The sequence below is a fragment of the Rhodopila sp. genome (assembly GCF_965277165.1).
GTDB lineage: Bacteria > Pseudomonadota > Alphaproteobacteria > Acetobacterales > Acetobacteraceae > Rhodopila.
Map to the genome: position 1 here is coordinate 838713 of NZ_CBDICE010000005.1, position 904983 is coordinate 1743695.

Consider the following 904983-nt stretch of genomic DNA (forward strand, 5'->3'; position numbering starts at 1 on the left):
TGCGTCTGCATGAGCAGTTGCTGACCTTGCAGGAGGAAGAGCGCACCGACCTCGCGCGCGACCTGCACGATGAAGTCGGACCGTTCCTGTTTGCCGTCAATATCGACGCCTCTTCGATCCAGCGGGCGGCCAGCTCAGGCCAGATTGCCGAGGTGGCGGAGCGCGCGCACGCGATCCGCGAAGCGGTGCAGCATATGCAGGCCCATGTCCGTGCCATGTTGCATCGGCTACGCCCGGCCAGTCCGGTGCAAGCCGGGCTGGCGCCCGCACTCGACAATCTGATCGGCTTCTGGCGCGCGCGGCAGCCCGAGATCGACTTCAAACTCGACATGACGGTCGACGAGAACCGTCTCGACGACCCCACGGTGGCGGCGATCTATCGCTTGGTACAGGAGGGGCTCAGTAATGCCGTTCGCCACGGCTGTCCGAGCCGGATCGAGGTCTTTGTCGGGGGCTTTGAGATCAGCCCGTTGATCGCAAGTATCGCCGACGATGGCACCGGCTTGACCGCCTCCACTGTGCCGGGGCTTGGTTTGACGGGCATGCGCGAGCGGGTGGAAAGGCTTGGCGGGACGCTGGATGTCAGCGCGGGCCGAAAGGGAACCGGGCTTGTCGTGACCGCCCGATTGCCGGTCGCGGCCGCCGAGGTAGCGGCGTGAAGGTCTTGCTGGTTGACGATCACGCGGTGGTCCGCTCCGGGCTGCGGCGCCTCCTGACGGCGCTGCCGGAGGTCCGGATCAGCGAGGCGGCGAACGGGCGAGACGCCTTGACCCTGATGCGCGACGAGCGACCGGCCCTGGTCATCCTCGATCTCAACCTGCCCGGGCTGGGCGGGCTTGAACTGCTGCGCCGCATCGTCGCCGAACATTCCGAGGCACGCGTGGTGGTGCTGAGCATGCACGCTGAGGTGTTCTACGCGACGCGCGCGCTGCGTCTCGGCGCGGCCGGCTATCTCAGCAAGAACGCCTCGCCCGAGGAGCTGCTCCAAGCGGTGCGGCGGGTGAGCGCAGGTGGCCGCTACATCGAGGCCGAGATTGCGCAGCGCTTGGCGCTCGGGGCAGCCGAGATAGCCGATCCGGCACAGCGATTGACCGAACGCGACCTCGAGATCATGCGCCTGCTCGGCGATGGCCAGGGCCTGTCGGAAATCGCCGATGCGCTTGGCGTCAGCTACAAGACAGTTGCCAATACATGCAGCCAGATCAAGGCCAAGCTCGGCGTCGCGCGGACCAGCGACCTGGTTCGGCTGTCGCTCGACGGTGGCGTGACCGCCGCGCGGTAGTTGATCCCGCGACAGAGTCCACCAGTGATCGCAAATGGTTGTCAAAGAGGATTGTAACCTGGCTTCTTGTACAATCTTCCCGCCCCGCCCATAATGTCAGGCTGATACACTTTCTCAACCCAGTCGCGCGGCTCAACATCTTCAATACGGACCGACACGGATTGCTCGGCGCAGTTCACCTCAGCCATCACCGCCCGGGTCACCCGCTCACTCAACCTCGTCTTCTGCTGCTCGGTCCTGCCGGCATGAAGCTTTACGATAACATGTGGCATTACTTAGTACTCCTGGCTCTCGTTGATATCCACGTCGGCCGGCTGGCTCATCGCGAATATCACCGTGCTCGCGAACGCGTCCGCCGAAATCGCACCCTTGTAACGATCGCGCAAATTCTCCGCGATGTCCGGCTCGGTGATGCTGTCAACCAGCTCGGTCGCCACCATGGCGGTTGAGATCACGGTGCTGCGAATCCACCAGCCGCCTGACCTGCGCAAGCTCGGTCACATCAGTCTGCACCACCGCGTCATTACTGAGCGAAAGCGACGCCGCCAACGCATGTAGGCGCTCGATACGCCGAGCCCCCAGCACCAGCTTGGCGCCATGCCCGGCCAGCTGCCGCGCCGTGGCCTCGCCCAGCCCGCTGCTCGCGCCGGTGATGACCACCACCTTGTTTTTTGACACCCTGGGTCATGACTTTTCCTTTACTACTTTTGCTATTTGAGCGCGGCGCATCCGCGCCCAACACTCATCGCCGGTATTGCGCGTCGGCGACGTGCTCCATCCAATTCACCGGCGACCCATTCAGCTTTTCCTGGATCGCGATATGGCTCATCGCGGTGCTCGGTGTCGCCCCGTGCCAGTGCTTCTCCCCAGGCGCGAACCAGACCACGTCACCCGGCCGGATTTCCTCGACCGCGGCGCCCTCGCGCTGAACCCAGCCACGCCCGGCGGTGACGATCAAGGTCTGACCCAACGGATGGGTGTGCCACGCGGTGCGGGCGCCCGGCTCGAACGTCACCAGCGCACCGGCGACGCGGGCCGGATCGGGCGGGCTGAACAGCGGATCGATGCGCACCGCTCCAGTGAAATAGTCCGCCGGCCCCTTGCCGGAGGGCTGTGACCCGCTTTGCCGTATCTCCATCGTCGTTCTCCTGTTTGCCTGAACGGTCTGTGACGGCCGATGCCGGCTATTCTAGCCCCTGCATCGCCGCCGATTAATCGCTATCATCCGCATGAACCTATAAGTGGACCTTATGAATGGTCGCGCCGAAGTTCGACGATCTCTCCGCCTTCCTCGCGGTCGCCGATGCCCGCAGCTTCACCCGCGCGGCTGGGGGTGTCGCAGTCGGCGCTGAGCCAGACCATCCGCGGCCTTGAAGCCAGGCTGGGTATTCGCCTGCTGACCCGCACGACCCGCAGCGTCGCGCCCAACGAAGCCGGCGAGCGCCTGCTGAAGACCGTGCCCTGCCTGCCAACCGATCTACCGCGCCGACAACTCCGGGAAATCGTCCTCGCAAAACTCCGCCTCACCCCGCGCACCTGCGGCCGCGCGCCGCTCCTCGGCTTGCCGCAGCTCCACCCGTCGGATCTTGCCGGAGATGGTCTTCGGCAACTCGCCAAACTCAAGCCGACGAATCCGCTTGTATGGCGCCAGCACGCCGCGCAGGTGCTGGAAGATCGACAGCGCGGTCTCCCGCGTGGGTGCCACCCCTTGCGCCAATGTCAGATACGCCTTTGGCACCGCCATGCGCAGCGGGTCGGGAGCCGGCACGACGGCGGCCTCGGCTACGGCTGGGTGTTCGATCAGGGCGCTTTCCAGTTCGAACGGGCTGATGCGGTAGTCGGAGGCTTTGAACACGTCGTCGGCGCGGCCGACATAGGTGAAATAGCCGTCCGCGTCGCGGGTCGCCACGTCCCCGGTCCGGTAGGCCAGATGGTTGCCGGCCTGGACGCCAAGCGGGGCGAAGCTGCCGTCGTCGTCCTGGTAGCCGCGCATCAGGCCGATCGGTGGGGGATCGAGTTCGAGGCAGACCTCGGCCTCTTCGGCCCCCCGACCATCGGTGTCGAGCAGGCGCACACGGAAGCCGGGGGATTCCTGGCCCATCGAGCCCGGCTTCACCACCTGGCCGGGAAAGCAGCCGATTTGCAGGGTGGTCTCGGTCTGGCCGTAGCCCTCCCGCGGGATCTTGTTCCAGACCTTGCGGACGTGCTCGATAACCTCGGGGTTCAGCGGTTCGCCGGCGGAACAGACCTCGCGTAATGACGTTTGCCATTGCGTCATGTCTTGCTGCACGAACATGCGCCAGACGGTGGGCGGGGCGCAGATCGTGGTGACCTTGTGTTCGCTGATCGCGTCCAGCATGGCGGCTGCGTCGAAGCGAGGCTGGTTGGCGATGAACACCGTGGCGGCGGCATTCCAGGGCGCGAAGAAGCAGCTATAGGCATGCTTGGCCCAGCCGGGGGACGAGATGTTCAAGTGCATGTCCCCGGGCCGCAGGCCGATCCAATACATCGTGACCAGGTGGCCGGCCGGATAGCTTTGATGGCTGTGCTCGACCAGCTTGGGGCGGGACGTGGTGCCGGAGGTGAAGTACAACAGCAGTGGGTCGGTGGCGTTGGTCGGGGCGTCGGGTTGGAACTCGGCCGGCGCTTGCAGCAGGGTGTCGTAGCCGTGCCAGCCGGCGGGCGCCTCGCCGACCGCGATGCGGGTGACCGAGGGGTCGAGGCCGTCGAACTTCGGGGCATCGGAGGCGGCGGCAATCAGGTGGCAGGTGCGGCCGCGGTCGAAGCGGTCCTTCAGGTCAGAGGCAGCCAGCAGCGTGGTGGCGGGGATCACCACGGCGCCGAGTTTCATCGCCGCCAGCATGCTCTCCCACAGTGGGACGACGTTGCCGAGCATCAACAGGATGCGGTCGCCGCGCTTGACGCCGAGGGCGCGCAGGCCGTTGGCGACCCGGTTCGACGCTTCGGACAGTTCGGCGAAGCTGCGGGTGGCGGCGCCGGGGCCGACGATCTTGAGCGCAAGGTTGTTTGGGTGGTTGACGGCGAGTTCGGCGTCGAACCAGTCGAGTGCATAGTTAAAGTGGTGCAGATCGGGCCAGCGGAAGTCCCGGTGGGCGGTGGCGTAGTCCTCGCGATGGGCGAACAGGAAGTCGCGAGCTGCCTTGAACGCCTGGGTCGTCATTGTTGTTGCCTCCCGAGCGGTTGTTTCATTCGCGCTTCTGCTGCGCCAGCCAACGAAACACAACCGAGAAATCCTTGTTGCCATCGCCAGCATCGACGACCTGCTGGTAAAAGCTGAGTGCCTTGGCGGCGAGCGGGGTAGGCGAGGCTGTGGCTTCGGCGGCGGCCTGGGATAATTTGACGTCCTTGACCATCAGCGCGGCGGCGAAGCCGGGGGCGTAGTCATTGTTGGACGGTGCCGCGGGGACCGGGCCGGGTGCTGGGCAGTAGTTCGACAGGGCCCAGGAATTGGCGGTCGCGGTGGCGCAGACCTGGTGCAGCTTGTCCCAGTCCAGGCCGAGTTTCCGGGCCAGCAGAAAGCCTTCGGAAACGCCGACCATGTTGATCGCTAGCATCATGTTGTTGCAGATCTTCACCGCCTGCCCGGCGCCGGGACCGCCGGCGTGGAAGATGTTCTTGCCCATCGCCTCGAGTATGAACTTGCCTTTGGCGAAGGCGTCTTCGGTGCCGCCGACCATGAAGGTCAGCGTGCCGTTGCGCGCCCCGGCGGTGCCGCCGGAGACCGGAGCATCGAGCATCGCCAAACCGGCGGCCTCGGCGGCGGCGGTGACAGTGCGGGCGGTGTCGACGTCGATGGTGGAGCAGTCGATCAGTAGCGGCGCGGTGTCCTTGGTGGCTTCGATCAGGCCGCCCTGGTGCAGATAGACCTCGCGAACATGGTCGCCGGCCGGCAGCATGGTGATGACGACCGTGGCGCCGGTGACCGCGTCGGCGGCGCTTTTGGCGGTCTTGCCGCCGGCCTTGGACAGCGCGTCCAGCGCCGCAGGGTTGAGGTCGTAACCGGTGACCTTGTGGCCATCTTTCAGTAGGTTGGCCGCCATTGGGGCACCCATGTTGCCGAGACCGATAAATCCGATTTTCGCCATGATCAGAGCACCTCAGAGATTTCGTGGACCGGACGCCGCGGCGGCCGGCGGCCGGTAGCGATGCCGAACGGTTGCATGCCGCTGACGGCGAGGTTGAGTGCAAGCAGGCGGGCGGTGCGGCGTTTGGGCATCGGGTCTCCTTGAACGAGTTGGGCGGATCAGACATGATCCGGGATAGGTAGGCAAGGCGGTTCCGGACGTGGGATTTCCGAGGTGATCCGAGGTGTCGGCAGCGGCCGATTGGCACCCAAACCAAGCCCGGGGTAACGTGCCGGCAATTGGCGTCCCCGATAACCAGGTGCCCGGTCACCAGCAGCAGGATATCCCCATGCCCGACAGCTACCCGTTGCCAGAATCCAACCTCTCGGCGCTGGGATTTGCGGCGAAACCGCTGGACCACCTGGACGCGCTGATCCAGGCCCACATCGCCGAGGGTCGCTATGCCGGTGCACAAATCGCGTTGGCCAGGAACGGCAAGCTTGGGTTGTCGCGGACCTACGGCGACGCGAAGACGGAAGGCGGCAAGGTCGCGGCCAGCGACGAGACGCTGTTCTTGTTGTTCAGCCAGACCAAGGTGCTGACGTCCTCGGCGGTGTGGACGCTGGTGGAGGACGGCACGCTGTCGTTCATGGACAAGGTCGCCGATTTCCTGCCGGAGTTCGCCGAACGGGGCAAAGGTGAGATCACGCTGCAGCAGGTGATGACGCACCAGGGCGGCTTCCCGAATGGCGATGTCACTCAGGCGACGTGGACCGACCACGCTTTGATGCGCAAGCAGGTCTGTGATTTTTCGTTGGAGTGGACGCCGGGGACGCGGCTGCAATACCACGGACGCGCGGCCCATCTGGTGCAGGCGATGGTCATCGAGGCGGTGACCGGCAAGGACTACCGCGACATCATCCGCGAGCGGGTGGTGGAGCCGCTGGGTCTCGGTAACGACATTTTCGTTGGCGTGCCGGAGGCGCGGCAGGGCCGGTGCGCCGATACCTATGGGCCGGAGAAGCGTGACAACTCCGCCGCCATGCGGGCGGCTGGGCTGCCGAGCGGGGGTGGGTTCGCCACGGCCAGGGGCATGGCGGCGTTTTACCAGATGCTGGGGCATGGCGGACGGCTTGGGACGGTGCGACTGTTTTCGCCTCGGCTAATTGCCTACGTGTCGCGCGGCCATACGGGTGAAGCGCCGGACCTGCAGATGGGGGGTATTCCGATGCATCGCGGGCTTGGGCCGCACGTGCGGGGCGAGAGCGATCGCATTCGGGGGCTGGGCACGATCGGCGCGCCGGTTACGTTCGGGCACGGCGGGGTGGGGTCGTCGTACTCGTGGGCCGACCCTAGCAGCGGGGTTTCGTTCAGCTATTTGACGAACTTTGTCAGTCCTGATCCGTGGCACTCGGCGCGGCTGGATCGGGTGGCCAATCTGGTGCATGCAGCGATCGATTGAAACCTGGCACGACCGAGCGGCGGCATCCGCTTCGACACATGTTCGGCTTCGACCGCCCGCGATAGATGCAGCTTCAAGAACGGAACAGAAGCACGTTCTCTCCGCTGGTCAGAAAATCAAAAGGTCGCTCAGCGATAGCAGCGAACAAGGATCGGCTTGTTCCCTCACCTGGGTAGAGGCAGTCGTGGGTCTCGATGGCGAGCGCGCGTGTGCGATCCAGCCAAGCAAGGTCGCCTGCAAAAAGATCCGCCTCGCCGCCCTCGATATCGATTTTTGCAAGCAAGATGTGGTCGGCATCGACCTGATCGAGGATCTGGGCGATCGTAAGGGCGGGAACAGATTCGCCAGTCCCTTTCTCGCTAACGCGAACGGCCGACCCGCAGGCCGCAGGGTGCATGACGCGGAGCGCGCGGGGATTGCCGGCGACGGCGGCGTGCAGGACTGTCACGTTGTTCAGTCTTGCAACGTTCCGGCGCAACACCTCGACGTTTTCCGAGGACGGCTCGACGGCTACGATCCGTGCCTCGGGGAACACATGCCGCCACCACAGCACACTCATCCCGACATGTGCGCCTGCATCCAAGACCAGCGGCCGCCCACCTCCGGCGAGCGTAGCCCGGTAAGTTTCCATCAATCCGGGGAAGTGGCGCGGCGCCGAAGCGAGCAAGTCGTACTCGCGCTTGATCCAGACCTGCTGAAATATGGCATGGTCGCGAACGTCAGGCCTCAGCCAGATTTCGCCCAGACCTGGAACGGCAAGCCGTTCCGGCTGGCTTCCGTTGGTGCGGTCCAGACGAGCCGTCCGCCAGAGCAGGGATAAACCTCTGACGGCGCCGAAGGCCTTGATGTAGTTCGGCAGCCAACGGACGGTCGTTGCGGGTGGGCCCATCTGTTCATTCTCCGAGTAAGCCGGCTGACCGCCGGCTCGGCGTTCGATTGTGGTTGCAGGTAGCCGGGCGCGGCGATCACGTAGGCGAACCCAATAGATGGATGGCGCTCAGGCATCGGCGCCTGCGAGAACTGAAGCCGATGTACTGCCGTGCAAGGATTTTCCAACTTTAGTACTCGGTTGAGATTTGCTTAATTGCAGTTCTGCTGACACGCGTATAGACACCGCTCTCGTAGCGATAAGTTCCGACGAAATGGATCAACGCCGCGTGGCTGATATCACGGTGCCAGCCAAAAGCCGGGAATCGAACCCAGGGGAGCACCAGCGGATCAGGACCACTATTGGCGACCGAAAAGTTGGATGTCACCTGCTCTGACCCCCATCTGCTCCACCTGTCACCCAAATGTTGTTGCATGAATGCCGAGAATGCGACTACCGCGCCCCGACCAAGACCGCGTGGGAATCCGGCGAATCCGGCGCAGCCGCGTACGTAGCGCAGCGTGTTGGCACCAGGCAATTGTTCCAGCAGACGTTCCGCGGCGAACTGCACGTGATCGAACGTCACCCTTCGTGCGTTTTCGGCAGCTTGGCACGCGGTGGTGATCGTTACACCTGGCTCGCCCGAGAGGATGAAGCCTCGGTTGGAGCCCACGGCCGCCACTACCTCGGCAAGTGGTAGCCGCGCCACCAGATCCGCGTCGACTTGCACCACATAGTAGTCTTGGTTGAGATCAAGTAATGCCAATAATCTTTCCCAGCAACCACCGGCTGGGCATCCTTCCCTATCAACGCCGCTGAGCGGCAGGATAAGCAAGTCCTCTACATGCCGGCGCAAAAGTTCCCGGTCCGCTTCCGTAAGCGATCCATCATCCACCACGGCGAATTCGCCGGGGCCGATTGCCGCCGAGACCGACTTGATCGCAACCAGCCAGCAGCGCACGTCGCGATGGCATACTTGGCTGAAATACATCAAGCCGGTCGGTTTGGCCCGCAAGGAAGGCGTGTGCTGGATCCCGGCGATGCGGAAATTGTGGAGCGGAGCCGAAAGTCTATGCGGCAGGCGAACGGGGGTCATTGATAAGGAGGCTCTCTGTTTGAATAGGGCGGGTTCGTTCTTGGCCTGTCCGGCGTGATCCAAATCGACCTTCCGTTTGCTTGATCGCATGGTGCAAGGGCCACGCTCCACTCAATGAGCGCGCACGTTGGATCAGGGGTCGACTACGCAATCTGTTAAATGCCTTCAGCATCAATCCATTTTTCCGTCTGTTTGGGCTATAACGATACGATATCGCATCGGGACTTTTGTTGCGTAGAAATCTGATGCGTAGAAAAATCGTCCGAGCTGACGCGGCGGTCCTGCTCGGACGGTGGCGCAGAACCATCAACGGAGTATTATTTCAAGATTTTACTTGAATGCAGACGCCACGGCGGACTCACCGGGTCGAGCCGACGAGATCGCCAACCAGTAACCTGCAGCGGGGCAGCCGCCAGTGCCCGGACCTCGTAGCTCGGCGCGGCGACAACCACGGCACGAACCGTCGAGAAAAGTGCGAAGAGGAGAAAGACCAGGTCGTGGTACGCCGCGCTGAGCGCTGCCCCGGTGATCAGGAACGTGAGCAGGCTGAGTTGTAGCATACTCGCGAGCCTTGCAGCCCACTGCAGGTCCGGGCGGTTTCGTGCCGCCGCCTTGATCCGGAAGCTATCACGGACACAGCTTGCGATGATGCCAAGGAAAACCAGGAACCCGAGAAAGCCGGTATCGCCGAGTATTTCAAAGTAGATGCTGTGGGCAGCGTGCGGTCTGACATCCGGCTCCTCGGTGGGAATGAACGACAATTTTCCGAAGCTCGGAACATAGGCGTCCCAGACGTTTTGCGATTGCACCGCGTGCAAGCCGCCGCCGAGCAGGGGATGGTCGAGGGCAATGAGGGTGCTTAGCTTCCACACCACCACCCGCCCCATGAACGACGAATCCTGATCGGCATCCTGGATCGTGTCCATGCGCTGGGTCCAACTGTCCGGCACGGTTCTGACCAGCACCAGTCCAGCGATCAGCAGCGCGGCCATATAGCGGACCTTGTGCCGTGTCTTGGCGATGCCCGCCAGCGCCAGAATGAGGAGACCGACCAAGCCACCGCGGGATGCCGTGGCAACCACGCAAATGGCGAACAGGATAATACCAGCCAGTGCGCCCAGCCGCAGCGACCGAGCCTCCGACACCTCGCGGACATAGGCGAGCATCGGCATGGTCATGAGGACGATCAACGCGACCGCGTTGTTGTCACCCCAGCTCGGCATCCCCTCGACTTTGTGGCCGCCGCCGGACAGAAGGTATTTCAGCGCTTCCCCTGCACCATTGAATCCGACAGCCAGGCAGATCGTCAGTATCAACAGGTGGATGCGCAACCGGGTGCGCATGAAGCAGACCACGAGCAGATTGAGGGCGACGATCTTCCAGAGTTTGTCGAGGATGTCCCACCCCAGCGACGCATCGGACAGTGCGGTGAATTGGGCCAGAGCCGCTATCACCAGGAAGATCAGCACCAGGGCGGTGGTTCGGTCGCAGTAGAATACCTTCTTCTCTTGACTGGTAAGCAGCGCCACCACGGTCAAACCCGTGGCGAATTTGGCATAGGGCAGCGTGGCGCCGAAGCCGTAGAGGAAGTTGTTGGGATCGAGCAGCGACACATACGCCCACAACGCGATGCAGATGTCTGGTCGGCCCAGCCCCATCGGAATGATGGCGACCATCGCGGCCAGGAACATGGCGTCGCGCATGGCGGCCTACCGGGACGGGCGCCAGGGCCGCGTCGCCTGTCGCGCTGGCGGAGATTGGCTGGGCAGTTCGGCCTTGTAACGAAACAGCCCGGTCGGGCTACTGGAGGAGCCTCCGTTCCCGATTACCCAGGCAAAAACTGCGAGCAACATGCCGACGTCGAGGCACAGCAGCAATGCTTCCATTCAACGAACCTCGTCACATCCGAACCAGATACGCGCACTGCTGAGAGGGAACGCCCCCGGCGACGCCATGAATTTGCGAGTACGTTATGACCTATTTCGGACGACAGTGCTGCTAAATTCCGCATCTCTTTGGTCCATTTCGCCCCGGGAACACCCATCGGCTGGCGGGTGCGGCGCAACAGTGCGAATGAATTGCGCAGCGTCGCCAAAGATTTCGGCTGCTTTGTTCAGGCTTTGTGGTAACAGGAGCCAAAGCACCGCGCCGGATTTTCGTCCATGAGTCGCTGCGTCTTGCCTGCCGCTCGGCCTAGGCTGTCATGGTGGGTTTATCTGTTTGCCTGCCTGAGCGTGCTGGCCGGCCTCGGCGGTTGCGGCGGCAACCCTGGGCACCACGCACGGGTGCAGCGCAATCCATCGCGGTATTATCCGCCTCCGGGACCGGCGAGCGATCCATGGGGTCCGTATATCCATGAGGCATCCGGCCGGTTCGGTGTGCCGGAGCTATGGATACGCCGGGTCATGCGCCAGGAGTCGGGGGGGCAGGAGGATGTAATCTCGTGGGCCGGGGCGATGGGTCTGATGCAGGTTATGCCAGACACCTACGAGGGTCTGCGTGACCGTTACAATCTGGGCGAGGACCCGTTCGACCCGCACAACAACATTCTGGCCGGCACCGCCTACCTGCGTGAGATGTATGACCGCTACGGCTCGCCGGGGTTCCTGGCGGCTTACAATGCCGGACCGAGACGGTTGGACGCCTATCTGAGCTATGGTCGGGCATTGCCGAGCGAAACGGTCAATTACGTGGCTTCGATCGCGCCGTTGCTGGGGCCTGGAACGCCGGCCTCCGGCCCGCTGGCGGTTTACGCGGGGCAAGGCGTGCGCCTGCCATCCCGGGCGACAGCGTCCGGCTGTGATCCGGACGCGGCGTATAATCCCAGTGGTCCGTGCACACCGCTGCGCCGCACGGTCGTGGCGACCGCGGCGGCGGCCTCGCCGGTTGATGCGGCTGGCCCCGGCCAGGATGCGTGCGACCCGGATGCGGCTTACGACCCGACGCGCCCGTGCCAGCCGATGGCCGCCGCCCCGGCGGCGACGGGATTGGAGCCGGCGTATGCGCAGGGTGGCTGTGACCCGAACGCCGCCTATGATCCGACCCGTCCGTGCCGGCCGGTGCCCGCCGCGCCGGCGGCGACGGTATCGGGCCCGACGCATGCTCCGGGATATGCGCAAGGGTCCTGTAATCCGGACGCTGCCTATGATCCGACCCACCCGTGCCGGCCAGTGCCGGCCGTGCCGGCAATCATCGCTGAGTCCTCGCCGCCGCTGGCGGCGATCGTGACGCAGTCGTTGCCGCCACCGGCGACGATCGTCACGCAGCCTTTGCCGCCGCCGGGTCCTGTGCCAGCCCACCAGGGTGGTTATGCGGCGGAGATGCGACCGTTGCAGGAACGCATGGCGCGGCCGGTTGCATTTTCACCCGAAGCATCGCGGGGCAGATGGGCGATCCAGGTCGGCGCATTCGCCAATCTGTCCAGCGCTCAGGCAGCGGCCGAGGGCGCCCGATCGGTGGTGCCCGATCTGTTGCGGACGGCGAAGATCGAGCTTCCGGCGACCACGCCGCTGGGCAACCAGAGGGCATTTCGCGCTCGGCTGTTTGGCCTGACGGCGCCGCAGGCGGAGGCGGCGTGCGCACGACTAAACGGTCGGCGGATGGCCTGCATCACCGTGCCGCCGACGCGGGAATCGTTCTGACGGGTCGGTGTCGCCGGAGGCGTCGGGCGCTGATTCAAGATCGATAGTCGGGCTTGCCGTCCTCGATCAGGCGCAGGGCGGCGTCCCAGACCATGGCATAGTCGGCGTCGATTTCCTGGCGGGCGAATTGTTCGGCGGTGTGAGCGCAGACCTCGGGCGGCGGCAGAATGATCTCGCGTCCACCGGACAGCGCGGCGATCTGGGCGCCGCAGGCGCGCTCCAGCATGTAGATCATGTGGAACGCCTCGGCGATCGAAGTTCCGCCGACCAGCAGGCCATGGTTGCGCAGGATCATTGCCTTGTGCTGGCCGAGGTCGGCAACCAGGCGCTGTCGCTCATCGATGTCCAGCGCGATGCCCTCGTAGCCATGATAGGCCAGCCGGCCGTAGAACTTGCAGGCGTGCTGCGACAGCGGCAGCAGCCCGTCCTTCTGCGCCGAGACCGCGATCCCGGCGGCGGTGTGGGTGTGCACGACGCACATCAGGTCGTGGCGCGCCATATGGACGGCGGAGTGGATGGTAAAGCCTGCCGCGTTCACATCGCGGCTGCTGAGCCCGCGCTCGGGTTCGACGATGTTGCCTTCGACGTCGATCTTCACCAGGTCGGAGGCGCGCATGTGCTCGAAATTGACGCCGTAGCGGTTGATCAGGAAATGGTGCTCCGGGCCGGGAATCCGAGCGCTAAGGTGGGTGTAGATCAGGTCAGTCCAACGGTGGTGGGCGATCAGGCGATACAACGCCGCCAGATCGCAGCGGATTTGCCATTCGGCTTCGGAAACACCGGCGGTGGATGCCGGCGAGGTTGCGATATTCATGGCCGCGCCATCCGATAAAATGATGCGCCCAACCTTAACCTTGCGACCACCGGCGTCAACGCGCCGGGTGGCCGAGTTGTGGAATTGATGGGACAGGTCGCCGATGGCGCCGCCGAGAGCGGAGCCGATTCTCACTCAACGCTTGGGATCCGAGCGTTGAGTGAGACCGCGCGGTCTTCGAGGTCTGGTTCGCGACGTAGCAAGGTGCCGTCTCGCGGCGCCATCGCATCAGGCGCACCATCCATCGAGCGATTTCGGCGCCACCTTCCTCAGGATTTTAGTTTTTCCGAACAGCGAGACACCGCGGTAGATCCGCGCATGCAGTGTCCCATCCGGCGCCAGCGTCGCCGACAAGCCGTATGTGGTGCCGTCATTCGGATCGTAGATAGAGCCTCCTGACCAGGTTTTCGGGTCGGTTTGTGACAAGCCCCAGACTACCGTCCTGCCGCAGTCCCTGCCGCGGGTTTGTGGGTCTTTTGTCCAGACGACTTTTCCGCAGACCAATGTCTGGCAGTCGAAGATTCTCAACACCACGTCGCTGAGCGCCCAGTTTCCGTCGACGGGCGAAGCGATAACCGCTGGCGCGCTGATCATCAGCATAACTGCGCTGATGGCGAACACGAAAAATCTATTCTGCATTCGGCGTATCCACTCCTTTCATTGGACGTGCGGGCCAAAAGATATCTGCGTCAAGACGGTGCCGAGGACAACCACCCACGAGCTGAACAAAGCACCAATGACCTTGGATCGGCGGTCATCGGTGACATCCTTGCTGGCGCTGAGCATCGCAGATGTCGATTGCCACCCGCGACACCTAGGGTCTTTCAGCAACCACCTGCTAGGCCTTCAACTGCACCAGCAGTGGCAACAGGTATTCGGCGAACAGCGGCGGGTTCTCGGCGAACGGGAAATGGCCGAGGCCGGGCATCTCCTGGAACCTCGCGCCGGGAATCCTGGCGGCCGTCGCGGCTGACATTTCCGTTGTGCACGAGTAATCGTATTCTCCGGTCAGCATGAATAGTGGGCAGCGGTTGGTGTCGATCCGGGCGATGCGCTCGCGTGCGTCCCAGTCGCCGGAATAGAATGCGATGTCGCCGTGGAACACCGCCGGGCCACCCTGGCCGTAGTGCCAGGCGATCGCTTCCTGATACTCGGCCGGACTTTGCGGCGCGCAGAGTGCCCTGATCCATTCCGGAACGAACAGCGCCTGGTTGACTTGGGGGTGTGCCGCCCAACTGGTCTGGCGCCGCTCGATTTTCTCGCAGGCCTCGCAGGCGACTATGCCGGTGAACGCCTCGGGATGGCGGTGGGCGAGTTCGAGGCAAATCTCACCCGACATCGACGCACCCAGCGCGATCGGCCTATCCAGACGTGCGGCGGCAATGAAGCCCATGATGAGTTCGACATAAAGGTCGGTGTTCAGGCGCCATGATCCGGGAACGGCGGCGTCGGGCGGGGGCGACTTGCCGTGCCACGGCAGGTCGAACGCCACCAGTCGATGGTCGTCCGTGATGCGGCGATCGGCCATCAGGCCGTGGAATTGGCGCCCGTCGGAGCCAGCGGTGTGCATGCAGAGCACGTCGCGGCCGGTGCCGGCGGTTTCGTGGTAGATCTGATAGGTGATACCGCTGGCGGAGACCGGAACGTAGCCGCCCTGGGGCTTCGGCGCCGGCCTCGGACCCTGCCTGGGTGCGAGGTTGACCGGCACTGGAGGTTGGTTACCAAGCGCCAGCCACTTGCCGATCTCCAGCACGCGGCGGGCGATATGGGCGTGCTGCATGAAGGCCAACTGGTCGCCTTGGATGGTGAACGCGGGCACGCGGTAGTGCATCGCGAAGATGCCGTGGTGGTGCCTTGGGGGGATCGGCTGCAGGAATTTCCGCCACACCGCCTCAGGCGCGCAGAGGGTGAACGCGGGTTCGCCGGCGGTGGTGGTTTGAGGCTTGCCATCCAACACGCTGAACACGGTCGTGTCGGAGCCGTTCGTGATCGCGAAGTCGATCGACCATGGGCCCTCCCATGCCGCCAGCGGGACGTCGGCAGCGCAAGCGGCACGCCAGGAAGAGGCGGGTGGAAACGGGGTCATTGCGGATCGATCACGCGCAGCACGACCGGATGGTACTGCTCGCCGTGGCCAGCCTGTTCGGCCTGCTTCAGCCGTTGCATGGTCAGGTTTGCCGCTGCGATGTCGAGGCCGGAGGCGGCGGCCATCTCCAATGCGTAGGACAGGTCCTTGATCGCGTAACGGGTGGAGAACGCCCGGTCGGGGAAGTCACCCGGCAGCATGGACTTGAGCCCGTGGTTGCGCAAAACGAAGCTGTCACCTGAACCCATTGCCATGGTGGGCAGCAATATGTCGGGCGGGACGCCGTTGCGCCGGCCGATGGCGATCGCCTCGGCCAGGGCGCCGCAGTGCTGGAATACCAGCATGTTGTTGAGGATCTTCACCACCTGGCCGCAGCCGACCGGCCCGCAATGGGTGACGTCGGTTCCCATTGTCTGCAGGATCGGGCGGATGCGGGCGAAGGTGTCCTCGGTGGCGCCGACCATGATGCTGAGTTCACCACGCGATGCCGCTTCGCGGGTGCGGGCGACGGGTGCGTCGGCATAGAGGATGCCGTTCGCGGTCAGACGGGCGCCGATCCGGCGGGTGAGCTCGACCGAGGACGTGCTGGTGTCGACGACGCATTGGCCGGCGCGCAAATGCGGCTCGAGCTGGCCGACGACGTCATCGACGGCCTTGCCGTCGGGCAGCGACAGCAGGATTAGGTCGCAGGCGGCGGCGATGTCGTTCAGCGATCCGGCCTTCACGCCGTAGGCCGCAAGCTGCTGCAGCGGTTCGGCTCGCAAGTCGTGGGCGAGGATCGGCAGGCCCGAGCGGCGGGCGAGGTGGCCGCACATCGGTTCGCCCATCACGCCGAGACCGATGAAGCCGATGGCGGCAATCGCCGGTCCGGGTGAGGGTGTTGCGGTGGAAGAAGGCGCGGCGGGCGATGCGGGCATGGGCGGTTCTCCTCGATGGGGAGTTTTTCCGCGCGCGATGGGTCGATGTCAAAAAGCCGGTCAGGCACACACCAGGGCGAGCCGGCGGAACGACACGGCCAGGCGCCTGTCGTCGGCCTCGGACGCCACCAGCATCGGGCTGGCGGCGTGGGGGTGGTGCAGGACGATGTCCACGGTCGGGCGATCTGCCAGCAGATGGCCCGGCAGCACGCAACTCACCTCGCCACGGGGCAGCGCGGCGAAGCTGCGTACCAGGGTTCCGCCGACGATCACGTCCAGCCGTTGTCGCGGCAGCAATGGCGGCCTGACGAATGGAAGGACATCCATTTCCAGCCAGTATTCGTCGGCCGACCCGGGGACTTCGACGGTGATCAGACTGCGCTCGTCCACCGCCCACTGGTGGCCGGCTTCGGGTCCGGACCAACCGTAGCCGAGCGATGCGCCGGCGTTGCCTTCGGCGCCAAAGGTCAGTTCGGTGCGCCGTGTGGGTTCGGCTGCCTGGCGCACCAGGCGGCCGTCGCTGGCGTGGGACCAGAGTGCGTGGGCGCGGCGAAGCATTCGCATCCAGGAGTCGAAATCCAGGTCCGGCACGCTTTCACGGTCGGCCAGGCGGCGCACGTAGCCGACCATCATGCGGTCATCCGCAACCTCGACCGTACCGGGCGGGTGACCGGTACAGGCGGCCTGCACCAAAAGCAGGATGCTCGAGCCGTAGGCGGACAGCGCGATGCGCAAGTCGATCAAATCGCCCGCCAGCAGCGATTCGTTCTGGCGAAATACCAATATCTTTGCGGGATGGCGCAGGTCGTCGATCAGCTTTTGTGCCAGGAAGCCGACGGTGCGGCACTGCTGACGGTGCAGCGCCTCGGGGGTCATCTCGCTGGTCTTTACGTGCGCGTGGTAGGTGAAGTCGTACTTGGTCAGCTTGACCATGTACTCGCCGTTTTCGGGGCTGATACGAATATGGTTCGGGTCCGCGATGTTGGCGAAACCGGCTTTCAGCCCGCGCAGAAGGTTGCGCAAGGGGACGCCAGCGAAACGAAGCAGTCCCAGCGGTTCTTCCCCGGCGCGGCGCTGCACGAGACCGAGCTCGCAGTTGTCGCCGATACTTTCGAACTGTAGCACCAGGGCGCGATCGTCGAGCGAAGCTGCGCGGTTCGGTTCAGCGTCCATCAGCGGATTTTGCTCCTGGCCAGCGGATCGGTCGGGTATAGGCCAGCGGCGCGCGCGCGCTCAATGCAAAACTGCCAGGGGGGAACTGCCAGGGGGCTAGGCTGTCAGTGGAACAATACCCCTGCCGCCGCCTGTGCCGCGGCCACGACCGGAGCCGGGAACAGGAAGAAGAACCCGGTGAACAGCCCGGTTGCCGCCACCACGAAGGACAATGATGCGGGCCTCGGGTCGAAGCGTTCGGCCGCGGGATCGAAGTACATCACCTTGATGATGCGGATATAATAGAACGCGCCCACGACGCTGGTCAGCACGCCGATCACCGACAGCGTCCACAGGCCGGCCTGCACCGCTGAGAGGAAGATATACAGCTTGGCGAAGAAGCCCGACATCAGCGGGATGCCGGCCAGGCTGAACATGAAGACCGCCAGCGCCAGCGCCAGAGCCGGGTCGTTGGCGGCGAGGCCGGCGAGGTCGGAGATCTGCTCGACCGCGCGGCCGCGGCGGCGCATCGCCAGGATGCAGGCGAACGTCCCGGCGGTCATGAAGACGTATATCACCATATAGACCAGGGTGCCGCGCACGCCGGCGGCGTTACCCACCGCCAGGCCGATCAGCGCATAGCCCATGTGGCCGATCGACGAATACGCCATCAGCCGCTTGATGTTGGTCTGCCCGATTGCGGCGAACGCGCCCAGCAGCATCGAGGCGATCGACACGATCACCACCAGGATCTGCCAGGCGCCGACCAGGGAGGCGAACGATGTGCCCATCACCCGCAGCAGCAGCGACATCGCGGCGACCTTTGGGGCAGTGGCGAAGAACACGGTGACCGGGGTCGGCGCGCCCTCGTAGACGTCTGGCGTCCACATATGGAACGGCACCGCCGAGACCTTGAAGGCCAGCCCGACCAGAACGAATACGATGCCGACGACCAGGCCGGGGGAAGCCGCTTGCGGGTGCACCAGCAGGTCGCGCAGCGAGTACAGATCCATAGTGCCGGAGAATCCGTAGACCAGCGATATGCCGTACAGCAGAAGCCCTGACGCCAGGCCGCTGAGGACGAAATACTTCAGCCCGGCCTCGGACGAGCGCAGATCGTCGCGGGCGAAAGCCGCGAGCACGTAGAGCGCCAGCGATTGCAGTTCCAGGCCGAGATACAGCGTCATCAGGTTGGACGCCGAGGCCATGATCATCATGCCGATGGTGGAGAACAGCATCAGCACCGGGAACTCGAAGCGGGCGATCCCCTGCGAACGATTCCAGTCCAGCGCCATGATCGACGACAGGGCCGCCCCGGCCAGAATGAGGATCTGATTGAAGGCGCTGAACGGATCCGACACGAACTGGCCGCGGAAGCCGAACCCGGTGGATCGGGTCAGCACCAGAAGGCCGGCGATCAGAAAGCCGCCGATGACGAACATGGTGCAAAGCGACGTACTGTCCTGCTTGCGTAGCACACCGAAGATCAGGGTCGCCATGCCGATGGCGGCGAGCACGATCTCGGGCAGGGCCAAAGTCCAGTTCATCGGTGCCCCATTCATCAGTGCCCCGTTCATAAGTGCCCCGTTCATCAGTGCAGGGTCGTGGCGAGCTTGGTTGTGGCGGCCAGCGCCGCGGTGTGCTGCTGCACCATCGCGCCCACGGTCGCATCGAAGTAGCCGGTGAAGCTGGACGGGTAGATGCCCATCCACAAGGTCAGCACGATCAGCGGCGCGAACACCGCCCACTCCCGCGGGCTGAGGTCGAGGATGTTGCGCAGGTCGTCCTTGGTGATCCGGCCGAAGATGATCCGGCGATACAGATACAGCATGTAGCCCGCGCCGAGGATCATCCCCATGCCGCCCAGCAAAGCGAGCCAGAAGTTGACCTGCAGCGAGCCGAGGATGACCAGGAATTCGCCGACGAAACCGGCGGTACCGGGCAGCCCGACCGAGGCCATCATGAACAGCATGAAGACCAGCCCATACGCCGGCATCCTGTCCCCCAGACCGCCGTAGCGGGCGATCTCACGCGTGTGGATACGGTCGTAGACCACGCCGACGATCAGGAACAATGCGGCGGAGACGATGCCGTGCGACAGCATCTGGAACAGCGCTCCGGAAATGCCCTGGACGTTGAAGGTAAAGATGCCGATGGTGACGACGCCCATATGGGCGACCGAGGAATAGGCGATCAGCTTCTTCATGTCCTCCTGCGCCAGCGCGACCAGTGACGTGTAGATCACCGCCACCACCGACAGCGTGAACATGAACGGTGCGAAGGTGGCGGCGGCGTGGGGCAGCATCGGCACCGAGAAGCGCAGGAACCCATAGGCACCCATCTTCAGCAGCACGCCGGCCAGGATCACCGAACCGGCGGTCGGCGCCTCGACGTGCGCGTCCGGCAGCCAGGTATGCACCGGCCACATCGGCACCTTCACCGCGAACGACGCGAACAGCGCCAGGAACAGCCAATTCTGCATCGCCGGCGGAAACTGGGTGTGCAGCAAGGTCGGGATGTCGGTGGTGCCGGCCAGCACCCACATGGCGATCAGCGCCAGCAGCATCAGCACCGATCCGGTCAGCGTGTAGAGGAAGAATTTGACCGCGGCATAGACCCGCCGCGGGCCACCCCAGACGCCGATGATCAGGTACATCGGGATCAGCACGCCCTCAAAGAACATGTAGAACACCACGAAGTCGGTGGCGCAGAACATGCCGACCATCATGGTTTCCAGCACCAGGAAGCTGATCATGAACTCCCGCACGCGGGTATGGATGGCGTCCCAGGCGGACAGGATGCAGATCGGGGTCAGTAGGGTGGACAGCAGCACGAACAAGATCGAGATGCCGTCGACCCCCATGCTGTAGCCGACCTTGTATTCCGGCAGCCAGGTGACGTGCTCGTTGAACTGAAAGCCGGCGTCGGACTGGTCGAACTTGACCCACAGCACCAGCGACAGGATCAGCACCAGCAGGCTGGTCCATAGCGCGGTCCAGCGGGCGTTGCTGGCGACGGTCTCCTCGTCGCCGCGCACCATCATGATGACCAGGCATCCGACCAGCGGCAGCCAGGTAATCATCGACAGGATCGGGAAGCCGGCGGCGTTGCCGGTGGCGATGGCAAGCGGAGTGTTCATGATCTTACCGGGTCAGCATGAAGATGCCGACCAGCACGACGACGCCGATCAGCATGACGAAGGCATAGACCGCCAGCGAACCGGTCTGGAACTTGACCGCCTGGCGCGACCCGTCGGTGGTCAATTCCGCCAGCCCGTTCGGCACGCCGTCGATCAGGGTCACGTCGCCGACCTGCCAGAACAGCCGCGACAGGCGGATCGCCGGCTGCACGAAGATGGTGTTGTACAGTTCGTCGAAGTACCATTTGTTCAGCAGGAAGCGGTAGATGCCGTTGAAACTTTGCGCCAGGCGCCCCGGCAGCAGCGGGTTGACGATATACATCACGAAGGCGGCGGCAATGCCGAGCAGGGCGAAGACCAGCGGCGAGAGATCAACCCAGGTGGGAACGTGTTCGAGGTTCTCGATGACGTGGTTGTTCGGGCCGTTGAAGATCGCGCCGTTCCAGAAATGCTGCCAGTCGGCGCCGATGAACCAGTTGTCCAGCGCCCAGCCGGCGAATATCGCGCCGATCGACAGCACAACCAGCGGGCCGAGCATGACCCAAGGGCTTTCATGAGCGTGTTCAAGCACGTGGTGGTCGGCGCGGGACTTGCCGTGGAAGGTCATGAACAGCAGCCGCCAGGAGTAGAAAGCGGTCAGGAACGCCGCCAGAACGGTGCAGATGAAGGCGTAGGTGCCGATGCCAGTGCCGGCGGCGTAGGTCGCCGAGATGATCGCATCCTTGGAGTACGATCCGGCGAACGGCGGAATGCCGGCGAGCGCGAGGTTGCCGATCCACATCACCGTGCAGGTGACCGGGATGACCCGCGCGAGGCCGCCCATCTTGCGCATGTCCTGCTCGTCCGACATCGCGTGGATAACGGACCCGGCGGACAGGAACAGCAGCGCCTTGAAAAAGGCGTGGGTTATCAGATGGAATATCGAGGCTTGGAAGGCACCGACTCCGGCGGCGGCGAACATGTAGCCGAGCTGGGAGCAGGTGGAATAGGCGATGACCCGTTTGATGTCGTTCTGGGCGCAGCCGATGGTGGCGGCGAACAGTGCGGTGGAGGCGCCGATGAAGGTCACGAATCCCAGCGCGGTCGGGGCGTATTCCATCAGCGGCGACATCCGCGCCATCAGGAACACGCCGGCGGTCACCATCGTCGCGGCGTGGATCAGGGCGGAGACCGGGGTCGGGCCCTCCATGGCGTCGGGCAGCCAGACGTGGAAGCCGAGCTGGGCCGACTTGCCCATGGCGCCGATGAACAGCAGGAAGCCGATGACCTCGAGGGCGGGGAATGTAGCGCCGAACAGGGTGTAGGTGTCGGCGGCGTGCTGGGCGGCGGCGGGGAAGATCACGCCGAAGTCGAGCGAACCGAACTTGAAGAAGATCAGTGCCAGGCCGACCGCGAACGGCAGGTCGGCGACGCGGTTGACGACGAAGGCCTTGATCGCGGCGGCATTGGCGGCCGGGCGGTCGTACCAGTAGCCGATCAGCAGGTAGGAGCAGAGGCCGACGCCTTCCCAGCCGAAGAACAACTGGGTCAGGTTGTCGGCGGTCACCAGCATCAGCATGGCGAAGCTGAACAGCGACAGGTAGGCGAAGAAGCGGTATTTCGGCCGCGTTTCGTGGCCCATGTAGCCGATCGAGTAGACGTGGATCAGCATCGACACGAATGAAACCATCGCCACCATGACGGCGGACAGGGTGTCGTAGCGCAGCGCCCATTCGACGTGGAAGCGGCCGGCCTCGATCCAACTGCCGAGGTCGAGCACGCCTGGATCGGCGCCCGCGGTCAACTGGAAGAATGCCAGCGGCCCGCAGATGGCGGCGATCACCATGCCGAGGATGGACGCGCTCATCGCGGCCTTGTCGCCGATCGCGCGGCCGAGCAGGCCGGAGACCAAAGCGCCGGCGAGCGGGGCGAAGACGGCGATCGGGTAGATCATGGGCTCTTCCTCGCTGGGCGCGGTTCGGCCATCTGACAACCGACCACCGACCTCAGCCCTTCATCAGGTTGACGTCTTCAACCTGGATCGACCCGCGATTGCGGAAATAGATGACGACGATGGCGAGGCCGATCGCCGCCTCGGCCGCGGCGACGGTGAGCACCAGCATGGCCATGACCTGGCCGGCGAGGTCGTTATGGGCAGCGGAGAAGGCGACGAAATTCAGGTTCACCGCGAGCAGGATGAGCTCGATCGACATCAGGATGACGATGACGTTCTTGCGGTTGAGGAAGATGCCGAAGATGCCGAGCACCAGGAGGATGGCGGACACTACCAGAAAGTGGCCGAGGCCGACCTGTGTCATAGATGGGTGACCTCGTGTGATGTGGCGGGTGGGCGCGGCGGGGTTGCGCGGTCAATGGCCATGGCCGGCCCCGGTTGCGGCGGCGTGTTCCTCGACCGGTTCGGCTTCGGCTTGCTTGGACGGTAGGTTACCGCCAGAGGCGGTGGTGCCGGCGCCGACCGATACCGACATCATTTGCAGCGTCTCGGCCACCGTGCGCTCGGTCTGCCTGCGGATATTCTGGTGACGGGAGGTCTTGCGGTCCCGTAGCGTCAGCACGATGGCGCCGATCATCGCCACCATCAGGATCAGGCCGGCGGTCTGGAACAGGAAGACGTAGTCGGTGTAGAGCACCCGGCCGAGCGCCTCGGTGTTGGATAGTCCGGTTGGGGTCGGCGACATGCGCAACTGCACCGCGCCCGGCGACAGTGCCCAGCCGCCAAGCACCGCGGCGAGCTCGACGAACAACACTGCGCCGACCGTGGCGCCGATCAGCCAGTAGCGCTGGAAGCCGCCGCGCAGTTCGGCAAAGTCCACGTCCAGCATCATCACCACGAACAGGAACAGCACCGCGACCGCGCCGACATAGACAATGACCAGGATCATCGCCAGGAACTCGGCCCCGGCGATCAGGAACAAGGCGGCGGCGTTGAAGAACGCCAGGATCAGGAACAGCACCGAGTGGACTGGATTGCGCGCGCTGACCACCATCGCGGCGGATGCCAGCAGGATTGCCGCGAAGATGTAGAACAGGATAGCCGTGATCATCTGTAAGGGGCGTCCAGTTCCAGCCGGCGGGCGAGTTCCGGCTCCCACCGGTCGCCGTTCTCCAGCAGCTTGTCCTTGTTGTACATCAGCTCTTCGCGGGTCTCGGTGGCGAATTCGAAGTTCGGACCCTCGACGATGGCATCGACCGGGCAGGCTTCCTCGCACAGGCCGCAGTAGATACATTTCGTCATATCGATGTCATAGCGGGTGGTGCGGCGCGATCCGTCGGCGCGCGGTTCGGCCTCGATGGTGATGGCCTGGGCCGGACAGATCGCCTCACACAGTTTACAGGCGATGCAGCGTTCCTCGCCGTTGGGGTAGCGGCGCAAGGCGTGCTCGCCCTTGAAGCGCGGGCTGATCGGTCCCTTTTCGTATGGGTAATTGATCGTCGCCTTGCGGCGGAAAAAGTATCGCAGCGTCAGCCACATCCCGGCGGCGAGTTCGCCGAGAACCAGACTACGCGCGGTACGGTCGAGGAATGCCATTACCGGGAATCCTTGACTTCGTCGGTGCCGACGAGCCCGGATGGTGGGATCGTGCGTGGCCCCGACGGATTGTTGGAAACATCAGGCATTGGGCAGCCAGCCGAACGCCATCAGCGCGCCGGCGGTGATCACCAGCCAGAGCAGCGACAGCGGCAGGAACACCTTCCAGCCGAGCCGCATCAGTTGATCGTAGCGGTAGCGCGGGAACGTCGCGCGCACCCAGAGGAAGAAGAATAACACGAAGCAGACCTTCAGGACGAACCAGATCACCCCGATCTGCGGCAGCAGGCCGAACGGTCCGAGCCAGCCACCGAGGAACAGGATGGTGGTCATCGCGCTCATGAGGATCATGTTGGCGTATTCGCCGAGGAAGAACAGCGCGAAGCTCATGGAGGAGTATTCGACGAAGAACCCGGCGACGATTTCGGATTCGCCTTCCGGCAGGTCGAATGGGGACCGGTTGGTTTCCGCCAAGGCGGAGATGAAGAACACGATGAACATCGGGAACAGCGGGATGCAGAACCACACGGTATGCTGCGCCCGGACGATGTCGGACAGGTTCAGGCTGCCGACGCAGAGCAGCACCGAGACCAGGACGAAGCCCATGGAGACCTCGTAGCTGACCATCTGCGCGGCCGAACGCATGGCCCCGAGAAAGGCGTATTTCGAGTTCGACGCCCAGCCGGCGATGATGATGCCGTAGACGCCCAGCGAGGAGATCGCGAACAGATAAAGGATGCCGACATTGATGTCGGCGCCGACCCAACCTTCGTTCACCGGGATCACCGCCCAGGCGATCATCGCCAGGCCGAAGGTCAGCATCGGCGCCATCAGGAACAGCAGGCGATTCGACCCTGACGGGATGATGGTCTCCTTCATCAGCATCTTCAGCGCGTCGGCGAACGGCTGCCACAGGCCGAACGGGCCGACCACGTTCGGACCCCTGCGCAACTGTACCGCGGCCAGCACCTTGCGTTCGGCATAGGTCAGGTAGGCCACGCTGATCAGCAGCGGCACCAGCAGCGCCAACGCCTCGATGAAGGTAAGGATGACGAGACCGATATCGGTGTTGTGGAAGAAGTGGTACATCGGCCTATTCGGCTGCCAAGGCTGGCGCCGACTGAGCCTGCACGCACGCCGCCATGGTCGGGCTCGCTCGGCTTATCGGATCGGTCAAGTAATAATTTGGCACGCTCGAGGTCAGCGGCGCATCGGACAGCGCCGCCGGATCGCCGACCGGACCGGTGTGATCGGAGCAGCCGAAGCGCGGCATGAAACCGATGCGGGCGAACACCGGGTTGACCTGCTCGAGCCGGGTACGGAGGGCCTCGATGGTGTCGTAGGGCAGGGTTTTGCCGATCACCGCGCTGAAGGCACGCAGGATGGTCCAGTCCTCGCGCGCATCGCCCGGCGGGTAGACCGCGCGGAAGCCGCGCTGGACGCGGCCTTCGGTGTTGACGTAGGTGCCGGATTTCTCGGTGTAGGCGGCACCCGGCAGGATCACGTCGGCGCGTTGCGCGCCGGCGTCGCCATGATGCCCCTGATAGACGACGAAGGTTGCGGCGGCGATGCGCGCCGGGTCGATCGCGTCGGCGCCCAGCAGCCAGAGCAGATCGACGCCGCCACCTTCGTCGTCTATCGGGGCCAGCATGGCGTCGACCGACTTGGCATTTGGTCCGGGGACGAAACCAAGGTCCAAGGCGCCGACGCGGGCCGCCGCGGTGTGCAGCACGTTGAACCCGTGCCAGTCGGCTGACAGCGCGCCGACCTGTGCCGCCAGTCGCCATGCGGCGGCCAGGACCGCGCTGCCGTCGGGACCCGCCAGGGCCCCCTGCCCCAGGATGATCATCGGCTTCGACGCGTTGGTGAGCACCTTGGCGAAGTCGTTCGAGCCGGCATGCAGGTCGGTGAGCATCGTCGGCGAGGCGCCGAGATGGGTGGTGGCGTAGGTCAGGTCGGTATCGTCGCCGATCAGGCCGATCGGCATACCGCTGGCCAGCCACGCCTTGCGGATCCGGGCGTTCAGGACCGGGGCTTCGTGGCGCGGGTTGGAGCCGACGATCAGGATCGCGTCGGCCTGCTCGATGCCAGCGATCGAGGTGTTGAAGCAGTAGAAGTCACGTCGCGAGGCATCCAGTTTGGCGCCGTCCTGGCGGCAGTCCAGATTGGCGGAGCCGAGGCTGGTGAACAGGTCTTTCAATGCCAGCATCGCCTCGGCGTCGCACAGGTCGCCGGAGATGGCTCCAATGCGGTCGCCGGACAGGGGCTTGAGTTTGGCGGCGATGGCGTCGAACGCCTCGGTCCATGTGGCGGGGCGCAACTTGCCGTTCTGGCGCAGCCACGGACGATCCAGCCGGCGACGGCGCAGGCCATCGAGGGCGAAGCGGGATTTATCGCCGAGCCATTCCTCGTTCACGTCTTCATTGATGCGCGGCAGGATGCGAAGCACCTCGGTGCCGCGGGCGTCGATGCGGATATTGGTGCCGACCGCGTCGAGCACATCGACGCTGTCGACCTTGGCCAATTCCCAGGAGCGGGCGACGAAGGCGTAGGGTTTCGAGGTCAGCGCGCCGACCGGGCAGAGGTCGATGATGTTGCCTGAGAGTTCGGAGCCGAGTGCCTTCTCGACGTAGGTGCCGACTTCCATGTGCTCGCCGCGGGAGGTGGCGCCGAGGTCGGGGACGCCGGCAACCTCGGTGATGAAGCGGATGCATCGTGTGCAGTGGATGCAGCGGTTCATCGAAGTCTTGACCAGCGGGCCGAGGTTCTTGTCCGGGACGGCGCGCTTGTTCTCAGCGTAGCGCGAGTGGTCCATGCCGTAGCCCATAGCCTGGTCCTGCAGGTCGCACTCGCCGCCCTGGTCGCAGATCGGGCAATCCAGCGGGTGGTTGATCAGCAGGAACTCCATCACGCCGCGGCGGGCGTTGCGGACCATCTTGCTGTCGGTGTGCACCACCATGCCGTCGGCGACCGGATAGCCGCAGGAGGCGATCGGCTTGGGTGGGGCTTTTTCCACCTCGACCAGGCACATGCGGCAGTTGCCGGCGATCGACAGGCGGTCGTGGTAGCAGAACCGAGGGATTTCGACGCCGGCCTGTTCGGCGGCCTGCAGGACGGTGGAGCCGGCGGCAACGTCGATGGTGGTGCCGTCGATGGTGACCTTGGGCATCTTGCTACTCCGCCGCCATCGGCATCGGTCGGGCGGGCTTCTTGTAGGCGGCGATGCGGGCTTCCATCAGCGGGCGAAAATGCCGGATCAGGCCCTGGATCGGCCACGCGGCGGCATCGCCGAGGGCGCAGATCGTGTGGCCCTCGACCTGGCGCGTCACCTGCTCCAGCGTGTCGATTTCGTCCGGCGTGGCGCGGCCTTCGACCATGCGCGTCATGACCCGCCACATCCAGCCGGTGCCTTCGCGGCACGGCGTGCACTGGCCGCAGCTTTCGTGCATGTAGAACTTGGACAGCCGCGTGATCGCCTTGATCACGTCGGTGGACTTGTCCATCACCATGACCGCCGCGGTGCCCAAACCGCTGCGCACGGCGCGCAGGCTGTCGAAGTCCATCAGCACGTCGTCACACACCGATTTCGGAATCAGCGGCACCGACGCGCCACCCGGAATGACCGCCAGCAGGTTGTCCCATCCGCCGCGCACGCCGCCGGCGTATCGCTCGATCAGTTCGCGGAGCGGGATGCCGAGTTCTTCCTCGACGTTGCACGGCTTGTTGACGTGGCCGGAGATGCAGAAAACTTTCTCTCCCGTATTGTTCTGCCGCCCGAGGCTGGAGAACCACGACCCGCCGCGCCGCATGATGGTTGGCGCCACGGCGATCGATTCGACGTTGTTCACTGTTGACGGGCAGCCATACAGGCCGACGCCGGCGGGGAACGGCGGCTTCATCCGCGGCATGCCCTTCTTGCCCTCGAGGCTTTCGAGCAACGCGGTCTCTTCGCCGCAGATATAGGCACCGGCGCCGCGATGCAGGAAAACGTCGTAGTCGTAGCCGGAGCCGCAGGCGTTGTTGCCGATCAGGCCGGCTTCATAGGCTTCGTCGATGGCGCGTTTCAACACCACGGCTTCGTTGTAGAATTCGCCTCGGATGTAGATGTAGGCGGCGGTGGCGCCCATCGCGAAACCGGCGACCAGACAGCCTTCGATCAGCTTGTGCGGATCGTGGCGCAGGATGTCGCGGTCCTTGCAGGTTCCTGGTTCGGATTCATCGGCGTTGACCACCAGATAGCACGGCCGATCGGACTGCTTGGGCATGAACGACCACTTCAGGCCGGTCGGGAAGCCAGCGCCGCCGCGGCCGCGCAGGCCGGAATCCTTCATTTCCTGGATCAGGGCGTCTCGGCCGCGCGCCAGGATCGCCGCGGTGCCATCCCAGTCGCCTCGCGCCCGCGCGCCCGCCAAGAATGGGTCGTGGACGCCGTACAGGTTGGTGAAGATGCGATCCTTGTCCTGCAGCATCTCAACCCTCCTGCAACGTCGTCAATGTGGTTGGTCCGCCTTCGGGGGCCGAGGTTTGCCGCCCGATCATCGAACCCGGTTTGGGTCGGTCGCCGCGACGCAACGCAGCCAGCAGTTGGCCGACCTTTTCGGCGTCCATGTCTTCGTAGAAATCGTCGTCCACCTGCAGGATCGGTGCGTTCACGCAGGCGCCGAGGCATTCCACCTCGGTCATGGTAAAGGCTCCATCCTCGCTGGTCTCGCCCCAGCCCTTGATGCCGGTCGCCTTGCGGCACGCCTCGGTGATGTCATCGGATCCGCGCAGCCAGCACGGCGTGGTGGTGCAGACCTGCAGATGATAGGTGCCGATCGGGCTTGTGTTGAACATCAGATAGAACGTGGCGACCTCGTAGACCCGGATCGCCGGCATGCCAAGCCTCGCGCCAACCGCATCCATTGCCTTCACCGGCACCCAGGCGCTGCCGGTCTGACGCTTCATCTGGTTTTGCGCAACGTACAGCACCGGGATCACCGCGCTGGCCTGGCGGCCGGCCGGGTAACGTGAAACGATCCTGCTGATTTCAGCTTCGCTGGTATCATCGAACGCGAAGCTGGATGGCTGGGATGCCGATCCGTTGGTCTGTGCCATGGTCTACCTGTCGATTTCGCCGAACACGACGTCCATCGACCCGACGATCGCACTGACATCGGCCAGCATGTGGCGCTTCACCATCACATCGGTGGCCTGCAGGAAAGCGAAACCGGTGGACCTGATCTTGCACCGATACGGCCGATTGGACCCATCGGCGACAAGATAGACCCCGAATTCGCCCTTGGGGCTTTCCACCGTGGTGTAAGTCGCGCCGGGCGGCACGTGATAGCCTTCGGTGAACAGTTTGAAGTGATGGATCAGCGCTTCCATCGAGCGTTTCATTTCGCCGCGCGTCGGCGGGGAGAACTTCCTGTCCTGCACCTTGATCGGACCCGGCTTCATCAGGCCGATGGCCTGCTGGATGATCTTCACGCTCTCGCGCATCTCGGCCAGGCGCACCAGGTAGCGGTCATAGCAGTCGCCGTTGCGGCCGACCGGGATCTGGAACTCCACCTCGGAATACTTGTCGTAGGGTTGGGATCGCCGCAGGTCCCAGGGGACGCCCGATGCGCGCAGCGGCGGGCCGCTGAACCCCCAGGCCAAGGCCATTTCCGACGACATGATCCCGATATCGACAGTGCGCTGCTTCCAGATCCGGTTGCCGGTCAGCAGGTCTTCCAGTTCGTCGACGAATTTGGGGAAGGTGCTCGCCCATTGTTCGATCTTGCCCAACAGACCGGCCGGCAGGTCTTTCGATACCCCGCCGGGGCGAAAGTAGTTGGCGTGCAGCCGAGCACCCGAGGCCGCCTCGTGGAATTCCATAAGCTTTTCACGTTCCTCGAAGCCCCAAAGGCTTGGCGTGATGGCGCCGACGTCGAGCGCGTAGGTCGTAACATTAAGCAAATGATTTAGCACGCGAGTGATTTCGGCGAACAGCACGCGGATCCACTGCGCGCGGTCCGGCGCGGTGATGCCCAACAGCTTTTCGACCGCCAAGGCAAAGCAATGCTCCTCGCACATCGGCGAGACGTAATCGAGGCGATCGAAGTACGGCACCGCCTGCATGTAGGTCTTGTACTCGATCAGCTTTTCGGTGCCACGGTGCAACAGTCCGATATGGGGGTCGGCGCGTTCGACGACCTCACCGTCGAGCTCCAGGATCAACCGCAACACGCCGTGCGCGGCTGGATGCTGCGGACCGAAATTGATCGAATGACTGTCGATCTCGACCGTCTTGGCGGAGGGCACGATGCCCGTCGCGTCGCTCATGGCCCTAGCCCTTCGGTTGTTCGGCGGCCCGTTCGGTGAACACCTTCTCGTCGCCTGGCAAGGTCGTCATCGCCTCCCACGGAGACATGAAGTCGAAGCTGCGGAAATCCTGGGTCAGCCGCACCGGTTCGTTGATCACCTGCTTGCGGTCCTCGTCGTAGCGGACCTCGACATAGCCGGTCATCGGGAAATCCTTGCGCAGCGGATGGCCCTCGAAGCCATAGTCGGTCAGGATGCGGCGCAGGTCGGGCTGGTCGGAGAAGGCGATGCCGAACAGGTCCCAGGCCTCGCGTTCCCACCAGGTCGCCACCGGCCAGACGGTGTGGACCGACGGCACCGGGGTGTTCGGATCGGTGGTGATGATCACCCGCACCCGCTGGTTCAACGACACCGACAGCAGGTTGTAGACAACGTCGAAGCGTTCGCCGCGTTCCGGCCAGTCGACGCCGCACAGGTCCATCATCTGCTCGAACGCCAGGTTCGGAGCGTCGCGCAGGGTGGTCATGACCGACAGCAGCGAGGCGCGGTCGGCCTGGGCGACCAATTCGCCACCCTCGATGCGGAAGCCGGACACGCCGGCGATCGAGGCGACCGCTTGGCCGAGCAATTCCATCGCCGAGGGCGGCGGGGGCGCGGCGGTGTCCGGGGGGGTTGCTTCAGCCACGCAGGATGGTCCCGGTGCGGCGGATCTTCTTCTGCAGCTGCATGATGCCGTAGACCAGGGCTTCGGCGGTGGGCGGGCAGCCGGGAACGTAGATGTCCACCGGTACCACGCGGTCGCAGCCGCGTACGACGGAGTAGGAATAGTGGTAATAGCCGCCGCCGTTGGCGCAGCTTCCCATGCTGATCACCCAGCGCGGTTCCGGCATCTGGTCGTACACCTTGCGCAGGGCCGGTGCCATCTTGTTGGTCAGCGTGCCGGCGACGATCATCACGTCGCTCTGGCGCGGCGAGGCTCGGGGGATGACGCCCAGCCGGTCGAGGTCGTAGCGGGGCATGTAGGCGTGGATCATTTCGACCGCGCAGCAGGCCAGGCCGAAGGTCATCGGCCACAGGCTGCCGGTGCGCGCCCAGTTCACCACCTTGTCGAGGTTGGCGACGAGGAAGCCCTTGTCGGCGATTTCTCCGGTGATGCCTTTGATGACGGCGTCCTGTTGCTCACCGGGCGGCAGATGGTCGGGGTTCCAGGCCAGTTCGGTGGCATCGTTCATGCTGCTACTCCCACTCCGCGTTACTCCCACTCCCGCGTTACTCCCATTCGAGCGCGCCTTTGCACCACTCGTAGATAAAGCCGACGGTGAGAACGCCAAGGAACGCGACCATCGACCAGAAGCCGAAAGCGCCGATTCCTTTCAGCGCAACGGCCCACGGGAACAGAAAGGCGACTTCGAGGTCGAAGATGATGAAAAGGATTGCGACCAGGTAATAGCGGACGTCGAAGCGACGACGGGCATCGTCAAATGCCTCGAACCCGCATTCATAGGCGGACAGCTTTTCCGGATACGGTTTCTGGCGGGCGGCGAGCAGTGAGGCGGTGACCATGGCGAGGGCGATGCCACCGGCGATCACGAGGAACACCAGGATCGGCAAATATCCAAAGAGAACTGGCTGCATAACGGATCCGCGCTAAGTGCGAGTGGCTGGCAGTGCAGCACGGGACGAGCCAAACGCCGGTGGCGCCAGCCTGCCCCTCCCGCGATGCAGCACACCGTGAATATTAGACCGATCTTGGCGGCACCGCCATAGGGGGCGGCAAATCGGTGCAAGCGCTGGGCGGTGGGCTGGTAGGCGGTAGGAGAATTCACTGGCCCGCTGGCGCGAGTGACGGGGCTCGAACCCGCGACCTCCGGCGTGACAGGCCGGCGCTCTAACCAACTGAGCTACACCCGCAGCGGCAGGGGGGAGCGTTTATGCTGGGCCCCTATCGGCGTCAAGGGCGCCGATTGCCCAGGGGTGGCGCGAGGGTGGGCGCCATGGTGGGCGGTGACGGATTCGAACCGCCGGCCCTCTCGGTGTAAACGAGACGCTCTACCGCTGAGCTAACCGCCCTGTTTGCCGTCTCGCGGCCGCATCGGTTCGGCGGTTCGACGACGCCACCGGAGGAGCCGGGAACCGCGGGCGGCCGAAGCCGCTCATCCCACGGAATCCTTGAGGCCTTTGCCAGCCTTGAAGCGGACGGTCGTCGATTCCGGGATCGCCATTTCCTCGCCGGTGCGAGGGTTGCGACCGGTGCTGGCCTTGCGAACCGCCGCGACGAAGGTGCCGAAGCCGACCAGGCGGACCTCTTCCTTCTTTTTCAGCGCATCGCTGATGGCACCGAACACGGCATCGACCACTTCGCCCGCCTTGGCGCGGGACAGTTCGGTTCCGTCGGCCACCGCGCCAACGAGGTCCATTTTATTCACGGCGTTTCCTCTCAATCTGCAAGATCGCGAATCGGGTTCCCGAGGGGTTGCCCGCAAGAATGCGCGGACACTACCGGCGGGATTTCCGCCGCGTCAATGCTAACGGCGCGGATTTCTGGGGAAAACCGGCCTTCGCGGCGGGTTTTGCAGAGATGGGCATACCCTACGCCGGGTCGAGCGGAAGCGCCCTCGCCGCCGATGCGACGAGGACCCTCAGGCGGCGGAAGACGGCGATTTCCGCCGAACTGGACGCATGGACCTCGGGGGGAGGTCAAGCCACCCCAAGGTCCGGAGCGGCGTCAGTGCGGCAGCGATGCCTGCGTCGCCGGTTGCGCGGCCGGCGCCGGCACCGGCGGTTCAGGCGGTTCTTCCCACTCGATCGCGACCGGGCGTCGAGCCAGGGCCTGAGCGATGACCTCGTCGACATCGGCCACCGGAATCAGCTTCAGGTGCTTTTTCACGTTGTCCGGGATTTCGGCCAGGTCCTTCTCGTTCTCCTTCGGGATGAACACCGTGGTGATCCCCGCCCGCAGCGCCGCCAACAGCTTTTCCTTCAGACCGCCGATCGGCAGGATGCGGCCGCGCAGGGTGATCTCTCCGGTCATTGCCACGTCGCGGCGCACCGGGATCCCGGTGAGGATCGACACGATCGAGGTCGCCATGGCGACGCCGGCGGACGGCCCGTCCTTTGGCGTGGCGCCTTCGGGCACGTGGACGTGGATGTCCCGCTTTTCATACAGCGTCGGCTTGATGCCGAAGCGCAGCGAGCGGCTGCGGACGTAGCTGAGCGCGGCGGAAACGCTTTCCTGCATGACATCACCCAGCTTGCCGGTCTGCTTGACGTTGCCCTTGCCGGGCAGCAGCACCGATTCGATGGTGAGAATTTCGCCGCCCACCTCCGTCCAGGCCAAACCGGTGACCACGCCCACCATGTCCTCGGCTTCGGTCTCGCCGTAGCGGAACTTCTTCACGCCTGCGAATTTTTCCAGGTTCTTGCGGGTGATCGAGACCTTCGCCATCTTCTTGGTAACGATCTCCTTGACCGACTTGCGCGCCAGGTTGGCGATCTCGCGTTCCATGTTGCGGACGCCGGCTTCGCGAGAATAGTAACGGATCACGTCGCGCAGGGCGTCCTCGGTGATGCTCCACTCTTCCTTCTTCAGGCCGTGCGCCTCACCCTGCTTGTTGATCAGGTGGCGCTTGGCGATTTCGACCTTCTCGTCCTCGGTGTAGCCGGGGATGCGGATGATCTCCATGCGGTCCAGCAGCGGCTGCGGCATGCGCAGGCTGTTGGCGGTGGTGACGAACATTACGTCCGACAGGTCGTAGTCGACCTCCAGATAATGATCGGCGAAGGTCGAGTTCTGTTCCGGATCCAGCACCTCCAGCAGGGCCGAGGACGGGTCGCCGCGCCAGTCGGAGCCCAGCTTGTCAACCTCGTCCAACAGGAACAACGGGTTGGAGGTCTTGGCCTTCTTCATGCCCTGGATGACCTTGCCCGGCATCGAGCCGATATAGGTTCGCCGGTGGCCGCGCACCTCGGCCTCGTCGCGCACGCCGCCCAGCGACATGCGCACAAAGTTGCGCCCCGTCGCCTTGGCGATGGACTTGCCCAAGGAGGTCTTGCCAACGCCGGGCGGTCCGACCAGGCACAGGATCGGGCCGCGCACCTTCGGCGAGCGGGCCTGCACCGCCAGGTACTCGATGATGCGCTCCTTGACCTTATCCAGACCGTAGTGATCGGCCTCCAGCACCTTTTCGGCGGCGACCACATCGTTGTTGATCTTGCTGCGCTTTTTCCAAGGGATCGATAGCATCCAGTCAAGGTAGTTGCGCACCACCGTGGCCTCGGCGCTCATCGGGCTCATGGTGCGCAGCTTCTTCAGTTCGGCGACGGCTTTCTCGCGCGCCTCCTTGGAGAATTTGGTCTTCTTGATGCGGGCCTCGAGTTCGGCGTTTTCATCCTTGCCGTCCTCGCCTTCGCCGAGTTCCTTCTGGATCGCCTTCAGCTGCTCGTTCAGGTAGTACTCGCGCTGGGTCTTCTCCATCTGCCGCTTGACGCGGTTGCGGATGCGCTTTTCGACCTGAAGCACGCCGATTTCGGATTCCATGTGGCCGAACACGCGTTCCAGCCGCTCGCTGATCTTGGCGATTTCCAGCAGGTCCTGCTTTTCGGGGATTTTCAGGTTGAGATGGCTGGCAACGGTGTCGGCCAGCTTCGACGGCTCCTCGATCTGGTTCAGCGATACCAGCACCTCGGGGGCGATCTTCTTGTTCAGCTTGATATATTGCTCGAATTGCGAGACGACGGTGCGGCCCAGCGCTTCCAGGTCCTTCTTCTCGCCGCCGACATCCGGCAGCGCTTCGGTCACCGCCTCGAAGTGCGATTCGGTTTCGCGGAAGCTGACAATCTTGGCGCGGCGGCCGCCCTCGACCAGAACCTTCACCGTGCCGTCCGGCAGCTTCAGCAACTGCAGGATGGTGGACACCGTGCCGATGCGGAAGATGTCCTCGACCGAGGGATCGTCCTGCGAGGCGTTCTTTTGCGCCACCAGGAGGATCTGCTTGTCCTCCTTCATCACCGCTTCCAGCGCGCGCACCGACTTTTCGCGCCCGACGAACAGCGGGACGATCATGTGCGGGAAGACGACGATGTCACGCAGCGGCAACACCGCCATCAGGTCGCCTTGGGCCGGTTTTGCCAAAGAAGCTGGTTTGTCCGCAGCCGCTGGTTTTTCTCCGGCGGCCCGGTCCGTGGCGACTGGTTTGTCCGTAACTGGCTTGTCCGCGGGCCCTGCCTTGTCCGAGGGTCGATCCTGTTCCGTCATGTTTGACCTCCTAAAGGGACAGTCAGCGTCGATTTCCGCCCGGTAGCGGCACGGAAGACGCTTTCATGGGTCTGTCACAACCCGCTGGCCGGATATGGACGCCAGACGGGGTGCCGCAAGCCCTTGAAATTCGTGATCGCGCCGCCGCGAGACGTATTCCTGGGTCGGGCGCTCGATCAGGCGGAGTTTTCCGCCCGCTCCTTGCCATAAAGGTAAAGCGGATTTGCGCGCACCTCCGCCACTTCGCGGTTGATGACCACTTCTTCGACGCCGTCCAGGCCGGGCAGCTCGAACATGGTCGAGAGCAGAATCTGCTCCATGATAGAGCGCAGCCCGCGGGCGCCGGTTTTGCGCGCGATGGCGCGGGTGGCGACGGATTTGAGCGCGTCGTCGGTGAACGACAGCTTGACGCCCTCCATCTCGAACAACCGGCCATACTGCTTTACCAGGGCGTTTTTCGGCTTGGTGAGAATCTCCATCAGGGCGCCTTCGTCGAGGTCCTCCAGCGTTGCCACCACGGGAAGTCGGCCGATAAATTCGGGGATCAGGCCGAATTTCAACAGATCCTCGGGCTCCACCTCACGCAGGATGGCACCCATCCGGCGTTCATCCTGGGAGCGGACCTCGGCCCCGTAGCCGATGCCCGAGCCTTTGCCGCGGGCCCCGATGATACGCTCGAGCCCGGAGAAGGCGCCGCCGCAGATGAACAGGATGTTTGTGGTATCGACCTGCAGGAACTCCTGCTGCGGATGCTTGCGGCCGCCTTGCGGCGGGACCGAGGCGACCGTGCCCTCCATGATCTTCAGCAGCGCCTGCTGAACGCCCTCGCCGGACACGTCGCGGGTGATCGAAGGGTTGTCGGACTTGCGCGAAATTTTATCCACTTCGTCGATGTAGACGATGCCGCGCTGCGCCCGCTCGACGTTGTAGTCGGCCGACTGCAACAATTTCAGGATGATATTTTCGACATCCTCGCCGACATAGCCGGCCTCGGTCAGCGTCGTGGCGTCGGCCATGGTGAACGGAACATCGAGTATCCGCGCCAGGGTCTGCGCCAGCAAGGTCTTGCCCGACCCGGTGGGGCCGACCAGCAGGATGTTGGACTTGGCGATCTCGACGTCGTTGTTCTTCTGGCCGTGTGCCAGGCGCTTGTAGTGGTTATGCACCGCGACCGACAACACGCGCTTGGCATGGTCCTGGCCGATGACATAATCGTCCAGCACCTTGCAGATCTCCCGCGGGGTCGGGACGCCATCGCGTGACTTGACCAGATGCGTCTTGTGCTCTTCACGGATGATGTCCATGCAAAGCTCGACGCACTCGTCGCAGATGAAAACGGTCGGACCAGCGATAAGTTTGCGGACCTCGTGCTGCGACTTGCCGCAGAACGAGCAATAAAGGGTGTTTTTCGAATCGCCGGACTTGCTCATGCGTACTCCTCCCCCGGACACAGGGGCACAATGGGAAACAATAACTCCCGACAGGCGGTAGGGACAAGGACCGCGGGTGGTCAGACCCTGGAAACGCGATCAATCATACGGCGAAACCGGTCGCGCGGACCACAATGAATTGAACTGAAACACGATTCCGCCGCTGGGGGGAGTTACCCCGGTTGGTCGAGTTGTGGATAACGGGTTCAGCTCTTGGACGTGTCGGACGATTCCGGTAACGGCCGGCTCTCCACCACCTCGTCAACCAGGCCAAAATCGCGGCTCTCCTCGGCAGACATGTACGTGTCGCGCTCGAGTTTGCGCTCAATGGCTTCGATCGGTTGGCCTGTGTGCCTGACATAAATCTCGTTCAGGCGCTTGCGCAGGGTGAGGATTTCGCGGGCCTGGATCTCGATGTCGGTGGCCTGTCCCTGGGCGCCACCGGACGGCTGGTGCACCATGACCCGAGCGTTGGGCAGAGCGAACCGCTTGCCCTTGGCGCCGGCGGTTAGCAGCAGGCTGCCCATCGATGCCGCCTGGCCGATGCAGACCGTGCTGACCGGACTGCGGATATATTGCATGGTGTCGTAGATCGCCAGGCCGGCGGACACCACGCCGCCTGGGCTGTTGATGTAGAATGAGACGTCCTTGCCCGGATTCTCCGACTCCAAATAGAGCAACTGGGCGCAGATCAGGGCGCTGACCTGGTCGTAGACCGCTCCGGTCAGGAAAATGATGCGCTCTTTCAGCAGGCGGGAATAGATGTCGAACGCGCGTTCGCCGCGGGCGGTCTGCTCGACCACCATCGGCACCAGGGAGTTGGCGTAAATTTCGACAGGGTCGTGGTCGCGCATCGTGATCACCTAACGTTCCAAGGATTTCAACAGCCAAGCCAACCCCTAAATAGGCGCACCGGGCGCGATTTCCAGCAACCCGGACGATCAACCGGTGCCGGGTCGGCCTCGCCTAGACCTCGTCAGCGTCCGGCTCCTTGGCGAGTCCTTCCGGGGTCACCACCGTGTCGGTAAGCTTGGCCAATTCGAGCACGAAATCAACGACTTTGTCCTCCAGCAACGGGCCGCGAACAGAATCGCTGAGCTGGGGGTATTTGCGGTACAGTTCCAGCATCTGCATTTCCTGGCCCTGATACTGCATCGCGCGCTGGTAGAGCGCACGATCGAGTTCCTGGTCGGTGACGGTGATATTGTTGATACGACCGATCTCGGCGAGCAACAGGCCGAGCCGGACCCGCCGTTCGGCGATTTCGCGATATTCCCGACGCAGCGTCTCGTCGTCCTTGGTCTTATCCGCCGCGTCCTCGGTGCCTTCCTTGCGAGCGGCCTCGAGGCGCTGCCAGATCTGGTCGAATTCCTGGTCGGCAATGGAGGCGGGCACCGGGAAGTCGGCCATTTTGGTCAGTTCGTCGAGCAGCGCCTTCTTCAGCCGCAGGCGGGAGATGCCGTCGTATTCCTGTTGCTGGCGGGTGCGCACCGCTTCGCGCAGCGCGGGAACGTCATCGACACCGAGCTTTTTCGCCAATTCGTCGTCGATCGGGGGGATGATCTGGCTGCTGAGTTGTTGCACGGTGATGTCGAAGGTCGCCGCCTTGCCCGCCAGATCGGCCTTGCCGTAGGTCTCGGGGAAGGTGACGTCGATGGTCCGGGTTTCTCCCGGACGCGCACCCTCCAGTTGTTCGGCGAAGCCGGGGACGAAGCCGGTGGCGCCGATTTCCACCGCTGTATCCTTGCCGGCACCGTTCTCGAACGGCTCGCCGTCGATCTTGCCCAGGTAGTCGATCGTCAGCACCTCACCGGCCACCGCGCCGTGGCCGCGGGCGTCGATGGTCTCGGTAGGGACCGGCGTCAGGGTATGGTTGGCCTTGGCGATCTGTTCGAGCATCTTGTCGACCGATTCCGGCGCCACCTCGGCCTTCACCCGGTTCAATTCGATCGTGCTGAAGTCGGGCAGGGCGATCTCGGGCAGCAACTCCAGCATCATGGTGAACTCAAGATCGCCGGCCAGCGCGGTGGGATTTTCCGTCAGCACATCAACCTTGGGCTGTTGTGCCGGGCGCAGGCCGCGTTCGCTGAGCACCTGGCGGCTGGCTTCAGACACTGACTCTTCCAACACTTCGGCGGAGACCGCGGTGCCGTAGCGCTGTTTGACGATCGGAAACGGCACCTTTCCCGGGCGGAACCCCGGCAGGCGGAGCGTCTTGCCGATCGAGGTCAGCCGCTCCGTGCGGCGGGATTCGAGGTCCGCGACCGGTAACACCACCGTATAGTTGCGCTTCAATCCGTCGGCGAGCGTCTCGGTAACCTGCATTTTTTCAGCCATTCCTGCCAAATCTTATGTTCAACCAGTCACCGCCCGGGGGCGCCCCGCTTCGGGCGCCCGAAGCGAGCGGATGCCCGTCCGCGGCTGGTGCGGGCGAAGGGACTTGAACCCCCACGGCTTTCGCCACCAGAACCTAAATCTGGCGTGTCTACCATTTCACCACGCCCGCGCGGCCACGGTTCGGGATCGCTTGATGCGAGCGAACGCGGCGCTTTAGCGCAGGCTTCGCGGCGCCACAAGCAATGTCGCGCGCCCGGCTGGATTAACTGCGCGCTATTCGGCCGCCTGGTGGGCCCGCAGGTCGTTGTTGGTTCGGTGGTCCCCGCCGATCCAGCGGGCGAGTTCAGAATGCGCGTCGGCCCGGCGCGCGGCTTCGATCTGGACGGCATTGGCGGGATCGACGGTGAATTCGACGATCAGGCCATCGGGCGACGTACAATATATAGAGCGGCAGTAGCCGTGGTCGGTCTCGCGCACGGGCTCGCCCGCGGCGTTCAGCCGGGCCATCAATTCGTGGTAGATCTCGTCGTCGACCTTGAACGCGATGTGGTCGAAGCTGCCGATCTCCGGCGGCCGCTCGGCTTGGCACTTCCGGTAGACCTCATCGTCGGCGAACGAGAAGAACGCCAGCGCGCCGCCGTCACCCAAACTGTAGAAGGTGTGGCAGAACGCCACGTCGCGGTTGACCCAGGAGCTGAAATGCTGCTCGCACCAAGTTGCGGTCAGCTTGATGCCGAGCACATCCTCGAAGAAGTGCCTGTTGGCCTCCTGATCCTTTACCACGTAGGCATGATGATGCAGTCGTTCCGGCGGACGGGACAACAGGCTGGTCATCGCACTTCTCCTGCTTTTTGACCGTTCCTCGTGTTGGCCGCCACGGTGCGTCACGCCCCGCCGTTGTGCAAGGGACCGGGGTCGATAGAGCAGCCGCGGGGCCGGCGTCGGCAGCGGAGCGCATAGCACCCATGCGTGTAGGCGTTTGGCCCAAGCGTCGACGGGATGTAAGTCTACTGCCGAGTAATTTTGGTGCGAGTGCGGCGCTTTCGTGCAAATTGAGGTACGAGAGCAACTACCGCGCATCCAAGGCAAAGGGATCGGACAATGGGGACTGCCAAGAGAAGCAATGGAATTTCCAACCCAAAGCTTAAGGCGCCCCCTTCGCTTCCGGATCGGTTTTCAGACGCCGCGCCGCCCGATTACAGCATTGCCGCGGTCGATCGGACCATCGATCTGCTGGAGGCACTTTCGCGCCTTGGCCCGGCGTCACTAGCCGCTTTGGCGGAAGGCGCGGGCTGTACCCGTACCGCCGCCTTCCGCCTGTTGCGGACATTGCAGTCACGCGGCTTCACCATCCAGGACGAGGCCCGGGGGTTGTGGCGCCTGGGTGCGCGCTGGAGTGCGCTGGGAAGGGCGGCCTCGGAACAGGGGGCGCTGGCGGCGACGGCGATGCCGTTCCTGGCGGCGCTCGGCAAGGCAACCGGTGAGAACGTCTATCTGCGGGTGCGCGACGGGATGGAGAGCGAGACCGTCGCAATCTACCAGACTGATCCGACGCTGCGGATGTATTCCGAGGTGGGCAAGCGCGGTCCGCTGCACGCTGGCAGCAGCCGCATCTTGCTGGCGTTCGCACCGGAATCGGTGCAGACGCAGTTGCTGGCGCAGCGGCTCAACCGCTACACCCCGGCGACGCGCATCGATGCCACCTGGATCGCGGCGGACCTGCAGCGCATCCGCTCGCGCGGCTACCTGATCACCTCCGATGAGGTTGTGGCCGGCGCGGTGGGCATAGCGGCTCCGGTGCGCGATGCGGCGGCTTCGGTTGTCGCGGTGCTCTACATCAGTTCCCCGTCGATGCGGATGCGCCCGCCGCGTCCGCGCAACCTGCTGCCGCAGGTGATCGACGCCGCGGCCCGGCTGTCGCAGGCGCTTGGTGCCGCGGCCAAACCAGCGCCCAGCGGACTGCTGCGCGACGAACCCGCCCCAGCGGGCTGGCCGTTGAACGGCGGCATGCTGACCTCGTCGCGGCCGCATACGATCTTCCGGTAAGGCACCGCGCGGGCTCTGCCGCGAACGCCGCGGTACGGGCCGACCGGGCCGGCGCGCTTGTCGCCTGCCTTCGATCCGGATTAAGTGGCCGGCGGCGATCCGGGTGGCGCGCCCCGTTGGCCCAGTCAACGCATTCGCCGAAAACGCCCCTGCTCGCCGAGACTGGGAAGCAAATTTGGCCAAGCCAGCGTCCCGCTTCGTCTGCCAGTCGTGCGGCGCCGTCACGCCAAAATGGGCCGGCCGCTGCGAGACCTGTGGCGTGTGGAATACGGTGCAGGAAGAGACCGTCGCTGCCCGCCCCGGTGCCGCGGCCAGGGCGCCGCTGGGGCGATCCGTCGCGTTTGTCGGGCTGGCGGGAAGCGCCGAACCGCCGGCGCGTGCGAGTGTCGGCATTGCTGAGTTGGATCGCGTGCTGGGTGGCGGACTGGTGCCCGCCTCAGCGGTGCTGGTGGGCGGCGATCCGGGTATCGGCAAGTCAACCTTGCTGCTGCAGGCGGCGGCGTGCCTGGCGCGCTCCGGGCGGCGGGTGCTGTATGTCTCGGGCGAGGAGTCGATCGATCAGATCCGGTTGCGGGCAGGGCGCCTGGGTGTCGCCGAGTGCTCCATCGAACTGGCCGCCGCGATCAATGTCCGCGATATCGTGGCCAGCCTGGAACAGGCCAAGGACACCACTCTGGTGGTGATCGATTCGATCCAGACCATGTGGATGGATACGATAGAGAGCGCTCCGGGGACGGTGACCCAGGTGCGCGCCGCGTCATTCGAACTGATCCGGCTGGCCAAGGCCGGCAATTTTGCCTTGGTGCTGGTCGGCCACGTCACCAAGGACGGCGCCCTGGCGGGGCCGCGGGTGTTGGAGCACATGGTCGACGCGGTGCTGTATTTTGAAGGCGACCGCGGGCATCAGTTCCGCATCCTGCGTGCGGTGAAGAACCGCTTTGGCGCGACCGACGAGATCGGCGTGTTCGAGATGACCGAGGCCGGCCTGGCCGAGGTGCCCAATCCGTCGGCCCTGTTCCTGGCCGAACGCCGTGGCAACATCGCCGGCAGCGCGGTGTTCGCCGGGCTGGAAGGATCCCGCCCGGTACTGATGGAGGTCCAGGCGCTGCTGGCGCCGAACCCCGGCGGATCGCCGCGGCGTTCCGTCATAGGCTGGGACAGTGGTCGGCTCTCGATGCTGCTGGCGGTACTGGAGACCCGGGCTGGCGTGAGGCTGAACCAGAGCGACGTCTATCTCAACATCGCCGGCGGTTTGCGGGTCGGCGAACCCGCCGCCGACCTTGCGGTGGCGGCGGCGATCGCCTCGGCGGCGTTCGACACACCGACCAGCCCCGGGATGGTCTATTTCGGCGAGGTGGGACTGTCGGGCGAGGTGCGTCAGGTTGCTCAGGCCGAAGCCCGTCTCAAGGAAGCCGCCAAGCTGGGCTTCGACTCGGCGGCGCTGCCGCGGCGAGTGGCGCACGGCAATCGCAAATTGGCGGCACCCGAGGGCCTGCGACTGGAGGAAATCGGTCACATTGCCGATCTTGTGGCGCGTTTTGCCCCTGAATCCGCCAAACACACCGCAGATGCGCTTGGCGAGAGTCGCTAGCGGGACGATAACTCCGCTCGACTTGCGTTAGCTGTCTGCCTCGGGCGTTCGACCGGCGCGCCGCGGACGTTCGGTTCGACGCGATCTTGCTGTTGGGCGGTGGCATGACCTGGGTTGACCTCGCGGTCTTCGGATTTGTGGCGATCTCGGGGTTGCTCGCGCTCGCGCGGGGCTTCGTGCGGGAGGTTCTGGGCGTGGGTGCCTGGGTCGGGGCGGTTGCCGCGGCGATCCTGGCGCTGCCCAACATGCGTCCGTTGGTGCGCCGGTGGTTCCCGACTCCGGACTGGGTCGATCCGGTCAGCTTCATCGTGGTGTTCCTGGTCAGCCTGATCGTATTGCTGGTGATCGCCGGAATGCTGGGGCGCATCGCGCGACGTTCGGCACTGGGCGGCATCGATCGGACGCTGGGGCTGGTTTTCGGTCTTGCCCGGGGTGCGGCGGTGGTCATCGTGGCCTATATTCTGGGACAGATGGTGTTCCCGATCGAGCGTTGGCCGAACGCGGTGCTGAACGCCAGGACGTTGACGCCGACTTACGAGGCGGCCCGCTGGGTGCGGGAGCAACTGCCTGAGAGCTACCGCCCACATGCCTTCGAGGCGCCTCCGGTGGGCCGGGCGACCACCGCGGAAGCACTGTTGCACGCCAATCCGCAAGGCCGGGCAACCGGTAAACCACCTGATCGCGAGTAGGAGTTGTCACAGATGGCGTTCAACAGCCGCAGCATCGACGCTTCATCGGGCGACGCTTCAGAAACCGGGGATTCGGACGACTCGCTGCACGAGGAATGCGGCGTTTTCGGTGTGTGGAACGTGCCCGACGCCTCGGCGGTTACGGCGCTTGGGCTGCACGCCCTGCAGCACCGCGGCCAGGAAGCCACCGGCATCACCAGCTTTGACGGCGCGCGCTTCCATTCGCATCGCGGCATGGGCCTGGTGGGCGATAATTTCAGTGACGCCAGGGTGATCGAGAAACTCCCCGGCCGTACCGCCCTGGGGCATAACCGCTATGCCACCACCGGCGACACGATCCTGCGGAACGTCCAGCCGCTGTATGCGGACTTCGAGTTCGGCGGGTTTGCCGTGGCGCATAACGGCAATCTGACCAACGCGCACGTGCTGCACCGGGCGCTGGTGCGCCGGGGTTGCCTGTTTCAATCCACCACTGACTCAGAGGTGTTTGTCCATCTGATCGCGATCAGTCTTTACTCGACCGTGGTGGACCGGCTGATCGACGCGTTGAAGCAGGTGGTTGGCGCCTATTCGCTGGTGGCGTTGTCGAACGACGCGCTGATGGGGGTTCGCGACCCGCTGGGGGTGCGGCCGCTGATCCTCGGCCGCATCGGATCGGAGGGCACGGGCGGCTGGGTGCTGGCCAGCGAGACCTGCGCGCTGGACATCGTCGGCGCTGATTTTATCCGCGATGTCGAGCCGGGGGAAATCGTCGTTATCAACGACAAGGGCGTGCACAGCGTCAAACCGTTCAACAAGCAGAAGGAACGCTTCTGCGTGTTTGAATACATCTATTTCGCACGGCCCGATTCGGTGATGGAGGGAATGCCGGTGTACGACGCGCGCAAGCGGATCGGCGCCGAGTTGTCGGTGGAAGCGGGCGTTGCGGCCGACGTGATCGTGCCGGTGCCGGATTCCGGGGTTCCGGCGGCGATGGGCTACTCGATCCAGAGCGGCATTCCGTTCGAGCTTGGGATCATCCGCAACCACTATGTCGGCCGCACCTTCATCGAGCCGACCGAGCATATCCGCCATCTTGGGGTGAAGCTGAAGCACTCCGCCAACCGCCCGGTCCTGCAGGGCAAGCGGGTGGTGCTGGTGGATGACTCGATCGTTCGCGGCACCACCAGCAAGAAGATCGTCGAGATGGTCCGAGCGGCTGGCGCGAAAGAGGTGCATCTGCGGATCTCGTCGCCGCCGACCACGCATTCTTGCTTCTACGGTATCGACACGCCGGAGCGCAGCAAGCTGCTGGCGTCAAGTCATAGCGTGGAGGAAATGGCCGACCTGATCGGGGCCGACAGCCTGGCGTTCATTTCCATCGACGGACTGTACCGCGCGTTGGGTAAACCGGGCCGGGATCCGGACCAGCCATACTATTGCGACGCCTGTTTCACCGGCGACTACCCGATCCCGCTGCCCGATCAGCAAGACAACGCCGACCGCCAGCTTAGCCTGCTGGTCGTCAACAACTGATGCCGGACTTGGCCGACGGAACGATCGCGCTGGTCACCGGCGCCAGCCGGGGGATCGGCTCGGCGGCGGCCATCGAACTGGCCAGGATGGGGGCACGGGTGGTGATCACGGCACGCACCCAGGGCGGCCTGGAGGAAACCGACGATGCGATCCGCGCGGCCGGCGGCGAGGCCACCATCCTGCCGCTGGACTTGCGCGAAGGTGAGCAGATCGATGCGATCGGCCCGACATTGTATCAGCGCTTCGGCCGGCTGGATGTGCTGGTGCACAATGCCGGGGTGCTTGGGCGGCTGACGCCGGTCTCGCATATCACGTCGGCCGACTGGGCCGATGTGGTGGCAGTGAACCTGAGCGCCAGTTGGCGGCTGATCAGGACGTGCGATCCGCTGCTGCGCCAGGCGCCGGCGGGGCGCGCGGTGTTTGTCACTGAACGCCGAGCGCGGGAGCCTCGGGCTTATTGGGGGGCGATGGGGGCGACCAAGGCGGCGATGGAACACCTTGTGCTGACCTGGGCCCAGGAGGTCGCGATCTCCAGGCTGCGGATCAACCTGTTCGATCCCGGGCCGGTGGCGACCCGCATGCGGTCGAACGCGTTTCCTGGCGAGGATCGCGATACCCTACCGGGTCCGGCGGCGGTCGTCCCGTCATTAGCGGCGCTTTGCCTGCCGACGGAGTCACGCAATGGGGCGGTTATCGCTTTCGCGTAAGTTCCTGCCGAATCATGTAAAATGGCGAATCTGCAGGCGATTTAGTTGCTCTCACGTAATTCTATTGTGTTCACAACTCGCTGTGAACAGCATCCGCGCGGCTGAATCGTGCGTATGACTTTGGTGTGAACCTGGTTTTTGTGTTCATCAGGAGGCTCAGCATGTTTAAAGGGTTGTTTGTGTTGACCGCGACGGCGACCGTTTTTGGTGCCACCGTGACATTGGCCCAGACGCCGCAGGCCCAGACGCCGCAGGCCCAGACCCCGACGGCCCAGACCCCGCAGGCCCAGGCCCCGCAGGACGTTTCGACGCCCGCGTCGGGGACGCCCGCGGCGGGGACGCCGGCGGCGGCGAAAGCGCCGGATTCCTTGTCGGTTTATTTCTCCACCGGCAGTGCGACGATCTCCCCGGAGGGTCAGGCGGTGCTGGATAAGGCGGCGCGGACGTATCGCGACGGCAAGCCGATCATCATGGTGGTCAGCGGCGGATCCGATGCCACCGGGGCCGCCGCCGCCAATCTGCGGCTTTCGGAGGTACGGGCGGATAATGTGCTGCAAGGGCTGGTGCAGCGCGGCATTCCGATCGAGCGTTTCCAAGTGCTGGCCAAGGGTGAGACCGAGCCGGCCGTGCCGGATCCGAATGGCAAGCCCGAGGCGCGGAACCGCCGCGTCGAGATCAGTTGGCGCTGAGTGCTGGCCCGGCATGCCGGTTCGCGGCCGGCATGGTGCTGCTGGGTCTCTGTTGGACGCCGGCCGCAGCCGCGACTCCGGAGGACGGCCGGAGAGCCTATGATGCCGGGCATTTCTCCGACGCTCTAGGGATCTGGGCGGACCTTAGCCGCGCCGGGAATGCCGAGGCGGAATTTGGCCTGGGCTTGCTGTATGATCTTGGCAACGGCACGGCCGAGGATCCTGAAACCGCGTTTTTCTGGTATAAGACCGCTGCCAAAGCCGGTTTGCCGGACGCCGAATTCAACGTTGCGGCGATGTATGACAGCGGCCGCGGCGTGTCACAAAGCGTCGAAAAGGCCGCGCTATGGTATGCTCGGGCGGCCGCGCGCGGCCACTTGCGGGCAGCATACGATCTTGGCCTGCTGTATGAGCAGGGTGAGGGTGTGCCCCGCAACCCCGACGCGGCGGTGGCCTGGCTGCGAAAGGCCGCGGAAGGTGGCCTTCCCGCCGCGGCGTCCCGGTTGAAGCTTCTTCAAGCCAGCGCTGTGGCTCGTCCGGCCGGTCAATTGGTCGGGGTCACCTTGGCTGTACCGAACCTCAATGCGACGCTGAAGTTGGCGGATGGGAACCCGGCGGTGGAGCTGGTGTGGCTGGCGCCGGCCGAACCACAGCCGGTACGCTACGACGTGCAGGTGTTGGGCGGACCCAACCTGAAGCCGGTGTTTTCAGCCTCGGTGAGCACGACCGCAGCGGTGGCCAAGGTGCCGGCGAATGGCGATTTCTACCTTTGGAAGGTGGACACGGTTGGACCGAATGGCGCCCAGGCCACGACCGATTGGAGTTGGTTCTCTACAACTCCGGCCAACGGGCCGCATCAAGCGGTGGCATCCGCACCGGAAGCGCCGCACGCGCCCCGCTGACTGCCGGAACCAGGGCCGCGGCTGGTCAGGCACCAACCCAGGGACGCTGGGTTTCGACTGCTTGGGCCGAGAGTTCCGTTGTTTCATGCGACCAGCGGCTGAGGTAGCGGACGATGTCACCGACGGTGTCGAACCGCCCAACCACATCGTCGGGGATCTCTACGTCAAACGTCTCTTCCAGGTAGAGCGCGAGTTTGATTCGGCCGAACCGGCCGACGCCGAGATCACTGGCAATGCGGGTCTTCGGCGTCAGGCCATGCTGGTCGATGTAGACGCTCTGCCGCACCGCCAGGGCGACCTTTTCGAAGACCTTGTCACCGGGCGTGGATCGCATGGCAAAACCCTTCATGTCGTCGGGTCGGCGGCTTGATGCGAAGCGTTGAGGTCGGCTTGCGTGATGCCTGAATCACGCGCTTTGAACGTTCGGCCCAAGCCGCGATCGGGCTCTAGGCCGCGGACAGCCGGCTGATGTTTTGCACTGTTTGCCGGATGTCGGGGCGGGGTGGGGCTTTACGAGCATGCTGCGAATCCTCCAGCAACGCACCATGAACAGCGTCCTCGATGGTTTCGAGCAAAGCGGCTCGGCTTCCGAGCGCGACGCGACGATCGGGCTCCACGCCAGGACGCGTCATGGCTTGGCGCGTGGTGGTCGCGAGCACTGCCAGGTTGGCCTGAAGGAATGCAGCATGCTTTTGGGAAAGTCGCACTGTGATGACTTCACTCGACATTGTTTCAACTCCTGTTAGTGGAAACGTGGGCATCGGGTGGGCGATTTCGGACTGGATTATGTGCCGGCTAAGTCGGCCAATGTGTCGCGTCGATATCGGTGACGACGACGCGGCGCTTCGCGGCCATTGCCTCGAACGCTTCCGCGACCGAACCATATCTTTGGATCCGTCCAATCAATGGCTGGATGAATACCGATCGGGAATTGCGCCACATGATCCAGCAGCAGAGCGGGCTGTCGCCCTGATGAAACGCAAGTACTTCTTCGTAATCTTCTGCCTCTGACCCATGATCAAGCCGGACAACCATGCGAAGACCATTAGCCTCGGACCAACTTCTGATCAGTATCAGCTCCGGCACGGCAAAAGACTGACCCTTGGACGTTCTCGACGTTAACTGTATTACAGGCATCACAGCCCCGCTGGTTTGCTTTTGGATCACGGCGACGTGAGGATAAGCACACGGTTTAGTGATGGACAAGCAAAAGTCTCGATAAATCCGCATAAGAATCGGTGCCGCGGCAAATGGATCGAGAGTTTTCGGATTTCTGCCTTCAATAAGGCGGAATAGCAACGAAATCGTGCATGTAGGGAAGACTTTGATGCGGTTATCTGGTTCCGTAGAAGCGGTCGCCGGCATCGCCCAATCCGGGCCTGATGTAGCCGTGGCTATCCAGTTCGCGGTCGATCGCCGCGGTGAAGACCGGCACGTTGGGATGCGCTTGGGTGAAGCTGGCCACTCCCTCGGGTGCGGCCAGCAGGCAGACGAACTTCATCGCGGTGACCCCCGACTGCTTCAGGCGTGACGCCGCCGCGGCTGCGGAATGCCCGGTGGCCAACATCGGATCGACCAGGATGACCAGCCTGTCAGCCACGTCGGTTGGCAACTTCAAGTAATACTCCACCGGCTGCAGCGTGGCCGGATCGCGATACAGCCCGATGTGGCCGACCCTGGCGGACGGAACCAGGTCGAGCATGCCATCGAGAATACCGTTGCCGGCGCGCAAGATCGACACGATGCAAAGTTTCTTGCCGGCGAGATGCTCGGTTTGCATTCGCTCCAACGGGGTGTCGATTTCGATCGGCTCGAGCGGCAGGTCGCGGGTGACCTCGTAGGCGATCAGCAGACTGACCTCGCGGGCGACCTGACGGAATTGCGCCGTCGTGGTGTGCTTGTCACGCAGCAGGGTCAGCTTATGGCGCAGCAACGGGTGATCCAGCACGGTCACGTTGGGCATCGCGTCACTCCACGCGCTTGGCGATCATGCCGTGATCGCTCGTTTGGCGGCCAGCAGGCGGACAATCAGCAGACAGAAGAGGATAACCACAAACGAGAACAGAGTGGTTAATGTTCCTAGTGCGTAAAGTACGGGTGTGGTGACGCTGGTTGTCATGCCGAAGATTTCCAGCGGCAGGGTGTTGTCGCTACCGGCGGTCAGCAGGGTGCGGGCGAACTCATCATAGGACAGTGTGAAGCCGAACAGGGCAATGCCGATGACGCTGGGCAGAATGATCGGCAGCACGACATGGCGAAACGATTGCCATGCGGTGGCGCCCTGGTCGCGCGCGGCTTCCTCCCACGCGTGGTCGAAGCGGTTGAACACCGCGAACATGATGAGCAGGCCGAACGGTAGGGTCCAGGTGAGTTGTGCCCCGAACGCGGAGCTATACCAATCGGGATCGAGGCCGAGCTGGTTGAACAGCAAGCCGACACCGAGGCTGACCAGGATCGATGGGATAATGAGGCTGGCCACGGTCAGGGTGAACAGCGGGCCGGAACCCCAGAAGCGGCGGCGGAACGCCATGCCCGCCGCCAGCGACACGACCACCGTGCCGACCATTACCATTGTTGCCAGCACGAGCGATCGAGCGATCGAGGTGCCGAAGTCGCCGACCGCCTGGGTCTGGAACAGGCGATAGAACCAGTGCAGCGAGAAGCCGTTCATCGGAAAGGTCAAACCGCCGTCCGGGCCTTGGAACGACAGCACAAGGATAGTCAATGTTGGTCCATAAAGAAACAGGATGAACAGGCCCAGCACTGTCAGCAGCGCGAAGCGACGGAGTGTCGCGGCCATCACAGCTCCTTGCGGATATCGACGATGCGCAGGATTGCCGCGATCATGATCAACACGACCGAAAGCAGCACGACGGCGTTGGCGCAGGCTGCCGGATATTGCAGGGACGAAATCTGGTTCGAGATCATCAGTCCGACCGAGGAGCTTTGGCCTCCGCTCATGAGACGGACGGTGATGAAGTCGCCCATGACCATTGTCACGACGAAAATCGAACCGATGGCGATGCCGGATTTGGACAGCGGAATGATGACACTGGTGAGGGTGCGGCCCCAGCCGGCGCCGCCGTCGACCGCCGCCTCCAGCAAGCGGCGATCGATCCGCATCATGGTGTTGAAGATCGGTGTGACCATGAACAGCGTGTATAGATGGGTGTAGGCCAGGACGACGGCGAAATCGGAGAACAGCAGGAATTCCAGCGGCTGGTGGATGAGTCCGAGCCGGATCAGCGTGCTGTTGAGCAGGCCTTCTCGGCCGAGAAACGGAATCCACGAGATCATCCGGATGATGTTTGAGGTGAGGAAGGGCACCGTGCATAGCAGGAACAAAACCAGTTGAGCGGTGCGGCTGCGGATCTCGAAAGCCAGCACGTAAGCAACGGTGAAGCCTAGCACCGTGGTGACTGCCCAGACGATGACGGTGTAGCGCAAGGTGTTGAGGTACGTTTCCCAGGTAACAGAAGAAGCAAGGGCGTCGGTGTAGTTGGTGAGTTCGAAGGCGGGGATGATCTGGACGCTGTTGTAGTCGAAGAAACTGACCACGATGATCACGCCCATGGGCAGCAGCAGGAAGACGATCAAGATGGCGGCGAGCGGCGCGGTTTGCAGAAAGATTACCAGTTTGGGCTGCGCCATCGGTCTCACGCGCCGCGCGCGGCGAATCGTCGTCACACAATAACCTGGCGGATGGCGGCGATCGCTTCATCCACCTGCTCCGAGCTTACATCGAGATGGGTGCAGGCGCGCGCTCGGTAGGTATCCGACACGGATATCGTAACTCCGAGCGGCCTGAGTCGCGCGGCTAATTCGGCTGCGGTCAGGCCGGTTGCCTTGGTGTCGAAAAACACCAGGTTGGTTTCTGGGTTTTCCGCCTTGATCCCCGGTATTTGGCCCATGGCGCGGGCGAGGGTTGCCGCATTGCGATGGTCCTCGGCGAGGCGGTCGATATTGTGGTTCAATGCGTAGATACAGGCAGCGGCGTTCATGCCGGCCTGGCGCATCGATCCGCCGAGCCGCTGTTTCCATCTCCAGGCCTCGCCGATGAAATCCCGCGGGCCGGCGAGTACTGCGCCGAGCGGCGCGCCCAGTCCCTTGGTGAAGTCCAGCCAAACCGTGTCGCAATCTGCGACCATATCGCTCGCCGCCACGCCGAGCGCGACCGCCGCGTTGAGAACGCGCGCACCATCCATGTGGACCTTCATCCCGTGGCCGTGGGCGACCTCGGCGACTTCGCGCAGTTCGGACGGCTTCCAGCAGGTGCCCCCGCCTTTATTGGCGGTCTGCTCCACTTCAACCAGCGTTTGCGGGGGCGAGTAACGACTGACCGGGCGGATCGCGGCGGTCAGCGTTTCAGCGGTGAAGATGCCGCGGTTGCCCTGCAGGCCGCGGATCATGACGCCGCTGATGGCTCCGGGACCGCCGGCCTCGCTGGACTGGATGTGGGCGTCCTGGTGCGCCAGGATCTCATCGCCTGGGCGGCAATGCGTCGCCACCGCCACTTGGTTGCACATGGTGCCGGAGGGCAGAAACATCGCCGCCTGCTTGCCGAGCAGCGCGGCGGTGCGGTCGCAGAGTTCCCAGACCGTCGGGTCGGAGCCGGCCTGTTCGTCGCCGGTCTCGGCTTCCATCATCGCCTGTTTCATGGCGCGGGAAGGCCTGGTTTGGGTGTCGGAGTAGAGGTTGACCCGGACCGGAACAGAAAGATCGACACGCTTGGGTTCGTAGGTCATGGCAGTGCGCTCCCGTTTGGCTTGGTCGTACCAGAAGGGGCATTGCCTGCAAAGGCGGTCCATCCGATGCTGGGGCGCGGTGAGTTTGTTGGGCCACCGTAAACACTAATAGGTCGCCAGATGAAATTCTCTAACTTTCTGTTCCCCGACAGCATGTCGGCTGCCGACGACGGGCGGATCATCGACGAGACGCTGCAGGAAGCTCGGCTGACCGACGCGCTTGGGTTCGACACGATCTGGCTGGCGGAGCACCATTTCGACGGGATCGTCGCCTATGTCGATCCGGTTGCCTTCGCCGCGGCGCTGGCTGTCGCCACCAGCCGCGCGCGGATTGGTTTTGCTGTCGCACAGATGGCGCTGCATCATCCAATCCGTCTGGCGGAGCAGGTTGCGCTGATTGATCACATCAGCAAAGGGCGGCTGATCGTCGGGTTGGGCCGGGGCACCGCGTACAACATCTATGACTACCAGGGTTACGGCATCGATCACACCGAGGCTCAGGCCCGCTTCGAGGAAGCCGAGGCGGTGATGTTCGAGGCTTGGCAGGGTCGGCCCATGCGGCACAGCGGCCGGTTTTTCAACCTGATGCTGCCGGAACTGAGGCCATCGACCTTCACCAAACCGCATCCCTACGTGATCCGCGCCGCGGCGACGGAGCACGGCATGCTGGAGATCGCCAGGCGCGGCAATCCATTCATGATGAACGTGCAGAACAATGCCGTCACCGCGCAGCGGATGGAGCTGTATCGACAGACGTTGCGCGGGATCGGCCTGGACGAGGCAACGATCGCGGCCAAGCTGGATGAATGCTGGGTGTGGCGCAACGTGTTTGTCGCCGAGACCGACGCCGAGGCTGAACGGGTCGCAATCCCCGCTTTCAAGGCGATGCATGAGCACCGCGTGGCGATGCGCAACCGTATATACGCGGAGCAGCAAGCCTCGATCCTGCCGATGCCGGCGCCGGGCAGTGCGCCTCCGGCACATGCGGCGGTCGAGCACGCGCTGGTCTGCGGATCGCCCGCGACCGTGGCCGAGAAACTGGCGCCGCTGAAGGCTACCGGGGTCGGCGGGTTGATCATGCAATTCCGTCTGGGGCCGATGAACTACGAGCAGACGGCGGCCAGCCTGACCTTGTTCAACGACAAGGTCATCCCTGGGCTGTGAGCGAGGAAGACGGGACATCAAACTGGCAGCGCAACCTTTGGGTCTGCGTATTCGGGTCGTTCACCACCATCGTCGCGATGACCCTGCTGCTGCCGTTTTTGCCGTTGTACGTGCAGCAGCTTGGGGTCAGCGACCACGCCGCGATCGTGCAATGGTCGGGTGCGGCGTACGGTGCCACGTTCCTGACGGCGGCGCTGTTCGCGCCGTTGTGGGGCAGGCTGGGCGATCAATACGGTCGCAAGCTGATGCTGATCAGGGCGAGCCTGGGCATGGCGGTGGCGATGTCGCTGATCGGCCTGTCGCAGAATGTCTATCAACTGGTCGGGCTGCGGCTGCTGGCGGGGCTGCTTGGCGGCTACTCGTCCGGTTCGATGGTGCTGGTGGCGACGCAAACGCCGCGCGCGCAGACCGCCTGGGCGTTGGGCATGATGTCGTCGGGGGTGATGGCGGGCAACCTGGCGGGCCCGTTGATCGGCGGCTTCCTGCCCCCGCTGATCGGCATCCGGATGACCTTCCTTGCGGCGGGCGCGATCATCTTCGTTGCGTTTCTGACGACAACTTTCCTGATCCGGGAGGAGCCCCGGCCACGGCGATCCAAACAGGCCTCGCGGCAGGGAGGTTGGGCAAGTGTTTCCGACAAGCGTCCGGTGATGGCGATGTTGATTACCGGGATGCTGCTGATGCTGGCGAACATGTCGATCGAGCCGATCATCACGGTGTATGTGTCGCAGATCATTCGCGACCCGGCGCACGTCACTATTGTGGCCGGCTTCGTGATGTCGGCGGCGGCGTTGGGCAGCATTCTTTCGGCGTCTCGGTTGGGAAAACTGGCTGACCGGATGGGCCACTGGTCGGTGATCATCGGCTGTCTGCTGGCGTGCGCGGCGCTGCTGATACCTCAGGCGTTCGTCACCGCCGGATGGCAGTTGATCGCGCTGCGCTTTCTGATGGGACTTGCATTAGGTGGATTGCTGCCGTGCGTTGCGACAGTCATTCGCCACAACGTTCCCGAACAGAGCGCCGGAAGCGTGCTGGGGCTTTCGACATCCTCACAGTATGTCGGACAGGTGGTGGGTCCGTTGGCAGGCGGCTTTGTGGGCGGGCACTTCGGCATGCGCGCGGTGTTTCTGGGGACCTCTGTGCTGATGGCGGCCGGCGGGTTTTATGGCTGGGTTTCGCGACCCCGGCGTTAGACAGGCTCGATCTGCACCTGGTTCGTGTTGTAGGTGGTTGCGCCGCTTGGCGCCGCGCGATCGGTGGTCAGGACATTGGCGGAACCCTTTGAATCGACCCCGTTCGCGCCAGGTGTGTACCAGGCTCCCTCCTTGATCGAGACCACGCCCGGCGCGATTCGGTCTGTCACCTGCGCGGGCAGCTCGGTCGCGCCGATGTCGTTGAACACCCGCACGCGCTGTCCATGCTTGATCCCCCTGGCCGCCGCGTCCTGGGGATGCATCCACACCGTATCGGGATCGACTCGGGCGAGACCAGGTTGATTGCCGTGGATACTATGGGTGCGAGCGCGGGACTTCGGCGTGCAGAGGCTGAGAGGAAAGCGCTGCCTATCGTCATCGGCAGCAAACCACGTCGGGATCGGCGGGATCACTCCGAGACCGTATGGATTTGGCTGTTCTGCCAGGACAGTTGAATAGATTTCGATCTTGCCCGATGGCGTGGCGAATTTGTGGTGGGCCGGATCGCGGATCTGTTTGGCGAAGGCCACCGCGTCGGGGGGCGCCGAGAATCGCGCCACGCCCTGTTCGGCGAAGCTGTCGAAATCACCAACCGCGTCGGCGGTGAGTTCCTTTAGCCACTCGGTCTCGGATCTATCGTTGTAGCCGTGGATGCCGAGGCGCCGTGACAGTTCGTTGAAGATGTCGATGTCGTTGCGGCATTCATACATCGGTTCGATGGCCTGGCGCATGTAGATCGCATAGTGACCCGCGCCGGACCAGGGGGTGTGAACGTCGTTCCGCTCCCAGAAGGTGGTGGCCGGAAGCAAGATGTCGGCCAGGCGTGCGGTGGGGGTCAGGAAGTGATCCTGGGCGACGATGAATTCCACATTGTCGAGCGAGGCCGCCAGCTTTCCGGCATTCGGGCACTGGTTGAACAGGTCGCCGCCGGACGAATAGATCATCCGAATATCCGCCGGATAGCCTCCCGCCTTGCCCCGCGCCAGCAGGTCGGCGAGCAGCGGCGAGGCCACCTTTGCTTCGATCGGGTTTTTGCCGATCGGCAGGCTTTTGATCCCGGCCCGCCCGGTTGCACCATTGCTGACGCCGGAGCCACCGCCGCGGACGCCTACATTTCCAGTGATCGCCGCCAAAGCATAGGCGGCGCGGTGAAATTGCTCGCCGTAGCTGGTTCGCCCGGCGGCGTAGCCGGCCTGGATCGCGGCTGGCTTTGTGGAGGCAAATTCCACCGCCAGGCGGCGGATCGTTGCAGCCGGGATACCGGTGATTTCCGCCGCCCATTCGGGGGTTTTCGGCTGACCGTCGTTCAGGCCGAGCAGATAGGATTTGTACGATGCGCCGGGAGGCACCTCGCGTTCATCGAGTCCGTGGACGTAACGGTCGCAGTAGCGCTGGTCGTGCAGTTGCTCCGAAACGATGACGTAGGCCATGGCGATCAGGGCGGCGGCGTCGGTCGAGGGTCGGATGAAGATGTGTTCGTCGGCAAGCTGCCTGCTGGTCATGGTGACGCGTGGGTCGACGCAGATGATGCGCGTGCCGTTCTGCTTCGCGTGTTTCAGATACTGCATGGTGCCGGTGCCGAAGGTTCCGTCTCCCGGGCTCCAGCCCCACATCAGGATCAACTTGGAGTTGACGTAATCGGTTGGTTCGCGCCCAGCGGATTTGTAGTCTTTTTCACCATAAGTGATGCGGACTGAAAACACCTCCGCTTCGGCCGACATGTTGGACCATAGATCGGTGCAGCCACCGAACATGTACAGAAACCGCTGGGCGGCGACACGTCCATGCAGCATCGACTGGCTGCCGGTGCGCGATGCGTCCAGAATCGCGGCGTTGCCGTACTCGGCGCGGATACGCAGCATCTGGTTCGCGACAGTATCGAGCGCTTCGTCCCAGCTTACACGTTGGTATTGGCCCGAACCACGCGGCCCGCTGCGACGCATCGGGTATTTCAGCCGGTCGGGGTGATAGGTGCGCTCGATCTGGCCGACACCACGCGCGCACGCCGGCAACGGGGGATGGTCGGGGTTCCAGCGTCTGGCGTCGGTCGAGATGTGTACGATGCGCCCGTCGCTGACATGCGCGTTGACCACGCAACGGCCGCCACAATTGTGGCCGCAGGTGCTGGTGACAATCGTTTCACCAGTCGTGGCGGTGGCACGCGGGGCTTCGTAGATCGTTTCTGTCATCGCATGGTTGCCTGTTGGATGGCTCGCCAGACCCTCTCAGGGGTCGCGGGCATGTCGATATGGGTCACGCCGAGCGGCGACAATGCATGCAATATGGCGCTGATGATGGTTTGCGGCGCGGCGATCGCTCCGGCCTGACCCGACCCTTTGACACCTAGCGGGTTGGCCTCGGTTGCGATGCCGTTCAGGGTAATATCAAGATCCGGCAGGTCGATGGCACGCGGCAACTGATAATCCATGAATGACCCGCTGAGCATCTGTCCCGATTGCGGATCGTAGACGGTATGTTCCAGCAACGCCTGGCCGATGCCCTGGGCCAGGCCGCCTTGCACTTGGCCGACGGTCAGCAATGGGTTGATCAGGGTGCCGTAATCGTCCACCGCGGTGTAGCGGTCCAGCACGACCATGCCGGTATCGGGATCAACTTCGACCTCGGCGATGTGGCAGCCGTTGGGGAAGGTGATGATATCGAGCAGGTTCCAGACATAGGTATCCAGCGAGGTATCTCGGGCGACCGACAGCAGATCGACGGAACGATCGTCGGCGGTAAAGCGTCCGGCGACGAATACGACCTGATCGGGGTTGGCCTGCAGCAATCTGGCCGCCACGGCCCTGCCCTTCTCGATGACCTGTTGCGCCGCCTTGAACAGCGCGGCGCCGCCCATGTGCATCGATCGGGCACCGCCATGGCCGTTGCCTTCGGGGATTTCCGCTGTGTCTGCTTGGATGTAACGGAACTGTTCCGGGCTCAGACCCAGCAGGTCGGCGGCGATCTGGGGGTATGATGTTTCGTGTCCCTGACCGTTGCTCTGGGTGCCGACCAGGATGGTCACCGTATCGTCTTTGCCGAAACGAAGTTCGGCGCCCTCATTGGGCGCACCGCGGGCGGTTTCCAGGAAGCAGGCGAGGCCGATGCCGCGAAGCCTGCCGCGACGTTCGCTGAAGGCGCGACGCTGGGAAAAACCGGCGTGGTCGGCGAGCAACAAAACGTCGTCGATGTTGGCGGCGAAGCGGCCGCAGTCGACGACGGTACCCAGCGCTTTCTGGTAAGGAAACGATCTGATCAGGTTGCGACGACGCAGGTCGATCGGATCGAAACCACATTGGTTAGCCGCCTTGTCGACCAGCCGTTCGATCAGATAGTTCGCCTCGGGTTTGCCGGCGCCGCGATAGGCATCGATCGGCGCGGTGTTGGTGAACGCCGCGCGCACATCCATGTGGATCGCCGGAATGACGTAGCCACCGCCCATCGCCGCTGCCGGTGCATTGGTCGAACTGCCGGGGCCGCCGCCCGACATATAGGCGCCCAGACCGGCGATGGTGCTGACCTCGAGTGCCAGAAACAGGCCGTTTTCATCCAATGCCAGACGGCCGCGCGACAGGTTGTCGCGACCTTGCGCGGTGCACAGAAAGTCCTCGGCGCGATCTTCCACCCATTTCACCGGTCGCCCCAGCAGGCGCGCGCACCACAACAGCATCACCCATTCCGGATACAGGCAATTCTTGATCCCGAATCCACCGCCCACGTCAGGCGCCGAGACCCTGACTTGGTTACGGGGGCAACGAAATACGCTTTCGGCCAGCTGATCGCGGATGGCATGCACGCTGGCGGCGGTTACCAACAGATCGTAGCCTCCTCCGACCCATCGCCCAATGGCTGCTCGGTTTTCGATCGGCGCGATCACCAGGCGGTTGTTGATGACCTCGATGTCCACGACGTGTGCGGCCGCGGTCAGCGCCGCCTGCACCGCCGCCGCAGCGCCGCGCTGGAAGCGATACGATTGGTTGCCGCTGTCCCACAATCGCGGGGCCTTCGCTGCCAAAGCGGCGGCTGCGTCGACGACACACGGTAGCGGCGTGTAATCGACCACCACCTGCTCCGCCGCGTCACGCGCGACATGGGCGGTTTCGGCAACAACGAACGCGACCGGGTCGCCGACATGTCGCACCCGCCCGTTCGCCAGCGCCGGACGCGACGGCACGACCATCGGCGCGACTGTCGCCACCTGTGTCGCGCACGGCAGCGGTCCCAAATCGGCAACGTCATGGTAGGTGTAGATACCCAGGACGCCGGGCATCGCGCGCGCGGCTACTGTATCGATCCGATCGATCACCGCGTGGGCGTGCGGTGACCGGACCACATTGGCCCAGGCTTGCCCGGGATCATTCACATCATCGACAAACACCCCGCGACCGGTGAGCAGGCGCTGGTCTTCCAGCCGCCGCGAGGACTGGCCGATGAAGGCCATCAAAACCCGAGTTTGTCGGCCAAGCCGTAGCCGTGCGCAAGATCGCGGATCTTGCCCCAGGTCGCATCCTCAATCGGCACGCCGTTCTTGCGGCGATCGCGCTCCTTGTTGAACTCGACCTCGCCTGGATAGAACACTTCGGTGAACCCCTGAGCCAGGGGTGTCGCTTTCAGATACTGTGCAAACTCGGTTACTTCCTGCTTGAACGTCACCAGATCGCGGAACGCGGCCACGTTGAACACCGCGATGAAACAGCCATCGTTGTGACGCCCGCTCGGTTCAACGCCGAACCCGAGGCCGGTCAGTAGCCCGGACATGATCTCGACGATCGCAGCCAGGCCGGTGCCCTTGTAGCCCTCGGCGCCACCCAGCGGCAGCAGCGCGCCGCCTGATTTCAGCACACGCGGGTCGGTTGATGGTTTTCCTTCCGCATCGATCAGCCAGCCGGTCGGCACCTGCTCACCCCGCGCGGTCGCGACATTGATCTTGCCGGCGGCGGCGGCCGAGGTCGCCATGTCGAAGACGAACGGACCATCCAGGTTGGACGGGATGGCGAAGGAGATCGGATTGGTGCCCAGCCGCGCCTTGGCGCCGCCGAACGGGGCGACCGCCTTGGCGCTGCGACCGGAATCGGCGGTGATCATCGCGATCATGCCTTCCTTGGCGGCCAGCAGAGGATAGCTGGCAAGGCGTCCAATATGGCTTTGGCGAAACACCGTCGCCGCCGCCACGTTCTGCGTCTTGGCTTTTTCGATCGTGTAGCGCATCGCTCGGTCGGTCACCGCGTAGCCAAAACCCCAGTTGCCATCTATCACGGTCGTGGTCGCCGTCTCTTGCGTGATCACCCATGGGGCCTGAGGAACGATATGGCCGACCTTGATGCGGTCTATATAGGTCGGGATGAGAATGATGCCGTGACTGTCATGGCCGACCAGGTTGGCGCCGATGTTGTAGCGCGCGATGACCTCGGCCTCTTGTTCCGACGCGCCGGCGGCGACGAGCAAGCTGCGGGCAACCTCAATCAGTTTTTCAGCGGGCACATTGGGCATGGACTTTCTCCGCGAATTGCTTGGACGCAGGCTAACCCAGGGGTCGTCGGTTGGCCAGAACGGCAAAACCGGGGTAGCGTGACGCGAGAGACGAACCAAGGGAGCGGATCATGGCGAGCAAGTCCAATGTCTACGCCGGCGTCGCGGGTTATGTCGGCCGCGCGGATCAGCAGGGAACGGTGGGGGTGTTCACGCGGCCGGCGGAAACCGGGCGCTGGCAGCACACGCTGACCGATCACGAGACTTATACCGTCAGCATCCACCCGACCGATCCGAACGTCGTTTTCGCCGGCACGGCGGACGGGGTTTATCGCAGCACCGATCGCGGCAAGACGTTCCAGCGGACGAATTTTCCTGACCATAGCACCCAGATCTGGTCGTTCCTGGTGGATGCCAAAAATCGCAAACTGATCTATGCCGGCGGTTCTCCGATCAGCCTGTATCGCAGCGAAGACACCGGCGAAACCTGGCGCAAGCTGCCCGATCCTGGCATGCCCGATCGGGCGGTGATGCCGTTCGCTTGCCGCGTTATGCGCATGGCGCAACATCCGGCGAAGCCCGGCACCATCTTCGCGGCGCTTGAGGTGAATGGCGTGATGCGCACCACCGATGGCGGCGAAAGCTGGAGCGACTGTAGCTCCGACCTGATCCGGCTGGGGCAACAGCCGCATTTGAAGAGCAAGATCGTCAGCAACACCTATAACGAGGGCATGCTGGACGGTCACGCCATCGCCATCAGCCCGGCCGACCCCGACAAGGTGATCGTCGCGGTGCGGATGGGACTGTTCGAAACCGGCGATGGCGGAGAAACCTGGCAGGACATGGAAGTCGGGCGTTTCTCACCTACGACCTACGGGCGCGACATCAAGGTTTCGCCGCAGGACGGAAGCACGCTCTATGCGGCGCTTAGCGTGGCCGCGTCCAGCAAGGACGGCGCCATCTATCGCAGCACCGACAAGGGTGCGACGTGGAAACGTTTCGACAAGGTGCAGGTGCACGGGACCATCATGTCGGTGGCGGTGCATCACACAGATCCGGACCAACTCTATATCGGCGCTCGCTACGATGGAGAGATTTTCGGCACCGAGAATGGCGGGGCGACGTGGGAGTCGCTGCCGCTGCCGTCGGGCGTGAAGGACATCTACTCGGTCGCCGTCGGGTAGTCGTCCGGCATTGGGATGATCCGACGGGTTATCCCAATGCGTTCCACGCCAGCAGCAGCACGTAACCGCTGATGGCGATTCCGGCATGGATCGCCATCATGGGCCCCTTGTTCTTCAGCCAGAACATGACCACGCCGATGAGTAACGCGCCGCCGCACAACCACGCTGCCAAGGCACCGAACGATGCCACGCCGGAGGCGGCTCCCCTGACCGGACCCCGTAGCGAAAGCAAAAGCAGCGCCAGGCCCAACGCTCCGACAACGCCATGGGCCACACCGGCGGCTAGCGGCGGTCCACCCTTGCCATCGATGGCGCGCAGGTGCCAGAGCGCCAGCAGGGTTCCGGCGGCGACCGCCACGGTCAAGGTCCAGACAGCGACTGACAGCAAACCGATCTAGGCCACAACGCCCAGGCCGCGAAGACGTTCGACGTCTGCGGCGCTGTAACCCGCGCCCAGCAGCACGGCCTCGTTGTGCTGCCCAACCGAAGGCGCTCGGGCCGGCGGAATCTTGTCTACGCCGTCGATATGGAACGGCGTCATCACGGTCAGCCCCTGGCCGTCGCCGAACGGCGCCAGGGCACCGGAATGACGCATCTGCGGATCGTCCAGCGCATCATTGACGGTGGCGACGATACCGAAGGTTATGCCGACGCCATCCAGGATTGTGCGCCATTCCGCCAGATCGCGCCGGGAGAAGATTTCATCCAGAACGATCACCAGTTCCCTGGCGTGCTGTTTGCGAGAAGCCGGCGTCGCGAAGCGGGGTTCGTCGGTCAATTCCTCTCGGCCGATCGCGCCGAGGAAGGATCGCAACTGACGCTGCTCATTGAACAGAGCCATGATGAACCAGCGGCCGTCGCGCGAGCGATAGTGATTCGCGAGGGCGTTCGGCGCGTCATCGCGATGCGGGCGCAACGCCACGTCTTCGCCGAACAACCGGGTCTGCACCGCACAGCCGTTGGCCCACAAACCGTTCTGCAGAAGTGACGAACGCACCACGCCGCCGAGCCCGGTCTTCTCTCGTCGATACAATGCCGATACGATGGCGGCGTATAGTCCGGTCGCGCTGGGATGATCGCCCATCCCCGGCATCGATCGGGACGGCACGGTGGCTTCGTCGGCGCGCACCATGTCCATCAGGCCGGTGCGTGCCCAGTACGCTGTCGAGTCGAACCCGGTCTTGGCTGCTTCCTCGCCGGCCTCGCCGTACGCGGTGAACGACGCGTAGATCAGCCGCGGATTCAACGGGGTCAGGTCGGCCGGGGCCATGCCAAGGCGTTCTCGCACCGGCAGCGGAAAGTTGGTGATGAAAACATCGGCCGAAGCTGCCAGACGGCGCAGCACCGCCAGGCCCTCGGCATGCTTCAGATCGAGTGCCAGGCTGCGCTTGTTGCGGGATGTCAACTGCCAGTAGTAGTCGACGGTCTTTCCGGGGATCGGCTGCGACGCGCGCCATGGATCGCCGGCGCCGGGGGGTTCGATCTTGATGACCTCGGCCCCGAAGTCGGACAGCATTGTCGCCGCTGCCGGCCCGGCGATCCAGCTTGCACAGTCGATGACTTTCAGCCCGGTGAACAGGCTTTCGGCCATGGGCAATTCCCCCGCGAGCGCTAAGGCGCCTGGTTGCTGAAGATGATGGTGCCGGAAGCGGCGAACATTCCGCCGACGCCGTGGCAGACCGAAATCTTCGCGCCAGATACCTGCGCCGGGGCGACGCCACGCATCTGACGCACACTTTCTTGCAGCGCATACATTCCATACATGCCGGAGTGCATGTACGACAACCCGCCGCCGTTGGTGTTCAACGGCAATGACCCTCCCGGGGCCGTATTGCGCCCGGCGATGAACCCCGCCGCCTCCCCGCGCGGCAGGAAGCCGAGGTCCTCCAGCCCATAGATCGGCAGATGCGCGAAGGCGTCGTAGATCATCAGATGATCGACGTCCTTGTGGGTGATCCCGGCCTCCTTGAACGCGGTCGGGCCGGCGACGCGGAACGCACGCGAGGAGGTGAAATCCTCCATCTGGCTGACCAGCGGGGTTTCCGCGCTTTCGCCCGTGCCCAGAACGTAAACCGGCTTGGTCGGGAAATCCTTGGCGCGCTCCGCCGAGGTCAGGATCAACGCGCCGCCGCCATCGGTCACCAGACAGCACATCAGCAGACGAAACGGATAGGCGATCATCCGGCTGTTCAGCACGTCATCGGTGGTGATCGGGTTGCGGAACGTCGCCCGCGGGTTCTTCGCGGCCCATTCGCGCTGCACGACAGCGACCTGGGCGATCTGTTGCTCGGTCACGCCATAGGTCTTCATGTAGCGAAGCACAGGAATGGTGAACATGCTGGGCGGCCCCATCGGCCCGAACGGCTGCTCGAACTGTCCGTTCAGCGATTGCGGATGGACCGAACGCGGCGGATTGCCGATGCGCGACTTGCCGGATTCGCCATGGGTGATCAGCACGGTCTTTGCCAGCCCGGATTCGATCGCCGCGGCGGCGTGGCGGACATGGATCATGAAGCTGCATCCGCCCACCGCGGTGCCATCGATCCAGGTCGGGGTGATGCCCAAATAGTGCGCCAGTTGCACCGGCGTTTCGCCGGCGGTGGCGATGCCGTCGATATCCGCGGGCTTCAGGCCGCAATCGGCCATCGCGTTGATCGCGGCATCGGCGTGCAGTCCGATCTGCGAGAGATCGTTGATCACGCCCATTTTGGTGGTTTCGGCGGCGCCGACGACGGCTACGGTGTTGTGCGGCATCGGTCAGCCTTTCGCCGATGGGGTCGGGGCGGGGCGGAACAAAGGTAACGTGATCGTATCGGTCTGCGGTTCGAACACCACCTCGACCGCCATGTCGAGCACCAGCTTTTCCGGCGTCTGTTCGCACTCGACGATGTTGGTCATCATCCGCGGGCCCTCATCCAGTTCCACCACGGCGATCGCATAAGGCGGAGTAAATCCGGGCACCGGGCGATGATGGATAACGTAACTGTGCAGCTTTGCCTTGCCGCTGGCCTTGGTGATCGAGACTTTGCGTGATGCGCAAACCGGACAGAACGGCCGCGGCGGAAAGTATACCTTGCTGCATTCGTCGCAACGCTGCAGCAGCAACTGGTTTGCCTTGGTGCCGTCCCAGAAATGCTGGGTCTCCGGCGTCGGCTGCGGCAAGGCGCGTCCAGGTGTCGCCATTGACGGTCGTCCTCCGATCTGTTGCCGCGGACGTTAGGCCAGGGTTTGCAGACCGGCAACCGCCGCCAGACCTGACTCTGTTTATGGCGGGGTTCGCGCCAGCACGACCTTGGTGCGCGATGGCCGGGTCATCGCCTCCAGTTGCAGCATCTCATTCAATTGAACCGCGGTCAGAAGCCCCTCATCAAGCACGATGTCGGCGACCGAGCGTTTCTCGGCCAGCGCGCGCAGAGCCACGCGCGAGGAAGCCTCGTAGCCGAGTGCGGGAACCAGTGCGGTGACCAGACCGATGCTGTCGCGAACCAGGGTTTCACAGCGCTCGCGGTCAACCTCGATGCCCTCGACGCAGCGGGTGCGCAAGGTTTCCACCGCCGCCGTCAGCATCCGCAACGAGTTCAGCACGCAATAGCCGATGGTTGGCTCGAAGGCGTTCAACTGCAGTTGGCCGCCTTCGGCGCACAGCGTCACCGTCAGGTCATGCCCGATCACCAGGAACGCCACCTGGTTCACCACCTCGGGGATCACCGGGTTCACCTTGCCGGGCATGATGGAGGAGCCGGCCTGGACCGGCGGCAGGCGTAGCTCGCCGATGCCGGTGCGCGGGCCGCTGGATAGCAGGCGCAGATCGTTGCACAGCTTCGAAAGCTTCACCGCCACGCGTTTCAGCAGGCCCGAGAACAGCACGAACGCCCCCATGTCGGAGGTCGCTTCGATCAGGTTCGCCGCCGGCACCAAAGCCTGCCGGGATGCCCGCGCCAGTTCCTCGACCGCCAGTGTCGCATAGCGCGGATCGGCGTTGATGCCGGTGCCGATCGCGGTCGCGCCCAGGCTGATTTCGCGGAACAGGCCGCCGATATCGGACAGCCGCGCCACGTCCTCTTTCAAGGTGGCGTGGAATGCGTCGAATTCCTGCCCCACCGTCATCGGCACCGCGTCCTGGAGCTGGGTGCGGCCCATTTTCAGCGCGTCGGCAAATTCCACCGACTTGGTCTTGAAGGCGAAGGCCAGATCGTCCAGCGCGCGGGCCAGCGGCTGAATGGCGAAGAGCACCGCCAGCCGCAGCGCGGTGGGATACGCATCGTTGGTGGACTGCGCCATGTTGACGTCGTCGTTCGGGTGCAGCGCGGCGTAGTGGCCGCGTGGATGCCCCATCACTTCCAATGCCACGTTGGCGATCACCTCGTTGGCGTTCATGTTGGTGGATGTGCCGGCACCGCCCTGGATGGCGTCGACCACGAATTGATCGTGGAAGCGCCCCTGTTCGGCGATCAACAGGCAGGCTTGCTCGATCGCCGCCGCCTTGTCGGCCGCCAAATGTCCCAGCCGCTTATTGGCTCGGCATGCCGCCAGTTTGACCAGCGCGAGGGCTCGCACCAGATCGGGAAAGTGCCCGACCGGCACCCCGGTGATCGGAAAGTTCTCGACCGCGCGCTGGCTGTGGATGCCCCAGTAGGCTGACACCGGGACATCGGCCTCGCCCAGCAGGTCATGCTCCCGCCTTGTCTCCACCGAGGTGGTGTGCAGCGGGTTCGGCGGTTCCTGTCCGGTGCGTTCCCCGATCACCAAGGGTGCAGGCAGCGGCTCGGTTTGCTCGTTCATGACGCTCCCTCTGGTGTCGATCAGCTCAGCAGCACCGCCTTGCCGATTACCTGCCGATCGATCACCAGCTGAAGTGCCTCGGCCGCTTGCTGCAGGCGGAAGGTGTGGGAGATTCTGGGGCGCAGCTTGCCTTGCCCGACCAAACAAATCAGCGCCTTCACGTTGGCGATGGCAAGTTCGGGGTCGGCCTCGTTGAGACCACCGATCCGTACGCCGATGGCATCGATTCCCTTGATCAGCAGATAGTTGCTTCTGATATTGGTTGGGTCGCCGCCGAGGAAGCCCAGGATCAGCAGTCGGCCGCCCCATGCCAGGCAGCGCAGCGACTCATCGGCCACCTTGTCACCGATCGGATCGTAGACGATGTCGACACCACGGCCGCCGGTCAGTTGCTTGACCTGATCGACGAAGCCGGACCGGTAGTCGATCGCGTGGTCGGCGCCCTCTTCCAGGCAAGCCGTGCGTTTCGCGTCACTGCCGGCGGTGGCGATGACATTGGCGCCAAACGCCTTGGCGACCTGGATGGCGGCGATACCGATGCCGCCCGCCGCGCCGTGCACCAGCACCCACTCGCCGGCTTTCAGACGTCCGCGCTGCAACAGCGCGTGATAAGCGGTCGTATAGGCACCGCGAAACACGCCGGCTTGTGCCAGGGTCAAGCCCGGCGGGACTTTGTCGCACAGCGCAGCTTTCGCATTGGCAAGTTCGGCGAAGGCGCCCAGCGTGTGACGCGACATCACCGCATCGCCAACCGAGAATTGCGTCACTCCCGGGCCGACCGCGACGATTTCGCCGGCGGCCTCACCGCCGGGTATGAACGGCGGTTCTGGCCGGAACTGGTACTTTCCGGCCAGCATCAGGACATCCACGTACTGCACGCCACGGGCAGCAATGCGGACCTGAATTTCGCCGGCGCCCGGCGCCTCGGGACCGGGAAGCTCATGGTGTGCCAGCACGTCGGGGCCACCAAACCGTTCGCAGACCATAGCCTTCACCAACAAACCTCCTTGCTCACTGTAACAAATAGTATCAGGCGCCGGCTTCAGTAAAAACCTTCCTCGCTTGGCCTGATTGTGGTCAAATCGCTTTACTAGATTGCTCTCCGCAACTGCGGCATCCCAAGGACGGCGCGATTTCCATGTCCAACGCAGCCACGCTGACCGAAGCAGAGGGATCCGGCCACCCCGAAGCCTCCAAGATTCTCCAGACCTTGCGCACGGCACCGTTACTGCGCGACCTACCCGATCCGGTGCTGGATCAACTGGCGGCGATCAGCAAAGTCGTGAACGTGGCCGAGGATGACGAGATTTGCCGCCAGGGCGATCCGGCGGACGAACTGATTGTCGTGTTGGACGGACAGCTCGCCGGGTCCAGCACCGCAGCCAACGGTACGACCGCGGTGGTGGAGGTGATCCGCTCCGGCGAGACACTCGGCCTCGCCACCCTGCTGGCGCGCCTGCCACGGCTTCTGGGTGTGCGTGCCGTCACGCCGAGCCGGCTGCTGTCGATCGACGCGCAAGGTCTGCTGGCACTGGTCGAGCAGGAGCCTTCACTCGTCACGGCTCTGCTGCGCGCCCAGGCCAGCGAGTTCCACGCGCTGGTGCGCCAGGTCTGTGACTTGAAGCTGCGCACGACGGCGCAGCGGCTGGGTTGCTATCTGTTGTCACTCACCACCGAACACCAGGCCAACGCGACGGCGCTGCGACTGCCGTTCGATAAGCGGCTGCTGGCCGCGCGTCTTGGCTGCCGGCAGGAGAACCTGTCGCGCGCATTCGCCGCGCTGCGAGGCTTCGGGGTGGAGACGCATGGAGCGCGCGTCATCCTGCACGATATCGCCAGTCTGAAGGCCTATTCGGAACCGGACGACGCATTCGCGTGATCGTCGAACGTGGCCGGGCGGGATCACACCGGCCCCTGCCGCTACGCCGCGGGTGATCCCCGCCCATAGCCTGTCCGCGCTGGCCCGGGCCAAGTGGCGACCAAGCAGCCGGTTCCAAGACTCCGTCCGCCGCTGTCAATGTCACCCCGTCGCGCACCGGCCCGACGGTCATCGGACCATCCGGACTGGCCAGCCCGGCGCCGGCCAACAGCCAGCGTGCCAGCATTGTCTCGGCCAGCGGCGGCGGGACGGCGTGGGCGCCGGCCACTCTCAGCAGCGACAGCGCATCCGGCACGGTGACGCCAAAAGCCGCCCGCGGTGTCCGGCAGCAGCGCCCGGTGCAGCCCGGCTCCCCGACCGCGGTCCATAAAGCGGCGGCCCACACGCCCGGATCGGCGGAGCGTTGCGTCGCGGTGTCGCAGGCATCTGAAACAGACGCTCGGCGGTGTCGCGCAGCATGTTGCCCACGCCGTCATCGCAGGATTGGTCGGCTTTGGGTCATCGCGGTCCGGCCTTTGCCATGGCGTGCTGCTTCCACAATTCCCACGGCCGGTCGACGAGGCCATCGTTGGTCTTGGTGGCGGCGGCGGCTTCCTGGGCATTCAGGAAGGTCGGGTTACCCAGCCTCATCGCTTCGGCCTGAATCCGGGCGTTCACCTCGGTGTAGACCGCGCGGAACACGACATGGCGGATCGACTGCGCGGCGGCGACCGATCCATGCCCGCGCATCAGCACGACCGAATGATCGCCCATCGTCGCCGCTAGCGCGTGGCCGAGCGAGGGATTGCGGACCAACATGTCGGTGGCGGGTCCTGCAGTGTCGCGGATCTCGAACACCGGCACGCCGGTTCCCAGGAAACCGGCGATGTGATTCATCGGACGCAGCGCCACCGCGGTGTCGGCAAATGGGATCACCGCCGGAGAATGGCTGTGCACGATGGCGATCACATCGGGCCGCGCCTTGTACAGTTCGCCGTGGATGAACCGCTCGAGATACGAGGTACGGCCTCGCGGCTCAATGGGCACGCTGTCCAGATCGTATTCCATGATGTCGTCCCGGGTGACCAGGGCCGGCGCCATGCTGCGCGACAGCAGATAGCGATTCGGGTTCTTGTCGTGGCGTACGCTGACATGGCCGAACCCGTCGACCACGCCCTGGTCGTAAAGGATGCGATTGGCCGCGACCAGGTCGTCCAGCAGGGCCGGGTTCGGCGGTCCGGCCGAGGCCGGAGGTGTCTGCACCCGAGAAGATGGCTCGATTCCGGTGGCGACTGCCGCGGCAAGGAAGCCGCGACGGCCGAGTGACCCCGGCCCGTGGCAGAAGCAAAAGGACATTTCGGTTCCCCCGTTCGCCGCGTCGTGCGGCGCGCCTTTGGGAGACTAGCGGCTGCCGCCATCAAGGCCAATAATGCGATCTGCCAACTCGTGAAGGAGCATCGATGGGCACGCCGGATCCGGACACGATCAAGGCCTCGATCCAGGCGCAACGTGATGCCATGCTGGCGCTATTCGATCAGCTTGGACAGGACGGGCTGGATGAACCGGGAGTGTCTCGCGACCCGTACGGCGCAGGCGAGCAACGGGCCCACGCCACGGTCACGAAAGCCGCCCAGGCGATGGGATTGGAGATCAGTCACGATGCCGCCGCCAACCTCTATATGACATTGCCCGGCCGCGACCGGGCCGCGGCACCGCTGGTGATCGGCTCGCACCTGGACTCCGTGCCACATGGCGGCAACTTCGATGGCGCCGCGGGCGTGCTGGCGGGGCTGGCGACGGTTGCGGCGTTGCGGACGATGCACCTGACGCCGGACTGCGACGTCGTGGTGATGGGAATCCGAGCGGAGGAAAGCGTCTGGTTCCAGGTCTCCTATATCGGCAGCCGAGGCAGCCTTGGCAGCTTGCCGGACGGCGCGCTGGACGTCCGCCGTGTCGATACCGGCCGGACGTTGGCCGAACACATCGCCGACTGCGGCGGCGATCCCCAGGCGTTGCTCGCCCGCGCCCGCCATTTCGATCCAGCGCAGATCCACGCCTATGTCGAATTGCATATCGAGCAGGCCCCAAGCCTCGTCGAAGCGCGGCGTTCGGTGGCGATCTGCACCGGAATCCCGGGCAACTTCCGCTATCCCGATGCCTGGATCGAGGGGCGCCACGACCATGTCGGCCTGCCTCGCCGGTTCCGCCATGACGCGGCGATGGCCGGGGCCGAGTTCGCCATGGCGCTCGACGCTGTGTGGGCCGAGTACGACGCAAACGGCATCGCGATGGCCTGCACGCTTGGCCGCTTTCACACCGACCCCACCGCGCACGGAATGACCATCGTGCCGGGTGCGTTTCATTTCAGCCTCGACGTTCGCGCCTATGACCAGACCATCCTGGCCGGGCTGGAAGAAAAAGTCGGGCGGATCATCGCAGGCATCGAGCAGCGCCGCGCGGTTCGATTTCACCTGGGCACTCCGGCACGGGCTGCCGTCGGGCTGGTCGATCCGGCGATCGCCGGCGGACTGGAGGCCGCCGCGAGCCTGCAAGGGATCGACGTATTGCAGATCGGCAGCCCGGCGTCGCACGATGCCGCCGCCTTTGGCGCGGCCGGAGTGCCGATGGGGATGATTTTTGTCCGCAACGAGAATGGCAGCCACAATCCACGCGAAGCAATGACCATCGAGGATTTTCTTGACGGCGCGCGCGTCCTTCTTCAATGGGTCGTAACTGGCTTCAATGGGTCGTAACTGGCTTGACCGGTCGCGACCGATAAGTCCCGGAATTGTTCATGCCGCTTACGGGTTTCAGCGAACCAGGCGACCCAACGTCCGAGCGGATTTCCGGCGGACGCTCCGCCCACTGGCTGGTGCCGGTGCTCTATGCTTTCAGCGCCGTTGCCTTCGTCTTTGACCTTTGTCGTGACAACACCCTGGCCTATGGGATCATCTATGCGCCGCTGATCGCCACCGCGGTGTTCCACAAGAACCGTTTCAGTCTGTGGATACTAAGCTCGATCGCCTGCACGCTGGTCGTCGTCGGGGCGTTTTTTCCGGTCCTTGAATCCGACCTGCCGGACATGGTCGGCAACCGCGTCCTGTCGATCCTGGCGATCGCGGTTACTGCGTTCTTCGTGCATCATGCGCGCGGCATCCAGGACCGCCTTGCGGCCGAAACGCGGCGTGCCGAAGCAGCCGAACGCATCAAAACCGAGGTTCTCACCAACCTGAGCCAGGAGATCAGAACACCGCTGCACAGCCTGCTTGGCGTGCTCAGCCTGACCATGGCCAGCAAGCCGGATCAGCGTCAGGCGCTCCAGCAGGTACGAAACGATGGCAAGCAGTTGTTGGCGACGATCGACAACCTGCTCGACCTGACCCAGATTGAAGAGCGCAAATTGCGCCAGCAGACCATCGATGTGGTCAAGATCGCCCGCGATGCCGCTGACAACGCTCGTCCGGCGGCCGACCAACGACAGGTCAACATTGCCCTGGACCCGCATCGTGATCCCGACAAGGCGTCGGCGATCGGCGATTCCTGGGCGATCCGGCGCATCCTGGACAACCTGCTGGCGAACGCCGTCCGGCTGACTCCGCCCGGCGGCACGGTTTCGTTGTCGGTGGCGCGCAGCGCCGGCACCGTGACCACGTCAGTCAGCGATACCGGCAAGGGTCTGTCGCCCGAGGTGGCGCTGGATTTCCGCGACAACGAAACCCGGACCGACGGCTGCGCCTTGCCCGAGGCGGGCGCGACGGGCCTGGCGCTGAGCCGCCGCCTGGCCCGTGCGATGAACGGCCGGATGACCGCCAGCAACCTGCCGGGTTCGGGTGCGACCGTCAGCCTGTCGCTACCGGCGGCGGATCAGCAGATCGCCTAGCCGCGGGGCTCGTGGCGTCGTTGATCGCGGCACTGAAATGACGCGGGAGGGATTATGAGCACACGTATCGGTATCGCCGGCATCACTGGCCGAATGGGCCGATTGCTGGCCGAGCAAGTGCCCGCCGCGGGTGCGACGCTGATCGGTGGGCTGGGCCGTGGCGGAAGCCGACAGTTCGCAGACCTGGCCGCCCTCGCCGCCGCGACTGACGCCGTCATCGACTTCACCAACGCCGCCACGGCGCCGAGCAACGCGCGGACCATGGCGGAGGCGGGCAAAGCCTGGATTCTCGGCACCTCAGGCCTGTCCGCTGGCGACGAAGCCGCCGTGGAGCAATCGGCGGCGCGCATCCCGGTGGTCTATGCCGCGAACTTCTCGGCCGGCGTCAATCTTGTGCTGGCACTGGCCGAACGGATGGGTGCCGCGTTGCCGAGCGAGGCTTACGATGCCGAGATCGTCGAGATGCACCATCGCCAGAAAGTGGACGCGCCGTCCGGCACTGCAGTCGGCTTGGGGCGCGCGGTCGCCAAGGGTCGCGGGGTGCGCCTGGACGATGTCATGGAAAGCGGCCGTGACGGCCATACCGGGGCGCGCAGGACCGGCGCGATCGGGTTTGCCGCGCTGCGCGGCGGCCAGGTGGTCGGCGAGCATAGCCTGATCTTCGCCGCCGGCAGCGAGCACATCGTGCTGACCCATCGCGCCTTCGACCGGCGCACGTTTGCGACCGGAGCGGTTCGGGCGGCGTTGTGGGCGGTGTCGCAACCACCGGGGCTGTATTCCATGATGGACGTGCTGGGCATGGGCCAACGCGCCCCGTCGCCGTCATCCTTGGGGGAACAGCCATCAACTTGACCCTGGTGGCGGTTTCCGCCACACACCCGCCACCTTGGGCCGCCACCTTGGCCGGCCACCTTGGCATCCCGCCAATGCGGCCGTTCGGCAGGGGGCAACCTATAGCATGGCGAGGGTTCACGCATGCGGGACACGGGCGAGTATCTGTTTACCTCGGAATCGGTGTCCGAGGGCCATCCCGACAAGGTCGCCGACAGGATCAGTGACACGGTCCTGGACGCGTTCCTGGCGGCTGACCCATACTCGCGGGTTGCGTGCGAGACACTTGTCACCACGAACCGCGTCATCCTGGCCGGCGAGACCCGTGGCCCGGAGACGGTAACGCCGGAACTGCTGACCCACCTGACCCGCATGGCCATCCGCGACATCGGCTACGAGCAGGACGGGTTCCATTGGGCGACCGCGGACGTCGGGGTGCATTTGCACTCGCAATCCTCCGACATCGCCCAAGGCGTCGACAGCGCCGGCAACAAGGACGAGGGCGCCGGCGATCAGGGCATCATGTTCGGTTATGCCTGCCGGGAAACCGCGACCTTGATGCCCGCGCCGCTGTATTATTCGCACGAGATCTTGCGCACGATGCGCGATCTGCGGAAGGCCGGCGATCTTGCGGTGAAGGGCCTGCTGCCGGATGCCAAAAGCCAGGTAACTCTGCGCTATGTCGATGGCAAGCCGGTGGGCGCCACTTCGGTGGTGGTGTCCACCCAGCACGACTACGGGCTCGAGCAGGCCGAGATCAAGCGGATGCTGTGGCCGCTGGTGGAAGGCATACTGCCCAAGGGCTGGATGTGTCCCGAGGACGAATTCCACGTCAATCCGACCGGCAATTTCGTCATCGGCGGTCCGGACGGAGACTGCGGCCTGACCGGGCGAAAGATCATCGTCGACACCTACGGCGGCGCCGCACCACACGGCGGCGGTGCGTTCAGCGGCAAGGATCCGACCAAGGTCGATCGCTCGGCGGCCTACGCGTGCCGCTATCTGGCGAAGAACGTCGTCGCGGCGGACCTGGCGGATCGTTGCACCTTGCAGATCAGCTACGCGATCGGCGTTGCTCGTCCGCTTTCGGTCTACGTCGATCTGCAGGGCACCGGCCGGGACGTCGATGAAACCCGCCTGGAAAAGACGCTGCGCGACCTGATGAACCTGTCGCCGCGCGGTATCCGCGAGCACCTGCACCTGAACCGCCCGATCTATGTGCCGACCTCGGCCTATGGACATTTCGGACGCGAACCGGACGAGGCGAAGGGCACCTTCACGTGGGAAAAGACCGATCTGGTGCCGGCGCTGAAGGCAGCGTTGGGGCGGTAAAGCCGCCGCCGGATCGGCTCTACGGAAGGGCGCGCGGGCATACGCTGCGCGCTCGGCAGCAACGCCTGCTGGAGGTGACGCTGCCTCGGCTGGCATTGCCCGAAACGCTGCCGGCGGGCCCGTTGTGGCTGGAGGTCGGGTTCGGTGGCGGCGAGCATGCACTGGCGCAGGTCCGCGCTCATCCCGAGGCGACGCTGATCGCCTGCGAGGTTTTCGAAAACGGCATCTGCTCGTTGCTGTCGGCGCTGGTCCCGGAAGGCGGCGAAGCCGAGGCACCGCTGCCGTCGAACCTGCTGCTATGGACCGATGACGCCCGGCTGTTGCTGCGCAGGCTGCCGGATCAATGTCTGGACCGGCTGTTCCTGCTGTTTCCCGACCCTTGGCCGAAGGCCAGGCATGCCAAGCGCCGATTCGTGCATCCGGCTGTTCTGCCGTTGCTGGCGCGGGTGCTGAAACCGGGCGCCGAATGGCGGGTGGCGAGCGATGATCCCACCTACCAGACTTGGCTGGGCGAGGTCATGGCGGCGCAAACGCTGTTTGCAACGGCAACACCGGCAACGACACGACCAGCGGGCTGGCCGCAGACGCGGTATGAAGCGAAGGCGATGCGGGCCGGTCGCCAGCCGCTGTATTGGTCGTTCCGGCGGCTGGGCGGCTCATCGTTCGAAGTGAAGCGGTAGGGGATGGACGCCGCTGAGTGCCAGAGCCTGCCCAGTCGACCCTGCCCTTGATCCGGCGGAACGACGTGCTATACCGCCTGCCTCGCCGGTTGGGGCCGTAGCTCAGTTGGGAGAGCGCCTGAATGGCATTCAGGAGGTCAGGGGTTCGATTCCCCTCGGCTCCACCACCTCCGGGGACAGCGCGGTGTAGTCCTCGAACGAGTCCGCCTTTCCGCCAGCCCGCAGCAGGTCGGAGGCGCTGTGGGTGATGCGAGCGATTGCTGGTCATCGTCCCACCGCACCGCGTGCCACCTTGATCTGTGAGGCACCCCGGCCCCGTGTGGCCATACAGCACAAGGCCGGCATGCTCGTCGGGAGCAATCCGCCTGACCCCCGGATCGGCGATACCTCATTGCGGCGGGCGAGGGCCCGCGACCTGCCGGGAAGCCCACGAACAGTCATGGATGCCGGGCCGTCACTCGGCATGACGACGAGGGCGCGCCGGCGCCTACCACCATCGAACGGGTAATTTATGCAGGCTGCAGATGCGGCAGGAGCGAGAACAATGCAAACATCCGGGCGTCAACTCAAGCTGACCGCCTTTTGCCACCCGCCGGGCCATTGGCGGATGCCAGGTGCCAGTCCGACTGACATGGATTTTCAGGAATGCGTCCATCTGGCGCAGGTCGCCGAACGCGGCAAGTTCGACATGCTGTTCTTCCAGGACAGTGCCGCCGTCGCGCCGGCCTTCTACCTGTCCGGCGGCAAGGCCGAGGCTCTGGCGGAGGCCGCGCGCTGCGTGCGACTGGAACCGCTGACGCTGCTGGCGGGATTGGCCACGGTGACGCAGCGGCTTGGTCTGGTCGCCACTGCCACCACGACCTACAACGATCCCTTCAGCATCGCCCGTAAGTTCGCCACCATCGACCACATCAGCAACGGACGCGCGGGGTGGAACCTCGTCACCTCTCAGAACGTCGATGAGGCGCAGAATTTCAGCGCCGCCCAGCACCTGGACCATGCGCTGCGCTACGAGCGGGCGCAGGAATTCTACGACGTGGTCAGCGGCCTGTGGGACAGTTGGGAAGACGATGCGATCATCCGTGATCGTCAGACCGGGCGCTATATCGACCCGCGGAAGCTGCATGTGTTGAACCACAAGGGCGCGCATTTCTCGGTGCGCGGTCCGCTGAACGTGGCGCGGCCGCCGCAGGGCTATCCGATCGTGGCGCAGGCCGGATCGTCGGAGCCGGGCCGCGAACTTGCGGCGCGAACCGCGGACGTGGTGTTCACCGCGCAGATCAGCCTGGAGGAGGCGCAGAATTTCTATGCAGATTTGAAAGGACGCATGGCGCGCTACGGGCGCTCGGCCGACCACCTGAAGATTATGCCCGGCATTCGGTATGTGCTTGGCGCGACGGAAAGTGAAGCAAAGGAGCGCTACGAGATGATGTTGGCGGAGGCGTCGGATGAGGGCGCCTTGGCCAGCGTGCAGCGCCTGTGCGGCGATCTCGACATCAGGCGCTTTCCGCTCGACGGGCCGCTGCCCGATCTGCCGCCGAGCAACGCGGCGAAGGCGCGGCAGAAGATGATGATCGACCTGGCGCGGCGGGAGAATCTCAGCATTCGCCAGCTTGCTCGGCGGTTCACCTTCAGTCTGGGACATCTGGTCCATGTTGGCACCGCCAGCGGTCTGGCAGACATGATGCAGACGTGGCTGGATAACGACGCGGCGGACGGGTTCACCATGCTGTCGCCGTACTATCCAAAGCCGCTGGAAGAATTCGTCGCCACGGTGATCCCAGAACTGCAGCGTCGCGGCATCTTCCGCGCCGAATATGAGGGAACGACGCTGCGGGAGAATCTTGGGTTGCCATTCCGCACCAATCGCTACGTCGGATTGCGGAAGGCGGTGAATTCCGGGTAGATCCCCAACCGATCTCACCTTCCCGCGAACGAAAACTCCGGACATTTAACACGGAAGCAATCGATTCAGGGTTCGGCGGTTCCTTCGCTGGATCGCGCCAGGAGTCCTCCCGTTTCATGTATGCATGAAACGCTTCCGCATCCGATGCGTGCACGTCCCGGATAACCAAATTTGCCGTTTGGACTGCAGCCTTAAGCCCCACACCTGCCTGGGGCAACGCTCAGGCACCCGGTCCTCTGCTGCAGGCCAACAGAACGCTTGTCACGTCATCGCCGGTCTCGCTGTCGATGGCCGAGAAGGCAACACCTTTGGCGCCCCATCCGCGAAGCTGTTCGACGGTGACGTATCGTTGGCTTGCGGCATCATAGAGGCGACTTCGAGCATACCGCTTCACGACGTTCGCCCCGCGCTCGTCTAGGATCGCGTGCACGATTTGGTGGACATGCGGTCATAACGATGATCACGACAGGCATCGTCGATAGTACCTAGCACCAGATCCTGGCCATGGTTGGCACACCAATTGCTCAAGTTTTTTGGGCTGGACGAATCATCCGTTCGCTAGTGCCGGGGGGCCAAATGACAGACCTTTGTGCAATGGGAGCCATTGAGCTCGCGGCCGGCATCCGCGAGCACCGGTTTTCGGCGGTGGAGGCTACGGAGGAGGCACTTGCACGAATGGAGGCACTCGAGCCCACCCTGCATGCGTTCTGCACACCGACACCCGAACTCGCACTCGACACCGCACGCGGGATTGATGCCGCGCTGGCCATCGGACAGACGCCTGGGCCGCTTGCTGGCGTGCCGGTGGGCGTGAAGGACCTCATTTGCACTAAAGGCGTGCGCACGGTCTCCGGATCACCGGCCTATGCGGATTTCGTCCCCGACGAGGACGACATCGTGGTCGAGCGCCTGCGCGCGGCGGGTGCCGTGATCCTGGGCAAGACCAATGTCCCGGAGTTCGGCTATAGCGGAGTCGGGCACAACCCGGTGTTCGAGACCACCCGCAACCCGTGGAACCCTGAGCGGACCTCCGGCGGTTCAAGTGCCGGATCGGGAGCCGCGGTCGCGTCCGGCATGTGCCCGCTTGCTCTTGGAAGCGATGGCGGCGGCTCGGTTCGTATCCCGGCTGCGCATTGCGGGCTGTTCGGCATGAAGGCGAGCATGGGACGAGTGCCGCTCTATCCCAGCTGCCGTGACGAACGCTATCCGGGCATGTCCGGCTGGGAGTCGCTCGAACATATCGGACCGATGGCGCGGAGCGTGGCGGACGCGACACTGCTGCTCTCGGTGATCGCCGGACCCGATCCGCGAGACCGTCATTCGATCCCATGCGAAGACATCCATTGGCTTGCCGCAGTAGGTCCGCGCGAGCTTCGCGGCCTGCGCGTCGCCTACAGCGCGGATTGGGGCTATGCCGCTGTCGACCCAGAGGTGCGACGTGTCGTGGGCGAGGCGGTGCGCGTCTTCGAGACCGACCTCGGCTGCACCGTCGAACAAGCGGATCCAGGCTTCCCTGATCCGGCCGAGGCATTCTGGGCGTTGGTGGCGATGGAGACCGACCTCGCCGGGATGCGGGCAATGGTCGAGCAGTACGGCGCTCAGATGTCGCCGCATGTCGTGGCCATGGTCACCCGCGAATGGACCGCCAAAGAGTTCAACGCCGCGATCATTCAGCGCAAGCAGGTGACAAACTCGATGTGGCGCTTCATGCAGCGCTACGATTTGGTGCTGACCCCCACCCTCGCGGTGCCACCGTTCGCGCTCGGCATCCAGGGGCCGCAGCGAATCGACGGGCGCGCGGTTGCGGATTCCGCCTGGCTCGCCTTCACGTACCCGCTGAACCTGACCGGACAGCCGGCCGCCTCGATTCCGGCCGGCTTCACCAAGGATGGACTCCCGGTCGGACTGCAGATCATCGGGCGCCATCTCGACGACGACGCGGTGCTGCGCGCCTCCGCCGCCTTCGAGCACGCCCGGCCCTGGGCTGCGCGTGTGCCGCCGATGGTGGCTGCCCTCTCTCACCGGCAGACCCGGAAGCATGCGAGGACCTGACATGACCGTCTCTGCCCCTACTGATCTCGACGCCAGGCTCGGCGAAGAATTCGAGCACGAAGCGGTGCCGGAGGCGAACCGCAAGCCGGTCGGTTCGGTCGCCGCGATCTGGTTCGGGTTTCCGATGATCCTGACCAACGCGCTGTTCGGCGGCATCATCACTTATCATCTCGGCTTCGCGCGCGGGCTGCTCGCGCTACTGGGGGGCAACTTCGTGCTGTTCCTCTATGTTGGGGCGCTGAGTTACGTCGCCGGCCGCACCGGGCTGAACTTCGCCATGCAGGCCAAGCGCACGTTCGGAACCCGCGGATACGCCATGGCATCGGCCTTCCTGTCGAGCATCGTGATCGGTTGGTACGCGTTCCAGACCGGTCTTACAGGCGCCACGCTCCATGACAGTTTCGGCTGGAACACCAAACTGATCATTTGCCTCGCGGCCCTCCTCTATACTGGGGTCACCTTTCTCGGCGTGCGCGCGCTCACCGTGATCGGCATGATCGCGGCGCCACTTTACGTAATCCTCGGCGTGGTGGCGCTCGGCTTCGTCTCCGCATCGCACGGCCTCGGCGGCGTCACACACTACGCTGGTCACGCGGGCGGCATGAGCTTCACCGGGGCCGTCACGCTGGTGATCGCAACATTCGCCGACTCCGGAACCATGACCGCAGACTTCACGCGTTGGTCAAGGAACGGACGAGAGGCCGTGCTGGCGGCGTTCACCGCCTTCCCGGTCGCGAGCCTGGTGGCGCAGCTTTTCGGCCTCGTTGTCGTCGCGGCCGGTGCTGCGGCGCAGCCGGCGACGGATGGCGGCGATTTCCTGGCTCTGTTGACCGGGCACGGCGCGCTGCTCTCTGCACTCGCAGTGGCGTTCGTGTTCGTCAATCTCGGTTCGGTCTGCACGCACTGCCTGTATAACGGCGCGGTCGGCTACAGCCACCTGTTCGGCAGCCAGATGCGCCGGCTAACGCTGGTGCTCGGCGCCATCGGCGGCGCGCTCGCGCTGGCCGGGGTGTGGAGCCTGTTCCTCGGCTGGCTCAACGTGCTCGGCATGCTGGTGCCGCCGATCGGCGCGGTCATGATCGTGGATCAGTTGCTGCTGGGTGGGCTGGAGCGCCCGGCGGCGGACGCGGCGTTTCGGCCACCCGCCCTCATCGCCTGGGCCGCCGGAGCCGCTTGCGCCTTGCTGGTGCATCTCGGCCTGCCGGGACTGGGCGAGGCGATCACCGGCATCCTGGTCGCCGGCGCCGCCTACGCGCTGATGCGGCGGCGCGTGGGTACCCGGCTCGCGCAACCTGCCTCCCGATAGCCAAGGGGTCATGCCGATGAATGGGTTGGGTGGGCTGAACCGGTCGCCGTCAGGCGTGGTACTCAGCCTGGTGCAGTTGCAATTACCGAACGTCGTGACACGCGACGATCTCGCGCGGCAGACTGCGCGCATCGTGGACATGGTCGGCAAGGCTCGCCGCAACATGGCGAATGCCGACTTGGTGGTATTCCCTGAATATGCGCTGCACGGGCTTTCGATGGACATGAATCCCGAAATCATGTGCTCGCTTGATGGCCCAGAGGTGAGCGCCTTCTGCGCCGCCTGCGCCACGCACCAGATCTGGGGCTGCTTTTCGATCATGGAGCGTAACCAATTTGGGCACCCCTACAACACCGGCCTGATCATCGACCAGGACGGCGAGATCAGGCTGACCTACCGCAAGCTGCATCCATGGGTGCCGGTCGAACCGTGGGAGCCGGGCGATCTCGGTATCCCGGTGATCGAGGGGCCGCGCGGGGCCAGGCTGGCACTGATTATCTGCCATGATGGCATGTTTCCGGAAATGGCGCGCGAGTGCGCCTACAAGGGTGCAGAGATCATGCTGCGCACCGCTGGATACACCGCGCCGATCCGTGAATCCTGGCGTTTCACCAACCAGTCCAACGCCTTCTGCAACTTGATGGTGACTGCGAGCGTGTGCATGTGCGGCTCGGACGGCAGCTTCGACTCGATGGGCGAGGCGATGGTGGTCAACTTCGACGGCAACATCATCGCGCATGGCGCCACCGGCCGCGCCGACGAGATCATCACCGCCGAAGTGCGTCCCGATCTGGTGCGCGAGGCGCGCATCCACTGGGGCGTCGAGAACAACATCTACCAGCTCGGTCATCGCGGCTACAGCGCGGTCGCCGGCGGCGCGCGGGATTGCCCGTATACCTACATGCACGACCTTGCCGCCGGCCGCTATCACGTGCCTTGGGAGGACGAAGTGCGGCACACAGACGGCAGCTCCTGCGGCTTCGACCCGCCAACGCGCAGCTATAAGGCAGGCCGGGAGAGCGCGCGATGAGTTTGCCCGCGGAACCCTATGCCTGGCCGTTCGACGGCGACCTTCGCGCGGCCAACACCGCGTTGCTGGTGATCGACATGCAGACCGATTTCTGTGGGATTGGCGGGTATGTCGACGTGATGGGATATGATTTGGCCCTTACGCGCGCGCCAATCGCACCGATTACGCGCGTGCTCGCCGCCGCGCGACGCGCCGGGCTGCTGGTCGTGCATACTCGCGAGGGACACCGTCCTGACCTGTCGGACCTGCCGGAGAACAAGCGCTGGCGATCGCGCCGGATCGGTGCGGGGATCGGCGATCCGGGTCCGTGCGGACGGGTGCTGGTGCGCGGCGAGCCGGGCTGGGAAATCGTGCCTGAATTGGCCCCGCTCGCCGGCGAAATCCTGATCGACAAGCCGGGAAAGGGCAGCTTTTACGCGACCGACCTCGAACTGGTGCTGCGCACGCGCGGCATACGCAATCTTGTGCTGACCGGCATCACCACCGACGTGTGCGTGCACACGACGATGCGTGAGGCTAACGACCGCGGCTTCGAATGCCTGCTGCTGGAGGATTGCTGCGGCGCCACCGATCGCGTGCTGCACGACGCAGCAGTACGGATGGTCACCATGCAAGGAGGCGTATTCGGCGCCGTAGCCGCAAGCGGCGCATTGCTGGAGGCGGAACCGTTTGCCTGAGAACCTGCTGATCACGTCCCTTCGGGCAGCCTACCGGCAGGGGCGGCCCGCTACAGTTGTGCAACGCCTGCTGCCGGCGCGATCCTGATCGGCGAGACCAACCTGGATCAGTTCGCCACCGGTCTAGTGGGAACCCGTTCGCCATACGATGCACCACGCTGCTGGGTACGCACATCAGACCACGTGACCATTAAGCTGCATCTGCTGACACGAATGTTGGGTCTGGGCCGAAAACTCGTCCACGACTGACAAGCCATCAGCGCCGTTGCAAGGACCTTCAACGTCCACCCAGCCACGATCTATCGCGTACTGGACAGATAGCCGCCTTACGCTGCTTTTCTGTTCCTCTCAACCGCACAGGCCTAAGTCAGCTGAGGGACAGTAATTACTTAAATATGTTCCGTCGGACTTTGGCACGCTGTTTGCCTAAAATATCACAGAGACCAGCCGCGGAGCCAAAAAAATGCTCGATCTACTTCGCAACACGACTCTGCGCACCGTCGCGGTCCTCGTCGGAACGATTGGCTTCGCGCTCACCAGCGCTTCACCAGCTAAAGCGGATGTCCTCGCCATCGGATCGAGCCACGCCTGCCAGGTCCTTCAAGCAAAATATTCTGCTTGGAAGGGCAAGACCCTGGTCGACGCCGTCAATCCGCACACACCGGGCTACGAGGCGCTCGACCCCGCCGACCCGTCGAAATACATCGGCTTCGATGTCGATCTCGTGGAGGCACTAGGAAGCTGTCTCGGGTTCAAGGTCACCTACAAGTCGGTCGCCTTCGCATCCCTGCTGACCACGCTGCAGAGCGGTCAGGCAGATATCGTAATCTCGGACATCTACGCGACCAAGGAGCGCGCAAAAGCCGCCGATTTCATCACCTACTCGAAAGTGTTCGACGGCGTGCTGGTGGCCAAAGGCAACCCGAAGGGAATTACCGGAATCAACGAGACGCTCTGCGGCACCACCGCGGCGGAGAACACTGGCTACGTCGAGGTCCCATTGATCCAGAACCTGGCGTCGACGTGCAAGGCGGCCGGCAAGGCGGAGGCCGCGATCCTGCTGTTCGACAACAACGCCAACTGTATCCAGGCGATCCTGGCCGGGCGTGCGGACGCCTATGTCAACGACGTCAATACGGTCGATCAGGCGGTGAAGGCGTATCCGGATCAACTCGCGAAGGCGGTCGCAGTCACCCTGCCCTATTCAGTCGGGATCGCGGTGCCGAAGGGCAAGACCGATTTCCGCGACGCGATCATGGCGGCGCTGATCCAAATTCAGGACAGCGGCCTTGAACTGAAGCTACTGCAGAAATGGTCGCTCGACAGCGGCGGCCTCGAGAAGCCGAGCCTTGTCACGGCCGAATGAGCCTATTCGCTCATTATCTGAGCCTCCCATATCTCCTGTATGGGACCTGGTTCACGATCGAGGTGACGGTTTTCGGTCTGCTGGGCGGCACGCTGCTCGGCTCCATCCTGGGTGCTATGCAGCTCAGCCGGGCAGCTTTGCTGGCCGGCTTCGCCCGCAGCTATGCCGTGATCTTCCGGGGCACGCCGCTGATCCTGCAGATGGTATTCGCTTACGATGCCCTACCGCATATCGGGCTCAAGCTCGGTGCGGTCACGGCGGCGTCGCTGGCGATAGCAGCGAATGAGGCGCCATTCATCGCCGAGATCCTGCGCAGCGGCGTCCGCGGGGTCGATCCCGGCCAGGTGATGGCCGGGCAGGCGCTGGGGATGACGCCGCGTGTGCTGATGCGCAGGATCATCGCACCACAAGCCATCCGCACGATGGTGCCCGCGCTAGGCAACGAGTGCGTCTCGGCGCTGAAGAATTCGTCGCTCGCTTCGGTCATCGCAGTGCCGGAACTGACGCTACGGAGCACGCAGCTCGCCTCGTCAACATTCGATTTCTTCTCGATCTTCTTCGCCTCCGGCGTGATGTATCTGGTGCTGACCGGGCTGGCGAGCGCACTTCAGCTTGGGATCGAGCGGCTACTCGACTTGGATCGGGTCATGAAGCGCAAGCGACCAGTGGCGTCGGCACCAGCGGTCATTGCTCCGATCACCACGTCTCCCGACGCGGCACGGCCGCGCGGCGAGGTCGTGATCGAGATCAAAAAGCTGCACAAGCGGTATGGCGAGCAGATCGTGCTCGATCATCTCGACCTCGTGGTCCGGGTCGGCGAGATCGTCGCGCTGCTCGGACGATCGGGGTCGGGCAAGAGTACGTTGCTGCGCTGTATCAATCAGTTGGAGCGATGGGACGCCGGGTCGGTCCTGGTCGGCGGACGGCAGCTCGGGGTGGCGGCCGACGGTCGCACCCTGTCGCCGCGAGAAGTCGCCGGCGCGCGGGCCAATCTGGGTGTCGGCATAGTGTTCCAGCAATTCAACCTATTTGGCCACCTGACGGCGCGACAGAACGTGGCCGGTCCGCTCGTGTGGGTGCACGGCGTCTCGCCCGTCGAAGCCGACCGCCGGGCGATGGCGCTGCTGGGCCGGGTTGGTCTCGCACACCGGGCGGATGCCTTGCCGAGACACCTGTCCGGCGGACAGCAGCAGCGCGTCGCCATCGCGCGGGCGCTCGCGCCGAACCCGAGCGTCCTGCTGCTCGACGAACCGACCTCGGCACTGGATCCCGAACTCGTCGAGGAGGTGATGGATGTGATCCGCTCCCTCGCCGCACAGGAAGGACTGACGATGATCATCTCGACGCACCAGCTTCGCTTCGCGAGCAAGATCGCGACGCGTGTGGTGTTCCTGGCCGACGGCGTCGTCAAGGAGGACGGCCCTGCGCGCGAGGTGCTGACAGCGCCGAGCAACCCGCTCACCGCACGGTTCCTGCGCGTAATCGGGGCAGACAGCGCCGCTCCGGTCGGCGTATGACGACGCAGCGCGAGACGTTCTCGTTCACCCCCGAGCAGGGCGTGCCGCCGGGTCTGGCGCCATTCTCGCACGCGACGCGGTGGGGCGATCTACCGTTCGTGACGGACCAGATGCCGACGGACCCGGCCTCGGGCCGGCTGGTCGAAGGCGGGCTCCTGCCGCAGGCCGAGCAGGTCCGGCGTAATCTCGAAGCCGTTCTGGCTCAGTTCGGGGCGACGCTAGATGATAGCCTGATGGTTCGGGTTTACCTGACCGACTTCACCGACTACACGGCGTTCAGCGATGCTTGCCGAAATCGGTTCAAAGCGCCGCTGCCGAGCCGGGCCTGCCTCGGTGTCACCGGGCTGGCGGTGCGTGCGCTGGTTGAAATCGATCTGACCGTGGGATTGCGATCATGAGCCTGCTTCGCGACGAGAACCTCGGCGGGCGGGAGCGCCCGCGCCCGACACTGCACGAGCTGCGGGCCACGCCGGAGACGGTGCACTGGGGCTATTTCTCCGCCTCCCGCGCGCCATCGCTCCGCGTCGCCAGCGGCGACATCATCCGCGCCGAAGCCGTTACGCATCACGCCGGCGATGCGCCGGAGTTGATGATGGATGCCAGCGTCCAGGCGATCTTCGACGGCGTGCCGATCGAGGACCGTAATCCGGGCGTGCATATCCTCACCGGACCGATTCACATCGAGGGGGCGAAGCCGGGCGACATCCTTGAGGTGCGCTATCTTCAGATGACACCACGGCTGCGCTACGGGTCGAACCTCGCCGCGCATTGGGGGCATCTGTATCGCGATTTCGGCAAGGAGCGGGTGACGATCTATCGCGTGGACGAGGCATGCCAGACCGCCGAGGCCGTGTTTGCCTACGACTTCCCAGGCAAATACGAGGTGCCCGGGACGATCACCACGGAGAAAGAATGCTGCCGTATGCCGGCGCTACGCGGGGTGCGCGTCCCGGTAAGGCCGCATCTGGGAACGGCAGGCGTGGCGCCGGATGCGCCGGGGCGGGTGAGCAGCATCCCGCCAGGCAAGCATGGCGGTAATATCGACAATTGGCGGATCGGCGCCGGATCGACGATGTTCTACCCCGTCCAGGTCGACGGCGCCCTGTTCTCGATCGGCGACCCGCACATCTCGCAGGGTGATGGGGAGATCAGTGGGACGGCGATCGAGGCATCGCTCGACGTTATATTCCAGCTGTTCGTGCGCCGCGACTTCCAATTCCCATCGCCACTGCTGAGGACTGCCAATAGCTGGATGACGCATGGCTTCGATGAGGACCTCGACCTTGCAATGCGCGGGGCAAGCCTGGATATGCTGGAGTTGTTGACCGAGCATTACCGCTTGAGCCGCGACGACGCCTACTCATTGATGAGCGTTGCGACAGACTTCTCCGTCACTCAAGTGGTCGATGGTCGCCAGGGTATCCATGCGCGCATTTGCACCGCGGTGTTCCCGCCGGATGGTCAGTGAGGATAGCCCACTCGATGTTTTTAGGTTGGTGCAAGGGAGCACGCGGAAGCGGTGAGCACGCCGAAATTCAGGTGGTGGCGGCGACTGCGGTCGAGAGGCGGCGGCAGTTCCGCGAGAAGGCCCGCGCCGCCGGGTAGCGTCGATGGCCGTTGTGGGATCGCCTTATAGGCTGAGTGCCCTGCGTTCCGCATCCAGCCAGGCAAACCAGGCATCGATCCCATCCCCGGTTTCGGCTGAGACGGTGATGACGCGGATGCCCGGATTGATCTCGCGGGCGTAGCCGATGCAGCGCTCCACACTGAACCGCAGGTGCGGCAGCAGGTCGGTCTTGTTGATCAGCATCAACTGGCAGGCGCGAAACATATGCGGATACTTGATCGGTTTGTCCTCGCCCTCGGTGACCGAAAGAATCACCACCTTGGCCCGCTCGCCCAGATCGAACAGCGCCGGGCAAATCAGATTGCCGACGTTTTCGATGAACACCACGGCACCGTGCGGCGGCTTCAATTCTGTCATGCCGCGGGCCACCATGTCGGCATCGAGATGACAGCCGGTGCCAGTATTGATCTGCACCACCGGCGCACCCGCGGCCTTGATCCGTTCGGCGTCGTTCAGCGTCGCCTGATCGCCTTCCACGACATAGACCGGAGCTGACTGACTGACCACGCCGATGGTCCTTTCCAGCAGCGTCGTCTTACCGGCGCCGGGTGAACTCATCAGGTTGACCGCCAGGATTTCGCGTCCCTCGAACCAGCCGCGGCTGCGCTCCGCGATGAGTTGGTTCTTGGCCAGCAAGTCCCGCTCCAGTTGCACGACACGGCCATGCACCCCAGCGTGCAGTGATGCCTGATCATGGTCGTGGTCATGGTCGTGCTGGTGATCGCCATGGGCATGAGGATGGCCGTGGTCATGATCGGCCAGTACCGTGCGCTCGCCGGTGACCGGATCGGTGATCATGACGTGTTCGGTATCGGAACAGCCGCAGGTGGTGCACATCACGCGACCTCCATTTCCTTGAGACGCAATTCTTCGCCGGCAATGACCCGCAGGTCGCTGTTGCCGCAGGGGCAACTTTCGGCAAACGAGCGGATCTCGATCTCGCTTCCGCAGCCTCGGCAGCGCGCCCGTCCTGGCGTCGATATGATTTCAAGCTCGGCGCCTTCAACCATGGTGTCCTTGGCGCAAATCTCGAAACAGAACCGCAACGCCTCTGCCGTGACGCAGGACAACCGCCCGATCTCCAGTCGCACGCGCAGCACGCGGGCCCCCTGCGCCTGTTCGGCGCAGTGTTCGACGACGCCGTCTGCGATGCTCAGTTCGTGCATCCGACACCTAACATATGCGCGGCAATTGTTCGCCGACCAGCATGTCGACGATACGCTCACCGCCAAAAATGGTCTGCATCGTCACCATGCCGGGGCGGTTCGCGGTGACCTCGCCGATGATCGCCGCGCCCACGCCGCTGGGATGCGCCCGCATCGCCGACAGCACCGCATCGACCCCGTCTTGCGGAACGATCGCGACCAGCTTGCCTTCGTTGGCAAGATATAACGGATCGAGACCGAGGATTTCGCACGCGCCCTTGACTTCCTCGCGCAGCGGAACGTCGCGTTCGGTTATCCGGATCCCGACGTTGGAGCTTTGCGCGAACTCGTTCAGCACCGTCGCCACGCCGCCACGCGTGGCGTCGCGCAGGCAGCGTATGTTCGGGTAGGCCGCCAGCATCGCCGCAACTAATCGGTCCAAGGGCTGGCAATCACTTTCGATGTCGGCCTGCAGTGCGAGTTGATTGCGCGCGATCAGGATGGCGGTTCCATGGTCGCCCAGCACGCCGTTGACGATCACCGCATCGCCCGGCCTCGCTTGTTTGGCCGAAAGCGACACACCGGTGGGCACCATGCCGATACCAGCGGTGTTGACGAACATCTTGTCGGCGGCGCCGCGCTCTACCACCTTGGTGTCCCCGGTAACTATCTTGACTCCGGCTCGATCAGCCATCCGGGTCATGCTGGCGGCGACGCGATGCAGCGTGGCGACCGGCAGTCCCTCCTCCAGCACCACGGCGCAGGACAGAAACAGCGGCCGAGCACCGGACATCGCGAGGTCGTTGATGGTGCCGGCGACGGCCAGCGTGCCGATGTCGCCGCCCGGAAAGAACAGCGGATCGACGACATAACTGTCGGTGGTGAAGGCCAGCCGATCACCGAACGCCGCCAGATCGGCGAGCACGATGGTGGCCTGGTCTTCGAGACTATTCAGCGCAGGATTATCGAATGCGCGAACGAACACCTCCTCGATCAGGCGCCGCATCGCCCGGCCGCCGCTGCCATGGGACAGGTTGATGCGCTCTTCGACCACCGCGTTCATGCCGGGATCGTTTCGGTGCGGCCGTAGCTGTAATACGCGGCGCAGGCGCCTTCGGATGAAACCATCAACGACCCTAGCGGCGTTTCCGGGGTGCAGGCGGTGCCGAACACCCTGCACTGGCGCGGTTTGATCACGCCTTTCAGCACGTCACCGCACTGACAGGCGGCCGGATCGGCGATCGTGACGTTGGGCACGCTGAACTTGCGTTCCGCGTCGAACGCCGCGTAGCCGTCGCGGATTCGCACACCGGAATGGTCGATCGACCCAAGTCCTCGCCACTCGAAGAACGGCCGGGTTTCGTAGACCTCGGCCACCGCCGCCAGCGCACGCGCATTGCCGTCTTCAGGCACGATCCGCCGATATTGATTTTCCACCTCGCAGCGGCCGTCGGCCAATTGCCGCAGCACCATCCACACCGATTGCAGCACGTCCAGCGGCTCGAACCCGGCGACGGTAATCGGCTTGTGGTAGTCACGGGCGATAAAGTCGTAGACGCGTGTGCCGATCACCATGCTGACGTGACCCGGACCGATGAAGCCGTCGAGTTGCAGGTCGGCAGAATCGAGGATTGCCTTGACGGTCGGAATGATGGTGATGTGATTGCAGAACAGCGAAAAATTCGCCTGCCCAGCGCGTCTCGCCTGCATCAGGGTCATCGCCGTGCTCGGCATTGTCGTTTCGAAACCAAGACCGAAGAACACCACCTCGCGTTCGGGGTTGTTGCGCGCGATCGCCAATGCGTCGAGCGGCGAATAGACCATGCGCACGTCGGCGCCCTCGGCCTTCGCCTTGAGCAGACTCTTGCGCGAACCCGGTACCCGCATGGCGTCTCCGAACGTGGTGAAAATCACCTCTGGTCGTTCGGCAATGGCAACGCAGTCATCCACCCGACCCATCGGCAGCACGCAGACCGGACATCCCGGCCCGTGCACGAACTCCACCTCATCGGGAAGCATTTGCTGAATGCCGTAGCGAAAGATCGAGTGGGTATGGCCGCCGCACACTTCCATGATCTGCAGCGGTCGATCGCCGACACGACGAATGCGCGGCATCAGGGCGTGAATTTCGCCGACCAGTGTGCGGGCCTTGTCGGGGTCGCGGAACTCATCGACGTATTTCATCACTGTCCTCAGAAAGAGAATCCCGTCTCACCGGTTTGCTGCATCACGTCGACCTCCGCCTGCATTTCGCCAAGTTCGGTGAGCAGCGCGAGCGTGCGTTCGGCTTCGGCTGCGTCGATATGGCTCATTGCGAAACCGACATGCACGAGAACCCATTCGCCCAGGTAGGCTGACGGCTGGGTACCGTCGGCGACGATGAAGCTGACGTTGATGGGCCGGCGAACGCCGCCGACCTCGACCATCGCGGTCATCGTTTCGGGATCGATGATCTCGGTGATACGGCCGGGAATACCAAGACACATCAACGTTCTCCTATCAGCGTGGCGGCGGCGATCGCCGCCTGGCCCAGTGCGAGGCCGCCGTCGCCGGCGGGCACCGCGCGGTGGGTCAAGACGCGCAGTCGCAGCGGAGCAAGTTGGTCGATGACCTGCTCCAGCAGCCGCTTGTTGTGAAAGACGCCTCCCGACAGCGCGACGGTGTCGAAGCCGGTCAGCCGCCGCAAGCGGCCGACCGTCTGGCCGATGGCGGTGGCCAGGCCGTTGTGGAACCGCGCCGCCTTGGTCGCCACGGGCGCCGGATCGGCGAGCAGGGCGCGCCACATCGGCGCCGGATCGATCACCGACAGCGCGCCCGCTTGTTCCGTCAGGAACGGATAGGCGCCACGCTCATCGGGATCGGCCACGGTCTCCAACTCGATCGCCGGTTGGCCTTCGTACTGTGCGTCATCGCGGCAGATCCCGATTGCCGCCGCCACCGCGTCGAACAGGCGGCCGCAGGAATTGGCCAGCGGCGCGTTGACGCCGCGATCGATCATGCTGTCCAGCGTGAGCAGCGGCTTGGCCGCCAGGAAGTCACCCAGGTCCGACGTGGCCGACACCGAAGCTGCGCGAAGATGCGCATAGGTGCTGCGCCAGGGTTCGCGGATGGCGCGTGCGCCGCCGGGCATCGCCACCGGCTTAAAGCAGCCGAGGCGCTTGAATCGCACGTAATCGGACAGCAGGAATTCGCCGCCCCAGAATGTGCCATCCGCGCCATAGCCAAGACCGTCGAGCGCAACGCCGAGTACCGCGGCAACATTCAAATCGAGGCCGTTCTCAGCCATACAGCCGGCAATGTGGGCGTGATGGTGCTGCACCTCGATCAATCGCAGGCCTGCGGTGATGGCCCTGTCTCGACCAAGCTTGCTGGGCAGATAGTCCGGATGCAGATCGACCGCGACAGCCTGCGGGACGTGCTGGAACAGCCCGCAATACTGCTCGATCGATTGTGTATAGTCGGCGAACGTCTCGGCGTTCTCCAGATCGCCAATATGGTGGGACAGCACCGCATTTCCGTCCCGCAAAAGGCAGAAGGTGTTCTTGAGTTCCGCTCCCATCGCCAGGACGGGCAGTGCGGTCGCGAAGCTGTCCGGAAGCCCGATCGGCGCCGGGGCGAAGCCGCGCGCGCGGCGCAGGCTGCGAGGCTGATCGCCGATGACCCGGACGACCGAATCGTCCACCCGACGGGCGATGTTCCGGTTGTGCATCAGGATGCTGTCAGCGATTTCCCCCAGGCGTTGCCGCGCCTCGGCATTGGAAATGCACTGCGGCTCGTCCGACAGGTTGCCGCTGGTCAACACGATCGGCCGATCGAGATCTTGTAGCAACAAGTGGTGCAGCGGCGTGTTCGCCAGCATGACGCCAAACGTTGCCATATTCGGTGCGACCTCGGCGGCGATATGATTTCCCGGCACCGCCGACATGATGACGATCGGTGCAGCGGACGATTCCAGCAGGCGCGCGTCCAGTTCGGTGACGGTACAAATTTGCCGCACGGTGGCAAGGTCGGCTGCCATCAGGGCAAACGGCTTCGCCGCCCGCCGTTTGCGCTGACGCAGCCGAGTCACCGCCATCTGGTCGGTGGCGTCGCAGGCAAGCTGGAACCCCCCCAGACCCTTGACCGCGACGATGGCGCCATTCAGCAACGCCGCCCGCGTCGAAGCGATCGCGTCCTGATGGACGACCTCGGGTTCGACCCAGACCCGCGGGCCGCAGGACGGACAAGCGATCGGCTGGGCATGAAACCGGCGATCGGCGGGATCGCGATATTCCTCGCGGCAGGCCTCGCAGAGCGGGAATGACCGCATCGTGGTGGCCGCTCGATCGTAGGGCATCGCCTCGATGATCGACAGCCGGGGACCGCAATGCGTGCAGTTGGTGAATGGATAGCGATGGCGTCGTGCATGCGGGTCGAGGATTTCCTGGCGGCAGTCGAGGCAGATCGAGGCGTCCGGTGCCACGGCGGTATGCACGGCCGTCACGCGGCTGGAGGCAATGAAGAACGCCTCCGGCAGCGGGACCGATGCGTTTCGGGTGCGGTCCAACCTGTCGATGCGGGCCAGCGGCGGCGGGTGCGCAAGCAACTGATCGATGAAATCGGCGATGCGGCGCGGCGGCCCACCGACATGGATGGTGACGCCGTCGCCGTCGTTCGCCACTGATCCGCGCAAGCCTTGCGCGCGCGCCAGGCGCCAGACCGTCGGGCGAAAGCCGACACCCTGCACCAGGCCGCGCACCTGAATCGTTTCGGCGATCTCGGATTCGACGACGACCGTCATGCCGCGCTACATCGAGTTGATCTTGATGTAGCGCGCAATATCCTTGGCGTTCGCCGCGAACGCCAGTGCCGCCAGCGCGCCAAGACCGATTGCGGCAACCCACCACCCGGTGCTGGAACCGCGGGACCCTGTGCGCGACACCGCCTGCTGCGCCCGCGTCAGCCTTCTGCTTGCGTAACTCATGACATGACCTTTCGTTTCGATAGCTCGTCAACAAGCTGTTCGACCGTTGCGATTGCGGCATCCAGTGCCGCAGCGACCGGTTCGCTGAGACCCATCGCTCCGTCCTCATCGCCGAAGGTCAGCGGTTCGCAGGCGACCACCCGGATCACTGGACGACGACCGCCCAGCGCGGCGGACAGCCGCAAGACCCTGGCGGGATCGAGATCGTGCGGCTCGAGCATGACGTTTTCCGGCACCGCCGCATCGGGCTCGATCACCGAGATGGTCCCGGGCGGGTGACCGCGCTGTGCCGTGTCGATCAGCACCACCGCGTCGTAGCCATCCAACAGCGCATAGGTCAGGTCCAGGCTGCGGATGCCAAAGTCGACGACCTTCACCCCGGGCCGCGATGGTCGGCGCAACAACCGCTGGGCGACTTCGGTGCCGAAACCGTCGTCGCCCTTGAATAGGTTGCCGATGCCGGCGACCAGGATCATGACGCTGTCTCCGGCGGCAGCAGTTCGATTTCGTCCTCGGCGAAAAAGAAACGATGGCCGGGCATGCGATCGAGGCCGAATTCGCGACCAGGATCGTCAAGCACGGTGACGGCGACATGGATGCGGTCCTCGAAGTCGCGTTCGATCGCCTCGATGATCGCCACCTTGTCCTTCAATACCACGTCCATGATGTCGGCTCGGCGTCGCGGGCGCAGGCGGACGCGGTCGCCTGGCTTCAGTCCGGCGGGTTCGGGTTGCGGGCGGCGCAGCACGCCATGCAGCTTTGCCCAGTCCGCCGGGGTCAACGATTCGGTGCGATCAAGTAACGCACGCGCCTGTTCGCTGGCACCGGCCATCTCACGCTTCTCTTCGTCGGTGAGCGTCAAAATGCGCAGCGACAGGATTTCGTCGATCTCGGTGCTGTCGAACAGGTTGCCGGGACTTTCCGGGGCTATCTTTGGATAGTCGTACAGGATGATCGGTGACGACAGCATCATCCGGCGCTGGGACTCCGGGCCGGCCAGAACCGGCCAGGTGCCGATATTGCGGCACGCCGACGCAGCGTCTCGAAGCTCGTTCGGCGGATCCATCAGCGAGACAAATGCGCCCTCCTCCAGTCCCAGAATGGTATGAGTGGAAACCAGGGCATGGCGTTGGGCCACATCGCGCGGATAAAATTCGGCCTCGGTGATCGGGGATTGGTTTTCGATGCGGATGCCGACCTGCCAGGTTTGCGTGGCGGCCGCTTGCGCATCGATGCGGACGCAGCCCGACACAGCCTGTGTTGTGCGCACCCATTCGCCGGCCAACTGTCCCGATCCAGCCAGGATCGGTTCGCGTTGCTCCGACGCGGCGAAGCCGAAGGCAACGGTTCGCGGGTCATCAGATAGTTCGCCGACGGTCAGCGCCGGGATTGCCACTGTCCGTTCCAGCGCTTCCTCCCAGGCAATGTGGCGCTTTCCATCCACATCCAGCGACGGCACACGCGTACCGCCGACTTCGATGTCGCGCACCACCAGGTGCAGGAAACCGACCCGAACCTCGATCGGTGTGTCGCGGTCGCCATACAGCAGGCACTCGGTCTGCATCATCCACGGCTCGCTTGGTTCATGCTCGGCATAAATCCGCGGAAACACGCCGCCGAAGCTCCAACGCTGTCGGTTCTTCACCGATGAAGGTCGATACGGATACAGAATGTATCCCTCATACAGCACCGCTTTGGCGATGTCGGCGATTGGATCCAGGTTCATCGCTGGACCTCTACCTGCGGGCTGCCCTTGCGATCATCAAGCAACGATTGCAACGCCTGTTCCCAGGTCGCCAGCCCGCTCCGGCGCTTGTAGCGATACAGTTGCTCGAACACGTCGTGGTCGATGCGCAGCCAAGTGCTGTTGGGGTAATAACTTTGCATCAGATCGCGCCAGGTGCCCACCGGCAGGCGGAAAGCCGATTCCTTGTTCCAGGAGATTTGCATGATTTGCAGTTGGTCGTCGGCGTCGCGGTAGAACACGGTGCCGCTGAACAAGAATAGCAGCGGCACGTCGCCGTCGCCGAGGCCATGGAAATACTTGGTGGCAGCGATATTGAAGTCGAAGCTGCACGGCACCGGCAGCCTGAAGGCGCAATCCGCGTCGAATCCCGGCACCGCGGCAGTGACATGGGTCCACAGGAAGCCACGTAGTGTCTGGCTCCACCGGGCCGGTTCGCCGAACAGATCGCTCAGCCGGTCGTGGTCGGCGGGTTCGTAGCGCCGACGCGTGGGCTCGATGCGGATCTGGCAATTGAGCATGACATTGGCGATCGGCAACGTCGGGGTCTTGTTGCTGATGCGCAGATCGAATTGCAACAGCGGCGATACCGCGAAGCGCTCGACTTCGGCACCGGTTATGGCGAAATCCAGCTCAACCATGGCCGTCGGCCTGGTTGGCGCGCAGCCGCGCAAAGAACCCGTCGATCGCATCCCACGCCTCGCTGCCGCCGGACAGGCCGCGCCAATGGGTGCGGATCAAACCCACCAGCAGGTAACATCTGTCGATCGGGACGCGCCAGTATTCGCGGCTGCCCTTGGTGCGGTTGACCAGCAGGGCTTCGACGTCAGGTTGCAGCTCGGCGAGGACCGGATTGTCAGCCACCAGTTGACCCCAGGCTTCCAGACCGAGCAGCGATTCGGTCGCTCCGGCGGGACTGGGATAGAACGCAACCGGATTGTCGGCAGCCGAGGTAGTGAACAGGAACGCCATGCCGATCGGAATCTGCAACGCATCCCAATCGCCGTCGGTCAACCGAAAATCTAGCAAACGCTCGGTTTGCCCTGGCACTTGGCGGTAGCGGCGGTTTTGCGTCGCGGTGTCCTCGCAAGCGGCGCAGGCGCAGATCAGACGGCGGCTATCGAGCTCAAGCAGATGGGCGTGCCGCGTCGGGATGGCGCCATGGCAGAGATCGCAATGCTCCATCGCCGGCGCGGCGACGAACATGCGCACCCGCCGAACCCAATTATGGGCTGGCGCTACCGCCAACATGGCGATGCGGCCGCGGTGCTAAAGCGCCTGGGCTGCGACGCTGTCATTCGCAGCGTTTTCATCGAGTTCCTCGAACAGAATGTGTTCCAGTTCCGGGGCGGCATCGACGACGGCGTCCTCGATCTCCTGGCGCAGCGCGGAGGCGCCGGCACCGGACAGCAGCAGGCGCAGAGAACCATGCGCCAGGCGCACCGAGACCACCCGGGCGTGGTGTTGTTCAAACCGCGGTCGAAGCTGCTGCAATGCGCGCCTGACGCGGGTATCGGGGTCCTCGGGGTGGGCGCCGTGCAGCAGCAACATGGCGCCGATATGGGGATCCTCGGCCAGCCGGGTGACCAGGTCGATGTCGCCCGCAGCGGCCACGCCCGCCACCAGTTTAGTCAGTGCCAAGCCATGCAGATCCAGCATGAGCTGCAGCACTTCCCGAGCCGGCTCGCGTGCCGCCGGGTCAGGCAGCGCGTCGAGGGCCGAGATCAGCGTTTCCAGCCGGCGCAGTGAGACCTGCACCGCTTGCTTGTCGGCCTGGGTCATGAATGACCATGGCCGGCTGCGCCGAAGGTCGGCGAGTGCGTGGTCTTCAGGGTCTTTCCGTCCCCCAGGAACATGTGCACGCCGCAAGGCAGGCAAGGATCGAAGCTGCGCACGGTGCGCATGATGTCGATGCCCTTGAAGTTGTCGCGGCCGTTCTCCTCGAAAATCGGGCACTGCTGCACCGCGTCCTCATACGGACCGGGGGTGCCATACTTGTCGCGTGGGTTGGCGTTCCATGGCGTCGGTGGATACGGATGGTAGTTGGCGATCTTGCCGTTGCGGATCACCAAATGATGCGACAGCACGCCGCGCACCGCCTCATGGAAGCCACAGCCGATGGCCTCGTCGGGGACCTTGAAGTCGGTCCAGGTGGCGGTGCGGCCGGCCTGCAATTCGGCGAATGCCTTTTCCAGGAAGTGCATCGCCGCAGCCGCGGCATAGGCCTGGAAATAGGTGCGGGCGCGATCACGCTCGATGGTGTTGCTCCATTTCGGAATCTTCCACTCGAACTCTACTTCCGGCTTCAGGGCGGTCTTCGGCAGGTAGATCTTGACGCTGTTTCCGGTCGCCTTGACGTAGCCGATATCGACCATCCCAGCCAGCGCGGTGGCCCACAACCGCGCCAGCGCGCCGCCACCCGTATCGAGCGCGAGATGATCGCCGGTGCGCTTGTCGAGCCAGCGTGGCGACATCACCCAGGAATAGTTGCCGTCGAAATCACGCTTCTGCGGGCGCGGCACGGTGGTCTGGTTCCATGGGTGGTTCTGATCGACCGCGTTGCCCAGCGGATCGTGCTTTACAAAGGTCTCACGGTTCTCCCAGCCGTCGTAATAGGAACTGCCGAGAAGAATGCGGATGTTGAGGTTGATGTCGACCAGGTCGGTGGTGACCAACTGGCCGTCGACCACGACGCCAGGGGTGACGAACATGCCGCGCCCCCACTTGGTCATGTTGCGATACTGGTAGTCGCAGACGTCTGGGTCTTGAAACGATCCCCAGCAGCCCAGCAGTGTGCGCCGCTCGCCGACATGTTCATAGCCCGGCATCGCTTCATAGAAGAAGTCGAAAAGGTCGTCGTGCAGCGGCACGCATTTCTTCATGAACTCGATGTATTTGACCAGTCTGGTCATGTATTCGGTGAACAACTGGAGTGACGGAACGGTACCGACACCGCCGGGATACAGTGTGGACGGGTGGACATGGCGTCCTTCCATCAGGCTGAACATCTCGCGTGTGTAACGGCTGACCACCAGGGTTTCGCGATAGAATTCACCGGTGAAGGGATTAAGCGCCTTCATGATGTCGCCAATCGTTCGGTAGCCGTGATCGGCGGAGTGCGGCGCGGTGGTTTTCTCGGCCTTCGCCCACACGCTGGGATTGGTCTCCTTGACCATCTGCTCGCAGAAATCGACGCCGACCAGATTGTCCTGGAAGATATTGTGGTCGAACATGTATTCGGCGGCCTCGCCGAGATTGACGATCCACTCCGCCAGCGCCGGCGGGCGGATGCCATAGGCCATGTTCTGCGCGTAAACCGAGCAGGTGGCGTGATTGTCGCCGCAGATGCCGCAGATCCGGCTGGTGATGAAGTGCGAGTCGCGCGGGTCCTTGCCCTTCATGAAGATGCTGTAGCCGCGGAAGATCGACGAGGTGCTTTTGCACTCGGCCACCTGGCGATTCTCGAAGTCGATCTTGGTATAGATGCCCAGGCTGCCGACGATGCGGGTGATCGGGTCCCAGTTCATCTCGACCAGGTTGCCGGGCGCCTTGGCCGCCCCGCCGCCGGCTCGTTCCTGGACGTCGCGTGGGATATCGGCCATGGCTGATGGTTTCCCTCAACAATTGCCGGCCCTCGGATCGGGGCCAGGCGGAGTTCAGCTCCCGTGGTATCCGGTGGTCAGAACCTGGCGGTTGTGCCGCCACTTCGGTTCCCGGTTCAGCGTTGCGTTGGTGATCTTGCGCAGATTGCGGATCAGGATGCCGTACGGCTTGATCGCGCCGGAGGAGAACACCGCGCCGGGTGGTTCATCCATGAACGGCATGAACTTGTCGGGAAAGCCCGGCATGGTGCAGCCGATGCAGATGCCGCCAACATTCGGACACCCGCCCATGCCGCCGATCCAGCCCCGCTTCGGCACGTTGCATTGCACCACCGGGCCCCAGCAGCCGATCTTCACCAGGCATTTTGGCGAGCCGTATTCGGTGGCGAAATCCGCCTGTTCATAATACGCCGCACGGTCGCAACCGTTGTGCACGGTGTTGCCGAACAGCCAGCGTGGCCGCAGCGCCTGATCGAGATCGATCATCGGCGCCAGCCCAGCGAGTTGGCGCAGCAGGTAAAGTACAGTTTCCATGAAATTGTCTGGCTGTACTGGACAACCCGGCACGTTGACGATCGGCAGGCCGGCCTTCGACCGCCAATTCCAGCCAAGATAGTCAGCCAGCCCCATGCATCCTGTCGGATTGCCCTCCATGGCGTGGATCCCGCCGTAGGTTGCGCAGGTGCCCGCGCCAATGACCGCCAGCGCCTTCGGGGCAAGACGGTCGATCCACTCATTGGTGGTGATCGGCTGGCCGGTCTTCGCATCGGTTCCCATCGCAGCCCAATAGCCGTCGCCGCTCAGGTTCTCGTTCGGGATCGAGCCTTCCACGACGAGGACGAAGTTATCCAGTTCTCCGCGAGCCGCCTTGTGAAAGGCGGCAAGAAAATCCTCGCCGGTTTCGTAGGCGAGAACCGGGTTGTGCAAATGAACCTTGGGCAAGCCCGGGATGGCGCCGAGGATGACGTCCTCGATACTTGGTTCGCTGGCCGCGGTGATCGACACCGTATCGCCATCGCAACCAAGGCCCGCGGTGATCCAGAGGATATGGACTTCTTTTATCGCCGGAGGTCGCTGAGTCTTGCGACCATAGGGGACGGTTTCCTGGTCTGCCATGAGCGATTCCTCGAATGCCTTCTTAGGGCAACTTGAATTGGAACGCCGGTCTATGCGTTAAACTACGCTGGAAGCCTGCGATGGTGTGCGTCGCTGAAGACACAATCACGTGTCCGGCTAATCGAGTCATCCAGCACCGCTGATCAATCCGGCATATCGAACAACCGGCACCAACCGAACGGACTGACGTCGCCCGCCACAATCTGACACGATTCCGACCGGCGAAAGAAGCTGCAAGCCTGGCAACTCATCCCGCCATGCGGCGTGTCCTGATACTTGGCGTCCCGTGGCGACATCTTCACCGCGACTTGTGCCGAGGCCTGGTGCCCGGCGCCGCCGAGCACCATCGCCAGCAAGAGACGGCGCGACCCGAAGACGTTACCCCGGCTTGCTGACATAGCCGTAGCGCAGGTTGCTTCGGCCCGGCCCGTTGGCTTGGTAATCCGCCTTGATAGCAGCGAAACGATCGTGCGGGACCAAGAATGCGTGCTGCTCCAGACCGTACAGGCGCATGGTATTGCCGCTGAAAATCGCCATCTTGACCGGGCCGTCAGCAGCGCCCACCGGCTCAAAGCCATGTTTCTTCTGCATATCGGACGGGATCTCAAGCCATCGCAGCCCCTCGATCTGCCACTGCGGCGCGCCGGTCCAGACCGCCTCGGTGGGCGCGCAACACGCATCGAAGAGCATTTTGGCGCGGCAGCACCGGGGCTCGTTCAGAGCACGATCGATGTCCTGTTCCATGACCTATGGCTGCGGCCTGGCCTTGCACCGCGGGACCGCAGCCTCGTGACCGTCAGCGCGTTGATCGCATCGGGGCACGTCGCGCAGATCCCCTATCATCTCAATCGGGCGATGGATAACGGTCTCACGCAGGCCCAAGCTGGAGAAGTGGCCACACATCTTGCCTTTTACGCCGGCTGGCCCAACGTCTTTCGGCACTGCCAGGGAACGTTTCTACATTGTTGCTTTAGAGCATTGTCGGTCCTGACTGAATCGATAATGCTCCGCAACTCATTTTTCGAGAGGAGAATTCACGCTTTTGGCGATGCCACCAGAAGCGATCGCACGCTAAGAGGCGGCCTCTAATTCTTCCTCGGCGCTGAGCCATTCCGTCTCCGCCACGGCGGTTTCCCTGGCGATCACGGCAAGCCGAGCGTGGGCGGCGGCCATCTCCGCCGTCCGGCCGGGCGCATATAGCGCCGGATCGGCCAGCTTGGCCTCGATACGGGAGCGTTCGGCGGCCAGTAAACCCAAGCGCTTTTCGGCGTCCTGGGCCTTCTTGCGGATCGGCGCCAATGCGGCGCGGGCCTCGGCGCGCTCCCGCCGGTCGTCCTTGCGGGTCATGGCGTTGGCGCGGACGGCCGGACGTGCGCGCTCGACCAGCAAGCCGCGATAGTCGTCGAGGTCGCCATCGAATGGCTGCACGGAACCATCGGCCACCAGCCACAGCCGGTCCGCCACCAGATCGACAAGGTGAGGATCGTGGGTAATCAGCAGCACCGCACCCTGGAAGTCCGACAGCGCCTTTACCAGCGCGTCGCGCGCGTCGATATCCAGATGATTGGTCGGTTCGTCCAGGATCAACAACTGCGGCGCATCCCGTGTGGCCAGCGCCAGCAAGAGCCGAGCCTTTTCGCCGCCGGACAGGTTGACGACCGCGGTCTCGGCGCGGTCGGCATCCAAACCAAATCGGGCCAACTGCGCCCGTAGCTTGGCCGGCGGCGCGTTCGGGGCGAGACGAGCCATGTGCTCGATCGGGTTTTCCTCGGTGATGAGTTCGTCGGTCTGGTGCTGGGCGAAATATCCGACCTTCAGCTTGGGCCCGCGCCGCACCTCGCCGGACAGCGGCGCGAGACGCTCCGCCAGCAGTTTCGCCAGAGTGGATTTGCCGTTGCCGTTCGCCCCCAGCAAGGCGATTCGATCGTCCATATCGACCGTGAGCGAAACGTTGCCCAGGATCGTAGTGGGGCCGTAGCCGATATCCACCCGTTCCAGCGTCAGGATTGGCGGGGCGATACGCGCAGGTTCAGGAAAATTGAAGCGGGTTGGGGCATCCTCGATCACCGATTCGATCCGCGGCAGCCGTTCCAGCGCCTTGATCCGAGCCTGCGCCTGGCGCGCCTTGGACGCCTTGTAGCGGAAGCGATCGATGAACGACTGGATGTGCGCCCGCTCCGCCGTCACCCGTTCGGCGGCTCGGGCCTGCTGCATCGCGCGTTCGGTGCGAATGCGGACGAATTCGTCAAATCCGCCGGGCGTCAGGGAGATTTTGCCCTTGTCGAGATGCGCGATCGCTTCCACCGCTCGGTCGAGCAGGCCGCGATCATGCGAGACCACCAGCGCGGCACCGGGAAAGCGGGCCAGCCACGTCTCCAGCCACAGCGTCGCCTCCAGGTCCAGGTGGTTGGTCGGCTCATCCAGCAGCAACAGGTCGGGATTGGCGAACAGCGCCGTTGCCAGTGCCACGCGCATGCGCCAGCCGCCTGAGAATTCCGCCACCGGCCGACGTTGGGCAGCCTCATCGAACCCGAGACCTGCCAGGATGGTGGCGGCGCGGGCCGGCGCCGAGTCGGCGGCGATGGCAACCAGCCGGTCGTGGACCTCGGCCAATCGATGCGGGTCCGCGATGTCGGCCTCGGCCAACAGCCCCAGCCGTTCAGGGTCGCCCTGCAATACGGTTTCGAGCAACGACATCGGGCCGTCCGGCGCCTCTTGCCGCACCGTTGCCAGTCGGGCGCGCGGTGACAATCGGATTTCCCCGCCGTCGATCGCCAGATCGCCGGCGATAGCGCGCAACAGGGTCGACTTCCCGGCTCCATTGCGCCCGACCAGACCGATGCGCCGGCCTGGGTCGATCGTCAGGTCGGCACCATTGAGCAAGGTTCGCCCGCCCATGCGGATGACGGCACCAGAGATCAGCAGAAGCGACATGGGCGAGGTGTAGCGCGTGATCGCGCTGAGCGGAACGTCCGCGCTTACTGATTGGTGACCTCGATCATCGCGCGAACCTTGGGATAGACCTCGCGCGCCCAGCGCGACCCGCTGAACACCCCGTAATGCCCAACCCCGGTCTGCAGATGGTGGCGCTTCTGCCTTACCCCGCTGCACAGATCGAGCGCCGCCATCGTCTGGCCGATGGCGCAGATGTCGTCACGTTCTCCCTCCACCGTCAGCAGGGCGGTGCGGCGGATCGCCTCGGGGCGGACTTTCTGGCCGTGCCAGGTCAGCCTGCCCAGCGGCAGGTCGTGATCCTGAAATATCCGCTGGACCGTTTCGAGGTAGAATTCGGCCGGCAGGTCCATCACCGCGCCATACTCATGATAGAATTTGCGGTGCGCCTCGGCGGCCACCACGTCGCCGCAGGCCAGCGCGCGGAACTGCGCCAGATGCGCGTTGATATGGCGATCCAGGTTCATCGACACGAACGCCGATAGCTGCAGGAAGCCGGGATAGACCCTGCGAAACGCGCCTTTGTAGCGCCACGGGACCGAGTCGATCAGGTTCTTCTCGAACCACTCGATCGAGTGCGCTTTCGCCAGTTGGTTCACCTTGGTCGGGTTCTGCCTGGTGTCGATCGGGCCGGCCATCAACGTCAGGCTGCGCGGCTGGGCGCGGTTTCCCGCCTGGGCCATCACCGCGGTGGCGGCGAGTGCGGCGACCGCGGGCTGGCAGACCGCGATCAGGTGGCTGCCATTGCCGATCACCTCCATGAAGCGGATCAGGTGATCGACATATTCATCGAAGCCGAACACGCCGTCGGACAGCGGGGTGTCGCGGGCGTTCTTCCAGTCGGTGATGTAGACGTCGTGGTCGGGCAGAAGCACGGCGACGGTGCCGCGCAGCAAGGTGGCGAAATGGCCCGACATCGGCGCCGCCACCAGCACCCGAGGCTGCACGATGGCGGTGTCCTTGCGGAACCGCAGCAAGGTGCCGAACGGCGTGTCCAGGCGAGGCTCCTCGGTCACCGCGACCACGTCGTTGCCCATCCTGGTCGAGCTGAAGCCATAATCCGGCCGCTGGTGGGTCAGACCGCTATCGGCCAACATGGCGCACGCCGCGCCGAACTGGCGCAGCGGAGCGGGGGTGAACTCGCCGATATCCATCGCGCGTGCCAGCCCGGCACCAAAGCGGGCCATTTCGCGGGCCGGGTGCATCAGATCGGCCTGCGCCTGGTAGAGTTTGTAGATCATCGCCTGCTGCGTCACGCGGCCCCTGTCATCGGATCGTTATCTCGCTATCACAAAGGCTCGCCACACCGAGGGACAGGTTGCTATATTGCGACGCAACATGCCAGCACGCTCGGGGATTGTCACCATGGCAGGGGCCACGCTTCTGATAAGCAGCAAGAATTATTCCTCTTGGTCACTGAGAGGGTACCTGCTGTGCCGCCTGGCTGGACTGAAATTCGAGGAAAAGCTGGTTGATCCGGAGGACCCGGTGAACCGCAGGGAACTTTTGATGCAGTCGTCCTCGATCCGGGTGCCGGCGCTCATGCACAATGATGTGGCGATTTGGGACACGCTTGCCATAGCTGAGTATCTCAACGAAATGTTTCCCAAAGCCGGGATGCTGCCGGCGGAGCGTGACGCCCGAGCGCGCTGCCGGTCGATCTCGGGCGAGATGCACTCGGGGTTTGCCGCGCTGCGCGAGGCGTTGCCGATGAACCTGAAGCTATTTCGGCCTGGATTCGCGGTGTGGTCGGCGGTGCAGGCGGACATCGACCGGATCACCGAGATTTGGCGTGAATGCCTGAGCACCTGGAACGGGCCTTGGTTGTTCGGCGCCGATCCCACCATCGCCGATGCGATGTACGCCCCGGTCGCGACCCGCTTCCGAAGCTATGACGTGAAGATGCACGGTGCTTGCGAACGCTATTGTCAGCAGGTGCTCGCCTGGCCGGATATGAAGCAGTGGTTCGCCGCGGCGCAGAAGGAACCCGAACATATCGACGAACTGGATATCGAATTCTGATTGGGCGTTTGGCGGCAACGTTTCAGCGACCATGGGAGCCGAGGTCTAGCGAGCGCGGGGCGCTGCCCCGGACCCCGCCAAGGGGCGACGCCCCTTGGAACCATTGATGGGATTGGCGGGGCGCCGGCCCTTGGCGGGTCCACGGCAGCGCCGTAGGCTTGCTTCACTCGCCCGACAACTCTCGCCGACGGCGGTCGAGTTCGTCGCTGTAGCGGCGCAGGGCGTATTGTTCGGTCAGCAGACCGATGATGTGGCGGTCCTGGGTGCTGTCAACCACGACCAGGGCATCGCTTTCGGCGTTCTCGAACATCGCGACAGCTTCCTTGATCGTCATCTGCGGCAGCAGCACGATGTCGGCGTAGTGCACCAGATCGCCGACGGTGTGGTCGTCATCCTCATCGGCGTGCACTTCGGGCAGCAGGACGATGCCGGCGTAGCGGTCGTCATCGTCCAGCACGATCACGCGTTGCGCGACGCCCAGCGGGAAGTCGCGCTTGAACGCGCTGAGCGGGGTTTCGGCGCGGACCGTGCGCATTTCCCGTCGCATCATCCGCCCGACGGTCAGGTTGCGCATCCAGCCGATATCGACGGCGCTGCGGATCGCCTCGCCGCGCAGGTGGAAGCGCCAGGTGGCGAAGGAGTAGCCGAAGGTCCGCCGCACCGTCAGTGAGGACACCACGCACGCCGCCAGCACCGCCACCGTCATCGGCAGGCTGCCGGTTGCCTCCAGCGCCAGGAACCCCATGGTCAAGGGTCCGCCGATGACGGCCACCGCCAGCCCGCTCATGCCGACCAGGGCGCAGACCTCCTGCGGGATCGCGTGGGCGGCGCTCACCAGGGCCAGCGCGGTGGCGAAGGCTTTGCCCAGCAGCGCGCCGAGGAACAGCGAGGCGAAGAACAGGCCGCCGCGAAACCCCGACCCGATCGAGATGGCTGAAGCGGTCGCTTTCAACGCGACCAGCAGCACCACCCAGCGCAGTGGATCGTGCACCTCAAAAGTTTGTGCGATCGCGCCGTGGCCCGATGACAACACTGACGGCGTGACCAGCGCCAAGAGGCCAAGTGCCAGTCCGCCGATCGCGGGTCGCAGCCAGACCGGGACGCGGCTCCTGCGGAACAGTTCTTCGGTGAGGGTGACGCCGCGCATGATCGAAATGCCCAGCAACGCGCAAAGCATGCCAAGCGCCAGGATCGGGATGTAGTCGAGCGGATCGATATGCGCCGGGACCTGCGGCGTCAGATCGAAGATCGTGCCGCCAAGTGCGCGCACCACCGCCTGGGACACCAATGCGGCGACGGCGACCGGGGCGAAGGAGGCCAGGGTATATGTGCCGATCACCAGCTCGAAGGCGTAAAACGACCCGGTCAGCGGGGCGTTGAAGGCGCCGCTGATCGCTGCCGCCGCGCCGCATCCCACCAGCAGGCGCAGGTCGTTGCGGCGGACCCGGAACGCATGCCCCCAGCGCGAGGCGATGGCGGAGCCGATCTGGGTATAGCCGGCCTCGAGCCCGACCGAGGCGCCGACGCCGTTCGACACGATGGTCTGCAATACGACGATCAGGCTGCCGTTCATCGACATCCGCCCGCCGAACAATGCGTTGGCCTCGATCGGATCGACGCTGCGGCGTGGCCGCACCCGGGTGATCCCCAGCGTCAACAAGCCGAACGCCAAACCGCCGAGCGCTGGCACCAATACCTCGCGCAGCGGGTCGAGCGAGGCCATCGCGCTGAGCCGTTCGGTGTGGGAAATGTCGAACAGCGCCTGGTGCACGAGTTGGGTCGTCGCGGTCATCAGCCAGACCATGATACCGCCGGCGCAGCCGACGAACGCCGCCAACACGACCAGCCAGATTTCATCGGCGCGAACCAGCGCCCGCAGCACCTGCGGCGCATGCATGACCGCGGACCCGATCGGGCGGCGCGCGCGGCGCGACTGGGCGGCTGTTTCGACTGTATCGTCCGGGCTGGTGGACGTGGTACCTCCGGCGAGGCGAACGCCATCCGCGTCCGCTAAGGTCGAATCGCCGTGCAGTGTCGGCATTGGCAGCGCCCAGCCGGGATAAAGGAGGAAACCGGAGACGGTTGTGGAACCGGACCCGCCGCAGCGCAACAATTCATCCTCTGATTAGAGCATCACTGTGGTAAAATTATCGGTCAGTCGAATTGTTTTCGCGATCGGCCTTGGTGGCGGCAAGATCGTCCTCGATGAAGGCGCGGATGACGTCGAGCACCGGTTCATGCGCGGAGAAGCCGAGGGTGCGCGCACGCAGCGCCTCGAACGCCGGCGGCCAGGTGGAGACGATGGCGGCGATGGTCTGGTCGCCGACACGCTTGACATGGGCCGACGCGCCCGGCGCGACCTGGTCGAGCGCCTGCAACAGATGGGCGACCGTGGTGCTGATGCCGGGCGGATCGATGCTGCGGTCCAGTCCCATCGGCCCGGTGTCCATCGCCGCGGCGTGCAGCAGCCAGTCCACGGCTCGGCGCGGGCTGCAGACCCAGACGCCGAAGTCGTCCCCGACCGGCAGTTCGGTATCGAGGCCGAGCAGCGGCTCCCGCACGATGGCGGAGAAGAACGAGCTCGCGGCTTTGTTCGGCCGACCCGGGCGCACGATTACGGTCGGCAGCCGCAGCGTGACGCCATCGAGAAAGCCGCGGCGCGAGGCGTCCGCCAGGATCAGCTCGGCCGCCGCCTTCTGCGCGCCGTAGCTGTTGGCGGGGATCTGGCGGGTGTTGTCGGGCAGGGTGGTGTTCTGGTTGGCGCTGAAACTTGCCACCGAACTGGTGAACACGACCCTGGGCCGGGTGCCCAATGCGCGGCAGCGATCGATCACGGCGTCGGTGCCGCGGAGGTTGACCCGACGGCCGAGGTCGTAATCCGCCTCGGCCTGGGCACTGACCACGGCGGCGAGATGGAACACCACATCGGTGCCTTGCGGTATCGCGCTGTCGGGCAAGGCGACGAGGTCGCCGGCCACGGCCTGGATCGGGAACGGCGCATCGGGCTTCGGCGGCTGGGTGATGTCGAACAGGGTCAGCGCGGCGACCGGTTGGCCGGCCAGCGAGCCATCCCGCGCAAGCTGCGCCGCGATCTTGCGGCCGAGGAAGCCGCCGCCGCCCAGAATTGAGACCTTCATCGTTCGACTCTCCTGTCGGCGGGATTGGTCATTTGCCGTGTTCGGCCAACGCGACGGCACTATCGATTCAGGTTGAACCGACAGGCCCTGCAACTGACTGGTCGCGAGGGCAACTCAGCCGGGTGCGCAGAGGAATGGCGGGGCGGTATTCGGCCCGGTCATGAAGCCGCCGATGGGGTCGGGATCGAGACATCACACATGACAGAAACATCGCGTCCCGGCGAGCTGACGCTGGCCGGGGTGAGAGATCGCTTGAAAGCAGACGAAGGGCAGCGGATTGCTGCCCCCCAGGCTGTCAGCCCTTCATGCTTTCCGGCACTTTTCCACCGTTTTCCGCGAGCTTCTGCATGACGGCCTTGTGCAGCGCGATGTTCTGTTCGGCGGTGCCGTCGGCGCCGGCGTGGACATTCAACTCGCTGCCCAGTTCCTTGCGGGCGGTGAGGCTGGAATCGAGGTTGAGCAGCTTCAGCAGATCGACGATCGAGGTCTGCCAGTTGCCGCCGCCGCCCGCCTGGGCAGCTTTCTGCGTCAGCACGTCCCCGACATCGACCGCGGACGGCGATGCTGCAGAGCCGGTCGCCGCGGTGGCCGCGGCAGGCGCGGCGGCGGGTGTGGCTGAAGTGGCGGCTGGCGTCGCTGCCTCCGCCGAATGGAAGATTTTCTCCATGATTGAACCGAATATGCTCATTACCGTTCCCCTATGAGTGATCTCAAGTAGAGCGCTTCATCTGGCCAGCGGTTGCCCCGAAGGACAGCGGTTTACTGGCCTTCGCCTAACGTGAGCCTTGCCGGTAGGTGCAACAGATCGGGCGGCGGCGGCCGATACTGACCGGTAAAGTGGAATTTAGGCCGGGCACAGACTTTGCCTAGGGTGGCTTTGATGACGTTTTCGGCCTCGACGGGCGGTCGCCGCCCCGGTCAGGCGTAGGCGGTGCGCGAACGGGTCAGTGCGCTGACCACCGCGAGGGCGATCAGGTTTAGGATCAGGGCGACGACGCCGATGTTGAGGTCTTTCAACGCTTCGGGCAGTGCCGGGAACAGTGCACCGATACTGGTGTGAGCGAGGGATGTGATGGCGACGGCGGCGACGCCGGTGCAGATGCCGGCGAATGCGCCCTCACGCGTCACCGGATTGCGCGGCAGCAGGCTGGCGATCAGGGTTGGAAACAGTTGAGTGACGAAACTGTAACCCATCAACAGCAACGAAACGATCGTGCTGCCGCCGCGCAGGGTGAAGATCACCGATACCAGGGCGACGACCGGAACCAGCAGCCTGGCCAGACGCGAGACGGTCTGGTCGGTGGCCTGCGGGCGGGCAAATCGGAAGATGTTGTTTGCCAGCAGCGTCGCGGCGGCGATCAGGATCATCGAGCCCGGCACCAGCGCGGTCAGTACACCGGCCGCGCCGATCACGCCGACAAACCAGGGATCGAAGGTCTGCACCGACAGGCGTAGCAGTGACAGGTCGATCTGCGGCCCCTTGAGCCCCGGTACTTTCAGGATCGCGGCGAAGCCGACGAAGAACACGAACAGCAGGATCAACTGGTAGAGCGGCATCATGATGGCGTTGCGGCGAAACACGCCTTCTTCTTTCGCGGTGAACAATGAACCGAACGAGTGCGGCCACATGTAGAAACCCAGCGCGGTGAGCAGGACAGTCGAGTCGAACCAGGCGACGCTCTCGCCCTTGGCCGGTAATGCCAGGAAGTTGGGTTTGGCTGCCTGAATGGCGTCGAACATCGCGTTGTAGCTGCCGTAATAGTGCAGCGGCAGATAGATGCCGAGGAACAGCACGACCGCGAGGATCAGCGTGTCCTTGACCACCGCGGTCCAGGCCGATCCGCGGACGCCGGAGACCATGACGTAGACGGTGACGACGACGGCACCGATCCAGATCGCCAGGGTCTTGGAAATCGCTCCGTAGCCGGCCGCGTCGACGATGATCCCGAGGCCCTTGAATTGCAGCACGAGGTAGGGGATCAGCGCGACGATGCCGACCAGGGCGACCAGAACGCCTAGTGCCGGACTGTCATATTTATGGGCGAAGAAGTCGGGCTGAGTGATCAGCCGGTGTTGCTTGGCATATCGCCAGAGGATCGGCAGCAGCCAATAGGAGATCACGTAGGCCAGGCAGCCGTAGCAAAGGATATACAACACCGGGCCGCCGTGGCCGTAGGCGTAGCCGCTGCCGCCCAGGAAGGTGAAGGTGGTGTAGATCTCGCCCGCCATCAACACGAAGACCAGAATGGTGCCGAAACCGCGGCCGCCGACGGTCCACTGCTCGAGGTCCATGTCCTTGCCGCGGCGGGCAAGTAAACCGAGGCACAGAACACCGGCGATGGTCGCCGCGATGATGAGCAGCGCGGCGCTCATTGGCGGTGATCCGTGCTGTCGCGGTTGGCGGGGTCAAACAAATAGATGATCGCCATAATGACGGAGGTAAGGACAATCCAGTAGACGATCCAGGTCAGGATCAGCGGCATGCCAAGCACCAGCGGCTCGACCCGGTTGAGCAAGGGGACGCCGACCAGGATGCCGAGGAAGGGCAATACGGCCAGATATTTAAGCAACCCCATTGCTACTCCTGCAACAAATGAAATGAGCCCGCTTCGGCAGTGGTCGCGACTGCGGTGGGGTGATTAAAGCGCGGCATCGCGCCGGCGGCAAATCGCACGGATGGTTTTGGCGGTGGTACGGCTTCTGCCGATGCGAGCAGGTGAAACCGGATCGAGCGTCGCATGTTACACGTTGATCCGCCGGAGCGAAAGCAGATGGTCGACAACAAGAAATCTGACGCCAAACCAGCAACGGCCGACGCCAAGCCGCCGAACGATACTGATGCGAAAGAACGCGTGACCCGACGGCGGCAAGGCACCGAAAAGGTCGCTTCCGAAGCGGACGAGACAGCCCAACTCGGCGATGAGCTTGGAGGTCCCGCCTAACGTCTTGATCAGTCGCGCGCGCGCTTTGGGAATTGCATGCAGATCAGGTCGGCACCGCCGGTACCGGCGGTCAGGCGGGCGGCGGTGTCATCGGGGGCCACGAAAACGCAGGACTGGACAGGCAGCAACGCACCTCCGCTGACCGCCGCGGACCCGGCCGTCACCAGCCAGAACTGGCCACCACCGGTGGATGGATCGGGGCCGCTGATCGAGCCGCTGGCTGGCACGGTGTAACGCCAGGTTCCGAGACCGTCGGCGGCCTCGGCAATGACGGCATCGCCGGACGGCGCGGACAGGGCAGCGAGTTCGCGCATGCTCAGCGGTGGAAGCGGACCACAGGTGGCCTCACGGTGCTGATATCTGGCGCGGGCCTCGCGCAGCTGGCGGCGATGTTCGGGCATGTAGCGCGCGCCCGGGTCCCAGGCATTGCGCAGGGTAAACCAGGACACGCCGTCCTGGGCCGCGACGATCGGGCCGTAGGCGGAGTAGGCATCGGTGTAATGCACGGCGACGATGGCGACATCGTGCACGCCGAGACGGCCAGAGCCCTGCACGATCACCTGGTATTGGTCGGCCTGATGGAAGTGCGGATGAACGACCGCTCCGGCTTGCTTCTCCACCAGGAAGGCCATCGGGTAGAGACCGTCCGATGACGGCGCGGGCTCACCGGCCTGCAAGGTGTTGCGATTCTTGCCGATGAAGGGGGTATTCCAGCCATTCGGAGTACGTCGCCGGCTGGTCTGGTGGGCGACCGAGCTATCCGCGGTTAGAACCATGGTATGGTCTCCTTCTGAGAAGCAGTGTAACCGCGATCTGATCAGGTGCCAACTTTGTGGTATTGAGTGTTAGCCCCAAGTAGGAATGTCCCCTCCGTCCAAAGTTAGAATGTCCCCTTTTGCGCATGCTTGGGGACGCAATGGCCGAGACGGGGTTGTGGATGACGCAGGCGGAGCGCGATCGCGCCTATTGGGTGCGCCAGTCGATCGAATGTCGGTTGGGCCAGGCTGAAGCAGCGGAGCGCGTTGGCCTCAGTGTCCGCCAATTCAAGCGCTTGGTGCGTAAGGCGAAGACTGAGGGCGACGCGGGTCTGGTTTCGCATCAGCGCGGCCGGCCATCGAACAACCGGATGTCGGCGGCGCTGCGCGGTCGTATCGCGACGCTGCTGAGGGACAAATACCCCGACTTCGGCGCGACGCTGGCGGCGGAGAAGCTGCTGGAGTTGGACGGGATCGTCGTTTCGGCAGAGACGATCCGCCAGATGCAGATCGGCCTTGGCCTGTGGCGGCCCAAGCGCCGCCGGGCCAGGCGGGTGTTTCAGCTCCGCCAGCGGCGTCCGCGGTTTGGCGAGTTGATCCAGATCGACGGCAGTGCGCACCACTGGTTCGAGCGGCGCGGGCCGCGCTGTGCGCTGATCGTGTTCATCGACGACGCCAGCGGCCGGCTGACCGCGCTACGCTTCGCCCCGGCGGAGACGACGGCGGCCTATCTGGCGGCGCTGCGCGGCCACGTGCTGGACCATGGCCGGCCGCTGGCGTTCTACTCCGACCGGCACGGCATCTTCCGGATCAACGCTAAGGACGCCACGAGCGGCGACGGCAAGACCGAGTTCGGACGGGTGGCGGATCGGCTTGGGATCGAGCCGATCCATGCGCTGACCCCGCAGGCCAAGGGTCGTGTCGAGCGCGCCAACCAGACCCTGCAGGACCGGCTGGTCAAGGAGATGCGTTTGGCCGGCATTGGCTCGATCGAGGCGGCGAATGGCTTCGCGCCGGCGTTCATGGCGCGCTTCAACGCAAAGTTTGCGGTGCCGCCGCGCGACCCGGCTTCGGCGCACCGGCCGTGGACGAAGACCGCGCAAGCGTTGGACGACGAACTGGCACGGCGCGAGCAGCGGGTGCTGTCGAAGGCGCTGACCTTCCGCTCCGGCGGGACGATGTATTGCGTCAAGACACCCGGGCCTGGCACCGCGCTGCGCGGCGCGAAGGTGACGCTGCATCACTTTCCCGACGGTGCGCTGAGGGTGCATTACAAAGACCGGATCCTGCCGGTAACGGCCTATGCCCGCTATGCCATGCCCGCCCCGGCGGTGGACGGCAAGACCATCGATGCCCGGATCGACGCAATGATCGCTGCGCGGCACATCCCCAACGCCGCGGTTGAAACCGTCCCGGGGTGAGTACAGCCCGCGTAACAGCCGCCGCAGCCGTGGATAAGTGGCCCGCTTGCGCCCGATTCTGAACGATCACTCCAGCGGGCCACTTACCCACCGCTCCAACACCGCGATTGGACTAACGCTTGACCGGTGCCCACCCCCCGCCCAGCCCACAGGGGACATTTTAACTTTGGGGAGTCAGGGGACATCTCTACTTTGCATTGACACTTTGTGGTATTGAGCATTGTGGTATTGCGCACCGGGTTCGACCCAGTGTCCCGAGTCCGAAGTTCGCCATATCAGGATAACATCAGCCTCGGGACACTCGCTATTTGCTTTAAGCGGCCTGCCGATCCCATTCGTCCGCCGCGAAGTGCTGCGAGCTTCTGGGGCAGGACCCGATCCAGGAGACGGCGCCCGTGACGTATTCCCCCTTCGATCTGACCGGCAAGGTTGCCCTGGTCACCGGCGGCAACAGCGGCATCGGGCTGGGGATGGCCCTGGCGATGGCTCAGGCCGGCGCCGACATCGCTATCTGGGGCACCAACGCGGCGAAAAACGCGGCGGCGGTGGCGAGCCTGCGGGAGACGGGTCGCAGGGTTGTCGGGCTGGAATGTGACGTTGGCGACGAGGCGGCGGTGGAGGCCGCGTTTGCCCGCACCGTGGAGACCCTTGGCGCGGTGGATGGGTGCTTTGCCAATGCCGGCGTGTCGGGCCGGGGCGGGCACAGCTTCCTGGAGATGACCAGTGCCGAATGGCACCGCGTCACCAGGGTCAACCTGGACGGGGCGTTCCACACATTCCGAGCGGCGGCACGGCACATGGTGCAGCGAGGCGGCGGCGGGGTGCTGGTCGGTACTGCGTCCTTGGCGGCGATCGAGGCGGCGCCGCGCAGCGAGCACTACGCCGCGACGAAGGGCGGCATGATCTCGATGGTGAAGGCGCTGGCGGTCGAGTTCGCCAGGCATGGGGTGCGGGCGCACTCGATCCTGCCGGGCTGGATCGAGACGGACATGACGGCGAACGCGGTGCGGACGGAGGGGTTCAAGACCAAGGTGCTACCGCGGGTGCCGATGCGGCGGTGGGGCGAGGGGGCTGATTTCGGCGGCATCGCGGTCTATCTGATGAGTTCGGCGTCGAAATATCATACCGGCGATACATTTATCATCGATGGCGGATATTCGTTGTTTTATCGTTTCATTGCTTGTTTGCCAGGGGCGACAGGGCGTAAGCTGCTTCGACCAGGGCGACGGCGGCGGCGTTGTCGGACAGGTCGGCGATCGGCTTTTTCCCGTCTTGCAGGCGTTGCAGCGTATCGCGGACGAAGGTCGGGTAGAAATGCACGTTGGTCAGCTTGATCGCGCGGGTCCTGCGCTGGCGGTCATTGGTGATGATTTCCAGGGTCTGGTCATCCCGGGCGGCGAAGTAATGATTCTGAGTTCGGATCGAATAGTGCAGGTCGAACACCGAATTGGGCGCCGGGTAAAGGTAGCCACGCCGAGATTGAGCAGCGCGCCGCCGCCGGAGGCTTTGCGGTCGATCACCCAGTCGACCTGCTGCTGTCGATAGCGGTCCACCATGCCACCGATGAACTTGAACATGCAATACTGCACCGATTCGTTGTTTGACCGGATGATTTCGATCATCGGGCTGTAGCGGATTACATAGGGCACCGCCGCGAACACGCCCGCAACAGCGGCTCGGTTGGCGATGTCGGATGCCTCGGCGGCGTTGATGGCGCAGGGTTTCTCCATGGCGAACGCAATCCGCTGATCGATCAGGAAGCGTGCGAGGTCCGCCATTTCGCAGTGGCGAGCAAGGGCGAAGGCGAAATCGGGGCGCAGGGCGGCGCACATCTCGCGGTAGTCGGTGAACGGCTTGCATCCGGCCTTGGCGGCGGCGGGTTCGGCGCGGGCCAGGATCGGGTCGCTGACGCCGACGATGGTGACGTCGGGAAGCGACAGGCAGGGGTCGAGGAAGAACGGCGTGTGCCAATGCGACACGCCGATCAGGACCACGCGCATGATGTTCCCCCCTTTCGCGACAGTCTTCCCTGGCGCATCGTCGGGGTTGATGCAAGCCAAGGGGACGGCGGATGATTACTCTATCGGAGAACTTCCGTGCGCTGTTCTACGCGCCATTCTATGCGGCGTATGCAATGGGTTGCTATGCGCAACAGGGCGTGGAGGTCGATTTCCGGCCGTCGTCGGATCCCAATCGCACGGCGGCGGCGCTGCGTTCCGGCGAGGTCGAAGTGATGTGGGGCGGCCCACTTCGGGTGCTGTTGACGCATGACGCCGATCCGTCGTCGGACCTGGTGTGTTTCTGCGACGTGGTGGCCAGGGACCCGTTCCTGGTGATCGGGCGCGAGAAGCGGGCGTCGTTCCGTCCTGGCGATCTGACCGATGTGCGGATGGGAACGGTGTCGGAGGTGCCGACGCCGTGGTTGTGTCTGCAGGACGACATTCGCCGTGATGGCGCCGACCCCGGATCGGTGGATCGGATCACCGACGCGACGATGGCGGCGAATGCGGCGGCGCTGCGTGACGGAAGGCTGGACGCGGTGCAGGTTTTCCAACCTTACGCCGAGGAGTTGCTGGCCTCGGGGGCAGGGCATCTGTGGTATGCGGCGGCTGATCGCGGGCTGACGGCCTATACCACCCTGGTGACGCGGCGGTCCGTGTTGGCGCGCAAGCGAGCGGAATTGCTGGGAATGGTGCGGGCGCTCGATCGGTCGCTGCGCTGGATCCGGGCGACGCCGGGAGAGGAGATCCAGCGTGTGCTGGCCGGGTTTTTTCCGGACGTGCCGGCGGCGATCTTCGCCGCGGCGATCGATCGGTATCGCGGGCTGGAACTGTATGGGCCCGATCCGGTCACCCGGCACCAGGGCTTTGATCGGCTTGCCGCGGCGATGCGTTCGGGCGGCGCGTTGAAGCGGGAGGTGGCGTTCGAGGCGTGCGTCGATAACAGCCTGGCCGAGCAGGTGGTGGCGGAAGGGGGCGACGGTGGAGGTTGTTAGCCGCGACGGGTTTCGCGTTCCTCGGCTGGGGCTGGGCACCTATCGGATGACCGGGGCGGGTTGCCAGGGCGCGGTGGAATCGGCCCTTGGCCTGGGATATCGACACATCGACACGGCGCAGATGTACGGCAACCAGGATGCGGTCGGGGCTGGGCTGGCGGCATCCGGCGTGGCGCGCGCCGAGGTCCATCTGACCAGCAAGTGCCACCACGAGATCCAGACGCCGGATCGGATCCGGGCCGCCTGTGCCGAGAGCCTGCGACTGCTGCGGACCGATTACCTCGATCTCTATCTGTTGCATTGGCCTCGACCGGGTTCGGATTTGCCTGCGGCGCTGGAGACAATGATGGCGCTACGCGCGGCCGGGATGGTTCGCCAGATCGGGCTGGCCAATGGCACGGTGGCGCATCTGCGTCAGGCGATCGACGAGGTTCGGGCGCCGATCGTCTGCAACCAGATCGAGTATCACGTGCTGATCGACCAGACGCCGGTCTTGAGCTGGATGCGAGGGCACGGGGTCGTGGTGGTGGCGCATGTGCCGCTGGCCCAGGGGCGGCTGGCGGAGCACGCGGCGCTGGCGGCGATTGGACGCCGTTATGACGCCGACGCCGCGCAGGTGGCGCTGGCGTGGTTGCTGGACCAGCCGGACGTGGCGGTGATTCCGAAAGCCGCGCGGCCGGGGAGTCAAGTCGCCAATCTGGAGGCGATGCGGGTGCGTCTGGATGATTTCGACCGTGCCGCGATCGCCGCCTTGCCGAAGACGCTGCGCTGCGTGAACCCGCCGTTCGCGCCGATGTGGGATGCGGCCGGCTAGACCACTTTTCAGCAGGGGGTGATCAGGTGATCGATCAGCCTTCGATGATGACCGAGCTTTCGATGAACCGCTGCGCGCCGGCGGCCATCGTTGAGCCCTGCTGGACCTGTGCGATCGTTCGGGCCTCGGCCGAGCGGACCTGGGCGAGGCGATCCAGCACCTGGCGCAGCCGCGCCGCCGGCACCACCACGACGCCGTCGGCGTCGCCGACAATGACGTCGCCGGGCGAGACGTGGACATCACCCAGCGTCACCGCCGCGCCGACCACGCCGGGACCGTTCATCGCCGGCGAGTTCGGCTGGATGCCCTGGCAGAACACCGGCAATCCGGTCGCCACGATTCCGGCTTTGTCGCGCGCCAGGCCGTCGGTGACGAAGGCCGCGATACCTTTGTTTTTCATCATTCCGGCGGCGATGTCGCCGAGCACCGCGGTCCGGGTGTAGGCGTCGTTCGCCAGCACGATGACATCGCCGGGCTGGGCCTCGGACAAGGCGCCGAACATGGCGACGATGTCGGCCGGATAAGCGAACGCGGTCAGTGCGGGTCCGACGAAGGATGCGTTTGCCGGGTCGAGCGGCTTGATGCGGTAGTCGAGCGCGCCGCGCCCGTCCATCGCATCGGCCAGATGCGAGGTTTGGGCACCTCGGAACGCCTCGATCAGCGCCTTGTCGGGGCGGCGAAAGCCGCGGTGGATGATGAGCGGCGGCGGATTTTCGAGCACGATGGGGCGCTCCCGTGATGGGGATGGGTCAGCGACCGGATTTGTCGGCCAGCGCCTTGACCTCGTCCATCGCCTCGGCGAAGCGGGCGTTCAGCAGGTTCACCGCCTCGGCGTTGGAGTGCTGGATCAGGTCACCGAGTTCCTTCATGTTGGTCACGGTCCGCTCGTAGGCCTGCTTGAGCAGTTCGGCCTGCTTGGCGGCTTTGGCCTGCGGCGCCTCGACGGAGGACATTGCGCGCACCGCCTCGGTCAGTTCCGCCATGCTCTGTTGCAGGATTTCGACATGCCGCTTGCCGACCGCCTGGGCGCCCTCGAGCGCAACCTTATTGGCGGCGGTGAGGGTTTCCATGTTTCGCCGGCTGGCGTTGATGAAGGCCTCCATGTCGGGGACGGCGGGAAGCTTCATGTCGGCGAACAGCTTGCCGAAATCGCCGAAGTCGGCCATCGATTTGGGGGGGAATGCCATGTTGGAGCTCCTTGTGTTGGCCCGGTTCGGCAACCGAGCCGAGGTTAGGCTGGTCGGGTGGGAAAACCAAGACGGCCGGGTCGAGGTTGGCAGCGGAGGTATAAAACCGGCCCCGTCGGGCCATGTATGGGGAAAGGAGATCGGTGATGGCAAATGACGGAGCTTCCAGCGCGCTACTCGGCGATGCAGGCGAGACGGACACGGGGCGGGCGGATGCCGCGGCGATCGGGGCGCGGATCGATATCGTATCGGATGCGATTTGTCCCTGGTGTTACGTCGGCAAGCGGCAGTTGGAGCGCGCGCTGGCAACGCTGGCTGGGGAGGGGTTGAACTTTCAGGTGCACTGGAATCCGTTTCAACTCAATCCGGACATGCCGCCGGAGGGGCGTGACCGTGCGGCGTATCGGGCGTGGAAATTCGGCAGTACCGAGAAGGCCGCGGCGCTGGATCAGCGCATCACCGAAGCGGCGGCGTCGGTCGGCCTCGGGTTCCGCACCGACTTGATGACGCGCACGCCGAATACGATCGATGCGCATCGGTTGATCTGGTTCGCCGGACAGAACGGGGACCAGGACGCGGCGATGGAGGCGGTGTTCAGGGCCTACTTCATCGAGGGGCGTGATATCGGCGAGCGGGGGGTGTTGGTGGATTGCGCCGAGCAGGCGGGGTTGCCGCTGCCGGGGGCGGCGGCGTTTCTGGCGGGCGATGTGGCCGGGGCGGAGATGCGGGCGGCGGATGCGGCGGCACGGGAGGCGGGGGTGTCGGGGGTGCCTTCGTTTTTCTTGGATGGCTACGGTTTGTTCTCCGGTGCGATGCCAGCAGACACCATCGCTGAAGCATTGCGCCGTGGCCGGGCGTTGTTACGGGACCGTCAGCACGCGTAGGTCGCGGCTATTTCCAAGTTAGATCGCATCGAGGTGGCTGTTTCGAGGCGGTCTGCCACTAGGCGAGGCACGCGGTCGGGGGCGCCTCCGTGGCTGCATCGGTTGAGCCAGCTTTCAGTCTTGCCTCAGGCGTTTACGACCGGGTCCCGTGGACTATAGTGCAGGCCGCTTCCCACAGAGGAAACAAGCGCCATGAGCAATCAGCCGAAACACCCCGAGACGCTGGCTCTGCACGCCGGCTGGCGGCGTGACAGCGCGACCAACTCGGTCGCGGTGCCGATCTACCAGACCACGTCGTATCAGTTCGACAGCGCCGAACACGCGGCCAAGCTGTTCGGGCTGCAGCAACTGGGCAACATCTACACCCGGATCATGAACCCGACGAACGACGTGCTGGAGCAGCGGCTGGCCGCGATCGAAGGCGGGACGGCGGCGCTGGCGGTGGGTTCGGGCCAGGCGGCGTCGGCCTTCTCGGTGCAGAACCTGGCCAAGGCGGGCGACAATTTCGTCTGCTCCACCGACCTTTACGGGGGCACCTGGAACCTGTTTGCGAACACGCTGAAGGATCAGGGGATCGAGGCGCGGTTTGTCGATCCGAACGATCCGGAAGGCTTTGCCCGCGCCACCGACGACCGCACCCGGGCGTATTATGCCGAGACGCTGCCGAACCCGAAGCTGATCGCGTTTCCGATCGCCGAGGTGGCCGCGATCGGGCGGTCGTTCGGTGTGCCGCTGATCATGGACAACACCGCGGCGCCGCTGCTGGTTCGCCCGTTCGATCACGGTGCGGCGGTGGTGATGTATTCCACCACCAAGTATATCGGCGGCCACGGCACCTCGATCGGCGGCATCATCATCGATGGCGGCAATTTCGACTGGGAGGCCAACCCGGTTCGGCAACCGGCGATGAACACCCCCGATCCGTCCTATCATGGCGCGGTCTGGTCGCAGGCCGCCAAGCCGCTGGGCCCGATCGCCTACATTCTGAAGATGCGGGTGACGCTGTTGCGCGACCTGGGTGCGGCGATGGCACCGATGAACGCATTCTTGTTCATTCAGGGGATCGAGACCCTGCCGCTGCGGATGCGGGAGCACAGCCGCAATGCGCTGGCGGTCGCCAACTTCCTGGCCGGGCGCAAGGACGTGACCCGGGTTATCCACCCGGCGCACCACAAGGGGATTGGTGCGGAGCGGACCGCGAAATACCTGCCGAACGGTCATGGCGGCCTGATGGGGTTCGAAATGGCGGGGGGCGCCGACGCCGGCCGCCGGTTCATCGATGCGCTGCGGATGTTTTATCACGTCGCGAACATCGGCGATGCGCGCAGCCTGGCGATCCATCCGGCAAGCACCACGCACTCGCAGTTGACCGAATCCGAGCTGATGGCGACCGGCGCCACGCCGGGCTATGTGCGGTTGTCGATCGGGCTGGAGCATATCGACGACATCCTGGCCGATCTGTCGCAGGCGCTCGACGCGGCGCGCGGGTGACCTGGGGGGCTGACCGGGCGGCGGATTGAACCGGCGGCCCAGCGGCGGGTTCACTCCGGGCTGGAGTTCAAGAATGGCCGGACCGTATTCTCGGGTGGCGCTGGTGTCGGGCGGTGCGCAGGGGATCGGCGCCGGCATCGCGGCGCGGTTGGCCGGCGACGGTTGGCGCGTTGTGGTGGCGGATCGTGATCCCGCGGGCGGGGCGCCATCCGGCGGGCGTTACGTGGTCTGCGATGTCGGCGACGAGGCGGCGGTTGCGTCGTTGCTACAATCCGTCGCGGTGACGGAACAGCGGCTGGATGGGCTGATTTGCAACGCCGGATTTATGATCCGCAAGCCGATCGCCGAGCTGACGCTGGGCGAGTGGTCATCGGTGCTGACCACCAACCTGACCAGCGCATTCCTGCTGGTGCGCGGGGCCGCGGCACTGTTGCGCTCGGTCCACGGCGCAGTGGTGACGATCGCATCCTCGCGGGCGCGCATGTCGGAGCCGGATACCGAGTGCTATTCGGCTTCGAAGGGCGGCCTGGTTGCCTTGACGCACGCGCTGGCGATCAGCCTTGGGCCGGAGGTCCGGGTCAACTGCATCAGCCCGGGCTGGATCCTGACCAAGGGGCCGGAGCCGACCGCGGCGGAGCATGCGTTTCATCCGACCGGACGGGTGGGGCGGCCGGATGATATCGCCGGCCTGGTCGCGTTCCTGGTCGGGCCGGAGAGCGGGTTCATCACCGGGGCGGAGTTTGTGGTGGACGGCGGCGTGACCCGGAAGATGATCTACCCGGAGTGAGCGGGGTGGGGTTATCCCCAGAACAAGGACAAAGCTGCAAAGGTCACTGCCGATAGAGATTTGTTTGCTAAGTTAGGGCTCCCGTAGGGTCCGAGGTATGAGTTGGAGTGATGGAAACACGAGTTGTAACGCCGTTTTTTTAAGAAAACGAAAAACGTCGGCACGGTAATGTGTTTCAAACAGCTCCGTCCACGTCGGTTGCGGGAAAGTCACTCCCCTTAAACAGCAGCCGAAGACCTCGGCTCTTGGCCAGGGCGTAGGACGCGCAGTCGCCAAGGTTGAGGGCTGCGGCGTGACGGCCTTTGCCGTAGCGCAGAAAGGCAGTCCTGGCCTCGGCCGCGAGCTCGGCGTCATGCGGCACTACCAGCATTCCAGCCCGCGCGATCAACGCATCGAGTCCAGTCCAGGCTGAGGTGTCGCCGGTGCGGCCGGCCAGCACCATGCTAGTCTCGAGCAGGCTGACTGCAGACAGCAAGCAACCTCTCGCCGCGGCGATGATCTTGAGAAATCCGTCAGCTTCGGGCTCGCGGCGCAAGACGGCGATCAGCGCGGAACTATCGATGACGATCACCCCGGCAGTCCGTTGCCATCGTAAAGATCAGCGTCCGACAGTAATTCGCCGCCCATCAGCTGCTCTGCGCTTTGCAGGCTGATGGCTCGAAGGTCGTCGTAGAGCGCTTGCGCGTCATCACGGACAACCGGGCGCTTGCGGACGCCGTCCGGGATAAACTCCACCCCGGCCAGCTCCAGTGCCGCGTGGATACTCGCGAGGGTCGGCGCCGCCGCACGTCCGCGCCCTTCAGCGCCCTCAACGCGGCGAATGGTGACAACCGAAAGGCCGGCGCGACGCGCAAGCTCCGACTGCTCGAGACGTAGGAGGGCACGAGCGGCGCGGATTTGCTCTGGCTTGATTTCCATGATCGAAAGATATCTGACTGATTGCTTTCGCTCAAGCGGTCTTATTGACCGCTTTCGCTCAGGCGGATGGGGCCTGATTCCGGCTGGAGCCAACGAAGTTGTCGGTCTCGGGATGCTGGACTGGAAGGCGGCGGCCCACGGGTCAGCTGCTCACCGCGGCTTGCACCCTGGCCCAAGTGTCGCGCAGGCCCACCGTGCGGTTGAACACCGGGCGGCCGGGCTGAGAGCCTGGATCGAGGGCGAAATAGCCGGTGCGCTCGAACTGCACTGCCTCGCCCATTGGGGCCTGTAGCAAAGTGGGTTCCACAAGACAGCCGGTCAGTAGTTGCAACGAGTCCGGGTTCAGGTCGGCCAGCGCGTCGCCGTCGGCGCCGGGGTCGGGGCGGTTGAACAGGTGCGCGTAGAGACGGACCTCTGCTGGCGCCGCGTCGGCGGCGGCGACCCAGTGCAAAGTGGCCTGGACCTTGCGGCCATCGGGGGCGTTGCCGCCCTTTGATGCTGGATCGTAGGTGCAGCGCAGGGCGGTGACGGTCCCGGTGCTGTCTTTCACCACCTCGCGGCAGGTGACGAAGTAGCCGTAGCGCAGACGGACTTCCTTGCCGGGAGACAGCCGGTAGAACTTCTTCGGTGGGTTTTCCATGAAGTCGTCCTGCTCGACGTAGAGCTCGCGCCCGAAGGTGAGCAGCCGCGAGCCGGCGTCGGGGTTGTCGGGATGGTTGCGGGCCTGCAGCGTCTCGGTCTGGCCTTCGGGGTAGTTGTCGATGATCAGCTTCAGCGGGCGCAGCACCGCCATGCGCCTCGACGCCAGCGGGTTGAGGGTGTCGCGGATCGCCGAATCCAGCATCGCGACGTCGACCGTGCTGTAGGCGCGGGCGACGCCGACGCGGCGGATGAATTCGCGCAACGCGGCGGCCGGCACGCCGCGCCGGCGCATGCCAGCCAGTGTCGGCATACGCGGATCGTCCCAGCCGGTGACATGCCGGTCGTTGACCAGCCGGGTGAGGTGGCGCTTGGACAGCACGGTGTAGCTGACGTTCAACCGAGCGAACTCGTATTGCCGGGGACGGGACGGGACGGGCAGGTTTTCGATCAGCCAGTCGTACAGCGGGCGGTGATCCTCGAACTCCAGAGTGCAGACACTGTGGGTGATATGCTCGATGGCGTCGGACTGGCCGTGGGCGAAGTCGTAGGTGGGGTAGATCGACCAGGCGTCACCGGTGCGTGGATGGGGGGTGTGCAGGATGCGATACAACACCGGATCGCGCAGGTTCATGTTGCCCGAGGCCATGTCGATCTTGGCTCGCAGCACGCGGGCGCCGTTGGCGAACTCGCCGGCGCGCATGCGGCGGAACAGATCGAGGTTTTCATCGACCGACCGGTAGCGATCGGGGCTGTTCTGGCCGGGTTCGGTCAGCGTGCCGCGCTGCGAGCGCATCGCTTCCGGCGGTGTGTCGTCGACATAGGCGAGGCCGTTGCGGATCAAGTGTTCGGCCCAGGCGTAGAGTTGCTCGAAATAATCCGAGGCGTAGTACAGATGCTCGCCCCAGTCGAAGCCCAGCCAGCGGACGTCGCGCTGGATGGCGTCGATGAAGAGCTGTTCCTCCTTGATCGGGTTGGTGTCGTCGAAGCGCAGATGGCACTGGCCGGCGAAGTCGCGGGCGATGCCGAAGTTCAGGCAGATCGACTTGGCGTGTCCGAGGTGCAGGAAGCCGTTTGGTTCGGGGGGGAAGCGGGTGACCACAGCGGTGGCGCGTCCGGCGTCGAGGTCGGCCTGCACGATGTCGCGGATGAAGTCGCGTCCGGCCTCGGCGGCGGCGGAATCGCCGGTTACCTTTTCGCCCGTTGCTGTCTCGCTTGCCACCATGCCTCCGGTTCCAGAATGCCTGCGCCGAGAGGGCGCATGGCTTTCACTATACAAATGGTGTGGCTTTGGCGACTGTTCAGACGGGGTTCCGGATGACGATGGGGACTGCCTCGGGTTTGGCACCCTGTCGGGCGTCTGCTAGTATCATTACGTTCAGACTGGGCCTCGCTTCTTGGGTTTATCCTGTACGGTCATCCTAGTGGCTGGCTCAGACCAAGGTTGATTTGGGGAAATAAATAATGGCCTATCAATCACTGGTGCGATCGCTGGCTGCGTTGGCAGGCGGAACGAGATTCACGACGATAGCCTTGCTGGCGCTTGCATTGCTGTTTTTGCAGATGCGGGCCGCTGCCGAAACGCCGAATGCGCGGACAGCCATGACACATTAGCCGCAGCGCGACCCAGCGTGCCAAAGCTTTGGCCCGTCATCATGCCCCCCTGGTTCGGGCGGGGCGTTGCCGTGCTGACGGCCTTGCTGCCGGCCGCAACCGCGCGTGCTCAGCCGCCGGCGCCGCAGAACACCACGGTCAACATCAACTATGTCTATGCCGCCTCGCTTGGCTTCGGCGGATATTCGCTCGGCGGTCTTTCGGCCGATGTCTACACGCTGCCGCTGTCCTTTGAATTGCCGGCCGGTCCTGGCGATGGATGGAAACTCAGGCTGCTGATGCCGATCGAGGTCGGGCTCTATGACTTCAAAGCCACGGTGGCGGGCCAGAGGATCTCGGTCTCGCAGCAGTCTCTGACCGCGGTGCCGGGCGCTGAGCTGCAAATCCCGATCAATGACTGGTTGGTGGTCAAGCCATTCGCCCAAGGCGGTGTGGGACACGCGTTCGGCACCGGCAGTGCAAATCCCAACGCCTGGGTCTATCTGGCCGGTGCCCGCTCGGTCGCGCAATGGCGAGTCGGCGACTACACTCTTTCGCTTGGCAATGCAGCGATCTACGCCGGCGATACGACTACCGGTTCGGGATTTGCCGAGCATTATGTTTCGTTGCAGGTCGCCGGCGAGGTGCGTCGCCCGCTGGGCTTTCGGATCGGCCATTGGACACCCGATGTTGGGATCTTTGTCGCGGAGTACTACTATCCGGCACCGCTGGTGTTTTCTCGGTATCTGCACACGCCGCTGCGGATCGACAATCAGAACGAGATTGGCTTCTCGATCGGCGGCGCGGAGCCGTTCAAGCTGTTGTCGCTGACCAATCCCCGGATCGGTGCCGGGATCGTCTTTGGCGGCGGCCTGAAAGTGTATCACATCAACTTCGGATTTCCGTTTTGAGCCGGATCCGCGCTCAGGCCTGACCATAGCCTCCGCCGCCCGGTGTCTGGATGACGAAGACGTCGCCGGGGCCCAGTTCGGCGCTGTCGGTTCCGGTCAGCGACAGGCTTGTGCCGTCGGCCCGCTCCACCCATTGCAGGCCTGGCAGGGCGTCGTCGCCGCCTTGCAGGCCGAACGGGGCGACCTCGCGGCGGGAGGAGACGATGACGGCGGTCATCGGCTGCAGGAAACGGATGCGGCGCACCGCTCCGTCCCCGCCGCGCCACTTGCCGGCACCGCCCGAACCTTTGCGGATAGCGAACAATTCCTGGCGCACCGGGTAGCGCAGTTCGAGGATTTCCGGATCGGTCATCCGGGTATTGGTCATGTGGGTCTGGATGGCCGAGGTGCCGTCGAAGCCCGGCCCGGCGCCGGTGCCGCCGCAGATCGTCTCATAGTACTGACGGGTGGCGTCGCCGAACAGGAAGTTGTTCATCGTCGCCTGCGAGCAGGCGATGACGCCGAGCGCGCCGAAGATGGCGTTGCAGGTGGCCTGGGAGACCTCGGTGTTGCCGGCGACGACGGCGGCGCCAGGGTGCGGGGAAAGGAACGTTCCGGGCGGAATGACCAAGGTCAGCGGCTTCAGGCAGCCGTCATTGAGCGGAATGTCGTCGCCGACCAGGCAACGGAAGACATACAACACAGCCGCCCGGGTGACCGCGGGCGGGGAGTTGAAATTGCCCTCGTGCTGCGCGCCGGTGCCGGTGAAGTCGACGACGGCGCTGCGTGATTCGCGATCGACGCTGATCGAGACGCACAATGCCCGGCCGTTGTCCATCTTGTAGTCGAAACGACCGGAGCCGAGCCGTTCGATGACGCGGCGGACGGATTGTTCGGCGTTGTCCATGACGTGGCGCATATACGCGCTGACCACGGGCCAGCCGAACTGCGCGACGACGCGGGCGAGTTCCTGCACGCCTTTTTCGTTGGCGGCGACCTGGGCCTTGATGTCGGCGACGTTCACGTCGGGGCTGCGGGCGGGGTATTTGGCACCGGCCAAAAGGTCGCGGAACTCCGATTCACGGAAATGGCCGCCATCGACCAGCAGGAAATCGTCGATCACCACGCCTTCTTCTTCCAGCGTGCGCGACATCGGCGGCGTCGAGCCGGGTGTGATGCCGCCGACATCGGCATGATGGCCGCGGCTGCCGACGAAAAACAGGATGTCGTTGCCGGCTTGGTCGAACACCGGGGTGATGACGGTGATGTCGGGCAGATGGGTGCCCCCGTTGAACGGGTTGTTCAGTGCCACCACGTCGCCCGGCTTTAGGCTGTTGCGGCGATGGTCGAGCACGGTGCGGACGCTCTCGCCCATGGCGCCGAGATGCACCGGGACGTGCGGCGCGTTGGCCACCAGGTTGCCGTCGGCGTCGAAGATGGCGCAGGAAAAATCCAGGCGTTCCTTGATGTTGACGCTCATGGAGGTGTTCTGCAGCACCGCGCCGGTCTGTTCGGCGACGTTCATGAACAGGTTGTTGAACAGTTCGAGCAACACCGGATCGGGACGCTCGCTGTCCGCCGGCACGCGGCTGGGCAATGCCTCGGTGCGGCGCAGGATCATGTGGTCGAGCGCGGTGACCTCGGCGGTCCAGCCGGGTTCGATGACGGTGGTGGCGTTGGCCTCGCGGACCAGCGCCGGGCCGGCGATGTGGTCGCCGGCGAGCAGCGATGTGCGCTCCAGGACCGGGGCTTGCAGCGCGCCGTTGCCGGTGAAGATGGTGACGTGGTCGATGGCTTCGGGGGCACCGGTTTCGCGCGCGGGCAGCGTGACGTCCTCGGCGACGGTGCCGGGCAGGGTGGCCTCGGCGGCGACGGTCTCCGCAACGATCGGACGATCAGGGGTGGCGAAGCCGAAGCGGGCGCGGTGCGCGGCGGTGAAAGCGGCCAGGATGGTTTCCAGGTCGGTCAAGGCGACGATCAGCGCCGCTTCGGTTCCGGCGTAGCGCAGGTGCAGGGTTTTCGCGGTGGTCACATCAGCAGGGTTGGCGCCCTGGGCCCGCAGGGTGGCGGTCGCGTCGGCGGCGAGTTTGGCGGCGAGGGCTTCGAGTTGGGGGATTGTTTCGATTCCGAGCGGAATTTCGATTGCCTGTTGCTTCATCGCGGTCTGATCGGCCAACCCCATGCCGTAGGCGGATAAGACTCCGGCGTAGGGGTGGATGAAGACGGTTTCCATCCCCAGGGCGTCGGCGACGAGGCAGGCGTGCTGGCCGCCGGCGCCGCCGAAGCATTGCAGCGCGAAGCGGGATACGTCGTGACCTTTCTGTACCGAGACCTGCTTGATGGCGTTGGCCATGTTGGCGACGGCGATTCGCAGGAAGCCCTCGGCGACCTGTTGCGGTGTGCGGCCGCCGCCGATCTGTTCGGCCAGGCCGGCGAATTTGGTTTGCACGATTTCGGCGTCGAGTGGCTGGTCGGCGCGCGGGCCGAAGATCGGCGGGAAGTGCGCCGGCTGAATCTTGCCGACACAGACGTTGGCGTCGGTGACCGTGAGTGGGCCGCCGCGGCGGTAGCAGGCCGGCCCTGGGTTGGCGCCGGCGGAATCGGGACCGACGCGCATCCGCGCGCCGTCGAAATGCAGGATGGACCCGCCACCGGCGGCGACGGTGTTGATCGCCATCATCGGGGCGCGCATCCGCACGCCGGCGACCGCGGTCTCGAACGCACGTTCGAACGTGCCGGCATAGAGCGCGACATCGGTGGAGGTGCCGCCCATGTCGAAGCCGATGATCTGGTCCAGTCCGGCGATGCCGGCGGTGCGGGCGGCGCCGACGATGCCGCCGGCCGGGCCGGAGAGAATCGCGTCCTTGCCCTGGAAGGTTTCCGACGCGGTCAGGCCGCCGTTGGATTGCATGAAATAGACGCTGGTTCCGGGCAACTGTGTGGCGACCTGATCGACGTAGCGGCGCAGAATGGGCGACAGATAGGCGTCCACCACCGTGGTATCGCCGCGTGGCACCAGCCGCAGCAGCGGACTGACGGCGTGGCTCGCGGATACCTGGGTGAAGCCGGCCTTGCGCGCGAGTTCGGCGAGGCGCTGTTCGTGCGCGGGGTATTTCCAGGCGTGCATCAGCACGATGGCGCAGGCTTCGATGCCGTCGGCGCGGGCTTTTTTCAGGATGTCGCGGGCCAGGGGTTCGTCGAGCGGTTCGATCTCGGCGCCGTCCACGCCGACGCGGCCGGCGATTTCCTCGACGCGTTCGTACAGCATCGTGGGCAGGGTGATGTCCAGGTCGAACAGGCGGGGGCGGGCCTGGTTGCCGATGCGCAGGGCGTCAGCGAAACCGGTGTTCACCAGCAACAGGGTGCGGTCGCCCTTACGCTCCAGCAAAGCGTTGGTGGCGACGGTGGTGCCCATCTTGACCGCCTCGATCAGGCCGTCGGGGATCGGCGCATCCGGGGCGATGCCGAGGATCGTCTTGATACCGGCGATGGCGGCGTCCCGGTACCGTTCGGGGTTTTCCGACAGAAGTTTGTGGGTGGACAGCGCGCCGTTCGGATCGCGCGCGACGATATCGGTGAAGGTGCCGCCGCGGTCGATCCAGAATTGCCACATCAGCGTATCCTGCCGGTTGATAGGGGGGCATGAGGGCAGATTTGCGACGCCCGAGGCAACCCCCGGGGGCGGGATTGGTGCATGGCTTGCGGCGTGGCGCTATACAGGGCGGCATCGAAGCCAGAAGGATGGTTCATGTCCGCCAGCACGTTGCCGAATGCCACTCTGACCGCGATCTATGAGGCACTGACCCCGGGGTCAGCCGCGCTGGCCGCGAAGGCACGCGAGGTGATGCCGAGCGGGCTGGCGCACGACAGCCGGCATTTCGATCCGTATCCGCTGTATGTCCAGCGGGCGCTGGGGCCGGTGAAGTGGGATGTCGATAACAACAAATACGTGGACTATTTCGGCGGCCATGGCGCGCTGATCCTGGGGCACAACCACCCGGCGGTGATGGCGGCGGTACACGCGGCGTTGGAACGCGGCACGCATTTCGGGGCCTGTCACGAGTTGGAGGTGCGCTGGGCGGAACTGGTCACCCAAATGGTTCCGTCGGCGGAACGGGTCCGCTTCACCTCGTCCGGCACCGAGGCGACCTTGATCGCGTTGCGGCTGGCCCGGGCCTATACCGGACGGTCGAAGCTGGTGCGGTTCCGTGGGCATTTCCATGGCTGGCACGACCACATGACCAGCGGCTACACCAATCATTTCGACGGGTCGGCGACCAGCGGCGTGATCCAGGGCGTGGCCGACAACGTGCTGCTGTGCGACGCCAACGATGTCGCTGGGATCACGCGGATTTTCAACGACCACAAGGACATCGCGGCGGTGATCCTGGAGCCGACGGGTGCGAATTTCGGCAAGATGCCGATCCTGCCGTCATTCTTGACGGTGCTTCGGGAGCTGACGCGGCAGGCTGGCACGGTGTTGATTTTCGACGAGGTGGTGACCGGGTTCCGGGTCTCGCCGGGCGGCGTGCAGGCGGTGACGGGAATCACGCCCGACATGACGACATTGGCAAAAATCCTGTCCGGCGGGTTGCCGGGCGGGGCGGTGGTGGGGCGGAAGGACATCCTCGACCGGCTGGACTTCAAGGTTAGCAAGGCGGCGGGGGTGGAGAAGATCGCGCACCTGGGGACGTTCAATGCCAACCCAGTGTCGGCGGCCGCGGGGATCGCGACCCTGGAGATCCTGGCCGGCACCGATGCCTGTGCCCGGGCGAACGCCTATGGCACCGAGGTGCGGGCGAAGATGAATGAAGTGCTGGAAGAGGAAGCGGTGAAATGGGCGGTGCACGGGTCGTACTCCGGGATGCATATCTATACCAACCCGGAAGCCGCCGACATCGTGCCGAGCGGGTTCGATGCGGCTGGGTTCATTCAGAAGATGATCGACAAGCCCAGGGGTGAGGGCGTGACCGGGCAGGTTCGGATGGGGTTGCTGGTAAACGGCGTCGATATGAACTCCGGGCCGTCGGGGACGATCTCGGCGATGCATGGGGAGGAGGAGATGGCGATCACTGTCGATGCGTTCCGCGCGACGGTGCGGGCGTTGAAGCGGGAGGGGGCGATCCGGTAGGGGTCTTGCTGCTGGCCGATGGTGGCCGGTGATGCGGCAACGCTTTCCGCTGTCCGATCATTGCGATGGGCGGCGCTTCTTCAATCCGGGATCGAACCGGTCGACACGAGGATTGATGCAGGTGCTGCGGTGGCGGTTGCGCGGTGGGCGGGTCGCCTGGCCGGCGGAGGTTTTCGATCCGGTGGCGGCGCCACCGCCGCGTGCAGTGGACCCGGGCAGTGTTGCGATCACCTTCATCAATCATGCCAGCTTCCTGATCCGCCTGCCTGATGGGGTGGTGCTGACCGATCCGATCTTCAGCGAGCGTTGCTCCCCGGTTTCCTGGGCGGGACCGAGGCGTGTTCGGCGACCGGGTTTGGCGCTGGCTGATCTGCCACGGCCGGATGTCGTGCTGTTGTCGCACAATCATTACGACCATATGGATTTTCCGACGCTGCGTGCGCTGCAGGCGCGCCATGCGCCGCAGTTCGTCACCATGCTGGGCAATGCGCGGGAGCTGGCAGGCTTAGGGATCGTCGCCACCGAGTTGGATTGGTGGCAGGCGATTTCAGTAGGGCCGCTGCGCATCACCGCGACTCCGGCTCGGCATTTCTCGGCGCGCACGCCGTTCGATCGCAATCGCGCTTTGTGGGGCGGCTTCATGCTGGGCGGTGCGGCGGGGACGGTGTTGTTCGCGGGGGATTCCGCAGCGGGGCCGCACTGGGGCGAGATCAGGGCGCGGCTGGGGGCACCCGATGTCGCGCTGCTGCCGATCGGGGCGTATGAGCCTCGGTGGTTCATGGCGGCGGTGCACATGAACCCGATGGAAGCGGTGCAGGCGCATTTGGCATTGGGCGCCGTGCGGTCGGTGGGGACGCATTTCGGCACGTTCCAGTTGACCGATGAGGCGATCGACGCACCGCTGCACGGGTTGCAGGAAGCGTGTCGGGAGTTCGAGGTAGACAGGTTTGGGACGCTGGGGTTTGGCGAAACGGCGGTGTTCGAACTCGGCGGGCATCGACCTGATGGCGTCGACCGCCTATGTCGAAGCGAGAATGGCGTGAACAGAGGAGAAGACCGATGACCGCTCTTACCGCTACGCCGGCCTGGAAGGCACTGTCGTCGCATCATGCGCAGATCAAGGATGTGCATCTGCGCAAGCTGTTCGCCGACGATCCTGGCCGAGCCGAGCGGTTTTCCGCGGAAGGCGGGGGCTTGTTTCTGGATTACTCGAAGAACCGCATCACTGACGAAACGCTTCGGTTGCTGCTGCAACTGGCGGAAGAACGCGGCGTGGCGAAACGGCGCGATGCGATGTTTGCCGGCGAGAAGATCAACGCCACGGAACGCCGAGCGGTGCTGCACGTGGCGTTACGGGCGCCGCGCGACAGCCGCATCGCGGTCGATGGCGTGGACGTCGTGCCCGACGTGCACAAGGTGCTGGACGCGATGGCCGATTTCGCGTCCCGGCTGCGCAGCGGCGGGTTCACCGGGCACACCGGCAAGCGCATCCGCAACGTGGTCAACATCGGCATCGGCGGGTCGTATTTGGGCCCGGAAATGGCGTATCGCGCGCTGCGCCCGTTCAGTGAACGGGCGATGACGTTTCGCTTTGTTGCCAATGTCGATGGTGGGGATTTCACTGAGGCGACGCTGGACCTGAACGCGGAGGAGACGTTGTTCATCGTTTCCTCCAAGACCTTCACTACGTTGGAGACGATGACCAACGCCGCGACGGCGCGTGCGTGGCTGGTGGGCAAGCTGGGGTCCGACGCGGCGGTTGCCAAGCACTTCGCCGCGGTGTCCACCAATATCGACGGGGTGACGAAGTTCGGGATCGACCCGGCCAATACGTTCGGCTTCTGGGACTGGGTGGGCGGGCGTTACTCGATGGACAGCGCCATTGGACTGTCCACCATGATCGCGATCGGGGCTGATAATTTCCGCGCCATGCTGGGTGGCTTCCATGCGATGGACGAGCATTTCCGCACGGCCCCCGCAGCGCGGAACCTGCCCATGGTGCTGGGTCTGCTGACAGTCTGGTACAACAATTTCTTCGGTGCTCAGACCATCGGGGTGATGCCGTACTCGGCGCATCTGGCGCGCTTTCCGGCGTATCTGCAGCAGTTGCAGATGGAGAGCAACGGCAAGCACGTGGATTTCGACGGGGGCGTCGTTGATTACCAGACCGGTCCGATCATCTGGGGCGAGCCGGGCACTGATGGCCAGCATTCGTTCTATCAACTGCTGCACCAGGGCACCAAGCTGGTGCCTTGCGACATGATCGGATTTTGCAAGCCGTTGAGTCCGTTAGCGGAGCAGCATGATCTGCTGATGGCAAATTTGTTTGCCCAGGCTGAGGCGTTGGGGTTTGGCAAAACCGAGCAGGAATTGAAGGCTGAGGGCTCGCCGGATTTCCAGACTCCATTCCGCGTTACCGAGGGCAATCGGCCGACCAATATGATCCTGGCCGAGCGGCTCGATCCGGCGACGCTGGGGAGCCTGGTGGCGTTGTATGAGCACAGCGTGTTCACCCAAGGGGCGATCTGGGGGATCGACAGCTATGACCAATGGGGTGTGGAGTTGGGCAAGGTGTTGGCCAGCCGGATTATTCCGGAATTGGATCGCGGCGCGGAGCCGAAGCTGTCGCATGATGCTTCCACCAACGCGCTGATCAACCGATATCGGCGGCATAGGTGGGTAAGGTGAGTTGGGAATTAAGCGAGACTACGTGATAAAAACGATGTGGACATACGAACCGGACCCCTTGGCATGCGGCACGCGGCCCTGTTTGGTTCCTTGAGCGGAATGAGGCCAACCGGTAAGCGACATCGACATCCCAATCGAGATAGATGCCACGGTTACCCTGCCAGCGCGGCCACGATCCGCTTTCGGTTCATGATCTGGTTCTCGATCACCTGCTGCGAGACGGCGAATTCGTTGGCAATCGTGACCACGTCCCGTCTTTCCGCCCTCATCGCCTCAATTTCGTCGGAGGGAGCTAAGAACTCAGCGGCGAATGCCCGGCCTGCCGCTTGCCGGTAGGCTGAACGTAGTTCGGTGACGGGTCCCAGTTGCGGTTCCGGAAAGCACGCGGCATCCCCGACCGCCCTTGCGAAAGCGAAGAGGTGCGCAGAGGCGGCTTCCTGAGTGTCGCCGTGATTGCGAAGGTGCACGTGTAGCCCGTCCTCTCGATCTCGACGCAATGCACGTATCCCGTCAACCTGGGGAGCCAGGTTGTAGTTTTTGGAGGCGCCGAGACGGATCGCGAGATCTTTGAAGGACTTGAATCGACCGTTCTGTCCAAGGTTTAGTTGCTGCCGAATGCCATGGGCCAGGCGATAACCGGCCGCCCAAGGCTTCTCATTCGGCCTGTGCGGTTGATCTCTGACAGTCTGGTCCACGATGGGTCGGAGATTGGCTAATCGATATTGGAACCCTCTATTCCTAGCCATCTTCTCGACCCACTCGAGAAGTCGCCGCCGGTCGACATCGCCCGCCCCTGACACAAACTCGACAAGCGCCTCACGGCGGAACAGCGTCTCGGACTTCTCGATGAATGTGGCCGTGGCATCGTCTATTTGGTATGGGTCGATGCCGAGCGATCCCGCAGCCTCGCAAAAGACCGCCTCCTCCGAACGCCGCGATGCCATGACCCGCTGCCAGCGAAGAGCCGCGCTCGTCGCCGGCATGCCGCGCTGCCGCAGGCGCAGTAGCACTTCATCTATCAGGCCAGAGAGCCAGGCTTCGCCGTCATCGCGAGAAAGCACCTCGCTCGGTCCGGCCCAGAAACGCACGTCTGGTTGCTCGTAGACGCGCTGATGCGCCTGTATCTCGAAAGCCGCGCCGTCAAAGCCGAAGCGCAAATCAGGTAAAAGATATCCGGTGCGATAGCGGGCAAGAGAAATTTCCTGGTCCCGGACTCCGAAGATCGTCCACCAGTCGTGTGCGAGCCCATGAGCCAGACCATAAAGCGAGACCGTGACGCGGTCGCCCACGCTACCAGCGTCGAGATGCTGCGTGATGTTCAAACCCGCGACGAACAGCTGCAGGTCGGCCACCGTTGCTTGCTCCTCCGGCGCAGCGTTGGAAGCACCATCACACCAGGCGATCGAATGTCGCACGCTTCTCCTCTTGGTCGATGGGCCAGCCCTTATAGCTGCCCAAGTGCTGGTTGACCGCAAAGCCGAACCAGTATTGGCCGTCCCCGTCCCTATACCACAGGTGCTTGGGATACGTTCCATCTCCCTCGTAGAGGCGAAATTGCCCCGCGGCCAGCGCCTGGCGAACCCAACCCGAAGCCTCCTCCCGCTGCTCCTCGGTCGTCCTCGGGCAGGACGTGGTCAGTTGCTTGCCCGGGCGGTGCGCGATTCCGTCTTTCCCGATAAATGCTCCCGGAAGACCTCCCCACCACCTTTTGGTTTTATGCTCCCCACTTCCGACATAGTACGCAGCATCTATTTCCGTTTCTGTTAGGTCGGCGCGTGGCGTTATTTGGGGAGGCCGTGTCATCTCTCAGAATCATCGCCCGCGGACCGGGACTCGGCAATCATCTGGTTGCACAGAGTGTCAGCGAAGGCGCTCCAGGTTTGAGTCTTTTCTCTACGACCGACTGGGCCGGATATCTCACATCGAACGTAGGTCCTACAACAACTATGCTTCGGGTAGGTCGGCCAAGAGTCGGAGGTAGCCCCCGCGACGTGCGCTACATCCGGTTTGCTGGGCAAAGGAAACCTTGCCCGGAGCCATACACAGGTACTAGCGCGAAGCCGCCTTGGCACGCGCAGCGTCCAGGTCCGGGACGTTGCTGGCTGATGCGCTGAGCATTGACGACCGGGTGACCGCAAGGGCGGCGGCGGCGGCTTCGTTCTCCTTGATCTTGCTCATCACCGCTTCCTTGGCACGGTCGAAGTATTCGCGGTTGTTGGCGACGAATTCGCGCGACTGGCGCAGCCCGGCGAGGTAGCCGTTGATCTCGGGGATCACGTAGCGCGCCACCATGTCCCAGCTCCGCATGGTGTTTTCCGGGTTGGCCCAGTCGTGGACGAAGCCGACGACGGTGCCGAAGCCGCCGCTGACCGCCAACACCTCCTTGATCCGTTGCACCAGGTCGTCCGGGGTGCCGATGGTGGCGGCGGCACTGTCGCCGAACGCGGTCTTGTCGACCGCCTCGTCGGGGGTCTTGAAAGGCTTCGCGCCCGGACGCTGCAGGGTTGCGGTGATGTATTCGTTATGGTGACGTAGCAGTCCGTCGCGGGCCTCGGCGCGTGCCTTTTCCCGGGTCTCGGCGATGTGCCAGCTCAACAGCACGCGCCAGTTCTTGCGATCCACCGTCTTGCCGTGTTTGGCGGCGGCGGTTTCGGCGAAGCTCCATTGCGTCGGAAGGGCATTGAGGCCTTCTTCCGACAGCGACCCGATCGAGATGATGCCGATGCCGTGCTTGCCCGCCAGGGTCATTCCCGACGGGCTGATCTGCGAGGCAACGGCGAACGGCATCTGTTCCTGCAACGGCAGCAGCTGCAGCGCGGCGTCCTGCATGGTGAACCAGTCACTTTTCGCGGTCACGCGCTCACCGTTGAACAGCCGCCGGATGATGCTGATGGCCTCATCCTGGCGATCACGCAGCAGCATCGGATCGACGCCAAGGGTGTGGGCGTCGGAAGCGAGCGCGCCGGGGCCGGAACCGAAGATCACCCGCCCGCCGGTCATGTAGTCGAGTTGCACGATGCGCTGGGCGACGTTGAACGGGTGGTGATAGGGCAGCGACACCACTCCGGTCGCGAGCTTGATGCGCTTCGACCGCTCGCCGGCGGCGGCCAGGAACATTTCCGGTGAGGCGATCATCTCCCAGCCGCTGGAATGGTGTTCACCGCACCAGAATTCGTCGTAGCCGAGCTTGTCGAGGTGCTCGACGAGATCGAGGTCGCGGCGGAACTGCAGCATGGGGTGCTCGCCGATCGGGTGGTGCGGTGCGAGGAAGGCGCCGAAGTTCAGGCGAGGCATGCTGCGCGGTCTCCAGTTATGTCGTGCGGGCAACACTACGAAGCCGAGGCAGGCGCGGCAACCTTCGGCGCCGGGGGCTGGTTGCCAGCGGCCGGCGATGAACCCTAGGGTAGATGGAAGTGGTAACGTCCAGGACATACAAAATGAAACAGCCTGTTTTGACCGCGTTTGCCGGATTTTTGGCCGTCGTGCTTTCCGTGGTGCCGGCTTTGGCCCAGGGTAAGAAGGAGCTCGCCCTGGTCACCAACGCGGCGGCGGATTTTTGGACCATCGCCAAACGCGGGGTAGAGAAAGCCCAGTCAGAGCATCCCGATTACAACATGCAAGTGGTGATCACCGGGCAGGCCACGGCCGCAGAACAGCGGCGGGAACTGGATGATCTGCTGGCTCGGGGTGTTGCCGGGGTCTCGATTTCGGCGATTGACCCGAAGAACTCCACCGAGGAGTTCAACAAGGTCGCCGCCAAGGCCGCGCTGTTCACCACCGACAGCGACGCGCCGCAGTCCAATCGCGTCGTCTATATTGGCACCGACAACGTGGCGGCAGGGCGGCAGGCGGGTGAGCAGATCAAGAAGGCGCTGCCGAGCGGCGGCAAGGTGATGATGTTCGTGGGCACCATGGACGCCGACAACGCCAGGGAGCGGGTGCAGGGAATCAAGGACGTTTTGGCCGGCAGCAACATCCAGATTGTCGACATCCGCACTGATGGCGTCGATTTTGCCAAGGCAAAGAGCAACGTGCAGGATGCGCTGGCAAAGGGCGGCCTCGATTGCCTGGTCGGGCTGTATTCCTACAACACGCCGCAGATCTACTCGGCGGTGAAAGAGGCCGGGAAAGCCGGAAAGATCAAGATCGTCGGCTTCGACGAGGACCCGCAGACGCTGCGCGGGGTCGCCGACGGCACCGTGCAGGCGACGATCGTGCAGCAGCCCTATCAGTTCGGTTACCAGTCGATGGTCGATATGATCAAATACATCCACGGCGACCGGTCATTCATTCCGCCCAATAAACTGATCATCATCCCGACCCGGGTGATCGAAAAGTCCAACGTGGCGGCGTTCCAGGGCTTCATGAAGCAACTACTGAAGAAGTAGGCGGCCGATGCCGGGGCCGCTGATCGAACTCGCCGCGATAACCAAGCTGTATCCGGGCGTCACCGCGCTGGATGACATCAACCTGTCGGTCGGACGCGGCGAGGTTCTTGGTCTGATCGGTGAGAACGGTGCCGGCAAGTCCACGTTGATGAAGATTCTGGGCGGCGTGGTTGCGCCGACCTCGGGCACGATCCGTATCGACGGCCGCGACCACGCGATGCTTGGGGTGAACGACTCGATGCGCGCCGGTATCGCGTTCGTGCATCAGGAACTCAACCTGTTCGAGAACCTGGACGTCGCGGCCAACGTCGGCATGGGCCGCGAGCCGCTGGGTTTCGGCCCGCTGCGGTTGATCGACCGCGGGCGTCTGCGCGAGCGGGTGGCGCCGTTGCTGGTTCGGTTGGGGGCGGATTTCGGGCCGGACACGCCGGTGCAGGGCTTGACCATCGCGCAGCGGCAACTGGTGGAGATCGCCAAGGCGCTGTCGGTCGATGCGCGCATCATCATCATGGACGAGCCGACCTCGAGCCTCAGTTTGCAGGAAACCGAGCGGCTGCTGAAGGTGGTTGCGGAGTTGCGGGCGAACGCGGTGTCGGTGATCTACATCTCGCATAGACTGGGTGAGGTGAAGGCCTGCTCCGATCGCGTGGTTTGTCTACGGGACGGTCGGGTGGTTGGTGAACTGACAGGGCAGCAGATCGATCATGCAACGATGATCCGCCTGATGATCGGACGCGATCTAAAGGCGCTGTATATCCCGCCGGCGGCTGAACCCAAGCCCGGCGGCTGCGATTTGCTGGAGGTGGAGACGAAGGATTTTCCCGGTCGGCGGGTCAACCTGGCGGTCCGCCACGGTGAAATCCTTGGACTGGCCGGGCTGGTGGGGTCCGGCCGCACGTCGCTGGCTCGCGCCCTGTTCGGGATCGATCCGATCGTCGGCGGTGAAATCCGTCTGGACGGGGCAAGGATGACGATTCGCTCGCCGCGCCGCGCGATACAGCAGGGGATTTATCTGGTGCCAGAAGACCGCAAGCGGGCTGGGTTGATCGTGGACATGCCGGTGGTCGAGAACATCACCCTCGCCAACTTGCTGGCCTATGCAAGGATGTTGCTTGTCAACCGGGCGGCGGAGCAGGCGGCGTCGAGGACACAGCGGGCTCGACTGTCGATCCGGGCACCCGGCGACCGGACCACGGTCGTTACGCTTTCCGGGGGCAATCAGCAGAAGGTCGTGCTGGCGAAGTGGCTGTCGATGCGGCCGCGGGTGGTGATCTTCGATGAGCCGACCCGCGGCATCGATGTCGGTGCCAAGAACGAGATCTATACGCTGATGCGTGAACTGGCCGACCGGGGCGTCTGCATCCTGATGATTTCGTCCGACATGGAGGAAGTAATCGGTGTATCGGACCGTATCGCGGTGATGTTCGAAGGCGCGATCAGCGGCATTCTGGAGCGCGCACAGTTCAGCGAGTACAACGTATTACGGCTCGCCATCGGCCAGGCGCTCGACCCCGCCGAGGCGGCCTGATGCTGCCGAAGAAGGAACTCGGCCTGCTGCTTCTGCTGGTCGTCATCAGCGCCATCACCGGGGTGTTGAATCCGCAGTTCCTGTCGGGTGTGAACCTGCTGGACATGGCCAATCTGATCGGCTTGTTCGGGGTGTTCTCGATCGGTGAAGGTCTGACCATCATCACCGGCGGCATCGACCTGTCAGTCGGTTCGATGTTTTCGCTGCTGGGGGTGATTTTCATCGACCTGATCGCCAACCGCGGTGTCGCATGGCCGCTGGCGCTGCTGGCGGTGCTGGCCGGAGGGCTGCTGCTGGGCGCGCTCCAGGGTCTGCTGATCACTCGGCTGCGCATGCAACCCTTTATCGTGACACTGTGCGGCTTGCTGATCTATCGCGGCGCGGCGCGTTACTACACCGATGATTCGACCATGGGGTTCGGCTATGGCAATTCCGCCGACACGCTGAGCTGGCTCGCCTCCGGGCGCAGTTTCGGGCTGCCGCACAGTTTCATCTTCCTGATCGTGGTGGCGCTGATCGTCGGCGTGGTGCTGCATCGATCGGTATTCGGCCGCTACCTGTTCGCGGTTGGGAAAAACGAAGAAGCGGCACGATATTCCGGTATCAGCACAAACCTGGTGATCGCGGGGGCCTATGTGTTGAGCGGGCTGTTGGCTGGGGTATCGACGATCTTTCTGGTCTTTTACACCAATTCGGTATCGCCCTCGACGTTCGGCAACTTTTATGAGCTTTACGCGATCGCGGCGGCGGTGCTGGGCGGTTGCAGCCTGCGCGGCGGTGAGGGTTCGATTCTGGGCATCGTTCTTGGTACCGCGCTGCTGCAGGTGCTGCAAAACCTGGTCAACATCCTTGGCATTCCAAGCTCGTTGAACTTCGCGGTAATGGGCACCGTCATCCTGCTGGGCGTGCTGGCGGACCAGCAACTGCAGAAACGGCGGGAGGCGTCGGTTGCCCTCGATGTGCAACGCGGGCGTCCGGCGGCGACGCAAATCAGTTGACCGAGGGTCAGGCGTCTGCATCGTTGGGCCAGGACTGACAGGGAGCAATGAAGTGGAACCCGTCCGGCTCAACCGCGCCAATCTTGGCCGCCTGCCGCCGCCCGTCGCGGTGCCCGGCTTCGACCCAGCCCGGGTCCGTGGTGGGATCGTTCATCTGGGCTTGGGTGGGTTCCACAGGGCGCATATGGCGCGCTACACGCATGACTTGATGCAGCGCCGGACGGACGCGCTCGGCTGGGGGATTATCGGTGCCGGGCTGATGCCGGCGGATCAGCGGATGCGCGATAGCCTGCGGCCGCAGGACAACCTGTACACCCTGGTCGAACGCGAGGCGACCGAGGAGAAGGTCGCGGTGATCGGGTCACTTGCGGACGTGGTGTTCGCCGGCGAGTCCAGCACGGGCTTGCTGGCGGCGATCGACCAGCCGGCGATCCGCATCGTCAGCCTGACGGTCACTGAACACGGCTATTGCCTGGACCGCTCGACCAAGCAACTCGATCCGGAGCATCCGCTGATCCGCCGTGATCTTGCGAAATCGGAACAACCGGCCAGCGCGATCGGCATCGTGGTGGAAGCCTATCGCCGGCGGATGGTGGCGGGGTCGACGCCATTCACCGCGCTGACCTGCGACAACATCCAGCACAATGGATCCGTGCTGCGGCAGGCGGTACTGGCGTTGGCCGAGCTGCGCGACCCTGGCCTGGGGCGCTGGATCGCGGCCAATGGCTGCTTCCCCAGCACGATGGTGGATCGGATCACGCCAGTGACGGCGGCGGAGGACGTCGCCTTGCTGGCCGAACGATACGGCGTGATCGACCGCTGGCCGGTGTTCGCCGAATCCTTCACCCAATGGGTGATCGAGGATGATTTTCCAGGCGGCCGCCCAGCCTGGGAGGAGGTCGGCGCGCAGTTCGTGGCCGACGTCGCGCCGTATGAATTCATGAAGCTTCGGCTGCTGAATGCCAGCCATCTGGCGGTTGCCGGCTTGGGCCGCCTGATCGGTCATAACACCATTGCCGAGGCGATGGCGGATGCGCCGATCGCTCGGTTCATGGCTGCGCTGATGGACCGGGAGACCGGGCCAACGCTGCCGGAAATCCCGGGAATCGACCTGGCGCGCTACAAGGCAACGCTGATCGAGCGGTTTGCCAATCCGGCGATCAAGGACACCGTGGAACGGGTGAACACCGACGCGCCGCTGAATGTCCTGGTGGATCCGATCCGTGACCGACTACGTGGCGGCGGGTCGGTGGAGCTTCTGGCGCTGGCGCTGGCGGCGTGGATGCGGCGTGTGCGCGGCGAGGACGAGCAGGGGCAGCCGATCGAGATTCGCCACCCGCTGGCCGACGAGTTGCGCGCCAAGGCGATCGAGGGCGGAGCCGATCCTCGCGCGCTGCTCGGGATCGCTCGGTTGTTTGGCGATCTGGGTTCGGACACTCGGCTGTGTCAGCCGGTTGGGCGGTGGCTGGGGTCGCTGTACGACATCGGCGCCGCGGAAACCTTGGCGGAGGCGTCGCGCAGCTTGGGGTTTTGAAGTGCTTCGGTCAGATATCCTTGCACAAGCGTGACTTTGGTTGACCGGGTCGCGCGTCCATGAGACCGTAAACTAAGCCGCCGATTCAAGGCAGAAAAATACCGAGGAGGGATTTCCATGGCTCGTATTCTCCGCGACGGCCTGACAGTTCTGGCGTCCGCCGCGGCAATCCTGTTCGGCGGCAGCGGCTTGGCCTGGGCCGATTCGACCATCACCATCGCGACCGTCAATAACGGCGACATGGTGGTGATGCAGAGTCTTTCCTCGGAATTCGAGAAGCTGCATCCCGACATCCATCTGCGCTGGGTGGTACTTGAGGAAAACGTGCTGCGCCAGCGCGTGACCACCGATATCGCGACCAAGGCCGGGCAGTTCGACGTGCTGACCATCGGCAATTATGAAGTGCCGATCTGGGCCAAGCAGGGCTGGCTGGTGCCGATGGACAATCTGCCGGCGTCCTACGACGTCAATGATCTGCTGAAGCCGGTGCGCGCCGGGCTGACCTACGACGGGAAGCTGTATGGCCTGCCGTTCTATGGCGAAAGCGCGATGACATATTATCGCACCGATCTGTTCCAGAAGGCCGGGCTCAAGATGCCCGAAAAGCCGACCTATGATCAGATTCGCGGATTTGCCGACAAGATCACCGACAAGTCGAAGCAGATTTACGGCATGTGCCTGCGCGGCAAGCCCGGCTGGGGCGAAAACATGGCCTATGTCACCTCGCTGGTGAATGCCGAGGGTGGCCAGTGGTTCAACATGCAATGGAAGCCGGTGATCGACAGCCCGCAATGGCACAAGGCGATCAGCTTCTACGACGACATCCTGAAGGCCGATGGCCCGCCAGGGGCGACCTCGAACGGGTTCAACGAAAACCTGGCGCTATTCGCCAGCGGGCATTGCGGCATGTGGATCGACGCCACCGTCGCGGGCGGTCTGCTGTACGACAAGAAGCAATCCTCGGTGGCCGACAAGGTAGGATTCGCGCCGATGCCGACCGGCAGTTTCGCCGGTGCGCCGACCTGGCTGTGGAGCTGGAACCTGGCGATCCCGACATCGTCGAAGCAAAAGGACGCGGCGCGGACGTTCGTGACCTGGGCGACGTCGAAGCAATACATCGAGCTGGTGGCCAAGAAGAATGGCTGGGTGTCGGTGCCTCCTGGCACTCGTCTTTCGACCTATGACAACCCCGATTACCAGAAGGCGGCGCCGTTCGCGTCATTCGTGCACAACGCCATCGACGTTGCCAATCCGGATGGCCAGACCCAGCAGCCGCGGCCGTACCAGGGCGCGCAGTTCGTGGCGATCCCTGAATTCCAGGGCATCGGCACCCAGGTTGGGCAGACCATCGCCGGCACGTTGACCGGTCAGACCACGGTGGACCAGGCGCTGAAGGCCGCCGAGTCCGCAACCGAACGGACCATGCGGATGGCCGGCTACCCGAAGAAATAACGCCGATGTCGGCGACCTTCACTCCTGACGCCGCGGCGCCGCTGGACGCCGAGGCGCCGGCGACCCGCAAGGTGGGTCCGCTGCTGTTGGCGCCTTCGGTCATCGTGCTGCTGGCGTGGATGATCGTTCCGCTGGTGATGACGCTTTGGTTCTCTTTCCAGTACTATAACCTGGTTGACCCGACCACGCACGGGTTCGCCGGCTTCGACAACTATTATTATCTGGTGACCGATCCGGATTTCTGGGTGTCGCTGGAAAACACCCTGATCCTGCTGGTCGCGGTGCTGGTGATCACGGTTGGCCTCGGCACGCTGCTGGCTGTGGTGTTCAACCAACCGTTTGCCGGCAGGAACATCGCTCGGGTGCTGGCGATCTCGCCATTCTTCGTGATGCCCACGGTCAGCGCGCTGATCTGGAAGAACCTGCTGATGCACCCGATCTACGGGGTGTTCGGCGCGGTGGCGAGCGCGCTGGGATTTCAACCGGTCGATTGGTTCGCGCAGCTGCCGCTGGCCTCGATCATCGCCATCGTGTCGTGGGAGTGGCTGCCGTTCGCGTTGCTGATCCTGCTGACCGCGGTGCAGTCGCTGGACCACGAACAGCGCGAGGCCGCGCGGATGGATGGCGCGGGGGTGCTGGCGCAGTTCTTCTTCATCACCCTGCCGCATCTGTCACGCGCCATCGGCGTTGTGATAATGATCGAAACGATCTTTTTGCTCACGGTGTTCGCGGAGATTTTCGTTACCACTTCGGGCGGTCCCGGGAATGCCACCACCAACCTGGCTTTCCTGATCTATGCCCGGGCCTTGCTGCAGTACGATATCGGCGGTGCGTCGGCCGGCGGCGTGGTCGCCATCGTGCTGGCAAACATCGTCGCCTTCTTCCTGGTGCGCAGCATCGCCAGGCGGCTGGAGGTATAGCGGATGCGGGCTACACCACTGCAACGTCTGTTGTCATTCATCGTCGGCTGGGGTGCGGCACTGCTGCTGTTCTTCCCGATCGCCTGGATGGTGCTGACCAGCTTCAAATCCGAGCGGGATGCGACCACGCCGAGCTTGTTTTTCACGCCGTCGCTGGATTCGTATCGTGAGGTGTTCGCCCGCGCGGACTACCTGTCTTTCGCGCTGAACAGCGTGGTGATCTCGGTCGGCGGCACCGTGCTGGCGTTGCTGTTCGCGATTCCGGCGGCGTACTCGATGGCGTTCCATCCGACGCGACGGACTCGCGGCACGCTGTTGTGGATGCTGTCGACCAAGATGCTGCCGCCGGTGGGCGTGCTGGTGCCGATCTATCTGCTGTTCCGCACCATGGGGCTGTTGGATACGCGCACCGGCCTGGTGGCGATTTACGCGCTGATGAATCTGCCGATCGTCGTCTGGATGCTGTTCACCTTCTACAAGGAAGTGCCGAACGAGATCCTGGAGGCAGGGCGGATGGACGGCGCGCGCACCGCCGGCGAGGTCTGGCATCTGCTGTTGCCGTTGACCTTGCCCGGTGTCGCCTCGACCGGTCTGCTGTCATTGATACTATGCTGGAACGAGGCGTTCTGGAGTTTGAACCTGACATCGGCGGGGGCCGCGCCGCTGACCGCGTTCATCGCCTCATTCTCCAGTCCCGAGGGATTGTTCTTCGCCAAACTGTCGGCGGCCTCGACGATGGCCGTCGCGCCGATCCTTGTGTTCGGCTGGTTCAGCCAGCGCCAATTGGTGTCAGGCCTGACCTTCGGCGCGGTGAAGTAGAGCGTGATCGTCCGAAGCCAACGGTTGGAGGACGTGAATCACGCGGTCAAACAAAGGAGCGTGATCGTCCGAGGCCAACGGTCGGAGGACGTGAATCACGCGATCAAACAAAGGAACGTGATCGTCCGAGGCCAACGGTCGGAGGACGATCAAAAAAGGGAGCCTGCCCATGGCAACGCTGCAACTGCGCAATCTTCGCAAGAGCTACGCGTCGTTCGAGGTGATCAAGGGTATCGACCTCGATATCGACAACCGCGAGTTCGTGGTGTTCGTCGGGCCGTCGGGGTGCGGCAAGTCGACGCTGCTGCGGATGATCGCCGGCCTGGAAGAGATCACCGAAGGCGATCTGCTGATCGATGGCAAGCGGGTCAATCGGGTCGGGCCGGCGGATCGCGGCCTGGCGATGGTGTTCCAGTCCTATGCGCTGTATCCGCATATGACGGTGCGGCAGAACATGGCGTTCGCGCTGCGCCTGGCTCGGGTGGCGAAGTCGGAACGCGACCGCAAGGTCGATGAAGCTGCCCGCATCCTGCAATTGGAGCCGTATCTGGAGCGGCGACCGAAGGACCTGTCCGGCGGGCAGCGCCAGCGCGTGGCGATCGGGCGGGCGATCGTGCGCCAGCCCAAGGTGTTCCTGTTCGACGAGCCGTTGTCGAACCTGGATGCCGCGCTGCGCGGGCAGATGCGGATCGAATTGTTGCGGCTGCATCAGGAACTCAACGCCACCATGATCTACGTCACGCACGACCAGATCGAGGCGATGACGATGGCCGACAAGATCGTCGTGCTGCAGGCCGGGCGGGTGGAGCAAGTCGGCTCGCCGCTGGAACTGTACCATCATCCGACAAACCTGTTCGTCGCCGGCTTCATCGGTTCGCCACGGATGAACCTGATGGAGGCGAGCGTGGCCGAAGCCGGTGCAACCGGTACCAGTGTCGCGCTGCCCTCCGGTGTTCGGATCATGGTTCCGATCGAGGCGGCGTCCAACAGCGTGGGCGAGAAGCTGACGCTTGGCATTCGTCCTGAAGGTCTGCGCCTGGACCCGGCCGGCCCGATCAACGGAACGGTCACCCTGGTGGAGCGGCTTGGCGGCCTGACCTTGCTGCACGTCGGATTGCAAGACAAGCAGCCTATCACCGTGCAGATCGAGGGCAGCGACGCGACCCGCGCGCGTGACCAGATCCGGCTGGCGGTCGATCCCAGGGCCTGCCACCTGTTCGACCAGGCGGGTCAGGCCTTGCCGCAACGGGCGCGGCATCCGCTGGCTGCCTGAGCGGCGTGTTCCTCGGCCTCGATTTCGGCACTTCGGCGGTCAAGGCCGCACTGGTGGATGGCGCGCAGACGGTGCTGGGCAGCACCACGGTGCCGCTATCGGTTCAGCGCCCGGCGCCGGGACACAGTGAGCAGGATCCGCTGACCTGGTGGCAGGCGATGCTGGACGCTGTCGATGGCATCGGCCGCGAGCATGGGGCCGCGTTGTCGGCCGTTCAGGGCATCGGCCTGTCGGGACAGATGCATGGCGCGGTGCTGCTGGACCAGACCGGCCATGTGCTGCGTCCCGCCATCCTGTGGAACGACGTCCGTTCGATCGTCGAATGTGCCGAGCTAGAGGAGGCGGTGCCGGATCTGCGACAGGTCACCGGCAACATCGCGATGCCGGGTTTCACCGCGCCGAAGCTGCTCTGGCTGCGCAAGCACGAACCGGCGGTGTTTGCCGCGCTGCGCACCGTGCTGCTGCCGAAGGCTTACGTGCGCTATCGGATGAGCGGGGAAATGATCGAGGAGATGTCGGACGCGTCCGGCACATTGTGGCTCGATGTCGGTCGGCGTGACTGGTCCGACGTGATGCTCGCCGCCACCGGATTGTCGCGTCGGGCGATGCCGCGGTTGGTCGAGGGCAACGCGGCCGCGGGCACGCTGCGACCCGAACTCGCGGCGCGTTGGCGGATGGCGCGGCGGCCGGTCCTGGCCGGTGGTGCCGGTGACAATGCCGCCGGTGCGGTCGGGCTGTCGGCGATCCATCCGGGCGACGCGTTCGTTTCGCTGGGCACGTCGGGTGTGCTGTTCGCCACCACCGACCGGTTCAGGCCATGGCCGCAGGCCGCCGTGCACGCGTTCTGCCATGCCGTGCCTGAGACCTGGCACCAGATGGGCGTCACGCTGTCGGCCGCCGCCTCGCTGGCATGGTGGGCAGGCATCACCGGCGTTTCCGAGGCTGAATTGCTGGCCGAGGTCGGGGTGCCGGTCGCACCCAGCCCGGCGCTGTTTCTGCCGTATCTGGGTGGCGAGCGGACGCCGCATAACGATGGCACGCTGCGTGGCGCGTTCGCCGGGCTGTCGCATGACACCGACCGCCGCCTGCTGACTCAGGCGGTGTTGGAGGGCGTGGCGTTTTCGTTGCATGATTGTCTGGACGCGCTTGCGGCCTCGGGCACACGCATCGAGTCGGCGGATGTGATCGGCGGCGGGTCCCGTTCCGCTCCTTGGATAGCGATCATCGCCGCCGTTCTGGGTATCCCGCTGCATCGCCTGGCGGCGGGTGAAACCGGCGGCGCGTTTGGTGCCGCGCGGCTGGCCCGGATGGCCGTCACCGGCGAGGCGCCAGATGCCGTGTGTTCGGCGCCGGTGCGCGCCGAGACGATTTCGCCGCCGCCCGATCTGGTCGCAGCCTATGCGCCGCGGATCGCGCAATACCGCGCGTTGAACCGTGGCGTCGCCGAGGTGGTTCGGGAGCGATGAGATCGCTCCCTCGCGGGTCGGCCGGGTTTATCGGATCGGTGAGAAAGCCGACGGCATCAGCAGGGCGTTCTCCTGCTTCACCACGACGCCGGGCGGATTACGAGCCGGCCACTGACCGCTGGCGGTCGCCGCCGCGCGCGCGCTGAACCGCTCGTTGGCATCCTTGTAGGCCCAGATGTGGACCCATTTGTTCAGCGCCCCGAATTCCGAGTACCAGCCGCCGACCAGGGGCGAGAACTTGGTGCGGCCCTCGATCTTGTCGGTCCAGCGTTCGATCAGGCCGGGAATTGCGCCGGGGATCAGGGTGTACTGGCGCATCTCGAACAGCGGCCCGATCTGGCGCGGTTCCAGGGCGGGTGAGAACGGCGCCGGGAGGAAGATCTCGCTCTGTTGCGTGATGGTGAATTCACGCGTTGGCGGCGGCCAACCGCTGTCCTTCGTGGCGGCGGCGCGGACCGCGCTGCGATGCTCGAAACTGTCGTAGGTCCAGACGTGGATGATCTGGTTCAGCGGTCCGATTTCGGTGTGCCAGAAGGCGGCGAGCTTGGAGTGCTTCTCGCGGATCGGAATGGCTTCGGCGAAACGTTTCTCCACCTCGGCCAAGCTGCCCGGCTGCAGCGTGTAAGTGCGCATTTCGATGATCATCGGCGTTCTCCCCTGTTGCCGGGTGGCAGGTTAGGCCATGTTCGGCCAAGGGAGAAATAACCGGGGAAATTTGCCCGCCTGTCGAGAGGCCCACTGGTCGAGGGGAGTCGCCGTCATGACCTGGTCGATCGTTGCGCATGATCCGAACTCCGGCTGCTTCGCGGTGGCGGTCGCCACCAAGGCGTTCGCGGTCGGCGCGTCCTGCCCGTTCGTACGGGCCGAGGTCGGCGCGGTTTCGACCCAATCGATGACCAACCGCTATCTGGGCCCGGCGATCCTGGACGCGATGGCGCGGGGGTTGGCACCCGCGGCAGCGATCGAGGGCGCATTGGTCGGCGACGACGGGCGCGGCATCCGCCAGGTCCACGCGGTCGACCGCAACGGCCGCAGCGCGGCCTGGACCGGGGGGAATTGCGTCGAGTGGTACGGCAGCGTGTCCGCCGGCGGAATCAGCGTCGCCGGCAATATGCTGACCGGGGAACCGACGGTGGCTGCGACACTGGCGGCCTGGCAAGCCAACCGGTCGCTGCCGATGCCCGACCGGCTGATGACGGCGATGGAATCGGGAGAAGCGGCGGGCGGCGATCGGCGCGGCAGGCAGTCGGCCGCCATGCTGATGGTCTCGACCGAGGATTTTCCCGATCTGGACCTGCGGGTCGATGACCACGGCGAACCGTTGCGGGAATTGCGTCGGTTGTTGTCGATCTGGAAGGCCGAGGGTGTTGCCAGGTTGGGGATCGCGCCATCGAAAGCGAATCCTTCGGGCCTGACCAATCTGGACACGATCGAGCAAGGCTGGATCGCGCGGGGCCTGGACTTGCGGTTCAGGCGATAGGCTGTAGCCAAACTCTGCCTGTTTCGGCCCATTGGTCTGACCGGCAAGGAAACTTGTAAATACCGCAGTCAAGCGGACCATGAGTTTTTCGTTGACCCCCCCCCTGGCGGCGCATACCGCCCCCGGGCTGGCATGGAACTTGCTGCTCCACGCGTCAGTCCCGCAGCCGGAGGTTTCATGCGTATCCCCGCGTTTGCTTGCCTTGCTCTCGCCCTGACCGCCGTCACGCTGTCGAGCCATGCATCGTCGGCGCAAGCCTGTACCCCGAAACTCGCGGGCGCCGATCTTATCGAACCCGGCAAGCTGCTGCTCTCCATCAACCCGACTTTGCCGCCACAGCAATATGTCGATGCAAAGGGTGAACTCCAGGGACTGAACGTCGAACTCGGCCGCGCGCTGGGCGACAAACTGTGCCTCAAGACGCAGTTCATCCGGATGGATTTCCCCGCCATGGTGCCGGCGCTGAAGGGGGGCCGCTTCGACGGGATCGACACCGGCATGTTCTGGACCGAGCAACGCTCCAAGCTGATGTACATGGTGCCGTACGCGCAGCAGGCGATCGGTGTCTTCGCGACCGACACGTCGCCGCTGAAACTCACCTCGATCGAGGGTCTGTCGGGCCATGTCGCCGGCATCGAGATCAACACCTATCAGCAGCGCAAGGTCGAGGAGGTCAACGCCCAGATGGCGACCAAGGGCATGAAGCCGATCCAGCTTCGCACCTTCGAGACCGCGACCGATGCCACGGCGGCCCTGCGCGCCGGCCAGGTGCAAGCCGTGATCACGATCGAGGAAACCGCCAAGGCGGTCAGCAAGCTGCCCCGGATGAAGCTGCTGCTGACCGGCTTCGGCGGCACCGACATTACCTTCGATTTCCGCAACAAGGCCGTGGCCGAGGCGACCGCGGCAGCGTTCACCGAACTTCGCAAGGACGGCCTGTACGACAAGCTGTTCGACAAGTTCGGGATGACTCCAATTCCGGACAAAAGCTTTGCCATACGCGGAACAGGGCCAAGCTAGCCTGACGCGGCCGGACCATGTTCAATGTGCACGCGTTTTTGGGATACTTCGACAACACGTATCTGCTCGGCGGGCTGGTCATCACGGTGCTTCTTACGATCTTCCCGATGCTGGTCGGGCTGGCGCTTGGCACGCTCCTCGCCTTGGCGCGCGGATCGAACATCCGCACGCTGTCGCTCGCGGCCGGCGCCTATATCTGGCTGTTTCGCGGCACGCCGCTGATCGTTCAGTTGGTGATCATCTATACTGGGCTGCCGCAGCTCGGCATCACCTTCGGCGTGACGGTGTCCGCCTTCCTCGGCCTGTCGCTGAACGAAGCCGCCTATCTGGCGGAGATCATCCGCGCCGGCTTCGCTGCCGTGCCCGCCGGCCAGTCGGACGCCGCCAAGGCACTCGGTCTGCGACGGCCGCAGACGCTGCGGCTGGTCACGCTGCCCCAGGCCTTCCGGATCATCCTGCCGCCGTTGGGCAACTCGGTGAACGGGCTGCTGAAGGCGACGGCGATCACGTCGGTCATTTCGATGGAGGAGATGATGCGCCGCGGCCAGTTGCTGATGCAGGTGAATTTTGACGTGTTGGAAGTCTACTGTGCGATCGCGGTTTACTATTTGCTGCTCACCAGCCTGTGGGACGTGGCCCAGCGGGCTTTGGAGCGGCGCGCCAACCGCGGCTACGCGGACAATCGTGGGGTTCGGCCGGCCCTTGCGATCGTGGAAGGGTAGCGCATGACCGCCCGCTTTCACGGCATCTACCCCAGCGCGATCCTGCCGATGCGGGCGGATTTCACGCCGGACTGGGATGCCTACATCGAACACCTTCGCGCCTGCACGGACCTGCCCGGCATCGTCGGCGTCCTGTGTAACGGCCACGCCGGCGAGAACTTTGTCATCACCCGTCCGGAAAAGCGGCGCGCGGTGCGGGAAGCCGTGCAGGCCGCCGGCGCCGGCCGCTTGGTCGTCGCCGGCGTCAACCAGGAAAGCAGCCTGGAAGCAGCGGCCGAAGCCGCTGAAGCCCAGGCGGAAGGGGCCCACGCCATCATGGTCTTCGCGCCCAACAGCTTCGCCCTGGCGCAGGATGACGAGATGGCCGAGAGACACCACCGGATCATCGCCGCCGCGGTGCCCGGCGTGCCCCTCTTCCTGTTCCAGGGCAGCGTCAACGCCGGCAGGATGGCGTTCCGACCGGAGGTGTTGGCGCGCCTGCTGACGATCGAGCAGGTCGTCGGCATCAAGGACGGCGGGTGGGAGGTCAACCGCTACGACGCGCTGCTGCGCCAGGTACGCGCCCAGCGGGCGGATGTCGCGGTCCTGGCCAGCGGCGATGAGCACCTTCTGGCCTGCTACGCGCATGGCTCCGACGGCAGCATGGTGTCGCTGGCGGACATCGTGCCCGAAGCGATCGTCGCCCTGGACGCGGCGGTACGGCGTTCGGACCTGACCGAGGCACGCCGGGTGCACGCGCTGATCGAGCCGCTGGCGGACGCGATCTACGGCGCCGGTGCTGGCGGGCGCGCGACCGCGCGGATCAAGCACTGTCTCGCCAGGCTCGGCCGCATCCCCGCGGCGCACGTGCGCCCGCCGGTCGGGCCGGTGACCGGCGGCGAGGCGGCGCTGCTGGAAACCGCCATGGCGCGGGCCGGCCTGACCGGAGGACCATGATGTCGTTTCGGGGCACCTTCTCCGTCACCATCACCCCGTTCGACGAGCGCGGCGAACTGGACCTCGCCGCGCTCGCCAGCTTCACCGAGTGGCAGATCGCCGAAGGCATCCACGGGCTGATTCCCCTGGGCTCGACCGGGGAATTCCTGTCGCTGTCCAACGACGAAACCACCGCGGTGGTCGAGACGGTGGTGCGCACCGCCGCCGGCCGCGTCCCGGTGATCGTCGGCACCGGCGCCGAGGACACGCGCGAAGTCGTGCGCCGCTCCCGCGAGGCGGAAAAGCTGGGCGCCGATGGCGTGATGATCATTCCGCCATTCTACTGCACGCCGACCGAGGACGAGCTGTACCATCATTACAAGACCGTCTCCGACGCCCTCGGTATTCCGATCATGATCTACAACAATCCCGCCGTGACCAACGTCGATCTGAGGCCGGACATTGTCGCGCGTCTCGCGACCATCGACAATTGTCTCTACATCAAGGAATCGACCCTGGAGATCACCCGGGTGCGCGACATCATCCGTCTGTGCGGCGACCGGCTGACGGTGTTCGGCGGTGTCCTGGGCTTCGAATCCTTCGTGTCAGGCGCGCAAGGATGGGTTGCCGTCGCCTCCAACGTCGCTCCCGCGCCGATGGCCCGGTTGTTCGAACTCGTCGTGAACGAAGATCGGATCATCGAGGCGCGCACGCTTTATCATCACTGGCTGCCGATCATTCAGGCTGTGTTCGGGCCGCCCTTTGTCAGCGGCACGAAGTCCCTGCTGAACCATATGGGGTTCCCGGCCGGGCCGCCGCGGCCGCCCCGGCTGCCTTTGCCGCCCGCTCAGGACGCGGCGATGGGCGCGCTGGTGCGGCGGTTTGGCCTGCATTTCACGCCGGCCCCCAGCCCGCGCGGGTAAATCGGCGGCGGTGACTTCGGTTGCCGCGCGGGAGATTGATCCTTTCGCGGTCCGTGCGGACATCCATGACAAGGCCCGGCTTTGTCGCAGGGATCCCGAATGCGATCGCATTCCGCTCCGGCGGGACGGATCAGCCGCCCGGGACGCCAGCCTCCAGTTCTTGCCGCAGCAGCTCGAGTGCGAGCCACTGGTCCTCGGCCTCGACCAGCGATGTCTGAGCGGCGGTGAGCGCCTCGGTCGAAGCCGCGAACTCGGCCGGGTGTCTGGCATAAAGATCGGGATCGGCCAGCACCGTGTTCAGCCGCATGACCTCCTGTTCCAGCCAGGCAATCCGTGCGGGCAGCGTGTCCAACGCATGCTTGTCCTTAAATGTCATCTTCCGGCTTGCCGCTCGGCTCGCCGGGGCCGCCGTTCGGGCCCGGCCCGGGGTCGCCGTCGCGGCAGTCCGCACCGGGCCGCGCTGTGTCAACATGTCGGAATAGCCGCCGGCATATTGGGTCCAGCGTCCATCGCCCTCGGTGGCGATCACCGACGTGACCACGCGATCGAGGAAGTCGCGGTCGTGGCTGACCAGCAGGACGGTGCCGCTGTAGTCCGCCAGTCTTTCCTGCAACAGTTCCAGCGTTTCCAGGTCCAGGTCGTTGGTCGGTTCGTCCAGCACCATCAGGTTGGATGGTTTGGCGAAGGCGCGCGCCAGGGTCAGCCGGCCACGCTCTCCGCCGGACAATACGCCAACCGGGGTGTTGGCCTGTTCGGGACCGAACAGGAAATCCTTCATGTAGCTGACGACGTGGCGCTGCTGGCCGCCCACGGTCACCGTATCACCTGACCCGCCGGTCAGCGCCTGCGACAGCGTCTGGCCTGGATCCAGCGTTTCCCGCCGCTGGTCCAGTTCGACCTCGGCCAGATTGGTGCCAAGCCTCACCTCACCGGTGTCGGGGGCCAGCTTGCCGGTCAGCAGGTTGAGCAGGGTGGTCTTCCCGGCGCCGTTCGGTCCGACGATGCCGACACGGTCGCCGCGGATGACGCGGGTGGAAAAATCCCGCACCACGCTACGCTGACCAAAGGTTTTCGACACCGCTTCCGCCACCGTCACCAGCCGCCCCGACAGGTCTGCCTCGGTTGCCTCCAGCTTCACCTTGCCGAGCGCGGCGCGTTGTTCCCGGTGTTTCTTGCGCAGTGCGTGCAGGTCGCCGAGCCGCTTCTGGTTGCGCTTGCGCCGGGCGGTGACGCCGTAGCGAAGCCAGTCTTCTTCCATGACGATCTTGCGGCCGAGTTTGTGGCGTTCGGAATCCTCTTGTTCCAGCAGTTGGTCGCGCCAGCTCTCGAATTGGGCGAAGCCGTGGTCGAGTACCTTGGTGACACCGCGGTCCAGCCAGACGGTGCGGCGCGAGATCCGCTCCAGCAGGCGGCGGTCGTGGCTGATCAGCACGATGCCGGATCGCATCTCGGCGAGTTGCTGTTCCAGCCACTCGATGCCGGGCAGGTCGAGGTGGTTGGTGGGTTCGTCCAGCAGCAGGATGTCGGGTTGCGGCGCCAGCACGCGGGCCAGCGCGGTGCGGCGGCCTTCGCCGCCTGACAACGTCGAGGGGTGTTCGGTGCCGGTCAGTCCAAGCTGTTCCAGCAGGTAATTGGCTCGGTGACTGTCGGTCGCAGCGGCGTCCGTCAGGCCGGCTTCGACATATTCGCGGGTGGTGGTGAATTCGGAAAAATCCGGTTCCTGGGCAAGATAGCGGACGGTCGCGCCGGGCTGGGCGAAACGGCGTCCGGCATCGGACTGAATCAGCCCGGCGGCGATCCGAAGCAGGGTCGACTTGCCGGAGCCGTTGCGCCCGACCAGGCAAACGCGATCGCCGGCGGTGACGGAGAGCGCGGCTCCGGTGAGAAGCGGCACGGCGCCGAAGGTAAGCGCGATGTCTTGCAGCGTGAGCGCGGGGGGTGGCATGGCTGGTCGTTTACATCAACGGCGGCTCGAGCGGGAGGCGGCAAACTCCTCTCCAGCGTGCCTCGGACCAGGCACCCCGGATCGCACCGCCGCACCAGACCTCCGCGGCCCGCCAGAACCGCCCAAACCGCCGGATCGCGCCCTTCCAACCGAACCAACGCAACGTCGTGCTCTCGTTCTCGTTGACCCTGGCGCCCGCGGGTCCTATCTGAACCCGGCCGTCCTGAAAGGTCCGCATGCTCGCCTCCATCGCCCGCGCCATTTTCGGCTCCTCCAACGACCGCTCCCTCAAGGGGTATCAGCGGCGGGTCCCGGCGATCAACGCGCTGGAAGACGGCATGAAGGCGCTCACCGACGCAGCGCTCGCCGCCAAGACCGTGGAATTCCGCGCCCGCCTGGCCGACGGCGCCACCCTTGACGACCTGCTGACGGAAGCCTTCGCCGTGGTCCGCGAGGCCAGCCGCCGCACCCTCGGCCAGCGCCACTTCGACGTCCAGTTGGTCGGCGGCATGGTGCTGCACGACGGCAAGATCTCGGAAATGAAGACCGGCGAGGGCAAGACCCTGGTCGCCACCCTGCCGGTCTATCTCAACGCACTGGCCGGCCAGGGCGTCCACGTCGTCACCGTCAACGACTACCTCGCCCGCCGCGACGCCGACTGGATGGGCCAGGTCTACAACTTCCTCGGCCTGTCCTACGGCGTCATCGTGCACGGCCAGGACGAGGACACCAAGCGCGTCCAATACGCGGCCGACATCACCTACGGCACCAACAACGAGTTCGGCTTCGACTACCTGCGGGACAACATGAAATATCGGCTGGAGGACATGGTCCAGCGCGAGTTCAGCTACGCCATCGTCGATGAGGTCGACTCCATCCTGATCGACGAAGCCCGCACGCCGCTGATCATCTCCGGCCCGGCCGAGGACAGTTCCGACCTCTACCGCCAGGTCGATCTGGTGGTGAAGGAACTGGTCAAGGACCCCGAAACTTACGAAAAAGATGAAAAGTTCAAGACCGTCTCGCTGACCGAACCCGGCAGCGAAACGGTCGAGGAAATGCTGAAGCAGGCCGAAGTGCTGACCGAGGGCAACCTCTACGACATCTTCAACGTCTCGGTGGTGCACCACGTCCAGCAATCGGTCCGCGCCCACACCTTGTTCGCCCGCGACGTCGACTACATCGTGCGCGACGACCAGGTGATCATCATCGACGAGTTCACCGGCCGCATGATGCAGGGCCGGCGCTACTCGGAAGGCCTGCACCAGGCGCTGGAGGCCAAGGAACACGTCACCGTCCAGGCCGAGAACCAGACCCTGGCCTCGATCACCTTCCAGAACTACTTCCGGCTGTATCCCAAGCTCGCCGGAATGACCGGCACCGCGCTCACCGAGGCGGATGAATTCGCCGAAATCTACAAGCTCGACGTGCTGGAAATTCCGACCAACGTGCCGGTTACCCGCAAGGACGAGGACGACGAGGTCTATCGCAGCGCGATGGAGAAATACGAAGCCGTCGCCGTGCTGATCGCCGAGGCGCGCGAGAAGGGCCAGCCGGTGCTGGTCGGCACCACCTCGATCGAGAAAAGCGAAACCATCAGCAACCTGCTGAAGCAGAAGAAAGTCCCACACGCGGTGCTGAACGCCCGCTTCCACGAGCAGGAAGCCGGGATCGTGTCGCAGGCCGGCGCGCCCGGCGCGGTCACCATCGCCACAAACATGGCCGGCCGCGGCACCGACATCAAACTCGGCGGTAACCTCGACGTCCGGCTGGCTCGCGAACTTGCCGGAATCGAGGATCCGGACGCCCGCGCCCGACGCGAGGCTGAGATCCGCGAGGAAAACGCCGCGGCTCACCAGGCGGTGAAGGATGCCGGCGGGCTGTTCGTCATCGGCACCGAACGCCACGAGAGCCGGCGCATCGACAACCAGTTGCGCGGCCGATCGGGCCGCCAGGGCGACCCCGGACGGTCACGCTTCTTCCTTTCGCTGGAAGACGACCTGATGCGCATCTTCGGGTCCGACCGGATGGGCGGCATGCTGCAGCGCCTGGGGCTGAAGGAGGGCGAGGCCATCGTCCACCCCTGGATCAACAAGGCCCTGGAAAAGGCGCAGAAAAAGGTCGAGGCACGCAACTTCGACACCCGCAAGAACGTGCTGAAATACGACGACGTGATGAATGCGCAGCGCAAGGAACTCTATGCCCAGCGCAAGGAGTTCATGACGCTGACCGAGGTCACCGAAACCGTCGCCGACATGCGCCAGGACGTGCTCGCCCCGATGGTCGCCGCCAGGGTGCCGGAAAAAGCCTTCTCCGAACAATGGCAACTCGCCGAACTCGCCGCCGACGTGGAACGGCTGTTCAACCTGGCCCTGCCGATCGAAGAATGGGGCCAGGAAGACGGCATCGACGAAACCGGCCTGCGTGAACGCATCGATGCAGCGGTCGAGCAGATGATGGCCGCGAAAGCCGCCAATATGGGCCCCGACCTGATGCGGTTCATCGAAAAGAGCCTGCTGATCCAGACCCTGGATGCGGTGTGGAAAGAGCACCTGTATGCGCTGGACCATCTGCGCCAGGGCATCGGCCTGCGCGCCTACGGCCAGCGCGACCCGCTGAACGAATACAAGTCCGAGGCGTTCGCGATGTTCAACGCCATGCTGGGCGAACTGAAGGAACGCGTCAGCAGCCTGCTGGCCCGCGTCGAACTGGCCCCCGACCAGCCGCTGGCGCCGCCGCCGATGACGCGGATGGTGGAAAGCCACGCCGAACCGGAATCGGCGATGATGTCGGACCTCGCGTTAGCCGAACCCACCGCCGCGCCGCGCGTCGTGACCGCGGCGCCGATCCGCACCGCCGCCGTCGATCCCGCCGACCAGAGCACCTGGGCGGCGACGCCCCGCAACGCGCCCTGCCCGTGCGGATCGGGCAAGAAGTACAAGCATTGCCACGGCAGACTGGCCTGACCCAAGCCGCCGCCGCGGCTAACCCGACGCCCTGCCGCGTCGCAATCAAGCCCTGGGGTCTGTGACGTCGCGACCAATCCGGCTAGGCGCGCCGGATCCAGCAAGGTTCGGCGCCGCATCAGCAAGGCCGGTTCCCACTGCCCGCCTGTTCCGCCAGCCCGAGGCCGGAAACGGACCGGCGGTTATCGACCAGGTCCGCTGGCGAACTGCAATCGGATTTCGATAATCGCCTGACACGGACCGCAACATCGCGGCCTGCGGCGGGGGCGCCGGACCCGATCGGGACGTGACAATTCGCCGCGAAAGCGTCACACTTGCGAGGTGAACGTCCTGGCGCCCCCGAAGGCTCGGCTGCTGATCGAGATCGTGCACGATCTCGTCTGCCCGTGGTGCTATCTGGGGGTCCGGCGGCTGTTGCGCACGATGCGCCGCCGCCCCGACCTGGCGTTCGAACTGGTCTGGCGCCCGTTCCTGCTCAACCCCGACATGCCACGCGCCGGCATGGCGCGGCCGGACTACGTGGTGCGCAAATTCGGCGGCGAGGACCGGGCTCGGCGGCTTTATGCGACGATCAGCGAGACCGGCCGCAACGAGGGCGTGGATTTCCACTTTGAGCGCATTCGCCGTACGCCGTCCTCGGTGGACGCCCATCGCCTGGTGCGCTACGCCGCCGGCTACGGCCGAGCCGACAGCTTGGTGGAGGCGTTGTTCGCGGCGCACTTCACCGATGGCTGCGACATCGGCGACCACGCCGTGCTGGTGGCGATCGCCACCGCCTGCGGCATGGACCGGGTCACGGTGCGGCGGTTCCTGGCCTCGGACGCGGAAGCCGAGGCGATCCACGCCGACAACCTGCGGGCGCACCGGCTGGGCATCAACGGCGTGCCGTGCTTCGTCGTCGACGGCATGCACGCCATCGCCGGCGCGCAGGAGCCCGAGGTGATCGAACGTCTGCTGGATATCGCCACCGTCGGCACGCTCCGGTTCTGACCCGCCCGCCGGTTGCCGAGACCCCGCGTCGCCGACTATTATCGTCTGCAGTTCGCGATAACAGGTGAACCCAAGTCTCGTGCGCCGCCTCGGCGCTCCCCATGGCGAGAACGGAACCGTCCCGATGACCCCTGAAATCAAGGCCCAGCTGGCACCGCACGGCACGCTGCGCGCCGGCATCAACATGTCCAACTTCCTGCTTGTCACTGGGCGCAGTCCCGCCGGCGACCCCGAGGGGGTATCGCCCAGCATGGCTCGCGCGATCGCCGATCGCTTGGGCGTGCCGATCCAATATGTCCCGTTCCCCAAGCCGGGCGAGTTGGCCGACGTCGCCGGTAACGACGTCTGGGATATCGGCCTGATCGGTGCCGAACCGGCGCGCGCCGAGAAGATCGCCTTCACCGCCGCCTATGCCGAGATCGAGGCGACCTATCTGGTGCCCGCCGGGTCGCCGCTGAAGGCAATCGCCGACGTGGACCGGCCCGGCGTGCGGATCGCGGTGACCGCCCGCAGCGCCTACGATCTTTGGCTGGAACGCAACATCAAGCAGGCCACGCTGGTGCGCTCCAACAGCCTGGACAGCGCGCTGGATCAGTTCCTGTCCGACAAACTGGACGCGCTGGCTGGCCTGCGCCCTCGGCTGCTCAGCGATGTGGCGAAACTGCCCGGCGCTGTCATCCTGCCGGGGCAGTTCACCGCGGTGCAGCAGGCAGTCGGAACGACGAAGGCGAACGCGGCGGCAGCGGCGTGGCTGCGCGCGTTCGTGGAGGAAGCCAAGGCCTCTGGGCTGGTCGCGCAGCTCATCGCGCAGCACAAGGTGAACGGTTTGTCGGTGGCGCCGCCGGGATGAGCGATGACGCCCGCCCTGTCATGACCCCGCCCGGCGGTGAGACCAACGTCCTGCTGCATTCGTGCTGCGCGCCGTGTTCGGGGGAGGTGATGGAGGCGATGCTGGCATCCGGCATCCGCTACACCATTTTTTTCTACAACCCCAACATTCATCCGAAGCGGGAATATTTGCTGCGCAAGGACGAAAATGTCCGCTTCGCCGAGAAACATGACGTGCCGTTCGTGGACGCCGACTACGACAAGGACAATTGGCTGGCTCGGGCCAAGGGCATGGAGTGGGAGCCGGAACGCGGAGCGCGCTGCACGATGTGCTTCGACATGCGGTTCGAGCGCACCGCGCTTTATGCCCACGAGCACGGCTTTCCGGTGATGACCAGTTCGCTGGGAATCTCCCGCTGGAAGAACATGACCCAGATCAACGCCTGTGGAGTGCGGGCGGCGGCGCCGTACCAGGATCTGACCTACTGGGAATACAACTGGCGCAAGGGTGGCGGCGCGGATCGCATGATTGCCATCAGCAAGCGCGAGGAATTCTACCAGCAGGAATACTGCGGCTGCGTCTATTCACTGCGCGACACCAACAAGCACCGCCACGATACCGGGCGGCAGCCGATCGCCATCGGCACGCAGTTCTATCGCGCCACGAAATGACGGCCTGACCGCCCCGGGGCATGACTGCCCTGAACGGACCGTTCGCCGGTGGTACCGATTGCCGGTTGTACCGCGTGACGCCCGGCGCGACGGTGCCCCGGATCTGCAGGATGGCGGCTTCAGGCACCAATGATAAGAGAAACGGCTTGCGGCGCAGCAGGTTGCGGCGCCCCATATCCCTGAACTATGGGCTTCCGTCCGAGCAGACCTCTTGATGCGAGAAACCTATTCGGGTACAAGTACCTGCACATCGTTGACGGGGAGCAGCTCTGTTGCCTATCCACACCTTTACTGCGAAGATCAAGCTAAAGAGCGGCGTGCAAGAAGTGACCTTGCAAGCCGACAACTATTTTAAGGCAAAGGAAATGTTGGAGGCTCAGTACGGAAAAGGGACGATATTTTCAGGGCCGGTGCAAAAGAAGTAAAGGAGCGTCTGAAGGCGACCGAGCTCGAGCAACTTTCAGTCATGGTGGTAGGCATACAAGGCGTTCGCAATTGCATCGGCCCAGATATATTTTAGCTTTCCGGGTTTGACTGAGGCCATATCTGCAAACTTGCGTGCCTCTTGAATAATGTCCACTAGATGATCTCCCATTTCCCGGTGGATGCCAGACCACATTCTATAGGCCATCTCTGAGGTCTCTTCCCCGTTCCTATAAAGTTTGAGTTCCTCATTGGCCCTCCCAGTGTCGCCTTTGTGCTTGAATACTAGATGGGTCCAGATGCTCCGAGTGTTGGCGATCCAACAAACTTGCGGGTTGAGTAGACACGATGCCTCAGAGCCAACTCCGATTTGAAAGTATTTGAGACCAGCGTTCCGGATTGTCTGCGGCACGTCGTGAACATTTTCGAGGGTCAGGAACCGTTCCGCGAGGTCATACAATCGTTGGGGCGCCCTCGGATTTTGGTCCAGGATCTTGGGGCCTAGGTTATGATCTCTGGCACTGTAATTTCCGTGGATGTCGCTGATGCCTACGAGCAACCTGGCGAAGGGAATAGCCTTTTTATCCGCATGAAGCTTCCGCAACCGGTCATGGATTTTACGCCGTTCTAGGTAATGTTCTTTCACATCCTCCCACGTGAGGACATCAAAGACAGACTTTTCTCCAACGGGTCTTCCCTCAGCTTGTTGCGTCAAAGTACGCTCCTCGACAAATTGCCGATACTGGATGTAGCGTCAAGGATTTCTGGAAATCGACGACCTAGTAACCATTAAGCACGCTCCGAGAGCCAGTTACCGTGTTTAACCGTGGCCACATCATTGCTTTCCGGTTTCATCGTTGCTTCAGATGAACACTCCAGGTTAGATGAACACTCCCGCCATTCCGCCGGTCGGGTAACGCGTTCCGGCTGCCGCCCCGGCGGGGATCGCAGCGGAGATGCGTGCGGTTTCCTCGGCTGACAGCTTCACGTGTACGGCGCCGAGGTTTTCGTCGAACCGGGCAGCGTGGCGGGTGCCGGGGATGGCGACGACGTCCTGCCCCTGGGCCAGCAGCCAGGCTAGGGTGACCTGTGCGGGGGTGCAGGATTTTTCCCTGGCGATGGCCTCGATCTTCACTACCAGGGCGCGGTTCTGGTCGAAGTTCTGCTGCTGGAACCGCGGATGGGCGGAACGGCGGCCGTCGATATCGGAGAAACTCTTGATCGCTCCGGCCAGGAAGCCGCGGCCCAGCGGCGCGTAGGCGACGAAGCCGATGCCCAGTTCGGTGGTGAGCTTGCGGGTCGCCTCGGCCTCTTCGCGATACAGCAGCGAATATTCGGTCTGCACCGCGGCGATCGGGTGTACCTGGTGGGCGCGGCGGATACGATCCGGCGCGGCCTCGGACATCCCAAGGAAGCGCACCTTGCCCTGCTGGACCAGCTTGGCCATGGCGCCGATGGTATCCTCGACCGGAACCGCGGGATCGACGCGGTGCTGGTAATACAGGTCGATGACGTCGATGCCGAGGCGCTTCAGGCTGGCCTCGCAGGCCTGGGCAACATAGTCCGGACGGCCGTTGACGCCGTTGGATTGGCCGGGGCGCTGGATCTGGCCGAATTTGGTGGCGAGCACGACCTTGTCGCGGCGGCCTTTCAGGGCGCGCCCGAGCACCTCTTCGTTATGACCCCAGCCGTACATGTCGGACGAATCGAGGTGGTCGACGCCGTTGTCGATGGCGTGGCGGATCAGGTCTTCAGAGACCGCGTCGTCGGCCTCGCCATAGATGCCGGACAGCGACATGCAGCCGAGGCCGATGGCAGAGACCGATAGGCCCTTGCCGAGCGAGCGATGTTCGAGCTTTGGCGCTGTTGCCATGGGATGTGCCTCCTGGATTGCGGCGCAGTATGGCCGAGGTAAGCGGGGCGCGCCAGAGAGTTCGAAGGCGCTTGGTGCTTGCGCGGCGCGCGCGGCTGTGGTCGGAAGCGGCCGTTTTCGCGGTGGGCCATGGACATGACGGTGATCGGCGTTGATTTCGGCACGACCAACAGTGTCGTCACCGCAGTGCGCACCGACGGGTCGGTGGAAACCGTGCGGCACCCATTCGGCAGCACCGAGGTCGAGGTCATCCGCTCGGTGCTGTGCTTCTGGAACGACGGCGCGCGGGACCGCATCGTGCTGCGCCACGCCATCGGGCCGGCGGCGATCGAGGCGTATCTGGACGATCCGCTGGACAGCCGGCTGATGATGTCGCTGAAGAGCTACCTGGCGCAGCGCAGCTTCAGCGAGACCAGGGTGTTCGGCCGCACGTTCGCCCTGGATGGGCTGATCGGTCTGTTCCTGGCGGCGATCCTGCCGAGGCCGCACGACGCGATGCTGGTCGCCGGCCGCCCGGTGCGGTTCGCCGGCGAAACGCCGGACGACTCGCTCGGCGAGCAGCGGCTGCGCGCGTCCTATGCCGCCGCCGGATGGGCGGAGGTTCACACCGCGCTGGAGCCGGAGGCCGCGGGGTATCGTTTCGCTCGCGGCCTGACCACGGCGGCCACCGTGCTGATCGGTGATTTCGGTGGCGGCACCAGCGACTTCTCGGTGCTGCGTTTCGAGCCCGGCAGCAATCGCCCGGTGACCGCGCTGGGCCATGCCGGCATCGGCATCGCCGGGGACACGTTCGATTTCCGGATCATGGATCAGGTGGTGTCGCCGCGGCTCGGTAAGGGCACGACGTATCGCCCGGGCGGAACCGATCTGCCGGTGCCGCCGGAGTATTACTCCAGCTTCGCGCGCTGGCACCGGCTGTCGCTGATGCGCGCGCCGAAGACGTTGCGTGATATCGAGGCGGTGGCCAGGACGGCGAAGCATCCCGACCGCCTGGGCGCGCTGCTGCGGCTGATCCGCGACGAGCTGGGCTATGAACTGTATCGCGCGGTGTCAGGGGTGAAGGCGGAGCTGTCGCGCGCCGAACGGGCGGTGCTGCGATTCCGTCACGCCGATTTCGCCATCGAGCAGACGATCGCCAGGGCGGACTTCGAGCACTGGATCGCGCCCGATATCGCCCGGATCGCAGCCACGGTGGACCTGGCGCTGGCCGAGGCGGGGCTGCGGCAGGACCGGATCGACCGGGTGTTCCTGACCGGCGGCACGTCGTTGGTGCCGGCGGTGCGCCGGCTGTTCACGTCCCGCTTCGGGGATGCGCTTGTCACCGGGGGCGACGAGTTCGTTTCGGTAGCCGAGGGCCTGGCGCTGATCGGGCGCGACAGGTTGGGCGGCGCGATCGGATAGTGGATGCCTGAAACGTGGTTTTGGTGGCAGCGGGACTGGTGCGGCGGCGGCGATTTGCAATCCGACGCAGACAGCCCGGGCCGAGCGGTTTGCCGCGCACTTCGCGGCACTGTACAACGCGGGCAGACAATAAAATCGGGAGGCCGCTTTGGACGACGTCATAGCCGGCTGTCATGTCTTCACCGGCGAGCGATCGGCGAACAGCTACCATCTCAACAAGATGGCCACCAGTCTGCGCTCGGACGCCGCCCGCGCGAGCTTCATCGCCGATGAGGCCGGGTATATGCGGGCGATGGGCTGCGATGAGCGAGAGATCGAGCTGGTCGGTCAGCGCGATTGGAAAGCGCTGATGCAGCATGGCGCCAGCATCTACCTGCTGCTGAAGATCGGCGCCGCGGTGGGTCACTCGCTGCCACAGATCGGCGCCCATACCGCGGGGATGACACTGGCGGAATTCCAGGCGAAGGGGCACTGACCATGGCGATGGTAATCGGCGGCATCGGCACCTCGCACGCCCCGACGATCGGGGTGGCCTGGGACAAGGGGCAGCAGCGGGACCCGATGTGGGCGCCGTTGTTCGAGGGCTACGTTCCGGCGCGACGGTGGCTGGATGAGGTGCAGCCCGACCTGTTCCTGATCGTTTACAACGACCACGTGAACCAGTTCTTCTTCGATGCCTACCCGACATTTGCCCTGGGGGTTGGCGCGGTGCACGCGCAAGCCGACGAGGGCTGGGGCAAGCGGGCCTTGCCCGACCTGGCGGGCGACCCGGATTTTGCCTGGCATCTGGCTCGGTCGCTGGTGGAAGACGAGTTCGATCCGACGATCTGCCAGGAGATGGCACTCGATCACGGCATCCTGTCGTTTCTGCCGTTACTGACCGATACCGACTGGAAAGTGCCGGTGGTGCCGCTGGCGGTGAATGTGATTCAGCACCCGATCCCGACGGCGCGGCGGCTGTTCCGGCTGGGCGCGGCGTTGCGCAGGGCGATCGAGTCCTATCCGGGTGGCAGGCGCATCGTGGTGTTCGGCACCGGTGGGCTGACGCATCAGTTGCACGGCGCCACCTACGGGCGGCACAACGAGGCATGGGACCACGAATTCATGGACCGGCTGGAGAGCGATCCCGCCGGCCTGTCGGCGCTGTCGATCCAGGACTACATGCAGCGCGGCGGCACCGAGGGCGTCGAGATGATCATGTGGCTGGCGATGCGCGGCGCGCTCGGCGATCGGGTGAAGCGGGTGCACCGCAACTATACCGCGCCGCTGACCACCGGCTACGGGTTGCTGGTGCTGGAGACCTGAAACCGCGCTGGCTTGCGCCGCGCGCCTGCTGTTCCACTGCCACTTACCCGGGTTGAATGTTGCGCCTGGCTTCAGGTTGAACCGATAGTGCGCTGCAACTCATTGTTCGCGATGGCGATCCACGCTTTTGGTGATTCCACCAAAAGCGATCGCGCTCGCAGTTGCGATCATGCTCAACCCAGATCGGCGACCGCGAACGGCTGCGCCAGTTCGATCGCCCGTGCCGCGCGCAGCACCAGGTCGTCACGGAACTGCGCCGCCGCGATCTGCACCGAGTTCGGTAATCCGTCGCCGCGCGGTCCCATCGGCACCGAGATCGCCGGCTGGCGCGTCAGGTTGAAGGTGAACGTCCACGGCGCCCATTCGGTCCACAGCGCGCGCACCGGATCGGTGGTCGGCGCGTCGGCCAGCGGCGGCCCGGCCGGTACGGTGGGGCACAGCACCAGGTCGTAGCGCTGGTGCAGCCTGGCCATGGCGTGGCCGGCGGCGGCGCGGGTGGCCTCGGCGTCCATGAACTCGATCGCGGTCATGCCGCCCAGGGTTTCGGCGACCTCGCGGATGCCGGAATCGAGCAGGCCGGCCAACTGCGACGGCAGGCCCGCCACCAGGCGCGACAGCGCCGCACCCCAGACGCGGGCGAACACCGCGCTGGTATCGGGCAGACTGGCCTCGGCCGGTTCGACATAGGCGCCGGCATCGGCCAGCAGTTGCGCCGCCCGCTCCACCGCGGCGATGCCATCGGCATCCACCGGGGCGTCGAAGCCGGGATTATTCAGCACGCCTACGGTCAGGCCGGAGACTCCGGCCTCGATCCCGTCCCGCCAGTCGCGGGGATCATCCGGCAGGCAGAACGGATCGCGCAGGTCGGCGCGTGCCATTGCCGAGAGCATCAGCGCGGCGTCGCGCACACTGCGGGTGATCGGACCGGCGACCGAGACGGCGGCGAAGGCGCTGGCCGGCCATTGCGGGATCCGCCCGTAGGTCGGCTTCAGCCCGACCAGGCCGCACCAGGCCGCCGGGATGCGCACCGACCCGCCGGCGTCGGTGCCGATATGCAGCGGTCCGAAGCCGCCGGCTGCGGCGGCGGCGGCACCGGACGACGAGCCTCCGGTGGTGTGGTCCGGATTCCAGGGGTTGCGGGTGATGCCGTGCAGCGGACAGTCGCCGGGCGATTTCCAGCCGAACTCGGTGGTGGTGGTCTTGCCCAGGATCACTGCCCCCGCCGCCTTCAGTCCCATCACCATCGGCGCGTCGTCGGGCACCGGGTCGGCGCTGCTGGTGCGGCTGCCGCGACGGGTCGGGAAGCCGGCGAGATCGACCAGGTCCTTCACCGTGCACGGCACGCCGTCCAGGATGCCGAGCGGGCGGCCGGCGCGCCAGCGCGAGGCGCTGTCGGCGGCCATCTGCAGCGCGCCGGGGTTCATCACCGCGAAGGCGTTCAGCCGCGGGTTCAGCCGAGCCACGCGTTCGGTGATGGCCTGCAGCACGTCGACCGGGCTGAGCTGCTGTCGGGCGTAGGCAGCAAGCATGTCCTCAGCGGTCAGCAGGGCGGGATCAAGGTCGGGCATGGGGGCTCTTTTCCAATGCGGCGGTCTGGGTGCAGCATGACGTTCGCAGCGCATCGAGGGAACCCCGCATGAGCACCGAACCGTGGCAATGGCCGGAACAGACCTGGCGGACGATGGTCGGACGCGCTCGCGCCGGGCGCAGCCTGAAGCCGCAAGCGTGGCCGCAGGGAGCGCGCTGCGCGGTGGCGATCAGCTTCGATGCCGATCACGAGACCATTCCGCTGCGCGACAACGACGCCAGCCCGATGCGGATCAGCCAGGGCCAGTATGGCGCCCGGCAGGCAACGCCCAGGATCCGCAAGCTGCTGGAACGCGAATCGGTGCCGGCAACGTTCTTCTATCCCGCGGTTTCGGCCCTGCTGCACCCCGAAGAGGTGCGCGCGGTGGCCGCCGACGGCCACGAGATCGGCATCCATTCGTGGATACACGAAGTCAATACGTCATTGCCCAGGGAGGCGGAGCGCGAACTGACGCTGCGATCACGTGAAACGCTGGCCAAGGTCAGCGGTACTGAGCCGGTGGGCATCCGCACCGCGAGCTGGGACTTTTCGGTCAATACCTTGGATATCATCCGCGAGATGAAACTGCTGTACGACAGCAGCCTGATGGCGGACGACGATCCTTATGAGCTGGAAGACCAGGGCCAGCCGACCGGCATTGTCGAACTGCCCCCGGAATGGATTCGCGACGATGCGGTCTACTTCAACATGCTGCGGTTCTCTGGCCTGCGTCCCTACACGCCGCCCTCGGCGGTGGAGGAGATTTTCACCGCCGAGTTCGATGGCGCCTGGGACGAGGGCGGCATGTTCCTGTTGACCATGCATCCACACATCACCGGCCACCGGTCGCGGCTGCCGCTGCTGGCCCGGTTGATCGGGCACATGAAGGCGAAGGGCGGCTGCTGGTTCGCGACGCATGCGCAGGTGGCGACCTGGTGCAAGGGCTGAGCCGGTCAGGGCTTGGTCTTTTGCCGGAGCCGATGAGCCGCCTGCTTGGCGCGATTGCCACACACTTCCATGCTGCACCATCGGCGCGCTCGGGCACGTGTGTGGTCGGCGAACAGTAGCGTGCAGGGGTCGCCCTCGCATTGCTTCACGTTGGAGAAATTCCCCTCGCAGACGAATTTCCCGAGCGCCTCGCCGATCGGCAGGAGCAGCGATTCCGGTGAGCGCCAGCGCCGCACCGGCTGCAACTCGACGGCGAGATTGCCGTGTGCGTGGGCGACGATCTGGCTGAACAGGTCGTCGCGTCCGAGCAGGCGGTTGAGCGGTGCGAGTGCGGCGAGGTCTTCGGCGACGAGCGGGCGTCCCATGCGCTGGCACACGAAGTCCCTGAACCACTCGCGCAAGGATCTGGCCTGAGCGGCGACGCTGTCGAGTTCCCCGGGCATGGCTTGCGACTGGAGGCGCCGGATTTGTTCGGGGGGCGCGAGGTGCGCTTGCACGAGCCACGCGAGGAGCCCTTCGCCGTCGCCGATCCACTCGATTTGCGTGTCGGTTGGGGTGGCGATCGAGTTCAGGAAGTCGAGGGCGGGGGCGTCGGCGATGAAGATGGCGGGGGGTCGGCTTGCGGCCATTCAGGCTACCTCATGAGACTCGATCATCTCAGAACTGCAAGTAACTGGCTGGTAGCCGGTTGACAAGCTGATCGCCCCGTCCGTAACTTGTTCAGGCTATCTAAACTGGTTACTAGGCGGACGTTCGGTGGAGAGCGGAGCATGGCCGATGGGACGGTGATCGGATTGCTGCGCGCCAAGGGTGTCAGGGCGGTTGCCGCGCGGCTGCCGCTGACCTCGCTGGCGGACGACGTGGCGGCGCTCGGTCGCAGCCTGGAGCATGTCGAGGGCGCGGCGGTGCTGGCGGCGGTGCAAAGTCCGATCGCAATCCGTTGCATCGGCCTCAAGGTGGGGGTGCCGCGCCGGAGGGATTTGCCAGCTGGTGTCTGCTGGCGGAGGAAGACCGCATGATCCGTGCCCAGACACAGCGGTTCATGGCGGAGCGGATGAAGGCGCGCATCACGTCGTGCGCGGCCGACCACACGCCGTTGGTGACCGCTCCGGACGCCGTTGCCGAGATCATTCTGGATGCGGTCAGGGAAAGCGCCGACGGCTGATGGCTGTCGATGACCGTTCCGTAGTTGCCAAGAGGGTTACATTTCAGGAGCAAGGGCCATGACCGGAATCAGGTATCGTTCCGCCGACGTGGGTGGATTGAAGATTTTCTATCGCGAGGCGGGGGCAGCGGACGCGCCGGTGCTTCTGTTGCTGCATGGGTTTCCGAGTGCGGGGCATATGTTCCGCGACCTGATTCCGCTGCTCGCTGACCGGTTTCATCTGGTCGCGCCTGATCTGCCGGGCTTCGGTCAGTCCGACATGCCACCGCGCACTACGTTCGCCTATACCTTTGACCATATCGCGGAGGTCATCGACCGGTTTACCGAGGTGATCGGTATCAAACGCTTCGCGGTCTATGTGTTCGATTACGGCGCGCCGGCGGGCTTTCGGATCGCCGTCAAACACCCAGACCGGATCACCGCCATCATCTCGCAGAACGGCAATGCCTATGAGGAAGGGCTGAGTGATGCCTGGAGTCCGATCCGAGCCTATTGGCAGGACCCATCGCAGGCCAATCGCGATGCGCTGCGTGATTTCCTGAAGCCCGAAAGCACGCGTTTCCAATACACTTTCGGGGTGGGCGACGAGACGGCGGTGTCGCCGGATGGGCAGTCGCTCGACAACTTCTACCTGGGGCGTCCGGGCGCCGACGAGGTGCAACTGGACCTGCTCCGCGACTACCGAAGCAACGTGGCGCTGTATCCGACCTTCCAGGAATACTTCCGCGGGCATCAGCCGCGATTGCTTGCGGTATGGGGAAGAAACGATCCGTTCTTCCTGCCGCCTGGCGCGGAGGCCTTCAAACGCGACATCCGCAAGGCGATTGTGCGCTTCGTCGATACCGGCCACTTTGCGCTGGAGACGCATGCGGGCGAAATCGCCGCAGCGATCCGCGAGTTCCTGGGCACCTAGACAAGCGTCGTGAACCCGAAATCCAACGTTGAGGCAAACTCCAGTCTCGGCCGATGTCTCTGGCCGCGCCGGAAAGTCGAAACATAAGGGAAGATCGAATGGCCGAGGTGGAACACTTTGAAGCACTGGTCCTTGGCAGCGGACAGGGTGGCAAGTTGCTCGCCTGGCATTGGGCGCGCGCGGGCAAGAAGGTGGCCGTTGTCGAGCGGCGGTGGGTTGGGGGGTCCTGCCCCGCCGTCGCCTGCATGCCCTCGAAGAACGAATTATGGAGCGCGCACGTCGCCCACGTGGTGCGGAACGCGGCGCGCTACGGAACGCTGACCGACGCGGTCAGGATCGACATGCGGACGGTGCGCCGCCGCAAGCAGGACATGGTGGACCGTGAGATCGCGTTCCACCTGAGCGCCTACAAAGAGAGCGGCGCCGAGTTGATCATGGGCAGCGGACGCTTCGTTGCCCCAAGCACGATCGAAGTCGCGCTGAATGACGGCGGTGTCCGCCTGCTGAGCGGCGAGGCGGTCGTTGTCAATGTCGGCTCGCATGCAGCGATTCCCGATGTCCCTGGTCTCGACGCGGCGCGCGCGCTTACCCACATCGAGGCGCTGGAGCTCGACGACCCGCTGACCCATTTGATCGTGCTGGGCGGCGGCTATACCGGCATCGAGCTGGCGCAGGCCTACCGCCGGTTCGGTAGCCGGGTAACGATCCTCGAGCCTGGCGGCCAACTGATGGGGCGCGAGGACGCCGACGTGGCGCGGGCGATGCAGGAGATCCTGGCCGCGGAGGGTATCGAGACCGTGTTGGGCGCGCGGCCGGTCGGTGTGCAGGGGCTTTCCGGCGACGCGGTGACAGTGACCGTGCGCGGCTCCGCCGGGGAACGCAGGATCGAGGGCAGCGATCTTCTGGTGGCGACGGGGCGCGTCGCAAACACCGCCGACATCGGTGCCGACGTGGCCGAAATCGTGCTGGACGAGCGCGGCTTCATCCGGGTGAACGAACGACTGGAGACCTCGGCCGCGAACGTCTGGGCGATCGGCGAATGCGCCGGCAGCCCGCAGTTCACGCATGTTTCCGTCGACGATTCGAGGATCGTGCGGGACAACATGGAGGGCGGCAACCGCAGGACGGACGATCGGCTGATCCCGCATGTGATGTTCACTGATCCGCCGCTCGCTCGCGTCGGCCTGTCGGAAGGCGAGGCGCAGCGGCGCAACGTCGCGGCACGGGTGGCGGCACTGCCGATGGCCAAGGTGCTGCGCACCCAGGCGACCGGGGAGACCGAGGGGTTCATGAAGGTTGTCGTCGCCGCCGACGACGACCGCATCCTGGGCTTCACCATGATCGGGTCGGAGGCCGGTGAGGTGATGGCGGCGGTGCAGACCGCGATGCTGGCTGGGTTGCCGTACCCCAAGTTGCGCGATGCGGTCATCGCGCATCTGACGATCGCCGAGGGTCTTGGTCCGCTGCTTACCGGGGTGCCGCCGAGGCCTCGGGCCTGACGCTGACGGTGCTTGCCCGGCTGCCTGGTGCGCGTGCCGAGCGGGATCACGCCGAACCAACAAAGGAGACAGCCAATGCCGGAGCCGGTTGCGATCATCACAGGGGCCAGCCAGGGGATCGGGCGGGCGAGTGCCATTCGCCTTGCCAAGGACTTTGCGCGATCGTGCTTGCCGCGCGCGATCGGCGGAACCTGAATGAGACGGCTGCCGCGGTGCGGGAAGCTGGCGCTGAGCCGCTGGTGATCGACCTCGATCTGTCGCAGGTCGCGGCGGCGCGCAAGGTGGTCGATGAAACCATGGGAAGGTTCGGCCGCATCGATGCGCTGCTGAACATCGCCGGCGCGGTGCCGCAGGTCGACGTGCTGGAGATGACCGACGCGCAGTGGGACCTTGGGATGAACCTCAAGCTGCACGGGGCGCGGCGGCTGACGGTCGCGGCGTGGCCGGCGCTGAAGGCGGCCAAGGGTGCCGTGGTGTTCATGTCGGGGAACTCGGCGCTTTTCCCGAAAGCGTCGTATGCGGCCGTGGGGACGATCAACGCGGCGATCGTGGCGCTTGCCAAGGCGTTTTCGGATCGCGGGATCAGCGACGGCGTGCAGGTCAACAGCGTGTTGCCGGGTCCGGTGATGACCGGGCGGCGGCGTTCCTACCTGGCGCACTGGGCGGACATCCATCACATGACGGCGAAGGAGGCGACCGAGACGTTCCCCAAGGAGGCTGGCATCGCGCGGTATGGTGAGCCGGAGGAGATCGCCGAGCTGATGGGGTTCCTGGTCTCTCCGGGCGCGCGATGGATGACCGGTGCGATGATGCGGATGGATGGCGGCGAGGTGAAGTCGGTTTAGACGGCGGGGTGTGGGGCGATCGCCTGGGTTGGCCTAAGCAGTGGCGCTTGGATCAACTGCTGCCGATCAGGATGCCGACGCCGAACACCAGCGCGCCGCCGAACGCCACCTGAAGCGTCGCCGACAGCGGCGGGGTGTCCATGTATTTCCAGCGCACCCAGGAAATCACCGCCAGTTCGACGATCACCACCGCGATCGCCACCACCATCGCGGTCCAGAAGTTCGGGATCAGGAACGGCAAGGTGTGGCCGATGCCGCCCGCCGCCGTCATCAGGCCGCTGATGCCGCCCCGCATCAGCGGAGCGCCGCGCCCGGTCAGGCTGCCGTTGTCGGACAGCGCCTCGGCGAAGCCCATCGAGATGCCGGCGCCGACCGAGGCGGCCAGGCCGACCAGGAACGTCTCCCAGGTCTGGCCGGAGGCGAAGGCGGCGGCAAACACCGGCGCCAGGGTGGACACCGAACCGTCCATCAGGCCGGCGAGGCCGGGCTGGATGATCCGCAGCACGAAGGACTGGCGGGCACGCAGATCCTCGTCGCGGCGCACGTTGGCCGGCAGGTTTTCCTCCACCAACTGGTCGGCGCGGTGCTCGTGCTCGACCTCGGCGTCGGCCAGGTCGCCCAGCAGCTTGCGGATGGTGACGTCCTCGCTGCGCGCCGAGGCGCGGCGGTAGAAGCCCTGGGTCTCGGTCTCCATGCTTTCGGCGAGGTTGCGCACCGCTTTCAGGTTCATCGGATACATCTGCCAGACCGGCTTGTGCTGGACGAAACCGCGCACGTCGTGGCGCCGGATCAGCGGGATGTGTTCGCCGAATTTCGCCCGGTAGACTTCCAGCAGGCGGTGGCGATGCTCGCCTTCCTCGCCGGCCATCTCGGTGAACACGTTGGCGCTGCCGGGATAGTCGACGCGCAGTCCCTCGGCGATGTCGAGATAGATGCGGCCATCCTCCTCCTCGTTGGCGATCGCCAGGGCGAGGATTTCGCGTTCGGTCAGCTCTGAGAAATTGCGCATGACGGCGGCAATGTGGCGGAGATCGCGATGCCGTCAAGTGGGGAGCGTAATGATGCGAATGCTTCTCAGATTCTGTCGCTCACAGGTCGGCCAGCGCCGCGTCCACCGCATCACCCAGGCGCGCCACGATGGTGTCGATATCGCCTGCGGTGGCGATGTAGGGGGGCGCCAGGACGACATGGTCGCCCTGCCGGCCGTCGATCGTGCCGCCCATCGGATAGGTCGCGAGGTCGCGCGCCATCGCCTCGGCCTTGACCCGTTCGTGCAGCTTCAAGCCTGGGTCGAACACCGCCTTGGTGGCGCGGTCGGTGACGAACTCCAGCGCCCGGAACAGGCCGCGTCCACGGATGTCGCCGACATGGCGGTGGTTGCCGAAGCGATCGTGCAGCGCGGTCTCCAGGCGTTGCCCCATGGCGAGGACGTTGGCGATCAGATCGTCGTCGCGGATGATGCGTTGCACCTCCAGCGCGGCGGCGCAGGCGACCGGGTGGGCCTGGTAGGTCTGGCCGTGCAGGAAGCCCCCCGAACCGTCGGCCAAGGCGCGCACGATGCGATCGGCGATCAGGATGCCGCCGATCGGCTGGTAGCCGCCGCCGAGGCCCTTGCCGATGACCTCGATGTCGGGAGTGACCGCCTCCTGTTCCCAGGCGTGCATCGACCCGGTGCGGCCCATGCCGCACATCACCTCATCGAGGATCAGCAGCGCGCCGTGGCGATCGCAGATGCCGCGCACGCGCTGGAAGTAGCCCGGTAGCGCGGTAACGCAGCCGGTGGTGGCGCCGACCACCGGTTCGGCGAGGAACGCCATCACGGTGTCGGGCCCGACGCGCTGGAACTCGGCCTCCAGTTCATCCGCAAGCCGGTCGAGGTATTGTGCGTCGGTCTCGCCTTCGTTACGAAACCGATAGGCAAAGCACGGCGAGACCAGGCTGTGGGTCTGGCTAAGCATCGGTTCGTAGTGGCCGCGGCGCATCATGTTGCCGCCCGCGGCCAGCGCGCCCAGCGTGGTGCCGTGGTAGGATTGGCGGCGGGCGATGGTGCGCACCCGGCGCGGCTGGCCGATCTCAACGAAGTATTGCCGAACCAGCTTGATCGCCGCCTCGTTGGCCTCGGAACCCGAGGAGCAGAACCACGCTCGGGTCAGCCCGCCGGGCTCGTCTTGCAGGAGGATATCGGCCAGATCCTCGGCCGGCTGGCTGGCGAACGTGCCGGTATGGGCATAGGCCAAGTTGGCGGCCTGGCGGGCAATGGCGTCGGCGACGCGGCGATTGCCGTGGCCCAGGCAGGCAACGGCGGCGCCGCCGGAGGCATCGATGACGCGGCGGCCGTCAGCGGTGTGGATGAACAGACCCTCGCCGCCGACGGCAATCGGCGGGACGACGCCGGAGCGGTGCAGCACATGGGTCATGCGGCGCAGCCGGTTTACCGCGGGGTCAGGTGCTCGACCCGGGGCGCCACTTCCTGCGCCAGCAGCCGCAGCGAATTGTGCCAAGCCCCCGGGTTGTCGGCGTAGTCGAAGCCGAACACCAGCAGGCTGCCGAAGCCGCCGACGTCGCGATACACCCGTTCCAGCTTTTCCGCCACCGTGGCGGGCGAGCCGACCAGCCAGTTGTGCCGGGCACAATATTCCGGAGTAACATCGGAATCCGGCACCGAGGGATCGTGCTTCAGATACTCCAGAAAGCCGAACTGGGCCAGCAACGGCAGAAAATACTCCCGCATCATCCGTCCCATCATGCCGCCGACCGCAAGGCGCATCGCCTCGGCATCGGTGTCGGCCACGAACACCTCGCGCACCATGCGCCAGTCGCGCCGGTGCGGCGTGCGGCCGGCGCGTTTCGCGCCTTCCTCGACCGCCGCCCAATGGGTGGCGACGTAGGACGGATTGAGGTTCAGACTGAGCGGCAGGAAGCCATGCTCGCCAGCCATCTTCAGCGTGTCCGAGTTCTTCGACAGCCCGGCCACCCCGATCGGCGGGTGCGGCCGCTGCAGCGGCTTGAGGTGGGGCTTGAGAGTGCCGAACATCGGTTCGGGCTTGTCCACGTTCCAGAACTTGCCGCGATACTGGAACGACGGCTCGTCGCTCCACATCCGCAGGATGATATCGAGCGCCTCGCGCGTCATCTCGCGGTTGGTGCCGGACATGCCATCGACATTGAACATCGCCCAATCGCTTGGCAGGCCGGAGGCGGCGACCCCAAACATCAACCGACCGTCCGACATGTGGTCCAGCATCGCCACCCGGTTAGCCAGTTCGGCGGGATGGTGATAGGGCAGCAGAAAGCCGCCGGGCCCGATGCGCAGCCGTTTGGTCTGCAGCAGCGCCTGCGCGATCAGCAGGTCGGGGGACGGATTAGGCTCCCACGGCGCGGTGTGATGCTCGCCGATCCAGGCTTCGCTATAACCCAGTTCGTCGAGCCAGCGCAGGGTTTGCAGGTCCCATTCCAGGCCGGTCTTCAAGGCGCGCTCCGGTGGATGTGACGGCATCGAGAAATACCCGAATTCCACTTCAATCCTCCTGTCCTGGCATGGTCTTGACGTCGGGCCGGACAGCAGATCAGAACCCGCCGAAACGTCAAGAGTACTTGGAGTTCGCGGCAATCGACGCTCGACGGCCGATGCGGGGCGGCCCGAGACCGCGGCTTGACCGCGGATGGCGCCGCGCATAAGCCTGCCGCGAATCAATGTCCCAAGGTCCCCGGTTCGCGCCATGCCGCGAAGCGACCGACCTCGGGACGGGACACCAGCGGGGAAATGTCCATGCGCTCCATCACCAGAAGCGGGGTTGTGATCCTCGCTTCCATGCTGCTTGCCGTCGGCGCGCGCGCCGAGACGATTCGTTTCGGCGCCATACTGCCGCTGACCGGACCGGGCGCGATGATCGGCACCCAGCAGATGCACGGCATCCAGTTCGCCATCGACAAGGCCAATGCCGCCGGCGGCGTGCGTGGCAACAAGATCGAGGTGCTGTTCGAGGACAACCAGGCCAAGCCCGACCAGTCCATCCTGAGCTTCAACAAGCTGGTCGATCTGCAGAAAGTGCCGCTGATCTTCACCGCCTATTCCGGCCCGTCGCTGGCGATGGCGCCGCTGGCGACGCGCAAGAAGATCCTGCTGATCAACGCCGGCGCGCAGGCCGACAAGCTGGCCACCGCCTCGCCCTATCTGGTCAACACGCTTCCCACCATCGGCGACGAGGTCAAGGTGTTGTCGCGTTATCTCATCGGCGAAGGCAAGAAACAGGGCGCGATCCTATATGAGAACGACGCCGCCGGGATCTCCGGGCGCGATGATTTCGTGAAATACTTCCCCAAGGCCGGCGGCACCATTCTGTCGCAGGAACCCTCGCAGTTCGGCCAGACCGACTACCGCCCGGCGCTGTTGAAACTGGCCAACGCCAAGCCGCAGGTGATGCTGGTCTCGATCACCGCCGGCCTGCTGCAGATGGCGCAGCAATACAAGCAACTGGGGCTGAAATTCACTGTCGCCGGGACCACCTTCTTCGCCGATCCCGCCACCATCGCCGACCCGGCAGCGGAGGGTTTCGTGCACACCCAGGTGCGGATCGACGCACCGCCCGACCTGGCGGCAGCGTTCCGCGCCAAGTTCGGCGTCGACATGGAATTCTTCGTCCGCCAGTACTACAACGCCACGCAGATCGTGCTGGCGGTGACCGACAAGGTGCTGGCCGAGGGCAAGCCGCTGACCGGGGAGAACATGCACGATGCGCTGTTCGCCATCCGCAAGTTCCAGGGCCTGATCCCGCTGCAGTTCAACAGCAACACCGCGACGGTTCCGCTGGACATCGACATGATGAAGGGCGGCAAGGACGTCACCATCAAGCAGACCAGCACCGATTGACCGGATCGCTGGCATGCTGGCGCTGCAACTGCTGTGCAATGGGATCGTGACCGGCTGCGCGTTGGGCATCGTCGCGGTGAGCTTCTCGCTGGTCTACGCCACCACCAAGATCTTCCATGTCGCCCATGCCGGCGTCTATACGATGGCTGGCTACATCGCCTGGTCGATGCTGCGGTTCGGCATGCCGGCACCGGTCGCGTTCCTGGTGGCGGTGGTCGCGTGCACGGTCACGGGCGCGCTGATCCAGACGTTGCTGTATGCCAGGCTGGAGCGCCGCCGAGCGACCCATCTGGTGGTGCTGATTGCCTCGCTGGGGCTGCTGGCGGTGATCCAGAACATCCTAGCAGCCGTCTATACGGCCAACATCCTGCAGTTCGACCTGCCGTGGGGATCGCGTGTGTTCACCGTGGCCGGCAACGTCCGGCTGACGGTGACGCAACTGCTGACCGTGGTGCTCAGCCTGGCGGCCTATGGCGGGGTGATGCTGTTCGCCCACCGCAGCATCCTCGGCAAGCAGATCAGGGCGGTGGCGTCCAATCCGTTCCTGGCCGAGATCACCCGGCTGCGGCCACGCCGTGTGCATGTCTATGTCATGGCCATAGCCTCCGCCCTGGTCTGCCTGCCCGGCGTGCTGGTGCCGCTGGATTTCGGCCTGCAACCCTATGGCGGGGTGACGCCGCTGCTGACCGCCACCATCGCGATGATCGCCGGCGGCGTCGGCAGCATCACCGGCGCCTTCGTGCTGTCAATCGTCATCGCCGCGCTGCAGAACATGTCGCTGTTGTTTATCCCCGGCGAGTGGAGCATCGGCATCACCTTCTTCATCTTCGTGATCTTCATGTTGTTTCGCCCCACCGGGCTGTTCGCGGCGGCGCGCTGAGCGATGGATTTCTGGCTTAGCTACCTCACCTTGGCCTCGATCTACGTGCTGCTCGGCCTGTCCACCAACCTGCTGGTCGGCATCGCCGGCATCTTTTCGGTGTCGCAGGCCGCGGTGTTCGGGGTCGGCGCCTATATCGTCGCCTATTTCCTGATGAACGACCTGACCTCGTTCCTGCCGGCGCTGGCGATCGCGGCGCTGGGCTGCATCGCGCTGAACATACTGGTGACGCTGCCGGCGCTGCGCGTGGCCGGTGATTACTTCGTAGTAACATCCTTCGGAATCCAGTTGCTGGCCACCGCGGTGTTTACCAACTGGACCGCCGGAACGGGGGGCGCCAACGGCCTGCCCGGCATCCCAGCCCCCGACCTTGCCGGCAAGGCGCTGAACTCCACGTCCTCGGTCGCGGCACTTTGCGTCGGCGCTATGCTGCTGGGCTGCCTGATCTTCTGGCTGGTGATGCGCGCCCCGTTCGGACGCCTGCTGCGGGCGATCCGCGAGGATGAGATCGCGGTTGCCGCGTCGGGCAAGAGCGTGCTGCGGGCGAAGGTGTCGGCCGCCGCGCTGGCCGGCGCGTTCGCCGGCACCGCGGGCGGCCTGTATGCGACGTTCCTGAGCTTCATCGATCCATCGTCGTTCGACCTCGATGCCTCGATCCTGCTGCTGACCATGGTGGTGGTGGGCGGTGCGCGCACCCTGGCCGGGTCGATCGTCGGTCCGTTCCTGCTGCTGGCGCTGCCGCAGCTGCTGACCTTGGTGGCGATCCCGACCACCGTCGCGGCCGCCGCCCGGCAGTTGCTCTACGGCGTGCTGCTGATCTCCTTCATGGTGTTCCGCCCGCAGGGGCTGGCGGGGGAAAAGCTATGACCGCGTATCTGCAGGCGAGCGGCCTGGAGGTCAGCTTCGGCGGGCTGAAGGCGCTGAACGATTGCAGCCTGACCGTCGAGCAGGGCCGCATCACCTGCCTGGTCGGTCCGAACGGCGCCGGCAAGACCACCATCTTCAACGTCGTCACCGGTTTTCTTCGCCCGAATGCCGGGTCGGTGCAGTTCAAGGGCCAGGCGCTGGACGGCTGGAAGCCACAGGCCATCGTCGCCGCCGGCATCGCCCGGACGTTTCAGAACCTGCGCCTGTTCACCGACCTGACGGTGATCGACAACGTGCTGGCCGGGCTTCCCGCCCAGGTCGGCGAGGAGCCGATCGCGGCGATCTTCCGCCCGTTCCACGTCGCCGCCGCGCAACGCGGGCGGCGCGACCAGGCGCGTGCCCTGCTGGATCGCGTCGGCCTGTCGGAGCGGGCTGATAGTATCGTTCGCAACCTTTCCTATGGCGAGCAGAAGCTGCTGATCATCGCCCGCGTGATGGCCACCGGCGCCGAGTTGCTGCTGCTGGACGAGCCTGCCTCGGGCCTGTCCGCCGGCGCGCTGGATAGCGTCATGACGCTGCTGCGCCGGCTGCGCGACGATGGCAAGACCCTTCTGGTGGTGGAGCACAACACCCGCGTGGTGCAGCAGATCGCCGATGACGTGCTGTTCCTGCACCAGGGCCATCTGATGGCGCGCGGTTCGCCCGAGGCCATCGTCAGCGACCCGGCGCTGGCAGAAATCTATTTCGGCGGTGCGATCTGATGGTGCTGTCGGTGAACCGGCTGGCCGCCGGCTACGGCGCGAAGACGGTGATCTCGGACGTGTCGCTGGCGCTGGACCCAGGCCAGATCCTGGCGTTGCTGGGTCATAACGGAGCCGGCAAGACCACGACACTGAGGGCGATCATGGGCCTGCTGCGGCCAAGCGCGGGGGAGACGCTGTTCGACGGCCAGCGGATCGATCGGCTTGGCGTCGCCGAACGGGTGGCGCTGGGGTTGCGGCTGTTGCCAGAGGGGCGCGGCATCTTTCCCGATCTGAGCGTTGCCGAGAACCTCGACGTGGTGGCGGCGCGCAATGTCGGGCCCGGTGCGATGTTCGATGTGGCCGCGGTCTATCACCTGTTCCCGGTGCTGCGCGAACGCCAGGCGACCCGGGCGGGCAGCATGAGCGGGGGGCAGCAGCAGATGCTGGCGCTGTCGCTGGCGATCCTGGGGACGCCGCGCTGCCTGATGCTGGACGAACCCTCGATCGGGCTGGCGCCCAATCTGGTGGCGCGCATGTTCCAGCAGGTGCGAGAGGTGTGCAAATCACACGCGATGACCGCGGTGCTGGTCGAACAGAATGTCGCCGCGGCGATGCAGATCGCCGATCGGGTGGTGATCATGAACAACGGCCAGATCGTGTTTGACGGCGATCCCGAGCGGGCGCGGGCGTCGAACTTCTGGCACTATTTCTGATCGGGGAGGGTCGCGTCGGTTCAGTGGGCGACGGTCGCGATCGGCTGTCTGCGCTGCTCAAGTTCGCTGCTTTTCGTTTCTTAGAAAATATAAACACGGAGGAAGAGTGAGGGCCACCAAGGGCCACGGAGCCGTCCCCGGACGAGACGACGAAGCGGTGGCCATTTGTCCGGCGAGGGCAATGAACGCCGCTCCGGCGTTTATCAAAATCTCCGTGGCCCTTCGTGGCCCTCCGGCTGCCTCTGTGTTGAGCTTAACAAAAGCTGAAGCAGCTTGGCTGTTAGGGGTTCCACAGATCGGGGCTCCACGGAATTTTCCACGGCTCCCTCGAATCAGGCCGCGCCGCGGAACTGGCCCCTCGCGCCGCCGGCGGGTCCGGGTTTGGCAGCCGCCGATGCCACCACACGGCTACGGCCGTCATCGCCGCGATCCGCCAGCGGCACGCCGCCGGCCGTGAACTACCCCCGAACCACCAGTTCGGCGATCGCCGTCCCGACATCCGCGGTGCCCGCCTGCCCGCCCATGTCGCGCGTCTTCGGCCCACTCTCGCGCAGCAGGGTCTCGATCGCATCGACGATCGCGCGGCCCGCGTCGGCCTCGCCCAGGTGCTGCAGCATCAGCGCGGCCGACCAGATCTGACCGATCGGGTTGCAGATGAACTTCCCCGCGATATCCGGGGCAGACCCATGCACCGGCTCGAACATTGACGGGAATTTGTGCTCCGGATTGATGTTGGCGCTGGCGGCGATGCCGATCGATCCGGCCACCGCGGGGCCCAGATCGGACAGGATGTCGCCGAACAGGTTGGACCCCACCACCACGTCGAACCAGTCCGGATGCTGCACGAAATGCGCACACAGGATATCGATGTGATACTGGTCGGTGCGGATGTCGGGGTAGTGCCGGCTCATCGCGGCGAAACGCTCGTCCCAGTATGGCATGGTATGGATGATGCCGTTCGACTTGGTCGCCGACGTCACGTGCCGTTTCGGCCGGGTCATCGCCAGCTCGAAGGCGTATTTCAGGATCCGGTCCACTCCCTGGCGGCTGAAGATGCTCTGCTGCGACACGAACTCGCGGTCGCTGTCGGGGAACATGCGGCCGCCGACCGAAGAATATTCGCCCTCGGTGTTCTCGCGCACCACGTAGAAGTCGATGTCGGCCTCGGTGCGTCCAGCCAACGGCGTGCGCACGCCGGGCAGCAGCTTGCAGGGGCGCACATTGGCGTACTGGTCGAAGCCGCGCCGGATCGGGATCAGCAGGCCCCACAGCGACACGTGATCGGGCACGCCCGGCCAGCCCACCGCGCCCAGCAGGATAGAATCCGACTTCGCCAACTGGTCCAGCCCGTCGGCGGGCATCATCAATCCGGTGTCCTTGTAGGTCTCGCAGGACCAGTCGTAATGCGCAAGGTTCAGGTCGAAGCCGAAGCGGCGCGCCGCGGCATCCAGCACCTTGAGCGATTCGGGCACGGTCTCCTTGCCGATCCCGTCGCCGGGCAGCACCGCGATGTCGTGGGTGCGCGTCATGCTCCGCAGTCCTTTCCGATCGGATACCGGTCAAGGGATAACGGAGGCAGCCTCCGGGGCCAAGACCCCAAGCCGGCGCGAGACATCAAGGCCGGCGTGGGCGCGCCGGCGGGAGGCATCAGCCGCTGTTAATACGCACCGCGACCTGCTGGTGGACGCTGACAATGGAGATGTATTCGTAGCTCTGCCCCGACCAGGCGAGGAACTCCTGGAACGCCTTGAACTCGCCCTGCCGCCAGCCGGGGTAGTTCAAGTACTCATCGAACAGGATGATGCTGCCGCTGACCAGCCGGTGACCCAGATAGCGGAAAATCGTCTTGGTCGCGGAGTACAGATCGCAGTCGACATGCAGCAGCGAGATCGGCCCGGGATGGGTATCGACGAAGCCGGGCAAGCTGTCCTGGAACAGGCCGACGATCAGCTCCACATTGGCATGCACCCGCGGCAGACCGGGCTGGCGGAACGATCCGGCGGGAAAGCCCGGGCGCCAGTCCTCGGGCAGTCCGGTGAAGACGTCGAAGCCGTGCACGGTCTGGCGCGGCAGAGCGGCGGCGATGTGGTTGATGGTCTGGCCGGTGGCGACGCCGAACTCCAGCACCAGCCCGTCCACCGACCGAGCACCCAGGGCGTGGTCGATGTAGTCGGGCTTGCGGATGAAGCGGGCGGCTTTTTGCATGTTCGCGACGAAATACTGCGCCGCACTGATACTCTCGGCGAGTTCGGCGATATGGGGCAGCGAATGGCTGTCGGTGAAGCGCCCCAGCAGGTCGCGGGCGGCGATGTCGCGCAGCATCGTGCGCAACATTTCCGGATCGGCGCCGGCGACAAGATCATTCATGCGGGGTTCCTTGTCCCTGCCCCCGAAGCGGGAACATCGGCCACCGATCAAAGCGCCATTTGGTTGATTTTTGGTTAACGGCGCGAACCGCCGGCCAGACGCCGCGCCCGGGGCAGCCTTACCGCTATAGGATCGCAGCGTGCCCCGGGCTATCCTCAATCCGGCTGTAAACGAGACCCAGGAATGCACGTCGCCACCTCTTCCGCCTTCAAGCGCAACGCCCAGGCCGCGCTGGGCGATGCCGGCCTGCAGAAGGCGCTGGCCCGCAGCGGCCCCAGCTTCATCGCCCGCCGCGCTGCCGCGGTCGCCGCGCTGCCGGAATTCGACCGGCTGCGCGATACCGCCCGCGACATCAAGAACCATGCCCTGGCCAACCTCGACTTCTACCTGGAAGCCTACGAGGCCAAGGTGCTGGCCTCGGGCGGCAAGGTGCACTGGTGCTCCGACGCCGAGGCGGCGCGCGCCGCCGTGCTGGGGATCTGCCAGGCCGCCAATGCCCGCACCGTCACCAAGGGCAAGTCGATGATCGGCGAGGAGATTGCGATCAACGACCACCTGGAACGCCACGGCATCACCCCGGTCGAGACCGACCTTGGCGAATACATCATCCAGCTTCGCCACGAACTGCCCAGCCACATCATCGCCCCGGCGTTCCATCTGAACATGGAAGACTGGGAGACCGCGTTCCGCGCCGCCCATACCGACCTGCCCAGCGATCGAAGCTTCACCGAACGGCGCGACATACTGGTCGAGGCGCGCGAAAAACTGCGCTCCAAGTTCCTCGCCGCCGATGTCGGCATCACCGGGGCGAATTTCCTGATCGCCGAGACCGGCAGCAGCGTGATCGTCACCAACGAGGGCAACGGCGACCTGACACAGACCCTGCCCCGGGTGCATATCGTACTGGCCAGCATCGAGAAATGCGTCCCCACGCTGGAGGATGCGACGTCACTGCTGCGGGTGCTGGCGCGATCGGCGACGGGTCAGGATTTCTCGGTCTACACCACGTTCTCGACCGGCGCGCGCCGCCCGGACGACCTCGACGGCCCCGACGAGTACCATGTGGTGCTGATCGACAACGGCCGTTCGGCGATGCTGGGAACCGAGTTCCAGGACATGCTGCGCTGCATCCGCTGTGCCGCCTGCATGAACCACTGTCCGGTGTATTCGGCGGTCGGAGGCCACGCCTATGGCTGGGTCTATCCCGGCCCGATGGGCGCGGTGCTGACGCCCAGCCTGATCGGGGTGGACAAGGCGGCGCACCTGCCCAACGCCTCCACCTTCTGCGGCAAATGCGAAAGCGTCTGCCCGGTGCGGATACCATTGCCGAAGCTGATGCGGCACTGGCGTGAACGCGAGTTCGAGCGTCACCTGACCCCGTCGACGACCCGGACCAACCTCGCCTTGTGGGGATTCCTGGCGCGGCGGCCTCCGCTGTATCGCCTTGCCACCCGAGCAGCGGCGGTCGGACTGGGCCTGCTGGGACGCCGCAAGGGGCGGTTCGCCGCGATGCCGCTGGCGCGCGGGTGGACCGCCGAACGTGACCTGCCGGCGCCCGAGGGCGACACCTTCTTTGCCCGCTACGCCAAGGCGCAACGCACCGGGGGAGTCTGATGGGACGGCAGGACATCCTGACCGCGATCCGCCGCGGCCTGAAACGCGGTGCGCTGCCGCCGGATCAGACCGCCATGCTACGCGGCCGCCTGGCAGCCCATCCGCGCCACCTGATCCCGGCGCGCTCGCACCTGCCGCACGCCGAACAGGTGGACCTGTTCGTGCGCAATGTCGAACAGGAGTTCGGTTCGGTTGCCAGGGTCGCCGACCTCGACGCGGTGCCGGGCGCGGTGGCGGACTATCTGTCGGCACAGAACCTGCCCGGCCGGATGGTGATGGCACCGCATCCCGAACTGCGCGCGATCCCCTGGTCGGCGCGCCCGCTGCTGGAGATCCGCGAGGGACCCGCCCAGGACACCGATACGGTCAGCGTGCAGCACGCCTTTGCCGGCATCGCCGAAACCGGCACGCTGATGCTGCCCAGTGCGGCGGACCGGCCGGTGACGTTGAACCTGCTGGCTGATACCGAGATCGCGGTGCTGCGCGCCGATGCCATCGTCGGCGCCTACGAAGATGGCTGGGATCGCCTGCGCGCCGAGGCCGGCGCCATGCCGCGCAACGTCATGTTCGTCACCGGCCCATCGCGTTCCGCCGATATCGAGCAGACGCTGGAACTGGGCGCGCACGGGCCCCGGCGGCTGCATATCGTGCTGGTTGAGGACGCGGCGGACTGACGGCGGCTGCGTGATCGCCCTTGCCGGACAGGGTTCCGGACCCGGTTCAGGCCCGATAGGCGCGCAGAAACACCTCGGTTCCGCGCAGCGCCCGGCGCCTGATTTCCTCATGTGTGCTGAGTTCGGCCAGGCCGAAGGCAATCCGCGCCGGCAAGCCGCCCTCCCACAAGCCGACCAGGTCATCGGCCGCGCGCTCCGCGTCATCCACCGCCAGCTCGCCCCGTTGCGCCGCGGCCGCGATCATGCCAGCCAACGCTCGGCGCACCCGCCCGGGGCCGGCGGCGTAGAAGCGCTCCGCCAGTTGGCGGTTGGCGCGCAGCGCGCCGGGCAGGGTGTGCGACATCTTGCAGATGTCCGAACCCAGGATCACGTCGAGGAAGCCGATGCCGACCGCCAGCAATCGATCATGCAAAGCGTCGTCCTGATCTGGCGCGGACAATGCGGCGATCATCTGCTCAGCGGTTGCCGCGACGATCGTCTCGAACAGCGTTTCCTTGTCGCGGAAGTGGCTGTAGACGGTCATCTTCGACACGCCCGCCTGGGCCGCCACCGCCTCCATCGTCACCAGATCGAATGGCTGACTGGTGAACAGGCTTCGCGCGGCCGTGATAATGGCCACATGCTTGGCGCTGTCTTTGGGCCGACCGGGCCGCGTAAAGGCCAGCGTGGCTGCCACGAACGCTCTCCTCTCGATTTAGATACTGGACTGATGGGTCTAGCATGGCACATACTGGACGCATTGGTATAGGAATATCATCGATCGATGCCCTTCATTTCAATCCCTTGGGCAATCCCCTGGGCAATTCCAAGGACAATCGCTTCGGCGATCCCTTGGCCGATCGTGCGCGCCGCGTTGCCGGCGACGGTCCTGGCGGGCTGCGCCGTCGGACCCAATTTCCATCCCCCGGCAGCACCCGCCAGCACACGGTTCACCGAGGCCGCGTTGCCGGCACACACCGTCTCCGCCGCCACGCCAGGCGGTTCGGCGCAGTTTCTGACGCCGGATCGCGACATCCAAGGCGAGTGGTGGGAGCTCTTCCGTTCGCCGCAGATTGCCGCCCTGGTGACCGAGGCGCTGAGGGCCAATCCCGATGTCGCCGCCGCCCAAGCCACGCTGCGCGAGGCTCGGGAGAACACCCGAGCAGAGCAGGGTGCGCTATTTCCCGCGGTGAGCGCCACCGGCGAGTTCCAGCGGCAGCGCGAATCGCTCGCCGGATTTGGCCTCGGATCCGGATCAGCCACCTTCTCGCTGTACAGCGGCGCGCTGGACGTCTCGTACACGCTGGACGCGTTCGGCGGCATCCGCCGCCAGATCGAGCAGTTGCACGCGCAGGCCGAATACCAGCGGTTCGAGCTGGAGGCGACCGACCTGACGCTGATCGCCAACGTCATTACCACCGCGATCACCGAGGCGTCGTTGCAGCAACAGATCGACACCACGCACGACATCATTCGCGCCGACACCGACGCTTTGAACCTGACGCGGCAGCGCTTCCAGCTTGGCGGCGTCAGCCAAGTGGACGTTCTGCAGCAGCAATCGACGCTGGATGCGCAGATCGCGACCCTGCCGGGGCTGCGCAAACAGCTGCAGCAGGCGCGCAACCAGCTGGCGGTCTATCTGGGCGGCCGTCCCGACCAGTATGCGACGCCGACCTTGGACCTTGCAGCCCTGACATTGCCCAACGACCTGCCGGTTTCGTTACCATCGAAACTTGTCGGGCAGCGCCCGGACATCCGCGCCTTTAGCGCGCTGCTGCATTCGGCGACCGCCTCGGTGGGCGTGGCGACGGCCAACATGCTGCCGCAGATCTCTCTGTCCGGCAGCTATGGGCGGGACGGCAGCGATCTGAACAATCTGTTCACCCCGGCCGGCATCGTCTGGAGCATCGCCAGCACCCTCACCCAGCCGATTTTCGAGGGCGGCACGCTGAGCGCCCGCAGGCGGTCGGCCCAAGCCGCGCTGGACGTCGCGGCCGCGCAGTACAGCAGCACCGTGAACACCGCGTTTCAGAACGTCGCCAATGCGCTGGTGGCGATCGAGCGCGACGCGGAGACGCTGCAGGCCTCACTCGCCGCGCAACGGACCGCCGCTGCCAGTCTGGCAGTCGCGCGGTCGCAGTACAGCGCCGGAGGTGGCACCTTTCTGAACGTATTGACCGCCGAGCAGAGCGATTTTTCCGCACGGCTGAATCTGGTCACCGCACGGGCCGCCCGCTTCACCGATACCGTCGCGCTGTTTCAGGCGTTGGGCGGCGGCTGGTGGCATCGGACCGACGTAGACCCGAAGGTCACACAGTGCTGCGGAGTGCTGCCATGAACGATACGACGACGCTACCCCGCACCACCCATCGGCGGCCCAGAACCTGGCTGCGGATGGCGATCATGCTGCTGCTGGTGGCGCTGCTGGCGGCTGGGCTGATCGGGTTCCAGCAGTTCAAGGCCGGCATCATCAAGCACGTGGTCACGACGATCCGATCACAGGTTCCCACCGTCGCCACCGCCAAGGCCTCGATGCAGCCCTGGCAGCCGCGGCAGACCGCGGTGGGTTCGGCGCGGGCGTCCAATGGCGCCGACCTGGCCGCCGAGGTCGCCGGGGTGGTGGATCGGATCGAGTTCAAGTCCGGCCAGACGGTGGCCGCCGGGACCGAGTTGCTGCGGCTGCGCCCGAACGACGACGACGCCAAGCTGGCCCAGTTGCAGGCCAGCGCCGAGCTGGCCGCGATCACCCTGCGGCGGGATCAGCGGCAATTGGCGGCGCATGGCGTGGCGCAGGCCACGGTGGACAGCGACGCCGCCAACCTGAAGGTGGCGCGCGGCCAGGTTGCCGCGCAGCAGGCGCTGATGGCGGAAAAGCTGGTGCGCGCACCGTTCGCCGGACGGCTGGGCCTGCGCCAGGTGGACCTGGGGCAGTATATTGCCGCGGGAACGACGATCGTGACCTTGCAGCAGCTCGACCCGATGTATGTCGACTTCTATCTGCCGCAGCAGGCGCTGGGGCAGGTCGCAGTCGGCCAGAAGGTCGAGATCACCGCCGATGCCTATCCGAAGCGGACGTTCGAGGGGACGATTTCCTCGCTGAATTCCAAGATCGATCCCAGCAGCCGGATGCTGCAGGTGCGGGCCACCGTGGCCAACCCGGACGGGGCGCTGCTGCCCGGCATGTACTTGAGCGTATCGGTCGCCGCCGGCCAGCCGCGATCGCTGGTCACCATCCCGATGGCCGCGGTGGCGTTCAATCCGTATGGGTCGCTGGTCTATGTGCTGCACGATACGAAGGACGCCCCAGGGAACGTGGGGGCGAAGGATCAGCTTGTCGTCAATCAGCAGTTCGTCACCACCGGGGCTTCGCGGGGCGATCAGATCAGCATCCTGAAGGGCATCACCGCACACGACGTGGTGGTCACCGCCGGACAGTTGAAGCTGCACAACGGATCGCCGGTGAAGATCGACAATTCGGTGCAGCCGACCGACAATCCCGCGCCGGTGCCGGAGGACCGGTAGATGAAGTTCACCGACATCTTCATCCGCCGCCCGGTGCTGGCTTGCGTGGTCAGTTTGATGCTGCTGGTGATCGGGCTGAAGGCGTTCCAGGCGCTGCCGATCCTGGAATATCCGAAGACCGAGAACGCCGTCGTCACCATCACCACAGTCTATTACGGCGCCGATCCGGAGACCGTGGCCGGGTTCGTCACTACGCCGCTGGAGAACGCCATCGCCCAGGCCAATGGCATCGACTACATGTCCTCCAACAGCACCTCCGGCACCAGCACGATCACCGCGAACCTGGTGCTGAATTTCGACCCCGACAAGGCGATCACCGAGATCACCTCGAAGATCAACTCGGTGTTGAACCAACTGCCTACCGGCGTGCAGCAGCCGACCCTGTCGGTCAAGATCGGCCAGTCGCTCGACGCGCTGATCATCGGCTTCGCCAGCAAGGACCTGTCGCCGAACCAGATCACCGATTACCTGGTGCGCAACGTGCAGCCTCGGCTGCAGGCGGTACCGGGAGTGCAGACCGCGGAGCTGCTGGGGGGGCAGAACTTCGCGCTGCGGGCGTGGCTGGATCCGGCCAAGCTGGCGGCCTATGGGCTGACCGCGACCGATGTCACCGCCGCGCTGGCCGGCAACAACGTGGTCGCCGGCATCGGCACCACCAAGGGCCAGATGGTGCAGTTGAACCTGACCGCGTCGACCACGCTGCATTCGGCGCAACAGTTCCGCAACCTGGTGGTCAAGCAGGTCAACGGCGGCATCATCCGGCTGGGTGACGTGGCCAACGTCACGCTGGGGTCGGACGACTACGAATCGAGTGTCGAATACAACGGCCAGAAGGGCGTCTATCTGGGCATCCAGACGGTTCCCTCGGCCAGCCTGCTGGCGGTGGTCAACGGCGTCAAGGCGGTGCTGCCGCAGATCCAGCAGCAGCTTCCGGCCGGGCTTTCCGGTGACGTGATCTATGATTCCACGATCTTCGTGAACAGCTCGATCCACGAAGTCGAGCGCTCGCTGGCGGAGACCGTGCTGATCGTCACCCTGGTGATCTTCGCCTTTCTGGGTTCGCCGCGTTCGGTGATCATCCCGGTGGTGACGATCCCGTTGTCGCTGATCGGCACATTCGCGGTGATGCTGGCGCTGAACTTTTCCATCAACCTGCTGACCCTGCTGGCGCTGGTGCTGGCGATCGGGCTGGTGGTGGACGACGCCATCATCGTGGTGGAGAGCGTCAACCGCCACCTCGAGGAAGGCATGCGACCGCGGGACGCGGCGATGCGCGCCGCGCGCGACCTGGCCAATCCGATCATCGCGATGACCGTGGTGCTGGTTGCAGTCTATGTGCCGATCGGCTTTCAGGCCGGTCTGACCGGCGCGCTGTTTACCGAGTTCGCCTTTACCGTGGTCGGGGCGGTGACGATGTCGGCGGTCGTCGCGCTGACGCTGTCGCCGATGATGTGCGGCGTGCTGCTTCGACCGCACGCGGAGGCCGGGGCGGGCGGCTGGTCCGATCGCTTGACCAACCTGATCGATCGCGGCTTCACCCGGCTGCAAAACGGCTACCAGCGTCGCCTGCGCGGCAGCCTGCGCACCCTGCCGGTGACCCTGCTGTTCGCTGCGCTGGTGATCGGCAGTATCTACTTCCTGTATGGCAGCGCCAGCAGCGAGCTGGCGCCGCAGGAAGACCAGGGGGTCGTCATCCTGCTGCCGACCTCGGCGCCCGACGCCACGCTGCAACAAAAGCAACTGTTCGGCGACCAGATGCAGGGCATCATGGGGAAGATACCGGAGGCGGATCAAACCTTTCAGGTGATCAGCCCGATCCAGTCGATCGCCGGCGTCACCCTGAAACCGTGGGGCCAGCGCCGCCGCGGCGCCACCGCGATCCAGCGGGAACTGCAGAACCAGCTCAGCGCGGTGGCGGGTCAGCGGATCGTCGCGTTCCAGCCACCGGCCTTGCCGGGCGCCGAGGGATTGCCGATCCAGTTCGTGCTGAAATCCACCCAGCCGATCAGCACGCTGTATCCCGAGGCGCAGAAGTTCCTGGCTGACGCCACCGCCAGCGGATTGTTCCTGTTCATCGACAGCGACCTGAAGGTGGATGCGCCGCAGCAGGTGATCGAGATCGATCGCGACAAGGCGGCCGGGCTGGGGCTGTCGATGGCCAATATCGGCAACGCCCTCGGCGGTCTGCTGGGGGGTGCCTATACCAACTATTTCAGCCTTGGGTCGCGATCCTACAAGGTGATCTCGCAGGTGCAACAACGCCACCGGCTGACCATCGATCAGGTGATGCGCTACCAGATCGCCACGGTGAACGGCGCGCCGATCCCGATCTCGGCGATTGCGCGGGTGCGCCAGGAGACGGTGCCCGAGACCGTGACCCACTTCCAGCAGCAGAACTCGGCGACGATCCAGGGCGTGCCGTCGCCGGGGGTGTCGCAGGCCGATGCGCTGCACGCGCTGCAGCGGATCGCGGCGCGGGATCTGCCGCCCGACGTGCTGATCGACTACGCCGGCCCGCTGCGCCAGTTCGTGCAGGAATCGAGCGGGTTCGTCGCCACCTTCGGGCTGGCGCTGATCATCATCTTCCTGGCGCTGGCGGCGCTGTTCGAGAGCTTTCGCGATCCGCTGGTGATCCTGGTGTCGATCCCGATGTCGATCGCCGGGGCACTGGTGTTCATCAGCCTGGGTTTCGGCGGCGCCTCGCTCAACATCTATACCGAGGTCGGCCTGGTGACGCTGATGGGCCTGATCAGCAAGCATGGCATCCTGATCGTGACGGTCGCCAACGAGGCGCAGCGGGCCGGCATGAGCAAGCTGGATGCGATCATCCACGCCGCCGGCGTGCGGTTGCGCCCGATCCTGATGACCACGGCGGCGATGGTGCTTGGGGTGGTGCCGCTGATCACCGCGTCGGGGGCTGGGGCGGCGTCACGCTTCAACATGGGGCTGGTGATTGCCAGCGGGCTGTCGATCGGCACACTTTTCACGCTGTTCGTGCTGCCGGCGGTTTATCTGGTGATCGCGGCGCGGCATCGCACCGAGGAGGTGATGGCGTTGAGCCCGGCGTGAGGGGGTTGGGCGGATTGTTCGGGCGGAGAGCTTGGGTCGGGAGGATGCTCTCCGGTCTTGGCTGGATTATTTGTGATAGGTATTTTTATTACGAAATCAGAGTGACAGCGCGAACCGAAGGGGTGGCGTTTGTGACGAGGACCGGCGGGCTATCTGGCTGACGCTGACGACCTGGGCTGGCGCCGGGCACCTGCCGCGCCGGCACTTTGTTTTGGCGCATGATTCATGCGGTTCGACGGTTCCCTCAGGACGCAATCATGCTTGGGCCGATGGGCCAGGACGATCGACCGGGTGGCTGAAGCAACGACCCGCGGTGGCTTGTGTCAGTGCGTCTGCGTGTTGAATCGGACCGGTCGGCCGCACTGGTCGCGCGGCGACCTCACCGCGCGGAACCCTGGGTGTTGGACTGCGGAGGCTATGGCGTGGGATGCAAGTCCGGCGTCCATATCAGGCGCCTGGGGCCGCGCCGGGCGAGATCCCGGGCCGGATTGCGGCGTGGGGTGGGATCGCGGCTTGGGGTGATGTGGCGAGGTGGGGCGGGATCGGGGCGTGGGCGGCGATGCGGGATTCGCCGACCCCGGCCGGGCATTCGTCGACACCCATTTGCGCCAGATACAGCCGCCGAGCGGCCTCGGGGTCGGTTTCGGCGAGGCGCTGACGGGTGGTCTCGATCATCGCCTTGACCTGGCGCAGTCGTTCGATGACCTCGGCATCCTTGGCGTCGGCCACGGCGGGGTCTTCCTCGACTTCGATGTCCTGGGCGGGGATGGGGACGGGGCGGCCGGGGATGTCGCGGGCCTGGTGTTTGTCCAGGGCTTGCTGGGCCTGGTTGGCGTGGCGGTTGACGGTGTTGGCGCAGGCGCGGACGCGTAGCCGCATCGAGGGCGTCAGATCGGCGCCCTCGGCTTCGGCCATCGCGCTGAGCGCGGTCATGGTGCAGGCGATGAGCTTGGCGGTGGCGAACAGTTCGGCGCGGTTGCGCGGGGCGTAGGAGGTCAGGGTCTCCAGGATTTCGTCGCGGGTGGCGGCGAAGTCGGGACAGTCGATGGAGAAATACGGCGTCAGGAAGCGGATCACGGTTTCCAGCGTTCGGCTGGCCAGCAGGGCGGCGGGAAGCGCGATGGGGGATGACGCTGACGTTGACATGAGGCTGGCGGGTCCCGGTCTGGTTTGTGGTCTAGTTTGGTGGGATGTGTGACAACCGTCGCATTGGGTTCGTTCTTATCGCGTTTTCGTGAATATAGCAAGAACAAAATGTGTTTCCAGAGCGCCGTGCGGCGCGTCGTGGGATTGGCAGAGCTCTGATCACAGCCTCGCCAGCCACTCTTGTCGAATCGCCGTTGCGTTCCATTTCCAAACATTGGAGGTCCAAAACTTATGAAACTACGCAATGTACTGCTTGCGACCGTGCTGGCGGTCAGCCCTTTGACCGGCGTTCTGGCGCAGGGAACCGGCGGGTCGAACAGCCAGTCGGACGCAACGAGTGCGTCCCAGCCCGGGGCGACCGGGTCGACCGTGGTGCCCGGCGACAAGAGCACGGCGGCCGGCGATCGAAAGGGAACCGCGGACACCAAGGCCGGCGGCGTAAGCGGCGGCAAGTAGGTCCGGAAGATCCACGTGGCCGGCGCCCTGCGGTGCCGGCCACGGTCCGACGTCGTCGAGCTCTCGATGCTCAGGCTGTCGACGGTCGGGCTACAGGCCCCGCCACATTTCAGATTCCGGTGCTCCGGCCCACCCCATTCGAATACCCAACAGATGGCGCGGTGGTGTAGCCGCTACCCGCGTCGCGCGCGGTTGATTGCCACCGAAATCAATACAGTTGGGGATGGCTATCTGGCGGAGAGACAGTCCGTCGAATTATCGTCCGCCGGCGTTCGCCCGCTTCCGCAACGACACCTCTAACATATTGGAATATGTCGTATCATTGGAAGTTTCTGTCCGTATCCGTTTCCTTGCGTTCGCCGACAGCCGCTGCTAGATAAGGGGACGGATTGGGGACGGAAGCCACATGCCACGCATCGCAACAGGCTTGACGGTTGCCAAGGTGCGCAGCGCGAAGCCCGGTCGCTATGCCGACGGCAATGGCCTTTATCTATTCGTCAGATCCACCGAAGCCCGCTTCTGGGTTCTGCGGTATCGCGTCAAGGGCCAGCGCAGCCGGGAGATGGGGTTGGGTCCGGCCGCTTCGCTCTCGTTTGCCGAGGCCAGGGCGAAAGCAGCTGCCTCGATGGCGCTTGTTAAGTCTGGCGTAGACCCGCTGGCGCGCAAGGAGGCCGTGGCTGTAGCAGCGAAAGCGGAGAAGCGGTCAGCCGCCGCGAAGGCCATCACGTTCAGGACTGCGGCCGATCAATATATCGCGGCGCACGAGTCCGGATGGCGGAATCAGAAGCATCGCGAGCAGTGGGCGAACACCCTGCGGGATTACGTGCACCCGGCGATTGGTTCCCTTCCGGTCGGGGACGTCGCCACGGATCACGTCACCAGCATCCTGAGGCCACTCTGGAACGAGAAGACCGAAACCGCGAGCCGGGTCCGAGGCCGCATCGAGGTCGTTCTCGACTACGCCAAGACTCACGGCTGGCGCGATGGCGAGAATCCCGCGCGGTGGCGTGGGCATCTGGAGAACGTTCTGCCGAAGCGCTCGAAGGTTGCGCGCGTCGAACACCATGCCGCGCTGCCGTGGCATGAGATGGTGGGCTTCATGGCGGCGTTGGCCAAGCAGGATGGCCTGGCCGCGCGCGCCCTTGAATTGACCATCCTGACCGCCGCTCGCACCAGCGAGGCTTTGAACGCTCGCTGGTCAGAAATCGACCTCGACCGGAAGGTTTGGATCGTCCCCGCTGATAGAATGAAGGCGAATCGGGAGCACCGGGTTCCGCTGGCTTCCGCGGCGCTCGGTGTGTTTTCGAATTTGCTGCCGCTGCGGCACGCTGAGCGTGGCGATTGGATATTCCCAGGCGCCCGGTCAAGCCGGCCCCTGTCCAATATGGCGATGTTGATGTTGCTGCGTCGGATGGATCGGGAAGATCTGACCGCGCACGGCTTCCGATCGACGTTCCGAGATTGGGCAGCCGAGACTGGGCAGGCCTCCGACATCGCGGAGATGGCACTGGCGCATACGCTGGGCAACAAGGTTCAGGCAGCCTACCAGCGCGGCGACCTGCTGGAGCGACGGCGAGGGCTAATGGAGGCATGGGCTTCATTCTGCTATCGGGCGGCATGACGGAGGGAATTGAACGGCTCGCCTCGCTCATCGCCGGGAATGCTCCGCGTCCCGACTGGCTTCACACGGCGCTCCGGAGGGCCATTGCGGCGTTGCGATATGGCATCCAATCCGAGGGGCAGATCCCCGGCCGGCAGGAACTCCGGAAGCAACTTACGGCTCTCCGCAAGGCGGCTGCCGACATAGCGGCAGCCCTCGACCATCCCCCGGTGATTCGCGCACTGGCAGCACTTGCCCCGGTGGACGAAGAGACCGACCGGCAGATGTTCCAAGCGGTTACGACGCTGATCGATCGAACCGCTACGGTGCTGGGGGAAATACCCGCAGGCAAAGGGCGTAACAAATTCAACCCGAACCGGACACCGCACGAAATTTGCGCGCTGGCGATTTGCCTGATCTGGAACAGGTCGCATGGCGAAGAGCCTCGTTACGCGACGAGTGCGAGCAATGAAGCCTGCAACCAACTCTGGAGGCTGGCGGGCGGGGAGCTTCAGGATAACAGCAACAACTTGCAACGATGGCAGGACCGTATCCAGGCGGCAAACGCCGTGATGCGATCTGGGGGCGACGCTTCGGCGCGGCAAACGCTGTTCGGTTAGTCGGAAAAGAGGCTGAAGCTGGCTTATTATTCCCCAATGCGCTGTGCCCGAATGGCGGCTAATTGGATGTCCGGCATCCGCGCATGGATGCGGGAGTTTTCGCCAATGTTCGACGTTCTCGCCTACACGATAACGGACTGCATCCGGATTTCGGGCCTCGGTCGCACGACGCTTTATGAGGCGATCGGCGCCGGCAAGATCGAAGCACGCAAGGCCGGTGGGCGAACGCTGATCATGGCCGACAGCCTGCGGGCGTTCATCGCGGGTCTGCCCGCCGCGGACATTCGGACTGGGCGAGCGAACTAGGACTGATCCTCCGCTTGCGCTCATCGAGGCCCGACCAGCCGCGCAACATTAGAACACATTCGAACGCCTTGTATCACATGCAAGCACGGAACTTATGAAGAACAAGGGTTTCGAAATGCCGATCGGATCAGGCTTCTTAGCTCCGGCCTCGGCGCCCCGGTCAGACTCTCGTCGACGTTGGCCGGAAACGCCGCACATTGCGGCTGCGTCGCCTAACCCATTGAAAAGTTTTGGCAGCTTGGATTCCGCAATGTGCGGGCTTTTGTCTTGCCTTGCAAGTTGCCCTCCTCCCAACGGAAACCAAACTGTTTTTCTATTGCCAAAACGAGCGATTTCGCCCGAATACCGCAGCTTGGAATCGTCCAATTGGCCCAAGGAAAAATATGTTGGCGCGCGAAGCGAAGAACAGTTCACTCTCACCGCGCATGCAGCAGCGGCGCTGATCGCAAAGCACGGGCGCGGCATCGTAATGGTCATTTCCATGGAGGAATATGAACCCCATTCAGGCGCCCAGATAAGAGCGCTCCGCTGGCCGGGCGCAGAAGTGTGGCCTCTGAGGTATGCTCAGACGTCCCGATATGCCGGTCTTTGAGATCCGCGGCATGTAAGCAGGAGGGTGGTTCGGTGGCGGACGTAACAACGAGCGAAAACAGCGCGAACCACCTAGCTCGGCAGGCGGTCATAAAGCTGTTTGACGATACGCGGAAACGGTTGGTCGAAACCGGAACGCGCAATCGCCTTATTCATGTCAATCGCACCAATACGCGCGGCAATGTTCTGAATGTCGTCAATGAGAGGTCGGACGACGTTCATGCCCTGCTGTCTGGCGGTAAGATCATCCGCTTTGCGGCCTTGGGGAATGACACAGACGAGGATCGCGGGCAACTCGTCCTCGCCAACGCCGGCGACCATAGTTTCGATGACGGGCGCATTACCGATACCCAGTTCAAAACCCGGCTAGGCCCCGATGCTCTCCAGAAAAAATTGCTGAAGATCGCACGGGAGGCGCAGACGGCGGAGGAAGAATCCGGCGTCAACGTGCTCTACCTCGCGGTGGGTTTCCTGACCTGGTATGAGGACAAGTCATCGAGCCTGCCGCGCGAGGCGCCGCTGGTTCTGCTTCCGGTCGAACTATGCCGCAACGCACGCACCTCAACCTATGATATTCGCGTCCGCGAGGCGGATGCGCTAACCAATCTGCCACTTCAGCAAAGGCTGAAGGATGATTTCGGGATTGATTTGCCCGAACTCGAAATCGCCGAGGATTGGAAGCCTTCCAACTATTTTTCGCTGGTCAACGCGGTGATTACCGCACGTGACCGCTGGAAGATCGACCCAAACGCTATTCAGCTCGGCTTCTTCAGCTTCAGCAAACTGCTGATGTATCGCGATCTGGATATCAGCGCCCGGGGGGGTGATGCGCTAGCCAGTCATGCGCTTACCAGGGGGTTGCTGTACGAACGCTTCGAATCTGAAGCGCCGCTGTTCAAGGCCACCGACCGACTGGATGAGGTGCTGCCGCCAGAAAAACTTTTTCATGTGGTCGATGCCGACGCCTCGCAAGCCAAGGTCATTGAAGAAGTTCGCGCCGGGCGCAATTTGGTGGTTCAAGGGCCGCCGGGAACGGGCAAGTCCCAGACCATCACCAACATCATCGCGGCGGCAGTCAAGGAGGGGAAGCGGGTTCTATTCCTTGCTGAAAAGATGGCGGCGCTATCGGTAGTGCATAAGCGGCTGGTCAAAGTCGGACTGCGCGATGTCTGTCTCGAACTACATTCCAGAGGCGCGAACAAGAAATCCGTTCTCGGAGAACTGGCGCGCACTTTGTCGCAAGCTTGCGCAGTGCCCGGTCTGCCGGGGGCGCCGAGCGCCCTTAGGGAAAGCCGCGACCGGCTGAACGATCTGACGGCAATGTTGCACCGACCCATCGGGAATAGCGGCGAAACAGCCTACAGCGTGCTGGGTCGCCAATCCCTGTTCATTGGTAATGAATGTCCACCTCCCAACCTAAAGGCGGACTGCTTAGCTTACATGTCGCGAGAGGCCGAAGCCAGTTTACTAGAGGCCATTGAAGACTACGGGGCCATTGTGGCAGCCGGCGAGCGCGGCGTCTCACATCCCTTCGAGGGTTCGCGCAATCTTGACCTTCAGCCGGTAGATTTGGCTCGGCTGGCTTTAATTCTGTCCGATGCGCGGACCAGGGTTTCCGCCCTCGCCACGGCCATGCGCGCACCGTCCGAGGCGCTCGGCACGGCTGGTCCGAACACGCTCAAGGCTGTCGCACCTTTGGCTAATGTCTTGGAACGGCTGGAGGGAATGCCAGCCTATGGATCCGACATTGCCCGCGCGGTTCTAGGCGCCTCCGATATTCCGCGCCTTCGGAAGGCGTTGCAGGCTGGAACCTCTTGGCGCAAGGCCTTTGACGAAGGCGCCACAACGTTTGTCGTGTCCGCGTTTGCCGCTTCCGCTGGTCATCTGCGCGGGCCACTGGCTGCAGGCACCCATTCATTCTTCGCGCGCTGGGGTGGCGGCTATCGCGGCGCGTCGCGCGATTTGGCTGGGCTTTTGCTGGACGGCTTGCCAAAAACCGCCGCCGAACGGGTAAAACGCGTCGATCGCCTCGCTGCAGTCGCGACGCTGAAAGCGGATTGGGAGAACGATCGAGACTATTGCAGCCGCATTTTGGGCGATGCCTGGCGCGGCGAGAAGACCGATTTCGGGAAATTATTGGCGATCACTGACTGGTGCGCTCGCTTGTCCGAAGTAACGGTAAACGTGCCGTGGAGTAAAGCGGTCGATCTTGCCAGCCAAGCGGGCGCGGTTACGCGGATGCGGCGGACACTACGGGAAACGGAGCCGGTTGCACGCAATGCCGCGCAGCAGGCCGCGGAGCTTCTCGATCTCGACCCCGCCGCTTTTGGCGAGGAGGAGTTTGCAGCGGTAGACTTGGCCGCTATGGTCGAGCACTTTGGCAAAATGGCTGGTGCAACGGAGCGGTATCCGTCTTGGGCAGCGCAGGCGCGACTGCAAAAGACGCTGATTGCGGCGGGCTTGTCGGCGTTGGAGGCGCGGATGCGCTTTGGCGATCTCAGCGGCGCAACTGCGAGCGTGGAGCTGCGCTATGCCCGCTCGGAAAGCCTCTGGAAACTAGCACTTACCCAGGACGCAGGGCTGCGCGGACTTGCCCAGGAACGGCGCCACGATCTGGTCGCCAACTTTACCAAGCTGGAACGCCAACGTCTCAAGGACAATGTGACCAGCATCCTCGCTGGTCACCTCGCGCAGGTGCCGCAAGGCGCCATGGGCGAGATGGGGGTAATCCGCGGCGAGATCGCCAAGAAACGCGCTCACATGGCTCTGCGCCGATTGTTTGAAAAGGCTGGAACCGCGGTTCAGCGTATCAAACCCGTTCTACTCATGAGTCCGATTTCGGTAGCGCAATTCCTGCCGCCGGGGAGCATCTCCTTCGACCTCCTTGTAATTGACGAGGCGTCGCAGGTTCGTCCCGAGGATGCGTTAGGGGCCATCGCGCGCGCTAACCAGATCGTGGTTGTGGGCGACAAGAAACAACTTCCTCCATCCTCATTCTTCGACCGTTTGATGGCCGACGACGAGGATGAGACGGAGGGCGACGACGAGAATGTCGGCCCAGATTTGCTCGGTGGCGCCGCCAAAATCATCGATATGGAAAGCATCCTGACCCTATGCGAGGCGCGGGGCCTGCCAAGTCGCATGCTGAAATGGCATTATCGTTCGCGTGATCCGTCGTTAATTGCAGTGTCAAACCAAGAATTTTATGAGAGCGATCTCATTTTACCGCCGTCGCCTCTACAGAAGAACCCTGCCTACGGGCTATGCTTTACGCGAATTGATGGTGTCTACGACAAAGGTGGCAGGCGGGATAATAGGACGGAAGGCGACGCCATTGTTGATCGTGTTGCCGATCATGCCCGGCTGAACCCGACCGAATCACTTGGGATTGTCACCTTTTCGTTTGCACAACGCAACTTAATCACCTTGTTGCTGGAAGAGAGACGGCGGCGCGACTTTACCCTCGACGGCTTTTTGCGTGAGGGGCAAACGGAAGACCTATTCGTCAAGAATATCGAGAACGTGCAGGGGGACGAGCGCGACGTTGTCCTCGTCAGCGTCGGCTATGGCCCATCTGTCGCAGGTGGCAGGCTGACCAGCATGTCGTTCGGCCCCGTCAATGGGGAGGGTGGCGAGCGGCGGCTCAATGTATTGTTCACCCGCGCCCGCCTTCGCTGCGAGATCTTCGCGTCCTTTGATCCTGGCGACATCGACCTTAGTCGGACGGCTGCGGCTGGGCCGCGCATTTTCAAACGTTTTCTAGAGTTCGCCAAGAATGGTCGCCTGGATGAAAGAGCCCTGACCGGTGAAAACGCGGACTCGCCCTTTGAAGAAGATGTTGCCAATGTGATCCGGAGCTTTGGTTTCCTGGCCGATGCGCAGGTCGGCTCGGCAGGTTTCCGTGTCGACCTTGGCATCCGGCACCCCGACAAGCCGGGCACCTACATTTTGGCCGTTGAATGCGATGGGGCAACCTACCACAGCGCGTTGTGGGCGAGGGAACGCGACAAGCTACGCCAGGATGTGCTTGAACATCTCGGCTGGTGCTTCCACCGCATTTGGAGCTCGGACTGGTTTTACAACCGACGAGTGGAAATCGAACGCTTGCGCGCGGCGTTGTTCGATGCGCGTGAAAGGATGGAGCGGGGCTTGCGGATCGAAGGGGCCAACCATGGCCGCTCCGCACCTCCCACACCCGCCAATCCGGAGCCTACCTCGATAGATGTGCCGCCGGTGGTGGAGCGGCCGATGCCGCCCTACAGGCGGGCAGTTTTTCCGGTGAAAAGCACATATGAGCCGCATGAGGCCCCTGCGTCTCTCTTGATGGAATTGGTTCAGAAAATCGTAAACGGCGAAGGCCCAATCCATGTGGAAGAAGTTGCAAGGCGAGTTGCTGCCTGTTTCGGCCGAGAAAAGGCGGGTTCACGGATTCTGGCCGCCACTCGGACGTCGCTCACACGCGCCCGTTCCGGGAATATCGACCTACTGAACGATAACGGGGACTTCTGGTTTACGCGGACCCAGTCCAGTGCGCCTGCTGTGCGCGACCGCTCTGCGGAGACCGGGGCAACCATTAAAGCAGACAGCATCTCTCTGTTAGAGATTAAGGCAGCCCTCAAGATTGCCCGCGAAGATAATGCCGGCGGTGATGATGCCGACTTGGTTCGAACTGTTGCACGTATGATGGGCTTCAGGCGCGTGGGACCTGACCTGCAGCAAGGATAGCAGCTGGACTGACCACATAGCCAATGGCTGTTGTCTATCGTGGTGTTCGCGATGATCCGCGACTGGCCCGAATTGCGATCCAGAGCGCAAGGCATGGATGCAGAGCTGCGACTTTCCAGCGCTCACCTGCAGCGACTCGGCCAAGAGACGGTTTGTTTGTGACCGGCGTTTGGGAGTGTCCGATCTTCTGTGTAAGCAGTTCCGTGGCCATGGTTCGTATCACTCGGTCAGCTAGCTGACCGAGTGATACGGTCGCCAAACAAAATTAAGAACTGCAACTTCGCCTCTGGCCAGACAATCGCCGGTTTCCAACGCACCCCAGCATTCTGGATGGCCAGATATAGCAGCTTCAACGCCGCCTCGTCGGAGGGGAAACTGCCGCGGGTTTTGATCACTTTACGCAGGCTGCGATTAAGGCTTTCCACCGCGTTGGTGGTGTAGATCATCTTGCGGATCGCCGGCGGGAAAGTAAAGAACGGCACGACATAGACCCAGGCCCGGCGCCACTGTGGCGCAATCATCGGGTAGCGCTTGGCCCAGGGACCCGCCTCGAAGCCATCCAACGCCACCTCGGCGGCCGCTGCCGTCGGCGCCTGATAAATCGCCTTCAATGATGGCATCAGCGCCTTGCGGTCCTTCCAGTTCACCGCCGCCAGAGAGTTGCGGATCAGATGCACGATGCAGGTTTGCGTCAGGGTCTGCGGGAACGCCGCCTCGATCGCCTCGGGGAACCCTTTCAGCCCATCCACCACCGCGATCAGGATGTCCGCCACGCCACGCGTCTTCAGTTCATTCAACACCCCAAGCCAGAACTTCGCACCCTCGGTCTGCTCAACCCAAAGTCCCAGAACCTCCTTCTCGCCCGACAGCGTCAGGGCCAGTGCGACATAGACCGCCTTGTTGCGCACCACACCCTCGTGGCGGATCTTTACCCGCAAGGCGTCGAGGAAAACCACCGGATAGACCGCCTCCAGCGGCCGATTGCGCCAGGCCAGGACATCCTCATGCACCGCGTCCGTGACCCGGCTGATCAGATCAGGCGAGACCTCAACCTGATAGATCTGACGCAGATGCGCCTGCACGTCGCGCACCGACAGGCCTCGCGCATACAGGCTGATGACCTGCCCGTCGAAGCCAGCCAGCCGCGTCACCCCTTTCGGCACGATCGCCGGCTCGAACGTCGCCTCGCGGTCACGTGGCACCAACAGGCTGACCGAACCCTCGTCCGTCAGCACGGTCTTGGCGCTGTGGCCGTTGCGGTTGTTGGCGCCGCGACGCCCAGAGCGTTCACCCTTCTCGTAACCAAGGTGTTCGCTCAGCTCGGCGTCCAGCGCGCGTTCCAGCAGACGCTTCTTCAAGGTTCGGAAAATGCCGTCCTCACCGAGAAGGTCGGAGGGCTTCCGGTAGCCAGACAGCAATTCATCCAAAAGTTCAGGGCGGATGTCCTTCATCGTGGTCTCCCTGCGGGTTAAGGAAGCCACGGAATCCTGCCTACACAAAGGGCCTGACACTCTCCGGCGTTTCGGCTAGGGAGATTACCATGCGCTTCTAAATTCCAAACGACAGCATGTTCAGACAACCAGAGATTAGGTCAAAAGCTACGTCGTTATCCTTCGCTGTCCGATTAGCGTTGACCATTTTCACGAGTATGTCCTTGGCCTTCCTGCCGTCCGAACAAGCTGTTGCCCGCGCAGGCGGTGGTGACTCGTTCGGTAGTCGGGGGAGCGTCACATATTCAGCTCCGCAGTCAACCAATACAGCGCCGGAAACACCACCATCATCGTCAGCCACAACTGCACCGGGAGCATCACCCCAACCGGCAGCCAACTCAACTTCGCCACCGACCCCTTCCCCGAGACCGAAAACCAAGTCTGTGACCACGAAACCCAAACAAAACTCCCATTCTGTTGCAGATGATGAGCGGCGAAACCAAGCCATCGTAAAGATTTAAGGAAACAGCCGACAGCCTCTGTGGCACTATTGTGACTGAAGGCACAACCAACGAAAAGCAGGTTGCGGGCGACGTGGAGGCGAAACTGAATGGTCTGGCTGCGCGTCTGGATAAATTCGGCGCTGGCCTGAAAGCGGAATATCATTCTGAAAACTACGTTGGTTTGCTGCAGAGAGACCTTCCTGAGGCACTGAAAAACAATGAACAGTGCAAGGTCAGGATTTTTGAAGACTGCGGATTCCGACGAAGCCAGCCATCGATTCCGGCCGAAACCAGCCACCTAATCCGATTGAAGCCAGCCGGGTATTCCGACGGAAGCCAGCCGGGTATTCCGACGGAAGCCAGCCTGGGTATTCCGACGGAAGCCAGCCTGGGTGGCGGTATGGTCTGAGGGCGGCAACATTTGGCTCAGGGGCCCGCCGTCTCGTCAAGTCTGGTGGCTTTCGTAGCGCGCGGTTTGCGCAATGATTCGCCCTTGAGCTCGATACGATGCGCGATGTGAACCAGGCGGTCGAGCACGGCGTCGGCAATGGTCGGATTGCCGATGTGCTCGTGCCAATGCGCGACCGGCAGCTGGCTGGTGACCACGGTGGAGGCGCGCCCGTGGCGGTCGTCGACGATCTCCAGCAGGTCGCGCCGCTGGTCGGCGGTGAGGGGTATGATGCCCCAGTCGTCCAGGATCAGCACCTGCACGCGGGCCAGGCTCTTGAGCATGCGGGCATAGCGGCCGTCGCCGCGAGCCAGGCCAAGGTTCTCGAGCAACGGTGGCACCCGATGGTAGAGCACCGAGCGATTATCGCGGCAGGCACGATGTCCCATGGCACAACTGAGCCATGTTTTCCCGGTACCGGTCGGACCGGTGATCAGCAAATTTTCATGGCGTTCAATCCACTCGCCGCCGGTCAGTTTCTGGAATAGCGCGCGATCGAGACCCCGGGCTGCGCGATAATCCACATCTTCGGGCGTCGCCTGCATGCGCAGCCCGGCGAAGCGCAGGCGGCTGTGCAGGCGCTTGGTGTCGCGCTCCAGTCATTCGCGGTCGACCATCAGGGCGAGCCGATCTTCGAAGTCGAGAGCAGCGCTGTCCGGCTGGCGCCGCATCTCCTCCAGGGCACGGGCCATGCCGACAAGGCCGAGCTCGCGCAGGTGGTCAGTGGTGGGATGGTGAAGCAAGTTGTCCTCCTCAGTGGTAATAACGGCCGCCACGAATGTTGCTGTGCTGAATGGGCGGTTCGTCCGGCACGGACTGCGGGCGGTAGGCCCGGTCGAGGTTGTTGCGCAGGATCGAGACGATCGAGCTGTAGCTTCGGGCGCCAATATCGATGCCGCGTTGGCAGGCTGCCTCAACGCGTTCGCCACCCCACGCGCGCACCAATCGCAGGATGCCGAGGCTGGCGCGGAAGCCTTGTTCGGGATGCGGCTTGGCATGCAGGATTTGTTCGACCAGGGCGGCCGTGGACGGGCCGATCACCGTCGCCTCGCGCATCAACCGTGCTGGCGTCCAGTCAGCGTAGCGTCGGTGGGAGCTCGGCATGTGCTCGGCGACTGTTGTATGGCGCCCACGCAGGGGACTGCGGATGTGGCTGGCGACGCGGGTGCCGTGGTGAAACAATTCAACGGTCTGTTCGCTGATCCGCGCCTCGATCGTCTCACGCATCAGCCGGGACGGCACGGAATACCAATGTCCATACACCTCGACGTGGTAGTCGATGCCCGCGCGGCAGCGACGCCATTCCGCGTAGACGTAGGGTTCCGTCGGCAACCCCAGCAATGCGCTGCGCTCGGTCGCCTCGAACAGCGCGCGGCGACTGGTGCCGAGATGGCGCATCGGACGCGTGTTGAGCGCCTCAGTCAGTTCACCGATCGCGCTGTTCAGCTCAGCCAGCGAAAAGAACCGCTGATGACGCAGCCGGGCCAACACCCAACGCTGCACGAGCTGGACCGCAACCTCGACCTTGGCCTTGTCGCGCGGTTTGCGCACCCGTGTCGGCACGATAGCTGTGCCGTAGTGCGTCGCCATGTCGGCGTAGCTGCGGTTGATGCCGGGCTCGTAGCGACAGGCCGCGGTGACGCCTGCCTTGAGATTGTCGCACACCACCTGACGCGTGACGCCGCCGAGGAAAGCGAAGGCGTTGACGTGGCAGCCGATCCAGTCCGCCAGGCCCTGCGTCCAGCGCGCTTCCGCATAGGTCAGGTTGGAGGCACCGAGGGCGGCAACGAAGATCTGCGCCGTGCGCACCTCGCCGGTGATGGCGTCAATGACCTCCACGGTTTGCCCGGCGTAATCGACGAACAGGCGCTCACCGAGAGGGTGGCTTTGCCGCATGGTCGGCGACAGACGACCTCGCCAGGCGGCATAGAGGTCGCAGAACCGGCTGTAGCCATATCCATCCGGTTGCCCGGTGTCACTGCCGGATGAATTCTCCCCAAAAGTGCCGGTTGAAAATTCCCCACTCTGACGCGCAACAGCCCGTCCTGTGTGGCGGGCAGCCGCCGGCGTGATGATGCCCTCCTTCGTGGGAGGCGGCGCTGGTGGTCCGACTTGGGGAAGTTGTCATGATCCTAGACCTGCACCGCCAGGGCGTGCCTGTGTCGGCCATTGCCCGGCGCACGGGCATCGACCGCAAGACTGTCCGCAAATACATCCAGGCCGGTCTCGAGCCGCCTCACTACGGCCCGCGCCGTCCCCGGCCGACGCTGCTTGATGCCCATCACGCTTACCTGCGCGAGCGCGTGGCGACCTATCCTGACCTGTCTGCCCGGCGTCTGCTGCGGGAGCTACGCGGCTTCGGGTATGCGGGCGGCTACAGCCAACTCACCGAGTTCCTGCGCGACGTCCGGCCGGCAGCCTCCGTCGGATTCGAGCGCCGGTTCGAGACGTCTCCCGGCCAACAGGCCCAGGTTGACTTCGCCCAGTTCCGCACCGAGTTCACCGACGAGCCCGGCGCTGTTCGCATCGTTTGGCTGTTCTCAATGGTGCTGGGCCACTCCCGGCTGATCTGGGCGACGTTCGTCATGCACCAGGACCTGCAGGCGGTGTTGCGCTGCCACGTCGCGGCCTTCGAAGCGATCGGCGGCGTGCCGGCCGAGATCCTCTATGACCGTATGCGCACCGCGGTCACCGGCGAGGGCGACGACGGCATCGTCTACAACGCCACCCTGCTGGCCTGCGCCCGCCATTACGGCTTCATGCCCAAGGCCTGTCGGCCCTACCGGGCCAAAAGCAAGGGCAAGGTCGAGCGTCCGTTCCGCTACATCCGCCAGGACTTCTTCCTCGCCCGCAACTTCCGCAACCTCGACGACCTGAACCAACAGCTGCGCCGGTGGCTCGACGAGGACGCCAACGCCCGCGTGCACGCCACCACACGGCGCGTCGTCGCTGCTCATTTTGCCGAGGAGCGCACCAGCCTCAAGCCGCTGCCGGTCGGCCCCTTCCAGGCCGTGCTGAGGCTGGAGCGGCGCGTCACCCGCGACGGTATGATCTCCGTCGGCGGCAATCTCTACAGCGTGCCCGACTGCACCCGCAGTCGCGCCGTCGAGGTTCATACGCTGACCCGGGAGGTGCACATCTTCGAGGAGGGCCGGCAGATTGCCGCCCATCCCGTGCTCGAGGGACGCGGACAGCGCCGGATTGCTGGCGGCCACCGGCAGCACCGTCCACCGCCCAACAGCGCCACGCCCCGAGAGGCGCCGCCCATGCCGCTGCGCTCCGGCGATGTGGTCGCGCGACGGCCGCTCGAGATCTATGCCGCCGTGGGGCAACGCCTGGCCGGGGGAGCACCGACATGAGCGAGACGCCGATCGCCGCCGCTCCAGCCACGTTGGACCGCGTTCGCCACAGCCTGGTCGGCCTCAAGATGCCGCGCGCCCTGGAGGCGCTCGATCATGTCGTGCGCCAGATCGAGCGCGGCGAAACCTCGGCCCTCGAAGCCATCGACACCCTGCTTGCCGAGGAGCTGACGCTGCGCGAGGGCAGCCGGATCAAGGCGGCGCTGCGCATGGCCCGGCTCACCACGGTCAAGACCCTGCAGAGCTACGACTTCTCGTTCCAGCCCTCGCTGGACCGCAACCGCATCCTGGCCTTGGCACAGCTCGATTTCATCAGCCGTCACGAGGTGCTGCACCTGCTTGGGCCGCCCGGCACCGGCAAGTCCCACCTCGCTGTCGCCCTCGGCGTCGAGGCCGTCCGCGCCGGACGCAGCGTCTACTTCTCGCCGCTCGCCGATATCGTCGCCTCACTGGCCCGGGCCGAACGAGAGGGCACGCTGCGGGAGCGCATCCGGTTCCTGTGCCGGGCCTCGCTCCTGATCGTCGACGAGATCGGCTACCTGCCGGTCGGCGCCGGCGCCGGCAATCTGTTTTTCCAGTTGGTCAACGCCCGCTATGAGCGCGGCGCCATGATCCTCACCAGCAATCGTGGCTTCGCCGAATGGGGGGAGGTGTTCGGCGACCAGGTGGTCGCAACCGCGCTGCTCGACCGCCTGCTGCACCACGCCGTGGTCGTGCAGATCGAAGGTGCAAGTTATCGTCTGCGTCAACATGCCGACCTCGTCCCAGAGACAATGCGCACGCGACCCATTCCGCCGGTTACCCCCTCGCAACCGCGCCGCGGACGGCCTCCAAAGGACAGGAGCGCCGATCCAACACACGGCTGATCACCAATCCAAACGGGGGAATTTTACTCCGGCACAAATGCGGAAAATTGGAGCGGCGTTGACACCCGGCTCGGTATTCCTCCCAAAGCAACAGCAATGTGACGCCGGGTCTGCGCATCTCGGCATGCATCCGCACCCAGTCCGGCTGCGGACGCACCACCTCCGCCACCATCGTGCCGGGCGGCTTGAACAGCTTGCGCTCCAGCGTCGTGTCATCGAGTTCCGGAGGCACCGGCCAGGTGATACCAACCACCGCTGCACGGCGCAGATACTCAGCTACCGTGTAGCGGCTGATCCCGATCGCCGCGGCGATCCGGTGGCCGCTCTGGCCGCAAAGATACCTGAGACGAAGAACTTCTCGAACCTGACGCATCGGCAATCTCTCGGCTGGCATGGCGCTCCCCTTGGATCGGGGAGGCAGCATGCCGTCGCTGGACAACTGCCCTCAGACCGCGCCGCCAACCCCCTCAAGAGCGGCTGGCTTGCTTCGGAATCGGCGGCTGCTTTGCGTCGGAATAACCGGCTGGCTTCGATCGGAATGCCCGGCTGCTTTGCCTCGGAACGCGCATTGAAGACTTAAGAGTTCATGTTAAAATGAAGCATTACCTCACGCTCCGTGGCAGTATTCCTATCCTGCTCCCGCTGGGGCCGATGCCGGGTTCGACGGGCAGCGGCAGGGTATGTCTAGCGCGCCGAGTCCCTTCACCGCATTGCAGTTTTCGGGCAATTGCTCGATGTACTCAGCGATGCCACCTGGGGTATAAAGCGGATTTGCCGACGGCTAGGCCCCGCTACAGGACCCTCCGGGAGGCAATGACATCCTGTTGACCTCACTCGACTCCGCACCCCGCCAGACGCAACCTGGCTTGCCGAGCCGAATCCCGCCCAGCTACGGTCCCCCCATGCCCACCCCTTTGCCGTCATGGCTTTGTGGCAGAGTGGCTACCAAATGATCGGCGCGTAGGCGCCGTATGCCCAAATGAGTGTGCCTATGATCGTCAAGAGTATACCTTTGGTTTCAGATCGTAATTCCGCTTTTATACGTATTCTTGGTGCTGCTGTATTCGTTCCTCTTAGTTGTTCCGCTTTTGCGTCGGGAACGGGTCGGCCTGTCAGTCCAGAACTGCGCTCGACAATGGTATCTTGATTCAGATATTTCTCAATTGTAGTAAATCGTATCAGTGACAACAGACCGAACACTGTCATCAAGCCACCTGATGAAGCAAACAAGTTCATATCTCGATGTAATTGACCGAGGTAGAAACTTAGCATGCAAATACAATGAGTACTGCTGCTGAGATGGATGAATTTAGAGTTGTTAAGGCGGTGCTGAATAAGCCCCTCGGCCAGCGCTCAAACTGCACGATGCCCTCCCGTCCATGAAGGCGTGACAAAAGCGCCCCGAGTGTAATCGATTGGCAAGGCGGTTGTAGCCCCACCACGATGAGGCGCCGTGTTAGCGCCCATCCGTCACACGGACTAGGACGCCACATCAGCTGTGGCATGTGTTCTTGCTGTGTTCCTGAACGCCCGCTACCATCCGGCCATGATCGACGCGCCCCACCTTCGCCTTGCCTCTGCGGATGAAATTGCCGAAACGCTGTCGTTTGCGCTGCGCTACGACGGCCGCAAGCGGGTTCACCACGCCGACGATGCGATGGCTCGGATCACGGCGGATCGGCTGGTGCGCCACCTGGAGCGGTCCGGGTTCGTGCTTATGAAGCGGCCGCCGGGTGCGGCGCCGACGACTTCGATCATGCCGCCGACCGATCAGGAGCGGTCACGACAATAAGGCGTCGGTGACACCGCAGCTCACCATCTGACGCATCAATCAAATGCTGCATTGCCACATTATCGCGCGACACGCATAGGTCCACATGCATCTCCATCGAAGCCGGACATCTCGCCCGACTAGAGATGGAGAATTCCGATGAAGAACATGATCCTTGCCGCGGTTGCTGCCCTGAGCCTCACCGCCGCCGTTGCCCCGGTCGCGAACGCCTCGATCTTCCACAACAACAGCACGGTCGCCGGGGATTCGGCCGCCACCCAGATGCAGCAGCAGGGCGCCTACAACTGATAGGCGAAGCGGCAATTTGGTTCTGCATGGAGGCCGGTCATTCCGGCCTTTTTGCGATGAACTGAGCGGCATGATCACGGCCAGGCCAACCCCATAGCGGCCGGAGAAATCGGCAAATTTGCCGACTTCTCCGATGATCGATTAGGCGCCTAACTCGACCGCGTCCGGAGCGCAGGTGATGCTGCGCGTTTCAGGCGGGACACTGATGGTTGCGAAGGCAACCTTAATTCGATCGGCTCGTGGCAGATCGTGGGAAACGTCCGGGTCGAGATCCCCCTCCACGCGGCCGTTGATCCTTCGACCGACAATGACTCCGCTCATACGGGATCCTTGGGGGTCGCGATACTGGACCCGCGTTCCAAGTTTCAGGTCCTCGATGTCAGCCACAGCGCGGTATTCCTTACCCCACATCGACCGTTCACCCTACCCACGGGGTAGTGGGTAGGGAAGCCACACGGCTGATGCGCACCATTGTTGGAGCGCCCCTGAAATTGAGTTAGGGGCGGGTCAGCCTGCCGAACCGCTTGCAGCAGGCCAAAACGCGCGCGAAAAGCAGCCACGGACCGAGGAGGAATGCATGCCGGCACCGCGTGGGAAGTACGCCCAATGGGCGCCGACGCCGAGCGAGCGGACGCCGCCGTTCCTGAAGCGCCGCCGAGGTCTGGCGCAGCACCCGCAGGGGTTATCGTAACGGGAGACAAGGCATTGCAGTCACTTACAGAGTTTTGGGACGCCGTGACGCCTCCGCAAGCTACGATTATCTCGGGTGGACTGACGCTACTGGCCGCCGTAGTGGGAGTGGTTCTGGGTTGGCGCCTGTTTAGCGGTCGGGTGAGGGATTTGAAAGGAGCGCTCGACGCGTCGGATAAACTCTTGGCCGATCACAGCGCCAGCGTTGCAAAGGCGCTTTCTAACATCACTGACAAAGTCAATGGTCTGGACTCCCAGGTTGCGACCGCAGTGGAAAGCCTCGGGACACTTCGCGGCAACGTAAGCGACCTACAAATCGTGACTGCGTCAACGGCCGAGGCCACAAATGCTGGTCCAGTTGCCCCGCGCGACCCACCGCCTGCCTCCGAAAAGCTGCGTGACGATTGGGACGCGATTCGCGATCAGTTGGAACGGCGCGCCGCCAATCCTGCTGTGGATGGCCGAACGCGGGCCAAATACGCTCGAATTGATCGCCGTCGCTACCTGACCCTTATTGACGCTTTAGCTGATGATGACGCGCTCGGTCATGAAGCCCCGGATTATCGCGAGGCTGCGACGATTTGGCAGAGATACCGAAGTGGACGGAGTTCTCCGACACCCGAAGATGCCGACAAAATGTTAAACCTGCGACAAAAGCTGGTCGGAGGAAGTTAAACGAGGCGAGATCGCCTAATCTGAATTACGGTAAATAATGACGGTCATCGCCCTGAAACAGATAAGTTATGTTATAGCATAACTGTAAACAGCCTCAGGACACCCCCCATGCGCGGCCGCCCCCGTAAACATCGTCCCGAACCCGAGGAACGTCCGCAAACCGAGCGAGGCGCCTGGGGCCACGACCCGCTCCCACCAGGCAACACAATAAGCTGGGGCTCAATCTGTCCCGGCATAGTGTATCCGGACCCCTATCAACGCTGGCCGACAGTATCAGAGAATGAAAACGAGCGCGGTGTAAGTAGTGACGCGTATTGACTTTGCAGTCGTGACTGTAGTATACTTCGAACACAGTCAGGAGTTATCACCATGAGCCTTGCCCACACAAACAAGATCAACCGGATGTATTCGCATACGACTTCGGTCGAAGAGCGTAAGCCGACGCCCCCGATGAGCCCGGTTGGCGAACTGAAGCTGAAGCAGGCCGAAGACCAACGGGCTTTCGGTGCGAAATCGCGCACGGCGACGATGGAGCTGAACGACAAGCACCAGGCGCAACGGAACGCAGACAACGTCATCCGCAACGGCGGCGGGGTCCACGACCACATCGTTGAGCGCGAGCGGGCGGAACATGCGAAGCTGGATGCTAAGCTGACGGCCGAACGCGGGCGCATGAAGTCGCGGCACCAGGCGGAGATGGAAGCGGCGCTGAAGCAGCATGGTGTGGCCCCCTGATCCACAACTGAGGAGCCGCCTGGCATGCCCAGCGCCGTAGCCGTTCGTATGCGTCGTTTCCGACAGCGGCGTGCGGAAGGTGCCGTGGTCATTCGGATGGTTCTGGATGCCGGCGGCGTGGCTGACCTTGTTGATCTCGGTTGGCTGCGTCCCGGCGCGTCCCGCAAGGACGTTCCGCGGGCGCTGGCTGAGATGATGGACACAGCGTTCAACGCCCGCGTGATGCCGCCGCGGCGTGTCGATACGCCGGTTGGGCCGACGTTGGGCGAGGTTTGGGAACGGCATCAAGTCGGATGAAACGCGTTGCCGACGATTTACTGACATGCTCGCACAGAGGCGCGCGCGAGGCTGAGAAGGCCCGGAAGCCCGTGGTCCTACCGCCCCGACTTCCGTTATGGGACGAGCCCTCGCCATTTCGGCCATCCGGCAACGGTGGACCCCCACTCGAACAGATCGGGCCTGGGCGCCCACCGATGAGCGCAGAGGTGAGGGAACGGGTGCTCGAACTGGTGGGCACCGGGATGCCGTTGGCCGCGGTCTGCCGGGTAGAAGGGATGCCGAGCCGGCAAACGGTTTATGACTGGCGTCGCCGCGACCCAGAGTTCGGCCGGCAATTCGAGGTTGTAGCGGAGTTCGGCCGGGTCCTGCTCGTCGAGGCGGTCAGCGAGGAATACCAACAGATCATGCACGACCATCCCCCAAAGATCGCCCGCAGGTGGTGGAACGCCCGGCATCGGGATCTGGTGCGGGTCAATTCGAAGTTCTTCGGCGGCCCCTACTGAGGGCGCTACGTGGCGTCTACAGTCCAGCGTGAGGTTGTAGCGGAACTCGCCTCCGCGCCGCGTGGCCTACGCCGGAAGGGCGGCAATGGGCTGGTAACAGTCCTGAGTGCGTCCTACGGGTGTCTTGCGCGGCGCAGTAGCCTTTCGGATCCCGTAGCCCTGTCCCCAGAAGGTGGCGATCAGGCCTTCACAGCCGACGTAGCTGAGTTTTTTCCGCAGCTTGCAGACGAAGACGTCAATGATCTTTGCGTCTGGCTCGTCGGTTCCGCCGTAGAGATGGTTCAGGAACGTCTCTTTGCTTATGATATGACCCGGCCTCAGTACCAGCAGTTTCAATACGGCGTATTCGTGACTGGTCAGGTGAATATGAACGTCCGCAAAGCGGGCCTCGCTGGTTTCTAAAGACAGCGCCAGGTCACCTAACTGCACGAAAGAGTGAGAGAGGCCCTTATGCCGCCGATACACGGCGGCAAAGCGGGCGCATAATTCAGCGCGATCGACAGGCTGGGAAACGGCGTCAGCAGCGCCCAAGCTGAGGGCACGGGTCCGGTCAGCGACCTGACTTCCCGTCAGAGCTATTAACGGCACGTCGAACTTAGCCGTTCGCACGGCTCGGATAAACCGAAACCCCGCCTCAGCCGAGGAGGTCAGACCAACCAGGACCAGATCAAAAGTTTCGTGGCGAAGCAGCGAAAGTGCGTCGTCTGGACTATCGGCATAAATCACGGATGTCTGGCTGCTAGACAGGTCTAAAACGTTGGAAGCGTCGGTCTCTACCATCACCAGCAGCCGCATTTCACCCTCGCCACACCCTACAATAGTGTTGTATCGGAATCTTAATCGTCGTGAAAGGACCTTTCTGTTCCCGTCTGGCGGTGTAGGATGTTTGAGTAACGTATTATCAACTTCTCGTAAGATGCTGAAAATGCGATCCGTCCTCATCGTGCCATTAGTCAAATGTTAACCACTGGCTGGCAGGTTGGGTGCGCAAACAAAAAATAGGTGTGTTAAATGAGCCACTTAACCCAGATGAGTTTGTTGAACAGCTACCGGGGCAGCCTGTTACTACGGCAGTCCGATAGGCTTGAAGATTCGGTGTCCGCTCTCTCCAACGCGCTTGGAAGCAAGTGGGTCGTCGAGCGCTGGAGTGATTGCGGCGGCGACTTGTCGCTGATCGTATTCTCCAGACTGGAACCAGATTTGATGCCGACCTTCGTCCTTTTCGAGCAAGACGGCGCCATCCGCTTGGCAACCGTTGAAAACGACGAATGGGCGATTGACAGGAGTTTCCGAAGCCTGTGCGGCGCGGTCGATGCCCTGATCGCGATGGCGTCGAAGCAAAATATCGAGCCGAGGCACCACGCCACGCGGCATTGAATTAGCGCGGTGCCTGGGATGCCCTCTCTGAAACCGCTACGCGGCGGCTGCCGTCTGGCATGGCCGTGGGAAGCGGGAAACGCCTCGACGGCGCCCAGCCTATGCGGGACGGGCGGGAAACGGGTGGTAGGGCCGCCCGGCCGCCACCCGGCATGAGCATCCCCGAATTTCCTGACTCTAGCGACGCGCGCTAGGAGACTGACCGCACCTCAACTCGCTACGAGACCGGCCAGTTTGGCATTTCTCTCCGCATAAAATCGTCGAACAGTGGGACAGTGAACGCCGTGTCTCCATGCGCCGGGCTGTAGATCATGCCCTTTGCAATAAGGCCGGATCGCAAAGGCGCCACACTCGTGACGTTAGCGCCGTATACTCGGGCTATGTCGCCGGATCGATGAGACCCCGGGCCGAGTTCAGCTAGAGCCCTCATGTATTTGCGCTCAGTCGGCGTCATCCTGTCCAGCCGGACTCTAAAGAAGCTTTGATCGAGCTTTGATATCGCCTGGTCATGTGACCTTAGAACATCGTCTTTAGTAATCGGGTTTTCTTGGGCTGAAAGCCATGCAAAATGGCCCCATTCTTGAAGGAAGTATGGATAGCAGGAAGTCACTCTTAGAATCTCAACAAGAGCATCGGTCGTATATTGTATGCCTTCATCATTTGCTGGTTTCTCAATCGCCAATCTGGCATCGTCGCTGGAAAGCGCGTCCACGTTTGGGAAATCGAAAAGTCTCTCAACGTAAGACTTTGCGTCGCCCATTTTTCCTCGGAGTTGCGGTAGGCCAGCTCCAAATAATACCACCGGCAGCAGCTTTTGATTGCAGCGATGTATCGCCATAATCAGAGCAGACATATCCGTTTCGCCTAGATATTGAACTTCATCTATGATGATCGCTAATGCGCTGCCGGTGGCTTTTGCAGCTTCGCCGATTGCCACCAGGAGATCCGGAAGATCCGCCGTTATGTCCCCCGTATCCGCAAGTCCGGCCTCAGCCTGAACGCCTAAATCGAAGCCCTGAAATGATACGCTGAACGCAGATGCAAAATTCCTAAGACCCGCCAAAGCGCGCACAGCAAGGTCGTGCACGGCCTCCCTTTTTGATATTTTTAGCAAAACCGGGCGTAGCGCTTTGGTCAGAGCATCCGGGAGCCGGATCTCGTCAAAGGCCTCAATGTAAATGCTGTGAAATTTTTCGCTTTCGGCGATCTGCTGAACCTGATTCATGATAACGGTCTTTCCAACGCCGCGCAGCCCAACGGCAATAAAGCTCTTTGCTGGGCGGCCGATATGGATGCGTTCAAGCGCAAGCTTGGCGGCATCTAAAAGGGCGTCTCGTCCCGCCAGTGTGGGAGGAGGAGTGCCGGCGCCTGGCGCGTACGGGTTTCTACGGGCGTCCAAGGTAAACTCTCTAAACTAGGTAAACCATGGTAAGTCTCATAAACTCGATATGAGTCCTACTCAACCTAATTCGGTGGGCTGGTAGGCACTGGAGAAGCGCCAGGTCAAGCATAGATCGCAAGGCGCTCCCGCCCTTGGATCGCCACCGCGGTCAGGATCACGCTGGCCTCGGGCAACGGCCCAGGGTGGCGCGCGCGGATGTAGTCCAGCGCCCGCTTGCCGGAGAAAAGCAGGGGCGTTGGCATCTCGTCCAGGATCGCGTCCAGTCCGTCAACGAGGAAGCCGTCCTCGTCGATGACCGTGAAAGACGGCAACCCGTATTGCGACACAAACCGGAAGACCGATAACGGGCCGAGCGTGGCCTCCATCTCGGCCCGCAGTCCCGGCAGTCGTTCCGGCGAGCAGAACGCAAGCGACGGCCTGCTTCCTGCGCCGGCAACCTGATAGCTGATCCGGCACGGGGCATGCTTGGTACATTTGTGAAATCCGGGATCTCTGCGGTCGAACGCCCGGCTGACCGCCTTCTTCGCCGCTCCTACGCCGGACGGGAACAGATCGGGGTAGAACGCGACAGCGTGCGCGCCGCCCAGCAAGAGGCCGGCTGCAGCCATTTTCTCCACGGCGCTCAGCTCAACCGCCAGTTCCGGCTTCTTCCCGCACCAATCCAGTTTGCCAACGCGGTCTGATAGCCACGCCGCAGGGTCCTGGACCAGATCAGGATCGTAGTAGGCAACGGTTGGTTCCCGGCCGTTGCCCGTTACGCGATACTCGACGGAATGGAGAGGTTGGGACAAATCGGAGGCATCTCCCGTCATTCTCCAATAAGATGTATTATATAGAGAATGACGGGAGATCGGCGTTTTTGTCCCAACCTCCGTTTCCCACCGCTGAAACGCAAGCTGCGCCGCATTGGGTGTGTCCCAGAGTGTCGGGTAAGCTGAAGCCGCATCGGTAGGGCTGGTCGGCGCTAATCCCCCCGCCGCAACCATCAGTCCGAGCGGCGACGGTTCCAGGTCCCGGTAGGAAATGACACTGTTGACCGGCATCGGAATGGGGCAGCCCACCATTGCCAGGATGTAAACGGGGTTGGTCTCCTTGCGGTTCACGCCGCGCCCTCGGCCGATGATCTGGACAATCTCCCCGACAACGATTTGCCAGCGGATCGCTTCACACATCGGGTCAGGATGCTGGTCTGCTTCGGCGGCCTGAGCGGTGCCGTCCGCCATCTCCCGTGCCCCGGACACGCGCGGATAGCGGCCTTCCAGCCGGTCCACCGCAGCGCCGGTCAGGCACTCGGCCATGTTCTCGACTGCCGCAGGCTGTGGCGATGTGCGGCCGACGACGGTCAGCGCCGCCACATCCCCCCATTCGTCGCGGCCGGCCACGGAGTTATGGTGTGCCAGTTCCAGGTTGCCCCGCAGCGGCCCGAAATCCGGCAACTGTTCCTCGATGTCCTTTTGCACCACCGCCAGCACGCGAGCGCGGGCGTATCTCAGCGCCTCTCGGTATAGGATCGCATGAACGCGGCGGACGTTGCGCGGATTGCTGACATGCTGTTTCGAGTAGCTCCGGTCCCCAACCTGGATAATGCGTTGGTGCGGCGCCTTCACCTGTATTTCTGCCGTCAATGTGAAGTTAGGCCAAAACTGGCGCAACAGTTCGGGCGCCATTGTCGCATCGAGCAGCAGCGTTGGAACTTGCCAGGCTTCGGCGATTTCGTGGCGCCCCTTGATGAGCAGAGTTCGAACAGTGCCTTCGGCTGTTGCGACGCTTCGAAGGGAAAGCCATCCCGATTTCTCCGGACCGTCGTCGGCTGCTAAGGCTGCCAGCGCTTTATGGACCGCGCTAAGGCGACTGATGGTCTTGTTCGGTGCGGCCTGCTCGGCGAGCGCCCTACGCTCGGCGGCGTCCATCCCTGGGCGCATGTCAACGTCGATCTTCCGTTCCCACTCAAGCTTGCTAGCCGCGACGGCGGAACGTGGGTCTATCCGGCCGGCAATGTCAGCCCGTGGCACAGGACCATCTCCAACCCGATCGAACGCAGCAGACAGCGCATCAAACTCTGTGCGCCGCTGGGATTGCAGTTCCCCGGTCGCCATCCAGTCGCCGGGGACCGTGGCATCTGAAAGCAGAGTATCGAGCGCCAACCGCAGCGGTGCGTCCCCGCTTGTATTTTCGGTTCCGTCGCGGTGGACGGGTGAGCCCTTGCCGAACAAGCCATCCGCCCACGGCGACTCGTCAATGATCAGCAACGCGACCTTGCCGAGTTCCCTGGGCTTCTGGTGAAACGGCAACTCATGCGCGACAAACCAGACGTTTGGTTTGGCCTCCCGCTGCCGCTGGAATTTGCAGATATCGAAAAGCGGGCATTTGATTTCGGTGCCGTCCTTCAGACGCTGAAAGCAGACCGCATGTTGCGGGTTCATCGTTGCTGCTTCAGCATCCTTCACCGCATCGATGTCACGGCACATCGGTTCGTCGCCAACGCTAGCATGGCGGCTGCGCCAGACGCGGGCGGTGAAACCGTGCGGGCCGATGATAGCACTCAATCGCTCCGCCTGTTCGTCGCCAAGCGCATGGGTCGGGACCGCAATTACTATCGTTCCGTCATCACCAGCGGCGCGGAGTCGTTGCAGCAGTTCTAGGATCAGCGGGCGAACCGCTGTTGACTTGCCAAGCCCAAGGTCCGCTTTGATGCCCTGAACCGGGGGCGGTCCGGCCGCCTTACGCCCATCAGCCCGTGACTGCGCCCTGATGTTGTCCAGGATGGCGCGATAGGCTTTCTTCGCCTCGTCGGGCACTTGCCTGGCAATGTGCTTGGCGTGTTCGCGCGCCTGCTTGGCGGCGCCCCTAGCGGCGTCCGCTGCCTCGCGGGTCTCCCTGGTCGCGGGACGAACTGAGCGTCTAGTGCGGGCTTCCAGCGAGGCCACACGGGCATCGTCCATTGCTCGACGCCTGGCGGCGATTTCCGCCGGGATGTCTGCGGCGGCAAGTAGCGTTTCCTTGCTCTGCTTGATCGCGGCGGCGTGCTTTTCGTGCCACGCCTCTGCTGCGGCGAAGAAGTCGCGCACCGGCTGCTTCAGCAGCTGCCGCGCTTCCTCAACACTGTGCCGAGTAGGTGCCTTGAAGTCGCGTAACAGCGCAGCGTCGATCCCGGCGTGGACCGCCTCGGCATCCAAAGCTTTGCGCACATACCACTCCAGCCAGGATCGCGTGTCGCGTATCCGACCTTTGATGTATCCAGCATCACGGGTGTGCCCCCGGGCCATCAGTTCCGCGTCTATCCGATCGAGGAGTGCCGCCTGATCGACCTTGCTTCCGTCCGCGCGGATTGCAGCCGCCAAGGCGGCTTTGATCGGGGCGTGGAACCCTCTGCCATCCGGGTATGCGGCGGGATCGCCCATCATATCCAGTGCCTCGTCGACGCTGGCGGCGACGAAGCCATGAGGGTTTCCCATCGCCCCGTAACTTGCTCCACGGTAGCCTGAAAGGTCCTCGGCGCGTGGCACCTCGACCTCATCGGCCCGGCCTGCTCTCACGCCGAACCGTCCCGGCAGGACATCAGGGACACCAAGCGGAAGGATTGGGGCAGCTGTGTAGATCGGCTGAACAATCGCAAACACCGAAGTATCGACCTTCGCACTGCCGAGCCAGTTCTTGAGTGCCTGGTTTGATGTTGGACGGGACAACCAAAACCACAGTCGGCATCGACCGCCCTTCTTGATGCCGTGTCCGCTGGTCAGCTGCCAGAAGCAAGAGACGTCCCTGAATTCTGGTGGCAGTTGCTCCAACGCGGCGTCGATGACGAACTCGATATCCCTGATCGGGTCTACGAAATCAGGCAGTTCGAAGCTATCGAGGTCACAGGCAACCCAACGGCGGTCCCGCGCTTCAAATGCAGCTTTCACCCCCTCGGCCGGCCGGTCATAAGCCAGCCGCCGGACTCCGTGGGGTTGCCGTGCTTCATCAATGAAGTCGGGCCTGATGCCGCCACGAATGGCGCATACCCTGGGATCGGATGCGACCTTGGTTAATTCGGCCGCAAGGCTATCTAAGCCGTCTACGAGATATTCCTTGGCGCGGACACGCGAGATGCCGCCGTAGTCGCGGACGATGCGCCACGTGCCGTCGGCGCCTCGGCCGAGGGTCTTCGTCAATACCGATTTCGATGGGCTGACCACTGTCAGCAGAACGATGCCGTCCAACGCAGCGGCGGATCGTTCAGTCTTGGAGGCGGCATCATCCCGATGCTGCGAATGATAAGTCACGCGTCTACTCCGAAGTTCGGTGTAAACGGACTAAAACGCTTGCAAGCTCAGGGGTGATTTGCTATAATGGCGCCGTTCTAGTTCGCCATCAGAGTGTCTTTACTGCCCTGGCCCAGTTTGCGTTTAGCCCGCAGACTGGGTTTCTCTTTTAAGCTGCCTGAAGACCCAGCATCCGAATGATTTCCGGCACCGCGTCGGCGTAAACATACCAGCGCCCCTTGGCGCTGTAAGCCCCGGGAAGCCGGGCGTCCGCAGCTAGCTCTTGGAGTTTCCTACGCCCTACGTTCGGCGCAGAGCCAATATACGTGGCGATTTCGGCGCACAGATCAGCCATCGCCAAGGTGCGACGGGGAAGAGTTATCGTTGACATTGTTGATCAATCCTCAAAAAGATCGATCGGATTGAACTTTGGGCTTGTCCCTCGCGCCGATTGTTGTATGGTCGACGTCGCTCTGAGGAATAGGCTTTGTCTTTCCGATCTAGACCGTCGCTCCCGGCAAGGAACGACGGTCTTTTCGGCTTGGCACGATACCTCGCCTATCTGGCAATTATAACATGTGCGTGAGGAGATTGCAACTCACTCCCCCACACCGGGTCGAAGGTGCTGTAATCGCATCGGTTCATTACGCTCGTTTGGTGAGGCTCCCCGACGCGCCCTGCACGAGGGAAGGCCACGACAACCGCGATCGCCTTGGCGCGCTCGTGTGCCGCTCGTAGAATCGAATGTCGTCCCGCAACAAGTGTCTGAGCCAAGCGACAAGTTTTGCATTACTCATCGCGTTACCTCGCTCTTCGGAGAGCGGCGTCACATTTTCCAGCCTATCCACGTTCAGCCGCATGCCGATCGCCGATGAGATTTGAGCGAAGAATTCGGGTCTTCGGTCATAGGCTCCTATCACATCAAACCGGCGCATGTCATAGCCGCCAAAATACGACCCACACATCAGCCGACGCATCAAAGGGACTTCCGCCAGCTCTAGTAGCGATAATCGCTCTCGCTTCACATACTCAAACAATCCGTGCCCGCAATATGGGGTCTCAAACAAGTTGCGCCAGAAATAGTGAATCGAAATCAAGTTCTCGACTGGTTCCCGAAGCATTACAATCCGAAAGGCCGTGGGTAGGAGATCATACTTGACGATTGGAAAGTGACCATGAACCGCGCGGAATGGCCCGATCGTGCGTGGGCGGTTGCATAGGAACCGATCCCTGTCTACCCAAAGGGGGTTCGATGGGTCTATCGGATCGCAATCATAGTCACAAAAAAGCCCGTCTTTTCCGCACGCCTCCGCCAGCTCAGACCGAACCGTCGTTCCGCTGGCTTTCGGAAAATGAACGGAGATCAGAGGTCGATCCATCTCACATGCCGTCATCGGTGACTGGTGCCTGGGTCTCGACCACATTGGGCAAGCCCGTATCCATTAGCGACCTAAAATTTGTAAAGATAAGCATCGGGTTTTACGCGACCGATGCGACGGCGGCGTTGAATTCGCGGCACCCGGCGAGCCAATCCAGTCTTCTTGGCAACGCCTCAGCGTAATGCGCTGCGTCAGGCGTAATGGCGTAGCGGGCGAACGTGACGGCGCTCGCTCTCCCCGCTCGTCGCGATCCATAGAGGCCGCCGGGTGCTGACGCTCCGGGCATAGCCCGGTTGCGTCCTGCAACGAACTGACAGGACGGTGACTAGGCAAAAATTGCCGTGAGGCGGCCGGTGCTTACCGGCTCATTGGCGATCGGTCGCACAACTCGGCGTGGTGGACCCGCTTGCGGCCCTCGTAACGGAGCGTGAAGGACAGGGCCTCGGCAATTTATCCGGTGTCGCAGGCCGGAGGTTCGGGGTATCGGGCATACCCGACACTGCTCACAGACTCGGAACGAATAAAGAACACATAACAGCCAAAGGTTAACGACACGGCTGATCGAAAGACTGTGACCTACAACCATAGGTAGTAATACGATGAACCGTGAGTGTGATGAACCGATACGACATCAGCCGAGACGAAAATGGTGGCTTTGTTGTCGAAATAAAATTTGGCGACGGGGGAACAGCCGTCGTACGCGGGTTCAGCACCGAGGAGGAGGCCGAGAAGTGGATTTACAAACGATGGGAGGAACAGGAACGAGAACGGCGGCGCTAAAAGACAAAACAGGCGCATCCCCTGCGAAAGGACGCGCCTGTAAGGTCAGCTCCTCCCCTCGAACCAAGGGAGACACCCGTGGGCTAAACCACAGCCGGTCCAGTCTGCATACGAATTCCTCGCATGACTTTGCAACGGAATAATTACGGCTACCCGCCGTTTCCCGTAACTGCTGGAGAGCGCCAATCGCGTCAAGCCCGGCTTCGGGCAGCCTGCGAACGGCCTCTGAGCCGCTAATCGGCCTGCCGCGGTAAGGAAGCAGCGTGCGTGACCCGTCATCGAGAGCGAGCACGTTATAAGCAGCGTCGATCCTCATGCCAAGCTGAAGCCACGCCAGTTGCGTCCACACCCCGGTTGGCTTCAGCCTGCCGGCTTTCCAGCATCTTATCGGGGGACTTATCAGGGGACGGTTCCATAGACTTCTAATATTTCCGCAAAATGCGCCCGCTCCTGGCGGAGAGACAGGGATTCGAACCCTGGGTACGCTTTCACGCACACACGCTTTCCAAGCGTGCGCCTTAAGCCGCTCGGCCATCTCTCCCGCACAGGGACCGCTGCAAAGCGCCATAGCATCACTCGGTACACAGGAAAACCCCGATCAGGCATCCATCTTGAGCGCTGCAAGAAACGCCGACTGCGGAATCTCCACCTTGCCGAACTGGCGCATCCGCTTCTTGCCTTCCTTCTGCTTCTCCAGCAGCTTGCGCTTTCTTGAAATATCACCGCCGTAACATTTCGCCGTCACGTCCTTGGACAGCGCGCTGATCGTCTCGCGTGCAACCACCCGGCTGCCGATCGCCGCCTGGATCGCGATCTTGAACAATTGCTTGGGGATCAGATCCTTGAGCCTGGCGCAAATCTGCCGACCGCGGTTCTCAGCCGCGGCACGGTGGGCGATGAACGACAGCGCATCGACCAGGTCGCCGTTCACCAATATAGAAATCCGCACCAGGTCGCTCTCGGCGTAGCCGTCCATCGCGTAATCGAAGCTGGCATAGCCGCGGGAGACCGATTTCAGCCGGTCGTAGAAGTCGAACACCACCTCGTTCAGCGGGATCCGATACACCGCCATCGCCCGGTTGCCGACATAGGTCAGATCCACCTGCTGGCCGCGCCGTTCGGTGCACAGGCCCAAAACGCTGCCCAAGTAGTCGTCCGGCACCATGATGGTAGCCTTGATCCAGGGTTCCTCGATGCGCTCGATCACCGACCCATCGGGCATGTCGACCGGGTTGTGCAGGTCCTGCATCTGCCCGTTGGTCTTGTAGATGTGGTAGACCACCGACGGCGCGGTGGCGATCAGTTCGAGGGCGAATTCGCGGGTCAGCCGCTCCTGGATGATCTCCAGGTGCAGCAGGCCGAGGAAGCCGCAGCGGAACCCGAACCCCAACGCGGCCGAGGTCTCCGGTTCGTAGTGGAAGCTGGCATCGTTCAGCCGCAGCTTGCCCAGGCTGTCGCGCAGCTTCTCGAAATCGTCGGCGTCGATCGGGTACAGCCCGCACCACACCACCGGGATCGACGGCTTGAACCCAGGCAGGGCCTGGCTCGCCGGCGTCCGATCGTCGGTAATCGTATCGCCGACGTTGCAGTCGGCCACGGTCTTGATGGCGGCCGTGATGAAGCCGATTTCGCCCGGCCCGAGGTCGTCGGTCGGCACCATCTTCGGGGTGAACACGCCGACCTGCTCGACCGAGTGGACGGCGCCCGAGGACATCATCCGGATCCGCTGGCCGCGCTTCATCCGTCCGTCCTTGATCCGCACCAGGATGACGACGCCGAGGTACTGGTCGTACCAGCTGTCCACCAGCAGCGCCTTCAGCGGGGCCGATCCGTCGCCGGTCGGCGCCGGCAGGCGGGCCACCAGCGCCTCCAGCACACCTTCGATGTTGAGCCCGGTCTTGGCACTGATTTCCACCGCGTCGGAGGTGTCGAGGCCGATCACGTCCTCGATCTGCTGCTTGACGCGTTCGGGTTCGGCCGCCGGCAGGTCGATCTTGTTGAGGATCGGCACGATTTCATGATTGGCCTCGATCGCCTGGTAGACGTTGGCCAGGGTCTGGGCTTCAACCCCCTGGGAGGCGTCAACCACCAGCAGGCTGCCCTCGCAGGCGGCCAGGCTGCGACTGACCTCGTAGGCGAAATCGACGTGGCCGGGGGTGTCCATCAGGTTCAGTTCGTAGGTCAGGCCGTCCTTGGCGGTGTAGCTCAGGCGGACGGTCTGCGCCTTGATGGTGATGCCGCGTTCCTTCTCCAGCTCCATGTTGTCCAGCACCTGGGCGGTCATTTCGCGTGCGGTCAGCCCGCCGGTGACCTGGATCAGCCGGTCGGCCAGGGTGGACTTGCCGTGGTCGATATGGGCAATGATCGAGAAATTGCGGATACGCTGAAGGGGGGTGTCGGTCATGGAGCTGCGAACCGGGACCTGCGCTGAACACCGGCTGCCGAGGCGGCGGCCGGTCGTGGCGCACAGATAGAGTGTCCGTCAGCCCGTGTCACCCATTGCCGTGGGCCGGCCGAAGCCGGGCGGGCGTGGCAGCCTTGCCAGCACACTGTCGATCCGCCCGCTGACCCGCCCCCTGGTTCGGCCGATCCGACCCACCGCGGCCAGCCGCCGATCGAGGAAGGCCAGCGTCGCGGCATCGTCCTCGGAGCCGTCGCGCAGCCAGTATAGCACGGTTGCGCCATAGACCGCGGCCAGGATCGCCCGTTTGGTGTACCAACTGAAATCCGCCGACCGGTCGCCGGCGGCGTGCCAGATGGCATCGACCGAACGGGCGGTGCAGCCGGCCGCCGCGCCGGCGTTGCCGGGCAGCGCCAGCACCGCCAGCGCCCGCCGGATGGCTTCCTTGTGCGGCCGGTTCTGTTGCAGGCGCAGCGCGATCACCGCGCGAACCCGCGCTGACAGTTTGGTTTCGGGCAGCGCCGCGGCGGCCTCGGCCATCCGCCGGTCGGCCAGGTCGCAGAACGTCTCGATCATGTCCACGCTGCCGAGGGGGAACAGCATGTCGGCCTCATCCGGGGCCATCCCGGCGTCGCGCACCCCGGCCCGCAGCGCCCGCTTGGTCCAGCCGTCGAACGGCACGTTCGGCAGCATCCCGGTGATCGCCTGGTCGCGTTCCGGCAGGCGTTCGGGGGCTTCGATCATCGGTCCGCTCCGGCTCGGTCGAGTTCGCTGGTGAAGCCGAAGTGGCGGAAATCGGTCATTCGCATCGGATACAGGATACCGTCCAAATGGTCGTACTCATGCTGAACGATTCGGGCGTGGAAGCCGGTCACCTGGCGCTCGATCACGTTGCCGTCGCAATCGGACCCGCGATAGCGGATGCGGGTTGCTCGCGGCACCGCGGCGCGCAGGTCGGGGATCGACAGGCAGCCCTCCCATCCCAGGGCGCGTTCATCCCCGAGCAATTCCACCTCGGGGTTGATCAGGACGGAGTTGGGCAGCGGGATATCGTCAGGGTCCTGGGTTTCCCGGCCGGGGGGGACGCGGAACACGAACAGGCGCAGCGGTTGATAGACCTGTGGGGCGGCCAAGCCGACGCCGGGCGCGTCTTCCATCGTCTGCATCATGTCGGCCACCAGGCGGCGGATATCGGGCGCGCCGGGATCGGCGACGGGGCGGCATTTTTGCATCAACACCGGGTGGCCCATCCGGGCGATTTTCAGAATGGCCATGTGCGCGTCGCGTCCTCGTCGGGGAGTATGGGCGGGCGAATATGGACTTGTAAGTATCCACGGCCATGTTATAGCGCCAGCCCCCGCGTCGGCGTGCTGAGGGCGGGGTATATTCGCGCACCCGATCGGCGGGGCGTTTTGGAAAGGAGTAGGCGGCCAAGTGCAAGTTCTCGTGCGTGACAACAACGTCGACCAAGCGCTGAAGGCGCTCAAAAAAAAGATGCAGCGGGAGGGGATTTTCCGCGAGATGAAGCTGCGGCGGCACTATGAGAAGCCGTCCGAGCGGCGGGCCCGCGAAGCGGCTGAGGCGGTGCGGCGCGCCAGGAAGCTGGAGCGCAAGCGGCTGGAGCGCGAGGGCTTTTAACCTCTCCGTCGGCTGACATTGGTCGCCGGCTGCGCCCGATAAAGCGGCGAACCCGGGCGGCCGCTCCGGCTGGTTCGAGGTTTTTTCGGCCGGTTCAAGGTTTAGTGGCACTTACGGCGACTGGATGCGTTCCCGGCGCCGTTTTGGCGTGTGCGCCGGGCGGAGATCTTGCCGAGGCGACATGACGGGGTGTAGCGTCCGGCAATTGGACCAATTGGCTGGGACATAAACCTGTGCTTGCGCCAGACCAAACCCGCCAGAACGCGGTGTTCGATCATCTTCGTAACAGCATCTTGACCGGAGCGTTACCAAGTGGCGGCCGCCTGCCGCCCAGCCGTTCGCTCGCCCAGGAACTCGGCGTCGCTCGACAGACAATCGTACTGGCCTATGAGCGCTTGGCGGCCGAGGGCTATGTCCGCGGCCGCACCGGCAGCGGCACCTATGTGGCGACGGATTTGCCGGATCAGGCCCCTGCCCCGGCCGCCACGCCGGTGCTTGCCGCCGCCGCGCTATCCGCCCGCGGCGCCATGCTGGCGGCGGTGCCGGTGTCGGCCAGCGCGCGCGATCCGGCGCTTGGGCTGTTGCTGGCCCCAGGGCTGCCGGCACCGGATCTGTTTCCGGTGAAGGCCTGGGCGCGTTGCGCGTCGCGGGTGATGCGGCCGCTGAGCGGCGAACTGTCCAGCTATCCGCCGCCGCAAGGCCTGCTGGTGTTGCGCGAACAGATCGCCGCCCATCTGGCCGCCACCCGCGGACTGGTGGCCGATCCCGGTTGCATCGTGGTGACCAGCGGCACGCAGCAGGCCTTGCGGATCGCGGCCGACCTGCTGCTGGACCCCGGCGATCCGGTCTGGGTCGAGGATCCGGGCTACATCGCCGGGCGCGGCGCACTGCTGGCCGCCGGTGCCGACCCGCAGCCGATCCCCAGCGACGCCGAGGGCATCGATGTCGCCGCCGGGGTGCGCATCGCCGCCAACGCCAGGCTGGCACTGGTTGCGCCGTCGCACGCCACGCCGCTGGGCGGTGCGCTGCCGATCGGGCGTCGGCTGGCGCTGCTGGATTGGGCTCGGCGGGGCGCTGCGTGGGTCCTGGAGGACGATTGCGATTCCGAGTTCCGCTGGGAGGGCAAGCCGCTGCCTCCATTGGCGACACTGGATAAGGCCGGGCAGGTGATCTACTGCGGCACCTTCAGCAAGACGCTGGCACCGACACTGCGGATCGGCTTCGCCATCGTGCCGCCGCCGCTGGTTGCCGCCTTCGTGCGGCTTCGTACCCTGACCGATCGCGGCACGGATGGATTCACCCAGGCCACGCTGGCGGAATTCATGCGCCAGGGCCTGCTTGCGCCGCATATCCGCAAGATGCGCACCGAATATGCCCGTCGCCGCGATGCCCTGCTGGAGGCGATGGGTCGCGTCGTGCGCCACGCGACCGCTCTGGCCGCCCCGGGCGGGCTGCACATGGTGGCGCGCCTGGATGGCGGCGTGGACGAGGCCGGCGCGGTACGGGCATGCCGAACGCGGGACCTGGCGGTGTCTCCGCTGCGGGCGTATTTTGCCGGGGAGGCGCGGATGAACGGGTTGGTGATCGGGTTCGCGGCGACACCGACCGCGATGGCGGGCGAGGTGGCGCGACGGTTGGAAGCGGCACTGGTGCATGCCGCTTCGGGCTGAGGCAGCGGAGCGACTGGCCGACGCCGCGGCGGTCTGCTTTTCAAGTGCCGGGAAATGCCGCATCGTCGCCTCCAGCGGGCGTTGACGGTGAAAGTCGCCGCTGGCGGGCGTTGACGGTGGGAGTCGCCGCTGGCGGCGTCGAAGCCGAAAGTTGCGGACGGCGATGGCTGCCGACATCAGGGAGACGGAAGCATGACGGATGTCCACCCGCAGGTGGCTCTGGCCCGAGCGCTGCATTCACTGGTGAAGCAGCAGGCTGACGAGGTCAACCGTCGCCGTGAACTGACCCCGCCGATCGTTGAGGCGCTGAAGCGAGGCGGATTTTTCCGCATGCTGCAGCCACGCTCGATCGGCGGGATGGAGCTGAAGCCGTCGGAGTTCGCCCGTGTCACCGAGGCGATCTCGGCCGCCGACGGGTCCACCGCATGGGTGGTGTGCCAGGGCAACGGCTGTTCGATGTCGGCCGCTTATCTGGACCCTGGCGTGGCCAGGGAGATCTTTGGGCCGGTGGACGGCATTCTGGCCTGGGGTCCGCCGGGCGGCCCGTCCGAGGCCGAGCCGGTGGCGGGCGGATACTGCATTTCCGGCACCTGGCGGTTCGCCAGCGGCAGCCAGAACGCCAGTTGGCTGGGGGCGCATATGAAGGTCGCGGGACGCAAGGAAATCCGCACCATGCTGTTTCCGAAATCCAGCGTCGAGATGGTCGACATCTGGCACACGCTGGGACTGCGCGGCACCGCGAGCAACCAGTACGTGGTCAAGGACCTGTTCGTGCCGGCAGAGCATAGCATGCTGCGCGACCAGGCGGTTGACCGGCGGGAGGACGGGCCGCTGTATCGGTTCAGCAGCAGCCAGCTTTACTCCGCCGGGTTCGCCGGGGTCGGGCTGGGGATCGCGCGCGGGCTGATCGACGCGTTCGTTGAACTGCCGGCTACCAAGATATCGCGCGGCGCCAGCAAGCCGATGCGGGAAAATAACGTCGTCCAGTCGCAACTGGCGCAGTCGGAGGCGAAGTGGCACTCGGCTCGGGCGTTCCTGCACCACACCCTGGACGAGATCCATGACCATGTGATCCAGCACGGCGAGATGACCGGACATCAGGCGGCGATGATGCGGCTGGCCTCGACCTGGGCGATCCAGCAATCGCGCGAGGCGGTGAACACGCTGTTTCACTGCGCCGGTTCGGCGGCGGTGTTCGAGGACCAGCCGTTTGAACGCCGGCTGCGCGACATTCACACGGTATCGCAACAGTCTCAGGGACGTCAGTTGCACTACGAATCGGTCGGGCAGATCATGCTGGGTCTTGCACCGGAGAACCAGTTCTAACAAGGAAACGAAGCCATGCCGGCACAGTCACTCAATCACTACACGATCAAGGTGCGCGATCTGGAGCGGACCAAGGATTTCTACCAGGACGTCGTCGGTCTGCGGGTGGGGGAGCGGCCGCCGCTGCCGTTTCCGGGCTATTGGCTGTATTGCGGCGATGTGCCGACGGTTCACCTGATCGGCCATCGGGACGAGGACCCGGTGATCGGCGACCACGCCTCGCAGCCGGCGGCGACCGGGCGGCTGGATCATATCGCGTTCTCCTGCAATGGCCTGACGGAGATGCGGTCGGATCTGCGATCGCGCGACATCAAGTTCGACGAGCGGGTGCTGCCGCGGTTGAACATGACGCAGTTGTTCTATCTCGATCCGGATGGCATCTCGGTGGAGTGCAATTTCGAGGCGACGGAGACCGAGGCGCGGGCCTAGCCGGTCAGGCGGTCGGCTGTTTGATCGAGGTGCGCCAGTGGATGCGATCCTGCTCTGGCGGGTAGTCGCCCGCGGCCTTGTGGTATGAGCAGCGGTTGTCCCAGATCACTACGTCGCCGACCTGCCATTTGTGCCGGTACTGGGCTTCGGGCTGGATCATCAGCGCGGTGAGCTCGTCGATTAGGGCATCGCTTTCCGCCGGTTCAGCGCCTTGTATATACAGGATCTTGCCGGGATCGAAGTAGAGCGAGCGGCGGTGGGTTTCGCCGTGGGTGCGGATGATCGGGTGGAACACCGGCGCACGGTCGCGGTCCTCGGGGTTGAGTAGCGCCTGGGCCTTGCGGCGGCCACCATAGGTGAAGGCGCCGGCGACACCGTCCAGACGGCGCCGCAAGCGTTCCGGCATGGCCTGGTAGGCGGCGTAGCCGCTGGCGAACAGCGTGTCGCCGCCGCTGTCGGGGATCGCCAGGGCGTAGAGCTGGGTGGCCTTGAAGGGGATCTCGTCATAGGCGCCGTCGGTATGCCAGCCCTCGGCGCCGCGGCGGTAAATTGCCTCGTTCAAAGATCCGTCGGGGTTGAATTTTCCGGTGCCCAGCACGGTGATCTCGGGCCGGTCGGCATGGCGCGTGGTTTTTGACGGGTGCGGCGGGACGATGCCGAAGCGGCGGCTGTAGGCGAGGAAGTCATCGATCGTCAGGTCCTGGGCGGTGACCACCAGGACGTTGTGGTCCAGCCAAGTCTGATAGATCTGTGCGAATCCGGCATCATCCAAGGTCCGCAGGTCCACGCCGGAGACTTCGGCGCCGACCTGGGGGGCGAGGGTACGTATCTGGACCATTCGCTGTTCCTCCTGCGGGGAAGGGAATGCCCTGCGCGGTGGATCGTCAAGTTGCATAGGGACAGGTTGCCTGGGTCCCCGTCGTCGCCTCGTCAGGGTAGCGCCGGATGACGGTATACCGCCGGACCGCCAGGTGTCAGATCCGGTACGGCATTCTGACCCCAGGGTCGTCGGGCGGAAAGCTCTTGGTATCCCGTGTCACCAACAGCATGGCGCGGGCCTGGGCGGATGCCCAGACGATCGCGTCGGGCAGTTTCAGCCGATGCTGGCGGCGCAGCGTCACGGCGCGTTCGGCGACCGCCTGGTCGAGGCCCACCAGGGCGAACCCATCGAGGAAGCCTCGGGTTCCTGGTTCGGCAAGTTCTGGTGCCCCGATCATCACCTCCATCCAGGTGATGACGCTGATGGCCTTGTCCGGGTAGCGGTTCAGTTCGTCGCGGGCGGCGGGCACACCGCGGAGGAAGTCGATCAGGATGTTAGTGTCGAACAGCGCCTTCACCACTCGGCGCGGGCCCTGCGTTGATAGGCCAGACCGTCCATGGCCTCGGCGTCCCACAACCCAAAGGCGGAGTCGGCCGATTTGCCGGCGCGGCGTTCCAGGTATTCGGCAACCGCCTCCCGGATGACCGCGGCACGTGGCTGACTGACCCGTTCGCACAGCGCGGCGAGGGCTTGGATCTGGGTGTCGGGAAGGTCGACGAGAGTGCGCATGTACCGAAGCCTTAACCGGGAACGATATAATATATCGTCATCATATATCATTAAGCGGGTAGGGTTCAAGGTTGGTGTTCCGGCGCGGGAGTGAGTGGCGTGCCGGCCGGGACGTAATGCGTCACTTGGCGCGGTAGGCCTTGTGGCAGGCGCCGCACTGCTTGCCCAACTCCTTGGTATCGGCGTCCACCATGTCGGTTGCGCCGGCCTTGGCATCGGTGGCCAGCTTGTCGGAGGCCTGCACCAGGGCCAACGCGATCTTCTGGAAGCCTTCCGGATCCGACCAGATCTTCGGCAGGGCCTTGGTGTTTTCGCCGGTCTCGGAGCCCTTCGGGAACAGTGTCGGGATCACCCTGCCCCACTTGCTGATCGCCTTGGCGGGGACCTCCAGCGGCTTGACATCGCCCTTGGCCTTCACGACCGAGCGGATATAGGCGAAATCGCCGCCTTGCAGCGCGTAACCCGCTTGGCGCAAGGCGATCGGATCCAGACCACCTGGGCTATCGGCCCGCGCAACGCCCAGGGTGGCCATCATGAGTGGGGCCATCATGAGTGCGGCCAGCATGATGGGGGCGCCACATAAAGCTATAGGTTTTGTCATCCGATCGGACCTTCCTGCTCGATTAATGTCTCATAATGTCGTAACGAACCCGTGCCGCCACGATGATCCGCTAGCAGGTTTATGGCGCAGCGGACAGACTGGCCGGGCTTGACCAGAAGGATTTTCATGACGGCTATTCAGTCCCTCGCCGTGTTTTGCGGCTCCCGCGTTGGAATCAACCCGGCTTATGCCGAAGCCGGACGGGCGTTGGGCCGCGGCCTGGGTGCGGCCGGCATCCGGCTGGTGTTCGGCGGCGGGCGGATCGGCATCATGGGCGTTGTTGCCGACGCGGTCCTGGCGGCCGGTGGCAAGGCGCTTGGGGTGATTCCGGAGTTTCTGACGCAATGGGAAGTGGCGCACGAGAACGTCACGCAGATGGTGGTCACCGACAGCATGCACAGCCGGAAGCGTCGATTGTACGAGGAATCCGATGCCTTCCTGATCATGCCCGGCGGTCTCGGCACATTCGACGAAGCGTTCGAGATCATTACCTGGCGTCAGCTTCGGCTGCACGATAAGCCGATCCTGTTGTGCAACGTGGCCGGATCGGCCGGCCCGCTGGTTGCCACCATCGATCACGCGATCGAGCAAGGCTTTGCCGATCCCGGATGCCGCAAGCTATTCGAGGTGATCGAGGGTGTGCCGGAGGTGCTGCACCGGCTGAAGGCGCTGCCGGCCGGGACGGGCGGACGGCCGGAGCGGCTGTAACCGGCTTCGTTCGCGGAAAGGCGGTGTCGAAGCCGGAAACCTGCTCCGTGGCGCTCCGTGGCCTCGATCTTTCTCCGTGTTAAAGCTTTCGCCACGCCCGCACGCCGAGGCCGGGATGCGCCGGGAGGTCTTGTTTCGTCGTGCTCTGGGTGGGCGGGCGGGGGCGTGGCGGGTCAATACGAGGCATATTGGCGAACGCGTTGCGGCTTCGGCTTTTGTTAAGGTTTAGCACGGAGAAAGTGACGAGCCCACGGAGTGCCACGGAGATCGAGGGTGTTGCGGTATCGCGCACTGACCGAGCGCACCCTTGGGTTGGTGATCGAAGTGCATCGGCGGGGTCGGGCCTGGGCTGTTGGAGACGGTTTATGCGGCTTGCCTCGGCCTGGAACTGAATCGGGCGGGCATTGCGTTCGGGCGTCAGGTGGCGACCCCGGTGACCTGTAAGGGCATCCCGATCGGGCTGGGGTTTCGTGCCGATGTCGTGGGTGAGGACGCGGTGATCGTTGAAGTCAAGGCGGTGCGGCGCATGAGGCGCAGATCCTGAGCTGTCTGCGAATGAGCCGGGTTAGTGTGGGGTTGTTGGTCAACTTTCATGCTTCCTGCCTGGTGAGTGGGCTGCGGCGGTTCGTCGTCTGATATCATTGACCCGACGCGATGACTCGCCTGTGATCTGAAGCGATGCGGAGATCTGCAATTGAAAGCCTGACCAGGAGGGGACCTGGACATGGCAGTTGCGATTACGCGAGACGCGGCCCGCGCCCGCCGGAATCCCGAGAGCGCGGCGGGTGACGATGGCGCTCGAGGAAGCGCCCGCTGGACATAAGGATATCTTTATGTCACGGATTGCCCTGCCATGGAGCATCTTCTCGCCAACCTGCGCGCCGCCGCGGAACCGACCCGTCTTCGTCTTCTGGCGCTGGCGGCTCGGGGGGCGTTCTGCGTCATGGAATTCACCGAGATCCTGGGTCAGTCGCAGCCTCGGCTGTCGCGTCATCTGAAGCTGCTGTGCGACTGTGGGCTGCTGGACCGGGTGCGAGAGGGCGCCAATGTCTGGTTCGCGCTGCCGACCGGGGACGATGGGGCGTTGGCGCGCGAACTGGTTGCCCGGCTGCCGACCGACGATCCGGTGCTGGAGGCCGATCGTCGGCAGGCAGCCCGGGTGCTGGCCGAACGCGCTCGCATCGCGTCGGAGAGTTTCCGCCAGAAGGGCGCCGACTGGGACGAGATGCGTGCCCTGGGCCTGCCGGCGCAGGCGGTCGAGGACGCGCTGCTCGGATTGATATCGGCGGGGTCCAGGGGACGTCTACTGGATATCGGCACCGGCACCGGCCGGGTGCTGGAGCTGCTGGCGCCTCGGGTCCGTCAGGGGCTTGGCGTCGATGCCTCCAAGGCGATGCTGGCGTTGGCCCGAGCGCGGTTGTCGGGGGCGGGGCTGGCGCATTGCGCGGTGCGTCTGGCGGACATGTACCGGCTGCCGCTGGCGGATCGGTCGTTCGACTGCGTGGTGCTCCAGATGGTGCTGCATCACGCCGAGGACCCGCCGGGCGTGGTGCGCGAGGCCGCCCGCGTGCTGGCCCGCGACGGACAGTTGCTGGTGATCGACCTGGCCGACCACGACCGGACCGAACTGACCGCCAAGTTGGCGCACCGCTGGGCGGGATTTTCCGACCAGGCGATGGCCCGGATATTCACCGCCGCCGAACTGGAATCGCGCGACCCGGTCAGCATTGCCGGGACGCTGCCGATGCGGATCTGGCCCGCCCTGCGCACCATCGACGCCGCCGGCGTCAAGGCGCGCGAACTCGCCCTCTGAAAGCAGCCCGCATGACCCGTCCCCATTTGCTCGATGCCCTGCGCGACCGCGTGCTGCTGTGCGACGGCGGCATGGGCAGCCGGGTGCAGGCGCAGACGCTGGACGTAGAGCGCGACTATTGGGGCCGGGAGAACTGCACCGACGTGCTGGTGCTGTCGCGCCCCGACATGGTGCGCGAGATTCACAAGGGCTACTTCGCCGCCGGCGCCGACATGGTGGAGACCAACACTTTCGGCGCCTCGCCGGTTACATTGGCTGAGTTCGACCTGGCCGACCGCGCCTTCGAGATCAACCGTCGTGCCGGCGAACTGGCGCGCGAGGCCGCCGAGAGCTTCGCCGACGGCCGCGACCGCTGGGTTGTCGGCAGCGTCGGGCCCGGCACCAAGCTGCCGAGCCTGGGGAACATCGGCTATGATGCGCTGGAGGCGGCGCTTGCCGAACAGGCCGGCGGTCTGGTCGCCGGTGGCGTCGATGCGATCCTGATCGAGACCTGCCAGGACACGCTGCAGATCAAGGCCGCGGTCAACGGCGCCAAGATCGCCCGCCGCAACGCCGGGACCGACACGCCGATCTTCGTGCAGGTGACGGTGGAGACCACCGGCACGCTGTTGGTCGGCCCCGACATCGCCACCGCCGCCATCGTGGTCGGCTCGCTCGACGTGCCGCTGATCGGGCTGAACTGTGCCACGGGTCCGCAGGAAATGGCCGAACATGTCGGCTGGCTGGCGCAGAACTGGCCCGGTCTGCTGTCGGTGCAGCCGAATGCCGGCCTGCCGGAACTGGTCGATGGCCATACCCACTATCCGCTGAATGCCGCCGACCTGGCCTCCTGGCTGGAGCGCTTCATCGTCCAGGACGGCGTCAACCTGATCGGCGGCTGCTGCGGCACCTCGATCGAGCACATTGCCGCGCTGGATGCGATGCTGCGCAAGCGCGCCAGCGGATCGGTTCGGCCCGCCCCGGTGGCGCGCAAGCCGGTCTGGGTGCCCTCCGTCGCCAGCCTGTACCAGGCGGTGCCGCTGCGCCAGGAAAACGCCATCTTCGCGATCGGTGAGCGCTGCAATGCCAACGGGTCGAAGAAGTGGCGCGAGCTGCAGGAGGTGTTCGACTGGGATGGCTGCGTCGCGATGGGCCGCGAGCAGATCGCCGAGGGGTCGCACGCGCTGGATATCTGCACTGCCTTCGTCGGGCGTGACGAGAACGCCGAGATGACCGAGGTGATCCGCCGCTTCACCGCCTCGGTGAACAGTCCGCTGGTGATCGACAGCACCGAAACCCCGGTGCTCGAGGCGGCATTGAAGCTGCATGGCGGCAAGCCGATCATCAACTCGATCAACTTCGAGGATGGTGAGCAGCATGCCACCGACCGGTTGATCCTGGCCAAGCGGTTCGGCGCCGCGGTGATCGCGCTGACCATCGACGAGGTCGGCATGGCGAAGACACCGGAGGACAAGCTGCGCATCGCCGCGCGGCTGGTTGATTTCGCCTGCGACAAGCACGGGCTGGCGCAGTCCGACCTGCTGATCGACCCGCTGACCTTCACCATCGCCACCGGCAACGAGGACGACCGCAAGCTGGCGCAATGGACGCTGGAGGGCATCGCCGCGATCCGGCAGAAATTTCCCGACATCCAGATCATCCTGGGTCTGTCGAATGTCAGCTTTGGGCTCAATCCGGCGGCGCGCGCGGTGCTGAACAGCGTGTTCCTGGACCACGCCCGGCGGGCCGGGATGACCGGTGCGATCATCCACGTGTCGAAGATCCGCCCGCTGCACCTGATCGCCGAGCAGGAACGGCAGGTGGCCGAGGATCTGATTTTCGACCGCCGCCGCGACGGCTACGACCCGTTGCATAAATTGATGGCGCTGTTTGCCGGCCGCAAGGCGGCCGACGCGGTCAAGAAACAACGTGCCGAGACCGCCGAGGGGCGTCTGAAGGACCGCATTGTGGACGGCGACCGCAAGGGCCTGACCACCGACCTGGACGAGGCGCTGCTGACGCTGCCGCCGCTCGACATCATCAACAACGTGCTGCTGGACGGCATGAAGGTGGTCGGCGACCTGTTCGGCGCGGGCAAGATGCAGTTGCCGTTCGTGCTGCAGAGCGCCGAGACGATGAAGGCCGCGGTCGCCTATCTGGAACCGATGATGGAGCGGGTCGAGGGCCAGGAAAAGGGCACCATCGTGCTCGCCACGGTGAAGGGCGACGTGCACGACATCGGCAAGAATCTTGTCGATATCATTCTGACCAACAACGGCTATCGCGTGGTCAATCTGGGCATCAAGGTGCCGCTGACCGAGATGCTGCAGGCGGTGCAGGACAACCGCGCGCACGCCATCGGCATGTCCGGGCTGCTGGTGAAATCCACCGTGGTGATGCGCGAGAACCTGGAGGAAATGACCCGCCAGGGCCTGGAGATCCCGGTGCTGCTGGGCGGCGCGGCGCTGACCCGGAACTACGTTGAGGATGCGTGTGTGGCGGCCTATGCCTCGGGCCGGGTGGCCTACGCGCGCGATGCGTTCGACGGTCTGCACCTGATGGACAAGGTCACCGGTAACGCGTTCGACGACTACCTGGCGGTGATCCAGTCCAAGCGGGTCGGCAAATCGCGCAACACGGCGCGCACTCTGGGACAGGCGGATGCCAAGGCGTTCCGACCGATCGATGTCGCGGTGGTGCGCGAGCGTCGACGGCGTCTGACCCAGGATATGCCGGCGATCCAGCCTCCGTTCTGGGGGGCGCGGGTGATCGAGTCGGTGCCCAAGGCGATCGTGCCGTTCATGAATGAACGCAGTCTGTATCAATTCCAGTGGGGCTTCCGCAAGCAGGGCCGCTCGCTGGAGGATTTCCTCGGCTGGGCGAAGCAGGAACTGCGCCCGGTGATGCGGCGCATGCTGAGCCTGTGCGAGCAACAGGACATCCTGAAGCCGCAGGCGGCGTACGGGTATTGGAAGGCGGCCGGCCAGGGCAACGACCTGATCATCTTCGAACCGGACGGCATCACCGAACTGGCGCGGTTTGCGCTGCCGCGGCAGCCGAAGGAGGACGGCGAGTGCATCGCCGACTTCTTCCGCGATGTCGATGAGGCGGACCGTGACGTGATCGCCTTGCAGGTGGTGACGGTGGGGCAGAAAGCGTCCGACACCGCTCGGGTTTGGTTCGAGGACAACCGCTACCAGGACTACCTGTATCTGCACGGCCTGTCGGTGGAGATGGCCGAGGCGATGGCGGAATACGTGCACAAGCGGATCCGTGCCGAGGCGGGGTTCGCCGGCGAGGACGATCGCGACATGGAGAAGATGCTGGCCCAAGGCTATCGCGGCAGCCGCTATTCGTTCGGCTACCCCGCCTGCCCTCGGCTGGAGGATCAGCAAGCGATTCTTGGCATGCTGGGGGCGGAGCGGATCGGGATTTCGCTGTCGGACGAATTCCAGTTGCATCCGGAGCAATCGACCAGCGCGGTGGTGGTGCTCAATCCGCGGGCGAAGTATTTCTCGGTGTAATGATCCGCGCCTTTTCGGTCGTGACGCGCGTGTTGCCTGCCGGCGAGCGGATCGAGGCGGGTCCCCAGGCCTCGGTGTCCCAGGGGCCTCGGTTGCCGCCGGCGCGGACCGGTATAGACTGTGTGGCTATGGAGATGACGCAGCCGGCGGCGAGCCGGATGGCCACGGCCGAATTGCTGCAATCGCTGGTGTCGTTCGACACCACCAGCCGGAACTCCAACCTGGCGCTGATCGGCTTTGTCCGCGACTACCTGGACCGCTTGGGGGTGAGCTACCGGGTCAGCGGCGATGCGTTGGGCCAGAAGGCCAACCTGCACGCGATTATCGGGCCGCTTGCGGCCGGCGGACTTGCGCTCAGCGGCCATGTCGATACGGTGCCAGTCGATGGCCAATCCTGGACCAGCGACCCGTTCGTGCTGCGACGCAGTGATGGCAAGCTGTTCGGCCGCGGCAGTTGCGACATGAAGGGCTTCGTCGCCGCCTGCCTGGCCGCGGTGCCGGATCTGCAGGCGATGGCGCTGGTTCGGCCGCTGCACCTGTTCATCAGCTACGACGAGGAAATCGGCTGCTGGGGCGCCAGACGGCTGATCCAGGATCTTGACGAGTCCGGGCTGCGTCCGGACGTCTGTGTGGTTGGCGAACCGTCGGGCATGAAGCCGATCGTGGCGCATAAGGGCAAGCTCAATCTCGACGTCACGGTGCGTGGAAAGGGCGGTCATTCCAGCGAGCCGGCGAAGGGCGTCAACGCGGTGCAGGCGGCCGGCGAGGCGATCGCCTGGGTCGCCCGCGAAGCCCGCCGGCTGGCCGCCGAGGGCCCGTTCGCGGACGGTTTCGATCCGCCGCACACCACCATTCATGCCGGCACGATGGAGGGCGGTACGATCCTCAACATCATACCCCAGCATGCCGCCTTTACCATGGAGTGGCGCTTCATTCCGGGCGATTCGCCGCATCATCATCTGGACCGGATGCAGGGCTGGATCCGTGAGACGGTCGAGCCGGCGATGCGGGCGGTCGATGCCGCCTGCGGCTTCAAATGCGAGATCGCGCTGGAAATGCCTGGCATGGCATTGCCGCCGGATCACGCGCTGGCCAGCGTGGTGAAGCAGGTCACCGGCAGCAACAGCGCCGGCAAGGTCGCCTATGGCACCGAGGGCGGGTTCTTCGAGCAGGCCGGCATCCCGACGATCATCTGCGGGCCCGGTGACATCGCCCAGGCGCATCAGGCCGACGAATTTGTGGCCGAGTCGGAACTGGCGGCGTGTGACCGCTTCATCCGCCGGCTTGCCGAACAACTGCTGGTCTGATTCGACACGCGATGGGTCCGTTCACCTCCCCGGCCGCGCTTCCCGAGTTCAAGGTCAGCATCTGGCCGCCGGATATTTCCCCATGGCTGGCCGGCAACACCGGCATCGGCGGCGTCACCACGCTGGATTCGGTGCGTTCCGGGCCGCACGTGGCGCTGCTGTGCCTGATTCACGGCAACGAACTGGCCGGCGCCATCGCGCTGGATCGGTTGTTGCGGGCGGGGCTGGTGCCGACCCGCGGCAAATTGTCATTCGGCTTCCTGAACCTGGAGGCGTTCAGCCGCTTCGACCGGTCCCGGCCGACCGCGTCGCGCTTCGTCGATGAGGACATGAACCGGGTCTGGGATCGGGCGATCCTGGACGGACCGCGGCACTCGATCGAGCTTGACCGGGCGCGGGAGATCCGGGGGTTTATCGATACCGTCGATGTGGTTCTGGACCTGCATTCGATGCTGTGGCCGTCCGAGGCGCTGATCCTGAGCGGCGTTCCGGCGAAGGGACGCATACTGGCGGCGGCGATCGGCACGCCGGCCCTCGTGGTGGCCGATCATGGTCACGTCAACGGGCGGCGGCTGATCGACTATCCCAGGTTCGCCGACCCGGCGACACCGTTTGCCGGTTGCCTGGTGGAGGCTGGGCAGCACTGGGAGCAGTCCACCGTCGATACGCTGCTGGCCAGCGTGGCCGGCTTACTGCGTCATCTGGGTGTGGTTGCACCGGACGCGCCGTTGCCGCCGGCGCCGGGTCCGACGCCAACGCGGGTGGCAAGGGTGACCATCGCGGTGACGGCGGCGACGTCGAATTTCTGTTTCGTGCAGACCTACCACGGCGGCGATATCATTGCTCAGCGCGACACGCTGATCGCGATGGACGGTGAGACCGAGATCAGGACGCCGCACGACGACTGCCTGCTGGTGATGCCGAGCCTGCGCCCGAGCCGGGGGCATACCGCGGTGCGGTTGGGGCGGTTCGAGTAGAGAAGTGCGTGATGCCCGCGCGGCGGGAGTGGGGGCGGCGCGTCTGAGCCGATCACCGCTTTATCGGCGAAGTGGATGAGCAGGAACATCATCGCGACGATCGCCCATGCTCGCCAGGAGTCTGTCTTGGGATTTTATGTCAAGGTGACGGACTGTGCCTTTTTGTTCTGCTGATAAGGTCCGATGCTGCCCGGCTGCCAAGCGTATGATGCCGCTTTCGGGAAATGCGGGGCGTCGAGTTCTTCCGGCGTTTCGTGTTGCAGTCGTGTAAGGGGTTGCGGCCGCCATTGCGCGGCGGGCGGCTTGCAGCCGCTTTCGTCGACCCGCGGCGCTGGCCTTTCCCTGCCACGCATAGCATGGTGCCGTGTGTGTACCGTCGTCGTCCTCGTCAGCCCCGACCGGGTGCTGATCGCCGCCAACCGAGATGAACGGTTAGACCGACCCTGGGATCCTCCGGCTGCCTGGTGGCCCGAACGCCCCGGTGTGGTTGGCGGCCGCGACCGGTCAGCGGGTGGGACCTGGATGGCGATCAACCAAGGAGGCGTGGTCGCGACCGTGCTGAACCGGCCAGGCACGTTGGGTCCCGCCGCCGGCAAGCGCAGTCGCGGCGAGCTGCCGCTGCTGGCGCTGGAACGTGCCACCGCGGCGGCTGCCGCCGAAGCCATCGTCGGCCTGGATGGCGGTCTATGGCGTGGCTTCAACATGGTGCTGGCCGACCGCACCGGCGCATGGTTCCTGAGCTGCATCGGCCACGGGCGTCCTCACGCCGAACCGCTGCTAGCTGGGGTCTCGATGGTCACCGCCTACGATCCCAACGATCGCGACAGCCCACGCACCGCTCGCCATCTGCCCCGCTTTCAGGCCGCCGAACAGAGCTGGAATGCCTGGCACGCCATTCTATCGGACCAGCGGGGCAACCCGGCTGATCAGATCAACGTCGCGCCGCGCGGCGGGTTCGGGACGGTTAGTTCCTCGTTTCTGACGCTTGCAGCCGATGGCGACCCGATCTGGCTGTTCGCCGCCGGACCGCCGCATCGAGCGCCGTTCCGGCCTGTCAACCTGCGTTCGGGCATTATCGTGTCTGATTGACCCGATTGAACCTGCGTTCGGGCATTATCGCGCGGTCGCGCGCCAGTGGCGGATGGCCCGATGGTTGGCGTTTGGGTGGGCGGCCTCTGGCGGGCGGCCTTTTGTGGCGCGGACAGCGCTGCTATACCCATACCGGGAACGATCGCTGTCCCGACATATCGCCGATTTGCCGCGGCGGCCGCGGAGCTGAGGACCCTGCCGCACCGATCTTGACAGACGCTGCTCCGCTCTCAATCACATAGCCGCACTGGCGCAGGTTGCGGTGACCACCGAAGGAACCACGCGATGGCCCGCCGCCGACAGCTTTATGAGGGCAAAGCCAAGGTCCTTTTCGAGGGACCGGAGCCGGGCACCTTGGTGCAATATTTCAAGGACGATGCCACCTCCGGCAATGGCGCCAAGAAGGGGATCATCACCGGCAAGGGTGTGCTGAACAACCGCATCAGCGAGTATCTTATGATGCGGCTGCACGATATCGGGGTGCCGACGCACTTCGTGCGACGGCTGAACATGCGCGAGCAGCTGATCCGCGAGGTGGAGATCATCCCGCTGGAGGTGGTGGTGCGCAACGTCGCCGCCGGCAGCCTGGCGGGTCGGCTGGGGATCGCCGAGGGCACCCGGCTGCCGCGGTCGATCATCGAATATTACTACAAGAATGACGCGCTGAACGATCCGATGGTGTCGGAGGAGCACATCACCTGTTTTGGCTGGGCCAATACCGCCGATCTGGACGATATCGTCGCGCTGACCCTGCGGATCAACGATTTCCTGTCGGGATTGCTGCTGGGGGTCGGCATCACCCTGGTCGATTTCAAGCTGGAATTCGGCCGGTTGTGGGAAAACGACGAGATGCGGATCATCCTGGCCGACGAGATCAGCCCCGACAACTGCCGGCTGTGGGACAGCAAGACCAACGAGAAGATGGACAAGGACCGGTTTCGCCGCGACCTGGGCAATGTCGAGGAGGGCTATCAGGAGGTGGCTCGCCGGCTGGGTATCCTGCCCGAGGCCGGCATGCGCGACCTGAAGGGGCCGGAGCTGATGCAGTGAAGGCGGTGGTGACGGTCATGCTGAAGCCCGGCGTGCTGGACCCTCAGGGCAAGGCGATCGCCCACGCACTGGGGGCGCTGGGATTTACCGGGGTGGAGGATGTGCGGGCGGGCAAGGTGATCGAGTTGACGCTGGCGGAGACCGATCCGGAGAAGGCGCGCGCGGCGGCGGAGGAGATGGCGCGCCGGTTGCTGGCGAATGGAGTGATCGAGGGGTTCCGGGTGGAGGTGGAAGGGTAGCAACGGGTCAGTCTGGTGCGCCACCCGGGAGACCAGCCAACCCTGGTTCGAGAGGGCGATTTAGGCTTTTGGTGCCACCAAAACTGATCGCACCCTAGCCGCCCGGTCGGCCGGAAGCTGCCACAACGCGGTTCTGATACACCTGCAAATGGGCCACCGCAGCTTCCAGAAGCGGTGTCGCCAAATCCAGTTTGCCGGCGCGATCCAACAGATCGCCGAGGATCTGGTCCACTTCCACGGGCGCATTGCCTTGCATGTCACGATACATCGACGGGGCAAAGCTGGATCCTTTCGTTGTCAGCATGCCGCGAGCTCGCGTGGTGAAAGCCTCGCTTGGCGCGTGGCCCGACGCGGCGGCTACGGAACTGGCTTCGGCGAGGAAGCGCAGAGCGAGCCGGGCGCCGCCGGGGACTGCCTCAATCTCGCCGACGTTGCCGCGCAACAGGCATGTGATGCCGCCCGCGGTGGCCAACATCACCCATTTTTCCCACATTTCCTGAAGGATCGTTGCCGAGAGCCGGGCTTTGAATCCGGCGCCCTGCATCACCGCATCCAGCGCGCGCAGCCGTGCTGAGCAGACGCCGTTGCGTTCGCCGTAGGTCAATTCCTGCATGTCGGTGAGCTGGACGATACGGCCTTGCGCGTCCAGCGTCGTTGCGACAATGCAGACCCCGCCCAGTGCCGGCGCTTCGCCGTGGCGCTCGATCAGCAGGTCGACGTGGCGCATCCCGTTCAGCAGCGGCACGACCATGGAGTCGGGTCCGATGAAGGGGTCAAGATCGTTCAAGGCCTGATCGAGCGCATAGGCCTTGACCGCCAGGATCACGAGGTCAAACGGTTGCGTGGTTTCACCGGCAACAAGAAGCCGCGGGGCCAGCGTGAGGTTGCCGTGCGGGCTGACCACCTGCAATCCGTCGCGCCGGAGCTGATCGGCACGCCTGGGCCGCACCAGGAAGGTCACGTCACGGCCCGCCTGAGCGAGACGTGCGCCGAAATATCCGCCGGTTGCTCCCGCGCCGGCAACGAGGATCCGCATCTGTTTTCTCCCTGTTGAATGGCTGATCCGAGTGGTGTTCCGAATCAGCACGAGTGTCGGACTGGCGCCCCCCGTAAGGACGAGCCGGCGGTCTGTGAGAACCGCAATGTCATGATACGTTCCGCGGTTTCCGGATTGGCCGAATCAGGAAGAATGTGGGAATCAATCCCAGCGCCGTGATTGCCGCCATGATCCACCAGCCGCGATGAAAGGCGCTGACCCGCGCCGCCAGCGACGCGGGCGAAGCCACGACAGCGACGAATATTGCGACGCCGACCGCGATCGCGGCCTGACGAATCATGTTGATCACACCGGAGCCTGTCGCGAACGACGATGGCGGAAGCGACGAAGCGCTAACGCCCATCAGGGTGGGAAAGGCGAGGCCGACGCCGATGCCGGTGAGAACCATGCCCAACACGACGAGGGCGACGTTCGGCTCCGGTCCGATCAACGTGGCCCAGAACACGAGCCCCGCCACAAAGAATACGATGCCGGCGGTTATGACCGTGGCGACACCGAAGCGGGCGATCAGCCTGCCGGCAAGCAAGAGCGAAGTGATCGGAACCAGGAGTGGGCCGGGCGCGATTGCCAGACCGGTTTTCAGCGCCGACCAGCCCCAGGCGGTCTGTTCCCACACCGCGGCAGAAAACAGCATGGCGCCAAAGGCGATGGAATACGGTCCCATCACCAGTGCGGCGCCGGTGAACTGGCGAACCTTGAACAGCGCCGGGTCAACAAATGGGTTGGCGGACCGCAGGCATTGCCCGACGAAGCAGACCAGACAGGCGATCGAAGCGACGGAGATCAGGCCAATACCGGGCGAATCCCAGCCCCAGTCATTCACTTTCACAATCGCGAAGATCAGGCCGCCGACCCCGGCGGTGACCAGCAGCGCGGCCCTCGCATTCGGGCGCGACACGTCGTGGCCCGGAACCGGCGGCAGCTTCCACCAGCCGATCACCATGGCCAGCAGCCCAATGGGAACGTTGACGAGAAAAATCCAGCGCCAACTCGCCATGACCAGCACGCCGCCGACGACCGGGCCGAGGGCCGCTGCCAGGCCACCGATGGCTGCCCATGTCCGCACCGCGCTGCCGCGGCGTTCGGGTGGGAAAGAGGCGAGCAACAGGCCGATCGAAGTCGGCGTCATGAGCGCGGCACCGGCGGCCTGAAGCACGCGGAAAGCGACCAGCATCGCGACACCGGTGGCGGCGGAACAGGCGGCCGATGCGGCGGTGAACAGCGCGATGCCAAGCAGGAAGCTTCGGTCGCGACGGTGACGTTCGGCCAGACGCCCGAAGAACACCAGCAACGCGGCATAGGCAATCGCGTAGCCGTTCAAGATCCACGAGAGATCTTCAAGCCTGGCATTGTTGAAATCCCGAGCGATGGCGGGCAGGCCGACGTTGACGATGAACAGATCAAGGTTGGCAAGCACGATACCGATGCAGACGATGGCCAGGACCTGGTTCGGCGTGGCGGAAGATCGCCCACCCGCGCGCGTCCCCTGTGCCGCGGTGATCTCAAGCCTGACGGATGAGGTCGGGTGAACGCTGCTAAGAGGCCGATCCGGGTCTGGAAGCTGGTCCATGGTCACCTGCGCAATTTAATATAACAAAACACAGTCTGTTTCTATATTGGGCTGGTTTATTTTGGGCAGAGAAACCTCAGACGATCGCTTTCACCAGGCTGCCAAGGGTGGTCTGCCTGAGCGTCTTCCGGACGGCGTGGTCGGTCGCCCCGAAGATCGGGCCGAGTAGATCCTTCATCCTGCGGTCGACCGGACAGCCCGGGTTGCCTTGGGGTCGTAGAGCGAACACACCGGTTTCGGTTTCAACCGCGTCGTAGATCTTGTCCAAAGTGATGCGGTCGGGCTGGCGTTTGAGTTGTACGCCACCATCCTTGCCCGGGCGAATCTTGACCAGACCCTGCTGTTCCATGCATTTGAGCAGTCGCCGCACGACAACCGGGTTGGTGCGCAAGCTTCTTGCGATGACCTCCGAATTGGTTCCGGCAGGTCCTTTGTAGGCGAGGACACACAGGATCTGGACGGCGGTCGCCATACGGGTGTTTGCGGCCATAAGAGAACACTACTGGTTATGTTTTCTATCGTCAAGGGTTGATCCACGAATGCCCCGGTCGAGCCATCGAACCACCGCACCCGGCCAGACACGGGCGGTGCTTGCGATAAATTACGGTTCCGCTACTTTTTCCACTGCAGTTCGGTGGATCCAGCTGTTCAAGCTTCCTCACATGACCCGTCCATGTCGGCCGGCGAACGTCGCAACTAACCGCGTCGCTGGAGTTCGCCGAGCAGTTCTGACAAGGTGCTGGTCATGATGGCCTTGTTCAGTGATATCCCTGGCAGCCTGCCTCGCAGGAAACCAACCGGCATGCCCCGCGCAAAATCGGCTCCTTGCCGATGATTCCCGGCATCATCCTGTTCCCCGGCATCAATCGCGAGCGCGACATGGCGATCGCGCTGGAGGCCGCGTTCGGCCACAAACCGCGGATGATCTGGCACAAGGACAGCGATCTGTCCGGTGTTGACCTGATCGTCATCCCCGGCGGCTTCAGCTTCGGCGACTACCTGCGCTGCGGCGCCATGGCAGCGCAATCCCCGATCATGCGCGCGGTGCACGACCACGCGGCGCGCGGCGGCTACGTACTGGGGGTCTGCAACGGCTTTCAGATCCTGACCGAGGCGGGCATCCTGCCGGGCGCGCTGTTGCGCAACGCCTCGCTGCGGTTCCTGTCGATGGACTGTCACCTGCGGGTCGAGCGTGCCGACACCGCGTTCACCCGCCAGTACCAGCGCGGCCAGACGTTCCGCGCCGTGCTCGCCCACGGTGACGGCAACTATTTCGCTGATGCCGCCACGCTGGACCGTCTGGAGGGTGAGAACCTGGTGGCGCTGCGCTATGCCACGCGATCCGGCGAGGTCACCCAGCAGGCGAATCTGAATGGCAGCGCGCGCGGCATCGCCGGCATCCTGAGCCCGAACCTGCGGGTGCTGGGGCTGATGCCGCACCCCGAGGACCTGGTCGATCCGCTGATGGGCGACATTGACGGCAAGAAGCTGTTCGACGCGCTCGCCGCGGCGTAGACCTGGGGTATGAACCCGACCGTCGACGAAGCCACCGCCCGCAGTTTCGGCCTCAGCGCCGAGGAGTATGGCCGTGTGCTGACTATCATGGGGCGCACCCCCAGCCTGACCGAGCTTGGCGTGTTCAGCGTGATGTGGTCGGAGCATTGCAGCTACAAATCGTCTCGGGTATGGCTGAAGCAGCTCCCGAGCAAGGCGGCCTGGGTGATCCACGGTCCTGGGGAGAATGCCGGCGTGGTCGATATCGGCGACGGCCTGGCCGCGGTCTTCAAGATGGAAAGCCACAACCACCCGAGCTTCATCGAACCTTACCAAGGCGCGGCGACCGGCGTGGGCGGCATCCTGCGCGACGTGTTCACCATGGGCGCGCGGCCGATCGCCAATTTGAACGCGCTGCGCTTCGGCCGCGCCGGCGATCCGCGTACTAAGCGGATTGTCGATGGCGTGGTGCGCGGCATCGGCGGCTATGGCAACTGCGTCGGCGTGCCGACGGTGGGCGGCGAGATCAATTTCCACCCGGCCTATGACGGCAATCCGCTGGTCAATGCGATGACCGTCGGCATCGCGGCGAAGGATCGGATCTTCCTGTCCGCCGCCGCCGGCATCGGCAACCCGGTGGTCTATGTCGGATCGAAGACCGGGCGTGACGGGATCCACGGCGCGACCATGGCCTCGGCCGAGTTCGCAGCGGATTCCGAGGACAAGCGTCCCACCGTTCAGGTCGGCGACCCGTTCACCGAAAAATTATTGATCGAGGCCTGCCTTGAACTGATGGCCACTGACGCGATCGTCGCCATCCAGGACATGGGCGCGGCGGGGCTGACCAGTTCGTCGGTGGAGATGGCCGGCAAGGGCGGCGTCGGCATCGAGCTCGACCTCGATCGGGTGCCGGCGCGCGAGACCGGGATGACCGCCTATGAGTTCATGCTGTCGGAAAGCCAGGAACGCATGCTGATGGTGCTGCGCCCCGACCGTGAGCAACTCGCGCGCGAGATCTTCGCCAAGTGGGACCTGGATTTCGCGGTGATCGGGCGGATCACCGATTCGGGACGCATCGTGGTGCGCTACCACGGCGCGGTGGAAGCCGATATTCCGCTGGCGCCGTTGAACGACCAGGCACCGCTGTATACGCGGCCGACAGTCGATACGCCGAAATCGGAAAAGCTGAACCCGGCGCGGATCGAGGATCGCTTCGGGCTGACCCGAGCGCTGGAGAAACTGGTGGGCTGCCCGGATCTGTGTTCCAGGGCCTGGGTGTGGGACCAGTACGACAGCACCGTCGGCGGCCAGACGGTGAAGCGTCCCGGCGCCGCCGACGCTGCCGTGGTGAAGCTGGAGGGACTGCGGCGGGCGCTGGCGCTGACCACTGATTGCACGCCGCGCTACTGCCTGGCGGATCCGGAGACCGGCGGTGCGCAGGCGGTCGCCGAAGCCTGGCGCAACCTGACCGCGGTGGGCGCCAAGCCGCTGGCGATCACCGACAACATGAATTTTGGCAACCCGGAAAAGCCCGAGATCATGGGACAGTTCGCCGCCGCGATCCGCGGCATGGCGGCGGCCTGCGAGGCGCTGGACTTCCCCGTGGTGTCGGGCAATGTCAGCCTTTACAACGAGACCGACGGCCGCGCGGTGCTGCCGACCCCGGCGATCGGCGGCCTGGGTGTGCTGGATGATGCGGCCAAGGCGGTTGGTTTGGCGTTGCCGCCCTGGCTCGACATCGTGCTGATCGGCGCCACCACCGGCTGGCTGGGCCAGTCGATCTGGCTGCGCGAGATCGCCGGGCGCGAGGATGGCGCGCCGCCGCCGGTCGATCTGGCGGTGGAGAAGGCCAACGGCGACTTCATCCGCGGCTATATCCTGGACGGCACGATCCGGGCCTGCCACGACGTCTCCGACGGCGGCATCCTGGTCGCCATCGCCGAGATGGCGATGCTGAGCGGGTTCGGCGCCCGGCTGTCCACTCACCCGCGCGACATCCCCGGCCACGCCTTCTGGTTCGGCGAGGACCAGGCGCGCTACATCGTGGCGGTGCCGGATCACGCCAACTTCACCCGCACCGCCGAGGCCGCCGGGATACCGGCGCTGCGGCTGGGCACCTCGGGCGGGCAGGATTTGACTCTGCCCGATGGCGGCACGATATCGATTGCGGCGCTGCGGGCGGCGCACGAGCGGTTTCTGCCGTCGTGGATGGACGGAAGCTGGAAGGAAAGCACCTGATGGCGATGGCGGCCAACGAGATCGAGGCGCTGATCCGGGCGGCGTTGCCGGATGCACGGGTCACTGTTGAGGACCTTGCGGGCGATGGCGACCACTACGCCGCGAGCGTGGTCAGCGAGTCGTTTCGCGGGATTTCTCGCGTCAAGCAGCATCAGATCGTCTATGCCGCGCTGCGTGGCCGGATGGGCGGCGAGCTTCATGCCCTTGCATTACAGACCTCGGCACCCGAATAATCAGGGGTGTTCGGGCAGGTCGTGGTTGGATCAGCCGGGACGGTCGCGACATCGGACTCCGGGTAATCGGCCGATCCGGGTCGTGACACAGAGGTTAGGGCAAGGAGTTGCGCAGCATGGCTGACACGGTTTCCCATCGGATCCAGAACGATATCACGCAGAACGACGTGATGCTCTACATGAAGGGCACGCCGATGTTCCCGCAGTGCGGGTTCTCGGCGCGGGTGATCCAGATCCTGACCCACATGGGCGTTGCGTTTCAGTCCGCCAACGTGCTGGAGGACGCCGAACTGCGCGAGGGTGTCAAGACGTTCTCGCAGTGGCCGACGATCCCGCAGTTGTATGTAAAAGGCGAGTTCGTTGGCGGTTGCGATATCATCACCGAGATGTTTCAGGACGGCGAGTTGGAGACGTTGCTGAAGCAGCAGGGTGTGCCGGTCAAGGCCTGAACAGGCTGCTGGGAGCTGCCGGCGCGGCGAGATAGCCTCGGCCACTTCGGTGCGGCCATGTCCGGCGGTCAGGCGCGACGTGACGGCCCAATGCAATGCGGCGTCGCGGTCGCGTTAACCCCTTGTTCACCGGATCCGCGTGATACTCGGCCTTCCGCCATCGGAGGCGAGCGTTCGTGCGCATCGGCGTCATTGTTCCCGCGTTCAACGTGGCGCCGTTCCTGCGCCGGACCTTGCAGTCGGTGGTCGATCAGACGCATGCCGACTGGTCGCTGATCGTCGTCGATGATGGGTCCACCGACGCCACCGCCGCGGTGGCCGACGAGGTCCGGGACCCTCGCATCAGCCTGATTCGGCAGGCCAACGCAGGCGTTTCGAGCGCGCGAAATCGCGGTATCGATCTGGCTTTGAGCGCCGGCCACGACGCGGTCCTGTTCCTGGATGGTGACGACTGGCTGGCGCTGGATGCTTTGTCGCTACTGGCGGCGACGCTTGACGCGGCGCCTTGGGCGGTCGCGGCGTGCGGACGCCATGCCCGGGTCGGGTCGAACCGGGATGGCTGGCTGTCCCCCGCCCCGCCCGAGGGGTGCGTGTTGGAGCGTCTGATGATCCGCAACTTGTTCGCCAACGGCGGCCACCTGCTGATCCGGCGCGAAGCGATCGCCGATGCCGGCGGGTTTCGCACCGACCTTTCGTATGGCGAGGACTGGGAGTATTGGACACGTCTGGCGCTGCGCGGCGAATTCCGAGCGGTTCAGTCCGACGGGCCATTGCTGTTCGTTCGCGAACGCCCCGGCAGCGCCTATCTGTCGCATGGGACCGACCCCGGCGCGTATCGCCCGGCGATGGATGCGATCCATTCCAATCCGGCGTTCGCCGACCGGCTGGGCCAGGCTCGGATGAGATATTTGAAGCGCCGGGCGGAGGCGGAGACCGCGTGGGCGGTGGGGCGCGAACTGATTCGCCATGGCCGGCTGCTGGACGGCCAGCGTTGGCTTGGACGCTCGCTCCGCGATGCGCCGAATCTGAAGCGGCTGGCGATGATCGGGCTATCGTGGGGCCGCTTAGGGCCATTTCGACCCTATCATCGGGTTGCCTGACAGCGGATTCGCTATCGGTAGTGTGATTGACAGCATACCCGGATTTAGTGCCAACTATCCCGTGCAATCGTATTTGGCTTGCCTTTCTGCGCTCCCGTCTTCGGCTGCCTCAGGAGGTCCAAAGACCCGGTTGTCTTAAGCATCGCGTGATCTTGCGACGATGCATGGACGGAGAAGTAAGCAGACATGACGACCGGCACAGTCAAGTGGTTCAACACCACCAAGGGTTATGGATTTATCATGCCGCAGGATGGCGGCAAGGATGTGTTCGTCCACATCACCGCGGTTCAGGCCGCCGGTCTGCGCGGATTGGACGAAGGACAGAAGGTCACCTTCGACGTCGCGATGGAGCGCGGCAAATCGACGGCGACGAACCTGAAGCCTGCCTAGTGACCCGGGTCTGAGTTCGCCTCAGTAGGCGGACCCCAGTCTCGTGCCATTAGTGCGTTGCTCGCAGCGGCTTGCCTGCCTTCTGCGTCCGACGCTTTTCGCGTTGAACGTCAGGGACAGGACACGAGGCTTTGGGAGGGTTCGGCTAAGCGGCCGGTTGGTGGGACAGCCGGTCGTAATTCTGAGGAGGATAAGACCATGGCCGTCGGAACGGTTAAATGGTTCAACGCGACCAAAGGATATGGCTTCATCATGCCGCATGACGGCGGCAAGGACGTTTTCGTTCACATCACGGCGGTTCAGGCCGCTGGCCTCAAGGGGCTGAACGACGGACAGAAGGTCAGCTACGAAGTAGCTATGGAACGCGGCAAGGCGGCGGCCACGAACCTGAAGCTGGCCTGACCTAGCGCTTCTTCACGGCATATCCCCTGCTGGCATTCTTTCCGGCTGGCATTACTTCCGGCTGGGCCGTTTGTGGATGGCACCAGTTTGGCCGCGTGCTCGCGAGGTCGTTTCATGTTCTCTTTGCCGGAGCTCGAGCGCGCCGCCGAGCTGGTCCACCGATATCTGACCGCCACGCCGCAAATTGCCTGGCCGCTGCTGCGCCAGCGGATCGATGCCGAGGTCTGGGTCAAACACGAAAACCATCTGCCGACCGGCGCCTTCAAGGTGCGCGGCGGGGTCGTGTTCGCCGAGCGTCATTCACGCCAGGATGGGTTGGGCCAGGATGGGGCGCGTCGGGATGGAGTGCGCGGGCTGGTTTCGGCGACGCGGGGCAATCACGGCCAGTCGCTGGCCTGGGCCGGCGAACGCTTCGGCCTGCCGGTGGTGATCGTCGTCCCGCTCGGCAACAGCGCGGAGAAGAACGCCGCGATGGCGGCGCTCGGCGCGACGCTGATTGAGCATGGGGCCGATTTCGAAGAGGCTCGCGAAGCCGCGCAGCGCCGGGCCGCCGCCGAGGACCTGGTGTTCGTGCCCTCATTCGCGCCCGACCTGGTCAAGGGCGTAGCCAGCTATGCGCTGGAGCTGTTCCGCTCGGCGCCGCCGCTGGATGCGGTCTACGTGCCGATCGGGCTTGGATCGGGCATCTGCGGCACCATTCTGGCGCGCGACCTGCTGGGCTTGGGCACCGAGGTCATCGGGGTGCAGAGCACGGGCGCCGACTGCTATGCGCGATCGTTCGCCGCCGGCTGCGTCGTTGCCGGCAACCGTGCGGATACCAAGGCCGATGGCATCGCGGTGCGCCAACCCGACCCGGAGGCCCTGCGCATCATCCTTGGCGGCGCCGCCCGGGTCGTGACGGTCGAGGACGCGGCCATCGCAGAAGCGATCGGGGTGTACTGGACCGACACGCACAATTTGGTCGAGGGAGCGGGAGCGGCCCCGTTGGCCGCGCTGATGCAGGAGCGCGAGGCGATGCGCGGCAAGCGGGTCGGGTTGATCGCCAGCGGCGGCAATATCGACCTTGCGCTGTTCCGGTCGTGGGTCGGGTAGCGCTTTGACTGGCGCGCCTTGAACGGTCCGCCGGCGCTCATGCGCTAGTGCCCCGAGTCCGAAGTTCGCCATATCAGGCGAACATCAGCGTCGGGACACCAGCTATTTGTTTTCAGTGGCCTGCCGACCCCATACGTCCGCCGCAAAGTGCGGCGAGCTTCTGGGGCAGGATACTAGGGCATTATCGTGTCTGGTTGACCCGATAATGCCCCGCGAGTCATTGCTTTAGCGAGCGATTCACGCTTTTGGTGATGCCACCAGAAGCGATCGCGCGCTAATCACGGAACCCGCAGTCCTTCAGCGCGGCAAGCATATGCGACGGTGGCGGGGCGGTGGCATCGACCGGCGGGTCGAGCGGCAGGTGGATGGCCCGAGCCAGCAGGTGCAGCGTGGGGCCGGCGGTGCCATAGCGGTCGTCACCGAGGATCGGGGTGCCGATGACCGTGCAATGCACCCGCACCTGATGGGTTCGCCCGGTCCTCGGCGTCAACTGCAGCCAGGTTGTGCGGCGGGTGCGGCCAAGCACCTGCCAGTCGGTGGCGGCCGGCTGGCCTCGGTGGTCGGCGACGATGCGCCAGCCTTGGGCTGTGCTGATCCGACGCAACGGAGCGGTGACGCAGCCCTGGTCGGCGGAGGCCCGGCCTTGCACCACTGCCCAGTAGGTCTTGCGCACCGAACCGGACGCGAAGGCAGCCTGCGCGGCCAGCAATGGGGGTCGGCGCAAGGCGATCAGCAGACAACCCGAGGTGTCCGCGTCCAGGCGATGGGCCAGCCATGGCCCGTCCTTGCGACGCGACAAGATGGGGAACCAGTGTTCCACGCTGCGGCCGCCGGCGGGGCCGCCATGCACCGGCAACCCGGCCGGCTTGTCGACCACGACGAAGCGCCGGTCCTGGAACAGGATGCTGGGCAAGAAACCGCTGGGGTTGTCCGGGAACATAACGCAAGCCTATTGACGTTACTTTGGGAGGTCACGGTCTGTCGGGTGGCGCTGTTTGTCGCCCATCCGGCGGACGGCGTAGTCTCGGCGGCGACGCACATCAGAGGCAACCGGACCGTGAAAATCGCCCGCATCGAGACCTTCCTGTTCGACCCCGGCACGGCGAAGAATCTGCTGTTCTGCCGGGTCGAAACCGAAAGCGGCGTGCATGGCTGGGGCGAGGCTTATGTCACCCCCGGCAAGGAACCGGTGATCGAGCACCTGCTGCGCGAACTGGCCAAGTACATGGTCGGGCGGGAGGCGTTCGCCATCCGCCACACCGCGCAGGTGGTGTTCGAGGATTTCGCCATGCGGCGCACCTCACTGGACCTGATGTCGGCGTGGAGTGCCATCGAAATCGCGATGTGGGACATCGTCGCCAAGCAGGCCGGCCAGCCGCTATACAACATCCTGGGCGGTCCCTCGCGGCAGCGGGTGAAGGTCTATGCCAACGGCTGGTCCAGCGGCACCGACAGTATCGAGCGAAACGTCGATCGGGCGTTGGCGGTCAAGCAGGCCGGCTATAGCGCGCTGAAGTGGGATCCGTTCCCCGGACCATGGCGCAGTTTCATCCATCGCGAGGACGAGGATCACGTCGTGCGATATGTCCGCGAGATGCGTCAGGCGCTGGGTCCCGACTTCACCCTGCTGGTCGAGGCGCATCGCCGGCTGGCTCCGATGCACGCGATCCGGGTCGGGCGGCGGATCGCCGAGTATGACATCGGCTGGTACGAGGAACCGTGTCTGTGCGACAACATCGAACTCGTGGCCGAGGTTCGCCGGGCGCTGCCGATGCCGATCGTCACCGGTGAGGCGATCTATTCGAAGGAAGGCTTCGCGCAGGCGCTGGCCGCGCGCGCGGCCGACATCATAAATCCCGACATCTGTAACTGCGGCGGTATTTCGGCGATGCTGGATATCGCGGCGATGGCTCAGCCGCACGCGGTGGCGATCGCGCCGCATAACTACAACTCGACGCTGATCGGCCTGGCGGCGACGGTGCAGCTTTCGGCGATGATACCGAATTTCTGGATCGCGGAGTGCTTCGTCAATCTGCAGCCGGCGTGCGACGAGATCGCGGTGACGCCGTTGACGGTGGACCAGGGATTCGTCGATCTGCCGACCGCGCCCGGCATTGGTGTCGATCTTGATGTCGGGCGGCTGCGGGCCCGGCCGTATCGCGACATGGGGACACGGATGGGCAAGGGGCTGCGATCCTATGCCGAGGAGTTTCCGCGCAAGCATTACGCGGTGGCGGCGACGCGTACCGGGTATTGAGGCTTCAGCCGAGCTGGTCGATGAAGCGGGCGGCGTCTTCGGGCAACAGCAGGCGGTCGTGCAGCAGTGCCTCGGTTACCGCGCGCACCGCCTCGGCGTAGGCGGTACCCTGATAGCGAGTGGCCAGGGACGGTCTTGGGTCGCTGCCGCGTTCGGCCTCGGTTGCGGCGAATGCCAGGAAACTGCCGTCGCGGTCGGCGAGTTCGCCGTCTGGGTGGGGTGATCTGTAGAGGTTCCAGCCGGTGAACGTGCCGCGCGGGGCGGCGAGATCGGGGAGCCGGATGCCGGCGCGTTCGTTGCCGTCGCCGTCAACCTGCGGCACCAGACAGACCCAGGCGGGGCCTGATGGCGCCGGATCGACCCAGTCGGCCAGCGGCGCGGCGTCGTTCGCCGCGTGCGGTCGGACCAAGCCGGGGATCGCCGGGAAGGCGACCTGCCCGGCCGGCACCAGCGTCCCGTCCTCGAACCGGGGCACCCGGCTGTCAGGCGGTGCGCGGCCGGTCGAGACCCATTCATCCAGCGCCAGCAACAGGGCCCGGATCGCCGGCATCGGGTCGTGCCAGTTGCGCGGCTGCAGGCAGGGTCCGCGGTCGCGCGGCATTCCGGCCTTGCCGCCATGCTGCGCGCCGGCGATCAGATAGGCTCGCACATTCGGCGGCAGCGCGATGTCGCGCCTGCCCAGCGGATCGGTGTGCAGCAGGGATGCGCCTTTCTGCCAGTATTCGGTCGAGGTGTTGGTTTCGATCAGTTTGGGATCGGTAGCGCCGTCGCGCATCAATCCGCCGCTGGCGCCGGTGACGGGATCATCCATCGCGGCCGAGGAATGCGGGAATTCCAGTTCGGGGAAGTCATGATCTTCGTGCCAGGTGCGGGTGCGGAATGGCTGGCCGAACGGGGTGTTGTGGAACACCCGCCCGATGCCGGCGACGTGGGTGAAGACTCCGTCGAACACGCGGCGGCCCTGTTCATCGCGGTTGAAGCTCTGCGCGATGTGATCGCGCAAGTAACGACCGGCCTGTGAGATGCCGAAGGCCAGGGTGTGTTCGACGGGGCGGCCGATCAGGTCGCCGCCATGGTGGCGCATGTGGCTGACGATGTCGCGGGTCGCCGCAAAGCCGATCCCGAGCACACGGGGGTTGGTCGCGAGGTAGCGGACTTCATAAATCGAGCCGGGCTCGATCGCCGCGACCGGGCGCACCGAACGGCCGTCGAGGGTTTCCGATGCCACGGCGAGGCGCGGGGCGGTCTGGGTCCGGCGCACCGTCAAGCTGGCGGGTCCGATTGCCTGGTAGGTGAGCTTGAAGGTTTCGAGCACGCCGAGGCGGGTGGCGGAGACAAATTCCTCGCGGATGGGCTTTGTCATGCCCTCGATGATTGGGACGTCGAGGGACAGTCCGGTGGGCTTCGGCGCGCCGGGGTCCCACCCGGTCCACAGCAAGGCGAAGCCCTTGCGCAGGGGCAGCGCGTTGCCGAGGTCCTCGGGTGTTGCCGGCTGGTTGCCGGGGGCGCCGGCGCAGAGGTTGGCGAAAAGCATGATGCGGCCGCGGTTGTTCACCTCATACAGCAGGCGTCCGTTGCCTCGGGATGCGTCGAGCGGGCGCAGCAGCACAAAGTCGCTGCGGTAGGGGACGTGGCCGGACCCGTCGCGCGGCGCCTGGTCGAGCAGGGCGATGCCCCGATTGCCGGGATGATCGGGGTCCAGCGCGCCGACGGCGACGCCGTCGATGCGTTCATAGGCACCGGTGTCGCCGAACCTGGCGCCGCCGACGAAGGGTGCGCGGTGCTTGATCTCGATGCCGGTGATCATGTCCAGTGCAACTCCGCTTCGCTGCGTTCCTGCAGCCCATCCCGCGTCATGCCGGCGACCATGTCCAGCACGCGGAAACCGGCCGGGGTGACTTCGAGCACCGCGAGGTCGGTATAGACGCGCTGGACGACGGCCTTGGCGGTCAGCGGGTAAGTGCAGGCGCGGCGGATGCGGGAACCGCCGTGGCCCTTGGTGATGTGCTCCATCGCCACCCACAGGCGTTTCGCGCCGATCGCCAGGTCCATGGCGCCCCCGATCTGCTTGACCGGCTCGTCGGGCGAGCGGGCCCAGTTGGCGATGTCGCCGTTCTCGGCGACCTCGAACGCACCCAGCACGCAGAGGTCGAGGTGGCCGCCTCGAGCGATGGCGAAGCTGTCGGCGTGGTGGACGAACGATCCGCCGGTGCGCAGGGTGATGTGCTGGGTGCCGGCGTTGACCAGATAGGGGTTGATGTTGTCCGCGGCGGGGGCCGGGCCGGCGCCAATCACACCGTTTTCGGAATGAAAGATCACCTCACGCTCGATCGGCACGTGGTCGGACACGCCGGTGGGAATGCCGATGCCCAGATTGACGAACCAGCCCTCGGGGATGTCCTGGGCGATGCGGGCGGCGATGCCGGCGCGGTCCAGCGGACGGAAGATCATGGTGGTTTCCTTCAACCGGGGACATGCACGACGCGGTGGACAAAGACGCCGGGCGTGTGAACGTTGGCGGGTGGGATGTCACCGAGCGGAACGACGTGGCGGGCCTGCGCGATGGTCAGGCGGGCGGCGCTCGCCATGACCGGGTTGAAGTTGCGGGCGCTTTCGCGGTGCGTCAGGTTGCCCCAGCGGTCGGCTTCCCAGGCGTCCACCAAGGCGAAGTCGCCGGGCAGGGGGTATTCCAGCAGGCAGTTGCGACCGTCGATGATGCGGGTCTCGCGGCCCTCTGCCAGCAGGGTGTCGGCGCCGGTCGGAGTGTAGAAAGCCGGGATGCCGGCACCCGCGGCGCGCAGGCGTTCGGCCAGAGTGCCTTGCGGAACGATCTCGAGGTCCAACTTGCCGGCGGCGAACAGGCGGCCGGCGACGCTGTCGGGGCGGACGAAGCTGCAGATCAGCTTGCGGACGTGGCCTGAAGCCAACAGATCGGCGGTCGGGCCGGTGTCGCGGCCGCCGGAGTTCACCACCAGGGTAAGGTCTCGCGCGCCTTGCACGACCAGGCCGGCGGCCAGTGCTTCCGGCGTGCCGTTGCCGAAGCCGGGCAACAGGACGACGGCGCCGTCTTCGATGCCGGCCAGGGCGGCCGTCACGTCGGCCACGAACTTATCGATCATTCTTGCGCTCTTGGTGCTGCGGTAATGGCATTCTGAGCGCTTCCGCAATCGGATGGCAACGCGAGCGGCGCCGGAGGCAACCAAGGATCGGGTTCGCTGGGGATTCGGGCGCTGGCGAGATTGGCTGGAAACCTCGGCCGGCGCGCGGCGTTCACGCCGACGCGGCCGGTCCGTGCCGACGCGATCGGTCGGGCGTATCAAACTCGGCATTGGAGAAACGCAATGGCGATCGAGCCGCAGCCGCTGCCGCCCGAACTTCCCGGCCCGGGAGACGACGTTCCGGGGCAGGAGGTGCCGGTCCCGGCTGATCCTGGGCCGCCGGGCCCAACGCAGCCGCCGAGCCTTTAGAGCAGTTTCAGCCGGAGTGTACAGCCTGGAAACTGCTCTATCTCTTTGTTTGGTCGCATGATCGACACGCTGTGAACGTTCCGCTCAACGTGATTCTGCTCTACGCCGACGCGTTCTCGGTTACCGGGACAGCCTGTTGTTCGGCGACAGCCAGACATGCCGCCAATCGGCCCGCCGCCGGATACCGTTCCGGCGGCACCCCATCGAGGCAGGCCTGCATCCGGCGTGGGCAGCGCGGAGCGAACGCACAGCCCCGCGGCAGGCGGCGCATGTCGGGCGGGCTGCCGGGGATCGCATCGATGTCGCGATCGCGCGGCTGGCCGTGCACGGTGGAGGCGAGCAGGCCCGCGGTATAGGGATGCGCCGGACTGCTGAGCACCTGCGCGACCGGCCCGCTCTCGACGATGCGCCCAGCATACATGACAGCGATGGTGTCGGCGATCTCCGCCGCCACGCCGAGGTCGTGAGTGACGAAGATCATGCCCATGCCCAGCTCGCGCTGCAGCCGGCGCAGCAGGATCAGCACCTGCACCTGCACGGTCGCGTCCAGCGCCGTGGTCGGCTCGTCTGCCAGCAGCAGTTGGGGTTTGCACGACAGCGCCATGGCGATCATGGCGCGCTGGCGTAGGCCGCCAGACAGCTCGTGCGGATAGGCGTCCAGCCGACGTTCGGCGGAGGGCACGCGCACCAGTTCGAGCAGCTCCAGCGCGCGGGCCCGGGCGGCGCGGCGATCGCAGCCGGTGTGGCGGCGGACCGCCTCGATGATCTGCTGGCCGACGGTGTAGACCGGATCGAGCGCGGTCATCGGCTCCTGGAACACCATCGACACCAGGCCGCCGCGCAGGTCGCCCAGCGCCCGCTTGGATAAGCTCGGCACGTCCTGGCCGACGACGTTGATGCGTCCCTCCACTCGCGCGCGGTCCGGCAGCAGCCGCATCAACGCGCGCAAGGTCACGCTCTTGCCGGAGCCGGATTCGCCCAGGATGCACAGCACCTCACCGGGCCGCACGGTGAAGCTGACGCCGTTGACCGCGTGCACGGTGGCCTCGCGGCTGACGAAGCGGACCTTAAGATCTTCCACCTCGGCAAGAAGTCTGGGGACGAGAAGAGCGGGGTTGTCGGTCATCTCAGGCACTCCCGGCATCCTGTGGCGCACGGCTATGCCCTGACCTTGGATCGGTCATCAGGCAGGCGGCAACGTGCGAGTCGGGTCCCTCCCAGGCGCCAAGGGTGGGATCCTTCGACGCGCAGATGGGTTCGGCGAAGGGGCAGCGGGTATGGAAGCGGCATCCGGTGGGCGGATCGATCGGATTGGGCGGGTCGCCGGTGATCGGCGCCTCCTGGATCCGATGGGCCGGATCCATCGACGGGCGGGAAGCGAGCAGGGCACGGGTATAGGGATGCCGGGGGTGCTCGAAGATCGCGTCCGACGGGCCGAGCTCGACGACACGGCCGAGATACATCACCAGCACGCGGTCGCTGATGTAGCGCACGATGTTCAGGTCGTGGCTGATGAAGACAAAGGTCAGGTTGAACTGCCGCTTGAGCGCGCGCAGCAGGTTCAGCACCTGCGCCTCGACCGACTTGTCCAGCGCCGAGACCGGCTCGTCCAGGATCACCATGCGCGGCCCGGTTGCCAGCGCACGGGCGATGTTGACGCGCTGTTTCTGGCCGCCGGACAGCTCGTGCGGGTAGCGGGGTCCGAACAGGTCCGGGTTCAGTCCGACCCTTCCCAGGATGTCGCGGGCGATGTCGCGTGCCTGGGTTTTCGGCTTGCCCTGGACGAACGGGCCGAAGGCGACGGAATCGCGGATCGGCATGCGGGGGTTGAGCGACGAGTAGGAGTCCTGGAACACCATCTGCACCTGGCGGCGCAGGGCGTCGACGGCGATGCCGTCCGGGGCGGCGACCATGTCGCCATCGAATACGAGGTTCCCGGACGTCGGCACCAGCAGGTGCAGCAGCAGTCGCGCCAGGGTGGATTTGCCGCAGCCGGATTCGCCGACGATGCCCAGGGTCTCACCCTTACGGACAGTGAACGAAATGCCGTCCACCGCCTGCACCGACTTGCCGGGCACGCCCTTGACCGGAAAATGCTTCTTCAGATCGGTGGCGATCAGCAGCGGCTGCATGGGGCCGCCGCGGTCACGCGGATCGAGGGATTCGGGGGCCGAGAGGTCCATGGTCACATCCGCACGTCCATGGCCGCGCGCAGACCATCGCTGACCAGATTGAAGCACATCGAGGTGATGAAGATCGCCACGCCGGGCAGCGCGCAGACGATGGGTACGACGTAGATCGATTGTCGCAAGGTGCTGAGCATCAGGCCCCAGTCCGCCACCGGCGGGCGGACACCGAGGCCCAGGAACGACAGGCCGGAGGCGAGCAGGATGCTGACGCTGACCAGCGACGACGCATAGATGAAGACCGCGCCCAGCACGTTGCCCAGCACGTGGTAGCGAATGATGACGAAGGTGCTGGCGCCGCTGGCGCGCGCGGCCTCGATGAAGTCGAGCGAGCGGACCTGCGTCGTCGCGGTCTCGGCGACGCGGCACATCGGCGGGATGAACACCAGGGTCAGCGCCAGCATGCCGTTGAGGATGCCGCCGCCCATCGCGCCGGCGACGGCGACCGCCAGCAGCACCGAGGGGAATGCATAGAACACGTCCATCGTGCGCATGATGGCGGTGTTGGTGCGCCCGCCGGTGAAGCCGCCGAACACACCGAGGCCGCCGCCGATCGTCGAGGCGATCAGCACCGGCACCACGCCCATCAGCAAGGAGACGCGCCCGCCGTAGATCAGCCGCGTCACCATGTCGCGGCCGAGTTCGTCGGTGCCCAGCAGATGGCCGCGCCAGCCGAACGGCTTCAGGCGGCCGATGATGCTTTCCTTATAGGGATCGAACGGCGCCACCAGCGGCGCGAATACTGCCGCCAATACGATCAGCAGCACGATGGCGCCGAAGATCAGGGTGGCCTTGTCGTGACGCAGGCGGAAGCCAACCGACTGCCAGTAGCTGCGGATGCGGGTCGCCGGGGCGACCTGTTCCTCGAAGCTGTCCGGCGAGCCGGTCAGGGCGATACCATCGGCCATGGGTTGTGCTCCGCTTCAGGTGCGGCTGATGCGGGGGTCGATCAGCGACTGCAGCAGATCGACCACCAGGTTGGTGACGACGAAGATCAGCGACAGCACCAGGATGGTGCCCTGCAGCACCGGCACGTCGCGGTTGATGATCGCGTTGCTCAGCAGGAAGCCGCTGCCCGGCCAGGTGAACACGGTCTCTACCAGGATCGAGCCGCCCAGCAGGTAGCCGAACTGCAGGCCCATCACCGCCATGACCTGCGGCATTGCGTTCTTCAGCACGTGCCGCGTCACCGCCCACTCGGACAGGCCCTTGGCCCGCAAGGTCTGCACGAAGTCCTGGTTGCGCACCTCGGCCACCGCGGCGCGGGTGGTGCGGGCCAGGATGCCGATCGGGATCATGGCCAAGGTGATGACCGGCAGGACGAGGAACTTCGCGTTGCTCCACTGCAGGATGTTAAAGCCGGCGGACCCGTTCGGCCCCATGCCGGTGGCCGGCAGCACCATGTATTCGACGGCGAAGACGATCACCAGGACGATCCCGAGCCAGTAGTTCGGCACACTGACGCCGACCACGGCAGCACCGGTGACCACCCGGTCAATCCAGCGGCCGGGGAAGCAGCCGGCCACAACGCCCATTCCGTAGCCGAGGAAGAACGAGAGCGGGACGGCGAAAACGCAAAGCAGCGCGGTGTTGGCCAGGGCGTTGGAGACCTCCAGGATGACCGGCCGGCGGGTCGAGATCGAGACGCCGAAATCACCCGTCAACACACGACCGAGCCAGATGACGTACTGGACCGGGATCGGCTTGTCGAAGCCATAGGCGTGCTTGACGATGGCGATGGTTTCCGCCGTCGCGTCCGGCGGCATTACGGTCTCCAGCGGGTCGCCCGGTGCGATGTAGACAAGCGAGAAACACACCACGCTGACGCCGATGGCGATGGGGATGGCGTAGAGGATGCGTCGCAGGATGTAGCGGATCACGCGCGAGGCTCTCCTTCACCAAACGGGGAGACCGGCGGGGTGCGGCTGGCCCGCGCCTTGTGGCTCATGGCGAAACGCTGACCGGGGTCAGGTCCTGGAACCAGCTCTGCGCCTGAACGAAGCCATGCACCTTGGGCGACAAGGCCCGCGGGTTGAGGTCATGGGCGACGAAGATCAGCACGGCGTTCGCGTTCATCTTCTCGTTCAGCTGGGTCAAAAGGGCCAGACGCTTGGTGTCGTCGAACTCGGCGAAAATCTCGTCGCACAGCTTGTCGGTGGCGGCGTCCTTGTAGTGGCCCCAGTTGCTGCCCTTGGGCGCCCACTGCTTGGACCAAACGTGGCGGATCAGCGCGTTGAACGGATCCTGCGTCTGGCGGCTGACGTTGATGCCGCTGATGTCGGGATATTTGTCGACCCCGGCTCGGGTGATATCCAGCAGCGCGTTCCAGTCCATGGTCTGCAGGGTGACCTGGAAGCCGACAGCCTCCATTTGCGATTTCACCAGCTCGTTCATCGGCAGCGGCTGCATTTGACCGGAGCCCGAGGTCGAGATCGCAAATGTCACCTTGCAGGGCACGCAGCCGGCTTCCTTCAGCAGCGCCTTCGCCTTGGCCGGGTCGTATTTGTAGAGCTTGGGATGCCCGTAGTAGGGCGTCGACGGCGGAACGGTGGAGAAGCCCTCGAGCATCAGCCCGTTCAGCAGTTCCTTCATGTCCCCGCGGTTGAGCGCGTAATTCGCCGCCTGACGGACGCGAAGATCGGTGAACGGGCCTTTCACGAAATTAAGCTGATAGGTCCAGTTGTGCGGATAGGTGTTGGTGATGATCTGCATGCCAGCGGATTTGAGCCGAGCGATGGCATCGGGCGATGGCGCCTCGATCCAGTTCACCTGGCCGGACAGCAGGGCGGCGGTACGGGTGGAGGCTTCGGGCATCGGGATCAGCACCAGCTTGTCCTGCTTCGGCACCCGCGCCTGGTCCCAGTAGTCCTTGTTGGGGACCATCTCCATCCGCTGGTGCGGGACCTCGCGGGCGAAGCGGTAGGGGCCGGTGCCGGACGGGTGCTTGGCGTATTCGCCCCAGTTGTATTTTGCTTCTTTCGCCCGGCAGGGGCTGATCATCATGACGTAGCTGATCTCGTAGGGAAACAGCGAGTCAGGCACGGTGGTCTCAAAAGCGACGGTGTGATCGTCGATCTTGCTGACCCCGGCGAAGTTGCCGAGGTAGGATCGCGCCTGGGCAAACTGCGCAGGATTGAACTGCGGCGCTTTCGGATCGTCGGAATAGCCGAGGTTCCACAGCACATCGTCGGCGGTGAACGGACAGCCATCCTGCCACTTCACGCCCTGGCGCAAGGTGAAGATCCAGCGCTTATGGTCGTTCGGGTCGATATGCCATGCGGTGGCAAGGCCAGGCTTGATGTCCGAGGCCTTGTCGGATTTCGACAGGTCCCACAGCACCAGTGAGTCATACAGGTTGTAGCCAACGAAACGATAGCCTTCGAAGCCCTGATCGGGGTTGCCGGTGGTCACCGGAAGGTCGCCGGCGGTCATGCCGACAATCAAGGTTCCGCCGGCCCGCGCGCCCGTCGCGCCCATCGCGAACAGGCCGAGGACGGCCACCAGGGCACGCGCCAATATATTACGTTTCACCATCTATCTCCAGCAAGGCCTTCATGCCGCGGTGTTGTCCTGCCGCCCGCGGCACCCCGGCATGGTTGCCAACGGCTCAGGGGGATACCGAAACAGGGGTCAGATCCTGGAACCAGCTTTGCGCCTGCACGAAGCCATGCACCTTTGGCGACATCGCCCGCGGGTTGAGGTCGTGCACGACGAAGATCATGACGGCGTCGCGGCCTTCCAGCTCATGCAACTGGGTCAGCAGCGCCAGTCGTTTGTCGGCGTCGAATTCGTTGAAGATCTTGGTGATCAGGACCTCGGCCTGGGGGTTTTCGTAGTGCCCCCAGTTGGACCCCGCCGGTGCCCAATAGGCTTTGCCCACCAGCTTGATGATGGCGTTGACCGGATCGAGCAAGCCACGGGAGAAGTTGAGACCGTCGTAGTCGGGATACTTGTCCACGCCGGCACGGTAGACATCGAGCAGCGCGTTCCAGTCCATCGGCTTGATGGTCACCTGAAAGCCGGCCTCTTCCATCTGCGATTTCACTAGCTCGTTCATCGGCAGCGGCTGCATCTGGCCGGAGCCCGAGGTCGAGATGGCGAACGTCACCTTGCACGGCAGGCAGCCGGCTTCCTTCAGCAGAGCGCGAGCCTTCGCCGGGTCGTGGTGATATTTCGGCGGATTGCCGTAGTACGGCATGCTTGGCGGCACGACGTCGTACTCGGGCATCGCGGTGCCGTCCAGCAGCTCGACGACGTCCTTGCGGTTGATCGCGTAGTTGGCCGCCTGTCGCACCCGCAGGTCCTTGAACGGGCCGCGCACGAAGTTCAGCATGTACGGCCAGTCATGCGGGTAGACGTTGGTGACGATGCGCATGCCGGCGGATTTCAGCCGCGGGATCGCATCGGGCGACGGCGCCTCGATCCAATTGACCTGCCCCGCGAGCAGGGCGGCGGTGCGGGTCGAGGCTTCCGGCATCGGGATCAGCACCAGCCTGTCCTGCTGCGGGATGCGCGACTTGTCCCAGTACTGGAAGTTCGGCACCAGTTCCAGCCGCTGATGCGGCACCATGCGATCGAACCTGTAGGGTCCGGTGCCGGAGGGATGCTGCGCGTACTGTGCCCAATCGTAGTGCAGCGCCTTGGCTCGGCAGGGGCTGATCATCATGATGTAGCTGAGGCTGTAGGGAAACAACGATTCGACGAAGTTTGTTTCGATGGCGACGGTATGGTCGTCGATCTTGGAAACCGACTTGACGTTTGTCATGAAGCTTCGTGTGAAGGCGAATTGCTGCGGCGAGAAGTACGGCGCCTTCTGATCGGTACGGAAGGAAAAATTCCAGACCACATCATCGGCGGTGAATTTGCAGCCGTCGTGCCAGGTAACCCCGTCGCGCAGATGCAGGATCCAGCGCTTATGGTTATTTGGATCGATCTCGTATGAGGTCGCCAGGCCGGGGCGGATCTCCGACGCCTTGTCGGCCTTCGACAGATCCCAGAGCAGCAACGAGTCGTAGAGATTGTAACCAACGAAACGATAGCCCTCGAAGCCCTGGTCGGGGTTGCCGGTGGTCACCGGAATGTCGCCGGCGGTCATCGCCACGGTCAGGGTGCCGCCGCGGGCCTGTGCCGCCGGGTGGGTGAACACGAGCAGGGCCGACGCGGCGATCGTCAGGATCAGCGGACGCAACCGGCGGAGCGGGTGGAGCAGGCGCAACAGCGGGATCCTCGTGCATGCGGGCAACGAGGCTTGTTGAGTGCATTATCCGTACCACCGCCGGGGTGAGGCGAAAACCCTGGCGCTGGGCCAGGGGGACTGAGCAATTTTGTGGCGTCTGACGTCCGCCGGTTCGGAGAACGCCGTTTCTGTAGGCGTCCCGGGCGAGGACGGGCTAAGATATATACGCAACTTGGCCGCGACTGTTCATCATGGGCCGGCCAGACCTTGGGGTGGCAAGCGTGGTGCCAGGCTCCGGACCCGACTTCAGGGCCACCAGATGATGATGGCCGACAGGCCGACCGTCGAGAAGAAGTTGTGGGCGAGCTTTTCATAACGGGTTGCAACCTGGCGCCAGTCCTTCTGATGAGCGAGGGTGCGCTCGATCAGGTCGCGCAGTTTGTAGGTCGCGGTGTCAAACGCCGGGACGTTGTTTCGGGTCGGGTTTGGATGTGAATGCCTTTGCGCAAGAGCTGCTGCCGACGCACCAGCATCACCTGGCGCTGGCGAAGCGCCTTGATCCCAATGCCTGATCGCGGCCCCTAGGTTTAATGGCCGCGATGTGCGGGGCTCGGGCGCGGGCTACAGCGACGCTGCCCTAAACAGCCGGGGTTCATCAGGGAGCCCCCCGCACAGCCGAGTCAGGCAGCCGCCTTCGCCTCTCGCCGGCGGCGGTGCAGGATGAACTCGGTATAACCGTTGGGCTGGGTGCGGCCATCGAAGATCAGATCGCGGGCCGCCTTGAACGCCACGCCATCGAAGCCGGGCGCCATTGGCCGATACAGCGGATCGCCGGCGTTCTGGCGGTCGACGACCAGGGCCATGCGCTGCAAGGCCTCGGTCACCTCGGCCTTGGTGACCACGCCATGATGCAGCCAGTTGGCGATGTGCTGGGATGAAATGCGCAGCGTCGCGCGGTCCTCCATCAGGCCGACATCGTGGACGTCCGGCACCTTGGAACAGCCGATGCCCTGGTCGATCCAGCGCACCACGTAGCCGAGGATGCCCTGGCAGTTGTTGTCCAGTTCCTGGCGCAGATCGTCGGCCGACCAGTTCTGGCCCTCGGCCAGCGGGATGGCGAGCAGATCGGTGAGCGGGGCGCGCGCGCGCCTGGCGAGCTCGGTCTGTCGAGCGGCGACGTCCACCTGGTGGTAGTGCAGCGCGTGCAGGGTGGCGGCGGTGGGCGAGGGAACCCAGGCGGTGTTGGCCCCGGCCATTGGATGGGCCACCTTCTGCGCCAGCATGTCGGCCATTCGATCCGGGGCCGCCCACATCCCCTTGCCGATCTGGGCCTTGCCGCGCAGGCCGCATTCAAGCCCGATATCGACGTTCTGCTCCTCGTAGGCCTTGATCCAGGTGGTGCCCTTCATGTCGTTCTTGCGGATCATCGGGCCGGCTTCGATCGAGGTGTGGATTTCATCGCCGGTGCGGTCCAGGAAGCCGGTGTTGATGAACACCACACGTTGCGCGGCGGCGGCGATGCAGGAAGCCAGATTGGCCGAGGTGCGTCTTTCCTCGTCCATGATGCCCATTTTCAGGGTGTTCGGCGCGAGCCCGAGGATGTGTTCGACGCGGCTGAACAGCTCGGCGGTGAGCGCGACCTCTTCGGGGCCGTGCATTTTCGGCTTCACGATATAGACCGACCCGGCTCGGCTGTTCCTGATCGGGCCCTTGGCGTTCAGATCGTGCATCGCCAGCAGCGAGGTGACCGCGGCGTCGAGAAAGCCTTCCGGGGTTTCGGCGCCGGCGGGATCGAGTACCGCATCGGTGTACATGTGGTGACCGACATTGCGGATCAGCATCAGGCTGCGCCCGGACAGCCACAGGCTGCCGCCGGTGGGTTTGGTGTAGTGGCGGTCGGGGTTGAGCTTGCGGGTCATCATCTGACCGGCCTTCTCGAAGGTGTCCGCCAGCGTGCCGTTCATCAGGCCGAGCCAGTTGCGGTAGGCCAGCACCTTGTCGTCGGCATCGACGGCGGCGATCGAATCCTCGCAATCCTGGATCGTGGTCAGCGCCGCCTCGATGATCAGATCAGCCACGCCGGCCGGGTCGTGCTTGCCGATCGGGTTGCCGCGGTCGATGACGATGTCGAGATGCAAGCCGTTGTGCCTCAACAGCACGCTCGATGGCGCCGACGCCTCGCCCTGGTAGCCGGCGAACTGCGTGGGGTGTTTCAGCCCGGTCGTTGCGCCGCCGCGCAGGCTGACGGACAAGGCGCCGTCGCGCACGGCGTATGCTGCGACATCGGCGTGGCTGCCGGCGACAAGCGGCGCGGCGCTGTCGAGGATGGCGCGAGCCTTGGCCACGACGCGATCGCCGCGGACCTTGTTGTAGCCGGGGCCACGGGTCGCGCCGCCGTCTTCCGGGATGGCGTCGGTGCCGTAGAGCGCGTCATACAGGCTGCCCCAGCGGGCGTTGGCCGCATTCAGCGCATACCTGGCATTGGTTACCGGCACGACAAGTTGCGGACCCGCCAGGATGGCAATTTCGGGGTCGACGTCGGCGGTGCTGACCGCGACCGCGGATGGATCACGGACCAGATAGCCGATGTCGCGCAGGAAACCGAGATAGGCATCGGCGTTGGCAGGCCTTGCCTTGTTGGCGAGGTGCCACGCGTCGATCTGGCGCTGCATGCTGTCGCGCTGATCCAGCAGGTGCCGGCAACGCGGCCCCAGGTCAGCCAGCAAGGCGGCGTAGCCGCGCCAGAACGCATCGGCGGTGATTGAGGTGCCCGGCAAGGCTTCCGTGTTAACAAAATCGTATAGTGGCTTGGCGATGCGGAGGCCGGCGGACTCGACATAGTTCATAAAGATGCCTCCTGACGGGCGGAAAAGTGCTAAGGATGCCGATATACGACCGAATCGTTGCCCGGGCCACCCCGCCGCCGTGATGGCGATATCGCTATCAGTCGACAGCGGAGCACAGCCGCGCGATCTGCTTGCCGAGGTGAGCTTGACATGCCGATCCCCCGCCCAATCTGCCGGGTGCGGATGATGGCTAGGCCTCATTCGCGTGACGTTTCCCCCCCAAACTTGAGCGGCGCCCCAGGGCGCCGCTTTTTTGGGCGCCGCTTTTTTGTTCCGCCCCGCTTGTTTGTTCCGCCCGGGCCCGGCTCGCGGTGAGGCCACGGGTAGCTGTGGGTCGATCTGGGTGAAATCCCGCTGTCCGGGGTCAATCCCTTGTATCGGAAACCCGGCGGATCCTGCCGGGGTTGTCCCCGTCCTCGGGCAGCGGCAAGACCAGCACGGCGCGCAGTCCGGGACGGTTGTCCTCCAGGCGCAGTTCGCCGCCATGCAGGTGGGCCACGGCAAGGACCAGTGACAGTCCAAGCCCCGATCCCGGCGTGCTGCGGGCGGATTCGCCGCGGTAGAAGCGGTCGGTCGCCTGCTCGCGCTCGTCGTGGTCGATGCCTGGACCGTGGTCGCCGACGGTGATCAGGACCGCCGACGAAATCACCGCCGTCAGGTCGACCGCCTTGCCCTCGGGTGAGAATTTGACCGCGTTGTCGACCAGGTTGGCGATCGCCTGCTGGATCATCTCCTTGTCGCCATAGGCGGGCACCGCTTCAGGCGCCTGCAGAGTCAGGGCGATGCCGCGTTCCTCGGCGACCGCGCCATACAGGTCGACGACCTCGTCCAGCAGCGGGGCAAGGTCGAGACGCGCGAACGACGAGCGGCGGGACCCGGCCTCGATCTCGGCGATCCGCAGCAGCGCCTGGAACACCGCGACGATGCCGTCGAGGTCTTGCGTGGCGCGCTCGATCGCGGCCCGCAGGTCGGCCGGTGTTTCGGCGTGCAGCGCGGCGTCCTCGAGGCGGGTGCGGGCGCGGGTGATCGGGGTGCGCAGATCGTGGGCGATGGCGTTGGAGACCTGCTTGACGCCATCCATCAGCCGGCCGATCCGGTCCAGCATGTCGTTGATGACCTCGGCGACCTGGTCGAACTCGTCACCGCGGCCGGTCAGCCTGACCCGCTGGGCGAAGTCGCCGCCGGCGATCGCGGCGGCGGTGGCCGAGACGTTGGCCAGGGTGCGGCGGAACAGGCTGCGCACCACCAGCGCGCCCGCGGTCGCCATCAGCAGCACGACGACCACCGCCCAGAGCAGGGCGTCGGTCAGCAGGGTGCGCAACTGCGTGCGCACCTGGATGTCGCGCCCGATCAGCAGGTGATAGCCGCCGGGAAGCTCGTAGCGCTGCACGTCGGCCAGCGACTTCATCCCGGCCCGCATCACCGGCAGACCGTACCAGGTTCCGGTTTCGGTCACCGACGGCGGCCAACTGGCCAGATTGCCGGCGATCCGCTTCATGTTGGGGTTAACCAGCAGGTAGATGGCGTCGTCGTCGATATTCTGCGCCAGACGGTCCTCGATGGTGACGACAAGGGCGGGAAGGCCGCCCTCGGCCCAATGTTCGGCCAGGCCCTGCGCGTCGGCGTTGATCGCGGCCTCGGTCTGGCGGTCGAGCAGCCCGGCGGTCGCCCACCACAGGAAGATCGCCAGGGCCGTTGCGCTGAGCGCCAGCAGAAGGGCGTAGATAGCGCCGAATCGGAAGCCGGCCGAGCGGTAAAATTCGCGGTCGAGCATCAGCCGGTCAATCGCTTGCCGTCGGCCGCGGTTACGGCCAATCGCTTGCCGTTGAGTCCCAATACGGCAGGTTTTGTCATCAGCGTGGGGGTAAGCGCTTGAAGCACCGGCATGCTCTGTTGCGTTCTGGCCGAGCGGTTCGCCGCCGGCCGTGTCGGCCGCGCGCGACGTGAGCCGACACTACTATCGCGCATCAGGGACGCGCGATACGCCGCTACTTTTCGGGTATCCGGTTCAGGCGGCCCGATCGTGGACGCTTGGCGGCGGGAATTGTGGACGCTCCGCGTTTCGGTGCTTCCCTGCGATTGGATACTATGGCTGTTCGGCCCGCAACATATAGCCGGCGTTACGCACGGTATGGATCAGCCCGGTCGGGAATGGCTTGTCGACCTTCTGGCGCAGGCGCGAGACGTGCACATCGATCACGTTGGTCTGCGGATCGAAATGGTAGTCCCAGACGCCTTCCAGCAGCATGGTACGGGTCACCACCTGGCCGGCGTGGCGCATCAGGTATTCCAGCAGGCGGAACTCGCGCGGTTGCAGGTCGATCTTCTGCCCCGATCGTTTGACCTGACGCGACAGCAGGTCGAGCTCGAGGTCTTCGACCACCAGCTTGGTGACCGGACCCTCACCCTTGCCGCGGCGGTTCAGCGCTTCCACCCTGGCCAGCAGTTCGGCGAACGCGAATGGTTTGGTCAGGTAGTCGTCGCTGCCGGCCTTGAGGCCTTTCACCCGGTCGTCGACCTCGGCCATGGCGGACAGGATCAGCACCGGCACGGTGTTCTTCTGGCCGCGCAGGGTTTCCAGGATCTTCAGACCATCGATGCCGCCGGGCAGCATCCGGTCGAGCACCACCGCGTCGAAGCTTTCGCTGGCGGCCATGAACAGCCCGTCACGGCCGTTGTCGGCATGTTCCACCACGTGGCCGGCCTCACGCAAGCCCCGCACTACGAAGCCGGCGACGTCCTTATCATCCTCGACCACCAGGATGCGCATGTTGGTCTCCTTTGCTGCCACGATTCGATGCTGGTGTCCCGGTTCGGAAGTTCACGGCGGACTTCGGAACCAGCACACTAGCGACGCGCCTTTCACTACTGCCAACTAACCGGCGCCAACTAACCGGCTTGTTCGGGCGGCCGGCGCCCGACGGTGACCGGAACTTGAATTTCGTGTCCCTGACGCCGGATGGTCAGCCGCACGCCGTTGCCCGGGGGCACCACCGCGACGGCACGGATCAACCCGCGAGAGCTGTCGATCTTATCGCCGTTAACCGCGACAACGATATCGCCGGCTCGGATTCCGGCCTTGGCGGCCGGTCCGCTGCGTTCGAGACTGGCGATGGTCACGCCGTCGTCGCGGTCTTCCACCGAAACGCCAAGCCAGCCGCGAGCGATGGAGCCGGTGGTCAGAAGCTGGGTCACGGTGCGGCTGACCGCCTGGCTGGGGATGGCGAAGCCGATGCCGACCGAGGCGCCGGTGGGTGAGACAATCACCGAACTGACGCCGATCACCTGGCCTTGCATGTTGAACACCGGGCCACCTGAGTTGCCGGGATTGATCGGGGCGTCCAACTGCAGGAAATTATCGAACGGACCGGAACCGAGGTCTCGGCCCTCGGCCGAGATGATGCCGACGGAGACTGATCCGCCGAGGCCAAACGGGTTGCCGGCGGCGATGATCCAGTCGCCGACTTCGGCCCGGCGGGAGTCGCCCCAGGTCACGGCGGGCAGCGGTTCGGCGCTTTTCACCTTGATCACGGCGACATCGGTCAGTTCGTCGCGGCCAATCACGGTGGCCGGCAGACGGCGGCCATCGGTCAGCGAGACGATGATCTTGTCGGCGTGATCGACTACGTGATTGTTGGTGACGATGATGCCGGAGGGATCGATGATGAAGCCCGATCCGGCGCCGGCCACTTGCTCACGTCGGTTGCCGAAGCGGCGGCGGAACTCCCGGCCCAGCGGGGTGTCGCGCAATTCCGGCGGCAATTGGCTGAGCATGTCGCCGCCGGAAACGGTTTCGGTGACGGCGATGTTCACCACCGCCGGCAGCACCTTCTTCACCAAGGGGGAGAAGCTCTGCGGCGCGGCACGGGCAATGGCGGATTGCGGTGTGCAACCGGCCGATGACAGCGCCAGACCCAGCACACCGCATTGCAACAACCGCTGCCAATGCACTGGACGCCAGTGCACCGGGCGCCAGGGAATCGGGCGCCCGGGAATCGAGCGCCAGGGCATCGGGCGCCCGGGCATCGACTTCCAACGCATCGATTTCCAACGCGTCGGTTGCCAACCCTGCGGTTGCCAGCGCATCGGGATCGGCCGGACGGGATGGGAAGCGGCTGGCATGGTCAGAGGTGGCACTCCGGGACGTCGGCTGGTATCAGCAACCACATGGCACGGCGCCGAGGCTGTAACAAGAATCCGTGCGGCTGGTTCATGGATCAGTTTTCAGTTGGTTCGGCGCCGTCTTGCGGCCAGTGATGCTTGGGATAGCGTCCGCGCATGTCGCGCCTGGCATCCGCCCAGGCGCCTTTCCAGAATTTGCCGAGGTCGGCGGTAACCGCAATCGGGCGTCCGGCGGGGGACAGCAGCGCCAAACGCAGCGGGACCCGGCCGCCGGCCAGGACCGGGGTGGTCGCCAGGCCATAGAATGCCTGCGCCCTGGCCGAGGCCAGCGGCGGCGAGCCGGTGTAGTCGATCGCCGCGCGGCCGGCCGGAAGCGGCAGTTGCGTCGGCAACTCGCGGTCCAGGCGTGCCAGCAGGTGGCGTGGCAATCGGTCGGTCAGCATGGCGTGCAGGTCGAGTTTCTCCAGGTCTGACAAGCGGGTGATATTCGACAAATATGGCGGCAACCAGTCTTGGGCAGTGGCTTTCAGGGCGGCGTCATCGATGTCCGGCCAGCCGGCGTCGGTTTCAATTTGCCGCATCAGGGCGACCCGAACCTGGAGCTGACGGCTGGCGTCGGTCCACGGCAGCGGGCGCAGGTCGCGTTCGGCGGTGACGGCGGCGAGGGTCTGGGCGATCCGCGCCGGGTCACCTTGTTCCATCCGGTCCGACAGAATCAGCGCGCCCAGGCGGCGGCGACGCCGGGCCAGCACCGTTCCGGCCACCGGATCGAAGCTGGATTCCACCTGTTCGGTTACCCGCGCGGCAAGCGCGGCGGGCAGTGCGTCAGGGTCGAGCGTGGCCGCCAGGCGGATGCGCGACGCGGTCTTCAGTTCCAGCGACGCGGCGACCAGCAGCCCGGCCTTGGCGAGCGGGTCGGTGATCGGCAGCCGCGCGCTGCCGCCGCCGGACAGGCGAAACGACCCTGGTTCGCCGCGGCGTTGGGCGATGCGGTCGGGGAACCCCGCGGCGAGCAACGGCCCAGGCTGGCCGGCGGCTGGCGCGCCGGAGGCAAGGCCGATGCGACGGCGATACTGGCCGGCGGTCTGGCGAATGCGGTTCAGCGCGCCGCGATCGGCGGTGGGGTCGCCATGTGCGATGGCGGCGAGGCGACTGGCGATGTCGGCTGAGCTGCCCGCCGCGGCGTGCTGGGCGCGCAGCGGGTCGCGCTCTTCCAGCAAGGCGGCGAGGTCGGCGGCCAGGGCGGCCTGTTCGACTCCGGCGGCGGCCAGCATCATGGCGGCAAGCCGTGGGTGGGCGCCGATCCGCAGCATGGCGCGGCCGGCTTGGGTGATGCGGTCCTGCTCGTCGAGCGCGCCGAGGTCCTTGAGTAGCGTGGCGGCGGCGGCCAAGGCGCCGGCTGGCGGCTGGTCCTGGAACGCGAGGTCGACGGGGGCGGTGCCCCAGCCGGCGCATTCCAGCACCAGGGCGGAGAGTTCGGCTTCTAGGATTTCCGGGCGGTCGAAGGCGGGGAGGCCTCGGTGCAGAGCGGGGGACCAGACGCGGATGGCGATGCCCGGGGCCTCGCGCCCGGCGCGTCCGGCGCGCTGGTCGGCGGCGGCGCGCGAGACGCGTACGGTGGCCAGGCGGGTCAGGCCGGTTGCCGGGTCGAGCCTGGGGGAGCGCCGCCAGCCGCCGTCCACGACGATGCGAACGCCGGGGACGGTGAGCGAGGTTTCGGCGATCGAGGTCGCCAGCACGACGCGGCGGGTCTCGCCCTGGCGCAGGGCGCGGTCCTGGTCCTTGGTGGGAAGGTCGCCGTGCAGCGGCAGGACCTCGGCGCCGATGCCCTCGAGCGCGGATTGGGTGCGGCGGATTTCGGCCATGCCCGGCAGGAATGCGAGGATGTCGCCTGGGTGTTCGGCCAGCGCGGCGCGGATCGCGCGGGCCGTGGCGTCGGGCAGCTCACGGATGTGGGCGATGTCGCGCGGCTGGTGCTTGACCGTGACCGGGAACCTCCGGCCGCTGCTTTCGATCACTTCGGCCGCCATCAGTGCGGACAGCCGTCCGCCGTCGGGGGTGGCCGACATCGCCAGCAGCCGCAGGTCCGGGCGCAGCATGCGCTGCAGGTCGAGGCAGAGGGCAAGGCCGAGGTCGGAGTCCAGCGAGCGTTCATGGATCTCGTCCAGGATCACCGCGGCGACGTCTTCCAGCCCGGGATCGGATTGCAGGCGGCGCAGCAACAGGCCCTCGGTGATGACCTCGACGCGGGTTTCGGCCGACCCGGCGCCGTCGAGGCGGGTGCGGTAGCCGATGGTGCGGCCAAGCGGCTGGTCCAGCAGGAACGCCATGCGGGTCGCGGCGGCCCGGGTGGCGAGGCGGCGCGGCTCCAGCATCAAGATGCGGCGATCGCCGCGCCACGGCGCGTCGAGCAGGGCGAGCGGAACCAGCGTGGTTTTTCCGGCGCCGGGCGGGGCCACCACGAGGACGTTGCGCCCGGCGCTCAGGGCGGCGTCAAGGCGGGGGAGAGCATCGGTGACAGGCAGATCGAGGTCGGGCACGGCGACGGGTCATAGCCCGTCGCCGGCGTCTCGTCATGGGCTGGGCTGGGCTGGGCTGGGCTGGGCGTGGAGTACTTCCGTTGGGGGTCGCACAGCGTAGAGGCGCAACTGTTTCGTTAAACCTGCCGCATGTCGGTCGTTGCCGCGAAAGTCGTTGCCGCGAAACCGGTCCAAAGCTTCGGCGTCAAGCCAGCGGCCATTGCCGGAGCGCATTTCAGCGTTTTCCGGGTGCAATTTGGACGCTCTTCGCGATAGCGCGCTATTTATGGAAGATCATCAAACGTCCACCTCCTCCACCGTCTTCGCACGCTCCTGGATGAAGGCGAAGCGCAGCTCCGGGCGCCGGCCCATCAGGCTCTCGACCAGGTCGTTGGTGGCGGCCCGCTGCTCCGGGATCGCCATCACCTTCAGCAGCGTCCGCCGGGCGGGATCCATCGTGGTTTCCTTCAGTTGCGCCGGCGGCATCTCGCCGAGGCCCTTGAAGCGGCTGACCTCCACCTTGGTGCCCGGCTTGAACGCCCGGCGCATCTTCTGCTCGCGGTCGGCGTCGTCCATCGCATAGATCGACTTGGCGCCCTGAGTAAGCCGGTAGAGCGGCGGCTGCGCCAGGTAGATATGCCCGTTGCGCACCAGTTCCGGCAGTTCCTTGTAGAAGAACGTCATCAGCAAGGACGCGATATGCGCGCCGTCGACATCGGCGTCGGTCATGATGATCACCCGGCCGTAGCGCAGCTTGGCCCGATCGAAACGGTCACCAACGCCACAGCCAAGCGCCTCGATCAGGTCCTTCAGCTCCTGGTTCTGCCGCAGCTTGTCGGCCGACGCACTGGCGACATTCAGGATCTTGCCGCGCAACGGCAGCACCGCCTGGGTTTCCCGGTTGCGGGCCTGTTTCGCCGACCCGCCCGCCGAGTCGCCCTCGACCAGGAAAATCTCGGTCTCGGCCGCGTTCTCCCGCGTGCAGTCGGTCAGCTTGCCCGGCAGCCGCAGCCGCCGGGTCGGCGATTTGCGCGCGGTGTCCTTGGATTCCTTGCGCCGGATGCGGTCCTCGGCACGCTCGATCACGAATGCCAGCAGATTGTCGGCCGACGCCGGATCGCCGGCCAGGAAATGGTCGAACCGGTCGCGCAACGCGCCTTCTACCAATCGGGAGGCCTCGGCGCTGGTCAGCTTCTCCTTGGTCTGGCCTTGGAACTGCGGGTCGCGCAGGAACAGCGACAGTTTTGCCGCCACCGGGTCCAGCACATCGTCGGCGATGATCTGTGCCGCCCGCTTGTTGCCGCGGTGCTCGCCCCAGGCGCGCAGTCCCTTCACCAGCGCGGCTCGGAACCCGGCCTCGTGGGTGCCGCCCTGCACCGTCGGCACGGTGTTGCAGTAGGAGTGCAGGAACCCATCGCCCTGCTCCAGCCAGACCACCGCCCATTCCACCTTGCCGGTCGCTTCGCCCGGCAGCGCCGCCTCGCCGGCCCAGATTTGCGGCAGCACCTTGCCCAGTTCACCGATGTCGGCGGCCAGGCTGTCGCGCAGGCCGCCGGGGAAGTGCAGCACCGCTTCGGCCGGCACATCCTCCTTGCCGCCTTTCAGCAGCGCGGCCGCGCAGGTCCAGCGGATCTCGACGCCGCGGAACAAATAGGCCTTCGAGCGACACAGCCGGTACAGCCGGCTGGGGATGAACGCCAGGGCGCCGAAGATCTCCGGGTCCGGGCGGAACCGGATGGTGGTGCCACGGCGGTTGTGCACCGGCCCGGCATTGATCAGCTTGCCGAGCGGCTTGCCCTGGGCATAGGACTGCTTCCACAGCACTCGGTCGCGGGCGACCTCGACCTCCATCTGCGCCGACAACGCGTTGACCACCGAACTGCCGACGCCGTGCAGGCCGCCCGACGTGGCGTATGCCTTGCCGCCGAACTTGCCGCCCGAATGCAGCGTGGTGAGGATCACCTCCAGCGCACTCAAGGTCTTGAACCGAGGATGCGGATCGACCGGTATGCCGCGGCCGTTGTCGCGCACCGTCAGCCAGTTGCCGTCCTCGAAGGACACTTCGATGAAGCTGGCATGGCCGGCCACTGCCTCATCCATCGCGTTGTCGAGGATTTCCGCCGCCAGATGGTGCAGGGCGGCCTCGTCGGTGCCGCCGATGTACATGCCTGGGCGTCGGCGCACCGGTTCGAGCCCCTCCAGAACCTCGATGTCCTTGGCGGAGTAGTCCGAGTCGTCGCGGGTTGGCGGGGGAAGGCGCTTCGCCGCCTCGGCTTGTTTTGGCTGGGCGGCAGGCTGGGCGCCGCGTTGGGCGCCGCGCTGGGCGTCCCGCTGGGCAAGCGGCTTTGGTCCAGACTTTTCGGACCCGGATCCGAACAGATCGTTCATGCTGTGTTCCCAAATCTCCGTCGCACCCTACATGGCAGCCTCCGGCTTCGGCAACCGTCATTGTGCCGTTTGGCATCGGTTGGAAATCCCGATGACGTCAATCGCGCTCGACCGCCAGGCGTCTGGCTCAAACATGATTCCATCGCCGGTCGGCGACTGCCGCGCCGCGATCCTCACGCTTCGCACACAAGCCGAACGTATCGCCCGCCGGCCAAGGCCAGCAGGCGAGACGCTCGGCATCACGACTGACCGGTCCCGCGCCGCCGCCAAACCGGCAGCGGCACCCTAGCCGGTGACGGCCTATTTTTGCGCCGGAAGCCGTTTGCCTCCAGGCCCGACCAGTCCGGGGTAAGGCGCCTTGAAGCGATAGACCACGCCGGTCACCGCGCCCTCCATGTAGATGTATTGGTTGTTCGGACCGCCGAATGAGAAATTGGTCGCCGCGGCATCCCCGTTCGGCAGCGGCACATAGCCAAGGATGACGCCGCGCGGGTCGTATTCGATGATCCCGCCGATACCCAGCATCGCCCAAAGGTCACCGTGCACGTCGTAATGGATGCCGTCGGGGCCGCCGTTGCCGGGATTGAAGCTGCCCGAGGTGGCGAACGAGAAGGTCTGGTGCTCCGGATCGTTGGCGCACTGCGTGCATGCTGCGTTCGGCCCGCTCAGGAAGGAGTAGTACAGCATTCGATTGGCGGCGTAATCGGCGACCGCGAGCGTTTTGTCATCCGGCGAGACGGCGATGCCGTTGGGGAACTGGCCGGTGGAAATAATCCGCCGCAGCACGCCGCTGGTGGAATACTGATAAACCGCGCCAGCTCGGTCGGCGGCGTCCGGTCCGGCCCCGGTGCCCCATGGATCGGTGAAGTAAAGATTGCCCTCGGCATCGAAGTCGAGGTCGTTTGGTCCCTTGAACAACTGGTTGCGATAGGTGGTGACCAGCGGGCTCAGTTTCTTGGTCTGTGGGTCCCAGACCATGATGCCGAGATGGCGCGAGGTCAGGTACAACTTGCCGTCGTGCCATCGCGTTCCCTGCGGCTCGCAGGCGAAGCCGACCGAGGCCGGCGGGTTGCAGTTGAACCCCGGGACGAGCTTGCCCTGCGGCGTCAGATAGGAAATCCATCCACTGCCGATGGCGACGAACCAGAAATTGCCGGCATCGTCGAACGAGCCGCCCTCCAGGAACTTGCCCTGCGGCGTGTCATGGATGTCGGCGAACTGCGAAACCGGCCCGATGCCGGGGGGCGGTGGAGGCAGGCCCCAGGGTTGTACCGCCTCGCCCGGCGGCGTGCCCGTCATCGGGGCCGCGCCCCCCCCGGTCGGCGTCGTGGGCGTGCCAGCTTGGGTCTGCGCTGCGGGGGTTTGGCCCGGCTGGGTTTGGGCTGACGCGGCGCCGGGCGACGCCACGCCGGCCACGAAGCCCAGCGCAATAGCATAAGCGACGTTGCTGAATTTCTGCATCATGGTTGGTTCCTCCTTGATCCCCGCGGCGCCGATTTCTTTCGGTCGGCCTTGATCGATCCGCGGCGGCGGAACAGCACTGACGGCATCAGGATTCACTGTCAATCGTGATGCCGCCTGGCCATCAACAGCGATCTGAAGACCCACCGACACTTCAGTCGCCGCCGAACCGTCGTGGCGTGCGCGTCGGACCAATCCGTCCTATATGAACGCCATGAGCGACACCTCACGCATGGCCTCGGTCGGCGCGCTGCTCGGTGATCCGGCCCGGGCCAACATCCTGAACGCGTTGATGGATGGCCGAGCGCTGACCGCCAAGGAACTTGCGTATGCGGCGCACGTCTCGGCGCCGACCGCGAGCGGCCATCTCGCCCGGCTGACCGATGCCAGCCTGCTGACGGTGGAAAGCCAGGGCCGCCATCGCTATTTCCGCCTAGCCTCGCCGCTGGTCGGGCAGATGCTGGAGAGCGTCATGGCGGTCGCCGGCCCGGCACCCAGGCGCACCGCCTGGCGCGGCGGTGACGCGCTGCGCACCGCGCGCACCTGCTACGACCACTTGGCCGGCCGCCTTGGCGTCGCGCTGGCCGATTCACTCACCGCCGCCGGCCACGTCACGTTGTCCGGCGATGGCGGCGAGGTCACCGATCGGGGGCACGCTTTCTTGGCCGAATTCGGCGCCGAACCACCCGGCGGCAAGCGCGTTTTCTGCCGCCCTTGCCTGGACTGGAGCGAACGCCGCCCGCACATTGCCGGACGCGTGGGCGCGGCGCTGGCCTCGCGCTGCCTGCAACTCGGCTGGATCGCGCCGCAGCGAGATTCCCGCGCGGTCAGCATCACTGCCGCCGGCTCGCTTGGCTTCGCCGAGCGGTTCGGTATTGACCTGATGGATTGAAAGCAGATGGGGGGGCTTCTGTTGCCCGGTGCCCCCCCGAACCGCGCCTATCGCTTATGCAGCGACGGCGAGCGCCTCGTTATCGTTGGCACTTGTGATTTGACCCGATAACGGCGGTATCATGCCGGGCAAAAGATGAGTCTTTACCACGCGTGTCGAGCCTGTTTCGCCCCCATTGGACCGCGACACGGTGAGGATACCGCATCTTGGATAAATGGTGGAGGCGCCGGGCACTGCCCCCGGGTCCACAACGATTATTCCACGCATCGTTTATCGCCATAGTCAGCAAGCTGACAGCCTTCATTTAAGCCACCCGAGGCCGCCGTTCAAGCCATTTGCGGCAGATCATGCGCACAATGCGTTGCTCGCCGTCCGGCCAAGGTCCGCTGTCCGGCGCAACAACCGTGTGGAGAGAACAGTCAAACGACCGCGGCAGTGGCATTGCAAAGCGCATCAAATGATGCTCACCTCGCGCTTATAAGCCGCGAGGCTTGACCATGCGCACCACACTCGCGCTCGACGACGATCTGCTCACCCAGGCTCAAAGCCTCACCGGCCTCAAGGAGAAATCCAGCCTGGTCCGCGAGGCCCTGAAAGCTCTGATCGAACGCGAAAGCGCGCGGCGCCTGGCCCGCCTGGGCGGCAGCGAAACCGGCCTGATCACACCGCCCAGGCGACGGACGCCCGCCGCTTGACCCTGCCATATGAGTTTGGCCGTATGACCTCGTCCGCATGACCTTGGCCGCGTGATCCTGGTGGATACCTCGATCTGGATCGATCATCTGCGGTCCGGCGACAAACGGTTGGGCGAGCTGCTCGATGCCGCCGCGGTTCTGGTGCATCCGTTCGTGATCGGTGAAATTGCCCTGGTCCAGCTTGGTCAACGCAACATCGTGCTGCAAGCCCTGGCGGCGTTGCCCATGGCCACGTCGGCAACCGATGCCGAGGTCATGGGCTTCATCGATCATCATGTCCTGTTCGGGCGTGGCATCGGCTACGTTGATGCCCACCTGCTCGCCGCCACCCGATTGACCCCGGATGCGACGCTCTGGACCAACGATCGGAGGTTGCGCAAGCTCGCCGGCGACCTCGGCCTGGATGGGGCATGCTGAACCCAGCCGCGCTGCTGGAGCGGACCCGACCACCCTTTAGGACCACGTCTCAAGGTCCACGCCCCCCAAGGATCACGCCCCCAAGGATCACGACATGACCGAAGACCTCCTCTACCAGCGGCGCGACGGCATCGGACACATCACGCTCAATCGTCCGCAGGCCCGCAATGCGATGACCTTCCCGATGTATGAGCAACTGGCCGAGATCGCGGCCGATCCGGGCGAGGTGCGTGTCCTGATCATCACCGGTGCCGGCGACAAGGCCTTCGCCGCCGGCACCGACATCAACCAGTTCCGCGCCTTCACCGGCGCCGATGATGCCATGCACTACGAAGCTCGCATCGACCGCGTACTCACCACGATCGAGCGCTGCCCGGTTCCCACCATCGCCGCCATCGCCGGCGCCTGCACCGGAGGCGGCGCAGCCATCGCGGTGTCCTGCGATCTTCGCATCGCTTCCGCCACCGCCCGGTTCGGCTTCCCGATCGCCCGCACGCTGGGCAATTGTCTGTCGATCGGCAACCTCGCCCGGCTGTCCGCGCTGATTGGCCCGGCCCGGGTGATCGAGATGATTTTCACTGCCCGGCTATACTCCGCCGACGACGCGTTAGCCGCCGGCCTGGTGACCGAGGTGCTCGCCGACCACGCCGCGCTGCTCGCCAGGGCCGCGGACCTCGCCACGCTGCTCGCCGGCCACGCGCCGCTGACCATGCGGGCAACCCGAGAGGCGCTGCGCCGGTTGCGCGACAATCTGCCGGCCGACGACGATCTGATCCGGCTGTGCTACACCAGCCGGGACTTCAAGGAAGGCATGGACGCCTTCCTGACCAAACGGCCGGCTTCCTGGGCCGGCGTCTGACCGACCCGCGTCTGATGGACATGTGACAGGGCGGTTGCTAGAAGCCGGCTGTTTCCGGCGCTTCGACCGGTCCGGCTTCCTTTGCAGCGGTCGTGCTCATGAAGATCCTCGCCTGCAACAGCAATCGTCCGCTGGCCGATGCCGTTGCCGACATCCTCGGCCTGAAGCTCACCAAAGCCTCGATCCGGCGCTTCGCCGATATGGAGGTGTTCGTCGAAATCCAGGAAAACGTCCGCGGCGAGGACGTTTTCGTCATCCAACCGACCTCCTTTCCGGCCAATGACAACCTGATGGAGTTGCTGGTCACGCTGGACGCGCTGCGCCGGTCCTCGGCCCGGCGGATCACCGCGGTGGTGCCGTATTTCGGCTATGCAAGGCAGGACCGCAAGACCGCCTCGCGGTCGCCGATTTCGGCCAAGCTGGTCGCCAACCTGATCACCGAGGCCGGCGCCAACCGGGTGCTGACCATGGACCTGCACGCCGCCCAGATCCAGGGATTTTTCGACATTCCGGTGGACAACCTCTACGCCGAGCCGCTGTTCAGCCGTGACATCCAGGACCGCTATCAAGGCCGCGACGTGATGATCGTGTCGCCCGACGTCGGCGGCGTGGTGCGGGCCAGGGCGATCGCCAACCGGTTGAACTGCGACCTGGCGATCATCGACAAACGCCGCGAACGCGCCGGCCATTCCGAGGTGATGAACGTCATCGGCGACGTCGTCGATCGTGATTGCATCCTGGTCGACGACCTGGTCGACTCCGGGGGAACCCACTGCAATGCGGCGGATGCGTTGATCAAGCGCGGCGCCAGGTCGGCTGGGGCCTATGTCACCCACGGCGTGCTGTCCGGCGCGGCGGTGGCCCGCATCGCAACCTCGGCCATCGAGATGATGACCATCACCGACTCGATCCTGGCAACCGACGAAGTCAAGCGCTGCGACAATATCCGCGAGTTGACCATCGCCCCGCTGCTGGCCGAAGCCATGCGTCGAATCAGCGACGAAAGCTCGGTCAGTTCGCTGTTCGACTGATCAAGCCCACCCCGATGGCCTGACGACGGAAAGCGCCTCTTCATCGCCGACAGGAAGCGATTTGATACCGGGCGACGAGGCGGCGGCCAGTCCGCCGCGGCAGAAGCTGACTGGTCGATCTCGAGCCGCGGAAAGCCAACGATATCGTAGGTGGCCGAGGCGATGCCGATCCCCGCCAGGTCCAACTGGTCGACGATCTGACGACTCATCGCGTCCTTCGCGCCGCGGATATGATGCGTGCCGACGATGAAGCGCAGCGTCAATTCCAACCAGTTATCGGTGATGCGGTAAAACACCCACGGGTGCAGCTCGATTGGCTCGATGCCGAAGCGTCCTTGCAGACCCTGCCGTGCTTCGGTCGGCATGCCATCCGGATCGACCGCACCTGAACACGCAACCCGGGACACGCGACAAAGCGCTGAGCAAACCTGCCCCTGCTTGCCTTCGACGACGCCCCTGCTTCGAACGACAATTTCCAACGCCGACGCCGCGACCTCAGATGCATTCGGTTCAAGCACTATTGCGTTTGTTCGTGTTTTGGGCCAGGAGCTCGAGATCCAGTGTTGGTTTGCCCTAGACGAACAACAGCATGAACGGCATGTTCGGCGCTAACCGACCACCCCAGTCAGGCGATTGCCAGTCAGGCGATTGATTGAGGCGCTTGTTTGTCTGCCGGGCGGTTACATCTCAACCCTCGAAGACCACCAGGAAGCACGAGCCATGGATCACATCATCGGCCAGTCCGCCCCCGGTGGCGGCACCACGACCGCCACCGCGGCCAACATGATCAGCAACGGTGACCAGAAGACCTTCATGCAGGACGTGATCGAGGCCTCCCGCACGATCCCGGTCCTGGTCGATTTCTGGGCGACCTGGTGCGGCCCCTGCAAACAGCTGACCCCAACCCTGGAAAAGGTCACCAAGGCGGCGGGCGGCCGGATCAAGCTGGTGAAGATCGATATCGACCAGAACCAGCAACTGGTCCGCCAACTCGCCCAGCTTGGCCTGCCGATGCAGTCGGTGCCGACCGTCGCCGCCTTCTGGCAAGGCCAGATCGCCGACATCTTCCAGGGCGCGCAGCCGGAATCCGAGGTCAAGCGCTTCGTCGAGGCTCTGCTGAAGTCAACCGGCGGTTCGATGCCCACCGCCGACCTGCTGTCCGAGGCCAAGGCTGCGCTCGAGCAGGGCGACGCTCAGCAGGCCGGCGAGCTGTTCAGCGCGCTGCTTGCCGAAGAGCCCGAGAACGGCGACGCCTGGGGCGGTCTGATCCGAGCCCTGATGGCGATGGACCAGGAACAGGCGGCCGAGGAAACCCTGGCGCAGGTGCCGGAGAAAATCACCGACCACGCCGAGGTCGCCGGCGCCCGCAGCGCGCTTTTGCTGGCACGCGAGGGACGCGCGGCGAAGGATCAGTTGCAATCGCTGCAGGCCCGACTGGCCGCCGACCCGGCCGACCATCAGGCGCGCTACGACCTCGCCACCGCGCTGAACGCGATGAATGAACGCGAACAGGCCGCCGATGCACTGCTTGACATCATCCGCCGCGCCCGCACCTGGAATGAGGATGCGGCCCGGATGCAGTTGCTGAAGTTCTTCGAGGCGTGGGGTTTCGACGACCCCGCCACCGCCGCTGCCCGCCGGCGCTTGTCCGCGCTGTTGTTTAGCTGAATGGCATTTTGGAGGTGACGTTTCCCTGAATGGCGGCCTTTCATCCCCAGTTCGAGGACTTGCCCAAGGAATTCGCGGTCTTCCCGCTGAGCGGGGTGTTGATGCTGCCGCGCGGCAAACTGCCGCTGAATATTTTCGAGCGCCGTTACCTGGCGATGGTGATGGATTCGCTGGCAACCGGACGCATGTTCGGCATGATCCAGCCCGATCCGCACGCCCCCGCGCCTGAGGCCGGCCGCGGGGGTTCGGATGAACCGGGGCTGTATCGTGTCGGCTGCCTGGGGCGGGTGTCCTCGTTCAGCGAGACAGATGACGGCCGCCTGCTGGTCACGCTGACCGGGATGGTCCGCTTCACGGTTGAGGCCGAGCTCGCCGGGCATCGCGGATACCGCCGTGTGCGCGGCGATTTTTCTCGTTATTTCAACGACATGGACATGGACATGGCCTTGGCGACGGCCGAGATCGAGCGAGAGAAACTGCTGACCGCCTTGCGCGGCTATTTTGCCCGCCGCAATGTCGATGCCAACTGGGACGCCATCCGCGATCTGTCCGACGATGGGTTGATCGTCACCCTGTCGATGGCCTGCCCGTTCGAGGCGGTCGAAAAACAGGCGTTGCTGGAGGCGCCGACCGACACCGACCGCGCGGCGACGCTGCTGGCGCTGCTGCAGATGGGCGCCGCCGGCCCCGACGCCCCACCGGGCCATTCGGTGAGCTAAATCCGCAAGCGAGAACCACGATGACCGAATCCATCCCCTCCGTCGCGCCCCCCTTCGTCGCCCCTCCCTCGGTGGCGCCGCTGTCACCCGCCATCGATCCCCGCCTGCTCGAGGTTCTGGTCTGCCCGCTCACCAAAGCGCCGTTGGAATATGACCGTGCTGCCAATGAACTGATCAGCCGCAAAGCCGGCCTGGCCTACCCGATCCGCGACGGTATTCCGATCATGCTGCCGGAAGAGGCGCGCAAGCTGGAGCCATAATGCCGCCGCCGACCGAAATCCGCCTGGACCGCGCGGCACGGGTGCTGCATGTGTCGTTCGAAGATGGAACCCGTTACGCACTGCCGGCCGAATACCTGCGGGTCGAGAGCCCCAGCGCCGAGGTCCAGGGCCACCACCCCGGGCAGAAGCAAACCGTCGCCGGACGGCGCCATGTCGGCATCATCGCCGTCGAACCGGTGGGCCACTACGCGGTCCGGCTGGTGTTCGACGATCTGCACGATACAGGGATCTTCTCTTGGGATTATCTGGCCGAACTCGGCGGTGAACAGGACCGGCGCTGGGCCGGTTACCTCGATGCGCTCGCCGCGCGGGGGCTGTCGCGGGACCCGGGATAGGCCGGCCCGGGGAATCAACACCCACGCACGGGCCGGGGCCAATCCCCGCTCGCGTTTTCCAGCCAGGCTCGCTCGATGCCGCCCCGAACGCGCGGCCTGACCGCCGCCGAACAGGCACTCTGGGCGAACTACGCCAGCCAGATCGCGCCGTTACGCAGTGGGGCACGCCGGCGGCCAACGCCCACGTCCTCGGAACCGGCCGCCCCGGCGCCTGCCGCCTTCAATCCGCCACGGCCGCCAGTCGCCACGCAGGCTTCAAAGCCGCGAATGATGGCGTCCCCGCTGACCGTCGGCACCCACCCCGGCGGCATCGACAGCGCGACCTGGCAACGCTTCCGGTCCGGCAAGCTGGCCGTGGCCCGCACCCTGGACCTGCACGGCATGACCACCCAGCGAGCCTTCCACGCCCTGGTGGGGTTTCTGCGCAGCGCCCACGCCGACCGCCTGCGCTGTGTCGAGGTGGTGACCGGGCGCGGCAGCGGCGAGACCGGCGGGGTGATCCGCCGCGAATTTCCGCACTGGCTCAACCTGCCGGAAGTCCGCCCGCTGATCCTCGGGGCAGCGCACCCGCATGTACTCAATCCCGGGTCGGTGCGACTGATTCTGCGGCGCATCCGATGACCCCTTTCGGCGCCCGGTTGCGCGCCTTGCGGGCCGACCGCGGCGTGACGCTGACCCATCTGGCCCAGGCGCTGCAGGTTTCCCCTGCCTACCTGTCCGCCCTGGAACACGGCAAACGCGGTGCCCCAAGTGCCGGGTTGGTGCATCAGGTCAACGAGTATTTCGGGCTGATCTGGGACGAGGCCGAGGACCTGTCCCGCCTGGCTCGGTTATCGAACCCGAGAGTGACGGTCAATACCGCCGGACTGACTCCGGAGCAGACCGCCCTGGCCAACCGCATGGCCCAGATCATTCACCGCCTGCCGCCCGAGACCGTCGCCGCGCTGCATGCGATCCTCGACACCACCACACCGCAACCAAAGCCGCGACTGCGCCGCCCCGCGCCGTCCCGCACCGGCGACCGACCAGGGTCGGATTGATAACCACTAGCTCTTGATTTTGTGGGCCGATTCAGCCGACCGCATGGGGTGCTTCTGTCGGGATTGGACCACTATGCCGCCTCGGCACGCCGCCGCAGCAGATAACGCTGCCGCCCCTCCAGCACCAATTCCCGCCGCTGATTGTGCACCGTGGTCTTCAACCCGAGGACTCCGGTCGTTCGATTGCCGCTCAACTCATCGATCTCGAGCGCCGGATAGACGGTATCACCGGCAAACACCGGCTTCAGGAACTTACTGGATTGTTCGATGAAGCCGACCAGCGATTCCTCCACCATGAAGGGAAACAACCCGGCACCGGGGGCAGTCTGCGCCAGCGACTGCAGCCCATGCGCCAGCAGCCCCGGCATGTTCCGAGCGCGGCAGTATTCGGCATCATAATGGATCGGGTGGTTGTCGCCGCTGGCCGCCTGGAAGGCCAGGAACACCGCCTCGGTCATGGTTCGGCTGGGCAGCAGGAAGCGCTCACCGATGTGGAAATCCTCGAACCAGCGCTGTTCCGCGATCATCCGATGTCGCGCCGGATCGAACCCGCTCATGCCGCGTGCGCCGCCCGCATCGCGGCGATCCGCTGGGCGGTGAAACCAAGCTCGGTCAGCACCTGATCGGTGTGCTGACCGACCCGCGGCACGTCGCCCATCGCCGCCTCGTGGTCGGTGAAGGTGACCGGCGGCAGCAGCGCCCGGACGCGGCCGGCTTCAGTGCCGATCTCACGCCATCTGTCGCGCGCGGCAAACTGAACGTGGTTCCAGGCGTCGATCGGGTCATTCAGCCGCCCGTTGGCGATCCCCGCCTGATCCAGCAAGGCCGAGACCTCGACGGAACTCTTGTCGCTGAAAAAATCCTCGATCAGCGCGGTCAGTGCCTCCCGGTTCGCCCGCCTCCGGGCCATGTCGGCAAACAGCGGATCGGTCCGCACCTCCGTCCGGCCCAGCACCTTGTCGCAGAACGTCGCCCATTCGCGTTCGTTTTGCAGACCCATGATCACCTGACCGTCTTTCGTCCGGTGCGCGCCATACGGAGCGATCGCCGGATGGCTGGTCGGCATCCGCGGTTGAGCCGACCCGGCGTAGGCGTGCCGCAGCATCGGATAGGTCATCCACTCAGCCACCGCATCGAGCATGGCGATCTTGACGTTTGACCCCTCGCCGGTGCGGCTGCGTCGCAGCAGGGCGGACAGGATGCCGGTCATCGCATACATCCCGGTCGCGATGTCGGCGATCGAGATGCCGACGCGTGACGGCTCGTCTTCCGTCCCGGTCACGCTGATCAGGCCCGATTCAGCCTGGATCAGCAGATCGTACGCCTTCTTGCGCACGAACGGTCCGCTCTCGCCGTAGCCGGATATATCGCACACCACCAGCTTCGGGTTGGTCGCTTTCAACGCCGCATGCGTCAGCCCCAACCGCGCCGCTGCGCCGGGCGCAAGGTTCTGCACCAGCACATCGGCGCCCGCGATCAGCGCGTCCATCGCTGCCCGGCCATCGTCTTGCTTGATATCGAGCGTGACGCTGCGCTTGCCGCGGTTGAGCCAGATGAAGATGCTGCTTATGCCATCGACATAGTCGTCGTAGGCACGCGCGAAGTCGCCATCGCCCGGGCGTTCGATCTTGATCACCTCGGCGCCGAGATCGACCAGATGTCGGGTGCAGAGCGGCCCCGCGACCGCGTGTTCCAGCGCGATCACGCGCATGCCTTCCATCGGGCGCATCCGGCGATTTCCTTTTGGCTGCCTTGGGTGGCGAACAAAGCGCCGCTGCGCGGCAGTGTCAAAATCCAGGAGGCGAAGCGCGAGGTTCAGGTAGATCCCGAACAGACGGAAGGCCCCGGAACGAATTCCGAGGCCTTCCCATTGTTTGTGTGCGTCCGTTGCCGGACCGGAGCGTTCTACGCCGACGTCTGTACGCCGGCGATCCAGGTCTGGGCGATGGAAGCCACGGAACAATGAGACACTGGATCACCTCCTTTCAGTTGCTGCTACGACCGTTATACTCTGCGCCTGATTCGCACGCCTTGGCAAGACAATCAGCACGGAGCCAATCCATGATCCACGGCACCCATCGCTATCCGCCCATGGACCGCGTCATCTACGGCGTCCCGCTCGCCGAGGCACTTGCCGAGGAAGTCAGCCGGCTCGACGCAAAAGCCGTTTACGTCATGGCCAGCGGCACGCTCAACCGCGAAACCGACGTCATCGAGACCGTCCGCCGCGTGCTTGGCAACCGGCTGGCCGGCGTGTGCGCCAGGATCGGCGCCCATACCCCGCGCACCGATGTGGTGGCGGCGGCGAATGAGGCCCGAGCGGCCAACGCCGACCTGCTGCTGACCGTCGGCGGCGGATCGGTTACCGACGCCGCCAAGATGGTCGGGCTTTGCCTTAGCAACGACGTCGCTGCGCCGGAACGATTGGACCGATTCCGCGCGGTCATCACCGCTGACGGCAAGACCGAGCGCCCGCCGTCGCGGCCGCCGCTGGTCCGCTCGGTCGATGTGCCGACAACGCTTTCGGCCGGCGAGTTCACCGCATTCGCCGGCTGCACCGACACCGCCCGCAACGTCAAGGAAAGCTTCGGCCACCCGCTGATGATGCCGCTTGCGGTGATCCTTGATCCCGCGGTCACCGTCCACACCCCGGAATGGCTGTTCCTGTCCACCGGCATCCGCGCGGTGGACCACGCGGTGGAGGATCTGTGCTCGATCAACCCGACACCGTTCTCCGACGGGGCGTCGTTGCAAGCGTTACGATTGCTCGCCGCCGGACTGCCGGCGGTCAAGGCCGATGCGGCCGACCTCGACGCGCGGCTGAACTGCCAGCTTGGGTCGTGGATGTCGATCATGGGATCGCAGAACGGCGTCGCCAAGGGCGCCAGCCACGGCATCGGCCATGTCCTGGGCGGCGCCGCGCACGTGCCGCACGGCTACACGTCCTGCGTGATGCTGCCGCACGTGCTGCGGTTCAATCAGCCGGTCAACGGCGAACGGCAGAAATGGGTCAGCGAGGCGCTGGGACACAAGGACAAGGCAGCGGGTGAGGCGGTGGCCGAACTGATCGCCTTGCTTGGCCTTCCGGCCACGCTGCGCGACGTGGGCGTGAAGCCCGAACAACTCGACGCCATTGCTTCGGGGTCGATGCACGACCGCTGGGTACACACCAACCCGCGAAAGATCGATGGAGCACCAGCGGTGCGCGCCTTGCTCGACGCCGCCTGGTAGGGCCGCCTTGTTCCCGGGTGGCCGGCCGACGCCTGTCGTGACACACTGGTTCGGCCATCCAGGAGACCCCCGCTTTGACCTACCTCATCCCCAATTCGGTGCAGGCGCGCGACATCGCAAGCATCGTGCATCCGCAGACCAATCTTGCCAGCCATATTGAGCAAGGCCCGATGGTTATCGGCTCCGGCCAGGGCTGCTATGTCACCGACGACAACGGCGTCCGTTATCTCGATACCGCTGCTGGGCTGTGGTGCGCCTCGCTGGGCTATGCCTCGGAACGGCTCGCCAAGGTCGCCTATGAGCAGATGCGCAAGCTGGGCTACTACCACTTGTATCGCGGCGCCACCCACGAGGCCGGCGTCGATCTGGCGGAAAAGCTGCTCTCGATCGCGCCGCTGCCGATGAGCAAGGTGCTGTTCCAATGCTCCGGGTCGGAAGCCAACGATACGGCGTTGAAACTTGTTTGGTACTACCACCACGCCATCGGCAAACCGGAGAAACGCAAGATCATCGGCCGGCGCATGGCCTATCACGGCAGCACCTCGGCCTCGATCAGCGCATCCGGCAAGCCCGATATGCACGCCGATTTCGGCCTGCCATTCCCCGGCTTCCTGCACAGCGAATATCCGCACTACTACCGTCACCACAGTGAGGGCGAGTCGGAAGAGCAGTTTGCCACCCGGATGGCCGATGCGCTGGATACGTTGATCCTGCGCGAAGGGCCGGAGACCTGTGCCGCGTTCATTGCCGAACCGGTGATGGGTGCCGGGGGTGGGCTGACCCCACCGCGGACCTATTGGGACAAGATCCAGGCGGTGATCCGCAAACACGACATGCTGTTCATCGCCGACGAGGTGATCTGCGGGTTCGGCCGCACCGGCAACATGTGGGGCAGCCAGACCTATGACCTGAAGCCCGACATGATCTCCTGCGCCAAGGCGCTGTCGGCGGGGATGCAGCCGATCTCGGCACTGCTGGTCAATCAGCGCGTGTTCGAGGCGATGCTGGATGAAAGCCGCAAGCTGGGCAACTTCGCGCACGGCTTCACCTACGCCGGCCACCCGGTGACCACCGCGGTGGCGATGGAGACGTTGCGTATCTACGAAGAGACCGACATGCTGGGCCACGTCCGGCGCGTCGGTCCCTATCTGCAGCAAAAACTCGCGGCACTGGGCGAGCATCCGCTGGTCGGCGAGGTGCGTGGTGTCGGGCTGCTGACCGGAATCGAACTGGTGGCCGACAAGACTACCCGGAGCCTGTTCGATCCGAGCCGCGGTGTGGGTGCCATGGTCGACCGCCGCGCCCGCAGCCACGGCCTGATCACCCGCTTCGTCGGCGACCGGATCGCGTTCTCTCCGCCGTTGATCATAACCGAGGCGGAGATTGACGAAGCGGTGGCGCGCACCACCAGGGCGTTGGACGACACCTTGGCCGAGATCGGGTCGTAAGCGGACGGGAACAGCGCCGCGTCATGGCGTGGCGACGAACAACTGGCCGGTCGAGAACGAAATCCAGATCCGCCGCCCGGCCAGCCAGTCCGCCCCCAGCAGCATGTCGACGATCGGGGTCAAATGAATCGGTGCCACCCAGATCAGCGGCCGCTCGATGCTCTCGTTGCCGACCCGCAGCGAGCCGAACCGGTGTTCATGCATCGTCACCGCGCGCGGCCCCAGCCCGCTAGCCTCGGCGGCCGGGTCATCGGCGAAACTTGCCTGGCGCAATCCAAGGCGGAACAACCCGGGCGCGCCGATCAGGCTGGCGCTGGCACCGGAATCCAGCACCGCGCGCAGCTTCGTGCCGTCCACCGCCACCGGCACGATCAGGGCGTCCTGCGCCTCCAGCGTCAGCGGGATCGCGGCATAGCCGCCCTGCCACGGCAGGAACCGCCCGGCGCAATCATGCACCCGATACAGCGTCAGGCGACGCCCCGGCACATCGAGGTCCAGATCGAACAGCGACAGGAAATCGCGCCCCAGCATGCCGTCGATCAACAGCGTGCCGATCCGGGTGCGCGGAATGACCCCCACCGTCAGGCTGGTATCGTGCGTCAGCGTCCGGCGAACCAGGGGAATGCCGCCGAGGGTCAGGCTGCGAGGGTCGGCGTTGGGCCGGCTCTCGATGCCGCCAATTCCGCTCATTGTGGTGCCGATCCAGGCATCCCTTGCCAACCCAAGGCGCCGCGCCGCCGCTTCGCTGACAATCGAGCGCTGCGCACCGGTGTCCACCACGAAGGTGGCGGCGATGCCGTTCACCTCCACCGCGACGGTGATCGCACCATCCGTGACGATCAGCGGGACGCTGGCGGTCTTGTCGACCACACAGGCCGCCTGCGCCGTCGGCAACGCCAGCAGCCAGGCCAAAACCACAAGGATGCCGGCTTTCACTCTCGGGGTATGATCGGGCGGGTTATGATCGGGCGGGTTATGATCGGGCGGGTTATGATCGGGCAAGTCGGCCCGCGAGCGAGCGCCGCATCATCCACGATACTGCCGAGCCATGACCGGCCAGCGGCTTGGGTCGGCCACCCAGGTCTCGCACTTGGAACCACTGCGGTCGCGGGTAGCCGCAACGCAGCGACCATACCAACGCTCACTCCGCTGCCCGATGGGTCATCCTCGCCGGCGCCTTGGCAGCGGCCTTCTTCTTCCCGGTTGCGGCCTTCTTCTTGGCCGTCGCGGCACGGGCCGGCTTCTTTGCCACCGCCTGCTTCGGCTTGGCCGTCCCGGCCGCCGCCTCGGTCACCGATGCCTCGGCCGCAGCACCCTTCGCAGCCGACCGATCGGCCGCCTTGGAACCCGCCCGACCGCCCTTGCGGCCAGCCGCGCCGCGCGGCTTCAGCGCCTTGCCCTTCTCCGCCAGCAGCGCCACCGCCTGATCCAGGGTAATATCGTCCATCGCCAACCCACGCGGCAGGTTGGCAACCATCTTGGCGTGCTGGACATACGGACCGAAGCGGCCCTTGCGCACGCTGACCAGCTCGCGGTCCGCCGGGTGCGGCCCGATCGTGCGCACGCTGGCCAGCTTCTTGGCCAGCAGATCGACCGCCCGGTTCAGCCCCAGCGCCAGAACGTCGTCGTCGCGGTCCAGCGACCCGAACACCGCGCCCATCTTCACATACGGTCCGAACCGCCCGATTCCGGCCTCGATTTTCTCCTTGGTTTCCGGATGCAGCCCGATCTCGCGCGGCAACGCCAAAAGCCCCAGTGCCTGCTCCAGCGTCAGGTTCTCGCCGTCCATGCCGCGCGCCAACGAGGTGCGTCTTGGACGCAGCTTCTTGTCCTCGGAGGTCTCGCCCTGCTGCACGTACAGACCGTACGGCCCGCGCCGGACGGTGATCTCCTCACCGGAATCGGGATGATGGCCGAGCGAGCGCATGCCCTCCTTCAGGGTCTCGCCGCCGTCTTCGCCGACGTCGATCGCCAGCCGGCGGGTATACTGGCAGGTGGGATAATTCGAGCAGCCGATGAAGCTGCCATAGCGCCCCAGCTTCAGCCCCAGCCGCCCGGTGCCGCAGGCGGCGCAGACCCGGGGGTCGGAACCATCCTCTCGCGCCGGAAAGAAGTGCGGACCCAGATCCTGGTCCAGCGCGTTGATCACGTCGCTGATCTTCAACTCGCGGGTCTGCTCGACCGCTTTGGAAAATTCCTCCCAGAACGCATGCATCACCGTCCGCCATTCGAGCTGGCCGGCGGAGATCTCGTCGAGTTTTTCCTCCAGCCCGGCGGTGAAGCCGGTGTCGACGTAGTGCTCGAAGAAGCTGATCAGGAACGCGGTCACCAGCCGGCCGCGATCCTCCGGCACGAACCGCCGCTTATCCAGCTTGACGTAGTTGCGGTCCTGCAGCACCGACAGGATCGAGGCGTAGGTCGATGGCCGCCCGATCCCCAGTTCCTCCATCTTCTTCACCAGGCTGGCTTCCGAATAGCGCGGCGGCGGCTGGGTGAAATGCTGGCTGGCGTCCACCTTCTGGCGCTTCAGCGGATCGCGCTCGCTCATCGGCGGCAGCATGCGGTTGTCGTCTTCGTCCGGCGCGCCTTCGGCCTTGTCGTCGGTGTCTTCGCGGTACAGCTTAAGAAATCCGTCGAACGCCACGATCGAGCCCGTGGCGCGCAATTTTAGTCCCTTGTTGTCGGTGACATCGACGCTGACCTGGTCCAGTTCGGCGGACTGCATCTGCGAGGCCACCGCGCGCTTCCAGACCAACTCATACAGCCGGCGTTGATCGAAGTCCAGGCCGCGCGCCACGGAGTCCGGCGTGCGGGTCACATCGGTCGGGCGAATCGCCTCGTGGGCTTCCTGCGCGTTCTTTGCCTTGCTGGTGTACTCGCGCGGCGCGGCGGGCAGGTAATTGGCGCCGAAGCTGGACTTGACGTGGTCGCGGATGCCGTGCACCGCTTCCTGCGCCATCTGCACGCCGTCGGTGCGCATATAGGTGATCAGGCCGGTGGTCTCGCCGTCGATATCGACGCCTTCATACAGGCCTTGCGCCAGCCGCATGGTCTGCTGGGCGCCGAAACCCAGCTTGCGTGAGGCTTCCTGCTGCAGCGTCGATGTGGTGAACGGCGGCGGTGGGTTGCGCTTGACCCGCCTGCGCTCGACCGCGCCAACGCTGAAGCTGCCGGCCTCGACCGCGGCCTTGGCGGCCAGCGCCAGGGTCTCGGTGTTGAGGTCGAACTGGTCGAGCCGCTTGCCGTTCAGATGGGTCAGCCGGGCGGTGAACGGGGCGCCGGCGGGGGTGATGAACAGCGCCTCGATCGACCAGTATTCGCGGGCGCGGAACACCTCGATCTCGGCTTCGCGGTCGCAGATCAGGCGCAGCGCGACCGACTGGACGCGCCCGGCGCTGCGGCTGCCGGGCAGCTTGCGCCAGAGTACCGGGGACAGGGTGAACCCCACCAGGTAATCCAGCGCGCGGCGGGCCATATAGGCCTCGATCAGCGGCTGATCCAGCTCCCTGGGGTGCTCGATGGCGTAGCGGACGGCGTTGCGGGTGATCTCATTGAAGCTGATGCGGTGCACGGCGACACCCTTCAGCGCCTTCTTGTCGGCCAGCATGGCGCGCACGTGCCATGAAATCGCCTCGCCCTCGCGATCGGGGTCGGTCGCCAGGTATAGCGTCTTGGCGCCTTTCAGCGCCTTGGCGATGGCGCCGACCTGCTTGTCGCCGCGCGCGTCGGACTCCCAGTCCATCGCGAAATCCTGATCCGGGCGCACGCTGCCATCCTTCGGCGGCAGGTCGCGGACGTGCCCGAAGCTGGCAAGCACCGTGTAGCCGCCACCCAGGTAGCGATTGATGGTCTTGGCCTTGGCCGGGGATTCGACAACGACGACGTCTGACATTGAACGGTGCGGTATCCTACTCGATTGCGTCCGGCAAGAGCGCCACGCGGCTGCCAGCAAGCGTCTCTACACGCCCGGCGAGCTCAAGTTCCAGTAGAACCGCCATTGTAACCGCCGGCGTCAAGTGGCAATGCCGCACCAGATCGTCAACCATGGTCGGTTCCGGCGACAGCAGCGACAGCACCTGCCGGCGCGCCTCGGGGGGCGGTTCGGCGCCGGCCGGAGGGGCGGGAAAGGTCGGATCCGGTTCGCCGAAGCGGCGGGTGCGCGGCTGTGGCGGGCCGGGTTCGGCCGGCAGGTTGTCCAGCACATCGGCGGCGGTTTCCACTAGGATCGCGCCCTGGCGGATCAGGTCGTTGCCGCCGCGGGCGCGTGGATCGAGCGGCGATCCGGGCACCGCGAACACCTCACGGCCGGTTTCCTGGGCGATCTGGGCGGTGATCAGGCTGCCCGAGCGCAAGGCCGCCTCGACCACCACGACGCCCAACGACAGGCCGGCGATGATGCGGTTGCGGCGCGGGAAATGGCGGCCTTGCGGTTCGGTGCCGAACGCCGCCTCGGTGACCAGCAGGTCGGTTTCGCCGATCCGACGATGCAGTTCGGCGTTTTCCGGCGGGTATGGCTGGTCGATGCCGCCGGCGATCACCGCGATGGTGCGCCCCGTTCGCATCGCGCCGCGATGCGCCGAGGTGTCGACGCCGCGCGCCAGACCCGACACCACGACCATGCTCGCCGCCAGGTCCGCCGCCAGGGTTTCCGCCATCCGCTGACCATTGGCCGACGCGTTGCGGCCACCCACCGCCGCGATACAGCGTAGTCCGGCCAGTCCAGCGTCGCCCTTCATGATGAGGCACGGCGGCGCGTCGTCCAATAGCGCCAGAAGGTGCGGATAGTCCGGATCGGCCAGGAACACCATGCGAGCCCCGATCGCGTACGTGCGCTCGAGTTCAGCGGCCGCCTCGGAACCGGACGGAATCGTCGGCGGGGCTGAACGCCCGCCAGCTCGGGCGAGCCGGGGCAGCGCCGCCAGCGCGGCAGCCGGCGTGTGATAGCGGTCAAGCAGCCGGCGATAGGTGACGGGTCCGACGCCCTCGGTGCGGATCAGCCGCAGGTGGTCGATCTGGTCAGTCCAGGTTGGCATGGCGGCGGCGTCCCATGGTGCCGCCGGCGAAGCTGCCGCGCGGGCTGGATCAGGCGCCCCCGGTGTCGCGACGGCCGATGCGAGGTTCGGTTCCGGCGATCAGGCGGCGGATGTTGGTCTGGTGGCGCACGAACACCAGCACGGCAATGGTTAACGCCAGCTTAACGACGCTGAAATCCTTCAGGATCAGGCCGACCAAGGGGGCCGACGCGAGCGCCACGAGCGAGGCCAGCGATGAGAGCCGGGCAATGGCGGCGACCACCAGCCAGACCGCGCACGCCGCCAGACCGACAGGCCACGCGGCGGCGATCAGCACACCAAGGGCAGTTGCGACGCCCTTTCCGCCTTTAAAGCGAAGCCAAACCGGGAATAGGTGGCCGAGCACGGCGGCAAGGCCGGCGAGCATGGCGATGTCGGGATCGGCCAACCAGCCGGCGATCAGCACCGCGGCAGCGCCCTTGACTCCGTCAAGCAGCAGGGTGGCCGCAGCCAATCCCTTGCGTCCGGTGCGCAGCACGTTGGTTGCACCGATATTGCCGGACCCAATGCCGCGGATATCCCCGGCCCCGGCCAGCCTGGTCAGCAATAGGCCGAACGGGATCGAGCCCAGCAGATAGCCGAACAGGCATGCCAGGATTGTCATGATTCCGTCGGAGATCACGCGGTCAGTCCGTCAGAGCGGGCTCGTCCGCCGCGAGCCCGGTCTCGAAACCATCGAGGCTGAGAACATTCTTTTGGCGGCGATAAGCGGCCACCGCCGCCTCGCCCTTGGTTTCCGCCCAGCGCCGCAGCGTCGGACGGTCTTCCTTATAGTCGAACAGCGGCACGCCGTAGCCACAACTGGTCTGCACCAGGTCGATCGCGAGGCGAATGATCTGCCGGGCGCCGGGTGTGTCCTGATTGTCGTAAGCAGCGGCCAGAAGGGCGTGGTACTCGGGCGTGCCGCGTGGTAGTGACCGGCCCTGGCCGTAGAGTCGCAGGATCATCGGGGCGGCCTCGAAACCGCAGAACATGATGGTCAGCCGGCCCGAGGCGCGCAGATGGGCGGCCGTCTCGTTCCCGCTGCCGGTCTGATCGAGGTAGGCAACGCTGTTCGGGTCCAACAGGCGGAATGCGTCGGTGCCTCGCGGCGAGACGTTGACGCGGCCACTGGCAGCCGCCGAGGCGGTGAAGAAGACATGCTGCCGCGCGATGAATGCGGCGTGGGCCGGTTCGATGTGCGCGAACTGCTTTGCCATGGGATTCCTCTTGAAACCGGGGCGATTCGCATCCCCATCGCCCGGCGCGGGACGGCGGGGCAGCGCTTCCCTATAATACCACGGATCTTCGGTCAGGACATGGTGGCGGTGAGCGTAAGCCTTCGTCTGGTCATGGCCACGCCACGAGCGGTCGGCGCGACTTGGACATTCGAGGGGATGGTTGGCAGTCTGGTGAGGTCGCTGGCAATTTGCCACGACAGGAGCATCGGATGGGCCGCTATAGCATCTACTGGGAGGACGTGGAGCCGGGGCAGCAGCTTCCGGCCTTCACCTATGAGCTCAGCCTTTTGCGCCTCGTCGCCTTCGTTCGCGCCAGCGGACTTTATGATTATGTCCATTTCGACGGCGACTACGCGCGCATGGCCGGTGCGAGGGATGCTTTCATCTCCACGCCGCACGTGGCGGGCCTGTTCGGGCGTCTGCTGACCGACTGGTCGGGTCCCGAAGGCGAAATCCGCTCGCTCACCTTCAGTATGCGGACGCAAAGCTGTACTAACGATATGCTTGAGGTCACCGGCCGCGTGGGGCGCCGCTACCGCGGAGAGGATGGCGCTTACCTGGTCGATCTGGTGGACCTCAATATCGCGCACGCCGTGGCGGCCGAGGCCGCGAGCGCGACGGCGACGATGGCCTTGCCATCGCGTTCGGGAGAGAAGGCCCGACCGCTGAACGCCGCCGGATCGGTCCAGACGGACGGGTCCGCAACGGACCTTCCCGACTTCGCGCAACCGTTCCTGGGCCAGTCGCGGCAGGCAGGAGGGCTGCCGGCGCAACCGCTGACCAAGGAGGAAATCCAGCTCTGGTGTGAAGCGCTCGAGGATTGGAATCCGCTCTATTGGGACGAGGCGTACGCGGCTTCGAGCCGGCATGGCGGCGTCATCGCTCCGCCCACCTCCATGTTCTTCGGTGCTGGCTCCGCGGCCAAATTGGGGATCGGTTACCTGAAGCCCGGCGAACACATTCCGGATGCGGTGCGCCAAGGTCTGACTGGCATTCCGCTGTTGCAGTCGTTGCGGCAGAGTCTGGTGCAGGGGGGCACGTTGGTTAGTCCACCAGGCTATCCTGAAATCGCCGTCGTGCGGGCAGCCTCGCGCTTTTTCATTCCGCTGAAGCCTGGAGACACCGCGCGCGTTGAACTCAGGATGAAGAGCTGCAGTCAGAAGAAAACGACCAAGCTGGGCGAGGGCTACTTCATCACCACGGAACGGCTGTTGTACAATCAGCGGGCCGAGCTGGTGCGCACGCAGGAGTTTACGGTTTTCCACTACCAAGTCTGAAGAGAGGCGTGCCCCGGCCAGTCTAATTAGGGTGCCGGGGCACTTTCCTTTCAACCGCCGCCATCGATTGTCAGCACCGTCCCGGTGGTGTAGCCCGACACCGAACTCGCCAGGAACGCCACCGCATTGCCGATCTCGCGTGGGGTCGCCGGCCGGCCGAACGGCATCGCCGCACTCAGGTCCCGCCAGCGGCTCTCATCACCCCATTTCTGCTTCGCTTCCGCCTTGCGCAGCATTACCAGCCGATCGGTCTCCACCGGCCCAGGGTTGATCGCCACCACCCGCAACCCATCCGCCGGCGCGCCTCGGCCCAGTGCTCGGGTAAACGCCATCAGCGACGCGTTGCCTGCCGCGCCGGCGATATAGTTGGTGGGAAATTTCTCTCCCGCCGAACCGATCACGTTGACGATCACGCCGGCCTTGCGGGCTTTCATCTGGGCGTAGATCACCCGGCAGAACGAGATGTAGCCGAACACCTTCAGATCCCACGCCTGACGCCACTTCGCATCGTCCACCGACGCCACGTCGCCGGGCGGGATCGCCCCGGCGTTGTTCACCAGCACGTCGAGCTCGCCGGCCTCAGCCGCGACTTTGCGGACCGATGCGTCGCTCGACAGGTCGGCGGCGATGGTGCGCACGTTGACCTGCCGCTTGCTGCGGATCTCCGCCGCCGCGGCGTCGAGCACCGAACCATCACGCGCCACCAGGATCAGGTTGCAGCCCTCCTCGGCCAGTACCTCGGCGGCCGCCTTGCCGATGCCTTTCGACCCGCCGGTGATCAGCACCGTCTTGCCCGCCAGTTGAAGGTCCATCACTGCCCGCCTTTCTGTTTTTGTGCGCTTGTTTGAGTACTCAAACCTCGGCGCGTCCAGTCGCGCCGGTTCGCCTAAAGCGGATCGCCGCGCCAACAAGGCCCAAGAAAGCACGGCGCGGCTATGCCTCAGCGACTCAGGCCGCCCGATTACCCGACCTGGGCACGCCTTCGAGCCCGGCAGGCTTCGCCGAAGGCGGTGAAAATAGCAACACTGTGCGGGTTGGTGGCAAACCCCCACTCCGGATGCCACTGAACCCCCAGCACCCAGCCAGGCGCCGACGGCATCGCCACCGCCTCGATGGTGCCGTCCGGCGCCCGCGCCTCCACCACCAACCCGGCCCCCAGCCGGTCGATCGCCTGGCCGTGCAGCGAGTTCACCTCGATCCTTTCCGCCCCGACCAGCCGGGCAAGGCCGCCGCTGACGCTGATCGGGTGCTTCGGGCCATAGCGCACCTCGTGCGCGCCTGCACCGCCGCGATGATCGCTGATGCCCGGGTGGACATGCACCCGCTGGAACAGCGACCCGCCCAGCGCCACGTTCAACTCCTGGATGCCGCGGCAGATCGCCAGCACCGGGATCGCTGCGGCGATCGCCGCGCGGATCAGCGGCAGCGTGGTGTGGTCACGCTCCGGGTCGTGCAGATCAGGCGTCTCGCTGTCGCCGCCGGCATAGTGGCTGGGATGCACATTGCTGGGACTGCCCGGAACCAGCAAACCGTCCAGCGTGTCCAGCAGTCCGAGCATCGGCTCGCCCAGCGGCGGGATCAGCACCGGCAGCGCGCCGACGCAGCCCAGCACCGCCTGGGCGTAACGCGCCGGAGTCTGGTGGAACGGCATCTCGGCGCCCAACGGACCGAGAGCCTTGGCGCAGGCAGGGATGCCGACGATCATGCCCGGACAATCATGCAGGGACAGTTTCGGGGCGGATGCGGAAGCGGTCGGCGATCACGGCGCCCAGCATGCCACAGAACATCAGCGCCGCCATGCCCCGGGGCGTACCGTCGGTTAGCAGCCCGACCAGCACACCGGAAACCGCGCCGAGGCCGAACTGAAAGGTGCCCATCAGCGCCGATGCGCTGCCGGCGTGCGCGGCATGGCGCAGCAGCGCCCCCGCCGTGGCGTTGGCGTTGTTGAACCCCTGGCAGCCGATCACCAGCACCAGCGGCGCTACGATCGCCGCCAACACATGGACCCCGCTGAACGCCAGCACCAGCAGCACCGCCGTGCCGCAAAACGAAACCCGCGCCACCATCGTCAGCATCCGCGACAGTCCGAAATGCGGCAGCATCCGAGCATTGAGCTGCGAGCAGATCACCAAGCTGACCGCGCACAACCCGAAGATCATCGCGAACCCGGTCGGGCTGAGCCCGAAGCCGTCCTCGAACACCGGCGAGCAGCCGGCCAGATAGGCGAACAGGCAGAACGTGCTGCAGCCGCCCATGATCGCGTGGTTCAGAAACGTCTTCTCGCGCGCGATCACCAGGTAGCGCGCCATCTGTCCAGTCAGGCTCAGTTGCGTGCGCCGCTCCGCCGGCAAAGTCTCGGGCAGCACCCTCCAAGCGGTGATGACGCAGGCGGTGCCGTAGATGGTCAGCAGCCAGAAGATCCCCCGCCAATGGGCGAACGCCAGGATCGCACCGCCGATGGTCGGCGCCAAGATCGGCGCCACCCCCATCACCAGCACCAGCCGCGACATCATGATCGCCGCCGCCTGGCCCTCGGCCAAGTCGCGCACCACCGCGCGCGATATCACCATTCCAGCCGACGCCCCGAACGCCGCGACCGCGCGGAACCCGGCCAGCGCCGCCAAGCTGGGCGACAGCGCGCAGCCGATGGTGCAGAGCGTGAACACCAGGAAGCCAGCCATCAGCGGCCCCCGCCGGCCGAACCGGTCCGACAGCGTGCCCTGGGTGATCTGGCCGACCGCGAGCCCGGCGAACCAGGTCGCCAGGGTCAGTTGCGCGGTGCCCGGCGCGGTGTGGAAACTGGCCTCCACGGCGGGGAACGCTGGCAGATACATGTCCGTTGCTGCCGGCCCGACGGCGATGAACAGACCAAGCAAGGTTGGCAACCAGCTCGGATGGACTGCCCGGCGTGCGTCGTGGAGGCTCATCCCGGCTCGATCTGGCGGTTGGAGGTGGATGAGCGTCGTCCCCGGCGCGGTTCTCGTTGCTCTACACGTGCCGGAAAAACGCCGCCGCGGTCAAGGGTTTCGCGATCCGCCGAGATTTTGCCGCACCACCGGGCACGCCGCCGCCGCCCAGCCGGTGCGGCCCTGTCGGTCCCGGCCAGTCGTTACCGGCCGAACCCCGCTCGGCTCTGCTCGGTTTCGCGCTGAACGTGCGCGTTGACAGCCGGCTGTCTTTGGCTTTAGTCCCCGCTTCCCGACGCGGAGGGGTGCCCGAGCGGCTAAAGGGGGCGGACTGTAAATCCGCTGGCGTGCGCCTACGTTGGTTCGAATCCAACCCCCTCCATTTCGCAACGATTAAGTCAGGAAGCTCCGAGAAAGTCAGTTAATCAGCAGGTTGCACGCACCTTGATACGCCGAACACTCGCTATACCTGCTGGGAAAAGTGCCCTTTGGGTAAATCTGCCCACAACAATCTTTATCTCTGCGAGGCTTTCCGCGGGCGGGCACAAGTGCAATGAGTGCGCTATATTCCTGATGTACGTTGGCAATAGGATAGGGTATTCAGGCTTTGCTGAAGCTGCAGTTCGAAGCGGGCCGGATTGGCGGCAGCCAGACGACGATTGATCTCGACCGCTTGGTGAGCCGCATCTACAGCACTCGCGTTGTCGCACTTCGCAACCAACAGCGCCAGGATGTCGAGACTATAGGCGAGGTCGCCCTCAAAGCGTGCCGGGTCAGTTGCGGACCGCCGTCGAAGAGTTTCTACCGATCGTTGGATTGCCTTAACCGCTGCGGCGCTGTCTTGTCCGACGCTGGAAACTATGGCCAGGGTGCTAAGCGCTGACGCTAGGAGGGGCTCGAAATCGAACGCTTTGGCTGTCGCCAGAAATTCGAGAATTGTGACCGCTTCCCGGATCGCTCGCAGCCCATCTGCCGCCGACCTCGCGGCGGTCATTGGTATAGCCAAATTCACGAGAAGTAGGGCTAGATTCGGGTAAAATTTAACAGGATCGTCGGCTGCCAAACGGCGGTAAATTTCGACAGCTTGCTCACTCGCATCCAAGGCGGCTGTATTGTCCTTCGACTCGCTCAAGCGGTTGGACAAGTTACTCAGGCTTAGAGCTAGAAGTGGCTCGAAGGGGTGCGGGTGTGTGGAGGCCAGTCGACGAAGGATACAGACAGCCTTTTGATTTGCCGCCAAAGCACCGACGGCATCACCCACATCATACTTTCGAATAGACAAATGGTGCAGAATCTCCGCGCGCTCAGTGTCATCGATGCTCGATGCGGATAGCCGGATGTGGCCAATTTCAATGGCTACGGGTGCCAGACGAAAAGTTGTCGAGCTTGATTTTAGAAGATAATCCCAAACGGTAGCCAACTCCGGGGCGCCTGTCACAGCTTCATTCATCCACGCGGCAAGCGACTGGGCAGACTCTCCATGCAGCGTTGCAATATCATGTGACAGACGCCCCAATCGATCGACCTCGACTGCTTTTCTTTCGAACAAGGTCGCGGCGATCCAAGCGGGGGCGGCTTGTGGCCTTTCCTTGACGGTTTGATGGAGTAATTCGGCGGCAAGCAAGTCCGGTTGTGGAGCGAGAACTTGACCATCATACCACCAGCCAAGAGAATCGACCTTGTCAACAATCCGCTCGGGCGTTGGCAGACCAATATCCGGCGCGATTCTAGCCAAATGCTTCAGCGCTCGCTCGTCCAGTCCCGCACGCAGTGCCGCCAACCCATGCAGCCGAGATGCCGCCTTCGCCTCCGGCCATCCCGCGCCTAAGGCAGCAGTATCTAGGCGCATTCGTTCGCGGGCGACTAATGCCTCAACGATTTCCGTTCCAGCGAGTGTGAAGGTGGATGCCTCATCGACCACGGCGTGTAAGGCAGCAGCTGTGCCGAACAAAGGCAATCCGTGTATTTCGGGATTTTGGCCGTGCCACTCGGAAATAACCAAATCATCCAAAGTTGGCAAAGCCACGCCGATTAATTCGGCGAGTCGTCCAACTACATCGCGAACAAGCGTACACGTTTGCAGAGGGCGCAAAGGTCCAACTGTCGTTTCAAACGTGTCAAGGAATTCGCTGACCTGAGCGGCTATAAAATTATCCTGCCACCAGCCCCTTCCCCGGCGGCTTACGAGAACCACGCGTATTCTGCTCGGTGGCTTTTCCAAACGCCCTATTCCGCGAAGGAGGGCGGTAACCATCTCGCGGGCCGCCTCCGGGTAATCGACAATCAGAAATAGGCCTTGTGCCGCTATGGGAAGTCTGGTCGATTTATCGAGGTTCGCTATGCCAGCGCGCCAGCCAGTCCGTAGCAGTTGGTCGGCGACCTCTGCCGCAAGCCGGGTTTTACCGGAACCACCTGGCCCGGTTAAGACGCGGATCGCAATTAGACGCGGATCATCGCGCGCCCATGCAAGCAGGTTCGCTATATCAGCCTCTCGACCAATCAACCTGCTTGCAAGTCGCGACCGCCAAGAAAGCAAATTGAATGGGCTCGCTTCTGGCCGGCTTGATACATCCCTCCACGGCGGGTCGAGTATTTGTATCTCCGGTTCGAGCATCGCGTTTTGAGAGACGTTCCCTCCAACATTGCCTATAATAACGTTGCCGAATATATCTCCAATCGTCACCCGGCTATTATTGAAAATCCTCCTGAAAGGGTAAAGCATTATTTTGAATTCCCGGTAATCAGGGTCACTACACTAACGAGGACACCAATAATCGCGATAACCCAAGCCACCCGATCTGGACGGGGTTTTTCGGCACGGGCGCGGGCAGTGGCTACTTGCGAGACATCGCCGGATACATCACCCACTACCGCATTACCGGTGATGTCGCCGGATCGGAGTGAGTTGCGTTTGCGAGAACCGCGAAGCACGGCAGCTAAGATGATCAGAGCAAAGCTGAAAAGATAAAGATACGAATGCATTAATCACACCCTGCTTCACCGATCTCAACATCCTTTTGGATCATTCCGAATAGCCTGCGCTCGAACCGCTCTTAGGCGCCATGTGCTGAAGGATTCGCTGAAAGCCTGCCGCACGCTGTACGCGGCAGGCGACAAGTTCGGGCATCTTGACTGAACCCGTCAAGTTACGTTCACCCGTTAACGATGGATCGTGAGATTCGACCTGCCTTGGGTCTTCTACTGTCGTCGTCAGGCTCAGGCCTCGGGATACATGACACCACTTATGATATCATGATGCGAGCTGGTCGCGGCAGAGGATTGGGATAGATGTCGGCAATGATACCCTTCCATTCCCAACACTCGGCCGGACTGAGCCAGCAGTGCAGCCGGCCTTGAGGTTCCTTCAAGTGGTGCTACACAACAGGTTCTTTATATCCTGACCGTTGACGCCTTATAACTTGCTGACCAAACAGAAACTCTCGGGATTTGGGTGATGTCCCCGTGTCCAATCCATCGAGGCCCTGAGCTGTCACATCCTTCGCCGACCGGACCCCGGTTTGACATTCCCCCCCAGCGATGCGATCCAAAACGGAACAGCAACCGGAGCCGCATGTGAACGATGCGCCACCGCACGGCGACACGCCGCTGCGATCGATCGATGCCGTCGAACACGGTCTAAGTCAGGCCGGCTACATCGCCAGTCGCCAGATCTCCACCGCCATCTACATGGCGCAGCACCTGCGCAAACCCATCCTGGTCGAAGGCCCCGCCGGCGTCGGCAAAACCGAGCTGGCGAAATCCGTCGCCACCTGGCTGAAGCTGCCGTTGATCCGCATGCAGTGCTACGAAGGTCTCGACGAGTCCAAGGCACTGTATGAGTGGAAATACGGCAAGCAGTTGCTCTACACTCAGATCCTCAAGGACAAGATCAACGCGGTGATCGGCGATGCCGACAACCTGACCACCGCGCTCGACAAGCTGCACGCCTTCGGCGACGTGTTCTTCTCGCCCCAATTCCTCGAACCCCGACCGTTGCTGCGCTCGCTGCAGGAACCCGGCGGTTCGGTCCTGCTGATCGACGAAATCGACAAGTCCGACCAGGAGTTCGAGGCCTTCCTGCTCGAGATACTGTCCGACTACCAGGTCACCATCCCTGAAATCGGCACGATCGGCGCCAGTGTGCCGCCGATCGTGCTGCTGACATCGAACAGCACCCGCGACCTCGGCGACGCGCTGAAGCGACGCTGCCTGCATCTGCATATCGGCTTCCCCGACGACCGGCTGGAGGCCCGGATCATCGCCTCCCGCGTGCCGGGCATCGACGCCAGCCTGCTCAAGCAGCTGGTCAGCTTTGCCCAGGCGCTGCGCGGCCTCGACCTGAAGAAGGTGCCCTCGGTCAGTGAAACCATCGACTGGGCGCGTATCCTGCTGCTGCTGCACGCCTCGGTGCTAGAGGTCGACCTGGTGCGCGACACCTTGAACGTGCTGCTGAAGTTCGAGGCCGATATCGAGGCCGCTGACCGCCAGCTTGCCGGCCTCACCCACAAGGCGAGGCAAGACGCCGGCCTGACCTGATGCCAACCCCGCCCGACGCCGTCGCCCCCGCCAGCGAGCCGTTGCGACGCTTCCTCCAGGTCGCCCGCGGTGCCGGCCTGCGTGTGTCCGCCGCCGAGGGGATCGATGCCGCCCGCGCGGTCGATCTGATCGGCTTTTCCGACCGCACCGTGCTCAAGGATACGCTGGGGCTGCTGCTGGCCAAGACGCCGGAGGAAAAGACCGCCTACGACGAGGTGTTCGACATCTACTTTCAACGCGACGAACTCGCCGCCGGCAGTGACCCGGCCGACGCCGCCGCGCCGGCCTCGGATCAACAACCGCACGCGCCCAACGCCGTAGGCGATGGCGTCGGTGGCCAGGGCGGCCAGTCACTCAGGTCATTATTTGAAGAGGACGATCGCGCGACGCTGGCAACCGCGATGGAGCAGGCGGCGCGCGAGTCCGGCCTCGAAAACATCCGCTTTTTCACGCAAAGAAATCTCTACGCTCGCCGCATCCTCGACCGCATGGGCCTGCGCCCGCTGGAACGCGACATCGAGCAGTTGCGCCAGTCCGCCACCGCCGAAGGCCTGAACCGAGCGCAATTCCTGCAAGCCAGGGTCGAGGCCCTGCGTGATTCGGTGCGTGACTTCGTCGAACGAAACCTGCTGCTGTTCGCCCGCGGCGATACCGAGAAATTCCGCGAGGAACTGCTCAAATCCGCCCGGTTGTCCAATCTTGAACGGCGCGATCTGGATCGCATGCGTATCCTGGTGCGGCAGATGGCGAAGAAACTCGCCGCGCGTTACGCCAAGCCCAGGCGGCGGCGGTTGCGCGGCCAGCTCGATACCAGGCGCACCCTGCGGCGCAACATGGGTTGGGGTGGCATCCCGTTTATCACGGTATGGAAACAGAAACGCATCGAAAAGCCGCGCGTCATGGTGCTGTGCGACGTCTCCGGGTCGGTCGCCGCCATGGCGCAGTTCCTGCTGATGTTCGTCTATGCGGTCAACGAGGCGCTGTCCGACATCCGCTCCTTCGCCTTCGCCGGGTCGTTGATCGAGGTGTCCGAGATCCTGGAAAGGCACCCGGTCGAGGACGCCATCGCCCAGATCATGTCGCTGATCGGCTTCGGGTCGTCGAACTACGGCAACGCGCTGGCCGATTTCGAGGATGGCTGGATGCGCTTCGTTACCAACAAGACCACCGTCATCATCCTGGGCGACGCCCGCGGCAACCGCACTGACCCGCGCACCGACATCCTGGCGCGGCTGTCGCAACGCTGCAAACGCATCATCTGGTTGAACCCGGAATACCGTTCGGCGTGGGGCACCGGAGATTCCGACATGTATCGCTACGCCCCGTTCTGCAACCTGGCAACCGTCTGCAACACCCTGCGCAACCTAGAGCGCACCATCACCGACATCCTGGATCACTCCACCTGAATCGCGACGGCACCACCCCAGGGGTCAAGGCCCGGCAAGGTCTGAAAGAAGTCAAGCGGATCGAACCCGGAACGCTCAGCTTTGTCTCTCGGCGCGAGGGTTGAACCATCCTGACGATCGGATAGCGCCCCGCGCCCCACCCGGATCGAGGGCGCCGGCGGAAAGCCCGATACCGGCCTGGCGAGACCCGCAACCATTGCAAAGTCGCGCCCGCCCGTAACCCTTTGTTAACAAATAACCGCCATAGTCCACCCCGGCGCGAACCACCGCGTGACCAACTCTGCCGGGAGTGAAGGATGCGGCTACTCCGCCGATGGCCGGCCTGGTGCCTGATTGCGGCGATCGGACTGCCGGGCTTCGCCCACGCACAGGAAAGCGGCCGGTTGCTGGCCACCTCCGGCGTGGCACAGATCGAAGGCGCCGCCGGCGGCGGCCTGGTGCCCTGGGCACTGATCGCCGGCTACGGCACCCGCGACGCGATCGGCGCCGAGGCACACTATACATTCGATGCATTGCCCAGCTTCACCCTGCACGGCGCCGGCGCCGCGGTCGGCCTGTACAATCGGGTCGAACTCTCCTATACTCATCAATGGTTCGACACCGGATCCACCGGGGCGAAGCTCGGGCTTGGTTCGGGATACCAGTTTCAGCTCGATGTCATCGGCGCCAAGGTCCGCCTGTTCGGCGACGCGGTGTATGACCAGGATAGCTGGATCCCGCAGGTCGCCGCCGGCATGCAGTACAAGACCTCGTCCAACGGATCGGTGCTGCGCGCGATAGGCGCCCGCAGCGCCGATGGCGAAGACTATTATCTGTCTGCCACCAAACTGTTCCTGGCACAGAGCGTGCTGGTCGATGCCACTGTGCGCGCCACCAAGGCCAACCAGTTTGGCCTGTTGGGCTTCGGCGGCGACCGCGATCAAGGCTACACTGCGCAGTTCGAGGGTTCCGCGGCGCTGCTGCTGCGCCAAGACTTCGCCATCGGCGCCGAGGTCCGCACCAAGCCCGACAACCTGGGCTTCGCCCACGAAGGCACCGCCTACGACATCTTCGCCGCCTATTTCGTCAACAAGAACCTGTCGGCGACGGTGGCATTCACCGCGCTGGGTCCGATCGCCAATCAGGGCAATCAGAACGGCGTCTATTTTTCCCTGGTAGGAGGATTCTGATGCGGCTGATAAGATCCGCCGGCGTTGGCGTGCTGTTCGCCGCGACCATCGCGGCATCGGCGCTGGCTCAAGACAGCCTGTTCAAGGATCTCGGCGGCCAGGCAGGTGTCACCCGTATCGCCGACCAGTCGGTCAGCTTATTTCTTGCCGACAACAGGGTGAAGGCGGACTTCGATAATACCAATCTCGACCGGCTGCGCCAGCGGCTGGCCGACCAGTTCTGCCAGATCACCGGCGGACCCTGCGTCTATCGCGGCCACTCGATGGCCGAGGCCCATGCCGGTCTCGACGTGACCCAGGCCAAATTCAACGCCGTGGCCGAGGACGTGCAGACCGCGATGCGCCAGATCGGCATCCCCTATTGGACACAGAATCGGCTGATGGCACGCCTGGCGCCGATGCAGCGCGATATCGTCACCAAATAGCCAGGAGACCGACCGTGCGCATTCGCTCGATACCCGTCCTCGTGGCCGTCATGGCGGCGCTATCGGTGACCACCCTCGCTGCGGGCATGGTCACCGTGTCGCAGCAAAACCGGGCCTTCACCGTCGACCGCCTGCAGCTTGCCCGCGGTGACACCATCCGATTCAGCAATGATGACAAATTCCGCCACCAGATCTACGTCGAATCGCCATCCTTCACGTTCGAATCCGATGAACAGGCGCCGGGCACCGCCGTGGATATCACGTTCCCACAGGCCGGCCTGTTTCAGGTCCGCTGTCATATCCATCCCAAGATGCTGCTCCAGGTCGAAGTGCATTGAACCCCGAATCACCGCCGCGCAGGAACGATTGTGTCCATACGCTCTAAAATACTATTTGGCTGCGCGGCGCTGACCCTGCTGGCGGCGGGGCTTGGTGCCTATGCCCAGAAGGCGGAACGCGATCTGGGTTCGTTAGCGTTACGGATCTACGACGACGCCTTCATGGGTGTCAGCTATCTGCGCTCGGCACAGGTCGGCTTCGCCGAGTTGGCGGCCTCGGCCCATCGCGGCCCGGTGCAGCCGGACGCGGTCGAGGCGGTGCTCGACGATCTGTCGGTGGCGCGCGATCGTGCCATGTCGCCCGAGGGCCGCGACGCCGCCAGCCGGCTCGGCGGCGCGGTCGCATCCGCCGTTCACCAGCCCGACCAGGTCGCCACCGAACGAGCGCTGGCGGCGGTGCAGTCGGAATTTGAGCAGGCCGTCGAAACCTTCGCCGGGGATGGCTTCCACTATCGCCGCAGCGTCGAGGCAATGGTCGCGGCACAAGCCCGGCGCACCTCACTGGTCATCGGCCTGACCGTGCTGGGCGCGCTCAGCATCACATTTCTACTCAATGGGCTGATCGCCCCGCCGGTGCGCAGGGCGGTCCGGGTCGCCCAGGCCATCGCCTCCGGCAAGCTCGACAATGTGATCCCGGTCACCGGCCGCGGCGAGACCGCGGAACTGCTACGCGCCCTGTCCATCATGCAGTCCAGCATCGCTGACGCGCTGGCCCGGATTCACGCACTGATGCAGCAGCAAGCCACCAGCCACGCCGGTGAACTGGCCCGGCAGCATGCCAGGCTGGAGGCGGCGCTCGATAACATGACCCAGGGGCTCTGCCTGTTCGGGGTCGACGGGCGCCTGGTGATCAGCAACCAGCGCTTCGCCGAGATGTTCGGAACCCCCAACACCGAGGCGCTGGTCGAAACCGTGCTGCACGACGCCGGCCTGGACCTGCTGGTGGGCAATGCGCGTGACACCTCGCTATCGGCACTGACCTGCGAACTTCCCGACGGCAGGGTGATCGCGGTGTCCCAGCACGCCGTGGCTGGCGGCGGATGGGTCGCGACCTACGAGGATATCTCGGAGCGCCGCGCGACGGAGAGCCGGATGGCCCATCTGGCCCGTCACGACGGCCTGACCGGCCTGCCCAACCGCCTGCTGTTCACCGAGCACCTCGCCGGCAGCCTGGCTCGGGCGCGGCGCGGTGATGGTATCGCGATGCTTTGCCTCGATCTGGACCGCTTCAAAATCGTAAATGATACCCTGGGCCACGCTGCCGGCGACGAGCTGTTGCGGCTGGTTACCGAACGGCTGCGCCAGTGCACCCGTGAAACCGATCTGGTGGTGCGTCTCGGTGGCGACGAATTCGTCATCGTGCAGGAAAAGGCCAACCAGCCGACCGAGGCGACCGCGCTGGCCAAGCGCCTGGTGGACCTCATGGGCAAGCCGTTCCTGATCGATGGCCGCGAGGTGGTGATCGGCGTCAGCATCGGCATCGCGCTGTCGATGGATGGCCTGGAAGCCGGCGAGGCCCTGTTGAAGCGGGCCGATCTGGCGATGTATCGGGCAAAGAACGACGGCCGCGGCACGTTCCGTTTCTTCGAACGAGAGATGGACGATGCCGTGCAGATCAAGCGGGCGCTAGAACTGGACCTGCGTCAGGCGCTGAACGACAAGCACTTCGAGGTGTTCTATCAGCCGCTGGTGCAAACCGGCGGCATCGCCGGGTTCGAGGCGCTGCTGCGCTGGCGCCACCCGAAGCGCGGCATGGTCAGCCCCGCCGACTTCATTCCGATCGCCGAGGAAACCGGCCTGATCGGCCCGATGGGGGCATGGGTGCTGAACCAGGCCTGCGCCGACGCGGCGACCTGGCCGGGCACACTGAAAGTGGCGGTCAATCTATCGCCGCTGCAGTTCCAGGGCCGATCCCTGGTCGATGACGTGGCTCAAGCACTGCAGGCGTCGGGTCTCGCGCCCCGCCGCCTGGAACTGGAAATTACCGAATCGGTGCTGATCCAGGATGCCGACAGCGTGCTGAAGACGCTGCACGCGTTGCGCGCGATGGGCATCCGCATCGCGATGGACGATTTCGGTACCGGCTATTCCTCGCTCAGTTACCTCCGCCGTTTCCCGTTCGACAAGATCAAGATCGACCAGTCTTTCGTCAAAGGCATTGCCGAACAGGAGGATTGCCGCACCATTGTGCGCGCGGTGATCGGCCTGGGGCGGTCGTTGCACATGTCGGTCAACGCCGAGGGAGTCGAGACCGAGGCGCAACTGGAAGCGCTGCGGTCCGAGGGGTGCGGCGAAATTCAGGGCTATTTCTTCAGCAAACCGAAACCGGCGCGGGACGTCCTGGAAATGCTGCGTGAGCATGGCAACGCGACGCTGGCGATCCAGCACGACCCCGAACGGCAGCCCGTGGATGTCTCGGTCGCGGCGGAATAAGGCACATGGAGAGCGAGCCCCACACGTCCGACTTCAGTGCGCCGCCGTGGGAGCCTTTGGGTTGGCCATCAGGAGGATCCCGGATTGATTGAACGCCGCCACAGTATTTCTCGGGAAGAGTTCTCCGCTCGATACCGAAGCGGAAGCCGCCCGGTGATCTTGACCGGCGGGATGCAGAGCTGGCCGGCCATGACGCGATGGAACCCGGACTATCTCGATCGGCTCTGTGGTCACGAAACGGTCCAGGTGATGACCGGAAGGGAAACTGATTCGGAGTACGAAATCCACTCGGAGCGGCGGCGCACGGCGATGCGCTTTGGTGACTACGTCCGCAAAGTGAACGAAGCTGGGCAGACCAACGATTTTTATCTGGTCGCCCAGAACGAGTTCATGCGGACCGAGGGTGCCAAGCAGCTATACGAAGATATCGCTGGGTTCCCGGAATTGCTGGACGATCGCCGTGATGGTTTCGTTTTCTTCTGGTTCGGACCCGCAGGCACGGTAACGCCGCTGCATCACGACACCGCTGACATCATCCTGGCACAGGTGCGGGGCCGCAAGCGGGTGACCATGATCCCGGCGGCGCAAAGGGCGCTGGTTTATAACAATGTCGGGGTGTTCGCGGAGGTGGATTGTGAACAACCCGACCTGATTCGTCATCCGCTCTATCGTTACGCAGACAAAGTTGTGTTCGACCTCGATCCCGGCGAGGCATTGTTCATCCCAGTCGGCTGGTGGCATCACGTCCGGGCGCTGGATGTTTGCATCAGCGTTTCGTTCACCAATTTCCATGGCGCCTTTGAAACCGCGTAGAGCATTTCCTGGCTGACCTTGCGGCCCGGGTTTGCAGCGACACGGCACGGCGATCGTTTGATCGGCTGACCTGATCGGCTGATCGGCTGATCGGCTGATCGGCGCGCCATGTGGCACCCGCGGCCGGCGCTGTCCAACGATCCGGCGGCGGGGTAATGCAGGGCGTCGCCAACGATGCAGGATAGCGCACAGCATGAGCCGTCAGCCGCCGGGAAAACGTGCCGATTACCGCTGGTTCCATGCCATCACCACGCGGTGGATGGACAACGATGTGTTCCAGCATGTGAACAACGTGAACTACTTCTCGTTCTTCGACACCGCGGTGACTTATTACGAGATGACCGAGCAGGTGGTTGGTCTGCTGGACGGGCCGGTGCATTGCGTGGTGGCGGAGGTGGCGTGCCGGTATCATGCCTCGCTTGCGTTTCCGGACAGGGTCATGGTCGGCATCCGGGTGGCGACGATCGGGCAAAGCTCGGTGCGCTACGAGATCGGCATCTTTCGCAACGACGACGACGTTGCCGCGGCGGAGGGTCATTTTGTTCATGTTTTCGTGGAGCGGGGCGTGCAGCGGCCGGTGCCGATCCCGCAGGCGGCGCGCGCCAAGCTGACGCTGATCGAGGCATAGGCGTGTCCAGGGCGCGCGAACCGCAACTCAACTGCGTGCCACTCATTCCCGCAATTCAGGCGCAACGCCATAGCAAACGCATAGAGAGCAACCTTCGCGGTCACCCAGGGGCGAGACCCGAACGGTCACGCCCCTGTCGCCGCTACTGGGCGTTGTTGGCGGCGGCCAGCAACCGCTGCTTGACCTGCGGATTGTTCTGCGCCGTCCGCACCACGGTCGAGTATTCCTGCACCGATAGCCCGTGCGACTGAATCGCCTGGACTGCCTCGGCGTTGGCCTGCTCGCTCAAGCCCTTTTTCTGGTCCGGCGTGGCCTGCTCCATCTGGCCCTGGTACTTTTCCTGCAGCTTGGCCACGTCGCGCAGCGCGGCGCCCGCCTTGCCGATCGTTCCGTCCGGGATCGACGCACCCGGAGCGATGCCCGGAGCGGTGCCAGGAGCACTCGGCGCCGCTGGCTGCGCCGGCGACATCTGGTCAGGAGCGGCTATTGCAAGCGCGGGAGCCAAGCCGAGGGCCACGCTGGCTGCGATCAAGAAATGCCGCATCTCAAAGCACCTCCCGCGCCGCATCCAGCAATCGCTGCTCAAGATCCGGATCACCTTCCGCCGCCGTCAGCACGGCATTGTAATCATCGATCGAAATCCCCTGCTCATCGATCACCCGCTCGGCCGCCGCCCGCGCCCGGCTTGCCAGCGCCTCACGAGCGTCGGTGGCGGTTTCGGATTCAGCCTGCGTCGCGTAGTCCTGTTGAATCTTCGCGACACGCCCGGCGGCCGAACCGACCCGCGTCACCATGTCTTGCGACATAGTGGCCTGGTTGGTCTGAAACGGTGCCATGGTGTTCTCCGTTGTTGTGTTCAATCGTGATCCTCGCGGACCACCCGGACTCCAACGAGGCGGCACGCATCGGGTTCATCCGAAATGCGGCCCGCTGGGCAGACGCCCTGTTGCGGCGCAAAAAAACGCAAGACAAGGCGAATCGGGGCGTTAATCCGTCGCAACAAGACCGCCTCACCTGGGGCGCGGCCTGGCCTTTTTTGGAAGTAACTTGCCGACTGCCTGCTTTCCGGGCATCACCGGCACGATGATGCCCGCTTTTGCCGGATGATGCCGTTTGCCTGGCTGATCGGCCTGGTGCTTCCCGCCTGCGGCTTCCCCGCGGCGGCCGGACTGCCCGTGCCACCACTGATGGACGTGGCCCATCTGGTGCGCCCGGCCACTCCGAACACCGCCCTGGCCGCACCGGCCGGCTTCACCCCGACGCCGGACATCGTCACCCCGCATTACGCGCTGGCGCCAAATGCGTTGTTCGCCCTGGTGCAGGCGGTGGCGGCAGCACAGCCTCGCACCTATCAGGCCGCGCTCTATGCCGAGCAGCTCCAGGTGCACTACGTCGCCCGCTCCGCGGTGTTCAATTTCCCCGACCTGATCATGGTGCAGGTGCAGTCCGCCGGCCCCGACGGCAGCCTGCTGATCCTCTACTCGCGCAGTGTGTATGGCCAGTCCGACCTCGGTGTGAACCGCAAGCGCGTCGCAACCTGGCTCGCCGCGCTGCGGACGAAACTCCCCCCTTCCAGCGAGAGATAACCCGTAGATGCGCGGTATCGGCCCCTTCCTGAAAGACGCCTGGCGTCTGACCCGGCCCTATTTCTTGACCTCGGAGGAGCGCTGGGCCGCGCGAGGCCTGTTGGCGGCGATCGTCGCGATGAACCTGACCCTGGTCGGGCTCAGCGTGGTACTGAGCTTCTGGCACCGCGAATTCTACAATTCGCTGCAGGAGAAAGACTGGAAAGCGTTCCTGCAACTGCTGTTCCTGTATCGCCGGACGCCGATCGGGCTGCTGCCCGGGTTCTGCGAGGTCGCCGTGGTCTACATCGGGCTCTATGTCTACTCGGTCTACCTCAACCAGTTGCTGCAGATCCGCTGGCGCCGCTGGCTGACGCGCAAGTTCCTCAACGAATGGATGTCCGATCGCGCCTATTACCATATCAGCCTGACCGCCGATCCGGCGGCGATCGGCACCGATAACCCCGACCAGCGCGTCGCCGAGGATCTGCGCGACTTCACCGACAACACGCTCAGCCTGAGCCTCGGCCTGCTGTCGAACCTGGTTTCGCTGTTCAGTTTCGTCGGCATCCTGTGGAGCCTGTCCGGCTCGGTTACGCTGCTTGGCATCACCATCCCCGGCTACATGGTCTGGGTGGCGCTGGGCTATGCCGCGATCGGCACCTGGCTGACCCATCTGGTCGGGCGGCCGTTGTCGATCTTGAGTTTCCGTCAGCAGCGCGTGGAGGCGGATTTCCGCTACGCCCTGGTCCGGGTGCGCGAAAACATGGAGAACATCGCGCTGTATCACGGCGAGGAAGAAGAAGGTGTCAACCTGCGCGAACGGTTCTCCGCGGTAATCGTCAACTGGCGCCAGATCATGACCCGGACCAAGCTGCTGAACACCCTGACCGGGACCTATGACCAGGTCGCCGGCATCTTCCCGATCGTGGTCGCCGCGCCGCGCTACTTCGCCGGGTCGATGCAGCTCGGCGGCCTGGTGCAGACGGCGGGCGCGTTCGGCCAGGTCCAGGGGTCGATGTCATGGTTCGTCGCCTCGTACGGCCAGCTTGCGGTCTGGCGCGCGATCGTCGAGCGTCTTGCCACCTTCCACAGAGCGATCCTGAAGGCGCAGGCCGAGACCCATGGCGGCTTTGATCCGGCGACTTCGACGGACGGCAATCTGCGGCTGAGCGATGTCACCATGACGCTGCCCGACGGGACCAAACTGCTGGAAGGGGCCGACTTGCTGCTGACACCGGGGCACTCGGTCGTCGTCACCGGCCGATCCGGGGCGGGCAAGACCACGCTGTTCCGCACCCTGGCGGGGATCTGGCCGTTCGGGTCAGGCGAGGTGCGGATCCCGCCCCGCTCGTTCTTCGTGCCGCAACGCCCCTACGTGCCGCTGGGCACCCTGCGGCACGTCATTACCTATCCCAATCCGGTTGGTTCGTTCAGCCCCGAGGAGATGGCCCAGGTGTTGCGAGACGTCGGCCTGGGGCAATTCTGCGACCGGCTGGACCACGACGACAACTGGCCGGTCCGGCTGTCGATGGGTGAACAGCAGCGGCTGGGCTTCGCGCGGGCCCTGCTGGCGAAACCGGACTGGATCTTCCTCGACGAGGCCACCGCCAGCGTCGACCCCGAGGCCGAGGAAGAACTCTATCAGGCGCTGAAGCACCGGCTGCCCGATGCCACCCTGGTGTCGATCGCCCACCGTCCCTCGGTCGCCGCGTTCCACGACAAACGGCTCAGTCTCTCCCGCCAGGTCGGCAAGACCGGCACGCTGGTGACCTCCGATGTGGTGCCGGAGCCGGCCGGTGACTGACGCCCCAAACGTCGATGGGCCGCGGTTCGACAGCATCAGCGAACCGAAGCCGACCCGGGCTGGCCTGACCGCCGAATATGCCGCCATCAACGCCCGGCTGGATCGGGCTGAACGCGGCGCCGCGCTGGCCGAATGGGACGCGCTGCGGCGGCGGTTCGACACCTGGACGGCGCTGGCGCATCTGCGTTTCGCCCAGGACACCGCCGATGCGACGGCGCGGGCGGATCGGGACTACGCCGACACGCTGGCACCCGAGGCAGCCGACCTCGAAACCGCGGTCAAGCGCCGCCTGCTGGCCGATCCCGATCAGTCCGACCTCGCCGCCCTGGTCGGGCCGCACGCCCTGCGTCTGTGGCAAACCGACGTCACCACCTTCGATCCCGCCATCAAGCCCGATCTGGAACAAGAGGCTCGGCTGTCCGCCCACTACACCGAGTTGCTGGCCTCGGCCAAGCTGGAGATCGCCGGACAGAGCGTGAACCTGGCCGGCCTCGGACCCTATGCGGAACACCCCGACCGGTCGGTGCGGCATCAGGCGGAGCAAGTACGCTGGGGGTTCTTCGCGGCCAACGCCGAGGCGTTGGACTCGCTCTACGACCAGTTGGTCAAACTGCGCCACGCGATGGCCCGCAAGTTGGGATTTGCCGACTACACCGCACTTGGTTATCGGCGGCTGCGACGGGTGGACTACGGGTCGGCCGACGTCGCGCGCTACCGCGAGCAGGTGGTTCGCCACGTCGTGCCCCTGGTGGCGCGCCTGCTGGAGGCTCGCCGCGTCGCCAACGGTTGGGACCGGTTGCGGTTTTGGGACGAGGCGCTGATCGATCCCGCCGGCAACCCCAGGCCGGAGGGCGACCACGACACGCTGGTGGCCGCCGCGCAGACCATGTTCGAGGCCATGGACCCCCGCCTCGCCGGCTTCTACCGGCTGATGAGCGAGGGCGGGTTCATGGACCTGAAGAACCGTCCCGGCAAGGCCGGCGGCGGCTTCTGCACGTCGTTCCCGACCCAGGGCGTGCCGTTCATCTTCGCCAACTTCAACGGCACCCATCACGACGTCGGCGTGTTCACCCACGAGATGGGGCACGCCTTCCAGAACTGGGAAAGCCGCGACCAACCCGGCGTGGACTACCTGTGGCCGACGATGGAGGCGGCCGAGATCAACTCGATGGCGCTGGAGTTCCTGGCCCATCCCGGCATCGGCAAGCTGGTCGGTGAGGACGCCGCCGACCGCTTCCGCCGCATGCACCTGATCGGGGCGTTGGCGCTGCTGCCGTATGGGGTCTGCGTCGATCACTTCCAGCACGAGGTCTATGCCCACCCCGACGCCTCGCCCGCCGACCGGCACGCGATGTGGGTTCGGCTGGAGGCGATCTACATGCCGTGGACCGATTATGGCGACCTGGCGTTCCTGCGCCAGGGCGGCCGCTGGCAGGCCAAGCCGCACATCTATGGATCGCCGTTCTACTACATCGACTACACCCTGGCGCAGTGCTGCGCGATGCAGTTCTGGGTGCGCTCGAGGCGTGACTACACGGCCGCGATGGAAGCCTATGTGCGGCTTTGCGCGCGCGGCGGATCAGCGCCGTTCCAGGACCTGGTTCGGTCGGCGGGGCTGGTGTCGCCGTTCGCTGATGGGGCGCTGGCGGACGTCGTGAAAGAGGCGGCGGCGGTGCTGGGAGTTTAGTGGTAAAGTTTATCTTATATTAGGTATTGTGAAATCCAGCTGACGTAATCTGAGGGGGCAAATATCTGTGGGGCCCCGAAGATCATCTTCAAGTCCCGCAAGTCCTCGGCTCCGACTGATGCCGTACTCATCGTGCCCTAGCCCGCGCGACCGATTATAGAGTTTGAGCGGTCGCCGATCTGACCGCAACCTTCGACCGGCCGGTCCGCCGTATCCAAGCAAATCGGCGAAAGGTTTCGCGGGGGCACGAACAGCGGCCAGAGGAGCCGCGGCCAGAGGAGCACAAGACTTTGGCCCGGTCCGGGTTTGAGGTGTGGCTATCGCCCCTCGACGCATCGCGCCACCATCGCGTGAGAAATATCAGTTGCGTCGTTCGCCTGATCTTCCGAAGTCTTGAGCGGCGAATTGATCTTATGTCGACATATAAGGACGCAGCGGATGGTTGATACCGGGATCAAGCGGCTGGACGCGATCGAGCCACGGCGCGGCGCGGCCGTGCTGTTGGAAGTACTGCGCAGCGAGGGCTGTCGCTATATCTTTGGCAACCCCGGCACGACCGAACTGGCTCTGATGGATGCGCTCACCGGGGCGCCCGACATCCGCTACATCTGGGGCCTGCAGGAAGCCAGCGCGGTGGCCATGGCGGACGGTTACGCCAATGCTTCGGGCCGCCCAGGCTTCGTCAATCTGCATACCGCGGGCGGCCTCGGTCATGGCATGGGAGCCCTGATCAATGCCCAGGTATCCAACACGCCTCTCGTGGTCACCGCGGGCCAACAGGATATGCGCCACAACCTGACTGATCCGCTACTGTCGGGCGACCTCGTTAGGATTGCCGGCCCGGCGATGAAGTGGGCCACCGAGATCATCAATCCCGACCAGATTCCATTGCTGGTCCGCCGCGCCTTCCATGACTGTACAGCCGCACCGTCCGGTCCCGTCTTCCTGTCGCTGCCGATGAACGTCATGGAGCAAACCAGCACGGTCGAGATCGCCGAACTCTCAACGATCGATCGCGCCGCCGTGGCCGGATCGCTCGATCGGCTCTCCGACATGTTGGCCGCGATCAAGCCTGGCCGGCTTGCGCTTATAGCGGGCGATGAGATCTCGCCCTCCGGCGCCAGTGCCGAGACCGTCGCCTTGGCCGAAGCGTTCGCGGCACCCGTGTTCGGCTCCTCCTGGCCGGCGCACATTCCGTTTCCGACAGCGCATCCGCTGTGGCACGGCAACCTGCCGACCAAGGCATCCGAAATTCGCGCCATCCTTGAATCCTACGACGCCGTTTTCGCGCTCGGCGGAAAGTCGCTGATCACGATTCTCTATTCTGAAGGACCGGCGGTGCCGCCGAGCTGCAAGGTCTTCCAGCTGTCGTCCGACGTGCGAGACCTCGGCCGGACCTACGCAACGGAATTGTCCTGCATGGGCGATATCAAGGCATCGCTTACGGTTCTGTTGCCGATGCTCGACCGCAAGCTCGCGCGCCACAGGGGGGCCATCGCGGCGCTCTGGGAAACCGCGGCAACTGACCACGAAACCCGCCGCGCGGCGCTGCGGGAGAGAGTTAAATCCGAGTCAGTGGCCGCGGTGACGACGCCCTTCGTGGCGGCCGCGGAAGTGGTGCGCGCGATCGGGCCGCATGTCGCCATCATCGACGAGGCGCCCGCCACCATGGTCAGCGTCCGCTCGCTGCTCGAATCATCATCGCCGCGGCAGTATTCCGCCTGTCGCGGCGGTGGCCTTGGCTGGGGCATGCCGGCCGCGGTCGGCTGGTCACTCGGGCTCGACCGCCAACCGGTCGTGGCGCTTCTGGGCGATGGTGCGTCGATGTATTCCCCGCAGGCTCTCTGGACGGCGGCCTACGAGGGCCTCCCGGTGACCTTCGTGGTGATGAACAACCGCGAGTACAACATTCTGAAGAACTTCTCGAAGTCGCAGCCGCACTATCTTAGCCCGCGCGCCAACCGCTTCATCGCGATGGACATTAGCGACCCTCCGATCGATTTTCTGGCGCTGGCCGCTGCGATGGGCGTGCCCGCCCGCCGCGTGGCGCGGGCCGTCGACATCGCAGGCGCCGTGGAAGATGGCATTGCCTCAAACCGACCGAACCTGATCGAAATCCCAATCGGCACAACGTAGCGGCAACCCCAAGCAACCCCCTCGGTTTGGGCAATACAATGCGAGGTTCCGGCACGCTTGCCTCGCAACTGTCATAGAGTCGCGCTAGTCTTGCGCTCGGTTCGTGCGGCACCGGTCGGCTCCGACATGACAGGATGGACCCCATGACCGCGGAAGACCCAGGACTCACCCTTGAACTCAGTCGTCGCACCCTGCTTGCAGCGGCAGGCATCGGATCAGGGGCAGTGGTAGCGGCTTCCGTCAACGTTATTGGGGATGCCCAGGCCGCCGCGGTTCCTGGCCAATCGCCTGGGCGGATGCCCACGGTGGGGGGGCTGCATTTGCAGTTCGGCGCGGATGCGTCGTCTGACGTCACGGTGTCCTGGCACACCCTGCAACCGGTCCGCAATCCGCGCGTCGTGCTGGGCCGCCCCGATGGCAAGTTCGAGCAAACCGTGGACGCCAAGCCGACCAGCTACGTCGATGGCAAATCGAAGCAGGTGGTCCATGCCTATCATGCCAAGATCAGCGGACTTCAGGCCGACTCCACCTACATGTATGGCGCCATGCATGACGGCGCGGCGCCGGAATTCGGCACGTTCCGGACGTCGCCACGCGGCCGGGCGCCGTTCACCTTCACCAGTTTCGGCGATCAGGGCACACCGACCACCGGCAAGAAGTTCGTCCCGCCACCGGGGGTCACGCTGCCGGCCCCGGTGTTCGTCAACGACAATCTCGGCTCACCGGCCGCGGCGGACACGACACTCGGCGTCGAGCAACTGCGGCCGCTGTTCCACTTGTTCAATGGCGATCTGTGTTACGCCAATCTGGCCGCGGACCGGGTGCGGACCTGGTCGGACTTCTGGGCGAACAACACGCGCAGCGCGCGCAATCGCCCGTGGATGCCCTCACCCGGCAACCACGAGAACGAACTCGGCAACGGACCGATCGGCTATCAGGCCTATCAGACCTATTTCTCGGTGCCGGACGCCACCGGCCAGACCGAGGTGACACGCGGGCTCTGGTATGCCTTCACCGCCGGTTCGGTGCGGGTGATCAGTATCGCCAACGACGACGTCACCTACCAGGACGGCGGCAATTCCTACGTCAGGGGCTATTCGTCCGGGGCACAGAAAGCCTGGCTGGAGAAAGAGTTGGCGGCCACGCGAGCGAACCGCGATATCGACTGGGTGGTGGTTTGCATGCACCAGGTCGCGATCTCGACGGCTGACAAATTCAACGGCGCCGATCTCGGGATCCGCGAGGAATGGGTGCCGCTGTTCGATCGGTACAACGTCGACCTGGTGGTGTGTGGGCACGAACATCATTACGAACGTTCCCACCCGATCCGTGGCCAGGAGGCGAACCAGACATTGACGCCGAAACCCGCCTCGCTCGCCACCGAGGTGATCGACACCAGCAAGGGAACGGTACACATGGTGATCGGTGGCGGTGGAACGTCGGTGCCGTCGAACCAGCTGTTTTTCAATCCGCCGCAGTGCCGCGTGATCGTATCGGTCGGGGCGGTCGATCCGGCAACGAAAAAGCGGGTGCCGGTCTACGTCAAGGAGGACGCGCCCTGGTCGGCGGTGCGCAACGCGGCGCACGCCTATGGCTTCGCCGCGTTCAGTGTTGATCCGGGATCCGAACGTGGGGGGTTCACCACCATGCAGGTGGTGTACTACGACGTCGTGGGACCGGATGGTGCGCTGGCGGCGTTCGAGACGTTCACGCTGCGGCGGCCGCGCCAGGACTAGCATCGCGCAGCAGAGGAGCGGCGCGATATCTCGCCCGTTTTTCGAACATCAGATCACGCGCCGCAGCGCGGACGCCCGGCGCTTGCTTGCAATCGGCTGGCAGATGAGCCGCAGCGTGCGATGCGTGGTCAGCCGAAGTTCAGCTTCAGTCCCGGCGTCGGCCACTGCATCGACCCCAACCGCCCGCTGTCGGACAGCGTGATATAGGCGGTGCGCATGTCGGCGCCGCCGAAGCAGATGTTGGTCGGATACTGGTCGGGCATCTTCTCCGCGCGCACGATCTCACCGCCGGGCGAAATCTCGGTGATGTAGCCGGTGTTCAAGGTCGCGACCGCGATGTTGCCGTTCGCCATCACCGCCAGGCTGTCGAACCGGGCGTTGCCGGGCAGGCCGGCGATCACCCGGCCGCTGTGGTGGGCGTGCGGGGCGGGCTTGCGAAGCAGGCCCGGTGCCTCGATGTCGAACGCCCACAACCGAGCGCCCTCGGTGTCGGCGGCGTAGAGGGTCTTGCCATCCGGCGACAGGCCGCAGCCGTTGGGGCTGAGGATCGGGAATGCGATCTCGGTCACCTTCGACCCGTCGGGCAGCGCGTAGTACAGTCCGCCGTGGTCGCGATGGCGCGCGTAGCGCTTGCCGAGGTCGGTGAAGTAGAAGCCACCCTGGGTATCGAACACGATATCGTTCGGCGCCGACAGCTTGTTGCCGCCGACCTCGGTGTAAAGCGTCTTCGCGTCACCAGTTTTCGCGTCGATCCGCTGGATATAGCCGAACCTGTAGTCCGGATGCGGTGCGACGCCCATCGAGTAGCCCTCGACATAGCGGCTGCCGCCATTGTTGCACAAATACAGCGCGCCATCGGGGCCAAACGCCAGCCCGTTCGGACCGCCGCCGCAGCGCGAGAACACGTTGGCCTTGCCGTCCGTTGTGACCTTGGAGAGCTGGTTGTTGCGGATCTCGGTCAGGATGATCGAACTGTCGGGGCACACCACGGGGCCCTCCGGAAAGCCAAAACCGGTTGCGATGATGGTGACGTCGCTCATGCGGTGTTTCCTCCTTTTCGGGGTTGAGGCAGTGTCGTCCGAATGATCTTCGCGTCAAGCGACGCGCTGAGACGAAGCGTCAAGCGACGCGCAAGAACCCGGCGTCAAGCGAGGCGCCACGATTGTCGGAGCCACCACCATGAGGGCTGTCAGGTTCACCCGCCACGGCAAGCCGGACGTGCTGAAGGTGGAAACCATCGCCGACCTGTCGCCGGGCGCGGACGAAGCGCTGATCCGGGTCGAGGCCGCCTCGATCAACCCCAGCGACTGGAAGAACGTCGACGGCGCGATGGCACAGACCACGCTGCCGCGCACTCCCGGACGCGACTTCGCCGGCGTGGTCACGGCCGGACCCGCGGGCTGGATCGGTGCCGAGGTCTGGGGCACCGGCGGTGACAGCGGGTTCACCCGGGATGGTTCGCACGCGGAATATATGTTGGTTCCCGCCGCCAGCCTGCGGCGCAAGCCGGCAGTGCTGGATTTCGATCAGGCGGCCTGCGTCGGGGTCAGCTTCATTACCGCATGGAAAGGTTTGGTCGAGGCCGCCGATCTGCGTGCGGGCGAAACGGTTCTGATCATCGCCGCCAGCGGCGGGGTCGGCAATGCCGGCGTGCAGATCGCCAAGCGCATCGGCGCCCGCATCATCGGCACGGATCGCCGGCCACCGCGTCCGGGCTCTGCAATCATCGCGGTGGGAACCTCGGTGATCGCCGACGCGGCCGAAATTCCCGCGGCGGTGCGGCAGGTTACCCGCGGGCGCGGCGCCGACGTGGTGCTGGATTGCGTCGGTGGCGTGATGTTCCGCCACGCGGCGGAGTGCGTGGCTCGGCGCGGCCGGCTGGTGGCAATGAGTGCCACCGGCGGGCGAGAGGTGAGTTTCAACCTGGCGGACTTCTACCACAACGAAAGCCGGCTGTTCGGCATCGACACACTGCAGCTGGATCAGACCGCATCGGCCGCCCTGCTGGAAGCGCTGCGCCCCGGCTTCGAAGCGGGCGACTACCGCCCGGTCCCGATCGTGGAGGTGTTTGCCCTGGCCGACGCGGTGGCGGCGTATCAAAACGCCGCGAATGGGGCCGCCGGCCGCGTCGTGCTGCGGCCCTGGGGATAGCACCTGATCGCGTCTTGGCCGAAACGTTCAAGCTAAAACGCAGCAAAACAACCGAGAGCGGGCACGGTTACTATGTCTTCGCCTGCTTCGCCCTTGCCATCCGCGCCAGCACCTTGTCGCGGACCGCTTCGGGCAGGCCGTTGGGGTCCATCGGCATGCCGTAGACCAGCTCGTTATGCGCGTGCAGCAGATGGTGCAGGCTGAAGGCGTGCATCTGCGCGTTGCGCCGCCCTTGCACATCCTGCACGTGGTTCACCGCCTGCTTGGTCGCCTTCAGCGCGAACGCTGGCTTGCTGGCGATCTTTTCCGCCAGGGCAAGGGTGACAGCGACCAGTTCATCGCGCGGCACCACGCGGTTGACCATGCCGTGCGTCGCGGCGTCCTGTGCGCTGATCTCGTCGGCGGTGAACAGGAACTCCTTGGCCTTGCGGATGCCCAATTCCCACGGGTGGTTGAAGAACTCGACGCCGCAGATGCCAAAATCGATCACCGGGTCCTTGAACGACGCATCGTCCGCGGCGATGATCAGGTCGCAGACCCAGGCCAGCATCAGGCCGCCTGCTATACACTTGCCCTGCACCTGCGCGATGGTTGGTTTCGGGAGGTTGCGCCAGCGTTCGCACATCTCCAGGTAGATTTCCATTTCGCGTCCGTAGCGTGCCTCCGCGCCGTTGGCGTCGAAACCGGCCCAGGTGCCGACGGTGTCGAAATCGCGCCAGGTCTGGCTGCCGTCGCCGCCTAGGTCGTGCCCGGCCGAGAAGTTGCGTCCGTCACCGGCCAGGATGATCGCCTTGATCGCGTCGTCGTGCGCGGCGCGGTCGAAGGCGGCGTTCAGTTCGTAGGTCATTTGCAAGCCCTGGGCGTTGTGCGCCTCGGGCCTGGCCATCACGATCCGAGCGACGTGCGGCGCCGGGGTTTCGAAGCGCACCTGCGCGGTGGGGTTTGTTGGGTCTGTCACGTTGAACGATCCTCGCTTTTGTTCCGGTATCGGCTTGTCCTGATCGGAAAGTTCCGCCCAACCGCGATGCTGCTTCAGGCGTTCTTGCCGCCATAACGACGCACTCGCAGATCGGCCTGCTGCTGATGCCCGGCGAAGTTCTCGATCGCGCACAGGCGGGAACAGTATTCGCCGATCATCGCGGTCGCCTCGGGGCTGACCTGCTGATAGGTCACCGTCTTGAGGAACTTGCCCACCCACAGGCCGCCGGTGTAGCGCGCCGCCCGCTTGGTCGGCAGCGTGTGGTTGGTGCCGATCACCTTGTCGCCATACGCGACATTGGTCTCCGGCCCCAGGAACAAGGCGCCGTAATTGGTCATCCGATCGAGGAACCAGGGCGGGTCCCGGGTCAATACCTGGACGTGTTCGGAGGCGATGCGGTCGGCCTCGGACAGCAGTTCGTCTTCGCTGTCGCAGAGGATCACCTGGCCATGGTCGCGCCACGCGACGCGGGCGATATCGGCGGTCGGCAGCACCGCCAACTGCCGCTCGATCTCGGCGTCGATGGCCTCGACGATCCGGCGTGAGGTGGTCAGCAGCACCGCCGGTGAGGTCGGCCCATGCTCGGCCTGGCCCAGCAGGTCGGTGGCGCACATCTCGGCGTCCACGCTGTCATCGGCGATGATGAGGGTCTCGGTCGGGCCGGCCAGCAGGTCGATGCCGACGCGGCCGAACAACTGGCGCTTGGCTTCGGCGACGAAGGCGTTGCCGGGGCCGACCAGCATATCCACCGCCGGGATGGTGTCGGTGCCCAGGCCCATCGCGGCGACCGCCTGGACGCCGCCCAGCAGGTAGATCTCGTCGGCGCCGCCCAGCGCCATCGCCGCCACCGTTGCGGCCGGGGGCACGCCGTTCAGCGGCGGCGTGCAGGCGGCCACGCGGGCAACGCCGGCGACCTTCGCCGTCAGTACCGACATGTGCGCCGAGGCGACCATCGGATAGCGCCCGCCCGGCACGTAGCAGCCGACGCTGTTGACCGGGATGTTCCTGTGGCCGAGACGGATGCCGGGTAGCGTTTCGATTTCGATATCATGCAGCGCGTCCTTCTGCGCCTGGGCGAAGCGGCGGATTTGCGCCTGGGCGAACTTGATATCGCTGATCACCTGGTCGGGCAGGCCCGCGATCAGGGACTGGACCTCGTCCGGCCGCAGCCGGAACGCGGGTGGCTTCCAGTTGTCGAACCGGGCCGACAGATCGCGTACCGCAGCATCGCCGCGGGCAGCGATATCCTCCAGGATGGCTTCGACGGTTTGGCGGACCTTACGGTCGGCCTCGGTCTTTTCGGCCTCGGTGCTGCCGTGCTTGATGGTGCGGATCATGCGCCTGCCTCTCGCGTGGTTGGGGCGCGATAGGCGGCCTGGCAGATTTTCGCAAGTTCGGGGTGGCGCGGATTTTCCTAGGCGAAACGGAAGCGTCGGGCTGCAGCCTCGTCGCCGGCCACAGCCTGGTTCGCTGGCAGGTGCGGCCCGCGTCGCCTGTCAGTAAGTTACTTCTTCGGTATAGTTGTTTTGAGAAACGCGAACCCCGAGGCGCTGCATGACGGCGCCCACATCCATGGCCCGCCCAGCCCCGCCGTGAACATGACCCGCGGTCCGATGCGGTCAGTCAGGCGCCGGTGGACAGCTGCAGCGCGGCGAACGCCACCGCATAGCCGTCCACCACCCATTGCAGTCCGGTCACACCGGTCTGCAGCCGAACGCCGATGGTCGGCAACGCCAGGTTGACGATCGACACGTCGAGCTGGACCAGCACGAAGGCCAGGCTGGTCGCCAGGACGGCAGCACCGAATGATGTGTTTTCTATGCCCGCGACAATGCGGGCGCGGGGATCGGAAATCGCCGCCGATCGGTTCGGCGCCGACCGAAGCGTGCGCCGCCGACGGCTGGGTTCTACCCCTCGTTGAGCACCGGAGCCGCTGTTGGCCGCGGCAGCGGCACCGGGGACCCGCGCGCCGGACGCAGCGCCAGCCCCGCGGCGCCCAGCATCAGCAACATGCCGATGGCTTCTCCCCAATCCAGCTTTTCGTCAAACAGCGTGCAGCCGATCGCCACCGCGATCACCGGAGAGATGAAGGCATAGGTTCCCGGCCGGCTTGCCCCCCAGTCGCGCACCAGCAGGAAGTACATCGTGGTGGATAGCAGCGACCCGGCGATGAGCAGATAGAGCCAGCCGAGGAAAGCCGGCCAGCCCCATTGCAGGTGCATCGACTGCCACGCTCCAGGCTCGACCGCCAGCGCCGAGACCAGCAGCACCAGCCCGCCGATCAGGTCGGTCAGGCCGGCCAACTGCACCGGTTCGAGCGTTCGCATCATCGGCCGCGTCATCACCGATCCGGCGGTGTAGCAGAGCACACCGACGGTGACGCCGACCGCGCCGATCACCTGCCACCCGTCCAGCGTGCCGGCCATCGCCGCAGGGCCAAACAGCATCGCCACTCCGACGACGCCCAGACCGATCGCCGCCGCCTGTCGCGAGTTGATCCGTTCTTGCCCGGCGACGACCGCGAACACCAGCAACGCGATCGGCGTCAGCGCCGAACTGATTACCGCCGCCAGCCCGGCGGTGATGTATTTCAACCCGTACAACTGGGTGATCTGGTTCAACGTGATCAGCACCACCGAGACCAGCAGCAGTCTTGGGATCAGCCGCGGCGGCGGCATCACCCGCTGGCCGCGTGCGGCGCGGAATGCCAGAATGATCGCGCCGGCCAGGGTCCAGCGCAGGCCGGCGAACACGCCGGGAGAAATGGTCGAGATACCGACCTTCATCGCCAGCCAGGTGGTACCCCAGACGAAGCAGATGAAGACGAACATCGCGCGCTGCGACGCGGTGGACGGGGCGTTCATTTTGGTCCCGGACGTGCTCCTGCCGAAGCGCAACGCTAGCCCATCCAGCCCAGTCAAAGCCGTGCCCAAGCGGAATGGCCCGTATGCGTCAGCCAGACGCGGTGGGGCTTGCTTTCCGGCGCGCGCGGTTTGGACCCGGTCCCGGCGGCGCTTCCGGCAGCCATGACCTCCGCCATGAATCGGAAATCCCCACGATGGCTCCTGATTGCGCAATCCCCAACAGACGCCCACGGTCAACCGACCGGGGCGCCAAGGCCGGAAGGGCGAAGCCGGTGCCCGGAGGGGCGGCCGCGCCACAGGCTGCGGGCCGAATTGCGGAAAACGACCAGGAGCGGGTTTCGATGACCACCGACCAAGACGTTGCCTTGCACTACCGCCACGGCACTCTGCTCCAGACGCTGCTCGCGGCGGCGACGGCGATGGGAAAGGACCCCGCGCGGCTGCAACCGGCTGATCTGATGGGGGCCGACGAGTTCCACCTCGGCGGCGTTCGGGCCACGCGCGATCTGGCCGCCCAGCTTGGCCTGACACCGGAGATGCACCTGCTGGATATCGGCAGCGGCCTGGGCGGCCCGGCCCGCCAACTTGCCGCGATGTCGGGCTGTCGGGTCACCGGCATCGACCTGTCGGAGGAATTTGTCGACCTCGCCGTCGATCTGACCGATCGGATGGGATTAGCCGACCGGGTCGCCTTCCGGCAGGGCGGCGCGACCGCATTGCCGTTCCCCGCGGCAAGCTTCGATCGCGCGACACTGCTGCATGTCGGCATGAACATCGCCGACAAGCGCGGGCTGACCCAAAGCGTGCACCGCCTGCTGCGGCCCGGCGCATTGTTCGCGATCTACGACGTGATGCGCTGCGGCCTCGGGGCGCTGGATTTCCCGCTGCCGTGGGCAAGTGGGCCCGACACCAGTTTCGTCGAGCCGGCCGAGGCTTACCGCGAGGCCCTGACCGAAGCCGGTTTCACCATCATCGCCGAACGCAACCGGGCCCGCTTCGCGCTGGAATCGCTGGCCGCGGCCCGCGACGGCCGGGGGTCATCGGGCCCGCCGTCGGCAGGATCGGCCTCTTTGCGACCGGCGCCCTCCGGCCCGCCGCCGCTGGGCCCTGGGATCGCCATGGGTGCAAGCGCGGGGCGCAAGATCGCCAACCTAACGAGCCTTTTGGAGCGTGGCGTGGTGGCACCGGTCGAGATGATCGCCAAGAGCGCCGATTAGAGGGCCGACCGGTGACGCAACCTACCCAAGGCGCCCAGGGGCCAAGGCGTATCGCGCGGTTCCCGCGCCATGACCGCCGGCCGCCGCAAACGGCCCCAGGCCGCGACCCGCGCTCAGGCGGTGCGGCGCGGCGCGAGACGCTTCCCGGCCACAGCCGGTCGCGCAGCCGGCGATGCATGGATCGGCGCCGGGGATGAGCCCTCGAGGTCGCGCAGGATCGGGCAGTCGGGCAGTCCGTCGCCGCGACAGGAGTCGGCCAGTTCGGCCATCGCGTCCTTCATCGCGCGTAGTTCGCTGATCCTGGCCTCCAGTTCCGCCACCTGACGCAGCGCGATCGCCTTCACCTCGCGGCTGGGCCGGTTTTTGTCCTGCCACAGGCCGACCAGCAGCTTCACCCGATCCATCGGCACACCGAAATCGCGCGCCCGGCGGATAAACCGCAGCGTGTCCAGATCCCGCTCATCGTAGGTTCGATAGCCTGCGCCGGTGCGTTGCACCGGCGGGATCAGATCGACACTTTCGTAATAGCGGATCATCTTCGCTGTGATCCCCGAGTCCCTGGCCGCCTCGCCGATGTTCATTCGCGCTCTCCTAGCGACTGATGAGGGTTCCCATCATGGCAAGGTCAAGACCTGTTCGGCCGACAAGCGAGCTTGCCCTGGTGTGAGCTTGCTGCCTTGGCTCGCCCTCGCCCCCGGCATCTCTCCAAGGCCTTGACCTTGCCACGATGGGAAGCCCCATGTCCCGGCCAAGCCGCCATCTCGGCGGCCGGCAAGGAGACCTGCCGTGGACCGACACCAAGCCGACCATCACGACCATGCCGCGTCACCGGCCACGCCGGCGCGGCGCCAGCGGCTGTCGCAAACAACCCGACTGGCGCCACCGACCCGACTGGCGCCACCGACGCGGCTGGCGTGACCGACCCGGCTGGCGTGACCGACCCGGCTGGCGTGACCGACCCGGTCTGCGGGATGCGGGTCGACCCGGCAACGTCGAGGCATCGCTTGCAGCATGGGAGAACCACATTTCACTTCTGCGGCGCCGGATGTCGCGAAAAATTCGCCGCCGACCCGGCCCGGTTTCTGACCCAAGAACCGGCATCGTCGCCAGCCCCGGCGGTCCCTGGGGCGCTCTACACCTGCCCGATGCACCCGCAGATCCGCCAACCCGGTCCGGGAAGCTGCCCGATCTGCGGCATGGCGCTGGAACCGCTGCAGCCGACCGCCGAGGCGCCGCCGAACCACGAACTGATCGACATGACCCGCCGCTTCCGGATCGGCCTGGTGCTGGCCGCGCCGGTATTTGTGCTGGAGATGGGCGCCCATATCCCCGGCCTCGGCCTGCATGACCTGATCCCGCCGCGGATTTCGATATGGATCCAGTTCTTCCTGTCCACCCCGGTCGTGCTGTGGGCCGGCTGGCCGTTTTTCCAGCGCGGCTGGGCGTCAGTGGTCAGCCGCAACCTGAACATGTTTTCGCTGATCGCCCTGGGCACCGGCGCCGCCTACATCTACAGCCTGGCCGCGACGTTCGCGCCCGGACTGTTCCCCGCCGGCTTCCGCGGCGCCGACGGCAGCGTCGCGGTCTATTACGAGGCCGCCGCCGTCATCACCGTCCTGGTCCTGCTCGGCCAGGTGCTGGAACTGCGCGCCCGCGAGCGCACCGGCGACGCCATTCGCGGCCTGCTCAACCTGGTGCCCAAGACCGCCCGGCGCGTGGCCGATACCGGTGGGGACGAGGAAATCCCGATCGATCAGGTCAGGCCCGGCGACCGGCTGAGGGTGCGCCCCGGCGACGCTATCCCGGTGGACGGCGAGGTGCTGGAAGGGTCCAGCGCGGTGGACGAATCCATCGTCACCGGCGAATCGACGCCCGTCACCAGGCGGCTCGGCGAAAAATTGATCGGTGGCAGCGTGAACGGTACCGGCGCGCTGATCATGCGGGCCGAAAAGCTCGGCTCCGATACCATGCTGTCGCGCATCGTCGCCATGGTCGCCGAGGCTCAGCGCAGCAGAGCACCGATTCAGCGGCTGGCCGATAGCGTGGCCGGATGGTTCGTGCCGGCGGTGCTATCCGTAGCCGTGCTGGCATTCGCCGCCTGGGCGATCTGGGGCCCGGCGCCGTCGCTGGCCTACGCCCTGGTCGCCGCCGTCTCGGTCGTCATCATCGCCTGCCCCTGCGCGCTGGGCCTGGCGACGCCAATGTCGATCGGCGTCGGCGTCGGCAAGGGCGCCGCGGCCGGGGTGCTGGTCAGATCGGCCGAAGCTCTGGAGCGGCTGGAACGGGTCGATACCATCGTGATCGACAAGACCGGCACCCTGACCGAGGGCAAACCCAGGGTCACCGATGTCGTCACCGCGCCGGGGATCGAGCGCGACGACCTGCTGGCGCTGGCGGCGAGCCTGGAACGCGGCAGCGAGCACCCGTTGGCCGCGGCCATCGTGGCCGCGGCGGTCGATCTGAGTATCAGCGAGGCCACCGACTTCGCCTCGGTCACCGGCAAGGGCGTTACCGGCCGCGTCGGCGACCGCCGGGTGGCGTTGGGCAATGCCGCCTTGATGGCCGACCAGGGCGTGACTTTGGGTGAGCTTGAAGCGCGCGCCGAGACGCTGCGCCGGCACGGCGCCACCGCCCTGTTCGCCGCCGTCGATGGCCGGGCCGCCGGTGTCATCGCCATCGCCGACCCGATCAAGCCGACCACCCAGGCCGCCATCGACGCGCTGAAAAGCAGCGGCATCCACGTCGTGATGCTGACCGGTGACAACCGCACGACCGCCGATGCGGTGGCGCGCAGCCTGGGCATCGCCGACGTCCACGCCGAGGTGTTGCCCGCCGACAAGAACCGTATTGTCCGGCAACTGAAGGCGGAGCACAAAATCGTCGCTATGGCCGGCGACGGGGTCAACGATGCCCCGGCGCTGGCCGAGGCCGATGTCGGCATCGCCATGGGCACCGGCACCGAGGTCGCCATCCAGAGCGCCGGCATCACCCTGTTAGGCGGCGATCTGGCGGCGATCGCGCGTGCCCGACGCCTGAGCGCCATGACCATGCGAAATATCCGCCAGAACCTCGGCTTCGCGTTTGCCTACAACACCGTCGGCATCCCGATTGCCGCCGGGGTTCTCTACCCGGCCTTCGGTATCCTGCTCAGTCCGGTGGTTGCCGCCCTGGCGATGTCGCTGAGTTCGGTGTCGGTCATCGCCAACGCCCTTCGCCTGCGGGCCGCCGCGCTGTGACCGTCCGGCTTGCTCGTTCTGTTTGGAAGGAATCAATATGAAGACAACGCTCTATGCCGCACTTGGGCTGGTGATGGCAGCGACGGTCGCTGCGACCGCTCAGCCGACGGCTGCTCCGTCTGGGGCCGCAACGATGACGTCGCCGGCGGCCGGCGAGACCAGCCCGGCATCCAAGGCCTTCAAGGCTGCCGACGAGAAGATGATGCGCGGCATGATGCAACCGATGACCGGCGATGCCGACCGCGACTTCGCCGCCGGGATGCTGCCGCATCATCAGGGCGCGGTGGACATGGCGAAGGTCGAACTGCGATACGGCAAGGATCCGGAGATGCTGGCCCTTGCCAAAAACATCGTGGCGACGCAGCAGAAAGAAATCGCGCAGATGCAGGCATGGCAGGCCAGGCACGCCGCCGCCCACTGAGTTCCGGCAGGCCAGGCGCGGTTCCGCCTCGCGCGCCGTTGCGGGGTTACCTCGCCCGCCTCGGCATTCCCGCGATGTCGCACTTGCTTTAGACAAGCGGGATGAACACGTCCGATGCCGTGCCCGGCGCCTTATCCCACGCGCCACTTCGCGCCGGCACCCGCGGGTCGCCGCTGGCGCTGGTGCAGACGCGGGGTTTTCTGCATCTGCTCGCCGCGGTCCCGAACGCGCCGCCGGGACAGGAGGTGATCGTCGCCACCACCGGCGATGCGGTGCAGGACCGCCCGTTGGCCGACATCGGCGGCAAGGGCCTGTTCGCCAAGGAGATCCACGAGGCGTTACTGGATCGCCGCATCGACTGCGCCGTGCACAGCCTGAAGGACCTGGAAACCGAGCTTCCCGCCGGCATCGTGCTGGGCTGCGTGCTGACCCGGGAGGATGCGCGCGACGTGCTGATCCTCGGCGATAGCTGCGGGGCGCCCGATCCCGCCGACCCGCTGGCGGCGCTGCCGCGTGGCGCACTGGTCGGCACGTCCTCGGTGCGCCGTCAGGCCCAGTTGCTGCACCTGCGGCCCGACCTGCGTGTCAGTTCGATCCGCGGCAACGTGCAGACCCGATTGCGCAAGCTGCGCGAGGGAATCTGCCAGGCCAGCCTGCTTGCCCTGGCCGGGCTGAACCGGCTGGGGGTCGAGATTGCCGGCGCCGTCACGCTGGATCCGGCGATCATGGTTCCGTCGGCTGCCCAAGGTGTGGTCGGCATCACCGTCCGTGCCGACGATGCCGCGCTGCTTGATCTGCTCGCCGCCATCGAGGACCCCACCTCGCGCGCCACGGCCACGGCCGAACGGGCCGTGCTGGCGGCGCTCGACGGGTCCTGCCGGACACCGATCGGCGCCTATGCCCGGTTGCTGGCGGACGACAGCCTGACGCTGACCGCGGTCGTCGCCCGCGCCGACGGATCGTATCTGCTGAAACGGAGCGTGACGGGCCATCCGACCGACGCCCTGCGCATCGGCGCCGACCTGGGAGCCGGTCTGCGAGCCGATGCGCCCGCCGATGTTTTCGCCGGCTGACCGGCACTGATCGACAGCCGCACTCCGTCAATCAATAGCTGCCGGACTACCGCGCAGCGGTTCGTGAACGGTCTTCGTTACTCATGCGCCAACACCCAGTCGTTGATGAAGCTGGCCAGGCCGTTGGCGTGAAAATCTCGCTTGAGCGCGGCTGCGTCGTAGTCCTCCCGCACCCAGTCCAGGAATGGCTGGCGAGCCTCTCCCTCGCGCTGGAAGCGCAGAAAGAAGGCATCCAGGATGCCGGTCCTGGCCTGCCTGACGTGACCGAAACGCCACGACAATTGGCGCAGCGCATCAGCCGCGCGACCGCCCTCGAACAGCACGATCAGCCCGGCGGCGAGCCCGGCCCGGTCGGCGCCGGACTTGCAGTGCATGATCGCCGGTGTTCGCATGGATCGGTAGATATCATGAAAACGCAGGATGCGCTCGCGCTGCGGCGCGCCGCGGCTGTCGAACGCCATGTCATGAAAATCCAGACCGAGCGCGCGCGCCGCCTCGCGTGACAGTGCATCGGAACCGCTCTGGGTCTTGCCGCGCAGGTTGACAAGGGTGCGCAGGCCGAGCCGCCGCGTCATCCGGCGCAACCGTGGCGGAGTCGGGTGGTTGCAGCGGTAGATCTTGCCGGGAACCACCGTGGCCAGATTGCCCCACGCCAGGCGGAACACCGCGTGGTCGACGAACAGCGAGTCGATCCAGGCCACGGTTCGGCCCTTGCCGGTGGTCAGGTCGCCGTTGAAGATGGAGTCCATGCGGGTTCGCGCCAAGCCTTCGGAAAGCGCATATGCGCATGGGCGGCGGCGCGGGGCAATCAAGGCCATGTTCGCGCATGGAGGCCGAACGGTCAGGCGCCCCGGTCGCCGATTTGGCGCGCCGACCTCTTTGCGCTGAAGTCCCACACGTGGTTGCGCCGGACGATCATGACGTTAGAACAAGAAAACGTCGGGCACCTGGCGTGCGGCGCTTCCTGTGCCTGTGCGATCTGGTACCAGGCTAGTACCTCCTGTCATTGATTTCGCGGCCATTCTTCGAATCGATAGTTCCGCAACGACGGAGATGCTTCGTGATCGCGGAACGACTTGCTGGAAAAAGGTATGTGGTGAAGCTCAGCGAAGAGGAGCGGGATCGCCTCAACACGCTGATCCACGCGGGCAACCACCCGGCCCGGCAACTGACCCGGGCCCGCATTCTGTTGAAGGCCGACAGCGCGCAAGCGGGCGACGGCTGGAGCGACAGACAAATCGCAACAGCCCTCGATACCAGCGTCGACACGGTCGCACGGACCCGCCAGCAAATGGTGGAAGAGGGGTTCGAGGCCGTTCTGGTCCGCAAGCATTCCCCAGCCTCGGCCAGACCGCGCATTTTCGACGGAGCCGCCGAGGCTAAACTGATCGCGCTGGCTTGTTCCGACCCGCCGAAGGGTCGCAAGCGGTGGACGCTACAACTCCTTGAAGAGCACGTTGTCGAACTGAAGATCGTCGACCGCGCCAGCGACAACACGATCGGGCGGACGCTAAAAAAAACCTCCTTAAGCCGCATCTACAAAAGCAATGGGTGATCCCGCCGGACGCCAACGCCGCCTTTGTAGCCGGAATGGAGGACGTTCTTGAGGTTTATCAGAGGCCGCACGATCCAGAGTATCCTGTGGTCTGCGTGGACGAGACCTCGAAACAATTGGTCGCCGAAACGCGTGTAGCCATCGCTGGCAGGCCTGGGCAACCGGCACGCTACGATTACGAGTATAAGCGTAATGGAACCGCTAATCTGTTCATGATCTTCGCCCCCCTGGAAGGCTGGCGCCATGTCGAGGTGACAGATCGCCACACGGCCGTGGATTATGCTCAGATCCTCAAAGCCATAGCCGACATGAATTTTCCGAAGGCGAAGAAAATCGTGCTGATGCAAGACAATCTCAATACCCACAAGCCGGCGTCGCTCTACGAGGCTTTTCCCGCCGCAGAGGCCCGCCGGCTGGTGGAGCGGTTCGAATGGCACTACACGCCAAAGCACGGCAGTTGGCTGGATATGGCTGAATCCGAGCTCAGCGCCTTGTCGGGTCAGTGCCTCGATCGGCGGATCGCGGACAAGCAAACTCTGACCGAGGAAGTCGCCGCATGGGAGGGCAGCCGTAACAAGAAACATGTCAAAGCCGACTGGCAGTTCACCACCGCCGATGCCCGCGTCAAGCTGAAGCGGTTGTACCCCGCACTATGAACGACTCGAAGTACTAGGCCGCCGGCGTACGGGGCTTGCGGCGGTCGGCGGCCACCTGACGGGCGACCCCGCGTCGCTCGCTGAAGTAGGTTCGATCGATCTGCCTGGCACCACAGGATTCATACAATTTGCGGGCTGCCTTGTTGGCTGAATCAGTGGTCCATTCGACCGCGGAGAAGCCCTCAGTGACCGCCAGGCGCGTCGCCGCCGTGACCAGCATCCGTCCCACATTGCGCCGTCGCACCGCCTTCGCCACATACAGGTCGCGGATATACAGCGCCTTGGTCAAGGCATATGCCGGAAAAGTAACGTTCATTACCAGCGAGCCGACGACTGCATCGCCGGCGGTCGCGATCAGCACACGCGGGTCGAATGCGCCGGTAGGCGGCTTGCACATCAACGCCGCCGCCTCGGTCGCCACAGGATCCGGCACCGGGCAGTTGTAGTGCGACTGCATCTCGAAGAAATGCGCCGCCAGCGCCGCGATGTCGGCCTCACCGGGGCGGCGGACCACGATATCTGGCGAGCCGGCCGGGTCGATATCGGTCGAGACGTCGCTTGGGTGCGCGGCGGTGCGCGGCAATGACTGATCGTACATCCGACTGACCCTCGTTACAGGGGACGCCGCGTGGGGCGGGCGCCGTGCTGACCAAACCGATACCATATTATAACGTATGGCCTGCGCCGGGCACAAGCGGAAGCTCACCGGGACGCCAGAGCGAAAGGCTATTCCTGTGGGCTCATGATGCCTCGCCGACCCGCCGCATCCAGGCCCCGGCCATCGCCACCGCATCGCGCGCCTTGGCAACCGAACCGGTCGCGCGCAGGAAGCCGTGCACGACCCCGGCGAAGGTCTCGGTTTCAACCGCCACCCCGGCGGCGCGCAGCTTGGCCACCAGCGCCTCGCCCTCGGATCGCAGCACGTCCAGTTCCGCCAGCAGCACCATCACCGGCGGCAGCCCGGCCAGATCCGCCCGCAACGGCGCCGCCAGCGGGTGCAGCCGGTCGATGTCGTGCGGCACATAGACGCTCCAGTAGAACGCCATCCGCTCGGTGTTCAGCCCGAACCCTCCGGCGCCGAATTCCTGATAGCTGAACGTATCGAACCGAGCATCGCTGACCGGATAGTTCGCCAGCACGCCGGCGAGGGCCGGGCCGCCGGTATCGCGCAGCAGCAGCGCCGTCGCCAGCGCCAGGTTGCCGCCGGCCGAATCCCCACCCGCGAACACCCGCGTCGGGTCCAGCCCCCACTCCGCGCCATGTTGGCGGACCCACCGCACCACCGCGGCGCATTCCTCCAGCGCCTGAGGAAACTTCGCTTCCGGGGACAGCGCGTAATCCACGCTGACCACCGCCACCGGGCCGGCCGCGGCGTATTCCCGCGTCATCCGGTCGTGAGTATCCACGTTCGCCCACACCCAGCCGCCGCCATGGAAATACACCAGCGTCGGAATCACCCGATCGGTCACCGGCCGGAACACGCGGCAAAAAATCCGCCGTCCCCGAGCCTCGACAAAGCGATCCGCGGTGTCCGCCATCACCGGGCCGTCGACCGCCGTTCGCAGTCCGAGAAGATCGTTGACCCGGCGATGCGGCGCCAGCGGAAGCTCCGCCCTGACCGCCGGATAGGCCGCCGCTGCCTGCTCTTGTTCAGCGGTGAAAGCGGCCATCTCGGGGTCCCAGCGCGATCGATCCGACATTGTGTTCGCCCTCCGTGAAGCTGCGACCCGCAGACGATAGCGCATTTCGCAACTTGCCAACGACCCCTACCGTGACCTTATGCCCGCGCGCGACAGTATCGGAGCCGCATGACCGTTCCTCGCCTCCATACCGCCGGCCGGTTCGATCCGGCCGCGCTGTTCCGACCTGGATCCGTCGCCGTGATCGGCGCGGATGCCGGTGCCGGTGCCCAGATCCTCGCCAACCTCGTGCTCGGCGGCTTTAGCGGTGAGATTCACACAACGCTGGTCAAGGACGTCTCGCTCGCGGTGCTGGCCGTTCCGCCGGATCAGATCGGGCCGCGGATCACCGCGCTGGCCCAGGCCAACTGCTTCGCCGCCATCGTCCCCGGTGCTGCCGATGACCTCGCCCGCCACGCCGCCCGCACCGCAGTCGGAATCCTTGGACCGTATTCCTTCGGCCTCGCGGTGCCCAGCCTGCGGCTGAACGCCAGCCGATCCCACATTGCCCCGCCACCGGGGCGCCTGGCGCTGATCTCGCAATCCTCGGCGCTTTGCCGGACGGTGATTGACTGGGCCGGACCGAATGGGGTCGGGTTCAGCCATATCGTCGGTCTTGGCGGCAATGCAGGGATCGGCTTCGGCGCCACCCTGGACTGGCTGTCGCGCGATCCCGGCACCGGCGCCATCCTGCTCGACATCCGCCGCATCAAAAACCATCGCCTATTCCTGTCCGCCGCCCGCGCTGCGGCCCGGCTGCGCCCAGTGGTTGCCCTGCGCGCCGGGCTGCGGATGCTGGACGATGACGGCGAAGCCGACTTGTCGTTCGAGGCGGCGCTGCGCCGCGCCGGCGTGCTCTCGGTCAAGCGGCTGGAGAACCTGCTGGCCGCCGCCGAGACCTTGTCGCGCGCCAAACCGGCCCGCCGCGACACGTTGGCGATCGTCAGCAACGCCATCGGCGCCGGACGCCTGGCGGCCGACAGCGTCCTGCGCCAGGGTCTGCAACTGGGTCCGGATCAGGCCATCACCTCGGTCGCCTCGGCCGACCTGGCCGCAACCGCCTTTGCGTTGACGGCGCGGCCCGATATCGGCGGCGTATTGGCCGTCCACGCCCCGCAAGGCGCCCCGGATGCAACCGCCATCGCCAGGCTGTGCGAAGCACCAGGCACGCTGTCGGCACCGCTGCTGGTCTGCGCCATGGGCGAAACCACCGGCGCGGCGCATCGCATCGCCCTGGCGCGAGCAGGCCTGCCGGTGTTCGCCACCCCCGACCAGGCGGTGCAAGGCTTCGATCACTTGGTGCGCGACCGCCGCAACCGCGAGGCCGCCCGCGAAATGCCGCCCAGCTCCGTGCTCGACCTGACCCCGGACCGGCGCCGCGTGCGCCGCATTTTGGACCAGGCCCGTGCGCAGGACCGGCTGGCGCTGACCCAGGACCAAGCGCTCGACGTCCTGGCCGCCTACGGCATCCAGACAGTCCCCACCCGTGTCGCGGGCAGTGCCCAGGATGCAGCCGCGGCCGCGCAGGTGGTCAGATTTCCCGCCGTGGTCAAGCTGCGCGACAGCGCGCCGCCGGCCGATCGCCCGCCTGCCAGCCTGGTGTTCGATCTGCACGACGCAGCCGCGGTTATCACCGCCGCCCAGGCTTTGGCGGCTCGGCACAAGGCGAACACCGAACTGCTGGTCCAGCATTGCGTCGGCCGGGCGCGGGAATTCGCGGCCAGGGTCGCCGATGATGCGACGTTCGGGCCGGCGATCAGCGTCGGTGCTGGGGGCACCACCGCCAATCCCGCTGACCGAGCGGTCGATCTGCCGCCGTTGAATTTGCCGCTGGCCGAGGCGCTGATCCAACGCTGCCGCAGCGGGGCGATGCTGGGGCTTCCGCTGCGCGATCGCCCCCCGGTCAGCAGCGACGGGCTCGCTGGGGTGTTGGTGCGGATCAGCCAAGTGATCGTCGACTTCCCCGAAATCGCCGTGCTGGAGACGCCGTCGCTATTCGTCGATGCCCGTGGGGTTATGGCGGTCGACGCCTGGATCAGGCTGCGCCGTGCGGACGAGCCGCAGCGGGGGCTGGCGATCGCTCCCTATCCGGCGGAATTGACCCAACATCGCCAGTTCGCGGCTGACCTCATCACCATCCGCCCGATCCGGCCAGAAGACGCCGCCGCCCACACCGCCTTCTTCTCAAGGCTGTCGACCGAGGACATCCGCTATCGTTTCTTCAGCGCGATGCGCCAACTTTCGCCGGAAATGACCGCTCGGCTGACCCAGGTCGATTACGATCGAGAGATGGCATTCATCGCCATCAAAGACGCCACCGGTGAAACCGTCGGCGTGACCCGCCTGGCCTGCGATCCGGACGGCGAGGCCGGTGAGTTCGCGGTGATCGTGCAGGCTGACATGAAGGGCCGCGGCCTGGCGTCGGATCTGATGCGGCGGCTGATCGACTGGGCGCGAAGCCGCGGGCTGAAGCGGGTGGTCGGACAGATCCTGGCCAACAATCATCCGATGCTGGCGTTCGTCCGCCAGCTCGGCTTCAGCCTGCACCGCCTGCCCGACGATCCCGAGATCATCGAGGCGACGCTGGCGCTTTGACGTTGGGACTTTGAAGATTACGATCGGTGGGAGTGGAACAGCCGGCGTCAGGCCAAGGCGGCCAAGAGCTGCCGACGCTTCAACGGCTGGCGGTCTCGCGGCCGGGTTGCGGTTTCGACGGCGGATTGGCAACGTGAACCTTGGCGTTATCAGCGAGGTTGGCGGGCGGGCTGAGCACCAGGTTTTCGCCGCCCTGCAGGCCGTCGCGCAGTTCGGCGGTGGTGCCGAAATCCCGGTAGATCGTGACTTTCTGGAAGTGAACCCGGCTATCGGCGCCCACCGTCGCGACCTGCAGCCCGGCGGCGTTGAACACCAGCGCGGCGTCCGGCACGACGATCGCCGGTGCCTGGCGCGGGATCGAGAATGCCACGTTGACGAAAAGCCCCGGGTGCAGCACGCCGCCTGGGTTGGCGACATCGACCTCGGTCAACATCGAGCGCGATGCTGCCTGCAGCGCCACGGCGCTGCGCGCAACGCTGCCGCGGAAGACGCGACCGGGCAGTTCCGGCACCGTGACCTGCGCCTCGACGCCGTCGTGAATGCCGATCGCGCTGCTTTGCGGAACATAGACCGCGATTCGCAGCACGTCGTCGCGGGCGATGCTGAACATCGGCGACCCGCCGCTGCTGTCCTGGGTCAGCAGGTCGCCCTTGTCGACGTTGCGCGCGGTGATAACGCCGGAGAACGGCGCCTTTACTTGCTCGAACGCGGTCAGTGCGGCCAGCCGGTCGACGGTGGCCTGCTGCGCCTTCAGATTGGCCAGGGCGACCGCGACTCCGGCCTCGGCGTTGTCGATGGCGGCGGTCTGGACCGAGAAATTGGCGGTGGCGTTGTCGGCGTTCTGCTTGGTTTCCCAACCCTGTCCGGCCAGCGTGGTTTCGCGGAACTTGGTCACGTTGGCCAGCTTGGCATTGGCCTGAGCAGACTGCACCTGGGCCTGCGCCTGCAGCACAGCGGCGCGGTTCTGGCCGAGTTGCGCCTCGGCCTGACGCAGTTGCTGATCGAGGTCGGGGGCGTCGATGCGCAGCAGCAGATCGCCGGCGTTGACCCGGCTGCCGATATCGACGCGGCGTTCGGCGACGTATCCGGTGGCGCGTGGATACAGATTGGCGACGTCGAACGCCTCGGTCTGGCCGGGCAGGGTCAGTTGCACTGGGGTATCGACCCGCTGGGCGGCGGCGGTGCGCACGTCGGGGACGAAATTCTCCTGCCGAGCCTGGGTTTCGGCGGCGTCGGCGTAGGTGCGCCAGTGCCGGTAGGCGCCGATCCCCAGCAGCAAGGCGACCGGGATCAGCACGTAGGCAATGACGCGCTTGCGCGGCGGCGGCGGCGGGTCGGTTGCGGTCATAGGTAATCTTCCAGCGGCTTGGCCTCGCCACGCCGCAACAACGCATAGAGGAACGGCACGAACAGCAGCGTCGAGCAGGTTCCAACGCCAATTCCACCAAGCACGGCGCGTGCCAGCGCTGCGTTTTGCTCGCTGCCTTCGCCCACACCGATCGCCATCGGCAGCAGGCCGACGAACATCGCCCCGGCGGTCATCAACACCGGCCGCAGCCTGGTCTCGCCGGCGGCGATGGCGGCTTCGGCGGCGGTAGACCCGTGGGTTTCGCGATGCTCGCGGGCAAAGGTGACCAGCAGGATGGAATTGGCCGAGGCGACGCCGACGCTCATGATGGCGCCCATCAGCGACGGGATCGAAAACGAGGTCTGGGTGATGAACAGGCTGGCGACGATGCCCGAAAACGCCAGCGGCAGCGCCGCGAGCACGACGAAGGGGTCGCCCCAGGTCTGGAAGTTGATCACCATCAGCAGGTAAACCGCAACCATGGCGACGATCAGGCCGATGCCGATGTGCAGGAATGCCTGATCCTTGCTTTGGATCTGACCGCGTATCGAGATCTTGTCCGGCGCCTGCAGTTGCTTTTGCTGATCGGCGGCGATGCGGTCGATATCGGCCTCGACGCCGCCCAGGTCGCGATCCTGCACTGCCGCGTAAACATCATAGGTCGGCTGAGTGTTGACGTGATTGGACACCGTCTGCTCGGTGCCGCGCTTCAGTGTGGCGACGTTAGACAGCATTTGCAGGGCGCGCGGTCCGGGGGCGGTCGCGGCGGATACCAGCAGCGGGGTGTTGGTGATCGAGGTGATATTGTCATTGCGGTATTCCGGGGTCTGCACCCAGACCTGGTAGGGGATCCCGGTTTGCGGATCGGCCCAGAAATTCGGGCTGACCTGGAAGCTGCCGCTGAGCGACACATTCAAGTCGGCGGCGACCTGCTGCTCGGTCAGGCCGAGTTCGGCGGCGCGCTGGCGATCGACCTGGACGAAGAATTCCGGCGCGTTGGTGATCTGCTGGATATGCACATCGACCGCCCCCCGGACATCGCGAAGCTTGGCGGCGATCGCCTGGGCGGTCTGCAGGTCCTTGCCGGGGTGACGGCCATTGACCTGCACGTCGATCTGCGACGGCACGCCGAAGTCCAGGATCTGGGTGATGATGTCGGCGGCTTCGAAGTAGAAGATCGCGTCCGGAAAACGCTGGTGCAGGATCGCGCGAAGTCGTTTCTGATAAGTAAAAGTTGAGTCGTGGCCGGGCTTCAGCGTGACCAGCACCTGGCCGTCGTTGTAGGCCACGAAGGTGCCATTGCCGAAAGCGAAATTATAGTTCGACGCCGGCAGGCCGATATTGTCGATGATATCGCCCAGTTGGTCGCGCGGCACCACCTGGCGGATGGTATCCTCGACTTTCTGGAACAGCACCTCGGCCTGTTCGATGCGCACGCCGGGCGGGGCGCGCACGTGCAGTGTCATCTGGCCGGCGTCGATCTGGGGGAAATAGTCGGTGCCGACGAAGCTGAAAAGAACAGCGGCGCCGGCGATGATCGACCCGGCCACGCCCAGGGTGATGAAGCGGTGGCCGATCACCGCGTGCAGCAGGCCGAAATAGAAGCGGTGGAAGCGAGTGAAGCCCCGCTCGAAGCTGGCGTGGATGCGGCCGAAAGTGCCCGTCGGGCTGGCATCGGGGTCGTGCCGCTCGTGGCGGACCTGCACGTCGATCAGGATCGGCACCAGGGTGCGCGACAGCACGTAGGACGCCAGCATGCCGAACACCACCGCCAGCGCCTGTGGGGTGAACAGGTATTTCGGCGCGTCGGTCAGGAAGGTGACAGAAACGAAGGCGCAGCAGATCGACAGAGTGGAGATCAGCGCCGGCTTGGCGATGCCGGCCGCGCCATGCACCACCGCGTGGCGGAAGTCCTTGCCTTCCTCCAGCAGCCGATAGGTGTTCTCGATCGCCACGGTGGCATCGTCGACCAGGATGCCGACGGCCAGCGCCAGGCCGCCCAGGGTCATGATGTTGACCGTTTCCCCTAGCGCGGCAAGGACCGCCAGCGAGGTCAGGATCGACAGCGGGATCGATACCAGAACGATCAGGGTCGAGCGCCAGGAACCGAGGAACAGCAGGATCATCAGTCCGGTCAGCCCGGCGGCGATGGCACCTTCGCGGATCACGTCGCTGATCGCGCCGGAGACGAACACCGACTGGTCGAACAGCGGGGTGATCTGCATGTCCTTCGGCGCCGCGGCGCGAATGCCCGGCAGCAGCGATTTCACCGTGTTGACCACCGACAGCGTCGAGGCGTTGCCGTTCTTCAGGATGGTCAGCAGCACGCCGCGCACACCATTCTCGCGCACGATGTTCTGCTGCGGAGGCCCGCCGTCGCGCACATAGGCGACGTCTCGCATCAGGATCGGCGAGCCGTTGACGACCTTGATCGGCACCTGGTTCAGGGCGGACACCGCCTCAGGCGTCGAATTGAGCCGGATGACGAACTGCTTGTCGCCGAACTTCGCCAGGCCGGATGGAACCGTGACGTTCTGCGCGGTCATCGCGCTGGTGACGTCCGCCGCGGTCAGCCCGTAGGCCTGCAAGGCATGGAGGTCGAGATCGACCATGATCTGGCGCGGCGCGCCGCCATAGGGCGACGGCAGTGTCGAACCCGGAACGGTAGTCAGGGTCTGGCGGACGCGGTATTGGCCGTAGTCGTACAGTTGGCGCTCGTTCTCCTGTTTCGAACTCAGCGCCAACTGGATCACCGGCACGGTCGAGGCGGAGAACCGCATCACCACCGGCGGATTGATGCCGGGCGGCAGCACGGCGCGGATCGAGTTGGTGGATGCGGTGACCTGGGACAGCGCGGTGTCGATGCTGACATCGGACTGGAAGTAGATCCGCGTGATGGTGACGCCCTGCAGCGTCGTGCTCTCCATGTCGCGGATGCCGTTGACGTTGTTGCTGAGCGCGAATTCCGTGTAGGTGGTGACCCGCTTTTCCATTTCAGGCGTGTCAAGGCCGGTGTAGGTCCAGACGATGGTCACCACCGGGATGTTGACCTCGGGCAGCACGTCCTTCGGCATCACGATGTAGCCGCCGATCCCGGCCAGCAGGATCAGGATCGACATCACATAGAACGTGATGCGGAACTTCAGCGCATATGTGACGAGACCCATCTGGCACCGGTATGTGGCGGCCTCGGCGCCGGGCGCAAGTGCTGCGGTGCAGCACAAGCCGAACGGCGGGCGTCGGCCTGGATTAAATCCTGTCCAGCACCGGGATTGTTGCGAACTGTAACGCCAGGGAGGCGGCCGCCGGATTGCGACGCCTGCTGGCGCGGAACCAGCGTAGTTACGCGGGTTGTTTGAATGCCGGCAGCACCCGCTGGGCGAAGAAGTCGATGACCCGAGCCTGGTCCGGTTGGCCGGAATGCACGTTGACGATGCTGACTCCGCTGTCAAACAACTGGCGCATCTTGTCGATGTGCACGGCGGGATCGGTGCCGATCGCCCATGACTTCTGGACTTCCGGGAGCGGCGTGCCGGCGTCGGCTTTCTGTTGGATTTCGGTCGGACTTCGGACGTTGTATAGCGTCTTGAAAGCCCTGGGGCCGAAACGCCAGAATTCAGCCGCCTGATCAGCGGCGTGGCGGTCGCCGACGACGACGTATTGCTCGACCAGGACGGGCATCTGGTCGGGGTTTTTGCCAGCGGCGCGGGCGGCTTCCCGCCACTCGGATTTGTGCTGCAGCCAGGACAGCGGGTCGGTGACCAGTCCGTCGCCATACTGGCCGGCCAGGCGCATCGATTTCTTGCCGTTGGCCGCCGTCAGCAGCGGGATCGAGGTGGTCGGTGGGTCGTACAGCCTGGCGTTGACGGTTTAGTATTTGCCCTTGAAGGCGACGTCCGGGCCGGACCAGAGGGTAGTGTCTCAGTTTGAAGGAATTGGTTCCTTCCAGACTTATCCAAAGATTGTATGCCTAGGGGGCTTGCCAAATCCGACGAATAGTTTGCTGTTTTCTATGATGCGCTTACAGGCCGGACTAGGGATGTGGGGCATCGCTCCACGGCTGGCTAGGCACTAGCGGCTTGCGCCAGTTATTCTTGGGATGCGAGAGGTCGCTTAACTTTCAGAAAGATATCAACGAGGCGTTCGGCGGCTTCGTAGGATGCGGCTTTGCCTAGGATTTCTATGCCACTTGCTGGCTGACGCTCGTCATACTCATAAATGAAGTAGCCAGTGTCATCTCCAAGCGCTTGCGCTTCACTGGCCTCATAAGCGTCAATCGAAACGGGGGAAATGCATACCTGCTTACCATCAGGGAGCAGAGACGAGAAAAGGACATGCCTCATGGATGATTCCCCAATTAAGTGGCGCGTAAATTTGCGCTCGCGTTGTTCGGTCTTGTTGTTTGGAGAGTATATGGCTGCGGACGCTGCGCCTCGCGAAACGCTGCTTCGCGACATGAAGTATCAGAAGATGGCGCCAACGCTGAACCACGATCGCATTCGCCGAGCGATTGCACGCTATCTCGCCAGTCCCACGCATGATTACCGCATCCTCGCATCCTGCCGAGAAACCCTTGAGCGCGAACGTGACGCTGCCGTAAATCCGCAGCGTCGAGAGAATCTCACGTTTGAGACTCGAGCGCTAGATGTTTTTGAACGCAGCCTGAATGGCCTAGGCATGACAGGTCTCAATTTTGAACTCGCGGCACCCTCGCCTGCCCTCAAGATCGGAGGGGTGTCTGTCAGCGTTCAGCCGACAGCCCACATCCGGGTTCGCCGCGCTCGCGGAGCCGATTTGATGGGAGCTATCGTGGTCGATACCGCGAAGGGGCAAACTCCCAAAACTGAACCAGCTAAACGGCGGACCAACAAAGCAATGTATTGTTCAGCGATCATGGTGCACCTATACTTGTTGCGGGAGTTCGCGGCAGATGATCCCAAGGCTTCTGCCGAGCATTCTATCATTTTCCACACCACGAGGCAGGATCGAGTTTGCGCACCAGATAACTACCAAAGAATGCTGCGAAACTTTGAAGCGGATTGTCGCGGAATCGAACGGGCTTGGCCTTATATCAGCCCTCCCCCAGGGTTTGACCCCGATTCCGACAGATACCTTCCGCGCTCGCGCGAAACGCGCGTGATCTAGCGGATGGCCAAATTCCACTTTGTCGAAGACTACGAGCGTCACGTCACCGCCTTAACTGCCGCTTATCCTATCGACGAGGCAATGTCCCTAGCAGTGGGCGGCCATTTCGGACTGATTGGCGCCATAGAGCTAGGCATCCTGCGGCACGTCGGCCTGAGGCCCGGTGCGTCCGTGTTCGATCTCGGATGCGGTAGCGGGCGGCTTGCCGTGGCGCTGAGCGACAGCGGCATTGTCAGTGAATACGTTGGAACCGACGTAGTGAAAGCGCTTTTGGACTACGCCGCGACGAAATGTCGGCCGGGATTTCGGTTCCTCTTGAACCGAGAACTGACAATTCCGATTCCGTCCAAGTCCGTCGATATCGCCTGTGCGTTCAGTGTCTTCACGCATCTGCTCCACCATGAGAGTTTCATTTATTTGGAAGAGATGCGTAGGGTGATCCGGCCCAGCGGCCGGATCGTGTTTTCTTTCCTGGAATTTGCCGAAGCGGGGCACTGGTCGATATTCGAGCAGACAGTTCGGACGCAGCGTGGTGGAGAAAATCCCCCTCTCAACCAGTTCATCGAGCGGAACGTGATTGAAGTCTGGGCTGCGCATCTCGGGCTAAAGCTCGAAACCATCATTGATGGCTCAACAGACACGGGGTCCGGCGCACTCGGCCAAGCCACCGCGGTTCTCAGTGAGAACCCTTGATTAAGTCATTGAGCCGCACTTTTTAAGATCGTACTGAACGTTTGGTGCAGAAGCCGACACAGTTAGGAGTAACGCGATGGCCTTATTCTGGCGTCGCGCCCGGTGTTGACATGCTGATAACGTAGTCCAACAGCTGTGCCTGACCGACCACATAGGCTGAGTACATGCTATCGAACGTTTCGTCGGAAGAATGTAGAACAGAAGCGCAACCGTCTCGTTGGATTTCCCAGCGAAATGGCGATTTGCCCGACCCAACTTTCGATCACGCGAACGATATCAACCACGTCCCAAAGCTCATGCACGACATTGGCCTTCATGGCTGGTGTGCATTTCAGCGTCATGTGAATCTTGCAGAAATTGTAGTGCATGAAGTGGAGCGCTACCGCGTGAGCGTGGTTCTCGGCCTTCTTGCTGAAAGCGTTGGTCAGCCGCGTGAACCGGCGCATGTGCATTCGCATTGTCAAGTTCTGTCGTTCAACATGGCTAGTGCTGATGTGTGCTTTGTTTGGATTGCCCGAAATGAGTTCCTTGGTGGCGCCTACGCATTCAGTCGGGGAATACCTCCGAGCAGCCTGAGCTTCCCCGTGCGGCGTAGCGTAATGCTTCACAAGCATCCCATAATCGACTTCCTCGAACGCGCCCATGACGGCGGTAATGTATGGCCGGTAGCCATCTGAGGTCAGTTGGATGCGCGTGGAGATACGCGCCTCTAAATCATAAATGAAGGTCCTGGCGGTCTCTGCATCGCGGCTCCCAACCATCCAAGACGGGACCAGCTTCGTGTCGGCGTCGATCGCAACAAACGTCCAAAGATCACCGGCCTGGTCGGGTGCGGCCTTGGCGGTTTCCACCTGCTTTGCCTTGGCGTAACAAAAAGCCCAAATTTCGTCGATCTGGACGCGGCGGCAGGTCAGATTGCGGAACGCCCTATCCTGATATTCCGAACAAGCCTTGCCCGCTGTCACTAGCAATGAGGTGACTGTGTTGATGCTTACGCCAGTTGTGCGAGTGATAGCGCGAAGGCTCATTCCCTCGACCAGAAGCTTGATGATCTCGACGCGCTTGGGGCGAGGAAGCTTGTTCATGGCCCAATACTAATACGTCCATGCTCGACCGGTCAAGCATAAGCTTCATTTTCAAAATAGGAGTTCCCAAGCAAGCGCGACGGTGCTATGCACCGTCGCTAGTTGGGCGTCTGGGTTTCGTGGACCACCACGAACCGTTCTTGACCGTGCGAGGTCTTGGGCGGTTCTTCGGTTTTCAGGGCCTTACCGATTCGGTGATCAGGGAATCGGCGAGCCCGATCTTCTCAGCATCTTCTCTCACAATCAGCGCGAATCGCGTGCGCAGTCCCGTCATAGCACACTCAGCCGTCTGTGCAACATCTGTGATGCGAGATTCGTTGGTCACGTTTGAGATGGCGCCGCGTTGAGGTTCGAGGTATACTATCTCTTCTGAAATGCCAGGATAGAGTGAGATGTCTGAAGAAGGTGACAAAGCGATCGAAAGGGCGCTTTCCAGGAGGAGGGAAATCCTGGAAGAGTTAAAACAGATAGACACGTTTGTAACGCTTTATAGGAAATACGCTGGTGCAGGTGTAGACACCACCAGCCTGGACCCTAATCAAATACAATCATCCCCAACGAATGAGGCATCTTTTTCTGGAACAGTGTCTGGTATCACAGCTCGTATTACAGCGGAAAACCCAGCTCCGAAGGGTATGCGGCAACATGAATTCGTGTCCTTTGTAAAGGAGATGCTTATAAAGCACGGGCGCCCGATGCAAGCTCACGAAATACTCGACAGTTTCCACGAGAAGGGCCGCCACGTCGGCGGATCCAATGAGACGTCCAATCTGAAAACAAAGCTCTGGCGTGCAAAAATGGAAATAACGACAATCCCAGGCTCCGGTTATTGGCCCTTGGATCTGGCATGCCCAGCGGTCAGTTATTATCCCCCGCATAATGCTGCAAAGGACGTAGCCTAGTTATTTCTGCCATCGTGTTGCAGCCGCCTTTTTCGCGATCTCAGACCGCCGCTCCTGCGAAAGCGCATTAGCCCGCGCTTCTCCGCCCTTCAAACCACCACGCCTGCCCAGTGATACGGCAGCAGCGTCTTTGCCGTCATCTTTCGGCACAGGCTCCGTTGCCTGCCCAGTCGCTAGGTCGACGATCAGCTTCGCAAGCTGGTTCGGGTCGCGAGGACGTTTGGGAGTGCGAGTCATATGCTCATACAACCCGAAAATGCGGTCTAGCAGTCGGATCTTGGCGCCCAGCTCTGATAGCCCCAAGGCGGACGGCTTGCTTGACCCAAGCCTCGGCGTCGGTTTGGGACGAAAAACCCTCGGCTTCCTGGATGAACTGGCCCAGCCGGGTGATGCGCACTCTGTAAAGGCCGGCGCCATCCTGGAACACGTGATACGTCGTGTCACTCATGATCCACCGGGCCGTTCTTGGTATCCAGAATAGTCGAAAGCCTGAAAGTTTGCATAAGTGCATCGTAGCACGCGGTCGGCTTAACCGCGAGCAAGTACCGTTGGGATTTTATTCAAACTGAGACACTACCGACCAGAGTTGGCGGATGACAGTGATGGCTTCGATCAGCCGGTCCCAGCGTTCCTGCCATTTCGGCCAGTTTCCGGTGCCGCCTGCTCGTTCAGCGCCTCGCCCGATCCGACTCCCAGAAAGATCCGACCGGGGTAGAGGTGAGTCAGCGTCGCAAACGCCTCGGCCACCACCGCGGGGTTGTAGCGCATCGTCGGGCAAGTGACGGTCGTGCCCATCCAGCCACGCGCCTGGGCGCCGAGCGCCCCCATGTTGACCCATGCCTGTCCAACATGGCCCTCGTTGGACTGCCAGGGCTGCATGTGGTCGCTGGTGGACAGCGCCTGGAAGCTGACGCGCGAGGCGTGGGCCCCGAGTTTGACCAGCTCGGCGGTGGGAAACTCCTCGCTGGCGAGCATGTAGCTGAACATGCCCTTGCGCAGGCCGCCGACTTCACGTGCGCCAGCCGCGGTTACGGCCGCGGCGGGTTGCGCATGGGCAGTGGTCAGGCCAACGCCGGTCGCACCCGCCAGTGCTCCAGTCCATTTCAGCTAGCTGCGCCGAGCGGGGGAAAACCCTGATGCGTGGTCGATCTGCATGGCATTCTCCGTTTGGTGCGTGCGCGTCAACGGGGTGTCCCGGGGTTCCCATGACCGGTCCACGCATCGCGATGTTTTTCAGCTCGACGAGCTCAGGCCTCGGCAGCCTGTGCCAGGATCTCGAATGAACGCTTGCGTGCGCCGGGATCGAAGATCTGCGTGGCGACCATGAGTTCGTCGGCGCCCGTGGAGGCGGCGAACGCGCGCAGGCCATCGCGCACGGTTTCCGGCCCACCGACCACAGAACACGCCAGGGAGTCGGCCAACATCGCCAGGCCGTAGCGATCGACCCCGGCCTCGAAGTCGTCGACCGGGGCCGGTAGTTTGCCCGGCCGGCCGCGGCGCAGGTTCAGGAACGCCTGCTGCAATGAGGAAAACAGCAACCGCGCCTCGGCATCGGTGTCGGCCGCAAACACATTCACCCCAAGCATGAGGTGCGGCGCGGCTAGATGCGGCGACGGTCGGAACCGATCGCGGTAGATGACAGCCGCATCCCTCATCTCATCCGGCGCGAAATGCGAGGCGAAGGCGTACGGCAGGCCAAGATGCGCCGCTAACTGCGCGCCGAACGTGCTGGAGCCAAGGATCCAGACCGCGACGTCCTCGCCAGCGCCGGGCACCGCACGTAGCGGCTGGCCCGGTTCGGCGGGGCGGAAATAGTGCATCAGTTCCACCACGTCGGAGGGAAACTGGTTCACGTCGGCCGCCAGGTTGCGCCGCATCGCCCGCGCCGCTAGCTGATCCGAACCAGGCGCGCGCCCCAGCCCAAGGTCGATGCGGCCGGGATGCAGCGCGGCCAGGGTGCCGAACTGCTCTGCGATCAGCAGTGGCGCGTGGTTAGGCAGCATGATGCCGCCGGCCCCGACCCGGATGTTGCGGGTCGCCACCGCGACATGGGCCAGTGCCACCGAGGTCGCCGCGCTGGCGATTCCCGCCATGTTGTGGTGCTCGGCCATCCAGTAACGCCGAAAGCCCAGGGTTTCGACGTGACGGGCGAGGTCGATTGAGTTGCGCAACGCCTGGCCGGCGTCGCTGCCCTCGGGAATCGGGGAGAGGTCGAGTACGGACAAGGGAACCATGTGCACAACATGGTGCGGGATGCGCCTGACAGAATATCGCGGTAGGGTCGAAATATGCATATCTCATTCGACAACAGCTATGCGCGCCTGCCGGACCGGCTTTACGCGCGCATCGACCCGACGCCGGTGGCGGCGCCGGCGCTGGTTCGGCTGAACCGCGCGCTGGCCGAGCAACTGGGGCTCGATGCGGGCGAGTTGGCGACTTCGGAGGGTGTGGCGGTGCTGGCCGGCAACCGGATTCCGGAAGGCGCGGAGCCGATCGCGCTGGCCTATGCCGGGCACCAGTTCGGCCATTTCGTGCCGCAGCTTGGCGACGGCCGCGCCAATTTGCTGGGAGAGGTGGTTGGGCCCGACGGGGTGCGCCGCGACATCCAGTTGAAAGGGTCGGGGCCGACGCCGTTTTCCCGCCGCGGCGACGGGCGCGCTGCGTTGGGCCCGGTGCTGCGCGAATACCTGATCAGCGAGGCGATGGCTGGGTTGGGGATTCCCAGCACTCGGGCACTGGCCGCGGTGACCACGGGAGAGACGGTGTGGCGCGAGACCAGGTTGCCCGGTGCGGTGCTGACGCGGGTTGCCGCGAGCCATATCCGGGTTGGCACGTTCCAGTATCTTGCCGCCCGAGGTGATCAGGACGGGGTGCGCCGGCTGGCCGATTACGCGATCGCCAGGCATTACCCCGATGCCGCGCTCGGCCCGGAGCCATACCGGGCATTGCTGGACGGGGTGGTCGCGCGGCAGGCTGCGCTGGTGGCGCAATGGCTGCTGGTCGGCTTCATCCACGGCGTGATGAACACCGACAACTGCTCGGTTTCAGGTGAAACGATCGATTATGGCCCTTGCGCCTTCATGGATGCCTATGATCTGGGCACGGTGTTCAGTTCGATCGATCATCAGGGCCGCTATGCGTATGGCAACCAGCCCAGGATCGCGCTGTGGAACCTGACCCGGCTGGCGGAGTGCCTGCTGCCGTTGCTTGACAACAACGAGGACACGGCGAAGCATTCTTTGCAGGCCTTCGCGGGGCAATTCGAAGCGGCGTATTTCGGCGGCCTGCGGCGCAAGATCGGGCTTTCCGGCGAACAAGAGGGCGACGATGACCTGACTCAGGACCTGTTGCGGCTGATGGCGGCGGACGCAGCTGACTTTACTCAAACGTTCCGTCGGCTGTGTGACGCGGCCGACAGTGGCGCGGCAGATGCGGCGGTGCGGTTCGGGGATGGCGCCGGGTATGACGGCTGGGTGCGGCGGTGGCGGGCCAGACTGGCGCGGGAGGTCGATCCGGGTGCGGCGATGCGGGCGGTGAACCCGGCGGTTATCCCACGCAACCATGTCGTCGAGGCGGCGCTGAGCGCGGCTGTCGAGCGGGACGATTTCGGGCCGTTCGAGACGTTGCTGGGCGTGCTGTCGCAGCCTTACCGGGACGACCCGGCACTGGAACAGTATACCCGTCCGCCGCAGCAGGAGGAACGCGTGCTGCAGACTTTCTGCGGAACGTGAGGCGGTTGGGACATGTTGCGGCTATTTAGCCGGCGCCACGACGAAGCACGCGACCGGATAGTCCGAGCGCCGTATTGACGACGGCGAGGTGGGTGAGAGCCTGGGGAAAATTGCCCGCCAAGTGTTTGGCCGGAACATCGTATTCCTCCGACAGCAGCCCGACGTCGTTGCACAGATCCAGGACACGGCCGAACTGTTCGACCGCCTCATCGTGCCGACCTTGTAACGACAGGCAGTCGGCCATCCAGCAGGAGCAGGCGAGGAAAGCGCCCTCTTCGGTCTTGCCGGGCTGAGATTTCATGCGTCGCACCAGGCCGCCCTCGGTGAGTTCGCGACGGATTGCCTCGATGGTGGCCGCCATGCGTGGTTCGTCGGCCGGCAGAAAACCGACGAGCGGCAGCAGCAGCAGGCTTGCGTCCAACTCCTGTCCGCCGAAATACTGAGTGAGAGTTCCGAGACCCTCGTTCCAGCCCTGGTGATACACCGTGTCGTGGATCGTCTGGCGCAGCGTCGCCAGGCGCGCCACGGTTGCCGGATCCGCATCGGCCCGACCCTCGTCGGATCGCAGGAACTGCAGCACGCGGTCGACGCCGACCCACGCCATCACCTGGGAGTAGGTGTGTCGGCGCGGTTGCGCGCGAGACTCCCATAAGCCGGAACCCGGAGTGTCCCAAACCTTCTCCAGATGCTCAATAATCTTGATCTGCGCGATCTTCTCTTGTGCGGAGACGGCGAGGCCGCCTTTACGAGCCAGGCTGAGGCAGTCGAGCACCTCGCCATAGACGTCGACCTGGTGCTGCGTTGAGGCGGCGTTGCCGACCCGCACCGGGCTGGCGTAGCGGTAGCCGGGCAGCGTATCGACAGTCCACTCGTTCAAGTGGCGCGCGCCATCGACCCGGTACATGATCCGCATGCGCGCCGGCGACCCGGCGATGGCGCGCAACAGCCAATCGCGCCAAGCCTCCGCCTCGTGGTGGAAGCCGGCGTTGAGCAGGGTACCGACGGTGAACGTTGCGTCGCGCAGCCAGCAGTATCGGTAGTCCCAGTTCATGTCTCCGCCCGGCGCCTCTGGCAGCGAGGTAGTGGGGGCGGCGACGAGGCCACCGCTGGGCTGGTATATCATCGCCTTCAGGGTGATCAGCGAGCGCTTGACCTCGGCCGGCCATTTCGTTCTGGTTTCGTCGAACTGGCCGATCCAGTCGCGCCAGTGCGCCTGTGTCGCGGTCAGCGCCACCTCGGGGTCGATCGGTTCCGGCGCCGGCTGCGACGCGGGGCCGTAGCTCAGCACGAAGCAGGCGCGGTCACCGGGTTCCACGGTGAACTCCGACTCCTGGCATTGCTGTTCCACCTTGATCGGCACCGACGCGCGCAATGCCACCAGATCGGGACCGATCCGGGCGATCGCGCCGTCGTTTGTCGCTTCGCACCAGGGCGGCAGCGAGCCGTAGTCGAAGCGCATGCGGACATCGGACCGCATGTGGACGCTGCCGCGCAGCCCAACGACGATACGCACCAGCGACGAGAACGTCCGCCGCGGTGGCATGAAGTCGATGAGGCGGACGGCCCCATGCGCGGTCTCGATGTCGGTTTCGAGGACCAAGGTGTCGGTCTGGTACCGTCGTGTGGTGGACTGCACCTCGGCAAGCGGCGCCATGCGCCAGCAGCCGTTTTCGGGTGTTCCGAGTAGCGCGGCGAAGCAGGCGTCGTCGTCGAACCGTGGCCAGCACAGCCAAGCAACCGAACCGTCGCGGTTGATGAGCGCCGCCGTCTGTTGGTCGCCGACCATGGCGTAGTCTTCGATTTGGCCACTCATGACGGCTGGTCCGTTCACTATGTTTGTCCGGTGTTCATTCGGCGCCGCTGTGGCCCGACATCAGATGGGGGCGCTGTGCCGTTGGGCCGTCATCAAACATTGAGCCGTTTGGCTATTTGATGTAGTGTCGCAACAAGACCGATAGCCGCCGCGGCGAAGAACGCGCTGCGGTGTCGGTCGGTGAACATCTCCCAGCTTCCCGAACGAGCCCTCTCGTCGAAACGCCCGTGCGCGCCGTAGGGACCCGGAACAGGCTCGAAAAGATTCGCCGGGGCGTCCGGTCCAGTTGGCTCGTGCGACAATTGGCCGGAGTAGCCAGCACTGGCCAAATACTTGTCGATCAGGCCCGGAGCGATACGATTGGCGAGGATCGCCTGTACCGTCGGGTAGCCAACCCAGACGTCACGCCGGCGATGCGTGGCCGCGAAGAAGATCGCGCGTGCCGGTACTTCGGGTTGATAGATCGGCGCAACCGGCTTGGCGCGCCGTCCCATCTTGTTCAACGCCCAGTTGAACTGCGGCGTGTTGACGGCCGGCAAATCGACCATGGAAATATGGATGTCGAGTCCGTCATGGATGATCTCGGAGCGCAGGCTGTCGGTGAAGCCACGGATTGCCGCCTTGGCCCCGCAATAGATCGACTGTAGCGGGACGGACCGGTAGGCCAGCGCCGAACCAACGTTGACGATGGTGCCGCGATTGCGGACGCGCATCCGAGACAGCGCCGCCATCATGCCGTGCACCTGGCCCAGATAGGTGACCCGGGTGCCACGCTCCACTTCTTTTGCCGTCAGCTGGCTGACCGGAGCGAACACCGTCGCCATTGCGACATTGACCCAGACGTCGATCGGGCCGAGTTCGGTCTCGACCTTCGTGGCGGCCGCCTCTACCGCGTCGGCGTCGGCGACGTCGGTCGAGATTGGCAGGGCACGGATTCCGTGGCGGCTTATTTCGTCGGCGGCCCGGTGCAGCCTGTCGGTGTCGCGCGACAGCAGCGCCACGTCGTATCCCTGGCGTGCGAACTCCTCAGCGGTTGCTCGGCCTACGCCGGCGCCGGCACCTGTGACAACGACCACTTTCTGCATCGCTTCGCTTCCTTCGAAATTGGACAATGTGGGGCATCGGTACTATCGAGCGCCGTGATGAGGGCTGAGCGGCGATCGGCGATATTGTTGATGGACGCGGTCAGCGGACGGAGAGGTACAAAACGCTCACGTAGCAGGTGGGAGCGCCACGCCACGCTCGCCTAATTACTATGATATTTTAATGAGCGCGTCATTCAACCCTCGGATCAAACCCACGTTGTCCTATTATGAAAAGTTAACAGCTCGGGGTCAGCGCCGTTACCGCTGTGCCGTTTAGCAGAACGGCACAGCGGGTTGAGTGGCTGGTGTTCTCAATATCGGTTTGACGAAATAGTTCAAACGTAAGTCACGTGCGGTTCGCGCTAGTGACTTGCTGATTGCGTTTGTTGGTCGCATTGAACGACAGACTCGGGACGGATGACCGCACGGCTCGGTCAGGAAGTGGTGATTGGGCTTGCAGGGGGCGAGGAAGACGTTGAAGCCGACGACGCATCGACTGCAGCAAAGTGGTCACCGGCAGCAGCTTTCGGTGCCTGCGTCGTCTGGCGCGCCGCTCAGACGAAGCCATGCGCGAGAGATCGGGCGCGTGCTTTTCACCTCGGGAGTCATCTTATGGCTCAGTGGCTGCGCCCGGGATGGAACCAGCTTCCTCGATCCGCACGGGATTGTGGCGGCTGCTCAAAGGCGCTGGCTGTTCGAGATCACCGGTTTGATGATGATCGTTGTCCTTCCGGTCTTCATCCTGGTCCCGCTGTTCGCATGGCGATACCGGCGGCGGAACAAAGCTGCCGCGTATCGGCCGGATTGGAGTTTCTCTTGGCCGCTGGAATTCCTCGTCTGGGGGGTTCCGATCGCGATCGTTGCGGTCCTGGCGTATGTCATCATTGAAGACGAGACGAAGTTCGATCCGTACGCCGCGTTACCGTCGACCCAGCCGCCGCTCAGGGTGGACGTGGTCGGGCTAGACTGGAAATGGCTTTTCATCTACCCGGACCAGCATATCGCGACGGTCGGCATGCTGGCCCTGCCGCAGGATCGGCCGATCAGTTTCAGCCTGACCAGCGACGCGACGATGCAGTCCTTTCTGATCCCGGCTCTTGGTAGTCAGATTTACGCAATGGCGGGGATGGTCACCCGCCTGAACCTGATGGCGGATCGGCCCGGACAACTGCTCGGCGAAAACACTCAGTTCAACGGCATGGGCTTCATGAATCAGTCGTTCACCGTGTCGGTAATGTCGCCGCAGGACTTCGCGGCTTGGTGCAGCGGGCTGGCAAAAAGCGGCAAGAGGCTCGACGCCGCCGCCTACAGCACCCTTTCTCAGCATGGAACCGTCGCCAAGGCCAGGTCCGATTTCGGTATCGGTCAAGCGGCGACGCTGGCGTTTTCAGACGTGCCGGACGCGTTCTTCCGCTCGATCGTCGACAAATACCAACATGCCGACGCCCAGGCGGCGGTGCCGGGCCAGCACTAAGGGGACCGCCGTGCAGGGAATCGATTGGTGGTACGTTTTGTTCGGCAAGCTGTCGTATGACGCGTTTCCGTTCTATAGCGCGATCGCGACCGCGGCAGCGTCGCTCGTGGTGATCGGCGCCATTACAACGACAATTCTGATCACTGTCTTTGGATTGTGGCGCAAGCTATGGTCGGAGTGGCTGACCAGCGTCGACCACAAGCGCATTGGCATCATGTATGTGGTCTTGTCATTGGTCATGCTGTCGCGCGCGGTGATCGAAGCCTGCATGATGCGCGCTCAGCAGGCGGTGTCGTACGATTCGCCTGGTTATCTGCCGCCGGACCACTTCTCGCAGTTGTTCACCACGCACGGCACGATCATGATATTCTTCATGGCGATGCCGTTCCTGACCGGCTTGATCAACTACGTCATGCCGTTGCAGATCGGTGCCCGCGACGTTTCGTTTCCTATGCTGAATTCGATCAGTCTCGGGCTTACCGCGGCGGGCGCCGGACTGATGATGGCGTCGCTGTGTATCGGCCGGTTCTCGACCGGCGGCTGGAGCGGCTATCCGCCCTACACCGAGCTTGCGTTCAGTCCAGGCGTCGGGCCGGACTATTGGATCTGGGCGGTCACGTTGGGTTCGATCGGCAGCACCCTGACCGGGATCAACTTCGCGGTCACGATATACAAGAAACGTGCGCCCGGAATGGATCTGTTCCGCATGCCGCTGTTCTGCTGGACCGCGCTATGCACCAGCATCCTGATGATCTTTGCGATGCCTGCGCTTACGGTAGTGACGGCCCTGCTGGCGCTCGACCGCTACCTGGGGATGCACTTCTTCACCAATGACCTTGGCGGCAACATGATGAACTACGCCAATCTGTTCTGGCTGTTCGGCCATCCCGAGGTTTATATCCTGATTCTGCCACCTTTCGGCGTCTACTCCGAGGTGTTCTCAACCTTCTCAAGTAAAAAACTATACGGATATATCTCGCTGGTGTGCGCGACAATGACCATTGCGGTTCTGTCGTTCATGGTGTGGCTGCACCATTTCTTTACGATGGGGCAAAGCGCCAATGTGAACGCCGTGTTCGGTGTTGCGACCATGCTGATCGGCATCCCAACAGGGGTTAAGATCTACGACTGGATGCTGACCATGTTCCGGGGCCGCATCCGCTTCACGGTGCCGATGCTATACTCGCTGGCGTTCATCATGCTGTTCGCGCTTGGCGGCTTGACCGGCATCTTGCTGGCCAATCCGGGCGTCGACTACCAGGTCCACAACACGCTGTTCCTGGTGGCTCATTTCCACAACATGCTGATACCGGGCCTGCTGTTCGGCATGCTGGCGGGCTATCATTTCTGGTTCCCGAAGGCATTTGGCTTTCGCCTCAATGAGAGGTTGGGTCGGATCTCGTTTTTCTTTTGGCTGTTCGGGTTTTTGTTCGCATTCATGCCGCTCTATGCGCTCGGAGCACTCGGTATGCCGCGTCGGATGGATCAGTATTTTCAGGCGAGCTACCTGCCATACACGATCGCGGCAGCGTTCGGCGCGGTGTTGATCATGTGCGCACTGGTGACCCTGGGTATGCAACTCTGGGTCAGCGTGCGGCAGCGCAACAGCAACCGGGTTGGCCTTGGCGATCCCTGGAACGGGCGCAGCCTCGAGTGGGCGACATCCTCACCTCCTCCGGAATATAATTTTGCGGTGCTGCCGATCGTGCGTGGTCTCGACGCGTTCATGGCAAGCAAGTTGGACGGTTCAGCCTATGCCGCCCCTGAAGCCTATCAAGATATCGTACTGCCGCGGAACACCATGGTTGGCCCGGTTATCGGCGCCGCGGGCGCGGCCTGCGGCTTTGCCTTGGTCTGGCATATCTGGTGGCTGGTGAGCTTCGGTCTCCTGGTCATCATCGGCACCGTTATCGCCCGCAGTTTCGTTCGCGACACCAAGCGTATCATTCCGGCAGACGAAGTACAGCGTGAGCAGGAACGCTGGCTTCGAGCCGCCAGGCAGGCGCCCCCGGTCTCACGCGACGATGAGCTGGCGCCCGCCAATCACGGCCTGGCGGAGCCTTCAGCGGCATGAGCGCTTCGCAGGCCAGCGCCGACGAGCGCAAGCATCCGGGACTTAATCTGGGACGAACCGATCCCGCGGCGCATGCGGAAGCCGAGGAGATCGTGTTCGGCTTCTGGGTGTTCCTGATGACCGATCTGGTGCTGTTCGCACTGCTGTTCGCCACCTACGGGACGATGCTGGGCCGCTTGGCCGGCAGTCCCGGAGCGAATGTGCTGTTCGATATCAAGAGCGCCGCCATGGAGACCGCGGCGCTGCTTCTGAGCAGCTTCAGCTTCGGCATGGCGTCACTGGCGATGAAGTATGGGCATCGCCGCGGGGTGCTTTTGTCCTGGCTGGCGGTGACCCTTGGGCTTGGCATGATCTTCCTGGGGCTCGAGATCCACGATTTCATCAGCATGATCCACAACGGCGGTGCACCTGAGCGCAGTGGTTTCGACTCCGCTTTCTTCGCGTTGGTCGGCACGCACGGACTGCATGTGACCTTGGGCATAGTCTGGATCGTTGTCATGATGGTCCAGGTGCAGGTGTTCGGCTGCGATCGTGCGGTGAAGATACGCATCCTGCGGCTTGGCCTGTTCTGGCATTTCCTGGACATCATCTGGGTAGGCATCTTCTCGGTGGTATATCTTCAGGGTCTTGCGTGATGAGCAAGGACGATGACTATCCGAGTGAACTTCGCGCCTACATTGTGGGCATCGGGTCTGCGCTTACACTGTCGGTCGCGCCGTTCGCATGCGTGGCGTGGCATGTGGTTCCTCGTCTGACGCTTCTTTGGATCATTGCGATTGCCGCGGTTTTGCAGATCGTTGCGCATTTCGCTTTCTTTCTCCATATCGACCTGTCGAAATCGAAGCGTGACGACCTGCAGCTGATCCTGTTTTCTAGCCTGATCGTGTTGCTTATGGTTGGTGGAACGATTTGGATCATCAGCAATCAGTATGCCCGGATGATGTGACCGGCTTGCCCGTTGAAGGGCGCGATCGCGACCGGCCAGCCCGATGGGGCTTGATTGCGGGGTGCGCAAACCGCCAGGACCGGCTAAACAGCCGAACGACCGACGCCGTTACCACTTCGTGGAGGTGACATGACCCGTTTGCTGACCGGCGCGGCTAGGTTGCTGGCGACCAATCTGATCCCTCGGCCATGTGCCCGTGGCGAGATCCTGTCACGCGGCATCCAAGAAATTGCCGGCCAGGACGTGGGACGTTGAAACAGGCAATCATACTGGCTGACGGCAAGGGCACTGGCCGGCGAAGCGTGCTCGGCGACCTGCCGAAATCATTGGCAGATGTGGGTGGAACACCGCTGCTGGGAAACCAGTTGCGGCTGCTGGCCAGGCACGGCTTCGACGACGTCGTGCTGCTGGTCGGTCATGGCGCCAATCAGGTCCGTGACTGGCTGGCCGGACCGCAACGGCCGCCGATCCGGGTCAGGCTGCTGGATGACGGGGGCACGGCCGCGGAGGTGCTGGCGGCGCTGCCCGACCTCGCGGTGGAGTTCGCAGTGCTGTACGGCGATACCATGCTGGATGTGGATCTAGCGCGGTTCTGGGACTGGCACGCGGCCGATCCCGCCGCCGCCGGGTCGCTGCTGGTGCAGCCGAACGATCATCCGCGGGACTGCGACCTGGTCGAGCAGGACAGCGCGGGTAACATTCTCCGCTTCCATCCCCCTCCGCACCCACCCGGGGCGTGGCTGCCAAACCTGGTGGACGCCGCACTCTATATCCTGCGCCGCGACGCGCTGGCGGTCTGGCGCAATGCCGATCCGCCGCTGGATTTCGCCAAGGATCTGTTCCCCCGCATGTTGTCCGCCGGAGCTCGGCTGCGCGGCTATGCATCACCGGAATACATCGAGGATGCCGGAACGCCGGCGCGGCTCGACAAGGTGCGTCGCGCCTTCGCCGACGGCGCCGTCAGCCGCGCCGGGTTGGCTCAGCCCAGGCCCGGCGTGCTGATCGATCGCGACGGCACGCTGAACCGAGATGTCAGCCATCTGCATCGGGCCGAGGGGCTTGAGGTCTTCCCCGGCGTCGGCGCGGCGCTGCGTCGGCTGAACCGGGCGGAATGGCGGACGGCGGTGGTCACCAACCAGCCGGTGCTGGCACGCGGGCAGGCGGACGAGGCCGCTCTGCGTCGCATCCATGCTCGGTTGGACACCGAGCTCGCTGTTGATGGCGCCTATTTCGATCGATACTACCATTGCCCCCACCATCCCGACGCCGGCGTTCCAGGCGAGGTCGCGGCGCTGAAGATCGTCTGCGACTGCCGCAAGCCGGCGCCGGGGCTGGTGCTGCGGGCGGCGAGCGAGCTGAACCTCGATCTGGCGGCAAGCTGGTTCATCGGCGACAGCACAGCCGACCTCGGCGCCGCCGACGCGGCCGGCGTTTCCGCCATCCTGGTGCTGAGCGGCAATGGCGGGCTGGACGAGCGCCATCGCTTCGAGCCGGGCTTTACCCAGCCGGATTTCCCCGCCGCCGTCGGGTTCATACTGGATGACTATCGCCGGATCGCGGAGGCCGGGGCGGCGTTATTGGCGGCAATTCGGCCGGGCGAAGACTGGTTCGTCGGCGGGCTGGCGCGGTCGGGAAAATCCACAGTGGCCGCCATGCTGTCGCGCGAACTGCGCCAACGCGGGCAGCCCGTGGTGGTGGTTCATCTCGACGGTTGGGCCAGTACGGACGCCCCGAGCAAGCTGGGCGTCTGGGGCGGTTACCGAATCGACCTGCTGATCGATGCGGTGGACCGCGCCGGCCGACGGCACGCCGCGCCCGTCGAGCTTGAACCCCCAGCCTACGCCAGGCGTTTCAGGCGCTCGGAATGGAGCGGGCCGGGACTGGTGCTGCCGCGCGGCGCAACGGTGATCTGGGATGGTGTCATGGCGCTGGAACTGGCCAGACGAACCGGCCGGGCCGACCGAACCATCCAGATTGACGCCGCCGAGGCCACGCGCCTAGCCAGGGTCCGGCACGAGGCGGCGCGACGCGGGTCCGGCGTGGGTCTGCGCGAATCCGAAGCCTGCGAGCACGATACCCTGGTCCGGCTGGGTGACGCGGCGGCACACAGAATCTGCCTGGACGGATTGCTTGGCGCCGCGTCGCCGGGAAGGAAACTTGCTTGATCACCAGCCGTAGACCGTTGCGGACGGACCTGCCTGGGAGCGGCAGCGAGCAAAAGGTGATCGCGCTCGCCGGACTTGAGGTGCGCCGGCCGGCCCGCGTGCCGTCAGGCGGAACCGCCGTTTTCGCGGCGGCGACCAGATCACGACAACATAATCCTTGCCAAATGTTTTCGATTAGGCTAAGAACATTAAGTGAACGCTGCAGAAGGGGTTTTGCGGCGGGAGGTTTGCAATGACGCTTTTGCAACCAGGCATGCGACAATCGGCCTTGCGGGGTTTGGCGATGTCGCCGGGTAATCGCGGAATGGGCAATCGGGCACCGGACAACGCGGCTCGATCAATAAGGTAGGGTGCATGAGTGATAATCCGATGGACCGACTGCCGGCGTTCAACCGGGTGTCGATCCGCGCGGTACTAGTCAAGGACGGCGAGGACCCCAGCCATGCTTTGGCCGAAGCGGGTTTCGCCGAGGCGGTCGCGATCCCCGTGGTGATTGGGGACGACCTGGACCTGTCGGGCGACATTCTGGGCAATGGCATCACCCCAAACCTGACCGCGGTGCTGGAAACCGAAATCGCCGACGCCGGACCCGACGCCGCGCCGGCCACGCAATCGGGACAGGCGCGGGCCAAGGCGAAAACGCCGCCCGGACCAGGATCGACGACGACCAACCTGCCGGCGGCATTCGGGATGCAGCCGCTTGCGCCGGTTCGCAAACGCGGCGCCTGATGGTCCGGCGCCCGATCCCCGGCCGCGTGACGATCCACGCCGGAGCATCGATCGCGAACGCCTGCCGCGCAAACGCATGGCCGCGTCGGCGGCGTAACACTTATCGGCGGCGTGTTTCGAAGTAGATCGACGGCCATGCAGGAGGTCCGGAATGACCCGAATCGCCGATTTATCAAATGCCGAGCTACATGCCTTGCGCAGCCAGGCACGTGCCGAATACGACGCCTTCCGGGGCCGCGGCCTGCGCCTCGACATGACGCGCGGCAAGCCGGCGCCGGACCAACTCGACCTCGCGACCGAGATGCTCACCCTGCCGGGCAACCGCGACTACTTTGCCGAGGCCGGCGACGACGCGCGCAACTACGGCGTGCTGCAAGGTCTGCCCGAGGCGCGCGCGCTGTTTGCCCCGATGCTGGGTGCGCCGGCGGAGCAGATCTTCGTCGCCGACAATTCCAGCCTGGCCGTGATGCACGACTGCATCGTCTGGGCGCTGCTGAAAGGCGTCCCCGGCGGCACGGCCGCCTGGGGCAATGCGCCAGGGGACAATGCGCCAGGGGACAATGCGGCGCCGGCGTTCATCTGCCCGGTTCCCGGCTACGATCGCCACTTCGCGCTGTGTGAGGAATACGGCATCCACATGCTGCCGGTCGCGTTGACCGGCCACGGCCCGGACATGGACGCGGTCGAGGCGCTGGCCGCCGACCCCAGCGTCAGAGCCATGTGGTGCGTGCCGAAATACTCCAATCCAACGGGTGAGAGCTATTCCGACGACACCATCCGCCGGCTCGCCGCGATGCGCACCGGCGCCGCCGACTTTCGGCTGTTCTGGGATAATGCCTATGCGGTGCACCATCTGACCGGGCAACGGCGCGAAATCACCCCCATCCTCGATGCCTGCGCGGCGGCGGGAAACCCGGACCGAGCGTTCGTCTTCGGGTCGACCTCGAAGATCACGCTGGCCGGCGCCGGCCTGGCGTTTTTCGCCTCCTCTCCCACCAATCTTGCCTGGTTCATGGCGCGCGCGTTCAAGCGCACCATCGGTTCGGACAAGCTGAACCAGTTGCGCCACGTGCGGTTCCTGCGCGATCCGGACGGCCTGATGCGGCACATGGACCGCCATCGCGCCCTGCTGGCGCCGAAGTTCAAGGCGGTCGAGGCGGCGCTGGATCAGCGCCTGGCCGGCACCGGGGCAGCAAATTGGGCGCGGCCCGATGGAGGCTACTTCATCAGCCTGGACGCGGTTCCCGGCACCGCTAAAACGGTCGTCGCGCTGGCCAGGGATGCTGGGCTGGCGCTGACGGCGGCCGGATCCACCTGGCCGTTCGGCCATGATCCGCACGACAGCAACCTGCGCCTCGCGCCGACCTTCCCGTCGCTGGCGGACGTCACCATCGCGTCGGAAGGCATTGCACTGTGCATTCTGCTGGCGGCGATCGAACAGCAAACCGCGGCGCGCCGCGGAACCGGCTAACGGATTGCACCTGCCGGAGCGACGCAGCCGACCGCGGACGACGGCGGAAATGCCAGCCCGATGTCACTGGGATTGAACGACAGGTTGGGGCTCCAGAAGCAATCCGCGTCCAGCCGGTCACCCCAGCGCTGCCGCATGCGGGCAACGGCCTGCTCAAATCCGGTCCGCTGTCGCGGCGCCTCGGCGCCAACGCAGAGCTCCGCATACGGCGTCCAGACCGTGCGCCACCCGCTCCCGGCGAGCTTCAGGCACAGATCGACGTCGCTGAACGCGCTCTGCGCCAGGACCTCATCCAGCCCACCGACTGCCAGAAACGCCGCCCGCCGCACCATCAGGCACTGCCCGCTCACCGCGGTGACCTCACGGGCAATCTGCAAATGTCCGAAATAGCCGTCCTGGGCGCGGCGCCGGCCCAGGAACGGTGTGAAGGCAAGGTTTCGGCCGCCGAGAACGAGGCCGGCATGGCGAACGGTGCCGCGAGTTGACAGCAGCTTGGCACCGACCGCTCCGATCGCGGGGCGAACCGCTTGGGACACCATCTCTTGCAGCCAGCCAGCGTCGCTTGGAACCAGGCCGGGGTCAAGCAGCAGCAGCAGCGATCCGCGAGCCGCTTCGGCGACCTGGTTGGTCCAGTGCGGGGAGCGGCCCACGATGCGCCGAACCCGGTGGTCGGACGCGGCCACCTCGGGTGAAGCGCCGGTGTCGTCAGCCGCGGTCAGGATTTCCAGCGCCGGATAATCGGTCCGGGTCAGCAGATGTTCGATGCAACTGGCCACGATGCCGCCCGAAACCGTGGCGGACAGGACCACCGATACCAGCGGCGCCGGATCCGGCACCGGGTAAACGACGCGGGTCCATCCGGCGACGAACGTGGTGGCTTCGGCCCGCGCCTTCGGGTGATCGCGGCCAAGGAACTGCTGCACCGCGCGGCGGCCATTATCGACGCAGCGCTGATGCGAGGCCTCGGAAAACGTCGGATCACCGGCCCCCTGTCGCCAGTGATACAGCACCTTGGGGATATGCCGGATGCGTTCGCGCCGGGTCTCGGCCACCATCCTCAGCGCCAGGTCGTAGTCCTGGCTGCCCTCGAACCCGATCCTGAAGCCGCCGATACGTTCGACCAGCTTCCTTCGATAGACGCCAAAATGGCTGATCAGGTTCTGCCCCAGCATCAGGTCCGGGTTCCAGTCGGGCTTGAAATAGGGATGTGATCGGTGCCCCTCGTCATCGATATGATCTTCATCGGAATAGACGATATCGACATCGGGATGGGCCAGGATGGTGGTCGCGACCTGATAGAGCGCATGCACCGGCAGCAGGTCGTCATGATCCAGCAGGGCCACGAACGGTCCGGTCGCAAGTCGCAGCGCGGAGTTGGAGGCGGCCGAGATGTGACCGTTGCGGTCCCGCCGCACCAGCTTGATCCGATGATCGCGTTCGCTGACCGTACGCAGCAGTTCGACCACCGCCGCATCGGTGGAGGCATCGTCGGCGATGCACAGCTCCCACCGCGGATACAATTGATCCTGAACCGAGCGGATTGCCTCCGACAGGTGCGTGGGTGGCGGATTGAACACCGGCATCAGCACCGAAATCAGTGGCGGATCGGGCATCCGGGCAATGTCGGCGCCAATCGAGCGTCGGATTGAATCATCGATGCAGTCATACTGCGCGATCCACTTTGCATACTCGCGCTCGATGTCGCCCATGTCGGGACGCCCGAGCCTGAGCAGCCGGCGAAGCCGGTTGCGCACGCCGGGTGGCAGGCGCGACGCGGCCCCGGACAGGCTGCGTCGCGCCGGTGCCCAGGCGCGCGGAACCAGGTGCCGCAAGACATTGCCCCCGGCGGGTCCCGGCCCAGTCGCCGCGGAACGGTCGATCCGTGGCGCCGTATCGATCAAGGATTGGTTTTCGGCGATCAAATCGGGCAAGACTGGCTCTTCGGTGCACCGGAAAGGCGCGTTACAAAAGACGCTGGATAGGCGCGAACGATCGCATGCGCATCATGACATCACTGTGAGTAGACGGACCGTGTATCGACGGTTTGTCGTGTCAATCTGGCGTTGCGCCGGGATTGGCGGAATCGCGCGTGGCCGGCTCGCGCACCTGACCTGCGCGTCCCCAGCTTTCGGACGACCGGGCGTGACCTATCGGTTCTTTGCCCAGGCCTCGTAGCGGGCTCTATTCTCGGCGTTTGGCGGATACAGGCCGGGAAGCGATGCGCCTTGGTTGACCTCGGTCATGATCCATTCTTCCAGCCGTTCTTGATCGGCCGCGACGGCGGCGACCTCGGCCACCAGTTTGTTCGGGATCACGACCGCGCCATCGTCATCGACCATGACGACGTCGTCGGGGAACACCGCAACGCCGCCGCAGCCGATCGGTTGCTGCCAGTTGACGAAAGTCAGGCCAGTCACCGAGGCAGGCGCCGCCGCACCCTGGCACCACACCGGCAGCCCGGTTGCCAGTACGCCGGCGAGATCACGCACCACGCCATCGGTGACCAGGCCGGCGACGCCTCGCTTCGCCATCCGCGCACACAGGATATCGCCGAAAATGCCGGCATCGGTGACGCCCATGGCATCCACGACGGTGATGCAGCCAAGCGGCATGGCTTCGATCGCAGCGCGCGTCGAGATCGGTGATGACCAGGATTCCGGCGTCGCCAGATCCTCTCGCGCGGGCACGAAACGTAGCGTGAAGGCGGCGCCGACGACGCGGGGCTGGCCGGCCCGGATCGGCCTGGTTCCGCGCATCCACACATTGCGGAGACCTTTTTTCAGCAGCACCGTCGTGATTGTGGCGGTGGAAACCCCGGAAAGGGCGGCCAGCGTCGTGGGGTCGATGGTCATGCAAGCGGTCCGATCTGCTGGTTGGCGGCGAATTGCGCATCGTATTGGCCCGTCATTGGCCGCTCCGCGCAAGATCTGGGGCCGGTCCGCGCAAGATCTGGCCGCCGGGGCGGGATCCACGGGACGCGATTTCGCGCGCGGTCGGTGGCTATCGGCGGTCAATCGTCATCATTCGTTGGACGCATCCACCAGCATCGACTGGGTGTGCGCGGCAAGCTTGCTCAAAGCCTTGTGCAGGGCGTTCCACTCAGTCCGGGTCAGGCCGGACGCGAGCGCGGTTTCGATGTCGCTGGCGGTCGAGGCGACGCCTGAGAACACCGTCGAACCCTTCCGCGTCAACCGCAACAGACGGCCGCGGCCATCGTCGGGGTCGGCGCCTTGTCGCATCAGCCCGCGTGCCACCAGGCTTGCGGCGGCGCGGCTGACCTTGACCTTGTCCATCGACGTTCGTTCTCCGGCGGCGGTCGGCGACAGCACGCCGAAGCGGCCGACCGCGGCAAGCAGGCGCCATTCCGGCATCGCCAGGTCGGACCGCGCAAGGTGCTGGCGGAGCATCAGGTGAGAGACCGATTCGGCGGCCACGGCCAAGCGGTAAGGCAAGAAATCTTCAAGCCGAAAATCCCCGGCGCGAGGGGTCTTATCTACGTCAACTGGTTCTTTCACTTGAAACCACCTCGCATCCCGCCACAATCATGGCGTAGAAGTCACCGGGCAACAACCGAGATCAGGCCGCTACGCGCACATTTCCGCCATCGGTGATGGAACGCGGAAACAACGGCCATGCCATTAAGGCCATGACTTCTCCGGCTGATTTTGCTTGATCGAGAAGGTGCCACCATCATGGCATCAAAGGCTCGGAGGCGTCGTGAGTCCAGCGTGATTGATACTATGAGCAGTACAATACTCCGAACCATCTGGTGATCGGCGCGCTGGCCGTGTTCTTAAAAGAAGCGCACAACTGTTACGAGTATTCGACGCAAGGACATACGCTTGGCGGGAGCCTGGACTGACACCTCGCGCAAAATCCCCGAAGCATGGCCCACCGCGACCGAGCCGGCCCAACCGGTTCCGCTTGGCGCTGTCCGGTCTTGACGCTGTCCGGTATCGGGGTCGTCTATCACGGGTGGCGCGATCCGCGCTTGCCTGGTGATACAAGCCTCGCTATATCCCCGCCCCTGTCTGCGAGACCGGGCCTGGAAGGGCATGCCCGGCCGCGATTGCTTGCCCAACGACTGCGCGCGCGCGGATATCCGCGCTGAGTAGGGCGGGCGCCAAGCCATAAGGAGACCAAAATGCCCAAGATGAAGACCAAGTCGTCGGTCAAGAAGCGGTTCAAGATCACCGCGACCGGCAAGGTGCTCGCCGGACCCGGCAACAAGCGCCACGGCCTGATCAACCGCTCGCAGAAAGCCAAGCGGCAGAACCGCGGCAGCCAGGTGTTGACCCATGCGGACGGCCTGACCGTCAAACAATGGGCCCCCTACGGTCTCGGCTGACGGAGTAGCAGCACATGGCACGTGTCAAACGGGGTACCACCACTCACGCCCGCCACAAGAAGGTTCTGGAACAATCCAAGGGCTTCGTCGGCCGGTCATCGACCAATTATCGCATCGCCCGTGAGCGGCTGGAGAAGTCGCTGCAATACGCCTACCGCGATCGCCGGGTGAAGAAGCGCGAATTTCGCGGGCTGTGGATCCAGCGCATCAATGCCGCGGTGCGTGAGCACGGTCTGACCTACAGCCGATTTATCGACGGCCTGAAGAAGGCCGGGATCGAGATGGACCGCAAGGTGCTGGCCGCCATCGCCTACGACGATGCGGAATCCTTCGCCGCGATCGTGCAGAAGGTTCAGGCCGCCCTGGGCTGACCCCGGTTCTGAGCCTCGGCCCTCCCCAAAAGGAGAGCCGCGATCTTGGAGGCTGCAATCTTGGTCGCGGACCGCCCGACGAGGGCGGCGTTCCGCTCGCCCGGGACTCGATCATGAATGACGATCTGGCATGAATGACCTCTGGCATGAATGACGATCTGGCATGAATGACGATCTGGCATGAATGACGATCTGGGATGAACGACGATCTTGAAACCCTGACGACCCGAACCGACGCAGCCCTCGCCGGCGCTGCCGATCTGCGCGCCTGGGACGCGGTGCGCATCGCCGTGCTGGGCCGCAACGGCAGCCTGACCTCGATGTTGCGCGACCTTGGCAAAACGCCACCGGAACAGCGCAAGGACCGCGGCGCCGCCCTGAACCGGCTGAAGGATGGGCTGACCGCGGCGATCGAGGCGCGCAAGGCGCAACTGGAAGACGCCGCGCTGGACGCCCGCCTGCTGTCCGAACGGATCGACCCGACACTGCCGCCGAAGCCCAACCAGTCCGGCCTGATCCACCCGATCGCCCGCACCATGGAAGAGATCGCGGCGATCTTCGGCGCCATGGGCTGCACCGTGGTGGACGGGCCGGACGCCGAAACCGACTGGTTCAACTTCGGCGCCCTGAACATCCCTGCCCACCATCCCGCGCGGGCCGACCATGACACCTTCTATTTGCCGCCGCGCGCCGGCAGCGAGACCCCGATGGTGCTGCGCACCCACACCTCGCCGGGCCAGATCCGCACCATGCTGGCCAAAGCCCCGCCGATCCGCGTCATCGTCACCGGCCGCACCTATCGCGCCGACCATGACGCCACCCACTCGCCAATGTTTCACCAGTGCGAGGGGCTAGTGATCGACCGGCAGATGACGCTGGGCCACCTGAAAGGCTGCCTGATCGACTTCCTGCGCACCTTCTTCGCGATCTCCGACCTGCCGGTGCGGTTCCGGTCTTCGTATTTCCCGTTCACCGAACCTTCGATGGAGGTCGATATAGGCTGGAACCGCAAGACCGGGGAACTCGGCCGCGGCGGCGACTGGCTGGAGATCCTGGGCAGCGGCATGGTGCATCCCCGCGTGCTGGCCAATTGCGGCATCGACCCGCGCCAATGGCAGGGCTTCGCCTGGGGCATGGGCGTCGAACGCATCACCATGCTGAAGCACGGCATCGCCGATCTGCGGCCGTTCTACGAATCCGACCTGCGCTGGCTACGCCATTACGGCTTCAACCCGCTGGCCCCGACCATGCTGCACGAAGGGGTGTGAGCGATGAAGTTCACCCTGTCGTGGCTGAAATCCCACCTCCAGACCGACGCCTCGCTGCCCCACATCACCGATACCCTGACCCAGATCGGGCTGGAACTGGAAAGCGTCGCAAATCCCGGCGCGGCGCTGGCCTCGTTCCGCGTCGCCCAGGTGATCGAGGCGGTGCAGCACCCGAATGCCGACCGGCTGCGGGCCTGCCGGGTGGATACCGGTGACGACATAGTATCGGTGGTTTGCGGCGCGCCGAATGCCCGCACCGGCATGAAGGCAGTGTTCGCCGCGCCCGGAGCGTTCATCCCTGGCACCGGGATCACCCTGAAAGTCGGCGAGATCCGCGGCGTCCAAAGCGCCGGAATGCTCTTGTCCGTTCGGGAAATGGGCCTCGGCGACGATCACGCCGGAATCATCGAACTGCCCGCCGATGCGCCGGTCGGCCTGTCGTACCCGGCCTACGCCGGATTGGACGATCCGGTGATCGAGATCGGCGTGACCCCCAACCGCGGCGATTGTTTCTCGGTGCGTGGCGTGGCACGCGATCTGGCTGCGGCCGGGCTGGGCTCGCTGAAGCCTTTTGCCCCCGCCGTCATCCTGCCGCTGTTCGATGGCGGCCCGCGCTGGGACATCGCGTTTCCCGAGGCCTGTCCCTGGATCATCGGGCGCGGCATCCGCGGCGTGAAGAACTCCCCAAGCCCAAAATGGCTGCAGGACCGGCTGACCTTCATCGGACTGCGGCCGATCAACGCGCTGGTCGATATCACCAACTTCTTTACCTTCGACCTCGGCCGGCCGCTGCACGTGTTCGACGTGGCCAAGCTGTCCGGTGACGTGCTGACCTTGCGCCGAGGCCGCGGCGAGACGCTGCGGGCGCTGAACGGCAAGGATTATGTCGTCGATGCCGAGGATTGCGCGATCTGCGATGCCGCCGGGGTGCAATCGATCGCCGGCGTGATCGGCGGTGAGGCAACTGGCTGCGACGAAACCACCACCCGGGTCTTCGTCGAGTGCGCGCTGTTCGATCCGGTGCGCGTCGCGCAGACCGGGCGGCGGCATCAGATCGTGTCCGACGCGCGCCAGCGGTTCGAGCGCGGCATTGATCCGGCGCTGATGCCGGATGCGATCCAGGCCGCCACCGCGCTGATCCTGCAACTGTGCGGCGGCGAGCCCGGCGCAGTGACCGAAGCCGGCGCCGAACCGGCCTGGCAGCGCGACGCCAGCATGCGCTTCGCCCGCATCGCGGCGTTCGGCGGATCCGACATCTCCGCCGACGCGGCGGTTGCCTCGCTGCAACGGCTGGGCTTCGCCGAACGCCGGCGTGATGCGGACCGGCTAACCGTGGCAGTGCCGTCCTGGCGCAACGACATAGCCATGCCGATCGCCCTGGATCAGTCGCCGGCGCTGGACCCGGCCAAGGCGGCCGCCGCCGCCGAAGGCTGCGCCGCGATCGAGGCCGAAAGCGACCTAATCGAGGAAGTGCTGCGCCTGCGCGGGCTGGACGCGGTGGCGCCGGTGTCGCTGCCGCGCGAGAGCCCGGTGCCGCCTGCCACTCTGACACCCCGGCAGCAGCGCACCGCGGTGGCACGCCGGACCCTGGCGGCGGGCGGCCTGATGGAGTGCGTAACCTTCAGCTTCATGGCCCGCGCGGACGCCGAACGGTTCGGCCCGACGCCGGAGGCGCTGCGCCTGATCAACCCGATCGCCGCGGACCTCGACCAGTTGCGGCCGACACCGTTGGCGACGCTGGCACTGGCGGCCGGGCGCAACGCCGCGCGCGGCTACGCTGATGTCGCGCTGTTCGAAATCGGGCCGGCTTTCGACATCGATGCCCCCGACGGGCAGAAGCTGGTTGCCGCTGGGCTGCGGTCGGGATCGACGCCCAGGACCTGGCTGGCCGCGCAGCGTCCGGTGGGTGCGATGGATGCGAAGCGCGACCTGTGGCCGCTGCTGGACGCTGTCGGCGCGCCGCGGGAGGCGCTGCAGGTGACGACCGATGTCCCTGGGTTCCTGCACCCCGGCCGGTCGGGCATGGTGCGCCAGGGTCCCAAGACCGTGCTGGGCTATTTCGGCGAGATCCATCCCAAGCTGCTGGCCTCGCTGGGACTGCCTGCGCCAATGGTTGTGTTCGAGTTGAACCTCGATGCCGTGGCCGACCCGAAACGGCGCAAGAAGGCCGCGCCCGATCTGGCCGCGTTCCAGCCGGTGCGGCGCGACTTTGCCTTCCTGGTCGATGCCTCGGTCGCCGCCGACGCGGTGCTGCGCGCCGCCAGGGGCGCCGAACGCGGGTTGATCACCTCGGTCTGCCTGTTCGATCTGTACGAAAGCGACAAGATGGCCAACGGCAAGAAATCGCTGGGCGTCGAGGCGACCTTCCAACCGCGCGAGCGAACGTTGACCGACGCAGAAATCGAGGCCGCGTGCCAGAAGGTCGTGGCCGCGGTGGCGAAGGCGACCGGGGCCACGCTGCGGTAGAACAAGAATTGGGAGCATAACGATATGGCTCGGGTCCGCGACATCCCCTCGGCCGAATTGCAGCCCGACCAGGCGGCGATTTATGAGCGCTTCGCCGCCGAATACGGGCCGTTCCGTAACCAGGTCGCGGTTTTTGCCCATGTCCCGGCGGCAATGCGGCACCTGATGTCGATGCTGATGGAACTGCGCGAAGCGGCAACGCTGCCGAAACGGTATCTCGAGATCGCGATCGTCGTCGTTACGAAACTGAACGAATGCCACTATTGCGTGGCTCACCACAAGCCGTTCCTGGCGGTCGAAGGATTGTCCCCCGACGCCATCGATCGCCTGCTCGAGGAGGACAATCCCGAGCTGGATGACGTGGACCGGATCGTCGTGGCCTATGCGCGCGCGGCTTGGGAAACTCCCTCCCGCATCCGCGACAATCTGTTCGAGCATCTGCGCCGGCATTTCTCGGAAGCCCAGATCGTCGAGTTGACGTTGCGGATCACACTTTGCGGGTTCTTTAACCGTTTCAACGACGCGCTGCGGATCGAACAAGAGGATGACGCCGAGGCAAGGCTGGCGGCGCTGGCATAGGATCGCGACCGTGGCGGTCGCCGATGCCACACCCGTCGCACGAACGTCCGATGTCAGTTTCCAAGCTTGACGGGCACAGTTGCACGCAGCGTCTCGGGCTCGCCGCGAACCTTGGCGGCCAACCGAAGCGCCCAGTTGCCGGGTCGGCCGCGCTCGACCTCGATGATGTAAACGCCGGGCTGCGACGCCGGTAGCGGCTTGGCCGAGGCTTTAATCGTCGGCATGCCGTCCGGTGCCCGATCGGCCGAAACCTGAAGGATGACGGCACCACTCACCGGATCCTTGTCGGGCAAATGAAGCAGCCGGAGTACGACGTCGGTCTTGCCTGGACCGACAACCCTTACATCCGTGACCTCAAAACGATAGTCGGGAGCCGCCGCTCGGACCGACATCGAAATCAACATCAAGCCGACGAGCAGGCACGCAGCCGCCAGGATCAACCTTATATGCTGGAGGGCAATCATCGGCGCCGTCGATACATCCCCAGGTCCACCTCCAGGTCCCGCCTTCGGGTCATGTCAATCGGTGGACCACGCCCAACTATTTGATCTTGGCTTCCTTGAACGGCACGTGCTTGCGCACCACCGGGTCGTATTTATTCAGCTCCAGCTTGCTGGTCTGGGCGCGAGCGTTCTTTTTGGTGACGTAGAAGAAACCGGTATCGGCGGTGGATATCAGCTTGATCTGAACGACGTTCGACTTAGCCATTGGGCCTGATCCTTCAACAGCCGCTTGCCGGCTTGGCGGCAAAATGGTCAACAACCAAGCGCCGGTCAAGAGTTTGCTTGCGCCGCCAACCGCTTCGTCCAGGGCGTGCCGCCGGTTCGCCCGAGACGTGCCGCCGGTTTGTCGGCTTTCCGGTTCGGGGTTAATCTCCGCCCAACAATCACAACCACAGGAGCGGCAAGCATGGCGACCACGACGTTCAAGGTCGGCGACATGACCGTCCACCGGATCATCGAGATGGAATGCGGCTTGAGCCCGGCGTTGGAATTCCTGCCGAAGCTGACCCCCGAGATGCTGGATGACAGCCGCCCCTGGATGAAGACGCCGCTGGCGCTGGACGCCGAAGACAAACTGGTGCTGTGCTTCCAGTCCTACATCGTGCGCACCGGGCGTCACGTCATCCTGGTCGATAGTTGCGTCGGCAACGACAAAGACCGATCGGCGCGGCCGATGTGGCACATGAAGACCGACAACGTGTTCATGGCCGGCCTGGCCGAGGTCGGGCTGAGCGTCGGCGATATCGATTTCGTTCTTTGCACGCATCTTCACGTCGACCATGTCGGCTGGAACACCCGGCTGGAAAACGGCCGCTGGGTGCCGACCTTCCCCAACGCGCGCTATCTGTTCTCAAAAACCGAGCTGGATTTCTGGCTGGCGGAGAACGACAAGGTGACGCAGCCGCCGATCATCGACAGCGTGATCCCGATCGTCGAAGCGAAACGCCACGACCTGGTCAGCAGCGATCATGCGCTGAACGACCTCGTAAGGCTGATCCCGACCCCGGGTCATACGATCGATCATTACGCGGTCACACTCGGACGCAACGGCCGTGACGCGGTGATAACCGGGGACCTTATCCATACGCCGCTGCAGGGCAGATGGCCCGACCTGGCGATGCGGATCGATTACGATCCGGCCCAAGGCATCGCGACGCGCCGCAAGTTCCTGGAAAGCTATTGCGACACCGACACGCAATGCTGCTTCGCGCATTTCCCCTCGCCGTCCCGCGGCTACATCAAGCGCTGGGGCGACGGCTTCAAATGCGACTATATCAGCGGCTGATCAGACCCCCTCGACCAGCCTGATGTCGCGTTCGGCGCCGTCCCCAAGCGCTTCCAGCGCGGCCTGGTAGGCTGGGCTGTCGTGCGCGGCGGTGGCATGGGCTAGGCTGTCGAACTCGATCACCACGGTGCGCTGGTTGAGACCCGCTTCATAGGTCTTGGCCGGAGTGCCGCGGACGGTGAATTTCCCGCCGCCGGCAGTGATGGCCGGGCCAGCCAGTTGCGCGTAGGCGGCGAGTTTGTCGGGGTTGGTCACGGCGCGGTAGGTGCCGATCCAGTAGGTCTTGGCCATGGATTTCATTCCCAGTTGAATGGGAATGTTGCACCGCCTGGCGGCTGGCGGCAAACGTGGCAATCAAATGGTATAACGCAACATTCGGTGTTGGCATCCGCCTGCGGACCACAGTCGGTGAGTTCCTCGCCTCAGAGGAACTCCGGGAATTCGACGGTTTCGGCCCCGTCGCGATGACCGGGGCGCCCACACGCACAAGACCATCGGTGACGATGTTCGGTTCGCTTTGCGAAATCGCCTCGGCGGAGGTCCGTGCTGCTCGCACCGACCGCATTACCAAGTCGCACAATGCGGCGCCACGCCTTCGATCCGGCGCTACGTTATCTTGGAAAAGGACGCGAACGTGACGATGGTGCTCAGCGGATGCCTGCCGAGAGATCAACCCTAACGATAAGATAACCCCATTTCCGTCCAAGGACGGGCGAAAATCCTCGTACGGCCGCTCTGGCTCGGTGCGACGGCGGGGATCAAGCCACCCCCCCGATATACGCCTTCATGTTGTCGGCATCCCGCTCATGCTCCATGATCCGATACTTCACCAGATCGCGGATGCTGATAATCCCTTCAACTTTGCCGTCGTTGACAACGGGAAGATGGCGAAAATACCCGTGATCCATGAGTTCCATGGCCTCCACAACCGTGGTCTCCGAGGTGGCGGTGGTTACATTCTGGGTCATTAGATCGTCTGCCCGCATCGTCACCACCTTGTCGGTATGGGCCGCCAACGCTTTCACCACGTCGCGCTCGCTGACGATTCCAGCAACGCCACCGCGATCATCCAGGACCAGCACCGCGCCGATCCGACGGGAGGATATAATTTCCGCGATCTCCAGCACGGTCGCCGATGGCTCGACGGAGACGACATGCGCGGCGATCTTGGCTTTTAAAACGGCGCCCACGGACATTCTGTTGTTCCCCTTAGTTGACGATTAGTCAGCAAGACCGCAATTTCATTCGCAAAAGCCAAGTGTCTCCGGCCATTGTCCCAAAATCAGGCTTGCCTGGTCTGCTGCCGCTGAGCCACAGGCTCCGAGGATCATAACACAAAATCCAGCCCTTGTCTGCTTGACCGGCTGAAGGGCCTGACGCTCTTCGGAGGAATCTGCTGATCAAAGCGCGTTGTACTCACGATTTCGGTCCGCTCTTGGATGCCTGTGGCCGCTACCAATGTCGGCGCCCGCTCAGGCTCCGGATGATGCTCGCTCCATAGATTTTGGCGCTTGCCGCAGTCCGTCAAGCCTTACTGGCGCCGCTGGAGCGGGATCGCGCGGTCACGTCGGCGCCAGGACGGTTGGCTGTCGACAGGCTGCGACCTGCCGGCATCTTCGACGCCTACGGATATTGCCGCTGCTTCCGGTCCATACCGCCCGACGATCGCATATTCCAGCCCCGCCCAAGCCAGTCATCCGGGCCCAAAACCTTGTCAGTTGCATCATCCAGATGCGCAAGGGCCCCGGCCTCGTCGCAGACGCCTTCACCACCGACCAGATCCTGAGGATGCCGGAAATTCGACATCGAGCTATCGATGGCGCGACTCTATGCCGGTATCGGGCGGATCACCGAGACAGCATCCGTTCAGTCAGCACCGCTGGACTTCCCGCGACAGTCCGGGCGGTCCGAGACCTGCACTCCGGGGTCGGCAAACAAACCGCGGTCCGACACCCGGCCGTGGTGTCGAGGCGCTGAGAGTCTGTTCGGGACCGAGCGAGTCGGGTTCCCCTGGGCTTGACGTGTTCAACTGGGCTTGGCGTGGGATGCTGGAAAGGGTGGGCAGACAATAATGTTGCGGGAGGATCGACCCGGCCCCGATTCTTGACCGCTTTACCGCCCTGTCACCGCAGCTCAACGAGCAAGAACGACGCTTGTTTGCCGCCACGGAAGCCGCCGCCGCGAGTTACGGTCGGATTGGAGCAGCGTCAGCCGCAACCGGTATCGCGGTCAATGCGATCGGACGCAGCCTGAGAGACTTGGCTGAGCCCAGCGGATTGGTGCCAGGCAGGGTGCGGCTGCCTGGCGGGCGGGCATAAGCCGCTGTTCGACCGCAACACTGATCTTATGGATGACCTGATAGCGCTGATCGAATCCGGCGAACAAGGCGATCCGATGTCGCCGCTGCGATGGACCTGCAAGAGCCGCGGCAGTTGGCGGCGGAGCTTGTGGCACGGGGGCAGCCGATCAGTCGCATCGTCGTCGGTGAGTTTGTTGAAAAACCCAGAACTTCAGACTGCCAGGTTAATGTGGATCCGATCGGTGCCATCAAGACCAAAACCGGTCTGATGGTGGTCCACGAGCTCGATGACACCTTTGTCCCAAAGGCGTCGTGGTCTCGGCTGAGGACATTGCCGCCGTAAACATAGCCTGGGTCGACTTTCGCGGGAACGCTTGGGCCGACACGCCTTGCGGGCTCTTTGCGGATGTCAAAGTATTTCTTCCTACACCATACTAGATTCGGTTAGGTAATTTTATTGGGTTCGTGTCCGATCCAATGCAGAGAAATGTACAATATAGAACGTATCCGTTTCGAATGATCTCTAAACCCTGGCCGATACTGCGGGCAGAGTTCGGCGATCCTATCTAGCCGAAACGTAATGGTTTGCAAAATACGATTTGTTTCAGCAATCAGTTCTGATTTGCCATTGCTCCGCATCACATACTCGTGACTACCTCCCGACGCATGACACGTTCCGGGAGCACAATTTAACATGAGTAGCACGCAGACCGCCTCCAGCCAGCCGGCCGCGCCGGGAAATTGGAGCGTTCAGTCGATCAACGGCATGCAATACATGGTGTTATTGCCGGCGAACTACGATTCAAGCGTCAAGTATTCCACCGTATTATACTTGCATCAATTGGACCAGGGCACCTATGGCCCGCAGAATTTGCAGAACCAGATCAATGCGTGGTTCAACACGTCGACATTCCGCACCGACTATCCCTCGATCATAGTCGCACCGCTGCTCGATCAATCGGCCGATCTTTCCGGTCAAACGATCAACTTCGGGGGTGTCGATACTGCCGACAGCGCTGGCGAAGACAACGCCATCGCCGCGCTGAAGCAGGTGATGTCGCAATATTCCTCTGATCCGTCCCGCGTCTATGTCACCGGCAACAGCATGGGTGGTATCGGCACTGAAGACATGATCATCAAATACAACGCCTATACTGGAACCGAGGGCAAGATTTTTGCCGCCGGTCTGTCACTGGCGGGCGCCGACTACGGGCAAGGGTATCCGCAACCCAATCAGTCGGTTGTAACCGGACTGAAGAATGTGCCGTTCTGGGCCATCCACGGCGGCCAAGACGGGCAGGTCCCACTGGCCTGGGATCAGAACCTTTATGCCGCGGAACAGGCGATCGGCGGCGACATGAAATATACCCAGGACAATAGCCTGGGCCACGACGTCTGGGATACCTACTACCCGCAAACCGGCGCCGGTTCACCGCTCGGCTGGCTGTTCAGCCAATCGACCGGTGGCGCGCCGACCCCGACACCGACCCCCGCGCCAACGCCGACAGCGTCGAAGAACGACACCGTGGTCACCGGCACCAGTGCCGCGATCATCGATGCCAGCGGTAACAAGTGGACCATCACCGGCTCCGGTCAGGTGGCGATCAACGGCGCGGCCGACACCACCACCGGCAACGTCATCGAACTGGCCTATGTCAACGGCACCATCTGGCAGGAGAACGCCAGCAAGCTGTGGTGGGGCGAGACCAAGCCCAACGCCGCCTGGTCGCCCCAGGCCGGCACCGCCACCAGTCCGTTGCCCGCCACCCCGGCGCCGACCCCGACCCCCGCGCCAACCCCGACGCCGACCCCCGCGCCAACGCCGACCCCCGCGCCGACACCGACGCCGACAGCGTCAAAGAACGACACCGTGGTCACCGGCACCAGCGCCGCGATCATCGATGCCAGCGGCAACAAGTGGACCATCACCGGCTCCGGTCAGGTGGCGATCAACGGCGCGGCCGACACCACCACCGGCAACGTCATCGAACTGGCCTATGTCAACGGCACCATCTGGCAGGAGAACGCCAGCAAGCTGTGGTGGGGCGAGACCAAGCCCAACGCCGCCTGGTCGCCCCAGGCCGGCACCGCCACCAGTCCGTTGCCCGCCACCCCGGCGCCGACCCCGACCCCCGCGCCAACCCCGACGCCGACCCCCGCGCCGACACCGACGCCTGCGCCAACGCCGACAGCGTCGAAGAACGACACCGTGGTCACCGGCACCAGTGCCGCGATCATCGATGCCAGCGGCAACAAATGGACCATCACCGGCTCCGGTCAGGTGGCGATCAACGGCGCGGCCGACACCACCACCGGCAACGTCATCGAACTGGCCTATGTCAACGGCACCATCTGGCAGGAGAACGCCAGCAAGCTGTGGTGGGGCGAGACCAAGCCCAACGCCGCCTGGTCGCCCCAGGCCGGCACCGCCACCAGTCCGTTGCCCGCCACCCCGGCGCCGACGCCGACCCCCGCGCCGACCCCGACACCGACCCCGGCGCCGACCCCGACGCCGCCGCCGACCTCGGCGAACGACACCATGGTACTGGCCGGTGCCAGCAGTGCGATCATCGATGCCAGCGGCAACAAATGGACCATCACCGGCTCCGGTCAGGTCGCGGTCAACGGCGTCGCCGATACGACGACCGCCAACGTCACCGAACTGGCCTACGTCAACAAGCAGGTCTGGCAGGAGAACGCCAGCCAGTTGTGGTGGGGCAAGGCCAGTCCGAGCGCGGCCTGGGCGCCCGATGCGGGGACCAGCACCAGCCCGCTGCCGGCGCCGATCAGCCTGAGCGCGGCCAGCGCGACGGTCAGCGCCAGCCAGGTCTCGGTGGTGGCGACCGCGGGGGCGCACATGCTGTTCCTCAAGGGATCGGGCGATGTGGTCAGCCTGTCGGGCGGCGCCGAGACCGTCACCGACAGCGGCGCCGGCAACGTCTATATCCTGCCGGCGGCGGGCCATGGCAGCGTCAGCTTCACCAGCAACATCCTGACCACCTCCGATGTGCTGGACCTGAAGCCGGCGCTGGCCGCCACCAACTGGAACGGCGCGGCGGCGACGCTTTCGACCTACCTGACGGTGAGCGACCAGGCGAGTGGCGCCACGCTGTCGATCGCGGCGACCTCGGGGGGGGCCAGGGTGGCGATCGCCTCCATCGCCGGGGCCTCCAGCGCCAACCTGAGCAGCCTGCTGGCGCACGCGATCACCTGATCGGGCCGAGTCGCGCGGCACGGTTGGGCGCCGCCGGGGGGGACCTCGGCGGCGCTACCACTTATAGGGCCACGTTTGGGCTCAACCACTACCCCTAGCGGTCGATGCGCAGGGTTATCCACATGATTTTGTGCAGCCCCACCGGATTCTCGTTGACCGTCCGCCGAGCAGCGGATAGTTCGGAACTGTGACATCGCATGAAACAAAATCGCTGATCCGCGTGTATGGCCGCACCATAATGGCGCTGGTTTTAACACCTGACGTGCCGTTGAACGATTGGCTCAACGCGCTAGATGCGCAAATGGAACGTTCGCCCAATTTCTTCGATGCCCGCCCCGTCGTGGTGGATCTCGGGGTTGTCCCTCGGGAACAGCCGGGCGTGGCGCAATTCCTGCAATTGCTGGAACAGCGCGGCATCCGCATCATCGGCACCGAGGGTGCGCATCCATCCTGGGACGGCATTGAAGCCTGGGGTCGGCCCCTGCCGGTGTCCAGCCGTCGGGGCCGGGAAATCGAGCCGCCCGAGGGCCGGCCCGCGCAAGGCCTGCCGCAAGCCGAGGCTGCGCCGTTAAGCACCGAGGTCAACACGCTACTGATCGACCAACCGGTGCGCTCCGGCCAGTCGGTCGTGTTCGAACGCGGCGACATCACCGTACTTGGTTCGGTCGCGTCAGGCGCTGAAGTCATGGCCGGCGGATCGATCCATATCTACGGAACGTTGCGTGGTCGTGCCGTCGCCGGCCTCTCCGGACATCCCGGCGCGCGGATATTCTGCAGCAAGTTGCAGGCGGAACTACTGGCGATCGATGGCGTCTACCAGACCGCGGACGGTATGCCCGCCACTGCTTTGGGCAAGCCAGTGCAAGTCTGGCTAGACGGCGAACAGATGAAAATATCGGTTCTGGATTAGGAGAATCCTATGGGCAAGGTGCTGGTGGTTACATCCGGCAAGGGCGGAGTCGGCAAGACGACCTCCACCGCCGCGCTGGGGGCCGCACTCGCGCGGAGTGGTGAGAACGTCGTGGTCATCGATTTCGACGTCGGATTAAGAAACCTCGATCTGGTGATGGGCGCGGAACGCCGCGTGGTGTTCGACCTGATCAACGTGGTGCAAGGCGACGCCAAACTGGCGCAGGCGCTGATCCGCGATAAGCGGATCGACACGCTGTCTCTGCTGCCGGCATCGCAGACCCGCGACAAGGATGCGCTGACCATGGAAGGCGTCGACAAGGTCATCGCCGAGTTGCGAGAGAAGTTCGACTGGGTGATCTGCGACAGCCCCGCCGGCATCGAGCGCGGCGCGTTGCTGGCGATGCGCAATGCGGATCTCGCCGTGGTGGTCACCAACCCCGAAGTTTCCTCGGTGCGCGATTCCGATCGGATCATCGGGATGCTGGATTCCAAGACCATACGGGCGGAAAAGGGCGAAAAGGTCGACAAGCATCTGTTGGTTACCCGCTACGATGCCGGACGGGCGGCGCGCAATGAAATGCTGAAGGTCGAGGATGTGCTGGAAATCCTGTCGATCCCACTGCTGGGGATCATTCCAGAAAGCGAGGAGGTGCTCAAGGCCTCCAACATCGGGTCGCCGGTGACACTGAACAATCCGACGAGCGTGCCGTCGCGGGCCTACTTCGACGCCGCCAAGCGGCTCAAGGGCGAGACTGTCGACGTCGTTGTGCCGATGCAGCGCACCGGCTTTATCGGACGACTGTTCGGGCGGAGGGTGGCATGAGCCTGTTCGAGCTCTTTCGCAAGAAAACCACCGCGCCGGTGGCTCGGGACCGGCTGCAGGTGCTGCTTGCCCATGAGCGCAGCGTCATCGGCAAATCCGATCTGCTGGCGACGTTGCAGGAAGAAATCCTTGCAGTCATCGCCAAGCATATCACCGTCGATCGGGACGCGGTTCAGATCAAGCTCGACCGCGGCGCGTCGTTCTCGACATTGGAAATCGATGTCGAAGTACCGCTGGATGCGGCGAAGATGGCGAAGACGCCGAGCGAGCCTGGCGTTGCCGCGTCCGCGTGATCCCACCTCGGGATCGCCGCCCCCGAAGTAGGCAGACGGGGCAGCACCGTCCGCCGCCCCGTCGCGGGCTCGTTCAGCCCGCTTTGCTCTGATCTTTCAGCGTAACACCGACGAACACTGGTTGACCGTTGCGGATCACCCGCAGCGCGAGCGCATGATCGCTGCCGTTCATCGCCGTGCGCATCGCCTGCGCCGCCTCGGCCGGGGACCCGACCGAGTGGGTGCCCACGCCTACAATGACGTCACCGGGCTGCAGGCCAGCCGCTTCGGCCGGAGAGCCAGGCTGTACGCCCTGCACCACCGCGCCTTTCGTCCCGTCCGGAACATCAAGTTGATTGCGCATGTCAGGCGACAGCGGTGCCAGCGCCAAGCCGATCCTGGCATGGTGTTCACTGCTCTGATCATCGTTACTGGCGGTTTGCTCGCTCGGCAGCGTTCCAACCTTGATGTTGACATCCTTGACCTGGCCGTCATGCAACACGCTTAAATGCGCTTGATCCCCCGGCTGAATGCCGGCGACATCCACCGCCAGTTCCTTCGGATCGGTTACCTTGGCGCCATTCACTGCCTCAATCACGTCGCCCGGTTCCAATCCGGCGCGCGCCGCCGGGCTGTCGGACTGAACGCCGGCCAGCAGGGCGCCATCATTGACCTTGAGGTGCATTGCCTGCGCCGTTGTCGGGGTAATTTCTTGCGCCTCGACCCCGACATAGCCGCGAACCACCTTGCCGGTCTTTTCAAGCTGCGCCGAGACAGTGCGGATCATGTCGGATGGGATCGCGAAGCCGATGCCGACCGACCCGCCGGTGGGCGACAGGATCGCGGTGTTCATGCCGATGACTTTGCCGTCCTGGGTAAACAGCGGGCCGCCGGAGTTGCCCTGATTGATCGGCGCGTCGACCTGGATGAACTGATCATACGGCCCGGCGCCGATATCGCGGCTGACCGCTGACACGATGCCGGCGGTAACCGTGCTGCTGAGCCCGAACGGATTGCCCATCGCGACGACCCACTCGCCCGGCTTCACGTTACGCGAATTGCCAAGCTGAATGAACGGCAGCGGATGCGATGCATTGACCTTGAGGACGGCAATGTCGGTGCGGGGATCTGTGCCGATGACCTTGGCCGGCAAGACAGTTCCATCATCCAGCGTGACGCTGAGCGTGCGGGCGCCCTTGACCACATGATTGTTGGTCACGATCGTGCCGTTCGCATTGATGATGAAGCCCGAGCCACGGGCCTCGACCGCGTGCTCCTGCTGCTGCTGCTGCCCATGCGGGATCATCTGGTTGAATGGGAAGGGCAGTTGTTGCATCTGCTCACCCTGTTCCATCGATGCCGGGGTGGCTTTCAGCTTGTTGGTAATGGAAACCACCGCTGGCTTGACCTGGGTCACCAGGCTGGTGAAGTCGGGCAACGTATGCGGTTGTAGCGGCGCGCCGGGTGGATTGACCGGCGCGATATCGCCGGCCCAGGCACTATGTCCCACGGCGAAACCGCCAAGGCTGGTGCCGGCCAGCAGCGCGGCGGCCAGCGCGGCTCGCCGAAGAGTAGGGGTAAGAGGTTTCGAATTCATGCGATGACTCTCCTGGTCGCCATTTTAAGTTCGCGACGCGGCACCGGGTTCCGGACGGCCGCATCGACAACAGCGTGCACATAGCGATGCTGAGGTAACCGTTCGCTGGGCGGAGCAATTAAACTCGTGTTATTCAGGCCACAGTCTGCGAAAAAATCGCGAGCCGGGCTCGCGAGCCGGCCGTCCACGGCAGCGCGTCCAGGCGTCGAAATACGCAGTTTCTTCAGGACTATATCCATGCGAAGGCGCCCACGGTGGGTCGATATCGAGCCAGCGCAAGAGCGCATTCATGGTGACCCAAAGGTAAATTAACCTCGATTTGGGAGTCTATCCGGCGGCTGAAGCATGGGCTTCTGGACGCCCGGCAGAGTCGCCCCCCTCGCCGCTCGTTCAGTCAGGCTTGGGCGGCGGCGCCGCGATGCTCGCTCGGATCGAAAAGACATCGGTTGTCGCGCCCTCGACGCGGGTGACCGGGGCGGCAAACGTGGCATCGTGAATCGCCTGGTCGGCCGACAGGCCGGTGATCAATCGCGCCGCCGCGGCCGACCGGCCGCCGAGCAGCATCTGTCGGTCACGCAACGAAAAGTCGGTCAGGTATGTGTCATCCGGAAGGATTTGGGTCACCGTCGCCAGAACCTGCAAGATATCACCGGTACGTTCCATTTCCCGTGCCAGCACAGCCTGTCCCGCGCCGTCGGCGGTGATGCCGCGGCGCATCGCCTCGACCTTTTTGATTGCCGGCTGAAGGTCGTCGATGGCTGTGTTGGTCGCATGCAAGGCGAGTTCTTGCAGCAGCACCGGCACAGCCAGGGCTACCACCGCCAGGCCGGCGCAGACCCAGGCCAAGGCGCGAGTCGGCAACCGACCGGCCCGACCGCCGGCGTCATCGTTGATCGCCAGCAGTCGGGGTCGCTCCGCCGGGCCAGTTTCGATGAAGCGCGGCTCGATGCCGGCTTTGGCCAGCGCCTCGAACGCCGCCGCCATAGCCGCTTTTGGCACCATCGTCAGGATGACGCGGATCCGGCTTCGATCGCCCGGCTTCGGATGACCGTCCCATCTCCAGAATAAATTTTCCGATGTGAACGGCGTGATGCGCGCGAGTTCGTGTCGAAGCAACAGATCGAGGTCCCGGCGCGGTGCGGCTGGAACGACGTGGTGCTTCTCCAGGACGATATCGGGCGGCGCACGCAACAACACCGGTTTGCGGGTCGCCAGTCGCGCCGCTGCTCCGGAAGTGACCGGTTCTTGCTTGCCTCTGGCGCGGATCGAAAGCGTCAGGTTATTCATCCGATCGACATCGGCCACGATACCGTCCGGTGCTGCGACGCCCGCGTCGGTCCACGACTTCGGCAGCAACTCGGCAATCCGCGCCATCCACCAAGAAAAGAAACGCGCCAGCATTGCGTCAGTCTCCCGCATGACAGCATCGCCTGAGCGTCCGGCGAACACCAGTCGCGAGTGCGAGAGGAGAGTGCCTCATCCGCCGGCAAGTTCGCGCGACTGCACCTGTCCGGTCAGCCAGTTGACCGAAATGACAATCCGGCGTGACCCGGAGGCGAGCATCAATGTTGCTCCAGAGGCTCCGCCATCCGGCATGAAGATCACCTTGGCGGCCGTCAGGGCATCCCCGGCCGGCAGCAACCTGACAGCGCCCCCGTCCAGCGCAAAGCCGTTGCCGCGGGTCACGACCGCCACTTCGCGATCCTGCGCGATCGCGCGCGATCGAGCCAAGCGCAGCGCCGAGGTCAAAGTGCGGACCGTTGCCTCGGTATTGAGGGCCTGGCTGTGCCAGGGCTGCCGGACAAATATCAATGCCGCCACCAGGCCGATGATGACAATCACCACGATCAATTCGAGCAGGGTGAATCCCGTCTGCCTTGTTTGTCCGGCTCTCACTGGCAGCCTTACCTCAGGTCACGCACCACGAAGCCGCTTGGCAGGATCTGCACCTCAAACCCGTGTTCCAGGCATTGCCTGACCGGTTGATCGCCGAAGCGCGTCGTATTGTACGGTGCGGACTGAACGCAGACCTGACAGCGAACCACGTTCGCAATTGCGGTGGGCGTTTCGGTGACGAGCCTCGGATCGACCCGACCATAATAGTTTCGTTTGGTGATCTGGCGAGCCATTTCGTCCACCACGGATGACTGCCTGCAAACCGGACTACGCTCACCGGCGATGGCCGGGTCCGCCGAAACGATTGATATCAGACAGAGAAATGGCGCCAACCAACGAGTCATCACGGCCCCCCGAACACCGAGTTCAACAGCCCGCCGTACAGCCACGCCAACCAGAAGGCCAGAGCGATGCAGGGGCCAAACGGAATTCGCATCGTGGATGTCACCATTCGGCCCGCCAACGCCAGTCCCAAGGCCGCGAGCAGCCCGGCGATCGCGCTTCCCAGCACCACGAAGGGCAGCAGTGCCAAGCCGCACCAGGCACCCGCGGCAGCGATCAGTTTGCTATCGCCACCACCCAATCCGTCTCGGCCGCGCAGTTTCTGGTAGGCGAATCCGAGCCCCTGGAATGACAGGTAGCCGAGGGCCGCGGCCAGGCAATGGTCGGTGAGGGCATCCGGTTGTTCGGCAAACGTCAGCGGCAACCCTGCCAGCAATAATGGCAACGTCAGGACGTCCGGCAACAGGAAGCTGGTGCAGTCGATCCAGGCCAGGGTCAGCAAGGTCCAGCCGACGCCGCAATCCACCCACAACCGAAGCGGATCGTGATTGGCCAGCGCCGCCCATGCCGCGACGACGACGGCGGCAAGTTCCACCGTGGGGTGCAGCAGTCCGATGGATCCCCGGCAATGGCGACAACGGCCGCGCAGGGCCACGAAACTGATCAGGGGAACCAAGTCCCGGCTGGTCAGCCGCGCGCCACAATGTGGGCAGGCCGACCTGGCCAACACGACCGGCGCCCCGGCCGGCAGCCGCACGATCAACACGCCCATGAAACTGCCGATGAACGGGGCTGTCAGGATCGGCCAGAGCCATGTCTCGGCGTCCATCACGTGACTCCTTTCGGCCGTTCCCAAGATCGGCGACCGGTCACTATTCGCGATCCCGAAGCGGCTGGGTGAGCCGTTGTCAGGGATTACAGATCTGACTGTCGCCGCCGGTCCCGGATGGTCCGGCCGAACAAAGATCGAAATCGTGCCCGGCTCGGTCGGACGGGTCACGGTAGGTGTAAGGACGATTCCACGGGTCAACCGGTACCTTGCCCTTCACATACGGCCCATTCCAGGTCGTCACCCCGCTGGGCTGCTCGACCAGCGCCTGCAGCCCTTGATCGGTCGTCGGGTAGCTACCGACATCGAGCTTGTACATGTCCAATATGGACCCTATGCGTTCAATCGATTGCTTGGCGACCGAAACCCGGGCGTTGCCGAGCTGGCGCAGGACGGCCGGGGCGACGAGGCCGATCAGCAGCCCGAGAATGGCGATGACGACGAGCAGTTCGAGCAGGGTGAACCCGCTGTCGTCACGACGAAGACGGCGTCTCATGGATGGCTTTCTCGTGGTTGCTTCCATATCCCAGCCATAGCAGGCGGCGGCGGTTTGAAAGGTCACGACCGGCGGAGGGAGATGATGTTTTGGCCAATGTCGGGGTTGTGTGCCCCGCGTCAGGGGCGTTGGCGCTGTCGGCTGAACAAACCACCGGCGGCTGCGATGACTTTTTCCTGGTAGGCGGCTCCAAGACCCGGAGAGTGCGAATGATAATAGCCAATCGCCGCCATCAGGTTGCCGTGCGCCTGGTTCAGATAAAGCCGCATGATCGCCGCCGATGCGGCGATATTGAAGCAAGGGTCGTGCAACAACCGCTCGATCACCTCTTGGTTGCTCAAGCGGGTGAATGCCGCGAGCGGTTTGACCCAGATCGTGTTGACCTGCATGACGCCGAGGTCCGCCGACCCGTTCGTATTGAATTGCGCGAGGCCGATCCTGCCGCCTTCGACCGCCTGGATCGATGGCAACACGCGCGGCGGCAAATGATAGAACGCCGCGGCCGCAACCATGCACGCAAGAAATGGGACGCTCATGGGTGGGCGCGCGGTGCGACGCGGTGGGCTGTTGCCGTCGCATGATCGTCTGATGCGACCGCCTCGCCCCGAATCATGCCGATCCGCCCCCCCCAAAAGCGCTGACCGTATAGGGGGAGCCGAAGGTTTTGGTCAAGTTATCAATGACTAGGAACGTCTATTCGATTTGATGATGGTGGGAATTCCAGTCACCTATGCACCGACCTCATGCATGATCCACGTCTTGCGGTCCGGAAACATCGTCGTTCGGCTGCGAACCGGCGTCCAGCGCCGCCTGCAGTATCCAGGTGGCGGCCGCCCGGTCCACTGCCTGTGCCCGCTTCGCGCGCGACACATCCGCCCCGATCAGGAACCGGTTGACCGCGGCGCTGGACAGCCTCTCATCCCACAACGCGGCCGGCAGACCAGTGGCCGCCGACAGCGCGTGGGTCCAATCCCGAGCCGCTTGGGCCGCCGGGCCGATTGTGCCGTCCATTGACAGCGGCAGCCCCACGACCAGAGCGTAGGCACCCTCGCGCAGCGCGATCGCGGCGATTTCAGTGGCGTTGACCGACAATTTCCCTCGCTTCAGCTTGCCGTACGGCGAAGCGAGCCTGCGTCGCACATCCGACAGCGCCAGCCCGATCGTCCTCGCACCCGGATCGATGCCGATCACCCGCTGATCCCGTCCCAGCGAGGCCAACAGGTCCGGCAGGTTGAACACCGTCATGGCCGTCGTTATGGTCCCGCGCTCGCATCCATCCAAGGATTTCCGTAATGTCGCTCGATCAGGCGACCGTCCGCCGCATCGCCTCACTGGCCCATATCCGTGTCGAGGAGCACGAGGTCGAGAACCTCCGTCAAGAGCTGAACGGCATCCTGGGCTGGATCGAGCAACTCAACGAGGTCGATGTTACCGGCATCGCGCCGTTGACCGGCGCTAGCGGCATGGCACTGGCGATGCGCACCGACGTAGTGAGCGACGGGGGCTATGCGGAGAAGGTATTGTCCAATGCACCCGAGCGGCTGGGCGATTTCTATGTCGTGCCGAAAGTCGTGGAGTGATGCTGACGGACCTGACCATCGCCCAGGCCCGCGACGGTCTGCGCGCCAGGGACTTCACCGCCGTCGAACTGACCATGGCACATCTGCGTGCCATCGAGGCGCTGAACCCTCGCCTGAATGCCTACATCACCGTGAGCCATGCCGCCGCGGTGGACCAGGCCCGCGCCGCCGATGGACAGCTTGCGGCCGGCGAGACCCGGTCCCTGACCGGCGTGCCGCTGGCGATCAAGGACCTGTTCTGCACCGATGGCGTTCGCACCACCGCCGGCAGCCGGATTCTTGGCCCGTTCGTGCCGCCTTACGAAAGCACGGTAACCGCTAATCTGCTGCGCGACGGCGCGGTCTTCCTCGGCAAGACCAACATGGATGAGTTCGCGATGGGCTCGTCCAACATGACGTCAGCCTACGGGCCGGTGGAGAATCCTTGGAAGCGCCGGCAGGACACCGCGGCGGTGCTGGTTCCGGGCGGTTCGTCGGGTGGATCCGCCGCCGCGGTCGCGGCGCGGCTGGCGATGGGCGCCACTGGCACCGACACCGGCGGATCGATCCGCCAGCCGGCCTCATTCTGCGGCCTGGTCGGGGTCAAGCCGACCTACGGCCGCTGCTCGCGCTGGGGCGTGGTCGCGTATGCCTCGTCCCTGGACCATCCCGGCCCGCTGGCCAGAACCGTCCAGGACAGTGCCATCCTGCTTGGTTCGATGGCCGGGCATGACCCGAAGGACGCCACCAGTGCCGATGTCGCGGTGCCGGATTTCGAAGCGGCGTGTCGGCGTGGCATCAAGGGGCTGCGGATCGGCATTCCCAGGGAATACCGTGCCGATGGCATGCCGTCCGAGATCGAGGCGCTGTGGCATCAAGGTATCGACTGGCTGCGCGCCGCGGGGGCCGAGATCGTCGATGTCTCGTTGCCGCATACCAAGTATGGCCTCGCGACGTACTATATCGTCGCCCCGGCCGAGGCGTCGTCCAACCTGTCGCGTTACGATGGTGTGCGGTTCGGGTCGCGCCGCGAGGGGGAGGACCTGCGGGACCTCTACGAACGCACCCGCGCGGAGGGGTTCGGGCGCGAGGTCCGTCGCCGCGTGCTGATCGGCACCTACGTGTTGTCGGCCGGCTATTACGATGCGTATTACCTTCGCGCCCAGAAGGTTCGGGCGCTGATCCTGAAGGATTTCACCGACACTTTCGCCGAGGTGGACGCCTTGCTGACGCCGACCGCCCCGTCGGCCGCTTTTGCCCAAGGGGAGAAGATGGACGACCCGATCCAGATGTATCTGAACGACCTTTTCACGGTCCCGGCGGACCTGGCGGGGGTGCCGGCGAGTTCGGTACCGGTGGGGCTGGACCGGAACGGCCTGCCGCTTGGGCTGCAGGTGATCGGCAAGCCGTTCGATGAGGAAACCGTGTTCGCGGTCTCTTCAGCGTTGGAGCGTGCGGCGGTGTTCACCGCGGTGCCGGCGCTCCGGGCGACTTAAGAGCGCTTCAACGCTTCAACTGCGAGCATGAGTTAAGAATGTTTGATGTCTCTGGTAGGTTCGAGCGGCTGCCCATTCCGACCGGAGGCCTGCGGCCCACTTGTCCGCGTTCCCGTCCGCCCGCGATCCTGTCCGACCCATCTTCATAGGGCCTTCCCGCTATTCCACCGGGACCGTGAGGATGCCCGCGTTCAGGCTTTCGCCGCGGCTGCGGGCACGCCGTTGCGCGGCAAGGAAGATAGCGATCGCGATCGCGGCGGCGATCAAGCTCTGGAAGATTGGCTGGAACCAGATCGCGGTGTGCGGGACGACCAGCACCGTGGACATCAGATAAAGCGTGATGACCACCGAGGCGAGCGCGGCGGGGACCGTCCAACGGCTGGCGATGAGCTCACGCGCCCAGGCCTCGCCGCCGCACGCGCTGCGGCCGGAGGCAATGAACAGCGCGCTGAGCGCCACCACCAGCCAAACCAGCAGGATGCTGAGCGAGCGCACCACAACGCCGAGCGCCCAGCCGATCGTGGCGGACTGAATGAGGAAGATCGAGCCCATCGCGGCGGTGAGCAGCAGGGCGGTGGTCGGCACCTTGCTTGCGGAGGTCTCGGCGAAGCGGTCCGGAAAGATGCGGTCCTGGCCGAACGCGAACAGCAGGCGCGAATTGATCAGCAGAGCGGGGGCGATTGTCTTGCCGACGATAAGCGCGACCGCGAAATTGAGGATTGTGCTGACAGCAGGCGGGGCGATCAGTCCCATCAGGCCCGGGGCGGTGGCGTAGGCAACCTTGTGCGCTTTGATCAACCCGATCACCGCCCACCAGGGCGCGGCGTGAAACAGCGCATAGGTGACGGCCGAGAACAGCACGACGGCGACCGCCCAGCCGATGACGATGCCGCGCGGCATCTGGCTCTCCGCATCGCGGGTCTCGCCACCAAGCGAGGGCGCCGCGCTGATGCCCCCATAAGCGTAAATGTAAAGAGTGCAGACCGCGCCGAAGGCGGAGAAGCTGGCCGGGGATTGGCTCGTCGGCGGGGTTAGCGCGTTGCCGGCCTTGAGGCTGGCGCCGTGCACGAAGACCGCGGGTGGCGTGATGATGCCATAGACGATGATCGCCAGCGCGGTGAGCAGGATTACGATGAAAAGTGTGATGACGAAGGTGCCGTAGCGCTGCACGCCGGTCGAATGCAGCCAGTAGAGTAGCCAGATCGCGGCCAATCCGACGATGATATGGCCGAGTGGGGTGGCGATCACTCCGCCCAGCGAGTAGCCGGCGGTGGTGAAGGCCTGGCCGAGGAAGGTGCCGAACGCGAACGACAGCACGCCGATCGATCCGCACAGTCCAAGCCACCAGATGAAGCCGAGGATGAAGGCCACCATGCCGTTGAAGCTGCGACCGATCCAGACATAGGCTGACCCGGCCCGCGGCAGCACCCGCGAATAGCGCTGGTAGAGAAACACCTTCGGGAGAACAAGGACGCCGGTGACCAGCATGGCGAGCGGAGCAAGGTCCTGCACTGCCGGGTAGACGCTGAGGCTTTGCACGGATACGAAATTGACGCCCGCGCCGTATTCGGCGGCGACGGCCGAGGCGATGACGGCGAAGATCCCGAGCGCTTTGCTGAGTCGATAGACGGGCGCTTCGGGTGATCCGGACGTACCGCCGCGCATCCTGTTTTCCTCCAGGTTTTTTCCCTATGCTTCCGGGGATGTTCTCGTCGGCAGACGCGGCCTGACCGGCCATCGGGCGGTGGGCGCAGGATAATCACAGAGGCTCGGTCCGCCACCCGGCTTATGCCGCAGCCTGACCTGAACGTTAACGGCGGCGCCGAGCCGGAGCAAGGCACGAGCTATATGGCCCGGCACGTTCGTTCAGGACGTGCCGCTCCGGCTCACGTGCTTGCGACCACCGCCCAGGGCGACTAAATCCCTTCCTAACGCGTAGGTCCGCTTCGAAAGGCGCAGCCGTGACGTACTCCCTGCAAGGCAACACCGGACCGTGGGAGGTAGTGGTCGGCCTCGAAGTCCACGCCCAGGTCATCAGCCGCGCGAAACTGTTCAGCGGCGCGGCAACCACTTTCGGATCCGAACCCAACAGCCAGGTCAGCTTCGTCGACGCCGCATTCCCCGGCATGCTGCCCGTGGTCAACGCCGAGTGCGTGGCGCAGGCGGTGCGCACCGGCCTTGGGCTGAATGCCCGCATCAACCTTGTCAGCCGCTTCGACCGCAAGAACTACTTTTACGCCGACCTGCCGGCCGGCTATCAGATCAGCCAGTACGAGCATCCCATCGTCGGCACCGGCGAGGTCGAGGTCGAACTCGCCGACGGCACCAGCAAGGCGATCGGTGTCACCCGCCTGCACCTGGAACAGGACGCCGGCAAGTCGATCCACGACCAACACCCGACGCGGACGCTGGTCGACCTCAACCGATCCGGCATCGGCCTGATGGAGATCGTCTCCGAACCCGATATCAGAAGCCCCGAGGAGGCGGGCGCCTATCTGCGCAAACTGCGCTCGATCCTGCGCTACCTCGGCACCTGCGACGGCAACATGGAGGAAGGCTCCATGCGTGCCGACGTCAACGTCTCGGTCCGCAAGCAGGGCGAGCCCTACCGCACCCGCTGCGAGGTCAAGAACGTCAACTCCATCCGCTTTGTCATGCAGGCGGTCGAGGCGGAAGCCGGCCGCCAGATCGAGGTCTGGGAAGCGGGTGGCACCGTGTCGCAGGAGACCCGTCTGTTCGACAGCGGGCGAGGAGTCACGCGATCGATGCGGTCAAAAGAGGACGCCCACGATTACCGTTACTTTCCGGACCCGGACTTGCTGCCGCTGGTGCTGGAGGAAGACTGGGTTGCCGGCCTGAAGGCCTCGCTGCCGGAACTGCCCGACGCCAAGCGCGCACGATTCATCCGTTCCTATGGGCTGACCCAATACGATGCCTCGGTGCTGGTGGCCGAACAAGTCACGGCGGCATTCTACGAGAGCGTTGCCGAAGGCCGCGACCCGAAAATCGCCGCCAACTGGGTCATGGGTGAATTCTTTGCCGCGATGAACCGCCTCGGTCGTTCGATCGAGAATCCCCCGGTCAGCGCCACCGCGTTGGGTGGCCTGCTGGACCTGATCGCCGACAACACCATCAACGGCCGCATCGCCAAGGACGTTTTCGAGGCGATGGTCGAAACCGGCAAGGACGCCGCCGCCATCGTGGACGATAGAGGCCTGCGCCAGGTCACCGATACCGGCGCGATCGACGACGCCGTTGACCGCATCCTTGCCGCCAATCCGGACAAGGTCGCCGAGTACCGCTCAGGAAAGGACAAGCTGTTCGGATTTTTTGTCGGTCAGACCATGAAGGCGATGGCGGGGAAGGGAAATCCTGGGTTGATCAACGACACCCTGCAACGCCGCCTGGCCGAACAGGGGTAGGCGCCGCCCGGGTCAGTTTTCGCCACCGGCAGCGAGATCTAGGCTGACGCGGCGGGTTCCGTGAACGGTCGCGTTTGAACCGCGGATCGCCGTGCCCGCAGCGGTTTCAGCGCCGCGATTGCCAGCAACGCGGTCAGCAGATCGGCCGCGATCGCCACGCCGAACACCGTCGTCCAGGTCCCGGTCGCGGCGTGCAGCAGGGACGCCATCGGCCCGCCGAAGATCGCCCCGATCCCTTGCGCCATATACAGACATCCATAATTGCGCGTGGCGTGCTGGGTGCCGAACGTGTCGGTCAGGGTGGACGGAAACAGCGAGAAGATTTCACCCCAGCCGAAGAACACCACACCCGAAAGCAGCACGAACAGCAGCGGATCGGTGCGTGCCGACAGCCACAGCGCCATCGCCACGCCCTCCAGCGCGAATGCCAGGCACATCGTGTTCTCACGGCCGATGCGGTCCGACACCCAGCCAAAGAACGGTCGCGTCAGCCCGTTGGTGAAGCGGTCGATGCTCAGCGCCAACGGCAGCGCCGCCAGGCCCCAGACGACAGCCTTGGTGATGCCGAACTCGCCGGCAAACGCCGCCATCTGCGATATCACCATCAGCCCTGTGGTGGACATCAGCGTCATCATCACGAACATCAGCCAGAACACCGGCGAACGCAGCATCTCCCGGGTCGAACTGTCCGGCGCATCCGCTGCCATCACCGCCGATGTCGGCGCCCGCTTCAGTCCCAGCGCCGCCAGCAGCCCGACCACGGCGAAGATCGCGCCAAATTGCAGCAAGGTCATCCGCGATCCGACCGCCGCCAGCGAGTTGCTGACCGGAAACGTGGTGACGATCGCGCCGAACCCATACCCCGCCGCCACCACGCCCGCGGCCAAGCCACGCCGGTCGGGAAACCAGCCGACCATTTGGCCCACCACACCGACATAGACAATGCCGGTGCCCAGTCCGCCGATCAGCCCATACGTGAGGTACAACATGGTCAACGACGAGGCATACGACGCCAGCACCCAGGACAGTCCGGACAAGAGGCCGCCCAAGCCGATCAACAACTTCGGCCCGAACCGGTCAACCAGCCAACCCTGAAACGGTGAGAAGAACGTCTGCACCACGATCAGCAGCGAGAAGGTCACCTGCAGTGCCGCCGGCGCGACCCCAAGCGATGTGCCCAGCGGCTTGGTGAACAAGGTCCACAAATACTGCGGGCTGGAAATCGCCATCATGCAAATCAGTCCAAGCCCAAGCTGAACCCAGCGTGTGCTGCCCTGGCTGGAAACGGCGGGAAGAACGGCGATCTCGGTCATGCTGATCGGCCCTGACGGTAACCGCTCAGCCCTAGCAAACGCCACGCCATCCACGGCGGCGCCTTCGGGCCACCTTGCAGACCCGACAAACTGCCTAATTCCGCACCAAGCGCCGCGAAATATGCCGCGTTTTCAATCGACCGAGAAGCTCGTTCCGCACCCGCAAGCCGATTTCGCATTCGGGTTGCGCACCGCGAAATGGCTGCCCATCAATTCGTCGGTGTAGTCCAGTTCCGACCCGGCCAGCAGGTCCAGGCTGACCGCATCGACCACCACCTTGGCGGCACCGCGTTGAATGACGAGGTCATCCGCCTGCGGCTGCGGATCGAGTTCGAAGCGATACTGGAAGCCGCTGCATCCCCCGGCCAGTACGGCCACGCGCAGGGCGGTTTCCCTGGCCTGGTTGGTCTGGGCGACGATTTCGGAGATGCGGGCAGCGGCTCGATCGGTAACGGTGAACTGTTCCATAACAGCAAAATAGGCGCTCGTTCACCGGAAGTGAACAGCCGCGATGGATGTCGCGTGATTGAAGCCTCGGAAATCAGGGTGTATCCGCGTCACATGTTCGTTCGCCCGCCCCCGGCGCGTTATGCCGTCTCGCCCGCCACGGCTCGCGGACGGCTGCATCACGAACCGGAGGCCTCCACCCGGTCCCCATGGCAGCGCGACCGCGATCGCATCATCCACAGCTCCGCCTTCCGCAAGCTGCAATACAAGACGCAGGTGTTCGTCAATCACGAGGGCGACTTCTACCGCACCCGCCTCACCCACAGCATCGAAGTCGCCCAGGTGGCTCGCTCCATCGCCCGCGCGCTTGGCCTGGACGAGGACCTGACCGAGGCGCTGGCGCTGGCCCATGACCTCGGCCATCCGCCGTTCGGCCACGCCGGCGAGGATGCGCTGAACGCCGTGATGAAGCCGTTCGGCGGTTTCGACCACAATGCTCAGAGCCTGCGCATGGTCACCCTGCTGGAGAGCCGCTACGCCGGCTGGGACGGCCTGAATCTGACCTGGGAGACGCTGGAGGGCCTGGTCAAGCACAATGGCCCGTTACGCCATCCCGCCGCCTATATCGTCGACTACAACGACCGCCATAAACTCGACCTGCACACCCAGCCCAGTGCCGAGGCGCAGGTCGCCGCCATCGCCGACGATGTCGCCTACCATTCCCACGACCTCGATGACGGCCTGCGCGCCCGGCTGTTTACGGTGGATGATCTGGCCCATCTGCCACTGGTGGGCGAGTCGCTTGCCGCGGCCCGGATGTCCAGTCTCGACGTCCCGCCGCCCAGACTGCGCCATGAGACGCTGCGGCGTGTGATCAACGCCATGGTTACCGACCTGATCACCGAAACCAACAAGCGACTGGCGAAACTCGACCCCGAAAGCCCCGAGGCGGTGCGCCGGCACAAACAGCGCGTCGTGGCCTTCAGTCCGGCGATGGCCGAGGCCAACCAGGCGATCAAGGACTTCCTGTTCGCCCGCATGTATCGGCACTGGCGGGTCAATCGCATGTCCGCCAAGGCCAAACGGCTGACCGAGGAGCTATATCGGCTGCTGCACAACGACCCGAGGTTGCTGCCCGATGACTGGCGCACCCGCGCCGGCGAGGGTGGCACGCAACGCTCGGCAACCATCGTCGGCGATTACGTCGCCGGCATGACCGACCGCTATGCCATGGATGAGCACCGCCGGCTGACCGACGTCAATGTCAATGGCTGAGACGAACCGGGTCGGTTGCTCTCGGCCCGTGACGCCGCCTCAGTGAGAGGCGGAGCGCGCCACGCCATGCGCCGATGACCTGCCCGCAAGCTGCATCAGCGGCTGCCCCATACGGATCGTCCTGCCCAGCTGCACACCGCCACTCAGGCTGAATCCCGCAGGCGCCAACACCACGATCGTCGACCCATGCTCGAACCAGCCCAGCTCTTCGCCTTTTTGCAGGAATGCGTTGCAGGCGAAGGTCCGCGGCTGACCCCGACGCCCCGACGTCAGATCCAGAAACCGCAGCCGGATCCCCGACACCAGGATCGCCGCCACCGCGACCAGCGTCACCGGATGGCCCGTGTCGGACAGCGCGATTCTGATCGCGACCCGCTCGTTCTTGCAGTACAACCTTTCGATTCGCCGCAGCGCGGTCGGATTGACGTTCCATGCGTCACCCGGAATATGTGTGACCGACCCGACATGGCAGGCATGAGGAGCATGGAAGCGATGATACATGCTCGAGGTCAGCCGCAGCGTCACATAGCATCCGCCGTGGAACGTTTCGGCGTGTTCGGCGTCGCCCAGCAGATCGGCCAGCGCGTAGGGAAATCCCTTGACCTGGAAGACCTCTCCGTCGGCCACCGTGCCGACCGCGCCGACGATCGCATCGCACGGGCTTATCATCATCGACTGGTCGGCTTCTATCGGCCGCGCTCCGGGCCTCAGTTGACGAGTGAAACAGTCATGCATGCTGCGGAAGCGCGTCTTCTTGGCGTCGCTGAGATCAAGGTCGGAGAAGAACCGCCAGACGCCGATCGAGATATCACGGACCAGCGGCTGCTCGATCTTGCTGAACCAGCCGATGATGCGGCACGCCAGCCGCCTTGGAATCCGATTGGTCAGCAGGAAATTTATCTCCTCCTGATGTACAATCTTCACTATCGCTGCGCGGACGGTCATGAGATCAGCATGGTCTTGTATGGAAGGCATAACGATGTCCGCGCCGTTCGTTATCGCGGCAACTGCTGGCGCCGCCACTCTCGGGGCCGCACTTGCCAAGGCCAAGACCCGTCTCGACCTGTCGCGGGCCAAGCATCCGTCGCTTGCCGGGCACGCCCGGATGGCGCGGCGAATTGCCTCGCTGATCCAGTTCTACGAATATGACGAAGAGCGGTTCTTTTGTTCCGATGATGCGCCGCGTCAGATCGCGGAGCAACGACGCAACGGCTTTTACGCCCTGTCGCGGCTGTATCGCGAACGTTTCGGGGAAACCAGCGCACGCGGCGCCGATGCCGTCGGCGGGATTTCCGATCTCCAGTTCATCAACGCCTACCGCGTGCCGTTCCAGTACCGCCGCTTTGCCGATCAACATCTGCCGTCGGGGTCCTTTCTGGCATCGTCGTCCGGCGTAACGGTCACCGACCTCGATGGCAATGTCTTCTACGACCTGACCGGTTCCTATGGTGTTAATCTTTTCGGACACGATTTCTATAAATCTTGCATCGACCGTGGCGCTGAGCTGGTGCGCGATCTCGGGCCGGTGCTCGGTGCCTATCACCCGACGGTCGCCTACAATGTGCAGCGCCTGCGCGAGATTTCCGGACTGGACGAGGTCTCGTTCCATATGTCCGGCACCGAGGCCGTAATGCAGGCGGTTCGGCTGGCCCGCTATCATACCCGCCGGTCCCACCTTGTGCGTTTCTGCGGCGCCTACCACGGCTGGTGGGGTGACGTTCAGCCCGGCGTCGGCAATCCTTCCCCGGCGCGTGATACCTATACCTTGGCCGAGATGTCGGAACGCACGCTTAACGTTCTGCGACGCCGGCGCGACATTGCCTGCGTCCTGGTCAATCCGCTGCAGGCGCTGCATCCGAACGCGTCCGCGCCCGCGGACGGATCATTGGTGGACAGTTCGCGGCGGGCCGGGTTCGACCGAGCGGCCTATACGGCCTGGCTGCGAGAGCTTCGTGGGGTGTGCGACGAACGCAACATCGTACTGATTTTCGATGAGGTCTTCGTGGGCTTTCGCCTGGCGCCCGGAGGCGCCAAGGACTATTTCGGAGTCCAACCTGACCTTATTACCTACGGCAAGACATTGGGTGGCGGGCTGCCGGTCGGTGTCGTTTGCGGTCGCGGCGACCTGATGAAGCGCTACCGCGCCGAACGGCCCGCCGATATATGTTTTGCCCGAGGGACGTTCAATTCCCACCCCTATGTCATGGGTGCAATGACCGAGTTCCTGCGCTACACCGACACACCCGAGGTTACAACGATATATGGCAATCTCGACCGGACCTGGAACGGCCGGGCGGCGGAACTTAACGGTCGCCTTGCGGACGCCGGCCTGCCGGTCCGAATCGCCAACCTTTCCTCGATCTGGACAGTGAACTACACCAGCCCGTCACGTTACAATTGGATGCTGCAATACTATCTGCGGGCCGAGGGCGTGGCGCTGAGTTGGGTTGGCACCGGACGCTTGATCTTCAGCCTGAATTACACCGACGCCGACTTCACGGCGGTCGCTGATCGCTTCCTCGCCGCGTGCCGCGCAATGCAGCATCACGGCTGGTGGTGGACCAGCGCTGCAACCGCTGGCCGATCGATCAAGCGGCGGATCATTTGGGAAATGTTGACCCGCCGCGTTTCACCGGTTCAGCGGATCTTCCTGTCCAGGAACGATCCTCTGTAAAACAGACCATCTCGGCTGAAATGGTCTGCCCTTTGCGATCGCGCGATGCCGGTCCCGACGAGCGCGATCGCGTTCTAATGATTGAACTCCGCAGTCTCCCGCGAAAGGTCGTCGACCAGCACCGGTTCCAGTATGTGGCCCTTCAACAGATGCGCTGGTGCTTTGTAGTACAGCTTGATATCGTGAAACGGGTCGGTAATGATCTTGGTCGCCCAGACCAGTCCAGTCTGCAAGTCCTGGATCAGAAACAGATGGACGGTCCGGAACAGCAGGCCGCCAAGTCCGACCACCAGCCACAGATACCCGACATGGCGAGCAAATCCGATCCAGCTCACCGGCGCTCGGCACAGTCCCAACAGCGTCGGATCCAGCACGAAAGCCAGCGGGGAAAGCCCCCAGATCGTCATCAGCACCATCTTGCGGCGCAGATTGTAGCCGACCTTGACCTGCTCTTTGTACTCGTGAGTCGCCTGATTGATGACGTCGTAGTCCCTCGGTTCGAAGAAGAAGTGACCGATTTGGCGGCTCGTCATCGCCACCAACCATGCGATCAGCGCAGCGAGCGCCGGATCGTTGAACGTTATTGCGTAGGCGCAGACAAAAGTGATGGCGCTGAGCAGGTGCAGCGATTGATTGACCCGACTGTGATGATAGTAGCGATGATCATCCCACCGCTGTACTCGAAGAAGTTCGAAAAAGCCGGTCATCGCTGTTCCTTCTGTGGTGCGTGCTGGTCTGCGGATGCCAGCCGTTCGTGGGCGCGCGACCCGCCCGATAGCCTGTTCGCCGCGACAAGACTGGAAACCGTCGTGATCTCAATCATCCAACCTGACGAATCGAATAAGCCAGAAATGACCCAGTGGAGGGAGGGCGCGGCGCTCCAGTAAGCTAACCGGCGATTGCCCTGCCCACTGTTCGTAGCGGGCCCAGGGGAACTCGGTCCGCCAACCCAGTCGGCTTGTCAAAGGCATCAACCACCTCTCGACCGTTCCACGAAAGCCTGTTTCGGCACCAATCCGACTCGTCAGAATGATCTCGCCACCGGGTCGCACAACCCGAACGAATTCGTCAAGCGCGTTTTCCGGATTCGGCACGGCGGTAACGACATACTGCGCGACCACGACGTCGAACGCACCGCGAGGGTAGTCAAGTTGTTCCGCGTCCATGAACTCGATCGTTTCGATATTGCCGAGGCGAAGCCGTCTCACTCGCTCGCGTGCTCGATCCAGCATGGGGCCCGAGATATCGACACCGACAACGCGGCTGCCCGGCGCATAATAGTCCAGTGACAGACCAGTTCCGACCCCAACCTCGAGAATGCGGCCGCCGATCCGCTCTGCAGCATCGACCGCGGCACGACGTCCGCGTCTGAATACCGGCCCGAACACGACATCATAGACCGGCGCCCAACGCCCATAGGCCTCGGCGACGCGATCCCGTTCCAGTTCTTTCACTATTGGCAAGCGCTTCGCCTCCGACAAGTAGAGCTGTCTACGCTGATTCGGTGCCTACGACCATCCTGAACCCGCCATTCGGAGCAGCGACGGACCGCCGTCGCACAGGTTTCATTGATGTTTCACACCGGACATCATAGTTCGGAATCCCAGTGCTGTGCCGAAATGACATTAAAATTTAACAGTAGAGACGACTTCGATGCCTCAGATCCAAATTGTGATTATCTTGCGCGGATTGCCGCGACCGGTCCCTCGATAACCGTCAGCGGCTACACAACGAACTCCGGCGTGCCACTGCATCGGATCTTCATTGTTGACCGAACATTCGCTGGCGCGGCGACAAATGAAATCAAGTCTCCTCGCCGACCGCGCGCCGCTTGAGCAGCCGCAGACGCGCCTCGCCTCCTGGCGTCTTCGGGTCAAGCTCCATTACCTTCTGCCAGGCGGCATAGGCACCCTTCCAGTCCTGGCGCGCAGCGGCAATGTCGGCCAGGCTATGCCAGGCCGCGAAGTCGCGCGGTTCCAGCCGGATGGTCTCCTCCAGGTTCTGGATCGCAGCCTTGACGTTGCCGTCATGGTACAACGCCAGTGCGCGTTGATGCCAGGCCTCGGCCAAATCCGGCTGCAGCGTGATGGCATCGGAAAACGAATTCACCGCCTCGTCGTCCTCACCGGCCTGCAAGGATCGCAGGCCGCGGCTCATCAGCAAGGTAACCGCCGGCGACCCAGCGCGCAGCCAAGTCTGCTCTAGCTGGCTCTCCAGCGCGACGGCGGACTGCTCGTCCGGGGCAGCCTTCAGCGCATCAAGCATGTGATCGATCGCGGCACGTTTCTCGGCCGGGGATTGCGCGACAGCGACGACACTCAGGCCGAACAGCCAAAGGCCCAACAGCAACGGGCCCAACAACCACGGGCCGACCACCAATCTGGACCGCGCGGCGGCCATCTCAGCGGTCCACCCCGGGCGGGGGCGGGCCACCTGCCATCCAGTCCAGCAACTCGACGGTATGAACCACCGGAAGCATGTCTCCCGCCAACTGAGTGATGCAGCCGATATTGCCAGCCGCGATCAGGTCGGGCCGGGTCGCCTTCAGGTTACCGAGTTTGCGATCCCGCAGCCGGCCGGCGATCTCGGGTTGCAACAGGTTATAGGTGCCGGCCGAACCGCAGCAGATGTGCCCCTCGTTCGGCTCGACGACCCGGAAGCCGGCGCGGGACAACAGGGTCTTGGGTTCCGCCGTTACCTGCTGGCCGTGTTGAAGGCTGCACGCGGAATGGTAGGCCACGGTCAGGCCAGGCGCCGGACGAGCCGGTTGGTAGTCGAGACGCGCCAGAAACTGGGTCACGTCCAGCGTCATTTCGGCGACCTTCAGCGCCTTGCTGCGCCATGGTTCCGGTTCCGAGCGGAACATGAAGCCGTAGTCCTTCACCGTGGTCCCGCAGCCCGAGGCGTTGATCACGATCGCATCCAGGTCGGCCGTATCCGACCACGCCTCGATATTGGCCCGAGCCAGTGCCATCGCTCGGTCATGCTGGCCGATATGGTGATTGAGCGCGCCACAGCAGCCGGCGTTCGGCGCGACGACCACCTCAACCCCCAGCCTGGTCAGCAGGCGGATGGTGGCTTCGTTGATGCGCGGCATCAGCACCTGCTGGGCGCACCCGGTCAGCAGCGCGACGCGCGCCCGACGCTGCCCCTGGGCGGGATAGGTCCGCGGCGTCTCAGTCGGGCTGCGACCCGGCAGTTCGGCCGGGGCCAGCGCCAGCATGCCGCGCAGCCGTTGCGCCATCATCGATTGCCCGGGGATCAAGCGCCCAAGCGGGCGACCAAGCCGAGCCGCCGACAGCGCGAGCCGGAACAGTCCCGGACGCGGCAGCAACACGCCCAGCAATCGCCTCAGCCAGCGCTCCGCCAGCGGGCGACGATAGGTCTGCTCGATGTAGCTACGAGCGTGATCGACCAGGTGCATGTAGTTCACCCCGGACGGACACGTCGTCATGCAGGCCAGGCAGGACAGGCACCGATCGACATGGCGCACCACGTCCTCGGTGGCGGGACGGCCGGTCTCCAGCATGTCCTTGATCAGGTAGATGCGCCCGCGCGGACTGTCGAGCTCGTCGCCCAGCAGCAGGAATGTCGGGCAGGTTGCGGTGCACATGCCGCAGTGCACGCAACTCCGCAGCACGCCGTTCGATGACGCGGTATCGGGATCGCGAAGCTGTTCGGCGGTGAAACTGGTCTGCATCGCTACTCGATGGGTTTCATGGGAGGCAGCATCCGAAGCTGACGGATCATCAAGCCCAGGCAGCTGATCGCCAGCAGGAAAAACGCCAGCGACAGCCAAGGGTTATCCCGGTTGAACAACGTAACGATCAGGATCATCACAAGTGAAAACGCCATCATAAGGAATTGCAGGTTGGTGACCGGGTTCGGCCGCCTCAAGCGCATATGCTGAAAACCGGAAATCCAGCAGGTGATCAGGAACACGATGTTGGTGACCCAGGCGGGAATGAAGACCATGCTCAAAGCCCGGCGTAGAGGCGGCCGGGATTGAGGATGCCGGCCGGGTCCATCGCCGCTTTCACCTCCCGGGTTATCCGCGCCAGCACGGCATCCTGATTGGGGACAACGCGAACCACGCTGCGCAAGGTGTCTGGCGCCCGCAGCAGGGTCCAGGTGCCCCCCGCCTTCCGTGCCGCTGCTTCGACCGCCGCATGGGTCGCGGTATCGGCGGGCCCCGCCAACCAAACCAGCCCACCGCCCCAGTCCAGGAACCCGCCGACGCCATGCGCCCGAAGCCCATCGAGGACGGATGGGCCCAAGGACGGCCGAACCGAGACCCGCCAGATGGCGTCGTCAGAACCCGCCGCGAGCGGCCGCGCATCCCGAACCTGTTTCCAGACCGCGTGTGAGGCGTCCGTGTCCAGCGTCACCGCACCGCGCACCGCCAACTGATCCATCAGCCGGCCGACGCGGTAGCTGACGGACGCCGGGAAATCCTCGATCCGTAGTAACGCAACGGAACCGCCGACATCCCCGAGGCCTGCCACCCGCGCCGCGGCTTCCGGGGGCAACCATGCGGCGCCCGAGACGCCAAACGGCGAGCCCAGTCCGGCTGACAGGACGGCTACGCCGGTCGCTGGTTCCAGGCCCGGCAGCACCAGAGTGCCGGTTGCCTCTGGTGCCGGCAGCACCTTCAGGGTGATCTCAGTGATCACTCCCAGCGTGCCGTGGCTGCCGGCGAGCAACTTGCACAGATCGAGCCCGGTAACGTTTTTCAACACCCGACCGCCGGAACGGATGATCTCGGCCCGCCCGGTCACCGCGCGAACCCCCATGACGTGGTCGCGCATCGCGCCCCAGGCGACGCGGCGCGGGCCGGACAGGTTGGCCGCGACCACGCCGCCGATGGTTTGCGGTTTATCGCTTCCGGCACCCAAAAGATCCGACAGATCCGGCGGTTCGGCGATCAGGTGCTGACCGGCCGCGGCCAAGGCGGCCTCGATCTCGGGCAGCGGCGTGCCGGCCCGGACCGAGATGATCAGCTCCTTCGGCGCATACAACTGAATGCCGGAGAAGTCCGCGGTGGACAGCGTTCGCGCCGCCTGCACCGGCCGCAGCATGCCGGATTTCGTGCCGTTGCCCTGGATCAGCAACGGCTCGCGGGCGCGCATGGCCTCGGCGACGACCGCAACGATCGAATCCTCGGTGGTCATGCGGCCTTTGGTTGCCCGGCTGCCTCGGGTTCCGTCAGCGGGAACACCTTGCTGGGATTGAGCAGCCATTCGGGGTCGAAGGCCGACTTGATGCGGCGCTGCTGCTGCAGTTCGTGCGCCTGGAACTGCACCGGCATCAGGTCGCGCTTTTCCACCCCGACGCCGTGCTCCCCAGTCAGGCAGCCGCCGACCTCGACGCACAGCTTCAGGATATCGGCGCCAAACGCTTCCGCCCCGTGGAAGCTGGCGGGATCGTTGGCGTCGAACATGATCAGCGGATGCAAATTGCCGTCGCCGGCGTGGAAGATATTTGCGACTTTCAGGCCGTAGCTGTCGGACATTTCGCCAATGCGGCGTAGCACCAGCGGCAACTGGCTGGTCGGGATCGTCCCGTCCATGCACAGATAGTCCGGGCTAATCCGGCCAACCGCGCCGAATGCGCCCTTACGGCCTTTCCAGATCGCCAGCGACTCCTCGGCCGACTGCGACACCTTCAGGCTGATCGGATCGAACTTCTCGCACATCGCGGAGAGCTGGCTCAGCAGGCGGTCCTGTTCCTCGGCGCTGCCTTCGACCTCGATGATCAGCATCGCCTCGGCGTCCAGCGGATAGCCGGCATGGGCGAAGGCTTCGCAAGCGTGGATGGCGGGGCGATCCATGAACTCCAGCGCCACCGGGATGATGCCTGAGGAGATGATGGCGTCGACCGCCGCCCCGGCGACCTCGTTCGACTTGAATCCCGCCAGCATCGCGCGTGCGCCCTCCGGCCCGCGCAGGATACGCACGGTGACCTCGGTGACCACGGCTAGCATGCCCTCGCTGCCGGTGAGCAGACCAAGCCAGTCATAGCCCGCGGCATCAAGATGGGCGCCACCGATGTCGACGATCTCGCCGTCGATGGTGACGATCTTCAGGCCCAGCAGATTGTTGGTGGTGACGCCGTAGCGCAGGCAGTGCGCCCCGCCGGAGTTCATGTTGACGTTGCCACCGATCATGCAGGCGAGCTGACTGGAAGGGTCCGGCGCATAGAAGAACCCATCGGCCGATACTGCGTTGGTGATGCCGATATTGGTCACGCCCGCCTGCACCACGGCGCAGCGGTCGGGATAATCGATGTCGAGGATCCGGTTCATCCGCATCATCCCGACGACGACGGCGTCCGCCATCGGCAGCGCGCCACCCGACAGCGATGTACCGGCGCCCCGTGGTATCACGCGGACACCGTTCTGGTGGCAGAAGCGCAGCACCGCTGCGACCTGTTCGGTGGTCTCCGGCAGGGCCACGGCGAGCGGAACCTGACGGTAGGCGGTCAGGCCATCGGTCTCATACGGTTTGAGCCGCAGGGCTTCGGCAATCACTCCACTTTCAGGCAGCAGCGCGCGCAACCCGGCGACGATGCTGTCGCGGCGGGCGATGACGTCGGGCTTCGGGGCCGGCTGACGGATCATCTTGTGCCTCCATGCGGCAAGGGCATGTCGGGAAGATAGCGATTTTTGGGGGTGGCGCCAGGGTCCTGGCTCGATAGCTGCCGCTGTATAAATGCTGCTGTCAGAAAATGGAGGCTGCGCGACAGTCGTCCTCCGTGGCCGCGATGCACCAACATTTTCCGTCACGCCGGCGCCGGCTCCGCCGCTGGATAACTCCTTGGCGCTCGATGACCCTCACATGCCTCGTTGCTTAAGCCTTTCACCGCACCCGCGCACTGGCGCCAATGTTAGCAGGCCGGGACGACGGTTTCATGTTGGTCAGCCGGATGATCGGTAGTTAACCGCATCGCGGCAACAAACCCATCCACCTCGCGCATGAAAGCCTCCCGGTTGCCGCCAATCCAGCCGCGGTAGTCCGCCTGCTGATCCGATGCCTCCAGAAATGCCGCCTCCGATCGCAGCAACTGGTCGATCAACCCCAACGCCCGGACCTCGAAGTCCGGCGCCGTCTCGTCCAGGCGGAACCGCTCCGGGATCGGCACGTCGGTGGCAAACCCCGCCGCGCCGCGCCGCCCGGTCATCACCACCGCGCCGCACAACGCCGCCTCGCGCGGGATCCGGTCGCGTCCGGGATGCGGACCGAAATCGACATAGACCCGCACCTGACGCAGCAGCTCGGCCAGTGACTCCTTGTCCAGGCCCTCCAGCGGCAGCCAGGTGCGCCCGACACCCGCGGCTATCAGCCGCTGCATCGTCTGGGGCGCCTTCTTCGGATTGAACGCCACCGCCGCCAGCCGCCCCGCCGCCGGCCCGGCCTGGAACACATCCGCGGTCAGGAAATCGGTCAGCATCAGCCCGCCTTCCACGCCGTTCCGAACCAGGAAATCGCGCGCGTAATCCGACTGACAGAGGTGCACGATGTCGGTCCCAGGCCGCAGCACGGAGGGCCCCGGATTGAGGTGTTGCCACTTGAAGTAATTGTCCACGCTCAGCCACCAGATCGCGCGGCGCGCGCTGGCGAACCGCCAGGCCAGGCTGGTCGCGACCTCTGGGATCACCACCACCGAGGTCGCGTCGTCGGCGACGCCAGGACTGACCGCCACACCGTAGTGCCGATATGGCGCCGGCACGTCATGGGGCGAGCCGGTGGGATAATACACCATCGCCGCCGCCACCCGGCGCGCGCGCAACGCGCCGCACAGCTGATGCAGCGCCTCCGGCCCGCCGCTGACCGCGCCGCCCGGACACAGGATGAAGACCCGGCTTGGCCCGGTCATGCCGCGCTCGCCCGGCCGTCCGATCCGCCGGCCCGGGCCACCGTCGGCCGCTCCGCCCCGGATCCCGCCAGCATCGCCGCGTCGTTCGCCGCCACCCGCCCGTCGGCGCGCACCCGCACCGCGCGCAGATCGGTCAGCCCAACCCGCAGCCGATGGCAGCTTGCAACGAAGCCGAGGAAGGTCTCGGCGTGCATCCCGCCCATTTCCTTGCACGCCTCGGCAAACAGCCGGAACCGAGTGGCATAGACCCGCGCGCCACGGACGGTGCAGAAGGCAAACCGGTCGTTCAGCCCGCCCCAGCTTTGCCAGCCAGGAACGATCAGGTCGGCCCGCCCGTCCAGCAGCGGTTTCAGATCGCGGGCCGGATCGAGCCGGTCGAGGTAGAGCAGATCGGGACGCAGCAGCAGCACCAGATCGTCCTCGGCCACGCCCGCCAGATCGAGTAGCGACCAGAGCCGCTGCAGGCTGCGCAACTGGTGGCACAGATTGGTCATGCTGCGATACTGATCGCCGAACGCGTCGGGAAATCCGCTGGCGACGGCCAGTTCAGCGCTGATGGTGCTATCCGATTGCGGCTCCACCCAGCACAGATCCAGCCCTAGCAGCGCGCTCTCGGCCCGGTCGGGCGCAACCTCGAATTCCCCGGACCTTGGATTGTTCAGCCGTTGCGGCAGATTGAAGTGACCGACCAGCTTCGTGGTGAAATCGGCCAGGCGCAACGGGTCGACGAAGTTGCCCTGGATCGAGCCCGCGGTGTGGCGCAGCGAACGGGTGATACCGAAGAAGCCGATCAGACAACGCATGTCGGCATCTATGCGGACCGGTCGTTAACAAACAGTAAATCAGCCGATCCCCTGGGCGCGACCGGTTCGGCCATTGCCGTTACCAGGGCCACGTCAGCATACGGATCGTGGTGGCGGCAGAACGCCTGGACCCCTTCGGCACGGATCGCCTCGAACGCGGCAAGGCAGACGGCGGCTGCATCGGGGTCGGAGCGATAACTGAAGGAGCCAAGCACCCTGGCATAGCCGTCCCGATCCAGGCCGTAGCCGTCCGCCACCACAGCATCGATCCGTGCCCGCAACGCCGGCCGATCCGCCGGCCCGGCGCGGGCGCCCCCCACCTGCTCGTGCCATAGGGCGTGGTATCCGGGGTGGCGGCACGACAGCAGCAGCGCGGCGTGCGCCAGGAACCGTCGCGCCGCATCACCGAACCGAACCATCGGCAGCGCATTCAGTATATACAGGCTTAGATGCGTCGCCGCCTTCTGCCGTACCAGCCAGTCGAACGCAAACGAGTTGAACACCGCGCACAGTACCAGTGCATCCGCGTTCGGCCGCGTCCAGGGCGTCTTCTCCACCGTCGCGGTATGGCCGAACACGACCTCGGGCGGAGCGATGCAGGCAATCATTGTCCGCTCGTCGTTGGACCGCGCGATGTCGCGAAACACCAGCCGGTAATGTCCCGCCGCCCGCGCGACCGCCGTAGGCAATCCGGCCGCGGCCACACCGTATCGAGGTAGTGTGTCCCAGCTATCGCTATACTGGTGAAACGTCTTGCCCTCGTGCAGCACCAGATCGCCGCCACCGGGCGGCCGAAACAGCGCGGCGTCGGCCGTCATGTGCAGATCATTGCCGAATCGGATGCGGTGTTCCGCGCACCATCCGGCCAGGCGCTCGGGCCGAGCGAAGAACGCCTTCGCCAGGCGCAGATCCTGGTTGCCGCGCAGCTCCAAAGGCGTCTGGGCGGCACCGCCCGATAGCGTCAGGAAGGCCCGCGTATAGTTCATGATCTTGCCGGGATCCGCTGCATCCTCGATCGCATCAAGGTAGAACCCGCATCGTAACGATCCTGTCGGGCCTGGGCGCCGCGCCACGATCAAATCGAACTTGAATCGGCTATCGATGTCGAAGATCCGCCGCCGGTTCTCGAACGACAAGCACCATTGCAGCTGGGTTTGCTCCAGATAAAGCCGGCGGATGCCGCTGCTGCCCTCGTTGGCATGGAACGCCGAGGGCATCAGCACGCCGATCGCGGCGTCGGCCGCCGCCAGCTCCATGTTGCGTTCAGCGAACAGACGGAACAGGTCGAGGCTTCCCCCGGTTGGGCTTCCCCCGGTTGGGCTGCCCCCGGTCGGTCCGCTGCCGATACGGATGCGCTGGTGACGATACAACCGGTCCGCTACCCGTTTCAGCCGATCAAAACCGGCGCGATACGCCTCGAACGCTGCCGCGACTTCAGGCCTGGACAGCACGGTTTGCTCGATCGCCGTCCGCTCGGTTCGGGTCCGCGCATCCAGCACCCTTGGATCGAAATCAGCCACGAAATCCTTGGTGTTCGGCAACACCACATCCCATGGCGGGTTGCCCAGCACGACCGAAAATCCGTTCGGAAACACTTCTGGAAACACCAGATCCCAGGCCACCGCGTCGGCCCCCGCCGCCAGCAGCGCCGCCTGCCGCTGGTCCAGCCGGTCGGGCCATTCACCGCTTTCGGCGACGTGCGCCGCCAGCCCGAGCCACACATCGTCAGCATCGCGGTCCCGTAGCATCGCCGCGCCCGCCCAGGCCCGGGCCAACTGGCGCAGCGGCGACAGCAGTCGGTCCAGTTGCCGCTTCACCGCCTGCTTCGAACCCAGATCATCCACATCCCGCCCGATCGAGGCGTTCAGCGCCGCCACCATCCTGCGCGCCGCAGCAAGGGAAGCGGTCAGCCGATCCGCCACCCCGCGCGCCAGCAGCGGATCCAGCACCCCCCCGCTCACCGGCAGCGTCGCCAACGAGCGGAAGAACGGTCCGCTCAGCGCGTCACCCTGCACCACACGGTGATCCAGGAAGGTCAATGGCAGGCCCTCGGCATAGGATTCCAGCCAGAGCGACAGCTTCGCCAGTTCCACCGCCAACTGGTTCCGATCGCAACCATATAGACAATTCACCGCCACCAGACGCCGGCAGATCGCCCGCGCCCGGGCCTCTGAATAGCCACGGCTTGGCAAGTAGGCGGCGATGCTGTTGTCCGGGTCGGGCAACGCCGCGATCCGGTCGTGCAGCCCACGTTCATCGCAAAGCCGACAGGCGGCCAGCAGCGCTTCCGCCAGATGCCGGCACGCCTGCACCAGAAAATGCCCGCTGCCCGCTGCCGGATCGACAATTCTGAGCGCCAGCAGCCGGGCCGGATGAGGGTCGTCCAGCGGACACAGCGCGGCGATCATTGGGTCCAGCGTTTCGCGCACCAGGAAGCGGACAAATCCATTCGGTGTGTAGAACGATCCGGACGCCTTGCGTCCCATGCCGGAGCGCAGGAAGAAAGCGCCGGGTTCGATGTCGGCCGCGCCGGCGGCAGCCGGAACCACCGCTTCGCGCTTGCCGCGACGCAGCCGAACCAGCGGTTCGGTCGCGATGCCTGGTTCCTGCTCCAGCAATCCCTCGTAAACGCTGCCGAGGTCCTCCACATCCAGCGAGCCGTAATGCACCCGCATCCGTTCGCCGCCGTTTGGCGCGATCCAGATCAGCCGATCCAGCAGGATCGCCACCGCCCGCTCACCCCAGGCGATGCGATCCAGCAGCGGTGTCGTCGCGGCGCCGAATAGCGCCCCGCCCAGCGGCGCGATCCGCAACTCTGAACAGGACAGCCCGTCGCGAAACACTGCGAACAGCGACCGCAGCCCGGCCTCCAGCATGCGTCCGGTATCGTGGCCCTGATCCAGGTGGCGGCGCACCAGCGGGCCCAACGCCTGGTTGGGCGATAGCGCGCTGCGCCACAGACGCGCCGAGGCAAAGCTGAAGCCGGCGCCGGGTTCAGCCGGACTTTCCAGCTTCAGGATGAACAGCAACCGGTATACCAGCACCAGCGCTTCGCGCCACAGCGCCGCTGCGTCCAGCTGGCTTCGGTCCGGCAACGCATTGATGAAGCCGGTGATCGCCTGCGTCGCCTGCCGGCGCAGTTCCGCCGTCACCTTGACCTGGTGCAGCCGCGCCGCTTCCAGCACCTCGGGCAGTCGAGGCAGCCCCGAGGCGCCAGCCAGAGCCAGCAGTAGCCGAAACGAGTCCGGCGGCAGCGGTCGGGTTGGCCAATCGCCGAGCGGGATGGTCAGATGGCTGTCGGCGCGGGACGGATCGCACAGCAACAGCCGCACCACGTCGCCATTGGTCAGCAGCCCGGCCCGTTCGCCCCGCGACTGCAGCACACGTTGCGCGATCCGCGTCGGGCTGACGCGAAACGCAAGCGGCGACCGTTCGGCGGCGTCCAGATCGGCGGCGCTGTCGATCGACCAGGCACGCAGCCGCGCTCCGTTCGACGCCTGCATCAGCCAGCCGCCGTCCTCTTGGCCTTCACGTGTCGCCACCGGGTCCTGCCGCGGCACCCGCGCATAGCCCAGCGCCCGAGCCAGCTTCAGGGTGACTTGCCGATGTACCTGCCTCGCACTGCCTCCGCGCAGCCCTGTCCGCAACCCGTCCCAATCCGCCGCTGCCCTGCCGGCTGCCGGCCCGTCCGCCTTCGCCCCGTCAGTCGCGGCCCCGTCCACCACCGCCCCATCCGCCACCGCGATCACCCGGCCCAGTCCCTGGTGCAGGAACGGCGCGGTCAGCGCTGATCCGATCAGCATGCAATCCGCCAGATCGAGCATCACGCCACCAGCATCAGCATGCCCAGCATGCGGACCGAGGCCGAAGGCAATGCCGTCCGCCGACCGGCGACAGAGCGAAATCCGGCCAATACTTCGGCAGCCTCTCGCCGCCGCGCCGGCACAATCGTTGCGTCTGCAACCAAACTGCTCAGACGCTGCTCGGGATCGGCGCAGACACGCCAGTCAGCGTCCGACGGCCCGGCATCGAAAAGGTCGCCGCTGCGCGGATCGAAGGCTCCGCACAGTTCCACGCTTTGCCGCCGTAGCCAAGCATTGGCGGCGGCATCCTCGCGTTCAATCCTGCGTTGATGTTGGGCGATGAAATCCGCCGCCAGCCGATCGCGGATCATCGCCGCGTGGGCGTTCGCCGCGGCCAGCGCGGAGGGCGCCCATGCCGCGAACCGCCGGTCCCACACCAGGTCGGCCGGCACCTCCTGTTGCGCCAGCGCCAGGACGTCCGCCTGCTCGACCAGCGCACCGTCGGCAAACAGTCGGAGCGCGATCACTTGGCGCAGCAGTCCGCCCAACTCGACCACGTAGCTCACCAGCAGCGACAATCGATCCGACCGCGCCGCGCTGACGCGCCCGGTGCGCACCGACGCAATCGCCCGCCTGGTCAGCGGATGCGACCGACCCGGATACAGCAGCTCGCGGCCATCGGCATCGCGCAGCTGCTCCGCGTCGTTGCTCAGGCGTACCGAGCCGGTTGCACGGTCGAACCCCGCCAGCCCGTCCAAATCGCCCGCCCAGGCCGCCGGCACCCGGTAGCCATCGCCGAACGCGGTCAGCACGGAAGCGACGAATGCCGGCAGATCCACCGTCGCGCTCGGCGCGCCGATACCTGGGGTGCCGGCGATCTCGGCAGCCTCACCGCCGGACAGCCAGCCATGGCGAACGGCCATCTGGTCGAAACTCTGGAACGCCCGATCGATCTCGCGCAGCAGGTCGCGATAGGCCTCGCTGTCGCTATCCTCCGCCGCCAGATCCAGGGAGTGGACCAGACGCGGCGCGCCGCTGAACAGATCCTCGGCGAAGCCGGCGACCAACGGCTCGTGCAGACGCGCGGGATCGGCCCCGACGCCCAGTGTGTTCGGCATGAACGCGAGGCAAGCGCGGGCCTTTTCGTATTTGGCGATCAGCCGCAGCAGCAGCCGCTCCTCAAAGGTGCCGGCCAGGAACAGGTAGCGGATCTCGGGGTCCAAGCGCTGGCCGTAGCGGTCGATGCGTCCGTTGCGCTGTTCCAGCCGGTTCGGGTTGTATGGCAGGTCGAGATGGATCAGATGAAAGCACTTTCGCTGCAGGTTGAGCCCCTCGGCCAGCGAGTCGGTGCTGACCAGCACGATGCCGTCCTGTTCGGCGAAGCGCTCCGCCACCCGGGCGCGATCGGCCTCGGAATCGGCGCCGCTGATGCTCAGGATGACGCCGCCGACTTCGGCCAGCGCCGCCACAGCCGCGGATTGGCTGTCGGTGTACTCTGTATAGACAAGCACATTGGCATCGGCATGGCGCAACCGGATCAGCCTGACCTCCAGCACCAGCGCCGCCAGTTTTGGGTCGAGTGGCAGCGCCGCCTCGCCCAGGCGGATCAGTTCCGCCAACTGTTGCGCCGCCTGCTGGTCGGTCATGGACGCTGCCATTTCCTCGGCTTCCAGCAGGGCGATCTCGGCCTCTTCCGCCGGACCCAGCACGCCGTAGCGACCCGCTCGCCGCCGCCACGCCCGTAGCGCGCGTCGCCGGTCGGGCAACGGCTTGGCGGGGTAGCGCGCCGCCACCACGCGCAGGGTGGAGACGCAGGCCGCGATGCTCGACATCGAGCGTTTCAGCAGGCTGACGAACGCCAGCGCGTCGGACAGCCCGGCACGGTCGCGCGAGCGTTGCAGCCGGGGCGCCACCAGCGCCGACAACGCGCGATGAAACGCCGCGACCGGCCGGGCATCGCCGACCTCGACGCGAACCGGGACGACGATCCTTTCGCGGAACAACGGCGCCCCCGCGGCGGTCCGGATATGCGACTTCAGCCGCCGCACCACGTGCCGGCGATAGCCCGACCCGACCAGCCTGCCGGCCGCATCCACCAGGCTGGGGTCAAGCAGCGCGATCAGCGCGGCGAAATTCGCATCGTTGCCGTCATGCGGCGTCGCCGTCAGCAGCAGCAGCCCATCGGAACGGCCGGCCAGCACCGCGGCCAGTCGGCGCCGCTGATTCTCCTCGCCGACGCAATGATGCGCCTCATCGATGATCACCAGGTCCCAAGCCGCGCGTTCCAACTCCGCCAGCACGTGGTCGGACTTGGCGAAATCCATCGAGGTCAGGCATAGCGCGGTCGCATCGAACGGATTGGCGCCCAATTCCAGCCCGCGCCGAGCCTGGCGCAGCCCGGCGGCATCGGCGATCGGGGTGAAGCGCAGGCCGAAGCGGACCCGCATCTCCTGCTCCCACTGGCCCAGCAGCGGACCTGGAGGGCACACGATCAGCACGCGGTGCGCGCGTCGCCGGACCAGCAACTCGGCCGCGATCAGCCCGGCCTGGATGGTCTTGCCCAGGCCGACCCCATCGGCCAACAGCAGGCGCGGCCGCACCATGTCGAGCGCCCGCAGCAGCGGCACGCGCTGATACGCCTCGATTGCGACCCGACCCGGCGCGGCCGACGGCCCGGGGATCTGCTCCAGCAAGCGGGCGAGGTGAAAACGCCGCCAGTCGGCCAGCGGGCCGGCTTCCTCGGGCCGCGGATCGATCTGTGTCACCGCGATGGGTTCGGCCGGATGCAGAACGTCCCATTCCAGGCCGGCCAGATCGCCGCCCCGGCAGGTCAGCCGCACCAGTTTTTGCGACCCCAGCGGCAGGATCTCGGTAACATCCCATTCCAGCCCGCGGACGGTGACCTTGATCCCGACCGACAATTCCATGCACGCTTCCCATCGAAACGCCGGCACGGAACCACGAACAGATTGCCAAACCCTTAACGCAGGCGAAAGGACACATATGATCGCATTGACCGAGAGGTTCGCCGGCAAGGTTGCGGTGGTGACCGGGGCCGCCTCTGGCATCGGCCTCGCCATCGCCACACGGCTGCTGGGGGAAGGCGCCAAGGTGGTCGGATGCGACGTTCAGCCGATCGAGGAACTGGGGGCCGGCTTCGTCGGCATCGAGGCCGACGTCACCGAGGAATCCGCCGCCCGCCGCCTGGTGGCTACCGCCGTGGACCGGTTTGGCGCGGTGCATGCCGCGTTCAACGTCGCTGGCGGGTCGCGGCCGGGCTATATCGTTGATCTGGCGGAATCCGACTGGGACTTCACCGTCGATCTATGCCTGAAGGGCGTATTCCTCGGCATGAAGCACCAGGCCAGGCAGATGATGCGCCAGGGTGGCGCGAAGGCGGCGTTCAGCATCGTCAACATCGCCTCACTCAACGCGCATGTGCCGATGCACGCCGGATCGGCCTATGTCGCCGCCAAGGCTGGGGTGGAGATGCTGTCGCGCAATGGCGCGCTGGAGTTCGCGCCGTTCGGCATCCGGGTGAACGCCATCCTGCCGGGACTGGTGCAGACCCCTCTTACACGGCGTCATTTCGACAACCCCGACGCGCTGGCGGCGTTCGAGCAGCGCATCCCGATGGGGCGTCCCGCGCAGCCGGGTGAGATCGCCGCCCCGGCGCTGTATCTGGCGAGCGACGACGCCAGCTATGTCAACGGCGCCAGTTTGCTGGTCGATGGCGCCTGGGCGGTCAGCGGCTACCCCGACATGAGACCATTCCGCGGCCCGATCGGCTGGAACCAAGGGACTGAGACATGACCGACCAACCCGTTATCGTCAGCCGCACCAAGGGCGGTGCCGTCGCCACCGTCGCGATCAACAATCCGGCCCGGCTGAACTGCCTGGGCCATGCCCAGATCACCGGTTTCATCGACGCCGTCGCGGGGCTGGCCGACGACCCGGACCTGCGGGTGCTGATCGTCACCGGGCAGGGCGAGCACGCCTTTGCCGGGGGCGCCAATCTGCTTGAACTCGGCGAACTCAATCCGTCGCGGGCGCGCGATTTCCTGACCTTGGTCCACGGCATGTGCAAGGCGCTGCGCGATCTTCCGGTGCCGGTGATCGCCCGGGTGAATGGCTTCTGCCTGGGCGCCGGGCTGGAACTGATGGCCGCCTGCGACATGCATATCGCGTCCGACAACGCCATGTTCGGCATGCCCGAGGTCAAGATCGGCCTGCCGTCGGTGGTGGAGGCGGCGTTGCTGCCGAACCTGATCGGCTGGGGCCGCACCCGGCTGCTGTTGTTCACCGGCGACAACATCGACGCTGCAACTGCGCTGTCGTGGGGATTGGTGGAGAAGGTCGTCCCGACCGCCGATCTGGATGCGGCGCTGGGCCGCTGGGTCGAGTCGATCTTGGAATCCGGGCCGAAAGCGATCCGGCTGCAGAAGGAACTGATCCGGGAATGGGAGGCCATGCCGGTGAGCGACGGCATCGAAGCCGGCATTCGCTGCATCGGCCGGGCTTACCAGTCGGATGAACCGACAAGGATGGTGGGGGCGGCGATCCAGCGGCTGAAGGCGCGCCGGGGTTGAAGGCGGACTGATCCACCGCTTCTCCGATGAAGCGTTGTCCGCCCTCAACGACCAGTTCGCCGTGCTCTACTGCGAGAACGGTCGCCCCCCGATCCCGCCCGAACAACTGCCGCGTGCCCAGCTGCCGCAAACGTTCTGTACATCCGCTAGGAGCGGCGCTACCCTGCCAACCGCCAGTGCACCAAGCTAAACGCCGGCGACGCAGCCTGATGGTGCTCGAACACCGCCTGCACCGCGCCGCCGAACGGCACCTCCTGCTTCGGATCGCCCAGCAGGTTGCCCACCATCCGCACATCGCCCGCGTCAGGCAGCCTCACCAGCGCGGCGATATAAGGACCGTGCCCGGTCAATGCCGGATGCACCGGGTGCCAGATCCTCTGGTAGCTGTAGATCAGCCCGCGACCCTGCACCTCGCGCCAGTCCAGGTCGAAGCTGTTGCAGCGGTGACAGATCCATTCCGGTCCCCACTGCCAATGGTTGCAACCGCGACAGAACTGGATCAACAGCTTCTCCTGCCGCGTGCCCTCCCAGTATGGCGCCGACAATCCGTCGGCGTGGGCCGACGGCATCGGCAGGCCATCCGGCAGATAGGACGTCATAGCGTGGCCTCCGAGCCCAGGATCAGCGAGCTTACCGGCGTTACCATCGGGCCGCCGACCACGATCACGGCGTCGTTGCGCGGCGCCTGATTGACCGATTGACCGCGGATCTGGCGCACCGCCTCGTTCACCAGTTCCAGCCCGTGCATGTAGCACTCGGCTAAATTCCCGCCGCTGGTGTTCAGCGGCATGCGCCCGGTCGGAGCCACCAGATTGTCCAGCGTCAACAACTCGTTGGCTTCTTCCGGCTGGCAGAAACCGTGTTCCACCAGGCTCATCAGCACGCCGCCGGTGAAGTTCTCGTAGCATTGCACCACGCCGATATCCTTCGGCCCCAGCTTCGCCATCGAGTAGAGATTGGGCGCCACAGTGGCGAAATGACTGCTGGGATAGTTCGGCCCGTTATGCACCGGCGCGGCGCAGCGATGATCCGACCCGGTCGCCACTCCCAGCAGATAGCTGGCCTTGTGCGGCAGGTCTTTTGCCCGATCCGCCGGCATCACGATCACCGCGCCCGCGCCGTCGTTCTCTAGGCAGCAGTCGAACAGATGGAACGGCTCCACGATCCAGCGCGAGGCATCATACTTCGCCTCGTCCAGCGGCCGGCCATACATCACCGCGCGAGGATTGTTCTGCGCGTGGTGGTACGAGGCCAGCGAGATCGCCCGCAGCGCGTCCTGCTTCACGCCATGGTCGTGCATGAAGCGCACCACCTTCATGACGAATTTCTGGGCCGGCGACATCACGCCGTAGGGAATGGTGAACGCATCGTCGCCCGAGGCCAACGGTGCCCCGGTGCCGCGTCCGAACCTCGCGAACTGGCCCTGCGCCAGTGCTCGGAATGCCACCACGCAGTTCGCCATACCGGTGGCGACCGCCGCCGCCGCGTTGCCCACCGAAGCGGCCACCCCGCCGCCGCCGCCGCCCCACTGCATGTTGGAGAATCGCAACTGCTTGGTGCCTAGCGCCGCCGCCAGCCGCGACGGGTCGTTGCGGTCGTTCGAGTAGGACGCGAACCCGTCGATGTCCTTGGGGTCGATCCCGGCGTCCTTGGCCGCCGCCAGGATTGCCTGCAGCGCCAGCTTGAACTCGCTGTCCGGCGATTGGCCGTGCTTGTAGTAGGTGGTCTCGCCGATGCCGGCGATCACCGCCTGGCCGCGTAGCGTTCGTTCCATCATCCGATGTCTCCTCTGGGCGGAGTCTGTACCGGCTTTTCGCCGATGGCTAGGCGGTCGAAATTCGGGCTTTCGGATTGCCGGGATATCCGTGCTACTGTTCAGTGCCAGGAATCGCCCGCAGAGGCTGACCCGCATCGACCCCGGACGCAACGCCGGAACAGGGAGGCTGACGATGAACGCACCGGTCCACGCCGACCCGCGTCAAGACGCCTACGCCACGCCGATCGAGCAGATCGATGTCAGCAATCCGCATCTGTACCAGGACGATAGCTGGCGGCCCTACTTCCAGCGGCTGCGCCAAGAGGATCCGGTGCATTGGTGCCGCAACGGCATCTATGGGGCGTTCTGGTCGCTCACCCGCTACCGCGACATCATGGCGGTCGATAGCAACCACAAGGCGTTCTCATCCGATGCGCTGATGGGCGGCATCGTGCTGCGCGACCTGCCGATGGATTTCCGCCGCCCCAGTTTCATCTCGATGGACCCGCCGCGCCACGACGAGCAGCGCAAGATCGTCGCCCCGATCGTGGCGCCGATGAACCTGGTCAACCTGTCGGGCACCATCCGTCAGCGGGTTGGCCGCATCCTCGATGACCTGCCGCGCGAGCAGAGCTTCGACTGGGTCGAGAGGGTGTCGATCGAACTCACCACCCAGATGCTGGCGACGTTGTTCGATTTCCCGTTCGAGGACCGAGCCAGGCTGACCTATTGGTCCAACGTCGCAACCGTGAACACCCGAGCCGGCACTGAGGTCGACTCTGAAGCCAAGCGCAACCAGGTGCTGGACAAGGCGGTCGAATACTTCACCGAACTGTGGCACCAGCGTGCTGCCCAGCCGCCGCGTTCGGACCTGGTCTCGATGCTGGCGCATGGCGAGGCGACGCGGGACCTGCCGTCACGGCCGCACGAGTTCATGGGCAACCTGCTGCTGCTGATCGTTGGCGGCAACGACACCACCCGCAACTCGATCTCGGGTGGGCTGCTGGCGCTCAACCAATTCCCCGACCAGTACCGCAAGTTGCGCCAACACCCCGAACTGGTCACCTCCATGGTGCCGGAGATCATCCGGTGGCAGACCCCGGTGATCCACATGCGCCGCACCGCGCTGCAGGACACCGAGGTCGGCGGCAAGACGATCCGCCGCGGCGACAAGGTGGCGATGTGGTACTTGTCCGGCAACCGCGACGAAGAAGCCATCGAGCGCGCTGACGAGTTCATCATCGACCGGGCGCGGCCGCGCCAGCACCTGTCGTTCGGGTTTGGCATCCATCGCTGCGTCGGCAACCGCCTGGCGGAGATGCAACTGACCATCCTGTGGGAGGAAATCCTGAAACGGGACCTGCCGATGATCGAGGTCGTCGGCGAACCGACGCGGGGCTACTCCAACATCCTGCGCTCGATCGGTTCGCTACCGGTGCGTATTCCTGCCGGTTGAGGGAGGGACTATCATGTCGATCCCGTATTATGACTGCATTGCTCATCATGCCATGCGTCAGCCGGGGTCGCTGGCGGCGGTGGATCTATCGACCGAGCGGCGGCACAGCTACCGGGCGCTCGACGAGCGGATCGCCAGGCTGGCCGGATCGTTGCGGTCTCAGTGGGACATTGCCGCCGGCGACCGCGTCGCCGTGCTGGCGCCGAACTCCACCGATACGTTCGAGGTGCAGCTCGCCTGCGGCCGAATCGGTGCGATCTTCGTGCCGTTGAACTGGCGCCTGGCGGGCCCGGAATTGCATGCGATCCTTGGCGACTGCGCACCGGCGCTGCTGATCCACGACGCGGAATTCGCCGATCGCGCGCGGGATCTGGCGCGCGGTTGCGGCATCACCCGGATGGTCGCCCTTGGCCCGGAGTTCGAGCGCATGGCGCTGGATGGTCCGGCCTTGGACCAGCCGATGGCGGCGACGTTGGATGACGTGTCCACCATTCTGTATACGTCCGGCACGACCGGTCGGCCGAAAGGCGCGATCATCACCCATGGCATGAATTTCTGGAACACGGTGCACAGTATCAGCCTGGCAGGAGTGGGTCGGTCCAGCGTGTTCCTGGGATTGCTGCCGCTGTTCCATACCGGCGGGCTGAACGTGTTTGCCTACCCGGTGTTCCAGGCCGGCGGCACGGTGATGATCATGCGCAGCTTCGATCCCGGCGAGGCGCTGCGGTTGATCGGCGATCCGTCCGTCGGCGTCACTCATCTGTTCGGTGTCCCGGCCAACTTCCAGTTCATGGCGCAGCACCCGGGGTTCCGCGAGACCGACATGTCCCGGCTAGTTTTCGCCGGGGTCGGCGGCGCGCCCACCCCGGATGCGATCCTGCGCACCTGGCAGGACCAGGGCGCGGTGCTGCAGCAAGGCTATGGCATGACCGAGACCAGTCCGTTGGTGCTGGTGCTGGACCGACAGGACGCGGTGCGCAAGGCGGGGTCCGCCGGCAAGCCGGTGCTGCATGGGCAGACCCGGGTGGTCGGTGACGATGGGGCCGACGTCGCGCCTCGTGCGGTTGGCGAACTCTGGGTCAAGGGGCCGCACGTCACCCAAGGCTACTGGAACCAGCCGGAAGTCACCGAAGCCGCGTTCAGCGACGGCTGGCTGCACACCGGCGATGCCGCCCTGGTCGATGACGAGGGGTTCTACTTCATCGTCGATCGCTGGAAGGACATGTATATCTCGGGCGGGGAGAACGTTTATCCGGCCGAGGTGGAGAACGTGCTGTATCAGCACGAGCAGATCGCCGAGGCCGCGGTGATCGGTGTCACCGACGCGCGCTGGGGGCAGGTTGGGCGTGCGATCGTTGTCGTCAAGCCGGGGTGCGAGTTGAGCGAGGACGCTGTAATCGGGCATTGCGCGGCCAACTTGGCGCGCTACAAGCTGCCGCAGTCGGTGGTGTTCACCGAGGCGCTGCCGCGCAATGCGACGGGGAAGGTGCATAAGCCGACGTTGCGGCGGAGCTTTGGGGAGAGCTGATGCGGGGCGGTTGGGTGCCGCAGTAGGCTGCCGGCCCTTCAGGATACCGGGTGGTGGTCCGATCGGCGCCGTGCGAAGACGCAGAAGGCTGGTCCGTTCGGGTGGTCTTGCTGATCCAGGAATGTTTCGTAGATAAATCCTTCATCTTCGATGATGCCAAGGATGTCTTCTCGCCGAAGCCAACTGCTGGTCGGCGCCGAACCGCCGCAGAAGCCGGCCCAATCCAGCGCTTGAAGATAGCGTTGTTCGTACAGCTCCACAGTTCGTCCGTGCGGTGTGGTGAGCTTGCGGGGCTTGACGTCAAATTTTCCAGGACCGTGCCGATCCAGTAAAACCCTGGCGTCGTAATAGTGTGTCCACAACCCGATCGTGTTGCTTACGGCACAAAGTTCGCGCAGGAAATCCACCGGCTCGGTCATGTGGTAGAGCACACCCGAGGCGAGCACGAAGTCCACTGTGGGAGGTGAAGCGGCCAGATAAGGCAGGAAGTCGCCCAGAAGAAAGCTGGCGTTGGTCATGTTGAGCGCGTCTTTTACTATGAGGCACCGCATCCAACTTCGCATGTTGGACTCGATTGCCGTCACCGTGGCGCCGCGCTGCGTCATCATGTGGGTGTGGCCACCCTCAAGCGGCCCGAGTTCCAACACGCACTTTCCTGCGAAGCCACCGAGTTGTTTCTCGAACCAAACGACACGGCCGTCTTCGAACAGGCCGGACTGCCCGGTCCCCGGCAGGCCGGGCACGGCCGAGCTCCACTCTTTGTCGAAGGCGCGGGCGGCGTTCTCGGGGGCGGGAAACCAGTCGACGAAGCGTGGCATTTCCGTCGTCGCCAGCGTAGCTGTCGGCAGCAGCGCAAGCGGAGCGGTCACAAGCTCAGGTTCTCCCGCCAGAAGCCAGTCGATCTGCGCGCGTGCTTCCAGCAACGTACGCTTCAGGAGGGACATGCGCCTTGCTTGCAGCGCTTCCGTCGAAAGCGCAGCCGCGGCCGCCTTGCCGCCCCGGCGTAGCCACGTGAAGAATTCACAACCCTCCGCTTCGGTGGTGTGTTCGATACGCCAGTCGGTCTTGTCAAGGCGGGCCAATTCGAGCAGCAGCAGCTCAAAGTTGGCTGGGGTAAACCGCCAGGCATGCACGTCCACGTAACCTCCGCCTGCCTCCACGGACCCGAAGAGGTCACGAGCCTGCTCGACGGAATGCACGAATCGCAAGCCATGCAGTGGATGCTGTCCCCAGGCTCCGGAATCGCCGCCTGCGACAGCGTACGCGAAGTGATCAAAGGCAAGTCGTCGGCTGTGCCGCATTCGCTGCTCTGCATGAGCCTCGAGCAACTGCCCCGTCGTGGTCAGCGGTTGGAAATAGTCGAAGCAGTATCTCTTGTCCGGGACCGCGAGCACTACGGCGCCTTCCGGCTTCAACAAGGTTGCCGCGCTATCGAGGAAAGCGATCAGGTCCGGGGTATGTTCGATGACGTGGCTTGCGACAAAGGCGTCGAACGTTCCATGCAGCTCCGCGGGTACCACGTCGCTGATAAGGCCACCGTGCCAGACATAGTCCACTTCTTCAATACGGCTGACGTCGACGTTGGGATCATTGGCATACTTTGCCACCAGCCCAGCTCGGTTTGTATGATCCACCGAGTGGGTGTCCCAACCGGTGGCTTTGGGAGCGATCGGACTGAAGCTGGGGCCGATTTCGATGACGCGCCCGCCGGGGGGCACCGGGGCCATCAAGGATTCGGATCTGGTTGGCATTTTGACCTCCTGGTCAGATTGCTTACTGCCGCCAGCGTTTTTCGCGCAGCGGTGGATTAGCCAATCTGAAGTCATGATCAAGGCGACGAAAATTCGGGTTATAGAATGGGTCGTTATCGAGTTCTGGGCCCCACTGATGGCGCATGTAGTCAGCCTCCCGCGCGGCTCTGGCAACCTGTTCCGGTGTCCGATCCAAGCCGCGGGACGCCGATTCCAGGTGGTAAAGTTCCGCGAAAGGCGTCCAAATGACGCGTAGACCCTGGGCGCGGATCCGAAGGCACAGGTCAACGTCGTTGAAGGTCACCGGCAGGTTGTCGGGATCCAGGCCGCCGACCGCCTCATAGACCGCTTTACGCATTGCGAGACAGGCGCCGGTGACCGCGGACACCTCGCGCGTCAATGCGTATTGGCCAAAGTAGCCAATCTCGTCCCGATTCGCGGAATACCCGAAGTGTCCTGCAACGCCGGGGCCGGTGCCGTGGTTTCCGACTCCAAGCACCACGCCAGCATGTTGAATACGGCCGTCGCCGAACAGGAGCTTTGGGCCAACGGCTCCAACGTCGGGGCGCACAGCGATCGATACGAGTTCGCGCAGCCACCCACCGTCGATTACGTCAATGTCGTTATTGACTAGTACGATGATGTCCCCGGTTGCCTCGTGCACTGCCAAGTTGTTCAGTATAGAATAATTAAACTGCCCAGGAGCATGAAGTATTCGCACCCTGTTGTCTGCTCGCAGTCTTTCAAACAGTTCCAGAGTCGGCTGTTCACGGCTGTCGTTATCGACAATCAACAGCTCGAGGTCAGGATAGCTCGTTCGGTGCAGCAATCCAGAGACACATCTCGCCAAGAGCTCTGTCTGGTCCCGCGTCGGCACGATGAGGCTGGCGCGCGGTCCCTTTTGCGGCAGCGGCCAACATACGCGGTTCCAAGTTGGTATTGCCGACGCCGCCACCACCTCGGCACTTTTCACCCCCTGCGCTTCGAGATAATCGCGGATGCCCTGGCGTGCCGCCGCGGTGCAGCGATCAAGGTGAACCTGCGAAAAGGACGACGCCCGGTCCATTTGCCGCCAGTGGTACAGTACCGAAGGTACATGGCGAACGTGAGGCCGCCGACTAGCTCCGACACAGCGCAGCACCAAGTCGTAGTCTTGGCTGCCATCGACCACACCCTCGCGCAAGCCGCCGATCCTGGTCAGCAGCTCACGTCGATAGACACCAAGATGGCTGAACATGTTATGGCCCAGCAAAAGATCGATATTCCAATCGGGCTTGAAGTAAGGCTGGTAGCGTCGTCCGGTGCTATCAACCTTGTCCTCATCCGTGTAGATCAAATCGGTGTCGGGATAGAGGTTCAATTCAGCCGCGATCTCGTACAGTGCGTGCTCAGCCAGCAGATCGTCATGATCCATAAGCGCAACGAAATCTCCGCTCGCCAGGGTAAGCGCCGAATTAGTGGCCGCGGCGATATGTCCGTTGCGTTCCCGTCGCGTCCACTTGATCCGAGCATCCGCCGCCGCCACTTCCCGGACTACCGAAATAACGCCGTCAGAAGAAGAGCCATCGTCCGCGATGCAAAGCTCCCAGTGTTGATAAATCTGAGCTCTCACGGACTCGATGGCCTGTCGCAACAGGTCAGCTGGGGTGTTGTACGCGGGCATGACAACGGAGATAAGAGGCCGATAAGCTAGGCGGCTGACGTGCTCGCGGATTCTGTCCCTGTCTTCCTCGTTAATCGTGTCATGATCATGGACCCACCGTTCATAGTCCGCATCTGCCGCCGGGAGGCAGACAGGAGGTGATGCGATCAGAGGTGGCGAAGTGTCCTCAAGTGCAGAAGTTTCCTCAGGTGCATGGGAAGTTGACAACATAATTTCGTTATTTGTGCGCCACTCCGCCAATCGGTGGCCAAACTGCATGGTCAGTAGCCAATAGCTTGCTCGCGCCAGCCGCCGTAGAGCTTGCCGAGCCGAGAATGGCATAGCCTGTCCTGCTCGGCGCAGCGGTTGGGTGGCCCGCCAAACGGTCGAATAGCGCAGCGCGTCTCGCTCCGCCAGAGCCAAAGCCAACTCGGCCCTCACAGCCTCTAGGTCGCCGCCGCTACTCGATCGCCCGGGTCCCCTCAGCCGAGCCTGTTCGGCGATTACGGCGGCGACGGAGGTAGCTCCGGCGGAGGCGTGCTCGCGTAGACGGTCAGCCTCTGCGACCATCGCCTTGAGAGCTTCGGTCTTCATGCGATCTTGATAAGCGGCGGCGGCGGTTTGTTCCGCCCGAACCCGTTCGATCTCGGCAACCATGGTTTGGACGGCTTCGGCATGGACGCGGGCTTGTTCAGCCAGTTGTGCCGCGCGAGCCGCAGACGCCGCCGCCGCCTGCTCACGAAACTGCTCGGTCTCGGCAGCGATCGCTTTTATAGCATGAACATTAAGCTTCCACTGCTGGCTGAATCTCGCTACGGCATCGTAAGTGACCTCATCGTCCGGAGCTTTTTCCAGAGCTTGCGAAGCCTCGGTCAAAATCCGCGCATCATTCGACGTGCCAAGACGAGGCAATTGGGCAATTTCAAGCCCTTGAGCGGCGGCGAAGTTGCGGGCTGCATTTAACACATATTGGGTGGAGACGGCGGCGCCAAGCCGAGAGTAGGCCGCTCGGATAGCCGTTCGTTGTTCGGGAACCGCTTCGAACAGGCTGCGCAGTTCAGCGGGTATACTGTGGCCGACCGCCAGGACGCCAAGGCCGTGACCGTGATCAAACTCGAAACTCGGATATTTGCCCGACAACTCCGCCCAGAGCCGCCATACTCCAAAGTCTCGCTCACGAACCCTGGTATCGTGGAGCAGAACGATGGCCTGCTCGGACAACTTCGGGCGCCACGTCTCGTAATCGTGCCGCACGTCCTCGTAAGTATGTCGACCGTCAATGTGCAGCAGGTCGATGGTGCCGTCACCGAACCTCGGCAGCGCCTCATCAAAGACACTGCGGACAAGATGGGAGAAAGTCGAATAGTACTCGTTATTCGTTGCCTTCAGCTTCGTGAACACCTCCTCGCCATAGTGGCCGGCATGGTCGTCGCCCTTCCAGGTGTCGATGGCGAAGCAAGAGGTCGCGGCGCCTAAGCGGCGTACTGCTTGGCAGAAGGCCAGGTATGAAAAGCCATTATGAGTCCCGAGTTCGACGAAGGTACTTGGCTGCAATACCTCGGTTAGCCAAAAAGCGAACGGGCCGTGCCTAAGCCAAGCGGACTCGACCAGATGCTGCGGGGGCCAGAACGATGATGAACTAAGACACTCGACGACCGCTGCGTAAGCAGAAGGTACTGCCAAACTTTCCTTTGCAGAGTTAGTTGCCATTTTACCTTCTGGTTCTTCAGCGACTGAGCCTGGGTGCAATGGACCATATCCTCGAGGCGATTACGGTTCGCGCGGGTTGACCCCGCAGACGGTTCGCGCGGGTTGACCCCGCAGACGGTTCGCGCGGGTTGACCCCGCAGACGGTTCGCGCGGGTTGACCCCGCATTGTTTCGCGACATCGACGCGACGGTGCCGGCGGCGCGTCACCCTGAGGATGCCCGGACCTGCCGAAGCCAAACGCGGAGAATCGGGAAACCGCTCACGCACTAATGCCGAGGCGACCGGTTCGAATTGCTTCGGTGAGCGACAAGCCGTGCATGCGTCGTGCCAGCCTGTCGAAACCTTGTCAAGAAGGCACCGGGCCGGCTCACGGTTGACACTCACCGCTGTTTTCATCTGCAGTCGGAAGGCCTCTCCGCCACGTGAGAGGCGGTCTCCGGAGTTAATGCCGACTACACGCTACCGTGCCGGTCAAGGCCGGTGATAGAGTTCAGATGCTTAGTCGGGTATTCCGAGCAGCCGTCGGGCGGGGTCGCGACCAATCCGGACATTTGCCGCGTCTCTGCCAGAGGCGTTATGGCCCAGCCGCCGGGCGCATGAGGAGCTAATGTAGACGAATGCACGATACGGCCTACGAGCACGGACGCCTATTTTTCGAACTATATTCGTCCAACGGCTGCGACAAGGTGGTTGATCTGGGAAGCCAAGACGTGAATGGCTCGCTGCGTGATCATTGTCCCCCCGGCGCATGCTATATCGGACTCGACGTTATCGCCGCCAACGGAGTCGACGTCGTGGTCGACCCGGGCAGGGCGCTGCCAATTGCCTCCGACAGCATTGACGCGGTGGTCACATCATCTGCATTTGAGCATGACATATTGTTCTGGGACACTTTTCTCCAGCTGGCGCGGATCGTGCGACCCGGCGGCCTCATTTATGTCAACGCACCGAGCAACCACACATTCCACCGCTACCCCTTGGATTGCTGGCGGTTCTATCCGGATGCGGGCGTTGCGCTGGTTCGATGGGCGCAGCGCAGTGGATGCCCACTCGAGCTGATCGAATCTTTCATCGCGCAACCAAAACAGGATGGCTGGGCGGACTTCATCGCAGTGTTTCGCAAGTCCGGCGACAGCGGCCTCCGTCGGGCCGGGCGGATCGCAGAACATACACGAGCTAGCAATGTTTATGATATCGAGCTCAAATGCGAGGGGGCGTTGCAAGCCGAGACTGAGCACATGCCGGATATGCTGATTGCGGAGGGCCTGCGGGCCGATTTGGCTGCCGTGGAGGCCGCGCAGCAGGAAGCGATGCGAAGGACGTCCATGCTGTCGGCCGAACTTTCGACGGCGCAGTCGGAAGCCAACGCGCTTGGTCGCAAAGTGCGGATGACCGCTGAACGTATCGCGGAACTAGAGTCGGCCTTAGCCGACGCTGGGGCGCAGCTTAGCGCTGCCAAGGACGCGATCCACACCATTTGGAACAGCACATCGTGGCGTGTCACGGCTGGGCTGCGTTGGCTCGGGCGCAGAATGCATGGGAAGGATGCTTCGCAGCAGATCCCGCTCGAAATCGAAACTACAACAGGGATTGGGATGGCTTTCCTTGAACAGTCGCTCGACATAAAACTGCGCGACGTCTTGCCGACGATGCAGCACCGCATCGTTTCCACGACCACCTATTTCGGCGTGCAGACGCTGAAAAACCCGCTCGATTTCTGGGTGTATCAGGAACTCATCACCCGACTGCGACCCGACGTCATTGTCGAGGTCGGCAACCGCTTCGGCGGCAGTGCGCTGGCGCTGGCGCATCTGTGCGACCTGATGGGCCACGGCCGGATCGTCGGGCTCGATGTCGATCACAGTCAGCTATCGTCGCTGACCCGAGCCCACAAGCGCGTCAGCCTGATCGAAGGTGACGCCTGCGGATCATTTCCGGCGGTGCGGGCGATGATCGGGCCGGCGGAGCAGGTGCTGGTGATCGAGGACAGCGCGCACACCTTCGAAAACACCCTGAACGTGCTGAACACGTTCAGCCCGCTGGTCCAGCTGGGCGGGTATTTCATTGTCGAGGACAGCATTTGCCATCACGGGCTTGAGGTGGGGCCGCACCCCGGGCCGTTCGAGGCGATCGAGGCGTTCATTGCCGCCGGGAGCGACTTTGTCGTCGATCGCGAGATGGAATCGTTTCTAATCACCTGGAATCCGAAAGGGTTTCTGCGGCGAACCTCGGCGTCGCCGGGCTAAATCGGTGGACCGCGGCCCGGTTCGCTTGTAATCTTGTCGGTTGGAGCGCAATCGATGAACATGTCCGTCCCGCCTTCCAGCCGGTTTCCGCGGTTCCACGGCCGGACGCAGCCGTACTCGGCGCCCCCGCTGCCGCCGGGGCTGGACGCGCGGTCCGCCGCGGTACTGCGCGAAATCGTCGAGCAATACGTCGCCACAGGCGAACCGGTCGGCTCACGCACCCTGGCCCGCCGCCTGCCGATGAGCCTGTCGCCCGCCACCATCCGCAACGTGATGGCCGACCTGACCGAGTCGGGGCTGCTGTTCGCGCCGCACACCTCGGCCGGGCGGCTGCCAACGGATCAGGGGTTGCGGCTGTTCGTCGATGGATTGCTGAACTTCGGCGAACTGACCGAGGATGAACGGGTGTCGATCTCGGCGGCGCTGGCCGCCTCGGGGCGCAGCCTGGAGGACACGTTGGCGGAGGCGAGTTCGCTGCTCTCGGGGCTGTCGGCCGCAGCCGGGCTGGTGCTGGCGCCGAAATCGGAAGGCGCGGTTAAGCATATCGAGTTCGTGCCGCTGGGATCCGGGCGGGCGCTGGTGGTGCTGGTGAACAGCGACGGGCAGGTGGAAAACCGGGTGATCGAAACCCCGCCCGGGCTGCCGCCGTCGGCGCTGCAGCAGGCCAGCAACTACCTGAACGCCAAGTTGTCGGGACGGCCGCTGGCCGAGCTGCGGCGCGTGGTGGCCGAGGAGATGGCGGCCAACCGCACCGAGTTGGACACCTTGTCGACCCTGGTGGTCGCGGCCGGGCTCGCCACCTGGACCGGCGAGGGCCGATCGGGCAGCCTGATCGTGCGCGGCCAGGCCCGGTTGCTGTCCGACGTGACCCAGATCGACCGGCTGACCGCGATCCAGGCGCTGTTCGAGCGGCTGGAGGCGCAGGAGACCATGCTGCGGCTGTTGGAACTGGCGGAGCAGTCGGACGGGGTGCGGATCTTCATCGGTGCGGAAAGCGGGGTGTTCAACACCTCGGGCGTATCGATGGTGGTGGCGCCGGCGCGCAACGAGAACGGTCGGATCGTCGGCGCCATCGGGGTGATCGGGCCGACGCGGATCAATTACGGCCGTATCATCCCGGTGGTGGATTATACCGCTCGGGTGATCGGGCAATTGCTGGGCTGAGCCGGGCCAACGCTGATGAAATCGCAACAAACGCGCTGAAACAGGTTGTTCTTGGCCGCCGTGTCGCCTAACTGATGGGCGCCCGCTCGTTCTTCCACATCATTGCCGCGCATTGGACCCCAAGATTGGGACCCCAGGACGGTGACGCAGGCAGGGTCTGGGGTGACCGGGCCGAGCCCGGCCATCACACGGTAGGGCTGACGCGAGATCAAGCTTTACCCGAGGCGTAGAATGACCATCGATCAACAGCCAGACCAGGACAGCATGTCAGACCAGAGCGCGGCCGGACCCGAGGACCTGACCAATGCGGCGGAGAGTGCCGCTTCGGGTGATACCTCGAATGAGGCGCTGACGACAGAGCAATTGATGCAGGCGGCGACCGACCGGATTGCCGCGCTGCAAGCGGAAGTCGAGGAGATGAAGGAGCGCTGGATGCGGGCCGAGGCGGAAAACGCCAACGTCCGCAGCCGGGCGCGAAAGGATGTCGACGACACTCGGCAGTACGCGGTGCAGAAGTTCGCCACCGATGTGGTGGAAGCGGCGGAGAACCTGAAGCGCGGCATCGATAGCCTGCCGCCGCCGTCGGATGACCAGCCGGCGATCGTGACCAAGGTCCGCGAGGGCCTGGATGGGGTCGAACGCAGCTTCCTGAGCACGCTGGAGCGCAATGGCATCAAGCGCGATGACCCGGTGGGGCAGCCATTCGACCCTAACTTGCATCAGGCAATGGCGGAACAGGAAAGCGACACGCAGGCTCCTGGCACGGTGCTGCAAGCGTGGTCCAAGGCGTGGACGCTGAACGGGCGCTTGCTGCGTCCGGCCATGGTGGTGGTCGCCAAGGCGGCGAGCGAGGAATTGGCCGGGTCGGCGAAGGCCTGAGGCTGGGTATTGTGACGGATTGGAACGAAATTTTCGGCCCTAACCCTTGTCCCAGCCGCCGGCATCTCATACATCGGACATATTCGCCAAGGGGCAGTGCCGGTGCTTCGGGCCTCCGCTGTCCGCTGAAAGGAGCTTATTAGCATGAGTAAAGTGATCGGTATCGATCTCGGTACCACCAATTCCTGCGTTGCCATCCTGGAGGGCAAGGACGTCCGCGTTATTGAAAACGCAGAGGGCGCTCGCACGACCCCCAGCATGGTGGCGTTTACCGATAGTACCGAGCGGCTGGTCGGCCAGTCGGCCAAGCGCCAGGCGGTGACCAACCCGACCAATACGCTGTATGCGATCAAGCGGCTGATCGGCCGGCGTTATGATGATCCCCTGGTCGCCAAGGACAAGGGCATGGTGCCCTACAGCATCGTGCGCAACGACAACGGCGATGCCGGGGTCGAGGCCAAGGCGCAGAAATACTCACCCAGCCAGATCAGCGCGTTCATCCTGGGCAAGATGAAGGAGACCGCCGAGGCCTACCTGGGTGAGCCGGTGGCTCAGGCGGTAATCACGGTTCCGGCCTACTTCAACGACAGCCAGCGGCAGGCGACCAAGGATGCCGGGCGCATCGCCGGGCTGGACGTGCTGCGCATCATCAATGAACCGACGGCGGCCGCACTGGCCTACGGCATGGACAAGAAGTCCGCCGGCACCATCGCGGTCTACGACCTTGGCGGCGGCACGTTCGATATCTCGGTGCTGGAGATCGGCGACGGGGTGTTCGAGGTGAAGTCGACCAACGGCGACACCTTCCTGGGTGGTGAGGACTTCGACCTCCGCATCATCGACTACCTGGCCGATGAATTCCGCAAGGAGCAGGGCATCGACCTGCGCCGCGACAAACTGGCGCTGCAGCGACTTAAGGAAGCCGCCGAGAAGGCCAAGATCGAGCTGTCATCCTCGAAGGAGACCGAGGTCAACCTGCCGTTCATTACCGCCGACGCCTCGGGGCCGAAGCACCTGGTGATGAAGCTGTCGCGGGCCAAGCTGGAATCGCTGGTCGATGACCTGATCAGCCGCACGCTGGAACCCTGCAAGGCCGCCCTGAAGGATGCCGGGGTGACCGCGAATGAAATCCAGGAAGTGATCCTGGTCGGCGGCATGACCCGGATGCCGAAGGTGATCGACGCGGTGAAGTCGTTCTTCGGCAAGGATCCAGCGCGCAACGTCAACCCCGATGAGGTGGTGGCGATCGGTGCGGCTGTTCAGGGTGGCGTGCTGAAGGGCGACGTCAAGGACGTGCTGCTGCTGGACGTGACGCCTCTGTCGCTGGGCATCGAGACGCTGGGCGGGGTGTTTACCCGGTTGATCGACCGCAACACCACGATCCCGACGAAGAAGAGCCAGACGTTCTCGACCGCGGACGACAACCAGCAGGCGGTGACCATCAAGGTGTTCCAGGGTGAACGCGAGATGGCGTCGGACAACAAGCTGCTGGGCAACTTCGACCTGACCGGGATTCCGCCGGCGCCGCGCGGGGTGCCGCAGATCGAGGTGACGTTCGACATCGACGCCAACGGCATCGTCTCGGTGCAGGCCAAGGACAAGGCGACCGGCAAGGAGCAGCAGATCCGCATCCAGGCCAGCGGCGGCCTGTCGGAGGCCGACATCCAGCGCATGGTGAAGGAGGCCGAGGCCAACGCCGAGGCCGACAAGCAGCGGCGCGAGACGATCGAGGCACGCAACCACGCCGAAAGCCTGGTGCATCAGGTCGAGAAGAACCTGAAGGAGCATGGCGACAAGCTGGGCGCGCAGGAGAAGGGTGAGGCAGAGTCGGCGATCGCAGCGGCGCGTTCGGCGCTGGAAGGCACCGATGTCGAGGCGGTCAAGCAGGCCACCGAACGGCTGAGCCAGGCGGCGATGAAGATTGGCGAGGCGATGTATAAAGCCGAGGCGGCTGGTGGGGCACAACCTCCGCCGGGCGCCGGCCCTGGCCCGCAAGGGCCGGGCGACGACAAGGTCGTTGACGCCGAGTTCGAGGAGGTCGACGAAAACAAGAAGAAGTCAGCCTGACCTGATGGGCTGACGGCATAGACGGATCGCGCCCACACTTCCGGAATGGTACTTCCTGGAAGGCGGGCGCGATTTACGTTTTGGGCAACGGATTTTTTCGCGCGCATCAAGGACGCGTCGCGGTATAAAGGGCTAGAATGGCCAAGCAGGATTATTACGCCACGCTGGGTGTGGCGAAGAACGCGAGCGCGGACGACCTGAAGCGGGCGTATCGCAAGCTCGCCATGCAATACCACCCCGATCGCAATCCCGGCGACAAGCAAGCGGAAGCTCGGTTCAAGGACGTCAGCGAGGCTTACGACATCCTGAAGGATGACCAGAAGCGTGGTGCCTATGACCGGTTTGGCCATGCGGCGTTCGAGCAGGGCGGCGGCGGCCCAGGCATGGGCGGGTTTGATTTCTCGGCCACCGGCGACCTGGGCGATATATTCGACCAGATGTTCGGCATGGGGCGGCGCGGCGGTGGTCAGCGCACGCGGACCGGGGCCGACCTACGCCAGGGGGTCGAGATCGAGCTGGCCGAGGCGTTCAGCGGCACCAAGGCCAATCTGCGAGTGCCGACGCGCGTGAAGTGCGAGGCGTGCGAGGGCAGCGGGTCGCAGGATAAGGGTCGCGCGGCGGAGACCTGTCCGACCTGCCAGGGGGCGGGCAAGGTGCGGGCGCAGCAGGGGTTCTTCCTGATCGAGCGCACCTGCCCGACCTGCGCCGGGCAAGGTCGGGTGGTGCGCAATCCGTGCCGGGTGTGCCACGGCGCCGGCACAGCGCAGCGCGAGCGCACGCTGTCGGTGCCGATTCCGGCGGGGGTGGAAGACGGCACGCGGATCCGGCTGTCCGGCGAGGGCGAGGCCGGCGGACCCGGGGCGCAGAACGGCGATCTATATGTGCATGTCTCGATCCGGCCGCATGAGTTCTTCCAGCGCGAGCAGGCCAACGTGCTGATGCGGGTGCCGCTGCGGATGACTCAAGCAGCGCTGGGCGACGACATCGAGGTGCCGGTGGTCGATGGGTCGCGGGCCAAGGTCAAGATTCCGGCGGGAACCCAGACCGGGGATCAGTTCCGGCTCCGCGGCAAGGGGTTCTCGGTGCTGCGCAGCGCCGCGCGTGGCGACATGTTCATCCAGGTTGCGGTGGAAACGCCGCAGAACCTGTCGGCGAAGCAGCGTGAGTTGCTGGAGGCGTTCGAGGCCGAGGCGACCCACAGCAGCAAGGGCAGTCCCGACCACGAGGGGTTCTTCGCCAAGGTGGCAGCCTTCTTCGAGGGCGGACGCGGGTAGGTTCGCCGCGGGCCGGTTAGGCCGCGGGGGCGCGGTCCGCGGTTCGGGCCTGCAAGCAATAAATGCCGTGATCGGCTATTCCACCCGGGCCGCGCGACGTGTAGCATTGGCGTAAAATAAGTCGGGGGGCTGATAAATGTCCAGACGCATGGTCTTGGCGGGACTTGCCGCCTCCTGTCTGCCGTTGCGTGTCCGTGCCGCCGAGGCGACGCCGGGGGTGACCGCCAGCGAGCTGAAGATCGGTAATACCGCGGCCTACAGCGGACCTGCCTCGGCTTACGGGATCATTGCCCGGACCGAGGCCGCGGTGTTCAGGATGATCAACGACCAGGGCGGGGTTGGCGGGCGCAAGATTGTTTATGATTCGCTCGACGACGGCTATAGCCCGCCGAAGACGGTGGATCAGGTGCGCCGCCTGGTGGAGCAGGACCAGGTGGCGTTCATCTTCGCGACCATCGGCACGCCGACCAACACGGCGATTTCGCGCTATACCAACGCCAAAGGGGTTCCACTGCTGTTCCTGGGCAGCGGGGCGAATAAATGGGGCGATCCGCGGCACGCGCCCTGGGTGATGGGCTGGCAACCGAGCTACCGGACCGAGGCGCAGATCTATACGCGCTACATGCTGGCCCAGAAGCCGGACGCGAGAGTCGGGATTCTTTACCAAAACGACGATTTCGGCAAGGACTATCCGGCCGGGGTGCGCGACGTGCTGGGCGCCGATTTTGACAAGCGTGTGGTCAAGGTAGTTTCCTATGAAACCACAGATGCGACGATCGATTCGCAGGCGGTGGCGCTGCAGTCGTCAGGTGCGGACGTTCTGATTACCGCCGCGACGCCGAAATTCGCCGCCCAGATGATCCGCAAGATCGCCGATCTGGGCTGGAAGCCGTTGCATTTCATGACAAACGTGTCGATTTCGGTGGGATCGGTCATCACTCCGGCGGGGCCCGAGAACGCGACCGGGATGATCAGCGCGGCGTATCTGAAGGACCCGACCGACCCGAGCTGGAAGGACGACGCCGGAATGAACCAGTGGCGGGCGTTCATGGCCAAGTATATGCCGGACGCCGACCTGACCGATGGGGGCACGGTGTTCGGCTATGGCGTGACGATGTGCCTTTGGCAGGTGCTGAAGCAGTGCGGGTCGGATTTCTCGCGGGCAAATATCATGAAGCAGGCGGCGGCCTTGCACGATGTGGAACTGCCGGTGCTGCTGCCGGGAATCACGGTCAATACCAGTGCGACGAATTTCCATCCGATCCGGCAGATGCAACTGACGCGCTGGACGGGGAAGCACTTCGAGCGGTTCGGCCAGGTGCTAGAGGGCACCACATAGGGGGCCAACGGGAGGTGTTGGTGTTGTGGTGCGCCCGGCAGGACTCGAACCTGCAACCGAGCGGTTATGAGCCGCCAGCTCTAACCAATTGAGCTACAGGCGCGCACGGCGCTTTAATGCTCGCAGCGCCAGGGGCGCGTCAACGCAAAGGCTGGGGCGACGACCACGCCGGCGCGAGGAGGGTGCCGCGCCGTGGCGCGAGGAGTATGCCGCGACGTGGCGCGAGGAGTATGCCGCGCCGTGGCGCGAGGGATGAGGCTTGAAGATCGCCACGTTCAATATCAACAACGTCAACCGGCGGCTGCCCAACCTGCTGGGATGGCTACGGGCGGCGGAACCGGACGTGGCTTGCCTGCAGGAATTGAAGGCAGAGTCCGGAGCGTTCCCGATCGCCGCGATCCGTAACGCGGGCTATGGGGCGGTGTGGCAGGGCGAGCGCCGTTGGAACGGGGTGGCGATCCTGCGCCGGGGCGGCGAACCGGTGCTGACCCGGAAGCACTTGCCGGGCGATCCGGCCGACAGCCAAAGCCGCTATATCGAGGCGGCGGTAGAGGGCGTACTGATCGGTTGCCTTTATCTGCCGAACGGCAACCCTCAGCCGGGGCCCAAATTCGCCTACAAGCTCGCCTGGTTCGAGCGGCTGATCGCGCACGCGGCCGAGTTGCGGGCGACCGGCCTGCCGGTGGTGCTGGCGGGCGACTACAATGTAGTGCCGACGGATGCCGACATCTATCCGTCGAAGTCCTGGGCCAAGGACGCGCTGCTGCAGCCGGAAAGCCGGACGGCGTTCAGGCGGATGCTGGACCAGGGCTGGACGGATGCGATCCGGGCTCGGCATCCGAGCGGACCTGTATATACGTTCTGGGACTACAAGCGTGACCGCTGGCGGCGCGACGCCGGGCTGCGGCTTGACCACATCCTGCTGGCGCCATCGGTGGCGGGGCGATTGGCCGATGCCGGGGTCGATCGTGATGTGCGGGGCGAGGCGGGGGCGAGTGACCACGCCCCAGCTTGGGTGGTGCTGGGGCCGCCTCGGCGGAGAAGCGACGCCGGCTGAGCGGCCGGCGCGGAGCCGGCCACCACGGCCTGGGCGGACTACTTGCCGCCGTTGGTGATGGAGCTTTTTCTCTGCTCCATGGTAGCGGCGCGATTGTTGTTCGGGCTGCTGTGGGTTCCCGGGACGACGGCCTTTCCAGTCGCGCCGGGAGTAGCGGGGTTCGATTTTGCGCCATACCCGGGTTTGGCGTCGGCAGCTTCATTCTGATTGCGGGTCGGTTGGGTGGCGGTGGTCTGTGCCATCGCGGCGATCGGGGCAACGGCCAGCACGGCGGCACAAACGAAGTGGTAGAGTTTCATCAAGTCTGCTCCTGGAGCTTTTAGTTTGGTGGTATGAACACGCGGCCCGAACGTTCCGCTCAAGCTGCGATCATGCTCTAGACGAGCCGCATGCCGGCGGCAACTTGTGACCACGCCATCACGTCGAGCGGTGGAATCACGATTTGGAATGATCGGCCGGTTCAGTATCAGAGATCGTTGTCATGACCTGACCGGCTGAAGGCGGACCGGGCGGGCCGCGGTAATCGCAGCGGGCCGGAGTAGCAGCGGTGGACAGCGGATGATCCGCAAGGTCGTGTTGATTGCGAGGCGGCGGCGCGCGTGGCGCCGTCCGCAAGAGGCTTCCTCCGGCTAAGAGCCGCTCTGCCGAGACCGTGGACCGGCCGGCCTATTCGGTCAGAAGCCGGTGGGGCCGACGGCGCCTATCCAGCGGCTGACCTTGGATGGATCAGCATCGTCCATGTAGAACAAGTGGACCATGGATGGGTGCTTGGTCGGAATGCCGGGGTCATCGAATTTCATGCCGACGGTGCCGTGGAAGATCTTCAGTGACGGACTGTCCCAGTATTCGACCACTTGGTGCTTCGCGGTGAAACCGGTGTCGATGAAGGCACGCAGGTTTTCCCGGATCGTCTCGCGTCCGTGCCAGTCAGCTACGCCGAGGTTGCAGACCGCGTCCTCGGCGAAACAGTCGAAGCCTTTGCCGAAGGTCTTGGCGTCGATCTCCTGCCACATATCCAGCAGCCATTGGGGGGGCGCCATTTTGGTGAAGCTCTGGGTGGTCATGCGGTTCTCCGTGGGTTGCGATCGGCCGACGTGCGCGGCGGCGCTGGCCGTTGTCGGTACGGTGCCGACGAGGGGGAGACGATCGGGGCTTGCCTGACCGGTGAAGCCGGAGCCCCCTCGGTGAAACGATGTTACGACGTCAACAGACGCAATATAGCGGCGGCTATTCTGGCGGAGGTGCCAATTCGGCGTCGTTTTCCGCCAACTCCAGCGCGCCAAGGGCGCAATGAGGCTGCCGCCGGTTTGGCGAGGGAGCCGATGGCGGGGCGGACGGGCGGCGGGCTCGGGGCGCGGCAGGGTTGGCGCAGGCCCGGTTGCCCATCGGCAGGATGGGCAAATCAGGCCGGTTCGCGCACCCGCGTCCTGGACGCTTGGGGAATCAGGCAGCTTGGCAGGGGTTTTGACATGATCGGCGCAACGCCGGTGTCGGGCGCCTGCGGCGTCGGTTCGGGGCTTTCGCCGCCGGGCGGCAGGTGCCGCGGCGAGGGACCGAGGCGCCATAGCTCTGCTCCGGCAATGACGATCGGCATGCCGAAGGTGAGGGCCATGCTGCATAGCATCTGGGTGGCGGGGGTCATGGCTGAAGTCGTCCGGTTGAGCAGGAGCAGGCGGAATCAGGCTTCATCGAAACCGCGGATCAGTCAACTGTCTGGCTCTGGGCTTCCCGGGCCACCGGTGCATGCGAAAGCCGGCGCGGTGGACGACGGAGTGGACAGGATCGGCCGGGCCAAGCAGATTTGGCGGAAATGGTAAACCGCCCTCGCTTCGTGCCGGCCCCGCCCCTTCGACTCGCGCCGCATATGGTGCGCGTGATCGAGATTCTGGCCTTTCCGGCGGTGCAGCTGCTGGATGTCACGGGACCGTTGCAGGTGTTCGCGACGGTGAACGATCTGGTCGCCGAAGCGGGAGGTGCACCGCCCTATGCGCCTCGGGTGGTGGCGCGGAGGAGCAACGATGCCCAAAGCAGCGATGCGGGGAGCACCGATCCGGGGGGCGGCGAAACGGCGGGCGCCAGCGTGACCGCATCGGCCGGGCTGAGGCTTTTCGCGGACCCGCTTCCACCAGTCGACGCGGCATTGGATACGCTGATGGTCGCTGGTGGGCCGGGTGTCGAAGCGGCGTCGGCGGACCCAGTTCTGATGGAATGGGTGCGGCAACGGGCGGTGCGGGCGTGCCGCGTCGCGTCGGTCTGCACCGGGGCATTCCTGTTGGCGGCGGCCGGTCTGTTGGACGGCAAACGGGCGGCCACCCACTGGTCGCTGTGCGCGGACTTGGCTCGGCGCTTCCCGGCGGTGCGGGTGGAGCCGGATCCCATCTTCGTGCATGACGGCGCGGTGTGGACCTCGGCGGGGGTCACGGCGGGCATCGACCTGGCGCTGGCGCTGGTGGAACAGGACCTGGGCCGAAGCCTGGCGCTGGCGGCGGCTCGCTATCTGGTGATGTTCCTGAAGCGGCCGGGCGGGCAGGCACAGTTCAGCGCCGCGCTGTCGCTGCAGACGGCGGAGGACCGATTCGGGGCGCTGCACGACTGGATCAACGCGCATCTGGATCAGGATATCTCGTTGCCGGTTCTGGCCCGCCAGGCGGCGATGAGCGAGCGCAGTTTCAGCCGCCATTATGCCGAGGCAACCGGGCTGACGCCGGCCCGAGCGGTGGAACGGCTGCGAGTGGAGGCGGCGCGGCGGCTGTTGTCGGACTCGGGCCTGCCAGTGAAGCGGATCGCGCAGCGTTGCGGGTTCGGTTCGGAGGAGACCATGCGGCGCGGTTTTCTGCGGCTGCTGGCGGCGACGCCGCAAGATTATCGCGCGCGTTTCAGCAGCTGAGTGTTTGTGCGTGGATGTTGCACGGGCCTTGGCCGGCCGCAGGCTTGGCGTGTCGGCGGGCTTGGCCGCCTGGAGCCAGGCTGTCGATGGTGGCCGATCAGGTCAACTGCAGTTCGCCGAGATAGGCCTCGCGGATCGCGGGGTCGCGACGCAGTTCCGAGGCTGAACCGGACAGCACGACCTTTCCGGTCTGCAGCACGTAGGCGCGATGGGCGATCGACAGCGCCATGTTGGCGTTCTGCTCGACCATGAAGATCGTGGTACCCTGGCGGTTGATGGCGCGGATGATCTCGAACACCTGCTCTACGTACAGTGGTGACAAACCCATTGACGGTTCGTCCATACAGATCAGCCTCGGCCGGGCCATCAACGCTCGGCCGATGGCGACCATCTGCTGCTCGCCGCCGGACAGTGTGCCGGAGACCTGGTTCAACCGCTCCTTGATACGAGGAAATAACGAATAGACGCGATCAAGATCTTCGTCAAACTCCGGCCCATGCTTGCGGGTGTAGGCACCCATCTCGAGATTTTCGTAAACCGTCATGCGCGGGAACAGTCGGCGCGCCTCCAGCACCGGGGCGATGCCACGGCGGACGCGTTCGGCGGTGGACATTTTTTCGATCGGGGCGCCGTCGAAGATCACTGAACCGCTGGTCGGGCGGACGACACCCATGATGGTCTTCATCGTGGTCGATTTGCCGGACGCATTGCCGCCGAGCAAGGAAACGATCTCGCCGTCGCCGATGCTGTAGTTGACGTCCTTCAGCACGTGCAGGTCGCCGTAATGGGTGTTGACGTCCTGGAACCGCAGCAGGTCAGGCATCGACCATGCCCTCGGCCAGGGTGCCGCGCCCGAGATAGGCCTGCAGCACGGCCTCATTTCGGCGCACCTCGTCGGGTGTGCCTTCGGCGATCTTGTCGCCATGATCCAGAACCACGACCTTGTTGGCGAGGCGGGTGACGACGTCGAGCTTGTGCTCGATCAGCAGGATGGTCAGGCCAAGCGCGTGCAGGCTCTTGATCTGTTCGGCGAGTTCCAGGGTCTCGGCCGGGTTCATTCCGGCGGTCGGCTCATCCAGCAGCAGGATGTGCGGGCGGGACGCCAGGGCGCGGGCGATCTCAACGCGACGGCGGTTGGCGTAGGACAGGTGGCTGACGGTCTGAGTCGCACGCGGCAGCAGGCGGTTGCCGAACAGCGCCAGGATTTCGCTGGCCCAGTCGCGCGCGGCGGCTTCCTCCCGGCGGGTCGCAGGAGGGCGGAACACGGCGGCTATGGGCCCAGTTTTCAGCCGGGCGTGCTGGCCGATCAAAACGTTGTCGAGCACCGAGAGGTTGGTGAACAGGCGGATGTTCTGGAAGGTGCGGGCGACGCCGCGGCGCAGGATCTGGTGCGGGGGCAACCCCAGCAGGTTCTCGCCGTTGAAACGGATGGCGCCGCCATCGGCGTGGGTCAGACCGGTGATGACATTGAACAGGGTGGACTTGCCGGATCCGTTCGGCCCGATCACCGCGACCACGCTGCCCGCGGGAACGGTCAGATCGACTGCGTTCAGCGCCACCAAGCCGCCGTAGCGCACGGTGACGCCACTGACTTCCAGACCCTTGTGGCCGCTGTGGGCGAATTCACCGAGGCCGGCCAGCGAGGTGAAGCCGCCGCGGTGGATTTCGGCGTGCTGCTGCTCGAAGGTCAGCGCCGACTGCTTGCGGGTGGCGGGGATCAGGCCGTCGCGGCGATACAGCATCATGAAAACCAGGATCAGGCCGAAGATCAGTTCGATCGACTGGGTCAAGTCGATACGCAGCATCCAAGGCTGGTTGATCGCCTGGCCAAGGTCGTGGATCCAGCCGGAAAGGTCTTCGAGGAACCAGGATTGCAGCAGTTGCAACAGCACCGCGCCGACGACGACACCCCAGACGCTGCCCATGCCGCCGAGCACCACCATGACCAGGATCATGACCGAGACCGGGAAGCCGAACATCTCGGGCGTCGCGGTCTGCAGCTTGGCGACGTAGAAGGTGCCGGTTGCGCCGGCGAACGCGGCGCCAATGGCGAAGGCGAGCAGCTTGGTGCGGGTCCGGTCCACGCCCATCGCCGAGGCTGCAGTCTCATCCTCCCGGATCGCCATCCAGGCTCTGCCGATCCTGGAATCCCGCAGGCGGATACTGACGAACATCAGCAGCGCCACCAGCGCGATGGCGACGTAGTAGTATGGGAAGGCGGTGACGCCGAAACTATGGCCGAACAGCCGCGGCGCCTGGATGCCGTTCAGGCCGGCGGCGCCGTTGGTGACCGAATCGACGTTGCGCACGACGATCGGCACGATCTCGCCGAAGCCCAGGGTGACGATGGCGAGATAGTCGCCGCTCAGCCGCAGGGTAGGAGCACCGAACAGCACACCGAAGCCGGCGGCGATCAGCGCCGAGACCGGCAGCATGATCCAGAACGATACGCTGAAATGGACCAGGTCGCCGCCGGGGTTGGGGACACGCTGCACCAATTCGAGCCAGGCGAACGGCTGCCAGAACGGACCCCAGTGCGGCATGATCTGGAACGAGGTGAGGATGCCGTAGGCGTAGGCTCCGATGGCGAAGAACGCGGCGTAGCCGAGATCGAGCAGGCCGGCAAAGCCGACGACGATGTTGAGGCCGAGTGCCAGGATGGCGTAAGCGGCTGCGTTGGCGGCGGAATCGATGTCAGCATCGTTATTGTGTAGCAACGGGAATGCAACGGCTGCGATCGCGACCAGTAGGGTGAGGCCCTGCTGGCGACGGGCCAACGAAATTCGGCTGAGCAACTCGGTCATGGCGGGATCACGACTTGTTCGGAGCGACGCGGCCGAGCAGGCCGGCGGGGCGGAAGACGAGCACGAGAACCAGGATCGAGAAGATGATCACGTCGGTCCAGGCAGTGGCAATGAACTGGCCGCCCATCGCCTCGATCAGGCCGATGATGACGCCGCCCAGCATGGCGCCGGGAACGTTGCCGATGCCGCCCAGCACGGCGGCGGTGAAGGCGCGCAGGCCAGCGGTGAAGCCGATGATGAAGCTGGTGAAATTGTAGTACAGGCCGAAGATCAATCCGCCGGCGCCGGCCAGGGCCGATCCCAGGAAGAAAGCGATGATGATGACGCGATCGACCTCGACGCCCATCATGCGGGCGGCTTCGGGGTCCTGCGCGGTGGCCCGCATCGCCCTGCCCATCTTCGAGCGCTGGACAAAGAAATGCAGGCCCAGCATCAGCAGCACGGCGATCGCCCAGATCAGGACCTCGCGCAGCCTCAGCACCGCGTCACCGATGGCCCACTGCACCGGCGGCAGCGGATTCGGATAGTTCTTCGAATCCGCTCCGACCAGCAGCAGGATGATGTTGAACAGCACGTAGGACACGCCGATGGTGGTGATCATCGCCGCCGGACCTTTGACGTTGCGCAGCGGGCGCAGCGACAGGCGTTCGATCACCACGCCAAGCACGCCCGACGACAGCATGGTGACGATCAGAGCCACCAGCATGACGCCGATCAGCGGCAGCCCGGTCATCGTCACTGCCTGGCCATTGATGCCCATCAGTTGCAGCGTCCACATGCCGACGAAGCTGCCGACCATGAAGACGTTGAAGTGGGCGAAGTTGATCAGTTCGAGGATGCCATAGACCAAAGTAAAGCCGAGGGCGAGCAGCGAGTACATCGCCCCCAGGCTCAGTCCGTTGATGGTCTGCTGCAGCAGCAGGTCGGAGAACGACACGGGTGGCGATCAGGCCGACGGGGCGACGCCGATGTAGTGGTACTGCCGCATATCGTCGGCCGGAATGCTCTTGTCCTGCCTGATCTGGAACACGCTGATAGTCTTGTCCTGCAGGTCGCCGTTGGCGTCGAATGAGACCGGGCCTTGCAGTGTGCTGACTTTCACCGCCTGGATCGCGTCGCGCACGGCGGCGCGGGTCGGTGCCTTGCCACCGTCGGTGACCTGCTTGATGGCGGCGATGATGACCAGGGCGGCATCGTAGGCGGTGACCGCGTAGTCGTCGGGATCGACATGGTATTTCGCCTTGTAGGCCTTGACCCAGTCAGCGGTTTTGGCTTCCTCGGTGACATGCGGTGAGGCGACGGTGGCGTACCAGCCTTCATTGGCGGGGTAGCCGACGGCGGACAGCATTTCCGGACCCTGCATGCCGTCGCCGCCTCCTTTGATCATCTTCGGCACAATGTCGTAAGCCTGTTTGGCCAGCTTGACGCCGGCCTGCAGGACGCCACCGTAATAGATCGCCTGCGGGTTCAGCGACTTAATCTTGGTCAGCACCGCCGTGTAGTCGGCGGCTTTCGGGTCGAGGCGGTCGCGGCCGAGAACCTTGATGCCCTTCTTTTTCGCCTGGGCTTCAAACGCGTCGGCCAAGCCGACACCGTAGGCGCCGCTGTCGTCCAGTATGTACACCGTCTTAACGTGCAGCACGTCAGCGTAATAGTTCGCCATGTATGGCCCCTGATAGGCATCGGTGGCGACGGTGCGGAAGTAGATCGCCTTGCCCTCCGGGCGATACTGCTCGGCGAATTTCGGATCGGTTATGTCGGGGTTGGTCGAAGACGGGGTGATGGTGGCGAGGTCGCCCTCGCTGAGGATCGGCGCCATGGCCTTTCCGGCGCCGCTCATTTGCGGACCGATCGCCGCGACGGTGGCCTTGTCGGAGACCATTTTGCGGGCGTTGGTGGCGGCCTGGGCGGGATCATATTGGCCGGCGGTGGCGGTGCCGTCGTCGTAGGGGGTGACGACGATCTTGTAGCCGTTGACGCCGCCTTTGGCGTTGACCGCGTCGAACGCCATCATCGCGCCGTACTCGACCCGCTTGGCGGATTCGGCGTCGGCGCCGGTCAGCGACAGGTCGAGCCCGACAGTCACCGTTTTATCCGCCGCCCAGGTGGGACGGATACCCAATGTGCCGATCAGGGCAAGGCTGGTGCCGGAGAGCATTGCGGTTCGGCGTGTGAGATGGCGGCTGATCATTGTGGCGTCCCTTTCTGCATGGCTCCCATGCAATCAGGCTAGAAAATCAAGAGTTAAGCAAGGGGCGGGCCAGCCTGCGCGCAGTCTGAGGTTGGCCGGTGCCGGCGGCGGCGTCCGGGCGGGGGGCGGGCCCGGCGGTTGGAGTGGCGCGGCAAAGCGCATTCTGCCGAAGATTGCGGCAACATCGGCCGGTCTCGGGTCGCGTCGTTCAAGGCCGCCGCGGGCTCAGCGGCCGCTCTGGCGACAGCGCGACGACCAGGCAGGCGATCGAGGCGATGATCGCCCCCGCCAGGAAGGTGGTCGAAAGTGCGTGGCGATAGGCGAACACCATTGTGGCGTGGTCAGCCTGCGGCATTCCCTCGCCCGCGGTCGGGGCGCCAACCGCGCTGGGCAGCAGGGTCTGCAGCCGGGCGGTCAGGATGGCGCCCGACAGGGCGACGCCCACGGCACCTCCCAGCGAGCGGAAGAACGCCGCGGTCGCTGTGGCCGCGCCGAGATCCTGGCGATCCACCGCATTCTGGATCGCGGTCGTCAGGTTGGGAAACGACACGCCGATGCCGAGGCCGAGCGTCACCAGGGTGACCTCGGCGATCGGGACGCCGCCGCCGGAGCCGGCATTCCAGGCCAGGATGGCGAAGCTGAATGCGGCCACCAGCAGACCGGCGGTGACCAGGCGCTTGTAATGCCCGGTATGCGACACCAGTCGACCGCCCAGCACCGAGGAGACGATGACACCACCCATCATCGGGGCGATCAGCAACCCGGCCGTGGTGGGCCTGGCGCCTTGTACGAGCTGGAAATACAGCGGCAAGAACACCGCCGCGGCGAACAGGCCCATCGCCGCCAGGCCGATGACGAGCACGCTGAGCACAAAGATCTGGCTGCCGAACAGTCGCGGCGGCAGCAGCGGCTCAGCGGCCCGGCGTTCGTTGACCACCAACAGCCCGAGCGAAACGATGGCGGTGGCGGCCAGTCCAAGGACGACCGGGGAGACCCACGGAAAGGTATTGCCGCCCCAACTAAGCGCCAGCAGGCCGCTGCAGGTTGCCAGGCTGAGCAACAGCGCGCCGAAATAATCGACCTTGTGCACCACTCGCCTGGGGCGGTGGCGCAGGCCGATGCCGATCAGCGCCATGGCGGCCGCGCCGATCGGCAGGTTGACGTAGAAAATCCAGTGCCAGGACAAGGCGTCTGTGATCAGACCGCCAAGCAGCGGGCCGGCCACGCTGCAGGTGGCGAACACGCCGGCGAACAGACCCTGATAGCGGCCTCGTTCGCGCGGCGAGACCAGGTCGCTGATCACCGTCTGGGACAGCGCGATAAGGCCGCCGGCACCCAGGCCCTGCACGGCGCGGAACAGGATCAGTTCGGTGATGTCGCGTGCCTGGCCGCACAGCGCGGAGCCGATCAGAAAGATAGTTATGGAGACGAAAAAGGCAGGCTTGCGCCCGAACATGTCGCTGAGCTTGCCGTAGAGCGGCGTGGTCATCGTCGAGGCGACCATGAACGCGGTCACCACCCAGGACAAATGGCCGAGGCCGCCGAGGTCGATGACGATCCTGGGCAGGGCGGTGGCGACGATGTTCTGGTCCAGCGCCGCCAGCATCAGCGCCAGCATCAGGCCGGCGAGCACCAGCCAGAGCTTTTCGGGCCTGACGGGGGTCTGGTTGGTGAGCGGGTTGTCGCCGGACACAGCGGAGCCTAATCGCGGCTTGCGCGGAACGTTCACGGCAGGTGGGTCATGCATAATAAAGACGTGGCGCGCTTCCAGGCTGTCGCGTCATCGTCGCGCCAGCCTGGTCGCTCTGCCCATCAAGGCGCCTTACAGCGGATCCCAGCCGAACACCTCGCCGGAGCGATCGAGCGGCATGAACGCCGCCTTCATCGCCGGGATACAGTGTTCGGCGATGGCCTCAGGCGTCCAGCCGTCTGCACGATGCACGATGCGGATCGGGCGCGGCGAGCTGAACAGGATCATTTCGTTCATCCGGCAGCCGAACACCTGGCCGGTGACGCCTTTCGAGGCGTCGGACGACAGATATATCGCCATCGGCGCGTTCTTGTCCGGCGTCATCTGCTGGATCTTGGCCACCCGAGCCTGCTGCTCCGGCGTGGTGGCGGGGATCGAACTGGTCATCCGGCTCCAGGCGAACGGGGCGATGCAGTTGGATCGCACGTGGTAGCGCTGCATGTCGAGCGCGATCGACTTGGATAGCGCGGTCATGCCCAGCTTGGCGGCGGAATAGTTGGCCTGGCCGAAATTGCCGATCAGGCCCGACGTGCTGCTCATGTGCACGAAGGTGCCGCTTTCCTGCTTCCGGTAGTGTTCCGCGGCGGCGCGGGAGACGAAGAAGCTGCCATTGAGGTGGACGGCGATAACCGAGAGCCAGTCGTCCTCGGTCATCTTGTGGAAGATGACGTCGCGCAGGATGCCGGCGTTGTTGACCACGGCGTCGATGCGGCCGAAATGATCGAGCGCGGCCTGGACGATCTTTTGCGCGGAACCCCAGGCGGCGACCGATTCGGTGCAGATTTCGGCGACGCCGCCTTTCTGCTCGATCAGCTGCTTGGTCTGTTCGGCCGGGCTGGCGGACCCACCCTCGCCGGTCAGTGAGGCGCCGATGTCGGCGACGATCACCTTGGCGCCGGCGGCGGCCATCATCAGCGCAATCTCGCGACCAATTCCGCCGCCGGCCCCGGTGACCACAGCGACCTTACCCTGCATCATGCCTGGCATCGTTTCCTCCTGGATGTGAAGGCGGCGAAGCTAGGCGGGTCGGGCGGGGTTGTGAACCCAAGGCCGGATGCGGCGAGGGTCGGGGTGTTACATCTTGTTTGCGGCGCGGCCGACATTCGGGTTAGGACCAAGCGTGCCGCAACCAGAACGGAGCCGCCGCCGCGATGCCTGTGCTGTCCGATCGATGGATCCGCCGGATGGCGCACCACCACGGCATGATCGAACCGTTCGTCGAGTCGCAGAAGCGCGATGGCGTTATCAGCTATGGCCTGTCCAGCTACGGCTACGACGCTCGGATCGCCGATGACTTCAAGATCTTCACCAACATCGACTCCGCGGTGGTCGATCCAAAGGCGTTCTCGGCGACAAGCTTCGTGGACCGCAAGACCGATACCTGCATCATCCCGCCGAACAGCTTCGCGCTGGGACATACGGTGGAGTATTTCCGTATCCCGCGCGACGTGCTGGTGATCTGCCTGGGCAAGTCCACCTATGCTCGTTGCGGTATCATTGTGAACGTGACGCCGCTGGAGCCCGAATGGGAGGGCCAGGTCACCATCGAGATCAGCAATACCACCCCGCTGCCGGCCAAGATCCATGCGCATGAGGGGATCTGCCAGTTTCTGTTTCTACAAGGCAACGAGGCCTGTGAGACCAGCTATGCCGACAAGGCGGGCAAGTATATGGGGCAGCGAGGCACCGCGCTGCCGAGGATGTAACCGGCAAGGATGTCGATGGACCGAATTCGAATTCGCGGCGGCCGCCCGTTGTCCGGTGAGATCAGGGTCGGGGGCGCCAAGAACGCCGCGCTGCCGTTGATGGCCGCCGGCCTGCTGACTGACCAGCGGTTGACGCTGTCCAACGTGCCCATGCTGGCGGACGTGCGGACCATGACGCTGCTGCTGGCCCAGCATGGCATCGCGGTGGATCCGCTGACCGAGGACGGCCGAACCCTGTCGCTGGGTGGGGCGATCAGGAACAGCGAGGCGCCGTACGACATCGTGCGCAAGATGCGCGCATCGTTCCTGGTGCTAGGCCCTCTGCTGGCGCGGGTGGGCGAGGCTCGGGTTTCGCTGCCCGGTGGTTGCGGCATCGGCGCGCGCCCGATCGACCTGCACCTGAAGGGGCTGGAGCAGCTCGGCGCCCGCATCGTGCTGGAAAGCGGCTACATCGATGCTCGGGTGCGGGGTCGGCTGAAAGGCGCCACCATCGTGTTCCCGTTCGTATCGGTCGGCGCGACTGAAAACCTGATGATGGCGGCGTCCCTGGCCGAAGGCCGCACCGTGCTGGCCAACGCGGCGCGCGAGCCCGAAATCGGCGACCTTGCCGCGGGGCTGGTGGCGATGGGCGCCAGGATCGAGGGTATCGGCAGCGACACCCTGACTATCGAGGGCGTCGAGCGCCTGGGGGGCGCTGAACACGCGATCATTCCCGATCGCATCGAGACCGGCAGCTATGCCTGCGCGGCGGCGATCTCGGGCGGGTCGGTGTTCCTGCGCGGCGCGCGGCTGGATCATCTGGGCGCCACGGTGCGGATCCTGCGCGAGGCCGGCGTGGACATCGAGGAGCAGGCGGATGGGCTGATGGTGCGGCGACTGAACGGATTGCACGGCGCCGACGTAATGACCGAGCCGTATCCGGGGTTCCCGACCGACATGCAGGCTCAGTTCATGGCGCTGATGGCGGTGGCCGAGGGCGCGTCGATGGTGACCGAGACGATTTTCGAGAACCGCTTCATGCACGTGCCGGAACTGAACCGGATGGGGGCGCGGATCAACGTGCACGGTGCCTCGGCGATCGTGCGCGGTGTGGGGGGGTTGTCCGGGGCGCCGGTGATGGCGACCGATCTGCGTGCGTCGCTGTCGCTAATTCTGGCCGGGCTGGCAGCCCAGGGCGACACGATCGTCAGCCGGGTGTATCATCTGGATCGCGGCTACGAGACGGTCGAACGCAAGCTCGCCGCCTGTGGGGCGGATATCGAACGGATCGCTGGTTAGGATCAGGGACACAGGGTCATGCGCATCGACGCCATCGCGATCGGCAAGAACCCGCCGCAGGATGTCAACGTGATCATCGAGGTCGCCATCGGCGGCGAGCCGATCAAGTATGAGATGGACAAGGAGGCAGGCACTCTGGTGGTCGATCGGTTCCTCTACACGCCGATGCGCTATCCGGGGAACTACGGTTTCGTGCCGCACACGCTGTCCGATGATGGCGACCCGATCGACGTGCTGGTGGCGAACACCCGGCCGATCGTTCCCGGTGCGGTGATCAACGTCCGTCCGGTCGGCGTGCTGAAAATGATGGACGAGAGCGGCGGCGACGAGAAGATCATTGCGGTGCCGTCAGCCAAACTGACCCAGCGCTATGTCAACGTGCATAACTATACCGACCTGCCATCGATAACGGTGGTGCAGATCCAGCATTTCTTCGAGCACTACAAGGATCTCGAGGAGGGCAAATGGGTGAAGCTGCAGGGCTGGGGTGACGCAGCCGAGGCGAAGGCGCTGATCGTCGAGGCTGTTGAGCGCGCAGGGCGCGGCTGACGGATTTCAGGGTTCAGTTCGACTTGTCGCAGAACGCGTCCAGCGCCTTGGTTTCGCTGCGTGGGCCGTCGAAGTCGTCGGCGATGCGCCGATACAGCCGAGCGGCGGACTGGTAGAAACCGTCGCCGGTCTGGTCGGGTCCGACGAAAGCGGCGATCTCTTCCATCTCGGCGACCCAACGATACGCCTTGCTGTGCATCTTGGGCATTTGCGCGGTCAGCCATTTCAGCAGTGCCGGCTGGCTGACCCGCATCTCGGCGATCAACGCCTCGGCAGTGCCGGCGCGGGTGGCGGCCAGCATCATGGTGGCGCCCAAGGCGGTGAAGCCCTTGGTGATCCCGGCATAGGACATCTTCATAGCCGACGCCGCGCCGATCGGGCCGGGCTGCACCGGCATCGACAGGCCGTATTGCTGCAGGACGGTGACTTTGGCTGCATCCGGCCCGGACAGGTAGATCCGGGTCTTGCTGGAATCGAGGTCGGGCGGCGGTCCGATGATACCGCCATCGACGAAGCCGGCGCCTGAGTCCCGGACCACATCAGCGATCCGCAGCACCGTATCGGGGCTGACCGCGTTGCAATCGAGGTAGATCGGCTTGCGGGCGGCGGCGCGCATCGCCGGCACCAGGGTCTCGGCCAGAGCGAGCGCCTGTCCCGGCGGCACGATCGAGAGGATGAAATCGGCCTCGGCGATCTGACCGAGGGACGCGGCGGCCATTCCGGCGGCTTGGGCGCGGGCCATGGTGGCGGCGGAACGGCCGGTTAGCAAGGTGCGCACCTGGGCACCGGCGGAGGTCAGTCGTTTGGCGACCGCACTTCCCATCATGCCCGGGGCGATGACCGCGACAATCGGTGGCATGGGCGGTTCTCCTAGGGCGGGTTCGACAGAATGGCGCAGACCCAGGATGGCGCATCAAGGAGCCAAGGAAAAGCCCGGCGAGGCAAAAGACCCGGGACGAGATCTTCGCCGCCGGGTCTTTTCGGATCTTTGCAAACGGATTTGGTCAGTCGGTTCGGATAGAAGCCGCCTCTGGCCCCTTGGCACCCTGGACGACATCCATCCAGATGGTCTGGCCTTCGGCAAGTTGCATGACGCCGGCGCGCTGCAGGGCGGAGGCGTGGACGAAAACGTCCTTGCCGCCTTCGGCCGGGGCGACGAAGCCGAAGCCCTTGGTTGCATTATACCACTTGACAATACCCTGCATTTCCACGGCCGGGCCGGTCGGGGGACCGCGGCGAGGAGCGCTGGGTCGATCGCCGTAGCCGCCGCCTGGGCCGCCGCCGCCTGGGCCACCGAAGCCGCCGGTGCGGGAGGCACCCGCGCCGCGTCCGGCAGTGGGTGTCGCGGTGCTTTCATCTACCGAGATCACCTCCGACACCTGGCGGCCCTTCTGGCCTTGACCGATCCGCACCCGCAGCGTCGCCCCTGGACTGACCGCGCTGTGCCCGGACTGGTTCAGGGTGTTGGCATGCAGGAATGCGTCGCCGGAGCCATCGGAAAGCGCCACGAAGCCGAATCCCTTCTCGGGATTGAACCACTTGACGGTGGCGTCGTGTTCGGGACCGAAACCGGCGGAGGAGGGCCAGGATGGTGCGGGCCGCGGCATGTCGCCTGGCGGGGCACGATCGAAGCTGAAGTCATCATCGAAGCCGCGCCGCCGGCTTGGGCGTCCGCGGCCACGGTTGGTCATGTTCAAGAGAAAATCGTCCCTTTTATCATAAGCGTTGTTCAATGCGACCGATGCCGCTGTCGCGGCAAGATCGCCGGTTTGCTCCCGTCGGGCGGTTTCAAAGGCATGGCCGGTGCAGGATATTACCAGCCTCACACTAAATCTTCACGACAGACAGCGCACTATATCGGCTGCGATGGATTTCGCCCATAGCGAATCGGGAGAAAAACCGCCGAGATTGAAAGTTCTTTTTGACTTTGTCGTGGCAAGTATCGTCGCGTTCCGGGAGGCTCGTAGTAGAGGACTGATTCGGCGCCGAATTTCGGGTTTCGTGGCGGATCGCCTTGGAACTGTCTGGGGATCGGATTCCGGGCGCCGATGCGTCAGACGGCGGCGGCAACGCCGGTACGCAGACCTTGCGCGAGGTTCGGCAGCACCGGCAGCAGCAGATTAAGGTCGCGCTCGGCCTTGCACACCAGGTATTGCTCGGCGACCGGCGTGTCGCCCTCGGATTCCGGAAGCGGCAGGCCGTCGGGCCCCAGCGGCAGGGCGGTCAGGCCGAGATCGCCGTAGACCTTCAGCAGGTCGGGTCCGGCATGCCAGACGGCGGCATCCAGACCCTCTTGTTGCGCCAGGTCCCGCAGCCGCCAGATCGCCGAGATCCGGTCAGTGTCGTCGCCGACGGGGTCGCCAAGGCCCAGCAGGACCCGGCCGCAGCGGCGGAACGGGATCGCCGCGCGGGCGGATTCGCCGAGTACGACGCCATCGGCGGCTTGGACGAGGCGGCCGCCCATGCCTAACAACAGTTGGCGGGCGTTGCCGTCCCACGGCAGGTAGTGGACGCGGCCAGGTCGCAGCAGCAGCCAGATCGCGGTCAGCCCCAAAAGTACCGCGATGGCGACGGTCAGCCGCACGGTGTTGGGCAAATCGCGAGAGATGACCACCGCCCAGAACGCGTTGTTCTCCAGCAGGCGGGTTCGCGGCCGGGTAATTGCCAGCGAGAACAGGCACAGCCCGAGCAAGGCGAGGGTCAAGGCGCTGCCGGGCTGCAACGGCCCGGTCATCAGATGCGGGTGGCGATAGAAGCAGGCTCGGAACGGCGCCAGCAGCAGGATGGTGAGCACAAGTATGCCGGCGACCCAGAGCCGGTTGTCCTGTGTGGCGGTGAAGGCCGCGCCCAGCACTAGCAGGAAAATGGTCAGGCCCCAGGCCAGGTTGACCCGGTGCGACAGGCCCAGCGCCATCATCACCAGGCCGGCGCCGATCAATGACGGCACGAACTGGCCGGCCTGCCTGGCGAAATCTCCGAAGTCCGGGTCGATCCAGGTGAAATCCGCCTGCGGCGCCAGCACGCCGAGGCACAGCAGCAGCACGCCACACAGGCCGACCGCGCCGGTGGCGGCGGTGACGGCGAAATCGGGTTCGCTCCAGCGGCCGATCGCCTGCACCGGCGGCAGGCGGTTGAAGTGTCGCAGCAGACCGCCACCGCGCAGCAGGATCTCGTTGCCAGCGAACAAGGAGCCGGCGAGGAACAGCGGGATGACATAGTAATAGAGGCGGAACACCAGGATGGCGCCGATGATGTGCGGCGCGCTCATGTACGGCGACAGCCCGAACAGCATCGCGGTGTCGAACACACCGATGCCGCCGGGCAGGTTGGCGGCCAGGCCGGCGGTGTAGCAGGAGACATAAACGCCCAGGAAGATCAGCCAGGTCAGGCCCGGGGCGTGCGGCAGCAGGGCGAAGAAGATGGTCGCGGTGACCGCGACATCGACGGTGGCGAGCAGCACCTGGACGATCGCCATGCGCCAGCCGGGCAGCTCGATGTCGTGGCCGAACAGCCGGACGCGGCCGAACACCCGGGCCAGCGTGACGTAGCCGAGGACGACCGCCCACAGCAACGCGCCGACGCCCCACATTGCAATGGCCGGAAGGTGCTGGCCGAAGAACGGGATGGCACGCGGTTCCACAAACAGGATCGCGCCGCCCAGCACCATTCCGCCCAGGGCGAAGGTCAGGCTGCAGAACGCCACGGTCTTGCCGATCTGCAGCGGGGTCAGGCCCCAGTGGGCGTACAGGCGATAGCGCACCGCGGCGCCCGAAATCGCAGCGAAACCCAGGTTGTGTGACAGGGAATAGGCGCAGAACGAGGCGAACGCCACGCGCCCATAAGACACTCTATGGCCGGCATAGATGGTGCCCAGGCGGTCATAGAAGGTCAGAATAAAGTAGGACAGGATTGTCCAGCTGAAGGCGAACACCAAGGCGTGGACCGGGATCGCCGACAGCGCCGCGCCGATGTCCTTAAGGCGCAGGTGGCGGAACTCCCGCTGGACCACGTAGATCGCACCGATCAGCAGCACGACGCCCAATGCGGCGGGCGCATGACGAGCCCAGCTTTTGACCGCGGTCCGCCGGTTCGCCGTCACCGTCAGGCCACCATCCGTCAGGCCGCGTCCGCTCTGCGGGCGAGCGCGGCGTGGATCAGCGCGATCGTCTCCGGGACGCCATACAGGGCGACGAAGCCGCCGAAGCGGGGACCCTCGGACTGGCCAAGCAGGACCTGGTAGAGGCAGCCGAACCAGCTCCGCAGATCGGCGAACGGATGGCGCTTGCCGACCGCGAAGACCGTGTTCTGGATGGTTTCGGCGGCGGCATCGGGCAGCGTGGCCAGAGTGGTGGCGAGGTCTTCCAGCGCGGCTTTTTCCATCGGGTCGGGGTCGCGGTAGCGCTTTGCTGGGCGGACGAAGTCCCGGTAATAGGCGATCGCGTGGCCAACCAGCCGGTCGAGGAACGGCTGGGTTTCGGGACTGGCGCCAGGGACGTAGCGTCGGATGAAGCCCCAAAGGATGTCGGGCGAGTCGGCGTTCACCACGCTGGCGAGGTTGAGCAGCATGCCGAACGAGATCGGGCTACCAGCATGGTCGGGCGGGCGGGCGGCGTGGATGTGCCAGGCCGGATTGGTTCTGCGGTCGGATCCCTGTGCGGCCGCGACGGGCATCGCGGTTTCGGCCCCGCCATCTTGCAAGCCGGCATCTTGCAAGCCGGTATCTTGCAAGAGTGTAGCGGTGTTGGCGACATATTCGTCGACCGCCCTGGGGATGACGTCGAAATACAGCCGCTTGGCGCGCTGCGGCTGGTTGAACATGAACTGCGCCAGTGATTCGTTGGGGGCGTAGGTCAGCCAGTCCTCGACCGACAGCCCGTTGCCCTTGGACTTGCTGATTTTCTGGCCGTGCTGATCAAGGAACAGTTCATAGGTCATGCCCTGCGGCGGCTGGCCGCCGAGGATGCGGCAGATCCGCCCAGACAGCTTGACCGAATCGGCCAGGTCCTTGCCGGACATTTCGTAGTCGACGGACAGCGCAAACCAGCGCATCGCCCAATCGGCCTTCCATTGCAGCTTGCAGGCGCCGGCCTTGACCGAGGTTTCGAAGCGCTCGCCGCTGGCAGGGTCTTGCCAGGCCACCGTGCCGGCGGCCGGGTCCACATGCTGCATCGGAACCTGCATGACGATGCCGGTCTGGGGGTGAATCGGCAGGATGGGTGAATAGGTGGCTTGGCGTTCGGCGCGCAGCGTGGGCAGCGTGGCGGCCATGATCGCGTCGTAGCATTGCAGCACCCGCAGCAAGGCGGCGTCGAAGCGTCCGGCCTTGTAATATTCGCTGGAGGAGGCGAATTCGTATTCGAAGCCGAAGGAATCGAGGAACGCGCGCAGCCGGGCGTTGTTGTGGGCACCGAAGCTGTCGTGGGTGCCGAACGGGTCGGGGATCCGGGTCAGCGGCTTGCCAAGGTGCGGCGTCAGCAGGTCGCGGTTGGGGATGTTGTCGGGCACTTTGCGCAGGCCGTCCATGTCGTCGCTGAACGCCAGCAGTCTTGACGGCAGGCCGGTGATTTCGCTGAAGGCGTTGCGCACCCAGGTGGTGCGGGCGACCTCGCCGAAGGTTCCGATATGGGGCAGGCCGGACGGGCCGTAGCCGGTTTCGAACAGAGCCGTATGCTTGCCCGATGCGGCGAGGCGAAGGGCTACTTTCCGCGCCTCCTCGAACGGCCATCCCTTTGGGATATCGGCCAACGTATTGCGGACTGTATCGGACATGGTCCGGAAGCTATGGAGCGGGCCGCGTCAGGTCAATCGGAACCATCTGCATTCACTGCGATGGACAGAATTTCATACAGGCGGGTCTATCGCGACAAGGCGCCTGGAGCTGTCGCGTGATTCGCGCGCCTTGGGCTTTCCGCCCACAGTCGCGGTCATACTTTACGAGGAGGCCGGGATGGCAAACATTACACTACCCGCCGCGCTGTCGATGCAGGGCAAACGGGCCCTGGTGACCGGCGCGGCGAGCGGAATTGGACGGGCGACCGCGATCGTGCTGGGCCAGCTCGGGGCGGAACTGTTGCTGGCGGACCGCGATCCGATGGAGATGACGCGCGACGACGTCGAGGCGGCGGGCGGCGCATGCCGAGCGATGCGGGGCGACCTGAGCGAGGACGCATTCGTCGCCTCATTGTTCGCGGCGGACCGGGTTCATGCGGTGGCCCATTGCGCCGCGATCCTGGACGCCAAGCCGTGGACCGAGGACCCGGGCTGGCATGATCGGTTTCACCGGGTGATGGATATCAACGTCCGGGTACCGCTGCAGTTGGCGACGGCGGCGGTCGAGCACATGGCGGCCCAGGGCGGCGGCCATATTGCCTTGGTCGGGTCGGTGGCGGGCAAGACTGGTGGCACTTCGCTGACCACGCCGCCGGATTACGCCGCATCGAAAGGCGCGCTGCACACGCTGGTGAAATGGCTGTCGCGCAACGCGGTAGGACGCGGGGTACTGGTGAACGCGGTGGCGCCCGGGCCGGTGGAGACGCCGATGACGCGCGGCTACAACCTTGGACCGACGCTGCCGATGGGCCGCATCGGGCGGCCGGAGGAACTGGCATGGCCGATCGCGTTTCTGTGCACCTCGGCCGCCAGTTACCTGTCGGGTGCGATCCTGGATGTGAACGGCGGAGCGTTTGTCGGGCCGTAAGCGGGGGCTATAGGCCCCCGCTCGGTTCGGTCCTGCGCTGGATCGCTGGATCGCTGCTGTCTCCCAAGTCCGACGCATAGTGCGGCGAACTTCGGAGGCAGGAGCTACATTGGCGGCTTCACGCCGTTGGCGCCGACGACGACCGCGTTGGCCATCGTCTTGTCGCCGTCTTTCGTCGCATTGACGAAGACCGTGGCACCCTTGGTTACTTCGGACATGGTGCCCGGCTTGAAGGTCACGATCGGTGCGGTCGGCGGCACCAGGATGGTCTTCTGGCCGCCCTTATAGGTAACGGTTAGTTGCTTGGCGCCGTTTTTCGACGACTCGGTGGCGACGTTGCCGTTGGTCATCGTACTGTTCACCTCGGGTGTGGCGGACGACTTGGTCACCGCGGCGACGTTGCCGTTGGTCATTGCGCTCGCGGTCTTGGCGCCTCCGGCCACGGTGGTATCGGGCAGCTCATCCCAGGCATAATGGCCATCCCCGGTGCCCCGCATCGCGGGGGGGAAGATCACGACCTCGAGCGCCACCAGCATCGAGCCGACGCTTTTGGTCGCGGTGCCGATGTAGCTGTCCTTTTCGATATTGTTGAGGCTCGATTTCATCACTTGCAGGTATTTCGTGCTGCTGCCCAAGACGATCGGGACATCGGTGCCGGCTTCGGTATGAACGGTCAGGCTGTCGCTGCCGATCTCGGACACCGTGCCGCGAACCCGCTCGTGCGTCGGAGCCGCGAATGCCGAAACCGAAAGTGCGGTGGTGGCTGCCAGGGTGAGCCCGAGTATTCGGTTCATTAATGTTTTCCTTCGGTTTGGCGGTGTTTCCGCGAGTGCTTATGTGACCATACGGGGAGGCTCACCCCATCAGGAGGATGTGATCTTGCCAAAACATCATGCGAGCGGACGGGCGGCGCATCCATGGCCGATCAGGGTGATGCACTGGGTCGGGGTTTACGCGATCGGCTGCATGATCCTGAGCGGTTGGCAGATCTACAATGCCTCACCCAGCCTGCCGTTCGAGTTTCCGCCGTGGATGACGCTGGGTGGCTGGCTGGCCGGGGGCATTGCCTGGCACATCGCCGCCATGTGGCTGCTGTTCGCCGACGGGCTGGCGTATCTGTGTTACGGGTTCGCTTCGGGCCACTTCCGCCGCCATCTGTCGGCACCGAGGCCGGGCGAGGTGATCGCCGATCTGGGCCGAGCGGCGCGGTTTCGCCTGCCGCATCGGCTGGGATATTACAATGCGGTGCAGCGGCTGCTGTATGACGGGGTGATCGTTGCCATCCTGCTGGCGATCGCCACCGGACTGTCGATCTGGAAACCGGTGCAGCTTGGCTGGCTGACCGGGTTGTTCGGAGGCTATCCGGTAGCGCGCGGCATCCACCTGGCGATGATGGGGCTGATCGTCGGCTTCGTCATCGTCCATGTCGTTTTGGTGGCGATCTACCCGCGAACCCTGGTGTCGATGGTCGCGGGCGTGGCGACGGACCCCGCGGTGGCGGCCCCGATGTTGGCGGACGGCGTGGCGGTGGGGGAGGTGGCGACGGGGGAAGTGGTGAAGCGGGAGACGGCACCATGACCCGCCCATCGGTCAGCGCCGCCGACATCAAGCCGGACCTGGACCGGTTGCGCCGGCGCGGGTTGTTGCGCGGCAGCCTGTCATTGGGGTCGCTGGCGCTGTTGACCGGCTGCGACCTGAGCACGCATTCCGGGGTGGACGCGGCGCTGTGGGCCATGCTGCGGTTCAACGACCGGGTGCAGGCGGCGTTGTTCAGTCCGACCCGGATGGCGGAAACCTATCCGGCCAGCGCGATCAGCCATCCGTTCCGGTTCAACGCGTATTATCCGGAATGGCAGGTTCGCCAGGTCGATCCCGCCGTCTGGCGGTTCGAGGTTGCCGGCCTGGTCGCCGACAAGGCTCCGTGGAACGTGGACAAGCTGCGCTCGCTGCCACAGGAGGCGCAGATCACCCGCCATATCTGCATCGAGGGCTGGAGCCAGGTCGGGCAATGGAGCGGCGTGCCGCTGCACGTTTTCCTGCGCCGGGTTGGCGCCGATACACGGGCGCGCTACGTGGCGTTCAGTTGTTTCGATGGCTACTCGACCAGCCTGGACATGGCCAGCGCGCTGCATCCGCAGACCATCCTGGCACTCGACTTCGAGCAGCAGCCGCTGGCGCCGCAATGGGGCTCGCCGCTACGGCTGCGCATTCCGATCAAGCTTGGCTTCAAGAGCGCCAAGAACCTGCAGTCGATCGAGGTGACGAACACGTTCCCCGGCGGGTTCTGGGAGAACCAGGGCTACAACTGGTTTTCCGGGGTGTGAGGGCGGCGGCGGTGTTGCAGCCTGGTTATCGGCCGGGATCGTGGATGACCAGCGGCATCCAGTTCTGGCCGCGCCTCGCTAATCGGGCCTCGACGGTTTCGCCATCGTAGTCCGGTTGGATCGGGTCCTGATCGAACGCTGCCCGATCGGCGAGGCAGAGTGTGTTGATCACCGCGCGACGCCCCGACGCGGTGTCACACACCGCCCCGACATAGACGCCGCACTGGCGGCATAGCAGGTAATCGGCGGTGTGCGAGCCGAAGCGGTAGCGCTGCACGAGGTCCCACTCGGTCGCCCAAAGGTCGGCCTGGCCGTCGGGGTCGGAGACCGTGCGGGTGCCATGGGAGCGGCAGAACGAGCACGCGCAGGAGCGCAGCAGCGCATCCGCCGGCGAGCGTGGAAGCCGGACCTGAAGGCGCAGGTTGCCGCAATGGCAGCCACCCCGGAGCTCGGTCGGCATGACTATGGTCCCTTCGCTGCGCGGCCCGATGGCTGATCCAGCAGGGTTTTGACCCAGGCGCAGGCTTCGTCCATCGCCGCGGTCGCGCGATCCACCACACCGGGCCAGAAGAAGAAGCCATGGTTCATGCCGTCCCAGCGCTTCATTTGGGTCGGCACGCCGGCCTGGCGCAGCCGTTCGGCGTAGTGTTCGCCCTCGTCGCGCAGCGGGTCGTATTCCGCCGTCACCACCAACGACGGCGGCAGGCCACTGAAATCGGTGGCTCGAAGCGGGCTGGCGTGGGGGTTGGCGGCGTCGGACGGGCTGCGCAGATAGTGGTTCCAGAACCAGATCATGCCGGCGCGGGTCAGACCATAGCCCTCGGCGTTCTCGGTCATCGAGGGCGTGCCGGGGTCGTAATAGTCGGTCACCGGATAGATCAGCAACTGGCCCAGCAGGCGCGGACCGCCCTGGTCGCGGATGCGCAGCGCGGTGACCGCGGCGAGGTTGCCGCCGGCGCTGTCACCGGCGATCAGCACCCGGCCAGGGTCGGCGCCCAGCGCGGCGGCGTTGGCGACCGCCCAACCGGTCGCGGCGAGGCAGTCATCCGAGGCGGCGGGGAACTTCGCTTCCGGTGCCAGACGGTAGTCCACCGAGACCACGACGCAGCTGGTGCCGGCGCACAGATTGCGGCACATGCCGTCATGGGTATCGAGGCTGCACACCACGAAACCGCTGCCGTGGAAGAACACCATCAGCGGGAACGGACCCTCGCCAAGCGGGGTATAAACACGCAGGCCCAGCGACCCGGCGGGGGTTTGCAGGTCGCGATTGACGACCCGCCCGACCGCGGGTTTGCGCAGGCCGGGGAAGTCGCGCGCAGCGAACTGGGCGCGGGCGTCTGCCACCGACAGCGTGTGCAGCTCCGGCAGCGCGGCGCGCAGGTTGATCAGGTTCTGGATCTGCGGGTCGACCGGCATGTCAGACGACCTCGAACAGGCCGGCCGCGCCCATGCCGCCGCCGACGCACATGGTGACGACGACCAGTTTGGCACCGCGCCGCCTGCCCTCGATCAGCGCGTGCCCGGTCATCCGGGCTCCCGACATGCCGTAGGGATGGCCGATCGAAATCGCCCCGCCATCGACGTTCAGCTTGTCGGGGTCGATGCCAAGCCGATCGCGGCAATACAGCACCTGAGAGGCGAACGCCTCATTCAGTTCCCACAAATCGATGTCGTCGGTCTGCAGACCGTGTTTGGCCAGCAGCTTGGGCACCGCGAACACCGGGCCGATGCCCATTTCATCAGGCGCGCAGCCGGCCACCGCCATGCCGCGATAGATCCCCAGCGGCTGCAGGCCGCGGCGCGAGGCCTCGGCTTCCTCCATCAGCACGGCGGCGGAGGCGCCGTCGGACAGCTGCGAGGCATTGCCGGCGGTGATGTACTTGCCTTGCTTGACCACCTGGCCGTTGGCGAACACCGGCTTCAGGCTGGCCAGACCTTCCAGGGAGGTGTCCGGTCGATTGCCCTCGTCGCGGGTGATCGCGACCTGCTTGCGGCTGGTTTCGCCGGTGGCCTTGTCGGTGACCAGCATTTCGGTCGGCAGCGCGACGATCTCGTGGTCGAAGCGTCCGGCCTGCTGTGCGGCGGCGGTGCGCTGCTGCGAGCGCAGCGCGTATTCGTCCTGCGCCTCGCGACTGACGTGGTAGCGGTCGGCGACCAGTTCGGCGGTTTCGATCATCGCCATGTAGAGGCCGGGGACCTGGGCCATAAGCTCCGGGTCCTGGCCGCGCGAGCGGTTGATTTCGTTGGTCTGCACCAGCGAGATCGATTCGACGCCGCCACCGACGGTGATCTGCATGTCGTCCTGGATAATCTGCTTGGCCGCGGTGGCGATGCCCATCAGACCGGACGCGCATTGCCGATCGACCGACATGCCGGCGACGCTGGCGGGCAGCCCGGCGCGGAGGGCGGACTGACGGGCCACGTTGAAGCCCTGTGAACCCTGTTGCAGTGCGGCGCCGAGCACGACGTCCTCGACCTCGGCGGGGTCGATGCCGGCGCGGCGCACCGCCTGGGCGATGACGTGGCCACCGAGCGCCTGGGCCTGGGTATCGTTGAACGCGCCGCGATAGGCGCGCCCGATCGCGGAGCGGGCGGTGGAGACGATGACGGCGCTGCGCATCGATGCGTTTCCTTCCCAGGCTTTGCGCGACTATGGGCCGGATCGGCAGGAAGTTGAAGACCGCAAAACGCGGGCGGGACACGCCGGGTGGGACATTCCGTTGAACGCGATCGTGGCTTAGTGTCGGGAGCCTGAAGTTCGCCATGATGGTCGAGCCTCGGTGCGACGCCGCTGGGTCGTTGTTTGCAGTGGCCCGCTCAATCTCTTACGGCCGCCGCACGGTGCGGCGAACTTCAGAGGCAGGACACCATGCCCTCCGAGACAACAGGTCCGGCGCCGCAGGCCACGCGGCCGGCGCCGAATCTGTTCCTGGCAGTGTTTCCGTCGATCATGTTGCCGATGTTCCTGGCGGCGTTGGACCAGACCATCGTCGCCACCGCGCTGCCGGCGATCGCCGGGTCGCTTGGCGACGTGGAGCGGGTGTCGTGGGTGGTGGTCGCCTATCTGGTGGCCAACACCATCGCGGCACCGGTCTATGGCCGGCTGGGCGATGCGGTCGGCCGGCGCAAGATGATGTTGCTTGCATTGGGCGTGTTCGTCGGCGCCTCGCTGCTGTGCGCGATGGCGCCGTCGATCCTACTGCTGACCTTGGCCCGGCTGCTGCAAGGCGCTGGCGGTGGCGGGCTGATGACGCTGTCGCAGGCGCTGATTGCCGAGGCGGTGCCCCCTCGGGAGCGTGGCAAGTACCAAGGCTACCTGTCGGGAATGTTTGCCTCGGCCGCCACCTTCGGCCCGGTGGCCGGCGGCTTTCTGACCCAGCACTTCGGCTGGCACTCGGTTTTCCTGGTCAATCTGCCGTTGGGCCTGCTTGCCGCGGTGCTGGTAATGCGGCTGCCGGCGCAGCCCAGCCGCGGCGGGCGGATTCAGTTCGATGGCTTGGGAACGTTATTGTTCGGGGCATTCATCACCTGCCTGCTGCTGGCGATGGAGCGGGCGCAGCACATCGACCTGGCAGCCGCGCCGGCGGTGGTGGCGCTGCTGGCGGCGGCGGTCGGTTCGCTGCTGCTGCTGATCCGGCAGGAGCGGCGGGCCAGCGCGCCGTTGCTGCCGATCCAGTTGTTCCGCCAGGCGGGGATCTGGCGGACCGACAGCATGGCGGCCTGCGTGGCCGGGCAGACGGTTTCGCTGGTGTCGTTCCTGCCGATGTATCTGCAGGTGGTGCGCGGCGCCAGCGCGGGTCATTCGGGGGTGTTGCTGCTGCCGCTGACTTTGGGGATCGCGTTGGGCTCGTTCTTCTGCGGCCGACTGATCGCGGCCACCGGACGCACCGCGATCCTGCCATCGATCGGGTTGGCGGTCAGCGCGTCCGTGCTGCTGTCGCTGGCGGCGTTTGCCCCGGCTTTGTCGGACACTGAGATCATTGTCATGCTCGCGGTGGCGTCGGCCGGATCGGGGACGGCGATGCCGGTGGCGCAGATGACGGTGCAGACCGTGGCCGGGCCTCGGTTTCTGGGGGCGGCGGCGGCGTCGGTTCAGTTTTCCCGCTCGGTCGGGGCGTCGGTTGGGACAGCGTTGGTCGGGGCGGTGCTGTTCGCCGTGCTGGCGGCGCGAGACCCGCAGACGGCGGCAATGTTCGCGCGATTAGTGCAGCAGGGTCCGCAGGCACTCAGCATGTTGCCCGCGGCGCAACGCCTGGTGGTGAGGACGGAAATCGCCGACGCGTTTCGCGCGGCGTTCCTGACCATCGGGTCGTTTACCACGACTGGGATGCTGCTGGCCTGGTGGCTGCCAGTCCGTCGCATTTAATTTACGGAGGATATAGGCGCGGCCGGTGCCTGGGTGCGGCGGATTTGGCCGCTGGTTACAACCTGCGGCGACGTCGCCGCAGGTTGGAGCCGATGCGAAGGACCGGAAGCGCCAGTTGCGCCACACTGAAGGTGCTGCCGATGGCCTGGACCGCCTTTCGGCGGACGTCGAGCGCCTCGCGTTCGACCCGGCTGGGCGCGGAACGGCTGGCCAGCACGCCAAGAATGATCGCCACCAGGAGATCGGCACCGCCAACTTCCCCGGTGGCAGCGAGGAAGGTTTGGTTCAACGTTGTCCGCAACTCGAAGAAGGCCGCGATATGGGCGAAGGTGATGGCGCCAACGAGGAACACGAGGGCCACCACGGCGAACATTGCGCGGGTGGCGATGCGGCTGGCCATGCCGCGAAGGCGGACGCCTTCCGCCTCCGCGGCCAGACGCGCCAGCCGGATCGGACGCATCGATCAGCGCATCACGCGGCCGACGATCCAGCCGGCGGCGGCGGCGATCAGGATCGCCATCATAGGCTGATCCTTGACCCGTCCGGACACGTACTGGGCCTGATCGCGGGCCACGCCGCTGGCGCTGTGAACGGCGCTTTCGGCCCGGCCGGCGAAATCCGAGACGGCTGGGGTGACGCGATCCTTCATCAGCGACTCGACCTGGTCGCGCAGCCGAGCAATCTGGGCCTGTGCGTCGTCGAGTTTGCCGCGGGTATCACTGGCGAAAGCCATGGGGTCGCTCCTTCGATGAGTAGTCCGGCCGAGATCATGCTGAAACGGCGGATGAGCGGTGTAGTTGCCCAACGAAACCGGCACGCTTGCGCGAGTGTGGTATAAATATCAGCCGCCGAATACCCCAAGCGGATGGTTTCGGGCGTGGCGCTATTCGGCGGGTTGTTCCGCCTCCAGGCTGGCCAGCGCGCGTCCCTTGGTCTCCGGCAGCAGCAGGAGCGCCAGGATCATCAGCAGCATGCCGCCGAGGGTGAAGATGGCGATCGCCGCGGCCAGCCCGAGACGAGCTGCCAGAAAGCCGACGAGGGCGGGGCAATCGCGCCGATGCCGTGCGTCGCTTGATCTGGCTGAGGTCTTTCAGCCAAGCCAGCATCAGGATCATCCCGCCAGCTTTGTTTTGGTTTGCTTCGTTTTGCGCGAGCAGTGAAGCGCGGCGCGGTGCGGCCGGCAAGGCAAGCCGACGCGCGTTACCCTTATCCGGGGGGTCGTTACCCGGGCGAGGTCAACAAAATGGCGCTCGGGATGCGACCATGCGGCGCTTCGTCGGTTATGGCCGCGCAAGCCAACCTCGCATGGAGATCGTCGCTATGGCCGACCACACCTATCGCATCATCGAAGTCGCCGGATCATCGGAGATCAGCCATTCCGATGCGATCGAAAACGCCATCGCGCGCGCATCCAAGACCATGCGCCACCTGCGCTGGTTCGAAGTGACGCAGCAGCGTGGCGAGATCGAGGCCGGTGAGGTGCGACACTATCAGGTGACGATGAAGCTTGGCTTCACCCTGGAGGACTGAGTGCCACGAAGGCAGGGTGACCGCCCAGGCGAAATGGCCTAAATCGCAGTCTACCGATTTCGCCAAGGGGGGTTCCGATGCCGTCGTTGACCGGTAAGACAGCGTTCGTGACCGCGGCCGGCCAGGGGATCGGGCGGGCCACGGTGCTGGCGTTCGCCGCGGCCGGCGCCAAGGTAGTGGCTACGGATGTGGATACAGCGAAGCTGGCCGGCCTCGAATCAGCCTCGATCCAGACGACGGCACTGGACGTGCTGGACGTGGCGGCGATCGACCGAGCGGCGCGAGAGGCCGGAGCGATCGATATACTGTTCAACTGTGCCGGCGTGGTCCACCAGGGCAATCTGCTGGAGGCCAGCGAGGCCGACTGGACGTTTGCGCTCGAGCTGAACTGCCGGTCGATGTTCCGCACCATGGGGGCGTTTCTGCCCGGGATGCTGGACCGCGGCGGCGGTGCCATCATCAACATGGCGTCGGTCGCCTCCAGCGTGAAAGGCGTGGCCAGTCGGTTCATTTACAGTGCCTCGAAGGCAGCGGTGATCGGCATGACCCGATCGGTGGCGACGGATTTTGTGACCAAGGGAATCCGTTGCAACTGCCTGTGCCCCGGGACGGTCGCCACGCCAAGCCTGGACGAACGCATAGCCGCGAATGCCGCAGCCGCCGGTTCGGTCGATGCCGCCCGGGCAGGGTTCGTCGCCCGCCAACCGATGGGGCGCCTGGGCAGGCCGGCGGAAATCGCCGCGCTGGCGGTCTATCTGGCCAGCGACGACGCCCAGTTCATCACCGGCCAGGCAATGGTTATAGATGGCGGCCTGACGCTGTAATCCTTGACGCTTCAATTCCTGCTGGGGAGAACGTTATGAAGCTATTGCGCTACGGTCCCGCCGGGGCCGAGAAACCTGGTCTGCTGGCGAATGATGGCTCGGTCCGGGACCTGAGCAGCATCGTGCGCGATATCGACGGCTTCGCCCTGTCGGCGGCGTCGTTACAGACCATCGCCGGCCTCGATCCGACGAAACTGCCAAAGGTCGAGGGCAATCCGCGCATCGGCGCCTGTGTGGCGCGGCCGATGAACTATGTCTGCATCGGGCTGAACTACGCCGACCATGCCGCCGAGGCCGGCATGCCGGTGCCCGCGGAGCCGATCATCTTCCTGAAGTCGCTAAGCGCGTTCAGCGGGCCAAACGACGATGTCAAGATGCCGCGCGGGTCGCGCAAGTTGGACTGGGAAGTGGAACTGGGCGTGGTGATCGGCAAGACCGCCCGCTACGTGACGGAGGACGATGCGCTGGACCATGTCGCCGGTTATTGCGTGTGCAACGACGTCAGCGAGCGTGAATACCAGTTGGAGCGCGGCGGCACCTGGGACAAGGGCAAGGGCTGCGAGACGTTCGGCCCGACCGGGCCCTGGATGGTGACCAAGGACGAGGTCAGCGACCCGCAGGACCTGCCGCTGTGGACCGAGGTAAACGGGCGGCGGTTCCAGGACGGATCGACCCAGACGATGATCTTCGGGGTGGTGAAGCTGGTGAGCTATGTCAGCCATTTCATCGCACTGCAGCCGGGCGACGTGATCGCCACCGGCACGCCGCCGGGGGTGGGAAGCGGGGTGAAGCCGGAGCCGGTGTTTCTCAATGTCGGCGACGTCATGCGGTTGGGGGTCGAGGGGCTGGGGACCCAAACCCAGCGGATCGTCCCGGCCTGAGGCGTGATCGCCGCGGGCGAGACGTTCCAACGCGCGTGGATGATGGGACGATACAAAAAATCCGCGCCTCCAGGCCGGGCCGCGGGTGGCCGCAACAGCGGCGGTCGATGAGGCCGTCTGCGATCCTGCGGCTCATCGCGGTGACGACGCTGATCCGGCTGGCGTTCGCCGCGACGACCGGGCTGGGGGTGGACGAGAGCTATATGGTCACCTCCGGCCGGGTGCTCAGCCTCGGCTACTTCGACCATCCGCCGGCAAGCTGGTGGCTGTCTTGGGGTGCTGCCCATGGGTTCGGCACCGAGGCGCCATGGGCGGTGCGACTGCCGTTCATCCTGTTGTTCGCGCTGTCGCAACTGCTGGTCTGGCGGATCACCTGTCGGGTGGCGGATCAGCGCGCCGGTTTCTGGGCGGTGCTGGCGTTGAACCTGTCGCCGGTGTTCGGCGTCACCACTGGAACCTGGGTGCTGCCCGACGGGCCGCTGGATGCCGCCTTGCTCGGCGCCGTGCTGTGCCTGTTGCATGCACTGCCGGCGACCGGCCGCCGAGCCTTGGGCTGGTGGGCGGGGGCCGGTTTGTGCGCGGGCCTGGCGTTGTTCTCGAAATACTCGGCGGTGCTGACGGTCGGGGGCGCCTTTCTGTATTTGCTGACCAGTCGGGCGCATCGGCACTGGTTGAGGCGCCCTGAACCCTACATCGCGGTGATCGTGGCGGCCGCGGTGTTTTCGCCGGTGGTGATCTGGAACGCGATGCACGGTTGGGCGTCGTTTGCATTCCAGGGCGCCCGAGCGACGGGCCTGCGGTTCCGGCCGCTGTTGCCGCTGCAGACCCTCGCCGGAGAGGCGCTGTTCGTGCTGCCCTGGGTCTGGGTGCCGATGATGATCCTGTTGGTGTCGGGGTTCCGCCGCGGCGAGACCTGGCCACGGCGGCTGCTGGTCTGGCTGGCGGCGCCACCCGTCGTCGGCTTCGCGCTGATCTCAGCGTGGTCGAGCCAGCGGGTGCTGTATCACTGGGCGGCGCCAGGATACCTGATGCTGTTTCCGTTGCTGGGCGATGCCGTCGCGCGGCGTCTGGACCGCGTCTGGGTGCGGGGCTTGTTCGCCGGCACGGCCGCCTTGGTGATCGCATCGCTGGCGGTGATCGCGACCCAGCTCAATTTCGACTGGCTGGGCGGGCGCCTCGGCGCGATCATGCGCAACGACCCGACGGCGGAGGGGCTGGACTGGACCTCGGTCCGTGACGATCTGCTGGCACGCGGCTTGTTGCCGCCGGGGGCAGTGGTCGCGGCGCTCAACTGGCGGGATGCGGGAAAGATCGGCTACGCGCTAGGGCCGCGAACGACCATCCTGTGTCTGAACACGGACTCGCGTCAGTTCGGCTTCACCCACCGGCTGAGCGAATACGCCGGCCGAACCATGTTGGTGCTGGCGGTCGATCCAGCCGGAGAGGCGTCGCCTTGGTTCCACTCGATACAAACATTGCCGGGAACGTCCGTTCGGCTAGATGGGCGGACGTTGCGAACGGTGACGGTCATGCGAGGCGAGGGTCTGGTGCCGCGGCCGTGAGGGTCCGATCGCGGCGCGGTGCGGATCAGCGCCGCCCGGATGAGCCCATCGCGGGCTTGACTGGCGAGGGGCGCGGGGCGGGCAGATCTTCCTCCAGCACCGTCAGGTGGAGGGAGTAGGAGATTTCGCCGTCGTCGACGTCCTTATGGACGGTGCCGATGGTCTCGTCATTCACCGCGATCTCGATCGACAGGCCCTGACGTGGCGGCGGTACGATCTTGATTCGCTCTGTCCCAAACAGCTTGCGGAGGTAGGTCTGCACACGTTCTATTTCCGAGGGTGTCATATGTGTCTCATCCAAACAGAGTGACGCCCTTTAACCCCTAGGCGGACTTCGGGTCCAGCGCGCTGAAAGGTTAACGCCGCTCAGTCCAACATGTGGCCGAACCGGGCCGCCTTGGTCGCGAGATATTCATCATTGACCCCGTTGGGGGCGATCAGATGCGGCTCGCGCCCGGTCACTTCGATGCCGCAGGCCGCCACGGCGTCCACCTTGTCGGGGTTGTTGGTCAGCAGGCGCACGCGGTTGAGGCCGAGGATGCGCAGCATGGTCGCGGCAATCAGGAAGTTGCGCTCGTCGGCGCCCCAGCCCATCGCCCGATTGGCATCCATGGTATCCAGGCCGCGATCCTGCAGCCCGTATGCGCGCAGCTTGTTGACCAGGCCGATGCCGCGGCCTTCCTGAGCCAGATACAGCAGCACGCCCGATCCATCCTCGGCCATCCGCCGGATCGCGCCACGGAGTTGTTCGCCGCAGTCGCAGCGCATGCTGCCGAGCAGATCGCCGGTGAAACATTCCGAGTGGATGCGGACCAGCGGGGCGGCGTGCTCCTCAGGCCGGCCGATCACAATCGCGAGATGCTCGAACGCCGAACCGTGGCTGCGGAACGCCACCACCCGGCTGTCGGGTGCGCCATTGAGCGGCACGTCGGCGCAGACGATCCTGGTCAGGCCGGCCACTTCGATCTCGGCATAGTCCATGACGTCGGTCGCGGCGATGGTGATCAGGCCGTGCCCGGCGCCATCCGCGCTATTCGGCAGCGGCACGGCGAGGATCGCCGGCAGCAGGCGGCCGATCTTGGCGAGCCTGATCGCGGCATCCGAAAGCGGTGGAGTGGCCGACAACTGGAGCGCATCGCGCACCGACGGCTGCGCCGCTATCGGATCCGCCAGCGCCTGGAAAACGTCGATGGTGCCGATGGCAGCCGGCAGTGAGACGGCGACCGCGGCGGAATCAGCCGACATCGGCGTGCGCAGGATTGCGGCCGCCCGGGCTGGGGCGAGGACCAGCAGGGCGGCGGTTCCGGCGATCGCCTGAAGTTCCGCCAGACCGTCGGGGCCGGCGGTCTCGGCGGCCAGGATCAGTAATCCGGGTTCGCCGGCGAGAATGACGGGCACGCCGCGTCGGAGGTCGGAGGCGGCTCGATGCACCTGGCGCAGGCGCAGCCTTGCCTGATCGGCAGCCACGGAGGCGTTGAGGGCAGTACTAATCGACATCGCGCACCTGTCGAACGACACATTCAGGCCAAACCGCACATTCAGGTGTCCCGGCGACGCACATCGAAAGACTTCGGTACATTCGATAACCAAATTTCGTCACTATTGACCTTCAAGGTGATCTAAGCGGGGCAATTCGCAGTAGCGAGAGGTGACGATCTGATGGCTGTAACCGTAGTCTCTATCAAGCAATTAAGACGCTTGGTGGGCGTGGAACCTGACCGGAAACCTACCGGACGCTGTTAGGACCACGCAATCGTGCGAATTGCCAAAGTTCATAAAGCCTACGGAACCGATTTTGTCGCAATTGGAGAATATATATGATAGTGGTGTCGTCCTAAAAGGAATCGAGCTGTGGCGCCGGTCAAAAAGCCACGTCCAACATCTTAAGGTAAGAGGAACTCGCTTATGTCTGCGGAACGCCCGGTCCTGATTGTCGATGACGACGACGCTCTGCGTGAAACTTTGGTTGACCAGCTCGCCGTGGATGGCGAATTCGTTGCGACGGAGGCGGGTTCGGTCAAGGCGGCCGAAGAAAGCCTGACCGGAAAGGATTCGCGTTTCGATGCGGTTATTCTGGACGTTGGGTTGCCCGACGGCGATGGCCGCGATCTCTGCGCCAAGCTGCGCAAGCAGGGCCACCGCATGCCGATTATCATGCTGACCGGGTTCGACAGCGAGAACGACGTGGTCAAGGGGCTGGATTGCGGCGCCAACGACTATATCGCCAAGCCGTTCAAGCTTGCCGTGCTGCTGGCTCGGTTGCGCGCGCAGTTGCGGATCTTCGAAAACAGCGAGGATGCGGTGTTCACCATCGGGCCGTACACCTTCCGCCCGGCGGCCAAGCTGCTGCAAGAGCCGGCAAAGAACCGGCGCATCCGGCTAACCGAGAAGGAAGCGGCGATCCTCAAGTTCCTGTATCGCGCCGGCACCCGCTCGGTGGCGCGACAAGTGTTGCTGAACGAGGTCTGGGGCTACAATGCCGCGGTGACGACGCACACGCTGGAGACCCACATCTACCGGCTGCGCCAGAAGATCGAGCCTGATCCGGCCAATGCGCGGCTGCTGGTGACCGAGGGCGGTGGCTACCGCCTGGATCCGGAGGGCATTCCCGTCGGCCGCGTTCCGGCCGCGATGCAGGTCTGATAGGCTCCGGCAAATCGGCCCAGGAAAAGCCCTCTCCCGAGGGCTTTTTTGTGAGCAGATGCCGGGATCAGAGCTTCTCGACCTGGGAATACTCAAGCTCGACCGGCGTGGAGCGGCCAAAGATCGATACGCTGACCTTGACCCGGCCCTTTTCCTCGTCGACGTCCTCGACCGTGCCGTTGAAGCTGGTGAACGGACCGTCGGCGACGCGCACCTGCTCGCCGATCTCATAGAGCACGGCGGGGCGCGGGCGGTCGACGCCTTCCTGGCTTTGTTTCAGAATCCGCTCTGCCTCAGCCTCGCTGATCGGACTAGGCCTGGTGCGGCTACCGAGGAATCCGGTCACCTTCGGTGTATTCTTCACCAGATGCCAGGCGTCATCGGTCAGATCCATCTTCACCAGGACATAGCCGGGGAAGAACTTGTGTTCGCTGTTGATTTTGCGGCCGCGCTTGACCTCGACGACATTCTCGGACGGCACCAGCACGGCCTCGAACTGGTCGGCCAGGCCCTTCTGTGCGGCCTGCTCGGTGATCTGCTGGGCGATCTTCTTCTCGAAGCCTGAGTAAACGTGGACGACGTACCAGTTCTTGGCCATTTTTCGCGGAACCTCTCAGATGCCCACGTTGAACAAAGCGCGCACCCCAAGGCCGATCACCTGATCGACGACGAAGAAGAAGATGGCGGCGACGGCGGCCATGGCGAATACCAGGCCGGTCGTCACCAAAGTCTCCTTGCGGCCGGGCCAGGTTACTTTTGCCACTTCCGCTCTGACCTCACGCACGAATTTTGCCGGTTGGAACGCCACGTTCGTCTAATCCCCCGATGATCGCCAAGCTGACCCCGCCGCCCGGATTTCACGGCCTCGGCCCTTCAACTGGCAGGGGTGGAGGGTCTCGAACCCCCAGCCTCCGGTTTTGGAGACCGGCGCTCTAGCCAATTGAGCTACACCCCTAGAGTGGGCCGGCGCCCGGTGCATGGGATCGGACACGACGGACGCCGTAGAAAGGATGCACGGGCGTCGTTGTCAAGCGTTTATGGCCGCCGTTTTGGCCGCCGGAGGAAGCCGGCGGCTGGCAGGGCTTCGGTGGCGGCGCAAAGGGTGGCCGAAAGGATAGCCGAAAGGATGGCCCAACTGCTTTTCGTTCTTATTATGTTCTTGACAACCATCGCTAGGCTATGAGATCAATAACCCGAACATAGTATGAACAGACCCTGATGAGGAGGGCGCGCCGATCGAGGGGCGCCGATCGAGGGGCGCCGATCGGGGAGCGCCGATCGAGGGGCGCCGATCGAGGGGCGCCGATCGAGGGGCTGGGCCTGAGGAGACAGCAGATGGACAGCCAGATCGACCGCGATGCCATTATCGCGATGGAGAATGCAACGCTGCCGGATGAGGAACCGACCCAGCGATTCCCTTCACGCCAAGCGGCCGGACGCGGCGCGGTCAGCAATCCGGGCGTGCGGTTTGAAAGCCATACAGCTTCCGCCTTCGACGACGGTTGGGAAACGCTGTCACAGGACGTTGGAGAGTTGCCGCGGCTCGACACCACGCTGACGCGCGATTCGACCCGGTCGGCGATCAGTTGGAATACATCTCCCGATATCGGCTTCGACCGTGCGGTCAATCCGTACCGTGGCTGCGAACACGGCTGCATCTACTGCTATGCGCGCCCGACGCATGCCTATTTGGGCTACTCTCCCGGCCTCGATTTCGAAACCAAGCTGGTCTTCAAGCCTGACGTCGCCGAACTTCTGGAGAAGGAGTTGCGCAGGCCGGGATACGTTCCGCGCACCCTGGCGCTGGGGTCCAACACCGACCCGTACCAGCCGGTCGAGCGCACGCTGAAACTGACCCGATCGGTGCTGCAGGTGCTGGATCGCTTCAACCACCCGGTCGGCATCGTCACGAAATCCTCGGGCGTGCTGCGCGACCTCGATATCCTGTCGTCGATGGCGAAGCGAAACCTGGCACGCGTTCATCTCTCGATCACCACGCTCGATGCGCGCCTGGCGCGGGTGATGGAGCCGCGTGCCGCGACGCCGGCGCGCCGGCTGCAAGCCATTGCCGAGTTGACCCGCGCCGGCGTGCCGACCGGGGTGTTGGCCGCGCCGATGATCCCGGCGCTGAACGACGCCGAGATGGAGAAGATCCTGCAGGCCGCCGCCCGCGCCGGCGCCCGCCATGCCGGCTTCGTGCTGCTGCGCCTGCCGCTGGAGCTGCGGCCGATGTTCGAGGAGTGGCTGCACGCGCATTTCCCCGACCGCGCGCGCCATGTGCTTAGCCTGATCCGGCAGACCCGGTCCGGCGCGCTGAACGATCCCCGGTTCCATCACCGCTTCACCGGCCAGGGGGTCTATGCCGACCTGCTGATGCGCCGGTTCACCCGAGCCGCCCGGCAGTTCGGGTTCGGCGAGGCTCGGACGCAATTGGACTGCGGCCGGTTCACCGTCCCGGCCGGGTCCGCCGACGGCGCACCCAATCAGATGTCGCTTTTCTGACCCCCGGCTCGGCGGCGGGCCATGGCGGCGATTGACGCCACACGAAACCCCACCCTATCCTTGCAGCTAATTCATGAATGAGGGCCCGCTGGCCCACGGGCCGGGAGGGCTGGGTCAGTGCACGACGCTGCACGTATTTTGCAACTTATCGTCAACGGTGCGGCGTCCGGATGTATCTACGGGCTGATCGCCCTTGGCTTCGTGCTGATCTACAAAGCGACCGAGATGGTGAACTTCGCCCAGGGCGATATCATGATGCTGGGCGGCTTCGTCGCGTTCAGCCTGATCGCCAACTGGCATCTGCCATACTGGGTCGGCGGCCTGCTCGCCATCCTGATTACCGCTGCTTTTGGCTATGCGCTGGACGCGCTGATCATCCGACGAGTCATCGGTCAGCCGCAGTTTGCCGTGGTGATGCTGACCCTGGGCCTCGGCTACATCTTTCGCGCCGTGGCCGGCATCACCTGGGGCTACGACTCGGTCGGCTTCGACACGCCATTCACCAACAAGACCGTCAATGTTGACGGCCTGATTCTGGGCCAGGACAACCTGTCGATCATCGTCGGCACGCTGCTTCTGTGTGCCGTTTTGTATCTGTTTTTCAGCAAGACACGCATCGGCGTGGCGATGCAGGCGGCGTCGCAGAATCAGCTCGCCGCCTATTACATGGGTATCCCGGTGCGGACGATCTTTTCGTTGATCTGGGCGATCAGCGCGGGCGTCGCGTGCCTGGCCGGTATCCTGCTGTCGCCGGTTTCGATGATCGACGTGAACATGGGTTTTCTCGGCATCAAGGCCTTCGCCGCGGCGGTGATCGGCGGCTTCGGCAGCATTCCGGGTTGTTTGGTCGGCGGGGTCATCGTCGGCATCACCGAACAATTCGCCGGCTACAAGCTGCCGGCCGGGTTCCAGGAGGTGACCTCCAACGTCGTGTTGCTGCTGATGCTGTTCATCCGACCGCAAGGGCTGTTCGCGGAACGCATGGGCAAGCGGGTCTGACAGATGCGGTATCTGTTCCGTACCCAGTATCAGCAGGATCTCGGATTATTCCGCCATAACGGCGACCGGTTCTGGTACAGCCTGCTGATGCTGCTGGTGCTGGCCGCTCCGGGGTTGCTGGGTGAGTTCTATATCGGCGAACTGGGCGCGGTGTTCATCTTCGCCATTGCCGGCGTCGGATTGATGCTGCTGGTCGGCTACACCGGGTTGATCAGCCTGGGGCACGCCGCGTTCCTGGGCATCGGCGCCTACGTCAACGCGGTGCTGCTGGCGAGGGGCGTGCCGTTCCTGCTGACCTTGCCAGCGGCTGGGTTGTTTGCCGCGGTTTGCGGCGCCGCGATCGGCCGCCCGACCTTGCGCATGAGCGGGCTATACTTGGCGATCGCGACCTTGGCGTTCGGCAGCATCGTCGGCACGGTGCTGCAGAAGTGGACCGCGGTGACCGGCGGCTTCGACGGCTTCGCGGTGCCGACGCCGACCATATTCGGCATCGCCGTCGGGGGTGCGACGGGCATCTACTACGTGTCGTTGGCGGTGTTGGTGTTCGTGCTTTGGGTATCGGCCAACCTGCTGCGATCACCCGCCGGGCGCGCCATGGTCGCGATCCGCGACAGCGAGGTGTCGGCGCAGAGCATGGGGATCCATCTGGCGCGGTACAAGACGCTGGTGTTCGCGATCAGTGCGGGAATGACCGGGCTGGCGGGCGCTTTGTTCGCGCATTACGTCCGCTATCTGGCGCCCGATTCGTTCGACGTGCTGCTTTCGGTGCAGTTCGTGACCATCGTTTTCGTCGGCGGCCTGGGGTCGCTGCGCGGGGCCATTCTAGGTGCGATGTTCGTGCGGCTGTTGCCGCAGTTGATCGCCATCGTGCGCGACGACCTGCCGTTCGGTATCGGCCGGATGCCGGGCCTGGAGCCGTCGTTGTTCGGCCTGGTGCTGGTATTGGTGATCCTGTTCCAGCCGGGCGGGCTGAATGGCATGTGGCTGAAGATGAAGACCTGGTTCCAGGCGTTTCCGTTCCAGCGGCAGGCCAGCTTTCGCCGGCAGAAAGCCTACGCCAGGTCGGAGCGGCTGAGATGATCCTGTTCCAGGCCGAGGACATCTCGGTGCGGTTCGGCGGAATCCGGGCGGTCGATTCGGTCAGCTTCGATGTGCGCAAGGGCGAGGTGTTTTCGATCATCGGGCCGAACGGTGCCGGCAAGACGACGATCTTCAACCTGATCAGCCGGATCTACAACGCGACATCGGGCAAGCTGAGCTTCGAGGACAAGGACATCACCCTCACGCCGTCCTGGCGGATCGCTAGCCTCGGGATCGCGCGAACCTTCCAGAACATCGAGTTGTTCCCCAACGCCACGCTGCTGCAGAACCTGCTGATCGGGCGGCATTGTCACTCGCGGGTCGGTTTCGTCTCACAGCTGGCGTTCCTGCCGTCGGTTCGGCGCGCCGAACTGGCGCATCGCGAGAAGGTGGAGGATGTCATCGCCTTCCTTGGCTTGCAGCGCTACCGCAACACGTTGATCGCCAACCTGCCCTACGGGGTTCGCAAGGTGGTGGAATTGGGTCGCGCGCTGTGCATCGAGCCGAAGCTGCTGCTGCTGGATGAGCCGTCCTCGGGGCTGAATGTCGAGGAGACCGAGGGCATGGGGTTCTGGGTCGAGGACATCAAGAAGGACCTGGGAATCACCGTCATCATGGTCGAGCACGACATGGCGCTGGTGAACCAGGTATCGGACCGGGTGATGGCGCTGAACTACGGCAAGGTGCTGGCGATGGGCACGCCGCTCGAGGTGCAGACCCATCCGGAGGTGGTAAAGGCCTACCTGGGCGGGGAGGTGGCGGCATGACCGAAACCTTGTTGCGGGTCGATTCCATCGAGACGTTCTACGGCCCGATTCAGGCGATCCGCGGCGTGTCGCTGGATGTGGACCAGGGTCAGATCGTAACCGTGCTGGGCGCCAATGGGGCGGGAAAAACCAGCGTGCTGCGAACGATCTCCGGCGTTCTGGATCCGGAACGAGGTCGCGTGATGTTTGAGGGCCGCGATATCGCTCGCATGCCGCCGGACCAGGTGATGCGTCTTGGCATTTGTCATGTGCCGGAGGGGCGCGAGATCTTCCCGTTCCTGACGGTGCGCGAAAATCTCGATATGGGTGCCTATACGCGCCATGACTCGGCCGGAGTAGCGCGCGACATAGCGCTTTGCTTCGATTATTTCCCTCGCCTGAAGGAGCGCGAGAGTCAGCGTGCTGGGCTGCTGTCGGGTGGCGAACAGCAGATGCTGGCGATCAGCCGAGCACTGATGGGCAGCCCGAAACTGCTGTTGCTGGACGAGCCGTCGCTGGGGCTGTCGCCGTTGCTGGTACAGCAGATCTTCGGAATCGTCCGCCGGATCAACCGCGAGCAAAACGTGGCCATCCTGCTGGTGGAGCAGAACGCCCATATCGCATTGCAGATCGCCGATTTCGGCTACGTGCTGGAGGTCGGGCGGATCGTCGCGGCGGATGATTGCGCGAAGCTGATGCAGCGTTCCGATATCCAGGAATTCTACTTGGGCCAGAAAGAGGCCGGCGCCCGGGGCACGCGCCGCTGGAGGAAGAAACGGTTGTGGAACTGACGATGAAACAGCCGCTGAGTTCCGTTCCCGCGCTGATTTCAGAGCGGGCGAAGTCGCATCCCGGTGCAACGATCTTGCGGATCAAGGATCGCGGGATCTGGAAGATGGTGTCCTGGGCGCAACTCGACAGCAAGGTGCGAGAGATCGGCCGCGCCCTGCTGGCGGCGGATTTTGCCCGCGGCGACGTGGTGGCGATCGTGTCGGAAACACGTCCCGAGGCGGCCTACGCCGACCTGGCGATTTTGGGCTGCGGCGCCGCCAGCGTCGCGATCGATCCAGACGACGATCCCGACCGGGTTTGTCATCTGCTGTCCTCCAGCGGTAGCCGCCTGGCGTTCGTCGAGAACGAGGAACAGCTCGACAAGCTGCTGTCGATCCGCAACCGCTGTCCGGCGCTGTCGCGGATCGTGGTGTTCGACATGAAGGGCTTGCGTGATTTCTCCGATGACACGTGCGTCAGTCTGGCTGACTTCATGGCCGCTGGCGGCGGACACGACTGGGGCGCGGCGATCCGCACGATCGAACCGGATCAGCCCGCGGTCATTCAATTTCCCCGCGGCGACGGTCTCGGCATGGGACGAACCCTCACCCATGGCGACCTCATTCACATGATCGAATCCGCTCGCGCTCGGGTGCCACTACAAATGCATGACGAACGTCTGGCGGTGCTGCGACTGGCAGACATAACCGAGCGGGTCTGGGGGCTGTATCTGGCGCTAGAGAGCGGTTGCATAAGCAACTATCCTGAAGGTCCCGACACCGTCCTGGAAAACCTGCAAGAGTTGCAGCCGACGGTGCTCGGCGCCGACGCCTCGGTGTGGGATCATCTCCACCGGCTGGCGACCGAGCGCGCCAAGGTTGCCACGCATGCCCAGCGTGTCATGTATGGCTGGGCATTGCGAGCCGGCCGGGCCGGCGGCCCAATGGCGCGCCTGGCCGACCTCCTGATCCTGCGCGCGGTGCGGCGGGAGTTTGGCCTGAAGAATTTGTGGCTCGCTTACGTCGGCGGAACAACAGTGGATGCAGCGGCGCTGGACTGGGCCCGGAGCCTCGGCATCTCGATCCAACGGGTGGATGACCCAGCAGTCGGATCGAGCCCCGTGGATGAGCGCTATCAGGCCTTGATGCAGAACGCTTACGCATAAACGCCGCGACGCGGCGAACCGGGGGGGGAAATGATCAAATCAATCCTGGCTATGGCTCTGGCGTTCGCGCTGCCCGCGGCGGCGGCAGAACCGACGCAGGGGGTAAGCGGGTCCGAGATCGTGATTGGAACCTATACCGATCTGTCCGGCGTATCGGCGATGTGGGGCGTCAACAACTCCAACTCCTGGCGGATGGTGTTCGATCAAGTCAATGCTGATGGCGGCATCAACGGCCGCAAGATCAAATACATCGTCGAGGACAACCAGTATCAGGTGCCGAGGTCGGTTCAGGCGGCGAACAAGCTGATCAACCGCGATCATGTGTTCATCATGGTGGCCAATGCCGGCACGCCGATGAACAACGCCGTCATGCCCGAGCAGATTGCCAAGGGCGTCGCCAACATCTTCCCGTTGACCTCGGCCAGGTCGATGTACGAGCCGCTGAACCACCTGAAATTCGGCCTTGGCTCGTCGTACTACGACCAGGTTCGTGCCGGGCTGAAGTATTTCATCGAGCAGCGCGGCAAGAAGCGGGTCTGCACGATGGCACAGGATACCGATTTCGGGCGTGATATCACCGACGGTGTCCGGGACCAACTCAAGGCCCAGGACATGACGCTGACCGGCGCGACGCTGCACAGGCCGACCGACACCGACTTCAGCGCCTCGGTCGCCCGCATGCACGACGCCGGTTGCGATCTGCTGGTGCTGGGCACGATCGTGCGCGATTCGGTGCAGATCATAGGGGCGGTGCGTAAGACCGGCTGGAACGTCGACACGATGGGAGCCGCCGCGGCCTATGACGAGGCGGTTTCGGGCGTGCCGGGCGAGGTGACCGACGGTTTTTACGCCATGACGCCGATGCTGTTCGTCGCGGAAACCTCGACGGACCCGAAGGTCAAGGCGTTTACCGCCACGTATCGCAAGGAATTTGGCAAGGAGCCGAATTTCGCAGCCCAGATCGGCTTCACCGGAGCGGAGGTGGTTGCACTGGCGCTGAAGAACGCGGGCAAGGGACTGACCACCGACAGTTTCATCGCCAGCATGGAAGCCATCAAGGACTACCATGACATCTTCGGCTCGCCTGCGATCTCGTTCAGTCCGACGAAGCACCAGGGCTCGAACCAGTCGTTCCTGTGCGTCGTCAAGCACGGACGTTGGCAACCCGTTGAGGCGGAGCCGCTCGGGTATTGAACGCGTCTTGCTTCAGTCGGCACCGTCCAGGTATCGACGGCGCAGGTGCGTCTGGAACGCGAGCGGATCCAACTTGCGGCCGGTAGCTTGCGCCAGGATGTCGTTGAAGCCGAGGCGGCTTCCGACGCCATGGACGTGAACCCTCAGCCAGCCGAGCAGCGGTGAGAGGTCACCGCGGCCGAACGCTTGATCCAGATCGGGAATCTGCTCGCGGGCCGCCTGCATCAGTTGCGCGGCCGCCATCGCGCCCAGGGTGTAGCTTGGGAAGTAGCCGAACGCGCCGTCGTACCAGTGGATGTCCTGCAGGCAGCCCTCTGCATCGTTCGAAGGGGTGATCCCGAGCAGCGCGTGCAGGCCGGCGTTCCAGGCTTCGGGCAGGTCGGCGACGGCAAGATCACCGGCGATCATTGCCTGCTCCAGGCGGAAGCGCAGGATGACATGCGCCGGGTAGGTCATTTCGTCCGCATCGACGCGGATCGTGCTGCGCTGCACGTGGCGCCAGAGCCACGCCAGGTTCTCGAGCCGATACGGGTCCGGCGCGCCGCCGAACGCATCGTGCAGACGGGGGCCGAGCCACCCGAGGAAGGCACTGGAGCGGACGGCCTGCATCTCGACGATCAGCGACTGGCTTTCGTGCGTAGCCATTCCCGCCGCCTCGCCGACCGGCAGGCGCGCATACGCCGCGGGCAGACCACGCTCGTACAAAGCGTGGCCGGTCTCGTGCACGACGGCGAGAACGGCGGAGGTGAAATCGTCTTCGAGATAGCGGGTGGTGATGCGGACGTCCGATGGCGTGCCGCCGGAAAACGGATGCGCGGACTGATCGAGGCGGGCATGTTCGAAGTCAAGCCCGAGACGCTGGACGAGGTCGCGGCACAGCGCGGCTTGAGCCTCGATCGGGAACGGTCCCGGCGGGAGCGTCGGCACCTTGTAGCGGGCCTGGCGTTGCTCGACCGCCGGCAGCGCGGTGCTTAGGAAGTCTTCGTAGGCGGCAAACACCGGAGCCACGTCATCGGCACCGATACCCTGCTGGTAGCCGTCCATCAAGGCGTCGTATGGGCTTACACCCAGCGCGTCGGACAGCGCCGCTGCGGCTTCGCGGGTCAGCCGCACTACTTCTGTCAGATGCGGTCGAACGAAGGCGAAGTCGGCGTTCTTGCGGGCTATCCGCCAGACCTTTTCGCAATCCGAGTCGGCCTTGGCCCGCGCCTCTACCAAATCCGCCGGCACTGCCTTGGCGCGAGCATATTCGTGGCGCATCAAGCGGAGATCGGCTGCCTGCCAGGGATCGGTGGTTTCGGCGGCGGCGAGGTCCGCCTCGATTTCGGGCGCGGTCAGGTGCTGATGGCGCAATACCGCCAGGGCAGCGAGTTGGTCACCGCGTGCCGCGCCGCCTCCCGGGGGCATGACCGCGGCGGCGTCCCATCCAAGCATGGAGGCACATTCGCCGATCGTGGCGATCAGCTTGAACCGGGCGGCCAGACGTTGGTAGGCGGAAGGAGGGGTCATGACCGTTGCGCCTTTCGAACCCAGGCCCCGAATATGACCACCAGTGCCACCGCCAGGCCATACCAGGTGATTACGTAGGACAGATGGTTGTTTGGCGGCCGAGGGAGATGTTGTGCCGGCGCCGGATAGGACGCGCCGTTTGCCGGTCCCAGCGCCACCAGGGTAAACGGCAGCACGTTGCGAACGCCCACCGCCGCGCCGATGGCCGCCGGATCCAGCGTGTAGAATTGGCGCGACGCCGTATCGTCGGTCGGACTGAACCAGTGCTGTGTATCGCCTGGGCGGACATATCCGGTGACGCTGACTACGCCGGTTGGATCATCGACCGCGGTTGCGCTCTGTTGCGGGACCCAGCCGCGATCGACCAGCACGGTTGGGGCGCCGTCGCGCTGCAATGGGACGATCTGATAGGTACCCATGGTGGGGCCGGTATTGGTGTCACGCACGTCGGCGCCGAATTGCACCGCGAGGTCGAAGCGGAAGCGGCCAGTCGCGGAGACCTTGGCGTAGGACGCCGGGTCCGGGGTCAGCGGAGCCGGGGGTGCGGCCTCGGACGCGGCGATCTGTTTCAGGATGCCTTGCTTCCAGTGCAGCCGGTAGATCTGCCAGGTTCCCAGCCCCACCAGGATGGCCAGCATGATCAGGGTGGTCAGGGTGGGAATAAGAAACCGGCTTCGAGCCGATGTCACAATCCCATCTCTTTCCGCCGGGTGCGAAACTGAGCGGCGACGAGCGCGGCCTTGACCGGGCGGGTGATCAGTATCGATAACGGGATGGTCACCGCCGGCCACAGGATCACATGCACCCATAGCGGGGGGTCAAAGCGGAATTCGACCCAGAAAGCGAGGATGACGACGATTGCTCCCAAAATCATGATAACGACGACTGCCCCGGCATCGCCGGTGTCCGATCCGCCGAACTCCAGCCCGCAGACCGGACAGGCCTCTTGCAGGGTCAGCAGGCCGTCGAACACCTTGCCTTCCCCGCAGCGTGGACAGCGGCAGCGCAAAGCCGCCTGAAGGATCGAAATCCGGGGTTCGGCCAAACCGTGCTACTCGGCCGCGATCTGTCCCGCGCCATACCAGTAGATGCAGATGAAGAGGAACAGCCACACGACGTCGACGAAGTGCCAGTACCACGCGGCGGCCTCGAAGCCGAAATGTCGTTCCGGGGTGAACTGCCCGGCCCTGGCTCGAAACCAGCAGACGATCAGGAAACAGGTACCGACGATGACGTGGAAACCGTGGAAGCCGGTCGCCAGGAAAAATACCGATGAATAGACGCCGCCGCCGTTGAACGCGAACGGGGCATGCGAATACTCGATCACCTGACACAGGGTGAAGCTCATGCCCAGCAGGATGGTCAGGCCAAGACCGCGGACCAGATCCCGGCGGTTGCCCTCCAGCAGGCTGTGGTGGGCCCAGGTCACGGTGGTGCCCGACAGAAGCAGGATCATGGTGTTCAGAAACGGCAGATGGAACGGGTCGAAGGTATGGACATTTGTCGGCGGCCAGACCGTCTGGCCGTTGCCCTGGGTACCGGGGAACAACAGGAAGTTGAAATAGGACCAGAAGAAACCGACGAAGAACATCACCTCGCTGCCGATGAAAATCGTCATGCCGTAGCGAAGGCTGAGCCGCACGATGGGACTGTGGGCGCCGGGAGTGCGGCTCTCCAGGATCACCTGGCGCCACCAGAAGAACATCGTCGTCAGCACGGTGAGCACGCCCAGCACGAGGACCACGTAGTTGCCGAAATGCGCCGCCAGGACGATGCCGAACACCGTCATGAACCCGCCGAGGGCGCCGATGATCGGCCACGGGCTGGGGTTCGGCAGGTGATAGGGTTGCTTCAAACCAGTCGTCAGCGAACCGGGTGTCGTCGTCACCGAACCGGTTTGAGCGAGGACTGGTGCTGCTTGCGCGTCGCTGTTCATGCCATACCCATACCAACACCTCCGGGGGAAACCGCCCCGACACGGCCGCCGCATAATCGCCAAATCGCCACCCAGTTCAAGAGGGACGAGGCCTGCTCCGCGCGGCGTCAATTCGTCTGCGAAGATTCCTTGTGTTCAGCTGCCGAAAGCTCCGCCGCCGGCATTGGTCCGACATGCGGTCCCGCCTTGGCGAGGGCTCCGGATTTTGCCGCGTCCCCCAGGGAATGAAAGAACGTGTAGGACAGAGTGATTACCTTGACGTCGGCTGTGTTGGGATCGGTGCGTATCGCCGGATCGACCCAGAAACTGACGGGAAATTCCATCTTTTGATCAGGCGACAGGGTTTGCTGATTGAAGCAGAAGCACGCTGTCTTGTGGAAGTATTTTCCAACCTTGTCGGGGGTTACGTTGTAAAGCGCCCGGCCGGTGATCGGCAGGCTGGACTGGTTGACAGCGTGGTAGAAGGCGACCTGCTGCTCGCCGAGATCGAGCGACACCTCAGGCTGATCCGGCGCGAAGGTCCATGGCAGGCCTGGATTGACATCGGCATTGAAGCGCACCCGGATCGACTGGCCGCTGGAACCCGGAGCCGCCGCCAACCCAATGCTGGGCGTGCCGCCATATCCGGTGGCGGCACAGAACAGCCGGTAGAGCGGGATCGCGGCAAATGACATGCCGACCATGCCGACCGCCGTCGCGGCCAGGATCCACGCGAGGACACCGTTGCGCTGGCCGCGGGTCATTCAGAAATGCGCCATTTTGACAATGGTGATCGCGTAAAACAGCCCGCAAAGACTCAACAGCACGACCAGGATGGCCAAGCTGCGTCCGCGGCGCCGACGTTTCGCCTCGGCGTTGAGTGGTCTGACGGGCAAATGGCTTTCCGCGTCCATCGCCTATCCGACCAGCCGATCGATCGCCAGCGCCCCGAACAGCGCGAACAGATACAGCACCGAATATTTGAATGCGGCCTTGGCTGGGGCATCCCCGGTCAGGCTGTTGCCCTGCGCGTCCTGCCGATCAAGCATCACGCGCACTACGCGTTGCAGAAACACCAGATCCAGCAGGCCGGCGGCTAAGCCATAAAACAGGCCACTGAACCCCATTGCGACCGGGACCAGCGTCAGCGGCACTAGGACGATGGTATACAGCAGGATCTGCCGGCGGGTTTCCCGAGCGCCAGCGACCACCGGCAGCATCGGCACGCCGGCGCGCTGATAATCCTCGTTCGCCCAAAGCGCGAGCGACCAGAAATGCGGCGGCGTCCAGATGAACACGATGCCGAACAGGACAAGCGGGATCAGATCGACCGATCCGGTGACCGCGGCCCAGCCGATCACCGGGGGGAACGCTCCGGCTGCGCCGCCGATGACGATGTTCTGCGGTGTGCGCCGTTTCAGCCACATTGTGTAGACGAAGACGTAGAAGCAAATCGACAGCGCCAGGATCAGCGCCGCCGGAATGTTTACCGCGAGACCCATCACCAGCACGGAACCGACGGCCAGGGTGACGCCGAAGCCCAGCGCGGGGCCGGGCTGGATGCGCCCCGCCGGAATCGGGCGGTTGCGAGTCCGCCGCATGATCGCATCGATATCGCGGTCATACCACATGTTGATCACGCCGCAGGCGCCGGCGGCGACGGTGATGCAAAGGATCGCGGTAAACGCTATCACCGGGTTCAGATGTCCTGGTGCCACCAGCAGCCCGATCGCGCCCGAGAACACGACAAGGGACAGGACACGCGGCTTCAGCAGCGCGATCCAATCACGATAGTCGGCTTCAAGCTCAACCTCGGCTGCATGGGGCAAAGAGGAGGATAGAGCCGTTAGCCCGCGCTCCTCAGCCAAGATCGATGCAGATGTGGTATCACTCACCGTTCAAGTAATCCGCGCTAGTTCCGGGGTATGCGCAACGCAAATGGAGCGGCCGGGATCCATTCCAAGGCTCCGGAAGCCAGTTACGGCCGGGATCACCTTGAGGCCACTTTCGGCAGTTGCTGGGCGGCGGCAGATTTTTTTGTCTGTTCGACCCAGCTTTTGAAATCGGCCTCGGACACCGCGCGCACCGAGATCGGCATGCGGCTGTGATCCAGTCCGCAGATCTGGTTGCACTCGCCGTAGAAGGTACCGATCTTGTCCGCCTCCATCCAGGTTTCGATGGTACGGCCAGGAATCGCGTAGCGCTGCACACCGAAGGCCGGGATGAAGAAGCTGTGGATCACATCCCCGCTGGTGGTCAGGACGCGGATCTTCTTGTTCACCGGTATGACCATTTGATTGTCTACGGTGAGCAGTCGCGGTTGCCCCGGTTTGAGATCCTCGTCGGGGACGTAGCGGCTCTCAATGTCGAGGTTGCCCTGGTCCGGGTAGGTGTATTCCCAATACCATTGGTGGCCGGTGACCTTGATGGTCATGTCAGGGTCCGGAGTGCGGTCCTGGTAGTAGATCAGCCTGAACGATGGGATCGCCATGATCACCAGCACCAGCACCGGGATCACCGTCCAGGCAATCTCCAGGACCGTGTTGTGGCTGGTCTGGCTGGGAACCGGGTTTCGCTTGGAGTTGTAGCGGATCATGACCCAGACCAGGAGGCCGCCAACGAGTAGCGTGATCACGGTGATCATCACCAGCACCAGATCGTTCAGTCGAATCTCCCGATCCTTGATCGGACTGAACGAGCGCTGCATTCCCATTTCCCAGGGGCGGGGTGCGCCGACCACACCTTGAGCCCAGGCGAGGGGCACCGCCGACACGGTGAAACTCCACCCAGCCGCAACCGTCAGGATCCACTTTAACAACCGCATCGATTGACCACCCCAACTCGCCCCGCGGGCCATCTGTTAAATCCCGGCATCGGTATGCCGAGCCTCGCATTCGCCATATCTGGCGAGCTCGTCACGTGGCTGTGTTTCCTTGGCTTCGCTGGCCTGCTCAACCGCCGCGTCCTTCGGATCGCGCGGCGAATTTTGGGGGCGGGACACACGATATCCGGTCATTGGGGCTTCGCTAGCGGACGCGACGGTCAAGATCAAGGTCCAGCACGCACCTTACCGCACGTTCATCCGGATTGGCGCCAATCGGACAGAAGATAGCATCGGTCCCGGGCCGCTAAACCTTCAGTCGGACCAGCGTAAAAATCCCGAAGGGAGGCACCGGGTCAGCCTCGATCCGCGCCAAGTCCTCGGCGGAGAAGATCGCATCCATGGCAAAATCCGGATGCCAGCCAAGTGCGCGTGAGCCTGGTGCCATGGCGCGCTCGAGCCACCACCTTGGTCCCTTGGCCGCGGCAAAATGATTGATCAGCAGGATATCGCCGCCGGGCCGAACCAGGCGGCGCAACTCGGCCAGCAGACGCTTTGGATTTGGTACGACCGAAGCCACGAACATGCCGACAGCTGTATCGAAGGACGCATCCGCGAAGGCTGTCGCCTCGGCATCCATTTCATGCAGTGCCTCGACGTTGGCGAGGTCGTCCTTGCGCGTGCGCTCTCGTGCCTTGCGCAGCATCTCCTTGGACAGATCGATGCCGGTGATCCGCTTATCCGGATTGTAATGCGGCAAGGCCAGACCTGTTCCGACACCGACTTCAAGCACGTCTTTGCCAGGCAATCGGTTCGCCAGCGCGACCGCGCGCAGCCGACCTTTCGAAGAAATCCCGCCGAACACGGTGTCGTAGACGCCGGCCCAGCGCCGGTATGCCTCCACTATCGATGCCTGGTCCAGCGAGACGGCGGGAACCAGTCGCGCCGTCGCAACCGAAGGATTTGGTTTTCTAAGAGCTTGAGTCATCAGCCTCGGGGCACCTTTTTTACCGCCACGGCTCAAAGCCGTGTCGCGCGTCTAACGCTCGCGCGGTGATTACCGACGCCTTAGATTACGATAAGTTTTGGCGCAAGCCGGGCACCGGGGCCGAATTGGGCCCACCTGTGCTTTTTCTAGGAATGTGTCGTCGTTGGCTCGCGGTTACTGGTCGTGGTCTGCGTGCCCGGGCCCGCCAGCGATCCGTTGGGCTTGGACGCGGTTTCCTCCATCGACGCATCATCGGGCTCCGCCATGTTTTTCTTGAAGGACTTAATGCCCTTGGCGAAGTCGCCCATCAACCCGCTGACCTTGTTGCCGCCACCGAACAGCACAAGAATCACCGCCAGCACGATCAGCCAGTGCCAGATGCTGAAGCTACCCATATGTCCTCCACGCCTTACTTGGCGGCCAACCATCCCCGGCATAGCCGCCGTTTAGACCGCCGGGGCAATCGCTCAGACGCCATGTTGCTGACATGGCGCGACTCGCGGGTTGATGCAAGCACCGTTTGCCAGCCCGGGGATCACTCCGACGGGCGGCCGTCGCGGTGATACGGGTGACCGCGCAGGATTGATTGGGCACGATAGAGTTGTTCAGCCAGCATCGCCCGAACCAGGAAATGTGGCCAGGTCATTACGCCAAGCGACAGGATGTAATCGGCTTGACGGAGGACTGAGGCGTCCAAGCCCTCGGCTCCGCCGATCAGGAAACAGACCGCTCGGGCAAGTCGGGACCACTGGTCCAGATGTTGAGCAAACGCTTGGCTGGCCAAGGCCTCACCGCCAAGGTCCAGGGCGACGACGAAACCTTGCTTCGGCACGGCATTGAGTAATCCAGCCGCTTCCTTGCGCTTGATGACCAGAGCCGAGCCGCGCTCTTGGGGCATTTCGGTGACCGAGATGCGTGGCCGAAGCCGGGTGTTGTAGCGCTCGAACAATTCGCATTCAGGGCCGCCGCGCAGCCTTCCGATGGCGATAAGATGCATGGGTCGGGTGCTTCTTCTGCTACGCGTCCGACCTTGCGGAGCGGTCGCGGCGCACGCTAAACAGGCCGCTACCTGGTGAAACGGGCGCGTAGCTCAGCGGGAGAGCACTACCTTGACACGGTAGGGGTCACAGGTTCAATCCCTGTCGCGCCCACCAGTTGCGATATCAGCCGGCAGGCCGTTTGGGCGCGAGTTGGATTGCCGAGCGGTTCCCTGCATTCTGGAGCCGATCAGTCTGCCTCGGCGCCCATCTTGGCAGCCAAGGCCGGCATCCGCGACCGGCGCGGCGACAACCAATGCTGCAGCCTGTCGAGGTAGAGATAGATCACCGGCGTCGTGTAGAGCGTGAGTATCTGGCTCAGCGCCAGACCGCCGACCATGGCGAAGCCAAGCGGCCGGCGCAGCTCCGATCCAGCGCCGGTGCCGAGCATCAGCGGGATGCCGGCGAGCATCGCGGCCATCGTGGTCATGAAGATCGGGCGAAAGCGTAACAAACACGCCTGACGGATCGCGGCAAGCGGCGCGACGCCATCACGTCGCTCGGCGTTGATGGCGAAATCGACCATCATGATGCCGTTTTTCTTGACGATGCCGATCAGCAGGATGATGCCGATCAGCGCGATAACGGTGAGCTCGTAGTGGAAAAGCATCAGCATCAGGAGCGCGCCGACACCGGCCGACGGCAAGGTCGATAGAATGGTCAGCGGCAGGATGTAGCTCTCATACAGGATGCCCAGGATGATGTAGACGGTGATCAGCGCGGCGGCGATCAGATACGGCTGGCTGGACAGCGACGACTGGAACGCCTGCGCGGTGCCCTGGAAAGAACTTTGCAGCGTCACCGGCGTACCCATGTCGCGCATCGCGGTGTTGATCGCATCCACCGCCTGCCCGAGCGCGACACCCTGCGCCAAATTGAACGAGATCGTCACCGCCGGGAACTGGCTCTGATGGCTGATGGAAAGTGGTTGCACCGGCGCGGTCGACCATTTGGCGAATGACGAAATCGGCACCGACTGACCGGTGGTCGAATGGACATACAGCTTATCGAGCGTCTGCACGTCGGACACCTGGCCGGGCATCGCTTCCAGGATCAAGTGATAGGAGTTCACCTGGCTGAAGTACTGGGTGATCTGTCGCTGCCCGAAAGCGTCGTAGATCGTGTCGTCGATCACCTGTGGTTGCACTCCGAACCTGGCTGCCTTGTCGCGATCGATCGTCAGCGTAACCGTGGTGCCCCCGGTCTGCTGATCGCTGGTCACGTCGCGCAGCATCGGCAAGCTTTGCAGCCTGGCGAGAACCTTGGGCGACCATTTGAACAACTCGTCGAAGTCGGCGTCCTGCAGCGTGTATTGAAATTCGGTCTTGGTCAGCCGGCCACCGACGCGAATGTCCTGGGCGGCCTGCAGGAAGGCCGCGCCGCCCGACACCGCGGCGAATTTCGGCCGCAGGCGCGCGATGTATTGCTGGACGGACCCGCCGACCCGCTGATCCCAGGGTTTCAGCGCGATGTAGATACGCCCGTTGTTGCCGGTTTGGCCGCCGACGCCGGCCCCGACTGTCGCTCCGTAGGCCGCGGTGTCCGGATCGGCGGCGACAATGTCGTTCAGCTTCTGCTGAATCCGCGACATCTGCTGGAACGAGATATCCTGTGACCCCTCGGTGACACCGAACGCCACGCCCGTGTCCTGAGCCGGAAAAAATCCCTTGGGGATGATGATGTAAAGGTAGATCGTCAGCGACGCGGTCGCCAGAAACACCAGCAGGGTGATGAAACGGAATCGCAGCGCGATATCGAGCGTGCGGCGATAGAACGCGATCAGGGCGTCGAAAAAGCCCTCGATCAGCCGGTAGGCCCAATTGTGCTGGCCGCTGTGATGACGCAGGAAGCGGGAGCACATCATCGGCGTAAGGGTCAGCGAGATGAACGCCGACAGCATCACCGCGATAGTGATCGTCATGGCGAATTCGCGGAACAGACGACCGACGATGCCGCCCATCAGCAGCAGCGGAATGAACACCGCGACCAGCGAAAAGCTGATCGAGATGATGGTGAAGCCGATTTCCGCCGCACCCTTCAAGGCGGCGTCCATCGGGTCCATGCCGTGCTCGATATGGCGGAAGATGTTCTCGAGCATGACGATGGCATCGTCCACCACAAACCCGACCGCGATGGTCAGCGCCATTAGCGACAGATTGTCCACGCTGTAGCCGAACAGGTACATCGCCGCGAAGGTGCAGATCAGCGCCACCGGCACAGTCACAGATGGGATGATCGTCGCCCACAGGCTGCGCAGAAACAGGAAGATGACCATCACCACCAGGGCAACCGAGAGGATCAAGGTAAACTGCACGTCCGCGACCGAGGCTCGGATGGTCTGCGTCCGATCCATTATGACGCTGACGTGCACCGATGGCGGAATCGAGGCTTCCAGGTGCGGCAGCGCAGCCTTGATGGCGTCCACCGTGTCGATGACATTGGCGCCGGGCTGCTTGAACACCACAAGCAGGATCCCCCGCTTGCCGTTTTGCCAGCCGGCGAGAAGATTGTTTTCCGGACCGTCGATCGCCCGGCCGATATCGCGCACCCGCACCGGCGCGCCGTTGCGCCAGGCCAGGATGACATCGTCGTACTGCGCCGCCGTGGTGAGCTGATCATTGTCGTAGACGGCGAACGACTGGCGCGCGGTGTTGATGGTGCCTTTCGGCGAGTCGACGGTGGTGTTGACCAGGACACCGCGAGCGTCCTCCAGCGTCAGGCCCATCGCGGCCAGCTTCGCGGGATCGACCTGCACCCGCACGGCGCGCTTTTGCTCGCCGCCGATCAGCACCTGCGACACGCCGGCGATTTGGGACAACTGCTGCGACAGCACCACGTCGGCATAGTCGTCCACCTTGATCAGCGGCACCTCGTCGGATTGGACCGACAGGATCACGATCGGCGAATCGGACGGGTTGACCTTACGATAGGTTGGATTGGACGGAAGGTTTTTCGGCAACTGGCCGCTGGCCGCGTTGATCGCGGCCTGCACGTCGCCGGCGGCGGCGTCGATGTTGCGGTCGAGGTCGAATTGCAAAATGACCTGTGACTGACCCAAGACGTTGACCGATGTGAGTTGCGCCATGCCCGGGATCTGGGCGAATTGCTTCTCCAGCGGCTGCGCCACCGTGGCGGCCATGGTTTCCGGGCTGGCGCCAGGGTAGTTGGCGGTCACCGTGATGGTGGGGAATTCCACCCGCGGCAACGGCGCCACCGGCAGGAACGGGTAGGCGGCGAGGCCGATCAGCACGAGGGCGGCCGTCAGCAGCGATGTGGCGATCGGTCTTCGGATGAACGGGGTCGAGATGCTCATTGTGGCGATCCGTCCCCCGCCGCTCGATCAGCTACCGGACTTGGCGGGCGCGGCCCGGGCAGGAGCGGCCTGGGCTTCTCGGACCGTGACATGGGCACCGGCCTGCAGCCGCGACTGACCGGATGCGACGACAACCGCACCCTCGGCGAGCCCAGCGGAGACGACATAAAGGTCGGCTTCCTGGCGGCCCACCTGGATCGGCTCAACCGTTACGACATCGTTCTGACCAACCTGATAGACGAAGAGACCCGCGGGCCCATGCTGCACCGCGGTCGCCGCGACCGTCATTACATTGGTTTGGGTTCCCAACCGCAACCTGGCGTTGACGAACTGACCCGGCCAAAGCGTTTGCCGGTCGTTGGGGAATTTCGCCTTCAGCTTGATCGTTCCTGTTGTGGTATCGATCGTGTTGTCCGGTGTCAGTAGAATGCCACGGCCGAGCTCGGTTGCGTTATCGCTGGCGTAGACCACAACGTCGAGCGGGTGTTTCGCCATCGCCTGCATGATCTGCGGCAGATTGTCCTGCGGCAGGGTGAAGGTGACGTTGATCGGACGGATCTGGGTCACCGAAATGATCGGGGTTGCCTCGGCCGAATGCACGATGTTGCCTGGATCGACGTTGCGCAGACCGATGCGACCGTCGAACGGCGAGGTCATGTAGCAGAAGCTAAGATTGAGCTGAGCAGTCTCGATCTGGGCATCGTCGCCCAGCAGCGCCGCGGAGAACTGCTTCACCATCGCCTGTTGGGTGTCATACTGCTGGTGTGAGGCGAAATCCTGCCGCACCAGGGAGGCGTAGCGGGCAAGATCGGCCTGTGCGTTGGAAAGCTGGGCCTGATCTTGCTGTTTCTTCGCAACAGCCGAGTCCAAGGCCGCCTGATACGGCCGTGGGTCAATGACCGCCAGCAGATCGCCCTGCTTGACCTCCTGCCCTTCCTTGACCGGCACCCGTGTTAGCGTTCCGTCGACGCGGGGACGAAGCTGAACAGCGTAATGGGCCTGAACCGTGCCAAGTCCATGCAGCCAGATCGGCACATCCTCGCGGACCGCCTTGGTGACCGTCACCGGAACCGCCGGACTTTGCAGCCTGGGTTGGGCGACACCAGGGACCGAGAGACAGGCGAGCAGCCCGGCCGAAGCGAGGCCGCGCCACAAGGAACGCCGTTCAAGACCAGCCTTCAGCGTCATCCTGATTTGCCCTATCGCCAAATTCTCGTCCCGGATCGGCGCCCTGTTCGAGCTTTGAGCGACCGTGATTACATCGCGGTCGCCCATCACAGCGCATCATTGATTAAAGTTCAATTAATCACCAGAGACAAAATTCGTTGGCTTCGAGACACCTCTGGTCACATTAAACGGCATCTTTCGGTCGCTTGAAAGAATGACCTGTTCACGCGGCGCGGGCGGCGGTGCGTTCCTCGATCAGCCGCCTGGTCAGCGGCAGCAAATCCTGACCATAAGCGATATTGTCGGCCAATGGGTTGAAGCCGCGGATCAGGAAAGTAGTAACGCCCAGGTCGTAGTAATCGCAAAGTGCCTCGGCCACCTGTTGCGGCGTGCCGACCAGGCTGGTGGAATTGCCGCTCGCGCCGGTCAGCAGGGCGGCGCCCATCCAAAGCCGCTTGTCGAGACGTTCGCCCCCTGCCGCGGCGGCCAGGAGGCGTTTCGATCCCTCATTGGCGGGGTTGCGGGGACCCAACCCCGCCGCGGCACGACGCTCGATAATACGTTGCTTGATCGACTCGGCGCGGACCCAGGCTTCATCCTCGGTCGCGGCGAGAATTGGGCGGAGCGAAAGGCTGACGCGGACCGTGCGATCGTGCTTGGCCGCCTCGGCGCGCAGCCTGGCGGTGATCTCGCGCACCTGGTCGTGGGTTTCACCCCACAAGGCGTATACGTCGGCATGCTTCGCGCTGACCGCGATTGCCGCAGCGGAGGCACCGCCGAAGTAGATCGGTATACGCGGCCGCTGCACGCAGCGCTGCGCCGTCGACGCGCCGGCGAAGCGGTAGAACTGGCCGTCGTGATCGACGGTTGGGCCCGGTTCGGTCCAGATCCGCTTCAGTATCGAGACATATTCATCGGTCCGAGCGTAACGCTCTTCCTTGGCGAGCGTATCGCCGTCGCGGAACTGATCGGTATCATCACCGCCGCTGATGACATGGATGGCCGCCCGACCGCCGGTGATCTGGTCGAGCGTGGCGAACTTGCGGGCCGCCAGCGTTGGAGCAACGAAGCCTGGGCGGTGGGCAACCAGAAAACCCAGCCGGTCGGTGTGCGCGGCGGCGGCGGCGGCAACCAGGAAACCATCCGGCCCGTCGGAAAAGTAGCCGACCAGAACCTTATCGAAGCCTCCACCCTCGGCAGCCTGCGCGAAGTCGCGAATGTAGCCGCGGTCCACGATGACCGCGGGTGGCGCGATAATCTCCGATGCCTCGCGGTGATGAATCATGCCAATGAATTCGACGGTCATTGCGGTGCCTTCTGAAGGATCGTCATAGTCGGTTCAGTGCAAGCTCGGACGACCTACAAAGTGGCGCCGCCGTCGATCGCGACCTCGGCACCGGTGATGTAACGGCTCTCGTCGGAGATCAGGAACAGCACGAGGTCGGCGACTTCCTCGGGCGCGCCCATGCGCTGCATCGGCACGGCTTGCAGGCGTCGCTGGTTCTGCTCCTTTGTGCGAACGTCCAGCATCGGCGTGTCGATCGGGCCGGGGTGGATCGAGTTCACCCGGATCTTGCGCGACGCGAGATCGATGGCGGCGGCCTTGGTCATGCCGCGAAGCGCCCATTTGGTGGCGCTGTAGGCGATCGCGCCGGGTGAGCCGCGCAGGCCGGCGACGGAGGAAACGTTGACGATGGCGCCACCGCCGCAACGCTCCATCAGCGGCACGACCGCTTTCATGCCGAGGAACGGGCCAAGCTGGTTGATGCGCATGTGCTGCTCGAATAGCGCTGCGTCGGTCTCCATCAGCGTTCGCGGCTGATAGATGCCGGCGTTGTTGATCAGGCCGTGCAGGCCGCCAAGGGTCTCGGCGGCGGCGACGGCCTGGCGCCAATCGGCTTCGCTGGCAACGTCGTGACGAAGGAAGACGGCTGCGTCCTTGCCCAGTTCCTCAGCGAGTTGACGGCCTTGGGCTTCCAGCACATCGGTGAGGACGACGCGTGCGCCCTCGCGGACGAACAGGCGCGCCTCCGCGGCCCCCTGGCCGCGCGCGGCGCCCGTTATCAGCACGATTTTATTGTGCAGACGTGGCATCGAACGGATCTCCTGGTTTCCCAGGAGGAGAAGCGGCGGAGCTCGGCTTGTCAACTTCGCCACGGTCGGGCCCGGGGATGTCAGTCGTTTCTGGTTCGGCCACCCCGTAGTGTGGCGCGAACGCGTCCAGCGGTTGCGGCAGGCGGCGTTGGGCTGCCCGCCGCTGTCAGCAGATCCTTAAGAGGGGCAGGCCTTGCCGCCGCTGGGGTGATCGCCAGCCGCGGTCGCGGCGGCCTGAGTCATGAACGCGCCGGACTTTGTTTTGCCGTAATAGCGGTCGCCCGGACAGTGGTAGACCTTGCTGGCACTATTGACCCAAACTTGGCCGGGACCACCCACCTTGGCCGAGGCGGTGTTGGAAGTTCGGCCCGGAACACTGGGCGGGGGTGCGGCTGTAGCCGACCGAGTGGGCGGGGCGGCGGCAGGCGCCATGCCAGGCGCGGCCCGGGTGGCCGCGGCGGTGCCCCAAGAAGCGACGCCCTTATGACCGCGGCAGGCGCCGGTGCGGGTGGTTCCGGAGAAGCTCGTGCCATCCTTGCAAGTGGCGGTCACCGATGCTGTTTGCCCGTAAGCGACGGGTGCCAGCAGCAATCCGGCTCCCATCATGGCAGCGAAAAGTGCAGGTTTCATGACGACTTCCTTAAAGCTCCGGCCGAACCGTGATGGAATTTGCCGGCTATCGGCAAGACAAATGCGTATCAAAATCGATCACAAATAGGACTATTCGGGTACGTCATTATGCCGATCACGGAGTTTTACTTGCATGTATTCAGGCGAAATGGTCCTCAAAGGATCGAAAGCCGCCGGCCCAGCGTAAATATGCCCACGGGCGGTCTGGCGGTCTTTGCGGATTGGCCTTGGTGTGCCGGGCCGATTTTCATTACGAATCCAGTCAGACTGATCCGCCGTCTTTTGCTATTCCGCCGTCCATCCGCCATCCACCACAAGCGCGGTACCGGTCACCAAAGCCGCGGCGTCGCTCGCCAGAAACACCACCGCGCCCATCAGATCCTCGACCGTGCCCAGCCGCCCCAGCTTGATGCGGCACAGAACGTCATCGCGAAACGTCTGGTTCTCGAAGAACGGTCTGGTCAACGGCGTGTCGATAAAGGTTGGACCGATGGAATTCACTCGAATGCCCAGCGGGGCCAGATCGATCGCCATGGCTTTGGTCAGACCTTCGATGCCGTGCTTTGTCACGCAGTAGACGGTGCGGTCGCTGCCTCCGACATGGCCCATCTGGGACGAAATATGGATGATCGACCCAGCCTTGCCGGCGGCGGCCATGCCACGCGCCACAGTTTGGGCAACGAAATAGGCGGCTCTCAGGTTCAGGTCGGTGATCGCGTCATAGTCGTCCTCGGTTACCGCCAGAAAGCTTCGAGGTCGGTTGGTGCCCGCGTTGTTGACCAGGATTTCGAACGGGCCGGCGGCGCCGATGACGGCGCGGACGGCAGGGAGATCGGTGACGTCCAAAACCAGTGCCGAGGCCTGGCCGCCGGCATCTCGGATCTGCTGGGCGGCTGCCGTGATCTCGTCGGCGGTGCGGGCGATCAGCGTGACGTGGGCGCCGACCTCAGCCAGGGCGGCGGCGGCGGCCAGCCCGATGCCGCGCCCCGCGCCGATGACCAGCGCGCGCCGGCCGTCGAGTCGCATCGAGGGGAGGCGAGGCAGGGTCATCAACCGAGCTCCGGCCACCGGTCAGGCCGGCAGCAGATCCTCCAGCTTCCATTCCTCGGCCGATGCGCCGGCAAGAGCCTGAATTCGGGTTTCGTCGGCCCGCAACTCCGCCGCCGGCCCGGAGAAGACGATCTGGCCGTTCTCCAGCACGTAGGCATGGTCGGCGATTTCCAGGCTCATGCGAACGTTCTGCTCCACCAGCAAAACGGAAATACCTTCGGCCCGCATTTGCGCAACAATGCGGAACACCTCCTTGACGATCAAGGGGGCCAAACCCTGGCTCGGCTCGTCCAGGATCAGCAAGGTCGGGTTCAGCAGCAGGGCGCGGCCAATCGACAGCATTTCCTGTTCGCCGCCGGACAGTTGCCGGCCGAGGTTCTGCTTGCGCTCGCCGAGGCGTGGAAAAAACTGGTAGATCCGGTCGAGGGTGAAGGGACCTGGGCGCTCGATGGGGACCCGGAGGTTTTCATCGACTGTCAGGTTGGCGAAGACGCGGCGCCCCTCGGGGACGTAACCGACGCCGGACGCCGCGACGCGATACGGCGGCTGACCGGTAATGTCCTTGCCGAACAATGAGACGCGTCCCGAGCGTGGCGGGGTCAGGCCGACCAGACTGCGCAAGGTTGTCGTCTTGCCGGCTCCGTTGCGTCCAAGCAACGTGGTGATCTGGCCCTCGGCGATGGTCAGGCCAACATCATGCAGGATGTGGCTCTTGCCGTAAAAGGTATTTATCCCCTCGGCTTGCATCGCGCTCATTCGGTTTTCCCCAGATAGGCTTCCTGCACGATCGGGTTGGCGGCGATTTCGGCCGGGGTGCCTTCCGCCAGCAACTTTCCTTCGCCCAGCACGGTGATCTTGTCAGCCAGGTTGAAGACGACGCGCATGTCATGCTCGATCAGCACGATCGTATAGGAGCTGCTCTTGTGCAGGCGCCGAATCAGGTTTGCGACGGCGAACGTCTCATGCTCGCCCATTCCGGCGGTCGGTTCGTCCAGTAGCAACAGTCGCGGCTTCAGGGTCAGCGCCGTGGCGATCTCGGCCGCGCGTTGGTCGCCGTGGGAAAGTTCGCCGACGAGCCGGTCCGCTTTGCCGGCCAGGCCGGACTGGCTCAGTGCCTCGTCGATGGCTTGGCTGACCTCGGCGCTGCGGGTGGCGCCTAGCCAGAAGCGTTGACGCAGGCCCTGGGCGCTTTCCACACCGATGCGGACATTCTGGCGCACCGTAAGTTCGGGAAAGATCTCGGTGATCTGGAAGGTGCGCGCCATGCCCCGGGCGACGCGTTCGGCGACTGCCATCTTGGTGACGGTGGCGCCGTCGAACACGATATCCCCCACCGACGGGGCAAAGAAGCCGGAGATCATATTGAAGAACGTGGTCTTGCCGGCCCCGTTGGGACCGATGATGGCGCGCAATTCGCCGGCCGCCACCTGCATCGAGACGCTGTCGACGGCAACCAGGCTGCCGAATCGCTTGCTCACGTTACGGACGTCCAGCATGGTCATCGGCCGCCGCCACCTTGGAATACGCCTAGGATTCCTCGGGGGAAAAAGAGCACGACCAGGACAAAGATCAGCCCGACGAAGGACATCCAGTTGACGGTCATGGAAGAGATGTAGTCCTGCAGGACTACGAACACCGCCGCCCCGACTAACGGACCCCAAAAGGCGCGCATGCCGCCCATGACGGCCATGATCACGATCTCTCCGGAAAGGGTGTAGTGCAGTCCCATTGGATCAGCGAAGTTGTTAAGCAGCGCGTACAATGCACCGGCTAACGCGGTGAAGGCGCAGGAGATCGAGAAGGACATCCAGATGTGGCGCTCGACCGGAATGCCCAGGAAGCGCGCGCGTCGTTCATTTTCGCGGATCGCCAGCAAGGTGCGGCCGAACGGCGACGCCAGCATCAGGGCCTGCACTCCGGTGGCAACGGCGAACACCGCCAACAGGAAGTAGTAGAAGGCAAGATCGTTGTTGGCGATATCGATGGTGGCGAAGCCAAGGTGGATCGGGGCACGGGCAAAGCCGCGCAGACCGTCGTAGCCGCCGGTCAGGCTATTCCAGCTATAGGCGACGTAGAAGGCTATCTGGCCGAAGGCGACGGTTACCATGGCGAAATACACGCCACGGCGGCGCACGATCAGCAGGCCGAACAGGCTGCCGGCGATGCCGCCGAGAAGCACTCCTGCCAACATCGCAAGCGGGGTGCTGGCCGCGATGTATTTCAGGGTCAGGCCAGCCCCGTAGGCGCCCAGACCGAAATAGGCGGCGTGGCCGAAGCTCATGACGCCGGTGAAGCCCAACAGAATGTTGAACGACATCGCCAGCAGACCGAACACCAGGACGCGGCCGGCCAGGGCGGTGTAGCCGCCGAGCATGGGCAGCCAGATCGGGACGGTCAGCAGCAGCGCCCAGACGACGATGGCGGTCAGCCATGGACGTATCGGTGCGGCTCGCCGGCCCAGGTCGGCGGTCGTGACGCTCATACCAGCATTCCTTCCTCGCCCATCAGGCCGCGCGGTCGCAGGATCAGGACGACGAGCATGATGACGTAGATCACGGCCTCACTGGCCGCCGGCCAGAAGACGGTGGTCAGCGCGCCGGCGACGCCGATCAACAGCCCGCCGATCAAGGTACCGGTCAGGCTGCCGACGCCGCCGACGATGATGGCGATGAAGCTGGGCATCAGCAGGTCGTCGCCCATATTCGGGTTGAGACCCAACTGACCGGCCGCCAGGACGCCTGCGAGGCCCGCCAGCAGGGAGCCTACGGCGAAGTTAAAAGACCGCAGCATGCCAACGTTCACTCCAAGCGCGGCGACGGTGTCAAGGTCGAGCGTGCCAGCGCGGATGCGGATACCCACACGGGTGTAGTTGAGGAAGGCGAACAGGCCGGTCACCGCTGCGATGACGATCGCCACCATGAAGACGCGATACCAAGTGATGAAGAACAAATTGGCCGACAGCGGTTCCGACAGAATACTGGGTATGGTCATCGGCAGTCCGTTCGGTCCCCAGATGTACCGCATGGCGTCCTGCATGATGAACGCCAGGCCAAAAGTCAGCAGCAGGCTGTAGACCGGATCGCGCGCGTAGACTCGGCGGATCATTAGCCGCTCGATAATGAAGCCGAACAAGGCGGTCACGATGGGGGACACCAGCAGGGCCCCCCAGAAGCCGATATACGGCGTCATGACGAAGGCGATGTAGCCACCGAGCGCCAGGAAGTTGCCGTGCGCGAAGTTGATGACGTTGGACAGGTTGAGAATCAACGACAGGCCCAACGCCATCAGCACGTAGAACGCACCGATGATGAGACCGTTCGTGACATTGTACAGAACGAGTTGCAGCATCGGCCGCCCTTCGAAGGTCTGGGTTCAGGACGCGGGCGTCAGGACGGATAGACGATCTTGCAACCGGTTTCGGAGACCGGGCCGGCGGCCTTTTCCCCCGGAACCACGTTTGTGACGGTGAACACGTTGTCCGGGCTGGTGGTCGGCGGATGCACGTCGCCGACGAAGACGTTGGGCATCAGTTCGTGGTCGCCGGCGCGGTAGAAGACCTTGCCGGGCTGTGCCGCGATGTCGGGCGGAAGCTCCATGCCCTCCATTGCGTGGGCCAGCTTGGGGCCGTCCAGCGACTTTGCCTTCTCGGCGGCCAGGCGGACGGATTCGACCGCGACCATGCCGAACCAGTGCCGCGCGGACGGGGTCTTGCCAGTTGCCGCGCGAAAGTCCTTAACGAAGGCCACGGCTTCCGGTACGTTCGGCTGATCCCACCACCACTCCATCGCCCAGGTGCCGGCCTGGGCGGCCTTCGGCACGGCCTTGATGGTTTCGAGTTCGAACAAAGCACCGCCGAGGTGCATTTCATTCTGCATACCAAACTGAGTGAACTGCTTCATGCAGTTGATCTGCGCCAAGCCGCCCATGTTGTTGAGCAACACGTTGGGTTTGTAGGCCTTGGCCTTGATCAACGAGGCGGAGAAGTCCGATGTGTTGATCGGCAGCATCTCGGCCTGAAACTCGCCGCCCAGCTTCTTCAGGTTCTTGATAAAGCTTTCCTGCAGTGTATGGCCATATGCATAGTCAGGCGTGATGAAGAAAAATTTCTTGCCGAACCGCTTCACCAACTCGCCGGTGACAGCATTGGCGTCCATCGATGTTGTATTACATATACGAAAGACGTTCCATTTGCAGTCCTTGCCGGTGATCGGATCGGTGTGGCCCCCGGGAACGATCTGGAACACCTTGGCTTCGTTGGTCACCTGCGACATGGCATAGGCGATGCCGGAGTTCACGTCGCCGAAAATGACATCGACCTTGTCGCGCTCGATCAGTTTGTGGGTCTTTTGCACGCCGGTGCCGACGTCGTTGGCGGAATCCTCCACCAGGAGGTCAACCTGGCGACCCAGTATCCCATTGTTTTTGTTTATTTTCGTCACGGCATACTTGGCGCCCTCAACCTCGCTTGCAGCAAGCGCGGACAGGATACCGGTCAGTGGGTCTACCATTCCGATGCGCACCGGGGTTTCGCCGCGGGCACGAATGACCGGAGGCGCGCCAAGCGCCGTAACGGCCAGGCCGGACTTGAGCAGCGTGCGGCGGCGAATCGCAAACGTGGATGACTTCATCTTGTCGCTTCCCGGTAAAATGTTCTTGGTTGAGTGTCAGGTCAGGCTCGGCGCTGATAGCAGAACTGTTTTGGCACGTCGAGGGAGCATGTGAGCGATCCCACTACCAGCCTGGGTTTGTCTTTCGGCATTGAGCCGAAGCCTGGCAACCCTAGAGCAGGCGACGCAACAGGCCATGCAAGCCCAGCCGATGGCGCATGATTAGATAGGCAAGCGGCGGCACCCGCAAGAGCGGAAGAAAAAACAGTTGCAACAATAGCCGGTCCGACAACTGTAGGTGTTTGACGATAAATTGGAGATTCGCCAGGGCGATAGTCTGCTGCGGCTTTGTGCCTTTTAGTGTGGCCTTACGCATCTCCCCCGCCATGGTTCGAAAGAACCGAGGCGCAATCAGATCGCGTACGTGATGGCGACCTCTGTCATGGTCGTTCGGGAAATGCTCGATCAGCTTCCTGGCATAGATGGCTCGACTGGTTGCCATTCTGGGTGAGTACGAACTGCTGCCTTGAAAGATTCGCCATCTCGAGAGAGCGACCGGAACATATACGTTGTCAAAACGGGCCAGAAACATCCGCAAAAACAGGTCGTCATCTTCATAGCCCGAAAGCCGTTCGTCGAAGCCGCCGACCTCGATGAACGCCTTGCGCGAAATCAGTGACGCGGATGGCAAGATAAACATGTCCTGTTGCAAGCAGGAGGCCAGGTCTCGTTTCGGATGGGCAGACTTGAAAGGCTTGAGGATATCACGGGCGATCATCTCGCCTGCCTCATTGATCTCGTCCAGACTGCCGTAGGCCCAACCAAGCTCGACCGAGCGGGTTTCGAGGAATGGTTTCAACAGCTCAGTGAGATGATTTGGGTACCACGCGTCGTCTTGGTCGAGGAATGCTATCAAATCACCATAAGCATGTTCGACCCCCATGTTTCGGGCCGATGATTGACCACCGTTTTCCTTGCGTAGCAGTCGGATTGGGTAATGCCTGGCCATTTCGGCGACCAACCCGGGTCCATCGTCAGTCGATCCGTCGTCCACGACTATGACTTCGTCGGGAAGCCGGTCCTGATCGAATAAACTCTGGACAGCTTCAACGATAAATCGAGCGCCATTGTACAAGGGCACGATCGCGGTGATTAAAACGTCTGCCCTCACGGGAGACATTTTCCGACGAGGCGATCCGTGGCTTTCGAGAAATCCTATGTCGTGGATGGATGCCTCGATAAGCGCCGGGTCGCCGTTGCGAAGCGCTAATCGCGCCGCCTGCATGGCTTGGGGCCGGAATCGAGGCGCTATCAGATCCCGAGCCGGGAATCGCGAAAGCGTCGGCTCGTCGGGGAACAAACGCAGGAGTTTTCGAGCATAAGGCATCCAGGTTGCTACACTGCTCGGTGAGTTTGGCGTGCTGCTGCTGTATCTCCGCCATTGTGCCAGCGGCTTCTCGATATAGACGTTGCGGAATCCGGCAACGAAAAGCCGGACGAAGAGGTCGTCATCCGCGTGCTCGCAAAGCTCCTCGTCGAAACCACCAACCGCTTCGAACGCGGCGCGGCTGATCATCGAAGCCGACGGCAGAACCAGCATTCCTTGCCCGATGCACTGGTCGAGCCGCAGCTTGGGATGGTTCCCGGGTGAACCTGACAACACTGCCCTGACCCTCAGACGGCCTCTGGCGTCGATTTCATCGAGATCGCTGTATGTCCAGCCCAGCGTGTCGGCCGAGTCCTGCAAAAATGGCCGCCGGAGCTCGCTGAGATGATCCCGATACCAGATGTCACCCTGGTCAAGCAGCGCTATCAAATCTCCGCGAGATGAACGGACTCCTAGATTCCTGGCAGACGGCACTCCACCGTTTGGCTGGCGCAACAGCATGAGTCCGTGTGTCGCCGCATATCGATCGACGATGTCCGGACCGTCATCGGTTGACCCGACATCGACGACAATCACTTCGGTGGCCGAAAAGCTTTGGGAAAGGGCACTGTCCAACGTCTGCTCGATAAACCGCGCGCCGTTGTGCAGCGGAATGATCACCGAAATCGTTGACTGGAGCGGCGAACTCATGGATGCGTTCGTAGCAGCTAAGGCCGTTCCGTGAAACTCAGTACGTCTGATATTGAGCCCGTCGTCGGCCGCCGCAGAGCGTAAATCGCCGACCGCGGCCGCGCCATTTCAGATGTCGCCGACAACATCTTTTCCGGTCGCGGGTTCTGTGGCATCAACACTCCAGGCCGCGCGCCGTCAACCTTGTCGGGTTTGAAGCGGGAACCCGCGCGACTTGCAAAGGGCGATCGCGCGGATCGTTGGGATAGTGAGAAAATCGTTACTTGGACCGTAGAATCCGCTTGCTCGGGACGGCAGACCGCTCGCAGCAGATCCTTGAATTGGGGCCTGGCTATAGTCCTATCGCCGCCAAATCAGCGGGCTGGCGGACGCATGTCGTCGACCACGCGACACGAGATGGGCTGCGCGCAAAATATGCCTCCGCGGAGGTCGACATCGATTTGATTGAAGAGGTCGACACAATCTGGCGCGACGATCCGCTGCACGAAGCGGTTCCGGCGAGCCTGCTCGACCGCGTCGACCTGCTGATCGCAAGCCACGTGCTGGAGCATATTCCCGACCTGATCGGTTTCTTCATGTCCGCAAGCCGCCTCGTCAGGCACGGTGGTTCGTTGTCGGTGGCGCTGCCCGATCGGCGCTATTGTTTTGACTGCTTCAGGCCCGTCACCACGACCGGGGCGCTTCTTGAGGCACACCAACGCAAATTGACCCGCCACACTCTGAAGACGGCCTACGATCACGTGGCATATTCGGCGACCGTCGGCGGCCAACTGGCCTGGGGCCCGCGTCCCGTCCCCGCGCCCGTGTTGATGGATCCGTTTGAGGCCGCGGCTAGAACCGTCGCCCTTTCCAATGGTCATGAAAATGGCCCCTACCAGGACTACCACGCTTGGCAGTTCACGCCGGCTTCATTTCGCTTGGTGATGCTGGAAATAGCGGCGCTGGGTGCTTCTGACTGGCGGATAACGGAATTGCACGGGCCGGAGAATTTCGAGTTTTTCGTGGTGATGCGCCGTGGTGGCGTGGGGGGTTTGGACCCAGTTAGCCTGCAGGACGAGCGGCAACAGCTGCTGCTTTCTCACCTCGCGGAGACGCAGGACCAGATCAATTTTATCCGCGGGGCTGCAAGAGCAACGGTGGAGCCGAACGCCGCAGCTTATCAGGATTTGATCGCCAAAGTGGCAAATCATGATCGTCGGCTGCAAGAACTGACGCAGACGCTGGCATGGCAGCGCGCTGCCCTAGGTCATGTTCGACGGGCCTGGCGCACACTTCGCGGCAAGCGATCAGGTCATCACTGATGGTTTTATCGTCATTGGCGGATTTACTTATCCAACTTTGGGAACATACATGATTTCGCCGTTCAACGAGGACGCGCTGTTGAGGTTTGTGAAGGTGATTTTTGTCTCGTCTGAAAGCGTCAGTGTGACGCCTGTCGAGTCCTCGGTTGCCGCGCTCAGCAGGCTTGATGCCGATTGTCCCGGCGCGTAGCCCAGCAAGAAGAGAGAATCACTTGGGCTGAAGTCCGTGATGTAGTCGTGCGCGCCGCTGGTCGCGGCGGAAAAGAACGCGAATGAGTTGGATCCTGCGCCGCCGGCCATGGTGTCGGAGCCGCTTCCCGCTAGGAAGCCGTCATTGCCCGAGCCGCCCTGCATCGAGACGTTGCCGCCGACGCCACCCGAAAACAGGTTGGTTGTCGTGGAACCCGCCGCGTTCAGCGTCTCGTTGCCACTTGCTCCAACTAACACCGCGCCGTTCTGGTTGCCGACAAAATTGACGATGCTGTTGGCACCCCCAAAAATCGTCGTGGCCCCGGCGCCGCTGGTAACCGTCGATGAATTGCCAGCACCAGCGGACAGCATGACCCCGCCCGCACCGACTGTAACCTGCTCGATGCCCCCCGAAGCGCCCATGATCGTGGACGCTCCGGCTCCGCCGACAAAGCTGACAGGCCCGGTGCCACCGAATAAGAGCGGGTTGCTGAGGGCATTAATCGTTTCGGCTCCGCTGCCACCAACCAGGGTGTCGGAACTGCCGGTGACAATCAGGTTGCTTAGCGCTTGCGCACCGACCACCATGTCCTGGCCACCGGCGACGGTAACGGTAGCGTCGCTATCCCAGGTCGACACTGTCGACTGCGCGCCGCTGAGCGACACAGTCAGCAAATCCCCGGCCCCGGCATTGCCCATCACGAGACTCATCGACCCGGCTGAATTCACGGTCGTGAGCCCGAGGCCGGCGACGACGGTGTCCTGTCCGATGCTACTGATCGAGTTGACGCCGGTCGCGAAGATGACATTGGCACCAATGTCTGTGGCGATCGTGCCTGTCCCTGATGCCGAGATCGTATCGTTACCCGGCGCAGTCGAGATCAGGTAGTTGCCGTTGGCGTTGACCAGGTTGTTGCCATTTTCCACCGCCACTGTGCTTTGGCCGGTGATGTTAATGGTTCCGGCCACCGTGCTGGTGATCAGCGCCGTATTTGCCGCGGATAGCGTGCTCGGGGCGTTGGCAAGGTCAATGGCATACGAATACCCAGATGGGACGGTCGCGTTATCCGCGTTACCGTTGAAGATCAGTTCATTCTGGGCACCTGGGGTTGTCGGCGCCGGTGCGGGCGGCAACGACGGCATGGTGCCGTTCGTGACTTGCAAGTTTCCACTGCCCTGCAAGGTCGACAAAAGAGCACCGATCTGCGCGGCAAGGTGCAGAACATCCCCAGTACCGTACGACACCGTGATCGGCGTGCCGTTAGTGCCCGGTATAGTTACGGTTGACGATCCTGACATTTTGTACCCCGTCGCACGATTTCTTCCGAAGCTCGTCCGGCTTTCGGTCGATCGAGGCTGTCTATCGGCAACCGGTCGCGCAGCGCAATCTTTTTCTCACTGTGTCGTGAGCGCAGACGGCCTTCGCGGCCGGTCTGTTGTGCATATGCCGCACATATCGGACCCGGTTCAATCAGATTATTTCGCTATCGAAGCAGTGCGTGGCAGGCGCCTTTGAGTGCCAGATCGTCGGAATCGGAATACATGACGATACCACAACGGAGCTGCCAATCTTTGGCCACCGCCCGCCGCCATTTTGTCAGGCGCCCCGGAACATCGGGCGTCGCTTTTCCATGAACGCGCGCCGGCCTTCGATGTAGTCCTGGCTCTCGAAACAGCCTTTCACCAAAGCTGCGCACACCTGCAAATCCGCGTTTTCGCCGCGCAGAAGTTCGCCGACACTGCGCTTAACCGCATGCATCGTCATCGGCGCGTTTTGCGCGATGGTCGCGCAGTAACCGCGGGTGTACTCGTCCAGCGAGTCGTTTGATACTACTCGGTTGACCAGTCTCATCTCCCGCGCCTCGGCCGCCGAAAAGTGCCGGGCGGTAAAGAAGATCTCCTTGGCGAACGACGGTCCGACCACTTCCATCAGCTCGCGAACTCCGGCGGCGCCGTAGCCGAGCCCGAGGCGAGCAGCCGGGATACCGAAGCGGGCATCCTCACTGGCAATACGGATGTCACAACCGATGGCGATCGCGAGACCGCCGCCAATGCAGAAACCCCGGATCATCGCTATGGTTGGCTTCGGGCAGGCTATGAGCCGGCGGCTGGCTGCCTCGGCGACTTTATCGTAGTGGGCGTTGCCCGCGGGGGAGGAACGCGCGGCCTCAAACTCCGAAATGTCGGCGCCGGAAACGAAGGCCTGGTCGCCGGCACCTTTCAGCACGATCACCTTGACCGCGGGATCTTGCTCGAGACGATCGAAAATCGCTGGAATGGATTGCCACATATCGAGCGATACGGCATTGCGACGAGCCGGTTTGTTGAAAGTGACCCAGCCAATTGGACCATCTATTTCGGCCGCCATGTTTTCAGTCGCAAGCGCGATATTCATAGGGTTTGTCCTTGTGCAAGCATTTTTCGGCAGGTCCGGGTCGCATCGTCGATCACGGACGCCGCCTCGCCAAACCTCGGACCCGCACCCACGGGCCGGAGCTGCTCGGAAACGCCTACTTGCAATTTTTGGTCGAGAGCGCCCGGGGATCGGCCGATGAAATCGGCAAGTGCCGGGCTACTCGCCGACCGTAAGCCTACAGCAGGAACACCGCCATCCCGACCAGCACGAAAGCTACAAGAATGACCGTGCCCGTGGTCGCCGTGGTAAAACTTGCCCACATCCGTTGCCTGTCCGCCGTCAGGGCGTCAATGCTATCAGGTCCCGTGTAACGAACATTGCCTTGGCTAGCCATGATACTCCCTCAAGCGACCGTCTCTGGCGACGTTTTATGACACCGCGGCATCCGACGACAAGAGGTAGCGGCGCCGACCGCCATGCCAACGCCGCCAGCAGGACGGCAAGGATGGGTGTTGACACCACCGTCTATACCGCCGTTGCGATCATCCAACTTAACGGATTGACCATGCAGGCGTCGGCCGCGGGCAGCCCTCCACTAGCGCCGGAGGCAAACGCCGCAACGGCGGCAGGGTAGATCAAGTGTTCCTGGCGCAACACGCGCCGAGCCAGGCTGTTCTCTGAATCTCCGGGCAGCACGGGCACCGCGGCCTGAGCCAGAATTGGTCCGGCGTCTGTCTCCTGCGTAACAATGTGGACCGTGCAGCCGTGCAGCTTCACACCAGCACGCAATGCACGCGCGTGGGTGTTCAAGCCGGGAAAGGAAGGCAGCAGACTAGGATGGATATTCAGCATGTGGTCTCGCCACGCCCGCACCAGGAACGGGGTCAGCAGCCTCATGTAGCCAGCCAGACAGACTATTTCGATGTCCGCGGCGCGCAACGTGGCATCGATTGCGCTTTCGTGAGCGGCACGATCTTGGCCGAACTCTAGATGGTCGATAGCCTCGGCTCGGACCCCGGAGCGACGAGCGATCGACAGACCGCCCGCGTCAGGACGATTGGACAGAACAAGGTCGAAACTGACGGGGAATGCCGGATCGCGTGCCGCCTCGACCAGCGCCGCCATGTTGGAGCCGCGTCCGCTGATCAGGATGGCCGCACGGCGCTTCAATGCAACCACCCTGCCGGCGGATTGATTCGCGTGGAAGCCGCGCCGACGGCAGCCTCGATCACGCCGATGCGGCTGACGGTCTCACCTTCCGCCTGCAAAAGCCGAGTTGCTGCATCAGGGTCGGAAACGACCAGTGCCATGCCAACGCCACAATTGAATACGCGCAGCATCTCGGCCGTCTCGACGCCACCGGTCTTGGCCAGCCAGCCGAATATCGGCGGGACCAGCCACGACGCATCCAGCGCCGCCGCCATGTTGTCGGATAGGACACGGGGCAGGTTGCCGGGCAGGCCACCCCCGGTGATATGCGCGGCCGCCTTGAGCAGGCCGGCACGGTGAAGCTTCAACACGGAACGCACATAGATCCGTGTTGGCGTAAGCACGGCACGACCCAGTGTCTGGCCGGGCGCGAACGGCGCGGGGTCAGCCCAGCGCAGCCGCGTGGTCTCAATAATGCGGCGGACCAGCGAGAACCCGTTGGAGTGCAAGCCGGTGCTTGCGAGTCCGAGGATCACATCACCGACCGCGACCAAACGAGGCAGCAGGTCGGCGCGCTCGGTGGCGCCGACCGCGAATCCGGCGAGGTCGTAGTCTTTGTCGGCATACATTCCGGGCATCTCGGCCGTTTCACCGCCGACCAGGGCGCAACCGGCCTCGCGGCACCCGCTGGCAATACCGGCGATCACCGCCTGTGCACGGTCACCCGACAATCGGCCTGTCGCAAAATAATCCAGGAAAAATAGTGGCTCGGCACCTTGGACCACCAAGTCATTCACGCACATTGCCACCAGGTCTATGCCCACGGTGTCATGCAACCCAGTGTCGATGGCTATCTTGAGCTTGGTGCCGACGCCGTCGGTGCAGGAGACCAGCACGGGATCGCGGAAACCAGCGGCCTTCAAGTCGAACAGCGCCCCAAAGCCGCCCAGGCCTCCGATGACGCCGGTTCGCTTGGTCGCCTGAGCGAGGGGCTTGATCAGCTCCACCAGGGCATCGCCGGCCGCGATATCAACCCCGGCAGCGCTGTAATCGAGCCGGTTTTGAGCCTGCCGTGGTATATGCGCGCCTTGGTTATCCGCACTCTTCATGGCAAACCCTTGTCACCAATGCCTTTGGTTGATCGGCCAATACAGAAACCATAGGCCGCCCACCGAATGCAATCGACAGCAGAGGCCGAAACCCAATGCCTGACGCCTCGCCAACTGAACGAGGGGCGACGAGATCTCTGGTAAATTTCGCCAATATCATAACATTTGGCCGGCTGTGCGCCGTGCCGTTGGCATTCTGGCTTGTGCTGGCTCACCGAATCGACGACGCTTTTTTCTTATTCATGGCTGCCGGCCTTTCCGATGCCCTCGATGGGTGGCTAGCGAGGCGGTACGGCGGTAATGCCGTCGGCGCGCTGATGGACCCCGTGGCCGACAAGGCGCTTCTGGTGACGATGTACATCACCTTGGCAGCCGTGGGTGCCCTGCCGGACTGGCTCGCCATTTTGGTGGTGTTTCGCGACCTGCTGATCGTCGGAGGTGTGGTCGTTAAGGCGGTGTTAGGACATGCGGTGGCAATCCGGCCACTCTATATCTCTAAGCTGAATACCGTGATGCAGATCATGTTGGTCGGGATAACCCTGCTAGAGAGCGGCTTCAGCCTGGGCATCCCCTGGATCCCGGCGATACTGACATGGTGTGTCGCTGTGACAACAATGGCCTCAGGCGCGGCCTATGTCTGGAACGCGGCGCAGGGCGATTGAGGTGGAGACTGAATTGCCGGCAGACGACCAGGATCAACTCGTAACCGGGGTGCCAACGACGGCACTGCCCGCGGAACCGCCGGACAGGCCGCGATCGGCATTCCACGCGACACGGGCGCAGCGTATCGCGTTGATCATCGGGCTGCTGGTGGTTTTTTGGCTTGCTCTGCAGCTCTTTGCCTCGGTCCTCGCGCCATTCGCCGCGGCGGCGGTGATCGCTTACGCGCTGGATCCGGCGTCCAGCAAGTTGACACGCCTGGGCTTGCCTCGGGGTGTCGCAGCCTTGCTGATGATCCTGGCGGTGATTGCGGCCGTGCTGCTGTTCGCACTGCTGCTGTACCCGCTGGTCATCGTTCAGGTTGGATTGTTGGTAAATCGTATCCCGCAATACGCCACGCTGCTGCAAGGCTGGGCGCGGGAGGTTCTGACCGACCTGCAGCAGAATTTTGGTCCCGAGGTCGTTAATGACAAGATTCGCGACGTCGTCAGTGGTCAAGCCGGATCGATGCTGAGCATCTTGTTGTCCACGATTGCCGGCCTGATCGGCAGCGGTTTCGCGATCTTTAATCTGCTGTCGCTTACGGTCGTGACCCCGGTCGTCGGGTTCTACCTGTTGCGCGACTGGCCGCGCGTTGTGGCGATGGTGGATTCCTGGCTGCCCTACCGGTACCGCGGGGTGATCCGAGCCCAGGCGCGGGAGGTCGATCGCATTCTGTCCGCCTGGGTGCGCGGCCAGGCGCTGTGTTGCCTGTTCCTGGCGCTTTACTACGCCGTCGGATTAACCTTGGCTGGGCTTGATCTGGGTTTGATCGTGGGGCTCACGGCAGGCCTGCTGTCGTTCATCCCCTACGTGGGATCCATAACAGGTGGGGTCACTGCGATCGGACTGGCTTTGGCGCAGTTCTCACATTGGCGCGGAATCGCTTTTGTCGGAGCTGTGCTCGTCATCGGACAGATTCTGGAAGGTTACGTGATCTACCCCCGGTTTCTCGGAGATCGGGTCGAATTGCCGGCGGTGTGGGTGATTTTCGCCCTCTTTGCCGGCGGCGCGGCGTTCGGCTTCCTCGGGGTGATGCTGGCGGTGCCGGTTGCGGCAACGATCGGCGTTCTGGCTCGGTTCTGGTTACGCCGGTATTTGGCAAGCCCGCTCTATCTTGATCCGCCTTCCGCCTGATGTCGCCCAAAAGCCCGCAAATGCTATTGCCCTTCCCACGGACGCCCAACTTCGACCCGCGGGATTTCGTGCCCGCGGCCTCGAACCAGGAGGCGCTGGCGTGGCTCGACATCGATTGGCCCGACCAGCGACTGGCGCTGTGGGGGCCAGACGGATGCGGTAAATCCCATCTGCTGCATGTCTGGGCGGAGCGCAGGGGTGCTCGGATTTTGTCCGGTCCCACCTTGCGGGACCTCGACGGCGTACCGGAAAGCGGTGGACTGGCGCTCGATGATGCCGACGCCGTTACCGCGGAGCCGCTGTTGTTGCATTTGCTGAACACGGCGCGTGATCGGGGATTGCGTCTACTGCTGTCGGGCCATAGACCGCCATCGCGCTGGCATGTGCATCTGCCCGATTTGTCCAGCCGGCTTCGTGCCATTACCACCACGGAGATCCGGCAGCCAAGCGACGATCTGCTCGCAATGCTGCTGGCGCGACTGCTTGCGGACCGCCAAATGAGCGTCGCGCAACGTGTGCAGGACTGGCTGCTGACGCAAATAGACCGGTCCCCTGACGCATTGCGCTACGCGGTCGCGTGCTTGGATGACATCAGCATGACTGCTGGAAAGCCGATCACTCTCTTCCTGGCGGCCAAAGTGATCAGAAGCGAGGAATTTTTGGTGACAGCCGGGGGCAAATCCGGCTTGTCACGTAGTGACCGCTCCTCATAGCCGCTGGGGTTCCTGTAGAGTGACGCATGGTCAGGCGAAGGAACTGGATTGATGGTGCTCAAGGCCGATGCGGCAGAGCTGGCAGAACAGTCGGCCGCGCCTGCGCCTGCTTTCAATAGGGTCAAGGTCAGACCCCATCCTGGAGGCGAAGCTGAAACCAGCCCAGATAGTCCGGAACGCTTCATCAATCGGGAACTGTCCTGGCTTGATTTCAATCACCGCGTTCTGGAAGAAGCGGCGAACCCTCGTCACCCGCTGCTGGAGCGACTGCGTTTCCTTTCGATCAGCGCATCCAATCTCGACGAGTTCTATTCGGTTAGAGTCGCGGCTCTGATCGGACAGGCAAAAGCTGGGGCAACCCTTGTCTCAGCCGATGGCCGTACCGCCGCACAGCAATTGACCGACATCAAACATCGTGCCGAACTGCTACTGGCTGATCAGCAGCGTATCCTGAGCGAGCTTTTGGACCTGCTCCGCACTGCCAGGGTGGCGCTGTGCGACGCACATACCGTATCCAGCGAGGACAGGACATGGCTCGAGGCCTGGTTCATGGAGCGCGTTTTTCCCGTCGTGACTCCGCTGGCGGTCGATCCAGCGCATCCCTTCCCGTTCATCTCCAACTTCGGCCTGGTGCTTGCCCTTCATCTGGTGCGGGAGGACGATGGCCAGGGCATGCGCGGACTGTTGCCGTTGCCCAGCCAAATCGACCGTTTCGTCCGGCTACCGCCGAGCGAGGAGAGCGGGTCAATCCGGTTCATCCTGCTCGACGATCTGGTCGTGCTGTTCCTTGATCGGGTTTTCCCTGGTTTCCGGCTAACCGGCCATGGGTTGTTCCGGGTGATCCGCGATACCGATGTTGAATTCGAGGAAGAGGCCGAGGACCTGGTAAGGTCGTACGAAACCGCGCTGAAGCGGCGGCGGCGAGGCGTGGCTATCCACTTGGAAATCGCGGCGGGAATGCCACCGGAATTGCGTGAACTCGTGATTGATGAATTGGACGCGGCGCCCGACGAGATCCACGACGACCAGCGCCTTCTGGGTCTCGCCGACCTGAAGCAGATGATCGTCGAGGACAGACATGATTTGTTGTTTGCGCCTTATACGCCGCGCTTCCCAGAACGCATTCGTGACTTCGGCGGCGACTGTTTCGCCGCGATCCGTGCCAAGGACATCATCGTCCATCACCCGTACGAAAGCTTCGACGTTGTCGTGCAGTTCCTGCGCCAGGCGGCGCAAGACCCGGCGGTGATTTCTATCAAGCAGACACTTTACCGCACCAGCCGTGACAGCACGATCGTGAACGCGCTGATCGAGGCGTCCGAGGCCGGCAAATCAGTTACCGCCATGGTCGAACTGCGGGCCCGGTTTGACGAAGAAGCCAACATCCGGCTGGCGCGTCGAATGGAAGCCGCGGGTGTGCAGGTTGTCTACGGCTTCGCCGGCCTGAAAACGCACGCCAAGCTGTCGTTGGTCGTCCGAAGGGAAGCGGGCGCCATTCGGTCATACGCCCATTTCGGCACCGGGAACTATCATCCCATTACGGCGCGTATCTACACCGACCTGAGCTTCTTCACGACAGATCCCGCGCTGACACGGGACTCTGCCCGGCTGTTCAACTTCATGACCGGTTACGCGCGGCCTGAAATCATGGAGGAATTGGGCTTCAGCCCGCTCACGACCCGCACCAAACTCCTGGCTCTGGTGCATAAGGAAATCGCCTTCGCTCACGCTGGAAAAGCGGCCAATATCTGGCTGAAGATGAACAGCTTAACGGACGTCGAGCTGATAGATGCACTGTATGAAGCGTCACGTGCCGGGGTAAAGGTCATGGCGGTCATCCGCGGGATTTGCTGCCTGAGGCCAGGGGTGCCGGGGCTGTCCGAAAACATCCGGGTCAAATCGATCGTCGGGCGGTTCCTGGAACACGGTCGTATCTACGTTTTCGGCGGCGGCCATGTGATCCCCAGTCGCCATGCCCGGGTGTTTATCAGTTCCGCCGATTGGATGGAGCGAAACATGGACTGGCGTGTCGAGACGCTCGTGCCGATCCATAATCCAACCGTGCATGCTCAGGTGCTGGACCAGATCATGGTGATCAATTTGAAGGATTCTCTGCAATCCTGGGAATTGAACGCAGACGGATCCTGGGCCCGCGTCGCACCCGGCCGCAAGCCGGTTTCCGCGCACGATTACTTCATGACCAACCCGTCTTTGTCCGGCCGCGGTTCGGCTTTGCACGGCCCCACGGTCGCCTCCCCCGGCACAACCCCGCGACGTCAAGATCGGGTGACGCAAGATTGACCATGCCGTTTACCGCGCCTCCCCCGCTACCGCGATGCGGTGTCGTTGATCTGGGATCCAATTCGGTCCGGTTGGTGGTCTACGAAGGCCACACGCGCAACCCGATGCCGATCTTTAATGAAAAAGCGGTGCTTCGTCTTGGACGTGGTCTTCAGGTCACCGGCCGTCTAAATCAAGAAGGTGTGGATCAGGCACTGACGGTTTTGCATCGTTATCAAGCTGTTGCGCGCGCCATGGGCGCCAAGCCGTTCGAGGTGCTGGCAACAGCCGCAGTACGCGATGCCGAGAACGGCCCGGCCTTCGTGAACGCACTGCGCGATCAGATGCCGGGTGTGCCGATCCACATCCTTTCGGGTGTCGAGGAGGCCGCCTACTCCGCCGACGGTATGCTGTGCGGCATCCCGGCGGCGAATGGCGTACTCGCCGACATTGGCGGCGGCTCACTGGAGGTCGTGCGTCTGGTTCATGGCACGCGGGGGCCGTCCCAGACCCTGCGATTAGGCGTGATACGTATGGCCGAGCGGTCCGACGGCGATCCGGTGCGGGCGCGGGCAATTGCCGAGGAAGATCTGCAGGCCGTACCGTGGTTCACCGACGCCGCCGGTGGCGATCTCTATCTGGTAGGGGGCGCCTGGCGGGCCTTGGCACGGATCCACATGGCGCAGACCGAGTATCCGCTCAACATGGTGCATTACTATACCATCGACCGAGAGGCTGCGCGCGACCTGACCGGGCTCATTTCCACCGCGACACGCAAGGTGTTGGAACGCATGCCGGGGGCGCCTCGCCGGCGCATCGATGATCTGCCATTCGCAGCCGTGGTACTTCGCCGTTTGTTGCGCGTAACGGCGGCGCCCCGAGTCATCTTCAGTGCCAGCGGATTGCGCGAGGGCTGGTTTATGCGGCGGATGCCAAACACCATTCGGGAACAAGACCCCCTGCTAAGTGCTGCCTGGGAATTAGCCGCACGACATGGCCGCGATCCTTCCTTGCCACCGGCGCTGGTCGAATGGACCCAACCTTTGTTCTCGCTAGAGACGGCCACGTCGCGACGGCAGCGGGAAGCGTTGTGCTGGATGTCCGACATTGGCAGTCACGACCATCCGGAATTTCGGGCTGAACAGGCATTCCTGCGCGTGCTGCGCCAGCCGGGAGTTGCATTGGATCATCCCTCCCGAGCCTTCCTGGCGCTTGCCGTTGCGCTTCGGTACGAGGCAGCATCGGACGCACCCTTCTTGCGCCCGTCGCGTCTGCTGATGGATGCTGACACTGCCAGTCAGGCGGAGGCTTTGGGGATCGCGCTCCGCTTGGCCTATACGCTCTCAGCCGGTACCAAGGATCTGCTGGCCGGCACGCGGTTGCGGATTGAAGGGTCGAGACTGGTCCTGAGGTTCCAAGAAAACAGTGGTGTGTTCGCAGGTGAAAGCGTGATCCGGCGGCTGGAGCGGCTGGCACAGGCGGTTGGGCTGCAAGCCGCGACGGAACGGAATTTCGTGCCCACTGCGGAATGATCCGAAATTGGTGATCTGCCGGATTTCGCCTACGGACGCAGGAAATTTGTCGATCGAAAGCAACCCATCCTAGGCTTCCTGCTGCAAAGCTGAGACCCACGCTAACGACAAGCAGACTTATGTGGGTCCAAGGGGGGATGGATGGTTGAACGTACTAGCTACGACGGTGTCATGGCGGCCCGAATCGACCGGTTGCCGCTGACGCGAGTGCAGTGGCAGCTCGCGATTCTGGTGGAGGTCACCTGGGGCTTCATCATCTTCGACACCGATGGCATTGGGGCGCGGCTGTATCCGTTCGTCTGGCGTCCAAACCATATCATCGATGTTGTGCAGTACGCGGTCATCCAGGCCTTGCAGGTCGGTCTTGGCATCCTTCTCGGCGTATACCTCATGAGCTACATCGCCGATCGCCACGGGCGGCGCCCCGCCATCCTGTTGGCGACGCTGCTCGGAGGTCTCTGTATCTGGCCCTTCGCCTATGTGACCGATTTCGCCTGGATGGTGGTTTTATCGATCCTCAGCACACTCGGCGTCGGCGGGATCGTGGCCACGCACTCTACTTACTTGTCGGAAATGACCTCGCCACAGGTGCGCAACCGAGTGCTTTTGACTTCTCAAGGTATCACGGCCTTGGTCGCGGTCGGGGTCAATCTTCTGGCCTTCGCCTGGATACCAAGCAACTGGCAGCTCTTCCTTTGGGTCAGCGCGGCTGTCGAGATCGCGATCCTGTTGCCGCTGTTGTGGTGGCATTTGCCCGAATCACCGCGCTGGCTGGAGGCTCACGGGCGTCACCAAGAAGCCGAACGGGTAATGGCAATCTACGAACGGCGGTGTCAGGCGGCCTGGGTCGAACCACTGCCCCCACCGAACCCGATACTTGACCGGGTTGTCGGCGCCGCCGGCGGATCATGGACCGAATTATTCACCAGCCCGCACTATCGCGGCCGGACTTGGCTGCTGATCGTTGTCTGGCTGTTCGCGTATGCTGGGCTGGTATATGGCGTCGGCGCGTTCGCCGCCGTATTCATGGTGGATCACGGTGGCTCGGCACATTTTGTATTCCTGACCATTGCCGTGGCTTATGCGGCGTTGTTCATCGGTTTCCTGGTCAATGCACGCTTCGGGGACCGGATCGAGCGCCGGGACGTGCTGTTCATCGCCGGCGTGCTTTTCGCTGTCGCGTGGCTGGTGGCCTGGTTGGTGCCGGATTTGTCGGTCATCGCAGCGTGCTACGTGGTCAGCCGGATCGGCACCGGGCTGTTCCTGTTCAACTTGTATAACTACACGGCGGTGGCCTATCCGACTCGCATCCGCTCGAAAGCTTTCGCCTGGACCGACGGGCTTGGCCATCTTGGGGCCTGGGCAGGGGTGACGTCGCTAGGACCGCTCTATGCGCTTGGGCCAAACCACCTTGGTTGGATCTTGTGGATTATCATACCCGGCGCTTTGCTACCGGCAGCGCTGATCAAGTTCGGCGGGATACGACAGGCGCAGGCCGTGCTCGAGCAAATCTCGACTTGATCAGGGACGAAAATCCCGTTCGACGCGATTAACCCGGGCGGCCCTGAGCGAGTGCGAGTTCCCCCGGGCTCGGTCCAAACCCCTTGACGCTGTCGGTCGAGTACGCCATCTGCCTGTAATCAGGACCACGCTGGTCCAGATAACCTTGATACGCTGGGGATGCGGGGTTTTCATGCTATGTTAAGGCTGTCGAAGCTGACAGATTACGCGGTCGTGGTGCTGGTGCGCCTTTCAGGGATAGGTCCCGTACAAACCTCGCCCGGCATTGCTGCGGCAACCGGTATCCCCGAACCCACCGTCGCCAAGGTATTGAAAGCCCTGTGCACAGGGGACTTGGTATCTTCACAGCGAGGCGCGAAAGGTGGCTATCGCCTGAACCGCGGTTTGGCCGCCATTCCGATCGCGGATGTGATCGCCGCCATCGATGGACCGATCGCTCTGACAGCATGCGTTGAAGGTTCGTTTTCCGGGTGCGAATCGAAGGACATCTGCCCCATGCGCGGACGATGGGATCCGGTGAACGATGCCATCCGTGAGGCCTTGAACGGCATCACCTTGGCCGACATGCAAATCGGGCGCGTGGCCGCCGTCCGGCTGCCTACGCAGCAGGCTCTGCTTCACTCTGCCGTCGAATAGGATCTTACATGGCCGTTGGCACCGAAACGCTCGATACCGTCCAGTCCATCACGCAATCCGGTTACAAGTGGGGCTTTGAGACGGCGATCGAGATGGACCTCGCGCCGAAAGGGCTCAATGAGGACATAATCCGGCTGATTTCTCAACGGAAGGAAGAACCCAACTGGATGCTGGACTGGCGGCTGAAAGCTTATGCTGCCTGGCTGCAAATGGACGAACCGCAATGGGCTCGGGTCGAGCATCCGCCGATCGACTATCAGGGCCTGCACTACTATGCGGCTCCAAAGAAGAAGGCAGGCCCAAAGACCCTCGATGAGGTCGATCCTGAGCTGCTGAAAATGTACGAGAAGCTCGGAATCCCATTGAAGGAACGGGCCATTCTCGCAGGCGTCGATGCCGACGCGGGCGACGGTGCGCAGGTCGCGGTGGACGCAGTGTTCGACAGCGTGTCGGTGGCCACGACTTTTCAGGCGACATTGCGCGAAGCCGGGGTGATTTTCTGCCCGATCAGCGATGCAATTCGCAAACATCCCGATCTTGTAAAGCAATATCTCGGGACGGTCGTGCCGACCGGCGACAACTTTTTTGCCGCCTTGAACAGCGCCGTTTTCACCGATGGGAGCTTCGTTTATATCCCAAAGGGCGTCCGCTGCCCGATGGAACTATCGACCTACTTTCGAATCAATGCCCGAAACACCGGGCAGTTCGAGCGGACCCTGATCATCGCCGAAGCCGGCAGCCATGTGAGTTATCTGGAAGGGTGTACCGCCCCTCAGCGCGATGAAAATCAACTCCATGCCGCGGTTGTCGAACTCGTGGCGTCGGACGACGCACAGATCAAGTATTCGACGGTGCAAAATTGGTATCCGGGGGACGCTCACGGTAAAGGTGGCATCTACAATTTTGTCACGAAACGTGGTTCCTGCCGCGGGGTGCGGTCGAAAATTTCCTGGACCCAGGTAGAGACCGGCTCAGCTATTACCTGGAAATACCCGTCGTGCGTACTGCTCGGCGAGGATAGCGTTGGTGAGTTCTATTCTGTAGCTGTGACTAACAATCATCAGCAAGCGGATACCGGCACGAAAATGATCCATATCGGCAAAGGATCGCGCAGTACGATCATCTCCAAGGGCATTAGCGCGGGTCATTCGAATAACACTTATCGGGGCTTGGTCCGAATGCTTCCGAGCGCTGCGAACGCCAGGAATTTCACTCAATGCGACAGCTTGTTGATCGGCGATCAGGCCGGTGCCCATACCGTGCCCTACATCGAAAGTCGCAACCTGTCGGCAAAGGTGGAGCATGAGGCGACCACGTCCAAGATCGCCGATGATCAGTTGTTCTATTGCCGCCAGCGCGGATTGTCGGAAGAGGACGCCGTGGGCCTGATCGTCAACGGTTTTTGCAGGGATGTATTGAAGGAACTTCCCATGGAATTTGCCGTGGAGGCACAAAAGCTCCTGGCGGTTTCACTCGAAGGATCAGTGGGATAAAAAGATGCTGGATATTCGCGGTTTAGCCGCTTCGATCAACAACAAGACCATCCTGCAAGGCATTGATCTGACGGTGCCCGAAGGCGAGGTGCACGCCATTATGGGGCCTAACGGGTCCGGCAAATCGACCCTTGGTTATGTTTTGTCCGGACGGGAAAGCTATGAGGTGATCTCGGGTTCGGTGACCTTCAACGGCGCCGATCTTTTGGATATGGAACCGGAAGATCGAGCCGCCGCTGGCGTGTTTCTGGCTTTCCAGGCGCCGGTCGAATTGCCAGGTGTCAACAACGCCAATTTCCTCCGAACGGCTCTCAATGCAATCCGACGTGCGCATGGCGAACCCGAACTGGACGCCGTGCAGTTTCTGAAGATGGCCCGGGTTGAGGCAAAGCGGCTTGCGATGCCGGACGACATGTTGAAGAGGAACGTCAATGTCGGTTTCTCCGGTGGCGAGAAGAAACGCAACGAGGTGCTGCAGATGGCGATCCTACGCCCGAAGCTGGCGATACTCGACGAGACTGACAGCGGGCTGGATATCGACGCGCTGAAAGTCGTTGCTGATGGCGTCAACGCGTTGCGTGGGCCTCATTTTTCGGCACTGGTCATCACCCATCATCAACGTCTGTTGGACTACTTGGTGCCCAATCGGGTTCACGTGCTGACGCAAGGTCGGATCGTCCGCTCCGGAGGTCCGGAGTTGGCGAAGGAACTGGAAAAGAGCGGCTACGCCAGCCTGATTCAGGAGGCTGCGTGAGTACTGGCACCGCGGGATATCTAGACCGTTATGATGGGCTTGTCGGTCGCCTACCCGGTGATTCGGCGTTGCGCGCCGCCGCGGCCGCCGCCTTCCGGGCGTCGGGATTACCCGGCGGCAGGCAACGGCGCCGAATGGAGGCCTGGAAATACACAAGTTTACGGTCGGTCGCTGAAGCCAATTTTCATCGTGAGCCGACTCATCCTCGGTATAATGCCGAAGCGTTCTTGGCAGGGTTGCAGCTCTTGGATGCACCACGCATTGTGTTCGTGGATGGCGCGTTCCGCACAGACCTGACCAGCACTTCCGAAATGGGGTTCTCCCGCTTTGCCGAACGACCCGATTTTGGCACGCTGGCCTGGCCGGACCGGGAGCCGTTGGTCGCGCTGAACACGATGCTTGCCGCAGACGGCGCGGTGTTGGAACTGCCTCCCGACCAGGATGGGGGCATCCTTCAGCTTGTCAGCGTTTGCTCGGACGGTGCCGATATTCACCCGCGCCATAGAATTCACTTGGGCAACGGATCCAAGTTGACGCTGGTTGAAATTTCGTCCGGGCAAGGAGCCTACCTGATAAACACCGTTGCGGAGGTCCATGTCGGCGCCGGTTCTCATCTCACCCATATCCGTTTGCAAGATGAAGCGGTGGGGGCATACCACGTGTCGACCACGTACGCGTCCATTGAAGCCGGCGCGACCTATGACAGTTTTACGCTGAACATCGGTGCTCGGCTGTCACGTACTGAGGTCCACACGCAACTCGCGGCCGCCGGGGCAATAGCCCATCTGAATGCAGCACAAATTCTGGCTGGTTCGCAGCACGGAGATTTTACCTCGATCGTCAGTCACAACGCGCCGAGATGCACGTCCCGCCAGACGGTGAAGAATGTTCTTGCCGATCGGTCGCACGGGGTTTTCCAAGGCAAGATCGAGGTCGCTCGGGATGCCGTCAAGACCGACGGCTATCAGATGAACCAGACGCTGTTGCTGTCGCCGGATGCAGAAATCGACTCGAAACCCGAACTCGAGATTTTTGCCGATGACGTAAAATGCAGCCACGGCGCAACCGTCGGCGAACTGGATGCGGAGCAGCTTTTCTACCTTCGCAGTCGAGGCGTTTCAGAGGCGGAGGCTCGCTCCATTCTGGTGCGTGCGTTCCTTGCCAACGCCCTGGCCTTGGTTTCAAACGATACCATCCGTGGCTGCCTTGAAACCGCCGTCGCGCGCTGGTGGGAGAGGCAAAAGCTATGAACGTGATGACGATTCCGGCTCTCCTTGACGTTGACCAGATACGGCGGGATTTCCCGATACTGAAACAGGCTATCCGCGGCAAGAAGCTTGTTTTCCTCGACAGCGCCGCGTCCGCTCAAAAGCCCCGGGTCGTGATCGAGGCAATGGCTGACGCGATGGAAACCCAATACGCCAATGTCCATCGCGGTCTGCACTGGATGAGCGAGCGGACTACCGAAGCTTATGAATCAGCTCGCGATGCTGTATCTGAGCTGATGAACGCGAACGATAGGTCCGAAGTGGTTTTCGTGCGAAACAGTACCGAAGCCATAAACCTGCTCGCTCATAGCTATGGGCGAGGCGTGTTGAAGCGCGGCCAGGCGGTTCTGATCTCAACCATGGAACACCATTCCAATATCGTACCATGGCAATTGCTGCGTGATGCTCACGGAATCGAACTGAGGGTAGCGCCAATTACGGACGCTGGCGAGTTGGATATGACAGCGTTCGAGTCTCTGCTGGCTGACGGTAAGGTCGGGCTTGTCGCAATTACCCATATGTCGAACGTGCTCGGCAGTATCACGCCAGCGGAGCGCATTGTACGTATTGCCCACGCTCACGGCGCCAAGGTCATGCTCGATGGGTCGCAGGCCATCGTACACCGCAAGGTCGATGTCCGCGCGCTGGATTGCGATTTCTATTGCTGGACCGGCCACAAGTATTATGGGCCAACCGGTATCGGCGTTTTATGGGGAAAACGCGACTTGCTGGATCGGATGCCGCCGTTCCTCGGTGGCGGCGACATGATATCGTCGGTTACCTTCGAACAATCCACTTGGGCCGCGGTGCCGCATAAATTTGAGGCGGGGACGCCTGCCATTCTCGAGGGCATTGGCCTTAAGGCGGCAGTCGGCTACATCCGGGCGATTGGCTACGATGCCGTGATGGCGCATGAGTCGTCATTGACGGAATACGCCTTGTCCCGCCTGGCGGAGATGGATGGGATAACAGTGCTCGGCAGCGCGCAAGAACGAGGCGGGGTGATTTCATTCGTGGTGGACAAAGCACACGCTCACGATGTGGCTACTTTACTGGATCGTCAGGGGATCGCCGTGCGAGCGGGGCATCACTGCGCCGAACCGCTGATGCATCGCTTCAATCTGGAAAGCACGGCTCGGGCTAGCTTCGGAATTTACACAACCCGCGCCGAAGTCGACGCGTTGGTTGATGGGTTGGTCAGGGTGCGGGAGTTTTTTCAATGACGCAGTCGGACAGCTTCGACGATTTGCGCGACTTGTATCAAGACCTGATTCTGGACCATGGACGCCGACCGCGCCATGCTCAGCGCTTGGACGATTTTGATGCCTCGGCACGGGGCGACAACCCAATGTGTGGAGACCGCATCGAAGTAAGGGTGAAGATGAATTCCGACCGCATCGGTCGCGTGGGTTTTGAGGCCCGAGGATGTGCGATCAGCATTGCCTCCGCTGACCTGATGGCGGAAACAGTGCAAGACCGTGACAGAGCGGATACTCAGGCCCTTTTTGAGGCTTTTCGAAGCATGGTACACACTGGGGATTGCCCGGACTGCAAAGACGGACCTGCCGACCCGTTGCAGCGCCTCGCGCCATTGGCGGGTGTCCACGAGTACCCTTCCCGAGTAAAGTGCGCGACACTGCCTTGGCACGCTCTAATTGCCGCGCTGAACGGCTCGAAGGAGGCAAGCAGTGAGTGAATTGACCCCACCCACGGCATGGACCCCGGATGGTGAAACGCAGATCGGGGATGCACAGCAACTTCCTAGCGAAGACACCCTGATCGAAGCAATCGCTACAGTCTACGACCCTGAAATCCCGGTTAACATATACGAGTTGGGTCTGATCTATGTGGTTGAAATAGACGATAGTGGGGCGGTGAAAGTCGAAATGACGCTGACCGCCCCTGGCTGTCCCAGCGCTCAGGAACTGCCCGAGCAAGTACGAAGCGCCATATCATCGGTCGCGGGTGTCACATCATGCAGAGTTGACACAGTATGGGATCCGCCCTGGGACCCTTCGCGCATGACCGAAGAGGCTCGCCTGCAGTTGAATATGTTTTGATCGAAGCGACACAAGGCTACACGATGACCATAACATCGACTGTCCCCCGCAAGACCCGCTCGTTGCCGCCGCTTATGACCCTGACGGAAGCCGCGGCAGGGAGATTGCGAGAGCTCTATGCCAAAGGTGAGCAGGGCAAGCTGCTCCGTATTGGGGTAAAGACAAAGGGTTGCTCTGGTATGTCGTACGATATGTCATGGACCGTCGAACCGGTATCCTCGGATGAAGTGGTGACGGACAAAGGTCTGACCGTTCTGGTAGATCGAAAAGCGTCTCTGTTCCTGATTGGCACGGTAATGGATTACGAAAAAAAGAACCTGACGGCTGGGTTTACTTTTGTCAATCCGAACGAGAAGGGACGGTGCGGATGTGGCGAAAGCTTTCACATTTGATGTCATGCGGCAGCTTCCTGTCAGGCATGGCTTTGAGCTCCACCTGATTGTTTCGCCTTACACGTTCCTTTGTCTGTCTTGCAGGCTTTGAGACAAATCCGGCGTCGATGACGCCGCTAGGCCTTCTTAATCAGCGGACTGAAGCGCGTGAGGCGCTCTGAGGGACCGGGCGCGTTTGCCCGATGCGCCTTTTCATCGCGATTTTCGAACATATCTGGCGGGTGCTGTTGGTTGGCGGGATCGGGAGGTTGCGGGGCATATGCCCCGGTTTTTACGGTCCGGTCGGCTGGAGATAGCGCGCGAGGCTTGCAAACAGCGCCGCCTCGGAGTTCGCTGGGCGAACGCGATGCGCACCCGGCTTGCGGTTTCGACGATGCGGGCGGCAATCTTGATCAGGCGCATCCGCAAGGTGGTGTTGAACAGCGAGAGCTGCCGATAACCATGTACGAGCGTGTCATCGATATCCAGCGTGACCGCACGCGGCGGCCGCTTGTAGCTGGCACAGTAGGTGTCGACCATCGCGTAGGTCATGCGCACCACCTCACCCAAGGTAGGCTATCTTCGAGCATGGCGGGTGTGGAAGCGTCCGATTCGGTGGAAATTGGCTTCAACACCCAAATCTCTGCTTCGAATCATATGCTTACACTACATCCGCCAGCTAATCCCTGCCATGCGCTGAATAAGCTAGCTGCCTTTGTGCCCGGCCGAACTCCGCGCGGATTGCCCAGCATTTGAATCGGACCTACTGTTCCCGACAACAAGCTGCTGAGGCATTATAAACGCTTGGCGGGACCGGATAAGGTGGCATACCGAGCAGGCGGAAAGAGGAGTCCGATTTGCGTCCAACCGACATCAAAAACCCGGACTATTTCCATAAGGTGGTCGATTGCCAGTGGGCCTGCCCCGCTCATACCCCTGTTCCGGAATACATCCGGCTAATCGCCGCGGGGCGTTATGCGGACGCGTTCATGATCAATTGGGAATCAAACGTATTTCCTGGAATTCTTGGGCGCACTTGCGATCGGCCCTGCGAGCCAGCCTGCCGGCGGGGGCGGGTGGAAGAACAGCCGGTGGCCATATGCCGACTCAAGCGCGTGGCGGCAGACTATAAGGGCGACGTCAGCGACCGTATGCCAACGGTTCCGCAAGTGCGGAACGGCAAACGAATTGCCCTGGTGGGCGCCGGACCAGCCTCCCTTACCGTTGCCCGGGATCTCGCGCTATTGGGTTACCATCTCGTGATCTTTGACGGTGATACGCGCGCCGGCGGTATGATCCGGAGTCAAATTCCGAGGTTCCGACTTCCGGAAGAGGTCATCGACGAGGAAGTTGGCTATATTGCATCCCTGGGTCCGGAAATGCGGCTCGGCCGTCAGATCGACAGTCTCGAGCATCTGCTGGAAGATGGATACGATGCGATTTTCGTTGGCTCTGGTGCGCCGCGCGGGCGGGACCTGGACCTGCCGGGCAGGTGGGAGGCTGCTGCTAACATCCACATCGGCATCGACTGGTTGTCATCGGTTTCGTTTGGTCATATCAACAAGATCGGCCGGCGCGTTATCATACTTGGCGGCGGCAATACGGCGATGGACTGTTGTCGCTCGTCCCGCCGATTAGGTGGGGACGACGTGAAGGTCATCGTCCGCTCGGGCTTCGACGAAATGAAGGCCTCGCCCTGGGAAAAGGAAGATGCGATTGGTGAGGACATTCCGATTCTGAATTTCCTGGTCCCGAAGGAATTCAAACATAATAACGGACAGCTATACGGGATGACTTTTGAGAAGGTAAAAGCCGAATTCGATGACCGAGGTCGGCGACGTCTCGTCCCGACAAGCGAACCCGACGCTTTCTTTGAATGTGACGACGTTCTAGTTGCGGTTGGGCAAGAGAACACGTTTCCCTGGATCGAGCGCAATATTGGTCTGTCCTTCAATAAGTGGGACATGCCAGTATTGGACGAGATCACATTCCAGTCTACCGAACCACGCGTTTTCTTTGGCGGCGACGCGGCGTTCGGGCCCAAGAATATCATCTGGGCGGTTGCTCACGGGCATCAGGCCGCGATATCGATTCATCAGTTTTGCCAGGGTGCCGATGTAAAGGAGCGGCCACCGCCAATGGTGACCCTTGCCAGTCAGAAGATGGGTATTCACGAGTGGAGCTACGACAACGACATCTCCCTCGACCTACGCTTCAAGGTCCCACATCGAAACAAGGACGTCGCGCTCAAGGATATCAGGTCAGAGGTTGAGCTTGGCTTCGATGACAAGTTGGCCTTTGCCGAGGCGCAACGGTGCTTGAATTGCGACGTCCAGACTGTGTTCACTGACGGCCTATGCATCGAGTGTGACGCCTGCGTCGACATCTGTCCGGTCGATTGCATCACCTTCACGGATAACGGCGATGAGGCGGAGCTGCGAACCCGCCTGATGGCGCCGGCTCATAACCGGGGCCAAGCCCTGTACATTTCTGGTCACCTGAAGACTGACCGAATCATGGCGAAGGACGAGGATGTCTGTCTGCACTGCGGGCTTTGTGCGGAACGCTGCCCCACGGGCGCATGGGATATGCAGCGTTTTTTGATCGATGTTGCCCAAGCTGAGAACGCATGCTGCAGCAATTAGAGCTTCAGAAAGGCTTGCAGCGGGTCAACGACTTCGTTGTCAAGTTTGCTAACGTCAACGGATCGGGCTCTGCGAGTGCAAATGCGCTGTTCGCCAAATCCGTTCTGCGCATGGGGATAGCGGCCACTCCACGCAATATTTTCCCGTCCAACATTCAGGGGCTGCCCACCTGGTACGAGGTTCGGATTTCCGGTTCTGGATACTTGGCAGCGCGTGGTGGCGGTCCGGACCTGATGGTGGCGATGAACCCGCAGACATGGGACCAAGACGTAAGGTCGATCGAAGTCGGTGGATATCTGTTCTACGATAATACTAAACAGATGCCAGCCGAGAAATTCCGTTCGGATGTCGTTGTCGTCGGCGTTCCGCTGACTGAGATAACAAACAAGGTTTATAGCGATCCCCGGCAGCGGCAATTGTTCAAGAACATCGTGTCTTTAGGCGCGCTTTCGGCTCTGATCGAGTTGGATCCTGCAGTGATCGAGAACCTTCTGGGCGAGCAGTTCAGGGGACGCGATAAACTGATCGCAGCCAACGTGGAGGCGCTGCATTTGGGCCGTGACTGGCTTCAACGGAACCTGAGTTGGCCAATAGGCTTGACGCTTCGGCATGCAGACACGATCGGTGATCGCATTTTCATCGACGGCAATAGTGCCGCGGCGCTGGGCGCCGTCTACGGCGGAGCCACGGTCTGTGCCTGGTACCCCATCACCCCGTCAACCTCCTTGGCTGAGGCTTTCACGCGATACTGCGGTCGAATGCGCATCGATAAGGCTACAGGGAAGAAGAATTTTGCCATCATCCAGGCGGAAGACGAGTTGGCGTCGATCGGGATGGTGATCGGGGCGGCCTGGAACGGGGCGCGGGCGTTCACGGCGACCTCTGGCCCGGGTATCTCGCTGATGCAGGAATTCTTCGGCTTGGCATATTTCGCCGAAATTCCGGCCGTCATTTTTGACGTCCAACGTGCCGGTCCTTCGACCGGCATGCCGACTCGCACCCAGCAGACCGATCTCACGGCCTGCGCCTACGCTTCGCATGGCGACACCAAACACGTGCTACTGATCCCCGAGGATCCCCATGAATGTTTCGAATTCGCCGCGCTGGCGTTTGATCTCGCGGATCGCCTGCAGACGCCGATATTTGTCATGCTTGATCTCGAGATCGGCATGAATGAGCGGCTAACCAAGCCCTTTCGATGGGATGATGCCCGCCGTATGGATCGCGGCAAGGTCATGTCCGCAGAGGCGCTCGAGGCCGGAAAACAGTTTGGCCGCTACCTGGATGTGGATGACGACGGGATCGCCTATCGGACGCTGCCAGGAACGCATCCGACGAGAGGCGCTTTCTTCACTCGCGGTACCTCGAAGGACCGCATGGCACGCTATTCCGAGGAGGGCGCCGACTACCGCGAAAACATGGAGCGTCTTCTGAAGAAGCATGCCACCGCCCGACGTCTCGTGCCAGCGGCCATTGAACAAAAGGCCGATCAGCCAACGCACCTCGGTGCGATCTATTACGGGTCGACCAGCCCCGCTATTGCAGAGGCGGACCAGTTGCTGGTCGATCAGGGCATTCACTTGGACTTGCTGCGGGTGCGTGGATTCCCATTCGGGGACGAAGTGTCGGCGTTCATCGACGATCACGACTTTATCTGCGTCGTCGAGCAAAACCGCGATGGTCAGTTGCGGTCCTTGCTGGTCAACGAACTCGAAATCAATCCGAAGAAGCTGATCAAAGTCCTGCATTACGACGGCACTCCAATCAGCGCACGCTTCATAGCCGCCGCCATCGCCGACATTGCTCCGGAGGCCGTTCCATGACCTTCCTTTCGAAGCCAAAGTTGCATCATCCAAAATTGCTGAGAAACAACCTCGGCCATACACGGCGGGATTATGAAGGCGCTATATCTACGCTGTGTGCCGGTTGCGGGCATGATTCGATCAGTGCCGCTATTGTAAGAGCCTGCTTTGACCTTGAACTGCCGCCCCATCGTATTGCCAAACTTTCTGGAATTGGCTGCTCGTCGAAGACGCCGACCTACTTTCTCGGGGCGTCACATGGCTTCAACTCGGTGCACGGACGGATGCCATCCGTACTGACCGGAGCAAACTTGGCAAATCGTGACCTGATTTATCTCGGCGTCTCTGGCGATGGTGATAGTGCTTCAATCGGTCTAGGCCAGTTCGCCCACGCTATGCGGCGAGGTGTCAATATGGTCTACATCGTAGAGAACAACGGTGTCTATGGGCTGACGAAGGGACAGTTTTCCGCAACGTCCGACAAGGGTGCGGTATCGAAGCGAGGTCTGGAGAACAGCGATGAGGCGATTGATCTCGTCGGGATGGCGCTGCAACTTGGTGCCACTTTTGTTGGCCGCAGCTTCTCGGGCGACAAGACGCAGCTAGTACCGTTGATCGAGGCAGCACTGAGGCATGAAGGAGCTGCCTTCATCGACTGCATTTCCCCCTGCGTCGCGTTCAATAATCACGGAGGGTCAACGAAAAGCTTTGACTACGTTCGGGAGCACAATGCGGCGGTCAATTATTTGGATGTTGTTCCAGACCGTCCCGAAATCACTCTGGACTGCTCCCCGGGTTCAGTAGCGTCTGTGACGCAGCATGATGGATCCTTGCTGCAGCTGCGAAAGCTCAACTCCGACTACAACATGCACGACCGTATATCGGCGCTGACTTTCATGCAACAGCGACATGCATCAGGGGAGATTGTAACCGGTCTTCTTTATGTAGATCCAAATCCGCGCGATCTCCACGCACACCTGCAAACGTCAGATCAGCCGTTAAATGAATTGCAGGACGATACACTCGTTCCAGGATCGCCACTGTTGGCCCGGATCAACGCAGGCTTGCGGTAGGTATTTCGGTTGAGCCTCAATCGTTTCGCGGGGTGGGCATTCGGCCCATCCGCGCTCAGTGTTTATCGGGTTTCCCCAGTGTTTGAATCGGACGAACTGCCTCCGTCTTCGTAGGTGCTGGTCCAGGCAATCTCGCCTTGGCTGAAACACCTCATAACGACGTCCGGAAAACGAACTGGAATTGCGTGGATAACATGGGTTAGGAGTCCATTGGCTCCATAGGACGCAATCTTACACTCCAGAATCTGCGTAACTTCATTTCTATCTACAACGAGATCATGCTATCGCCCTTAAGGCCTGTAAAAAGCAATGGAGCGCTTAACGCTAGCTGGTAAACCTGTACGGTTTTCGTAGCTCATGATCTGTCCGCTTCGTCCTTGATCTGACCCAGGGCATGCCCCGGATCAGATCCGCGTGTCATGCGGCGAGCCGCTCGGGCGCGATGATCAGGCCCGGAGCATCGTCGAGGCCGCCTGTATGGCGATTAGGGCGTGCGACAACCAAGCCCTTCGTCAAGTTTTTGAAGATTGGACGGCGCCGCCGCTTGGGTTGCAGATCATGCTCCCGCATGAGTCGGCGCAGCCTTTTGCCATTCACTACAATCCCTTGATGGCGGAGTGCGGCGCCCAATCGGCGGTAGCCGTAGCATTCGAATTCATCGCAGATCGCGCGCATCCGGGTGACAACATCGTCCGGGGACGCCGCTACGGGCGCCGCGTCATAGAACGTCGAGCACGGCAAGCTCATCAACTCGCACCCCCGGCTGGCGGTGATGCCGTAGGGCCGGCGACGACGGAAGTGTTCGCGCTTTTCGGCCGGGCGCATGCTTCAACGCCCCCCTTGGCAGCTCAATTCCAAGCGCCTGCCGCCCGACCATCCGCTCGGGCGCCGCGATCTTGGCTTCGTATTCCTGGAGCAAGTCAGCCGCCTGCACATCCTCACCCAGCGCCCCAACCTCGAACTTGCCAACCCAGATCCGGATCAGCTGCCGGAAAATGTCGTGGCGCTTGGACAGTGCGTGCAGGGCTTCACCGGCGATGAACTCCTAGGCAACCTGACGCTTGAATGCGACGCTATGGGAACGATGCTTGGCGATGGCTTCTATTCTCCAGAATCCCGACAAGGGGGGCAAATCTACGAACTCAGACTGCACACCCGCAGGGCCGCACTCCAAAACAGGGTCCTTTTTCTTCCACGCCGAAAAACAACGCCCCTGCTTGGACAAGCCGGCAACCTCAAGTCACACTCCGGGCAATCAACAACGACCAGGGGCAGGAAACCATGCAAGCAGACTATGTGATCGTGGGGGCCGGATCGGCCGGCTGCGTCCTGGCCACCCGGCTTACCGAGGATGCGAACACCAGCGTCATCCTTATCGAGGCGGGCGGCAAGGATACCAATCCGCTCATTCATGTCCCGGCAGGCTTCTTTAAGATGTTAGACCACGACAAGCTGACCTGGAAATACCGTTCCGAACCCGATCCCGGCACGAACGGCCGAGCCATCGTCTACACGCGCGGCCGCGTGGTTGGCGGCTCCTCCTCGATCAACGGCCTGGTCTACATCCGCGGCCAGCCCGAGGACTACGACCATTGGGCACAGCTCGGGAACCGGGGCTGGAGTTGGGACGACTGTCTGCCCCTGTTTCGTGCCGCTGAACGGTGGGAAGGCCGGGAGAACGAGGTTCGCGGCAAGGACGGCCCGTTACACACGTCGAAGATGGACCGTTCTCCGCTCTGCGCGGCGGTGGTTGAATCCGGCAAACAGCTAGGCCTGACCTACCAGAAGGACGTGAATAGCATTACCCATGACTCTGTCGACACGATTGGCTGGTGCCAGCAAACCCGCAACGGACGGCGGCGCGCCAGCGCGGCACGCACCTATCTGGCGCAGGCATTGTCGCGGCCGAATCTGCGGCTGTTTACCAATGCCATGGTCTATCGCGTGATCTTCGAGGGTACCCGTGCCGTCGGCGTGGCATTCGCCCGTGGCGGCGCCACGCAGCGCGTGACGGCCGAGCGTGAGGTGATCCTGTCGGCTGGTGCGATCGGCTCACCGCACATTCTGCAACTCTCGGGCGTTGGCGATGCTGAGCATCTGTCGGACATCGGCGTTCCGGTCGTGCACGAGCTGAAAGGCGTTGGGCGCAACATGCAGGATCATTTCCAGGCACGCATTTCCCATCCGGTTGACGGCCTTCCCACGGCGAACGAAAAGGCGCGCGGCATTCCGCTGGCGATCGAGGTGCTGCGCTGGATAGTTACCGGCAAGGGCATCCTGACCTACAGCCCATCGCTGGTCGCGGCATCGGTGAAGGTGCTGGAGTCATCGGCCACGTCCGACATGCAGGTCAGCTTCGCCCCCGGCAGCTTCAAGGATGGGCAAATCGGGGAGCTGGAGGAAACCCCCGGCGTCAGCGCCGGTGCCTGGCAGATGCGGCCGCTGTCGCGTGGTTATGTGAAGGCGACGTCGAGCCGGCCCGAGGATATGCCGCTGATCAACCCGCGCTATCTGTCGGACGAAACCGATCGCATGGCCCTGCTGGGCGGCCTTCGTTTCGCCAGGCGCATGTTCGAGACACCGGCGCTGAAGCCCTATGTGCTGGCGGAAAGCCTGCCCGGCCAGCATGTGCAAACCGACGACGAGTTGCTGGATTACGCGCGGCGCTATGGGGGTACCTGCTATCATGCCAGCTGCACCTGCATGATGGGCCAGCATCCATTGGCCGTCGTCGACGATCAGCTTCGGGTGCTCGGAATGGAGGGGCTGCGCGTGATCGATGCATCGATCATGCCCGCGGTCACGTCGACCAACACCAACGCACCCACCATCATGATTGCCGAAAAGGGCGCGATCATGATCAAGGCGTCCGCGCGGAAGCGGCTGGCGGCTTGAGGGTCATCGCACCGATGTCAAAAGGCGAATTTCAAAATCTCTGCGTCGCGATGGGAGCCTGGGACAATCGATGAAAGAGAACAGCATATGGCGGGCGGTGCGCGAGGTGCGGGCCGCGCGTGGGGCCGGGCTCAAGGAGTTCGCCTCGCTCGGAGTCCCGGGGATCATCGAGGCCTCTGGCTTCGACTACTGCATGATCGATCACGAACATGGCGCCTTCGTCTTCGGCAGAACGATACACCTCTGACGAAAGCTTCAGGGTGTCCATCAAGGCGGGTCAATCCCACTTTGAGGTCCATCGTGGTCGCGGTCATTGTCGGGACCTGGTTTCGGGTTGTGTATTGAACCAAACCTTGCCGAAGGTAGGCAACGGCCGCCACGTTCGATAAGTGGCCCGCCTACGCCTGACTCTGGACGGTCGCTCCGGCGGGCCACTAACCCTGCAGCTGTTACACCAAGTTCTGGGACACGACCACAGCGGCGTCACCGAATAAAAAATTAGCCGCCAGTAACCGCAGGGAAGAAGGCAACCTCGTCTCCCGGATGTACGGGGAATGCACGATCGGCGAATTCTTGGTTGATAGCGCAACGGATTGCCTCACGATTTCGAAACGCTCTCGCATAAGTCGCGTTGCGCGTCGAAAGGTGGTCGATTAGTGCACCTAACGTGTTGATTCCCACAGGGATCGCGAAATCCTCTTGTGCCGACCCGATTTGCTCGCGAAGCCATGCAAAGTAGCAGATTTTCAAAGGCTTATTCATGGTTTGTTTGTCGGGATGGTCTCTATGCGCCCATCGGAATGAATAACTGTACTCGTCCCATTCCCATTAGGCACGATAATCGACTGGCCGCCGCCCGGGCTTGTAGTTGTCTGATACCCTGGCCCCCCCCCCGTCGTCACCGCCGGGCCGCTTGGAGTCTGAAGGACTTGACCTGCCGGTCCCCGAGCCGGCGGCGCTGCCGCAGGAGCATTATAGCCCGACAATGGCGGGCTTGGTTGTGGAGTAGCAAGCCCGTTTGGTGCTTCCTTCGGCGGGGTTGAACTTCCCGAACTAGGATTCGACGACGGATAAGGCCCTCCAGTGCCTCGTTCCAACGGAGATCCAGGAACCGGGGCTTCTGGTTGCGGGGTCACTCCCCCTGTCGCTTCAAGATCTTGCAATGTCGGAGGCGGCTTCAGAGGACCCGGCCAAATATCCCCTGGTTCGGTGGTCAGCGTTGGGACCGTAGTATCCTGCCCCTGAACGCGGCGCACGTTCTCGCTGTTGCTGGTCGGCAGATTTGGATTGTAACCTCCGGTGAACGGCGGGTTCATCCAAGTTTTATAGCCGCAGCCGCTGAGGATCAGCGCCAGCGCAAGCGAAGTGACACGCTGCATCAAGTCAGGCCCCCGCAGAGAAACATTGGAGGTGGCGAATGTGCCCCTAGATGGACCGGCACTCAAGCACTCCTCCCACGCGTCCGTGAATTCCATCATGAACCCAAGGTGTCACAATTTTTGTCATCACGGTCTCGAACCTCAGTCCGCCCGCTGCAGTCGGTCGCCAAGCGCCAGGATCGCCGACGCCCGGCGCTGACTTCGAGCCTGCGGACATGGTGCCTTGCTCATGAGAACCGAGCGAGCCGTAATCACGTCGCACGACAAGCTATTGTCGCGGTTACCGATCGATCCCTACATCGCCGCGATTGGCGGCATGGTCCTGCTGGCCTCGGCCCTGCCGGGTACATGGCGCGCCGGTATGAGTGTCGCCGGCCACATCACAACCGCAGCCAATTGTCGCGCCCATTGATCGGCGATTGGGCACAGCGTAACAGACCGTTGCTCAGCATGGTCGATCGCGGCTCCATCCTGCTGATTGCTTACACCGCTTTCAGCCTGGCGTGATCCAGGGGATCTAGCGCCAGCTCAGTCTAAGCGATTTGGGTCTGCTGCTCGCGATCAACACCTTGCCGCTCGCCGCGTTGTTGGCAATTACCACGTCCGGCTGCCGGCTGATTGGCTTTTCCAGCGGTGACGAGGTAACGATCGTGCTTCGCGGCTCCAAAAAGATTCTGGCCAGCGGAGTGGCGATGGCCAGCCTGCTTCTCGTTGGTCGTCCGGTCGGTCTGATCGTGCTGCCGCTGATGCTGTTTCACTAGGTCCAGATGATGGTCTGTGCTTGGCTGGCGAAGCGTTACGCCAACACCGAGTCGTCGGCCGCCCTTCGGCTTGAAGCGGCGAGGTAAAATGATGACATCCAGCGGACCACCTTTGGATTTAGAACCCGCAAACGGCACTCGTCGGATACCGGTCGAACGTGGAAATGGCAGTCGCAGTTCAGCGCGGGCGCCTGTGCTTCAGGACGCGAATAGTTAAGGGCCCCCTTCAGTCTTTGAACCGACGGGCAAGCTAACCCCGATTGCTGGGTCAACCAACGCCGGCGCCGGCCGCACGCCGGACACTGCCCAGATCGCCAGTCCGTAAGCCAACACTGAAACGAGGAACGGCGCGCCAGGCAACAGCACGGGTGCCTCAGATCCGGTAAACGTCGAGAAAACCCAACTTGCGACCACAGGTGATGCGATCGCTGTGAGCCCCTGCACTGAGGACAATGCGCCTTGCAGTTCACCCTGCCGTTCCATCGAAGACTCAGCCGAAACCATCCCTTGGATCGCCGGGCTCGTGATCGCCCCGATCGACTGCAAAACGATCCCCATCAGTACCACCCAACCGAACGGCGCAAGCCCAATGCATGCATACCCGCAGGCCACGATCATTCCCCCGATCATCGCCGCTCGACGCTCACCCAGTGCCGGGACGATGCGCCGCACCAGCAGCCCTTGCACCACCGCCGACCCAAGCCCGGCGACGGCCAAAGCCATGCCGTTGTCCTGGGTGCCCCAGCCGAATCTGGCCTGGTTGGCCAGCACGAAGGTGCTCTGCAGCGCACCTAGCGCGAACCAGATGCAACCCCAGGCGATCGCCAGGCGGGCGAGATTGCGATCCGCCATCACCATATGCAGCGAACCCAACGAATTGGCGTGCCGCCAGTCGAACGGGCGCCGGTGCGCCGATGATAGGCTCTCGGGTAGCACGAAAAATCCGTAAAGCACATTACAGCCGGCGAGGCACGCGGCGACGAAAAACGGCATGCGCAATCCATAAGTCCCCAACAGGCCGCCAAGCGCCGGACCGATCACAAAACCGATACCGAACATGGCTCCGACCAAACCGAATTGCCCCGCTCGTTTTGCCGGCGGCGTGACATCGGCGATATAGGCCGTGGCCGTGGAGGCATTCGCCGCGGTCGCACCGGCGATTAGCCGACCCAGGAACAGCCACGTCAGCGACGGTGCCCAGGCCAGCAGTAGATAATTGGCACAACTCCCACTCAGTGACAGCAGCAGCACGGGACGGCGGCCAAACCGGTCGCTGAGGCCGCCCAGCACCGGCGCACAGACGAACTGCATCAGGGCAAAGGCGGCGAGTAGGAGGCCCACCCATTTTGAGGCGCCGGATACCGTCAGCCCGGATAGATTCAATACCAAAGACGGCACGATCGGCACCACCAAGCCGAAACCCAGCGCATCGATCACCAATGTGATCAGAATAAAACGGACCGATGCCGAATGCGGTTTGGGGTGCCAGTTCATCGTGCCGCCTAGTAGGCGTTTCGACAGATCGTACCATTGCCGTCCCCGCTGACCAGCAACGATCCGTTATGCATTAAGGTCCGTCCAAGACGGCCTCCGCAAACCGTGTTGTCGGAAAGGACAAGGCCGGTCATGAAATCCCGATAAACGCAGGCCGGATGTCCGTCCCGGAACCTTAGGCACTCCACCTCGCAACCGGTGCGTTGCCTGCGCGAAGCGTATTCGCTGGCGAATGGGGCAGGGAGCGCATCGGCGGTGATTTCTCGGGCAATGTCCGGGCTAGCGCCACACCATTCGCCGGCCGCAGCCTCACCGACGCGGACCGGATCGCCCGATGCCCTGCCGGGAGCGGTCTTAGGGCCGGTGAACACCGAGGCGCGATGCCGACGGCACAGAAGCCAGGTGAGCAGAATGGTTCCCATTCCCCAGGATGTGCATCCGGCCGCCCGCATGCCAAGCGTGTTCGAGTTGACCGTGTCCGACAAGTCAAAACGAAATTCTAAGGCGCAAATGGGCGAATGCCGCACAACCATCTTGGCTGACGGCTCTCCAGACCCTTCTTGCCAGCATGAAATTTTTTTGCCTTGTATAGGTCAGCCGACACGCCGCCGGTCAGCGCCCGGCTTTCCGCCAGGAGGAAAAACGCGATGGCAAACGATCACAAGCCGCTGGTTTTCGACCGCCCGCTGCGCGGCCGCATCTATGATAGCATCGCCGAAACAATCGGCAATACGCCGCTGGTGCGCATTCCAAAAATCCTCGCCGAGGAAGGGATCACCGCCGACGTCGTCCTGAAGCTGGAGTTCTTCAATCCGATATCCAGCGTTAAGGACCGCATCGGCGTCAGCATGATCTTGGCGCTGGAGGCCGATGGCAAGCTGAAGCCGGGCGGCACCATCATCGAGCCGACCTCGGGCAACACAGGCATTGGCCTGGCATTCGTTGCGGCTGCACGCGGCTACAAGCTGATCCTGACGATGCCGGAAAGCGTTTCCATCGAACGGCGCAAGATGCTCGCCTTCTTGGGCGCGGAACTGGAATTAACGCCGCGGGAGAACGGCATGAACGGCGCCATCGCGCGTGCCGGGCAATTGCTGGAGTCAAAGCCCGGATCGGTCAGTCCGAACCAGTTCGGAAATCCGTCAAACCCGGCGATCCACGTCAAGACCACCGCAGAGGAAATCTGGTACGACACGGCGGGTGAAGTCGACGCCATCGTCTCTGGCATCGGCACCGGCGGCACATTGACAGGGCTGGCTCGGGCACTCAAGCCGCGGCGACCAAACCTGAAGTTTTTTGCCGTGGAACCTGCGGCCAGCGCGGTGCTCAGCGGCGGCAAGCCCGGACCACATCCGATCCAGGGCCTCGGCGCCGGCTTCGTCCCGGAGATACTGGACACCAAGGCGATCGATGAAGTTGTCCAGGTTTCCAACGAGGAGACGCTGGCTCAGTCCCGCCGGCTGGCACGCACCGAGGGCATTCCGGGTGGTATTTCCTCAGGCGCCGCGCTGGCGGCTGCGCTGAAAGTGGCCAAGCGGCCGGAGTTTGCCGGCAAACGCATCGTGGCGATTATCCCATCGTTTGCCGAACGTTATATCACCACAGCGCTGTTCGAGGGTTTATAGCGACAGTATCAGGCTTCAGTCATCCGGACGTAGTAGATCGTCAGCGAAGACTCGCGATAACGGGGTGGCATGACCAGACAGTTTACAGTGTGGCACTACGACAAGATCGGGTCCACCAACGACGAGGCACGACAGCTTGCTGCCGAAGGTGCTCCGCACGGGACCGTCGTCCACGCCGATGAGCAGACTGCCGGGCGCGGGCGCTTGTCACACCGCTGGTTCAGCCCGCCCGGCAACCTTTATGTGTCGATCGTTCTGCGAACCGGCCAGTCCGCTGCGCGCTCGGGCGAACTCAGTTTCCTAGCCGCGCTGGCCGTAGCTGACACCGTCGAGGTGCTGCTGCCGAGGCAGATTCGAGCGATGCTGAAATGGCCCAACGACGTAATTGTTAATGGCGCCAAAATAGCCGGCATTCTGCTCGAGCAAATCGATGAGGCGACGATCATGGGCATCGGGCTCAACGTGCTGGAGGCGCCGTCGAATGCCGCCTACAAGACCACGACTATCGTCGCCAACGGCGGCATCGCGTCAGTCGACGGCGCTCGCGATATCCTGCTGGATCGTCTTGGGCAACACCTCTCCACATGGCAGATTGATGGATTTGTCCCGATCCGAGCGCAATGGCTGAACCGATCTTTCCCACTGGGTGCGGCGATCCGGGCAAGTTCGGCCGGTGAGCCGGTAGCCGGCCAATTCGCCGGCCTGGATTTGGATGGCGCCTTGCTGCTGGACACGCCACGCGGTCGGCAGCGCATCCTGGCAGGAGAGGTAGTACTGACCGGGGGATAGCAATTGGCCGCCCATGCGTTTGACGCGAGTCGCTGCCGGTGGGATCATTAGCCCGAGGCGTTGTTGAAATAAAGCGCAGTCCGAATGGATCGGTTCATGCCTCCAGCCTCAGCGAATTGGTAGGGGGGAGTTGGATGAGCTCTCCAAACGCAAGCGGATCGCGCGGCAGATGGGTAGTCAAGAGCACGTCGCGCGACAGCGTGCCGGTGGTCGATTGACCGTTCGCAAACGGATGGAACAATGCCTCGACCGTGGTTCGTTTCAGGAGCTCGGCTCAATCGCCGGCACTGCGACCTATGACAAGACCGGCAGAGTGATAATCGAGTACGTGCCCGCAAATGGCGTGTTCGGTCGATGACCGCCCGGTGGTAATCTATGGCGACGATTTCACCGTACGTTGCGGTTCGGCCGACGCCTCGATCAAGGCCAAGTATATCTTGCCCGAACAGATGACCGGTGAGTACCGCATGCCACTGATCCTGATGATCGAGGGCTCCGGCGACGGTGGTTCGGTGAAGACGATCGAGACCCGTGGTCATGCCAACCTGCCAGGCGATGTCGCGCAAAGCTCTGGTCTGTGGCTCTGCGCTCAGAATATGGGACCGGTTCCGGTCATGGCGCTGGGGTTGGGTGGCCGGCCTGGGCGCTACAAGGCTTGCCGCGAGTCATTATTCGATAATGGTCAAGAACACCTCGGAGATATTTGCTGGACCGACGGTGGTCCAGCGTTTGGGCGAGACGCGCAGCAAGCAGGAACTCGGCGGACATCAGGTGCGGGTGGCCGCCGGGACTGTGGGCGACGCAGTCGATACCGAACAGGAAGCTTTTGAGCGAACCCACCGGTTCCTGTCGTATCTGCCGTCGTCCTGTGGGATCTGCGTATGCGTCCGATCAGCCGCGCCTTTTGGCGAATGACGAGTTCTGGCAGGGCAACACCTTAAGATTAGCCTTTAAGGCGGTGTTCAAGGTCATGGCGGACGGAGCTGTTGAGATCATCACGGGGCGTGAGCGTCGGCGTCGGTGGAGCGTCGAGGACAAGCTGAAGATTGTTGGCGAGACCCTGGAGCCCGGCGCGTCGGTCAACCAGATTGCGGCTCGGCACGATGTCTATCCGGGCCTGCTGTTCACTTGGCGACGGCAAATACGCTGTCAATCGGTCCCTTAATCGTGGGTGTCTGTCAACTCCGGTGACACTGGAGTGCGCCCCTGCGGGTGGACAGTTTGAGTTCGTAGATTTGACCCCCCTGATCGGGCTTCTGGAGACTAGAAGCCATGACCAAGCATCGTTCCCATAGTGCGGCGTTCAAGCGGCAGGTAGCCGAGGAATTCATCGCCGGGGAGGCGCTGCATGCGCTGTCCAAGCGCCACGACATCTCGCGCCAGCTGATCCGGATCTGGGTTGGCAAGTTTGAAGCCGGGGCGTTGGATGATGATGTCCAGGCGGCTGACCTGCTTCAGGAATACGAAGCCAAGATCGCAGCTCTGGAGCGGATGGTCGGTCGCCAGGCGCTGGAGATCGAGATGCTAAAGGGGGCTCTCAAGCAGGCACCCCGGCCGAAAAGCGCGAATACCTCCGTCGTCACCGGCCCCGTGGCATCACCGCCCGCCGGGGGTGCGAACTGATGGGGCTGGCGCGCTCGACGTTCTACGACGCACCGCCCATCGCGGCGTCTCAGGACGATCTCGTCCAACGGATCAGCAAGATCTGTGACGAATTTGAGTGCTACGGGTACCGACGGGTGAGTGCGGCCCTCCGCCACCAGGGTATGGTGGTGAATAGCAAGAAGATCCGCCGCCTGATGCGCGAGCATGATCTGCAACCGAAGCGCCGCCGACGGCATGTCGTCACCACCGACAGCAACCATGCCAGCCCGATCTTCAAGAACCTGACCAAGGGCCTGGTGGTCGAGCGCTCCAATCAGCTCTGGATCGCGGACCTGACCTATGTGGCGATCCCGGGTGGCTTCGTCTATCTCGCCGCCATCCTGGACGCCTGGTCGCGCAAAGTGATCGGCTACGCCATCAGCCGATCGATGGATGCCCGGATTGCGATCGCCGCCTTCAAGGCCGCCATCCGCCTGCGTCAGCCGCCCAAGGATTGTGTTCACCATTCCGATCGGGGGGCGCAATACGCGTCGGACGCCTATCGCACTTTGATTGCCGAGTACGGCCTAAAAGGTTCGATGAGCCGACGCGGCAATCCCTATGATAATGCCAAAGCCGAGAGCTTCATGAAAACCTTGAAGGTCGAGGCGGTTTACTTGGCAGCCTATGAAACCTTCGAGGATGTTACCGCCGGTCTTCCACGCTTCATCGACGAGGTCTACAACACCAAACGACTGCATTCAGCGCTTGGCTATCTCAGCCCGGCCCAGTTTGAGGATCAACACACCCGCCAGACGGTCAAAATGCTGGCTTGATTCTGTCCACCCGCAGGGGCGCACTCCATCGCGACACGAGGAACTGACCCCCGGCGCGTGCCTGCTGCCATGCATGTTTCTTTGTTCGGCTGAAGCGGGCCGTTTCTTCCTCCCGGCCTGACGCTTCGCAGGGGTCGCGCGCAGTCGCGGTCAAGCATGGCCGCAGGCCACCGGCGGAGCCGGCGTGCAGCGTGCTTGACGGCGGCGAGCACCGCGCCATCCTGGGACGGGTCGGGATTAGCATCATGCTGGTGGGGTCTCCGGCGTCGATGCGGTCTTTAGCAGCAGCCCGCTTCGCCGCTTTTCCCGCAACCGATAGCTGTCGCCGCGGATCGTCAGCACATGACTGTGGTGCAACAGGCGATCGAGAATGGCGGTCGCCACCACGGCGTCTCCAAACACCGAACCCCATTCGCCGACCGCGCGGTTCGACGTCACCAGCATGGCGCCACGTTCATACCGTCGGCTCACCCGTTGGAAGAACAGATGTGCCGCGTTCGGTTCGACCGGCAGGTAGCCCAGTTCGTCGACGATCAGCAGCTTGGGTTTGGCATAATGCGCCAGGCGTTCATTCAGCCGGCCGTCGGCATGCGCTTTGGCAAGCTGGGCGACCAACGTCATCGCCGGCGTGAACAGCACGGTAGAGCCGGTGATGATCGCCTGGCGTCCGATCGCCACGGCGAGATGGGTCTTGCCAACCCCGGGCGGCCCGAGCAGCAGCACCGCCTCGCCGTTGGCGATGAACCGGCCGGTGGCGATCTCGCGCACCTGCGCCTTGTCGATCGAGGGTTGCGCGTTGAAGTCGAACCCGCTGAGGTCGCGCACGAACGGGAAGCGCGCCAGCCCGAAGCTCATATCGATACGGCGCTGGTCACGCCGGGCGATCTCGCGCTCGCAGAACAGCGCCAGCGCGTCGCGGATCGTCAGGTCCTGCCGCCCCGCTTCGTCGATCAGGCTGTCGAGTTGGTCGCGCAAGGCGGTCAATTTGAGACGGTTCAGCATGGCAATCAGATGATCGTGGTCGGTCATCAGAAGCCGCCCCCGATCGCCGCCTCGTATTCGGCCAGGGGCCGCAGCAAGGCCGACGGCGCCTCCGGTGCGACGGTCTCCGGCTCGATCATGATGCGGATCGGTCTGGTCTTCGTCCCGGCAATGCCAGCCAGGTGCGCATCGTCGGTGACGCGGCCGTGTCGCCCCTTCAGTTCGGCATGCACCGCAACCTCATGCCCAGCATGTAGCACCCGCACCGAACCCGAACCAACGGTGACCCGCACCCGCTCGCCGATCAGTCGCCACGGCACAGAATAGGCGTTGCCATCCACCTCGATCGCACAGTCGGCGCCCACCCGGCGCTGCAGATCTCGCGCGGTCACAAACGGTGAAAAGCCGGCCAGCGAACGCAGCGCCGCCGCCTCGTCGCGATCGAACCGCTGGCGCGGCGTCTCGCCCGTCGTGCCATGCACCCGAGCGTCCGCGATCTCGCGGGTCCAGGCCTCGAGATGCGCCTCCATCTCCGACCAGGTGGCAAAGCGGCGGCCGGCGATCGCGTTCCGTTTGACGTAGCCCACACCGCGCTCGTCCTTGCCCTTGGTGCGAGCCCGATACGGCGCGCAGGCTCGGATCCGGAACCCCCAATGGCGCGCAAATGCATGCAGCCGGGGATGCAACACCACCTCACGGCTGGCCGGGTCATGATGCAGGATCAGCGCTTTGGCATTGTCGAGCAGAACTTCCCGCGGCACCCCGCCGAAGGTCCGGAAAGCGCTCTCCAGTCCATCAAACCAGCTGTCCTGCCGCTCGTGTCCATACGCCCGCACATGTAGACGGCGCGAATAGCCAAGGGTTGCGACGAAGAAAAATACCTTGACCGCAGCACCATCGATCTCAACCCGGCGTTCGCCGAAATCGATCTGCAACGGCTCACCGGGGTGGGTCTCGAACCGAACCGTCGCGCGTGCCGCGGCAACAAGTTCACGTCGCAATGGGGCCGTCGAACGCTCAACCGTCCGCAGGCTGACGATGAGGCCCTTCTCCGATGCCAACTCCTGGCGCACCACATCGGCATTGCCGGCATGGCGACGAAACCGCTCAGCAATCCAATCGGATAAGCATCAGCCGCGTGCCCCATGCCTTGAGCGCCGACCAGCGCTGAGCGGACGCATACGCCGATCCCCCGCCTGGGCTATTATTCCTGGTCGATGGTGCTGCGGTGGCAGAGTTGTTACTAACCATTCCGTTTCGGGTTGATCTATCGCATTCTGCGATCACACGGAAGCCACCGAATATAATATCGCCATTGGAAAATCACTGAAGAGTGATTGCAGCGGAAGTCTACGTTGGGCTGTCAGGCTCTTGTCGCCGAATAGCAGCGGGTGGAGTTGATTGTCACGCAATTGCTCCGGCAACAACAGTGAACTATCGCGCAACTGATCAGGATCTAGCGTCAAACGATCCTCCGGCTGCAGCAACCGATGTACGAGACGTGGCACTACCACGATGAGCGCTGATCGACCCCTGACTCGAAGAAACCCGATCATCCTGTGTTCCAAAGCGCCCTCGACCAGCAACGGGATATAATCGCCTTGCTGAACAAGATCTGGCAGCTTCCGTCGAAAGTCCAAGACCTTGCGGATCAGCAATTGCTTGATTTTTCCATTGCGCCAGTTCACTTGGCAATCAGCGACTTCAGCGTTGGCCGCAAGCGCTTCCCGACGCACACCGTAATCAACAGGACGTCGATTGTCCGGATCGACGAGACTGAAGTCCCAAAATTCAGTTCCTTGAAAGAAATCGGGCATGCCGGGAACCGTCATTTTCAGCAGCGCTTGTGCCAGTCCGTTCACCGCACCTGCCGGCGCAATTCGATCTACGAACGATCGAGCGAGAGGTAGGAACCGCTCACTGGGCGAGAACAGGTTGAAGAGGAAATTTCGCGCTTTCGTCTCATAAGCCTCGTTCGGGGCGGTCCAGTCAGTGCGCAGCTTTGCCTCCCGCAGCGCCTTTTGCTGCCAAGCGGCCAGTCGCTCGGCGAACGCCTTGCATCCAGACCGATCGGATGTATCGAGCAGCAGCGGCCACGCACCGACAATCATCTGATACAACATGATCTCATCCGCTGGATCCGGCCGAACAGCATTGAGCGTACGGCATTTGGCGACGAAATCGGCCCAATCGTCAGGTATCTCGCTGATGACCGCCAGACGGGCACGAAGATCTTCGCCACGCTTATGATCGTGCGTCGCTGTAGCCAGCATGGCGGCGGGAAACGCCGCCAGCCGATTTGCGCAGGCCCGGTGGAAGTCCGCAACCGACCCGCCCAGCCTGGCGGCATCGAAACCAACATCGTTACGGGATAGCAGGCGACCGTAGCGATAGAACGCCGTGTCCTCAACGGCCTTTGCTGCGACTGGAGCGCTTAGTTGTTGGAACCGGGTAGCCGCCACTTTGTCCCCTGGCTCGCCGCCCAACCAGCGATCCAGTTGATCCAGGACGATGTGGCTCGCAACCGGGGACGTCGCTTTTGCCCCCGTCAAGGCCTTGGCAAATCCAGCGTCATCGCCAGGGGACCGCTTCGATCCGGCATTGTAGCCGCGATAAACGGGAAAACTCGACAGCAAAGCAAGAAGACTGCGGCGGATGGAAGCCGCCGATGTATCTCGCGTGCGCCGATCGGATCGGGCGATTCGATGCAATGCCCTGGTCACCGCATTCAACTGCGCATCGAAACCGCGCTGCAGGATTTCCAGGCGAGCAGGCTGTTCCTCGTCGGCGAAATCAGCCGGGCGCTGCGTCAAGCGATGCCAAAGTAGTCCAAGAGTCGTCGCGCTGGACGAATCGTGTTGGACGGCGCTCACGTCGTTCATAAAGTCATAGCCACTGGTGCCGTCGACACCCCAATCGGTCGGCAACGACTCACCGGCGCCTAGGATTTTCTCGATAACCAAATAGGCGTGGCGGCTGGGCGCCAAGTCGTCGAGTCTCCGGCGCAACCGGCGACAATATCCGGGCGGGTCGGAAAGCCCGTCGACATGATCGACGCGAAACCCGTCAATTAGACCGTCAGAGTATAGTCGGAAAAGAGTGGCGTGAGTTGCCTCGAAAACAGCCGGCTCCTCGATCCGCAACCCGGCAAGGCCGTTGATGTCGAAGAATCGTCGCCAATTGATCTCGTCTCCAGCCGAAGCCCACCAGGCAAGCCGGTAATGCTGGCGTTCCAGCAGTTCGTGGAGCTTGGAGCGACCATCGTAATCGTCCGGGTTGAAGGCGTTCGGTCCGGACGCGAGGATATACGCATGATCGGTGGGATCGATCGGGAAATCGCTTTCGAAGTAACGGATCGTCGGTGTGCCGGACGGATCCAGATTCAGCCGAATTTCTCCGGCATCCAACGCGTCGCCATAAGGGCGCCCGAGAAAGGGAGCCAGCACCTTTCCGCACAAGTCCGGATCATCGGTATCCCAGTCTACGTCGAAGAAGTCGGCGTAGCGGCTCGACCGCCCGTGACACAGCAGATCTGTCCACCAAGGATTGTCCGCCCCGCCCACAGCCATATGGTTCGGTACGATATCGACAATCAATCCCAGCCCAGCCGCGCGTAGCCTCGCAACGAAATCACGCAGCGCGTGTTCGCCGCCCAATTCTGGGTTGACCGCTGTCGGATCGACGACATCGTATCCGTGGATCGATCCGGCCCGAGCCGTCAGGATGGGAGAGGAGTAGACATGGCTGATCCCGAGATCGACCAGATACGGGATCAGCGCCTCCGCGTTCGCGAACGTAAAGTCCTTATGCAACTGCAGCCGCATCGTTGCACAAGGGATCATTGTCGCGGCCGCTCCGTCGCCACGAAATCGATTCGACGGGCCACTGCCTTATCCTCCAACACTACATTGGCCGCGACCGGTAGTCGGCGACGCCAGTTGGGATGCTCGGTGACGGTGCCAGGCAGGTTCGGCTGCTCAACCTGACCCAGGAGATCTTCAAGCGGAATCAAGGACAGAGGAACCTCTGTCTTGGCAATGAAACGCACCGCGGCGTCAACGACGCGCTCGGTATCGTCCGGGTTGGGTACTGGGCCTTCACCGACATGCTCGCGAACGAAGGCGTTCCATAGCCTGGGTCGATCCTGCTCACGCTGCTTCCGCACGTGGTCGGGGTCCACGCCTTCACCCAGCCGGCCATGCTGGTGACGAACATCGATGTCGCTGCCCTTCCACCAGCCAGCCACCGTCGGAAGATCGTGCGTCGAGGTCATCGCTACATCGGAACTCCCCCAACCCCTGGGTGGGACAAATCCAGTCTGCGCGTCGCGCTCGAACCAAAGGACACGCATGCCATGAATACCACTCTGTTCCAGCATATCGTGGAAGCCATCGGGCACGGTTCCCAGGTCTTCGCCGATTACGACAACGTCGTGGCGAACCGATTCCAGTGCCAATAGACGCAACAAGTCACTGACTGGATAATTGAGAAAAGCACCATCCGCCGGAGAAGCACCCTCGGGGATCAACCAAAGCCGGGCCAGTCCCATAGCGTGATCGACACGTATGCCGCCGACATGGCGCATTGCCGCGCGCAATGTTGCCAGGAAAGGCGCGAAGCCACTCTCTTCCATTGAGCGCGGTGAAAATCCCGTCAGACCCCAGTCCTGGCCGCGTGGGTTAAGCAAATCCGGCGGGGCCCCGATTGTCAGGCCCAGCAGGATATCGCGCTGCCGGCTCCAGGCGTGACTGCCCGCGGGGTCCATGCCCACTGCCAAGTCGCCGATTAGCCCAATCCGCATCCCTGCTTGCCGGGCCACAGTCTGAGCCGCGATCACTGACCGATCAGAGATCCATTGCAGGAACTGATGGAACAGAATTTCCTCCGGATGAGAGGCGGCAAAAAACGCGACTGCCGGACCCTGTGGATCGCGCAGATCCGCCGGCCAACTGCGCCATTCTCGTTGCGGCATGCGCGCCGCTTGCAGTGCCTCGAAGCAAGCGTGTTCATACAGCAGCGGCCCCGCGTCTGCTCTGAATCGTCCGAAATTCGCACCTATCGGGCCGTCCCAATCGTCACCATCCAAAAATAGATCGAAGACTTTGCGCAATGACGCATATTTTGCGCCGGAAGCCTCTGACCAGTCGATCAGGCCGTTGGCCGGTGTCATGCTCTCATGCGCAGTCTTCCCGAACACAAGTTCCGGCGCCGCGTGCAGCGGATTGAGGAACAGCCTGCTAGACGGTGCATAGGGGCCGAACCGTGCCGGGTCTGCCGCGAAAAGCGCGTGCATCGGGCTCAGGGCAATGGCATCAGCGCCCTTCGCCCCGGCGACGCGCGCCAGATCGGCCGCACCGGCAAGATCGCCAATCCCAACATCGCCCGGATGGCTCAAGCCATAGAGCTGGGCAGCCAAGCCCCATAAACGAGCATCGGGAACGACGTCCTCAATCGAACGGCAGCGCGCTGGTGATACCGCCAAAACGATTTCGCGGTCCTCCACGCGCAAGCGGTGATAACCGATCTCCGCGATCGCAGGAATTCTCAAGCGTCCCCGAGCCGGCAAAAGTGCCACCTGACGAACGTCGCCGCGCTCAAGCACCAGTTCAGCGGGCTGTGCCTCATTGCCACCGACATCCAAGCGGGTCGGCCGGCCAGCAACAGCAGTGACTAGCGGCGGTAGGTCGGCCAGACTACTACGTTTCGTCAGCAGTCTGCGGCTGGACGACAGCTCCCGGCTGGTGTCGGCCGGAAGCCCCAGCGCGGCCAGTACTCGCCGTAGGACCGGCGGTACCACGACGTGAGGCTGCCCGGCATAGTCTTGCCACTCCACGGCGATGCCAGCCCGTCGAGCTAAGTCGCGAAGCACTTCGTCGCTCATGTGGCAACCTCCAGATACGCAGCGGTCATCGGCGCGGTATCGCCGGTCGCGAACAGCAAACGACCAGGCGGTGTAGGGAACGCCACCGTCTCTGCCCCAAGATTTGTGATGATGGTCAAACGGGAGCCATCACCCAGCCGCCACTCTGCCGAGACCGCTTTTGGCCCAATCGCCTCCGCCGCAACGGACTTCGTTCCGGGTAATCGAGGTATAATCTCCTTCAGTCGCAACGCGATCAGACGTTGATACAGCGCGAAGCGCTTATTCGACGCCGGCTTCGGAACGGAAGCGGAAAACGTCTCCGCTGCGTTCGGGTCAGGGATACGCTCGCGCTTCTCCGGATCGGCGAACTCAGCGAACGCGGCGAACTCCTGACGGCGCCCTTCGCGCACCGCATCAGCCAACTCAGCGTGATGATCCGTAAAGAAGAGGAACGGTGTCTCCGACGCGGTTTCTTCGCCCATAAATAAAAGTGGGATTTGCGGACAAAACATCAGCAGCGTGATGGCTGCCTCCAAGGCGGCCAATGAGGTGAGCGACGTTAGCCGCTCGCCAAATGCCCGATTGCCGATTTGGTCATGATTCTGCAGAAACAACACATGCACATACGGCGGCAGGTCAGCACACGGCTCGCCCCGCGGGGCATTCAGGTAGGGTGACTGTTCGCCCTGATATACCCAGCCTTCGGCAAGAACGCGCGCCAGCTTTGCTGCGGGATCGCTGGCATAGTCGGCATAGTAGCCGCCGTTCTCCCCTGTTAGCAGCACATGCAACACGTTGTGACCATCATCGTTCCACTGTGCATCAACCGCCTTGCGCAGGTGCGAGCCGGCATTGTGATGCTCAAGTACCAGATGGACGTGTCGATCGGAGTCTATCGTCGCCCGCACAGTTGCAGCCATTTCCTCCACCCAGTCCTGTTCTAGGATCGCATGAACCGCGTCGAAGCGCAGGCCGTCGAAACGAAAGTCCTGCAGCCACATTAGAACGTTGCCGATGAAATAATCTCGTACCTCACGTCGCCGAAAGTCGATCGCCGACCCCCACGGGGTCATGACATCGTCGCGGAAAAACTGTGGCGCGTAGGAAGCCAGGTAATTACCATCCGGGCCAAAATGATTGTAAACCACGTCAAGAAACATCATCAGACCATGGCCGTGCGCAGCATCGACCAGCTCTTTTAGATCCTCGGCCGAGCCATAAGCAGCGTCCGGGGCATAGGGCAGCACCCCGTCGTAGCCCCAATTGCGTTCACCGGGGAACGCGTTGACCGGCATAAGTTCGATTGCCGTCACGCCCAACGCCTTAAGCCGAGGAAGGTTACGGCGAACCCCTCGGAAGCCGCCAGCGGCTCCTGCATGAAGTTCGTAGAGCACGGTCTCAGTCCAGGGGCGGCCCCGCCAGTCCTTGTGCTTCCAGGCAAACGGAGCGATTTTGACCTCGCTAGCCTCATGCACACCGCGCGGTTGCGACCGAGAAGCGGGGTCTGGCACCATTTGCCCGTCGTGTAACCGGTAGCGGTAATCCGTACCGTCCAATACTGCTGCGGTCGCCTCAAACCAGCCGTTGCTCGAACGCTGCATCGGAATCAGTTCGCCTGGTTCAAACGCGACCGATACGGTTTGTTGCGCGGGCGCCCAAAGTCGGAACCTAACCCTGCCGTCGTCTAGCCGTGTCGCGCCGAACATCTCAGTCAAGTTGAGATGATGTGCCATGTCCGTCAATCCTCGCCACAGCCGTCCAACCACGCTTCAAGGGCCGAAACCGCTCCGGCTCCGTTCTCGTCAAGCACCGAGAACGACCACTCATCTCGTTCGTTCCACCGATCCAGATAAATATGCCGCCGGAGCGACGACGCTCGCGGCAGCGCGACAGGACTATCTGCCGACGAAAGAAATGGCAGCGACTCAGAAACTGGGCGACAGGAAAACGGTCGCGAGTGGAGGCAAGGTAAGATATAGAGCCTGCGCTTCACCGTGCATCTGTGTCGGCACACTATGGACGCCGCCGTAATTGCCCATGTTCGACCCGCCGTAGGCGTCCGCATCCGTGTTCAACAACTCCCGCCAATGGCCGGATCGGGGCACCCCGACTCCATAACCAAGCCGCGGCACCGGTGTCATATTACAAACGACCAACACAATGCGGCCGTCCTCATTCCCCAATCTGAGGAATGCAAAGACCGAGTTTGTCGTGTCATCTCCAACAACCCACCGAAAACCAGTGGAAACCGAATCTCGCTGATGCAACGCGCCAGTTTGACGATAGAGCGCGTTCAGATCCCGCACCAGCGTCTGCATGCCGCGGTGCCGAGGGTAATCTAGCAAATCCCAATCGATCGCCGAATCGTGATTCCATTCGCGCCACTGGGCGATCTCACCGCCCATGAAAATCAACTTCTTGCCCGGGTGAGCCCACATGAAACCGAAGTAAGCCCGCAAATTAGCGAAGCGTTGCCAATCGTCTCCCGGCATCTTCTCGATCAAGGAACCCTTGCCGTAAACAACCTCGTCATGTGACAGTGGCAACACAAACTTTTCGGAAAACGCATATATCAGACCGAAGGTGAACTCGTTGTTGTGGTATCTCCGGTAGACCGGATCGCATTCCATGTAACGCAACGTGTCATGCATCCAGCCCATGTTCCATTTAAAGGAAAAGCCGAGGCCCCCGTCACCCACCGGCCGGGAAACGTTCGGCCACGCGGTAGATTCTTCGGCGATGGTCATTGCTCCGGCGCAGCGCTCTGCAACCATTTGATTGAAGTGGCTCAGAAAGCCGATAGCCTCCAGGTTCTCTCGCCCGCCATGGACGTTGGGCACCCATTCGCCCTGTCGGCGGCTGTAATCGCGGTATAGCATTGAGGCAACGGCATCGACGCGAAGGCCATCGACGTGAAAATGCTCGAGCCAATGAACGCCACTGGCGATCAGGAAGCCCTGCACTTCGCGGCGGCCGAAATTGTAGATGTAAGTGTTCCAGTCCTGGTGGAACCCCTCTTTCGGATCGGCATGTTCAAACAGCGGCGTGCCGTCGAAACGTGCGAGCCCATGCGCATCTGTCGGAAAATGCGCCGGAACCCAGTCGATGATCACACCCACACCGGCGCGATGGCAGGCATCCACGAAGCGGCAGAAACCATCGGGCGCCCCGAAGCGGCCAGAGGGCGCGAACAATCCCAATGGCTGGTAGCCCCACGAGCCACCAAACGGATGTTCGGCGATTGGCATCAGTTCGAGATGGGAAAAACCCATCTCCACCACATAAGGGACAAGCCGCTCGGCCAGGGCGTCCCAACTTGGGGTAAGGTCCGGACCGGGACGGAACCAGGATGCCGCGTGTACCTCGTAAACCGCGATAGGCGCCTCGTTGCCGTGCCGAGCGCCTCGATCGCGCATCCAAACATCATCATGCCATACGTAGGGAATGGGATCGGCAACTATGGATGCCGTGGCTGGGGGCGCCTCCGCGGCTTTGGCTAGCGGATCCGCCTTGTCAGCAAGCCGAGCGCCATCCGCTCCGACGAGCGCGAACTTGTAGCGGACCCCGGGCCCCACACGCGGCACGAAAAGTTCCCAGACGCCGGACGGATACCGCAACCTCATCGGATGTCGACGATTATCCCAGGTGTCGAAATCGCCGATTACCGAGACTGCACGCGCGTTTGGTGCCCAGACAGCGAAGCGCGTGCCGCGCACTCCTTCCACCGTCATCGGATTTGCACCCAGAGTGAATGCGATCTCGAATAGACGGCCTTCGTTGAATAGATGCAGGTCCGTTTCGCTGAGTAGGAGGTCGAAGCTGTAAGGATCTTCGGTTTCCTGAATGATATCGGACCATCGAATGCGAAAGCGGTACGGTTCCGTGTCATCTACTCGACCGAGAAATAATCCGGTCGGTTGAGTAGGCAACAGGGTCCCAAGGTGTCGGCCATCCGCGCGAGCCACCACTTCCACGCTGCTTGCACCCGGCAAGAAGGCTCGTACGTATCGCCCGATTTCGGTCTCGAAGGGCCCGAGCAGTGAGAACGGATCGTTCAAGGAGCCGCTTGCAAGGTGCCAAGCCTGCTCAGGCGAGATTGATGGAATAACGACGGCGTCGTTCATGCAACAGCCTCGATCCCGAGTACACGACGAGTGCAACAGGCGAGTCCGTGTAACGGAACATCGATCCAGGTCGGCCGATTGGCAGCTTCATAGGCCACCTCATAGGCCGCTTTTTCGATTAAGAACAAATCCAGTAGCTCCAAGTCGACCAACCCAGGCGCTTGCTCCCCAGCGGGTGCAATCGCCTCGCGGTAACCGATCAGGAACGACTCGGTTGCTCGTTCGACAAAACTATCCAGAAACGCGCTGACCTTTTCATCAGCCAGGTGGGCGTGGCTGGACAGGCTGCGTCGCTTTACCACCGCAGACGCGTAGTCGAATGATCGGATCGTACCAGCAACGTCTCGCAACGGATGATCTTTGCTGCGACGGATTTCCACCGGCTTTGCCGGCTCGCCCTCAAAGTCGATAATGGCGACGTCGCCGTTAACGACCAGGATCTGTCCCAGGTGCATGTCACCGTGAATCCGAGTGAGCGTAGCCCCGTGAACAGCCTCGGCCAGCATCGGAAGCTTACCGAATAGTGCGTCCCTGCCGGCCTGCACGGTCGTGCGATCCTGCTGCCCGGCCATTTCCCACTGCTGCGCGGTCTCAATCGCTTGATACGCAGCTTCCAATTGTGCCCGTGTCCGTTCCGCGAGTAGCAGGGCTGTGTCAGCGGTGCCGGTTTCGGGAGCAAACGCTGGATCGGCTGATGGCCGCGCGAGTACCAGGTGCATCTCCCCCAGCCGCTGTCCCAGCAATGAGGCGAACCGTACGTAGTCCGAGTGGCCTGCGGCTTCTGCGGCCGCGTCTTCGTCGCTGTTTGTAATGTCGGACAGGCCCCGCAGCAGCAAATCGGTCGTCCAGGTCCATGCGTCACCTTGGTTACGAACGAAGGCCTGGGCGATGACAAGGGCGTGGCGCGTGCCGGCGGGATCCACACGTACAACCTCGCCCAGCAGGGCCGGTGTGTTGGCAAAGCCTTGTTCGGTCAAATGACGGCTCATTTCGGCTTCTGGATGCGGGCCATCTGTTACCCGACGGAACATCTTGATAATCGCTATGTCACCGACGATGACCGAGGAGTTTGATTGTTCTGCAGAAACCCAATTCATTTCGACGTCGTCTGGCACGTTGATTTCCGCAATACGCGAGGTTGGCTCGAACCGGATCATCCCGCGGTCGATGGCGATGATATCCTTCTGCGCCAAACCCGCGAGGATTGCGATCGGGAACGCGGGCAGGGCGAACGCATCGGTCAGCAATCCGACTTTTGCGCCACGCCTGACGCGGGCAAGTGCCAGTTGTGTCGGCAACGGGGCCGCCGTAGTATCGCCCCAGACGATGCCCAGGGGCAACAGCCAGCGGGAGGTGCCAGACGCGGCTTCAATTTCGATCTCAAGCAATACCGCTTCGTCGGACGGCACACGGGTCATCAGGGCAATGCGGGTTGAGCTCAAGACCTGGTCCTTCAGCGCAAACCAGCGACGCTTGGCCAGATACTGAGGCAACGCCTCGTGCTCGATTACTAGTCGTGCGGCCATCACGGCGTCCGGCAGGGAATGACGCATGACGATTGTCTGATATTCGGGCATGGGTTCCGGCGCGGGTGTATGGTGAGACGGCCAGTCGTCGGCTTCTGACAAAACAAACCAGTAGAAACCATATGGCGGCAGCGTAAGCAGGTAGGTTAGCTGACCGATTGGAGGAAACTGTGAATGACCGTCCAATTCGATCGGGACGCGGCCCTGGAATTCCGACAGGTCGAGTTCAACCGCCTGTGGTGTGCGCGAGAGGTTTGCGACGCAAAGTATGGCGATACCATCATGCTCCCGCAGATAGCCCAGAATCTTCCGGTTTTTAGGATACAACAACCGATAGGTGCCGCGGCCGAACACCTTATATTGGCGGCGGACCGCGATAACCCGACGCATCCACATCAGTAGCGAGTGCGGATCCGCGGCCTGGGTTTCGACATTTACCGCTTGGTAGGCGTAGAGTGGGTCCATGACCATCGGCAACACCAGCCGCGAGGGGTCGGCAACGCGGGAAAAGCCACCATTGCGATCAGGTGACCACTGCATCGGCGTACGCACGCCGTTGCGATCGCCGAGATGGATGTTATCGCCCATGCCGATTTCATCGCCATAGTAAATTACCGGAGTTCCAGGCATCGACAAAAGGAGGTAGTTCATCAATTCGATGCGTCGCCGGTCACGTTCCAGCAACGGCGCCAAGCGGCGACGTATCCCGAGATTCAGGCGGGCTCTTCGATCGGCGGCGTAGGTTTCCCACAAAAAGTCGCGTTCCGATTCCGTCACCATCTCCAGCGTGAGTTCGTCGTGGTTGCGGAGGAAAATGGCCCACTGGCAATTCTCGGGAATATCGGGGGTTTGGCGCAGAATGTCAGTGATCGGGAACCGGTCCTCGCGCGCGATGGCCATATACATGCGGGGCATCAGCGGGAAGTGGAACGCCATGTGGCACTCGTCGCCGTCGCCGAAATAGTCTTTGGTGTCTTCCGGCCACTGATTGGCCTCCGCCAACAGCATTTTGTCAGGATAGTGGGCGGTGAGTTCGGCACGAATGCGCTTGAGCGCCGCGTGGGTTTCCGGGAGATTCTCGCTATTGGTACCTTCTCGCTCGACCAGATATGGCACGGCATCAAGGCGCAGCCCGTCGATACCAAGTTCCACCCAGTAGCGAAGCACCGAGAGCACCTCGCGCATCACCCGAGGGTTGTCGAAATTTAGATCCGGCTGATGATAGTAGAATCGGTGCCAATAATAGGCTTTCGCAGTATCGTCCCAAGTCCAGTTCGATCGTTCTGAGTCAACAAATATGATACGAGTACCGGCATATTTACGATCGTCATTCGACCAAACGTAAAAGTCTCGATAAATCGAGCCGGGTTTCGAGAGACGGGCGCGCTGAAACCAGGGATGCTGGTCAGAGGTGTGATTGACCACCAACTCCGCGATCACGCGGATGCCTCGATCGTGCGCCGCGGCGATGAAGCGCTTCACATCAGCTAGATTACCATAGTCTGGGTGAACGCCGCGATAATCCGCGATATCATATCCGTCATCCAACCGCGGCGATGGATAGAACGGTAGCAGCCAGATAGTGTTTACGCCTAACTCGGCGATATAGTCCAAACGAGAGATAAGGCCGGAAAAATCCCCAATTCCGTCGTTATTGGCGTCAGCAAATGATTTGACGTGGATCTGATAAATAACGGCGTCTTTGTACCAAAGCTGATCGACGTCAGCCGCCGGGTCGACCCTCTCGGTAGACTGAGGTGGAGGATGGCCGATATTCATTTTAGCGAACCTCGAGCCGCCAGACGCGGAATGGCAAATCGCTCGGGTCCAGTCGGATATACTGATGCTTTCCATACCATACGAAATATTCCCCGCGCATCAGATCCGTCACCTCGATCGCGGCTGAGTCTGGCAGGCCAAACTCCCAAAGTGGCACTTCAATGGCCGCCTCCTGTGCGATGTGGGGATCAAGGCTGACAACCACTAAAATCATGCTGTGGTCGAGCGGATCTCGTTTTCCATACAGGATGATCTGATCGTTGAATGCGTTATAGAAACTTAGCCCCAAATGAGACTGTAGCGCTGGATGCTGGCGGCGAATGCGGTTCAGCGCGGTGATTTCGGCGATGATATTTCCTTGCATGGCGTAGTCGCGTGGCCGAATCTCGTATTTCTCAGCATCTAGATACTCTTCGCGCCCGGGCAATGCCGCAGCCTCGCAAATCTCGAATCCGGAATAGACCCCCCACAGCCCCGATAGTGTCGCCGCCAAAGCCGCACGGACCAGAAATCCGGCTCGGCCGGACGTCTGTAAGAAAACAGGATTGATGTCTGGGGTATTGACAAAGAAGTTAGGTCGGAAAAAGTCCGCCACCGGAGGCGTGGTCAATTCTGTCAAGTAGGCGGTAATCTCCTGTTTCGTATTCCGCCAGGTGAAATATGTGTAGGATTGCGAAAAGCCGGCCTTGGCCAAGCGATACATTGGCTTGGGGCGGGTGAACGCCTCCGCCAGGAATAGCACCTCGGGATGCCGGCTCTGTATGTCTGCGATCATCCATTTCCAAAATGGCAACGGCTTGGTGTGCGGATTGTCGACACGAAAGATCCGCACACCCTGGTCGACCCAGAATTGGACTACGTCACGCAGGGCAGTCCAAATAGCGGGAAACGACGCATTGCTGTAAAAGTCCGGATTGACAATGTCTTCATATTTTTTCGGTGGATTCTCGGCGTAGCGAATAGAGCCGTCGGGTCGCCAACGGAACCAGTCCCTATGCTGCGCCACCCATGGATGATCAGGAGCGCACTGGACAGCGAAGTCGATCGCGACTTCCAGATTATTTTTTTGTCCCGCCTGAATCAGAGCGCGAAAATCTTCCAGTGTTCCGAGTTCGTGATGAACGCCATCATGACCGCCCTCCGCACTGCCAATCGCGTAAGGACTGCCGACATCACCTGGTGCGGCCATGAGGCTATTGTTACGACCCTTGCGATTGATCCGGCCGATCGGATGAATCGGCGGGAAATACAGCACGTCGAAGCCCATGCGGCGAATGTTCGGCAAGCGTTCGATGACCGATCTAAATGTGCCAGGCACAGTCGGATCATGCGTAGCAGACCGCGGAAACAGCTCATACCAGCTAGCGAACTCTGCCGCCGGCCGGTCCACGCGTAGTGATTGGATCGAGCTGCGCGCAATGAAGGTCCGAGCGGCCGACTGATGGATCAGTGCCGCAAAGTCGTCCTCCAGCATGGCCTCAGCGGTCATCACTGTATCCAGGCCCGGCACAGCAGTCTTAATTAATTGCTGGCCTTCCTCGAGCTCCAGTGTCACGTCTAGGCCGGCGGTGAATTTGGCCTGTAGATCATGGGTAAACGTGCCCCACTGATCCCACCATCCTTCGACAGCGAACTGATACAGCCCGATCCGTTCCGGGCGAATTCGCCCCTCCCATCGATCGTTTGGTAGCTTCCGCATCCGAACGCGTCGCCATTCGGATGTGTCACCAGCCCGCCACAGCACATCGGCTGCCAGCACGTCATGCCCATCGCCGAATACGTCGGCACTTATGACGAAATCTCGGCCAACCACGGTCTTGCTCGTGAACTCCCCGCTCGGCTCGATCGCTTCAATCGCGATGCGGGTAGACTTGGCCCAAATGGAACACAACTCCAACCCCGGATCAGAGGCGTCGGACTCCCGCCGGCACTTCAGGATCCGGACTTCGCCCCTGTGCAGCGGCATTTCGAGGTCACCCATTGCGGACAAAGCGGAGCCGGCCGTCGGAGGCAACGGTGCAACCGAAAATCCCAACATGGCTGATCGGACGATATCAGGATTGATCAGCACCAAAGTGTCGTCACGCAGCAACGCCGTCACAGGAGCGGCCGGACTTGTGATCGGGCGCAATTCAAGCGCAGGCGGCAAATTTTTGCTAAGCCGGATTGCGGCAGCAATATCATCGGACAAATCGACACGCATTTCGCGCTTGGCCGCCTCCATATCCTCGGGGCTGGCATGCACAGAGTCGAAGCGACGGCTGGTCGCGTATTCAAAGCCCATGGGTAAAAATAGGCCGGCCCCGGTGGCGGCCGCGATCTGCAGCGACAGCCGGTAGGCTTCGGGAAGGTCCGCATCGGGCGCCAAACGGCGCACCAAGCGATCGAGAAAGGAGGGTTCAGGGCTGGCCAATGCCGGGGCTACATCGCGCAGGGCCACCTGCTCGTCAAAAAACCAGGGCGCCCGACCATCCCACCAAGCGGCCGAAGAAACTGACAGGCTGAAGCCTGCTCCTGCCAAATCCCTGAGCTGTGGCACTCCCGGTGTCCAAGCCAAAAATAACGCATCCGGAAACGCCGCTGTTAGACGGCCCCAGAACCATGCGGGGATCCGATCAAGGGTCAGACAGCGGAAGCTTTCGATGCCGGCTTGCATGAGACGGGTCAAAATCTTCACCCACCAATCCGTAACTGCCTCCGCCGTTGTGGTCTGACCGAAGCGCGGCACCGCAATGTCAACTTGACGGTAAGGTCGCCGCGGATCCGCAATTCGGTTCGAGCCTGCAACTCCGAACCAGTCTGGATGACTTCGGTGAAGAGGAGCATCGATTGCAACCTGCCCCGGAGCAATGTCGAGCATCAATTTAAGGCCTGCCCGTGCGGCCAGGTCCGCAGCAAGCCTGAGGCCTTTGTCAGCTGACCCGGCAAAATCGAGTGCTGGATGTAAATTATCGAAGGTAGCGTGAAAAAATATGTCACCAGTAGCACCGGGCTCGAATGGCGGAGCCAGGCACAGATGGCTAAATCCCATCGCGGCAACGCGTTCAAAGAGTGCTGCCCACCGATCTAGCGGGCCAGCCACAAGCGGGTGGACATGGTAAATACTCGTCGTAACCTGCTTGTTCCGCGCTAACGAGTCGGAAGGCAGAGTATTACAGCGGATCACACTCATCACGTCATCAGAACGCCGCCTAAGTGATCGAAGTTCCGCGGAGTCCGGAAAATCCACCAGCAATTAAGCGCGCGTCTATTCGGCCTCAGAAGATGCGGAGACTACTCTGCTGCAACAGCTAGCGGAATAGGGTCAACGCGATCCGCAAGTGTTCGCTCGCGGTCAATGATTCGAATCTCGCGATAAATCGAATCCGTTATTTCTCTCGGTGACAGAGCAAACCAGGACCGATCATCGTGACGACCCCGTATCCTCGCATAGGCATCTTGAAAAATATGATCGCTCATACGCCCTCCGCCTGATGTGGCCCACCCAGCTCAGCTGAGTGACTTTGACGTTAATTCAGATGCTAATCTAACGTGAAAAAAACGTCAAAGCTTGTTTGTCCCGAGGGGCGACACCAACGTTTGACCTGAATCAATATTTCCTGGAACTCTCCGCGCAAATCGTTGCAGCCCACGTTGGCCACAATCAACTGAGTACCGGCTCACCCTCGAGGGTCATCCGCAATGTTTACAATACGCTAGCCGACTTAAGTCCATGTAGACCGCGTCGCTAAGTGGCTTTTTTGCACTCGCATGCAGACGATGATCGTTACAACTACAACCGCCGCGCGCGTCATATCAGCCATGCAGATAATGTATGTGTGCGCCCCAATTATGAGCGGACAGTCTTCAGCGACCACCTGATTTGAATGGCGGGTGGCCATCCGTTATGCGCTGCGCCACTGGCCGGGCCTGATTGTGGTGCTTGATGACGGTCGGATCGAGATGGATACGAACACCGTGGAGCAGGCGATCAGGCCGCAGGCAGTGACGGCGGGGCCGTTCACTGGGCAATCGCGACGACGCTGATACAGACAGCGAAGTTGAACGACGTCGATCCAATGGCATACCTGAGCGATGTGCTCCAACGCATCGTCTCGGGCAGGATCAAAAAAACACGCCTTGCACACACTGCTGCCGTGGAACTGGTCGGCCAGCAATCCAAGCACGACCATCAGCCAGGCAGCCTGATCACCGGATCAGCATAGGCGCCAATCATTACATTAAACCTGGCCCGGCCGCCGCCGCGACGCTCTGATGTCCATTTTCAAGGTCGGTGGCACAATTTTTCAGCCCCTTATTTCAGGTGGTGTAGCGCGACAATCTGGATGAGAAAGTGCGTCAATCAGGATGAGAATTGGTGACCGCAACGAAGTCATGGTGTCGTGTGTGATTGTCGCTGGCAAGGACTAAGTTTTGTTTTGTTAGCCCCAAGTAGGAATGTCCCCTCCGTCCAAAGTTAGAATGTCCCCTTTTGCGCATGCTTGGGGACGCAATGGCCGAGACGGGGTTGTGGATGACGCAGGCGGAGCGCGATCGCGCCTATTGGGTGCGCCAGTCGATCGAATGTCGGTTGGGCCAGGCTGAAGCAGCGGAGCGCGTTGGCCTCAGTGTCCGCCAATTCAAGCGCTTGGTGCGTAAGGCGAAGACTGAGGGCGACGCGGGTCTGGTTTCGCATCAGCGCGGCCGGCCATCGAACAACCGGATGTCGGCGGCGCTGCGCGGTCGTATCGCGACGCTGCTGAGGGACAAATACCCCGACTTCGGCGCGACGCTGGCGGCGGAGAAGCTGCTGGAGTTGGACGGGATCGTCGTTTCGGCAGAGACGATCCGCCAGATGCAGATCGGCCTTGGCCTGTGGCGGCCCAAGCGCCGCCGGGCCAGGCGGGTGTTTCAGCTCCGCCAGCGGCGTCCGCGGTTTGGCGAGTTGATCCAGATCGACGGCAGTGCGCACCACTGGTTCGAGCGGCGCGGGCCGCGCTGTGCGCTGATCGTGTTCATCGACGACGCCAGCGGCCGGCTGACCGCGCTACGCTTCGCCCCGGCGGAGACGACGGCGGCCTATCTGGCGGCGCTGCGCGGCCACGTGCTGGACCATGGCCGGCCGCTGGCGTTCTACTCCGACCGGCACGGCATCTTCCGGATCAACGCTAAGGACGCCACGAGCGGCGACGGCAAGACCGAGTTCGGACGGGTGGCGGATCGGCTTGGGATCGAGCCGATCCATGCGCTGACCCCGCAGGCCAAGGGTCGTGTCGAGCGCGCCAACCAGACCCTGCAGGACCGGCTGGTCAAGGAGATGCGTTTGGCCGGCATTGGCTCGATCGAGGCGGCGAATGGCTTCGCGCCGGCGTTCATGGCGCGCTTCAACGCAAAGTTTGCGGTGCCGCCGCGCGACCCGGCTTCGGCGCACCGGCCGTGGACGAAGACCGCGCAAGCGTTGGACGACGAACTGGCACGGCGCGAGCAGCGGGTGCTGTCGAAGGCGCTGACCTTCCGCTCCGGCGGGACGATGTATTGCGTCAAGACACCCGGGCCTGGCACCGCGCTGCGCGGCGCGAAGGTGACGCTGCATCACTTTCCCGACGGTGCGCTGAGGGTGCATTACAAAGACCGGATCCTGCCGGTAACGGCCTATGCCCGCTATGCCATGCCCGCCCCGGCGGTGGACGGCAAGACCATCGATGCCCGGATCGACGCAATGATCGCTGCGCGGCACATCCCCAACGCCGCGGTTGAAACCGTCCCGGGGTGAGTACAGCCCGCGTAACAGCCGCCGCAGCCGTGGATAAGTGGCCCGCTTGCGCCCGATTCTGAACGATCACTCCAGCGGGCCACTTACCCACCGCTCCAACACCGCGATTGGACTAACGCTTGACCGGTGCCCACCCCCCGCCCAGCCCACAGGGGACATTTTAACTTTGGGGAGTCAGGGGACATCTCTACTTTGCATTGACAGGACTAAGTTTTGTTTTGATTGTCGCGGAGCGTCACATCGCCGATGTCCTTCGTCGTTGCGTGACTGGGCGGCCGTCCCGGGCCTTTGTGCTTGCGTTCAAGCGCCGCCGGTAGCTGTCGACGTTGATTTCGAAGATCGTTGCATGGTGAACGAGCCGGTCCACCGCGGCCAGCGTCATCGCGGGATCGGGGAAAACCTTGCCCCAGGCGCCGAACGGCTGATTGGCGGTGATGAGGGTGGAACGGCGTTCGTAACGGGCACTGATCAGCTCGAACAAAACGGAGGTTTCCGCCTGATCTTTGCTGACATAGGCGAGGTCATCAAGGATCAGCAGATGGAAGCGATCGAGCCGGTTGATGGCAGCCTCAAGGCCAAGTTCGCGGCGCGCGACCTGGAGTTTCTGCACCAGGTCGGATGTGCGGGCGAACAGCACGCGCCAGCCGTTCTCGACTAGCGCCAGACCGATGGCCGAGGCCAGGTGTGTTTTGCCGCCGCCGGGTCCGCCGATCAGGATCAAATTGGCGCCCTTGTCGATCCAACTGTCCCGGGCGCAGATCGCCATCACATGCGCCTTGGAAACCATCGGCACCGTGTCGAACTCGAAGGCGTCGAGGGTCTTGCCCGGCAGCAACCGGGCTTCGACGAGATGTCGCTCGATGCGGCGGCGGTCGCGTTCGGCAATCTCGTGTTCGGCGAGCGTGGCGAGGAGCCGGGCGGCAGGCCAGCCTTCCTTGTCCGCCCGCTGGGCAAAGGCGGCCCAACCCTGCTTGATAGCGGGCAACCGGAGGTCGTTGAGCAGCAGCGTCAGCCGGGCCGCGTCGATGGTCTGGCTCATGCTGCCGCTCCGATCTCGTTATCGTTGCCGACCAGCGCCTCGTAGGCGGTCAGCGGCATGAGATGGACGGTGACCGCGGGGAGTGCCGCGGGATCCGGCGCGAAGCGTTCGCGCAACGTCGCAAGGTCGGGCAACTGGCCTGCTTCAAGATCGGCGGCCAGCAGTGTTGCAAGGTCGGCCGCGCAGCCGCGCTCATGCGCCAGGGCCAGCAGGTTGACCATCAGACGGCAAGCGGATTTTTCCGGGAGCCGTTCGAGCAGCCGGTCGAAGGTCTGCCGGTAGGCATCGCGCGGGAAGAGTTGGTCGCGGTAGACCAGACCCAGCAGCGCCATGGGTTTGCGCCGCAAAGCGTGGATCACATGGCGATAATCGACGACATGCGCGCGCTTGCCCGCGGCATCGGCCCGACCACGGACCAGGGTCATCAGGGGCGTGCCGCCGATGAACAGGTCGAGGCGGTCGTCATACAGGCGGACCCGCAGGCGGTGGCCGATCAGCCGCGACGGCACCGTGTAGAACACCTTCTTGAGCATGAAGCCGCCGGAGGAGGTGACGGTAACGACGGTCTCCTCATAATCGCAGGTCCGCTGCCCGGGCAATGGCTGGAGCGCGGGCCGTTCGGCTTCGATGCGCTTGGTGGATCGGGCGTTCTTGCGGCTGACGATCTCGTCGATGAAATGGCGATAGCTGGCGAGGTCGTCGAAGTCGTTAGTGCCGCGTATCAGCAGCGCGTCGCCGACGGCTTTCTTGAGATGACCGTGCGAACTTTCGACCGAGCCGTTCTCATGCGCGACACCGCGATTGTTACGCGTCGGCTGCATCCCATAATGGGCGCACAGCGCATCATAGCGCCGCGCGAGATCGTCACGGATATCCGTGTCGAGGTTGTGGAACGCGGCCGAAAGACTGTCACTGCGGTGTTCGAGCGGCGCACCGCCGAGCGCCCACAACGCGTTTTGCAGTCCCTCGGCAAGCGCCACATAGCTTTCGCCGCCGAGGATCACATGAGCATGCTCGAAGCCCGAGTAGATCAGCCGGAAATGGTAGAGCCGGTGATCAACCCGTTCCCCGGCGATGGTGACGCCGAGATCGGCCATGTCGGTGAAATCCGACAGCCCCATCCGGCCCGGCTCATGCACCTGGCGGAAGATCACCTCCTGGTCGGCACCGTGCAGAGCGCGCCATGACCGAATGCGACGCTCCAAGGTGCGCCTAATGCCTGCGGACAGAGCGGGATGGCGCCGCTGCATCTCTTCGAAGATGGCGACCGCGCGCAACTCCGGTGCCGCCTTCAGCATCGGCACGATCTCGGCCTCGAAGAAATCGGCCAGCGGGTCCGGGCGGCGGCGGCCACGGATCTGCTGATGATCGGACGGAAGCCTGTGATCGTGCTCGAAGCGATATGCGGCGGCCGCGCTGATCGACGCCTTTGCCGCAGCCACGGTCGGCGACGCTGTCTGTCGGAACTTCATGTAGAGCCTCATCTGGTGATCGGTGACATGGCGGCCGGGCAACGGGCGGATCCCTCGATGAGAAAATCCATCCCCATAGCCGGTCGGTCGCGATCACCAGACGATCCGCCGCACCCCGGGGGGCCGCAGGCCGACTTTTTCCGGGGCACTTTCTCATCCTGATTGCCGGGGATTCTCACCTTGATTGTCGCGCAGCAAGGTGGTGCCAAAAGCCGTTTAGCCGTGCAAGGCAGGAGACGGATCCGCTGGACGTCGGTTGACATGCTCTGATACGCGGATTGGCTACCGCCTGTCCGATTATCGTCCGGGGATGGTCCCTGTCTTACAGCGGGCATCAGCACGCAGGTGACCTGCAAGCGTAGCTCGGACGTTCCCCACCTTGGACCTGTCCCCAGACTTGCACGACAGCAGGTCGCTTACTTGGGTCCTTCTTCTGTTACGGGACGGAATTGCAACATCGTGCTGTCACGCCATCACGGCAGGTGTCGGCAGCGGCGCAACTTGGTGCGCGATCGCCCAGAGGAACGCGGCAATCTCACGTGCGATCGCCACGACAACCACCGTGGCACGTTTGGCTTTGGCCATGAGGCGTCGATACCGTGCGCACAAGCGTGTTTGCGCCTTCCATGCAATGGCACGCACTGGCTCGGGGAGAGCCGCTTGCCGCTGCTGATGGTGGACACCGGTGCCGGCCGCATGACGGTCGGTCCAGGCCGCCTCGACAAGGGCCTTACGCGCATGACTATTGCCCGTCTGGGTGGTCCCGCCCTGGCGTTTCGTCTCACCCGTCGAGCGCTCTGATGGCACCAAGCCAAGGAAAGCCATCAGCTGTCGTGGATGGTCAAAACGGCGGAGATCGCCCGCCTCAGACACCATTGTTACCGCGGTCATGAATTGGATCCCGCGCATCGCCTGGAATGCCGAAACCACCGGCGCCATCGTCCACTGCGGCACGATCTCGATCAGCGCCGCTTCTAAGCGATCCGTACGCTCAACAGTCGCTTGCACCGCGTTGAGCATCTCCTGAAACGCCAGCCGCTGCGCCGGATGGTGAAGGTCTGCCCATCGAGCCAACGCTTATGCCGGCCGCGCCAACTCGTCTTGCCATCATAGCTGCGCCCGTGGCGCAGAAGGAACGAGGTAACGTGTTGGCGTTTCCGCCTGTCGTCCTCGACAGCAATTGCGCGCGTGCGCACCACATCTCGCACCGCCTCGTGCGTCTCATCGGGAACCCACACCGCCGTCAGTTCGCCGGCTCGCAGCAGGCGTGCCAGGGACAGCCCGATACTGTCCGAGGTGTTGTGCAAAATCTAACTCGGTGGAAGCGGCCATGTCATGCTGGTGATGTTCGAGGTCACCAACCCTGTGGAGAGGGCGCACACCATGACCAAGCGGCAAGGTAAGGACGAAGCCAACGAACTGAAAGCCATCCTGTCGCAGGACGGAGATTTTCTGCGCTCAGCGGTGAAGGCCGCGATCCAGGCGGCGCTGGGGGCGGAGATGACGGAGGCGTTGGCGGCGGAGCGGAGCGAACGCGTGGACGGTCGCCTCGGCTATCGCAGCGGGTCCTACAGCCGGTCGCTGATCACCCGCGTCGGCTCGATTGAGTTGCGTGTCCCGCGCGACCGCTCGGGTCTGTTCTCGACGGAATTATTCGAACGCTATCAACGCTCGGAGCGAGCCTTGGTCAGTGCGCTGGCCGAGATGTATGTGCAGGGCGTATCCACCCGCAAAGTCAAGGCGGTCACCGAAACGCTGTGCGGGCACAGCTTCTCGGCCTCGTCGGTCAGCGAGATGAACAAGACGCTGGACGCGGCGTTGACGGCGTTCGCGGCGCGGCAGCTGGACGAACCCTATCCCTATCTGATCCTGGACGCGCGCTACGAGCGGGCCCGCGAAGGCGGGGTGATTGCCAGCCAGGCCGCCTTGATCGCGATCGCGGTCGATGGTGAAGGTCACCGCCAAGTGCTAGCGGTGGACCTGGCCAACCGCGAAAGCACATCGAGCTGGCGCGATTTTCTGCTGGGGCTCAAGCAACGCGGCTTGCACGGGGTGGAATTCGTCGTCTCGGACGATCATCCGGGCCTGAAGCAAGCGATCCGTGAGGTGCTGCCCGAGGCGTTCTGGCAGCGCTGCTACGTGCACTTTCTGCGTAATGCGTTGGACCATCTGCCGCGCCGGGCGAACGACGATTGCCTGCAAGAGCTGCGCTGGATTTATGACCGGCGTGAGTTGGCCGAGGTGCGGCGCGACCTTGCCGCCTGGCTTGGCAAGTGGAGCGGCAAATATGGGCGGCTATGCAGTTGGGTGGAAGACAACATCGAGGAGACGCTGACCTATTATCGGCTGCCGTTGCCGCATCATAAACACATGAAATCGACCAACTTGCTGGAACGGTTGAACCAGGAGATCAAACGCCGCACGCATGTGGTGCGGATCTTCCCCACCCTCCTTCGCGTGCTCAGTCGCCCAGCCAGTTGCTTGCGGCTAATCCGTGCGCTGGCGGTCGAAATCCATGAAGAGTGGTTGGAAAGTCCGCGTTATCTGAACATGGAGGATCTGCGCGAACACAAGAAGCAGCAGATGCGAGCCGCGGCATGACCCACAGCCCGGGCTGCCCAAGGGTGCCAGCGTGGCCGCCGCCGTCGAGGACGCTTCGCGCCGGCTTCGCCGGTGGCCCAGCGGCCATCCTTGACCGCGGCGGCCACGCTGCCCCAAGACGATCAGGCCGGGACGAAGAAACGGCCCCGTTCAGCCGAACAAAGAAACACCAAAATCAGTTTGCCAAACCCGCTTTTGCACACCTTGACGGACACAACCGACAGCCCATCCCGCCGGTTGGTCTTCACCCGATCACCGGGCCGACGCGGAATGAGCGAAGGCGCAATCACCATGCACGCGTGCCCAAGGGAAACCAGCTGGCGATACAGCCCGTAGCGGTCGGACCTGCCTCGTAACAAAAATGTAGCCTCTCGTAACGCTCAGCTAGCTTGCGCACCAGCTTCGCGACGGCTTCCGACGTTTTATCAAACTTACCCAGATAACGCACTTCGCCGTTTCGGTCACCGTCCGCCACGGCCACCGCATTCCGTGCCTTTGCGGTATCGATTCCGACGAAAACCTCACCTGGGCAGGCCCACGGTGCCGCTTCGACTGACGCGCCATCCTGCGCGGCCGCGGTGGCGGCCTCGCTGGCGGTTTCTTCGAGCTCGAGTTCCATCTGGTCGAGCAGTTTGCGGCCCGCGTTCGGAGGAGGCACCAAAGCAGTCGTGCTTGAGCTTGGCGATCAGCAGCTTCAGGTGCGCCACGATCGCCTCGGCCCCGGCCGCCCCCTCGCCTCAGCCTCGCGACCGGCCAGTTGTTTTGCCGCAATCGCGGTGCGGAGCACGTTAAGCTCGTCGGGAGAAGGGCTGGGTGCATGCGTCACGCTGATGATTTGGAATCCGAAGCCGTCGCGAATTGGTGCCTCGAAATGCGGCCATCGCTACTCACGCGGCTTTTAGCCCGGACTTCCTTCTCTGAAGAAACGCAAGCGTCTGTAATATAATGATAGTCTGCCGGGTTCATCCCCCGCCACTCGCTACAAATCCGGCCCCAGCAACTCGAACGCCCTGCGTCGGACCGGGGTCTGCCTGGTAAGCATGGTCAGCGAATAATCCGGCGTGAGCGCAAGGCGGGGCGGTTTAACGCATGCGGATCGGCAATGAAGGCCGGGAAAGCAGTTCCCACTGATTGAGAATTGCAGGTTAATTGGCGACAGACCATAGCCAAGTAATTCTTAGTCAAATTTAGTATACCCGTTTCTTTGGTGGGATGACGGATACTTCATTCGTCAGAGTCCTCATCTTCACAGGCCGATAACTTAGTTTTACGTTACCAGCTCTATCGCACCACGCTAATGTGTGCTTCATCCAGTTCTGATCGTCGCGGTCCGGATAATCGTCATGCGCATGTGCGCCCCGGCTCTCGGTTCGTGCTTCGGCGCCCACCATCGTTGTCGTTGCGTTGCTCATAAGATTAGTTAATTCTAATGCCTCCATCAGGTCACTGTTCCAAATCAGGCTGCGGTCTGTGATAGATATGTCAGCCATTCCGGCCCAAGCCTTCCTCATTTTCTCTACGCCCTTGGTCAAGCTTTTTGCGTCCCGGAATACCGCTGCGTGGTTCTGCATAGAGCGCTGCATTGCTAAGCGAAGCTCCGCGACTTTAGTACCTCCTTTTGAGTGTCTGATATCATCGAAACGATCGAGTGAGGCTTCACCGGCCTTTGGGGGTAATGGGGGCTGACAGGTACCGGATGAGATAGTTTCAGAGGCACGACGAGCAGCCGCGCGGCCAAAAACCACAAGATCGAGTAAGGAGTTTGTGCCAAGACGATTTGCGCCATGAACTGAAACACATGCCGCTTCACCGACTGCCATCAATCCGGGAATCACAGCGTCGGGGTTGTCTCGCGCCGGGCGTAGCGCCTGCGCATGAATATTTGTCGGTATGCCTCCCATGTTATAGTGGACCGTGGGCAGCACTGGTATCGGCTCCTTCGTTACGTCGACGCCGGAAAAGACCTTTGCGGTTTCCGAAATGCCGGGCAAGCGCTCGAGAAGCAGGTCGAATCCAAGATGCTCCAAATGAAGCATAATGTGATCCTTCTCCGGACCACAGCCGCGTCCAGCATTTATTTCCAATGTCATGGAACGAGAAACAACATCTCGGCTGGCAAGATCTTTCGCAGTTGGCGCATAACGTTCCATAAAGCGCTCGCCATCCTCGTTGCTCAGATAGCCGCCTTCACCGCGGGCACCTTCAGTAATGAGACAACCGGCGGGAAAGATACCCGTTGGGTGGAACTGTACAAATTCCATGTCTTGGACAGGTAAACCTGCTCGGAGCACCATTCCTGTACCGTCGCCGGTGCAAGTATGTGCCGATGTGCAGGACAAATAGGCTCGTCCATATCCACCCGTTGCCATCACAACTATTTGGGCCCGGAACCGATGGATGCTACCATCTTCCAGGCACCAGGCCACAACGCCGCGACAGATGCCCTCGTGATCAAAAATCAAATCAAGCGCGAAGTATTCGACAAAAAATTCCGTGCCTCGCTTAAGGCTCTGCTGGTACAAAGTGTGCAAGATAGCATGGCCCGTACGATCAGCCGCAGCGCACGCCCGCATGGCTGGCTCCTTCCCGTATTCAGTCATGTGACCACCAAAAGGACGCTGATAGATACGTCCATCTTCGGTGCGACTGAACGGCACACCGTAGTGCTCCAGTTCGTACAAAGCCGGGATGGCCTCACGACACATATACTCGATGGCATCTTGATCACCAAGCCAGTCGGATCCTTTGACCGTGTCGTACATGTGCCAACGCCAGTCGTCTTCACCCATGTTACCCAGCGCCGCACCAATTCCGCCTTGCGCTGCCACAGTGTGGCTTCGGGTTGGGAAAACCTTGGTTATGCAGGCCGTTCTCAACCCGCAGGCACCCATGCCTAACGCCGCCCTCAAACCAGAGCCACCAGCCCCAACAACTACAACGTCGTATGTGTGATCCAGCACGTTGTAGGCTCGTGACGACGGCGCCGTAATTCCAACCATAGAACGTTTTCCTTCCTACTCAAAGTCCAGTTTTCAGCACCGATATAATACAAACTAGCGCTAAAAGGGCAGACACAGCTTTCACACTCACCACCATGCCCAACTTAGCTAGATCATCGTGGACATAATCTTCGATTATTACTTGCACCCCGAGTTGAAGATGGTGGAAAGTCGCTAAAATAAGCGCGAGCATCAAACTCAGGGTTACGGTCGATGTCATCCAGTTTATTACGGTTTGATGCGATGCGCCGGACAGGTGGATCACCGAACAGATAAACCAAAGAGACAAGGGCACTAGCGAGAGAGCACTCAACCGCTGTCCACACCAATTATCTCCATCTGTGCGCCTCGCCCCTCGGGCGGCTATGCGCATTACGGAACGCGACACCTCAATTCTTGGCTTCAAGGGCATATCGGCTCCTTACCGCACCAGTAGTCCCACGAGCCAGACGACAGTGGTGAATGCGCCAGTAGCGACTAACACGGCCCAGCCAGACATCGTGGACGTGGGCGCGCCGAACCCGATTCCAAGGTCCCAAAACAGATGGCGAATGCCGCTAAAAAAATGGAATATAAGTGCGACTGACCAAACAAACAGTATCAAAAGTCCGGGTACGGAACCAATGAAATGCTGCGCCCTATCGAATTCGATATCAGAACCCGCAGTGGCGACAAGCCACCAAGTTAGTATCAGGGTGCCGAACGCAAGGCCGACGCCTGTTACGCGATGAAGGATCGATAGCGCCATGCTGATCGGCCATCGATACACCTGCAGGTGCGGCGACAGCGGGCGATCCACAAGCTTGCCTTCAGAATTCAGTGCGACCATTTGCGGATCCCCCCACGTTTCGCAAAAACAGCTCCAGGATAAAATTTTGTTGTGTTCGGTCAAATTCGGCCATGGCGACTAAACCGTCAAGGCGGTTTACCCCCGCGGTTCGGTAGCACACGATCTGTCCGGGTGATGGACCAAGAGCTTGCTGCAATCCGAGGGACTTGTTGCCACGCGCCACGGCGCGCATCGGCCGCGCAGGCCGCTGTCCGGGATGATGCTGCATCAAGACGACTCGCGCCACGCTGGGTCGGTGGGCTCGATGCGATGGACCTGATCGTGAGGACACCGTCTGGAGGTTCCAGGCGCTTCTTGAGGTGTTCGGCCAGAATGGGTGGCCTTGGATAAATGCATGGGCTGCGTGGCGGCACAATGCATTGGGCTCCAGACACAATTTCAGGTCCACCAAATGACGATGGCCGCCAGGGCGACTGTCGAGGCGAAGTTGCGGGCGAGTTATTCTTAACGGAGTGCGACCCGGAGCCAGTCCTTCAGATGATTAATGTAGACCTCTTCGATAAAGCACGGAAGGTCCGCCGTGACGTCCTCGAAGGTTTCATAGGCAACCAAGTAGACCGCTTCGACCTTCAGTGTCTTCATAAAGCTCTCGGCCGGCCTGCACATCCTCATCCAGCGCCCCAACCTCGAACTTGCCAACCCAGATCCGGATCAGCTGCCGGGAAATGTCGTGGCGCTTGGACAGTGCGCGCAGGGCTTCACCGGCGATGAACTCTTCGGCAACCTGACGCTTGAATGCGACGCTATGGGAACGATGCTTGGCCATGGCTTCTATTCTCCAGAATCCCCACAAGGGGGGCAAATCTACGAACTCAGACTGTCCACCCGCAGGGCCGCACTCCAAACAAGGTCAGGTTTGGCTTGATGACTGCGGTGTTGCCCTGCTCGGCAAGCAATGCGTGCAGCCCCTCGCCGTCGTAGGCAGTGTCACCAAGCACGTGGTCGGCCTTCAGGAGTGTCGTGAGCAAGCTGTTGGCGACGCGGGTATCGCCGCGTTGGTCCGGTGTGAGGTCGGACCGATCAAACGCCCCAAGCGGTCCGCGACGGCATGAATTTTGGTGGTTCGCCTACCCCGGCTGCGCCCGATGGCCCGCGATTCGGCCCCCCCCCTTTTTCCGCCGGCACTGCACCGATGCGCCTTCGCTGTGGTGCTGTCGATGCACTGCAGATCGGCGACATCCGAGGTGATCAGTCATTGCAGCATCTGCTGCCAGATGCCGCCTTCGACCAGCGGTTTGAAGCGCTTGTAGATCGTCATGTGCGGACCACAGACCGACGGACAATCGCGCCAACGACAGCCGTACTTCAGAACGTGCGGAATGCCGTTGATGACTGTCCGATTGCGGCCCGGTCTGACGCCGCGACGCCGCGTCGGGATCAGCGATTCCGACCACTGTTTATTCGCCAGCCAGTGCTCGCTTGCCACTTACTCACTTCCTTCCGCATGGCACAAACCGATCGCGGCACCAGCGCGTGACGTTCGAACGTGGAGCGCGTATGGACCAAAGAGGATAGGAAAATCATGAAGAAACCGCGAATATTCAGCATTGATTGTCGTGAAGCCTCAGGGTGGAGAGTATAGAGCACGGTCAAACCGCCTTGATCCGGGTGTCGCCTATGGCGAGCAGCTCACGGCCTTCCATGGACGTACGCGTGCGTCGTTGCTGCCAATCCAATCGGCGGTAAACACTGTCGCGCATCCGCCGACTGGCACCAGTATATGGAACTGTCTCGGCTTCGAGGCAGCGGCTTGATCGGACACGTTGAGAGGCATTTTTTAGGTTCCGGACTCAATTTCAGGTCCACCAGAAGATGATGGCTGCCGGGGCGACTGTCGATCCGAGGTTGCGGGCGAGCTTATCGTAACGGATTGAGACCCGGCGCCAGTCCTTCAGATGTGCGAAGGTGCGCTCGATCAGGTTGCGGAGTTTGTAAGTCCCTGTGCCAAAAGCCGGGACGTTCTTACGGGTCGGGTCTGGCTTGATGACTGCGGTGCTGCCTCGCTCGGCGAGCAAAGCGCGCAGTCCGTCGCCGTCGTAGGCCGTTTCGCCAAGCACGTGCTCGGCCTTCGGCAGCGTCGCCAGCAAGCTGTTGGCGACGCCGATATCGCTGCGTTGGCCGGGTGTCAGCTCGAACCCGATCAAACGCCCCAAGCGGCCCGCAACGGCATGAATTTTGGGCCGAAACGCAAGTCATCGGGCGCAGTCGAGGCGGGCGAACCACCCCCTTGTATCTTGCCCTTGCTGGCCGAAACGGGGCCGGAGAGGCTATCGGTGGATGGGAGCCCGCAGCCCCCCAGGGCGATTGAGCCCGTGAAAAAGCATGGGGCCCCGTTCACCGGTTCCGTCAGGAGCCCGAACAGTCGCTTGGGCCGCCAATCGAGCCCGCATTCGCAAGGACGGGTCATGGAACAGCTTTCCACTTCGCCAGGATATGTCGGCATCGACGTCTCGAAGGATCGGCTCATGTTCATGTTCGCCCATCAGACCACATCTTCAGCGTCCCCCGTGACGGCCCCGGCCTGGAACAACTCGAAGGCGATTTACGCCGGTTGGCCCCAGCCCTGATCGTGCTCGAAGCCACCGGAGGCTTCGAGATCACGGTGGCGGCGGCACTTGCCGGCGCGCACCTGCCGCTCGCGGTGGTCAATCCGCGTCAGATTCGTGATTTTGCGCGTGCCACCGCAGCGCGCTGAGAAGCCCCAGCGCGAACGGTTCGTGGAAACCGCCCGCGCGATCGGCGCTTCTGAGGAGCCGGAGGATTTTGAGAGGGGGTTCAGGCAGGTGGTGAAGCCGATGAAAGACGTCATGCCATCGGATCCCCATCCTCGTTGCAACGGGAAGCGAGCTTCCTCATAAAACCACGAACGGCTCAAAAGATATGGTCAGCTTCGTCCTCGGTATGTTTGCTTTCGACGTGCATTGCTGTATTGCGCCATGCCACCCGAACGGCGTCAATCGCCGCAAAAGTGCTCTCGAAAAACTGCCGATCTGAGGGGTTAGCCCAGGATTGAGGCGGATTCGCGCCTACGCGACTATTCATATATAGCTACTATGGTGTCTGGCATTTTGTGAGCCGGGCCGGACTGAGTTTTAAAAAAAGCCTGCACGCCAGCGAGCAGGATCGCCCAGACGTGGTCCGCCGTCGCGAGCGCTGGCAGAAGCATCAGGACAAGTTTGATCCCAAACGTTTGGTTTTCATCGACGAAACCTGGGTGAAGACCAACATGACGCGGACACACGGCCGTTGCGCGCTTGGCGAGCGTCTGGTCGCCAAGGTGCCTCATGGGCACTGGAAGACACTGACCTTCGTCGGTGCCCCTCGCTGCGATGGGATCACCGCGCCCTGCGTGCTCGATGGCCCGATCAACGCCGTCAGCTTCCTGGCCTACGTCACTCAGTTTTTGGTGCCGACGTTGCGGCCTGGCGATGTCGTCATCATCGACAATCTCGGCTCTATTGCGAAAGGCGGATCCTCGGTCGATCGAACCAGCTTGGAAAACCATCGGCACACTGCTGGACAAATTTATCGCTCAGGAATGTGCCAACTACCTTCCAAACTCAGGATATGCGTCAACCTAAAGCTGTGACGCTCGCCAAGATGACTACCGGGCTGCTCGACCGCCTGACCCGTTATTGCGACATCGTCGAAACCGGCAACGAGAGCGGGCGCTTCAAGAACCGCGTCTGATCCGCGGAACCCATCCTGTTCGAGCCTGGTGCCGTGCTCGCCGCCGTCAAACACGCCTGCGCGCCGCTCCGCGGTGGCCTGCGGCCATGCTTGACCGCGGCTGCGCGCGGTCCGCGGGGCGAAACCAGGTTGAGGCGAAGAAACGGCTCTTGTCAGCCGAACAAACAAACCCCGACAGATTCTAACAAATCGCAACGAACGAGGTCCCCTTTTGATGCCGATAGGGGGTCCCGTTCCCGTGCCGATCACCGCCGTGGCGATGATCTCGTCGAAAGCCAGCCAACTTCATCCCATAGAAGCTTCAGTTCGCCCATGGCGGAAGGAATTTCGAAACGCTCATCGGGCATTCTCCGAAGCCGGCGGTATTGGCCCCTTGAGGGCGTCGCTTCGGGCTCTCATCGCTCCCCGTCGATTTCGTTGCGAGCGGCCGGCTAACCGCTTGACGTTCAGCGTCGCCAGCCCCAATGTAAATGTGCTTTACATTCACATGAGGCCCTCGATGACGAGCGCTGCCAATCCAGACGCCTATGGCCCGCGTGGCTGGAACCAAGGCCCCTGGGGCAATACCAAGGGCCCACAGTGGCAACAACCCAATCACGGGGCCGCTTATACTGGCCAGAACGGGGGACCCCAGAACTCGGGTCCGGGTTGGGACAATCCGGCCTGGGGTGGTCCGCCATTCTGGCACCCGGCGGGGCTCAGCCGTCCGGCTGCCATCGCCTTTACCATACTCGGCTTCCTGTTCTGGTGGCCGGTCGGACTCGCTTTGCTCATTTATACGATAGGGAGTGGTCGCATGGGATGCTTCGGTCGTCGCAGACGAGCTATGAGCCAACACAACGGGCAGGACGCCGGCCCGTGGGCGAACTGGAAAACCTGGGGCTGCGGGCCTTCGGGTCGTGCCGCCTCGACCTCGGGCAACCGAGCGTTCGATGAATACAAGGCCGAGACCCTGCGCCGCATGGAGGAGGAGCAGAAGGAGTTCGGATCGTTCCTGGAACGCCTTCGTTTCGCTAAGGACAAGGCGGAGTTCGACCAGTTCATGGCCGAACGCCGGGCTCGCCCGCCCGCTCCACCGACCGAGGAGCAGCCCGCTACCTGACGCTTCGCGATCTAGGTTCCATTCAACGAGTTCGACTATTAACTATCGTTGCGCCAATTCACAGCGGGCGGTTTGGCGCATTTTTTGCTCCGGTACTTGGCATTCATCGACTGTGCGCAGCCTGCCACCATATCCCGTCCGGCATCTCCGGACTGCCCGGCCAAAAGAGCTTTTCGCACAGGTCGGGCTTGTCTAAGAGTCGCCACGGACAACTAAGGGATCGTAACAGATGGCCGGCATCGACATCCTGGCGTCAGCCTTCAATGGCGCCAACGCAGCCTTCTTGGCCGATCTCTATGCGCGGTGGGCGTCCCGCCCTTCCGCTGTTGACCCCAGCTTCGCCGAGCTGTTTGCCGCCATGAACGACGAGGCCCGCGCCGTGTTGGAGGATGCCAGTGGCGCATCCTGGGCGCCGCGCCGCGGCCTGATGGCGGGTGAAACGGTGTCTAAGCCCGCGGCTGAGGACCTGGCGCCGGATCAGGTCCGGGCCGCCACGATTGCCTCGCTGCGCGCGCTGATGCTAATCCGGTCCTACCGGGTGCGCGGACATCTTGAAGCACAGCTTGATCCGCTCGGTCTGCAGTCGCCGCACAAGCATGCCGAGCTGGATCCGGCATCCTATGGTTTCACGGAGGCCGATCTCGACAAGTCCATCTTCATCGACAAGGTGCTGGGTCGTGAGACCGCCACCCTGCGCGAGATCATGCAGGTTCTGCGACTAACCTATTGCGGTCCGATCGGCGTCGAATTCATGCACATACAGGACCCGGAACAGAAGTCCTGGATCCAGCGCAAGGTCGAGGGCGCACCCTGGCGAACCACATTTGATGCCGCTGAAAAGCGCACCGTGCTGCGACAGCTGACCGAGGCCGAGGGCTTCGAGGCGTTCTGCCAGAAGCGTTACGTCACCACCAAGCGCTTCGGCCTGGAAGGCGGCGAGGTCACCATACCGTCGCTGCATGCAATGATCGCCGTTGCCGCGTCATCCGGTGCGGTGGAAGTCGCGATCGGCATGCCGCATCGCGGCCGACTTAACACCTTGGTCAATATCGTCCGGAAGCCGTTAACCGCGCTGTTCAGCGAGTTTGGAGGCGAAAGCTTCAAGCCCGAAGATGTGCAAGGGTCAGGTGACGTGAAGTATCATCTGGGCACCTCCACCGACCTGGAGATCGGTGGTCACAGCGTGCATCTGTCGCTGCAGCCGAATCCGTCGCACCTGGAGGCAGTGGATCCGGTCGTCGTCGGCAAGGTCCGCGCCCGGCAGGACCGGTCCGGCGATACCAAGACGCGCAAGTCGGTGATGGCGATCCTGATGCACGGTGACGCTGCCTTCGCAGGCCAGGGGCTTGTCTATGAGACGCTGGCGATGAGCCAGCTGATTGGCTACCGCACCGGGGGGACGATTCACCTGGTGGTCAACAACCAGATCGGCTTCACCACGGTTCCGGCGCACGCGTTTTCCGGACTATACTGCACCGACGTGGCGAAATCGATCCAGGCGCCGATTTTGCATGTCAACGGCGACGATCCCGAGGCGGTGGTGTTCTGTTCACGGATGGCCGCCGAGTATCGCATGAAGTTCAACAGCGACATCGTGTTGGACATCGTCTGCTACCGTCGCCACGGCCACAACGAGACCGACGAGCCAGCCTTCACTCAGCCGTTGATGTATCGGGCGATCAGCGCCACCAAAACCACCCGCACGCTTTATGCCGAGAAGCTGGCCGCCGAGGGCTCCGTGCCGGCGGCCGAGTCCAAGGCGATGCTGGATGACTTCACCAGGACGCTGGAAGACGCCAATGCCGCGGCGAAGTCATACCGGCCCAACAAGGCGGACTGGCTGGAAGGGCATTGGTCCGGCTTCACCCCGGTGGACCAGCAGGAAGACGAACTTGCCGAGCAGCCCACCGCCGTTCCGAGTGAAACGCTTAAGCGGATCGGCAACGCGCTGGCGCACGTGCCGGATGGCTTCAACCTTAACCCGAAGATCAGCCGTCAGCTTGAGGCTAAAAGGCAGGCTGTCGATAGCGGCGAGGGCATCGACTGGGCGACCGGGGAGGCACTGTCCTACGGCAGTCTGTTGCTTGAAGGGACTCGTGTCCGCTTGTCTGGAGAGGATAGTCAGCGCGGCACCTTCAGCCAGCGCCACGCGGTGCTGATCGACCAGGTTAATCAGCATGAATATACGCCGCTTAACAACATCGCCGAAGACCAGGCGCGGATCGAGATCTATAACTCACTGCTTTCGGAAGCTGGCGTCCTGGGCTTCGAGTACGGCTACTCGTTGGCCGATCCGGAGACCCTGGTATTGTGGGAAGCGCAATTCGGCGACTTCGCCAATGGTGCGCAGGTGATCATTGACCAGTTCCTGGCCTGCGGCGAAACCAAATGGCTGCGAATGTCGGGCTTGGTGCTGCTGTTGCCGCACGGTTACGAGGGTCAGGGTCCGGAACACTCCTCGGCGCGCATTGAGCGCTATCTGCAGCTCTGTGCCGAACGAAACATGTATGTCTGCAACCTGACCACTCCTGCCAACTATTTTCATGCGCTGCGCCGGCAGCAGCACCGCAACTTCCGCAAGCCGCTGATCGTGTTCGAGCCGAAGTCGCTGTTGCGCCACAAGCTGGTGGTGTCGCCGTTGGCTGACTTCGCCGAGGGCACTCGATTCCAGTTCGTGATTCCGGAAATCGACGCGATCGCGCCGCCCGAGCAGGTGCGCCGCGTGGCGATCTGCTCCGGCAAGGTATACTACGATCTCCTCGCGGAACGCCGGTCCAAGAAGATCAATGACATCGTCATCGTCCGGCTGGAACAGCTTTATCCGTTTCCCGAAAACACCCTCCGCCGGGTATTGGCGCCTTACACCAACGCCGACGTGGTCTGGTGCCAGGAAGAGCCCGAGAACATGGGCGCCTGGCACTTCGTCGATCGTCGTATCGAAAAAGTGCTCGGCCGCCTGGACATGAAGGTTCGCCGGCCGACCTATGTCGGCCGTGATGCCGCCGCCAGCCCGGCGACTGGCTTGGCCAAGACCCATATCGTTCAGCAGGCGCGCCTGGTAGCCACGTTGCTTGGTATCGGCTAGACCGCCGGGCGCGGTTTCACTCACGCCCCCCGCTGATTACGCCCCCCGCTGACCTACGCCTGGAGACATATCGCCGTGGCGACTGAAATCGTTGTGCCCGCATTGGGCGAGAGCGTCACAACCGCCACGGTTGCCCGCTGGATCAAGCAGCAAGGTGAACCGGTAGCGGCCGACGAGCCGCTGGTCGAACTGGAAACCGACAAGGTGACCGTGGAGGTGAACGCTCCGGCCCAGGGTGTGCTGTCCTCGATCGCGGTGGCTGAGGGCACCGAGGTCGAGGTCGGTTCGGTCCTTGGCGTGGTGGATGGCGCTGCGAAAGTAGCCTCCGGCCCGACCAAGACAGCGCCGGCCTCGCAGCCGAAGGCGATGGCACGTGAGCCGCAGCCGACATCCGCGGCCGCCCTACCGCCATCGTCTGTCGCCGAACCGCGGCCGGCAGCCAATCCGCCGCCGGGCGTCAATCCGCCGCCGCGCCCGTTGGGTCCGGTGTCTCGTCCTGCCGCGCCCCCTGACGCAACCCCTGGCGCGACCCGTGACAGCGCGGCATCGGCTCACGCGCCGCTGCCGGCGGCCGCGAAGCTGATCGAAGAGAACAAGGTTCCGGCCGAAGCACTGGGCGCCGGGACCGGCAAGGACGGGCGCATCACCAAGGGCGACGTTCTAGATTTTCTCAATCGCCCCGCTCCCGCTCCACCGGCACCGGCCGCCAGGGGGCCGCGTCAGGATGAGCCTCGGGAACAGCGGGTGAAGATGACCCGCTTGCGCCGTACCATCGCGCTGCGGCTGAAGGAAGCGCAGAACAACGCGGCGATGCTGACCACCTTCAACGAAGTGGACATGTCGGCGATCATGACGCTGCGGACGCAATATCGCGACGCATTCGAAAAGAAGCACAACGGCATCCGGCTCGGCTTCATGAGCGTGTTCGTCCGTTCTTGCTGCGTGGCGCTGAAGGAATTTCCTGCGGTCAACGCCGAAATCGACGGCGACGACATCGTCTACAAGAACTTCGTCAACATGGGGATCGCCGTAGGTGGCCCGACCGGTCTTGTGGTTCCGGTGATCCGCGATGCCGATCAGCTAGGATTTGCTGGTATCGAGGCGGCGATCGCCGACTTCGGCAAGCGTGCCCGCGACGGCGCGCTTAAGCTTGAGGATCTGGCCGGCGGCACCTTCAGCATTACCAATGGCGGCATCTACGGATCGATGATGTCGACGCCGATCCTGAATCCGCCGCAGTCGGCGATCCTGGGGATGCACAAGATCCAGGAGCGCCCGATGGTTGTCGACGGCAAGATCGAGATCCGGCCAATGATGTACCTCGCGGTGTCGTACGATCATCGCATTGTTGACGGCAAAGAGGCGGTGTCCTTTTTGGTCCGGGTCAAGGAAGGCGTGGAAGACCCGCGCCGGTTGCTACTGGATCTGTGAGCGGTCGTTGAAGCACAACCGTCCATGGCGATAACTGCGGGTAACCCTGGGGACTACATGAGCGATTTCTTCGACGTAATCGTCATCGGTTCGGGGCCAGGAGGCTACGTCTGTGCCATCCGCGCCGCTCAATTAGGGCTGAAAGTAGCCTGCGTCGAGAAGCGTCCGACACTCGGCGGGACCTGTCTGAACATCGGCTGCATCCCGTCCAAGGCGCTGCTACAGTCGTCGGAGGAGTTCGAGAAAGCCGGCCATGCGCTGAAGCGTCATGGCGTGCTGGTGGGCGACGTGAAGCTGGATCTCGTTCGCATGCAGGCGCGCAAGACCGAGGTCGTCAACGCCAACACCAGGGGCGTCGAATTCTTGTTTCGCAAGAACAAGGTCACTTGGCTGAAGGGCGCTGGCCGAATCACCGCGCCAGGCACGGTCGATGTCGACGGCACCGTCTACACAGCGAAGAACATCGTCATCGCGACCGGCAGCGAGAGCGTTCCGCTGCCCGGCGTTGCGGTCGATGAAAAGCGGATCGTCACCTCAACCGGTGGCCTGGAACTGCAAACGGTTCCGGGGCACCTTGCGGTGATCGGCGCTGGGTATATCGGGCTGGAACTTGGCAGTGTCTGGCACCGCCTCGGTGCCGAGGTAACCATTGTCGAGTTCCTCGACAGGATTGTACCGGGAATGGACAACGAAGTCGCCACGGCGTTCCAACGGATCCTGCAGAAGCAGGGGCTGAAGTTTCGCCTGGGCATGAAGGTGAGCGAGGCGGCAGCAACGGCAGATGGGGTCACCCTGACGCTGCAGCCTGTCAAGGGCGGCGCGGCGGAAACGATCAAAGCGGATGTCGTGCTGGTTTCGATCGGCCGTCGTCCCTACACCGATGGCCTTGGCCTGGAGCAGGTCGGCGTCGAACTCGATGACCGAAAGCAGGTCAAGGTCGATGCCAGTTATGCAACCACCTTAGCGGGCGTCCACGCCATCGGCGATGCGATCGCCGGCCCGATGCTGGCGCATAAGGCCGAGGATGAAGGTGTTGCGGTGGCGGAGATCCTCGCCGGTCAGGCCGGTCATGTTAACTACGGGGCGATTCCCGGCGTGGTCTATACTTGGCCCGAAGTTGCCTCGGTGGGACAGACGGAGGAAGAACTGAAGGCCGGCGGCGTCGCCTATACGATCGGCAAATTCCCGTTCACCGCGAATGGTCGAGCGCGCGCGATGGGGGACACCGATGGCTTTGTAAAGATCTTGGCCGAGAAATCGACCGACCGACTGCTCGGCGCGCATGTGCTTGGCCCCGATGCCGGCACATTGATCGCGGAACTGACCACCGCGATCGAATTCGGCGCCTCGGCCGAGGACGTCGCGCGGATTTGCCACGCCCATCCGACGCTCAGCGAGGCGGTAAAGGAAGCGGCCCTGGCGGCGGACGGACGAGCGATCCATATCTGAAGTCATGGAATCGGCGGTTAATTCGGCTGGGGAAGGCGATGTGCCCTGCGCGGATGCGGGGCGATGAAGCCGCTTGCGCTGACAATGGGCGACCCGGCTGGAATCGGCGGTGAACTGTCGCTGAAAGCCTGGCTTGCACTGCGCGGCAGCGGCCCCGCTTTCGTCGTGCTGGATGATCCGGTTCGGCTGCGGCAATTGGCGCTTGACCTGGGCCTCGCGGTGCCGTTGCGGACGTTGAGACATGCTGCCGAGGCTGCCGACGCATTTCAATCAGCGTTGCCCGTTTTGGCCGTGCCATTGGCTTCGGCCGCAGTGCCGGGACGGGCTGACCCGGCGAACGCGGATGCCGTCATTGCATCGATCGAGCAGGCGACGAAGCTTGCGCTGGCTGGTAGCGTCGGCGCCGTCGTTACCAATCCGATCAATAAGGCCGCCTTGTACCAGGCTGGTTTTCCCTATCCTGGACATACCGAATTCCTGGCCGAACTGACCGGCGCCACCGGGCAGCAGATCATGATGCTCGCCAGCCCGATGCTACGTGTCGTGCCAGTAACAGTACACGCGTCATTGCGGGATGCGATCGCGATGCTGACGACCGAGATGATCGTCGCGGCCGGTCGTACAACCGCCGCCGCGTTGCGACGCGATTTTGGCATCGCCTCCCCTCGTCTGGCGATCGCTGGTCTGAATCCGCACGCCGGAGAGGAGGGCGCACTGGGAACCGAGGAAACTACTCTGGTGCGGCCGGCTATCGACCTGTTGCGAGCCGAGCGAATTGATGTCTCTGGCCCCTGGCCGCCCGACACGATGTTTACCGCCGCCGCGCGCAGCCGCTACGACGTAGCCATCTGCATGTATCACGACCAGGCGCTGATCCCGCTGAAGACGCTGGACATGGACCATGGCGTGAACGTGACTCTGGGCCTGCCGATCGTAAGAACGTCGCCCGATCATGGCACCGCTTTCGATATCGCGGGCAAGGGCGTGGCCGATGCTACCAGCCTGTTGGCCGCGATCGCTTTGGCCGGGACTTTGGCGCGTCGTCGCGGGACATAGGGGCGTGGGCATGCGGTCAGAGCCCTTTCGGGTAGGACAGGAATTCCTCGATGACGTGGGGCGGTGGTTTGACATAGTCGGACGTGCGGCTAACCCCAAGCCCGGTGAGGCGGCGAAGCTTGACGGCGGTTTCGGCCGCCTTGACGACGATAGGAATGCCGTTGATGACCGGTGCTCCGTCAACGGCGTGGCCGCGAATGCGGGAGAATAGCAGCATCGGAATGCCGCCCCCCGGGATCAGCACATCTACCCCCTGGCGCACCAGCGGCCCCGCCTGCTCGGCATATTTTCGTTCCACGTCTTTGGCGATCCCGTCGTCGTCGTAGGCGCGGAGAATCTCACCGGGTTCGAACGTCAGGGCGTGGACGCCGGTGATGCGGTGCTCCAATCCATATTTGCGGATTTGATGGTGGAACCAGGAAATATATCGCGGATTTATCGTAACGATACCGGTCCGCTGCCCGAGTTGGCAGGCCTGCAGCATCGAGGCTTCCCCAAGCGCCACGACCGGGATGTCGACAACCGAGCGGCATTCGTAAAGCCCGGCGTCCTGGAAGTGGCCGATGATGAAGGCGTCATAGCCCTCGCGTTCGGCTCGGACAGCATTGCAAATCACCTCGCGCGCGCAACGGAATTCCACGATCGGGTGAGCGTATGAATCGTGCGGGGTGATGCCGTGAACATCTATTTCCGTACCGGGGTCTACGATATCCGCAAGATGGGCGCGCAGCGTGTCCCAATAGAGCGCGCCGTTGGCATAATCGACATAGCTTTGATACCAGATACGCATTGCATGGCCTTTCATTCAGATCGACATCGACCCGATGCTGGACCCGCCGCAGACGAACAACGTTTGACCGGTGATGAAGCTGCTGGCCGGGCTGGAGAAGAACAGGGCGGCACCAGCCACATCATCAGGCGCACCGAGGCGCTTCATCGGAATTGCCGCAGCCAACGCTTGCTCTCGCGGGCTGTCGGCGGGAACGACGTCATGGAACATCTCTGTCTCCGGGATCGGGCTGGGTGCGACGACGTTGACGGTGATGCCGTCAGCGGCCAGCTCCAGCGCCCAGGTACGCGCCGTTCCGATCATGCCGGCCTTGGTTGCTGTATATGCCGTACGGGTCGCCAGCCCCAACGCGGCGCGTGACGAGAAGTCTTCAGGTGCAGTTGCGTCAGCTCGATCACATCTGCAATAATTATATCCGAGACCAAAGCTGGGCGTAGCCCTGCGTTATGCACGATATGGGTGATCGAGTGACGTTCGGCGATCTCTTGCGCCGCCTGCGTAGTAGTCGCCAACGGGTCCCGCAGGTCAACCTCGATATGTTCGCAGCGTGCGTCGGCAGGTTCTCGACGAGAAAGCGAGACAACATTATACAGATTGCCGCGCCGATCCCGGTGCTGCCGCCGGTGACCACCGCAACCGTCATACAGATGTGTCGACAAGTGCCAGCACACGCAATGGGCTGCCCGAGCCTTGGCGGATCTTCAGGGGCGCGGTCAGAAGTAGCGCGCCGGTGGGCGGCAGCAGGTCGAGATTGGCGAGGCATTGCAGCCCGTAGCGGCCGCTGCCGTGCATATAATGATGCGCCGGATATGGCGGCGTGAAATGCGCTGCCTGGCCGGCGTCCGTGCCGATCGTTTCGGTGCCAAAGCCGTGGACGTCGCGTTCCTCCACCAGCCACTTTACGACCGCCGGCGCCGGGCCAGGCGAATGCGGACCGTCGTCAAGCAAATTGGCGTATTGGCGAACCGGCCGCTTGTACCAATCAGTGCGAAGCAGCACCCAGGCGCGCGGCGGGATGCGGCCGTATTTCGCTTCCCAATCTTCAACAAACGGAATGGTCAGTACGAAATCCGCGTCGGCGGCGCATTGCGCCGAGCAATCGATCACGCACGCCAGAGCCAGGAAATGCGCCGGCGGGATGGTATCGACCGCGTTGTTGGGCAGTTCCTTGCCGGTCACCCAATGGATCGGCGCGTCGAAATGGGTGCCGGTATGCTCGCCCATGGAAAAGTTGTTCCAGTACCATGCCGGCCCGCGGGCATCGTAGCGCGACACTTCCTCAATGCGGAACGGAGCGCATTGGCCGAGTTCTGGAGGTATCACGATGGTCGGGAACTCCGGTGCCAGCGTCTGAGTAAGGTCGATGATTCGGATTGTGCCGCACGCCAGGGCGGCCGCCAAGGCACCCAGCATCGGCGACGCGGTCATGCCTCCAACTCCCGCTCCAGTGCCTTTGGCTGAACGTCCAGCCGCGCCCGGATATCCTGCGCGATGTCGCCGACATAGGCGTCCTCGATGCCATTGCGTAGCGCCTCGACGGTGGCGGCGGCTAGCGCGGCAGGCGCCACTTTGGGTGGCGGCACGGACTGGAACCATTCGTTATCGAGGGGTCCTGTGAAGATGTTAAGCACCTTCACGCCACCGCCTCGCAACTCGGCCCGCAGCGCCTGCGCGGCCGACAGGCAGGCCGCTTCGGCAGCGGAGAATGCGCCATATAACGGCCAATTCGCCAGCGCGTGAACCGACAACAGGTTGACGAATGCGGCCGCGGCATTGGCGCCGTCGGCACCGCGGGCGCGCATCGGAGGTCCAAATTGCTGCGCCAGACGAAGCAAGCCGAAGTAGCGGATGTCGATCTCTTCGCGCGCGATCGTCAGACCATGACGCCCGATGATCCCGCCAACCCGCGGGTGCTCGGTCGTATTGACAAGAATATCTACGCGATGCCCGATCTCGCCGGCAACGTCGGCGACCGACCTACTGTCTGTCAGATCCAGAGCAACGATTTCAACTCCCGGAATCGCGCGTAGCGCTGCTTCACCTGGCCACGGCTTCCATGCGTCGGCTATGCCGGCGACGATGATCGCGGCCCCCGCCGTTGCCATCGCCTGCGCCATGGCCTGGCCGGTGGCGTTGCGGGCATCGGTGATCAGTACCCGGCGGAACTTTGGATCGCACGTCAGCTCCCGCAATTGCACGTCGTCCTCCTGATGCTCGGTCGCCTGCTCCGGCATCGCCAGCGTCACCGCGTGGCCGCTCTTGTCCAGACGCAATGTCATACGCACCCGGTCGCCCTCGGTGACATCGCCGTGCAGATGAGCAACCACAGACGGGCCGCAGTCCATTGCCACGGTGCCAATGCGCCAAGGAGTACGTTCGCGAAAGTAGACATCGATGCTGGTGCGGATCGTGGTTCCCGCCAGCACAACCCCGCCCGCAGATACCTCGCGGAACGGCACCCGAGCGGACAGGCAGCGCGGACAGGCGTCGCGTGGAGGGTAGAGAGTGGCGCCGCAGTCGGCACACACCTGCAGCGCGAAGCGGCCCTCGGCCGCGGCCGCCGTCAGGCCATGCGCGGTGCGGCTGCGAACGCCTTGCGGCAGCAGCGGTTCGCGCGTCTTCTTCAGCGGATCCTTGCGCCGCGGCCGGGTCAGAGGGTCGGTCATGGGCGCGCCAGCAACACCGCGGAACTGGCAAGCCCACGGTCGTAGTTGATCATCCCGAAACCCGAGACCAGGCCAACACGAGCATCCGGCACCGCAGTTTCTCCGGCTTCATCTGTCAGTTGACGCACCGCCTCCACCAGCCCCAGATAGCCGCCGGCAGCACCGGCTTGCCCTACCGATAACTGGCCTCCAGACGTGTTGTGCGGGAAGTCTCCGTCAACGGTCAGGCTATGGGCGCGGACGAAGGCCGGCGCTTCACCCTCGGCACAAAAACCCAGATCCTCGAGCTGCATCATAACGATGACGGGATAATCATCATAGGTCTGCACGAAGTCCACTGCTTCGGGTCTGACCCCTGCCATGCCCCAGAGATCACCTCGGTCCATCGCCCAGCCGCCACGATATTGGATCGGATCGTCGGGATAGGCGTTGTGTCGCTCGATCGTCGACAGCACCCTGGCGAACGGTAGGCCTAAACCGAGCACGGCGTCCTCGCGGCATACCAGGAAAGCCTCGGCTCCGGCGCATGGCATGACGCAGTCGAACAGATGGATTGGGTCGGAGATCGCGCGGGCGGCCATATAATCCTCCAGCGTGAGCGGCTTGCGCATCAGCGCGCCATTATATCGTTGCGCGTTCGCCCGCTGGGCGACGCAGATGCGGCCGAAATCCTCTCGCGAGGCGCCAGTGCGGTTCATGTAATGGCGAGTGATGAGCGCGAAGCTGGCGTTCGGGCCACCCGAACCATAGGGGTACACCGCATCCTGGGCGAAACGCGAGAACGAAGACAGAGTCTTGCGGAAACTGTCGACGTGGTTGGTATCGGCCGCCACGCACGCCACGAAATCCGCGTCTCCCGCCTGCACCGCCCGAGCCGCTCGGCGCAGCGCGATGCCGCCGCTGGCGCCGCCCATTGGGACGTGATCCAGCCAGCGCGGCGACAGCCCGAGATGCTGCGTCAGGCCAACTGCCGTGTCGGGTGCCAGGGTGAAGCTGGACACCGACAATCCATCCAGATCGGCGGGTCGCAGACGCGTTCGTTGCGTCAACGCATATAATGCCCGCCCGGCCCACCAATGTGCGCTGTTCACCGAATAGCGACGATACTTGACGCTGACTGGTGCGCAAATCACGACGCCTTCGTAACCGCGCCGGCGCACTATGCCGGCCGACGCTTCAGACCACGGGTATCATGCGCTGTCGCTGCCAGTTCGGCGACTGCGCTGCGCAATTCGCCGCGCTGGATTTTCTGTGTCGAAGTCAGCGGAAGTTCGGCGACGAACGCAATGAAACCAGGCGCCTTGTAATAAGCCAGCCGCTCGACGCACCATGCGGCGATGTCGCGCGCCAGGGCCGCGTCAGCCTCGCCGCGGGGAACGATGCAGGCAAACACTTCCTCCCCGCGCAACGCATCGGCGATCGGGGCCACTGCGGCGTCCGCGATCGAGGGGTGCTGACGAAGCGCGCTTTCGACCTCGACGGCGGCGATGTTCTCGCCGGAGCGTCGAATGACGTTCTTGCGCCGGTCGACGAAGTGCAACGATCCGTCTGGCCCGCGCCGAACCACATCGCTGGTGTGAAACCAGCCGTCCAGCCAGGCCTCGGCGGTGGCGGCGGCATCCTTCAGATATTCTCGGAAGAAACCGAAACCCCGGTCGGGTCCGGCATGGCGGACCAGGAGTTCGCCTTGTTCCGCATCGCTGCCGTCTTCGTGGACAATGCGGCACTCGACCTCGGAGCCTGGACGGCCGAAGCAGCAGGTGCCGATATGGCGGGGTTCGTCACCGGCTGCGATCATCGCACCCGCGCCGGTCTCGGTCATCGCCCAGGCCTCGATAAGCGGGAAGCCAAACCGTTGCTCGAACGCAGCGTGCAGCTTGCCGTCGACGCCGGCACCGAATCCGAAACGGACTGCATGGTCTCGATCGTCCGCCGCTGCCGAATCGACCATCAGCATCGCCGGCATGACGCCAAGGTAGTGGATCACCGTTGCACCGGACTCGCGCACCGTCCGCCACCAGGACAGGGGATGGAACCGATCCAGCGGAATGAGGCAGCCTCCGGTGATCAGCATCGCCATCACCGAACAGGCAAGTGCGTTCATATGGAACAATGGCAACGGCGTCAGCATCCGCTCCCCGCCGATGCGCAGCGCCGCCAGGCCGCCGAGGCGAGTGTACCAATCCCCGGCGGCCAGAAAATAGCTGTTGGCCAGCACGCAGCCTTTCGGCTGTCCGGTGGTGCCGGATGTGTAGAGCAGCGCCGCCTCATCCCAAGCCACAGCGGGTCTTGTCACCGTGGCAGGCATTTCATCCGGCGCGGTGATCGCGACGGGACGGTCGCCAGCGGCTTGCCGCAACGCCGCGTGGCGTGACGGTACAGCTATCACCGCGACCAGCTCGGAATGTGCGATGACGTAGGACAGCTCGATAACTCGCAGGTCGGGATTCAGCGGCACGATCGAGACGCCCAGCGCATTCAGCGCGAACCAGTGCAGTAGGAAGGCTGGGCGATTTTCCAACAGCAATCCGATGCGGAGACCTGGGCCGTAGCCGGCCTCGGCGTAGCGGCGGCGGAGGTGCAACACGGCGTCCAACGCTTGGCTGTAGATGATGTCGCCAGGCTCGATCTGGTAGGCGGCAGCAGTTTCTGCCGTGACCGAGAGAAACGCGCGATCGCGGTGGGTAAGGGCGGTTTGGTGAAAAGTTTCGAAGACGGTGTTCATCGCATCGCGCGCCGCCGGTTAGATGAACAACTGAATGCTGCCGAACGCAGCGTCGCAATTCACCAGATCGACCCGTTTCATCCGTATACGCAATGATCCGTCGATCACCGCCAATTCATGCGTTGCCCAGGCGGCGTAAAGATCCTGTTGATCCAGACGCGTCTCCAAATAGTGCATCGCTGTCCATGTCGCGTAACGGTCCGTATCGGGGTCGAAGATATCGACCCGCGGCTGTTGCAGCACATGATGGCAGCGGCTTTTCGGTTTCTGACTATAGGTGCGATTACCCTTCAACCTCTCGACGCGCAGACGCAGCAGAAACAGATCCTCATCCATCAGCGATGCGGTTAGCCGCCGGTCGGTCTGACCGTGTTCCAGCGGCATCCAGTAGCGTCCGTCTGGCGCGAACAGGGCCAGCCATTCATCGAAGCGGTGCTCGTCCAACAACCGAGCCTCGTAATAGACAAGGCCGATGACGTCGGCGGTCGAGATCATGCACCGGATACCATATACTGCGCCCAAGCGTGAAATTGGTTGCGCATCTGCCGCTCGGTTGTTCCGTTATCGACAGACAGCGGCTGCTCTCCAGGCTCGAACAAACGATGCAGGCTGACCCAGGGATTGCCATCGGCGTGCAAACCCTCCTGCGCACGCTCATACATTTCCAGGTCGTCATGTCCGACCACGGATGTCGGTGCGTTAACCAAACGACTATATACCAGCGTGCGTTCGAGCAGAAAATCCGGAGCGTCAACCAATCGGAACGTCCAGCTTTCCACCAGCGTGCGATCAGGACCCAGCGGCTTGAACAAGCGCAGCAACTGGATCGGCCCTTTTACCATCAGATTGGGAAAGTAGATCGTGTTGTGTCGGTTCTCATCCAGGATCGCCTTGGCGCGGGGTTCGCCATAGGCGGCGACCATGCGCTCGAAATAGTCCGGCACAGCCGTATAGTTTGAGTGGATCGAGTGATGCACCCCGGTGTGGCCATGGCCGTTTTCCCAGGTGCGAATGCCCATTTTTTCGAAGAACTCGTACGGCGCCATGAACGGTGCATAGATCTCCACCGCCATCGGCTTCGGGGTTTGTTCGCCGGCGCGCTTCCAAAGTTGAATCGCGGTGCCGGCGGACGACATATGGGCGACCATTGGATGGCAGGTGTCGGTCTGGTTATCGACGAGCATCTTCCAGTTGCAGTTGTGCATGTAGCGCAGCACCCCGCCAGCAACCTCCAGCCGTCCGGCCGGAGACCGATCCACCATGTTGTCGATACTGGAAAGCGCGTCGCCAAAGAACGCCCCGAAATCGGGGCCGCCGGCCGCCATCTTGGCGAACACGAAGCCGCGGTAATTGTGCACGTGGCGCACCGGCGTCAGACCTCGTGACGCCGCGCTGTCCGCGAAGCCGGTGCTGTCATAGCCAGCGGGCAACGGCAGCGCGGCTAGGCTGCCGTCGGTGCGGAAGCTCCAGGCGTGGTATGGGCAGCGGAATAATCGCCCGGTGTTGCCGGAGGTCTCGGTGGTGATGCGCGTGCCTTTGTGCGGGCAGCGATTATACAGCACATGCAGCGAGCCATCCTCGTGCCGCACCATCAGCACCGGCTGTGCGCCGATTGTGGTGCCGAAGTAGTCACCCGGCTTTGGCACGAGGGAATCGTGGCCGACATAGACCCAGGTATTGGCGAACAGCCGCTCCATCTCAAGGGTGAAGACCTCGGTATCGATGTAAACATCGCGATGGACCTCTGCGTCGCGCACCAGGGCGCGCAGAGCATCGGGATCGTCGCGGTAGCGATTGCTCATGCCGCCTGCCTTTGTTCCAGAAAAGAATCGACGGTGCGCAGCGCCTGCCGTAGCGCGTGCCCCGATTCATCCTCTAGTGCGGCCTGGCGCAGGCGGCGCACCCAGACGGCGGCGTCCGGTCGGCCTTGCAGCCGTCCCGCCGCTGCCATCACCTGGGCATACTTATCCAGGCCGCGGCTGTGGGTGTCGCTGTATCCCTTGATCAGCCGCTGGTTGGCCAGCACTTCGGCGGCCAGGGCGGGATCTTCGGCGGCTACCTCCCGCGCCTGCGCCAGCCAGGCGTCGATCCGCGCCCACTCGCGCGCGTGACGCTGGGTACGGCGGCGCCAGCCACGCAAGCCGGCGACAGCGTATAGCATAAAGAAGCCGAGGATGGTGTCCGTCCGGATGCGGCGCGGGCCGCAGAGCAGCCGTCCGAGCGCTGCCACAACGCGGGGCTGGCGTTCCAGCGCGGTGCCGAGCGCGGGGGGCAGGAGGCCGAGCAGTTCCTCCATCCGGGGATGCATGAATTCGGTGATGGCGATGACGCGGCCGCCCATCTCGCGCTGCACGCGGTCGGCACGCGAGGGCTGGGTTTTCAGCGCGGCCACCCGGATGACGTCGTCGTAAACCATGGCTCGGGCGATATATTTGGCGGCGGTCTCGTAGAGGTGGCTTCCGTCCGCTGTGCTCACGCCGCCGGACACGCGGGCTCGGGCAGCGCCGGCGATTGCCTCCACCGCGTCCAGATATGCCGCACCGTAGGCGGTGTCCTGAAAGGCAACCACGTGGCGCAGCCCCTCGGCCAGCATCTCATGCGCGGCGGCGGGCAGCGAGGCGGCGCGGGCCAGCAAGCCGTCGAACGGCGGGTGGCCCACCGGCGCCAGCAGCGGTTTCACCGGATCGGAGCCTGCCGACGGCGCAGCCACGCTGGGCGGCGCCCCGACCGCATCGAAGCCCAACGCAAAACCGCGCAAGCTGCCCTGCACGCCAACGCCCGTCGCCGAAATCGCCGCCTCGAACGCCGCCCGCTCAAACGGCAATGTGGCCGCCCCGCATAGCGCGCCGAACAGCACCGACGACACCACGCTGCCCGCCTGCTCTGCCAGTGTCGCCATATCGAACCCGACGAACCGGCGCGCCGCCGCCCGCGCTGCCGCGGTCACCGCCGCGGCATCCGCCATCCCGTCGCCCGGCACCTGCTTTTCCGATACCGCGAAGGCACGGTGGGTCGAGGCGATCAGTGTGGTCCGATCCGGCGTCACCAGGCCGCGATGGATGGCGCGCCCGGCCTCCATCCACTCGGCGGCGATAACGATGTCCACATCGCCGGGCGTGGCCATGGCGGAGAACACCGGCGTCCGATCCGGCGCCGCCTCGAGCACCTCGACGTAGTAGATCGTCGCGCCGGTGCGCTGCGCCACGCCGGGCACCGAGGTCGATTGCGCACGCCAGCCCTTATGTTCGGCCAGCGCCACGATCCAGTCCACCAGCACGCCACCGCCCTGACCGCCGATCGCCAGCACCGCGATGGTGATCGGGCGATCCATCTCAGGCAGATATTCCAGCGGCCGGCATCCACTGCCGAGCGGCGCGGCGTCGTTGCAGGAAGCCGATCACGGCGCCGCGCATGAGGGCCAGCAAGAGGTCGATCCGGCTGGGATTCTCGACGAGATCGGCGCGATAGAATGACGGGCACAGAACCGCGGCGTTGGCGACCTCACCGCAATGGCCGCAGCCGACACAGGAATTGTCCACCACCGCGACAGGGTCGTCGCGCAGCTTCTCCCCGGTGTGCTTCAGCGACAGCGATGGGCAGCCCGAGAGCCGCATGCAGGCATGATCGCCGGTGCAGACGTCCTGATCGACGCCGAACCTCGGCCGCACGACACGCCTGCCGGCCCTCGCCGCTGCTTGCAGCAGGGGCTTTTCGCGCCGCTGGCGGTTCAGCATGCACTCCGACGAGGCAACGATCACCTTCGGGCCGCGCGCCTTTGTGGTTAGCGCCGCACGCAGCGTGTCGCGCATGCGGGCGACGTCGTAGGTGCGATCGAGCTGCCGCACCCATCCCACGCCGACACCGCGAACCGCCCGCGCGATCGCGTGCCCGGTGGAGCGGCGGCGGCTCGCCGCCCGTGACGACAGCAGATCCTGCCCGCCGGTCGCGGCCGAGTAATGATTGTCCACGATGACGGTGACGTTGTCGCTCTTGTTGTAGACCGCGTTGCCGATGCTGGAATTCAGCCCATTATGCCAGAACCCGCCATCGCCCAGGAACGAGACCACCCGCTTGCCCTCACCGCCGTTCAGCGCCGAGGCGGAGGCCGGTCCCAGCCCATACCCCATCGTCGTGGCGCCGATATTGAACGGCGGCAGGATGGAGAACAGGTGGCAGCCGATGTCGGCGGTGACATGGTGCGACCCCAGTTCCTGCTCGACCAGTTTCATGGCGGAGAAGATCGGCCGCTCCGGGCAGCCGGTGCAGAAGCCGGGCGGCCGGGCGGGGACAACATTGGCCAAGGCCTGGACAGGCTCCTCGTCCAGGATAGCGGCGACGTTGGCGGACGGCGTCAGCTCACTGGCCATGCCGACGGCGGCGAAGAAACCGCGCACCCCGTCCTCCAGCACCGCGACGGTATATTCACCGGCCATCGGCAGCACGCGCTTGCCCCGCAGCCGGGTCGGCAGGTCGGCCTCGCGCAGGATTTTAGACAATGTCTGTTCGATGAAGTCGGGCTGGCTTTCTTCCACTACCAGCACGGCGCGCTTGTCGGCGCAGAAATCCACCAGCTCGGCGTCGACCAGCGGGTAGGTCACGTTCAGCACGTACAGCGGCACCCGTGTAGCGCCCCAGATATCGGCGAGCCCGATCCGCATGAGCGCGCGCATCACACCGTTGTACATTCCGCCCTGCAGGATGATCCCGACCTCCGACAAGTCGCCGTCGAACACCTCGTTCAGGCGGTTCGCCTGGATGTAGGCAACGGCGGCGGGCCAGCGGCGGGCGATCTTGTCCCGCTCGTGCGCGAAGCTGGCCGGCGGCAGCACGATGCGCCCGGTGTCGCGCCTCGGCGCGTTGCGCGCCTGGGTTAGCGAGAACGGCGGCGCGCGGTTGTCCTTGGCGACGAAGCTGCCATGCAGGTGACAGGCGCGAATCCGCACTTCCAGCATCACCGGCGTGCCGGACGCCTCCGACAGCGCGAACCCGTGTTCCACCATGCGCACGATCGAGGGCAGGTCGGGCCGCGGATCCAGCAGCCAGATTTGTGATTTCATCGCGATCGCGTGGCTTCGTTCCTGCATGATCGAGGAGCCTTCGCCGTAATCCTCGCCGAGGATAATCATCGCTCCGCCGGTCACGCCGCTGGACGCCAAGTTCGACAGAGCGTCGGAGGCGACATTGGTGCCGGCCGTGCTCTTGAACGTCACCGCGCCGCGGATCGGATACATCACCGAGGTGGCTAGGGTCGCCGCCGCCGCCGCCTCATTGGCGCTGGATTCGAAATGCACCCCGAGTTCGGCCAGGATTTCGGACGCATCCGCCAATACATCCATCAGGTGCGAGATCGGCGCCCCCTGGTAGCCGGCGACATAGCCGACGCCGTTCTCCAGCAGGGCCTTGGTAATCGCCAGGATACCTTCGCCGCGAAACTCTTCGCCGGCGCCGAGGCGGAGCTGTTGGACTTCGCGGGCGAAGGAACGTTCTGCCATGCTGATCCTTTCTGAAACCCTATCATGCGCCGGAGTAGCGCTTTGATCCAGCCTAGGCCGGGAATTCGGTGTCCGCCCCAGAATTGTTGGTTCAATCGGATGGCGGCCGATCTCCCCCGCTAGGGCGGATCATCGCTGGCTCGGCCTCCCGTCGCCGCCCCAGATATGTGTCGATCACCCTGGCGTCGTCGGCCAAGTCGGCGCACCGACCATGTAGCGTCACCCGCCCCATCTCCAGCACGTAGCCGTAATCCGCCGTCTGCAGGGCAGCCCGGGCATTTTGCTCAACCAGCAGGATGGCGATCCCGCGTGCCCGCAGGCCGCGAATCACTCGAAAAACATCGGCAACAACCTTTGGTGCCAACCCCAGGCTCGGTTCGTCCAGCAGCAGCAGCTTCGGCTGCCCCATTAGCGCGCGCCCCAGCGCCAGCATCTGCCGCTCACCGCCCGATAGCGTCCCGGCCAGTTGCAGGCGCCGTTCGGCCAGCCGGGGAAATATGTCGAACACGTCGGCCATCGCGGCCGTCAGGTCGGCTTGTCGCCACCCCGCTTGTCGCCAACGCGAAAAACCGCCCAGCAACAGATTGTCCCCAACACTCATGTCGGTGAATAAGGCGCGGGTTTCCGGCACCAGCACGACCCCGCGGCGCACCATCCACCCGCAGTCACCCGCCTCTTGGCCCATCAAGCGGACCTGCCCCGTACGCGGCAGCAACCCCATCACCGCGTGCATAAGCGTTGACTTGCCGGCCCCGTTCGGCCCGACGATGGCAACGATTCCGGCCTTATCGAGCGTCAGCGTTACGTCGTGCAGAACCTCGGCCCTGTCGTAGCCGGCGCACAGGTTCTCCACCGACAGCACGGCGGTCATGCGACACCGCCCAGGTAGGCTTCCCGCACCACCGGATCGTCCTGCACCTGTTCGGGGCGCCCGTCGGCGATCTTCTCGCCGAAATCCATCACCGCCACGCGGTCCGCGAGCCGCATCACGAAATCCATGTCGTGCTCGACCAGCAGGATCGCCATACCCTCATCGCGCAGCGCGCGCAGCAAGGCAGCCAGCGCCTGCTTCTCCTGCAGACGCAATCCTGCGGCGGGCTCGTCAAGCAACAACACAGCCGGGTCCAGACACAGCCCGCGGGCGATCTCCACCAGCCTTTGGCGGCCCAACGGCAGACTGCCGGCCGGAGCCAGCAATACGTCGCCCAGCCCAACCCGCTCCGCCTGCTGCCGCGCGGCCCGCAGCAGTGCCGCCTCCTCCGTCCGATCCAGCCGCAGCATCGAACGCCCGATCCCGGCCCGACCGCGCAGGTGCGCGCCAAGCGCCACGTTGTCGAGCACGCTGGCATCCGCCAGCAGCTTGACATGCTGAAACGTCCGCGCCAGCCCACGCCGCGCCACGCTCCGCGCCCCTGACCCGTGGACGTCGTGGTCGGCAAGCCGGATACGGCCGGCGTTCGGAACCAGCGCGCCGCTCAGCAGATTGAACGTGGTGCTCTTGCCGGCTCCGTTCGGGCCGATCAGCGCCACGATCTCTCCGGCGTGCACCGAAAGGTCGATCGCCCTGGCCGCAACCTGGCCGCCGAACCGCTTTTCCAGCGCGGTCGCGTCAAGCAGCAGCGTACCCGGCGGCGGTCTCTCTCGAACCCGCAGTTCGCGGGCGCCGCGATCCGCTGGCGGAAGTTGAGCTGTCCGGGACAGCCGGCGGCGCACCAGGGCGGGAGCGATCCCGCGCGGGGCATAGCGCAGCAGCGCCATGACCACGAGGCTGAACGCCACGGTCTCGAAATTGCCCGATGAGCCCAGCAGTCTGGGCAGCAACTCGTTTAACTGGTCGCGCAGCAGCACGACGATGGCGGCGCCGATAATCGCGCCACCCAGATGCGAGGCGCCACCGATCACGATCATGAAGACGTATTCGATGCTGGCACCCAGGCCGAACGGCGCCGGGCTGACATAGCGTTGGACATGGGCGAACAGCCACCCGGCGATGCCGGCCAGCAGGGCCGCCAGAATGAAGGTCGATAAAGCCAGGCGAGTTGGATCGATGCCCAGGCTCTCGGCCATGACCCGGCTCCGCGCCAGGGCCCGCATGGCTCGCCCCGTGCGGCTGTTCAGCAAGTTGGCGCACACGACGGTGGTGGCGATCAGCACCAGTCCGATCAGTGCGGCCGCGGTGCCGGCGGTAACGCCGGGGAACAGCGGCGGGATCTCGCCGAAGCCGTTGAATCCGCCCAGGCCGGGCAGCACGCCGAACAGATAGTAGAAGCTGGTGCCCCAGGCGATGGTGGCGACCGGCAGGTAATGGCCCGAGATCCGAGCGGTGATCAGCCCCAGCAGAAACGCCGTGCCGCCGGTGACCGCCAGCCCGGCGGCCAGCCCGGCCAGCGGCGGCCAGCCGCCATAACGGGTCATCCAGGCCGTGGTGTAGGCCGCGAGACCGACGAAGGTGGCGTGCCCGAACGATGTCTGGCCGCTGATGCCGGTCAACAGCACGAGGCCCAGCGCGGCGATCGCAGCGATGCCGACGAAGCCGGCAAGGGTCGCCTGATACTCGCTCAGCACGAGCGGCAGGGCGGCGCACACTACGATCGCGAAGGCAGCGACAAACCCTGGCCGCGTCACGCTTGGTCTTCCGCGTTGCCGCGCGCCAGCGACAGCCAGATCAGCACCGGGATCAGCAGCGCGAACACGATGATGTTGCGGTACTGGCTGGCCCAAAATCCGGAGAATGATTCCAGCAGCCCGACCACCAGCGCGCCCGCCGCCGCCAGCGGATACGACGCCAAGCCGCCGATCACCGCGGCGACAAAGCCCTTCAGGCCGATCTCGAACCCGGTGTCGTACGCCAGCGGCGTGATCGGTGCGATCAGCAACCCGCTGACCGCCGCCGTCAGGCTCGCCAGTGCGAACGCCGCCCGTCCGCTCAACGCAGGGTCGACGCCGATCAGCCTGGCCCCCAGCCGATCCGACGCCGCCGCCCGCAGCGCCTTGCCATACAGGGTACTCACCGAGAGCCAGCGCAGCGCCCCGACCATGACCAGGCAGACCAGACCGACACACAGCGACTGGCCGGAGACTTGCAGCGGCCCGGCATCGAAGCTGGCATCGGTCAGCGCTGGGGTTGAGACACCCTCGGCGCCGAAGCAATACAGCCCGATGCCGATCAGCACGAAGTGCAGCGCCATCGACACGATCAGCAGCGGCAGCATCGACGCCTCACCCAGCGGCTCATAGGCGAAGCGATACAACAGCGGCCCCAGCGCGGTGACGACGCAAAGCGACAGCAGCATCGAGACTGGCGTCGGAACGCCGTAACGCACCGCCGCCCAGGCACCCAGCGTCAGCACAGCGGGACCCAGGCCATAAGACAGCAGCGCTTGCCAGTGGCCCCGCACCAGCGAGAGTACCAGCGCCCAGGCGCATAAGGCATCCAACATCCACACCGTGCCCGGGATGCGATGGCCTATCAGCGAGGCGAGGGTCAGCGCCGCGAACGACATCAGGTCGCCTTGCGGAATGAAAATAACCCGTGTCACGCTGAACGCGATCAGCAAGCCGACCGCCAGCAGCACATAGATTGCCCCGGTGGTCAGGCCATCCTGCAGCAGCGCCAGGAGGATCGTCTGGTCCATCGGGGGGTCAAGCCGTCAAGGGGTCACTGGCGGGAGCTCGTCGCCATCTGCCGCCGCTACGGCAACAGCTTCCAATGTCCGTCCACCGCCTGCACCAGGACGCGTGCTCGGTCGTCCATGCCGTTGTGATTGGTCGGGCTCATCGAGTAGACGCCGTGCGTGCCGACCAGGTCGTGGGTCTTCTCCAGCGCGCCGCGCAAAGCCACGCGGAACGCCTCGGTGCCCGGTTGCGCCGTCTTCAGCGCCGCAGGGACAGCGGCTTGAAGCAGCAGAAAGGCGTCCTCGCTGTAGCCGGCGAACGGGCTGACCGCGTCCGCTCCGAACTTGCCGATCAGCGCCTTCATGAAGGCTGTGGCCGGTGCTCGCGACGCGTTGCTGTCGGGCAGTTGGTCATACACCACGACCGGTCCGGTCACCGCGATCGTGCCGTTGACCGCGGCTCCGCCGACGCGCAGGAACGCCGGACTGACCATGATCAGACCCTTATAGCCGCGCCGATGCAGCGCCACGTCGGGCAACGTCGCCGGCGTGCCGGACGCGCCGAGCATCACCGCGTCCGGTTTCTTGACCATGACCTTCAGCACCTGCGCTTCGGCTGATGTGTCGGTGCGGGCGTAGCGCTCGTTCGCAACCAGCTTGATGCCGGCCTTGGCGGCGGCGGTCTTGGTCGCATCATAGACCTGATCGCCGAAGCCATCGGCAAAACCGATATAGGCAACTGTCTTGACGCCGCGTTTGACCATGTCGGCCACCAGCGCGTTCACCATCAGGCTGACCGGCTGCACCGCCGAGAAGGTGTATGGGTCTTTCACCGGATCATAGTCCAGCGGCGCGGTCGCGATCATCGGCGTCTTCGCCGCATTGGCGATCGGCTGCACCGCATTGTCGCAGGCGGTCAGCGTCGGGCCGATGATCGCGTCGACATGATCCTCCTCGATCATGCGCTGCGCGATGGTGACCGACTGGCTGGTATCTGCGGCGTCGTCACGGATGATGTAGCTGACGCTCTTGCCATCGATCTCGGAGGGGAGCACCGCGAACGCGCTTTTGTAGCCGACGCCCAACGCGGCGGTCGGACCGGTGATCGAGATGATGGCGCCGATCTTGATCTGCGCCGACGCCGCCGCGGTCATCAGACCGATCAGCATCGCGGCGACCGCGAAAATCCGCCCTGCCCGCGCCCGCCCTGCCCGCATCGTGACCCCCTGAGGTTCTATCGCAGGCCTGTTAAATGACATGGCTCGGGTCGCCGCCGCCAGCCCCGCCGTGACTTTTGGGACGCGCGCGCCGGCGCAGTTCCAGCAGGTCCGCGCGTTCGCGCGCGGCACTGCGCATCAGCGCGTCGCGACCGTACTGGTACTGCACCGGACAGAGAATTTCGGCCACGCCGTAGTCCGCCGCCGCGCGCATGGCGAATCCGCTGTCCACCAGGTGGGGCCGCGCCAGCGCCACGAGATCGGCGCGCCCGGCCGCCAGGATGGTGTTGATCTGATCCGCCGAGGTGATCGATCCTACGCACATCGTCGCCAGCCCGGTCTCGTTGCGGATCATATCGGAGAACGGCACCTGGAACATCCGGCCGTAGACCGGCGCCGCATCGGCCACCGTCTGTCCCGTAGACACATCTATCAGGTCGCAGCCGTGTTCGGCGAAGGCGCGCGCGACCGCGGCCACATCTGCCTCGGAGATCCCGCCATCGGCCCAATCGGTGGCGGAGAGCCGCACCGACATCGGCTTGTCCTCCGGCCAGACCGTGCGCATCGCGTCGAACACCTGAAGCGGGAAGCGCAGCCGGTTGGCGATCGAACCGCCGTATTCGTCGCGCCGGGTGTTGGTCAGCGGCGATAGGAAGCTGGCCAGCAGATAGCCGTGCGCGCAGTGCAGTTCCAGCATATCGAAGCCGCAGCGTTCGCCGCGCCGCGCCGCCTGGCGAAACTGCTCGACGACGCAGTCCATGTCGGCCCGGTCCATCGCGCGCGGGACCTGATTTTGCACTGCGTACGGGATCGCCGAGGCCGAGATCACCGGCCACGCCCCCTCGGGCAGCGGTTGGTCCATGCCGTCCCACATCAGCCGCGTGGCACCCTTGCGGCCGGCATGTCCAAGCTGCAGGCAGATCTTCGCCGATCCATGCGCGTGGGTGAAGCCGACGATCCGAGTCCAGGCCGCGGCTTGCTCGTCGTTCCACAATCCGGTGCAGCCGGGGGTGATCCGGGCCGTTGGGGAGACGCAGGTCATTTCGGTATAGATCAGTCCGGCCCCGCCGGTCGCCCGAGCGCCGTAGTACACGAGGTGCCAATCCGTCGGCATCCCCTGCTGCGCGCTATATTGGCACATCGGCGAAACCACGACCCGGTTGGTCAGCCTCATGCCGCGCAGTTTTAGCGGCTGGAACATCGGCGGCCGCTGGCTATCGGCGGGTTGGAGGGCCGCCATGCACGGCGGCGCGTCGCCGGCCGCCTCGGCGGCGAACAGCGCGTCCACCTCGCGCACAAAAGCAGGCGCTCGCAACGCGAGGTCGTCGTAGGTGATCGCTTTCGACCGGGTCATCACGCCGAAGGCAAACCGCGTCGGGTGCATCGGCCAAAATCGCCGGACATGCTCGAACCACACCAGCGAAACATCGGCGGCGTGCTGGATTTTCTCCACCGCCTCACGCCGGCCGTGCTCGAACCGGGTCAGGCAGTCAGCCAGCGAACCGCCGGCGAGCATCGCGGCATGCAGCGCGATGGCGTCCTCCATCGCCAGCTTGGTGCCCGACCCGATGGAAAAATGCGCCGTCGCCTTGGCATCGCCCAGCAGCACGACGTTGCCGCGAGTCCACCGCGCGCAGCGAATCATCGGGAACTGCCGCCAGTGGCTACGGTTGGTGATCAACTGATGGCCAGCGAGCTCGTCGGCGAACACGTCCTGCATGAACCGGGCTGACTCCGCCTCGGTCGCGTGTTGCAGCCCGGTGCGCCGAAACGTCTCCGGCTCCATTTCCAGCACCCAGGTACTGGCGCCGCGTTCGTACTGGTAGCAATGCGCGATGAAGATGCCCTCGGTGCGCTGCTTGAAGAAAAACGTGAAAGCGTCGAACGGGCGAGTGCTGCCCATCCAGGCATACCGGTTTGGCCGCGGATCGGTGTTGGGCTGAAAGTGTGCCTCGTCAGCCGATCGGATCGGGCTGTTGATGCCGTCCGCGGCGACGATCAGGTCGGCATCGGGAAAGTCTTCCGGCGTTGCCTCGCGATTGAAGATCAGTTCGACACCCAGCGCTCGCGCTCGGTCGTGCAACAGCATCAGCAGCGAGCGCCGCGAACAGCCGCAGAACCCGTTGCCGCCGATCCGCCGCACCGTGCCGCGGACATGGATCTCGATGTCGTCCCAATAGGCGAAATTCTCGATGATCGCGCGGTAGCTGGGCGCATCGGCGGCGGCGAATGCGTCGAGCGTCTGATCGCTGAACACCACCCCGAAGCCAAATGTATCGTCGGGCCGGTTGCGCTCGATTACCGTGACGATCGCCTCGGGCCGGTCCCGCTTCAGCAGGATGGCAAAATAAAGCCCCGCCGGACCGCCGCCGATCACTGCAACCCGCATCCGCACCTCGACATGACTCAGACCGTTAGGCTTACGCCATCTTCCAGGCAAGCAGTCCGTGGCGCAATCCGCGATTCCGCGTGGCGGGCCAGTCGTTCGGGGGCACGCCGAAGCTTGATATCAAGAAACCAAATACGATATCATTCATTCGGAATGTCTTAGGGTGATATCAAAATGCCTGCCGTTACGGTTCGAAATCTGACAGCAGAAACACACCGCGCGCTGAAAGTGCGCGCCGCCGAACACGGCCGAAGCACGGAGGCCGAGATTCGCGAGATCATCGAAAACGCCGTACGCCCTCAAGATCGCATCAAGCTAGGTTCGGAGCTGGCGGCAATCGGCCGGGAGTTTGGCGGTGTCGACCTCGCCATCACAAGCGACAAAACGCCGGCGGAGATTGTCGATTTCGAATGATCGTTCTGGATACCAATGTCATATCCGAGCCGCTGAAACCGACTGCGGCGCCGGCTGTGTTGCTGTGGCTCGACCAGCAGAACATTGAAACACTATTTCTTACGACGATCAGCCTTGCGGAACTGCTATATGGCGTGGCTGCGCTGCCAGATGGCAGACGCAAGGATGGGCTAAGCGCGACCTTGGAAAAGCGTGTCACGAGCCTGTTTGGGCCACGCATTCTCATCTTCGGCACCGCGGCGGCTAACGCCTATGCCATCATCCGAGTCAGAGCCAAGGCGGAAGGAAAGGCCATTGGCGCCTCTGACGGCTATATCGCGGCCATGGCAGCCGCTCACGGTTTTGCCGTGGCGACACGCGACACCGGACCCTTCGAGGCGGTGGGATTGAGAGTGATCAACCCGTGGAATGCCACTTGAGCGGGGCAGACCGGAAACGTTTCCGTCGCGAGGGTAGAATCAGGATGGGTTGCCGAAGGCTGCGAGAGGACACGAGAATGGAGTGGAAGGCCCATCTCTGGCGCACTCGTGCAGTATCGACGCGACAGCTCAGTCCAAGCAGAACGGAAGCCAACCGCCATTAAGTTTGGCATTCACAACTCGTCGTGGCGTGACGGTCCCGATCCGGCCGAGGCATTCGAGGCGGTGAAAGCGAAGGCGAAGTGGGCGGAAGATTACGGCTTTGCCTGGTTCTCGGTCCTGGATCACGTGATCCAGATCCCTCGCGTGGGGCCACCTGACGAACCATTCCTGGAAGGCTGGACCGTGCTGGCGGGGCTGGCCGCCGTCACCAGCCGCATCCGTCTCGCCACCCTAGCCACGGCGGTCGGTTATCGCAATCCGGCGCATCTCGCCAAGATCGCGGCGAGCGTCGATCTAATAAGCCGGGGACGATTGACACTCGGGATCGGTGCGGGTTTTTTCGAGGAGGAATACCAGCAATACGGCTGGGAGTTCCCGCCGCGACCAGCGACTCGTATCCGGCAGATGGAGGAAGCGGTCCAGTTGATCCTGAAGATGTGGACCGAGACACGCACGACCTTTCACGGCCGGTATTTTCACGTCGAGGATGCGATCCTCGAGCCGAAGCCGGTGCAAAAGCCGCGTCCGCCGGTGATGATCGCGGGTGCCGGCGAAAATATGACGCTGCGCGCGGTCGCCCGTCTGGCCGACGCTTGCAATTTAGTCGACGGCGACATCGCGGAGGTTCGGCATAAGCTTGTGGTGCTGCGCGGACATTGCGACGCGGCGGGTCGCGATTACGACCTGATCGAGAAGACCCACAGACACCGTAACGACAGAGCCACGCAACGGTCCGCGCGCGGGCAAGCAGCCAAGTTCGGGCTTCCGGGTTGATGACCACAATCGAGCGGTCTTAACGGAAGCTGGGTCCGTTCCGCCCTCAACGAGGAGAACAAGGGCTGCGCCATAGGACGTCTCCCTGTTACGCCTGCCGGAGCGGCTGCTCGACGAACCCGATGAAGGTGTCACGTGGGCGCGAGCGGCGCTGTGGAGGAGAGAACGGACGCGCCGAGGCGAAAATCAATGCCGCAAACGGCCAAGCGGCTCTATCCGGCGCCGACCCGCTCCAGTGCCGCCAGTTCGCCTGCCAAAGCCGCTCGCAACCTGCCGATCGGTTCATCCCAGGCGCCCGGCCGCGGCTGGCGGAACAATCGTGCCGAGGGATACCAGGGACTGTCCTGCCGTTCCAGCATCCAGCGCCAATCGGCCGCTTTGGGGATCAGGATCCACACCGGCTTGCCCAGCGCGCCGGCGAGATGGCCCATCGATGTGTCGACCGTGATCACCAGGTCCAGGTTCTCGATCAACGCCGCGGTCTCGCCGAAATCGGTCAGTTCGGCCGCCAGATCGGTCATCCCGGGGAACCGCCGCATTACCTCCTGGTCGCGCGCGGGCATTGGCTTTTGCAACGAAACGAACGCCGCCGGCCCGGCCTCGACCAGCGCCCCGAGTTGCGCCAGCGGCATCGATCGCCGCCGGTCGTTCGGGTGGGTCGGGCGGCCGGTCCATGCCAGGCCGATGCGCTTTACCCCGCTGGGCAGGGTCGCCGACAACCGGTCCCGCCAGTGCGCAACCCGGGCCGGGTCGGGCCGCAGGTAGGGTATCCGCGATGGAATCGTATCGAGTTGAGTTCGGAACAAATACGGCAGGCTGGACAGCCGGCAGTGCGCGGCGTGGCCTGGAATATCGGTCCAGCGGTGGCAATACTGCGAAACGCCCGGGATTTTCGCCAACAGCGGCGCCATCTCGGCACTGCAGCCGACGATCACCTCCTGACAGCGTTCGGCGACCATTGGGATATAGCGCGCGAACTGGATGGTGTCGCCGTAACCCTGATCGCCCACCAGCAGCAAACGGCCGTTGGCCAGCCGCATGCCGTTCCACGGCGCCGAGGTCATCGCCGGCATCGTCGCCTTGCCGGCCTCGGTCTGGTTGCGCCATTCGTATTCCATCCAGCCTGGGTCGAAATCGCCCATCGCAAGCAGGGTCTGCGCCAGCGCCAGGTGGCCGTCGGCATGGTCGTGCTTCAGCCCCAGCCCGCGCAGCAAACAGGCCATCGCCCGGTCGCGGTCGTCGACATCCACGAACACCAGCGACAGGTTGACCAGATGCTCAGGATTGCCGGCGTCCAGCCGGATCGATTCCTGGCCGGCGTCCAATGCCTCCTGCATTCGGTAGGTGTTGCGGCAGAGCGAACTGAGATGGGCGTACCAGGTCGCATTTCCCGGACGCAGTTGGATCGCCCGACGCAGCAAGACGATGCCGCGCTCGGCATCGCCCGCCATCGCCGCGATGATACCCTGCAGGGCCAGCGCCGCCGGCTGTTCGGGCATCGCGGCAAGCACGTCGGCGCAGATGCCGCCGGCCTCGTGCAGCCGCTTGGCCTGCGCCGCCGTCTGGGCGCGGGCCAGCGCCTGCTCCACGGTTTCGCCGTTGACGGTCGGGCGCGCGGGCGCCGGTTGCGGCGGCGCGGCCGCGGCCTGGGGGTCAGCCGGTTGCCGAACAGGATCGTTTCCAGTCATGATCGATAAATGCCTCGGCGACCGCCATCGCGGCAAGCAGTTTCGCCGCCGCGGCGGGATTCTCTCGACGGCAAAGCCGGAATAATCCGAACGGCTGAAATAGGCTTGATCGCGATGCGATGGTATGAGCGTGCCCGCGCCGCCGGGAGCGCGGCTACTCCGGGGAGCGCGGCTACGCCGGGGACCTAGGAATTGTCCGACCCGCCGGCAGCACGGAGCATGAACGCATGGCCGGTCCAGTGTTCCACCTGCGGCCCATGGGGCGGCTGGGCAACCTGATGATCGAATACATGGTGGCGTTGAAATTCGCCGACATGGTGCGCGATTGCCGCCTTTCCAACATTATCATGCCGGCTTGGAACATCGACCACCCGGCGCTCGATTCGGCCGGGCCGGCAGCGGTCGAGCAGCGTGAGCAGTACATCGATCTGCCGGCGCTCGCCGAGCGAGTGCGGTCCGGGCAGATCAACCGCGTCGAATGGACCGGCTTCGGGCAACGGCTGGAAAACCTGCTGGCTCGGGATCGATATCAGGCGGTATTCCGGTCGCCGTTCGAAACCGCCATGGGCTTCGGCCCGGAATACCTGGTCTGTCCGATCCGCGCCGAGGACGTTCTGACTGGACCGAACCCGGACTATGTGCTGACCCCGATGGAATTCTACCGAGACATCGCCAAGATGACGGGCTTGCGGCCGGTGTTCATCGGCCACACCGAACCAAACGCCTACATGGATCGGATCAGGGCGGCCTTTCCGGATGCGATCTATCGCCCGCCGCAGCACCATCCGCTGATCGATTTCGAAACTATCCGACAATCGCGGCACCTGGCGATCGGAGTCTCCACCTATGCCTGGCTCGCCGCGTGGTTGTCGCGCACCGCCGAGACCATCCATCTGGCGGTCAACGGTCTGTTCAATCCGATGCAGAAGCCCGACGTCGACCTGCTGCCGTTCGGTGATGCCCGCTTCCGGTTCTGGCTGTTCCCGATCAACTACGCGGTGCCGCTGGCTCGGCACGCCGAGCTGCATCGGCGCATCGCGCCGTATTGGCGGCTGATGTCGCACGCCGAGCTGCGCCAGCAATTCGCCGCCGCGCCACGCTTCCCGCTGGACCTCGACCAGGCGCTCGCGGTGTTCGATGAAGCGTTCTACCTGGAAACCAATGCCGATGTGGCGGCGCTCGGGCAAACCCTTGGACCCGGGTTTGCCCGCGCGCACTATGCCCGGCACGGGTTTCACGAGGGACGCCTGCCGATGCGGCTCGACCCGGTTTGGTATGCCAGCGAATACCCGCTTGCCGGGTTTGAGGTAGCGCAGGGCGACTACGCCGAGTTCGCGCATCATTACATGGCGGTCGGCAAGGCCCGTGGCTATCGCGCCTTTCCCGGCGGGCGTGCCTTGCCCGGCGGGATTGAAGCCGACGTCGAATGCTGACGCGCGCCCAATCTTGACGAGTAAGCGGCAACCGGCCTACACGCCGGCCGCTGGATGGCGGGCATAGCTCAGTTGGTAGAGCGCCAGGTTGTGGTCTTGGATGTCACGGGTTCGAGTCCCGTTGCTCGCCCCAACGGCGGATCATCACACGCCATGCCGTCACGCGCCGCCTGGTTTACACGCTCCATGTTCAGCGCTGCCTCAGGGAGCGCGGCGTCGCCATGACCGACGCCAACACCGCCGCCCTGGTGCTGGCCGGCGGCGCGGCCCGCCGCATGGGCGGTGGCGACAAACCGCTCCTGACGGTCGGTGGCCGGTCGATGCTGGAAGCGGTGATCGCGGCGCTCGAGATCCGCCCGGTCGCCATCAGCGCCAACGGAGATCCAGCACGCTTCACCGGGTTCGGGCTGCCGGTGCTGGGCGATGGCGCGTTTGTTGGCCAGGGCCCGTTGGCGGGTGTTCTCGCCGGACTGGACTGGGCGGCCTCGCTGGGCAAGACCGCGCTGCTGACCGCGCCGGGTGACACGCCCTTCCTGCCACGCGGATTGGCCGCCTGGCTGGCGCCGGCGCCATGCTGCGTGACCAGTGCCGGACGCCGGCATCATCTGGTCGCACTGTGGCCGGTGGACTGCGCCGATGCGTTGCGCGCGCTGCTGTGCGTTGCGGGTTCCCGGCGGGTGGCGGGCTTCGCTGAACGGATTGGCATGCGATATGCGGATTTTGCCAAGCGGACGCGTGATCCATTCGATAATGTCAACACGTATGAGGATTTGGCCAATGCCCGTGCAAGACCAGGTACGGGTGATGATTCGAACCTGGAGAGCATCGATCCGGCACAGGGATGACAACATGGGCATGACGGTCGCCATCGCCGGCCTGGGCGCCGTCGGATTACCGCTGGCGCGAGCCCTCGATAACGGGGTGGATGGTCTGCGCCTGGTTGCTGTTGCCTGCCGCGATCCGGTCAAGGGCAAGGCCAACCTGGTCGGGTTCAAGGAGGCGCCGCGCCTGGTGGAAATTCCGGAATTGGCGGAAGCTGAAATCGTGGTGGAGGCAGCGCCGTCCGCGATGTTCGAACGCATCGCCCTGCCGGCGCTGGAGGCGGGGCGTGTGTTCGTGCCCTGCTCGGCCGGCGCGTTACTGCCGCGCATGCACCTGGCCCGACTGGCGCGAACCACGGGTGCCAGGATCGTGGTGCCGACCGGGGCGCTGCTGGGCCTGGATGCGGTCCGCGCCGCGGCCGAGGGACCGATCGAGAGCGTCACGATCGAAACCCGCAAACCGCCGAGGGGGCTGCTTGGCGCCCCTTACCTCGAGCGCCACCGGATCGACGTGATGGACCTGAAGCGGCCGCTGCTGGTGTTCCACGGCAATGCGCTCGACGCCGCCGCCGGCTTCCCGGCCAACGTCAACGTCGCGGCGGCGCTGGCCCTGGCCGGGATCGGGCCGATCCGAACCCAGGTCCAGATCTGGGCCGATCCCGACATCACCCGAAACATCCACATCATCCGCGTCGATGCGGACGCCGCGCGCTTCAGCATGACGATCGAAAACGTGCCTACCGCCGCCAACCCGCGCACCGGGCGGCTGACCGCGCTGTCGCTGTTGGCCTGTCTGCGTGGTCTGGTGTCGACCTTGAAGGTGGGAAGCTGACCCGACGTGACCGAGGCACTGGTTTACCTGCCGACATTGGCCTTGTTCAGTTTCGTTACCGTGGCCAGCGCGCTGCTCCGGCACGAGATGCTGATATTGCTCTGTATTCCGCCGGTCTTTGTCGCGCTGATCATGGGCTTCGTGATGGCGATCTATGCCGGCGACACGTTTGGGCCGCTGCCGACCGGCGTCGCCCTGGCTGCCGGCATTCCGCCCGGATGGTGGCTGTCGCGGCGGTTGCAACCGCGCGACCTGCTGATCACGATCTACCTCGGCTGGGCCATTGCTTTGGTCCTGGCGCTGGTGGCGTTCGAGTTTCCCGATCACGCGTGAGTCACCGCCTACGACGAACCGCGACGGCTTAGCCGATGATCGCGGTCGCCTCGATTTCAACCTGTGCTTCGGGTTCCACCAGAGCGGACACCTGCACCAGGGTCATCGCTGGGTACCAGCGGCCCAGCGTGTCGCGGTATGCTGCGCCCAGCGCCGGCAAGGCGCTTCTGTATTCCTCGATATCGACCACGTACCAGGTCAGCCGAGCGACGTGTTCAGGCTTCCCGCCGGCCTGTTGCAGCACCGCCAGCAGGTTGCGCAGAGCCTGTGCCGCCTGGGCGACGAAGCCGTTGGCGAAACGGCCATTCTGGTCCCGGCCGATCTGGCCACCAATCATCACCACCCTGCCGGTTCCGGCGATCCCGTTGCTGTAGCCACGTGGCACTGGCCAGCCGGGCGGATGTAGGATTGTTAGCTCCGGCATCGCGTCGTCCTCCTGTCCGCAATGATTCTTACGCACCGCCCGCCGCGCGGCGGGCGGTCGCCGACCGACGGGTCATGTTTCACCGCCGTCCACGGCCAGCGCCTGTCCGTTCACCGCCGCCGCTTCCGGCAGGCAGAGATAGACGATGGCGGCGGCGACTTCGTCCGGCCGGATCAGCCGGCCTAGCGGATTGACCTGGGTGAGTTCGGACAGCGCCTGCTCCGGCGAGCGACCGGTGCGCGCGACGATCCGGTCGATGCTCCGCCGCACCAGGTCGGTGTCGGTAAATCCGGGACAGACCGCGTTGACGGTGACCCCGCTGCCGGCCACCTCTTGCGCCAGCGCCCGGGTGAGCCCCAGCAGCGCGTGTTTGGCCGCGACGTAGGCGCCGACATAGCGATAGCCCTTCAGCGAGGCGGTCGAGCCGATGTTTACAATGCGGCCGAACCCCGCCGCCAGCATCGCCGGCAGCGCCGCCTGGGTCGCGCTGATCGCGCCGGCAACGTTGACCCGCCACATCTGCTCGAACATCGCCAGGCTGGTTTGCTGGAATGTGGCCGTCTCGGCGGCGCCGGCAGCGTTGACCAGCAGCAGGATCGGACCCGACGAGGCGCCGGCCTGGGCGATGGCCGAGACGGTGACGGCCTCGTCGGTGACGTCGGCGATCACCCAGGACGCAGCCTGCCCGGCCGCGACCGCATCGCGCAGCTTGGATTCCCGCCGGCCGAACACCGTCACCCGCGCGCCGGCCGCGGTGAGTGCCGCGGCGGTCGCCAGGCCGATCCCGGACCCGCCTCCGGTTACCAGTGCATGCCGTTCAGCTAGCGGGGTCGCCTGCATCGTTGTCACCCCTTCCCCGATTGCTGCCCTTCGGCGCCTGCCAGTGGGCGACCGCCGCGGCCGCACCGGCGCGGAGCACGCCGGCTCGACGCAAATAGCACATCTCTCGGACCAAGCCCCGTTTCGCCGTCTGCCCGTCAGCGTTTGCCGATCCGGCGCAGCTCGTCACGCCGGCAACGGATCGGTATCACCCGGCTGCGACGCCAACCGGGTGCGCAGCGCATCCAGTGGCAGCAGGGCGCCATCGCGCTCGAAATGCCAGAATGTCCAGCCGTTGCAGCTGGGCGCATTCTGCAACAGTGCTCCAACCTGGTGGATCGACCCGCGGAAGTCCCCCGCGCTGAGTGACCCATCCGGCCCGACGGTCGCGCTGACCCGGCGTTGGCGATCGAACACCGCGGTACCGGGTGCGATCAGACCCTGTTCGACCAGGCTGCCGAACGGAATCCGCGGTGCCTCCCGCCTAGTTGCGTGCGACGTAGCGCCCTCGACCGAGGTCGCCTTGGTCCGCCGCACCCGCCCGATCGCGGCCTCGGCGTAGGCGGGGTGGCGCTCGATGCCGATGAAATGCCGCCGCAGCCGCTTTGCGACAGCCGCCGTGGTCCCAGTGCCGGCGAACGGGTCCAGTACGATATCGTCCTGATTGGTGCTGGCCAGCAGCACGCGATGCAACAGCGCCTCGGGCTTCTGCGTGGGGTGCAGCTTCAACCCGTGCTCGTTGCGCAGGCGCTCAGGACCGGTGCAGAGCGGGATGAACCAGTCGCTACGCATCTGGATATCGTCGTTCAGCGACTTCATCGCCTGATAGTTGAACCGATACCGCGAATCCCGCCCCCTGGCTGCCCAGATCAGCGTCTCATGCGCGTTGGTGAAGCGCCGGCCGCGGAAATTCGGCATCGGATTCGACTTTCGCCAGATCACGTCGTTCAGGATCCAGAACCCCAGGTCCTGCAGGATGGCTCCGATCCGAAAGATGTTGTGGTAGGCGCCAATCACCCACAGGGTGCCGTCCTTGCGCAGCAGCCGCCGGCATTCTGCCAGCCACCCCCGCGTGAAGGCGTCATATTCGGCGAAATCGGCGAACCGGTCCCAGTCATCGTCCACACCGTCTACCAGGCTATCGTCCGGGCGGCGCAGTTCTCCCCGCAGTTGCAGGTTGTACGGCGGGTCGGCGAACACGCAGTCCACCGAGGCGGACGGCAACATCCGCATCAGCGGCAGGCAGTCACCCCGCAAGATCTGATCCAGCGGCAACTCATGATACAGGTCCAAGACCGGTTTCCAACCTTATCAATGCCTTTGCCGCATCGTGACGGCCCATTCGACGATGCGTCAACCCGCAATCGTCAGTGCCAGCCGCAGTTGAGCAACGCTGCCGAACGCCTCTCGGTGGTGTCGGGTCGGGCCCAGCCGCAGCAGTGCTTCGCGGTGCAGCAGTGTCGCGTAGCCCGCGTTCGCCTCCCAGCCATAGCCAGGAAACCGTGCCGCCAGGCGCGCCATCGCGCGGTCCCGCACCACCTTGGCAACGATGGAGGCGGCGGCGATCGACAGGCACAGCGCGTCCCCGCCCACCACGCAGCGCACCGAACATCCGAGCTTCGGCGGATAGTTGCCGTCCACCAGCGCCAGGTCCGGCGCCAGGCCCAGTCGGGCGACCGCCCGGCGCATCGCCAACATCGAGGCGTGAAGGATATTGAGCCGAAGGATTTCGCCGACCGAGGCGGCGCCGACGCCAATCTCCGCGCTCGAGGCTCGCAGCGCCAGGAACGCTGCCAGTCGTTGCTCAGCGGTCAGCTTCTTGGAATCGTCCAGCATGGCGGCCAATTCGGATGGGGTATCGTTCGCCAGGATCACCGCAGCCGCGACCACCGGACCGGCCAGCGGCCCGCGACCGGCTTCGTCGACACCCGCGACCCGCCCCCCGGCGGCCAGTTCCATCTCCAGACTGGGCATTGCCGGTGCTTACCAAAGCTTTGCCGAGTCGTGGAAGCAAACCCTTGGCAGCGACCCAGTAGCGGCACCAACCCATTGGACAACATGCTTCGCATCCGCCTCCGCCGCTGGTAAAAGCCGCGCATGGCCACGATCGCCTCGATGACCGGATTCGCCCGCGCCGACGGCAGCATCACCCGCACCGACGGTGTCTTGGCCGATTCCGGGGGCGATCCGGGGGGCGATGCGGGCACGGCCTGGGCATGGGAACTGCGCAGCGTCAACGGCCGTACCCTGGAGCTGCGATTCCGCTTGCCGAACGGTTGGGACAGCCTGGAGGCCGGCTGGCGCGAACGCGCTGGGCAAGCGTTGAAGCGTGGCAACGTCACCGCCACTCTGACGATCAAGCGCCAATCCGAAAGTCGCCTGGAGCTGGACCCGGCGGCGCTGGAACAGGTGCTGAAAATCGCCACCGATCTGCATCATCGCATTCCCGGCAGCGCGCCGCCGTCGCCTGAGGCGCTGCTCTCGCTGCCTGGCGTGCTGCGTCAGGCGCAATCCGACCAGAAACAGGAAAAAGCCTCCGCCGCGGCCGCCGTGCAGGCCGGTTTCACCGCGGCACTGGCCGACCTGGTTGCTTCCCGCCAAGCAGAGGGCAGCCGGCTGGCGACCGTACTGCACCGTCAACTAACTGAGATCGCAGCGCTTTGCGAAACCGCCGCCACCCAGGCCGTCGGCCAGCCCGCCGCCCAGCGCGCCAGGATGCTGGACAACTTGCAAACGCTGTTGCGCGAAACTCCAAACCTGTCCGAGGAGCGCATCACTCAGGAAGTCGCCCTGCTGGCGAGCCGCTCCGACGTCCGCGAGGAGCTGGACCGGCTGTCGAGCCACATCGCCGCCGCCCGCGATCTGATGGGCGAGGCGGTCAACATCGGCCGCAAGCTCGACTTCCTGATCCAGGAGTTCAATCGCGAAGCCAACACGCTGTGCAGCAAGTCCGCATCGGTCGGCTTGACCGCCACCGGCTTGAAGCTGAAAGCCGCGATCGAGCAGTTGCGAGAGCAGGTACAGAACATCGAATGATTGAAATCGCGCGCCGCGGAGTCTGTTTGGTTCTGTCGGCGCCGTCCGGGGCCGGCAAGACCGCGATCGCCGATGCCCTGCTGGCTAGCGAACCGCAATTGGAACGCTCGATCAGTGTCACCACTCGGGCGCGCCGTCCGGCTGAAATCGACGGCATGCACTATCATTTCCTGACGGAGGACGGCTTCCAGCGGGCGCTGCACGATAACGCGCTGCTGGAATGGGCTCGGGTGCTGCAGGGCACCCACGCCTACGGAACGCCGCGCGCCCCGGTGGAGCGGGCGCTAGCCGCCGGTCGCGACGTGGTGTTCGACATCGATTGGCAGGGACACACCCAGTTGCGCGAAAAACTGCCGGCCGACGTTGTCAGTGTGTTCGTCTTGCCGCCCAACCTGATGACGTTGCGGTCCCGCCTCGTCGCTCGCGCCGGCGATCGCGGAGACGAGATCGATCGTCGCATGCGCGTCGCGCGTGACGAAATCCGCCATTGGGTCGAATTCGATCACGTCGTTGTGAACGAAAACCTCCACTTCGCCGCCGAGGCTGTCCGCGCCGTGCTGCACGGGGCGCGGCTGTCGGCGGCGCGGCTGACCGGCCTGCCAGGCTTTGTCGAGCAGCTCGCGTTACCATAGGCGCGCCTACGGCAGGGACGGCTTCAATCGATTTCTTGTGAACGCCTCTTGGTTCTGACGCCCGATTGGGCGACGATTCTGGATGACGATTACAGACACCCGAGTCGTGGCGCGGGCGACGCCGCTGCGCAACCGTCGCCAAGCCTCGAAACAGGCCGCCGAACCTACCTTGTTCGCCGATGTCGAACAGCCGTCCAAGGACCGCGCGGCCGCCGCTTACGATGCGGATTTCTGGATTCATGCGGTCCGCGACACCCTGGCGCAACGTTCCCATCGCTCGCTGGTTGTCGCCGAACAGGCCCTGCGGAGCTACCCGACCGATCCCGATGTGCTGCTGCTTGCGGCGCTCACCGCGACCGCGTCAGGTCAGCCGGAGCGTTCGCTGGCGGTGTTGAAGCGTTACGCCAAGCAATACGTTCCGAACAAGGATTCCACCCTATTGAGCGCGCTCGCGCTCGGCGACCAGGACCAGTACGGCGCGGCGCTCGCCATGCTTCGGTCCGAGGGACTAGACACTGATCGCGCGGCGCTGCGGCACTTCGTCGGCGACGCGGTGATGGCGGACTGGTTGCGCGACCGCCTGCGCACGATACGGCTGATGGGCAGCGGAAAGGTCACGTTGAAGCCCCTGGCGCAAAAGACGGCGGCGAAACCGCAACCGACTCGTCCAGCGCCCATCGTCCCGGCACTACCTCGGATTGCCGACCTGCCGAAGCTGGAAGCCGGCTTCGACATGGCATTCGAGATCGCCAATCCCGACGCGATCGCAATCTCCGGCGCCGAACCCAGCCCAGCGGCGTTTCGGCTGCGCGCCGAACTGGTGCGGCTCAGTCTGTTCGAGGGTTTCGACGAACTGCTCTGCCTGCCGGCGCTACAGGGGGTCGAGGCGCATTGGTATCAGGTCGAGACCGTCCGCAAAGTGCTGAAGCAGTACCGCGGCCGCGTGCTGCTGGCCGACGAGGTCGGTCTCGGCAAGACCGTCGAGGCCGGGATGGTGCTGAAGGAGTACATCCTGCGCGGCATGGCCGAACGCATCCTGATCCTGACACCGGCCTCGCTGGTCGGGCAGTGGCGCGACGAGATGGCGGCCAAGTTCGGCATCGATTGCGCCACCAGCCACGATCCATTGCTGCGCGCCGACCCGGCGGCGTTCTGGGCGCAGCCCCGGGTGATCGCCTCGATCGCATCGGCCCGCCGCAAGGAGCCGGCCGCGATGCTGGCGAGCCTGGATTACGACGTGGTGGTGGTCGATGAGGCGCACCACCTGCGCGACCAGTCCAGCGCCAGCTACCACTTGGTGAACCGGCTGCAGAAGCGCTTCCTGCTGTTGTTGTCGGCAACACCTGTGCAGAACAGCCTGCTGGAGCTGTACAATCTGCTGACCCTGCTGCAACCCGGCATATTCAAGACGCAGAAGGAGTTCCGGTCGGTCTACATGGTGCCGGGCAAGCCGCGCGAGCCGGCCAATCGCGAACGTCTGCGCGACCTGATGCGCGGCGTGATGGTGCGCAATACAAGGGCGCTGGCAGCGCTGCGGATGCCGCGTCGGCAAGCTTCGACGCTGCGAGCGGCTCCTGATCCCGCTGAATCCGCCTGCTACGAGGAACTCACGGCGCTGGTTCGCGAGGCGGCGGCCGGTGGGGACGCCGCGCACCGGCTGTCGCTGCAACATTTGCTGGCCGCCGCCGGTTCCACGCCCGCCGCCGCCGCCGCCGCCATCGCCCGGTTCGTCGAGCGCGGCCCCAAGGACAAACGCTGGAGCGAACTGCTGACGCGCACGCGCGCTATCGCCGCCGGCGCGAAAGAGGCCGCCCTGTTCCGGCTGCTGGCGCACAACCCGGCGGAGAAGAAACTGGTGTTCGTCCACCACCGCGACAGCCTGGCCCATCTCGCCGACCGGCTGCGCCAGCAGAACACGCCGTTCGCGCTGTTCTCCGGCGACATGTCCGGGCCAAGGAAAGACGCGGCGGTCGAGGCGTTCCGCGACCACGCCGGCATCCTGCTGTGCTCCGACTCCGGCGGCGAGGGGCGCAACCTGCAATTCTGCAACACGCTGATCAACTTCGACATTCCGTGGAATCCGATGGCAATCGAGCAGCGCATCGGCCGCATTGACCGGATCGGGCAGACCCGCGAGGTCTTCATCTTCAACCTGGTCACGGCGGGCACGATCGAAGACTCGGTGCTGCGTATCCTTGACGAAAAGATCAACATGTTCGAACTCGTGGTGGGCGAGGTTGGCGCCATTCTTGGTGAGATCGACGAGCAGCACGACTTCTCGACGCTGGTGCTGGACGCCTGGCTGCAAGGCACCGAACAGGGCCGCGCCGACGCCTTCGCCAGATTGGAGACCCAGTTGCTCGCCGCCCGCCGCGATTACGAGGGGGTGAAACAGCTCGACGAGGCACTGTTCGGGAATGAACTCGATGCTGCGTGAAGGCCAACAGGAAAGCCGGCTGCAGAGTTTCGTCGCCGATCTGCTGCGCCACGAGGACGCGTTGGTCGAGCCGATCGAACCGGAAGGTCTGGAGGTGCTCGCCCCGGTTGGCTTGCAGCGCGCCTTGGGGGTGGGCGAATTGTCCCGCCTTGGTTTCGGCGGCGCGCTGCCTCCCGACGCGACACGCGTGGGCATGGAAGGCGATTGGCTCGACCGGTTCGGCCAATTGCTGGGCGCGCGCGGCCGCTGGACGCGGCGGGTGCTTGCAGCGGAAACTCGGATGCCAAGCGATCCGGAACGCGTGCTGGGGCATGAACTGGTGCTCGACAACGCGACGTTCCGGCTGCTGGGCGTAAGCCCCGCCTGGACCCGCTACCTGATCATGGACTTCCGCGCCTCGGCGGTTTCCGATGACAAACGGGACTTCATCACCCGGCTGGGCATGAACCTGTTCACCGGGGCGCTGCCGGACGCGGTCATCACGGCACTTGATCCGTTTCTTGACCAGACCGATGAAATCGTTCCGGTGCCACCCGAGGCTGATCCGCCGGCGATGTGGGACCATGCGCGCGTGGTCGGACTGGTCGGGCAGGCGCTGCCGCCCAGGCTCGACGTGGCGTTGGACCCGTTCGTCCGGGGGTTGCGCCGCCGCCTGGCCCGGGATCAGGACCGACTGCATCGTTACCACAACGATCTGCATCACGAAGCGATGAACCGCGCCGTGGTAATGCCGCAAGATGATCCGAAGCGGCAGCGGGAGGAGTAGCGGGCCGCCGCAATCGCCCGCGAATATCGTGCCAAGCTCGACGACCTTGCCCGCCAATACGCCACCCGAGTAACCGTCGAATGGGTGCAGACACAGGACCTGGTGATGCCGGTGCATCGCCTGTCGGCGCAAATCCGCCGACGGAAGGGTGACCGGATTATCGCTTTGGACTGGAACCCTTTGGCGCGCCGGCTGGAGTCGCCTGTCTGCGAAGCCACCGCCGCAATCGAACGCCCCAGACTGGTGTGCGACGAAGCGCTGCATCTGGTGGTGCCGGCCGGACTGGCACCGTGTCCCCGGTGCAGCCGAGCATTTTGCCGCGCGTGCCACCGCGGCGGCTGCCCGAGATGCGGAAGCTGAAACGAACGCGGCTACTCAAGCGCTCACTGGGTGCTGGATAGCGCACCACGCAAACAACCGCTACCGCGCCAGCGGCCGATACTTGATCCGATGCGGTTCGGTCGCTTCCGCCCCCAGCCGCCGCCGCTTGTCTTCCTCGTAGGCCTGGAAGTTGCCCTCGAACCATTCCACGTGGCTGTCGCCTTCGAACGCCAGGATATGAGTTGCCAGCCGATCGAGGAACCAGCGGTCATGGCTGATGATGACCGCGCAGCCGGCAAATTCGGTTAGCGCCTCTTCCAGTGCGCGCAAGGTGTCCACATCGAGGTCGTTGGTCGGCTCGTCCAGCAGCAGCACGTTGTGCTCGACCTTGAGCATCTTGGCCAAATGCACCCGGTTGCGCTCACCGCCGGACAGAATGCCGACCTTCTTCTGCTGATCCGCCCCCTTGAAGTTGAAAGCCGCCACGTAGGCCCGCGACTGCACTCCGCGCTTGCCCAGGTAGATCACCTCCTCGCCGCCGCTGACTTCCTGCCAGACCGTCTTGTCAGCATCCAGGCTGTCGCGCGACTGATCCACATACCCCAGCTTCACCGTCTCGCCGATCCGCAACGACCCGGCGTCGGGCTGCTCCTGCCCGGTGATCATCCGGAACAGCGTCGTCTTGCCCGCTCCGTTCGGCCCGATCACGCCGACGATCCCGCCCGGCGGCAGCTTGAAGTTCAAGCCGTCAATCAGGACGTTGTTGCCATAGCCTTTGCGCAGATCCTCCGCTTCGATGACGATCTGCCCCAGCCGCGGCCCCGGCGGAATGACGATCTCGGCGACGCCGGTCGCCAGTTCCTGAGACTTCTGCAGCATCTCCTCGTATTTCGCGATACGCGCTCGGCTCTTGGTCTGTCGCGCCCGAGGCGATGCCGCGATCCATTCCGATTCCGCGGCCAGCGATCGCTGCCGAGCGGATTCCTCCTTCTCCTCCTGCTGCAGCCGCTTGCGCTTTTGCTGCAGCCAGGACGAGTAATTGCCCTCGAACGGATAGCCGCGCCCGCGCTCCAGCTCCAGCATCCAGCCGGTGACATTGTCCAGGAAGTAGCGATCGTGCGTCACCACCATCACGGTGCCGGCGTAGTCGTGCAGCGTGTGCTCCAGCCAGGCGACGCTTTCCGCGTCCAGGTGGTTGGTCGGCTCGTCCAGCAGCAGCAGGTCGGGCTTTTCCAGCAGCAGCCGGCACAGCGCCACGCGGCGCTTCTCGCCGCCGGACAGCATCGTTACCGGCGCGTCCGCCGGCGGGCAGCGCAGCGCGTCCAACGCGATATCGACCTTGCGATCCAGTTCCCAGCCGTCCTGCGAGTCGATTTTCTCCTGCAAGTCGCCTTGTTCGGCCAGCAGTTGGTTCATCTGATCGTCGCTCATTGGTTCGGCGAACTCGGCGGAGATCTCGTTGAACCGGGTCAGCGCCGCCTTCAGGTCGGCGAACGCCTCTTCGACGTTTTCCCCGACCGTCTTGTTCGCATCCAGCGGCGGTTCCTGCGCCAGATAGCCGACGGTCGAACCCGGCGCCGCCCAGGCCTCACCGCCGTATTCGGTTTCGATCCCGGCCATGATCTTCATCAGCGTCGATTTGCCGGCGCCGTTCACGCCCAGCACACCGATCTTCACGCCGGGCAGGAAGGACAGCGTGATCCCCTTGAACACCTCCCGCCCGCCTGGGAAAGCCTTGGTCAAATCCTTCATCACATAAACGTATTGGTAACTGGCCATGATCGATCGCTTCGCTGTTCGGGGCGGGTTCTAACGCGCATTGCAGACAGTGGGTAGCATGACATGACCGTTCCAGGCCCCGCCGCATCCGCCGTGCCGCATGACAAACCGCGCGGGCCGGTCTAGCGTTCGGTCGCCATGGCGCACATCAAGGTTCAGACCGAGGATTTCGATGTCAGCGCGGAAATCGCCGCGTTGACCTCCGAGCGGACCGATATCGGCGGCATCGGCTGTTTCGTCGGCACCGTCCGGGCCGACGCCAGGACGGATCGCCCCGCCGTCGTCGGCATGACCCTTGAACACTACCCCGGCATGACCGAACGCGCGATCGCCCGGATCGCCGATCAGGCAGCCGAGCGCTGGCCGCTGCTGGGCTGCACGGTGATCCATCGCGTCGGACCGCTCCGCCCCGGCGAGAACATCGTGCTGGTGATCGCCACCTCGGCGCACCGTCAGGCCGCGCTAGACGCCACCGGGTTCCTGATCGACTGGTTGAAGACCAAGGCTCCGTTCTGGAAGCGCGAGGATTTCGCCGACGGCGGTGGTGCCTGGGTCGAAGCGCGCGAAGACGATGACGCGGCAGCATCCCGCTGGGGCTGACCGAACCCAATCAACGGAGGAAACGCGGATGACCCTGCAACCACCGATCGAGGAAATGATCGACATCGGCCGCGGCCGGATCAGCCGGGAAATATTTGTTGCGCCGGAATTCCATCAGCAGGAACTGGAAAAGCTGTTCACGCGGGCGTGGCTGTTCGTCGGCCATGAAAGCCAGATTCCCAACCGAGGCGACTTTTTCATTTCCAGAATGGGTGAAGAATCCGTCATCCTCTGCCGTGATACTCGTGGCGCGGTGCACGTGTTCCTGAATTCCTGCCGCCATCGCGGCATGAAGATTTGCCGCTACGAATCGGGCAATACCTCGCTGTTTGTGTGCCCCTACCATTCGTGGAGCTATACCACTGACGGCAAGCTGCAGGGCGTTCCGCTGTATCGCGCTTTGTATGAAGGTCATCTGGATCGCGCCGATTGGTCGCTGATCGAAGTCCCCAGGCTGCACCAGTATAAGGGCACGGTATGGGCGTCATGGGACGCCGACGCACCGGACTTCATGGCCTACCTCGGCGACGCGGTGGATCATCTGGATCAGGTGCTGGACTGCCGCGATGGCCGGCCGGGAGGGTCGGAGGTGATCGGCGTCCATAAATGGATTCTGCCCTCCAACTGGAAGTTCGCGGCGGAGAACTTCTGCGGCGACAGCTACCACAACCCGTCGCATCGATCGGTCGATATGATCGGCATCGGCCCCAGCGCACGCACCGGGCAAATCGGGCGGCGGGACAACGAATATAACAGCGGCCAGCACGTCTGGGTCAGTTTCCCGCAAGGCCATGGCGTGCACAGCGTCTATATGCCGCAGGCCTTCGAATACCAGTCTTCCTACGCGCAGTATCCGATCGTCGACGAATACTTCCGCCATTGCTTCGAGCAGCGCAAGCAGCTTCTCGGAGAGAAAGCCAGGCTTATGCCGTTCACCGGCAATCTGTTCCCCAACACCTCTTATCACGGCCGCCAGCCGCGCGCCTTGTGCGTTTGGCATCCGCACAGCCCGACCGAAACCGAAGCTTGGCGCTTCTTCCTGGTCGATGCCGACGCGCCCGCCGAGGTAAAGGACGTGTTGCGTCACTTTTACATGCGCTACTCGGGTCCGGCCGGGATGACCGAACAGGATGACATGGAAAACTGGCTGTATGCCACGAAGGCCAGCAGCGGCACCATCGCGCGCCGATATCCGTTCAACTACCAGCAGTCGCTTGGTGTGTACCAGCACAACGAGCCGCTTCCGGGCAATGTCAGCCTGCAGATGACCGAACAGAACGCGCGTAACTACTACCGCACCTACACCCGCTACCTGAAGGCAGACGGCTGGGCCTCCCTGCTCGGCAGCGATCACCCCGTTCGGCAGGCAGCGGAATGACCGCAATCGCCGACAAGCTCGCCGCCCGCGGGCTGGCCTGGTTCGCGCTGAAGCAGGAAATCGAGGAGTTCCTCTACACCGAGGCCGACCTGTTGGATCAGCGGCGGTTTCACGAATGGCTCGACCTGCTGGCCGAGGACATCGTCTACTTCATGCCGATCCGCCGCAACGTGAAGTTTGGCCAGCACGCCGAGAAGGAAAATACCCGCCAGGGCGAGGGGATTTCCTGGTTCGATGAAGATAAGTGGACGCTTGGCAAGCGGGTCGAGCAAATCCTGACGGGTGTCCACTACGCCGAGGAACCGCTATCGCGCGTCACCCACATGGTCAGCAACATTCGCCTGCTGGAGGTCGCCCCGTCAGTGGAACAACCGGCCGATGTCGTGGTCGGATGCCGGTTTCTGGTCTATCAGAACCGTGTCGAATACGAAAGTAACACGTTTATCGGCCGGCGCACCGACACGCTGCGGCGGCATGGCGATTCCTGGTTGATCGCTAAACGGGAATTGCTGCTTGAGCAGAACGTCCTGCTGGCGAAGAACCTGAGCATTCTGTTCTGAAGGAGCGCGCAACGTGCTGGCAGTCAACGATATCGCGCCTGGGCGGAAACTGCTGCTCGCCGGCGACCTGACCGCCGAGGTGATCGAGAACCTCGGCGACGGCGAATGGCTGCGCGTTCGCATTCTGTCCGGCGCTGACGCCGGCGCTGAGGAGCTGTGCCACGCCACCGATGTGCAGAACCTGGTATGATGCGCGTCGGCTTCCTGGCCAGCGACTTCAACCCGATGGTCCTGATGCTGGGCGAAGCGGAGGACTGCCGAGCGCTTGGCGGCGTGCTGCGCCGCTTCGCGCGCGACGGGCAGGACGTCGCATTCGCCGACCTGGGATTCTGTCAGGTTGTCGGCACCGATGTCCTGCTGACCGCGGCGGCGGGTCCGTCCGGCGTGCAGCGCTGCGAGGACCACGCCTTCATCTGGCGGGTTCCGCCAGATGCGGCCGCGGCCTTCGCCGAACGCTTGGATGATCTGGCCGAACCGGGCCGAGTCGCGGGGTCCGAGGCACTGGACTGCGGCACCGAGGATGGCATAACCGTCAAGGTCTCGCGCGGCGAATACACCGAGGATTTCCTGAGCGGACGATAGGGCATCGCGGCTTCGGCGGAACGGTCAAGCCGCCTAAGCCCGCCTCAGGTTTCCCACGCAAGGAGACAATCGCCGTGCCGAGTTCGCACCACCCAGCCTTGGCGCGCGCGGAAGCGTTTTGCCAGGCCTATGACCTGCGCGTGCCGATCTTGCTTGCGCCGATGGCGGGCGCCTGCCCAGCGTCACTTTCGATTGCCGTCGCCAGCGCCGGCGGCCTGGGCGCGTGCGGCGCGCTGCTGCTGAAACCGGCGGCGATCGCAGCGTGGGTGTCGGAGGTCCGCGCTGCCACCAATGGCGGGTTCCAGGTCAATCTGTGGATCCCCGACCCGCCGCCGACACGCGACGCAACTGCCGAGGCCGCGGTTCGCGGCTTCCTCGGGCGCTGGGGGCCCGCGGTCGAAGTCGCGGCCGGCGATCTGGCGCCAATGGATTTCACCGCCCAGTGCGAGGCGTTGCTGCAGGCCGGCCCGGCGGTGATCTCGTCGATCATGGGTGTCTATCCGCCCGACTTCGTCAGCCGGATGAAATCGCGCGGCATCCGATGGTTCGCCGCCGTAACCACCGTCCAGGAAGCGTTGGAAGTCGAGGCCGCCGGTGCCGACGCGGTTGTCGCGCAGGGCATGGAGGCGGGCGGCCACCGTGGCGCGTTCGAGCCCGCGAGCGCCGAGGCCAGCATGGTCGGGTTGTTCTCGTTGCTGCCCGCAGTCGTCGATGCGGTGCAGATCCCGGTGATCGCCACCGGGGGCATCGCCGACGGCCGCGGTGTCGCCGCCGCGCTGATCCTCGGTGCATCCGGGGTGCAGATCGGCACCGGGTTGCTGCGCACGCCGGAAGCGAAACTTTCGCCGGTCTGGGCCGATGCGATCGGGCGCAGCCGACCTGAGGCGACCCTGGTCAGTCGGGCGTTCTCGGGCCGTGCCGGGCGCAGTGTGGCGACGGCCTATGCCCGGGCGGCGGCCGCGCCCGACGCTCCGCCGCCAGCGCCTTACCCGGTGCAGCGTGGTCTGACGCAGCCGATGCGCGACGCCGCGGCCAAGGCCGGCGACATCGAGCGGATGCAGGCATGGTGCGGCCAGTCGGGTGCGTTGGCGCAGGCGCGGCCTGCTGCTGATCTGGTTCGGGAGCTGTGGCAGGACGCCAGCGCGCTGCTGCGATAGCGCAGTCATCGGTAATCGAGTCCTGGAACGAAACTCTGATGTGTCGAAACGCGTTGTCGATTGCAGTGTCGGCAAAAGTCGTTCCGCCCAGGCTGCGATCAGCCCCGGCGACGATCATGCCAGACTGCGAGAACGCTTTGGCGCGATCTTGCGCCGGACCCGAACCCAAGGACCACCGCATGCGCTTTCCTGGCTCCGTGTTCATCCTGGCTTCAGCGATCGGGCTGACCGGCTGTGTTTTCGAGGGGCCGCCGCGCCGTCCACCCCCGCCGCCAGCGGTGGAGTATGGCCGTCCGCCACCCCCGCCGCCGCGTGACTACGACCATCGGTATCCGCCGCCGGATTATGACCGTCGGCCGCCTCCAGGTTATTGATTTACGGAGGTGTTGCCAGCCCGATGGTGCGGCTTGGCAACGCTGCCGCGGTTTGTTCCCTGATGCCGGGATCTGATCCCATCTACGCGGGCAGGCCCGCGAGTCGCATCCGCTGGGCCAGTGTCTCGCGGCTGTCCTCGGGCAACATCGCCCGCCGTCGCCAGTGATCGATGCGGAAATCTGGGTCGATCGCCAGCAAATGCCGCGCCGCTTGCTGCGCCTCCTCCAGTCGGCCGAGCACGGCGAGGCTGGCGGCGAGGATGCGCACATTGGCGGCAATGCCAGGGTGGTGCATCGCCGACACCCGGCCCCATCGCGCGGCGTCGCCGTAGCGGCCGGCGATATAGTGCGCACCGGCGGCGACGTGGGCGCGCCAGGCGGTTTCGATCCCCAGTACTGGCCGGGCGTCGGCCCGTTCGGTGTGGAGGATCGCGGTGCGCGCGTCGCCCATCCAACTCGAGGTCAGGCCCTTCAGGCTCTCGGCCAAGCCGCAGCACGGTGTGGTGTCGATGACCCGGTCCAGCATGGCGGACGCCAGCACGTGGTCGCGATGCAGCACCGAGTGCATGAATGCAAGCAGCGCCATCGCGGCGGGATCGTTGCGGTCCATGCGGCTGGCGACTTCGGCCGCGGCGTGCGCTTCGGCGGCGGGATCAGGGCTCCAGCCCTGGCTGATCGCCATGAAGTGCCACCACACCTGGGTGAACCGCGTGCTGGCGTGTGGCCCGGGCCGCTGCCGAGCGTGCCGCAGCATGCGGGAGGCGTCGGCGAAGCTTTTTCGTTCCGGCTGCATGATGGCGGCGAAAGCACGCAATGCCAGGTCGTGCGCGGTCAGTGTATCGGCCGGTGCCATGGCCGCGCGGTCAACCTCGCGCTGCAGCAGCAGGGCCGGAGCGGCGCGGGCGATGCGCGCGGCGGCGTCGTCACGCAGTTCGGCCTGATGGTCGCGCAGATGGTCGAACCGGTCCGACCACAGCACGCGGCCGGTGTCCGCCTCGTTCAATTCGACCGTCAGGCGCAGCATGTTGGCTTCGGCCTCGGCGGATCCCTGCAGAACATAGCGGGCGCCAGTAGCCTGACCGACCCGGTGCAGATCGGTCGGCACATGTAACGTGCCGGCCGGCGCGCGGCTGACCGCGATCCACGTCGCCATGCCACCAAGCGCTCGGATGACGCCATCAGTCGTGGCGTTGGCGAAGGGCGCAAGATCGCCACGGCCGGCGAACGGGATGACGGCCAATGCGGCCCGCGGATCAACGGTGGAGCGGATTGGGCTCGACCTGGGCGTTGGGGCCGCCCGATTACTCCAGGCTCGGCAGGCCTCGGCGGTGATGGCAACGACCGCGATCGGTTCGGCCTGATGCGGGGTGTCGGACTGGTTGACCATGGTGGCCGGTATCGCGACGGCGTGGCGTAGCTGGTCGTGCAGGGTGGCGGGCAGGGTGATGCCGCCCGGCGGGGCGATGCTCTGCAATCGGGCGGCCAGGCTGATCGCGCTGCCGCCGATGTGGCGGTTGCCGGCGAGGATCTCGCCAGAGTTGACCGCCACGCGGAAGCGAACCGGCTTGCTCGCACCTTCCATCCGGCGAGCGGAATCGGCCTGGATCAGGACGGCGCAGGTCAACGCCTGGGCCGCGCTGGCGAATTCGGCCATCAAGGCGCCCCCGGCGAACCAGAATATAGTTCCAGAGGCGGTTCGGATCGCCGACCGCACGCCGTCGACTTCCTGGCCGACCCGACGATCTTCGCGGTCGCCGGGACCGATCGGGGAGCCGTCGATGTCAGCCGCAAGAATCGCCGCAAATCGGCGTTCGGGTGGTGCAACCGCGGATGCCGGCTTGCTTTGCAAGGGCCTCTCCCCAGGCGGGCAGCCAAGTATGCTACCTGACATTAGGGGGATCCTGCAACCTGAACTAGAGTGCGATCGCTTCTGGTGGCATCACCCTCTTAAGCAATAGCAATCCTAAAGCCTGCCGCCGTCGACCACCCAAAGTTGGCTGCTGCACATCCGGCTGTCATCCGAGGCCAGCCAAAGCACCATGCGCGAGACATCCGCCGGCACCAGCTTGGTCTTCAGACATTGCGCCGCCAGCAGCTTGGTCTCCGCCTCTTGGGTCAGCCAGAGGTCGATCTGGCGCTGGGTCATGATCCAGCCGGGAATGATACAGTTGACCCGGATGCCATCCGGCCCCAGGTCGCGGGCCATGCCTTTGGTAAGGCCCTCGACCGCCGCCTTGGCAGTTGTATAGGCCGGCATGCCGCCTTGGCTGGCGTGCCAGGAGATCGAGCCGAAATTGATGATCGAGCCGCCGCCTGCCGCGCGCATCATCGGCGCGACCGCCTGGATGGCGAAGAACTGGTGGCGCAGGTTGGTTGCCATGCGCTCGTCCCAGAACGCGACGGTGACGTCTTCATAGTCGTGGCGCTGATCGTTGGCGGCGTTGTTGACCAGGACGGTGATCGGCCCCAGCTGTTTGGCGACTTCGGCGATGGCGGCTTGCAGGGCAGGGATGTCGGTCAGGTCGCAGTGTCGATAGAGCGGCGGGGGCAAGTGTTCGGTGGTCAGGGTTCGGGTCAGCGCGGCGGATTCGCTGTCGGCGATGTCGAGGAAGGCGACCTTGGCGCCCTGGCGTGCGAACTGGGTGACGTGTTCCGCGCCGATGCCGCTGGCGCCGCCGGTGACCAGCACCACGCTGTCGCGCAGGCTGGGGTAAAGCGCGAAGTTGTCGGTCATCGGATATGCTCCCTTACCTGGCGCACCGTGTCGCGGATCACCGCCTCGACCGGGCCGCCGATGTCCACCACGATCGGCCGTTCGTCGGCGCTGGGTTCCTGCAGATCGGCGAACTGACTGTCCAGCAAGCCGGACGGCATAAAATGGTCCTTGCGGGCCTTCATGCGTGCGGCGATCAACGGCTTCGAGCCGCGGAGGTAGACCAGCACAGTGTCGGTTCGGCCACCGATCAGAATATCACGGTAGGCGCGCTTCAGCGCCGAACAGGCGACCACCGCGGACTTGCCGGCGGCACGCAGTTCGTCTTGCCGGGCGGCGATGGCGCGCAGCCAGGGCCAGCGATCGTCGTCGGTGAGTGGGCTGCCGGCCTCCATCTTGGCGATGTTGGCCGCCGGGTGAAACCGATCACCTTCCAGCAGGATCCAGCCTTCCTGCTCGGCCAGGGCGCGGGCGATCGTGGTCTTGCCGCAGCCTGACACGCCCATCACCACGGCGATGGTCATCGGCAAAGGTTCATTTCTTGGTCGGTTCGACATGGCCGCCGAAGCCAAACCGCATCGCCGACAGCATCTTTTCGGCGAAGGTGTGCTGCTTGCGCGAGCGGAAGCGGGCGAACAGAGACGCCGAAAGCACTTCGGCCGGCACCGCTTCCTCGATCGCGGCTTCGATGGTCCAGCGGCCTTCGCCGGAGTCCTCGACCTCGCCCGAGAAGGCTTCCAGCTTGTCGTCCTTGGCCAGCGCATCGGAGGCGAGGTCGAGCAGCCACGACGAGATCACGCTGCCGCGGCGCCAAACCTCGGCGATGTCGCCCATGTTGAGGTCGTAGCGCTCATCCTTCGGCAGGTCGGTGGAGGATTTGTTGCGCAGGATGTCGAAGCCTTCGGCCATCGCCTGCATCATGCCGTATTCGATACCATTGTGCACCATCTTGACGAAGTGGCCGGCGCCAATTGGACCGGCATGGATGTAGCCTTGTTCGGCGCGCTGGTCGCGGCCCTCGCGGCCGGGGGTGCGGTCAATCGTGCCGACTCCCGGGGCGAGCGCGGCCAAGATCGGATCGATGTGCTTCACCGCGTCGTCCTCGCCGCCGATCATCATGCAGTAGCCGCGCTGCAGACCCCAAACGCCGCCCGATGTGCCGACGTCGACATAGCGCAGGCCCTTGGCGGCCAGCGCCTTGCCGCGGCGGATGTCGTCCTTGTAGTAGGTGTTGCCGCCATCGATGATGATGTCGCCTTTTTTCAGCAGGCCGGACAGCGTCTCGATTGTATCGTCGGTGATCTTGCCGTGCGGCAGCATGACCCAGACCGCCTTCGGCGATTCGGTCAGCTTGCCGACCAGGTCCTTGAGCCCGGTTGCGGTTGTGGCGCCGTCCTTGCCGAGCGCGTCGATGGCGCCTTGATTGGCGTCCCAAACGACCGAGGCGTGACCCGCCTTCATCAGCCGCCGTGAGATGTTCGCGCCCATGCGGCCCAGTCCAACCACGCCGATCTGCATTTCATGACCCTCCGTTGTCGTCGATCCAGGCGGCCTTCGCATCTGCCCGCCGCACCCTGCCACATGTCCTGCGGTTGGCAACCCGGCGGCCGGAAGACCAGGCGATCAACCTCGGGCAGCGGCTGACTTGCCGCAAGCCCTGCGGCAGTACATTTTGGTTACGCCGCATGCCTCAGGATGCTTCCCCGCGAATGCGCAGACCGACGACGACCGAGGCAGCCGATGGCCTGCCGTCGGGTCAGCGATTGCTGGCCATGGTGTCGCTCGGGGTCGCGGTGGCGATGGCGGTTCTGGACGGATCGATCGCGAATGTAGCGTTGCCGACGATCGCGCGGCAGTTGCACGCGACGCCGGCAGGGTCGATCTGGGTGGTGAATTCCTATCAGTTGGCGGTGACGATCAGCCTGCTGCCGCTGGCGTCGCTGGGCGATGTGCACGGGCATCGGCGAATCTTCTGCTGTGGGCTGGTGCTTTACACGCTGGCCTCGGTCGGCTGCGCGTTGGCGACGACGCTGCCGGAACTGGTCGCCGGGCGGGTGATGCAGGGGTTCGGCGGTGCCGGGATCATGAGCGTCAACGGGGCGCTGATCCGGTTCATTTTTCCGCGGTCTCAGTTGGGTCGAGGGATCGGCTACAACGTGCTGGTGGTGGCGACGTCTTCAGCGTCGGGTCCGTCAGTGGCGGCGGCGATCATGGCGGTAGCATCGTGGCCGTTTCTGTTCTGGATCCAAGTGCCGTTCGGGCTGGTGTCGCTGCTGCTCTCGACGCGGTTTCTGCCGCGCTCACCGCTGACGGCCCATGCGTTCGACGTGGTCAGCGCGGTGATGAACGCGGCGACGCTGGGGCTGTTCATCATCGGGCTGGATGGCATCGGGCACGGCGAGCGGCTGCCGCTGGTGGCGGTGGAACTGGCCGGCAGCGTGGTGATGGGCTGGATTTTCGTGCGACGGCAACTGCGGCTGCGGCCGCCGCTGCTGCCGGTCGATCTGCTGATCCAGCGGCCGGTGTTTGCGCTGTCGGTAGCCACCGCGGTGTGCTGCCACGCGTCGCAGATCATCGCCCTGGTGGTGCTGCCGTTCTATTTTCAGTACGCTGGCGGATTGTCGCCGTTCGATACCGGGGTGCTGATGACGCCCTGGCCGGCGGTGGTGATCGTGGTGGCGCCGATCGCCGGGCGGCTGGCCGACCGCTATTCCGCCGGCATCCTGGGCGGGCTCGGGCTGGCGGTGATGGTCGTCGGCCTGGTGCTGACGATGTTGATGCCGGCCACCGCGTCGTGGCCCCAGGTGGCGTGGCGGCTGGCACTGTGCGGCGCCGGGTTCGGGCTGTTCCAATCACCCAACAACCGGCTGCTGATCGGCAGTGCTCCGCCGGATCGGGCGGGGGCGGGAAGCGGGATGCTGTCGACCTCTCGGTTGGTGGGACAAACCACGGGCAGTGCGCTGGTGGCGGTGGTGCTGGGGCTGACGCACGGCGGTCCCGACGCGATCGTGCGGGCGACGCATATCTCCTTGGGGATGGCGGCGGGGTTCGCTTTGGTGGCGACCGGGCTGAGCTGGTTGCGGGTGGTTCCGCCGAGGTAACGCCAGCGGCCCGTCCGCCAACCGATCAGTCAAGTCTTCGGGCCGGGATCGGGCGTCGCCGTCAGGCCGGGGCCGTTTCGTTGCACAAGAAAGCATTGCGCGGTAGTCGCATCTTGGCCTGATCCAATACCGCCGCCAACCGCGGCCGTTCATCCAGGGTTAGTCGAGCGCCAGCTTGGTGCCGTCGAGTTCCTCGGCGCGCTCCACTTCGATCAGCACCGCGAAACCCTTGCGGTCGGGATCGCGGTCCTTCTCCGGCTGGATCAGACGGGTCCACACTTCCTCGCAGATCGGGCCGGATCTGTGCAGCCGGGCGGTGCCGTAGAAGCGGGCGATGCCGCCTTTCGGCAGCGTGCCGTCGCTGCGCAGTTGCGGCTTGCGGAAGTAGATCGTGACCTTGGTTCCATCGGAGAAGTTGTCCGCGGTGGATCCCTTGCCGCGCTCCCACAGCGAGAAATGTGTGTCGTCGAACACCAGCGTGCTGCCGCGCGGGGTGATCTGGGCGAAGCCGTTCGGCAGCACGCTGCCGATCAGGCAGACATCGTTGGGAAATGCCGTGTTGATATGCGGTTGCAGAGTTTTCGGGATGCTCGTCATCATTGCGCTCCTTTAAGAGCATGATCGCGGCTTCGGCGGAACGTTCAAGGCGCGTGAATCATGCGACAAAACAAGCAGCGAGACCGTTCGCAGCATCTACAGTCATGCTGAGAATGGTCTAGCAGGCTGCTGAAAAAGCCCTGTGAAAATCGGATTTCGCGTGTAGTTGCAGCCGATTGACGGTTTCCACGGCAAATTTCGGCGATTTTTCCGGTGCGGCAAAGCCGCTGATGCGGCCTTGGGGAGATCCCGGGCAGACTCATCCTGTCGCCAGCAACCGCGGCAACCGGATCAGATTGTAAGCCGCAGCCTTGAACACAAACATCCACGCGACCCGCTTCACCCCGCGCAGCTTGGTTTGCGCCATGCCGCCGACCTGCTTGATCCAGCCGTTGGCTTCCTCGATCCGCTTGCGCACGACTTGGCTGACCCGGTAGCCGGCGTGCCGCGTCGTCCGCCCGTCAATGTTCGACCCGCGATGGGCGTTGATGTTCTGCGCCACATGCGGGGTGACGCCAGCGGCGCGGCTGTCGGCGACGAAGGCGGCGGTGTCGTAGGCCTTGTCGGCGCCAACCGTCTTGTGGCCGGCGTCCGGCAGAGCCTCCAGCATCGCCAGCGCCGCCTCCGGTTCTGCCGTCCCGGTGGCATGCGTCAGACCAGCGTCCACCACCAGGCCGTTGCGGTTCTCCATCAGCAGATGCCCGGTGAACGCTAGTTTGGCGCCTTCGCCGTTGGACTTGCGCGCCAGACGCGCATCCGGATCGGTGGTCGAGGCGTGGCTCTCGTTCGAGCGCTTCTCCTTGTGGAAGTTGCGTTCGCCGTTGCGCCCGGGGGCGGGCGGCTCGTCGTTGCCGTCCTTGCGGCGGAAACTCTTCATCGAGGCCCAGGCCTGGATCAGCGTGCCATCGACCGAGAAGTGCTCGTCCGACAGTAGCGCCTTGACCCGCGGCAGGTTCAGCACCGCGGCCATGAACGTCGCTGCGATGTCGCCCTCCAGCAGCCGGTCGCGGTTCTTGCTGAACACCGTCGGCACCCACACCGGATCGTCCACCGACAGGCCGACGAACCAGCGGAACAGCAGGTTGTAGTTTAGTTGTTCCATCAACTGCCGTTCTGAGCGGATGCTGTAGAACGCTTGCAGCAGCAGCGCGCGCAGCAGTTGTTCGGGCGGGATCGAGGGCCGGCCGTTCTCCGAGTAGAGCGCGGCGAACGGGGCGTCGAGGGCGGCCAGGGCTTCATCGGCGACGCGACGGATCAGGCGAAGCGGGTGGCTGCTGGGGATCCGGCTCTCCGGCCGGACATAGCTGAAAAGTCCATCCCGTCGCTGGTCCCAACCACGCATCCGAAGCCGCCCCCCGCTGCCAATCCGATGTGCTATCGAATCCGATGCGCCCGCGTCGGGGCAAGCGGTTTTTCAGCAGCCTGTTAGAGTTCAGATCCTTTCCAGGATCGACAGGCCGCGGTTGCGATCGATCAGGTAGATCAGGCCGCGATGGTCGACGTAGACATCGTTGCTGCACACGCGCGACGCGCCAGGCGGCACATCGGGCATCCACCAGGCGGCTTGCTTCATCGACAGCGGGTTGGCGATGTCGATCACCCTCAGCCCGCTGGCAAACCACGCTGCGGGGACCTCGTTGCCGGTGATGGTTTCGACCGGTTGATGACAGGCCGTCATCAGCGGCGTCTTGACGCCGACCAGTTCGGGCAACTGAAAGCAACTGACCGGGATCGGGCGGGTTTCGTCGGTGATGTTGACCATCCAGACCATGGCCGGCAGTTCGGGCGACAGGTCCGGGTGCAGCGGCTGGACGTGTTCGTCGGCGACCAGCATCCAGCGATGGCCGGCGATCGGCGTATCGATCGGCACTAGGCTGTGGGTCGGCCAGCCGAACGGCGGGCTCCAGTCGAGGCTGGAGACCATGCGCGGTCTGCTCATGTCGCTGATGTCGAGGATGACGCCGCCGCCGTACCAGTAGCTGACATAAAGCCGGTCACCGCGGCGGATCGGATGGTGGCAGCGGTGGTCCCGGCCTTTCCAGCTGGGGGTCTCGCCGCCGGCGGTCCACTGGCCCGGCATCCACCAGCGGCCGACCTCTTCGGGGCGGGTCGGATCCTTCAAATCCAAGATCACGACGATGTTGCCGACATAGCCGTCAAGCTCGGCGGAGATGTATGCGTAGCGGCCGTCGAAGGTGAACCGGTGAACACCCATGCCGGCGCATTTCCAGTGACAGATGTCGCGCGGGCTGGACGGTGTACTGACGTCGAAGATACGCAGTCCGACGAAGTCGTCGGCGGGTTTGTCGCCACGGCTGCGCTCGCGGTTGGCCAGCATCAGGTCGTTGGCGACGCGCACCTTGTGGGAGTGCAGTCCGGGCGGGATGTCGATCGAGGCTGTGACGCGGGGGTTGACAGGATCCGAAACATCCAGCACCGAGGTGCCATGCGGCGCGTCCATGTGACCGATATAGGCGTGGTTGCGATCGAGGATGACCTGGCCGCCGCCGGGGATGTCGATCCAGCCGACCTGGCGAATACCGGAACCTTGGCCCATGGCGACTTCCTTTCGATGCGCATTAGGCAACGTGCCTGTGCAAAGTTTTAATGCACTGTATCGTGGCCCAAGAGTGGCAACCTGCATAATAAATAGACTTCAAGCTGCGCTTTCTCGAGATACAAAAATCCACAGACCTTTACAGTCCAACTCGAAACGGATCAAGAGCCAGCGTGGTTGATTTCTTCGGCATCAAAAGAGAATATGAACCTGGCAAGGTCTCGACGATGTGCATGTGCCAGTAGGTATGGCCGTCTTTGGTTGTAGTAGTATTGAGGGCCTCAAGAATTGGCTTGATCTCCGACGCGGGAATCACGAAAGCGAACTCGCGATCCATACATCCGAGGGCCAAGAAACCTCTCAGCCCACCCTCAAGGAATTCGAGCCACTGCGGATGATAAGCGTACCAGTAGGCGTAGGAACCCTTTTTGAGATAGCGCTTGGAAAGCGTGCAGACGATCCGGTCGGCATGCGATGCATCCCAAAATAGGGCGCGGCTTTTCTTAATCAAGCCGGTCGACATTTGTTGCGCGATAGCAGCCAAGATTTGTTCTCGCTTGGACTGCAATAGCTCCGGTTCAGTGAACTGCCAAACGCCCTTTTCTTCTTTCTGTCCATATTCAGATTGGTCTTGGTCAGAGTCTTCCTCTACTTCGGCGGCGGCCGCTGCAACCTCAACGTTCTTAGCAGCCGTAAACATCACATCGATCATTTTGTCGAGGCGAGTATATTCCATAGGCGTTAGTAGGCTGCGGATTTTGGCACCCGTGTCCTGTCCCTCGGCATTCTCCTTGATTTGTACGAGTTTTAGCAGTGCATCAGCGCTAATAAGCCGAACATCCCAAGCATGGCGCGACCCGCGTACCTGCGCCTCTAACTCGCCTGTATCGTTGCGTCCTACGACAATGAGGATAGACGAAGTGTTACTGATTTGACCAGAACCCGTGAGTTTGGAGCGATATTCAGCGATCGTGTCCAACGAGATGCGATACGCATCGGTCGTCTTTACCTCCAGTACAATGCCGCGCCCCTCCGGCGAGCTCCAGATCCCATCGAAACCAATGGCAGTAGTTGTTCCTTGGTAGCGACCATTCGTAACCTTATAGTCCAGCCGCCTTCCCAACTCGTTTACGAGGTCCTGGAGGACCATACCACTCTTGTTAAAACTGACGGAGAGGCAGTGCTCAATGTAACCAGCAATCTTCTCACTCGCTACCTGCGACAGGTAGTCTCTCAATTCTGTTGCACAAAACGATCCATCTCGGAGCATGCCATCGCCCGCACTCGAAACGATTTGGTCTATGCTTACCTGTGCGACGGAAGCTGGTGAGGCTTTCCAAAAGTCTAATAGGGGCATGCGGTAAACTCGCTAGCAAAGCATGTTTACGTAGCACATTTCCGGGCGAGCCGATAGGCGCGAATGTTCTCTTTAAGCGAAGATCTGGCCCAGGCGTTTGATCGTGGCCAGCGTCTGGTGTTGCGGCAAGCCGGGCCAATTGCAGCGCATGATGAAGTGGTCGACACCAAGCAATTCGTGGTAGCGGGCAATTTCTTCCTTGACCGAAACCTTATCGCCAATGATGAATTTGTCGCGGGCGAAGTCCTCGAAGCTGGCTTCGCTGCGACGGTCGGACAGACCCCAGGAGGCGTAGGTATTGTACTTGTATTCCAGCGGGTCGCGGCATTCCTCATAGGCGGTGGCACGCCGGTCGCCGATGTAGCATTCGATGGTGATGGGAAATTCGCTTGCGGTGCGGCCATATTGGGCCAGCGCCGCGCGATAGGTCCGCATCAGCGGCTCGGTTTTGCCCAGGCCGCCGCTGTTGACGATCAGCCATGCGTCGCCGATGCGGGCGGCGCGTTTGACTGACGCAGCAGCCTGGGCGGCGATGTAGATCGGCGGGCCGCCCAGACGTTGCGGTGCCAGACCGATCCCGGCATCGTTCACCGTGTAAAAACGGCCCTGGTGAGTGACCTGGCGCTCGGTCCAGAGTTGTTGGATCAGGGCTATGCCTTCGGTGAAGCGAGGAGCTCGTTCCGCAAGCGGAATTCGGAACGCGTCGAACTCGGGTTGCCGATAGCCTTGGCCGACGCCGAGGATGAAGTTGCCGCCGGTGAGCACGTCAAGCGTGGCGGCTTCCTCGGCGACGTGTACCGGGTTCAGCAGCGGCAGGATCAGGATGTTGGAGCCGATTGTCATGCCTTTGGCGTGTGCGGCGATATATCCCATCATCGGGGTGATCTGCAGCATCTGCATCGGGTAGGTGAGCCAGTGATGCGGAAACCACAGCGAACTGAAGCCGGCGTCCCGCGCAGCGCTGACTTGTTCAATGATATCCGATATTCGTTCCGGGATCGTGAAGCCCTCGGGGAACTGTGTGTTGATGAACAGACCGACCTTCATAACGGACCTCCCGCGGTGTCGGCGATAGCTTAGGGCAGCTTGGGCGAGGCCGGAAGTTCTCGGCGTTAGGCCTCGGCGGCGGCCTTGCGAGCGCTGGCTTCCTCGGCCGAGGCGATGCCGCCGTGGGCGGCGGACCAGGCCACCGGATTTTCCAGAAAACGGCGCACTTCCGACAGCGCCGCATCGGCGAAGTATGGGCGGTCCTTGCAGGCCTCCAGCACATCCCACCAGGTGCACAGGCTGTGCAGGGTGATATCCATATTGGCCAGGGTCTCGAAGGCACCGGGAAACACGCCGTAAAAGAACACGACGAAGGCGTGGTTGACGATGGCGCCGGCATCGCGCAGCGCGTTGGCGAAGCGGATTTTGGATTGTCCGTCGGTGGTCAGGTCCTCGACCAGCAGAGTGCGCCGGCCGACCGGGACGTCGCCCTCGATCAGGGCGTTCTGGCCGAAGCCTTTCGGCTTCTTGCGCACGTAGGACATCGGCACGGCCATGCGGTCGGCAATCCAGGCAGCAAACGGGATGCCGGCGGTTTCGCCGCCGGCGACGGTCTCGATGCTTTCAAAGCCGGCATGGCGGTCGATCTTTTCCACCGCCAGATCGCAGATCTTGGCCCGCGCCCTGGGAAAGTAGATGATCCGCCGGCAGTCGATGTAGACCGGGGATTTCCAGCCGGAGGTGAAGGTATAGGGTTCCTCGGGGCGGAAATTGACCGCCTTGATCTCCAGCAGGATGCGCGCGGCGGTCAGCGCCGCGTCACGATCCCACTCGGTCAGGGCGGTGGAGGCGTGGGCGGGTTTGGCCATCGGCGCGGTCCTTTGCGAGAGTTCTGATTGTCGGGCTCCGGGGCGATGTTGATAACCGATCGCACGGTTCAATGACAGCCCGGCTGATCGCGCGGATGTGGGCGCCGGATCGGCGCTCGATCGGCTATTTGGCTGCGGTCGACGAAGGGGTTTCCGCCGCCAGATGAACCAGGCACCGGCCGCGGCCTTCTGGCGGTTTTTGTCTGGCTGAAGCGATACAGTTTCATCCCGCACGCGTTGCTGCCGCCGCCCGGCGCGATGCTGATCGGGCTCTCGTACATTTTTTCCGGGTCATGTATTTGGTGATCGACGCGGCACAGGGCGGAACCGAGCGCATCGGGGTAGTTCTGAGGACGGGCCTATTTCAATGACGGCGGTGCGGCGGCGTGACGCAAGTTGCGGCCGTACGACGCGTAGATCAGCAGTCCGATCACCAGCCGGGCAATCAGCCGCGCCCAGGTCATCAGCGGCAGCCCGGCCATCTGCAGCAGGCAGAACAGAATGCCAAGGACCGGCACCACCGGGACGCCGGGAACGCTGAACGGACGGAATGTCTCGGCGGCACTGCGGCGCAGACAGATCACGGCGCGCGCACCAGCACGAAGGCGAACAGCGTGCCGACGCTGACCATTTCGCCAAGCACGTCGATCGGCACCAGCGCGGCGGTGACGGCGACGATCAGGCCGATCATCATCTGGCTCAGATAGGGGGTCAGGCCGTCATCGTCGATGGTATAGAGAATGCGGCTTTGGCCGTAGAGCAATACCAGGATGACGGTGGTCAGACTGATCAGCGCGCCGATTTTCATCAGCACCGAGAACCAGTTCAGCCCGACACGTTGAGGCCCTTGGCGGTCGGGTCTGAACGTTCTGTTGTGCGTATGGAACCAGCCCGGTCAGCACCGCGGCCACCGCGAGATAAACACCGTGCAGATCACCAGCGATCCCAGGATGCCGATCGGCATGTCTCGCGGTGGCAGCTTGGCCTCTTGCGCCGAGGTGGAGGCCGCATCGAAACTGATGAAGGCGAAGAAACACGATCGAGGAACCGCGTGGCACAGCGCTGAGGCCGAAGCTGCAGAACGTGCCGGTGTTTTCGGGGATGAACGGGTGCCAGTTGGGGGGATTGACGTATTGTGTACCCAGCACGATGGATGCCAGAACCACGGTCAGATTGATGGCCACCATGACGTTGTTTAGACGGGCCCCTTGGTGCCCATGATCAGCATGGTGGTCAGAATTGCGACAAGGGCGGCGGCCGGCTGATTGAGTATGCCGGTGACGGTGTTGTCGTCGGGCAGTTTGATCGCGGTGCCGGGCGCGGCCGCGAGGGCGGGCAGGATGCTGACGCCAAGATTGTGCAGCAGACTGGTTACGTATCCGGACCAGCCGAGCGCGGCGGTGGCGGCGCCCATGGCGTTTCCAGGATCAGGTCCCAACCGATGATCCAGGCGACCAGCTTGCCCAGCGAGACGTGTGTATAGGTGTCTATACTGCTGCACACCGGCAACATCGTCGCCAGCTCAGCATAGCACAGACCGACAGACGCATATACGATGCCACCGAGCACGAAAGGACAGCATGATGGCTGGCCCAGCGTAGCGAGCAGCGGCGATACCGGTCAAACATGCCCGGCGCCGATGCCCATGGCGATGATGCTGAACGGGCCGAGGGTTTTCGACAGCCGATGACCTTCGGCTTTCCCGCCGGACATGATGTCGGCGACGGACTTCCACGCCATGATACCCTATGCCGCCATCGATGGACACGGTTCGGCTGGTGCCGCGCCCGGTCGTGGCGCAGACTCGGCGAAGGAGGAAACCCGCATGAAGATCACCGCTGTCGAGATTTACTGGACGCAAACGCCGTTCGACATGGGCGGCAAGCCCAAGGTCATGGCTGGGCTGAATTGGCGCAGCATGAACACGGTCTGGCTGCGGATCCGGACCGATACCGGTATCGACGGCTGGGGCGAGGCGTTCGGCCACGGCAGTTCGGCCGCCGTGATGACCGTCCTGGAAACGCAACTGGCACCCGCCGTGCTGGGCCAGGATGCGCGCGACATTGCCGGTTTGCGGCACCGGCTGGGCAACGCATTCCATCTATATGGACGCAACGGGCCTCACGTTTTCGCGCTGTCGGCACTCGACATCGCGCTGTGGGATATCGCCGGCAAGAACGCCAACCTGCCATTGTGGCGGCTGCTGGGCGGGTCGCCGGTGGACACACTGACCTGCTACGCCAGCCTGCTGCGCTATGGCGAGGCGGCGGCGGTGGGCGCCGCCTGTGAGCGCGCCGCCGCACGTGGTTATCGCGACGTCAAGCTGCACGAGATTACCACGCCCGAAATCACCGCGGCGCGCAACGCGCTTGGCGAGAACGCCAGGTTGATGGTGGACGTGAACTGCCCGTGGACTGTCTGGCAAGCGCTGGAAATGGCCCGCGACCTGGAACAGCTCGACCTGACCTGGTTGGAGGAACCGGTCTGGCCGCCGGGCGACCACGACGGACTGTCGCGGGTTCGGGCGGAGGGCGGCATACCGACCGCCGCCGGCGAAAACGCCGCCGGCCTGCACGACTTCCGGGCAGCGTTCGAGGCAGGCGCGCAGGACATCGCGCAACCCAGCGTCACCAAGATCGGCGGTCCCTCGGCCATGCTGGAGGTCGCGACTTTGGCGAAGGCGTTCGCGGTCCGGCTGGTGCCGCACAACGCGTATTTCGGTGCCGGATACCTGGCCTCGCTTCACGTCAATGCCGCGGTCGCGCCGGACGCGCCGTTCGAGCGGTTGTTTGTCGACCTGGAAGCAAGCCCGTATCACGAGCTGGTCGAGGCAAAAGGCGGCAAGGTCGCTGTCCCGACCGGTCCAGGGCTTGGGCGCGACCCCGACATGGAGGTGCTGCGCCGATATCTGGTGCGGGAGCCGACGGTGCTGGCGGGTTAACAACGGTCGCGCGCCACCAGGCTGGGCTGATCCCGGTCGGATCAGCGCGGCTATTGGCTGGCGAACCGAGCGAAGGATTGCGTCAGCACTTGGTAGATCGCGCGCTTGAACGGTACCGCCAGTGACGGCAGCGCGGACAGTTTCTCCCAGCGCCAGTCGTCGAATTCCGGGTGGGGATCGAGATCGAGACGGATATCGCTGTCCTGGCCGGTGAAGCGCATGGCGAACCAGCGTTGCCGTTGGCCGCGGTAGCGGCCGCGCCAGGCAATCCCCAGCAGGCCCGGGGGCAGCTCATAGGTCAGCCAGTCCGGGTGCTCGGCGATCACTTCGGCTTTGCGGGTGCCGATCTCTTCCTCCAGTTCGCGCAGTACGGCGGTCCGGGGCTCTTCGCCGTCGTCGATGCCGCCTTGCGGCAACTGCCAGCCGCCGGCGGGTCCCTCGGCGTTAGCCATGTCGGCGCGGCGGGCGACGAAGACCAGGCCGTCGGGGTTGAACAGCACCACACCGACGTTGGGCCGATAAGGCAGATCGGTCATTTTTCCGCTTCCTGCTTGGCCGGCCGCACCACCAGCGTGCTGACCGGGGCCAGCGCCAGCCCCTTGGCTGCCAAGGTGTTGGTCCAGGCAGCGACGCGCGCCAGCGTCACCGGCCGCGGGACCTGAACCAACCCCAGGGCGGACCCCTTGTCCAGGGCGGTTTGCGTCAATTGGTTCAGCCGCTGGTCCAGCAGCTTCGCATCCACCGGGTCGGTGTCGATCACGACGTCCACCGATCGGCTCCAGGCATACGGCAGCGCTGGCTGGCCGGGGCGGGCATCAACGAACAACAGGCCGCGGTGGGCAACGTCCTCCAGCACCGGGGTGAACTGGTCCGGCACGCCGGCCAGTCGGTCGCCGTGCATTTGCCCGAACGCGTCGGTCACGCCGACGTAGCCGGTCAGGCGCGACAACACCCAGTTCAGGCGCGTAAGGTTTTCGCTGCTGGGCAGCGACGTCATCAGGGCGCGGCGGTCATCGGGGTCGTTCACCGGATAACCGTTCGGCTCCATCGGGACCGAGACGAGATATTCGTGTTCGTTCAGCCGGGCGGCAGCCAGAAGATGTTCGAGATTTCCGCCATAGGGTGAGATCGCGAGCGTGACGCCACCCGGCAGGGTCTTGATCGCCGCCAGGCTGTCGGTTTCGCTCATGCCGATGCCGGCGATCAGCATGCCGACGCGCGGCCGCACGTTGGTCGGATCGAACCCGGCGGCATAGGCCGCCATCGGCGCCCGGCCGTTGGCCGAAACGCGCGGCAATTTATGGTTCGGATCACCGGGATCGGCTTCCAGCAAGGACGGATCGGGATCGGCGACGGGACCGGGTGTGGCACGGCCGACGGGTGGCGGGCGTGATGTCTGCTGGGCGGCTTGCAGTTGCGTCGGCTGCGAGGCAACAGGCGGCTTTGCGGTCGGTCCGGGCCCGGATGCGAGCGATTTGGCTGGCGTTCGCTGTGCGATCGCTGGGTTCGGCGGACCCGGCGGCGGACCCAGCGCCTGTAAGACGCCGGCGCCGATCGCCAGCGCCGCCAATACTCCGATCCAGAACCGCCGCAGCCCGGGCCAGCCCGCCAGCACGCCGCCGAGACGCCGGGCTGCTGGCAAGCGGGCCGCCACGGCGGTCAGGTTCAGTTCGCCGAGGCGCTTTTCTGCGCCGCCATGGCCTGCGCCAGAACCACCGCCTCCTGCAGTTGGAAGTCGGTGGCATCGGGTTTCGCCGGGTCGAATTTCGGGAAATTGGCGCCCGGCTTGTCGGGGATCTGCTTGGCGATCGGCGGCAGGTCGGTGCGCGGCGGCACCGCCTGTGGACCGGTGCCACCCTGGTTGCTGAGTATCTTGTTGTAGTCGGACTCACGCTCGCCGCCAAAGTTCGGGCGGGCCTCGGCGGTTTCCCGCACCGGCACGTCCGGGGTGATCCCCAGCGCCTGGATCGATCGGCCCGAGGGTGTGTAGTAGCGCGCCGTGGTCAGTCGCATGGCGCCGTCGCCCGGCAGCGGGATGACGGTCTGCACCGATCCCTTGCCAAAGCTGCGGGTGCCCAGCAGGACCGCGCGATGGTGGTCCTGCAGCGCGCCGGAAACGATTTCCGACGCCGAGGCGGACCCGCCGTTGATCAGCACCACCAGCGGCGCGCCGTGCAGGATGTCGTCGCCCTTGGCGTCCCAGCGCTGGCTGTCCTCGGGGTGTCGGGCGCGGGTCGAGACGATTTCTCCCTGGTCGATGAAATCGGACGACACCGAAACCGCCTGATCCAGCAGGCCGCCGGGATTGTTGCGCAGATCGAGGATCAGGCCGCGCAGCTTGCCGCCATTCTGCGCCTGCAGATTCTTCACCGCCTGCTTGATGCCGGCGTTGGCCTGTTCGGTGAACTGCGACAGCCGCACATAGCCGATATCGTGCGGCTCCATGCGCGATTTCACCACCTGGATATGGATGACCTCGCGGGTCAGTGACACCTCGATCGGCTTGTCGACGTTCTGCCGCTTCAGGGTCAGCATGATCTTCGAGTTTGGCGGCCCGCGCATCTTGTCCACGGCATCGTTCAGCGTGGTGCCGATCAGCGTCTTGCCGTCCAGCGCGGTGATGATGTCGCCGGGCTTGATTCCGGCCCGGGCGGCCGGGGTATCGTCGATCGGCGATACCACCTTGATGATGCCCTTGTCTTCATTGACCTCGATGCCGAGGCCGCCGAATTCGCCCTTGGTCTGGATCTGCATGTCGCGGAAGGCTTTGGCATTCATGTACGAGCTGTGCGGATCGAGCCCGGTGAGCATGCCGTTGATCGCATTCTCGATCAGGTCCTTGTCGTTGACCGGATCGACGTATTCGGCGCGCACTCGCTGCATGACGTCGCCAAACACCTTCAGCATCTGGTACATGTCCGTCCGATTGCTATCCTGGGCGAAAGCGCTACCCAGGGAGCCCAGGCTTGGACCGACCGCAGCACCGGCCACGAACGCGGTTCCGATCAACAACCCATAGCGCCAATGCCGAGCGCGAACGTTCATGCTATCTTTCCCTTCGACGCCAGCGGACCACTCCCGGCGCGTGAGCCTGCATTATATATCGGAAAGGCGGTTGCAAGCGAGCAAACTGAATCGCGGCGTTGTGGCGCAACGGGTTGGCTGGCGTCCAGTGTTGATTCGGCGGGTTTTGAAACCGGCTGTGACCTTCCTTAGCTACTGGGACGAAGCCAGGGTGCCGGGTTCACCGGTGCGCCGTCGTGGCGCAATTCGACGTAAAGCGCCGGGCGATGAGCCTCCGACCCGGGTTCCCAGGTCGGCATCATCCCGACCGGCTCGCCGGCGACAAGGCTCTGGCCGAGCTTGACGTCGAGGTGGTCGAAGCCGGCCATGACGACGTGATAACCGCCGCCGCAGTCGATAATTAGCAGCAGGCCGTAGCTGCGGAAACTGGCGGCGAACACGACCCGCCCGCCGCACGGGGAAATCACGTGTGCCCCCGGCGGAGCATTGTAGGACACGCCCCTCGCCGGGCCGCCATCGGTTTGTTCGCCCCAGCCTTTCACCACAACGCCGATCACCGGCGGCTGTAGCTGGCCATGCGGGCGGGAGCCCGCGGCAATGGTGCCGGCACCGGTCGGCGTGGCGGCGACCGCTTCACGCTGTTTCGCCGCCCTCGCCGCGGCCAGGTGCTTCTGCCGTTCCGCCCCGGCTGCTTCTTCCCGCGCCTTAGCTGCGTCGGCACGTCGCTGCGCGTCCAACGCGGTCAGCGCGGCGCGCAGCGAATCAGCGCGCGAAGCTGCCTCGGCGGCCAGGCTCGCGGCCTTGTCGGCTTCCGCCTCGGCGGTTGCCTGCGCGGCATGGGCGGCGGCGATCTGTTGATCCAGCGCGTCCGCTTCGCGCTTTTGCGCGGCCTCGGCTTCGGTGAGGCGCGGGGCCTCCTGGCGCAGGGCGTCGGCGTCGGCGTCGGACTCTGCCTGGTCACGGCGTAGCGCCTCGGTTTCGACTTCAAGCTGGCGCGACATGGCCTGCAGCACCAGCACGCCACGCAGCGCCGCGTCGGGCGGCGCCGGCACCGCCAGCAAGGTCTCGGCGGGATAGAGTGAGAGTCTTTCGATTAGCGGCAGCAGCGGTTGGATCGCCTTGGCACGAGCCTCGACCCGTCGCTCCGCGTCGCGCCGCCGCTGTGCCAGGGTATCGATCCGGGTGGCGACGTCGGCGGTCGCGATTTCCGCCTCGCGCAGCCGGGCCGCAGCCGCAACCCGTTGCTGCGCCAGAAGCAGGGCCTCGGCGGCGGCGCTGGAGGCCCGGTCGGCGGCGGCCTTGTGGGCGGCGAGTTGCTCGCTGTTCTGTCGCTCGGCCTCGCTCAGGCTCTGCCGGGTCTCGTCCTCGCGTGGCGAGGCGGCGAGGAGCACCGCCGGCGCCAGGGCGACCACGAACGTCAGCGCGCGGACCAGGGTGCGCACATGGTGCCGGCGTGCCACATTCGGCAAGCGGGTCGCCGCGGGTAATGACACCGTGCTAATGGGCGATCACCATTGGCCCGTCCATCAGCAGCGACTCGGGGGCCGGCCCGGACACGATGACACCGTTGGTCAGCAGGATATCGAGTCGAAACGGGAGGGTGTTGCCATCCGGATGGATGCCCTCGAACAGCAGGTCGTTGGCGATCCCGCTGCAAAGCGTGTTCAGCGGATGATATAGCCCGTGACGGTTGAGCACGTCGTGCACGTCGGGACGCGGGCGCCAGACCGGGGCGTGACGGGCGGTGTCCCCAAGCGTCAGGCGGACCCAGTGGACGTCGGTGTTGCACAGGCACCATCCGCCAACCGAGACCACGATGCCGTCGATAGTGTCGCGCGCCAGCAATTCGACCGACCAGCGCGGTGCCACGCCGCCCAGCGCGGCGTCGGCCCTGGGCCGGCCGGCCGGTGGCGGCGGCTGATGATGGAAGATGCGCAGGGTCGGGCCGGCTGGCTTGGTCAACCAGAGCAGCGTCGATGCCGACGCATCCATGCGGTTCAGCAGGCTGAAGTACGATTGTCCCACGGCGGCGGCGAGGGTGCCGAAGGTGTCGATGAAACTGTCGGGGGCGCCGGCGCCCTGGCAGATTCGCCGCATCGTCTCGGCGCCGGCAGGGTCGGGGTCGAGCGGAATTGCGGTTGCGGTGGCGAAGCCGATTTCGGCGCCGAGATCCTGCAACGCCTCGGTGTCGAACAGATGCTTTACCTCCAGATTGGAAAGGAAACCGGCGTCGCCGCGGTGGATCAGCAGCCGCCGGGTCTGCGCCAGCAGTTCGAGCGCGATCTGCTGGCCGTCGGGCCAGGCGCCGTCGCGGGCATGGCGCTGCACCAGCGCTTCGGCCATCGCCAGGCACATCGCCTGGTAATAGCGTCGGTTCGGCACCACGAACGCCGCTCGGCCGCCTGGCCTGAGCACACGGAAGACCGTGGTCAGGAAGCCGCGGACGTCACCGATGCCGGACAGCAGCCCAGTGCCCATTATGGTGTCGGCCACGGCGTCGCGGAGCGCGTCCTGGGCGCCGTTGAGCGTTGCGTAGCCGATTGGCCGACCGCCGAGGCCATCGATATGGCTCCGACAGGCTTGCAGCATTGCGATATCGCTATCGAGCACCAGCAGGCTGCGGAATTGCTGCGCGGCGACGATGGAATGGGTGGTTTCGCCGCGACCGCAGCCGAACTCGATCATCTCGCCCAGCGACGCCGGCCAGCGATCCCCGGCGGCGGCCTGAATCCGACCTAACAGATCGGCCGCGCCGTCGTCGTGGCGGCGGGAGTCGCCGCGGTAACGGTCGGTGCCGGCGGCCGGTGGCGCACCGGCCGCAAAATCGCCGATCCCATCGACCACCGGAACCGTCCAGTCGCAGAGCGAGCACACCAGCGCATCATCGGAAGCAGCCTGCAGACGGCCCTTGCATCGCGGACAGTGCAGCCGGTCTAACAGGTCCATCACCCCCGAACGGAGCTCGGATTACCTGCCGGTGAAGCGGGGTTTGCGCTTTTCCTTGTAGGCACGAATGCCCTCCTGCAGGTCGTCGGATTGGCGCACCTTGGCGACGGTCTGGCTGATCGCCACCATACGCTCGATCGGGCCGCCCGGCATGACCTCATTGACAAGTCGTTTAAGTGCCGCGATCACCAGCGGTGCGGAGTCGAGCAGTTGTTCCGCCATCCCGAGCGCCGCCGCCTCGTGTTCGCCGTTGGCCACGACGCGGTTGACGAAGCCGACGTCGTAAGCGCGCTGGGCGGTGATCTTGGAGCCCAGCAGCATGATCTCCATCGCCAGATGATGCGGCATGCGGGCGGCCAGCGAGCTGATGCCGCCGGCGGTGGTGCCAAGCTTTGCCTCCGGGTAATAGAACTGGGTGTCCGCGGAGGACACCAGCAGATCGCACATCATCACCATGACGATGCCGCCGCCGACCACCCAGCCGGAGGTGGCGGCGATGATCGGCTTGTCGGTGTGGTATCCGACGTTGGGGATGGCGCGCCACAGTTCCGGCAGGTCGTTGACATCGGCGCCGGAGGAGAACGCCCGGTTACCGCTGGCCGACAGAACGGCGACCCGACGGTCGGGATCGGCGTCGAACTGCTGGAACGCCTGCTGCATCTCGACCGCAACGGCTTGGCTGATGGCGTTCAGGCGTTCGGGGCGGTTGATCCGGATGATGGCGATAGCGCCGCGATGTTCGACGGTGACGGCTGGCATTCCGACGATTCCCCGTTTGCTGTGAGGCGATCATAAGAGATGATGGCTGCGGGGGAAATCGATCGAATTGCTCGATTGGCGCTGGGTGTCGGTTCGGCTGCGTGACGGCGGATCAACAATGCTCGATTTCGTTGACATAGCGACAGGATCGTCGTGAACATTGATACGGTTTTGGGTGCGGGGCCGATGCGCTATGTCCTGTTGATCTTGGCGGTGATCGTGGGCGCCTCGGTCCATGCGCCCTCGGCCTGGGCCTACGATGATATTGTTCTGCCCAGCGTCGCATTCTCCGCGCTCGCGGTGCAGCAGGAAGGCGCGGCCGAAACCAGGGAAACGATTCATTACGCCGACGGCAAACTGCGGATCGATCGCGGCAACGGCTTCAGTTCAACGATTCTGGACCTGACGACGCAGACCCAGTGCCTGTTGATGGTGAATCACACCTATCTGATTACGCCGATGGATGACGAGTTGTATCGTCGCTACTTCGCCCGTTCTCTGAACGCAACGGACGCCCGGAAGCTGGGAACGCAAACCATCGAGGGTCAGGCGACGACGAAATATGCGTTCGGCGACGATGGCGCGCTGAAGGCGGCGGGTTCCTACTGGTTGACCAAAACCGGGGTCATGATTCGGCGCGAATATGACGCGGGGGTGTACGGCCGCAACGTGCACTACCTGGAGCTTATGACGCACCTGGTGTTCCAAGCGCAGCCCAAGGCGCTCTTTATGATCCCAGCTGGTTACAAGTTGGCGAAATAATCGGTTAGCAATCCATGTCGTCGTCGTGCGTCCGCCGCACCAGGATCTCGCGTTTGCCGACATGGTTCGCCACCCCGACGATGCCTTCCTTCTCCATCTGCTCGATCAGCTTGGCAGCCTTGTTGTAGCCGATGTTCAGGTGACGCTGGATGAAAGAGGTGGATGCCTTGCCTTCGCGCGCCACCACCGCGACCGCTTGATCGAACAGGCTCTTGTCACTGTCGCCGGCACCGGCGATGCCCGATAGCAGCGGATCCGCGTCGCCGCCGCCGGACCCCTCCACCGCTTCGGTCACATCGTCCAGATACGCCGGCTCTCCCTGTTCGCGCAGAAAGGCCACTACCTTCTCCACCTCGTCGTCCGACACCAACGGTCCGTGTACTCGGGTGATGCGGCCGCCGCCCTGCATGAACAGCATGTCGCCCATGCCCAGCAATTGTTCCGCCCCCTGCTCGCCGAGGATTGTTCGGCTATCGAACTTGCTGATCACCTGGAAGCTGATCCGGGTCGGGAAATTGGCCTTGATGGTGCCGGTGATCACGTCCACCGACGGCCGCTGAGTCGCCATGATGACGTGGATCCCGGCGGCCCGAGCCATCTGAGCCAGCCGCTGCACCGCCTGCTCGATCTCCTTGCCGGCGACCATCATCAGGTCGGCCATCTCGTCGACCACCACGACGATGAACGGCAGCGGCTCCAGCGTCAGCGGTTGCTCCTCGAAGGTGGGGCGGCCGGTGTCGGGATCGAAACCGGTCTGCACTCGCCGGGTCAGCACTTCGCCCTTGATCCGTGCATCGGCGACCCGTTCGTTGAAGCCGCCGATGTTGCGCACCTGCAGCTGCGACATCGCGCGATACCGCCGCTCCATCTCCCGCACCGTCCATTTCAGCGCCGTCACCGCCTTGGCCGGTTCGGTCACCACCGGCGCCATCAAATGCGGAATGCCCTCGTAGGTCGACAATTCCAGCATTTTCGGGTCGATCAAGATCAGCCGGCACTGGTCGGGCGACATCCGGTACAGCAGCGACAGGATCATCGCGTTGACGCCGACCGATTTGCCCGATCCGGTGGTGCCGGCGATCATCAAATGCGGCATCCGCGACAGATCGGCGACGATTGCCTTGCCGCTGATATCCTTGCCCAACGCCAGCGACAGCCGGCCGGTCGATTTCAGCACCTCGTCGCTGCACAGGATCTCGCTCAGGAACACCGTCTCGCGTTTGCTGTTTGGCACCTCGATGCCGATCACGTTGCGGCCCGGCACGGTGGCGATACGGACCGCGGTGACCGATAGGCTGCGCGCCACGTCGTCGGCCAGGCCGATAACGCGGGCACTGCGGATGCCCGGAGCCGGCACCAGTTCATACAACGTGACCACTGGGCCGGGACGGATCTCGACGATCTCGCCCTGCACCCCGTAGTCCGACAGCACGGTTTCCAGCAATCTGGCATTGGCCTGCAGCGATTCCTCGCTCGGGCCGGTGCTGGCGCGCGGTGGTGGGCTTTTCAGCAGGTCTGGCGAGGGAAATTTCCAACCTGCTTCCTGCAGCTGCAGGCTTTGCTGCTGCGGCCGGCGCGGCGCCACCGATTTTGGCACGCGCACCGGCGGGATACCCAGCGGATTGCTATCTGGCTCGACCACACCGGCCTCCAGCGCCTGCTCAGACAAACCCTGCCGAACCACCGGGCGCGGCCGGCCGGGCAGCTCCGGCGACGGGTCATCGGGTGCCAGTCCGGGACCGCGGTTGACCAGATTGACCAGCCAACCGGAGGCCGACGCCGCGCCGCCGGCGCCGCGCGACAGCGCCCCGACAGCACCGCGGCCGCCGGACACCGAGTAACGCGCGGCGATGCCGGCGGCATGGCCCGCGGTCCGCCACTCCGATCGCGACAACCCCAACGCCAACAGGCCCAGGACAATGGCCAGCGCCGCGCTCAGCAGCCAGATCGATGCGGCGCCGACGATCCCCAGCAAGGCCTGCCCCGCGCCCAATTCGGCGCGGGCCACGATTTGCCCGATCGAGCCGCCGAGGCCAGCCATCACCGGCCAGGCGACGGCGTGCCGCGCCGGTAGCACCGACACCGTCGCCGCCAGCAGCGGCATCGCCGCCAGCAGCGACGCCAGCCGTCCGCTGAAGCTGCCCAGGCCGCGATGCGAGGCGATGCGCCAGCACCAGGTCAGCATCGCAATCCCGGGCAACGCGCCAAAAATGCCGAAGCCTTGCAGCAGCACGTCGGCCAGCACCGCGCCCACCGGTCCTGCCAGATTGCTGACGTGACGACTGGTCGCGGTATCCAGCGACGGATCGCGTGGATCGTAGGTCGCCAGGGCGACCAGGATCGCCAGGCCGAGCACGCCAAGCAGCAGGCCGCCGAACTCGGCGCTGCGCTCTTTCATCAAGGCCCGCACAGCGGGCGAGGCAAATTTGCGGGGTTCCCCAATCGATGAGCGTGCGGACATTCGTTGTGTATCACCTGCTTGCGTCGGCGCTTGAGGTATAGCCGGGAAGCCGCTGATAAATGAAGCACCATCCGGCGAGCATCTCGCGCCGCTTCGCAGAGTGCCGGAAAACCGCGTCGCCGCCGAGGCCACGGCTCTCGCTGCGGTCCAACGCCAGCCCGCGACTCCGGGTCGGCACCGGTCTGGACTCTTTGCAGGCCGACCACGAATACCCCCGGCCAGACGCGCCTGGCCGCCGCCCGCGCTTTGCCCCCGCCCCCACATCCCCTAATCTCCCCCCACCAGGGGGCAACGCATGCGCATCGAGATCATCTGCACCGGCGACGAGGTGCTGACCGGCAAGATCACCAACACCAACTTCTCCTACATGGCGCAGAAGCTGGAGGATGTCGGCCTTTCGGTGCATTGGGGCACCACGGTCGGCGATGACCGCGATTCGCTGCTCACCGCCTTCAAGTTGGCCGCCGGCCGGGCCGACGCGGTGATCGTCAACGGCGGTCTTGGTCCCACCGTCGATGATCTCTCGCAGGAGATCGCCGCCCAGGCCGCCGGCGTCGATCTGGTACTGCACCAGGAATGGCTCGACCGCATGGAATCATTCTTTACCCGCCGCATGCGCACCATGCCGCCAAACAACGTCAAGCAGGCCATGCTGCCGGCGACCGCCGAGATGCTCGACAACCCGGTCGGCACCGCCTGTGGCTTCGCCCTCGACATCGGCGGCGCGCGCTTCTTCTTTACCCCCGGCGTGCCGCGAGAACTGCGGCGCATGCTGGAAGAGCAGGTGATCCCGCGCATCCTGGCTCGCTCCGGCGCGCCGGCGTCAATTCACCTGAAGCGGTTCCATTCCTATGGCCTGGGCGAATCGCACGTCGATCAGTTGCTGACCGGGGTCGAGGCGCTCGACCCCGACGGCGGCGTCAAGCTGGGCTTCCGCGCCCACTACCCGCAGCTTGAAACCAAGCTGACGGTGCGCGGCACCGACATGGATGACGTCCGCCGCAAGCTGGCTCCGATCACCGCCGAGGTGAAACAGCGGCTCGGCAATTTCATCTTCGCCGAGGACGACCAGACGCTGGAAGGCGTCACCCTGGCGGCGCTGACAGCCGAAGGCGCCACCCTGACGCTGGTGGAGACCTTCACCGCCGGCCAGATCGCCGCCCGCATCGCCCACTTGCCGGGCGCGGAGGGGGTGTTCCGCCACGGCAGCGTAACCCGGCATCTGGATGAACTGTTCGGCGTCCCGCTGCCGAACCAACTGGACCAGGTCACCACCGAAGCCGTTGCCGTCGCGGCACGCCAACAGACCGGCGCGTCGCACGCCCTGGCGGTGCTGATCGAACTCGACGACGGCGCCGATCGCATCGACTTCGGCGGCACCATCTGGATCGCCATCGCCACTGCCAGCCGGGTCGCGTTTCGCCGCTCTCGCATCCTCGGCGGGCGCGAATGGGTCCGACTGGGCGCGGTCGAATTGGCACTGGATTGTCTGCGTCGGTTGCTGCATGCGCTGCCCGTCGTCGAGAGGATCGACTTCGAGAAGAGCTGACACCCCACAAGACCCGACATACGGGTCGCCGGAAACGCCCTGAGACCATCATGATCCGCCGCGAGATCGATTCTCCGTACGCCTGGTTCCGCCTGGCGGTATCGGTTCTGCTGTCCGCCATCGGCGGTGCCGGCATGTGGTCCGTGGTGGTTGCGCTGCCCGCCGTTCAGACAGACTTCGGCTTGGATCGCGGGGCGGCCTCCTTGCCATTCACGCTGACCATGATCGGCTTCGGCGTCGGCGGCGTGATCATGGGCAAGCTGGCGGACCGTCGAGGGCTTATTCCGACCCTGATGATCGGCGCTGCCTCGATTGGCGGCGGATTCATCCTGGCGTCGCTGTCGCGCGGGCTGGTGTCGTTCGCCGCCGCCTACCTGTTCATCGGCACGTTCGGCATGGCCGCGACCTTCGTGCCGGTGCTGGCCAGCATTTCGTTCTGGTTTGAACGGCGCCGCGGTATCGCAGTCGCGTTGTGCACCTGCGGCAACTCGCTGGCGGGAACGGTGTGGCCGATCCTGATCGAGCCGATAATACACGCTCACGGCTGGCGCACCGCGCATCTGGTGGTTGGGGTGGTCTGCCTGGTGACCATTCCGCCGCTGGCGCTATTGCTGCGCGGCCGCCCGCCGGCTCTCGCGCCCGGCGGAGCGGCGCCGATCGCTGCCTCGCGAGGGATCGCGTTGCCGCCGGCGGTGCTGCAAGCCCTGCTGATGATCGCCGGCCTGGCCTGCTGCGTGGCAATGTCGATGCCGCAGGTTCATATCGTCGCCTATTGCAGCGACCTGGGTTACGGCGCGGGCCGAGGTGCCCAGATGCTGTCGCTGATGCTGGGCCTGGCCATCGTCAGCCGGATCGCATCGGGCTTCCTCGCCGACTGGCTGGGCGGCGTGCCAACACTGCTGATCAGTTCGCTCGCGCAGATGGTGGGGCTGACGCTGTATCTGATGATGGACGGGCTGACGTCGCTGTATGTCATCTCGGCGCTATTCGGCCTGTTCCAGGGCGGGTTGATTCCCAGTTATCCGATCATCGTGCGGGAAAGCTTCCCGGCCAAGGAGGCCGGCGGACGGGTCGGCCTCGTGCTGATGATGACGCTGGGGGGGATGGCGCTGGGCGGCTGGATGTCCGGGGCGATCTACGATTGGACTGGGTCGTATCAGGCTGCGTTCGCCAACGGCATCGCCTGGAACGCACTGAACTTCCTGATCGCCATGGTCTTGCTGTTCCGGTCCCCGCTTATCGCACCCCGCTCGGCCACAGCACCACCCGCAGGGTCTGCAGCAGAATGACGAAGTCGAACAGGATAGAGAAATTTTTCACATAATAAAGGTCGTAACTCAGCTTCGACCGGGCGTCGTCGACCGAGGCACCATAGGGATAGTTGATCTGCGCCCAGCCGGTCAGGCCGGCCTTCACCAGATGACGCTCATTATATAGGGGGATCTTCTCCGCTAGTTGCTTGACGAACATCGGCCGCTCCGGACGCGGCCCGACGAACGACATGTCGCCGCGCAGGATATTGGCCAACTGCGGCAGCTCGTCGATCCGCATGCGGCGCAGGAAGTTGCCGACGCGGGTGATGCGGTTGTCGCGTTCCTGTGCCCAGACCGCGCCTTGCGCCTCGGCGTTCACCCGCATGGTGCGCAGTTTGAGGATCGAGAACACCCTGCCGTCCGCGGTCACCCGTTCTTGGCGGTACAACAGCGGACCGCGGCCTTCGCAGCGGATCGCCAGCATGCCGGCGCCGATCAACGGCGCGGTCAGCGACAGCACCAGGCAACTCACCGCGAGGTCGAAGCCGCGCTTGAGGAAGCGATCCAGGGCGCCGAAGCTGAAGCCGCCGCCGTAGATCAGCCAGCTCAGTTCCATGCGTTTCAGGTCGACCCGGCGGATCTCTCGCTCGACGAACGTCAGGTACTGGATCACCGGGAAGCCGGCCTTCTTGCATTCCAGCAGCCGGCCAAGGTCCATGCCGCGTCGTTCATCCGGTGCGACGATGATCAGGTCGGCGTCCAGCCGCCCAGCGACGGCGGCGACGTTGAAGTCGGCGGGGCAGAAGATCCGGTCGGAGCGTTCGGCCAGCAGCCGGGGATCGACTTCCTCCTGGTCGTGCTGCACCAGGGCGACGTCGTCGTGCAGGCTGCCGCCCTCGCGTCCCAGCATGTGCAGCAGGTCCCAGGCGCGCCGGCCGACGCCGACGATCAGCAAGCGCCGCCGCAGCACGTGCTGGCGCAGCAGCACGTCGATCACCAGGCGGGACAGGAAGGCGCACAGGGTAAAGCTGACCACGGCGAGGCCGAACAGCATCATCTGGTCGCGGCCACCCGGGTCGGCGGCGTTGGCGATCAGCCGGGATTGCGCCTGGGATGCCAGGATCGTCAGGCCGGCTCCCATGCCGACGACCAGAGGTATGCGGGTCAGCGAACGTCCAGTCTCGAGAATGGCCTCGCGCCGGTATAACCCCATGGCAAACAGTAATAGCAGGTTGAGGGCCGGGTACCCGAGGTCACGACAGTCCCACGGCAAAGTAAATAGCGCCGCGAAGTCTGGCCGACTGATCCAAAGCACCACGGGCCAGGCCGCCAGGATCAATATCAGGTCGAGTCCGAACAAGATGGTCCCAGTGGTGGTTTTTGAGAGCCTGAGCATTTCTGATCTCGATGCTGAACGCGCGTAGCCTGTCACTTCAGAGAGTTCTACAACCAGAACGTGAATAGTAGGAAATGAATTCGCCTATGACGCGGGCGTGTCAGCCGACAATGTTACGGCCGGTGCCATTGTTGCTACACGTCGATGGATTGCAGGATCGCGCAGGGTTTACCGCTCGAAACACGATAATCGTACAAATTAGCCATTGCGGCTTCGGGCAGCGCCGGTTCGTGATTGGACTGGGGATGCCATGAATTGATAGTTTCATTGTGGTTTCGGGCAACGGTCCGTCAGAACTGCATCCAGTATTATAAAGGCTGAGCACTGTGATGAACCGTCTTGATGCGGCCATGGTCGATCGGTTTCGAGCCGATGGATTTTTGCCGTTCGACACCGGACTGCCAGCGGGTGACGTCGCGGCGCTGCGGCGGACTCTGATGGGGCTTCACAGCAAAAAGGTGGGATTCGAGGAAGGCGCGCTGTTCGATGCGATGGGCGTGGATGACGGGTCGGCACCGGCCCGGTTTCCGCAGATCCTGCATCCACGATCGTTCGCACCGGAACTGGTCGGTCATAGTTTTTATCATGTCGCCCGCGCTATCGCCGAGCAGCTTCTGGGCAGCGAGGTGCGGTTCAAGGCTGACATCTCGCTGATGAAGCCGGCGCGGATCGGTGAGGCGACACCCTGGCACCAAGATGAGGCATTCCAGGATCCGCGCTTCGACTACGACGAGGTCAGCTTCTGGCTGGCATTGCAGCCGGTTGATCAGACCAATAGTTGCATGGCCTACCTGCCCGGGTCGCACCATGGGTCGGTGCTGCCGCATGGCTTCCCCGGTGGCGATTCCAGGATCCACGCGCTGGAATGCATCGGCGGGTTTGACATGCGGGACACCGTTGCATGCCCGGTCCCAGCGGGATGGTGCGTGATCCATACCGGACGGACGCTGCACGGCGCCGGGCCTAACCCGTCCGATGGCGACCGGATGGCCTACGTGCTGATCTTCGATCGGGTACCGACACCAACCCGGGCGGCGCGGGAATTTCCCTGGCGCGCGGAACACCGCACCGCTCGGGCGCAACGAGAGATGGCGTGGCGCAGAAATGGCGGGCTCCTGGTGCATCTGTGGCGTCAACGGACACGGATGCGGGTGACCAACGTGCGAACGCTATTGTTCGATATCCGGCGGGCAGCCCGGGCGGTGCGCAACCTTGTGCTGACCGACTAGAGGTTCGATCCCAGAAGCATCCCATGCGGTCGGGTGAATCGACCCAGAAAAATCAAGAGCCAGTGGAGATACCGGACCACCTCCGCCAACTTCCACACTCCTTACGCGAACCCGCCGAACGACCTGCCCGACGTCGACCTCTCGACGTCGACGCCCCCTCGACGTCGACCCCTCGGCGCGCCATTTGTATGGGGTTGAGGAGTTCGCCTTATGTCCCAGACACTGCTCCATCCGCCGCGCGCTTTGTTCATGCCGCAGAAACAGCCGGCGAAGTCGATGACGCGGCCGCTGAAGGTGGTATCGGAATATCAGCCGGCGGGCGACCAGCCGAATGCGATCAGCGAACTGGTGCGCGGTGTCGAAGCCGGCGAACGCGACCAGGTCCTGCTCGGCGTCACCGGGTCGGGCAAGACTTTCACCATGGCCAAGGTGATCGAGGCGGTACAGAAGCCGACCCTGGTGCTGGCGCCGAACAAGACCCTCGCGGCACAGTTGTACGGTGAGATGAAGAGCTTCTTCCCGGATAATGCCGTCGAATACTTCGTCAGCTACTACGATTATTACCAACCCGAGGCGTATGTGCCCCGCACTGACACCTACATAGAAAAAGACGCCCAGATCAACGAACAGATCGACCGGATGCGCCACGCCGCCACCCAGGCCCTGCTGGAGCGCAACGACGTCATCGTGGTCGCCTCGGTGTCCTGCATCTACGGCATCGGCTCGGTCGAGACCTACTCGAAGATGGTGGCGAAGCTGGAGGTGGGTGGCCGGATCGACCGCGACCATCTGGCCAAGGCCCTGGTCGATCTGCAATACCGCCGCAACGACACCGCCTTCACCCGCGGCTGCTTCCGGCTACGCGGTGAGATCGTCGATATCTTCCCCAGCCACCACGAAGATCGTGCCTGGCGAATCGCGCTGTTCGGCGACGAGATCGAATCCGTCCACGAATTCGACCCGCTGACCGGAGAGAAGACCGCCGATCTGGCCGAGGTCACGGTTTACGCCAACAGCCACTATGTCACGCCGCGGCCGACGCTGACCCAGGCGGTCCGCGACATCAAGGTCGAGCTGAAGCAGCGCCTCGCGGAACTTAACGAACAGGGCAAACTGCTGGAGCTGCAGCGCCTGGAACAGCGCACGCAGTGGGATATCGAAATGATGGAGACGACCGGGTCGTGCAAGGGGATCGAGAACTACTCGCGCTATCTGACCGGGCGTGAACCGGGCGATCCGCCCCCGACCTTGTTCGAGTATCTGCCGGAAAACGCCTTTCTGTTCGTGGACGAAAGCCACGTCACGGTGCCGCAGATCGGCGGCATGTACCGCGGCGACTTCAACCGCAAGACGGTGTTGTCCGAGTTCGGTTTTCGGCTGCCGTCGTGCGTCGACAACCGGCCGCTGAAGTTCGAGGAGTGGGAACGTTTCCGGCCATTGTCGGTGTTCGTGTCGGCTACTCCCGGTCCATGGGAGATGGAGCGCACCGCCGGCGTGTTCGCCGAACAGGTGATCCGCCCGACCGGGCTGATCGATCCGGTCACCGAGGTCCGCCCGGTGGAATACCAGGTCGATGACCTGCTGCACGAATGCAAGACGGTGACCGCGGCTGGCGGCCGCATCCTGGTCACCACGCTGACCAAGCGGATGGCCGAGGAGTTGACCGACTACCTGACCGAGCAGTCGATCAAGGTGCGCTACCTGCATTCGGAGGTGGACACGCTGGAGCGGATCGAAATCGTCCGCGATCTGCGGCTGGGCGTGTTCGATGTGCTGGTCGGCATCAATCTGTTGCGCGAGGGCCTGGACATCCCGGAATGCGCGCTGGTGGCGATTCTGGATGCCGACAAGGAGGGCTTCCTGCGCTCGCAGACCTCGCTGATCCAGACCATCGGCCGCGCGGCGCGCAATGTCGATGGCCGGGTGGTGATGTATGCCGACGTGATGACCAACTCCCTGCGCACCGCCATCGAGGAAACCGAGCGGCGGCGCAACAAGCAGCGTGCGTGGAATGAAGCCCACGACATCACGCCGATGTCGATTCGCAGGCACATCGGCAAGGTGCTGGAGAGCGTGTTTGAGCAGGACTACGTCACCGTGGCCCCAGTCAAGGACGCGGCCACCACCGAGTTCGTCGGCAAGGACCTGAAGGCGGCGATGGCTCGACTGGAGAAGGAGATGCGTGCCGCGGCCTCCAACCTCGAGTTTGAGCAGGCGGCGCGGTTCCGCGACGAGATCAAGCGGTTGGAGGCGTTGGACCTGGGCCTGCCGCCGCCGCCGATGCCGAGCGCCCTGATGCGCCCGAGACGGGGCCGGGGGCCGGAACCGATGGGACCGGGAGGCGGGGGTTACGACCCGTCGAAGCGGCGCGGGCACGGCGGGAGGAAGCGGCAAGGGCCGTAGAGCGGGGTGGTCTGGGATGGCTATACAGGAAATCTTTCCCGGTAGGCGTGCGGTGGCACCGCGAGAATGCGCAGGAAACTGCGGCGCATGGTTTCCTCCGAACCGAAGCCACAATCGCGGGCAATGCGCTTTATCGTCAGTCCGGTTTCGCCAAGGGCCTGCCGCGCGGCCTCGACGCGAACTCGTTCGACGGCCCGGGCCGGAGTAGTGCCGGTGATCTGGCGATAATGCCGCACAAAACTACGCTGGCTCATGGCGGCTTGTTCAGCCAAAGCTGGCACCGCCAGATTGCCGCGCAGGTTTCGTTTCATCCAGTCGTGCAGCGGGTCGAATGTCGCGTCCGAACCCGCGAGTTCCAGACCCGCGCTGAATTGGGCCTGACCTCCAGGGCGCTTGACGAACATCACCAGATGACGGGCGACCGCCGCGGCGGCGGCCCGTCCGAGATCGGCTTCCAGCAGAGCGAGCGCCATATCGATCCCCGCGGTGATACCGGCCGAAGTCCAGATCGGGCCATCTTTGACGTAGATCGGATCCCGCTCCACCTGAATCGCTGGAAATTCTGCCGCCAGATCGGCGCAGCGAGACCAATGCGTGGTGGCGCGCCGGCCGTCGAGAAGACCAGTGGCCGCCAGCAGGAATGCGCCGGAACAAACCGATTTAACCCGGCGCGCGACCTTGGCACGCTGCCCCACCCAGTCGACGATTGAGCGATCCCGGTAGGCCGTATCCACGCCCACTCCACCGGCGATGATCAGCGTATCCAGCGGCTGATCCGGGGAGGGCAATGGATCGGCCAACAGCGTCAGTCCGGCCGACGAGATGATCGGCCCTGGAACGGGCGAGACGACCCGGAGTGCATAAGGCGCGGGCTGACCGGCTTGCTCAAGCAGGCGGTTGGCGCTGGCCAAAACCTGGAACGGCCCAGCCACGTCCAACAACTGCACGTCGGGAAAAGCCAGAAATTCCATCCGGCGCGGTGTTGGCTCGATTTGTGGGGCATTTGGCATTTACGCCAGACCGTGCCATGCGATAACCGGGTTGTCCAGAAGCAAGGAGATTCCGGAGTGACCCAATACCGCATTGGCCTGCTGGCCTTTCCGGCGATGACCCAGCTCGACCTGACCGGCCCGCTGCAGGTGTTTGCCAGTCTGCCCGGCGCCACTGTTCATGTGCTGTGGAAGACGCTCGATCCGATCCAGGCCCACGGCGGACTTACGCTCGTCCCCGACACCACATTGACAGCGTGCCCGTTGCTCGACGTGGTCTGTGTCCCGGGTGGATCCGGCGTGATGGATCTGATGGAGGATGAAGTGGTGCTGTCGTTCCTCCGCACCCAGGCTACGACGGCGCGGTTTGTCGGCTCGATCTGCACCGGATCGCTCGTGCTGGGCGCCGCCGGATTGCTGCGCGGCAAGCGGGCCACGACGCATTGGGCATGGACCGACCTGCTGGGTCCGCTGGGGGCGGTCCCCACCAAGGGCCGGGTGGTGCGCGACGGCAAGGTCATGACCGGTGGCGGCGTCACCGCGGGGATCGATTTCGCCTTGACCATGGTGGCCGAGCTCGCCGGCCAGGATATTGCGGAAACCATCCAGTTGGGGATCGAATACGCTCCCGCGCCACCATTCGATGCCGGCAGCCCGGATACGGCGCGGCCGGAACTTGTGCAAGCGGTGCGTGCCCAGATGGCGGCGCTGCGGGTTGAGCGAGAGGAACGCGTCGCCAGGGTCGCGGCTGCGTTGGCATGAGGCGGTGGTGACGGCGTTAACCGGGGACCCCGGTTGCATTTGTTTTTAAGTTGCGCTGCGCGTGCGCAAGGCGGCAGCGAGGGTGCCGTCGTCAAGTACGTCCAGAGCCCCGCCCATCGGGACGCCCTGTCCGACCCTGGTCACGCGAACGCCGGTCGGACGCAGTTGGTCGGTGAGCCAGTGGGCGGTGGCGGCGCCTTCCACTGTCGCGCCCAACGCCAGGATCACCTCGGTCACGTCGCCCTCGGCGATACGGGTCAGCAGGCCGGGGAGTGCGAGGTCCTCCGGCCCGACGCCCGACAACGCCGACAACGTGCCGCCGAGCACGTGATATAATCCGTGGTGCACGCGCGCGCGTTCCAAGGCCCAGAGATCGCCAACCCCCTCGACCACGCAGATGACCGACCGGTCGCGCTGGCGGTCGGCGCAGATCGAGCATGGATCCTGGCTATCGAGGTTGCCGCAATCGGCGCAGGGTCTCACCGCCCGGGCGGCTTCGGCCAGTGCGGCGGCCAGAGGCAGCATGCGGGATTGCGGCTGCTGCAGCATCTTTAGCGCGGCGCGCCGGGCGCTGCGCGGGCCCATGCCCGGCAGCTTTGATAGCAGGCTGATCAGGTGGTCGACTTCGGGGCCCATTTCAGTGGTCAGCGCTCAGCGGCGGGGGACAAAGTAACCCTCTGACCCACCGTCCACTAGAAAGGCAGCTTCATCCCGGGCGGCAGTTGCATTCCGCCGGTTACTTTCTGCATCTCTTCGGCCGAGGCGGCTTCGATCTTGGACTTGGCGTCACGGTGGGCAGCCACGATCAGATCCTGCAGCATCTCGGCATCCGCCGGATCGATGATCTTCGGGTCGATGGTGATCTTGCGCAGGTCGTTCTTGCCATTCAGCGTTACACGCACCAGGCCGGCGCCCGCTTCGCCGGTGCTCTCCATGGCCTCCAGCTTGGTTTGCAATTCCTGCATCTTGGACTGCATCTGCTGCGCCTGCTTCATCATCCCGGCCAGGTTCTTCATAGGTCGATCTCCATCGGGTCGTCGTCGAAATAGGCGGCATCGGGTGGCGCGAAGTCCGCCATGTCGGGCGCATCCGCGGCAGCGGTCGGCAATCCGTAGGCGTCTGCCGTCTTATCATGGACCGTGGCGATGCGCGCGCCCGGAAATGCCGCGAGGATCGCCTGGACCAACGGATGATCGGCGGCGGCGCTCTTGCGAGCGACGTCGGCGGCGCTGCCCTGTGCCGCGATCGTCGGTTCGCCGGCTGCGGTGGACAGCGCAATTGTCCAGCGAGTCGCGGTCAGCTCCGAAAGCAGCGCCGCCAGCCGCGACGCCAGATCGCGCGGTGCCTCGGGCTGGGGGCGCAATTCGATGACCGGCGGAGCGAACCGCACCAGGTGTACCGAGTGCAAAAGGTGGGCGTGCAGCATTGCTTCCTTGCGCTCCCCGACCAGGGCCACGACGTCGCGAAAGGTTCCGAGCCGAGGCCTTGCCGGCGCCGCTTCCGACGTGATCACCGGCGCACCGTTGGCGACGGCGCGGACACCACCGCCACCGCCGGACGGAGGGGATGGGGGCGGCGCCGCGGGCGGTTCGCCGACGCCGAGGCGACGGACCAGGTCGCCCGGTGTCGGCATGTCGGACACATGGCACAGCCGGATCAGCACCATCTCGGCCGCGGCGCGCCGATCGGGGGCGGTTTCAACCTCGGCGACACCCTTCAGCAGCATCTGCCAGGCCCGCGCCAGCACAGGGACGGTCAATCGATCCGCCAGGCCGGCGCCGCGGGTGCGTTCGGCTTCCGACAGTTCGTGGCCTTCGCGCAGGCTGGGGATCGATTTCAGCCGGGTCACGGTGTGCAGCAGTTCCAGCAGGTCCTGCAGCAGGGTCCCCAGATCGACGCCGCGCTCATAGGCCCGGTCGGTGATCGCCAGGGCGGCGGCGGGCTTGCCGCCCATCACGGCGTCCATCACGTCGAACACGGCCTCTCGATCCGCCAGCCCCAGCATGTCGATGACCTGGGCGTCGGTGATGGTTGCCTCGGCCCCCTGATCGATTTGGGCGATCGCCTGGTCCAGGATCGACAAACCGTCTCGTACCGAGCCGTCGGCGGAGCGGGCAATCTGATCCAGCGCAGCGGGCTCGATGGTGACATGTTCGCGTGCGGCGATCTGGCCGAACAGTTGCGCCAGCTCAGCGATTCGCACGCGGCGCAGGTCGAAGCGCTGGCAGCGCGACAGCACGGTGATCGGCACCTTGCGGATTTCGGTGGTCGCGAAGACGAATTTGACGTGCGGCGGCGGTTCTTCCAGCGTCTTCAGCAGGGCGTTGAACGCGTTGCGGCTGAGCATATGAACTTCGTCGATGACGAAGACCTTGGTCCTGGCCTGCATCGGGCGGAACCGCGTGGCCTCGATCACCTCGCGCATGTCGTCGACGCCAGTGCGGCTGGCGGCGTCCATCTCGATCACGTCGGGGTGGCGGTCGGCGAGAATGGCAACGCAATTGGCGCAGACGCCGCACGGATCGGCGGTGGGTCCGCCGTTGCCGTCGGCGCCGACGCAATTCAGCGCGCGGGCGATGATGCGGGCGGTGGTGGTTTTGCCGACGCCGCGCACGCCGGTCAGCATGAAGGCATGCGCGACGCGCCCAACGCCAAAGGCGTTTCGTAGTGTGCGCACCATGGCGTCCTGTCCGATCAGGTCGTCGAACGTGGTCGGACGGTATTTGCGCGCCAGCACGCGGTAGGGGACGGGATGCACCGGTTCGGGGAGCGATACCGGCAAGGCGTCGCCGAACAGGCCGGGCCCATCGGGCGGCGGCGGCGAATCGTCTTGCTCGGCGGGGTCGTGGGGGGAAATGCCGGACATTTCGGGGTTCACCTGACGGCCGGCGTGAGCGGCAAGGGGGCGACAGTGGGAGACCGACAAACGACCCGAGCGGTGACCCGTTGCGGCTGCTTCCTTCCGGACCTGACCGGGTTGGCGAGGCGCCCGTCCACCGCCGATCTCCCGGACCGAGGTTACCACGCTTCAGGGGGGAGGCGGCAAGGTGCTTCGGGTTTTTCGCAGCGGCTGCGACCCGGCCATGCGGCGGAACGCCAACCTCAGGCGGAAAGACCAGCGACTACCGCGCGACTTCCGCTGCCTGCGCCTCACGCGAGTGCGATGCTGGGCGAACAAGGGAAACCACCTGTAGGGTCATGCCCGTGCCGAACCAGGCGAAACCGCACGCATCTCGTTTTCCACCTGCCGATCCGTGGAGCGAGATTCTGGGTGGGTTGCGCGGATGTTAAGCAGGCTGATGAAGAACGCGCCGTAAACGAGTTGGGATGCCAGAATTATAATCGCGGCGGACGGGATCGCAAACCGCATCGTGTCCTGAGGGTGAAGCGAACCGAAGCCGTGCGAACTCCACAAACCGAAGGCGCACAATCCGAGCGCCACGCCGAGTAAGAGAAGCACCAGTCCAGTGAGCAGAGCATTTTCGACGCTGACCCAGCGCACAACACTATCGAACCATGGATCCGGCGGCACAATCCGCTCTCGCTGGCCATAAACCTTCGCGAACACCCAGAACATGACCGATTGGAAGCCAACGACGGCCGCTGTCGAGGTGTAGAGCAGGGTATGGACATCAAGCACGATGCCGCCGACACCAATCGGGCCAGGCAACAGTGCCAGCGACGCCAGCGTCCCCAGCGCAAACGTGGCAAAACCAGGGAACAAGAATAACCATCGCGGGCTGAATAGCAACAAGAAGCGCAGATGCCGCCAGCCGTCGCGCCAAGTTCGCAGATGCGGAGGCCGATTCCGACCGTCCGGTGAAAGTGTCGTTGCAACCTCTGTAATGCGCAGCTTGTCGACGCTGGCCTTGACGATCATCTCGCTGGCAAATTCCATTCCCGCAGCTTGCAAGTCGAGCGCAAGGATTGCCCGACGGTCGAAACCCCGTAATCCGCAGTGAAAATCCCCGCACGGGCTGCGAAAGAACATACGGCCGATCGCCGTCAGGACCGGGTTACCCAAATAGCGATGCACCATCGGCATCGCCCCCTTGGCAATGCCGCCCTTAAAGCGATTGCCCAGCACCAGTTGGAATCCGGCGCGTAGTTTCTCGATGAATAAGTCCAGCCGGGCGAAATCGTAACTGCCATCGCTGTCACCCATGACAACGAAACTGCCGCGGGCAGCCTCTATGCCGCCCTTTAATGCTGAACCGTAACCTCGCGCGCTAATATCAACTACCCGGGCGCCGGCCGAGCGCGCGATGGTCTGCGAGCCATCATTGCTGCCGTTGTCCGCGATCACCACCTCTCCGCGAATGCCGGTTCGTGTGAAGAACGCGTTTGCCTCGGTGATACAATATTCCAGGGTTTCCGCCTCGTTCAAGCAAGGCATGAGGATTGTGAGCTCGCAATCCGGCGTGACGAGAGGCATTTCGCAAACCGCAACATTCATCTTTTGGATCCAAAATCGTGGTGTCTGCGCGAAGTGACGCACTCGCCGGACCTTATAGCTTTATGTTGCCTATTTTCAATAGATAGTTAAACGGTATAGTTGCGATACCGTTTGGCTGTGGTTGAAGTCGGCCCGGCGGGCGGTGTTCAGGCGCGGATACGGGGCATGAGACGATGGTAGTCGATCGAACCAGCAAGCCGATGTGGCGGGTGGCACGCGTTGCGATTGCAGCGGGGCTGCTATTGGTTCTCACCGTTATCCTGCAAAACCACGCGGGAGCGTTCGACGCCGAATTCAGTAACGACGACAGTTCGCACGTCGTTTCGGGCCTGCTGCTGCATGATTATTTAACCCGTGGCCTGTTGGCTTCCGGCGGCCCGGCGTCGCCGATAGGGTTCCTGACCAGCTTCCACAGCCATTACCCTCTGGTCGGGATCGGGCACTGGGGGCCGCTATATTACGCCGTTGAAGCGGGCTGGATGCTCGCGTTCGGAACCACCCGGAGCGCCCTGTTGCTGTTGTCTGCTGTCGTCACTGTTACTGTGCCACGATCACTGGATTCGTCGTGGCACGCAGAAATGGCGACGGTCTTGGCATGGCAGCCGCCACCGCGCTTGTCCTTTCCGGGATCTTCCAGGCGGCCAGCACAACGGTGATGCTGGACAGCGCCATAGCGCTTTGCTGCCTGCTCGCCATGCTCAGCTACGCCGGCTTCGCCGCGCGCGCAGGAGCATCCCGCGGCGCGGCAGGCCATGCAATGGGATTTGGCGTGGTGGCCGCGGCGGCACTGCTGATCAAGGGCAATGCGGCCTGCCTCGCTTTGCTGCCGCCCTGCTTCATACTCATCGGCCGTCGCTTCGATTTGTTGCGCCATGCCAGCTTTTGGCTGCCTCTGCCCATTGTAGCGCTGCTTGCGGGACCCTGGAACTTGCTGACTTACAAGCTTGTCGCACAGGGTTTCCGATACCACTGGGGATTTGACTACAGCGACATAGCCGTGCGGGAAAACGGCGCGTTTCTGGCGGGCGCTTTCGGCCCCATCGTTCTTGCGCTCTGCGTTATGGGATTTCTCGAAACCTGTCTTACCGCTGGGCGAAAGCGTCCGGATACCGGGCATACGAGCGGAGTTGGGCAGGACAATGTTATCGTCGCGGCGGCGGCACTGCTGGCCTCGGTCTGCCTGTTTCAGACCATCGTCCCCGCAGCGATTCAAGATCGCTATCTGGCCCCAATTTTGCCGCCGCTGCTGATTCTAGCGAGCCAGGGATTTACCCGTGTGAGACTGATGCTAAGTCGCGTTCCGCGGCCGCGCTGGCGTCATGCAGTGGGGCTTGTCTTGCTGGGCCTGGTGGTTTCCTCCGCCGCGCCAAGCTTGTGGTCCGCGACGGTTCCGAAGCAGCGGCTCGGCGTGATCCAGGCCGCCTCTGAGATTTGGCGGGAGCGGATTGCGACCAACCCGTCCGTACTAATCGCAACCGATGCCACGACTGAAGGTGCGGCGGTGGCCGAACTGGCGCTGACAGATCCGGCTCGCACCTCTTTGTTCGCGATCCGGGGGTCGCGCCTGTTAGGCGGGGGTGGCTACAACACGAGCGAGTATAAGCCGCGCTACACCACGCCTGAACAGGTGATGGCTGCGATCGATGAATATGCCATTCCGCTGGTACTGCTCCGAACCGCGGCGAAAAACCAATGGCAGCACCTGGACCAGCTGAGCGCCGCACGCCACCTGATGCCCGGGCGCTGGGAACTGTTGTGGCAAGATGCGTCATCGGGTGACCCGATCGAGTTGTATCGTATTCGCGGCAACGATATCCGTCCGGCGGACTTGGACCGGTTGATGGTTCTGAGTGCTCCGCAGACTCTCGCCGCCGACACGAATAAAGCGCCAGCGCAACCGCCGCGGTAGTATCCTCGAACCGCGCGCGGCTTCCTGAAGCAGCGAGCCGAGTCTGTTTTCCAAAACGGCAATTCACTGTCGACCACCCGACGGGACGTCTGACCGGCAATCCGAACGAGACCTAGAGGCATTTGAACCACCCAGCAACCGGCCCAGGATCCATCCGCGACGCTTTCTGCAACGTTATGACAACCGTAACCTTTGACTGCTTGCCGAGTGCCCCCGCCCCCTGCTCCTATCCGCTGAAACGACGGAGACTATCGGGTGACGCAGGACAGCCGCCACATTGTCATCGCCGGCGCCGGCCATGCCGGCGGATCGGCCGCCGCCATGCTGCGCCAGCTTGGCTGGCAAGGGGCGATCACGCTAATCGGCGAGGAGCCGATTCCACCGTATCAGCGTCCGCCGCTGTCGAAAGCCTGGCTGAAGGGCGAGGCGACGGCCGAGAGCCTGGCGCTGCGGCCGGCGGCGTTCTACTCCGACGCGACGATCGGTTTGCGGCTGGCGACGCGGGTGAGTGCGATCGACCGAGCAGCCAAGACGGTGACGCTGTCGGATGGCGGAACGTTGGGGTATGACGTGCTCATCCTGGCGCTTGGGGCGCGGGCGCGGCGGCTGACTCTGCCGGGGGTCCATCTGGATGGCGTGTTGGAGCTGCGTTCCGTGGCGGATGCCGACCGGTTGAAGGCGGCGCTGCATCCGGGCGCTCGGCTGGCGGTGATCGGCGGAGGATATATCGGGCTGGAAGCGGCTGCCTCGGCGCGGTCGCTGGGCGCGGAGGCGATCATCATCGAGCGTGAGAGCCGGTTGCTGGCGCGTGTCGCCTGCCCGATCCTGTCGGAGTTCTTCCAAGGTTTTCACCGCTGTCGGGGCGTGACGGTGGAGCTGGATGCCCAGGTCTCCGCGCTGCAGGGCACGGCGGGGCGGGTCAGCGGCGTGCGGCTGGGCGATGGTCGGCTGATCGATTGCGACGCGGCGTTGATCGGCGTCGGCGCGCTGGCGAACGACGACTTAGCGTGCGCGGCCGGGCTGACGTGCCAAAACGGCATCGCGGTGGACTTGGCGGCGCGGACCGACGATCCGGCGATCTTCGCTATCGGTGACTGCACCAGCCGACCCTTGCCGCTTTACGATCGACTGGGGCGGCTGGAGAGCGTGCCGAACGCGCTGGAGCAGGCCAAGCAGGCGGCGGCGATGATCTGCGGCAAGCCGGCACCGACGCCGGAAGTACCGTGGTTTTGGTCCGATCAGTATGACCTGCGGCTGCAGATCGCCGGCCTGCCGTTCGACTGCACCGAGGTCGCGGTGCGCGGCGATGTCGGGGTCGGCAGGTTCGCGCTGTTTCATCTGACCGCTGACGGCACCGTGCAGGCGGTGGAGGCGGTCAACGCCTCGACTGAATTCATGGGCGGACGCCGGATCATCGCGCGGCGCAAACGGCTGGCTCGCGCGCGGATCGAAGATATGTCAGTATCGATGCAGGAACTGGCGGCCTAACGCGACGCCGGCAGCAGGGAAATTCAGATGCCCAAGATCACCTATATTGAACACGACGGGACGCAACACCCGATCGAGGTGGCGGTCGGCCGATCGGTGATGCAGGGGGCGGTGGACAACAACGTACCCGGCATCGACGCCGACTGTGGCGGAGAGTGCGCCTGCGCCACCTGCCACGTCTATATCGACGCCGCCTGGCTGGACCGCATCGGGCGGCCGGAGCCGGGCTCGCAGGAGGCCAGCATGCTGAGCTTCGCCGCGGTCACCCAGCCCGATTCCAGGCTATCCTGCCAGCTTCAAGTCAGCGACGCTCTGGACGGGCTGGTGGTGCGGATGCCGGAAGGCCAGCATTAAGGCGGACTACAGAACGGGCCGCTGGGGCGGAGATGAGACAGCAACAACAGGGAGGTTCGCTGCGATGAATGCGCCGGTCCATTTCGACCCTGCTTCGGATGCGCTGAAGACGCCGCTTGACCAGATCGATGTCAGCGATCCGCGGCTGTATCAAGACGACGTCTATCACCCGTATTTCGCGCGTTTGCGGCGCGAGGATCCGGTGCATTGGCGGGCCAACGGCAAGTATGGCTCGTTCTGGTCGGTGACCAGGTTCAAGGACATCATGGCGGTCGAGACCCATCCAGAGATCTATTCGTCGGAGGCTAAGCTGGGCGGCATTAGCATCACCGACCGGCCGATGGAATTTCGGCGGTCCAGCTTCATCTCGATGGATCCGCCGCGACACGACGAGCAGCGCAAGGTGGTCAGCCCGATCGTGGCGCCGGCCAATCTGAACAACATGTCCGGCATCATCCGAGAGCGCGTGTGCACGGTGCTCGACGGGCTGCCGCGCGGTGAGACCTTCGACTGGGTGCGGCGGGTATCGGTCGAGTTGACGACGCTGATGCTGACCACGCTGTTCGACTTCCCGCTGGAGCAACGCGGCAAACTGACCTACTGGTCGGATTGCGCCACCCAGGACGTCAATGCCGGGGGGGTCGTCGATTCCGAGCAGAAGCGGCTGGAGATCTTGACCGAGGCGCTGCGGACGTTCACCGCGATGTGGCATGAGCGGGCGGCACGGCCGGGCGGCTTCGACCTGATTTCGATGCTGGCACACGGCGATGCGACGAAAAATCTGGTCAACGACCCGGCGGAGTTCCTGGGCACGCTGACGTTGCTGATCGTCGGTGGCAATGACACCACGCGCAACTCAATGAGCGGGGGACTATGGGCGCTGTGCAAGCATCCCCGAGAGTATCAGAAGCTACGCGAAAATCCTGGGCTGATTCCCAGCATGGTGCCGGAGATCATTCGCTGGCAGTCACCGATCGTGCACATGCGCCGCACGGCGGTGGCGGGGGCTGAGCTGGGCGGCAAGCAGATCAAGGCCGGCGACAAGGTGGTGATGTGGTATGTGTCGGGCAACCGTGACGAGGACTCGATCGACAGTCCAAACGAATTTATCATCGACCGGGCGCGACCGCGGCATCATCTGTCATTCGGCTTCGGGGTGCATCGTTGCGTCGGCAACCGGTTGGCGGAGATGCAGTTGATCATCTTGTGGGAAGAGATCATGAAGCGGTTCCCGGTGATCGAGCTGGTCGAGGAGCCGAGGCGGATCTACTCCAACTTCATTCACGGCATCACCGAGATGAAGGTTCGCATTCCGGCCTGACGCGGCGATGGCGAGCGCGGCCTGATCCGGCGATTGGGATCTCGCCGCCGGCGAGTGGAATTATGACCTCGCTGCCGACGAGCGGCCTGTGAAAGGCGAACCGGAGATGGTCGATGTGCTGGGGTCGGATCTACTTCCGTCCGGCATTAGGGCCCGTTTTGTCAATGACGTCAATGGCTTGCGGGTGCATCTACTGGAGGCTGGGCAACCCGAGCGGCCATGTGTGCTGTTGCTGCACGGATTTCCGGAACTAGCCTATTCCTGGCGCAAAGTGATGCCCGCGGTGGCCGCCGCCGGGTTCTACGTAATCGCGCCGGACCAACGTGGCTATGGCCGCACCACCGGCTGGGATCCGGACTACGACGGCGACCTTGCGTCGTTCCGGCCGATTAATCTGGTGCGTGACGTCGTCGGCTTGTTAGCGGCATTGGGCCGCGATTCGGTGGCGGCGGTGGTTGGGCACGACTTCGGCGCCTCGGTCTCCGCGTGGTGCGCATTACTACGGCCCGACCTATTCCGCTCCTTGGTCTTGATGAGCGCACCGTTCGGCGGACTACCCAGCCTGGCGCCGGCGACGGGGCCCGACCTGCATGTGGCGCTGGCGGGGCTGGAACGTCCGCGCAAGCATTATCAGTGGTATTACTCGACGCGCGAGGCAAATGCCGACATGATGCGCAGCCAGCCGGGCATTCATGGTTTCCTGCGCGCTTACTACCACCACAAAAGTGCGGATTGGTCTGGCAATCAGCCGTTTCGTCTGGCATCGGGGGCAGCCAGCGAACTGGCACGGATGCCGACCTATTACATCATGGATCTGGACCGGGACATGCCGCGGACGGTTGCCGCGGAGATGCCGTCGCCCGCGGCGATCGCCGATTGTCGATGGCTGCCTGAGGCCGAACTGCGGGTGTACAGTGGCGAATACAAACGAACCGGGTTTCAGGGCGGTCTACAGTGGTACCGCTGCCGCACTCAGGGAATTGGCAATGCGGAAATGCAAGTCTTCATCGGTCGGACTATTGACATTCCGTCTCTGTTCATCGCGGGGGCTCATGATTGGGGGATTTACCAGACATTTGGTGCGATCGACCGTATGCAGACCGATGTATGCACGCAAATGCTAGATTGCCACTTGATAAACGGCGCGGGACATTGGGTTCAGCAGGAGGATTCGGCGGGAGTGACCGCCGTGTTGATGAAGTTTTTGTGCCGATAATGATGGTGGCGGTGGCGCCGAGGACTGGGTCGTGGCGTTTCTGGGTTACGAAACGTAGCGGTGGACGCACTAATTGCGGGTATTGCGAAAACGTTCTACTTGTGGCAATATATTGCGATATGAACATATAACCCAGCTTGATAATGGGAATATTCAAGATTCTTGGTCATTTGGATTCTAAAAACTTGATATTCCGATCGGAATCTTTGCTAACTAGCATATTTAGGCGAGGTATCATCCGCGATTCCATGCGTCGCAATCAATGGTCGAGAGCATTTCGAAACATTTCATCTGATTGTGGTACACGCAGAGTTTGGTTTCGTACGTTGTCGAGGCCGCGATAGCTTAGTGCCTGTCCAGATGGCCACTCGACCACGCTGGACCCGGAAGGGCTGTCTCAGACGAAGGTCAGTCGAAATCTATCACGATATATGCCGGCAGCTATCGGCCTCGGTCACCGCCGTGGACCGGAGATGCGCGGCGAGTCATGGGTGCCACGCACCCAAACAGGAACAGGAACAGGCGGATGCCAGCGATGGCGGAACCGGATATAGCGATTGACGTCGTGCTGGCGGACCCCCGCCTGTCGGCGCTCCTCGGCGGGCAACACAGGTTCGCTCCGCGTCCGCGCCTAGCAACCCTGACACTCGCTCTTGTCGGGCTGGACGCGGCGGTGACCGCGGGCGTGGCATTTTTATGCTACGCCTTGTTCAACCCGGCGCAGCAGCTTGGCGCTGCCTCGGTCGTCGTTCCGATCGCCTGCCTGACGGTTTGCTTGAGCCTAAGTTTCTTTGAGCGTGGGCTTTATGCCGCCTCGGAAATAGTCAGCCATACCGTACCCTGGCGCAAGATTGTCCTGGCTTGGCTGCAGGCGGTCGCGATCGGTACCCTTGCGACCTTTTGCCTGGCGGTGATCTCGGACCATGGCAGCCTCGCGTCCGGTCTCGATCAGACGGGTGCCACGCAGATGGGTGCCACGCTGGGGGGCGCCTGGCTGCCGACGTTTCTCGTGCTCGGGTTTGTCGGGTTGATCGGCGCGCGGCTGGCGCGGCTACGGCTGCACGCGGGCGGCAAGCCGCTGAACCGGACGGTGATCATCGGCGAGCCTGAGCCGATCCACGATCTGTTACACCGAATGACTGCCGAGAGGCGGCGAAGCTTCGATGTGATCGGCATCGTGGACCATGCGGCCGTTGGCTTGGGCGGATCCAGCTTGCGCGACCATATTCTTGGGTCGCCGGCGATTGAGGATCTCGACGCGCTGGAGCGGATGATCCGTCAGGATGCGGTTGACACCGTGTTGGTGGCGTTTCCCTGGTCCGCCGCCGAGCAAATGCGAGCGGTGATCCAGCGGATCTCGATGGCGCCGGTCGATGTCTACATTTATCCCGGCCTGGACGGTCTGGACCTGCCGCTGCGCAGGGCCGATCGGGCATTCGACAATCTGCCGTTGCTGATGGCCTGCACGCGCCCGATCGGCGGTTGGGGTGCGTTCATCAAGCGCGCCGAAGACATCGCCCTGTCGCTGGCGTTGCTGGCGTTCATCTCGCCGGTGATGCTGGCCATCGCATTGGCTATCAAGCTCACCTCGAAGGGACCGGTGCTGTTTCGGCAACGCCGGCTAGGCTACAATAACCGGCTGATCGAGGTGTTGAAATTTCGCTCGATGTTCACCCATCTCGCCGACGCTGACGCCGAGCAACAGGCGCTGCGTGGCGACAAGCGGGTGACCGCCGTGGGAGCCTGGTTACGGCGAACCAGCCTGGACGAGATCCCGCAGCTTCTGAACGTGTTGCGGGGTGACATGTCACTGGTCGGTCCGCGGCCGCATGCCCTGGCCACGACGGCGGGTGGATTGGCGCTGGAAGAGGCGGTTCCGGTTTATCCTTCACGTCATCGTGTAAAACCTGGCATCACCGGTTGGGCCCAGGTCAATGGTTATCGCGGCGCACTGGACAGCGTCGAGAAGATCGTCCACCGCGTCAATCACGACCTCTACTATATCGAGAACTGGTCGCTGGCGCTCGACCTCAAGATTTTGTGGCGTACCGTGCGGCTGGTTTTTGCCGATGACAATGCGTTTTGATTTCGCATAGCGTCCGGATAGCCCTAGTTTGCCGCGTGCACCAAGGCCCGGTCATTTCGATTGAAGCCCGAATTTGGATTTGGAGAAGCTTACCGTGAACAGGTCGCCCAACCCCGAGCTCACGATTCTTCGCAAATCGACCCCGGTCGCGCAACCGACCGAGGAGCATGCCATCGCGCCGGTGCGGATCGACATCGGCGCGATATCGCGTCACCATCCCTCATTCGTGCAACTGTATTACGCGATCGAGGCGCGACGCACCAGCGCGATGCCGCTGGTGGTGCAGTTCATTTCGCCGACCCCAGCGACCGGGTCCAGCACCGTGGCCTCGGGCTACGCACGGGTGGCGGCCGACGATTGCGCGCAGCCGGTGCTTTACATTGATTGCAATGCCGGGCGGGCGGCGAAACCTCGGCGTGGCGGAAGCGATCTGCAGACGCCGTCCCTGTTCGATGCGTTGCGCCGCGGGCTGCCGCTGACCGATGCGATGACCCCGGCGCGCGAGGCGAAGAACCTGCTTTGGGCTCGGCTGGGACCCGGCGAGCGGCCACTGCTGGCGCTGGGTGGTGACCGGCTGCAATCGATGCTGGACATGCTGCGGGCGAACCATCCGGTGATCGTGCTGGATACACCGCCGACCGAGGCGCCGGAATCCGCCGCGGTATCGCGCTATTGCGACGGGTCGGTGCTGGTGGTTGCCGCCGGCAAAACCAAGCAGTGGGAAATCGAGAACGCCAAGTCGTTGCTGGAGCGTCTCGGCGGTCAGACCGTCGGTGTGGTGCTGAACCGCGAGCGGAGCGTGATGCCGCGCTGGCTGGGCCGGCACTAACATGAAAACGGTGACCAGCCCTGCCGCTCTCTGGAGTAGTGCGACTGTTTGGCCTAGCGCCCACAAAACGCCGTTCGTCGTGGTGCTGGCCGGGATCGACAGCTCCGAGATCGTGGACGCGGCGCTGGGTGATCCGGCGCTGACCGAGGCGGCCATGCCGCGGCTTGAGCCGGGATGCGCGCCGCCCTGCGACGCGCTGCTGTGGCGATTCGAAACCGCGTCGGGCGCGGCGGTGAATGATCCTGGGGTGCTCGGGCGAACTTGGCACCGCTCGCCGTACGCGGTCACGCTTCGGCTGGTGCAGTATCAACCGGGATCGGCGGTACCGGAAATTCTGGACGAAGGCACCTTGGGCACGCGTGGCAGCCGGGCCGCGTTCAGCTCGACGATCGATCGATTGGCGATGCGCTTTGTGCGCGATGCCGCGCTTGGCCGCGGCCGAGGGCCGGCGGGTTCGCTACCGGCAGCCCCGGCCCGTGGTCTGCCTGGCTGGCTGGATGCGATGCGTAGCAAATGGCGTGATCGCCTGATGGCCGAATGGTGGAGCATCGGCACCACGACAGCGGCAATGGACCGCGTGCTCGGTGGGGGCGGTCTTGGCGACGTCACCTGGTATCGCGCAAAAGCCGGGCATCGTTACCTTGCGGATCCGTTTCCCTGGCCGGGAACCGGTCGTATCCTGTGCGAGGAGATGCCTCTGACCAACGGTGTCGGTCGGATCGTAGCGGTTGCCGAGCGGGGGGGCTCTCTCTCGCCCCCGACGGTGGTGTTGGACGATGGCTATCATCATTCCTATCCCTGCACGCTGAGCGACGACGACACTGTCTATTGCGTGCCCGAGTCGACCGAGCGTGGCGCCACGGTGATCCACCGGTTGGATGATGACGGGCGGCTGATCGCGCTATGCGAGGCTGCGCCGCATGCCCGGCTGGCTGACCCGACGTTGTTTCGCTGGAACGGATGCTACTGGCTTGGCTGCACCGACCTGGACCTGGGGGGGCACGATAATCTTTGCCTGTTGCACGCTCCGGCGATTACCGGTCCGTGGACCCCGCATGCCAAATGGCCGGTCAAGATCGATGTGCGCGGGGCCCGCCCGGCCGGGATGATGTTCGAATTCGCCGGCCGTTTGTTTCGTCCGGGCCAAGACTGCGCCGCGACCTACGGTGCCGCGGTGGCGATCCATGAAGTGCTGACGCTCAGCGAAACCGAGTTTCATGAATCGCTGGTTACCGTGCTTCGACCGGATCGGTCCGGCCCGTTTCCGCATGGCTTGCATACGTTGGTTCACGACGGCGACCGGTTCTGGCTGGACGGCAAGCGCTTCGTGCTCGATCTGGGTCTGTTTCGACAGAAGCTGCTGACCCGCGCATCACGCGTCGTTTCCAGCGTAGGGATGGGCTGAACCATGTCCGTATCGGTTACCGCCGCACCCGCCGCGCGTCGAATGGATGTATCGGCGCCGGCCCGCAACAATGGCAGCGCAAGCGGGCTGTCGGTGGCGATCTACCTGCACGATCTGGCGGGCGGCGGCGTCGAGCGGCAGAGCCTGATCATCGCGGAGGAATTTCGCCGCCGCGGCGCCGACGTCACCCTGGTGCTGCACCGGTTGCGCGGACAATTGCTGGATCAGGTCCCGCCTGGGCTGCGCGTGGTCGATCTGAACAGTTCGCGCACGCTGATGGACGTTCCCGGCCTGGCGCGTTTTCTTCGGGCCAAGAAGCCGGATATTTTGCTGTCCAACGTCGATCTGAACAATGTGGCTGCATTGCTGGCGAAAAGTATCAGCTTCAGTCACACCAAGGTGGTGATCTGCCAACACAACCCGATCTCGATCAGTTTCGCCGCCGGGGAGAGCAGGCTGTATCGCCATATCGCCATGGCCTATCGGATGCTTTCGCCACTGATCACCCGGGCGGTGGCGGTGTCCGACGGGGTGGCGGCGGAACTGGCGACGTTGGCGCGGTTGCCGAAAGAGCTGATCTTGACCATCAATAATCCGGTTGTGGGTCCGGACTTTCAGGCCCGCAGCATGGAGCCGGTTGACCATCCCTGGCTGGGATCGACGCGCAGCGGATCAGTATTTGTCACCGCCGGACGTCTGGTTCCGCAGAAGGATCATGAGACCATGATCCGGGCGTTGGCGATTCATCGGCGAGAGATGGACAGTCGGTTGATCGTCCTAGGCACCGGCCCGCGACAGGATGAGCTTGTCGATCTGGTGGCGCGGTTGAGCTTGACCCATGCGGTGGATTTCGCCGGGTTTCATAGCAACGCGCTGCCGTTCTTTCGCGAGGCTGATGCGTTCCTGCTAAGCTCTCGTTGTGAGGGATTCGGCAACGTCGTGGTGGAGGCGCTGGGTTGCGGCGCGCCGGTGATCGCCACCGACTGCGAATACGGACCGCGGGAAATTCTGGACGGTGGTCGCTACGGCGTGCTGGTCGAACCGCGCAATCCCGCCGCTCTTGCCGAGGCCATGGATCAGGTTGCCACGTTGCGTGAGCGGTTTCCGGCGGACATGCTGCGCGAACGCGCGGGAGACTTCAGCTATGCGGCGTGCGCGTCACGCTATATGGCGATGTTCAAGGCGCTGGCGCCGAACCAGGCCTGGGCGGCGTCGGCATGAACGCCAGCCGTCCGTTCGGCCTGACGCTGAGCACCGAGTCGGCCCGCGACATCGTCGGCGCGGCGGTTCGCCATGCTCCGGCCGATGGGGTAGCGTTGGTGGTGACGCCAAACATTGATCATATCGCAACGATTCGGCGTTCGCCGGCGCTGGCCGAGGCGTACCAGAAAGCAGCTCGCATTGTCTGCGACGGCTGGCCGGTGCAACTGTATGCTCGGTTTTGCGGGGTTCCGGCGTCGCGGGTAACCGGCTGCGAGATCACCGCGGAACTGATGCACTTGGCACCGTATCCGTTTGCGCAGCGATTGTTCTTCGTGGTCGACAGTGCGACGACCCGTAAGGCGGTCGAATCCTGGGCCGCTTGCAACGGGGTTGAAAGCCGGGTCGCGGTGCCGCCGTTCGGGTTCGAACGAGACGCGGAATACTGTGTTGGTCTGGCGGAGGCAATCCGCGAACACCGCAGCACAATATTGGTCATGGCAGTAGGTGCGCCGCGCAGCGAGGTGTTCGTCGACAGCTATCGTGTGTTGCTGCCGCCATGTTGGGCGTTCTGTGTCGGCCAGGCGGTGAAGGTCGAACTCGGGTTGGTGCAACGCGCATCGTCCAAGTGGCAGTCAGCCGGTCTGGAGTGGCTGTGGCGCGTGCTTCAGGAGCCATCCCGGCTGATCAGACGATACGTTACTGCATCGATAGGCTTTGGCTGTGCGGTCATCGAGGATCAGTTCCGGATTCTGCGGGAGGGTCGATCATGATCGACCTCACCGTCGGTCGACGATCCGCTGCTTCCATCTCCACCGGGCGCAAGGGGGTCGACCGCCCGGCATGGAACCGGCGTCCGGAGAGAATCCGGACATCCCTTTTGAACCTGGCAGGATTTGAACCATGAACGAGACCCTCGCTCTTCCGCCGCGCCTGGTACTGCGCGACCTGATGCTGACGGCCTTCTCGCAGAAGGCGCGGATCGCGCTGATCTTCTTCTGCATCGTAGCTCTGAGCATTGTGATCGCGGTGCAGATCAAGCCGGATTACAAGGCTAAATCCAGCCTTCTGGTGCTGATGGGCACCGAACACGCGTTCCGCCCGGCGGCTGGTCAGTTGACCACACCGACGGGGGGGCCGGATTCGGAAGAGATCCTGCGCACCGAATCCAACATTCTGACCAGTGACGATCTGCACCGTACGGTGATCCGCGATATCGGGATCGCCAAGATGTATCCCAAGCTGCTGGAGAAGCCGGGCCCGATCGGTCAATGGATCGTGGACACCAAGCGTTTCGTGACCGACTCCCTGGGACTGACGGAAAAAGCCACCGGCACCGGGCCGAACGATCCGATGGCCATGGCGGTCGGTCTGTTCGCGCGCAATCTGACGATCACCGTGGACAAGAAATCCAGCGTCATAGCCTTGGAGTTCACCAATCCCGACAAGTACGTGGCGGCTGACGCGTTGCGTCTGCTGGAGGCCCAGTATCTCGTATTGCGGGCGAAACTGTATAATGACGTCCAGGCGCCGATCGTGCTGGTGCAGCGGAACGCAGTAGGCAGGCAAATGTCCGACGCCGACGCGGCGCTAAATTCGTTCAAGCAGCAGCACGATATCAGCAATTTTGCTGAACGACGGGCAATTCTGCTGCAGCAGCAAGGTGCCCTGGAGACCGCGCTGACGAAGTCGGAAGCCACCATTGCCGAGCGGTCGGCGCGGCTGGCGCAGTTGAATCAGACGCTTGGGGCTGTCGCCGGTGGCAAGAAGGGTGCACCGAACGCGGCGGCAGCGCTGCAAGGAATGGTGCAGGCCTACCAGAAGCGTCAGGAGGATGCGCAGACCCGCTACCGTGGGTCGCCGGCGGTGGATGATGCACGCCGCCAGATGCTGGAGCGGGAGACCGATATCGCTCGGATGCAGGCGACCCAGGCCTATGGTGTGCAGGCCGACCGCAACAAGACCGAGGCCGACCTGCGTGCCAGCCTGGGTGCGCATGACGTGATCGCAGGCCAATTGACGACCTTGAATAAGGAGATCAATTCGCTGGATGCCGATGAGTCGCAGTTGCATGAGCTGGAACGCAACCGTGCGATCTTGGAAGATAACTACAAGGCGGTGTCTAAGATCCTTGATGAGCGGCAGACCGTTGAGGCGGTGGAAGCGCATCGTGAATCCTCGGTGCGGGTAATCCAGCCGCCGCGGGTGCCGGCGCTGCCGCAGCCGACGCGACGCCTGATTCTGTTGGCCGGGATCGTGATTAGCATGTTGCTCTCGATCGCTTCGGTGCTGGTGTCGCACTTCCTGCGGGCCATCTATCTCCGGCCGGAGGCTTTGGAGATGGATACCGGATTGACGGTGCTGACTTCCGTGCCGGAAATGCGCGCGATCGGCGGCCCGTCGTCCTCGGTGCTGGTCGTTCCTGCCTGAGCCTGACATCGCCGGGACGATCGGGCCTCGGCCTGTTCGTTCCGGCGATATTCGTTCTGTGAGCCCGGTCGATACCAATTGATTGGGCTGACCCCCGCCCAGCACCTAGATTAATCTGCGTAAGTCCGGGCGTCGGATAAGGCATCCGGGCAGCCGTCACAGCTACGCCCGAGGATCGGGCGGCAGAATCCCATCAAACCAGCAGCGGATAATAATGCCAGATTCAGTCGATTTTTCGCGCAAGCTGGTGCTGGTCCTTGGGGCATCGGGCTATATCGGATCGCGGGTTGTTGCCGCGCTTTCGGGTAGCCCGATCTACCGGCCGGTGGCCGCCTCGCGGCGGTCAGACCCCGGGGTCGACGCGACCAAGCCGGATAATGTACGCAAAGCGCTGCGCGGCGTCGACTATGTGGTGAACTGTATCGCCGGCAGCAATCAGGCGATGCTGCGCACGACCGAAGTGCTGTGCGAGGCGGCGCGCGCCTCGCCGCCGATGCGGATCATCCATCTCAGCAGCATGGCGGTCTATGGAGCGGCGACTGGGACGGTGCGCGAGGATAGCGCACCTGTCCCGCCGATGAGCGGCTACGGCCAGGCCAAGATTGACTGCGAGCGGATAGTGCTTGGCTACGTGCGGGACGGCGGTGACGCGGTCGTCCTGCGGCCAAGTTGTGTATTCGGGCCGGCTAGTCCGCAGTGGACGACCCGGCTGGCTCGCTTGCTGCGGGCGGGCCGTATCGGCGACCTGGGCAGCGCGGGTGACGGGTGTTGCAATCTGGCGTGCATCGACGATGTCGTGGCCGCGGTGATGGCCGCGTTGAACGCGCCCGATATCGTCGGCAGCGTGTTCAACGTTTCAAGCTCGGTCGACCTGACATGGAACGAGTTTCTGACCGCCTTCGCCAAGGCGCTAGGCGCAACGCCGGTGCAGCGGATCGCGCCACGGACGCTTCGGATGGAAACCAAGCTACTGGCGCCGGTGCGCCGGATTGCCGGCATGGCGTTGCGCTCGCCGATGACCGAGGCGATTACGCCGTCGTTGGCGGCGTTGTGGTCGCAGGATATCCGGATCGATTGTTCCCGTGCGCAGGCGTCGCTGCGGCTGCCGCGAACCCCTCTCGAACGGATGATTGCTTCGGCGGTCCAGCACGAACGCGGGCTGACGCAGGCCATGCTGTCATGACCAACCGGCGGACGGTGTTCCTGGCGTGCCCTTACGGCCAGGTTGGCGGCGGCATGGGCAGCATCATGGCCTATCTTGCCTCTATGCAGCAGGATCCGACGGGTCGCTTCGACTTCAAGCGGCTGGAAACCCGCGGCGGTGGTCACATCGCATTGTCGCCGCTGTTTTTGGCGCTGGCGGTGGCGCGAATCTGGCTGGAAGCCTCGCGCGGGCGGCTGGCGGTGGTGCATCTGAACCTGGCGGAGCGCGGCAGCGTGTTCCGCAAAGCGGTGTTGCTGGCGGCGACGCGGCTGGTTGGCGGGCGCGTGCTGTTGCATCTGCACGCCGCGCAGATCATGCAGTTCCATGCCGCGATGGGGCGTCCGGGGCAGTCTCTGCTGCAATGGATGTTCCGCGGCGCTGATCATTGCGTCGTGCTTGGGGAGGTGTGGCGCCGCTGGGTCATCGATCAGTTCGGAGTACGGCCGGCCCAGATCAGCATCATCTATAACGGCGTACCCGCGACCCTGGTGGCGCAACGCGCGGCCCGCGGGGACGCACCGTTTCGCCTGCTGTTCGTCGGCAATCTGCTGGAACGCAAGGGCGTCAAGGATCTGTTGCGATCGTTCGCTGGACCGCTGCTGACCGCACGCGATATCCGTCTGACCATGGCGGGTGGCGGTCCGGTGGACGCCTATCGTGAGATGGCCGCCGAACTTGGCATTGCCGATCGGGTCTCGTTCACCGGGTGGGTCAGCCAGGGCGACGCCAGGGCGCTGATGGTCAATTCGGACGCGCTGATCTTGCCAGCCTATGACGAGGGATTGCCGCTGGTGATCCTGGAGGCGCTGGCCTCCCGCACCCCGGTTATCTGCACCCCAGTCGGTTCCATACCCGAGGTGCTGCAGGATCGGCATACCGCCTTGTTCGTCACCCCAGGCGATGAGCGTGGCATCGCCGATGCGATCGCGACGCTGATCGATCAGCCGGAACTAGGTGCCGAGTGGTCGGCTGCGGGCGCGGCGCTGTATCAGCGATTGTTCACCATGGAAGCCTTTGCAAGGTCGGTTGGGGCGATTTATGCGTCGCTGACCCCACGCCAGGGCGGCTCGAGCCGCTCGGTCTGGCCGCCGGTACAGGAGGTGAGCGATGATCCAGGACGCTGACCAGATAGTCCGCGACACGATCGTGCAGGCCGATATCTGCATCGTCGGAGGCGGCCCGGCCGGTATCACTTTGGCGATCGAGTTGGCCAAGACCGGCCGCAGCATTGTGTTGCTGGAGTCGGGCGATATCGGTCCGTCCGACGATGCCCAGGCGCTGAATACGGGCGAGGTCGTCGATGAGGCGCTGCACAGTCCGCCGGACAGGTATCGGCAACGTCGCCTCGGCGGCGGGACATCGATCTGGGGCGGCCGCTGCGTCCCGTTCGATCCGATCGATTTCGAGGCTCGGGCCTGGATGGATCACTCCGGCTGGCCGATCGGCTACGCCGACGTGGCGCAATACTACCCAGCCGCGAACGCGCTGTGTGAGGCGGGTGAGTATGAATATGACGCAAGGTTGGCGTCGCCGGGTGGGATGCGGCCGGTGCTGCGCGGCTTCGCGCCGCGACACTTCGAGGTCAACGGGATCGAACGATTCAGTTGCCCGACCAATTTTGGTGCGCGCTACCAGACCAGGCTACGGGCAGCGGCGAACGTCAGGGTGTTGCTGCGCGCCACGGTGACCCAGCTTCGCGCGTCGTCGGATGGAACGCGAATCGAAAGAGTGGATGTCCGCAACGGCAAGGACCATGGCTTTTCGGTGGTGGCAAGGCAGTTCGTGCTGGCGATGGGCGGGATCGAGACGCCTCGGCTGCTGCTGACCTCCGATGACGTGCATGCGCGGGGCGTGGGGAACGCCAACGATCTGGTGGGGCGGTTTTACATGTGCCACATCGCTGGCACGATCGGCCGCCTGCAAGTCCTGGGGCCACCGGACTCGGTTTGGCATGGATACGATGTCGCGGCGGACGGCACCTATTGCCGCCGGCGGATATCGTTGCGGGCCGATGTGCAGGCCGAGTATGGGTTGGGCAACGCGGTGTTTCGCTTGCATCATCCGCGGATCACCGATCCGGGACATCGCACCGGGCCGTTGTCGGCGATCTATCTGGCGCAGAATTTCATCAGCTACGAATATGCCAAACGGCTGGTCAGCGATCAGCCGGCGAGGGCAACAGACTGGTTGCGACATGGCTTGAACGCGGTGACCGACCCGTTCGCGACCTTGCGCTTTCTGAGCCACTGGTTGCGCGACCGGACGCTGGCCGAGCGCAAGTTTCCATCGGTGATCATTCGGCCGCGGACTAATTTGTTCAGCCTGGACTTCCATGCCGAGCAGACGCCCAGCCACGACAGCCGGATCGGCCTGGCCTCGGCAACCGACCGTTTCGGCAACCGCCAGGTTCGGGTGGATTGGCGCTACAGCCGCCAGGATGTCGAGACGGTCGAGCGGTCGTTTGAGTTGCTCCGCGCGGACCTTGCCGACCAGGCGATCGGGCGGCTGACGCTGGCGCCGGATGAGCCCGATATCGAAACTGTCGTGCGCCGCGACGGGGCTTACGGCGGCCATCATATCGGCACCGCCCGGATGGCCAGCAGCGCGTCCTCGGGTGTGGTCGATGCCGATGCAAAGGTATTCGGCGTCAACAATCTGTTTATAGCGGGAAGTGCGGTGTTTCCAACATCGAGCCAGGCAAATCCCACCTTGACGATCGTTGCCATGGCGCTGCGCCTGGCCGAACACCTGGGTCGGGCTGAAGCCTGGGTTCCTTCGGTGGCGACGACCAGAAACTCTGCCATGGTGAACTAGAATGATTGCAATGGGATCAGACATCCACCGGTTTGCACAACTTGCCTGGCAGCATGTGTCGGGCGAAAACGGCATTCTGCTTCTGTTGCTGTGGGCGACGGTGTTGTTTGCCGCGATGGTGACCTATGTGCGGGCCAACCCGGAGCGCTGGTCTGTGCGGGATTTCTTCCGCCACTTCGTGCCGCCGGGAACCCTCCGCCATCCTTCGGCACGGGCTGACTTGCTGTTCTGGCTGTCGCGGCGAATCTTCATGCCATTGCTAGTGATACCGCTAGTGATTTCCACTGTGGCGGCCGGGCATTTCGCCTATTGGGTACTGAGCGGCGTCATTGGTGTGCCCAGTCATCCCGCCACGCCCGCCGGCCCGCTGATGCTGCTTTGCTTCACCATCAGCATGTTGCTGGCATACGATCTATCGTATTACCTGTATCACCGCATGCAGCACCGTGTGCCGATCTTGTGGGAGCTGCACAAGGTGCATCATTCCGCCCAAGTCATGGTCGGGGTGACCAAGGACCGTGTGCATCCTATCGACGAGATCATGAACCGGTGGTGGGACGGCCTGATCCCCGGCCTGTGCTACGGCGCGTGGCTGTTCTTTGCGTTGGACCCGGTGGAATTGACGGTTTTTGGAATCAACGTCTATGCGCTGCGCAACATCATCCTGATGATGGATTTCGTCCGTCACACCCACCTAAAGCTGTCCTATGGCCGATACCTCAGCGCGGTGCTGCTGAGCCCACATTACCATCAACTTCACCACAGTCTCGCCGAGAAGCACTGGGACAAAAATTTTGGGCTGGGGCTCAGCGTCTGGGATCGGCTGTTCGGCACCCTGGTGGTGCCGGAGCCGGATGAAGATTTCGTGTTCGGGCTGACGGAAAACGAGCATGACGAATATCAATCACTCTATAAGCTTCACGTCGTCCCGTTGAAGAAGATCGCCGGCCGTCTGCGACTGTTCGGCCCGCGCCGTGAGACGGTGCGTCCGGACCATCACGCCGGAGAGACGGTTTGAGTTTTACCACCGAGGTCGTAACAAACGCGGGGAGATTCGCGGCCATTCAGCCGGCATGGCAGCAGCTTTGGGAAAGCTCGGGTAGCCATATTTTTCAAAGTCACGCCTGGATCGCCGGCTGGCTCGGTGGCGTGCGAGGGCGGAGGGAAATCAAGCTTCAGATCGCGCTGGCTTGGGATGGCGATCGCCTCGGGGGGGCGATGCCCTGCGCGGTGCACCGCCGCTCTGGGCTGCGCGTGCTGACTTGGGCGGCGCAGTTGTTCAGCGACTATTGCGACTGCTTGCTTGATCCGGCCCACGCCACCGCTGCCATGCCGGTGCTGTGGAGTGCGCTGCACCGGTTCGGCGGCTTTGATCTCGTCAGCCTGCAACAGATACGACCCGATGCGAAATGCCGGGAGTTTCTGGATCGGATTGCTCGCGACGGTAGACAATTGCAGCCCGGCGATCGGGAAGAACGTTGCATGCGAATTGAGAATCAGTGGCCGAACGGTGAGGCGTTCTTCCGCTCGCTCAATAAGAAAGGGCGCAACAACCATACTCGCGGAAAGCGCATCTTGACGGAACTTGGCGGTGAGGTGGAATTCCGTTGTATCGAACAACTCGACAACAGCGATGCCTTGATCGACGAGATCATGCGCCTCAAAGAGCTTTGGCTTCGCGCCAACGACCCGACGTCACCGTTGCTCGACGCCGATGGACCGGTCTTGCGCTCAGTTTTGGATCATGCCTGCCAATCCGGCCTGGCCAAGCTGTTCGTCTTGGAGTGTGGCGGAAGGATCGCGGCGGCATCGGTCAATTTCGTTTATTCCGGCCGCATGGAAGCTTACTTCACGGCCTATGACCCGATGTTCGATCGCGCGTCGCCCGGCACGATCCTGATCGTGGAATACGCACGCTGGTCGTTCGATCGGGGTCTCTGCCATGTCGACTTCCTGCGTGGTGCGGAGGCCTTCAAATTCCGCATGGCCAATGCGGAAACCTTGCTGAGCAGCTTTACCGGCGCGCGCACGCTGATGGGTAAGGTGGCGGTTTCGGGGCATCGCTGGTTGGCGCGCCGGCGGCAGCGGCAGGACACGGTCAGCGACACGCCCCCCGAAGAACTGGAGACGGCCGGTTAGAGGCTGCCACGCGTGCATCCCGGTCGCGTCTTGACGACCGGGGGTAGTAAGCAGATTCTGCGATAGCTCAATCGCCGGATGGCGCTGGGAACGGGTCGGCAAACGAGCCGGCAGCATTCCGGGAAAATTAACCACAAACGGGAGGAATTGACCATAATCATGCGGGCTTGCCGCATAAAGTTGCGCGCTGCGCTGCATCATCACTCCTCGGTAAAGCGCAGGCAAGCGACGGCGATTTGTTGGTAATTCACGCAGTCGTCGGGAATCTAACCGCGATGTGAATTGAGTCATCACAAGCAGATCATCGCAGTTGGAAATGCTTTTCTTGCCGTTGCGACTGTGGTGTTCTGATGCGCGGGCAACATAAACTCTGATCGTAGAACGGATCTCGCTTTGTCCAGTAACTCACTTGTAAATGATGGCGGTGACATGCGAGATTTGCCAGCGCAATTTACCGCCGACTTCACCGCTCGCGCGTTTGTGCCGGAAGCTGCTGCGTCGGTTGAGGATCGCGCATTACCCGATGGCAAACCGACCGGTGAGCCGCATATTCTGTTGGCGACGACGGGACAATTGCCTTCGACCGCGCGTCTGGCGATCGAACTGCACGACGCCGGTGCGCGGGTCAGCCTGATCGGGCCGAACAATCACCCGGCCAAGGCGCTGAGTCTTCTGTCCGATCGACTGATCTATCGTGCGATGGCGCCGCGGTTGACCCTGGAACGCGCCCTGCTGCGGCTCCGGCCGGACATGGTGATCCCCTGCGACGAACGCACGGTGCGTGACCTGCACGCGATCTGGCGCGACACCCGGCACGCGTCGGTGAAGCGGTTGATCGAAGGGTCCACCGCGCCGGGGGAGAATTTTGCAACCATTACCTCGCGCGCCGCGCTTCTTGCCGTTGCGGAACGGCAGGGTGTGCGGGTGCCGACGTCGATGCCGTTGCGCACGATCGGCGACGTCGATCGTTGGACGGCGGGTTACGCGGCGCCGTTCGTTTTGAAGGCCGACGGGAGTTGGGCTGGCTTCGGGGTGCGAATCATCTCGGACGGATCGGCGGCGAAGGATGCCTTCGTCCAGATGACCCGGCGGTCCAGCGGACGCCTGGCAGTGCGCGAGTCACTGCTGGAAGGCAATCACTTCGGGATCCGTTCCTGGCTGCGGCGGGAACGCCCGGCGATGTCGGCTCAAAGCTATGTCGATGGCTGGCCGGCCAATATCGGGGTCGCCTGTTGGCAGGGTCAGGTACTGGCGGCAGTGTGCGCGGAGTCAGTGGCGACGTCGTCGGCGACAGGTCCGTCGACGGTCGCGCGTATCATCCACAACACTGAAATGATCGACGCAGCCAAACGCGTGGTACGGGCACTCGGCCTGTCCGGGATGATCGGTTTCGACTTCATGATCGAAGCCGCGACTGGCGCCGCTTATCTGATCGAGATGAATCCTCGTAACACCCCGATCTGCGCGTTGCGCCTGGGTGCCGGACGCGATCTTGCCGAGGCCATGGTGGCTATGCTCGCCGCCAGGCCGGTGCGCGAACGCCCCCCATGCACGAACAAGGACATCGTGGTGTTCTTCCCCGATACCTGGCGTGAGGACCCGGCCAACCACCTGATGAACACCGAGTATCACGATGTTCCGTGGCAGCACCGGGACCTGGTAAGGCTGCTGATGAAGCCGGAGAGGCGGGAACGATACTGGGCGCTGCGGGTGCTTCGCCGGGCCTGGTTGAAGATGAATGGATGAAGTAATAAAAGCTCTTGATCGACCGCACTGTGCCGTTACTATATCGGCACAATAGACCTTGTCGAGGTTAGCCCTGTGGCTTTCGATTGACCAGACTCACAATTCAGTGAGTGACTGCTGGCGACTCGCCCCGACACGCACTATGATGCGGCCCCTGTCATATTCGTAGAACGCGACATGCGCCGCTCACCGAACTTGATGAAAACCACGATGGTGGCGGAACGGGCGCCGGCCGCGGCCGAATCCGGTGCGCCGACCAACTATCTTGACCTCTATGGGCTGGCGAAGCCGCCGTTCGGCGGGGCGTCAGACAGCGCGACCTATATCCTGTTCAATTCCCATCGGCGCGTCATCGAAGCGCTGATCGATCACGTCGTCCGCGGCAGCGGGCTCATCGTGCTGCAGGGTGAGGAAGGCATCGGCAAGACCGAAACGCTGCGCGCTGCCGCGGCGTCGGTGGCCAAACAATCGGACCTGCGAACCGTCGTCGTATCGCGACCCCCGAACGGGCGTATCAGCCTGATGCAATTGGTTTCGGCACTTCAAGGCCGCCCTGGAGCCGAGGGGACATCAACTGAGGATGCGATCACACAGTTTCTGGCACCGCCGCGTAAAGCCCTGTTGCTGGACGACGTCGACCTGATGCCGCAGGATTGCGTTCGTTCGCTGATCTCGCTGGCGCAACGCATCCCAAGTCAATCCGGCAGTCCGGCGCTCGTGGTGGCGAGTTCGGGAGACGTAACGGCGGCTTCAGAGCGGCCAGACCTTGCCGAGCTTGCCGGTTTGGCACGAAACACTCTTCGCCTGCCGCGGCTCGCGCCGTTCGAGGTGCAGCAATACATTGAGCGCTCACTCTGGATTTCCGGGGGCACCACCCGGCGGCTGATCAATACTGACGCCATGAAGCTATTGATCGCGCGATCCGGCGGCGTGCCCGTCGCCATCGGCCGGCTGATGGAGGCGGTGCTGATGGCAGGCTTCGCCCGGGGCGATTCGATGATCACGGCGAAGACCGTCGCCTCGGTAACCGGGCCGACCGCGCCGCCGCGGCCCCAGCGCGAACCGATCGAGTTCTCCGCCACCGCGGCGCGCGGCGCGCAGTTTGCCGCCATTGGGTTGTTGGTGCTGGGTGCTTCGGTATTTCTCTACAGGGGATTGAGCGGCCGGGATGAACGGCCATTGCCCGCCGTGTCCGCACCACGAGCCCCTCCGCACCCGATTGCCGCCACCACGTCGCCGCCGGCCACGAAGCCAGTCGAGACCCTGCCGCCCGCGTTGATGGCTGCATTGATGAAGCGCGGTGACGAGGCAGTGGCCCTGGGCGACGTCGCTGCCGCCAGATTGCTGTATCAACGCGCCGCAGAAGCAGGCAACGCGCCTGCGGCGACGGCCTTGGCGAAGACCTATGACCCGGGCTATGCGTCACCCGGTCAATCGTCCGATCCCGCGCGCGCTGTCGAATGGTATAGCAAAGCCTTGGCGCTTGGTGATCCGCAGGCCGGCGCTTTGCTGAACAAGCTCGAAGGCCGCTAGCCCGGCTTTTTTCTCAGGGGGTCTTGAACTCGATCGCCTGAGCGCCCTGCCATAACACCATTTTGCCCAGCGCGGCCAGATTTTCATTTCCCTCGACAACGGTCAGAAAATGATTGCCGGCCAATTGTCCCATTTTGCTCGCGAACTGTACACCGCCATAGGCGAGCAGGATCTCGGTTTCGGAAATCCCGCCCGGATACAACAGGAACTGTCCCGGCGCTGGATGGCTTGTATGGTTCTCGAACCCCAGGCCGAGATCGAGCTCGCCCAGCGGAATCCAGCACCCTTCACCGCTCCACCGAACGTGAATGATCCGCTCGCGATAGGGCAGCAGAGAGCGGAATTTCGCGCAGGTCTTCGCTGCGTTCTGGTCCTCGAATCGAGCCTTGAAGTTGAACGGGCCGGCGGTGATGTCAATCAGGGTCATGCTGGGTTCTCGGTCAGACCAGGAAGGCACTTGCATCGAAACCGAACGGCAGGTTGCCGGTCGGTTTGATTTGGTCATACGGCGCGCGCGGCAAAAACCGGCCGCTGCCTGCTTCGGCCTGCACGATACCGTCTTGCATCACCACCTCGCCGCGGCGGATGGTGCAGGTCGGCCAGCCGACGACATCCAGTCCTTCATACGGCGTGTAGTCAATGACGTGCTGCATCAGACGGTTGGTGATTTTGACGCTCTGGTCTGGGTTCCACAACACGAGGTCGGCGTCCGATCCCGGTGCGATGGTGCCTTTGCGAGGATACAGCCCGAACAGGCGTGCCGGGTTGGTTGCGGTCAGCCGCACAAAGTCGCAGGCATTGAAGCGCGCCTTGGAAACCCCCTCGCTGAACAGGATCGGCAGGCGCGAACCCAGTCCCGGCACGCCGTTCGGGATCTCGTTGAACGCGGCAGCGGTGCCGTGCACCCGTTTGCCCACGGGCGTTTCATAACTCCAGCCGCTATGGTCCGATGAGACTACATCAAGCACGTTATCGCGGATCATCCGCCACAACCCTTCGTGTGCCGCTGCGTCGCGTGGCGCGGGGCTGCACATGAACTTCGCGCCCTCGAACCCTGGGCGATCCATATCGTTCTCTGAAAGAACGAAATATTGCGGGCAGGTCTCGCCCCAGACTTTGAGTCCGCGGGCCTTGGCCCGAGCGATTTCTTCGGCCACTTCGGGGCAGGAGACGTGGAAGATCTGGATCGGCTGGTCGACCATCTCGGCCAATGCGATCGCTCTGTGGGCTGCCTCCCGCTCTACCATGCTGGGCCGCGACCAGGCATGATATTTCGGGGCGGTGCGCCGATCCGCCAGCAGCGCCGCGGAGCGCCAGCGGATCGCCTCATAGTTCTCGCAGTGCACCGTGACCAGGGCGCCGGCGCGGCGTGCCGCGGCCAGGACGCGAATGAACTGGCGGTCGTCCAGATGCAGCGGATCGTAGGTGAGAAAAACCTTCAGGCTGCGCACGCCGGAGGCGACCACTTGCGGCACCTGGTTGAAGATCACGTCATCCGTCGGGTCGGTAATGATCTGGTGGAAGCTGTAATCCACCATCGCCTTGGCGGCGCGGCGGCGATATTCGGCCAGCGGCTGCAGGATGTCGTGACCTTTGAACTGAGTGGAGAAGGTGATCACGCTGGTGGTTCCCCCGGCCAGCGCCGAGGTGCTGCCGCTGATGAAACTCTCCTCGTCGGCGCCACCGCCGGCCTGCAACTGCTCGATATGGCAATGCGAGTCGACACCGCCCGGCATGACCAGCAGACCGTGCGCATCGAGTGTGCGTTCACCGCGCAATCCTAGCCCGATCGCGGCAATCTTTTCCCCGACCACACCGACATCAGCCTGGAACATATCCGCCGGGGTGACTACCGTGCCGCCGGCAACCACCAGATCGTAATCAGCCATGACAGGCGTCCCCTGACCTTGAGTGCAGCGCTTTTCCCGCCGCATTGTGTCGCCGAACACGGCCGGTGATGTCCAGCCCGGGGGTAGACCGCGCACGGCATCGGTTCGGCAATACGCTGTGCTGATCGCGATTCGCGTACTGTGTCGGGATGGCCAGCGGGACACCGCCGGCGCGGTCACGGCAAGTCAATGACGCTGACATGAGCGGCCACCACCCGCCAACCATCCGGCGTCCGTGCCCAAGTCTGCATTTGCCGCCCGACCTTGCCCGGAAGCGTCGGTCGCTGGAACAGGGTCGAGGCGGTGGCGAAATCGCGCCCGAATGTGGTGATCACGGTGCGCGATGTAGTTCGTGCCAGCCCGACCGCTGAGCGCGCGGCGCGAAACCTGCCGATCTCGTCATAGCCATGAAGGTTTTCGCCGATGCCATAGCGGATGGTGTGAGCGCTGTTCCAGAACAACGCTTGCAGGCCATCGACATCATTCGCCATCAGCGCCTTCTCGTAGGTCGCGAATGCGGCTTCTACCTCGGCTTTGACGTCGGGCAAGTTGACGTCCACGGGTCAGGGCTCCAGCTTCGGTGTCGGCGCTTTCGCGACGCCGGCGGCTTCAAGCGCCCGTGCGATGCGGAGCGCTAAGTCCTCGCGCCAGGGTGCGGTGATGATCTGCACGCCGATCGGCAGGCCGGAAGCGGTGGGGATCGGCACGGCGACGACCGGAAGGCCGATGAACGATATCGGTTGGGTGTAGATACCGATATTTGGCCGTAACGGCATTTCCTGGCCATCAAGCACGATGCTTTTTTGGCCGATCAGTGGCGCCACGGTCGGGGTTGCCGGCGCCAGGATGGCATCGACGTGCTGGAACAACGCCAGCAACTGTTCGCGGTACCAGCGGCGGAATTTCTGCGCCTGCACCACAGCCGCAGCCGGCACCAGGGCGCCGGCGATCAGTCGATCGCGCACATCGGGGTCGAAGTCCCGAGGGCGGGTGCGCAGGCGTTGCAAATGCAATCCGGCGCCTTCAGTCGTGCTGATGATGTAGGCCGCGCTACGGGCGCGATGCGTATCGGGAATCGTCACAATCTCCGAGGCATCAAGCGCCGCGACCGCGGCATTCAGGGCAGTCAGGGCATCCACCGAGGCACCAGCCTGGAAGTAGCCGCCGGCTGTGGCGATGCGCAAGCCGCCGATGCCTTGATGGATCGATCCGGCCACTAGGTCGGCCGGGCGATCGACGCAGACCGGGTCAGTCGGGTCGTAACCCTGCATCGCGTCATAGGCCAGCGCCAGATCGGCCACACTGCGCGCCAGCGGTCCCAGATGATCCAGACTGGAAACGAATGCGAAACTGCCTGCTCGGGTCAGCCGCCCATAGGTCGGTTTAAGCCCGAACAAACCGCAAAACGAGGCCGGCACGCGGATCGAGCCATTGGTATCGGATCCGAGTGTCAGCGGCACCAGGCCGCCGCCGACCGCGCCCCCAGAGCCGCCTGACGATCCCCCGGTCATGCGTGTGATATCGTGCGGATTGCGCGATGGTCCGTGATGGGCGTTCTCGCCGGTGAAGTCATAGGCGTATTCGCCCATGTTCAGCGCACCGACCAGGATCGCGCCGGCTGCCTCAAGCCGGGTGATCACGGGGGCATCGACGGTAGCCGGCGGATGATCGTGATTGATCTTTGATCCGGCCAGTGTCGGAAGGCCGGCGACATCGATCAGATTCTTGACAGCGAATGGTACGCCCGTGAGCGGACCAGGTTTCGCGCCCGACGCGTCGATCGCCGCCGCCCGGGCGCGAGCGCGATCCGCGGTGACCGTGGTGAACGCATTCAGCATCGGGTTCAACCGGTCGATCCGGTCGAGGCACTCGGCCAGCACCGCGCCGGAGGTGACGTGGCCGGCGCCGATAGCCGCGGCGGTTTCAGCGGCGCTGCGGAACGGGTTCATGCACGAAACACCGGCGCGGGGTCCAGAAAGTCGGGCAAAGGCGCTTCCAGCACCACGGCCGCATGATCCAGCGAGATCGCCAGATGCATACGCACCGCAGCGCGCCATTGTGGTTCGACTTCGATACCGAGGATCGCTGTGCCGGCATCAATCAGGGCATCCAGGGCGGCTTCTTCCATGTTCACTCCGTGGGTTTGCTGCGCAGCCAATTCCGCCAGCTGCCCAGGTGGGTGATGTCGGGCGCGTTCCCGATCCCGGCCGGTTCTGCCAGAAAGCCGAGGCACGGGCCATGATCGAGCATCACGCTGCCAAAACCAAGCGGTGGATGCACCAGCGACAGCAACGTCCCGATAGCCGCTGTCGGCAGCGCCCAGACTTCACCGGCGACCGCGCCTCCGTCCGCCGCCCGCATCAAGCCGGGCCGGTGGTCGAGCACGAAAAGCCGGTAGACCGGCTGGGTTGTGGCATGTCGCAGCAGCCGCCCACCGAGCGAGGTGATCTGGTGGTTCAGCGGCAGACCGGCCATATGCGCGCCGATGCAGAATAGCGCAGTCTCATCCGTCGCCAAAGGATCGGGTTGCGCGGCGGCCGGCAGCGCCTGGCCGGTGGCACCGACTGTCGGGCCAAATCGCCGATGCAGCGCGTCAGCCACGGGGGCGAGTCGGCCCTCGGACCAAGCCGGTCCCAGCAGCACGCCGCCGACGGGGCAACCGTCGGGTGCGAAACCGATCGGCACGGCGAACCCAGCCATGTCGCACAGATTGGCAAAATTGGTGAACGTGCCGAGGCGCTGGTTGGGTCCGATTGGATTGGCGGCCACCTCGGCCAGTAATGGACAAAAGGGTGCGGCGGGCAGCAGCAGCGCATCGTATTGGCCAAACAACAAATCTGCCTGGCGTCGCGCCTGCCTGAGCAGATGGAAAGCGTCGAATGCATCGACCGCCAGACGTTGAAGCCCGAGTTCCAGGATCTTTCGAGTGGATGGATATAGCACGTCCGGGTTTCGGCCAATCACCGAACGCAATGCCGAGCTGCGCTCAGCGACCCAAGGACCTTCGTAGAGCAGATCAGCGATTTTCAGGAATAGACCAACATCGATCGAGACTGCGCTCAGGAATGTTCCGGCCTCTCGATAGGCAGCCGCGACGTCCGGTTCACATAATTCGGCGACGTCGGCCATCGCGACGCGCCCGATGCTGCCGCAGCGCCGCAGATACGGTAGCGGTGCCTGGCGTGAGTAAGGATCGTCGACGTCGAAGCCGGCAATCACCCGCAGCACCTCCAGCGCTTGATCAACCGAACGGCCAAATATCGAGATAGTGTCGAGCGAGCGGCATGCCGGCACCATCCCGCGGGCGGAAACGCTGCCGACAGTTGGCTTGAGGCCGACGATATTGCCGAAGGCCGCAGGAATGCGCCCCGATCCGGCGGTATCGGTGCCCAACGCAAAGCGAGCAATGCCGGCCGCCACGGTGCACGCCGATCCCGACGACGATCCGCCGGGGACTCGCTCAGGGTCAAACACATTGCGTGGCACGCCATACGGGCTGCGGGTCCCGACCAGACCGGTAGCAAACTGATCGAGATTGGTCTTGCCCAGCAGGAGCGCCCCTGCATTCAGCAGGCGGCGCACTGCTGGAGCGTCCGTTGCCGGTAAGTAAGAGAATCCTGGACAGGCCGCGGTGGTCGGCATTCCAGCGATGTCGATATTGTCCTTCACCGCGAACGGCATGCCCCAAAGGGGACGGCCGAGCGGCCCCTCGGCTTCCAGTGCGGCGGCGTCCGCCAGAATGGCCCGGTCGGACCGGCGGGCAATCCAGATCGCTGGATCGGCGTGGGCGCGGTCGGCGGCGATTGCCGCCTGTGCCATCCGCACCGGCGTCAAGCGGCCACCTGAACGCCGTCAAGATGCCGAATTTCGGTGTAACCTCGATAGATCGTTCCGGCTTTGATCATCTGGAGCAGGGCTCGAGTCATTGGCGGTGGTTCCGAGAGCGAAGCGTCGTGTTTCAGCTTTTATGGCCTGGCGGGCGCAAGTGCCGGATATCCTCTTTAGGATAACACGGACGAAGACCGCGGACCACGAGGCGTCCTGGGGAACCGTGGCGGTTCTTTGGCTGCAGCCACGCTGTCACCTGTCGTCACGTTTGCATCTGCAGTCATTTCACCCGACACTACCTGGTTGGCGTAACGATACTCTTAACGGCCCGGCATTCGAAGTGCGGCTTCAATACGGGATCTTGTCCGACTTGCGATCCCACTCCTCGAACGCCGCGCGGCCCTCGGCCCGCAACAGCCGCTTTGCCGGGATCGATCGCTGCCGCGGCGGCATTCGGATCTCCTGGTAAAGGAAATCGTCGCGGAAGCCGATCTTCGCGGCGTCGTAGCGATCGTTTGCGTAGTAGATCCTCGAAAACCGCGCCCAGTAGATTGCGCCCAGGCACATGGGGCAGGGCTCGCAACTGGTGTAGATCTCGCACCCGGTCAGATCGAACGTCGACAGTGCCTGGCAGGCACGGCGAACCGCCACCACCTCGGCGTGCGCGGTCGGATCATTGCTGGAGGTCACCTGATTGAATCCCTCGGCGATGATCTGGTCATTCTTGACCACGACGGCACCGAAAGGTCCGCCGCGCCCCGAGCGCATCATCTCCAGTGACAGTTCGATCGCTCGGCGCATGTGGTTCGCTGCGGCCATCAGTTGCGTGCCGGTGGCCCAACGGGGGCACAGACGCAGCCGCCGCGGCTTCGCTCGATCGCTGGGGCCTGGGTTCGTGCTTGCAGGCCGGCCGGCCCGATCGGGCAGATGAGTCCGTCCGTGGCGATGCCCAGGCAACTGTAGAACCGGACGCGCTTGATTACCGATCTGATCAGCCTCAGCGCCGGTAAACTGGGGCGCTCCAGAGCGGCCGCGGCGATCTCGAAATTCAGCTCCAGCACGGTCATGGTCGTGTCCACATCATGTGGCGCCCGACGCCGCCGATCCCAGACGGAGGTAGATTGTATCGCCCATCTCAGACCGCCAACAGGCCCACCACGTCGTCCTGCAGCACCGCGCAGGTCAGCTTGCCGCCGATGCCGGCGCCGGTGTCCAGGCCGATGCGGTTGGCGGCGATCGGCACCGACGGGCTGGACGAGTGTCCATGCACGACCACCCTGCCGAAATCCTGCTCGGTGGAGAGGAACGGGTGCCGTATCGTTGTCAAATCGTCCCGCGACTGCTGTGCCAGCGGAACGCCCGGGCGGATGCCGGCGTGGACAAACAGATAGTTTCCCTCATGGTGGGTCAGTGCCAGGCCGCGCAACCAGGCCAGGTGTGCCGGCGGCAGCGCGGCTTCCCACTGGTCGCGCGGCAGCTCGGGATCGAGACCCCAGCTCGGCAACGCCTGCTTGCCGCCAGCCCACAGCCAGTCGGTTGCCGCTGCGCGGTCGCCATCCAGCGCATCGAGCAGCATCCGCTCGTGGTCGCCCAGCAGATTGATGACCGCGATCCCTGGGACCGGTGATCCTGCGGACAGCAGGTCAACGACGCCGGCGCTGTCGGGACCTTGATCGATGTAGTCGCCGAGATACACCAGCACCGCGGAGGCGGCCGGGCGGCCCGCGAAATCCGCTGCGACCAAGCGGTGCAGCGCGACCAGTTGGTCCCGGCAACCGTGAATGTCGCCAATCGCGTAGACCCGCCGGCCGCGTTGCAGCCGGCCGGGTGCGCGCATGAAGCGGATGGTCTCGGCCGACGCCGCCATCTGGCGTGGGCCGCTGAAAGTCGGGATCGCGGCGGCATCCAGGGCGGCGCGCATCGCGGGGCGGCGCAGCGGTCGCCTCACCGGCTGTTTCTTCTTTTGGGAAGCCTGCTAACCTGTCTAGGTCGAAGCAATCGGAGGGAACCCTTGGCCAAAATCACTTTCCCCGTGGAAGCGAGTCACATCATGATGTTCGCGCGTGCGGTTGGCGACAGCAATCCCGTTTATCACGACGCGTCGGCGGCGAAAGATACCGAAGCGCGCGGTATCATTGCCCCTCCGAGCTTTGCCCAGGCGGTCGCGCAGTTCGACCCCGATTACCATTTGCGCCCCAAGCCGGGGGAAAAATGGTTCGGTTCCGCCAAGGGGCCGACCGGGATCGAGGGCAAGCCCACCTCATCAGGCGGCCTGCATGCGGAACAGCACTTCGAATTTCATCGCCACGTCCGCCCCGGCGACGTGCTCAGCGTGGAGACCAAGCCCGGAAAGACCTGGGAAAAGGAGAGCAAGCGCGCCGGCAAGCTGACCTTCCGGGAGCGGATCACCGAATACCGCGACCAGAAAGGCGAACTGGTGATCACTGCTCGCGGCGTCGGTGTCACTACCGAACGTCCCGTAGACCAGGGCTGAGGGGAACCATCATGGCACTGAAAGCATCCGCCCTGAAGGTTGGCGACACCCATAGCGAGCGCGTGGTGGAGAATCTTTCTCGCACCCAGATCGTGCAATACGCCGGCGCGTCTGGCGACTATAATCCGCTGCACTCGGACGAGGTCTACACGACCCAGGTCGCCGGCTATCCCACCGTGTTCGCCCATGGCATGCTGACCATGGGGCTGACCGGAAAAATGCTGACCAACTATGTCGGCGACGGTACGCTGACAAACTTTGGCGTGCGGTTCACCAATCAGGTCTGGCCAGGTGACACCTTGGATTCGAAGGCCACGGTGGTAGCGATGCGTCAGGAAGGCGGCCAGCACTACGTCGATCTGACGTTGTCGACCACGAACCAGGACGGCAAGGAGGTCGTTGCGGGTTCGGCAAGCGCTCGCATCGATCCGTAGTGTACTGGGGTGAGAAGCCGATGCGTGTGTCCACCGCCATTACGATCCTGATGCTGCTGGCGATACCGGCTTTCGCCGAACCGGCGGCTGAAAATACCGGCGCGGCCGGCCCGAGTACCGCCGACCCGGGCGCGGCCGCTGCCGCCGATCGCGATGCCGCCCGCTGGGCTGAGTTGGAGGCGCAGGCGCGGATCACGGACGGCGACTATGACGGCGCTGTTCAAGCCGAACAACAGGCCAGCACGGAGCGTCTCCGCGCCGAACGTTATCAACTGATGGCTCGACCTACGCGACGATAGGTATTCGGCTCGGTCGTTTCGGCACTTTCGCTCGGTGTTTTCAGGACTGGAGCGCCGGCTGACCGCGGCCGCCGATCGGTTGCTCATATCCGCGGTGAACTCACAGCATTTTTCCGAGCCGGCTGATCCGGCCCAGACAAGAGGCGCAGGATGCGAGCGTTTCTGACAGGGGCCACTGGCTTTATCGGTTGCTTTCTCGTTCCGGAACTCATCAATGCAGGCCATCACGTGGTCGGGCTCAGCCGTTCGGATGTGAACGACCTGGACCGCCTGGGCACCGCCGCCAGGCGACCGACGGCCTGATCCACGCGGCCTTCAACCACGACTTCTCCAACTTGCCGCGCCCCTGTGGGCGCGCGACGGCAGAGTAGATCAGGCGGATACGCAGATCGGCCGCAGCCTGTTCGAGGTTGAGGCTGGTGAAGTCCGATCCGTGATCGACGTACAGCACATCGGGAATGCCGCACACCGGCCATGCCGGATCGGCCTTGCGCCAGATCGCCTGTCGCAGTGCGAGCGAGGTGTTGAGCGCGGAAGGCGCACCAAGGAAGACCATGTAGCCCGCGATCACGCGCGAGTGATCGTCCAGCACGGTCGTCATCCACGGTCGCACCGGGCAACCGCCTGCATCGAGGATCAGGATATCGAGCTGGGTATGATCGGCTTGCCAGATGGCATTGGGGTGTTCGGCGCGGTGCCGATGCACCAGCTCGAACTTGTCGCGAAAGGCGGCAGCGCCTCCATGGGCTAAGGTCAGCATCGCCGGATCGATCCGGCGCACGATATCGCGCACGCTGCCATAGGACGGCATTCGCCATTCCCGTTCGCCGACGATGCCGGCGAGACGGCGATGGATGGTCACGATCGATGGCGGCGGTTTGAGCAGCGCCATGCCCTCAACCAGTTCGACCAGTTCTTTCGGGAAGGTGCGTTTGCCGGCTTCCGGTCGGGTGGGACGCGCAAGCCCTGCGGGGCCATCGGCACGGTAGCGGGTAAGCCAGCGGCGGGCGGTGCGGAGCGATATGCCGGCATCGGTAGCGGCCTCACCCAGCGGCACCGCGTCATGGAGGTGACGGCGAAGCACGGCCATCCGTTTCGCGACTTCGGCACTTCCCGGTTCTGGTGTTCGATCATCGGTCATGGTGATCTACCCCGTCCGAAAGAGGATCGTTCAGCGGACGGTCGCTGTCCAACCTGTCGAGGCACGGTAAACCGCCAGAAGCCGAGTCTCAGATAAATGGTACTATATCTTTTGCGTTAAGGGACCCCTTTGCGTTACAAATGAGCCATGACGCACACACTGATCGGGTACGCCCGCTACTCCACTGACAAACAGGACCTCGCCGCCCAGCAGGACACCTTGGTGAAGCTCGGTGTCGCGGCTGATCGCATCTACACGGACAAGGGATTCACCGGCACGAACCGGTCCCGGCCCGGTCTGGATCAGGCGCTTGCGGCGGTACGAAGTGGCGACACGCTGGTGGTGCCCAAGCTCGACCGACTGGCGCGGTCGGTGCCGGATGCGAGAGCGATCGGCGACGACCTTGCCGTGCGGGGCGTAAAGCTACAGCTCGGGGCAAGCGTGCATGATCCGTCCGATCCGATGGGGAAGCTGTTCTTCAACATCCTCGCGACATTCGCCGAGTTCGAGGCCGACCTGATACGGATGCGGACCCGCGAAGGGATGGCCGTCGCGCGCTCGAAAGGGAAGCTGCGCGGCAAGAAGCCCAAGCTGTCGGATCGCCAGCAGAAGGAGTTGCGCCGCATGTACGACACCGATGATTACTCGATCAGCGATCTCGCCGAGGTGTTTTCGATCTCGCGTCCAACCGTCTACCGGACGCTTGGACGCCAACCCGCCGCGCCTACCGCAAAGGCGGCATGATCTTGCCACGACCGTCCTGCTGAGTCTTCGTTTGTGGAACCGTCAGTCGGCTAGGGCTGGCTGCAATTCTTCCTCTACCCACTGCCGGAAAGAGGTTGCCCCAATGATGGCCGTCGCGCGCGGTGCAACGTTGTCCATGCCTTCCTCTTTGGCGCGCAGCATGTCCACGAAGCCCTGTGCAAACGCGTCAGTCAGTCCGTATCCAATCGCGGCCTCTTTGTACGCCTCGTAGGTTTGGCGCTCGTAGCGGACCTCCCGGCCGGTAACTTCCGAGATGATCGCCGCCAGATCGGTGTAGGACAGCTCCTCCGGGCCAAGAACCGGCACGTCCTCCTGTCCCGACCAGCTACGATCACTCAGCAGCCCGGCAGCGGCAGCGCCAGTATCACGGCTGGCGGTGTGCGGCAGTTTCTTGTCAGGCGCGATCGGGCCAAACATCTTACCTTGCCGGATAGCAGGCGCTTGCCGCAGCGCGTTTTCCATGAACGCCGGCAGCGCGAGCCCGCGCACGGCTGCGCCTGTCGTCCGTAGGAGGTCCACCATTTGGATCGAGCCAGTCGCATTGCCGGCGCGCTCCTGCCACGGGGTGTCACGGCCGAGTGTCGTCGCGGCGACGATATGCCGCACGCCATGCCGGCGCATGGCCTCTGCACCGGGCCGAGCAAAATCGACGGTCGCGGCGGCGGGCGTCGGGGACGGCGTTGGCGGGCACAGCCAGAACACCGCGTCGGCTCCCCGGAGCGCACGATCGACTACGGCGGCATCGCCATGCGACCCTTCCACTACCTCTACCTGCTCGCGCACGTCGTGCGGCAGCTTCGAAGGATCGCGCACGATCAGGCGCAGCGCTTCGCCGGCAGCGAGGCGGTGGCGAACAACATGACGACCGATGTTGCCGGTCGGGGTGGTAACGACGATCATGGATAGCTCCGGTTGATTGGACCTACAGATAGCCAGACGCCCCCGCACGCTCTACACTCGATCGTAGCTCATTCCTTCGCCATCGTCCGGAACTGCAATGGACCCGCTGTCCGATATTCTCGCGATCCTTAAGCCCGAAAGCTACCTGACCGCCGGCATCGACGCCGGAGGCGAATGGGCGATCCGGTTCGGTAATCGACCCGGCACGATCAAATGTCATGCGGTGACGGCTGGTGCTTGTTGGCTGGCGGTGGAAGGCATGGACGCGTCGGTGCGGCTTACGGCAGGAGATTGTATCATCCTGCCAAGCGGCCGTCCCTTCACGCTTGCCAGCAACCTGAATCTCGACCCGGCCGAAGCGCAGGACGTGCTCGCCAACACCCGGCCCGGTGACATTATCCTGCACAACGGCGGCGGAGACTTCGCGTTCGCCGGCACGCGTTTCGAGATAGACAGTCGTAAGGCGGGGGCGCTGCTTGGCACATTGCCGCCCCTTATCCACCTGCACGACGCGGAGGATCGCGATGCGCTGCGCTGGTGCATCAACCAGATGATGACGGAAATGCGCGCCGGCCGACCCGGCGGCACGCTCGCCGCACGGCATCTGGCGCATCTGATGTTGTTGCAAGCGTTCCGGCTTCATTTGGCACGGCAGGCCAAGGACCGCGTGGGTTTGCTCTACGCGCTCGCCGACCCGCATCTCGGCAGGGCGATCGAGGCGATGCACGCCGACCCGGCGCACCGTTGGACGCTGGCAGAACTGGCGGGCCGGGCCGGGCTATCCCGGTCGATCTTCGCGCAGCGGTTTCGGGTGCGGGTTGGCGAGACACCGATCGGCTACCTCGCTCAGTGGCGCATGATGTTGGCGCGAGACAGGCTCACGGATGGGCACGAACCGCTTGGTACGATCGCTAACGAGCTTGGCTATGAGTCCGAGAACGCCTTCAACACGGCGTTCCGCCGCATTATCGGTTGCTCGCCTCGCCGCTACGCCCGCGCGGAAGCGTCGATTACCAGCCTCGCCTAACCCAACATCGGTTTTCTCACCTCGGCACCAGATGGGTTCCGGGAAGACATAGGCCTTCTCCCTCAACCATCCCTTACGGGACCACGTGCCGCGTCGCACGGTGAAACTTATCGCTGACAGACCGTGCCAATCAGCGCTGATATCTACAGACAGCCTTTTGAAGCAAAAAAATCAATAATATCAAAAGGTTATGTAAAGCCAATACCATGATTGCCTGAGGTAGCTTGCATGGTATTGGTGGTTGTTCATGGCATCACACGGGGTTGATACCATCTATTATGCCATAAAAAAACAGTGCTTGGCGGTGCCGGAGGCTGCTAGGTTATGCCAGGACAAGAACAGAAAAATTACGTTTTTACGTGGGCTTAGGTATATTTTTGTGCCTATTGATGCCGGCCTATGCCAGACGTGGGATCACTCCCACTCGATCGTGCCCGGTGGCTTGCTGGTGATATCGTAGGTCACCCGGTTCACTCCCCGCACCTCATTGACGATCCGTCCAGCAACCCGGGTCAGAAACCCCATCTCGAACGGATAGACATCCGCCGTCATGCCATCGGTGCTGGTGACCGCGCGCAATGCGCATGCCATGTCGTAGGTACGCCCGTCGCCCATCACGCCGACCGTGCGCACCGGCAACAGAACCGCGAACGCCTGCCAGATCGCATCGTACAATCCGGCCAGGCAGATCTCCTCCAGGTAGATGGCGTCCACTTTGCGCAGCAGATCGGCCTTTTCCCGCGTCACCGCGCCGGGAATGCGGATCGCCAGCCCAGGCCCGGGAAACGGATGCCGCCCGATGATCGCCTCCGGCATGCCAAGCTCTCGGCCCAGCGCGCGGACCTCGTCCTTGAACAATTCGCGCAACGGCTCGATCAGCTTCATCCGCATTCGCGCCGGAAGGCCACCGACATTATGATGTGACTTGATCGTAACGGATGGACCGCCGGTGAAGCTGACGCTCTCGATCACGTCCGGATACAACGTGCCCTGGCCCAGGAAGTCGGCCCCGCCGATCTTGGCCGCTTCCTGCTCGAACACCTCGATGAACAGCCGCCCGATGGTCTTGCGCTTGGTTTCGGGATCACTGACCCCATCCAGCGCGGCCAGGAACAGGTCCGAGGCATCGCGATGCACCAGCTTGATATTGAACCTATCCCGGAACGTTTCTACCACCTGCTCGGCTTCGCCGTGGCGCAGCAGGCCATGATCGACGAAGATGCAGGTCAACTGCTCGCCGATCGCCTGATGCATCAGCACCGCCGCGACCGAGGAATCCACCCCACCCGACAATCCGCAGATCACACGTCCAGCCCCCACCTGGGTTCGGATTCTGGCAATCTCGGTGGCGCGAAACCCAGCCATCGTCCACGAACCGGACAGCCCGACGACATCGCGGGTGAAATTACGCAGCAACTGCGCGCCATGCGGGGTGTGCACCACCTCGGGATGGAACTGCACGCCGTAGAAGCGGCGACTGTCGTCGGCGATGGCGGCGAACGGAGCGCCGTCGCTGGTCGCCACGACCCGGAACCCCGGCGGCAGGCGGGTCACCCGGTCACCATGGCTCATCCAGACCTGTTCGCGTCCGCCCTTCGCCCAGACGCCATGAAACAGCGCGCAATCATCGGCGATTTCGACGTAGGCACGGCCGAACTCGCGGTGCTCGGACGGTTCCACAGCGCCGCCGAGTTGATGGCACAACAAGTGTTCGCCGTAGCAGATACCCAGCACCGGAACACCGAGGTCGAACACCATCGTCGGGGCCAGCGGCGATATCGCCTCGTGCACCGAGGCCGGGGCGCCGGACAGGATGATGCCGCGCGGCTGCCAGGCGGTGATCCTGGCGGCATCGGCGTTGAATGGCCAGATCTCGCAGTAGACCCCTGATTCACGCAACCGGCGGGCGATCAACTGGGTCACCTGGCTGCCGAAATCCAGGATCAGGATGCGTTCGGGAGTAGCCGCCGGATCAGGCAGGGAATCGGTCATCGATTGGGTCATCGCCAGCGCTTGATCCCCCGCCTTGGACCATGCGGCCGGCGGCTTTGCAAGCGTCGCGTGTCAGGTCAGGAACGCTCCGCCGTTCACGTGCAGCGTCTGGCCGGTGATGTAGCGCCCCTCGGGCCCGGCCAGGAATCGCACCGCGGCGGAAATCTCCGCCACATCGGCCTTCCGCCCCAGCGGCGGTCCGCTGTCGCGCAGGCTGCTGGGCAGGGCGCCGGCCGACGCACCGCGCACGGTGTCCACCGCACCGGGGGCGACCGTGTTGCAGGTGATCGCGTGCGGCGCCAGTTCCACCGCCAGCGCCCGCATCAATCCCTCCAGCCCGGCCTTCGAGGCCGAGACATGGCATCGGTTGGGCGTTCCGACATGGGTCGAAATCCCCGACAATGCGACGATCGCGCCGCCGCCACGGCCCAGCATGTGCGGCACTGCCGCCCGAGCCAGGACGAAACCGCCGTCGAGGGCGACCGAGAGGATCTCGCGCCATTCGGCGAACGACATCTCAAGGAACGGCGTCTGCCGGCGCAGTCCGGCGTTGCTGACCAGGATGTCGATGCCGCCGAACGCCGCCACCGCTGCCTCGATCATCGATTGGGTCGCCGCCGGGTCTGAAACATCCGCCAGGTAGCCGATGGCCTGACCGCCGGCGGCATTGACCTCGGCGACAACGCCATCGACCGCGGACCGGTCGCTGCGACCGTTGACCACCACCGAGGCGCCGCGGGCCGCCAGATCGAGCGCGATGGTGCGCCCGATATTCTTCCCCGCGCCGGTGATCAGCGCGACCTTGCCGGCGAATGTCTGGTCGATCGGGTCCGTTGGACTCATGCCGCTTGCAGGATCATGTCCGCTCCCTTTTCGGCGATCATGATCACCGTGGCGTTGGTATTGCCCGAAACCACCGTCGGCATCACCGAGGCGTCGATCACCCGCAGACCCTGCAGACCCTTGACCCGCAGGTCGCTATCCACGACGGCTTTCGGGCCGGGACCCATCATGCAGGTGCTGGTCTGATGGAAAGTGGTGCCGGCGGTGGCGCGGACGTGGTTCAGCAGGTCCTCGTCGGTCTGCGCCTGTGGACCGGGATAAATCTCCTCCTTGCAGTATCGGCGCATGCTGGCGGTGTCGAAGATCCGGCGCGTCACCCGCAGCCCGGCGACGATGGTGTCGCGGTCGGCCTGGGTCGACAGGTAGTTCGGCTGCATCGCCGGCGGCCTTGTCGGGTCGGGCGACTGGATGCGCAGCCAGCCGCGACTCTCCGGCCGACACGGAATGGCGACCATTGTGCAGCCGGGAAAGCGGTGCATCGGTTCGCCGGTCTTTTCCGTGCTGCCGGCGAGGAACTGATACTGCACGTCGGGGCTGTCCAGCTCCGGACGGGTCTTGACGAACAGCCCCATCGGCCCGGCGCCGGTCATCAGCGGGCCCTTCCGCGCCAGGATCCATTCGGCCCCTGCGTACAGCCGGCGCAGCCAGTTGTGGTAGATCTCGTTCATCGTCACCGTGCCGTCGACACAACGGTGGATGATGCGGCCGCCGATGTGGTCCTGCAGGTTCTCACCGACCCCCGGCAGGTCGTGCTGCACCTCGATGCCCAGCGACTGCAACAGTGCCCCCGGCCCGATGCCGGACAGTTGCAGGATCTGCGGCGAGTTGATCGCGCCGCCGCACAACAGCACCTCTTGCTTGGCCATCACGCGGTGCAGTGCGCCATCCTGGCTGTATTCGATACCGACGGCGCGCTGGTTGTCCAGCAGCACCCGATGCGTCAGGGCGCGAATCTCCACCGTCAGGTTGGCACGCGAGCGGACCGGCTTCAGATAACCTGCCGCGGCGGAACACCGGCGCCGCCCCTTCACCGTCAACTGTAGCGGCCCGGCACCTTCCTGCACCGCGCCGTTGAAGTCGGGATTGAGTTTATGACCTGCCTCTTGCGCGCCGGCCAGGAAGGCGTCGTGCAGCGGATGGTCGGTCTTAAGGTCCGACACCCCCAGCGGGCCGCCTTCGCCGTGGTAGTCGTTGGCGCCGCGCTCTTGATCCTCGGCCTTGCGGAAATACGGCAGCACGTCGTCATACGACCAGCCGGCGTTGCCCAATTGGCGCCAGAGATCAAAATCCTGGCGTTGGCCGCGGATGTAGATCAGTCCGTTGATCGAGGACGATCCACCCAGCACCTTGCCGCGCGGCCACGAAATGCGACGATGGTTCAGTTGCTCAACCGGTTCGGTCTCGAAATACCAGGCGACCTTGGGATTGTAGATGTTGCGATAGAACCCGGCCGGGATGTGGATCCACGGATCGGTGTCCTTGCCGCCCGCTTCCAGCAGCAGCACCTTCGTGTTCGGGTCGGCGCTCAGGCGATTGGCCAGCACACAACCCGCCGATCCCGCGCCGACGATGATGAAGTCGTATTGCTTGCCCGCTTGCATGCCGCGGTTTCCCCTCCTGGCCGCCGTTCTGGCGGCCAGTGAAGCCGAACCGCCGGGCGTTGACCAGACGTGAGCTGTCCGGTCCGACGTAAAACTAGGTCACCACGCGCAGCGCCGGACGGGATTTCACCGCCATCCGACGATACAGGGTCACGTAATCCTCGGCCATCCGCCGGGCGGTGAAGCGCTGCTCGAAGCGGTCGCGGATGATGCCGGTGGCAAGCCGGTCGAGCCGAGCCACCGCGGCAACGGCGGAGCTTTCGTCATGCACGATATACCCGGTCACGCCGTGATCGATCACCTCGGGCACCGAACCGGCGGGGAAGGCGATGGTCGGCGTGCCGCAGGCCATCGCCTCGATCATCACCAGGCCGAACGGCTCGGGCCAGTCAATCGGCAGCAGCAGCGCCTTGGCGCCGCTCAGGAACGCCGGCTTCTCGGCGTCGCCGATCTCACCGATCATCTCGATCTGCTGACCATCGATCAGCGGCCGGATCGTGGTTTCGAAATACTCGCGATCGACCCTGTCGACCTTGGCCGCGATTTTCATCTTCATGCCGGCGGCGCGAGCGATGCGGATCGCCCGGTCGGGAGACTTTTCGGGACAGATCCGACCCAGGAACGCCAGATAGTCGCGCCGCCCGGGCTGCGGCGTCAGCAAGTCGGGGGGCAGGCCATGATGCACGGTGCTTATGAAGTTGCCGCGCGGCAGCGGACGGCGCTGTGCGTCCGAAATCGAGACCAGCGGCGCGGTGCCAAAGCAATCATAGATCCGCGTCAGCTCCGGCAGGTCGAGCCGGCCATGCAACGTCGTCATGAACGGCGTCTGCTGCCGGCTGAGCAAGGAGAACGGCCAGTAGTCCAGATGACAATGCAGCACATCGAAATCCTGCGCCTGCTGATAGACCTTCTCCATCAACAGCATCTGCGGCGCCATCGCATCGCGCAGCGTGGCATCGAACCGCAACGCGCACGGCCAGGCGGATTCAAGTTTCGCGGTCGTGATGGAGTCACCGCTGGCGAACAGCGTCACGTCGTGTCCCATCGCCATCAGTTCCTCGGTCAGGTACGACACCACCCGCTCGGTCCCGCCATAGGTGCGCGGCGGAACGGATTCAGTGAGCGGCGCGATCTGGGCTATACGCATAATGAGCTGGCTCCCGGTCTTCTACGCAGCCACTAACGCCGCCCGGATTAGGTTTTTTTGCGGCGAAACCGTTCATGAAGCTGCCAAACTCGACGGCTTCACACCGATGTGACCGCTCCGAGGAGACCACGCCGCCGGGTTTGCGTTTAGGCAGGCGGAACGGCGCCGCTGCGGGGGCCCGATCATCTGGGCCCGATCATCTGGGGGGGTGCGAATGTCGCGGCTGGTTGTCATTTCCAACAGGGTGCCGCTGCCATCGGAACGCGGTGCCAAGGCTGGCGGCTTGGCGGTCGCCCTGGCTGACGCCTTGCAACCCGGATCCTTGTGGTTCGGCTGGAGCGGGAGGCGATCCACGCGCGGGGCGGGCACCACGCACATCCAGCGGTCTGACGGTATCACCTACGCCACGATCGACCTGACCGAAGCCGACTACCGGTCGTTCTACGTCAACTTCTCCAATGGCGCTCTGTGGCCGCTGCTGCACTTCCGCCTCGGGCTGCTCGACTTCAAGACGGAGGATTATGGCGGCTACCGTTCGGTCAATCGGCAGTTTGCCGCGGCGCTGTTGCCGTTGCTGCGGCCCGACGACATGATCTGGGTGCACGACTACCACATGATCCCGATGGCCGCCGAACTGCGCGCTCTGGGCGTCACCAACCGCATCGGCTTCTTTCTGCACACGCCGTTCGTGCCGCCTTCGATCTTCAACGCCCTGCCGCGATCTGGCGAACTGCTGAATAGCCTGTGCGCCTATGACATCGTCGGCTTTCACACCCGCAGCTATCGCGCCGCCTTCCTCGACTGCGTGGCCGAGAATTTTGGTGTGCATCCCGATCCGGACGGCCGCTTCACCTGGCGCGGCCATGCGGTCCGCGCGATCGTCGATCCGGTCGGCATCGACGCCGATGCGTTCTCGGAACAGGCGATCGTTGCCGCGCGCGGGTCGGATGCCCGGTTGCTGCGAGACAGTTTAAGTAAGGGGGGCCTGGCGATCGGTGTCGATCGGTTGGACTACTCCAAGGGCCTGATCAACCGGTTCGAGGCGATCGGCCGGTTCTTCGCCAACTATCCGCAGCACCGCAGGCAGGTCAGCTTCCTGCAGATCGCAGCCCGTTCACGCGAAGAGCAAGGGTCCTACCAGCGTCTGCGGCGTGAACTCGACCGCATCGTTGGCGATACCAACGGGCGCTACTCCGAATTCGACTGGACGCCGCTGCGCTACATGACGCGCGCGGTCAAGCGCGACACGCTGGCCGGGTTCTTCCGGCTGTCGCGCATCGCCGTGGTCACCCCGTTGCGGGACGGCATGAACCTGGTGGCGAAGGAATTCGTCGCGGCGCAGGACCCGGAGGATCCCGGCGTCCTGATCCTGTCCCGTTTCGCCGGCGCGGCCGAAGAAATGACCGAGGCGCTGATGGTCAACCCTTACGATTCCGACGAGATCGCCGAGGCGATGCATATCGCCCTGGCGATGGAACTGGAAGAGCGTCGCGAGCGCTGGCAGGCGTTGCATGAAAAGGTCCGCACCAGCACCGCGCGGCAATTCTGCACCGTGTTCCTGAATCATTTGGGGGTGCCCGATACCCAGCCGGTGAAACCGCGTCTGCGCGCGATTTCCTGATCTCGTCGCCATATCGTGACGTTCCGGCGGCTCGGCACCGCTGACGAGGGTGCCTATATCGGCATATCGTTACAGGAACGAGGATAGATTCCGATGCCGAGGTTTGTCGCGACTGGCGCACTGCTGCTGGCAATGGCGCTGGCGTTCAGCGGCTGCACCGACCCGTATGATCCAAACCAGCGTGCCGTGGGTGGCGGATTGCTCGGCGTTGGCGCGGGCGCCGCGGTGGGTGGCCTGGCGGGCGGTGGCACTGGCGCGCTGGTGGGCGGACTGGCTGGCGGAGCGCTTGGCGCGGTCGGTGGGGCGGCGACCACGCCACGGCCGCCGCCGTATCGGTCCTATTGATCGGCGAACAAACCGACCCGAGTGCCCGATACCGGCGCGTCGGCCCGGAACAGGCCGCCGAGCGTTGGAAACTCGGCCAAGACCTCGGCCGACTTTCCGTCGCGCAGCGAGGTCACATACAAGCCGCCATCGGCGAAGCACGGCATCGTCGGGCCGGGCACTGGAAATTGCCATTTACGCAGCAATTCTCCGGTTGGACTGAAGCAGTTCAGGCATCCCGCCGATGGGCCGGCCGACCAGTAGTTGCCGTCGGCGTCGGTGGCGGCGCCGTCGGGGCGGCCGTCCGCGCTGGTCAGTCGCGCCAGGATGCGATGATTGTCGCGCGCGCCGGTGACCGGGTTGAAATCCCAGGCCTGGATGATTCCGACCGTGGAATCTGAATGGTACATGATCCGCCCGTTCGGCGACCAGGCAAGGCCATTCGATCCGGCGATGCCGCCCTCTTGCTTGGTCACCTGACCGTCCGCGGTCACGCGATACAGCGCGGCAACCTTCTGGCGTGGCGTGTTGCCGTCCATGCTGCCGACCCAGAACGCGCCATCCGGTCCCACCTTGCCATCGTTCAACCGATTGGTCGGCGGCTCGGCGATCTTTCCCGTCAAATCGGTCAGCGCGCCGGAGACCGGGTCGAACAGCACGACGTGATGACGCTGGGAAACCACCAGGCGGCCCGACCGGCACAGTCCGAAACTGCCGACAATGTCGGGAAACTCCCAGGATTCCCGAGCACCGCTGCCGATCGACAAAGCGTTGATGCGCTTGCCGTCGATATCGCAGAACATCACCCGTCGATGGGCGGCGTCCCACACCGGGGACTCGGCCACGCCGCAGCGCGAGTCCCAGACCACCTCAAAATCACTCATATGGCTGCCCTCCTGGGCGCGGTTGCCGTCGCCCGATCAGTCGCCTATCCAGCCAACCTGCCGGATTGCGCCAATATCAAACTGGATTATCCTGCATCGGGCTGAACGACACCAGCGGGCCTGGAAGATCTGGTAAAGCGTATAGGCCGCCTGTCATAGGAACCGTGCCATGAACGAGCCATCCCACCCCGAGGATCGTCTGCTCAGTGTGGCGGAACGCGAGATGGTCGATCAGACCCGGACGCCCGGAGTCGCCACACTTTCGAAGGACCAGCTTCAAGCATTGGGGAAACGGCTGCGCAACGCCCGCGACCGAGCCCGCCGCATCGGCCGTCAGCAGAGCCGTGAAATCAGCGGCAAGGGCAAGCCCCGCGGTGCCACCCCCGCGCGCGACAATACCGGGACCGGGGCCAAGGCTCAGGCGCTGGTCGATGCGCTGCAGCGGGTGACGGCGGCGCTGCGCAAACTGAACGCACCGACCCAGGCCGAGGTCATGCGCAAGGCGGTCGAGCGTAAGCGCACCGCCACGACCACTCAGCATCCGGCGTCCGGCCGCTCGGCGAACAAGGGCATGGCGCCGAAAGTCAGCGGGCGGCCAACCGTCAAGAGCGACCCACGCGAAATCGGGCGCGTGTCCCAGGCGGTCAAGGTCGCGCAACGCAAGCGCGATCGCTAAACCCCGGACGCATGGACTGGATCGAAGCCAATTTCGCTGATCAGGCGGCGCTCGCGGCGCGCTTGCTGGCCGCGCTCGGCCCCGACGGCGACGACGGCTCGCACGATCGGTCGCATCTGCTGCGGGTGTGGCAGAATGCGACCTCGATCGCCGGTCGCGAAGTGGAGTGCGACCGCGCCGTGCTGACCGCCGCCGTCATCCTGCATGATTGTGTGGCGGTAGAAAAAGACTCGCCGCTGCGGTCGCAGGCCTCCCGTCTGGCGGCATGCCGAGCGCGCGGCATACTGGCGGAGCTGGGCTGGGAAGCGCCCGGGATCGATGCCGCCGCACACGCGATCGAGGCACATAGTTTCTCCGCCGGGATCGCCGCGAAAACGCCCGAAGCCCGCATCCTGCAGGACGCCGACCGTTTGGATGCGATCGGTGCTATCGGCATTGCCCGCTGCTTCTATGTGGCCGGGCGCATGGGGTCAGGCCTGTATGATCCGGACGATGCGCCAGCGGCCAGGCGGAACCTGGACGACCGCCGCTTCGCACTGGACCATTTCGGCGCCAAGCTGTTCAAGGTGGCGGGGAATTTTCAAACCAAGGCTGGCCAGTCGCTGGCCGACGCGCGAACCCGGACCATGCGGCACTTCGTGCAGGCTCTGCTGGATGAAATCGGAGGGACAGGCGAATGATACGGGCCGCGATCGTCGGACTTGGCTGGTGGGGCCAGAACCTGGTCAACAGCGTACGCGACAGTGAGGCGATCCGCTTCACTACCGCCCATACCCGCACCCAGGCGACCGCGGCCGGCTTCTGCGCCGAGGCCGGACTGCGCTGGGTCGGGTCGCTGGACGCGGTGCTGAACGACAAGCAGATCGATGCCGTGGTTTTCGCCACGCCGCACACCCAGCACACCGACCAGGTGACCCGCGCCGCCGCCGCCGGCAAGCACGTTTTCGTCGAGAAACCGTTCAGCCTGTCGCTTGTCGATGCGGCGCGTGCGCGGCAGGCGGCCGACGCTGCCGGCATCGTGCTGGCGATCGGCTTCAACCGACGCTTCCATCCGTCGATGCACCTGTTGAAGCAGGCGGTGGCCGGTGGCCGGCTGGGCACCCTGGTGACGATCAGCGCCGAGCAGACCGCGCTGGCCGGCATAAGCCTGGCGAAGGATTCCTGGCGGGTCAGCCCCGCCGAGGCGCCGGCTGGCGCGATGACCGCGATCGGGGTGCATCTGGTCGATGGGATGATCGATCTGTTCGGCCCGATCCGCCAAGTCTACGCCGAGGTGGCACGCCGCGCGGCGCCGCTCGCCGATGACACCACCGATGTGCTGCTGCGCTTCGCCAATGGCGCCTCGGGCCACATCTTCTGCTCCACCGCCGCGACACCGCACTACCGCATGGCGGTTTATGGCACCAAGGGCTTCGCCGAAGTACTTGGCCATTCGATGACGCTGTTTCGCTTGGTCCCGGCGGCGGGTGGCGGCGCGCACGGCGCCGCTGACCCCGAGGTGACCGAGACGACCGGCTTCAACATGCTGAACGCCGAACTGGAAGCGTTCGCCGCCAGCATCGTCGCCAAACGGCCATTCCCGACACCGCTGGACCAGATTATGCATGGTGTTGAGGTGTTCGAAGCGGTGGCGGCCTCGGTCGCCGCCGGAGCACCGGTCAGCGTCGGCTGACGGCGTCGCTGCTCAGACCGCCTAAGGTCAGATCGCCTCTGGTCAGACCGCCTAAGGTCAGACCGCCTTTGGTCAGACCGCCTCTGGTCAGACCAGGGAGTAGCCGGACCCGCTGGTGGTGACGCCGCGGCCCTTCGCTTGCTCGATCCAGCCAAAGTCCTTCAGGATCTGCTGGCTGTAGGTCACCCGCCCGTTCACCCTCGCCGCCGGTTCGCTCGCCAGCAGCAGCGCGGCGCGCGCCATCAGCATCGGGTGCTCGCCCTTCGGGTCGTCGATCCCGCTGACCAGCTTGTGGTGGATCGTCCCCGGCGTCGGCACCACCTGCGACGGCGACACCGCTGCGACGCTGATGTCGTCGTACTGCGCGACCTCTTGCGCCAGACCCTGGGTGAAGCGCTCCAGCGCCGCCTTGGTCGCGCCATACATCACCCCGCCGCGCACGGTCTTGTCGTCATACGGGCCGCGTCCCGGTCCGATCGCCGCACCCGAACTGATGTTGACGATGGCGCCACTGCGGCGCGGGATCATGTCGGTCAGCACCGCCTTGGCAAGAATGAACGGGGCGTGCACGTTGATCGCGAAGCAGCGCACCCAGCGGTTCGTTGGATAGGTATCGGTCGGCTGGTAGTAGTTCAGCGCCGCGTTGTTCACCAGGATGTCGATCGCGCCGTAGCTTTCCCGCGCGGCCTGCACCAGTGCCAGGCACTCGGCTTCAATGGAAACGTCGGCGGTTACCGCTGTCGCCTCGCCCCCCTTGTCGCGTATCAGCGCCACGGTGCGCGATAGCGAGCCCTCCAGCATGCGGTGCTCGCCTTCGTTCAGCGTGCGCGCGGCACAGACCACCTTGGCGCCTTCGGCGGCGAACAATTCGGCGATCTGCTGACCGATGCCCCGGCTGGCGCCGGTGACGATCGCGACTTTTCCTGACAGCTTGGACATCGGACAGTTTCCCCGTTTGCGCGGCTATCTTCGCCCGATATCGCGTTGCCGGCCAGTGGTCCTGTTCCGCAATTGGTCCTGTGCCGCGCTCCCGTCCCCTGGGTTGCCGCCGCTGGCCTAACGCCGACCTGTGTAGCCCGGTCACCCTTAGCCCGATCACCGGCCCATCAGGCGCCGACCGCCGTTGCCGCCGCGCCGCACCGCCGTTCAGGCGGTACTACGATCCTCGACGACGGTCGTATGCACCATGGTGTCCGGCTCAAACATCCACCGCGCCACCGCCCCGGCGAACATCGCCCCGGCGATCGGCGCCACCCAGAATAGCCAAAGCTGATCGATATACGCGCCACCGGCGAACAGGGCCGGCCCGGTGCTACGCGCCGGATTGACCGAGGTATTGGTGACCGGGATCGAAATGAGGTGGATCAGCGTCAGCGCCAGCCCGATCGGAATGCCGGCGAACCCTGACGAGGCACCCTTCGATGTCGTTCCGATGATGATATACAGAAAGAAAAAGCTCGTCACCAACTCGCAGATCAAGCACGCCGTTAAAGAATATTTGCCCGGGCTGAGGTCGCCGTAACCATTCGCCGCGAACCCCTTCGGCACCCAGTCCGGCTTGCCCGATGCGATCAGCCACAACACCGCCGACGCCGCGATCGCGCCGATCAACTGGGCGATGATGTACGGCACGACGTGCTTGTTGGCACAGCGGCCGGCCGACCAAAGTCCCAGCGTCACCGCCGGGTTGAAATGGCCGCCGGAAATCGGCCCGACCGCATAGGCCATTGTCAGCAGGGTCAGACCAAAGGCGAACGCCACCCCGAGAAAGCCGATCCCCAACGCCGGAAATGCAGCATTCAATACCGCCGCCCCACATCCGCCGAACACCAGCCAGAATGTGCCAAACAGCTCGGCGGTCACCCGACGTGCCATATCGTCCTGCATTACGCGCCCCCCACACCTTACAAGAACCCCGTCCGCCAGCGGACCCGATAACCATCCGTAAAGCCTAGCCGCTCACCCAAGCTCAGGGTAGAAATATCTGATATCTATTTGATCAGGTTGGCATCTAACGATCCAGTGAGGACACGTGACAGCTTTGAGGCAAAGCCTCAGGCGCAGGCCGCTTGCAGCGCCGGTCTTAGGAACGCCGGATCGAACACCTTTGTCGCCATCACCTGGCAACGGCGCATCAGGCGGATCTCTTCGGGGCCATAATCGGCAATGGCACGATGAATGGTGCCCAGGTGATCCCAGATCAGCAGGTCATTTTCGTTCCAGTCATGCTTGTAACGAAACCGCATTTCGAGCTGATGGCGGAACAGAAACTCCAGCATCCGGTCGCTTTCCCGCTGCGTCAGTTCATTGATCCGCACCGCGTAGCCTTCGTTGCAGTACAGCATTTTACGCCCGGTGATCGGATGGGTCAGGCACACCGGATGCACCACCGGCGGACGCCGCCGGCGTTGCTCGTCGGTCATCGCCGGCCGACCGCTTGCCTTGTGCTGGCGCATATGCTCCCAGAATTTCTCGAAATCGTGGGTGGCGGTCATGCCGTCCAGCCTGGTCTTGATGTCCGCCGGTAGCGCATCGTACGCTGCGCCCGTGTTGGCGAACTCGGTGCCGCCCAGCGGCTTGCCATCGCGACGCGGAATGCGGATGCCATACAGCACGTTGACGAAGCCGATCGTGTCCCGATACGACATGTCGGTGTGCCAGTCCTGACCAGCATCGGGACTGCCGATATAGGCACCGTTCTGCTTGACGTTCGACAGGATGCCGACTTCGGGATATGGCTGAGTAGCATCGACGGACTGGATCGGATTGCCCTGGATCTCACCGAACCGTTCGGAAAAGCGCTTGACGTCGCCAATATCCAGTTGCTGATTCGGAAACCGCAGCACGCCGTGCTGACCCAGCGCCAGCAGGATACGGCCGAACGCCGCTTCCGCCATCGGTCGTGCCAGATCGATGCCGCGAACGGTGGCGCCAAGGATCGCGCCGCTCGGTTCAATGCTCAGCATTTCACGCCCTCCGCTATTGTTTCATCAGCAGCAGCGCATCGGCGACCGTCAGCCCCGATCCGTCCGCGTGCATGATCACCGGGTTCAACTCGAACTCCAGCACCTGATCGCTGAGTGTCAGCGCCGCCCGCGACAGCGCCGCCACCAAACGTGCCAGCGGCGTCAGATCGATCGGTTCGGCACCGCGAAACCCGGTCAACAGACGAGCCGCTTTCAACGACAGGATCAGCCGCGTCGCCTCCGCCTCATCGACCGGCGCCGGTGCGTGTACCACGTCGCCGAACAATTCCACCGTGGTGCCGCCGAAGCCCAGCATCATGATCGGGCCAAAGGTCGGATCGTTCACCATGCCGATGACCAGTTCGTGCCCGCGCGGCGCCATCCCCTGCACCAGCACCCCCTCGATGTTCGCCCCCGGCGCTCGGCGTCCCACATCTGTCAACATTTCTGTATATGCAGTGGTAACGGCGGCGCGGTCGGCCAGTGCCAGCTTTACCCCGCCCACCTCGGTCTTGTGCGGCAAGTGTGGCGACTGCACTTTCAGCACCACCGGGAAACCCAGGCGTTCCGCCGCATCGGCGGCCTCTTCCGCTGACCCTGCCAAGTGTTCCGGCGCATCGGGCAGCCAGGCTGCCAGCACCTGCTTGGCCAGATACTCCGGCACCACCGGCGGCAGGCCGGGATACAACCGCCCGGACACCGGCGTGAACGGCTCCGGCAGCGGCCGCCGCAACGCCTCGGCGTAGCCCGCCAACTTGCCCATCGCCACGCCGACATTGCGCAGGTCGCTGTGCACGAACAGCCCGCACCCGGCCGCCGCCGTTCGCCCGAACGCCGACGGCAGGGTGTAGCTCCAAACCGTCATCGGCTTGCCGCAGCTGTTCGCCACCGCGCGTATTCGGTCGGCGTCCAGCGATACCCGGGTCTCGCTGGCGAGCGAGGTCACCAGCACCATGATGTCGATCTCGTCCGACCGAGCCAGGTGTTCCATGACGGTCATCATGGCGGGGCCGGTGTTGGACCCTTGCGCGGTGACATCGACCGGATTGCCCGACGCGCCGTACGACGGCATCAACGGGCGCAATGCCGCTTGCGATGCCGCCGAGAGGTTGGGCACCAGCAGCCCGTGCGCCGACAAAGTGTCCGCCATCCAGGCACCGCCGCCGCCCGAAACGGTGATGATCCCGGCGCGCCTTCCGATCGGCAGCGGGCAGGTCAGCACCACCCCGGCGATGGCAACCGCTTCGTCGGCATCCTCGGCCTCGATCACGCCGTAACGCTCGAAGATTGCATGATAGGCGGTGTGGGATCCGGACAGCGAGGCGGTGTGCGAAGCACTGGCCCGCTTGCCGGCATCGGAACGACCGACCTTGATGGCGATCACCGGCTTGCCGAGCGCGCGAGCCTTTTCCAGCGCCGCCACGAAGCCTGGTCCATTGCGCACCGCCTCGCAGAACAGCATCACCGCGTGGGTTTGCGGATCTTCCACCATGTAATCCAGGAAGTCGGCCATCGTCAGGTCGGCTTCGTTGCCGGTCGAGATCACGTAGCTGAAGCCCAGCCCCGCCGCCGCGCCGCGATTGAACAGTGCGAACCCGATACCACCGGACTGGGCGATGACCCCGACACGGCGCTGAGAGACCAGCGTGCGGTCGTCCTGTTCCTTGGTCTCCACCGTCGGGCTGAACGTGGTGGCGACGCGGCCCAGCGCGTTGTAGTAGCCTTCGCAGTTCGGTCCGCAGGCGCGGATGCCAGTTCGTTGCGTCACCGCCAGAAGCTCGGCCTGCATGTCGCCCGCGGCACCGCCTTCCTCGGCGAAGCCCGAACTGATGATCAGCACGTTCTTGGCCCCAGCCCGGGCGCATTCTTCGACCGCCGCGGCGACACCGGCGGCGGGAATGGCGATCAACGCCAAGTCGATATCGCCCTTGACCGCGCCGATCGAGGGGTAGCAGCGAAGCCCATCGAGTTCCTGATAGCTTGGATTGATCGGCAGCACGCGCCCGGGAAAACCGTTGTCGCGCAGCTGCCTAAACAACCGGCCGCGGATTCGATGCAGGTCGGGGGACGCCCCCAGCACCGCGATCGATTCCGGCCAGAAGAAACTATGCAGCTTGTGGGGCGTCACTTTCGCGCCCCGGTCGGGATGTCGCGGAACGGCAGTCCCTTGTCAGCACGCGGATCCTGCGGCAGCCCCAGCACCCGTTCGGCAATGATGTTCTTCATGATCTCGTCGGTACCGCCGGCCAAGCGCAGCGCCGGGGAATACAGCAGCGCTTCCTCGAATATGCCCGCGACCGGCATCGCCTCGCCCATCGTCGGTCCCGCCATCCCGATCATATCCAGCCCGTATGACAAAATGTCCTGCAGCTTGTTCGCCGCGACCACCTTGATGATCGAGGACTCAGGCCCCGGCGTCTGCCCGCGCGACAGCGCCGTCATGCCGCGGAACTTGGTGTATTTCAGTCCTTGCGAGCGGGTATAGAACTCCGCCAGCCGTTCCTGCACCGCCGAGTCATCGATCGCCGGCCCGTCTTCCAGGTCGATCGCCTGCGCCAGCCGGAACAGTTCCGCGACATCGGGGCCGGGTGCGTCGCGCATACCGTGGCGCTCGTTCATCAGCGTGGTCAGCGCGACTTTCCAACCGGCGCCAACCGGGCCGACCCGGCGGCTGTCGGGAATCCGGACGTTGTCGAAGAACACCTCGTTGAAATGCGACGATCCGGAGACCTGGCGGATCGGGCGGATTTCGATCCCCGGAGTCTTCATATCTAGGATGAAGAAGGTCAGCCCTTCATGCTTCGGGACGTCGGGATTGCTGCGCGCCACCAGGATGCCGAAATCGCTGTAATGCGCGCCGGAGTTCCAGATCTTCTGGCCGTTGACCACCCATTCGTCGCCATCCTTCTCGGCTCGGGTGCGCAGCGCGGCGAGGTCCGATCCGCCGCCCGGTTCGCTGAACAACTGACACCAGACCTCATCGGCCCGCATCGCCGGCCGTACGAAGCGCTCGCGCTGTTCCGCCGTGCCCCAACTGCAGATCGTCGGCTGCGCCAGGTTGACGCCGATCCCGAAGATGCCCGAAAGCACGTCGTATTTTGCTTCTTCCTGGTTGTAGATGACATTCTCAATCTGGCTGCTGCCGCGTCCGCCCCATTCCACGGGCCAATGGATGCCGACGAAACCGGCCTCATACTTGCGGCGCTGGAAGTCCTTCGCGCGCTGCATTGCGCCAGGTGCGTCCTGGCCGCGCCGATAGCCCTCCACCGCGCCGGGCTTGCGCCGTTCGGCATTCGCCTCGAGGAAGCGCCGAGCCTCGGCGCGGAATGCGGCTTCTTCTGGGGTGTCGTCGAAATCCATTGTCCGCTCCTATGCCGCTTCCAGGTCGGTGGTGTTGCGGGCGCGCAACTCGGTCACCAGCCGGTGCTTCCACTCACGCGCACCGCCCAGGTTCAGGCCCAGCAGCTTGGCGCGCCGGTAGTAAAGGTGACAGTCCATCTGCCAGGTGAAGCCCATGCCGCCATGGGTCTGGATGTTTTCCTTGGTAACGAACCAGCCGGCCTCGCAGGCGGCGATCCTGGCGACCGAGGCGGCGATCGGCAGTTCAGCGGCATTGCTGTGTACCGCCCAGGCGCCGTAATACGCATTCGACCGCGCCAGCTCGACCTGTATATACATTTCGGCCAGCTTGTGCTTGATTCCCTGGAACGACCCGATCGGTCGGCCGAAGGCGAACCGTTCCTTGGCGTAAGCGTTCGCCATGTCCAGCGCGGCCTGCGCGCCGCCCACCTGCTCGAAAGCCATCGGCACCGCCGCGTAATCCAGCAGGGTGCGCACCGTTCCCGCACCGATGCTGCCCGGCAGCGGTTCCGCCTGGGCAGCGGAAAACTCCACATTGGCATGCGAACGGGTCGGATCGAATGTAACCACCGTCTCGCGCGTGACGCCGGCGGCTTTCAGATCCACCAGATGCAGGCAGGCGCCAGCCCCGCCACGGGTGGCGACCACGGCGATGTCGGCGATGTCGCCATCCGGCACCGCCAGTTTTGTTCCGGTAAGCCGGCCGCCTGAGACAGCGGCGTTCAGCTTTGTCGCATCGAACGGCCCGGGCCGCTCGGCGAACGCGAACGTGCCGATCAGCTCACCCGACGCCAGTTTCGGTAGCCAGGTTTGCTTCTGCTGCTCCGACCCGAACAGCATGATCGCCTCGGTCGCCAGGTAAACTGAGGACGAAAACGGCACCGGGGCCACCGCTCGGCCGATTTCCTCGGCCAGCACACACACCGCGAGCCGGCCGAGACCGACCCCGCCGTACTCTTCAGGAATTGCAGCGCCGGTCCATCCCATCTCGGCAATCGCCCGCCACAGGTCCGCCGCATAAGGTTCGTTGGTATCGAGGATGCGCCTCGGCACCGCCGGCGGGCAGCGATCGGTCAGAAATCGCCGAGCCTGATCTCGGAGTTGGATCAATTCATCCGAGAATTCGAAGTTCATCGCGTCCTGCCCCTGTTTCATCTCACGGCCGATTGTTGTCCGCCGACGCCACAGCGGCAAGTCCGGCGGCCATTAGGGCGCCGTGATCAAGGGGTATCCGCCTGCACTCATTGAGCAGAACACGTCGTTGACACTCTCAGTCTTGGAAGTTTCAACCTGAGTCATTACACTTGGCCAGTGGTCTGGCCGAGCGTGAGCTACTGGAATGGGTAGTAGCGCAGGCTGAACAGGACGATGTTCTCGTCGGCGGACGGCGAGACGGTGCTGCCCCTGGTGGCTCCGATGCCGGAGAAGGTGTTGCGGTTTACGTACTCATATTGGGCGCCGAGCTGCATGGTGCCGTAGCGCGACTTGATCACCCGCCACCAGGCGCCCAGCGTGCCTTCGATAACGTTGGAGGTCACCGCGCTGCAGGAACCGAGCTCCAGCTCGCAGCCGGACAGGTTGACAGCTGGATTGCCGTAGCCGGCGGTTCCCGAGAACGATTTGCGGTCGGCGCCCTCGGCGCCGCCATAGGCATAGACATCGACCGCCGGGATGGGATGGCCGACGAAGCCGCCCATGATCGAATACTCCGACAGCGGCTCGATCTTGCCGGTGGGGGAGAACGTGGCGTCGGCGATTTGCGCCGAACCGTAGCGACCGATGCCCTGCCCGATCAGGCCGCTGACCTGGAAGTCGAGCATCTTCGGTATTAGCGGCAGGATCATGCCGCCGCCGATGCCCTCGCCGGTGGTTTCGTATCCCTTGCCCGACCCGGTGCTGGCGAACGAGACGCGGCCGTCGAGGAAGCGCAGCAGTCCATACACCTCGTAGTGGCCCCAGCCCGGATCCGCGGCCGCCTTGATAATCACGTCGGGGGCGTAGTTGGCGCTGTAGGCCTGGATGGAATTGACGTTGGACCCGCCGCACTGGGTGTCTTCCAGCGTGCCGCCGCCGACCGCGGTCGTCGCCTGGGCTCCGGTCAAGCAGTTCGGACCGGCGGAACTGCCGAACGTGGTCTGCGGTGATTCCAGCGACAGCCCGAGCCATATCTTATGATCATCGAAGTCCTTGGCGACACGGATTTCGGCCTGGCGGGCCCAGTTGAAGCCGACGACGTATTGCGCGTCGATGGTCAGTGGCACGTTCTCCTTGCGTGGCTCCAGGCCGGTCTTGAACATTGTGGCAAGGCTCCAGCTTTGGCCGCCGAGCACATGCAGCCCCCAGTCGCTGTTGTCATAGGCGCCATAGAACTCACGCAGACGCAGCGTGTAGCTGCTGCTCTCGGTCGAATTCGACGATGTACCGGCGCTGAGGAAGTCTGTCGCGACAAAGGCGCTGAGTGTCTGTGCGTCGTCCAGGTGTCCTTCGGTCAGGAGCTGAAGACGGCTCTGCTGCGCTGTTTCGCGATACTCGGGCGTGTGAAACGCCGGTGTGTTGGGCAGCGGGATGCTGCCGAAGTTGGTGGCGACGCTGGAGGCCTGGTTGCGCGAGCGGTAGAGGCCCTCGGCGGCGGCGAACCCGCCCAAAGTGACGGTCAGTCCGCCGACCCGGAATGCACCTTGCGGCAGCGGCGGTTCCGGCGGGGCGGCTGGCGCGGCGGCGACCGGGAGCGGAGCGGCGACGGGAGGCCGAGCGGCGGCGGCCTGGGCGGCTTGGGCCGAGGCGGCGGCCTGCTGCTGTGCCGCCCTGGCCTGTTGCTGCGCGGCGCGCAGCTCGCGGTCTCGTGTCGAGAGGTTGGACTTGAGCTGGTTCAACTGCGACTGCAGCGCCCTGATCTGCTGTTGGATCGTCTGGATCTGGGCGTCGGTCTGGGCCACCGCGGGTTGTATGTTGAAGGCAACGCCGATAGTGGCGGCCGATAGCAGGGCGTATTTGAGGCTGGTGGCTTTGGGCATCGTTTCCTCAGACCGTGGGTGGAGGCGAGAGCGGGCAACCTACGGTCGGGGCGAAAATCGGTCGGCGGCGATTTGATGACAAAAAGACTAAGTTTCTGGTCATCTTGGGTGGTGAGGGCAATTGTCATGCAACGAATGGTCCCGATTCAGTGGCCTGGGCTGGGCTTCCGGATGGCGCCGCGGGCCGATCGGGGCCATATTTGCGGACACACTGCCTGGGCCCGGGGATGAGTTTTCGTTCGCTGTATCGCCACGGCTTCGCCCGTGTTGCCGCTTGCACCACTCGGACGGCGCTGGCCGATCCGGCGACCAATGCGCAATCGATCTTGCGCATGGCAGCCGATTGCGACCGGCAGTCGGTGGCCGTGGCGGTGTTTCCCGAACTGGGCATTTCCGGCTACGCGATCAGCGACCTGTTGCAGCAGACCACGCTGCTGGATGCGGTCGAGAGCGCGGTCGAGACGCTGGTCGCCGGGTCGGCCGAGCTGATGCCTTTGCTGCTGGTGGGGGCGCCGCTGCGGCACCTGGGCAGCCTGTACAATTGCGCCCTGGCGATCCACCGCGGCGAACTGCTGGGGGTGGTGCCGAAGATTCACTTACCGAACTATCGCGAATTCTATGAACCCAGGCACTTCGTCAGCGGCGATGGCTCCGATGGCGGTTCGATCGCCGTCGGTGGCCATGCCGCGCCATTCGGCACCGACCTGTTGTGGGAGGCGTCCGACCTGCGCGGCCTGGTGGTGCACGCCGAGATCTGCGAGGACGTCTGGGTGCCCAACCCACCTAGCGGAGAGGCAGCGGTGGCCGGCGCCACGGTGCTGGCGAACCTGTCGGCCAGCAACATCACCATCGGCAAGGCCGAGACCCGCCGGCTGCTGTGCCGGTCACAGTCCGCGCGTTGTTTGGCAGCGTATCTCTACGCTGCCGCCGGGACCGGGGAATCGACAACCGATCTGGCCTGGGACGGCCAGGCCTCGGTGTTCGAAAACGGCAACACTTTGGCCGAGACCGAACGGTTTCCCGTAGCGGACCAGGCGGCGATCGCCGATATCGACCTCGACATGCTGGCTCAGGAGCGCTTGCAGATGGGGTCTTTCGATACCAATCGCCGCCGCCACGCGCGGGCGTTTCGTCGCGTCGGATTCACCGTCGGCGCGCCGGCCGGCGACGTCGGATTCCGACGCAAGGTCGAGCGCTTTCCGTTCGTGCCAGCGGACGTGGCGAGGCTGGAGCAGGATTGTTACGAAGCCTACAACATCCAGGTTTCCGGGCTGGCGCAGCGGCTGCGGGCAACCGGGTTGAAGAAGGTGGTGATCGGAATCTCGGGCGGCCTGGACTCGACCCAGGCGCTGCTGGTCTGTGCGCAGGCGTTCGATCTGCTGGGACTGCCGCGTGACGGGATTCTGGCCTACACGCTGCCGGGGTTCGCGACGTCTGACCACACCAAGAGCAATGCATGGGCGTTGATGCAGTCGCTGGGCGCGACCGCGGGCGAGCTGGATATCAAACCTGCGGCGAAACAGATGCTGTCCGATATCGGGCACCCCTATGCCAGCGGCAAATCGGTTTACGACATCACCTTCGAGAATGTGCAGGCGGGGTTGCGCACCGACTACCTGTTCCGGATTGCCAACTATAATGGTGGCATGGTGATCGGCACCGGCGATCTCTCGGAACTGGCTCTGGGCTGGTGCACCTATGGTGTCGGCGATCAGATGGCGCACTACAACGTCAACGCCGGGGTGCCGAAGACGCTGATCCAGCATCTGATCCGCTGGATCATCGGGACCCGGCGCTTCGCCGACGATGTGCTGGGCACGCTGGACGCGATCCTGGCGACCGAGATCTCACCCGAACTGGTGCCGACGGGCGAGGGCGAAACGCCGCAGAGCACGGAGGCCAAGATCGGACCCTATGCGCTGCAGGATTTCACCCTGTTTCACATCCTGCGTTACGGATTTGTACCCTCGAAGATCGCCTTCCTGGCGCTGCACGCATGGGAAGACCCGGCGCGCGGGGATTGGCCGGCGCATTTTCAGGCCGACCGGCAGGTGGGCTACGACCTGGCGCAGATCCGGCACTGGATGGGGGTGTTCCTGACCCGGTTCTTCGCCTTCAGCCAGTTCAAGCGCAGCGCGATGCCGAACGGGCCGAAAGTGTCCGCCGGCGGGTCGCTGTCGCCACGCGGAGATTGGCGAGCGCCGTCGGACGGCAACGCGGCGGCGTGGCTGGCCGAGCTGGAACAGAACGTGCCGCTGTCGCCGTAAGTGTCGTGCAGCATGTTTTTCTCTTGGTCCTGGCAGGCTTGCTTGCCGGAACGATGAACGCGGTCGCCGGCGGCGGGTCGTTCGTTTCGTTCCCGGTGATGGTGTTGGTCGGGCTGCCGCCGATCGCTGCCAATGCGACGAGCACGGTTGCGCTGTTTCCGGGCACCATCGCGAGCGCCTGGGCCTACCGCGACGATTTGCGCGGCATCGCCGGGATCAGCCTCAGGCTGTTGTTGGCGATCAGCGTGGCCGGTGGGATGCTGGGGGCTATTCTGTTGCTGGTGACGCCCGGCGGCATGTTCGATCTGGTTATCCCGTGGCTGTTGCTGCTGGCGACGCTGACGTTTCTCGGCGGCCGGCATCTGGGTGATCTATTGCGGCGCTACGTGCGCATCGGACGCCCAGCTTTCCTGACCATCCAGTTCGTGCTTTCGGTGTACGGCGGTTATTTCGGCGGCGCGATTGGCTTGATGATGATGGCGGTCTGGACGTTGATCGACACCACGCCGTTGGCGGTGATGGCAGCGCCTCGCACCGTGCTGGTCAGCGCCGCGAACGGGTCGGCGGTGCTGTGTTTCGTTGCGGCGGGGGCGGTGCGCTGGCCGGAGATGTTGGCGATGATGGTGTCGGCGATTGCCGGGGGCTACTACGGTGCCCGGTTCGCTCGGCATTTGCCGCCGGCGGTGCTGCGCTGGTTCGTGGTGGCGCTGAGTGTCACGGTCACCATGGTGTTTTTTCTGCGCAGGTATTGAGCCATAGGCCCAAGGTCAAGGCGGCCGGAACCGAAGTCCCGGCCGCTTTTAGGGCGAGGGCTCGTCAGGCGGGCATTTCAGCCTTGATGACTTCCCGGTCGGCGGTCATCACCGTGCCCTTCGTTTCGGGGCCAAGGAACACGGCAATAAACAGAACAACGAGTGACCCCATGGTGCCTATCATCATCGGCATGGCGAAGCCCATTTTCTGATCCACGGCATAATAGGCGATGGTCGGTGCGACAAAGGCGCCCCAGACCGCGCCCTGGTGATAGACGAAGCCTGCCGCCGACGCGCGCCAGCAACGGCAACTTGATCTGGTTCTGGTTTTCGTTCTGGCTTTTCTTGTTGTCGGCCCACACTTCCGGCTCCTTGACGTAGAAGCGGATCCAGACGCAGGGCCAGTGCCGGCAGGACGCCCAGGATCAGCATGCTGCGCCAACCTTAGCCATGGCCCATACCTTCGAACGGCTCATAAAGGATCGCGTAGGCGAGGTAGGATGCCCCACGATCCCTGCAGCACGCCGGACATGAAGCCGCGCGAACGGGGTGGCCAGGACTCTATGGCCAGGGCCGCGCCCGCCGGCCATTCCGCGCCCATTCCGATGCCGAGCAGCGCGCGGAACAGGAAGGCGAAACTGGGCGAGGAACCGGCGACGAAGTTGCAAACCGAGTACCGGAGGATGGAAATCATCAGCGGCGCTCTGCGACCCAGACGGTCGGCCATCCAGCCGGGCATTGTGGCGCCCGCCTGACGCATGATCAAGGTGACGGTGAACACAGGTGACGGTGAATACCGCGGTCACTTCTGTCAGAGGTATTCCATAATATTGCGAGATCGGCAACGTGATCAGAAGAAATACAGTGAAGTCAAAGGCACTAAGAGTCCACCCTAGTCACGCGGCCAACTAGGAGAACCACTGATCTTTGATTAATTTTTTTTACTCGGGATCGCCTCGCAACCAGACATTGCTTGCTCTACCTGTTTTTTGGCTTCCGGATGGGATGCCTGACCATCCGAGGCGTGAGGTTTAGCAGGTCGTCGAAATAGGCCGAAGCGATCTCTGTTGGCAGAGCGTTGCGTGGTCTATGCCCACAACGGCCTACGACATGCATTTCCTGCAAGTTGGACTCCGCACGACCGGATTTGCTATCCATCAATTTCGAGAGAATTTCGCGTCACTCAAGTATTCAATGTCCGTGAGACAGGCTGAGTCTCTCAGCGGTTCCGGAAACGGGTTCTGCGACCCAAATGTATGGCATCGCTGGTGAGCGCAGTAGGATTCGAACCTACGACCCGCTGATTAAGAGTCAGCTGCTCTACCAACTGAGCTATGCGCCCGCACTTGCGAAGGGCGGGTTCTAGCAAGCTTGCCCCGCAATGCAACCCCCGCCCCCGGCCACCATCGGGCCGCCGGCCTCAGGCCCCGGCCAGGATTGCGTCCGCCATCTTCTCGGCCGTCATCAGCACCGGAAAATTGGTATTCGCGCAGGGCACCGCGGGAAATACCGAGGCATCGATCACGCGCAGGCCGTCCACCCCCCGCACGCGCCCCGCCGGGTCGGTTACCGCCATCGGGTCGCCGTCGGCGCCCATGCGGCACGTACAGGAGGCGTGCCACACGCCGACGGCGGCCTTGCGCACGAACGCCTCCAGCTTGTCGTCGTCGGTCAGCACGTCCTGCAGGGTGACGCCCTCCATCACCAGGTTCCTGATCAGATATTTGCGCAGCGCCGCCGGCCCATCCAGCGCCTTGGCCAGCACGTCGGTGATCAGCTTGTTCTTGGAGCTGTGCAGCCCGACCTGGCGCACCTTGTCGCTGTAGCTGGCGGGGAACGCGTCCTCGACCACGGTCTGCATCTCCGGCGTCAGGTGCAACGCGGCGAACCGGCGCACGCCGTCCATCATGCGCTCCAGGTCGCGCTGGTCCGACAGCAGGTTGAAATCCACCTGCGGCTCATCGGACCAGTTCGGCGATCGGAGGCGGACCGACCCGGTCTCCGAATAGGTCTTGTAGACCGTCACGATGAACGACCCGATCTGTTCGCCGACCGCATGCCAGGAGGTTTTACTGGTCACCACGGTGAACATGTCGCCGGGCGGAATGCCCGCCAGGTTGGAGGAGTAGCGCAGCCCGGTGTAGATATGGCGCCTGGAATAGTCGTTGATGATCCGGGCATGCGGCTTCAGGAAGGCAGCGACCGCGACGGCGGGATGGTCCTGCAGCCGCTGGCCCACCCCGGGCAACGCGGCCCGTACCTCGATGCCGTGTTCCCGCAGATGCGCGGCCGGCCCGATCCCCGCGCGCATCAAGTGCGCCGGCGAGTGGATGGCACCGCAGGACAGGATGACCTCTTGGCCGCGGAACTCCTCGGCCCTGCCGGCGACCACCGCCTTGACTCCGACACAGCGCTGGCCATCGAAAATCAGTTCGCAGGCTTGGCTATCGGTGCGAATCGTCAGGTTTTCGCGCAGCCGCGTGCCGGGATCGAGATAGCCGATTGCGGCCGATACCCGGCGTTCGTAGGCGTTGGAGATGGTGATCGGAAAATAGCCGTCCTCCCACGCCGCGTTCTGGTCCTGGATGAATTTCCAACCCGACTGCTCGAACGCGCGCCCGACCGCCTTTGCGTGTTCGGGCCAGAGGTCGGGAAAAATGCGCCGCACCGGGATGCGCCCTTCGCACCCGTGCCATGGACCGTCAAAGTCCATGTCGCGCTCCACCTTCTTGAAATACGGCAGCACGCCGTTCCAGTCCCAGCCTGCCGCGCCGCTCGCTGCCCAGTCATCGTAATCGGTCGGTGCGCCGCGATTGGCCAACTGCCCGTTGATCGACGACCCGCCGCCCAGGATGCGCGCCTGTTCATAGGTCCGCAGCGGCGGCGCCTGCTCGTCGGGGTTGTTGTGCGAGATCACCTCGGTGGTGACCTTCAGCTTGTTCCAGGTGTAGTTCGGGTTGAGGTAGGCGGTTCCGGGATAGGAATCCAGCACTGCTTCCGGCACTTTGCCATGCGGCGTGTCCTGGCCGGCTTCCAGCAACAGCACCTTGTTCTGGCTGCGCGCCGATAGCCGGTTGGCCAGCACGGACCCGGCGGACCCGCCGCCGACGATAATCACGTCGAACATCATCGATGACACCATGTTCCTCCCAGCAGTTTGTGCCGAAGGATCACCCTGATCGCACGCTCGGCACAAGTGCGGACCGCCTCGGTGGCCGCCGCGCTGGTAGGTGCGTTTAGTATCCGATCGCAGAGAAGCGCAGGACGGAAATCGTCCCGCGATTCGGCGCGTGAGTCGGATACTCGAACAACGGGCGACGTATCGCGCTTCACTGATGCGCGATACTAGCAGTCGCGGCGCTCACTCTCCCCGTTCGGGGCGCGGCGCAAGAGCCAGTTGCGCCGCAAACAGGCGAACAGTGGCACGGCTATTGGTTCAGTGAGCCGGCGCCGTCAACGCCGCCGACATTTCCTTCTTGAGGTTGTCGCTGGTGAACGGCTTGGCGCACACGCGCCAATCGTCATGGCCCGCCGGAATCGCCTCTTCGCCGTAACCAGAGAGGAACAAGAATGGGATCTGCCGTTCGGCCAGCAGTTCAGCCACCGGATAGACTTTTTCACCGGCCAGATTGACGTCCAAAACCGCCAGATCGAACGCCTCGGTCCGCACCGCTTCCAGCGCCGTCGCCACATCGCCGCATGGCCCGACCGTGCTGCAGCCGAAGTCAAACAGAAATTCTTCGATCAAAAACGCAACCAACATCTCGTCTTCGACGATCAAGATCCGTTTGCCAGTCAAGCGTCCCGGCTTGTCGTGAGCCATCATCAAGACCCCGGCGGGAGGTAATTCGGCAACGGCGCGCTGAACGTGGCGACAACACCGTTTGCCGCGAAATCAATTGTCACTTCGCCACCGACATCATGAGCAAATCCCCGCTCGATCATGGTCATGCCAAACCCGCGACGATCCGGCCTCCTCACCGGCGGTCCGTTTCGTTCCGTCCAGATCAGCTGCAACCACTCTTCGCCTGATTTAGGTGTAACGCACCAGGTGACAACAACGTTCCCCTCTGCCACCGACAGCGCACCATACTTCACCGCATTGGTCGTCAGTTCATGCGTCGCCATTCCCAGCGCCAGCGCGGCGCGCGGCTCAAGCAGCACCGTTGGGCCGTCTAGCATCACATTCGCTTGGTCGCCCGACATGAACGGCTTCAGCTCCTCGGTCAGGATTTCCCGCAGCGGGACCGGCGACCAGCCGTCGCGGCTGAGCAGCGCATAGGCCGCGGTCAGCGCATGGATCCGTCCAAGGAACACCTCTTGGAAACCCTCCAACGTTGTGGCCCGGCGCAAAGTGGTGGTCGCCAGTGAGATCACCACCGTCAACATGTTCTTAACCCGGTGATTCAGCTCATCGACCAGCATACGCTGATGTTGCTCGGCGTGGACGATGCCGGTGACATCGACGAACGTGATCAGCGAGCCGTCGATAGTACTGTCGGGACCACGATACGGCAGGATGCGCATCAGGTAGTACGCCGAACCATCGTCGCGTTCGACCCGCCTTTCCATCGGCTGCAGCGTCCGAAGCACGCTCTGCACGTCGTCGTGCAACGTCTTGTAGGTCAGTCGGCTGACAATATCGGTCAGCGGCCGGCCCAAGTCACTCGGGATCAGGTTGTAGATCTTGGCGATCTCCGGCGTGAAGCTGCGGATCACCAGGAACGGATCAAGGAATATAGTGGCCACCCTGGTGCTGTCGAACAGGTTCTTCAGGTCGCCATTGCTGCGGTCGAGCTGTTCGACCTTGGCGGTCAGTTGCGCGTTGACGGTGTTGAGTTCCTCGTTGATCGACTGAATTTCCTCGCGCGAGGTTTCCAGTTCCTCATTGGTCGATTGCAGCTCCTCGTTCACGGATTGCAGTTCCTCGTTGGAACTGCGGAGTTCCTCCACGGTCGCGGCATGCTCTTCGCCAACCGAGCGCAATTGCTCCAGCAGGTCGCGATTTTCGTTCTCGAACTGAGTGATCGACGAAGTAGCCTCGGGCACCGCGGCGGTGTGCGCCCGGTTGTCCGACCGATGCGGCGAATCGACCTCGACGAAGACGATCAAATAGAGCGCGGAATCTTCGGGACCCGGCAGCTTCTCCACGATCAGGCGGACCGGAGCGGCTAGTACCTCCTGTCATTGATTTCGCGGCCATTCTTCGAATCGATAGTTCCGCAACGACGGAGATGCTTCGTGATCGCGGAACGACTTGCTGGAAAAAGGTATGTGGTGAAGCTCAGCGAAGAGGAGCGGGATCGCCTCAACACGCTGATCCACGCGGGCAACCACCCGGCCCGGCAACTGACCCGGGCCCGCATTCTGTTGAAGGCCGACAGCGCGCAAGCGGGCGACGGCTGGAGCGACAGACAAATCGCAACAGCCCTCGATACCAGCGTCGACACGGTCGCACGGACCCGCCAGCAAATGGTGGAAGAGGGGTTCGAGGCCGTTCTGGTCCGCAAGCATTCCCCAGCCTCGGCCAGACCGCGCATTTTCGACGGAGCCGCCGAGGCTAAACTGATCGCGCTGGCTTGTTCCGACCCGCCGAAGGGTCGCAAGCGGTGGACGCTACAACTCCTTGAAGAGCACGTTGTCGAACTGAAGATCGTCGACCGCGCCAGCGACAACACGATCGGGCGGACGCTAAAAAAAACCTCCTTAAGCCGCATCTACAAAAGCAATGGGTGATCCCGCCGGACGCCAACGCCGCCTTTGTAGCCGGAATGGAGGACGTTCTTGAGGTTTATCAGAGGCCGCACGATCCAGAGTATCCTGTGGTCTGCGTGGACGAGACCTCGAAACAATTGGTCGCCGAAACGCGTGTAGCCATCGCTGGCAGGCCTGGGCAACCGGCACGCTACGATTACGAGTATAAGCGTAATGGAACCGCTAATCTGTTCATGATCTTCGCCCCCCTGGAAGGCTGGCGCCATGTCGAGGTGACAGATCGCCACACGGCCGTGGATTATGCTCAGATCCTCAAAGCCATAGCCGACATGAATTTTCCGAAGGCGAAGAAAATCGTGCTGATGCAAGACAATCTCAATACCCACAAGCCGGCGTCGCTCTACGAGGCTTTTCCCGCCGCAGAGGCCCGCCGGCTGGTGGAGCGGTTCGAATGGCACTACACGCCAAAGCACGGCAGTTGGCTGGATATGGCTGAATCCGAGCTCAGCGCCTTGTCGGGTCAGTGCCTCGATCGGCGGATCGCGGACAAGCAAACTCTGACCGAGGAAGTCGCCGCATGGGAGGGCAGCCGTAACAAGAAACATGTCAAAGCCGACTGGCAGTTCACCACCGCCGATGCCCGCGTCAAGCTGAAGCGGTTGTACCCCGCACTATGAACGACTCGAAGTACTAGCGACCCGTCGGCGGTGACGATGGAGCGAAACTGCTCCACCGGCTGGCCGGTCTCGACACATCGCCGCAACGCGGCGCGCAGTTCCAGGCCCCAGCCTTGGCGCGCCATGTCGAACAGGTTGCTGCTTGGCGCGCCCCGCGCGGGCTCCAGGAAGCGGCCGGTATGGCTGGAGAAAAGCGCCACGTCACCGAACGCGGTCACCACCACGAACGGGGCCGCGTAGCGATCCAAAACGCGCTTGCTGGCGAACTCGACTGCCCGTTGCCAATGCGCTTTCGGATCACTTGCCAGCGTTGCGCCCTTCCCTGAACGTCGGCTGTCGATCGGCAATTGATAAAGCTGCGGCATTTCGGCGGGGCCATCGCGGCGGACAAAGATCCGCGTCGAGCGTTCACGCGGCTCGAACAACCGCTCGTGACGAGCGACCGTTTCGGAAACCCCGAGGATCAGAATACCGCCGGGAGGCAAAGCATAGTGGAAGATGGGAATGATCCGGTCTTGCAGATCATTATTCATATAAATCAATAAGTTGCGGCAGGAAATCAGATCGATCCTGGAGAACGGCGGATCGCGGACCAGGCTGTGCACGGAGAATGTGCAGAGGTCCCGGATCTCTTGCCGGACCACCGCGCCGCCGGGGCTTTCGGCGAAAAACCGAGACCGCCGTTCGGCTGAAAGACCTTCCAGTAGCGTCAGTGGAAACCGCCCAGCGCGGGCCGTAGCAACCGCGACTTCATCAATGTCGCTGGCCAATATCTGCACTTTCGGCAGCGTGGATAAAGTATCCATGTGCTCGCGAAACAGCATTGCCAGCGAGTAGGCTTCCTCGCCGGTGGCGCAGCCTGGCACCCAGATCCGCAAATCTCCGGTTGCATCCTTGTCCTGGAACAGCCGAGGGATAATGGTCTTCTTCAGGGCCTCGAATGTCGCGGCGTCGCGAAAGAAGCTGGTCACATTGATCAGCAGGTCGCGGAACAGCGCCAAAACCTGCTCGCGGTCGTTGGTGATCCGGTCGAGGTAATCGTCGTAGGTACTCAGCCGCAGCACCTGCATGCGCCGCAACACGCGCCGCATGAAGGTTTGCTGTTTATACTGGCTGAAATCGTGGCCCAGGCGCGATCGCAGGATGTCGCAGATCGCCAGACGGATCCTTTCCACATCCGGCGTCGTCTGAGCGGCCGCTCGCGCCGCCGCGAGCCGAACTTTCCGCGCCGCGAGGATATGGCCGGCCATTTGCTCCACCGGTACGTGGAGATCGACAGCATCGGCGGCGACCGCGCTTTCCGGCATGCCGGCGTATTCCGGTGCGGTGCCGTTTTCGCCTTGTGCCAGGGTCAGGCCACCCCGCGCCCTGATCGCCTTCAGTCCGAGCGTTCCATCGTGGCCGGTGCCGGAAAGCACGACGCCGATTGCGTCCTCGTTCAACGATGCCGCCAATGAATCGAACAGCGCATCGATCGGCGCGGTCTCGCGCGCCGAGGCGAGCGGTGTCCGATGCAAAAAGAGATGTCCGTCGAGGTATTTGGCGACAGTGCCTCCGGGCACGACCAGAACCTGGTTTGCCACGACGGCCTGCCCGTCGGACGCCTCGGTCACCGCCATTTCGGTCCACCGTGCGAGGATCTCCGTCAGCATGCTCTTGCGGTTGGGCGCAAGGTGGAGGACGACAATAAGCGCAACACCGCTGTCCGCCGGCATCTCGACGAAAAACTGACGAAATGCCTCGATCCCTCCTGCCGAAGCTCCGATGCCGACCACGCACAACGGCGTATTGTCGCTCATCAAGCGTCGTGACGCCGACCGCGGTGCAGCGGCGATAATCGATCAGCCGAACTGAGCACGACCCGGTGCATCGGCGGGGAGCACATCGGGACAACTAACCACCGCGTTGTGACTCGCGCAAGAAGCCGCCGCCGATCCGAGGCGCAGGCCGCGTACAGATTAGGCAGCAAAACCGTTCGGCTTTCCCAGCGGCAAGGACGGACAGTTTTGATCTCGCAACTTACCGAGGGTTGTGCTGCTCGTCCGGTTCGGACACCGTGCGAAAGCGGTTGACAGGATATTGTAACAATAACAAAACGTCTCGTTGCGGATAAAGTGGCCCAAGTTTCAGTGATGCAAATGCCATGACGCCCCGAAAGCCGACGTCAGTTGGATATAACGGCGGCCCACCGCCGTTTTGCCTCCTAAACATGCCGGATTGATGGCCACCGGCATGGCGCGGTTCGTGCATCGCCGGAAGCGGTTGCCATCGTTATCACACATCCAACGGGAGCCAGCACATGGACCTCGGTGTCTTCATCCCCATCGCCAACAACGGCTGGCTGATCTCAAAGACTTCGCCGCAGTACAACACCAGCTTCGCGCTGAACCGCGACGTCACATTGTTAGCCGAGCAGTATGGATTTGAATTTGCTTTGTCGATGGTGAAGTTGCGTGGGTTCGGCGGCGAGAGCGAGTTCTGGGACCATGCCTTGGAAAGCTTCACCCTGATGGCGGGGATCGCCGCAGTGACGCAGCGTATCCAGCTTTACGCGTCCTCCGCCGTGCTCACCCTGCCGCCGGCGATCGCGGCGCGCATGGCGGCCACCATCGACAGCATCGCGCCGGGCCGGTTCGGGATCAACATCGTCTCCGGCTGGGCCGAGGGCGAATACACCCAGATGGGCCTATGGCCGGGACAGCAGCACTACGAGCGTCGCTACGAGTACAGCGCCGAATACGTGACGGTAATGCGGCAGTTGTGGGAAACCGGAACCTCCGACCACAAGGGCGCCTATTTCCAGATGACCGACTGCAAACTCAGTCCACGTCCGTCGGTGATGCCGAAGATCGTCTCCGCCGGACAGAGCGACGTCGGCATGGCGTTCGCGGCGGAGCACGCCGACTTCAACTTCTGCCTGGGCGAGGGTGTCAATACCCCGACGAAATGCAGCGCCACGATCGAGCGGCTGTTGAAGGCGGTCGCCAAGACCGGGCGCAACGTTGGCGCCTATGCCCTGTTCATGGTCATCGCCGACGAAACCGATGCCGCCGCGCAGGCCAAATGGGAGTGCTACAAAGCCGGCAAGGATCTCGATGCCCTGAGCTGGCTCGGCGCCCAGGCCGGCAATGACGACAAGGCCGATGCCGGGGGCACCGCGCAAAGCATGATCAACCCGGTCTCGGCGGTGAACTTCAACATGGGGACCGTCGTCGGGTCCTATGCCACCGTCGCCCGGATGCTGGATGAACTGGCGACCGTCGACGGCCTCGCCGGGGTAATGCTGACGTTCGACGACTTCATCCTGGGCATGGAGACTTTCGGCCAACGCATCCAACCGCTAATGGCTAGTCGAAAGTGATCTGAGTGGCCCCCTGCTCAGGCAGCCGCTGCACGGCTCGATCCGGGACATTCGTGATCGACAGGTTCAACGGCATGGTTCCAAATTTGCTCCGGTAACACAAGCGCAAGCCGCAATCCAAGCCACCCCAAGCAGGGGTAGTGTCTCAGTTGGATTTCGGCTTTAAGGGAAACCGAACGGCCGCTTTCGGGCAGGCGGATCTCCTGCTATGACACGGGAATGCTGAAGCTCTATTGCCTCTGCTGCCAAGTCCGCATCCAAACCCCAAAGCAACCGGACTTCATCAACGAGTGCAACTGCACGCTCTGTAGCAAAACTGGCGCCCGCTGGGCCTATTTTCATCCCTCGGACGTCGTCATCGAGGGAACGACGAAGGGGTATAGTCGGGAAGATAAAGAAGACCCTGCCGCGGAAGTCCAGTTCTGCGCAAATTGCGGTTCGACGACGCACTTTATTCTGACCACGAGCGCGATATCGAAGTTCGGGAACGTCCAACTGGGCGTCAATATGCGTCTGGCGGATGAGAAGGATCTTGCCGGAATAGAGTTGTGCTATCCTGACGGACGTGCGTGGCCGGGCAACGGTGGCTTCGACTATGTGCAAGAGGCTCGCATCATCGGTGGACGAGTGTCCGCGAAATAACCGTTTGCGATGAGTGTCATTCAGCATTCGAACGAACGCAAAGGCGCGAAAGCCGAAATTCAAACTGAGACACTACCCAAGCAGGACAGCGCGGCGTCCATGGCGTTGTCGGAGAGATCCTGGGCGATGGCGACGAGGCAGGGCACGCCGCCGCCGCGTTTATAGTCTCGGCGCACGGTATAGCCGGGGATTTTTGGGTGCGATCATGAGATATCGGGGCCGGATGCCGACGAGGTTTGTCCGACAAAGCCCCTGATCGTTGGTCCAAAGTCGATGCGCCGTCAGGCCAATATCAGGGCAGGTCGGCGCCTTTTGCGCTTGACTGCACTCCGCCGCCCCTGCACTGAGCGCAGCCAGATGCAACCGCTGCCTGAGCTAAGGATCCGGCCGATGAGTTTTACCTCCAAGGTATTCGAAACCCGCTTGGTCAAGATGGCAGACCGCGAGGAAACCATCGTCGCCGGCGGCCGTCACCTTTTCCCATTGCTGCCGAAGGCGTTTGACGGCATCAAACAGATCGGCGTCATCGGCTGGTCCTCGCAAGGACCGGCCCAGGCGCAAAACCTGCGTGAGTCGCTGGAAGGTTCGGGCATCCGGGTCAAAGTGGGCCTGCGCGAAGGCTCGTCCTCGATGCGGGAGGCCGAGCAGGTCGGCTTCACCGGGGCGAATGGCACTCTGGGGGAGATGTATCAGGTCATTCGCGAAAGCGACATGGCGCTGCTGCTGATTTCCGATGCGGCTTTCGCCGAAAACTACAAGAAGATCCTGGGCGCGTTTCGCCCCGGCGCGACGCTGGGCCTGAGCCATGGCTTCCTGCTGTCCCATTTGCAGGCCCAAGGCGATGACTTCCCGAAGAACATCAACGTCGTTGCCGTCTGTCCCAAGGGCATGGGCCCCTCGGTGCGGCGTCTGTATGAGCAGGGCCGTGAGGTCAACGGTGCCGGCATCAACGCGAGTTTCGCGGTGCACCAGGACGTCAACGGCAAGGCCACAGACTACGCGCTGGGTTGGTCGGTCGCGCTGGGCTCGCCCTACACTTTCGAGACCACACTGGAATCGGAATATAAGTCGGACATCTTCGGGGAGCGCGGCATCTTGCTGGGCGCCGTGCATGGCTTGGCGGAGAGCCTGTATGCCCGCTACACCGGCCAGGGCATGGCGAAGGATGACGCCTACCTCAATACCTCGGAGTCGATCACCGGCCCGATCAGCAAGACGATTTCCCGCTCCGGCCTGAAGGCGGTCTACGAGCAGCTCGATGACACCGAGAAGGCGGCGTTCCGTGATGCCTACAATGCCGCCTATCATCCGTGCCGCGAGATCCTCGAGGAGATTTACGACGACGTCGCCTCCGGCAACGAGGTGCGCAGCGTGATCAACGCCACCCGCCGCCACGCCACCTATCCGATGGGCAAGATCGACAGTACCGATATGTGGACGGTGGGCGAGACGGTGCGGGCCAACACCGGCCGCAATTACGCGCCGATCAATGCCGAGACCGCCGGCGTCTATCTCGCGTGCATGATGGCGCAGGTCGATTTGCTGCAGGACCGGGGCCACCCGTATTCGGAGATCGCCAACGAATCCATTATCGAGGCGGTGGATTCACTCAATCCCTATATGGACTACAAAGGTGTCTCCTACATGGTCGACAACTGCTCGACCACGGCGCGGCTGGGGGCCCGCAAGTGGGCGTCGCGGTTCGACTACATCCTGAAGCAGCAGGCGTTTCCGGCGATCGACCAGAACGCCGTGCAGGACAACACGCCGTTCGATAAGTTCTTGACGAGTAATATCCACGAGGTTTTGCAAGTGTGCGCCAAGCTGCGTCCGTCAGTGGACATCGCGGTGGTGCCGACGCGCGGCGCGGGCTGAGCACGCGCGCCGGGGCTTCAGATGACGTTGGTGCCCCGGGCTAAAGCGGCAATCCCGCTGCGGGACACCTCCGCCAGGCCCAGATTCCGCATCAGCTCGATGAACGCGTCGATTTTCTCCACCGCCCCGGTCAGCTCGAACACAAAGCTCCCCAGCGTGGTGTCCACCACGTGGGCACGAAAGCTATCGGCGATACGCAGCGCTTCGACGCGCTGCTCACCGCTGCCTATCACCTTGACCAGCGCCAGTTCGCGGGCGACGTGCGGGCCGTCCATCGTCAGGTCGGCGACCCGATGCACCGGGACCAGCCGGTCGAGCTGGGCCTTGATCTGCTCGATCACCATGCTGGTTCCGGAAGTAACGATATTGATGCGGCTACGCTGCCCGGCGGCATCGACCGGGGCCACGGTCAGGCTGTCGATGTTGTAGCCGCGGCCGGAGAACAGCCCGATGACGCGCGCCAGCACACCGGACTCGTTATCAACCAGGACCGATATGGTCGCGCTGCGCTGCGTCGTGTCAGTCGGGCTGGGCATCGTCGGAACCAAATGAGAAGGAAGCAAAAACCGGCACGCGCGAGGCCATGCCTCGCGGCGAACCCCTGGCCGCGACCCCGATTGCAAGCGGCAGTGCGATCAGACCAGCGCCATGCCCGCGTCGGTGATGCCGGCGCCGGAGGCTTCATGCTCCGGACCCAGCAGCATTTCACTGTGCGCCGCGCCGCTGGGGATCATCGGGAAGCAATTCTCGGTCTGATCGACCGCGATGTCGGCGATCACCGCGGTCGGGCAATCCAGCATCGCATTGATCACGCCATCCAGCTCATCAACCGATTTCGCCCGCATGCCGGTGGCATGGAACGCCTGCGCCAGCGTGACGAAATCGGGCAGAGCCGCCGAGTAGGTTTCCGAGTAGCGGCTGCCGTGCAACAGTTCCTGCCATTGCCGCACCATGCCCATGTACTGGTTGTTCAGGATAAATACCTTCACCGGCAGGCGATACTGCGCCAGGGTGCCCATTTCCTGGATGTTCATCAGGATCGATGCCTCGCCGGCGATGTCGATCACGCAGGCCTCCGGATGGGCGATCTGCACCCCCATGGCGGCCGGCAGCCCGTATCCCATGGTGCCGAGGCCGCCCGAGGTCATCCAGCGGTTCGGCTTCTCAAAATGGAAATGCTGAGCGGCCCACATCTGGTGCTGTCCGACCTCGGTGGTGATGTAGACCTCCTTGTTGCGGGCTTGGGTGAGCTCGAAGAGCCGCCGGATCGCATGTTGCGGCTTGATGATGCTGCCGGGCTTGGGGTCCTGGGTGAATTTCAGGCTGTCCTTGGCTTTCCAGCCATCGATCTGGCGCCACCAGGACGCCAGCGCGGGCTTGTCCACCGGGTCATCGCTGGCCTGCCAGGCGGCGAGCAACGCACTGAGCGCCTGGCCGGCGTCGGCCATGATCGGCACCTCGACCGGCACGTTCTTGTTGATCGAGGAGCCGTCGATGTCGATGTGGATCTTGCGCGAGCCCTGGCTGAACGCGTTCAGCCGCCCGGTGACCCGGTCGTCGAACCGCGCGCCGACCGCCAGCATCATGTCGCAGCCATGCATCGCGAGATTCGCCTCGTACGTGCCGTGCATGCCCAGCATGCCGAGAAACTGCGGGTCGCTGGCCGGGTAGCAGCCCAGGCCCATCAGCGTATTGGTGATCGGAAACCCGGTGATCCGGGTCAGCCGGGTCAGCGCCTCCGACGCCGCCGGGCCGGCATTGATCACGCCGCCGCCGGCATAGATCATCGGCCGCTTTGCCTGCTTCATCAGGGCCACCGCCTTGGCGATCTGGCCAAGATCGGGTTCGGTGCGCGGCCGGTAGCTGGGATGCTGGGCCGCGGGTTCGGCATAGGGTGCCGGATTGATCACGATATCCTTCGGCAGGTCGATCACCACTGGGCCGGGACGACCGCTGCGGGCGACATAAAACGCCTCGTGCACCACGCGGGCGAGATCCTCGGCCCGCTTGACCAGGTAGTTGTGCTTGGTGGCCGGGCGGGTGATGCCGGTGGTGTCGGCCTCCTGGAAGGCGTCGTTGCCGATCAGGTGCGTCGCCACCTGCCCGGTCAGGCAGACAATCGGAATGCTATCCATCAGCGCATCGACCAGACCGGTTACCGCATTGGTGGCACCCGGACCAGAGGTGACCAGCACAACGCCGACCCGCCCGGTGGAGCGAGCGTAGCCCTCGGCGGCGTGCACCGCGCCGCCTTCCTGGCGAACCAGCACGTGGCGGATCGCGTTCTGCTGGAACAGGGCGTCATAGATCGGCAGCACGGCACCGCCAGGATAGCCGAAGATAACCTCTACGCCCTGATCCTTGAGCGCGCGTAGAAGGATTTCTGCTCCCGACCGGGCCAATTCCGCCGACATACCTTCGGCTCCTGTTGTTGAACACCCGAACGGATAAGCCTCCTGGATGTTAGGGTCAAGCCACGTCTTGAATAAACGTGAACAAATTGACTTGCTCACTTTCCGATAATTGCGTAAATCCGGCATATCTAGCATTGATCGTGCTTACGTCGGTCGCGGGGGCGAGCGGATGATGCCGGAACCATGTCGCCTGCCGCCTGGTGTATTGACCGGTGACCAATTCGGCACGGCGTCCAGCCTGCTGTAATGACAGCGTGCCCCGCAGATGGGCTGCCAGTTCCGGCACGCCGTGGGCGCGCAACGCCGGCAGGCTGGGATCGAGGTTCAACGCCAGCAGCGCCCGCACCTCGCACAGCGCGCCATCGTTCAGCATCGCCCCGAAGCGGGCGGCGATCGCCGCACGCAGCGCATCGCGCGGCGGATCCAGCAGAATGGCTTTGAAGCGCCACGGCGCGGCCGGGCCGCGATTGGCCTGCCACGCCACCAGGCCGCGCCCGGTGCCGCGCCAGACCTCCCAGGCACGGGCAATGCGCTGGCTGTCCTCGGGGTTTAGCCGAGCGGCGGTGGCTGGGTCGACGTGGGCCAGGCTTTTGTGCAGCGGGGCGGCGCCTTGTTCGGCAAGCAGCCGACGAGCCTCGGCGCGGGCCGCTGGCCCGGGGTCAGGAATGTCGGCCAGCCCATCGGTCAGCGCGGCGAAATACATGCCCGAACCGCCGGTCAGGATCGGCAACCGGCCCGCGGCGCGCGTCTCCTCCATCGCGGCCAGCGCCTGGGTCCGCCACCAGGCGACGCTGCCGGCCTCGGCCGCCGGGCGGACACCGTAGAGTCGATGTGGAACCCGCGCCTCCTGTTCCGGCGTGGGACGCGCGGTCAGCACGCGGAGCTCGCGATACACCTGCATCGAGTCGGCGTTGATGATGCAGCCGTCCAGACGTTCGGCGATGGCCAGCGCCAGGGCGGATTTCCCGCTGGCGGTCGGGCCGGCGACGATCAGCGCGAGCGGCAGGTGGGCCATCGAGCGTCCTTATCGATTCTTTTGGTTTGGTTTCCTTGCGCGGTGTTGGGTTCTTGCACGACGTTGGTTCCCTTGCATGGGGCACGGCGCTTTGCCAGGGTCCGGCCGAGATGACCGATATACTCACCATCGTGGCGCAGCGCGAGGCGACCAGCCTGACCCCGGCCCTGCTCAACCAGATCCGCAACGCGGTTCGCGGCGCGCCTCCGGTCGTGCTGTCGGCCGGGGAGGCGGCGGACATTCCGCTGTCGGTGCCGCTGGATCCGGCCGCCCTGCACCAAGCGCTCGGGGACAAGCCGATCGATGCAATCGTGACCAAGAGCCGCGGCCGGCGGAAGGCGCTGCTGATCGCCGATATGGATAGCACCATCATCACCGGCGAGACACTGGATGAACTCGCCGGCCATGCCGGGATCGGCGAGCGGATCGCGGCGATCACGCGGCGGGCGATGAATGGGGAGCTGGATTTCAAGGCCGCCCTGCGTGAGCGCGTGGCGATGCTCAAGGGGCTGGATCTGGCGGCGCTGGAGAGCACGTGGCAGCAGGTCCGGCTGACCCAAGGGGCGGCCGAGCTGGTGGCGACGATGCGGGCCCGCGGTGCGCTGACCGCGCTGGTGTCCGGCGGCTTCAGCTTCTTTACCGCCAGGGTGGCGGCCAGGCTTGGCTTCGATGTGCATCGGTCGAATCTGCTGCTGGACGATGGCGCGAGGCTGACCGGGCAGGTGGCGGAGCCGATCCGGGACCGCGATAGCAAGTTGGCGGCTTTGCATGAGCTTGCCGCCCAGCGCGGGGTCAGGCTGCACGCCACGCTAGCCGTCGGCGATGGGGCGAATGACCTCGATATGATCCGCGCCGCCGGCCTCGGCGTTGCGTTTCACGCCAAGCCGGTGGTTGCGAGCCAAGCGCGGACCAGGGTTGAGCACGCCGATTTGCGCGCGCTGCTGTTCGCCCAAGGGTATCCGGCCTCGGCGTTCGTGGTCTCGCGATGGGATCGGCCCGGCGCCTGAACCGTCGGGCGATGGCGCGGCTTGGAGGCGGCTTGAAAGTTAATCGGTTGTTAATCCTGGGGTCCCTATGCTGGTCGCAGCCTTTCGCGCCGACATGCTCAGCACAGTTCAGGAACCCACGCCGTGCGGTCGATGCCCCATCTGAAGATCAGCACCTCGCTTTACATCCTGTTCGGCCTCGCTGCGCTGCTGCTGAGCGGCCAAGCCGTCAATTCCTCGATCCGAGCTGTGCATCAGGAACGTCAGGCCAGCCGCGCCGAGCAGCTTGCGGCGGCGAACCGCTACCTCTTCGTTGCGCTGCAGGCAGCCCGACAAGAGCGTGGGCCGACCAGGGCGGCGCTGGAAGCGCCCGAACCGGCTGACCCTGGCTTCACCGCCAGCCTGCCGCCGTTGCGCGCCAAGGTGGGCCCCGCGCTGGACGCGCTGTTCGCGGCCTGTGCCAAGGTCGAATGCACCACCGCCAACCAGATCGCGGTGCTGCGCAAGGCGCTGCGGAAGGTCGCGGCGATCCGTCCCGAGGTCGATGCCGCGCTGCGCCAGACGCTGGCGGCAAGACCGGCCGGAATCGCTCGGCAATGGAACGACGGCGCGACCGCGCTGATCGACAGCCTGGAGCGGATCTCGCTCGCGCTCAGCGACCAGATCCGCATGCTCGACCCGGTGATCGCCGAGCTGGTGGCGATCAAGGAGGCGTCTTACGTGGTGCGCGACGGAGCCGGCCTGGAGCGCAACGACATCGAGGCCGCGATGGCCGCCCGGGCGCTGACCCCGCAGCTCATGGCAGGGATGGCGAAGCTGCGCGGCGAGGTCGGCGCCGGCTGGCACCTGCTGCACGATCTGATCGACCGGCCCGGTGTTCCAACGCCGGTCTTGGTCGCGGTGAATGCGGCTAATGACGGATATTTCGGCAGCTTCATCAAGCTGCGCACCGCGATCGAGCAGGCTGTGGCGAAAGGCGCCGAACCGCCGATCTCGGACGCCGAGCTGGTGCACGCGTCGAACGCCGCGCTGGACCTGCTGGTGGCGATCCCGATGGCCGCGCTGGACGCCATCGTCGCCCATGTCGATGCGGAACTGCGCCGGGCGGAGGCGATGCTGGTTGTGCAGATCGGCGTGCTGGTGGTGTCGCTCGGCGTCGCGCTGTTGGGCTTCGGCGTGGCGTGGCGACGCGTGGCGCGGCCGATCAACGTGGTCTCGGCCGCGATGTCGCGGGTGGCGGGCGGCGAGCTTGCGATCGAAGTGCCATACCGCGACCGCGGCGACGAGGTCGGCAGCCTGGCCCAGGCGCTGGAGATTTTCCGGCAGAACGCACTCGCCAGGCAGCGGATGGAGGCGGACCAACATGCCGAATACGAGGCCAAGCAATGCCGGGCGCAACGGCTGCAGCAACTGACTGATGGCTTCGAGCAACAGGTCGCGCAACTGCTGCGAATGCTGTCCTCGCAAGCGACGGAAATGGAGACCACCGCGCAAACGCTGACCGCGACCGCGGAGCAGAGCAGCCGGCAGGCGAACGCCGTCGCCGCGGCGTCGGAGCAGACGTCGGTCAATGTGCAGACGGTGGCGACTGCGACTGAGGAGTTGTCTGCCGCCAGCGGCGAAATCGGCCGCCAGGTGGGCGGATCGGCGGCGGTCGCACGCAAGGCGGTGGACGAGGCGGAGCGCACCAACGCCACGGTGCAGCAACTGTCGCTCGGGGCCCAGCGCATCGGCGAGGTGATCGGCCTGATCCAGAGCATTGCCGGGCAGACCAACCTGCTGGCGCTGAACGCGACGATCGAGGCGGCGCGGGCGGGTGATGCCGGCAAGGGGTTCGCGGTTGTCGCTTCCGACGTAAAGTCGCTGGCGACCCAGACGGCCAAGGCGGCGGAGGAAATCTCCACCCAGGTCGCCGACATTCAGGCCAGCACCGGCGAAGCGGTGAAGGCGATCCAGGGCATCGCCGGCACCATCGAGACCATTAGCCAGATCGCCACCACGATCGCCAGTGCGACCGAGGAGCAAAGCGCGGCCACGCACGAGATTGCCCGCAACGTCCAGGAAGCGGCGCGCGGCACGCAAGAGGTGTCGGGCAACATCGCGGGTGTGACGCAGGCTTCAACCGCGGTCAGCGACGCCGCGACCCAGGTGCTCGGCGCGGCCGGCATGGTCGCCGCGCAGTCGGATCGACTGAAGCAGGGGATCGAGGACTTCCTGGCGGCGGTGAAGGCGGCTTAGCGGCTTCCGGTCACCTCTAAAGCCAGATCGTGATGTGTGGCCGCGGGCCCCAGGCAGGCGTGCGATCTTACCGCGTCGCGATAAAGAACAACCGTGGGAACGCCAGCAGCACGGACCCGTCCGGCAGGGTCGGGTAGGCATCAACCAGTGCCGCCCGGTAGGCCGACAGAAACCCCTTGGTCTCGGCCGTGTCCAATGGCGCCAGGAAGGGCCGCAATCCGCTGCCCTTGAACCATTCGATCACCGCGTCGGTGCCGCCTGTCAGCACGTGGTGATAGGTGGTGCGCCACACATCGACCCGCGCCGCGTGGGGCCGCAGCAGGGCGTAGTACCACTCGGCTGGCAGACGCGGCGCCCGGCTATCGGCGGCGCCGGCCAGCTTGCCCGACCATGGGCCGCCCGCCGCCACCTCGCGCATAAGCCGGTGCGCCGGCTCGTCCAGGTTGTCCGGCATCTGCACCGCCAGCCATCCGCCGGTCGCCAGCTTCGCGACCAGCCGGGGCATCAGCGCCGCGTGATCCGGCAGCCATTGCAGCGACGCATTGGCCAGAATCAGGTCGAACCCGGCGGGCGCATCCCAGGCGGCGATATCAGCCAGATCGAACCGCAGCTTCGGCAGCCGTTGCCTGGCGGCCTTGATCATGTCGGGGGAACTGTCCAGACCGAGGATCTCGGCGGTGGGAAAACGCGCCGCCAGGACTTCGGTGGAGTTTCCCGGCCCGCAGCCGAGATCGACCGCCTGGCGCACCTCGCCCGATGGCATGGCGCCGACCAGATCGCGCACCGGGCGGGTCCGCTCCTGCTCGAAACCGGTGTACTGCGCAGCCGACCAGGACACGACGTCTACCCGGGCTGCTTGTCCTTGGCGGCGGGAACCTTGGACAGCGACAGTGGCACATACTGCACGCCCCCCTCGCGCTGGATCAGCATCAGCACGAACTTGCGGTCGGCCTTGCGGGCCGCGTCGACCTGCTTGCGCACATCGTCGGGTGAAGTGACCTCGCCCTGCTGCACTTCCATGATGACATCGCCCGGCTTCAGGCCACGTTCCGCCGCCGGCGTGTTGGGCGAGACGTCGGTGATGACCACGCCCTTCTGGCTATCCTGCAGTTGGAACTTGTCCTTCAATTCCTGACTGACTGGCGCGATCTTGAGGCCCAGCCCGGAAATCGCGGTCGGCTTGGTGGCGTCGGCCGGCTTGGTGGCATCAGCCGAGGCAAGCTGCTCGTCGGCCGGACGCTCCGCCAGGACCGTCTGCACCGTCATTTCCTTGCCGTCGCGCCACAGCACCACCGGCACGTCCTTGCCGACCGTAGAGTCGGCCACGATGCGCGGCAGGTTGTGCATCTCCTTCACGTCCTGGCCATCGAACTTCAGGATGATGTCGCCGCTGTGGATCTTCGCCTTCTCGGCTGGCCCGCCGTCAGTGATGCCGGCCACCATGGCGCCGGAGGCGTCCTTCAGTCCCAGGCTCTCGGCGATATCGGGCGTCACTTGCTGGATCTTCACGCCCAGCCAGCCGCGCCTTGGGTGGCCGTACTGCTTCAACTGGGCGACAATGTTCTTCGCCATGTTGGACGGGATCGAGAAGCCGATCCCGATTGAACCGCCGGATGGCGAGAAGATCGCGGTGTTGATGCCGATCACCTGGCCGCTCATGTTGAACAGCGGACCGCCCGAGTTGCCGCGGTTGATCGCGGCGTCGGTCTGGATGAAGTCGTCATACTGGCCCTGATGGATGTCGCGTCCCCGGGCCGAGACGATGCCCGCGGTGACGGTGCCACCCAGGCCGAACGGGTTGCCGATCGCCAGCACCCAATCGCCGACACGGGACTGGCTGGAGTCACCAAATTCGACCGTCGGCAGCGGCTTGTCGGCCTTCACCTTCAGCAGCGCGATATCGCCGCTTTCGTCACGCCCGACGATTTCGGCCTTCAGGGTGGTATTGTCCTGCAGCGTGACCGACACCTCGTCGGCGCCCTCGATCACGTGATTATTGGTGACCACGTAGCCCGCCGGATCGATGATGAAGCCCGAACCGAGGCTCTGCGCGCGGCGTGGCGGCGGCTGGTTGTCGCCGCCATTGCCGCCCTGGCCGGGACGGTTGCGGTTGAGGAAATCCTTGAAGAACTGCTCGAACGGCGACCCCGGCGGGAACATCGGAATCTCCGGACCAGCGCCGGGGCCGCCGTTTTTCGCGGTGATCGTCTGGCTGGACGACACATTGACCACGGCAGGCAGCAGTTTCGCCGCCAGATCGGCGAAGCTGTCGGGAGCGGGGCGCGCGTGTGCCGGTTGCATCAGCGGCACGGCCGGGGTCACCAGCGCAAAGGACGCACCCAGCAGGAAGACGCGGGCAACGGTGGAGCGGAATAGGCGCATGATAGGTTTCCCTGGCGAATTAGCCGCATATGGTCCGGAATTCAGAAGCTGGTATCCCGAGTGCAAGGTTTGCCATAGCAGGCTAACCCAGCCTCGCGCCACTGGCTGTTTGCTGGCAGTGGCCTGCTTATCGTCAGCGTCCCCCGCATGGTGCGGCAGTTCGGCGGCAGGATATTATTGCCTCGAGCCCGAAGTTCGGCATATCAGGCGAACATCGGCCTCGCGATTAGCTGTTTGTTTTCAGTGGCCTGCTGATCCCACACGTCTGCCGCCAAGTGCGACGAACCTCTGGAGCGAAACACCAGCAATTTATCCACCGGAACACACGCGGGGGTTCCGCCGAATTCGCATCGTGTTGCATTCAATTTAGGGCAACGGACTGGCCGGCGGCGCCTGCAGCAGTCGCAGGTAATCGTTGTCCGGGCTGATCACCAGCCTGGCCGTACCGCTTTCGAAAATATCGTGGTAGCCCTGCAAGGTGCGCCAGAATGAGAAGAATGCCGGATCCTGGCCGAACGCCTTGGCATAGATCGCGGTCGCCTGGCCCTGGCCTTCACCCCGCAGGTTGTCGGCGGTCGCCCTGGCGTCGGCGAGCAAGACCGTGCGCTCGCGTTCGGCGTCGGCCTTGATCTTTTGCGACGCCTCGGCGCCCTCGGCTCTGGCCTGGGCGGCGACCCGCTGTCGTTCGGATTGCATCCGCGACAGGATCGCGTCGGTGTTTTCCTTCGGCAGGTCGGCGCGCCGGATGCGGACGTCGACGATGGTGACGCCGAAATTCGCCATCTCGGTGTTCACCTGGCCGCGGATGGTGGACATGATGTGCTCACGGTCCGCCGACAGCACGTCGAGCAGCTTGTTATTGCCCAGCACCCGCCGCAGGCTGCCGGTAACCACCGAATTCAGCCGGCCGTCGATGTTGTCCGCGATCGGTCCGATCGCCTGGTAGAAGCGCAGCGGGTTGGTGATGCGAAACACGGTGAACGTGTCGACGATCAGCCGGCGCTGGTCGCCGAGGATGACTTCCTCGCCCGGCAGTTCAACCGACAGCAGGCGGTTATCGAAGGTGATGACGTTCTGCGCGATCGGCCATTTGGCGTGCAGGCCGGGGTCCTCGATCGGGCGCACAACCCTGCCGAATTGCAGCACCAGGGCCTGCTCGGTCTGGGTGACGATGAACAGGCTGGCGCTGGCCAGGACGCCCAGCACGACCAAAAGTGCGATGGCGGCGATGCCGACGCGGGTCATCGACTGGCTCCGACGGAGGTGGACGAGTCCGGAGCGGACGAGGTCGGGGCAGACGAGGCCGGGGCGGACGAGGGCGCGGCGGACGAGGGCGCGACGGACGAGAGCGGGGCGCCGGGTTTCGCCGGTGGCACCTTGAGCGGCAGGAACGGCACCAGTCCCTTCAGCTTGTCGTCAACGATCAGCGGTTGGGCGTGCGCCATCACGTCCTCCATGGTGTCCAGATACATCCGGCGCACGGTGACGTCCTTGGCCTTTTGGTAGGCTTTCAATACGCTGTCGAACTGCTGCGCCTGACCGTTCGCCTGAGCCACCGAGGCGGCCTTCGCGCCCTGGCCCTCAGCGACGATTCGGGCCGCCTCACCCCGCGCGCGGGGCACAATGTCATTGCGGTAGGATTCGGCTTCGTTGCGCATCCTCTCGGCGTCGGTGTTGGCCCGCTGGACGTCGCGGAAACTTTCGATCACCGCCGCCGGCGGATCGACCTTCTGCAACTGCACCTGGGTGATTTCCACCCCGGCCTTGTAGCGGTCGAGGATTTGCTGGGTCTGCTTCAGCACGTCAGCCTCGATCTGGCCACGCAACGGACCTAGCACGGGCTGGATTGGCGAGCGGCCGATCACCTCCCGCATCGAGCTTTCGGCCACGGCGCGCACCAGGGTTTCCGGGCTGGCGGTATTGAACAGGAAGGCCGCCGCGTCGCTGATCCGCCAGAATATGGCGACGTCGATGTCGATGATGTTCTCGTCGCCGGTCAGCATCAGGCTTTCGGCCAGGACTTGGCGGCTGGGCGCCTGTTGACCGGCCTCGATGTTGCCGCTGCTGGGGGTCGAGCGGTAGCCGATTTCAGTGCGGTTGATCCGGGTGACGGTGGGAAGCTCGACCGACTCGACTGGCCAGGGCAGATGCCAGTGCAGGCCGGGGGGTGTCCAATACGCGTAGGCGCCGAACCGCATCACGACGCCCTGCTCGTCGGGCTGCACGCGGTAAAATCCGCTGCCGAACCAGACCACGACGACGAGCAGCAGCAGAAACACCAGGCCGCGGCCGTTGCCGAAGCTGGCGAACGGACCGCCGCTGGACCGCCCGCCGGACCCACCACCCACCAGGCCGCGGATGAAGCCCTGCGCCTGGGCGATGATGCGGTCGAGGTCGGGGCCGCCGCCACCGCCGAACGGACCTCCGCCGAACGGACCTCCGCCACTGCCGAACGGGCCGCCGGGGCGCGGGCCGCGTGGCCCTCCTGGCTTGCCGTCACCGCCACGCCCGGGTCCGCGATCCGGGTCCGGGCGATCGCCGCCGTCATTGCCGCCTTTGTTGCCCCACGGGCCTTGCGTCGGTTTCTTGTCGCCGTTTCCGCCAGACGAGCCAGAGCCAGAGCCAGACGAGCCAGAGCCAGATGAGCCGGGCGGATTGCCCCAAGGTCCGGGACCGCCGTTGTTCCAAGACATCCGGAGTGGCTCCTGTCGAATCGCCCAATGGAATCGCCGGCTGCGCGAGCCGTTGGCGGAAACGCCATGCCGCGCCATATCGTTATGGACAGGCGCACACGGCGCGGTGCTTATCCGCCGGCCGTCCCAGCTTTGCAAGATGAGGGTTCACATCGCCATGGCCGAGACTTCCGCCGAGGCTCTGCGCACCGCGCTGCGGGCGATCAAGGACCCCGCCTCGGGGCAGGATATCGTCACGGCCGGCCTGGTGGAGGCGATCGAGGTTCGCGGCGGCCTGGTACAAACGACGTTGCTGACCGATCGCGCCCATGCCGCGGCGATGGAGCCGGTGCGGCGAGAGGCCGAGGCCCTGCTGATGCGCCAGCCTGGCGTAAGCAATGCCACCGCAATCCTGACCGCCCATAAGACGCCCCCGGCTGCCGCGGCGGCCCACTCGACCGCCGCTGGAGTGGCGCCAGGGGCGGGGCAGGCGCGCCGGGCGCCCGGCGGCAAACCGGCGTTGCTGCTGCCCGAGGTGAAGGCGATCGTCGCCGTCGCGTCGGGCAAGGGCGGCGTCGGCAAATCCACCGTCGCGGTCAATCTGGCGGTGTCGTTGGCCAGGCAGGGCCACAAGGTCGGCCTGCTGGATGCCGATATCTACGGCCCCAGCCTGCCGCGCATGGTCGGGCTGAACCGCAAGCCACAAGTGCGCGGCGACAAGATGATCCCGCTGCAGGCGTGGGGATTGGCGTGCATGTCGATCGGCTTCCTGGTGGATGAGGAAACCGCGATGATCTGGCGTGGCCCGATGGTGATGGGCGCGCTGGAACAGATGATGGGGCAGGTCGAATGGGGGCCGCTCGACGTCCTCGTGGTGGACATGCCGCCCGGCACCGGGGATGCCCAATTGACCATGGCCCAGCGCGTCGCGCTGACCGGCGCGGTGATCGTCTCGACGCCGCAGGACATCGCCCTGATCGACGCCCGCCGCGGCGTGCGCATGTTCGAAAAGACCAAGGTGCCGGTCCTCGGTCTGGTGGAAAACATGAGCTTCTACTGCTGTCCGAACTGCGGCCATCGCGCCGATATCTTCGGCCACGGCGGGGCGAAGGCCGAGGCGGTTCGGCTGGGCACGGAATTTCTTGGCGAGATTCCGTTGCTGCTGGACATTCGGACCGCCTCGGACGCCGGCACCCCGATCGCCGCGTCGGCGCCGGAAAGCGAGGCGGCCAAGGCTTACGCTACCCTGGCTGCCCGGGTGTGGGAGAAGCTGTCCGACGCCACGGCCGCGCGCGCCAGCGGGCCGCGGATCGTCATCGATTGACCGGATTTTGCCTGACCCGGGTTTTGCCTGACCCGCGCTTTGCCCGAAAGGGGTGGCCGAAGGCGCTACGGTTCATGACGTGACTGCCCTGGCCGAGCTTGGGGCGGGGTGGCATGCGGCGGCTCCGGCCTTGCCATGACCGGTGCCGGACGTGGCGGTTCAACACGCTGCGCCGGCGGCGCGGGTCGCGGCGGTTCGGCGCGGGGCGCGACGCGCTGCGGCTCCGGGTGCACCACCGCTGGAACCGGGCGCGCCGGCTCTGGCCGCGGCGGCTCGGGATGGGAGACGGCGGGCGCGGCCGGGCGCAGCGGCTGCCCCGGGGTCACGACCCGCGGCATCGCGGCAGCGGACGTTGCCGGACCGGGATGTGGCGGCGGTGCGGAGTGCGCCTCGGTCCGAGGTGCGACGTTCGGCGCCAATGGCGCATGGGGACCCACCGGATGCAGCGCGCCCGGGGTCGTGCCGGGCATTGCGCCGGGTCTGACCCCATTCGGCTCGCCAGGGCGAGGCTCGATCGGTGCGACCCCGGCGGGATGTCCGGGCGCCGGCCCAGTGACGTCCGCCGGGCGAACGCCCCCCGGGCGTCCCGGCTCGCCTGGCCTGCCGCCGGCGGTCACCAAGGCTGGGCGGACGAAGCCGGTGCGGCCGGGTGCTTGGGCGCGAACGGCGGGACCCGGCGCCGGATGCGCCATCGCGGCCGGCGACAGGTTCAACTGACGCGCGACCACCGGCGTGACCCCGGCGGTCGTCGCGACCGGCCGCAGCGGTTGCTGCCCAAAGATCGGACGCGCGGCGGCGAACTGTTGCGCCGTCAGCGGCCGAGCCACCGCCTGCACCGGGCGTGAGGCGGTCATCGCGGCGGCCGGGATGGATGTCGCCGCCGCTCGGTTGATATATTGATTTATCGTAACGTTATTGTTCCTGGTCAGATGGGTGATGTTAGTGACGTGGGATACGTTGACCTGCCGGATGTAATTGTTCGAGGCGTGATACCAGGGGTGAAATTCCTCGCGCGGGCCGAGCGGCACCCAGCCGATCGAACCCGAGGCCAGCGCCGCGCCCAATGCCACGCCCGCGCCGATACCGATGAAGCTGACCAACGCCGGCGCATAGACCGGCGGACTGGCGACGGCAACCGTGCCGGGTGTCCAGGCCCAGCGGTCGCCGATCCGCAGCCAGCGGCCATAATGGAACGGTGCGAAACCCCAAGAAGCATCGTCGACCCAGGTCCAGCCCCAAGGCGCGACATAGGCCCAATGGCCCTCACGGTATGGCACCCAGGTGGCCGGCACCGGCGGGTACCAGACCTCACCGTAAGCCGGGGCCTGGCTCCAGCTTCCGGTGCCGATCAAATCGCTGCCACCGGGCATCGCGACGACCTGGGCCGGGATGGCCGGCACCGGCGCCGGGGGCGGTCGTTCCGCATTCAGACGTTCAGTCAGGAACGCGTCGCGCAGCAACGGACCGGCGCTCCCCTGGAAACTGTCGGTCCCGGTGATCGTGGCGGTGTGGTTGGCGGCCACCTGCAGCGACACGCTGGGCCCTTCGATCTGGGCGGACCCATCGAGCACGGTGATCAGCGTCGGCTGCTCGGTGGTGCCGGCGACGATGTCGTAACGTCCGTTACCACCCAGCCGGACCTGTCCGCGCGGAGTCTGGATCGACCACGCCTCATTCGGCCCCAGGTCGCGCAGGTGAAGATAGACCTCGCCCTGGGTGGCGACGCCCTGCAATCCGGCGGCGTCCAGCGCGGCCACGTCGAACTCGGTGGCGCCGGCCATGGCGATGCGGCTGGCCGAGACTTCCAGTTGCGCCTCGGATGATGCCTCGGTCCAGAACGAATTGCCGCTGCTGACCGGGTAGTTCTGGGTCGCCGCGCTCCATTGCGTGTCGCCGGGGTTATGGAACGAGACCGGTCCGGTCATGACGGCAATCCGACCGACCCGTTCGGGAGGGTCGGCCTGATTGAGATCGGGACGGCCCTGGCCCGGTGCCGGCAGCGCCGGGGGTGCCGGTTGGGCCAGCGCGCGCGGTGGCAGTGTCGTATCCCACAGCAGCGCTGTCAGCGCCGCGGTTGCGGTCAGGCGGAACAGGCGGCCATTTTGTTGCATCGTATCGAATCCGATCGCTGTGGAACTGGAACCGAGCTTTGCCGGAAACGATGGCAAAACGACGTCCGATTTGCGGCGCTGATGACGAGCGAAGCGATAACACCGGCAGTGTAACCGTAGCCAGTCTGGAATGTCTTGCCATACGATACCATTCGGCTGAATCGCGCGCACAGTTCGCGAGACGCACGACGGGACGAATGTTTGCGCCCGGTCACCGGTTTGCGATCGTTCGCCGCTCAGGGCGATGGTTACGCCCTCGCTCGCTCTTTCAATGCACGCGAGCGGCCGAACCGGATCAGAGTCCGGCCTGGTCCAGACGTATGATTGCCCGGGCGCAGGCCTGTGCCCGCGGTACCAGGCTGTCGATCCGCAGGAACTCGTCGGGACTGTGGGCCTCGCCGCCGACCGGGCCGACGGCACAGATGGTCGGCGCGCCGACCGCCGCGGTGAAGCCCGAATCGGCGCAGCCGCCGGTGAACTCGCCATCGGTGTGGAAGCCCGACGCCGCGGCCGCGCTGACGTAGAGGTCGAACAGGCGGCGGGCGGAGGCGCTTTGCGTCAGCGGCAGGAATTCGCCCCGCACCGTCAATTCGGCACGCGTGCCGGCAACGAAGCTGCGGTCGATGATCGCGCCGACGCGCGCCATGATGTCGTCCTTGTCGCCTGGGTCGACGTAGCGCAGGTCGATCTGGCCCTCGGCCCAGGGGGCGACGGTATTGACGCTCTGGCCGCCGCTGACCAGCCCGACATTCAAGGTGATGCCGCGATCCGGGTCGGTCAGTGCGTGGATCGCCTGGATCTTGCAGGCCAGTTCCTCGATCGCACTGATCCCGGCGGCGAAGTTGCCGCCCGAGTGCGCCGCCTTGCCGGTGACGCGGAAGGCCATGAACACGCCACCCTTGCGGCCGGTCACCACGTTGCCCGACACGCGGCCCGGCTCGCTGTTGAACACCACCCGGGCGTGGCGGGCTTCCGCTTCGATCACCGGGCGGCCTTCCGGGGACCCGATCTCCTCGTCGCCGGTGAACAGGCCGACCAGCGGGGCGGGGGCGCCTCCGAAGCGGGCGAAGGCGGCGAGGATGAAGCAGTTCATCGTCAGGCCGGCCTTCATGTCGGCGACGCCGGGACCATAGGCCACGCCGTCGCGGATGGTGAACGGACGGCGGGTCGTTTCGCCATCGGGAAACACCGTGTCGCGGTGGCCCATCAGCACGATGTTGCGCCCGGCATTGCCTTCGCCGGCGTGACCCGGAAGCGTGGCGCGCAGGCAATCGCCGTGGCGACTTTGCGTCAGGGTTTCGACCGCCAGTCCATGGCTTTCGAGAAACCGGCCGATCACCGCCCCGACCGCGTCGATTCCTGCTTTATCGTAACTGCCGCTGTCGATCCCGACCATGTCGCCGAGCAGCGCGACCATGGCGTCTTGCTGGGTGCCGAGCCAGGCGGTGATTTCGGACTCGGACATCGCCCCTGGTCTCCATCGCGGTGAGGCGACAGCGTCTCTGATATGACCGCTCGGCACAAGGGGCCGGTCGGGCTACGGGCCAGTCCAGCTAAAGGCCCATCCGGTGGCTTTTTGGACATTCCGGCTGCGCACCGGCTGTCATTGGAGCGCCAATCGAACCCGGGTCAACCGGTCAGGCGGCGACCTTTCTGGATGACTTCTTGGAGTCCCCGGAGGCATGCGCCATGATATTGCGCAGATCACGCAAAAAGGCAGAGCCCTTGGTCGTGCGCTGCACCAGTACGCTGCGGCGATCCAGCGGATCCACCTTGCGGCGGGCAAAATCCAGTTCGCCCAGACGATCCAGAGCGCGGGTGATCGCCGGCTTCGACACCTTCAGGCTCGAGGCAAGGCCGCGGACCGTGTGACCGCCTTCATTCAGGTAGCAGGTCAGGAACACACCCAGTTGGCGAGCCGACAGGTCGGCGCCGTCGCGACGCACAAGCGCGACCACCGTATCGCGCAGCAGACTCACTTGCGCATCCGAAACCGGGTTGGGAAGAGATGCCACGTCAGTATCCTTTCTGGGGCGGGGAGCGAACCGAACGATCACTCGTTACGCTGTTAAATAGTTCGGTGTCAACCTTATTACATTTTCCGATCTCGACACCAAATCACAACGGTGTGAGAACAATGTCGCGCACCGGGTGCGGTCACCACTTTTGCTTGGCCAAGGCGAACAGGGCCCGCATTCCCATTGCCTCGCCGCCTTCCGGACGCCCGGGCCGTGACTGATCGTTCCATGCGTAAAGATCGAGATGTAGCCACGGCACCCCAGGTTTGATGAAACGCTGCAGATATAGTGCCGCGACAATGGATCCCGCCATCGGCTTCGATGACACGTTGTTCATATCGGCAACGGAGCTCTTCAACCAATCATCGTAGCCCGACCATAATGGCAGCCGCCACAGCGGATCGTGCACCGCGCCGGCCAGCCGCGACAGCGCCTCAGCCGTTGCGTCGTCGTTGCAGAACATCGCAGGCAGGTCGGGCCCCAGGGCGGTGCGCGCGGCGCCGGTCAATGTTGCGCAATCCACCAGCAGGGATGGGTTCTCTTCCGATGCCTCATCCAGCAGGTCACACAGCACCAGTCGGCCCTCGGCATCGGTGTTGCCGATCTCGACCGTCAGGCCGGACCTCGTCCGCACCACGTCGGATGGCCGCATCGCTGTTCCGGAAACGGAATTTTCCACGCAGCCGATGCGCACCGCCAGCCGCAGCGGCAGATCGGCTTGCATGATCAGGCGCGCCAGGCCCAGAACGCTCGCGGCGCCGCCCATGTCCTTTTTCATCCGCAGCATCCCCGCCGACGGCTTCAGGTCGTAACCGCCGGTATCGAAACAAACGCCCTTGCCGCAAAGCGACAGCAGCGGCGCGTCGTCCGTGGCGGCGCTGCCGCGCCAGTGGAAGCCGACGACCTGGGGCGGTCGCACCGATCCACGCCCGACCGCGGCAATCGTCGGATAGGCCTGCTCTAGAGCGGCGCCGGCCGACAGCTTGCAATCGGCGTCGTGGCGTTCCGCCAGCGATACGGTGAATTCAGCCAATTCGACCGGCCCGAGCACATTGGCCGGGGTGTTGATCAGGTCGCGGACCATCCAGGCGGCAGATGCCTGCGACAGGCTCGTTTCGTGATCGTGCGGAACAAACAGCGACGCCGGCTTGCGCCGCGGCGAGCGAAAGCCGCTGTAACGATAGGCGCCCAGACAGTAGCCCAGGGTCGCCGCCGCCTGATCGTAATCACCCGGTTCCAGACGCCAGGCAATCGTTTCGGGCAACTGCATCGGCAGGCCACCATAGACAAACAACGACGCATCGTTGCCGATCCCTAGTGCCGCGCCGGCCACGCCGTCGGAGCCAGGCAACAACCGGAGTTCGTCCTGCTTCGCTGTGAACCCGCTTTCGCGCAGAAAACCGGCCTGCGCCGGTGGCAACGCATCGAAAAACCTGGCGAGCCCATCGGGCCGCACCACGTGCACCGGCCGTGTGCCGTCAGGCGTATCGATGACGAAATCAAGCGTCTGGTCAAGCATGGGCGATGCTCCTCGATGTCAGTTCAGATAAGCGACCGGCCGGTTCTGCCACCTGAGCGGTCGACCTGGAACGAGGATACCGTCGCGCGGCGCTTGATAACTACCCCAGGCTGCCGGCCAACAGCGTGGTGACCCGCCTGGCGAACGCGGCGGCGTCGGCTGGAAGATCGCCCTCTTGCACCTGCGCCAGATCCAGCAGCGTCTCCGCCGCCTCGGCGATCAGCGCGGTATTGCTCAACTTCGCCGACAAGGCCTCGATCAGCTTGTGCCGGGGATTGACCTCCAGCACCGGCTTCGACGGCATCATCGCGCGTCCGGCCCGTCGCATCAGCCGCTGCATCGCCAGGTCCGGGCCACGGCCGTCGGATGCCAGCACAACGGCGCTGTCGGTCAGACGGGCGGTGGAGCGGACCTCGGAAACCTTGCTTTCGAGCGCCGACTTCATCGCCGCCAGCAGCGGGGAAATGTCCGGCTGGTCATCGCCCTTGCCCAGGTCCTCGGCGGCCTGGGTAACGCTGCGCAGCTTCTTGCCCTCGAAACTGTCGAGCCGTTCCGGCCAGAACGAGTCGATCGAATCGGCCATCAACAGCACTTCGATGCCCTTGGCGCGGAAGCCCTCGAGCTGCGGCGAGGTCTTCAGCGCGCCGGCCTGTTCACCGGACAAATAGTAGATCGTGTCCTGGCCGCCCTGCATGCGCGAAATATAGTCCGGCAGCGAAGTCCAGCCGTCCTGGGTCGAGGACTTGAATCGCAGCAGCGGCGCGATCTCAGGCCGGTGTTCGGCGTCCTCCCAGACGCCTTCCTTCAGGATCGAGCCGAAATTCTCCCAGAACTTGTTGTAGTCGTCGGCGTCCTTGGTGCGGGTCTTCAGCTCCGCTAGTACCCGCCCGATCAGCGCCTTGCGAATGCGTGCCAGCACCGGCGTGGTCTGCAGCATCTCCCGCGAAACGTTCAGCGGCAGGTCCTCGGTGTCGACCACGCCGCTGACGAAGCGCAGCCAATGCGGCAGCAGTTCGGCCTTGTCGGTGATGAACATGCGCCGGACATGCAGCCGCACATGCGCGTCACGGTCGTTGTCCACCGGATCGAACGGTTTCATCCCGGGGATGAAAAGCAGGCAGAAATACTCCAACGTGCCTTCCGCCCGCCAATGCAGCGTGGCCCAGGGATCGTCGAAAAAATGCCCGAGATGACGGTAGAATTCCTTGTAGGACTGCTCGGTCGTTTCGGATTTGGCCTTGCGCCACAGCGCCGTCCCCTCGTTGGCCGGCTGGTCCTTGCCGTCCTGCGCGACGGTGATCGGCAGGGTGATGTGATCGGCCCATTTGCGGATCACCGTCTCCAGTCGCACCGGTTCAAGATATTCCGACGCGTCAGCCTTCAGATGCAGCACGATGTCGGTGCCGGGCTGCTCGCGGCTGGCCGGGGTCAGGGTGAACTGACCGGCGCCCTCGGATGCCCAGGTGAAGGCGTCCTCGCTGCCGGCCTTGCGCGAGGTGACCTCGACCCGGTCCGCCACCATGAACGCCGAATAGAAGCCGACCCCGAACTGGCCGATCAGGTTCGGGCGATCCTCCGGCTTGGCGGTCGCCAGGTTCTGCGCGAACGCGCGGGTGCCGGACCGGGCGATGGTGCCCAGGTTGTCGATCATCTCCTGCCGCGTCATGCCAATGCCGTCGTCCGAGATCAGCAGCGTGCTGCCCTGCTTGTCGGGCACCACGCGGATCTTGGCATCCGGCGGCGGCGCCAGGCTGGGATCGGTCAGCGCCTCGAAACGCCGGCGATCCACCGCGTCCGCCGCATTGGCCACCAGTTCCCGCAGAAATATCTCGCGCTCGGAATAGAGCGAATGCACCACCAGGTCGAGCAGTCGGCCGACCTCGGCGCCAAATGCGTGTTGCTCTACAACGGTGTCGTCCATGCGTACCCTCCTTGCGCGCGCGATATGCCATCGCTGTCCGCCGGTTTCAATGCGTCGGCGCATCTTAGTCCGGTTTGCCGACCAGTGCTTGCCGAAGCGTCGGCGGCCGCCCCGGCATGTCGCAGTCTAACCCGGATCGGCACGCGGCGCTGCCCCGGCAATGGCGGCAGGAGTTCCCCGCCACCGCTGTCGGCTGGTTACCGCGAGCGCGCCTGTTGCTGCTCAGTCAGGCGCGACAGGGCTTTGGCGATGGCGAAGGAGTGGCGGATCTGAGCCGCCTCGTTCAGGTGGTCCTGGGTGTCGAAAAACGCCGACCTCGGGTAGCGGCTGTGGTTCGGCAGTTCCACGAAGCTGGCGCCGTGGTCGCGGTAGATCGCGCGGATCGCCGCCAGGCTGTCGTCCGCGATCGGCGAGTCGGCAAAGCCGGTGGGCAGGCCGCCGATCGCGCGCACGCCGCTGCGGTCGGCCCAATCGAGGAAACCGGCGACCAGGTCGCTGCCGTAGCCGTCGCGGATCTCGGCGGCGGTCGGGTGAACCGGAGTGATCGCGGCCAGCGCGGCCCTGTTGAGCGCGGCCAGCGCGACGGTATGGCCGACGTGATCGCCCCAGGCGTTGGTGCCGCCCTCGGCCGCGACACGCGGGTCATGGAAGCCGTCGTCGGTCAGTGCGGTTTCGATCAGGCTCATGATCACCCCGCGCAGGTCGCCGGCGAACAGCGCGGCGATCCGGCGCCGAGGCGGCAAGGTCGCCAGCGTGGCGCGGTCGTGACGCAGCATGATGCTGGCGTCCGGGCCCAGCTCGGTGGTGGCGCGCGGGCGCACGTACTGGGCCTCCTCCAGCGGCAGGTAGACCATGTCGCCGGGATGCAGCAGCTTCTTCCACCGGGTGAAAAGATAATCCAGCCCGACGCCGACCGCGACCCCGGCGTTGATGCAGGGCCGTCCGATGATCGGTCCGATGGTCTCGCAGCGGTGTGAATACGGGCCGTTCGATCCGGCCAGGATGACCAGTTTCGGCTGCTGGATGGCCTCGCCCAGGGCGATGTTCGCCTCGATGCGGGCGCGCAGCGCGCCAAGCGTCAGCGGCCGGTCTAGCAGCCAGGTAAAGGCGCTGAAATAAAGCGCCAGCGAGGCCGCGCACGCGAGCAGGAGGCGGCCCATCAGAATTGGAAATACAGGAACGGCGCGACGTGGGGCGCGAAAAACAGCGCCTGCACCGACAAGGCGAAGCTGCTGGTCAGGCACCAATGGCGGGCGTGGCCGGTCATGCGGTGCAAGTTCGGCATCGCCAGCACGATCAACCAGCCAAGCAGCAGGCAGGCGGAGAGTTCCGGGAAGCTCAGGGTGCGGGCGTCGCCGAGGAACGGCATCACGCTGACCGGATCAGCCAACGCCGCCAGTGGCGGCATCGCCGAGACGATCATCCTGGGCAGGGTGACGCCGTCGAGACCCGCCATGCCGCGCAGCACGACCCAAGTGTCGTGTATCGACCCGGCACGAAACGGCACCCAGGCGAGGATCACCACAAACAGCGTAAGGGCTTGGCCGAACATGGCGGGCAGCGGGCGGAACAGCCAGCGGTATTGGGCCCGGCGGTATTGGGCATGGACGACCAAGAAGAACCCGTGCAGCCCGCCCCAGATGACGAAATTCCACGCCGCCCCGTGCCAAAGGCCGCAGAGCAGCATGGTGGTCATCAGGTTGCCGCACCGGCGCAACGTCCCGGCGCGGCTGCCGCCGAGCGGGATATAGAGGTAATCGCGCAGGAAGCCGCCCAGGGTGATGTGCCAGCGACGCCAGAAATCAGCAATGTTGGTGGCCTGGTATGGACTATCGAAGTTTAGCGGGAAGCGGATGTTCAGCATCCGGGCCAGGCCGATGGCCATGTCGGAATAGCCCGAGAAATCGAAGTAGATCTGCAGCGCGTAGGACAGGGTGGCGTACCACGCCTCGAAGAACGTCAGCGTCGCGCCATGCGCCGCGGCGTTGAATCCGATGTCGGCGAAGCCGCCGAACATGTCGGCCAGCACCAGTTTCTTGCCCAGCCCCAGCAGGAAGATCAGCAGGCCGTCGGCGATGTTGTCGATGCGGGGACGCCCCAGCCCGGCCGCGCCGAGTTGCGGAATGATCTCCGACGGCCGGACGATCGGCCCGGCGATCAGGTGCGGGAAGAAGGTGACGAAAGCGCTGTAGTGCAGCAGGCCCGGAAGACTGTCGCCTCGATCCCGGGGCGGCTGGCCGGGTTCGGCGGCGAGGCTTGGCCCGGCGGTATCCACCAGGAACATGATCTGCTGGAAGGTGAAGAAGCTGATCGCCAGCGGCAGGGTGATGTGCAGCGCCGGCGCGTTCGGCGCAACGATATGCAGCAGAAAGTCGGCGTATTTGAACCAGCCCAGCAACGCCAGGTTAAGCGCGATGCCGGCGGCCAGCCAGGCGCGCCGCGCGGTGCCGTGCCGCAACTTCCACGCAATGGAATAATTCAGCGCGACCGAGCCGGTCAGCAGCACCAGGTGCTCAGGGTTCCACCAGGCGTAGAAGAACAGGCTGCACGCTACCAGCCAGTAAAGCGCCCACTCTGGGCCGCGCAGACGACCCAGAGCGAAGAAACCCGTCACGCAGACCGGCAGGAAGCCAAGAATGAATGGGGTGGTGTGGAACATCATGGTGCGGGGTGACTCAAGACTTTCGAGCTGACCGGCGAGCAGCGACCCCTGCGAGTTCGGTTTTGCAAAAGACCCAGGGTTGGCGCGGCGGGGCTTTGAGGGCCGCCGCCACCTCGGGTCTTGCGGTCTGTGTCCTAATCGGAAACCGGAAAGAAAAGGTTAACGACGCCGCTTCCCGGGCACGCTCGGCACCGAACTTCCGCCCGCCAATACCGGCCGTCCGACAGCCTGTCCGCCCGAAAGTATGGATGTTACATAGGACCCATGGCGATCAGGCGGACCAGACACGCGATGGAGCGCCAGGCCAGATACGGTCTGGAGCAGGCATGGATTGGCGCAACCGTCCTATCGTCAGACTGGACGTCAGCCGATCCTCAACAGCCCGAGGTCACGCTTTCATTCAAAGCAATCGTGGAAAGCCGCGGCCAAAATCTTCGGGTTGTGCATCGACCTGACGCTGCCGATGTGCTCGTGTTGTCCAGCTTTTTCGATCGAGGAGCGAAGCGATGATCAAGCAGCCAGAGGACCGCGTCAGCTATGACCCGGAGGCTGATGCGATCGGTAGCTCTTTTGCGCCGGATGGCGTGGAATACGACACCAGCGAGGAAATATCCCCGGGTCTGATCCTCGACCATGACAAGCAGGAACGGATCATCGGGGTTGAGTTACTCCCCGTCAAACGGTTGCTTGCGGCGGCCTCGTGACAAACCGCGCGGCTGTTCCCCGTTCCGCCGTTTGCTGCTAGCTGATTCCGGAAATGAGCGACGCTCTTCCCCCCAACCCGGCGCTGCTGCCAGCTGGCCTGCGCGATCTGCTGCCCCCCGATGCTGAGACCGAGGCCTCGGCGGTCGAGGCGCTGATGACCGTATTCGCCGCCCACGGCTACCAGCGCGTCAAGCCGCCGCTGCTCGAGTTTGAGGACAGCCTGCTCGCCGGGTCCGGCGTCGCGGTGGCGGATCAGACGTTCAGGCTGATGGACCCCGACAGCCATCGCATGATGGGGCTCCGCGCGGACACCACACCGCAGGTCGGACGCATCGCCACCACCAGGCTGGGGGCCGCACCGCGCCCGCTGCGGCTGTCGTACGCCGGGCAGTGTCTGAGGGTGCGCGGCTACCAGCTCGCCCCGGATCGGCAAGTGGCACAGGCCGGTGTGGAACTCATCGGCCACGACAGCCCGCAGGCCGACGCCGAAACGGTACTGGTCGCCGCCGAGGCGCTCGCGGCGGTTGGCCTGACCCGGGTCAGCTTCGACCTTACGCTGCCGATGCTGGTGCCCTCGCTGCTGGACGATGCCGGGCTGGCCGGTGCGGACCGCGCGGCGCTGTCCAAGGCGTTGGACCGCAAGGACGCCGCGGCGGTCACGCGCCACGGCGGCCGGCTCGCCCCGGTGCTGACCGATCTGCTGCTGGCGGCCGGACCGGCCGACCGCGCCCTTGCCGCGCTGGCCGACGCCAAACTGGCGAACCTCGCGGGAACCCTGGCGGAGCGGGCGGCGGACACCGTCGCGGCGATCCGGGCGGGGGCACCGACGCTCCGCCTGACGGTCGATCCGGTGGAGTTTCGCGGCTTCCGCTACGAGACCGGCGTGTCGGTGACTGTGTATGCACCGGGACGCCATGAAGAACTCGGCCGCGGCGGACGCTATGTCTGCGGTGACGCCGAACCGGCCACCGGCCTGACGCTGTATCCGGACGCGATCCTGCGCGTGGCCCCCTCGCGTCAGGCGCGGCCTCGGGTCTTCGTGCCATTCGGCGCCGATCGCCAGGTTATGGCCGCTCTTCGCACCGATGGGTTCGCCACCGTTGCGTCGCTGGCGCCGGTTGCCGATGATACCGCCGAGGCGACCCGGCTAGGTTGCTCTCACATCCTGCGAGCCGGAACGGCCGCGCTGCTTCACTCTAAAGGCTGAGCACAATGGCCAATGTCGCCGTGATCGGCGCCCAATGGGGCGACGAGGGCAAGGGAAAGGTGGTCGACTGGCTGGCCAGCCGAGCCGACGTGGTGGTGCGGTTCCAGGGCGGCCATAATGCCGGGCATACGTTGGTCGTCGGCAACGAGACCTATAAGTTGTCTTTGCTGCCATCGGGGCTGGTGCGCGGCAAGCTGGGCATCATCGGCAATGGGGTCGTGGTCGATCCCGACGCCTTGCTGGCCGAGATCGCCCGAGTGCGCGGGCAAGGCCTGACCGTCACGCCGGACACGCTGCGCATCGCCGAGAACGCAGTGCTGATCCTGCCGCTGCATCCGGCGATCGACAAGGCGCGTGAGGAAGCCCGCGGCGGTCGCAAGATCGGCACTACGGGCCGCGGCATCGGGCCGGCCTACGAGGACAAGGTCGCCCGCCGCGCCATCCGGGTCGCCGACCTGGCGGAACCCGAAACGCTGTCGGCCAAGCTTGATGAGCTGCTGTTGCATTACAACGCCCTTCTCCAGGGCCTGGGTGTCGGGCCGTTCGCCAAGGATGCCCTGATGGACGGGCTGCTCAAGCTGGCGCCGCAGATCCTGCCGTTCGCCGAACCGGTGTGGGAGCGGCTGGACGAGGCGCGCCGCGGCGGCAAGCGCATCCTGTTCGAGGGCGCCCAGGCGGTCATGCTGGATGTCGATCACGGCACCTATCCGTTCGTCACCTCGTCGAACACCGTGGCCGCGACGGCGGCGTCGGGCAGCGGTGTCGGGCCTGGATCGGTCGGCTTCGTGCTGGGTATCGCCAAGGCCTACTCAACCCGGGTCGGTTCGGGGCCATTCCCGACCGAATTGCGCGACGATATCGGCCAACTGCTGGGTGACCGCGGGCAAGAGTTCGGCGTGGTGACCGGGCGGCGCCGGCGGTGCGGCTGGTTCGATGCGGCGCTGGTGCGTCAGGCGATCAAGGTCGGCGGCATTCAGGGCATCGCCCTGACCAAACTGGATGTGCTCGACGGGCTGGCGGAGTTGAAGATCTGCACCGGCTATCTTGTCAACGGCCAGTATTCACGCCGTCTGCCGGCCGCGCCCGGTGCCCAGGCGGCGGCGGTTCCGCAATACGAAACCATGGCGGGCTGGTCAGGCTCCTCACGCGGGGCGCGATCCTGGGCCGACCTGCCGGCTCAGGCGGTCAAATACGTCCGCCGGATCGAGGAACTGGTTGAAGCCCCGGTCACCCTGCTGTCCACCAGCCCGGAGCGTGACGACACGATCATGGTGAAGGACCCATTCGAGGGGTAGTACCTATCGGTCCCCCGGGACCGAAAGCGTTAACTCTTGGTCAACCTTTCAACCGCTAAGTTGCGGCGGCCCGACCAAAATGGTTCGTCCGCATGGCTGATGGTTCCCTCGTCGCAGTTCCCAATACCCTGATCGGCGGCCGCTTCGCCGTCGATACGTCCCAGGTTCTGCCGGATGCCGGCGGCGGACTTCCGGCCTATCTGGCCCGCGACCGTTCGGCGGGCGATGGCCGGCGCGTCGCCTTGGTGGTTTCCCGCGATGCCTCACCGCGTGCCCGTCACCTTAAAATGCTGGACCAGCCGATCGACTACCTGATGGCTCCGCTCGGTCATGGTGTCGCGCCGAACCCGGGCGGCAAGGGCGAGGGCTACTTCGTCATCTGCACCCCTCCGCCCGGACCGCCGGTGTCGGCCGGGTTGAATACCTGGCCCGAAAAGGCGCTGATCGACCTGGTGCTGAGGCCCATCGCCGGCGTGCTGGATATCCTGCACACTCGAAGGCTGACGCATCGGGCGATTCGCCCGAACAACGTGTTCCAGGCGGCACCGGGTCAGCCGGTGACCTTGGGCGGGGCATGGGCTGCGCCGCCGGCCATGCACCAGCCGGCGGTGTTCGAATCGCCGTACAGCGCGATGTGCCTCCCGGCCTGCCGCGGCGACGGTTCAATCGGTGATGATGTCTATGCGCTGGGTGTGCTTCTGCTCACTCTGTCGGGTGGCAAGATCCCGATGCCCAACATGGACGACGCGACGCGGGTTCGCTGGAAGCTGGATCTGGGCAGCTTCGCCGCCCTCACCCGGGACTTCTCGCTGTCGGGAGCGCTTCCGGACCTGCTGCGCCTGATGCTCGCGGAGGATCCTGAGCACCGTCCGCTACCGAGCCAGTTGATGGACCTGGCGACCACGCGTGGCCGACGGGTGGCGGCGCGTCCCGCTCGGCGCAGCCAGAACTCGCTGATGCTGCAGGACATTGCGATCTTCGACGCCAATACGCTGGCGTACGGGCTGTTCCGTGACGAGAAGAAGGCCATTCAGTTCCTGCGCAACGGCTTGGTCACCCAGTGGCTGCGCCGCGGCCTGGGCGATGCCGGTTCGGCGACGCAGATCGAGGAACTGGTTCGCGGCCGCGTCGCCGAGACAAAATCCGGGCCTTGGAGCGACTCGTTCCTGGTGATGCGCACCATCGATGCGCTCAATTTCCGGATGCCGCTGTGCTGGCGCGGGATCGCGATATGGCCCGATGCGCTGCCGGCCATGCTGGCCGATGGAATCGCATCGAAGGCGGAATTGCTGGCCGCGGTCGAGGAGTTGATCGCCGCCGATGTGTTCGCTTACTGGAGCCAGGAAGATGTCCGATCGGGCCGTCCCGATCCACCCGATCTGGCGTCGCAGCGGCAGATTCTGCATGCCGGCGGCCCGGCCGGACTGCTGCGGCTGTTCTATACACTGAACCCGCAGTTGCCGTGCCGATCGCCTAGGATGGTCGCTTCATGGGTCGCCACGATGCCGGACCTGATGCGATTTTTCGAAAACGCCGGCGAACGCGACGAAGATAGCCTGATCGATCTGCATATCTCGGCCTTCATCGCCGCACGCGCGGATCGAAAGATCGAGGTCCAGGTCAACGCCCTGTCCGGCGCCAAGGATGCCGAGTCGTATCGCGGGGCCGAACTGGCTTTGCTGCAAGAGATGCAGGCGCGCTATCACCCGACGCCGATGCCCGCGCTGGCCAAATGGGTGGCGGCCCGCCTGCAGCCGGACCTGCGGCGCTGGCGCAACAAGCCTCGGCGCGAGGCGATGCAGGTTCGGCTGGACCAGCTTACCCAAGCTGGATCTTTGGCGCGGCTGCTTGAACTGGTCGAGGACCGCGCCTCTTGGGTTCTGGATAGCGCCGGGGCGCAACTGGCCGTGAACGAGGTGGCCGGGATCGATGCCGAAGTTGCCGCGATCGACCATCACGGCGAGGCACGGTTTGCCGACGCCGAGCGGTTTGGCCGGGCGATCGCGGGTGGCATCGGACTGTCGGTGTTTATCCTGATGATGATGTCGATTCTGCTGTGATCAGCACCGGTTCGAAACTTGGCCGCGGCATGAGCGGCCTGATCGTGCTGTTGCTCGGGCTGGCCGCGGGGGCGCTGATCGCGCTGTCGCCGGACATCGCGCTGCCCGCGACGGTGCTGCTGTTGCCGGGGCTGCTGGCTTTGGTGTTGGACCGCACACCAGGCTGCAGCGTCGCCCGCGCGATCCTGTTGTTCCAGGCTGCGGCTTGCGTGCACCCGGTGGTGAATTCGTGGTATCGGTGTGCCGGAATCGATGGCTGCATGGGTTACCTGGCGGATTGGCATACCGTGTTGCGATCGTGGCTGGCGGCCGCCGCGGCCTGGGTGGTGACCCAGATCCTGCCGCTCATGCTTAAGGCTGCTGACGATTACCGGTTGCGGTCCCGGCGTTCCACCCTGCTTGCCAAGCGTGAGGCGCTTGTCGCCGAATGGGGACTGGAAGACGACCAAGGACGGTAGGGCCGCCGGAATCGCTCCACCGGCGGACTACCAACAACTATAACTCCTTGGGGGCCGCACCGTCACCGTGGTCTGCCCGGGGTCAAGGGCTGTTTTCAGACCTGTTCCGTCAAGGCGCCGACCCGGTTGCCGGCGTTCAGGCGACGTTCGGCGATTTGCGCCTTCATCGCTTTTTGTAGCTTTTCGAACGCCCGGACCTCGATCTGACGCACGCGCTCGCGTGAGATGTTATATTGCTGCGAGAGATCTTCCAGCGTCGTCGGGTTATCCTTCAAGCGCCGCTCGATCAGAATGTGGCGTTCCCGCTCGTTCAGTGATTTCAGCGCGCCGGTCAGCAACGCCTTGCGGCCGGTCAATTCTTCGCGGTCGGCGATAGAACTTTCCTGGGTCTCCGACTCATCGACCAACCAATCCTGCCACTCACCTTCGCTGTCCTGGCGCACCGGCGCGTTCAGGCTGTGATCGGGCGCGGCGAGGCGGCGGTTCATGCTGACCACGTCCTGTTCCGGCACGTCCAGCACGCGAGCAATCTTGGCAACCTGTTCAGGCTGCAGATCACCGTCGTCGATCGCCTGCATCTGGCCCTTCAGTCGGCGCAGATTGAAGAACAACTTCTTCTGGGCGGCAGTGGTGCCCATCTTCACCAGCGACCAGGAATGCAGGATATATTCCTGGATCGCCGCCCTGATCCACCACATTGCATAGGTGGCGAGGCGGAAGCCGCGATCGGGATCGAAGCGTTTCACCGCCTGCATCATCCCCACATTACCTTCGCTGATTAACTCACCGACCGGAAGGCCGTAACCGCGATATCCCATGGCAATCTTTGCAACCAGTCGAAGGTGGGAGGTGACAAGCTTGTGTGCCGCCTCCATATCTTCCGTGTCCCGCCAGCGGTGGGCGAGAGACAGTTCTTCCTCCGGGGTCAGCATTGGGAATTTGCGGATCTCTTGGAGATACCGCGACAGATTGCCCTCTGGGGCAACATTGAGGACGGCAGAGGCCACGGTTCAAGGCTCCTTTCGTCAAGCCGGGATGTCTGCCCAAACTGGCGCAATATCACGGCATGAATGTGACTTTGGTCACGCGGGATGCAGGGGAGGGACATCACGCCCCGGAGACCCGCCCCAATCGGCAGCGGCGTTCCGTACGTTCCCGCCAACGCGGACATCCCGCCGCATTGGTGAATTTGGGTATACAGGACTGAAATGGTTCTGTCAAGGTCAACCTCGGATTATGCGCCTCCGAGCCAGGTCCCGACGTCGTTCAGCAGGGCCTGCAGATCGGCTGGCAAAGAGGCTTCGAAGCACATTGCGCGGCCCGAGCGCGGGTGCTTGAAGCCCAGGCTGGCGGCGTGCAACGCCTGCCGCGGGAAGTCCAGCAACCGGCCGCGAAGGGGCTGTTCTACGGTCCTGGCCGCCGCCGGTACTCGGCGCAGATACAACGGGTCGCCGACCACGGGGTGACCGTGGCTTGCAAGGTGCACGCGTATTTGATGGGTCCGCCCGGTCGCCAGGCGGCATTCCAGCAGCGCCAGGCGGGTCTGCCAGGCCTGCGTCGTGCGGTAACGCGTCAGCGCGAACTTGCCGCCATGATCGGTCACTGCCATGCGTTTGCGGTCGCGCTTGTCTCGGCCGATGGCACCCTCGATCTCTCCGCTGGGCGGTCGCGGCAGCCCCCAGACCAGGGCGATGTAGCTGCGGCGCAACTCGCGGCTGGCGAACGCCGCGGTCAGCACGTCGTTGGCGAGCTGGGTCTTGGCCACCACCATCACGCCTGAGGTATCCTTGTCCAACCGGTGCACGATGCCGGGGCGGCGTTCCGCGCCAATCCCGGTCAGCTCGGGGCCGCAATGGGCGAGCAATGCGTTGACCAGGGTTCCATCGAGGTTGCCCGGCGCCGGATGGACCACCAGCCCGGCGGGTTTATCGAGCACGATCAGATCTGGGTCCTCATACAGAACGGGAAACGGGATCGGCTGCGGTGCCGGCGTCGCCGGAACCGCCGCCGGAAGGTCGAGGATGTAGGTGCCCCCGGCGCGCACCGGTTCGGCCGGCTGGGTGATCAAGCCGGCCTCATTGCGCAGCCGGCCCGCATCGATCAGCGTCTTCACCCGGGATCGCGAGATCGTGCCCAGCGTATCGGCGAGGAAACGGTCGACCCGCTGGCCAGCCTGTTCGGCCGCGGCGGTGATGTGGATCGGTCCCGATGTTGGTCGGGCAAGCGGCGGAGGCTCGCTGTTGGCTGCCATGTCGACGTGCGATAACGCGGATCGGCTTCGAATGGGAGACCGCATGCGGGCGTTGAAGATCGCGACCATCGTCATGGGCGTGCTGATCGTGGTCGGGACGGCGACGCTGCTGATCGCGGTGTTCCGCCGGGTATCGGCGCCGTCCGGGACGGCGTTGCCGGCCTCGGTCGCGGCGGTGCTGGACGAGCCGGCGGGAACCCACATCGCCGGGATTGCCGCGGTGCGCGATCGGCTGGCCGTGCAACTGGCGGGCGGCGGGGTGGACCGAGTGGTGCTGATCGATCCCGCGACCGGGGCGGTGGCGGGGCGGATTTCGCTGGCGCGGTAGGCCTTGAGGTCGCGGGGGTTCCCGGCTAGAAGCCGGTTCAGGCCGATGTCCCGTTCGTCTAGAGGCCCAGGACAGTGCCCTCTCACGGCACCAACAGGGGTTCGAATCCCCTACGGGACGCCATCCCCCACCGTTGACCGCGGAACAAAACTCGGCGAAGACAACCGACAACGCCCCCTCATTTCGTGCTACCCCGCGGACAACCAGGGAACAGTCGGATGCTGATCGCCGGTGACATCGGTGGCACCAAGACCCTACTGGCGCTCTACGACCCGAAAGCCGGACCTCGAAACCCGATCGCCCAGGCCGAGTTCCACAGCGCCGAATACAAAACTCTCGACGACGTCGTCCGCGCCTTTATCGAACAAACCGACCACCCGGCCGAAGCCGCCTGCTTCGACGTCGCCGGCCCGGTGATCGACGGGCGCGCCCGCCTCACCAACCTGCCCTGGGTGCTCGACGAAGCGGAGATGCAGCAGGCACTTGGCCTGAAGCGCGTGACGCTGCTGAACGACCTCAAGGCGGTGGCCTACGCCGTGCCGCATTTGCTGGCCGAGGACGTCCACGTCATCAACCAGGGCCACGAGGACCGCCACGCCCCCATCGCGGTGATCGCGCCAGGAACCGGATTGGGCGAAGCCTTCCTGATCTGGGACGGCGGCAAATACATCGCCTGTTCCTCCGAAGGCGGTCATGGCGACTTCGGCCCGGCCGACGCGACCCAGGCCGCGCTATGGCGCCACGTCGCCGATCGCCATGGCCATGTCGCCTACGAGCGGGTCTGTTCCGGCAGCGGGCTGCCGAACATATACGAATTCCTGCGCGATTCCGGCCACGCACCGGAGCCGGCCGCGCTGGCGGCGACCTTGTCGGCGGCCGCGGATCGCACGCCGATCATCATGCAGGCGGCGTTGCAGCATCCCCCCGACCCGCTCTGTGCCGCGGCGGTCGATGTTTTCGTTGCCATCCTCGGCGCCGAAGCCGGTAACCTGGCGCTGAAAGTCCTGGCGACCGGCGGCGTCTATCTCGGCGGCGGCATACCGCCGCGGATCCTTCCCCACCTCAGCGGCGGCCGCTTCATGCAGGCCTTCGTCAACAAAGGCCGCTTCGCCGATTTGCTCGGCAAAGTGCCGGTGAAGGTGATTACCAACCAGGCGGCCCTGCTCGGCGCGGCGTTGTTCGGCCTGGATCAAATGGCCGCGGCGGGATAAGGCTGGCACGGCCCGCCCCGGATTAGGCACCGACCTTGGCGCCCGGGCGACGGCCGCACCAGGACCCGACCTATATCCCACCCCCGCGGGAGCCAGCCCATGCAAGTCGAACTTGGCATCACCCGATCCGGCGACAGCCTGGACAACGTTGTCTGGGACATTCTCGGCCAGACCTACAAGCCGGTGCAACTGTCCGAGGCCTCGTTCGCCTTCGACACCCTGTTCCCGCCCGGCACCTTCGTGCCGCCGCATTTCCATCCCGACCAGGACGAATTCATCCGCGTGCTACAGGGCGACTTCGACCTCTGGCTTGATGGCGAGGAACTGAAGGCCAGCGCCGGCGACGTCATCCGCATGCCGATGGGATCCAAACACGGCATCTTCAACCGCGGCACCACCGACACCAGGGCGCTGTTCTGGGTGGCGCCGGCGCGTCGGCTATACGACCTGTTCGTGAACATCGATCGGGTCGCCGATCCGGCCGAGGTGGTGCGCATCGCCGAGCTGTACAACGTTCATTTCCTGCCACCGCCGGCGTGAGGCGAGGCCCGGACCATGCGGATCATCATCGCCGGCGGCGGCATCGGCGGCCTGACCCTGGCCCTGATGCTGCACCAGAGGGGCCTCGACTGCCAGGTCAATGAAGCCGCGGCGGAACTGAGGCCGATGGGCGTCGGCATCAACGCGCTGCCGCATTCGATCCGTGAACTCGCCGCCCTCGGCCTGCTGCCGCGACTTGACCGGATCGCCATCCGCACCCGTCAACTGACCTACAGCAACCACCTGGGACAGCAAATCTGGTCGGAGCCGCGCGGGCTGTTCGCCGGCCACGATGTGCCGCAGTTCTCGGTCCACCGCGGCCGCTTGCATGCCATGCTCTGGCAGGCCGCCACCGAACGGCTCGGCTCCGACGCGCTATGCTCGGGGCGGCGGCTGGTGGGCTACACGCAACATGGCGATGGCGTGGTGGCGCGATTCCAGCAGCCCGACGGCAGCCGGCAGGACGTAACCGGGGATGCACTGATCGGTGCCGACGGCATCCACTCGGCCCTGCGTGCCAGCCTGCATCCGGACGATCCCCCGGTGCGTTGGAACGGCACCCAGATGTGGCGAGGCGCGGTGGAATGGCCGGCGTTTGACGGCGGCGACAGCATGGTGATCGCCGGCGACGCGGTCGCCAAATTGGTGCTCTACCCGATCGCGCCGGGCAACACCGCCGACACCAGGCTGATCAACTGGGTGATCTACGCCAAGGTCGCCGATGCCAGCCAGCCACCGCCTCGGCGGGAGGACTGGTCGCGCCTCGGCGACTACCGGTCGTTCCGGCATCTGGCGGAACGGCTGCATCTGCCGTTCATCGATGTCGGCCGCATGATCCGTCAGACCGGCGAAATCTTCGAGTATCCAATGTGCGACCGCGACCCGCTGCCGTGGTGGACCCAGGCGCGGGTCAGCCTGCTCGGTGACGCCGCGCATCCGATGTACCCGGTCGGGTCGAATGGCGCGTCCCAGGCGATCCTGGACGCGCGTTGCCTGGCCGACCTGTTCGGGCGCCTCCAGGTGCCCGAGGCACTTGCCGCCTATCAGGCCGACCGGCTGCCCGCCACCGCTTCCGTCGTCCAGTCGAACCGCACCGGCGGTCCCGAACGGGTGATCGATCTGATCGCCACCCGCGCCCCGCTTGGCTTCGCCCGCATTGAGGATGTGGCGACCGAAACCGAGCTCGTCGGGATCGTCAAGGGCTATGCCCAACTCGCCGGCTTCAGCCTCGGGCGCTGACCAGGGCCGGACCGGCCGCCATCAAAACTCCAGCAGGTTGGCGCGGAATTTCTGGTGCCCGTAGGCCGAACGGACCAGGCCACGATCCTGCAGCGCCGGCACCAGGCCGTCCTCGATCTCGGCCAGCAGCCGCCGGCTGACATTGGGCATCGAGAACAGGAAGCCGTCGCCGCCGACTTCCTGCATCACTTCTCCCATCCTGGCCGCGACCGAGTCCGGCGTGCCGATCAGTTCGACCGACAGCGCGGTCACGTTGTGCTCGCCCATCGCCTGGCGCAGCGTGCGCCCCGCGGCCATGGTCTTGAACTGGTCCAGGGTCTGCTGATGCCCGTTGGTGGTCAGTTCGTCACTGATCGGCTTGTCGAGGTCCATGCCGCCGAAATCGATATTCATCAGCTTGCCCAGGAAGGCCAGTCGCTGGGGAATTTGCGCCGCCGCCCTGGCCTCGCGGATGCGCTTTCGCTCCTGCGCGTCGGCCGCGGTTTCGCCGATGATCGGGGCGACCATGAACAGCACCTTGCACTGATCCGGATCGCGGCCATGCGCTGCCATGCGGGCGCGGACATCGTTTCGGTAGGCCTTCATCCCGTCGATGCCCTTCGGATGCGCGACGATGGTGTCGGCGTGCTGCGCGGCAAAACCGCGCCCGCGCGGCGACCCGCCGGCCTGAGCGATCACCGGACGCCCCTGCGGCGCCGGGCCCGAATTCAACGGGCCGCGGGTCTTGTAGAACTTGCCCTCAAAGTTCACCGCATGGACCTTGCTGGGATCGACCAGCGAACCGGATGCCCGGTCGGCGATGATCGCGCCCGGCTGCCATGACGACCAGAGCCGCTGCACTACATCGATATACTCATCAGCCATGTCGTAGCGCAGGTCGTGTTCCGGCATCCCGTCCAGGCCAAAATTCATCGCCGCGAAGTCGGAGCTTCCGGTCACCATGTTCCAGCCGATCCGCCCGCCCGACACCTGATCCAGCGTAGCCACCAGCCTGGCCAACAGATACGGAGGATAGGCAAAGGTGCCGAACGTTGGCACGATGCCGATGCGCGACGTCACCTGGGTCATCAGCGCCGCGACCACCGACGGATCCTGCCGCGGCACAGCGATGCCGTGTTTCAGGTAAAGTTCGGTCGAGCCGCCAAAACTCTCGCCGACATAGGATGAATCCTCCAGCAGGATGTAGTCGAAGCAGGCGCGTTCCAGGCTGCGCGCCATGTCCAGGAACAGCTCCGGCTGTTGCCAACTGGTGCCGATATGGCCGGTCCACGGTTCGGCCCAGGCCTGAACGCTGGACCCCTGCAGGAACCAGGCAAGATGGAATGGGTTGCGCGACATGGATCGCCTCCGCCGATGGGTTCGGCGAAATGCAAGCAAGCCGCGTGCCCAACCGCAATCCCGGGAAGCGAGCGACCCAAGCGGCAGGACGGGCGCCGGGCGCATTCGTCGATACACCGGTCACCACAGCGGTGCCGGTCGACGGGCCGGGCGCTTGCTTCAGTCTCGGTCGGGCGCGCCGGGCGGGAAGAAACGCCGATAGGGACGCGCGTCCTCGATGCAGCGGGCAAACGAAGGACGCGCCAGCAGCCGGCCGCGATAGGCCTTCAGCGTGGCGTGACTCTCGCCGATCGGCTGCACCCAGTCGGCATAGAACAGCGCGGGCGCGGCCGCCGCATCGGCCAGCGTGAACGCCTCGCCGGCGGCCCATCGGCGCCCCGCCAGGGCATGGTCGAGCCAGCCATAGATCGCGTCGAGCGAGGTTCGGGCCTGGCTGACTCCGTAACGATCCCGGGCGTCTTCGGGACGGCGCGCATCGGACACGATCGCCTGCATCGGGGCCATCACGTGGCCGTCGAACACCCGATCGAGCATCCGAACCTGCACCGCCTGCTTCGCGTCTGCCGGGATCAGCGGCACCGGGCCGGCATGAAATACCTCCAGGTGCTCGATGATCGCGCTGGTTTCGACCACCGTCGTGGTGCCATCGACCAGTATCGGGAACCGGCCCACCGGCCAGCGCCGGGCCAGCTCCGCCGCGTTCTCTGGATGATCCGCACCGAGCATGCGGAAGTCGAACGGCGTCTCGTTCTCGTACAGCGCGATCAGCGCCTTCATCGTGTAGGACGAAAACGGGTGGCCGAAGAGCTGCGGGCTCATCCAATCGCGCTCCCTGCCCGCGCCCGCTTGATCGCGGCGATGTCGATCCGCGTCATGGTCATCATTGCGTCCATGGCCCGCTTCGCCGCCGCCCTGTCGGGATCGGTGACAGCGTTCATCAGCGCGCGCGGTGTGATCTGCCAGGACAGGCCGAACTTGTCCTTGCACCAGCCGCATTGCGATTCCGAGCCGCCGTTTTCAACGATCGCGTTCCAGTAACGATCGGTCTCCTCCTGGCTGTCGGTATAGACCAGGAAACTGGCCGCTTCGTTGAATTTGAATTGCGGGCCGCCGTTCAGTCCAAGGAACGGCATCCCCAGCACGGTGAACTCGACCATCAGCTCATCACCCTGCTTGCCGTCGGGATAGTCCGCTGGCGACGAGTGGCGGGCTTTCACGGCGCTGTCGGGAAAAGTGGCAGCATAGAATTCAGCCGCCTTCGAAGCCTGGCCATGGCCGAACCACAGGCAGGTGGCAATCTTGTTCGGGGTCATCTCCAGGCTCCCTGTTCGTGGCCGGTGTGTGGGATCGGCCTGAGGCAGCAAGCTCCGGCAGAGATCACGCAGCCCTGGAAAACCGCCATTGTTTCTTCCCCTTTACGTTGTAGTCGAGCGAACTCAGCTCGCGGCCGGCGCCTTGAAGGTCGCCCACTGATCGGCCATCGCCTTCCTGAATGCCGGCCGGCTTTCCCCGCGCCGGGTATAGGCCGACAGAAGCGGAAAATGGGCGAGTTCGGCGTTGCCGCGCAGCTCACTCAGCACCGAGATCATCATCAGGTCGCCAACGGTGAATTCATCACCATCCAGCCAGACATTGTCGCCGAACACGGCTTCGAGATCGGCGAGGCGGGTCTTCAGGTCGCCGACCACCTTGGCGTGGCGCGCGTTTGACCATTCGCGATCCGCCTCGAATATGTCGTTGACTGCAAGTGCCATGACATACGGCTCGACGGAACTGAGCGCCGCCGCCAGCCATTGCAGCGCCCGCATGCGCCGGGCGGGTTTCGCCGGAATCAACTGGCCGGCGCGTTCGGCGATGCGCAGCACGATGGCGCCCGATTCAAAAATCGCGACCTCGTCGTCGCGGTAGGTCGGCACTTGGCCGAAAGGCTGCAGGCGGCGATGTTCGGGACTCTTCGAATCAGCGATCAAGTCCACCCGGTAGCACTGGCCGACTTCCTCGAATGCCCAGCGCGGGCGCAGGTCGCGGACAAAGCCGCGCGCGAACTCAGGGACCCAGCCGAAAGTCGTGATGGTCGGAATCATTGCTTTCTCCCGGTGTGTTTCGGCGAACGGTGTGTTTCGGCCGAGCGCGCAGGCTGCACGATCATTGCAAGCTCAGCCCGGCCGCGCCGGTGAAATGTCGCACCAGCTTGTCGAGCGCGCCGTTCCAGCCCTGCTCGTGGCTGGCCCGCGATGCCTCGGTCCGCAGACGCGAATGGGTGAAGGTGAGTTCACAGCCGATATCGATCGGCCGCAGGTCGATCTCGACACGCGACTCTTCGCCTGCTTCCTGAGGCTCGCCCGCATCGGTCCAGCGCCAGCTCATGACCAGGCGGCTGGGTCTGACGACTTCCAGATACGCGCCGCTGCTCTCATGTTCGCTGCCGTCGATCATCCTGAACCGCACCCGGAAGCGGCCGCCCACGCGGACATCGGTTTCGGCAAGCAGCACCGGTCCGTCGTCCGGCCCCCACCAGCAGGCGATGCCGTCCGGCGCGGTCAGCGCGTCGAACACGATCGACGGGCGCGCCGCGATCCGGCGCACCAGGGTCAGGCTGGTCATGGCGTGCTTTCCCCAATCTTCGCCGCGCCGGTCTTCGCCGCGCCAATCTTCGCCGCACCGGTCTTCGCCTCCTCGGCCTCGGCATAAGCGGCGAGCCGGTCGAGGCGGTCCGACCAGAAGCGTTCATAGTGGCGCAGCCAATCCATCGCCGCTTCCATCGGGCCGGGCGCGAGCCGCACCGCAACGGTGCGGCCGTGCTTCGATCGGGTGATCAGCCCCGCGGTGCCCAGCACGTCGAGATGCTTCATCACCGCCGGAAGCTTGATCGCGAACGGCCGCGCCAACTCGCCGATCGATACGCTGTCCCCGCGCTCCAGGCGTGCCAGAATCGCCCGGCGCGTCGGGTCACCGAGGGCTGAGAATGTCCGGTCGAGTTGCGTCGCTTGAAACTTCACCATATGGCAAAGTATTGGGGCGAACAGAGGTCGTGTCAAGCAACCCGGCGACCCTCAGGCGCCGGTTCCTTCCACGAAACAGATGATCCGCATGCCCGCCCAGCATGCCACGCCCTCACCGGTGGGATTGTCGTGCCGGTGCAGCACGCTGTTGTCCGGAACGTCGACCCAGGCGAACGGCGGGTTCTGCCAGCGCGCGAACTCGCCGCCGATGAAGGCCTGGAAGTGACCGTTCGTGATGCGGTATTGCACCGTCCTGCAATCTGCCAGGTCGCAACAGGACTGATGGGTATTCGGCAGGTGCAGGCTGCGGAACCAGGGAGCCAGATCCGGATCGGCGCCGGGCGGAGGAGCAGCCCGCGGCATTGTCTGGTAGCCAAAGATCAAGCTAGCCGCCGCGAGTGAGGTGATCAGCCGTCTTGGCATCCGATCGATCCTTCGCCGTTCGATGGTTCGGTCAACGTCAGACCTCGGTCACGTCCCCGAAACGACCGGGAGACAGCATCCGGGAATGTGAGCCGAAGCCTATGGCGATCCGCGTCGCCGCTCAATCACAGTCAGTTGCGCGGCCGCGTCGGCGTGGGTTCGGCCGTGGTCACCGGGAGACGGATCGCCTGGTTCGGTGGCGCTTTGATTCAGGGGCGATTTTCTCCGATAACCTATCGATCGCCGGTGGCGCCTGGCCGTCGGGCGGCCCGACACCAACCAAGCCGTGGAGCCGACCCATGAGCAATGCCTTCACCTTCCTTATGCTGCCGCTGCAGACCGCGCTGACCCGTCAATGGGCCGACCGGCTAGCGCGATCCGTGCCTGGCATGAACCTGGTGCTTGCCAAGGACCAGGAAGCCGCCGCCGCGGCGATCCCATCCGCCGACGCCGCCTTTGGTACGCTACCGCCCGAGCTGCTGGCCAAGGCCCAGCGGCTGCGCTGGCTCCAGGCGCCGCAGGCCGCCCCGCCTGCCGGCTACTATTACCCCGAACTGGTGGCGCACGCGCTTACTGTGACCAACTTCCGGGAGATCTACAACGACCACATCAGCGCCCATATCCTCGCCTTCGTGCTCGCCTTCGCCCGCGGCCTGCATGTCTTCATCCCCCAACAGCTTCGCCGCGTCTGGGCAAAGCCGCCCGCCGACCAGGGCGTCGTCCCGCTGCCCGGTTCGGTCGCGCTGATCGTTGGCCTGGGCGGCATCGGCGGCGAGACCGCACGTCTGCTGTCCGCCTTCGGCGTGCGCGTCATCGCGGTGGATGCGCGCCGCACCGACCGGCCGGACCATGTGGCTGAACTTCACCAACCCGAGGAACTGGACGCCCTGTTGCCGCGCGCCGACTTCGTGATCCTGACGGTGCCGCACACGCCGGCGACCGAAGGCTTCTTCGATCGGGCGAAATTCCGCCTGATGAAGCCAGCCGCGTTCTTCATCAATATCGGGCGCGGCATGACCACCAGGCTCGACGACCTGGTCGCGGCGCTCGAAGCCCGCCAGATCGCCGGCGCCGCGCTCGACGTCTATGAGCAGGAGCCGCTGCCGCCCGGGCATCCGCTATGGGTCATGCCCAACGTGCTGCTGACCCCGCATATGGCCGGCTACGGCCCGCATCTGAACGACCGGCGGTTCCAGATCATCGAGGACAATTGCAGGGCCTTCGCCGAGGGCCGGCCGCTGCGCAATATCGTCGACAAATCGAACTGGTTCTGAACCAGGTGGGTCGGCGGCGTCCCTGGATCAGTCGTTGAAGACTGCCACGGCGCGAGTCCAGCCGGCCGAGGCGCGATGCACCTTCACCGGGAAACAAACGATATCGAACCCGAATGGCGGCAGCGTCGCAAGGTTGCCGAGCTTCTCCATCTGGAAGTAGCCGATCTCGCGCCCGGCGCGATGACCCTCCCAGATCAGGCCGGCGTCGCCGGTCGCCTTCACCTTGTCCCGAGTGAACGAGAACGGCGCGTCCCAGCTCCAGGCATCGGTGCCGACCACGCGCACGCCCCGTTCGGTCAGCCACAGCGTCGCCGCCTTGCCCATCCCGCAGCCGGTATCGACGAAATCGTCTTCGCCATAACGCGCCCCGGCCGCGGTATTCACCACCACGATATCGAGCGGCCGGATGTCGTGGCCGACGCGCTTCAGCTCCGCCTCCACATCGCCCGCGGTCGCGACATAGCCATCCGGCAGATGGCGGAAGTCCAGCTTTACGCCGCGCTGGAAACACCAGTCCAGCGGCACGTCGTCGATCCGCCACGATGGTTCCCCACCCGGCTTCACCGCATGATTCATGCTGGAAAAGAAGTGATACGGCGCATCCATATGCGTGCCGTTGTGAGTACTGATCGTCGCCGTCTCGACCGCCGCATACTCGCCGCCGGGCAATTGATCGACCCTGACCGCCATATACTCGGCCATCGCCGGGGCGGTCTGGTGGTGGTCCATGTATTCGATCTTCGGCAGCATATGTGGCGGATCGCTGCGGATTCCGGCTTTCAGCGGCGACGAGATATCAACGATCCGGCGCGGCATTACTCGGCCGCCTTCATCATCTTGGTGGGATCGGCGCCGACCCGGCCAGTTTCACCCGGCGCCGCCTTGGCCAGGCGGAAATCGTAATGCACTGAACGCAGCCCGGGAACCGGGCACGCCGGGTCCTGCCGCGCCTCTACTACCAACGACTGCGATACACCGAACACGGTGTCGGACTCGATATTCGGGTCATCGCCGAAATACAGCGCGGTCACCAGTTCCCGGTGGCCCTCGGCGCCGATCAGGCAATGGATGTGCGATGGGCGCATGCCGTGACGATTCTGCATCATCACCATCTCGCCGACCGGTCCATCCATCGGGATCGAATAGCCCAGCGGGCGCACCGTGCGGAAATGGTAGGCGCCGTCCGGTCCGGTCAGGAAGTTGCCGCGCATGTCCATCGACTCGCCGTTGCGTTCCTGCAGGTCGTACTGCCCGCGTTCGCTGGTCTGCCAGACCTGGATCAGCGCTTTGGCTAGCGGCGCGCCGTCATTGTCGGTCACCTTGCCCCAGACGACGATTTCCTCGACGCTGGGCTGCTCGACGATCTGGCTGCCCATCGGCATCACCGCCACGCCTTCGCGATAGAACGGTCCCAGCAGCGAGCTTTGCGAACCGAGTTCGCGCGCCTTCTTGTCGTGCAGCGCGTTGACCACCGCGCTCAGTCCCAGCACGTCCGACAGCAGGATGAACTCCTGGCGCAACGGCGAGCATTTCTGACCGACCTCGGTCAGGAACTGGATCCCCAGCAGCCATTCTTCGGGCGTCAGGTTCACCTCGCGGGCAAACGCGTGAAGGTGCTTCACCGCCGCCTCGCCGATTTGCTTCAGACGCGGGCTGGCGGTGCCCGCCATCTGGCGCAGCGTTTCATCGGTGGTGGTGAATTCGTCCAGGTCCTGCATGGCTTTGGCCTCCACTTGTCGCGCTTACGATACCGCATGATCGCGCCGGCCCCAACGTGGGCCTTCGCCTCAGCCCGAGCCATTGGCCGCCAGCCAGGCGCAAGGCCGACGGGCTCGGGCCCGGGAATTACGCAGGCTGCAACCTAGCGGCAAACCCTAGCACTTTGCCAGTCGGCCGCCTTGCAATATAGCTTCTAGTCCAAAGCGCGATGGTCCGAACTTGTCACCCATCACAGCGTCAACTCGGGCGTGAATCGATTACAAACAAAAAGCCAGCGGGAGGAAACATTATAATGCCAAGACGCCCCAACCGGAGTTTTTGGGCCGGCGCCTTGCTCGCCGTCGGCCTTCTTCTCGCCACGGTGCCAAACGCCAGCGCCGCCGATCCAATTACCATCGGTTTCGGGATGGCGCTGACCGGAGGCCTGGCTCCGAACGGTAGGGCGGCTCTGCTGGCGATGCAGATCTGGGAGCAGGAGATCAACGCCAAGGGCGGCCTGCTCGGCCGGCCGGTCAAGCTGGTCTACTACGATGATCAGTCCAATCCCGCCAACGTGCCGGGCATTTACACCAAGTTGCTTGACGTGGACAAAGTCGATCTCGTCATCAGCGGCTACGCCACCAACATGGTTGCCCCGGCGATGCCGGTGGTCATGCAGCACCAGAAGACCTTCCTCGGGCTGTTCGCCCTCGCCGCGAACACCGAGTTCCATTACCCCAACTACTTTTCGATCAGTCCGACCGGCGGCCCGCATCCGAAGCAAAGCTTTTCCAAAGGCTTCTTCGAGGTGGCCATGGCGCAAAACCCGAAGCCGACAACGCTCGCGATTGTTGCCGCCGACGCCGAGTTCGCCCGCAACGCAACCGACGGCGCGCGTGTACTGGCCAAGCAGGCCGGTCTAAAGATCGTTTACGACAGGACTTACCCGCCAACGACCAATGACTATACCTCGATCGTGCGCGGGATCCAGGCCGCCAACCCCGACCTCGTGTTCGTCGCTTCCTATCCGCCCGACACCGTCGGCATGGTCCGGGCGGCCAGCGAAATCGGGCTGAAAACCAAACTGTTCGGCGGCGGCATGGTCGGCCTGCAGTCGACCGCCATCAAGACGCAGTTGGGCCCACTGTTGAACGGCATCGTCGACTACGATTACTGGCTGCCGTTCAGCAGCTACGCCACACCCCAGGCGCTGGACTTCCTGAAGCGCTACCAGGCCAAATCCGCGGCCGCCGGCGTCGATCTGCTTGGCTTCTATATACCGCCCTTCGCCTACGCCGACATGCAGGTGTTGCAAAAAGCGGTGGAGGGTGTCGGCAGCCTCGACCAGCAGAAACTGGCCGACTACATCAGGTCCCACACGTTCCACACCGTCGCGGGTGATATCACCTTCGGCCCGAATGGCGAGTGGACCGAGGCCCGCGTGCTAGAGGTTCAGTTTCAGAATGTCAAAAGCAACGACGTCGATCAATTCAAGGATCCGAAAGTCGAGGTCGTGCTCTACCCAGAATCAATGAAAAACGGCTCGCTTATCTACCCATATACCAAAGCAAAAAAGTGAAGCCGTCCACCCCCCCGGCGCAGAATTTACTAGAGTCCGTCGTGCAGCAAGCCACTCAAAAACGGCGCATTTGAAGCGATGGATTTTTCCTTCGACCTCCTAAGCAACGCCCTTGTATCCGGGATCCTCCTGGGCGGCTTCTATGCGGCTGTCACAATTGGGGTCTCGATCTCCTTCGGTATGCTGGATGTCGTCAACATTGCTCATCCTGGGTTTATCGTCCTGGGTTCCTATACAGCGTTTATCGCCAACAGTAGGTTTGGCTTTGACCCGATCCTATCAAGTATTGTCCTATTGCCTCTGTTCTACTTGTTGGGAGCGGCCATTTACAGCCTTTACGACGTCGCTTTTGAACGAAGAGGTGATGCCTCAATTCGCGGTTTGGCCTTCTTCTTCGGCATCTTGTTCGTCATCGAGGTTGGCTTGGTGCTGGCGTTCGGCGTGGATTACCGATTAGTGGTTGCGCCCTATATCGGACCGAGCCTGCACATCGGTGGCGTTGATCTGCCACTGCGGCTCGTCGTTCCGTTCCTGGTGTCTTGGGCGCTCATTGGCGTGCTGCAATCGTTTATGTCCTACACGTTCCTGGGACGAGCGATTCAGGCGGTGGCCCAGGATCCAATGGCACTGCGCCTCATGGGGGCTCATCCAGGCCGAATTAAGCGAATTGCCTTTGGCCTTTCGATCGCCAGTGCGTCGATCGCGGGCGCGACCCTGATCATAATTCAGCCAGTGGAGCCCTCAATCGCTCGCGACTACATTGGTCGAATTTTTGCGATCTCCGTGATGGGGGGTCTTGGAAGTTTTGGCGGGACAGTGGTGGCGGCGATGGCATTGGGTGTCATGGAAAGCCTCACTTCGACCTTTTACGGGCCATCTTGGTCGCCGGCTGTGGCCTTCGGCCTCCTGCTCGTGACACTCGCGGTGAGGCCGGCGGGCCTGTTTGGACGCACCTAGTGCGTAATGCTCGGTTCCTCTTCTTTGCGTTGCTAGTGGCGGCGCTGACCTTCGGATTAGTCAAACTAATCAACAATGCTTATGTGTTCTTTGCTGGTTACGTCGTGCTGCAATACATCGTGCTGGCAACGGCCTGGAACATCCTTGGTGGTTACACTGGTTATGTGAACTTTGGCACCGCCGGTTTCTTTGCTCTCGGTGCCTACACCACCGTGCTGTTACATAAAACCGTGCCCCTGTTACCGTTGCCGGCAATGATGCTGGCGGGCGGAATAGTGTCGGGTGTCGTAGGTTTAGCCATGGGCTATCTAACGCTCAGATTGCGCGGAGCATTTTTCTCGATCGCAACGCTGGCGATGGCAATCGTGACGCAAACTCTGATCACCAACTGGGACTTTGTTGGAGGATCCCGGGGCGCCTACATCATTCGGCCTACTCACTCGCCAATCTTTGGCGGCGATTATGTTCAATATTTGTTTATCGTCATGCTTATATTGGCCTCGGCGTCGGTTGCGGTTGCGCGGGCCATAGAGCATTCTCGATTGGGGTATGGGTTCTCGGCTATTCGCGACGACGAATTGGCAGCCGAGGCGTCCGGGGTCCCAACACTGCGATTAAAGCTCATCGCGACGGTGCTGTCGGGCGGTTTGATGGGGATGGCCGGCGCGCCGTTGCCGTATTATGTGACATATATTGATCCCGCGTCAGGCTTCAGTCTGAGCTACGCCGTCAATACGATTGCCATGCCACTGATCGGCGGAATGGGGACGTGGGCGGGACCCGTCATAGGCGCCATTCTGATCGCTGTGATGGAGCAGATTGCTGTCGTCACAATATCATCGGCGTTGTCCCTCTTGCTGGTAGGTTTGTTACTCGTGGCATTCGTGGTCGCAGCACCTCGAGGCATCCTGGGTTGGTTTGAACGATGAGCGAGGCGCTGCTGACGGTCGAGGGATTGAGGAAAAGGTTTGGTGGTTTTGTCGCGCTCTCAGATGTGGAGCTTCAGATTGCCGTGGGTGAACGTGTCGGGCTCATCGGACCAAACGGTTCCGGCAAGACCACTTTGGTGAATTGCCTTTGCGGCACGCTGCGGCATGACAGCGGAAAGATTGTCTTTCGCGGGGTCGAACTAAGCGGCTTTTCTGCCCATAGAAGGACCAGGTTGGGCTTGGCTCGCAGCTTTCAGTTGCCCCGACCTTTCCCAACAATGACGCTAGCGGAGAACGTTCTCATCCCCTGCCTTTATGCGGGAGGCGAGAAACGGACCCGCGCAGCGTTCCGGTCAAGCCAGCGATGCGAGGAACTGCTCGACATGGTCGGTCTGTTGGACAAGGCTGACCGCAGACCAGGGGAGCTCACTCAGATTGAACTGCGAAAGCTCGAACTGGCGCGGGCGATGGCATCCGAACCGACACTAATGATCGCTGACGAGGTCATGGCCGGTCTCTCCCACCAGGAGGTGGACGAAATCCTTACCCTCCTGATGAAAGTTAACGCACGCGGCGTTAGCATAGTAATGATCGAACACATCATGCGAGCGGTGCTGGCGTTTTCGCAGCGATTGATCGTCTTGGTGGCTGGGCGAAAAATCGCCGACGGCGATCCAAAGCATGTAATAGGCCAGCCCGACGTAGTGGCGGCTTATCTTGGCAGCTAGTCTCTCTATCGACGGTCTGCATGCTGGATATGGTGTCGTGAAGATTTTGCACGGCATTTCCCTGTCTGTCGCGGAAAGCGAGATCGTGGCGCTCCTGGGCACCAATGGGAATGGCAAATCCACCTTGATGAAGTGTGTGATGGGAATGGTTCGTCCGTCCGCGGGATCAATTGCCGCTGAGATTGATGGAATTCGGCATGAACTGATCGGAATGTCTACAGAGGCTATCGTTGATCTCGGCATTGGCTTCGTACCGGAAGGGCGCCACTTGTTCCCGCGGTTGACGGTCAACGAGAACCTTTTGATGGGTTCGTTCCGTAAGAAGGCGCGTACCGCAGTCCAGCAAAACCTTGCCTTCTGCTTTGAGCTCTTTCCGCGTCTGGCCGAACGACGAAGACAACTCGCCGGGTCCATGAGTGGAGGCGAGCAACAGATGCTCGCGCTTGGCCGCGCCTTGATGTCTGCGCCGCGCTTGCTGCTGATCGATGAGCCATCGGTTGGGCTGGCGCCCCTGCTGGTGGCGCGGACCATAGACAAAATCAAAGAGCTGAAGGATAGCTTCCAACTCGCGGTCTTGATGGCGGAGCAAAATTTCAGCCAAGCCATCCGCATAGCCAACCGCGGCTACATAATAGTGCATGGCCGCATCGAATTTGCAGGCGAATCGAATCATGAATTGAGCAATAACGACCTAATCCGCAAGTTTTATCTTGGTGCATAGTTATCAGCTAAGCGAAACAACGACGCGCAGGCTAACCTCTTGCGGGGTAGCTACTCTGCCTGCAACAGCCCCCGCCGCAGCAGATTGACCCATCTCGGCGCGCCTAAGTGGGCAGCCAGGCGCAAAATCCCGGATAGCGCTCGCCGCGTGGTCGCTGGCCCTGTATGGTCGGGCTATGGACCCGCCCCTCGAAGCCCAGCGTATCAACCTGCACCTGGTGTCGGATGCCACCGGGGAAACCCTCAATGCCATCGCCCGGGCCACCACCGTGCAGTTCGAACCAGCGCAGATCATCCATCACCGCTGGAGCCTGATCCGCACCCGCTTCCAGCTTCACCGCGTGCTTGAAGGCATCGAGGCCGAACCCGGTCCGGTTCTGTCCACCCTGATCGACCGCGCCTTGCGGCTTGAACTCGACACCACCTGCGGGCGGCTCAACGTCAAGGTGGTCAACGTCCTCGATCCGGTGATCGACGCCCTGCAGGACGTCATCGGCCAGAAGGCCGAGGCGCGGCCCGGCCGCCAATACGTGCTCAACGCGGATTACTTTTCTCGCATCGATGCGATGCATTACGTGCTGGCGCATGACGACGGCCAGGCCCAGCCTGGGCTGGCCGGGGCCGACGTGGTGCTGGTCGGCGTGTCGCGAAGCTCGAAGACACCGACCTGCTTCTATCTGGCCAATCGCGGCATCAAGGCGGCCAACGTGCCGCTGGTCCCCAACCTGCCGATCCCGCCGGGGCTGGGGGAGATCAGGTGCCCGGTGATCGGCCTGACCCTGGCGCCCGAGGCGCTGATCGACATCCGCCGCCATCGCTTGCGTCTGATCGGCGGCGGCAGTCAGACCGGGCCAATCCGAGCCGATGCCTCGGAATACGTCGATGAAGACGCGGTGCGGTCCGAACTGCTGTGGGCCCGGCGGTTCTGCAACAGCCATGGCTGGCCGACGATCGACGTGACCCGCCGTTCGATCGAAGAGACGGCGGCGACGGTGTTGCAGTTGATGGAAGCCTGGCACAACCGCAAGCCCAAGACAGAGGCCAGGCCACCCCCACGATCCGGCCCCTGAACCGTTCGGCCCGCGGGCGTCCGGATGGCCCGACCGTCCGGTAATGGCTTCGCCCGGCCGGGGTGATGGCGCGATGACGCCGATCCGAAACCAAACCCCGTCAAGGAGACGGCATGGACGTCCCCATCGTATTGCCGCCGGACAATCCCGCCCTGGCCCGCCGGTCCGCGATCCCGGCCGAACCGATCGCTCCGTCACGCCTAATGGCGGATGCTGTCCGCGCCTTGGGGATCGATGCGATAAGACTATCGAAGCCCGGTCACTCCGAACCGCCGATCGACCCCGCTCAAATCGGCGTGGCCCAAATTGGCATGGCGGATGTCGCGACCGCGCTTTGGACCCGGTTCCACAAATTCGACGCGGCCGATCCTCGATGGCCTGACCGCGACCGTTTCGTTTTGTCCGCCGGCCATCACTCGATACTGCTGCGCGCGCTGATCCACCTGACCGGGCATGACGCGATGTCGATCGATGACATCCGCGCCGGGCCGGCCGCCGCACTCTATCCTGATCACGCCGGCCATCCAGCGATCGAGACCGCCTCTGGCCCATCCGGGCAGAGCTTGGCGACCGCCGTCGGAATGGCGCTCGCCGAACGCAATATGGCTGCGCGCTTCGGCAAGTCGCTGGTCGATCACCGGACCTGGGTGGTCGCCTCGGATGACGATCTGATGGTGGGGGTCAGCCACGAGGCCGCCGTGCTCGCCGGGCACCTTGGCCTTTCGAAGCTGGTGGTGCTGTATCACGATGAACGCTGCTCGACCGATGGCGATCGGGCGTTGTTCTGTTCCGACGACGTGCTGAAGCGGTTTTCTGCCTATGGCTGGGCCACCAAACAGGTCGAGGGCGATGATTCGGCCCAGATCAACGCGGCTCTGTCCTTCGCCGTGCGCTCCCGAAAACCCACGTTGATCGCCTGCCGCGCGGCGATCCCGCCACCAGCCGCCAATGTCGCGGCAACAAACCCAGCCGCCGACTCGACGTCGGATTTGACGGCCACCGCCGGCGCCAGCCCGCGCACCGGTTGGCACGACCGCCCCTTGGCCCCGGCCGATGTGACCCAGCGCTGGCACGCCGTCGGCAGCCGAGGCGCCGCCGCGCGCCGTTCTTGGCTGAAGCGTCTCGCCCGACACAACCAGCGCGGCGAGTTCGAACGGGTGATGTCGGGCCGCTTGCCGGACACCTGGCATGAGGCGGTGGCCGAACTGAAGCAGCGCATCGCCGAGTGTCGGCTAGCGGCCGCCGGTCGCACTTCAAGCCGCGCTCCAGACCGTGTCCCGGGACACGCCCCGGGACATGAGTGCCTGGACATGCTGGTCGCCGCTACCCCCGAACTGATTGGCGGTTTGGCCGGCCCGACCGCGGCGAACGACACCCCGGCAAAGGGCATGGCGCCGATAGCCGTCGGCAATTACGGCGGCCGACATATTCACTACGGCATTCGCGAGCACGCCATGGCCGCTGCCGCCAACGGCATGGCGCTGCATGGCGGTATCATCCCGTATGTGGCGACAGGCGTTGCCTTCAGCGACTCGCTGCGGCCGGCGTTGCGGATGGCGGCGATCATGCGTCAGCGCGTGATATATGTGCTGACCCACGAAGCCGCCGCCACCGGCCGGGACGGCGCCACCGATCACCCGGCCGAGCATCTGGCCGGCCTGCGCGCGATGTCCAATCTTCACGTGCATCGTCCCGCCGACAGCATGGAAACCGCCGAATGTTGGGAACTCGCGCTGCGTCGGGCGGACGGTCCCAGCCTGCTGGTGCTGCCAGGCCGGACCCTGCCGACAGGGCGCACCGACGCGGCCGAGAACCGCTGTGCCCGCGGCGGTTACGTCCTGGCCGAGGCCGAGGGATCGCGCCAGGCCACCCTTATCGCAACCGGATCGGAAGTGGCGATCGCCGTGGCCGCTCGTGACCATCTGGCGGCCGCCCGCGTCTTCGTCGCAGTCGTTTCGCTACCGTGCTGGGAACAATTCGCCCTGCAGGATATCGCGTATCGCGCCCGGGTCCTGGGCACCGCGCCGCGCGTCGGCGTCGAGGCCGCCTCAGGCTTCGGCTGGGACCAGTGGCTGGGTCAAGACGGCACTTTCATCGGCCTGCCCGGGCCAGTCGCGTCCGCCGGCCATCCGCGGCGCGATGCGGATTTCGCGATCACGATCGACGCCGTGGTCGCCGCAGTGACCCGCCGTGTCGGATGACAGCGCATCAAACCGGCACGCCGCGCGGGCGGTTAGCGTTGATTTGTCCCAAAGACTGTGGCGTTAAGGCTGTATCACATACCAAATGGTAACCGAACGGGAGCAAGTCATGGCGGTAAAGGTCGCGATCAACGGATTTGGGCGCATCGGACGCCTGGTGCTGCGCGCCATCATCGAAAGCGGGCGGGACGATGTGGTGCCGGTTGCCATCAATGACCTGGGCAGCGTCGAGGCCAACGCGCATCTGTTTGCCTACGACAGCGTGCATGGCCGGTTTCCTGGCCAGATCGAGGTGTCCGGCGACGCCATCACCATCCGCCACAACGGCAAGGTCCATGGTCCGCTGAAAGTGTCCGCCGAACGCGACCCCACCAAGGTGCCCTACAAAGGTGTCGATGTGGCGCTGGAGTGCACCGGCATCTTCGCCAGCAAGGCCAAGGCGTCGGCGCTGCTGACCGCGGGCGCCCGCAAGGTGCTGATCTCCGCCCCCGCCGATGAGGTCGACGCGACCATCGTCTATGGCGTCAACCACAAGACGCTGACGAAGGACATGACGGTGGTGTCCAACGCATCCTGCACCACCAACTGCCTGGCGCCGATGGCCATGGTGCTGCAACAGCGCTTCGGCATCCTGCGCGGCTACATGGTGACCATCCACGCCTATACCGGTGATCAGAACACCGTGGACACGCTGCACAAGGATCTGCACCGCGCCCGCGCCGCGGCGGTTTCCACGATCCCAACCTCGACCGGCGCCGCCCGTGCCGTCGGGCTGGTGCTGCCGGAATTGAAGGGCAAGCTGGACGGCACCGCCATCCGCGTTCCGACCCCCAACGTCTCGCTGGTCTCGCTCGACGTCAATCTGTCGCGCCAGGCCACAAAGGAGGACATCAACGCCGCGATGCAGGATGCCTCGAAGGGCGAGTTGGCCGGAATCCTGGACTACAGCACTGCGCCGCTGGTTAGCGTCGACTTCAACCACAACCCCGCCTCCTGCAGTTTCGACGCCACCCAGACCGCGGTGGTGGACGGCGCCCTGGCCCGGGTCATGGGCTGGTACGACAACGAGTGGGGGTTCTCCAACCGCATGGCCGACACCGCCGCGCTGTTCGGCAGCCTGTAAAGCCAGTCTGGGTGCCGCGGCGGGGTTGATTGGGGTCTGAACCAGCGGTGTTGGGCCGGCAGGGCCCTTTGAATCGGTGGCGCTCCCTGGACAGCTTTCCCTGATCGACTTCCCTTGCGCAAATTCGCCTGGATAACGTCCCTTGGGGACCACCGCTGCCGGGGAAGCGCCGCGTTAGCCAAGGCCGCCTTACACAACGTCCACCGCGAACCGTGTTAGCGTCTCACGCAGGAAGTTCAACCATGCCTTTCCGTACCCTCGACAACCTCGACGTCGGCGGCAAGCGCGTCCTGCTGCGCGCCGACCTCAACGTGCCACTGCGCGACGGCAAGATCACCGACTTGACTCGCATCGAGCGCCTGTCGCCCACGATTCGCGAACTGTCGGGCAACGGCGCCAAAGTCATCGTCTGCAGCCATTTCGACCGCCCGAAAGGCAAGCGCGTCAAGGCAATGTCGCTCGCCCCGATCGCCGCCGCGCTTGGCGAAGTCCTGGGCCGGCGCGTCCGCTTCGTCGAGGACTGCACCGGCGTCGCCGCCGAACAGGCGGTCGGACTGTTGACGGAGGGAGGCGTGCTGGTGCTGGAAAACACCCGCTTTCACGCCGGCGAGGAGGCCAACGACCCTGAATTCGCCGCCGCCCTGGCCCGGCTGGCGGAAATCTTCGTCAACGACGCGTTCTCTGCCGCCCACCGCGCCCATGCCAGCACCGAGGGCGTGGCGCACCTGCTGCCGGCCTATGCCGGGCGCCTGATGCAGGCCGATCTGCAGGCACTCGATGCCGCCCTGGGTAACCCGGCACGTCCGGTGGCGGCGATCGTCGGCGGCGCCAAGGTGTCGACCAAGCTGGAACTGATCGGCAATCTGGTCGGCAAAGTCGATCTGCTGATCATCGGCGGCGCGATGGCCAACACGTTCCTGGCCGCCCAGGGCAAGCGGGTCGGCAAATCCCTGCAGGAGGCCGACATGCACCCAACCGCGCTCGACATCCTTGGCAAGGCGCGTGACGCCGGCTGCCGGATCTGGCTGCCCACGGATGCCGTCGTCGCCCGCACGTTCGAGCCGGATCCGCCGACCGAGGTGGTGCCCGCCGACGCGGTTCCGGCCCACTCGATGATCCTCGATATCGGGCCGGCCTCGGTGGCGGACTTGATCCAGCAACTCCCGTCATTGCAAACCCTGGTCTGGAACGGCCCGCTGGGTGCGTTCGAGACCCCGCCGTTCGAAGCCGCCACGGTCGCCCTGGCCCGCGCCGTCGCGGCCGCCACCAAGAATGGGCTGCGCAGCGTGGCCGGCGGTGGCGACACGGTTTCGGCCCTGCGCCACGCCGGCGTGATCGACCAACTGACCTACGTCTCCACCGCCGGGGGCGCCTTCCTGGAATGGCTCGAGGGCAAGACCCTGCCCGGCGTCGCCGCGCTGGCGGACTGACCCGATCAAGGCCGGCCCGACCCTGCTGCACGAACCGACATGACACGGGTGTATCTCGCCGGCCCAGACGTCTTCCTGCCCGATCCGATCGCTTGGATGCAGCGCAAGAAGGCGATCTGTGCCGGTTTTCATCTGGTCGGCGTGTCGCCGCTCGATGACCTGCCGGATCAGCCGCCCGACTGGCTGGTCCTCCCCGAATGGCAGCGCATCGCGTTGCGCAACGAAGCCCATATCAGAAGCTGTGCCGCCGTCGTCGCCAACCTGACCCCGTTCCGCGGGCCCAGCGCCGACGTGGGCACGGTTTACGAGGTCGGGTTTGCCCGCGGCCTCGGCCTGAAGCTGTTCGGTTACGCCACGGTGTCCGCCGATCTGCTCGACCGCACCCAATCCCTGGTCGGCGCCCGCCAGCAGCCGGAGGGAACCTGGCGCGATGCCGACGGATTGCTGGTGGAACAGTTCGGTCTGTTCGACAACCTGATGATCGAGGCCGCGATCAACGGTTCCGGCGGCGCCCTGGTGCGCGACGATCAGGATCGCTGGCGCGACCTGTCGGTGTTCGAGCGCTGCGTGCAACTGGCCGCGCAAGCCATGCTCGGCGGCTGATCATGCTGCCCGATGCCGCTGCCCGGTGGCCCCAACGACCGCCACCGTCAGCCTGATTTACGCGCCTTGAACGTTCGAAGCCGCGATCATGCTAAAGCGTCTCCAGCAGTCCCGCCATCAGCGCCGCCCGCTGCGCCAGATGGCCCCACAGAATGTGCTCGTGGCTGGCATGCGCGCCCGCACCCGGACAGCCCAGCCCGTCCAGCGTCGGAATCCCCAGCGCGGCCGAGAAATTGCCATCCGAACCGCCGCCGCGATGCTGCTTCGGCAGCGCCAGGCCGACCTGCTGGGCAATCCCCTGCGCATGCGCGTAGAGCGAGCCGATCGCCGCGCTTTCGGTATAGGGCGGCCGGTTCATCCCGCCCTCGACGATCACCCGACAACCGGGCGTTTTCGCCGTCAGCCCCAACAGCCGCTGCTCCATCACCTCCCCATCCGCCGCCGAGTTCACCCGCAGATCGATCTCGCAGCCGGCATCCGGAGCAATCACGTTCGGCCTCGACCCGCCCCAGATCGGCGCGGCGTTCAGCGTGATCCCGCGCTCGATGTCCACCATCCGGTGCAGTCCAATAATCTGGTGCGACAATTCGATAATCGCTGAGGCGCCATCCTCGAACGCGCCGCCGGCATGCGATCCGCGCCCCTCCACTCGCATGATGAACCGCCCCACGCCCTTCCTGGCGGTCACGCACGCCCCGCCCGCGCCGGCCGGTTCCGGGATCAATACCGTCGCCGCCAGCGCCGCTTCCCGCTCGATCAGCCAGCGGCTGGTCGGACTGCCGACTTCCTCATCCGGCGTCAGCAACAGCACGATCGGCCGAGGCGTCGGAATACCCTGCAGCAGGATCGACCGCAGCGCGTGGAATGCCAGAAAGCTGCCTGCCTTCATGTCGTATATGCCTGGGCCGTGCGCCTTGGCGCCGTTCACCACGTAGGGCATCGGGTCCAGCGTGCCGTGTGACCACACCGTGTCGAGGTGCCCGGCGACCAGGATCGGTTTCTCCGCGCCGGATTTGGCCGCCACCGGCGTGCGCGCGATCAGATTGTCGCCGTAACCGTCGCGTCCGGCAATCCGCGTGATTGCGGCCCCGGCGCGGGTCAGTTCACCCTCGGCCACGTCCATCAGCCGGTTCACCGCCGCCGCATCGGTCGTCGGGGTCTCCATTCGTACCCAGGTGGAAAGCTCCGCCAACAGGTCCTCGGAGCAGCCAATTTGCGTTGCCGGCATGATACCCTCTCGGTTCCGGATCAATACTGTGTGCGCATGCAACGCCGGGATGTCCGGCTGCTTTCGGCACGGTTCATGAGTTGCCGAGGCATCACAACAAACCGGGATCGCCAGAATGTCCAGCTTCTATAGCTTTGGCGACCTGTACATCGGCCAGACCGAGACCCTGTCCAGGACCATCACCGACGCCGACGTAACGATACATGCGGCCGTCAGTCTCGATACCAACCCCGTCCACCTCGATGAAGAAGTTGACCGCCGGTCCCACTTCGGCGCACGCGTCGCGCACGGCATGTTGTCTGCCGGTCCGATCTCGGCACTGCTTGGCGCCCGGTTGCCCGGCCCCGGCACGATCTATGTCAGTCAGTCGCTGACCTTCCATGCGCCGGTGAGGATCGGGCAGACCGCCACCGCCATGGTGCGAATCACCGATTTGAACCTGCTGCAGAAAAGCGCCACCCTGCGCACCACTTGCATGGTGAAGGAGAACGTTGTGATCGATGGCGAAGCCTGTCTCCTGGTGCCCTCGCGTCGCTGATGCGGATCTTTACCGATTGGCGCGACGTGCCAGAAGATGCCCGCGGCGCCACCGTCGCGCTGGGCAACTTCGATGGCGTCCATCGCGGCCACGCCAGCGTCATCCGCGCCGCCCATGCCGCACGTCCCGACGCCCCCCTCGCGGTGCTCACCTTCGAGCCCCATCCGCGTGAGGTGTTTCGTCCCGATGATCCACCGTTCCGCCTGACCCTGTCCGCCGAACGCGCCGACGCGCTGGCCGCGCTTGGTGTCGATCTGCTCTACGAACTTCCATTCAACCAACAGTTTAGCCTGATGACCGCCGATGACTTTGTCGGCCAGGTCCTGCATCATGGCTTCGGCGCCCGCCATCTGGTGTCCGGTCAGGACTTCGCCTTCGGCCACCGTCGTGGCGGCAACACCTTCTTCCTGGCCAAGCGGGCGGAAACCCTCGGCATGGGACTGACGCTGGTGCCTCCGGTCGCCGACGCGCAAGGACCGCTGTCGTCATCGCGCATTCGCCGAGCACTGCAAGACGGCTATCCGGAACCGGCGACCGCCGAACTCGGCCGTCCATGGGCGATCCGAGGCATCGTCAGCCACGGCGACCAACGCGGCCGCACCATTGGCTTCCCGACCGCCAACGTGCCGCTCGGCCGCCATCTTGAGCCGGCGAGGGGGGTCTATGCCGTCACCACCCGCCTGGCCGACGGCACCACGGTCAAGGGCGTCTGCAACATCGGCCGCCGCCCCACCGTCAATGCCGGTACCGAAAGCCGGCTGGAGGTCAACCTGTTCGACTTCGATGCCGACATCTACGGCACCGACATCACGGTCGCGCTGCACACCTACATCCGCGCCGAGACCAAGTTCTCCGGCCTCGACGCGCTGAAAGCCCAAATCGCCGCCGACGCGGCCGAAGCAAAACGGCTGCTCGGCTGACCTTGCTTTGATCCGGCGCCGCAGGCAGCGTGCTCGGTAAAGCCCAGGAGGAACCCGATGCCGACCCTGCAGCGCCCCGATGGCGAGATCCATTACCAGACCTTCGGGGCCGGCTTCCCGGTGCTGCTGTTCGCCCCCGGCGGCCTGCGATCGCGCATGGAGATGTGGCCCGCGCCCGCCTCGGGCCCCGCGCGCCCTTGGGTGGATTGGACCCAGGCGCTGCCGGCGGCCGGCTTCACCGCAGTGGCGATGGATCAGCGCAACGCCGGCGCTTCGGTCGCCGCCATCGAGGCGGACCACGGCTGGCACACCTACGCCGCCGACCATATGGCGCTGATGGACTATCTCGGATTCGAGAAATTTCATGTCCTCGGCGGCTGCATCGGCGGCAGTTTCTGCCTCAAGGCGGCGCAAACCGCGCCGAATCGCGTGGCCTCGGCGGTGTTGCAGAACCCGATCGGCTTGCATCCGGACCATCCCGAATATTTCCCCGACAGCCACGCCGAGTGGACCAAGGAGCAAATGGCCGCCCGCCTCGAACTAAACTCAGACGCGTTGGCCGGATTTGGCCACAACATGTGGGACCATCCGTTCGTGTTCTGCGTCGAGCAGGACTTTGTCCGTCGCTGTCCGGTTCCCACCTTCTTGCTGCCCGGCAGCGACATCCCACACCCGGCGGCCACCAGCGCCGAACTGGCCGCGCTGCTGCCAGGGGTGGAGGTGCTGAAAGACTGGCGCGGCCCTGACCACCTGGACCAGCAGCGCGACCGGGTCGTGGCGTTCCTGAAGGCTAATACCCCCGCCGGCTAGCCCTCGCCGGCCAATGGCCGCCACCGCCTGGGGTCGAAGCCGAACGCCTCGATCGTGCGCACCGCGGCCTGGGCGGCATCGGGATGACGCGGATTGAGCAACACGTCCAGGCGTGCGGCACCAATACGGACGGGACAAGCAGGGCACACGACTGTGCCTACGCCAACCACGTGTTTCCCACCTCGACGCTGTCCGCTCCGCTGGCGAACATCCTGTCGGGGCCATCCGGCACCACGACTTGCATCAGCACGAAATCCACCGGCAAGAGCTCGAACGGCAGATCGAAGTGGACGCGCACCTCCAACGCCGCCAGAGCGGGGTGTTCCGCCAGATAGACCAGCGGCCGGCCGACACTGTTCCATCGCCCGCCAAACCGACGGGCGCCCTCGCCGCTAAGATCCGCATGCGCGCGGCGGCAAAGCCGCCACGCCAGCATCAGGCACCAAGTCCGTGCGCAATACGCCCCAGGATCGCCCCGACCTGCCGGGTGCCGATATCGGTATCCAGACGGTCCAGCGGCGCCTCGCCGTCCAGCAACGCTGTCGGCCGACGCAGCCAGGTATGCACCTTGGCTCGCTCGCCGAATGTCGTCTCGGCGTCCTCGATGATGCGCAACAGGCGGCTCAACCGATCGGATTGTTCGGCGGTCAGCGACCCCAGGCCACGCCGGTGCGCCAACGTCTTGCGCGGCAACGCCAGCCGGTCCAGTTCAGCGAGGGAAATGCGGCCATCGGCGAGGGCGTCGTCCACCACTCGAAGCGGCAGACCTTCGCGCACATACGGCAACCAGGTCGCCGGCGATTCCGCAAATCCCGCGGGCTTTGCCTAACCGCTCAGACCACGATCGCCGCGCGTTCACCGGCCGCGCGGGCCCAGGCCGCGTCCATGTCCTCGTCGAACAGTTCGGTCAGCTTCTTCATCATCGTGCCGCCGAGTTCCTCGGCATCGACGATCGTCACCGCCCGGCGGTAATACCGCGTCACGTCATGGCCGATGCCGATGGCGATCAGCTCCACCTGGTCGCGGTTCTCGATATCGCGGATCACCTCGCGCAGGTGCTTCTCCAGGTAGTTTCCGGGGTTCACAGACAGTGTCGAATCATCTACCGGCGCACCGTCGGAAATCACCATCAGGATGCGCCGGTGTTCCGGCCGTACCAGCAGCCGGCGGTAGGCCCACAGCAACGCCTCGCCGTCGATGTTCTCTTTCAGCAGCCCCTCGCGCAGCATCAGCCCCAGGTTCTTGCGCGCCCGCCGCCACGGCGAGTCCGCCGCCTTGTAGATGATGTGGCGCAGGTCGTTCAGCCGCCCAGGGTTCCGCGGCTTGCCGTCCTGCACCCATTTCTCCCGGCCCTGGCCGCCCTTCCAGGCCCGCGTGGTGAAGCCCAGCACCTCGACCTTCACCGCGCAGCGTTCCAGCGTGCGCGCCAGGATATCGCCGCACATCGCCGCCACGGTGATCGGCCGGCCGCGCATCGACCCCGAATTGTCGATCAGCAGCGTCACCACCGTGTCGCGGAACTCCATATCCAGTTCCCGCTTGTACGACAGCGCCAGCAGCGGATTGATCACCACCCTGGCCAGCCGCCCGGCATCCAGCAGGCCCTCATCGAGGTCGAATTCCCATGCCCGCGTCTGCTGCGCCAGCAAGCGCCGCTGCAGCCGGTTCGCCAGTTTCGAAATCACCCCCTGCAGGTGCTGCAGTTGCTGATCCAGTTGCTGCCGCAGCCTGGCCAGTTCATCCGCGTCGCACAGGTCCTCGGCATCGACCTCTTCGTCAAATTGCCGCGTATAGGCGCGATAGACTGCATCGCTGTCCGGATTGGGCCGTTCCCGCCGCGGCTGTGGACCGCCGGGTCGATCGTCGCCCTCGGCCACCGCCGCCTCTTCCTCGGACTCCGAGCCGTCATCGTCAGCGGCCTCGCCTTCCATCTCCTCGGGCTGAGCGCCCAGCATCGAATCCTGTTCTGACTCCGACTGACCCTCGCCATCCTGGGAATTATCCTGCGACCCGGACTGCTCGCCGCCGTCCTCGCCATCCTCGGAATTGTCGTCCGGGTCGGCATCGACCTCGGCCTCGGCCAGGTCCAGCGCCGCCAAAAGCCGCCGCGACGCCCGCGCGAACGCCCCCTGGTCTTGCTGCGCTGTCATCATCTCCGACAGTGCCTGATCGGCCGAATCGCTCAGCGTGTCGCGCCAGAGATCCAGCACACGCCGAGCCGCCTCGGGCCCGGCATCGCCTGACAAGCGCTCGCGCGCCAACAAGGCCAGTGCCTTGTCGATCGGCAACTGGTCCTTGCGGGTCATCCGGTCATAGCCCTCGGACTCGCATTCCTCGGCCAGTTTGGCACGCAGGTTGGCGCTGACGCCGTTCATGAAGCGCGACCCGACCACCTCTACCCGCACCTGCTCCAATGCGTCGTAGGCGTCCTTCGCCTCCCGCCGGGTCGGCATCCGCTGGGCGTGCAGGCCGTCGTCGTGATGGCGCAGCCGCAGCGCGATGGCGTCCGACTGGCCGCGCAGCTTCGCCATCTCGGCGGCGGGCAGGGCGCGCGTCGGCAGCGGCAGTCGCGCCCGCTTGCCGGATACGCCGGAGGGTCCGGGCTGAAATGCCACCTGCACATCGGGCTGTTCAGCGATCGCGCGCAGCACGCCTGCTGTAGCGCGCTTGAAATCTTCGGCCCTGGCGTTGTCCTTCGTGCTCCCGCTCATGCCAGACCCCGCTTAGGCGAACTTCCGAGTGGTAAAGCCACCAGTCGGGATGTCCTCGTTGAAGCAGCGCTGATAATATTCGCCGACAGTGGACCGCTCGGCCTCGTCGCACTTGTTCATGAACGTCACCCGGAAGGCGAAGCCCACATCGCCGAAGATGCGCGCGTTCTCCGCCCAGGTGATCACCGTCCGAGGCGACATCACGGTCGAGATATCCCCGTTGATGAACCCCGCGCGGGTCAGGTCGGCCAGCGCCACCATGCTTTCGATGCGCTTCTTGGTGGCGCTGTCCTTGGCGCCGTCGATGCCCATCTTTGCCATCACGATGCCGGTTTCCATCGCGTGCGGCAGATAGTTCAAGGTTGCAACGATATTCCAGCGGTCCATCTGCCCCTGATTGATCTGCTGGGTGCCGTGATACAGCCCGGTGGTGTCGCCAAGCCCAACGGTGTTCGACGTCGAGAACAGCCGGAACGACGGGTGCGGCCGGATCACCCGGTTCTGATCCAGCAGGGTCAGCTTGCCCTCGACCTCCAGCACGCGCTGGATCACGAACATCACGTCCGGCCGCCCGGCGTCATACTCGTCGAACACCAGCGTGCAGGCGTGCTGCAGCGCCCACGGCAAAATCCCCTCGCGGAACTCGGTGATCTGCTTGCCGTCCTTCAGCACGATCGCATCCTTGCCGATCAGGTCGATGCGGCTGATATGGCTGTCGAGGTTGACCCGGATGCACGGCCAGTTGAGCCGCGCCGCCACCTGCTCGATATGGGTCGACTTGCCGGTGCCGTGGTAGCCCTGGATCATCACACGGCGGTTGTAGGCAAAGCCCGCCAGGATCGCCATCGTGGTTTCCCGATCGAAGCGATACGACGTGTCGATGTCCGGCACGTGCTCGGTACGCACGGAAAACGCAGGCACCTCCATGTCAACATCAAGATCGAAAATCGGCCGCGCCGACACCTTGGTATCGGGCAGGTTGATCTCGGACGTCGGGCGGGACGGGGCAATATCGACAGCCGTGTTCATAGTCCAGCGTTTCCTGTTGCAATTGGCAGAAAGTCTAGCGTTGCCGGCGTGGCGCGCAAGGGCGGCGCGAGGCTGATGGTCTTCGGTCTAGCCGGTGGCCGCGACCCGAGCCTCGGAGCCAAGCCTGGAGCGCACCGCCGCGTAGGCAAGATTGATCGTCTTCAGGCGTTCCTCGGCATCACGGCTGCCGCCGTTGGCGTCGGGATGATGACGCTTGGCCAACTCCTTGTAGCGGCTCTTCACCGCATCCAGCGTGGTCGGCCACGCAAGGCCCAGAGTCGCCAACGGCTCTCGCAACTCCGCCGGTGCCTGGTGCGGGTCCGGCCGCTTCTGAGTCTTCATCCGCGCCGCGGCCAGGATGTGCAGCGGGTCCTTCAATACGTCCTCGTCCCAGGCCGTGTGGCCCAGGCTGCCAATCGGCCAGGTCGGCCGCTGCCAGGACGTGTCGGCACGCAACTGCGCCTCGACCTCGGCCGGCGACATGCCTTTGTAGAAATCCCACCCGGCATTGTAGGCGCGGACATGGTCTAGGCAGAACCAATGATATTCGTTCAGGCTGGACCGCGACTTCGGCGCCCGGTACTCGCCGGCCTCGGCACAGCCCGGCATGTCGCACCCCCGGCCCAGAGGCGCGGCCGGGTCCGGCGCGTAGGCCCGGGGCCGCCCAGAGGAGTGTCCCGGGGAGTGTCCAGCGGCGTGTGGAGGGCGTCGCATCATCGCAGCCTTTATGTGCGCCGCGACGGGCCGTTGGCAATGGTCGTTGAACTCAGCAGCCGGCCAAACCCGTTGACATGCCGATGTATGCCAAGCACCTGCAACGCATGCCAGACCAATACCTGGTTGCTGGTGATCACCGGGATACCGAGCGTTGCCTCCAGCGCGGCGATCAGCCCGGCGGAACGAATTGCGGTGCAACTGATGAAGCAAGCGTCCGCCACCACGCCCGACGCTGCGGCCTGCACTTGCGCGACAATCGTTTCGGGCCTGATCGCGGCCATTTCGGTGTTGCTGTCCACGCCGAGGCAACTGCCGCCGGTCACCCTCACCCCGTGTGCCCCTAGAAACGCGACCTCCCGCTGATGCACGGCTTCGACATAGGGCGTCACCAGCAGCACCCGCCGGGCACCCAGCGTCGCCAGGCCCGCCAGGATCGCGTCGGCCGTGGCAATCGCGCGTCGCCCGGTCGCGGCGCTGATGCGGTCACGGATCTCGCCGGCCAGATGTGGAGCAAACGTCGATACCGCGGTGCAGTGGAAGGCGATCACCTCGGGCTCCGCATGTCCCAGCAGCGCGGCCGCGTGTTCCAACTGAATCAGCATCGCCAGCAGTTCGGCGGCGGAACTGCCGCGCAGCTCCAACCGCGTGGTCAGCATCGTGACATCGGGCGGCAGCATCGCCCGCAACTCGGTCTCCGCCACACTGTTGCCGGATGGCACCAGCACGCCGAGGCGGCGGTCGCCGTAGCTGATCGCGGTCACGCGGCGAATGCCGCGCCGATCGCGCCCAAGGCGTTCAATGCCGGCGGAAACCCGGTCAGCGGCGCGGTCTGGATGATCGCCTCGATCACCTGCGTCCGGTTCAGCCCGACATTCAGCGCCGACCGGCCGAACTTTGCCACCTGTTCGGGCAGACGCAGCGCGGTGAAGGCGGCGACCGCCACCAGCGCCCGCTGCCGATGCTCCAACCCCGGCCGCGACCAGATCTCGCCATATCCGTAACGGATCGCCGCCGGATACAATTCACCGGTCACCGGATTGTCCGGCGACGCATACCCCTCGCTCGCCCGGCTGCCATGCAGTTGCGCCATCAGCGCCGCTCCGCGCTGGTCCAGCACCTCCAGCGACACCTCCTCGGGCGGATCGGCGGGAAACTGGATGCCGCGTTCGGCGAACACCTCCCCGGCCAGCGGCAGCGTCTCCTCCGCCGCCGAGAACCCCGAATAGAGCGACGCCTGCACCAGGATCTCGCGGATCGCCTCGGCGCCCAGCCCATGCTCCAGCCCGGCGCCGATGTGGCGCCGCAGCGCCCGCGGCCGAGGCCCGACGCCAAGCGCCGCGATCGAGCAGATCAGCCGGTCGGGCAGGGCAAGACCCGGCCGGGTCCAGATCCCGCCATACGCCGCCTCGGTCAGCAGGTTGGCCAGCCCAGCCGGTTGGGCGGCAGACCCGAACAGAGTCCGAAGCATCGCTTCGCCCTGATGACGCATGTCATGTCGGGTCATTTCCTATCTCCACCGAGAGAGCGGCAGTGTTTGCCGCTACGCCCCCGAAGTCCATCCGACGTCGACCGCCGAACCGTCGAGCGGTCTGAATCGGCAGCCGACCCGCCTGCCCGAGGCCCACTCCGGCCGGCACCGGCGGCCACATCCCGACCCCGTGGCATGCCCCGCTCAGCCGGACCGTTGCAAAAAAACCGTCCGCCCGCTGCATCCAATCGGCCGGCTCCGCACGAGAACATCACAGCGACCGGTCACGGCCGCCAAACCAGCGAGGAGTCGCACCATGAAGACCGCTGCCCTGCTTACCGCCATCCTGCTGACCGCGTCCGCCCCGGTGTTCGCGCAGTCGATGTCCGAGCCGACCGTCCGCGTCGGCGGCCAGTCGATGTTCCCCAACAAGACCATCGTCGCCAACGCGGTTAATTCCGCCGATCACACCACGCTGGTCGCCGCGGTGAAGGCCGCCGGCCTGGTGGATACGCTGAACGGCAAGGGTCCGTTTACCGTGTTCGCGCCGACCAACGAAGCCTTCGACGCGCTGCCAAAAGGCACCGTCGCCACCCTGGTCAAGCCCGAGAACAAGGCGATGCTGACCAAGATCCTGACCTACCACGTGGTCCCGGGTGACTACACGACGACAAAGCTGCGCTCGATGATCCTGGCCGGCCACGGCGTAGCGACGCTGACCACGGTGGAAGGCGGCAAGCTCTATGTCATGATGAACGGTTCCAACAACCTCAGCGTGAAGGACCAGAAGGGCGACATCGCCGACATAACCATCTCCGACGTCAATCAATCCAACGGCGTGATCCAGGTCGTGGACCACGTATTGCTTCCCGGCTAACTGACGCCCGCCTGACCGAGACGCCGCCGCAAGGCGGCGTCTCAACCACGCCGCCGCCGGCTTCGCTTCGTGCCATGAGCGGCCTCGGCGCATGGCACAAACGAATATCCCGCCCACCGTCATGGCGAACCCGGATTGATCCGCGTCGTGGCCAATTCGGCTCAATCCGGGTCGAGGCTACCCTGGACCCATCGGTATTGCGGTCGATCCGGATCCATCCGTGTCATAACTTCACCCAATCGATCCGTGCCATGGCCGGCCTTGGACCGCCCACCTGCGTCCTCCCGGCTCCGCCAAGGCAACGCCGGGGATCGCCAGCCGGCTCGCGCCAGCCGCGAAGCCGCCGCCCCGCCACCTCACTCCAACGCCGTCAACTGCCCGCCATACAGCACCGGCCCGGTCGGCTGCCCGGTCGGCGAACCGCCGCGCGGTTCCAGGCTTACCAGCAACTGCGTGCCGGCCGGCAGCGCGGCAGCCAACTGCCGACCCGCCGCCGGCAAGACCCCGAGCGAGCGGGGTCGCGTGTCCCCGGCTCCCAACGCCCAAAGCTCCAGGTCGTGATCGCCAGGCACCGTGATCGCCCCGTCCGGCCGGATGCTGGTCACTCCGTTCGATCGGGTCGTCGCCAACAAGACCGGGACGCCTCCCGTCATCGGCGCCAGCACCGCGACCCGAGGCGGCGAGCGATGCAGCACGACTATCGCCAGCGATGCGGCGATCGCCAGCGCCGCACCGGTGCTTGCCTGCCAGATGCGCAGCCGACGCCGCAACCCAAGCGGCACCACGTCGGCCACCGCAGCAGATATCGAGGATTTTGCCCCCGCCACCGAGGATGCCGCCCCTGCGGCCTGGGGCGTCATCGCCATCCCCGCCGCCCCCGCCTCCGCCGTTGCCCCCGCCGTTGCCACGTCGATGCGGTCCCACAGCCCCGCCGGAGGCGCGACCGGCGGCGCGCAGGCCGCAAGCGGCATCAGCCGCTCTTCCCAGCCGCGCACCGCGGCGGCGAACGCCGCATCGGTGGCGAGCAACTGCGCGGCCGCCCGCGCATCCTCGCCTTCTAGCGTTCCCAGCACGTATTCGGCGGCGATCAGATCGCGATCCGCTGCGTCACTCATGTCGCGAGGCACTCCCGCAGCGACAGCAGGCTGCGGCGAATCCAGGACTTCACGGTCCCCAGCGGCACCGACAGATTCTCCGCCAGCTCGCTGTGCGACAGGCCTTCGACGAACGCCATCACCACCAGCCGCTGCCGTTCGGCGTCAAGCAGACCAAGGCAGCGGCGCAACGCCGCGCCCTCAGCGCTGCCGACCAATTGGGCCAGCGCGTCCGGTGTGTCGTCGGACTGCTCGCTTGGCTCATAGCCCGGGATCTCACGTGCCCGCCGGCGCACGATGTCCAGCGCTCTGTAGCGGACCAGGCTGATCAGAAACGCCTCGGCACTGCCACGCGCGGGGTCGAACCGGGATGCCTGCTGCCACACCTGCACGAATGCATCCTGGGTCGCGTCGGCGGCGAGGCCAGTCTGGCGGGTGATCCGCAGCGCTATGCCATTCAGACGCCCACCCCAGCGGTCGTAAAGCAGCCTGAACGCCGCCCGATCGCCCCCGGCGCAGCGCAGCAACAGCCCCGCTGTGTCATCGGCGGCGAACGGAGCAGTGCGCGGCGGCGGGTCGTTCGGCATGCGGCAGGCCTCGGGATCGCAAATCCTAACCTATACGGCGGCTGATGCGTATCGGATGCATTGACGCCGCACCCACGTGCCTCGCCGGCGAGGCACGAACCAGCCTTCGGCTCCGCCGCGCCCGCGCCGCCGCGCCTTGCCGTGGCGGCGCGCGTCCGAAGCCGATAACCGCCAACATCGAAACGCAAGGACCATGGCCGACATCGATCCGACCAGGTGGCAGCAAGCCGATGCTAACGACACCCAGCTCCGGCGATGACGAATGCTGATCGTGGTGACCCGCATCGCCGTGGCCTTGTTGGCGTGCATATCATCCTGATGTCGACCGGCGGCTGGCGTCTCAGAACCCGTGCCGGGCAATGTCCAGGGCGAAGTAGCTCAAGATCAGGTCGGCGCCGGCGCGCTTGATCGCGCCAAGGCTCTCGCGCACCGTCCGGTGTTCATCGATCGCGCCCGCCTGCGCGGCGAACTTGATCATCGCGTATTCGCCGCTCACCTGATAGGCCGCCAGCGGCAGCAGGCTGCGCTGGCGGATCCGGGTCAGCACATCCAGGTACGGCATCGCCGGCTTCACCATCAGCATGTCGGCGCCCTCGGCCTCATCCACGTCGGATTCGCGCAACGCCTCGCGCCCGTTCATCGGGTTCATCTGATAGGCCTTGCGATCACCCTCCAGGTCGCAGCCCGCCGCCGCTCGGAACGGACCATAGAACGCCGAGGCGAACTTCGAGGAATACGCCATGATCGGAATGGTGCCGAAGCCGTTGCCGTCCAGCGCGGAACGGATCGCCGCCACCTGGCCATCCATCATCGACGACGGAGCGATCATGTCGGCACCGGCCCCGGCCGCGATTACCGACTGCTTGCCGAGGTTCTCGATGGTGTGGTCGTTGTCCACCTCTCCGCCATGGATCACCCCGCAATGGCCGTGCGAGGTGTATTCGCAAAAACACGTGTCCGAGATCAGCATCACCTCCGGCGCTGCGTCCTTCGCCCGCTTGATCATCCGCGCCAGTAGGCCGTCCCGGTTCCACGCGTCGCTGCCGATGGCATCCTTGCGATGGCTGACGCCGAATGTCATCACCGCCTTGATCCCGGCCGCGGCGATTTCCTTCATCGCGGCGTCCAGCTTGCGCTCCGGAATGCGGAAAATGCCCGGCATCGAGTCCACCGGTGCGAAGTCGTCGAGCTCCTCCTCGACGAAAATAGGGTAGATCAGGTCGTTCAACGAGACCGTGCTTTCCTGCAGCAGGTCCCGCATCACTTGGTTGCTCCGCAGCCGGCGCAGCCGCATCGTGGGGAACTGACTGACCATCCGCACTCTCCTACACCTGCGAGGTCGCGCTGCGGCACGAGCGTGCCGGCGGCCCCGTCACCCACGACCCGCGGGCAAGCCACGCCGGTCGTTGACGGCCCAGCCCGCATCGGCCCAGCCGCATCGGCAAACACATCGCTGCACCCTGGCGCTGCCAGCATGATCGCGCCGCGCGGAACGTGCAAGGCGCGAAAATCACGCGACAAAACAACAACACCGCTCGCCGCCGGCCCGATCACCCGGCCATGCGCCCAACGGCGCCAGGCTTCGCCCCGGATCGAACCGTGCCGGTGCCCACCATGCCCCCATTGGGCTGGACCGGACTACTGCGGCAGCAACCGATACATCTTCCCGTCGAACTGGCTCAGCCGCATGCTTTTCATCGGCCGATAGTCGGTCGGGCTCGTGCTGATGGTAATCCCCGGAAGCACCATCGGCAGCTTGGTGGTGTCCGGCAGGCTGGTAGCCGCCTTCATGATGTTCTCCCGCGACAGATCGTCGCCGGCCCGCCGCAGCACCAGGACCAGCGCCTGAGCCATGGTGTAACCATAAGCCCACACCGGATTGGCCGCATCGCTCTCGGGCGCGTATTTCGCCCGCCAGGCCTGATACTGCTTCATCCCGGCATCGTCCGCCCAGCCCGGGTCGGTCGGGTCCTTCAAATACTGCGCGGTAATCACCCCGACCGACTTGTCCAGCCCGGCCGACACCAGCGCCGGGTTCACCAGCGCGCCGTTGGAATCGATGATGTGCAGCGGGTGCCAGCCGATATCGGCCACCTTGCGGATCGACATCGCGGCGAATTTCGGTGTGCTCGCATCGTACAGCAGGTCGGCGCCCGAGGCCTGCAACTGCAGGATCTGCGAATCGATGGTCGGGTCGGTGATCTCGTACGACAGCGTCTTGACCACCATCTTGGCGTATTTGTCGCCCAAGCCGTCCTTCAATCCGTTGACATAGTCCCGCCCAAGGTCATCGTCCTGGTACAGGATGCCAATCTTCGCGTCCGGCTTGTGCTGCAGGATATACTTGGCATACATCTGTCCTTCCAGACGGTAACTTGGCTGGAACGGAATGCTCCACGGGTACAGCTTCGGATCGGTGACGAACATCGACGCTCCGGACCCAAGCCAGATGTCAGGCACCTTCTTCTGATTGACATACTTGCGGATCGCCGCGTTCGGCGCGGTGCCGATGGTCTGGAACAGGATCGCCACCCGATCCTCCTCGATCAGCCGGCGCACCACCTCGATCGTCTTCGGCGGGCTGTAGCCGTCATCGACCGCGATCAGGTCGATCTTGCGGCCATTGATGCCGCCGTGGTCGTTGATCATCTTGAAATAGTCGGACTCGGCGGTGGAGATTTGCCCATACGCACTCGCCGGACCGCTGAACGGCGCGCTCTGGCCGATTTTGATTTCGCTGGCGGTCACCCCCACCATCGCCTTCTGCGCCCATCCCGGAACCGACAATCCGGCAAGCAAAACCGCCGCCGCGAAACCCATCCTGATCATTGAACATCCGTCCCGTCGTTTCGCTTCACTTTGAGTGACGTCGCCATCAGGTGCAAGCGCCGACCAGGTCCGCATTTCCAGCCGTCGTGGGTTCCCCGCCCGAACGTTGACGCTGTGACGCCGAAACATCACTGTCCGCCGCATTGGCTGGACCAGGCCGAACTCAGAAGGATATCAGCTAATGACGACGATACACCGGCGCCGAACGGTGAACTCCAGTGGTCCGATTCCGGGCCTGAGCGACGATCCTGAGCGTTCTGGTCAAATACAGCTTCTCCCTTGCCGGGCACCGCACCAGCGTCGCGCTGGAGGCGGAATTCTGGACCGTGCTGCGGCGGATCGCACAACGCCGCGGTGAAACCCTGGCTGCCCTGGTCGCAGCGGTGGATGCGGCCAGGCAACCGCACCGCCCGCTTGCCTCGGCGCTTCGGGTGACCGCGCTGCTGGCCAACCAAACCGGATCGTTCGACACTGATCAAACCGACTGCACTCCGACGTAAATCGTTCCCAACGACTACACCGCGGCATCGAGGCCCGGCGGCACGCCGCCCATGAGAAACGATGCCAGATACATCTTGCCCAGGATGCGCTTGGTCTCGGCAGCGCCCGGCATCACCCGCCCGTCACGGATCGCTCGCTGAAACGCCGCCGGTGTCGGCACCGACAGGTCGCTGTCCGCCACCGCCCCTGATGACGCCGCGGCCGCGCTCAGCAGCACCCCGGCATAATACAGCCGCGTCAGCTTGCGTACCAGCGCAAGCCGGGCGCGAAGCGCCTCATCCGGCGCGCGGCCAAGCCAGGCCTGTAGCAGCACGCAATCCAATTCGGGCAAGGCGGCGAAATTGTCCAGCACGATCGCCGCGTCAACCGCGGGATCGTTGCAATAGGCCGACTCCCAGTCGATCAGCCACAGCCGTTCGCCGTCGAACAGAATGTTGCGCGGCACCAGATCGTTGTGGCTGGAAACGGACCTTGCCAGATCCCACGCATAGGTCTCGCGGATGCGGACAAGCCGGTCCGTATAAGGGTCGAGCACGCCAGGCGCGAACAGACCGGTGCGGCCCACGTGTGCCCACAGCCGGGCCACGATGTCAGGGTATTCGACGAAGCGCGGAAACCGCTGCGTCGCCTGCACGCGGCCCAGCATTTCGCCCAACGCCCGCAGCAGCGCGCGGCGTCCCCCTGGATAAGCGTGAAGTGACCGCTGCTCGATGAAGTCCATCACCGCGACACCTTCGGCCGCATCGGCATAATACAGTCTGGGGGCGATCCCGGCCTCCGCCGCGATGCGCATCGAGACATATTGGTGCGGATTTCGCAGCGGACTTGCCGGACCCTCCAGCCGAACGAGGTACCGTCGCTCGCCGATCTCGACCCGATACGGCAGCGCACCCGAAGCGCCGCCCGCGACCGGGCCGACCGCGTCCGCCCGCGCTGATCCAAAAGCGGCTATCAGGGCTCGGCGAACCGTCCCGATCGGTGCATTGCCTCGAACGTCATCACAGTCGTCAACCATCGCGCGAGGTGTATCACAAGCGGCGAGGCGAGTCGGCAAAGCCGCCTCCGCACATGCTGACAATCGGACCTGCGTGCCGCGGCCGCGGCAGTGCCCGCCGACCAAGCCAACGACGACCAAGCCAACAGGGTGCTCGGGTCGTTTGCAACGGGTTCTCCCGCCGCCACCCAAGCACCCCGGCCGCCGTTGCGCGGGACCGCCAGCGTCAGCTCAAGATCCGGCCACCCCGCAGCGCCCGTGCCGCCGCCACCAAATTCTCCAGCGCCGGCCTCACCTCTTGCCAGCTCCGCGTCTTCAGCCCGCAGTCCGGATTGACCCAGATCTGCCAGTCATCCAGCCGCTCTCGCGCCAGCCCCAGCAACTCAGTCATCTCCGCCACATCCGGCACCCGGGGACTGTGAATGTCCCAAACCCCCGGCCCGATCTCCGCCGGATAGCTCGTCTCCCCCGCGCCGCGCGGCGCAAACGCATCCAACAGCTCCATCCGGCTGCGCGTGGTCTCGATCGAGATCGCATCGGCGTCCATCTCCGCGATCGCCGCGATGATGTCGTTGAATTCCGAGTAGCACATATGGGTGTGGATACTCGTGTCATCACGCACGCCGCTGGTCGCCAGCCGGAAGCACGCCACCGCCCAGCCCAGGTAGTCCGCCCAGGCGGCGCGTCGCAGCGGCAACCCCTCGCGGAACGCCGGCTCATCAACCTGGACGACGCCGATGCCGGCCGCCTCCAGGTCCGTCACCTCGTCGCGGACCGCCAGCGCGATCTGGCGGCACACCGTCTCGCGCGGCACGTCGTCGCGCACGAACGACCATTGCAGCAGCGTCACCGGCCCGGTCAGCATGCCCTTCATCGGCCGCTGCGTCCGCGACTGCGCATAGCCCGACCAGCGCACCGTCATCGGCCGCGGCCGCGCCACGTCGCCCCAGATGATCGGCGGCGCCACGCACCGGCTGCCATAGGACTGCACCCAGCCATGCCGCGTGAAGCCGAAGCCATCGAGCTGTTCGGCGAAGTACTTGACCATGTCGTTGCGCTCGAACTCGCCGTGCACCAGCACATCCAGCCCGATCGCCTCCTGCCAGCGCACGGCGTCGTCGATCCAGCCCTCGATCAGGCCGTCATAGGCCTGCTGCGTCAGCTCGCCGCGCCCCAGCGACGCCCGAGCTCGGCGCACCTCCGCAGTCTGCGGGAACGAACCGATCGTCGTGGTCGGGAACCGAGGCAGCAGCAGCCGCGCCTGCTGCGCTGTCCGCCGCGTCGCATACGGACTGTCGCGCTGTTCCATCCGCGGCGTCACCGCCGCCAGCCGCGCCCGCACCGCGTCCCGGTGCACCGCCACGCTGGTTCGGCGCGACCGCACCGCGGCATCGCTGGCTTCCAACTGCGCCGCGATCGCCGCATCCCCCTCGTCCAGACCCCGACCCAGTGCCGCCACTTCGTCCAACTTCTGTTCGGCGAACGCCAGCCAGTCCTTCGCCTCGGCGCCCAGCCCGCCGTCCTGTCGAAGCGCGCCGTCCTGTCGAAGCCCGGTTTCCAGCCGCAGCCCGGTTTCCAGCCGCAGCCCGGTCTCCTGTCGAAGATCGACCGGCACATGCAGCAGGCTGCACGACGGCGCCACCATCAGCCGCCGGTTGCCGCGCGCCGAGGCGACCTTGCGCAGCACCCCCAGCGCGGCCCGCAGATCGCTGCGCCAGATGTTGCGCCCGTCCACCACGCCCAGCGAAAGCCAGCGCTCGGCCGGCACCGCCTCGAGAACCGCGTCCAGTTCCGCCGCGCCACGCACCAGATCGACATGCAGCCCGGCGACCGGCAGCGCCGCCGCGGTCGCCAGATTGTCCCCCAGCGGACCGAAATAGCTCGCCAGCAGAATGTCCGGCGCCGGCCCCCGCCGCAGGGTGTCGTAGGCCAGCGCGAACGCCGCGCGGGCCTTGGCCGGCAGATCCAGCGCCAGCACCGGTTCGTCGATCTGCATCCAACTGGCATTCGCCGCCGCCAGCCCACTCAACACCTCGGCATAGAGCGGCAGCACCCGGCCCAGCAGATCCAGCGGATCGGAGCCATCCGTCGTCTTGCTCAGCATCAGCAGGCTGACCGGACCCAGCAGCACCGGCCGGGTCCGGACCGACAGCGCCAGCGCCTCACGAAACTGCTGCAGCGGCCGATTTTCGGTCAGCACGAAACGATCATCCGCGCTCAGCCGAGGCACCAGATAATGGTAGTTGGTATCGAACCATTTGGTCATTTCCAGCGCCGGCAGGCCGGGCGCGATGCCCACCGCCTGTTCCGCCGAGGTGCCACGCGACCCCCGCGCCAGGGCGAAATAACTCGCCAGCGAAACCGGCCCCTCGCGCCAGCCATAGCCCGGCGGCACCGCGCCCAGCATGCAGGCGGTATCCAGCACCTGGTCGTAGAGCGAGAAATCGCCGGACGGAACGTGCCCAATGCCGTGTCCCGCCTGCAGCTTCCAATGCCGGCTGCGCAGCGCCCGGGCGGCATCGTCCAGACCGGCCGCATCGGTCTCGCCCGACCAGAACCGCTCCAGCGCGAACTTCAGTTCACGGCGATGGCCGAGGCGCGGGAAGCCGAGATTGCTTGCGATCGTCATGCCGGCCTCCGCTCGCTGCGGATGGTGTCACGGCAAGGATGGCGGCGAACGCCGGCGGAAATCGTGGACATGTCTGTCTCCGGCCTCCGGTGCACCCCGCCCGGCGGCATGGCTTGAGCGACGACGGCAGGTCTCCTGGCTCACGGCGATCGGGCAGCACGCCCGGTTGCTCCGGCCCTGTCTTCCCGAACCGGATGGCTCAGTGACCCGCCTTGTTGGGGCGGACGGACCGGCATCTCGCCGCTGACAGTTGCGGGGGCAGCCACCGACTTGCCCCCGGACCAGCAGTCCTGCCGGGGCGCACAGCGTTCCCTTTTCACCCGCTCGCGCGGGACCATCGACACATCAACATATCCTTATATCGGAGAGGCAGGCAAGCCTCGGGCAAACCACAGCCCCGCGACGCAACAACGCGATAAATTGGGCGACCAATGTAACTGATCAAATCGATCACAATTTGATACCATTTTGGCACATACCGTTACGTCAAAATAAGAAAATGTTAACACTCGCTGCCCTAATCTAATTGCGGTTTTACTATGTAAGGAGTTTTAGGTGAGCATATCCGGGGTATCCGCGACATCTTCAGCGAGCTACATCCAACAGGCGCAGACGACAGCCGCGACCAGCCTGGCAACAGGCCCGCAACCCCTGCCTGCACAGCAGGCAGATGCGACCCAGCAACCTGGCAAGGCGCATCACCATCATCACGGCGGTGGCGGTGGCGGTGAGGCTGCGCAGTCGGCCAGCGTGGCCCAATCCGGCACAACCGCCGCAGGCGGAACAAGCATCATCAATACCCTGGTCTGATCGCGTTCGCGCTGTCAGTTACCGTCGAACCCGCCACGCTCAAGGCGATCTTTGAGCGTGGCAGGATTTGATCGGACCAGCGAAGCCCCGTTTGCTGGTCACTCCGATCCAGCAACGCCGCTGACGATGGCAAGGTGGTTGGCGGCCGGTCGGGGGTAAGCGCTTTTGGTGGCTGCCTGTCGAGAGGCTTGCTTGTCCCCAATGCCATGCGGCGGCAACGGCATTGGTTCGGAGTTGGCGGCGCTGGCGAAAGCTTTCTCGACAACCTCGCTGGACGCGTCAAGGCTCGAATGCCGCCGGATTGGCATGCCCACCACCGGACTCGAACCGGTACGTCGTTTCCAACTGCGGATTTTAAGTCCGCTGCGTCTACCATTCCGCCAGGCGGGCACCGCGCCGTTCTATCCCCGCCCCAGCAACCCGACCAGAGCCACGCGCCCCCTCACAACCCACACGCTATATCCAGTGCCATCCTGATCAACTTGTCGCTGGCCTCCGGCGTGCGGAACCCGCTATGCGCCGACAGCGTCACGTTCGCCAGCGTGGTCAGCGGATGCCCCGCCGGCAGCGGCTCGGTATCGAACACATCCAGCGCCGCGTGCCGCAAACGCCCGCTCCGCAGCGCCGCCATCATCGCCACCTCGTCCACCAGCGCCGCCCGGGCGGTGTTCACCAGGATCGCCCCCGGCCGCAACCTGCCCAGCCGTTCGGCGTCCAGGAAGCCGCGCGTCTCGTCATTCAGCAGCAGGTGCAGCGACAGCACCTGGCTCTCCGCCAGCAGCGTGTCCAGCTCTACGAAACTGACGCCCTGCGCCGACTTCGGCGTCCGGTTCCACGCCAGCACCCGCATGCCGGACCCTCGGGCAATCCGCGCCACCTCGGCCGCGATGCCGCCGAAACCCACCAGGCCCAGCGTCTTGCCGGTCAGTTCCAGGCCCTCGGTGCGGATCCAGTTGCCGGCCCGCATCCCGCCGTCCATCCGCGCCAGCCCCCTGGCCGCCGCCCACATCAGCGCGATGCTGTGCTCCGCCACCGCGGTGTCCCCATACCCCTTGATGATATGCACCCCGATTCCAAGCTCGACCAACTGCTCAGGGTGCATGTAGCTGCGCGCCCCGGTGCCCAGGAAAATCACGTGCTTCAGCCCGCGACAGCCACGCATCGCCTCGGTCGGCAACTGGGTGTGGTCGTCGAAGATGAAATCATAGCCGGCGGTCAGGCCGGGCAGTTCCTCGGGCGGGATCTCGCCGCGCTCCAGCACGTCCATCGCCGGGTCGGTCGGCCGAACCACGCGATGGAACACCCCGGCAAGGTCGTCCACGGCATCGAGAAACAGTCCCCTCATTCACGCTCTCCTCTGTCCGTTCGGATCGATCCGCCGAATGGTATCGCAGAACTGCCACAATTCGCATCAACCATCCGACGCACCGCAAGAAGCTCGATCCCGGCATCGGCCGATCTGCTACAGACCGCCGGGATGGCGCGCCCCGCTCCCACCGTACCCCGGTTCCACCCGCCGCCCGCGACGGCCCGCGGACGCAAGCCGATCAGCCCGCCGCCGGCCGCGTCCGTCGGGACGTCGCCCCGCCGCCGCGCGCTGACCTGGCTGCTGCGCTGGGGCTTCATCGCCTCGGTCTGGCTCACCTTGGCCGCGGCGGTGGCGGTGCTATGGTTCGCCCGCGACCTGCCGCGCCCGGAATCGGCGCTGGACGCAGTGCGCCGCCCCAGCTTGACGCTGCAGGACCGATCCGGCCACGTCATCGCAACCTTCGGCGACCTGGTCGGCGAGCCGCTGCGCCTCAAGGCGTTCTCCCCCTGGCTGCCGGCCGCGATCGTCGCGGTCGAGGACCGCCGCTTCTGGCATCACCCCGGCATCGATCCGATCGGGCTGCTGCGCGCCGCCTGGGTCAATCTCACCGCCGGGCGAGTCGTCCAGGGCGGCTCCACCCTGACCCAGCAGGTTGCCAAGACGCTGTTCCTTAGCAACGCCCGCACAATCAAGCGCAAGGTGCAGGAACTGTTGTTGACCTTGTGGCTGGAGCGGCACTTCACCAAGCAGGAAATCCTCGAGATCTACCTGAACCGGGTCTACCTCGGGTCCGGGGCCTGGGGCATGGACGCCGCGGCGCGGATCTATTTCGGCGTCTCGGCGCGCCACGTGACGCTGGCCCAGGCCGCGGTGCTGGCCGGCCTGCCGCGCGCGCCGTCTCGCTTCAACCCGCGGGTCAATCCAGCCCTGGCGCTGGCCAGGGGCAAGGAAGTGCTGGCGGCGATGGCGGTCTCCGGCGCGATCACCGAACAGCAGGCGCGGACCGCGGCGGAACGGATCAGCTTCCCCCCCACCTCCGTTGCACCCGGCTGGTTCGCCGACTGGGTCGCCGGCCAATCGCAGGCGTTGCTGGCCCCGGATGCGGACGCCGTTCTGCGCACCACCCTGGACAGCCATGATCAACTGGTGGCCGAGACCCGGCTCTCCGCGCTGCTGGCCGGTGCCGGCGCCACCGACGACGTCGGCCAGGGCGCGGTCGTCGTGCTGGATGCCGCCAACGGCGCAGTCCGCGCCATGGTCGGCGGACGGAATTTCCACGACAGCCCGTTCAACCGAGCCGTGCTGGCCCGTCGTCAGCCCGGGTCGACGTTCAAGCCGTTCGTCTGGTTGACCGCGCTGCGCGCCGGCCTCACCCCCGACGACAAGGTGCTGGATGCCCCGCTGCGCATCGGCTCCTGGGCTCCGGTCAACTTCGAGCACCGCTTCTTGGGCGAGATCACGCTGGAGCAAGCGTTGGCGCAGTCGATCAACACCGCCGCCGTGCGCCTGATGTTGCGCTGCGGCGGACCCAAGGCGATTGCCACAACAGCCACCGAGCTCGGCATCCGCGATCCGTTGCCGAAGGACGCGTCGCTGGCACTGGGCACCGGCGAAGTCGGGCTGCTGGAACTGACCGCCGCCTACGCGCCGTTCTTCAACGGCGGCAACCGGGTCGTGCCGTTCGGGCTGGCGCGCACCCCGCACCAGCCCGAACCGGTGATCGACCCGGCCGAGGCCGCGATGATGGCCCGGATGCTGGCTGCGGTGGTGACCCGCGGCACCGGACGAGCCGCCGCGATCCCGGGCCAGATCGTCGCCGGCAAGACCGGCACGACGCAGGATTTTCGCGACGCCTGGTTCATCGGCTCGACCAAGGGCCTGCTGATCGGCATCTGGCTCGGCAACGACAACGACACGCCGATGCGAGGCGTGATGGGCGGCGGGCTGCCGGCGCGGTTGTTCCACGATATCGCAACCAGGCTCGATTGAACCGCCCGCTCTCTGTTTCGCTACCGCTGCTATCGGGAACCAAACTGTCGCTCGCTCGCTTCAACTGCCAACGGATTGCAGGAGCAAGTGATGAACGCATGGCGTTACGGGATAGCGGTCGGCGTGCTGGCCGCGCTAGGCGGATGTTCGCACATTTCGAGCATGATGGACCGCAACACCACCAGCGAAGCGCCGAGCGCAGCGCCGAAAGCCCCAATGGCGGCGACCCAGCCCACCGTGTCACCGGAGATGGTCAAGAAGGTGCAGGCCAAATTGCGGTCCAACGGCTACTACAAGCACGGCAACGTCGATGGAATTTTCGGCTCGGGCACCGAAAGCGCGGTACGGTCGTTCCAGCAAGACCATAACCTGGGATCGAGCGGCCAGTTGGACGTGCCGACCCTGCAGGCGTTGAACGTCACTCAAGGTCCCACCGACACCAACAATACCAACATGCCCAACTCCACCATGCCCAACGGTCCCGCTACGACAAACGGCGCGGGTACCAACAACTCCGGCGCGCCGACCCAACCTACCAACTCTGTCGCGCCGCCCGCCGATAACACCGCGCCGGGCCCGTCGCATTGATTTCCGAGTATCGGAGCCGATCGATGCATATGAAACGACCTACCCGGAGCAAGACTGTCGAGCCCCTCAGGCTGGCCGCGATGCTCAGCCTGCCCGTGGCAGTCGCGGCCGGATTCTTCGCGCTGCACATCGTCTCCAAGGATGCCGCCGACGTCCTGACAGTTTGGACCTTGGCCTCGTTCCCCATCGGCATGCTGGTCGGCCATTGCGTGTTGCGGGACAAGTGACGTGAGCCGGCGGTCGATATGCAGGTCAGTCGGAACGGCACACTAGTGGTTCAATCAGACGGATAGTGCCGCCACTAGCTGTCGAGTAGGTGGGCCGATTCACCCGACCGCATGAATGCTTCTGTCGGGATCGGACCACTGGAAGTGCGGGCACTGCTCCGACTCTCCTGATCCTGCCTACCGCGCTGTTCTGTTCAGCCACCTCGGCCGGGCACGGCGCCGGCGGCTAAAGGCAATCGTGCCAACGTGTTTAGCTACCAGCTAACACCCCACCAGGCGGTTCCGCGCGGAAAGCCACCGGCGTACAGACACCTGAAGCCAATCAGGACACTAACCGCGATCTGCTGCAGAACCGACAAGAAGCTGCTGCAGGAAGGGTTGAGCACCAAGAGCCGAAGCTCTCGAACCATCAGTAAGCGCCCGCTAATATCCCGATAACCTGGCGTAACGGTCGCGGCAGAATCGCGTGTCGCCGAAACTGGCCTGGGCAACGCGGCTGCGCTTCAGGAAAAACCCGATCTCGTGCTCGTCCGTCATTCCGATGCCGCCATGCATCTGCACGGCTTCGTTCCCGCAAAGAAACAGCGTCGCGTTGGCCTTGGCCTTCGCCAGGCTGGCCAGCGCCGCGGCGTCATTGCTGTTCTGGTCCAGTGAGGACACCGCGGCAAGCACCGCGGAACGGGTCATTTCAACCTCACAGAACATCTGCGCGGCACGGTGCTTCAACGCCTGGAAGCTGCCGATCGGCACGCCGAACTGCTTGCGGTCCTTCAGGTACTGCACCGAACGGTCGAACGCCTCCTGCGCGCTGCCCAGCATCTCGGCGGCGAGCCCAGCGCGGGCGCGATCCAAGGTCAGATCCAGCGCATCGCCGCCGCCATCGACCCGTCCAAGCACGGCATCCGCCCCGACGGTCACGTTATCCAGCCGGATGCGCGCGGCATTGCGACTATCCACCATGATCAGCCTGGTGCGGATCGCCGCCTCGCCGGGAACCAGGAACAGCGTGACGCCGCCCCCGGTGCGCGCAGCGACGATCAGCGAGTCGGCCACGTGGCCATCCAGCACAAAGCACTTCTCACCGTTCAGCCGATAGCCGCTACCGTTCGGTTCGGCGGTCAGCGCAATCCGGTCGGGCGCGTGGCGGCTGCTCTCCTCCAGCGCCAGCGCGACGATATGCTCACCCGCCAGCAACGGCTGCAAACAGTCCGCCTTTTGCCGCTCCGAACCAGCCAGCGATAGCAAGGATGCGCCCAAAACAGCGGTGGACATCAACGGCGTCGCCGCCAGGCTGCGCCCCGAGGCCTCCATTACCTGCGCCAGGCCGGTCATGCCGAACCCCGATCCGCCGTCGTCCTCCCCGACCAGGAAGCCGGTCCAGCCGAGCTCGGCCATCTGCCGCCAAAGATCGCGTGAGAAGCCGTCCGGATCGTTGCTGTCACGCAGTTTGCGCAGCGCGGTGACCGGGCTGCGCTGGCGAAAGAAATCCAGCGCGGTGTCGCGCACCAGACGAGATTCCTCGGACAGGATCAGGGGCATCACTAAGCCTTTGCGTCAGTCGGTCGCAATCATGGTGTCGCCGATCAAAGCCTAATCCGGCAGCCCAAGCACGCGCTTGGCGATGATGTTCAACTGCACCTCGGATGTGCCGCCTTCGATGGAATTCGCCTTGGACCGCAGCCATTCACGAGTGAAACGAAGTTCATCGCTGCTGAAACCTTCGCCCTCCCAGCCCAGGCCCTGGAAGCCTTCGGCCTCCAGCAGCATTTCATAGCGCCGTTTGTTCAGTTCGGTGCCCTGCAGCTTGAACATCGCCGACAGCGGACCTGGCGCGGCGCCGGAATCAGCTTCCTCGGCGGCACGCCGGCGGGTCAACTGGAAGGCGTGCGCGTCCATCGCATAGGCGGCGACGCGGTCGCGCAAGATCGGGTCGGCGATCCTGCCGTCCGCTTCGCCGGCGAATTGCTTGGCCACCGCCTCCAGCGAAATCTCGAACCTGGCCGCGTTGCGCGCCGAGATGCCGCCGATGCCCTTGCGTTCGTGCTCCAGCAGTCGCTTGGCGATGGTCCAGCCTTTGTTCAACTGGCCGACCAGATGGGTGGCCGGCACGCGGACGTTTTCCAGGAAGGTTTCACAAAATACCGAGGCACCGCTGATCAGCCGGATCGGCCGAGCCCGCACTCCGGGATCGCCCATGTCGATCAGCAGGAAGCTGATGCCATCGTGCTTTTTCGCCGTCGGGTCGGTGCGCACCAGGCAGAAGATCCAATCCGAACGGTGCGCGTTGGACGTCCAGATCTTGTGGCCGTTGACCAGGAAGTGCTCGCCCTGCAGGACCGCCCGCGTGCGCAGGCTGGCAAGGTCCGAACCGGCCTCCGGCTCGCTGTAGCCCTGGCACCAGCGGATCTCGCCGCGGATGATCGGCGGGATATGAGTCTGGCGCTGTTGTTCGGTGCCGTATTCAAGCAGCACCGGCCCCAGCATCGACAGGCCCATGCCGCGCAGCGGCGCACGACATCCCAGTTGCTGCATTTCCTCTTCCAGGATCAGCGCCTCGTCGCTCGATAGACCGCCGCCGCCGTATTGCCTGGGCCAGGTCGGCGCGGTCCAGCCAACCGCCGCCATCCGATCGAGCCACTGCTTCTGCTCCGGCCGCACGTAGTGCGCCGTCTTGCCGCCGGCGACCTGCTCGTTCTCCGGCATGAAGCTGCGCATCGCCGGCGGACAGTTCTGCTCCAGCCAGGCACGCGTGTCGGCGCGGAACGTGGTCGCGGTGGGCATCGGCGGTTCCCCGTGGCTTGCTGCGTGACCCGAGGTGACCATCATCTCCCCGAACCGGCAAGGGCCGCGCCGCGCGCCGCTGGCATTTCGGCGACGAATGGGCTACCCATCACCCATGCCGGATGGTCTTTATGAGACTGATATCGTTGCTTGGTCCAGGCACCAGGCTGACCTGCTGCGCCGCCTCGCGCGCGGGGAACGAGTGAACGACCTGGATTGGGACCACGTTGTTCGGGAGATCGAGGACGTGGGTTTGTCCGAACTCAACGCCGTACGGAGTTACCTGCGTTTGATGCTGGTTCATCTGCTGAAACTGCAAGGTTGGCCCGACAGTCCCGCCGCTTCGCACTGGCGCCAGGAGGTCATCTCTTTCCAATCCGACGCACAGCAGCGTTTCGCGCCGTCGATGCAGCAGTCGATCGATCTCGCTGCGCTGTATGGCAGGGCACTGAAACAGTGCGCGGGCGCGCGGATCGACGGACTGCCCGGCGCCCAACAGCCTGCGATCTGTCCGGTCAGTCTGGATGACCTGCTGAACGCCGACCAGGAAGCGTTGGAACGAAGCTTTGCGAAACCAGACTGACCGGCCCGGATCCTCATCGCGGCGATGACGGGCCTGCCTCCCCGCCATAAAGCTCGGCCACGTCCAGCACGATGCCCGGCGGATCCAGCCGGATCAAACCGAGATTTATCGGACACGAAACGATCTCGTCGCCAGATCGCCAGTGATGGATGATCTCCTGCCGCCGGGCGCGCACGACCAGATAGTGCTGGATCGTCGCGACCCGGAAATAGTCGGCCAGCTTCTCGCCACTGTCCACCGACTGGGTCGAGGGTGACAGCACCTCCACTACCACCACCGGATTAGTCGCCGAGGTGGCATCGGGCGACAGACGCGGTCCGCAATTCACCACCGCGTCGGGCTCGTAATCGGTTTCCTCATCCACCTCGATCGTCACCCCGTCCGCTAGTGCCTCGCAGTCCAGGCCCGCGGCTCTGATCGCGCGATCCAGCGCGGCCCAGACCCGGCTCTTGATCCGGACGTGCTGAACACGCTCCGGCGACATCGCCACCGGTTCGCCGCCCACCCGTTCGTATCGACCGGTCCGCCCTTCGGCCCAGCGGTGAAATTCCTCACGGGTTAGCCGTGGTGGCATGCGATCCTCCTGCGCAGGTGCAGCATAGCACGCTAACGACCAACCGCAGCTAAACCGCGCCGTCCGCCCGCAGCGCCGCGACCGCCTCGGCGTTCAATCCCAGCCATTCGTCAAGCACCGCGCCGGTGTGCTCACCCAGCACCGGGGACGCGGTCAGCGCCGGCGGCTTGCCGTCGATGCGCACCGGCCAGCCCGGCATCTTGAAATCGCGGTGCAGCGGATGACGCATCACCTGCATGATGCCGCGATCCTCGAAACTCTGGTCGTTTTGCAGTTCCATAGTGTCCAGCACCGCCCCTGCCGGGATCCCTGCCTCGCCCACCGCGCGCATCGCGTCGTGCTTGTCGTGGGTCCGCGTCCACCCGGCAATGATCGCGTCAACCTCGGCCTCGCGCAGCACCCGGTCGGCCGGCGAGGCGTAGCGGTCATCGCCGATCAGGTCCTCGCGCCCGACCACCTTCAACAACCGGTCCCAATGATCCGGATTGGCTCGGCTGGTCATGATGTAAACGTAGTCGTTCGGCCCGCCCGGAGCGCATGGATACAGCCCCATCGGCGCGTTGCTGATACCGGGGACCTTGCTGCCGCCGCGCTTGGCGGCGGCCCCGGTCAAACCCTGGGTCGCGAAGTTGATCCGCATGTAGTGCATGATCGCGTCCTGCATCGCCACCTGCAGCCGGCAGCCCTGCCCGGACTGCCGGCGCTGATACAGCGCGCCCAGGATGGTGATCGCCATGGTCATCCCCGTGCCGGTATCGCCCAGCGACATGCCGGGCCGGGTTGGCGGCCCGTCGGCGTCGCCGGTGACGCTGAAGGTGCCGCCGCAAGCCTGCGCGATCATGTCGAACGCCAGGTTCTTCTCGTATGGACTCCCCTCGCCGAAACCCTTCACCTGGGCATAGATGATCGACGGGTTCAGCCCGCGCACCACGTCATAGCCCAGGCCCAGCCGCTCGATCGCGCCGGGCGCGAAGTTCTCGATGCAGACATCGGCATGGGCCAGCATGTCCTTCACGACCGCCAATCCCTTCGGTGACTTCAGATTGACTGTGATCGAGCGTTTGTTGGCATTGAACACGTGGAAGTAATACGGATCGTTATCCGGCTGCCCCGGCCGCAGCCGCCGCCCAGGATCGCCCATCTTCGGATTCTCGATCTTGACCACATCGGCACCCAGCCACGCGAGCGCCTCGGTGCAGGACGGCCCCGCCTCGAATTGAGTCAGATCGACGATCTTGACCCCGGCAAGGAACCGAACAGGCGCAACCGCATCCCGGGCGCTGCGGTTCGGCTGGGTGGTTTCGGTCATGGGCGCTCCTTGGTTCGCCGTGAAACGGTTTCGCCCCAGCGTGGCAGATACCCAGCCACCCCGCTAGCGGCCCAGCCCGGCGGCACCACGATGCGTCCTACTCCGGCGCCGCCGTCAACATCGCCTCGCCGCCGCGATCTCCCCTGACCGCCGCCAGCAGGATCCGCCAGCCATGGCTGCCCTCGGCCGCCAGGTACTCACGGTCATGGATCGCGCTGAACACCTTGTCGTCGCGCTCGATCACCAGTCGAAACCGCAGCCCGGCCTGACGCAGCCCATCCTCCAGCGCATCGGTCAGCGGCTGTTGCCTCGCCTGATCAGTGACCGCCGAACAAATCCCGTCGTCCGAGGACACCAGCACCAGTTTGATTCCCGCCGCCGAGGCATCGAACGCCTGCCCCGGCGCGCCGTGCAGGAAAGCCGCCCGACCCTGCTCCGGCAGCGCCGCCAGCCGGTTGCCGCGCGCCCAGTCGCGCAGCGCCGCCGGATGGCCGGCGAACCGCAGGCAGCCTTGCAGGAACAAGCCGACCAACTGCGTCGGCGCATCGGCCCCCGTCGCCGCCCCAGCCGCCGCCGGCAACAGCAAACCGGCGATGATCAGCCCCGCCGCTCGGATCAGCGCCGCAGCTCCATCTGGATCGGCCCGTCACGCCGGCCATGAGTGAACTGATCGACCTCCGCATTGCCGCTGTCCATCAGTTGCCGCGCCGGCCCCGCCCAGATGATGCGCCCGTTCAGCAGCATCGCCGCCTGGTCGCCGATCCGCCGCGCGCTCGCCATGTCGTGGGTGATCGCGACCGCCGTGCTGCCAAGCCGCTTCACGCAGTCCACCACCAGCCCATCGATCACCGCCCCCATGATCGGGTCCAGCCCGGTGGTCGGCTCGTCGAAGAACATGATGTCGGGCTGCGAGGCGATCGCGCGCGCCAGTGCCACGCGCTTCTGCATGCCGCCCGACAACTCCGCCGGCGACAGATCGCCGACCCCGGCGGCCAGCCCGACCTGGCCCAAAAAGTCCTCGGCCCGAGCCCGAGCCTCGGCACGCGTCGCGTTATGGCGGGCGATCAGGCCGAAGGCGACGTTCTCCCACACCGGCAGGCTGTCGAACAGCGCGCCGTTCTGGAACAGCATGCCGATCTTGGCCCGGATCACCTCGCGTTCGCCGCGCGGCAGCTTCAGGATGTCGCGCCCGTCGATCTCGATCACCCCGTCGTCCGGCTCGATCAGGCCAAGCACGCATTTCAGCAGCACCGACTTGCCCGACCCCGACCCGCCGATCACCACCAGTGACGTCCCCTGGGGCACCTCGAGGTCCACCCCGTCCAGCACGCGCTTGGCGCCGAACCGTTTGTAAAGGCCGCGAATGCGCAATTTCGGCGTTTGATTGGTCATCGTCGGGTTGATGCCGGTCGGCGCGGGATTGGGCAAGGGCTGTTCCGATGCAATGGGTCGCACACGCGACCAGCGGGCAGGGCAGGGCGATCGATCCTCAAGATCGCCGTCCCGACTCGCGATTCAAGCCCGCGGACCTGCGATGGGAAATGTCGCGCGCTGGCGGTTGTGATAAGTTAAACATGCTGCCGCGCAAACTCGGGAAATAGTCAATGTCCGCCGCCGCCCCGCAACCGTCCGCCCCGCAACCGTTCGATTTCCGCGATCCAGCCTTCCTCGCCGATCCATACCCGGTGTTCCGCCACTTGCGCGCCACCGCCCCGGTGTTCAAGGCCCCGCTCGGCCGCTGGTTCCTCACCCGCTACGAGGATACCGCCACCCTGCTGCGCGACAAGCGCTTCGGGCGGGGTTACCACGATCCCGAGGCGATGGTGCGCCGCTTCGGCCCGACCGCGATGGCGGAACCCGCCGTCGTCGAACTCACCCACATGATGCTGATGCGCGATCCGCCCGACCACACCCGCCTGCGCGGCCTGGTCACCAAGGCGTTCACCGCCCGCCGGATCGAGGCCCTGCGCGACAGCATCCAGCAACTGACCGACCGCCTGGTCGACAAGGTCGCCGAACGCGGTGGCATGGACGCCATCCGCGACCTGGCGTTCCCGCTGCCGGTGCTGGTGATCTGCGAGCTGCTGGGTATCCCCGAGGCCGACCGCCAGCGCTTCGTCACCGGGTCCAGCTCCGGCGGCGCCCTGCTCAACCCGACACCGCCCACCCGCGCCGAACTCGATCGCGCCAACGCCGGCAGCATCGAATCCAGCGCCTATTTCGAGGCCCTGTTCGAACAGCGGCGACGCGATCCGCGGGACGACCTGATCACCCAACTGGTGCAGGCCGAGGAAGCCGGGGACCGGCTCACCACCGCCGAACTGCGCGCCAATGTCAGTCTCCTGTTCGCCGCCGGCCACGAAACCACCGTCAACCTGATTGGCAACGGCTTCCATTCGCTGCTGCGCCATCCCCAACAATGGCGCATCCTGCGCGATGACCCCACCCTGGTGGCGAATGCCATCGAGGAGGTATTGCGCTTCGAGTCCCCGGTGCAGGCGGTCGGCCGTACCGCATCCGAACCGGTCGAGCTGGGCGGCGTCGCGCTGGCGCGGAACGATATCGTCGTGGCGCTGGTCGGCGGCGTCAACCGCGACCCGGCGATGTTCGACGATCCCGAACGCTTCGACATCACCCGCAAGGACCTCCGCCCATTGTCGTTCGGCGGTGGCATCCATTTCTGCCTTGGCGCGCAACTGGCAAGGATCGAGGCGGCGGTGGTATTCGAAACCATCCTGCGCCGGCTGCCGGATTTACGCCTGACCGACCCCGACAACCCCAAATGGCGCCCAAGCTTCGTGCTGCGCGGCCTGACCGAGTTGCCGGTGGCCTGGACCGGATAGCATCGGCCGCCCAACTCGAACCGGCCCGCACCGGCCGCCCGCACCGGCCAGTCGGCGCGAGCGTCCGGCTCGCAAGCCTATTTCGCCACGATCTCGCCCCGCATCTGCGGATGCAGCCCGCAAACATAGGCGAACCTTCCGACGCTATAGAACCGATATGTAAACGACTGATCGGTATCCAGCGCCTTTGACCGCACTCCGATCGCGCTCAGGACTACCAGATGCGGGATGTCGTCCTGGTTGGTCCAGGTCACCGCGGTGCCCTTGTCCACCACCACCTGCGGACCGAAGGTGAAATTGTCGATCCGGACCCCGGCCGCTCCGCCCGATTGGGCGGCCGCCGGTACGATCAGGCAGGCCAGCAGAACACCGCATCGAACCATTGCACGCATGACAGCCTCCTGCTTCAACCGGCCAGCGGAATATCGACAATGGCCAGCGGCGAGGCCGTCGACACCAGGCTGATCCTGGCAGTGCCCAGCACCGCCCGAAGGCTTTCCGCTGATCGGCGCGCGACTGGATTACCGCGCCGCCGCGATCGTCTCCCGCCGCGACAAACACGTGATCAACCTGTTCGCGTTCGTCTCGGCCGATCGGTCCGACGCGGCGCCGAAACTGCAAACCCGCGATGGCTTCAATATCGTCCGCTGGCGAATCGGCGGCCTCACCTACATCGCCGTGTCCGACCTCGAGCCGGCGCAGCTTCTCGCCTTCGTGCGACTGGTCGGAGCCGCGTAGAGCAGTGCCGCGCTGCGCGAAAGGCTGACACGAGAGTAACGACCGCGCGGCCCATAATCCTTATTCCACCGCATCGCCTCTGCCATGGCCCGGTAGTCGTACACCCCGATACCAAACGCGCCGCGGCGAAACATCATGCCCCACCGCGTTCGACCGTGGGTAAACGGAAGCTCCCCCATCCGCTCGCGCGGCGAATAATCCACGATCCGGTCGAACGGCTTCAGACGATCGAGCGCCGCGCGCCTGCCATGATGAAGCTGGGCAAAGCCGCCCGCTACCGCCGCTCGCACATGATCCCGGCTTGCCGCGCCGATCCAGCAGGCGTCCCCGACATCCCCTTGTAGACGAGAGACGGCGAACGCCTTGTCATCACGCGAAGAAGAACGCCACCCCAAGCACGACATAGACCCCCACCAGCAGCACACCCTCGAACCATGTCGTCTCGCCGTCTCCGGCGATTGTGTTGACGATGAACGCGGCGCCGGCGATGGCGAACAGGTCCAACGGGTTCTTGAACACCAATGTCAGCGGCATGCCGATCAGCCAGGACAGAATCACGAGCAGCGGCGCCACCACCAGAGCCATCTGGATGGCGGACCCGATGCATATGGTCATCACCAGCCCCATCCGATCCTGCCGCGCGAACCACACCGCCGAAAACAGATCGGCAATGGTTCCCACCAGCGCCAGTACGATCACCCCCACGAAGGTCGGCGACAGTCCCAAGGTGCGTGCCGCCTCGGCCAGTGAGCCCGAGATCAGCTCGCTTTCCAGCGCCGCCGCGACGGTCGCCGCCGCCAGCACCCCCAGGCACGGCCACAGCCCCCAGGCGTCGCCCGCATCGGGCTCTTCGCCACTGGCAAAGACGTCACGGTGCGTCACCAGCGTATAGGCCAGGTTGGCGCAGTACAGCACCAGCAGCACACCAGACACCGCGAGGCTCAACCACTCCTCGCTGACCCCAACATCGCCGCTATGAGTGACCCGGCGCGCGGTGAAGTCGAAGACCGCGGGCAGCAGCAGCGCGATCACCACCAGGATCAACAGGCTCGACAGCAGCCCGGCCCGCTCCCGCTTGAACGTCTGCCGCTCCCGCGTCGCGCCGCCAACCACGATCGCCAGGCCGAGCCCCAGCAGGCTGGTGCCAATGATCGATCCGGTGATCTGAGCATGCACCACATCCGCCTGACCCTGCGCCAGGACGAACAGCGCCAGCAGCAGCTCCGCCACGCTGCCCAGGCTGACCGACAGCAGGCCCCCCACCGCCGATCCGGTATGCGTGGCAAGCTGCTCGGTTGCCGCGCGGATCCAGTCGGCCAGCACGCCCACGCCCACCGCCCCGGTCACGAAAATCCAGATCGGCGCCACCCCCAGCCCATAGTGCAGCACCGGTGCCACCGGCACCAACCCCAACAGCGCCAGCCGTATCATGGTGCCGCTGCTCACTGCCCCCGTGCGCCGCATCGAACCGCTCCCGGTATTGCTCATGGTCCGCCTGTGGTAGGCGGGATCAAGCATCACGCCGGTTGCGAGCATGGCAACCCGGTCACCCGATCTTGCCGTTCGTGCCAACCTCGCCTGCCGTGATTGGATGCCTTGTGCAAGCACATCTTCGTAAATTGCTCAGCGATATTGGCGAAAAGTTCTGGCTGTTGCCGGCCGCGATGGTCGTGGCCGGTATCCTGCTTGCGGTTGGCCTGATCGACCTGGACCGCAGCGGCCTCGTGCCGGCCTGGTTGATCCAGAGCCCCTGGCTTTACAACGGAGGCGGCACCGGCGCGCGAACCCTGCTCGGCGCCGTGGCCTCGTCAACCATCGGCGTCGCCGGCACGGTGTTCTCCATCACCATCGCAGCCCTGTCGCTCGCCGCCGGGCAGATGGGGCCACGACTGCTGCGCAATTTCACCCGAGACCGTGGCAACCAATTCACGCTCGGCGCCTTTCTCGCAACCTTCTGCTTCGCGCTGATGGTGCTGCGAAGCGTGCGGACCGAAAGCGAGGGGGCATTCGTCCCGCACGTATCGCTAAGCGTCAGCATCCTGCTGGCGTTCGTATGCGTCGGCACCCTGGTGTTCTTCGTCGGCCACATGGCTGGGCGCATCAACGTTGACACGGTCATCGAGCTGGTCAGTGAGGACGTCCGTTCAGCGATCCAGCGATTGACCTTCGACCAGCCGCAACCCCAGGCACCCACCGCCGACATCTGGGACGAACCCCAGGAAAGTATCGTATCGGTCGTCGATGACCGGCGCGGCTACCTGCAGCAACTGCACCCCGAAGGGCTGGCCGATTGGGCAGCGGAGCAGGGAACCACGCTGCGACTGTTGGTGCGTCCCGGCGACTACGTTTTTCCCGGCACGCCGATCGCTGAGATGACCCCAGCGATCGACGGCGCCGACGCCGCAATCCGCGCCGCGACGGCCCTGGGACCCACCCGGGTGAGCTCGGTCGATCTGGAGTTCGCCATCCGCCAACTCGTCGAGGTCGCCGTCCGAGCCTTGTCGCCGGGAATCAACGACCCGCATACCGCGATCGCGGTGCTGGATCGTTTGGGCGCCGCGCTATGCGACATCGCGCCGGTCCACCTGGCCTCCGGGATATCGTTGCGCCATGGCCGGGTCGTTCTGGTCATCCCCGCGGTCGATTACGACGGCCTGGCGGACGGCATGTTCCACATGATCCGCCAGAACGCCACCGGCAGCACCGCGGTGCTGCTGCGAATATTGGAGGTGCTGACCGCGGTGACCGGCTGCGAGCAGGCTCCCGCCCGAGTAGCGACGCTGCGTCGCCATGCCGATCTGGTGCTGGCCGATGCAGAGCGCGAGGTCGGCAACCAGGGCGACCTGGCCGACCTCCGCCAGCGCCACGCCGCCTTCGAGGCGAGCCGACAGCGCCGTCATTTGGCACCCATCGCCGATAGCGACCTTCCCTCCAGGTAAACGTCAGGCCCTCCCGGGCGGCCCGATTTTGCGATGACGGCCAGCGATCAGCTACAACCGACCGACCCTAGTCTGGACCGGCCACGGCGGGCCTTCTATCCAAGTAGCCGCCGCTCAGGAGCGGCCAAGCCGTTAGTGTCCTGCGCTGGAAGTTCGGCGCAGTATGCGGCGAACGCATGGGATGAGCAGGCCGCTGAAAACAAGGCGCCAGGCTCGCGAGGCCGAGTTTCGCCTGATAGGGCCAACTTCGGACTCCGAACACCAGGACCACGCACGACTCCACCACGCAAACCAGGAGCAACCGATGCCAAAACTCTCACCCTATGCCGCGCCGGGCGTTTACGACCCACCGATCTACGCCCAGGCGCTCAAAGTCGAGGATGCGCGGACCTTGCTGTTCATCGCCGGCCAGGTCGATTACGACGCCAACGGCAGCTGCGCCCATCCCGGCGACTTCAAGGCGCAGGCACATGCCGCACTCGCAGCCCTGAAGGCGCAAATCGAGGCCGGCGGCGGCTCGCTCGCCAACGTCGTCAAAGTCACGACCTACGTCACAGACATGCGCTACCGCGCCGATTACGGGCCCATCCGCGGCGAGTTCTTCGGCCCGAAAATGCCGCCACACACACTGATCGGCGTGGCGTCGCTGGCAGCGCCGGAATTCCTGATCGAAATCGAGGCGATCGCGGCGTTGTAGACTGAGCGCCGCCCCGTTCCTAACTCATCCGCTGCTCCGGCGTCAGCACGAAACGCGGCGTCTCCCCGGCCAGCGCGCGGCGGATATTCGCCACCGCCCGACGCAGCGCAATCTCGGTCATGCCCGGGACCGAGGCGGAGTTGTGCGGCGACCCGATCACGTTGGGCAGCGACATGAACGGATGATCCATGCGGAACTCGCCATGCCGCACCGGTTCGGTCCACCAGGCATCGATACACGCCCAGAACGCGGGATGCGCCTGCAAATGGGCAAACAATGCAGCCTGCTGAACGATCTCGCCGCGAGCCAGGTTGACCAGGATGGCGCCCGGCTTCATCAGCCCCAGTTCACGCGCGCCGATCAGGTCCTTGGTCGCGGGCGTCAGCGGCGTGCTGATGACCAGCACGTCGGCCGCCCGCAGCAGCAAATCCAGATCCGCCAGCGACCCGATCCAGTCGGTCGCCTCGTCCGACTGACCGCGGCGGTTGATCGCATGGATCTCCATCCCCAGCGCCCGCATCAGCCGCGCGGTGGCGACCCCGATGCCGCCAAACCCCAGGATGCCGCAGACCTGCCCCGCCAGGGTGCGGTTGCGAGTAAACTGGTTGAACTCGCCCCGCCCCAGCGCGGCATGTTCGGTCAGCAGCCGCTTGCTGGCCGCCAGCACCATCGCCAGCCCGTGCTCCGCCATTGGTTCGGCATAGGCGCCGCCGTTGCCGGCGACCGCGATGCCGGCGGGAAGCGCATGCAGCGGCACGAAGTCGATGCCCGCGGTGATGAACTGCACCAGCCGTGCCGACCGGATCTGCCCCGCCTCATGCGGGCGCAAATCCTTGCCGGTGTCGCGCGCCAGAAGGGCGGCGGCCTCGCGCAGCGCCGAGACGCGGCCCGCATCGTCAAGGTCGCTGAGCCACACCGGCCAAGCCATGTCCCCCAGCGCCTCGGCGACGACGGCGCGGTGCGGTGCACGCAGGTCGAAGGTGACCGCGACGGTGTCGGTCATGCCAACCCTACTTGCACGGGTACCGCTCGGCCAGGAACTTGAACAACCCCTCATCGGACGGCATCGAGCGACGATCGGGCATCGCCCGGACCCAGCTCACGAACTGATGCATCGTCTCCTCCCGCGTCGGAGACGGGTGCGGAAAACAGAACAGTTTATGCTCCCCGGCATGGTGCATCTCGACGTCGATCGCGCCCTGGGCGAAGCCCTCGCAGAAATTGATCCTGGCGTCCGCCGCCGGCTCTCTGGGGTTGGCGGCGCAGGTGTCGGCCAACTCCCCGGCGGTCGCGGTGCGGATCGTGATCCCCTCGGCCGCCCAGGCACCTGACACCGCTACGCCCGAGGCCAGCAGGGCGGCGGCCAGAACTGTCTTCATCAAAATCTCCCGTCAGCTAAATCCACGCCAAGCCGCCGATCGGAGCATGATCGCGGCTTGGGCGGAATGTCCAAGGCGCCAGAATCATACGACAAAACAAACCAGTTCAGCATGTGCAGCAATGCTGAACTGGTCTAGCGTCCGCTATCCGCTATCCGCTATCCGCTATCCACCGCCGCCAGCCCTGGGCTCGCAGCAGGCAGGCCGGGCACGTCCCGCATCCGAAGCCCCATTCGTGGCGGTTGGTGCGATCACCCAGATAGCAGGTATGGCTGCTCTCGCGAATGACCCCCACCAGCCGATCGCCACCCAACTCGAACGCCAACGCCCAGGTCGCCGCCTTGTCGCGCCACATCAGCGGAGTCTCCAGCACGAAGCGCCGCTGCATGCCCAGGTTCAGCGCCAACTGCATCGCCTTCACCGTGTCGTCGCGGCAATCCGGATAGCCGGAATAGTCGGTCTCGCACACCCCGGCGACGATCCGGCGCAGCCCGCGGCGATAGGCGATCGCGGCGGCGCAGGTCAGGAACAGCAGGTTGCGCCCGGGCACGAAGGTATTCGGCAGGCCGCCCTGGTCCATCTCGATTGCCACGTCCGCGGTCATCGCCGTCTGCCCAAGCCCGGCAATCGTTGCCGTCAGTTCCACCACGTGATCGGCCCCCAGCCCAGGCGATGCCAGCGCCGTCCGGATCGGCTCGCGGCATGCCAGTTCCACGGCATGGCGCTGGCCATAGCGAAAGCCGACGGTTTCCACCAAATCGTAGCGAGCCAGCGCCCAAGCCAGGCAGGTGGCGGAATCCTGTCCGCCGGAAAACAGCACCAGCGCCGCGTCCCCCGCCTCCCTGGATTCGGCTCCGCTGGGCCCGGTCAGGTTGCTTTGGGTCTGGCCGATTTCGGTCTGGCTCGGTTGCGCCATCGGCCGCGTACTCCTTTCAAGGTCCCCTGTCATCCGCCGTCCCGTCACACTATCATCTGCACCATGGACCTCGAATTCAGCGAAAACGAAATCCAGCGCTTTTCCCGCCACATTCTGCTGCGGGAGGTCGGCGGCACCGGCCAGGCCAGGCTGAAGGCGGCCCGCGTGCTGGTGGTCGGCGCCGGCGGCCTGGGCTCGCCCCTCATGCTCTATTTGGCCGCCGCCGGGATCGGCACCATCGGCGTGATCGACGACGACGTGGTCGACCTGTCCAACCTGCAGCGCCAGGTCGCCCATACCACCGACCGCATCGGCATGCCAAAGGTCGCCTCGGCGACCCAGGCCGCCCGCGCGATCAACCCCGATGTTAACGTCGAGGCCCACGCCGCCCGCCTGTCCGCCGACAACGCGCTGGACATGATCGGCCGCTACGACATCGTCTGCGACGGCACCGACAACTTCGCCACCCGCTTCCTGGTCGCCGACGCCTGCGTGCTGGCCAAACGCACCCTGGTGTCCGCCGCCGTGCTGCGCTTCGAGGGTCAGCTCTCGGTATTCAAGCCGCACGCCGGCGGCCCGTGCTACCGCTGCCTCTACGCCGAACCCCCGCCGCCCGGCACCGTGCCGACCTGCAGCGAGGCCGGAGTGCTGGGCGTGGTCACCGGGGTGATGGGCACGCTGCAGGCAACCGAGGTGCTGAAGGAAATCCTCGGCATCGGCGACACCCTGTCCGGCCGCCTGCTGGTCTGGGACGCCCTGTCAGCGAAATTCCGCGACATCAAGCTGCGGCCGGATCCATCCTGCGCCCTGTGCGGCCCGCAAGCGACCATCAAGAACCTCACCGCCCACCGCCCCCCGGACGGATCCAGCCGTGCCGGCTGATGCCGCGCTCGGCGTGCTGCTGCTGTCCGGATCGCACGACCGGGCGCACTACGCCTTCGTCGCCGCCGCCGCCGCCGCCGCGCTCGGCCGCGACGTCGTGCTGTTCGCCACCAACCGCGGCTGCCTGGCACTGTGCCGCGATTGGTCCGCGCTGCACGATGCCGACCGCGATGCCCGCATCGAGGCCAACGGCGTCGCCAGCCTCAACACCCTGCGCGACGCCTGCGTCCAACTCGGCGTGCGGATGATCGCCTGCGAGGCCGGCCTGCGCGCCGAGGCGATCGACCCGTCCCTGCTCTTGCCCGAGGTCGAGGTCGCCGGGGTCGCCACCTTCCTGTCCGCCGTCGGCGCCGCAACCGTGATCACGATCTGACCCGTGCGGATGGTTACGCTTGACTCGATTCGACCGCGCTTGGCAGGGAGGGCAAATGCGTTATCCCGCTCGGGTTGTGTTGGCGCTGGCCTCGGTGATCATCGCGGCCGGCGGCTGGGGCGTCGGCGCTTCAACCGGCGCGAAACGCGATTTCTCGTGGCGCATTGGCAAGGCCTTGGCGCAACCGGCACCCGCGTCCGGCACGCTGCGGCTACCTTCCCAGCACGAACCGCCCCAGCACGCATCGCGAGTGCGCGAAGCACCCGTGAAACCACCCGCCGCGGCGCCGCGCAAACCGGTCCATGTCGTCGCTGGCAATGCGGCCAAACCACCGGTGGTGGCGCCGCACGGGCCGCTGCATCCGCATCGCCCGAGCGCCTCGCCCGCCGGCAAACCCGCCCCGCCCGCGGCCGCGGCGGCAGTACCCGCGCCAGCGCCAATACCCGTGCCAGCGCGAGTACCCGCTCCAGGGCCGCAGCCCCAACCATCCGCCGAGACTAGGACCACCGTACCCGACAAGCTGCCGGACCCCGAGAAGCCCGAGGACGCCGCCGCCAAACTGCCGCGCTTCGCATCGCTGCGCTCCGATGACGTCAACATGCGGGCCGGCCCCGGCACTCGCTACCGCATCGATTGGGTCTACAAGCGACGCGACCTTCCGGTGGAGATCGAGCGCGAATTCGAAGTCTGGCGCTGGGTGCGCGATGCCGACGGCATCCAAGGCTGGGTGCACGGAGCCACCCTGATGGGGCGCCGCAGTTTCATCGTGCAAAAAGCCGATGCCACGCTGCGGTCGCAGGCAAGCGACAGCGCCAAGCCGGTCGCCATCCTCAAGCCGGGGGTGATCGGCCGCATCCGGACCTGCGAGGCCGCCTCGGACTGGTGCAACGTTCAGGCCGGGTCCTATCGCGGTTTCCTGCGGCGGGACCAATTCTGGGGCACCTTGCCCAATGAGGCGGTCGCTCCGTGATGACAACCGTTTTAAGATCGTGTATAACGGGGCGAAATTAACGATCATTCACGGCAAAATGCCGAAATTCGACGCGGAACTACTCCTGGCGTGGCTAGCGAAACGTTAACACATTCACCAGAATGTGATCGTCCGCCCAGCCAAACGCCGGGTCCGCTCGAACAAGGCAGAAGTCATGAACATGCTCGCCCCGGGGAATTTATCTTTAGATGCCAACGTCGTCGAGATGATGACCAGCGCTCGGCCGGGCGTCGTTGTAGTGGTCAGCGACGATCCGGCAACCATCGCCTGCCTCGCTCCTGTCTGCGACTTCCTCGACCTCGGAATGGAAGTCGTTTCAGCCGGAACCGATCTGGCACAGGTACTGCGCGAACACCGCCCGATGGCGGTGATCGGATCGGTCGACGGGCATCAACAGGACGGCTTCCACACCATGAAGGTCATCGCCCGCTACAATCGTGAATTGCCGATCATGCTGCTGACCGAGGGCGATCCGGTGCTGATGGGCGCGGCCGACGCGGTGCAGGACCTTTGGGGCCTGACGTCGGTGACCCGCACCAGCGGCTTTCCGGTGGCCGGCCAATTGATGGCGTTCCTGTTCGATGCCGGCCGCCGCGCCGGTTGCCTGCGGCTGGTGCCGATCTGATACCCCCGGCACTCGGGGTCGCCCGCCAGACCCCGCTCAGCCAAACCCTACTCAGGCGGCAATGAACTCGTTCCATTTCTGAACCATGTAGCGATCCTGGTCCATCACCGAATTCCAGCATGCGACGTGGCTCATTCGCTCGGTGAACGACCCGCCATCGCGCACCGCGCCAGCTTGCTCCATGACCTTGCCCTCCGGGCTCAGGATGTCCTTCTGCGCCGGTTTGCCTTCCATCCAATAGCCCCACTCGTCCGCCGTCATGAACTTCTTCGCCGTCTCCGGCACCGCGCTGTAGTAACCTTGGCGGTTCAGATAGGCACCGACCCAGCCGGATAGATACCAGTTGATGTATTCATAGGCGGCCTCCAACTCCAACCCGCTCAGGTGCTTCGCCATGCCAAGCCCGCCCGCCCAGGCGCGGTAGCCCTCGGCCAGCGGCTGGTATTTGCAGGCGATGCCCTTCGACCGCACCGCCGCCACCGCCGGCGACCACATCGACTGGATCACCACCTCGCCCGATGCCATCAGGTTCACGCTCTCATCGAAGCTCTTCCAGAACGCGCGGAACTGCCCCGCCGTCTTGGTCTCGATCAGGAACGCCACCGTCTTGTCGATCTCCGGCCGCGTCATGTTGCCCTTGTCGCCGTATTTGATCCGCCCGAGCGATTCCATGACCATCGCGGCGTCCATGATGCCGATGGACGGGATGTTCATGATCGAGGTCTTGTGCCGGAACGCCGGATCGACAAGGTCCCTCCAATTCTTGATCGGCCGCCCCACCAGATCGGGCCGGATGCCCAGCGTGTCGGCGTTGTAGATGGTGGGAATCAGCGTCATCCATCGGGTCCGGCCCTTGGCGAAGCTCTTGGCGCTCGGCCCGTCCACATAGCCCACCGAATACGGCGTGGTGCCCTGGCCCGGCGGCGTCTCCGGCGTTAGCCGGCCCGTGGTGAAGATCGGCACGATCTGGTCCACCAGCTTGATCTTGTTGGCATCCATCGGCTGCATCACGCCGGTCGGGAACACCTTCTTGATGGAAAAATATTCGATGTCGGCAATGTCGTAGGACCGCGGCTGGGTCACCGCCTTCTGCGTCACCGCGTCGGTATCCAGCGCCGTCATGGTCAGCGTGAAGCCCAGATCCTGCTTCACCTTCACCGCCACCGCATTCAGGTTCGAAACGCCGGTGCCGAACTGGCGCAGGGTGATGTTCTTGATGTTCTGCGCCCAGATCGTCGGAAACCCGCCGATGGCGCCGCTACCCGCGGCAATGCCGGCGCCCGCCAGAATCGAACGCCGGCCCAACCTGAGTGATCGATTGCTTATCATTCTTGCCGCGCTCCCTTTTCGCTGCTTCCCGCCCGCCATCTTGCGAGCCACCATTTTGTGAGCCGCACTGCATGGACCGTGCCAGCAATGCCGCCTTTGACCGCCTCCAATCGCCCGCCCCTGACCAATTTCCAGGCACATCCGCGTGTCGGCTGCATGTTGCAACGGCAGCGGGCGTCGGCGACGAAACCGCCGCCCCCGACCCAACCCTTGCCGCCAGCTCACCCCCAGACCCAAAATGCCCGTCCAACGGGACACCCCCAACGGGACACCCCCAAAGGGACCCCCCAACGGGACACCAGGAAACATGCCACAGGAAACCTATGACTTCATCGTCGCCGGAGCCGGATCGGCCGGCGCCGTGATCGCCGCCCGGCTATCGGAATCCGGGCGCCATACCGTGCTGCTGCTGGAAGCCGGGCCGCCCGACCGCAATCCCTGGATCCACATACCGCTCGGTTTCACCAAGACCTTCACCAATCCCGCGGTGAACTGGAAGTTCGAAAGCGCCCCGCAGCCCCAGCTCGGCAACCGCCGGCTCTATCTGCCCCGAGGCAAGACGCTGGGCGGCACCAGCTCGATCAACGGCATGGTCTACATCCGCGGCAACCACGCCGACTACGATGAATGGCGCCAGCGCGGCTGCGTCGGCTGGGACTGGGACTCCGTGCTGCCGTACTTCCGCAAGGCGCAAAACCAGGCCCGCGGCGCCAGCGAGTATCATGGCACCGGCGGCCCGCTGAACGTCTCCGATCAGCCGTACCGGTTCGAGCTGTCCGAGGCCGTGCTGGCGGCGTGCGAGCAGGCCGGCATTCCCCGCAACCCCGACTTCAACGGCGCCCAGCAGGAAGGCTGCGGCTATTATCAGACCACCACCGCCAACCGACGCCGCTGGAGCACCGCCAAGGCCTACCTCGACCCCGCCCGCGCACGCCCCAACCTGACCATCCGCACCGGCGCCCACGCCACCAGGATCGTGCTGACCGGCGCCCGCGCCACCGGGATCGAGTATGCCTCCCCCGCCGGACCGCAATCCGCCGCCGCCCGGCTCGAGGTCGTGGTCTGCGGCGGCACCTACGGTTCGCCGCAACTGCTGATGCTGTCAGGCCTCGGCCCGGCCCAGCACCTGCAGGATATCGGCGTCCCGGTGCTGCGCGATATGCCCGCCGTGGGGTCCAACCTGCACGATCATTTCAACACCTACATGAGCTGGCGCTGCACCCGGCCGATTACCCTGAACGACCTGGAGAACTCCTGGCCGCGCAAGATCGCCGCCGGCATCCGCTACGGGCTGTTCCGCTCTGGCCCGATGGCCAGCAACGGCATCCACGCCGGCCTGTTCACCCGCTCCGATCCGCGACTCGAACGCCCCGACCTGCAGATCAACCTGCTGGAATGGAGCACGCTGGAGCGCACCAAGGACCGCGTCATCCCGCACCGCTTCCCCGGCTTCACCCTCAGCCCGGTGCACCTCAAACCCGATGGCCGAGGCACTGTGCGGCTCGCCACCCCCGATCCGCTGGCGCCCCCGGCCATCCTGTTCGACTTCCTGCGCACCGAATACGACATGCGTGCCGCCATCACCGGCATCCGGCTGGCGCGCCGCATCGCCGAACAGGCCGCCCTGCGCGACTACGTGGCGGCCGAGATCGCCCCCGGCCCGCTGGTCACGTCGGATGCCGAAATCGAAAGCTTCGTGCGCCAGACCGGCATTTCCAACCATCATCCCAGCAGCACCTGCGCCATGGGCACCGGCACCAATTCCGTGGTCGACCCCAGGCTGCGGGTCCACGGCATCGCTGGCTTGCGCGTGGCCGACGCCTCGATCATGCCGTCCGTGGTCGCCGGCAACACCAACGCCCCCAGCATCATGATCGGCGAAAAGGCGGCGGCGATGCTGCTGCAGGACACCCAGGCTGCGGTCGCCCCATCTGGCGCCACCCCGCTGGCCGCGTAAGCTTCGCCGAAACCCCCAGCTTCGCCAACACTTGCGGGAGACCACGCGTGGCCGATACCTACGACTACATCGTCACCGGCGCCGGTTCCGCCGGCTGCGTGCTCGCCGCTCGGCTGACCGAATCCGGACGCCACCGGGTGCTGTTGCTGGAGGCCGGCGGCAAGGACAGCAATTTCTGGATCCATGTCCCGATGGGCTACGCCAAGACCTTCGTCGACCCCAGGGTGAACTGGCAATTCGAATCCGAGCCGGAACAGCAATTGAACGGCCGCACGATGTACCAGCCGCGCGGCAAGGTGCTGGGTGGCACCAGCTCGATCAACGGCATGATCTACATGCGCGGCAACGCCGCCGACTACGACCAGTGGCGCCAGCTCGGCAACCAGGGCTGGGACTACGATTCAGTGCTGCCGTACTTCCGCAAGGCCGAGGACAACGAACGCGGCGCCGACGACTACCACGGTTCAGGCGGCCCGCTGCGGGTCTCCAACCAGCCCTACGAATGGGAAATCGCCAGGCTTTTGCTCACCGCCTGCCAGCAGGCCGGCATCCCGCTCAACCCCGACTTCAACGGTGCCAGCCAGGAAGGCTGCGGCTACTACCAGACCACCACCAAGGATCGCCGCCGCTGGAGCACCGCCGCCGCCTACCTGCGCATCGCCAGGCACCGCCCCAACCTGACCATCGCCACCAACGCCCACGCCACCAGGGTGCTGTTCCAGGGCAGCAGGGCGACCGGCGTCGAATTCCGCACGCAAGCCGGCCCACAGGTCGCGCACGCCGCCCGCGAGGTCATCGTATCCGGCGGCGCCTACGGATCACCGCAATTGCTGCAACTCTCCGGCCTCGGACCGGCAAGCCATCTCGCCGACCTGGGCATCGAGGTGGTGCGCGACATGGCCGGCGTCGGCGCCAACCTGCAGGACCATTTCAATACCTTCTGCACTTATCGCATCTCCCGCGACCTGTCGCTGAACGCGCTGCACTACAGCCTGCCGCACCGCCTGGCCGCCGGCGCCCGCTATCTGTTCCTGCGCTCGGGGCCGATGTCGGGCAACGGCATGTATGTCGGCGCGCTGGTGCGCAGCGACGCCCGGCTCGAGCGCCCGGACCTGCAATTCAACATCTCGGCCTGGAGCACAATCGACCGCACCGCCACCGGGATCGTTTCTCACCCGTTTCCCGGCATCTCGATCAGCCCGGTGCACCTGGCACCGCAAGGTCGCGGCAGCGTCAGGCTGCGCAACGCCGACCCGTTGGCACCCCCCGAGATCCGCTTCAACTTCCTGCGCGACGACAGCGACATGCGGGTCATGATCGCCGGCGTCCGCATCGCCCGCGCCATCGCCCGCAGCCAGGTGTTGCAACAGCTCGTCACCGAGGAAACCGCGCCCGGCGCCGCCACCGAAACCGATGAAGAGATTGCCCAGGACGTGCGCCGGCGCGGCGTCTCCAATCTGCATCCGGTCGGCACCTGCGCCATGGGACAGGGACCGATGGCGGTGGTTGATCCACGCCTTCGCGTGCACGGCATCGCCGGCCTGCGCGTCGTCGACGCTTCGATCATGCCGGTGATCGTCGCCGGCAACACCAACGCCCCAACAATCATGATCGCCGAAAAAGCCGCCGACATGATCCAACAGGACGCCACCACCGCTACCGTATCATGACCCGGCTCTATTGCACCTCGACCGCGCTATATCGCGTCATGCCGGCTGCTCACCGTGTCACGTCGGGCTTGGTTCGGCCACCCGCTGCTTGGCTTCCGAACCACGCACTCGCCCCCTGGCGCGCACCCCTCACGCCGCGTCGTGAAAGATCAGCCCCAGCGTGTGCCGCCGCCCGGAATGAACCCGGCTCACCCCGTGCCGCATGGTCAACCGATACGGCCCCCGAACCCCAACCCCCGGTCTGTGGTGCACCGGGAAGATCACCGCCTCGCCCTGCCGCAGCGCCACCACCATCGGCCGCGACTGCGCCCGAGGCCGCTGCTCCACCATGATGAACTCGCCGCCGCTGAAATCGGCCCCCGGCTCGCTCAGCAACACCGTCACCTGCAGCGGAAAGACCAGCTCACCGTAAATGTCCTGGTGCAGGCAGTTAAACCCGCCCGCGCCATAGCGCAGCAGCAGCGGTGTCGGACGCGTCTGCCCGGCGGCATGGCACACCGCCAGGAACTGCTCCAGCGAATCGGGAAACCGCTCGGCCTGCCCCAACATCCCGCGCCACTCGTTCGCCACCGCCGCCAGCGGCGGATACAGCGCCGCGCGCAACGCCGCCACGGTGTCCGGCAACGCGTAGCCGAAATACTTGTATTCCCCGGCACCATACGCGTGCTGCTCCATCACCACGCGCTTGCGAAACCGAGCGTCGTCATCATACAGCGCCGCCAGCGCGCGGCACGCACCGGCCGCCAGCAGCGGCCGTGTGGCGTAGCCCTGGGCCGCCAGATCATCGGCCAGGCCGCCGGCATCGAAGGTCTCGGTTGGGCGATCAAAATCTTGCATCCACCCTCCATACCAGCTTTCCGCCGCACCACCTTCCGCTTTGTGCTCTGCAACCTGAACCCGCGTAGGGCGTTACCCACTCTCCGGTAAAGCAGGAGGCTACAATGGACGACCGCATCGAAGGCACGGCACGTGAGTTTGGCGGCCGTGTACAGCAGGCCGCCGGCAACTTGACCGGCGACGGCAAGACCCAGGCGCAGGGCGTATACAACCAGGCATCCGGCCAGGCGCAACAGGCCGCCTCGCAATTCAGCGACGTGGTCAAGGCGCAGCCCATCGTCGCATCGCTGGTCGCATTGGCCATCGGCTATGTGCTCGGCCGCTTGACCGCATAGCACCGAACCGCACCATCAAAGGGGGGGCACACGCCCCCCTTTTTTTGCCCCCCCTTTTTTTGCCCGCCCCCCTTTTTTTGCCCGCCCCACTGCGTTGCCCGCCCATCTGCGTTGCCCGACGACACCAGCCAAGAGGTCCCGATGCCCCCTGCCATCCTGAAGTCGCGCCTCAGCGAAGGCTCCCCCTATCCGCTCGGCGCCACATGGGATGGGTTGGGCGTCAATTTCTCGCTGTTCTCCGCCCACGCCACCAAGGTCGAACTCTGCCTGTTCGATAACAGCGGCACCCAGGAGCTCGAACGGATCGAACTGCCGGAATACACCAACGAGGTCTGGCACGGCTACCTGCCCGACGCCCGCCCCGGCACCACCTACGGCTACCGCGTGCACGGCCCCTACGAACCCGACGCCGGCCATCGCTTCAACCCCAACAAACTGTGCCTCGACCCCTATGCCAAGGCCCATGTCGGCAGCCTGGAATGGAACCCCGCGGTGTTCGGCTACACTATGGGCAAGGATGACCTCACCTTCGACGAACGCGACAGCGCCCGCTTCATGCCGAAATCCCGGGTCATCGATCCGGCCTTCACCTGGGGCCGTGAACGCGCCCCCTCGGTGTCCTGGGACCGCACCATCGTCTACGAGACCCATGTCCGCGGTTACACCAAGCTTCACCCTGCGGTGCCGGAACAACTGCGCGGCACCTACGCCGGCCTCGGCCGCAAGGAAGTCGTCGACTACATCAAGTCGCTCGGCGTCACCTCCGTCGAGCTGCTGCCGATCCATACCTTCGTCAATGACAGTTACCTGCTGGACAAGGGCCTGACCAACTACTGGGGCTACAACTCGATCGGCTTCTTCGCCCCCGACCCACGCTATTCCGCCGTCCCCGACTTCGTGTTTTCCGAATTCAAGGAAATGGTCGCCCGCCTGCACGACGCCGGCCTCGAGGTCATCCTCGACGTGGTCTACAACCACACCGCCGAGGGCAACGAAAACGGCCCGACCCTGTCATTCCGCGGCATCGACAACCTGTCCTATTACCGCCTGATCGCCGACCAGCCGCGCTACTACATCAACGACACCGGCACCGGAAACACCCTCAACATGAGCCATGCGCGGGTGGTGCAGATGGTCACCGACAGCCTGCGCTACTGGGCCACCGAAATGCACGTGGACGGTTTCCGCTTCGACCTCGGCACCATCCTGGCGCGCGAGGATGACGGCTTCAACGAAGCCCACGGCTTCCTGCAAAGCTGCCTGCAGGACCCCGCGCTATCCACCACCAAGCTGATCGCCGAACCCTGGGATATCGGCCCTGGCGGCTATCAGGTTGGACGCTTCCCGCCGGGCTGGGCGGAATGGAACGACAAGTTCCGCGACACCGTGCGGTCATACTGGAAAGGCGATTCCGGCAAGCAGGCGGCGATGGCGACCCGGCTGTCCGCCTCCGCCGACGAATTCGCCCATCGCGGCCGCAAGTCCTGGGCCAGCGTCAACTTCATCACCGCCCACGATGGTTTCACCCTGAACGACCTGGTCTCCTACAACGAAAAACACAACGATGCCAACGGCGAGGACGGGCGCGACGGCCACTCCGACAACCAGTCCTGGAACTGCGGCGCCGAGGGACCGACCGAGGATGCCGAGATCATCGCCCTGCGCGAGCGCCAGAAGCGCAACATGCTGGCCACGTTGCTGCTGGCCCAGGGCACGCCGATGATGCTGGCTGGCGACGAATTCGGCCGCACCCAGGACGGCAACAACAACGCCTACTGCCAGGATAACGATATCAGCTGGGTGAACTGGAATTTTGGCGAAAAGGAAGTCGAACTGGCCGAGTTCGCGCGCCGGGTGATCGTCCTGCGTCAGTCCTTCCCGATCCTGCGCCGCTCGCGCTTCCTCAACGGCGAATACAGCGCCGACCTCGACGTGCGCGATGTGCGCTGGCTGTCGCCTTCCGGCCAGGACATCGAGGATGCGCAATGGGGCGACAGCAACGCCCGCTGCTTCGGCATGCTGCTCGACGGCCGCGCCCAGGCCAGCGGCATCAAGCGCCCGGCGCTGGACGCCACCGCGCTGCTGGTGCTCAACGCGCATCATGACGTGGTCAACTTCGCCCTGCCCGAGGTCGTCGGCGGCAAGCTCTGGCGCTGCCTGCTCGACACCAACAATCCCGACAACGGCAGCGACGAATCCTTTCAGACAGGTGAAACCTACGAGATCACCGGTCGCTCCCTGGTCCTTTTCGTTCTTGAACCGGAAAGTCAGCGATCGGTCGCTTTGCGCCGTGCGATCGAGGGTTTCCGCCAAATGGCCGAGCGTCCGATCCCGATGGCAACGCCGGAAGCCGGCCCGGAAGCCGAACGAGCTCTCTCGGACGGCTCCGAGGTAACGCCTCCGTGATTCTCGTCGAACGGGTTTGCCGCGCTATGGTGCGTGGGCGCCACAGACCAAGTCCGGCACCCGCCAAGTCTGGAACACGTCAAGCCCGCCACGAGTCCATTCGCGGGGCGACGCGCTCACTTGTCGCCCCAGTGCATCGGTCGGCCATCACCAACTGTTCCGGCGCCATTCCTTTACTTACCCGCATGAGGACATGTCATGTCAGAAACGACAAAGGCCGCCGAGGCCGCGAAGAAGGCTACTGATCACGCCACTAGGTCCAGCCAGGCAACCGTTGAAACCGCGGGTCGGTCGACCAAGGCGGCGATGCGTGAATCGAACGAAATCGGCCAGCACGCCGCCGACCGAGCCATGGCGGCCAGTCACAGCATGACCGAAACCGTCACCGAGACCGCCAAAGCCGCCGCCAACATGTCGTCCAAAGCCGCCGAGCAGGGCCGCGAGGCGATGATGATGGGCGTTCGCTCCGCCGCCGGCCTGGGCAGCCGCGTCGCCGACATCAACTTCGGCCGCGGCCATCACCTGCTCGCCTCCGCGGCCAACGCGATGGAGGTCTATCGCGACGCCTCGGAACGGTCGGCGGAACGGGTGCAGGCATTGTTCTCAAGCTGCATGACCTTCGGCCGCGGTCTGCAGGACATGCAGCACGCCTGGTTGGAAATGCTCGATACTTCGATCGAGAACGCAGCTCATAAACCGCAGGATATGTTACGCTGCAACAACATGGTCGAACTCGCCGAGGTACAGCGCGATCTCTACATCGACGCCATCAACCACGCCTTCGAGTCGACCAGCCGCCTGTTGCAGATCGCCGGTCGCACCGCCCAGGATGCCGTCCGGCCGCTACAGTAGATCGCCCATTGACCCTTCGTTCCCGACTTGCCCGGCTGTCGGATCCGCCGGTCCCCCCCGGCGATCCGCCAGCCGTCCCCGATCCCGACGACCCCTCTCCGATCGAGGAACCGCCCGCGCCGATCCCGATTCCGCAAGATCCCCCACCCGAACCCATGCGCGCCTGACGGCCGCGTCTGCGTTGCCTGGTCGCCATGCAAAGCCGGCACGCAGCTTCTGCGCGCGGGCTCCGAACGCGGCCTTTTGCCCGGGCCGTGGCCGAACCTTCCGAGACACGAAAACCGCTCGGGCAACGTACCGTGGCTCATGTAGAACGCGCGAGCCCCGCTTTACCCCACCCGTCTCGCCGTCGTTGGCAACGCCAGCAACACCCCGCTGGCCAGCGCGCAGACCGCGCCGATCATGTAGGCGCCGTGATAGCCGCCAAACGCGGTGACTGCGGCACCGAACACCGGCGGTGCTGCCATCCCGCCGGTAAAAAAAATCGCCGTCCCCAGCCCGGTAGCCTCGGTTCGGCGCGATCCTCCCAGCGCGGCATACTCGGCGTAACCCACCCCGGTGTAGCCACCCGCCGTGCCACCCGCCAGCACGGCATTCGCCATCACCCCCCAGACCGGCCAGCCCGGACCATAAAGCCCCGTCACCACCGAGGCGATCGCCATCCCTATCCCAAGCACCGCCAAGGTCCGCGCCGGCGTCAGCAACCGGTCGGCGATCCAGCCCCAGATCGGCCGGCTCACCGACCCGGCAATCTGATAGACCGCCAGGACCTCCCCCGCCCGCACCAGGTCAAGCCCGACCACGGTGGTCAACTGCACCGTCATGAACGCCACCAGGCAAAGCGACAGCCCGGCATACACGAATGCCGCCACCGACAGTCGCCGGAACCGAGGCTCCGCCAGCAGCGAAAACGGCTGCCACAGCGCCCGCCCGAACACCCGCCGCGACGGGTCGCGTTCCACATCCCAACGCCGGCGCGGCAGCTCCATCAGCACCATCAGCAGCAGGATCGGTCCCATCTCGGTCAGCAGCGCGCCGCGCCAGCCGATCGCCAGCGCCAGCGGCGGCAGGATCAGCGCCGCCAGCACGCCGCCGAATGGCACCCCGATCTGGCGCAGCGACATCACCAGGTTGAACACCGGCATCGGCGTCTGCGGCACCAGCAAATGAGTGCTGGCCGGCGCGGCCGCGCCATAGCCCAGCCCCAGGATGATCGCGGCCAGCGCTAGGCCGGTGACGCCCGACCCAAACGCCGCCAGCGCCAGCATCCCCGCCGCCGCCAGCAACACCCCCTGGGTCGCCCTGACACCGCCATACTTCAGCACCATCCCAGGCGAGACCAGCGCCGATAGGATCCCCACGCCATACGCCAGTGCCACGAAGCTGCCGACCAGCGTGCCGTTGACGCTAAGGTCGCGAGCCACCTCCGGAGCCACCGTCGGCACCGAATAAAGCGCCATCGTCGCCAACGTCTGCACCGCCAGCGTCGAGGTCAGCGGCCACAATGGCATCGACCGGAGCAGCGCCGCCGTCGAATCGGTGCTCACGGCAACACCGCCCAGAAAAGCCCAGGCACGGCCATCAGATACCTATCCCTCCAGCGATCCGCTCAGCGGACTCTGGCATCGACCAAAGGTGGCGTCGATGCCATGGGCCAGTGACCGGATCGCCGGCGGCAACACCGGCTCTCGCGCTACGTCGCCGACTTCATCGCCAGCAGCTTCGCCGCGTTGCCGCCCAGGATCGCCGCTCTCTCCTTGTCGCTGAACGAGGCGGTCTCGAAGATCGGGTCCACCGGATGCAATTCCCAGATATACGGGTAGTCGCTGCCCAACATGATCTGGCTCGTCCCAACCTGCGCGGCGAGATGGCGCAGCGCTTCCGGCGTGAACACCAGCGAATCGAAATAGATCTGGTCCAGGTAAGCCGTCGGCTTCTTCTTCAGCTTGATGTTCGGGTTACAGAACGTCGGCGCCACCGTGCAGGCATGGTCCGATCGCGGTGCATAGGATGCCAAATACCCGCCACCATGCGCCGCCAGCAGCTTGAGGCCGGGAAACTTGTCCAGTGATCCGTCGAAGATCAGGTGCTGCAGCGCGATCGTGGTCGCCAGCGGATTGCCGATCGTGTTCACCAGCCAGCCATTGCCCTTCCACCGCTTGTTCAACTCCGGCACGCCCTCCGGGTGGATGAACAGCACGGCGCCGAGTTCCTCCGCCTTGCGCCAGACCGGATCGAATTTCGGGTTGGAGAACTCATCCCCGGCCACCTGATCGCCGATCGCGGCGCCCTTCAACCCCTGCTTGGTCATCGCCGTCTCAAGTTGGGTCACCGCCAGCGCCGGGTCCTGCAGCGTCAGCGAGGCGAACGCCGCGAAACGGTCCGGCTTCGATGCCACCAGTTGCGCCAGTTTCTCGTTCTGGATCGTGACGATCTTCTCGCCCAGATCACGATCCTTTCCGTACCAGAACGGATTGATCGACAGCACCTCCATGTCGATCGCCTGGCCATCCATCGCCTTCAGCCGCTGATCAATCACCAGGTAGGCCTCGCTGGCATTGTTGATAGGCGGCACCAACGCCTTGGCGCCCTGCTCGCCCAACAGGTCGGTGGCCTCACGAAACAGACAGTGCGAATGGACGTCGATCGTCTTGACCCGTCTGCCGTCCACCGTCACCGGAAGCCGCGCCGGCCGACCCGCCTCCCGCGCCCCGGCCTGCTGCCCATGCGCCCCGGCGGACAAGCCGCAGCCGCAGAAGATAAGTCCCCCCACCGCCTTGGTCATGAAGTGCCTGCGTGAATTCACTTTTGTTTCCTCCCGATTTGTCCGACGCCCGAATTGTCCGGCGGCCCTGCCGTCCCGCGGATCGAGGCGAACGGTGCGACATTTCGCCGCCGAACATCATCCGGCGTCAAACCGCGCCGCCCCGCCGATGCCTCGCGCTCGGTCGCGCCGAAATGACCCGCGCCGCCACCCCCCGGACACAGGCGGTCCGACCTATCCCTCCGCCACAGGTTTCCCGCCAGCCGCAAACTCCCTAGACTGGAGGCAACGCAATCGGCGGGAGGAAATCTATGCAAGGCGTCGTGTTCACCGGCGAACGCGGACTGGAACTGATGACGTTCCCCGACCCCACGCCCGGCCCGGGCGAGGTGGTGGTGGAGATGAAGGCCTCTGGCATGTGCGGCTCCGACCTGCACCAATACCGCCGGCCCAAGACCCAGCCGCGCAACGCCACCGGTCTGCCGCCCAACCCGAACCCCACCATCGCCGGCCACGAACCCTGCGGCGTGGTCGCCGCGGTCGGCCCGGACGTGCTGCCGACGGAAGCGAAAGTCGGTCAACGCGTGATGGTGCATCACTACCAGGGCTGCACCCAGTGCGGCCATTGCCGCTCCGGCTGGCAGCAACTCTGTCAGCAGGTGCCGGTCAAGGTCTACGGCAACAACGCCCATGGCGGCCACGCGAAATACCTGCTGGTACCGGCCAACACTCTGGTGCCGCTGCGCGAGGAACTCAGCTTCTCCGCCGGCGCCGCCATCGCCTGCGGATCCGGCACCGCATACGGCGCCCTGCGCCGGATGAACATCTCGGGACGCGACACCATCGCGATCTTCGGCCAGGGCCCCGTCGGTCTCGCCGGCACCCAGTTCGCCAAGGCCATGGGCGCTCGGGTGATCGCCCTGGACATCAACCCCCAGCGCCTGCAACGCGCCAAGCAGTTCGGCGCCGACGACGTGGTCGATCCCGGCTCCAACGATCCGGTCGAGGCGATCAAGGACCTTACCGGCGGCCGCTACGCCGACCTCACCCTCGATACCTCCTCCAACGCCGAGGCCCGCCTGAACGCCATCCGCGCCACCAAAGTATGGGGCACCATGTGCTTCGTCGGCGAAGGCGGCGACGTCCATATCGATGTCAGCCCGCATCTGCTGCGCCGCCAGTTGACCTTGCTGGCGTCGTGGACCTTCTCCAACATCATCCAGGCCGAGTGCGCCGATTTCTGCATCGAGCGCAAGGTCGACCCGGACCAACTGTTCACCCACCGCTGGAAGCTGGATCAGGCCGAGGAAGCCTACAAGCTGTTCGACCAGCAATCCGACGGCAAGGGCGTGTTCCTGATCTGATGCGCGACCAGGTCGCCTGGCTTTACAAGGCGGCCGCGGCGCGCGGCCTGATCGTCGGCAGCGCCGGCAATGTCAGCGCGCGCACCAAACCGGGGATGCTGATCACCCCGTCCGGCGCCGACCCCGAATCGCTGGCCGCCGCTGATCTGGTGCCGGTCACCATGCAGGGCGTGGCACACGACCAGGCCGTTCCATCCAGCGCCCGGCCGTCCAGCGAATGGGCGATGCACGCAGCGGTCTACGCGGCTTGCCCCGAGGCCGCGTTCATCGTCCATAGCCATGCCGACGCCTGCACCGCGCTGGCCTGCCTGGGGTCGCCGCTGCCGGCATTTCATTACTTGGTCGTGCAGTTTGGCGGCGACCAGGTGAGGTGCGCCCCCTACGTCACCTTCGGCACGCAGGCGCTGGCCGACCATGCCGCCCGGGCGATCGCCGGCCGCAGCGCCTGCCTGCTGGCCAATCACGGCATGATCGTCTGCGGCAGATCGTCGCAGCACGCCCTGTCCCAAGCCGTGCTGCTGGAAACCCTTTGCCGGCAGTATCTTCTGGCGCTGTCGGCGGGAACCCCCCGGCTGTTGACCGAACCGCAGATGCGGGACGCTCAAGAGCGCTTCAAGACCTATGGCCCGCGCCAGCCAGACCCGCAACGGCCAGATCCGCGCCCGCCAGATCCGCGCCAGCCAGACCCGCAACTGTTGGACCGGTAGCCCGATCAAGGCGTGCCCTGACCACCCCGCCTGCTTCCAGCCGAACGGAGTTCATCCCATGTCGTTGAACCTCACCGGCCGCGTGGCCCTGGTCACCGGCGGCTCCAGGGGCATCGGCGCCGCCATCGCCCTGGCCCTGGGCGACGCCGGCGCTGCCGTCGCGGTCAACTATCGCCAACGCGCCGACGAAGCCATCAGTGTCGCCGCCGCGGTCACCGCCATCGGCCCAAAGTCGGTCGCCGTGCCGGCCGATGTGTCCAGTGCCGCCGCGGTCGCCACAATGTTCGCCACCGTCACCGAACAACTCGGCTCAATCGACATCCTGGTCAACAACGCCGGCATCGCCATGATCCGCGGCATCGACGACCTGACCGAGCAGGACTTCGATCAAACCATCGCGGTCAACCTGAAATCCGCCTTCCTCTGCACCCAGGCCGTCCTGCCGCACATGCGCGCCCAAGCCTGGGGCCGCATCGTCAACATCTCCTCCGGCGCGGCACGCGGCGCCGGCGGCGTCGGCCTGCACTACAACGCCTCCAAGGCCGGCCTCGAGGGCCTCACCCGAGGCTACGCCGCCCGCCTCGTCCAGCACGGTATCACCGTCAACGCCGTCGCTCCCTCGCTGATCGAAACCGACATGGTCAGATCCGGCCTCGCCACCGCCCCGACCCGCATACCGCTCGGTCGTTTCGGCACGCTTGAAGAAGTCGCGCAGGTCGTGCTGATGCTGATCGGCAACGCCTACATGACCGGCCAGACCGTGGCACTGTCGGGCGGCATGTCGTTCAACTGAGCCGTCTGCAAACTCAGCAGCCGACGGCCGCGCCGTAACCGCTCTTTTCGCCCCCCTCCTGGAATGCGATCGCGTTCGGCGGCATCGACAAACGCCTCCTCTCGACCAATGAAAGCATCATCTGTTCAACCCGAACCGATACTGCCTCGGCCGAACCGCGCCCCAGGGCTCGGCTCACGCATTCAGCAAACTCTGACTCCGCACCAGCCGCGCATACAGCCCGCCCCGCCCCAGCAATCCCGCATGCGTGCCGGATTCCTCGGCACGGCCAGCCGCCAGCGCCACCACCAGGTCGGCATCGCGCACCGTGGACAGCCGATGCGCGATCACGATCGTCGTGCGGCCGCGGCGCAGCGCACCCAGCGCCGTCTGCACCGCCGCCTCGCTTTCGGTGTCCAGCGCACTGGTCGCCTCGTCCAGCAGCAGGATGCGCGGATTGCGCAGCAACGCCCGCGCCAGCGCCACCCGCTGCCGCTGCCCGCCGGACAACCGCTGTCCGCCGGGTCCGACTATGGTGTCATAGCCGGCCGGCAGCGCCGCAATGAACCCGGCGGCGGCGGCAGCCTCGGCGGCGGCCTCGATCTCCGGTTGCGTCGCACCGGGCCGCCCCATCGCGATATTGGCTGCCACCGTGTCGTCGAACAGCAGCGCGTCCTGGCCGACATAGGCGATGGCATCGCGCAGGCTGGCCAGCGTCACCGCCCGAACGTCGGCGCCATCGATGCGAACCGACCCGCCGGTGACGTCCTGCAGCCTGGGGATCAGCGCCAGCGCCGTCGACTTGCCGCCGCCCGATGGACCCACCAGCGCCACCGTGGTTCCAGGCAACGCCTCGAAGCTCAGGCCGGCCAACCCGCTTCGGCCATCGGGGTAGACGAAGCGGACGTCCTCGAACACCACGTGCCCGCTGCCCACCGGCAGCGCGACCGCATCCGCCGCATCCTTGATCGCCGCCGGTTCGTCCACCACGGTGAACACCCGAGCCATCCCGGCCAGGCCCTCCTGCAGCGCCGCGTTCAGCGAGCCCAACGCGCGTAACGGCCTGGCCGCGATCAGCAGCGCGGCGACGAAGCCGGTGAAGTCGCCCAGCGCGTGGTCGCTGACCGCAGCCCGCCAGCCCTCGAAACCGATCACCGCGGCCACCGCGGCTCCGCCCAGTACCTCCAGTACGGGCTCGACCCGCGCCCGGCTCTTGGTCATCCGCAGCAGCGATTTGTACAGTCGCTGGAATGCCGCCTCGGCCCGGCGCGTCTCGCTGGCTTCCAGCCGATACGCCCGCACCGTGCGCGCCTGGGCGAAACTCTCGTTCAACAGCGCGGCGGTTTCGCCAACCCGTTCCTGCATCCCGCCCGAGGCCTTGCGAACCCGCTTGCCGATCCGCTCGATCGGCACCACCGCCAGCGGATACAGCGCCGCCGCGATCAACGACAGCAGCCAGTTCAGGTAGATCATGCTGCCGATCAGGCCGATCACCGTCACCACGTCGGCAACCCCGTTCACCGCCCGGGTCAACGCCTCCCGAATGGTCGCCGCGTCGGTGGTAAAATGCGCGGCGAGTTGAGCCGGCGCCTCGCGCTCCAGCCGGGCCAGGTCGGCCCGCGTCAGGTGCCTGAACATGCGACCCTGCAGCTCGCGGATCACCATCAGCACGATCTGCTGCACCTGCACGTTCTGGAAATACTGCGCCACCGCCTTGAAGCCGGTCACCACCACCACCAGAACCGGAATCTGGTAAAGAATGCGCCGGTCGTGATGGGTGAACATGTCGAAGGCGTGATTGATCACCACCGGATACAGCGCCGTCGCCCCGGCCATCACCAGCGTCAGCACCAGCACCAGAACAAGCCGCGGCTTGTGGTTGATCAGGTGCTCGCGCCAGAGACGGCCAAGCAGCTCGGTGGTGCGGGCGGAGCGAGCAGCGGTCATGGCAGGGCCATCTATCAGCAGATGCGCCGTTCCGCCATGGCGTGCCATCCGCCGGTAGCGACAGCGGCTTTCCGCGGCCCTGTCCAGATTCTTGTTTCGCCAACGCCGCCGGTCACCAGGCGGCGACGCCGGCTGGAAGAAACTGGCCTTGCCCTAGGGTCCTGCCCCAGAAGTTAGCCGCCCTTCGCGGTGGACGGATGGGATCAGCAGGCACTGAAAACAAAGAGCGAGTATCGCGGGACTGATGTTCGCCCGATATGGCGAACTTCGGACTCGGGTACTAGCGCTCAGCCAGCTGCCATGCCAATTCCTCGGCCGAATCGTGCTGCTCGCTCGGCCGCGAAGCGCGCCCCAGGGCCGACCAATAGGTGGCGAACAGCACCGTGGTCAGGCAATACCCAACCCCGCAGATCAATACGGTGGATATGGTTTTTATCATCGCCGTCGGAACGACATACATATAGATCAGGAAACCCAGAACGGTCCAAGCGATCGCGATCGGATTGAACCCCCGCCAATACCAGTAGATGCCATTCTCCTGGAACAGTGCCGCCAGGTCGATGCGGCAGCGCTTCATCACGATGTAATCGGCGATCAGCACACCGGTTATGGGCGAGAAAAAATTTCCCAGCAGACCGACGTAAGCGGTATAGCCGCTGACCACGCCAGGCAGCGCAGACAGCGAGACACCCAGCACGCTGATGATCAGCGTGGTCCAGAACCGTCCAAGCCGTTGCAGCATATTGGAAAGCGACAGACCCCCGGTGTACAGGTTCAGGACGTTGATGGTCCAGTTGTCCAGGCCGATGACGATCAGAAACGCCAGATACGCCGGCCAGAAATCCGCCAGACCCGATGCGACGTCGAACACGTTTGCCACCTTTCCCATGCTGGCCGCCGCGCCGTAGGCCCCCAGGATGCAGGCAAACCCCTCGCCGATGAATTTCCCGCAAAGCGTACCCCACCACATGTCGGAGCGTGAGCGCGTGTAGCGACAGAAGTCGGCCGCATCGGTCACCATGGTTATCGAACCGGCGGCGACCGCATTGCCCCAGGTCACAAAAAGGATCCAGTTCGACTTCGGCAAACCGGGATAAGCCAGCACGGCGGACGGTGCGAAGTGCGGATCGCTGCTGGTCATCAGCAAGACCATGATGTAGCCCAAGACCAGCACCTTGAACGGCAGCGCGACACGCGACAGGTATTTCAGGCTGTCGTAGCCGACGATCGCCACCACAGCCTGCAAAACCCCGAAGATCAGACTGACGCTGACCAGCGAGTAGCTGACCCCGGTCCAATGCCGCAGCACCGCGACCACGGCCATCGACCCGGCCACGGTCTGAAACGCGAACCAGTAGGTGGACGCGATGGTGCGAAGAAAGGAGGGCACGTATTTGGCGCCGCGTATGCCATACGTCATCCGGGTGGCGACCTGGCCCGGGATGCCATAATCGGAGCCAATGGTTGCCATGACGACGTAGAACACCATCGCCAGCATTGTTCCGCCGGTCAGGGTGACCACCGCCCCTTTGAACGACAGGCCAGCCACCACCGCCAGTCCGCCAGTCATGATAGAGCCAGGGTTGATGGCGAAACCGAAGATGATCGCGAAAATGTCGAACCAACGAACCGTCCGCTTTTCGTTTGGTATTGGTTCTATACCGAACTGTTCCACCCCTTTCGGCTGGCGGTAGCGATGGCGCACCCGCTCTTCCAGTTCCCGCTCAGTGTGTCGCGGTGTGGCAGCAGTGATGGCGTCGTCCATCGTGACCTCCCCGAGCTGAACGGCGGAACCCCATGCACGGGACAAATTGTTACGAAGGCCGTGCAGCGGGGGACTCGCCGAACCTGCTGATGCACGAAGCGTACCTGTCCCTTCAGTCAGGACCTCGCGCGTCGGCGTCCCGCCCGATGCGCCTATATCGACGCCCATATACCGATGCCCATACAGGGCGGGGAGGCGCGGTGCGGATGGATTTGACAATGCCAGGCGCCTCGCAAGCGGCCAATGTCGGTCGCTGAAAACGGTCTGGCAATGGATTTAAATCGAAGACGCCACCTCGGAAATCAAGCCTGTTTTGGTTCCATAAGGCAGCAACTGCATTTGCCTCCATGATGGGCGGCAGACCGCCTCTCGAATGCACCGTGCATGTATTTTTGTCATACAACCAAACCGTGCCGGTCGATCTCGGATGTGCCCATCGATCGTTTCATTGCGATCTCGATTGCCCATGCCCGTGGTCGGGTCTGCCGATCATGATGTCCCGCTGCAAAGGCGGATCCAGCCGAACCAGCCAGACTGCCGCTTTCGTTGGGCGCGCTAGGCTTGACGGGTCTCCCGACCATGGTTGCAAACTGCCCGAACCAAGGAGGCGCCCAAAATGCCAAGCCGGATCAACCGAGCCATCGAATTGCTGCTGCAGGATCAGGCGATCTACTACGACGGCGCCCACAGCGGCCACGTCCTGAGCTACGACCAGGGCCGCGCCGACGCCGCAACCTGGGCCGACTACATCAACGTCGGCATGGAGCACGGCGCGTTCGACATGACCGGCCTCGCCGAATACCTCCGCGGCATGATCGACGCCGGCCCGACCCGGTCCGGCCACCGCACCCCGGCGGTGATCGTCGAGGCCCCGCTGAACGGCACCGATGAAGCCAATGTCCGCTTCAACGCCTGGCAGTTTCGCCAGATCCTGGGCCGCGGCGTGCACGGCATCCTGCTCTGCCAGGCCGAGACCGCCGACGCGGTCCGCGCCTTCGTCGAGGCCTGCCGCTACCCCCATCACACCGAAGCCGTCGACCCGGCGCTGCCCTCGCCCGAGGCGCGCCTGCGCGGCACCCCCCGGCCGCGAGCCAACGAAGGAAGGCTGGGCATCGGCACGCGCGGCCGCGGATCGGAGACCACCGCCGCGCCGGTCTGGGGCCTGCCGGCCGACGCCTACATGGACCGCTGCGACCCCTGGCCACTAAACCCGAACGGCGAGCTGCTGCTCGGGGTCAAGCTGGAAAGCCCAGAGGGGATCGCCAACGCCGAGGCGATCTGCGCCGTCCCGGGCCTCGGCTTCGCCGAAATGGGACCCGGCGACCTCAGCCTCTCGCTTGGTTCGGTGAAGCTGCTGCGCGACCCCTATCCACCGCTGATGCAGGCGGCCCGCGACAAGGTGTTCGCCGCCTGCCGGCGCAACCGCATCGCCTTCCTGGAAGGCTGCCATCCCGGCAATATCACCGCGCGCCTGGATGAAGGGGTCCGGGTGATCTCCGGACACAGCCAGGAAATGGCCGCGATCGGCCGCCGCCACCAAGGCCGGGCGATGCCGGTTTAGACCGGACAGACCAACCGCTGGCGTCAAGCCCCACCACGGAGCAACCGCTTCCCGCCCAGAACCGGCCTGCCCAGAACCGGCCTGCTTAGAACCGGAACGAAATCGAGGCCGAACCAAACTGGTGCAGCCCCCCGCTCTGACCCTGGAACTCTTGTGTCTGTGCGACATAGGCGAACGTCAGGCGCATGCCATACGCCATCACCGCGAATCCGCCCTGCATCTCCCCCACGTCCCAAACCGACGAGACATGCGGCCCGCCGCGGAATGGCGTGGACTGCAGCAGCAGATCATAGGCAACCGCCTGGCCATCGACGCCACCGAACACATACCAGGCAAACGGCCGGGTCGGAGTAAAAGCATCGCCCCCGCTCAGCCCCGGCCGCACCCGCGGCACACCGAAGTCAGAGTTCAGCCCCTGCCCGAAGCGGAACGTGACCCCGGCCTGCAGGTAATCCCGCAAGTCGCCGACACCGACCGTCAGCGCCGGCAGCGCGTCGGTCTCCAGCCCCGCCACGGTGCCCAGCGGCATCCGCCAGGTACGTTCGTGCGACAGCTCGATCGCCGGGGTATTCTGGATCTGACCACCCCAACCATTGGTCTTGTTCTGCCCGATCAGATCGTGAAAGCCGTTCTGCAGATCCTCCGCCCCCGACCCAGGCCCGACCACGCCCAGGCTAAGCGTCAGCACGCTTCTGGTGTCGGCCGAGTCGCTCATCAGCGAGAAATTGCCCAGCAGCACCCCGGCATAGGGCCGGTCGAACCGATTAGGCACCACCAGCGAGGTATCGGTCGGCGTATAGATCTGCTGCATCAGATCGACCGCCACGCGCTGCTGCCCGTTGCCCCACAGGGTGCGGCCAAGATCGGCCAGGAAATCGGGAACCACCGTGGTGGGCGAGGTCCAGCCCAGCCGAAGGCCGTTCACATAAAGCCGGTCCGTCGGAGTCCCCGCCGAGATCGAAGCATTTTCATCCTGCAACGTCCAGATCCCGGCTGTATCCGGCGCAGGTTGCGCCCTCGCCGCGATCGCTGGAAGCATCAGCATCACCACGGCGGCCGTCATAGTCCAAGATTTCATCTAGCAGGGGCTTTTGGTGTGAGAGGCAGCGCGAAAGCAAGACATCAGCCAGACATGATAGGCTAGACACCGTTTCGTCAACACTTGAGATGCACCAAACGATTGCGTAACTTCAAATCGGACGGGATGGGTGGCCGAGCGGTTGAAGGCAGCGGTCTTGAAAACCGCCGTGCGTGCAAGCGCACCGTGGGTTCGAATCCCACCCCATCCGCCATTTTACCATTCCGTAACGTTCACAACTGCCCATAACTATCAGATTTATCAGCACTTTAAGCCGATTAAGCGTCCGTAGCCGTTCCGCAACATTCCCTTGTTTCCCTGCGCGGTTTGGGGGTAAATTTGGGGGCTATGGCGGAGGTAATTATGGCGACATCGGCAAAAGCGGACGAGCGGGCGAGCGCTAATCAGGCTCGCGGCGCGCACAGGCTGACGGCAATGGCCGTCCGCGGACTTCGGCAACCTGGCAAATATGGGGACGGCGACGGGCTTTGGCTTGTCGTAGCCACGCCAGAGCGGCGGGCGTGGGTGCTGCGCTACATGCGGCAGGGCAAGAGCCACGAGATGACGCTCGGCAACGTCGATATCGTCGGCTTGGCCGAAGCGCGCGAAAGGGCTTCGGACGCCCGCCGGCTACTGGCGCAAGGCATCGATCCACTCGACCAACGCCACGCTGCGCGGGAGGTGCGGCCGACGGCGCCCGCGCATCTGACGACGTTCGCGGAGGCCGCCGAGCGATACCTAGGCCAGCACGAGGCCGGGTGGCGCAACCCCAAACACCGGCAACAATGGCGCAACACGCTGGCAACGTATGCCCACCCGAGCCTCGGCGCGTTGCCCGTGACGGATGTCGGCACCCCCGAAGTGCTGCGGGTCCTGTCGCCGCTCTGGTCCACAAAGCCGGAAACCGCCTCACGCGTGCGCGGCCGAATCGAGGCCATTCTCGATTATGCTCGTGTGCAAGGTTGGCGCGATGGTCCGAACCCGGCCCTCTGGCGTGGCCATTTGCAGCTTGCGTTACCAGCGCGCGCCAAGGTGCGGGCAGTGCAGCACCACGCCGCGCTGGACTGGCGCGAGACCCCGGCTTTCATGGCGAAGCTTCGGGCGCGTGACAGCTTCGGCGCCCGCGCCCTGGAATTTGCCATTCTGACCGCCGCGCGAAGTGGCGAGGTGCGCGGCGCGACGTGGGCCGAGGTGGACATAGAGAGAGCAACGTGGATCATCCCGGCGCCCCGGATGAAGGCGAAGCGACAACACCGGGTGCCGCTGTCCGCGCCCGCGGTGGCGATTATCAAGGCGATGGCCGCGCTTCGCCAGGACGATGCGCCCAGCGGCTTCGTCTTTCCCGGTATGCGCCAGAGCCGGCCACTGTCCGATATGAGCCTGACCGCGGTGTTGCGCCGCATGGGCCGTGGCGAACTGACCGCGCATGGCTTCCGCAGCACGTTTCGCGATTGGGTATCGGAGGGGACAACCTATGCGGGCGAGATGGCCGAGTCCGCGCTTGCGCACGCGGTGGGAAGTAAGGTCGAAGCTGCCTATCGCCGCGGCGATCTGCTCGCCAAGCGGGCTGAGATGATGGCCGATTGGGCGGCCTTCTGCCACGGCCCAGCACTGCCGGTTTGAGCCTATTCGCCGTCAACTCCGGCTCTCTGGTGGGTGGACGGCATGAACCGCTTGGCTAGCGCGTATGCGGGGTGGTTTGGCTCCAGGCCGCGATACAGGTCCATCAACGTCAGATAGTCGTAGATCGAGATCGCGCGCTCTCCGCGCTCGATCTTGCTCATGGCCGCTGGCTGCCAACCGAAGATGCCGGCAACAAACGCCAAGGTCGCACCATGCGCTTCGCGCATTTGGCGAAGGTCCTGGCCAATGCGCCGGGCAAAGATATTCCTGCGAGCGGCGTCCTGCCGTGCGGGCGTTGGCATAGGATGATCCTGTCAATATCGCAATATCCTTAAAGGATATTAGATCTCCGGTGCAAGCTTTATGATAGGTCATATTTGGCGACCTTGACAATTTTTATCCTTTAAGGATAAAATGGAATTAGAGCGGGACGTCGTTCCGTTCACCAGTGTTCGAAGGAGACCATAGATGCCCGCGCCCAAATTTATGACGATCGACGGATTTACCGAGTGGTCGGGCCTCGGTCGCACCCGCATCTATTACCTGCTGGGCGGAGGCGATTTGAAAGCCATAAAGGTCGGCCGTCGCACGCTGATCGACATGGAACACGCCACCGAGTGGCTGAGCAGCCGCCCCGCTGCCGACATCCGCACCGTCCGGCGGGCCACGCCATGATCCGCATGGCGCCCGCGGTCGCAGACAAACCATGAGTAGGTTTCACGATAAGGCTGGGCTGCTGCTGCGAGAGCCGCTCAGTCAGCGCCGAGGTCGCCGGCCATCGGCCGTGGTGCGAGCGAAAAGCGGCCGTGCATCTGAGTCGCGCTTTGCACAGGCCGTTGCCGTGTTCGTCTCGCCAGTGGGCCAGCGTCGGTTTCGGCTCCTACGCTCGCTTGGCGTCGCGCGCGATGCTGCCGCATGGGGCGCGATCGATCCGGCAATGGAGACGCCGCTCGGGTTGCTCCGAGCGCTTAACCGACTGTCGGCGCGCCAGGCGAGGGCGGCGTTCATGCTACGCAAGGCCACCACCCAGACGCACTATGACTCGCGGGAAGATCGAAGCCTTGAGCGGATCACACTCGGCACAACGATTGACTGCGGCCACCCGGTTAAGGCGGTCGAGCCTGATGACGCTTGGGACGTGCCGAGCGATGTCGCGGAAGCCGAGTCACACGAGATGGACGTTACCGCCGTGGGCAACGACGCCCCGGAAAACGAAACCTACGAGTTGGATATTAGTGCCGTGTGTGGCCACTCGGATGCCAGATCAGCCATAGGCGTGCTCACGCTGGGCCAGGCGGCGGCGGCGATAGCCGTCCACGGCAGCACGCCAGCGCTGGTCGTGGTGGTCGTGTGCGGTGCCGTCCGGCACGAGTGCGGCGCTGATGCGTGGCGGCTGCTCGACGGCTTGTTACGCGACGGCCCAGTGCAAGCCGGCGCCAATCTGGCGATGCTGCGGGGCGCGCTGGATATCGCGGCGGATGTGATGGAGCCGCTAGGCTGGCAGTTGCACGCGTCGCCGCGCCAACTGTTCGGCCCGGAGACGCGGGCAGTGGCCAGGGACGGGGCCGGCATCTACGGCGCAGCCGCCCGGTATTCTGTATCGCTAAGAGCGGCGAAAGCAGGCGGATATTGTTTCGATAGTCCAATAAGTGCCGAGATAATCACTTACCTAATAGGGGGGTCTAACGCGACCCCTTCACTGTTTAACCCCACGTAACGGAGCATAGGACAATGCGACAAAACTACCCAATGACGGAGGCCGCGGCAATCGCCGGTGTGAGCTTGATGACGGCCTACCGCGCCATGAATACCGGAGCACTCGCCACCCTCAAAATTGGCAGCCGACGCTTCGTCGAGCCACAAGAGCTGCATCGGTGGATGCACTCGAAATAGAAAACCCCGGCGCGCTGTCTTGCACGCCGAGGCTCCGAAAGCCGCATTCGATATCACAACTTGAATGTAGCGATCGGCACCAGGGAAAGCAAGGCTCGCGAGCCACATTTCTGGATCATTTCTCCCATGACTTTCTACAAGCCGTTCCCTTTTCACCTCGACGCAGAGGAGCAGGCAACCATCCGCAAGATGCTTACTCGCAAAAGCTTCAATCCCGTCGAAATCAATATGGTCAAGCTGCTCCTTGGCGATCTGCTTCAGGCTGCCGGAGCGGCAAGATGACGCCCGGCCTCGCGCTGCTCACGATTGGCCTCGTCACGATGCTGGCGGGTTTTGTTGCCTCGCTACTGCGCAATTAACGACCACCGCCGGTCTGGCTTGTCTGGCAATTAACACCAAAGGATAGAACCATGAACATCGAATCTAAGCACAGAAAGCCGGCGATCACCGTCGCCTTCCTTTGGAAGAAGGAACGTAGCGATACCGGCCAGGCCTACTTTACCGGTCGGCTTGGGCCATCAAGGGTGCTCGTTATACCGATCAAACATCCCAAGCCAGGACACCCCACGCACGTAATGCAGCTTGCGGAGTCTGATACGACCGTTACCGACGGTGAAGCCTCGTGGCTGGAGGCACTCCGGTGAGCGTGACCATAGCCACCGACCTTACCGGGATCGCCGCGCTTCGTTGCCAACTTTGGGCGAACGGCTATCGGCCAGTGGCCGTGGCCAGCGTTGACAACCTCGGGCCATCGCCAGGTAAGCGTCCGGTCGCCAACGCCTGGCGCGAGGGCGCGTTGCAGGACACGCCCGAGGCGGCAAATCGGCCAGCAGAGCCCGATGCCTTGAATACCGGTCTGCTGTGTGACGGACTACGCGCGGTTGACATCGATATCGACGATGCTGGCATCGCCGCTACCGTGGAAATGGCGGCAGTGTTTACGCTGGGGTTCACGCTGACACGCTTCCGCGCCAACTCCGGGCGCAAGCTGCTGCTTTTCCGAGCCGCCGATGGCGAGCCATCCAAGCGCGTTCTGAAGGGTGCAGCCGGCAAGGTCGAGGTTCTAGGCCGTGGCCAGCAGTTCGTCGCTTTCGGGGCCCACCCGTCTGGCGCCACGCTCCAATGGCGCGACGGATCGCCCGAGACGATGGCGGTCGCGGCCCTCCCGCCCGTGACCGAGGATCAGATCACCGAGTTTTTCGCTGCCATCGCCCACGATATCGGCGCCGACAAGGCTACGGCGACAGCGGCAACGGTTGCCGCGACTGGCGGCAAGGAGAAGACTGACGCAGAACTCGCGCCACCAAATGCAAGCCCGGTGCTCGAGTTGCTGAACACTATGCAGAATCCGCTTGAGGCCGATCGCACGGTTTACGAGCAAGTAAACCTGGCGGTGCAAGGCTGTCTCTACAGTGGCGCGGCGCTCGGCATTATTACCGACGAGCAAGCCGACGAAATTCGCCTCGCTGCTTCGGACTGGAGCGCGCGATGGGAGGGCGGCGGATCGAGCCTAGAAGATGAGGAAGCCAAGTGGGGTCGAGATTGGAGTAAACGGACACGCAAACTCTCCGGGTGGCCACAGCTTGCAATGCTGGCGGGCAGCCTCGGCGTGGATGTGTCCCGCCACCTGACCGACATCGCAGCAGCCGAATTTCAGAGGTTCCCCTTGCCGGCGGAGGTGCCTGATGATCGCCAGGGCGCGCCAGCCGTCAGCTCTGCCGAAGCACGGGCGCTCTTTTCTGCGAACGCCTGGATACAGCGCGATTTCCCGGAGCCGGATCGCTTGCTCGGCGACATGCTCACCACCACCACCCGCGTCTTCCTGGTCGGCCGCACTGGCCTCGGCAAGACGATGTTCGGCCTCGGCATGGCGGCGGGCGTGGCGAGTGGCACGGGCTTTCTGCATTGGCCTGCCGGGCGTCCAGCACGAGTCTTGGTGATCGACGGCGAGATGCCCGCGGAGCTTATCAAGCCGCGGGTGCGGGATGCGGTCCGGCGGCTAGGTGAGGCTACCTTGCCACCCGACAACCTGGCGATTTTCGGCCGTGATAGCGAAGAGGATGCGAGGCGTGCCGGCCTTGATCTGCCGCCATTCGCGCCATTGAATACCGAAGCCGGGCAGCGGTTCTTATTTGCGCTGGTAAAGGCGATCGGCGGCGTGGACGTCATCTTCTTTGACAACGTCATGTCGCTGCTCGCGGGTGACCAAAAGGACGAAGTGACGTGGTCCGGCGTGAACGATCTAGTGGTTGCGCTCACAACGCGGCGCATCGGCCAGGTATGGCTTGACCACACCGGCCACAATCAAGACCGGCAATACGGTTCTTCAACCAAGTCGTGGAAGTTCGACGTGGTCGGCGTGATGACGCCACTGGCAGGCAAGGTCAGTGCGCGCGAGACGGCATTCACGTTGTCCTTCGACCATCCTGGCAAGGCCAGGCGCCGCACGCCCGATAATTGGCGCGAATTCGAGACGAGGACCATTCGGCTGGCCGATAACGAATGGTCCTCGGAAACAACCGAAAAGAAGGCGGAGGAAGGGCCGGAAGGCTCGAAGGTTAAGCCGGGGGCGAAGGCGCAATACGATGCTCTTATGGAACTACTCGGCGAGCGATCGGACGGGGCCATCAAGATCGACACCTGGTATGACCGCTGCGTCCACCGGGGGCTGGCCAATCCTGTCCCCGAGGGCGCAACCGGTGCCGTCCGCCACAAGGTCAAGACGTTGTTTCGGACCCGCGTGTCCGAACTGAAGATCGCCGGGTGGATCGATGTTAGCGGCGAGGACGTGAGCTCGGCGCGAGGGTTCCGATGATCACGACTTATGGCATCGGCTGGCATCGTCGCCGCGGCGCCAGCCGATGCCAGTCTTTTGGCCACTACATTGGCGCCGGTATCGCGTAATTGCCCCCGAGCTGGCACCGCCGCGCAATCGGCCGGCTGGCACCGGCTGGCACCGCCGCGCAATCGGCCGGTTGGCACCGGGCTGGCACCGGGCTGGCACCGGGCTGGCACCGGGCTGGCACCGGGTGGCCGACACCGTATGGCACCGCTGGCACCGCGTATCTATAGATACGCGGGCCGGTGCCAGTGTGCGATTGAGTAAAGAACGATCGCTCCAAGCGGAGTGGCAAAAAAAAGCTGAAATCCGCTTGGCTCCGTCGACCGCGCCTCGGCTCACCACCTAGCATGGCCTGAAACTTAAAGTAGCCCCGCCCCGGCAACCTCGGCCATACTGATGGCATAACGACCGGTCTAGCAAGCGGACACGCTCAAACCACAGACTACAAGGACAGCGACATGGATGACGACGAGCCCGGCGCGCTGCTACGCGCCGTGTTTCAAGCCGACTACGCGTGGCGACGCCTTGGCGGGGTTACGCCGTATGGCCAGCACCCGTGGCTAGCGGAGCTCATGGAGCATGCTCGCGCCGCCGTAATGACTGAGGCCGGCCAACCGTCTGATAAAGTGTCTCAGATAGGGTTTGCGCGCGATATGGAGGCCGTGGCCGAATTTCTGATGCTCGGGTTGCCGAAGCACGATCGGGCCGAGTTGGCCGCCGCCGGCCCGGAAGTGTTGCCACAGCTGATTCGGCTGTTTGCGCACGACAGCCCCGCCCTGTCGCGCTGGATCGCAGTCTACGATGCAAAGCTCGTAGCGAACGCCGTCGAGAAAGCCGCGAAGCGAACGCCGCCAAAACAGCCGCGAAGGAACAGCCGGCGGAGAAGCTGACCGCGCAACGAGCCGCGCTCGCCTAGCTCCGCCGTTCCCGATCTTGGGCAAACCTGGGCGAACCTGGGCGAACCTGGGCAAATCCCGGCGCGATCTCGGGTCGAACCCGACCAATACCGCTGAACGCCGCCAATCGAGCCTAACCAAACGGCGCCCGCATCCCGCAGGCGCCGCAACATCTATTGGAGAACAAATGATCTTCCCACCAGACCCGCCAGGTAGCGTGAGGTGGCACTTTGTCAATGACCTTGGCGAGATAGTGCCGCCCGGCCACAGCCGCCCCAGTGCGCCCCCGCCGCCTCAGAACGCCCTCACGATGTCCGCCCTCGAATACGAGGCAACCAAGAAACGGTTGATCGCTGAGGCGCAAGCCTCCCTCACCCGGATATTGCCCGCCGACCTCCCCGACGCGCGAACGCTGACTGATGCCGAATACCGCGCTGCCCGCGCACAAGCAATCCGCCTTTAACCTGAAAGGACTTCAACATGCCGACAACCCAACCTTTTATCACGACGCCAGCCGACGTGACGTATTCGCCCGACGAGTGGGATTCGTCCATCGCAGCGACGATCGCGCCGACCGTCGCCGCGGGCTACAACTTGATCACGCTCCCGACGCCCGATCCGAGCCTGCCAGGTCTCATGATAGAGAATCTCTCAACAGGTGACATCTACTTAAGGATTTCTCTGACTTCGGCCGCAGCGCTCGTGGGTCCGCCGGGCTCGGCGAACGCCGGCGGCCGTTTGCTCCTCGCTGGCTACCATACAACTTGGTTGTCGGACATCGAGGGTGATGCCCTTTATCTGGGCATTTGGTCGCTAGGCGTCGGGACGATCAACGTCCAGAGGTTCAAATAATCACCAACTGACCGGAGTAACGAGACATGACACAAATGAACATGGACGATGCTGCCTTGCGCGCGGAGCTAGCCAACCCTGGCGCCCTGCCACACGCTGAACGTCGCGCAAAGGCGGCCGTTGACGCGTCGCGCGCACGTGGCCGACTCGCGGGCCAACTCGATGCGATCTACCAGCACGCGGTGGCGACGCTCGATCGAAGCAGGCCGCACCCAATGGCGCCGCAGACACACACCGAGGCCGAGGTGGCTATGGCTCACAGTGTCGCGCGGTTGTGGATGGCTTACGCCGTCACAGACGCTTTCGGCTGGCTCGCTAGCCAACCTGACCAGGTCATCGGGCCGGTGCTCGCCGCGACCGGCGAAAACCGTCCGGCTGCGGCGCGCGCGCTATGTCAGCGGCATCAGACGTGGGCTGCCTGGTCGGATAGCTTCGACGAGCGCTGCCGCCAGATCGACGCTGCCAACGCACGCCAGGCAGCCGATCAGCACGCCGCCTTCCGAGCCGCTGCACCGGCTACGGCGGTCGCAGCTGCCGAATTGACCGGCATCGTGCTCACGCTTGACAAGGCTGGCACAAGCATCCTGGCGCCGGCAGGGCACGCGATCCCGGAAGCCGTGCTCGCCGATCTAGCGGAATACAAGCCGGGCGTGATCGCGCATCTGACCGCCCGCGCGGCGACTGTCATCGTGGCATGACGGCAACGAGCGATAAGGGCGCGGTGGGCACAACAGCCCACCGTCGCCCAGGCCCCGTCTGCACGGTATGCGCCTCCCCGTCCCGTGCCGAAATCGACGATGCAATCCTTGGCGGGGCGAGCGATGTCAGCCTCGCCAAGCAGTTCGGCGTAACCCGCTCCGCGGCCCAACGCCACCGGGCAAGCCACGTGCCTACGGAAGCAATGCAAACGGCCATCGCCGAGCGTGCCGAAGCTGAAGGCCAGCATGGAGCGTCGCTACTCGAAAGTGCTGCCGAGCTTCGCAGTAAGGCGATGTGCCTGTTGCGGCAGGCCGAGGAAGCAGGAGATTTGAAGACCGCATTGGTTGGCGTAAGGGAAGCCAGTCGAACTATCGAATTGATGGCGAAGCTTTCTGGGCAACTCGATGACAGCGTCAAGCTCAATATCGTCATGGCTCCGGCGCTGATCGAGTTGCAGACAATCGTCCTGTCGGCGCTCGCCGATCATCCCGCCGCGCGCATGGCCGTCGCCGCGGCGCTCGGCAACCTCGCCGCTCCGTCGATGCCGGCGATGATCGAATATCGCCCGCAACCGTGAGCCGCCCGCATAGGCTACGTGGCGGCGTGGCGATGGCAGCTACGTCGGCTGCCGTCGCGTCCCGGCGCCGCTGGCGGGCGTCCGGAGGGCCGGGAAACGGGGGCCTATGCCGCCACCTTCGCCCGGTCCAGCACGTTCTTTACTGCGGTGGCCGTCCACTGCCCGCCCCGCGGTGTGGCCACGCCTTCAGCGACCATCCTGTCGGCGATCTGGCGCAGGCTACGACCCTCCGCGCGCATCGTCTGCATCGTCGGCGCCAGCGATGCCGCAAAGGCGTCAGCAGCCGCCACAGGGGCGTGTGGCACCGGGCCGCCGCGATATCCACCCAGCTTCGTCCCGCGTGCCTTGGCAGCCGCCAGCGCGTCCTTCGTCCGCTTGGAAATCAGCCGAGCCTCTTCCTCCGCCAGTGACGCGCGGATGTGAAGCTCGAAAGGCGATGCGTGTGGCATGTCGCAGGCTACAAATGGGACCTTCGTCTCCATGAGGTTGGCGATGAACGCCACGTTGCGCGCGAGCCTGTCCAGTTTGGCTATCAGCAGCGTGGCACCAACGCGCTTGGCGTGCGCCAGGGCCGCGTCGAGTTGTTCGCGCTGCACGTTCTTGCCGCTTTCGACTTCGACATACTCGGCGACAAGCTCCCACAAACCGCCGTTCAAGTAGTCGGTGACGATCTTTCGCTGCGCGTCCATGCCGAGGCCACGCTCGCCTTGCTTGTCGGTAGAAACGCGCAAATAGGAAAGAAATCGTCCGTCCATCTTGCCCTCGCGTAACGATCATCGCTCGTTGTGGTTTTTATACAACCTGAATGGGCTTGGCAAAGGCTATTTGTCACGTCGCCGTATGTTACTTCACCGTAGGGAAACGGTGTTGCGACGGTGCGCCTAGCGGATGAGCGGCGGCCGGAGGATGATTAAAACCCCCCCCCATACCCTCGACGCCAAGCACGTCGATCCGACCTGGCCGGGCCTCGCAAAAACCCCGTCAGTTTTTAGGACTTTCGTAACCTTTTCGTAATGTGAGGGACCATATGACAAAACCCCAACCGGCAACGGCGCTGCACCAGGCAGCCGCCGCGATGAGACATGCCCTCGACCCAGTCGCATGGGCGGCGGACGTGCTCAACTGGCACGCCGATACCTGGCAGGCCGATCTGTTGAGGTCGCCGGCCAAGCAAATAGCGGTGGCGAATAGTCGTCAGAGTGGCAAGAGCACGAGCACGAGTATCCTGGCGGCGCATACAGCGCTGTTCCAACCTGGCGCGCTGGTCCTACTGACCTCGCCAAGCCAGCGGCAGGCATCGGAACTGTTGAAAAAGGTCCATGGCGTTCTCACCACACCAGGTATCGGCATCAGACTTGTGGCCGATGCGGCGACATCGCTCGAACTCCCGAATGGCGCGCGGATCGTCAGCTTGCCAGCTTCGCCCGAATCGGTGCGCGGTTATTCGCAACCCGCGCTGATCGTGGAAGACGAAGCGGCCTACTGCCCCGACGAACTGCACCTGGCGTTGCGGCCGATGCTCGCGGCTTCTCCGCGGGGCCGGATGGTCCTGCTCAGCACACCGGCTGGTCGCGCGGGCCACTTCTATGAGGCAATGCACTCGCCGAACTGGCAGCGATTCAAAGTCACCGCCTACGATTGCCCGCGAATATCGAGGGAGTTCCTCGAGCAGGAATTGCGCGAGCACGGCGACCTTTACTTCGCCCGCGAATACCTGTGCGAGTTTAGCGACAGTGAATTCTCGTTCTTTGGCAGTGATCTGATCGCCGCTGCGTTCAACTGCGACGCCGCGCCATTACGAGTTCGGCTCTTTACGTGATCAAGAGGAAATAAACCTGTGACTATACAAGCCATCTTCAGTCGGCCGAAGGCCGAAATGGAGCTAACCACCACGATCACCGAAAGCCTGCCTGATTTCTATTGCGTTGGCGTCGATTTGGGCTCGGTTAACGACTCCACCGCGATTGCCGTGGTCGAAGTCGCGAAAGCCTTTGAGGTGACGCATGGCCGCACCAAGTTTCAGGCGGTGGCCAGCGAAGTGAAGCGGGTCCCGCGGCTTCACTACACCGTCCGTCTACTGCACCGGCCGCGGCTCGGCACCGAGTATCCGCTCGTGATCCAGCAGATAGCGGCCATTATCGAGGACCTGCCGCCGATGCGCGCGGCGCCCGTGCTCGCGATCGACGCCACGGGGCTCGGCCAGCCGATTGTGCAGCTCGCACGCCAGCGTGGATTGAAGCCCATCGGGGTGGCCATAACTGCCGGCAACAACGCCAGCATCGCAAGCCATGGTTGGAGCGTACCAAAAGCGCTGCTGGTAGGCGAGCTGCGCCTGGCGATGCATCAACGCCGATTGAGCGTGGCCCAATTCGGCGCTCGCGATGTTCTCGAGCGCGAGCTATCGGCCTTTACGGCAAAATTGAGCGCCAGCGGCCGTGCAAGCTTTGAAGCCGCCGGCAGTGAGCACGACGATAGTGTGCTGGCGCTCGCGCTTGCGACCTTTGCGGCCAAGCACCGGCCCGCGCCCATCTCGACGATCCGAAGCGATTGGATGGCGCGTTGATCAGTTGATTCGCTTGCGCGGGCGGTGGGTCAAGAATTGGCCAGTCGGCGCGCGGTAATCCACGATTTACTCGACAGATGATCCGCTATAAGTAAGGTGAGGATGTGGGAATTCCTGAACACTGCGAAGGCCGTAAGGCTCGTCCTAGTTGGCGGATTCCTCATTGTCGCACTAATCATAATTCTTGTTTGGGTTGAAGTTTCAAATAAGAACATCACGCTTTGGCCGCCACAGATAACCACACCTGAAAGTGACGCGGTTAGGGCGTGCCAGATAATGCAGGCGGCGCTCCATGACGAAATACAGTCACTTGACGCTGACAGATTATCTTCCTTCAAATCAAGCGACAATGACAATGATGCCCTCAACAAATTGTCAAACGAGCGCCTCGACGCAATGGAACGCGACGAAGCTTCTAAATCGGGGCCCACAAGCTACAGAGAAGACATGGTGACAAAGAGAATAGACCAAGTGGCATCCGATAAGGACTACCACGATAAGGTTATTTCTTATCTCAGAGACAGAATTTCTGATGGCGAGGGAAATATCTACAGAACATGCTCTAGAATATTGGAAAGAAGTCATCAAGGACAAAACCGGTCTGCCGAAGCTGGCGATAGCCGTAGATAAACTTGATAGAGAGCGCACTGCGGCCGATATACCGCTCCCGCCGGCGCGCATCGCTTGGCGCAGACTTGGCGAGCGTTTCGCACCGCCGCGGCGGCTGAAGCAACAACACGCGCTCGGCCGGAAGCCGACCATCGCGACACAGAACGAACTCAGGGGGCCCCGTGCCGCCGTTGATGCGGCGTGGCGGGATGCGCTGCGGTAGTAGCGTCACAAGCACCCGGCGAACCAATCCAGTCGTGTTGGCAACGCCTCAGCGTAATGCGCTGCGTCAGGCGTAATGGCGTAGCGGGCGAACGTGACGATGCTCGTTCTCCCCGCTCGTCGCGATCCATAGAGGGCCGCCGGGTGCTGATGCACCGGGGGTAGCCTGTTTTTGTGTTGCAATGAATTGACAGGACGGTTACTGGGCAAAAATTCCCGTGAGGCCAGTTAATCTCAGCCTCGTTGGAGCGGCCTAGCCCGCTTTCGCTTCCCTCGGGGTCGCTTTCCAATCCAGCCACTGCGCAGCAACAGATGCGATTAGGCGCCGTGCGGCGTCCAGTTCCATTTCAGGCTTGTGGTATTTCGCCAGCCATTGCTTTGCACCGTCCCGACCGTGCTTCTTTGCACCGTCCCGGCCCTGCTTCTTTGGATTTTTCGGACCCTGCACATGGACACTGCTCGGCGAGTGGCGATAGAGCGTCGCGGTCTGGCGAAACCATTCAATTTCAGACTCCGGCCAGTCTGGAATCCGGTCTTTGGTGGGGTGCATGACTTCCTCCGCCTTCCAGAGATCAGACCAGTCGGGTTCGCTGCTCAAGGCGCGAAGGACATCGGCGGCAGGGTTGGGATCGTCGGCGCCGGATGCCAACGCGAACCAAGCAGCTTGCCGGGGCGCCTCCGCCGCTGCGGGAGAAGGCAAGCCGTCGGCTCCTATGGCCTCGGCATACGCACGGACCCGTCCAGACCCCGAGATGCGGCCTGTTGCGTAGGCGCCCATAGGCCCCCAGCCACCGTCAGCAGTTCGCTCATAGACGCCCAGCACCCGCACCGGCTTCCGACTCGCACTTGTGGCGAAAAGAACCCCGTTCATTTGACCAATCAGCCGCCACGCTGTCGCTTGGACCTTTTCGCCCGAAGGCAATCCATCAAACTCTCGCGCTAGCATCGCAGGCACGCGACCCCTGAGAGGCACCTCTATCTCGGTAATCGTTAACTGATCGGAATAAAACCACCGCCGCAGTTCCCCCAAATCGAGGGCATCTCCATCAAGGGCTGCGGCGTATTTATCCCTCAAGGCATTCTCTCACCAAAAGAGGGCATCACCGCCGCCGAACTCGGCGCTGCGGCCGGCGATCCCTTCATTAGGACAAAACCCGATCGCTGAAGGTGCCGCACCAGCCGATCGGCCGTGATCCTTGCCATCGCATCGTCCGCGTGATGAACGCGCTTCCGGCCGTCATAGCGAAGCGCGTAGCTCAGTGAAGTTGCGATTTCGTCTGGCGTCGCGGGTCGCAGGTTCGGTGCATCAGGCATGGCGCCACGATTCCAAGGGTCGCGGAACAAGTCAAGAACACATAGCAGCCAAAGGTTTACAACGCAACTGCAATCATAGGTTGCCTCTTACAACTACAGGTCGTAATCCGGCGAACTGTGAGTGTGATGAACCGATACGTGATCAGTCGGGACGAAGCCGGTGGCTTCCTTGTCGAAATAGAATTTAGCGACGGGGGAACTGCCGTTATACGGGGCTTCAGCTCCGAGGACGAGGCCGAGAAGTGGATTTACAAACGATGGGAAGAACACGGACGAGGACGGCGCTAGACGACAAAACAGGCGCATCCCCTGCGAAAGGATGCGCCTGTAAGGTTAGCTCCTCCCCTCGAACCAACGGAGACACCCGTGGGTTAAACCACAGCCGGTCCAGTCTGCATACGAACTCCCAGCAGGACTTTGCAACGGAATAATTACGACTACCCGTCGTTGGTCCAGGTCCATTTCGCGACGCCGAGGGCGTCTAGCCCAGCTTCGGCAAGCCCGCGAGCGGCGGCCGAACGGGTCATCGGCCTGGCGCGGGTAGAAGGGGGCGGCCCTGGGCCACCGTCATAGGCGAGCACCTCGACACCAGCGTCAACCGCCTTCTCGAATGCCTCGTCTAACGTAGGCAGCCCGTCCCGGTGTTGTAGCCGCTCAAGTCGTGACCAAAGCGCTTCCGGCAGAAGTAGGCTGTGAGCGACGAGGGCCATTCGCGGAGGCTACCACGCGATTGCGCATGACCTGCAAATGATCGACGTTGCCACAAACACCATCACGGGTCTCGCTGCTACCTGCGCCACTCGGCGCGGTCTCATCGGCAGCCCGGCGACTACTGACGCCAATCTAATCAGACAAGCTGCTCGACGCCGAGGCTGTGGACTTCGCTTCGATGGCGGGCATGGCCGCATCGAGCCGCGGAGCGTTGAAGGCCAAGGTCGCCGCATTGCGCGGCGGCACGTGGCTGCGACACGGCGATCCAAACGCTCAAGAGCCGGACCTGTCGGAGGCCCGGCTGCTGATGTCGATTCTCGCCGACATCGAAGCACTCTGAAAAGGTCGCCGGCAGCGGAGGGTGCGGCAAAGCGCCGTCCTACCGCAGGCAGGGAGGTCAAAAGGCGGGCGGAGTGGCTATTGCTTCCAGTTCCTCATCCGACATGTCACGTGCGCCGCCATGGGCGATTATCGCCACCAGTTCCTCAGTCGCGCGGGCATCGCGTTGCGGCTGCTCAGTCGCTTTGGCGTGCCAAGCCTTATAGTCCGCCGAGTTGCCGTGGCATTCACTGAAGAGCGCCCAATCCGCTTCTTGGATCGCCGCAAGGATGTCGGCCGGTTCGGCCGATCCTCGGGTTTGAATGATGGCGGCGGCTAGGGTGGCAATGCTCGGTTTACGAAGGTCAGGACCGATCATAATAACGTTTTCCACCAAACATATCACGGAAGGGCACAGTTTAGCCGAGCCGGTCGTGCGGGTGCCAGCAAATTGCCACGGCCTGTTTAATTTGGGGTCTATTTTGGGGTTCACCCATTAAGACCATCAGAAATCGGCAAGAATGGCCGTCATCGGGCGGACACCCCATCCGCCATTTCAGAACGGAACTGCCAACGCCGGGCGTAGCCGATTTTACGCCCGAGGCGGCTGCGAGAGTTCTGAGCAAATCACCTTTCGATCCCATGATGCGGACCTCCTTGTCCGCGACTTCGACGCGCTGACCGAGCGCGCGCAGGTGGTCGCGACGATAACCGCCGCCGTCGATGCCGATTCGTTCGCGGGCGGTCCTGGCGAATGTCTGGACCATCGCCGGGGTGATGGCCTGCTGGCCTGACCTTTCCAGCATGGCGGCGGCGCGGCTGGCGTCGGCTTGGGCCTAATCGCGGATGGCCTTGAGGCCGGCAATGCGCTCCTTAAAGGCCGGGTCCTCTAGATCGGCGACGCCGGTCTCGATGGCGTCACAGAGGCGCTTGAGCCGCAAACCCGTTTCGGTGGCGCGTTGATTCAGCTCGGCGATGTGTTCGTGCCGGCGTTCCGCACGCTCTTGGCGGCGGTCGACGACCGAGGACAACACTCCTCAAGTCTTTCCGGCTGGAGAAGCCGCTCCTCGATGTGGCCGGCGACAAGGTTGTCCAGCTTCTCCATCGGAATCGAGCGGCCCTTGCAGCCGGTGCCCCCCTGCCGGGCTTTGGTGCAGCATGTATAGTATTGATATTGCCCGCCCTTGCCGGTGCGCAGCATGATCGCGCCGCCGCACTCTGCGCAAAAATCCATTGCATTTCCTAAAAATCGCCAGCCCCTACGTCCAGCTCACGTAACAAACCGCAAAGCCGAAACGGTCATCGCATCCGCTGAACAACCGTCGGTAATCCTTGGTGGCGCGGCTCGTAACAGCTCTGGCGAAGCGGAGAGATGCTTCGTTTGGCAAGTCGAGACGACAATTGTATCGTGGGACCCAATCGGCACAACGCGCAAAGGCCAATCCATGGGGGCACGTAAGATACTTCTGGTTGCGCTTGTCGGTATCCTTTTGGGAACGGTTGCCGGGCAATCAGCCCTCGCAGATGACGTTCCGCAGTTTGCAACCTTCTTAAAAGACCCGGTGATGCGGCAGAACGTGATAAATGCCGCTGCCAAGTCGACGGTAATTGTCCAAAACCCGTGCTCAGCGGCTCAATATAGCGTCGCCACCATGCCGATCGTCTTAAAGCCGATGGTGTTTGACAGTGCCGGGCATCCCACTGCCGGGATGCTGAAATTTCCAGTGAAAGAGGAAGGATGCGGCATCACCAGAATTCTCAACACGTTGATTTGGGTGCAGGGTCCGGGCACTGAGGGGACGGCTGCGCTTGCCCCAGGCACGACACACGCCGACCCCGTATTGCAAAAAGACGCTTCGATGCGCGCATATACCGCCGCCGTAGTAGCCGCTCGTCCAGACCCAGCTTGCGATGTCAAATACCTCGCGGACACGGAATTTATCGAGCGGGAGAAAGCAGGGTCTTCAACACCGAATCCGTGGCGTGAGAGCTGGACAATCGTACTGTGCAACAAGAAGGTTGTTGTCCCCGTCAAGTTCATCCCTGACCTAAAAGGGACAACGATTGTTGCAGGCGGCCCAGAAACAAAAGTCTCCCGTATAAACAACGCGCCGCAGTAAGCATACCCGTACGACAAATCGGAGAGGCGCAGGATTCCCGGAGCGCACCTCTCCCCTCGCCAGCCATTTAGCAGCCGGGTCTGTCGCCTTCGCTGCTGTGCTTCACCTCGTCCGGTTTCGTGCCTCGTTACCGTCGAGCGATGGCAGGGTCATACCAACACGTCAGCTTCGGAGTACTATAGCGTAGATATAGTGCTCATCATCGTCGTTCGTGGCCCGCCATTTAAGAACGGAACCGCGAACGCCGGCCGCGGCCGGCAGCGTCTGAAGGCTTCTACGTACCGGCCTCGATCATCCGTTGAAAGGGCGTCGGTCGTTCGTAGCGGACCCGCCGGGCTCGACACCGGTCTCGACAAGCTCACAGCCTCGCGCGGCACAGTACGCTTCGCCTTGCCGCTTCTGATCCGGAATCGAGACATCGTGCTCGGCCTGCCGCGCCGTCGAGACGCGCGGATAAAACGCGGCGCGCAACGTCACGGTCATGGCGATTGTCCTCTCAGATCATCGGCGCGGCCAGAACAGCTCATCGAGCCAATCGCCAGTGACGGTCACGACTGAACGTCGTGCTTGGGCAGGCCTCCGATGCGCGGCCAGGGTTCCGGCTCGATGTAAAGATCGTCAGGCAGACCGCCCAAACTGGCACGCGGTCGAGACATCCCCGCAATAGCGCGCGAAGCGATAACAAGCTTCCCAAGTCTGACCGCTGCTACGCTGGAAACCATTGCTCGTCAGGCCACCTGCTTAATCTTCGGTGAGACGGCCAGTCCGAGAAACACAAGCACGGCCCGATTGAGTCTCAGGATAACCGCGTCGTCCAACCTGCCGACGCGTGCGCCAACCTTGGTCTTGGGGACGGTGGTGATCTTATCCACCCTGAGGCGGCACGCTGTGCGCAACCCGTTGCGCTCGTCCGCTCGACTGGCAGGCGGAACAGCGGTGCTTCGGCTTCGTCAGTCGTGAAGGCGCAGATCGTGATCAAGTCGGTTGCATCGAAGCTGTCGTCCTGAACAATGACAACGAGGCGCGGCTTCCCGGCGTAGTCCTTGCCGCCGGCGACGGTCCAGACATCACCACGCTTCATTCATCGCCCCAAACCGATACCGCGTCGATGAGCGCTTGATCTTCATGGGCGTGCGCGCTCGCGGCCACGGCAAATGATTGACAATGCGCCTCAAGGCGGTGCTGCGATTTATCCCCCAGACTAATTCCGCGGCAGCCTCGCCGTGGTCGCGCCATCCGGGTTCTGCCCGCGATGGCGCAGCAAATGATCGGCCAACACGCACGCCATCATCGCCTCGCCCACCGGCACCGCTCGAATGCCGACGCAAGGATCGTGACGCCCCCTGGTGACGATGTCGATCTCCCCGCCGCCGCGATCGACCGACCGCCGCGGCGACAGGATCGAACTGGTCGGCTTCACCGCGAACCGTGCCACGATCGCCTGGCCGGTGGAGATGCCACCCAGGATCCCCCCGGCGTGGTTGGATTGGAACCGCACCACGCCCTGGTCCATCCGCATCTCGTCGGCATTGGCCTCCCCCGACAGCGCAGCGGCCGCGAAGCCTTCGCCGATCTCCACCCCCTTGACCGCGTTGATCGACATCAGCGCGGCCGCCAATTCGGCGTCCAACTTGCCATAGATCGGCGCCCCGAGGCCGGGGGGAACGCCCTCGGCGACGACCTCGATCACCGCGCCCAAGGACGACCCGGCCTTGCGCATCTCGGCCAGCACGCCTTCCCAAGCCCGCGCCGCCAGCGGATCGGGACAGAACAGTGGGCTCGCCTCGACCTCGCCCCAGTCCCAGCGCTCGCGGTCGATGCCATGCCGGCCGATCTGCACCAGGGCCGCGCGGATCCGCACGCCTGGCCCCAGCACGACGCGGGCGATGGCCCCGGCGGCGACGCGCATCGCGGTCTCGCGCGCCGACGATCGGCCGCCGCCACGATAATCGCGAATGCCATATTTCAACTCATAGGTCAGGTCGGCGTGGCCGGGACGAAACTGCTCCGCGATGGCGGCATAATCGCGCGAGCGCTGGTCCTGATTGTCGATCAGCAGGCTGATCGGGGTGCCGGTGGTCCGTCCCTCGAACACGCCCGACAGGATCCGCACCCGATCGGGCTCCTGGCGCTGGGTAGTGTATTTCGACTGGCCCGGACGGCGCTTGTCGAGCCAGGGCTGGATGTCGGCCTCGCTCAGCGCCAGCAGCGGCGGGCAGCCATCCACCACGCCGCCGATCGCCGGACCGTGGCTCTCGCCCCATGTGGTGACCCGGAACAGATGGCCGAAACTGTTGTGCGACATCGAACTCTAGCATGATCGCCCTGGGCGGAACGTTCAAGGCGCGTGAATCACGCGACAAAACAAAGAGCTAGACCATTTCCAGTACGCACAGTCATGTTGAAGATGGCGTAGTATCGCGCACCGGTGCAGCGCGGTACGTCGCCGTTTCTTTGAGTATCCGAGTCACGCGGCCTGTTCGTGGATACTCCGTGTCTGGCGCTTTTCCGCGATCGGATACTGGCTCAACCCTCGGCAACCGCGATGTCGGCCGCGTCCGGATGTTTCATGCCGACAACGTGATAACCACAATCGACGTGATGCACCTCCCCGGTCACGCCGCTGGCCAGGTCCGACAGCAGATACAACCCGGCGCCGCCGACCTCCTCGATGGTGACGTTGCGCTGCATCGGCGAATTGAGCTGGTTCCAGCGCAGGATATAGCGAAAATCACCGATGCCGGACGCCGCCAAGGTCTTGATCGGCCCGGCGCTGATGCCGTTGCAGCGAATCCCGGCCGACCCCAGGTCGGCGGCCAGGTATCGCACCGACGCCTCCAGCGCCGCCTTGGCCAGCCCCATCACGTTGTAATGCGGCACCCAGCGTTCCGCCCCCAGATAGGTCAGCGTCAGCAGGCTGGCGCCCGGCTTCATCATCGGCACCGCGCGCTGGCAGACCGCGGTGAACGAATAGCACGAGATGTCCATCGCCTGCAGGAAGGCCGCCCGCGGGGTATCCAGGTAGCGTCCGCGCAGATAGTTCTTGTCAGCGAAACCAATGGCATGCACCAGGAAGTCCAACCCGTCCCAGCGCTTCGCCAGGGCGCCGAAGGCGTCATCGATGCTGGCCTCGTCGGCCACGTCGCAAGCCAACACCAGGTCGGACCCGACGCCCGCGGCCAGCGGGCGCACCCGCCGTTCCAGCGACTCGCCCTGGAAGCTGAACGCCAGTTCGGCACCCTGCGCGGCACAGGCCGAGGCGATGCCCCAGGCCAGCGAACGATCGTTGGCGACGCCCATGATCAGGCCGCGCTTGCCGCGCATCAGGCTACCCTGGATGGGAAGGTGTGCCGGCGCACTATCGGCCATGTTGATCCTCTCGCTCGCGACGTGCTGTCGCATGATTCTCGGCCCATGCTTCGCCTCGGGGTGGTGGCACAAGCCGGCCGGATCGGGCAAGGGGCCAGGATCAAAACGCCGCCGGAATGGCACCGGCGGCGCCCGCCGCGTCACGCCGCGCCCGAAGCCGCCACCCCGTCACTCCGCCACCCCGTCACTCCGCCACCCCGTCACTCCGCGGCCGCGACCAGCCGGCGCGACGCCTCACCGCCCGGTCGCGATCCGCCGCGCCGCTCGACGCGGCCGTGTCGTCGCGCCGGGGCGGTGTCGGCAACCGGCGTGGAATGCGCGGCGTGTGCCGGGTTTTCCCCAGTCAGACGCTCGATCAGGCCGCAATACGAGGCCAGATAATCCGCCATCGCCAGGCGTCGTTCAGCATACGCTCGGGCGCCGGCGCGCAAGCCGCGGGTCAGCGCCTTGTCCTCCAGCAGGCCCAGCACGGCGCGGGCCAGCGCGCGCGGGTCCAGGCACGGCGTCAGCAGCCCGTTCTCGCCGTGGCTGATGAACTCCCGCACCGTCGCGGTGTCGCCGCCGATCACCGGACAACCGATCGCCAGCGCCTCGCGCAACGACCAGGATGCGACGAAGGGGTAGGTCAGATAGACATGCGCATCCGAACGGCGCAGCGCGGCCAGATAGGTCAGGTAGTCGACCCGGCCAGGGAACACCACGCGGGACATGTCGATGTCGCCGCCCAGTTCGGCCAGCATGACCTCGCGCCAGTTGCCGCCGGTGCGCGGCGCGGCGCCGTAACTGATGCCGTCGCCGCCGATCATCACCACCTTGATGTCCTTACGCGCTCGCATCAGATCCGGCAGCGCGCGCATCATGACGTGGAACCCGCGATACGGCTCCAGGTCGCGCGACACGTAGGTGATCAGCTTGTCAGTGGGCCGGATCGCCATCTCGCCGATCTTCAAGGTCTGCTTGCGGATGCCCGGATCGGGACTGCAGGTCGCCAGGTCGACGCCTTCCCACACCACGTCGAGGCTCCGTCGCGCCCAGTCGGGGTAGGTCGATAGTTGCCAATCCGTCGGCGTCTGCCCGGCGCCCCCCAGGTTCAAAGCGACATGGTTGATCGCGTTCTTGGCGCGGATCCGCGGGAAATCCAACGAAGCGGCGGGAAATTCCGGATCGAAACCAACATCGGCCTGGTCGTGCTGATAATAGAACTCGAAATAGCCCAGCATCGCCGCGTCGGGCCAGACATCGCGCAGGTTGAGCATTTCGCCCCAGCCATGATGGCCGATGATGATGTCGGGCGTGTAGCCCAGGTGGCGCAGGCCATAGGCGGTCTTGGCCACCGTCTCGGCCCGCCTGACGCCGTTATCCAGTTCGCGCGCGGCGATGTGGGTATCGGCGAGGTCCAGCTTGGGCCTGGCATAGGGCACCTTGCGCACGCCGATGATCTCGTTGGCGTTCGGTTCTGTCACGAAAACAACCTCGTGCCGCCTGGCCGCGACCAGATGGCGGACCAAGTGAAGGAACTGTCCGGGATAGTTCTGGTGGACGAACAGGAACCTCACGCTATCTGCCTCATCTGTTCGCGCCCGCGGCGGGCCCGCGGCGTCTCGCGGCGATCACCGGACCCGATCCACGCCGTCGTCCCACCCTTGCGTCCCACCTTGGCGCCCCACGTCGTCGTCCCACCCTGGCGCCCGACCCTGGCGCCCGACCCTGGCGATAACGCCGTGCCGGCAGGCTCGCCTGGCTGTCAAAGCCTGGCGCGCGGCCCGGCGGGCGCCTTGTCGGCGCCGTTGGGTTTTGCCGTCACGGCCTTTTCGGCGGCGGATTTCTTGCCCGCCGGCGACCGTGCGGCATGGTCGGTCCTGCCGGTCGCGGCCTTGCCGCCGCGGCGGCTGATAACGATCCGGAACGCTTCCAGCGCCGCCAGGCTTTCCGCCTCGCACGCCTCGCCGCCGCCGACCGGGCCGATCTCGCTGCCATCGACGAAGCTCGCCGAGTAACTGCACTCATGGGTCCGGGCGGCGGCGCCCTTCAGCCGGACCTTCAGGCCCAGCAGTGGCAACGCCATGCCGCGACTGCCGCAGAACTTGCCCGATTCGACCCATGGCGACAGCCAGTTGCGGCCCAACACGGCCTGATATTCCAGATCCTGCGGCGCAAGCCCGTCGAGCGGTGCCAGTCCGAAGCCCTCGACCCACTGGCGGCTGCGCTTCTGGCCCAGCCATTCGCCGCGGCTGCAGCCGACATCGCCCATGCGGTGGACATGGGCCATCACCTGCGGATTGGCCGACGCCGCATCGGCGCCCGCCGGCTTGTCGATCGGTAGCGTGGACTGGACCGGCGCCACCGCCCTGTTCGCCCCTGCCTCGTTCGTCCCCGCCCCGTTCGATCGTCCCACCGCGGCCGCATCGGGGGACGCCGCGTTCGGCTCGCCGCTGAGGCGCAGCACCTGCAGCCGCGGCGCCGTGTCCTTGCCCTTGTTCTGGTAGATGGTGACCAGGATCTGCGCCGAACCGTCCGAGACCCGCACCAGCGCAGCCGTCCCATTCAGCCAGCCGTCTTCGCGAAACGTGCTGACGCTGACCGCTTCCGGCCGCCCGGCCAAGCCGGGTGCCGGCGTGATGCGCACCCCCGGCAGCCCGGTCGCGGCGTCCGGCGGCGCGCTGCCGGGGGTCTGGAAGACGCAGAACAGGCCGGTTTCCAACGTCATCAGATGGCCGGAAACCTGTAATTCGGCAACCCGGTTCGATGCCTCGGCCGGCTGAGCGGCGCCGAGCACGGCGGACCGCTCATCGCGCCGCGCCGGGGATCGCTCGACGGGCCGCGCCGCTGATCGCTCGACGGGCCGCGCCGCGGCAGGGGATCGTTCCGCGCTCGTGGCTTCGGACATGCGGCTAACTCGCTGGTTCAGGATTTATGTCAGTGTGTCGGCATAGATGACACATACAATTTAGGGCAGACACATCGATGAATGCAACTGATGAGCGGCATCTCTGGTAGCATAATAAAGCCACTTGCCCAGCTTTGCTTGCGGTCTTTACGTCGATTTCAATCAGCGGTGCGTTGCGAACAGATTGTTGCCAGCAGTGTGTTATTAATGGCACTGGCCGGGAGACCCAGCGGCAACACGATGCCGCGTCCGCTGCGGCGAATCCGTTCGGCCGGCGCGCCGATATCGAACGCCACCGCCGGCAGACCCGCCCGCCAGATCTCGCCCAGGCTCAAGCACCAGGTCTCCGGACAGATCGAGGGCACGAAACCGAGCCGGGCATTTTGTTGCGATATCAGAGCAACCGCCTCGATGGGATCGAAACGACCGGTCACGAACACCCGCCCGCTCGCCATCATCCGCGCATCGTCGATGGTGTGCCCGACGACGACGAATTGCAGATCGAGATCGCGCCGCGCCGCATCCCGCGCACACGCCAGCAAGACGTCATAACCCTTGTGCACGCCGATCCCGCCCACCACGCACACCACCGGCCGCCCGGTCGGAGCCTTGCCCTGGACAGCGTTCGATCCAGGCCAGATGGCATCGTCCTGGTGCGCAACGACGCTCGGGCTCAGCCCGTCGAAGTGCCGCCGCATCCGGATGGCGGCGTCGTCCGAGGGCACCACGACACGCCGCGCGCCCGACAGAAACCTGGCCGAACGGCGGCGCAGCGCCGCGACCGAGATCTCCTCCTGCAGGAAATGGCCGTGGTCGGCGATGCAGGTTTCGCAGTCCGCCACCGCCGGCTCGCCGCAATAGCGGTCCTGCCCACCGACCAGCGCCAGCCGCGGGCAGAACCAGGCATAATCGTGGACGTGAACCTCGTATGGCAGCCGCAGACTTGTCACGAGATCGTAAATAGCCGCCGGGTAGCCGGCCAGGTGATGCGCCTCGATCAGCTCCGGCCGGGCGGCGCGCAACAGCCGCAGCAGCGCCGGCAGTTCCCGAACCGGGTAGATCAGGTTGGCGAAATCGCCGCCGGCGCCGTCGCCCAGCCTGACCGCCGGTTCGCCGCGCGCGGTGCTGGCCGGCCGCAGCACTATGGCCCGTCGGCCGGCCGCCTGGTGCATGCCGATCGCATGCGCCAACCGCTGCTCCACCCCGCCACCGTCGTCGTGGCTGATCAGGATCGCCGAGCGCCGCCAGTTGCGGCCGTTGTCGCGCCAGCGGACCAGGTCGATCCGCCGGCGCGCCTCGGCCAACGTGTCGCCGGCGACGAATCGCTCGATCAGCGCCTGGTAGCCGGGATGCAACTGCTCGACGATGTGGACGTTGCGCGCCCGCAGCGCCGCCGCCGCCGAGAACCTGCCCAGACGGCCGACGAACAGCCCGGTAAGCGCCACGTTGCGCCAGCCCAACCGACGTGCGCGTAGGCAGAAATCCTGCTCCTCGCCACCGCCCTGCGCGAACAACTCGGCGCGAAACCCGCCGACCGCGTTCAGACAGTCGCGCCGCAAATAGAGGCAGAACCCGACTCCCACCGGAATATCCACCACGCCGGCGCCGTTGGCGCGCTGCGCCGCCCGATCCAGCCGCGCCGCCGCCGCCCGATCCGGCACCGGGTTGCCGCCAGGATCGGGATAGCTCAGCCAGCCGGCCTGGTTCGACAACGGCGTGACAGTGCCGATATCGCGGCTGACGTAGGCCGCCGCGCGCAACCGTTGCAGCCAGTTCCGCGGCGCCACCGCATCGCCGCCCAGCAACACCACATCGCGTCCCCTGGCGGCTCGGATTCCGGCATTGGCCGCCGCCGGCAAGCCCATCGCCTGCTGCCGCAGCACGCTGATCCCGCGCCCCCGCGCCAGGCCGTCGAGCGCCGCGATCATAGCTGGATCGGAACATCCATCGTCCACCACCAGGACGCCCGCATCGGCGGGCTGCGTCGCCAGCACGGCGTCCAGGCAAGCCAGCACCAGGGCGTCACCGTCACGCACCACCAGCACGACGGTGACGCCGCGTTTGCGGCCGTCGGCGCCGACCGCCGTAGCCGGGACCGGGGCATCCGCGCGCAGCACAGCGCCCGCGCCGGGCGCACGCCGCGCCACGCCGGCCCCAGCCGCACGCCGCGCCGGCGAAACCTTGGCCGCGCCATAGGCCCGGCTGAGCCGCAGCGCCGCCGCCACATGGGTCGCCTCGTCGGCGAACGGATCGAGCGGACTGCCCGGCAGGTGGCGGCCGTCGGCACCGACGATATGCAGCGGCCGGCGCCGCGCCGGCAGGACAGTCCGCGTCAGCTCGAACCAACGCGGCCGCGCCAGTGGCCCAGCATCGGCTGCGCTACCCCCGTCGGCGCAACCCGCTTTGGCGTAACCCTCCTCGCTGGCGACAAAACGCCGCAACCGGCGCCCCGAGGCGTCGAGCAGGGTCAGTTCTGGCGCGGTATCGGGATCGGCGGGATGCCACGCCCAGCCGCGAATGCCGCCGTCGTAAACCTCCACGCAGCCGGCCAGGCGGCCGATGGCGTCAACCCGGATCGGGCTGCCAAGCAGCACCCGGTCGCCGATCCGCACTTCGATCACCCGCCCGCGCCGCCAGTTCGCCCCCAGGCTGGACGATGGCAACGTCACCGCCCGCACCACGGTCCCGTCCAGCGTCACCCGAACCCCACCGTCCGCCCGCGACCCGCCCGCCGTCACCGGGTGAATTTCCAGCCTGCCGTCGGGCCGCAGCGCACACCATCCGGCGCATCCCGGCCGCTGCCCGATCGTGCGCGCCAGTGCCAGCGCATCTTCCGCCAAGGCAAACCGGGACAGCACGACGCCAAGCGGTTCGGCGGCATTGTCCGGTCCGGCCAGCCGCAGCCTGGCGGCGGCCAGGCCGAGCCATGCCTGCCTGATGTCGTGGCGGTCGGTGATGTCGGCGAACAGCGCCGCGGCCCGCGCCGGATCCGACGCCAGGCAGGCACTCGCCAGCGTCAGCGCGGCGATGGGATCGTGCGGCACCAGCCGATGAGCCCGCTCCAGCCAGCGCAGGCCGTCGCTTCGGCCGCTGCCCAACGCCCCAGTGCCCAACGCCCCAGTGCCCAACGCCCCAGTGCCCAACGTCCCGGCCCCCAACGCCTCAAGCCCGCGGGCGATCGCGGCGCGGGCGAGCCCGGCGACCGCTGGCTCGTCCCCGCTGCCGCCTCGCGGCATGGCTCAGTCGCCGGCCGCGCGGACGGCCTTGTCGTCCGCCGCCGGTGAGGCTTCCTGTCCAGCGACGGCCGGCAGCGCCGCCAGGTCCGCCTTGGCGTCCTGCAATCCTTGCGCCACCGCGCGCTCGGTCCAGCGCCGGGCTTCTTCGAGATTCTGCTCGCCGGCCAGGTTGCGAGCCAGGTAGCGCCCCAACATCATCTGCGCGTAAGGGTGGCCGCGTTCGGCGGCGGCGCGGAACCAGCGCTGCGCGGCGACCCGGTCCCACGCCACGTCGTGGCCGCCGCCCAGCATGGCGCCGACCGCGAACATCGCCCCGACATGGCCCTGGCCGGCGGCTTTGTCGAACAAGGCCAGCGCGGCAGCATGGTCCTTCGATCCGCCGCGCCCGCTCAGCACCATGTCGCCCAGCATCACCTGCGCCTCGATCATGCCGACCTCCGCGGCCTTGGCGATCCAGATCCGGCCCTCGGCTGGATCGGCCTCCACGCCGCGGCCCTCGACCAGCATGCGGCCATACCAATACTGCGCGTTGACCACCCCCGCCGCCGCCCGGCGCAGCCATTCCGCCGCCTTGCGGTCGTCGCGTTCGACGCCGACACCCTCGGCCAGGCAAACCCCGAAATTGAACGCCGCGATCAAATCGCCCGAGGCCGCCGCCTGCTCGAACCAGGCCCGGGTGCGAATCTGGTCCTGCTGGTCGCCATGACCGCGCAGCAACAGGTTGCCGAGATCGACGTGTGAACCGCCGTCGCCGGCCTCGGCCGCGATGCGGAACAGCTTGGCGGCCTCGTCCTGGTCGCGCGCGACGCCGGCCCCGGTCAGATGCAGCATGCCCAGCGCGCGCGCCGCGCCGCGATGATTGGCGTCGGCGGCGCGGCGGAACCACATCGCCGCCTCGGCGTAGTTCGGCGGCAGCGGGCCGCCCTTGGCATAGATGTCGCCCACCAGCGCGGCGGCTTCCGGATCACCGGCCAGCGCGGCGCGGCGCAGCCAGGATTCACCCTCCACCAGATTGGCCTCGACGCCGTGGCCCTCCATCAGCGCCAGGCCCCAGCGCGCCTGCGCCCCGCGATGACCCTTTTCCGCCGCCTGCTTGTAGCAGGCGGTGGCCGAGGCGCGGTCCTGGGCAACGCCAAGCCCGCGTTCCTGCACCATGCCGTAGAGATAAAGCGCGGTCGCCAGCCCCTTTTCCGCCGCCTGGCTCAGATGCAGCAGCAGTTCGGTCTGCTTTTCCGGGTCCTTGGTGTCGCGCGCCAGCACCAGCGCATAGCCAAGCTGGCCCTGCGCGCAGCCGCCGGCGGCGGACTTCTGATACCAGCGGTCGCCTTCCTCGAGGTTGCGCAGGTCCTCGGGACCGGAGCTCAGGATGAACCCCAACACCGCCTGGCCCTCGGCCGACCCGGCCTCGGCGGCCCGGCGCGACCACTTGGCCGCGCCGGCATAATCCGGCTCCGCCGTTACCTGGCCGCCGAACAGGCCGGTATTCCCCCCGGCGGCGGCAAACCCGGGACCCATGCCGTGCAGGCACAGCGTCGCCAGCAGCGCCTGGGCCTCGACATAACCATTGCCCGCGGCACGCTCGACCCACCGGACCCCTTCGGTGCGGCTGTGCGGCACGCCGACGCCTTCCAGGTAGCAGCGCCCGACCCGGAACTCGGCCTCCGCCACCCCGGATCGCGCGGCCTTCGTCAGCAGTACGAAGCCGCGCTTGCCGTCGCCCTGCTCCAGCCGGCGCACACCCCGCCGCAACGCCGCGGCGGGAGACATCAGTGCATCAAACAGCGCCATGCGTGCTCGCGTCCGTCAGATCGTGACCCCTACGGTTCCCGCATCCCCTCGGTGGCCAGCGGGATCATCCGGCCCAGCATGTAATGCAGCACGGACTGCTTGCCGACCCGCACATCGGCGGTCACCGGCATGCCCGGCTCCAGGTGGAAGTTTTTCGGCACGCCATGCAACTGGATCTTATCCAGGGTGATCCTGGCGCGGTAGAACACATCCGACGTCTGCGGCGACACCGGCACCGATCCGGTCGGATTTCGCTCCTCGTCCTGCGCCGTGAAACTGTCAGGACTGATCATCCGCACGATGCCATGCGCCATGCCGTACAACGAGTACTGGAACGTTTCGAATTTGATATCGACGGGATCGCCGACATGGACGTGGCCATCGTCCTTGCCGGCGATGTTCGCCTCCACCTCCAGCGGCGCGTTGGTCGGCACCACGGTCATCAGCGGATCACCCTCCTTCAGCACCGAACCCACCGAGACCTTGCTGACCGACAGCACCGTGCCATCCTGCTCGGCGCGGAATTCGACCAGCTGTTTGCGCAACTGCGCCTTGTTCAGCGACTGGCGGGCATCCGACAGCTTGGTCAGCGCATCGGTCAGCTTGTCGCCGATATCGCTGTGCCAGCTTTCGATGTAGCCGTTGCGCTCCGCGATCATCGCGGCGAGGTCGCGCTGCGCGCCGATCGCGGTCTGCTGCGCGCTGGCCAGGTAGCCGGCCATCTCGGCCCTGGTATCCATCGCCGACAGCGTGTTAATCTTCGATCCGACGTTCAGGTGCTCGAGCTGAATGCGCATCGTCTCCAGCGTCTTGGCGTACTGCAGCCGGTCGGTGTAGGTCGTGATGTCGGCGCGCGCGCGCACCAGGGTGGCTTGCAGGCTGTCGATCTTCTGCTTGTAGTTCTCCAGCTTGAAGTTGAACTCGGACTGGCGCTGGGCATAGATCGCGGCCTGGAACGCCATGTTCGGGTCCATCCCGCTATACTTGAACGGGCGGTTGTCCATCTCGGCCTGCATGCGCGAGACCTGGGCCTGCAGCGACGACACCTGCGAGGCCAGCGCGTCCATGTCGGCCACCGCGAAGGTCGGATCCAGCCTGGCCAGCACCTGGCCGGTGTGCACCACGTCACCCGGCGCTACATTGATCGAGCGCACGATCGCCGCCTCCAGCGGCTGCAGCACGGTGGTCGCGGTCTTCGCCACCACCACGCCCTGCGCGGTCACCACCCGATCCACCTTGATCAGGCCCGAAGCGATCAGCATCACCGCGATCATGCTGGAAAGCGTCAGCGCGATCCGGCGCGCGATGCGCGGCATCGGCAGGTTGATGATCGCCGAGGACGGCGACTGGAACTCCAGGATCGCCGGCAGCGTCGGGTCCAGCCGGTCGTCCAGGGTGGTGCTAATCGCCCTGGAGGAGGGTCGGGGCAGGAGCTGCATGGCCGGATCCTTCGTTCTGCATGTGGCGATTCTGCTGGTTCCACAGGGTGCGATAGATCGGGCAGCGCTCCAGCAGCGTGGCGTGCGGTCCGATATCCATGATCTTGCCGCGCTCCAGCACCATGATCTGGTCGCAGTTGACCAGCGAGGACAGCCGGTGCGACACGATCAACATGGTCCGGCCGCGGGCGATGCGCAGCAGGTTGGCGTTGACCAAGGCTTCCGATTCGGGATCCAGCGCGCTGGTCGCCTCATCCAGGATCAGCAGCCGCGGATCGGTGATCAGCGCGCGCGCGATCGCCAGCCGCTGGCGCTGGCCGCCGGACAGGTTGGGCGAGCCCTCCTCGATATAGGTCTCGTAGCCGTTCGGCATGCGCTCGATGAATTCCTCGGCCCCGGCCAGGCGCGCGGCGCGGATCGCGTCCTCCAGGGTCAGCCCCGGCCGGCCCGACAGGATGTTGTCGCGGATCGAGCCGCGGAACAGGAAGTTCTCCTGCAACACCACGCCGAAGCTGGAGCGCAGGTGGCGCAGGTTGATCTCGCGCAGGTCGGCGCCGTCGATCTTGATGAAGCCTGAATACTCGCGGTTGATGCCCTGTAGCAGCCTTGTCACGGTGGACTTGCCCGACCCCGAACGCCCGACCAAGCCCAGCATGGTGCCGGCCGGGACCGAGAAGCCGACCCGGTCCAGCGCCGGCAGCTTGGTGCCGGGATAGGTGAAGGTGACATCCTCGAAGCTGACCGCACCGGCGAACCTGGGCCTGAGGCCGCCGGAGGACGCGTCCATCTCCAGCGGCCGGTTCAGCACCTCGCCGGCCTGGCCCATCGATCCGGCGACCTCTTCCCACTCCTCGATCAGGCGGGCCAGGCCGACCAGCGGCGAGCTGACCCGCTGCGACAGCATCATGAAGGCGAACATGCTGCCGATCTGATAGCCGCCCTGGGTGTCCTGCAGCGCCAGGTAGGCCCCGATCAGGATCACCCCCATCCACATGAAGCGCTCGAACGGCGTCACCAGGGTCTGCGGCCAGTTCGACATCTTACCCATCTGGTATCGCCACTTGCCGACCTCGGCGACCTTCTCGTCCCACAGCGCCTTGCGCTGTGGCTCCAGCGCCAGCGACTTCACCGTCTTGATGCCGAAGATGGTCTCGCCCAGGGCCGCGTTCTTCAGCGTCTCGGCGGTGATCACCTTGGCGAAGATGGCGCGGATCGGGCGCAGGTAGGCCAGGATGATCAGCATGATCGAGGTGGCGCACACCAGCACGATCCAGGCCAGCGCCGCGTTCAGGTAGAACAGGAACGGCAGCAGCACCAACAGGGTGATCATATCCAGCAGGGTCGCCATCAGCTTGCCGGTGATGAACTGGCGAACCGTGTTGACCTGGGTCACCCGATACATCGTCTCGCCGGCCGGGTGACGCTCGAAATAGTCCAGCGGCAGACGGATCAGCCGGTTGAACACCTGCAGGTTGAGTTTGGCATCGACCCGGACGCCGACCACCAGGATGATCAACCGCCTAGCATAGCCCAGCAGGGTCTCGTAGAACACCGCGGTGGCCAGGATCACCGAAATCAGGAACAGCGTCGAATAGCTGTGGTGGCTCAGCACCCGGTCGGTCACCTGCATGACCATCAGCGGCGGAAAGATCGTCAGGAAGCTGATCGCCACCGAGGCGATCAGCAGGTCGCGCAGGTGCTTGCCCTCTTTCATCACCACGCTGACCAGCCAGCGCAGGGTGAACGGCGGATCGGCATCGGCCTGCGAGCGTTCGGCGCGCAGCAGCACCGCTTCGCCGCTCCAGACTTCGGCCAGCCGCAGTTCGTCCACCGGCACCGGCGGATCGGCTTCCGGGGCGCGCGGATCGCGGATCAGCACGATCTTGTTTTCCGCGTTCGCCCCGGTCAGCAGGCCGGCCGATCCGTCGTTGAACAGCAGCACGACCGGGCCGGCGCCGGACACCGTGAACAGATGGCGCCAGCGCAGCCGCAGCGCGCGCGACCACATGCCGGCGGTCTGCGCCCAGGACGACAGCGCCGCCGCGCTGGGCACCGCCTCGCCCGCGCCGGCGCGGAACTCACCGGGATCGAGCTCCAGCCCGTAGTAGCGCGCCGCCATCATGATCGCCAGCAGCCGCGGATGGATCGGGCCGCGGCCCGCCCCGCCGGTGCCCGTTCCGGCAGACCCGGCCGCGCCGCCGCCACCACTCGATTGCGCAACGGTCGCCGGCGTACGATGGTCCCCGAACGGCCCGGGTATTTGTCCGTCTGATATATCCACGAGCAAACCCTTACAGCGGCGGATCAGACAATTCCATGACACCGGTGTCCGCGGGTGTCAGGCGGTGTCTTGCCAAGTTTCTAGCACGGACGCGAGTGACCCTGTGGATTCCCTTGCGGGAACAGGAGTGACTCTATCGGTTGCATCCCTCAAGCCACCGTCTACTGGCAGTTGCTTGATCACGTTTTCGAGTAGGCCGGATCAGGTCGTCGGTGCAACCTGAAAATCGCCGCACCAGACGAAATACTAGTTCCAAAATCATACCTGATTCTAAATCGGACTGACTGACCGCCCCGGCCTCCACCCCGATCCGGCCGTTCGAACCGGCGGCGCGACAAGCAACCAGAAACCTGGACCGATGCACGGCTTCCTGATCGTCAACGCCGCGACGCCGGGTTAATGTGGCCCCCACCGGCGCTGCCGCCGACACAAAAGGAGCCGACCGGGATGGAAATCAGAGCCGCCACCGAAGCCGACGTGCCGGAGATCCAGGCGATCTACGCCCACCATGTGCTGCACGGCACCGGCACGTTCGAGGAACAGCCGCCGCCGGTGGAAGAAATGCTGGCGCGGTTCCACAAGGTGGTGGACAATGGCTACGTCTGGCTGGTCTCCGCCGACGCCAGCGGCGTCCTGGGCTTCGGCTACTACACGCCGTTCCGCGACCGCTCGGCGTACCGCTTCACCGTCGAGGACAGTATCTACGTCCGCGAGGACGTCCGCGGCCAGGGCGTCGGCAAAGCATTGGTGTCGCGCCTGATCGAGCTGGCCACCGCGGCCGGGCTGCGTCAGATGATCGCGGTCATCGGTGATTCGGAAAATGTCGGATCGATCGGGGTGCATGCCAGCCTGGGCTTTCACATGGTCGGCACGATGAAGGCGACCGGCATCAAGTTCGGCCGCTGGGTCGACGTCGTCAGCATGCAGCGCGCGTTGGGCCGGGGCGACAGCAACCTGCCGACCTGATGCGGATCGACCGCCAGCTGCTGACGATGGCGGGGTATGGGTTTGTCTCCGGCCTGCCGTTGCCGCTGTCAGGCTTCACCTTCCGGCTGTGGCTGGCCGACAGCGGCGCCACGCTGGCGCTGGTCGGGGCCACCGCCTGGATCGGGCTGGCCTATTCGCTGAAGTTCCTGTGGGCCCCGCTGCTCGACCAGCAACCGCCGCTGCGCCCGCTGCGCCGGTTCGGCCGCCGCCGCGGCTGGCTGCTGCTGGTGCAGCCGGCACTCGGGCTGGCCGCCGTGCTGCTGGCGGCGTCCGACCCGCGGGTCGCGCCGCTGGCCGCCTTCGCCGCCGCCGCCGGTGTCGCGCTGCTATCCGCCACCCAGGACATCGCCATCGACGCCTGGCGGATCGAGATCTTTCCGCAACGCCGCCAGGGCGTGGCGCTGGCGGCCTATGTCTGGGGCTACCGGGTCGCCCTGCTGGTGTCGATGTCGGGGGTGGTCGCCGCGTCCGCGCTGATCGGCTGGCACCGTGCGGTGTTGGCGGTGGCGCTGCTGATCGCCGCCGGCGCGCTGGTCACCCTGGCGGCGGCGCGCGAGGACAGCAAGGTCGGGAGTCCAGCGGCGGACCCGGCCGCGCCCGGCTTCCGGCATGCGGTGATCGATCCGATCCGAACCTTCCTGGCGCGCCCGTCGGCGCTGCTGGTGCTGACGTTCGTCGCGCTGTTCAAGCTGGGCGAGGCGATGGCCGGTATCATGACGGCGCCGTTCTATCGCCATCTGCGGTTCGACACCGCGGCGATCGCGGCGACCGGGCCGTTCTCGCTGGCCGCTACGCTCGCCGGCATCACCCTTGGCGGCTGGCTGGTGGCAAGGATCGGGGTCGGGCGCGCGCTGCTATGGGCCGGGTCGGCGCAGACCGTGGCGATGGCGATGTATGTGCTGTTGTCGCTCACGCCCGGCCAGCACACGGTGCTGTATTCGACGGTCAGCGTGGAGGCGTTTGCCCAGGGGCTGGCCGATGCGGCGTTCCTGACCTTCCTGTCGGCGCTGTGCGCGCGCCAGTTCGCCGCCACCCAATACGCGCTGCTGTCTTCGGTGCCGCAGTTGGCCATCCATACCATTGGCGGGGTGTCCGGGTTGATGGCGGCCTCACTCGGCTGGACGGTGTTCTACGCCGTGTGCATGGCCGGCGCGTTGCCCGGCATGGGGTTGATGGTGCTGCTGCTGCGCCGTCGGGATCAGCCGACCGCGACGTAGTTCGGGTTCTGAGCACGGCTTCCGGCCTCGGATTCTGGCCGACGAGGCCGCGGTTGCCCGGTCGTTTTCGTGCCACGGTCGGCTCAGACCGCCACCGGCACTGCCGCTGATTCCAAACCCTCGGTGCGGGCCGACAGCGTGTCTTTGACGCGATGCAGCAATTCGGAATGATCCGATTGAGAGACCTTATCGCTCCGCATCACCATTTGCACCAGAGGATCGTCTAGCAGACCCGCTAATGTCAGTGTGCTGGTCGTTCTCGTGCACATCACGGTCACCATTTCTAATTTGCACAAAACCACTGTAGCGGCTGCAGGGTCACAATGTGGAAATGAATTGTGTCTAAGTGTTGTCGGCGCTTGGGCAAATTTCCGTGATGTCCGGCTCCCTCGAAGGTCGAGACCCCGGCCGGCTGTCTCATCGGCCTGGTTGCGGCGGCCGAATATGTCGACACAAGGGAGTAACGAGAGCCCCGGAGATACTGAGCGACCGGTTCCGGAAACTGCGGATAATATAGAGGCCGGGGCGGTTGCGCCGGACGATTTTCAGGTCGATACAAGAACAAAAATCTCGGGGGACGACCCAGCGGCGGGCACCGGCTTGAGCGGCACAGGTTGCGCGGATGCAACCGCGTAAAGAAATAATACTTGGACCAGAAGGATAATCCGCCTAACTTACCCGGCGAACAAACGTCGAACTTAAGCCGCAGGCAAAAGCCAAGTCCCTTACCCCCAACAACCTCACGCTTAACCACCCCACCGCCAGCCACCCCAACACCAACCTCCCGATCTCCCCCAGGCTGTCCTCGAAACCATCCTCATCCGCCCTGTTCCTCGCCGGCGCCGGCGGCAACGCCATCGCCGCCCGCCAGGCGGCGTCCCGGATGCTCGCGGCCTATCGTCCTGAACGCCCAGGCCACCGCCACCGCGCTCACCGCCATGCCGCCCCAACACAGCCCGCTCCTCCCCGATCGGCCACCTGATCCGTAGCCGATCGGGCACGCTCCGCCCCAAACCCCAGCTACCGCAACCGGCTGTCCAGCAACTCGCCCCGGCTTTCCAGCAACGGGTAGGCCGCCGCCGCCACCAGATGGGCGTTCACCCGCTTCAGGTCGCGCAGTGCGTCCAGATGCAGCGTGCTGGTTTCCACCGAGTCCAGCCGGCCGTCCCGCAGCCGGGCGAAATGCTCCGTCGTGGCCTCCGCCTCCAGGCCGCGGAAGGTGCCTTTCTCCTCCACCAGCAGGCGCGCCGCGCGTTCGTCCCCGGTCACCAGCAACGCCGCCGCCGAACGCAGGTTGGTCGTCAGTCGCTCGATGATGCCGCACAGCGGGTCGGCCTCCGCCGAGGAGAACACCAGCCCGCGCTTCAGTTGCTTGGAAACGATCCCCAACAGGCCCTTGTCCACCACGTCGCCGGCATGTTCCAGGTTGGTGGCAAAGCTCAGGATCTCCACCGCGCGGCGATGATCGCCCTCGGTCATCGCCTCGGCCGGCAAGGATGTCATGTACGACCGGATCGCCGTGTTCAGCGTGTCGAGCACGTCATCCAGCCGCTTCAGTTCGCTCAGATGACGCCGATCCGGCCGTTGCAGCGCATCGCGCAGGCCCAGCAGCATGGCTTCCAGCGCGTCGGCCATGCGCAGCGCCTCGCGCGTCGCCGCGCCCAGCGCCACCACCGGCACCTCGATCGCGCTGTGGTCCAGATACAGCGGACGCCCCGGATCGGCGGTATCGATCCTGGTCGGCAACAGCCGCCGCAGCAGCCCGGCGAACGGCGTCAGCAGCGGGAAGAACACCACCGCCAGCGCCAGGTTGAAACCGGTGTGGAAATCCGCCACCACGCGGGTGTTGTCGGGATCGATCGAGACCAGCCACGGCCCCAGCCACGGCAGCACCGCCAGCCCGACCGCGACGCCGATGCCGCGGTTGATCAGATTGCCGACCGGCAGCCGCCTTGCCGCCGGATCGTCGCCGGCGCCACCCTCCAGCACCGGATTGATCGCGGTGCCCAGATTGGCGCCCAGCACCAGGGCGAAGGCGGCGGCCGGGGGCACCACGCCCTTGGCCGCGAACGACATGGTCAGCAGCACCATCGCGACGCTGGAATGCGCCGCCCAGGTCAGCCCCGCCGCCAGGATCACGTCCAGCACCGGCTGCGTCGACACCGCGCCCAGCAGCATCCGCAGGCTGGGCACGTCCTCATAGGGGTCGAGCAGGGCGACGAACTGGTTCAGCGCCATCAGCACCAGGCCGAGGCCGATCAGCACCCGGCCGAAGTCGCGCGGTGCCGCGCTGGTGCGGCGGAACATCAGCACCCCGATCAGGATCAGCGCCGGGGCGACCTCGGCGACGTGGAACGACAGCAACTGCACGATCAGCGTGGTGCCGACATTGGCGCCTAGCATCACCGCCAGCGCCGGCACCAGGTCCATCAGGCCGCCGGCGGCGAACCCGGTGACCATCAGCCCGGTCGCGGTGCTGCTCTGCAGGATGGCGGTGACGCCGATACCGGCCAGGAACGCCTGGAAGCGGTTGCGCAGCGCGATCCCCAGCAGCCCGCGCAGCTTGGCGCCTAGCGCGCGCTGCACGCCGGTCTGCACCATGTGCACGCCCCACAACAGCAGGGCGACTGCGCCGGCGAGATTCACCAGCGTGACGGAGAAGTCCATTGGCAGCCTCCCGCGGACGCGCCGAACACTGAAGAATCGCGGGTGATGCCCCGCAGCGCGCCCAGGGTCAAGATCCAGGTTGGGGTCAAGATCCAGCTTGGGGGTCAGGTTCCTGGTGCACAAGCCATCGCCGTCGCGTCTGCGGTCAGCCGCCGGTCACCGCGCCCACCACACCCATGGGCACGCCACCCGGTCCTGCCGGATCGCGCGGCTGAGCCGATCCGCGGAGAGGGTCAAATGCCGGCGCGGTATCCCTGCTCGGCCGGCTTTGCTAGCTAAGTCGGATGCAAGCCACCCACACCTCGAAACTGACCTTCCCGATCCCCGAACCGCCGGCGCCCGGCTCGATCACCGACATCGCCCCCGGCATACGCTGGCTGCGGCTGCCGCTGCCGTATCGACTGGATCACGTCAACATCTATCTGATCGCCAACGCCGGCGGCTGGACCGCGCTGGATACCGGCCTCGGCGACGACGCCTGCAAGCAGGCCTGGCAGGCGGCGCTGGCCGGCCCGCTGCGGGGTCAGGACCTGAAATCACTGATCGTGTCGCACTACCATCCCGACCATGTCGGCCTGGCCGGCTGGCTGTGCGAGCGCTTCGATCTGGAACTCAGCATGCCGCGGCCGGAATACCTGCACACCCTGCTGCTGCAATTCGCCCCGGCCGACTACGGTGAGGACGTGTTCCGGCCATTCTACCAGCGTCACGGCCTGTCCGCCGAGGCAACCGAACTGGTGCTCAGCCGCGGCCACGAATACCTGCGCCGCACCAGCGGCGTTCCGGCATCGTACCACCGCATCAAAGGTGGCGACACGCTGGCGGTCGGCGAGCGCCAGTTCCGGGTGCTGACCGGCGGCGGCCATGCCCTGGAACAGGCGATGCTATACCGGCCCGAGGAACGCCTGTTCCTCGCCGCCGACCAGGTGATCGCGCGGATTTCGCCGAACGTCAGCGTCCACCCGATGGAGCCCGATCTCGACGCGCTGGGGATCTATCTGGGCTCGCTGCGCGCGGTCCGCGACAGCGTGGCGCCGGACGTCCTGGTGCTGCCAGGACACGGCCTGCCGTTCCACGGCCTGCACGACCGGGTCGAGGAATTGATCCAGCATCACGCCCAGCGCTGCGGTGATATCGCCCTGGCGTGCAGGGCCGCGCCGCTGTCGGTGGCGGAGATCGTGCCATACCTGTTTACCCGCACCCTCGACCCCACCAGACCGGCTTTGCCTTCGGCGAGGTGCTGGCCCACGTCAACCACATGCGGGGCCGCGGCGAGTTGCGGCTGGAAACCGACGCCGCCGGGGTTGACCGCTACCGCACGGTCTGAACCCCGGCGGCATCGGGAATGGCGGCGGCCGCACCGCGTTGGGCGCCCACGCCGGTAGCCCCTCGCCGTCAGCCGAATACCCCTCAGGCGTCAGACCAGCCTGGCGTCCAGCGTGATCTCGGCGTTCAGCAGCTTGGAGACCGGGCAATTCTCCTTCGCCCCCTTCGCCAGCTCCTGGAACTTGGCATCCTCCAGGCCCGGCACCTTGGCCTTCAGCACCAGATGGATCGCGGCAATCTTCCAGCCGCCCGGGATCTGCTCCATGGTCAGGTCGGCATCGCAGTCCAGGGTTTCGGGCGGATGCCCGGCGCCGCTGAGCTGGAACGCCGTCGCCATGCTGAAACAGCCGGCATGGGCGGCGGCGATCAGTTCCTCGGGGTTGGTCCCCTTGCCGTCCTCGAAGCGTGACTTGAAGCCGTACGGCGTGTCCTTCAACACGCCGCTCGGCGTGGTCAGGCTGCCGCTGCCGTCTTTGCCCGAGCCCTGCCATTTCGCCGCCGCGTGCCGTTTGATCTGAGCCATGTCGGTTGCTCCTGCTTGGTTGTCGCTCGACCGCCATCCTGGCGGTGCTGCGGATATGGGAAGGCTTTCGTCAAAGCCAGGGCGTCATGGCCGACTGTCGACAGCAACACCGATCGGGCTTGATAAGCCAGCCGCCAGCGGCCCGACCCGCGCTGAGCCGGACCCGTGCCTACAGCGCGGCTCGGATCATGGCGAAGGCGTGCACCACGGACGCGGCGCGGATCGACGTTCGGTCGCCGGGGAACACCTGCCGCTCCGACCGCGTCGGCTGAGCCGTGCCGGCGAGGCCGAAGCAGACCAGGCCAACGGGTTTCTCGGCACTGCCGCCGCCCGGGCCGGCAACGCCGGTGACCGAAAGCGCGATCGCGGCGCGCGACCGCGCCAGGGTGCCCTCGGCCATGGCGCGGGCGACTTCCTCGCTGACCGCGCCATGGGTCTCGATCAGCGCCAGTGGCACGCCGATCATCTCGGTCTTGGAGTCGTTGGAGTAGGTGACGAAGCCGCGATCGAGCACATCGGAAGACCCGGCGATGGCGGTGAGCGCGGCCGCGATCAGTCCGCCGGTGCAGCTCTCGGCGGTGGCCAGCATCATTCCCCTGGAGCGGCATTCGGCCAACAGGGCTTCGGCATCTTTCAAGGTGGAATCTGGAAGCATTGAAATTTTCTCTAAAGGCAAATAGGACTCTAACCCAGGGTGGGCCGAAGCGGGACGGCTGTCCATCGGGCGTCACGCGCAAGGTTGTATTGCGTGGCCCAACGCGGGTCAGCGGACCATGTCTGGCCTGACGAAGGATGCCAACGGGTGCTATACTCACCGGCCGGGCGACCGCCCGGCATGAACCGTTTCGTTGGCGGCCGTTCCATTGGCGGCCGTTCCGTTGGAGCGGATCTTGCGCTAATAACTGCCTTTGAAATTCGCCGCGCCATGCGGCGAACGTAGCAGGCAGCTAAAACAAACAGCCTGTGGCGCGGGACTGAGTGTGCCCGCCATGGCGAACCGCGGACTCGGGACACTATTTAGGCTGCCTGACGCCTTGGGCTGCCTGACGCTGATCGAGGAGACCATCTATGGACGCGCCGCCGCTCAGCCCTGAAGTGCTGGAGGATCCCTGGTCCACGCCGCTGGACCGCATCGACGTCACCGACGCGCGAATCTTCCAGGACGATGTCTGGCCCGATTGGTTCGCCCGACTGCGCCGTGACGATCCGGTGCACTATACCGCCGACAGCCAGTTTGGTCCGTTTTGGTCGGTGACCCGCTACCACGACATCATGCGGGTGGAGACCACGCCGCAGGTGTTCTCCTCGGCGTCGGGCATCACCCTGCTGGACCAGGAGACTCAATACCGGCTGGCGATGTTCATCGCGATGGACCCGCCGAAGCACGATGTGCAGCGCCTGGTGGTGGCCCCCATCGTGGCGCCTGGCAATCTGGCGCATATGACCGGAACGATCCGCGAGCGGGTGATCCGCATCCTGGACGGCCTGCCGCGCAACCAGACCTTCGACTGGGTCGAGCGCGTGTCGGTCGAGCTGACCACGCAGATGCTGGCGACGCTGTTCGATTACCCGTTCGAGCGCCGCCGCGACCTGACCCATTGGTCCAACATCGCGACCACCAACCTGAAGGATCCCAACGCCTTGGTGCGAACCGAGGAAGAGCGCTTCAACGAGCTGCGCCAGATGGCCGCGGCGATGACCGAGTTGTGGAATGAACGAGTGAACCGCCCCGGCGGGGTGGACCTGATCTCGATGCTGGCGCACGGCGAGGCAACGCGCGGGATGGACCCGATGGAGTTCATGGGGAACTGCGTGCTGCTGATCGTCGGCGGCAACGACACCACGCGCAACTCGATCAGCGGCGGGCTATGGGCGCTGAACAAGCACCCCGAGGAATATCGCAAGCTGCGCGCCAACCCCGGGCTGATCGCGACCATGGTGCCGGAGATCATTCGCTGGCAGACTCCGATCGCCTATATGCGGCGCACCGCTCTGGCCGACTACCAGCTTGGCGGCAAGACGATCCGCGCCGGCGACAAGCTGGCGATGTGGTACATCTCGGGCAACCGCGACCCCGACGCGATCCCCGACGCCGATCGCTTCATCATCGACCGGGCTCGGCCGCGCCAGCATCTGTCGTTCGGCTTCGGCATTCATCGCTGCGTCGGCAACCGGCTTGCCGAGCTGCAACTGACCATCCTGTGGGAAGAGATCATGCAGCGATTCCCGTATATCGAGCTGATGTCGGAGCCGAAACGGGTCTATTCCAGCTTCGTGCACGGAATCAGTTCGATGATGGTGCGGATACCGGAGTGAGGCCGGCCGGCGGGTTGGCCGGATAACCGGCGGGCTTCGGGTGGCTGGGCGGTTCGGCGCGGCCTCGGGCACGGCTTCCTCGGGCGCGTCTCCCCCGGACGTGTCTCTCCTGGGCATGCCCAGGTGGATGCTCTGCTACGTGCTGCTCGGCCTGGTGCAAAGCGGCATGGTGCCGGTGATCCTGCCGTTGGCCGCTGCCCCAGGGCCGGCCGCCGGGCTGACCTACGCCGCGTTCGCCGCCGCCGGCATCGCCGCCCCGTTCATCGGCGCCTGGAGCGACCGCCATCGCCGCCACCGGCGCACCCTTGCGGCCGGGCTTGGCCTCGCCGGGCTGGGGCTGATCGCGCACAGCCTGCCCGGCGGCTTGGTCCAGCACATGGCAAGCGCGGCGCTGATCGGCTTCGGGGCTTCCTCGGCCAGCACTGTGGCGACGATGTTCATCGTCGAGGTGGTGCCCGAGGCGGCGTGGGACGGCCAGATCAGCGCGTTGCAGGCGTGTACCGGCGGCGGTCAGCTCGGCGGTCTGCTGATCGCCGGCGCCTTGGGGCTGCATCACGTCGAGGCCGCCTTCCTGCTGGGCGCGGCGGTGCTGTTGGCGGCGGTTCCGCTGGCCCTGGCGTTCGCTCCCGACCCGCTTGTCAAGGTATCGCGCGCCGATCTGGCGCCGCGGCCGGCGCGCGGCGGCGATGCGATCGCGATCGGCCCGCAGCGGTCGCTGCACCGAGTGAGCTGGCGGGCGATTGCCGGGCTTGGGCATAGCGGGCTGGCCTGGTTCCTGGCTGCCTGGCTGGTGTCCTACACCGCCACCAACGGTCTGTCGGTGATGTTCGCGGTGGCGATGGTGCGCGACTACCATGCGCCGGCCACCTGGCCAACGACGGCCTATGCGATCGGTGTCGGCTGCAGCCTGCTGGTGTATCGGCTGGTCGGTCGCTGGGACAGCCGGTTCGGCCCCTGGCGGGTGCTGGGTGCCGGGCTGGCGTCGCGGGCGCTGCTGGTGGGCGGGTTGGTGGTGCTGACGGCATCGCACGCCCAGACGGCGATGGCCCCGATCCTGCTGTGTTTCGCCGCCACGCAAGTGGCTTGGCCGCTGCTCTCGGTTGCCAGCACCCGGCTGTCGGTTACGCTGTCGCCGGCTCATCGCGCCGAGAGCGCCGGTCTGCTGAACGCCGCGACCTCGGTGGGGGCGACGATCGGGGGGGTGGTTGGCGGCGTTTTGCTGCACGCCGGCTTTGTCTGGCTGTGCGCCGCGGTGCTGGCGGCGTTGGTTCTGAGCCTGTTACTGGCCTGGCATCCACGGGTGCGGCTGGGTCCGGCTTGATCGGCGCGAGTGTAAGAAATGCCGACACCGGTGGGCGGCCCTGGTCGATATATTGATGTTCTGACCGGAGCTTGGGGGTGGCCGTTCGGGAGTGGCGTAAGCGGCTGTTTTGTTTGAAGATTATGCACCTTGAAAGTCCGGTCACGCAGTTGCCATCGGCAGGCATTTCCCGTGGTGTGGTCGATATTACACGCGGTTGTCTGCGGAATTACTTGGCACATTGGTTGCTTTGTCTCAAAGCCACAGATGCTTTGCGATGGAGGACACGCGGATGCCCGATACCGTTCTGCCGTCGTCTTGGGTCGTTGAAGGCGGCGCAGCCGACGATCCGGTTCGCAACGCCGGTGCGTTACACGGTTTGTTCGCCCTGACAGGGCGCGGGTCGGAGCGGGTAATCCATCCGATCAACGACAGCGCGGTTGAAGCCGGCAATTCGGGCCCGGCGTTTTATTGTGTCCATTCGTTGTCCGGCGCGGGCGGCACGGATTTCTGCCAGTTGGCCCGGCTGATGCCGGGGGTGCGGTTTTACGGCATTCAGGCGCCGCCCAAAAAGATGCGGGATCCGGCGTTCGGTGGTTCGGTTGAAGCGATTGCCGACTACTATGCAGGGGCGCTCGTCAAATTTCAGCCGCAGGGGCGTTTCCTGCTGGGTGGTTGGTCGGCCGGAGCGATCATCGGGTTGGAAATCGCGCAGAACCTGCGCTCGCGCGGCCGTGAGGTCGCGCTGTTCGCGGCGATCGACGCGGCGCCCGAAAATACCGCGGCCGGGCGGCGCCCCTGGCATCCGATCTACCTGCTGCAGCTGGCGGCCAACCTGCCGGGCTGGATCAGGCATGAAAACCTGATCGACAAGACGGTCGCTGTGTCGCTGGTTCGCCGCGCCAGACAAAAAACCATGGCGCGGGTCAAGGCCGCGCTCGGCAAGCGGAATACTTCCGCCAACGACCAAGCGGTTGAGGGGATCATCGACCTGGCTCGGTTTCCGGCCGAGCAGAGGTCGTTCATGAAGCGGCTGTATCGGGCGCTGCTTGAGTATCATCCGAAACCCTATTCGGGCGACGTCGTGGCCTATGAGGCTCGGGTGAAGCCGCTGCTGCATCTGCCTCAGTTGGGAAGGGTGTGGCGCGGGATCGCCCCAAGGTCGGTGATCGTTCCGATTGATGGAACGCACGCAAGCGTCATGCGAAAGACCCATGTTCCGCCATTGGCCGACGACCTGCGCGCACGGATCGCACGCATCGCTACGCTGCCGGTTCACGACAACACGGGCAGCGTATGCAGCCTGGCGGAGGCGCGGGAGCGGCGGCGGGCGCGGGCGCTGGTGGGGCCCTGATCAGCGCGGTGGCGCCGCCGTGCCCACGACGGCCGGGGACGGATTTGCCCGGCGCGCGAGACCCTGAACCAGCGCGGCGACGCGCAAGCCCGGCCCGATGATGGCAAGGGCGGCGAACGGCCAATACAGCACGGCATGGCCAACCCCGCCGGCCAGCGGATCGCGCAGGAAATCGATCGCGAAAGCGTAGGCCACGTAATTCATCCCGATGACCCGCAGCAGCCACCAACCCGTTGCGCCCAGCCTGGCGCGCAGCGAGGCGATCGAGAACAGGGTCAACAGGCAGACGAACAGGACGGCGGTGCCGAACACCAGGAAGGTTTTCAGGCCGGGGGGGTGACCCAGCAGGCAGAGCCAGGCCACCAGCGCGAGGTGGACGACCTCGATCGCGGCGAACGAAAGCCCGAACTCGCGGGCATGGCGCGGCAGTGGTTTCAGGCCAGGCCCGAACAGCGACGCCAGGGCGGCGCCGGCATAGGCCAGCCAGAACGGCACGAAGGCCACTCGCGCCGTCGCCTTGAGTGCCAGGATGGTGCCGTGTTCCCCCGCTCCGGCGACCAGCAGAACGGCGACGGTCAGCCCGACGGCGGCGGCGAAGGACAACTGGACCCACCGCGCGGTGCGGACCCTCGGCTGGATCGTCCTGAGTGTTGGCGCCACGTGCCGACTCCTGATGGAGTGTTTGCAAAGTAGAGATAAGTTCGTCATCTTTCAGGTTCAAAAGGATCATAGCATAACGGCGGCGGGCTTGACAGGGTGATGCAAGGGTCTTGCGAAGGTGATGGCGACCATGCGGGATGACGCACAGGGCGTGACGGCCGCTTCCCCGGTGGAGCGGGGGGCGGCGCTGAAGGCGTGGATCCGCGCCATGGACGCGATCAAGATCATGGACCGCGAGCCGGAGGCGACACTGCCCGGCATGCTGGACGGTCTGGTCGGCACGTATGGCGATGGGGTGGCGCTGCTGGGCGAGGGCCAGCAAATCAGCTACCGCGAACTGGCGGAGCAGGTGAACCGCATCGCGCGCTGGGGCATGGCGCAGCGCTTCGCCGCCGGCGATGTGGTCTGCCTGCTGATGCCGAATTGCCCGGACTACGTCGCGATCTGGCTTGGCCTGACGCGGATCGGGTGCGTGGTGGCGCTGATCAACACCAATCAGGTCGGCGATGCGCTGCTGCACAGTATCCGGACGGTGGGCGCGGTCGGGCTGATCGTCGCCGGCAGCCTGACTGAAAAGATCGCTGCGATCCCCGATGGGCTTCCCGCCGCGATCTGGGTGCATGGCGAAGCGCCGGGCGATTGGCCGCGCCTCGAGCCTGGGGTCGCGGGGTGCGATCATGCACCGTTGACGGCGGCCGAGCGGGCACTGCCGCGTCCCGCCGATCAGGCGCTGCTGATCTACACCTCGGGCACCACCGGTGCGCCGAAAGCGGCGCGGCTGACACATGGCCGGGTGATGGAATGGAGCTTCTGGTTCGCCGGCATGATGGACGCGCAGCCCACCGACCGGCTGTATGACTGCCTGCCGCTGTATCACAGCACCGGCGGTATCGTGGCGGTCGGGGCGATGCTGGTCAAAGGCGGATCGGTGCTGATCAGCGCTCGGTTCTCGGCCAGCCGGTTCTGGGACGAGGTGGTCGATGGCGAGTGCACCATCTTCCAGTATATCGGGGAGTTGTGCCGCTATCTTGTCGCCGCCCCGCCGCATCCCAACGAGCGCCGGCACCGGCTGCGGCTGGCCTGTGGCAACGGGCTGCAAGCCGAGGTGTGGCGCGAATTCGTGCGGCGCAGCGGCGTCGGGCGCATCCTGGAATTCTACGCTGCGACCGAAGGCAGCGTTTCGCTCTACAACTGCGAGGGCAAGCCGGGTGCGATCGGGCGGGTGCCGCCGATCCTGGCGCAGCGCTTCCCGGTGCATCTGCTTCGCTGCGACAGCGACCAGGCCGAACCGGTGCGTGACGCCGACGGTCGGTGCATCGCCTGTGGCCCCGACGAGGTGGGAGAGGCGATCGGGCGGGTACTGGATGCGACGCGGTCTCCGGCCCGGCAGTTCGACGGCTATACCGACGCCGGCGCCTCGGCACGCAAGTTGCTGCGCGACGTGTTCAGCGTCGGCGATTGCTGGTTCCGCACCGGCGACCTGATGCGAAGGGACGCCGCCGGGTACTACTATTTCGTCGATCGCATCGGCGATACGTTTCGCTGGAAGGGGGAAAATGTCGCCACCTCCGAGGTCGCCGAGGCGGTTCGCGGCTGCCCGGGCGTGAGAGATGCGGTAGTTTACGGGGTCAGCGTGGCGGGACACGAGGGCCGCGCCGGGATGGCGGCGATCACCACCGAGGCGGGCACCACCGAGGCGGGCACCACCGAGGCCGGGTTCGATCTGGCGGCCTTGCGCGCGCATCTGGCGGCTCGGCTGCCGCACTACGCTCAGCCGTTGTTCCTGCGGGTGTGCGCCGAACTTGACTTGACCGGAACGTTCAAGCTGGCGAAGGGACGACTGCAGCGCGAAGGCTATGCGGAGGCGGCGGACCCGGTGTGGTTCAACGATCGCGAGAGCGGCTTCGTTGCCTGCGACGCGGCGCTGCGCAGCTCGATCGGGAATGGCGGGCGACGGCTGTAGCGTTTCACGCGGTGTTGCCGGCATCGACGGTGGTCGTGGTGCCGGTGATGTTGCGCGCCCTGTCGCTGAACAGGAAGTCGACCGCGTGGGCGATGTCGGCGATGTCGGGCATGCGGTGCAGCGCGCTGCGGCGGGCGATCTGGGCGCGCTGGGCCGGGCTGAGGTCGTGGGTCATCTCGGTGTCGATGAAGCCTGGCGCGACCGCGTTGACGGTAATGCCCAGCGGTCCGAGCTCGCGAGCCAGCGACCGGGTGAAACCGGTCAGCGAGGCTTTGGTGGCGCTGTAGACCGACAGGCCGCTATAGCCGGTGGTGCTGACCACGGAGGAGATGTTGACGATGCGCCCGCCGCTTCCGGTCATCATCGAGCGCACCACGTATTTGGTCAGCGTCAGCGGCGAGGTGACGTTGAGCCGGACCAGCCGGTCGATCGCGGCGTCGGGCATGTTCGAGAGGATGCCGCTGGTGCCGAGTGCTGCGTTGTTCACCAGGCCGTAGAATGGCCCGAATTCCCGGCTGAGGGATTTTACCAAAGCGGGGATGGCGACGATATCGGTCAGGTCGAAGGCACGGAAATGCAGTGCGTCGGTTTCCGCCGGGGTGAGTTCGGCACGCAGGGCTTCCAGCTGGTCGCCCTGCTGGCGGGCCAGGGCGATCACCTGGAAGCCCGACGCCAGCAACACGCGAGCGATGCCGAGCCCGAGGCCCCGGCTACCGCCGGTGACGAGGACATTAGGCATCGGTGCGGGCCAGCTTGCCGGACGCGGCGATATCGAGCCCGGCGACCGGGCGCAGCATGGCCGGCACCTTGTGCGCCGGCAGCGCCGCTTTGCAGCTGGTCAGGATTTCGGCGCTGATCGTCTTGAAGCAGTGCTGGGCGGCTTGGGGCCGAAGCACGATGTCGGCCACCACCAGGGTTCCGGTGATCGGGCTGGGGCGTCCTCGGACTCGTGCAATTTGCACGGCTGGATGCTGGCTGATGACTGCCTCGACTTCTTCTGGATGCACTTTTTGCCCCCCGACATTGATGACGCCTTCCCGGCGGCCGGCAAAGTAGTAGCGATCGCCACGCAGCGCGACGATGTCGCCAGTGTCAACGAAGCCGTCGACGTCTGCCAGTGTTACTTGATCGCCGAGGTAGCGCGAGGCGGTGCGTGCCGAACGAATGCGCAACGAACCATGCTCGACCCGGAGGTCGGCCTTGGCGCCGGGTTGGCCGATCAGCGTGGCGGGAAATCCGGCCAGGCCATCGCTGACGTCGAAGGCGACGCCGGCCTCGGTCGAGGCGAAGGCGTGGCTGATGGTGGCGCCGGGGTAGGCGGTGCTGAGCTGGTTGAGGATCGGCTGATCGGCGACTTCGCCCGACAGCCGGACATAGCGCGGCGAGATGCGATGGGCGTTGGTCATCAGGGCGCGCCGCCAATGCGACGGGGTGCCGGAGATATGCGTGACCCCACATTGACCGGCGCGGGTCAGGAACGCGGCCACCGGTTCCTGGTGGTGCGACAGCACCATCGATCCGCCGCCGAGCAGGGCGCGCAGCAGGATTTGCAGGCCGCCGTAGCGGCGGACGTCGTAGAACGTGGCCCAGACCGTGTCTTGCGCCACGGCCAGCCGGTCATCGAGCGGCCCGGTCAGGCTGGCCAGATTGTGGACCACGAGCTTGGGGCGCCCGGTGGTGCCGGAGGTGAACAGCAGCCATTCCGTGCGCGTGCCGCGGTCGTGGTGGTGGGGCGTCTGAGCGGGCTGGGGTGCGCAGGGCACGATTGCGCAGGGCACGATTGCGCAGGGCACGATGGGGATGGCGGTGGCTATTGGCGGGGCCGCGTCGCAGACGATGACATCGACCCGGGCCTGTTGCAGCACGTCCGGCAGGTGGGCGGGTGAGAGATCGGGCGGACACAGCACGACGCGGGCGGCGATGCCATCGAGTTGCAGCACCGCCAGGGCGAAGATCATCTGCCGGTCGGACCAGATCAGCACCGATTGGCCTTGGAACCGATGCAGCGGCCGGTCGAACGTGCCGGCCTGGTCGAGGCTGGCCTGGTCGAGGCTGGCCAGGCCGACCTGGCCGCGATGATCGGCGAGGAACCGCCGCGGCGACAGGCCGGCGGCGGCGGTCAGATCCCAAAGCGAGCGGTGGTCAGGCCGCGGCATGCTCGTAGAGCGAGATGAACTGGCCGACGGTGACAGGCAAGGCGGCGTCGTCGGCAGCGAACGGATCGACGCCGAGGCGGTCGTCGAGGGACGCCACCAGGACCGCGATGCAGAGCGAATCGAGGCCCGAGTCGAGCAATGGCAGGCTATCGGACAAGGCTGCCAGGCGCTTGCCTTGCTGGGCGGCAACCTCGGTGATCTGGGTCATGACGGTGGTGCGGATCGACATGGTTGCCTGCTGTGGATGTGTCGGCGGGAACGCTCGGGTCGGGGTCAAGTCGTCTGGCCCGGCGGTGCCAGACCGGGCACGAATTCGAGCAGCAGGTCCTTGAAGCCGACCCACAGCGGCAGGATGGAATCGTCGGGCCGCAGATGGCGGATCATCGCGCCGTGACCTTGCGTCGGATCGCTGTCGAATCTGATATGTTCGGACAGGAAATGGCGGAAGCCGCCCAGCAGGGGGTTGTCCGACCCGGGCGATGTCAGCATGGCGCGGAACACCCGTTCCAGGCCGCCGTCCTCGTAGCTGGCGATGCTGAGCGCGCGGGTGTTGGCGTCGGTTCGGCGGACCATGCGCAGATAGCGGTCGCCGCCGGCTTTGAAACAAGACCGCTGCGCGTCCGAAACGGGTGCCAGTGCCAGGACACGGCGCATGAATTCGTCATGATCCATTTTCTCGCCCGTCTGGGCGACGCCGGGCCACGGCGAGAGGTTGTCGGTGTCACACTCTTCGCGTTCCAGATCCTGGAGTTTTTCGTCCGTGGGATGCAGGATGCGGGCGATCTGGAGATTTTCCCGGAACTGCACGGAGAAGAAGTAATAGGCCCAGGCGGCGGCGATGGTGTCCTCCTGGCTGAGGTTCGGCCAGTCAAGACGGCATATCTGTGCGATTGTTTCTTCATAGGCAAAATCGACGACGGTTTGCATCATGGCCATGACCCACCTTGTGTCGCAGGCGATGACATTGCCTGTTCAGTACGTTCATAGCTTTTTGCTGTGTAGTTTGCAAAATTATTTTCAAGCAAATCTGGAATTTTTGGCATACGGCGATATGTATTGACTAGTGACTACATCGGTCTGCGTAAAAAACGTTTACTTCTTGGTTTGTTCATGCCATAGACCGCGCGGCGATCCTCGGCGGCCGAGCGGCCGTCGGGTCGATAGGGAACTCAACGGATGCGGACCGAAACCATCGCGCTTCACGCCGGCTACCAGATCGACAAATCGGTCAGGTCGGCGGCGGTGCCGATTTACCAGACCGTGTCTTTTGAGTTTGACAGCGCGGATCATGCCGCCGCCTTGTTCAATCTGGAAGCGGAAGGTTTTCGCTACAGCCGGATCAGCAATCCGACGACGGCGGTGCTGGAGCGGCGGGTCGCGGCGCTTGAGGGCGGGGTCGGCGCGCTGTGCGTGGGGTCCGGGATGGCTGCTTTGTACAATGCCATCCTCTGCATCGCGGCGCCCGGGCGCAACCTTGTCAGCGTGCCACAACTGTATGGCACAACGCACACGCTGTTCTCCCATGTCCTGCCGCGGATGAATGTCAGCGTGCGGTTTGCCGAGTCCGATGATGCCGACGCCATCGGCCGGCTGATCGACGACGATACGATGGCGGTGTTCTGCGAGAGCGTCGGCAATCCGGCGGGCAATGTCTGCGATATCGAGGCGTTGGCCGAGATCGCGCATGCGCACGGCGTGCCGTTGCTGGTGGACAACACTGTGGCCTCGCCGGTGCTGCTGCGGCCGATCGAATTCGGCGCCGATATCGTGGTCCATTCGCTCACCAAGTTCCTGGGCGGGCATGGCACGACGTTGGGCGGGGCGATCGTCGATGGCGGACAATTCCCGTGGCATCGGCAGCCGGCGCGATTTCCGATGCTGAACCAGCCGGATGCGTCCTATCACGGTCTGGTCTACGCGACGCATTTCGGGCGCACCGCCTATATCGAGGCGTGTCGTAATTTCTGCCTGCGCACCACCGGTGCCGCGCTGGCGCCATTGAGCGCGTTTCTGCTGCTGCAAGGCGTCGAGACCGTCGCTCTGCGGGTCGACCGACATGTCGAGAATGCGCAGCAGGTGGCCGAGGCGCTGCGACGCGACGATCGGGTGGACTGGGTGAACTACGCCGGGTTTCCCGACAGTCCATACTATCCGCTGGTGCAGAGATATTTGGCCGGCAGAGCATGCTCTCTGCTGACCTTCGGCGTGCACGGCGGCATGGCGGCGGGCAAGCGGTTCTATGACGCGCTGCGGCTGATCAAGCGGGTGGTCAATCTTGGCGATGCGAAGTCGCTCGCCTGCCATCCGGCGTCGACGACGCACCGGCAGATGACCTCGCAACAGCAGCTCAAGGCTGGCGTCACGCCCGAAATGATCCGACTGAGCGTCGGCATCGAGCATGTGGACGATATTCTGGCCGATCTGGATCAGGCACTGGCGGCGGCGCATGGCGGCTGTGTCGATGCCTGATCTGGCGCTGGGCGAACACGGCTGACGCGGAGATCGGGAGGGCAGCTGGTGTATGCGCAACGAACGAGCCAAGGGCAGTCCGCCGAACTGGTTGTCGGCCTGATCAACAACATGCCTCCGGCGGCCAGGCGGGCAACCGAGCAACAATTCGCCGAACTGCTGAAGACCGCGTCGCGCAGGCTGCGCGTCAGGGTCAAGCTGTTCGCGGTGGAAACGCTGCTGGATGATCCCGACGACACGCTGGCGATGCTGGACCAGTCCGGCGCCGACGCGGTGATCGTCACCGGCGCCGAACCGCGGGCCAGCGCGATCACCGACGAACCGCTTTGGCCGGCGCTGGGTCGGCTGATCGACTGGGCAGGGGAGCGCACGATCTCGACCATCTGGTCGTGCATGGCGGCGCATGCGGCGGTGTTTCGATTGGACCAGATCAGCCGCAGGCCGCTGGCGCGCAAGCTGTCGGGTGTCTTCACCTGCGTGAAGGCGAGCGATCATCCGCTGCTGGCGGATGCGCCGGGCTGCTGGCCGGTGCCGCACTCCCGGCAGAACACGCTGGACGAGACGGAGTTGCTTGGCAGCGGCTACACGGTGCTCTCGCAGGCGCGGAGCATCGGCGTCGACTGCTTTGTCAAGCAGGCCCGCGCCAGCCTGTTCGTATTGCTGCAAGGTCACCCGGAATACGGACCGGACAGCCTGCTGAATGAATTTCGTCGCGATGTCAGGCGGTTTGTCCTCGGCCAGCGTGCCTGCTGGCCGGACGTTCCCGAAGGCTATTTCGATGCCGAGGTTGTCGCTGAACTTGCCGGGCTGCGGGCGCGCCTGGCGCCAGGCGCTGAGGTGCAGGCGTCAGTCGATGCCGCGATCACCGTGGCGCCCCGACAGGTCTGGCGCCCGGCAGCGGTGGGGCTGTATGCTGGCTGGCTGTCCTACCTGTCGGAACAGAAGGCCGCGTGCGGCAATGCGGCGATCCGTCCGATCCGCAACTGGCGCATCGCATCATGACCGGCTCCGCGTTATTTCCATCGTCCGAACAACGGCTGGCCTGGACCAACCGCCTCACCGAGATGCTGTCGGCGGCTGAGCTGCGGATGGCGCAAGGGTCAGTGACGCCGACATTCGACCGCGACGCGTTCGCGGCCGAACTGGCCGGGTTCGACTTCGACCAGCCGGTGGCGTTCGAGCAGTTGTTGGAATGGACACTGGCGCAGATGGACCATGGCGTCGTACACATGACGCATCCTCGGTATCTGGGCCTGTTCAATCCGGCGCCGAGTTTTCCGGCGCAATGCGCCGACCGGATCGCGGCGTCGTTCAACCCACAGTTGGCGACCGCGACAACGTCGCCCGCAGCGGTGGCGATCGAGGCGCATGTGGCAGGTTTGCTGGCGCGGCGGATCGGGCTGGCGGCGGATGCTGTGGGTCATTTCACCTCGGGCGGATCGGAAGCGAACAATACCGCGCTGATCTGCGCGCTGACCCGAAGCGAACCCGATTTTGCCGCCAGCGGCAGCCGTGCGTTTGCGGGCCAGCCGGTGTTCTACATCTCGGCCGACAGTCACCTGGCGTGGATCAAGTTTGCCCACATGGCCGGGATCGGGCGGTCGGCGGTCCGGCTGGTGGCGACCGATGGCGCCGGGCGAATGAGCGCGGACGTGCTGGAACGGGCGATCGCGGCGGATCGCGGTCAGGGCTGCGTGCCGGTGATGATTGTGGCGACGGCGGGAACCACCAGTGCCGGAATGATCGATCCGCTGGCGGCGTGCGGCGCGATCGCGCGCCGGTGCGGCGTCTGGTATCACGTCGATGCCGCCTGGGGCGGGGCGCTGGCGGCCTCGTCTCGGTTGCGCGGCAAGCTGGCGGGGATCGAGGCGGCGGATTCGGTCACCATCGACGCGCACAAATGGTTCGCCACGACGATGGGTTGCGGAATGTTCCTTACCGCCCATCCGCGGGCCCTGTTGGCTGCCTTCAATGTCACCACGAGCTACATGCCCACGGCCTCGGCAATCGATCCGTACATGACGACAGCGCAATGGTCGCGGCGTTTCGTGGGACTGCGGCTGTTCCTGTCGCTGGCGGCAGCCGGCTGGGCCGGTCACGGCGCGCATGTGGAGCGGGCGGTCGAATTGGGACATCGTCTGGCTGAACGGATGCGCGAGCAGGGCTGGACGGTGGCGAACGGGGCGGAACTAGCGGTGGTTTGTCTGCGCCCGCCTGCCGGATCGGTGACGGTGCGCGAGATCGTGGGCCGGGTCGTCGGGTCGGGCGGTGCCTGGATCTCGGCCGCTCGGTTCGAGGGCGGGGACGTGATCCGCGCCTGTGTCACGCATGGCGAAACGTCGACGCACGACATCGACGCGGTGGCGACACTGCTGGAGCGAGCGCGGATGGGCTGACATCGAGCGTTGCCGGCACGGTCAACCGGCGTCCAGATCCGACCGCCAGTGGACTGCCGAGGCGTTCACCTCGACCATGAAATCGACGAACGCCCGAACCGCGGGGGCGAGCTCGGGCCGGGTTGGAAACATGATGCTGACCTCGGTCGCAATGCCGGCGGCGCGATCGGGGGCTTCCACAGCGAGAGCGCGATGGTGGACGACGCGCGGCTGGATCGGCGGCAAACCCGATGGCTCGCCGGTGCGCCGGCGCTTCGGGTGATCGACTGACGATGCGCCCTATCCCCGGTCCCAGAAAGCAGCCGATCGGCGCTGCATCATGGCGCGGAACTGCTCGGTGGACTTCGGTAGCAACGCTCCGCTGTCCCAGTCCAGCACCACGCCATACTGCCGGATCACGTCCATCGCATCCAGTTCGCCGGCGCGAAAGCTTGCGGCGACCGTTTCCGGGTCCGCCGCCAGCCAGCCATGCCGGCCCGCGCGGATCTCGCCGCGTCTGGCCTCCGTCGCGGCCTCGTCCACCTGATACTCCGCCAACTCGGCATCGACCGCGCGGATCACCACGCCATAATCCTTCGCCGCCCGCTCGATCGAGACATACCCATCGGCCACGTCGTCACACACCAAGGCGGGTTTGCGCAGCAGCGGATCGCCGAAGCCGCCGCCGCCCGCCGTCGGGCGGCTGAACGCGTCGCCAGATTCGAGCTTGACGTCGGAAAACACCGAACCCAGCCAGTCCGGCCGCGACGCACCACCGCGGGTCAAGCTCAGGCCGTGCGGCATCGACGGCAGACCGCCCTCGATGCCCCAGACCACCGCACGTTCGCGGTCGCAGATGTAGGAGATGACGGTCCCCTCCGCCTCACGCAGCAGCGTGCTCTTGCGCACGCCCGCCCCGCCGCGCCACTGGCCGGGACCCGGGCTATCGGTCAGCACCTCGAACTCGGTGGTCAGCATCGGGCAGTTGCGCTCCTGTCCTTCCACCGGCTGCGATTGCAATCCGGTGCCGAAACAGGCGGTGGTGACGTTGGCCCCGTCCTTGCCATTGCGCCCGCCCCAGCCGCCCGGCAGCCAGTCGTAGAACATGAAGATCGGCTTGCCGTCGGACCGCAGGTCGCGTCCGCCGGTCAGCAGGTATTCCAGGTTGAAGGCACAGGCGATCGCTCGCTCCGGCATGATCTTCGACCAGATTTCGTAGATCGAGTTCATGATCTTCTCGAACGGCATCAGGAACCCGGTCACCGCGACCGGCCACCTGGCGTTGACGATGGTGTCCGGCGGCGCGATCACCTCGATCGGCCGGTAGAAGCCGGAATTCAGCGGCAGGTCCGGGAAGAACGTCTTCATCCCCGCCGCCACCGCCGAGAACGTCGCCCCGAACGCCGAGTTGTACAGCGACCCGATGCAAGGATGGCTGCCGCTCAGGTCATAGATCACCCGATCGCCGGAGATCGTCATCTTGACCTTGATCGGGATCATGCCCTCGCCCGCCGAGGGATCACGGTCGATGAAATCCTGCGTCTCCCAGGTGCCGTCGGGCAGCGCCAGCAGCCGCTGGCGCAGGATACGCTCGACATAATTCTGCACGTCGGCAAAACCGGCAACGACGGTGTCCTCGCCATACTTGTCGACCAGGCGCAGGATTTCCCGCTCGCAGACCGCGGTCGCCGCCGCTTGCGATTGCATATCGCCGATGATCGAGGCCGGATCGCGCGTGTTGCTGGCAATCAGATGCGCGACGTCATTGCGGAACACGCCTTTGTCCCACAGCCGAACCGGAGTGATGCGCAGGCCTTCGCGGAACATTTCGGTGGCGCGGACATCGAACGACCCGGGCACGCTGCCGCCGACATCGGACCAGTGGCCGTTGGACTGGCTGAACGCGATCACCTTGCCGCCGGAGAAAATCGGCCGGATCAGCCGCACATCGGGAAAATGCGTGCCACCTGCGTAAGGATCGTTGATGGCGAATACGTCGCCCGGGTGCATGTCCTTGCCGAAGAAGCGAATCACGTCCTTGCAGGTCCAGTGCAAGGTGCCGACATGGACGGCGATGTCGGCGTTGCCCTGGGCAATCGAATCGCCATTCGCATCGTTCAGCGCATTCGAGAAATCCCGATTGTATATCACGAACGAATAGCATGTGCGGATCATCTGCTCGGCCATCTGGTCGACCGCGGTGATGAAGGAGTTCTTGAGCACCTCGAAGGTGACGGGATCAAGCGCCACGCCGGTCTCGCCCGGCAATGTGTCTGCACTCATGCTGCTCAGCTCCCCACCCGCATCACCAGATTGCCAAAACGATCAACCGTCATGCTGGCCCCCGGCGGCAGCACGGTGGTGGCGTCGAGCTGATCGATGATGGCCGGACCATCGATCTCGGCGCCTGCCGGTAGATCCGGGCGCCAGTAAACCGGCGTGTCATGCGGCGTTGCGTTGTCGAAATACACCGGCCGGCGGCTGGCTGGCTGCGGCATGGCGCCGCCCGGTTCGCTGGTCGCCAGAGCCACCTTCGGCACCAATCCGGTTGCCTTCAGGTTGAGCCGGAACAGGCTGACCGGGGCATCGTCGCGGCGGAAATTATATTCTCGCTCGTGCTGTTGGTGGAACGACGCCACCAGCGCTTCCATCGTGCTAATTTGTGGCGGAACCGTAACGCTCAACGAGCGCCACTGGCCCTGGTACATCATGTCCACGCTGCGCTGCATCACCATGTCGGTCGTCGCCACGCCTTCGTGCAGCAGCCGCTCCGCCGCCGTTGCCTCCAGCGTCGCAAACCTGTGCTGCAGGTCCGCCGGGTCGGTGGCCTCGGCCGGCTTCAGGTAGCTTTCGGCAAAATCGTGCTGCAGGTCCACCAGCAGGCAGCCCAGCGCCGAGGTGATGCCGGGGTTGGTGGGCACGATCACCACTGGGATCGACAGTTCCCTGGCAAGCGCCGCGCCGTGCAGCGCGCCGGCGCCGCCGAACGCGACAAGGGCGAAATCGCGGGGATCATAGCCGCGCGAGATCGAGATCAGCCGGACCGCGTCGGCCATGTTGGCATTGGCAACCCGGATGACGGCCTCCGCCGCCTGGTGTACCGAGA

The 904983-nt window shown here is 64.5% G+C and carries 815 protein-coding genes, 14 tRNA genes, 2 other RNA genes, 12 pseudogenes and 1 riboswitch (2 of these 844 running past the window's edge); of the genes and pseudogenes, 398 read left to right on the plus strand and 445 right to left on the minus strand.

All coding sequences use genetic code 11. From position 1 onward, the window contains the following. Positions 1–659, plus strand: the 3' portion of a protein-coding gene (locus tag ACQY4Y_RS04545) for a HAMP domain-containing protein (RefSeq protein WP_428489367.1). Its footprint begins 400 nt before the window's first position; the window shows 659 of its 1059 coding nt (coding positions 401–1059); the start codon falls outside the window, past its left edge; the stop codon is at positions 657–659. After that, on the plus strand, positions 656–1282 hold the full coding sequence (locus ACQY4Y_RS04550; RefSeq protein WP_428489368.1) for a response regulator: 627 nt from the start codon (positions 656–658) through the stop codon (positions 1280–1282). The genes ACQY4Y_RS04545 and ACQY4Y_RS04550 overlap by 4 nt, the downstream gene beginning before the upstream one ends. Before the next feature lie 41 nt (positions 1283–1323). Here the strand turns inward: ACQY4Y_RS04550 and ACQY4Y_RS04555 are convergent, their stop codons facing one another. The 4 genes from ACQY4Y_RS04555 to ACQY4Y_RS04570 form a co-directional block, all read right to left on the minus strand. Further along, positions 1324–1554 carry a tautomerase family protein gene (locus ACQY4Y_RS04555; protein ID WP_428489369.1) on the minus strand — a complete coding sequence of 77 codons (231 nt, stop codon included), beginning with the start codon at positions 1552–1554 and terminating at the stop codon, positions 1324–1326. 3 nt (positions 1555–1557) lie between these two features. Continuing rightward, a complete protein-coding gene (locus ACQY4Y_RS04560; RefSeq protein WP_428489370.1) occupies positions 1558–1722 on the minus strand; it encodes a hypothetical protein in 165 nt (54 codons plus the stop codon). Beyond that, positions 1700–1960 (minus strand): SDR family oxidoreductase, encoded by a 261-nt coding sequence (locus ACQY4Y_RS04565; protein ID WP_428489371.1) that lies wholly within the window; start codon positions 1958–1960, stop codon positions 1700–1702. Before ACQY4Y_RS04565 ends, ACQY4Y_RS04560 begins: the two co-directional genes overlap by 23 nt. Positions 1961–2024: 64 nt before the next feature. Continuing rightward, positions 2025–2420 carry a (R)-mandelonitrile lyase gene (locus ACQY4Y_RS04570; protein WP_428489372.1) on the minus strand — a complete coding sequence of 132 codons (396 nt, stop codon included), beginning with the start codon at positions 2418–2420 and terminating at the stop codon, positions 2025–2027. Between the two features lie 116 nt (positions 2421–2536). On the opposite strand from ACQY4Y_RS04570, the pseudogene ACQY4Y_RS04575 reads away from it, so the two are divergent. Beyond that, a pseudogene (locus tag ACQY4Y_RS04575) lies at positions 2537–2741 on the plus strand (LysR family transcriptional regulator); the annotation flags it as partial. An 18-nt stretch (positions 2742–2759) separates the two neighbouring features. On the opposite strand, the gene ACQY4Y_RS04580 reads toward ACQY4Y_RS04575, so the two are convergent. The 3 genes from ACQY4Y_RS04580 to ACQY4Y_RS04590 are packed head-to-tail and all read right to left on the minus strand — an operon-like array spanning position 2760 to position 5519. Continuing rightward, a complete protein-coding gene (locus tag ACQY4Y_RS04580; protein ID WP_428489373.1) occupies positions 2760–4463 on the minus strand; it encodes an AMP-binding protein in 1704 nt (567 codons plus the stop codon). A 25-nt stretch (positions 4464–4488) separates the two neighbouring features. Beyond that, positions 4489–5388 (minus strand): 3-hydroxyisobutyrate dehydrogenase, encoded by a 900-nt coding sequence (gene mmsB, locus ACQY4Y_RS04585; RefSeq protein ID WP_428489374.1) that lies wholly within the window; start codon positions 5386–5388, stop codon positions 4489–4491. Positions 5389–5390: 2 nt separating this feature from the next. Beyond that, positions 5391–5519, minus strand: coding sequence for a hypothetical protein (locus tag ACQY4Y_RS04590; protein ID WP_428489375.1), 129 nt, complete (start codon positions 5517–5519; stop codon positions 5391–5393). Between the two features lie 197 nt (positions 5520–5716). Between ACQY4Y_RS04590 and ACQY4Y_RS04595 the strand changes: the two genes are divergently transcribed. Next, positions 5717–6829: a serine hydrolase domain-containing protein gene (locus ACQY4Y_RS04595; RefSeq protein ID WP_428489376.1), complete on the plus strand. Its 1113-nt coding sequence runs from the start codon at positions 5717–5719 to the stop codon at positions 6827–6829. 73 nt (positions 6830–6902) lie between these two features. Here the strand turns inward: ACQY4Y_RS04595 and ACQY4Y_RS04600 are convergent, their stop codons facing one another. From ACQY4Y_RS04600 to ACQY4Y_RS04610, 3 genes are all read right to left on the minus strand, one after another. Then, the gene (locus tag ACQY4Y_RS04600) at positions 6903–7718 is read right to left on the minus strand and encodes an FkbM family methyltransferase (RefSeq protein ID WP_428489377.1); all 816 of its coding nucleotides are present in this window, start codon (positions 7716–7718) and stop codon (positions 6903–6905) included. Between the two features lie 169 nt (positions 7719–7887). Beyond that, positions 7888–8883 carry a hypothetical protein gene (locus tag ACQY4Y_RS04605; RefSeq protein WP_428489378.1) on the minus strand — a complete coding sequence of 332 codons (996 nt, stop codon included), beginning with the start codon at positions 8881–8883 and terminating at the stop codon, positions 7888–7890. A gap of 227 nt (positions 8884–9110) precedes the next feature. Then, a complete protein-coding gene (locus tag ACQY4Y_RS04610; protein ID WP_428489379.1) occupies positions 9111–10496 on the minus strand; it encodes a putative O-glycosylation ligase, exosortase A system-associated in 1386 nt (461 codons plus the stop codon). A gap of 459 nt (positions 10497–10955) precedes the next feature. Here ACQY4Y_RS04610 and ACQY4Y_RS04615 point away from each other — a divergent pair, with 459 nt between their 5' ends. After that, positions 10956–12434 (plus strand): transglycosylase SLT domain-containing protein, encoded by a 1479-nt coding sequence (locus ACQY4Y_RS04615; protein ID WP_428489380.1) that lies wholly within the window; start codon positions 10956–10958, stop codon positions 12432–12434. A 34-nt stretch (positions 12435–12468) separates the two neighbouring features. On the opposite strand, the gene ACQY4Y_RS04620 is transcribed toward ACQY4Y_RS04615, so the two are convergent. The 28 genes from ACQY4Y_RS04620 to ACQY4Y_RS04755 form a co-directional block, all read right to left on the minus strand. Further along, on the minus strand, positions 12469–13248 hold the full coding sequence (locus ACQY4Y_RS04620; protein WP_428489381.1) for a class II aldolase/adducin family protein: 780 nt from the start codon (positions 13246–13248) through the stop codon (positions 12469–12471). A gap of 228 nt (positions 13249–13476) precedes the next feature. Continuing rightward, positions 13477–13869 carry a DUF2147 domain-containing protein gene (locus tag ACQY4Y_RS04625; protein WP_428489382.1) on the minus strand — a complete coding sequence of 131 codons (393 nt, stop codon included), beginning with the start codon at positions 13867–13869 and terminating at the stop codon, positions 13477–13479. A gap of 217 nt (positions 13870–14086) precedes the next feature. Next, on the minus strand, positions 14087–15334 hold the full coding sequence (locus ACQY4Y_RS04630; protein ID WP_428489383.1) for an alpha/beta fold hydrolase: 1248 nt from the start codon (positions 15332–15334) through the stop codon (positions 14087–14089). Continuing rightward, positions 15331–16251, minus strand: coding sequence for an NAD(P)-dependent oxidoreductase (locus ACQY4Y_RS04635; protein ID WP_428489384.1), 921 nt, complete (start codon positions 16249–16251; stop codon positions 15331–15333). The genes ACQY4Y_RS04630 and ACQY4Y_RS04635 overlap by 4 nt, the downstream gene beginning before the upstream one ends. 60 nt (positions 16252–16311) lie before the next feature. Continuing rightward, on the minus strand, positions 16312–17274 hold the full coding sequence (locus ACQY4Y_RS04640; protein WP_428489385.1) for a hypothetical protein: 963 nt from the start codon (positions 17272–17274) through the stop codon (positions 16312–16314). A gap of 254 nt (positions 17275–17528) precedes the next feature. Then, positions 17529–18950 carry an NADH-quinone oxidoreductase subunit NuoN gene (nuoN, locus tag ACQY4Y_RS04645; RefSeq protein ID WP_428490734.1) on the minus strand — a complete coding sequence of 474 codons (1422 nt, stop codon included), beginning with the start codon at positions 18948–18950 and terminating at the stop codon, positions 17529–17531. Positions 18951–18994: 44 nt separating this feature from the next. Continuing rightward, positions 18995–20542, minus strand: a complete 1548-nt coding sequence (locus tag ACQY4Y_RS04650; protein WP_428489386.1) for an NADH-quinone oxidoreductase subunit M — start codon at positions 20540–20542, stop codon at positions 18995–18997. A gap of 4 nt (positions 20543–20546) precedes the next feature. Further along, the gene (gene nuoL / locus ACQY4Y_RS04655; RefSeq protein WP_428489387.1) at positions 20547–22475 is read right to left on the minus strand and encodes an NADH-quinone oxidoreductase subunit L; all 1929 of its coding nucleotides are present in this window, start codon (positions 22473–22475) and stop codon (positions 20547–20549) included. Positions 22476–22527: 52 nt separating this feature from the next. Further along, entirely contained in the window at positions 22528–22839 is a 312-nt protein-coding gene (gene nuoK / locus ACQY4Y_RS04660) for an NADH-quinone oxidoreductase subunit NuoK (RefSeq protein WP_428489389.1), read from the minus strand. Positions 22840–22890: 51 nt separating this feature from the next. Further along, positions 22891–23586: an NADH-quinone oxidoreductase subunit J gene (locus ACQY4Y_RS04665; RefSeq protein WP_428489390.1), complete on the minus strand. Its 696-nt coding sequence runs from the start codon at positions 23584–23586 to the stop codon at positions 22891–22893. Further along, a complete protein-coding gene (gene nuoI, locus ACQY4Y_RS04670; protein WP_428489391.1) occupies positions 23583–24071 on the minus strand; it encodes an NADH-quinone oxidoreductase subunit NuoI in 489 nt (162 codons plus the stop codon). The genes ACQY4Y_RS04665 and nuoI overlap by 4 nt, the downstream gene beginning before the upstream one ends. A gap of 81 nt (positions 24072–24152) precedes the next feature. Further along, on the minus strand, positions 24153–25160 hold the full coding sequence (nuoH, locus tag ACQY4Y_RS04675; RefSeq protein ID WP_428489392.1) for an NADH-quinone oxidoreductase subunit NuoH: 1008 nt from the start codon (positions 25158–25160) through the stop codon (positions 24153–24155). A 4-nt stretch (positions 25161–25164) separates the two neighbouring features. After that, a complete protein-coding gene (nuoG, locus tag ACQY4Y_RS04680) occupies positions 25165–27240 on the minus strand; it encodes an NADH-quinone oxidoreductase subunit NuoG (RefSeq protein WP_428489393.1) in 2076 nt (691 codons plus the stop codon). Between the two features lie 4 nt (positions 27241–27244). After that, the gene (gene nuoF, locus ACQY4Y_RS04685; RefSeq protein ID WP_428489394.1) at positions 27245–28540 is read right to left on the minus strand and encodes an NADH-quinone oxidoreductase subunit NuoF; all 1296 of its coding nucleotides are present in this window, start codon (positions 28538–28540) and stop codon (positions 27245–27247) included. A gap of 1 nt (position 28541) precedes the next feature. Further along, on the minus strand, positions 28542–29168 hold the full coding sequence (locus tag ACQY4Y_RS04690; RefSeq protein ID WP_428489395.1) for a complex I 24 kDa subunit family protein: 627 nt from the start codon (positions 29166–29168) through the stop codon (positions 28542–28544). A gap of 3 nt (positions 29169–29171) precedes the next feature. Continuing rightward, complete coding sequence (locus ACQY4Y_RS04695) at positions 29172–30380, minus strand: NADH-quinone oxidoreductase subunit D (protein WP_428489396.1); 1209 nt, start codon at positions 30378–30380, stop codon at positions 29172–29174. A 4-nt stretch (positions 30381–30384) separates the two neighbouring features. Continuing rightward, complete coding sequence (locus ACQY4Y_RS04700; RefSeq protein ID WP_428490735.1) at positions 30385–30993, minus strand: NADH-quinone oxidoreductase subunit C; 609 nt, start codon at positions 30991–30993, stop codon at positions 30385–30387. A 43-nt stretch (positions 30994–31036) separates the two neighbouring features. Further along, complete coding sequence (locus ACQY4Y_RS04705) at positions 31037–31591, minus strand: NuoB/complex I 20 kDa subunit family protein (protein WP_428489397.1); 555 nt, start codon at positions 31589–31591, stop codon at positions 31037–31039. Positions 31592–31628: 37 nt separating this feature from the next. After that, entirely contained in the window at positions 31629–31994 is a 366-nt protein-coding gene (locus tag ACQY4Y_RS04710) for an NADH-quinone oxidoreductase subunit A (RefSeq protein WP_428489398.1), read from the minus strand. A gap of 199 nt (positions 31995–32193) precedes the next feature. Next, positions 32194–32270 (minus strand) — tRNA-Asp (locus ACQY4Y_RS04715). 84 nt (positions 32271–32354) lie between these two features. Next, positions 32355–32429: transfer RNA gene (locus tag ACQY4Y_RS04720), tRNA-Val, on the minus strand. A gap of 83 nt (positions 32430–32512) precedes the next feature. Continuing rightward, complete coding sequence (locus ACQY4Y_RS04725; RefSeq protein ID WP_428489399.1) at positions 32513–32776, minus strand: HU family DNA-binding protein; 264 nt, start codon at positions 32774–32776, stop codon at positions 32513–32515. 308 nt (positions 32777–33084) lie between these two features. After that, a complete protein-coding gene (gene lon, locus ACQY4Y_RS04730) occupies positions 33085–35463 on the minus strand; it encodes an endopeptidase La (RefSeq protein ID WP_428490736.1) in 2379 nt (792 codons plus the stop codon). Between the two features lie 326 nt (positions 35464–35789). Further along, entirely contained in the window at positions 35790–37043 is a 1254-nt protein-coding gene (gene clpX, locus ACQY4Y_RS04735) for an ATP-dependent Clp protease ATP-binding subunit ClpX (RefSeq protein ID WP_428489400.1), read from the minus strand. 206 nt (positions 37044–37249) lie between these two features. Further along, positions 37250–37897, minus strand: coding sequence for an ATP-dependent Clp endopeptidase proteolytic subunit ClpP (clpP, locus tag ACQY4Y_RS04740; RefSeq protein WP_428489401.1), 648 nt, complete (start codon positions 37895–37897; stop codon positions 37250–37252). A gap of 112 nt (positions 37898–38009) precedes the next feature. Next, positions 38010–39368 (minus strand): trigger factor, encoded by a 1359-nt coding sequence (gene tig, locus ACQY4Y_RS04745; protein ID WP_428489402.1) that lies wholly within the window; start codon positions 39366–39368, stop codon positions 38010–38012. A gap of 97 nt (positions 39369–39465) precedes the next feature. Next, positions 39466–39549, minus strand: a tRNA-Leu gene (locus ACQY4Y_RS04750). Between the two features lie 104 nt (positions 39550–39653). Then, positions 39654–40214: a VOC family protein gene (locus ACQY4Y_RS04755; protein WP_428489403.1), complete on the minus strand. Its 561-nt coding sequence runs from the start codon at positions 40212–40214 to the stop codon at positions 39654–39656. A gap of 267 nt (positions 40215–40481) precedes the next feature. Between ACQY4Y_RS04755 and ACQY4Y_RS04760 the strand changes: the two genes are divergently transcribed. The 7 genes from ACQY4Y_RS04760 to ACQY4Y_RS04790 all read left to right on the plus strand — a co-directional run bounded on the left by ACQY4Y_RS04760 (position 40482) and on the right by ACQY4Y_RS04790 (position 47519). Next, positions 40482–41426: an IclR family transcriptional regulator gene (locus ACQY4Y_RS04760; RefSeq protein ID WP_428489404.1), complete on the plus strand. Its 945-nt coding sequence runs from the start codon at positions 40482–40484 to the stop codon at positions 41424–41426. A gap of 175 nt (positions 41427–41601) precedes the next feature. Continuing rightward, on the plus strand, positions 41602–43017 hold the full coding sequence (radA, locus tag ACQY4Y_RS04765) for a DNA repair protein RadA (protein WP_428489405.1): 1416 nt from the start codon (positions 41602–41604) through the stop codon (positions 43015–43017). A 104-nt stretch (positions 43018–43121) separates the two neighbouring features. Further along, positions 43122–43706, plus strand: a complete 585-nt coding sequence (locus tag ACQY4Y_RS04770) for a CvpA family protein (RefSeq protein ID WP_428489406.1) — start codon at positions 43122–43124, stop codon at positions 43704–43706. Between the two features lie 12 nt (positions 43707–43718). Further along, positions 43719–45221, plus strand: a complete 1503-nt coding sequence (purF, locus tag ACQY4Y_RS04775) for an amidophosphoribosyltransferase (protein ID WP_428489407.1) — start codon at positions 43719–43721, stop codon at positions 45219–45221. Then, positions 45221–45928 carry an SDR family NAD(P)-dependent oxidoreductase gene (locus ACQY4Y_RS04780; RefSeq protein WP_428489408.1) on the plus strand — a complete coding sequence of 236 codons (708 nt, stop codon included), beginning with the start codon at positions 45221–45223 and terminating at the stop codon, positions 45926–45928. Before purF ends, ACQY4Y_RS04780 begins: the two co-directional genes overlap by 1 nt. A gap of 161 nt (positions 45929–46089) precedes the next feature. Next, entirely contained in the window at positions 46090–46617 is a 528-nt protein-coding gene (locus ACQY4Y_RS04785; RefSeq protein WP_428489409.1) for an OmpA family protein, read from the plus strand. Further along, on the plus strand, positions 46608–47519 hold the full coding sequence (locus ACQY4Y_RS04790; RefSeq protein ID WP_428489410.1) for a tetratricopeptide repeat protein: 912 nt from the start codon (positions 46608–46610) through the stop codon (positions 47517–47519). The genes ACQY4Y_RS04785 and ACQY4Y_RS04790 overlap by 10 nt, the downstream gene beginning before the upstream one ends. Before the next feature lie 25 nt (positions 47520–47544). Here the strand turns inward: ACQY4Y_RS04790 and ACQY4Y_RS04795 are convergent, their stop codons facing one another. From ACQY4Y_RS04795 to ACQY4Y_RS04825, 7 genes are all read right to left on the minus strand, one after another. Continuing rightward, entirely contained in the window at positions 47545–47853 is a 309-nt protein-coding gene (locus tag ACQY4Y_RS04795) for a phosphopantetheine-binding protein (protein WP_428489411.1), read from the minus strand. A 112-nt stretch (positions 47854–47965) separates the two neighbouring features. After that, positions 47966–48247, minus strand: coding sequence for a hypothetical protein (locus ACQY4Y_RS04800; RefSeq protein ID WP_428489412.1), 282 nt, complete (start codon positions 48245–48247; stop codon positions 47966–47968). 67 nt (positions 48248–48314) lie between these two features. Then, positions 48315–48884 carry a hypothetical protein gene (locus ACQY4Y_RS04805; protein ID WP_428489413.1) on the minus strand — a complete coding sequence of 190 codons (570 nt, stop codon included), beginning with the start codon at positions 48882–48884 and terminating at the stop codon, positions 48315–48317. Continuing rightward, the gene (upp, locus tag ACQY4Y_RS04810; protein ID WP_428489414.1) at positions 48853–49482 is read right to left on the minus strand and encodes a uracil phosphoribosyltransferase; all 630 of its coding nucleotides are present in this window, start codon (positions 49480–49482) and stop codon (positions 48853–48855) included. The genes ACQY4Y_RS04805 and upp overlap by 32 nt, the downstream gene beginning before the upstream one ends. 24 nt (positions 49483–49506) lie before the next feature. Further along, positions 49507–50319, minus strand: coding sequence for an ABC transporter permease (locus tag ACQY4Y_RS04815; protein ID WP_428489415.1), 813 nt, complete (start codon positions 50317–50319; stop codon positions 49507–49509). Next, positions 50319–51170, minus strand: a complete 852-nt coding sequence (locus ACQY4Y_RS04820) for an ABC transporter permease (protein ID WP_428489416.1) — start codon at positions 51168–51170, stop codon at positions 50319–50321. Before ACQY4Y_RS04820 ends, ACQY4Y_RS04815 begins: the two co-directional genes overlap by 1 nt. A gap of 32 nt (positions 51171–51202) precedes the next feature. After that, positions 51203–52264, minus strand: coding sequence for a threonine aldolase family protein (locus ACQY4Y_RS04825; protein WP_428489417.1), 1062 nt, complete (start codon positions 52262–52264; stop codon positions 51203–51205). A 120-nt stretch (positions 52265–52384) separates the two neighbouring features. Between ACQY4Y_RS04825 and ACQY4Y_RS04830 the strand changes: the two genes are divergently transcribed. Together ACQY4Y_RS04830 and ACQY4Y_RS04835 are read left to right on the plus strand one after the other, a co-directional pair. Next, on the plus strand, positions 52385–53428 hold the full coding sequence (locus tag ACQY4Y_RS04830; RefSeq protein ID WP_428489418.1) for an LLM class flavin-dependent oxidoreductase: 1044 nt from the start codon (positions 52385–52387) through the stop codon (positions 53426–53428). Next, the gene (locus ACQY4Y_RS04835; RefSeq protein ID WP_428489419.1) at positions 53425–54621 is read left to right on the plus strand and encodes an MFS transporter; all 1197 of its coding nucleotides are present in this window, start codon (positions 53425–53427) and stop codon (positions 54619–54621) included. Before ACQY4Y_RS04830 ends, ACQY4Y_RS04835 begins: the two co-directional genes overlap by 4 nt. Here ACQY4Y_RS04835 and ACQY4Y_RS04840 read toward each other — a convergent pair. The 3 genes from ACQY4Y_RS04840 to ACQY4Y_RS04850 are packed head-to-tail and all read right to left on the minus strand — an operon-like array spanning position 54618 to position 60108. Beyond that, entirely contained in the window at positions 54618–56810 is a 2193-nt protein-coding gene (locus tag ACQY4Y_RS04840) for a molybdopterin-containing oxidoreductase family protein (protein ID WP_428489420.1), read from the minus strand. The two genes, ACQY4Y_RS04835 and ACQY4Y_RS04840, sit on opposite strands and share 4 nt — an antisense overlap. Next, positions 56807–59059 (minus strand): xanthine dehydrogenase family protein molybdopterin-binding subunit, encoded by a 2253-nt coding sequence (locus ACQY4Y_RS04845; RefSeq protein ID WP_428489421.1) that lies wholly within the window; start codon positions 59057–59059, stop codon positions 56807–56809. Before ACQY4Y_RS04845 ends, ACQY4Y_RS04840 begins: the two co-directional genes overlap by 4 nt. After that, positions 59059–60108 carry an Ldh family oxidoreductase gene (locus ACQY4Y_RS04850; RefSeq protein WP_428489422.1) on the minus strand — a complete coding sequence of 350 codons (1050 nt, stop codon included), beginning with the start codon at positions 60106–60108 and terminating at the stop codon, positions 59059–59061. The genes ACQY4Y_RS04845 and ACQY4Y_RS04850 overlap by 1 nt, the downstream gene beginning before the upstream one ends. Positions 60109–60218: 110 nt before the next feature. On the opposite strand from ACQY4Y_RS04850, the gene ACQY4Y_RS04855 reads away from it, so the two are divergent. After that, positions 60219–61271, plus strand: coding sequence for a WD40/YVTN/BNR-like repeat-containing protein (locus ACQY4Y_RS04855; protein ID WP_428489423.1), 1053 nt, complete (start codon positions 60219–60221; stop codon positions 61269–61271). A 28-nt stretch (positions 61272–61299) separates the two neighbouring features. Here ACQY4Y_RS04855 and ACQY4Y_RS04860 read toward each other — a convergent pair whose 3' ends face one another. The 6 genes from ACQY4Y_RS04860 to ACQY4Y_RS04885 form a co-directional block, all read right to left on the minus strand. After that, the gene (locus tag ACQY4Y_RS04860) at positions 61300–61629 is read right to left on the minus strand and encodes a hypothetical protein (protein ID WP_428489424.1); all 330 of its coding nucleotides are present in this window, start codon (positions 61627–61629) and stop codon (positions 61300–61302) included. 36 nt (positions 61630–61665) lie between these two features. Beyond that, on the minus strand, positions 61666–62862 hold the full coding sequence (locus ACQY4Y_RS04865) for a CaiB/BaiF CoA transferase family protein (RefSeq protein WP_428489425.1): 1197 nt from the start codon (positions 62860–62862) through the stop codon (positions 61666–61668). Positions 62863–62882: 20 nt separating this feature from the next. Further along, positions 62883–64025 (minus strand): thiolase C-terminal domain-containing protein, encoded by a 1143-nt coding sequence (locus ACQY4Y_RS04870; RefSeq protein WP_428489426.1) that lies wholly within the window; start codon positions 64023–64025, stop codon positions 62883–62885. A 3-nt stretch (positions 64026–64028) separates the two neighbouring features. After that, positions 64029–64454: a Zn-ribbon domain-containing OB-fold protein gene (locus ACQY4Y_RS04875; protein ID WP_428489427.1), complete on the minus strand. Its 426-nt coding sequence runs from the start codon at positions 64452–64454 to the stop codon at positions 64029–64031. Between the two features lie 81 nt (positions 64455–64535). Then, positions 64536–66053 carry an aspartate ammonia-lyase gene (locus ACQY4Y_RS04880; protein WP_428489428.1) on the minus strand — a complete coding sequence of 506 codons (1518 nt, stop codon included), beginning with the start codon at positions 66051–66053 and terminating at the stop codon, positions 64536–64538. Positions 66054–66073: 20 nt separating this feature from the next. Continuing rightward, positions 66074–67039, minus strand: a complete 966-nt coding sequence (locus ACQY4Y_RS04885; RefSeq protein ID WP_428490737.1) for an NADPH:quinone oxidoreductase family protein — start codon at positions 67037–67039, stop codon at positions 66074–66076. Between the two features lie 152 nt (positions 67040–67191). Here ACQY4Y_RS04885 and ACQY4Y_RS04890 point away from each other — a divergent pair, with 152 nt between their 5' ends. After that, positions 67192–67932: a cyclic nucleotide-binding domain-containing protein gene (locus ACQY4Y_RS04890; RefSeq protein ID WP_428489429.1), complete on the plus strand. Its 741-nt coding sequence runs from the start codon at positions 67192–67194 to the stop codon at positions 67930–67932. 498 nt (positions 67933–68430) lie between these two features. On the opposite strand, the gene ACQY4Y_RS04895 is transcribed toward ACQY4Y_RS04890, so the two are convergent. Next, the gene (locus ACQY4Y_RS04895; protein WP_428489430.1) at positions 68431–69267 is read right to left on the minus strand and encodes a class II aldolase/adducin family protein; all 837 of its coding nucleotides are present in this window, start codon (positions 69265–69267) and stop codon (positions 68431–68433) included. A gap of 104 nt (positions 69268–69371) precedes the next feature. Between ACQY4Y_RS04895 and ACQY4Y_RS04900 the strand changes: the two genes are divergently transcribed. From ACQY4Y_RS04900 to ACQY4Y_RS04930, 7 genes are all read left to right on the plus strand, one after another. Continuing rightward, positions 69372–70664 carry a Zn-dependent hydrolase gene (locus ACQY4Y_RS04900; protein ID WP_428489431.1) on the plus strand — a complete coding sequence of 431 codons (1293 nt, stop codon included), beginning with the start codon at positions 69372–69374 and terminating at the stop codon, positions 70662–70664. A 41-nt stretch (positions 70665–70705) separates the two neighbouring features. Next, positions 70706–71791, plus strand: coding sequence for a sensor histidine kinase (locus ACQY4Y_RS04905; RefSeq protein ID WP_428489432.1), 1086 nt, complete (start codon positions 70706–70708; stop codon positions 71789–71791). A 54-nt stretch (positions 71792–71845) separates the two neighbouring features. Next, positions 71846–72643: a 4-hydroxy-tetrahydrodipicolinate reductase gene (gene dapB, locus ACQY4Y_RS04910; protein ID WP_428489433.1), complete on the plus strand. Its 798-nt coding sequence runs from the start codon at positions 71846–71848 to the stop codon at positions 72641–72643. 123 nt (positions 72644–72766) lie between these two features. Continuing rightward, entirely contained in the window at positions 72767–73954 is a 1188-nt protein-coding gene (gene metK, locus ACQY4Y_RS04915) for a methionine adenosyltransferase (protein WP_428489434.1), read from the plus strand. After that, positions 73903–74634, plus strand: a complete 732-nt coding sequence (gene trmB / locus ACQY4Y_RS04920; protein WP_428489435.1) for a tRNA (guanine(46)-N(7))-methyltransferase TrmB — start codon at positions 73903–73905, stop codon at positions 74632–74634. Before metK ends, trmB begins: the two co-directional genes overlap by 52 nt. A gap of 91 nt (positions 74635–74725) precedes the next feature. Next, a tRNA-Ala gene (locus ACQY4Y_RS04925) sits at positions 74726–74801 on the plus strand. 377 nt (positions 74802–75178) lie between these two features. Continuing rightward, the gene (locus ACQY4Y_RS04930; protein ID WP_428489436.1) at positions 75179–76540 is read left to right on the plus strand and encodes an LLM class flavin-dependent oxidoreductase; all 1362 of its coding nucleotides are present in this window, start codon (positions 75179–75181) and stop codon (positions 76538–76540) included. A 220-nt stretch (positions 76541–76760) separates the two neighbouring features. On the opposite strand, the gene ACQY4Y_RS04935 is transcribed toward ACQY4Y_RS04930, so the two are convergent. Then, positions 76761–76970: a polyhydroxyalkanoate synthesis regulator DNA-binding domain-containing protein gene (locus ACQY4Y_RS04935; protein WP_428489437.1), complete on the minus strand. Its 210-nt coding sequence runs from the start codon at positions 76968–76970 to the stop codon at positions 76761–76763. Between the two features lie 74 nt (positions 76971–77044). Here ACQY4Y_RS04935 and ACQY4Y_RS04940 point away from each other — a divergent pair, with 74 nt between their 5' ends. From ACQY4Y_RS04940 to ACQY4Y_RS04975, 8 genes are all read left to right on the plus strand, one after another. Continuing rightward, the gene (locus ACQY4Y_RS04940) at positions 77045–78592 is read left to right on the plus strand and encodes an amidase (RefSeq protein ID WP_428489438.1); all 1548 of its coding nucleotides are present in this window, start codon (positions 77045–77047) and stop codon (positions 78590–78592) included. A 1-nt stretch (position 78593) separates the two neighbouring features. Next, positions 78594–79898: a purine-cytosine permease family protein gene (locus tag ACQY4Y_RS04945; RefSeq protein ID WP_428489439.1), complete on the plus strand. Its 1305-nt coding sequence runs from the start codon at positions 78594–78596 to the stop codon at positions 79896–79898. Between the two features lie 25 nt (positions 79899–79923). Then, positions 79924–80928 (plus strand): formamidase, encoded by a 1005-nt coding sequence (locus ACQY4Y_RS04950; RefSeq protein WP_428489440.1) that lies wholly within the window; start codon positions 79924–79926, stop codon positions 80926–80928. Continuing rightward, a complete protein-coding gene (gene biuH / locus ACQY4Y_RS04955) occupies positions 80925–81605 on the plus strand; it encodes a biuret amidohydrolase (RefSeq protein ID WP_428489441.1) in 681 nt (226 codons plus the stop codon). Before ACQY4Y_RS04950 ends, biuH begins: the two co-directional genes overlap by 4 nt. 463 nt (positions 81606–82068) lie before the next feature. Continuing rightward, positions 82069–82971: an ABC transporter substrate-binding protein gene (locus tag ACQY4Y_RS04960; RefSeq protein ID WP_428489442.1), complete on the plus strand. Its 903-nt coding sequence runs from the start codon at positions 82069–82071 to the stop codon at positions 82969–82971. Further along, positions 82968–84488, plus strand: a complete 1521-nt coding sequence (locus ACQY4Y_RS04965; protein ID WP_428489443.1) for an amino acid ABC transporter permease/ATP-binding protein — start codon at positions 82968–82970, stop codon at positions 84486–84488. The genes ACQY4Y_RS04960 and ACQY4Y_RS04965 overlap by 4 nt, the downstream gene beginning before the upstream one ends. Beyond that, a complete protein-coding gene (locus tag ACQY4Y_RS04970; RefSeq protein WP_428489444.1) occupies positions 84485–84886 on the plus strand; it encodes a RidA family protein in 402 nt (133 codons plus the stop codon). The genes ACQY4Y_RS04965 and ACQY4Y_RS04970 overlap by 4 nt, the downstream gene beginning before the upstream one ends. Beyond that, positions 84883–85956, plus strand: a complete 1074-nt coding sequence (locus tag ACQY4Y_RS04975; protein WP_428489445.1) for an acetamidase/formamidase family protein — start codon at positions 84883–84885, stop codon at positions 85954–85956. The genes ACQY4Y_RS04970 and ACQY4Y_RS04975 overlap by 4 nt, the downstream gene beginning before the upstream one ends. A gap of 162 nt (positions 85957–86118) precedes the next feature. Here ACQY4Y_RS04975 and hypB read toward each other — a convergent pair whose 3' ends face one another. The 16 genes from hypB to ACQY4Y_RS05055 all read right to left on the minus strand — a co-directional run bounded on the left by hypB (position 86119) and on the right by ACQY4Y_RS05055 (position 99429). Next, positions 86119–86952 (minus strand): hydrogenase nickel incorporation protein HypB, encoded by an 834-nt coding sequence (hypB, locus tag ACQY4Y_RS04980; protein ID WP_428489446.1) that lies wholly within the window; start codon positions 86950–86952, stop codon positions 86119–86121. Then, complete coding sequence (gene hypA / locus ACQY4Y_RS04985) at positions 86952–87281, minus strand: hydrogenase maturation nickel metallochaperone HypA (RefSeq protein ID WP_428489447.1); 330 nt, start codon at positions 87279–87281, stop codon at positions 86952–86954. The genes hypB and hypA overlap by 1 nt, the downstream gene beginning before the upstream one ends. A 7-nt stretch (positions 87282–87288) precedes the next feature. Next, positions 87289–88323, minus strand: a complete 1035-nt coding sequence (hypE, locus tag ACQY4Y_RS04990; protein ID WP_428489448.1) for a hydrogenase expression/formation protein HypE — start codon at positions 88321–88323, stop codon at positions 87289–87291. Further along, the gene (hypD, locus tag ACQY4Y_RS04995; protein WP_428489449.1) at positions 88320–89444 is read right to left on the minus strand and encodes a hydrogenase formation protein HypD; all 1125 of its coding nucleotides are present in this window, start codon (positions 89442–89444) and stop codon (positions 88320–88322) included. The genes hypE and hypD overlap by 4 nt, the downstream gene beginning before the upstream one ends. A gap of 8 nt (positions 89445–89452) precedes the next feature. Next, positions 89453–89746: a HypC/HybG/HupF family hydrogenase formation chaperone gene (locus ACQY4Y_RS05000; protein WP_428489450.1), complete on the minus strand. Its 294-nt coding sequence runs from the start codon at positions 89744–89746 to the stop codon at positions 89453–89455. Further along, on the minus strand, positions 89746–92040 hold the full coding sequence (gene hypF / locus ACQY4Y_RS05005) for a carbamoyltransferase HypF (protein ID WP_428489451.1): 2295 nt from the start codon (positions 92038–92040) through the stop codon (positions 89746–89748). The genes ACQY4Y_RS05000 and hypF overlap by 1 nt, the downstream gene beginning before the upstream one ends. 6 nt (positions 92041–92046) lie before the next feature. Further along, positions 92047–92223: a hypothetical protein gene (locus ACQY4Y_RS05010; protein ID WP_428489452.1), complete on the minus strand. Its 177-nt coding sequence runs from the start codon at positions 92221–92223 to the stop codon at positions 92047–92049. Beyond that, positions 92220–92699 carry a hydrogenase maturation protease gene (locus ACQY4Y_RS05015; protein ID WP_428489453.1) on the minus strand — a complete coding sequence of 160 codons (480 nt, stop codon included), beginning with the start codon at positions 92697–92699 and terminating at the stop codon, positions 92220–92222. Before ACQY4Y_RS05015 ends, ACQY4Y_RS05010 begins: the two co-directional genes overlap by 4 nt. Next, positions 92696–93949: a hypothetical protein gene (locus tag ACQY4Y_RS05020; RefSeq protein ID WP_428489454.1), complete on the minus strand. Its 1254-nt coding sequence runs from the start codon at positions 93947–93949 to the stop codon at positions 92696–92698. The genes ACQY4Y_RS05015 and ACQY4Y_RS05020 overlap by 4 nt, the downstream gene beginning before the upstream one ends. Next, positions 93946–94608, minus strand: coding sequence for a DUF6084 family protein (locus ACQY4Y_RS05025; RefSeq protein ID WP_428489455.1), 663 nt, complete (start codon positions 94606–94608; stop codon positions 93946–93948). The genes ACQY4Y_RS05020 and ACQY4Y_RS05025 overlap by 4 nt, the downstream gene beginning before the upstream one ends. Continuing rightward, the gene (locus ACQY4Y_RS05030; RefSeq protein ID WP_428489456.1) at positions 94601–95173 is read right to left on the minus strand and encodes a DUF5947 family protein; all 573 of its coding nucleotides are present in this window, start codon (positions 95171–95173) and stop codon (positions 94601–94603) included. Before ACQY4Y_RS05030 ends, ACQY4Y_RS05025 begins: the two co-directional genes overlap by 8 nt. Positions 95174–95236: 63 nt before the next feature. Then, positions 95237–95749, minus strand: coding sequence for a hypothetical protein (locus tag ACQY4Y_RS05035; RefSeq protein WP_428489457.1), 513 nt, complete (start codon positions 95747–95749; stop codon positions 95237–95239). Further along, the gene (locus ACQY4Y_RS05040) at positions 95746–97569 is read right to left on the minus strand and encodes a nickel-dependent hydrogenase large subunit (RefSeq protein WP_428489458.1); all 1824 of its coding nucleotides are present in this window, start codon (positions 97567–97569) and stop codon (positions 95746–95748) included. Before ACQY4Y_RS05040 ends, ACQY4Y_RS05035 begins: the two co-directional genes overlap by 4 nt. 54 nt (positions 97570–97623) lie before the next feature. After that, the gene (locus tag ACQY4Y_RS05045; RefSeq protein ID WP_428489459.1) at positions 97624–98685 is read right to left on the minus strand and encodes a hypothetical protein; all 1062 of its coding nucleotides are present in this window, start codon (positions 98683–98685) and stop codon (positions 97624–97626) included. Between the two features lie 143 nt (positions 98686–98828). After that, positions 98829–99083, minus strand: a complete 255-nt coding sequence (locus ACQY4Y_RS05050) for a hypothetical protein (RefSeq protein ID WP_428489460.1) — start codon at positions 99081–99083, stop codon at positions 98829–98831. After that, positions 99064–99429: a hypothetical protein gene (locus tag ACQY4Y_RS05055; RefSeq protein WP_428490778.1), complete on the minus strand. Its 366-nt coding sequence runs from the start codon at positions 99427–99429 to the stop codon at positions 99064–99066. The genes ACQY4Y_RS05050 and ACQY4Y_RS05055 overlap by 20 nt, the downstream gene beginning before the upstream one ends. A gap of 9 nt (positions 99430–99438) precedes the next feature. Here ACQY4Y_RS05055 and ACQY4Y_RS05060 point away from each other — a divergent pair, with 9 nt between their 5' ends. Further along, a complete protein-coding gene (locus tag ACQY4Y_RS05060; protein WP_428490738.1) occupies positions 99439–99774 on the plus strand; it encodes a carboxymuconolactone decarboxylase family protein in 336 nt (111 codons plus the stop codon). Here the strand turns inward: ACQY4Y_RS05060 and ACQY4Y_RS05065 are convergent. Further along, positions 99757–101619, minus strand: coding sequence for an ABC-F family ATP-binding cassette domain-containing protein (locus ACQY4Y_RS05065; RefSeq protein WP_428489461.1), 1863 nt, complete (start codon positions 101617–101619; stop codon positions 99757–99759). The two genes, ACQY4Y_RS05060 and ACQY4Y_RS05065, sit on opposite strands and share 18 nt — an antisense overlap. 44 nt (positions 101620–101663) lie before the next feature. Then, positions 101664–102893 carry a polyhydroxyalkanoate depolymerase gene (locus tag ACQY4Y_RS05070; protein WP_428489462.1) on the minus strand — a complete coding sequence of 410 codons (1230 nt, stop codon included), beginning with the start codon at positions 102891–102893 and terminating at the stop codon, positions 101664–101666. Between the two features lie 109 nt (positions 102894–103002). Between ACQY4Y_RS05070 and ACQY4Y_RS05075 the strand changes: the two genes are divergently transcribed. Beyond that, positions 103003–103659, plus strand: a complete 657-nt coding sequence (locus ACQY4Y_RS05075; RefSeq protein WP_428489463.1) for a glutathione S-transferase family protein — start codon at positions 103003–103005, stop codon at positions 103657–103659. 163 nt (positions 103660–103822) lie between these two features. Here the strand turns inward: ACQY4Y_RS05075 and ACQY4Y_RS05080 are convergent, their stop codons facing one another. From ACQY4Y_RS05080 to ACQY4Y_RS05100, 5 genes are all read right to left on the minus strand, one after another. Then, positions 103823–105700: a chloride channel protein gene (locus tag ACQY4Y_RS05080; protein ID WP_428489464.1), complete on the minus strand. Its 1878-nt coding sequence runs from the start codon at positions 105698–105700 to the stop codon at positions 103823–103825. A 106-nt stretch (positions 105701–105806) separates the two neighbouring features. Further along, positions 105807–106796 (minus strand): D-erythronate dehydrogenase, encoded by a 990-nt coding sequence (denD, locus tag ACQY4Y_RS05085; RefSeq protein ID WP_428489465.1) that lies wholly within the window; start codon positions 106794–106796, stop codon positions 105807–105809. 295 nt (positions 106797–107091) lie between these two features. After that, a complete protein-coding gene (locus tag ACQY4Y_RS05090; protein ID WP_428489466.1) occupies positions 107092–107484 on the minus strand; it encodes a DUF3597 domain-containing protein in 393 nt (130 codons plus the stop codon). Positions 107485–107714: 230 nt separating this feature from the next. Further along, on the minus strand, positions 107715–109169 hold the full coding sequence (locus ACQY4Y_RS05095; RefSeq protein WP_428489467.1) for a sodium:solute symporter family protein: 1455 nt from the start codon (positions 109167–109169) through the stop codon (positions 107715–107717). Beyond that, complete coding sequence (locus tag ACQY4Y_RS05100; RefSeq protein ID WP_428489468.1) at positions 109166–109372, minus strand: DUF3311 domain-containing protein; 207 nt, start codon at positions 109370–109372, stop codon at positions 109166–109168. The genes ACQY4Y_RS05095 and ACQY4Y_RS05100 overlap by 4 nt, the downstream gene beginning before the upstream one ends. A gap of 195 nt (positions 109373–109567) precedes the next feature. Here ACQY4Y_RS05100 and ACQY4Y_RS05105 point away from each other — a divergent pair, with 195 nt between their 5' ends. Then, on the plus strand, positions 109568–109738 hold the full coding sequence (locus ACQY4Y_RS05105) for a hypothetical protein (protein WP_428489469.1): 171 nt from the start codon (positions 109568–109570) through the stop codon (positions 109736–109738). A gap of 8 nt (positions 109739–109746) precedes the next feature. Here ACQY4Y_RS05105 and ACQY4Y_RS05110 read toward each other — a convergent pair whose 3' ends face one another. Further along, a complete protein-coding gene (locus tag ACQY4Y_RS05110) occupies positions 109747–110514 on the minus strand; it encodes a hypothetical protein (RefSeq protein WP_428489470.1) in 768 nt (255 codons plus the stop codon). Between the two features lie 125 nt (positions 110515–110639). Between ACQY4Y_RS05110 and ACQY4Y_RS05115 the strand changes: the two genes are divergently transcribed. After that, complete coding sequence (locus ACQY4Y_RS05115) at positions 110640–111914, plus strand: ISNCY family transposase (protein WP_428489471.1); 1275 nt, start codon at positions 110640–110642, stop codon at positions 111912–111914. A 395-nt stretch (positions 111915–112309) separates the two neighbouring features. Next, positions 112310–113248, plus strand: a complete 939-nt coding sequence (locus tag ACQY4Y_RS05120) for an SDR family NAD(P)-dependent oxidoreductase (protein WP_428489472.1) — start codon at positions 112310–112312, stop codon at positions 113246–113248. Here the strand turns inward: ACQY4Y_RS05120 and ACQY4Y_RS05125 are convergent. Then, entirely contained in the window at positions 113240–113914 is a 675-nt protein-coding gene (locus tag ACQY4Y_RS05125) for a Gfo/Idh/MocA family oxidoreductase (protein ID WP_428489473.1), read from the minus strand. The two genes, ACQY4Y_RS05120 and ACQY4Y_RS05125, sit on opposite strands and share 9 nt — an antisense overlap. Positions 113915–113985: 71 nt before the next feature. Between ACQY4Y_RS05125 and ACQY4Y_RS05130 the strand changes: the two genes are divergently transcribed. Next, the gene (locus ACQY4Y_RS05130; RefSeq protein ID WP_428489474.1) at positions 113986–114909 is read left to right on the plus strand and encodes an ABC transporter substrate-binding protein; all 924 of its coding nucleotides are present in this window, start codon (positions 113986–113988) and stop codon (positions 114907–114909) included. After that, entirely contained in the window at positions 114896–115723 is an 828-nt protein-coding gene (locus tag ACQY4Y_RS05135; protein WP_428489475.1) for an aldo/keto reductase, read from the plus strand. Before ACQY4Y_RS05130 ends, ACQY4Y_RS05135 begins: the two co-directional genes overlap by 14 nt. A gap of 34 nt (positions 115724–115757) precedes the next feature. On the opposite strand, the gene ACQY4Y_RS05140 is transcribed toward ACQY4Y_RS05135, so the two are convergent. Continuing rightward, positions 115758–116444: an RraA family protein gene (locus tag ACQY4Y_RS05140; protein WP_428489476.1), complete on the minus strand. Its 687-nt coding sequence runs from the start codon at positions 116442–116444 to the stop codon at positions 115758–115760. Positions 116445–116472: 28 nt separating this feature from the next. After that, on the minus strand, positions 116473–116910 hold the full coding sequence (locus ACQY4Y_RS05145; protein ID WP_428489477.1) for a phasin family protein: 438 nt from the start codon (positions 116908–116910) through the stop codon (positions 116473–116475). A gap of 146 nt (positions 116911–117056) precedes the next feature. Here ACQY4Y_RS05145 and ACQY4Y_RS05150 point away from each other — a divergent pair, with 146 nt between their 5' ends. The 3 genes from ACQY4Y_RS05150 (at position 117057) to ACQY4Y_RS05160 (ending at position 120072) form a co-directional block, all read left to right on the plus strand. Continuing rightward, positions 117057–117794, plus strand: a complete 738-nt coding sequence (locus ACQY4Y_RS05150; protein WP_428489478.1) for a DsbA family oxidoreductase — start codon at positions 117057–117059, stop codon at positions 117792–117794. Between the two features lie 192 nt (positions 117795–117986). Further along, positions 117987–119285 (plus strand): O-acetylhomoserine aminocarboxypropyltransferase/cysteine synthase family protein, encoded by a 1299-nt coding sequence (locus tag ACQY4Y_RS05155; RefSeq protein ID WP_428489479.1) that lies wholly within the window; start codon positions 117987–117989, stop codon positions 119283–119285. A 73-nt stretch (positions 119286–119358) separates the two neighbouring features. Beyond that, positions 119359–120072: an SDR family oxidoreductase gene (locus ACQY4Y_RS05160; protein WP_428489480.1), complete on the plus strand. Its 714-nt coding sequence runs from the start codon at positions 119359–119361 to the stop codon at positions 120070–120072. A gap of 175 nt (positions 120073–120247) precedes the next feature. Here the strand turns inward: ACQY4Y_RS05160 and ACQY4Y_RS05165 are convergent, their stop codons facing one another. From ACQY4Y_RS05165 to ACQY4Y_RS05175, 3 genes are all read right to left on the minus strand, one after another. Beyond that, entirely contained in the window at positions 120248–120643 is a 396-nt protein-coding gene (locus ACQY4Y_RS05165; RefSeq protein WP_428489481.1) for a type II toxin-antitoxin system VapC family toxin, read from the minus strand. Next, positions 120640–120990, minus strand: a complete 351-nt coding sequence (locus tag ACQY4Y_RS05170) for a helix-turn-helix domain-containing protein (RefSeq protein ID WP_428489482.1) — start codon at positions 120988–120990, stop codon at positions 120640–120642. The genes ACQY4Y_RS05165 and ACQY4Y_RS05170 overlap by 4 nt, the downstream gene beginning before the upstream one ends. Before the next feature lie 142 nt (positions 120991–121132). Further along, the gene (locus ACQY4Y_RS05175) at positions 121133–122854 is read right to left on the minus strand and encodes a glutamine--tRNA ligase/YqeY domain fusion protein (RefSeq protein WP_428489483.1); all 1722 of its coding nucleotides are present in this window, start codon (positions 122852–122854) and stop codon (positions 121133–121135) included. A gap of 239 nt (positions 122855–123093) precedes the next feature. Here ACQY4Y_RS05175 and ACQY4Y_RS05180 point away from each other — a divergent pair, with 239 nt between their 5' ends. Together ACQY4Y_RS05180 and ACQY4Y_RS05185 are read left to right on the plus strand one after the other, a co-directional pair. Next, complete coding sequence (locus tag ACQY4Y_RS05180) at positions 123094–123243, plus strand: hypothetical protein (protein ID WP_428489484.1); 150 nt, start codon at positions 123094–123096, stop codon at positions 123241–123243. Positions 123244–123284: 41 nt separating this feature from the next. Beyond that, positions 123285–124133: a hypothetical protein gene (locus ACQY4Y_RS05185; RefSeq protein ID WP_428489485.1), complete on the plus strand. Its 849-nt coding sequence runs from the start codon at positions 123285–123287 to the stop codon at positions 124131–124133. Between the two features lie 13 nt (positions 124134–124146). On the opposite strand, the gene ACQY4Y_RS05190 is transcribed toward ACQY4Y_RS05185, so the two are convergent. Then, positions 124147–127725: a hydantoinase B/oxoprolinase family protein gene (locus tag ACQY4Y_RS05190; protein WP_428489486.1), complete on the minus strand. Its 3579-nt coding sequence runs from the start codon at positions 127723–127725 to the stop codon at positions 124147–124149. Positions 127726–127860: 135 nt separating this feature from the next. Between ACQY4Y_RS05190 and ACQY4Y_RS05195 the strand changes: the two genes are divergently transcribed. Genes ACQY4Y_RS05195 through pgi form a run of 3 tightly spaced genes read left to right on the plus strand, consistent with a single transcriptional unit; the run spans position 127861 to position 131931 of the window. Next, a complete protein-coding gene (locus ACQY4Y_RS05195) occupies positions 127861–129243 on the plus strand; it encodes an aspartate aminotransferase family protein (RefSeq protein WP_428489487.1) in 1383 nt (460 codons plus the stop codon). A gap of 31 nt (positions 129244–129274) precedes the next feature. Beyond that, complete coding sequence (locus ACQY4Y_RS05200; protein ID WP_428489488.1) at positions 129275–130306, plus strand: MBL fold metallo-hydrolase; 1032 nt, start codon at positions 129275–129277, stop codon at positions 130304–130306. Next, entirely contained in the window at positions 130303–131931 is a 1629-nt protein-coding gene (gene pgi / locus ACQY4Y_RS05205) for a glucose-6-phosphate isomerase (protein ID WP_428489489.1), read from the plus strand. Before ACQY4Y_RS05200 ends, pgi begins: the two co-directional genes overlap by 4 nt. A 152-nt stretch (positions 131932–132083) precedes the next feature. Here pgi and ACQY4Y_RS05210 read toward each other — a convergent pair whose 3' ends face one another. Further along, positions 132084–133283 carry an ImmA/IrrE family metallo-endopeptidase gene (locus ACQY4Y_RS05210; protein ID WP_428489490.1) on the minus strand — a complete coding sequence of 400 codons (1200 nt, stop codon included), beginning with the start codon at positions 133281–133283 and terminating at the stop codon, positions 132084–132086. Between the two features lie 697 nt (positions 133284–133980). Then, positions 133981–135225, minus strand: a complete 1245-nt coding sequence (locus tag ACQY4Y_RS05215; protein ID WP_428489491.1) for an LLM class flavin-dependent oxidoreductase — start codon at positions 135223–135225, stop codon at positions 133981–133983. 143 nt (positions 135226–135368) lie between these two features. Between ACQY4Y_RS05215 and ACQY4Y_RS05220 the strand changes: the two genes are divergently transcribed. The 9 genes from ACQY4Y_RS05220 to xylB all read left to right on the plus strand — a co-directional run bounded on the left by ACQY4Y_RS05220 (position 135369) and on the right by xylB (position 146309). Next, positions 135369–136319, plus strand: a complete 951-nt coding sequence (locus tag ACQY4Y_RS05220; protein ID WP_428489492.1) for a sugar-binding protein — start codon at positions 135369–135371, stop codon at positions 136317–136319. 7 nt (positions 136320–136326) lie between these two features. Beyond that, the gene (locus ACQY4Y_RS05225) at positions 136327–137847 is read left to right on the plus strand and encodes a sugar ABC transporter ATP-binding protein (protein ID WP_428489493.1); all 1521 of its coding nucleotides are present in this window, start codon (positions 136327–136329) and stop codon (positions 137845–137847) included. Then, positions 137847–138845, plus strand: a complete 999-nt coding sequence (locus tag ACQY4Y_RS05230) for an ABC transporter permease (RefSeq protein ID WP_428489494.1) — start codon at positions 137847–137849, stop codon at positions 138843–138845. The genes ACQY4Y_RS05225 and ACQY4Y_RS05230 overlap by 1 nt, the downstream gene beginning before the upstream one ends. A 52-nt stretch (positions 138846–138897) precedes the next feature. Further along, a complete protein-coding gene (locus ACQY4Y_RS05235) occupies positions 138898–140379 on the plus strand; it encodes a mannitol dehydrogenase family protein (protein WP_428489495.1) in 1482 nt (493 codons plus the stop codon). A gap of 117 nt (positions 140380–140496) precedes the next feature. Then, complete coding sequence (locus tag ACQY4Y_RS05240; RefSeq protein ID WP_428489496.1) at positions 140497–141831, plus strand: ABC transporter substrate-binding protein; 1335 nt, start codon at positions 140497–140499, stop codon at positions 141829–141831. 5 nt (positions 141832–141836) lie between these two features. Next, positions 141837–142751 carry a carbohydrate ABC transporter permease gene (locus ACQY4Y_RS05245; RefSeq protein WP_428489497.1) on the plus strand — a complete coding sequence of 305 codons (915 nt, stop codon included), beginning with the start codon at positions 141837–141839 and terminating at the stop codon, positions 142749–142751. 3 nt (positions 142752–142754) lie between these two features. Next, the gene (locus ACQY4Y_RS05250; RefSeq protein WP_428489498.1) at positions 142755–143570 is read left to right on the plus strand and encodes a carbohydrate ABC transporter permease; all 816 of its coding nucleotides are present in this window, start codon (positions 142755–142757) and stop codon (positions 143568–143570) included. Between the two features lie 169 nt (positions 143571–143739). Next, positions 143740–144843, plus strand: a complete 1104-nt coding sequence (locus tag ACQY4Y_RS05255) for an ABC transporter ATP-binding protein (protein WP_428489499.1) — start codon at positions 143740–143742, stop codon at positions 144841–144843. 5 nt (positions 144844–144848) lie between these two features. After that, positions 144849–146309, plus strand: coding sequence for a xylulokinase (gene xylB / locus ACQY4Y_RS05260; RefSeq protein WP_428489500.1), 1461 nt, complete (start codon positions 144849–144851; stop codon positions 146307–146309). Positions 146310–146336: 27 nt separating this feature from the next. Here xylB and ACQY4Y_RS05265 read toward each other — a convergent pair whose 3' ends face one another. Then, positions 146337–146954: an NIPSNAP family protein gene (locus ACQY4Y_RS05265; protein ID WP_428489501.1), complete on the minus strand. Its 618-nt coding sequence runs from the start codon at positions 146952–146954 to the stop codon at positions 146337–146339. A 115-nt stretch (positions 146955–147069) separates the two neighbouring features. On the opposite strand from ACQY4Y_RS05265, the gene ACQY4Y_RS05270 reads away from it, so the two are divergent. The 5 genes from ACQY4Y_RS05270 to dapA all read left to right on the plus strand — a co-directional run bounded on the left by ACQY4Y_RS05270 (position 147070) and on the right by dapA (position 151369). After that, positions 147070–147789, plus strand: a complete 720-nt coding sequence (locus ACQY4Y_RS05270; protein WP_428489502.1) for a DUF1028 domain-containing protein — start codon at positions 147070–147072, stop codon at positions 147787–147789. A 177-nt stretch (positions 147790–147966) separates the two neighbouring features. Then, positions 147967–148809 (plus strand): transporter substrate-binding domain-containing protein, encoded by an 843-nt coding sequence (locus ACQY4Y_RS05275; RefSeq protein WP_428489503.1) that lies wholly within the window; start codon positions 147967–147969, stop codon positions 148807–148809. 17 nt (positions 148810–148826) lie between these two features. Then, complete coding sequence (locus ACQY4Y_RS05280) at positions 148827–149531, plus strand: amino acid ABC transporter permease (protein WP_428489504.1); 705 nt, start codon at positions 148827–148829, stop codon at positions 149529–149531. 3 nt (positions 149532–149534) lie between these two features. Then, the gene (locus ACQY4Y_RS05285; RefSeq protein WP_428489505.1) at positions 149535–150467 is read left to right on the plus strand and encodes a dihydrodipicolinate synthase family protein; all 933 of its coding nucleotides are present in this window, start codon (positions 149535–149537) and stop codon (positions 150465–150467) included. Beyond that, on the plus strand, positions 150467–151369 hold the full coding sequence (gene dapA / locus ACQY4Y_RS05290; protein ID WP_428489506.1) for a 4-hydroxy-tetrahydrodipicolinate synthase: 903 nt from the start codon (positions 150467–150469) through the stop codon (positions 151367–151369). The genes ACQY4Y_RS05285 and dapA overlap by 1 nt, the downstream gene beginning before the upstream one ends. A gap of 130 nt (positions 151370–151499) precedes the next feature. On the opposite strand, the gene ACQY4Y_RS05295 is transcribed toward dapA, so the two are convergent. Beyond that, complete coding sequence (locus ACQY4Y_RS05295; RefSeq protein WP_428489507.1) at positions 151500–153314, minus strand: ABC-F family ATP-binding cassette domain-containing protein; 1815 nt, start codon at positions 153312–153314, stop codon at positions 151500–151502. Positions 153315–153550: 236 nt separating this feature from the next. Here ACQY4Y_RS05295 and secA point away from each other — a divergent pair, with 236 nt between their 5' ends. The 5 genes from secA (at position 153551) to ACQY4Y_RS05320 (ending at position 159195) form a co-directional block, all read left to right on the plus strand. Beyond that, positions 153551–156280, plus strand: coding sequence for a preprotein translocase subunit SecA (secA, locus tag ACQY4Y_RS05300; protein ID WP_428489508.1), 2730 nt, complete (start codon positions 153551–153553; stop codon positions 156278–156280). Positions 156281–156601: 321 nt separating this feature from the next. After that, on the plus strand, positions 156602–157270 hold the full coding sequence (locus ACQY4Y_RS05305) for a DsbA family oxidoreductase (RefSeq protein ID WP_428489509.1): 669 nt from the start codon (positions 156602–156604) through the stop codon (positions 157268–157270). Positions 157271–157394: 124 nt separating this feature from the next. Continuing rightward, positions 157395–158120 (plus strand): transporter substrate-binding domain-containing protein, encoded by a 726-nt coding sequence (locus ACQY4Y_RS05310; protein ID WP_428489510.1) that lies wholly within the window; start codon positions 157395–157397, stop codon positions 158118–158120. Beyond that, the gene (locus ACQY4Y_RS05315; RefSeq protein WP_428489511.1) at positions 158117–158770 is read left to right on the plus strand and encodes an epoxyqueuosine reductase QueH; all 654 of its coding nucleotides are present in this window, start codon (positions 158117–158119) and stop codon (positions 158768–158770) included. The genes ACQY4Y_RS05310 and ACQY4Y_RS05315 overlap by 4 nt, the downstream gene beginning before the upstream one ends. A 272-nt stretch (positions 158771–159042) precedes the next feature. Further along, positions 159043–159195: a hypothetical protein gene (locus tag ACQY4Y_RS05320; protein ID WP_428489512.1), complete on the plus strand. Its 153-nt coding sequence runs from the start codon at positions 159043–159045 to the stop codon at positions 159193–159195. A gap of 35 nt (positions 159196–159230) precedes the next feature. Here ACQY4Y_RS05320 and ACQY4Y_RS05325 read toward each other — a convergent pair whose 3' ends face one another. Together ACQY4Y_RS05325 and ACQY4Y_RS05330 are read right to left on the minus strand one after the other, a co-directional pair. After that, on the minus strand, positions 159231–159908 hold the full coding sequence (locus ACQY4Y_RS05325) for a hypothetical protein (RefSeq protein ID WP_428489513.1): 678 nt from the start codon (positions 159906–159908) through the stop codon (positions 159231–159233). A 165-nt stretch (positions 159909–160073) separates the two neighbouring features. Next, positions 160074–161066: an aldo/keto reductase gene (locus ACQY4Y_RS05330; protein WP_428489514.1), complete on the minus strand. Its 993-nt coding sequence runs from the start codon at positions 161064–161066 to the stop codon at positions 160074–160076. A 135-nt stretch (positions 161067–161201) separates the two neighbouring features. On the opposite strand from ACQY4Y_RS05330, the gene ACQY4Y_RS05335 reads away from it, so the two are divergent. The 3 genes from ACQY4Y_RS05335 (at position 161202) to ACQY4Y_RS05345 (ending at position 163772) form a co-directional block, all read left to right on the plus strand. Next, positions 161202–162467: an Hsp70 family protein gene (locus ACQY4Y_RS05335; RefSeq protein ID WP_428489515.1), complete on the plus strand. Its 1266-nt coding sequence runs from the start codon at positions 161202–161204 to the stop codon at positions 162465–162467. A 148-nt stretch (positions 162468–162615) separates the two neighbouring features. Further along, a complete protein-coding gene (locus ACQY4Y_RS05340) occupies positions 162616–162942 on the plus strand; it encodes a hypothetical protein (RefSeq protein WP_428489516.1) in 327 nt (108 codons plus the stop codon). Between the two features lie 2 nt (positions 162943–162944). Next, positions 162945–163772 (plus strand): class III extradiol dioxygenase family protein, encoded by an 828-nt coding sequence (locus ACQY4Y_RS05345; RefSeq protein ID WP_428489517.1) that lies wholly within the window; start codon positions 162945–162947, stop codon positions 163770–163772. A 173-nt stretch (positions 163773–163945) separates the two neighbouring features. Here the strand turns inward: ACQY4Y_RS05345 and ACQY4Y_RS05350 are convergent, their stop codons facing one another. Further along, the gene (locus ACQY4Y_RS05350) at positions 163946–165340 is read right to left on the minus strand and encodes an amidase family protein (RefSeq protein WP_428489518.1); all 1395 of its coding nucleotides are present in this window, start codon (positions 165338–165340) and stop codon (positions 163946–163948) included. 68 nt (positions 165341–165408) lie between these two features. On the opposite strand from ACQY4Y_RS05350, the gene ACQY4Y_RS05355 reads away from it, so the two are divergent. After that, positions 165409–166287, plus strand: a complete 879-nt coding sequence (locus ACQY4Y_RS05355; RefSeq protein ID WP_428489519.1) for a polysaccharide deacetylase family protein — start codon at positions 165409–165411, stop codon at positions 166285–166287. Positions 166288–166292: 5 nt separating this feature from the next. On the opposite strand, the gene ACQY4Y_RS05360 is transcribed toward ACQY4Y_RS05355, so the two are convergent. Continuing rightward, the gene (locus ACQY4Y_RS05360) at positions 166293–166916 is read right to left on the minus strand and encodes a CGNR zinc finger domain-containing protein (protein ID WP_428489520.1); all 624 of its coding nucleotides are present in this window, start codon (positions 166914–166916) and stop codon (positions 166293–166295) included. A gap of 141 nt (positions 166917–167057) precedes the next feature. On the opposite strand from ACQY4Y_RS05360, the gene ACQY4Y_RS05365 reads away from it, so the two are divergent. The 5 genes from ACQY4Y_RS05365 to ACQY4Y_RS05385 all read left to right on the plus strand — a co-directional run bounded on the left by ACQY4Y_RS05365 (position 167058) and on the right by ACQY4Y_RS05385 (position 170709). After that, on the plus strand, positions 167058–167306 hold the full coding sequence (locus ACQY4Y_RS05365) for a hypothetical protein (protein WP_428489521.1): 249 nt from the start codon (positions 167058–167060) through the stop codon (positions 167304–167306). After that, positions 167303–167452, plus strand: coding sequence for a hypothetical protein (locus tag ACQY4Y_RS05370; RefSeq protein ID WP_428489522.1), 150 nt, complete (start codon positions 167303–167305; stop codon positions 167450–167452). The genes ACQY4Y_RS05365 and ACQY4Y_RS05370 overlap by 4 nt, the downstream gene beginning before the upstream one ends. A 58-nt stretch (positions 167453–167510) precedes the next feature. Then, positions 167511–168365, plus strand: coding sequence for an alpha/beta fold hydrolase (locus ACQY4Y_RS05375; RefSeq protein WP_428489523.1), 855 nt, complete (start codon positions 167511–167513; stop codon positions 168363–168365). A gap of 98 nt (positions 168366–168463) precedes the next feature. Then, complete coding sequence (locus ACQY4Y_RS05380; protein ID WP_428489524.1) at positions 168464–169864, plus strand: dihydrolipoyl dehydrogenase family protein; 1401 nt, start codon at positions 168464–168466, stop codon at positions 169862–169864. An 8-nt stretch (positions 169865–169872) separates the two neighbouring features. Then, a complete protein-coding gene (locus tag ACQY4Y_RS05385) occupies positions 169873–170709 on the plus strand; it encodes an SDR family oxidoreductase (protein WP_428489525.1) in 837 nt (278 codons plus the stop codon). A 52-nt stretch (positions 170710–170761) separates the two neighbouring features. Here ACQY4Y_RS05385 and mbfA read toward each other — a convergent pair whose 3' ends face one another. The 3 genes from mbfA to ACQY4Y_RS05400 form a co-directional block, all read right to left on the minus strand. Further along, positions 170762–171718 (minus strand): iron exporter MbfA, encoded by a 957-nt coding sequence (mbfA, locus tag ACQY4Y_RS05390; RefSeq protein WP_428489526.1) that lies wholly within the window; start codon positions 171716–171718, stop codon positions 170762–170764. Positions 171719–171797: 79 nt separating this feature from the next. Continuing rightward, positions 171798–173126, minus strand: coding sequence for an aspartate aminotransferase family protein (locus ACQY4Y_RS05395; protein ID WP_428489527.1), 1329 nt, complete (start codon positions 173124–173126; stop codon positions 171798–171800). Between the two features lie 14 nt (positions 173127–173140). Further along, entirely contained in the window at positions 173141–174226 is a 1086-nt protein-coding gene (locus tag ACQY4Y_RS05400) for an LLM class flavin-dependent oxidoreductase (protein WP_428489528.1), read from the minus strand. Between the two features lie 252 nt (positions 174227–174478). Here ACQY4Y_RS05400 and ACQY4Y_RS05405 point away from each other — a divergent pair, with 252 nt between their 5' ends. From ACQY4Y_RS05405 to ACQY4Y_RS05425, 5 genes are read left to right on the plus strand one after another with little or no spacing between them, the layout of a single operon-like run. Further along, complete coding sequence (locus ACQY4Y_RS05405) at positions 174479–175579, plus strand: ABC transporter substrate-binding protein (protein ID WP_428489529.1); 1101 nt, start codon at positions 174479–174481, stop codon at positions 175577–175579. A gap of 13 nt (positions 175580–175592) precedes the next feature. After that, on the plus strand, positions 175593–176459 hold the full coding sequence (locus tag ACQY4Y_RS05410) for a branched-chain amino acid ABC transporter permease (RefSeq protein ID WP_428489530.1): 867 nt from the start codon (positions 175593–175595) through the stop codon (positions 176457–176459). A gap of 3 nt (positions 176460–176462) precedes the next feature. After that, on the plus strand, positions 176463–177326 hold the full coding sequence (locus tag ACQY4Y_RS05415) for a branched-chain amino acid ABC transporter permease (protein ID WP_428489531.1): 864 nt from the start codon (positions 176463–176465) through the stop codon (positions 177324–177326). Continuing rightward, positions 177323–178087 (plus strand): ABC transporter ATP-binding protein, encoded by a 765-nt coding sequence (locus ACQY4Y_RS05420; protein ID WP_428489532.1) that lies wholly within the window; start codon positions 177323–177325, stop codon positions 178085–178087. The genes ACQY4Y_RS05415 and ACQY4Y_RS05420 overlap by 4 nt, the downstream gene beginning before the upstream one ends. Next, complete coding sequence (locus tag ACQY4Y_RS05425; protein ID WP_428489533.1) at positions 178087–178782, plus strand: ABC transporter ATP-binding protein; 696 nt, start codon at positions 178087–178089, stop codon at positions 178780–178782. The genes ACQY4Y_RS05420 and ACQY4Y_RS05425 overlap by 1 nt, the downstream gene beginning before the upstream one ends. Positions 178783–179240: 458 nt before the next feature. On the opposite strand, the gene ACQY4Y_RS05430 is transcribed toward ACQY4Y_RS05425, so the two are convergent. Both ACQY4Y_RS05430 and ACQY4Y_RS05435 read right to left on the minus strand, forming a co-directional pair. Then, positions 179241–180311, minus strand: a complete 1071-nt coding sequence (locus ACQY4Y_RS05430; RefSeq protein ID WP_428489534.1) for a tartrate dehydrogenase — start codon at positions 180309–180311, stop codon at positions 179241–179243. Between the two features lie 118 nt (positions 180312–180429). Next, complete coding sequence (locus ACQY4Y_RS05435) at positions 180430–181149, minus strand: class I SAM-dependent methyltransferase (RefSeq protein ID WP_428489535.1); 720 nt, start codon at positions 181147–181149, stop codon at positions 180430–180432. A gap of 183 nt (positions 181150–181332) precedes the next feature. On the opposite strand from ACQY4Y_RS05435, the gene ACQY4Y_RS05440 reads away from it, so the two are divergent. Together ACQY4Y_RS05440 and ACQY4Y_RS05445 are read left to right on the plus strand one after the other, a co-directional pair. Continuing rightward, a complete protein-coding gene (locus ACQY4Y_RS05440) occupies positions 181333–182763 on the plus strand; it encodes a lactate utilization protein B (RefSeq protein WP_428489536.1) in 1431 nt (476 codons plus the stop codon). Continuing rightward, entirely contained in the window at positions 182763–183437 is a 675-nt protein-coding gene (locus tag ACQY4Y_RS05445) for a LutC/YkgG family protein (protein WP_428489537.1), read from the plus strand. Before ACQY4Y_RS05440 ends, ACQY4Y_RS05445 begins: the two co-directional genes overlap by 1 nt. A gap of 46 nt (positions 183438–183483) precedes the next feature. On the opposite strand, the gene ACQY4Y_RS05450 is transcribed toward ACQY4Y_RS05445, so the two are convergent. After that, positions 183484–184113, minus strand: coding sequence for a TetR/AcrR family transcriptional regulator (locus ACQY4Y_RS05450; protein ID WP_428489538.1), 630 nt, complete (start codon positions 184111–184113; stop codon positions 183484–183486). Positions 184114–184200: 87 nt separating this feature from the next. Between ACQY4Y_RS05450 and ACQY4Y_RS05455 the strand changes: the two genes are divergently transcribed. Genes ACQY4Y_RS05455 through ACQY4Y_RS05465 form a run of 3 tightly spaced genes read left to right on the plus strand, consistent with a single transcriptional unit; the run spans position 184201 to position 190007 of the window. Continuing rightward, on the plus strand, positions 184201–185754 hold the full coding sequence (locus tag ACQY4Y_RS05455) for an efflux transporter outer membrane subunit (protein ID WP_428489539.1): 1554 nt from the start codon (positions 184201–184203) through the stop codon (positions 185752–185754). Next, a complete protein-coding gene (locus ACQY4Y_RS05460) occupies positions 185751–186938 on the plus strand; it encodes an efflux RND transporter periplasmic adaptor subunit (protein ID WP_428489540.1) in 1188 nt (395 codons plus the stop codon). Before ACQY4Y_RS05455 ends, ACQY4Y_RS05460 begins: the two co-directional genes overlap by 4 nt. Then, positions 186939–190007 (plus strand): efflux RND transporter permease subunit, encoded by a 3069-nt coding sequence (locus ACQY4Y_RS05465; protein ID WP_428489541.1) that lies wholly within the window; start codon positions 186939–186941, stop codon positions 190005–190007. It begins immediately after the preceding gene. A 447-nt stretch (positions 190008–190454) separates the two neighbouring features. On the opposite strand, the gene ACQY4Y_RS05470 is transcribed toward ACQY4Y_RS05465, so the two are convergent. Next, positions 190455–191153, minus strand: coding sequence for a hypothetical protein (locus ACQY4Y_RS05470; RefSeq protein ID WP_428489542.1), 699 nt, complete (start codon positions 191151–191153; stop codon positions 190455–190457). 231 nt (positions 191154–191384) lie between these two features. On the opposite strand from ACQY4Y_RS05470, the gene ACQY4Y_RS05475 reads away from it, so the two are divergent. The 5 genes from ACQY4Y_RS05475 (at position 191385) to ACQY4Y_RS05495 (ending at position 199451) form a co-directional block, all read left to right on the plus strand. Beyond that, complete coding sequence (locus tag ACQY4Y_RS05475; RefSeq protein ID WP_428489543.1) at positions 191385–191609, plus strand: hypothetical protein; 225 nt, start codon at positions 191385–191387, stop codon at positions 191607–191609. A gap of 406 nt (positions 191610–192015) precedes the next feature. After that, positions 192016–193230, plus strand: a complete 1215-nt coding sequence (locus tag ACQY4Y_RS05480) for a tyrosine-type recombinase/integrase (RefSeq protein ID WP_428489544.1) — start codon at positions 192016–192018, stop codon at positions 193228–193230. Continuing rightward, entirely contained in the window at positions 193200–193829 is a 630-nt protein-coding gene (locus tag ACQY4Y_RS05485; RefSeq protein WP_428489545.1) for a hypothetical protein, read from the plus strand. The genes ACQY4Y_RS05480 and ACQY4Y_RS05485 overlap by 31 nt, the downstream gene beginning before the upstream one ends. A 105-nt stretch (positions 193830–193934) precedes the next feature. Then, positions 193935–194135, plus strand: a complete 201-nt coding sequence (locus tag ACQY4Y_RS05490; protein ID WP_428489546.1) for a helix-turn-helix domain-containing protein — start codon at positions 193935–193937, stop codon at positions 194133–194135. A 624-nt stretch (positions 194136–194759) separates the two neighbouring features. Continuing rightward, positions 194760–199451 (plus strand): DUF3320 domain-containing protein, encoded by a 4692-nt coding sequence (locus ACQY4Y_RS05495; protein ID WP_428489547.1) that lies wholly within the window; start codon positions 194760–194762, stop codon positions 199449–199451. A 227-nt stretch (positions 199452–199678) separates the two neighbouring features. Here the strand turns inward: ACQY4Y_RS05495 and ACQY4Y_RS05500 are convergent, their stop codons facing one another. After that, positions 199679–200902 (minus strand): IS256 family transposase, encoded by a 1224-nt coding sequence (locus ACQY4Y_RS05500; RefSeq protein ID WP_428489548.1) that lies wholly within the window; start codon positions 200900–200902, stop codon positions 199679–199681. Between the two features lie 531 nt (positions 200903–201433). Between ACQY4Y_RS05500 and ACQY4Y_RS05505 the strand changes: the two genes are divergently transcribed. Continuing rightward, positions 201434–201793: a hypothetical protein gene (locus tag ACQY4Y_RS05505; RefSeq protein ID WP_428489550.1), complete on the plus strand. Its 360-nt coding sequence runs from the start codon at positions 201434–201436 to the stop codon at positions 201791–201793. A gap of 17 nt (positions 201794–201810) precedes the next feature. On the opposite strand, the pseudogene istB (ACQY4Y_RS05510) reads toward ACQY4Y_RS05505, so the two are convergent. Together istB (ACQY4Y_RS05510) and istA (ACQY4Y_RS05515) are read right to left on the minus strand one after the other, a co-directional pair. Further along, positions 201811–202575: pseudogene (gene istB, locus ACQY4Y_RS05510) on the minus strand (IS21-like element helper ATPase IstB). A gap of 10 nt (positions 202576–202585) precedes the next feature. After that, on the minus strand, positions 202586–203908 hold the full coding sequence (istA, locus tag ACQY4Y_RS05515; protein ID WP_428490739.1) for an IS21 family transposase: 1323 nt from the start codon (positions 203906–203908) through the stop codon (positions 202586–202588). A 26-nt stretch (positions 203909–203934) separates the two neighbouring features. Here istA (ACQY4Y_RS05515) and istA (ACQY4Y_RS05520) point away from each other — a divergent pair, with 26 nt between their 5' ends. Then, entirely contained in the window at positions 203935–205191 is a 1257-nt protein-coding gene (gene istA / locus ACQY4Y_RS05520; protein WP_428489551.1) for an IS21 family transposase, read from the plus strand. After that, on the plus strand, positions 205188–206057 hold the full coding sequence (gene istB / locus ACQY4Y_RS05525; RefSeq protein WP_428489552.1) for an IS21-like element helper ATPase IstB: 870 nt from the start codon (positions 205188–205190) through the stop codon (positions 206055–206057). The genes istA (ACQY4Y_RS05520) and istB (ACQY4Y_RS05525) overlap by 4 nt, the downstream gene beginning before the upstream one ends. On the opposite strand, the gene ACQY4Y_RS05530 is transcribed toward istB (ACQY4Y_RS05525), so the two are convergent. Then, the gene (locus ACQY4Y_RS05530) at positions 205990–206451 is read right to left on the minus strand and encodes a hypothetical protein (RefSeq protein ID WP_428489553.1); all 462 of its coding nucleotides are present in this window, start codon (positions 206449–206451) and stop codon (positions 205990–205992) included. The two genes, istB (ACQY4Y_RS05525) and ACQY4Y_RS05530, sit on opposite strands and share 68 nt — an antisense overlap. A gap of 1104 nt (positions 206452–207555) precedes the next feature. Between ACQY4Y_RS05530 and ACQY4Y_RS05535 the strand changes: the two genes are divergently transcribed. The 6 genes from ACQY4Y_RS05535 (at position 207556) to ACQY4Y_RS05560 (ending at position 211019) form a co-directional block, all read left to right on the plus strand. After that, positions 207556–207849: a hypothetical protein gene (locus ACQY4Y_RS05535; RefSeq protein ID WP_428489554.1), complete on the plus strand. Its 294-nt coding sequence runs from the start codon at positions 207556–207558 to the stop codon at positions 207847–207849. Between the two features lie 138 nt (positions 207850–207987). After that, positions 207988–208137 (plus strand): hypothetical protein, encoded by a 150-nt coding sequence (locus ACQY4Y_RS05540; RefSeq protein WP_428489555.1) that lies wholly within the window; start codon positions 207988–207990, stop codon positions 208135–208137. 705 nt (positions 208138–208842) lie between these two features. After that, a complete protein-coding gene (locus ACQY4Y_RS05545) occupies positions 208843–209502 on the plus strand; it encodes a hypothetical protein (protein ID WP_428489556.1) in 660 nt (219 codons plus the stop codon). A gap of 369 nt (positions 209503–209871) precedes the next feature. Then, entirely contained in the window at positions 209872–210237 is a 366-nt protein-coding gene (locus ACQY4Y_RS05550; protein WP_428489557.1) for a hypothetical protein, read from the plus strand. 24 nt (positions 210238–210261) lie between these two features. Beyond that, positions 210262–210534, plus strand: a complete 273-nt coding sequence (locus ACQY4Y_RS05555; RefSeq protein WP_428489558.1) for a hypothetical protein — start codon at positions 210262–210264, stop codon at positions 210532–210534. Between the two features lie 176 nt (positions 210535–210710). Beyond that, complete coding sequence (locus tag ACQY4Y_RS05560) at positions 210711–211019, plus strand: hypothetical protein (RefSeq protein WP_428489559.1); 309 nt, start codon at positions 210711–210713, stop codon at positions 211017–211019. A gap of 66 nt (positions 211020–211085) precedes the next feature. Here ACQY4Y_RS05560 and ACQY4Y_RS05565 read toward each other — a convergent pair whose 3' ends face one another. Then, positions 211086–211814, minus strand: coding sequence for a response regulator transcription factor (locus tag ACQY4Y_RS05565; protein ID WP_428489560.1), 729 nt, complete (start codon positions 211812–211814; stop codon positions 211086–211088). A 216-nt stretch (positions 211815–212030) separates the two neighbouring features. Here ACQY4Y_RS05565 and ACQY4Y_RS05570 point away from each other — a divergent pair, with 216 nt between their 5' ends. Then, the gene (locus ACQY4Y_RS05570; RefSeq protein WP_428489561.1) at positions 212031–212396 is read left to right on the plus strand and encodes a hypothetical protein; all 366 of its coding nucleotides are present in this window, start codon (positions 212031–212033) and stop codon (positions 212394–212396) included. A 217-nt stretch (positions 212397–212613) separates the two neighbouring features. Here the strand turns inward: ACQY4Y_RS05570 and ACQY4Y_RS05575 are convergent, their stop codons facing one another. The 6 genes from ACQY4Y_RS05575 to def all read right to left on the minus strand — a co-directional run bounded on the left by ACQY4Y_RS05575 (position 212614) and on the right by def (position 223876). Beyond that, a complete protein-coding gene (locus ACQY4Y_RS05575) occupies positions 212614–213795 on the minus strand; it encodes an AAA family ATPase (RefSeq protein WP_428489562.1) in 1182 nt (393 codons plus the stop codon). A gap of 104 nt (positions 213796–213899) precedes the next feature. Next, positions 213900–218063: a hypothetical protein gene (locus tag ACQY4Y_RS05580; RefSeq protein WP_428489563.1), complete on the minus strand. Its 4164-nt coding sequence runs from the start codon at positions 218061–218063 to the stop codon at positions 213900–213902. 2589 nt (positions 218064–220652) lie between these two features. Beyond that, positions 220653–220742: transfer RNA gene (locus ACQY4Y_RS05585), tRNA-Ser, on the minus strand. A 57-nt stretch (positions 220743–220799) separates the two neighbouring features. Continuing rightward, positions 220800–222605 carry a translation elongation factor 4 gene (gene lepA / locus ACQY4Y_RS05590; RefSeq protein ID WP_428489564.1) on the minus strand — a complete coding sequence of 602 codons (1806 nt, stop codon included), beginning with the start codon at positions 222603–222605 and terminating at the stop codon, positions 220800–220802. A gap of 78 nt (positions 222606–222683) precedes the next feature. Beyond that, positions 222684–223346 carry a COQ9 family protein gene (locus ACQY4Y_RS05595; RefSeq protein WP_428489565.1) on the minus strand — a complete coding sequence of 221 codons (663 nt, stop codon included), beginning with the start codon at positions 223344–223346 and terminating at the stop codon, positions 222684–222686. Further along, a complete protein-coding gene (gene def, locus ACQY4Y_RS05600; RefSeq protein WP_428489566.1) occupies positions 223343–223876 on the minus strand; it encodes a peptide deformylase in 534 nt (177 codons plus the stop codon). The genes ACQY4Y_RS05595 and def overlap by 4 nt, the downstream gene beginning before the upstream one ends. 160 nt (positions 223877–224036) lie before the next feature. Between def and rpsU the strand changes: the two genes are divergently transcribed. From rpsU to ACQY4Y_RS05620, 4 genes are all read left to right on the plus strand, one after another. Further along, complete coding sequence (rpsU, locus tag ACQY4Y_RS05605) at positions 224037–224240, plus strand: 30S ribosomal protein S21 (protein WP_048860545.1); 204 nt, start codon at positions 224037–224039, stop codon at positions 224238–224240. Between the two features lie 233 nt (positions 224241–224473). Then, the gene (locus ACQY4Y_RS05610; protein WP_428489567.1) at positions 224474–225910 is read left to right on the plus strand and encodes a PLP-dependent aminotransferase family protein; all 1437 of its coding nucleotides are present in this window, start codon (positions 224474–224476) and stop codon (positions 225908–225910) included. A 192-nt stretch (positions 225911–226102) separates the two neighbouring features. Next, the gene (locus ACQY4Y_RS05615; protein ID WP_428489568.1) at positions 226103–227236 is read left to right on the plus strand and encodes an acyl-CoA dehydrogenase family protein; all 1134 of its coding nucleotides are present in this window, start codon (positions 226103–226105) and stop codon (positions 227234–227236) included. 15 nt (positions 227237–227251) lie between these two features. Further along, positions 227252–227665 carry a VOC family protein gene (locus ACQY4Y_RS05620; protein ID WP_428489569.1) on the plus strand — a complete coding sequence of 138 codons (414 nt, stop codon included), beginning with the start codon at positions 227252–227254 and terminating at the stop codon, positions 227663–227665. Positions 227666–227669: 4 nt separating this feature from the next. Here ACQY4Y_RS05620 and ACQY4Y_RS05625 read toward each other — a convergent pair whose 3' ends face one another. From ACQY4Y_RS05625 to ACQY4Y_RS05640, 4 genes are all read right to left on the minus strand, one after another. Then, a complete protein-coding gene (locus ACQY4Y_RS05625; RefSeq protein WP_428489570.1) occupies positions 227670–228503 on the minus strand; it encodes a TauD/TfdA dioxygenase family protein in 834 nt (277 codons plus the stop codon). A gap of 136 nt (positions 228504–228639) precedes the next feature. After that, a complete protein-coding gene (locus tag ACQY4Y_RS05630) occupies positions 228640–229005 on the minus strand; it encodes a type II toxin-antitoxin system VapC family toxin (RefSeq protein WP_428489571.1) in 366 nt (121 codons plus the stop codon). Next, positions 228999–229214 carry a ribbon-helix-helix protein, CopG family gene (locus tag ACQY4Y_RS05635; protein WP_428489572.1) on the minus strand — a complete coding sequence of 72 codons (216 nt, stop codon included), beginning with the start codon at positions 229212–229214 and terminating at the stop codon, positions 228999–229001. Before ACQY4Y_RS05635 ends, ACQY4Y_RS05630 begins: the two co-directional genes overlap by 7 nt. Positions 229215–229335: 121 nt before the next feature. Next, a complete protein-coding gene (locus ACQY4Y_RS05640) occupies positions 229336–229779 on the minus strand; it encodes a c-type cytochrome (protein ID WP_428489573.1) in 444 nt (147 codons plus the stop codon). Positions 229780–229941: 162 nt separating this feature from the next. On the opposite strand from ACQY4Y_RS05640, the gene ACQY4Y_RS05645 reads away from it, so the two are divergent. From ACQY4Y_RS05645 to purS, 9 genes are all read left to right on the plus strand, one after another. Next, positions 229942–230523, plus strand: coding sequence for a TIGR00730 family Rossman fold protein (locus ACQY4Y_RS05645; protein ID WP_428489574.1), 582 nt, complete (start codon positions 229942–229944; stop codon positions 230521–230523). 349 nt (positions 230524–230872) lie between these two features. Further along, the gene (locus ACQY4Y_RS05650; RefSeq protein ID WP_428490740.1) at positions 230873–231067 is read left to right on the plus strand and encodes a GxxExxY protein; all 195 of its coding nucleotides are present in this window, start codon (positions 230873–230875) and stop codon (positions 231065–231067) included. A gap of 309 nt (positions 231068–231376) precedes the next feature. Next, positions 231377–232336 carry a metalloregulator ArsR/SmtB family transcription factor gene (locus ACQY4Y_RS05655; RefSeq protein WP_428489575.1) on the plus strand — a complete coding sequence of 320 codons (960 nt, stop codon included), beginning with the start codon at positions 231377–231379 and terminating at the stop codon, positions 232334–232336. A gap of 11 nt (positions 232337–232347) precedes the next feature. Then, positions 232348–235839 carry a methionine synthase gene (gene metH, locus ACQY4Y_RS05660; RefSeq protein ID WP_428489576.1) on the plus strand — a complete coding sequence of 1164 codons (3492 nt, stop codon included), beginning with the start codon at positions 232348–232350 and terminating at the stop codon, positions 235837–235839. Continuing rightward, positions 235839–237146: an acetylornithine deacetylase gene (gene argE / locus ACQY4Y_RS05665; RefSeq protein WP_428489577.1), complete on the plus strand. Its 1308-nt coding sequence runs from the start codon at positions 235839–235841 to the stop codon at positions 237144–237146. Before metH ends, argE begins: the two co-directional genes overlap by 1 nt. A gap of 11 nt (positions 237147–237157) precedes the next feature. Continuing rightward, the gene (locus ACQY4Y_RS05670; RefSeq protein WP_428489578.1) at positions 237158–238123 is read left to right on the plus strand and encodes a peptidase M14; all 966 of its coding nucleotides are present in this window, start codon (positions 237158–237160) and stop codon (positions 238121–238123) included. Positions 238124–238306: 183 nt separating this feature from the next. Next, on the plus strand, positions 238307–239212 hold the full coding sequence (locus ACQY4Y_RS05675) for an NRDE family protein (RefSeq protein WP_428489579.1): 906 nt from the start codon (positions 238307–238309) through the stop codon (positions 239210–239212). Between the two features lie 285 nt (positions 239213–239497). Continuing rightward, complete coding sequence (gene purC, locus ACQY4Y_RS05680; RefSeq protein ID WP_428489580.1) at positions 239498–240262, plus strand: phosphoribosylaminoimidazolesuccinocarboxamide synthase; 765 nt, start codon at positions 239498–239500, stop codon at positions 240260–240262. Beyond that, positions 240259–240501 (plus strand): phosphoribosylformylglycinamidine synthase subunit PurS, encoded by a 243-nt coding sequence (gene purS, locus ACQY4Y_RS05685; protein ID WP_428489581.1) that lies wholly within the window; start codon positions 240259–240261, stop codon positions 240499–240501. Before purC ends, purS begins: the two co-directional genes overlap by 4 nt. 94 nt (positions 240502–240595) lie before the next feature. Here purS and ACQY4Y_RS05690 read toward each other — a convergent pair whose 3' ends face one another. The 3 genes from ACQY4Y_RS05690 to ACQY4Y_RS05700 all read right to left on the minus strand — a co-directional run bounded on the left by ACQY4Y_RS05690 (position 240596) and on the right by ACQY4Y_RS05700 (position 243600). Continuing rightward, the gene (locus tag ACQY4Y_RS05690) at positions 240596–241537 is read right to left on the minus strand and encodes a ketopantoate reductase family protein (RefSeq protein WP_428489582.1); all 942 of its coding nucleotides are present in this window, start codon (positions 241535–241537) and stop codon (positions 240596–240598) included. Between the two features lie 109 nt (positions 241538–241646). After that, positions 241647–243128 carry an MFS transporter gene (locus ACQY4Y_RS05695; protein ID WP_428489583.1) on the minus strand — a complete coding sequence of 494 codons (1482 nt, stop codon included), beginning with the start codon at positions 243126–243128 and terminating at the stop codon, positions 241647–241649. 76 nt (positions 243129–243204) lie between these two features. Next, entirely contained in the window at positions 243205–243600 is a 396-nt protein-coding gene (locus ACQY4Y_RS05700) for an Rrf2 family transcriptional regulator (RefSeq protein WP_428489584.1), read from the minus strand. A 359-nt stretch (positions 243601–243959) separates the two neighbouring features. Between ACQY4Y_RS05700 and purQ the strand changes: the two genes are divergently transcribed. The 8 genes from purQ to ACQY4Y_RS05740 all read left to right on the plus strand — a co-directional run bounded on the left by purQ (position 243960) and on the right by ACQY4Y_RS05740 (position 250526). Then, a complete protein-coding gene (gene purQ, locus ACQY4Y_RS05705) occupies positions 243960–244643 on the plus strand; it encodes a phosphoribosylformylglycinamidine synthase subunit PurQ (protein WP_428490741.1) in 684 nt (227 codons plus the stop codon). Between the two features lie 9 nt (positions 244644–244652). Continuing rightward, positions 244653–246860 (plus strand): phosphoribosylformylglycinamidine synthase subunit PurL, encoded by a 2208-nt coding sequence (gene purL, locus ACQY4Y_RS05710; protein ID WP_428489585.1) that lies wholly within the window; start codon positions 244653–244655, stop codon positions 246858–246860. Beyond that, the gene (locus ACQY4Y_RS05715; protein WP_428489586.1) at positions 246860–247093 is read left to right on the plus strand and encodes a BolA family protein; all 234 of its coding nucleotides are present in this window, start codon (positions 246860–246862) and stop codon (positions 247091–247093) included. The genes purL and ACQY4Y_RS05715 overlap by 1 nt, the downstream gene beginning before the upstream one ends. 116 nt (positions 247094–247209) lie before the next feature. Then, positions 247210–247542, plus strand: coding sequence for a Grx4 family monothiol glutaredoxin (gene grxD / locus ACQY4Y_RS05720; protein WP_428489587.1), 333 nt, complete (start codon positions 247210–247212; stop codon positions 247540–247542). A 176-nt stretch (positions 247543–247718) separates the two neighbouring features. After that, positions 247719–248642 carry a glycosyltransferase family 2 protein gene (locus ACQY4Y_RS05725; protein WP_428489588.1) on the plus strand — a complete coding sequence of 308 codons (924 nt, stop codon included), beginning with the start codon at positions 247719–247721 and terminating at the stop codon, positions 248640–248642. A 186-nt stretch (positions 248643–248828) separates the two neighbouring features. Then, complete coding sequence (locus ACQY4Y_RS05730) at positions 248829–249032, plus strand: cold-shock protein (protein ID WP_428489589.1); 204 nt, start codon at positions 248829–248831, stop codon at positions 249030–249032. 198 nt (positions 249033–249230) lie between these two features. Further along, on the plus strand, positions 249231–249434 hold the full coding sequence (locus ACQY4Y_RS05735) for a cold-shock protein (protein WP_428489590.1): 204 nt from the start codon (positions 249231–249233) through the stop codon (positions 249432–249434). A 114-nt stretch (positions 249435–249548) separates the two neighbouring features. Further along, positions 249549–250526 (plus strand): threonine dehydratase, encoded by a 978-nt coding sequence (locus ACQY4Y_RS05740; protein ID WP_428489591.1) that lies wholly within the window; start codon positions 249549–249551, stop codon positions 250524–250526. 274 nt (positions 250527–250800) lie between these two features. On the opposite strand, the gene ACQY4Y_RS05745 is transcribed toward ACQY4Y_RS05740, so the two are convergent. Beyond that, positions 250801–251466 carry an RluA family pseudouridine synthase gene (locus ACQY4Y_RS05745; RefSeq protein WP_428489592.1) on the minus strand — a complete coding sequence of 222 codons (666 nt, stop codon included), beginning with the start codon at positions 251464–251466 and terminating at the stop codon, positions 250801–250803. Positions 251467–251511: 45 nt separating this feature from the next. Here ACQY4Y_RS05745 and ACQY4Y_RS05750 point away from each other — a divergent pair, with 45 nt between their 5' ends. Further along, complete coding sequence (locus ACQY4Y_RS05750; protein WP_428489593.1) at positions 251512–252783, plus strand: mandelate racemase/muconate lactonizing enzyme family protein; 1272 nt, start codon at positions 251512–251514, stop codon at positions 252781–252783. Positions 252784–252787: 4 nt separating this feature from the next. Here ACQY4Y_RS05750 and ACQY4Y_RS05755 read toward each other — a convergent pair whose 3' ends face one another. The 16 genes from ACQY4Y_RS05755 to ACQY4Y_RS05830 form a co-directional block, all read right to left on the minus strand. Beyond that, on the minus strand, positions 252788–254590 hold the full coding sequence (locus tag ACQY4Y_RS05755) for an alpha/beta hydrolase domain-containing protein (protein WP_428489594.1): 1803 nt from the start codon (positions 254588–254590) through the stop codon (positions 252788–252790). Then, positions 254587–255234 carry a 3-oxoacid CoA-transferase subunit B gene (locus ACQY4Y_RS05760; protein ID WP_428489595.1) on the minus strand — a complete coding sequence of 216 codons (648 nt, stop codon included), beginning with the start codon at positions 255232–255234 and terminating at the stop codon, positions 254587–254589. Before ACQY4Y_RS05760 ends, ACQY4Y_RS05755 begins: the two co-directional genes overlap by 4 nt. Before the next feature lie 11 nt (positions 255235–255245). Continuing rightward, on the minus strand, positions 255246–255902 hold the full coding sequence (locus ACQY4Y_RS05765; protein ID WP_428489596.1) for a 3-oxoacid CoA-transferase subunit A: 657 nt from the start codon (positions 255900–255902) through the stop codon (positions 255246–255248). Positions 255903–256350: 448 nt separating this feature from the next. After that, complete coding sequence (locus ACQY4Y_RS05770; protein ID WP_428489597.1) at positions 256351–257376, minus strand: ABC transporter ATP-binding protein; 1026 nt, start codon at positions 257374–257376, stop codon at positions 256351–256353. A gap of 1 nt (position 257377) precedes the next feature. Further along, positions 257378–258433, minus strand: coding sequence for an ABC transporter ATP-binding protein (locus ACQY4Y_RS05775; RefSeq protein WP_428489598.1), 1056 nt, complete (start codon positions 258431–258433; stop codon positions 257378–257380). A gap of 2 nt (positions 258434–258435) precedes the next feature. Next, positions 258436–259344: an ABC transporter permease gene (locus ACQY4Y_RS05780; protein WP_428489599.1), complete on the minus strand. Its 909-nt coding sequence runs from the start codon at positions 259342–259344 to the stop codon at positions 258436–258438. A 15-nt stretch (positions 259345–259359) separates the two neighbouring features. Then, positions 259360–260316: an ABC transporter permease gene (locus tag ACQY4Y_RS05785; RefSeq protein WP_428489600.1), complete on the minus strand. Its 957-nt coding sequence runs from the start codon at positions 260314–260316 to the stop codon at positions 259360–259362. Positions 260317–260380: 64 nt separating this feature from the next. After that, positions 260381–261967 (minus strand): ABC transporter substrate-binding protein, encoded by a 1587-nt coding sequence (locus ACQY4Y_RS05790; RefSeq protein ID WP_428489601.1) that lies wholly within the window; start codon positions 261965–261967, stop codon positions 260381–260383. Positions 261968–262043: 76 nt separating this feature from the next. Further along, positions 262044–263651: an ABC transporter substrate-binding protein gene (locus ACQY4Y_RS05795; RefSeq protein ID WP_428489602.1), complete on the minus strand. Its 1608-nt coding sequence runs from the start codon at positions 263649–263651 to the stop codon at positions 262044–262046. Positions 263652–264292: 641 nt separating this feature from the next. Continuing rightward, the gene (locus ACQY4Y_RS05800; RefSeq protein ID WP_428489603.1) at positions 264293–266458 is read right to left on the minus strand and encodes a malate synthase G; all 2166 of its coding nucleotides are present in this window, start codon (positions 266456–266458) and stop codon (positions 264293–264295) included. A 364-nt stretch (positions 266459–266822) separates the two neighbouring features. Continuing rightward, positions 266823–268232: a sensor histidine kinase gene (locus tag ACQY4Y_RS05805; protein ID WP_428489604.1), complete on the minus strand. Its 1410-nt coding sequence runs from the start codon at positions 268230–268232 to the stop codon at positions 266823–266825. Between the two features lie 312 nt (positions 268233–268544). Continuing rightward, complete coding sequence (locus ACQY4Y_RS05810; protein ID WP_428489605.1) at positions 268545–269228, minus strand: response regulator transcription factor; 684 nt, start codon at positions 269226–269228, stop codon at positions 268545–268547. A 119-nt stretch (positions 269229–269347) separates the two neighbouring features. Beyond that, a complete protein-coding gene (locus tag ACQY4Y_RS05815) occupies positions 269348–270484 on the minus strand; it encodes a trypsin-like peptidase domain-containing protein (protein ID WP_428489606.1) in 1137 nt (378 codons plus the stop codon). Between the two features lie 191 nt (positions 270485–270675). Next, positions 270676–273120, minus strand: coding sequence for an ATP-dependent helicase HrpB (hrpB, locus tag ACQY4Y_RS05820; protein ID WP_428489607.1), 2445 nt, complete (start codon positions 273118–273120; stop codon positions 270676–270678). A gap of 276 nt (positions 273121–273396) precedes the next feature. After that, complete coding sequence (gene parE, locus ACQY4Y_RS05825; RefSeq protein ID WP_428489608.1) at positions 273397–275487, minus strand: DNA topoisomerase IV subunit B; 2091 nt, start codon at positions 275485–275487, stop codon at positions 273397–273399. A gap of 300 nt (positions 275488–275787) precedes the next feature. Beyond that, the gene (locus ACQY4Y_RS05830) at positions 275788–276951 is read right to left on the minus strand and encodes an SMP-30/gluconolactonase/LRE family protein (protein ID WP_428489609.1); all 1164 of its coding nucleotides are present in this window, start codon (positions 276949–276951) and stop codon (positions 275788–275790) included. A gap of 211 nt (positions 276952–277162) precedes the next feature. Between ACQY4Y_RS05830 and ACQY4Y_RS05835 the strand changes: the two genes are divergently transcribed. Further along, positions 277163–277840 (plus strand): ArsR/SmtB family transcription factor, encoded by a 678-nt coding sequence (locus ACQY4Y_RS05835; RefSeq protein ID WP_428489610.1) that lies wholly within the window; start codon positions 277163–277165, stop codon positions 277838–277840. Between the two features lie 7 nt (positions 277841–277847). Here the strand turns inward: ACQY4Y_RS05835 and ssrA are convergent. Next, positions 277848–278174: a transfer-messenger RNA gene (ssrA, locus tag ACQY4Y_RS05840) on the minus strand. A 163-nt stretch (positions 278175–278337) separates the two neighbouring features. Here ssrA and ACQY4Y_RS05845 point away from each other — a divergent pair. The 11 genes from ACQY4Y_RS05845 to ACQY4Y_RS05895 all read left to right on the plus strand — a co-directional run bounded on the left by ACQY4Y_RS05845 (position 278338) and on the right by ACQY4Y_RS05895 (position 284885). Next, complete coding sequence (locus tag ACQY4Y_RS05845; RefSeq protein ID WP_428489611.1) at positions 278338–278535, plus strand: type II toxin-antitoxin system VapB family antitoxin; 198 nt, start codon at positions 278338–278340, stop codon at positions 278533–278535. A 51-nt stretch (positions 278536–278586) separates the two neighbouring features. Continuing rightward, positions 278587–278952, plus strand: coding sequence for a type II toxin-antitoxin system VapC family toxin (locus tag ACQY4Y_RS05850; RefSeq protein WP_428489612.1), 366 nt, complete (start codon positions 278587–278589; stop codon positions 278950–278952). A 94-nt stretch (positions 278953–279046) separates the two neighbouring features. Then, entirely contained in the window at positions 279047–279811 is a 765-nt protein-coding gene (locus tag ACQY4Y_RS05855) for an enoyl-CoA hydratase (protein ID WP_428489613.1), read from the plus strand. A gap of 98 nt (positions 279812–279909) precedes the next feature. After that, positions 279910–280842 carry a ribose-phosphate pyrophosphokinase gene (locus tag ACQY4Y_RS05860; RefSeq protein WP_428489614.1) on the plus strand — a complete coding sequence of 311 codons (933 nt, stop codon included), beginning with the start codon at positions 279910–279912 and terminating at the stop codon, positions 280840–280842. A 233-nt stretch (positions 280843–281075) separates the two neighbouring features. Then, positions 281076–281231 (plus strand): hypothetical protein, encoded by a 156-nt coding sequence (locus ACQY4Y_RS05865; protein ID WP_428489615.1) that lies wholly within the window; start codon positions 281076–281078, stop codon positions 281229–281231. Positions 281232–281562: 331 nt separating this feature from the next. After that, positions 281563–282510, plus strand: a complete 948-nt coding sequence (locus ACQY4Y_RS05870) for a tetratricopeptide repeat protein (RefSeq protein WP_428489616.1) — start codon at positions 281563–281565, stop codon at positions 282508–282510. A gap of 29 nt (positions 282511–282539) precedes the next feature. Beyond that, positions 282540–283229, plus strand: a complete 690-nt coding sequence (locus ACQY4Y_RS05875; RefSeq protein ID WP_428489617.1) for an LON peptidase substrate-binding domain-containing protein — start codon at positions 282540–282542, stop codon at positions 283227–283229. A 20-nt stretch (positions 283230–283249) separates the two neighbouring features. Further along, positions 283250–283489 carry a Trm112 family protein gene (locus tag ACQY4Y_RS05880; protein ID WP_428489618.1) on the plus strand — a complete coding sequence of 80 codons (240 nt, stop codon included), beginning with the start codon at positions 283250–283252 and terminating at the stop codon, positions 283487–283489. Beyond that, complete coding sequence (locus ACQY4Y_RS05885; RefSeq protein ID WP_428489619.1) at positions 283489–283845, plus strand: gamma-butyrobetaine hydroxylase-like domain-containing protein; 357 nt, start codon at positions 283489–283491, stop codon at positions 283843–283845. The genes ACQY4Y_RS05880 and ACQY4Y_RS05885 overlap by 1 nt, the downstream gene beginning before the upstream one ends. A gap of 75 nt (positions 283846–283920) precedes the next feature. Continuing rightward, positions 283921–284466, plus strand: coding sequence for a Smr/MutS family protein (locus tag ACQY4Y_RS05890; protein ID WP_428489620.1), 546 nt, complete (start codon positions 283921–283923; stop codon positions 284464–284466). After that, positions 284463–284885 carry a helix-turn-helix domain-containing protein gene (locus ACQY4Y_RS05895; RefSeq protein WP_428489621.1) on the plus strand — a complete coding sequence of 141 codons (423 nt, stop codon included), beginning with the start codon at positions 284463–284465 and terminating at the stop codon, positions 284883–284885. The genes ACQY4Y_RS05890 and ACQY4Y_RS05895 overlap by 4 nt, the downstream gene beginning before the upstream one ends. 71 nt (positions 284886–284956) lie before the next feature. Here the strand turns inward: ACQY4Y_RS05895 and ACQY4Y_RS05900 are convergent, their stop codons facing one another. Together ACQY4Y_RS05900 and ACQY4Y_RS05905 are read right to left on the minus strand one after the other, a co-directional pair. Then, positions 284957–285442 carry a MaoC family dehydratase gene (locus ACQY4Y_RS05900; RefSeq protein ID WP_428489622.1) on the minus strand — a complete coding sequence of 162 codons (486 nt, stop codon included), beginning with the start codon at positions 285440–285442 and terminating at the stop codon, positions 284957–284959. Next, positions 285439–286614, minus strand: coding sequence for a CaiB/BaiF CoA transferase family protein (locus ACQY4Y_RS05905; protein ID WP_428489623.1), 1176 nt, complete (start codon positions 286612–286614; stop codon positions 285439–285441). The genes ACQY4Y_RS05900 and ACQY4Y_RS05905 overlap by 4 nt, the downstream gene beginning before the upstream one ends. A gap of 27 nt (positions 286615–286641) precedes the next feature. Here ACQY4Y_RS05905 and ACQY4Y_RS05910 point away from each other — a divergent pair, with 27 nt between their 5' ends. The 3 genes from ACQY4Y_RS05910 to ACQY4Y_RS05920 all read left to right on the plus strand — a co-directional run bounded on the left by ACQY4Y_RS05910 (position 286642) and on the right by ACQY4Y_RS05920 (position 289564). Further along, positions 286642–286851 carry a hypothetical protein gene (locus tag ACQY4Y_RS05910; RefSeq protein WP_428489624.1) on the plus strand — a complete coding sequence of 70 codons (210 nt, stop codon included), beginning with the start codon at positions 286642–286644 and terminating at the stop codon, positions 286849–286851. Between the two features lie 95 nt (positions 286852–286946). After that, positions 286947–288116: an iron-containing alcohol dehydrogenase gene (locus ACQY4Y_RS05915; RefSeq protein ID WP_428489625.1), complete on the plus strand. Its 1170-nt coding sequence runs from the start codon at positions 286947–286949 to the stop codon at positions 288114–288116. 74 nt (positions 288117–288190) lie between these two features. Beyond that, positions 288191–289564, plus strand: coding sequence for an aminotransferase (locus ACQY4Y_RS05920; protein WP_428489626.1), 1374 nt, complete (start codon positions 288191–288193; stop codon positions 289562–289564). A 21-nt stretch (positions 289565–289585) separates the two neighbouring features. Here the strand turns inward: ACQY4Y_RS05920 and ACQY4Y_RS05925 are convergent, their stop codons facing one another. The 5 genes from ACQY4Y_RS05925 to ACQY4Y_RS05945 all read right to left on the minus strand — a co-directional run bounded on the left by ACQY4Y_RS05925 (position 289586) and on the right by ACQY4Y_RS05945 (position 295835). Continuing rightward, a complete protein-coding gene (locus ACQY4Y_RS05925; protein WP_428489627.1) occupies positions 289586–290500 on the minus strand; it encodes a retroviral-like aspartic protease family protein in 915 nt (304 codons plus the stop codon). 205 nt (positions 290501–290705) lie between these two features. Next, positions 290706–293456, minus strand: coding sequence for a type I DNA topoisomerase (topA, locus tag ACQY4Y_RS05930; RefSeq protein WP_428489628.1), 2751 nt, complete (start codon positions 293454–293456; stop codon positions 290706–290708). Between the two features lie 16 nt (positions 293457–293472). After that, a complete protein-coding gene (gene dprA, locus ACQY4Y_RS05935; RefSeq protein ID WP_428489629.1) occupies positions 293473–294597 on the minus strand; it encodes a DNA-processing protein DprA in 1125 nt (374 codons plus the stop codon). 49 nt (positions 294598–294646) lie between these two features. Further along, positions 294647–295240 carry a glycerol-3-phosphate 1-O-acyltransferase PlsY gene (plsY, locus tag ACQY4Y_RS05940; RefSeq protein WP_428489630.1) on the minus strand — a complete coding sequence of 198 codons (594 nt, stop codon included), beginning with the start codon at positions 295238–295240 and terminating at the stop codon, positions 294647–294649. 22 nt (positions 295241–295262) lie between these two features. After that, positions 295263–295835 carry a pyridoxamine 5'-phosphate oxidase family protein gene (locus tag ACQY4Y_RS05945; RefSeq protein WP_428489631.1) on the minus strand — a complete coding sequence of 191 codons (573 nt, stop codon included), beginning with the start codon at positions 295833–295835 and terminating at the stop codon, positions 295263–295265. Between the two features lie 230 nt (positions 295836–296065). Between ACQY4Y_RS05945 and ACQY4Y_RS05950 the strand changes: the two genes are divergently transcribed. Beyond that, complete coding sequence (locus tag ACQY4Y_RS05950) at positions 296066–297133, plus strand: FAS1-like dehydratase domain-containing protein (protein ID WP_428489632.1); 1068 nt, start codon at positions 296066–296068, stop codon at positions 297131–297133. 50 nt (positions 297134–297183) lie between these two features. Here the strand turns inward: ACQY4Y_RS05950 and ACQY4Y_RS05955 are convergent, their stop codons facing one another. The 3 genes from ACQY4Y_RS05955 to ACQY4Y_RS05965 form a co-directional block, all read right to left on the minus strand. Next, complete coding sequence (locus ACQY4Y_RS05955; RefSeq protein ID WP_428489633.1) at positions 297184–297945, minus strand: short-chain dehydrogenase/reductase; 762 nt, start codon at positions 297943–297945, stop codon at positions 297184–297186. Positions 297946–298094: 149 nt separating this feature from the next. Beyond that, positions 298095–298838, minus strand: a complete 744-nt coding sequence (locus ACQY4Y_RS05960; RefSeq protein ID WP_428489634.1) for a gamma-glutamyl-gamma-aminobutyrate hydrolase family protein — start codon at positions 298836–298838, stop codon at positions 298095–298097. Positions 298839–298848: 10 nt separating this feature from the next. Continuing rightward, positions 298849–300060, minus strand: a complete 1212-nt coding sequence (locus ACQY4Y_RS05965; protein ID WP_428489635.1) for a multidrug effflux MFS transporter — start codon at positions 300058–300060, stop codon at positions 298849–298851. 278 nt (positions 300061–300338) lie between these two features. Between ACQY4Y_RS05965 and ACQY4Y_RS05970 the strand changes: the two genes are divergently transcribed. Further along, positions 300339–300421, plus strand: a tRNA-Tyr gene (locus ACQY4Y_RS05970). Between the two features lie 180 nt (positions 300422–300601). Here ACQY4Y_RS05970 and ACQY4Y_RS05975 read toward each other — a convergent pair. Both ACQY4Y_RS05975 and ACQY4Y_RS05980 read right to left on the minus strand, forming a co-directional pair. Then, positions 300602–302761 carry a hypothetical protein gene (locus ACQY4Y_RS05975; RefSeq protein ID WP_428489636.1) on the minus strand — a complete coding sequence of 720 codons (2160 nt, stop codon included), beginning with the start codon at positions 302759–302761 and terminating at the stop codon, positions 300602–300604. Next, positions 302761–303021, minus strand: coding sequence for a hypothetical protein (locus tag ACQY4Y_RS05980; protein ID WP_428489637.1), 261 nt, complete (start codon positions 303019–303021; stop codon positions 302761–302763). The genes ACQY4Y_RS05975 and ACQY4Y_RS05980 overlap by 1 nt, the downstream gene beginning before the upstream one ends. Positions 303022–303612: 591 nt before the next feature. On the opposite strand from ACQY4Y_RS05980, the gene ACQY4Y_RS05985 reads away from it, so the two are divergent. The 8 genes from ACQY4Y_RS05985 to ACQY4Y_RS06020 all read left to right on the plus strand — a co-directional run bounded on the left by ACQY4Y_RS05985 (position 303613) and on the right by ACQY4Y_RS06020 (position 311787). After that, positions 303613–304575, plus strand: coding sequence for an AAA family ATPase (locus ACQY4Y_RS05985; RefSeq protein WP_428489638.1), 963 nt, complete (start codon positions 303613–303615; stop codon positions 304573–304575). Further along, positions 304575–305981, plus strand: coding sequence for a VWA domain-containing protein (locus tag ACQY4Y_RS05990; protein WP_428489639.1), 1407 nt, complete (start codon positions 304575–304577; stop codon positions 305979–305981). The genes ACQY4Y_RS05985 and ACQY4Y_RS05990 overlap by 1 nt, the downstream gene beginning before the upstream one ends. Positions 305982–306277: 296 nt before the next feature. Further along, a complete protein-coding gene (locus ACQY4Y_RS05995; protein WP_428489640.1) occupies positions 306278–307150 on the plus strand; it encodes a DUF3034 family protein in 873 nt (290 codons plus the stop codon). Then, a complete protein-coding gene (locus tag ACQY4Y_RS06000; RefSeq protein ID WP_428489641.1) occupies positions 307150–307575 on the plus strand; it encodes a group I truncated hemoglobin in 426 nt (141 codons plus the stop codon). The genes ACQY4Y_RS05995 and ACQY4Y_RS06000 overlap by 1 nt, the downstream gene beginning before the upstream one ends. A gap of 14 nt (positions 307576–307589) precedes the next feature. Further along, a complete protein-coding gene (locus ACQY4Y_RS06005; protein WP_428489642.1) occupies positions 307590–307913 on the plus strand; it encodes a hypothetical protein in 324 nt (107 codons plus the stop codon). A gap of 30 nt (positions 307914–307943) precedes the next feature. After that, positions 307944–310346 carry a putative bifunctional diguanylate cyclase/phosphodiesterase gene (locus ACQY4Y_RS06010; protein ID WP_428489643.1) on the plus strand — a complete coding sequence of 801 codons (2403 nt, stop codon included), beginning with the start codon at positions 307944–307946 and terminating at the stop codon, positions 310344–310346. An 84-nt stretch (positions 310347–310430) separates the two neighbouring features. After that, entirely contained in the window at positions 310431–311159 is a 729-nt protein-coding gene (locus ACQY4Y_RS06015; protein ID WP_428489644.1) for a cupin-like domain-containing protein, read from the plus strand. A gap of 193 nt (positions 311160–311352) precedes the next feature. Next, complete coding sequence (locus ACQY4Y_RS06020; RefSeq protein ID WP_428489645.1) at positions 311353–311787, plus strand: acyl-CoA thioesterase; 435 nt, start codon at positions 311353–311355, stop codon at positions 311785–311787. Positions 311788–311929: 142 nt separating this feature from the next. On the opposite strand, the gene ACQY4Y_RS06025 is transcribed toward ACQY4Y_RS06020, so the two are convergent. Both ACQY4Y_RS06025 and ACQY4Y_RS06030 read right to left on the minus strand, forming a co-directional pair. Next, the gene (locus ACQY4Y_RS06025; protein ID WP_428489646.1) at positions 311930–312331 is read right to left on the minus strand and encodes a DUF4168 domain-containing protein; all 402 of its coding nucleotides are present in this window, start codon (positions 312329–312331) and stop codon (positions 311930–311932) included. A 1-nt stretch (position 312332) separates the two neighbouring features. Next, positions 312333–312623, minus strand: a complete 291-nt coding sequence (locus ACQY4Y_RS06030) for a DUF4168 domain-containing protein (protein ID WP_428489647.1) — start codon at positions 312621–312623, stop codon at positions 312333–312335. Between the two features lie 267 nt (positions 312624–312890). Between ACQY4Y_RS06030 and ACQY4Y_RS06035 the strand changes: the two genes are divergently transcribed. From ACQY4Y_RS06035 to ACQY4Y_RS06055, 5 genes are all read left to right on the plus strand, one after another. Further along, positions 312891–313373 carry a DUF1499 domain-containing protein gene (locus tag ACQY4Y_RS06035; protein WP_428489648.1) on the plus strand — a complete coding sequence of 161 codons (483 nt, stop codon included), beginning with the start codon at positions 312891–312893 and terminating at the stop codon, positions 313371–313373. Between the two features lie 7 nt (positions 313374–313380). Continuing rightward, a complete protein-coding gene (locus ACQY4Y_RS06040) occupies positions 313381–315159 on the plus strand; it encodes an ABC transporter ATP-binding protein/permease (protein WP_428489649.1) in 1779 nt (592 codons plus the stop codon). Next, on the plus strand, positions 315152–316846 hold the full coding sequence (locus ACQY4Y_RS06045; RefSeq protein ID WP_428489650.1) for a M3 family oligoendopeptidase: 1695 nt from the start codon (positions 315152–315154) through the stop codon (positions 316844–316846). Before ACQY4Y_RS06040 ends, ACQY4Y_RS06045 begins: the two co-directional genes overlap by 8 nt. Before the next feature lie 393 nt (positions 316847–317239). Further along, positions 317240–318982, plus strand: coding sequence for a thiamine pyrophosphate-binding protein (locus ACQY4Y_RS06050; protein WP_428489651.1), 1743 nt, complete (start codon positions 317240–317242; stop codon positions 318980–318982). Between the two features lie 143 nt (positions 318983–319125). Continuing rightward, positions 319126–320718, plus strand: coding sequence for a purple acid phosphatase family protein (locus ACQY4Y_RS06055; RefSeq protein WP_428489652.1), 1593 nt, complete (start codon positions 319126–319128; stop codon positions 320716–320718). A 128-nt stretch (positions 320719–320846) separates the two neighbouring features. On the opposite strand, the gene ACQY4Y_RS06060 is transcribed toward ACQY4Y_RS06055, so the two are convergent. After that, complete coding sequence (locus ACQY4Y_RS06060) at positions 320847–321758, minus strand: SMP-30/gluconolactonase/LRE family protein (RefSeq protein WP_428489653.1); 912 nt, start codon at positions 321756–321758, stop codon at positions 320847–320849. A gap of 139 nt (positions 321759–321897) precedes the next feature. On the opposite strand from ACQY4Y_RS06060, the gene ACQY4Y_RS06065 reads away from it, so the two are divergent. Next, on the plus strand, positions 321898–322869 hold the full coding sequence (locus ACQY4Y_RS06065) for a quinone oxidoreductase family protein (protein WP_428489654.1): 972 nt from the start codon (positions 321898–321900) through the stop codon (positions 322867–322869). Positions 322870–322939: 70 nt separating this feature from the next. Here the strand turns inward: ACQY4Y_RS06065 and ACQY4Y_RS06070 are convergent, their stop codons facing one another. The 4 genes from ACQY4Y_RS06070 to ACQY4Y_RS06085 form a co-directional block, all read right to left on the minus strand. Then, positions 322940–323827, minus strand: coding sequence for an enoyl-CoA hydratase (locus ACQY4Y_RS06070; protein WP_428489655.1), 888 nt, complete (start codon positions 323825–323827; stop codon positions 322940–322942). Positions 323828–323901: 74 nt separating this feature from the next. Beyond that, complete coding sequence (gene hisD / locus ACQY4Y_RS06075; RefSeq protein WP_428489656.1) at positions 323902–325185, minus strand: histidinol dehydrogenase; 1284 nt, start codon at positions 325183–325185, stop codon at positions 323902–323904. Positions 325186–325471: 286 nt separating this feature from the next. Further along, entirely contained in the window at positions 325472–325618 is a 147-nt protein-coding gene (locus ACQY4Y_RS06080; RefSeq protein WP_428489657.1) for a hypothetical protein, read from the minus strand. Between the two features lie 137 nt (positions 325619–325755). Then, positions 325756–326712 carry a DMT family transporter gene (locus ACQY4Y_RS06085; protein WP_428489658.1) on the minus strand — a complete coding sequence of 319 codons (957 nt, stop codon included), beginning with the start codon at positions 326710–326712 and terminating at the stop codon, positions 325756–325758. 341 nt (positions 326713–327053) lie between these two features. Here ACQY4Y_RS06085 and ACQY4Y_RS06090 point away from each other — a divergent pair, with 341 nt between their 5' ends. Further along, positions 327054–327929, plus strand: a complete 876-nt coding sequence (locus ACQY4Y_RS06090) for an SAM-dependent methyltransferase (RefSeq protein WP_428489659.1) — start codon at positions 327054–327056, stop codon at positions 327927–327929. Between the two features lie 113 nt (positions 327930–328042). Here ACQY4Y_RS06090 and cueR read toward each other — a convergent pair whose 3' ends face one another. Continuing rightward, positions 328043–328510 (minus strand): Cu(I)-responsive transcriptional regulator, encoded by a 468-nt coding sequence (cueR, locus tag ACQY4Y_RS06095; protein ID WP_428489660.1) that lies wholly within the window; start codon positions 328508–328510, stop codon positions 328043–328045. A gap of 205 nt (positions 328511–328715) precedes the next feature. Between cueR and ACQY4Y_RS06100 the strand changes: the two genes are divergently transcribed. The 4 genes from ACQY4Y_RS06100 (at position 328716) to hemC (ending at position 332659) form a co-directional block, all read left to right on the plus strand. Then, positions 328716–328847, plus strand: coding sequence for a hypothetical protein (locus ACQY4Y_RS06100; protein ID WP_428489661.1), 132 nt, complete (start codon positions 328716–328718; stop codon positions 328845–328847). Then, positions 328844–331165, plus strand: a complete 2322-nt coding sequence (locus ACQY4Y_RS06105) for a heavy metal translocating P-type ATPase (RefSeq protein ID WP_428489662.1) — start codon at positions 328844–328846, stop codon at positions 331163–331165. Before ACQY4Y_RS06100 ends, ACQY4Y_RS06105 begins: the two co-directional genes overlap by 4 nt. Before the next feature lie 37 nt (positions 331166–331202). Beyond that, on the plus strand, positions 331203–331586 hold the full coding sequence (copM, locus tag ACQY4Y_RS06110; RefSeq protein WP_428489663.1) for a CopM family metallochaperone: 384 nt from the start codon (positions 331203–331205) through the stop codon (positions 331584–331586). A 101-nt stretch (positions 331587–331687) separates the two neighbouring features. Further along, on the plus strand, positions 331688–332659 hold the full coding sequence (hemC, locus tag ACQY4Y_RS06115) for a hydroxymethylbilane synthase (protein WP_428489664.1): 972 nt from the start codon (positions 331688–331690) through the stop codon (positions 332657–332659). Positions 332660–332736: 77 nt separating this feature from the next. Here the strand turns inward: hemC and ACQY4Y_RS06120 are convergent, their stop codons facing one another. Next, positions 332737–333399: a tyrosine-protein phosphatase gene (locus ACQY4Y_RS06120; RefSeq protein ID WP_428490742.1), complete on the minus strand. Its 663-nt coding sequence runs from the start codon at positions 333397–333399 to the stop codon at positions 332737–332739. Positions 333400–333722: 323 nt separating this feature from the next. Between ACQY4Y_RS06120 and ACQY4Y_RS06125 the strand changes: the two genes are divergently transcribed. Then, positions 333723–334870, plus strand: a protein-coding gene (locus tag ACQY4Y_RS06125; RefSeq protein ID WP_428490713.1) for an IS630 family transposase whose coding sequence is annotated in 2 segments (ribosomal slippage) — positions 333723–334182 and positions 334182–334870 — 1149 coding nt in all. Because the reading frame shifts where the segments join, the coding sequence is not laid out codon by codon here. 13 nt (positions 334871–334883) lie between these two features. Here the strand turns inward: ACQY4Y_RS06125 and ACQY4Y_RS06130 are convergent. Further along, positions 334884–335468, minus strand: a complete 585-nt coding sequence (locus tag ACQY4Y_RS06130) for an N-acetyltransferase family protein (protein ID WP_428489665.1) — start codon at positions 335466–335468, stop codon at positions 334884–334886. Positions 335469–335610: 142 nt separating this feature from the next. Beyond that, on the minus strand, positions 335611–336570 hold the full coding sequence (locus ACQY4Y_RS06135) for an alpha/beta hydrolase (protein WP_428489666.1): 960 nt from the start codon (positions 336568–336570) through the stop codon (positions 335611–335613). A 108-nt stretch (positions 336571–336678) separates the two neighbouring features. On the opposite strand from ACQY4Y_RS06135, the gene ACQY4Y_RS06140 reads away from it, so the two are divergent. Then, positions 336679–339144, plus strand: a complete 2466-nt coding sequence (locus ACQY4Y_RS06140) for a GNAT family N-acetyltransferase (protein WP_428489667.1) — start codon at positions 336679–336681, stop codon at positions 339142–339144. Positions 339145–339223: 79 nt separating this feature from the next. On the opposite strand, the gene ACQY4Y_RS06145 is transcribed toward ACQY4Y_RS06140, so the two are convergent. The 4 genes from ACQY4Y_RS06145 to ACQY4Y_RS06160 all read right to left on the minus strand — a co-directional run bounded on the left by ACQY4Y_RS06145 (position 339224) and on the right by ACQY4Y_RS06160 (position 344835). Next, a complete protein-coding gene (locus tag ACQY4Y_RS06145; protein WP_428489668.1) occupies positions 339224–340492 on the minus strand; it encodes an efflux RND transporter periplasmic adaptor subunit in 1269 nt (422 codons plus the stop codon). Beyond that, positions 340489–343659 (minus strand): efflux RND transporter permease subunit, encoded by a 3171-nt coding sequence (locus ACQY4Y_RS06150; RefSeq protein ID WP_428489669.1) that lies wholly within the window; start codon positions 343657–343659, stop codon positions 340489–340491. Before ACQY4Y_RS06150 ends, ACQY4Y_RS06145 begins: the two co-directional genes overlap by 4 nt. Before the next feature lie 175 nt (positions 343660–343834). Beyond that, on the minus strand, positions 343835–344347 hold the full coding sequence (locus ACQY4Y_RS06155) for an LLM class flavin-dependent oxidoreductase (protein WP_428490743.1): 513 nt from the start codon (positions 344345–344347) through the stop codon (positions 343835–343837). A 233-nt stretch (positions 344348–344580) separates the two neighbouring features. Next, positions 344581–344835 (minus strand): hypothetical protein, encoded by a 255-nt coding sequence (locus ACQY4Y_RS06160; protein WP_428489670.1) that lies wholly within the window; start codon positions 344833–344835, stop codon positions 344581–344583. On the opposite strand from ACQY4Y_RS06160, the gene ACQY4Y_RS06165 reads away from it, so the two are divergent. Further along, positions 344834–345637 (plus strand): hypothetical protein, encoded by an 804-nt coding sequence (locus ACQY4Y_RS06165; protein WP_428489671.1) that lies wholly within the window; start codon positions 344834–344836, stop codon positions 345635–345637. The genes ACQY4Y_RS06160 and ACQY4Y_RS06165 overlap by 2 nt on opposite strands. Positions 345638–345640: 3 nt before the next feature. Beyond that, positions 345641–346330 (plus strand): class I SAM-dependent methyltransferase, encoded by a 690-nt coding sequence (locus ACQY4Y_RS06170; protein WP_428489672.1) that lies wholly within the window; start codon positions 345641–345643, stop codon positions 346328–346330. 167 nt (positions 346331–346497) lie between these two features. Here ACQY4Y_RS06170 and ACQY4Y_RS06175 read toward each other — a convergent pair whose 3' ends face one another. Next, the gene (locus ACQY4Y_RS06175; RefSeq protein WP_428489673.1) at positions 346498–347415 is read right to left on the minus strand and encodes an IS1 family transposase; all 918 of its coding nucleotides are present in this window, start codon (positions 347413–347415) and stop codon (positions 346498–346500) included. 392 nt (positions 347416–347807) lie between these two features. Between ACQY4Y_RS06175 and ACQY4Y_RS06180 the strand changes: the two genes are divergently transcribed. Next, complete coding sequence (locus ACQY4Y_RS06180; RefSeq protein ID WP_428489674.1) at positions 347808–348317, plus strand: hypothetical protein; 510 nt, start codon at positions 347808–347810, stop codon at positions 348315–348317. Between the two features lie 612 nt (positions 348318–348929). On the opposite strand, the gene ACQY4Y_RS06185 is transcribed toward ACQY4Y_RS06180, so the two are convergent. Next, positions 348930–349304, minus strand: coding sequence for an LLM class flavin-dependent oxidoreductase (locus tag ACQY4Y_RS06185; protein ID WP_428489675.1), 375 nt, complete (start codon positions 349302–349304; stop codon positions 348930–348932). A gap of 260 nt (positions 349305–349564) precedes the next feature. Next, entirely contained in the window at positions 349565–350551 is a 987-nt protein-coding gene (locus tag ACQY4Y_RS06190; protein ID WP_428489676.1) for an LLM class flavin-dependent oxidoreductase, read from the minus strand. A 54-nt stretch (positions 350552–350605) separates the two neighbouring features. Here ACQY4Y_RS06190 and ACQY4Y_RS06195 point away from each other — a divergent pair, with 54 nt between their 5' ends. Continuing rightward, a complete protein-coding gene (locus tag ACQY4Y_RS06195; protein WP_428489677.1) occupies positions 350606–352048 on the plus strand; it encodes a protein adenylyltransferase SelO in 1443 nt (480 codons plus the stop codon). Between the two features lie 25 nt (positions 352049–352073). Here the strand turns inward: ACQY4Y_RS06195 and ACQY4Y_RS06200 are convergent, their stop codons facing one another. After that, positions 352074–353861 (minus strand): glycoside hydrolase family 15 protein, encoded by a 1788-nt coding sequence (locus tag ACQY4Y_RS06200; RefSeq protein ID WP_428489678.1) that lies wholly within the window; start codon positions 353859–353861, stop codon positions 352074–352076. Positions 353862–353953: 92 nt separating this feature from the next. Then, entirely contained in the window at positions 353954–354946 is a 993-nt protein-coding gene (locus ACQY4Y_RS06205; protein WP_428489679.1) for an SDR family oxidoreductase, read from the minus strand. 475 nt (positions 354947–355421) lie between these two features. On the opposite strand from ACQY4Y_RS06205, the gene ACQY4Y_RS06210 reads away from it, so the two are divergent. From ACQY4Y_RS06210 to ACQY4Y_RS06245, 8 genes are all read left to right on the plus strand, one after another. Continuing rightward, positions 355422–356420: a cytochrome ubiquinol oxidase subunit II gene (locus tag ACQY4Y_RS06210; protein ID WP_428489680.1), complete on the plus strand. Its 999-nt coding sequence runs from the start codon at positions 355422–355424 to the stop codon at positions 356418–356420. A 37-nt stretch (positions 356421–356457) separates the two neighbouring features. Further along, positions 356458–358494 carry a cbb3-type cytochrome c oxidase subunit I gene (locus tag ACQY4Y_RS06215; RefSeq protein ID WP_428490744.1) on the plus strand — a complete coding sequence of 679 codons (2037 nt, stop codon included), beginning with the start codon at positions 356458–356460 and terminating at the stop codon, positions 358492–358494. Next, complete coding sequence (locus ACQY4Y_RS06220; RefSeq protein ID WP_428489681.1) at positions 358491–359129, plus strand: cytochrome c oxidase subunit 3; 639 nt, start codon at positions 358491–358493, stop codon at positions 359127–359129. Before ACQY4Y_RS06215 ends, ACQY4Y_RS06220 begins: the two co-directional genes overlap by 4 nt. After that, a complete protein-coding gene (locus ACQY4Y_RS06225) occupies positions 359129–359440 on the plus strand; it encodes a cytochrome o ubiquinol oxidase subunit IV (RefSeq protein ID WP_428489682.1) in 312 nt (103 codons plus the stop codon). The genes ACQY4Y_RS06220 and ACQY4Y_RS06225 overlap by 1 nt, the downstream gene beginning before the upstream one ends. A 129-nt stretch (positions 359441–359569) precedes the next feature. Next, on the plus strand, positions 359570–359695 hold the full coding sequence (locus ACQY4Y_RS06230) for a hypothetical protein (protein ID WP_428489683.1): 126 nt from the start codon (positions 359570–359572) through the stop codon (positions 359693–359695). Beyond that, entirely contained in the window at positions 359692–361605 is a 1914-nt protein-coding gene (locus ACQY4Y_RS06235) for an HAD-IIIA family hydrolase (RefSeq protein WP_428489684.1), read from the plus strand. Before ACQY4Y_RS06230 ends, ACQY4Y_RS06235 begins: the two co-directional genes overlap by 4 nt. A 354-nt stretch (positions 361606–361959) precedes the next feature. After that, positions 361960–362334: a hypothetical protein gene (locus ACQY4Y_RS06240; RefSeq protein ID WP_428489685.1), complete on the plus strand. Its 375-nt coding sequence runs from the start codon at positions 361960–361962 to the stop codon at positions 362332–362334. A gap of 151 nt (positions 362335–362485) precedes the next feature. Beyond that, the gene (locus ACQY4Y_RS06245) at positions 362486–363805 is read left to right on the plus strand and encodes an aminotransferase class I/II-fold pyridoxal phosphate-dependent enzyme (protein ID WP_428489686.1); all 1320 of its coding nucleotides are present in this window, start codon (positions 362486–362488) and stop codon (positions 363803–363805) included. On the opposite strand, the gene ACQY4Y_RS06250 is transcribed toward ACQY4Y_RS06245, so the two are convergent. The 3 genes from ACQY4Y_RS06250 to ACQY4Y_RS06260 form a co-directional block, all read right to left on the minus strand. Continuing rightward, on the minus strand, positions 363802–365736 hold the full coding sequence (locus ACQY4Y_RS06250; RefSeq protein WP_428489687.1) for a glycosyltransferase: 1935 nt from the start codon (positions 365734–365736) through the stop codon (positions 363802–363804). The two genes, ACQY4Y_RS06245 and ACQY4Y_RS06250, sit on opposite strands and share 4 nt — an antisense overlap. Before the next feature lie 216 nt (positions 365737–365952). Further along, complete coding sequence (locus tag ACQY4Y_RS06255) at positions 365953–366657, minus strand: ribonuclease activity regulator RraA (RefSeq protein ID WP_428489688.1); 705 nt, start codon at positions 366655–366657, stop codon at positions 365953–365955. A 168-nt stretch (positions 366658–366825) separates the two neighbouring features. Further along, positions 366826–367257 (minus strand): MarR family winged helix-turn-helix transcriptional regulator, encoded by a 432-nt coding sequence (locus ACQY4Y_RS06260; protein ID WP_428489689.1) that lies wholly within the window; start codon positions 367255–367257, stop codon positions 366826–366828. Positions 367258–367949: 692 nt separating this feature from the next. Here ACQY4Y_RS06260 and rpmI point away from each other — a divergent pair. The 5 genes from rpmI (at position 367950) to ACQY4Y_RS06285 (ending at position 372837) form a co-directional block, all read left to right on the plus strand. Next, entirely contained in the window at positions 367950–368153 is a 204-nt protein-coding gene (gene rpmI / locus ACQY4Y_RS06265) for a 50S ribosomal protein L35 (protein ID WP_428489690.1), read from the plus strand. A gap of 14 nt (positions 368154–368167) precedes the next feature. Continuing rightward, positions 368168–368524, plus strand: a complete 357-nt coding sequence (gene rplT, locus ACQY4Y_RS06270; protein WP_428489691.1) for a 50S ribosomal protein L20 — start codon at positions 368168–368170, stop codon at positions 368522–368524. Positions 368525–368721: 197 nt separating this feature from the next. Then, positions 368722–369792 carry a phenylalanine--tRNA ligase subunit alpha gene (gene pheS, locus ACQY4Y_RS06275; protein ID WP_428489692.1) on the plus strand — a complete coding sequence of 357 codons (1071 nt, stop codon included), beginning with the start codon at positions 368722–368724 and terminating at the stop codon, positions 369790–369792. A 3-nt stretch (positions 369793–369795) separates the two neighbouring features. Next, entirely contained in the window at positions 369796–372258 is a 2463-nt protein-coding gene (gene pheT, locus ACQY4Y_RS06280; RefSeq protein ID WP_428489694.1) for a phenylalanine--tRNA ligase subunit beta, read from the plus strand. 24 nt (positions 372259–372282) lie between these two features. After that, positions 372283–372837: a carboxymuconolactone decarboxylase family protein gene (locus ACQY4Y_RS06285; protein ID WP_428489695.1), complete on the plus strand. Its 555-nt coding sequence runs from the start codon at positions 372283–372285 to the stop codon at positions 372835–372837. Positions 372838–372890: 53 nt separating this feature from the next. Here ACQY4Y_RS06285 and ACQY4Y_RS06290 read toward each other — a convergent pair whose 3' ends face one another. Both ACQY4Y_RS06290 and rpmG read right to left on the minus strand, forming a co-directional pair. Next, a complete protein-coding gene (locus ACQY4Y_RS06290; RefSeq protein ID WP_428489696.1) occupies positions 372891–373277 on the minus strand; it encodes a FixH family protein in 387 nt (128 codons plus the stop codon). A gap of 100 nt (positions 373278–373377) precedes the next feature. Beyond that, positions 373378–373545, minus strand: coding sequence for a 50S ribosomal protein L33 (gene rpmG / locus ACQY4Y_RS06295; protein ID WP_428489697.1), 168 nt, complete (start codon positions 373543–373545; stop codon positions 373378–373380). A 201-nt stretch (positions 373546–373746) separates the two neighbouring features. On the opposite strand from rpmG, the gene ACQY4Y_RS06300 reads away from it, so the two are divergent. After that, a complete protein-coding gene (locus ACQY4Y_RS06300) occupies positions 373747–374625 on the plus strand; it encodes an MBL fold metallo-hydrolase (RefSeq protein WP_428489698.1) in 879 nt (292 codons plus the stop codon). On the opposite strand, the gene ACQY4Y_RS06305 is transcribed toward ACQY4Y_RS06300, so the two are convergent. Both ACQY4Y_RS06305 and ACQY4Y_RS06310 read right to left on the minus strand, forming a co-directional pair. Beyond that, positions 374626–374916: a DUF1330 domain-containing protein gene (locus ACQY4Y_RS06305; RefSeq protein ID WP_428489699.1), complete on the minus strand. Its 291-nt coding sequence runs from the start codon at positions 374914–374916 to the stop codon at positions 374626–374628. It abuts the gene before it with no gap. A gap of 467 nt (positions 374917–375383) precedes the next feature. Beyond that, the gene (locus ACQY4Y_RS06310) at positions 375384–375821 is read right to left on the minus strand and encodes a CBS domain-containing protein (protein WP_428489700.1); all 438 of its coding nucleotides are present in this window, start codon (positions 375819–375821) and stop codon (positions 375384–375386) included. A gap of 1198 nt (positions 375822–377019) precedes the next feature. Here ACQY4Y_RS06310 and ACQY4Y_RS06315 point away from each other — a divergent pair. The 5 genes from ACQY4Y_RS06315 (at position 377020) to minE (ending at position 382166) form a co-directional block, all read left to right on the plus strand. Beyond that, positions 377020–377193 (plus strand): hypothetical protein, encoded by a 174-nt coding sequence (locus tag ACQY4Y_RS06315; RefSeq protein ID WP_428490745.1) that lies wholly within the window; start codon positions 377020–377022, stop codon positions 377191–377193. Positions 377194–377618: 425 nt separating this feature from the next. Beyond that, entirely contained in the window at positions 377619–380138 is a 2520-nt protein-coding gene (locus ACQY4Y_RS06320; RefSeq protein ID WP_428489701.1) for a hypothetical protein, read from the plus strand. Between the two features lie 187 nt (positions 380139–380325). Continuing rightward, positions 380326–381048, plus strand: a complete 723-nt coding sequence (gene minC / locus ACQY4Y_RS06325) for a septum site-determining protein MinC (RefSeq protein ID WP_428489702.1) — start codon at positions 380326–380328, stop codon at positions 381046–381048. Between the two features lie 9 nt (positions 381049–381057). After that, a complete protein-coding gene (gene minD / locus ACQY4Y_RS06330; RefSeq protein ID WP_428489703.1) occupies positions 381058–381873 on the plus strand; it encodes a septum site-determining protein MinD in 816 nt (271 codons plus the stop codon). Continuing rightward, positions 381870–382166, plus strand: coding sequence for a cell division topological specificity factor MinE (gene minE / locus ACQY4Y_RS06335; RefSeq protein WP_428489704.1), 297 nt, complete (start codon positions 381870–381872; stop codon positions 382164–382166). The genes minD and minE overlap by 4 nt, the downstream gene beginning before the upstream one ends. Before the next feature lie 73 nt (positions 382167–382239). On the opposite strand, the gene ACQY4Y_RS06340 is transcribed toward minE, so the two are convergent. The 8 genes from ACQY4Y_RS06340 to ruvX all read right to left on the minus strand — a co-directional run bounded on the left by ACQY4Y_RS06340 (position 382240) and on the right by ruvX (position 388490). After that, positions 382240–383742: a Do family serine endopeptidase gene (locus tag ACQY4Y_RS06340; protein WP_428489705.1), complete on the minus strand. Its 1503-nt coding sequence runs from the start codon at positions 383740–383742 to the stop codon at positions 382240–382242. Between the two features lie 390 nt (positions 383743–384132). Next, positions 384133–385161 (minus strand): PilN domain-containing protein, encoded by a 1029-nt coding sequence (locus tag ACQY4Y_RS06345; protein ID WP_428489706.1) that lies wholly within the window; start codon positions 385159–385161, stop codon positions 384133–384135. A 57-nt stretch (positions 385162–385218) separates the two neighbouring features. After that, positions 385219–385638, minus strand: coding sequence for a GspH/FimT family pseudopilin (locus tag ACQY4Y_RS06350; RefSeq protein ID WP_428489707.1), 420 nt, complete (start codon positions 385636–385638; stop codon positions 385219–385221). Positions 385639–385646: 8 nt separating this feature from the next. Beyond that, positions 385647–385871 (minus strand): hypothetical protein, encoded by a 225-nt coding sequence (locus ACQY4Y_RS06355; RefSeq protein WP_428489708.1) that lies wholly within the window; start codon positions 385869–385871, stop codon positions 385647–385649. 110 nt (positions 385872–385981) lie between these two features. After that, the gene (locus tag ACQY4Y_RS06360) at positions 385982–386749 is read right to left on the minus strand and encodes a prepilin peptidase (protein WP_428489709.1); all 768 of its coding nucleotides are present in this window, start codon (positions 386747–386749) and stop codon (positions 385982–385984) included. 79 nt (positions 386750–386828) lie between these two features. Continuing rightward, positions 386829–387245: a type II secretion system major pseudopilin GspG gene (gene gspG, locus ACQY4Y_RS06365; RefSeq protein WP_428489710.1), complete on the minus strand. Its 417-nt coding sequence runs from the start codon at positions 387243–387245 to the stop codon at positions 386829–386831. Positions 387246–387364: 119 nt separating this feature from the next. Next, entirely contained in the window at positions 387365–387781 is a 417-nt protein-coding gene (locus tag ACQY4Y_RS06370) for a lytic transglycosylase domain-containing protein (protein WP_428489711.1), read from the minus strand. A 205-nt stretch (positions 387782–387986) separates the two neighbouring features. Next, entirely contained in the window at positions 387987–388490 is a 504-nt protein-coding gene (gene ruvX, locus ACQY4Y_RS06375; RefSeq protein WP_428489712.1) for a Holliday junction resolvase RuvX, read from the minus strand. Positions 388491–388537: 47 nt separating this feature from the next. Here ruvX and gatC point away from each other — a divergent pair, with 47 nt between their 5' ends. Together gatC and gatA are read left to right on the plus strand one after the other, a co-directional pair. Next, positions 388538–388825 carry an Asp-tRNA(Asn)/Glu-tRNA(Gln) amidotransferase subunit GatC gene (gene gatC, locus ACQY4Y_RS06380; RefSeq protein WP_428489713.1) on the plus strand — a complete coding sequence of 96 codons (288 nt, stop codon included), beginning with the start codon at positions 388538–388540 and terminating at the stop codon, positions 388823–388825. Beyond that, positions 388822–390300 (plus strand): Asp-tRNA(Asn)/Glu-tRNA(Gln) amidotransferase subunit GatA, encoded by a 1479-nt coding sequence (gatA, locus tag ACQY4Y_RS06385; protein WP_428489714.1) that lies wholly within the window; start codon positions 388822–388824, stop codon positions 390298–390300. The genes gatC and gatA overlap by 4 nt, the downstream gene beginning before the upstream one ends. 159 nt (positions 390301–390459) lie before the next feature. Here gatA and ACQY4Y_RS06390 read toward each other — a convergent pair whose 3' ends face one another. Next, positions 390460–391965 (minus strand): APC family permease, encoded by a 1506-nt coding sequence (locus ACQY4Y_RS06390; protein ID WP_428489715.1) that lies wholly within the window; start codon positions 391963–391965, stop codon positions 390460–390462. A gap of 296 nt (positions 391966–392261) precedes the next feature. Between ACQY4Y_RS06390 and gatB the strand changes: the two genes are divergently transcribed. Beyond that, positions 392262–393722, plus strand: coding sequence for an Asp-tRNA(Asn)/Glu-tRNA(Gln) amidotransferase subunit GatB (gene gatB, locus ACQY4Y_RS06395; protein WP_428489716.1), 1461 nt, complete (start codon positions 392262–392264; stop codon positions 393720–393722). A gap of 38 nt (positions 393723–393760) precedes the next feature. On the opposite strand, the gene oxlT is transcribed toward gatB, so the two are convergent. Further along, positions 393761–395035 (minus strand): oxalate/formate MFS antiporter, encoded by a 1275-nt coding sequence (gene oxlT, locus ACQY4Y_RS06400; RefSeq protein ID WP_428489717.1) that lies wholly within the window; start codon positions 395033–395035, stop codon positions 393761–393763. A 132-nt stretch (positions 395036–395167) separates the two neighbouring features. Further along, positions 395168–395503 (minus strand): iron-sulfur cluster insertion protein ErpA, encoded by a 336-nt coding sequence (gene erpA, locus ACQY4Y_RS06405; protein ID WP_428489718.1) that lies wholly within the window; start codon positions 395501–395503, stop codon positions 395168–395170. A 93-nt stretch (positions 395504–395596) separates the two neighbouring features. Here erpA and ACQY4Y_RS06410 point away from each other — a divergent pair, with 93 nt between their 5' ends. Next, positions 395597–396757, plus strand: coding sequence for a deoxyguanosinetriphosphate triphosphohydrolase (locus tag ACQY4Y_RS06410; RefSeq protein WP_428490746.1), 1161 nt, complete (start codon positions 395597–395599; stop codon positions 396755–396757). A 39-nt stretch (positions 396758–396796) separates the two neighbouring features. Here ACQY4Y_RS06410 and asd read toward each other — a convergent pair whose 3' ends face one another. Beyond that, complete coding sequence (asd, locus tag ACQY4Y_RS06415) at positions 396797–397681, minus strand: archaetidylserine decarboxylase (protein ID WP_428489719.1); 885 nt, start codon at positions 397679–397681, stop codon at positions 396797–396799. Between the two features lie 55 nt (positions 397682–397736). On the opposite strand from asd, the gene ACQY4Y_RS06420 reads away from it, so the two are divergent. Then, positions 397737–399431 (plus strand): aminotransferase class III-fold pyridoxal phosphate-dependent enzyme, encoded by a 1695-nt coding sequence (locus ACQY4Y_RS06420; RefSeq protein ID WP_428489720.1) that lies wholly within the window; start codon positions 397737–397739, stop codon positions 399429–399431. 74 nt (positions 399432–399505) lie between these two features. Here the strand turns inward: ACQY4Y_RS06420 and ACQY4Y_RS06425 are convergent, their stop codons facing one another. From ACQY4Y_RS06425 to ACQY4Y_RS06475, 11 genes are all read right to left on the minus strand, one after another. Next, complete coding sequence (locus tag ACQY4Y_RS06425) at positions 399506–400138, minus strand: hypothetical protein (protein ID WP_428489721.1); 633 nt, start codon at positions 400136–400138, stop codon at positions 399506–399508. A 108-nt stretch (positions 400139–400246) separates the two neighbouring features. After that, entirely contained in the window at positions 400247–400885 is a 639-nt protein-coding gene (locus tag ACQY4Y_RS06430) for a class I SAM-dependent methyltransferase (RefSeq protein ID WP_428490747.1), read from the minus strand. A gap of 349 nt (positions 400886–401234) precedes the next feature. Beyond that, on the minus strand, positions 401235–401831 hold the full coding sequence (locus ACQY4Y_RS06435) for a tetratricopeptide repeat protein (RefSeq protein ID WP_428489722.1): 597 nt from the start codon (positions 401829–401831) through the stop codon (positions 401235–401237). A 1-nt stretch (position 401832) separates the two neighbouring features. Continuing rightward, positions 401833–403131 (minus strand): glycolate oxidase subunit GlcF, encoded by a 1299-nt coding sequence (gene glcF, locus ACQY4Y_RS06440; protein ID WP_428489723.1) that lies wholly within the window; start codon positions 403129–403131, stop codon positions 401833–401835. 2 nt (positions 403132–403133) lie between these two features. Further along, a complete protein-coding gene (locus tag ACQY4Y_RS06445; RefSeq protein WP_428489724.1) occupies positions 403134–403373 on the minus strand; it encodes a hypothetical protein in 240 nt (79 codons plus the stop codon). A gap of 35 nt (positions 403374–403408) precedes the next feature. Further along, complete coding sequence (locus ACQY4Y_RS06450; RefSeq protein WP_428489725.1) at positions 403409–404602, minus strand: FAD-binding protein; 1194 nt, start codon at positions 404600–404602, stop codon at positions 403409–403411. Next, positions 404599–406050 (minus strand): FAD-linked oxidase C-terminal domain-containing protein, encoded by a 1452-nt coding sequence (locus ACQY4Y_RS06455; RefSeq protein ID WP_428489726.1) that lies wholly within the window; start codon positions 406048–406050, stop codon positions 404599–404601. Before ACQY4Y_RS06455 ends, ACQY4Y_RS06450 begins: the two co-directional genes overlap by 4 nt. A 266-nt stretch (positions 406051–406316) precedes the next feature. After that, positions 406317–407306: a hypothetical protein gene (locus ACQY4Y_RS06460; protein WP_428489727.1), complete on the minus strand. Its 990-nt coding sequence runs from the start codon at positions 407304–407306 to the stop codon at positions 406317–406319. Continuing rightward, entirely contained in the window at positions 407303–408109 is an 807-nt protein-coding gene (locus tag ACQY4Y_RS06465; RefSeq protein WP_428489728.1) for a hypothetical protein, read from the minus strand. The genes ACQY4Y_RS06460 and ACQY4Y_RS06465 overlap by 4 nt, the downstream gene beginning before the upstream one ends. Before the next feature lie 8 nt (positions 408110–408117). Then, positions 408118–411912, minus strand: a complete 3795-nt coding sequence (locus ACQY4Y_RS06470) for an Eco57I restriction-modification methylase domain-containing protein (RefSeq protein WP_428489729.1) — start codon at positions 411910–411912, stop codon at positions 408118–408120. Positions 411913–411932: 20 nt separating this feature from the next. Next, the gene (locus ACQY4Y_RS06475; protein ID WP_428489730.1) at positions 411933–414839 is read right to left on the minus strand and encodes a helicase-related protein; all 2907 of its coding nucleotides are present in this window, start codon (positions 414837–414839) and stop codon (positions 411933–411935) included. A gap of 76 nt (positions 414840–414915) precedes the next feature. Here ACQY4Y_RS06475 and ACQY4Y_RS06480 point away from each other — a divergent pair, with 76 nt between their 5' ends. Both ACQY4Y_RS06480 and ACQY4Y_RS06485 read left to right on the plus strand, forming a co-directional pair. Then, the gene (locus ACQY4Y_RS06480) at positions 414916–415725 is read left to right on the plus strand and encodes an SDR family NAD(P)-dependent oxidoreductase (protein ID WP_428489731.1); all 810 of its coding nucleotides are present in this window, start codon (positions 414916–414918) and stop codon (positions 415723–415725) included. Beyond that, positions 415722–416501, plus strand: a complete 780-nt coding sequence (locus ACQY4Y_RS06485; RefSeq protein ID WP_428489732.1) for an enoyl-CoA hydratase — start codon at positions 415722–415724, stop codon at positions 416499–416501. Before ACQY4Y_RS06480 ends, ACQY4Y_RS06485 begins: the two co-directional genes overlap by 4 nt. 158 nt (positions 416502–416659) lie before the next feature. Here ACQY4Y_RS06485 and ACQY4Y_RS06490 read toward each other — a convergent pair whose 3' ends face one another. Further along, a complete protein-coding gene (locus ACQY4Y_RS06490; RefSeq protein WP_428489733.1) occupies positions 416660–417100 on the minus strand; it encodes a Zn-ribbon domain-containing OB-fold protein in 441 nt (146 codons plus the stop codon). Further along, on the minus strand, positions 417097–418278 hold the full coding sequence (locus ACQY4Y_RS06495; RefSeq protein WP_428489734.1) for a thiolase C-terminal domain-containing protein: 1182 nt from the start codon (positions 418276–418278) through the stop codon (positions 417097–417099). The genes ACQY4Y_RS06490 and ACQY4Y_RS06495 overlap by 4 nt, the downstream gene beginning before the upstream one ends. Before the next feature lie 172 nt (positions 418279–418450). On the opposite strand from ACQY4Y_RS06495, the gene ACQY4Y_RS06500 reads away from it, so the two are divergent. Together ACQY4Y_RS06500 and ACQY4Y_RS06505 are read left to right on the plus strand one after the other, a co-directional pair. Then, positions 418451–419713: a cytochrome P450 gene (locus tag ACQY4Y_RS06500; protein WP_428489735.1), complete on the plus strand. Its 1263-nt coding sequence runs from the start codon at positions 418451–418453 to the stop codon at positions 419711–419713. A gap of 13 nt (positions 419714–419726) precedes the next feature. Beyond that, positions 419727–421241 carry an acyl-CoA synthetase gene (locus tag ACQY4Y_RS06505; RefSeq protein ID WP_428489736.1) on the plus strand — a complete coding sequence of 505 codons (1515 nt, stop codon included), beginning with the start codon at positions 419727–419729 and terminating at the stop codon, positions 421239–421241. A gap of 38 nt (positions 421242–421279) precedes the next feature. Here ACQY4Y_RS06505 and ACQY4Y_RS06510 read toward each other — a convergent pair whose 3' ends face one another. Next, positions 421280–422992 carry a class I SAM-dependent methyltransferase gene (locus ACQY4Y_RS06510; protein ID WP_428489737.1) on the minus strand — a complete coding sequence of 571 codons (1713 nt, stop codon included), beginning with the start codon at positions 422990–422992 and terminating at the stop codon, positions 421280–421282. A 22-nt stretch (positions 422993–423014) separates the two neighbouring features. Next, positions 423015–426344 carry a glycosyltransferase gene (locus ACQY4Y_RS06515; RefSeq protein WP_428489738.1) on the minus strand — a complete coding sequence of 1110 codons (3330 nt, stop codon included), beginning with the start codon at positions 426342–426344 and terminating at the stop codon, positions 423015–423017. A gap of 617 nt (positions 426345–426961) precedes the next feature. On the opposite strand from ACQY4Y_RS06515, the gene ACQY4Y_RS06520 reads away from it, so the two are divergent. The 6 genes from ACQY4Y_RS06520 (at position 426962) to ACQY4Y_RS06545 (ending at position 435313) form a co-directional block, all read left to right on the plus strand. Continuing rightward, a complete protein-coding gene (locus ACQY4Y_RS06520; RefSeq protein WP_428489739.1) occupies positions 426962–428590 on the plus strand; it encodes a CmcI family methyltransferase in 1629 nt (542 codons plus the stop codon). Between the two features lie 60 nt (positions 428591–428650). After that, positions 428651–429754, plus strand: a complete 1104-nt coding sequence (gene hrcA, locus ACQY4Y_RS06525; RefSeq protein ID WP_428490748.1) for a heat-inducible transcriptional repressor HrcA — start codon at positions 428651–428653, stop codon at positions 429752–429754. Between the two features lie 231 nt (positions 429755–429985). Then, entirely contained in the window at positions 429986–430633 is a 648-nt protein-coding gene (locus tag ACQY4Y_RS06530; RefSeq protein WP_428489740.1) for a nucleotide exchange factor GrpE, read from the plus strand. A 144-nt stretch (positions 430634–430777) separates the two neighbouring features. Next, entirely contained in the window at positions 430778–432700 is a 1923-nt protein-coding gene (gene dnaK, locus ACQY4Y_RS06535) for a molecular chaperone DnaK (RefSeq protein ID WP_428489741.1), read from the plus strand. A 137-nt stretch (positions 432701–432837) separates the two neighbouring features. Next, entirely contained in the window at positions 432838–433974 is a 1137-nt protein-coding gene (dnaJ, locus tag ACQY4Y_RS06540) for a molecular chaperone DnaJ (protein WP_428489742.1), read from the plus strand. Between the two features lie 136 nt (positions 433975–434110). Next, a complete protein-coding gene (locus tag ACQY4Y_RS06545; RefSeq protein ID WP_428489743.1) occupies positions 434111–435313 on the plus strand; it encodes an ABC transporter substrate-binding protein in 1203 nt (400 codons plus the stop codon). Positions 435314–435339: 26 nt separating this feature from the next. Here the strand turns inward: ACQY4Y_RS06545 and ACQY4Y_RS06550 are convergent. Next, positions 435340–435416 (minus strand) — tRNA-Ile (locus ACQY4Y_RS06550). A gap of 156 nt (positions 435417–435572) precedes the next feature. Here ACQY4Y_RS06550 and ACQY4Y_RS06555 point away from each other — a divergent pair. Beyond that, complete coding sequence (locus ACQY4Y_RS06555) at positions 435573–436370, plus strand: exodeoxyribonuclease III (RefSeq protein ID WP_428489744.1); 798 nt, start codon at positions 435573–435575, stop codon at positions 436368–436370. 38 nt (positions 436371–436408) lie between these two features. On the opposite strand, the gene ACQY4Y_RS06560 is transcribed toward ACQY4Y_RS06555, so the two are convergent. The 3 genes from ACQY4Y_RS06560 to ACQY4Y_RS06570 all read right to left on the minus strand — a co-directional run bounded on the left by ACQY4Y_RS06560 (position 436409) and on the right by ACQY4Y_RS06570 (position 438012). Further along, a complete protein-coding gene (locus tag ACQY4Y_RS06560; RefSeq protein WP_428489745.1) occupies positions 436409–436732 on the minus strand; it encodes a hypothetical protein in 324 nt (107 codons plus the stop codon). Between the two features lie 312 nt (positions 436733–437044). Then, on the minus strand, positions 437045–437434 hold the full coding sequence (locus tag ACQY4Y_RS06565; protein WP_428489746.1) for a hypothetical protein: 390 nt from the start codon (positions 437432–437434) through the stop codon (positions 437045–437047). Positions 437435–437772: 338 nt separating this feature from the next. Next, entirely contained in the window at positions 437773–438012 is a 240-nt protein-coding gene (locus ACQY4Y_RS06570) for a hypothetical protein (RefSeq protein ID WP_428489747.1), read from the minus strand. A gap of 231 nt (positions 438013–438243) precedes the next feature. Between ACQY4Y_RS06570 and ACQY4Y_RS06575 the strand changes: the two genes are divergently transcribed. Then, on the plus strand, positions 438244–439257 hold the full coding sequence (locus tag ACQY4Y_RS06575) for a GlxA family transcriptional regulator (protein WP_428489748.1): 1014 nt from the start codon (positions 438244–438246) through the stop codon (positions 439255–439257). Between the two features lie 97 nt (positions 439258–439354). Here the strand turns inward: ACQY4Y_RS06575 and ACQY4Y_RS06580 are convergent, their stop codons facing one another. The 6 genes from ACQY4Y_RS06580 to ACQY4Y_RS06605 all read right to left on the minus strand — a co-directional run bounded on the left by ACQY4Y_RS06580 (position 439355) and on the right by ACQY4Y_RS06605 (position 446989). Next, positions 439355–440080, minus strand: coding sequence for an ABC transporter ATP-binding protein (locus ACQY4Y_RS06580; RefSeq protein ID WP_428489749.1), 726 nt, complete (start codon positions 440078–440080; stop codon positions 439355–439357). Beyond that, entirely contained in the window at positions 440073–442061 is a 1989-nt protein-coding gene (locus ACQY4Y_RS06585) for an ABC transporter permease subunit (protein ID WP_428489750.1), read from the minus strand. The genes ACQY4Y_RS06580 and ACQY4Y_RS06585 overlap by 8 nt, the downstream gene beginning before the upstream one ends. A 7-nt stretch (positions 442062–442068) precedes the next feature. Beyond that, positions 442069–442998 carry a branched-chain amino acid ABC transporter permease gene (locus ACQY4Y_RS06590; protein ID WP_428489751.1) on the minus strand — a complete coding sequence of 310 codons (930 nt, stop codon included), beginning with the start codon at positions 442996–442998 and terminating at the stop codon, positions 442069–442071. A 9-nt stretch (positions 442999–443007) separates the two neighbouring features. Beyond that, complete coding sequence (locus ACQY4Y_RS06595; RefSeq protein ID WP_428489752.1) at positions 443008–444252, minus strand: branched-chain amino acid ABC transporter substrate-binding protein; 1245 nt, start codon at positions 444250–444252, stop codon at positions 443008–443010. Positions 444253–444460: 208 nt separating this feature from the next. Then, positions 444461–445981, minus strand: coding sequence for an MDR family MFS transporter (locus tag ACQY4Y_RS06600; protein WP_428489753.1), 1521 nt, complete (start codon positions 445979–445981; stop codon positions 444461–444463). A 93-nt stretch (positions 445982–446074) separates the two neighbouring features. Beyond that, positions 446075–446989 (minus strand): SDR family NAD(P)-dependent oxidoreductase, encoded by a 915-nt coding sequence (locus tag ACQY4Y_RS06605; RefSeq protein ID WP_428489754.1) that lies wholly within the window; start codon positions 446987–446989, stop codon positions 446075–446077. Positions 446990–447153: 164 nt separating this feature from the next. On the opposite strand from ACQY4Y_RS06605, the gene dcd reads away from it, so the two are divergent. Genes dcd through ppa form a run of 3 tightly spaced genes read left to right on the plus strand, consistent with a single transcriptional unit; the run spans position 447154 to position 449535 of the window. After that, positions 447154–447708, plus strand: a complete 555-nt coding sequence (gene dcd / locus ACQY4Y_RS06610) for a dCTP deaminase (RefSeq protein WP_428489755.1) — start codon at positions 447154–447156, stop codon at positions 447706–447708. Positions 447709–447723: 15 nt separating this feature from the next. Continuing rightward, positions 447724–448986 (plus strand): UDP-N-acetylglucosamine 1-carboxyvinyltransferase, encoded by a 1263-nt coding sequence (gene murA, locus ACQY4Y_RS06615; RefSeq protein ID WP_428489756.1) that lies wholly within the window; start codon positions 447724–447726, stop codon positions 448984–448986. Positions 448987–449004: 18 nt separating this feature from the next. Next, positions 449005–449535: an inorganic diphosphatase gene (gene ppa, locus ACQY4Y_RS06620; protein WP_428489757.1), complete on the plus strand. Its 531-nt coding sequence runs from the start codon at positions 449005–449007 to the stop codon at positions 449533–449535. Positions 449536–449548: 13 nt separating this feature from the next. Here the strand turns inward: ppa and ACQY4Y_RS06625 are convergent, their stop codons facing one another. From ACQY4Y_RS06625 to ACQY4Y_RS06640, 4 genes are all read right to left on the minus strand, one after another. Next, positions 449549–450394: a DUF1932 domain-containing protein gene (locus ACQY4Y_RS06625; RefSeq protein ID WP_428489758.1), complete on the minus strand. Its 846-nt coding sequence runs from the start codon at positions 450392–450394 to the stop codon at positions 449549–449551. Positions 450395–450539: 145 nt separating this feature from the next. Beyond that, complete coding sequence (locus ACQY4Y_RS06630) at positions 450540–451226, minus strand: cold-shock protein (RefSeq protein WP_428489759.1); 687 nt, start codon at positions 451224–451226, stop codon at positions 450540–450542. 362 nt (positions 451227–451588) lie between these two features. Beyond that, complete coding sequence (locus tag ACQY4Y_RS06635) at positions 451589–453634, minus strand: phosphatidylglycerol lysyltransferase domain-containing protein (RefSeq protein ID WP_428489760.1); 2046 nt, start codon at positions 453632–453634, stop codon at positions 451589–451591. A gap of 17 nt (positions 453635–453651) precedes the next feature. Further along, entirely contained in the window at positions 453652–455304 is a 1653-nt protein-coding gene (locus ACQY4Y_RS06640) for a lysine--tRNA ligase (RefSeq protein ID WP_428489761.1), read from the minus strand. 178 nt (positions 455305–455482) lie between these two features. Between ACQY4Y_RS06640 and ACQY4Y_RS06645 the strand changes: the two genes are divergently transcribed. After that, entirely contained in the window at positions 455483–456232 is a 750-nt protein-coding gene (locus ACQY4Y_RS06645) for an SDR family NAD(P)-dependent oxidoreductase (protein WP_428489762.1), read from the plus strand. A gap of 104 nt (positions 456233–456336) precedes the next feature. On the opposite strand, the gene ACQY4Y_RS06650 is transcribed toward ACQY4Y_RS06645, so the two are convergent. Continuing rightward, positions 456337–457026 carry a hypothetical protein gene (locus ACQY4Y_RS06650; protein WP_428489763.1) on the minus strand — a complete coding sequence of 230 codons (690 nt, stop codon included), beginning with the start codon at positions 457024–457026 and terminating at the stop codon, positions 456337–456339. Positions 457027–457111: 85 nt separating this feature from the next. On the opposite strand from ACQY4Y_RS06650, the gene ACQY4Y_RS06655 reads away from it, so the two are divergent. Next, positions 457112–457810: a cytochrome b/b6 domain-containing protein gene (locus ACQY4Y_RS06655; RefSeq protein WP_428489764.1), complete on the plus strand. Its 699-nt coding sequence runs from the start codon at positions 457112–457114 to the stop codon at positions 457808–457810. Next, positions 457807–458556 carry a molybdopterin-dependent oxidoreductase gene (locus tag ACQY4Y_RS06660; protein ID WP_428489765.1) on the plus strand — a complete coding sequence of 250 codons (750 nt, stop codon included), beginning with the start codon at positions 457807–457809 and terminating at the stop codon, positions 458554–458556. The genes ACQY4Y_RS06655 and ACQY4Y_RS06660 overlap by 4 nt, the downstream gene beginning before the upstream one ends. A 25-nt stretch (positions 458557–458581) precedes the next feature. Here ACQY4Y_RS06660 and ACQY4Y_RS06665 read toward each other — a convergent pair whose 3' ends face one another. Genes ACQY4Y_RS06665 through ACQY4Y_RS06675 form a run of 3 tightly spaced genes read right to left on the minus strand, consistent with a single transcriptional unit; the run spans position 458582 to position 461179 of the window. Next, complete coding sequence (locus ACQY4Y_RS06665; protein WP_428489766.1) at positions 458582–459016, minus strand: hypothetical protein; 435 nt, start codon at positions 459014–459016, stop codon at positions 458582–458584. Positions 459017–459018: 2 nt separating this feature from the next. Further along, a complete protein-coding gene (locus tag ACQY4Y_RS06670; RefSeq protein WP_428489767.1) occupies positions 459019–459975 on the minus strand; it encodes an alpha/beta hydrolase in 957 nt (318 codons plus the stop codon). Position 459976: 1 nt separating this feature from the next. Further along, on the minus strand, positions 459977–461179 hold the full coding sequence (locus tag ACQY4Y_RS06675) for an acetyl-CoA C-acyltransferase (protein WP_428489768.1): 1203 nt from the start codon (positions 461177–461179) through the stop codon (positions 459977–459979). 249 nt (positions 461180–461428) lie between these two features. Between ACQY4Y_RS06675 and ACQY4Y_RS06680 the strand changes: the two genes are divergently transcribed. Next, positions 461429–462925 carry an MFS transporter gene (locus ACQY4Y_RS06680; protein ID WP_428489769.1) on the plus strand — a complete coding sequence of 499 codons (1497 nt, stop codon included), beginning with the start codon at positions 461429–461431 and terminating at the stop codon, positions 462923–462925. A 55-nt stretch (positions 462926–462980) separates the two neighbouring features. Here the strand turns inward: ACQY4Y_RS06680 and ACQY4Y_RS06685 are convergent, their stop codons facing one another. Beyond that, positions 462981–463325, minus strand: a complete 345-nt coding sequence (locus tag ACQY4Y_RS06685; protein ID WP_428489771.1) for a hypothetical protein — start codon at positions 463323–463325, stop codon at positions 462981–462983. A gap of 63 nt (positions 463326–463388) precedes the next feature. Continuing rightward, positions 463389–463658 carry a hypothetical protein gene (locus ACQY4Y_RS06690; protein ID WP_428489772.1) on the minus strand — a complete coding sequence of 90 codons (270 nt, stop codon included), beginning with the start codon at positions 463656–463658 and terminating at the stop codon, positions 463389–463391. A gap of 587 nt (positions 463659–464245) precedes the next feature. Between ACQY4Y_RS06690 and ACQY4Y_RS06695 the strand changes: the two genes are divergently transcribed. The 4 genes from ACQY4Y_RS06695 (at position 464246) to ACQY4Y_RS06710 (ending at position 467722) form a co-directional block, all read left to right on the plus strand. Further along, entirely contained in the window at positions 464246–464455 is a 210-nt protein-coding gene (locus ACQY4Y_RS06695; RefSeq protein ID WP_428489773.1) for a dodecin, read from the plus strand. 77 nt (positions 464456–464532) lie between these two features. Next, positions 464533–465279: an SDR family oxidoreductase gene (locus ACQY4Y_RS06700; protein ID WP_428489774.1), complete on the plus strand. Its 747-nt coding sequence runs from the start codon at positions 464533–464535 to the stop codon at positions 465277–465279. A gap of 35 nt (positions 465280–465314) precedes the next feature. Beyond that, positions 465315–466160 (plus strand): fumarylacetoacetate hydrolase family protein, encoded by an 846-nt coding sequence (locus ACQY4Y_RS06705; protein WP_428489775.1) that lies wholly within the window; start codon positions 465315–465317, stop codon positions 466158–466160. A 107-nt stretch (positions 466161–466267) separates the two neighbouring features. Next, positions 466268–467722, plus strand: a complete 1455-nt coding sequence (locus tag ACQY4Y_RS06710) for a glycosyltransferase family 39 protein (RefSeq protein WP_428489776.1) — start codon at positions 466268–466270, stop codon at positions 467720–467722. A 25-nt stretch (positions 467723–467747) separates the two neighbouring features. Here the strand turns inward: ACQY4Y_RS06710 and ACQY4Y_RS06715 are convergent, their stop codons facing one another. Beyond that, positions 467748–467984, minus strand: a complete 237-nt coding sequence (locus ACQY4Y_RS06715; protein WP_428489777.1) for a DUF3126 family protein — start codon at positions 467982–467984, stop codon at positions 467748–467750. Positions 467985–468088: 104 nt separating this feature from the next. Beyond that, entirely contained in the window at positions 468089–469219 is a 1131-nt protein-coding gene (gene ribA, locus ACQY4Y_RS06720; RefSeq protein WP_428489778.1) for a GTP cyclohydrolase II, read from the minus strand. Between the two features lie 408 nt (positions 469220–469627). Here ribA and ACQY4Y_RS06725 point away from each other — a divergent pair, with 408 nt between their 5' ends. Beyond that, positions 469628–470365: a response regulator transcription factor gene (locus ACQY4Y_RS06725; RefSeq protein ID WP_428489779.1), complete on the plus strand. Its 738-nt coding sequence runs from the start codon at positions 469628–469630 to the stop codon at positions 470363–470365. 67 nt (positions 470366–470432) lie between these two features. Here ACQY4Y_RS06725 and nusG read toward each other — a convergent pair whose 3' ends face one another. From nusG to ACQY4Y_RS06740, 3 genes are all read right to left on the minus strand, one after another. Continuing rightward, a complete protein-coding gene (gene nusG / locus ACQY4Y_RS06730) occupies positions 470433–470963 on the minus strand; it encodes a transcription termination/antitermination protein NusG (RefSeq protein ID WP_428489781.1) in 531 nt (176 codons plus the stop codon). Between the two features lie 15 nt (positions 470964–470978). Next, complete coding sequence (gene secE / locus ACQY4Y_RS06735) at positions 470979–471173, minus strand: preprotein translocase subunit SecE (RefSeq protein ID WP_428489782.1); 195 nt, start codon at positions 471171–471173, stop codon at positions 470979–470981. A 70-nt stretch (positions 471174–471243) separates the two neighbouring features. Next, positions 471244–471320, minus strand: a tRNA-Trp gene (locus ACQY4Y_RS06740). Between the two features lie 380 nt (positions 471321–471700). Here ACQY4Y_RS06740 and ACQY4Y_RS06745 point away from each other — a divergent pair. The 7 genes from ACQY4Y_RS06745 (at position 471701) to ACQY4Y_RS06775 (ending at position 478822) form a co-directional block, all read left to right on the plus strand. Further along, complete coding sequence (locus tag ACQY4Y_RS06745; RefSeq protein ID WP_428489783.1) at positions 471701–472867, plus strand: PA0069 family radical SAM protein; 1167 nt, start codon at positions 471701–471703, stop codon at positions 472865–472867. 117 nt (positions 472868–472984) lie between these two features. Further along, the gene (locus ACQY4Y_RS06750) at positions 472985–473866 is read left to right on the plus strand and encodes a branched-chain amino acid ABC transporter permease (protein ID WP_428489784.1); all 882 of its coding nucleotides are present in this window, start codon (positions 472985–472987) and stop codon (positions 473864–473866) included. A gap of 3 nt (positions 473867–473869) precedes the next feature. Next, the gene (locus ACQY4Y_RS06755) at positions 473870–474946 is read left to right on the plus strand and encodes a branched-chain amino acid ABC transporter permease (protein ID WP_428489785.1); all 1077 of its coding nucleotides are present in this window, start codon (positions 473870–473872) and stop codon (positions 474944–474946) included. Further along, complete coding sequence (locus tag ACQY4Y_RS06760; protein ID WP_428489786.1) at positions 474943–475713, plus strand: ABC transporter ATP-binding protein; 771 nt, start codon at positions 474943–474945, stop codon at positions 475711–475713. The genes ACQY4Y_RS06755 and ACQY4Y_RS06760 overlap by 4 nt, the downstream gene beginning before the upstream one ends. Next, complete coding sequence (locus ACQY4Y_RS06765) at positions 475710–476483, plus strand: ABC transporter ATP-binding protein (protein ID WP_428489787.1); 774 nt, start codon at positions 475710–475712, stop codon at positions 476481–476483. Before ACQY4Y_RS06760 ends, ACQY4Y_RS06765 begins: the two co-directional genes overlap by 4 nt. A gap of 2 nt (positions 476484–476485) precedes the next feature. Beyond that, complete coding sequence (locus ACQY4Y_RS06770) at positions 476486–477628, plus strand: AMP-binding protein (RefSeq protein ID WP_428489788.1); 1143 nt, start codon at positions 476486–476488, stop codon at positions 477626–477628. Positions 477629–477658: 30 nt separating this feature from the next. Then, positions 477659–478822 (plus strand): ABC transporter substrate-binding protein, encoded by a 1164-nt coding sequence (locus tag ACQY4Y_RS06775; RefSeq protein ID WP_428489789.1) that lies wholly within the window; start codon positions 477659–477661, stop codon positions 478820–478822. A 12-nt stretch (positions 478823–478834) separates the two neighbouring features. On the opposite strand, the gene ACQY4Y_RS06780 is transcribed toward ACQY4Y_RS06775, so the two are convergent. From ACQY4Y_RS06780 to ACQY4Y_RS06830, 11 genes are all read right to left on the minus strand, one after another. Further along, a complete protein-coding gene (locus tag ACQY4Y_RS06780) occupies positions 478835–480331 on the minus strand; it encodes a carboxypeptidase M32 (RefSeq protein WP_428489790.1) in 1497 nt (498 codons plus the stop codon). Further along, entirely contained in the window at positions 480328–481020 is a 693-nt protein-coding gene (locus ACQY4Y_RS06785; protein ID WP_428489791.1) for an SURF1 family protein, read from the minus strand. Before ACQY4Y_RS06785 ends, ACQY4Y_RS06780 begins: the two co-directional genes overlap by 4 nt. After that, positions 481017–481304, minus strand: coding sequence for a DUF983 domain-containing protein (locus ACQY4Y_RS06790; RefSeq protein WP_428489792.1), 288 nt, complete (start codon positions 481302–481304; stop codon positions 481017–481019). The genes ACQY4Y_RS06785 and ACQY4Y_RS06790 overlap by 4 nt, the downstream gene beginning before the upstream one ends. Before the next feature lie 78 nt (positions 481305–481382). Beyond that, complete coding sequence (locus ACQY4Y_RS06795) at positions 481383–482267, minus strand: cytochrome c oxidase subunit 3 (protein ID WP_428489793.1); 885 nt, start codon at positions 482265–482267, stop codon at positions 481383–481385. Positions 482268–482374: 107 nt separating this feature from the next. Then, positions 482375–483010, minus strand: coding sequence for a cytochrome c oxidase assembly protein (locus ACQY4Y_RS06800; RefSeq protein ID WP_428489794.1), 636 nt, complete (start codon positions 483008–483010; stop codon positions 482375–482377). Then, entirely contained in the window at positions 483011–483160 is a 150-nt protein-coding gene (locus ACQY4Y_RS06805; RefSeq protein ID WP_428489795.1) for a hypothetical protein, read from the minus strand. Positions 483161–483163: 3 nt separating this feature from the next. Continuing rightward, positions 483164–484114 carry a heme o synthase gene (locus tag ACQY4Y_RS06810; RefSeq protein ID WP_428490749.1) on the minus strand — a complete coding sequence of 317 codons (951 nt, stop codon included), beginning with the start codon at positions 484112–484114 and terminating at the stop codon, positions 483164–483166. A 122-nt stretch (positions 484115–484236) separates the two neighbouring features. Next, a complete protein-coding gene (coxB, locus tag ACQY4Y_RS06815; protein WP_428489796.1) occupies positions 484237–485070 on the minus strand; it encodes a cytochrome c oxidase subunit II in 834 nt (277 codons plus the stop codon). 304 nt (positions 485071–485374) lie between these two features. Beyond that, complete coding sequence (locus tag ACQY4Y_RS06820; RefSeq protein WP_428489797.1) at positions 485375–486055, minus strand: class I SAM-dependent methyltransferase; 681 nt, start codon at positions 486053–486055, stop codon at positions 485375–485377. Positions 486056–486201: 146 nt separating this feature from the next. Then, the gene (locus ACQY4Y_RS06825; protein WP_428489798.1) at positions 486202–486450 is read right to left on the minus strand and encodes a twin-arginine translocase TatA/TatE family subunit; all 249 of its coding nucleotides are present in this window, start codon (positions 486448–486450) and stop codon (positions 486202–486204) included. A 140-nt stretch (positions 486451–486590) separates the two neighbouring features. After that, entirely contained in the window at positions 486591–487052 is a 462-nt protein-coding gene (locus ACQY4Y_RS06830) for a 23S rRNA (pseudouridine(1915)-N(3))-methyltransferase RlmH (protein ID WP_428489799.1), read from the minus strand. A gap of 82 nt (positions 487053–487134) precedes the next feature. On the opposite strand from ACQY4Y_RS06830, the gene ACQY4Y_RS06835 reads away from it, so the two are divergent. Further along, positions 487135–487209, plus strand: a tRNA-Val gene (locus ACQY4Y_RS06835). Between the two features lie 73 nt (positions 487210–487282). Here ACQY4Y_RS06835 and ACQY4Y_RS06840 read toward each other — a convergent pair. The 12 genes from ACQY4Y_RS06840 to ACQY4Y_RS06895 all read right to left on the minus strand — a co-directional run bounded on the left by ACQY4Y_RS06840 (position 487283) and on the right by ACQY4Y_RS06895 (position 502030). After that, positions 487283–490405 (minus strand): multidrug efflux RND transporter permease subunit, encoded by a 3123-nt coding sequence (locus tag ACQY4Y_RS06840; protein ID WP_428489800.1) that lies wholly within the window; start codon positions 490403–490405, stop codon positions 487283–487285. Positions 490406–490432: 27 nt separating this feature from the next. Continuing rightward, a complete protein-coding gene (locus tag ACQY4Y_RS06845) occupies positions 490433–491593 on the minus strand; it encodes an efflux RND transporter periplasmic adaptor subunit (protein WP_428489801.1) in 1161 nt (386 codons plus the stop codon). A gap of 202 nt (positions 491594–491795) precedes the next feature. Then, complete coding sequence (locus ACQY4Y_RS06850; protein WP_428489802.1) at positions 491796–492878, minus strand: LLM class flavin-dependent oxidoreductase; 1083 nt, start codon at positions 492876–492878, stop codon at positions 491796–491798. Positions 492879–492931: 53 nt separating this feature from the next. Beyond that, positions 492932–493666, minus strand: a complete 735-nt coding sequence (locus tag ACQY4Y_RS06855; protein WP_428489803.1) for an SDR family NAD(P)-dependent oxidoreductase — start codon at positions 493664–493666, stop codon at positions 492932–492934. A 177-nt stretch (positions 493667–493843) separates the two neighbouring features. Further along, positions 493844–494296, minus strand: a complete 453-nt coding sequence (locus ACQY4Y_RS06860) for a hypothetical protein (protein WP_428489804.1) — start codon at positions 494294–494296, stop codon at positions 493844–493846. 285 nt (positions 494297–494581) lie between these two features. Further along, on the minus strand, positions 494582–495346 hold the full coding sequence (locus tag ACQY4Y_RS06865; protein ID WP_428489805.1) for an SDR family NAD(P)-dependent oxidoreductase: 765 nt from the start codon (positions 495344–495346) through the stop codon (positions 494582–494584). 21 nt (positions 495347–495367) lie between these two features. Further along, positions 495368–496102, minus strand: a complete 735-nt coding sequence (locus ACQY4Y_RS06870; protein WP_428489806.1) for an ABC transporter ATP-binding protein — start codon at positions 496100–496102, stop codon at positions 495368–495370. Continuing rightward, positions 496099–496848 (minus strand): ABC transporter ATP-binding protein, encoded by a 750-nt coding sequence (locus ACQY4Y_RS06875; RefSeq protein WP_428489807.1) that lies wholly within the window; start codon positions 496846–496848, stop codon positions 496099–496101. The genes ACQY4Y_RS06870 and ACQY4Y_RS06875 overlap by 4 nt, the downstream gene beginning before the upstream one ends. After that, complete coding sequence (locus tag ACQY4Y_RS06880; protein WP_428489808.1) at positions 496845–497828, minus strand: branched-chain amino acid ABC transporter permease; 984 nt, start codon at positions 497826–497828, stop codon at positions 496845–496847. Before ACQY4Y_RS06880 ends, ACQY4Y_RS06875 begins: the two co-directional genes overlap by 4 nt. Beyond that, positions 497825–498694, minus strand: a complete 870-nt coding sequence (locus ACQY4Y_RS06885; protein WP_428489809.1) for a branched-chain amino acid ABC transporter permease — start codon at positions 498692–498694, stop codon at positions 497825–497827. The genes ACQY4Y_RS06880 and ACQY4Y_RS06885 overlap by 4 nt, the downstream gene beginning before the upstream one ends. Positions 498695–498732: 38 nt before the next feature. Then, positions 498733–499974 carry an ABC transporter substrate-binding protein gene (locus ACQY4Y_RS06890; protein ID WP_428489810.1) on the minus strand — a complete coding sequence of 414 codons (1242 nt, stop codon included), beginning with the start codon at positions 499972–499974 and terminating at the stop codon, positions 498733–498735. Between the two features lie 151 nt (positions 499975–500125). Then, entirely contained in the window at positions 500126–502030 is a 1905-nt protein-coding gene (locus ACQY4Y_RS06895; RefSeq protein WP_428489811.1) for a glycosyltransferase family 2 protein, read from the minus strand. A 263-nt stretch (positions 502031–502293) separates the two neighbouring features. Between ACQY4Y_RS06895 and ACQY4Y_RS06900 the strand changes: the two genes are divergently transcribed. Then, positions 502294–503331: a class I SAM-dependent methyltransferase gene (locus ACQY4Y_RS06900; RefSeq protein ID WP_428489813.1), complete on the plus strand. Its 1038-nt coding sequence runs from the start codon at positions 502294–502296 to the stop codon at positions 503329–503331. 27 nt (positions 503332–503358) lie between these two features. Here the strand turns inward: ACQY4Y_RS06900 and ACQY4Y_RS06905 are convergent, their stop codons facing one another. The 4 genes from ACQY4Y_RS06905 to purM form a co-directional block, all read right to left on the minus strand. Next, positions 503359–504819, minus strand: coding sequence for a beta strand repeat-containing protein (locus ACQY4Y_RS06905; RefSeq protein WP_428489814.1), 1461 nt, complete (start codon positions 504817–504819; stop codon positions 503359–503361). A 298-nt stretch (positions 504820–505117) separates the two neighbouring features. Next, positions 505118–505915: an enoyl-CoA hydratase gene (locus tag ACQY4Y_RS06910; RefSeq protein WP_428489815.1), complete on the minus strand. Its 798-nt coding sequence runs from the start codon at positions 505913–505915 to the stop codon at positions 505118–505120. 486 nt (positions 505916–506401) lie between these two features. Next, a complete protein-coding gene (gene purN / locus ACQY4Y_RS06915) occupies positions 506402–507046 on the minus strand; it encodes a phosphoribosylglycinamide formyltransferase (protein ID WP_428489816.1) in 645 nt (214 codons plus the stop codon). Then, positions 507043–508134 carry a phosphoribosylformylglycinamidine cyclo-ligase gene (gene purM, locus ACQY4Y_RS06920; RefSeq protein ID WP_428489817.1) on the minus strand — a complete coding sequence of 364 codons (1092 nt, stop codon included), beginning with the start codon at positions 508132–508134 and terminating at the stop codon, positions 507043–507045. The genes purN and purM overlap by 4 nt, the downstream gene beginning before the upstream one ends. A 95-nt stretch (positions 508135–508229) precedes the next feature. Between purM and ACQY4Y_RS06925 the strand changes: the two genes are divergently transcribed. The 14 genes from ACQY4Y_RS06925 to ACQY4Y_RS06990 all read left to right on the plus strand — a co-directional run bounded on the left by ACQY4Y_RS06925 (position 508230) and on the right by ACQY4Y_RS06990 (position 522619). Next, entirely contained in the window at positions 508230–508796 is a 567-nt protein-coding gene (locus tag ACQY4Y_RS06925; RefSeq protein WP_428489818.1) for a CDP-alcohol phosphatidyltransferase family protein, read from the plus strand. 13 nt (positions 508797–508809) lie between these two features. Then, a complete protein-coding gene (locus ACQY4Y_RS06930; protein WP_428489819.1) occupies positions 508810–509970 on the plus strand; it encodes an AI-2E family transporter in 1161 nt (386 codons plus the stop codon). Positions 509971–510038: 68 nt separating this feature from the next. Next, positions 510039–510683, plus strand: a complete 645-nt coding sequence (locus ACQY4Y_RS06935) for a chromosomal replication initiator DnaA (RefSeq protein WP_428489820.1) — start codon at positions 510039–510041, stop codon at positions 510681–510683. 51 nt (positions 510684–510734) lie between these two features. Further along, entirely contained in the window at positions 510735–512984 is a 2250-nt protein-coding gene (locus ACQY4Y_RS06940; RefSeq protein WP_428489821.1) for an RNA degradosome polyphosphate kinase, read from the plus strand. 2 nt (positions 512985–512986) lie between these two features. After that, positions 512987–514495 carry a Ppx/GppA family phosphatase gene (locus ACQY4Y_RS06945; protein WP_428489823.1) on the plus strand — a complete coding sequence of 503 codons (1509 nt, stop codon included), beginning with the start codon at positions 512987–512989 and terminating at the stop codon, positions 514493–514495. Between the two features lie 141 nt (positions 514496–514636). Next, the gene (locus tag ACQY4Y_RS06950) at positions 514637–516016 is read left to right on the plus strand and encodes an MFS transporter (RefSeq protein ID WP_428489824.1); all 1380 of its coding nucleotides are present in this window, start codon (positions 514637–514639) and stop codon (positions 516014–516016) included. Positions 516017–516193: 177 nt separating this feature from the next. Continuing rightward, positions 516194–516652 (plus strand): SUF system Fe-S cluster assembly regulator, encoded by a 459-nt coding sequence (locus ACQY4Y_RS06955; RefSeq protein ID WP_428490750.1) that lies wholly within the window; start codon positions 516194–516196, stop codon positions 516650–516652. Between the two features lie 8 nt (positions 516653–516660). After that, a complete protein-coding gene (sufB, locus tag ACQY4Y_RS06960) occupies positions 516661–518145 on the plus strand; it encodes a Fe-S cluster assembly protein SufB (RefSeq protein WP_428489825.1) in 1485 nt (494 codons plus the stop codon). 4 nt (positions 518146–518149) lie between these two features. Next, on the plus strand, positions 518150–518899 hold the full coding sequence (gene sufC / locus ACQY4Y_RS06965; RefSeq protein WP_428489826.1) for a Fe-S cluster assembly ATPase SufC: 750 nt from the start codon (positions 518150–518152) through the stop codon (positions 518897–518899). After that, positions 518896–520149 carry a Fe-S cluster assembly protein SufD gene (gene sufD, locus ACQY4Y_RS06970; RefSeq protein WP_428489827.1) on the plus strand — a complete coding sequence of 418 codons (1254 nt, stop codon included), beginning with the start codon at positions 518896–518898 and terminating at the stop codon, positions 520147–520149. Before sufC ends, sufD begins: the two co-directional genes overlap by 4 nt. After that, a complete protein-coding gene (locus ACQY4Y_RS06975; protein ID WP_428489828.1) occupies positions 520146–521390 on the plus strand; it encodes an aminotransferase class V-fold PLP-dependent enzyme in 1245 nt (414 codons plus the stop codon). The genes sufD and ACQY4Y_RS06975 overlap by 4 nt, the downstream gene beginning before the upstream one ends. Next, entirely contained in the window at positions 521387–521863 is a 477-nt protein-coding gene (gene sufU, locus ACQY4Y_RS06980; RefSeq protein ID WP_428489829.1) for a Fe-S cluster assembly sulfur transfer protein SufU, read from the plus strand. Before ACQY4Y_RS06975 ends, sufU begins: the two co-directional genes overlap by 4 nt. Continuing rightward, the gene (locus tag ACQY4Y_RS06985) at positions 521856–522227 is read left to right on the plus strand and encodes an SUF system Fe-S cluster assembly protein (RefSeq protein WP_428489830.1); all 372 of its coding nucleotides are present in this window, start codon (positions 521856–521858) and stop codon (positions 522225–522227) included. Before sufU ends, ACQY4Y_RS06985 begins: the two co-directional genes overlap by 8 nt. Before the next feature lie 23 nt (positions 522228–522250). Further along, on the plus strand, positions 522251–522619 hold the full coding sequence (locus tag ACQY4Y_RS06990; protein ID WP_428490751.1) for a HesB/IscA family protein: 369 nt from the start codon (positions 522251–522253) through the stop codon (positions 522617–522619). 271 nt (positions 522620–522890) lie between these two features. Here ACQY4Y_RS06990 and ACQY4Y_RS06995 read toward each other — a convergent pair. Then, positions 522891–523030, minus strand: a pseudogene (locus tag ACQY4Y_RS06995) (IS1380 family transposase); the annotation flags it as partial. A gap of 425 nt (positions 523031–523455) precedes the next feature. On the opposite strand from ACQY4Y_RS06995, the gene ACQY4Y_RS07000 reads away from it, so the two are divergent. The 3 genes from ACQY4Y_RS07000 to ACQY4Y_RS07010 are packed head-to-tail and all read left to right on the plus strand — an operon-like array spanning position 523456 to position 528118. Then, positions 523456–525243, plus strand: coding sequence for an FAD-dependent oxidoreductase (locus tag ACQY4Y_RS07000; RefSeq protein WP_428489831.1), 1788 nt, complete (start codon positions 523456–523458; stop codon positions 525241–525243). Further along, positions 525228–527066: a 2-oxoacid:acceptor oxidoreductase subunit alpha gene (locus ACQY4Y_RS07005; RefSeq protein WP_428489833.1), complete on the plus strand. Its 1839-nt coding sequence runs from the start codon at positions 525228–525230 to the stop codon at positions 527064–527066. Before ACQY4Y_RS07000 ends, ACQY4Y_RS07005 begins: the two co-directional genes overlap by 16 nt. Further along, a complete protein-coding gene (locus ACQY4Y_RS07010) occupies positions 527063–528118 on the plus strand; it encodes a 2-oxoacid:ferredoxin oxidoreductase subunit beta (RefSeq protein WP_428489835.1) in 1056 nt (351 codons plus the stop codon). Before ACQY4Y_RS07005 ends, ACQY4Y_RS07010 begins: the two co-directional genes overlap by 4 nt. A gap of 417 nt (positions 528119–528535) precedes the next feature. Here the strand turns inward: ACQY4Y_RS07010 and ACQY4Y_RS07015 are convergent, their stop codons facing one another. Beyond that, on the minus strand, positions 528536–528943 hold the full coding sequence (locus ACQY4Y_RS07015; RefSeq protein ID WP_428489836.1) for an IS3 family transposase: 408 nt from the start codon (positions 528941–528943) through the stop codon (positions 528536–528538). On the opposite strand from ACQY4Y_RS07015, the gene ACQY4Y_RS07020 reads away from it, so the two are divergent. The 3 genes from ACQY4Y_RS07020 (at position 528942) to ACQY4Y_RS07030 (ending at position 531260) form a co-directional block, all read left to right on the plus strand. Next, complete coding sequence (locus ACQY4Y_RS07020) at positions 528942–529418, plus strand: hypothetical protein (RefSeq protein WP_428489837.1); 477 nt, start codon at positions 528942–528944, stop codon at positions 529416–529418. The two genes, ACQY4Y_RS07015 and ACQY4Y_RS07020, sit on opposite strands and share 2 nt — an antisense overlap. Continuing rightward, positions 529400–531013 (plus strand): GMC family oxidoreductase, encoded by a 1614-nt coding sequence (locus ACQY4Y_RS07025; protein WP_428489838.1) that lies wholly within the window; start codon positions 529400–529402, stop codon positions 531011–531013. The genes ACQY4Y_RS07020 and ACQY4Y_RS07025 overlap by 19 nt, the downstream gene beginning before the upstream one ends. A 70-nt stretch (positions 531014–531083) precedes the next feature. Then, positions 531084–531260 (plus strand): hypothetical protein, encoded by a 177-nt coding sequence (locus ACQY4Y_RS07030; RefSeq protein WP_428489839.1) that lies wholly within the window; start codon positions 531084–531086, stop codon positions 531258–531260. Between the two features lie 251 nt (positions 531261–531511). Here ACQY4Y_RS07030 and moaD read toward each other — a convergent pair whose 3' ends face one another. After that, positions 531512–531775: a molybdopterin converting factor subunit 1 gene (moaD, locus tag ACQY4Y_RS07035; RefSeq protein WP_428489840.1), complete on the minus strand. Its 264-nt coding sequence runs from the start codon at positions 531773–531775 to the stop codon at positions 531512–531514. Between the two features lie 1156 nt (positions 531776–532931). On the opposite strand from moaD, the pseudogene ACQY4Y_RS07040 reads away from it, so the two are divergent. After that, positions 532932–533153: pseudogene (locus tag ACQY4Y_RS07040) on the plus strand (bile acid:sodium symporter); the annotation flags it as partial. Between the two features lie 213 nt (positions 533154–533366). On the opposite strand, the gene ACQY4Y_RS07045 reads toward ACQY4Y_RS07040, so the two are convergent. Then, a complete protein-coding gene (locus ACQY4Y_RS07045) occupies positions 533367–534647 on the minus strand; it encodes an MFS transporter (RefSeq protein ID WP_428489841.1) in 1281 nt (426 codons plus the stop codon). 647 nt (positions 534648–535294) lie between these two features. On the opposite strand from ACQY4Y_RS07045, the gene cysK reads away from it, so the two are divergent. From cysK to ACQY4Y_RS07080, 7 genes are all read left to right on the plus strand, one after another. Then, positions 535295–536272 (plus strand): cysteine synthase A, encoded by a 978-nt coding sequence (gene cysK, locus ACQY4Y_RS07050; RefSeq protein ID WP_428489842.1) that lies wholly within the window; start codon positions 535295–535297, stop codon positions 536270–536272. A gap of 69 nt (positions 536273–536341) precedes the next feature. After that, positions 536342–537061: a biotin--[acetyl-CoA-carboxylase] ligase gene (locus ACQY4Y_RS07055; RefSeq protein WP_428489843.1), complete on the plus strand. Its 720-nt coding sequence runs from the start codon at positions 536342–536344 to the stop codon at positions 537059–537061. Positions 537062–537191: 130 nt separating this feature from the next. Next, a complete protein-coding gene (locus tag ACQY4Y_RS07060; RefSeq protein ID WP_428489844.1) occupies positions 537192–537419 on the plus strand; it encodes a hypothetical protein in 228 nt (75 codons plus the stop codon). 320 nt (positions 537420–537739) lie between these two features. Further along, entirely contained in the window at positions 537740–537976 is a 237-nt protein-coding gene (locus tag ACQY4Y_RS07065) for a hypothetical protein (RefSeq protein WP_428489845.1), read from the plus strand. Then, complete coding sequence (locus ACQY4Y_RS07070) at positions 537888–538226, plus strand: transposase (protein ID WP_428489846.1); 339 nt, start codon at positions 537888–537890, stop codon at positions 538224–538226. The genes ACQY4Y_RS07065 and ACQY4Y_RS07070 overlap by 89 nt, the downstream gene beginning before the upstream one ends. A 107-nt stretch (positions 538227–538333) precedes the next feature. Continuing rightward, positions 538334–538684, plus strand: coding sequence for a transposase (locus ACQY4Y_RS07075; protein WP_428489847.1), 351 nt, complete (start codon positions 538334–538336; stop codon positions 538682–538684). Beyond that, on the plus strand, positions 538657–539481 hold the full coding sequence (locus ACQY4Y_RS07080) for an IS3 family transposase (RefSeq protein ID WP_428490752.1): 825 nt from the start codon (positions 538657–538659) through the stop codon (positions 539479–539481). The genes ACQY4Y_RS07075 and ACQY4Y_RS07080 overlap by 28 nt, the downstream gene beginning before the upstream one ends. Positions 539482–539724: 243 nt before the next feature. On the opposite strand, the gene istB (ACQY4Y_RS07085) is transcribed toward ACQY4Y_RS07080, so the two are convergent. From istB (ACQY4Y_RS07085) to ACQY4Y_RS07120, 8 genes and pseudogenes are all read right to left on the minus strand, one after another. Continuing rightward, a complete protein-coding gene (gene istB, locus ACQY4Y_RS07085) occupies positions 539725–540510 on the minus strand; it encodes an IS21-like element helper ATPase IstB (RefSeq protein ID WP_428489848.1) in 786 nt (261 codons plus the stop codon). After that, positions 540510–541589, minus strand: a pseudogene (gene istA, locus ACQY4Y_RS07090) (IS21 family transposase); the annotation flags it as partial. The gene istB (ACQY4Y_RS07085) and the pseudogene istA (ACQY4Y_RS07090), both read right to left, overlap by 1 nt. A 156-nt stretch (positions 541590–541745) precedes the next feature. Continuing rightward, entirely contained in the window at positions 541746–544304 is a 2559-nt protein-coding gene (treY, locus tag ACQY4Y_RS07095) for a malto-oligosyltrehalose synthase (RefSeq protein WP_428489849.1), read from the minus strand. After that, positions 544301–546343, minus strand: coding sequence for a 4-alpha-glucanotransferase (malQ, locus tag ACQY4Y_RS07100; RefSeq protein ID WP_428489850.1), 2043 nt, complete (start codon positions 546341–546343; stop codon positions 544301–544303). Before malQ ends, treY begins: the two co-directional genes overlap by 4 nt. Next, a complete protein-coding gene (gene treZ, locus ACQY4Y_RS07105) occupies positions 546340–548058 on the minus strand; it encodes a malto-oligosyltrehalose trehalohydrolase (protein ID WP_428489851.1) in 1719 nt (572 codons plus the stop codon). Before treZ ends, malQ begins: the two co-directional genes overlap by 4 nt. 192 nt (positions 548059–548250) lie before the next feature. Continuing rightward, the gene (gene glgB / locus ACQY4Y_RS07110; RefSeq protein WP_428489852.1) at positions 548251–550449 is read right to left on the minus strand and encodes a 1,4-alpha-glucan branching protein GlgB; all 2199 of its coding nucleotides are present in this window, start codon (positions 550447–550449) and stop codon (positions 548251–548253) included. Further along, positions 550446–553754: a maltose alpha-D-glucosyltransferase gene (gene treS / locus ACQY4Y_RS07115; protein WP_428489853.1), complete on the minus strand. Its 3309-nt coding sequence runs from the start codon at positions 553752–553754 to the stop codon at positions 550446–550448. Before treS ends, glgB begins: the two co-directional genes overlap by 4 nt. Before the next feature lies 1 nt (position 553755). After that, positions 553756–556926: an alpha-1,4-glucan--maltose-1-phosphate maltosyltransferase gene (locus ACQY4Y_RS07120; RefSeq protein WP_428489854.1), complete on the minus strand. Its 3171-nt coding sequence runs from the start codon at positions 556924–556926 to the stop codon at positions 553756–553758. A gap of 704 nt (positions 556927–557630) precedes the next feature. On the opposite strand from ACQY4Y_RS07120, the pseudogene ACQY4Y_RS07125 reads away from it, so the two are divergent. Both ACQY4Y_RS07125 and ACQY4Y_RS07130 read left to right on the plus strand, forming a co-directional pair. Then, positions 557631–557942: pseudogene (locus tag ACQY4Y_RS07125) on the plus strand (transposase domain-containing protein); the annotation flags it as partial. A 289-nt stretch (positions 557943–558231) separates the two neighbouring features. Next, entirely contained in the window at positions 558232–559506 is a 1275-nt protein-coding gene (locus ACQY4Y_RS07130; protein WP_428489471.1) for an ISNCY family transposase, read from the plus strand. 235 nt (positions 559507–559741) lie between these two features. Here the strand turns inward: ACQY4Y_RS07130 and istB (ACQY4Y_RS07135) are convergent, their stop codons facing one another. From istB (ACQY4Y_RS07135) to ACQY4Y_RS07145, 3 genes are all read right to left on the minus strand, one after another. Next, positions 559742–560545, minus strand: a complete 804-nt coding sequence (istB, locus tag ACQY4Y_RS07135) for an IS21-like element helper ATPase IstB (protein WP_428489855.1) — start codon at positions 560543–560545, stop codon at positions 559742–559744. Continuing rightward, on the minus strand, positions 560542–562059 hold the full coding sequence (gene istA, locus ACQY4Y_RS07140; RefSeq protein ID WP_428489856.1) for an IS21 family transposase: 1518 nt from the start codon (positions 562057–562059) through the stop codon (positions 560542–560544). The genes istB (ACQY4Y_RS07135) and istA (ACQY4Y_RS07140) overlap by 4 nt, the downstream gene beginning before the upstream one ends. A 423-nt stretch (positions 562060–562482) precedes the next feature. Then, entirely contained in the window at positions 562483–563037 is a 555-nt protein-coding gene (locus ACQY4Y_RS07145) for a transposase (RefSeq protein WP_428489857.1), read from the minus strand. Positions 563038–563400: 363 nt separating this feature from the next. Between ACQY4Y_RS07145 and ACQY4Y_RS07150 the strand changes: the two genes are divergently transcribed. Further along, positions 563401–564618: an IS256 family transposase gene (locus ACQY4Y_RS07150; protein ID WP_428490753.1), complete on the plus strand. Its 1218-nt coding sequence runs from the start codon at positions 563401–563403 to the stop codon at positions 564616–564618. A 212-nt stretch (positions 564619–564830) separates the two neighbouring features. Here the strand turns inward: ACQY4Y_RS07150 and ACQY4Y_RS07155 are convergent. The 7 genes and pseudogenes from ACQY4Y_RS07155 to ACQY4Y_RS07185 all read right to left on the minus strand — a co-directional run. After that, positions 564831–565126, minus strand: a pseudogene (locus ACQY4Y_RS07155) (IS110 family transposase); the annotation flags it as partial. Positions 565127–565805: 679 nt separating this feature from the next. After that, positions 565806–567617: a succinate dehydrogenase flavoprotein subunit gene (gene sdhA, locus ACQY4Y_RS07160; RefSeq protein ID WP_428489859.1), complete on the minus strand. Its 1812-nt coding sequence runs from the start codon at positions 567615–567617 to the stop codon at positions 565806–565808. A 19-nt stretch (positions 567618–567636) separates the two neighbouring features. Beyond that, positions 567637–568029 carry a succinate dehydrogenase, hydrophobic membrane anchor protein gene (gene sdhD, locus ACQY4Y_RS07165; RefSeq protein ID WP_428489860.1) on the minus strand — a complete coding sequence of 131 codons (393 nt, stop codon included), beginning with the start codon at positions 568027–568029 and terminating at the stop codon, positions 567637–567639. A gap of 9 nt (positions 568030–568038) precedes the next feature. Next, on the minus strand, positions 568039–568446 hold the full coding sequence (gene sdhC, locus ACQY4Y_RS07170) for a succinate dehydrogenase, cytochrome b556 subunit (protein WP_428489861.1): 408 nt from the start codon (positions 568444–568446) through the stop codon (positions 568039–568041). 559 nt (positions 568447–569005) lie between these two features. Continuing rightward, on the minus strand, positions 569006–569233 hold the full coding sequence (locus tag ACQY4Y_RS07175) for a transposase (protein WP_428489862.1): 228 nt from the start codon (positions 569231–569233) through the stop codon (positions 569006–569008). 426 nt (positions 569234–569659) lie between these two features. Then, positions 569660–569893 carry a transposase gene (locus ACQY4Y_RS07180; protein ID WP_428489863.1) on the minus strand — a complete coding sequence of 78 codons (234 nt, stop codon included), beginning with the start codon at positions 569891–569893 and terminating at the stop codon, positions 569660–569662. Positions 569894–570263: 370 nt separating this feature from the next. Next, positions 570264–570641: a transposase gene (locus ACQY4Y_RS07185; protein WP_428490754.1), complete on the minus strand. Its 378-nt coding sequence runs from the start codon at positions 570639–570641 to the stop codon at positions 570264–570266. Positions 570642–570872: 231 nt separating this feature from the next. Between ACQY4Y_RS07185 and ACQY4Y_RS07190 the strand changes: the two are divergent. The 7 genes and pseudogenes from ACQY4Y_RS07190 to pdxA form a co-directional block, all read left to right on the plus strand. Further along, a pseudogene (locus tag ACQY4Y_RS07190) lies at positions 570873–571150 on the plus strand (IS110 family transposase); the annotation flags it as partial. Positions 571151–571516: 366 nt separating this feature from the next. Then, a pseudogene (locus tag ACQY4Y_RS07195) lies at positions 571517–572048 on the plus strand (transposase); the annotation flags it as partial. 608 nt (positions 572049–572656) lie between these two features. Then, a complete protein-coding gene (locus ACQY4Y_RS07200) occupies positions 572657–573259 on the plus strand; it encodes a DUF2852 domain-containing protein (protein WP_428489864.1) in 603 nt (200 codons plus the stop codon). Between the two features lie 229 nt (positions 573260–573488). Further along, positions 573489–576344 carry a 2-oxoglutarate dehydrogenase E1 component gene (locus ACQY4Y_RS07205; RefSeq protein WP_428489865.1) on the plus strand — a complete coding sequence of 952 codons (2856 nt, stop codon included), beginning with the start codon at positions 573489–573491 and terminating at the stop codon, positions 576342–576344. Positions 576345–576419: 75 nt separating this feature from the next. Further along, a complete protein-coding gene (gene odhB / locus ACQY4Y_RS07210; protein ID WP_428489866.1) occupies positions 576420–577775 on the plus strand; it encodes a 2-oxoglutarate dehydrogenase complex dihydrolipoyllysine-residue succinyltransferase in 1356 nt (451 codons plus the stop codon). A 57-nt stretch (positions 577776–577832) separates the two neighbouring features. Then, entirely contained in the window at positions 577833–579224 is a 1392-nt protein-coding gene (gene lpdA, locus ACQY4Y_RS07215; protein WP_428489867.1) for a dihydrolipoyl dehydrogenase, read from the plus strand. A 63-nt stretch (positions 579225–579287) separates the two neighbouring features. Next, positions 579288–580280, plus strand: a complete 993-nt coding sequence (pdxA, locus tag ACQY4Y_RS07220; protein WP_428489868.1) for a 4-hydroxythreonine-4-phosphate dehydrogenase PdxA — start codon at positions 579288–579290, stop codon at positions 580278–580280. Between the two features lie 16 nt (positions 580281–580296). Here the strand turns inward: pdxA and ACQY4Y_RS07225 are convergent, their stop codons facing one another. The 15 genes from ACQY4Y_RS07225 to ACQY4Y_RS07295 form a co-directional block, all read right to left on the minus strand. Continuing rightward, positions 580297–581070 (minus strand): aspartate/glutamate racemase family protein, encoded by a 774-nt coding sequence (locus ACQY4Y_RS07225; RefSeq protein ID WP_428489869.1) that lies wholly within the window; start codon positions 581068–581070, stop codon positions 580297–580299. A gap of 15 nt (positions 581071–581085) precedes the next feature. Further along, positions 581086–581418 (minus strand): SDR family NAD(P)-dependent oxidoreductase, encoded by a 333-nt coding sequence (locus ACQY4Y_RS07230; RefSeq protein ID WP_428489870.1) that lies wholly within the window; start codon positions 581416–581418, stop codon positions 581086–581088. A gap of 291 nt (positions 581419–581709) precedes the next feature. Next, complete coding sequence (locus ACQY4Y_RS07235; RefSeq protein WP_428489871.1) at positions 581710–582498, minus strand: cyclase family protein; 789 nt, start codon at positions 582496–582498, stop codon at positions 581710–581712. Next, a complete protein-coding gene (locus tag ACQY4Y_RS07240; protein ID WP_428489872.1) occupies positions 582495–583736 on the minus strand; it encodes an SDR family NAD(P)-dependent oxidoreductase in 1242 nt (413 codons plus the stop codon). The genes ACQY4Y_RS07235 and ACQY4Y_RS07240 overlap by 4 nt, the downstream gene beginning before the upstream one ends. Next, positions 583733–584737, minus strand: a complete 1005-nt coding sequence (locus tag ACQY4Y_RS07245; protein ID WP_428489873.1) for a thiolase family protein — start codon at positions 584735–584737, stop codon at positions 583733–583735. The genes ACQY4Y_RS07240 and ACQY4Y_RS07245 overlap by 4 nt, the downstream gene beginning before the upstream one ends. 158 nt (positions 584738–584895) lie before the next feature. After that, positions 584896–586461, minus strand: a complete 1566-nt coding sequence (locus tag ACQY4Y_RS07250) for an AMP-binding protein (RefSeq protein WP_428489874.1) — start codon at positions 586459–586461, stop codon at positions 584896–584898. A gap of 18 nt (positions 586462–586479) precedes the next feature. Next, entirely contained in the window at positions 586480–586956 is a 477-nt protein-coding gene (locus tag ACQY4Y_RS07255; RefSeq protein WP_428489875.1) for an aromatic-ring-hydroxylating dioxygenase subunit beta, read from the minus strand. After that, positions 586953–588263, minus strand: a complete 1311-nt coding sequence (locus tag ACQY4Y_RS07260) for an aromatic ring-hydroxylating dioxygenase subunit alpha (protein ID WP_428489876.1) — start codon at positions 588261–588263, stop codon at positions 586953–586955. Before ACQY4Y_RS07260 ends, ACQY4Y_RS07255 begins: the two co-directional genes overlap by 4 nt. Next, positions 588260–589792, minus strand: a complete 1533-nt coding sequence (locus tag ACQY4Y_RS07265; protein ID WP_428489877.1) for an indolepyruvate oxidoreductase subunit beta family protein — start codon at positions 589790–589792, stop codon at positions 588260–588262. Before ACQY4Y_RS07265 ends, ACQY4Y_RS07260 begins: the two co-directional genes overlap by 4 nt. A gap of 1 nt (position 589793) precedes the next feature. Further along, positions 589794–591953, minus strand: a complete 2160-nt coding sequence (locus ACQY4Y_RS07270) for a thiamine pyrophosphate-dependent enzyme (protein WP_428489878.1) — start codon at positions 591951–591953, stop codon at positions 589794–589796. Positions 591954–592044: 91 nt separating this feature from the next. Then, entirely contained in the window at positions 592045–592824 is a 780-nt protein-coding gene (locus ACQY4Y_RS07275; RefSeq protein WP_428489880.1) for an ABC transporter ATP-binding protein, read from the minus strand. Continuing rightward, positions 592821–594578 carry an ABC transporter permease subunit gene (locus ACQY4Y_RS07280; protein WP_428489881.1) on the minus strand — a complete coding sequence of 586 codons (1758 nt, stop codon included), beginning with the start codon at positions 594576–594578 and terminating at the stop codon, positions 592821–592823. The genes ACQY4Y_RS07275 and ACQY4Y_RS07280 overlap by 4 nt, the downstream gene beginning before the upstream one ends. Beyond that, positions 594575–595588 (minus strand): branched-chain amino acid ABC transporter permease, encoded by a 1014-nt coding sequence (locus tag ACQY4Y_RS07285; protein WP_428489882.1) that lies wholly within the window; start codon positions 595586–595588, stop codon positions 594575–594577. The genes ACQY4Y_RS07280 and ACQY4Y_RS07285 overlap by 4 nt, the downstream gene beginning before the upstream one ends. Before the next feature lie 56 nt (positions 595589–595644). Further along, positions 595645–596784, minus strand: a complete 1140-nt coding sequence (locus ACQY4Y_RS07290; protein WP_428489883.1) for an ABC transporter substrate-binding protein — start codon at positions 596782–596784, stop codon at positions 595645–595647. A 31-nt stretch (positions 596785–596815) separates the two neighbouring features. Further along, entirely contained in the window at positions 596816–599173 is a 2358-nt protein-coding gene (locus ACQY4Y_RS07295) for a bifunctional salicylyl-CoA 5-hydroxylase/oxidoreductase (RefSeq protein WP_428489884.1), read from the minus strand. Positions 599174–599347: 174 nt separating this feature from the next. Between ACQY4Y_RS07295 and ACQY4Y_RS07300 the strand changes: the two genes are divergently transcribed. From ACQY4Y_RS07300 to ACQY4Y_RS07310, 3 genes are all read left to right on the plus strand, one after another. Beyond that, positions 599348–599587: a FitA-like ribbon-helix-helix domain-containing protein gene (locus ACQY4Y_RS07300; protein ID WP_428489885.1), complete on the plus strand. Its 240-nt coding sequence runs from the start codon at positions 599348–599350 to the stop codon at positions 599585–599587. Beyond that, the gene (locus ACQY4Y_RS07305; RefSeq protein WP_428489886.1) at positions 599584–600006 is read left to right on the plus strand and encodes a type II toxin-antitoxin system VapC family toxin; all 423 of its coding nucleotides are present in this window, start codon (positions 599584–599586) and stop codon (positions 600004–600006) included. Before ACQY4Y_RS07300 ends, ACQY4Y_RS07305 begins: the two co-directional genes overlap by 4 nt. Before the next feature lie 108 nt (positions 600007–600114). Beyond that, complete coding sequence (locus tag ACQY4Y_RS07310) at positions 600115–600942, plus strand: LLM class F420-dependent oxidoreductase (RefSeq protein WP_428489887.1); 828 nt, start codon at positions 600115–600117, stop codon at positions 600940–600942. A gap of 212 nt (positions 600943–601154) precedes the next feature. Here the strand turns inward: ACQY4Y_RS07310 and ACQY4Y_RS07315 are convergent, their stop codons facing one another. After that, positions 601155–602630: a glycosyltransferase family 9 protein gene (locus ACQY4Y_RS07315; RefSeq protein WP_428489888.1), complete on the minus strand. Its 1476-nt coding sequence runs from the start codon at positions 602628–602630 to the stop codon at positions 601155–601157. A gap of 227 nt (positions 602631–602857) precedes the next feature. Here ACQY4Y_RS07315 and ACQY4Y_RS07320 point away from each other — a divergent pair, with 227 nt between their 5' ends. From ACQY4Y_RS07320 to ACQY4Y_RS07340, 5 genes are all read left to right on the plus strand, one after another. Next, complete coding sequence (locus ACQY4Y_RS07320) at positions 602858–604063, plus strand: hypothetical protein (protein ID WP_428489889.1); 1206 nt, start codon at positions 602858–602860, stop codon at positions 604061–604063. A gap of 57 nt (positions 604064–604120) precedes the next feature. Further along, positions 604121–604196: transfer RNA gene (locus ACQY4Y_RS07325), tRNA-His, on the plus strand. Between the two features lie 88 nt (positions 604197–604284). Continuing rightward, positions 604285–604908 carry a molybdenum cofactor guanylyltransferase gene (locus ACQY4Y_RS07330; RefSeq protein WP_428489890.1) on the plus strand — a complete coding sequence of 208 codons (624 nt, stop codon included), beginning with the start codon at positions 604285–604287 and terminating at the stop codon, positions 604906–604908. Between the two features lie 4 nt (positions 604909–604912). After that, positions 604913–605716 carry an aspartate dehydrogenase gene (locus ACQY4Y_RS07335; RefSeq protein ID WP_428489891.1) on the plus strand — a complete coding sequence of 268 codons (804 nt, stop codon included), beginning with the start codon at positions 604913–604915 and terminating at the stop codon, positions 605714–605716. Between the two features lie 6 nt (positions 605717–605722). Then, positions 605723–606049 (plus strand): hypothetical protein, encoded by a 327-nt coding sequence (locus ACQY4Y_RS07340; protein ID WP_428489892.1) that lies wholly within the window; start codon positions 605723–605725, stop codon positions 606047–606049. 28 nt (positions 606050–606077) lie between these two features. On the opposite strand, the gene ACQY4Y_RS07345 is transcribed toward ACQY4Y_RS07340, so the two are convergent. The 4 genes from ACQY4Y_RS07345 to ACQY4Y_RS07360 all read right to left on the minus strand — a co-directional run bounded on the left by ACQY4Y_RS07345 (position 606078) and on the right by ACQY4Y_RS07360 (position 609266). Continuing rightward, positions 606078–606473: a RidA family protein gene (locus ACQY4Y_RS07345; protein ID WP_428489893.1), complete on the minus strand. Its 396-nt coding sequence runs from the start codon at positions 606471–606473 to the stop codon at positions 606078–606080. 72 nt (positions 606474–606545) lie between these two features. Further along, positions 606546–607313 carry an SDR family NAD(P)-dependent oxidoreductase gene (locus ACQY4Y_RS07350; protein ID WP_428489894.1) on the minus strand — a complete coding sequence of 256 codons (768 nt, stop codon included), beginning with the start codon at positions 607311–607313 and terminating at the stop codon, positions 606546–606548. A 165-nt stretch (positions 607314–607478) separates the two neighbouring features. Beyond that, positions 607479–608525 carry a site-specific DNA-methyltransferase gene (locus tag ACQY4Y_RS07355; RefSeq protein WP_428490755.1) on the minus strand — a complete coding sequence of 349 codons (1047 nt, stop codon included), beginning with the start codon at positions 608523–608525 and terminating at the stop codon, positions 607479–607481. A gap of 120 nt (positions 608526–608645) precedes the next feature. Next, on the minus strand, positions 608646–609266 hold the full coding sequence (locus tag ACQY4Y_RS07360; protein ID WP_428489895.1) for a ribonuclease HII: 621 nt from the start codon (positions 609264–609266) through the stop codon (positions 608646–608648). Between the two features lie 123 nt (positions 609267–609389). Between ACQY4Y_RS07360 and ACQY4Y_RS07365 the strand changes: the two genes are divergently transcribed. From ACQY4Y_RS07365 to ACQY4Y_RS07380, 4 genes are all read left to right on the plus strand, one after another. After that, positions 609390–610328, plus strand: a complete 939-nt coding sequence (locus ACQY4Y_RS07365) for a YicC/YloC family endoribonuclease (RefSeq protein ID WP_428489896.1) — start codon at positions 609390–609392, stop codon at positions 610326–610328. Next, on the plus strand, positions 610325–610960 hold the full coding sequence (gene gmk, locus ACQY4Y_RS07370; protein ID WP_428489897.1) for a guanylate kinase: 636 nt from the start codon (positions 610325–610327) through the stop codon (positions 610958–610960). Before ACQY4Y_RS07365 ends, gmk begins: the two co-directional genes overlap by 4 nt. Positions 610961–611042: 82 nt before the next feature. Then, positions 611043–613397 carry a DEAD/DEAH box helicase gene (locus ACQY4Y_RS07375; RefSeq protein ID WP_428489899.1) on the plus strand — a complete coding sequence of 785 codons (2355 nt, stop codon included), beginning with the start codon at positions 611043–611045 and terminating at the stop codon, positions 613395–613397. Continuing rightward, a complete protein-coding gene (locus tag ACQY4Y_RS07380) occupies positions 613387–614163 on the plus strand; it encodes a hypothetical protein (protein ID WP_428489900.1) in 777 nt (258 codons plus the stop codon). Before ACQY4Y_RS07375 ends, ACQY4Y_RS07380 begins: the two co-directional genes overlap by 11 nt. Before the next feature lie 420 nt (positions 614164–614583). Here the strand turns inward: ACQY4Y_RS07380 and ettA are convergent, their stop codons facing one another. Then, positions 614584–616263, minus strand: coding sequence for an energy-dependent translational throttle protein EttA (gene ettA, locus ACQY4Y_RS07385; protein ID WP_428489901.1), 1680 nt, complete (start codon positions 616261–616263; stop codon positions 614584–614586). Between the two features lie 138 nt (positions 616264–616401). Between ettA and ACQY4Y_RS07390 the strand changes: the two genes are divergently transcribed. The 6 genes from ACQY4Y_RS07390 to ACQY4Y_RS07415 all read left to right on the plus strand — a co-directional run bounded on the left by ACQY4Y_RS07390 (position 616402) and on the right by ACQY4Y_RS07415 (position 620540). Next, complete coding sequence (locus ACQY4Y_RS07390; RefSeq protein ID WP_428489902.1) at positions 616402–616863, plus strand: molybdenum cofactor biosynthesis protein MoaE; 462 nt, start codon at positions 616402–616404, stop codon at positions 616861–616863. A 28-nt stretch (positions 616864–616891) separates the two neighbouring features. Continuing rightward, positions 616892–618241 (plus strand): aromatic ring-hydroxylating oxygenase subunit alpha, encoded by a 1350-nt coding sequence (locus tag ACQY4Y_RS07395; protein ID WP_428489903.1) that lies wholly within the window; start codon positions 616892–616894, stop codon positions 618239–618241. Further along, a complete protein-coding gene (locus tag ACQY4Y_RS07400) occupies positions 618238–618801 on the plus strand; it encodes a 3-phenylpropionate/cinnamic acid dioxygenase subunit beta (RefSeq protein WP_428489904.1) in 564 nt (187 codons plus the stop codon). The genes ACQY4Y_RS07395 and ACQY4Y_RS07400 overlap by 4 nt, the downstream gene beginning before the upstream one ends. A gap of 13 nt (positions 618802–618814) precedes the next feature. Beyond that, on the plus strand, positions 618815–618991 hold the full coding sequence (locus ACQY4Y_RS07405; RefSeq protein WP_428489905.1) for a hypothetical protein: 177 nt from the start codon (positions 618815–618817) through the stop codon (positions 618989–618991). Beyond that, complete coding sequence (locus ACQY4Y_RS07410; RefSeq protein WP_428489906.1) at positions 618988–619383, plus strand: hypothetical protein; 396 nt, start codon at positions 618988–618990, stop codon at positions 619381–619383. The genes ACQY4Y_RS07405 and ACQY4Y_RS07410 overlap by 4 nt, the downstream gene beginning before the upstream one ends. Positions 619384–619457: 74 nt before the next feature. Further along, a complete protein-coding gene (locus ACQY4Y_RS07415) occupies positions 619458–620540 on the plus strand; it encodes an NAD(P)H-dependent flavin oxidoreductase (RefSeq protein WP_428489908.1) in 1083 nt (360 codons plus the stop codon). Between the two features lie 456 nt (positions 620541–620996). Here the strand turns inward: ACQY4Y_RS07415 and ACQY4Y_RS07420 are convergent, their stop codons facing one another. The 4 genes from ACQY4Y_RS07420 to gnd all read right to left on the minus strand — a co-directional run bounded on the left by ACQY4Y_RS07420 (position 620997) and on the right by gnd (position 625145). Further along, on the minus strand, positions 620997–622763 hold the full coding sequence (locus tag ACQY4Y_RS07420; protein ID WP_428489909.1) for a hypothetical protein: 1767 nt from the start codon (positions 622761–622763) through the stop codon (positions 620997–620999). 114 nt (positions 622764–622877) lie between these two features. Further along, entirely contained in the window at positions 622878–623648 is a 771-nt protein-coding gene (locus ACQY4Y_RS07425; RefSeq protein WP_428489910.1) for an SDR family NAD(P)-dependent oxidoreductase, read from the minus strand. After that, entirely contained in the window at positions 623645–624151 is a 507-nt protein-coding gene (locus ACQY4Y_RS07430; protein WP_428489911.1) for a gluconokinase, read from the minus strand. The genes ACQY4Y_RS07425 and ACQY4Y_RS07430 overlap by 4 nt, the downstream gene beginning before the upstream one ends. Before the next feature lie 10 nt (positions 624152–624161). Further along, positions 624162–625145: a phosphogluconate dehydrogenase (NAD(+)-dependent, decarboxylating) gene (gene gnd, locus ACQY4Y_RS07435; RefSeq protein WP_428489913.1), complete on the minus strand. Its 984-nt coding sequence runs from the start codon at positions 625143–625145 to the stop codon at positions 624162–624164. Positions 625146–625336: 191 nt separating this feature from the next. Between gnd and ACQY4Y_RS07440 the strand changes: the two genes are divergently transcribed. Beyond that, positions 625337–626728, plus strand: coding sequence for an MFS transporter (locus tag ACQY4Y_RS07440; RefSeq protein ID WP_428489914.1), 1392 nt, complete (start codon positions 625337–625339; stop codon positions 626726–626728). 159 nt (positions 626729–626887) lie between these two features. Here ACQY4Y_RS07440 and ACQY4Y_RS07445 read toward each other — a convergent pair whose 3' ends face one another. The 8 genes from ACQY4Y_RS07445 to ACQY4Y_RS07480 all read right to left on the minus strand — a co-directional run bounded on the left by ACQY4Y_RS07445 (position 626888) and on the right by ACQY4Y_RS07480 (position 633909). After that, entirely contained in the window at positions 626888–627325 is a 438-nt protein-coding gene (locus ACQY4Y_RS07445; RefSeq protein WP_428489915.1) for a hypothetical protein, read from the minus strand. Positions 627326–627584: 259 nt separating this feature from the next. Then, positions 627585–628667, minus strand: coding sequence for an IS5 family transposase (locus tag ACQY4Y_RS07450; protein ID WP_428489916.1), 1083 nt, complete (start codon positions 628665–628667; stop codon positions 627585–627587). A 90-nt stretch (positions 628668–628757) separates the two neighbouring features. Next, positions 628758–629882 carry an LVIVD repeat-containing protein gene (locus ACQY4Y_RS07455; RefSeq protein WP_428489917.1) on the minus strand — a complete coding sequence of 375 codons (1125 nt, stop codon included), beginning with the start codon at positions 629880–629882 and terminating at the stop codon, positions 628758–628760. A gap of 139 nt (positions 629883–630021) precedes the next feature. Beyond that, positions 630022–631239: a hypothetical protein gene (locus ACQY4Y_RS07460; RefSeq protein WP_428489918.1), complete on the minus strand. Its 1218-nt coding sequence runs from the start codon at positions 631237–631239 to the stop codon at positions 630022–630024. 72 nt (positions 631240–631311) lie between these two features. Then, positions 631312–632286: an LLM class flavin-dependent oxidoreductase gene (locus tag ACQY4Y_RS07465; RefSeq protein WP_428489919.1), complete on the minus strand. Its 975-nt coding sequence runs from the start codon at positions 632284–632286 to the stop codon at positions 631312–631314. Between the two features lie 65 nt (positions 632287–632351). Next, on the minus strand, positions 632352–633095 hold the full coding sequence (locus ACQY4Y_RS07470; protein WP_428489920.1) for an orotate phosphoribosyltransferase: 744 nt from the start codon (positions 633093–633095) through the stop codon (positions 632352–632354). A gap of 359 nt (positions 633096–633454) precedes the next feature. Beyond that, positions 633455–633679, minus strand: a complete 225-nt coding sequence (locus ACQY4Y_RS07475; RefSeq protein WP_428489921.1) for an amino acid permease C-terminal domain-containing protein — start codon at positions 633677–633679, stop codon at positions 633455–633457. Beyond that, the gene (locus ACQY4Y_RS07480; RefSeq protein ID WP_428489922.1) at positions 633676–633909 is read right to left on the minus strand and encodes a hypothetical protein; all 234 of its coding nucleotides are present in this window, start codon (positions 633907–633909) and stop codon (positions 633676–633678) included. Before ACQY4Y_RS07480 ends, ACQY4Y_RS07475 begins: the two co-directional genes overlap by 4 nt. 112 nt (positions 633910–634021) lie before the next feature. Between ACQY4Y_RS07480 and ACQY4Y_RS07485 the strand changes: the two genes are divergently transcribed. Continuing rightward, the gene (locus ACQY4Y_RS07485) at positions 634022–634294 is read left to right on the plus strand and encodes a hypothetical protein (RefSeq protein WP_428489923.1); all 273 of its coding nucleotides are present in this window, start codon (positions 634022–634024) and stop codon (positions 634292–634294) included. On the opposite strand, the gene ACQY4Y_RS07490 is transcribed toward ACQY4Y_RS07485, so the two are convergent. Then, positions 634291–634509 (minus strand): hypothetical protein, encoded by a 219-nt coding sequence (locus tag ACQY4Y_RS07490; protein ID WP_428489924.1) that lies wholly within the window; start codon positions 634507–634509, stop codon positions 634291–634293. The two genes, ACQY4Y_RS07485 and ACQY4Y_RS07490, sit on opposite strands and share 4 nt — an antisense overlap. 411 nt (positions 634510–634920) lie before the next feature. Between ACQY4Y_RS07490 and ACQY4Y_RS07495 the strand changes: the two genes are divergently transcribed. Then, entirely contained in the window at positions 634921–636036 is a 1116-nt protein-coding gene (locus ACQY4Y_RS07495) for a mandelate racemase/muconate lactonizing enzyme family protein (protein ID WP_428489925.1), read from the plus strand. Between the two features lie 50 nt (positions 636037–636086). On the opposite strand, the gene ACQY4Y_RS07500 is transcribed toward ACQY4Y_RS07495, so the two are convergent. The 6 genes from ACQY4Y_RS07500 to ACQY4Y_RS07525 all read right to left on the minus strand — a co-directional run bounded on the left by ACQY4Y_RS07500 (position 636087) and on the right by ACQY4Y_RS07525 (position 642765). Continuing rightward, a complete protein-coding gene (locus ACQY4Y_RS07500; RefSeq protein WP_428489926.1) occupies positions 636087–636572 on the minus strand; it encodes an RNA pyrophosphohydrolase in 486 nt (161 codons plus the stop codon). After that, positions 636569–637678, minus strand: a complete 1110-nt coding sequence (locus ACQY4Y_RS07505; protein WP_428489927.1) for a divergent polysaccharide deacetylase family protein — start codon at positions 637676–637678, stop codon at positions 636569–636571. The genes ACQY4Y_RS07500 and ACQY4Y_RS07505 overlap by 4 nt, the downstream gene beginning before the upstream one ends. A gap of 23 nt (positions 637679–637701) precedes the next feature. After that, complete coding sequence (locus ACQY4Y_RS07510; protein ID WP_428489928.1) at positions 637702–639081, minus strand: S41 family peptidase; 1380 nt, start codon at positions 639079–639081, stop codon at positions 637702–637704. Between the two features lie 167 nt (positions 639082–639248). Next, complete coding sequence (locus tag ACQY4Y_RS07515; protein ID WP_428490756.1) at positions 639249–640520, minus strand: murein hydrolase activator EnvC family protein; 1272 nt, start codon at positions 640518–640520, stop codon at positions 639249–639251. Positions 640521–640557: 37 nt separating this feature from the next. Then, positions 640558–642006, minus strand: a complete 1449-nt coding sequence (locus ACQY4Y_RS07520; protein WP_428489930.1) for a methyltransferase — start codon at positions 642004–642006, stop codon at positions 640558–640560. A gap of 21 nt (positions 642007–642027) precedes the next feature. Continuing rightward, the gene (locus tag ACQY4Y_RS07525) at positions 642028–642765 is read right to left on the minus strand and encodes an enoyl-CoA hydratase/isomerase family protein (protein ID WP_428489931.1); all 738 of its coding nucleotides are present in this window, start codon (positions 642763–642765) and stop codon (positions 642028–642030) included. A gap of 207 nt (positions 642766–642972) precedes the next feature. Here ACQY4Y_RS07525 and ACQY4Y_RS07530 point away from each other — a divergent pair, with 207 nt between their 5' ends. After that, positions 642973–643527 carry a hypothetical protein gene (locus ACQY4Y_RS07530; RefSeq protein ID WP_428489932.1) on the plus strand — a complete coding sequence of 185 codons (555 nt, stop codon included), beginning with the start codon at positions 642973–642975 and terminating at the stop codon, positions 643525–643527. Between the two features lie 4 nt (positions 643528–643531). Here the strand turns inward: ACQY4Y_RS07530 and ACQY4Y_RS07535 are convergent, their stop codons facing one another. Then, the gene (locus ACQY4Y_RS07535) at positions 643532–645925 is read right to left on the minus strand and encodes a DNA translocase FtsK (RefSeq protein WP_428489933.1); all 2394 of its coding nucleotides are present in this window, start codon (positions 645923–645925) and stop codon (positions 643532–643534) included. Between the two features lie 358 nt (positions 645926–646283). Between ACQY4Y_RS07535 and ACQY4Y_RS07540 the strand changes: the two genes are divergently transcribed. Both ACQY4Y_RS07540 and ACQY4Y_RS07545 read left to right on the plus strand, forming a co-directional pair. Then, positions 646284–647537 carry a CinA family nicotinamide mononucleotide deamidase-related protein gene (locus ACQY4Y_RS07540; RefSeq protein ID WP_428489934.1) on the plus strand — a complete coding sequence of 418 codons (1254 nt, stop codon included), beginning with the start codon at positions 646284–646286 and terminating at the stop codon, positions 647535–647537. Positions 647538–647587: 50 nt separating this feature from the next. Further along, complete coding sequence (locus ACQY4Y_RS07545) at positions 647588–648826, plus strand: MFS transporter (protein ID WP_428489935.1); 1239 nt, start codon at positions 647588–647590, stop codon at positions 648824–648826. On the opposite strand, the gene ACQY4Y_RS07550 is transcribed toward ACQY4Y_RS07545, so the two are convergent. Beyond that, a complete protein-coding gene (locus ACQY4Y_RS07550; RefSeq protein WP_428489936.1) occupies positions 648774–650186 on the minus strand; it encodes a TIGR03013 family XrtA/PEP-CTERM system glycosyltransferase in 1413 nt (470 codons plus the stop codon). The genes ACQY4Y_RS07545 and ACQY4Y_RS07550 overlap by 53 nt on opposite strands. 329 nt (positions 650187–650515) lie before the next feature. Here ACQY4Y_RS07550 and ACQY4Y_RS07555 point away from each other — a divergent pair, with 329 nt between their 5' ends. Next, the gene (locus ACQY4Y_RS07555) at positions 650516–651415 is read left to right on the plus strand and encodes a phytanoyl-CoA dioxygenase family protein (RefSeq protein WP_428489937.1); all 900 of its coding nucleotides are present in this window, start codon (positions 650516–650518) and stop codon (positions 651413–651415) included. 210 nt (positions 651416–651625) lie between these two features. Then, positions 651626–653818 (plus strand): excinuclease ABC subunit UvrB, encoded by a 2193-nt coding sequence (uvrB, locus tag ACQY4Y_RS07560; RefSeq protein ID WP_428489938.1) that lies wholly within the window; start codon positions 651626–651628, stop codon positions 653816–653818. Positions 653819–653838: 20 nt separating this feature from the next. Here uvrB and ACQY4Y_RS07565 read toward each other — a convergent pair whose 3' ends face one another. Then, positions 653839–654828 (minus strand): GlxA family transcriptional regulator, encoded by a 990-nt coding sequence (locus ACQY4Y_RS07565; RefSeq protein ID WP_428489939.1) that lies wholly within the window; start codon positions 654826–654828, stop codon positions 653839–653841. Positions 654829–654885: 57 nt separating this feature from the next. On the opposite strand from ACQY4Y_RS07565, the gene ACQY4Y_RS07570 reads away from it, so the two are divergent. Beyond that, complete coding sequence (locus ACQY4Y_RS07570; RefSeq protein WP_428489940.1) at positions 654886–655569, plus strand: DJ-1/PfpI family protein; 684 nt, start codon at positions 654886–654888, stop codon at positions 655567–655569. Positions 655570–655614: 45 nt separating this feature from the next. On the opposite strand, the gene recR is transcribed toward ACQY4Y_RS07570, so the two are convergent. The 5 genes from recR to ACQY4Y_RS07595 all read right to left on the minus strand — a co-directional run bounded on the left by recR (position 655615) and on the right by ACQY4Y_RS07595 (position 660025). Further along, positions 655615–656205 carry a recombination mediator RecR gene (gene recR, locus ACQY4Y_RS07575; protein WP_428489942.1) on the minus strand — a complete coding sequence of 197 codons (591 nt, stop codon included), beginning with the start codon at positions 656203–656205 and terminating at the stop codon, positions 655615–655617. Between the two features lie 56 nt (positions 656206–656261). Next, the gene (locus tag ACQY4Y_RS07580; protein WP_428489943.1) at positions 656262–656585 is read right to left on the minus strand and encodes a YbaB/EbfC family nucleoid-associated protein; all 324 of its coding nucleotides are present in this window, start codon (positions 656583–656585) and stop codon (positions 656262–656264) included. Beyond that, positions 656582–658435, minus strand: a complete 1854-nt coding sequence (locus ACQY4Y_RS07585) for a DNA polymerase III subunit gamma/tau (protein ID WP_428489944.1) — start codon at positions 658433–658435, stop codon at positions 656582–656584. The genes ACQY4Y_RS07580 and ACQY4Y_RS07585 overlap by 4 nt, the downstream gene beginning before the upstream one ends. 45 nt (positions 658436–658480) lie before the next feature. Then, positions 658481–658577, minus strand: an RNA gene (gene ffs, locus ACQY4Y_RS07590) — signal recognition particle sRNA small type. Positions 658578–658765: 188 nt separating this feature from the next. Continuing rightward, positions 658766–660025 (minus strand): glycosyltransferase family 2 protein, encoded by a 1260-nt coding sequence (locus ACQY4Y_RS07595; RefSeq protein ID WP_428489945.1) that lies wholly within the window; start codon positions 660023–660025, stop codon positions 658766–658768. 173 nt (positions 660026–660198) lie between these two features. Between ACQY4Y_RS07595 and ACQY4Y_RS07600 the strand changes: the two genes are divergently transcribed. From ACQY4Y_RS07600 to ACQY4Y_RS07690, 19 genes are all read left to right on the plus strand, one after another. Beyond that, entirely contained in the window at positions 660199–660681 is a 483-nt protein-coding gene (locus tag ACQY4Y_RS07600; protein WP_428489946.1) for a hypothetical protein, read from the plus strand. Then, positions 660621–661934 (plus strand): ArnT family glycosyltransferase, encoded by a 1314-nt coding sequence (locus tag ACQY4Y_RS07605; RefSeq protein WP_428489947.1) that lies wholly within the window; start codon positions 660621–660623, stop codon positions 661932–661934. Before ACQY4Y_RS07600 ends, ACQY4Y_RS07605 begins: the two co-directional genes overlap by 61 nt. 255 nt (positions 661935–662189) lie before the next feature. Further along, a complete protein-coding gene (locus ACQY4Y_RS07610) occupies positions 662190–663422 on the plus strand; it encodes an NAD(P)/FAD-dependent oxidoreductase (RefSeq protein ID WP_428489948.1) in 1233 nt (410 codons plus the stop codon). Positions 663423–663449: 27 nt separating this feature from the next. Next, the gene (locus ACQY4Y_RS07615; protein ID WP_428489949.1) at positions 663450–663776 is read left to right on the plus strand and encodes a 2Fe-2S iron-sulfur cluster-binding protein; all 327 of its coding nucleotides are present in this window, start codon (positions 663450–663452) and stop codon (positions 663774–663776) included. A 64-nt stretch (positions 663777–663840) separates the two neighbouring features. Next, complete coding sequence (locus ACQY4Y_RS07620) at positions 663841–665097, plus strand: cytochrome P450 (protein ID WP_428489950.1); 1257 nt, start codon at positions 663841–663843, stop codon at positions 665095–665097. 106 nt (positions 665098–665203) lie between these two features. After that, positions 665204–666313, plus strand: coding sequence for an alpha/beta fold hydrolase (locus ACQY4Y_RS07625; protein ID WP_428490757.1), 1110 nt, complete (start codon positions 665204–665206; stop codon positions 666311–666313). Positions 666314–666848: 535 nt separating this feature from the next. Beyond that, entirely contained in the window at positions 666849–668399 is a 1551-nt protein-coding gene (locus ACQY4Y_RS07630) for an exopolysaccharide biosynthesis polyprenyl glycosylphosphotransferase (RefSeq protein WP_428489951.1), read from the plus strand. A 94-nt stretch (positions 668400–668493) separates the two neighbouring features. Then, on the plus strand, positions 668494–669228 hold the full coding sequence (locus ACQY4Y_RS07635) for a hypothetical protein (protein WP_428489953.1): 735 nt from the start codon (positions 668494–668496) through the stop codon (positions 669226–669228). A gap of 1 nt (position 669229) precedes the next feature. After that, positions 669230–670633 carry a glucosamine inositolphosphorylceramide transferase family protein gene (locus ACQY4Y_RS07640; RefSeq protein ID WP_428489954.1) on the plus strand — a complete coding sequence of 468 codons (1404 nt, stop codon included), beginning with the start codon at positions 669230–669232 and terminating at the stop codon, positions 670631–670633. A 3-nt stretch (positions 670634–670636) separates the two neighbouring features. Beyond that, a complete protein-coding gene (locus tag ACQY4Y_RS07645) occupies positions 670637–671854 on the plus strand; it encodes a glycosyltransferase (RefSeq protein ID WP_428489955.1) in 1218 nt (405 codons plus the stop codon). Continuing rightward, positions 671851–672606 carry a WecB/TagA/CpsF family glycosyltransferase gene (locus ACQY4Y_RS07650; protein WP_428489956.1) on the plus strand — a complete coding sequence of 252 codons (756 nt, stop codon included), beginning with the start codon at positions 671851–671853 and terminating at the stop codon, positions 672604–672606. The genes ACQY4Y_RS07645 and ACQY4Y_RS07650 overlap by 4 nt, the downstream gene beginning before the upstream one ends. A gap of 130 nt (positions 672607–672736) precedes the next feature. After that, the gene (locus ACQY4Y_RS07655) at positions 672737–674263 is read left to right on the plus strand and encodes a GumC family protein (protein WP_428489957.1); all 1527 of its coding nucleotides are present in this window, start codon (positions 672737–672739) and stop codon (positions 674261–674263) included. Positions 674264–674477: 214 nt separating this feature from the next. Beyond that, positions 674478–675446 (plus strand): NAD-dependent epimerase/dehydratase family protein, encoded by a 969-nt coding sequence (locus ACQY4Y_RS07660; protein ID WP_428489958.1) that lies wholly within the window; start codon positions 674478–674480, stop codon positions 675444–675446. Next, positions 675443–676591 carry a glycosyltransferase family 4 protein gene (locus ACQY4Y_RS07665; protein ID WP_428489959.1) on the plus strand — a complete coding sequence of 383 codons (1149 nt, stop codon included), beginning with the start codon at positions 675443–675445 and terminating at the stop codon, positions 676589–676591. Before ACQY4Y_RS07660 ends, ACQY4Y_RS07665 begins: the two co-directional genes overlap by 4 nt. Then, positions 676575–678281 carry an FAD-dependent oxidoreductase gene (locus tag ACQY4Y_RS07670; protein WP_428489960.1) on the plus strand — a complete coding sequence of 569 codons (1707 nt, stop codon included), beginning with the start codon at positions 676575–676577 and terminating at the stop codon, positions 678279–678281. Before ACQY4Y_RS07665 ends, ACQY4Y_RS07670 begins: the two co-directional genes overlap by 17 nt. A gap of 10 nt (positions 678282–678291) precedes the next feature. Next, complete coding sequence (locus ACQY4Y_RS07675; protein WP_428489961.1) at positions 678292–679299, plus strand: sterol desaturase family protein; 1008 nt, start codon at positions 678292–678294, stop codon at positions 679297–679299. Continuing rightward, positions 679296–680420 (plus strand): GNAT family N-acetyltransferase, encoded by a 1125-nt coding sequence (locus ACQY4Y_RS07680; protein ID WP_428489962.1) that lies wholly within the window; start codon positions 679296–679298, stop codon positions 680418–680420. Before ACQY4Y_RS07675 ends, ACQY4Y_RS07680 begins: the two co-directional genes overlap by 4 nt. Positions 680421–680849: 429 nt before the next feature. Next, positions 680850–682166 carry an ATP-grasp domain-containing protein gene (locus tag ACQY4Y_RS07685; RefSeq protein WP_428489963.1) on the plus strand — a complete coding sequence of 439 codons (1317 nt, stop codon included), beginning with the start codon at positions 680850–680852 and terminating at the stop codon, positions 682164–682166. Positions 682167–682376: 210 nt separating this feature from the next. Beyond that, a complete protein-coding gene (locus tag ACQY4Y_RS07690; protein ID WP_428489964.1) occupies positions 682377–683699 on the plus strand; it encodes an AAA family ATPase in 1323 nt (440 codons plus the stop codon). A 13-nt stretch (positions 683700–683712) separates the two neighbouring features. On the opposite strand, the gene ACQY4Y_RS07695 is transcribed toward ACQY4Y_RS07690, so the two are convergent. The 9 genes from ACQY4Y_RS07695 to ACQY4Y_RS07735 all read right to left on the minus strand — a co-directional run bounded on the left by ACQY4Y_RS07695 (position 683713) and on the right by ACQY4Y_RS07735 (position 691364). Next, positions 683713–684126 (minus strand): DUF3830 family protein, encoded by a 414-nt coding sequence (locus tag ACQY4Y_RS07695; protein WP_428489965.1) that lies wholly within the window; start codon positions 684124–684126, stop codon positions 683713–683715. 13 nt (positions 684127–684139) lie between these two features. Continuing rightward, positions 684140–685588, minus strand: coding sequence for a dihydropyrimidinase (gene hydA, locus ACQY4Y_RS07700; protein WP_428489966.1), 1449 nt, complete (start codon positions 685586–685588; stop codon positions 684140–684142). Positions 685589–685764: 176 nt separating this feature from the next. Beyond that, positions 685765–686148 carry an oxalurate catabolism protein HpxZ gene (gene hpxZ / locus ACQY4Y_RS07705; protein WP_428489967.1) on the minus strand — a complete coding sequence of 128 codons (384 nt, stop codon included), beginning with the start codon at positions 686146–686148 and terminating at the stop codon, positions 685765–685767. 3 nt (positions 686149–686151) lie between these two features. Next, on the minus strand, positions 686152–687537 hold the full coding sequence (locus ACQY4Y_RS07710; protein ID WP_428489968.1) for an AtzE family amidohydrolase: 1386 nt from the start codon (positions 687535–687537) through the stop codon (positions 686152–686154). Continuing rightward, entirely contained in the window at positions 687534–687716 is a 183-nt protein-coding gene (locus ACQY4Y_RS07715) for a DUF4089 domain-containing protein (protein ID WP_428489969.1), read from the minus strand. The genes ACQY4Y_RS07710 and ACQY4Y_RS07715 overlap by 4 nt, the downstream gene beginning before the upstream one ends. A gap of 2 nt (positions 687717–687718) precedes the next feature. Then, positions 687719–689422 (minus strand): allophanate hydrolase, encoded by a 1704-nt coding sequence (gene atzF / locus ACQY4Y_RS07720; protein ID WP_428489970.1) that lies wholly within the window; start codon positions 689420–689422, stop codon positions 687719–687721. 342 nt (positions 689423–689764) lie between these two features. After that, complete coding sequence (locus ACQY4Y_RS07725) at positions 689765–690235, minus strand: nucleoside deaminase (protein WP_428489971.1); 471 nt, start codon at positions 690233–690235, stop codon at positions 689765–689767. Beyond that, positions 690235–690483, minus strand: coding sequence for a hypothetical protein (locus tag ACQY4Y_RS07730; RefSeq protein WP_428489972.1), 249 nt, complete (start codon positions 690481–690483; stop codon positions 690235–690237). The genes ACQY4Y_RS07725 and ACQY4Y_RS07730 overlap by 1 nt, the downstream gene beginning before the upstream one ends. Before the next feature lie 68 nt (positions 690484–690551). Next, positions 690552–691364 (minus strand): metallophosphoesterase family protein, encoded by an 813-nt coding sequence (locus ACQY4Y_RS07735; RefSeq protein ID WP_428489973.1) that lies wholly within the window; start codon positions 691362–691364, stop codon positions 690552–690554. A 63-nt stretch (positions 691365–691427) separates the two neighbouring features. On the opposite strand from ACQY4Y_RS07735, the gene ACQY4Y_RS07740 reads away from it, so the two are divergent. The 4 genes from ACQY4Y_RS07740 (at position 691428) to ACQY4Y_RS07755 (ending at position 692946) form a co-directional block, all read left to right on the plus strand. Further along, positions 691428–691910 (plus strand): FAS1-like dehydratase domain-containing protein, encoded by a 483-nt coding sequence (locus ACQY4Y_RS07740; RefSeq protein WP_428489974.1) that lies wholly within the window; start codon positions 691428–691430, stop codon positions 691908–691910. Between the two features lie 11 nt (positions 691911–691921). Further along, positions 691922–692344, plus strand: coding sequence for a MaoC/PaaZ C-terminal domain-containing protein (locus ACQY4Y_RS07745; protein ID WP_428489976.1), 423 nt, complete (start codon positions 691922–691924; stop codon positions 692342–692344). Positions 692345–692364: 20 nt separating this feature from the next. Further along, positions 692365–692643 carry a hypothetical protein gene (locus tag ACQY4Y_RS07750; protein ID WP_428489977.1) on the plus strand — a complete coding sequence of 93 codons (279 nt, stop codon included), beginning with the start codon at positions 692365–692367 and terminating at the stop codon, positions 692641–692643. 150 nt (positions 692644–692793) lie between these two features. Further along, on the plus strand, positions 692794–692946 hold the full coding sequence (locus ACQY4Y_RS07755; RefSeq protein WP_428489978.1) for an NAD-dependent epimerase/dehydratase family protein: 153 nt from the start codon (positions 692794–692796) through the stop codon (positions 692944–692946). On the opposite strand, the gene ACQY4Y_RS07760 is transcribed toward ACQY4Y_RS07755, so the two are convergent. Continuing rightward, the gene (locus ACQY4Y_RS07760) at positions 692882–693784 is read right to left on the minus strand and encodes a DDE-type integrase/transposase/recombinase (RefSeq protein ID WP_428489979.1); all 903 of its coding nucleotides are present in this window, start codon (positions 693782–693784) and stop codon (positions 692882–692884) included. The two genes, ACQY4Y_RS07755 and ACQY4Y_RS07760, sit on opposite strands and share 65 nt — an antisense overlap. Before the next feature lie 147 nt (positions 693785–693931). Between ACQY4Y_RS07760 and ACQY4Y_RS07765 the strand changes: the two genes are divergently transcribed. Then, entirely contained in the window at positions 693932–694528 is a 597-nt protein-coding gene (locus ACQY4Y_RS07765; RefSeq protein ID WP_428489980.1) for a recombinase family protein, read from the plus strand. 42 nt (positions 694529–694570) lie between these two features. On the opposite strand, the gene ACQY4Y_RS07770 is transcribed toward ACQY4Y_RS07765, so the two are convergent. Beyond that, positions 694571–695449 (minus strand): NAD(P)H-binding protein, encoded by an 879-nt coding sequence (locus tag ACQY4Y_RS07770; RefSeq protein ID WP_428489981.1) that lies wholly within the window; start codon positions 695447–695449, stop codon positions 694571–694573. Between the two features lie 97 nt (positions 695450–695546). Here ACQY4Y_RS07770 and ACQY4Y_RS07775 point away from each other — a divergent pair, with 97 nt between their 5' ends. Continuing rightward, positions 695547–696476 carry an AraC family transcriptional regulator gene (locus ACQY4Y_RS07775; protein WP_428489982.1) on the plus strand — a complete coding sequence of 310 codons (930 nt, stop codon included), beginning with the start codon at positions 695547–695549 and terminating at the stop codon, positions 696474–696476. A 414-nt stretch (positions 696477–696890) separates the two neighbouring features. Here ACQY4Y_RS07775 and guaA read toward each other — a convergent pair whose 3' ends face one another. The 4 genes from guaA to ACQY4Y_RS07795 form a co-directional block, all read right to left on the minus strand. Beyond that, a complete protein-coding gene (gene guaA, locus ACQY4Y_RS07780) occupies positions 696891–698468 on the minus strand; it encodes a glutamine-hydrolyzing GMP synthase (protein ID WP_428489983.1) in 1578 nt (525 codons plus the stop codon). A gap of 72 nt (positions 698469–698540) precedes the next feature. Continuing rightward, positions 698541–699311: an SDR family NAD(P)-dependent oxidoreductase gene (locus ACQY4Y_RS07785; RefSeq protein WP_428489984.1), complete on the minus strand. Its 771-nt coding sequence runs from the start codon at positions 699309–699311 to the stop codon at positions 698541–698543. Next, on the minus strand, positions 699308–700912 hold the full coding sequence (locus ACQY4Y_RS07790; RefSeq protein WP_428489985.1) for a GMC family oxidoreductase: 1605 nt from the start codon (positions 700910–700912) through the stop codon (positions 699308–699310). The genes ACQY4Y_RS07785 and ACQY4Y_RS07790 overlap by 4 nt, the downstream gene beginning before the upstream one ends. Positions 700913–701006: 94 nt before the next feature. After that, complete coding sequence (locus ACQY4Y_RS07795; RefSeq protein WP_428489986.1) at positions 701007–702059, minus strand: glycosyltransferase family 4 protein; 1053 nt, start codon at positions 702057–702059, stop codon at positions 701007–701009. A 214-nt stretch (positions 702060–702273) separates the two neighbouring features. Between ACQY4Y_RS07795 and ACQY4Y_RS07800 the strand changes: the two genes are divergently transcribed. Together ACQY4Y_RS07800 and ACQY4Y_RS07805 are read left to right on the plus strand one after the other, a co-directional pair. Beyond that, the gene (locus tag ACQY4Y_RS07800; RefSeq protein WP_428489987.1) at positions 702274–703680 is read left to right on the plus strand and encodes an alpha,alpha-trehalose-phosphate synthase (UDP-forming); all 1407 of its coding nucleotides are present in this window, start codon (positions 702274–702276) and stop codon (positions 703678–703680) included. 93 nt (positions 703681–703773) lie between these two features. Continuing rightward, positions 703774–704025 (plus strand): hypothetical protein, encoded by a 252-nt coding sequence (locus ACQY4Y_RS07805; RefSeq protein WP_428489988.1) that lies wholly within the window; start codon positions 703774–703776, stop codon positions 704023–704025. Here ACQY4Y_RS07805 and ACQY4Y_RS07810 read toward each other — a convergent pair. Further along, complete coding sequence (locus ACQY4Y_RS07810) at positions 704019–704888, minus strand: SMP-30/gluconolactonase/LRE family protein (RefSeq protein WP_428489989.1); 870 nt, start codon at positions 704886–704888, stop codon at positions 704019–704021. The genes ACQY4Y_RS07805 and ACQY4Y_RS07810 overlap by 7 nt on opposite strands. A gap of 169 nt (positions 704889–705057) precedes the next feature. Here ACQY4Y_RS07810 and ACQY4Y_RS07815 point away from each other — a divergent pair, with 169 nt between their 5' ends. Genes ACQY4Y_RS07815 through ACQY4Y_RS07825 form a run of 3 tightly spaced genes read left to right on the plus strand, consistent with a single transcriptional unit; the run spans position 705058 to position 707236 of the window. Next, entirely contained in the window at positions 705058–705564 is a 507-nt protein-coding gene (locus ACQY4Y_RS07815) for a hypothetical protein (RefSeq protein WP_428489990.1), read from the plus strand. A gap of 11 nt (positions 705565–705575) precedes the next feature. After that, entirely contained in the window at positions 705576–706244 is a 669-nt protein-coding gene (locus ACQY4Y_RS07820) for an HD domain-containing protein (protein WP_428489991.1), read from the plus strand. Then, positions 706241–707236 carry a Gfo/Idh/MocA family protein gene (locus ACQY4Y_RS07825; protein WP_428489992.1) on the plus strand — a complete coding sequence of 332 codons (996 nt, stop codon included), beginning with the start codon at positions 706241–706243 and terminating at the stop codon, positions 707234–707236. The genes ACQY4Y_RS07820 and ACQY4Y_RS07825 overlap by 4 nt, the downstream gene beginning before the upstream one ends. 87 nt (positions 707237–707323) lie before the next feature. Here ACQY4Y_RS07825 and ACQY4Y_RS07830 read toward each other — a convergent pair whose 3' ends face one another. From ACQY4Y_RS07830 to ACQY4Y_RS07860, 7 genes are all read right to left on the minus strand, one after another. After that, positions 707324–708175 carry an SDR family NAD(P)-dependent oxidoreductase gene (locus ACQY4Y_RS07830; RefSeq protein ID WP_428489993.1) on the minus strand — a complete coding sequence of 284 codons (852 nt, stop codon included), beginning with the start codon at positions 708173–708175 and terminating at the stop codon, positions 707324–707326. A gap of 207 nt (positions 708176–708382) precedes the next feature. After that, entirely contained in the window at positions 708383–709123 is a 741-nt protein-coding gene (gene aqpZ / locus ACQY4Y_RS07835; protein ID WP_428489994.1) for an aquaporin Z, read from the minus strand. A 167-nt stretch (positions 709124–709290) separates the two neighbouring features. Continuing rightward, complete coding sequence (locus ACQY4Y_RS07840) at positions 709291–710202, minus strand: TauD/TfdA dioxygenase family protein (RefSeq protein ID WP_428489995.1); 912 nt, start codon at positions 710200–710202, stop codon at positions 709291–709293. Between the two features lie 13 nt (positions 710203–710215). Beyond that, entirely contained in the window at positions 710216–712330 is a 2115-nt protein-coding gene (locus ACQY4Y_RS07845) for an acetate--CoA ligase family protein (protein ID WP_428489996.1), read from the minus strand. Then, complete coding sequence (locus tag ACQY4Y_RS07850; protein WP_428489997.1) at positions 712327–713562, minus strand: acyl-CoA dehydrogenase family protein; 1236 nt, start codon at positions 713560–713562, stop codon at positions 712327–712329. Before ACQY4Y_RS07850 ends, ACQY4Y_RS07845 begins: the two co-directional genes overlap by 4 nt. Positions 713563–713571: 9 nt before the next feature. Continuing rightward, complete coding sequence (locus tag ACQY4Y_RS07855; protein ID WP_428489998.1) at positions 713572–714696, minus strand: acyl-CoA dehydrogenase family protein; 1125 nt, start codon at positions 714694–714696, stop codon at positions 713572–713574. Between the two features lie 197 nt (positions 714697–714893). Continuing rightward, positions 714894–716576, minus strand: a complete 1683-nt coding sequence (locus ACQY4Y_RS07860) for a hypothetical protein (protein ID WP_428489999.1) — start codon at positions 716574–716576, stop codon at positions 714894–714896. 227 nt (positions 716577–716803) lie between these two features. Between ACQY4Y_RS07860 and ACQY4Y_RS07865 the strand changes: the two genes are divergently transcribed. Beyond that, positions 716804–718843, plus strand: a complete 2040-nt coding sequence (locus ACQY4Y_RS07865) for an NAD(+) synthase (protein ID WP_428490000.1) — start codon at positions 716804–716806, stop codon at positions 718841–718843. A gap of 5 nt (positions 718844–718848) precedes the next feature. Then, the gene (locus ACQY4Y_RS07870; protein WP_428490001.1) at positions 718849–719595 is read left to right on the plus strand and encodes a sulfite exporter TauE/SafE family protein; all 747 of its coding nucleotides are present in this window, start codon (positions 718849–718851) and stop codon (positions 719593–719595) included. 64 nt (positions 719596–719659) lie between these two features. Here the strand turns inward: ACQY4Y_RS07870 and ACQY4Y_RS07875 are convergent, their stop codons facing one another. From ACQY4Y_RS07875 to ACQY4Y_RS07900, 6 genes are all read right to left on the minus strand, one after another. Then, positions 719660–719800 carry a hypothetical protein gene (locus ACQY4Y_RS07875; RefSeq protein WP_428490002.1) on the minus strand — a complete coding sequence of 47 codons (141 nt, stop codon included), beginning with the start codon at positions 719798–719800 and terminating at the stop codon, positions 719660–719662. Between the two features lie 267 nt (positions 719801–720067). Continuing rightward, complete coding sequence (locus ACQY4Y_RS07880) at positions 720068–720376, minus strand: MFS transporter (protein WP_428490003.1); 309 nt, start codon at positions 720374–720376, stop codon at positions 720068–720070. A gap of 485 nt (positions 720377–720861) precedes the next feature. Further along, a tRNA-Lys gene (locus ACQY4Y_RS07885) sits at positions 720862–720937 on the minus strand. Positions 720938–721015: 78 nt separating this feature from the next. Continuing rightward, a complete protein-coding gene (locus ACQY4Y_RS07890; RefSeq protein WP_428490758.1) occupies positions 721016–722725 on the minus strand; it encodes a GMC family oxidoreductase in 1710 nt (569 codons plus the stop codon). Between the two features lie 306 nt (positions 722726–723031). Beyond that, entirely contained in the window at positions 723032–723418 is a 387-nt protein-coding gene (locus ACQY4Y_RS07895) for a response regulator (RefSeq protein ID WP_428490004.1), read from the minus strand. A 2-nt stretch (positions 723419–723420) separates the two neighbouring features. Continuing rightward, positions 723421–724746: a sensor histidine kinase gene (locus tag ACQY4Y_RS07900; protein WP_428490005.1), complete on the minus strand. Its 1326-nt coding sequence runs from the start codon at positions 724744–724746 to the stop codon at positions 723421–723423. Between the two features lie 93 nt (positions 724747–724839). Between ACQY4Y_RS07900 and ACQY4Y_RS07905 the strand changes: the two genes are divergently transcribed. Continuing rightward, a protein-coding gene (locus ACQY4Y_RS07905; protein WP_428490713.1) for an IS630 family transposase occupies positions 724840–725987 on the plus strand; the annotation gives its coding sequence in 2 pieces (ribosomal slippage) (positions 724840–725299 and positions 725299–725987; 1149 coding nt in all). Positions 725988–726403: 416 nt separating this feature from the next. Here ACQY4Y_RS07905 and ACQY4Y_RS07910 read toward each other — a convergent pair. Continuing rightward, positions 726404–727786, minus strand: a pseudogene (locus ACQY4Y_RS07910) (CheR family methyltransferase); the annotation flags it as partial. A gap of 500 nt (positions 727787–728286) precedes the next feature. Here ACQY4Y_RS07910 and rutA point away from each other — a divergent pair. Together rutA and ACQY4Y_RS07920 are read left to right on the plus strand one after the other, a co-directional pair. Next, positions 728287–729348, plus strand: coding sequence for a pyrimidine utilization protein A (gene rutA, locus ACQY4Y_RS07915; protein ID WP_428490006.1), 1062 nt, complete (start codon positions 728287–728289; stop codon positions 729346–729348). A 219-nt stretch (positions 729349–729567) separates the two neighbouring features. Further along, complete coding sequence (locus ACQY4Y_RS07920; RefSeq protein WP_428490007.1) at positions 729568–729990, plus strand: GFA family protein; 423 nt, start codon at positions 729568–729570, stop codon at positions 729988–729990. A gap of 68 nt (positions 729991–730058) precedes the next feature. Here ACQY4Y_RS07920 and ACQY4Y_RS07925 read toward each other — a convergent pair. After that, a pseudogene (locus ACQY4Y_RS07925) lies at positions 730059–730187 on the minus strand (ketol-acid reductoisomerase); the annotation flags it as partial. A 193-nt stretch (positions 730188–730380) separates the two neighbouring features. On the opposite strand from ACQY4Y_RS07925, the gene ACQY4Y_RS07930 reads away from it, so the two are divergent. Next, a complete protein-coding gene (locus tag ACQY4Y_RS07930; RefSeq protein WP_428490008.1) occupies positions 730381–731865 on the plus strand; it encodes a hypothetical protein in 1485 nt (494 codons plus the stop codon). Between the two features lie 17 nt (positions 731866–731882). Here ACQY4Y_RS07930 and ilvN read toward each other — a convergent pair whose 3' ends face one another. From ilvN to miaA, 3 genes are all read right to left on the minus strand, one after another. Then, positions 731883–732401, minus strand: a complete 519-nt coding sequence (ilvN, locus tag ACQY4Y_RS07935; RefSeq protein ID WP_428490009.1) for an acetolactate synthase small subunit — start codon at positions 732399–732401, stop codon at positions 731883–731885. Positions 732402–732500: 99 nt separating this feature from the next. Further along, on the minus strand, positions 732501–734279 hold the full coding sequence (locus ACQY4Y_RS07940; protein ID WP_428490010.1) for an acetolactate synthase 3 large subunit: 1779 nt from the start codon (positions 734277–734279) through the stop codon (positions 732501–732503). A gap of 55 nt (positions 734280–734334) precedes the next feature. After that, positions 734335–735294 carry a tRNA (adenosine(37)-N6)-dimethylallyltransferase MiaA gene (gene miaA / locus ACQY4Y_RS07945; protein WP_428490011.1) on the minus strand — a complete coding sequence of 320 codons (960 nt, stop codon included), beginning with the start codon at positions 735292–735294 and terminating at the stop codon, positions 734335–734337. 110 nt (positions 735295–735404) lie between these two features. Here miaA and serB point away from each other — a divergent pair, with 110 nt between their 5' ends. Further along, positions 735405–736301: a phosphoserine phosphatase SerB gene (gene serB / locus ACQY4Y_RS07950; protein ID WP_428490012.1), complete on the plus strand. Its 897-nt coding sequence runs from the start codon at positions 735405–735407 to the stop codon at positions 736299–736301. Between the two features lie 132 nt (positions 736302–736433). Next, on the plus strand, positions 736434–738518 hold the full coding sequence (locus ACQY4Y_RS07955) for a methyl-accepting chemotaxis protein (RefSeq protein ID WP_428490759.1): 2085 nt from the start codon (positions 736434–736436) through the stop codon (positions 738516–738518). A 67-nt stretch (positions 738519–738585) separates the two neighbouring features. Here the strand turns inward: ACQY4Y_RS07955 and tam are convergent, their stop codons facing one another. From tam to hflK, 4 genes are all read right to left on the minus strand, one after another. Continuing rightward, positions 738586–739356, minus strand: coding sequence for a trans-aconitate 2-methyltransferase (tam, locus tag ACQY4Y_RS07960; RefSeq protein WP_428490013.1), 771 nt, complete (start codon positions 739354–739356; stop codon positions 738586–738588). 5 nt (positions 739357–739361) lie between these two features. Continuing rightward, a complete protein-coding gene (locus ACQY4Y_RS07965) occupies positions 739362–740900 on the minus strand; it encodes a DegQ family serine endoprotease (protein ID WP_428490014.1) in 1539 nt (512 codons plus the stop codon). 366 nt (positions 740901–741266) lie between these two features. Further along, positions 741267–742145, minus strand: coding sequence for a protease modulator HflC (gene hflC, locus ACQY4Y_RS07970; RefSeq protein ID WP_428490015.1), 879 nt, complete (start codon positions 742143–742145; stop codon positions 741267–741269). Then, positions 742142–743593 (minus strand): FtsH protease activity modulator HflK, encoded by a 1452-nt coding sequence (gene hflK / locus ACQY4Y_RS07975; RefSeq protein WP_428490016.1) that lies wholly within the window; start codon positions 743591–743593, stop codon positions 742142–742144. The genes hflC and hflK overlap by 4 nt, the downstream gene beginning before the upstream one ends. Positions 743594–743750: 157 nt before the next feature. Here hflK and ACQY4Y_RS07980 point away from each other — a divergent pair, with 157 nt between their 5' ends. Then, entirely contained in the window at positions 743751–744896 is a 1146-nt protein-coding gene (locus tag ACQY4Y_RS07980) for an Mrp/NBP35 family ATP-binding protein (protein WP_428490017.1), read from the plus strand. Between the two features lie 65 nt (positions 744897–744961). Here the strand turns inward: ACQY4Y_RS07980 and ACQY4Y_RS07985 are convergent, their stop codons facing one another. The 7 genes from ACQY4Y_RS07985 to ACQY4Y_RS08015 form a co-directional block, all read right to left on the minus strand. Beyond that, on the minus strand, positions 744962–747007 hold the full coding sequence (locus ACQY4Y_RS07985; protein ID WP_428490018.1) for a DUF6600 domain-containing protein: 2046 nt from the start codon (positions 747005–747007) through the stop codon (positions 744962–744964). A 295-nt stretch (positions 747008–747302) separates the two neighbouring features. Next, entirely contained in the window at positions 747303–748472 is a 1170-nt protein-coding gene (locus ACQY4Y_RS07990) for a M20 family metallopeptidase (protein ID WP_428490019.1), read from the minus strand. Positions 748473–748644: 172 nt separating this feature from the next. Next, a complete protein-coding gene (locus ACQY4Y_RS07995; RefSeq protein ID WP_428490020.1) occupies positions 748645–749022 on the minus strand; it encodes a MarR family transcriptional regulator in 378 nt (125 codons plus the stop codon). A 142-nt stretch (positions 749023–749164) separates the two neighbouring features. Next, the gene (locus ACQY4Y_RS08000; protein WP_428490021.1) at positions 749165–750544 is read right to left on the minus strand and encodes a leucyl aminopeptidase family protein; all 1380 of its coding nucleotides are present in this window, start codon (positions 750542–750544) and stop codon (positions 749165–749167) included. A 100-nt stretch (positions 750545–750644) separates the two neighbouring features. Next, positions 750645–752465 carry a molecular chaperone HtpG gene (gene htpG, locus ACQY4Y_RS08005; protein WP_428490022.1) on the minus strand — a complete coding sequence of 607 codons (1821 nt, stop codon included), beginning with the start codon at positions 752463–752465 and terminating at the stop codon, positions 750645–750647. Positions 752466–752662: 197 nt separating this feature from the next. After that, on the minus strand, positions 752663–753625 hold the full coding sequence (locus ACQY4Y_RS08010) for a hypothetical protein (RefSeq protein WP_428490023.1): 963 nt from the start codon (positions 753623–753625) through the stop codon (positions 752663–752665). Beyond that, positions 753625–755127, minus strand: coding sequence for an MBOAT family O-acyltransferase (locus ACQY4Y_RS08015; protein ID WP_428490024.1), 1503 nt, complete (start codon positions 755125–755127; stop codon positions 753625–753627). Before ACQY4Y_RS08015 ends, ACQY4Y_RS08010 begins: the two co-directional genes overlap by 1 nt. A gap of 506 nt (positions 755128–755633) precedes the next feature. Here ACQY4Y_RS08015 and ACQY4Y_RS08020 point away from each other — a divergent pair. From ACQY4Y_RS08020 to ACQY4Y_RS08040, 5 genes are all read left to right on the plus strand, one after another. Further along, positions 755634–755831: a DUF2283 domain-containing protein gene (locus ACQY4Y_RS08020; protein WP_428490025.1), complete on the plus strand. Its 198-nt coding sequence runs from the start codon at positions 755634–755636 to the stop codon at positions 755829–755831. 53 nt (positions 755832–755884) lie between these two features. Then, the gene (locus tag ACQY4Y_RS08025; protein WP_428490026.1) at positions 755885–757039 is read left to right on the plus strand and encodes an ATP phosphoribosyltransferase regulatory subunit; all 1155 of its coding nucleotides are present in this window, start codon (positions 755885–755887) and stop codon (positions 757037–757039) included. Positions 757040–757044: 5 nt separating this feature from the next. Then, a complete protein-coding gene (locus ACQY4Y_RS08030) occupies positions 757045–758334 on the plus strand; it encodes an adenylosuccinate synthase (protein WP_428490027.1) in 1290 nt (429 codons plus the stop codon). 92 nt (positions 758335–758426) lie between these two features. Continuing rightward, positions 758427–760394 (plus strand): hypothetical protein, encoded by a 1968-nt coding sequence (locus ACQY4Y_RS08035; protein WP_428490028.1) that lies wholly within the window; start codon positions 758427–758429, stop codon positions 760392–760394. Next, positions 760391–760852, plus strand: coding sequence for a hypothetical protein (locus tag ACQY4Y_RS08040; protein WP_428490029.1), 462 nt, complete (start codon positions 760391–760393; stop codon positions 760850–760852). Before ACQY4Y_RS08035 ends, ACQY4Y_RS08040 begins: the two co-directional genes overlap by 4 nt. 95 nt (positions 760853–760947) lie before the next feature. Here the strand turns inward: ACQY4Y_RS08040 and rpoH are convergent, their stop codons facing one another. Beyond that, positions 760948–761859, minus strand: a complete 912-nt coding sequence (gene rpoH, locus ACQY4Y_RS08045; protein ID WP_428490030.1) for an RNA polymerase sigma factor RpoH — start codon at positions 761857–761859, stop codon at positions 760948–760950. Positions 761860–762086: 227 nt separating this feature from the next. After that, positions 762087–763103, minus strand: a complete 1017-nt coding sequence (locus tag ACQY4Y_RS08050; RefSeq protein WP_428490031.1) for an RluA family pseudouridine synthase — start codon at positions 763101–763103, stop codon at positions 762087–762089. Between the two features lie 31 nt (positions 763104–763134). On the opposite strand from ACQY4Y_RS08050, the gene ACQY4Y_RS08055 reads away from it, so the two are divergent. The 5 genes from ACQY4Y_RS08055 (at position 763135) to ACQY4Y_RS08075 (ending at position 766421) form a co-directional block, all read left to right on the plus strand. Beyond that, positions 763135–763431, plus strand: coding sequence for a hypothetical protein (locus ACQY4Y_RS08055; RefSeq protein ID WP_428490032.1), 297 nt, complete (start codon positions 763135–763137; stop codon positions 763429–763431). Positions 763432–763478: 47 nt separating this feature from the next. Then, positions 763479–763554: transfer RNA gene (locus ACQY4Y_RS08060), tRNA-Glu, on the plus strand. A 95-nt stretch (positions 763555–763649) separates the two neighbouring features. After that, positions 763650–764642, plus strand: coding sequence for a glucokinase (gene glk, locus ACQY4Y_RS08065; protein WP_428490033.1), 993 nt, complete (start codon positions 763650–763652; stop codon positions 764640–764642). A gap of 99 nt (positions 764643–764741) precedes the next feature. After that, positions 764742–765182 carry a cupin domain-containing protein gene (locus tag ACQY4Y_RS08070; RefSeq protein WP_428490034.1) on the plus strand — a complete coding sequence of 147 codons (441 nt, stop codon included), beginning with the start codon at positions 764742–764744 and terminating at the stop codon, positions 765180–765182. Positions 765183–765197: 15 nt separating this feature from the next. Next, positions 765198–766421 (plus strand): flavin-dependent oxidoreductase, encoded by a 1224-nt coding sequence (locus ACQY4Y_RS08075; protein ID WP_428490035.1) that lies wholly within the window; start codon positions 765198–765200, stop codon positions 766419–766421. 21 nt (positions 766422–766442) lie between these two features. Here the strand turns inward: ACQY4Y_RS08075 and ACQY4Y_RS08080 are convergent, their stop codons facing one another. The 7 genes from ACQY4Y_RS08080 to ACQY4Y_RS08110 all read right to left on the minus strand — a co-directional run bounded on the left by ACQY4Y_RS08080 (position 766443) and on the right by ACQY4Y_RS08110 (position 771184). Then, the gene (locus ACQY4Y_RS08080; protein WP_428490036.1) at positions 766443–767759 is read right to left on the minus strand and encodes an NtaA/DmoA family FMN-dependent monooxygenase; all 1317 of its coding nucleotides are present in this window, start codon (positions 767757–767759) and stop codon (positions 766443–766445) included. A 159-nt stretch (positions 767760–767918) separates the two neighbouring features. Further along, positions 767919–768578, minus strand: a complete 660-nt coding sequence (locus ACQY4Y_RS08085) for a glutathione S-transferase family protein (RefSeq protein WP_428490037.1) — start codon at positions 768576–768578, stop codon at positions 767919–767921. Further along, positions 768575–769072, minus strand: a complete 498-nt coding sequence (locus tag ACQY4Y_RS08090; RefSeq protein ID WP_428490038.1) for a VOC family protein — start codon at positions 769070–769072, stop codon at positions 768575–768577. The genes ACQY4Y_RS08085 and ACQY4Y_RS08090 overlap by 4 nt, the downstream gene beginning before the upstream one ends. A gap of 123 nt (positions 769073–769195) precedes the next feature. After that, a complete protein-coding gene (locus ACQY4Y_RS08095) occupies positions 769196–769843 on the minus strand; it encodes a glutathione S-transferase family protein (RefSeq protein WP_428490039.1) in 648 nt (215 codons plus the stop codon). 61 nt (positions 769844–769904) lie between these two features. Continuing rightward, a complete protein-coding gene (locus tag ACQY4Y_RS08100) occupies positions 769905–770363 on the minus strand; it encodes an SRPBCC family protein (RefSeq protein ID WP_428490040.1) in 459 nt (152 codons plus the stop codon). Continuing rightward, complete coding sequence (locus ACQY4Y_RS08105; RefSeq protein ID WP_428490041.1) at positions 770360–770797, minus strand: ArsR/SmtB family transcription factor; 438 nt, start codon at positions 770795–770797, stop codon at positions 770360–770362. Before ACQY4Y_RS08105 ends, ACQY4Y_RS08100 begins: the two co-directional genes overlap by 4 nt. A 15-nt stretch (positions 770798–770812) precedes the next feature. Further along, positions 770813–771184 (minus strand): hypothetical protein, encoded by a 372-nt coding sequence (locus ACQY4Y_RS08110; protein WP_428490042.1) that lies wholly within the window; start codon positions 771182–771184, stop codon positions 770813–770815. A 299-nt stretch (positions 771185–771483) separates the two neighbouring features. On the opposite strand from ACQY4Y_RS08110, the gene ACQY4Y_RS08115 reads away from it, so the two are divergent. After that, a complete protein-coding gene (locus ACQY4Y_RS08115) occupies positions 771484–772458 on the plus strand; it encodes a D-2-hydroxyacid dehydrogenase (protein WP_428490043.1) in 975 nt (324 codons plus the stop codon). A 27-nt stretch (positions 772459–772485) separates the two neighbouring features. Here the strand turns inward: ACQY4Y_RS08115 and ACQY4Y_RS08120 are convergent, their stop codons facing one another. Then, the gene (locus ACQY4Y_RS08120) at positions 772486–773274 is read right to left on the minus strand and encodes a cyclase family protein (protein WP_428490044.1); all 789 of its coding nucleotides are present in this window, start codon (positions 773272–773274) and stop codon (positions 772486–772488) included. After that, the gene (locus tag ACQY4Y_RS08125) at positions 773274–774176 is read right to left on the minus strand and encodes a dioxygenase (RefSeq protein ID WP_428490045.1); all 903 of its coding nucleotides are present in this window, start codon (positions 774174–774176) and stop codon (positions 773274–773276) included. Before ACQY4Y_RS08125 ends, ACQY4Y_RS08120 begins: the two co-directional genes overlap by 1 nt. 293 nt (positions 774177–774469) lie before the next feature. On the opposite strand from ACQY4Y_RS08125, the gene ACQY4Y_RS08130 reads away from it, so the two are divergent. The 10 genes from ACQY4Y_RS08130 to ACQY4Y_RS08175 all read left to right on the plus strand — a co-directional run bounded on the left by ACQY4Y_RS08130 (position 774470) and on the right by ACQY4Y_RS08175 (position 785496). Continuing rightward, positions 774470–775735: an amino acid ABC transporter substrate-binding protein gene (locus tag ACQY4Y_RS08130; RefSeq protein ID WP_428490046.1), complete on the plus strand. Its 1266-nt coding sequence runs from the start codon at positions 774470–774472 to the stop codon at positions 775733–775735. A 78-nt stretch (positions 775736–775813) separates the two neighbouring features. After that, a complete protein-coding gene (locus ACQY4Y_RS08135) occupies positions 775814–776692 on the plus strand; it encodes a branched-chain amino acid ABC transporter permease (protein WP_428490047.1) in 879 nt (292 codons plus the stop codon). Then, positions 776692–777621 carry a branched-chain amino acid ABC transporter permease gene (locus tag ACQY4Y_RS08140; protein WP_428490048.1) on the plus strand — a complete coding sequence of 310 codons (930 nt, stop codon included), beginning with the start codon at positions 776692–776694 and terminating at the stop codon, positions 777619–777621. The genes ACQY4Y_RS08135 and ACQY4Y_RS08140 overlap by 1 nt, the downstream gene beginning before the upstream one ends. Continuing rightward, entirely contained in the window at positions 777618–778349 is a 732-nt protein-coding gene (locus ACQY4Y_RS08145) for an ABC transporter ATP-binding protein (protein ID WP_428490049.1), read from the plus strand. Before ACQY4Y_RS08140 ends, ACQY4Y_RS08145 begins: the two co-directional genes overlap by 4 nt. Before the next feature lie 37 nt (positions 778350–778386). Further along, positions 778387–779070: an ABC transporter ATP-binding protein gene (locus ACQY4Y_RS08150; RefSeq protein WP_428490050.1), complete on the plus strand. Its 684-nt coding sequence runs from the start codon at positions 778387–778389 to the stop codon at positions 779068–779070. A gap of 175 nt (positions 779071–779245) precedes the next feature. Then, positions 779246–780139, plus strand: coding sequence for a pyruvate, water dikinase regulatory protein (locus ACQY4Y_RS08155; RefSeq protein ID WP_428490051.1), 894 nt, complete (start codon positions 779246–779248; stop codon positions 780137–780139). 113 nt (positions 780140–780252) lie between these two features. Beyond that, positions 780253–782340, plus strand: coding sequence for a transketolase-like TK C-terminal-containing protein (locus ACQY4Y_RS08160; RefSeq protein WP_428490052.1), 2088 nt, complete (start codon positions 780253–780255; stop codon positions 782338–782340). A 109-nt stretch (positions 782341–782449) separates the two neighbouring features. After that, positions 782450–783463, plus strand: a complete 1014-nt coding sequence (gap, locus tag ACQY4Y_RS08165; RefSeq protein ID WP_428490053.1) for a type I glyceraldehyde-3-phosphate dehydrogenase — start codon at positions 782450–782452, stop codon at positions 783461–783463. Positions 783464–783705: 242 nt separating this feature from the next. After that, positions 783706–784893, plus strand: a complete 1188-nt coding sequence (locus ACQY4Y_RS08170) for a phosphoglycerate kinase (RefSeq protein WP_428490054.1) — start codon at positions 783706–783708, stop codon at positions 784891–784893. A 39-nt stretch (positions 784894–784932) separates the two neighbouring features. Next, complete coding sequence (locus ACQY4Y_RS08175) at positions 784933–785496, plus strand: nucleoside 2-deoxyribosyltransferase (RefSeq protein ID WP_428490055.1); 564 nt, start codon at positions 784933–784935, stop codon at positions 785494–785496. Positions 785497–785587: 91 nt separating this feature from the next. Here ACQY4Y_RS08175 and ACQY4Y_RS08180 read toward each other — a convergent pair whose 3' ends face one another. Further along, entirely contained in the window at positions 785588–786724 is a 1137-nt protein-coding gene (locus ACQY4Y_RS08180; protein ID WP_428490056.1) for a M20 family metallopeptidase, read from the minus strand. 115 nt (positions 786725–786839) lie between these two features. Here ACQY4Y_RS08180 and ACQY4Y_RS08185 point away from each other — a divergent pair, with 115 nt between their 5' ends. From ACQY4Y_RS08185 to ACQY4Y_RS08195, 3 genes are read left to right on the plus strand one after another with little or no spacing between them, the layout of a single operon-like run. Continuing rightward, the gene (locus tag ACQY4Y_RS08185; RefSeq protein WP_428490057.1) at positions 786840–787262 is read left to right on the plus strand and encodes a MaoC family dehydratase; all 423 of its coding nucleotides are present in this window, start codon (positions 786840–786842) and stop codon (positions 787260–787262) included. Beyond that, positions 787262–788182, plus strand: a complete 921-nt coding sequence (locus tag ACQY4Y_RS08190; RefSeq protein WP_428490058.1) for a bifunctional riboflavin kinase/FAD synthetase — start codon at positions 787262–787264, stop codon at positions 788180–788182. Before ACQY4Y_RS08185 ends, ACQY4Y_RS08190 begins: the two co-directional genes overlap by 1 nt. A gap of 57 nt (positions 788183–788239) precedes the next feature. Next, a complete protein-coding gene (locus ACQY4Y_RS08195; RefSeq protein ID WP_428490059.1) occupies positions 788240–788992 on the plus strand; it encodes an alpha/beta fold hydrolase in 753 nt (250 codons plus the stop codon). A gap of 157 nt (positions 788993–789149) precedes the next feature. Here the strand turns inward: ACQY4Y_RS08195 and ACQY4Y_RS08200 are convergent, their stop codons facing one another. The 7 genes from ACQY4Y_RS08200 to ACQY4Y_RS08230 form a co-directional block, all read right to left on the minus strand. Continuing rightward, the gene (locus ACQY4Y_RS08200; protein ID WP_428490060.1) at positions 789150–789428 is read right to left on the minus strand and encodes an RES family NAD+ phosphorylase; all 279 of its coding nucleotides are present in this window, start codon (positions 789426–789428) and stop codon (positions 789150–789152) included. Continuing rightward, entirely contained in the window at positions 789428–789769 is a 342-nt protein-coding gene (locus tag ACQY4Y_RS08205) for an antitoxin Xre/MbcA/ParS toxin-binding domain-containing protein (protein ID WP_428490760.1), read from the minus strand. The genes ACQY4Y_RS08200 and ACQY4Y_RS08205 overlap by 1 nt, the downstream gene beginning before the upstream one ends. Before the next feature lie 56 nt (positions 789770–789825). Then, positions 789826–791703, minus strand: coding sequence for a cobaltochelatase subunit CobT (gene cobT, locus ACQY4Y_RS08210; protein WP_428490061.1), 1878 nt, complete (start codon positions 791701–791703; stop codon positions 789826–789828). Positions 791704–791715: 12 nt separating this feature from the next. Beyond that, complete coding sequence (gene cobS, locus ACQY4Y_RS08215; protein WP_428490062.1) at positions 791716–792732, minus strand: cobaltochelatase subunit CobS; 1017 nt, start codon at positions 792730–792732, stop codon at positions 791716–791718. An 87-nt stretch (positions 792733–792819) separates the two neighbouring features. Beyond that, positions 792820–793341 (minus strand): J domain-containing protein, encoded by a 522-nt coding sequence (locus tag ACQY4Y_RS08220; protein WP_428490063.1) that lies wholly within the window; start codon positions 793339–793341, stop codon positions 792820–792822. A 116-nt stretch (positions 793342–793457) separates the two neighbouring features. Then, positions 793458–794210, minus strand: coding sequence for a maleate cis-trans isomerase family protein (locus tag ACQY4Y_RS08225; protein ID WP_428490064.1), 753 nt, complete (start codon positions 794208–794210; stop codon positions 793458–793460). Further along, complete coding sequence (locus ACQY4Y_RS08230; protein ID WP_428490065.1) at positions 794207–794953, minus strand: carboxymuconolactone decarboxylase family protein; 747 nt, start codon at positions 794951–794953, stop codon at positions 794207–794209. The genes ACQY4Y_RS08225 and ACQY4Y_RS08230 overlap by 4 nt, the downstream gene beginning before the upstream one ends. A gap of 280 nt (positions 794954–795233) precedes the next feature. Here ACQY4Y_RS08230 and ACQY4Y_RS08235 point away from each other — a divergent pair, with 280 nt between their 5' ends. Then, the gene (locus ACQY4Y_RS08235) at positions 795234–795794 is read left to right on the plus strand and encodes a fasciclin domain-containing protein (RefSeq protein ID WP_428490066.1); all 561 of its coding nucleotides are present in this window, start codon (positions 795234–795236) and stop codon (positions 795792–795794) included. Positions 795795–796150: 356 nt separating this feature from the next. Here ACQY4Y_RS08235 and ACQY4Y_RS08240 read toward each other — a convergent pair whose 3' ends face one another. The 4 genes from ACQY4Y_RS08240 to ACQY4Y_RS08255 all read right to left on the minus strand — a co-directional run bounded on the left by ACQY4Y_RS08240 (position 796151) and on the right by ACQY4Y_RS08255 (position 800304). Further along, positions 796151–796909 carry an anti-sigma factor gene (locus ACQY4Y_RS08240; RefSeq protein WP_428490067.1) on the minus strand — a complete coding sequence of 253 codons (759 nt, stop codon included), beginning with the start codon at positions 796907–796909 and terminating at the stop codon, positions 796151–796153. Continuing rightward, complete coding sequence (locus tag ACQY4Y_RS08245) at positions 796906–797475, minus strand: sigma-70 family RNA polymerase sigma factor (RefSeq protein WP_428490068.1); 570 nt, start codon at positions 797473–797475, stop codon at positions 796906–796908. The genes ACQY4Y_RS08240 and ACQY4Y_RS08245 overlap by 4 nt, the downstream gene beginning before the upstream one ends. A 340-nt stretch (positions 797476–797815) precedes the next feature. Continuing rightward, positions 797816–798790 carry a porphobilinogen synthase gene (hemB, locus tag ACQY4Y_RS08250; RefSeq protein WP_428490069.1) on the minus strand — a complete coding sequence of 325 codons (975 nt, stop codon included), beginning with the start codon at positions 798788–798790 and terminating at the stop codon, positions 797816–797818. Between the two features lie 323 nt (positions 798791–799113). Further along, complete coding sequence (locus ACQY4Y_RS08255; protein ID WP_428490070.1) at positions 799114–800304, minus strand: ABC transporter substrate-binding protein; 1191 nt, start codon at positions 800302–800304, stop codon at positions 799114–799116. A 257-nt stretch (positions 800305–800561) separates the two neighbouring features. Here ACQY4Y_RS08255 and ACQY4Y_RS08260 point away from each other — a divergent pair, with 257 nt between their 5' ends. Next, positions 800562–800804 (plus strand): ribbon-helix-helix domain-containing protein, encoded by a 243-nt coding sequence (locus ACQY4Y_RS08260; RefSeq protein WP_428490761.1) that lies wholly within the window; start codon positions 800562–800564, stop codon positions 800802–800804. Between the two features lie 14 nt (positions 800805–800818). On the opposite strand, the gene ACQY4Y_RS08265 is transcribed toward ACQY4Y_RS08260, so the two are convergent. The 4 genes from ACQY4Y_RS08265 to ACQY4Y_RS08280 all read right to left on the minus strand — a co-directional run bounded on the left by ACQY4Y_RS08265 (position 800819) and on the right by ACQY4Y_RS08280 (position 806583). Continuing rightward, positions 800819–801820, minus strand: a complete 1002-nt coding sequence (locus tag ACQY4Y_RS08265; protein ID WP_428490071.1) for a phosphotransferase — start codon at positions 801818–801820, stop codon at positions 800819–800821. 205 nt (positions 801821–802025) lie between these two features. Beyond that, entirely contained in the window at positions 802026–804428 is a 2403-nt protein-coding gene (gene metE / locus ACQY4Y_RS08270) for a 5-methyltetrahydropteroyltriglutamate--homocysteine S-methyltransferase (RefSeq protein WP_428490072.1), read from the minus strand. A 108-nt stretch (positions 804429–804536) separates the two neighbouring features. Next, positions 804537–804782, minus strand: a riboswitch (cobalamin riboswitch). 763 nt (positions 804783–805545) lie between these two features. After that, positions 805546–805628, minus strand: a tRNA-Leu gene (locus tag ACQY4Y_RS08275). A gap of 52 nt (positions 805629–805680) precedes the next feature. After that, entirely contained in the window at positions 805681–806583 is a 903-nt protein-coding gene (locus ACQY4Y_RS08280; RefSeq protein ID WP_428490073.1) for an NAD(P)-dependent oxidoreductase, read from the minus strand. Between the two features lie 132 nt (positions 806584–806715). On the opposite strand from ACQY4Y_RS08280, the gene ACQY4Y_RS08285 reads away from it, so the two are divergent. The 3 genes from ACQY4Y_RS08285 (at position 806716) to ACQY4Y_RS08295 (ending at position 809351) form a co-directional block, all read left to right on the plus strand. Further along, entirely contained in the window at positions 806716–808536 is a 1821-nt protein-coding gene (locus tag ACQY4Y_RS08285; RefSeq protein WP_428490074.1) for a transglycosylase domain-containing protein, read from the plus strand. A 90-nt stretch (positions 808537–808626) separates the two neighbouring features. Then, positions 808627–809124 carry a peptidoglycan-binding domain-containing protein gene (locus tag ACQY4Y_RS08290; protein WP_428490075.1) on the plus strand — a complete coding sequence of 166 codons (498 nt, stop codon included), beginning with the start codon at positions 808627–808629 and terminating at the stop codon, positions 809122–809124. Positions 809125–809204: 80 nt separating this feature from the next. After that, positions 809205–809351 (plus strand): hypothetical protein, encoded by a 147-nt coding sequence (locus ACQY4Y_RS08295; protein WP_428490076.1) that lies wholly within the window; start codon positions 809205–809207, stop codon positions 809349–809351. 423 nt (positions 809352–809774) lie between these two features. Here the strand turns inward: ACQY4Y_RS08295 and ACQY4Y_RS08300 are convergent, their stop codons facing one another. Both ACQY4Y_RS08300 and ACQY4Y_RS08305 read right to left on the minus strand, forming a co-directional pair. After that, complete coding sequence (locus ACQY4Y_RS08300; RefSeq protein ID WP_428490077.1) at positions 809775–810890, minus strand: acyl-CoA dehydrogenase family protein; 1116 nt, start codon at positions 810888–810890, stop codon at positions 809775–809777. 51 nt (positions 810891–810941) lie between these two features. After that, the gene (locus ACQY4Y_RS08305; RefSeq protein WP_428490078.1) at positions 810942–812132 is read right to left on the minus strand and encodes an acyl-CoA dehydrogenase family protein; all 1191 of its coding nucleotides are present in this window, start codon (positions 812130–812132) and stop codon (positions 810942–810944) included. Between the two features lie 115 nt (positions 812133–812247). Between ACQY4Y_RS08305 and ACQY4Y_RS08310 the strand changes: the two genes are divergently transcribed. Further along, positions 812248–812715 (plus strand): DUF29 domain-containing protein, encoded by a 468-nt coding sequence (locus ACQY4Y_RS08310; protein WP_428490079.1) that lies wholly within the window; start codon positions 812248–812250, stop codon positions 812713–812715. Between the two features lie 13 nt (positions 812716–812728). Here ACQY4Y_RS08310 and ACQY4Y_RS08315 read toward each other — a convergent pair whose 3' ends face one another. The 4 genes from ACQY4Y_RS08315 to ACQY4Y_RS08330 form a co-directional block, all read right to left on the minus strand. Further along, positions 812729–813289, minus strand: coding sequence for a Uma2 family endonuclease (locus ACQY4Y_RS08315; protein ID WP_428490080.1), 561 nt, complete (start codon positions 813287–813289; stop codon positions 812729–812731). A 49-nt stretch (positions 813290–813338) separates the two neighbouring features. Continuing rightward, the gene (locus tag ACQY4Y_RS08320) at positions 813339–814598 is read right to left on the minus strand and encodes a CaiB/BaiF CoA transferase family protein (protein WP_428490081.1); all 1260 of its coding nucleotides are present in this window, start codon (positions 814596–814598) and stop codon (positions 813339–813341) included. Between the two features lie 97 nt (positions 814599–814695). After that, positions 814696–815184, minus strand: coding sequence for an NMCC_0638 family (lipo)protein (locus ACQY4Y_RS08325; RefSeq protein ID WP_428490082.1), 489 nt, complete (start codon positions 815182–815184; stop codon positions 814696–814698). Positions 815185–815213: 29 nt separating this feature from the next. Beyond that, on the minus strand, positions 815214–815990 hold the full coding sequence (locus ACQY4Y_RS08330; protein WP_428490762.1) for an ABC transporter ATP-binding protein: 777 nt from the start codon (positions 815988–815990) through the stop codon (positions 815214–815216). A gap of 212 nt (positions 815991–816202) precedes the next feature. Between ACQY4Y_RS08330 and ACQY4Y_RS08335 the strand changes: the two genes are divergently transcribed. Then, complete coding sequence (locus ACQY4Y_RS08335; RefSeq protein WP_428490083.1) at positions 816203–817441, plus strand: cytochrome P450; 1239 nt, start codon at positions 816203–816205, stop codon at positions 817439–817441. A gap of 77 nt (positions 817442–817518) precedes the next feature. On the opposite strand, the gene ACQY4Y_RS08340 is transcribed toward ACQY4Y_RS08335, so the two are convergent. After that, entirely contained in the window at positions 817519–817833 is a 315-nt protein-coding gene (locus ACQY4Y_RS08340) for a cupredoxin domain-containing protein (RefSeq protein ID WP_428490084.1), read from the minus strand. A gap of 169 nt (positions 817834–818002) precedes the next feature. On the opposite strand from ACQY4Y_RS08340, the gene ACQY4Y_RS08345 reads away from it, so the two are divergent. Then, entirely contained in the window at positions 818003–818179 is a 177-nt protein-coding gene (locus ACQY4Y_RS08345) for a hypothetical protein (protein WP_428490085.1), read from the plus strand. A 369-nt stretch (positions 818180–818548) separates the two neighbouring features. On the opposite strand, the gene cax is transcribed toward ACQY4Y_RS08345, so the two are convergent. Continuing rightward, a complete protein-coding gene (cax, locus tag ACQY4Y_RS08350) occupies positions 818549–819643 on the minus strand; it encodes a calcium/proton exchanger (protein WP_428490086.1) in 1095 nt (364 codons plus the stop codon). Between the two features lie 134 nt (positions 819644–819777). On the opposite strand from cax, the gene ACQY4Y_RS08355 reads away from it, so the two are divergent. Together ACQY4Y_RS08355 and ACQY4Y_RS08360 are read left to right on the plus strand one after the other, a co-directional pair. Beyond that, positions 819778–821118 (plus strand): DUF2254 domain-containing protein, encoded by a 1341-nt coding sequence (locus tag ACQY4Y_RS08355; protein ID WP_428490087.1) that lies wholly within the window; start codon positions 819778–819780, stop codon positions 821116–821118. 304 nt (positions 821119–821422) lie between these two features. Beyond that, on the plus strand, positions 821423–821815 hold the full coding sequence (locus ACQY4Y_RS08360) for a RidA family protein (protein ID WP_428490088.1): 393 nt from the start codon (positions 821423–821425) through the stop codon (positions 821813–821815). Between the two features lie 19 nt (positions 821816–821834). Here the strand turns inward: ACQY4Y_RS08360 and ACQY4Y_RS08365 are convergent, their stop codons facing one another. From ACQY4Y_RS08365 to queC, 3 genes are all read right to left on the minus strand, one after another. Beyond that, positions 821835–822818 (minus strand): NAD(P)-dependent oxidoreductase, encoded by a 984-nt coding sequence (locus ACQY4Y_RS08365; protein ID WP_428490089.1) that lies wholly within the window; start codon positions 822816–822818, stop codon positions 821835–821837. 7 nt (positions 822819–822825) lie between these two features. Continuing rightward, positions 822826–823194 (minus strand): Rap1a/Tai family immunity protein, encoded by a 369-nt coding sequence (locus ACQY4Y_RS08370; RefSeq protein ID WP_428490090.1) that lies wholly within the window; start codon positions 823192–823194, stop codon positions 822826–822828. A gap of 151 nt (positions 823195–823345) precedes the next feature. Further along, positions 823346–824110: a 7-cyano-7-deazaguanine synthase QueC gene (gene queC / locus ACQY4Y_RS08375; RefSeq protein ID WP_428490091.1), complete on the minus strand. Its 765-nt coding sequence runs from the start codon at positions 824108–824110 to the stop codon at positions 823346–823348. A 63-nt stretch (positions 824111–824173) separates the two neighbouring features. On the opposite strand from queC, the gene ACQY4Y_RS08380 reads away from it, so the two are divergent. The 4 genes from ACQY4Y_RS08380 to ACQY4Y_RS08395 all read left to right on the plus strand — a co-directional run bounded on the left by ACQY4Y_RS08380 (position 824174) and on the right by ACQY4Y_RS08395 (position 826981). Further along, entirely contained in the window at positions 824174–824992 is an 819-nt protein-coding gene (locus ACQY4Y_RS08380; RefSeq protein ID WP_428490092.1) for a HesA/MoeB/ThiF family protein, read from the plus strand. After that, complete coding sequence (locus ACQY4Y_RS08385) at positions 824982–825365, plus strand: DsrE/DsrF/DrsH-like family protein (RefSeq protein WP_428490093.1); 384 nt, start codon at positions 824982–824984, stop codon at positions 825363–825365. The genes ACQY4Y_RS08380 and ACQY4Y_RS08385 overlap by 11 nt, the downstream gene beginning before the upstream one ends. A gap of 55 nt (positions 825366–825420) precedes the next feature. Next, positions 825421–826335, plus strand: a complete 915-nt coding sequence (locus ACQY4Y_RS08390; RefSeq protein ID WP_428490094.1) for an SH3 domain-containing protein — start codon at positions 825421–825423, stop codon at positions 826333–826335. Positions 826336–826510: 175 nt separating this feature from the next. Beyond that, positions 826511–826981 carry a hypothetical protein gene (locus ACQY4Y_RS08395; protein WP_428490095.1) on the plus strand — a complete coding sequence of 157 codons (471 nt, stop codon included), beginning with the start codon at positions 826511–826513 and terminating at the stop codon, positions 826979–826981. A 51-nt stretch (positions 826982–827032) separates the two neighbouring features. Here ACQY4Y_RS08395 and ACQY4Y_RS08400 read toward each other — a convergent pair whose 3' ends face one another. Then, positions 827033–828310: an ABC transporter substrate-binding protein gene (locus ACQY4Y_RS08400; protein ID WP_428490096.1), complete on the minus strand. Its 1278-nt coding sequence runs from the start codon at positions 828308–828310 to the stop codon at positions 827033–827035. Positions 828311–828617: 307 nt separating this feature from the next. Here ACQY4Y_RS08400 and ACQY4Y_RS08405 point away from each other — a divergent pair, with 307 nt between their 5' ends. Further along, positions 828618–830267, plus strand: coding sequence for a GMC family oxidoreductase (locus ACQY4Y_RS08405; RefSeq protein WP_428490097.1), 1650 nt, complete (start codon positions 828618–828620; stop codon positions 830265–830267). Between the two features lie 47 nt (positions 830268–830314). After that, positions 830315–831937, plus strand: coding sequence for a GMC family oxidoreductase (locus ACQY4Y_RS08410; protein ID WP_428490098.1), 1623 nt, complete (start codon positions 830315–830317; stop codon positions 831935–831937). 129 nt (positions 831938–832066) lie between these two features. Here ACQY4Y_RS08410 and ACQY4Y_RS08415 read toward each other — a convergent pair whose 3' ends face one another. Then, the gene (locus ACQY4Y_RS08415) at positions 832067–832774 is read right to left on the minus strand and encodes a 2OG-Fe(II) oxygenase (protein WP_428490099.1); all 708 of its coding nucleotides are present in this window, start codon (positions 832772–832774) and stop codon (positions 832067–832069) included. A 104-nt stretch (positions 832775–832878) separates the two neighbouring features. Between ACQY4Y_RS08415 and ACQY4Y_RS08420 the strand changes: the two genes are divergently transcribed. The 3 genes from ACQY4Y_RS08420 (at position 832879) to ACQY4Y_RS08430 (ending at position 836367) form a co-directional block, all read left to right on the plus strand. Next, positions 832879–833109 carry a CsbD family protein gene (locus tag ACQY4Y_RS08420; RefSeq protein WP_428490100.1) on the plus strand — a complete coding sequence of 77 codons (231 nt, stop codon included), beginning with the start codon at positions 832879–832881 and terminating at the stop codon, positions 833107–833109. A gap of 141 nt (positions 833110–833250) precedes the next feature. Next, a complete protein-coding gene (gene glgX, locus ACQY4Y_RS08425) occupies positions 833251–835515 on the plus strand; it encodes a glycogen debranching protein GlgX (protein ID WP_428490101.1) in 2265 nt (754 codons plus the stop codon). A 198-nt stretch (positions 835516–835713) separates the two neighbouring features. Then, the gene (locus ACQY4Y_RS08430) at positions 835714–836367 is read left to right on the plus strand and encodes a phasin family protein (RefSeq protein WP_428490102.1); all 654 of its coding nucleotides are present in this window, start codon (positions 835714–835716) and stop codon (positions 836365–836367) included. A gap of 329 nt (positions 836368–836696) precedes the next feature. Here the strand turns inward: ACQY4Y_RS08430 and ACQY4Y_RS08435 are convergent, their stop codons facing one another. Continuing rightward, entirely contained in the window at positions 836697–837914 is a 1218-nt protein-coding gene (locus tag ACQY4Y_RS08435; protein WP_428490103.1) for an MFS transporter, read from the minus strand. Between the two features lie 146 nt (positions 837915–838060). Beyond that, a complete protein-coding gene (locus ACQY4Y_RS08440; protein WP_428490104.1) occupies positions 838061–839173 on the minus strand; it encodes an amidohydrolase family protein in 1113 nt (370 codons plus the stop codon). Between the two features lie 269 nt (positions 839174–839442). On the opposite strand from ACQY4Y_RS08440, the gene ACQY4Y_RS08445 reads away from it, so the two are divergent. Genes ACQY4Y_RS08445 through ACQY4Y_RS08455 form a run of 3 tightly spaced genes read left to right on the plus strand, consistent with a single transcriptional unit; the run spans position 839443 to position 841995 of the window. Continuing rightward, the gene (locus ACQY4Y_RS08445) at positions 839443–840495 is read left to right on the plus strand and encodes a zinc-dependent alcohol dehydrogenase family protein (protein WP_428490105.1); all 1053 of its coding nucleotides are present in this window, start codon (positions 839443–839445) and stop codon (positions 840493–840495) included. Then, positions 840495–841202, plus strand: a complete 708-nt coding sequence (locus ACQY4Y_RS08450; RefSeq protein ID WP_428490106.1) for a class II aldolase/adducin family protein — start codon at positions 840495–840497, stop codon at positions 841200–841202. The genes ACQY4Y_RS08445 and ACQY4Y_RS08450 overlap by 1 nt, the downstream gene beginning before the upstream one ends. Positions 841203–841260: 58 nt before the next feature. Then, a complete protein-coding gene (locus tag ACQY4Y_RS08455) occupies positions 841261–841995 on the plus strand; it encodes an SDR family NAD(P)-dependent oxidoreductase (RefSeq protein WP_428490107.1) in 735 nt (244 codons plus the stop codon). Between the two features lie 174 nt (positions 841996–842169). Here the strand turns inward: ACQY4Y_RS08455 and ACQY4Y_RS08460 are convergent, their stop codons facing one another. Further along, on the minus strand, positions 842170–843921 hold the full coding sequence (locus ACQY4Y_RS08460; protein ID WP_428490108.1) for an ABC transporter ATP-binding protein: 1752 nt from the start codon (positions 843919–843921) through the stop codon (positions 842170–842172). A 280-nt stretch (positions 843922–844201) separates the two neighbouring features. Beyond that, entirely contained in the window at positions 844202–845686 is a 1485-nt protein-coding gene (locus ACQY4Y_RS08465; RefSeq protein WP_428490109.1) for a purine-cytosine permease family protein, read from the minus strand. A gap of 616 nt (positions 845687–846302) precedes the next feature. Between ACQY4Y_RS08465 and ACQY4Y_RS08470 the strand changes: the two genes are divergently transcribed. Further along, positions 846303–847247 carry an aldolase/citrate lyase family protein gene (locus ACQY4Y_RS08470; protein WP_428490110.1) on the plus strand — a complete coding sequence of 315 codons (945 nt, stop codon included), beginning with the start codon at positions 846303–846305 and terminating at the stop codon, positions 847245–847247. An 85-nt stretch (positions 847248–847332) separates the two neighbouring features. Here the strand turns inward: ACQY4Y_RS08470 and ACQY4Y_RS08475 are convergent, their stop codons facing one another. Beyond that, positions 847333–848310 carry a lipid A deacylase LpxR family protein gene (locus tag ACQY4Y_RS08475; protein ID WP_428490111.1) on the minus strand — a complete coding sequence of 326 codons (978 nt, stop codon included), beginning with the start codon at positions 848308–848310 and terminating at the stop codon, positions 847333–847335. Between the two features lie 139 nt (positions 848311–848449). On the opposite strand from ACQY4Y_RS08475, the gene ACQY4Y_RS08480 reads away from it, so the two are divergent. Both ACQY4Y_RS08480 and ACQY4Y_RS08485 read left to right on the plus strand, forming a co-directional pair. Then, a tRNA-Ser gene (locus ACQY4Y_RS08480) sits at positions 848450–848539 on the plus strand. 149 nt (positions 848540–848688) lie between these two features. After that, positions 848689–849948, plus strand: a complete 1260-nt coding sequence (locus tag ACQY4Y_RS08485) for a tyrosine-type recombinase/integrase (protein WP_428490112.1) — start codon at positions 848689–848691, stop codon at positions 849946–849948. A gap of 2 nt (positions 849949–849950) precedes the next feature. Here ACQY4Y_RS08485 and ACQY4Y_RS08490 read toward each other — a convergent pair whose 3' ends face one another. Then, on the minus strand, positions 849951–850250 hold the full coding sequence (locus ACQY4Y_RS08490; RefSeq protein WP_428490113.1) for a helix-turn-helix domain-containing protein: 300 nt from the start codon (positions 850248–850250) through the stop codon (positions 849951–849953). A gap of 166 nt (positions 850251–850416) precedes the next feature. Here ACQY4Y_RS08490 and ACQY4Y_RS08495 point away from each other — a divergent pair, with 166 nt between their 5' ends. The 10 genes from ACQY4Y_RS08495 to ACQY4Y_RS08540 all read left to right on the plus strand — a co-directional run bounded on the left by ACQY4Y_RS08495 (position 850417) and on the right by ACQY4Y_RS08540 (position 857707). After that, positions 850417–850623 (plus strand): hypothetical protein, encoded by a 207-nt coding sequence (locus tag ACQY4Y_RS08495; protein ID WP_428490114.1) that lies wholly within the window; start codon positions 850417–850419, stop codon positions 850621–850623. 262 nt (positions 850624–850885) lie between these two features. Further along, entirely contained in the window at positions 850886–851665 is a 780-nt protein-coding gene (locus ACQY4Y_RS08500; protein ID WP_428490115.1) for a hypothetical protein, read from the plus strand. Between the two features lie 14 nt (positions 851666–851679). Further along, positions 851680–851841 (plus strand): helix-turn-helix domain-containing protein, encoded by a 162-nt coding sequence (locus tag ACQY4Y_RS08505; protein WP_428490116.1) that lies wholly within the window; start codon positions 851680–851682, stop codon positions 851839–851841. 126 nt (positions 851842–851967) lie between these two features. Then, complete coding sequence (locus ACQY4Y_RS08510; RefSeq protein WP_428490117.1) at positions 851968–852123, plus strand: hypothetical protein; 156 nt, start codon at positions 851968–851970, stop codon at positions 852121–852123. 128 nt (positions 852124–852251) lie between these two features. Next, positions 852252–852485 carry a hypothetical protein gene (locus tag ACQY4Y_RS08515; RefSeq protein WP_428490118.1) on the plus strand — a complete coding sequence of 78 codons (234 nt, stop codon included), beginning with the start codon at positions 852252–852254 and terminating at the stop codon, positions 852483–852485. Then, positions 852482–854656 (plus strand): AAA family ATPase, encoded by a 2175-nt coding sequence (locus ACQY4Y_RS08520; protein ID WP_428490119.1) that lies wholly within the window; start codon positions 852482–852484, stop codon positions 854654–854656. Before ACQY4Y_RS08515 ends, ACQY4Y_RS08520 begins: the two co-directional genes overlap by 4 nt. A 485-nt stretch (positions 854657–855141) precedes the next feature. Further along, complete coding sequence (locus ACQY4Y_RS08525) at positions 855142–855573, plus strand: hypothetical protein (RefSeq protein WP_428490120.1); 432 nt, start codon at positions 855142–855144, stop codon at positions 855571–855573. Between the two features lie 486 nt (positions 855574–856059). After that, a complete protein-coding gene (locus ACQY4Y_RS08530) occupies positions 856060–856431 on the plus strand; it encodes a hypothetical protein (protein ID WP_428490121.1) in 372 nt (123 codons plus the stop codon). 35 nt (positions 856432–856466) lie between these two features. After that, positions 856467–857129 carry a hypothetical protein gene (locus ACQY4Y_RS08535; RefSeq protein WP_428490122.1) on the plus strand — a complete coding sequence of 221 codons (663 nt, stop codon included), beginning with the start codon at positions 856467–856469 and terminating at the stop codon, positions 857127–857129. 203 nt (positions 857130–857332) lie between these two features. Next, entirely contained in the window at positions 857333–857707 is a 375-nt protein-coding gene (locus ACQY4Y_RS08540) for a hypothetical protein (protein WP_428490123.1), read from the plus strand. A gap of 104 nt (positions 857708–857811) precedes the next feature. On the opposite strand, the gene ACQY4Y_RS08545 is transcribed toward ACQY4Y_RS08540, so the two are convergent. Next, complete coding sequence (locus tag ACQY4Y_RS08545) at positions 857812–858462, minus strand: recombinase family protein (protein WP_428490124.1); 651 nt, start codon at positions 858460–858462, stop codon at positions 857812–857814. Positions 858463–858782: 320 nt separating this feature from the next. Between ACQY4Y_RS08545 and ACQY4Y_RS08550 the strand changes: the two genes are divergently transcribed. The 3 genes from ACQY4Y_RS08550 (at position 858783) to ACQY4Y_RS08560 (ending at position 860900) form a co-directional block, all read left to right on the plus strand. After that, positions 858783–859526, plus strand: a complete 744-nt coding sequence (locus tag ACQY4Y_RS08550; protein WP_428490125.1) for a terminase large subunit domain-containing protein — start codon at positions 858783–858785, stop codon at positions 859524–859526. 57 nt (positions 859527–859583) lie between these two features. Continuing rightward, positions 859584–860270, plus strand: a complete 687-nt coding sequence (locus ACQY4Y_RS08555; RefSeq protein ID WP_428490126.1) for a hypothetical protein — start codon at positions 859584–859586, stop codon at positions 860268–860270. A 102-nt stretch (positions 860271–860372) separates the two neighbouring features. Next, positions 860373–860900, plus strand: coding sequence for a hypothetical protein (locus ACQY4Y_RS08560; protein ID WP_428490127.1), 528 nt, complete (start codon positions 860373–860375; stop codon positions 860898–860900). 454 nt (positions 860901–861354) lie between these two features. Here ACQY4Y_RS08560 and ACQY4Y_RS08565 read toward each other — a convergent pair whose 3' ends face one another. Next, positions 861355–862176, minus strand: coding sequence for a hypothetical protein (locus ACQY4Y_RS08565; protein WP_428490128.1), 822 nt, complete (start codon positions 862174–862176; stop codon positions 861355–861357). Between the two features lie 1128 nt (positions 862177–863304). Between ACQY4Y_RS08565 and ACQY4Y_RS08570 the strand changes: the two genes are divergently transcribed. Beyond that, positions 863305–863466: a hypothetical protein gene (locus tag ACQY4Y_RS08570; protein ID WP_428490129.1), complete on the plus strand. Its 162-nt coding sequence runs from the start codon at positions 863305–863307 to the stop codon at positions 863464–863466. A 57-nt stretch (positions 863467–863523) separates the two neighbouring features. Here ACQY4Y_RS08570 and ACQY4Y_RS08575 read toward each other — a convergent pair whose 3' ends face one another. The 4 genes from ACQY4Y_RS08575 to ACQY4Y_RS08590 are packed head-to-tail and all read right to left on the minus strand — an operon-like array spanning position 863524 to position 864678. Beyond that, positions 863524–863838 (minus strand): hypothetical protein, encoded by a 315-nt coding sequence (locus ACQY4Y_RS08575; RefSeq protein WP_428490130.1) that lies wholly within the window; start codon positions 863836–863838, stop codon positions 863524–863526. A gap of 25 nt (positions 863839–863863) precedes the next feature. Then, positions 863864–864250: a hypothetical protein gene (locus ACQY4Y_RS08580; protein WP_428490131.1), complete on the minus strand. Its 387-nt coding sequence runs from the start codon at positions 864248–864250 to the stop codon at positions 863864–863866. A 30-nt stretch (positions 864251–864280) separates the two neighbouring features. Then, positions 864281–864475, minus strand: coding sequence for a hypothetical protein (locus ACQY4Y_RS08585; protein WP_428490779.1), 195 nt, complete (start codon positions 864473–864475; stop codon positions 864281–864283). Beyond that, on the minus strand, positions 864409–864678 hold the full coding sequence (locus ACQY4Y_RS08590) for a zinc ribbon domain-containing protein (RefSeq protein ID WP_428490132.1): 270 nt from the start codon (positions 864676–864678) through the stop codon (positions 864409–864411). The genes ACQY4Y_RS08585 and ACQY4Y_RS08590 overlap by 67 nt, the downstream gene beginning before the upstream one ends. Between ACQY4Y_RS08590 and ACQY4Y_RS08595 the strand changes: the two genes are divergently transcribed. Beyond that, a complete protein-coding gene (locus tag ACQY4Y_RS08595) occupies positions 864644–865564 on the plus strand; it encodes a hypothetical protein (protein ID WP_428490133.1) in 921 nt (306 codons plus the stop codon). The two genes, ACQY4Y_RS08590 and ACQY4Y_RS08595, sit on opposite strands and share 35 nt — an antisense overlap. 291 nt (positions 865565–865855) lie before the next feature. Here ACQY4Y_RS08595 and ACQY4Y_RS08600 read toward each other — a convergent pair whose 3' ends face one another. From ACQY4Y_RS08600 to ACQY4Y_RS08645, 10 genes and pseudogenes are all read right to left on the minus strand, one after another. Next, positions 865856–866047, minus strand: coding sequence for a recombinase family protein (locus ACQY4Y_RS08600; RefSeq protein WP_428490134.1), 192 nt, complete (start codon positions 866045–866047; stop codon positions 865856–865858). A gap of 245 nt (positions 866048–866292) precedes the next feature. Next, positions 866293–866645 (minus strand): annotated as a pseudogene (locus ACQY4Y_RS08605) (type II toxin-antitoxin system PemK/MazF family toxin). A gap of 120 nt (positions 866646–866765) precedes the next feature. Beyond that, positions 866766–867869, minus strand: a complete 1104-nt coding sequence (gene aroC / locus ACQY4Y_RS08610) for a chorismate synthase (protein ID WP_428490135.1) — start codon at positions 867867–867869, stop codon at positions 866766–866768. A 221-nt stretch (positions 867870–868090) separates the two neighbouring features. Further along, positions 868091–868933, minus strand: a complete 843-nt coding sequence (gene fabI, locus ACQY4Y_RS08615; protein WP_428490763.1) for an enoyl-ACP reductase FabI — start codon at positions 868931–868933, stop codon at positions 868091–868093. A 200-nt stretch (positions 868934–869133) separates the two neighbouring features. Beyond that, positions 869134–870489, minus strand: coding sequence for a glycosyltransferase (locus tag ACQY4Y_RS08620; protein WP_428490136.1), 1356 nt, complete (start codon positions 870487–870489; stop codon positions 869134–869136). Positions 870490–870677: 188 nt separating this feature from the next. Next, positions 870678–871820, minus strand: coding sequence for a hypothetical protein (locus tag ACQY4Y_RS08625; RefSeq protein ID WP_428490137.1), 1143 nt, complete (start codon positions 871818–871820; stop codon positions 870678–870680). Positions 871821–871978: 158 nt separating this feature from the next. Then, entirely contained in the window at positions 871979–875056 is a 3078-nt protein-coding gene (locus ACQY4Y_RS08630) for a glycosyltransferase (protein WP_428490138.1), read from the minus strand. A 3-nt stretch (positions 875057–875059) separates the two neighbouring features. After that, positions 875060–876844, minus strand: coding sequence for a tetratricopeptide repeat protein (locus tag ACQY4Y_RS08635; RefSeq protein WP_428490139.1), 1785 nt, complete (start codon positions 876842–876844; stop codon positions 875060–875062). Between the two features lie 29 nt (positions 876845–876873). Further along, complete coding sequence (locus tag ACQY4Y_RS08640; RefSeq protein ID WP_428490140.1) at positions 876874–878283, minus strand: HlyD family type I secretion periplasmic adaptor subunit; 1410 nt, start codon at positions 878281–878283, stop codon at positions 876874–876876. Then, entirely contained in the window at positions 878246–880405 is a 2160-nt protein-coding gene (locus ACQY4Y_RS08645; RefSeq protein ID WP_428490764.1) for a peptidase domain-containing ABC transporter, read from the minus strand. Before ACQY4Y_RS08645 ends, ACQY4Y_RS08640 begins: the two co-directional genes overlap by 38 nt. 606 nt (positions 880406–881011) lie before the next feature. Here ACQY4Y_RS08645 and ACQY4Y_RS08650 point away from each other — a divergent pair. Next, entirely contained in the window at positions 881012–881530 is a 519-nt protein-coding gene (locus tag ACQY4Y_RS08650) for an N-acetyltransferase family protein (protein ID WP_428490141.1), read from the plus strand. Then, positions 881530–882768 (plus strand): AmpG family muropeptide MFS transporter, encoded by a 1239-nt coding sequence (locus ACQY4Y_RS08655; protein ID WP_428490142.1) that lies wholly within the window; start codon positions 881530–881532, stop codon positions 882766–882768. The genes ACQY4Y_RS08650 and ACQY4Y_RS08655 overlap by 1 nt, the downstream gene beginning before the upstream one ends. Positions 882769–883585: 817 nt before the next feature. Here ACQY4Y_RS08655 and ACQY4Y_RS08660 read toward each other — a convergent pair. Then, positions 883586–883708 carry a hypothetical protein gene (locus ACQY4Y_RS08660; protein WP_428490143.1) on the minus strand — a complete coding sequence of 41 codons (123 nt, stop codon included), beginning with the start codon at positions 883706–883708 and terminating at the stop codon, positions 883586–883588. Between the two features lie 80 nt (positions 883709–883788). Then, a complete protein-coding gene (locus ACQY4Y_RS08665) occupies positions 883789–885435 on the minus strand; it encodes a Na/Pi cotransporter family protein (protein WP_428490144.1) in 1647 nt (548 codons plus the stop codon). Between the two features lie 284 nt (positions 885436–885719). Here ACQY4Y_RS08665 and ACQY4Y_RS08670 point away from each other — a divergent pair, with 284 nt between their 5' ends. Beyond that, the gene (locus tag ACQY4Y_RS08670; protein ID WP_428490145.1) at positions 885720–886820 is read left to right on the plus strand and encodes an MBL fold metallo-hydrolase; all 1101 of its coding nucleotides are present in this window, start codon (positions 885720–885722) and stop codon (positions 886818–886820) included. Positions 886821–886852: 32 nt separating this feature from the next. On the opposite strand, the gene ACQY4Y_RS08675 is transcribed toward ACQY4Y_RS08670, so the two are convergent. Both ACQY4Y_RS08675 and ACQY4Y_RS08680 read right to left on the minus strand, forming a co-directional pair. Next, the gene (locus ACQY4Y_RS08675; RefSeq protein WP_428490146.1) at positions 886853–887284 is read right to left on the minus strand and encodes an OsmC family protein; all 432 of its coding nucleotides are present in this window, start codon (positions 887282–887284) and stop codon (positions 886853–886855) included. 169 nt (positions 887285–887453) lie between these two features. After that, positions 887454–887939 (minus strand): CinA family protein, encoded by a 486-nt coding sequence (locus ACQY4Y_RS08680; protein WP_428490147.1) that lies wholly within the window; start codon positions 887937–887939, stop codon positions 887454–887456. A gap of 413 nt (positions 887940–888352) precedes the next feature. Between ACQY4Y_RS08680 and ACQY4Y_RS08685 the strand changes: the two genes are divergently transcribed. The 3 genes from ACQY4Y_RS08685 to ACQY4Y_RS08695 all read left to right on the plus strand — a co-directional run bounded on the left by ACQY4Y_RS08685 (position 888353) and on the right by ACQY4Y_RS08695 (position 892254). Beyond that, positions 888353–889600 carry a cytochrome P450 gene (locus ACQY4Y_RS08685; RefSeq protein WP_428490148.1) on the plus strand — a complete coding sequence of 416 codons (1248 nt, stop codon included), beginning with the start codon at positions 888353–888355 and terminating at the stop codon, positions 889598–889600. 40 nt (positions 889601–889640) lie between these two features. Further along, positions 889641–890921 carry an MFS transporter gene (locus tag ACQY4Y_RS08690; protein WP_428490149.1) on the plus strand — a complete coding sequence of 427 codons (1281 nt, stop codon included), beginning with the start codon at positions 889641–889643 and terminating at the stop codon, positions 890919–890921. Between the two features lie 271 nt (positions 890922–891192). Continuing rightward, on the plus strand, positions 891193–892254 hold the full coding sequence (locus ACQY4Y_RS08695) for a thioesterase domain-containing protein (RefSeq protein WP_428490150.1): 1062 nt from the start codon (positions 891193–891195) through the stop codon (positions 892252–892254). Here the strand turns inward: ACQY4Y_RS08695 and ACQY4Y_RS08700 are convergent, their stop codons facing one another. Then, positions 892255–892914 carry a hypothetical protein gene (locus tag ACQY4Y_RS08700; protein ID WP_428490151.1) on the minus strand — a complete coding sequence of 220 codons (660 nt, stop codon included), beginning with the start codon at positions 892912–892914 and terminating at the stop codon, positions 892255–892257. A gap of 130 nt (positions 892915–893044) precedes the next feature. On the opposite strand from ACQY4Y_RS08700, the gene ACQY4Y_RS08705 reads away from it, so the two are divergent. After that, entirely contained in the window at positions 893045–894877 is a 1833-nt protein-coding gene (locus tag ACQY4Y_RS08705; protein ID WP_428490152.1) for a long-chain-acyl-CoA synthetase, read from the plus strand. A 4-nt stretch (positions 894878–894881) separates the two neighbouring features. On the opposite strand, the gene ACQY4Y_RS08710 is transcribed toward ACQY4Y_RS08705, so the two are convergent. The 4 genes from ACQY4Y_RS08710 to ACQY4Y_RS08725 are packed head-to-tail and all read right to left on the minus strand — an operon-like array spanning position 894882 to position 897963. Further along, positions 894882–895616, minus strand: coding sequence for an SDR family NAD(P)-dependent oxidoreductase (locus ACQY4Y_RS08710; RefSeq protein ID WP_428490153.1), 735 nt, complete (start codon positions 895614–895616; stop codon positions 894882–894884). Next, entirely contained in the window at positions 895609–897033 is a 1425-nt protein-coding gene (locus tag ACQY4Y_RS08715; protein ID WP_428490154.1) for an ANL family adenylate-forming protein, read from the minus strand. The genes ACQY4Y_RS08710 and ACQY4Y_RS08715 overlap by 8 nt, the downstream gene beginning before the upstream one ends. Beyond that, positions 897020–897262, minus strand: coding sequence for a hypothetical protein (locus ACQY4Y_RS08720; RefSeq protein WP_428490155.1), 243 nt, complete (start codon positions 897260–897262; stop codon positions 897020–897022). Before ACQY4Y_RS08720 ends, ACQY4Y_RS08715 begins: the two co-directional genes overlap by 14 nt. Before the next feature lie 44 nt (positions 897263–897306). Further along, positions 897307–897963, minus strand: coding sequence for a hypothetical protein (locus ACQY4Y_RS08725; protein ID WP_428490156.1), 657 nt, complete (start codon positions 897961–897963; stop codon positions 897307–897309). A gap of 246 nt (positions 897964–898209) precedes the next feature. Here ACQY4Y_RS08725 and ACQY4Y_RS08730 point away from each other — a divergent pair, with 246 nt between their 5' ends. From ACQY4Y_RS08730 to ACQY4Y_RS08740, 3 genes are read left to right on the plus strand one after another with little or no spacing between them, the layout of a single operon-like run. Further along, positions 898210–899502 (plus strand): O-acetylhomoserine aminocarboxypropyltransferase/cysteine synthase family protein, encoded by a 1293-nt coding sequence (locus ACQY4Y_RS08730; protein ID WP_428490157.1) that lies wholly within the window; start codon positions 898210–898212, stop codon positions 899500–899502. Between the two features lie 48 nt (positions 899503–899550). Further along, positions 899551–900504 (plus strand): homoserine O-acetyltransferase/O-succinyltransferase family protein, encoded by a 954-nt coding sequence (locus tag ACQY4Y_RS08735; protein WP_428490158.1) that lies wholly within the window; start codon positions 899551–899553, stop codon positions 900502–900504. Next, on the plus strand, positions 900501–901898 hold the full coding sequence (locus ACQY4Y_RS08740) for a pyridoxal phosphate-dependent decarboxylase family protein (protein ID WP_428490159.1): 1398 nt from the start codon (positions 900501–900503) through the stop codon (positions 901896–901898). The genes ACQY4Y_RS08735 and ACQY4Y_RS08740 overlap by 4 nt, the downstream gene beginning before the upstream one ends. 21 nt (positions 901899–901919) lie before the next feature. On the opposite strand, the gene ACQY4Y_RS08745 is transcribed toward ACQY4Y_RS08740, so the two are convergent. The 3 genes in view from ACQY4Y_RS08745 to ACQY4Y_RS08755 are tightly spaced (at most 54 nt apart) and all read right to left on the minus strand, a layout consistent with a single transcriptional unit that may run on beyond the window. Further along, a complete protein-coding gene (locus tag ACQY4Y_RS08745) occupies positions 901920–902123 on the minus strand; it encodes a hypothetical protein (protein WP_428490160.1) in 204 nt (67 codons plus the stop codon). 54 nt (positions 902124–902177) lie between these two features. Continuing rightward, a complete protein-coding gene (locus ACQY4Y_RS08750; RefSeq protein ID WP_428490161.1) occupies positions 902178–904160 on the minus strand; it encodes a hydantoinase B/oxoprolinase family protein in 1983 nt (660 codons plus the stop codon). Between the two features lie 5 nt (positions 904161–904165). Further along, positions 904166–904983 carry the final stretch of a hydantoinase/oxoprolinase family protein gene (locus ACQY4Y_RS08755; RefSeq protein ID WP_428490162.1) on the minus strand. The gene runs 1207 nt beyond the window's last position, so the window shows 818 of its 2025 coding nt (coding positions 1208–2025); its start codon lies beyond the right edge, outside the window; its stop codon occupies positions 904166–904168.

What these genes read in the sequence shown, in the direction of transcription:
- ACQY4Y_RS05595 (WP_428489565.1), bottom strand. Translation starts at nt 223,346, where the DNA reads ATGATCGAAGCCCCCGAACGCCTGCCGGAACGCGACCAGGCGATCACC.
- ACQY4Y_RS07380 (WP_428489900.1), top strand. Translation starts at nt 613,387, where the DNA reads ATGCTGCGTGAAGGCCAACAGGAAAGCCGGCTGCAGAGTTTCGTCGCC.
- ACQY4Y_RS05155 (WP_428489479.1), top strand. Translation starts at nt 117,987, where the DNA reads ATGAGCAATCAGCCGAAACACCCCGAGACGCTGGCTCTGCACGCCGGC.
- ACQY4Y_RS05090 (WP_428489466.1), bottom strand. Translation starts at nt 107,484, where the DNA reads ATGAGCATATTCGGTTCAATCATGGAGAAAATCTTCCATTCGGCGGAG.
- ACQY4Y_RS07730 (WP_428489972.1), bottom strand. Translation starts at nt 690,483, where the DNA reads ATGACCGTGCTGGAGCTGAATTTCGAGATCGCCGCGGCCGCTCTGGAG.
- ACQY4Y_RS05895 (WP_428489621.1), top strand. Translation starts at nt 284,463, where the DNA reads ATGACCCCTTTCGGCGCCCGGTTGCGCGCCTTGCGGGCCGACCGCGGC.
- ACQY4Y_RS08265 (WP_428490071.1), bottom strand. Translation starts at nt 801,820, where the DNA reads ATGGTTGACGACTGTGATGACGTTCGAGGCAATGCACCGATCGGGACG.
- ACQY4Y_RS04785 (WP_428489409.1), top strand. Translation starts at nt 46,090, where the DNA reads ATGTTTAAAGGGTTGTTTGTGTTGACCGCGACGGCGACCGTTTTTGGT.
- ACQY4Y_RS08680 (WP_428490147.1), bottom strand. Translation starts at nt 887,939, where the DNA reads ATGCTTCCAGATTCCACCTTGAAAGATGCCGAAGCCCTGTTGGCCGAA.
- ACQY4Y_RS05560 (WP_428489559.1), top strand. Translation starts at nt 210,711, where the DNA reads ATGAGCGCAGAGGTGAGGGAACGGGTGCTCGAACTGGTGGGCACCGGG.
- ACQY4Y_RS06650 (WP_428489763.1), bottom strand. Translation starts at nt 457,026, where the DNA reads ATGAACCGAATACTCGGGCTCACCCTGGCAGCCACCACCGCACTTTCG.
- ACQY4Y_RS05480 (WP_428489544.1), top strand. Translation starts at nt 192,016, where the DNA reads ATGCCACGCATCGCAACAGGCTTGACGGTTGCCAAGGTGCGCAGCGCG.
- ACQY4Y_RS06820 (WP_428489797.1), bottom strand. Translation starts at nt 486,055, where the DNA reads ATGACTCAAGCTCTTAGAAAACCAAATCCTTCGGTTGCGACGGCGCGA.
- ACQY4Y_RS06680 (WP_428489769.1), top strand. Translation starts at nt 461,429, where the DNA reads ATGCCCTCCGAGACAACAGGTCCGGCGCCGCAGGCCACGCGGCCGGCG.
- pgi (WP_428489489.1), top strand. Translation starts at nt 130,303, where the DNA reads ATGACCGCTCTTACCGCTACGCCGGCCTGGAAGGCACTGTCGTCGCAT.
- hisD (WP_428489656.1), bottom strand. Translation starts at nt 325,185, where the DNA reads ATGATCCGCACCATCAAGCACGGCAGCACCGAGGCCGAAAAGACCGAG.
- ACQY4Y_RS04635 (WP_428489384.1), bottom strand. Translation starts at nt 16,251, where the DNA reads ATGCCCGCATCGCCCGCCGCGCCTTCTTCCACCGCAACACCCTCACCC.
- ACQY4Y_RS06315 (WP_428490745.1), top strand. Translation starts at nt 377,020, where the DNA reads ATGTCGCCGCTGCGATGGACCTGCAAGAGCCGCGGCAGTTGGCGGCGG.
- ACQY4Y_RS06760 (WP_428489786.1), top strand. Translation starts at nt 474,943, where the DNA reads ATGATCCTGTTCCAGGCCGAGGACATCTCGGTGCGGTTCGGCGGAATC.
- ACQY4Y_RS05460 (WP_428489540.1), top strand. Translation starts at nt 185,751, where the DNA reads ATGAACGATACGACGACGCTACCCCGCACCACCCATCGGCGGCCCAGA.
- ACQY4Y_RS07785 (WP_428489984.1), bottom strand. Translation starts at nt 699,311, where the DNA reads ATGAGTCCAACGGACCCGATCGACCAGACATTCGCCGGCAAGGTCGCG.
- ACQY4Y_RS05010 (WP_428489452.1), bottom strand. Translation starts at nt 92,223, where the DNA reads ATGAGTTACGCAAGCAGAAGGCTGACGCGGGCGCAGCAGGCGGTGTCG.
- minD (WP_428489703.1), top strand. Translation starts at nt 381,058, where the DNA reads ATGGGCAAGGTGCTGGTGGTTACATCCGGCAAGGGCGGAGTCGGCAAG.
- ACQY4Y_RS06885 (WP_428489809.1), bottom strand. Translation starts at nt 498,694, where the DNA reads ATGCTGCAACTCGTTCTGTACAATGTCACGAACGGTCTCATCATCGGT.
- cobT (WP_428490061.1), bottom strand. Translation starts at nt 791,703, where the DNA reads ATGAGCGGGAGCACGAAGGACAACGCCAGGGCCGAAGATTTCAAGCGC.
- lepA (WP_428489564.1), bottom strand. Translation starts at nt 222,605, where the DNA reads ATGACCGACACCCCCCTTCAGCGTATCCGCAATTTCTCGATCATTGCC.
- ACQY4Y_RS07830 (WP_428489993.1), bottom strand. Translation starts at nt 708,175, where the DNA reads ATGTCCAAGCTGTCAGGAAAAGTCGCGATCGTCACCGGCGCCAGCCGG.
- sufB (WP_428489825.1), top strand. Translation starts at nt 516,661, where the DNA reads ATGGCCGTTGGCACCGAAACGCTCGATACCGTCCAGTCCATCACGCAA.
- ACQY4Y_RS07020 (WP_428489837.1), top strand. Translation starts at nt 528,942, where the DNA reads ATGCTTCAACGCCCCCCTTGGCAGCTCAATTCCAAGCGCCTGCCGCCC.
- ACQY4Y_RS05570 (WP_428489561.1), top strand. Translation starts at nt 212,031, where the DNA reads ATGAGCCACTTAACCCAGATGAGTTTGTTGAACAGCTACCGGGGCAGC.
- ACQY4Y_RS07795 (WP_428489986.1), bottom strand. Translation starts at nt 702,059, where the DNA reads ATGCGTATAGCCCAGATCGCGCCGCTCACTGAATCCGTTCCGCCGCGC.
- ACQY4Y_RS08280 (WP_428490073.1), bottom strand. Translation starts at nt 806,583, where the DNA reads ATGAGGGGACTGTTTCTCGATGCCGTGGACGACCTTGCCGGGGTGTTC.
- ACQY4Y_RS07030 (WP_428489839.1), top strand. Translation starts at nt 531,084, where the DNA reads ATGAAAGAGAACAGCATATGGCGGGCGGTGCGCGAGGTGCGGGCCGCG.
- ACQY4Y_RS08645 (WP_428490764.1), bottom strand. Translation starts at nt 880,405, where the DNA reads ATGATGGCGGCGCGCTACTACGGGCTGGAGCTCGATCCCGGTGAGTTC.
- ACQY4Y_RS05370 (WP_428489522.1), top strand. Translation starts at nt 167,303, where the DNA reads ATGATCCGTGCCCAGACACAGCGGTTCATGGCGGAGCGGATGAAGGCG.
- ACQY4Y_RS08590 (WP_428490132.1), bottom strand. Translation starts at nt 864,678, where the DNA reads ATGGATTTTTGCGCAGAGTGCGGCGGCGCGATCATGCTGCGCACCGGC.
- ACQY4Y_RS08395 (WP_428490095.1), top strand. Translation starts at nt 826,511, where the DNA reads ATGAACATGCTCGCCCCGGGGAATTTATCTTTAGATGCCAACGTCGTC.
- queC (WP_428490091.1), bottom strand. Translation starts at nt 824,110, where the DNA reads ATGGCGCAACCGAGCCAGACCGAAATCGGCCAGACCCAAAGCAACCTG.
- ACQY4Y_RS06060 (WP_428489653.1), bottom strand. Translation starts at nt 321,758, where the DNA reads ATGAGCGACGTCACCATCATCGCAACCGGTTTTGGCTTTCCGGAGGGC.
- ACQY4Y_RS05865 (WP_428489615.1), top strand. Translation starts at nt 281,076, where the DNA reads ATGCGTGCCGACGATGAAGCGCAGCGTCAATTCCAACCAGTTATCGGT.
- ACQY4Y_RS07440 (WP_428489914.1), top strand. Translation starts at nt 625,337, where the DNA reads ATGCGCAGACCGACGACGACCGAGGCAGCCGATGGCCTGCCGTCGGGT.
- ACQY4Y_RS08360 (WP_428490088.1), top strand. Translation starts at nt 821,423, where the DNA reads ATGCCAAAACTCTCACCCTATGCCGCGCCGGGCGTTTACGACCCACCG.
- ACQY4Y_RS04975 (WP_428489445.1), top strand. Translation starts at nt 84,883, where the DNA reads ATGAGCCTGCTTCGCGACGAGAACCTCGGCGGGCGGGAGCGCCCGCGC.
- ACQY4Y_RS06585 (WP_428489750.1), bottom strand. Translation starts at nt 442,061, where the DNA reads ATGACCGAGTTGCTCAGCCGAATTTCGTTGGCCCGTCGCCAGCAGGGC.
- ACQY4Y_RS07360 (WP_428489895.1), bottom strand. Translation starts at nt 609,266, where the DNA reads ATGCCCAGTCTGGAGATGGAACTGGCCGCCGGGGGGCGGGTCGCGGGT.
- ACQY4Y_RS06765 (WP_428489787.1), top strand. Translation starts at nt 475,710, where the DNA reads ATGACCGAAACCTTGTTGCGGGTCGATTCCATCGAGACGTTCTACGGC.
- ACQY4Y_RS07895 (WP_428490004.1), bottom strand. Translation starts at nt 723,418, where the DNA reads ATGGCTCACGACAAGCCGGGACGCTTGACTGGCAAACGGATCTTGATC.
- ACQY4Y_RS06945 (WP_428489823.1), top strand. Translation starts at nt 512,987, where the DNA reads ATGCCGTTTACCGCGCCTCCCCCGCTACCGCGATGCGGTGTCGTTGAT.
- ACQY4Y_RS06360 (WP_428489709.1), bottom strand. Translation starts at nt 386,749, where the DNA reads ATGGACGCCGAGACATGGCTCTGGCCGATCCTGACAGCCCCGTTCATC.
- ACQY4Y_RS04850 (WP_428489422.1), bottom strand. Translation starts at nt 60,108, where the DNA reads ATGCCCAATGTGCCCGCTGAAAAACTGATTGAGGTTGCCCGCAGCTTG.
- ACQY4Y_RS07025 (WP_428489838.1), top strand. Translation starts at nt 529,400, where the DNA reads ATGCAAGCAGACTATGTGATCGTGGGGGCCGGATCGGCCGGCTGCGTC.
- ACQY4Y_RS07120 (WP_428489854.1), bottom strand. Translation starts at nt 556,926, where the DNA reads ATGAGTGTGATCCGCTGTAATACTCTGCCTTCCGACTCGTTAGCGCGG.
- ACQY4Y_RS04820 (WP_428489416.1), bottom strand. Translation starts at nt 51,170, where the DNA reads ATGGCGCAGCCCAAACTGGTAATCTTTCTGCAAACCGCGCCGCTCGCC.
- ACQY4Y_RS05885 (WP_428489619.1), top strand. Translation starts at nt 283,489, where the DNA reads ATGCCGCCGCCGACCGAAATCCGCCTGGACCGCGCGGCACGGGTGCTG.
- ACQY4Y_RS08420 (WP_428490100.1), top strand. Translation starts at nt 832,879, where the DNA reads ATGGACGACCGCATCGAAGGCACGGCACGTGAGTTTGGCGGCCGTGTA.
- ACQY4Y_RS07670 (WP_428489960.1), top strand. Translation starts at nt 676,575, where the DNA reads ATGATCCAGGACGCTGACCAGATAGTCCGCGACACGATCGTGCAGGCC.
- gnd (WP_428489913.1), bottom strand. Translation starts at nt 625,145, where the DNA reads ATGCAGATCGGCGTGGTTGGACTGGGCCGCATGGGCGCGAACATCTCA.
- ACQY4Y_RS07520 (WP_428489930.1), bottom strand. Translation starts at nt 642,006, where the DNA reads ATGGACCTGTTAGACCGGCTGCACTGTCCGCGATGCAAGGGCCGTCTG.
- erpA (WP_428489718.1), bottom strand. Translation starts at nt 395,503, where the DNA reads ATGGAACAGTTCACCGTTACCGATCGAGCCGCTGCCCGCATCTCCGAA.
- ACQY4Y_RS06410 (WP_428490746.1), top strand. Translation starts at nt 395,597, where the DNA reads ATGTTCGTTCGCCCGCCCCCGGCGCGTTATGCCGTCTCGCCCGCCACG.
- ACQY4Y_RS05420 (WP_428489532.1), top strand. Translation starts at nt 177,323, where the DNA reads ATGACCGCGTATCTGCAGGCGAGCGGCCTGGAGGTCAGCTTCGGCGGG.
- ACQY4Y_RS06745 (WP_428489783.1), top strand. Translation starts at nt 471,701, where the DNA reads ATGGACAGCCAGATCGACCGCGATGCCATTATCGCGATGGAGAATGCA.
- ACQY4Y_RS05830 (WP_428489609.1), bottom strand. Translation starts at nt 276,951, where the DNA reads ATGATGCAGAAATTCAGCAACGTCGCTTATGCTATTGCGCTGGGCTTC.
- ACQY4Y_RS08725 (WP_428490156.1), bottom strand. Translation starts at nt 897,963, where the DNA reads ATGATGCAAACCGTCGTCGATTTTGCCTATGAAGAAACAATCGCACAG.
- ACQY4Y_RS08530 (WP_428490121.1), top strand. Translation starts at nt 856,060, where the DNA reads ATGCCGACAACCCAACCTTTTATCACGACGCCAGCCGACGTGACGTAT.
- ACQY4Y_RS04845 (WP_428489421.1), bottom strand. Translation starts at nt 59,059, where the DNA reads ATGGCCTTCATCGGCCAGTCCTCGCGGCGGCTGGAAGACCAGCGCCTG.
- ACQY4Y_RS07015 (WP_428489836.1), bottom strand. Translation starts at nt 528,943, where the DNA reads ATGCGCCCGGCCGAAAAGCGCGAACACTTCCGTCGTCGCCGGCCCTAC.
- ACQY4Y_RS06520 (WP_428489739.1), top strand. Translation starts at nt 426,962, where the DNA reads ATGCACGATACGGCCTACGAGCACGGACGCCTATTTTTCGAACTATAT.
- ACQY4Y_RS04840 (WP_428489420.1), bottom strand. Translation starts at nt 56,810, where the DNA reads ATGACAGAAACGATCTACGAAGCCCCGCGTGCCACCGCCACGACTGGT.
- ACQY4Y_RS05095 (WP_428489467.1), bottom strand. Translation starts at nt 109,169, where the DNA reads ATGAGCGCCGCGCTGCTCATCATCGCGGCGACCATCGCCGGTGTTCTG.
- ACQY4Y_RS04590 (WP_428489375.1), bottom strand. Translation starts at nt 5,519, where the DNA reads ATGCCCAAACGCCGCACCGCCCGCCTGCTTGCACTCAACCTCGCCGTC.
- ACQY4Y_RS08095 (WP_428490039.1), bottom strand. Translation starts at nt 769,843, where the DNA reads ATGATTCCGACCATCACGACTTTCGGCTGGGTCCCTGAGTTCGCGCGC.
- ACQY4Y_RS05170 (WP_428489482.1), bottom strand. Translation starts at nt 120,990, where the DNA reads ATGGAAATCAAGCCAGAGCAAATCCGCGCCGCTCGTGCCCTCCTACGT.
- ACQY4Y_RS08730 (WP_428490157.1), top strand. Translation starts at nt 898,210, where the DNA reads ATGCGGACCGAAACCATCGCGCTTCACGCCGGCTACCAGATCGACAAA.
- ACQY4Y_RS07320 (WP_428489889.1), top strand. Translation starts at nt 602,858, where the DNA reads ATGGCCGGTCCAGTGTTCCACCTGCGGCCCATGGGGCGGCTGGGCAAC.
- ACQY4Y_RS04825 (WP_428489417.1), bottom strand. Translation starts at nt 52,264, where the DNA reads ATGACCTACGAACCCAAGCGTGTCGATCTTTCTGTTCCGGTCCGGGTC.
- ACQY4Y_RS04865 (WP_428489425.1), bottom strand. Translation starts at nt 62,862, where the DNA reads ATGGCCGAAAGCCTGTTCACCGGGCTGAAAGTCATCGACTGTGCAAGC.
- ACQY4Y_RS06425 (WP_428489721.1), bottom strand. Translation starts at nt 400,138, where the DNA reads ATGACCGGCTTTTTCGAACTTCTTCGAGTACAGCGGTGGGATGATCAT.
- ACQY4Y_RS07495 (WP_428489925.1), top strand. Translation starts at nt 634,921, where the DNA reads ATGAAGATCACCGCTGTCGAGATTTACTGGACGCAAACGCCGTTCGAC.
- ACQY4Y_RS07490 (WP_428489924.1), bottom strand. Translation starts at nt 634,509, where the DNA reads ATGGGCGCCGCCACCGCCGCGCTCGGCTGGTCCGGATACGTAACCAGT.
- nuoG (WP_428489393.1), bottom strand. Translation starts at nt 27,240, where the DNA reads ATGCCCAAGGTCACCATCGACGGCACCACCATCGACGTTGCCGCCGGC.
- ACQY4Y_RS06470 (WP_428489729.1), bottom strand. Translation starts at nt 411,912, where the DNA reads ATGCTGATCGGATCAGCGCTGACCGCGCCGTTCCTGCACCAGGGACTG.
- minE (WP_428489704.1), top strand. Translation starts at nt 381,870, where the DNA reads ATGAGCCTGTTCGAGCTCTTTCGCAAGAAAACCACCGCGCCGGTGGCT.
- ACQY4Y_RS06245 (WP_428489686.1), top strand. Translation starts at nt 362,486, where the DNA reads ATGACCCGAATCGCCGATTTATCAAATGCCGAGCTACATGCCTTGCGC.
- ACQY4Y_RS05270 (WP_428489502.1), top strand. Translation starts at nt 147,070, where the DNA reads ATGACCTGGTCGATCGTTGCGCATGATCCGAACTCCGGCTGCTTCGCG.
- ACQY4Y_RS08650 (WP_428490141.1), top strand. Translation starts at nt 881,012, where the DNA reads ATGGAAATCAGAGCCGCCACCGAAGCCGACGTGCCGGAGATCCAGGCG.
- ACQY4Y_RS04605 (WP_428489378.1), bottom strand. Translation starts at nt 8,883, where the DNA reads ATGCGATCAAGCAAACGGAAGGTCGATTTGGATCACGCCGGACAGGCC.
- ACQY4Y_RS05130 (WP_428489474.1), top strand. Translation starts at nt 113,986, where the DNA reads ATGATTACTCTATCGGAGAACTTCCGTGCGCTGTTCTACGCGCCATTC.
- ACQY4Y_RS06205 (WP_428489679.1), bottom strand. Translation starts at nt 354,946, where the DNA reads ATGCAGAAAGTGGTCGTTGTCACAGGTGCCGGCGCCGGCGTAGGCCGA.
- glgX (WP_428490101.1), top strand. Translation starts at nt 833,251, where the DNA reads ATGCCCCCTGCCATCCTGAAGTCGCGCCTCAGCGAAGGCTCCCCCTAT.
- ACQY4Y_RS04885 (WP_428490737.1), bottom strand. Translation starts at nt 67,039, where the DNA reads ATGGTCTGCGAACGGTTTGGTGGCCCCGACGTGCTGGCACACCATGAG.
- dnaK (WP_428489741.1), top strand. Translation starts at nt 430,778, where the DNA reads ATGAGTAAAGTGATCGGTATCGATCTCGGTACCACCAATTCCTGCGTT.
- ACQY4Y_RS08555 (WP_428490126.1), top strand. Translation starts at nt 859,584, where the DNA reads ATGGAGCTAACCACCACGATCACCGAAAGCCTGCCTGATTTCTATTGC.
- ACQY4Y_RS08125 (WP_428490045.1), bottom strand. Translation starts at nt 774,176, where the DNA reads ATGCAGGACCTGGACGAATTCACCACCACCGATGAAACGCTGCGCCAG.
- grxD (WP_428489587.1), top strand. Translation starts at nt 247,210, where the DNA reads ATGGCTGACACGGTTTCCCATCGGATCCAGAACGATATCACGCAGAAC.
- ACQY4Y_RS06665 (WP_428489766.1), bottom strand. Translation starts at nt 459,016, where the DNA reads ATGCCGACCGAGCTCCGGGGTGGCTGCCATTGCGGCAACCTGCGCCTT.
- ACQY4Y_RS05215 (WP_428489491.1), bottom strand. Translation starts at nt 135,225, where the DNA reads ATGCCTCGCCTGAACTTCGGCGCCTTCCTCGCACCGCACCACCCGATC.
- dnaJ (WP_428489742.1), top strand. Translation starts at nt 432,838, where the DNA reads ATGGCCAAGCAGGATTATTACGCCACGCTGGGTGTGGCGAAGAACGCG.
- ACQY4Y_RS08050 (WP_428490031.1), bottom strand. Translation starts at nt 763,103, where the DNA reads ATGGCAGCCAACAGCGAGCCTCCGCCGCTTGCCCGACCAACATCGGGA.
- ppa (WP_428489757.1), top strand. Translation starts at nt 449,005, where the DNA reads ATGCGCATCGACGCCATCGCGATCGGCAAGAACCCGCCGCAGGATGTC.
- ACQY4Y_RS05200 (WP_428489488.1), top strand. Translation starts at nt 129,275, where the DNA reads ATGCGGCAACGCTTTCCGCTGTCCGATCATTGCGATGGGCGGCGCTTC.
- ACQY4Y_RS07855 (WP_428489998.1), bottom strand. Translation starts at nt 714,696, where the DNA reads ATGAACTTCGAATTCTCGGATGAATTGATCCAACTCCGAGATCAGGCT.
- ACQY4Y_RS06770 (WP_428489788.1), top strand. Translation starts at nt 476,486, where the DNA reads ATGAAACAGCCGCTGAGTTCCGTTCCCGCGCTGATTTCAGAGCGGGCG.
- hypA (WP_428489447.1), bottom strand. Translation starts at nt 87,281, where the DNA reads ATGCACGAACTGAGCATCGCAGACGGCGTCGTCGAACACTGCGCCGAA.
- ACQY4Y_RS07940 (WP_428490010.1), bottom strand. Translation starts at nt 734,279, where the DNA reads ATGTCGGCGGAATTGGCCCGGTCGGGAGCAGAAATCCTTCTACGCGCG.
- ACQY4Y_RS06855 (WP_428489803.1), bottom strand. Translation starts at nt 493,666, where the DNA reads ATGCCACGTCTGCACAATAAAATCGTGCTGATAACGGGCGCCGCGCGC.
- ACQY4Y_RS05760 (WP_428489595.1), bottom strand. Translation starts at nt 255,234, where the DNA reads ATGATCTTCCGTCCGCTGGACCGCGCCGGCATCGCCGCCCGCATCGCC.
- ACQY4Y_RS05465 (WP_428489541.1), top strand. Translation starts at nt 186,939, where the DNA reads ATGAAGTTCACCGACATCTTCATCCGCCGCCCGGTGCTGGCTTGCGTG.
- ACQY4Y_RS06755 (WP_428489785.1), top strand. Translation starts at nt 473,870, where the DNA reads ATGCGGTATCTGTTCCGTACCCAGTATCAGCAGGATCTCGGATTATTC.
- ACQY4Y_RS07535 (WP_428489933.1), bottom strand. Translation starts at nt 645,925, where the DNA reads ATGAAAGAGCGCAGCGCCGAGTTCGGCGGCCTGCTGCTTGGCGTGCTC.
- oxlT (WP_428489717.1), bottom strand. Translation starts at nt 395,035, where the DNA reads ATGACCGAGATCGCCGTTCTTCCCGCCGTTTCCAGCCAGGGCAGCACA.
- hypB (WP_428489446.1), bottom strand. Translation starts at nt 86,952, where the DNA reads ATGTGCACCACCTGCGGCTGTTCCGATACCGAACACGTCATGATCACC.
- ACQY4Y_RS06000 (WP_428489641.1), top strand. Translation starts at nt 307,150, where the DNA reads ATGCGGCTGATAAGATCCGCCGGCGTTGGCGTGCTGTTCGCCGCGACC.
- ACQY4Y_RS07860 (WP_428489999.1), bottom strand. Translation starts at nt 716,576, where the DNA reads ATGCCCAAAGCCACCAGCCTCAAATACGCCCTGCTATCGGCCGCCACT.
- ACQY4Y_RS07820 (WP_428489991.1), top strand. Translation starts at nt 705,576, where the DNA reads ATGGACTGGATCGAAGCCAATTTCGCTGATCAGGCGGCGCTCGCGGCG.
- ACQY4Y_RS05195 (WP_428489487.1), top strand. Translation starts at nt 127,861, where the DNA reads ATGTCCGCCAGCACGTTGCCGAATGCCACTCTGACCGCGATCTATGAG.
- sdhD (WP_428489860.1), bottom strand. Translation starts at nt 568,029, where the DNA reads ATGCCCTTGAAGCCAAGAATTGAGGTGTCGCGTTCCGTAATGCGCATA.
- nuoN (WP_428490734.1), bottom strand. Translation starts at nt 18,950, where the DNA reads ATGAACTGGACTTTGGCCCTGCCCGAGATCGTGCTCGCCGCCATCGGC.
- ACQY4Y_RS05490 (WP_428489546.1), top strand. Translation starts at nt 193,935, where the DNA reads ATGTTCGACGTTCTCGCCTACACGATAACGGACTGCATCCGGATTTCG.
- ACQY4Y_RS05955 (WP_428489633.1), bottom strand. Translation starts at nt 297,945, where the DNA reads ATGGACCTTCAACTGGCGGGCAAGACGGTGCTGATCACCGGCGGGTCG.
- glk (WP_428490033.1), top strand. Translation starts at nt 763,650, where the DNA reads ATGCTGATCGCCGGTGACATCGGTGGCACCAAGACCCTACTGGCGCTC.
- ACQY4Y_RS08600 (WP_428490134.1), bottom strand. Translation starts at nt 866,047, where the DNA reads ATGACCGTGACGTTGCGCGCCGCGTTTTATCCGCGCGTCTCGACGGCG.
- ACQY4Y_RS08415 (WP_428490099.1), bottom strand. Translation starts at nt 832,774, where the DNA reads ATGCAAGATTTTGATCGCCCAACCGAGACCTTCGATGCCGGCGGCCTG.
- ACQY4Y_RS08560 (WP_428490127.1), top strand. Translation starts at nt 860,373, where the DNA reads ATGTGGGAATTCCTGAACACTGCGAAGGCCGTAAGGCTCGTCCTAGTT.
- sdhC (WP_428489861.1), bottom strand. Translation starts at nt 568,446, where the DNA reads ATGGTCGCACTGAATTCTGAAGGCAAGCTTGTGGATCGCCCGCTGTCG.
- ACQY4Y_RS07765 (WP_428489980.1), top strand. Translation starts at nt 693,932, where the DNA reads ATGACGCACACACTGATCGGGTACGCCCGCTACTCCACTGACAAACAG.
- ACQY4Y_RS07130 (WP_428489471.1), top strand. Translation starts at nt 558,232, where the DNA reads ATGCTTGGGGACGCAATGGCCGAGACGGGGTTGTGGATGACGCAGGCG.
- ACQY4Y_RS05295 (WP_428489507.1), bottom strand. Translation starts at nt 153,314, where the DNA reads ATGCCACCCCCCGCGCTCACGCTGCAAGACATCGCGCTTACCTTCGGC.
- ACQY4Y_RS08055 (WP_428490032.1), top strand. Translation starts at nt 763,135, where the DNA reads ATGGGAGACCGCATGCGGGCGTTGAAGATCGCGACCATCGTCATGGGC.
- ACQY4Y_RS06305 (WP_428489699.1), bottom strand. Translation starts at nt 374,916, where the DNA reads ATGGCCAAGACCTACTGGATCGGCACCTACCGCGCCGTGACCAACCCC.
- ACQY4Y_RS05310 (WP_428489510.1), top strand. Translation starts at nt 157,395, where the DNA reads ATGACCCCTGAAATCAAGGCCCAGCTGGCACCGCACGGCACGCTGCGC.
- ACQY4Y_RS07930 (WP_428490008.1), top strand. Translation starts at nt 730,381, where the DNA reads ATGAGTTTTACCTCCAAGGTATTCGAAACCCGCTTGGTCAAGATGGCA.
- ACQY4Y_RS08195 (WP_428490059.1), top strand. Translation starts at nt 788,240, where the DNA reads ATGCCGACCCTGCAGCGCCCCGATGGCGAGATCCATTACCAGACCTTC.
- ACQY4Y_RS06510 (WP_428489737.1), bottom strand. Translation starts at nt 422,992, where the DNA reads ATGCCAACCAGATCCGAATCCTTGATGGCCCCGGTGCCCCCCGGCGGG.
- ACQY4Y_RS06940 (WP_428489821.1), top strand. Translation starts at nt 510,735, where the DNA reads ATGGTGCTCAAGGCCGATGCGGCAGAGCTGGCAGAACAGTCGGCCGCG.
- ACQY4Y_RS06020 (WP_428489645.1), top strand. Translation starts at nt 311,353, where the DNA reads ATGAGCCGTCAGCCGCCGGGAAAACGTGCCGATTACCGCTGGTTCCAT.
- ACQY4Y_RS08720 (WP_428490155.1), bottom strand. Translation starts at nt 897,262, where the DNA reads ATGTCGATCCGCACCACCGTCATGACCCAGATCACCGAGGTTGCCGCC.
- ACQY4Y_RS07605 (WP_428489947.1), top strand. Translation starts at nt 660,621, where the DNA reads ATGGCAGCCGCCACCGCGCTTGTCCTTTCCGGGATCTTCCAGGCGGCC.
- ACQY4Y_RS08000 (WP_428490021.1), bottom strand. Translation starts at nt 750,544, where the DNA reads ATGCTTGACCAGACGCTTGATTTCGTCATCGATACGCCTGACGGCACA.
- ACQY4Y_RS06480 (WP_428489731.1), top strand. Translation starts at nt 414,916, where the DNA reads ATGATCGCATTGACCGAGAGGTTCGCCGGCAAGGTTGCGGTGGTGACC.
- parE (WP_428489608.1), bottom strand. Translation starts at nt 275,487, where the DNA reads ATGAACGATCTGTTCGGATCCGGGTCCGAAAAGTCTGGACCAAAGCCG.
- ACQY4Y_RS06570 (WP_428489747.1), bottom strand. Translation starts at nt 438,012, where the DNA reads ATGACCCCCGCCACCCAGATGCTATGCAGCATGGCCCTCACCTTCGGC.
- ACQY4Y_RS06460 (WP_428489727.1), bottom strand. Translation starts at nt 407,306, where the DNA reads ATGACCGGGCCAAGCCGGGTCTTCATCCTGTGTCCGGGCGGCGCGGTC.
- ACQY4Y_RS06165 (WP_428489671.1), top strand. Translation starts at nt 344,834, where the DNA reads ATGGATGATTCCCCAATTAAGTGGCGCGTAAATTTGCGCTCGCGTTGT.
- ACQY4Y_RS06950 (WP_428489824.1), top strand. Translation starts at nt 514,637, where the DNA reads ATGGTTGAACGTACTAGCTACGACGGTGTCATGGCGGCCCGAATCGAC.
- ACQY4Y_RS07645 (WP_428489955.1), top strand. Translation starts at nt 670,637, where the DNA reads ATGTCCGTATCGGTTACCGCCGCACCCGCCGCGCGTCGAATGGATGTA.
- ACQY4Y_RS06860 (WP_428489804.1), bottom strand. Translation starts at nt 494,296, where the DNA reads ATGAAACCTGCACTTTTCGCTGCCATGATGGGAGCCGGATTGCTGCTG.
- ACQY4Y_RS06495 (WP_428489734.1), bottom strand. Translation starts at nt 418,278, where the DNA reads ATGATGGAACGAACGCTACGCGGCCAGGCGGTGATCGCCGGCATCGGC.
- ACQY4Y_RS08230 (WP_428490065.1), bottom strand. Translation starts at nt 794,953, where the DNA reads ATGACCCGACATGACATGCGTCATCAGGGCGAAGCGATGCTTCGGACT.
- purQ (WP_428490741.1), top strand. Translation starts at nt 243,960, where the DNA reads ATGATTCCCGGCATCATCCTGTTCCCCGGCATCAATCGCGAGCGCGAC.
- ACQY4Y_RS06850 (WP_428489802.1), bottom strand. Translation starts at nt 492,878, where the DNA reads ATGACCGTCGAATTCATTGGCATGATTCATCACCGCGAGGCATCGGAG.
- ACQY4Y_RS04870 (WP_428489426.1), bottom strand. Translation starts at nt 64,025, where the DNA reads ATGCCGCACAACACCGTAGCCGTCGTCGGCGCCGCCGAAACCACCAAA.
- ACQY4Y_RS06200 (WP_428489678.1), bottom strand. Translation starts at nt 353,861, where the DNA reads ATGAGTGGCCAAATCGAAGACTACGCCATGGTCGGCGACCAACAGACG.
- ACQY4Y_RS08550 (WP_428490125.1), top strand. Translation starts at nt 858,783, where the DNA reads ATGAGACATGCCCTCGACCCAGTCGCATGGGCGGCGGACGTGCTCAAC.
- ACQY4Y_RS08535 (WP_428490122.1), top strand. Translation starts at nt 856,467, where the DNA reads ATGAACATGGACGATGCTGCCTTGCGCGCGGAGCTAGCCAACCCTGGC.
- ACQY4Y_RS07810 (WP_428489989.1), bottom strand. Translation starts at nt 704,888, where the DNA reads ATGAGTGATTTTGAGGTGGTCTGGGACTCGCGCTGCGGCGTGGCCGAG.
- purC (WP_428489580.1), top strand. Translation starts at nt 239,498, where the DNA reads ATGGCCCGCCGCCGACAGCTTTATGAGGGCAAAGCCAAGGTCCTTTTC.
- ACQY4Y_RS07255 (WP_428489875.1), bottom strand. Translation starts at nt 586,956, where the DNA reads ATGATCTCGACCGCCGACGTCATCGGCCTTGTCTATTACGAGGCTCGG.
- pheS (WP_428489692.1), top strand. Translation starts at nt 368,722, where the DNA reads ATGAACGACGATCTTGAAACCCTGACGACCCGAACCGACGCAGCCCTC.
- hypD (WP_428489449.1), bottom strand. Translation starts at nt 89,444, where the DNA reads ATGAAATACGTCGATGAGTTCCGCGACCCCGACAAGGCCCGCACACTG.
- ACQY4Y_RS08655 (WP_428490142.1), top strand. Translation starts at nt 881,530, where the DNA reads ATGCGGATCGACCGCCAGCTGCTGACGATGGCGGGGTATGGGTTTGTC.
- ACQY4Y_RS04795 (WP_428489411.1), bottom strand. Translation starts at nt 47,853, where the DNA reads ATGCGATCCACGCCCGGTGACAAGGTCTTCGAAAAGGTCGCCCTGGCG.
- ACQY4Y_RS07850 (WP_428489997.1), bottom strand. Translation starts at nt 713,562, where the DNA reads ATGGATTTCGACGACACCCCAGAAGAAGCCGCATTCCGCGCCGAGGCT.
- ACQY4Y_RS06660 (WP_428489765.1), top strand. Translation starts at nt 457,807, where the DNA reads ATGACCCGCCCATCGGTCAGCGCCGCCGACATCAAGCCGGACCTGGAC.
- ACQY4Y_RS05415 (WP_428489531.1), top strand. Translation starts at nt 176,463, where the DNA reads ATGGATTTCTGGCTTAGCTACCTCACCTTGGCCTCGATCTACGTGCTG.
- ACQY4Y_RS05740 (WP_428489591.1), top strand. Translation starts at nt 249,549, where the DNA reads ATGTTCTCTTTGCCGGAGCTCGAGCGCGCCGCCGAGCTGGTCCACCGA.
- hydA (WP_428489966.1), bottom strand. Translation starts at nt 685,588, where the DNA reads ATGGCTGATTACGATCTGGTGGTTGCCGGCGGCACGGTAGTCACCCCG.
- ACQY4Y_RS07295 (WP_428489884.1), bottom strand. Translation starts at nt 599,173, where the DNA reads ATGCGGGTTGCAGTGATCGGCGGCGGTCCGGCGGGGCTTTATTTTGCC.
- ACQY4Y_RS04895 (WP_428489430.1), bottom strand. Translation starts at nt 69,267, where the DNA reads ATGTCCTTTTGCTTCTGCCACGGGCCGGGGTCACTCGGCCGTCGCGGC.
- ACQY4Y_RS07045 (WP_428489841.1), bottom strand. Translation starts at nt 534,647, where the DNA reads ATGAACTGGCACCCCAAACCGCATTCGGCATCGGTCCGTTTTATTCTG.
- ACQY4Y_RS06780 (WP_428489790.1), bottom strand. Translation starts at nt 480,331, where the DNA reads ATGACCCCTCCTTCCGCCTACCAACGTCTGGCCGCCCGGTTCAAGCTG.
- ACQY4Y_RS05615 (WP_428489568.1), top strand. Translation starts at nt 226,103, where the DNA reads ATGACGGATGTCCACCCGCAGGTGGCTCTGGCCCGAGCGCTGCATTCA.
- ACQY4Y_RS05110 (WP_428489470.1), bottom strand. Translation starts at nt 110,514, where the DNA reads ATGGTTCTAACCGCGGATAGCTCGGTCGCCCACCAGACCAGCCGGCGA.
- ACQY4Y_RS08485 (WP_428490112.1), top strand. Translation starts at nt 848,689, where the DNA reads ATGGCGACATCGGCAAAAGCGGACGAGCGGGCGAGCGCTAATCAGGCT.
- ACQY4Y_RS05965 (WP_428489635.1), bottom strand. Translation starts at nt 300,060, where the DNA reads ATGAGCCTCCACGACGCACGCCGGGCAGTCCATCCGAGCTGGTTGCCA.
- ACQY4Y_RS08120 (WP_428490044.1), bottom strand. Translation starts at nt 773,274, where the DNA reads ATGCCGCGCCGGATCGTTGATATCTCGTCGCCGCTGAAAGCCGGAATC.
- ACQY4Y_RS08675 (WP_428490146.1), bottom strand. Translation starts at nt 887,284, where the DNA reads ATGGCTCAGATCAAACGGCACGCGGCGGCGAAATGGCAGGGCTCGGGC.
- ACQY4Y_RS07755 (WP_428489978.1), top strand. Translation starts at nt 692,794, where the DNA reads ATGCGAGCGTTTCTGACAGGGGCCACTGGCTTTATCGGTTGCTTTCTC.
- ACQY4Y_RS07650 (WP_428489956.1), top strand. Translation starts at nt 671,851, where the DNA reads ATGAACGCCAGCCGTCCGTTCGGCCTGACGCTGAGCACCGAGTCGGCC.
- cysK (WP_428489842.1), top strand. Translation starts at nt 535,295, where the DNA reads ATGGCAAACGATCACAAGCCGCTGGTTTTCGACCGCCCGCTGCGCGGC.
- ACQY4Y_RS07770 (WP_428489981.1), bottom strand. Translation starts at nt 695,449, where the DNA reads ATGATCGTCGTTACCACCCCGACCGGCAACATCGGTCGTCATGTTGTT.
- ACQY4Y_RS07240 (WP_428489872.1), bottom strand. Translation starts at nt 583,736, where the DNA reads ATGACCGACCCTCTGACCCGGCCGCGGCGCAAGGATCCGCTGAAGAAG.
- ACQY4Y_RS05230 (WP_428489494.1), top strand. Translation starts at nt 137,847, where the DNA reads ATGCTGCCGAAGAAGGAACTCGGCCTGCTGCTTCTGCTGGTCGTCATC.
- ACQY4Y_RS06625 (WP_428489758.1), bottom strand. Translation starts at nt 450,394, where the DNA reads ATGCCACCGATTGTCGCGGTCATCGCCCCGGGCATGATGGGAAGTGCG.
- ACQY4Y_RS05735 (WP_428489590.1), top strand. Translation starts at nt 249,231, where the DNA reads ATGGCCGTCGGAACGGTTAAATGGTTCAACGCGACCAAAGGATATGGC.
- ACQY4Y_RS06870 (WP_428489806.1), bottom strand. Translation starts at nt 496,102, where the DNA reads ATGAGCGCGATGCAAGCCGAGGGGATAAATACCTTTTACGGCAAGAGC.
- ACQY4Y_RS04700 (WP_428490735.1), bottom strand. Translation starts at nt 30,993, where the DNA reads ATGGAATTGCTCGGCCAAGCGGTCGCCTCGATCGCCGGCGTGTCCGGC.
- serB (WP_428490012.1), top strand. Translation starts at nt 735,405, where the DNA reads ATGACCGATATACTCACCATCGTGGCGCAGCGCGAGGCGACCAGCCTG.
- ACQY4Y_RS04945 (WP_428489439.1), top strand. Translation starts at nt 78,594, where the DNA reads ATGACCGTCTCTGCCCCTACTGATCTCGACGCCAGGCTCGGCGAAGAA.
- ACQY4Y_RS07725 (WP_428489971.1), bottom strand. Translation starts at nt 690,235, where the DNA reads ATGGCCGCAGCGAACCACATGCGCCGAGCGATCGAACTGTCACTGGAG.
- ACQY4Y_RS05695 (WP_428489583.1), bottom strand. Translation starts at nt 243,128, where the DNA reads ATGGACCAGCTTCCAGACCCGGATCGGCCTCTTAGCAGCGTTCACCCG.
- ACQY4Y_RS08495 (WP_428490114.1), top strand. Translation starts at nt 850,417, where the DNA reads ATGCCCGCGCCCAAATTTATGACGATCGACGGATTTACCGAGTGGTCG.
- ACQY4Y_RS06840 (WP_428489800.1), bottom strand. Translation starts at nt 490,405, where the DNA reads ATGAGCATCTCGACCCCGTTCATCCGAAGACCGATCGCCACATCGCTG.
- ACQY4Y_RS05250 (WP_428489498.1), top strand. Translation starts at nt 142,755, where the DNA reads ATGCGGGCTACACCACTGCAACGTCTGTTGTCATTCATCGTCGGCTGG.
- ACQY4Y_RS04930 (WP_428489436.1), top strand. Translation starts at nt 75,179, where the DNA reads ATGCAAACATCCGGGCGTCAACTCAAGCTGACCGCCTTTTGCCACCCG.
- ACQY4Y_RS07690 (WP_428489964.1), top strand. Translation starts at nt 682,377, where the DNA reads ATGGTGGCGGAACGGGCGCCGGCCGCGGCCGAATCCGGTGCGCCGACC.
- ACQY4Y_RS07455 (WP_428489917.1), bottom strand. Translation starts at nt 629,882, where the DNA reads ATGGGCCAAGGTTCCGGTATTCGCCAGGTCGGCTGGATCGACATCCCC.
- rpmI (WP_428489690.1), top strand. Translation starts at nt 367,950, where the DNA reads ATGCCCAAGATGAAGACCAAGTCGTCGGTCAAGAAGCGGTTCAAGATC.
- ACQY4Y_RS06170 (WP_428489672.1), top strand. Translation starts at nt 345,641, where the DNA reads ATGGCCAAATTCCACTTTGTCGAAGACTACGAGCGTCACGTCACCGCC.
- ACQY4Y_RS06825 (WP_428489798.1), bottom strand. Translation starts at nt 486,450, where the DNA reads ATGGGTAGCTTCAGCATCTGGCACTGGCTGATCGTGCTGGCGGTGATT.
- ACQY4Y_RS07450 (WP_428489916.1), bottom strand. Translation starts at nt 628,667, where the DNA reads ATGCGTGGTTGGGACCAGCGACGGGATGGACTTTTCAGCTATGTCCGG.
- ACQY4Y_RS04770 (WP_428489406.1), top strand. Translation starts at nt 43,122, where the DNA reads ATGACCTGGGTTGACCTCGCGGTCTTCGGATTTGTGGCGATCTCGGGG.
- ACQY4Y_RS05035 (WP_428489457.1), bottom strand. Translation starts at nt 95,749, where the DNA reads ATGACCCAGGCCGACAAGCAAGCGGTGCAGGTCTCACTGCGCCGGCTG.
- coxB (WP_428489796.1), bottom strand. Translation starts at nt 485,070, where the DNA reads ATGCGGTTGTTAAAGTGGATCCTGACGGTTGCGGCTGGGTGGAGTTTC.
- ACQY4Y_RS05045 (WP_428489459.1), bottom strand. Translation starts at nt 98,685, where the DNA reads ATGGCAGACCAGGAAACCGTCCCCTATGGTCGCAAGACTCAGCGACCT.
- ACQY4Y_RS08405 (WP_428490097.1), top strand. Translation starts at nt 828,618, where the DNA reads ATGCCACAGGAAACCTATGACTTCATCGTCGCCGGAGCCGGATCGGCC.
- ACQY4Y_RS05435 (WP_428489535.1), bottom strand. Translation starts at nt 181,149, where the DNA reads ATGAATGATCTTGTCGCCGGCGCCGATCCGGAAATGTTGCGCACGATG.
- clpX (WP_428489400.1), bottom strand. Translation starts at nt 37,043, where the DNA reads ATGAGCAAGTCCGGCGATTCGAAAAACACCCTTTATTGCTCGTTCTGC.
- ACQY4Y_RS07350 (WP_428489894.1), bottom strand. Translation starts at nt 607,313, where the DNA reads ATGCAGGCGACCCCGCTAGCTGAACGGCATGCACTGGTAACCGGAGGC.
- ACQY4Y_RS05020 (WP_428489454.1), bottom strand. Translation starts at nt 93,949, where the DNA reads ATGAACCTGGATCCAATCGCCGACATCGCCAAAGCGGTGCTGTATGAG.
- ACQY4Y_RS07825 (WP_428489992.1), top strand. Translation starts at nt 706,241, where the DNA reads ATGATACGGGCCGCGATCGTCGGACTTGGCTGGTGGGGCCAGAACCTG.
- ACQY4Y_RS04760 (WP_428489404.1), top strand. Translation starts at nt 40,482, where the DNA reads ATGGGGACTGCCAAGAGAAGCAATGGAATTTCCAACCCAAAGCTTAAG.
- ACQY4Y_RS07620 (WP_428489950.1), top strand. Translation starts at nt 663,841, where the DNA reads ATGAATGCGCCGGTCCATTTCGACCCTGCTTCGGATGCGCTGAAGACG.
- ACQY4Y_RS06725 (WP_428489779.1), top strand. Translation starts at nt 469,628, where the DNA reads ATGTCTGCGGAACGCCCGGTCCTGATTGTCGATGACGACGACGCTCTG.
- ACQY4Y_RS05810 (WP_428489605.1), bottom strand. Translation starts at nt 269,228, where the DNA reads ATGCGCATCCTGGTGGTCGAGGATGATAAGGACGTCGCCGGCTTCGTA.
- ACQY4Y_RS06285 (WP_428489695.1), top strand. Translation starts at nt 372,283, where the DNA reads ATGGCTCGGGTCCGCGACATCCCCTCGGCCGAATTGCAGCCCGACCAG.
- ACQY4Y_RS08630 (WP_428490138.1), bottom strand. Translation starts at nt 875,056, where the DNA reads ATGCCGCGAGGCGGCAGCGGGGACGAGCCAGCGGTCGCCGGGCTCGCC.
- ACQY4Y_RS05800 (WP_428489603.1), bottom strand. Translation starts at nt 266,458, where the DNA reads ATGAACTATGTCGAGTCCGCCGGCCTCCGCATCGCCAAGCCACTATAC.
- ACQY4Y_RS08500 (WP_428490115.1), top strand. Translation starts at nt 850,886, where the DNA reads ATGGAGACGCCGCTCGGGTTGCTCCGAGCGCTTAACCGACTGTCGGCG.
- dprA (WP_428489629.1), bottom strand. Translation starts at nt 294,597, where the DNA reads ATGCCAACCTGGACTGACCAGATCGACCACCTGCGGCTGATCCGCACC.
- ACQY4Y_RS05960 (WP_428489634.1), bottom strand. Translation starts at nt 298,838, where the DNA reads ATGATCGTCGGCATCCCTGCCTGCGCCAAGGCTCTCGGTCCGTTGGGC.
- ACQY4Y_RS06605 (WP_428489754.1), bottom strand. Translation starts at nt 446,989, where the DNA reads ATGCCAGGCATGATGCAGGGTAAGGTCGCTGTGGTCACCGGGGCCGGC.
- ACQY4Y_RS05635 (WP_428489572.1), bottom strand. Translation starts at nt 229,214, where the DNA reads ATGCGCACTCTCGTCGACCTTCCCGACACCCAGATCCAAGCCCTCGCC.
- ACQY4Y_RS08340 (WP_428490084.1), bottom strand. Translation starts at nt 817,833, where the DNA reads ATGCGTGCAATGGTTCGATGCGGTGTTCTGCTGGCCTGCCTGATCGTA.
- ACQY4Y_RS07775 (WP_428489982.1), top strand. Translation starts at nt 695,547, where the DNA reads ATGGACCCGCTGTCCGATATTCTCGCGATCCTTAAGCCCGAAAGCTAC.
- ACQY4Y_RS05315 (WP_428489511.1), top strand. Translation starts at nt 158,117, where the DNA reads ATGAGCGATGACGCCCGCCCTGTCATGACCCCGCCCGGCGGTGAGACC.
- ACQY4Y_RS05425 (WP_428489533.1), top strand. Translation starts at nt 178,087, where the DNA reads ATGGTGCTGTCGGTGAACCGGCTGGCCGCCGGCTACGGCGCGAAGACG.
- ACQY4Y_RS07460 (WP_428489918.1), bottom strand. Translation starts at nt 631,239, where the DNA reads ATGCCCCTATTAGACTTTTGGAAAGCCTCACCAGCTTCCGTCGCACAG.
- upp (WP_428489414.1), bottom strand. Translation starts at nt 49,482, where the DNA reads ATGCCCAACGTGACCGTGCTGGATCACCCGTTGCTGCGCCATAAGCTG.
- ACQY4Y_RS04580 (WP_428489373.1), bottom strand. Translation starts at nt 4,463, where the DNA reads ATGACGACCCAGGCGTTCAAGGCAGCTCGCGACTTCCTGTTCGCCCAT.
- ACQY4Y_RS07630 (WP_428489951.1), top strand. Translation starts at nt 666,849, where the DNA reads ATGGCGGAACCGGATATAGCGATTGACGTCGTGCTGGCGGACCCCCGC.
- ACQY4Y_RS08090 (WP_428490038.1), bottom strand. Translation starts at nt 769,072, where the DNA reads ATGACCCCGAACAAGATTGCCACCTGCCTGTGGTTCGGCCATGGCCAG.
- ACQY4Y_RS07270 (WP_428489878.1), bottom strand. Translation starts at nt 591,953, where the DNA reads ATGGCAGAACGTTCCTTCGCCCGCGAAGTCCAACAGCTCCGCCTCGGC.
- ACQY4Y_RS06240 (WP_428489685.1), top strand. Translation starts at nt 361,960, where the DNA reads ATGAGTGATAATCCGATGGACCGACTGCCGGCGTTCAACCGGGTGTCG.
- ACQY4Y_RS08525 (WP_428490120.1), top strand. Translation starts at nt 855,142, where the DNA reads ATGGATGACGACGAGCCCGGCGCGCTGCTACGCGCCGTGTTTCAAGCC.
- ACQY4Y_RS05075 (WP_428489463.1), top strand. Translation starts at nt 103,003, where the DNA reads ATGGCAGGGGCCACGCTTCTGATAAGCAGCAAGAATTATTCCTCTTGG.
- ACQY4Y_RS06695 (WP_428489773.1), top strand. Translation starts at nt 464,246, where the DNA reads ATGGCCGACCACACCTATCGCATCATCGAAGTCGCCGGATCATCGGAG.
- purL (WP_428489585.1), top strand. Translation starts at nt 244,653, where the DNA reads ATGAACCCGACCGTCGACGAAGCCACCGCCCGCAGTTTCGGCCTCAGC.
- ACQY4Y_RS08070 (WP_428490034.1), top strand. Translation starts at nt 764,742, where the DNA reads ATGCAAGTCGAACTTGGCATCACCCGATCCGGCGACAGCCTGGACAAC.
- gspG (WP_428489710.1), bottom strand. Translation starts at nt 387,245, where the DNA reads ATGAGACGCCGTCTTCGTCGTGACGACAGCGGGTTCACCCTGCTCGAA.
- ACQY4Y_RS08570 (WP_428490129.1), top strand. Translation starts at nt 863,305, where the DNA reads ATGGCGGGCATGGCCGCATCGAGCCGCGGAGCGTTGAAGGCCAAGGTC.
- def (WP_428489566.1), bottom strand. Translation starts at nt 223,876, where the DNA reads ATGGCCATTCTGAAAATCGCCCGGATGGGCCACCCGGTGTTGATGCAA.
- ACQY4Y_RS05255 (WP_428489499.1), top strand. Translation starts at nt 143,740, where the DNA reads ATGGCAACGCTGCAACTGCGCAATCTTCGCAAGAGCTACGCGTCGTTC.
- ACQY4Y_RS05380 (WP_428489524.1), top strand. Translation starts at nt 168,464, where the DNA reads ATGGCCGAGGTGGAACACTTTGAAGCACTGGTCCTTGGCAGCGGACAG.
- ilvN (WP_428490009.1), bottom strand. Translation starts at nt 732,401, where the DNA reads ATGCCCAGCCCGACTGACACGACGCAGCGCAGCGCGACCATATCGGTC.
- ACQY4Y_RS07875 (WP_428490002.1), bottom strand. Translation starts at nt 719,800, where the DNA reads ATGGGCTTCGCCATGCCGATGATGATAGGCACCATGGGGTCACTCGTT.
- ACQY4Y_RS06690 (WP_428489772.1), bottom strand. Translation starts at nt 463,658, where the DNA reads ATGGCTTTCGCCAGTGATACCCGCGGCAAACTCGACGACGCACAGGCC.
- ACQY4Y_RS06580 (WP_428489749.1), bottom strand. Translation starts at nt 440,080, where the DNA reads ATGCCTGACCTGCTGCGGTTCCAGGACGTCAACACCCATTACGGCGAC.
- gatC (WP_428489713.1), top strand. Translation starts at nt 388,538, where the DNA reads ATGTCGCTCGATCAGGCGACCGTCCGCCGCATCGCCTCACTGGCCCAT.
- ACQY4Y_RS06195 (WP_428489677.1), top strand. Translation starts at nt 350,606, where the DNA reads ATGCATATCTCATTCGACAACAGCTATGCGCGCCTGCCGGACCGGCTT.
- hemB (WP_428490069.1), bottom strand. Translation starts at nt 798,790, where the DNA reads ATGGTCAGTCAGTTCCCCACGATGCGGCTGCGCCGGCTGCGGAGCAAC.
- ACQY4Y_RS06895 (WP_428489811.1), bottom strand. Translation starts at nt 502,030, where the DNA reads ATGAGTTCGCCGCTCCAGTCAACGATTTCGGTGATCATTCCGCTGCAC.
- mbfA (WP_428489526.1), bottom strand. Translation starts at nt 171,718, where the DNA reads ATGCGCAATTTCTCAGAGCTGACCGAACGCGAAATCCTCGCCCTGGCG.
- hflC (WP_428490015.1), bottom strand. Translation starts at nt 742,145, where the DNA reads ATGACCCGCGTCGGCATCGCCGCCATCGCACTTTTGGTCGTGCTGGGC.
- ACQY4Y_RS06185 (WP_428489675.1), bottom strand. Translation starts at nt 349,304, where the DNA reads ATGTTCAGCTACATGCTCGCCAGCGAGGAGTTTCCCACCGCCGAGCTG.
- dcd (WP_428489755.1), top strand. Translation starts at nt 447,154, where the DNA reads ATGCCTGTGCTGTCCGATCGATGGATCCGCCGGATGGCGCACCACCAC.
- ACQY4Y_RS04890 (WP_428489429.1), top strand. Translation starts at nt 67,192, where the DNA reads ATGTCCAACGCAGCCACGCTGACCGAAGCAGAGGGATCCGGCCACCCC.
- ACQY4Y_RS07555 (WP_428489937.1), top strand. Translation starts at nt 650,516, where the DNA reads ATGAACCGTCTTGATGCGGCCATGGTCGATCGGTTTCGAGCCGATGGA.
- ACQY4Y_RS06370 (WP_428489711.1), bottom strand. Translation starts at nt 387,781, where the DNA reads ATGAGCGTCCCATTTCTTGCGTGCATGGTTGCGGCCGCGGCGTTCTAT.
- ACQY4Y_RS04570 (WP_428489372.1), bottom strand. Translation starts at nt 2,420, where the DNA reads ATGGAGATACGGCAAAGCGGGTCACAGCCCTCCGGCAAGGGGCCGGCG.
- metH (WP_428489576.1), top strand. Translation starts at nt 232,348, where the DNA reads ATGACCCGTCCCCATTTGCTCGATGCCCTGCGCGACCGCGTGCTGCTG.
- ACQY4Y_RS07400 (WP_428489904.1), top strand. Translation starts at nt 618,238, where the DNA reads ATGACCGCAATCGCCGACAAGCTCGCCGCCCGCGGGCTGGCCTGGTTC.
- ACQY4Y_RS07425 (WP_428489910.1), bottom strand. Translation starts at nt 623,648, where the DNA reads ATGACCGACAACTTCGCGCTTTACCCCAGCCTGCGCGACAGCGTGGTG.
- ACQY4Y_RS08540 (WP_428490123.1), top strand. Translation starts at nt 857,333, where the DNA reads ATGCAAACGGCCATCGCCGAGCGTGCCGAAGCTGAAGGCCAGCATGGA.
- hypF (WP_428489451.1), bottom strand. Translation starts at nt 92,040, where the DNA reads ATGACGGTCGTCGTCGAATCCGAGATCGCCGAAACGATTCAGGTGCGC.
- ACQY4Y_RS08135 (WP_428490047.1), top strand. Translation starts at nt 775,814, where the DNA reads ATGGATTTTTCCTTCGACCTCCTAAGCAACGCCCTTGTATCCGGGATC.
- ACQY4Y_RS08160 (WP_428490052.1), top strand. Translation starts at nt 780,253, where the DNA reads ATGGACGTCCCCATCGTATTGCCGCCGGACAATCCCGCCCTGGCCCGC.
- ACQY4Y_RS06485 (WP_428489732.1), top strand. Translation starts at nt 415,722, where the DNA reads ATGACCGACCAACCCGTTATCGTCAGCCGCACCAAGGGCGGTGCCGTC.
- secA (WP_428489508.1), top strand. Translation starts at nt 153,551, where the DNA reads ATGCTCGCCTCCATCGCCCGCGCCATTTTCGGCTCCTCCAACGACCGC.
- ACQY4Y_RS07710 (WP_428489968.1), bottom strand. Translation starts at nt 687,537, where the DNA reads ATGAACCCGTTCCGCAGCGCCGCTGAAACCGCCGCGGCTATCGGCGCC.
- ACQY4Y_RS05845 (WP_428489611.1), top strand. Translation starts at nt 278,338, where the DNA reads ATGCGCACCACACTCGCGCTCGACGACGATCTGCTCACCCAGGCTCAA.
- ACQY4Y_RS06905 (WP_428489814.1), bottom strand. Translation starts at nt 504,819, where the DNA reads ATGTCAGGATCGTCAACCGTAACTATACCGGGCACTAACGGCACGCCG.
- ACQY4Y_RS05115 (WP_428489471.1), top strand. Translation starts at nt 110,640, where the DNA reads ATGCTTGGGGACGCAATGGCCGAGACGGGGTTGTGGATGACGCAGGCG.
- ACQY4Y_RS07205 (WP_428489865.1), top strand. Translation starts at nt 573,489, where the DNA reads ATGGCCGGCATCGACATCCTGGCGTCAGCCTTCAATGGCGCCAACGCA.
- ACQY4Y_RS08625 (WP_428490137.1), bottom strand. Translation starts at nt 871,820, where the DNA reads ATGTCCGAAGCCACGAGCGCGGAACGATCCCCTGCCGCGGCGCGGCCC.
- ACQY4Y_RS08515 (WP_428490118.1), top strand. Translation starts at nt 852,252, where the DNA reads ATGAACATCGAATCTAAGCACAGAAAGCCGGCGATCACCGTCGCCTTC.
- ACQY4Y_RS05745 (WP_428489592.1), bottom strand. Translation starts at nt 251,466, where the DNA reads ATGTTCCCGGACAACCCCAGCGGTTTCTTGCCCAGCATCCTGTTCCAG.
- purM (WP_428489817.1), bottom strand. Translation starts at nt 508,134, where the DNA reads ATGAAGAGTGCGGATAACCAAGGCGCGCATATACCACGGCAGGCTCAA.
- ACQY4Y_RS05355 (WP_428489519.1), top strand. Translation starts at nt 165,409, where the DNA reads ATGAGCACCGAACCGTGGCAATGGCCGGAACAGACCTGGCGGACGATG.
- ACQY4Y_RS04830 (WP_428489418.1), top strand. Translation starts at nt 52,385, where the DNA reads ATGAAATTCTCTAACTTTCTGTTCCCCGACAGCATGTCGGCTGCCGAC.
- fabI (WP_428490763.1), bottom strand. Translation starts at nt 868,933, where the DNA reads ATGGCCGATAGTGCGCCGGCACACCTTCCCATCCAGGGTAGCCTGATG.
- ACQY4Y_RS07955 (WP_428490759.1), top strand. Translation starts at nt 736,434, where the DNA reads ATGCCCCATCTGAAGATCAGCACCTCGCTTTACATCCTGTTCGGCCTC.
- ACQY4Y_RS08390 (WP_428490094.1), top strand. Translation starts at nt 825,421, where the DNA reads ATGCGTTATCCCGCTCGGGTTGTGTTGGCGCTGGCCTCGGTGATCATC.
- ACQY4Y_RS06890 (WP_428489810.1), bottom strand. Translation starts at nt 499,974, where the DNA reads ATGAAGTCATCCACGTTTGCGATTCGCCGCCGCACGCTGCTCAAGTCC.
- ACQY4Y_RS05860 (WP_428489614.1), top strand. Translation starts at nt 279,910, where the DNA reads ATGAAGATCCTCGCCTGCAACAGCAATCGTCCGCTGGCCGATGCCGTT.
- ACQY4Y_RS05335 (WP_428489515.1), top strand. Translation starts at nt 161,202, where the DNA reads ATGACGGTGATCGGCGTTGATTTCGGCACGACCAACAGTGTCGTCACC.
- ACQY4Y_RS08025 (WP_428490026.1), top strand. Translation starts at nt 755,885, where the DNA reads ATGAGCGACGCTCTTCCCCCCAACCCGGCGCTGCTGCCAGCTGGCCTG.
- ACQY4Y_RS07250 (WP_428489874.1), bottom strand. Translation starts at nt 586,461, where the DNA reads ATGAACACCGTCTTCGAAACTTTTCACCAAACCGCCCTTACCCACCGC.
- ACQY4Y_RS04855 (WP_428489423.1), top strand. Translation starts at nt 60,219, where the DNA reads ATGGCGAGCAAGTCCAATGTCTACGCCGGCGTCGCGGGTTATGTCGGC.
- ACQY4Y_RS08640 (WP_428490140.1), bottom strand. Translation starts at nt 878,283, where the DNA reads ATGCAGCTCCTGCCCCGACCCTCCTCCAGGGCGATTAGCACCACCCTG.
- ACQY4Y_RS05555 (WP_428489558.1), top strand. Translation starts at nt 210,262, where the DNA reads ATGCCCAGCGCCGTAGCCGTTCGTATGCGTCGTTTCCGACAGCGGCGT.
- ACQY4Y_RS07840 (WP_428489995.1), bottom strand. Translation starts at nt 710,202, where the DNA reads ATGCTGAGCATTGAACCGAGCGGCGCGATCCTTGGCGCCACCGTTCGC.
- metK (WP_428489434.1), top strand. Translation starts at nt 72,767, where the DNA reads ATGCGGGACACGGGCGAGTATCTGTTTACCTCGGAATCGGTGTCCGAG.
- ACQY4Y_RS05375 (WP_428489523.1), top strand. Translation starts at nt 167,511, where the DNA reads ATGACCGGAATCAGGTATCGTTCCGCCGACGTGGGTGGATTGAAGATT.
- hrcA (WP_428490748.1), top strand. Translation starts at nt 428,651, where the DNA reads ATGTCCGTCCCGCCTTCCAGCCGGTTTCCGCGGTTCCACGGCCGGACG.
- rplT (WP_428489691.1), top strand. Translation starts at nt 368,168, where the DNA reads ATGGCACGTGTCAAACGGGGTACCACCACTCACGCCCGCCACAAGAAG.
- ACQY4Y_RS06420 (WP_428489720.1), top strand. Translation starts at nt 397,737, where the DNA reads ATGTCCGCGCCGTTCGTTATCGCGGCAACTGCTGGCGCCGCCACTCTC.
- ACQY4Y_RS08330 (WP_428490762.1), bottom strand. Translation starts at nt 815,990, where the DNA reads ATGACCAATCAAACGCCGAAATTGCGCATTCGCGGCCTTTACAAACGG.
- ACQY4Y_RS08015 (WP_428490024.1), bottom strand. Translation starts at nt 755,127, where the DNA reads ATGATGTTCCACACCACCCCATTCATTCTTGGCTTCCTGCCGGTCTGC.
- ACQY4Y_RS05500 (WP_428489548.1), bottom strand. Translation starts at nt 200,902, where the DNA reads ATGAAGGACATCCGCCCTGAACTTTTGGATGAATTGCTGTCTGGCTAC.
- ACQY4Y_RS05125 (WP_428489473.1), bottom strand. Translation starts at nt 113,914, where the DNA reads ATGCGCGTGGTCCTGATCGGCGTGTCGCATTGGCACACGCCGTTCTTC.
- ACQY4Y_RS04610 (WP_428489379.1), bottom strand. Translation starts at nt 10,496, where the DNA reads ATGCGCGACGCCATGTTCCTGGCCGCGATGGTCGCCATCATTCCGATG.
- treZ (WP_428489851.1), bottom strand. Translation starts at nt 548,058, where the DNA reads ATGGCACATCATCTCAACTTGACTGAGATGTTCGGCGCGACACGGCTA.
- ACQY4Y_RS08310 (WP_428490079.1), top strand. Translation starts at nt 812,248, where the DNA reads ATGCCGGATGGTCTTTATGAGACTGATATCGTTGCTTGGTCCAGGCAC.
- ACQY4Y_RS08085 (WP_428490037.1), bottom strand. Translation starts at nt 768,578, where the DNA reads ATGAGCCCGCAGCTCTTCGGCCACCCGTTTTCGTCCTACACGATGAAG.
- ACQY4Y_RS05565 (WP_428489560.1), bottom strand. Translation starts at nt 211,814, where the DNA reads ATGCGGCTGCTGGTGATGGTAGAGACCGACGCTTCCAACGTTTTAGAC.
- ACQY4Y_RS07595 (WP_428489945.1), bottom strand. Translation starts at nt 660,025, where the DNA reads ATGAATGTTGCGGTTTGCGAAATGCCTCTCGTCACGCCGGATTGCGAG.
- ACQY4Y_RS05065 (WP_428489461.1), bottom strand. Translation starts at nt 101,619, where the DNA reads ATGTCGCTTCTGCTGATCTCTGGTGCCGTCATCCGCATGGGCGGGCGA.
- ACQY4Y_RS08705 (WP_428490152.1), top strand. Translation starts at nt 893,045, where the DNA reads ATGCGGGATGACGCACAGGGCGTGACGGCCGCTTCCCCGGTGGAGCGG.
- glcF (WP_428489723.1), bottom strand. Translation starts at nt 403,131, where the DNA reads ATGCAGACCAGTTTCACCGCCGAACAGCTTCGCGATCCCGATACCGCG.
- ACQY4Y_RS05430 (WP_428489534.1), bottom strand. Translation starts at nt 180,311, where the DNA reads ATGACGCGCACCCACGACATCGCGGTGCTGCCCGGCGACGGGATCGGC.
- ACQY4Y_RS08185 (WP_428490057.1), top strand. Translation starts at nt 786,840, where the DNA reads ATGTCCAGCTTCTATAGCTTTGGCGACCTGTACATCGGCCAGACCGAG.
- ACQY4Y_RS05975 (WP_428489636.1), bottom strand. Translation starts at nt 302,761, where the DNA reads ATGCTTTACCCTTTCAGGAGGATTTTCAATAATAGCCGGGTGACGATT.
- ACQY4Y_RS05365 (WP_428489521.1), top strand. Translation starts at nt 167,058, where the DNA reads ATGGCCGATGGGACGGTGATCGGATTGCTGCGCGCCAAGGGTGTCAGG.
- ACQY4Y_RS05950 (WP_428489632.1), top strand. Translation starts at nt 296,066, where the DNA reads ATGGGCCGCTATAGCATCTACTGGGAGGACGTGGAGCCGGGGCAGCAG.
- ACQY4Y_RS07990 (WP_428490019.1), bottom strand. Translation starts at nt 748,472, where the DNA reads ATGTCCGAGTCCGAAATCACCGCCTGGCTCGGCACCCAGCAAGACGCC.
- ACQY4Y_RS05690 (WP_428489582.1), bottom strand. Translation starts at nt 241,537, where the DNA reads ATGCGGATCCTCGTTGCCGGCGCGGGAGCAACCGGCGGATATTTCGGC.
- ACQY4Y_RS07655 (WP_428489957.1), top strand. Translation starts at nt 672,737, where the DNA reads ATGAACGAGACCCTCGCTCTTCCGCCGCGCCTGGTACTGCGCGACCTG.
- ACQY4Y_RS05330 (WP_428489514.1), bottom strand. Translation starts at nt 161,066, where the DNA reads ATGGCAACAGCGCCAAAGCTCGAACATCGCTCGCTCGGCAAGGGCCTA.
- ACQY4Y_RS08010 (WP_428490023.1), bottom strand. Translation starts at nt 753,625, where the DNA reads ATGGGCCGCCTCCTGCTCGCGTGCGCGGCCTCGCTGGCGCTTTATTTC.
- ACQY4Y_RS08740 (WP_428490159.1), top strand. Translation starts at nt 900,501, where the DNA reads ATGACCGGCTCCGCGTTATTTCCATCGTCCGAACAACGGCTGGCCTGG.
- ACQY4Y_RS05640 (WP_428489573.1), bottom strand. Translation starts at nt 229,779, where the DNA reads ATGCTGGCCGCACTCATGATGGCCCCACTCATGATGGCCACCCTGGGC.
- ACQY4Y_RS05775 (WP_428489598.1), bottom strand. Translation starts at nt 258,433, where the DNA reads ATGGACCTCTCGGCCCCCGAATCCCTCGATCCGCGTGACCGCGGCGGC.
- ACQY4Y_RS05980 (WP_428489637.1), bottom strand. Translation starts at nt 303,021, where the DNA reads ATGCATTCGTATCTTTATCTTTTCAGCTTTGCTCTGATCATCTTAGCT.
- ACQY4Y_RS08445 (WP_428490105.1), top strand. Translation starts at nt 839,443, where the DNA reads ATGCAAGGCGTCGTGTTCACCGGCGAACGCGGACTGGAACTGATGACG.
- sdhA (WP_428489859.1), bottom strand. Translation starts at nt 567,617, where the DNA reads ATGGTTGGAATTACGGCGCCGTCGTCACGAGCCTACAACGTGCTGGAT.
- ACQY4Y_RS05285 (WP_428489505.1), top strand. Translation starts at nt 149,535, where the DNA reads ATGACCGCCCGCTTTCACGGCATCTACCCCAGCGCGATCCTGCCGATG.
- ACQY4Y_RS06035 (WP_428489648.1), top strand. Translation starts at nt 312,891, where the DNA reads ATGATGCCGTTTGCCTGGCTGATCGGCCTGGTGCTTCCCGCCTGCGGC.
- ACQY4Y_RS06545 (WP_428489743.1), top strand. Translation starts at nt 434,111, where the DNA reads ATGTCCAGACGCATGGTCTTGGCGGGACTTGCCGCCTCCTGTCTGCCG.
- ACQY4Y_RS04780 (WP_428489408.1), top strand. Translation starts at nt 45,221, where the DNA reads ATGCCGGACTTGGCCGACGGAACGATCGCGCTGGTCACCGGCGCCAGC.
- ACQY4Y_RS05835 (WP_428489610.1), top strand. Translation starts at nt 277,163, where the DNA reads ATGAGCGACACCTCACGCATGGCCTCGGTCGGCGCGCTGCTCGGTGAT.
- ACQY4Y_RS06675 (WP_428489768.1), bottom strand. Translation starts at nt 461,179, where the DNA reads ATGCGCAGCGCCGTCATCGTCTCCACCGCCCGCTCCGCGATCGGGCGC.
- purF (WP_428489407.1), top strand. Translation starts at nt 43,719, where the DNA reads ATGGCGTTCAACAGCCGCAGCATCGACGCTTCATCGGGCGACGCTTCA.
- ACQY4Y_RS04560 (WP_428489370.1), bottom strand. Translation starts at nt 1,722, where the DNA reads ATGGTGGCGACCGAGCTGGTTGACAGCATCACCGAGCCGGACATCGCG.
- ACQY4Y_RS06160 (WP_428489670.1), bottom strand. Translation starts at nt 344,835, where the DNA reads ATGAGGCATGTCCTTTTCTCGTCTCTGCTCCCTGATGGTAAGCAGGTA.
- nuoK (WP_428489389.1), bottom strand. Translation starts at nt 22,839, where the DNA reads ATGACACAGGTCGGCCTCGGCCACTTTCTGGTAGTGTCCGCCATCCTC.
- ACQY4Y_RS04805 (WP_428489413.1), bottom strand. Translation starts at nt 48,884, where the DNA reads ATGCCGGCGACCGCTTCTACGGAACCAGATAACCGCATCAAAGTCTTC.
- ACQY4Y_RS08335 (WP_428490083.1), top strand. Translation starts at nt 816,203, where the DNA reads ATGTCCGCCGCCGCCCCGCAACCGTCCGCCCCGCAACCGTTCGATTTC.
- ACQY4Y_RS05360 (WP_428489520.1), bottom strand. Translation starts at nt 166,916, where the DNA reads ATGGCCGCAAGCCGACCCCCCGCCATCTTCATCGCCGACGCCCCCGCC.
- ACQY4Y_RS07585 (WP_428489944.1), bottom strand. Translation starts at nt 658,435, where the DNA reads ATGTCCGGCATTTCCCCCCACGACCCCGCCGAGCAAGACGATTCGCCG.
- ACQY4Y_RS06190 (WP_428489676.1), bottom strand. Translation starts at nt 350,551, where the DNA reads ATGGTTCCCTTGTCCGTACTCGACCTCTCCCCGATTCCCGAGGGCAGC.
- ACQY4Y_RS06865 (WP_428489805.1), bottom strand. Translation starts at nt 495,346, where the DNA reads ATGACCCTGCCTCGCCTCCCCTCGATGCGACTCGACGGCCGGCGCGCG.
- ACQY4Y_RS05410 (WP_428489530.1), top strand. Translation starts at nt 175,593, where the DNA reads ATGCTGGCGCTGCAACTGCTGTGCAATGGGATCGTGACCGGCTGCGCG.
- ACQY4Y_RS05030 (WP_428489456.1), bottom strand. Translation starts at nt 95,173, where the DNA reads ATGTTCGTCGCCGCGCCGGCGATGGAGCATTGCGATCTCTGCCATGGC.
- ACQY4Y_RS07430 (WP_428489911.1), bottom strand. Translation starts at nt 624,151, where the DNA reads ATGACCATCGCCGTGGTGATGGGCGTGTCAGGCTGCGGCAAGACCACG.
- ACQY4Y_RS06085 (WP_428489658.1), bottom strand. Translation starts at nt 326,712, where the DNA reads ATGAACGCCCCGTCCACCGCGTCGCAGCGCGCGATGTTCGTCTTCATC.
- gmk (WP_428489897.1), top strand. Translation starts at nt 610,325, where the DNA reads ATGATTGAAATCGCGCGCCGCGGAGTCTGTTTGGTTCTGTCGGCGCCG.
- ACQY4Y_RS08030 (WP_428490027.1), top strand. Translation starts at nt 757,045, where the DNA reads ATGGCCAATGTCGCCGTGATCGGCGCCCAATGGGGCGACGAGGGCAAG.
- ACQY4Y_RS05655 (WP_428489575.1), top strand. Translation starts at nt 231,377, where the DNA reads ATGGAGCATCTTCTCGCCAACCTGCGCGCCGCCGCGGAACCGACCCGT.
- ACQY4Y_RS05015 (WP_428489453.1), bottom strand. Translation starts at nt 92,699, where the DNA reads ATGATCCTGGTCGCCGGCATCGGCAACCTATTCAAGGGCGACGACGGT.
- ACQY4Y_RS05625 (WP_428489570.1), bottom strand. Translation starts at nt 228,503, where the DNA reads ATGGTCCAGATACGTACCCTCGCCCCCCAGGTCGGCGCCGAAGTCTCC.
- ACQY4Y_RS07965 (WP_428490014.1), bottom strand. Translation starts at nt 740,900, where the DNA reads ATGCGCCTATTCCGCTCCACCGTTGCCCGCGTCTTCCTGCTGGGTGCG.
- ACQY4Y_RS05870 (WP_428489616.1), top strand. Translation starts at nt 281,563, where the DNA reads ATGGATCACATCATCGGCCAGTCCGCCCCCGGTGGCGGCACCACGACC.
- ACQY4Y_RS05080 (WP_428489464.1), bottom strand. Translation starts at nt 105,700, where the DNA reads ATGCCGACACTGCACGGCGATTCGACCTTAGCGGACGCGGATGGCGTT.
- ACQY4Y_RS04875 (WP_428489427.1), bottom strand. Translation starts at nt 64,454, where the DNA reads ATGGCGACACCTGGACGCGCCTTGCCGCAGCCGACGCCGGAGACCCAG.
- ACQY4Y_RS05275 (WP_428489503.1), top strand. Translation starts at nt 147,967, where the DNA reads ATGCGTATCCCCGCGTTTGCTTGCCTTGCTCTCGCCCTGACCGCCGTC.
- ACQY4Y_RS05875 (WP_428489617.1), top strand. Translation starts at nt 282,540, where the DNA reads ATGGCGGCCTTTCATCCCCAGTTCGAGGACTTGCCCAAGGAATTCGCG.
- ACQY4Y_RS06150 (WP_428489669.1), bottom strand. Translation starts at nt 343,659, where the DNA reads ATGGGTCTCGTCACATATGCGCTGAAGTTCCGCATCACGTTCTATGTG.
- ACQY4Y_RS07300 (WP_428489885.1), top strand. Translation starts at nt 599,348, where the DNA reads ATGCCTGCCGTTACGGTTCGAAATCTGACAGCAGAAACACACCGCGCG.
- ACQY4Y_RS05245 (WP_428489497.1), top strand. Translation starts at nt 141,837, where the DNA reads ATGTCGGCGACCTTCACTCCTGACGCCGCGGCGCCGCTGGACGCCGAG.
- ACQY4Y_RS06340 (WP_428489705.1), bottom strand. Translation starts at nt 383,742, where the DNA reads ATGAATTCGAAACCTCTTACCCCTACTCTTCGGCGAGCCGCGCTGGCC.
- ACQY4Y_RS04630 (WP_428489383.1), bottom strand. Translation starts at nt 15,334, where the DNA reads ATGACCCCGTTTCCACCCGCCTCTTCCTGGCGTGCCGCTTGCGCTGCC.
- ACQY4Y_RS05190 (WP_428489486.1), bottom strand. Translation starts at nt 127,725, where the DNA reads ATGTGGCAATTCTGGATCGACCGCGGCGGCACCTTCACCGATATCGTC.
- ACQY4Y_RS08315 (WP_428490080.1), bottom strand. Translation starts at nt 813,289, where the DNA reads ATGCCACCACGGCTAACCCGTGAGGAATTTCACCGCTGGGCCGAAGGG.
- ACQY4Y_RS05805 (WP_428489604.1), bottom strand. Translation starts at nt 268,232, where the DNA reads ATGCTCGACCGCGAATTTTACCGCTCGGCCGGCTTCCGATTCGGCGCT.
- ACQY4Y_RS08470 (WP_428490110.1), top strand. Translation starts at nt 846,303, where the DNA reads ATGCCAAGCCGGATCAACCGAGCCATCGAATTGCTGCTGCAGGATCAG.
- ACQY4Y_RS06345 (WP_428489706.1), bottom strand. Translation starts at nt 385,161, where the DNA reads ATGCGGGAGACTGACGCAATGCTGGCGCGTTTCTTTTCTTGGTGGATG.
- ACQY4Y_RS05000 (WP_428489450.1), bottom strand. Translation starts at nt 89,746, where the DNA reads ATGTGTCTTGGTATTCCCGGCCGTATCACCGAGATCATCGATCCCGAA.
- ACQY4Y_RS05050 (WP_428489460.1), bottom strand. Translation starts at nt 99,083, where the DNA reads ATGTCAGCAAGCCGGGGTAACGTCTTCGGGTCGCGCCGTCTCTTGCTG.
- ACQY4Y_RS08285 (WP_428490074.1), top strand. Translation starts at nt 806,716, where the DNA reads ATGGCGCGCCCCGCTCCCACCGTACCCCGGTTCCACCCGCCGCCCGCG.
- lon (WP_428490736.1), bottom strand. Translation starts at nt 35,463, where the DNA reads ATGGCGGTGTTGCCGCTGCGTGACATCGTCGTCTTCCCGCACATGATC.
- ACQY4Y_RS06025 (WP_428489646.1), bottom strand. Translation starts at nt 312,331, where the DNA reads ATGCGGCATTTCTTGATCGCAGCCAGCGTGGCCCTCGGCTTGGCTCCC.
- ACQY4Y_RS07260 (WP_428489876.1), bottom strand. Translation starts at nt 588,263, where the DNA reads ATGAGCAATCGCTACCGCGACGATCCCGATGCTCTGCGCGCCCTGGTG.
- ACQY4Y_RS08545 (WP_428490124.1), bottom strand. Translation starts at nt 858,462, where the DNA reads ATGGACGGACGATTTCTTTCCTATTTGCGCGTTTCTACCGACAAGCAA.
- ACQY4Y_RS08670 (WP_428490145.1), top strand. Translation starts at nt 885,720, where the DNA reads ATGCAAGCCACCCACACCTCGAAACTGACCTTCCCGATCCCCGAACCG.
- ACQY4Y_RS07865 (WP_428490000.1), top strand. Translation starts at nt 716,804, where the DNA reads ATGAGTTTTCGTTCGCTGTATCGCCACGGCTTCGCCCGTGTTGCCGCT.
- ACQY4Y_RS07600 (WP_428489946.1), top strand. Translation starts at nt 660,199, where the DNA reads ATGGTAGTCGATCGAACCAGCAAGCCGATGTGGCGGGTGGCACGCGTT.
- ACQY4Y_RS08450 (WP_428490106.1), top strand. Translation starts at nt 840,495, where the DNA reads ATGCGCGACCAGGTCGCCTGGCTTTACAAGGCGGCCGCGGCGCGCGGC.
- ACQY4Y_RS05945 (WP_428489631.1), bottom strand. Translation starts at nt 295,835, where the DNA reads ATGGCAAAGCAGTTCGCGCACATCGAACCGGCCCACGCCGCATTCATC.
- ACQY4Y_RS08595 (WP_428490133.1), top strand. Translation starts at nt 864,644, where the DNA reads ATGATCGCGCCGCCGCACTCTGCGCAAAAATCCATTGCATTTCCTAAA.
- ACQY4Y_RS05345 (WP_428489517.1), top strand. Translation starts at nt 162,945, where the DNA reads ATGGCGATGGTAATCGGCGGCATCGGCACCTCGCACGCCCCGACGATC.
- ACQY4Y_RS05105 (WP_428489469.1), top strand. Translation starts at nt 109,568, where the DNA reads ATGGTCGACAACAAGAAATCTGACGCCAAACCAGCAACGGCCGACGCC.
- ACQY4Y_RS08100 (WP_428490040.1), bottom strand. Translation starts at nt 770,363, where the DNA reads ATGACCAGCCTGACCCTGGTGCGCCGGATCGCGGCGCGCCCGTCGATC.
- pdxA (WP_428489868.1), top strand. Translation starts at nt 579,288, where the DNA reads ATGAAGCCGCTTGCGCTGACAATGGGCGACCCGGCTGGAATCGGCGGT.
- ACQY4Y_RS08505 (WP_428490116.1), top strand. Translation starts at nt 851,680, where the DNA reads ATGCGACAAAACTACCCAATGACGGAGGCCGCGGCAATCGCCGGTGTG.
- ACQY4Y_RS08305 (WP_428490078.1), bottom strand. Translation starts at nt 812,132, where the DNA reads ATGCCCACCGCGACCACGTTCCGCGCCGACACGCGTGCCTGGCTGGAG.
- aqpZ (WP_428489994.1), bottom strand. Translation starts at nt 709,123, where the DNA reads ATGCAGGACGATATGGCACGTCGGGTGACCGCCGAGCTGTTTGGCACA.
- ACQY4Y_RS07750 (WP_428489977.1), top strand. Translation starts at nt 692,365, where the DNA reads ATGCGTGTGTCCACCGCCATTACGATCCTGATGCTGCTGGCGATACCG.
- ACQY4Y_RS06040 (WP_428489649.1), top strand. Translation starts at nt 313,381, where the DNA reads ATGCGCGGTATCGGCCCCTTCCTGAAAGACGCCTGGCGTCTGACCCGG.
- ACQY4Y_RS04710 (WP_428489398.1), bottom strand. Translation starts at nt 31,994, where the DNA reads ATGCAGCCAGTTCTCTTTGGATATTTGCCGATCCTGGTGTTCCTCGTG.
- copM (WP_428489663.1), top strand. Translation starts at nt 331,203, where the DNA reads ATGAAGACAACGCTCTATGCCGCACTTGGGCTGGTGATGGCAGCGACG.
- ACQY4Y_RS08695 (WP_428490150.1), top strand. Translation starts at nt 891,193, where the DNA reads ATGCCCGATACCGTTCTGCCGTCGTCTTGGGTCGTTGAAGGCGGCGCA.
- ACQY4Y_RS07580 (WP_428489943.1), bottom strand. Translation starts at nt 656,585, where the DNA reads ATGAAGAACCTGGCCGGGATGATGAAGCAGGCGCAGCAGATGCAGTCC.
- ACQY4Y_RS07055 (WP_428489843.1), top strand. Translation starts at nt 536,342, where the DNA reads ATGACCAGACAGTTTACAGTGTGGCACTACGACAAGATCGGGTCCACC.
- ACQY4Y_RS05755 (WP_428489594.1), bottom strand. Translation starts at nt 254,590, where the DNA reads ATGATCACCGGCATCGAGATCAAGCACCGCGCACCCTTCGTCGGCGGC.
- ACQY4Y_RS05100 (WP_428489468.1), bottom strand. Translation starts at nt 109,372, where the DNA reads ATGGGGTTGCTTAAATATCTGGCCGTATTGCCCTTCCTCGGCATCCTG.
- ACQY4Y_RS05620 (WP_428489569.1), top strand. Translation starts at nt 227,252, where the DNA reads ATGCCGGCACAGTCACTCAATCACTACACGATCAAGGTGCGCGATCTG.
- treY (WP_428489849.1), bottom strand. Translation starts at nt 544,304, where the DNA reads ATGATCCCTTGTGCAACGATGCGGCTGCAGTTGCATAAGGACTTTACG.
- ACQY4Y_RS04800 (WP_428489412.1), bottom strand. Translation starts at nt 48,247, where the DNA reads ATGTCGAGTGAAGTCATCACAGTGCGACTTTCCCAAAAGCATGCTGCA.
- malQ (WP_428489850.1), bottom strand. Translation starts at nt 546,343, where the DNA reads ATGAGCGACGAAGTGCTTCGCGACTTAGCTCGACGGGCTGGCATCGCC.
- ACQY4Y_RS07365 (WP_428489896.1), top strand. Translation starts at nt 609,390, where the DNA reads ATGGCCACGATCGCCTCGATGACCGGATTCGCCCGCGCCGACGGCAGC.
- ACQY4Y_RS07175 (WP_428489862.1), bottom strand. Translation starts at nt 569,233, where the DNA reads ATGGCCAAGCATCGTTCCCATAGCGTCGCATTCAAGCGTCAGGTTGCC.
- ACQY4Y_RS07660 (WP_428489958.1), top strand. Translation starts at nt 674,478, where the DNA reads ATGCCAGATTCAGTCGATTTTTCGCGCAAGCTGGTGCTGGTCCTTGGG.
- ACQY4Y_RS08235 (WP_428490066.1), top strand. Translation starts at nt 795,234, where the DNA reads ATGAAGACCGCTGCCCTGCTTACCGCCATCCTGCTGACCGCGTCCGCC.
- ACQY4Y_RS04595 (WP_428489376.1), top strand. Translation starts at nt 5,717, where the DNA reads ATGCCCGACAGCTACCCGTTGCCAGAATCCAACCTCTCGGCGCTGGGA.
- ACQY4Y_RS08170 (WP_428490054.1), top strand. Translation starts at nt 783,706, where the DNA reads ATGCCTTTCCGTACCCTCGACAACCTCGACGTCGGCGGCAAGCGCGTC.
- ACQY4Y_RS04690 (WP_428489395.1), bottom strand. Translation starts at nt 29,168, where the DNA reads ATGGCACAGACCAACGGATCGGCATCCCAGCCATCCAGCTTCGCGTTC.
- ACQY4Y_RS05350 (WP_428489518.1), bottom strand. Translation starts at nt 165,340, where the DNA reads ATGCCCGACCTTGATCCCGCCCTGCTGACCGCTGAGGACATGCTTGCT.
- ACQY4Y_RS07500 (WP_428489926.1), bottom strand. Translation starts at nt 636,572, where the DNA reads ATGACCGATCTGCCTTATCGGCCCAACGTCGGTGTGGTGCTGTTCAAC.
- ACQY4Y_RS07565 (WP_428489939.1), bottom strand. Translation starts at nt 654,828, where the DNA reads ATGCCAAATGCCCCACAAATCGAGCCAACACCGCGCCGGATGGAATTT.
- ACQY4Y_RS06775 (WP_428489789.1), top strand. Translation starts at nt 477,659, where the DNA reads ATGATCAAATCAATCCTGGCTATGGCTCTGGCGTTCGCGCTGCCCGCG.
- ACQY4Y_RS06490 (WP_428489733.1), bottom strand. Translation starts at nt 417,100, where the DNA reads ATGACGTCCTATCTGCCGGATGGCCTGCCGATGCCGTCGGCCCACGCC.
- ACQY4Y_RS06705 (WP_428489775.1), top strand. Translation starts at nt 465,315, where the DNA reads ATGAAGCTATTGCGCTACGGTCCCGCCGGGGCCGAGAAACCTGGTCTG.
- nusG (WP_428489781.1), bottom strand. Translation starts at nt 470,963, where the DNA reads ATGGCCAAGAACTGGTACGTCGTCCACGTTTACTCAGGCTTCGAGAAG.
- ACQY4Y_RS07065 (WP_428489845.1), top strand. Translation starts at nt 537,740, where the DNA reads ATGGTCAAGAACACCTCGGAGATATTTGCTGGACCGACGGTGGTCCAG.
- lpdA (WP_428489867.1), top strand. Translation starts at nt 577,833, where the DNA reads ATGAGCGATTTCTTCGACGTAATCGTCATCGGTTCGGGGCCAGGAGGC.
- ACQY4Y_RS08370 (WP_428490090.1), bottom strand. Translation starts at nt 823,194, where the DNA reads ATGAAGACAGTTCTGGCCGCCGCCCTGCTGGCCTCGGGCGTAGCGGTG.
- nuoI (WP_428489391.1), bottom strand. Translation starts at nt 24,071, where the DNA reads ATGGCATTCCTCGACCGTACCGCGCGTAGTCTGGTTCTCGGCGAACTC.
- mmsB (WP_428489374.1), bottom strand. Translation starts at nt 5,388, where the DNA reads ATGGCGAAAATCGGATTTATCGGTCTCGGCAACATGGGTGCCCCAATG.
- ACQY4Y_RS08255 (WP_428490070.1), bottom strand. Translation starts at nt 800,304, where the DNA reads ATGATCAGGATGGGTTTCGCGGCGGCGGTTTTGCTTGCCGGATTGTCG.
- rpmG (WP_428489697.1), bottom strand. Translation starts at nt 373,545, where the DNA reads ATGGCTAAGTCGAACGTCGTTCAGATCAAGCTGATATCCACCGCCGAT.
- ACQY4Y_RS07790 (WP_428489985.1), bottom strand. Translation starts at nt 700,912, where the DNA reads ATGCAAGCGGGCAAGCAATACGACTTCATCATCGTCGGCGCGGGATCG.
- rutA (WP_428490006.1), top strand. Translation starts at nt 728,287, where the DNA reads ATGGACCTCGGTGTCTTCATCCCCATCGCCAACAACGGCTGGCTGATC.
- uvrB (WP_428489938.1), top strand. Translation starts at nt 651,626, where the DNA reads ATGTCCCAGACACTGCTCCATCCGCCGCGCGCTTTGTTCATGCCGCAG.
- ACQY4Y_RS07510 (WP_428489928.1), bottom strand. Translation starts at nt 639,081, where the DNA reads ATGAACGTTCGCGCTCGGCATTGGCGCTATGGGTTGTTGATCGGAACC.
- ACQY4Y_RS04725 (WP_428489399.1), bottom strand. Translation starts at nt 32,776, where the DNA reads ATGGACCTCGTTGGCGCGGTGGCCGACGGAACCGAACTGTCCCGCGCC.
- ACQY4Y_RS08200 (WP_428490060.1), bottom strand. Translation starts at nt 789,428, where the DNA reads ATGCTGGCGTGGCGGCTTTGCCGCCGCGCGCATGCGGATCTTAGCGGC.
- sufU (WP_428489829.1), top strand. Translation starts at nt 521,387, where the DNA reads ATGACGCAGTCGGACAGCTTCGACGATTTGCGCGACTTGTATCAAGAC.
- ACQY4Y_RS07200 (WP_428489864.1), top strand. Translation starts at nt 572,657, where the DNA reads ATGACGAGCGCTGCCAATCCAGACGCCTATGGCCCGCGTGGCTGGAAC.
- ACQY4Y_RS04970 (WP_428489444.1), top strand. Translation starts at nt 84,485, where the DNA reads ATGACGACGCAGCGCGAGACGTTCTCGTTCACCCCCGAGCAGGGCGTG.
- ACQY4Y_RS07665 (WP_428489959.1), top strand. Translation starts at nt 675,443, where the DNA reads ATGACCAACCGGCGGACGGTGTTCCTGGCGTGCCCTTACGGCCAGGTT.
- ACQY4Y_RS07695 (WP_428489965.1), bottom strand. Translation starts at nt 684,126, where the DNA reads ATGACCCTGATTGACATCACCGCCGGCCCGTTCAACTTCAAGGCTCGA.
- ACQY4Y_RS08475 (WP_428490111.1), bottom strand. Translation starts at nt 848,310, where the DNA reads ATGACGGCCGCCGTGGTGATGCTGATGCTTCCAGCGATCGCGGCGAGG.
- ACQY4Y_RS08710 (WP_428490153.1), bottom strand. Translation starts at nt 895,616, where the DNA reads ATGCCTAATGTCCTCGTCACCGGCGGTAGCCGGGGCCTCGGGCTCGGC.
- ACQY4Y_RS04555 (WP_428489369.1), bottom strand. Translation starts at nt 1,554, where the DNA reads ATGCCACATGTTATCGTAAAGCTTCATGCCGGCAGGACCGAGCAGCAG.
- ACQY4Y_RS04665 (WP_428489390.1), bottom strand. Translation starts at nt 23,586, where the DNA reads ATGATCACGGCTATCCTGTTCTACATCTTCGCGGCAATCCTGCTGGCA.
- ACQY4Y_RS05265 (WP_428489501.1), bottom strand. Translation starts at nt 146,954, where the DNA reads ATGATCATCGAAATGCGCACTTACACGCTGCAGCCGGGCAGCTTGGCC.
- istB (WP_428489855.1), bottom strand. Translation starts at nt 560,545, where the DNA reads ATGAGCCAGACCATCGACGCGGCCCGGCTGACGCTGCTGCTCAACGAC.
- ACQY4Y_RS06795 (WP_428489793.1), bottom strand. Translation starts at nt 482,267, where the DNA reads ATGAACAGCGACGCGCAAGCAGCACCAGTCCTCGCTCAAACCGGTTCG.
- ACQY4Y_RS07800 (WP_428489987.1), top strand. Translation starts at nt 702,274, where the DNA reads ATGTCGCGGCTGGTTGTCATTTCCAACAGGGTGCCGCTGCCATCGGAA.
- ACQY4Y_RS08245 (WP_428490068.1), bottom strand. Translation starts at nt 797,475, where the DNA reads ATGCCGAACGACCCGCCGCCGCGCACTGCTCCGTTCGCCGCCGATGAC.
- ACQY4Y_RS06565 (WP_428489746.1), bottom strand. Translation starts at nt 437,434, where the DNA reads ATGACCACCCAGAGCTTCACCAAAATGGCGCCCCCCCAATGGCTGCTG.
- ettA (WP_428489901.1), bottom strand. Translation starts at nt 616,263, where the DNA reads ATGGCCAGTTACCAATACGTTTATGTGATGAAGGATTTGACCAAGGCT.
- ACQY4Y_RS07525 (WP_428489931.1), bottom strand. Translation starts at nt 642,765, where the DNA reads ATGCCAGCCGTCACCGTCGAACATCGCGGCGCTATCGCCATCATCCGG.
- nuoH (WP_428489392.1), bottom strand. Translation starts at nt 25,160, where the DNA reads ATGTACCACTTCTTCCACAACACCGATATCGGTCTCGTCATCCTTACC.
- ACQY4Y_RS07010 (WP_428489835.1), top strand. Translation starts at nt 527,063, where the DNA reads ATGACCTTCCTTTCGAAGCCAAAGTTGCATCATCCAAAATTGCTGAGA.
- ACQY4Y_RS07145 (WP_428489857.1), bottom strand. Translation starts at nt 563,037, where the DNA reads ATGCTCAACGCGGTGCAAGCGACTGTTGAGCGTACGGATCGCTTAGAA.
- cobS (WP_428490062.1), bottom strand. Translation starts at nt 792,732, where the DNA reads ATGAACACGGCTGTCGATATTGCCCCGTCCCGCCCGACGTCCGAGATC.
- ACQY4Y_RS08130 (WP_428490046.1), top strand. Translation starts at nt 774,470, where the DNA reads ATGCCAAGACGCCCCAACCGGAGTTTTTGGGCCGGCGCCTTGCTCGCC.
- ACQY4Y_RS08510 (WP_428490117.1), top strand. Translation starts at nt 851,968, where the DNA reads ATGACTTTCTACAAGCCGTTCCCTTTTCACCTCGACGCAGAGGAGCAG.
- ACQY4Y_RS06455 (WP_428489726.1), bottom strand. Translation starts at nt 406,050, where the DNA reads ATGATCCGTCAGCCGGCCCCGAAGCCCGACGTCATCGCCCGCCGCGAC.
- ACQY4Y_RS07805 (WP_428489988.1), top strand. Translation starts at nt 703,774, where the DNA reads ATGCCGAGGTTTGTCGCGACTGGCGCACTGCTGCTGGCAATGGCGCTG.
- ACQY4Y_RS04755 (WP_428489403.1), bottom strand. Translation starts at nt 40,214, where the DNA reads ATGACCAGCCTGTTGTCCCGTCCGCCGGAACGACTGCATCATCATGCC.
- ACQY4Y_RS05485 (WP_428489545.1), top strand. Translation starts at nt 193,200, where the DNA reads ATGGGCTTCATTCTGCTATCGGGCGGCATGACGGAGGGAATTGAACGG.
- ACQY4Y_RS06135 (WP_428489666.1), bottom strand. Translation starts at nt 336,570, where the DNA reads ATGTCGGATCGATCGCGCTGGGACCCCGAGATGGCCGCTTTCACCGCT.
- ACQY4Y_RS08750 (WP_428490161.1), bottom strand. Translation starts at nt 904,160, where the DNA reads ATGAGTGCAGACACATTGCCGGGCGAGACCGGCGTGGCGCTTGATCCC.
- hemC (WP_428489664.1), top strand. Translation starts at nt 331,688, where the DNA reads ATGAACACGTCCGATGCCGTGCCCGGCGCCTTATCCCACGCGCCACTT.
- ACQY4Y_RS06130 (WP_428489665.1), bottom strand. Translation starts at nt 335,468, where the DNA reads ATGTACGATCAGTCATTGCCGCGCACCGCCGCGCACCCAAGCGACGTC.
- ACQY4Y_RS06710 (WP_428489776.1), top strand. Translation starts at nt 466,268, where the DNA reads ATGAGGCCGTCTGCGATCCTGCGGCTCATCGCGGTGACGACGCTGATC.
- ACQY4Y_RS05905 (WP_428489623.1), bottom strand. Translation starts at nt 286,614, where the DNA reads ATGCGCCCGATGGAAGGCATGCGCGTGATCGCGCTGGAACACGCGGTC.
- ACQY4Y_RS08035 (WP_428490028.1), top strand. Translation starts at nt 758,427, where the DNA reads ATGGCTGATGGTTCCCTCGTCGCAGTTCCCAATACCCTGATCGGCGGC.
- ACQY4Y_RS07640 (WP_428489954.1), top strand. Translation starts at nt 669,230, where the DNA reads ATGAAAACGGTGACCAGCCCTGCCGCTCTCTGGAGTAGTGCGACTGTT.
- ACQY4Y_RS06435 (WP_428489722.1), bottom strand. Translation starts at nt 401,831, where the DNA reads ATGGCCGCCGCGCGGTCCAGATTGGTGGTCGGCCCGTGGTTGTTGGGC.
- ACQY4Y_RS04900 (WP_428489431.1), top strand. Translation starts at nt 69,372, where the DNA reads ATGGGCACGCCGGATCCGGACACGATCAAGGCCTCGATCCAGGCGCAA.
- ACQY4Y_RS06065 (WP_428489654.1), top strand. Translation starts at nt 321,898, where the DNA reads ATGAGGGCTGTCAGGTTCACCCGCCACGGCAAGCCGGACGTGCTGAAG.
- ACQY4Y_RS07225 (WP_428489869.1), bottom strand. Translation starts at nt 581,070, where the DNA reads ATGCGTATCTGGTATCAAAGCTATGTCGATTATGCCAACGGCGCGCTC.
- glgB (WP_428489852.1), bottom strand. Translation starts at nt 550,449, where the DNA reads ATGAACGACGCCGTCGTTATTCCATCAATCTCGCCTGAGCAGGCTTGG.
- ACQY4Y_RS05700 (WP_428489584.1), bottom strand. Translation starts at nt 243,600, where the DNA reads ATGGCGACCGCCGTCCAGATCCTGTGTGTCCTCGCCTACAAAGGACCT.
- ACQY4Y_RS04940 (WP_428489438.1), top strand. Translation starts at nt 77,045, where the DNA reads ATGGTTGGCACACCAATTGCTCAAGTTTTTTGGGCTGGACGAATCATC.
- ACQY4Y_RS08400 (WP_428490096.1), bottom strand. Translation starts at nt 828,310, where the DNA reads ATGATAAGCAATCGATCACTCAGGTTGGGCCGGCGTTCGATTCTGGCG.
- ACQY4Y_RS07355 (WP_428490755.1), bottom strand. Translation starts at nt 608,525, where the DNA reads ATGCGGATGTTGCCGTCCGCCTCGGTGGACTGCGTGTTCGCCGACCCG.
- ACQY4Y_RS08580 (WP_428490131.1), bottom strand. Translation starts at nt 864,250, where the DNA reads ATGCTGGAAAGGTCAGGCCAGCAGGCCATCACCCCGGCGATGGTCCAG.
- ACQY4Y_RS06465 (WP_428489728.1), bottom strand. Translation starts at nt 408,109, where the DNA reads ATGCGTTGTCTGATCGGCTTCTTCGGTATCACCCGTTCGCTGCGCCAC.
- ACQY4Y_RS06955 (WP_428490750.1), top strand. Translation starts at nt 516,194, where the DNA reads ATGTTAAGGCTGTCGAAGCTGACAGATTACGCGGTCGTGGTGCTGGTG.
- ACQY4Y_RS07815 (WP_428489990.1), top strand. Translation starts at nt 705,058, where the DNA reads ATGAACGAGCCATCCCACCCCGAGGATCGTCTGCTCAGTGTGGCGGAA.
- ACQY4Y_RS07745 (WP_428489976.1), top strand. Translation starts at nt 691,922, where the DNA reads ATGGCACTGAAAGCATCCGCCCTGAAGGTTGGCGACACCCATAGCGAG.
- ACQY4Y_RS05550 (WP_428489557.1), top strand. Translation starts at nt 209,872, where the DNA reads ATGAGCCTTGCCCACACAAACAAGATCAACCGGATGTATTCGCATACG.
- ACQY4Y_RS07235 (WP_428489871.1), bottom strand. Translation starts at nt 582,498, where the DNA reads ATGACCGCGTCGCCGATGCTGGGTGCCTTGGCGGCCGCCCTGGCGTGC.
- ACQY4Y_RS08180 (WP_428490056.1), bottom strand. Translation starts at nt 786,724, where the DNA reads ATGCCGGCAACGCAAATTGGCTGCTCCGAGGACCTGTTGGCGGAGCTT.
- ACQY4Y_RS06475 (WP_428489730.1), bottom strand. Translation starts at nt 414,839, where the DNA reads ATGGAATTGTCGGTCGGGATCAAGGTCACCGTCCGCGGGCTGGAATGG.
- dapB (WP_428489433.1), top strand. Translation starts at nt 71,846, where the DNA reads ATGAGCACACGTATCGGTATCGCCGGCATCACTGGCCGAATGGGCCGA.
- ACQY4Y_RS05220 (WP_428489492.1), top strand. Translation starts at nt 135,369, where the DNA reads ATGAAACAGCCTGTTTTGACCGCGTTTGCCGGATTTTTGGCCGTCGTG.
- ACQY4Y_RS06875 (WP_428489807.1), bottom strand. Translation starts at nt 496,848, where the DNA reads ATGACCATGCTGGACGTCCGTAACGTGAGCAAGCGATTCGGCAGCCTG.
- ACQY4Y_RS05185 (WP_428489485.1), top strand. Translation starts at nt 123,285, where the DNA reads ATGCCCCCCTGGTTCGGGCGGGGCGTTGCCGTGCTGACGGCCTTGCTG.
- istB (WP_428489848.1), bottom strand. Translation starts at nt 540,510, where the DNA reads ATGACCGACCACGATCATCTGATTGCCATGCTGAACCGTCTCAAATTG.
- ribA (WP_428489778.1), bottom strand. Translation starts at nt 469,219, where the DNA reads ATGTCGATTAGTACTGCCCTCAACGCCTCCGTGGCTGCCGATCAGGCA.
- ACQY4Y_RS05455 (WP_428489539.1), top strand. Translation starts at nt 184,201, where the DNA reads ATGCCCTTCATTTCAATCCCTTGGGCAATCCCCTGGGCAATTCCAAGG.
- moaD (WP_428489840.1), bottom strand. Translation starts at nt 531,775, where the DNA reads ATGAATAAGCCTTTGAAAATCTGCTACTTTGCATGGCTTCGCGAGCAA.
- ACQY4Y_RS08115 (WP_428490043.1), top strand. Translation starts at nt 771,484, where the DNA reads ATGAGCAATGCCTTCACCTTCCTTATGCTGCCGCTGCAGACCGCGCTG.
- ACQY4Y_RS04960 (WP_428489442.1), top strand. Translation starts at nt 82,069, where the DNA reads ATGCTCGATCTACTTCGCAACACGACTCTGCGCACCGTCGCGGTCCTC.
- ACQY4Y_RS07540 (WP_428489934.1), top strand. Translation starts at nt 646,284, where the DNA reads ATGCGCATCGAGATCATCTGCACCGGCGACGAGGTGCTGACCGGCAAG.
- ACQY4Y_RS07285 (WP_428489882.1), bottom strand. Translation starts at nt 595,588, where the DNA reads ATGGACCAGACGATCCTCCTGGCGCTGCTGCAGGATGGCCTGACCACC.
- ACQY4Y_RS06500 (WP_428489735.1), top strand. Translation starts at nt 418,451, where the DNA reads ATGAACGCACCGGTCCACGCCGACCCGCGTCAAGACGCCTACGCCACG.
- biuH (WP_428489441.1), top strand. Translation starts at nt 80,925, where the DNA reads ATGAGTTTGCCCGCGGAACCCTATGCCTGGCCGTTCGACGGCGACCTT.
- ACQY4Y_RS07335 (WP_428489891.1), top strand. Translation starts at nt 604,913, where the DNA reads ATGGGCATGACGGTCGCCATCGCCGGCCTGGGCGCCGTCGGATTACCG.
- metE (WP_428490072.1), bottom strand. Translation starts at nt 804,428, where the DNA reads ATGACGATCGCAAGCAATCTCGGCTTCCCGCGCCTCGGCCATCGCCGT.
- ACQY4Y_RS06515 (WP_428489738.1), bottom strand. Translation starts at nt 426,344, where the DNA reads ATGGCAACTAACTCTGCAAAGGAAAGTTTGGCAGTACCTTCTGCTTAC.
- ACQY4Y_RS07920 (WP_428490007.1), top strand. Translation starts at nt 729,568, where the DNA reads ATGCTGAAGCTCTATTGCCTCTGCTGCCAAGTCCGCATCCAAACCCCA.
- ACQY4Y_RS06645 (WP_428489762.1), top strand. Translation starts at nt 455,483, where the DNA reads ATGGCAAACATTACACTACCCGCCGCGCTGTCGATGCAGGGCAAACGG.
- ACQY4Y_RS06505 (WP_428489736.1), top strand. Translation starts at nt 419,727, where the DNA reads ATGTCGATCCCGTATTATGACTGCATTGCTCATCATGCCATGCGTCAG.
- ACQY4Y_RS06300 (WP_428489698.1), top strand. Translation starts at nt 373,747, where the DNA reads ATGGCGACCACGACGTTCAAGGTCGGCGACATGACCGTCCACCGGATC.
- ACQY4Y_RS06670 (WP_428489767.1), bottom strand. Translation starts at nt 459,975, where the DNA reads ATGCCGGTCGACCCGCAGATCCAGAACCTGATCAACCTGCGCGCCGCG.
- ACQY4Y_RS05470 (WP_428489542.1), bottom strand. Translation starts at nt 191,153, where the DNA reads ATGTCAACGTCAGCGTCATCCCCCATCGCGCTTCCCGCCGCCCTGCTG.
- ACQY4Y_RS05475 (WP_428489543.1), top strand. Translation starts at nt 191,385, where the DNA reads ATGAAACTACGCAATGTACTGCTTGCGACCGTGCTGGCGGTCAGCCCT.
- ACQY4Y_RS07005 (WP_428489833.1), top strand. Translation starts at nt 525,228, where the DNA reads ATGCTGCAGCAATTAGAGCTTCAGAAAGGCTTGCAGCGGGTCAACGAC.
- ACQY4Y_RS08110 (WP_428490042.1), bottom strand. Translation starts at nt 771,184, where the DNA reads ATGCCAAGACGGCTGATCACCTCACTCGCGGCGGCTAGCTTGATCTTT.
- miaA (WP_428490011.1), bottom strand. Translation starts at nt 735,294, where the DNA reads ATGGCCCACCTGCCGCTCGCGCTGATCGTCGCCGGCCCGACCGCCAGC.
- dapA (WP_428489506.1), top strand. Translation starts at nt 150,467, where the DNA reads ATGTCGTTTCGGGGCACCTTCTCCGTCACCATCACCCCGTTCGACGAG.
- cueR (WP_428489660.1), bottom strand. Translation starts at nt 328,510, where the DNA reads ATGAACATCGGCGAGGCGGCCAGGGACTCGGGGATCACAGCGAAGATG.
- ACQY4Y_RS08685 (WP_428490148.1), top strand. Translation starts at nt 888,353, where the DNA reads ATGGACGCGCCGCCGCTCAGCCCTGAAGTGCTGGAGGATCCCTGGTCC.
- ACQY4Y_RS06030 (WP_428489647.1), bottom strand. Translation starts at nt 312,623, where the DNA reads ATGGCACCGTTTCAGACCAACCAGGCCACTATGTCGCAAGACATGGTG.
- ACQY4Y_RS08715 (WP_428490154.1), bottom strand. Translation starts at nt 897,033, where the DNA reads ATGCCGCGGCCTGACCACCGCTCGCTTTGGGATCTGACCGCCGCCGCC.
- ACQY4Y_RS05445 (WP_428489537.1), top strand. Translation starts at nt 182,763, where the DNA reads ATGGGACGGCAGGACATCCTGACCGCGATCCGCCGCGGCCTGAAACGC.
- ACQY4Y_RS04880 (WP_428489428.1), bottom strand. Translation starts at nt 66,053, where the DNA reads ATGAACGAGCAAACCGAGCCGCTGCCTGCACCCTTGGTGATCGGGGAA.
- ACQY4Y_RS05395 (WP_428489527.1), bottom strand. Translation starts at nt 173,126, where the DNA reads ATGACCCATGTGCTGCACCGCTCCGGCGTCGTCCCGCCGATTGCCGTC.
- ACQY4Y_RS08295 (WP_428490076.1), top strand. Translation starts at nt 809,205, where the DNA reads ATGCTCAGCCTGCCCGTGGCAGTCGCGGCCGGATTCTTCGCGCTGCAC.
- ACQY4Y_RS07305 (WP_428489886.1), top strand. Translation starts at nt 599,584, where the DNA reads ATGATCGTTCTGGATACCAATGTCATATCCGAGCCGCTGAAACCGACT.
- ACQY4Y_RS06220 (WP_428489681.1), top strand. Translation starts at nt 358,491, where the DNA reads ATGAGCGCTTCGCAGGCCAGCGCCGACGAGCGCAAGCATCCGGGACTT.
- nuoL (WP_428489387.1), bottom strand. Translation starts at nt 22,475, where the DNA reads ATGATCTACCCGATCGCCGTCTTCGCCCCGCTCGCCGGCGCTTTGGTC.
- ACQY4Y_RS04705 (WP_428489397.1), bottom strand. Translation starts at nt 31,591, where the DNA reads ATGAACGATGCCACCGAACTGGCCTGGAACCCCGACCATCTGCCGCCC.
- ACQY4Y_RS05890 (WP_428489620.1), top strand. Translation starts at nt 283,921, where the DNA reads ATGCCGCCCCGAACGCGCGGCCTGACCGCCGCCGAACAGGCACTCTGG.
- ACQY4Y_RS07290 (WP_428489883.1), bottom strand. Translation starts at nt 596,784, where the DNA reads ATGCGGGCAGGGCGGGCGCGGGCAGGGCGGATTTTCGCGGTCGCCGCG.
- htpG (WP_428490022.1), bottom strand. Translation starts at nt 752,465, where the DNA reads ATGGACGACACCGTTGTAGAGCAACACGCATTTGGCGCCGAGGTCGGC.
- ACQY4Y_RS07410 (WP_428489906.1), top strand. Translation starts at nt 618,988, where the DNA reads ATGATGCGCGTCGGCTTCCTGGCCAGCGACTTCAACCCGATGGTCCTG.
- ACQY4Y_RS05715 (WP_428489586.1), top strand. Translation starts at nt 246,860, where the DNA reads ATGGCGATGGCGGCCAACGAGATCGAGGCGCTGATCCGGGCGGCGTTG.
- ACQY4Y_RS06845 (WP_428489801.1), bottom strand. Translation starts at nt 491,593, where the DNA reads ATGACGCTGAAGGCTGGTCTTGAACGGCGTTCCTTGTGGCGCGGCCTC.
- ACQY4Y_RS04615 (WP_428489380.1), top strand. Translation starts at nt 10,956, where the DNA reads ATGAGTCGCTGCGTCTTGCCTGCCGCTCGGCCTAGGCTGTCATGGTGG.
- ACQY4Y_RS07625 (WP_428490757.1), top strand. Translation starts at nt 665,204, where the DNA reads ATGGTCGATGTGCTGGGGTCGGATCTACTTCCGTCCGGCATTAGGGCC.
- ACQY4Y_RS08290 (WP_428490075.1), top strand. Translation starts at nt 808,627, where the DNA reads ATGAACGCATGGCGTTACGGGATAGCGGTCGGCGTGCTGGCCGCGCTA.
- ACQY4Y_RS05405 (WP_428489529.1), top strand. Translation starts at nt 174,479, where the DNA reads ATGCGCTCCATCACCAGAAGCGGGGTTGTGATCCTCGCTTCCATGCTG.
- ACQY4Y_RS08635 (WP_428490139.1), bottom strand. Translation starts at nt 876,844, where the DNA reads ATGGCGCTGTTTGATGCACTGATGTCTCCCGCCGCGGCGTTGCGGCGG.
- ACQY4Y_RS05675 (WP_428489579.1), top strand. Translation starts at nt 238,307, where the DNA reads ATGCTGCCCGGCTGCCAAGCGTATGATGCCGCTTTCGGGAAATGCGGG.
- ACQY4Y_RS07615 (WP_428489949.1), top strand. Translation starts at nt 663,450, where the DNA reads ATGCCCAAGATCACCTATATTGAACACGACGGGACGCAACACCCGATC.
- sufC (WP_428489826.1), top strand. Translation starts at nt 518,150, where the DNA reads ATGCTGGATATTCGCGGTTTAGCCGCTTCGATCAACAACAAGACCATC.
- ACQY4Y_RS06450 (WP_428489725.1), bottom strand. Translation starts at nt 404,602, where the DNA reads ATGACCACCGAGGATTCGATCGTTGCGGTCGTCGCCGAGGCCATGCGC.
- ACQY4Y_RS07550 (WP_428489936.1), bottom strand. Translation starts at nt 650,186, where the DNA reads ATGCTCAGGCTCTCAAAAACCACCACTGGGACCATCTTGTTCGGACTC.
- ACQY4Y_RS05240 (WP_428489496.1), top strand. Translation starts at nt 140,497, where the DNA reads ATGGCTCGTATTCTCCGCGACGGCCTGACAGTTCTGGCGTCCGCCGCG.
- ACQY4Y_RS05180 (WP_428489484.1), top strand. Translation starts at nt 123,094, where the DNA reads ATGGCCTATCAATCACTGGTGCGATCGCTGGCTGCGTTGGCAGGCGGA.
- ACQY4Y_RS06055 (WP_428489652.1), top strand. Translation starts at nt 319,126, where the DNA reads ATGACCGCGGAAGACCCAGGACTCACCCTTGAACTCAGTCGTCGCACC.
- ACQY4Y_RS06310 (WP_428489700.1), bottom strand. Translation starts at nt 375,821, where the DNA reads ATGTCCGTGGGCGCCGTTTTAAAAGCCAAGATCGCCGCGCATGTCGTC.
- ACQY4Y_RS08320 (WP_428490081.1), bottom strand. Translation starts at nt 814,598, where the DNA reads ATGACCGAAACCACCCAGCCGAACCGCAGCGCCCGGGATGCGGTTGCG.
- ACQY4Y_RS06830 (WP_428489799.1), bottom strand. Translation starts at nt 487,052, where the DNA reads ATGCATCTTATCGCCATCGGAAGGCTGCGCGGCGGCCCTGAATGCGAA.
- ACQY4Y_RS05150 (WP_428489478.1), top strand. Translation starts at nt 117,057, where the DNA reads ATGGCAAATGACGGAGCTTCCAGCGCGCTACTCGGCGATGCAGGCGAG.
- ACQY4Y_RS08240 (WP_428490067.1), bottom strand. Translation starts at nt 796,909, where the DNA reads ATGAGTGACGCAGCGGATCGCGATCTGATCGCCGCCGAATACGTGCTG.
- ACQY4Y_RS07470 (WP_428489920.1), bottom strand. Translation starts at nt 633,095, where the DNA reads ATGGCCAAACCCGCCCACGCCTCCACCGCCCTGACCGAGTGGGATCGT.
- ACQY4Y_RS06180 (WP_428489674.1), top strand. Translation starts at nt 347,808, where the DNA reads ATGTCTGAAGAAGGTGACAAAGCGATCGAAAGGGCGCTTTCCAGGAGG.
- ACQY4Y_RS05765 (WP_428489596.1), bottom strand. Translation starts at nt 255,902, where the DNA reads ATGATCGATAAGTTCGTGGCCGACGTGACGGCCGCCCTGGCCGGCATC.
- aroC (WP_428490135.1), bottom strand. Translation starts at nt 867,869, where the DNA reads ATGTCGCACAACAGTTTCGGCCATCTGTTCCGGGTCACCACATGGGGC.
- ACQY4Y_RS06145 (WP_428489668.1), bottom strand. Translation starts at nt 340,492, where the DNA reads ATGACCGCAACCGACCCGCCGCCGCCGCCGCGCAAGCGCGTCATTGCC.
- ACQY4Y_RS07980 (WP_428490017.1), top strand. Translation starts at nt 743,751, where the DNA reads ATGGCCGAGACTTCCGCCGAGGCTCTGCGCACCGCGCTGCGGGCGATC.
- denD (WP_428489465.1), bottom strand. Translation starts at nt 106,796, where the DNA reads ATGAAGGTCTCAATTCTGGGCGGCGGCGGCTTCCTCGGCCGCAAGATC.
- ACQY4Y_RS08220 (WP_428490063.1), bottom strand. Translation starts at nt 793,341, where the DNA reads ATGCCGGGCTGTGCCGAGGCCGGCGAGTACCGGGCGCCGAAGTCGCGG.
- ACQY4Y_RS05530 (WP_428489553.1), bottom strand. Translation starts at nt 206,451, where the DNA reads ATGCCAGCCGAGAGATTGCCGATGCGTCAGGTTCGAGAAGTTCTTCGT.
- ACQY4Y_RS07275 (WP_428489880.1), bottom strand. Translation starts at nt 592,824, where the DNA reads ATGACCGCCGTGCTGTCGGTGGAGAACCTGTGCGCCGGCTACGACAGG.
- ACQY4Y_RS06910 (WP_428489815.1), bottom strand. Translation starts at nt 505,915, where the DNA reads ATGAATATCGCGCTTGCGACTGAAAACATGGCGGCCGAAATAGATGGT.
- ACQY4Y_RS04600 (WP_428489377.1), bottom strand. Translation starts at nt 7,718, where the DNA reads ATGGGCCCACCCGCAACGACCGTCCGTTGGCTGCCGAACTACATCAAG.
- ACQY4Y_RS05770 (WP_428489597.1), bottom strand. Translation starts at nt 257,376, where the DNA reads ATGACCGACAACCCCGCTCTTCTCGTCCCCAGACTTCTTGCCGAGGTG.
- ACQY4Y_RS06090 (WP_428489659.1), top strand. Translation starts at nt 327,054, where the DNA reads ATGACCACCGACCAAGACGTTGCCTTGCACTACCGCCACGGCACTCTG.
- ACQY4Y_RS08155 (WP_428490051.1), top strand. Translation starts at nt 779,246, where the DNA reads ATGGACCCGCCCCTCGAAGCCCAGCGTATCAACCTGCACCTGGTGTCG.
- ACQY4Y_RS07715 (WP_428489969.1), bottom strand. Translation starts at nt 687,716, where the DNA reads ATGGAAGAAGCCGCCCTGGATGCCCTGATTGATGCCGGCACAGCGATC.
- ACQY4Y_RS07375 (WP_428489899.1), top strand. Translation starts at nt 611,043, where the DNA reads ATGACGATTACAGACACCCGAGTCGTGGCGCGGGCGACGCCGCTGCGC.
- ACQY4Y_RS06805 (WP_428489795.1), bottom strand. Translation starts at nt 483,160, where the DNA reads ATGGACGCGGAAAGCCATTTGCCCGTCAGACCACTCAACGCCGAGGCG.
- ACQY4Y_RS05995 (WP_428489640.1), top strand. Translation starts at nt 306,278, where the DNA reads ATGCGGCTACTCCGCCGATGGCCGGCCTGGTGCCTGATTGCGGCGATC.
- ACQY4Y_RS06990 (WP_428490751.1), top strand. Translation starts at nt 522,251, where the DNA reads ATGACCATAACATCGACTGTCCCCCGCAAGACCCGCTCGTTGCCGCCG.
- gap (WP_428490053.1), top strand. Translation starts at nt 782,450, where the DNA reads ATGGCGGTAAAGGTCGCGATCAACGGATTTGGGCGCATCGGACGCCTG.
- ACQY4Y_RS05900 (WP_428489622.1), bottom strand. Translation starts at nt 285,442, where the DNA reads ATGAGCGGGTTCGATCCGGCGCGACATCGGATGATCGCGGAACAGCGC.
- ACQY4Y_RS06925 (WP_428489818.1), top strand. Translation starts at nt 508,230, where the DNA reads ATGCCTGACGCCTCGCCAACTGAACGAGGGGCGACGAGATCTCTGGTA.
- ACQY4Y_RS04695 (WP_428489396.1), bottom strand. Translation starts at nt 30,380, where the DNA reads ATGAGCGACGCGACGGGCATCGTGCCCTCCGCCAAGACGGTCGAGATC.
- ACQY4Y_RS05645 (WP_428489574.1), top strand. Translation starts at nt 229,942, where the DNA reads ATGACGGCTATTCAGTCCCTCGCCGTGTTTTGCGGCTCCCGCGTTGGA.
- ACQY4Y_RS06390 (WP_428489715.1), bottom strand. Translation starts at nt 391,965, where the DNA reads ATGCGCGGCGGTACGTCCGGATCACCCGAAGCGCCCGTCTATCGACTC.
- ACQY4Y_RS06595 (WP_428489752.1), bottom strand. Translation starts at nt 444,252, where the DNA reads ATGATCAGCCGCCATCTCACACGCCGAACCGCAATGCTCTCCGGCACC.
- ACQY4Y_RS05990 (WP_428489639.1), top strand. Translation starts at nt 304,575, where the DNA reads ATGCCAACCCCGCCCGACGCCGTCGCCCCCGCCAGCGAGCCGTTGCGA.
- recR (WP_428489942.1), bottom strand. Translation starts at nt 656,205, where the DNA reads ATGGGCCCCGAAGTCGACCACCTGATCAGCCTGCTATCAAAGCTGCCG.
- ACQY4Y_RS08665 (WP_428490144.1), bottom strand. Translation starts at nt 885,435, where the DNA reads ATGGACTTCTCCGTCACGCTGGTGAATCTCGCCGGCGCAGTCGCCCTG.
- treS (WP_428489853.1), bottom strand. Translation starts at nt 553,754, where the DNA reads ATGAATATCGGCCATCCTCCACCTCAGTCTACCGAGAGGGTCGACCCG.
- ACQY4Y_RS08465 (WP_428490109.1), bottom strand. Translation starts at nt 845,686, where the DNA reads ATGGACGACGCCATCACTGCTGCCACACCGCGACACACTGAGCGGGAA.
- ACQY4Y_RS04815 (WP_428489415.1), bottom strand. Translation starts at nt 50,319, where the DNA reads ATGGCCGCGACACTCCGTCGCTTCGCGCTGCTGACAGTGCTGGGCCTG.
- ACQY4Y_RS05225 (WP_428489493.1), top strand. Translation starts at nt 136,327, where the DNA reads ATGCCGGGGCCGCTGATCGAACTCGCCGCGATAACCAAGCTGTATCCG.
- ACQY4Y_RS08380 (WP_428490092.1), top strand. Translation starts at nt 824,174, where the DNA reads ATGGACCTCGAATTCAGCGAAAACGAAATCCAGCGCTTTTCCCGCCAC.
- ACQY4Y_RS06140 (WP_428489667.1), top strand. Translation starts at nt 336,679, where the DNA reads ATGACCGTTCCTCGCCTCCATACCGCCGGCCGGTTCGATCCGGCCGCG.
- ACQY4Y_RS06640 (WP_428489761.1), bottom strand. Translation starts at nt 455,304, where the DNA reads ATGTCCGATACAGTCCGCAATACGTTGGCCGATATCCCAAAGGGATGG.
- tig (WP_428489402.1), bottom strand. Translation starts at nt 39,368, where the DNA reads ATGCAGGTTACCGAGACGCTCGCCGACGGATTGAAGCGCAACTATACG.
- ACQY4Y_RS06225 (WP_428489682.1), top strand. Translation starts at nt 359,129, where the DNA reads ATGAGCAAGGACGATGACTATCCGAGTGAACTTCGCGCCTACATTGTG.
- ACQY4Y_RS05780 (WP_428489599.1), bottom strand. Translation starts at nt 259,344, where the DNA reads ATGGCCGATGGTATCGCCCTGACCGGCTCGCCGGACAGCTTCGAGGAA.
- ACQY4Y_RS07985 (WP_428490018.1), bottom strand. Translation starts at nt 747,007, where the DNA reads ATGCAACAAAATGGCCGCCTGTTCCGCCTGACCGCAACCGCGGCGCTG.
- ACQY4Y_RS07390 (WP_428489902.1), top strand. Translation starts at nt 616,402, where the DNA reads ATGGCGCACATCAAGGTTCAGACCGAGGATTTCGATGTCAGCGCGGAA.
- ACQY4Y_RS07345 (WP_428489893.1), bottom strand. Translation starts at nt 606,473, where the DNA reads ATGCCGGAGCTAACAATCCTACATCCGCCCGGCTGGCCAGTGCCACGT.
- ACQY4Y_RS05730 (WP_428489589.1), top strand. Translation starts at nt 248,829, where the DNA reads ATGACGACCGGCACAGTCAAGTGGTTCAACACCACCAAGGGTTATGGA.
- ACQY4Y_RS07150 (WP_428490753.1), top strand. Translation starts at nt 563,401, where the DNA reads ATGACCAAGCGGCAAGGTAAGGACGAAGCCAACGAACTGAAAGCCATC.
- pheT (WP_428489694.1), top strand. Translation starts at nt 369,796, where the DNA reads ATGAAGTTCACCCTGTCGTGGCTGAAATCCCACCTCCAGACCGACGCC.
- murA (WP_428489756.1), top strand. Translation starts at nt 447,724, where the DNA reads ATGGACCGAATTCGAATTCGCGGCGGCCGCCCGTTGTCCGGTGAGATC.
- ACQY4Y_RS05815 (WP_428489606.1), bottom strand. Translation starts at nt 270,484, where the DNA reads ATGCCCGGGCGCCCGATGCCCTGGCGCTCGATTCCCGGGCGCCCGATT.
- ACQY4Y_RS07890 (WP_428490758.1), bottom strand. Translation starts at nt 722,725, where the DNA reads ATGATGTTCGACGTGATTATCGTCGGCGGCGGGTCCGCCGGGTCCGTG.
- ACQY4Y_RS08175 (WP_428490055.1), top strand. Translation starts at nt 784,933, where the DNA reads ATGACACGGGTGTATCTCGCCGGCCCAGACGTCTTCCTGCCCGATCCG.
- ACQY4Y_RS07465 (WP_428489919.1), bottom strand. Translation starts at nt 632,286, where the DNA reads ATGAAGGTCGGTCTGTTCATCAACACACAGTTCCCCGAGGGCTTCACG.
- ACQY4Y_RS07445 (WP_428489915.1), bottom strand. Translation starts at nt 627,325, where the DNA reads ATGACGAGCATCCCGAAAACTCTGCAACCGCATATCAACACGGCATTT.
- ACQY4Y_RS06255 (WP_428489688.1), bottom strand. Translation starts at nt 366,657, where the DNA reads ATGACCATCGACCCCACGACGCTGGCCGCCCTTTCCGGGGTTTCCACC.
- ACQY4Y_RS08020 (WP_428490025.1), top strand. Translation starts at nt 755,634, where the DNA reads ATGATCAAGCAGCCAGAGGACCGCGTCAGCTATGACCCGGAGGCTGAT.
- ACQY4Y_RS08455 (WP_428490107.1), top strand. Translation starts at nt 841,261, where the DNA reads ATGTCGTTGAACCTCACCGGCCGCGTGGCCCTGGTCACCGGCGGCTCC.
- ACQY4Y_RS07545 (WP_428489935.1), top strand. Translation starts at nt 647,588, where the DNA reads ATGATCCGCCGCGAGATCGATTCTCCGTACGCCTGGTTCCGCCTGGCG.
- ACQY4Y_RS08075 (WP_428490035.1), top strand. Translation starts at nt 765,198, where the DNA reads ATGCGGATCATCATCGCCGGCGGCGGCATCGGCGGCCTGACCCTGGCC.
- guaA (WP_428489983.1), bottom strand. Translation starts at nt 698,468, where the DNA reads ATGACCGATTCCCTGCCTGATCCGGCGGCTACTCCCGAACGCATCCTG.
- hflK (WP_428490016.1), bottom strand. Translation starts at nt 743,593, where the DNA reads ATGTCTTGGAACAACGGCGGTCCCGGACCTTGGGGCAATCCGCCCGGC.
- ACQY4Y_RS06355 (WP_428489708.1), bottom strand. Translation starts at nt 385,871, where the DNA reads ATGGCTCGCCAGATCACCAAACGAAACTATTATGGTCGGGTCGATCCG.
- istB (WP_428489552.1), top strand. Translation starts at nt 205,188, where the DNA reads ATGAGCGAGACGCCGATCGCCGCCGCTCCAGCCACGTTGGACCGCGTT.
- ACQY4Y_RS07760 (WP_428489979.1), bottom strand. Translation starts at nt 693,784, where the DNA reads ATGACCGATGATCGAACACCAGAACCGGGAAGTGCCGAAGTCGCGAAA.
- ACQY4Y_RS05915 (WP_428489625.1), top strand. Translation starts at nt 286,947, where the DNA reads ATGATCCACGGCACCCATCGCTATCCGCCCATGGACCGCGTCATCTAC.
- nuoF (WP_428489394.1), bottom strand. Translation starts at nt 28,540, where the DNA reads ATGCTGCAGGACAAGGATCGCATCTTCACCAACCTGTACGGCGTCCAC.
- ACQY4Y_RS08145 (WP_428490049.1), top strand. Translation starts at nt 777,618, where the DNA reads ATGAGCGAGGCGCTGCTGACGGTCGAGGGATTGAGGAAAAGGTTTGGT.
- ruvX (WP_428489712.1), bottom strand. Translation starts at nt 388,490, where the DNA reads ATGACGGTGTTCAACCTGCCGGACCTGTTGGCCTCGCTGGGACGGGAT.
- ACQY4Y_RS07265 (WP_428489877.1), bottom strand. Translation starts at nt 589,792, where the DNA reads ATGGATCGCCCGATCACCATCGCGGTGCTGGCGATCGGCGGTCAGGGC.
- ACQY4Y_RS04905 (WP_428489432.1), top strand. Translation starts at nt 70,706, where the DNA reads ATGCCGCTTACGGGTTTCAGCGAACCAGGCGACCCAACGTCCGAGCGG.
- ACQY4Y_RS06880 (WP_428489808.1), bottom strand. Translation starts at nt 497,828, where the DNA reads ATGAGCGTCACGACCGCCGACCTGGGCCGGCGAGCCGCACCGATACGT.
- ACQY4Y_RS05055 (WP_428490778.1), bottom strand. Translation starts at nt 99,429, where the DNA reads ATGGAACAGGACATCGATCGTGCTCTGAACGAGCCCCGGTGCTGCCGC.
- ACQY4Y_RS06700 (WP_428489774.1), top strand. Translation starts at nt 464,533, where the DNA reads ATGCCGTCGTTGACCGGTAAGACAGCGTTCGTGACCGCGGCCGGCCAG.
- ACQY4Y_RS04650 (WP_428489386.1), bottom strand. Translation starts at nt 20,542, where the DNA reads ATGAACACTCCGCTTGCCATCGCCACCGGCAACGCCGCCGGCTTCCCG.
- ACQY4Y_RS05440 (WP_428489536.1), top strand. Translation starts at nt 181,333, where the DNA reads ATGCACGTCGCCACCTCTTCCGCCTTCAAGCGCAACGCCCAGGCCGCG.
- ACQY4Y_RS07315 (WP_428489888.1), bottom strand. Translation starts at nt 602,630, where the DNA reads ATGACTGGAAACGATCCTGTTCGGCAACCGGCTGACCCCCAGGCCGCG.
- clpP (WP_428489401.1), bottom strand. Translation starts at nt 37,897, where the DNA reads ATGCGCGACCACGACCCTGTCGAAATTTACGCCAACTCCCTGGTGCCG.
- ACQY4Y_RS06530 (WP_428489740.1), top strand. Translation starts at nt 429,986, where the DNA reads ATGACCATCGATCAACAGCCAGACCAGGACAGCATGTCAGACCAGAGC.
- ACQY4Y_RS04965 (WP_428489443.1), top strand. Translation starts at nt 82,968, where the DNA reads ATGAGCCTATTCGCTCATTATCTGAGCCTCCCATATCTCCTGTATGGG.
- ACQY4Y_RS08660 (WP_428490143.1), bottom strand. Translation starts at nt 883,708, where the DNA reads ATGGCGGTGAGCGCGGTGGCGGTGGCCTGGGCGTTCAGGACGATAGGC.
- ACQY4Y_RS06230 (WP_428489683.1), top strand. Translation starts at nt 359,570, where the DNA reads ATGACCCGTTTGCTGACCGGCGCGGCTAGGTTGCTGGCGACCAATCTG.
- ACQY4Y_RS06800 (WP_428489794.1), bottom strand. Translation starts at nt 483,010, where the DNA reads ATGACCCGCGGCCAGCGCAACGGTGTCCTCGCGTGGATCCTGGCCGCG.
- topA (WP_428489628.1), bottom strand. Translation starts at nt 293,456, where the DNA reads ATGTCAGACGTCGTCGTTGTCGAATCCCCGGCCAAGGCCAAGACCATC.
- plsY (WP_428489630.1), bottom strand. Translation starts at nt 295,240, where the DNA reads ATGACAATCCTGGCATGCCTGTTCGGCTATCTGCTGGGCTCGATCCCG.
- ACQY4Y_RS05540 (WP_428489555.1), top strand. Translation starts at nt 207,988, where the DNA reads ATGAAGAACATGATCCTTGCCGCGGTTGCTGCCCTGAGCCTCACCGCC.
- ACQY4Y_RS06685 (WP_428489771.1), bottom strand. Translation starts at nt 463,325, where the DNA reads ATGGCCAGCCGCATCGCCACCCGCGCAATGTTCGCCGTGGTGGCCCTC.
- ACQY4Y_RS05145 (WP_428489477.1), bottom strand. Translation starts at nt 116,910, where the DNA reads ATGGCATTCCCCCCCAAATCGATGGCCGACTTCGGCGATTTCGGCAAG.
- ACQY4Y_RS07395 (WP_428489903.1), top strand. Translation starts at nt 616,892, where the DNA reads ATGACCCTGCAACCACCGATCGAGGAAATGATCGACATCGGCCGCGGC.
- hypE (WP_428489448.1), bottom strand. Translation starts at nt 88,323, where the DNA reads ATGAACGCGGTGGTCGAAGAGCGCATCAACCTGTCCCATGGCAGCGGC.
- ACQY4Y_RS06175 (WP_428489673.1), bottom strand. Translation starts at nt 347,415, where the DNA reads ATGAACAAGCTTCCTCGCCCCAAGCGCGTCGAGATCATCAAGCTTCTG.
- ACQY4Y_RS07675 (WP_428489961.1), top strand. Translation starts at nt 678,292, where the DNA reads ATGGGATCAGACATCCACCGGTTTGCACAACTTGCCTGGCAGCATGTG.
- ACQY4Y_RS08490 (WP_428490113.1), bottom strand. Translation starts at nt 850,250, where the DNA reads ATGCCAACGCCCGCACGGCAGGACGCCGCTCGCAGGAATATCTTTGCC.
- ACQY4Y_RS05855 (WP_428489613.1), top strand. Translation starts at nt 279,047, where the DNA reads ATGACCGAAGACCTCCTCTACCAGCGGCGCGACGGCATCGGACACATC.
- ACQY4Y_RS05670 (WP_428489578.1), top strand. Translation starts at nt 237,158, where the DNA reads ATGGGTCCGTTCACCTCCCCGGCCGCGCTTCCCGAGTTCAAGGTCAGC.
- ACQY4Y_RS08460 (WP_428490108.1), bottom strand. Translation starts at nt 843,921, where the DNA reads ATGACCGCTGCTCGCTCCGCCCGCACCACCGAGCTGCTTGGCCGTCTC.
- ACQY4Y_RS08430 (WP_428490102.1), top strand. Translation starts at nt 835,714, where the DNA reads ATGTCAGAAACGACAAAGGCCGCCGAGGCCGCGAAGAAGGCTACTGAT.
- ACQY4Y_RS06320 (WP_428489701.1), top strand. Translation starts at nt 377,619, where the DNA reads ATGAGTAGCACGCAGACCGCCTCCAGCCAGCCGGCCGCGCCGGGAAAT.
- ACQY4Y_RS06975 (WP_428489828.1), top strand. Translation starts at nt 520,146, where the DNA reads ATGAACGTGATGACGATTCCGGCTCTCCTTGACGTTGACCAGATACGG.
- ACQY4Y_RS05280 (WP_428489504.1), top strand. Translation starts at nt 148,827, where the DNA reads ATGTTCAATGTGCACGCGTTTTTGGGATACTTCGACAACACGTATCTG.
- ACQY4Y_RS08080 (WP_428490036.1), bottom strand. Translation starts at nt 767,759, where the DNA reads ATGTCGCGCAACCCATTCCATCTTGCCTGGTTCCTGCAGGGGTCCAGC.
- ACQY4Y_RS05880 (WP_428489618.1), top strand. Translation starts at nt 283,250, where the DNA reads ATGACCGAATCCATCCCCTCCGTCGCGCCCCCCTTCGTCGCCCCTCCC.
- ACQY4Y_RS07685 (WP_428489963.1), top strand. Translation starts at nt 680,850, where the DNA reads ATGCGAGATTTGCCAGCGCAATTTACCGCCGACTTCACCGCTCGCGCG.
- ACQY4Y_RS05160 (WP_428489480.1), top strand. Translation starts at nt 119,359, where the DNA reads ATGGCCGGACCGTATTCTCGGGTGGCGCTGGTGTCGGGCGGTGCGCAG.
- argE (WP_428489577.1), top strand. Translation starts at nt 235,839, where the DNA reads ATGATCCGCGCCTTTTCGGTCGTGACGCGCGTGTTGCCTGCCGGCGAG.
- ACQY4Y_RS07075 (WP_428489847.1), top strand. Translation starts at nt 538,334, where the DNA reads ATGACCAAGCATCGTTCCCATAGTGCGGCGTTCAAGCGGCAGGTAGCC.
- ACQY4Y_RS05175 (WP_428489483.1), bottom strand. Translation starts at nt 122,854, where the DNA reads ATGGTGGCAAGCGAGACAGCAACGGGCGAAAAGGTAACCGGCGATTCC.
- ACQY4Y_RS07330 (WP_428489890.1), top strand. Translation starts at nt 604,285, where the DNA reads ATGACCGACGCCAACACCGCCGCCCTGGTGCTGGCCGGCGGCGCGGCC.
- ACQY4Y_RS06630 (WP_428489759.1), bottom strand. Translation starts at nt 451,226, where the DNA reads ATGACCAACCGTGGCCGCGGACGCCCAAGCCGGCGGCGCGGCTTCGAT.
- ACQY4Y_RS05025 (WP_428489455.1), bottom strand. Translation starts at nt 94,608, where the DNA reads ATGGTTGAGCTGGATTTCGCCATAACCGGTGCCGAAGTCGAGCGCTTC.
- ACQY4Y_RS08190 (WP_428490058.1), top strand. Translation starts at nt 787,262, where the DNA reads ATGCGGATCTTTACCGATTGGCGCGACGTGCCAGAAGATGCCCGCGGC.
- cax (WP_428490086.1), bottom strand. Translation starts at nt 819,643, where the DNA reads ATGCGGCGCACGGGGGCAGTGAGCAGCGGCACCATGATACGGCTGGCG.
- ACQY4Y_RS08365 (WP_428490089.1), bottom strand. Translation starts at nt 822,818, where the DNA reads ATGACCGACACCGTCGCGGTCACCTTCGACCTGCGTGCACCGCACCGC.
- ACQY4Y_RS08300 (WP_428490077.1), bottom strand. Translation starts at nt 810,890, where the DNA reads ATGCCCCTGATCCTGTCCGAGGAATCTCGTCTGGTGCGCGACACCGCG.
- ACQY4Y_RS05040 (WP_428489458.1), bottom strand. Translation starts at nt 97,569, where the DNA reads ATGGCCGATATCCCACGCGACGTCCAGGAACGAGCCGGCGGCGGGGCG.
- ACQY4Y_RS04620 (WP_428489381.1), bottom strand. Translation starts at nt 13,248, where the DNA reads ATGAATATCGCAACCTCGCCGGCATCCACCGCCGGTGTTTCCGAAGCC.